The sequence below is a fragment of the Nocardioides sp. S5 genome, assembly GCF_017310035.1.
GTDB lineage: Bacteria > Actinomycetota > Actinomycetes > Propionibacteriales > Nocardioidaceae > Nocardioides.
Genome location: NZ_CP022296.1, coordinates 509,920 through 1,415,305, shown reverse-complemented (window position 1 = coordinate 1,415,305; position 905,386 = coordinate 509,920). Strand labels below are relative to the sequence as shown.

The 905,386-nt window shown below is 71.5% G+C and carries 887 protein-coding genes, 6 tRNA genes, 8 pseudogenes and 2 riboswitches (2 of these 903 running past the window's edge); of the genes and pseudogenes, 342 read left to right on the top strand and 559 right to left on the bottom strand.

Features of this window, described 5'->3' with window-relative positions:
* The 6 genes and pseudogenes from CFI00_RS07020 to CFI00_RS06995 all read right to left on the bottom strand — a co-directional run.
* Positions 1-226, bottom strand: a pseudogene (locus CFI00_RS07020) (ISNCY family transposase) (it extends 1,214 nt beyond the left edge of the window).
* 213 nt (positions 227-439) lie between these two features.
* Positions 440-1,619: pseudogene (locus tag CFI00_RS07015) on the bottom strand (IS30 family transposase).
* Positions 1,620-1,628: 9 nt separating this feature from the next.
* The gene (locus tag CFI00_RS07010) at positions 1,629-3,131 is read right to left on the bottom strand and encodes an IS1634 family transposase (protein ID WP_242532852.1); all 1,503 of its coding nucleotides are present in this window, start codon (positions 3,129-3,131) and stop codon (positions 1,629-1,631) included.
* A gap of 119 nt (positions 3,132-3,250) precedes the next feature.
* Positions 3,251-3,550 (bottom strand): annotated as a pseudogene (locus tag CFI00_RS07005) (IS30 family transposase); the annotation flags it as partial.
* Positions 3,551-3,597: 47 nt separating this feature from the next.
* A pseudogene (locus CFI00_RS07000) lies at positions 3,598-4,089 on the bottom strand (DDE-type integrase/transposase/recombinase); the annotation flags it as partial.
* A 376-nt stretch (positions 4,090-4,465) separates the two neighbouring features.
* The gene (locus CFI00_RS06995) at positions 4,466-5,809 is read right to left on the bottom strand and encodes an MFS transporter (protein ID WP_277988358.1); all 1,344 of its coding nucleotides are present in this window, start codon (positions 5,807-5,809) and stop codon (positions 4,466-4,468) included.
* A gap of 352 nt (positions 5,810-6,161) precedes the next feature.
* Here CFI00_RS06995 and CFI00_RS23510 point away from each other — a divergent pair.
* Positions 6,162-6,300: pseudogene (locus tag CFI00_RS23510) on the top strand (IS1595 family transposase); the annotation flags it as partial.
* Between the two features lie 504 nt (positions 6,301-6,804).
* Here the strand turns inward: CFI00_RS23510 and CFI00_RS06990 are convergent.
* The 7 genes from CFI00_RS06990 to CFI00_RS06960 form a co-directional block, all read right to left on the bottom strand.
* Positions 6,805-7,377, bottom strand: coding sequence for a ferredoxin (locus CFI00_RS06990; RefSeq protein ID WP_207084500.1), 573 nt, complete (start codon positions 7,375-7,377; stop codon positions 6,805-6,807).
* Positions 7,374-8,270 carry a 2'-carboxy-2,3-dihydroxybiphenyl 1,2-dioxygenase large subunit gene (locus CFI00_RS06985; RefSeq protein ID WP_032491533.1) on the bottom strand — a complete coding sequence of 299 codons (897 nt, stop codon included), beginning with the start codon at positions 8,268-8,270 and terminating at the stop codon, positions 7,374-7,376. Before CFI00_RS06985 ends, CFI00_RS06990 begins: the two co-directional genes overlap by 4 nt.
* On the bottom strand, positions 8,270-9,256 hold the full coding sequence (locus CFI00_RS06980) for an alpha/beta fold hydrolase (RefSeq protein WP_207084499.1): 987 nt from the start codon (positions 9,254-9,256) through the stop codon (positions 8,270-8,272). The genes CFI00_RS06985 and CFI00_RS06980 overlap by 1 nt, the downstream gene beginning before the upstream one ends.
* Before the next feature lie 48 nt (positions 9,257-9,304).
* On the bottom strand, positions 9,305-9,469 hold the full coding sequence (locus CFI00_RS06975) for a hypothetical protein (RefSeq protein ID WP_179652712.1): 165 nt from the start codon (positions 9,467-9,469) through the stop codon (positions 9,305-9,307).
* 124 nt (positions 9,470-9,593) lie between these two features.
* Complete coding sequence (locus tag CFI00_RS06970) at positions 9,594-10,097, bottom strand: aromatic-ring-hydroxylating dioxygenase subunit beta (protein WP_032491531.1); 504 nt, start codon at positions 10,095-10,097, stop codon at positions 9,594-9,596.
* The gene (locus tag CFI00_RS06965) at positions 10,094-11,425 is read right to left on the bottom strand and encodes an aromatic ring-hydroxylating dioxygenase subunit alpha (protein WP_207084498.1); all 1,332 of its coding nucleotides are present in this window, start codon (positions 11,423-11,425) and stop codon (positions 10,094-10,096) included. The genes CFI00_RS06970 and CFI00_RS06965 overlap by 4 nt, the downstream gene beginning before the upstream one ends.
* A gap of 99 nt (positions 11,426-11,524) precedes the next feature.
* Positions 11,525-12,598, bottom strand: a complete 1,074-nt coding sequence (locus CFI00_RS06960; protein WP_032491529.1) for an SDR family oxidoreductase — start codon at positions 12,596-12,598, stop codon at positions 11,525-11,527.
* Positions 12,599-12,725: 127 nt separating this feature from the next.
* On the opposite strand from CFI00_RS06960, the gene CFI00_RS06955 reads away from it, so the two are divergent.
* A complete protein-coding gene (locus tag CFI00_RS06955; RefSeq protein ID WP_207084497.1) occupies positions 12,726-13,640 on the top strand; it encodes a LysR family transcriptional regulator in 915 nt (304 codons plus the stop codon).
* Positions 13,641-13,671: 31 nt separating this feature from the next.
* Here the strand turns inward: CFI00_RS06955 and CFI00_RS06950 are convergent, their stop codons facing one another.
* The 11 genes and pseudogenes from CFI00_RS06950 to CFI00_RS06900 all read right to left on the bottom strand — a co-directional run bounded on the left by CFI00_RS06950 (position 13,672) and on the right by CFI00_RS06900 (position 22,838).
* Positions 13,672-14,466 carry an IclR family transcriptional regulator gene (locus CFI00_RS06950; protein WP_207084496.1) on the bottom strand — a complete coding sequence of 265 codons (795 nt, stop codon included), beginning with the start codon at positions 14,464-14,466 and terminating at the stop codon, positions 13,672-13,674.
* Positions 14,467-14,529: 63 nt separating this feature from the next.
* On the bottom strand, positions 14,530-15,249 hold the full coding sequence (locus CFI00_RS06945; protein WP_068329729.1) for a class II aldolase/adducin family protein: 720 nt from the start codon (positions 15,247-15,249) through the stop codon (positions 14,530-14,532).
* Positions 15,246-16,484, bottom strand: a complete 1,239-nt coding sequence (locus tag CFI00_RS06940) for an FAD-dependent oxidoreductase (RefSeq protein ID WP_068329732.1) — start codon at positions 16,482-16,484, stop codon at positions 15,246-15,248. The genes CFI00_RS06945 and CFI00_RS06940 overlap by 4 nt, the downstream gene beginning before the upstream one ends.
* Entirely contained in the window at positions 16,484-16,678 is a 195-nt protein-coding gene (locus CFI00_RS06935) for a ferredoxin (RefSeq protein ID WP_207084495.1), read from the bottom strand. The genes CFI00_RS06940 and CFI00_RS06935 overlap by 1 nt, the downstream gene beginning before the upstream one ends.
* Before the next feature lie 30 nt (positions 16,679-16,708).
* Positions 16,709-17,518 (bottom strand): 3-(cis-5,6-dihydroxycyclohexa-1,3-dien-1-yl)propanoate dehydrogenase, encoded by an 810-nt coding sequence (hcaB, locus tag CFI00_RS06930; protein WP_207084494.1) that lies wholly within the window; start codon positions 17,516-17,518, stop codon positions 16,709-16,711.
* On the bottom strand, positions 17,515-17,895 hold the full coding sequence (locus tag CFI00_RS06925; RefSeq protein ID WP_207084493.1) for a hypothetical protein: 381 nt from the start codon (positions 17,893-17,895) through the stop codon (positions 17,515-17,517). The genes hcaB and CFI00_RS06925 overlap by 4 nt, the downstream gene beginning before the upstream one ends.
* Entirely contained in the window at positions 17,892-18,485 is a 594-nt protein-coding gene (locus tag CFI00_RS06920) for a 3-phenylpropionate/cinnamic acid dioxygenase subunit beta (RefSeq protein ID WP_068329738.1), read from the bottom strand. Before CFI00_RS06920 ends, CFI00_RS06925 begins: the two co-directional genes overlap by 4 nt.
* Positions 18,482-19,933, bottom strand: coding sequence for a Rieske 2Fe-2S domain-containing protein (locus tag CFI00_RS06915; protein WP_207084492.1), 1,452 nt, complete (start codon positions 19,931-19,933; stop codon positions 18,482-18,484). Before CFI00_RS06915 ends, CFI00_RS06920 begins: the two co-directional genes overlap by 4 nt.
* A gap of 152 nt (positions 19,934-20,085) precedes the next feature.
* Positions 20,086-20,412, bottom strand: a pseudogene (locus tag CFI00_RS06910) (hypothetical protein); the annotation flags it as partial.
* Positions 20,413-20,522: 110 nt separating this feature from the next.
* Positions 20,523-21,734, bottom strand: a complete 1,212-nt coding sequence (locus tag CFI00_RS06905; RefSeq protein ID WP_207084491.1) for an IS110 family transposase — start codon at positions 21,732-21,734, stop codon at positions 20,523-20,525.
* 339 nt (positions 21,735-22,073) lie between these two features.
* Complete coding sequence (locus CFI00_RS06900; protein WP_032491515.1) at positions 22,074-22,838, bottom strand: IclR family transcriptional regulator; 765 nt, start codon at positions 22,836-22,838, stop codon at positions 22,074-22,076.
* Between the two features lie 72 nt (positions 22,839-22,910).
* Between CFI00_RS06900 and pcaH the strand changes: the two genes are divergently transcribed.
* From pcaH to CFI00_RS06805, 20 genes are all read left to right on the top strand, one after another.
* Entirely contained in the window at positions 22,911-23,684 is a 774-nt protein-coding gene (pcaH, locus tag CFI00_RS06895; RefSeq protein ID WP_032491514.1) for a protocatechuate 3,4-dioxygenase subunit beta, read from the top strand.
* Complete coding sequence (pcaG, locus tag CFI00_RS06890; protein ID WP_068329749.1) at positions 23,677-24,231, top strand: protocatechuate 3,4-dioxygenase subunit alpha; 555 nt, start codon at positions 23,677-23,679, stop codon at positions 24,229-24,231. Before pcaH ends, pcaG begins: the two co-directional genes overlap by 8 nt.
* Positions 24,228-25,433: a lyase family protein gene (locus CFI00_RS06885; RefSeq protein WP_207084490.1), complete on the top strand. Its 1,206-nt coding sequence runs from the start codon at positions 24,228-24,230 to the stop codon at positions 25,431-25,433. The genes pcaG and CFI00_RS06885 overlap by 4 nt, the downstream gene beginning before the upstream one ends.
* Positions 25,426-26,214, top strand: a complete 789-nt coding sequence (locus CFI00_RS06880; RefSeq protein WP_207084489.1) for an alpha/beta hydrolase — start codon at positions 25,426-25,428, stop codon at positions 26,212-26,214. Before CFI00_RS06885 ends, CFI00_RS06880 begins: the two co-directional genes overlap by 8 nt.
* Complete coding sequence (gene pcaC / locus CFI00_RS06875; RefSeq protein WP_068329759.1) at positions 26,211-26,594, top strand: 4-carboxymuconolactone decarboxylase; 384 nt, start codon at positions 26,211-26,213, stop codon at positions 26,592-26,594. The genes CFI00_RS06880 and pcaC overlap by 4 nt, the downstream gene beginning before the upstream one ends.
* Positions 26,587-27,777: a thiolase family protein gene (locus CFI00_RS06870; RefSeq protein ID WP_207084488.1), complete on the top strand. Its 1,191-nt coding sequence runs from the start codon at positions 26,587-26,589 to the stop codon at positions 27,775-27,777. The genes pcaC and CFI00_RS06870 overlap by 8 nt, the downstream gene beginning before the upstream one ends.
* Complete coding sequence (locus CFI00_RS06865) at positions 27,774-28,481, top strand: 3-oxoacid CoA-transferase subunit A (protein ID WP_207084487.1); 708 nt, start codon at positions 27,774-27,776, stop codon at positions 28,479-28,481. The genes CFI00_RS06870 and CFI00_RS06865 overlap by 4 nt, the downstream gene beginning before the upstream one ends.
* Positions 28,468-29,124 (top strand): 3-oxoacid CoA-transferase subunit B, encoded by a 657-nt coding sequence (locus CFI00_RS06860; RefSeq protein WP_277988357.1) that lies wholly within the window; start codon positions 28,468-28,470, stop codon positions 29,122-29,124. Before CFI00_RS06865 ends, CFI00_RS06860 begins: the two co-directional genes overlap by 14 nt.
* Positions 29,124-29,264 carry an FAD-dependent monooxygenase gene (locus CFI00_RS23840; RefSeq protein WP_277988356.1) on the top strand — a complete coding sequence of 47 codons (141 nt, stop codon included), beginning with the start codon at positions 29,124-29,126 and terminating at the stop codon, positions 29,262-29,264. Before CFI00_RS06860 ends, CFI00_RS23840 begins: the two co-directional genes overlap by 1 nt.
* Positions 29,261-29,398: a hypothetical protein gene (locus CFI00_RS06850; protein WP_169702093.1), complete on the top strand. Its 138-nt coding sequence runs from the start codon at positions 29,261-29,263 to the stop codon at positions 29,396-29,398. Before CFI00_RS23840 ends, CFI00_RS06850 begins: the two co-directional genes overlap by 4 nt.
* 47 nt (positions 29,399-29,445) lie before the next feature.
* The gene (locus tag CFI00_RS06845; RefSeq protein ID WP_207084486.1) at positions 29,446-30,168 is read left to right on the top strand and encodes an IclR family transcriptional regulator; all 723 of its coding nucleotides are present in this window, start codon (positions 29,446-29,448) and stop codon (positions 30,166-30,168) included.
* 127 nt (positions 30,169-30,295) lie between these two features.
* Complete coding sequence (locus tag CFI00_RS06840) at positions 30,296-31,111, top strand: fumarylacetoacetate hydrolase family protein (RefSeq protein ID WP_207084485.1); 816 nt, start codon at positions 30,296-30,298, stop codon at positions 31,109-31,111.
* The gene (locus CFI00_RS06835) at positions 31,108-32,052 is read left to right on the top strand and encodes an acetaldehyde dehydrogenase (acetylating) (RefSeq protein WP_207084484.1); all 945 of its coding nucleotides are present in this window, start codon (positions 31,108-31,110) and stop codon (positions 32,050-32,052) included. The genes CFI00_RS06840 and CFI00_RS06835 overlap by 4 nt, the downstream gene beginning before the upstream one ends.
* Positions 32,049-33,074 (top strand): 4-hydroxy-2-oxovalerate aldolase, encoded by a 1,026-nt coding sequence (gene dmpG / locus CFI00_RS06830; protein WP_207084483.1) that lies wholly within the window; start codon positions 32,049-32,051, stop codon positions 33,072-33,074. Before CFI00_RS06835 ends, dmpG begins: the two co-directional genes overlap by 4 nt.
* Before the next feature lie 490 nt (positions 33,075-33,564).
* A complete protein-coding gene (locus tag CFI00_RS06825) occupies positions 33,565-33,972 on the top strand; it encodes a hypothetical protein (RefSeq protein ID WP_207084482.1) in 408 nt (135 codons plus the stop codon).
* A gap of 123 nt (positions 33,973-34,095) precedes the next feature.
* Positions 34,096-34,662 (top strand): cytochrome P450, encoded by a 567-nt coding sequence (locus tag CFI00_RS23505; RefSeq protein ID WP_242532722.1) that lies wholly within the window; start codon positions 34,096-34,098, stop codon positions 34,660-34,662.
* Positions 34,596-34,754 carry a cytochrome P450 gene (locus CFI00_RS23500; RefSeq protein ID WP_242532850.1) on the top strand — a complete coding sequence of 53 codons (159 nt, stop codon included), beginning with the start codon at positions 34,596-34,598 and terminating at the stop codon, positions 34,752-34,754. The genes CFI00_RS23505 and CFI00_RS23500 overlap by 67 nt, the downstream gene beginning before the upstream one ends.
* 38 nt (positions 34,755-34,792) lie before the next feature.
* Positions 34,793-35,359, top strand: a complete 567-nt coding sequence (locus CFI00_RS06815) for a hypothetical protein (RefSeq protein ID WP_207084481.1) — start codon at positions 34,793-34,795, stop codon at positions 35,357-35,359.
* A 159-nt stretch (positions 35,360-35,518) separates the two neighbouring features.
* Positions 35,519-36,826, top strand: coding sequence for an ISL3 family transposase (locus CFI00_RS06810; protein WP_207084480.1), 1,308 nt, complete (start codon positions 35,519-35,521; stop codon positions 36,824-36,826).
* A gap of 121 nt (positions 36,827-36,947) precedes the next feature.
* On the top strand, positions 36,948-38,273 hold the full coding sequence (locus tag CFI00_RS06805; RefSeq protein ID WP_207084479.1) for an ISL3-like element ISPfr2 family transposase: 1,326 nt from the start codon (positions 36,948-36,950) through the stop codon (positions 38,271-38,273).
* Here CFI00_RS06805 and CFI00_RS06800 read toward each other — a convergent pair.
* The 6 genes from CFI00_RS06800 to CFI00_RS06775 all read right to left on the bottom strand — a co-directional run bounded on the left by CFI00_RS06800 (position 38,253) and on the right by CFI00_RS06775 (position 41,458).
* A complete protein-coding gene (locus CFI00_RS06800) occupies positions 38,253-38,600 on the bottom strand; it encodes a hypothetical protein (RefSeq protein WP_207084478.1) in 348 nt (115 codons plus the stop codon). The genes CFI00_RS06805 and CFI00_RS06800 overlap by 21 nt on opposite strands.
* The gene (locus tag CFI00_RS06795) at positions 38,597-38,758 is read right to left on the bottom strand and encodes a hypothetical protein (RefSeq protein ID WP_207084477.1); all 162 of its coding nucleotides are present in this window, start codon (positions 38,756-38,758) and stop codon (positions 38,597-38,599) included. The genes CFI00_RS06800 and CFI00_RS06795 overlap by 4 nt, the downstream gene beginning before the upstream one ends.
* A gap of 13 nt (positions 38,759-38,771) precedes the next feature.
* Entirely contained in the window at positions 38,772-39,806 is a 1,035-nt protein-coding gene (locus CFI00_RS06790) for a DUF4192 domain-containing protein (RefSeq protein WP_207084476.1), read from the bottom strand.
* Between the two features lie 17 nt (positions 39,807-39,823).
* Positions 39,824-40,216, bottom strand: a complete 393-nt coding sequence (locus CFI00_RS06785; protein ID WP_207084475.1) for a single-stranded DNA-binding protein — start codon at positions 40,214-40,216, stop codon at positions 39,824-39,826.
* 123 nt (positions 40,217-40,339) lie between these two features.
* The gene (locus CFI00_RS06780; RefSeq protein ID WP_207084474.1) at positions 40,340-40,756 is read right to left on the bottom strand and encodes a hypothetical protein; all 417 of its coding nucleotides are present in this window, start codon (positions 40,754-40,756) and stop codon (positions 40,340-40,342) included.
* Positions 40,757-40,999: 243 nt separating this feature from the next.
* On the bottom strand, positions 41,000-41,458 hold the full coding sequence (locus CFI00_RS06775; protein ID WP_207084473.1) for a hypothetical protein: 459 nt from the start codon (positions 41,456-41,458) through the stop codon (positions 41,000-41,002).
* A 310-nt stretch (positions 41,459-41,768) separates the two neighbouring features.
* Between CFI00_RS06775 and CFI00_RS06770 the strand changes: the two genes are divergently transcribed.
* Together CFI00_RS06770 and CFI00_RS06765 are read left to right on the top strand one after the other, a co-directional pair.
* Entirely contained in the window at positions 41,769-43,361 is a 1,593-nt protein-coding gene (locus CFI00_RS06770; RefSeq protein WP_207084472.1) for a ParB N-terminal domain-containing protein, read from the top strand.
* A 110-nt stretch (positions 43,362-43,471) separates the two neighbouring features.
* On the top strand, positions 43,472-44,476 hold the full coding sequence (locus CFI00_RS06765; protein ID WP_207084471.1) for a DUF932 domain-containing protein: 1,005 nt from the start codon (positions 43,472-43,474) through the stop codon (positions 44,474-44,476).
* A gap of 628 nt (positions 44,477-45,104) precedes the next feature.
* Here the strand turns inward: CFI00_RS06765 and CFI00_RS06760 are convergent.
* Positions 45,105-45,566, bottom strand: a complete 462-nt coding sequence (locus tag CFI00_RS06760; RefSeq protein WP_242532721.1) for a hypothetical protein — start codon at positions 45,564-45,566, stop codon at positions 45,105-45,107.
* 43 nt (positions 45,567-45,609) lie between these two features.
* Positions 45,610-46,005: a hypothetical protein gene (locus CFI00_RS06755; protein WP_207084469.1), complete on the bottom strand. Its 396-nt coding sequence runs from the start codon at positions 46,003-46,005 to the stop codon at positions 45,610-45,612.
* Positions 46,006-46,309: 304 nt separating this feature from the next.
* On the opposite strand from CFI00_RS06755, the gene mobF reads away from it, so the two are divergent.
* Together mobF and CFI00_RS06745 are read left to right on the top strand one after the other, a co-directional pair.
* On the top strand, positions 46,310-52,258 hold the full coding sequence (gene mobF / locus CFI00_RS06750; RefSeq protein ID WP_207084468.1) for a MobF family relaxase: 5,949 nt from the start codon (positions 46,310-46,312) through the stop codon (positions 52,256-52,258).
* 259 nt (positions 52,259-52,517) lie between these two features.
* The gene (locus CFI00_RS06745) at positions 52,518-52,853 is read left to right on the top strand and encodes a hypothetical protein (protein ID WP_207084467.1); all 336 of its coding nucleotides are present in this window, start codon (positions 52,518-52,520) and stop codon (positions 52,851-52,853) included.
* Here the strand turns inward: CFI00_RS06745 and CFI00_RS06740 are convergent.
* The 5 genes from CFI00_RS06740 to CFI00_RS23835 all read right to left on the bottom strand — a co-directional run bounded on the left by CFI00_RS06740 (position 52,850) and on the right by CFI00_RS23835 (position 60,139).
* Complete coding sequence (locus CFI00_RS06740; RefSeq protein WP_207084466.1) at positions 52,850-53,671, bottom strand: M48 family metalloprotease; 822 nt, start codon at positions 53,669-53,671, stop codon at positions 52,850-52,852. The two genes, CFI00_RS06745 and CFI00_RS06740, sit on opposite strands and share 4 nt — an antisense overlap.
* A 511-nt stretch (positions 53,672-54,182) precedes the next feature.
* Positions 54,183-54,884 (bottom strand): hypothetical protein, encoded by a 702-nt coding sequence (locus tag CFI00_RS06735; protein WP_242532720.1) that lies wholly within the window; start codon positions 54,882-54,884, stop codon positions 54,183-54,185.
* Positions 54,881-56,344: a TraM recognition domain-containing protein gene (locus CFI00_RS06730; RefSeq protein WP_207084465.1), complete on the bottom strand. Its 1,464-nt coding sequence runs from the start codon at positions 56,342-56,344 to the stop codon at positions 54,881-54,883. The genes CFI00_RS06735 and CFI00_RS06730 overlap by 4 nt, the downstream gene beginning before the upstream one ends.
* Positions 56,341-56,943 carry a hypothetical protein gene (locus CFI00_RS06725; RefSeq protein WP_207084464.1) on the bottom strand — a complete coding sequence of 201 codons (603 nt, stop codon included), beginning with the start codon at positions 56,941-56,943 and terminating at the stop codon, positions 56,341-56,343. Before CFI00_RS06725 ends, CFI00_RS06730 begins: the two co-directional genes overlap by 4 nt.
* Positions 56,944-57,007: 64 nt before the next feature.
* Positions 57,008-60,139 (bottom strand): peptidoglycan DD-metalloendopeptidase family protein, encoded by a 3,132-nt coding sequence (locus CFI00_RS23835; protein ID WP_207084463.1) that lies wholly within the window; start codon positions 60,137-60,139, stop codon positions 57,008-57,010.
* A gap of 198 nt (positions 60,140-60,337) precedes the next feature.
* Here CFI00_RS23835 and CFI00_RS06715 point away from each other — a divergent pair, with 198 nt between their 5' ends.
* The 3 genes from CFI00_RS06715 to CFI00_RS06705 are packed head-to-tail and all read left to right on the top strand — an operon-like array spanning position 60,338 to position 63,637.
* A complete protein-coding gene (locus tag CFI00_RS06715; RefSeq protein WP_179652825.1) occupies positions 60,338-61,423 on the top strand; it encodes a tyrosine-type recombinase/integrase in 1,086 nt (361 codons plus the stop codon).
* A gap of 28 nt (positions 61,424-61,451) precedes the next feature.
* The gene (locus CFI00_RS06710) at positions 61,452-61,805 is read left to right on the top strand and encodes a helix-turn-helix transcriptional regulator (RefSeq protein WP_179652827.1); all 354 of its coding nucleotides are present in this window, start codon (positions 61,452-61,454) and stop codon (positions 61,803-61,805) included.
* Between the two features lie 38 nt (positions 61,806-61,843).
* Positions 61,844-63,637 carry a hypothetical protein gene (locus tag CFI00_RS06705; protein WP_207084462.1) on the top strand — a complete coding sequence of 598 codons (1,794 nt, stop codon included), beginning with the start codon at positions 61,844-61,846 and terminating at the stop codon, positions 63,635-63,637.
* 338 nt (positions 63,638-63,975) lie between these two features.
* On the opposite strand, the gene CFI00_RS06700 is transcribed toward CFI00_RS06705, so the two are convergent.
* A complete protein-coding gene (locus CFI00_RS06700; RefSeq protein ID WP_179652831.1) occupies positions 63,976-64,335 on the bottom strand; it encodes a helix-turn-helix domain-containing protein in 360 nt (119 codons plus the stop codon).
* 122 nt (positions 64,336-64,457) lie between these two features.
* Here CFI00_RS06700 and CFI00_RS06695 point away from each other — a divergent pair, with 122 nt between their 5' ends.
* The 3 genes from CFI00_RS06695 to CFI00_RS06685 all read left to right on the top strand — a co-directional run bounded on the left by CFI00_RS06695 (position 64,458) and on the right by CFI00_RS06685 (position 65,898).
* Positions 64,458-64,874 (top strand): DoxX family protein, encoded by a 417-nt coding sequence (locus tag CFI00_RS06695; RefSeq protein WP_179652833.1) that lies wholly within the window; start codon positions 64,458-64,460, stop codon positions 64,872-64,874.
* A 5-nt stretch (positions 64,875-64,879) separates the two neighbouring features.
* Positions 64,880-65,353 (top strand): luciferase family protein, encoded by a 474-nt coding sequence (locus CFI00_RS06690; RefSeq protein WP_207084461.1) that lies wholly within the window; start codon positions 64,880-64,882, stop codon positions 65,351-65,353.
* A gap of 86 nt (positions 65,354-65,439) precedes the next feature.
* Entirely contained in the window at positions 65,440-65,898 is a 459-nt protein-coding gene (locus CFI00_RS06685) for a VOC family protein (protein ID WP_179652835.1), read from the top strand.
* Between the two features lie 371 nt (positions 65,899-66,269).
* Here CFI00_RS06685 and CFI00_RS06680 read toward each other — a convergent pair whose 3' ends face one another.
* The 5 genes from CFI00_RS06680 to CFI00_RS06660 all read right to left on the bottom strand — a co-directional run bounded on the left by CFI00_RS06680 (position 66,270) and on the right by CFI00_RS06660 (position 71,418).
* On the bottom strand, positions 66,270-66,926 hold the full coding sequence (locus CFI00_RS06680) for a hypothetical protein (RefSeq protein WP_179652838.1): 657 nt from the start codon (positions 66,924-66,926) through the stop codon (positions 66,270-66,272).
* A 90-nt stretch (positions 66,927-67,016) separates the two neighbouring features.
* On the bottom strand, positions 67,017-67,343 hold the full coding sequence (locus CFI00_RS06675) for a PaaI family thioesterase (RefSeq protein ID WP_242532719.1): 327 nt from the start codon (positions 67,341-67,343) through the stop codon (positions 67,017-67,019).
* Positions 67,344-67,493: 150 nt separating this feature from the next.
* A complete protein-coding gene (locus CFI00_RS06670) occupies positions 67,494-68,114 on the bottom strand; it encodes a helix-turn-helix domain-containing protein (protein WP_179652840.1) in 621 nt (206 codons plus the stop codon).
* A 325-nt stretch (positions 68,115-68,439) separates the two neighbouring features.
* On the bottom strand, positions 68,440-70,779 hold the full coding sequence (locus tag CFI00_RS06665) for an MMPL family transporter (protein WP_207084460.1): 2,340 nt from the start codon (positions 70,777-70,779) through the stop codon (positions 68,440-68,442).
* A gap of 36 nt (positions 70,780-70,815) precedes the next feature.
* Positions 70,816-71,418: a TetR/AcrR family transcriptional regulator gene (locus CFI00_RS06660; protein WP_188782375.1), complete on the bottom strand. Its 603-nt coding sequence runs from the start codon at positions 71,416-71,418 to the stop codon at positions 70,816-70,818.
* 430 nt (positions 71,419-71,848) lie between these two features.
* Here CFI00_RS06660 and CFI00_RS06655 point away from each other — a divergent pair, with 430 nt between their 5' ends.
* Positions 71,849-72,157 carry a hypothetical protein gene (locus tag CFI00_RS06655; RefSeq protein WP_179652846.1) on the top strand — a complete coding sequence of 103 codons (309 nt, stop codon included), beginning with the start codon at positions 71,849-71,851 and terminating at the stop codon, positions 72,155-72,157.
* Here the strand turns inward: CFI00_RS06655 and CFI00_RS06650 are convergent.
* From CFI00_RS06650 to CFI00_RS06610, 9 genes are all read right to left on the bottom strand, one after another.
* Entirely contained in the window at positions 72,154-73,701 is a 1,548-nt protein-coding gene (locus tag CFI00_RS06650) for an ATP-binding protein (protein WP_207084459.1), read from the bottom strand. The two genes, CFI00_RS06655 and CFI00_RS06650, sit on opposite strands and share 4 nt — an antisense overlap.
* Complete coding sequence (locus CFI00_RS06645) at positions 73,701-75,206, bottom strand: SCO6880 family protein (protein WP_207084458.1); 1,506 nt, start codon at positions 75,204-75,206, stop codon at positions 73,701-73,703. The genes CFI00_RS06650 and CFI00_RS06645 overlap by 1 nt, the downstream gene beginning before the upstream one ends.
* Positions 75,207-75,272: 66 nt before the next feature.
* Complete coding sequence (locus tag CFI00_RS06640; RefSeq protein ID WP_207084457.1) at positions 75,273-77,309, bottom strand: type IV secretion system protein; 2,037 nt, start codon at positions 77,307-77,309, stop codon at positions 75,273-75,275.
* Positions 77,306-78,103, bottom strand: a complete 798-nt coding sequence (locus CFI00_RS06635) for a hypothetical protein (RefSeq protein ID WP_207084456.1) — start codon at positions 78,101-78,103, stop codon at positions 77,306-77,308. The genes CFI00_RS06640 and CFI00_RS06635 overlap by 4 nt, the downstream gene beginning before the upstream one ends.
* Position 78,104: 1 nt before the next feature.
* On the bottom strand, positions 78,105-78,980 hold the full coding sequence (locus CFI00_RS06630) for a hypothetical protein (protein WP_207084455.1): 876 nt from the start codon (positions 78,978-78,980) through the stop codon (positions 78,105-78,107).
* Complete coding sequence (locus tag CFI00_RS06625; RefSeq protein ID WP_207084454.1) at positions 78,980-79,273, bottom strand: hypothetical protein; 294 nt, start codon at positions 79,271-79,273, stop codon at positions 78,980-78,982. The genes CFI00_RS06630 and CFI00_RS06625 overlap by 1 nt, the downstream gene beginning before the upstream one ends.
* Before the next feature lie 38 nt (positions 79,274-79,311).
* The gene (locus CFI00_RS06620) at positions 79,312-80,142 is read right to left on the bottom strand and encodes a hypothetical protein (RefSeq protein ID WP_207084453.1); all 831 of its coding nucleotides are present in this window, start codon (positions 80,140-80,142) and stop codon (positions 79,312-79,314) included.
* Positions 80,139-80,357 (bottom strand): hypothetical protein, encoded by a 219-nt coding sequence (locus CFI00_RS06615; RefSeq protein WP_207084452.1) that lies wholly within the window; start codon positions 80,355-80,357, stop codon positions 80,139-80,141. The genes CFI00_RS06620 and CFI00_RS06615 overlap by 4 nt, the downstream gene beginning before the upstream one ends.
* Positions 80,358-80,418: 61 nt before the next feature.
* On the bottom strand, positions 80,419-81,372 hold the full coding sequence (locus tag CFI00_RS06610) for a hypothetical protein (protein WP_207084451.1): 954 nt from the start codon (positions 81,370-81,372) through the stop codon (positions 80,419-80,421).
* Between the two features lie 454 nt (positions 81,373-81,826).
* Here CFI00_RS06610 and CFI00_RS06605 point away from each other — a divergent pair, with 454 nt between their 5' ends.
* The 6 genes from CFI00_RS06605 to CFI00_RS06580 all read left to right on the top strand — a co-directional run bounded on the left by CFI00_RS06605 (position 81,827) and on the right by CFI00_RS06580 (position 88,646).
* The gene (locus CFI00_RS06605; protein WP_207084450.1) at positions 81,827-82,354 is read left to right on the top strand and encodes a hypothetical protein; all 528 of its coding nucleotides are present in this window, start codon (positions 81,827-81,829) and stop codon (positions 82,352-82,354) included.
* A 91-nt stretch (positions 82,355-82,445) separates the two neighbouring features.
* Positions 82,446-85,517: a hypothetical protein gene (locus tag CFI00_RS06600; RefSeq protein ID WP_207084449.1), complete on the top strand. Its 3,072-nt coding sequence runs from the start codon at positions 82,446-82,448 to the stop codon at positions 85,515-85,517.
* A 162-nt stretch (positions 85,518-85,679) separates the two neighbouring features.
* On the top strand, positions 85,680-86,693 hold the full coding sequence (locus CFI00_RS06595) for a hypothetical protein (RefSeq protein ID WP_207084448.1): 1,014 nt from the start codon (positions 85,680-85,682) through the stop codon (positions 86,691-86,693).
* A gap of 142 nt (positions 86,694-86,835) precedes the next feature.
* A complete protein-coding gene (locus tag CFI00_RS06590; RefSeq protein WP_207084447.1) occupies positions 86,836-87,639 on the top strand; it encodes an SDR family oxidoreductase in 804 nt (267 codons plus the stop codon).
* Between the two features lie 82 nt (positions 87,640-87,721).
* Positions 87,722-88,078: a hypothetical protein gene (locus CFI00_RS06585; protein WP_207084446.1), complete on the top strand. Its 357-nt coding sequence runs from the start codon at positions 87,722-87,724 to the stop codon at positions 88,076-88,078.
* Positions 88,068-88,646 carry a DinB family protein gene (locus CFI00_RS06580; protein WP_207084445.1) on the top strand — a complete coding sequence of 193 codons (579 nt, stop codon included), beginning with the start codon at positions 88,068-88,070 and terminating at the stop codon, positions 88,644-88,646. The genes CFI00_RS06585 and CFI00_RS06580 overlap by 11 nt, the downstream gene beginning before the upstream one ends.
* A gap of 168 nt (positions 88,647-88,814) precedes the next feature.
* Here CFI00_RS06580 and CFI00_RS06575 read toward each other — a convergent pair whose 3' ends face one another.
* Positions 88,815-89,351 carry a hypothetical protein gene (locus CFI00_RS06575; protein ID WP_207084444.1) on the bottom strand — a complete coding sequence of 179 codons (537 nt, stop codon included), beginning with the start codon at positions 89,349-89,351 and terminating at the stop codon, positions 88,815-88,817.
* Between the two features lie 686 nt (positions 89,352-90,037).
* Here CFI00_RS06575 and CFI00_RS06570 point away from each other — a divergent pair.
* Complete coding sequence (locus CFI00_RS06570; RefSeq protein ID WP_207084443.1) at positions 90,038-91,411, top strand: hypothetical protein; 1,374 nt, start codon at positions 90,038-90,040, stop codon at positions 91,409-91,411.
* A 56-nt stretch (positions 91,412-91,467) separates the two neighbouring features.
* On the opposite strand, the gene CFI00_RS06565 is transcribed toward CFI00_RS06570, so the two are convergent.
* From CFI00_RS06565 to CFI00_RS06490, 16 genes are all read right to left on the bottom strand, one after another.
* The gene (locus CFI00_RS06565; protein WP_207084442.1) at positions 91,468-91,662 is read right to left on the bottom strand and encodes a hypothetical protein; all 195 of its coding nucleotides are present in this window, start codon (positions 91,660-91,662) and stop codon (positions 91,468-91,470) included.
* Between the two features lie 142 nt (positions 91,663-91,804).
* Positions 91,805-92,842: a DUF4037 domain-containing protein gene (locus tag CFI00_RS06560; RefSeq protein WP_207084441.1), complete on the bottom strand. Its 1,038-nt coding sequence runs from the start codon at positions 92,840-92,842 to the stop codon at positions 91,805-91,807.
* A 460-nt stretch (positions 92,843-93,302) separates the two neighbouring features.
* Positions 93,303-94,247: a hypothetical protein gene (locus CFI00_RS06555; protein ID WP_207084440.1), complete on the bottom strand. Its 945-nt coding sequence runs from the start codon at positions 94,245-94,247 to the stop codon at positions 93,303-93,305.
* Positions 94,202-94,762 carry a hypothetical protein gene (locus tag CFI00_RS06550; RefSeq protein ID WP_207084439.1) on the bottom strand — a complete coding sequence of 187 codons (561 nt, stop codon included), beginning with the start codon at positions 94,760-94,762 and terminating at the stop codon, positions 94,202-94,204. Before CFI00_RS06550 ends, CFI00_RS06555 begins: the two co-directional genes overlap by 46 nt.
* Positions 94,759-95,034: a hypothetical protein gene (locus tag CFI00_RS06545; RefSeq protein WP_207084438.1), complete on the bottom strand. Its 276-nt coding sequence runs from the start codon at positions 95,032-95,034 to the stop codon at positions 94,759-94,761. The genes CFI00_RS06550 and CFI00_RS06545 overlap by 4 nt, the downstream gene beginning before the upstream one ends.
* 22 nt (positions 95,035-95,056) lie before the next feature.
* Complete coding sequence (locus tag CFI00_RS06540) at positions 95,057-98,296, bottom strand: LysM peptidoglycan-binding domain-containing protein (protein WP_207084437.1); 3,240 nt, start codon at positions 98,294-98,296, stop codon at positions 95,057-95,059.
* A complete protein-coding gene (locus CFI00_RS06535; protein WP_207084436.1) occupies positions 98,293-98,730 on the bottom strand; it encodes a TadE/TadG family type IV pilus assembly protein in 438 nt (145 codons plus the stop codon). The genes CFI00_RS06540 and CFI00_RS06535 overlap by 4 nt, the downstream gene beginning before the upstream one ends.
* A complete protein-coding gene (locus CFI00_RS06530; RefSeq protein ID WP_207084435.1) occupies positions 98,727-99,185 on the bottom strand; it encodes a TadE/TadG family type IV pilus assembly protein in 459 nt (152 codons plus the stop codon). Before CFI00_RS06530 ends, CFI00_RS06535 begins: the two co-directional genes overlap by 4 nt.
* On the bottom strand, positions 99,182-99,577 hold the full coding sequence (locus tag CFI00_RS06525; protein WP_207084434.1) for a TadE family protein: 396 nt from the start codon (positions 99,575-99,577) through the stop codon (positions 99,182-99,184). Before CFI00_RS06525 ends, CFI00_RS06530 begins: the two co-directional genes overlap by 4 nt.
* A gap of 8 nt (positions 99,578-99,585) precedes the next feature.
* On the bottom strand, positions 99,586-99,792 hold the full coding sequence (locus CFI00_RS06520; protein WP_207084433.1) for a hypothetical protein: 207 nt from the start codon (positions 99,790-99,792) through the stop codon (positions 99,586-99,588).
* A 55-nt stretch (positions 99,793-99,847) separates the two neighbouring features.
* Entirely contained in the window at positions 99,848-100,765 is a 918-nt protein-coding gene (locus CFI00_RS06515; protein ID WP_207084432.1) for a type II secretion system F family protein, read from the bottom strand.
* Positions 100,762-101,691 carry a type II secretion system F family protein gene (locus CFI00_RS06510; RefSeq protein WP_207082358.1) on the bottom strand — a complete coding sequence of 310 codons (930 nt, stop codon included), beginning with the start codon at positions 101,689-101,691 and terminating at the stop codon, positions 100,762-100,764. Before CFI00_RS06510 ends, CFI00_RS06515 begins: the two co-directional genes overlap by 4 nt.
* Positions 101,688-103,388 (bottom strand): CpaF/VirB11 family protein, encoded by a 1,701-nt coding sequence (locus CFI00_RS06505; protein WP_207084431.1) that lies wholly within the window; start codon positions 103,386-103,388, stop codon positions 101,688-101,690. Before CFI00_RS06505 ends, CFI00_RS06510 begins: the two co-directional genes overlap by 4 nt.
* Positions 103,385-104,227: a hypothetical protein gene (locus tag CFI00_RS06500; RefSeq protein WP_207084430.1), complete on the bottom strand. Its 843-nt coding sequence runs from the start codon at positions 104,225-104,227 to the stop codon at positions 103,385-103,387. The genes CFI00_RS06505 and CFI00_RS06500 overlap by 4 nt, the downstream gene beginning before the upstream one ends.
* A gap of 3 nt (positions 104,228-104,230) precedes the next feature.
* Positions 104,231-104,788, bottom strand: coding sequence for an SAF domain-containing protein (locus tag CFI00_RS06495; protein WP_242532718.1), 558 nt, complete (start codon positions 104,786-104,788; stop codon positions 104,231-104,233).
* Between the two features lie 429 nt (positions 104,789-105,217).
* Complete coding sequence (locus tag CFI00_RS06490; RefSeq protein ID WP_207084428.1) at positions 105,218-105,682, bottom strand: helix-turn-helix transcriptional regulator; 465 nt, start codon at positions 105,680-105,682, stop codon at positions 105,218-105,220.
* A gap of 344 nt (positions 105,683-106,026) precedes the next feature.
* On the opposite strand from CFI00_RS06490, the gene CFI00_RS06485 reads away from it, so the two are divergent.
* Positions 106,027-106,371: a hypothetical protein gene (locus CFI00_RS06485; RefSeq protein WP_207084427.1), complete on the top strand. Its 345-nt coding sequence runs from the start codon at positions 106,027-106,029 to the stop codon at positions 106,369-106,371.
* A 67-nt stretch (positions 106,372-106,438) separates the two neighbouring features.
* The gene (locus CFI00_RS06480) at positions 106,439-107,728 is read left to right on the top strand and encodes an ATP-binding protein (protein WP_207084426.1); all 1,290 of its coding nucleotides are present in this window, start codon (positions 106,439-106,441) and stop codon (positions 107,726-107,728) included.
* Positions 107,729-107,731: 3 nt separating this feature from the next.
* Here the strand turns inward: CFI00_RS06480 and CFI00_RS06475 are convergent, their stop codons facing one another.
* Positions 107,732-107,932 carry a hypothetical protein gene (locus CFI00_RS06475; RefSeq protein ID WP_207084425.1) on the bottom strand — a complete coding sequence of 67 codons (201 nt, stop codon included), beginning with the start codon at positions 107,930-107,932 and terminating at the stop codon, positions 107,732-107,734.
* Positions 107,933-108,123: 191 nt separating this feature from the next.
* Here CFI00_RS06475 and CFI00_RS06470 point away from each other — a divergent pair, with 191 nt between their 5' ends.
* The 8 genes from CFI00_RS06470 (at position 108,124) to CFI00_RS06435 (ending at position 112,014) form a co-directional block, all read left to right on the top strand.
* Complete coding sequence (locus CFI00_RS06470; RefSeq protein ID WP_068104940.1) at positions 108,124-108,531, top strand: hypothetical protein; 408 nt, start codon at positions 108,124-108,126, stop codon at positions 108,529-108,531.
* Positions 108,532-108,665: 134 nt separating this feature from the next.
* A complete protein-coding gene (locus CFI00_RS06465; RefSeq protein ID WP_157519777.1) occupies positions 108,666-108,833 on the top strand; it encodes a hypothetical protein in 168 nt (55 codons plus the stop codon).
* Positions 108,830-109,543 carry a hypothetical protein gene (locus tag CFI00_RS06460; RefSeq protein ID WP_207084424.1) on the top strand — a complete coding sequence of 238 codons (714 nt, stop codon included), beginning with the start codon at positions 108,830-108,832 and terminating at the stop codon, positions 109,541-109,543. Before CFI00_RS06465 ends, CFI00_RS06460 begins: the two co-directional genes overlap by 4 nt.
* 14 nt (positions 109,544-109,557) lie before the next feature.
* On the top strand, positions 109,558-110,496 hold the full coding sequence (locus CFI00_RS06455; protein ID WP_207084423.1) for a helix-turn-helix domain-containing protein: 939 nt from the start codon (positions 109,558-109,560) through the stop codon (positions 110,494-110,496).
* The gene (locus tag CFI00_RS06450; RefSeq protein WP_207084422.1) at positions 110,493-111,017 is read left to right on the top strand and encodes a thermonuclease family protein; all 525 of its coding nucleotides are present in this window, start codon (positions 110,493-110,495) and stop codon (positions 111,015-111,017) included. Before CFI00_RS06455 ends, CFI00_RS06450 begins: the two co-directional genes overlap by 4 nt.
* Before the next feature lie 12 nt (positions 111,018-111,029).
* On the top strand, positions 111,030-111,482 hold the full coding sequence (locus tag CFI00_RS06445) for a hypothetical protein (RefSeq protein ID WP_207084421.1): 453 nt from the start codon (positions 111,030-111,032) through the stop codon (positions 111,480-111,482).
* A gap of 130 nt (positions 111,483-111,612) precedes the next feature.
* Complete coding sequence (locus tag CFI00_RS06440; protein WP_207084420.1) at positions 111,613-111,843, top strand: hypothetical protein; 231 nt, start codon at positions 111,613-111,615, stop codon at positions 111,841-111,843.
* A gap of 9 nt (positions 111,844-111,852) precedes the next feature.
* Positions 111,853-112,014, top strand: coding sequence for a hypothetical protein (locus CFI00_RS06435; RefSeq protein WP_157519779.1), 162 nt, complete (start codon positions 111,853-111,855; stop codon positions 112,012-112,014).
* Positions 112,015-112,049: 35 nt separating this feature from the next.
* On the opposite strand, the gene CFI00_RS06430 is transcribed toward CFI00_RS06435, so the two are convergent.
* Positions 112,050-112,916 carry a hypothetical protein gene (locus CFI00_RS06430; protein WP_207084419.1) on the bottom strand — a complete coding sequence of 289 codons (867 nt, stop codon included), beginning with the start codon at positions 112,914-112,916 and terminating at the stop codon, positions 112,050-112,052.
* Positions 112,917-113,133: 217 nt separating this feature from the next.
* On the opposite strand from CFI00_RS06430, the gene CFI00_RS06425 reads away from it, so the two are divergent.
* The 4 genes from CFI00_RS06425 to CFI00_RS06410 all read left to right on the top strand — a co-directional run bounded on the left by CFI00_RS06425 (position 113,134) and on the right by CFI00_RS06410 (position 116,785).
* Complete coding sequence (locus tag CFI00_RS06425; protein ID WP_207084418.1) at positions 113,134-113,499, top strand: hypothetical protein; 366 nt, start codon at positions 113,134-113,136, stop codon at positions 113,497-113,499.
* The gene (locus tag CFI00_RS06420) at positions 113,489-115,060 is read left to right on the top strand and encodes a hypothetical protein (RefSeq protein ID WP_207084417.1); all 1,572 of its coding nucleotides are present in this window, start codon (positions 113,489-113,491) and stop codon (positions 115,058-115,060) included. Before CFI00_RS06425 ends, CFI00_RS06420 begins: the two co-directional genes overlap by 11 nt.
* A 64-nt stretch (positions 115,061-115,124) precedes the next feature.
* Positions 115,125-115,580: a helix-turn-helix domain-containing protein gene (locus CFI00_RS06415; protein WP_207084416.1), complete on the top strand. Its 456-nt coding sequence runs from the start codon at positions 115,125-115,127 to the stop codon at positions 115,578-115,580.
* A 26-nt stretch (positions 115,581-115,606) separates the two neighbouring features.
* Positions 115,607-116,785 carry a site-specific integrase gene (locus tag CFI00_RS06410; protein WP_207084415.1) on the top strand — a complete coding sequence of 393 codons (1,179 nt, stop codon included), beginning with the start codon at positions 115,607-115,609 and terminating at the stop codon, positions 116,783-116,785.
* 184 nt (positions 116,786-116,969) lie between these two features.
* Here the strand turns inward: CFI00_RS06410 and CFI00_RS06405 are convergent.
* The 6 genes from CFI00_RS06405 to CFI00_RS06380 all read right to left on the bottom strand — a co-directional run bounded on the left by CFI00_RS06405 (position 116,970) and on the right by CFI00_RS06380 (position 122,524).
* A tRNA-Met gene (locus tag CFI00_RS06405) sits at positions 116,970-117,043 on the bottom strand.
* A gap of 69 nt (positions 117,044-117,112) precedes the next feature.
* Complete coding sequence (locus CFI00_RS06400) at positions 117,113-120,112, bottom strand: UPF0182 family protein (RefSeq protein WP_207084414.1); 3,000 nt, start codon at positions 120,110-120,112, stop codon at positions 117,113-117,115.
* Positions 120,109-120,711 carry a PPA1309 family protein gene (locus CFI00_RS06395; protein ID WP_207084413.1) on the bottom strand — a complete coding sequence of 201 codons (603 nt, stop codon included), beginning with the start codon at positions 120,709-120,711 and terminating at the stop codon, positions 120,109-120,111. The genes CFI00_RS06400 and CFI00_RS06395 overlap by 4 nt, the downstream gene beginning before the upstream one ends.
* Complete coding sequence (locus tag CFI00_RS06390) at positions 120,708-121,760, bottom strand: S16 family serine protease (RefSeq protein WP_207084412.1); 1,053 nt, start codon at positions 121,758-121,760, stop codon at positions 120,708-120,710. The genes CFI00_RS06395 and CFI00_RS06390 overlap by 4 nt, the downstream gene beginning before the upstream one ends.
* A gap of 38 nt (positions 121,761-121,798) precedes the next feature.
* Positions 121,799-122,056, bottom strand: a complete 258-nt coding sequence (locus CFI00_RS06385) for a hypothetical protein (RefSeq protein WP_242532717.1) — start codon at positions 122,054-122,056, stop codon at positions 121,799-121,801.
* Positions 122,057-122,098: 42 nt separating this feature from the next.
* On the bottom strand, positions 122,099-122,524 hold the full coding sequence (locus CFI00_RS06380; protein WP_207084411.1) for a molybdenum cofactor biosynthesis protein MoaE: 426 nt from the start codon (positions 122,522-122,524) through the stop codon (positions 122,099-122,101).
* Between the two features lie 74 nt (positions 122,525-122,598).
* Between CFI00_RS06380 and CFI00_RS06375 the strand changes: the two genes are divergently transcribed.
* Entirely contained in the window at positions 122,599-123,918 is a 1,320-nt protein-coding gene (locus tag CFI00_RS06375; RefSeq protein ID WP_207084410.1) for a zinc-dependent metalloprotease, read from the top strand.
* A complete protein-coding gene (locus CFI00_RS06370; protein WP_207084409.1) occupies positions 123,915-124,460 on the top strand; it encodes an NUDIX domain-containing protein in 546 nt (181 codons plus the stop codon). Before CFI00_RS06375 ends, CFI00_RS06370 begins: the two co-directional genes overlap by 4 nt.
* Positions 124,461-124,465: 5 nt before the next feature.
* On the opposite strand, the gene CFI00_RS06365 is transcribed toward CFI00_RS06370, so the two are convergent.
* From CFI00_RS06365 to CFI00_RS06355, 3 genes are read right to left on the bottom strand one after another with little or no spacing between them, the layout of a single operon-like run.
* Positions 124,466-125,008: a M48 family metallopeptidase gene (locus CFI00_RS06365; protein WP_207084408.1), complete on the bottom strand. Its 543-nt coding sequence runs from the start codon at positions 125,006-125,008 to the stop codon at positions 124,466-124,468.
* A gap of 50 nt (positions 125,009-125,058) precedes the next feature.
* On the bottom strand, positions 125,059-126,093 hold the full coding sequence (locus tag CFI00_RS06360) for a PHP domain-containing protein (protein WP_207084407.1): 1,035 nt from the start codon (positions 126,091-126,093) through the stop codon (positions 125,059-125,061).
* 12 nt (positions 126,094-126,105) lie between these two features.
* A complete protein-coding gene (locus tag CFI00_RS06355) occupies positions 126,106-126,912 on the bottom strand; it encodes an enoyl-CoA hydratase-related protein (RefSeq protein ID WP_207084406.1) in 807 nt (268 codons plus the stop codon).
* 191 nt (positions 126,913-127,103) lie between these two features.
* Here CFI00_RS06355 and CFI00_RS06350 point away from each other — a divergent pair, with 191 nt between their 5' ends.
* Positions 127,104-127,262, top strand: a complete 159-nt coding sequence (locus tag CFI00_RS06350) for a DUF5679 domain-containing protein (RefSeq protein WP_090969683.1) — start codon at positions 127,104-127,106, stop codon at positions 127,260-127,262.
* A 125-nt stretch (positions 127,263-127,387) separates the two neighbouring features.
* Complete coding sequence (locus tag CFI00_RS06345; RefSeq protein ID WP_207084405.1) at positions 127,388-127,906, top strand: hypothetical protein; 519 nt, start codon at positions 127,388-127,390, stop codon at positions 127,904-127,906.
* A 16-nt stretch (positions 127,907-127,922) separates the two neighbouring features.
* Here the strand turns inward: CFI00_RS06345 and CFI00_RS06340 are convergent, their stop codons facing one another.
* The 5 genes from CFI00_RS06340 to CFI00_RS06320 form a co-directional block, all read right to left on the bottom strand.
* The gene (locus tag CFI00_RS06340; protein WP_207084404.1) at positions 127,923-128,090 is read right to left on the bottom strand and encodes a hypothetical protein; all 168 of its coding nucleotides are present in this window, start codon (positions 128,088-128,090) and stop codon (positions 127,923-127,925) included.
* A gap of 138 nt (positions 128,091-128,228) precedes the next feature.
* Complete coding sequence (locus CFI00_RS06335) at positions 128,229-128,423, bottom strand: hypothetical protein (protein ID WP_207084403.1); 195 nt, start codon at positions 128,421-128,423, stop codon at positions 128,229-128,231.
* Positions 128,424-128,481: 58 nt separating this feature from the next.
* Positions 128,482-128,856 (bottom strand): WhiB family transcriptional regulator, encoded by a 375-nt coding sequence (locus CFI00_RS06330; protein ID WP_207084402.1) that lies wholly within the window; start codon positions 128,854-128,856, stop codon positions 128,482-128,484.
* Positions 128,857-128,978: 122 nt separating this feature from the next.
* On the bottom strand, positions 128,979-129,161 hold the full coding sequence (locus CFI00_RS06325; protein ID WP_207084401.1) for a hypothetical protein: 183 nt from the start codon (positions 129,159-129,161) through the stop codon (positions 128,979-128,981).
* Between the two features lie 147 nt (positions 129,162-129,308).
* The gene (locus CFI00_RS06320; protein WP_242532716.1) at positions 129,309-131,366 is read right to left on the bottom strand and encodes an ATP-dependent DNA helicase UvrD2; all 2,058 of its coding nucleotides are present in this window, start codon (positions 131,364-131,366) and stop codon (positions 129,309-129,311) included.
* A gap of 129 nt (positions 131,367-131,495) precedes the next feature.
* On the opposite strand from CFI00_RS06320, the gene CFI00_RS06315 reads away from it, so the two are divergent.
* Genes CFI00_RS06315 through CFI00_RS06305 form a run of 3 tightly spaced genes read left to right on the top strand, consistent with a single transcriptional unit; the run spans position 131,496 to position 132,743 of the window.
* Positions 131,496-131,747 carry a mycoredoxin gene (locus CFI00_RS06315; RefSeq protein WP_207084400.1) on the top strand — a complete coding sequence of 84 codons (252 nt, stop codon included), beginning with the start codon at positions 131,496-131,498 and terminating at the stop codon, positions 131,745-131,747.
* A 45-nt stretch (positions 131,748-131,792) separates the two neighbouring features.
* The gene (locus tag CFI00_RS06310) at positions 131,793-132,260 is read left to right on the top strand and encodes a hypothetical protein (RefSeq protein WP_207084399.1); all 468 of its coding nucleotides are present in this window, start codon (positions 131,793-131,795) and stop codon (positions 132,258-132,260) included.
* A 3-nt stretch (positions 132,261-132,263) separates the two neighbouring features.
* The gene (locus CFI00_RS06305; RefSeq protein WP_207084398.1) at positions 132,264-132,743 is read left to right on the top strand and encodes an NUDIX domain-containing protein; all 480 of its coding nucleotides are present in this window, start codon (positions 132,264-132,266) and stop codon (positions 132,741-132,743) included.
* 24 nt (positions 132,744-132,767) lie between these two features.
* On the opposite strand, the gene nudC is transcribed toward CFI00_RS06305, so the two are convergent.
* The gene (gene nudC, locus CFI00_RS06300; RefSeq protein ID WP_242532715.1) at positions 132,768-133,691 is read right to left on the bottom strand and encodes an NAD(+) diphosphatase; all 924 of its coding nucleotides are present in this window, start codon (positions 133,689-133,691) and stop codon (positions 132,768-132,770) included.
* Between the two features lie 36 nt (positions 133,692-133,727).
* Here nudC and deoD point away from each other — a divergent pair, with 36 nt between their 5' ends.
* On the top strand, positions 133,728-134,438 hold the full coding sequence (gene deoD / locus CFI00_RS06295; protein WP_207084397.1) for a purine-nucleoside phosphorylase: 711 nt from the start codon (positions 133,728-133,730) through the stop codon (positions 134,436-134,438).
* Positions 134,439-134,440: 2 nt separating this feature from the next.
* On the opposite strand, the gene CFI00_RS06290 is transcribed toward deoD, so the two are convergent.
* The 6 genes from CFI00_RS06290 to CFI00_RS06265 form a co-directional block, all read right to left on the bottom strand.
* Positions 134,441-137,662: an ATP-dependent DNA helicase gene (locus CFI00_RS06290; RefSeq protein WP_242532714.1), complete on the bottom strand. Its 3,222-nt coding sequence runs from the start codon at positions 137,660-137,662 to the stop codon at positions 134,441-134,443.
* Positions 137,659-140,892, bottom strand: a complete 3,234-nt coding sequence (locus tag CFI00_RS06285; protein WP_207084396.1) for an ATP-dependent DNA helicase — start codon at positions 140,890-140,892, stop codon at positions 137,659-137,661. Before CFI00_RS06285 ends, CFI00_RS06290 begins: the two co-directional genes overlap by 4 nt.
* An 89-nt stretch (positions 140,893-140,981) precedes the next feature.
* Complete coding sequence (locus CFI00_RS06280; RefSeq protein WP_207084395.1) at positions 140,982-142,088, bottom strand: ring-opening amidohydrolase; 1,107 nt, start codon at positions 142,086-142,088, stop codon at positions 140,982-140,984.
* A 27-nt stretch (positions 142,089-142,115) separates the two neighbouring features.
* A complete protein-coding gene (gene arcC / locus CFI00_RS06275) occupies positions 142,116-143,051 on the bottom strand; it encodes a carbamate kinase (protein ID WP_207084394.1) in 936 nt (311 codons plus the stop codon).
* Positions 143,052-143,099: 48 nt separating this feature from the next.
* On the bottom strand, positions 143,100-144,620 hold the full coding sequence (locus CFI00_RS06270; protein WP_207084393.1) for a potassium/proton antiporter: 1,521 nt from the start codon (positions 144,618-144,620) through the stop codon (positions 143,100-143,102).
* Entirely contained in the window at positions 144,617-145,168 is a 552-nt protein-coding gene (locus CFI00_RS06265; RefSeq protein ID WP_207084392.1) for a hypothetical protein, read from the bottom strand. The genes CFI00_RS06270 and CFI00_RS06265 overlap by 4 nt, the downstream gene beginning before the upstream one ends.
* 68 nt (positions 145,169-145,236) lie before the next feature.
* On the opposite strand from CFI00_RS06265, the gene CFI00_RS06260 reads away from it, so the two are divergent.
* Together CFI00_RS06260 and CFI00_RS06255 are read left to right on the top strand one after the other, a co-directional pair.
* Entirely contained in the window at positions 145,237-146,214 is a 978-nt protein-coding gene (locus tag CFI00_RS06260; protein ID WP_207084391.1) for a sensor histidine kinase, read from the top strand.
* Positions 146,211-146,855 (top strand): response regulator transcription factor, encoded by a 645-nt coding sequence (locus CFI00_RS06255; protein ID WP_207084390.1) that lies wholly within the window; start codon positions 146,211-146,213, stop codon positions 146,853-146,855. Before CFI00_RS06260 ends, CFI00_RS06255 begins: the two co-directional genes overlap by 4 nt.
* 33 nt (positions 146,856-146,888) lie before the next feature.
* On the opposite strand, the gene CFI00_RS06250 is transcribed toward CFI00_RS06255, so the two are convergent.
* Genes CFI00_RS06250 through CFI00_RS06235 form a run of 4 tightly spaced genes read right to left on the bottom strand, consistent with a single transcriptional unit; the run spans position 146,889 to position 152,467 of the window.
* Positions 146,889-147,647, bottom strand: coding sequence for a class I SAM-dependent methyltransferase (locus tag CFI00_RS06250; RefSeq protein WP_207084389.1), 759 nt, complete (start codon positions 147,645-147,647; stop codon positions 146,889-146,891).
* Positions 147,648-147,666: 19 nt separating this feature from the next.
* The gene (locus CFI00_RS06245) at positions 147,667-148,353 is read right to left on the bottom strand and encodes an NAD(P)H-binding protein (protein WP_207084388.1); all 687 of its coding nucleotides are present in this window, start codon (positions 148,351-148,353) and stop codon (positions 147,667-147,669) included.
* A 5-nt stretch (positions 148,354-148,358) separates the two neighbouring features.
* Positions 148,359-150,371 carry a hydantoinase B/oxoprolinase family protein gene (locus tag CFI00_RS06240; protein WP_207084387.1) on the bottom strand — a complete coding sequence of 671 codons (2,013 nt, stop codon included), beginning with the start codon at positions 150,369-150,371 and terminating at the stop codon, positions 148,359-148,361.
* Positions 150,368-152,467: a hydantoinase/oxoprolinase family protein gene (locus CFI00_RS06235; RefSeq protein ID WP_207084386.1), complete on the bottom strand. Its 2,100-nt coding sequence runs from the start codon at positions 152,465-152,467 to the stop codon at positions 150,368-150,370. Before CFI00_RS06235 ends, CFI00_RS06240 begins: the two co-directional genes overlap by 4 nt.
* Before the next feature lie 157 nt (positions 152,468-152,624).
* Between CFI00_RS06235 and CFI00_RS06230 the strand changes: the two genes are divergently transcribed.
* Entirely contained in the window at positions 152,625-152,972 is a 348-nt protein-coding gene (locus CFI00_RS06230) for a hypothetical protein (protein WP_207084385.1), read from the top strand.
* Between the two features lie 437 nt (positions 152,973-153,409).
* Here the strand turns inward: CFI00_RS06230 and CFI00_RS06225 are convergent, their stop codons facing one another.
* The 7 genes from CFI00_RS06225 to CFI00_RS06195 all read right to left on the bottom strand — a co-directional run bounded on the left by CFI00_RS06225 (position 153,410) and on the right by CFI00_RS06195 (position 161,628).
* Positions 153,410-154,804, bottom strand: a complete 1,395-nt coding sequence (locus tag CFI00_RS06225; protein ID WP_207084384.1) for an amidase — start codon at positions 154,802-154,804, stop codon at positions 153,410-153,412.
* A 4-nt stretch (positions 154,805-154,808) separates the two neighbouring features.
* On the bottom strand, positions 154,809-155,480 hold the full coding sequence (locus CFI00_RS06220; protein WP_207084383.1) for a carbon monoxide dehydrogenase subunit G: 672 nt from the start codon (positions 155,478-155,480) through the stop codon (positions 154,809-154,811).
* Positions 155,477-157,873, bottom strand: a complete 2,397-nt coding sequence (cutA, locus tag CFI00_RS06215) for an aerobic carbon-monoxide dehydrogenase large subunit (RefSeq protein ID WP_207084382.1) — start codon at positions 157,871-157,873, stop codon at positions 155,477-155,479. Before cutA ends, CFI00_RS06220 begins: the two co-directional genes overlap by 4 nt.
* Positions 157,870-158,382 (bottom strand): (2Fe-2S)-binding protein, encoded by a 513-nt coding sequence (locus CFI00_RS06210; protein ID WP_207084381.1) that lies wholly within the window; start codon positions 158,380-158,382, stop codon positions 157,870-157,872. Before CFI00_RS06210 ends, cutA begins: the two co-directional genes overlap by 4 nt.
* 76 nt (positions 158,383-158,458) lie before the next feature.
* The gene (locus CFI00_RS06205) at positions 158,459-159,301 is read right to left on the bottom strand and encodes an FAD binding domain-containing protein (RefSeq protein ID WP_207084380.1); all 843 of its coding nucleotides are present in this window, start codon (positions 159,299-159,301) and stop codon (positions 158,459-158,461) included.
* A complete protein-coding gene (locus CFI00_RS06200) occupies positions 159,298-160,725 on the bottom strand; it encodes a solute carrier family 23 protein (RefSeq protein ID WP_207084379.1) in 1,428 nt (475 codons plus the stop codon). Before CFI00_RS06200 ends, CFI00_RS06205 begins: the two co-directional genes overlap by 4 nt.
* 261 nt (positions 160,726-160,986) lie before the next feature.
* The gene (locus tag CFI00_RS06195) at positions 160,987-161,628 is read right to left on the bottom strand and encodes an alpha/beta fold hydrolase (RefSeq protein WP_207084378.1); all 642 of its coding nucleotides are present in this window, start codon (positions 161,626-161,628) and stop codon (positions 160,987-160,989) included.
* 56 nt (positions 161,629-161,684) lie between these two features.
* Between CFI00_RS06195 and CFI00_RS06190 the strand changes: the two genes are divergently transcribed.
* Positions 161,685-162,293 (top strand): flavin reductase family protein, encoded by a 609-nt coding sequence (locus CFI00_RS06190; protein ID WP_207084377.1) that lies wholly within the window; start codon positions 161,685-161,687, stop codon positions 162,291-162,293.
* 171 nt (positions 162,294-162,464) lie between these two features.
* Here the strand turns inward: CFI00_RS06190 and CFI00_RS06185 are convergent, their stop codons facing one another.
* The gene (locus CFI00_RS06185; RefSeq protein WP_207084376.1) at positions 162,465-163,670 is read right to left on the bottom strand and encodes an IS110 family transposase; all 1,206 of its coding nucleotides are present in this window, start codon (positions 163,668-163,670) and stop codon (positions 162,465-162,467) included.
* Between the two features lie 235 nt (positions 163,671-163,905).
* On the opposite strand from CFI00_RS06185, the gene CFI00_RS06180 reads away from it, so the two are divergent.
* The 3 genes from CFI00_RS06180 (at position 163,906) to CFI00_RS06170 (ending at position 166,467) form a co-directional block, all read left to right on the top strand.
* A complete protein-coding gene (locus CFI00_RS06180) occupies positions 163,906-164,250 on the top strand; it encodes a hypothetical protein (RefSeq protein ID WP_207084375.1) in 345 nt (114 codons plus the stop codon).
* A gap of 387 nt (positions 164,251-164,637) precedes the next feature.
* The gene (locus tag CFI00_RS06175; protein ID WP_207084374.1) at positions 164,638-165,918 is read left to right on the top strand and encodes an HNH endonuclease signature motif containing protein; all 1,281 of its coding nucleotides are present in this window, start codon (positions 164,638-164,640) and stop codon (positions 165,916-165,918) included.
* 75 nt (positions 165,919-165,993) lie between these two features.
* The gene (locus CFI00_RS06170) at positions 165,994-166,467 is read left to right on the top strand and encodes an AAA family ATPase (RefSeq protein WP_207084373.1); all 474 of its coding nucleotides are present in this window, start codon (positions 165,994-165,996) and stop codon (positions 166,465-166,467) included.
* Between the two features lie 2 nt (positions 166,468-166,469).
* Here CFI00_RS06170 and CFI00_RS06165 read toward each other — a convergent pair whose 3' ends face one another.
* The 3 genes from CFI00_RS06165 to CFI00_RS06155 all read right to left on the bottom strand — a co-directional run bounded on the left by CFI00_RS06165 (position 166,470) and on the right by CFI00_RS06155 (position 168,586).
* Positions 166,470-166,871: a hypothetical protein gene (locus CFI00_RS06165; RefSeq protein WP_207084372.1), complete on the bottom strand. Its 402-nt coding sequence runs from the start codon at positions 166,869-166,871 to the stop codon at positions 166,470-166,472.
* Positions 166,872-166,934: 63 nt separating this feature from the next.
* Positions 166,935-167,306, bottom strand: coding sequence for a hypothetical protein (locus tag CFI00_RS06160; protein WP_207084371.1), 372 nt, complete (start codon positions 167,304-167,306; stop codon positions 166,935-166,937).
* 20 nt (positions 167,307-167,326) lie between these two features.
* Positions 167,327-168,586, bottom strand: coding sequence for a PucR family transcriptional regulator (locus tag CFI00_RS06155; RefSeq protein WP_207084370.1), 1,260 nt, complete (start codon positions 168,584-168,586; stop codon positions 167,327-167,329).
* 80 nt (positions 168,587-168,666) lie between these two features.
* Here CFI00_RS06155 and CFI00_RS06150 point away from each other — a divergent pair, with 80 nt between their 5' ends.
* Genes CFI00_RS06150 through CFI00_RS06140 form a run of 3 tightly spaced genes read left to right on the top strand, consistent with a single transcriptional unit; the run spans position 168,667 to position 172,375 of the window.
* Entirely contained in the window at positions 168,667-169,443 is a 777-nt protein-coding gene (locus CFI00_RS06150; RefSeq protein WP_242532848.1) for a DUF2877 domain-containing protein, read from the top strand.
* Entirely contained in the window at positions 169,440-170,945 is a 1,506-nt protein-coding gene (locus CFI00_RS06145) for an FdrA family protein (protein ID WP_207084368.1), read from the top strand. Before CFI00_RS06150 ends, CFI00_RS06145 begins: the two co-directional genes overlap by 4 nt.
* On the top strand, positions 170,942-172,375 hold the full coding sequence (locus CFI00_RS06140; protein ID WP_242532713.1) for a DUF1116 domain-containing protein: 1,434 nt from the start codon (positions 170,942-170,944) through the stop codon (positions 172,373-172,375). Before CFI00_RS06145 ends, CFI00_RS06140 begins: the two co-directional genes overlap by 4 nt.
* Here the strand turns inward: CFI00_RS06140 and CFI00_RS06135 are convergent.
* Genes CFI00_RS06135 through moeZ form a run of 9 tightly spaced genes read right to left on the bottom strand, consistent with a single transcriptional unit; the run spans position 172,348 to position 179,576 of the window.
* Positions 172,348-173,022 carry a lysophospholipid acyltransferase family protein gene (locus CFI00_RS06135; RefSeq protein ID WP_242532712.1) on the bottom strand — a complete coding sequence of 225 codons (675 nt, stop codon included), beginning with the start codon at positions 173,020-173,022 and terminating at the stop codon, positions 172,348-172,350. The genes CFI00_RS06140 and CFI00_RS06135 overlap by 28 nt on opposite strands.
* A gap of 5 nt (positions 173,023-173,027) precedes the next feature.
* Positions 173,028-173,375 (bottom strand): MGMT family protein, encoded by a 348-nt coding sequence (locus CFI00_RS06130; RefSeq protein WP_207084366.1) that lies wholly within the window; start codon positions 173,373-173,375, stop codon positions 173,028-173,030.
* Complete coding sequence (locus tag CFI00_RS06125) at positions 173,372-173,890, bottom strand: hypothetical protein (protein WP_207084365.1); 519 nt, start codon at positions 173,888-173,890, stop codon at positions 173,372-173,374. The genes CFI00_RS06130 and CFI00_RS06125 overlap by 4 nt, the downstream gene beginning before the upstream one ends.
* Positions 173,887-175,161: a DUF58 domain-containing protein gene (locus CFI00_RS06120; protein ID WP_207084364.1), complete on the bottom strand. Its 1,275-nt coding sequence runs from the start codon at positions 175,159-175,161 to the stop codon at positions 173,887-173,889. The genes CFI00_RS06125 and CFI00_RS06120 overlap by 4 nt, the downstream gene beginning before the upstream one ends.
* Positions 175,158-176,162 (bottom strand): MoxR family ATPase, encoded by a 1,005-nt coding sequence (locus CFI00_RS06115; protein WP_207084363.1) that lies wholly within the window; start codon positions 176,160-176,162, stop codon positions 175,158-175,160. Before CFI00_RS06115 ends, CFI00_RS06120 begins: the two co-directional genes overlap by 4 nt.
* Positions 176,155-176,598 (bottom strand): hypothetical protein, encoded by a 444-nt coding sequence (locus CFI00_RS06110; protein ID WP_207084362.1) that lies wholly within the window; start codon positions 176,596-176,598, stop codon positions 176,155-176,157. The genes CFI00_RS06115 and CFI00_RS06110 overlap by 8 nt, the downstream gene beginning before the upstream one ends.
* On the bottom strand, positions 176,595-177,389 hold the full coding sequence (locus CFI00_RS06105; protein WP_207084361.1) for a DUF4129 domain-containing protein: 795 nt from the start codon (positions 177,387-177,389) through the stop codon (positions 176,595-176,597). The genes CFI00_RS06110 and CFI00_RS06105 overlap by 4 nt, the downstream gene beginning before the upstream one ends.
* 54 nt (positions 177,390-177,443) lie before the next feature.
* A complete protein-coding gene (locus CFI00_RS06100) occupies positions 177,444-178,316 on the bottom strand; it encodes a hypothetical protein (protein ID WP_207084360.1) in 873 nt (290 codons plus the stop codon).
* 60 nt (positions 178,317-178,376) lie between these two features.
* A complete protein-coding gene (gene moeZ, locus CFI00_RS06095) occupies positions 178,377-179,576 on the bottom strand; it encodes an adenylyltransferase/sulfurtransferase MoeZ (RefSeq protein ID WP_207084359.1) in 1,200 nt (399 codons plus the stop codon).
* A 236-nt stretch (positions 179,577-179,812) separates the two neighbouring features.
* Between moeZ and CFI00_RS06090 the strand changes: the two genes are divergently transcribed.
* The 3 genes from CFI00_RS06090 to CFI00_RS06080 all read left to right on the top strand — a co-directional run bounded on the left by CFI00_RS06090 (position 179,813) and on the right by CFI00_RS06080 (position 181,027).
* On the top strand, positions 179,813-180,400 hold the full coding sequence (locus CFI00_RS06090) for a TetR/AcrR family transcriptional regulator (RefSeq protein WP_207085401.1): 588 nt from the start codon (positions 179,813-179,815) through the stop codon (positions 180,398-180,400).
* A 77-nt stretch (positions 180,401-180,477) separates the two neighbouring features.
* A complete protein-coding gene (locus CFI00_RS06085; RefSeq protein ID WP_207084358.1) occupies positions 180,478-180,696 on the top strand; it encodes a DUF3107 domain-containing protein in 219 nt (72 codons plus the stop codon).
* Between the two features lie 16 nt (positions 180,697-180,712).
* On the top strand, positions 180,713-181,027 hold the full coding sequence (locus CFI00_RS06080) for a hypothetical protein (RefSeq protein ID WP_242532711.1): 315 nt from the start codon (positions 180,713-180,715) through the stop codon (positions 181,025-181,027).
* 22 nt (positions 181,028-181,049) lie between these two features.
* Here the strand turns inward: CFI00_RS06080 and CFI00_RS06075 are convergent, their stop codons facing one another.
* Positions 181,050-181,724 (bottom strand): ferritin-like fold-containing protein, encoded by a 675-nt coding sequence (locus CFI00_RS06075; RefSeq protein WP_207084357.1) that lies wholly within the window; start codon positions 181,722-181,724, stop codon positions 181,050-181,052.
* Positions 181,725-181,909: 185 nt separating this feature from the next.
* On the opposite strand from CFI00_RS06075, the gene CFI00_RS06070 reads away from it, so the two are divergent.
* Complete coding sequence (locus tag CFI00_RS06070; protein WP_207085399.1) at positions 181,910-183,286, top strand: DEAD/DEAH box helicase; 1,377 nt, start codon at positions 181,910-181,912, stop codon at positions 183,284-183,286.
* Between the two features lie 3 nt (positions 183,287-183,289).
* Here the strand turns inward: CFI00_RS06070 and CFI00_RS06065 are convergent, their stop codons facing one another.
* On the bottom strand, positions 183,290-184,150 hold the full coding sequence (locus CFI00_RS06065; RefSeq protein WP_207084356.1) for a ParA family protein: 861 nt from the start codon (positions 184,148-184,150) through the stop codon (positions 183,290-183,292).
* Between the two features lie 60 nt (positions 184,151-184,210).
* On the opposite strand from CFI00_RS06065, the gene CFI00_RS06060 reads away from it, so the two are divergent.
* Both CFI00_RS06060 and CFI00_RS06055 read left to right on the top strand, forming a co-directional pair.
* A complete protein-coding gene (locus CFI00_RS06060) occupies positions 184,211-184,975 on the top strand; it encodes an SDR family oxidoreductase (protein ID WP_207084355.1) in 765 nt (254 codons plus the stop codon).
* A gap of 2 nt (positions 184,976-184,977) precedes the next feature.
* Complete coding sequence (locus CFI00_RS06055; RefSeq protein WP_207084354.1) at positions 184,978-185,142, top strand: hypothetical protein; 165 nt, start codon at positions 184,978-184,980, stop codon at positions 185,140-185,142.
* A 14-nt stretch (positions 185,143-185,156) separates the two neighbouring features.
* On the opposite strand, the gene CFI00_RS06050 is transcribed toward CFI00_RS06055, so the two are convergent.
* Positions 185,157-185,312, bottom strand: coding sequence for a hypothetical protein (locus CFI00_RS06050; RefSeq protein WP_207084353.1), 156 nt, complete (start codon positions 185,310-185,312; stop codon positions 185,157-185,159).
* 694 nt (positions 185,313-186,006) lie between these two features.
* Here CFI00_RS06050 and CFI00_RS06040 point away from each other — a divergent pair.
* Positions 186,007-187,260: pseudogene (locus CFI00_RS06040) on the top strand (IS256 family transposase).
* Positions 187,261-187,421: 161 nt separating this feature from the next.
* Entirely contained in the window at positions 187,422-187,892 is a 471-nt protein-coding gene (locus tag CFI00_RS06035; protein WP_207084351.1) for a hypothetical protein, read from the top strand.
* 65 nt (positions 187,893-187,957) lie between these two features.
* On the opposite strand, the gene CFI00_RS06030 is transcribed toward CFI00_RS06035, so the two are convergent.
* On the bottom strand, positions 187,958-188,464 hold the full coding sequence (locus CFI00_RS06030; protein WP_207084350.1) for a hypothetical protein: 507 nt from the start codon (positions 188,462-188,464) through the stop codon (positions 187,958-187,960).
* A gap of 1,060 nt (positions 188,465-189,524) precedes the next feature.
* On the opposite strand from CFI00_RS06030, the gene CFI00_RS06025 reads away from it, so the two are divergent.
* Complete coding sequence (locus CFI00_RS06025) at positions 189,525-189,908, top strand: hypothetical protein (protein ID WP_207084349.1); 384 nt, start codon at positions 189,525-189,527, stop codon at positions 189,906-189,908.
* 318 nt (positions 189,909-190,226) lie between these two features.
* On the opposite strand, the gene CFI00_RS06020 is transcribed toward CFI00_RS06025, so the two are convergent.
* From CFI00_RS06020 to CFI00_RS06005, 4 genes are all read right to left on the bottom strand, one after another.
* Positions 190,227-191,657, bottom strand: a complete 1,431-nt coding sequence (locus CFI00_RS06020; RefSeq protein WP_207084348.1) for an HNH endonuclease signature motif containing protein — start codon at positions 191,655-191,657, stop codon at positions 190,227-190,229.
* Between the two features lie 118 nt (positions 191,658-191,775).
* Positions 191,776-192,576 (bottom strand): DNA/RNA non-specific endonuclease, encoded by an 801-nt coding sequence (locus CFI00_RS06015; RefSeq protein ID WP_207084347.1) that lies wholly within the window; start codon positions 192,574-192,576, stop codon positions 191,776-191,778.
* 22 nt (positions 192,577-192,598) lie between these two features.
* Positions 192,599-193,444, bottom strand: a complete 846-nt coding sequence (locus tag CFI00_RS06010; RefSeq protein WP_207084346.1) for a PHP domain-containing protein — start codon at positions 193,442-193,444, stop codon at positions 192,599-192,601.
* A 7-nt stretch (positions 193,445-193,451) separates the two neighbouring features.
* Positions 193,452-194,030, bottom strand: coding sequence for a histidine phosphatase family protein (locus CFI00_RS06005; protein WP_207084345.1), 579 nt, complete (start codon positions 194,028-194,030; stop codon positions 193,452-193,454).
* A gap of 49 nt (positions 194,031-194,079) precedes the next feature.
* On the opposite strand from CFI00_RS06005, the gene CFI00_RS06000 reads away from it, so the two are divergent.
* Positions 194,080-195,273 carry an MFS transporter gene (locus tag CFI00_RS06000; protein ID WP_207084344.1) on the top strand — a complete coding sequence of 398 codons (1,194 nt, stop codon included), beginning with the start codon at positions 194,080-194,082 and terminating at the stop codon, positions 195,271-195,273.
* 3 nt (positions 195,274-195,276) lie between these two features.
* Here CFI00_RS06000 and CFI00_RS05995 read toward each other — a convergent pair whose 3' ends face one another.
* Both CFI00_RS05995 and CFI00_RS05990 read right to left on the bottom strand, forming a co-directional pair.
* Complete coding sequence (locus CFI00_RS05995; RefSeq protein WP_207084343.1) at positions 195,277-195,462, bottom strand: DUF5302 domain-containing protein; 186 nt, start codon at positions 195,460-195,462, stop codon at positions 195,277-195,279.
* A 79-nt stretch (positions 195,463-195,541) separates the two neighbouring features.
* A complete protein-coding gene (locus CFI00_RS05990) occupies positions 195,542-196,363 on the bottom strand; it encodes a class I SAM-dependent methyltransferase (RefSeq protein ID WP_207084342.1) in 822 nt (273 codons plus the stop codon).
* A gap of 35 nt (positions 196,364-196,398) precedes the next feature.
* On the opposite strand from CFI00_RS05990, the gene CFI00_RS05985 reads away from it, so the two are divergent.
* Entirely contained in the window at positions 196,399-197,496 is a 1,098-nt protein-coding gene (locus CFI00_RS05985) for a hypothetical protein (RefSeq protein WP_207084341.1), read from the top strand.
* Here CFI00_RS05985 and CFI00_RS05980 read toward each other — a convergent pair.
* From CFI00_RS05980 to CFI00_RS05950, 7 genes are all read right to left on the bottom strand, one after another.
* Positions 197,472-198,503, bottom strand: a complete 1,032-nt coding sequence (locus CFI00_RS05980; RefSeq protein WP_242532710.1) for a MaoC family dehydratase — start codon at positions 198,501-198,503, stop codon at positions 197,472-197,474. The two genes, CFI00_RS05985 and CFI00_RS05980, sit on opposite strands and share 25 nt — an antisense overlap.
* A 71-nt stretch (positions 198,504-198,574) precedes the next feature.
* Positions 198,575-199,411 (bottom strand): DUF1707 domain-containing protein, encoded by an 837-nt coding sequence (locus CFI00_RS05975; protein WP_207084338.1) that lies wholly within the window; start codon positions 199,409-199,411, stop codon positions 198,575-198,577.
* A gap of 28 nt (positions 199,412-199,439) precedes the next feature.
* Positions 199,440-200,447, bottom strand: coding sequence for a sugar phosphate isomerase/epimerase family protein (locus CFI00_RS05970; RefSeq protein WP_207084337.1), 1,008 nt, complete (start codon positions 200,445-200,447; stop codon positions 199,440-199,442).
* Positions 200,448-200,487: 40 nt separating this feature from the next.
* Positions 200,488-201,669, bottom strand: coding sequence for a Gfo/Idh/MocA family oxidoreductase (locus tag CFI00_RS05965; protein ID WP_207084336.1), 1,182 nt, complete (start codon positions 201,667-201,669; stop codon positions 200,488-200,490).
* Positions 201,670-201,747: 78 nt separating this feature from the next.
* Positions 201,748-202,821: a substrate-binding domain-containing protein gene (locus tag CFI00_RS05960; RefSeq protein WP_207084334.1), complete on the bottom strand. Its 1,074-nt coding sequence runs from the start codon at positions 202,819-202,821 to the stop codon at positions 201,748-201,750.
* A 79-nt stretch (positions 202,822-202,900) separates the two neighbouring features.
* Positions 202,901-203,995 (bottom strand): ABC transporter permease, encoded by a 1,095-nt coding sequence (locus CFI00_RS05955; protein ID WP_207084333.1) that lies wholly within the window; start codon positions 203,993-203,995, stop codon positions 202,901-202,903.
* Complete coding sequence (locus tag CFI00_RS05950) at positions 203,992-205,512, bottom strand: sugar ABC transporter ATP-binding protein (protein WP_207084332.1); 1,521 nt, start codon at positions 205,510-205,512, stop codon at positions 203,992-203,994. The genes CFI00_RS05955 and CFI00_RS05950 overlap by 4 nt, the downstream gene beginning before the upstream one ends.
* Before the next feature lie 98 nt (positions 205,513-205,610).
* Between CFI00_RS05950 and CFI00_RS05945 the strand changes: the two genes are divergently transcribed.
* Positions 205,611-206,810: an ROK family transcriptional regulator gene (locus CFI00_RS05945; protein WP_242532709.1), complete on the top strand. Its 1,200-nt coding sequence runs from the start codon at positions 205,611-205,613 to the stop codon at positions 206,808-206,810.
* On the opposite strand, the gene CFI00_RS05940 is transcribed toward CFI00_RS05945, so the two are convergent.
* A complete protein-coding gene (locus tag CFI00_RS05940; RefSeq protein WP_207084330.1) occupies positions 206,795-207,988 on the bottom strand; it encodes an acyl-CoA dehydrogenase family protein in 1,194 nt (397 codons plus the stop codon). The two genes, CFI00_RS05945 and CFI00_RS05940, sit on opposite strands and share 16 nt — an antisense overlap.
* Positions 207,989-208,109: 121 nt before the next feature.
* Here CFI00_RS05940 and CFI00_RS05935 point away from each other — a divergent pair, with 121 nt between their 5' ends.
* Positions 208,110-208,697, top strand: coding sequence for a hypothetical protein (locus CFI00_RS05935; RefSeq protein ID WP_207084329.1), 588 nt, complete (start codon positions 208,110-208,112; stop codon positions 208,695-208,697).
* 9 nt (positions 208,698-208,706) lie between these two features.
* On the opposite strand, the gene CFI00_RS05930 is transcribed toward CFI00_RS05935, so the two are convergent.
* The 6 genes from CFI00_RS05930 to CFI00_RS05905 form a co-directional block, all read right to left on the bottom strand.
* Positions 208,707-210,155 (bottom strand): phospholipase D-like domain-containing protein, encoded by a 1,449-nt coding sequence (locus CFI00_RS05930; RefSeq protein WP_207084328.1) that lies wholly within the window; start codon positions 210,153-210,155, stop codon positions 208,707-208,709.
* Between the two features lie 35 nt (positions 210,156-210,190).
* Positions 210,191-211,270 (bottom strand): hypothetical protein, encoded by a 1,080-nt coding sequence (locus CFI00_RS05925; RefSeq protein WP_207084327.1) that lies wholly within the window; start codon positions 211,268-211,270, stop codon positions 210,191-210,193.
* Positions 211,267-211,479, bottom strand: coding sequence for a DUF6752 domain-containing protein (locus CFI00_RS05920; RefSeq protein WP_207084326.1), 213 nt, complete (start codon positions 211,477-211,479; stop codon positions 211,267-211,269). Before CFI00_RS05920 ends, CFI00_RS05925 begins: the two co-directional genes overlap by 4 nt.
* A 10-nt stretch (positions 211,480-211,489) precedes the next feature.
* Positions 211,490-213,055 (bottom strand): hypothetical protein, encoded by a 1,566-nt coding sequence (locus CFI00_RS05915; protein WP_207084325.1) that lies wholly within the window; start codon positions 213,053-213,055, stop codon positions 211,490-211,492.
* A gap of 29 nt (positions 213,056-213,084) precedes the next feature.
* Positions 213,085-214,230, bottom strand: a complete 1,146-nt coding sequence (locus CFI00_RS05910; RefSeq protein WP_207084324.1) for an endonuclease/exonuclease/phosphatase family protein — start codon at positions 214,228-214,230, stop codon at positions 213,085-213,087.
* Positions 214,231-214,319: 89 nt separating this feature from the next.
* Positions 214,320-216,197 carry a hypothetical protein gene (locus CFI00_RS05905; RefSeq protein WP_207084323.1) on the bottom strand — a complete coding sequence of 626 codons (1,878 nt, stop codon included), beginning with the start codon at positions 216,195-216,197 and terminating at the stop codon, positions 214,320-214,322.
* Positions 216,198-216,376: 179 nt separating this feature from the next.
* On the opposite strand from CFI00_RS05905, the gene CFI00_RS05900 reads away from it, so the two are divergent.
* Genes CFI00_RS05900 through CFI00_RS05885 form a run of 4 tightly spaced genes read left to right on the top strand, consistent with a single transcriptional unit; the run spans position 216,377 to position 219,750 of the window.
* The gene (locus CFI00_RS05900; protein ID WP_207084322.1) at positions 216,377-217,672 is read left to right on the top strand and encodes a CBS domain-containing protein; all 1,296 of its coding nucleotides are present in this window, start codon (positions 216,377-216,379) and stop codon (positions 217,670-217,672) included.
* Complete coding sequence (locus CFI00_RS05895) at positions 217,669-218,211, top strand: DUF1003 domain-containing protein (RefSeq protein ID WP_207084321.1); 543 nt, start codon at positions 217,669-217,671, stop codon at positions 218,209-218,211. The genes CFI00_RS05900 and CFI00_RS05895 overlap by 4 nt, the downstream gene beginning before the upstream one ends.
* Before the next feature lie 31 nt (positions 218,212-218,242).
* Positions 218,243-219,403, top strand: a complete 1,161-nt coding sequence (locus CFI00_RS05890; protein WP_207084320.1) for an Mrp/NBP35 family ATP-binding protein — start codon at positions 218,243-218,245, stop codon at positions 219,401-219,403.
* 17 nt (positions 219,404-219,420) lie between these two features.
* On the top strand, positions 219,421-219,750 hold the full coding sequence (locus CFI00_RS05885; RefSeq protein ID WP_207084319.1) for a sec-independent translocase: 330 nt from the start codon (positions 219,421-219,423) through the stop codon (positions 219,748-219,750).
* A gap of 16 nt (positions 219,751-219,766) precedes the next feature.
* Here CFI00_RS05885 and CFI00_RS05880 read toward each other — a convergent pair whose 3' ends face one another.
* Positions 219,767-220,303, bottom strand: a complete 537-nt coding sequence (locus CFI00_RS05880; protein ID WP_207084318.1) for a hypothetical protein — start codon at positions 220,301-220,303, stop codon at positions 219,767-219,769.
* Positions 220,304-220,403: 100 nt separating this feature from the next.
* On the opposite strand from CFI00_RS05880, the gene CFI00_RS05875 reads away from it, so the two are divergent.
* Positions 220,404-221,099, top strand: a complete 696-nt coding sequence (locus CFI00_RS05875; protein WP_207084317.1) for a LysM peptidoglycan-binding domain-containing protein — start codon at positions 220,404-220,406, stop codon at positions 221,097-221,099.
* Positions 221,096-221,629, top strand: a complete 534-nt coding sequence (locus CFI00_RS05870) for an Rv3235 family protein (protein ID WP_207084316.1) — start codon at positions 221,096-221,098, stop codon at positions 221,627-221,629. Before CFI00_RS05875 ends, CFI00_RS05870 begins: the two co-directional genes overlap by 4 nt.
* A gap of 20 nt (positions 221,630-221,649) precedes the next feature.
* On the opposite strand, the gene secA is transcribed toward CFI00_RS05870, so the two are convergent.
* The 10 genes from secA to CFI00_RS05820 form a co-directional block, all read right to left on the bottom strand.
* Positions 221,650-224,493 carry a preprotein translocase subunit SecA gene (gene secA / locus CFI00_RS05865; protein ID WP_207084315.1) on the bottom strand — a complete coding sequence of 948 codons (2,844 nt, stop codon included), beginning with the start codon at positions 224,491-224,493 and terminating at the stop codon, positions 221,650-221,652.
* 15 nt (positions 224,494-224,508) lie between these two features.
* Positions 224,509-225,738: a crosslink repair DNA glycosylase YcaQ family protein gene (locus CFI00_RS05860; RefSeq protein WP_207084314.1), complete on the bottom strand. Its 1,230-nt coding sequence runs from the start codon at positions 225,736-225,738 to the stop codon at positions 224,509-224,511.
* Positions 225,739-225,744: 6 nt separating this feature from the next.
* A complete protein-coding gene (locus CFI00_RS05855; RefSeq protein WP_224275447.1) occupies positions 225,745-226,419 on the bottom strand; it encodes a response regulator transcription factor in 675 nt (224 codons plus the stop codon).
* A gap of 53 nt (positions 226,420-226,472) precedes the next feature.
* On the bottom strand, positions 226,473-227,105 hold the full coding sequence (raiA, locus tag CFI00_RS05850; protein WP_207084313.1) for a ribosome-associated translation inhibitor RaiA: 633 nt from the start codon (positions 227,103-227,105) through the stop codon (positions 226,473-226,475).
* Positions 227,106-227,503: 398 nt separating this feature from the next.
* The gene (locus tag CFI00_RS05845) at positions 227,504-228,229 is read right to left on the bottom strand and encodes a ComF family protein (protein WP_242532708.1); all 726 of its coding nucleotides are present in this window, start codon (positions 228,227-228,229) and stop codon (positions 227,504-227,506) included.
* 62 nt (positions 228,230-228,291) lie between these two features.
* Positions 228,292-230,019 (bottom strand): LpqB family beta-propeller domain-containing protein, encoded by a 1,728-nt coding sequence (locus CFI00_RS05840; RefSeq protein ID WP_207084311.1) that lies wholly within the window; start codon positions 230,017-230,019, stop codon positions 228,292-228,294.
* On the bottom strand, positions 230,016-231,617 hold the full coding sequence (gene mtrB / locus CFI00_RS05835; RefSeq protein ID WP_207084310.1) for an MtrAB system histidine kinase MtrB: 1,602 nt from the start codon (positions 231,615-231,617) through the stop codon (positions 230,016-230,018). Before mtrB ends, CFI00_RS05840 begins: the two co-directional genes overlap by 4 nt.
* A gap of 4 nt (positions 231,618-231,621) precedes the next feature.
* Positions 231,622-232,326, bottom strand: coding sequence for an MtrAB system response regulator MtrA (mtrA, locus tag CFI00_RS05830; protein ID WP_207084309.1), 705 nt, complete (start codon positions 232,324-232,326; stop codon positions 231,622-231,624).
* A 41-nt stretch (positions 232,327-232,367) separates the two neighbouring features.
* Positions 232,368-233,825 (bottom strand): adenosylhomocysteinase, encoded by a 1,458-nt coding sequence (gene ahcY / locus CFI00_RS05825; RefSeq protein ID WP_207084308.1) that lies wholly within the window; start codon positions 233,823-233,825, stop codon positions 232,368-232,370.
* A gap of 93 nt (positions 233,826-233,918) precedes the next feature.
* Positions 233,919-235,055, bottom strand: coding sequence for a DUF808 domain-containing protein (locus CFI00_RS05820; protein WP_207084307.1), 1,137 nt, complete (start codon positions 235,053-235,055; stop codon positions 233,919-233,921).
* A gap of 269 nt (positions 235,056-235,324) precedes the next feature.
* Here CFI00_RS05820 and CFI00_RS05815 point away from each other — a divergent pair, with 269 nt between their 5' ends.
* The 4 genes from CFI00_RS05815 to CFI00_RS05800 all read left to right on the top strand — a co-directional run bounded on the left by CFI00_RS05815 (position 235,325) and on the right by CFI00_RS05800 (position 238,092).
* Positions 235,325-236,749 carry an HNH endonuclease signature motif containing protein gene (locus CFI00_RS05815; RefSeq protein ID WP_207084306.1) on the top strand — a complete coding sequence of 475 codons (1,425 nt, stop codon included), beginning with the start codon at positions 235,325-235,327 and terminating at the stop codon, positions 236,747-236,749.
* 73 nt (positions 236,750-236,822) lie between these two features.
* Complete coding sequence (locus CFI00_RS05810) at positions 236,823-237,161, top strand: VOC family protein (protein WP_207084305.1); 339 nt, start codon at positions 236,823-236,825, stop codon at positions 237,159-237,161.
* A gap of 39 nt (positions 237,162-237,200) precedes the next feature.
* Complete coding sequence (locus CFI00_RS05805; RefSeq protein ID WP_207084304.1) at positions 237,201-237,575, top strand: nuclear transport factor 2 family protein; 375 nt, start codon at positions 237,201-237,203, stop codon at positions 237,573-237,575.
* A gap of 4 nt (positions 237,576-237,579) precedes the next feature.
* Positions 237,580-238,092: a GNAT family N-acetyltransferase gene (locus tag CFI00_RS05800; protein ID WP_242532707.1), complete on the top strand. Its 513-nt coding sequence runs from the start codon at positions 237,580-237,582 to the stop codon at positions 238,090-238,092.
* Here CFI00_RS05800 and CFI00_RS05795 read toward each other — a convergent pair.
* The 3 genes from CFI00_RS05795 to CFI00_RS05785 are packed head-to-tail and all read right to left on the bottom strand — an operon-like array spanning position 238,089 to position 239,689.
* Positions 238,089-239,120, bottom strand: a complete 1,032-nt coding sequence (locus CFI00_RS05795) for an SIS domain-containing protein (RefSeq protein WP_207084303.1) — start codon at positions 239,118-239,120, stop codon at positions 238,089-238,091. The genes CFI00_RS05800 and CFI00_RS05795 overlap by 4 nt on opposite strands.
* Before the next feature lie 14 nt (positions 239,121-239,134).
* Positions 239,135-239,305, bottom strand: a complete 171-nt coding sequence (locus CFI00_RS05790) for a Trm112 family protein (protein WP_207085396.1) — start codon at positions 239,303-239,305, stop codon at positions 239,135-239,137.
* A 21-nt stretch (positions 239,306-239,326) separates the two neighbouring features.
* Complete coding sequence (locus CFI00_RS05785; RefSeq protein WP_207084302.1) at positions 239,327-239,689, bottom strand: DUF3499 domain-containing protein; 363 nt, start codon at positions 239,687-239,689, stop codon at positions 239,327-239,329.
* A gap of 49 nt (positions 239,690-239,738) precedes the next feature.
* Here CFI00_RS05785 and CFI00_RS05780 point away from each other — a divergent pair, with 49 nt between their 5' ends.
* Positions 239,739-240,188, top strand: coding sequence for a metallopeptidase family protein (locus CFI00_RS05780; RefSeq protein ID WP_242532705.1), 450 nt, complete (start codon positions 239,739-239,741; stop codon positions 240,186-240,188).
* 7 nt (positions 240,189-240,195) lie between these two features.
* Here the strand turns inward: CFI00_RS05780 and CFI00_RS05775 are convergent, their stop codons facing one another.
* From CFI00_RS05775 to CFI00_RS05765, 3 genes are read right to left on the bottom strand one after another with little or no spacing between them, the layout of a single operon-like run.
* On the bottom strand, positions 240,196-241,581 hold the full coding sequence (locus CFI00_RS05775; RefSeq protein WP_207084301.1) for a DUF5719 family protein: 1,386 nt from the start codon (positions 241,579-241,581) through the stop codon (positions 240,196-240,198).
* Entirely contained in the window at positions 241,574-244,486 is a 2,913-nt protein-coding gene (locus CFI00_RS05770; protein ID WP_207084300.1) for a glycosyltransferase family 2 protein, read from the bottom strand. The genes CFI00_RS05775 and CFI00_RS05770 overlap by 8 nt, the downstream gene beginning before the upstream one ends.
* Positions 244,487-244,541: 55 nt before the next feature.
* Positions 244,542-244,799, bottom strand: a complete 258-nt coding sequence (locus CFI00_RS05765; RefSeq protein ID WP_091199910.1) for a WhiB family transcriptional regulator — start codon at positions 244,797-244,799, stop codon at positions 244,542-244,544.
* Positions 244,800-244,923: 124 nt separating this feature from the next.
* On the opposite strand from CFI00_RS05765, the gene cofD reads away from it, so the two are divergent.
* Genes cofD through CFI00_RS05745 form a run of 4 tightly spaced genes read left to right on the top strand, consistent with a single transcriptional unit; the run spans position 244,924 to position 248,412 of the window.
* Positions 244,924-245,979 (top strand): 2-phospho-L-lactate transferase, encoded by a 1,056-nt coding sequence (gene cofD, locus CFI00_RS05760; protein WP_207084299.1) that lies wholly within the window; start codon positions 244,924-244,926, stop codon positions 245,977-245,979.
* Positions 245,976-246,905: a coenzyme F420-0:L-glutamate ligase gene (cofE, locus tag CFI00_RS05755; RefSeq protein ID WP_207084298.1), complete on the top strand. Its 930-nt coding sequence runs from the start codon at positions 245,976-245,978 to the stop codon at positions 246,903-246,905. Before cofD ends, cofE begins: the two co-directional genes overlap by 4 nt.
* 49 nt (positions 246,906-246,954) lie before the next feature.
* A complete protein-coding gene (locus CFI00_RS05750; protein ID WP_207084297.1) occupies positions 246,955-247,695 on the top strand; it encodes a DUF3105 domain-containing protein in 741 nt (246 codons plus the stop codon).
* A 9-nt stretch (positions 247,696-247,704) separates the two neighbouring features.
* Positions 247,705-248,412: a TIGR03089 family protein gene (locus CFI00_RS05745; protein ID WP_207084296.1), complete on the top strand. Its 708-nt coding sequence runs from the start codon at positions 247,705-247,707 to the stop codon at positions 248,410-248,412.
* Between the two features lie 13 nt (positions 248,413-248,425).
* On the opposite strand, the gene CFI00_RS05740 is transcribed toward CFI00_RS05745, so the two are convergent.
* The 9 genes from CFI00_RS05740 to CFI00_RS05700 all read right to left on the bottom strand — a co-directional run bounded on the left by CFI00_RS05740 (position 248,426) and on the right by CFI00_RS05700 (position 260,358).
* A complete protein-coding gene (locus CFI00_RS05740; protein WP_207084295.1) occupies positions 248,426-251,149 on the bottom strand; it encodes an FG-GAP-like repeat-containing protein in 2,724 nt (907 codons plus the stop codon).
* 226 nt (positions 251,150-251,375) lie between these two features.
* The gene (locus CFI00_RS05735) at positions 251,376-252,146 is read right to left on the bottom strand and encodes an ABC transporter ATP-binding protein (RefSeq protein WP_207084294.1); all 771 of its coding nucleotides are present in this window, start codon (positions 252,144-252,146) and stop codon (positions 251,376-251,378) included.
* Positions 252,146-253,054 carry an ABC transporter permease gene (locus CFI00_RS05730; protein WP_242532704.1) on the bottom strand — a complete coding sequence of 303 codons (909 nt, stop codon included), beginning with the start codon at positions 253,052-253,054 and terminating at the stop codon, positions 252,146-252,148. Before CFI00_RS05730 ends, CFI00_RS05735 begins: the two co-directional genes overlap by 1 nt.
* A 7-nt stretch (positions 253,055-253,061) precedes the next feature.
* A complete protein-coding gene (locus tag CFI00_RS05725; RefSeq protein WP_207084293.1) occupies positions 253,062-255,101 on the bottom strand; it encodes a glycosyltransferase in 2,040 nt (679 codons plus the stop codon).
* Positions 255,098-256,306 (bottom strand): UDP-galactopyranose mutase, encoded by a 1,209-nt coding sequence (gene glf, locus CFI00_RS05720; RefSeq protein ID WP_207084292.1) that lies wholly within the window; start codon positions 256,304-256,306, stop codon positions 255,098-255,100. Before glf ends, CFI00_RS05725 begins: the two co-directional genes overlap by 4 nt.
* Before the next feature lie 37 nt (positions 256,307-256,343).
* The gene (locus CFI00_RS05715) at positions 256,344-257,258 is read right to left on the bottom strand and encodes a glycosyltransferase family 2 protein (RefSeq protein ID WP_207084291.1); all 915 of its coding nucleotides are present in this window, start codon (positions 257,256-257,258) and stop codon (positions 256,344-256,346) included.
* The gene (locus tag CFI00_RS05710; protein WP_242532703.1) at positions 257,255-258,184 is read right to left on the bottom strand and encodes a glycosyltransferase family 2 protein; all 930 of its coding nucleotides are present in this window, start codon (positions 258,182-258,184) and stop codon (positions 257,255-257,257) included. Before CFI00_RS05710 ends, CFI00_RS05715 begins: the two co-directional genes overlap by 4 nt.
* A 31-nt stretch (positions 258,185-258,215) precedes the next feature.
* Positions 258,216-259,670 (bottom strand): LCP family protein, encoded by a 1,455-nt coding sequence (locus CFI00_RS05705; protein WP_242532846.1) that lies wholly within the window; start codon positions 259,668-259,670, stop codon positions 258,216-258,218.
* Positions 259,671-259,860: 190 nt separating this feature from the next.
* A complete protein-coding gene (locus CFI00_RS05700; RefSeq protein WP_242532702.1) occupies positions 259,861-260,358 on the bottom strand; it encodes an acyl-CoA thioesterase in 498 nt (165 codons plus the stop codon).
* A gap of 25 nt (positions 260,359-260,383) precedes the next feature.
* Here CFI00_RS05700 and CFI00_RS05695 point away from each other — a divergent pair, with 25 nt between their 5' ends.
* The 3 genes from CFI00_RS05695 (at position 260,384) to CFI00_RS05685 (ending at position 262,883) form a co-directional block, all read left to right on the top strand.
* Positions 260,384-261,610 (top strand): LCP family protein, encoded by a 1,227-nt coding sequence (locus tag CFI00_RS05695; protein WP_207084288.1) that lies wholly within the window; start codon positions 260,384-260,386, stop codon positions 261,608-261,610.
* Between the two features lie 131 nt (positions 261,611-261,741).
* Complete coding sequence (locus CFI00_RS05690) at positions 261,742-262,464, top strand: PadR family transcriptional regulator (RefSeq protein ID WP_207084287.1); 723 nt, start codon at positions 261,742-261,744, stop codon at positions 262,462-262,464.
* A complete protein-coding gene (locus CFI00_RS05685; RefSeq protein WP_207084286.1) occupies positions 262,461-262,883 on the top strand; it encodes a DUF1707 domain-containing protein in 423 nt (140 codons plus the stop codon). Before CFI00_RS05690 ends, CFI00_RS05685 begins: the two co-directional genes overlap by 4 nt.
* A 112-nt stretch (positions 262,884-262,995) precedes the next feature.
* Here the strand turns inward: CFI00_RS05685 and CFI00_RS05680 are convergent, their stop codons facing one another.
* Entirely contained in the window at positions 262,996-264,168 is a 1,173-nt protein-coding gene (locus tag CFI00_RS05680) for an acyl-CoA dehydrogenase family protein (RefSeq protein WP_207084285.1), read from the bottom strand.
* A gap of 130 nt (positions 264,169-264,298) precedes the next feature.
* A complete protein-coding gene (locus CFI00_RS05675) occupies positions 264,299-265,222 on the bottom strand; it encodes a DUF6801 domain-containing protein (protein WP_207084284.1) in 924 nt (307 codons plus the stop codon).
* A gap of 155 nt (positions 265,223-265,377) precedes the next feature.
* Between CFI00_RS05675 and CFI00_RS05670 the strand changes: the two genes are divergently transcribed.
* Entirely contained in the window at positions 265,378-265,809 is a 432-nt protein-coding gene (locus CFI00_RS05670; RefSeq protein WP_207084283.1) for a CoA-binding protein, read from the top strand.
* A gap of 19 nt (positions 265,810-265,828) precedes the next feature.
* Here CFI00_RS05670 and gdhA read toward each other — a convergent pair whose 3' ends face one another.
* The 3 genes from gdhA to lhgO are packed head-to-tail and all read right to left on the bottom strand — an operon-like array spanning position 265,829 to position 269,483.
* Positions 265,829-267,175, bottom strand: coding sequence for an NADP-specific glutamate dehydrogenase (gene gdhA, locus CFI00_RS05665; protein ID WP_207084282.1), 1,347 nt, complete (start codon positions 267,173-267,175; stop codon positions 265,829-265,831).
* Positions 267,176-267,235: 60 nt separating this feature from the next.
* Complete coding sequence (locus CFI00_RS05660) at positions 267,236-268,231, bottom strand: Gfo/Idh/MocA family oxidoreductase (protein ID WP_207084281.1); 996 nt, start codon at positions 268,229-268,231, stop codon at positions 267,236-267,238.
* A gap of 10 nt (positions 268,232-268,241) precedes the next feature.
* Complete coding sequence (lhgO, locus tag CFI00_RS05655; RefSeq protein WP_207084280.1) at positions 268,242-269,483, bottom strand: L-2-hydroxyglutarate oxidase; 1,242 nt, start codon at positions 269,481-269,483, stop codon at positions 268,242-268,244.
* A gap of 67 nt (positions 269,484-269,550) precedes the next feature.
* Between lhgO and arfB the strand changes: the two genes are divergently transcribed.
* The gene (arfB, locus tag CFI00_RS05650) at positions 269,551-269,985 is read left to right on the top strand and encodes an alternative ribosome rescue aminoacyl-tRNA hydrolase ArfB (protein WP_207084279.1); all 435 of its coding nucleotides are present in this window, start codon (positions 269,551-269,553) and stop codon (positions 269,983-269,985) included.
* Here the strand turns inward: arfB and purE are convergent.
* From purE to CFI00_RS05620, 6 genes are all read right to left on the bottom strand, one after another.
* Entirely contained in the window at positions 269,982-270,515 is a 534-nt protein-coding gene (purE, locus tag CFI00_RS05645) for a 5-(carboxyamino)imidazole ribonucleotide mutase (RefSeq protein WP_207085392.1), read from the bottom strand. The two genes, arfB and purE, sit on opposite strands and share 4 nt — an antisense overlap.
* A 4-nt stretch (positions 270,516-270,519) precedes the next feature.
* The gene (locus CFI00_RS05640) at positions 270,520-271,689 is read right to left on the bottom strand and encodes a 5-(carboxyamino)imidazole ribonucleotide synthase (RefSeq protein WP_207084278.1); all 1,170 of its coding nucleotides are present in this window, start codon (positions 271,687-271,689) and stop codon (positions 270,520-270,522) included.
* 31 nt (positions 271,690-271,720) lie between these two features.
* Positions 271,721-272,038: a winged helix-turn-helix domain-containing protein gene (locus CFI00_RS05635; RefSeq protein WP_207084277.1), complete on the bottom strand. Its 318-nt coding sequence runs from the start codon at positions 272,036-272,038 to the stop codon at positions 271,721-271,723.
* A 92-nt stretch (positions 272,039-272,130) separates the two neighbouring features.
* Positions 272,131-273,153, bottom strand: coding sequence for an adenylate/guanylate cyclase domain-containing protein (locus CFI00_RS05630; protein ID WP_242532701.1), 1,023 nt, complete (start codon positions 273,151-273,153; stop codon positions 272,131-272,133).
* The gene (locus tag CFI00_RS05625; protein ID WP_207084276.1) at positions 273,128-273,631 is read right to left on the bottom strand and encodes a PH domain-containing protein; all 504 of its coding nucleotides are present in this window, start codon (positions 273,629-273,631) and stop codon (positions 273,128-273,130) included. The genes CFI00_RS05630 and CFI00_RS05625 overlap by 26 nt, the downstream gene beginning before the upstream one ends.
* 15 nt (positions 273,632-273,646) lie before the next feature.
* A complete protein-coding gene (locus tag CFI00_RS05620; protein ID WP_207084275.1) occupies positions 273,647-274,444 on the bottom strand; it encodes a biotin--[acetyl-CoA-carboxylase] ligase in 798 nt (265 codons plus the stop codon).
* Between the two features lie 103 nt (positions 274,445-274,547).
* Here CFI00_RS05620 and CFI00_RS05615 point away from each other — a divergent pair, with 103 nt between their 5' ends.
* The 3 genes from CFI00_RS05615 to CFI00_RS05605 all read left to right on the top strand — a co-directional run bounded on the left by CFI00_RS05615 (position 274,548) and on the right by CFI00_RS05605 (position 277,148).
* Complete coding sequence (locus CFI00_RS05615) at positions 274,548-276,125, top strand: acyl-CoA carboxylase subunit beta (protein WP_242532843.1); 1,578 nt, start codon at positions 274,548-274,550, stop codon at positions 276,123-276,125.
* Positions 276,122-276,343, top strand: a complete 222-nt coding sequence (locus CFI00_RS05610) for an acyl-CoA carboxylase subunit epsilon (RefSeq protein WP_207084273.1) — start codon at positions 276,122-276,124, stop codon at positions 276,341-276,343. Before CFI00_RS05615 ends, CFI00_RS05610 begins: the two co-directional genes overlap by 4 nt.
* A gap of 508 nt (positions 276,344-276,851) precedes the next feature.
* Positions 276,852-277,148, top strand: a complete 297-nt coding sequence (locus CFI00_RS05605) for a hypothetical protein (protein ID WP_207084272.1) — start codon at positions 276,852-276,854, stop codon at positions 277,146-277,148.
* Here the strand turns inward: CFI00_RS05605 and CFI00_RS05600 are convergent.
* The gene (locus CFI00_RS05600; protein WP_207084271.1) at positions 277,111-277,431 is read right to left on the bottom strand and encodes a hypothetical protein; all 321 of its coding nucleotides are present in this window, start codon (positions 277,429-277,431) and stop codon (positions 277,111-277,113) included. The genes CFI00_RS05605 and CFI00_RS05600 overlap by 38 nt on opposite strands.
* Before the next feature lie 109 nt (positions 277,432-277,540).
* Between CFI00_RS05600 and CFI00_RS05595 the strand changes: the two genes are divergently transcribed.
* The 4 genes from CFI00_RS05595 to CFI00_RS05580 are packed head-to-tail and all read left to right on the top strand — an operon-like array spanning position 277,541 to position 280,955.
* Complete coding sequence (locus CFI00_RS05595; RefSeq protein ID WP_207084270.1) at positions 277,541-279,229, top strand: DUF885 domain-containing protein; 1,689 nt, start codon at positions 277,541-277,543, stop codon at positions 279,227-279,229.
* The gene (locus tag CFI00_RS05590) at positions 279,226-279,837 is read left to right on the top strand and encodes a nucleoside triphosphate pyrophosphatase (RefSeq protein ID WP_242532700.1); all 612 of its coding nucleotides are present in this window, start codon (positions 279,226-279,228) and stop codon (positions 279,835-279,837) included. Before CFI00_RS05595 ends, CFI00_RS05590 begins: the two co-directional genes overlap by 4 nt.
* Before the next feature lie 18 nt (positions 279,838-279,855).
* Positions 279,856-280,497 (top strand): CDP-alcohol phosphatidyltransferase family protein, encoded by a 642-nt coding sequence (locus CFI00_RS05585; protein WP_242532699.1) that lies wholly within the window; start codon positions 279,856-279,858, stop codon positions 280,495-280,497.
* The gene (locus CFI00_RS05580; protein ID WP_207084269.1) at positions 280,497-280,955 is read left to right on the top strand and encodes a VTT domain-containing protein; all 459 of its coding nucleotides are present in this window, start codon (positions 280,497-280,499) and stop codon (positions 280,953-280,955) included. Before CFI00_RS05585 ends, CFI00_RS05580 begins: the two co-directional genes overlap by 1 nt.
* A gap of 18 nt (positions 280,956-280,973) precedes the next feature.
* Here the strand turns inward: CFI00_RS05580 and CFI00_RS05575 are convergent, their stop codons facing one another.
* The 5 genes from CFI00_RS05575 to CFI00_RS05555 form a co-directional block, all read right to left on the bottom strand.
* The gene (locus CFI00_RS05575; protein ID WP_207084268.1) at positions 280,974-282,155 is read right to left on the bottom strand and encodes an ABC transporter permease; all 1,182 of its coding nucleotides are present in this window, start codon (positions 282,153-282,155) and stop codon (positions 280,974-280,976) included.
* Complete coding sequence (locus CFI00_RS05570) at positions 282,152-283,033, bottom strand: ATP-binding cassette domain-containing protein (RefSeq protein WP_207084267.1); 882 nt, start codon at positions 283,031-283,033, stop codon at positions 282,152-282,154. The genes CFI00_RS05575 and CFI00_RS05570 overlap by 4 nt, the downstream gene beginning before the upstream one ends.
* Before the next feature lie 63 nt (positions 283,034-283,096).
* Positions 283,097-283,765 carry a response regulator transcription factor gene (locus CFI00_RS05565; RefSeq protein WP_207084266.1) on the bottom strand — a complete coding sequence of 223 codons (669 nt, stop codon included), beginning with the start codon at positions 283,763-283,765 and terminating at the stop codon, positions 283,097-283,099.
* The gene (locus CFI00_RS05560) at positions 283,762-285,096 is read right to left on the bottom strand and encodes a sensor histidine kinase (RefSeq protein ID WP_207084265.1); all 1,335 of its coding nucleotides are present in this window, start codon (positions 285,094-285,096) and stop codon (positions 283,762-283,764) included. Before CFI00_RS05560 ends, CFI00_RS05565 begins: the two co-directional genes overlap by 4 nt.
* Before the next feature lie 52 nt (positions 285,097-285,148).
* Positions 285,149-285,733 (bottom strand): hypothetical protein, encoded by a 585-nt coding sequence (locus tag CFI00_RS05555; RefSeq protein ID WP_207084264.1) that lies wholly within the window; start codon positions 285,731-285,733, stop codon positions 285,149-285,151.
* Positions 285,734-285,968: 235 nt separating this feature from the next.
* On the opposite strand from CFI00_RS05555, the gene CFI00_RS05550 reads away from it, so the two are divergent.
* Positions 285,969-287,288, top strand: coding sequence for a DUF222 domain-containing protein (locus CFI00_RS05550; RefSeq protein ID WP_207084263.1), 1,320 nt, complete (start codon positions 285,969-285,971; stop codon positions 287,286-287,288).
* 13 nt (positions 287,289-287,301) lie between these two features.
* On the opposite strand, the gene CFI00_RS05545 is transcribed toward CFI00_RS05550, so the two are convergent.
* A complete protein-coding gene (locus CFI00_RS05545; protein ID WP_207084262.1) occupies positions 287,302-288,087 on the bottom strand; it encodes a polyphosphate polymerase domain-containing protein in 786 nt (261 codons plus the stop codon).
* A complete protein-coding gene (locus tag CFI00_RS05540; protein WP_242532698.1) occupies positions 288,084-288,707 on the bottom strand; it encodes a DUF4956 domain-containing protein in 624 nt (207 codons plus the stop codon). The genes CFI00_RS05545 and CFI00_RS05540 overlap by 4 nt, the downstream gene beginning before the upstream one ends.
* A gap of 137 nt (positions 288,708-288,844) precedes the next feature.
* On the opposite strand from CFI00_RS05540, the gene CFI00_RS05535 reads away from it, so the two are divergent.
* A complete protein-coding gene (locus CFI00_RS05535; RefSeq protein WP_207084261.1) occupies positions 288,845-289,180 on the top strand; it encodes a YnfA family protein in 336 nt (111 codons plus the stop codon).
* 9 nt (positions 289,181-289,189) lie between these two features.
* Here the strand turns inward: CFI00_RS05535 and CFI00_RS05530 are convergent, their stop codons facing one another.
* A complete protein-coding gene (locus CFI00_RS05530; protein WP_207084260.1) occupies positions 289,190-290,386 on the bottom strand; it encodes an acyl-CoA dehydrogenase family protein in 1,197 nt (398 codons plus the stop codon).
* A 100-nt stretch (positions 290,387-290,486) separates the two neighbouring features.
* Here CFI00_RS05530 and CFI00_RS05525 point away from each other — a divergent pair, with 100 nt between their 5' ends.
* The 8 genes from CFI00_RS05525 (at position 290,487) to CFI00_RS05490 (ending at position 302,377) form a co-directional block, all read left to right on the top strand.
* On the top strand, positions 290,487-291,854 hold the full coding sequence (locus CFI00_RS05525) for an alkaline phosphatase (protein ID WP_207084259.1): 1,368 nt from the start codon (positions 290,487-290,489) through the stop codon (positions 291,852-291,854).
* An 86-nt stretch (positions 291,855-291,940) separates the two neighbouring features.
* The gene (locus CFI00_RS05520; RefSeq protein ID WP_207084258.1) at positions 291,941-292,969 is read left to right on the top strand and encodes an iron ABC transporter substrate-binding protein; all 1,029 of its coding nucleotides are present in this window, start codon (positions 291,941-291,943) and stop codon (positions 292,967-292,969) included.
* A 50-nt stretch (positions 292,970-293,019) separates the two neighbouring features.
* Positions 293,020-294,525 (top strand): iron ABC transporter permease, encoded by a 1,506-nt coding sequence (locus CFI00_RS05515; protein WP_207084257.1) that lies wholly within the window; start codon positions 293,020-293,022, stop codon positions 294,523-294,525.
* A complete protein-coding gene (locus tag CFI00_RS05510; protein WP_207084256.1) occupies positions 294,522-295,571 on the top strand; it encodes an ABC transporter ATP-binding protein in 1,050 nt (349 codons plus the stop codon). Before CFI00_RS05515 ends, CFI00_RS05510 begins: the two co-directional genes overlap by 4 nt.
* Positions 295,568-298,126: an AMP-binding protein gene (locus tag CFI00_RS05505; protein WP_242532697.1), complete on the top strand. Its 2,559-nt coding sequence runs from the start codon at positions 295,568-295,570 to the stop codon at positions 298,124-298,126. Before CFI00_RS05510 ends, CFI00_RS05505 begins: the two co-directional genes overlap by 4 nt.
* A gap of 54 nt (positions 298,127-298,180) precedes the next feature.
* Positions 298,181-299,956, top strand: coding sequence for a biotin carboxylase N-terminal domain-containing protein (locus CFI00_RS05500; RefSeq protein ID WP_242532696.1), 1,776 nt, complete (start codon positions 298,181-298,183; stop codon positions 299,954-299,956).
* Positions 299,957-300,065: 109 nt separating this feature from the next.
* On the top strand, positions 300,066-300,689 hold the full coding sequence (locus CFI00_RS05495; protein ID WP_207084255.1) for a TetR/AcrR family transcriptional regulator: 624 nt from the start codon (positions 300,066-300,068) through the stop codon (positions 300,687-300,689).
* A complete protein-coding gene (locus tag CFI00_RS05490; protein ID WP_207084254.1) occupies positions 300,686-302,377 on the top strand; it encodes an FAD-binding dehydrogenase in 1,692 nt (563 codons plus the stop codon). The genes CFI00_RS05495 and CFI00_RS05490 overlap by 4 nt, the downstream gene beginning before the upstream one ends.
* 3 nt (positions 302,378-302,380) lie before the next feature.
* Here the strand turns inward: CFI00_RS05490 and CFI00_RS05485 are convergent, their stop codons facing one another.
* Both CFI00_RS05485 and CFI00_RS05480 read right to left on the bottom strand, forming a co-directional pair.
* A complete protein-coding gene (locus tag CFI00_RS05485) occupies positions 302,381-302,692 on the bottom strand; it encodes a hypothetical protein (protein WP_207084253.1) in 312 nt (103 codons plus the stop codon).
* Between the two features lie 34 nt (positions 302,693-302,726).
* Complete coding sequence (locus tag CFI00_RS05480; protein ID WP_242532695.1) at positions 302,727-303,383, bottom strand: TetR-like C-terminal domain-containing protein; 657 nt, start codon at positions 303,381-303,383, stop codon at positions 302,727-302,729.
* A 172-nt stretch (positions 303,384-303,555) separates the two neighbouring features.
* Here CFI00_RS05480 and CFI00_RS05475 point away from each other — a divergent pair, with 172 nt between their 5' ends.
* Positions 303,556-304,497, top strand: coding sequence for an NAD-dependent epimerase/dehydratase family protein (locus CFI00_RS05475; protein WP_207084251.1), 942 nt, complete (start codon positions 303,556-303,558; stop codon positions 304,495-304,497).
* 61 nt (positions 304,498-304,558) lie between these two features.
* Positions 304,559-307,969: a pyruvate carboxylase gene (locus tag CFI00_RS05470; RefSeq protein ID WP_207084250.1), complete on the top strand. Its 3,411-nt coding sequence runs from the start codon at positions 304,559-304,561 to the stop codon at positions 307,967-307,969.
* Here the strand turns inward: CFI00_RS05470 and CFI00_RS05465 are convergent.
* The gene (locus tag CFI00_RS05465) at positions 307,956-308,879 is read right to left on the bottom strand and encodes an SGNH/GDSL hydrolase family protein (protein ID WP_207084249.1); all 924 of its coding nucleotides are present in this window, start codon (positions 308,877-308,879) and stop codon (positions 307,956-307,958) included. The genes CFI00_RS05470 and CFI00_RS05465 overlap by 14 nt on opposite strands.
* Positions 308,876-310,123 carry a SpoIID/LytB domain-containing protein gene (locus CFI00_RS05460; protein ID WP_207084248.1) on the bottom strand — a complete coding sequence of 416 codons (1,248 nt, stop codon included), beginning with the start codon at positions 310,121-310,123 and terminating at the stop codon, positions 308,876-308,878. The genes CFI00_RS05465 and CFI00_RS05460 overlap by 4 nt, the downstream gene beginning before the upstream one ends.
* Positions 310,124-310,232: 109 nt before the next feature.
* Between CFI00_RS05460 and CFI00_RS05455 the strand changes: the two genes are divergently transcribed.
* From CFI00_RS05455 to CFI00_RS05445, 3 genes are read left to right on the top strand one after another with little or no spacing between them, the layout of a single operon-like run.
* On the top strand, positions 310,233-311,045 hold the full coding sequence (locus CFI00_RS05455; protein ID WP_207084247.1) for a hypothetical protein: 813 nt from the start codon (positions 310,233-310,235) through the stop codon (positions 311,043-311,045).
* A gap of 29 nt (positions 311,046-311,074) precedes the next feature.
* Positions 311,075-311,731 (top strand): hypothetical protein, encoded by a 657-nt coding sequence (locus CFI00_RS05450; protein WP_207084246.1) that lies wholly within the window; start codon positions 311,075-311,077, stop codon positions 311,729-311,731.
* Positions 311,732-311,764: 33 nt separating this feature from the next.
* Entirely contained in the window at positions 311,765-312,667 is a 903-nt protein-coding gene (locus tag CFI00_RS05445) for a DNA-formamidopyrimidine glycosylase family protein (protein ID WP_207084245.1), read from the top strand.
* On the opposite strand, the gene CFI00_RS05440 is transcribed toward CFI00_RS05445, so the two are convergent.
* On the bottom strand, positions 312,603-313,994 hold the full coding sequence (locus tag CFI00_RS05440; protein WP_207084244.1) for an NAD(P)H-quinone dehydrogenase: 1,392 nt from the start codon (positions 313,992-313,994) through the stop codon (positions 312,603-312,605). The genes CFI00_RS05445 and CFI00_RS05440 overlap by 65 nt on opposite strands.
* Complete coding sequence (lpdA, locus tag CFI00_RS05435) at positions 313,994-315,397, bottom strand: dihydrolipoyl dehydrogenase (RefSeq protein ID WP_207084243.1); 1,404 nt, start codon at positions 315,395-315,397, stop codon at positions 313,994-313,996. The genes CFI00_RS05440 and lpdA overlap by 1 nt, the downstream gene beginning before the upstream one ends.
* Positions 315,398-315,508: 111 nt before the next feature.
* Here lpdA and CFI00_RS05430 point away from each other — a divergent pair, with 111 nt between their 5' ends.
* The 3 genes from CFI00_RS05430 to CFI00_RS05420 are packed head-to-tail and all read left to right on the top strand — an operon-like array spanning position 315,509 to position 317,626.
* Positions 315,509-315,961, top strand: a complete 453-nt coding sequence (locus CFI00_RS05430) for a gamma-glutamylcyclotransferase (RefSeq protein ID WP_207084242.1) — start codon at positions 315,509-315,511, stop codon at positions 315,959-315,961.
* 38 nt (positions 315,962-315,999) lie between these two features.
* Positions 316,000-316,815: a purine-nucleoside phosphorylase gene (locus CFI00_RS05425; protein ID WP_207084241.1), complete on the top strand. Its 816-nt coding sequence runs from the start codon at positions 316,000-316,002 to the stop codon at positions 316,813-316,815.
* Positions 316,816-316,831: 16 nt separating this feature from the next.
* Positions 316,832-317,626 (top strand): NAD(P)-dependent oxidoreductase, encoded by a 795-nt coding sequence (locus tag CFI00_RS05420; protein ID WP_207084240.1) that lies wholly within the window; start codon positions 316,832-316,834, stop codon positions 317,624-317,626.
* 5 nt (positions 317,627-317,631) lie between these two features.
* On the opposite strand, the gene CFI00_RS05415 is transcribed toward CFI00_RS05420, so the two are convergent.
* Together CFI00_RS05415 and CFI00_RS05410 are read right to left on the bottom strand one after the other, a co-directional pair.
* A complete protein-coding gene (locus CFI00_RS05415; RefSeq protein ID WP_207084239.1) occupies positions 317,632-318,570 on the bottom strand; it encodes a PASTA domain-containing protein in 939 nt (312 codons plus the stop codon).
* Positions 318,571-318,588: 18 nt separating this feature from the next.
* Complete coding sequence (locus tag CFI00_RS05410) at positions 318,589-319,179, bottom strand: hypothetical protein (RefSeq protein ID WP_207084238.1); 591 nt, start codon at positions 319,177-319,179, stop codon at positions 318,589-318,591.
* A gap of 77 nt (positions 319,180-319,256) precedes the next feature.
* Between CFI00_RS05410 and CFI00_RS05405 the strand changes: the two genes are divergently transcribed.
* Both CFI00_RS05405 and CFI00_RS05400 read left to right on the top strand, forming a co-directional pair.
* Entirely contained in the window at positions 319,257-319,631 is a 375-nt protein-coding gene (locus CFI00_RS05405) for a MerR family transcriptional regulator (RefSeq protein ID WP_207084237.1), read from the top strand.
* Between the two features lie 43 nt (positions 319,632-319,674).
* On the top strand, positions 319,675-320,670 hold the full coding sequence (locus tag CFI00_RS05400; RefSeq protein ID WP_207084236.1) for an aldo/keto reductase: 996 nt from the start codon (positions 319,675-319,677) through the stop codon (positions 320,668-320,670).
* 25 nt (positions 320,671-320,695) lie between these two features.
* Here the strand turns inward: CFI00_RS05400 and CFI00_RS05395 are convergent, their stop codons facing one another.
* On the bottom strand, positions 320,696-322,006 hold the full coding sequence (locus CFI00_RS05395) for a DUF2252 domain-containing protein (protein ID WP_207084235.1): 1,311 nt from the start codon (positions 322,004-322,006) through the stop codon (positions 320,696-320,698).
* Positions 322,007-322,081: 75 nt separating this feature from the next.
* On the opposite strand from CFI00_RS05395, the gene tpx reads away from it, so the two are divergent.
* The gene (gene tpx, locus CFI00_RS05390; protein WP_207084234.1) at positions 322,082-322,579 is read left to right on the top strand and encodes a thiol peroxidase; all 498 of its coding nucleotides are present in this window, start codon (positions 322,082-322,084) and stop codon (positions 322,577-322,579) included.
* A gap of 51 nt (positions 322,580-322,630) precedes the next feature.
* Here tpx and CFI00_RS05385 read toward each other — a convergent pair whose 3' ends face one another.
* The gene (locus tag CFI00_RS05385) at positions 322,631-323,275 is read right to left on the bottom strand and encodes an MOSC domain-containing protein (protein WP_207084233.1); all 645 of its coding nucleotides are present in this window, start codon (positions 323,273-323,275) and stop codon (positions 322,631-322,633) included.
* A gap of 174 nt (positions 323,276-323,449) precedes the next feature.
* Here CFI00_RS05385 and CFI00_RS05380 point away from each other — a divergent pair, with 174 nt between their 5' ends.
* The 8 genes from CFI00_RS05380 (at position 323,450) to yidC (ending at position 332,698) form a co-directional block, all read left to right on the top strand.
* Positions 323,450-324,160, top strand: coding sequence for an MIP/aquaporin family protein (locus CFI00_RS05380; RefSeq protein WP_207085385.1), 711 nt, complete (start codon positions 323,450-323,452; stop codon positions 324,158-324,160).
* 79 nt (positions 324,161-324,239) lie between these two features.
* A complete protein-coding gene (gene glpK, locus CFI00_RS05375; RefSeq protein WP_207084232.1) occupies positions 324,240-325,760 on the top strand; it encodes a glycerol kinase GlpK in 1,521 nt (506 codons plus the stop codon).
* Positions 325,761-325,830: 70 nt separating this feature from the next.
* Positions 325,831-327,549, top strand: coding sequence for a glycerol-3-phosphate dehydrogenase/oxidase (locus tag CFI00_RS05370; RefSeq protein WP_242532694.1), 1,719 nt, complete (start codon positions 325,831-325,833; stop codon positions 327,547-327,549).
* 38 nt (positions 327,550-327,587) lie between these two features.
* Entirely contained in the window at positions 327,588-328,340 is a 753-nt protein-coding gene (locus tag CFI00_RS05365) for an IclR family transcriptional regulator (RefSeq protein WP_207084231.1), read from the top strand.
* Positions 328,337-329,845, top strand: a complete 1,509-nt coding sequence (gene glpK / locus CFI00_RS05360) for a glycerol kinase GlpK (RefSeq protein ID WP_207084230.1) — start codon at positions 328,337-328,339, stop codon at positions 329,843-329,845. The genes CFI00_RS05365 and glpK (CFI00_RS05360) overlap by 4 nt, the downstream gene beginning before the upstream one ends.
* Positions 329,842-331,500, top strand: coding sequence for a phospho-sugar mutase (locus CFI00_RS05355; RefSeq protein WP_207084229.1), 1,659 nt, complete (start codon positions 329,842-329,844; stop codon positions 331,498-331,500). Before glpK (CFI00_RS05360) ends, CFI00_RS05355 begins: the two co-directional genes overlap by 4 nt.
* A gap of 39 nt (positions 331,501-331,539) precedes the next feature.
* Positions 331,540-331,851, top strand: a complete 312-nt coding sequence (locus tag CFI00_RS05350; protein WP_207084228.1) for a hypothetical protein — start codon at positions 331,540-331,542, stop codon at positions 331,849-331,851.
* 55 nt (positions 331,852-331,906) lie between these two features.
* Complete coding sequence (yidC, locus tag CFI00_RS05345; protein WP_207084227.1) at positions 331,907-332,698, top strand: membrane protein insertase YidC; 792 nt, start codon at positions 331,907-331,909, stop codon at positions 332,696-332,698.
* On the opposite strand, the gene CFI00_RS05340 is transcribed toward yidC, so the two are convergent.
* Positions 332,688-333,629, bottom strand: coding sequence for an NAD(P)-dependent alcohol dehydrogenase (locus CFI00_RS05340; protein WP_207084226.1), 942 nt, complete (start codon positions 333,627-333,629; stop codon positions 332,688-332,690). The genes yidC and CFI00_RS05340 overlap by 11 nt on opposite strands.
* A 79-nt stretch (positions 333,630-333,708) precedes the next feature.
* Between CFI00_RS05340 and CFI00_RS05335 the strand changes: the two genes are divergently transcribed.
* Positions 333,709-334,353 carry a TetR/AcrR family transcriptional regulator gene (locus CFI00_RS05335; protein WP_242532693.1) on the top strand — a complete coding sequence of 215 codons (645 nt, stop codon included), beginning with the start codon at positions 333,709-333,711 and terminating at the stop codon, positions 334,351-334,353.
* A gap of 31 nt (positions 334,354-334,384) precedes the next feature.
* Here the strand turns inward: CFI00_RS05335 and CFI00_RS05330 are convergent, their stop codons facing one another.
* Positions 334,385-334,987 (bottom strand): hypothetical protein, encoded by a 603-nt coding sequence (locus CFI00_RS05330; RefSeq protein ID WP_207084225.1) that lies wholly within the window; start codon positions 334,985-334,987, stop codon positions 334,385-334,387.
* 78 nt (positions 334,988-335,065) lie between these two features.
* On the opposite strand from CFI00_RS05330, the gene deoC reads away from it, so the two are divergent.
* From deoC to CFI00_RS05315, 3 genes are read left to right on the top strand one after another with little or no spacing between them, the layout of a single operon-like run.
* The gene (gene deoC / locus CFI00_RS05325; RefSeq protein WP_207084224.1) at positions 335,066-336,058 is read left to right on the top strand and encodes a deoxyribose-phosphate aldolase; all 993 of its coding nucleotides are present in this window, start codon (positions 335,066-335,068) and stop codon (positions 336,056-336,058) included.
* Between the two features lie 12 nt (positions 336,059-336,070).
* The gene (locus CFI00_RS05320) at positions 336,071-337,510 is read left to right on the top strand and encodes an aldehyde dehydrogenase family protein (RefSeq protein ID WP_207084223.1); all 1,440 of its coding nucleotides are present in this window, start codon (positions 336,071-336,073) and stop codon (positions 337,508-337,510) included.
* Complete coding sequence (locus CFI00_RS05315) at positions 337,507-338,367, top strand: aldehyde dehydrogenase family protein (RefSeq protein WP_207084222.1); 861 nt, start codon at positions 337,507-337,509, stop codon at positions 338,365-338,367. Before CFI00_RS05320 ends, CFI00_RS05315 begins: the two co-directional genes overlap by 4 nt.
* Before the next feature lie 80 nt (positions 338,368-338,447).
* On the opposite strand, the gene CFI00_RS05310 is transcribed toward CFI00_RS05315, so the two are convergent.
* Entirely contained in the window at positions 338,448-340,115 is a 1,668-nt protein-coding gene (locus CFI00_RS05310) for a substrate-binding domain-containing protein (RefSeq protein ID WP_207084221.1), read from the bottom strand.
* 94 nt (positions 340,116-340,209) lie between these two features.
* On the opposite strand from CFI00_RS05310, the gene CFI00_RS05305 reads away from it, so the two are divergent.
* Together CFI00_RS05305 and CFI00_RS05300 are read left to right on the top strand one after the other, a co-directional pair.
* Positions 340,210-340,869, top strand: a complete 660-nt coding sequence (locus CFI00_RS05305) for an ATP-binding protein (RefSeq protein WP_242532692.1) — start codon at positions 340,210-340,212, stop codon at positions 340,867-340,869.
* Positions 340,866-341,381: a hypothetical protein gene (locus CFI00_RS05300; RefSeq protein WP_207084220.1), complete on the top strand. Its 516-nt coding sequence runs from the start codon at positions 340,866-340,868 to the stop codon at positions 341,379-341,381. Before CFI00_RS05305 ends, CFI00_RS05300 begins: the two co-directional genes overlap by 4 nt.
* Here the strand turns inward: CFI00_RS05300 and CFI00_RS05295 are convergent.
* Positions 341,368-342,474 (bottom strand): adenosine deaminase, encoded by a 1,107-nt coding sequence (locus CFI00_RS05295; RefSeq protein ID WP_207085383.1) that lies wholly within the window; start codon positions 342,472-342,474, stop codon positions 341,368-341,370. The genes CFI00_RS05300 and CFI00_RS05295 overlap by 14 nt on opposite strands.
* 53 nt (positions 342,475-342,527) lie before the next feature.
* Here CFI00_RS05295 and CFI00_RS05290 point away from each other — a divergent pair, with 53 nt between their 5' ends.
* Positions 342,528-342,980 (top strand): MaoC family dehydratase, encoded by a 453-nt coding sequence (locus CFI00_RS05290; protein WP_207084219.1) that lies wholly within the window; start codon positions 342,528-342,530, stop codon positions 342,978-342,980.
* Positions 342,981-343,062: 82 nt separating this feature from the next.
* On the opposite strand, the gene CFI00_RS05285 is transcribed toward CFI00_RS05290, so the two are convergent.
* A complete protein-coding gene (locus CFI00_RS05285; RefSeq protein ID WP_207084218.1) occupies positions 343,063-344,346 on the bottom strand; it encodes a thymidine phosphorylase in 1,284 nt (427 codons plus the stop codon).
* The gene (locus tag CFI00_RS05280; protein ID WP_207084217.1) at positions 344,346-344,753 is read right to left on the bottom strand and encodes a cytidine deaminase; all 408 of its coding nucleotides are present in this window, start codon (positions 344,751-344,753) and stop codon (positions 344,346-344,348) included. Before CFI00_RS05280 ends, CFI00_RS05285 begins: the two co-directional genes overlap by 1 nt.
* Positions 344,754-344,919: 166 nt before the next feature.
* Between CFI00_RS05280 and CFI00_RS05275 the strand changes: the two genes are divergently transcribed.
* The 5 genes from CFI00_RS05275 (at position 344,920) to CFI00_RS05255 (ending at position 351,674) form a co-directional block, all read left to right on the top strand.
* Positions 344,920-346,047 carry a BMP family ABC transporter substrate-binding protein gene (locus CFI00_RS05275; RefSeq protein ID WP_207084216.1) on the top strand — a complete coding sequence of 376 codons (1,128 nt, stop codon included), beginning with the start codon at positions 344,920-344,922 and terminating at the stop codon, positions 346,045-346,047.
* A gap of 246 nt (positions 346,048-346,293) precedes the next feature.
* Positions 346,294-347,817: an ABC transporter ATP-binding protein gene (locus CFI00_RS05270; RefSeq protein WP_207084215.1), complete on the top strand. Its 1,524-nt coding sequence runs from the start codon at positions 346,294-346,296 to the stop codon at positions 347,815-347,817.
* Positions 347,814-349,079: an ABC transporter permease gene (locus CFI00_RS05265; RefSeq protein ID WP_242532691.1), complete on the top strand. Its 1,266-nt coding sequence runs from the start codon at positions 347,814-347,816 to the stop codon at positions 349,077-349,079. The genes CFI00_RS05270 and CFI00_RS05265 overlap by 4 nt, the downstream gene beginning before the upstream one ends.
* Positions 349,076-350,377, top strand: coding sequence for an ABC transporter permease (locus CFI00_RS05260; RefSeq protein WP_242532690.1), 1,302 nt, complete (start codon positions 349,076-349,078; stop codon positions 350,375-350,377). Before CFI00_RS05265 ends, CFI00_RS05260 begins: the two co-directional genes overlap by 4 nt.
* A 118-nt stretch (positions 350,378-350,495) precedes the next feature.
* The gene (locus tag CFI00_RS05255) at positions 350,496-351,674 is read left to right on the top strand and encodes an ATP-binding protein (RefSeq protein ID WP_207084214.1); all 1,179 of its coding nucleotides are present in this window, start codon (positions 350,496-350,498) and stop codon (positions 351,672-351,674) included.
* Here the strand turns inward: CFI00_RS05255 and CFI00_RS05250 are convergent.
* The 7 genes from CFI00_RS05250 to CFI00_RS05220 form a co-directional block, all read right to left on the bottom strand.
* Positions 351,660-352,865, bottom strand: a complete 1,206-nt coding sequence (locus tag CFI00_RS05250) for an amidohydrolase (RefSeq protein WP_207084213.1) — start codon at positions 352,863-352,865, stop codon at positions 351,660-351,662. The genes CFI00_RS05255 and CFI00_RS05250 overlap by 15 nt on opposite strands.
* 12 nt (positions 352,866-352,877) lie before the next feature.
* Positions 352,878-353,867 (bottom strand): methylmalonyl Co-A mutase-associated GTPase MeaB, encoded by a 990-nt coding sequence (gene meaB, locus CFI00_RS05245; RefSeq protein ID WP_207084212.1) that lies wholly within the window; start codon positions 353,865-353,867, stop codon positions 352,878-352,880.
* A complete protein-coding gene (scpA, locus tag CFI00_RS05240) occupies positions 353,867-356,071 on the bottom strand; it encodes a methylmalonyl-CoA mutase (protein WP_207084211.1) in 2,205 nt (734 codons plus the stop codon). The genes meaB and scpA overlap by 1 nt, the downstream gene beginning before the upstream one ends.
* Complete coding sequence (locus CFI00_RS05235) at positions 356,068-357,870, bottom strand: methylmalonyl-CoA mutase family protein (protein WP_207084210.1); 1,803 nt, start codon at positions 357,868-357,870, stop codon at positions 356,068-356,070. The genes scpA and CFI00_RS05235 overlap by 4 nt, the downstream gene beginning before the upstream one ends.
* Before the next feature lie 60 nt (positions 357,871-357,930).
* On the bottom strand, positions 357,931-358,707 hold the full coding sequence (locus CFI00_RS05230; RefSeq protein ID WP_207084209.1) for a succinate dehydrogenase/fumarate reductase iron-sulfur subunit: 777 nt from the start codon (positions 358,705-358,707) through the stop codon (positions 357,931-357,933).
* The gene (locus CFI00_RS05225) at positions 358,704-360,584 is read right to left on the bottom strand and encodes a fumarate reductase/succinate dehydrogenase flavoprotein subunit (RefSeq protein ID WP_242532689.1); all 1,881 of its coding nucleotides are present in this window, start codon (positions 360,582-360,584) and stop codon (positions 358,704-358,706) included. Before CFI00_RS05225 ends, CFI00_RS05230 begins: the two co-directional genes overlap by 4 nt.
* Before the next feature lie 76 nt (positions 360,585-360,660).
* The gene (locus tag CFI00_RS05220; protein ID WP_207084208.1) at positions 360,661-361,482 is read right to left on the bottom strand and encodes a hypothetical protein; all 822 of its coding nucleotides are present in this window, start codon (positions 361,480-361,482) and stop codon (positions 360,661-360,663) included.
* Positions 361,483-361,630: 148 nt separating this feature from the next.
* Between CFI00_RS05220 and CFI00_RS05215 the strand changes: the two genes are divergently transcribed.
* The 4 genes from CFI00_RS05215 to CFI00_RS05200 are packed head-to-tail and all read left to right on the top strand — an operon-like array spanning position 361,631 to position 366,427.
* Positions 361,631-362,350 (top strand): succinate dehydrogenase cytochrome b subunit, encoded by a 720-nt coding sequence (locus CFI00_RS05215; RefSeq protein WP_242532688.1) that lies wholly within the window; start codon positions 361,631-361,633, stop codon positions 362,348-362,350.
* Positions 362,351-362,381: 31 nt separating this feature from the next.
* Positions 362,382-364,403 carry a fumarate reductase/succinate dehydrogenase flavoprotein subunit gene (locus tag CFI00_RS05210; RefSeq protein WP_207085379.1) on the top strand — a complete coding sequence of 674 codons (2,022 nt, stop codon included), beginning with the start codon at positions 362,382-362,384 and terminating at the stop codon, positions 364,401-364,403.
* Between the two features lie 2 nt (positions 364,404-364,405).
* On the top strand, positions 364,406-365,149 hold the full coding sequence (locus CFI00_RS05205; RefSeq protein WP_207084206.1) for a succinate dehydrogenase/fumarate reductase iron-sulfur subunit: 744 nt from the start codon (positions 364,406-364,408) through the stop codon (positions 365,147-365,149).
* Positions 365,150-365,185: 36 nt separating this feature from the next.
* Positions 365,186-366,427 (top strand): MFS transporter, encoded by a 1,242-nt coding sequence (locus tag CFI00_RS05200; protein ID WP_207084205.1) that lies wholly within the window; start codon positions 365,186-365,188, stop codon positions 366,425-366,427.
* 133 nt (positions 366,428-366,560) lie between these two features.
* Here the strand turns inward: CFI00_RS05200 and CFI00_RS05195 are convergent, their stop codons facing one another.
* The gene (locus CFI00_RS05195; protein ID WP_207084204.1) at positions 366,561-367,610 is read right to left on the bottom strand and encodes a YhjD/YihY/BrkB family envelope integrity protein; all 1,050 of its coding nucleotides are present in this window, start codon (positions 367,608-367,610) and stop codon (positions 366,561-366,563) included.
* A 1-nt stretch (position 367,611) separates the two neighbouring features.
* Complete coding sequence (locus CFI00_RS05190) at positions 367,612-368,121, bottom strand: 2'-5' RNA ligase family protein (protein WP_207084203.1); 510 nt, start codon at positions 368,119-368,121, stop codon at positions 367,612-367,614.
* A gap of 60 nt (positions 368,122-368,181) precedes the next feature.
* Between CFI00_RS05190 and trpS the strand changes: the two genes are divergently transcribed.
* On the top strand, positions 368,182-369,231 hold the full coding sequence (trpS, locus tag CFI00_RS05185; protein ID WP_242532687.1) for a tryptophan--tRNA ligase: 1,050 nt from the start codon (positions 368,182-368,184) through the stop codon (positions 369,229-369,231).
* An 83-nt stretch (positions 369,232-369,314) separates the two neighbouring features.
* The gene (locus tag CFI00_RS05180) at positions 369,315-370,583 is read left to right on the top strand and encodes a lipase family protein (RefSeq protein WP_207084202.1); all 1,269 of its coding nucleotides are present in this window, start codon (positions 369,315-369,317) and stop codon (positions 370,581-370,583) included.
* A 73-nt stretch (positions 370,584-370,656) separates the two neighbouring features.
* Here the strand turns inward: CFI00_RS05180 and CFI00_RS05175 are convergent, their stop codons facing one another.
* The 3 genes from CFI00_RS05175 to CFI00_RS05165 all read right to left on the bottom strand — a co-directional run bounded on the left by CFI00_RS05175 (position 370,657) and on the right by CFI00_RS05165 (position 374,454).
* Positions 370,657-370,815, bottom strand: a complete 159-nt coding sequence (locus CFI00_RS05175; RefSeq protein ID WP_207084201.1) for a hypothetical protein — start codon at positions 370,813-370,815, stop codon at positions 370,657-370,659.
* 107 nt (positions 370,816-370,922) lie between these two features.
* The gene (locus CFI00_RS05170; RefSeq protein WP_207084200.1) at positions 370,923-372,161 is read right to left on the bottom strand and encodes an MFS transporter; all 1,239 of its coding nucleotides are present in this window, start codon (positions 372,159-372,161) and stop codon (positions 370,923-370,925) included.
* Between the two features lie 79 nt (positions 372,162-372,240).
* Positions 372,241-374,454, bottom strand: a complete 2,214-nt coding sequence (locus CFI00_RS05165; protein ID WP_207084199.1) for an NADP-dependent isocitrate dehydrogenase — start codon at positions 374,452-374,454, stop codon at positions 372,241-372,243.
* 181 nt (positions 374,455-374,635) lie between these two features.
* On the opposite strand from CFI00_RS05165, the gene CFI00_RS05160 reads away from it, so the two are divergent.
* Positions 374,636-375,724: an MIP family channel protein gene (locus CFI00_RS05160; RefSeq protein ID WP_207084198.1), complete on the top strand. Its 1,089-nt coding sequence runs from the start codon at positions 374,636-374,638 to the stop codon at positions 375,722-375,724.
* Positions 375,725-375,745: 21 nt separating this feature from the next.
* Here CFI00_RS05160 and CFI00_RS05155 read toward each other — a convergent pair whose 3' ends face one another.
* The gene (locus CFI00_RS05155; RefSeq protein WP_207084197.1) at positions 375,746-376,429 is read right to left on the bottom strand and encodes a hypothetical protein; all 684 of its coding nucleotides are present in this window, start codon (positions 376,427-376,429) and stop codon (positions 375,746-375,748) included.
* Positions 376,430-376,535: 106 nt separating this feature from the next.
* Between CFI00_RS05155 and CFI00_RS05150 the strand changes: the two genes are divergently transcribed.
* Both CFI00_RS05150 and CFI00_RS05145 read left to right on the top strand, forming a co-directional pair.
* Positions 376,536-377,522 carry a malate dehydrogenase gene (locus tag CFI00_RS05150; RefSeq protein WP_207084196.1) on the top strand — a complete coding sequence of 329 codons (987 nt, stop codon included), beginning with the start codon at positions 376,536-376,538 and terminating at the stop codon, positions 377,520-377,522.
* 92 nt (positions 377,523-377,614) lie between these two features.
* Complete coding sequence (locus CFI00_RS05145) at positions 377,615-378,811, top strand: IS30 family transposase (protein WP_207084195.1); 1,197 nt, start codon at positions 377,615-377,617, stop codon at positions 378,809-378,811.
* A 73-nt stretch (positions 378,812-378,884) separates the two neighbouring features.
* Here CFI00_RS05145 and CFI00_RS05140 read toward each other — a convergent pair whose 3' ends face one another.
* From CFI00_RS05140 to CFI00_RS05115, 6 genes are all read right to left on the bottom strand, one after another.
* Complete coding sequence (locus CFI00_RS05140; protein ID WP_207084194.1) at positions 378,885-379,244, bottom strand: DUF3017 domain-containing protein; 360 nt, start codon at positions 379,242-379,244, stop codon at positions 378,885-378,887.
* Position 379,245: 1 nt separating this feature from the next.
* Positions 379,246-380,091 carry a bifunctional methylenetetrahydrofolate dehydrogenase/methenyltetrahydrofolate cyclohydrolase gene (locus CFI00_RS05135; protein ID WP_207084193.1) on the bottom strand — a complete coding sequence of 282 codons (846 nt, stop codon included), beginning with the start codon at positions 380,089-380,091 and terminating at the stop codon, positions 379,246-379,248.
* Positions 380,092-380,238: 147 nt separating this feature from the next.
* Positions 380,239-381,843, bottom strand: coding sequence for a bifunctional phosphoribosylaminoimidazolecarboxamide formyltransferase/IMP cyclohydrolase (purH, locus tag CFI00_RS05130; RefSeq protein WP_207084192.1), 1,605 nt, complete (start codon positions 381,841-381,843; stop codon positions 380,239-380,241).
* A gap of 103 nt (positions 381,844-381,946) precedes the next feature.
* Positions 381,947-382,564, bottom strand: coding sequence for a phosphoribosylglycinamide formyltransferase (gene purN, locus CFI00_RS05125; protein WP_207084191.1), 618 nt, complete (start codon positions 382,562-382,564; stop codon positions 381,947-381,949).
* Positions 382,565-382,732: 168 nt separating this feature from the next.
* A complete protein-coding gene (locus CFI00_RS05120; protein WP_207084190.1) occupies positions 382,733-383,854 on the bottom strand; it encodes a YibE/F family protein in 1,122 nt (373 codons plus the stop codon).
* A gap of 71 nt (positions 383,855-383,925) precedes the next feature.
* Positions 383,926-385,167: a DUF6350 family protein gene (locus tag CFI00_RS05115; protein WP_207084189.1), complete on the bottom strand. Its 1,242-nt coding sequence runs from the start codon at positions 385,165-385,167 to the stop codon at positions 383,926-383,928.
* Between the two features lie 125 nt (positions 385,168-385,292).
* Here CFI00_RS05115 and CFI00_RS05110 point away from each other — a divergent pair, with 125 nt between their 5' ends.
* Genes CFI00_RS05110 through CFI00_RS05100 form a run of 3 tightly spaced genes read left to right on the top strand, consistent with a single transcriptional unit; the run spans position 385,293 to position 388,726 of the window.
* Complete coding sequence (locus CFI00_RS05110) at positions 385,293-387,191, top strand: hypothetical protein (protein WP_207084188.1); 1,899 nt, start codon at positions 385,293-385,295, stop codon at positions 387,189-387,191.
* Between the two features lie 33 nt (positions 387,192-387,224).
* Positions 387,225-388,502, top strand: coding sequence for a hypothetical protein (locus CFI00_RS05105; RefSeq protein WP_207084187.1), 1,278 nt, complete (start codon positions 387,225-387,227; stop codon positions 388,500-388,502).
* Between the two features lie 5 nt (positions 388,503-388,507).
* Complete coding sequence (locus CFI00_RS05100; protein WP_207084186.1) at positions 388,508-388,726, top strand: hypothetical protein; 219 nt, start codon at positions 388,508-388,510, stop codon at positions 388,724-388,726.
* 3 nt (positions 388,727-388,729) lie between these two features.
* Here CFI00_RS05100 and sucD read toward each other — a convergent pair whose 3' ends face one another.
* Together sucD and sucC are read right to left on the bottom strand one after the other, a co-directional pair.
* On the bottom strand, positions 388,730-389,611 hold the full coding sequence (gene sucD, locus CFI00_RS05095) for a succinate--CoA ligase subunit alpha (protein ID WP_207084185.1): 882 nt from the start codon (positions 389,609-389,611) through the stop codon (positions 388,730-388,732).
* Positions 389,612-389,628: 17 nt separating this feature from the next.
* Positions 389,629-390,798 (bottom strand): ADP-forming succinate--CoA ligase subunit beta, encoded by a 1,170-nt coding sequence (gene sucC, locus CFI00_RS05090; protein ID WP_207084184.1) that lies wholly within the window; start codon positions 390,796-390,798, stop codon positions 389,629-389,631.
* Positions 390,799-390,926: 128 nt separating this feature from the next.
* Here sucC and CFI00_RS05085 point away from each other — a divergent pair, with 128 nt between their 5' ends.
* Both CFI00_RS05085 and CFI00_RS05080 read left to right on the top strand, forming a co-directional pair.
* Complete coding sequence (locus CFI00_RS05085) at positions 390,927-392,273, top strand: deoxyribodipyrimidine photo-lyase (protein ID WP_207084183.1); 1,347 nt, start codon at positions 390,927-390,929, stop codon at positions 392,271-392,273.
* Positions 392,274-392,552: 279 nt separating this feature from the next.
* Positions 392,553-393,248, top strand: coding sequence for a M23 family metallopeptidase (locus tag CFI00_RS05080; RefSeq protein WP_207084182.1), 696 nt, complete (start codon positions 392,553-392,555; stop codon positions 393,246-393,248).
* A gap of 131 nt (positions 393,249-393,379) precedes the next feature.
* On the opposite strand, the gene pcrA is transcribed toward CFI00_RS05080, so the two are convergent.
* The 6 genes from pcrA to CFI00_RS05050 all read right to left on the bottom strand — a co-directional run bounded on the left by pcrA (position 393,380) and on the right by CFI00_RS05050 (position 400,140).
* On the bottom strand, positions 393,380-395,746 hold the full coding sequence (pcrA, locus tag CFI00_RS05075) for a DNA helicase PcrA (protein ID WP_207084181.1): 2,367 nt from the start codon (positions 395,744-395,746) through the stop codon (positions 393,380-393,382).
* A gap of 58 nt (positions 395,747-395,804) precedes the next feature.
* Positions 395,805-396,158 (bottom strand): hypothetical protein, encoded by a 354-nt coding sequence (locus CFI00_RS05070; RefSeq protein WP_207084180.1) that lies wholly within the window; start codon positions 396,156-396,158, stop codon positions 395,805-395,807.
* Between the two features lie 25 nt (positions 396,159-396,183).
* Positions 396,184-396,636: a universal stress protein gene (locus CFI00_RS05065; protein ID WP_207084179.1), complete on the bottom strand. Its 453-nt coding sequence runs from the start codon at positions 396,634-396,636 to the stop codon at positions 396,184-396,186.
* Positions 396,636-398,069: an APC family permease gene (locus CFI00_RS05060; protein WP_207084178.1), complete on the bottom strand. Its 1,434-nt coding sequence runs from the start codon at positions 398,067-398,069 to the stop codon at positions 396,636-396,638. The genes CFI00_RS05065 and CFI00_RS05060 overlap by 1 nt, the downstream gene beginning before the upstream one ends.
* 95 nt (positions 398,070-398,164) lie before the next feature.
* The gene (locus CFI00_RS05055) at positions 398,165-398,833 is read right to left on the bottom strand and encodes a response regulator transcription factor (RefSeq protein WP_207084177.1); all 669 of its coding nucleotides are present in this window, start codon (positions 398,831-398,833) and stop codon (positions 398,165-398,167) included.
* On the bottom strand, positions 398,830-400,140 hold the full coding sequence (locus CFI00_RS05050; protein WP_207084176.1) for an ATP-binding protein: 1,311 nt from the start codon (positions 400,138-400,140) through the stop codon (positions 398,830-398,832). Before CFI00_RS05050 ends, CFI00_RS05055 begins: the two co-directional genes overlap by 4 nt.
* Positions 400,141-400,284: 144 nt before the next feature.
* Between CFI00_RS05050 and CFI00_RS05045 the strand changes: the two genes are divergently transcribed.
* Positions 400,285-401,544 (top strand): PspC domain-containing protein, encoded by a 1,260-nt coding sequence (locus CFI00_RS05045; protein ID WP_207084175.1) that lies wholly within the window; start codon positions 400,285-400,287, stop codon positions 401,542-401,544.
* A gap of 12 nt (positions 401,545-401,556) precedes the next feature.
* Positions 401,557-401,838, top strand: a complete 282-nt coding sequence (locus CFI00_RS05040; RefSeq protein ID WP_207084174.1) for a hypothetical protein — start codon at positions 401,557-401,559, stop codon at positions 401,836-401,838.
* Here the strand turns inward: CFI00_RS05040 and CFI00_RS05035 are convergent.
* The 3 genes from CFI00_RS05035 to CFI00_RS05025 form a co-directional block, all read right to left on the bottom strand.
* Entirely contained in the window at positions 401,835-403,523 is a 1,689-nt protein-coding gene (locus CFI00_RS05035) for an aminotransferase class V-fold PLP-dependent enzyme (RefSeq protein ID WP_242532686.1), read from the bottom strand. The two genes, CFI00_RS05040 and CFI00_RS05035, sit on opposite strands and share 4 nt — an antisense overlap.
* 31 nt (positions 403,524-403,554) lie before the next feature.
* The gene (locus CFI00_RS05030; RefSeq protein ID WP_207084173.1) at positions 403,555-404,622 is read right to left on the bottom strand and encodes a glycerophosphodiester phosphodiesterase; all 1,068 of its coding nucleotides are present in this window, start codon (positions 404,620-404,622) and stop codon (positions 403,555-403,557) included.
* A gap of 64 nt (positions 404,623-404,686) precedes the next feature.
* A complete protein-coding gene (locus tag CFI00_RS05025; protein WP_242532685.1) occupies positions 404,687-405,748 on the bottom strand; it encodes a glycerophosphodiester phosphodiesterase family protein in 1,062 nt (353 codons plus the stop codon).
* Between the two features lie 66 nt (positions 405,749-405,814).
* On the opposite strand from CFI00_RS05025, the gene CFI00_RS05020 reads away from it, so the two are divergent.
* From CFI00_RS05020 to CFI00_RS05010, 3 genes are all read left to right on the top strand, one after another.
* On the top strand, positions 405,815-406,357 hold the full coding sequence (locus CFI00_RS05020) for a YbaK/EbsC family protein (protein ID WP_242532684.1): 543 nt from the start codon (positions 405,815-405,817) through the stop codon (positions 406,355-406,357).
* 76 nt (positions 406,358-406,433) lie between these two features.
* On the top strand, positions 406,434-406,997 hold the full coding sequence (locus CFI00_RS05015; RefSeq protein WP_207084171.1) for a hypothetical protein: 564 nt from the start codon (positions 406,434-406,436) through the stop codon (positions 406,995-406,997).
* Complete coding sequence (locus tag CFI00_RS05010) at positions 406,994-407,665, top strand: alpha/beta fold hydrolase (RefSeq protein ID WP_207085707.1); 672 nt, start codon at positions 406,994-406,996, stop codon at positions 407,663-407,665. The genes CFI00_RS05015 and CFI00_RS05010 overlap by 4 nt, the downstream gene beginning before the upstream one ends.
* Positions 407,666-407,686: 21 nt before the next feature.
* On the opposite strand, the gene CFI00_RS05005 is transcribed toward CFI00_RS05010, so the two are convergent.
* A complete protein-coding gene (locus CFI00_RS05005) occupies positions 407,687-407,986 on the bottom strand; it encodes a hypothetical protein (protein ID WP_207084170.1) in 300 nt (99 codons plus the stop codon).
* Positions 407,987-408,127: 141 nt separating this feature from the next.
* Here CFI00_RS05005 and CFI00_RS05000 point away from each other — a divergent pair, with 141 nt between their 5' ends.
* From CFI00_RS05000 to CFI00_RS04970, 7 genes are all read left to right on the top strand, one after another.
* Positions 408,128-412,396, top strand: coding sequence for a BTAD domain-containing putative transcriptional regulator (locus CFI00_RS05000; RefSeq protein WP_207084169.1), 4,269 nt, complete (start codon positions 408,128-408,130; stop codon positions 412,394-412,396).
* Between the two features lie 39 nt (positions 412,397-412,435).
* On the top strand, positions 412,436-413,488 hold the full coding sequence (locus tag CFI00_RS04995; RefSeq protein WP_207084168.1) for an LLM class F420-dependent oxidoreductase: 1,053 nt from the start codon (positions 412,436-412,438) through the stop codon (positions 413,486-413,488).
* A gap of 37 nt (positions 413,489-413,525) precedes the next feature.
* Positions 413,526-414,233, top strand: coding sequence for a hypothetical protein (locus CFI00_RS04990; protein ID WP_207084167.1), 708 nt, complete (start codon positions 413,526-413,528; stop codon positions 414,231-414,233).
* Complete coding sequence (locus tag CFI00_RS04985; protein WP_207084166.1) at positions 414,226-415,374, top strand: acyl-CoA dehydrogenase family protein; 1,149 nt, start codon at positions 414,226-414,228, stop codon at positions 415,372-415,374. Before CFI00_RS04990 ends, CFI00_RS04985 begins: the two co-directional genes overlap by 8 nt.
* 98 nt (positions 415,375-415,472) lie before the next feature.
* Positions 415,473-416,171: an NAD(P)H-dependent oxidoreductase gene (locus tag CFI00_RS04980; protein WP_207084165.1), complete on the top strand. Its 699-nt coding sequence runs from the start codon at positions 415,473-415,475 to the stop codon at positions 416,169-416,171.
* A 36-nt stretch (positions 416,172-416,207) separates the two neighbouring features.
* Complete coding sequence (locus CFI00_RS04975) at positions 416,208-416,423, top strand: amphi-Trp domain-containing protein (protein ID WP_207084164.1); 216 nt, start codon at positions 416,208-416,210, stop codon at positions 416,421-416,423.
* Positions 416,424-416,469: 46 nt separating this feature from the next.
* On the top strand, positions 416,470-417,264 hold the full coding sequence (locus tag CFI00_RS04970) for a DinB family protein (RefSeq protein WP_207084163.1): 795 nt from the start codon (positions 416,470-416,472) through the stop codon (positions 417,262-417,264).
* On the opposite strand, the gene CFI00_RS04965 is transcribed toward CFI00_RS04970, so the two are convergent.
* The 3 genes from CFI00_RS04965 to CFI00_RS04955 are packed head-to-tail and all read right to left on the bottom strand — an operon-like array spanning position 417,261 to position 420,187.
* Positions 417,261-418,205, bottom strand: a complete 945-nt coding sequence (locus CFI00_RS04965) for an NAD(P)-binding protein (protein WP_207084162.1) — start codon at positions 418,203-418,205, stop codon at positions 417,261-417,263. The genes CFI00_RS04970 and CFI00_RS04965 overlap by 4 nt on opposite strands.
* Entirely contained in the window at positions 418,202-419,440 is a 1,239-nt protein-coding gene (locus CFI00_RS04960; protein WP_207084161.1) for an NAD(P)/FAD-dependent oxidoreductase, read from the bottom strand. The genes CFI00_RS04965 and CFI00_RS04960 overlap by 4 nt, the downstream gene beginning before the upstream one ends.
* A gap of 54 nt (positions 419,441-419,494) precedes the next feature.
* Complete coding sequence (locus tag CFI00_RS04955) at positions 419,495-420,187, bottom strand: GAF and ANTAR domain-containing protein (RefSeq protein ID WP_207084160.1); 693 nt, start codon at positions 420,185-420,187, stop codon at positions 419,495-419,497.
* A gap of 76 nt (positions 420,188-420,263) precedes the next feature.
* Here CFI00_RS04955 and CFI00_RS04950 point away from each other — a divergent pair, with 76 nt between their 5' ends.
* Positions 420,264-420,830 (top strand): GrpB family protein, encoded by a 567-nt coding sequence (locus CFI00_RS04950; RefSeq protein ID WP_207084159.1) that lies wholly within the window; start codon positions 420,264-420,266, stop codon positions 420,828-420,830.
* Positions 420,831-420,837: 7 nt separating this feature from the next.
* Here CFI00_RS04950 and CFI00_RS04945 read toward each other — a convergent pair whose 3' ends face one another.
* Entirely contained in the window at positions 420,838-421,428 is a 591-nt protein-coding gene (locus CFI00_RS04945; RefSeq protein WP_207084158.1) for a GNAT family N-acetyltransferase, read from the bottom strand.
* 45 nt (positions 421,429-421,473) lie between these two features.
* Between CFI00_RS04945 and CFI00_RS04940 the strand changes: the two genes are divergently transcribed.
* Complete coding sequence (locus tag CFI00_RS04940) at positions 421,474-421,659, top strand: PspC domain-containing protein (RefSeq protein WP_207084157.1); 186 nt, start codon at positions 421,474-421,476, stop codon at positions 421,657-421,659.
* A 6-nt stretch (positions 421,660-421,665) separates the two neighbouring features.
* On the opposite strand, the gene CFI00_RS04935 is transcribed toward CFI00_RS04940, so the two are convergent.
* Both CFI00_RS04935 and CFI00_RS04930 read right to left on the bottom strand, forming a co-directional pair.
* The gene (locus tag CFI00_RS04935) at positions 421,666-421,911 is read right to left on the bottom strand and encodes a hypothetical protein (RefSeq protein ID WP_207084156.1); all 246 of its coding nucleotides are present in this window, start codon (positions 421,909-421,911) and stop codon (positions 421,666-421,668) included.
* Between the two features lie 78 nt (positions 421,912-421,989).
* Positions 421,990-422,271, bottom strand: a complete 282-nt coding sequence (locus CFI00_RS04930; protein ID WP_207084155.1) for a hypothetical protein — start codon at positions 422,269-422,271, stop codon at positions 421,990-421,992.
* Between the two features lie 47 nt (positions 422,272-422,318).
* On the opposite strand from CFI00_RS04930, the gene CFI00_RS04925 reads away from it, so the two are divergent.
* The 5 genes from CFI00_RS04925 (at position 422,319) to CFI00_RS04905 (ending at position 427,581) form a co-directional block, all read left to right on the top strand.
* Complete coding sequence (locus CFI00_RS04925) at positions 422,319-422,855, top strand: metallophosphoesterase (protein ID WP_207084154.1); 537 nt, start codon at positions 422,319-422,321, stop codon at positions 422,853-422,855.
* A gap of 54 nt (positions 422,856-422,909) precedes the next feature.
* Positions 422,910-424,766: an AMP-dependent synthetase/ligase gene (locus CFI00_RS04920; RefSeq protein ID WP_207084153.1), complete on the top strand. Its 1,857-nt coding sequence runs from the start codon at positions 422,910-422,912 to the stop codon at positions 424,764-424,766.
* On the top strand, positions 424,763-425,587 hold the full coding sequence (locus CFI00_RS04915; RefSeq protein WP_207084152.1) for a glycerophosphodiester phosphodiesterase family protein: 825 nt from the start codon (positions 424,763-424,765) through the stop codon (positions 425,585-425,587). The genes CFI00_RS04920 and CFI00_RS04915 overlap by 4 nt, the downstream gene beginning before the upstream one ends.
* A gap of 41 nt (positions 425,588-425,628) precedes the next feature.
* Complete coding sequence (locus CFI00_RS04910; RefSeq protein WP_207084151.1) at positions 425,629-426,696, top strand: hypothetical protein; 1,068 nt, start codon at positions 425,629-425,631, stop codon at positions 426,694-426,696.
* Between the two features lie 84 nt (positions 426,697-426,780).
* Positions 426,781-427,581, top strand: coding sequence for a trypsin-like serine protease (locus tag CFI00_RS04905; RefSeq protein WP_207084150.1), 801 nt, complete (start codon positions 426,781-426,783; stop codon positions 427,579-427,581).
* 56 nt (positions 427,582-427,637) lie between these two features.
* Here the strand turns inward: CFI00_RS04905 and map (CFI00_RS04900) are convergent, their stop codons facing one another.
* From map (CFI00_RS04900) to CFI00_RS04880, 5 genes are all read right to left on the bottom strand, one after another.
* Entirely contained in the window at positions 427,638-428,414 is a 777-nt protein-coding gene (map, locus tag CFI00_RS04900) for a type I methionyl aminopeptidase (RefSeq protein WP_207084149.1), read from the bottom strand.
* Positions 428,411-429,103 carry a hypothetical protein gene (locus CFI00_RS04895; RefSeq protein WP_207084148.1) on the bottom strand — a complete coding sequence of 231 codons (693 nt, stop codon included), beginning with the start codon at positions 429,101-429,103 and terminating at the stop codon, positions 428,411-428,413. Before CFI00_RS04895 ends, map (CFI00_RS04900) begins: the two co-directional genes overlap by 4 nt.
* A gap of 31 nt (positions 429,104-429,134) precedes the next feature.
* Positions 429,135-429,449, bottom strand: a complete 315-nt coding sequence (locus tag CFI00_RS04890) for a calcium uniporter family protein (protein WP_242532683.1) — start codon at positions 429,447-429,449, stop codon at positions 429,135-429,137.
* Positions 429,450-429,460: 11 nt separating this feature from the next.
* On the bottom strand, positions 429,461-431,173 hold the full coding sequence (locus tag CFI00_RS04885) for a sodium:solute symporter family protein (RefSeq protein ID WP_207084147.1): 1,713 nt from the start codon (positions 431,171-431,173) through the stop codon (positions 429,461-429,463).
* A gap of 158 nt (positions 431,174-431,331) precedes the next feature.
* Complete coding sequence (locus CFI00_RS04880) at positions 431,332-431,727, bottom strand: hypothetical protein (RefSeq protein WP_207084146.1); 396 nt, start codon at positions 431,725-431,727, stop codon at positions 431,332-431,334.
* A 226-nt stretch (positions 431,728-431,953) separates the two neighbouring features.
* On the opposite strand from CFI00_RS04880, the gene CFI00_RS04875 reads away from it, so the two are divergent.
* Both CFI00_RS04875 and CFI00_RS04870 read left to right on the top strand, forming a co-directional pair.
* Positions 431,954-433,387 carry an HNH endonuclease signature motif containing protein gene (locus CFI00_RS04875; RefSeq protein ID WP_207084145.1) on the top strand — a complete coding sequence of 478 codons (1,434 nt, stop codon included), beginning with the start codon at positions 431,954-431,956 and terminating at the stop codon, positions 433,385-433,387.
* An 85-nt stretch (positions 433,388-433,472) separates the two neighbouring features.
* Positions 433,473-434,024, top strand: coding sequence for a GNAT family N-acetyltransferase (locus CFI00_RS04870; RefSeq protein ID WP_207084144.1), 552 nt, complete (start codon positions 433,473-433,475; stop codon positions 434,022-434,024).
* Here CFI00_RS04870 and guaA read toward each other — a convergent pair.
* The 7 genes from guaA to guaB form a co-directional block, all read right to left on the bottom strand.
* Positions 433,987-435,564, bottom strand: a complete 1,578-nt coding sequence (gene guaA, locus CFI00_RS04865; protein WP_207084143.1) for a glutamine-hydrolyzing GMP synthase — start codon at positions 435,562-435,564, stop codon at positions 433,987-433,989. The genes CFI00_RS04870 and guaA overlap by 38 nt on opposite strands.
* Before the next feature lie 212 nt (positions 435,565-435,776).
* Complete coding sequence (locus tag CFI00_RS04860; RefSeq protein WP_207084142.1) at positions 435,777-437,498, bottom strand: GMC family oxidoreductase; 1,722 nt, start codon at positions 437,496-437,498, stop codon at positions 435,777-435,779.
* Positions 437,495-439,111 (bottom strand): succinic semialdehyde dehydrogenase, encoded by a 1,617-nt coding sequence (locus CFI00_RS04855; RefSeq protein WP_207084141.1) that lies wholly within the window; start codon positions 439,109-439,111, stop codon positions 437,495-437,497. Before CFI00_RS04855 ends, CFI00_RS04860 begins: the two co-directional genes overlap by 4 nt.
* Before the next feature lie 103 nt (positions 439,112-439,214).
* Positions 439,215-440,948 carry a glycerol-3-phosphate dehydrogenase/oxidase gene (locus CFI00_RS04850; RefSeq protein WP_207084140.1) on the bottom strand — a complete coding sequence of 578 codons (1,734 nt, stop codon included), beginning with the start codon at positions 440,946-440,948 and terminating at the stop codon, positions 439,215-439,217.
* A 44-nt stretch (positions 440,949-440,992) separates the two neighbouring features.
* On the bottom strand, positions 440,993-442,102 hold the full coding sequence (locus tag CFI00_RS04845; RefSeq protein WP_207084139.1) for a GuaB3 family IMP dehydrogenase-related protein: 1,110 nt from the start codon (positions 442,100-442,102) through the stop codon (positions 440,993-440,995).
* A 28-nt stretch (positions 442,103-442,130) separates the two neighbouring features.
* Positions 442,131-442,676 (bottom strand): TetR/AcrR family transcriptional regulator, encoded by a 546-nt coding sequence (locus CFI00_RS04840; protein WP_207084138.1) that lies wholly within the window; start codon positions 442,674-442,676, stop codon positions 442,131-442,133.
* Between the two features lie 285 nt (positions 442,677-442,961).
* Positions 442,962-444,464, bottom strand: a complete 1,503-nt coding sequence (gene guaB, locus CFI00_RS04835) for an IMP dehydrogenase (protein ID WP_207084137.1) — start codon at positions 444,462-444,464, stop codon at positions 442,962-442,964.
* A 140-nt stretch (positions 444,465-444,604) separates the two neighbouring features.
* Between guaB and CFI00_RS04830 the strand changes: the two genes are divergently transcribed.
* Together CFI00_RS04830 and CFI00_RS04825 are read left to right on the top strand one after the other, a co-directional pair.
* Positions 444,605-445,126 carry a SigE family RNA polymerase sigma factor gene (locus CFI00_RS04830; protein WP_207084136.1) on the top strand — a complete coding sequence of 174 codons (522 nt, stop codon included), beginning with the start codon at positions 444,605-444,607 and terminating at the stop codon, positions 445,124-445,126.
* Complete coding sequence (locus CFI00_RS04825; RefSeq protein ID WP_207084135.1) at positions 445,120-446,490, top strand: hypothetical protein; 1,371 nt, start codon at positions 445,120-445,122, stop codon at positions 446,488-446,490. The genes CFI00_RS04830 and CFI00_RS04825 overlap by 7 nt, the downstream gene beginning before the upstream one ends.
* 9 nt (positions 446,491-446,499) lie before the next feature.
* Here the strand turns inward: CFI00_RS04825 and CFI00_RS23830 are convergent, their stop codons facing one another.
* From CFI00_RS23830 to groES, 3 genes are all read right to left on the bottom strand, one after another.
* Complete coding sequence (locus CFI00_RS23830; protein WP_277988350.1) at positions 446,500-446,628, bottom strand: hypothetical protein; 129 nt, start codon at positions 446,626-446,628, stop codon at positions 446,500-446,502.
* 81 nt (positions 446,629-446,709) lie between these two features.
* On the bottom strand, positions 446,710-448,332 hold the full coding sequence (gene groL, locus CFI00_RS04820) for a chaperonin GroEL (protein WP_207084134.1): 1,623 nt from the start codon (positions 448,330-448,332) through the stop codon (positions 446,710-446,712).
* Positions 448,333-448,475: 143 nt separating this feature from the next.
* Entirely contained in the window at positions 448,476-448,769 is a 294-nt protein-coding gene (groES, locus tag CFI00_RS04815; protein ID WP_056605525.1) for a co-chaperone GroES, read from the bottom strand.
* A gap of 219 nt (positions 448,770-448,988) precedes the next feature.
* Here groES and CFI00_RS04810 point away from each other — a divergent pair, with 219 nt between their 5' ends.
* A complete protein-coding gene (locus CFI00_RS04810; protein ID WP_207084133.1) occupies positions 448,989-450,164 on the top strand; it encodes a class I SAM-dependent methyltransferase in 1,176 nt (391 codons plus the stop codon).
* An 18-nt stretch (positions 450,165-450,182) separates the two neighbouring features.
* On the opposite strand, the gene CFI00_RS04805 is transcribed toward CFI00_RS04810, so the two are convergent.
* The gene (locus CFI00_RS04805; protein ID WP_207084132.1) at positions 450,183-452,009 is read right to left on the bottom strand and encodes a glycoside hydrolase family 3 N-terminal domain-containing protein; all 1,827 of its coding nucleotides are present in this window, start codon (positions 452,007-452,009) and stop codon (positions 450,183-450,185) included.
* A 213-nt stretch (positions 452,010-452,222) separates the two neighbouring features.
* On the opposite strand from CFI00_RS04805, the gene CFI00_RS04800 reads away from it, so the two are divergent.
* Positions 452,223-452,861, top strand: a complete 639-nt coding sequence (locus CFI00_RS04800) for a helix-turn-helix transcriptional regulator (RefSeq protein WP_242532839.1) — start codon at positions 452,223-452,225, stop codon at positions 452,859-452,861.
* Between the two features lie 12 nt (positions 452,862-452,873).
* On the opposite strand, the gene CFI00_RS04795 is transcribed toward CFI00_RS04800, so the two are convergent.
* Entirely contained in the window at positions 452,874-453,494 is a 621-nt protein-coding gene (locus CFI00_RS04795; protein ID WP_207084130.1) for an MBL fold metallo-hydrolase, read from the bottom strand.
* Positions 453,491-454,609, bottom strand: a complete 1,119-nt coding sequence (locus CFI00_RS04790; RefSeq protein WP_207084129.1) for an S-(hydroxymethyl)mycothiol dehydrogenase — start codon at positions 454,607-454,609, stop codon at positions 453,491-453,493. Before CFI00_RS04790 ends, CFI00_RS04795 begins: the two co-directional genes overlap by 4 nt.
* A 145-nt stretch (positions 454,610-454,754) precedes the next feature.
* On the opposite strand from CFI00_RS04790, the gene CFI00_RS04785 reads away from it, so the two are divergent.
* The 3 genes from CFI00_RS04785 (at position 454,755) to CFI00_RS04775 (ending at position 457,704) form a co-directional block, all read left to right on the top strand.
* On the top strand, positions 454,755-455,294 hold the full coding sequence (locus CFI00_RS04785) for a SigE family RNA polymerase sigma factor (RefSeq protein ID WP_207084128.1): 540 nt from the start codon (positions 454,755-454,757) through the stop codon (positions 455,292-455,294).
* Complete coding sequence (locus CFI00_RS04780) at positions 455,291-456,493, top strand: hypothetical protein (RefSeq protein ID WP_207084127.1); 1,203 nt, start codon at positions 455,291-455,293, stop codon at positions 456,491-456,493. The genes CFI00_RS04785 and CFI00_RS04780 overlap by 4 nt, the downstream gene beginning before the upstream one ends.
* A 131-nt stretch (positions 456,494-456,624) precedes the next feature.
* A complete protein-coding gene (locus tag CFI00_RS04775; RefSeq protein WP_242532487.1) occupies positions 456,625-457,704 on the top strand; it encodes an IS110 family transposase in 1,080 nt (359 codons plus the stop codon).
* Between the two features lie 283 nt (positions 457,705-457,987).
* Here the strand turns inward: CFI00_RS04775 and CFI00_RS04770 are convergent, their stop codons facing one another.
* Positions 457,988-458,611: a hypothetical protein gene (locus CFI00_RS04770; protein ID WP_207084126.1), complete on the bottom strand. Its 624-nt coding sequence runs from the start codon at positions 458,609-458,611 to the stop codon at positions 457,988-457,990.
* A 94-nt stretch (positions 458,612-458,705) separates the two neighbouring features.
* Here CFI00_RS04770 and CFI00_RS04765 point away from each other — a divergent pair, with 94 nt between their 5' ends.
* Both CFI00_RS04765 and CFI00_RS04760 read left to right on the top strand, forming a co-directional pair.
* Positions 458,706-459,113 carry a hypothetical protein gene (locus CFI00_RS04765; protein WP_207084125.1) on the top strand — a complete coding sequence of 136 codons (408 nt, stop codon included), beginning with the start codon at positions 458,706-458,708 and terminating at the stop codon, positions 459,111-459,113.
* Between the two features lie 4 nt (positions 459,114-459,117).
* A complete protein-coding gene (locus CFI00_RS04760; RefSeq protein WP_207084124.1) occupies positions 459,118-460,572 on the top strand; it encodes a hypothetical protein in 1,455 nt (484 codons plus the stop codon).
* A gap of 17 nt (positions 460,573-460,589) precedes the next feature.
* Here CFI00_RS04760 and tsaD read toward each other — a convergent pair whose 3' ends face one another.
* Genes tsaD through glmS form a run of 9 tightly spaced genes read right to left on the bottom strand, consistent with a single transcriptional unit; the run spans position 460,590 to position 469,441 of the window.
* Positions 460,590-461,636 carry a tRNA (adenosine(37)-N6)-threonylcarbamoyltransferase complex transferase subunit TsaD gene (gene tsaD, locus CFI00_RS04755; protein ID WP_207084123.1) on the bottom strand — a complete coding sequence of 349 codons (1,047 nt, stop codon included), beginning with the start codon at positions 461,634-461,636 and terminating at the stop codon, positions 460,590-460,592.
* Positions 461,629-462,084: a GNAT family N-acetyltransferase gene (locus CFI00_RS04750; protein ID WP_207084122.1), complete on the bottom strand. Its 456-nt coding sequence runs from the start codon at positions 462,082-462,084 to the stop codon at positions 461,629-461,631. Before CFI00_RS04750 ends, tsaD begins: the two co-directional genes overlap by 8 nt.
* A complete protein-coding gene (tsaB, locus tag CFI00_RS04745; protein ID WP_207084121.1) occupies positions 462,081-462,719 on the bottom strand; it encodes a tRNA (adenosine(37)-N6)-threonylcarbamoyltransferase complex dimerization subunit type 1 TsaB in 639 nt (212 codons plus the stop codon). Before tsaB ends, CFI00_RS04750 begins: the two co-directional genes overlap by 4 nt.
* Positions 462,720-462,729: 10 nt before the next feature.
* Positions 462,730-463,617, bottom strand: coding sequence for a tRNA (adenosine(37)-N6)-threonylcarbamoyltransferase complex ATPase subunit type 1 TsaE (gene tsaE, locus CFI00_RS04740; protein WP_207084120.1), 888 nt, complete (start codon positions 463,615-463,617; stop codon positions 462,730-462,732).
* Entirely contained in the window at positions 463,614-464,681 is a 1,068-nt protein-coding gene (locus tag CFI00_RS04735) for an alpha/beta hydrolase (RefSeq protein ID WP_207084119.1), read from the bottom strand. Before CFI00_RS04735 ends, tsaE begins: the two co-directional genes overlap by 4 nt.
* Positions 464,678-465,832: an alanine racemase gene (gene alr / locus CFI00_RS04730; RefSeq protein WP_207084118.1), complete on the bottom strand. Its 1,155-nt coding sequence runs from the start codon at positions 465,830-465,832 to the stop codon at positions 464,678-464,680. Before alr ends, CFI00_RS04735 begins: the two co-directional genes overlap by 4 nt.
* Before the next feature lie 7 nt (positions 465,833-465,839).
* Entirely contained in the window at positions 465,840-467,240 is a 1,401-nt protein-coding gene (locus CFI00_RS04725) for an NAD(P)H-hydrate dehydratase (RefSeq protein WP_207084117.1), read from the bottom strand.
* Between the two features lie 3 nt (positions 467,241-467,243).
* On the bottom strand, positions 467,244-467,597 hold the full coding sequence (locus CFI00_RS04720) for a holo-ACP synthase (protein WP_207084116.1): 354 nt from the start codon (positions 467,595-467,597) through the stop codon (positions 467,244-467,246).
* Positions 467,597-469,441, bottom strand: coding sequence for a glutamine--fructose-6-phosphate transaminase (isomerizing) (gene glmS / locus CFI00_RS04715; RefSeq protein ID WP_207084115.1), 1,845 nt, complete (start codon positions 469,439-469,441; stop codon positions 467,597-467,599). The genes CFI00_RS04720 and glmS overlap by 1 nt, the downstream gene beginning before the upstream one ends.
* Positions 469,442-469,506: 65 nt before the next feature.
* On the opposite strand from glmS, the gene coaA reads away from it, so the two are divergent.
* Positions 469,507-470,502 (top strand): type I pantothenate kinase, encoded by a 996-nt coding sequence (coaA, locus tag CFI00_RS04710; RefSeq protein WP_207084114.1) that lies wholly within the window; start codon positions 469,507-469,509, stop codon positions 470,500-470,502.
* Positions 470,503-470,598: 96 nt separating this feature from the next.
* On the opposite strand, the gene CFI00_RS04705 is transcribed toward coaA, so the two are convergent.
* A complete protein-coding gene (locus tag CFI00_RS04705) occupies positions 470,599-471,543 on the bottom strand; it encodes a hypothetical protein (RefSeq protein WP_207084113.1) in 945 nt (314 codons plus the stop codon).
* A 193-nt stretch (positions 471,544-471,736) separates the two neighbouring features.
* On the bottom strand, positions 471,737-472,321 hold the full coding sequence (locus CFI00_RS04700) for an NAD(P)H-binding protein (RefSeq protein ID WP_207084112.1): 585 nt from the start codon (positions 472,319-472,321) through the stop codon (positions 471,737-471,739).
* Between the two features lie 92 nt (positions 472,322-472,413).
* On the opposite strand from CFI00_RS04700, the gene CFI00_RS04695 reads away from it, so the two are divergent.
* Positions 472,414-472,791: a helix-turn-helix domain-containing protein gene (locus CFI00_RS04695; protein WP_207084111.1), complete on the top strand. Its 378-nt coding sequence runs from the start codon at positions 472,414-472,416 to the stop codon at positions 472,789-472,791.
* Here CFI00_RS04695 and CFI00_RS04690 read toward each other — a convergent pair.
* The 5 genes from CFI00_RS04690 to rplM form a co-directional block, all read right to left on the bottom strand.
* Positions 472,755-472,979 carry a hypothetical protein gene (locus tag CFI00_RS04690; RefSeq protein WP_207084110.1) on the bottom strand — a complete coding sequence of 75 codons (225 nt, stop codon included), beginning with the start codon at positions 472,977-472,979 and terminating at the stop codon, positions 472,755-472,757. The genes CFI00_RS04695 and CFI00_RS04690 overlap by 37 nt on opposite strands.
* A 287-nt stretch (positions 472,980-473,266) precedes the next feature.
* On the bottom strand, positions 473,267-474,253 hold the full coding sequence (locus tag CFI00_RS04685) for a GNAT family N-acetyltransferase (protein ID WP_207084109.1): 987 nt from the start codon (positions 474,251-474,253) through the stop codon (positions 473,267-473,269).
* A 46-nt stretch (positions 474,254-474,299) separates the two neighbouring features.
* Positions 474,300-475,646, bottom strand: coding sequence for a phosphoglucosamine mutase (gene glmM / locus CFI00_RS04680; RefSeq protein ID WP_207084108.1), 1,347 nt, complete (start codon positions 475,644-475,646; stop codon positions 474,300-474,302).
* 19 nt (positions 475,647-475,665) lie between these two features.
* On the bottom strand, positions 475,666-476,187 hold the full coding sequence (rpsI, locus tag CFI00_RS04675) for a 30S ribosomal protein S9 (RefSeq protein WP_207084107.1): 522 nt from the start codon (positions 476,185-476,187) through the stop codon (positions 475,666-475,668).
* Positions 476,184-476,627, bottom strand: coding sequence for a 50S ribosomal protein L13 (rplM, locus tag CFI00_RS04670; RefSeq protein WP_207084106.1), 444 nt, complete (start codon positions 476,625-476,627; stop codon positions 476,184-476,186). Before rplM ends, rpsI begins: the two co-directional genes overlap by 4 nt.
* Before the next feature lie 234 nt (positions 476,628-476,861).
* On the opposite strand from rplM, the gene CFI00_RS04665 reads away from it, so the two are divergent.
* Positions 476,862-478,187, top strand: a complete 1,326-nt coding sequence (locus tag CFI00_RS04665; RefSeq protein WP_207084105.1) for an FAD-binding oxidoreductase — start codon at positions 476,862-476,864, stop codon at positions 478,185-478,187.
* Between the two features lie 13 nt (positions 478,188-478,200).
* Here CFI00_RS04665 and CFI00_RS04660 read toward each other — a convergent pair whose 3' ends face one another.
* Positions 478,201-479,538, bottom strand: coding sequence for a hypothetical protein (locus tag CFI00_RS04660; protein ID WP_207084104.1), 1,338 nt, complete (start codon positions 479,536-479,538; stop codon positions 478,201-478,203).
* Positions 479,539-479,691: 153 nt separating this feature from the next.
* Here CFI00_RS04660 and CFI00_RS04655 point away from each other — a divergent pair, with 153 nt between their 5' ends.
* Positions 479,692-480,996 carry a citrate synthase gene (locus CFI00_RS04655; RefSeq protein WP_207084103.1) on the top strand — a complete coding sequence of 435 codons (1,305 nt, stop codon included), beginning with the start codon at positions 479,692-479,694 and terminating at the stop codon, positions 480,994-480,996.
* Positions 480,997-481,072: 76 nt separating this feature from the next.
* Here the strand turns inward: CFI00_RS04655 and CFI00_RS04650 are convergent, their stop codons facing one another.
* From CFI00_RS04650 to pulA, 4 genes are all read right to left on the bottom strand, one after another.
* Positions 481,073-481,684, bottom strand: a complete 612-nt coding sequence (locus tag CFI00_RS04650) for a hypothetical protein (RefSeq protein ID WP_207084102.1) — start codon at positions 481,682-481,684, stop codon at positions 481,073-481,075.
* The gene (locus CFI00_RS04645; RefSeq protein ID WP_207084101.1) at positions 481,677-482,072 is read right to left on the bottom strand and encodes a type II secretion system F family protein; all 396 of its coding nucleotides are present in this window, start codon (positions 482,070-482,072) and stop codon (positions 481,677-481,679) included. Before CFI00_RS04645 ends, CFI00_RS04650 begins: the two co-directional genes overlap by 8 nt.
* Positions 482,072-483,517, bottom strand: coding sequence for a hypothetical protein (locus CFI00_RS04640; RefSeq protein ID WP_207084100.1), 1,446 nt, complete (start codon positions 483,515-483,517; stop codon positions 482,072-482,074). Before CFI00_RS04640 ends, CFI00_RS04645 begins: the two co-directional genes overlap by 1 nt.
* A gap of 98 nt (positions 483,518-483,615) precedes the next feature.
* Positions 483,616-489,324 carry a pullulanase-type alpha-1,6-glucosidase gene (gene pulA, locus CFI00_RS04635; protein ID WP_242532681.1) on the bottom strand — a complete coding sequence of 1,903 codons (5,709 nt, stop codon included), beginning with the start codon at positions 489,322-489,324 and terminating at the stop codon, positions 483,616-483,618.
* A 206-nt stretch (positions 489,325-489,530) separates the two neighbouring features.
* Between pulA and CFI00_RS04630 the strand changes: the two genes are divergently transcribed.
* The 9 genes from CFI00_RS04630 to CFI00_RS04590 all read left to right on the top strand — a co-directional run bounded on the left by CFI00_RS04630 (position 489,531) and on the right by CFI00_RS04590 (position 499,939).
* Positions 489,531-491,837, top strand: a complete 2,307-nt coding sequence (locus CFI00_RS04630) for a helix-turn-helix domain-containing protein (protein WP_207084099.1) — start codon at positions 489,531-489,533, stop codon at positions 491,835-491,837.
* 136 nt (positions 491,838-491,973) lie between these two features.
* Complete coding sequence (locus tag CFI00_RS04625) at positions 491,974-492,675, top strand: hypothetical protein (RefSeq protein ID WP_207084098.1); 702 nt, start codon at positions 491,974-491,976, stop codon at positions 492,673-492,675.
* 1 nt (position 492,676) lies between these two features.
* Complete coding sequence (locus CFI00_RS04620; RefSeq protein WP_242532680.1) at positions 492,677-493,204, top strand: SigE family RNA polymerase sigma factor; 528 nt, start codon at positions 492,677-492,679, stop codon at positions 493,202-493,204.
* A gap of 14 nt (positions 493,205-493,218) precedes the next feature.
* On the top strand, positions 493,219-493,698 hold the full coding sequence (locus tag CFI00_RS04615) for a GNAT family N-acetyltransferase (RefSeq protein WP_207084097.1): 480 nt from the start codon (positions 493,219-493,221) through the stop codon (positions 493,696-493,698).
* Between the two features lie 83 nt (positions 493,699-493,781).
* Complete coding sequence (locus CFI00_RS04610; protein ID WP_207084096.1) at positions 493,782-494,981, top strand: trypsin-like peptidase domain-containing protein; 1,200 nt, start codon at positions 493,782-493,784, stop codon at positions 494,979-494,981.
* 102 nt (positions 494,982-495,083) lie between these two features.
* Positions 495,084-496,235, top strand: a complete 1,152-nt coding sequence (locus CFI00_RS04605; protein WP_207084095.1) for an acyl-CoA dehydrogenase family protein — start codon at positions 495,084-495,086, stop codon at positions 496,233-496,235.
* Position 496,236: 1 nt separating this feature from the next.
* Positions 496,237-497,379 (top strand): acyl-CoA dehydrogenase family protein, encoded by a 1,143-nt coding sequence (locus CFI00_RS04600; protein WP_207084094.1) that lies wholly within the window; start codon positions 496,237-496,239, stop codon positions 497,377-497,379.
* A 15-nt stretch (positions 497,380-497,394) separates the two neighbouring features.
* Entirely contained in the window at positions 497,395-498,546 is a 1,152-nt protein-coding gene (locus tag CFI00_RS04595) for an acyl-CoA dehydrogenase family protein (RefSeq protein ID WP_207084093.1), read from the top strand.
* Between the two features lie 115 nt (positions 498,547-498,661).
* Positions 498,662-499,939 (top strand): WD40 repeat domain-containing protein, encoded by a 1,278-nt coding sequence (locus tag CFI00_RS04590; RefSeq protein ID WP_207084092.1) that lies wholly within the window; start codon positions 498,662-498,664, stop codon positions 499,937-499,939.
* Here the strand turns inward: CFI00_RS04590 and CFI00_RS04585 are convergent.
* The 8 genes from CFI00_RS04585 to mgrA all read right to left on the bottom strand — a co-directional run bounded on the left by CFI00_RS04585 (position 499,920) and on the right by mgrA (position 507,989).
* Entirely contained in the window at positions 499,920-500,705 is a 786-nt protein-coding gene (locus tag CFI00_RS04585; protein ID WP_207084091.1) for an LLM class flavin-dependent oxidoreductase, read from the bottom strand. The two genes, CFI00_RS04590 and CFI00_RS04585, sit on opposite strands and share 20 nt — an antisense overlap.
* Positions 500,702-501,196: a GNAT family N-acetyltransferase gene (locus CFI00_RS04580; RefSeq protein ID WP_207084090.1), complete on the bottom strand. Its 495-nt coding sequence runs from the start codon at positions 501,194-501,196 to the stop codon at positions 500,702-500,704. Before CFI00_RS04580 ends, CFI00_RS04585 begins: the two co-directional genes overlap by 4 nt.
* 91 nt (positions 501,197-501,287) lie before the next feature.
* Positions 501,288-501,899: a hypothetical protein gene (locus CFI00_RS04575; RefSeq protein WP_242532679.1), complete on the bottom strand. Its 612-nt coding sequence runs from the start codon at positions 501,897-501,899 to the stop codon at positions 501,288-501,290.
* 32 nt (positions 501,900-501,931) lie between these two features.
* Positions 501,932-502,969 carry a GNAT family N-acetyltransferase gene (locus tag CFI00_RS04570; protein WP_207084089.1) on the bottom strand — a complete coding sequence of 346 codons (1,038 nt, stop codon included), beginning with the start codon at positions 502,967-502,969 and terminating at the stop codon, positions 501,932-501,934.
* The gene (locus CFI00_RS04565) at positions 502,966-504,645 is read right to left on the bottom strand and encodes an ATP-binding cassette domain-containing protein (RefSeq protein WP_207084088.1); all 1,680 of its coding nucleotides are present in this window, start codon (positions 504,643-504,645) and stop codon (positions 502,966-502,968) included. Before CFI00_RS04565 ends, CFI00_RS04570 begins: the two co-directional genes overlap by 4 nt.
* A gap of 42 nt (positions 504,646-504,687) precedes the next feature.
* On the bottom strand, positions 504,688-505,236 hold the full coding sequence (locus tag CFI00_RS04560) for an N-acetyltransferase (protein WP_207084087.1): 549 nt from the start codon (positions 505,234-505,236) through the stop codon (positions 504,688-504,690).
* A 342-nt stretch (positions 505,237-505,578) separates the two neighbouring features.
* Positions 505,579-506,961, bottom strand: a complete 1,383-nt coding sequence (locus CFI00_RS04555; RefSeq protein WP_207084086.1) for an FAD-dependent oxidoreductase — start codon at positions 506,959-506,961, stop codon at positions 505,579-505,581.
* Complete coding sequence (mgrA, locus tag CFI00_RS04550) at positions 506,958-507,989, bottom strand: L-glyceraldehyde 3-phosphate reductase (RefSeq protein WP_207084085.1); 1,032 nt, start codon at positions 507,987-507,989, stop codon at positions 506,958-506,960. The genes CFI00_RS04555 and mgrA overlap by 4 nt, the downstream gene beginning before the upstream one ends.
* Positions 507,990-508,052: 63 nt before the next feature.
* Between mgrA and CFI00_RS04545 the strand changes: the two genes are divergently transcribed.
* Positions 508,053-508,763 (top strand): class E sortase, encoded by a 711-nt coding sequence (locus CFI00_RS04545; protein WP_207084084.1) that lies wholly within the window; start codon positions 508,053-508,055, stop codon positions 508,761-508,763.
* Here the strand turns inward: CFI00_RS04545 and CFI00_RS04540 are convergent.
* Both CFI00_RS04540 and truA read right to left on the bottom strand, forming a co-directional pair.
* A complete protein-coding gene (locus tag CFI00_RS04540) occupies positions 508,760-509,362 on the bottom strand; it encodes a methyltransferase (RefSeq protein ID WP_207084083.1) in 603 nt (200 codons plus the stop codon). The two genes, CFI00_RS04545 and CFI00_RS04540, sit on opposite strands and share 4 nt — an antisense overlap.
* The gene (gene truA / locus CFI00_RS04535; RefSeq protein WP_207084082.1) at positions 509,355-510,191 is read right to left on the bottom strand and encodes a tRNA pseudouridine(38-40) synthase TruA; all 837 of its coding nucleotides are present in this window, start codon (positions 510,189-510,191) and stop codon (positions 509,355-509,357) included. The genes CFI00_RS04540 and truA overlap by 8 nt, the downstream gene beginning before the upstream one ends.
* A 165-nt stretch (positions 510,192-510,356) precedes the next feature.
* On the opposite strand from truA, the gene CFI00_RS04530 reads away from it, so the two are divergent.
* Genes CFI00_RS04530 through CFI00_RS04515 form a run of 4 tightly spaced genes read left to right on the top strand, consistent with a single transcriptional unit; the run spans position 510,357 to position 512,789 of the window.
* Positions 510,357-510,719 (top strand): metalloregulator ArsR/SmtB family transcription factor, encoded by a 363-nt coding sequence (locus CFI00_RS04530; protein ID WP_207084081.1) that lies wholly within the window; start codon positions 510,357-510,359, stop codon positions 510,717-510,719.
* A complete protein-coding gene (locus CFI00_RS04525) occupies positions 510,716-511,231 on the top strand; it encodes an SRPBCC domain-containing protein (protein ID WP_207084080.1) in 516 nt (171 codons plus the stop codon). Before CFI00_RS04530 ends, CFI00_RS04525 begins: the two co-directional genes overlap by 4 nt.
* Entirely contained in the window at positions 511,231-511,797 is a 567-nt protein-coding gene (locus CFI00_RS04520; protein WP_207084079.1) for a TIGR03086 family metal-binding protein, read from the top strand. Before CFI00_RS04525 ends, CFI00_RS04520 begins: the two co-directional genes overlap by 1 nt.
* Before the next feature lie 35 nt (positions 511,798-511,832).
* Positions 511,833-512,789 (top strand): 2-dehydropantoate 2-reductase, encoded by a 957-nt coding sequence (locus tag CFI00_RS04515; RefSeq protein ID WP_207084078.1) that lies wholly within the window; start codon positions 511,833-511,835, stop codon positions 512,787-512,789.
* Between the two features lie 159 nt (positions 512,790-512,948).
* On the opposite strand, the gene rplQ is transcribed toward CFI00_RS04515, so the two are convergent.
* The 11 genes from rplQ to CFI00_RS04460 all read right to left on the bottom strand — a co-directional run bounded on the left by rplQ (position 512,949) and on the right by CFI00_RS04460 (position 528,023).
* Positions 512,949-513,545, bottom strand: coding sequence for a 50S ribosomal protein L17 (gene rplQ, locus CFI00_RS04510; RefSeq protein WP_207084077.1), 597 nt, complete (start codon positions 513,543-513,545; stop codon positions 512,949-512,951).
* 99 nt (positions 513,546-513,644) lie between these two features.
* Positions 513,645-514,661 carry a DNA-directed RNA polymerase subunit alpha gene (locus CFI00_RS04505; RefSeq protein ID WP_056599781.1) on the bottom strand — a complete coding sequence of 339 codons (1,017 nt, stop codon included), beginning with the start codon at positions 514,659-514,661 and terminating at the stop codon, positions 513,645-513,647.
* Positions 514,662-514,788: 127 nt separating this feature from the next.
* Positions 514,789-515,397 carry a 30S ribosomal protein S4 gene (gene rpsD, locus CFI00_RS04500; RefSeq protein WP_207084076.1) on the bottom strand — a complete coding sequence of 203 codons (609 nt, stop codon included), beginning with the start codon at positions 515,395-515,397 and terminating at the stop codon, positions 514,789-514,791.
* A 30-nt stretch (positions 515,398-515,427) separates the two neighbouring features.
* Positions 515,428-515,823, bottom strand: coding sequence for a 30S ribosomal protein S11 (rpsK, locus tag CFI00_RS04495; protein WP_056906616.1), 396 nt, complete (start codon positions 515,821-515,823; stop codon positions 515,428-515,430).
* A gap of 73 nt (positions 515,824-515,896) precedes the next feature.
* Positions 515,897-516,271: a 30S ribosomal protein S13 gene (gene rpsM, locus CFI00_RS04490; RefSeq protein ID WP_056599771.1), complete on the bottom strand. Its 375-nt coding sequence runs from the start codon at positions 516,269-516,271 to the stop codon at positions 515,897-515,899.
* A gap of 238 nt (positions 516,272-516,509) precedes the next feature.
* Positions 516,510-516,623, bottom strand: a complete 114-nt coding sequence (rpmJ, locus tag CFI00_RS04485) for a 50S ribosomal protein L36 (protein ID WP_004008316.1) — start codon at positions 516,621-516,623, stop codon at positions 516,510-516,512.
* Positions 516,624-516,654: 31 nt separating this feature from the next.
* Positions 516,655-516,876: a translation initiation factor IF-1 gene (gene infA, locus CFI00_RS04480; protein ID WP_129474469.1), complete on the bottom strand. Its 222-nt coding sequence runs from the start codon at positions 516,874-516,876 to the stop codon at positions 516,655-516,657.
* A 223-nt stretch (positions 516,877-517,099) separates the two neighbouring features.
* A complete protein-coding gene (locus CFI00_RS04475) occupies positions 517,100-519,559 on the bottom strand; it encodes a transglutaminase-like domain-containing protein (protein WP_207084075.1) in 2,460 nt (819 codons plus the stop codon).
* Positions 519,556-520,734 (bottom strand): DUF58 domain-containing protein, encoded by a 1,179-nt coding sequence (locus CFI00_RS04470; protein WP_207084074.1) that lies wholly within the window; start codon positions 520,732-520,734, stop codon positions 519,556-519,558. The genes CFI00_RS04475 and CFI00_RS04470 overlap by 4 nt, the downstream gene beginning before the upstream one ends.
* Before the next feature lie 7 nt (positions 520,735-520,741).
* Positions 520,742-521,713 (bottom strand): MoxR family ATPase, encoded by a 972-nt coding sequence (locus CFI00_RS04465; protein ID WP_207084073.1) that lies wholly within the window; start codon positions 521,711-521,713, stop codon positions 520,742-520,744.
* A 40-nt stretch (positions 521,714-521,753) separates the two neighbouring features.
* A complete protein-coding gene (locus CFI00_RS04460) occupies positions 521,754-528,023 on the bottom strand; it encodes a fibronectin type III domain-containing protein (RefSeq protein WP_207084072.1) in 6,270 nt (2,089 codons plus the stop codon).
* A gap of 164 nt (positions 528,024-528,187) precedes the next feature.
* Here CFI00_RS04460 and CFI00_RS04455 point away from each other — a divergent pair, with 164 nt between their 5' ends.
* Positions 528,188-529,366 carry an FHA domain-containing protein gene (locus CFI00_RS04455; RefSeq protein WP_242532838.1) on the top strand — a complete coding sequence of 393 codons (1,179 nt, stop codon included), beginning with the start codon at positions 528,188-528,190 and terminating at the stop codon, positions 529,364-529,366.
* Positions 529,363-530,775, top strand: coding sequence for a serine/threonine-protein kinase (locus CFI00_RS04450; protein ID WP_207084070.1), 1,413 nt, complete (start codon positions 529,363-529,365; stop codon positions 530,773-530,775). The genes CFI00_RS04455 and CFI00_RS04450 overlap by 4 nt, the downstream gene beginning before the upstream one ends.
* A gap of 77 nt (positions 530,776-530,852) precedes the next feature.
* On the opposite strand, the gene CFI00_RS04445 is transcribed toward CFI00_RS04450, so the two are convergent.
* From CFI00_RS04445 to CFI00_RS04310, 28 genes are all read right to left on the bottom strand, one after another.
* Positions 530,853-531,884: a TerC family protein gene (locus CFI00_RS04445; protein WP_207084069.1), complete on the bottom strand. Its 1,032-nt coding sequence runs from the start codon at positions 531,882-531,884 to the stop codon at positions 530,853-530,855.
* Between the two features lie 203 nt (positions 531,885-532,087).
* Complete coding sequence (gene map, locus CFI00_RS04440) at positions 532,088-532,912, bottom strand: type I methionyl aminopeptidase (protein ID WP_207084068.1); 825 nt, start codon at positions 532,910-532,912, stop codon at positions 532,088-532,090.
* A 7-nt stretch (positions 532,913-532,919) separates the two neighbouring features.
* Positions 532,920-533,495, bottom strand: coding sequence for an adenylate kinase (locus tag CFI00_RS04435; protein ID WP_207084067.1), 576 nt, complete (start codon positions 533,493-533,495; stop codon positions 532,920-532,922).
* Positions 533,496-534,791 carry a preprotein translocase subunit SecY gene (secY, locus tag CFI00_RS04430; protein WP_207084066.1) on the bottom strand — a complete coding sequence of 432 codons (1,296 nt, stop codon included), beginning with the start codon at positions 534,789-534,791 and terminating at the stop codon, positions 533,496-533,498.
* A 200-nt stretch (positions 534,792-534,991) separates the two neighbouring features.
* Positions 534,992-535,432, bottom strand: a complete 441-nt coding sequence (rplO, locus tag CFI00_RS04425) for a 50S ribosomal protein L15 (RefSeq protein ID WP_207084065.1) — start codon at positions 535,430-535,432, stop codon at positions 534,992-534,994.
* A 1-nt stretch (position 535,433) separates the two neighbouring features.
* Positions 535,434-535,616, bottom strand: a complete 183-nt coding sequence (rpmD, locus tag CFI00_RS04420) for a 50S ribosomal protein L30 (protein WP_056599717.1) — start codon at positions 535,614-535,616, stop codon at positions 535,434-535,436.
* Complete coding sequence (gene rpsE / locus CFI00_RS04415; RefSeq protein WP_207084064.1) at positions 535,616-536,236, bottom strand: 30S ribosomal protein S5; 621 nt, start codon at positions 536,234-536,236, stop codon at positions 535,616-535,618. The genes rpmD and rpsE overlap by 1 nt, the downstream gene beginning before the upstream one ends.
* Before the next feature lie 46 nt (positions 536,237-536,282).
* Positions 536,283-536,666 (bottom strand): 50S ribosomal protein L18, encoded by a 384-nt coding sequence (gene rplR, locus CFI00_RS04410; protein ID WP_207084063.1) that lies wholly within the window; start codon positions 536,664-536,666, stop codon positions 536,283-536,285.
* A gap of 1 nt (position 536,667) precedes the next feature.
* Entirely contained in the window at positions 536,668-537,210 is a 543-nt protein-coding gene (gene rplF / locus CFI00_RS04405) for a 50S ribosomal protein L6 (RefSeq protein WP_207084062.1), read from the bottom strand.
* A gap of 34 nt (positions 537,211-537,244) precedes the next feature.
* Entirely contained in the window at positions 537,245-537,664 is a 420-nt protein-coding gene (rpsH, locus tag CFI00_RS04400; protein WP_135838853.1) for a 30S ribosomal protein S8, read from the bottom strand.
* 85 nt (positions 537,665-537,749) lie between these two features.
* Complete coding sequence (locus CFI00_RS04395) at positions 537,750-537,935, bottom strand: type Z 30S ribosomal protein S14 (protein WP_056599702.1); 186 nt, start codon at positions 537,933-537,935, stop codon at positions 537,750-537,752.
* Position 537,936: 1 nt separating this feature from the next.
* Positions 537,937-538,506 carry a 50S ribosomal protein L5 gene (gene rplE / locus CFI00_RS04390; RefSeq protein ID WP_207084061.1) on the bottom strand — a complete coding sequence of 190 codons (570 nt, stop codon included), beginning with the start codon at positions 538,504-538,506 and terminating at the stop codon, positions 537,937-537,939.
* A gap of 1 nt (position 538,507) precedes the next feature.
* The gene (gene rplX, locus CFI00_RS04385; RefSeq protein ID WP_224273054.1) at positions 538,508-538,861 is read right to left on the bottom strand and encodes a 50S ribosomal protein L24; all 354 of its coding nucleotides are present in this window, start codon (positions 538,859-538,861) and stop codon (positions 538,508-538,510) included.
* A 3-nt stretch (positions 538,862-538,864) separates the two neighbouring features.
* Positions 538,865-539,233: a 50S ribosomal protein L14 gene (gene rplN / locus CFI00_RS04380; RefSeq protein ID WP_056599693.1), complete on the bottom strand. Its 369-nt coding sequence runs from the start codon at positions 539,231-539,233 to the stop codon at positions 538,865-538,867.
* Between the two features lie 124 nt (positions 539,234-539,357).
* Positions 539,358-539,642: a 30S ribosomal protein S17 gene (gene rpsQ, locus CFI00_RS04375; RefSeq protein WP_207084059.1), complete on the bottom strand. Its 285-nt coding sequence runs from the start codon at positions 539,640-539,642 to the stop codon at positions 539,358-539,360.
* The gene (gene rpmC, locus CFI00_RS04370) at positions 539,639-539,881 is read right to left on the bottom strand and encodes a 50S ribosomal protein L29 (protein WP_207084058.1); all 243 of its coding nucleotides are present in this window, start codon (positions 539,879-539,881) and stop codon (positions 539,639-539,641) included. Before rpmC ends, rpsQ begins: the two co-directional genes overlap by 4 nt.
* Positions 539,881-540,300 carry a 50S ribosomal protein L16 gene (gene rplP, locus CFI00_RS04365; RefSeq protein ID WP_207084057.1) on the bottom strand — a complete coding sequence of 140 codons (420 nt, stop codon included), beginning with the start codon at positions 540,298-540,300 and terminating at the stop codon, positions 539,881-539,883. The genes rpmC and rplP overlap by 1 nt, the downstream gene beginning before the upstream one ends.
* Positions 540,301-540,304: 4 nt before the next feature.
* Positions 540,305-541,126, bottom strand: coding sequence for a 30S ribosomal protein S3 (gene rpsC / locus CFI00_RS04360; protein WP_207084056.1), 822 nt, complete (start codon positions 541,124-541,126; stop codon positions 540,305-540,307).
* On the bottom strand, positions 541,126-541,575 hold the full coding sequence (gene rplV / locus CFI00_RS04355; protein WP_207084055.1) for a 50S ribosomal protein L22: 450 nt from the start codon (positions 541,573-541,575) through the stop codon (positions 541,126-541,128). Before rplV ends, rpsC begins: the two co-directional genes overlap by 1 nt.
* Positions 541,572-541,853 (bottom strand): 30S ribosomal protein S19, encoded by a 282-nt coding sequence (gene rpsS, locus CFI00_RS04350; RefSeq protein ID WP_091109718.1) that lies wholly within the window; start codon positions 541,851-541,853, stop codon positions 541,572-541,574. The genes rplV and rpsS overlap by 4 nt, the downstream gene beginning before the upstream one ends.
* 5 nt (positions 541,854-541,858) lie before the next feature.
* Positions 541,859-542,695, bottom strand: coding sequence for a 50S ribosomal protein L2 (rplB, locus tag CFI00_RS04345; protein WP_207084054.1), 837 nt, complete (start codon positions 542,693-542,695; stop codon positions 541,859-541,861).
* A gap of 24 nt (positions 542,696-542,719) precedes the next feature.
* Positions 542,720-543,025: a 50S ribosomal protein L23 gene (gene rplW, locus CFI00_RS04340; RefSeq protein WP_135838846.1), complete on the bottom strand. Its 306-nt coding sequence runs from the start codon at positions 543,023-543,025 to the stop codon at positions 542,720-542,722.
* On the bottom strand, positions 543,022-543,894 hold the full coding sequence (gene rplD, locus CFI00_RS04335) for a 50S ribosomal protein L4 (RefSeq protein WP_207084053.1): 873 nt from the start codon (positions 543,892-543,894) through the stop codon (positions 543,022-543,024). The genes rplW and rplD overlap by 4 nt, the downstream gene beginning before the upstream one ends.
* Before the next feature lie 2 nt (positions 543,895-543,896).
* Entirely contained in the window at positions 543,897-544,562 is a 666-nt protein-coding gene (gene rplC, locus CFI00_RS04330) for a 50S ribosomal protein L3 (RefSeq protein WP_207084052.1), read from the bottom strand.
* Positions 544,563-544,569: 7 nt separating this feature from the next.
* Positions 544,570-544,878, bottom strand: coding sequence for a 30S ribosomal protein S10 (rpsJ, locus tag CFI00_RS04325; RefSeq protein ID WP_008360994.1), 309 nt, complete (start codon positions 544,876-544,878; stop codon positions 544,570-544,572).
* A gap of 467 nt (positions 544,879-545,345) precedes the next feature.
* Complete coding sequence (locus CFI00_RS04320) at positions 545,346-546,080, bottom strand: tRNA (guanine(46)-N(7))-methyltransferase TrmB (RefSeq protein WP_207084051.1); 735 nt, start codon at positions 546,078-546,080, stop codon at positions 545,346-545,348.
* A gap of 46 nt (positions 546,081-546,126) precedes the next feature.
* Complete coding sequence (locus CFI00_RS04315; protein ID WP_207084050.1) at positions 546,127-547,518, bottom strand: aspartate aminotransferase family protein; 1,392 nt, start codon at positions 547,516-547,518, stop codon at positions 546,127-546,129.
* The gene (locus CFI00_RS04310; protein WP_242532678.1) at positions 547,515-547,973 is read right to left on the bottom strand and encodes an Lrp/AsnC family transcriptional regulator; all 459 of its coding nucleotides are present in this window, start codon (positions 547,971-547,973) and stop codon (positions 547,515-547,517) included. Before CFI00_RS04310 ends, CFI00_RS04315 begins: the two co-directional genes overlap by 4 nt.
* A 170-nt stretch (positions 547,974-548,143) precedes the next feature.
* On the opposite strand from CFI00_RS04310, the gene CFI00_RS04305 reads away from it, so the two are divergent.
* From CFI00_RS04305 to CFI00_RS04255, 11 genes are all read left to right on the top strand, one after another.
* Positions 548,144-549,589, top strand: coding sequence for a gamma-aminobutyraldehyde dehydrogenase (locus CFI00_RS04305; RefSeq protein ID WP_207084048.1), 1,446 nt, complete (start codon positions 548,144-548,146; stop codon positions 549,587-549,589).
* 63 nt (positions 549,590-549,652) lie between these two features.
* Positions 549,653-550,903, top strand: coding sequence for a spermidine/putrescine ABC transporter substrate-binding protein (locus CFI00_RS04300; protein WP_207084047.1), 1,251 nt, complete (start codon positions 549,653-549,655; stop codon positions 550,901-550,903).
* A gap of 1 nt (position 550,904) precedes the next feature.
* Entirely contained in the window at positions 550,905-552,005 is a 1,101-nt protein-coding gene (locus tag CFI00_RS04295; RefSeq protein ID WP_207084046.1) for an ABC transporter ATP-binding protein, read from the top strand.
* Entirely contained in the window at positions 552,002-552,922 is a 921-nt protein-coding gene (locus CFI00_RS04290; RefSeq protein WP_207084045.1) for an ABC transporter permease, read from the top strand. The genes CFI00_RS04295 and CFI00_RS04290 overlap by 4 nt, the downstream gene beginning before the upstream one ends.
* 10 nt (positions 552,923-552,932) lie before the next feature.
* Positions 552,933-553,802: an ABC transporter permease gene (locus tag CFI00_RS04285; RefSeq protein WP_242532677.1), complete on the top strand. Its 870-nt coding sequence runs from the start codon at positions 552,933-552,935 to the stop codon at positions 553,800-553,802.
* A 10-nt stretch (positions 553,803-553,812) separates the two neighbouring features.
* Positions 553,813-555,096, top strand: a complete 1,284-nt coding sequence (locus CFI00_RS04280) for a saccharopine dehydrogenase C-terminal domain-containing protein (RefSeq protein WP_242532676.1) — start codon at positions 553,813-553,815, stop codon at positions 555,094-555,096.
* Entirely contained in the window at positions 555,093-556,445 is a 1,353-nt protein-coding gene (gabT, locus tag CFI00_RS04275; protein WP_207084044.1) for a 4-aminobutyrate--2-oxoglutarate transaminase, read from the top strand. The genes CFI00_RS04280 and gabT overlap by 4 nt, the downstream gene beginning before the upstream one ends.
* A complete protein-coding gene (locus tag CFI00_RS04270; RefSeq protein ID WP_207084043.1) occupies positions 556,445-557,902 on the top strand; it encodes an NAD-dependent succinate-semialdehyde dehydrogenase in 1,458 nt (485 codons plus the stop codon). The genes gabT and CFI00_RS04270 overlap by 1 nt, the downstream gene beginning before the upstream one ends.
* 7 nt (positions 557,903-557,909) lie before the next feature.
* Positions 557,910-559,268, top strand: coding sequence for a transaminase (locus tag CFI00_RS04265; RefSeq protein WP_207084042.1), 1,359 nt, complete (start codon positions 557,910-557,912; stop codon positions 559,266-559,268).
* A complete protein-coding gene (locus tag CFI00_RS04260; RefSeq protein WP_207084041.1) occupies positions 559,265-559,714 on the top strand; it encodes an AraC family transcriptional regulator in 450 nt (149 codons plus the stop codon). Before CFI00_RS04265 ends, CFI00_RS04260 begins: the two co-directional genes overlap by 4 nt.
* A gap of 9 nt (positions 559,715-559,723) precedes the next feature.
* Entirely contained in the window at positions 559,724-560,167 is a 444-nt protein-coding gene (locus tag CFI00_RS04255; RefSeq protein ID WP_207084040.1) for a VOC family protein, read from the top strand.
* Here the strand turns inward: CFI00_RS04255 and CFI00_RS04250 are convergent.
* The gene (locus CFI00_RS04250; RefSeq protein ID WP_207084039.1) at positions 560,128-560,751 is read right to left on the bottom strand and encodes a mismatch-specific DNA-glycosylase; all 624 of its coding nucleotides are present in this window, start codon (positions 560,749-560,751) and stop codon (positions 560,128-560,130) included. The genes CFI00_RS04255 and CFI00_RS04250 overlap by 40 nt on opposite strands.
* Before the next feature lie 74 nt (positions 560,752-560,825).
* Between CFI00_RS04250 and CFI00_RS04245 the strand changes: the two genes are divergently transcribed.
* Positions 560,826-561,254: a hypothetical protein gene (locus CFI00_RS04245; protein WP_207084038.1), complete on the top strand. Its 429-nt coding sequence runs from the start codon at positions 560,826-560,828 to the stop codon at positions 561,252-561,254.
* An 82-nt stretch (positions 561,255-561,336) separates the two neighbouring features.
* Here the strand turns inward: CFI00_RS04245 and tuf are convergent, their stop codons facing one another.
* From tuf to CFI00_RS04210, 7 genes are all read right to left on the bottom strand, one after another.
* A complete protein-coding gene (gene tuf / locus CFI00_RS04240; RefSeq protein ID WP_207084037.1) occupies positions 561,337-562,530 on the bottom strand; it encodes an elongation factor Tu in 1,194 nt (397 codons plus the stop codon).
* A gap of 79 nt (positions 562,531-562,609) precedes the next feature.
* On the bottom strand, positions 562,610-564,727 hold the full coding sequence (gene fusA, locus CFI00_RS04235) for an elongation factor G (protein WP_207084036.1): 2,118 nt from the start codon (positions 564,725-564,727) through the stop codon (positions 562,610-562,612).
* Positions 564,728-564,813: 86 nt separating this feature from the next.
* Positions 564,814-565,284, bottom strand: coding sequence for a 30S ribosomal protein S7 (gene rpsG / locus CFI00_RS04230; RefSeq protein ID WP_207084035.1), 471 nt, complete (start codon positions 565,282-565,284; stop codon positions 564,814-564,816).
* Positions 565,284-565,655 carry a 30S ribosomal protein S12 gene (rpsL, locus tag CFI00_RS04225; RefSeq protein ID WP_056599611.1) on the bottom strand — a complete coding sequence of 124 codons (372 nt, stop codon included), beginning with the start codon at positions 565,653-565,655 and terminating at the stop codon, positions 565,284-565,286. The genes rpsG and rpsL overlap by 1 nt, the downstream gene beginning before the upstream one ends.
* 208 nt (positions 565,656-565,863) lie before the next feature.
* Entirely contained in the window at positions 565,864-567,147 is a 1,284-nt protein-coding gene (locus CFI00_RS04220; protein WP_207085369.1) for an MFS transporter, read from the bottom strand.
* A gap of 13 nt (positions 567,148-567,160) precedes the next feature.
* A complete protein-coding gene (locus tag CFI00_RS04215) occupies positions 567,161-567,604 on the bottom strand; it encodes a MarR family transcriptional regulator (protein ID WP_242532673.1) in 444 nt (147 codons plus the stop codon).
* 173 nt (positions 567,605-567,777) lie between these two features.
* Entirely contained in the window at positions 567,778-569,259 is a 1,482-nt protein-coding gene (locus CFI00_RS04210; RefSeq protein WP_207084033.1) for an NCS2 family permease, read from the bottom strand.
* Between the two features lie 71 nt (positions 569,260-569,330).
* On the opposite strand from CFI00_RS04210, the gene CFI00_RS04205 reads away from it, so the two are divergent.
* Positions 569,331-569,618: a DUF2530 domain-containing protein gene (locus CFI00_RS04205; RefSeq protein ID WP_242532672.1), complete on the top strand. Its 288-nt coding sequence runs from the start codon at positions 569,331-569,333 to the stop codon at positions 569,616-569,618.
* Positions 569,615-570,256, top strand: a complete 642-nt coding sequence (locus tag CFI00_RS04200; protein WP_207084032.1) for a class I SAM-dependent methyltransferase — start codon at positions 569,615-569,617, stop codon at positions 570,254-570,256. The genes CFI00_RS04205 and CFI00_RS04200 overlap by 4 nt, the downstream gene beginning before the upstream one ends.
* 94 nt (positions 570,257-570,350) lie before the next feature.
* On the opposite strand, the gene CFI00_RS04195 is transcribed toward CFI00_RS04200, so the two are convergent.
* Positions 570,351-571,145 carry a DUF3027 domain-containing protein gene (locus CFI00_RS04195; RefSeq protein ID WP_207084031.1) on the bottom strand — a complete coding sequence of 265 codons (795 nt, stop codon included), beginning with the start codon at positions 571,143-571,145 and terminating at the stop codon, positions 570,351-570,353.
* A gap of 99 nt (positions 571,146-571,244) precedes the next feature.
* Here CFI00_RS04195 and CFI00_RS04190 point away from each other — a divergent pair, with 99 nt between their 5' ends.
* Positions 571,245-572,675, top strand: a complete 1,431-nt coding sequence (locus CFI00_RS04190; protein WP_242532671.1) for an MFS transporter — start codon at positions 571,245-571,247, stop codon at positions 572,673-572,675.
* A 24-nt stretch (positions 572,676-572,699) separates the two neighbouring features.
* Here CFI00_RS04190 and CFI00_RS04185 read toward each other — a convergent pair whose 3' ends face one another.
* Positions 572,700-573,095, bottom strand: coding sequence for a cold-shock protein (locus tag CFI00_RS04185; RefSeq protein WP_207084029.1), 396 nt, complete (start codon positions 573,093-573,095; stop codon positions 572,700-572,702).
* Between the two features lie 211 nt (positions 573,096-573,306).
* Here CFI00_RS04185 and CFI00_RS04180 point away from each other — a divergent pair, with 211 nt between their 5' ends.
* A complete protein-coding gene (locus tag CFI00_RS04180; protein ID WP_207084028.1) occupies positions 573,307-575,418 on the top strand; it encodes a S8 family serine peptidase in 2,112 nt (703 codons plus the stop codon).
* An 86-nt stretch (positions 575,419-575,504) separates the two neighbouring features.
* Here the strand turns inward: CFI00_RS04180 and CFI00_RS04175 are convergent, their stop codons facing one another.
* The 6 genes from CFI00_RS04175 to CFI00_RS04150 all read right to left on the bottom strand — a co-directional run bounded on the left by CFI00_RS04175 (position 575,505) and on the right by CFI00_RS04150 (position 582,760).
* Complete coding sequence (locus CFI00_RS04175; RefSeq protein ID WP_207084027.1) at positions 575,505-576,875, bottom strand: MFS transporter; 1,371 nt, start codon at positions 576,873-576,875, stop codon at positions 575,505-575,507.
* Between the two features lie 60 nt (positions 576,876-576,935).
* Positions 576,936-577,706, bottom strand: a complete 771-nt coding sequence (locus CFI00_RS04170; RefSeq protein ID WP_207084026.1) for a 3-hydroxybutyrate dehydrogenase — start codon at positions 577,704-577,706, stop codon at positions 576,936-576,938.
* Between the two features lie 95 nt (positions 577,707-577,801).
* The gene (locus CFI00_RS04165; RefSeq protein ID WP_207084025.1) at positions 577,802-579,637 is read right to left on the bottom strand and encodes a helix-turn-helix domain-containing protein; all 1,836 of its coding nucleotides are present in this window, start codon (positions 579,635-579,637) and stop codon (positions 577,802-577,804) included.
* Positions 579,638-579,693: 56 nt separating this feature from the next.
* Positions 579,694-580,842, bottom strand: a complete 1,149-nt coding sequence (locus CFI00_RS23825) for an RDD family protein (RefSeq protein ID WP_207084024.1) — start codon at positions 580,840-580,842, stop codon at positions 579,694-579,696.
* Between the two features lie 11 nt (positions 580,843-580,853).
* Positions 580,854-581,948, bottom strand: coding sequence for an FHA domain-containing protein (locus CFI00_RS04155; protein WP_207084023.1), 1,095 nt, complete (start codon positions 581,946-581,948; stop codon positions 580,854-580,856).
* Positions 581,945-582,760, bottom strand: a complete 816-nt coding sequence (locus CFI00_RS04150; protein ID WP_207084022.1) for a PP2C family serine/threonine-protein phosphatase — start codon at positions 582,758-582,760, stop codon at positions 581,945-581,947. Before CFI00_RS04150 ends, CFI00_RS04155 begins: the two co-directional genes overlap by 4 nt.
* Positions 582,761-582,829: 69 nt before the next feature.
* Here CFI00_RS04150 and CFI00_RS04145 point away from each other — a divergent pair, with 69 nt between their 5' ends.
* From CFI00_RS04145 to CFI00_RS04135, 3 genes are read left to right on the top strand one after another with little or no spacing between them, the layout of a single operon-like run.
* Positions 582,830-585,097 carry a helicase C-terminal domain-containing protein gene (locus tag CFI00_RS04145; protein ID WP_207084021.1) on the top strand — a complete coding sequence of 756 codons (2,268 nt, stop codon included), beginning with the start codon at positions 582,830-582,832 and terminating at the stop codon, positions 585,095-585,097.
* A gap of 32 nt (positions 585,098-585,129) precedes the next feature.
* Positions 585,130-585,657, top strand: coding sequence for a CGNR zinc finger domain-containing protein (locus CFI00_RS04140; RefSeq protein ID WP_207084020.1), 528 nt, complete (start codon positions 585,130-585,132; stop codon positions 585,655-585,657).
* A 27-nt stretch (positions 585,658-585,684) separates the two neighbouring features.
* Complete coding sequence (locus tag CFI00_RS04135; RefSeq protein ID WP_207084019.1) at positions 585,685-587,334, top strand: DNA repair helicase XPB; 1,650 nt, start codon at positions 585,685-585,687, stop codon at positions 587,332-587,334.
* 9 nt (positions 587,335-587,343) lie between these two features.
* Here the strand turns inward: CFI00_RS04135 and CFI00_RS04130 are convergent, their stop codons facing one another.
* Together CFI00_RS04130 and CFI00_RS04125 are read right to left on the bottom strand one after the other, a co-directional pair.
* On the bottom strand, positions 587,344-588,384 hold the full coding sequence (locus CFI00_RS04130; RefSeq protein WP_207084018.1) for an NAD(P)-dependent alcohol dehydrogenase: 1,041 nt from the start codon (positions 588,382-588,384) through the stop codon (positions 587,344-587,346).
* A gap of 51 nt (positions 588,385-588,435) precedes the next feature.
* Positions 588,436-588,897 carry a MerR family transcriptional regulator gene (locus CFI00_RS04125; RefSeq protein ID WP_207084017.1) on the bottom strand — a complete coding sequence of 154 codons (462 nt, stop codon included), beginning with the start codon at positions 588,895-588,897 and terminating at the stop codon, positions 588,436-588,438.
* Between the two features lie 80 nt (positions 588,898-588,977).
* On the opposite strand from CFI00_RS04125, the gene CFI00_RS04120 reads away from it, so the two are divergent.
* Together CFI00_RS04120 and CFI00_RS04115 are read left to right on the top strand one after the other, a co-directional pair.
* Positions 588,978-589,847, top strand: a complete 870-nt coding sequence (locus CFI00_RS04120) for an oxygenase MpaB family protein (RefSeq protein ID WP_207084016.1) — start codon at positions 588,978-588,980, stop codon at positions 589,845-589,847.
* Positions 589,844-590,422: a hypothetical protein gene (locus tag CFI00_RS04115; RefSeq protein WP_242532670.1), complete on the top strand. Its 579-nt coding sequence runs from the start codon at positions 589,844-589,846 to the stop codon at positions 590,420-590,422. Before CFI00_RS04120 ends, CFI00_RS04115 begins: the two co-directional genes overlap by 4 nt.
* Before the next feature lie 18 nt (positions 590,423-590,440).
* On the opposite strand, the gene CFI00_RS04110 is transcribed toward CFI00_RS04115, so the two are convergent.
* Positions 590,441-591,163, bottom strand: a complete 723-nt coding sequence (locus CFI00_RS04110; RefSeq protein ID WP_207084015.1) for a GntR family transcriptional regulator — start codon at positions 591,161-591,163, stop codon at positions 590,441-590,443.
* Between the two features lie 118 nt (positions 591,164-591,281).
* Between CFI00_RS04110 and CFI00_RS04105 the strand changes: the two genes are divergently transcribed.
* Entirely contained in the window at positions 591,282-591,893 is a 612-nt protein-coding gene (locus CFI00_RS04105) for an alpha-ketoglutarate-dependent dioxygenase AlkB (RefSeq protein ID WP_207084014.1), read from the top strand.
* 13 nt (positions 591,894-591,906) lie between these two features.
* Here CFI00_RS04105 and CFI00_RS04100 read toward each other — a convergent pair whose 3' ends face one another.
* The 6 genes from CFI00_RS04100 to CFI00_RS04075 form a co-directional block, all read right to left on the bottom strand.
* Complete coding sequence (locus tag CFI00_RS04100) at positions 591,907-592,605, bottom strand: SRPBCC family protein (protein ID WP_207084013.1); 699 nt, start codon at positions 592,603-592,605, stop codon at positions 591,907-591,909.
* A 2-nt stretch (positions 592,606-592,607) separates the two neighbouring features.
* Positions 592,608-593,453, bottom strand: a complete 846-nt coding sequence (locus CFI00_RS04095; RefSeq protein ID WP_207084012.1) for a xanthine dehydrogenase family protein subunit M — start codon at positions 593,451-593,453, stop codon at positions 592,608-592,610.
* A complete protein-coding gene (locus CFI00_RS04090; protein WP_207084011.1) occupies positions 593,450-595,936 on the bottom strand; it encodes a xanthine dehydrogenase family protein molybdopterin-binding subunit in 2,487 nt (828 codons plus the stop codon). Before CFI00_RS04090 ends, CFI00_RS04095 begins: the two co-directional genes overlap by 4 nt.
* A gap of 67 nt (positions 595,937-596,003) precedes the next feature.
* The gene (locus CFI00_RS04085; protein ID WP_207084010.1) at positions 596,004-596,477 is read right to left on the bottom strand and encodes a (2Fe-2S)-binding protein; all 474 of its coding nucleotides are present in this window, start codon (positions 596,475-596,477) and stop codon (positions 596,004-596,006) included.
* A gap of 100 nt (positions 596,478-596,577) precedes the next feature.
* On the bottom strand, positions 596,578-597,804 hold the full coding sequence (locus CFI00_RS04080; RefSeq protein WP_207084009.1) for a transcriptional regulator: 1,227 nt from the start codon (positions 597,802-597,804) through the stop codon (positions 596,578-596,580).
* 166 nt (positions 597,805-597,970) lie between these two features.
* Positions 597,971-599,053 (bottom strand): IS110 family transposase, encoded by a 1,083-nt coding sequence (locus CFI00_RS04075; RefSeq protein ID WP_207084008.1) that lies wholly within the window; start codon positions 599,051-599,053, stop codon positions 597,971-597,973.
* A gap of 273 nt (positions 599,054-599,326) precedes the next feature.
* Here CFI00_RS04075 and CFI00_RS04070 point away from each other — a divergent pair, with 273 nt between their 5' ends.
* From CFI00_RS04070 to CFI00_RS04055, 4 genes are all read left to right on the top strand, one after another.
* On the top strand, positions 599,327-600,739 hold the full coding sequence (locus CFI00_RS04070) for an HNH endonuclease signature motif containing protein (RefSeq protein ID WP_207084007.1): 1,413 nt from the start codon (positions 599,327-599,329) through the stop codon (positions 600,737-600,739).
* A gap of 91 nt (positions 600,740-600,830) precedes the next feature.
* On the top strand, positions 600,831-601,244 hold the full coding sequence (locus CFI00_RS04065; protein ID WP_207084006.1) for a DUF6228 family protein: 414 nt from the start codon (positions 600,831-600,833) through the stop codon (positions 601,242-601,244).
* A 104-nt stretch (positions 601,245-601,348) separates the two neighbouring features.
* Complete coding sequence (locus tag CFI00_RS04060; protein WP_207084005.1) at positions 601,349-602,086, top strand: alpha/beta fold hydrolase; 738 nt, start codon at positions 601,349-601,351, stop codon at positions 602,084-602,086.
* Positions 602,087-602,269: 183 nt separating this feature from the next.
* Positions 602,270-602,647, top strand: a complete 378-nt coding sequence (locus tag CFI00_RS04055) for a hypothetical protein (protein WP_207084004.1) — start codon at positions 602,270-602,272, stop codon at positions 602,645-602,647.
* Positions 602,648-602,668: 21 nt separating this feature from the next.
* Here CFI00_RS04055 and CFI00_RS04050 read toward each other — a convergent pair whose 3' ends face one another.
* Genes CFI00_RS04050 through CFI00_RS04000 form a run of 11 tightly spaced genes read right to left on the bottom strand, consistent with a single transcriptional unit; the run spans position 602,669 to position 615,046 of the window.
* Entirely contained in the window at positions 602,669-603,580 is a 912-nt protein-coding gene (locus tag CFI00_RS04050; RefSeq protein WP_207084003.1) for a hypothetical protein, read from the bottom strand.
* A gap of 54 nt (positions 603,581-603,634) precedes the next feature.
* A complete protein-coding gene (locus CFI00_RS04045) occupies positions 603,635-604,768 on the bottom strand; it encodes an XdhC/CoxI family protein (protein WP_207084002.1) in 1,134 nt (377 codons plus the stop codon).
* A complete protein-coding gene (locus CFI00_RS04040) occupies positions 604,761-605,900 on the bottom strand; it encodes a VWA domain-containing protein (RefSeq protein ID WP_207084001.1) in 1,140 nt (379 codons plus the stop codon). The genes CFI00_RS04045 and CFI00_RS04040 overlap by 8 nt, the downstream gene beginning before the upstream one ends.
* A complete protein-coding gene (locus CFI00_RS04035; protein WP_242532669.1) occupies positions 605,897-606,775 on the bottom strand; it encodes a MoxR family ATPase in 879 nt (292 codons plus the stop codon). The genes CFI00_RS04040 and CFI00_RS04035 overlap by 4 nt, the downstream gene beginning before the upstream one ends.
* 55 nt (positions 606,776-606,830) lie before the next feature.
* A complete protein-coding gene (locus tag CFI00_RS04030) occupies positions 606,831-607,376 on the bottom strand; it encodes an NTP transferase domain-containing protein (RefSeq protein ID WP_207084000.1) in 546 nt (181 codons plus the stop codon).
* A 16-nt stretch (positions 607,377-607,392) separates the two neighbouring features.
* On the bottom strand, positions 607,393-607,725 hold the full coding sequence (locus CFI00_RS04025) for a cupin domain-containing protein (protein WP_207083999.1): 333 nt from the start codon (positions 607,723-607,725) through the stop codon (positions 607,393-607,395).
* Positions 607,726-607,760: 35 nt separating this feature from the next.
* Positions 607,761-608,231, bottom strand: coding sequence for a hemerythrin domain-containing protein (locus CFI00_RS04020; protein WP_207083998.1), 471 nt, complete (start codon positions 608,229-608,231; stop codon positions 607,761-607,763).
* A complete protein-coding gene (gene narI, locus CFI00_RS04015) occupies positions 608,228-608,962 on the bottom strand; it encodes a respiratory nitrate reductase subunit gamma (RefSeq protein WP_207083997.1) in 735 nt (244 codons plus the stop codon). The genes CFI00_RS04020 and narI overlap by 4 nt, the downstream gene beginning before the upstream one ends.
* Complete coding sequence (narJ, locus tag CFI00_RS04010; protein ID WP_207083996.1) at positions 608,959-609,660, bottom strand: nitrate reductase molybdenum cofactor assembly chaperone; 702 nt, start codon at positions 609,658-609,660, stop codon at positions 608,959-608,961. The genes narI and narJ overlap by 4 nt, the downstream gene beginning before the upstream one ends.
* Complete coding sequence (gene narH, locus CFI00_RS04005; RefSeq protein ID WP_207083995.1) at positions 609,660-611,324, bottom strand: nitrate reductase subunit beta; 1,665 nt, start codon at positions 611,322-611,324, stop codon at positions 609,660-609,662. Before narH ends, narJ begins: the two co-directional genes overlap by 1 nt.
* Positions 611,325-611,344: 20 nt before the next feature.
* On the bottom strand, positions 611,345-615,046 hold the full coding sequence (locus CFI00_RS04000) for a nitrate reductase subunit alpha (RefSeq protein ID WP_207083994.1): 3,702 nt from the start codon (positions 615,044-615,046) through the stop codon (positions 611,345-611,347).
* A gap of 222 nt (positions 615,047-615,268) precedes the next feature.
* Here CFI00_RS04000 and CFI00_RS03995 point away from each other — a divergent pair, with 222 nt between their 5' ends.
* A complete protein-coding gene (locus CFI00_RS03995) occupies positions 615,269-616,609 on the top strand; it encodes a nitrate/nitrite transporter (protein WP_207083993.1) in 1,341 nt (446 codons plus the stop codon).
* Positions 616,606-618,003 (top strand): MFS transporter, encoded by a 1,398-nt coding sequence (locus CFI00_RS03990; protein WP_207083992.1) that lies wholly within the window; start codon positions 616,606-616,608, stop codon positions 618,001-618,003. The genes CFI00_RS03995 and CFI00_RS03990 overlap by 4 nt, the downstream gene beginning before the upstream one ends.
* 13 nt (positions 618,004-618,016) lie before the next feature.
* Here CFI00_RS03990 and CFI00_RS03985 read toward each other — a convergent pair whose 3' ends face one another.
* The 8 genes from CFI00_RS03985 to CFI00_RS03950 all read right to left on the bottom strand — a co-directional run bounded on the left by CFI00_RS03985 (position 618,017) and on the right by CFI00_RS03950 (position 625,904).
* The gene (locus tag CFI00_RS03985) at positions 618,017-618,532 is read right to left on the bottom strand and encodes a hypothetical protein (RefSeq protein ID WP_207083991.1); all 516 of its coding nucleotides are present in this window, start codon (positions 618,530-618,532) and stop codon (positions 618,017-618,019) included.
* A gap of 41 nt (positions 618,533-618,573) precedes the next feature.
* Positions 618,574-619,290: a hypothetical protein gene (locus CFI00_RS03980; protein ID WP_207083990.1), complete on the bottom strand. Its 717-nt coding sequence runs from the start codon at positions 619,288-619,290 to the stop codon at positions 618,574-618,576.
* A 124-nt stretch (positions 619,291-619,414) separates the two neighbouring features.
* Positions 619,415-621,049 (bottom strand): chaperonin GroEL, encoded by a 1,635-nt coding sequence (gene groL, locus CFI00_RS03975; RefSeq protein ID WP_207083989.1) that lies wholly within the window; start codon positions 621,047-621,049, stop codon positions 619,415-619,417.
* A 195-nt stretch (positions 621,050-621,244) separates the two neighbouring features.
* Positions 621,245-622,729, bottom strand: coding sequence for a vWA domain-containing protein (locus tag CFI00_RS03970; RefSeq protein ID WP_207083988.1), 1,485 nt, complete (start codon positions 622,727-622,729; stop codon positions 621,245-621,247).
* The gene (locus CFI00_RS03965; RefSeq protein ID WP_207083987.1) at positions 622,729-623,148 is read right to left on the bottom strand and encodes a TadE/TadG family type IV pilus assembly protein; all 420 of its coding nucleotides are present in this window, start codon (positions 623,146-623,148) and stop codon (positions 622,729-622,731) included. Before CFI00_RS03965 ends, CFI00_RS03970 begins: the two co-directional genes overlap by 1 nt.
* A 165-nt stretch (positions 623,149-623,313) precedes the next feature.
* Complete coding sequence (locus CFI00_RS03960; RefSeq protein ID WP_207083986.1) at positions 623,314-624,195, bottom strand: hypothetical protein; 882 nt, start codon at positions 624,193-624,195, stop codon at positions 623,314-623,316.
* Positions 624,192-625,043 carry a hypothetical protein gene (locus CFI00_RS03955; protein WP_207083985.1) on the bottom strand — a complete coding sequence of 284 codons (852 nt, stop codon included), beginning with the start codon at positions 625,041-625,043 and terminating at the stop codon, positions 624,192-624,194. Before CFI00_RS03955 ends, CFI00_RS03960 begins: the two co-directional genes overlap by 4 nt.
* A gap of 9 nt (positions 625,044-625,052) precedes the next feature.
* A complete protein-coding gene (locus CFI00_RS03950) occupies positions 625,053-625,904 on the bottom strand; it encodes an SGNH/GDSL hydrolase family protein (RefSeq protein ID WP_207083984.1) in 852 nt (283 codons plus the stop codon).
* A 123-nt stretch (positions 625,905-626,027) separates the two neighbouring features.
* Here CFI00_RS03950 and CFI00_RS03945 point away from each other — a divergent pair, with 123 nt between their 5' ends.
* The gene (locus CFI00_RS03945; protein ID WP_207083983.1) at positions 626,028-627,257 is read left to right on the top strand and encodes a DUF2157 domain-containing protein; all 1,230 of its coding nucleotides are present in this window, start codon (positions 626,028-626,030) and stop codon (positions 627,255-627,257) included.
* Entirely contained in the window at positions 627,254-627,751 is a 498-nt protein-coding gene (locus CFI00_RS03940; RefSeq protein ID WP_207083982.1) for a GDYXXLXY domain-containing protein, read from the top strand. Before CFI00_RS03945 ends, CFI00_RS03940 begins: the two co-directional genes overlap by 4 nt.
* Positions 627,752-627,758: 7 nt before the next feature.
* Here CFI00_RS03940 and CFI00_RS03935 read toward each other — a convergent pair whose 3' ends face one another.
* The 5 genes from CFI00_RS03935 to CFI00_RS03915 form a co-directional block, all read right to left on the bottom strand.
* Entirely contained in the window at positions 627,759-628,034 is a 276-nt protein-coding gene (locus CFI00_RS03935) for a MoaD/ThiS family protein (RefSeq protein ID WP_207083981.1), read from the bottom strand.
* Positions 628,035-628,049: 15 nt separating this feature from the next.
* Entirely contained in the window at positions 628,050-629,321 is a 1,272-nt protein-coding gene (gene thrC / locus CFI00_RS03930; protein WP_207083980.1) for a threonine synthase, read from the bottom strand.
* Between the two features lie 10 nt (positions 629,322-629,331).
* A riboswitch (SAM riboswitch) is annotated at positions 629,332-629,471 on the bottom strand.
* A gap of 76 nt (positions 629,472-629,547) precedes the next feature.
* Positions 629,548-630,378, bottom strand: a complete 831-nt coding sequence (gene otsB, locus CFI00_RS03925) for a trehalose-phosphatase (RefSeq protein ID WP_207083979.1) — start codon at positions 630,376-630,378, stop codon at positions 629,548-629,550.
* Positions 630,379-630,433: 55 nt separating this feature from the next.
* Positions 630,434-630,907: a LytR C-terminal domain-containing protein gene (locus tag CFI00_RS03920; protein WP_242532668.1), complete on the bottom strand. Its 474-nt coding sequence runs from the start codon at positions 630,905-630,907 to the stop codon at positions 630,434-630,436.
* Positions 630,908-631,011: 104 nt separating this feature from the next.
* Positions 631,012-631,305, bottom strand: a complete 294-nt coding sequence (locus tag CFI00_RS03915) for a DUF3263 domain-containing protein (protein WP_056906873.1) — start codon at positions 631,303-631,305, stop codon at positions 631,012-631,014.
* Positions 631,306-631,512: 207 nt separating this feature from the next.
* Here CFI00_RS03915 and CFI00_RS03910 point away from each other — a divergent pair, with 207 nt between their 5' ends.
* Positions 631,513-632,955, top strand: a complete 1,443-nt coding sequence (locus CFI00_RS03910) for a trehalose-6-phosphate synthase (protein WP_207083977.1) — start codon at positions 631,513-631,515, stop codon at positions 632,953-632,955.
* Positions 632,956-632,959: 4 nt separating this feature from the next.
* Here CFI00_RS03910 and CFI00_RS03905 read toward each other — a convergent pair whose 3' ends face one another.
* The 4 genes from CFI00_RS03905 to CFI00_RS03890 form a co-directional block, all read right to left on the bottom strand.
* Positions 632,960-634,555, bottom strand: a complete 1,596-nt coding sequence (locus CFI00_RS03905) for an FMN-binding glutamate synthase family protein (protein ID WP_207083976.1) — start codon at positions 634,553-634,555, stop codon at positions 632,960-632,962.
* A 56-nt stretch (positions 634,556-634,611) separates the two neighbouring features.
* Complete coding sequence (locus CFI00_RS03900; RefSeq protein ID WP_207083975.1) at positions 634,612-635,355, bottom strand: anti-sigma factor; 744 nt, start codon at positions 635,353-635,355, stop codon at positions 634,612-634,614.
* Positions 635,342-635,980 (bottom strand): sigma-70 family RNA polymerase sigma factor, encoded by a 639-nt coding sequence (locus CFI00_RS03895; protein WP_207083974.1) that lies wholly within the window; start codon positions 635,978-635,980, stop codon positions 635,342-635,344. The genes CFI00_RS03900 and CFI00_RS03895 overlap by 14 nt, the downstream gene beginning before the upstream one ends.
* Before the next feature lie 62 nt (positions 635,981-636,042).
* Positions 636,043-636,681 carry a fasciclin domain-containing protein gene (locus CFI00_RS03890; protein ID WP_207083973.1) on the bottom strand — a complete coding sequence of 213 codons (639 nt, stop codon included), beginning with the start codon at positions 636,679-636,681 and terminating at the stop codon, positions 636,043-636,045.
* A 97-nt stretch (positions 636,682-636,778) separates the two neighbouring features.
* Here CFI00_RS03890 and CFI00_RS03885 point away from each other — a divergent pair, with 97 nt between their 5' ends.
* The 6 genes from CFI00_RS03885 to pdxY all read left to right on the top strand — a co-directional run bounded on the left by CFI00_RS03885 (position 636,779) and on the right by pdxY (position 643,288).
* On the top strand, positions 636,779-638,038 hold the full coding sequence (locus CFI00_RS03885) for an alpha/beta fold hydrolase (RefSeq protein WP_207083972.1): 1,260 nt from the start codon (positions 636,779-636,781) through the stop codon (positions 638,036-638,038).
* On the top strand, positions 638,035-639,390 hold the full coding sequence (locus tag CFI00_RS03880) for an MFS transporter (protein WP_207083971.1): 1,356 nt from the start codon (positions 638,035-638,037) through the stop codon (positions 639,388-639,390). The genes CFI00_RS03885 and CFI00_RS03880 overlap by 4 nt, the downstream gene beginning before the upstream one ends.
* On the top strand, positions 639,387-640,820 hold the full coding sequence (locus CFI00_RS03875) for an aminotransferase class V-fold PLP-dependent enzyme (RefSeq protein ID WP_207083970.1): 1,434 nt from the start codon (positions 639,387-639,389) through the stop codon (positions 640,818-640,820). Before CFI00_RS03880 ends, CFI00_RS03875 begins: the two co-directional genes overlap by 4 nt.
* A 32-nt stretch (positions 640,821-640,852) precedes the next feature.
* Positions 640,853-641,530 (top strand): uracil-DNA glycosylase, encoded by a 678-nt coding sequence (locus CFI00_RS03870; protein WP_207083969.1) that lies wholly within the window; start codon positions 640,853-640,855, stop codon positions 641,528-641,530.
* Positions 641,531-641,638: 108 nt separating this feature from the next.
* Positions 641,639-642,400, top strand: coding sequence for a class III extradiol ring-cleavage dioxygenase (locus tag CFI00_RS03865; RefSeq protein ID WP_242532667.1), 762 nt, complete (start codon positions 641,639-641,641; stop codon positions 642,398-642,400).
* Positions 642,401-642,424: 24 nt separating this feature from the next.
* The gene (gene pdxY, locus CFI00_RS03860; RefSeq protein ID WP_207083967.1) at positions 642,425-643,288 is read left to right on the top strand and encodes a pyridoxal kinase PdxY; all 864 of its coding nucleotides are present in this window, start codon (positions 642,425-642,427) and stop codon (positions 643,286-643,288) included.
* Here the strand turns inward: pdxY and CFI00_RS03855 are convergent.
* Positions 643,285-643,686: an HNH endonuclease signature motif containing protein gene (locus CFI00_RS03855; RefSeq protein ID WP_207083966.1), complete on the bottom strand. Its 402-nt coding sequence runs from the start codon at positions 643,684-643,686 to the stop codon at positions 643,285-643,287. The genes pdxY and CFI00_RS03855 overlap by 4 nt on opposite strands.
* Before the next feature lie 31 nt (positions 643,687-643,717).
* Positions 643,718-643,789 (bottom strand) — tRNA-Thr (locus CFI00_RS03850).
* A gap of 61 nt (positions 643,790-643,850) precedes the next feature.
* On the opposite strand from CFI00_RS03850, the gene CFI00_RS03845 reads away from it, so the two are divergent.
* Complete coding sequence (locus CFI00_RS03845; RefSeq protein WP_207083965.1) at positions 643,851-645,680, top strand: glycoside hydrolase family 13 protein; 1,830 nt, start codon at positions 643,851-643,853, stop codon at positions 645,678-645,680.
* Positions 645,681-645,689: 9 nt separating this feature from the next.
* Positions 645,690-646,898, top strand: coding sequence for a DUF4032 domain-containing protein (locus CFI00_RS03840; RefSeq protein ID WP_207083964.1), 1,209 nt, complete (start codon positions 645,690-645,692; stop codon positions 646,896-646,898).
* An 18-nt stretch (positions 646,899-646,916) separates the two neighbouring features.
* On the opposite strand, the gene CFI00_RS03835 is transcribed toward CFI00_RS03840, so the two are convergent.
* Genes CFI00_RS03835 through cysS form a run of 3 tightly spaced genes read right to left on the bottom strand, consistent with a single transcriptional unit; the run spans position 646,917 to position 650,800 of the window.
* Entirely contained in the window at positions 646,917-648,422 is a 1,506-nt protein-coding gene (locus tag CFI00_RS03835; protein ID WP_207083963.1) for a metallophosphoesterase, read from the bottom strand.
* A complete protein-coding gene (rlmB, locus tag CFI00_RS03830; protein WP_207083962.1) occupies positions 648,419-649,378 on the bottom strand; it encodes a 23S rRNA (guanosine(2251)-2'-O)-methyltransferase RlmB in 960 nt (319 codons plus the stop codon). Before rlmB ends, CFI00_RS03835 begins: the two co-directional genes overlap by 4 nt.
* Before the next feature lie 6 nt (positions 649,379-649,384).
* A complete protein-coding gene (gene cysS, locus CFI00_RS03825) occupies positions 649,385-650,800 on the bottom strand; it encodes a cysteine--tRNA ligase (RefSeq protein WP_207083961.1) in 1,416 nt (471 codons plus the stop codon).
* 114 nt (positions 650,801-650,914) lie between these two features.
* Here cysS and CFI00_RS03820 point away from each other — a divergent pair, with 114 nt between their 5' ends.
* The gene (locus CFI00_RS03820) at positions 650,915-652,117 is read left to right on the top strand and encodes a peptidase C39 family protein (RefSeq protein ID WP_207083960.1); all 1,203 of its coding nucleotides are present in this window, start codon (positions 650,915-650,917) and stop codon (positions 652,115-652,117) included.
* A gap of 5 nt (positions 652,118-652,122) precedes the next feature.
* Here the strand turns inward: CFI00_RS03820 and CFI00_RS03815 are convergent, their stop codons facing one another.
* A complete protein-coding gene (locus CFI00_RS03815) occupies positions 652,123-653,640 on the bottom strand; it encodes a molybdopterin-dependent oxidoreductase (RefSeq protein WP_242532666.1) in 1,518 nt (505 codons plus the stop codon).
* A gap of 67 nt (positions 653,641-653,707) precedes the next feature.
* Between CFI00_RS03815 and ispF the strand changes: the two genes are divergently transcribed.
* Together ispF and CFI00_RS03805 are read left to right on the top strand one after the other, a co-directional pair.
* Positions 653,708-654,184 (top strand): 2-C-methyl-D-erythritol 2,4-cyclodiphosphate synthase, encoded by a 477-nt coding sequence (ispF, locus tag CFI00_RS03810; protein WP_207085365.1) that lies wholly within the window; start codon positions 653,708-653,710, stop codon positions 654,182-654,184.
* Positions 654,184-654,867 carry an IspD/TarI family cytidylyltransferase gene (locus CFI00_RS03805; protein WP_207083958.1) on the top strand — a complete coding sequence of 228 codons (684 nt, stop codon included), beginning with the start codon at positions 654,184-654,186 and terminating at the stop codon, positions 654,865-654,867. Before ispF ends, CFI00_RS03805 begins: the two co-directional genes overlap by 1 nt.
* Here the strand turns inward: CFI00_RS03805 and CFI00_RS03800 are convergent.
* Both CFI00_RS03800 and CFI00_RS03795 read right to left on the bottom strand, forming a co-directional pair.
* Positions 654,848-655,429, bottom strand: a complete 582-nt coding sequence (locus tag CFI00_RS03800) for a 2-C-methyl-D-erythritol 4-phosphate cytidylyltransferase (protein WP_207083957.1) — start codon at positions 655,427-655,429, stop codon at positions 654,848-654,850. The genes CFI00_RS03805 and CFI00_RS03800 overlap by 20 nt on opposite strands.
* A gap of 2 nt (positions 655,430-655,431) precedes the next feature.
* Positions 655,432-655,917 (bottom strand): CarD family transcriptional regulator, encoded by a 486-nt coding sequence (locus CFI00_RS03795; RefSeq protein ID WP_056602200.1) that lies wholly within the window; start codon positions 655,915-655,917, stop codon positions 655,432-655,434.
* 157 nt (positions 655,918-656,074) lie between these two features.
* Here CFI00_RS03795 and CFI00_RS03790 point away from each other — a divergent pair, with 157 nt between their 5' ends.
* From CFI00_RS03790 to CFI00_RS03780, 3 genes are read left to right on the top strand one after another with little or no spacing between them, the layout of a single operon-like run.
* A complete protein-coding gene (locus CFI00_RS03790; RefSeq protein WP_207083956.1) occupies positions 656,075-656,785 on the top strand; it encodes a UbiA family prenyltransferase in 711 nt (236 codons plus the stop codon).
* A 21-nt stretch (positions 656,786-656,806) separates the two neighbouring features.
* Positions 656,807-657,280 (top strand): hypothetical protein, encoded by a 474-nt coding sequence (locus tag CFI00_RS03785; RefSeq protein WP_207083955.1) that lies wholly within the window; start codon positions 656,807-656,809, stop codon positions 657,278-657,280.
* Positions 657,277-658,020 (top strand): phosphoglyceromutase, encoded by a 744-nt coding sequence (locus tag CFI00_RS03780; RefSeq protein ID WP_207083954.1) that lies wholly within the window; start codon positions 657,277-657,279, stop codon positions 658,018-658,020. The genes CFI00_RS03785 and CFI00_RS03780 overlap by 4 nt, the downstream gene beginning before the upstream one ends.
* Before the next feature lie 9 nt (positions 658,021-658,029).
* Here CFI00_RS03780 and phoU read toward each other — a convergent pair whose 3' ends face one another.
* Entirely contained in the window at positions 658,030-658,680 is a 651-nt protein-coding gene (gene phoU, locus CFI00_RS03775) for a phosphate signaling complex protein PhoU (RefSeq protein WP_207083953.1), read from the bottom strand.
* Between the two features lie 119 nt (positions 658,681-658,799).
* On the opposite strand from phoU, the gene CFI00_RS03770 reads away from it, so the two are divergent.
* From CFI00_RS03770 to CFI00_RS03760, 3 genes are all read left to right on the top strand, one after another.
* Positions 658,800-660,050 carry an ATP-binding protein gene (locus tag CFI00_RS03770; RefSeq protein ID WP_207083952.1) on the top strand — a complete coding sequence of 417 codons (1,251 nt, stop codon included), beginning with the start codon at positions 658,800-658,802 and terminating at the stop codon, positions 660,048-660,050.
* On the top strand, positions 660,047-660,724 hold the full coding sequence (locus CFI00_RS03765) for a response regulator transcription factor (protein ID WP_207083951.1): 678 nt from the start codon (positions 660,047-660,049) through the stop codon (positions 660,722-660,724). Before CFI00_RS03770 ends, CFI00_RS03765 begins: the two co-directional genes overlap by 4 nt.
* 81 nt (positions 660,725-660,805) lie before the next feature.
* Positions 660,806-661,714: a DMT family transporter gene (locus CFI00_RS03760; protein WP_207083950.1), complete on the top strand. Its 909-nt coding sequence runs from the start codon at positions 660,806-660,808 to the stop codon at positions 661,712-661,714.
* Between the two features lie 3 nt (positions 661,715-661,717).
* Here the strand turns inward: CFI00_RS03760 and CFI00_RS03755 are convergent, their stop codons facing one another.
* The 4 genes from CFI00_RS03755 to CFI00_RS03740 form a co-directional block, all read right to left on the bottom strand.
* Positions 661,718-662,215 carry a YbjN domain-containing protein gene (locus tag CFI00_RS03755; protein ID WP_207083949.1) on the bottom strand — a complete coding sequence of 166 codons (498 nt, stop codon included), beginning with the start codon at positions 662,213-662,215 and terminating at the stop codon, positions 661,718-661,720.
* A complete protein-coding gene (gene mshA, locus CFI00_RS03750; RefSeq protein WP_242532665.1) occupies positions 662,212-663,468 on the bottom strand; it encodes a D-inositol-3-phosphate glycosyltransferase in 1,257 nt (418 codons plus the stop codon). Before mshA ends, CFI00_RS03755 begins: the two co-directional genes overlap by 4 nt.
* Before the next feature lie 99 nt (positions 663,469-663,567).
* Complete coding sequence (locus CFI00_RS03745) at positions 663,568-663,930, bottom strand: hypothetical protein (protein ID WP_207083947.1); 363 nt, start codon at positions 663,928-663,930, stop codon at positions 663,568-663,570.
* A 38-nt stretch (positions 663,931-663,968) separates the two neighbouring features.
* Entirely contained in the window at positions 663,969-664,844 is an 876-nt protein-coding gene (locus tag CFI00_RS03740) for a ribonuclease HI family protein (RefSeq protein WP_207083946.1), read from the bottom strand.
* A gap of 25 nt (positions 664,845-664,869) precedes the next feature.
* On the opposite strand from CFI00_RS03740, the gene CFI00_RS03735 reads away from it, so the two are divergent.
* A complete protein-coding gene (locus CFI00_RS03735) occupies positions 664,870-665,625 on the top strand; it encodes an SDR family NAD(P)-dependent oxidoreductase (RefSeq protein ID WP_207083945.1) in 756 nt (251 codons plus the stop codon).
* Positions 665,626-665,645: 20 nt separating this feature from the next.
* Positions 665,646-666,335, top strand: coding sequence for an amino acid racemase (locus tag CFI00_RS03730; protein WP_207083944.1), 690 nt, complete (start codon positions 665,646-665,648; stop codon positions 666,333-666,335).
* Positions 666,336-666,341: 6 nt separating this feature from the next.
* Here the strand turns inward: CFI00_RS03730 and CFI00_RS03725 are convergent, their stop codons facing one another.
* Positions 666,342-667,181 carry a hypothetical protein gene (locus CFI00_RS03725; protein ID WP_207083943.1) on the bottom strand — a complete coding sequence of 280 codons (840 nt, stop codon included), beginning with the start codon at positions 667,179-667,181 and terminating at the stop codon, positions 666,342-666,344.
* Positions 667,182-667,358: 177 nt separating this feature from the next.
* On the opposite strand from CFI00_RS03725, the gene CFI00_RS03720 reads away from it, so the two are divergent.
* Both CFI00_RS03720 and CFI00_RS23820 read left to right on the top strand, forming a co-directional pair.
* On the top strand, positions 667,359-668,753 hold the full coding sequence (locus tag CFI00_RS03720) for an OFA family MFS transporter (RefSeq protein ID WP_207083942.1): 1,395 nt from the start codon (positions 667,359-667,361) through the stop codon (positions 668,751-668,753).
* Positions 668,750-668,878: a hypothetical protein gene (locus CFI00_RS23820; protein ID WP_269209489.1), complete on the top strand. Its 129-nt coding sequence runs from the start codon at positions 668,750-668,752 to the stop codon at positions 668,876-668,878. The genes CFI00_RS03720 and CFI00_RS23820 overlap by 4 nt, the downstream gene beginning before the upstream one ends.
* Here CFI00_RS23820 and CFI00_RS03715 read toward each other — a convergent pair.
* Both CFI00_RS03715 and CFI00_RS03710 read right to left on the bottom strand, forming a co-directional pair.
* Positions 668,868-670,118: an SAM-dependent methyltransferase gene (locus CFI00_RS03715; RefSeq protein WP_207083941.1), complete on the bottom strand. Its 1,251-nt coding sequence runs from the start codon at positions 670,116-670,118 to the stop codon at positions 668,868-668,870. The two genes, CFI00_RS23820 and CFI00_RS03715, sit on opposite strands and share 11 nt — an antisense overlap.
* A 103-nt stretch (positions 670,119-670,221) precedes the next feature.
* Positions 670,222-671,106: an NUDIX domain-containing protein gene (locus CFI00_RS03710; RefSeq protein WP_207083940.1), complete on the bottom strand. Its 885-nt coding sequence runs from the start codon at positions 671,104-671,106 to the stop codon at positions 670,222-670,224.
* Between the two features lie 30 nt (positions 671,107-671,136).
* On the opposite strand from CFI00_RS03710, the gene CFI00_RS03705 reads away from it, so the two are divergent.
* On the top strand, positions 671,137-672,189 hold the full coding sequence (locus tag CFI00_RS03705) for an acyltransferase family protein (protein ID WP_207083939.1): 1,053 nt from the start codon (positions 671,137-671,139) through the stop codon (positions 672,187-672,189).
* Here the strand turns inward: CFI00_RS03705 and CFI00_RS03700 are convergent.
* From CFI00_RS03700 to rplJ, 17 genes are all read right to left on the bottom strand, one after another.
* Positions 672,181-672,972, bottom strand: a complete 792-nt coding sequence (locus CFI00_RS03700; RefSeq protein WP_207083938.1) for a lysophospholipid acyltransferase family protein — start codon at positions 672,970-672,972, stop codon at positions 672,181-672,183. The two genes, CFI00_RS03705 and CFI00_RS03700, sit on opposite strands and share 9 nt — an antisense overlap.
* A gap of 52 nt (positions 672,973-673,024) precedes the next feature.
* Positions 673,025-674,272 carry a geranylgeranyl reductase family protein gene (locus CFI00_RS03695; protein WP_207083937.1) on the bottom strand — a complete coding sequence of 416 codons (1,248 nt, stop codon included), beginning with the start codon at positions 674,270-674,272 and terminating at the stop codon, positions 673,025-673,027.
* Between the two features lie 300 nt (positions 674,273-674,572).
* A complete protein-coding gene (locus tag CFI00_RS03690; protein WP_207083936.1) occupies positions 674,573-678,418 on the bottom strand; it encodes a DNA-directed RNA polymerase subunit beta' in 3,846 nt (1,281 codons plus the stop codon).
* Between the two features lie 88 nt (positions 678,419-678,506).
* A complete protein-coding gene (locus CFI00_RS03685) occupies positions 678,507-682,088 on the bottom strand; it encodes a DNA-directed RNA polymerase subunit beta (protein ID WP_207083935.1) in 3,582 nt (1,193 codons plus the stop codon).
* Positions 682,089-682,320: 232 nt separating this feature from the next.
* Positions 682,321-683,106: a DnaJ domain-containing protein gene (locus CFI00_RS03680; RefSeq protein ID WP_207083934.1), complete on the bottom strand. Its 786-nt coding sequence runs from the start codon at positions 683,104-683,106 to the stop codon at positions 682,321-682,323.
* Entirely contained in the window at positions 683,103-683,804 is a 702-nt protein-coding gene (locus tag CFI00_RS03675) for a hypothetical protein (RefSeq protein WP_207083933.1), read from the bottom strand. Before CFI00_RS03675 ends, CFI00_RS03680 begins: the two co-directional genes overlap by 4 nt.
* Before the next feature lie 53 nt (positions 683,805-683,857).
* Positions 683,858-685,171 carry an MlaD family protein gene (locus CFI00_RS03670; protein ID WP_207083932.1) on the bottom strand — a complete coding sequence of 438 codons (1,314 nt, stop codon included), beginning with the start codon at positions 685,169-685,171 and terminating at the stop codon, positions 683,858-683,860.
* Positions 685,168-686,607 (bottom strand): MCE family protein, encoded by a 1,440-nt coding sequence (locus CFI00_RS03665; RefSeq protein ID WP_207083931.1) that lies wholly within the window; start codon positions 686,605-686,607, stop codon positions 685,168-685,170. The genes CFI00_RS03670 and CFI00_RS03665 overlap by 4 nt, the downstream gene beginning before the upstream one ends.
* Entirely contained in the window at positions 686,604-687,749 is a 1,146-nt protein-coding gene (locus tag CFI00_RS03660; protein ID WP_207083930.1) for an MCE family protein, read from the bottom strand. Before CFI00_RS03660 ends, CFI00_RS03665 begins: the two co-directional genes overlap by 4 nt.
* Positions 687,750-687,752: 3 nt before the next feature.
* The gene (locus tag CFI00_RS03655) at positions 687,753-688,715 is read right to left on the bottom strand and encodes an MCE family protein (RefSeq protein WP_207083929.1); all 963 of its coding nucleotides are present in this window, start codon (positions 688,713-688,715) and stop codon (positions 687,753-687,755) included.
* Positions 688,712-689,749, bottom strand: a complete 1,038-nt coding sequence (locus tag CFI00_RS03650) for an MlaD family protein (RefSeq protein ID WP_207083928.1) — start codon at positions 689,747-689,749, stop codon at positions 688,712-688,714. Before CFI00_RS03650 ends, CFI00_RS03655 begins: the two co-directional genes overlap by 4 nt.
* Positions 689,746-691,020, bottom strand: coding sequence for an MCE family protein (locus tag CFI00_RS03645; RefSeq protein WP_207083927.1), 1,275 nt, complete (start codon positions 691,018-691,020; stop codon positions 689,746-689,748). The genes CFI00_RS03650 and CFI00_RS03645 overlap by 4 nt, the downstream gene beginning before the upstream one ends.
* 5 nt (positions 691,021-691,025) lie before the next feature.
* On the bottom strand, positions 691,026-691,850 hold the full coding sequence (locus CFI00_RS03640) for an ABC transporter permease (protein ID WP_207083926.1): 825 nt from the start codon (positions 691,848-691,850) through the stop codon (positions 691,026-691,028).
* 1 nt (position 691,851) lies between these two features.
* Positions 691,852-692,625: an ABC transporter permease gene (locus CFI00_RS03635; RefSeq protein WP_207085364.1), complete on the bottom strand. Its 774-nt coding sequence runs from the start codon at positions 692,623-692,625 to the stop codon at positions 691,852-691,854.
* A gap of 20 nt (positions 692,626-692,645) precedes the next feature.
* Positions 692,646-693,602: an ABC transporter ATP-binding protein gene (locus CFI00_RS03630; RefSeq protein WP_207083925.1), complete on the bottom strand. Its 957-nt coding sequence runs from the start codon at positions 693,600-693,602 to the stop codon at positions 692,646-692,648.
* A gap of 219 nt (positions 693,603-693,821) precedes the next feature.
* Positions 693,822-694,208: a 50S ribosomal protein L7/L12 gene (rplL, locus tag CFI00_RS03625; protein WP_207083924.1), complete on the bottom strand. Its 387-nt coding sequence runs from the start codon at positions 694,206-694,208 to the stop codon at positions 693,822-693,824.
* 78 nt (positions 694,209-694,286) lie between these two features.
* Positions 694,287-694,952: a 50S ribosomal protein L10 gene (gene rplJ / locus CFI00_RS03620; RefSeq protein ID WP_207083923.1), complete on the bottom strand. Its 666-nt coding sequence runs from the start codon at positions 694,950-694,952 to the stop codon at positions 694,287-694,289.
* Positions 694,953-695,239: 287 nt separating this feature from the next.
* Here rplJ and CFI00_RS03615 point away from each other — a divergent pair, with 287 nt between their 5' ends.
* Complete coding sequence (locus CFI00_RS03615; protein WP_207083922.1) at positions 695,240-696,229, top strand: DnaB-like helicase C-terminal domain-containing protein; 990 nt, start codon at positions 695,240-695,242, stop codon at positions 696,227-696,229.
* 22 nt (positions 696,230-696,251) lie between these two features.
* Here CFI00_RS03615 and CFI00_RS03610 read toward each other — a convergent pair whose 3' ends face one another.
* The 6 genes from CFI00_RS03610 to CFI00_RS03585 form a co-directional block, all read right to left on the bottom strand.
* The gene (locus CFI00_RS03610) at positions 696,252-697,121 is read right to left on the bottom strand and encodes a hypothetical protein (protein ID WP_207083921.1); all 870 of its coding nucleotides are present in this window, start codon (positions 697,119-697,121) and stop codon (positions 696,252-696,254) included.
* A 185-nt stretch (positions 697,122-697,306) separates the two neighbouring features.
* Positions 697,307-698,029 (bottom strand): 50S ribosomal protein L1, encoded by a 723-nt coding sequence (gene rplA / locus CFI00_RS03605; protein WP_207083920.1) that lies wholly within the window; start codon positions 698,027-698,029, stop codon positions 697,307-697,309.
* A gap of 95 nt (positions 698,030-698,124) precedes the next feature.
* Positions 698,125-698,553, bottom strand: a complete 429-nt coding sequence (gene rplK / locus CFI00_RS03600; RefSeq protein WP_207083919.1) for a 50S ribosomal protein L11 — start codon at positions 698,551-698,553, stop codon at positions 698,125-698,127.
* Between the two features lie 103 nt (positions 698,554-698,656).
* Entirely contained in the window at positions 698,657-699,496 is an 840-nt protein-coding gene (nusG, locus tag CFI00_RS03595) for a transcription termination/antitermination protein NusG (RefSeq protein ID WP_207083918.1), read from the bottom strand.
* Between the two features lie 109 nt (positions 699,497-699,605).
* Positions 699,606-699,860 (bottom strand): preprotein translocase subunit SecE, encoded by a 255-nt coding sequence (gene secE / locus CFI00_RS03590; RefSeq protein ID WP_207083917.1) that lies wholly within the window; start codon positions 699,858-699,860, stop codon positions 699,606-699,608.
* 41 nt (positions 699,861-699,901) lie between these two features.
* Positions 699,902-699,974: transfer RNA gene (locus tag CFI00_RS03585), tRNA-Trp, on the bottom strand.
* Between the two features lie 126 nt (positions 699,975-700,100).
* Between CFI00_RS03585 and CFI00_RS03580 the strand changes: the two genes are divergently transcribed.
* Positions 700,101-701,132: an adenosine deaminase gene (locus CFI00_RS03580; RefSeq protein WP_207083916.1), complete on the top strand. Its 1,032-nt coding sequence runs from the start codon at positions 700,101-700,103 to the stop codon at positions 701,130-701,132.
* Positions 701,133-701,139: 7 nt separating this feature from the next.
* On the opposite strand, the gene CFI00_RS03575 is transcribed toward CFI00_RS03580, so the two are convergent.
* The 10 genes from CFI00_RS03575 to CFI00_RS03530 all read right to left on the bottom strand — a co-directional run bounded on the left by CFI00_RS03575 (position 701,140) and on the right by CFI00_RS03530 (position 708,924).
* The gene (locus CFI00_RS03575; RefSeq protein WP_207083915.1) at positions 701,140-702,192 is read right to left on the bottom strand and encodes a UDP-N-acetylmuramate dehydrogenase; all 1,053 of its coding nucleotides are present in this window, start codon (positions 702,190-702,192) and stop codon (positions 701,140-701,142) included.
* On the bottom strand, positions 702,185-702,589 hold the full coding sequence (locus CFI00_RS03570; RefSeq protein ID WP_207083914.1) for a MaoC/PaaZ C-terminal domain-containing protein: 405 nt from the start codon (positions 702,587-702,589) through the stop codon (positions 702,185-702,187). The genes CFI00_RS03575 and CFI00_RS03570 overlap by 8 nt, the downstream gene beginning before the upstream one ends.
* Positions 702,586-702,993, bottom strand: a complete 408-nt coding sequence (locus CFI00_RS03565; RefSeq protein WP_207083913.1) for a MaoC family dehydratase N-terminal domain-containing protein — start codon at positions 702,991-702,993, stop codon at positions 702,586-702,588. Before CFI00_RS03565 ends, CFI00_RS03570 begins: the two co-directional genes overlap by 4 nt.
* Before the next feature lie 67 nt (positions 702,994-703,060).
* Complete coding sequence (gene rpmG / locus CFI00_RS03560; protein ID WP_056602159.1) at positions 703,061-703,231, bottom strand: 50S ribosomal protein L33; 171 nt, start codon at positions 703,229-703,231, stop codon at positions 703,061-703,063.
* Positions 703,232-703,286: 55 nt separating this feature from the next.
* Positions 703,287-703,360 (bottom strand) — tRNA-Met (locus CFI00_RS03555).
* Between the two features lie 36 nt (positions 703,361-703,396).
* Positions 703,397-703,469: transfer RNA gene (locus CFI00_RS03550), tRNA-Thr, on the bottom strand.
* Between the two features lie 28 nt (positions 703,470-703,497).
* The gene (locus CFI00_RS03545) at positions 703,498-704,934 is read right to left on the bottom strand and encodes an amidase (RefSeq protein WP_207083912.1); all 1,437 of its coding nucleotides are present in this window, start codon (positions 704,932-704,934) and stop codon (positions 703,498-703,500) included.
* Between the two features lie 9 nt (positions 704,935-704,943).
* On the bottom strand, positions 704,944-705,528 hold the full coding sequence (locus CFI00_RS03540; protein ID WP_207083911.1) for a DNA-3-methyladenine glycosylase I: 585 nt from the start codon (positions 705,526-705,528) through the stop codon (positions 704,944-704,946).
* A gap of 5 nt (positions 705,529-705,533) precedes the next feature.
* Complete coding sequence (locus tag CFI00_RS03535; RefSeq protein WP_207083910.1) at positions 705,534-706,475, bottom strand: pirin family protein; 942 nt, start codon at positions 706,473-706,475, stop codon at positions 705,534-705,536.
* Between the two features lie 40 nt (positions 706,476-706,515).
* Complete coding sequence (locus CFI00_RS03530; RefSeq protein WP_277988349.1) at positions 706,516-708,924, bottom strand: FdhF/YdeP family oxidoreductase; 2,409 nt, start codon at positions 708,922-708,924, stop codon at positions 706,516-706,518.
* Positions 708,925-709,020: 96 nt separating this feature from the next.
* Here CFI00_RS03530 and nemA point away from each other — a divergent pair, with 96 nt between their 5' ends.
* From nemA to CFI00_RS03515, 3 genes are all read left to right on the top strand, one after another.
* Entirely contained in the window at positions 709,021-710,115 is a 1,095-nt protein-coding gene (gene nemA, locus CFI00_RS03525; protein WP_207083908.1) for an N-ethylmaleimide reductase, read from the top strand.
* Positions 710,116-710,176: 61 nt separating this feature from the next.
* Entirely contained in the window at positions 710,177-712,060 is a 1,884-nt protein-coding gene (locus CFI00_RS03520) for an ABC transporter ATP-binding protein (protein WP_207083907.1), read from the top strand.
* Complete coding sequence (locus CFI00_RS03515; protein WP_207083906.1) at positions 712,057-713,982, top strand: ABC transporter ATP-binding protein; 1,926 nt, start codon at positions 712,057-712,059, stop codon at positions 713,980-713,982. The genes CFI00_RS03520 and CFI00_RS03515 overlap by 4 nt, the downstream gene beginning before the upstream one ends.
* A 73-nt stretch (positions 713,983-714,055) precedes the next feature.
* On the opposite strand, the gene CFI00_RS03510 is transcribed toward CFI00_RS03515, so the two are convergent.
* Genes CFI00_RS03510 through CFI00_RS03495 form a run of 4 tightly spaced genes read right to left on the bottom strand, consistent with a single transcriptional unit; the run spans position 714,056 to position 719,812 of the window.
* Entirely contained in the window at positions 714,056-715,285 is a 1,230-nt protein-coding gene (locus tag CFI00_RS03510) for a multidrug effflux MFS transporter (RefSeq protein WP_207083905.1), read from the bottom strand.
* Positions 715,282-717,117 (bottom strand): glycoside hydrolase family 15 protein, encoded by a 1,836-nt coding sequence (locus CFI00_RS03505; protein WP_207083904.1) that lies wholly within the window; start codon positions 717,115-717,117, stop codon positions 715,282-715,284. The genes CFI00_RS03510 and CFI00_RS03505 overlap by 4 nt, the downstream gene beginning before the upstream one ends.
* Positions 717,107-718,531 (bottom strand): glucose-6-phosphate dehydrogenase, encoded by a 1,425-nt coding sequence (gene zwf / locus CFI00_RS03500; RefSeq protein WP_207083903.1) that lies wholly within the window; start codon positions 718,529-718,531, stop codon positions 717,107-717,109. The genes CFI00_RS03505 and zwf overlap by 11 nt, the downstream gene beginning before the upstream one ends.
* Before the next feature lie 39 nt (positions 718,532-718,570).
* The gene (locus CFI00_RS03495) at positions 718,571-719,812 is read right to left on the bottom strand and encodes a homogentisate 1,2-dioxygenase domain-containing protein (protein WP_207083902.1); all 1,242 of its coding nucleotides are present in this window, start codon (positions 719,810-719,812) and stop codon (positions 718,571-718,573) included.
* Between the two features lie 67 nt (positions 719,813-719,879).
* Here CFI00_RS03495 and CFI00_RS03490 point away from each other — a divergent pair, with 67 nt between their 5' ends.
* The 3 genes from CFI00_RS03490 to CFI00_RS03480 are packed head-to-tail and all read left to right on the top strand — an operon-like array spanning position 719,880 to position 723,187.
* Entirely contained in the window at positions 719,880-720,737 is an 858-nt protein-coding gene (locus CFI00_RS03490; RefSeq protein WP_207083901.1) for a hypothetical protein, read from the top strand.
* Complete coding sequence (gene fahA, locus CFI00_RS03485; protein ID WP_207083900.1) at positions 720,734-721,954, top strand: fumarylacetoacetase; 1,221 nt, start codon at positions 720,734-720,736, stop codon at positions 721,952-721,954. Before CFI00_RS03490 ends, fahA begins: the two co-directional genes overlap by 4 nt.
* A 51-nt stretch (positions 721,955-722,005) precedes the next feature.
* Positions 722,006-723,187: a glycosyltransferase gene (locus CFI00_RS03480; RefSeq protein WP_207083899.1), complete on the top strand. Its 1,182-nt coding sequence runs from the start codon at positions 722,006-722,008 to the stop codon at positions 723,185-723,187.
* Here CFI00_RS03480 and mptB read toward each other — a convergent pair.
* A pseudogene (gene mptB, locus CFI00_RS23475) lies at positions 723,181-724,530 on the bottom strand (polyprenol phosphomannose-dependent alpha 1,6 mannosyltransferase MptB); the annotation flags it as partial. The gene CFI00_RS03480 and the pseudogene mptB sit on opposite strands and share 7 nt — an antisense overlap.
* Before the next feature lie 111 nt (positions 724,531-724,641).
* Here mptB and CFI00_RS03475 point away from each other — a divergent pair.
* Positions 724,642-725,550, top strand: coding sequence for a metallophosphoesterase (locus tag CFI00_RS03475; protein ID WP_207083898.1), 909 nt, complete (start codon positions 724,642-724,644; stop codon positions 725,548-725,550).
* Positions 725,551-725,558: 8 nt separating this feature from the next.
* On the top strand, positions 725,559-726,239 hold the full coding sequence (locus tag CFI00_RS03470) for a histidine phosphatase family protein (RefSeq protein WP_207083897.1): 681 nt from the start codon (positions 725,559-725,561) through the stop codon (positions 726,237-726,239).
* Here the strand turns inward: CFI00_RS03470 and CFI00_RS03465 are convergent.
* The 4 genes from CFI00_RS03465 to CFI00_RS03450 form a co-directional block, all read right to left on the bottom strand.
* Complete coding sequence (locus CFI00_RS03465; protein ID WP_242532664.1) at positions 726,236-727,576, bottom strand: MFS transporter; 1,341 nt, start codon at positions 727,574-727,576, stop codon at positions 726,236-726,238. The genes CFI00_RS03470 and CFI00_RS03465 overlap by 4 nt on opposite strands.
* On the bottom strand, positions 727,573-728,529 hold the full coding sequence (locus tag CFI00_RS03460; RefSeq protein WP_207083896.1) for a carbohydrate kinase: 957 nt from the start codon (positions 728,527-728,529) through the stop codon (positions 727,573-727,575). Before CFI00_RS03460 ends, CFI00_RS03465 begins: the two co-directional genes overlap by 4 nt.
* A gap of 7 nt (positions 728,530-728,536) precedes the next feature.
* A complete protein-coding gene (locus CFI00_RS03455; RefSeq protein WP_207083895.1) occupies positions 728,537-729,766 on the bottom strand; it encodes an AGE family epimerase/isomerase in 1,230 nt (409 codons plus the stop codon).
* A 63-nt stretch (positions 729,767-729,829) separates the two neighbouring features.
* Positions 729,830-729,911, bottom strand: a tRNA-Tyr gene (locus CFI00_RS03450).
* Between the two features lie 82 nt (positions 729,912-729,993).
* On the opposite strand from CFI00_RS03450, the gene CFI00_RS03445 reads away from it, so the two are divergent.
* Positions 729,994-730,485 (top strand): YajQ family cyclic di-GMP-binding protein, encoded by a 492-nt coding sequence (locus tag CFI00_RS03445; RefSeq protein WP_207083894.1) that lies wholly within the window; start codon positions 729,994-729,996, stop codon positions 730,483-730,485.
* Between the two features lie 46 nt (positions 730,486-730,531).
* On the opposite strand, the gene CFI00_RS03440 is transcribed toward CFI00_RS03445, so the two are convergent.
* Positions 730,532-731,566: a glycosyltransferase 61 family protein gene (locus CFI00_RS03440; protein WP_207083893.1), complete on the bottom strand. Its 1,035-nt coding sequence runs from the start codon at positions 731,564-731,566 to the stop codon at positions 730,532-730,534.
* A gap of 62 nt (positions 731,567-731,628) precedes the next feature.
* Between CFI00_RS03440 and CFI00_RS03435 the strand changes: the two genes are divergently transcribed.
* Together CFI00_RS03435 and CFI00_RS03430 are read left to right on the top strand one after the other, a co-directional pair.
* Positions 731,629-732,255 carry a sulfotransferase family 2 domain-containing protein gene (locus CFI00_RS03435; RefSeq protein ID WP_207083892.1) on the top strand — a complete coding sequence of 209 codons (627 nt, stop codon included), beginning with the start codon at positions 731,629-731,631 and terminating at the stop codon, positions 732,253-732,255.
* Between the two features lie 41 nt (positions 732,256-732,296).
* Positions 732,297-732,923 (top strand): sulfotransferase family 2 domain-containing protein, encoded by a 627-nt coding sequence (locus CFI00_RS03430; protein WP_207083891.1) that lies wholly within the window; start codon positions 732,297-732,299, stop codon positions 732,921-732,923.
* Between the two features lie 307 nt (positions 732,924-733,230).
* Here the strand turns inward: CFI00_RS03430 and CFI00_RS03425 are convergent, their stop codons facing one another.
* A complete protein-coding gene (locus tag CFI00_RS03425) occupies positions 733,231-733,887 on the bottom strand; it encodes a B12-binding domain-containing protein (protein ID WP_207083890.1) in 657 nt (218 codons plus the stop codon).
* Between the two features lie 181 nt (positions 733,888-734,068).
* Here CFI00_RS03425 and CFI00_RS03420 point away from each other — a divergent pair, with 181 nt between their 5' ends.
* Together CFI00_RS03420 and CFI00_RS03415 are read left to right on the top strand one after the other, a co-directional pair.
* On the top strand, positions 734,069-736,009 hold the full coding sequence (locus CFI00_RS03420) for a 2-oxoacid:acceptor oxidoreductase subunit alpha (protein ID WP_242532663.1): 1,941 nt from the start codon (positions 734,069-734,071) through the stop codon (positions 736,007-736,009).
* The gene (locus CFI00_RS03415; protein ID WP_207083888.1) at positions 736,002-737,108 is read left to right on the top strand and encodes a 2-oxoacid:ferredoxin oxidoreductase subunit beta; all 1,107 of its coding nucleotides are present in this window, start codon (positions 736,002-736,004) and stop codon (positions 737,106-737,108) included. The genes CFI00_RS03420 and CFI00_RS03415 overlap by 8 nt, the downstream gene beginning before the upstream one ends.
* Positions 737,109-737,149: 41 nt before the next feature.
* On the opposite strand, the gene CFI00_RS03410 is transcribed toward CFI00_RS03415, so the two are convergent.
* Positions 737,150-737,560, bottom strand: coding sequence for a hypothetical protein (locus tag CFI00_RS03410; RefSeq protein ID WP_207083887.1), 411 nt, complete (start codon positions 737,558-737,560; stop codon positions 737,150-737,152).
* A 100-nt stretch (positions 737,561-737,660) separates the two neighbouring features.
* Here CFI00_RS03410 and rarD point away from each other — a divergent pair, with 100 nt between their 5' ends.
* Positions 737,661-738,569 carry an EamA family transporter RarD gene (gene rarD, locus CFI00_RS03405; protein WP_207083886.1) on the top strand — a complete coding sequence of 303 codons (909 nt, stop codon included), beginning with the start codon at positions 737,661-737,663 and terminating at the stop codon, positions 738,567-738,569.
* Between the two features lie 164 nt (positions 738,570-738,733).
* On the opposite strand, the gene CFI00_RS03400 is transcribed toward rarD, so the two are convergent.
* Positions 738,734-739,816 (bottom strand): IS110 family transposase, encoded by a 1,083-nt coding sequence (locus CFI00_RS03400; RefSeq protein ID WP_207081523.1) that lies wholly within the window; start codon positions 739,814-739,816, stop codon positions 738,734-738,736.
* A 297-nt stretch (positions 739,817-740,113) separates the two neighbouring features.
* Here CFI00_RS03400 and CFI00_RS03395 point away from each other — a divergent pair, with 297 nt between their 5' ends.
* Entirely contained in the window at positions 740,114-741,544 is a 1,431-nt protein-coding gene (locus CFI00_RS03395; RefSeq protein WP_207083885.1) for an HNH endonuclease signature motif containing protein, read from the top strand.
* Positions 741,545-741,632: 88 nt separating this feature from the next.
* Positions 741,633-742,097 (top strand): NUDIX domain-containing protein, encoded by a 465-nt coding sequence (locus tag CFI00_RS03390; RefSeq protein ID WP_207083884.1) that lies wholly within the window; start codon positions 741,633-741,635, stop codon positions 742,095-742,097.
* A gap of 52 nt (positions 742,098-742,149) precedes the next feature.
* Here the strand turns inward: CFI00_RS03390 and CFI00_RS03385 are convergent, their stop codons facing one another.
* The 17 genes from CFI00_RS03385 to CFI00_RS03305 all read right to left on the bottom strand — a co-directional run bounded on the left by CFI00_RS03385 (position 742,150) and on the right by CFI00_RS03305 (position 760,268).
* Complete coding sequence (locus CFI00_RS03385; protein ID WP_207083883.1) at positions 742,150-742,842, bottom strand: hypothetical protein; 693 nt, start codon at positions 742,840-742,842, stop codon at positions 742,150-742,152.
* Positions 742,843-742,846: 4 nt separating this feature from the next.
* Entirely contained in the window at positions 742,847-743,845 is a 999-nt protein-coding gene (locus CFI00_RS03380) for a polyprenyl synthetase family protein (RefSeq protein ID WP_207083882.1), read from the bottom strand.
* The gene (gene nuoN, locus CFI00_RS03375) at positions 743,842-745,434 is read right to left on the bottom strand and encodes an NADH-quinone oxidoreductase subunit NuoN (protein WP_207083881.1); all 1,593 of its coding nucleotides are present in this window, start codon (positions 745,432-745,434) and stop codon (positions 743,842-743,844) included. Before nuoN ends, CFI00_RS03380 begins: the two co-directional genes overlap by 4 nt.
* Entirely contained in the window at positions 745,431-746,915 is a 1,485-nt protein-coding gene (locus CFI00_RS03370; protein WP_207083880.1) for an NADH-quinone oxidoreductase subunit M, read from the bottom strand. Before CFI00_RS03370 ends, nuoN begins: the two co-directional genes overlap by 4 nt.
* Entirely contained in the window at positions 746,915-748,840 is a 1,926-nt protein-coding gene (gene nuoL / locus CFI00_RS03365) for an NADH-quinone oxidoreductase subunit L (RefSeq protein WP_242532828.1), read from the bottom strand. The genes CFI00_RS03370 and nuoL overlap by 1 nt, the downstream gene beginning before the upstream one ends.
* A 64-nt stretch (positions 748,841-748,904) precedes the next feature.
* Entirely contained in the window at positions 748,905-749,198 is a 294-nt protein-coding gene (gene nuoK, locus CFI00_RS03360; protein WP_207083879.1) for an NADH-quinone oxidoreductase subunit NuoK, read from the bottom strand.
* Positions 749,195-750,040, bottom strand: coding sequence for an NADH-quinone oxidoreductase subunit J (locus CFI00_RS03355; RefSeq protein ID WP_207083878.1), 846 nt, complete (start codon positions 750,038-750,040; stop codon positions 749,195-749,197). Before CFI00_RS03355 ends, nuoK begins: the two co-directional genes overlap by 4 nt.
* Positions 750,037-750,591 carry an NADH-quinone oxidoreductase subunit NuoI gene (gene nuoI / locus CFI00_RS03350; RefSeq protein ID WP_207083877.1) on the bottom strand — a complete coding sequence of 185 codons (555 nt, stop codon included), beginning with the start codon at positions 750,589-750,591 and terminating at the stop codon, positions 750,037-750,039. The genes CFI00_RS03355 and nuoI overlap by 4 nt, the downstream gene beginning before the upstream one ends.
* Positions 750,584-751,927, bottom strand: coding sequence for an NADH-quinone oxidoreductase subunit NuoH (gene nuoH, locus CFI00_RS03345; protein ID WP_207083876.1), 1,344 nt, complete (start codon positions 751,925-751,927; stop codon positions 750,584-750,586). The genes nuoI and nuoH overlap by 8 nt, the downstream gene beginning before the upstream one ends.
* Positions 751,927-754,335: an NADH-quinone oxidoreductase subunit G gene (locus CFI00_RS03340; protein ID WP_207083875.1), complete on the bottom strand. Its 2,409-nt coding sequence runs from the start codon at positions 754,333-754,335 to the stop codon at positions 751,927-751,929. The genes nuoH and CFI00_RS03340 overlap by 1 nt, the downstream gene beginning before the upstream one ends.
* A complete protein-coding gene (gene nuoF / locus CFI00_RS03335; RefSeq protein WP_207083874.1) occupies positions 754,332-755,642 on the bottom strand; it encodes an NADH-quinone oxidoreductase subunit NuoF in 1,311 nt (436 codons plus the stop codon). Before nuoF ends, CFI00_RS03340 begins: the two co-directional genes overlap by 4 nt.
* A complete protein-coding gene (gene nuoE, locus CFI00_RS03330; RefSeq protein WP_207083873.1) occupies positions 755,639-756,313 on the bottom strand; it encodes an NADH-quinone oxidoreductase subunit NuoE in 675 nt (224 codons plus the stop codon). Before nuoE ends, nuoF begins: the two co-directional genes overlap by 4 nt.
* A complete protein-coding gene (locus CFI00_RS03325; protein ID WP_207083872.1) occupies positions 756,310-757,668 on the bottom strand; it encodes an NADH-quinone oxidoreductase subunit D in 1,359 nt (452 codons plus the stop codon). The genes nuoE and CFI00_RS03325 overlap by 4 nt, the downstream gene beginning before the upstream one ends.
* Complete coding sequence (locus CFI00_RS03320) at positions 757,668-758,474, bottom strand: NADH-quinone oxidoreductase subunit C (RefSeq protein WP_207083871.1); 807 nt, start codon at positions 758,472-758,474, stop codon at positions 757,668-757,670. The genes CFI00_RS03325 and CFI00_RS03320 overlap by 1 nt, the downstream gene beginning before the upstream one ends.
* Positions 758,471-759,025, bottom strand: a complete 555-nt coding sequence (locus CFI00_RS03315) for an NADH-quinone oxidoreductase subunit B (protein ID WP_207083870.1) — start codon at positions 759,023-759,025, stop codon at positions 758,471-758,473. The genes CFI00_RS03320 and CFI00_RS03315 overlap by 4 nt, the downstream gene beginning before the upstream one ends.
* Positions 759,026-759,028: 3 nt before the next feature.
* Entirely contained in the window at positions 759,029-759,388 is a 360-nt protein-coding gene (locus tag CFI00_RS03310; protein ID WP_207083869.1) for an NADH-quinone oxidoreductase subunit A, read from the bottom strand.
* 190 nt (positions 759,389-759,578) lie between these two features.
* Positions 759,579-760,268, bottom strand: coding sequence for a demethylmenaquinone methyltransferase (locus tag CFI00_RS03305; protein ID WP_207083868.1), 690 nt, complete (start codon positions 760,266-760,268; stop codon positions 759,579-759,581).
* Between the two features lie 113 nt (positions 760,269-760,381).
* Here CFI00_RS03305 and CFI00_RS03300 point away from each other — a divergent pair, with 113 nt between their 5' ends.
* A complete protein-coding gene (locus CFI00_RS03300; protein ID WP_207083867.1) occupies positions 760,382-761,404 on the top strand; it encodes a L,D-transpeptidase family protein in 1,023 nt (340 codons plus the stop codon).
* A gap of 2 nt (positions 761,405-761,406) precedes the next feature.
* Here CFI00_RS03300 and CFI00_RS03295 read toward each other — a convergent pair whose 3' ends face one another.
* Positions 761,407-762,594, bottom strand: a complete 1,188-nt coding sequence (locus CFI00_RS03295; RefSeq protein WP_207083866.1) for an AMP-binding protein — start codon at positions 762,592-762,594, stop codon at positions 761,407-761,409.
* A 119-nt stretch (positions 762,595-762,713) separates the two neighbouring features.
* On the opposite strand from CFI00_RS03295, the gene CFI00_RS03290 reads away from it, so the two are divergent.
* Positions 762,714-763,964 (top strand): isochorismate synthase, encoded by a 1,251-nt coding sequence (locus CFI00_RS03290; RefSeq protein WP_242532662.1) that lies wholly within the window; start codon positions 762,714-762,716, stop codon positions 763,962-763,964.
* A 21-nt stretch (positions 763,965-763,985) separates the two neighbouring features.
* Here the strand turns inward: CFI00_RS03290 and CFI00_RS03285 are convergent, their stop codons facing one another.
* Positions 763,986-764,621 (bottom strand): MBL fold metallo-hydrolase, encoded by a 636-nt coding sequence (locus CFI00_RS03285; protein WP_207083864.1) that lies wholly within the window; start codon positions 764,619-764,621, stop codon positions 763,986-763,988.
* 138 nt (positions 764,622-764,759) lie between these two features.
* Here CFI00_RS03285 and CFI00_RS03280 point away from each other — a divergent pair, with 138 nt between their 5' ends.
* Positions 764,760-765,959, top strand: coding sequence for a glycoside hydrolase family 16 protein (locus tag CFI00_RS03280; RefSeq protein ID WP_207083863.1), 1,200 nt, complete (start codon positions 764,760-764,762; stop codon positions 765,957-765,959).
* A gap of 54 nt (positions 765,960-766,013) precedes the next feature.
* On the opposite strand, the gene menD is transcribed toward CFI00_RS03280, so the two are convergent.
* Genes menD through CFI00_RS03265 form a run of 3 tightly spaced genes read right to left on the bottom strand, consistent with a single transcriptional unit; the run spans position 766,014 to position 769,584 of the window.
* A complete protein-coding gene (gene menD / locus CFI00_RS03275; protein ID WP_207083862.1) occupies positions 766,014-767,618 on the bottom strand; it encodes a 2-succinyl-5-enolpyruvyl-6-hydroxy-3-cyclohexene-1-carboxylic-acid synthase in 1,605 nt (534 codons plus the stop codon).
* The gene (locus CFI00_RS03270; protein WP_207083861.1) at positions 767,615-768,565 is read right to left on the bottom strand and encodes an o-succinylbenzoate synthase; all 951 of its coding nucleotides are present in this window, start codon (positions 768,563-768,565) and stop codon (positions 767,615-767,617) included. The genes menD and CFI00_RS03270 overlap by 4 nt, the downstream gene beginning before the upstream one ends.
* A complete protein-coding gene (locus CFI00_RS03265) occupies positions 768,565-769,584 on the bottom strand; it encodes an AMP-binding protein (RefSeq protein ID WP_242532661.1) in 1,020 nt (339 codons plus the stop codon). Before CFI00_RS03265 ends, CFI00_RS03270 begins: the two co-directional genes overlap by 1 nt.
* Positions 769,585-769,618: 34 nt before the next feature.
* Here CFI00_RS03265 and CFI00_RS03260 point away from each other — a divergent pair, with 34 nt between their 5' ends.
* From CFI00_RS03260 to CFI00_RS03240, 5 genes are read left to right on the top strand one after another with little or no spacing between them, the layout of a single operon-like run.
* Entirely contained in the window at positions 769,619-769,906 is a 288-nt protein-coding gene (locus tag CFI00_RS03260; RefSeq protein WP_207083859.1) for a DUF1330 domain-containing protein, read from the top strand.
* A gap of 1 nt (position 769,907) precedes the next feature.
* Positions 769,908-770,072, top strand: coding sequence for a hypothetical protein (locus tag CFI00_RS03255; protein ID WP_207083858.1), 165 nt, complete (start codon positions 769,908-769,910; stop codon positions 770,070-770,072).
* A gap of 44 nt (positions 770,073-770,116) precedes the next feature.
* Positions 770,117-771,487 carry an MFS transporter gene (locus tag CFI00_RS03250; RefSeq protein WP_207083857.1) on the top strand — a complete coding sequence of 457 codons (1,371 nt, stop codon included), beginning with the start codon at positions 770,117-770,119 and terminating at the stop codon, positions 771,485-771,487.
* A complete protein-coding gene (locus CFI00_RS03245; protein ID WP_207083856.1) occupies positions 771,471-772,346 on the top strand; it encodes a 1,4-dihydroxy-2-naphthoate polyprenyltransferase in 876 nt (291 codons plus the stop codon). Before CFI00_RS03250 ends, CFI00_RS03245 begins: the two co-directional genes overlap by 17 nt.
* A gap of 39 nt (positions 772,347-772,385) precedes the next feature.
* Complete coding sequence (locus CFI00_RS03240; protein ID WP_207083855.1) at positions 772,386-773,642, top strand: GNAT family N-acetyltransferase; 1,257 nt, start codon at positions 772,386-772,388, stop codon at positions 773,640-773,642.
* 9 nt (positions 773,643-773,651) lie between these two features.
* Here CFI00_RS03240 and CFI00_RS03235 read toward each other — a convergent pair whose 3' ends face one another.
* Positions 773,652-773,933 carry a DUF4229 domain-containing protein gene (locus CFI00_RS03235; protein ID WP_207083854.1) on the bottom strand — a complete coding sequence of 94 codons (282 nt, stop codon included), beginning with the start codon at positions 773,931-773,933 and terminating at the stop codon, positions 773,652-773,654.
* A gap of 37 nt (positions 773,934-773,970) precedes the next feature.
* Between CFI00_RS03235 and CFI00_RS03230 the strand changes: the two genes are divergently transcribed.
* Positions 773,971-774,156 carry a hypothetical protein gene (locus CFI00_RS03230; protein WP_207083853.1) on the top strand — a complete coding sequence of 62 codons (186 nt, stop codon included), beginning with the start codon at positions 773,971-773,973 and terminating at the stop codon, positions 774,154-774,156.
* Here the strand turns inward: CFI00_RS03230 and ccsB are convergent.
* The 6 genes from ccsB to hemL are packed head-to-tail and all read right to left on the bottom strand — an operon-like array spanning position 774,070 to position 780,029.
* A complete protein-coding gene (gene ccsB, locus CFI00_RS03225; RefSeq protein ID WP_207083852.1) occupies positions 774,070-775,059 on the bottom strand; it encodes a c-type cytochrome biogenesis protein CcsB in 990 nt (329 codons plus the stop codon). The genes CFI00_RS03230 and ccsB overlap by 87 nt on opposite strands.
* Entirely contained in the window at positions 775,056-776,714 is a 1,659-nt protein-coding gene (locus CFI00_RS03220; protein ID WP_242532660.1) for a cytochrome c biogenesis protein ResB, read from the bottom strand. The genes ccsB and CFI00_RS03220 overlap by 4 nt, the downstream gene beginning before the upstream one ends.
* Positions 776,711-777,460, bottom strand: coding sequence for a cytochrome c biogenesis protein CcdA (locus tag CFI00_RS03215; protein WP_207083851.1), 750 nt, complete (start codon positions 777,458-777,460; stop codon positions 776,711-776,713). The genes CFI00_RS03220 and CFI00_RS03215 overlap by 4 nt, the downstream gene beginning before the upstream one ends.
* The gene (locus CFI00_RS03210) at positions 777,453-778,019 is read right to left on the bottom strand and encodes a TlpA disulfide reductase family protein (RefSeq protein ID WP_207083850.1); all 567 of its coding nucleotides are present in this window, start codon (positions 778,017-778,019) and stop codon (positions 777,453-777,455) included. The genes CFI00_RS03215 and CFI00_RS03210 overlap by 8 nt, the downstream gene beginning before the upstream one ends.
* Positions 778,020-778,021: 2 nt before the next feature.
* Positions 778,022-778,699, bottom strand: coding sequence for a histidine phosphatase family protein (locus CFI00_RS03205; RefSeq protein ID WP_207083849.1), 678 nt, complete (start codon positions 778,697-778,699; stop codon positions 778,022-778,024).
* A gap of 1 nt (position 778,700) precedes the next feature.
* Complete coding sequence (hemL, locus tag CFI00_RS03200; RefSeq protein ID WP_242532659.1) at positions 778,701-780,029, bottom strand: glutamate-1-semialdehyde 2,1-aminomutase; 1,329 nt, start codon at positions 780,027-780,029, stop codon at positions 778,701-778,703.
* 182 nt (positions 780,030-780,211) lie between these two features.
* Here hemL and CFI00_RS03195 point away from each other — a divergent pair, with 182 nt between their 5' ends.
* Positions 780,212-781,405, top strand: coding sequence for a lytic transglycosylase domain-containing protein (locus CFI00_RS03195; protein ID WP_207083848.1), 1,194 nt, complete (start codon positions 780,212-780,214; stop codon positions 781,403-781,405).
* Between the two features lie 22 nt (positions 781,406-781,427).
* Here CFI00_RS03195 and hemB read toward each other — a convergent pair whose 3' ends face one another.
* The 6 genes from hemB to CFI00_RS03165 form a co-directional block, all read right to left on the bottom strand.
* On the bottom strand, positions 781,428-782,426 hold the full coding sequence (gene hemB / locus CFI00_RS03190; protein ID WP_277988348.1) for a porphobilinogen synthase: 999 nt from the start codon (positions 782,424-782,426) through the stop codon (positions 781,428-781,430).
* Positions 782,423-784,078 carry a uroporphyrinogen-III synthase gene (locus CFI00_RS03185; protein WP_207083847.1) on the bottom strand — a complete coding sequence of 552 codons (1,656 nt, stop codon included), beginning with the start codon at positions 784,076-784,078 and terminating at the stop codon, positions 782,423-782,425. Before CFI00_RS03185 ends, hemB begins: the two co-directional genes overlap by 4 nt.
* On the bottom strand, positions 784,075-785,040 hold the full coding sequence (gene hemC / locus CFI00_RS03180; RefSeq protein WP_207083846.1) for a hydroxymethylbilane synthase: 966 nt from the start codon (positions 785,038-785,040) through the stop codon (positions 784,075-784,077). Before hemC ends, CFI00_RS03185 begins: the two co-directional genes overlap by 4 nt.
* A complete protein-coding gene (locus tag CFI00_RS03175) occupies positions 785,037-786,323 on the bottom strand; it encodes a glutamyl-tRNA reductase (RefSeq protein ID WP_207083845.1) in 1,287 nt (428 codons plus the stop codon). Before CFI00_RS03175 ends, hemC begins: the two co-directional genes overlap by 4 nt.
* Entirely contained in the window at positions 786,320-786,994 is a 675-nt protein-coding gene (locus tag CFI00_RS03170) for a redox-sensing transcriptional repressor Rex (RefSeq protein WP_242532658.1), read from the bottom strand. Before CFI00_RS03170 ends, CFI00_RS03175 begins: the two co-directional genes overlap by 4 nt.
* 310 nt (positions 786,995-787,304) lie before the next feature.
* A complete protein-coding gene (locus CFI00_RS03165) occupies positions 787,305-788,387 on the bottom strand; it encodes an IS110 family transposase (protein ID WP_207081523.1) in 1,083 nt (360 codons plus the stop codon).
* Positions 788,388-788,684: 297 nt separating this feature from the next.
* Between CFI00_RS03165 and CFI00_RS03160 the strand changes: the two genes are divergently transcribed.
* On the top strand, positions 788,685-790,109 hold the full coding sequence (locus CFI00_RS03160; protein ID WP_207083844.1) for an HNH endonuclease signature motif containing protein: 1,425 nt from the start codon (positions 788,685-788,687) through the stop codon (positions 790,107-790,109).
* Between the two features lie 120 nt (positions 790,110-790,229).
* Positions 790,230-790,418, top strand: a complete 189-nt coding sequence (locus tag CFI00_RS03155; protein ID WP_207083843.1) for a hypothetical protein — start codon at positions 790,230-790,232, stop codon at positions 790,416-790,418.
* A gap of 24 nt (positions 790,419-790,442) precedes the next feature.
* Here the strand turns inward: CFI00_RS03155 and CFI00_RS03150 are convergent, their stop codons facing one another.
* On the bottom strand, positions 790,443-790,688 hold the full coding sequence (locus CFI00_RS03150; RefSeq protein ID WP_242532657.1) for a glutaredoxin family protein: 246 nt from the start codon (positions 790,686-790,688) through the stop codon (positions 790,443-790,445).
* Positions 790,685-792,241 carry a class I adenylate-forming enzyme family protein gene (locus tag CFI00_RS03145; protein WP_207083842.1) on the bottom strand — a complete coding sequence of 519 codons (1,557 nt, stop codon included), beginning with the start codon at positions 792,239-792,241 and terminating at the stop codon, positions 790,685-790,687. The genes CFI00_RS03150 and CFI00_RS03145 overlap by 4 nt, the downstream gene beginning before the upstream one ends.
* A gap of 31 nt (positions 792,242-792,272) precedes the next feature.
* Here CFI00_RS03145 and CFI00_RS03140 point away from each other — a divergent pair, with 31 nt between their 5' ends.
* From CFI00_RS03140 to CFI00_RS03130, 3 genes are all read left to right on the top strand, one after another.
* On the top strand, positions 792,273-793,160 hold the full coding sequence (locus CFI00_RS03140) for an HAD-IB family hydrolase (RefSeq protein WP_207083841.1): 888 nt from the start codon (positions 792,273-792,275) through the stop codon (positions 793,158-793,160).
* A gap of 86 nt (positions 793,161-793,246) precedes the next feature.
* Complete coding sequence (locus CFI00_RS03135) at positions 793,247-794,026, top strand: sigma-70 family RNA polymerase sigma factor (RefSeq protein ID WP_207083840.1); 780 nt, start codon at positions 793,247-793,249, stop codon at positions 794,024-794,026.
* 79 nt (positions 794,027-794,105) lie between these two features.
* Positions 794,106-795,338: a DUF5667 domain-containing protein gene (locus CFI00_RS03130; protein WP_207083839.1), complete on the top strand. Its 1,233-nt coding sequence runs from the start codon at positions 794,106-794,108 to the stop codon at positions 795,336-795,338.
* A 9-nt stretch (positions 795,339-795,347) separates the two neighbouring features.
* On the opposite strand, the gene CFI00_RS03125 is transcribed toward CFI00_RS03130, so the two are convergent.
* The 5 genes from CFI00_RS03125 to CFI00_RS03105 form a co-directional block, all read right to left on the bottom strand.
* The gene (locus tag CFI00_RS03125; RefSeq protein WP_207083838.1) at positions 795,348-796,502 is read right to left on the bottom strand and encodes a lysophospholipid acyltransferase family protein; all 1,155 of its coding nucleotides are present in this window, start codon (positions 796,500-796,502) and stop codon (positions 795,348-795,350) included.
* A complete protein-coding gene (locus CFI00_RS03120; RefSeq protein ID WP_207083837.1) occupies positions 796,495-797,472 on the bottom strand; it encodes an NAD-dependent epimerase/dehydratase family protein in 978 nt (325 codons plus the stop codon). The genes CFI00_RS03125 and CFI00_RS03120 overlap by 8 nt, the downstream gene beginning before the upstream one ends.
* Before the next feature lie 13 nt (positions 797,473-797,485).
* Positions 797,486-797,587, bottom strand: a complete 102-nt coding sequence (locus tag CFI00_RS03115) for an AURKAIP1/COX24 domain-containing protein (RefSeq protein ID WP_008356322.1) — start codon at positions 797,585-797,587, stop codon at positions 797,486-797,488.
* 97 nt (positions 797,588-797,684) lie between these two features.
* Positions 797,685-797,891: a helix-turn-helix domain-containing protein gene (locus tag CFI00_RS03110; protein ID WP_207083836.1), complete on the bottom strand. Its 207-nt coding sequence runs from the start codon at positions 797,889-797,891 to the stop codon at positions 797,685-797,687.
* 188 nt (positions 797,892-798,079) lie between these two features.
* A complete protein-coding gene (locus CFI00_RS03105; protein WP_207083835.1) occupies positions 798,080-799,261 on the bottom strand; it encodes an acetoin utilization protein AcuC in 1,182 nt (393 codons plus the stop codon).
* Between the two features lie 110 nt (positions 799,262-799,371).
* Here CFI00_RS03105 and CFI00_RS03100 point away from each other — a divergent pair, with 110 nt between their 5' ends.
* From CFI00_RS03100 to CFI00_RS03090, 3 genes are read left to right on the top strand one after another with little or no spacing between them, the layout of a single operon-like run.
* Positions 799,372-799,806, top strand: a complete 435-nt coding sequence (locus tag CFI00_RS03100; RefSeq protein ID WP_207083834.1) for a hypothetical protein — start codon at positions 799,372-799,374, stop codon at positions 799,804-799,806.
* Between the two features lie 10 nt (positions 799,807-799,816).
* Positions 799,817-800,269 carry a hypothetical protein gene (locus CFI00_RS03095; protein ID WP_207083833.1) on the top strand — a complete coding sequence of 151 codons (453 nt, stop codon included), beginning with the start codon at positions 799,817-799,819 and terminating at the stop codon, positions 800,267-800,269.
* Positions 800,270-800,279: 10 nt separating this feature from the next.
* Positions 800,280-800,948 (top strand): TetR family transcriptional regulator, encoded by a 669-nt coding sequence (locus CFI00_RS03090; protein WP_207083832.1) that lies wholly within the window; start codon positions 800,280-800,282, stop codon positions 800,946-800,948.
* Position 800,949: 1 nt separating this feature from the next.
* On the opposite strand, the gene proC is transcribed toward CFI00_RS03090, so the two are convergent.
* Both proC and CFI00_RS03080 read right to left on the bottom strand, forming a co-directional pair.
* Positions 800,950-801,750, bottom strand: coding sequence for a pyrroline-5-carboxylate reductase (proC, locus tag CFI00_RS03085; protein ID WP_207083831.1), 801 nt, complete (start codon positions 801,748-801,750; stop codon positions 800,950-800,952).
* A 9-nt stretch (positions 801,751-801,759) separates the two neighbouring features.
* Positions 801,760-802,689: a proline dehydrogenase family protein gene (locus CFI00_RS03080; RefSeq protein ID WP_207085356.1), complete on the bottom strand. Its 930-nt coding sequence runs from the start codon at positions 802,687-802,689 to the stop codon at positions 801,760-801,762.
* 89 nt (positions 802,690-802,778) lie between these two features.
* Between CFI00_RS03080 and CFI00_RS03075 the strand changes: the two genes are divergently transcribed.
* Positions 802,779-803,186 carry a hypothetical protein gene (locus CFI00_RS03075; RefSeq protein WP_207083830.1) on the top strand — a complete coding sequence of 136 codons (408 nt, stop codon included), beginning with the start codon at positions 802,779-802,781 and terminating at the stop codon, positions 803,184-803,186.
* Here CFI00_RS03075 and CFI00_RS03070 read toward each other — a convergent pair.
* From CFI00_RS03070 to CFI00_RS03055, 4 genes are read right to left on the bottom strand one after another with little or no spacing between them, the layout of a single operon-like run.
* Positions 803,183-803,920, bottom strand: coding sequence for an ABC transporter permease (locus tag CFI00_RS03070; protein WP_207083829.1), 738 nt, complete (start codon positions 803,918-803,920; stop codon positions 803,183-803,185). The genes CFI00_RS03075 and CFI00_RS03070 overlap by 4 nt on opposite strands.
* The gene (locus tag CFI00_RS03065) at positions 803,917-804,636 is read right to left on the bottom strand and encodes an ABC transporter ATP-binding protein (RefSeq protein ID WP_207083828.1); all 720 of its coding nucleotides are present in this window, start codon (positions 804,634-804,636) and stop codon (positions 803,917-803,919) included. The genes CFI00_RS03070 and CFI00_RS03065 overlap by 4 nt, the downstream gene beginning before the upstream one ends.
* Before the next feature lie 39 nt (positions 804,637-804,675).
* The gene (locus tag CFI00_RS03060; protein WP_207083827.1) at positions 804,676-805,473 is read right to left on the bottom strand and encodes a sugar phosphate isomerase/epimerase; all 798 of its coding nucleotides are present in this window, start codon (positions 805,471-805,473) and stop codon (positions 804,676-804,678) included.
* A 4-nt stretch (positions 805,474-805,477) separates the two neighbouring features.
* Positions 805,478-806,422 carry a Ppx/GppA phosphatase family protein gene (locus CFI00_RS03055; protein ID WP_207083826.1) on the bottom strand — a complete coding sequence of 315 codons (945 nt, stop codon included), beginning with the start codon at positions 806,420-806,422 and terminating at the stop codon, positions 805,478-805,480.
* Positions 806,423-806,467: 45 nt separating this feature from the next.
* On the opposite strand from CFI00_RS03055, the gene CFI00_RS03050 reads away from it, so the two are divergent.
* The 3 genes from CFI00_RS03050 (at position 806,468) to CFI00_RS03040 (ending at position 808,657) form a co-directional block, all read left to right on the top strand.
* Entirely contained in the window at positions 806,468-807,244 is a 777-nt protein-coding gene (locus tag CFI00_RS03050; RefSeq protein WP_207083825.1) for a hypothetical protein, read from the top strand.
* 94 nt (positions 807,245-807,338) lie between these two features.
* On the top strand, positions 807,339-807,977 hold the full coding sequence (locus tag CFI00_RS03045) for a VOC family protein (RefSeq protein WP_207083824.1): 639 nt from the start codon (positions 807,339-807,341) through the stop codon (positions 807,975-807,977).
* Positions 807,974-808,657 (top strand): class I SAM-dependent methyltransferase, encoded by a 684-nt coding sequence (locus CFI00_RS03040; RefSeq protein WP_242532655.1) that lies wholly within the window; start codon positions 807,974-807,976, stop codon positions 808,655-808,657. Before CFI00_RS03045 ends, CFI00_RS03040 begins: the two co-directional genes overlap by 4 nt.
* Before the next feature lie 6 nt (positions 808,658-808,663).
* On the opposite strand, the gene CFI00_RS03035 is transcribed toward CFI00_RS03040, so the two are convergent.
* The 3 genes from CFI00_RS03035 to CFI00_RS03025 all read right to left on the bottom strand — a co-directional run bounded on the left by CFI00_RS03035 (position 808,664) and on the right by CFI00_RS03025 (position 811,545).
* Positions 808,664-809,932 carry a hypothetical protein gene (locus tag CFI00_RS03035; RefSeq protein WP_207083823.1) on the bottom strand — a complete coding sequence of 423 codons (1,269 nt, stop codon included), beginning with the start codon at positions 809,930-809,932 and terminating at the stop codon, positions 808,664-808,666.
* The gene (locus CFI00_RS03030; protein ID WP_207083822.1) at positions 809,929-810,429 is read right to left on the bottom strand and encodes a SigE family RNA polymerase sigma factor; all 501 of its coding nucleotides are present in this window, start codon (positions 810,427-810,429) and stop codon (positions 809,929-809,931) included. The genes CFI00_RS03035 and CFI00_RS03030 overlap by 4 nt, the downstream gene beginning before the upstream one ends.
* 72 nt (positions 810,430-810,501) lie before the next feature.
* Positions 810,502-811,545 (bottom strand): LacI family DNA-binding transcriptional regulator, encoded by a 1,044-nt coding sequence (locus CFI00_RS03025; RefSeq protein ID WP_207083821.1) that lies wholly within the window; start codon positions 811,543-811,545, stop codon positions 810,502-810,504.
* A 275-nt stretch (positions 811,546-811,820) separates the two neighbouring features.
* Between CFI00_RS03025 and radA the strand changes: the two genes are divergently transcribed.
* Together radA and disA are read left to right on the top strand one after the other, a co-directional pair.
* Positions 811,821-813,215 (top strand): DNA repair protein RadA, encoded by a 1,395-nt coding sequence (gene radA, locus CFI00_RS03020; RefSeq protein ID WP_207083820.1) that lies wholly within the window; start codon positions 811,821-811,823, stop codon positions 813,213-813,215.
* Positions 813,216-813,329: 114 nt separating this feature from the next.
* Positions 813,330-814,412, top strand: coding sequence for a DNA integrity scanning diadenylate cyclase DisA (gene disA, locus CFI00_RS03015; RefSeq protein WP_207083819.1), 1,083 nt, complete (start codon positions 813,330-813,332; stop codon positions 814,410-814,412).
* A 502-nt stretch (positions 814,413-814,914) separates the two neighbouring features.
* Here disA and CFI00_RS03010 read toward each other — a convergent pair.
* Positions 814,915-815,715, bottom strand: coding sequence for a hypothetical protein (locus CFI00_RS03010; RefSeq protein ID WP_207083818.1), 801 nt, complete (start codon positions 815,713-815,715; stop codon positions 814,915-814,917).
* A gap of 67 nt (positions 815,716-815,782) precedes the next feature.
* Here CFI00_RS03010 and CFI00_RS03005 point away from each other — a divergent pair, with 67 nt between their 5' ends.
* Positions 815,783-816,667, top strand: coding sequence for an A/G-specific adenine glycosylase (locus tag CFI00_RS03005; RefSeq protein ID WP_207083817.1), 885 nt, complete (start codon positions 815,783-815,785; stop codon positions 816,665-816,667).
* A 40-nt stretch (positions 816,668-816,707) separates the two neighbouring features.
* Here the strand turns inward: CFI00_RS03005 and CFI00_RS03000 are convergent, their stop codons facing one another.
* The 9 genes from CFI00_RS03000 to CFI00_RS02960 form a co-directional block, all read right to left on the bottom strand.
* Complete coding sequence (locus CFI00_RS03000; protein ID WP_207083816.1) at positions 816,708-819,287, bottom strand: ATP-dependent Clp protease ATP-binding subunit; 2,580 nt, start codon at positions 819,285-819,287, stop codon at positions 816,708-816,710.
* Between the two features lie 160 nt (positions 819,288-819,447).
* A complete protein-coding gene (locus tag CFI00_RS02995) occupies positions 819,448-820,866 on the bottom strand; it encodes a hypothetical protein (protein ID WP_207083815.1) in 1,419 nt (472 codons plus the stop codon).
* Between the two features lie 25 nt (positions 820,867-820,891).
* Entirely contained in the window at positions 820,892-821,215 is a 324-nt protein-coding gene (locus CFI00_RS02990) for an Lsr2 family protein (protein ID WP_207083814.1), read from the bottom strand.
* Between the two features lie 76 nt (positions 821,216-821,291).
* A complete protein-coding gene (locus tag CFI00_RS02985; protein ID WP_207083813.1) occupies positions 821,292-822,062 on the bottom strand; it encodes a type III pantothenate kinase in 771 nt (256 codons plus the stop codon).
* Positions 822,059-822,964 carry a carboxylating nicotinate-nucleotide diphosphorylase gene (gene nadC, locus CFI00_RS02980; protein ID WP_207083812.1) on the bottom strand — a complete coding sequence of 302 codons (906 nt, stop codon included), beginning with the start codon at positions 822,962-822,964 and terminating at the stop codon, positions 822,059-822,061. The genes CFI00_RS02985 and nadC overlap by 4 nt, the downstream gene beginning before the upstream one ends.
* Positions 822,961-824,634: an L-aspartate oxidase gene (locus CFI00_RS02975; protein ID WP_207083811.1), complete on the bottom strand. Its 1,674-nt coding sequence runs from the start codon at positions 824,632-824,634 to the stop codon at positions 822,961-822,963. The genes nadC and CFI00_RS02975 overlap by 4 nt, the downstream gene beginning before the upstream one ends.
* A gap of 9 nt (positions 824,635-824,643) precedes the next feature.
* A complete protein-coding gene (gene panD, locus CFI00_RS02970; protein ID WP_207083810.1) occupies positions 824,644-825,060 on the bottom strand; it encodes an aspartate 1-decarboxylase in 417 nt (138 codons plus the stop codon).
* Positions 825,060-825,995 carry a pantoate--beta-alanine ligase gene (panC, locus tag CFI00_RS02965; protein WP_207083809.1) on the bottom strand — a complete coding sequence of 312 codons (936 nt, stop codon included), beginning with the start codon at positions 825,993-825,995 and terminating at the stop codon, positions 825,060-825,062. Before panC ends, panD begins: the two co-directional genes overlap by 1 nt.
* Entirely contained in the window at positions 825,992-826,903 is a 912-nt protein-coding gene (locus CFI00_RS02960) for a DUF2520 domain-containing protein (protein WP_207083808.1), read from the bottom strand. The genes panC and CFI00_RS02960 overlap by 4 nt, the downstream gene beginning before the upstream one ends.
* Positions 826,904-827,079: 176 nt before the next feature.
* On the opposite strand from CFI00_RS02960, the gene CFI00_RS02955 reads away from it, so the two are divergent.
* On the top strand, positions 827,080-827,451 hold the full coding sequence (locus CFI00_RS02955) for a PadR family transcriptional regulator (protein WP_207083807.1): 372 nt from the start codon (positions 827,080-827,082) through the stop codon (positions 827,449-827,451).
* Positions 827,448-828,179, top strand: a complete 732-nt coding sequence (locus tag CFI00_RS02950; protein ID WP_207083806.1) for a hypothetical protein — start codon at positions 827,448-827,450, stop codon at positions 828,177-828,179. The genes CFI00_RS02955 and CFI00_RS02950 overlap by 4 nt, the downstream gene beginning before the upstream one ends.
* Before the next feature lie 6 nt (positions 828,180-828,185).
* On the opposite strand, the gene CFI00_RS02945 is transcribed toward CFI00_RS02950, so the two are convergent.
* The gene (locus CFI00_RS02945) at positions 828,186-829,136 is read right to left on the bottom strand and encodes a glycosyltransferase (protein ID WP_207083805.1); all 951 of its coding nucleotides are present in this window, start codon (positions 829,134-829,136) and stop codon (positions 828,186-828,188) included.
* Positions 829,133-830,236, bottom strand: coding sequence for a sulfotransferase family protein (locus CFI00_RS02940; protein ID WP_242532654.1), 1,104 nt, complete (start codon positions 830,234-830,236; stop codon positions 829,133-829,135). The genes CFI00_RS02945 and CFI00_RS02940 overlap by 4 nt, the downstream gene beginning before the upstream one ends.
* A gap of 58 nt (positions 830,237-830,294) precedes the next feature.
* Here CFI00_RS02940 and CFI00_RS02935 point away from each other — a divergent pair, with 58 nt between their 5' ends.
* Positions 830,295-831,407 carry a glycosyltransferase family 2 protein gene (locus CFI00_RS02935; RefSeq protein ID WP_207083804.1) on the top strand — a complete coding sequence of 371 codons (1,113 nt, stop codon included), beginning with the start codon at positions 830,295-830,297 and terminating at the stop codon, positions 831,405-831,407.
* 4 nt (positions 831,408-831,411) lie between these two features.
* Here CFI00_RS02935 and CFI00_RS02930 read toward each other — a convergent pair whose 3' ends face one another.
* The 3 genes from CFI00_RS02930 to CFI00_RS02920 form a co-directional block, all read right to left on the bottom strand.
* Positions 831,412-832,359, bottom strand: coding sequence for a glycine betaine ABC transporter substrate-binding protein (locus tag CFI00_RS02930; RefSeq protein ID WP_207083803.1), 948 nt, complete (start codon positions 832,357-832,359; stop codon positions 831,412-831,414).
* A 65-nt stretch (positions 832,360-832,424) separates the two neighbouring features.
* Entirely contained in the window at positions 832,425-833,195 is a 771-nt protein-coding gene (locus tag CFI00_RS02925) for an ABC transporter permease subunit (protein WP_207083802.1), read from the bottom strand.
* Positions 833,195-833,893: an ABC transporter permease gene (locus CFI00_RS02920; protein WP_207083801.1), complete on the bottom strand. Its 699-nt coding sequence runs from the start codon at positions 833,891-833,893 to the stop codon at positions 833,195-833,197. The genes CFI00_RS02925 and CFI00_RS02920 overlap by 1 nt, the downstream gene beginning before the upstream one ends.
* Before the next feature lie 3 nt (positions 833,894-833,896).
* On the opposite strand from CFI00_RS02920, the gene CFI00_RS02915 reads away from it, so the two are divergent.
* The gene (locus tag CFI00_RS02915; protein ID WP_277988346.1) at positions 833,897-834,880 is read left to right on the top strand and encodes an ATP-binding cassette domain-containing protein; all 984 of its coding nucleotides are present in this window, start codon (positions 833,897-833,899) and stop codon (positions 834,878-834,880) included.
* Between the two features lie 3 nt (positions 834,881-834,883).
* Here CFI00_RS02915 and CFI00_RS02910 read toward each other — a convergent pair whose 3' ends face one another.
* The 12 genes from CFI00_RS02910 to dacB form a co-directional block, all read right to left on the bottom strand.
* On the bottom strand, positions 834,884-835,999 hold the full coding sequence (locus CFI00_RS02910; RefSeq protein WP_207083800.1) for a GNAT family N-acetyltransferase: 1,116 nt from the start codon (positions 835,997-835,999) through the stop codon (positions 834,884-834,886).
* A 93-nt stretch (positions 836,000-836,092) separates the two neighbouring features.
* Entirely contained in the window at positions 836,093-836,710 is a 618-nt protein-coding gene (locus CFI00_RS02905) for a hypothetical protein (RefSeq protein ID WP_207083799.1), read from the bottom strand.
* 9 nt (positions 836,711-836,719) lie between these two features.
* Positions 836,720-837,214 (bottom strand): DUF3180 domain-containing protein, encoded by a 495-nt coding sequence (locus CFI00_RS02900; RefSeq protein ID WP_207083798.1) that lies wholly within the window; start codon positions 837,212-837,214, stop codon positions 836,720-836,722.
* Positions 837,211-837,780 carry a 2-amino-4-hydroxy-6-hydroxymethyldihydropteridine diphosphokinase gene (gene folK, locus CFI00_RS02895; protein WP_207083797.1) on the bottom strand — a complete coding sequence of 190 codons (570 nt, stop codon included), beginning with the start codon at positions 837,778-837,780 and terminating at the stop codon, positions 837,211-837,213. The genes CFI00_RS02900 and folK overlap by 4 nt, the downstream gene beginning before the upstream one ends.
* The gene (folB, locus tag CFI00_RS02890; protein WP_207083796.1) at positions 837,773-838,186 is read right to left on the bottom strand and encodes a dihydroneopterin aldolase; all 414 of its coding nucleotides are present in this window, start codon (positions 838,184-838,186) and stop codon (positions 837,773-837,775) included. Before folB ends, folK begins: the two co-directional genes overlap by 8 nt.
* On the bottom strand, positions 838,183-839,028 hold the full coding sequence (folP, locus tag CFI00_RS02885) for a dihydropteroate synthase (protein WP_207085352.1): 846 nt from the start codon (positions 839,026-839,028) through the stop codon (positions 838,183-838,185). Before folP ends, folB begins: the two co-directional genes overlap by 4 nt.
* Positions 839,029-839,060: 32 nt before the next feature.
* The gene (gene folE / locus CFI00_RS02880) at positions 839,061-839,681 is read right to left on the bottom strand and encodes a GTP cyclohydrolase I FolE (RefSeq protein ID WP_207083795.1); all 621 of its coding nucleotides are present in this window, start codon (positions 839,679-839,681) and stop codon (positions 839,061-839,063) included.
* Entirely contained in the window at positions 839,678-841,741 is a 2,064-nt protein-coding gene (gene ftsH / locus CFI00_RS02875; protein ID WP_207083794.1) for an ATP-dependent zinc metalloprotease FtsH, read from the bottom strand. The genes folE and ftsH overlap by 4 nt, the downstream gene beginning before the upstream one ends.
* A 102-nt stretch (positions 841,742-841,843) precedes the next feature.
* Positions 841,844-842,395, bottom strand: a complete 552-nt coding sequence (gene hpt, locus CFI00_RS02870; RefSeq protein WP_207083793.1) for a hypoxanthine phosphoribosyltransferase — start codon at positions 842,393-842,395, stop codon at positions 841,844-841,846.
* An 87-nt stretch (positions 842,396-842,482) separates the two neighbouring features.
* Positions 842,483-843,457 (bottom strand): tRNA lysidine(34) synthetase TilS, encoded by a 975-nt coding sequence (gene tilS, locus CFI00_RS02865; protein ID WP_207083792.1) that lies wholly within the window; start codon positions 843,455-843,457, stop codon positions 842,483-842,485.
* Positions 843,454-844,470 carry a zinc-dependent metalloprotease gene (locus CFI00_RS02860; protein WP_207083791.1) on the bottom strand — a complete coding sequence of 339 codons (1,017 nt, stop codon included), beginning with the start codon at positions 844,468-844,470 and terminating at the stop codon, positions 843,454-843,456. The genes tilS and CFI00_RS02860 overlap by 4 nt, the downstream gene beginning before the upstream one ends.
* Positions 844,471-844,479: 9 nt before the next feature.
* A complete protein-coding gene (gene dacB / locus CFI00_RS02855) occupies positions 844,480-846,012 on the bottom strand; it encodes a D-alanyl-D-alanine carboxypeptidase/D-alanyl-D-alanine-endopeptidase (RefSeq protein ID WP_207083790.1) in 1,533 nt (510 codons plus the stop codon).
* A 128-nt stretch (positions 846,013-846,140) separates the two neighbouring features.
* On the opposite strand from dacB, the gene CFI00_RS02850 reads away from it, so the two are divergent.
* Positions 846,141-846,677: an inorganic diphosphatase gene (locus tag CFI00_RS02850; protein WP_207085351.1), complete on the top strand. Its 537-nt coding sequence runs from the start codon at positions 846,141-846,143 to the stop codon at positions 846,675-846,677.
* Positions 846,678-846,693: 16 nt separating this feature from the next.
* Here the strand turns inward: CFI00_RS02850 and CFI00_RS02845 are convergent, their stop codons facing one another.
* The 5 genes from CFI00_RS02845 to CFI00_RS02825 all read right to left on the bottom strand — a co-directional run bounded on the left by CFI00_RS02845 (position 846,694) and on the right by CFI00_RS02825 (position 851,503).
* Positions 846,694-847,557 (bottom strand): RNA polymerase sigma-70 factor, encoded by an 864-nt coding sequence (locus CFI00_RS02845; RefSeq protein WP_207083789.1) that lies wholly within the window; start codon positions 847,555-847,557, stop codon positions 846,694-846,696.
* Positions 847,554-848,141 carry a carboxymuconolactone decarboxylase family protein gene (locus tag CFI00_RS02840; protein ID WP_207083788.1) on the bottom strand — a complete coding sequence of 196 codons (588 nt, stop codon included), beginning with the start codon at positions 848,139-848,141 and terminating at the stop codon, positions 847,554-847,556. Before CFI00_RS02840 ends, CFI00_RS02845 begins: the two co-directional genes overlap by 4 nt.
* A 50-nt stretch (positions 848,142-848,191) precedes the next feature.
* The gene (locus CFI00_RS02835) at positions 848,192-848,767 is read right to left on the bottom strand and encodes a hypothetical protein (protein WP_207083787.1); all 576 of its coding nucleotides are present in this window, start codon (positions 848,765-848,767) and stop codon (positions 848,192-848,194) included.
* 7 nt (positions 848,768-848,774) lie between these two features.
* Complete coding sequence (locus CFI00_RS02830; RefSeq protein WP_207083786.1) at positions 848,775-849,332, bottom strand: methyltransferase domain-containing protein; 558 nt, start codon at positions 849,330-849,332, stop codon at positions 848,775-848,777.
* Positions 849,333-849,442: 110 nt separating this feature from the next.
* On the bottom strand, positions 849,443-851,503 hold the full coding sequence (locus CFI00_RS02825) for an acyl-CoA dehydrogenase (protein WP_242532653.1): 2,061 nt from the start codon (positions 851,501-851,503) through the stop codon (positions 849,443-849,445).
* Between the two features lie 36 nt (positions 851,504-851,539).
* On the opposite strand from CFI00_RS02825, the gene CFI00_RS02820 reads away from it, so the two are divergent.
* The gene (locus CFI00_RS02820; protein ID WP_207083785.1) at positions 851,540-852,415 is read left to right on the top strand and encodes a sulfotransferase domain-containing protein; all 876 of its coding nucleotides are present in this window, start codon (positions 851,540-851,542) and stop codon (positions 852,413-852,415) included.
* A gap of 22 nt (positions 852,416-852,437) precedes the next feature.
* Here CFI00_RS02820 and CFI00_RS02815 read toward each other — a convergent pair whose 3' ends face one another.
* The 5 genes from CFI00_RS02815 to CFI00_RS02795 all read right to left on the bottom strand — a co-directional run bounded on the left by CFI00_RS02815 (position 852,438) and on the right by CFI00_RS02795 (position 859,009).
* Complete coding sequence (locus CFI00_RS02815) at positions 852,438-853,913, bottom strand: C40 family peptidase (protein WP_242532652.1); 1,476 nt, start codon at positions 853,911-853,913, stop codon at positions 852,438-852,440.
* 295 nt (positions 853,914-854,208) lie between these two features.
* Positions 854,209-855,255, bottom strand: a complete 1,047-nt coding sequence (locus CFI00_RS02810; RefSeq protein WP_242532651.1) for a phosphatase PAP2 family protein — start codon at positions 855,253-855,255, stop codon at positions 854,209-854,211.
* A 21-nt stretch (positions 855,256-855,276) separates the two neighbouring features.
* On the bottom strand, positions 855,277-856,260 hold the full coding sequence (locus CFI00_RS02805; RefSeq protein WP_242532650.1) for an ABC transporter ATP-binding protein: 984 nt from the start codon (positions 856,258-856,260) through the stop codon (positions 855,277-855,279).
* 20 nt (positions 856,261-856,280) lie between these two features.
* Complete coding sequence (locus CFI00_RS02800) at positions 856,281-857,915, bottom strand: iron ABC transporter permease (protein ID WP_242532649.1); 1,635 nt, start codon at positions 857,913-857,915, stop codon at positions 856,281-856,283.
* Positions 857,912-859,009, bottom strand: coding sequence for a thiamine ABC transporter substrate-binding protein (locus tag CFI00_RS02795; RefSeq protein WP_207083783.1), 1,098 nt, complete (start codon positions 859,007-859,009; stop codon positions 857,912-857,914). The genes CFI00_RS02800 and CFI00_RS02795 overlap by 4 nt, the downstream gene beginning before the upstream one ends.
* Positions 858,999-859,108: riboswitch (TPP riboswitch) on the bottom strand. (Overlaps the previous gene by 11 nt.)
* A gap of 40 nt (positions 859,109-859,148) precedes the next feature.
* Here CFI00_RS02795 and CFI00_RS02790 point away from each other — a divergent pair.
* From CFI00_RS02790 to CFI00_RS02775, 4 genes are read left to right on the top strand one after another with little or no spacing between them, the layout of a single operon-like run.
* Entirely contained in the window at positions 859,149-860,048 is a 900-nt protein-coding gene (locus CFI00_RS02790) for an alpha/beta hydrolase (RefSeq protein ID WP_207083782.1), read from the top strand.
* Entirely contained in the window at positions 860,045-860,485 is a 441-nt protein-coding gene (locus tag CFI00_RS02785) for a GNAT family N-acetyltransferase (protein WP_207083781.1), read from the top strand. The genes CFI00_RS02790 and CFI00_RS02785 overlap by 4 nt, the downstream gene beginning before the upstream one ends.
* A gap of 26 nt (positions 860,486-860,511) precedes the next feature.
* Positions 860,512-862,386 (top strand): putative nucleotidyltransferase substrate binding domain-containing protein, encoded by a 1,875-nt coding sequence (locus tag CFI00_RS02780; protein ID WP_207083780.1) that lies wholly within the window; start codon positions 860,512-860,514, stop codon positions 862,384-862,386.
* The gene (locus CFI00_RS02775; protein ID WP_207083779.1) at positions 862,383-863,018 is read left to right on the top strand and encodes a 3'-5' exonuclease; all 636 of its coding nucleotides are present in this window, start codon (positions 862,383-862,385) and stop codon (positions 863,016-863,018) included. Before CFI00_RS02780 ends, CFI00_RS02775 begins: the two co-directional genes overlap by 4 nt.
* Positions 863,019-863,024: 6 nt before the next feature.
* Here CFI00_RS02775 and CFI00_RS02770 read toward each other — a convergent pair whose 3' ends face one another.
* Both CFI00_RS02770 and CFI00_RS02765 read right to left on the bottom strand, forming a co-directional pair.
* The gene (locus tag CFI00_RS02770; protein WP_207083778.1) at positions 863,025-864,710 is read right to left on the bottom strand and encodes a sodium:solute symporter family protein; all 1,686 of its coding nucleotides are present in this window, start codon (positions 864,708-864,710) and stop codon (positions 863,025-863,027) included.
* Complete coding sequence (locus CFI00_RS02765) at positions 864,707-864,985, bottom strand: DUF4212 domain-containing protein (RefSeq protein WP_207083777.1); 279 nt, start codon at positions 864,983-864,985, stop codon at positions 864,707-864,709. Before CFI00_RS02765 ends, CFI00_RS02770 begins: the two co-directional genes overlap by 4 nt.
* A 289-nt stretch (positions 864,986-865,274) precedes the next feature.
* Here CFI00_RS02765 and CFI00_RS02760 point away from each other — a divergent pair, with 289 nt between their 5' ends.
* A complete protein-coding gene (locus CFI00_RS02760; protein ID WP_207083776.1) occupies positions 865,275-865,727 on the top strand; it encodes a hypothetical protein in 453 nt (150 codons plus the stop codon).
* Here CFI00_RS02760 and CFI00_RS02755 read toward each other — a convergent pair.
* Entirely contained in the window at positions 865,655-866,794 is a 1,140-nt protein-coding gene (locus CFI00_RS02755) for an aldehyde dehydrogenase family protein (protein WP_207083775.1), read from the bottom strand. The two genes, CFI00_RS02760 and CFI00_RS02755, sit on opposite strands and share 73 nt — an antisense overlap.
* A gap of 35 nt (positions 866,795-866,829) precedes the next feature.
* Positions 866,830-867,591: a hypothetical protein gene (locus tag CFI00_RS02750; protein WP_207083774.1), complete on the bottom strand. Its 762-nt coding sequence runs from the start codon at positions 867,589-867,591 to the stop codon at positions 866,830-866,832.
* A gap of 60 nt (positions 867,592-867,651) precedes the next feature.
* Here CFI00_RS02750 and CFI00_RS02745 point away from each other — a divergent pair, with 60 nt between their 5' ends.
* From CFI00_RS02745 to icmF, 3 genes are all read left to right on the top strand, one after another.
* Complete coding sequence (locus CFI00_RS02745; protein ID WP_207083773.1) at positions 867,652-868,395, top strand: helical backbone metal receptor; 744 nt, start codon at positions 867,652-867,654, stop codon at positions 868,393-868,395.
* Positions 868,396-868,404: 9 nt separating this feature from the next.
* The gene (locus CFI00_RS02740; RefSeq protein WP_207083772.1) at positions 868,405-868,896 is read left to right on the top strand and encodes a MarR family transcriptional regulator; all 492 of its coding nucleotides are present in this window, start codon (positions 868,405-868,407) and stop codon (positions 868,894-868,896) included.
* Positions 868,897-868,963: 67 nt separating this feature from the next.
* The gene (icmF, locus tag CFI00_RS02735) at positions 868,964-872,188 is read left to right on the top strand and encodes a fused isobutyryl-CoA mutase/GTPase IcmF (protein ID WP_207083771.1); all 3,225 of its coding nucleotides are present in this window, start codon (positions 868,964-868,966) and stop codon (positions 872,186-872,188) included.
* Positions 872,189-872,209: 21 nt separating this feature from the next.
* On the opposite strand, the gene CFI00_RS02730 is transcribed toward icmF, so the two are convergent.
* The 3 genes from CFI00_RS02730 to CFI00_RS02720 form a co-directional block, all read right to left on the bottom strand.
* Positions 872,210-874,225 carry an ATP-binding protein gene (locus tag CFI00_RS02730; RefSeq protein WP_207083770.1) on the bottom strand — a complete coding sequence of 672 codons (2,016 nt, stop codon included), beginning with the start codon at positions 874,223-874,225 and terminating at the stop codon, positions 872,210-872,212.
* A 121-nt stretch (positions 874,226-874,346) separates the two neighbouring features.
* Positions 874,347-875,108 (bottom strand): SurA N-terminal domain-containing protein, encoded by a 762-nt coding sequence (locus tag CFI00_RS02725; protein ID WP_207083769.1) that lies wholly within the window; start codon positions 875,106-875,108, stop codon positions 874,347-874,349.
* Positions 875,109-875,151: 43 nt separating this feature from the next.
* Entirely contained in the window at positions 875,152-875,547 is a 396-nt protein-coding gene (locus CFI00_RS02720; protein WP_207083768.1) for a hypothetical protein, read from the bottom strand.
* Positions 875,548-875,592: 45 nt separating this feature from the next.
* On the opposite strand from CFI00_RS02720, the gene CFI00_RS02715 reads away from it, so the two are divergent.
* Positions 875,593-876,165: a carboxymuconolactone decarboxylase family protein gene (locus CFI00_RS02715; protein WP_207083767.1), complete on the top strand. Its 573-nt coding sequence runs from the start codon at positions 875,593-875,595 to the stop codon at positions 876,163-876,165.
* A 10-nt stretch (positions 876,166-876,175) separates the two neighbouring features.
* Here the strand turns inward: CFI00_RS02715 and CFI00_RS02710 are convergent, their stop codons facing one another.
* Together CFI00_RS02710 and CFI00_RS02705 are read right to left on the bottom strand one after the other, a co-directional pair.
* Positions 876,176-876,955, bottom strand: a complete 780-nt coding sequence (locus CFI00_RS02710) for a sigma-70 family RNA polymerase sigma factor (RefSeq protein WP_242532648.1) — start codon at positions 876,953-876,955, stop codon at positions 876,176-876,178.
* A gap of 109 nt (positions 876,956-877,064) precedes the next feature.
* The gene (locus CFI00_RS02705; RefSeq protein WP_207083766.1) at positions 877,065-878,036 is read right to left on the bottom strand and encodes a helix-turn-helix transcriptional regulator; all 972 of its coding nucleotides are present in this window, start codon (positions 878,034-878,036) and stop codon (positions 877,065-877,067) included.
* Between the two features lie 174 nt (positions 878,037-878,210).
* Here CFI00_RS02705 and CFI00_RS02700 point away from each other — a divergent pair, with 174 nt between their 5' ends.
* Both CFI00_RS02700 and CFI00_RS02695 read left to right on the top strand, forming a co-directional pair.
* The gene (locus CFI00_RS02700; RefSeq protein WP_207083765.1) at positions 878,211-878,558 is read left to right on the top strand and encodes an ANTAR domain-containing protein; all 348 of its coding nucleotides are present in this window, start codon (positions 878,211-878,213) and stop codon (positions 878,556-878,558) included.
* Entirely contained in the window at positions 878,555-879,265 is a 711-nt protein-coding gene (locus tag CFI00_RS02695; protein ID WP_207083764.1) for a GAF and ANTAR domain-containing protein, read from the top strand. The genes CFI00_RS02700 and CFI00_RS02695 overlap by 4 nt, the downstream gene beginning before the upstream one ends.
* 9 nt (positions 879,266-879,274) lie before the next feature.
* On the opposite strand, the gene CFI00_RS23815 is transcribed toward CFI00_RS02695, so the two are convergent.
* Positions 879,275-879,961, bottom strand: a complete 687-nt coding sequence (locus CFI00_RS23815; protein ID WP_277988375.1) for a GAF and ANTAR domain-containing protein — start codon at positions 879,959-879,961, stop codon at positions 879,275-879,277.
* Between the two features lie 185 nt (positions 879,962-880,146).
* On the opposite strand from CFI00_RS23815, the gene CFI00_RS02685 reads away from it, so the two are divergent.
* Genes CFI00_RS02685 through CFI00_RS02675 form a run of 3 tightly spaced genes read left to right on the top strand, consistent with a single transcriptional unit; the run spans position 880,147 to position 882,820 of the window.
* Complete coding sequence (locus CFI00_RS02685) at positions 880,147-880,584, top strand: SRPBCC family protein (protein ID WP_207083762.1); 438 nt, start codon at positions 880,147-880,149, stop codon at positions 880,582-880,584.
* Entirely contained in the window at positions 880,581-882,203 is a 1,623-nt protein-coding gene (locus CFI00_RS02680; protein WP_242532647.1) for an NAD(P)/FAD-dependent oxidoreductase, read from the top strand. The genes CFI00_RS02685 and CFI00_RS02680 overlap by 4 nt, the downstream gene beginning before the upstream one ends.
* Positions 882,200-882,820, top strand: a complete 621-nt coding sequence (locus tag CFI00_RS02675) for a class I SAM-dependent methyltransferase (RefSeq protein ID WP_207083761.1) — start codon at positions 882,200-882,202, stop codon at positions 882,818-882,820. The genes CFI00_RS02680 and CFI00_RS02675 overlap by 4 nt, the downstream gene beginning before the upstream one ends.
* On the opposite strand, the gene CFI00_RS02670 is transcribed toward CFI00_RS02675, so the two are convergent.
* From CFI00_RS02670 to CFI00_RS02660, 3 genes are read right to left on the bottom strand one after another with little or no spacing between them, the layout of a single operon-like run.
* Positions 882,817-883,029, bottom strand: a complete 213-nt coding sequence (locus CFI00_RS02670) for a CDGSH iron-sulfur domain-containing protein (protein WP_207083760.1) — start codon at positions 883,027-883,029, stop codon at positions 882,817-882,819. The genes CFI00_RS02675 and CFI00_RS02670 overlap by 4 nt on opposite strands.
* Positions 883,026-883,982 carry an iron-containing redox enzyme family protein gene (locus CFI00_RS02665; RefSeq protein ID WP_207083759.1) on the bottom strand — a complete coding sequence of 319 codons (957 nt, stop codon included), beginning with the start codon at positions 883,980-883,982 and terminating at the stop codon, positions 883,026-883,028. The genes CFI00_RS02670 and CFI00_RS02665 overlap by 4 nt, the downstream gene beginning before the upstream one ends.
* Positions 883,979-885,160, bottom strand: coding sequence for a zinc-dependent alcohol dehydrogenase (locus CFI00_RS02660; RefSeq protein ID WP_207083758.1), 1,182 nt, complete (start codon positions 885,158-885,160; stop codon positions 883,979-883,981). The genes CFI00_RS02665 and CFI00_RS02660 overlap by 4 nt, the downstream gene beginning before the upstream one ends.
* 131 nt (positions 885,161-885,291) lie before the next feature.
* Between CFI00_RS02660 and CFI00_RS02655 the strand changes: the two genes are divergently transcribed.
* Entirely contained in the window at positions 885,292-886,011 is a 720-nt protein-coding gene (locus tag CFI00_RS02655) for a GAF and ANTAR domain-containing protein (RefSeq protein WP_207083757.1), read from the top strand.
* 10 nt (positions 886,012-886,021) lie between these two features.
* Positions 886,022-886,474: a hypothetical protein gene (locus tag CFI00_RS02650; protein WP_207083756.1), complete on the top strand. Its 453-nt coding sequence runs from the start codon at positions 886,022-886,024 to the stop codon at positions 886,472-886,474.
* 6 nt (positions 886,475-886,480) lie between these two features.
* Here CFI00_RS02650 and CFI00_RS02645 read toward each other — a convergent pair whose 3' ends face one another.
* Both CFI00_RS02645 and CFI00_RS02640 read right to left on the bottom strand, forming a co-directional pair.
* Positions 886,481-887,146: a response regulator transcription factor gene (locus CFI00_RS02645; protein ID WP_242532646.1), complete on the bottom strand. Its 666-nt coding sequence runs from the start codon at positions 887,144-887,146 to the stop codon at positions 886,481-886,483.
* A 65-nt stretch (positions 887,147-887,211) separates the two neighbouring features.
* Entirely contained in the window at positions 887,212-887,883 is a 672-nt protein-coding gene (locus CFI00_RS02640) for an ANTAR domain-containing protein (RefSeq protein WP_207083755.1), read from the bottom strand.
* Between the two features lie 139 nt (positions 887,884-888,022).
* On the opposite strand from CFI00_RS02640, the gene CFI00_RS02635 reads away from it, so the two are divergent.
* On the top strand, positions 888,023-888,697 hold the full coding sequence (locus CFI00_RS02635; RefSeq protein WP_207083754.1) for an HAD family hydrolase: 675 nt from the start codon (positions 888,023-888,025) through the stop codon (positions 888,695-888,697).
* 14 nt (positions 888,698-888,711) lie between these two features.
* Here CFI00_RS02635 and CFI00_RS02630 read toward each other — a convergent pair whose 3' ends face one another.
* Positions 888,712-889,335, bottom strand: coding sequence for an NAD(P)H-dependent oxidoreductase (locus CFI00_RS02630; RefSeq protein WP_207083753.1), 624 nt, complete (start codon positions 889,333-889,335; stop codon positions 888,712-888,714).
* Between the two features lie 321 nt (positions 889,336-889,656).
* Between CFI00_RS02630 and CFI00_RS02625 the strand changes: the two genes are divergently transcribed.
* Positions 889,657-891,090 carry an FAD-dependent oxidoreductase gene (locus tag CFI00_RS02625; RefSeq protein WP_207083752.1) on the top strand — a complete coding sequence of 478 codons (1,434 nt, stop codon included), beginning with the start codon at positions 889,657-889,659 and terminating at the stop codon, positions 891,088-891,090.
* Here the strand turns inward: CFI00_RS02625 and CFI00_RS02620 are convergent.
* The 3 genes from CFI00_RS02620 to CFI00_RS02610 are packed head-to-tail and all read right to left on the bottom strand — an operon-like array spanning position 891,062 to position 892,619.
* Positions 891,062-891,502, bottom strand: coding sequence for a hypothetical protein (locus CFI00_RS02620; protein WP_207083751.1), 441 nt, complete (start codon positions 891,500-891,502; stop codon positions 891,062-891,064). The genes CFI00_RS02625 and CFI00_RS02620 overlap by 29 nt on opposite strands.
* A gap of 50 nt (positions 891,503-891,552) precedes the next feature.
* A complete protein-coding gene (locus CFI00_RS02615) occupies positions 891,553-892,149 on the bottom strand; it encodes a rhomboid family intramembrane serine protease (RefSeq protein WP_207083750.1) in 597 nt (198 codons plus the stop codon).
* Positions 892,146-892,619 (bottom strand): PPOX class F420-dependent oxidoreductase, encoded by a 474-nt coding sequence (locus CFI00_RS02610; RefSeq protein ID WP_207083749.1) that lies wholly within the window; start codon positions 892,617-892,619, stop codon positions 892,146-892,148. The genes CFI00_RS02615 and CFI00_RS02610 overlap by 4 nt, the downstream gene beginning before the upstream one ends.
* Before the next feature lie 33 nt (positions 892,620-892,652).
* Between CFI00_RS02610 and CFI00_RS02605 the strand changes: the two genes are divergently transcribed.
* A complete protein-coding gene (locus CFI00_RS02605) occupies positions 892,653-893,093 on the top strand; it encodes an SRPBCC family protein (protein ID WP_242532645.1) in 441 nt (146 codons plus the stop codon).
* Positions 893,094-893,112: 19 nt separating this feature from the next.
* Here CFI00_RS02605 and CFI00_RS02600 read toward each other — a convergent pair whose 3' ends face one another.
* The 3 genes from CFI00_RS02600 to CFI00_RS02590 form a co-directional block, all read right to left on the bottom strand.
* A complete protein-coding gene (locus CFI00_RS02600) occupies positions 893,113-893,793 on the bottom strand; it encodes a GAF and ANTAR domain-containing protein (RefSeq protein WP_207083748.1) in 681 nt (226 codons plus the stop codon).
* A 96-nt stretch (positions 893,794-893,889) separates the two neighbouring features.
* On the bottom strand, positions 893,890-894,942 hold the full coding sequence (locus tag CFI00_RS02595; RefSeq protein WP_207083747.1) for an aldose epimerase family protein: 1,053 nt from the start codon (positions 894,940-894,942) through the stop codon (positions 893,890-893,892).
* A 49-nt stretch (positions 894,943-894,991) separates the two neighbouring features.
* Positions 894,992-896,758: a SpoIIE family protein phosphatase gene (locus CFI00_RS02590; protein WP_207083746.1), complete on the bottom strand. Its 1,767-nt coding sequence runs from the start codon at positions 896,756-896,758 to the stop codon at positions 894,992-894,994.
* 79 nt (positions 896,759-896,837) lie between these two features.
* Here CFI00_RS02590 and CFI00_RS02585 point away from each other — a divergent pair, with 79 nt between their 5' ends.
* A complete protein-coding gene (locus CFI00_RS02585) occupies positions 896,838-897,737 on the top strand; it encodes an ATP-binding protein (protein WP_207083745.1) in 900 nt (299 codons plus the stop codon).
* A gap of 307 nt (positions 897,738-898,044) precedes the next feature.
* Here the strand turns inward: CFI00_RS02585 and CFI00_RS02580 are convergent, their stop codons facing one another.
* Positions 898,045-898,473, bottom strand: a complete 429-nt coding sequence (locus CFI00_RS02580; protein WP_207083744.1) for a hypothetical protein — start codon at positions 898,471-898,473, stop codon at positions 898,045-898,047.
* Positions 898,474-898,754: 281 nt separating this feature from the next.
* Between CFI00_RS02580 and CFI00_RS02575 the strand changes: the two genes are divergently transcribed.
* Positions 898,755-899,948 (top strand): IS110 family transposase, encoded by a 1,194-nt coding sequence (locus CFI00_RS02575; RefSeq protein ID WP_207083743.1) that lies wholly within the window; start codon positions 898,755-898,757, stop codon positions 899,946-899,948.
* A 92-nt stretch (positions 899,949-900,040) separates the two neighbouring features.
* On the top strand, positions 900,041-901,462 hold the full coding sequence (locus tag CFI00_RS02570) for a hypothetical protein (RefSeq protein WP_207083742.1): 1,422 nt from the start codon (positions 900,041-900,043) through the stop codon (positions 901,460-901,462).
* Here the strand turns inward: CFI00_RS02570 and CFI00_RS02565 are convergent.
* Together CFI00_RS02565 and CFI00_RS02560 are read right to left on the bottom strand one after the other, a co-directional pair.
* Positions 901,441-902,109, bottom strand: coding sequence for a Type 1 glutamine amidotransferase-like domain-containing protein (locus CFI00_RS02565; RefSeq protein ID WP_207083741.1), 669 nt, complete (start codon positions 902,107-902,109; stop codon positions 901,441-901,443). The two genes, CFI00_RS02570 and CFI00_RS02565, sit on opposite strands and share 22 nt — an antisense overlap.
* An 11-nt stretch (positions 902,110-902,120) precedes the next feature.
* On the bottom strand, positions 902,121-903,134 hold the full coding sequence (locus tag CFI00_RS02560) for a phosphatase domain-containing protein (protein WP_207083740.1): 1,014 nt from the start codon (positions 903,132-903,134) through the stop codon (positions 902,121-902,123).
* 69 nt (positions 903,135-903,203) lie between these two features.
* Between CFI00_RS02560 and CFI00_RS02555 the strand changes: the two genes are divergently transcribed.
* Positions 903,204-903,596 (top strand): hypothetical protein, encoded by a 393-nt coding sequence (locus CFI00_RS02555; RefSeq protein WP_207083739.1) that lies wholly within the window; start codon positions 903,204-903,206, stop codon positions 903,594-903,596.
* Between the two features lie 19 nt (positions 903,597-903,615).
* Here the strand turns inward: CFI00_RS02555 and CFI00_RS02550 are convergent, their stop codons facing one another.
* The 3 genes in view from CFI00_RS02550 to edd are tightly spaced (at most 11 nt apart) and all read right to left on the bottom strand, a layout consistent with a single transcriptional unit that may run on beyond the window.
* On the bottom strand, positions 903,616-904,620 hold the full coding sequence (locus tag CFI00_RS02550) for an aldo/keto reductase (protein ID WP_242532644.1): 1,005 nt from the start codon (positions 904,618-904,620) through the stop codon (positions 903,616-903,618).
* A gap of 11 nt (positions 904,621-904,631) precedes the next feature.
* Positions 904,632-905,276, bottom strand: coding sequence for a bifunctional 4-hydroxy-2-oxoglutarate aldolase/2-dehydro-3-deoxy-phosphogluconate aldolase (gene eda / locus CFI00_RS02545; RefSeq protein ID WP_242532643.1), 645 nt, complete (start codon positions 905,274-905,276; stop codon positions 904,632-904,634).
* On the bottom strand, positions 905,260-905,386 hold the final stretch of the coding sequence (edd, locus tag CFI00_RS02540; protein WP_207083738.1) for a phosphogluconate dehydratase. It continues 1,748 nt past the right edge of the window; the window shows 127 of its 1,875 coding nt (coding positions 1,749-1,875); its start codon lies off the right edge, out of view; it ends in the stop codon at positions 905,260-905,262. The genes eda and edd overlap by 17 nt, the downstream gene beginning before the upstream one ends.

Genomic DNA, 905,386 nt, shown 5'->3' with positions numbered 1-905,386 from the left:
CATATCCCAGCCGCTAGCGGGACTTGAGGAACATCAGCCGGAGGTAGGTCTCCATCGGCGTCGAAGGGCGACCCAGTCGAGGGTCGAAGAACGGCATGAACGGCTCGAAGGACGCCGGATCATCGAGCAAGTCATCGATCCGGAGAAGTTCCTCGGGCAGCCGCAGCAACTCCGGCGGGAGTACCGACTCGAACAGTGACGGCTGATCGCCTACGGTTACGAACACGATGGCCTCGATCCCTTCTAGCCAAGGGGTTGAGGCCATCATTTCGCGTCGGGGGCAACCGATCAGCCCGCCACGCCGCCCGACTTTTCAGGTCAAAGTAGCTAGCCCCAACGCTGCGCGTGCCGCGCACGCGGCCGCCAGGTGCTGACGCCACGACGGCTGCCCGTAGCGGGGCAGACGCCGGCAAAGGCCCAGGACCCGAACTGGGCGAGTTCAATCGGTCGATGCAACACCGGCTTGTTGAAGGGAGCGTAGTTGCTCCTCGAAGACCTCGGCAGGTGTCTTCCACCCGAGGACCTTGCGGGGCCGGTTGTTGAGCGCGTGAGCGACGGCCTCGAGGTCCTCGGCAGACCAGCGGGACAGGTCGGTGCCTTTGGGGAAGTACTGACGCAACAGGCAGTGTTCTCGTTGGTCGGCCGCTGCCACGGCGAGTGCGAGTCGGCGAAGAACACCTTGGGTGCCGATTTCCAATGTGAACAGCGCGTGGCCCGAGAGCTCCTTGCCGCGATCCCACGTCAGGGTCTTGCGCAACTGCTCAGGCAGCGTCGTCATCGACGTCGTCAGCGCGGCATTCATCGCGACGGCCCCCTAGCCACCGAGCGACGGCCCGTTCTTGACGGGCGGCACTTCGCCCCAGCCCTCCAGCCGCGGCAGGTGGACCAGGAGCGTTGAACGGCTGCAGCGCTCGACGAGCGTGCCGATCGCTGACCGCCCCGTCCCGATGATCAGATCGCCTTCTCAGTGGCCGGGTACGGCACGGTCATCGGCCTCAGCGGGACGCTCGCTCAGGCCGACGTCAGCGGTCACGTGATCTTGTGCCTTGTTCCTTGACCGGGCCCGTGGCTCCCGAAGCGCGCGGCCGGTGCGCAGGCAGCTAGCCAGCTCGCGTTTGAGTGCACCACGGCCCTCGATGAACAGCGACTGGTAGATCGCCTCGTCGCTGATGCGCATGGACTCATCATCGAGGAATTCGACCTTCAGACGCTGTGCGATCTGCTCCGGGCTCCACGCCGTCGACCACCGTCGGTCCTGCCGATGAGGTTTGTTCAGCCCCTTCCACGGCGGCGGCGTCGGGCCAGGCACGATCGTCCCGTCGGGACGGCGGACGTTGCCTGTGAGCCGGTCCTGCACGTACTCAAGCAACCGGTCGTTGTTGACAAGCTTTGCGGTCTTCGGTCGCTTCGCTGCCTGCTGTGCCTTCCACTGCGCCACCACGGCCCGGTAGACCTTCTTGCCGCTTCGGGTTGCCGCGTTGCGCCGCAATTCGCGTGACACCGTGCGGGTCGCGGCCGATCTCGCGGGCGATCTCACGCACGCCCTTGTCCTTGGCCTTGAGCAGCGCGATCTCCTCGCGCTCGGCGAACGACCTGACTTTTGCCACGCTAGTGCGCACGTGGGTCGGTCAGTTGATGAGTGCGAGGGCGTCGCGGAGGTCGGCGGGGATCGGGTCGGCGGCGGTGATGACCTGGTTGCTGGCGCGGATTTGAACGGTCCGGTAGCGCCGGGTGGTGCGGACGAACTTCTTGATCGACCAGCCGGTGCGTTCCTCGATGAGCCGGGTGATCGCCAACGCTGCGAACACGACGGACAGGTGGGCGTCGATGGAGTCGCGTTTGCGGTGGTAGATCGGCCTCGCGCGTAGGTCGTGCTTGGACATCCGAAACGACTTCTCCACGTGCCACAGCTGGTGGTAGGCGCCGATGACGAACTCAGGTGACGGATCGACCATGTTGGTGATGTAGGCCTTCAGCCCGGCCACAGCGCGTGCCTTGGCCTCCAGATCGCGGTTGACCGACTTGTCGCCGCCGGTGAGTTTCACGAACCGGTTCCGCTTCACGGGTTCCTTGCCGGCCACCGCACGCTCAGCCTTGGCGACCTGGGTGTCGATCCCGTGCAGGCTGCGCCGCGCGGAGTCTGCTTTGTAGCGGTAGTAGGTGACCTTGTCGCGCCGCCCGAGCGCTTTCTTCTCTGGGGTCGCGGGCCAGGGCTGGGTGAAGACCTGGCCATCGGCGATGTCGGTGTCGGGGTGGTCCTTGCGCCACTTCTTGACCTGGTACGGCTCCTCGGGGATCCGCGCCCCGATGATGTAGGACAGCCCTGCGTCCTCGAGTGCTTCACGGTTCGCCTCGGACACCATCCCGGCGTCGGCCACGACGGTGACGTCGCTGAGGTGGTGGGCGGCCATGAACGAGATGATCGTCGGCAGCATCGTCTTGGTCTCTGCCTTGTTGCCCTCGAAGGCTTCGATCATCAGCGGGAACCCGGTGGCGTCGGTGAGCAGCCCGACGGTGATCTGGGGCTCGAGGCGGCGTTCTTTGGAGAACCCCGGCTCGCGGAACCCGTCACCGTCGTGGGTCTCGAGGTACAGGGTCGTGACGTCGTAGAGGACCAGGCTGGCCGGGCCGAGCGCCGCGCGCTTCGCGCACGCACCAGCAAGGTCACGGCGCCAGGTATCCGTGGCGTAGACCGGGAGACGACGGTTCATCGTGCGATACGAAGCCGGCACGATCCCGGCCTCCTCGAGCACCCGCAGGCTGTCGAGCTTGCTGGTTGGCTCGATGATCCTGGCCAGCACGAGCTGCCGGAAGACCTCATCACCACCGGCTGCCTGATCGAACCCGAGAGCGTCGTAGGCGCGCGAGAGTGCCTCCCACAAGTGCCCCATCCGCGAAGACAGGATCGGCAACGGCTCTGGCGTCGTGTCGGCTACCTCGGCAGGCAACTCGATCCCGAGGTCGAGCTCGTCTTGATCACCAGCAAGACGTCTGGCTGCGGCGATCTTCAGCGCGTCGAGCTCGTGGTCGTTGTGCGCGGAGCCGAGGTGTTCGATCTTGCGTGACCCACGAGTCGAGGAGTGAACGATCTGGACCGCGGTTGCACCGGAGGACGTCTTCACGGTCCGCACGTAGGCCACAGACCCAGAATACGAGCCCGGCTAGTGCACAGATTCAGCCCGTCCGGACCACAAAACCGCAGGTCAGCCGACTACCGTCCGGCCGACCCCGCCAAAGTGGCAAAAGTCAGGATCTCCTCGCGCTCGGCGAACGACAGATACCTGCCCGTGGGCTCGTCCAGACTCAGCGGCGTCATGCCGCCAGCGTGTCGAGACCAACGGCTCGCGACAGGCCACGACACTCCGACCTCCCCCGCGGCCTCGAGCGTCGTGATTCCGCTCGCGATCAGACGCCAGAAATCCCGCTGCACGGCGCGCGACGGCTCGGGCCGTCCCGGTGAGCGCATCGCTGGACGCAACGCCCTGTCCGCTGCCCACTGCCGCCGCGCACCCGCCGGCCGCTCCGGCCACGGCTTCCTCGAACTCGCCACCACACACCTCCGTCATCGAGGTGTTGCGACGACCAGTTGAATCCGCCGACGCTGCCGCGATCGGAGTGGAAGACCGCCAAGGGCTCGATCACGCTCGTGGCCGCGGCGTTCTTCAGCGCCGTCTCGACCAGCTCGGTGCGCAGTGGTCCGCGATCGACCAGCCCACGACCTTCTTGGAGTAGCAGTCGATGACGGTGGCCAGGTAGATGAATCCCGCCCAGGTGTGGATGTAGGTGATGTCCCCGACGAACTTGACCCCGGGACGGTCCGCGGTGAAGTCACGCTCCACCAGGTCAGGCTTTCGTCGCTGCCGCCTCGGCGTCCGCGTCGGTGGTGACCCTAAGCGGGCGGGGCTGGCACGCGATCAGCCCCTGGGTGCGCATGATCTGACGCACCAGCTCCGGTGAGCACTCGGTGCCCTCCTCGGCCAGGTCGGCGTGGATCCGGCGGTACCCGTAGGTCCCGTCCGAGGCGGCGAAGAACCCCTCCACGCGGGCCGTGAGCGCCTCACGACGGGCCGCGGTGGCCGACTGCGGCCGGCAGAGCCAATCCGCGACGGCGTCCTGCAGTGACACGAGGCATTCTGGTGGCGGATGCAGGGTTGAGTTGCTCGACCGGAAGAAGTGGAACACCCGGCTGGAACTGGCCAACTGATGTTCGAGTACCTCGAGATCTGGCACAACCGGAAGCGCCGTCACAGCCAGCTCGGGTGGCTCACGCCGATAGAATTCGAACCCAATCGCATCATCACCGTGGCATGAGACTCCAACGAATCTCGACCACGTAGAACCCGGGTCCACCAGAGTCTCCGGACTCGCCGGGAGGTGTCAAAGCGCCCCTTTTATCCACCACGACCCTGGACTTAACCCCGAGTCACATCTCTCAGTTTCAAGTTACCGGCACTTGAGTGCAGGGTCACGAGTCTGTTTGGCGCCGGAGGCTCGGGTCGACGGTCGTCACAATGACGAGTATCGCCGAGACCGAGATCAAGATCAGAGCAAGTTGTTCAATGCCTGGCTGGTGCCCGCCCTCGGAAAAAGCGACAGTGATCACTCCAGTCGCGATCATGGCGCCGAGGTACTGTGCAGTGCGGGACATGCCAGCGCTTGCACCCACTTGGGTGGGGGGCGATACCTGATACACGATGATCTGGTTGGCGACTTGGGCCATTCCGTTCGCGATACCAAAGAGTGCCATCATGCAACCTATATGGAGGATCGAGGTTGCGCTGTCTAGCACAACCATCGCCAGGCTTCCTGCCAAGAGGGCAAGGGCCGGAATCAGTAGCGCCCAGTATGGCCGGGATCCCCACGTACCCATGAAGGACGTCACGGCTGCGACTCCCGACATCACCAAGAAGAGTAGCCCGGCCGCGCTGGCAGTGAGGCCTCGTCCGTCTTGGAGCCAAGGGGTCACCCCAAATATCACCCCGTAGATTAAAATGAAGGTCAGGATTATGCGCAGGTAGGTACGCACCAAGGCCGGGTTGGTGGCCAGCATCCGGAAGTCGAGGAACGGATGCTCTGTCTTGAGTTCCATGCGCACGAAGATCAAAACCACGCCGGCAAGGGCCGGGCCGAGCAGGTACGCAAACGTCGAGAGTGTAGCCACCAGAATCTGGAAGATCGTGATCGTTGCCCCGAACATCAGCACGCCCGGGAGGTCAATCACCCGCCATAAAGGGTTGTGACGGGCCACGGGCTGAGTGGTCGGCAGGCAGAGCAGGCCAGCCGCAAGACTCGCAGCACCCAGGGGCAGATTCGCAGCGAACACCGCCTGCCATCCGAATAGGTCCACCAACACCCCCCCGAGCGGAGGACCCACCATCAATGCGATCAGAGTAGCCCCGTTGAGGGCACGCAGTGGACCTGTCGGGCTCGGCATGCCCAGGGGCTCGGCCCGCTCTCGGACCATCGACACGGCGGCCGGATATATTAAGGCGGTGCCAAGGCCGATCATCATGCGCGACACCACTAGCAAAGCGAGAGACATCCCGAGTGCACCCACCAGGCCTGCAACAGCTACCAGAGCGCAGCCCGCCACGAAGACGCGTCGCCCACCGAACTCGTCGGCCAGGCGCCCGGCGACCGGCTGAGCGATGGCGCTGGCCAGGTACATGACGGACACCAGCCACGCAATATCCGCCGTACCAACTCCGAAATCGCGGCCGATGGGCGAGAGCGCGGTCGCGATCATGGTCGAGTTGAGCGGGTTGAGGGCAACTCCAAAGCAGAGGGTTGCAGTTAGGCGACGACTCATTCGCTACGTTCGTTTCCGACATCTCCGGCGAATGCGATTCGGAAGGGCCACCACGCTTTGGAAATATTGCGGCGCGGATATTCACCATGTGGGTTACACATTTTCTGACTGCCACCTGAACGTAGGGTCGCGTGTGTCATCGCGTGTGTCATCGCGTGTGTCATCGCGTGTGTCGTCGCGTGGTCTGCACTATCCCCGACTCCTTAGCGGAGCTGAGGTCGTGATTCCCCCGACGCTGAGGGCTTGGATGGAAACTCTGGACTGGCCCGCTCTAGCCGACTGGGCCAGTGCCCGAGGTGTGGCAGGAAGGCCACGAGGGTGGGTCGCGGACCGGGTCCGGCGCTGGGCGGCTGCCGCCAGAGGGTCTCGCGCAACCGCGGGGACGATCCTCCAGGACATGCACAGTCCACTGACGCTGTGGTTCGGCGCAGCTGGTAGAGGATCGCCGATCCGGGCGGGCGTCGGCGTTGACGATGCAAAGGTTGCTTGGGTTGGCCCACACCGATGCTCCGCTTCCGCGAGATGAACGACTCCGCCCTCCCTGGCATTACCACCCTCTGGAGATCGGGCGGCGCTCGCACGCGCCCATCAGGATGATGGAGTGGATCCGTAACTACGTCGGGCACGGATACGGGCTTTGGGTAATCGAGACGAACTCTGGCGAGTTCGCTCGGCGGCTGGCGGTCTGACTATCCAGGAAGTGGAGAGGGCGCATGGATAGCCGGGGTTGGCAGGCCGGTATCCTCTTGGGCGTCAACGATACGCCCGCCGCGGCGACCAAATGCTGTACGCGTGGCAGCCCGGGATGCTGGCATCGAGCCCCGGATCGCGAGTCGCCCGGTCTGACAACGTGGTCGTTGACCCGCTCAGCGATCGGCCATTGCGGCTGCCACCCCGCCAACCGAGAGCGCGAGCGGAGAGAACCTGCTGAACGGCGTAGCCGGCCGCCAACATCGGCGGTAGCACGTCATGAACCGGGGCACAGGGCGTACCGGTCACCTCCGCCTCATGGAGTCGTCCTCGACCGCGGTTGCCACCGCGTCCGGGGATACTCCGTCGGTCACCGGCCGCGCCTCGTGCAGCGATGGCTCCTCCACCGGGGGGTCGAGGACGGTGATGGCCCGCACCGGGCAGCTTGCGGCGGCCTCGAGCGCTAAGGCGTGGGTGCGGGGGCCACCGGCAACAGGCTCCAGAACGACGGCGACGCTGCGCTCGTCATCGAGGTCGAAGAGCTCGGGCGCGGTCACGACGCACGAGGCGAAGCCCTCACACCGCTGGAGGTCTACCGTGATGTTCATCGTCGCCTCCGTGGTTAGGTCATGGGCAGTCTGTTCGGCGGCGAAGCGCCGCATCGGATCGATCCTGAGCGCACCGGCCAGCTGCATGATCAGCAGTGGGTGGGCGCCCCTTTGATGGAGGGTGACCAGGTCGCCCTCCAGGACGGCCGCAAGATCGGCCAGCCGTACGCCTGCGAGGTCGGCCGCGAGCTGGCCCGACTCTTCCGCAATGGAACGAAACTCCGGATCCCGGATGACCCGGCGGATGACCTGGTCCAGGGGTAAGTTCACGGTTCCTCCTCGGGGGCCAACCGAGCCAGCGCGATCCCGGTCGCCCAGTCCGGGACGGACTCGTAGGCCAGGACGACCCCTCTCGGCCCACGGGCCGTCGGCTCCCCCCCCGATCTGGGCCTCCGCTCAGGCTCCGACACTCCCCAGCCCTCCTGACTGGACGCGGCGGCCATCGCGGTGACCCAGTTGCGGATCTCCGGGGCACCATTGCCGGCCTCAGCGAGGACGTCGGCGGTCTTCATGGCGAGGATCGCGCCGAGGTCCCCTGCGCGCACGTGCTGCAGGAACCGCTCGTCGAAGGCGGAGTTGATCTGGCCCATCTCCGGCGTGCCGACCCAGTGGGAGAGCCCGCCGGTCCCGAGCACGACCACTGTTTCGGCTGCGGGCCGTCGCGTGATGACGTCGCGCAGCAGTTTCCCCAGTTGGGCGCTGCGCCACAGGGGTGGCAGAGGCTCGGTGTTGGCGTTCTGGAACACCGGGACCACCGGGATGTCCATCTCTGGTCGGATGAGGGTCAATGGTGCCATGAACGCATGGTCGAGCTTCGGGTTGGCGGAGAACGCGAGGTCGAACCCGGTGGCCACCCCCTCGGAGAGCAGTTGGGCAGCGAAGGCGCCAGCAAGTGGGACCTCGGCGCTGGCCACTCCTCCATCGCCCCAACCGGTGGCTATCTCTCCGATTCCGACGCATATCTGCGGAAAGCTGTCGTAGCTGAAGGATTTTAGGTGCTCGCTGCTGACGACGACGAGCACGTCAGGGGACAGCCGGTCAACCTCCGCACGCACCTGAGCGAAGGCCTGATGGACTGCGGCGTGCACGTCGTTGTCCGGTTGGAACTTTCGGATCATCATCGCCGTGTGGGACGTCGCGTACGCACCTACCAGGCTGCCCATCAGCGGGCCGCCCGTTGCCGGTTGGTGGCCGGATCCGTGGGGCCGCCGTCGCCGTCGCCGTCGGTGCGCCCACCTCGGCGCCCCGCGGTGACCGAACGCAGGAAACCGCCGACGACAGCGTGGAACTCCGCCGGCTTCTCGAACTGCGGCCAGTGACCGGCGTCCTCCATCAGACGGAACGTTGCATCGGGAATGATCCGGCTGGCCGCCTCCCCCACCGGCCACGGCATGGTCGGGTTCTGCCGGGTCCACAGCACGAGCGTCGGGCAGTTGATCGTCGCGAGCCGCTCGGCGGTCAGCAGTTCCTCCGGCCGGGGCCGGGAGGTGAATGCGGCGACCATGTCACCGGCGGTGGCGGCGAAGTCCGGGCTGGCGTAGATCCGGTACCGGGTCTCCACCAGTTCGTCGGTGACCACGGACGGGTCATGCACCAGCCATTCCAGCCGAGTCCGGACCTTCTCCCGGGTCGGGGTGTCCAGAGCCTTGGTGGTGGCCTCCGCGACCTGTCGGCCGACGTTCTCGGTCAGCGTGGCACCGTCGGCGTCCACCTGCAGCCCCGCCCCGGTGACGCTGACGAGCGAGGCGACCCGCTCGGGGTGGTGGACGGCGAGAAACGCCGCGACCCAGCCACCGAGAGACTGCCCGACCAGGTGGGCTCGCGAGGCGCCGATCTCGTCGAGGAAGCCGAGCACGTGCTCGGCGAGCGCGCGGATCGAGTACTCGATCTGCGGCTTGTCGGTGAAGCCGTGACCCAGCATGTCAATGGCATGCACGCGGAAGTCCCGGCCGAGGACGGCGACGTTGCGCACCCAGGTCTCGGCGTGCCCGCTCACGCCGTGCAGCAGGACTACCGGCTCACCGGCGCCTGCCTCGATGCTGCGGGTGCGGTAAGAGCTCGCCTGGCGGTACCGGACCTCGGTTCCCAGCAGGTCCACCCAGAACGAGTTCCCCTGGGGCTGGGCCGTTCCCCCTTCAGTGCTCGTCACGTTAAGGCTCCTCTCTGTTCGGCCGTGCGGCCGGTGCGGGATGGTCGGTCACTCCGGTCCGAACGGCTCGGTGAGCAATGTCGTGTAGGCCCTCTCGTCGAGCCAGGTGAGGCTCTCCAGCTGCAGCGCGTCAAGGAAGACCTCGCGGCCGGTGCGCAGGCTACGGATGGCCAGGCGAAGGTCGTTGCCGTCTCGGTCGGCGCGTACCCGCACCCGGGCGAACTCGTTGCTGACTACGAGCTCGCCGTCGGCAGAGCCGGTGCGCAGCCAAGAACTCGGCTCTGGTGCGCCATCAGCCCCGACGTCCCGACTGCCGTCGAGGTCAGCCGCCTGGGCCTCAGAAGAAGATGGAGATGGCACGGGGCAGCACCCGGTGGTCGAGGAGCACGGTCCGTTCGGCGATCTTCCAGTTCTCACCGGAGGTCACGATCCGGTCGCGACGGGAGCCGACGAAGAACTGCTCGGAGTTGGCCCGCCGGGACTGGAAGACGATGAAGTTGCACTCCGCTACCAGGTCGCCGTCCGGCCCGGGGGTGACCAGGACGTTGCTGATGAACCGACGGGTCCGCGACCGCGGCTGCTCCGAGTGGGCAAGGCCACCGGCCAAGCGCTCCATCCGCTTGGCGAGGAAGCGGGCGTCCTCCTCCATGAGCGACCACTCGCCGGGGACGTGGTCCCGGTGCTGCCGCACCTCACGGGTCTCCGTGATCGGCATCCAGTAATGGACATCCTCGGTGAACAGGTCGAGCCACTCGTCGTAGCGTTGCTCGTCGAGCATCTTGGCCTCGCTGTAGAGGAAGTCCTCGACGTCGCGGCGCAGATCGGTGAGGGAAGTGGTCATTTCTGCTCTCCCGGGGTGGTCATGAGTTCGAGCCAGTAGCGATAGAAGTTGCGGTGGTTCTGCTCCGAATAGTGGGGCCCCAAATGGCCGGGGTATCCCTCCTCGTGGATCTCGCCCTCGTGCCCCAGGCCCATCGCGTAGTTGAAATCCCGGGTCTGAGAGACCACCCCGCGGGCGGACTCGGTGATTTGCTCGAAGTTCTCGCCATCGTCCTGGCCGAAGATCCCGGCCGCGGCGTTCTCCTGGGACATCTGGGTGCGGGCGAAGTCCTTGACCGACTGCGGCGCGTCGCGGTCGAAGAGCGCCGTCTGCCAGACCTCGATCTCACCCGGTCCCCTCGGGTGCCATTGGAAGAGCCCGAAGACGTGGAAGACGCCGAACTTGATCCATGACAGGTTCGGGAAGATATTGCCCTCACCGAGCCCGTGCATCTCCGCCTGCAGCGGGGAGACCCGGGCCTTGAGCCGCTCGTGCACGGCGGTGAGGTACTCGATCGCCTCCGGCCCGAGGAACTGAGCCATCCCGACGTCGTTCTGATAGGCCCGGCCGGGCTTGCTGATGTCGCCCATCCCGTGGCCGTGGTCGAAGTGTGCGATGTAGTCGGCGAGCATGTCGTAGTCGGGGAGGAAGCCGATCTGGAAGGCCGACCCGTGAGTGTAGAGCACGTGGTAGTCGTCGCCGGCGAAGTTCTCCGCCGCCAGCTTCCAGTTGGCCTTGATCCGGAACTTCATCGTGGGGCCGATCACCTCGAGCCCGCCGAGCGGCGCCTCGAAGGCTAGGTCCAGATACCAGAGCTGGTCAGCGCCGAGGTAGTCCACCAGCGGGATGGCGTCCTTGTCCCAATTGGCGAAGATGAATCCCTTGTAGTTCTCCACCCGCGGAACGGTCTTCAGACCTAGCCGCGACTTGTCCAGTTCGCCATTGTAGACGGTATCTGCGCGAGGTACACCGATCAGATCGCCATTGTTGCTGTAGGTCCAGCCGTGGTAGGGGCAGCGGAAGAACTTCGAGGACCCGGCGTCGGTGCTACACACGGCCATGCCCCGGTGGGCGCAGGAGTTGAGCATCACCCGGATCACTCCGTCCGCACCGCGAGTGGCGATCACAGGGTCCTCGCCCATGAAGTTCGTCAGGTAGTCGCCCGGCTCACTCAACTGGGACTCGTGGCCGATGAACAACCACGTCTTGGTGAATACCCGGTCCAATTCCTTGCGGTAGATTTCCTCGTCGACGAAGACCGTTCGGCTGACGGCGCCCTCGTCGGGCTTCACCAGGTCGTGCAGTCCTGCGGCGGCCACGTCAACGGGGCGTTCGCTGATGCTGGTCATGATCGGGTCCTCTCGGGGTCTGACGGGTTGCGTGAGGTGAGATGGGAGGGCGGACCCGAACGGCCCACCTGTAAGCGGATCGTCTGGGCGTCTGCGGTATCACTGAGCGCTGTCATTGCTGGTCCAACTGTTCTGGGCCCCGAGGTTAGCCATGCCCGCGGCGTACAGGGCGCCCTGCGCGTCGAAGGGGAGGTGGGCCACGCCGGCCCGCTCGTATGACGGGGTCGCGGCTTCCAGCCGGCTGTAGATCTCCTCCATGTCCGGAGGCAGCTCATGGTCCTGCCACGCGGCGTAGTCCCCGTAGCCGTGGTCGTAGTTCCACTCCGGCACGTAGTAGAGGCGCCCGGACGCCCCCGCGCTGTCCTGGGCTGCGAGGAAGAGCGAGATCGGCAGCAGGTGCTCGGGAATCGCCGGGCGCATGAAGTAGGCGATGCCCTGCTCGTTGAAGGCCCGGGCGGTGGCGTCGAACCACGACGCTCGGGTGTGCCCCGGCATGATCGCGTTAACCGCGACCCCGTCGCCGCGCACCTCCTCGGCGAGGTAGAAGGTCAGCGCCATCACGGCGGCCTTGGTGGCCTGGTAAGGCATCTCGACCGTCCACGGGCGCAGCCCGTGGTAGCCGCCGCCGGCGGCGACGGCCAGGACGCCACTGCTGACGACGTTGACGATGCTGCCCCGCTGCTGGGCCCGCATCGGCTCGATGAACCGGCGGATGGCCTTCAGCGTGCCGAACACGTTGACGCCGAACATCACCTCCCAGTCGCGGTCGGTCGTGTCAAGGGTGTTCCGGTGGCCTGTGGGCGGGAAGAGGGTTTCGGAGACCAGAGACGCGTTGTTCACTAGGACGTCGACGGTCCCGAACCTGTCGATTACAGCGTCTCGGGCGGCGTCGAGGGCGTCGTCGTCGGTGATGTCCATGTCGACGGCCATGCCGCTGCCGTCCGACTCCAGCTGCTTGCGGAAGTCGTCAGCGTCGTCCCACGTCAGGTCCGCTGCAACGACCTTGGCGCCGGCGCGCAACAGTCCCTCGCAGAGGGAACGGCCGATGCCGCGGGCTCCACCGGTGACAACGATGACTCGACCCGCCACCTCGCCCTGCCACTCACCGAGTGCCCGCTCGACCAGCTGACGCTGCCGCGCAGTGGCCACGGTTCCTCCACCAGACTCCGACATCCAATTCTCCTCAAGGTAGGACGACTTTCTGCCTTGCAGTACACATAGGAGCGTATGACCCTCATCACGCGCTGTCTACGGTCTATTCTGGGATCGAGCTATTCACTGGTGTAACTAGGAGCCGTGCGTGGAGCTGCGTCAACTCAGGTATCTCGTTGCGGTGGCCCGCGAGGGGTCGTTCCTCCGCGCCGCCGCCACCCTCGACGTGCCGCAGCCCTCGCTGTGGCGTTCGGTCAAGGCGCTGGAGGCGGAGCTGGGCATCGCCCTCTTCGAGAGGTCCGGCCGCGGAGTACAGCTCACCGGTGCCGGGAATCAATTGCTGCCCCGCGCCGACTACCTGCTGAATCGAGCGGAGTCGGTCTCCCAGTTTGCCCACGAACTCGCTCGCGGTCGAGCGGGCGTCGTCACGGTGGCCTGCGCATATCCGCACGTGCCACGGTTCCTCGCGCCCCTGATCGGCACCTTCCGGTCGGCGCATCCCGCTATCCACGTCGCCGTCCACGAGTACTCGGGCCTGCCCGCGATCGAACAGGTGCTTAACGGGGACGTCGATCTCGTGACGGGCCTCGGGCAGGCCGACCAGCGTCTTGCGGGCCACCAGCTCGGCGACGTGCGGCTGGCGGTGGTGACCTCCGACGACCACGCTTGGCGGGGCCGGAGCCACGTCTCGGTCGCTGAATTGCGTGGCCAGCCGGTGCTCACCGGGTCCGCCGATAGCCTCACCCGGCGCCTGCTGGAGCCGGCGCTGCGGGCAGGGGGCTTCGGGCTCGACATCACGTCGGAGAGCGTCAACGCCACCACACTCGTTGCGCTCGCCCGGGCCGGGCTGGGCGTGGCCGTCATCGCCGACGACAACCTCAGTGCCGACGACTCGGCGAGATGGCCAGCGCTGGTCGACGAGCACACCCCGATGAGCGCCCCGCTGTGGATCTACTGGTCACGCGAAGGAGGCATCGCCCCGGCGGTGCGGTCCTTTGTGCGCCACGTCCAGGGGACCGGCAACCGGCTGGACCGGGACGGCGGGCAGCCCAGTCCCGCCTGAGGCCCAGCCGACCTCGGACTGACCACGCCGATCAGAGCAGGAGGTGGTCGATCTCCTCCGCCGCAGCTACCAGCCGAGTGAGGATGTCCTGCTCGGTCGCCGAGCTCATGCGACTGAGCGGCAGCGAGGCGTTGACCGCCAACCGCGGAGAGCGGGTCGAGGCCAGTGCGACGGCGAGGGAGGCGACACCCTCCTCGCTCTCCTCCTTGCTCGTCGCGAACCCCCGGGAACGGATCGTGCGCACCGCGTCGAGAAGCTCGGTCCGGGTGCCTAGCGAATGCGGGGTGAGCTGGATGAGCCGCTCGTCGGGATAAAGCAGATGTAGCTCATCGTCAGTCAGCATGGCCAGCAGCGCCTTGCCGGTGGAAGTGCAATGGGCGGGCATGCTGCGCCCGAGCCGGTTGGCCACTCGCAGGGCCCGATCACTCTCGATGGAATCGATAAAGTGGACCTCGTTCCCCTCGAGCCGGCCCAGGTGCACCGTCTCCCCCAGATCGTTGTTGAGCCGCTCGAGCACCGGGCGTGCCCGGTCTCGGGCGTCGAGTCGGCGCAGCAGACCGAAGGCCAGCGAGTCCAGGGTCGGCCCCGGGACGTAACTGCGCGTCGCGGCATCCTGCCGGACGTAGCCGCGGTACTGGAGCATGGCAAGCAGCCGGTGGGCAGTGGATGATGCCACCCCCAGGTACTTGCTGACGTCCGTCAGCCGCAGGCTGGGGTGCTCCCCCAGCAGCAGCACCACCCGGAGTGCGTTGTCCACCGACTCGATCGGGTACTGCGGCGCCGAGCCAAATTCCGGTGTCGGCGGCAGGTTCGACATCGCTCTCATGGGTCTGAGGCTACGGGGTGTCTGCTGCGCAGGGACCGACGCCGAGGACCTGCGCCCCGGCGGTCACCCCATCCTGGCGACTTCATGCCGCCACGCCACGCCCTCGTTGAAGCCCGGTCCGAGGTCGGGCAGCGCCGCCAAGTCCTCGGCCGGCAGATCCGCTTGCGCCCCTCCCGCCGCGGCGATCTGGAGGGACAGCCGGGCCAGAGAGTCCACGCTGATCGCCCGCAGGACCGCTTCCTGGACCGATCCACCGCTGCTAGTCAAGCCGTGCCCGCGGAGCACGACGACCGGCCGCTTACCCATGGCCGCCACCATCTCCAAGGCCAGGCCACGGCTCCGAACGAGCACGCCACGCGGGTAGACGGGCACCCCGCCGGCGGCCAGCTTGGCGCCCGGGATGTCGAACGCACCGACGATGGGGCGGATCGCGAGGCCAGCCAGGTCTGCTGCGACTACCGCCCGCGGGTGCACGTGGACGACTGAGGCGGCCTCCGGCCGGGAACGCAGCACCTCCACATGCAGCGGCAATTCGTTCGGTGGAGACCATCCATCGAGCTCGCCCGGAGCTCCAGGGGCGCCGCCCTGGTCAACGAGGTGGACGTCGGCGGCCGTCGTCCAGGCCAAGCCCCGCTCCTGAGGGCCGCGGCAGCGGATCAACAAGCGTTCCTCGTCGATCCGCAGGCTGACGTGGCCCAGGAACCCGTCGGACAGCCCACGAGCTGCGGCGACCCGACATGCATCCGCGACGAGCTGCCGCTCAGCGGCGTACCCACCGCTCATGCCGGCGCCGCCCCCGCGGCCGACAGCCGATCGAGCTGGGCGACGACGTCGTCGAACGACGCGCCCGCACCCACCGCCCTCCGGCAGACCAGCAACGCCTTGGGCCAGTTAACCGCGACCGCTCCCCGCAGGTCCCCGCTGTCATCGGTGTAGACCGCCGCTCCGCGGGGATGGGCACTAGTCAGGTCCCCCACCAGCGTGTGCCGGGTCGCCCCAACCGGCCGGCCGACGATCTGAATCTTCCAGTCGTACTGGTCGCTCCACACGTACTCGACCGGGCAGTGGGACCGCAGCTCCTCGGGGTGGGCGATGTTGTGTGCCACCACGGCAGCGGACTCAACCGCGTTGGTCCAGTGCTCGACTCGCACATGCTCTCCGTGTCCCGGGTGGAACCACCGCAGCACGTCACCGACGGCGTACACGTCGGCGGCGTCGACCGCCCGGCAGTGCTCGTCGCAGACGACGCCGTCGTCCACGAGGAGGCCCGAGCCCGCCAGCCAGCCGTCGTTGGGAACGGCGCCGATCCCGACCACGACGGTCCCCGCCGCCAACTGCGAACCGTCGGTCAACTGCACCGTTAGGTCACCGGCTTCGCCCTCGACCGACTCGACACCCACCCCGAACTTCGTGGTCACGCCGTGCCGGGTGTGCAGGTCGACGAACAACTCTCCGACCTCTCGGCCGACGACGCGTCCGATCGGAGCGGAAAGGGGATCGACGACGGTGACTTCTCTGCCCAGGGCGTGCGCGGTGGCTGCCACCTCCGCGCCGATAAAGCCCCCGCCGATGATCACAACTGGCCGGTCGACCTCCAGGTCGTCACGCAGCGCGCGTGCGTCGGCCATGGAACGCAGCACATGCACCCCCGATGTGGCCGACCACGGGGCGGGGCGCGCGGCAGCACCGGTGGCGAGCACCGCAGCGTCGTAGTCGATCGTGCTCCCATCAATGAGCACCACCTGCCGGTCGGCGACGTCCAGACGCTGCGCCGCGACCCCCAGGCACAGCTCGATCCCGGCTGCTGCCGCCGCCTCGGCGGTCAGCAGCGCGATCCGTTCAACGGACCAACAGCCGGTCAAGAATTGCTTGGACAGCGGCGGCTTGTCATAGGGCAGGTCCGGCTCGTCGCCCACGAGGACGATGCGACCGCCGAAGCCCTCGGTACGCAGAGACTGGGCCGTCCGCACGCCGGCGACCGACGCTCCGACGACGACTACGGTCCGGGGATCCGTCATCAGCCCTCGATGCTCAGCGCGTTGGCCGGACAACTGCGCGCGGCTTCCTCGACCCGCGGCCGGTCGGCGTCGCTGATCTCCTCGGTCAGGAGCACAACCTTGCCGTCGTCGTCGATGTCGTAGGCGTCGGGTGCGCCGGTGATGCAGTTGCCGTATCCCTGACAGGCCTTGACGTCGGCCAACAACCGGGGCATGAGCTCTCCTTTTGTTCGATGGGGGGTGGGTCAGGAACGTTTCCTGGGGGAAGCGGAGACGCCGATCCCGCCGTCGGGGTGGACCACCCCGCCGGTGATGCCACGGGACCGGTCGGAGGCTAGGAACACGTAGCTCCACGCGTGGTCCACAGCCGTCAGCGCGACCTGCAGCGGTACCCGGGACGCCAGTTCCTCGGCGCGGCCCGGGATGTCGCCCAGGCTGCGCCCCGCAGTTCCCAGGCTAGGCAACCCACGCAGGTCGGTGCCCAGCGTGCCGCCCGGTGCGACCCCGTTGACCCGCACCTCCGGCGCCAGGTCGTGGGCGAGCGCCGTGACGATCCCGCGGACGGCGAACTTCGAGGACAGGTACAGAACGCCGCCTCGACCCGGGAAATAGGAGGACGTCGACTCTGTAAGGAGCACCACTCCGCGCCCCGACGCCTGCAGATGGGGCAGTGCCGCTTTCACGGACTGCAAGTGGGAAAGCACATTGGTGCGGAACATCTCGTCGAAGGCGACGTCTAGCACGTCGGCGTCGAGGTCGAGAAGACTGCGGTAGAAGTCGAACACCCCCACGCAGTTGACCAGAACGTCCAGCCCCCCGAAGGCCTCGACCGCCGCGGTGACCGCGGCGTCGTTGGCCTGACGGGTGACCGCGTCGCCGACGGTGACCGGGACTTCGGGCAGGGCCGCCCCGATCGCCGCGCTCTTGTCCGGATCGCGCTCCAGGACCGCGACTCGCGCTCCCTCGGCGAGGAAGACGTCCACAACCGCCCGGCCGATGCCCGAGCCCGCGCCCACGACCAGCGCTCGCCGCCCCTCGAGCCAGCCGGCGGTCACTGGCTGCCACCCCCGGGCGGGTGCTGCGGCGGCTCGTTGCCGCCCTCAGGGACCGCGCCGTCTTCGATGCCGGCGGTTCCGTCGGTGACCAGCGAGCCGAAGGGGTTGCCGATCATCGCCGAGAAGGTGGCGGTGCTCTGCCAAGTCAGAGCCTCGAGCTCTAGGGGGTCCAGCGCTACCCACTGCCCGGACTTCGGTGACTCGACCAGGAGCCGGGAACCGTTGCGGGTATCGACGCGGACCACCCGCACCTCGGCGAACTCGTTCGCGATGGTGGTGGCGTCGCCGCGGACGCCCGCGAGCAACGCGTCGCGCTCGGCTGCGGCGCGCCGCGCAGCCCGGGCATCAGCCTCCTCGCCCTCCCAGTGCAGCGTCACAGGAATATCGCCAGGTTCTGCATCCGCATGACCGAGTCGTCCACGAGGATCGTGCGACGGGCCAATTTCCACCCCTCGGGAGTGCGGCGTAGGACGTCCTCGCGCCCGGCGGAGACGAACGAGCCCTCGCGGACGTCGCCACGACTGCGGAAAAGCAGGGTCGCCGACTCGACCACCAGGTGGTCCTCCACCAGATGCCCGTCCAGATCGGCGGCGAAGGCGCGCACGTTACTGAGGTGGTGGCGCAGGCGGGACGGCGGGTCCTCGGTCCATGCGTGCTCGGTGAGGAACCGGGCGACCCGCCGGGACAGGGAGTACTTGTCCTCGTCGAAGTGGGCCATCCCCGGAGAGGTGTCGTAGCCGGCGCCCAGCGCGGTTGTGACCCGCACCGGCATCAGGTAGTGAATGTCGTCGGTGAGAAGGTCCAGCCAGTCGGAGTAGGACTGGGCGTCGAGCATCCACGCCTCGTCGACCAGCCACTGGTGGGCCATCAAGTGCCGCTGGTCCCCGAAGGGCAGCGACCGCCCGGTCCGCTGAACACGGGAGGCGTTCCTGCCGAGCACAGAACTCGCGGAATGAGTGTCGGTCATGCCTGCGCGGCCGTCCCGTGCGACGCGGCGGCGACATCGCCGGCCGCGGCCGAGATTTTTGCGGAGGCATCTGGGGCGCCCTCCCGCGGTCCACCCACCTCGACCGTGGCCGCGATGGACATCGGCGTTTCCAGGTCGTCGGCCCAGCGGCTGAGCAGTGCTCGCTGGTTGTACTCGCTGTAGCCGGTGTGCGCCGACCCCGGACCGTGAAACTGCTCGACGGTGAGCTGCGGGATCACCTCAGTGTCGTCCTCAAGGATGCCCATCCGGCTGTTCAACCGCAGTCGGCGGGCCATGGAGCCAGCTGCGGTGTTGGTCAGAGAGACCCAGTTCTCCACGTCATCCTGCTCGAACATGCCTGTCGAGCCGAAGCACATCAAGTACGCCTTGTAGGACAACGCCTTGAACTCCTCCGGCGCCTCGGCGTCGACGGCGAACCACGACAGCACCTCGGTCTCATCCTCGCTGATCGGCTGCCATTGCCGGATGGAGATGAAGGGCAGCACGTTCTCGGAGTCGGCCACCCGCGGCCAGTTGTGCACGAGGGAGAGGTTCGGGTAGATAGACGCCGCGCTGATCATGAAGCCGTCGTCGCCGATAACCTTGAGCTGATCGGACGACAGATGCTGCTTCATCCGGTCCACCATTTCCTGCGGATACCCGACGTAGCGCAGCCGCTCGTCGAGGTCGCCCTCGGGGAGCTTGTAGGTCGTCCCGCCCCCGGCGCCCGCCCAGTAGGTGGCCCCGTCCTTGCGCTTCTCGGCCTTGGGCTCCCGGAACAGCCCGATCTCCACCACCGAGGTGTGGGTCTGCGGCGTGTGGTACATGTCGCCGGCGAAGTTCTCCGCTCCGATCTTCCAGTTGGCCTTGACCCGCCAGCGCTGCGGGCCGCGCAGCTCGATGCCGCTGCCGCTCTGCTTGGTGTAGTAGTCCAGGTAGAAGCGGAAGTCGCCGAGGAACTCCTCCAGGGGTGGCGCGTCCGGGTCCAGCGACACGAAGATCAACCCGTTGTAGGTCGCCAGGTTAGGCGCCGACAGTAGGCGCTGCCCATTGCGCTTGAACCCCGCCTCGCCGCCGTAAGCGTCTTGGTGGAATGGGAGGCCGACGATCCGCCCGTCATTGCGGTAGGACCAGCCGTGGTACGGGCAGCGGAAGTGCGAGGCGTTGCCCATCTCCGCCCGGCACACCTGCATCCCGCGGTGCAGGCACATGTTGAAGTGCGCCCGGATCTCGCCCTCCTCGTCCCGGGTGACGATGAAAGAGTCCTGCAGCACCCGGCGCACCACGTAGTCGCCGGGCTGGGCGATCTCCGACTCGTGACCGACGAACACCCAGGCACGGGCGAAGACCCGCTCCTTCTCGAGCTCGAAGATCTCGCGGTCATTGTAGACGTGCGCGGGGATCATCCCGCGCCGCACATCGGCGAGCATGCCGGTCTGGTCGGTCATCTGAATCAGTCTCCTCGGGCGGCCCATAGTCAATCGCCGTTTCCTGCCCCTCTGTTGACCAGAGGCGCGTTCTGCTCAGTAGACCACGCATGGGCTGGCGGGGCAAGCACACCCGCTCGTCGGCCGATAGCTCGGCGACAACGTGGCCGGGCCTTGAGCTCACGGTTCTCCTGCTTAAGCGCCTTCATCTTCGCCGCATCGCTGTGCTGACCCCCGGCAAGTAGCCCCCGTCGATGTCGGCCTGACGCACCCAGGACCGGACCGATTCGGTGTGCCGCACCCGAGCTGGGTTGCGACGCGCTGGATCGTGCGGTGCTCAGCGCCCAGCTCGGCACGCAGCGTCCTGACCATCCGCACTGCAGCGGCCTTCTCATCCGGGCCGCCTTCCCATCCGGGCTGTAGCGGCGCGTCGCGGGCTTCCCCGCGGTGGTGTCCTTCGGCCTGAATCCATCCTCGTTTCCAAACGATGGAGAACCCAGGATGCTTCATTGTCGCGTCAAGCCGCTGACGGCATGGCCTCGCGGCCAGGGTAAGCTGCGGCGAGCGTTCGGAAGATCTGCCGGCTGATGTAGCGCTTGAGCTCTCTTGGTCAAGTCGCTGCGGCAAGGAGCTGTTCGCCGCGGTGTCGCGAGGGGTCGTAGACGCTGTCGGTGGTCCAGCATGCCCAGATGACTCGGATCCATCCGCGGGCGAGGATCCGGACGGCGTGAGGATGTCGGGCGCCGCGCGCACGTGCTCGTTGGTAGGCGTCGGCCGCCCAGGACGAGGAGTGTCGGGAGTTGTCGGCGAAGCTGGTGATCGCGACGCGTGCAGGCTTGTTGGCGGTGTAGCGGAACCCGACGGTGCGGGACTTGCCCGAGGCGCGGGTGACGGGGGCGGCACCACACATGGCGGCGACCTGTTCGGGGTTGTCGCAACGCTCAAGCAGAGCCCCGATCTCCGCAATCAGTGCTGCCAGGCTGACCGTGGCAGCACGGGGAAGCGTCTGGAGCAAGGTCGTCTTGGGGCGAGCCGCGAGCGCGCTGGCGAGGTCGCGTTCCAGACGGGTGATCTCGGTGTTGAGCAGCCCAATCTGAGCGACCGAGCCATGGACGACTGATTCGAGGATCCTCGGTGCGAGCGGGCTCGCGCTGGCAGGAGCCGCCCGGAGCCGGCTGAGGAGCTCTGCCGGGGACTTGCCGCCGCGGTAGCTGTGTCGACGGCAGAACTGACCCATCCGGCGCTCGCCAAGCAGTGCTGCGGCCTGAGGTGTCGGATAGTCGCTCAAGAACGCGAGCGCGATCTGAGAGGTCAGCTTCTGGAAGACCACAGCGGCGCCGGGCCAGTGCTCGGCCAGGACAGCCCACAGCTGGTTGGACGCCGCGGTGCGCGCCTCGACCAGTGCCGTTCGTGCCCGCACCAACGCGGCGAGTTCACGAGTCGCCTGCTCAACGGGCTCGACCCGGCGCAGCCGATGGCCGTCGGTTCTGGCGTAGTCGGCGAGCATGAACGCGTCACCGAGATCTGACTTCGCACCGGCCAAGCCCCACCGTGGACGGGCGGCCTTGAAAGCGGCAGGCTCGACCATCCAGACCGGGTGACCAGCGCCTGCGATCAAGCCGACGACCAAGCCTTCTCCGCGTTCGATCGCGACCGGCACTTGCGCCACGTCGCCTCCCTCGACGAGCTCGGCAAGTTCGCAGAACAACTTCATGAGTTGGTCCTCGGTGTGCTGAACCAGCCATCTCTTGATAACCGCGCCCTGGTCATCGATGAGGCACACCGCGTGCACGGTCGAGCCCCAGTCCGATCCACAGAACATCTGTTGACCTCCCGGCCGGACATCGCCGCTGGAGCCGGGCCGACCGTCGGATCCTCATTGTTCGGCCCTCACCGGGGCTGCTCTCTCGCGCCGATCAGGGGACCCGGCAACGACGAGGGCGACCAGCTCAAACAGGCCATCGAGTGGCGAGACATCGAGGCCGTCCCTCGCCGTTCCCGACGAACAGACCAACCTGGCCTGCCGGGCCATACTCGTCCAATGAGGCAGCGGCCGATCTCCTTGCTGGTCTTGCCTTCGGCCAGCCGTCGCTCGATGTAGGCGCGGGTCGCAGGATCGATACGCAATCATGTCAGGAGTTCTGGGTTCATGCCGGACTGATTACCTCAACTCCTCCAACGACCGGCCGATACCCTGAGCGGCCACCTGGAGGGCCGCGACCAGGCGGGGGCGGTGCCGCTTGAGTGTGGGTACGACGACGCCGATGGCCGCGACCACTTCGCCGCCGGCTGCGCTGCGGTGTACGGGCACCGCGACTGAGCAGGCACCGAGGGTCATCTCCTCCTCGGTGATCGCGTAGCCGTCGCGGCGGACCCGCGCCAGTTGCCCGCACAGCAAGGAGCGCTGTGTGATGGTGTAAGGCGTCATCCGCGACAGGTCACCCAGCACCTGTTCTTGCATCCGCTCGGGTGCATGGGCCAGCAGCACTTTGCCGACACCGGTGGCGTGCAGCGGCAACCGCGATCCGGCCGTGCTGACCACCGGCACGGATGCGCGGCCGGAGAGCCGGTCGACGTATAGCGCCTGCGTGCGGTCCCGGACGGCGAGATGCACCGTCGCCAGCGTGGCGGCGTGCAGGTCGTTGAGGAACGGCGAGGCGATCTCACGGAGGCCAGACTGCAGCGGGGCTAGCAGGCCGAGGTCCCAGAGCCGACGGCCGATGACGTACTCCCCGGACGGCCGGCGCACGAGCATCCCCCCGCGCACCAGCTCGCCGGCCAGCCGGTACGCCGTGGGGGTGGGTAGATCGGCCCGTCGGGCCATGTCGCTCAAGGTTAGATGCCGGTGGGCGGTGTCAAAGGCGGACAGCAGCGCGAGCGCCCGGGAGACCACGGTGGCGCCGGGTGTGGAGGTGTTGCCTGCCATTTGATCCATGTCTTTCGCTCAGCGAAAGTTCAGTGTCGCTGGGAGAGGTGGGGCACGTCTACCTTGAGGACCGTGAGCACACCGCAGAGTCCCGACCTGGCGCCCCAGTCGGTCATCAGCGAGGAGATCGGGAAGATCCACGCGGATGCCCCGGCCGGCGAGACCCAGCCCATGATCGACTTCCCGCCGTACCGCAGTTCACTGCTGCGGCACCCCACCAAAGGCCTCCACCACGCCGACCCCGAGGGCATCGAGCTGATGGCACCGGTATTCGGCCATTCCGACGTCGACCCACTCGAGGCGGACCTCACGATCCAGGGCGGCGGCGACCCGATCGGCGAGCGGATGGTCGTCACGGGGCGCATCACCGACAGCGACGGTCGGCCGGTGCGCCACCAGCTCGTGGAGATCTGGCAGGCCAACGCCGCCGGTCGTTACGTCCACAAGCGTGACCAGCATCCCGCGCCACTCGACCCGCACTTCACGGGCACCGGCCGCTGCCTCACCGATGCCGACGGCTCCTACCACTTCACCACGATCAAGCCAGGTCCCTATCCGTGGCGCAACCATCACAACGCCTGGCGCCCCGCGCACATCCACTTCTCGCTTTTCGGCACCGAGTTCACCCAACGGATGATCACCCAGATGTACTTCCCCGGGGACCCGCTTTTCGCACTCGACCCGATCTACCAGTCGATCACCGACCAGGCGGCGCGCGACCGACTGGTGGCGGCCTACGACCACAACGTCACCTCACACGAGTTGGCGACCGGCTACCGCTGGGACATCGTGCTCACCGGCAGCCACGCCACCCCGCTGGAGCGAGAGGGTCACCACGATGCCTGAGCAGTTGCCCGCTACCCCGGGCCAGACCATCGGCCCCTTCTTCCACTACGCGCTGCCCTACGAGGGGGGCCACGAACTGGTGCCGGCCGCCACGCTGGGAGCGGTCCGCCTCCGCGGCACCGTGTACGACGGCAACGGGTCACCTCTGCCCGACGCGATGCTGGAGATCCGGCAGGCCGACCCGGGCGGGACCATCCCGCAGCTCGAGGGTTCGTGGCGCCGGGACCGCGATTTCACCGGATGGGGCCGCTGCGCCACCGACCCGGCTGGACGCTACTCCTTCACGACGCTCGAGCCCGGCGCCGTCGACGGAGGCGCGCCCTTCTTCGCGGTCGTGGTCTTCGCACGTGGTCTGCTCAACCGGCTCTTCACGCGGGCCTACCTGCCCGGTGAAGCGGTCGGGTCCGATCCCTTCCTGGCTGGGCTCTCCGCCGAGCAGCGCGAAACGCTGATGGTGGTCCGCGAGGACGACGGGAGTCTGCGCTTCGACGTCCACCTGCAGGGTGACCGGGAGACTCTCTTCCTGGCCTTTCCGGGGCACGCATGACGGGCTACTCCCTGCTGACCCCCGGCTCCCATCGCAGCGCCGGGGCCCTAGAAGACGCCGCGTTGGTCGGGGCGATGCTCCAGGTGGAGGTTGCCTGGCTGCGTGCGCTGGCTCGGGTCGGTGCCGTCGACGGCGACCTCGCCGGGCAGGTGGCGAAGGTCACGCAGGACTGGGAGGTCGACATGGCGGCGCTGGCCGCGGAGTCTGAGTCCGCCGGCAACGCCGTCGTCCCGCTGGTGAGACTTTTCCAGGAGGCCGTGGGCCAGGACGCCGCGCAGGTCGTGCACCGCGGGCTGACCAGCCAAGACGTTGTGGACACCGCGCTGGTGCTGTTGGCCCGCGACGCGCTGGTGCGGATGGGTGACGACCTCGCCGCCACCTCGCGCGCGCTCGCGGCGCTCGCCGGTCGGCACCGTTCGACGCTCATGGTCGGGCGCACGCTCACCCAGCACGCAGTGCCGATCACGTTCGGGCTGAAAGCCGCCCAGTGGCTCGCCGGTGTCCTCGATGCTGTGGCGCAGGTCGACGACGTTCTCGGGACGCTGCCGGTGCAGTGCGGTGGTGCGGCGGGAACCCTGGCCATGGTCGGCGAGCTCACCAACGAGCCACTCGCCGCAGCGCGGGCCTTCGCCGACGAGCTGGCCTTGGACTGGCCAGGTGTGCCGTGGCATACCAACCGTTCCGTGATCACCCGCATCGGCTCGGCCGTGGTGAGCACCTGCGACGCCCTCGGGGTGGTGGCCGCCGACGTCTCCACGCTGTCCCGGCCCGAGATCGGCGAGCTGCGCGAGGGCACGGTCGCAGGTCGTGGCGGCTCCTCGACCATGCCGCACAAGCGCAACCCGGTGCTCAGCGTGCTGATCCGCAGCGTCGCACTGCAGGCACCGCTGCTCGGTGCCCAGCTCCATCTCGCCGCGGCCCAGGCGGTCGACGAGCGACCGGACGGTGCCTGGCACTCCGAGTGGCCTGCGCTGGTCCGGCTGCTGGAGGCGGGCGTGACCGCGGCGTCTCAGGCCGCGGAGCTGACCGCCGGGCTGGAGGTCGACGGGAAACGGATGGGAGACCGTGTGGCTGCCGCCGCCGACGAACTTCTGTCCGAGCGGGGTGGCGGGGGGAAGCCCGCCGACTACCTCGGCTCGACCGACGCCTTCATCGACACCGTGCTCGCCCGCGTGCCCGAGGGAAGGGCTGCGCATGGCTGAGCCGGACCTGACCGCGACTCGCCTCGCCGGAGGACCTGAGTCACCTCGGCTGCTGGTCGTCGGCCCATCTCTTGGCACCTCGGTCGAGGCACTGTGGGAGGCGACAGCACGCCGCCTCGTCTATGACTTCGAGGTCGTCGGCTGGGACCTGCCTGGGCACGGCCGCAGCAAGCCGGCGACCGGGCCGTTCACGGTCGGCGAGCTGGCCGCGGCGGTGCGCCGCCTCGCCGCCGACGTCGCTGGCGACCGACCCGCGGCGTACGCCGGCGTTTCGCTGGGAGGCGCCGTCGCGCTGGAACTTGCCCTTGATCCCGGCGTGTTCACCGCAGTCGCTTGCATCGCGAGTGCGGCGAAGATCGGCGAGCCCTCTGCTTGGCATGAACGGGCCGCCCTGGTGCGCAAGGCCGGCACCTCCGTGATGGTCTCCGGCTCCTCCGAGCGCTGGTTCGCGCCCGGCTTCCTGATGCGCGACCCGGCCACCGGCACCCGGCTGCTCCTCTCGCTGGCCGACGCGGACAAGGACTCCTACGCCCTGGCCTGCGAGGCGCTCGCCGACTTCGACGTGCGGGACCGGCTCGCCGACGCCACGGTGCCGCTGCTCGTCGCCCCAGGCGACCAGGACGTCGTGATCTCCCCGCACACCGCCCGGGAGATCACCGCGGACCGTGCGCCGAACAGCTCGATGAACGTGTTCACCGGCTGTGGCCACCTGCCGCCGGCCGAGGACCCCGACGCGGTCGCCCGGGCCCTGAACGACTTTGCGACCGGAGGGAAACGATGAGCGACACCTACGACGACGGCATGCGGGTGCGCCGCGAGGTGCTCGGAGACGCGCACGTCGACCGCGCCGAGGCACACAAGACACCGTTCACCACCGACTTCCAGGAGCTGATCACCCGCTACGCGTGGGGCAGCGTCTGGACCCGCCCCGGCCTCGACCGGCGTACCCGCAGCGTCGCGGTGCTCACCGCGATGATCGCGCTCGGCCACTGGGAGGAGTTCGCCATGCACGTGCGCGCCGCGCGCACCAACGGGCTGACTCCTGAGCAGATCGCCGAGGTCATCATCCAAGCAGGCATCTACTGCGGCGTGCCTGCCGCCAACCACGCCTTCGCCGTCGCACAAGGGACGCTCGACTCCCTGGAGACCCCTGATGAATGACGCGTTCGTGTACGACGCTGTCCGCACCCCCTTCGGCAGGTACGGCGGGGCGCTTGCGGCGGTGCGCCCCGACGACTTGGCAGCCCTGGTGATCCGCACGCTCGTGGAGCGGACCGGTCTCGAGGGGGGCCAGGTCGACGAGGTCGTGTTCGGCAACGCCAACGGGGCCGGCGAGGACAACCGCAACGTCGCCCGGATGGCCGGTCTGCTCGCCGGGCTGCCCCCCTCGGTTCCCGCCTCGACGGTGAACCGGCTGTGCGGCTCCAGCCTGGACGCCACCATCGCCGGCGCCCGCCAGCTCACGCTCGGGGAGTCCGACGTGGTGCTGGTCGGTGGTGTCGAGTCGATGTCCCGCGCCCCGTGGGTGCTGCCCAAGCCCGAGCGGCCCTACCCGGCGGGCAACGCGGAGCTGGTCTCGACCGCGCTGGGGTGGCGGCTGGTCAACGCGGCGATGCCGACGGAGTGGACGGTCTCACTCGGTGAGGCCACCGAACAGCTCCGAGAGCGCGAGGGCGTGGCCCGCGAGGACCAGGACGAGTTCGCGCTCCGCTCGCACCAGGCTGCGGCGAAGGCGTGGGACAGCGGCTTCTACGACCAGCTGGTCGTGGCCGTCCCCGGCGTGGACCTCCCGCGTGACGAGTCGATCCGCCCCGACTCCACGCTGGACAAGCTCGCCGGATTGAAGCCGGTCTTCCGCAAAGATGGGACGGTCACCGCAGGCAACGCCTCACCCCTCAACGACGGGGCGTCCGCCGCACTCCTCGGCAGCGCCAACGCCGCCCGGCAGATCGGCACCGAGCCGCTGGCGCGAATCGCAGCCTGGGGTGCGTTCGCTAACGAGCCACAGTTCTTCGGCTTTGCGCCGGTAGAAGCGGCGAACATCGCCCTGCGCCGCGCCGGCATCACCTGGCACGACGTCGCAGCAGTCGAGCTCAACGAGGCCTTCGCCGCCCAGTCGCTGGTTTGCATCCGTGCCTGGGACATCGACCCCCACATCATCAATCGGCACGGCGGCGCCATCTCGATCGGCCACCCCCTCGGCGCGTCCGGCACCCGGATCCTCGGCACCCTGGCCCGCTCGCTCGAGTCCACCGGCGAACGCTGGGGCGTAGCCGCGATCTGCATCGGCGTGGGCCAGGGCCTGGCCGTCGTCCTAGAGAGCACCCGGGGAGCCGTCGCGTGAGCGAGACCCAGTTCGTCGAGACCGCCAAGGAGGCGGTCGCCGACATCGCCGCCGGAGCCACCGTGATGATCAGCGGCTTCGGCACCGCCGGTCAGCCGGTGGAGCTGATCGAGGCACTGATCGAGTCCGGGGCCAAGGACCTCACCGTGGTCAACAACAACGCCGGCAACGGCGACCGCGGCCTCGCTGCGCTCATCCGCGAGGGTCGGGTCGGCAAGATCATCTGCTCCTTCCCCCGGCAGTCCGACTCCCACCACTTCGACGAGAAGTACCGCACCGGGAAGATCGAACTCGAGCTCGTCGCGCAGGGCAACCTCGCCGAACGGATCCGCGCTGCAGGTGCCGGCATCGGCGCCTTCTTCACACCCACCGGCTACAACACGCCGCTGGCCGAGGGCAAGGAGGTCCGCGAGATCGACGGCCGCCACTACGTGCTGGAATACCCGATCCACGCAGACGTCGCACTAATCAAGGCCTACGCCGCCGACCGGCTCGGCAACCTCGTCTACCGCAAGACCGCCCGCAACTTCGGGCCAATAATGGCCGCCGCCGCGAAGACCACGGTCGTACAGGTGCACGAGATCCGCTCTCTCGGCGGCATCGACCCCGAACATGTGGTGACCCCGTCCATCTACGTCGACCGCGTGATCGAGGTGCCGTCCGAGCGCCCGACGATCCCGAGGAGGGTCAGTGAGCAACACTGAGGAACTTATGGGCTCCGACCAGCTCGCCGCGATCGTCGCTCAAGACATCCCACCGGGTTCGTTCGTGAACCTCGGCATCGGCCAGCCCACCAAGGTCTCCAACCACCTCGACCCCACAGCCGGCGTCATCCTGCACACCGAGAACGGCATGCTCGGCATGGGTCCCGAGGCGCACGGCGACGAGGTCGACCTTGACCTCATCAACGCCGGCAAGGTCCCGGTCACCGAACTGCCTGGTGCGTCGTACCTCCACCACGCCGACTCGTTCGCGATGATGCGCGGCGGCCACCTCGACTACTGCGTGCTCGGAGCCTTCCAGGTCTCCACCACCGGCGACCTAGCCAACTGGCACACCGGCAAGCCCGACGCCATCCCGGCCGTGGGCGGAGCGATGGACCTCGCCATCGGCGCCAAGCACACGTTCGTGATGATGAGCCTGCTCACCCGGGACGGAAGGTCCAAGCTGGTGCCCGAGTGCACTATGCCGCTGACCGGCGTCGGCTGCGTGAGCCGTGTCTACACTGACCACGGGGTGTTCCTCCTCGAGCCGCAGGGCGTGGCCGTGCGCGAACTCTTCGGCATTGCCTTCTCCGATCTCCAGGAGCTCGTCGAGGTCCCCCTCACCGACAGGACGGACACCTGATGGCACTCACCCGGACCCAGGTCAGCATCGTCGCCGGCGGGCCCGCAGGCCTGATGCTCTCGCATCTTCTGCACCGCGCCGGCATCGACTCGGTCGTCGCGCCCCCCGCGCCCTGGGCCGCTCTCCAATTCGCGCCATGACCGCCAACCACGATCACGACATCATCCGCACCGCCATCAAGTCCAGGAACGGCGACATCACACGGGTCGCCGTGGAGTCACACATCATGAGCACCGTTGCGCTGTTCGCGGACACCCTCGACGAACCGGCCTAGCAGTGCAGGAGACACTAGCACCCGGTCCGGAGACCGTACTCGGAAAGATGATGAAGGTACTGCTGGCCTTCACCGTGGAGGACACGGTGCTCGGCTTCGCCGACCTGCAGCTCCGCACGGGCCTGGCGAAGGCGACGTTGCACCGCCTGTTGGGCGACCTAGTCGGTGCGCGCCTCCTCGAACGCGTCGAGGGTAGGTACCGCCTCTCCCGGCTGGTCTTCGAGCTGGGCATGCGCGCCTCTGTCGAACGAAACCTGCTGGAAGTGGCCACACCCTTCCTCGAGGAGCTCTACGAACGCACCCACGAGACGGTCCACCTCGGGGTGCGGGAGGGCCACGAGGTCGTCTACGTCGCGAAGATGGGAGGCCATCGCCAAGCCGCAGCGCCCTCCCGGCTCGGGGGACGAATGCCCATGCACGCGACTGCCATCGGCAAGGCCCTCCTCGCGTGGTCCCCGCCGGAGGTAAGAGAGGCGGTGCTGGGGACGCGCCTCCAGCGGTGCTCTCCACGGACTGTCGTCAACCGGACCGTGCTCCGAGGACAGCTCGACGAGGTGATGGCCACGGGTGTCGCCTTCGAGTACGAGGAATCGGCCGTGGGCATCATCTGCGTCGCCGCACCCATCCTCGACGAGAACGACCAGGCCTTAGCCGGCATCAGCGTCACCGGACCCGTCGGGCGTTTCCAACCCGCGCGCCATGCCAGCGCCGTCCACGCAGCCGCAGCCGGGATCGCCGCAACCCTCGCCCGCAGATCCACACTGCGCTGAGCTTACGGGCACTACGCGTCGCGACCTTCGGCGGGTTCCCCGGCTCTGTTGCCGCAAGGAGGGCCGAGTTCTTGTGACCGGAACTCGGGCCTTGGTCCTGCGGATGCGCTGCCCCAACCATATGGAGATGAGCCACTCCACGCGCGCCGTCACCCCGACGGCCATCGACGAAGCAGCCAGGCGGCTCGCAGCGGCGGCCAGCACTGGCACGCCATGCGATCCGGTGCGCGACCTGATCGGCCGCGACGACGTCGCCTCCGCGTATGCCGTGCAGGGACGAGGCATCGGCGCCCGTGTCGACGCGGGGCTGACCATCGTGGGCCGCAAGATCGGACTGACCTCGCCGGCGGTGCAGGAGCAGCTCGGCGTCGACCAACCCGACTTCGGGGTGCTCCTCGACGACATGGCGTACACCGACGGCGATGTCGTGCCGATCGGCCGGTTCCTGCAGCCGCGGGTGGAGGCGGAGGTCGCCTTCGTCCTCAGGCACGACTTGGCCGACGGCGCGCTCGACGTCGACCAGGTCCGCGACGCCGTCGCCTACGCGGTGGCGGCGCTCGAGATCTGCGACAGCCGGGTCGCCGGCTGGGACATCACCTACACCGACACCGTCGCCGACAACGCCTCCGCGGGCGCCTACGTGCTCGGAACCGGGCACCACTCCCTTGAGCAGGTCGAGCCCCGGGAGGTCGCGATGTCGATGACGGTCACGGGCCAGGAGGTCTCCGTCGGCACCGGCGCCGCGTGCCTGGGCGACCCGCTGCTGGCCGTCCAGTGGCTGGCCCGTCGGGCCCGCGACCTGGGCGAGCCGCTCCGCGCGGGCCAGGTCATCCTCTCCGGCGCGCTGGGCCCGATGCGGCCGGTCACCCCCGGAGCCACGGTCGCCGCATCCATCACGGGCCTCGGCACCGTGTCGTGCACGTTCACCCAGGAGAAAGCATGAGCAAGGCTAAGGTCGCCATCATCGGCTCAGGCAACATCGGCACCGACCTGATGATTAAGGTGCTCCGCAACGCCCGGCACCTCGAGATGGGGGCGATGGTCGGTATCGACCCGGGGTCGGACGGGCTGGCCCGGGCCGGCCGGATGGGCGTGCAGACCACCCACAAGGGAGTGGACGGGCTGATGGCGCTGCCCGACTTCCACGAGATCGACATCATCTTCGACGCCACCTCGGCCAAGGCGCACGAGGCCAACTCGGCCAAGCTCGAGCCGCTCGGCAAGAGGATGATCGACCTCACGCCCGCTGCCATCGGGCCCTATGTCGTGCCTGCCGTCAACCTCGAGGACCACCTCGACGCCCCCAACGTCAACATGGTCACCTGCGGCGGCCAGGCCACCATCCCCATCGTCGCTGCGGTCGCCCGCGTCGTACCCGTCGCCTACGCCGAGATCGTCGCCTCCATCGCGAGCAAGTCGGCCGGCCCCGGCACCCGGGCCAACATCGACGAGTTCACCGAGACCACCGCGGCCGCGATCATCCAGGTCGGCGGAGCCGAGCGGGGCAAGGCGATCATCATCCTCAACCCCGCCGAGCCGCCCCTGATCATGCGCGACACCGTCTTCGCGCTGGTCCACGCCCCCGACCCCGTGGTCCACGAGGAGATCGCCAGGTCGGTGGAGAAGATGGTCGCCGACGTGGCGGCCTACGTGCCCGGCTACCGCCTCAAGCAGCAGGTCCAGATCAACGAGATCCCGGGCGACCAGCCCGTGGAGACCCTGATCGCCGAAGGCACCGCACGCCCGACGCACCAGGTGTCGGTGTTCCTCGAGGTCGAGGGCGCCGCCCACTACCTCCCGGCGTACGCCGGCAACCTCGACATCATGACCTCCGCTGCTCTGCAGGTGGCCGAGCGGATCGCAGCCCGAAAGGCCACGGCGTGAGCACCCCGATCTTCGTCCAGGACGTCACCCTCCGCGACGGCATGCACGCCGTGCGGCATCGGATCACCCCCGAGGACGTGCAGCGCATCGTCGTCGCCCTCGACGAGGCCGGTGTCGACGCCATCGAGGTCGCCCACGGTGACGGGCTCGCGGGCTCGTCGCTCAACTACGGTCCCGGCAGCCACACGGACTGGGAGTGGATCGAAGCCGCCGCGTCGGTGCTGAAGAACGCCCGGCTCACCACCCTGCTGCTGCCCGGCGTCGGCACCATCCACGAGCTGAAGCGGGCCTACGAGCTCGGGGTGCGGTCGGTCCGCGTCGCGACGCACTGCACCGAGGCCGACGTCGCCGCCCAGCACATCGCCGCCGCCCGCGAGCTCGGCATGGACGTCTCCGGCTTCCTGATGCTCTCCCACATGGCCCCGCCCGAGGAGCTGGCCCGACAGGCCAAGCTCATGGAGTCCTACGGCGCGCACTGCGTCTACGTCACCGACTCCGGCGGGCGGCTCACCATGAACGACGTCGCCGCCCGAGTGAAGGCCTACCGCGACGTCCTCGACCCCAGTACCGAGATCGGGATCCACGCCCACGAGAACCTCTCGCTCTCGGTCGCCAACAGCGTCGTCGCCGTCGAGAACGGCGCCTACCGCGTCGACGCCTCCCTGGCCGGCCACGGCGCCGGGGCCGGCAACTGCCCCATCGAGCCGTTCGTCGCCGTCGCCGAGATCATGGACTTCAAGCACGGCTGCGACCTCTTCAAGCTGCAGGACGCCGCCGACGACATCGTCCGCCCGCTGCAGGACCGCCCCGTCCGGGTCGACCGCGAGACCCTCACGCTCGGGTACGCCGGCGTGTACTCGTCCTTCCTTCGCCACGCCGAGGTCGCCTCGCAGCGATACGGCGTGGACGTGCGCGAACTGCTGATGGAGTGCGGCCGTCGGCGTCTCGTCGGTGGCCAGGAGGACATGATCTACGACATCGCCCTCACCCTCGCGGGACAGCGAGAGAGGCAGAGCGCTTGACCACAGCGTCCTGGACGCTGCCCTAGTTTCGCGCGGCGAGTCAAGAAGAACAAGCGGCGCGGTGAAGTTGCCGGGCACGCCTGGTGACGTCCGGTTGTGGTCGCGCCGAGGAGCGGCGGCGAGGAAGGGGTCGGTCTGGTCGCCTGGTCCCTCGGCAGTGGTGCCGACGTCGTCGTTGGTGTCGGTCTCGAGCTGACGCAGTCGACGTACCGTCGCCTGGTCGAGTCCGGTCAGCCGCACATACGGGATTCACAACGTCTCATACGACGGTGTGTCGCTCCTGCTGAATGAGACCTCCCTGCCTAGTGTCATCTGGGACAGGGAGGTCTCATCCTTTCTTCCCCACCGAGATCTCGGTCCATCAGCTGACGCGGTGGAGGTGGGGAAGCGGTGCTCAGGGCCCGGGTCGATCGCCGCGCCATTCAGTTCCTGGATGTTGCGCATCGGTTGGTCGCCGGCGACGTGCTCGAGACCTCTCGACTCTCGGGGCGTGCCCGATGGTCTGCCGGTCTATCTCGAGGACGATGGCTCGATGGCCGGCACTCGGCGCCTCAACGAGTACCTGCTCGCAGCCCATCGCGACGGCCGCATCAAGCTCGCCAGCATCGCGAAGATGCATTCCTACCACCTTGCCCGGTGCCTCCAGTTCGTGCGGGCCCGACGAGCCCAGCAGGCGGCACACCGCCAGGGCATGGCCGTCGACGAGTGGGTGACGCTGCACGGCGAGCCCTCCACATGCCTCGCCCAGACCACCCGCGACGATTTCCGCGCCTACAGCGAGCACCGCCGGGCCACCGTGAAGCACAACTCCTGGAACACCGAAGAGTCATCGATCGCCGGCTTTTTCAGCTACGCCGCGGACGTCGGCTGGATCGAGCGCGACCCGCGCCCGCTATAGGGCCGCAACCGGCGCGACACCCTGCGATCCCGCGTCGCCCACCACCGCAACGTCAAGTTCCTCACTGAGCGCCAGTTGCGGGCGTTCCTCGAGCACGGACTACGAGGTGACCCATCTCTTCCGGTGGCGCCGACCTACCCGGACCGCGACTACTGCTACGGCCTCACCCTCGTGAGCACCGGGATGCGCCGAGCTGAAGGTGCCGCCCTCCTCGACGTTCAGCTCCTCTCACCGCATGCCTTCCCGCCCGGTGGCGTGATCGAGTTCGTCATCACCGGCAAGGGCGAGCCTCCTCGCACCGTCTACATCACACGCGAGCTGGCAACCCAGGTCGAGCTGTATCGGATCGGGGAACGCGCCCGCCTTGTCGAGGCTGCCCAGCTGGCAGACAACACAGATCTCGTGCCAACCGCGGTCGAGGAGCTGCTCCGCTACGACTCCCCGGTCCAAGGCCTTGCGCGCACCCTGACCCGACAAGTTGATCTGCACAGTCAACGCATGAGGGCCGACGACACCGTGCTGCTGCTCTTCGGCTCGGCCAACCGAGACGACCACGCGTTTCCGACGCCGACCATTTCGACATCAACCGTCGCCCCGAACGACAGGTCGCGTTCGGACGCGGCATCCACTTCTGCCTCGGCGCATCCCTGGCCCGCCTCGAAGCACGCGTCGCTCTGCAGGCGCTCTTAGCCCGCCATCACGACTGGGACGTCGACCTCGACTCAGCGGTCCGACTGCGCTCCGGCCCGATCCGCGGCTACTCCTCGCTGCCGGTGCATTAGGCCAGGCTCACCGCCTCATATTCAGGGAAGGAGCAGCTATGAAGGAAGGACCGAAGCCGAGCCGCGCCGGCGTCCTCCACGAGGTGATCGAGGAGATCCTTGTCCGGAAGGACGGGCAGATCCCCACCGACATCGAAGGCACCGACGTATTCCTCGACGGCATCGAAGACCTCGCGAACGCTCTTCTGCTTCGATGGCACACCCGCCTGGTGGCATCGCTGGAACGGGGACTCGCCGACGAACCCGAGGACCGTGAAGAGGCCGTTATCGAGGCATGGCGGCACGCCACCTGGATTTACTGGGGCGTGCGGAAGGTCATCGACGACCTTGCGGACCACCCGCCCACCGAAGAAGTTGCTCACGCCGTCCGCGCGACCGCATGCAACGACTGGGCCGCCATGGCCGTCGCAGCCGGGCTGGCCAGTGCCTTCGATGAACCAGCAGTTCGAGTCGGCCACCGTCTCGAGCTCGAAGCGCGACGACGCAACCTCGTAGAGCACAGCACGGCCCGCATGCCTCGGCCGCGAACCGTGCTCGGCAGTTCAAGGCGTTGCTCACCGGTTGAGCGGGCCCCGCAAAGGGTCGGCTCTATTTCCCGCCCCTGAACGGATGCCGGCCGCTGCGCACTTCGGTGCTGGTTCATGAGGGCAACGTGGCTCATCACAGATGACGGTGTAGCGGCTGAGGTAGGGGCGGTGGCCAGGTAGACGTCGAGGCCTCCCGATGATGGAAGTTCTGACGCTCGCCATCTGGAAGACCTCGACTTGTCTGACGCTACCTTCGCTTGCCCTGATCTGACCAAGTTTTGCCGGCTCGATGAGCTCGGCCTTGAGGTCACCGGCCAACGCCTTGACGCCCATCGTGCTGTCCTCGCCTGCCGGATCCTCGAACCGGATCAGTGGTGTCGTCGTTGCGGCTGCGAGGGCGTGCCGCGCGACACCGTGACCCGAGAACTTGCACACGAGCCGTTGGGCTGGCGGCCGACGACGTTGCTGGTCACGGTCTGTCGCTACCGTTGCACCGGTTGTCGACATGTGTGGCGCCAGGACGCGACCAGAGCGGCCGAGCCGCGAGCGAAGCTGTCGCGTCGTGGGCTGCGGTGGGCGCTGGAAGCCATCGTGCGCCAGCACCTGACGGTGGCCCGGGTTGCCGAGGGTCTCGGGGTCGCGTGGAACACCGCGAATGACGCGGTCCTCGCCGAAGGCACGCGCGTGCTGATCGACGACCCTGCCCGACTCGAGGGCGTCACCGCGATCGGCGTGGACGAGCACGTGTGGAGGCACACCAGGCGTGGCGACAAATACGTCACCGTGATCATCGACCTCACTGGCATCCGTGACGGCACCGGCCCAGCACGGCTGCTCGAAATGGTCGAGGGCCGGTCCAAGCAGGCGTTCAAGACCTGGCTCGCCGGACGTGAGCAGTCTTGGCGCGACGCCGTAGAGGTGGTCGCGATGGACGGGTTCACCGGCTTCAAGACCGCCACTACCGAGGAACTCCCCGACGCGGTCGCGGTGATGGACCCGTTCCACGTCGTGCGGCTGGCCGGCGACGCGCTGGACCGCTGCCGACGTCGGGTCCAACTAGCCATCCACGGAAACCGCGGCCGTAAGGACGACCCCCTCTACCGCGCGCGCCGGACCCTACACACCGGCGCAGGCCTGCTCACCGACAAGCAGAAGGCGCGCCTGGAGACCCTGTTCGCGACCGATGATCACGCTGAAGTCGAGGTGACCTGGTGGATCTATCAGCGGATGGTCGCGGCCTACCGTCAACCTGACCGCGCCAAGGGCCGCGAGCTGATGTGCAAGCTGATCGAGTCGATCAGCCACGGCGTCCCGGCCGCACTGAGCGAGCTCGTCACGCTAGGGCGGACCCTGAAGAAGCGAGCCGACGACGTGCTCGCCTACTTCGACCGGCCCGGCACATCCAACGGCCCGACCGAAGCGATCAACGGCAGGCTCGAACACCTCCGCGGCTCAGCGCTCGGGTTCCGCAACCTCACCAACTACATCGCTAGATCGCTGCTCGAGTCCGGCGGTTTCAGACCTCGGCTACACCCTCAATTGTGAAGAGCCGGCAAGGGTCTTCCCAGATGACGGTGTAGGTCGGCCGGGCGCGTCGGTCCGCAGATAGACGTCGAGGTCTCCCGACGACGGAGGTTCCTACGCCATCCATCCGAAAGACCTCGACGTGTTCGACGCTACCCCGCCGGCCGGCTTCGGCCGCCCTGACCTGACCGCCTTCGCTCGACTCGACGGCCTCGGTCTGAGCGTGACCGGGCAACGACTTGAACCGGATCGTGCGGTCCTCGCGTGCCGCGTGGTGGAACCAGATCAGTGGTGCCGACGGTGCGGCAGCGAAGGCGCTGCTCGTGACACCGTGATCCGGCGGTTGGCCCACGAGCCGCTGGGCTGGCGACCGACCGTGCTGGAAGTTGTAGTGCGCCGCTACCGCTGTGCCGACTGCGGACACGTGTGGCGCCAAGACACCAGCGCCGCGGCGGAGCCACGCGCGAAGCTCTCGCGCACCGGGCTGCGGTGGGCGCTGGAAGGGATCGTGGTCGCACACCTCACCGTCGCCCGTGTCGCCGAGGGACTCGGGGTCGCGTGGGACACCGCCAACAACGCGGTCCTGGCCGAAGGCAAGCGGCTGCTGATCAACGACCCCACGCGGTTCGAGGGCGTGAAGGTCATTGGCGTCGATGAGCACGTCTGGCGCCACACCAGGCGTGGCGACAAGTACGTCACCGTGATCATCGACCTCACCCCGGTCCGCGATGGCGCCGGCCCAGCAAGGCTGCTGGACATGGTCGAGGGCCGGTCGAAGGCGGCGTTCAAGACCTGGCTCGCCGACCGCGACGACGCCTTCCGTGACGCGGTCGAGGTGGTCGCGATGGACGGCTTCACCGGGTTCAAGACCGCCGCTGCAGAGGAGATCCCGGACGCGGTCACGGTGATGGATCCCTTCCACGTCGTGCGCTTGGCCGGTGACGCCCTCGACAGGTGCCGGCGCCGGGTCCAACTCGCGATCCACGGGCACCGTGGGTTCAGGGACGACCCGCTCTACAAGTCGCGGCCCACGCTGCACACCGGCGCGGACCTGCTCACCGACAAGCAGAGCGACAGGCTACGCGCGCTGTTCGTTGATGACGCTCACGTCGAGGTCGAGGCGACCTGGGGTGTCTACCAGCGCATGATCGCCGCCTATCGCCACGAGGACCGGCAACGTGGCCGCGAGCTCACGGAGAAGCTGATCACCGACCTCAGCGCCGGCGTCCCCAAGGTGCTCACCGAGCTCACCACCCTGGGCCGGACCCTGAAGAAGCGAGCCGCTGACGTGCTCGCCTACTTCGAACGACCCGGCACCAGCAACGGGCCGACCGAGGCGCTCAACGGACGGCTCGAACACCTGCGCGGCTCCGCACTCGGGTTCCGCAACCTGACCAACTACATCGCCCGAAGCCTGCTCGAGACCGGCGGCTTCAGACCCCAACTTCTACACCCCCGATTGGGATGAGCCGGTTAAGTCTGGTGTGATGCGCCGGCGTCGCGGAGCGCACCGAGCTGCTCGGGCCACTCGGCGTCGCTGTGGACCAGGAATCGGGTGCAACGGTCGGCGGCGCTGATCGAGGACCCGGCTGGGGTCGACGTGGGTGAGCTCTTGGCCGATCGAGAAGGCCCAGTGGCTCTCGCCGTCGGCCGCCGCCCCGATGTAGTCGAGGACCTTGCCGGCGCCGACCTCGCTGACCAGCCCGGTCACGTGAAGGTCGCCGGGCTCGATGGTGCAGCCGAGCCGCACCCGGGCCAGCCGGTCGGCCTCCAGCTCGTACTGCGTGCCGATCACGCGAGACCTCCCCGCAGCAGGTCGAGGTCGAGTTCATGCATGACGTCGATGCGCTTGCTGGGGTCGCACGCGGCAGGTGCCGGCACGACCAGGCGGCGCAACTGGCGCTCGGTGACACTCTGCTGCTGCGGCTCGGGGGTGTCGTCGTGCTCGTCCATCGTCGGGTCCTCCTCAGCGGCCGGGAGCGGGCCGGTCGGTGGCAGGTTGAGCCCGTGGGGCGTCCCGCTGGCTGTGGTGGCCGGGTGGCTTCGGAACGAACGACTCGTCGAGCTCGGTGACGACCTCGCGCATCTGCGCCTGGTGGCGCTCCCACTCCCGGGGATGCAGGCCGTTCTGCAGCGCCGAAGCGACGATGGCGGCCATGGAGTAGGGCCGGTCGGCCGGCACCTCGTCGAGTGCGCACCAGGCACGTGCCCCGTCGCCGCGCAGCCAGCTGGCGAAGCCGAGCATCGAGGCCGGCGCCGCGCGCACATCGTCCGGCGCACGCCGCGTGAGGTCAGTCCACAGGGTGACGTGGGAGGCAGTGTTCTGGGTGCTCATGTCCTCCCAGAGCGCGTCTCGGGTGCTGACGGTCTCCAGGGCCACGAGCATCCGAGCGCCGTCGACGTCGGAGACGCGGTTGCCGTCTGCGTGGAACTGCTCGAGTCGGTCCAGGGCCCACTCGCGCTCGCCGCTGGGGCTGCGCGTGACTGCCGCGGCCCGCGCCTCAGGGAGGACCTGGGCGAGCAGCTCACGGTCTCCGACCAGGGACGCTGCCAGGGAGGCCCGATTAGCGGCGGGCTGGACAGCGCCGGTCAGAACGGTCTTCGCGGCGATCCGCTCGGCGGCCGCCTGGGTCTGCAGGCCGGTGGCGCCGGTGTTGAACTCGCGCCAGCGCTCGCCGTCGGCCCACAATCTCAGGTGCGTGGTGATGCCGACGGTGTCCAGGTGGGTGGACAGGTGCTGGCTGGCCAGCTCGGCGTTGCGGCGGTCCTCGGTGATGCACACGATGTCGACTCGCGCGCCGGGTTGGGCGTGCCGTCCGTAGACGCCTCCGATCGCGTCCCAGACCTCCTCCCGGTCCCGCGCCGTCTTGGGCAGGTCGACGCGGCTGATCGGGAGACCTGGCCCGAAGGGGACCAGGATGATCGACTCCTCGGGCTTGAACCCGAGGACGTGGGGCACTGCGGCGAGCAGTTCGTCCGGGGACTGAACGACGAGGTCCATCGGGCCCGACCCCGCCCTCAGCCGGCCTGCGACGCGGCGCGCTCGGCACGCTCGATCCGGGCGGAGACGTACCTGAGCGAGATGCCGACCTCGCCGAAGCGGTTGTCGACGACCACGACGTTCTTGGTGCGCTTCTCGCCGGTCTCCTTGGCCGGCCAGCTCTCGGTGCGCTCGAGGCCATGCACGAAGATCGGGTCCCCGGAGCCGCAGCTGTCGTGGACGTGGGTGGCGGCGGATCCGTAGACCTTGACGTTGTGCGGCATGGGCTCGTCGTTGACCCACTCCCCCTCGTCGTTCTGGACCCGGCGGTTCACCAGGACCCGGCAGCTCACGAACGGCTTGCCCTCGCGGGTGTAGAGCAACTCCGGGTCCTCGACGAGGTTGCCGGCGAAGGTGACGGTGGTTGACATTGCTTCCTCCTAGGTGACTGCGAGACGTTGCGGATCGGTCCCGCAGTCACCTAGGTCGGAACGGTCCCCGGCAGCGATCACCTCGGCGGAAATCACTTCGGCGGCGGTCGGGGTCGGCCGCTCTCAGCAGGGCACTAGGTAGTCGAAGCGGTACTTGAAGACCACGACGCGGATGCCCATGTAGGTCGTGCGCTTGACGCCGGACAGGTGGTAGTCCCCGACCCTGCACTCCGAGCTGCTGAGGTGGCTGTTGAGTCGCCCCTGCCGGTTCTTGAGCGCACGGTAGGCCTTGGTCGACCAGCCCCGCTTGACCATGCAGCCGCGGAACGTGTGTCGCATCCCGGAGTGGTCGTAGGAGGTGTCGAAGACGCTGTCCGCGGTCCAGATGACCATGCGGCAGCCCATGTCCTCGACGGGTTCGGCCGCGGCCGCCGGTGCGGCCGGCGCCAGCAACAGCGCCGACGCCAGAATCCCGAGGACGGTGAGCAATGCGGCCCTGGCAGCTGCGCCGCGGTGCCCGCGGTTGGGTGGTGTCGACATGCGCTCGTCCTAGGCTCAGGCAGGACGCGTACCGTTCCGCAGTCACCTAGGTGGACCAGAGGCCCGGGGCGATCAGTGCCGGCGCACGTGGCCCGAGGACCCCGGGCAGCAGAAGGCCCCGATCCGGCTCTCGGGTACCGGATCGGGGCGCGAGCCGCGGCCGCCGACACAACGGACCGCTTTCGACAAGATTGGCCCGACCGACCGACCGGCCGAGCTCGAGCGACCCGAGCCGACCCGAGGTCAGCTGAAGTGTGCCGGCCGGCGCCGCGGCGGTCGGTTGCTGAGCTTCTGCGGAGGCGGGGGCAGTTCGCGGCCCAGGCGTCGGCGTGCTTCGTGGGCGGCCGCGATGACCGCCTCCAGGGCGAAAGCCGAGCGACCGATGGCGCGCCCGAGCTCCTGGCGGTCGGTGACGATCGCGTCCTCGACCGCCTCGATCGTCGAGGCGGGCAGGTCGTGCTTCTTGCTGAAGCTCTTCCGCGTGCTCACCTGCGCGCGGTGGCGTTCGGCGACCGCAGCAAGGTCGGCGCGCTGCTGAGGCGCTCGGCGGGCATGCAGCTCGAGCGCCTGAGCGAGCCACCCGACGAAGGCACCTGGTGAGTCTGGGTCGGTGTCCAGGTCCGCGATGTACGCCGATCGGGCGAGGTCCCACACCCCGGGCTTCCAGTAGATCCCGACCGGGATCGTGGTCTGGCTCGTCACCTCGTCACTCCCCTGGTCTCGTCCGCCGGCGCCCGGCTGCTACGGCTAACACCAACGCCGCTGCATTCCCGGCCGGGGCCCTGCGCAACTGTTCTCACCGTCCCGCGTTTCCTTCCGCTTTCAAGCTCCGAGGGGCGCAGCCGCGCCGCGACGCCGCAGCCGAGGCCGCGCCTACGCGGGCGGGTTATCCCCACCATCGGAGACGCGCCCACCTCTCCACAGGTCCGGCCCGAGGGCGGGTAGGCGTCGGCTCCCACTGGCAGGCTTAGCCCTGTCAGTTCTTTCTATTCTACTCACGGAGGACAGCCGCATGACCGACACCATCCAGACCCCCATCGACACCCCCGCTGGCGAGGCCACCGAGGCCGAGGAGTTCCTGCACCTGGACCCCGCCGACATCATCATCGGCAGCAACGTCCGCACCGACCTGCGCGCCGACCACAAAGAGTTCCGCAAGTCGATCAAGGAGCGCGGCGTGCTGGAGGCCGTGACTGTCTACCGCAACGAGGACGGGCAGTACGTCCTGCTGCGCGGCCAGCGCCGCACCGTCACCGCCGCCGAGGTCGGCACCCCAACCGGGCTCATCCCAGCCCGCGTCGTCCCCTTGCCCGACGACGCCGACCGCATCGGGGACCAGATGGTCGAGAACATCCACCGCGCCGGGATGCGCGAGACCGAGATCGTTGCGGGCGTCGAGCAGTTGGCCCTGATCGGTGTGAGCGCCGCGCAGATCGCCAAGCGGACCTCCATCGACCGCCCGACCGTGAACGCCGCCCTGGCGGTCTCCAAGGCCGACCAGACCCGCAACCGGCTGGAGTCTGGCGACCTGACTCTCCAAGAGGCCGCGATCTTCGCCGAGTTCGAGCACGACCCCGACGCCGCCGAGCGCCTGGAGCGTGCACGGACCACCCGCTGGGGCGACTCGATCGAGCATGTCGCCCAGAAGCTGCGCGACGAAGCCGCCGAGCGCGAGGCGTACGCCGCCGAGGTCGAGCGGCTGCGGGCCGAGGGACTGCCAGTGTTGTCCGCGCAGGAGGCCGACGAGGCGGACGGGTCGCTGGTGCTGGAGGACATGCGCACCCCCGAGGGCGAGCCGGTGCCGATCGAGGAGTGGCCGAACCTTTCCGGCGTCGCGGTGATCGTCACCGAGGACTGGGAGTACCCCGAGCCGGAGGCCACCGAGGGCGAGGATGACGGCGACGACGACGAGTACGCCGAGCCGGTGAAGGTCTACCGGCTGTTGTGGGTGGTCACCGACATCGAGGCCAGCGGACTCGTCCACCGGAGCCGGGTCGGTCGCACCGACGACGACCAGGGCGACGACGCCGAGGCTCACGACCCGGGGACCGACTCCGCCGACGAGGCCGAGGCTGAGGCCCGCCGCCAGGAGCGCCGCCGGGTCATCGCGAACAACAAGGTCTGGGCCAGCGCCGAGACCGTGCGCCGGGAGTGGCTGAGTACGTTCGTGGCCCGCAAGACTGCGCCGAAGGGTGCCGAGGCCCTGATCTGCGAGGCCGTCGTCACCGGCCACCACACGCTGAGCAAGGCCATGGACCACCGGCACCCGAGGCTGTTCGGCCTGCTCGGCATCGACGTTCCTAGCGGCTACTACGGCGCGGGCTACGAGGAGTGCCACAGGATCGCGACGCGGGCCACCAGCCCCAAGGGCGCGATCATGACCACCCTCGCCGCCGTCGTCGCGGCGTGGGAGGACTCGATCGGCAAACACACGTGGCGCAACCCGAGCCAGTGGGACGCCCGCGTGCTTGCCGCGCTCATGGAGTGGGGCTACCAGCCCAGCGACGTCGAGCGGCTGCTGATGGGCGAGGAGCCGAGCGACGACAGCGCCACCGACGACGAGGCCGAGGCCGTCGAGACCGACGCGACCACCGACGCGGCCTGACCACCCTCCCCCCTTGAGGGCGGTTCTTCCTGTGGAGAACCGCCCTCAGTGGAATAGAAAGAATAGAATGAACGCAGTTCGTTTGATTCCGACACAGGAGGACCACCGACATGGCACACGAGATCGAGACCCACGGCACGCAGGCAGCGGCCCTCTTCGCCCGCAAGGACGCCTGGCACCGGCTCGGCACCACCGTCCGCGACCGCGCGTTCACCGCCGAGGAGGCCATGAGGCTCGGCCATCTGGGCGGCTGGGACGTCCGCAAGTTGCCGCTCACCACCGCCGAGGTCAGCGACGGCGGCGTCACCCCCATCGAGGTCCCCGGTTTCGCCACGGTGCGCACCAACCCGTTCACCGGAGCACCCGAGGCGCTCGGCGTCGTCGGCGGCGGCTACACGCCGCTGCAGAACGAGGACCACGCCGAGTTCCTGAACCTGCTGGCCGACGAGTCCGGCGCGATCTTCGACACCGCCGGGTCGCTGCGCGGCGGGCGGCAGGTGTTCATCACGATGCAGCTGCCGGACTCACTGACGGTCGGCGGCACCGACCGCGTCGACCTGAACATCGCCGCGCTCAACAGCCACGACGGCACCAGCGCGTTCCGCATCCTCGTCACCCCGGTCCGCGTCGTCTGCGCGAACACCCAGAGCGCGGCCCTGAGCAACTGCGAGTCGTCGTTCTCGATCCGCCACACCCGCAACGCCAAGGCCGCCGTCCAGGCCGCCCGCGACGCGCTCGGGCTGACCTTCACCTACGTCGACGCGTTCCAGGTCGAGGCCGAGCGGCTGATCCAGCAGGCCATGACCGACGCCGCGTTCGACGCGCTGATCGACGCCACGTTCGGCAAGGCCGAGGCCAACGCCACCAAGCGGGTCCGCGAGACTGAGCGCCGCCGCCGCTCCCGGCTGCACTGGCTGTTCGCCGATGCCGAGACCCAGGGCGGAATCCGTGACACCGCGTGGGCGGGCTACCAGGCCGTGGCCGAGTACGTCGACCACTACGCCCCGGTTCGCGCCAAGGGCGACGAGCACACCGCCCGCGCCACGCGCGTGCTCACCAGTGACGACCCGGACCGGATCAAGCGCCGCGCCTGGACCACGCTCGCCCTGGCCTGACCGCCAACCAACGCAGTTCCTCCGGTGGCGGGCTGAGACCCCGAGTCCGGCCCGCCACCGGCCCAACCGAAGGAGGAGCCATGACCAAGCAGACGCCGAACACCGACACGACCTTCCCCGTCGAGTGACCCGATGAGCGCACACATCGAGTGGCTGGCCGCCGCTGAGACCAGCGTCCAGGTCTTCACCCCCGGAGAGGACTGGGTAGGCGCTGGCGAGCACCGCCGCCCGGTCCTGACTCTCGCCCAGGACGACGTGATCGCGATCGAGGGCACGCCCGCCGAGTTGCGTGCAGCTAGCCGCGCGGATCACCGCCGTGGCCACCGCCGCGTCCGCTCGGCTCGACCTCGCCGCCGAGGCCGGGTGATCCCTTGGCCACCATCCGGCAGGCGCGCCGCCCGCAGGGCTGTGTCCGTTGCGGGCGGCTCCTGCGCCCTATCAACTTTCTCTCCGGCGTCGTCGGCCCCGGCCGACCCCCGTTGGTTCGGATCGAGTGCGAGCACTACGCCTGTCTGTACTCGCTGTGCTGGTCGATCAGCGACGGCCGCCACCTGATCGCCACTGACTGCGCCCAGCACGCACCGGCTGGCGCCGGGATCGAGGCGGCTTTGTGGTGACGCGTCGCCGGTCACCACAGCGTCAGTTGCTCGCCCAGCAGCTCTTGGAGTCGCGCGAGGTCGTCGGCCACTAGCTGCGGGTCCTCACGCGCGAGGTCGCGCAGTTCTCGAGCCCGCCGACGCGGCCCGCGCCGGTCAGCCAGCGGGCTGTAGGGCAGCCGCCGCTGGACGGCCCACTCGCGCCGGTTCTGCGCCGCGCTCGAGGCCACCACGTGATCCGGTGCGATCCGCTGGCACAGCGGGTTGTGACAGCGGTGCCCGAGCAGCCGCGCCTGGGCGAGCGCGTCCACCCCGTTCATCACCGCGAACGCGAACCGGTGCGCGATGATCACTCGCCCCGGCGCGTACCAGAACCGGCCATGGCCGCCGCCGTCCGTGCGCTCACGCTCGGACCGGCCTGCAACCGCTCCGGTCCACCACAGGCACTCACTCCCCGGCACCGTGGCGACCTTGGCCCGGTAGCGCGCGAGCACCCTCGGGCCTGCGATCGCCGCCGCCACCGCCGCGAGGCCGGCGTCATCTAGCCGCCGTACCGGCACCCGCTCCCCCACTCTCCGCGGGCGCAGCCGTCGCGGCCAGCGCCGTAGCGCCGTCCTCGTCGCCCTTCTCGGCGTCCTGGTCGTTCTCGGCCAGCCGCCGCAGCCGCGTCGCCTCTCGTACGCCGATCTGGTCGCCGCACCACTCGACGGCCTCGCGCAGTGTCACGCCCTCGACCGTCGTCATCTCGCGCAGCGCGGCCCCGGCCCGCTTCTCTGCCTCGGCCACCGCCGCGTCCCGCTCTCCGACCGCAGTCATCACCTGCACCGCCAAGTCTTCCAGCCGCTTGGCGCGCTCCAAGAGCGCGGCCCTCCGTTTCGACGTGACACTCCGTGCGTCACGTCGCGCCTTCTGGCGCATCGTCTGCTGACTCATCCGGTCATCCCTCACTCGTGTCGAACATGGACTCTGACAGTCACCTAGGACACAGCCCGGACCCCGAGCGATCACCACCGCCGAAGAACCTTCCCAACGCCCTCACCAACCTCACCCGACCAGCACCCTCAGACCGACACCTCTGAGCCCTCCCGAGCGCCCCAACGTCCCCCCTCGAACTCAGTCGCACCCCAACCTCCACACACCTCTTGCATTCTCGGTTCGCAGAATAGAAAGAACAGAGTAGAAATCCGGCCGAAAGTGATCGCCTGCCGCGCGCGTGCGCACGTAGGTGACCGTGACGATGAGCCTCCACAAGCTGACGGCGGGGTCGGGGTACGACTACCTGACCCGCCAGGTCGCAGCGATGGACGCCACCGACAAGGGCCACACCGGGCTGGCGAGCTACTACACCGAGAAGGGCGAGACCCCCGGCGTGTGGGTCGGCTCGGGCATGGAGGGCATCGAGGGACTCGATGCCGGCGACGTCGTCACCGCCGACCACATGCAGAGCCTGTTCGGCTCCGGGCACCACCCGCTGGCCACCCAGCGGACCAAGGAGCTGGACCTGCGGATCGGCCGCGAGGAGGCCGGGCGGCCGACCGATTCGGACTACAAGACCGCGGTCCGGCTCGGCACGCCCTACAAGGTCTACGACAACGACATCAGCCCGTTCCGGATCGAGGTCGCCAAGCGGTTCGCCGACTGGAACCAGGCTGCTGGCCATCCCGGGGACTACCCGGTTCCCGCTGCGGAGCGTGCCCGGATCCGCACCGCGGTCGGCCGCGACTTCTTCCGCGCCGAGCACGGTCGCGACCCCGTCGACGCCCGCGAGCTCGCCGCCACGATCGCCAAGCACTCTCGCCCCAAGACCAACGCCGTCGCCGGCTACGACCTCACCTTCTCCCCCGTCAAGAGCGTCTCGACCCTGTGGGCGATCTCCGACCCGAAGACCGCCGCGGTCATTGAGCGCGCCCACCAGGCCGCGGTCAAGGACGCACTGAACTTCATCGAGACCAAGGCGCTGTTCAGCCGCCAGGGCACCAACGGCGTCCGCCAGGTCGACGTCCGCGGCCTGGTCGCCACGGCGTTCACCCACCGCGACTCCCGCGCCGGAGACCCGGATCTGCATACGCACGTCGCCGTGGCCAACAAGGTCCAGACCCTCGACGGGAAGTGGCTGGCCATCGACGGCAGGCCCCTGCACAAGGCGGTCGTCTCGGCCTCGGAGACCTACAACACCGCGCTCGAGCGGCACCTGGTCGACGCACTCGGCGTGCGGTTCGAGGAGCGCCCGAACGAGGACGCCCGCAAGCGGCCGGTGCGTGAAATCGTCGGCGTCGACCCCGACCTGAACCGCCGGTTCTCCAAGCGCCGGATCAACGTCGAGGACCGCCGCAAGGTCCTCGCCGCGGCGTTCCAGGCCACCCACGGCCGGCCCCCGACGCCCGTAGAGACCATCCAGCTGTCCCAACAGGCGACGCTGGAGACCCGCGAGGCCAAGCACGAGCCCCGCTCGCTGGCCGAGCAGCGCGAGACCTGGAACCGCGAGTCGGTCGAGGTGCTGGGCACCCCGCAGCGGATCACGCAGATGGTGCACGGTGCACTCAACCCGAAGGGCGCGGCCCGCTCCCTGGCCGACCCAGTAGTGAATGCAGCATGGTTCACCCAGACGACTGACCGCATCGTGGCGACGATGGAGGGTGGCCGGAGCACGTGGCAGTACTGGCACGTCTACGCGGAGGCCCAGCGGCAGGTCCGGGCCGCCAACGTGCCCACCAACCAGGTCTCCCAGGTGGTCGACCTGCTGGTCAGCGAGGTCCTCGACGGCCGCTCGGTGAGCATGGCCCGCACCTGGGACACCATCAGCGAGCCGGTCGAGCTGCGTCGCGCAGACGGGTCCTCGGTCTACACCCGGGCCGGGGCCGACCTGTTCACCTCGAGCAAGGTGCTGGCCGCCGAACAGCGCCTGGTCGCCGCCGCCGGCCGCCACGACGGGTACGCCGTCGAGGCATCCTCGGTCGACCTGGCACTGCTGGAGTCGACCGCCAACGGCATCACCCTCAACGCCGGACAGGCCACGCTGGTGCGGGAGATGGCCACCTCCGGCGCCCGGCTCCAGCTGGCGATCGCCCCCGCCGGATCGGGCAAGACCACCGCGATGCGAGCCCTGTCCAGCGCGTGGACCGACGGCGGCGGCACCATCATCGGCCTCGCTCCCTCGGCGGCGGCCGCGGACGCCCTGCGCTCCCAGATCGACACCCGGACCGACACCCTGGCCAAGCTCACGCACTCCCTCGAGCAGGCCCGTCAGACCGGTGCCGCGATGCCGGACTGGGTCGCAGGCATCGACTCCTCAACGCTCGTCGTGATCGACGAGGCGGGCATGGCCGACACCCTTTCTCTGGACGCCGCGGTGTCCTACATCCTTGAGCGCGGCGGCAGCGTCCGGCTGATCGGTGACGACCAGCAGCTCTCCGCGATCGGCGCCGGCGGCGTGCTGCGCGACATCCGAGCCACCCACGGGGCGCTGCAGCTGACCGAGCTCGTCCGGTTCAAGGACCCCGCCGAGGGCGCAGCGTCGCTGGCCCTGCGCGAGGGCAAGAGCGAGGCGCTCGGGTTCTACCTCGATCGCGACCGGGTCCACGTCGGCGACCTGGCGACCATGACCGAGGAGGTCTTCGCCGCCTGGCAGGCCGACCGCGCCGCAGGGTTGGACTCGATCATGCTCGCCCCGACCCGCGACCTGGTCAGCGAGCTGAACCAGCAGGCCCGCGCCCACCGCCTCGACGGGATCGACCCGACCGACGTCGCCAGCAGTGGCCCGGTGCGGCGGCTCGCCGACGGCAACGAGGCGTCGATCGGCGAGCTGATCATCACCCGCGAGAACGACCGCCGGCTGCGCACCTCGGCCACAGATTGGGTGAAGAACGGCGACCGCTGGACCGTCCTGGAGATCCACGACGGCGGCGACCTGACCGTCCAGCACACCCAGCACGGCCGCACCGTGCGACTGCCGAGCGACTACGTCGCCAAGGCCACCGAGCTCGGCTACGCGTGCACCGTGCACACCGCCCAGGGCGTCACCGCCGACACGATGCACGGCCTGACCACCGGCACCGAGTCGCGCCAGCAGCTCTACACGATGATGACCCGCGGAGCGCACGCCAACCACGTCTACCTCGAGGTCGTCGGTGACGGCGACCCGCACTCGGTGATCCACCCGACCCTGGTCCGGCCGCTCACCCCCACCGACATCCTCGAGTCGATGCTGGCCCGCGACGACGCCCAGCGGTCCGCGACCAGCCTGATCCGCGAGCAGGCCGACCCGGCTACCCGGCTCGGCGAGGTCTCCCAGCGCTACCTCGACAGCCTCTACGTCGCCGCCGAGGACCTGCTGCGCCACGAGACCACCACCGGCGGCGACGGCACCACTGTCAACATGGTCGACGCGCTGGACACCGCCGTCGAGACACTGGCGCCCGGGCTGTCCGATGAGGCCGCCTGGCCCACCCTGCGCGCCCACCTGCTGCTGCTCGGCGCGGCCGGCGAGAACCCCGTCGAAGCGCTCCGGGCCGCCGCCGGGGACCGGGAGCTGGAGAGCGCGCGCGACCGGGCCGCGGTCCTGGACTGGCGCCTCGACTCCTCCGGGCTGCGCAACGCGGGCGCCGGCCCGCTGCCGTGGATGCCCGGGATCCCTGCGCGCCTGGCCGAGGACCCGCACTGGGGTGCCTACCTCTCCCAGCGCGCGCACCTGGTCGAGCAGCTCGCCGAGCAGGTGCACACCCGCGCCGCCGAGCAGGCCTCGCTGCCGGTGTGGGCGCAGAACGGCATCCGCCCCGCATCAGGCACAGGCGCCACGGTGGCCGAAGTAGTTGCTGATGTGGAGGTCTGGCGCGCAGCCATGCAGGTCCCCGCCGACGACCGGCGACCGACCGGCGCACCGCAGCTGCAGAAGGCGTCTGCGACGTGGCAGCGGCGCCTCAACCGGGCCGTCACCGGAGACCACACGCCGGCGCTCAAGGAATGGCGTCAGCTGCTCTACGCCCTGGCCCCGCAGGTCCGCGACGACGAGTTCACCCCGCTCCTGGCCGAGCGGCTGGCCGCGATGTCGCGTGCCGGCGTGGCCGCTCACGAGCTGCTGCGCACCGCCGCCGCGCCCGATCACCCGGCCGGCCCGCTGCCCGACGAGCTCACCGCGGCTGCGCTGTGGTGGCGCATGGCCCGGCACCTCACGCCGGCGGTCGCCGCCCAGATCGGCGACGGCTCCCACGGAGAAAGCGTCACCACCGATTGGGCTCCGCAGCTGGCGGACCTGTTCGGTCCGGAGCGGGCCGCGAGCATTCAGGCCAGCACCTGGTGGCCGGCGCTGGTCTCAAACGTCGACCACGGCCTGCAGCGTGGATGGCAGGTCGAGGCCCTGCTGGGCGCCGGCCGGGCGCTGCCGAGCGACGGCTGGGAGGGCGTCGACGAGTGCCAGGCACTGGTGTGGCGGACCTCGATCGCCCTGGAGACCGCCCCCGACGAGCACGCGCACGAGTACCACTTCGAGGAGCCGCCGGCGGACCTGTGGGACGGCATCGAGCCCGACCCGGCGATGTTCGTCGACCTTCCCGACGACTCCGCTTGGGCCGACTGGCCGAGTGCTGAGGACCCTGGCCTGGACCTCGAGCCCTCCGTCGACGTGGTCGACGAGCACCAGGTCGACGCGCTCGAGGAGGACCTGGTCGACGTCGACGAGGACCAGTACATCGAGAGCGACCTCACGCTTTCCGCCTACATCCGCGACCTCGGCGGCACCCGGCTGGAGCCCACCGACGCCGACATCCGGCTCATGTACCAGCGCGCCGACGAGTGGCACTCCTCCCCCGTCACGCGTGAGCGCATGGTCGAGATCAACGAGCTCACGCAGACCTTCTTCGAGTCCCGGTTCACCGACTCGTGGGGCCGCGACTACCTCACCGGCCGGTTCGGCGTCGACCTCGCCGGCGACGAGCGGTTCCGCCCCGGTCAGGCTCCGGCCGGCTGGACCAACCTGGTCGACCACCTCCGCGGCCGCGGCGTCAGCGACGACGAGATGCTCGCCACCGGAGTCGCTGTGGAGGCAAGCACCGGCCGCCTTATCGACCGGTTCCGCGACCGCGTGATGTTCCCGGTGATCCACCAGGGCGAGGTCCTCGGGTTCGTCGGCCGCCGCCGCCCCGACCTCGGCGACGACGACAAGGCCGGACCGAAGTACCTCAACACCGCCGACACCCCGCTGTTCCACAAGGGCGCGCAGCTGTTCGGCGTCGTCGACGAACTGCTCGCCGAGGGCGCCGTCCCTGTGATCGTCGAGGGCCCGATGGACGCGGTCGCCGTCTCGATCGCCAGCGCCGGCCTCTACCTCGGTGTGGCCCCGCTCGGCACGTCCCTGACCGATGAGCAGGCCGCCCAGTTGGCCACCGTCGGCCGCGACCCGATCGTGGCCACCGACGCCGACCTCGCCGGCCAGGTCGCCGCCGAGCGCGACTTCTGGATGCTCACCCCGCACGGCCTGGACCCCGGCTACGCCCGGTTCCCCGACGGACTCGACCCCGCCGACCTGCTCGCTCAGCGCGGCCCGGCCGCGCTCACCGCCGCGGTGGCCAGCGGCCAGCCCGCCTTCCGGTCCCTGGGCGACCAGCTCCTCACCGAACGGCTCGACAACCTCGGCGCCGAGCAGGCACGGGTGGCCGCCATGCGCGTCATCTCGGCCCGTCCCAGCCGGGCCTGGGAGCCGGGCGTCAACCAGGCGCGGACACGGCTGCAGCTCTCCCAGCTGCAGGCCAGCCGGGACCTGCGCGACGCGGTCAAGACGTGGGACGCCGACCCGCGGAAGGCGGCCCTGGCCGAGCTGCACAAGAGCAGCGAGGTCCGAGGCCGACTCGCGGCCGCGGCCGACAAGACGCCCACCGAGCGGTGGGAGCCGCTGGCCCGCGAGCTCGACCCGCGCCTGCTCGAGCAGGGCGACTGGCCGGCCACCGCAGCGATGCTGCAGCAGGCCCACGAGCACGGTCACGACGTCGGCGCCGCGACCCGCGCGATCGTCGCCGAGAAGCCGCTGGGCGACAGCCCCGCACGCGACCTGCGTTACCGGATCGTCTCTCGTCTGGAGATCCCGATCGACACCGGCGAGGGCACCCCGGCGCCGACCACGTCGCAGGGAGCAGCGCGCGACCGGCAGGACGTCAACCGCCCGCGGCCGCCGCGGCGCGTCACTCCGCGACGCTGACTGGCCGGACTGTCCGGCCTCGGTCAGTAGCCTTGGGCGCCCACTCCCCCGGCCGATCAAGGTGCCATGTCTGCCACGAAGCGACCCCGGCGTGCGACGCGCGCTCAGGTGCGGCAGTTCCTTGCCGCCGCCGGTGACGACGGCCTCGCAGATCAGGGCCGCGGCTACGTAGGTACCCCGCCGGACGAGCTGGTCGCCACGTTCGTCGACCTGGTGGGCGCCGCAGGGCGCCCCCGGGCTGCCGCGGCACCGGCTGGCGGTGCATCTGACCGCGCAGTCTCCGGGCTGGGCCGCCCCCGCGCTGGAGTCTTTCGAGGCGGCGTGGCGAGGGCAGCAGCAAGCGCGCGCGGAGGCTGTCGCCACCGCGCGGGCCGCAGCCGATCGTGACGCCGAGCGGGCCAAGGCGTATGTCGCCGACGTGTGGGAACGCACCGGCTCCGGCCCGACGTGGACCGAGCTCGGTGACGCGCTGGGCTGGGCGCCGGCCTTGCGGGAGCGGATCAACCGGACGCTCGCGCGTGAGGGAGTGCTGTCCTACAGGCCCGAGCCGCGGTCTCTGGCCGTGGCCGGTGGTCCCGGCGCCGTCGAGGGCTAGTCGGCCGCCTGGTCGACCAGGTGGCGGCGCATGGCGGCGAGCCGTGCCTGCGGCTCAGGGTGGGTGGCGAACCAGCGTCGCTCGAGCCGCGCCCACGCTCGGCCGAGACCACCATCAGGCAGCGGGCGGGCGACGTTGTCCTCGTAGAACCGCATCAGCTCGGCGGCCGCGTCCAGGTCACGAGTCAGGTCGACGGCGAACAGATCGGCGGCGATCTCCTCCCGCCGGTCGAAGGCGACACGCAAGCCCAGGAACGCCACGGCGGCACTCATCGTGGCCAGCACCGCCGGGCCGGCCAGCTGCGGCGCAGCCGCGAGCGCCGTGACCGTGAGGCCGGCGCCGGCGAGCACGAGCACCAGGTAGCCGAGCAGCCACGCGTAGCGCGCCGCGGCCGAGGTCCGATCACGTCGGATGACGTGGGCGAGCTCGTGGGCAGCCAGGCTCTGCACCGCGGCGCAGTTGAGCCCGGTGAGTGCGGCCCGGGCGAACACCACGATGGCCGGGTGTCCCGCCCGGAAGCGCGTCACCGCCAGCCCACCGTCACCCACAACGCGCTCCGAGGCGCCGGTGGGCGCACCGAGGATCGCGACGACGTCGGTGGCAGGTGCTGCGACGTTCGCGCGCTCCGCGACGGCCGCCATCGCAGCGGCGGCCCGCTGCTCCAGCGCCTGGTCGACCGGCTCGGCGGCGCGGCGGGTGCGCCAGCCCTCCGACCAGGCGACCAGGACCTTGGCCAACACCGCGACCACCAGGACGGCGCCGCCCAGGTAGGCGATCGCCACGACGATCAGGAGGGCGTAGGCCCCGGGGTCGGGCATGGCTCTAGGCCTTGACGGCCGCTGCGGCGGGATCGCTCAGAATCGCTCTGACACAACGCACTGGCACCACCGAGCCCGTCAGGCCGGGTTCCTGGTCTCTCAGCGGCGTTCTGAGGCCGGTTCGCGCACTGGGCGCAGGCTTCGGCGTCATCTCGACGCGGTGGGAGCAAGTCCCACCTCGCGTGCCGGCGTCGTCGACACCGGCGCCCGGTCCTCGGCCGCGCGGCCGCGGCGGCTGTCGCCGGCTCCTCGAGGTCCTCGCTCGGCTCCACCAGCTGGCGGTGCTCCTCCGTGCTGGGGACGCCGTAACGACGCTCAGCCATTGCCTCGACCTGCGCCACGGCGTTCCACACGTATTCGCCGGAGCCGTGGGAGTAGCAGGCGTTGAGGTGCTCGCGCGCGTGGCCGAGCTCCTTCTTGCTCGAGCGCGGGTGCTCGCCGAGGGCCTTGAGAGCGCGCTGCGCGCGGCCGATGGCCTCGGAACGCTCCTTCGTCTGCATCGTTGCCTCTGTCATTCCCGGGGTCCCTTCTCAGTTCGGGTGCGCGGCTGCGCACCGAGCGGGTCGTCCTTGATCTCGCCGGTGTCCAGGTCGACCTCGACCAGGCGCGGTCGACCGACCGGCTCGGGCTGCTCATAGGCCCGTCGGTTGACGGGCAGCGCGTCGACGTCGTGGGCGAAGGCGATCTCACGCCGCTGGGTGCTGGCCTCGCCCAGGTGCTCGTTGTGCCGCGGCTTGGCCGGCCAGCTCTTGTGCTCGTCGTCGCAGTGCGCCCGCAGCCTGTTCCGCATGCGGTCGGTGAAGGCGGGCAGGCAGTAGCGGTGCCACTCCTCGAGCGCGTCGCTGGTCATCGCCAGCCCGGCTCGGCGGCGCTGGTCGGCCAGCACCGCGATCTCGTGGACCAGGTGCGGGTGCAGGGGCCAGCAGCTGGGGATGAGCCCGGAGACGTCCCAGGTGTACTCGCGGTTGAGCCAGACCACGACGTCCTCGAGCCACTCCCACAGCCCGTGCCGCAGCTCGGGGTCCAGGCACGTGGCCGGCTCCCAGGGCCGCGGCAGCAGCAGGGTGTGGTTGCCCAGAGCCTTCTTCTGCTCCTCGGTGCCGTTGATGGCTATGTGGAGCTCGCGGTAAGCCAGCCGGACCTGCTCCCCGGGCACGGGGAACGGGAACACCATCGGGCTGGGCGCGACCCGTCGGGCCTGTTCGGTCGTCACAGCTCACTCCTTGTCGGTTCGGTCTCGTCATCGACGAAGCCGAGGCGGCGCGCCTCGACGAGGGCGGCGGTCGCCCGGGCCTGGGGGGTGATGACCATGCGGCGGTCGTTGGTGAGCCGCGCGCGCAGCGCCCGCTGGTCGGCCAGCAGCCGCTCGCCGGCCTTGCCCTCCACGCAGCGGTGGAGCTTGGCGATGATCGGCTTGCCGTTCTCGGCGATCACCAGGGCCCGCCGTTCGGGGAGCTGGCGGACCTCCTCGGGCCGCAGGATCGCGATGTCGTCGCCCTGGTAGCCGCCTCCATTGCCGCGGTGAGTGCGTCGCCCGATCCGGACCTGGCCGAGTAGGTCGGAGATCTCCTGGTTGAACGCGACGTCCTTGGAGCCGCCGAACATCACCAGGGTGTTGGTGAGGCCGAGCAGCGCCCGGGCCTCGTGCTCGCCGAAGATGCTGGTCAGCTGGGGACGGGTCTGGGCGGCCCAGATGAACGACAGGCCCAGGGCGCGCTCGTTGGCCATCCGGGTGCGCAGGGTCGGCAGCGGTGCGGTCGAGGGCAGCTCGTCGAGCACCGAGACCAGGGGCGGGCACAGCCGGCCTCCCCACGGTGAGGAGTTGGCCAGCAGCAGCCCGGTGTCCAGCACGTGCTCGGCCACCGCGGTCATCAGCGGGCTGGCCGAGGCGTAGGGGTCTTCGCGGCCCAGGAGGTAGATGGTGCCGCGTCGACGGATCACGTCGGCCAGGGCGGTCGCCGGGTGCCCGTGGCTGGGCACGCAGCGGCGGCGGATGTCGGCCTGGAAGAACAGGGACACCGCCTGCTGCACCGTGGTGATCGTGTTGCCGGCGGTGCGGTCGTCGCCGTTGAGCGCCCCGTGCAGCAGGCCGTGCCAGAACGGCTCGGCGTGCGGGTGGCGTCGCAGGATCTCCATCGGCTGGGTGGCCGCGGTCGGGTTCGCGACCCACTGCAAGACGTCCTCGAGGGTCTTCCCGGTCAGGGCCGCGGCGTGGAAGTAGCCCTGCAGCACCTTCGCCGACTCCGCGGCATAGAACCGGGCCGCATCGTCCCCGGTGCCGCCGGTGATCGCACCCTTGACGGTGCCGGCCGTGAAGGCCTTGGCTCGCCGCTCGGCGACCTTGGGATCGACGCACCCGGCGATCGGGTCCCAGATCAGCTCGTCGACGACGCCCTCGGCCAGCCCGAACGGATCGAGGACCACGCACGGCCGGTCGTCGCGGGAGCGTTCGGTGAGACTGAGCAGCAGGTCCTCGACCTTCGTCAGGGTGACCAGGGCAGCGCCCGGGGCACTGAGCAGCGCCGGGGTGAGCAAGTCGAGGGTCTTGCCGGAGCCCTGCGGGCCGATCACGCCGGCGGTGCGGTCCCACGGCACCCACAGCTCGCCGCCACGCGGCTCGTGCGCGTCCCCGATGCGCCAGCCCACGTCCCACGGATTGAACCTCAGCTTCATCGCTCCTCCTTCGTCCGGCGGCCGTTCAGGAGCCACGGGCTGAGCCCGTGGCCGAGCTGCGGCCCGGTCTGTTCGGTGAGGTCACCGGCGGTGCGCTGAACGGGTGCCGCCGTGGCGGCGGCGTGCTTGCCGTAGAGGTCGGGCCGGACGATGCCGGCGACCTTGCGCAGCCGAGTGACACCGAGGATCTTCTCGGCCTCTGCGGCGGTGGCCATGCCGCGCATGCGTCCCGGGCCCCAGCGCTGGTAGGCCCAGACGCCGACCCAGATGGTGGCGGTCAGCAGCGCTACCTCGGTCATCGCGAGGCTGACCCACACCAGGCCCCGGCCAGCCAGGCCGTCCGGTGTCGGTGTGGGCAGGCCGGCATCGGCGTGCCCGCCGAGCGCGCCGGGAAGGCTGGTCCAGAAGGCGGTGCCGATCGGTGAGGGGAACGCGCCGGCGTTGGCGTCGGGCCAGGTCCAGCCGGCGCCGGCGAGCAGGTTCGCGACGGAGCGGCCGAGCTGGATGCCGATGACGATGACGAACAGGGTCGCCAGGGCCACGGCTACAGGGATCTCCCAGGTCCAGGGGTAGGGGTCGCGTCGTCGCTCTCGCTGCATTGAATTCCACCTCGTGGTCGAAGTTCTGGCTGGTCACCTATGTGTCGGGAGGGCCCGGCAGCGATCACACAGACCGACTCGACTTCGAGGCGTTTTCAGCCAGCCAGGTCGAGGGGTCGACGTTGTCGGGTCCGTAGATGGAGCCGTTCTCGAGGTGGACCTCGAAGTGGAGGTGGCAGCCACTTCCGTTGCCTTCCTTGCCGACCTGGCCGATCGGCTCGCCGGCGGCGACAGTCTGACCGCGGCTGACGGTGACGTTCTGCATGTGCGCGTACCAGGTGGTCAGGGACCCCGCGCCGGTGGTGACCTTGACCAGCTGCGGGCCGGCCCAGGCCTGGCTGGTGTCGATCTCGATAGTGCCGGCGTGGGCGGCGTAAACGGTCGTGCCGCAAGGGGCGGAGAAGTCGGTTCCGGTGTGCCAGTTGGACCAGTAGGGGCCGGTATCGTGCCAGTTCTTCCGGTCCGTTCCGATGTACTGCGCGGGAACCGGGTAGACCACCTCGTCACAGGACGCGCCCTCGAGACCAACCGGGGAGGCCTGGGCGTTGGGGAGCACGTTGATGTGCGGGTGGTCGAGGTGGTTCGCGGAAGCCGACCCCCGGTCCTCCATCCGTCGCCAGCCCTCGTCGGCCCGCGCGACCGACCAGATGCGCTGGTACCAGATGATGTAGTCGATGGCGAGTTCCTTCGCGTGCGCCTGGGCGTACGCCACGAGCGCGTCCCCCTGGGCCTTGCCGGCGGGAGTCAGCGGGACCATGAAGTCGGCCGCCAGACCGGCCGGGTGACCGTGGGGGTCGGTGGCGCTCTCGCGGTAGCCGCCGACGGTCTTGATGTCGAACATCGGGCCGAGGATGTTCACCAGCTGCGTCAGCTGCGGCTTGACCGGGCCGAGGTTGTAGTTGGTCGCCTGGGCGACCGCACAGCCCGCGCTGCTGCCGGCGGTGGTGGCGACCACGAGTGGGTGGTCAGCGAGCTTGCTGGCCTGGGTGCTGTTGTCTACCTCGGCGCTGGCCCAGGTGAGGTTGGCGCCGTAGATGTGGTCGATCGGCGCGTCCTTCTTGGGCTTCTTGCAGGGCTCAGCCGATCCGCCGAAGGCGTTGCTCAGCTCAGGGGTCAACGCGCAGTGTGAGGAGTTGTTGCCGTCCTTGCCGTCGTTGAAGTCGCCCAGGATCACCGCCGGGGTGCCGGTGCCGGAGAGCTCGGTCATGGTGGCCAGCTGGCGTCGCAGCGCCTCCTTGCGGTGCCCGGCGGCGTTCCCTCGAGTGTTGGCGGGGTTGTGGATGCTCCAGACCCAGATCACCTGACCGGTGGTGGTCGAGGTCAGCTGCACCAGGGGCATGCCGACCTCCTTGCCGCCGAAGTAGGGGATGTCGACGAGGCGGCCGTCGGTCTGCTTCCACTCGTTGCGGTCCCAGATGACCCGGTTCTGTGACTTGCCGCTGGCCGGGTACATGCCCCACTTGGCCGCGTATTGGTTCTCCAGCGCGGTGGCCTGCGGGCCGTGCACCTCCTGGAGGCCGGCGATCGTGACGCCGGCGTTCTCGATCGTGCGCATGGCCCCGGGCAGTCGCTTGTCCCAGGTGTCGTAGCCGGGCCTCTCGTTGCCTCCGCCCGGCTGAGCGTCGGTGTGGCCGGCGCCCAGGATGTTGAGGGTGCCGACGGTGATCGGGTTGACGGTCTCGCCCTGGCAGTTGGCGACGTTCGTGGTGGAGCCGTCGTCGGGGAGGTCGGGCAGGTCGCCGCCGAGCAGATCGGTGATGTCGCCGGCGACGTCCTCCCACTGCGCGTAGGCGTCGGGGAAGCCAGAGCGCTGCACGGCCTGGGCGGCCTGGGTCAGCGCCATGTCCTGCCAGCCAGGGATGTCGAGCAGCCCGGGGTTGCCGGTGTGCTGGGCCTGGCCGAAGAAGGCGCGGGCAGCGAGGACGGGGTTGGTGACCTCTGCACGGCTCCCCCAGCCGGTCGAGGGACGCTGCTTGAACAGGCCGCCGGAGTCTCGGTCGCCGCCGCTGAGGTTGACCAGCTTGGACTCCTGGATCGCGGTGGCGATCGCGATCTGCAGGCCGGAGCGGGGAACCTGGAGGTCGCGTGCGACCTGGGCGATGGTGATCGCGTTGCGGGCCTGCTCGGTGGTCAGGGTCGGGTAGCTGGAGGCGAACCGCAGTCGCATCAGCTGGGCGAGCACGTCGCCGGACGGGGGCTCGGCCGACGTCCTTGTGGTGTCGGCGGCGTTCACCACACCTTCGCTGGTGGCCGCGGTCGTGGGGGCGCTCTCGGGGCCGGCGCCGTTCATGGCGATGCGGGCGGCGATCCAGTGGTGGTCGGAGACCATGGCCCCGTCCCAGCCGCCCTCGAGCCGCACGCCCTGGTGCTGGGGGAAGAAGATGAAGTCGACCGAGTGGTTGTGCCAGCCGTAGCCGGCGGCCTTCATCTTGGCGGCCGCCGCCCACGGGAGGTCGGTGTAGGAGGCGTGGGTGTTCATGTCCCCGCCGATGAGCACCGGGCCGTGGGTGGCCAGGGAGTTGCGCAGCTGCAGCAGGATGTCCATGCCGGCGCCGTACTGCTGGGGCCGGGTCAGCGGCGGGTTCCCGTGCTGGCGGGGGTACTTGTGCGGGTTCGTCATGTGGTGGGTCGAGATCACCGACACCACGGCGCCGTCGGCGCGCTCGAGGATCACCCAGGTGGCGAACCGGTCCCAGGTGACCGGGCGGCCCTTGTAGTAGGTGTTGTCGTCGACGGCGAGGGTGACCCGGCCTCCGTTGGCCTTGGACCAGATGTCGCGCTTCCAGAGCACGACGTTCCCCATCGAGTTGTTGTCGCCGGTGTGGTCGGTGACCCGGAACGCTCCGTAGCCGGGGGCGGCGGCCTCGATCTGCGCCAGGCTCCAGCCGCTGGCCTCGTTGAGGCTCACGAAGTCGGGGTTCGTCGACAGCACCCGGGGCATGGACGCCCGGAAGCCGGCGAGCCCGGAGCGGCGCGGGATGTTGGCCTGCGCCATGGTGATCTTGCCCTTGACCGGGCCGCCCACGGGGCCGTCGATGACACCGAGGTCACCGAGCTCGGTGGGTGCGGTCTCGCTGGTCTGGGCGCGGCACTCGGCGGCCGCGGTCGTGGTCATAACCACCATCAGGGTCACGACGAACGGCAGGGCCATGAAGATGATCAGGACCGGCAGTCCGGCGAGGAGTAGCTTCTTCACAACAGGTCAGTCCCGAGCGCCTCAGCCGGCAATCTCTAGGAACTCAGGTTCGATCAGGCGTCCATGCGCTCCGATCTGCGTTTGTGCAGGTGGCGTCGGTTCAGCTCTCCAACGGGCCTGAATTGACAAAGCGTCACCTCGAACGACGGTTTGGCTGTAGCATCGATGCATGATCGCTTCCCTTGAAGTCGGTGACTGATGGGTTTGGTGGCGTTGCCGGGCGGCAGCGCTGTTGATCCGGCACTTATAGGTGCGCAGGCGGCCCAGGACTTCGAGCAGGAGCTGGTGGACCAGTACGCGCTGGCGATGTCGGCGGCAGGTCTGACTGACCGCCACATCGGCGGGACGCGAGCAATCGTCATCGAGTTCGCTCGCTCGCTGTCGACTCCGCTGTGGGAGGCCACCTGTGCGGACGCGGACGCGTTCTTGGCCCAGCAGCGGCGGATGGGGCTCAGCGTGTCGACCCGGGCCGGCAAGGCCGGCGCGCTGGCGGGCTTCTACGAGTTCGTGATCGCCCGCTACGAGGGCGCGATCCGCCGCACGACCGGTGTCTTGGTCGAGCAGCCGATCGATGAGTTCAATCGCCAGTCCGGGGCATCGCTGGGCAAGGTCCGGGTTCCGCCGTCGGATGAGGAGATCGACTCGCTGTTCACCGCCTGGCGCGGGTCGGTCACCCAGGCACGCAAGTACCTTCCCGCGGCCCGCGACTACTTCGCCGCCTCGCTGTGGCGCCGACTCGGGCTGCGTATCAACGAGACCGTCATGCTCGACATCCGCGACTGGCGCCCCGATCTGGGTGAGTTCGGCAAGCTCCACGTCCGCCACGGCAAGGGCTCGGGCGGCCGCGGACCGAAGCCGCGGCTGGTGCCCGGAATCAACGGCGCGAACCAGTTGATCGACTGGTGGCTGGCCGAGGTCCGTCCGCAGTACGGCGAGGATTGGGCCGACCCGGACGCGCCACTGCTGCCCTCTGAGCGGTTCGACAGGGACTTGGACCGCTGTGGACGTGTCGGTGCGAACGCGCTGCGCCGCGCCCTGGGGATCCAGGTCGACGAGTGGTTGCCGGCGTGGTCGGGGCGAATGACGCCACACGTGCTGCGGCACTACTGCGCATCGTCGCTGTACGCGGCCGGGATGGACATCAAGGCGCTCCAGGAGCTCCTTGGCCACCAGTGGCTGGCCACGACCTCGGGCTACCTCCACGTCCGCAGCGATCACATCGAGCGCGCGTGGAACAGCGCGAGCGACCGCGTCGAGGCCCGCCTGGGCCTCCGTACCGACTGACCCAACCGAATCGAAGGAGAGGATCCAGATGCAGTGGAGCTTGCGGCTGCGGGCCGCCGAACGAGGGATCTGGAAGTCCGCAGAACTTCGGCGGATGCTGGCAGATGCCGGGCTCGAGATCTCCGCCGGGAAGATGTCGTCGTGGTGGGCCGGGACCCCGCCGACGATGCGCCTCGAAGAGCTCGACGTCCTGTGCGCCGTGCTCGAATGCACCCCGAACGACCTGATGACACCCGAGCCGGACAAGGTCGCTGCGCGCCGTCCCCGCAACACCGACGCCGCCAACGGCGGAAACGGGGATGGCGATCCGAACGGCAACGGCGGCACGCCACCGGCGGTCACCCCGCGGCTCGGCAAGCTCCGCTCGACCCCGCCGCTGTAGCCCGCACCCCCATCGCCCACGGACACGACGAGCACCGCATGCCCGCGCCCGGCCCCAACGCGGCGTTGCGGCTGCCGCCCAAGTGCAACGCCTGCCAGAGCAACCGCGTCGCGTGGACCAGCCCCAGAGTCGACTTCTGCTATCAATGCCTGCCCGGCGGCCCGTTCGCCGCTCCACCGTGCAACCGCTGCCGCGCCCGGACCGACTACTTCAGTCAGGGGCTGTGCAGCCGGTGTCATCCCCGCAGCCCCGAGCACATCGGATCCTGCAAGGGCTGCCTGGCCTGGGGCGTCTACCCCCGCCACAACTGGACCTGCTGGTCCTGCCGCTGGTGGCAGAGCCACTACCCGAAGGGCACCTGCGCCCACTGCGGCCGCGCCAGCCACGTCAGCGACCGACAAGCCTGTCGCCTCTGCCTCGAGAATGCCCGCCTCGAACAGAAACCCGGGCGGGCACCCGATGTCGCCGCGGGGAACAAGGACAGCCAGCAGCTGTTCTTCGCCAACATGGTCTTCAAGCGACGCGTGACACCGGTGCCTGACTACGTCAGCTGGGCTGGCCGTTGGTCGAAGAAGAACAAGAACCAGCTGCCCTACCAGCCAGGCACCAGGTTCAACGATCACGCGCTTGAGCAGCTGGCCCTGTTTGAGATGGACCCCGACCCCGAGGTGCTGCGCCAACGCCTCCTGGTGGAGGACAGCGAACTGACCCGGTACTGCGCGGCCATCGTCGCCGACCACGCCCGCCGCTATGGCTGGAGCGTCAGGCAGCGCAATGCCGTGATCCAGTCCCTGCGGCTGCTGCAGATCCTGCGACCTACTCCCACCGCGAAGGTCCGCGCCAGTGACGTCGTGTGCTTGCGCCGCTACGACGGCACCATCACCTCCACTCTCGACGTCCTCGCCGAAGCCGACCTGCTGATCGAGGACGTCCCGACCCGGGTCGAGCGGTACTTCAACGCCAAGTTCATCGAATCCGGCGCCCTCCCGGACACCATGCGGGAACACCTCCAACTGTGGCTCCAGGTCATGCTCGGCGGATCCCGACAAGCGCCACGCCAGCTGCCTCGCGAACCCGAGACCGTCGAGCTCCACATCCAGGGCCTCGTGCCCGTCGTGCAGGCGTGGGTCGAAGCCGGGCGTCAGTCGTTCGCCGAGATCAGCACTGACGACATCCTGGTCGCCCTCGCGGCCCTGTCTGCCGGCACCAGCCACCGCCACTTCGCCGAGAACGGGCTGATGTCGTTGTTCAAGATCCTCAAGGGCCGCCGGCTCGTCTTCACCAACCCCATGAGGGGCATCGACCTCACCCGTGTCGCCACGAACCTTCCGCTGCCGCTGGACCCCGCAGTGATCCGGGCTGAGCTGGACTCGCCGAACCCGGCCGTCGCGCTCGCCGTGGCTCTGGTGGCCTTCCACGGACTGACCGGCAAGCAGGTCGGGGAGCTGCAGCTGACCGACATCGTCGACGGTCGCCTCCACCTCGGCGGCCGCGACATCCCGCTCGCCGCACCCGTTCGGGCCAGGCTGAGTGCCTGGCTTGACCACCGCAACCGAACCTGGCCAGCCACCGCGAACCCATACCTGCTCATCAACCGTCGCACCGCGCCGCGTCTCGTCCCCGGCGGTCCGTCCTTTCCCTGGAAGGACAGCCGCGTCCGCCCGCGGGCGCTGCGCGAGGACCGCATCCTGCACGAGATCCATGCCACCGGCGGCGACGTACGCCGCATCTACGACCTCTTCGGGCTCAGCGTCGAAGGCGCCACCCGTTACCTCAAGACCGTCGAGCACCCCGACCTGAGGAACGAAGACCAGCCTGGCACCCAGCCATGACCGTGCTTTCACGTACCGCGCGGCGCCGGTCGAGAGTTGTCGCAGCATCCTCACGCCACGGATAAGCAACCGCGGCGCGCATGATTCGGACAATCTGGCGCTGACGAATCTGGTCACGGGCCGCAGCGTGGCGGCTCAGCGTCCCCCCATCCGTCCCCCCGAACCGTCGAAGGGCGGGGGGACGTGGCGCCCTACACCGCGTTTATGCAGGTCAGGCGGCGTCCCCCCGAAACATCAAGGAGATTCCAGAGCCGGTGGCTCGAGTGGTGGAGGAGGAGTCCCGCAAGCGGATCCACTTCTCGCGGAGCTCGACGCGACAGCGTTCGTGGTCGGTCTGCTTACCGGCGTCGCGAGTCCGCGGCGCTGCGGCCCTGCGCCGAGCTGGTCGATCCTGGAGGTTCCCACGCCGCAGCCCATTGGGCTATGGACTCGATCACCGGCGCCAGGGAGTGGCCCTTGGTCGTCAGCGTGTAGTGCACGGTGGTGGCGGAGGAGGCGCGTTCCACCACGCCCTCGCGCTCGAGCTCGCGGAGCCGCTGGGCGAGGAGCCGATCGGTGAGCCCGGGGATTCTTGAGCGGATCTCGCCGAAGCGGTCGGCTCCGTCGAGGAGTGCGCGGATGATCGGGCCGTTCCAGCGCCGCCCGATCAGCTCGACCGCGCGGTGGAAAACCGGACAGTAGCCCTGTGTCTCGTCCATGCAGACAACCTCCGCGGCCGACGAGTCGCCGGACCTTGACTCTTGCCAACGCCGTTCCCGGAATGATACTCCTAGAGTCACTTACAAAGAGTAAGTGTCTACTTCGCACACGAGGAGCTCTCATGGACGCTCTGGTCCTCATCGGCCGGATCCTTTTCGCGCTACTGTTCCTGGGCGCCGGGATGGGCCACTTCAGCCAGCGGGAGATGATGACCGGCTACGTGGCGAGCAAGGGTGTGCCGGCCGCCGGGTTGATGGTGCCCTTCTCTGGTGCGGTGAGCATCCTGGGCGGCCTCATGGTGGCCGTCGGGGTCTGGCCCGACCTCGGTGCCCTGCTGCTGGTCGCCTTCCTGGTGCCGACGGCGGTGCTGATGCACGGCTTCTGGCGCGAGACCGACCCGGCGAGCAAGGCCAACGAGCAGACCCAGTTCCTCAAGGACCTGTCCCTCGCGGGTGCCGCGCTCGCCCTGTTCGCGTTCTTCGCCTCCGCGGGCGACGAGCTCGGCCTGCTCGTGCTCGGCCCGGTGTTCACGCTGTGACCGGCTTGCTGGTCGACCTGCCCGCCCGCGGCGGCGCCAGGCCGCGCACTACCCCGAGCAATCCGCACACTCAGCTCGATCAACAACCGGACGACGATCGGCCGCGCCGCCTCCTGGAGGAGCGGCTCGCCCAGCTGCCGGACGTGGTCTGGCGCCCCAGCATGATCTCGGTCCCGGGAGCGCGCGCCCTGACCCTGCCGGAAGACGCCGCGCAGGGCCCGCCCGAGGCCTTCATGATCGGCACCGAGTTCGCTCACCTGCACCCCGCCCCGGACCACTCACTGCACCTGGTGCTGCCGCCCGACGTCGCCTCCCGCGTAATCGAGACAGGCTGGGCAGAGCAACACCCGATCGCCCGCCGCGGCCTGATCACCTCGGGCGCGGTGATGATCTACGCACCCCGCGACGAGGAGGAGGCAGAGCTGGTCTCCCAGATCGTGACCGCCGCCTTCGAGTACGCCACCAACCCCCCGGCCTGACCAGCCGTACTGACAGAGCGCCGACGTGCTCGGCATCCGGGCCACTCGGGTCCGGACCAGTCGAACAAAGATCGGAGTCATCCATCATGCGCATCCACGAGCTCGGCCACCTGGTGCTCTACGTCCGCGACCTGGAGCGCTCACGGCGGTTCTACCGAGACGTGCTCGGGTGGAACGAGATCCGCGGGGAGGTCCCCCTGCCGGTCCCCGCGGCGGCGTTCTCCTCCGGACGCACCCACCACGAGCTGCTGCTCATCGAGGTGGGCCCGGCCGCGGCGCCGATGCCCCCGGGGCACCGTGTGGGCCTGTACCACTTCGGCCTCAAGGTCGGCGACGACGACGACGACCTGCGCGAGGTCGTGCGTCACCTGACCGAGCACGGGGTGCAGATCCAGGGGGCCAGCGACCACACGGTCACCCACTCGCTCTACATCGCCGACCCCGATGGGCACGAGATCGAGCTCTACGTCGATGTGATGGCCACGGAGGAGTGGCTCGCCGACCCCTCGGTGGTCTTCGCCCCGATCCGTCCCCTACGTCTGTGACCCTCCGTGGATGCCTGGAGCGGCGCAGGCCGCAGCGTCTGGCCATCGGCATCCAGTCCGCTGCCCAGATCACCGGCCGTGCTGGAGGTGACAAGGCCGGCACCGTGTTGCTGCGCTACTCACTTACGACAATCATGCCGTCTCTCAGATGAGTATGGCGGCGGCCGATTGCGCGATGGGTTACGAGGCGTGGAGGAAGGGAGCGAGCCCCGCACGCGCGGGGGGTCCGATGGCCGCGGTTTCCGTGCTCCTCGCAGTCCAGCATGCCCCGGTGCGGGGCCGGCTGACGGTTCACCTGCATCGAGCGCGTCACTGTGAACCGCCTGGGCGTGTCCGGAGACTACGGATCGTGGTGTTGAGGTCCCATTCGGTCAGCGGATGTTGGGGCCGGTCTTCTCGTCGAGGTTACGCACGTGCCGCTCCACTCTCCGCAGGGTCCGTTGAAGGTTCTCGAAGTAGCCGGGGAGTTCTTCGAGGACGGCGGTGCTTCGGTTGAGCCGGTCCAGACTTCCGGGCAGTGGTCCGGTGGTGGAGGCGAGCCTGCGCAGCGGCCGTTCCATCTTGTCCAATGGTTCGACGAGGCTTTGGTCGAGGCCGGCGAGGCGACCGTCGAGCCGGCGCAGGGAGGTCTGGAGGTCGCCGAGCTGGCCGGACAGTCGCGCGAGTTTGGGTGCGGCCTCGCCGAGGGGTTTGGAGGTGCGTTGCAGCGTCTCGAGGTCGTGCAGAAGTCGGTCGACCTGGCCGGCGAGGGTCTCGATGTGCGGCGCGACAAGCGACAGGTCTTTCGTCGCTCTGACGACCGGCGGGGTGACCTTCTTGACGTTGCGGTCGATCCGCTGGACTTGGTCGAGGGTGTCGGGGGCCCGGTCGACGACCTCGAGGGTTTCGGGCATGTGGGTGGCGGCCTTGGCGAGGGCCGGGATGTGGGGGATGAGCAGGGCGAGTCCGAGGGTCAGGACGAGGAGGACCAGCGCGACGAGGGCCGCGAGCGCGCGTACCGCCCAGAGCGGGAGAGCGTTGTGAAGCATGAGGAACCATCCTTGCGTTGACGGGCAGCGGGTCCCGCTGTTCGCTTCGGGCGACGGTGTGGTGCGTTGTTCACCCGCCCGATGCTGCGGTCACTGCGTGCCCCGGGTGAAGTGGTCGACGCCGACGGTGAGGAACACGGCCGTTGATGTTCCGACCAGGGATCCGTCGCGGTCGGTCAGGCTGGCGGCGAGGAACAGTTTGCGGCCCTCTTGATTCGTCACGCGTGCCTCCATCCGGTAGGGGACGCCGATCAGTACTGGCGCTCGGTAGTCGACCGTCAGCTGGCGGGTGACCGCGGGGGTTCCGACCAGGTAGAGCAGGAATTCGTAGAGGTCGTCGATGACGGTGGCGACTGCGCCGCCGTGGGTGATGCCGGGTGCGCCGATGTGCCGGTTGTCGAAGGTGTGCTCGGCCACGACGCCGTCCCATGGCGGCGAACCTGGAGGTGGTGGCCGTGCGGGTTGTCGGGTCCGCAGCCCAGGCACCGCTCGTGGTGGGGCGGCAGGTCGACTCCTTCCGCGTGCGGGCGGAACTTCTCAGCCAAGGTGGCAAGCATCGATGGCAGGTCAGTCATGGGGTGGACGGCCTCTCAGGAGTTGGGCCCAGGCGGCGAGGACCTGTTCTTGGCGGTGGCCTGGGTGGGAGGTGAGCAGGCCGCTGACCCCCCTGCCGAGCAGGAGGTCGAGGGTGAGCCGGATCGTGACCGGGTCGTCGGTGACGTAGGTGCGACAGATCTGCGCAAGCTCGTCGTTGACGCGCTCCTCGGCTGGGATCAACTGGGCTCGCAGATCGGGGTGTGAGCGGGCGGCCACCCACAGTTCCAGGGTGGCGGCGTACAGCGGACCCGAAAGAGCCTCTGCCAACAGCCCGAGCGCAGCCTCCTGCGGCTCGATCCGACTCCGAGAACGCTTCGCCCCTTGAGGCGTGGCCGGGGACAGGTCGGCCAACGCCTCGCGTACTCGCCGCAAGCGCTTCTGTGCCAGATACTCGACCGCCGCGACCACCAACTGGTCTCGGGTCCCGAAGTGATGCAGCTGTGCGCCTCGTGACAGACCGGCCTTCGCGGCCACGGCGGCACTCGTGGTACCGGTGTAGCCCAGGTCGACCAGGCACGCCACGGTGGCCTCCAACAGCACGTGACGGGTGGCTGCGGAGCGTTCCTCCTGCCGCCTTGCCTGCACTGACACAGTCACACCTTACATGCAGGCACGAATGTATGTAACTTTGGGTGCGTCGAGTTCCTCGCATCCGAGGGCGGGCCATCCTGAACGAAGCCGGGACCCGACGTCTGTCGGTTAAGGGGTTCGGCGATGCTCGACGACGACGACCGCTACACCTCCGCCACGCTCGCGGAAGGGTCTCAGGTCAGTCCGGCCGTGATAGCCGCCGAATGGCCGAGGCAGCGACGTTTCCTGCCCAGCGAATTGGATGGAATACGGGAGCGCTGGTCCGATTGCCGGCGGGGGGTCCTGGGCGTTCCCCAGAAGTCCGGCTCTGGATGCTTCGGTTCGCTCAGTTGCGGACCTCGATGTTTTGTCGGTCGGTTGCTTCGGCCTGCTGGTTGAGCATGGTCAGCAGCTTGTCGCCCTCGATGTCGAGGTCGGGCAGCACGCGGTCGAGCCAGCGGGGCAGCCACCATGCTCGCTCGTCGAAGACGGCCATCAGGGCCGGGACGAGCGTCAGCCGGACGATGAAGGCGTCGATGAGGATACCGGCGGCGAGAGCGAAGCCGATCTGCTTGATCATGATGTCGTGGCTGAAGATGAAGCCGGAGAACACCGCGACCATGATGATCGCGGCCGCGACCACGACGCGGCTGGCCTGGTCGAACCCGCGCACGACGCTCTGGCGGGCCGGCTGGCCGTGGATGTGTGCCTCCCGCATCGAGGAGACCAGGAAGACCTCGTAGTCCATGGCGAGCCCGTAGAGGATGCCGGTCACGATGATCGGCATGAAGCTCATCAGCGGGCCGCCGGTGTCGAACCCGAAGAGGCCACTGAGCCAGCCCCACTGGAAGACGGCGGTGGTGGCACCGAAGGTGGCCAGGATGCTGAGCAGGAAGCCGGCGGTGGCCTTGAGTGGGACGACGACCGAGCGGAAGACAAGCATCAGGATCAGGACGGAGAGCACGATGATGATGCCGAGGTAGAGCGGTAGGACGTCGGCGAGCTTGTCGGACATGTCGATGCCGATGGCGGTGAACCCGGTGACGCCGAGTTGCACCTGGTTGTCCTGGGCGATCGCGTTGTCGGGCTCGCGCAGCGACTTCACGAGGTCGCTGGTGGCCTCGTCGCTGGGGCCGGAGGTGGGGATGACGCTGAACACGGCCAGGTCGCCGGCCTCGTTGACGCCAACGGGGGCGGCTAGCACGATGTCGTCTCGGTCCTGGAACTCCCCGAGGAGTTTCGCGGTCAGCTCGGGTGTGACGCGGCCTGCGGTGCCGGTGGGCTCTGCGGTGACTAGGAGGGGGCCGTTGAATCCCTCGCCGAAGCCCTGGGAGACCGCCTCGTAGCTCTGCCGGGCGGCGGTGTCCTGGTTCGCGGTCTCGCCGGTTGGGATACCCAGGTTCATACTGGCCGCCGGGATCGCCATCACGCCCAGGATCGCGACCACGCCCGCGATGACGGGCCACCGGAACCTGATCACACCCTTGACCCAGTGGTCGGCGACGCTGTGCGACTCCGCCTCCACCCTTGCGCGGCGTCGGGATCGGGCCTTGTCGGAGCAGATCCGCTCCCCGACCAGACCCAGCAGTGCGGGCAGCAGGGTCAGGGCGATGAGCACGGCCAGGGCCACCGTGGACGCCGCGACCAGGGCCATCGTGGACAGCATCGCGATACCGATGACGGTCAGCGCGCTCAGCGCGATGAGGACGGTCAGTCCGGCGAAGAAGACCGCGCTACCCGCGGTGCCGACCGCTCTGCCGGCCGCCTCCCGCGCGGTCAGGCCTTGGTCGAGGATCAGCCGTCGCTGCCGGTTGACCACGAACAGCGCATAGTCGATGCCGACGGCGAGGCCGACCATGAGACCGAGCACGGGGGTGGCGGAGTTCATCTCGACGGCCGTCGAGAGCGCGTACGCGCCGCCCACGCCGATGCCGACGCCGACCAGTGCGGTGATCAGAGGCAGGCCGGCCGCGATCAGCGAGCCCAGGGTGAGCACCAGCACCAGGGCGGCGACGGCGAGACCGACGACCTCGCCGATTCCGACCGGGATCTCGATGGCCTTGAGCGAGTCGCTCGGGAGCACGGTGATCCCCGTTCCCTCCTCGGCACGCTCCACCACCTCGACCACCGAGGTGACGTCGTCAGCTGTCAACGAGGTCGAGGCGACTGTGAACTGGAACTGGAACAACGCGACCTGCCCGTCCGTGGACACCAGCACGCCGGGCACCGGGGTCCCGTCCACCACCAGCGGCTGGTAGGAAGGCGCCTGCCCCTGGTCCGACCCGGCTGGGGGATCGGCCGGCGCATCTTCCTGAGGAGTGCCCGGTCCGCCCTGCTCCCCGGTACCCAGAGCGGCGTCCAGGGGGTTGACGACCTTCTCCAGGTCATAGACGTCGCCGACGGTGCCGCTGATCACCGCAAGTCGGTCCGGAGTGTCGAGCCGCTCACCGTCCGGGGCAGTGAAGACCACACTGGCCTGGCCCCCCGAGGCGGCGGGGAGCTCGTCGGCTACGCGGTCGAGCACGGTCTGGGCCTCGGTGCCCTCAATCTTCATCTCCGAGCTGACGCTCACCCCATTGATAGCGACCGCGCCGACTACCACTGCGAGGGCGGCGAGCCAGCCCGCAATGAACAGCCACGGTTTGCCGAACGCAGTTCGTCCGAGCCGGTACAAGAAAGTGGACATGGGCCTGGTGCTCCTTGAGGGCAAGTGGGGCGGCGTCTAGAAGCCGTGGCGCAGGTAGTCGAATGTGATATCGAGGAATGAGCTGTAGTCCATCGACGTAGAGCTGAGGTCGCTCTCACCGCCGAGGTGCACATCGAGGGTCCCCTCGAGGGCGGCCATCACGGCGCCGTACACGGCACCGAACAGCAGGGGCACGTAGACGGTGGGGTACCGGTCTCCCGCCACCGAGGCCAAGAGGTCCTGGGCGGTATGGCGCATGCGTTGCTGAACGCCCAGTACGTAGGGCTCCAGGGTCGGGTACTGCCGCGCCATCGCCATCAGCTCGCGCATCCTCACCAACGCGTCTGCGGTGAACTGCGTCCTCATCACGGCCAGCAGGGCATCGAGCAGGGACAGATCAGCGGGAAGGCCGGTCAGGATCGCACTCGCGTCCTCGACACCACCGAACGCGACCGAAGCAACTGCCTCCTCCTTGCAGGAGAAGTGGTTCGCGAAGGTACGGCGCGAGTACCCCGCCCGCTCCACCACGTCCGCAGTGACAAACCCCGACAAGCCGCGCTCACGGGTCAGATCGAACGCCGCCTTGGCCAGCGCCTCCGCAGTCGCCTCGCGCTTGAGATCCCGCAACCCACGATCCACGCCCCCAGTATGCCCGTCCCTACCCAATGAGCAAAAGTGCCCAATGCGCAGCTCGCATTCGCCTCCGCGCGCGGTTCCGCAGAGCGCGCCAGCTCAGTCGCCTGCTCGTGCACCTGCCGCAGCCGTTTCTGCGCCAGATGCTCGACCCGGCGACCACCAACTGGTCGCGGGTCCCCGCAATGGTGCGGCTGGGCGCCCGCGACAGCCCGGCCTTCTGCGCAACCGCCGCGCCAGCGGTGCCGGCGCAGCCGAGCTCGACCAAGCACGTGATGGTGGCATCCGGGAGGACGCCACGCTCTGCAGCCGAGCGGTCCTCCTCGCATCTGAACGCAGGTGCACCTCCGCGGGTTACATGCGTGCATAAATGTATGGGGACTGCGCTCCCGTTGCTTCCGCGAGTGATGGAGCCGCATGAAGGCAGGGTGAGGTCATGGCCGAAGTGGTCCTCGACTATCCGCACCGTCAGGCCGAGCACTGTGCCTCCGGTGCCTTGCGCGACCTGATGGAGTGGGAAGGGCTCGGCTGGGCTGGTACGGGGTTCCGAGGCCGCCTGGCCGGCGCGCTCGCCGCCGCTCAAGGGTCCCGGATCACCTGTCCGGTGACCTTCTCGGTGACGGCTCCCGATCCGGCACACGCTTCCCGTTGCGGCGTCTCTGAACCTGAGTGTCCGCACAGGCTCGAGGACGTTGCGTATGCTCAGGTTCGTCGCAGAACCGTCAAAATACGCGCGAACTTCTAAAGAGCGGCCTCGATGGCCTCGTTGGTGTAGTAGAGCTTCTTCTCCAGCGGGTGGAGCACCGTCTGGACCTTGTAGGTCGCGTCTCCGACGCACCACAGCGCGCGGCCCTTGTCCTGCATCGCCCAGCCCGAGACGAGGTCCTGCGCGATCGGACCGAAGCCGAGCATCGAGTCGAGTTCCCGCGCGACGCGGGGCTTCTGGCCGCCGAGGATCTTGATGTCGGCCAGCTCGAGGAGGTCCTTGGCGATCATCGCGGCCTGGGAATCGGCATCGCCGACCGAGAGCAGGTCGGAGGGCTTGTGGAGGTTGGCGAACTGGATGTCGGCGCCCTTGCCGGCCATGCCGCGCGAGAGCCGCAGGTCGGCGTCGAAGCTCATCACCGCGGAGACGCCGAGGCGCATCTGCTTCCAGACCTCGTCGCGCACGACGATGCGCAGGTCGCCGGGCTCGGCGATCTCGCGCAGTCCGCGGCCCCAGGAGTTCATGCACAGCAGCGCGATGCCAACCGCCTCGTCGCCGAGGCCGTCGAGCCGGGAGAGGCTGAACGACTGGATCGGGGCGCGCCAGTCGACCTCGATGTTGGTGAAGTCGTCGAAGAGGCCGGCCAGGGTGCCGGTGACCAGCTCGCCGAGCGCGTTGCGCAGCAGCCGGGTCTCGTCGAGGAACTGGCGGGTGTTCGCGTACTCGCACGCCCGGACGAGCTCCTCGGTGGGGTTGCGCAGCAGGTCCCACAGCCGCGGGATGGTCGTCTCCTCGAGGATCGAGTTGCCGGCGGCGTAGCCGGTGAGGATCGCCAAGGCGTTGCGCACCACATCGGACTCGTCGGGGCCGAACGGCACTCGGCGCTCGTCGTCGATCTTCATGCTGCCGACCAGGCCGCGGACCAGGACCAGCCACCGCTTGAAGATGATCGTCGCGCGCCGTCGGGCCTCCTCGGCCGAGAGCTTCTCCCAGCCATGGCCGAGGGGGCCCATGGCCAGCGGGTTGATCCGGGCCCAGTAGCCAGGGGCGATGACGAAGGGCTCGACACCGAGCGCGCGGCACAGCGACTCGTACTCGTCCTTCGGGTCGCCCAGGACCAGGGTCCGGTAGCCGAAGGGCATCATCCGGGTGCAGAACGCCTTGGTGGTGCCGGACTTGCCGGTACCCGGCTTGGCGAACTGGAAGATGTTCGGGTTGGTCGCCGGCACGTCGTCGCGCAGCACCCAGCCGAACGGGTCGCAGTAGAACGATCCGCCGGCGAGCTGGTCGACACCCATCTGCGCCCCGGTCGGGGGCAGGGCCGGCGCGGACACGAACGGCCAGAACACCGGAGCCTGGTCGCTGGTCATCCGCCAGGCCTGCGCCGGGGCCGTGGCGGGGGACCAGCCGCGGCCGCGACGAGCTGCACCTCGGCGCGGTGCGTACTTGAAGATCCGGGGCTCCTTGGCCTCCGGGGCGAGCGGGGGGATCGTGGGCAGGTCGTGGCCGAAGTCGGACAACAAGGCCGCCATGTCCCTGCCTCGATCGGCGCCGCCGCGGTTCCGGCGGGTCGTGGTGGGCATCAGGCGTCTCCACTCCTGGTCAGGCTCATCCCGACGGGGATGGTCGAGGCGGCGAAACCGACGTCCTGAGCCAGGTCGAGCCGCAGCGGCGCAAACCCGGCGCGTCGGATCGAGGCGTCCAGGCGGCGGCCGAACTCGGTGATCCGCAGCGTCTTGGGAACCGTGACCGTGCAGACCGCGTAAGGCCGGACCAGCGCGTTGCCGTGGGCCAGCTTGGCGTCCAGGCCGCGGGCCTTGTGGGCCTCGTCGCGCTGCTTGGCACGGGTCTTGCGGCCGAACTTCTCGTTCATTCCCTCAGCCAGGTCTGCGGCCCACTCGGCGTTGCCGGACTGCCGGTCAGCTTTGGACTGGGACACGATCGGGAAGGCGACGACGAACGAGCGTCGCTCACCGGACTCGCTCGGGGTGAGGATCGGCGCCAGGGCGCCCATCGCCACGCCGCGGGTCGGGAGCTTGATGGTGGCGCTGATCGAGTTCCACGCGTCGTGGCTGTAGTGCCGCACCGTCGCGTCGGCGCCCGAGGGCCCCGCCAGCGCCCAGGGCACGTCGGCGTTCACGCCTCCGTCCTTCTCCCGCATGGCGAGCGCCTCGACGATGCCGGCGCGATCGCCCGGGGCGAATCCGGTCCGGGACGCCAGGGCGAGCTCCGGCGAGGTGAGCCAGCGGACCGACGTCATCCCCATCGGGCCACGCAGCTGGGCCTCGATCTCGGACATGAGCAGGTAGAGCTCGCGGCAGCGGCCCTCGAAGCCACCGCCGGACTCCTTGGCCGACCGGGCGATCCGGGTCTCCGGGACGACGATCGTCACGAACTGCTCGGTGCGCACCGACGCCTGGGTGAGGCCGACCGCGAGGTCGATGTTGACGACCTCGGACAGTTGGGGGGCGTTGTCGCGGCGGTGCTTGTTGACCCACAGATCGCGCTCGGCGCCGTCCTCGGGGACGGTGCGAACCATGAACAGGATCTCGTCGATCTTCTCGGTGCGGCCGGCGACGTCGAGCAGCCCGGCCAGCGCCTCGCCGTAACGGCTGCGCTCCTCGGAGTCCTTCATGCCGATGCCGGGGTGGACGATCGAGGCGGTGACTGCCCAGGTCTTCGTGGCGTCATCGTGGATCACTCCGACCCGCTGGAGCTGCGAGCCGTGCGGCGGGCCGTCGTGGATCTTGATGCCCTGCAGCACCCCGGGAAGGTCGGGGGTGTCGAGGTCCTCGGCGCGGCCCTCGGTGGCCTTGGCACGGAACGAGGTCCAGCCGAGCAGCCCACCGACGGCGTACATCGTCGAGGCGAACACCCAGCCGGTGGCCGAGCGGCCCCGGACCGGGATGACGGTGATGGCCAGCAGGAACAGCCAGACCAGGGCGAACAGGAACGCGGAGAACCACGCTCCGCGGCTGATCGCCCAGAACGCCGGCAGGCTGGCCAGCGCCAGGAACATCAGCTGGCCTCCGGAGAGGCCGAAGAACCAGCCGATGCGGTCGCGCTGGTAGTCGGCGTAGATGGTCATCGTCGGTTTCCTTCCGGGTCATTGCATGTCGATCGGGGGCTGGGGGCAGGTGGGGCGGCGCATCGGCTACACCGCCACCGGGGGGATCGCGCCGCCAGCTGCACCGGCTCCGCCGGCACCGCCGGCCGCTCCCCCGCCGCCGCCTGCGGCCGGGGTCTTGGGCGCTGCCCCGGCACCACCGCCGCCCTGCCCGCCAGAGCCGCCCCCCGAGCCACCGCCGGGTCCGCCGCCGTTGGGCAGCGTCGGCGGGGTGGGCGGAGCAGGTGGGGTAGGCGGGGTCGGCAACGGCGAGTCGTCGTCCCCGCTGTTCTGCGAGCCGGGGTGCGTACCGCTGCTCTGGTCGCCAGACCGGCCACCGGACTGGCGCCCGCCCATATTGCTGAAGTCGGGTCCGTAGGTGCTCTGCCCAACGCCGGCCTGGTTGGACTCGTCCGACATCAAGGACGTGGCCTTCGCTCCGGCGCTGCTGACCATCCCGAGCCCGGCAGCGAACGCCTGGCCCACACCGCCGAAGCTGCCGAGGACACCCTGGGTGGACTTGTTGAACCGGTCGCCCGTCGAGGCCTCGGCGCTCTGCTCACCCGACGAGCGACCGTTGCCGTCGGTGGTCGACGCGGCCGACGATCCGCCGCCGGCACCGCCGCCGCTCAGCAGCCCCTGGAGGCCGCCCTGGATGGCCATGCCCTGCCGGAACGAGGCGCCACTGGGGGTGCCGGGGTCCACGAACGCCAGGAGCTTGAACAGCGCCAGCGGCGCGACGACGCTGATCAGGATCGTCATGACCGCCGGCAGAGCCGTGCCGAACGCCTTGGCGGTGCCGTCAGCGAGGTGGGCAGCGACGCCGTTGGCGAACTGCACGCCGATCCCGAGCACCATCACCATCAGCACCGGGGTGAACGCCGCGGCGTGGAACCAGCGCAGCGACTTCCAGAACCAGGAACGGGTGAAGTCGGAGACCAGGCCAGCGGCTGCGAGCGGGCCGGTGGCGGTGAGCACCAGCAGGGAGGCCGCGCGGGCCAGGTAGACCAGGACGTGCCCGATCGCGGCCAGCCACAAGAAGATGCCGAGGAAGGCCAGCGCGGTGGCCACGCCGGCGTCGGTCATGTCGTCGACGCCGAGACCGCCGAGCGGGTCCCAGTCGGGCCAGGTCTGCACCTTGAGCAGCGACTTCATCAGCGCCTTGGCGATCGCCCCGCAGGCCGCGACGATCATGACGCAGTAGCCGAACCAGCAGGCGCAGACCAAGACGAACTGACCGGCGCCGATAAACGCCCGCGCGAGGCCCTTGCCCTCGCGCTTGAAGGCCGCAGCACCGAGCTGGATCATCGCCAAGATGACCACCAGGGCGAGCGCGAGCCACAGCGTGAACGCGTAGACGTCCTTCCCGGGTCCCTCGGCGCTCAGGTCGGGGGTCAAGAACAGCTCCGAGAACGTGAGCACGATCCGCAGCACGAAAAGGCCAGAGCTCCAGACCGCGAGCATGGCCGCGGTCCAGGCATCGGCCGCAGCCTTGGCGATCACGTCGCCGATAGCCTCGAACGGGTTCGGGATGTCACCCAGGCCGGGGACCCCGCCGCCGAAGAGGTCGGCGGGAGTGGGGAGACCGGGAATGCCGGGTACGCCGGGGATACCCGGAACACCCGGCAGGATGCCGGGTCCGCTGCACAGCGCATCGAGCAGCCCACACCCGCCGACTCCCGGCACCACTCCCCCGACACCCTTGACGCATCCGGTGAGGCTGGGGTTTTCGAGGCACTCCTGGACGCCCTCGACCTGGTCCTCGATCCCGTCTTTGACGCCACCGGCCGCGTCCTTGCCGCACTCGATCGGGTCCTTGGCACAGTCGAGGGCGTCGCCGCCGAGGTCGCACAGCGCGTCCGGACCAAGGCAGCCCGTCTTGAGGGGGCGGGCCGGCAGCTGGCTGGTGGTCTCGACCGTGGCGACGTGCGCTGAGCTGGCTGCCGTGCTGGCCGACGGCTCGGCCGCGGCCGCGGCAGGCGGCTGGACGGTCGGGGCGGCTCCGAGAAGCGTGGTGAGGACCAGGACCGCCAGGGCGCCGATGCCCAGCCGAGTCACCCGGTGGAAGAGATCGGCGGTGCTCACTGGGGTGCTCCGTTGATCGGGATCCAGCCGGCCTGCTTGTACTCCGGGGTGCCCGGCGCGACCGCATTGGGCTGTCCGGTGGAGACCAGGTGTTCGATGTCCTCGGTGCTGCCCTGGACCAGGCGCCAGTCGCCCACGCCGTCGACCTCGAGCCACCGCATGAGTTGGGTGCCGGAGTAGAGGCCGTCGCTGACCTTGCCGTTGGCGGTGGTGAGGGTGACGTAGCTGAGCAGGTTCACCGCGTAGTAGCCGGTGTCGAGCTCCTCGAGGGTGTAGGCGATCGGCGTCACGGCGTACGACGCGGGTGGGGGGACGTCCCCCTCTTTCGGGGCACCGGCCTGCTGGCGGCGCAGCGCGACGGCGTCGCGGGCGCGCTGTTCGAAGACGGTCTTGTCCTCGGGGTTGGCGTACAGGCCGGCCACGGCGGCGGCCTGGTCGTAGTCGAACCCGACCTGTGCCTTGGCGACCTCGACCTGCAGCGCGACCGCGCCCAGGTCGGTCTGGGGGAACCGGGTCGGGTAGCCGTCGGCCTGGTCGGCGCCGGTCGGGATCACGACGCCGTCCGCGGGTACGGTGTCCGGGGCGACCTGGTCGACCGAGACGTTCTGCCCCTGCTGCCCGGTCTGGCTCGAGGAGTCCCCGGAGGTCTTGTCGGTTCCGCTGTAGTCATCGGTCCGGCCGCGCGCTCCGAGCCAGACGGCGGTGGCCACGAGGGCGGCGATCGCCACCAGGACCCCCACGCGCAGCAGGATGGTGCGGGACTCCCCCATCGAGTCGTTGATCCGGTTGCTCATCTCAGTGCTCCCCTTCCGTGTCGCCGGGGTGGGCGGGTTCGGTGGTGTGGTCGGTGGACCAGGTGCGCCAGCCGGCCTCGTGTGCCAGCTGGGTGCCTGGCCAGGTCGCGGGTGCGGGCGCGGGCGGGGTGCCGGGGGCGACCATCCAGCGGCCGCCGACCCACTGCATGCGCTCGCAGTGTGCGAAGGCGATCTGGCCTTCGGACCTGTAGGTGGCGCTGACCTTCATCAGCACACACACCGTCGCCCAGTCGGGGCCGTCGGTTCCCTTGACCAGCGCGGCGGCCGGCTCCAGGGACACCGAGGCGCTGGGGTCCTTGACCTCGCCCATGCCGGTGCTGGAGAGGAACGCGCGGACGCTGGCGGTGATCCACCAGTCCTCGGCGCGGACCCCACCGGGCAGGGCCCAGGTGTTGTACACCTCCTCGGCGGTGCTCAGGCTCATCGACTGCAGCACCGCGAGGTCGATCTGGGCGAGCTGGCCGATCGCGCCCGCCGGGGTGTGCGGGAACCCGGTCATCACGAACGCGGGTCCGTTGACTCCGGTCCCGGTCGGGATCTTGATTCCGGGCGCCTCGGCGCTGGTGGTCTCGGCAGGGAAGGCCGCACTCTCGGGCACGGTCAGCATCAGCTCGGCCGCGATCTCATCGCGATGCGCGGCACCGCGGGCCACCGTCGAGCGCTCGGTCTCGCCGGTGGCCACGCCGGTGTTCGCACTGGCCTCGTCACCGATGCCGGCGACCGCCAGGTAGACCGCGTACGCGAGGCCGCCGAGCAGGAGCGCAGCCACGGCGACGGCGGCGGCCAGGATGCCGAGCAGCCGGCGCCGGCTCCACTCGCTGGTGCCTTCTGCCTTCTTCGTGGCTGCGCGCCGCATCAGATGCAGCCCTTGCCGAGGATCCCGTTGAGCATGCCGGGCAGCACCAGGTAGGCGATCGCGCAGGCGAACACGACCACCACCGAGATCACGCCGACCTTGGAGGCGTGCGGCAGGGAGAACACCCTGCCGGCGATGATCACGCCGATGGCGATGATGATGCCGAGACCGAACAGGACGACGACGCCCCACAGCACGTAGCTGGTGATCTCGTCGGTGGGGCCGACAGCACCCGGGGGCGCCTTCGGGCAGACAGCCATCACGGTGGTTGCGGTTGCGGTCATGACGTCCATGGGTGGACTTCCTTTCTGGGTTGCTGACCCCGGGCGGGTCAGGCGCTTTCGCTGGCGTCGGTGGGCAGGTGTGCGGGCTCGAGCAGCTGACGTGCTGCCGAGATCAGGGGGGCCGGGACAGGTCGGGAGTCCAGGCCGTTGACCGCGAGCTCCCGGTCCTCGGGGATCTCCACGCACCGGTCCGCGTCCAGGGCGCGGCGAACGGCGGGGCCGCCGGCGTGCTCGAGGCCGCGCGGCCACTTCTTGCGGCGGGGCCCGCGGACCGCGAGGGCGATCTGCTCGGGCTGCCAATAGCCGGCCAGCAGGTCCATGGCAACTCCGGCGCGACGCATCCCGGGGACGGTGGCGGTGGTGACCAGGACGATCTGGTCGGCGGCGCGGACGGCTTCGGCCAGCCAGCAGTCGGTGGCCAGCAGCTGGCCGGCCTCCCAGCCGATGTCGAGGATGGTCAGTTGGGTCTCGTTCTGTGCCTCGGTGGGCAGCGGGACCTCGTCGACGCCGGCGAGGACCTCGCTGGCGCGCTCGAGCAGGACGTCGTCACGCTTTCCCTGACGCCAGTCGGTCGGGTGCAGGCCGAGCTCGGCGGTACTCGCCGCGGCGAGTCCGGAGGCGGTCACCGAGCAGCACTCGATGACTCGGACCGGCACGCCGGCGGCGAGGCCGGTGGCCAGGGCGACGGTGCTCGCGCCGACCGAACCTGCTGACCCGACCACGGCGATGGTGTGCTCACCGCCGGTCGGTGACCAGTTGTCCTCGGCGGCGGTGCCGCGGCCGCGGGGGCCGGCGCGGAACTCGCCGGCGTTCAGTGCGTGCCAGGCTCGCTTGAGCTCGTCGACACCGACCGGGCGGCTCGGGGTCTGGGTGATCACTGGGCCTCCCCGAGGGTGCCGCGGCGGAACTCGAGTGCGGCGCGGACCTCGGCCGGGGTCAGGGTCGCCAGCTGCGCCTTCGCGGCCTGGACTTCGTGCAGCTGGTCGACGCAGCCGGTCAGCTGCTCGATCGCCTCGATCTCGCGGCCGGCGATCGCGAACAGCTCGGCGATCTGCTCCGGCGTACGGGTCTCGCCGTCTTGGGTGTTCGTCATGGGCTTCACCACCTCCAGTCGCCTATGTGTCGCGGGGTGGCGCGGGCGATCACTTCCGGGCTTATTCGTCATGGCCGAACTTCCTCGGGGCGGCCGCGGCGAGGGCGCGCATGCTGCGAGAGCCGTGGCGACGGACGGTTGCCTCAGAGACCCCGATGCGGGGCGCGACCCGGCTGGACACCTCGTTGCTGAGCAGGCCGCCGTACCCGCGCGCCAGCCTTCGGGTCTTGACCCGGTCGGCCTCCTCGACCAGGCACAGCAGCAGGTACCGGTCCGCGGGGCTGATGACCTTGTGGTCGCAGGCCCACCCGAGCAGCTCCAGGAGCTCCTCGGTGGCCGACGGCTCCTCCTGCTCGGGTCCGGCGTCGGCGAGGATCTCGGGGCGGTGGAACAGCGCGCCGGCGACCCGCTCGGTCGGCATCTCGGCCGAGTAGCCGGCACCGCCGTCGGCGCTCGTCAGGTCGCCGGCCGAGAAGGACTCGAAGAGGGTGGTGTTGGCCCAGGTGCGGTCGGCGCGGGAGACGTAGAAGAAGTCGCCGACCTCGCGGAGGACACCGACGCGGGTGTTGATCAAGATGTTGGCCGCGACCTTGCGGGTCCGGCGCCACTTGAACGTGCGGACCTCGATCCACAGCTGCGAGGCCACGAGCTCGTCGACCCGCTCGACCGCTGACCAGGTGCCGGCCATGACCGGCTGGCTGTCGCGGAAGACCTCGCGTGGTGGGAGGGTGCTCAGCCAGCCCGCGAGCCGGCAGGCGCCGGGCAGCAGGCACTTGGCCAGAGCGGCCGCAGCGGCGATGTCGTCGCCGCCGTCGGGGGCCGCCAGCATGGCCAGCGCCAGGAGGACCTGGTCGGAGGTTTCGTGGTCCACCGTCGGTAGCCAGGAGCGGAGGTCGTCGAAGTTGTCGACCACGCCGAGGCGCGGATCGGCGGCCACCCAGGCCGGCCACTTCTGACGGGCCTGGTCGAGCAGTTCGCTGTTGTCGTCGAGGCCGAGCTGGTCGCCCACACTCATCGCACACGCTCCTTTCGTCCGTGGCTGTGCACGGCAGAAAGGTCGCGAGCGGGCGTCCCCGCATCCGTCCCCCCAAACCCCTGATTTCGAGGGGGGACGCCTGCTCGACGGGGATACGGTCGTTGCGTTTGCGCAGGTCAGAGAGGGGGGACGCCCCCGTCCCCCCGAAAAATGAAAAAGTTCCCGGCCGACCCTTGCGCGGCCTTCTTGTCGAGATGCAGCGAAGTTGGAAATTGCCTACGTGTTGTTGAACAACTCGCGTTACGTCAACCAGGTCAGTGTTTGGTGATCCCGGAAGGGGATCCGCCTGCGGCACAGATGCGGGACGGCGATACCGGCCGCACCTTGACACGTCACTCGCGGTATGACGCAGGCCTCGTGGCAGGTGCAACGCATGGGAAGCGACAGAGTCGCCGGAAGTCCGAGGAGGAGAAGTCCGAGGAGGATTGGTCGTATGCGCCTTGCAGATTTCGCTGACCTCGCGCAACAGTGCCGCGAGAACGGTTACGGGTTCGCCGAGTTCCGACGACAGGACATGGTCATCGACCTGCGCTGGCCGGCTGACGTTCTTGAGCAGTGGATCTACGACCACGCAGGTAATGGCTCCTTCCTGCGGGACTACGAGAACGTCGAGCTTTCACGGGTCGGCTGGCAGGTCGAAGCGTTGTCGGTCGACACGTTCATGGCGATGCCAACGGGGCCATCGGACGCGGACGCCATCGAGTACTTCGCTGCCGACCCCGATCACTGGATGGCCGTGCGCAACCAAGGTGAGCATCTGGGAGTGGGGCTTGCTTGGGATGTCCACGGCACCTGGAAGCGCTGGCCGATCATTCTCGACCGTGCCCTCCTGACGCCGGCTGAGCACGGCCTTCAGCTTGTCGAAGGACGCAACCGGGTCGGCATCCTGCGCGGCCGCCAACGGCAAGGAAAGCTGGTCGCAGACCAGCACCTAGCCTGGGTCGGCCGCCAACGAACATGACGCAGACCAGCGCCAGTCTTCGGCGTGCCCGCCCAAACCGTCGGGAGTCAACGGCAGGATGAAAGCCCCACGAAACCGGAGGCACACGCCGTTGGACTCGCCAACCCAGCTCGCCACGCAGATCCGCTTCCACCTCGAGGCCCTCGGGGAAACCAACGCACATCACCCGTTCGAGCAGCTCTGTCTCGGATTGACCCGCCGGCGCATTGTCAGCAACGTCATCCCCGCGACGGGCCCGGTTTCCGCCGGGGGCGACGGAGGACGTGACGCTGAGAGTTTCTGGAGCGTCTTGGCGAAGGAACTGCCGGATACGTCGCTCTTCACTGCCCTCGCGACTCAGGACGCGGTCGTTCTTGCGGTGACCGCTCAACGCGCCGACGTGGCGTCTAAGATTCGGTCAGACCTGTCGAAGATCTGCGGCAAGGGTGAGCCAGTCGATCGAGTCATCTATTTCACCGTGGCCCCCCTTGAAACGGCAAAGAGGCACGACCTTCAGGAGCATGCACGCGACCGACACTCCGTGGCGCTGGAGATCTGGGACGCGCAAGCTATCGCGACCGAGATCGCCAGCGCTGACCTGTTCTACCTCGCCGTCGACTACCTCCACCTCCCCTCCTCCCTCGCGCCCGAACGTGATGAGACTCAGGACGAACTTCCCGACTGGTACGTCGAAGAACGTGAACGGTGGCGCTCGCAATCGGTCTGCTCAGGCTCGATGGGTGAGGTCGTCGACCTGAGAGAAGGGCTTCGGTTCTCCAGCCTGAACCTCGAAGCGCGTGCGGACTTGCCTGACTGGCTGGCTTTTGCGCGAGCGCTGAGAAATTCTGCGCACGACGACCTCGGCGTTCTGAACCGCATCGAGTACGAAATCGTCATCGCTACCGGGTTCGGGCTCAACACGCTGAAGCCCGTCGACGGGATCCTCCGAGACTACTTCGGGCGGCTCGCTTCCGACCCGCCCGACACCGGCGTACTCGTCGACGCCATCACCCTGCTCCGCCTCGTTCAGGCAACCCAGCCTCGTCGCGAAACCACTATCACAGCGGAAGAAGCGGCACGATGGGCCGACGATCTGGAGCAGGTGCTCGAAGAGAAGCTACTAGCAGCGCCCGGGGCGAACGCCAAGGTGAGTCTCCTCGCAGCTGCCGTCCTCCTCGCCCACGGCCCCCAAGGCTTCACGACGGAGGACCTTGCGGGCCTCCACCCTGCCGCAGGTCCGGCGATGTCCGACGTCTACCAAGAACTAAGCGCTGCCAAGAAGGAAGGTCGCCCTCTTCCTGGTGCGCCGAACGACGCTGACCTGCGCGACCTCGACTTGGGCATGGCACACCTGGTCGACCTCGTCAGCGCCCTGCCAGCAGCGCCGATGGCACCGCTAGACCAGCTCACAACGATGTTTGACCTCACTGCACCCGCGCTGATCGACCATCCCGACTACCGCAACGTGCGGCAAGCCCTGGACGACGCGACAGTCGAGCGGTCCGGAAAGGCAGCGGCCGGCGACCGGGCACAGGACCGGGCAGTCGCTCTGCTCCAGGCAGGGCGCCCCCTGGACGCGCTTCGCGAGATCCACGCCGCCAAGATGAACTGGCTCAACGGCGACGCTGCTGAAGGTGCCGCGATCATGATGCTGCTCGCATCCGACGTCTACTACAACCTCGGACTCCCGCTGGCCGCGAAACAGTACGCAATGAGCGCAGCATCAGTCGCGAAGACGAGCGGTGACCCCGACCTCGCTGTCCTCGTAGCCCGAGGCCTCATCCTGACTGCGACCTACGAGCACAAGGCCGGCCAGTGGCTGACCGCGACCAGAACGTTCAGAGTCGGGATCTGGGCACAGGCAGAACTGGCTGGTGACCCGTGGAGCTTCGAGCGCTATCCGTACTTCATGAACATGCTGATCGACCAATGCTTCATCTTGCGGACCGCGTCTTCGCTTCGTCCCGGGCTGCTGCCGGCTGTCGAGCCCGTAGTCCAGTCCACTCAGCTCGACAAGCTCGTCGCTCCAATGCTGGCTTCGGTCGCTCAGGTCGACCCGCTGGGAGAGAACGAGGTTGCCGACTCCGCGGACCGGGGCGGCCTCGGACGACCCTTCTCCGACGCCGGGCCCGTGCGCGAGTACAGCTGGGCAGCGCTCGGCAACGTCTGGGTTGTCAGCACGCCAAACGACCGACCCCACGTCCTGGCGGCCGAGAGGTTCGTGGCCGCCGCACAGATCACCCTGGCCGACCTTGCCGGTGAAGACCTCCTTCTTGTGCCGGGGCATGTCCGCATCGAGGTCGAGGTCTCAGACCAGCCCGTCGAGCCCGGTTCAGTGTTCGTTGCCGAGTCGGAGCGTGGCCCTGGCGCAGTCGGGCATCGGGTGGTCCTTACCCGTTCAGGAGGCTTGGCGGTCGAGGCGGACCAGCTGGAGGTCGCCACCGCAGCGTTGCAGGCGATCGTCACCCAGTCGCTCCTCGGGCAGCCAGCCTTCGTCGCCTTGATGGAGCGAACCTTCGAGCGGGGACTTCCGCACATGCTGACCTGCGTGCGTCCATACGACGAACTCGTCGACATTCACAAGGACTCGTTCTACGACGAGATTCGCGAAGTCGAGGGAGGTCGCATCGCACCCGACCGGCCGCGGTCGCCGCCGCCTTCCGCTGGGCTGCACTGGGAGCTTCCGGAACACGCCCAGGCCTACGACCCGGCCGACTCGCTCGATGCAATCGGTGGACGATACGAGGTGCTGCTACCGCCTGTCCGGATGACGCTCCCGCGCCTTGCTGCGGACCCGGCGTTCATGGACCTCGTTGCGTCGCTACGCGCCGAGGGCTGGAAGGACTGGCACCTGCTCACCGCTGTTGCGAACGTCGTCGTCAATGCCCGCGCGGTGCATCGGGGCTTGAACATGTCCACGTCGATCACCGAGGCCGACGTCAAGCGATTCCACTCGCTCATGCGGAAGGAGGAGCAGGCGGACGACCCGGAGACGCCGCTAGAGCTGTTCACCGAGGATGCGATGTGGTTCCACCTCGGGAACGCCGCGACAGCGACCGCCCGTCGATGGGGACTCGAAGTACGCCTCAACCTCCTGGACCCGCGAGCGTTCCTCAGCGTACTGGGTGACCGCTTCAACTACTGGGCCGACGACGTCGACCACCAGCCGATCTTCACGAAGTAGGTCCAAACAGCGTGCGTCATTCTGGGCTATGCAGCGGGTCTCGGGACGACTCGTAAGGCGTCCCGCAAGCCCAAACCCCGCGACGGGAGAAACTGCACGCTCAACACGGCTGACTCGGTGGATGAACCACGTCTGGCGCGTCGAACCGCCAAACTGAGTCCCGTGGCCGAGTACTTCGACGGATGGTTCCGCCCAACTGCGGTGAACCCTCTACCGCCCGTCGCGTCCAAGCGCACGCTCACCGCCGCCATCTGCGATGCGCTGATCAAGCGGTACACCCGGGCCGCTTTGGAGTCGGTCCTCCCCGAGGAGCTCCGATTGGAATGGCGCCGCCGTGACGCTAGGCCCGACCAGGCCGAGAACAAGCGCGACCTGATCACGGGCTACATCGAGGACTGGTCGGTGGCGCAACTGGCATCGCTCGCGCGACGGCTGAGCACGTACGCCGACATCTACCAACTTCACCAGGAGCAGCTGGCTTCACTGGTGCACGCATACGAGCAAGGGGACGGCGTACAGGGCAGGACAAAGAACCTGATCTTCGCCAGCACCGGCCCGAAGCCCGACCTCGTTCTCAGGGATGCCGTCAGCAACGACATCGAGGTCGTGGCGAACGGCGACACCTGTCTCATCTACGACCAGCCGTTGCCCGACGGCGGGTTGAAGTTCAGCGATCTCGTGGCTTGGTGGGCGGCCCACCCGTCCTGTCCGTCCGACCTTGACGATCCGGGCATCGCCCGCCATTTGTACCAGCGGCTGGTCGCGTCACTCGCGAGCCCGCCGGAACTTCTGCTGTTCCGGACCTACTACGCGCGGTTCAAGGACAACCCGGACGTCATCGCGCTTGTGCCGCAGGTCTATCTCCACTACGACCCGCTCGACCAGAGAACCCGCCGGGCATCGGTGAGCGGGGCGCCCCTCGCGCGCCAACGGATGGACTTCCTCATGTTGTTCAGCGACCGCAAACGCGTCGTCATTGAAGTCGACGGCAAGCAGCACTACGCCGTCGGTGAGACCGCGACCCCGCGTCTCTACTCCGAGATGGTCGCTGAGGACCGACGGCTCAAGCTCGCCGGATACCAGGTCTTCCGATTCGGCGGGTACGAACTTGGGCAGCCGGGCGCGGAGGCGATGCTCACCGAGTTCTTCGATGAAGTCCACTCTCGGATGAGTTGACCTTCGCGGACTCCCCACCGAGCCCGATACGGGCAAGAGCCGCAGGTCTTGCCCGGCAGCGTCGACCTCACTCGGCTTTGACCCGCTCCCTGGGTCCCGCAGTTCCCGACGCATCGAGCTCGCACCTCCTAGGCTCGCGCACATGGAACTGGAAGGGCGCAACGCACTGGTCATAGGGGCAGGCAGCGGCATTGGACGCGGGATTGCCAGGTCGCTTGTGGTGAGCGGAATGCACGTTATGGCCGCCGACGTAGACCTGGACGCCGCCACGGAGACCTGCGTGAATTTGCCGGCGGGTGGCACAGCGACAGCTGCCTTCGTTGACGCTACTGATTGCGCGTCATTGGAGGCCCTCGCAGCCCGTGCCTATGCCGGTGAATCTCTCCACCTCTTGGTGCTGACTGTAGGGGTGCTCGACATGGTTCCCATCGACGAAATCGGCGACGAACAGTGGCGCTGGGCGTGGGACCTGAATGTGATGTCGCATGTACGAGCAGTCCAAGTATTCCTGCCACTGCTGCGTCAGGGAGCGCCCAGCGCGATCGTGCTCACCGGGTCGGGCTCTGGGTTACAGCTCCCGGCCCCTGATCCGCTTTCAGCGCTGTATGCCACTACAAAGCACGCATTGACCGGGTACTTCAGCGTCCTGCGCGAGGCGCTCGCTCCAGAGGGAATCAAGGTCATGCTGCTCGTTCCCTCGGGAGTGGACGGGAACCTCGCGGTCACCTCCGCGCGAAGCCGAGCCCATCACCTCGGAGCTGCGGAGAACGCGGTGCGTGGCCAACAGCCTGCCGGTCGTGTGCTGGTGCCGGCCTCGACGATCGGAGACCTCGTTGCGCACGAGTTGCGGGAAGACCGGACCTACGTCAGCAACCGTGGAGCAGCCTTCCACCAGGCCATGATGGACTGGCTCGACGAGTGGAAGCAGGACACCACCAAATCGTAGAGGCTCGGTTGTGTGAGCCAAGTTCGGCCGCCTCCAGCTCGGTGCCTGCGGCGTCGCCATCAGCGCCGCCAGCACGATGACCGTGCGGTCCCTCCACCAGCATGTGGTCTCCGACCCCATCTTCGACCGCAGCAACGACCTCGGCGGCGCGGACGCGGACGTCATCATCGATGGCACTCTGCTCGAGCTGAAGACCGTGAGGACTCCCGTGCTGAACAAGATCACGGTGTGGCAGATTCTGGGCTATTTGCTGGCCGACACCACCGACCGGCACCAGATCCGCGAGGTCGGATGGTACTTCTCACGTCACGGATACCTGTGGCGGCTCCCGGTCGAGGAGCTGCTCGCCCGGCTTCACGGCGGCAACCTCGACCTGACCTCCGCCAGGGAGCAGTTCGCTGACATCTTCCATGGCAGTCTCTTGCCCCATGATCGATGACTTCGCCAAGGACTATCTGCGCGACGAGTTGCAGTGGGCACGCGAGGCGCTCGTCTGGAAACTTGAGGGGCTCCCTGAGTACGACGTACGTCGGCCCCTGACTGCGACCGGGACCAACCTCCTCGGCTTGGTCAAACACATGGCGACCTGGGAAGCCAGATACCTCGGCGAGGTCTTCGACCGACCGTTCCCGGAACCGCTGCCGCGATGGCAGGACTCCGACGGCAGCGACCTGTGGGTGACCGAGCGCGAGAGCCGCGAGCAGATCATCGGCTTCTGTGGGCGCGCATGGGAGCACGCGGACGCGACGATCAGATCACTTCCCCTCGATGCCCCCGGCGATGTGCCGTGGTGGCCGCGTCCTGACGTGAAGCTCTTCAGCGTCATGGTCCACGTGCTCAACGACACGACCCGGCACGCCGGACACGCCGACATTCTGCGCGAACAACTCGACGGCCAGACCGGTGTGGCAGCCGGCCAGGGTGAGCAGATCGACACCGCAGTCCGCGAGGCTCTCTGGATGAAGATCGAGCGGGCAGCCCGGGCTGCTCACGCAACTCAGGCCTGAGCCACGCCAAACCGGCTACGAGCCGCGGTGACACCTGGGTATCGATGCGCCCGGGGCGTCCCCAACTGTGACGGCTCAGTGCTCCACAGCCAGCTTTGCCAAGGTTCTCCGCGGCGGGTCCCGCCAACCTTCCTTGCGTCTCGGGATCACCTGCGGGCGCCGCGGGTATCACCCGCCGAACAGAGCCAGCTGGTGTCTCTGATCCTCGGTCAGGGCTAGCGCGGCATTCGTTGCGGCCGGGTAGATCTCCGCCGCCAGCCATTGCGCCTCGCGGACACCGGATGCGACTCCGACCTTGGCGCCACGAGTGTGCTGCTCGGTCAGTAGTCGCTTGGAGTCGAACAGGTAGACCGCATCGATCCTCCACGCTCTAACGGTCCGCACGTCCTTCGCGGTCGCCTTCGGGCCGGTCAGGACCAGGTAATAGTCGAGCTCTGGCGCCTCGGTCATGTCCAGGATGCCCTCACGCTTGAGGTACCACTTGATGTTCACGCTCTTCCCCGTCAGCGGTCCCGAACGGAACCGTCCGTCGATGGCCTTGGCGACCGCGCTCGGCTCGAGCTCGATGTCGAAGATGCGCGACGCGATCCACTCCCCAGCGTGCCCAGCGGTCATCGGTCGGTTGATCAGTCGGCCGATGCGTTCGTCGACGAGGTTGCGCTCGCGCAGCAGTACCGCGAGCTCGGCCAGATCGGTCTCCTCCATGACGCCTAGCGTGCCACCGCCCGCCGCCGCTGTGCTGCCTCAGGAGACGCTGCCCCGAGCGCCGCGACAGACGGCTCTCGGAACACGGAACATTGCACGCTGATCACCCGAAGGCGCATCCGCACCATGTTCAGCGCGGACAGCAGCGCAATCTTCGCTGCATCTCGCCACTTTTGTCGAGCAACCCGACGCCATCTCCGAGGCGCACCATGGAGCGCGAAGTTGCACAGCGCCGCCGTGATCGTTGGGCAATTTGTACTGCGCGCCGCGAATCTTCGCGCCAGATGCAGCGAATCTCGAGCAAACGAAAGAATGCTCAAGATCTACTGGTCGAGTCGACTTTGAGTTCGGCGAGCGGAGGTGCGGCTGCTCCAGGACGAACAGCCCGTTGTGCTCGTCGCTGGGGCCAGCTCGCTCTGTGCCGCAGGCTGAATGACTACGTCTTCCATGACAGAAGTTCGGCTGCCAGTGCGACTCGAAGCTACTGAAGCCGGCGGTGGGAGCAAGTACGGTCGAGGCACAGCAGGCAGGGGAAATCAATGAGCGCCGAGACCGCACCCGATGCAGGCCCCACCGACTGGGAGCCGGACCCGGCCGGGATCTACTTCTCGGACCGGTTCGAGGTCGACCCCCAGACGCTCGAGAAGTACGGCGCCTTCGACATCTCCGTCGTCACCGACATGCCCTTGTTCATCGACCCGTTCCTGCTGTTCAACAGCGAGAACGAGGAGTACCGGGCGCTCCACGACCAGATCATCGAGTATCTGCGGTTCCTGAAGTCCAAGGCCACCGAGGACCTTGACCCTAAGCTCATCGACAACTGGTATCGGTTCAAGGAGGTCGAGCAGAACTGGCTCGGGTTCACCGCCGACGGCAACCGCGGCCACGGGCTCGGCCCCGCGTTTGCCCGGTCACTGCACAGCGCGCTCGGCAGCCTGCTGGAGAACTTCGGCGAGGAGACAGTCACCGAATCCAGTCACCTCGAGAAGCTAGCGCTCATCCGTGACCGGGTCGGCAAGGACAGCATCAGCGACTTCACGACGAACCTCATCAAGCACTTCCTGCTCAGGTACACCGAGGAGTTCGCCCTCGAGCACCTCCGGCCCGAGCAGCGCCAGAAGTTCAACGTCGGCCGCGCCGTCTTCAACTACAACACCGAGACGTGGGCCGCACGCCCCTACAGCCTCCCCGAGCTCGACGGCCAATACGTCCTCTTGACCCCCATCGACCTGCTGACCAAGGACGACACCTGGATCAACAAGGACGACATGCTCCACAGCTTCGACCGACTGCCCACGGCCATCGATGACAACCAGCAGCGCGCCCTGGTCAACAACTACTTCAAGAAGCAGTTGAGCCGGAACCCGTCGGCGAAGGAGGTCGCTGCGGCAAAGGCCCGCACGATCAGGCACTTCCCGGAGCTGATCGACTACTACATCAAACTCAAGGAAGACACCCGCGAGCAGGCCAAGGCGGCCAGCCTTTCCAAGACCGAGGACACCCAGCGAGTGCTGGTGACCCAGGTCAAGGCCGCAGCCAAGGACCTGGCGGAAAAGACCGACCTGTTCCGGAAGCCGTGGACCTCGTACGACGAGGCCCGGCAGGCCGTCGCGACGTTCAAGCGGTACGTCGAGGACATGGACGGCTACAAGGTCATCAACCGCGGCGACGGCAAGCCGTTCGCGAGCGAGGCCGAGGTCCAGGCGTTCTTCGGGCTGCTGCTCCAGCCAAGCCGGTTCGACGTGAACCGGGAGCCGAACAACGGCCGCGGGCCGGTCGACTTCAAGCTCAGCGCCGGCGCACACGACAAGTCCCTGATCGAGTTCAAACTCGCCAAGAGCAGCAGCCTGACCCGCAATCTCAAGAACCAGGTCGCGATCTACGAGAAGGCGAATCAGACCAAGAACTCGGTGAAGGTAGTCATCTGCTACACCGCCGCCGACGTCGCCAAGACGTCTCGGGTACTCCGCCAACTCGGTATCGACCATGGCCCCGCGGCGGAGTCAGTGGTCGTCGTCGACGCTCGAGCGGACAACAAGCCCTCTGCCTCCACCGTGTGAGCCACACCTCCGGCCGGCGAACCGGACCGCCCGGTCCACGGCCGACCCGTGGGGCATTAGCCCTCGCGCGCGCCCTGATTGGGGCCTGCACCCTGCCGGGTGTGCCTCGGTGGACTCGGTAAATTCTCCCGCGAGCCCACGTCGGGCCAGCCTGACGCGCGCTCGGGGAAGCCAAGTTCCTCGGCTATCTCATCGAGGCCGTCCAACGAGTCCGCACTCGTGTCCTTGGCGTTCTGGTCGTTGGTGCTCATGACTCATCCTCCTGCATGTCGGCTGGCGAAGAAGGCGATGCCGGTCTTCTTCTGGTCCGCGGTGAGGTCGACGCCAGCGGTCAGCATGGCTCGACCGTAGTGCTCCGGCGAACCGTGAGGTGTCCACTTCGGTTGACCACGCTCAGTGGATGTGGGACCGCCGGCGGTGGGAGTCCACAAGCAGGTCGACGTTGCTTGTTCGTTGTTCGATCGACCCGAGGCCGATCGGGAGCGTTCGCACCGACTCATCGGAGATCCCATCGAGCACGTCGTCGACGAGTTCCTGATTCGTGTGTAGGTAGGGGCGCTCCCAGAAGCCGATGGTTGCTGGTTCCGGGCTGGGCAGGCCAGCCGCGCCCTGGACAGACGCGAGCACATCGAGGGCTCGGGCCAAGTTCATTTGTCGCTGCTGCCAGGTCGTGGCCTGGAGCACCGCCGCCAGTTCGCCGTGCGCAGCGGAAGCACGAGGTAGCCGCAGGAACGCCGTGCCCCGCCACTTGGCGTACGGCGGCCACTGGCGCTCGAGCATGAAGCCCAGATGCATGGCCACGTCGACCAGCCGGGCAGCGATCACTCGCGATCCCAGGTCGTCGCCGCGATCGCCCGCCCGGCTCATCAGCGGCATCTCTTGGTCGAGCCGCATCCAGTCGCACGCAACGATGTAGCGCCACAGGTCGTCCGGATACCACTCGAGCGCTGCTCGGATCTCGGTGAGAGCCCCATCGGTGTCGGTGAACACGGGCCCGGCGGTGACCTCGAGGACAGCCTGCCCGGTAAAGCTGAGCCAGTCGGACGTCGTGGGGGCCGGCCGCGGGTCGATCCCGAGGCGGGACCTGGCGAAGTCTGATGGCGTGTCCACCTCCACGCGATGGCGCACCTCGCTGGAGCCGGTGTAGGCGAACGCGACCGGGAGTCCGGCGTAGGTCTCGGGGAGTTGCTCGTCTAGGAGAGCTTGAACGGGGCGGCACAGATCCTGCGCCACTAGCACGTTGAGGCGCAGTCCCCAGTCGTGGTCGCGCGACATCTCGTCATCGAGCCCGAGAACCTCCGACCCCGCGCCAATACGCGCTGCAGCATGCGGCAGGCCGGGCCAGTGGCTGAGCAGTAGCGGGGCGACCACCGCGTCGTAGAACCGGCGTGACAGCTCGCAACCCGTCAGATCCTCGGCATCAGGCGACACGTGCACATCCTGCCCGAGGGGACTCCACCTCATCGGAGAGGCAAGCGGCTACTTTGAAGGAGATCCTCGATGTGGACGGTTCCGCCAATCTCTCCCGCGTGTGGTCCGCCAACCTTTCCTGCATCTCAACACTTCTTTTTCTTCTTCTTATGCGCGGTCGAGCAGCCCCGGACGGCAGTCGACGCGGCTCCGGGCCGGCGCCGGCGCAGCTCCCCCGGCCCGGCCGGAGTGGGTTCCCTGGTTCTCCTGCGCTGCTCGATCGGCCGTGCTCTACTAGGCGCCGAAGCCCCAGGTGACCCGAGACGCCTGGGGCTTTCCCCTTCGCAACAGGTGGCCCGCGCAGGCCGGATGCTCGCGCCCGGCCGGGCTCGACCCGAGGCCGTTAGAACGAGAACAGGTCCCCGTCCTGCTCCGAGGACGGGGACCTGTCTCCTGTGGTCGCTGAGTGGCTACCGACCGCTCACTGGGTCAGCACCTGGGCCTCACCGATTCGGATCGGAAGCGCGTCGGTGGTCAGGTCGAACTCGATGGTTCCGGACTGCCCGCCGCCGGTCCACTCGACGACCCAGTGGCTCGTGGCGGTGACCTGATAGGCCCCGTCGGGCTGGTCCGTCGACATCTTCTCGTAGCGGTGCCCACACGTCGGCGAGTCCTTCTTGCCGTAGTGGTCGGCGTACGGGGTGCCCTTGCCTGTGCAGGTCACCGTGGTCCCTTCGCCCATGTCCCAGACGATGCTGGAGACGCTGGCGGTGGCACTGACCGACACCGACCCCTCGCTGGCCGATGCAGTGATCGGGCCGAACGTGTCGTCCGTCGGGCTGTCGACCCACATCCACACCGGCAGCCCCACCAGTCCAACCCGGTTCGGACCGGACTCCGGGACGATGCCGATCTGGATCGGGTCCAGGTCCATCGAGGCGATCGCGCGCTGAGCGAGCACCACGGGATCGATTCTGACTTCTTCGCCGGTCTGCACCCACGTGTACTCCCAGGACGATCCGGGCGGCGGGAAGTAGCAGACGTGCCAGGCGCCGTCTTCCTTCGTCTGGCCATCCGGCGGCACTAGATCCTCGCCCATCTCCTCAGCAGAAGGACCGATCCAGCACTCATGCAGGCTGCTCCACACCGACCCGCCAGGGCCGGTGCACGGAATCTCTCTCCCGTTGTAGTTGCACGTCGAGGAGCCGCCGCCGGTGCCGCCACCGCCACCGCCGTTGCCACCCCCATCCGAGCAGTCGATCTCGAATTCGCCCGTCTCCGGGTTGTAGACCTCCTGGCAATCGGCACTCGCGCTCGTGGCCGTAAGGACGACCACAACGAGCGCCGCAGGAACCGCCAGCACGAGCGCGAGAATGCGCCTCAGCATGACTGATCCCACTTGATATCGGAGTTGGACACCTTCCACGCGCCCTTGTCACGAACGACCGTGTACTCAACCGGGACAGGGTTACGCAGCGGATCGCCGTTCGGATCGGTCTGCTTGATCTGCTTGCCGTCTTTCTTGCGCTCCACGTTCGTTCGGTCCTCACAGTCGGTGATGAGGATCGTCGAGTCCGACCGGCGACGCGGCTCGGCGAGAGTGTGCACGTACTCCCCCGTGACCTTGATGTCGTACCTCTTGAGGGTGACAACAGCCTCTTGGATCTGGAGGAACTCGTCCCCTGTTGCCACCGGGTTGAGGCGCTTGAAGTCGATCGTGACGGCACGATAGAAGTCGTCGCGCGCCTTGAGGTACTTCGTCAACTGGGCCGCCGCCTTCTCCTCCGGTGTCTTCGGAGTCGGCGTGCTGGTGGGTGTCGGCGAGGGTGACTGGGTCGGGGTCTCCTGGACCGTGGGCTCGGTGTCGTCGCCGCCGCAGCCCGTGAGAGTCAGGGCGAGGGCGAGGGCCACTCCCCCGAGTGCGGAGTGGTGTTTCCTCATGGGGTGTCTCCTCCTGTGGTGGGCGACGCCATGACTGACCGCTGGCCGACGTCGTCGGCGATGTGCTCGAGGTGTTCTTCGGCTGCGTCGACGAGCTCGGCCAGCGAGCCATTGTCGGCGGGGTCGATCCCGAACTTCTTGTCGGCGTTGTAGAGCGTGCGGATGGTGTCGCGCACGAACACAGCCCGCGCGAGGCGGCGGGCGTCGAGGTCGGGGCGGTCGCCGCCGGCCGCGACGTATCGGCCGGTGAGTTCCTGGTCGAACGTTGTCATGTGCTGGTGCTCCCTTCCCGAGTCAGCTCGCGAGCCAGCCGTGTGTACGGATGATGGTCTTTGTGCGCTCCGACAATTCCATGGGTGCGTCGCCGTCGTCGGACCGGTTGCAGATCTCTTCGCGCAGGATCCGGTCGGCCTCGAGCTGGTCGCCCTCGGCCTTCATGACGTGGGCGAGGCACAGTCGGGTGCTCTCGCCGTCGGGGTCGGCGCGGCTGGCGACGTAGGCGGCGGAGCGGGCCTTGACCAGGTCGCCGGCCGCGAGCGCCTCGGTGACGACGATGAGGGCGACGTCGGCGATCCACCCGCCCGCCATGAGGTCGATGCGGTCAGGCTCGTTGGCGAGCCATGCCCACCCTTCCTCGCGCAGCTGGCTGAACGGCTGGGCCTCCCCGACGAGCTCGAGCGCAGCGCAGAGGTCGGCGACACCCTCGGCGCCGCCTCGACTCTGCCCGCGCTTGCGGAGGCGGATGAACAGGTCCAGGTCAACGAGCAGGCCGTCGTCGACCTGGTAGACGTTGACCCCGGTGAGCTTGGCAGCCGGCGCCTTGTCCGCGTAGGGCAGGTGGTCCTCGCCGGTGCGGGGGTTAGGACCGAGCCAGTCGCGGACGATGTTGGTGTAGTCGCGCACCTTGCCGTCGGAGATTGAGAAGGCCTCGCGGATCTGCTCGCGGGTGGCGCCGTGCTTGCGGTGCAGGGCGAGGAACGCCAGGAGCTCGGTGAAGTAGGGCTTGCGCTTGGCGAGTGCTTTGCCGTGGGTGCGTGCGGTAACCGGGCCGAGCAGGGTGAGGCGCGGGCGGTGGCAGTTGGGCGAGAACCAGTCGGCGATGTCCTGGTCGAGGGTGGGGTCCTTCTCCTCGACCTCGGCGCGGACGTGGGCGGGGACCTTCGGCGCCAGGGCTTCGAGGTCCTCCTGCACGATCGCGCTCTCGCGGATGTACTCCTCGTCCTCGCCCTCGAGCAGGGAGGACAGCGGCTCGTCGACGGCGTCCTCGGAGGTGTTGCGGGGCAGGGTGTACTGGCGGCGCAGGGCTCCGGAGGAGTCGGTGTAGGCCTCCCAGCCGTCGGTGGCGGTCTCGTCCGCGGGCGTGTCGACGTACTCAGGGGTCTCGCTCTGGGCGTAGACCAGGGCGCAGCCGCTGGCCTCGTCGCTGGTGAGACCGACGGCGATGAGGTTGAGGCCGGCGTGCTCGAGGACGACGCGACCGGTGTTGGTCATGTGCAGCACCGCGCCGGGCGTGTTCGGGCGTTCGCCGGCAACGACGATGGACGTCGCGGACTGTCCGACGTGGTCGTTGACCAGCTGCAGCAGCTGCTCGAGGTCGTCGGGGTCTCCGGCCGCGGCGTCGAGGAGCAGCATCCTGGCGGGCCAGGTGTCGTCGTCGACGCTGCCGGTGCGGGCCGTGGACACGTCGGTGTCGTGTCGCTTCGCCCGGTCGACGGTGGTCACCGCGGCGGCGAGGATCTCCGAGGTCGCGGGCGTCCCGGCCGCGCCGGTCGGGTAGTAGGTGATCCGCTCGTCCATGGCGACGGTCTCCTCGGCCACGCCGATGCAGTCGACCTGGACGCGGCGCGACCACGGGTTGACGGCCAGCTGCGCGGCGAGGTGGCGGGCGAAGTCGCGGCCGTAGGTGGGGTCGCCGCTGATGGTCAGCGTGGAGAGCTCCTCGCAGTTCAGCAACCAGGTCTCGCCGGTGTCGCTCATGCCGATGGTGGCCAGCAGCGGGTAGGGCGGCTCGACATTGCCGGTGTCGGGGCCGAGGTCCTCCACCGCGATGTCCGTGCTGACGTGCCAGTGGGTCTGGTCGGGGCTGCCCACCCAGGGAGCCGGGACGTCGGCCGGGGCGCTCAGGTGCAGCGTCAGCTTGCCCTTCGCGAGCTCGACGGCCGCCAGCGGGGGCATCGTGGTGCCCTGGGCTCCGACCGCGGCCGCGAGGCGCCGCAGGGCCTCGTCGGCGAACTCCACGGTGGCGGCCGCGGCAGCACCGGTCGCGTTCAGCGTCATCTCCACCGGCGCCAGCTCGGGCGGCGGGGCGGCGACCGCTCGACCCGGCGGCCGGTTCCGGAAGGCGGAGCGCCGACGGGACCGCAGCGCCATCAGCAGTGCCCCGGACAGCAGCACGCCCCCGCCGGTGAGACCGGCGAGGACCCAGGGCGCCTCGAGGATCGAGTCGTCGGCTTCGTCGACCTGGTCGACGTCGGCGGCCGGCGCCGTCGGCTCCTCGGCCTGCGGGACCTCGGGCGCGGCGGTCTGCGGGGCCTCGGTCTCCGGGACCGGCGGAGTCTCCTCGGCCGGCGGGTCGATCGGCTGCTGCTCGGTCCTGGGCTCGGCGGGGGTCTCGGGCTTGTCCTCGCGAGGCTGCGGCTGGTGCTGCCGGTCGTCGTGACCGGCGGGTGTCTGGGCTCCGGGGATGTTGAGCTTCCAGCCGACGTCGATCACGTCGGGGTCGGCGAGGTGGGCGCCGCCGGGCTGGGTGATGCCGGTGGAGGCCTTGTAGATCTCCGGCCACCGGTCGGCGTCGCCGAGCTCGTCGTGGGCGATGTCGCTGAGTGTGTCGTTGGGTTGCACGGTGTAGGTGTGCGCCGGCGCCCCGCCGGCCGGGGCTGGCAGCTTGAGCACCCAGCCGGGCTCGAGGAAGCTGGGCCGGGAGCCGAGGAGGTTGCGGTTGAGCTCGGCGATCTCCTTGTAGCGCGCGCCGTCACCGAAGTGGTCCTCAGCGATCGACCACAGGCTCTCCCCCGGCTTGACCGAGTGATCGACCGTCGCGCGTTCCTGCTTCGCCTCGACCTTCACGCCGTGCTGGGCGGGCGTCTGGTCGACGGTCCCGGCCTGGACATGGCCCACCGCCGCCGGCGCGGACGCGGCGGCGGGGCCGGCGTTGGCGGCCTGCGCAGCGATCGGCGCTGCGATGAACAGCAGGGCAGCGAGTCCGATCAGTCCGTGGGCCGCGGCCTGCGGGCGACCCAGCCCCGGCAGCTTGGGCGCCTCGACCCTGCGGAGCCGGGCGATGGTCTCCACCACCAGGCTGAGGGTCATGAAGGCCCACGCGGCCCAGCCGATCACCTTGAACAGGCCGAGGACCAGGGTGCCGTCGTCGGGTGCGAGGAGTGCGTCCTTGATGCTCTCCCAGCTCGGCGCCTGGTCGGGGATCGGGTTGGCTCCGATCGCGAGGAAGAGGGCCGGCAGGCCGATGATGATGCCGAGGACGGCGGCCGTGGCGAGGAGCCCGGTCAGCCGCTGGCGCAGGGTGGGCGTAGTCATCGTTCGATGCCTCCTTGGGCGCGGATGAGCCGTGCAGACGCCTCCCCGGTGACCCTCATCGAGTCCAGCCCGATGATCCCGAGGAACTTGCTGTCGTAGGTGTCGGTGGTGCGCACGATCAGGGTGTCGCCGTTGACGACGGTGACGCTGCCCTCCACGCCGGCGGCGTTGAGGTAGCCCTGCGCGGCGGACTTGGCGGCGTTGATGTCGACGCGGAGCTCCTCGCCGCGGATGGCGGTCGAGCCCTGGACCTCCTGGGCGCCGGTGCGGGCTGCCTGGGCCGCGGCACTGCGGGCCTGCTGCTGGGCGTGCACCTTGCCGCCGAGGTCGACGGTCATCCCGACCAGGATGATCATCACCAGTGACGCGGTGGCGAACCAGACGCTGATGGCGCCGCGCTCGTCGCGCTGTCGTCGGACCGGGTGCCTCTTCATCGGCGCTCCCGGTAGGCGTCGACGGGGCTGCTCGCGGTTGCGGTGATCGTGCGGGTGCCGGGTACGCCGGGGATGCTCAGGTCCGACAGGTTGACCGTGCAGGTCACCGTGACGTTCACCTGGGCGGTGTTCCCGATCGGTGCGTTGAACGCCGCAGCGTTGACCGTGATGTTCGTGCTGGTGCAGTGCACGTCCTGGTCGTGCAGGCTGCTTGCGGCCGAGGACCTGCCTGCGACGATTGCCTCGCTCTGGGTTCGCTCGATCGAGGCTGCCCGTGCTGCCTCGTAGGCGGCTGCTTCCACGGACTGCTTGGCGATCTCGACGCGGCCGCCGAGGATGATCATCGCCACGAACAGCCCGAAGGCCGGGACGCCGATCGCGGCCTCGATGGCCACCGATCCGTGCTCGTCCCGGCTGCGGTTGAAGGCGCGGGCCCAGATGCTCTGCGCCATCATTCGGTGAGCCTCTCGACCGGGACGCTGGCGCTCTGGCGGACGGTCACGTGCCAGCCGGGGATCACGCTCATGGACTTGCCGGTGACGGTGATCGTGGCCGTTGTCGTGGTCCGTGACCCGGAGACGCTCGTCGACGTCATCACGTCGGATCCGCCGGCGTCCTGAAGGAAGCCGTTCGCGGTCGCGACTCCGGACTCACGGCTGCCGTTCTCGCTGCCCGCCTCACGTGCGCCCTCCTGCGCGGCCGCGAGCGCTACTTCGCGGGCGTGGTAATACAGCGCGCCCTGGACACCGAGGAACATCACCAGGAAGAGCGCCGGCATCAGGAAGACCATCTGGATGGCCACTGAGCCGCGCTCGTCCCGGCGTCGGCGGCGAGAGCTGGAGAACATGGACGGACCTACTTGATCTTTCCGGCCTCGCTGGTCACGAACGCCCTGATTGCGGCGACGACGATGCCGACGATGAGGATGACCGCGCCGGCCCAGATGACCTGCTCGATCGTGACCGAGCCGCGCTCGTCGCGTCGGTGCTTGACGATGCGGTCCTCCATGCTGGCGATCACGGCCAGGGCCGTCACCTGGAGGGTGATGAGGAGTTTCAACATCGCGTTGTTCCTTTCTGGGTGTGGAGTTCGGGGTGTCCCGGGATTGACGTCGGTGTTAGGTCGCGAATCGGAGCATCGACGGGGTGACGAGGATCGCCATGAAGACGATGCCGAGCAGGCTGGCGGGGATGTACATGCGCTCGGAGACGGCGTTGGCCTTCCCGAGTTCGGCGCTGAGCATCGCCGAGCGAAGGGCGGCGGCGCGGGCGCGGAGGTTGTTGTAGATCTGGGCGCCGTCCTGGCCGGACTGCTGCATGATGTCGGCGAGGTCGTCGAGCTCGGGGACGCCGAGGTCATCGGCTAGCCCGTGCAGGAAGTCCCAGGGGGCGCGGGTCATGTAGCGGGCGCGGCGCAGCTCGCTCTCGATTCGCTTGAACACCCAGGTGTCGCCGACCTCGGCCGCGGAGCGCAGCGCCTGCTGGCCGCTGGAGCCGTCGCGGACTCCGGTGGCGACCATGTCGATGTAGGCGCCCAGGGCCCGGCTGAACTCGATGCGGGCCTTCTTGGCGTCGTCAGTGGCGTTGTAGTTGGGCATGAACCAGAACAGTGCGGCGAGCCCGAGCGACCCGAAGGTGGGGATCACGAACGGGAGCGGGAGCCCGATCAGCGCGAAGAACGCCGCGAACAGCGGCGGCATGGCCAGGCCGAGCAGCGCCCAAACGACCTTCTCGCCGTAGAACCTGGTCTCGCTGATCTGGAGGATGGCCAGGTCCTTGCGCGGTGTGTGTGCCCACGCTCCCCCGGGCAGGTTCTTGATCGCCCACACGCCGATCCGGTCGACGAACGATCCGGATTCGGTGCTCTCCTCGACGTCGAGCGGGCCGGCGCTGCGTCGGGGTACGACGTGGCCGGGCGAGAGCCGGTCCAGGGCGTCGGCGAGGTCGGGGTCGGACGGGGCCAGGCGCCACACGAGCAGGGCAACGGCGAGCCCGAGGAGGGTGCCGCTGGCGAGCGCGAGCTGGAGGCCCGTCATGCGAGTGCTCCTTCCTTCTCCCCGCGCGCCGCTCCGTGCGCCGCTCGGTGCGCGTTGCGGGCCTGGAGGTCGAGGAAGCGCGGGAGCGGCTTGGCTACCGCCATCCGGCGCATCCACAGCAGCGTGGCCACGTAGGCGGTCAGCAGGACGGCGAGGATGACCTGGCCGAGCGGGCTGCCGTACGGCTCGATGTAGTCGCCGGTGAGGGCGAGCATGCCCAGGACGCCGAGGGTGATCACGGTGACCGTGCGGGCGGTGGTGCGCGGCTTGGCCTGGTCGGCGGCGATCTGGCGGCGGGCGCGCACGTCGGCCGCGACGGTCTCGGCGAGGGCGTCCAGCGCCTTGGCCAGGCCGGCCTGCCCGCGACCGCTGGCGGCGAGGATCAGCTGGCTGGCCACCACGTCTCCGGTGGAGTCGTTGAGGTCCTCAGCGAAGGCGCGCAGCACGTCCTCGGTGGTGGCGGTGTTGTTCCAGAGCCGGGAGACCATCAGGCCGACCTCGCGCTCGATGGGCGCCGGCACCGACTGCAGCGACTTGATGAGCGCCGAGCGCAGCGACTGTCCGGCCGTCAGCTTGCCGGACAGTGACCGGGTCCACTCCTCGAGCGCCTCGAGCTTCTCGACGCTCGCGGCCGCCGGCGGGGGCGTGAGCAGCAGCGGGATGCCGACGATCGCGGCCGGGACGAGCACGATCGCGATCACCCAGCCGGTCAGCAGCGCGACCAGGAGGCCGGCGACAGCGCCGCCGATGACCAGCATCCGGGTGCGCGGGTTGAGCCGGGTGAACCAGCCACCCGCCCGGCCGAACGGGGTGACGGTCCGGGCGGGCCGCGGCGGCTTCGGAGGTGCGGGGATCAGCGCGTAGACCATGCCGATCAGGCCGATGACGATGAGCGCCCCGAAGACGGCGGGCAGGAAGGCGGTCATGAGATCGCCACCCCCGGGTTTGCCTGGGACTCGGCCTTGTACGCCTCGAGGTCGAACCCGTGGCGGGCGAGCTCCTGGGCGAGGAAGTTGTCGAGCTTCCCGGTGGCGACGGCCTGGCCGAGCTGGTTCGGGGCGAAGATCGGGGTGGTCGCATACCCGCGGGCCGCGTCGATGCTGGGCTGGACGACCAGGACCTCCTCGACCCAGCGCTGCTTGCGGAAGGTGCCGTCGCCGTTGGGGACGACCTCGGATCGCAGGTACATCACGATGTCGATGGCGGCGGCGAGCTTGCTGATCGCGAGCTCGCGGGTGACCTGCGGGCCCTTCTCCATGGCGCAGGAGACGAGCTTCTCGATAGTGTGCTCGGCGCTGCGGGCATGGGTGGTGCTGATCGAGCCCGGGCCGGACTCCATGGCCTTGAGCATGTTCCAGACCTCCGGGCCGCGGACCTCGCCGACGATCTGGCGGGCGAGGTTGAACCGGAAGGAGTGGTGGATGGCCTCCTCGAGGCTGAACTCACCGGCCTGGCGGCCGTCGATGCCGACCTCGCCGGATCCGGGCCGGTGCTCCCAGGCGTGGACGATCTTGTGCCGGTCGACCAGCTCGTGCAGGTGCAGCTCGAACTCGGTCTCGAAGGTGCCGATCATTTCCCAGGGCGGGATGCACGAGCACAGGGCGCGGACCCAGGTGGTCTTGCCCGAGCCCTGGACGCCGGAGACGACGATGCTCTTGCCGGCGCGGACGCAGGCGGCGAGGAAGTCGGCCAAGACCGCGCCGCACGCCTTGCGGTCGTAGACCATCTCGTCCATCGACACCTCGCGCATCCCGTGCCGGCGGATCACCACCGAGGTGTAGGCCATCACCCAGGAGCCGGCCGCGAGCCGGGCGCCGCCGGGCAGGCGCAGGTCCAGGTGCGGACGCGCTTCGGTGAAGGGCCGGTTCTGCCGGGAGCCGAGGTCGGTGAGGAACTCGCGCAGCTCGTCCTCGGAGTCGGCGATCGGGGCGGCCTCGACCAGTGTGCCGTCGACGAGCTCCAGCCACACGGCGCAGTCGGGGCCGCGGGCGATGACGATGATGTTCTCCACGTCCTCGCGCTCGACCAGCGGCTGCAGCCGGCCCAGACCGAACAGGGCGGCGTGGAGGGCGGACTTGAGTGCCTTCTCGTGGTCCTTCGTCCACGGCGGCCGACCGGTGGAGACCAGCGTCTCGGCCTCGGACTTGATGAGCTCCTCGATGACGTCGAGGCCCATCTGTTCGCGGTCCTCGTCGGTGACCCGGCCGCCTTCCTTGTCCAGCCGGGCGGTCAGCCGGGAGGAGATCTCGGCCCGGTACTGGGCGATGAGCTCCCAGTCCAGCTCGACCTCCCCCACGTCGGCGCCGTCGTAGTAGTCGATGGCCGCGATCGCGTGCGGCTGGTCGCCGGGGCTGGCGACGAGCGGGCGGAGCGTGAAGTCCGAGCGCGTGCGGCCCGGCAGCTGGTCCTCGCTGGTCCAGGCGCCGGCGAAGATCGGCAGCGACGTCGGGTCGTGGTCCTCGCTGGTCGGCGCCGGCTGCGGGGGCGGCTGGTTGCCGTTGGTGCCGCGGCCGCGGGCGAACGGGGAGCGCTGGCTGCGGTCTGCGTGTCGCGCCGCGAGCCATTCGTCGGCGCGGAGCGGCTCGCGGTCCTGGGCTCCGGGCTGGTGTCCGTTGGTGCTCATGCGCGGCCTCCGATCGGGTGGGCGAGGGCGGCCTGGTTGGAGGTGAGGACGGAGTGGATCAGGGAGACTGCGGTGCGGTAGCTGCGCACCAGGTCGGAGGACTCGAACTTGCGGGGCTTGCGAGCGCCATGGGAGTAGACCTCCGCGGCCTCGGGATCCCAGCCCACCGCTGCCGCGACGGAGATCTGGAGCGCCTTGGCGATGTGGCGCGGCGTGTAGGGACGCACCCGCGGGACGCCCGTGGGCATCGCCGGCCACCGGCGGTCCTCGTCGACGAGAAGGAGGCCCAGTCGCGAGAGGCCACCGACGGCGGCGAACTGGTCGCGCAGCATCTTGGCCCACGAGCGTGCACCGGCCAGCGCGGGCAGCGAGCTGCGAGTGACCAGCAGGGTCAGGTCGGAGGCAGCGATGAGCGGCTGCGGCCAACCCGCGAGACCGAGCCGGCCGGCGTCGACGATGACGTCTTGGCCGTTGCGGTCCAACGCGCGCAGCTGCTCGGCGAGCGGCTCCCACAGCGGCAGCAGGCTCGGGGCCTGCTCGTGGGCGCGGATGCCAGGCAGGAACCAGGGCGCCCGCTCGGCCGGGGCCTCGGGGTCCAGCAACAGCGTCTCGCGAGGAAGGGCCGCAGCCAGTGTCCCCTCGCGCAGCGCGAGGGCAAGGTTGATCAGCCCGCCGGTGGGCTCCTGGGTGCCGTGGAAGTAGCCAGCGAAAACCGCGGAGGAACCGGTCGGGTCGGCGTCGACCAGGAGCACGGGACGGTGCCAGTTGAGGGTGAGCCCCAGCGCCGTGGTGGAGACGCCGGGCGAACCGCTGGCCGACGCTAGGACGATCAGCGCCATCGCTCAGCGCTCCCGCGTGTCCAGGACCAGTGCGACCCGGCCCGTCGCGGCGCGGGCTGCCAGGTCGGCGGCGTCACCCTCGGGGACAGAGACGTCGACAACGGTCTCGCCGGTCTCCTGCACGCGGCTAACACCAACCACGACCGCCTCGACCGTGACCGGGTCCTCGTTGCTGACCTCGCCCTGGTCGCCGGGCGTGGTGACGATCCGGACGGCGTCACCGGCATAGAGCGGCTCGGACGGCATCTGCGCGGGGGTGAGGCTGATGCCCACCAAGGATTCCCCCTCCCCCGGCACCAGGCTGTCGGTGGTGGCCTCCTCGGTGAGCAGGGTGCCGGCCCACAGGTCGACGGCGGCGCGGCTGCCCTCGAGCTCGGCCTTCTGGCTCCCGGCGACCGGGCTCAGTGCCGGGTCGACGCTGACCCGCACCACTGAGAGGTCACCGGCCTCGATGGTCTCGCCGCGCTTGATGTCCTGGCTGACCACGAGGACCTCTTGCGTGTCGTTGATGGAGGTGAAGGCGAACGCGGTGCCTAGCGCGCCCGCGGCGACAAGGGCCACACAGAGTGCGAACACCCATGGTCTGCGGCGCTGCTTGGGTCGTGGTCGTGGACTGTTGTTGAGCGTGGGCATGGGACGGCTGGTGGGGGTTGCCTCGCCTGACAGGCCTTGAGCGGTGTTCTGTGACATGGATCCCGAGTCCTCTCGTGTCTCGATCACCTACGTGTCAAGACGGGCCCGGAGCGATCAGCGCGAGCCCAACTCGATAGTGACACACTAGTGCATTCCTATCGAGCGTCTCGTTATCCACAGGTGACCGCTTCCGAGATGCCATCGCCCAGTCCTGACCGGAGGGTCGCGCGGCTCAATCCCCCCGATGGGACCGAGCATCAACGCCTCCAAACGATCCGGAGTCCATGGGACCACAAAATCGTCCGGGTCTCCCGGAACAAATTCTCACCTGTGGATAAGGGTCAAACCCGCCTGCGCCTACGAACTCGGTCGGGCCGAGGCTGTTCCGCTGCGCCGGCGTTGCCGTTGCGCCTCATGGAATGCTGCGACAACCAGTTCGACGGACTCCCCGAGTGCGCGGGTTAGCGCTTCGAGCGACTGTGGTGCAGGGAGTCGGGTCCAGCGCCCTTGCTCCCAGGCGTAATAGGTCGGCACAGCCACGTTCGCGGACGTGGCGAGTTCGGGAACGGTGAGCCCTGCCTGCAGGCGCAGCGCTCGGAGATCGGGGACATCACCGTCGACGTGAATTAGCCGCAGCGCCGGGATGTCGAGTGCCTTGGCGAGTCTGACCAGGAAGTCCGGACGCGGAGATGACGTGCCCAACTCCCAGCGAGAGATGCGCTCACCCCCGGCCGCTCCCACCAGACGCGCCAACTCATGCTGAGTCAACCCCGCTTCCTCGCGAGCAGCCCTCAACGCGTTGGGATCGATTCCGGAGGCCATCGCCGACGAACACTAGCGGTGCCGATCCTCTGCGGGACAGGTCAGTCTGGGCTGCCCCGGACCGACGACCTGGGACCGCGGAGCCCGTCCGTCTCACTCCGCGATGGCGCCGCTCGCGACGCGGACACTCCTCGCCGCATGGCCAATGACCTTGGGCCCGACATCGCGCCCAGCCTCGGTGTCACCACTCGGCGGCCTTGCCCACGCCGGCCACCCGGGGCAAGCCCCATACAGGGCCGTGAGTTCTCCCGCGCTATGGCCGTCGGATTCCCCTCGTGTCGCAGATCGGGCTGATCGCTTACCAACCTCCTTCGCACCTAGGTGACCAGAAAGCGAGGTGGACCATGAGCACTTCCCGAGCCGAGAACCCGGTCCCCGGTGTCGTCACCTTCACCGCCCGCGGAGACGCCGCCCTCGATCGTCTGACCGACGCCCTGGTGGCCGAGTGCGACGGCTCCCCAGGGGGCATCGCCGACTTCCTCGAGCGGGTCCTGGATGCCGACGTCGAGGACCTAGTCGAATGCCTCAGCGAGACGACCGAGCCGCACGCCGATCGACCTGGCCGCGGCGTCGACGAGGTCGATTCCGCAGGCGAGAGCCTCGACGATGCCGCCCGCCGTCGACTCGGAGCGCGCACGCCAGGCGCTGCCAGCACGCCTGGAACACGCAGCTTCAACGTGGGGCGGTGATCCCGATCGACGGCATACACTTCGTTACACAAGCCCGCTGTGTAACAGAATGTATAGGAGACCTCTGATGCTGCCCAACCCCTACGCCCCGGGCGAACTGCCGCGGGTCCTGGCCGGGAGGGAACAACAGCAAGACAGGATCAGAGGCTACCTGAGCCGGATCGGCACCTACGGCGAGATGGGCGGCCCGCTCTTGGTGTTCCTGGGCCCGCGCGGGGTTGGGAAGACGTCCCTGCTGCGCGAGGCGCAGCGTGACGCCGAGGAGCACGGGTTCATCACCGCATGGGTGGCATGCCGGCGCAACGCGCCGTTCCTTCCCGACCTGGTCAGTCGCGTCGGAAAGGCCGTCGAATCCGCGGACATCCTCCCCCGAGCCGAGAAGGGCACCTGGAAGCTTCGCCTGGAGAACATCGGCCTGGAGTTCGGGCTGCCGAGCGTGGTGAAGGTGAGCGCGACGGCGGCCGCCGACCGCTCCGAGGCTGAGGCACCTCCACGAGGGGCCCAGATCTCGGCGATGGAGGACCTCCTGCACGAGACCAGCTCCCAGATCCGTGCACGCGGTGGCGCTGGACTCGTGGTCTTCGTCGACGAGCTGCACGCGGCCACCCGCGATGACCTCGCGGTCCTGCTCAACGCGATGCAGAACTTGGCTGGACGGCGCGAGGACAACCCCCTCGCCATCATCGGCGCCGGCCTGCCCTCGACACCGGGAGTCCTGGTCAACGCTGCCACCTTCGGGGAGCGCAGCACCTTCCTCACGCTTCCCCGACTCGAGCCGGCCGCAGCGGCCGCCGCCGTGGCCGAGCCGGCCGCAGAGCTAGGCGTGACCTGGACGCCCGCCTCGCTGCAGACGGTAGCGGCCGAGGCCCAAGGATTCCCGTACCTGCTGCAGGTCCTCGCGCACGCGACGTGGGAGGTGGCCAAGCCCTCAGGAACCGGTGACGTGCTCGACGTCGACCAGGTGCGGTCCGGCCTGCCGCTGGCCGATGATCAGCTGAGCTCCATGTACGCCGCCCGGTGGGCGGCCGCGACCGAACTGGAGAAGCAGATCATGTCCGTGATGGCGCAGGCCGGCACTCCAACGGTGACGCGGGCAGAGATCGCCGCGGCGCTCGGCCGGCCCACGCAGGCTCTGGGTGTTCCGCGTGAGCGCCTGATCGACAAGGGCATCATCGAGCCCGCCAGTCGCGGCGAGGTCCGGTTCACGATGCCTGGCTTCGACCGCTACATCCGCGAGACCCTGGCCACCGGAGCACCCTCGCCCGCCGACCCGGCACCCGGCAGTCTCGGTGCCGGCCGCCGCCCGCGTGAACTCCCGCCCGCCTCCGAGGGCGGCCCCGACCCGCCGCGGCGTTAGAGCTCACGGCGAGCCTGCCGACGTAGGACCGCCTCGAGCTCGTCGACGTCGCCGAGTGGCATCGGGGGCGCGACGTGGGCGGAGGTCGTCGAGCAGCTCGTCGACGTCGCCGTCCTCCAGCTGCGGTGCGCTGTAGGCGTTCCACTTCCCCACCGCGTCGGCGAGTCGGCGGTAGGCCTCGACGTCGGCCGCAGCGTTGACCAAGCGGCCACCGCCAGTGCCACTCGCCTTGCGATCAAGGCGGCCTGGTCGTCCATGGCCGCTCAGTCTCCCGCTGGAGACCCCGGAGGGAACCCCTGCGGTTATCCACAGCCCGCCGCCGGCGGCCGAGCGTACGCCGGCGAGATCCGCGAGACTCAGGCCAGCGAGACCGCTCGGCAGGAAGGACAACCTTGGTGGACGACAACGACCAGCTCGAGGCGAGCGGGCACGCGACGGCGGCACGCCGACACGTCTACGGCTTCAACCGCGCCACGATGTGGGCGCGCGACCAGATCCCGGCCGAGACCTCCGACGAGCTCGCGGAGTTCGCCGACCTCGCGGCCGCGCTGCCCCAGGCGTTCTCGCAGCTGTCGAGCACGCTCGAGCAGGCATTGGCCGACCAGGTGCTCAGCATGGACGCGATGACCGACGAATCCGACCCCGCCATGGCGATCGGCGTCGCGCGTCTCCACCTGGAGGAGGCCCGCGGACTCGCGGTCGACCTCCACAAGCACCTGAACGCCGCCCGCAACGCCACGGCGCACATCATCAGCGAGGGCGTCGACGACGGGCAGGAGTCGATGCCCTGGGACCAACCCTGACCTGGTGGTCCCCGGCCCTCGGTGACCCGCGGCGCCTGAGGCCCGCGAGATTTCTTCGCGCTCGGTGATCGCCCGAGCGGGTCGACCTTCCTTTGGTGACTGAGACATAACCCCGGTCAACCAAGGAGCTGCCCGTGAGCACGCCCACCGATTCTCCCTCCGCCGCGGCCGACCGTGACCCGGTTCAGGAGGCCGGCGACCACCTCGAGCGGGCCCTGGCGGCTCTCGACCGCCTTCGCGAGGTCCTGCCCCCGTCGAGCATTACGCCCCCGTCCGACACGGGAGGCGGCGAGCCGGCATGACCACCGACACCGCTCTGCAAGCCGCAGACGCAGTCTTCATGGCCGAGCAGGCCGTGGGACGCGCCCGCCGGGTCGTCGACGAGCTCCACACCACGATCAACTCCGCGCTCCGGGTTCTCGATGACGCCGAGCTCGACTCTGCGAAGGCCCGCCTCAGCGACCGCGGTGACTACTACCTCGAGGCCGCCGGCGAGCACTTGAGCCGCCTGCAGCGGCGCTGCAGCGACAACGCCGAGCTGGTCGACGAACTCACAAGACACCTGGAGCGTGCATCGCAGGCGATCGCCGATGCCCACGATCTCCTCCAAGACGCCGACACCTCCGATCCTGAGCTCGCCAGCGAGGTCGCGCAGTTGAAGCCACGCCTCGCCGTCGTGGGCGAGATGATTGACCTTGCCAAGCCGATGGCCCGGTTGACCGCTCAGCACGTCGACAGCGCGCAGCTGGCGGCCCAGCACGTGACTCCGCCGTCGCTGCTGGAGCCGGTCACCCTCGAGCGGAGCATCGCGACGGCCGGCAAGGAGCTCGGCCGCGCCGATGAGGACGTGCGCCTGCTCGAGAACGTCGTCGACCACGCCGCGGCCAACGCCCGGCAGTCGGCCGGCATCGCCAGCGAGATCACCGACAACGCCCGCCGGCGTATGGCCGAGCAGGGCCGTGGCCAGGTTCCTCGCCAGGCGGCCCGGGCCGGCGGGTCGCTGGCGCGGTAGGCGGGAGGACGGGCATGGACTTCGATCAGGGCGGCCGCCAGCTGGCTGGCTTCGTCCTCGATGCCGCCGGCCGCGGGCAGCACGACCAGGTCGCCGACCTGATCGCGCCGCTGGACGCCGACCAGCTGCGGTCGCTGGTGAGCGTCCTGGCCGTCCAGGTCGACCAGACCATGCCGTCGGCGCCGGCAACCGGCCCGGCTGCGGTGTGCGAGCTGGCCATCAACGCGGCTGCACCGATGTTCGGCACCACGCCGGAGGCGATCCTGAGCGCCGAGCGCAGCCGTCCGGTCAGCGACGCCCGCGCCGTGGCCATGACCGCCGCCCGCGAGGTCGGCCTGTCCCTGCCGGCGATCGCCGAGCACTTCAACAAGGACCACGGTTCGGTGATCCATGCCGTGCGCCGCACCGCCGAGCGACCCCGGCTGGCCGACGCCGCGGCCCGGGTCAGTGAGCACGTCAACGACCGCTACACCGCCCGGCTTCCCCGCCCCGAGGCCACGGTGGTCAGCCTCCACCAGGATCCGCCGGCGTCGACCTTCGAGCCTGATGGCCCGGTCGAGCATGCAGTCGCGGCGGCCTCGGAGGCCTTCGGCACCACGCCGGAGGTCCTCCTGGGTACGGACCGCAGCCGGGCGGCAGCGGACGCCCGTGCGGTGGCGATGACGGCGGCCCGCATCCACGGGCACAGCCTGCCGACGATCGCGCGTCACTTCGACCGCGACCACACGACCGTGCTCCACGCGACCCGGCGCATCGAGAAGACCCCACCGCTGCGCGACCTGGCCGCGAAGATCGCCGGCGAGCTCCCCGAGGAGCCGGCCGACGCCGGCACGAGCGGGGCAGACGGCGTCGAGCAGATCCCCGAGCCCGGCTACCGCTCCCCCGGCGCCCGGGCGCAGGAGCGCGCGGTTCCCGTCGCCGGCGAGCGTCCGCAGTTGAGGGTCGCCCGGTGAAGGCCCTCATCGGCCTCGCCGGCGTGGCGATCGCCGTGCTCACCGCCGGCGGCATCAAGGCAGCCCTCCCCGACGCCCCCACGGGCCCCGGCCCATCGGAGGGGAAGGCCACCCAGGTCCGCGTGATAGCCGTGGTCGACGGTGACACGCTGCGCGTCGAGGACCTCGGCGGCCGCGAGCTCGGCCGAGTCCGCCTGCTCGGCATCGACGCCCCCGAAGTCGCCCACCCGCCGGCGCCGGAGGAGTGCTACGCCGACCAGGCAACAGACCTGCTCGAGGAGCTCGCGCCGGTCGGCAGCACCGTCCAGCTGGTCACCGACAGCGGCCAGCCCGACCGCGACCGGTACGACCGGCTGCTGCGATACGTCGACCACGCCGGCGTCGATGTAGCCCACGAGCTCCTGGCCCGCGGCGCCGTACGCCGCTACGAGGCTGCTCAGGACCTTGCCCGCGAGGAGTCGTACTCCGCGGCCGCCGCCGATGCCCAGGACGCCGATAGCGGCCTGTGGGGCACCTGCTGAGGGACGGCCGGGATGGACGACGAGCAGCTGATGACGGCCGCGAAGACGCTGGCCCGGTGGTGCTACAGCCGCGGCGTCGACGAGCGAGTTCTCGGCTGCGGTGAGCAGCTGCTCAAAGCGGCGGTCGACCAGGCGTTCGGCCGGCCGGCGCCGGCGCACCTCGAGCACGCGCTGTGGGAACAGGTCGCCACGCTGCTGCGCCAGCGGCGCGACTGGGACCGCGACCACCAGGTGACTCCCCCGCCGCCCGCGGCGTGTCTGCCCTGCGCCGTGGCGGTTGACGAGTGCCCCGCCCACGCCGGACGGCGCTGTCGTGCCTGCGGTGGCCAGCTGCACCGCATCGTCGTAGACGAGGGCTTCGATACCCATCCGTGCTGCGACCGCCCGGGCGGGACCGGTTGCCACGGCGTCCTCGAGCACGCGGCACAGATGCTGGGCGCCACGCTGCTGGCCCAGCCGGCCTGAGCACCGGCAGGGCCCCGCGACTTTCCAATCCAGTCGGGCCGCGGTGATCGCCCGGGCCCTTGGTCCGCACATAGGTGACCAGGAGGACCGGCGCAGCCGGTGCCGGTCCACGGAATCCATGGGAGTTCACATGAGTGACGCCGCTCGCGAGGAAGCCGCGCTCGAGGAGGAGGCGCGACAGCGCGCCGAGGAGATCAGGGCCAGCGAGGAAGGAGCTGCCCAGGCCGCGGCCGCCGACACCGGCCCCTCCCCCGACGCCGAGATCGCACTGGTCCGCCGGTCCGGTCGCCAGCACGACCACACCGACACCGCCGCCTACCAGCGGCCTCAGCTCGGCCGCCGCCGCGGCCCGCGCCGATAGGAGGCCCCGATGGCTACCGCACTCGCGCCGACAACCGGATCCTCGACCGTCCGCTGGGTCGACTGCTCACACAAGCTGGGGTCGCTGCCCTGCATGAACCACAAGCCGCACGAGGGCGACGGCCGCGGCTGCGTGCACCACTCCACGTCCGGCTTCCAGGACGACGAGTAGCCCGCCGCCGGCCGCCGCACCGCCAGAGAACAGCCTCAGCCGTGCACCAGGTGAAGCCGCGGCCGCTGAGGCTGCTCGACGGCCGTCTCCAGGCGCTGCATCCGCTCGAGGGTCATCGGGTGCCCGTAGCGACGCAGCAGACCTGCCAGCACGGGACCGAGGCCGAGCGAGAGCACGAACTGGTCCGCCTCGGCCTCCGTGTGGAGCTCGATCCGCCGGCCGGCCGCCGGCACCAGATAGGTCAGCGCGATGACTGTGCCCCCGAGCAGACCGGCCCAGGCCCGGTCCTCGACGACCGACTGCACCACGCAGATAACCCCCACGACGCCGCGCAGCGTCCAGGCCAGCCGCGTGAACGGAAGCCAGGCGAAGGCCCGGCCGACGCCGCGGAACGTCGCCACCACCAGCCGCCACGGCGCCGTCGCCGCGAGCACGGCCAGCTCCAGCCGCGGCCGGATCGCCTGGCGCCGGCCGACCGCATGAGCCAGCGCGGCGGCCGCCTCCGCGCCGGTCACACCGCCGTGGTACGTCGCCTCGACCAGCCCAGGGCTGACCACCACGGTGCGCCGGCCGATCGCCACCGCCACCGGGGTGCTCGGTCGCTGGATCCGGCGCACGAACAGCGCGCCGACGTCGACACCGCGGCCGCCCAGCTCGGCCAGCACCGGCGCCATCACCCGGAGCTCGGCCTCCGTCGCCGGCCGCGACCTGGTCAACGCTGCGACCGCAGGCTCTTGCAGTTGGCCCAGCGCCAGCGCGACCAGCACGCCGCCCGCAGCCATGAACGCCACGAGGCCCAGCGCCGGCGGGAGCAGGGCGCACACCACCACGGTGAGGACGAAGCTCACCAGCAGTGCCGGCGCCAGCGTCACGGCTCTCAGCACGGTCATCGGGAACCTCATCTCGACCCTCCTCCATCTTGCAGCACTAGTGCGGATCTCTTGACTTTGCTCGCGGTGATCGTCCGGCAACCACCGAACGACATAGGCGAACGAGACCAGTTTGTGTCCAGGTGCCGACAGCACCCCGAGTTATCCACAGCCCGCCGCTCGGCGCAGCGGGCTGCGGCCGGGACGTGGGTTCATGGGCCAGACCGACCTCCGACTGAAAGGAACACCCGTGGACACCCTCAACGCTGACGGCACCTGGGACCGCCTCGGCTCGATCGCCCAGCTGCTGCACCAGGCCGCTGCCCAGGTGTGGAGCGACGCCGACGAGGCCGCCCCCGACTCCCCGCTCCATGACCTCGGGCTAGGTGTCTACCTCGCGCACTCCCAGGCCAGCGCCCTGCTGCCCGACGACTACGAACTGCCCGACGTCGACCCGCTCCCCGACCTCGAGGAGCGCACGCCCCTGCAGCTGCTCACCGAGGCCGAGGAACTGACCCGCCCGCTACCGCTGCACCAGCCGGACCTGGTCCACGGCTGGCAGCTGGTCCTCGACCTGTGCGACCTCATCCGGGAAGCCCGCGGCCTTGGCTACTGACCTGCGCCCCGCGTACGCCGACATCGACGAGGAGCTCTTCGACATCGACCAGATCCCGGTGACCTCGCGCGACGTCCGCAGCGTCGGCGAAATGCTCTTCGACGTCGACTACCAGGCCCGCCAGCTGCTCATGGACGTCGGAGGCGACGACGCCGGCACGCTCCTGCGGAGCTGGCCGACGATGGTCGCGGCCGCGGAGGACCTCTGGGCCTCGCTACCGGGTCGCCGGCCTGGCGTCGACGAGCGCGATCGGCCCATCACCAGCCTGTCGGCGCAAGCCTCGACCATCGAGGCCAGCCTGACCGGCCGGACGGCCTGGCCAGGCCAGGGACCGACCAACCCCCGCGTCGACCAGATAACCCAGACCCTGCTCAACGCCGCGGCTCTGGTGCGCCGCTACGGCGCCGAGATCCCCCACGAGCAGCCCGACGCCCACCGCGACCTCGAGGCAGCCCGGACCAGGATCATGCACGGTCTCTACCTGACCGCCCACGCCGTCAACGTCGCCCTGCACGACAACGGACGCGACCGCGTCAACGACGCCCGTGCGGCGGGCGGCCGCGTCCAGCTGGCCCAGCACCACTCCCCCTACGCGATCGCACCCGCCGGGGTCTGGGTCGATCGGATGTCGGCGTGCGAGAACACCGCACGCAGCTACCTGAACGACCGGTTCGCTCAAGCCCTCGCCGGCGAGGCGATCAGGCCGGTCGACGACCCCGGCCGCCTCGCGCAGGCCTTGGCCAGCTGGGACATCCAGTCCCACCGCGCGCTGGCTCGCGACCTCGCGCCGTCCAACATCTTGCTCATCGCCCGCACGCAGGGACTCATCGCCGGTGCCAGCATGGTGCTCGTCGACGCGGCCGCCACCGCCGGCATCGTCGAGCCGTCGGACCGCCTGGTCCCCGCGATCGCCGAGGCAGGGCGCTCCTGGAGCAACCTGGCCAGCCGCTGGGGCGACCTCGCTCCCCCGGGAGCCCGCCTGGAGGAGCCCTTGGCTCGCGCGGCGGCGGAGGTCCGCGCCGCCTACCGCCAGATCACCCACGACACCACCACCCTCGCAACACCAGAGGTCATCGGCACCCGGCCCGGACTCCCCCAGGCCACCGTGGCGACCCTCCGCGCGATCGAGGCCGGCTCCGAGCTCGCGCACGTCGTAGCCGAGAAGGCCGACACCCCTAACCTCACCGGCCCCGCGCGAGCCCTGTCCCGGCGAGCGCACAACGACGTCGAGTCCGGGCTGGCCAGCCCGCCGGCCGAGGGTGACGTCGTGTGGGTCTCCCCCGCCGACATCCTCGCCCGACGCGCCATCACGGTGCCGCAGCCCGTACGGGAAGCCTTGCGTTCGGCGAGTACGGCAACCGCGGCCGCGGCATCCACCGCGGCAGCCTCTGCCATGCTCGCGCACTCCAACGGCAGTAGCCATCGCCCCGCTTGGCTCTCGGCAGCGGACAACGCGCAACATGGCGGCCACGGCACCCCAGCATCTTCGCCGGACCACGGCATGCCATGCAGAAAGTCTGCGGGCATTGATCGCTCAGCACCTGTCGGACCACTTAGGTGACCATCAGACACCAGGTGGGCTGTGACCACCGAGACCCACCACCGCAGGTCGGAGGAGACACGAGATGGACACGGTGAAGGAGACCCTCAGCGTCGGCGGCCACCGACCGCTAGCTGCTCAGGAGAGCGAACGCATCCTTGAGGATGTCGTCACAGACATGAGCGAGCACGCCACGCCGCCTTCCGACGAGCCCCTCCCGACAGAACGCCGCCGGCTCGCACTCACCCCTGCCACGATGAACATTGCGCAAGCGGCTGCCTACATCGGGATCGCGAAGTCGACGCTCTATACCTGGCGCACGCGACGCCCGGGGTTCGGACCACGCGCGGTGAAGGCGGGCGGCGCACTGCGGTACCGCCGTTCGGATCTTGATGCTTGGATCGAGGCCCACGCCGAGACACTGGATCTCGAAGCGGAAATGGACATCGACGACAACGGCCGGGGCTCGAGGGGTGACCACCTAGCAACATCCAGCACGCTAGGTTCCATGTCGCGACGGTCCCGTCCACGGCATCGGTAGCGCTCAGACCTCAAGAAGGAACGCCCATGGCTCGCCCCCCGCTGCCCATCGGAACATTCGGGACCATCACGACGAAGGAGGTGCGTCCCGGCGTGTATCGCGCGCGAACGCGCTTCCGCGACTTCGACGGCGTCACGCGCGAAATCAAGGGGACCGGTCGAAGCGCCGCCGCCGCAGTACGAGAACTCAAAGTCAAGATCGCCGACCGAAGCGCCCCAACCGGTGACCTCATCGGCCCCGACATGCGAATCAGCCAAGTGGCCGACATCTGGCTCTCGCTGTATCGCGCCGAACAGCGCTCCGAGGCAACTACCGCGAACGAGTACCAACGCATCATCGACAACGTCATCAATCCAGCCATCGGCAACATTCGCCTGCGCGAGGCAACAGCTGGTCGCCTGGAACGGCTCATCAGGTCGCAGGACTCCCATAGCCGCCGCAAGAAGACCAAGACGGTCCTCAAGATGATGTTCGACGCCGCGGTTATCGACGATGCGCTCCCGGCCAACCCGGTCTCCTCCACATCTCGGCTTCGAGGCCAGAAGAAGGACGTCCAAGCGCTCTCGGTGGAAGATCTCAATGCCGTCCGCTCTGCCGTAGACGCCTGGATGACCAAGAAGCGACCCGGTCCAAAGCCGAACCAGGACATGCCCGACATCGTTGACCTGCTGCTCGCCACGGGCTGCCGGATCGGAGAAGTGCTCGCGATCCGATGGACAGACATCGACTTGAGTGCGACCCCGCCGACGGTGTCAATCAGTGGCACGATCAAGACGGAGACGGGAAAGGGCACGTACCGGAAGCCCAAGCCGAAGTCGGACGCTTCAAAACGCACCATCGCGCTGCCGCCGTTTGCTGTCGATGTTCTGATGAGGCGGCGTATCGAGCAACGACGAAATCACTACAACGCGGTCTTCGCCACCCGTAACGGCACCTGGCACCAGGTCGGCAACATCGAGCGGCGGTGGCGCACGATCCGAGCAGACACAGGCTTCGACTGGGTGACGCCACACACGTTCCGCAAGACCGTCGCGACCTTGATCGACCGCCTGGTCGACTCGGACACCGCAGCCCGCGTCCTGGGCCACTCCTCAGATGCGATCACCAAGGAGTTCTACATCGAGAAGGACAGGACCACACCTGACGTGACGCACATCCTTCAGTCCTTCGCCGGCAAGGCGACGACGACCGCATCAGACGACTGACGTCCTGGGGGTGTTTCGAGCACCAGCCCTGCATCTGCTTGGCCCCAACGCCGGCCCAACTCGGTACCTGAGTGGGTCACCCGCGCGAGGGTTTCTGGGACATAAACGCGACATAAGGCAATGTGACTCAAGAAGGCAAGTGGCCCCCGATCTGCGTTTCCGCAGGTCAGGGGCCACTTTCTTGTAGCGGGGGCAGGATTTGAACCTGCGACCTCTGGGTTATGAGCCCAGCGAGCTACCGAGCTGCTCCACCCCGCGTCGGTGAACAGAACATTACATCCACCCCCGGCGAGGCCCAAATCGGGGGTCCCCCGTGCGGGGACCCGGTCACTCGAGCAGGCTCACCGCCTGGTCGACGAGCTCGCGCCCCTCCTCCATCAGCTGCGCCCAGCGCACCGTGTCGCCGGCCTGCTGCGCCTCGTCGGCCTCGGCGAACTTCGCCTCCGCCTGCTGCAGCAGCTCGCCCACGGTGGCGTCGCCACCGGGCGTCGGGTTCTCCCCCGGCGTCTCGGTCGGCTGCTCCGCAGGCTCCTCGGTGGGCTCCTCAGTCGGCTCCTCGGTCGGCTCCTCCTGCGTCTCTTCCGAGCCGTCGGACGGGCTGGCGGTCAGCGCGTCCTCGATCGCACCGCGCAGGGTCTCGTCGATGCCGACGCGACCTTCGTAGGAGACGAGCACGAAGCGCAGGATCGGGAAGTTCGACTCTCCCTCGCGCCGGGTGTAGACCGGCTGGACGTAGATGAAGTCCTCGCCGATCGGCACGGTGAGCAGGTTGCCCGGCACCCGGTCGGCGTCACCTGTCGTGTAGGGCAGCAGCGCCTGACTGACGTCCTCGTTGGTCGAGAACGTGTTGGCGATCTGCAGCGGTCCGCCCGTCGGCTCGTTGGGCAGCTCGAGCACCGACACCTTGCCGTAGTCGGCACTGGTGGCGTCGCTGTTGACCGCCATGTAGGCCGCGAGGTTGTTCTCCTTGTCGCGCGGCACGTAGACCGAGGTCAACGACCACTCCTCCCCGTTGCCGGTGTCGGTGAAGAGGCGGTAGGGCGGCTGGAGGCGGCTCGTGAGCTGCGGGTCGCTCGGCACCTCCCAGCGGCTCGAGCCCTCGAACCACGCCGAGGCCGAGGTCTCGTGGTAGCGCTGGAACTGGTAGCGCTGCGCCTTGAAGAGATCCTCGGGGTAGCGCAGGTGCTCCATCAACGCCTCCGGGATGGCGTCCTTGGGCTGCACGACGTCGGGAAAGACCTCCTGCCAGGCATCGAGGATCGGGTCGTCCTGCCACTCGTAGAGCGACACGGTCCCGTCATAGGCGTCGACCGTCGCCTTCACCGAGTTGCGGAGGTAGTTGATCTCGTCGGTGGGCAGGGTCTGGAAACCGTTGTTGTCCTGGAGGGCGTCGTCGGTCATGGTCTCCAGCGACTCCCGCTGCGACAGCGGGTACTTGTCGGTGACCGTGTAACCGTCGAGGATCCACTGGATCCGGCCGTCGACCACCGCCGGGTAGGGATCGGAGTCGACCGTGAGCCACGGCGCGACCTTCTCCACCATCTGGCGCGGGTTGCGGTCGTAGAGGATCTTCGAGTTCTCGTGCACCCGGCTCGACAGCAGCAGGTTCGGCTCGCTGAACCGCACGGCGTAGAGCAGCTGGTTGAACAGGTTGCCGATCGGCACTCCGGCCTCGCCGGTGTACGTCGTTGCCACGTCCTCCTCGCTGCGGTCGCCGCGCGGGAGGTCGAACTCCACCGGTCCGCCGTCGGGGTCGAGACCCACGATGCTGTAGGACGGGCTCTGCTCGCCGAAGTAGACCCGGGTCTCGTAGCCGTCGGGCCCGCCGAGGCGGGACAGGGTGTCCTGGTCCACCTCGGCGCCCTCGGCCCACTGGATGCCGATCTCCTGCGACGAGTCGTCCTCGGGCCGCTGGTTGGCGAAGGCCGCGATCACGCCGTTGCCGTGGGTGTAGGCGGTGTGGAGGTTCGACCAGTTCTGGTCGTTCTCCGCCAGGCCGCTCTGGTCGAGCTCGCGCACGCCGATCACCACGGCACGGTCCGTGCCGTCGACCTCGTAGCGGTCGACGTCGAGCACGTTGGGCACGGAGTAGTAGGCGCGGACCTGCTGCTGCTGCTCGAAGATCTCGCTGACGATCTGCGGGTCGACCAGTGGGATCTTGGCGGTCATGCCGTCGAGCGCCTCGAGCCGGCCGTCATCGGCCACGGCCGTGCCACCCACGTTGCGCACGTCGATCTGGTCGAGCTGGTAGGCCGCGCGCGTCGCGTCGATGTTGGCCTTGATGTAGGGGCCCTCGCGGTCGGGGACGTTGGGGTTCACCCGGATCGCCTGGACCACTGTCGGGACGATGAGGCCCAGGATGATCGCCGACAGGGCGAAGAGCGCGACGCCGACCGAGGGCAGCAGCCAGGTGCGGCGCCAGATGTTGGCCAGGAACAGCAACGCGCAGACGATGGCGATGCCCGCGAGGATCTCCTTGGCCGGCAGCACCGCCTTCTCGTCGGTGTAGCCCATGCCGGTGAAGATCGAGCCCGAGTTGGTGACCAGGTCGAAGCGGTCGAGCCAGTAGTCGAGGGCCTTGGCGATGACGAACATCGCCAGCAGCGCCGACACCTGGATCTGCGCGGCACTGGTCAGCCGCTCACCGGGCCGGGCCGAGAGGCGGATGCCGCCGAAGAGGTAGTTCATCAGGATCGTGGCCATCAGGCCGACGACCGCGAGGGCCATCACGTAGTCGACGAGGTAGTGCCAGAACGGCAGCTCGAAGACGTAGAAGCCGACGTCCTTGTTGAAGTAAGGGTCCTCGGTGCCGAAGGACTGGCTGTGGCGCCACAGCGAGTACGTGCGCCACTGGCCCGTCGCCGACGCGCCGGCGAACAGGCCCAGGACGGCCGCGGCGCCGCCGATGACCCACCCCATGCGGGGCGCGAGCAGCTCGCGGTAGCGGTCCATGCCGTCGTCGGGCATGCCGGGCATCCCGGGCCACAGCACCGGGCGGAACCGGTAGGCCATCGCCATGGTGATCGCGACGGTCGCGGCCATCAGGCCCGCGAAGACCAGGAAGAGCCCGATGCGCGTCAGCAGCAGGGTCGTGAACACCTCGCGGTAGCCGACCGAGCCGAACCACAGCCGCTCGGTCCAGAACGAGGCGAAGCCGCTGAGCAGCATGAAGCCCACGACGAGCACGATGGAGGTGATGACCAGCGCCCCGGGTCGGCGCGACGCCGTGGCGACGGGGCGCTGGCCGCCCGGCCCGCCCGGTCCGCCGGGTCGCTGGGGTCCGTCGGGACCGCTCGGTCCGGACGGTCGGTCGAAGGGATTGCTCATGCCTGCCCCTGCTCGGGTGAGTCGTGCGGTGAGTCGTGCGGGTCGTGGAGGGTCGCGTGGAGGAGCTCGAGGAGCCCGGGCACCAGCTCGGTGCCGTCGACGACGGACTGCTCGTCGTCGTGGGCACGGAGCCGCAGCGCGCAGTACGACGCCCCGGCGCGCGTCACGCCCGCCACCATCCGGACCTCCTGGCGGTCGGGGTGCTCGCGGGCGAAGAGCTCGGCAGCGGTCGGGTCGTCGGGCAGCTCGTCGTCGGCCCCGGGCGGCAGGACCAGCCGCTCGATGACGGCGGCGCAGCCGGAGACGCTGTCGGGCCACGCGATGGTCTGCAGCGCCTCCTCGAGGGCTTGGCCGGGTGGGAGGCCGTCCTGCTCGATCGGGGTGAAGGAGCCGTCCTCGCCGGGGCCGTCGATCGCCATCATGGCCGCGAGCGCGGGCTCCTGGGCGACGAGCTCGGCGGTGTCCACGAGCGCGTAGAGCCGCGCCGGCTGGTCCCAGCCCGCCTGCGCGACGTGGGACTCGATCTCCAGCACGGCGGCGGCGAGCGCGGGGTCCTCGGGCAGCGGCTGCGGCTGCGGTTCGAGGTCGGGGGTGGTCATGACGCGGTGTCCTCACAGCTCGGGAGCGGGGCGTTGGGGTCCTCGACCCAGGTGGCGAGGGTCTCGACGGCGCGGTGCATGGTGGTGGCTCGGGCGAGCTGCATGTCGCCGGGGTCCACTCCCCCGATGCCGTTGCAGTTGTCGGCCGGGACGAGGAAGAGGTCGGCACCGGCGTCGCGCGCGGCAGCGATCTTCTGCTGGATGCCGCCGATGGAGCCCACCTCTCCGGCGGGCGTGATGGTGCCGGTGCCGGCGACCTCGAAGCCGTCGGTGAGCGACCCGGGCGTGAGGGTGTCGTAGATCGCCAGCGACATCATCAGCCCAGCGCTCGGCCCGCCGATGTTGTCGGCGATGTCGACGCTGACGCGGTAGGGGAAGTCGAAGCCCACGCCCGGCGTGATGCCGACCCGCAGGTCGTCGTCGACCTGCTCGGGGGTGACGTCGACCTGCAGCTCGCGCTCGCCGCGGCGCACGAGGAAGCGGATCGGCTCCCCGGCGCGCGCCCGGTCGACCGCGTCGACGACGTCCTGGGCGTCGGTGACCTCGGTGCCGTCGACCTCGAGCAGCACGTCGCGCACCTCGAGCCGGCCCTCGGCGGGCAGGCCGGGCGTGACGTCGAGGACCTCCACGATCGGGTCGACCTCCTCACCGAGCTCGGTGAGCGCGGCGGCGATCGCCGTGTCCTGCGAGGAGACCATCGCCACCGCCGACTGCCGGTCGTTGGACTCGTCGGTCTCGTCGGGGCCGTAGATCGACGACCGCGGCCAGACCGCCGCGTCGGGGTCGAAGTAGGCCCGCAGCAGCTCGGGGAGGGTGACGTCCTCCTGCGGCGTGCTGACGAAGACGGTGGTCATCCGCAGCTCGCCGTCGTCGTAGTAGGCCTCGTGGCCGTCGACCTGCACGGTCTCCTCGCCGTCGCGGGCCGCAAGGATGTCGACGGTCGGTCCGGGGTAGTAGGTCACGTAGGGCAGCGGCACGAAGGCAGCGGTCCCCCACAGCACGGCGAGCAGGCACAGCGCGAGCAGTCCCGCCCTGGTCCGGTGACTCATGGGCGCAACTCTCTCAAACGACCGCAACCGTGCGACAACTAGGACGCGCGGCGGGTGGTGCCGTCCGCGTCGGCGCCGTGGCTGGGCCGCACCGCGATGCCCGTGCTGCGGTCGCGCGCGGGTGCAGCCGTACGCCGGGTGCCGGCCGGCAGGTCCTTGGCGAGGGCCTTGCCGAGGCGCTCGACGGCGACGTCGCGGTCGACCTCGCCGCGGCCGTCGCGGCTGACCCACGAGACCCACAGCATCGCCGCGCCCGTCAGCACGACGGACGGCACGAGCCACAGCAGGATCTCCACGTGCCGAGCGTAGGCGTCGGCGCGGCCGGGACGAGGCAGGCGCTACGGCGTGCCGACCCACTCCTCGCTCGCGTCGTCGAAGACCTGGTGCTTCCAGATCGGCACCTCGGCCTTGATGGTGTCGATGAGGTCGCGGGACGCGGCGAACGCGTCCCCGCGGTGGGCGGCCGTGGTGGCCACGACCACTGCGAGGTCGCCGATGCGCAGCTGGCCGACGCGGTGGACCGCCGCCACACCGCGTACGTCGTGGTCGGCGGCGACGCGGCGGCACACGTCCTCGAGGCGGGCCAGCGCCGTCGGGTGGGCCGAGTAGTCCAGGGCCGTCACGCCCTTGCCGCCGTCGTGGTCGCGCACCTGGCCGACGAAGAGCGTCAGGCCGCCGGCGCCGTCGTCGCCCAGGGCGTCGAGGACCTCGGTCACGTCGAGCGGGGTGTCGCGGATGTCGACGAGGCGCAGGAGGTCGGTCACGGGCCTGAGTCTAGGACGACGGCCGTGCTGCCGGGGGCCGCGCGGGTCTGGGCGAGGTGGGTAACGTGGGAGGCATGAGTGACACCCCCGGAGGCCCCGGTTCCGGTCAGGGCCCCGACGACGACAACCCCTTCAAGGGCACCCCCTTCGAGCAGATCTTCTCGCAGATGGGCGGCTTCGGCGCGGGCGGCGGCATGCCCGACCTCAACGCGCTGATGTCACAGATGCAGTCGCTGTTCGCGCCGCACGACGGGCCGGTGAACTGGCAGACCGTGACCGACCTGGCCCGCCGCGCCGCCGCACAGGAGCCCGACCCGGCCGTCAGCGCCGCCCAGTCCGCGGCAGTCGCCGATGCCGTACGCCTGGCCGACCACTGGCTCGACACCACCACCGAGTTCCCCTCCGGCGTGAGCACCACCGCCGCGTGGTCGCGCGCGGAGTGGATCGTGGAGACGATCGACGTGTGGAAGGTGCTGGTCGAGCCCATCGCCGGCTCTGCCACCACCGCCCTCGGTGACGCCATGCCCGAGGAGATGCGCCAGCTCGCCGGGCCACTGATGGCGATGCTCGGCAAGGCCAGCGGGGCCATGGTCGCCTCGCAGGTCGGCAGTGGCCTGGGTGCGCTCGCCGGCGACGTGCTGAGCGCCTCCGACATCGGCCTCCCGCTCGGCCCGATCGGCAAGGCGGCGCTGCTGCCCACCAACGTGAAGGCGTTCGCCGACGAGGTGCCCGACGTCACCGACGACGACGTCCTGCTCTACCTCGCGCTGCGCGAGGCGGCCCACCAGCGGCTCTTCGCAGGCGTGCCGTGGCTGCGCGACCACCTCATCGGCGCGGTCGCGGAGTACGGCGCGGGCATGGACTTCGACACCTCCGGCATGGAGGAGAAGCTGCGCGAGGTCGACCTGGTTAACCCGGCGGCGATGCAGGACGCGCTCGCCGGCGGCCTGTTCGACCCCGAGCCCTCCGCCGCCCAGAAGGCCGCCCTGCAAAAGCTCGAGGTCACCCTCGCGCTGGTCGAGGGCTGGGTCGACGAGGTCGTCAGCCAGGCCACCGCCGAGCGGATGCCCGCCGCGGCCAAGCTCCAGGAGACCGTACGCCGCCGGCGCGCGGCCGGTGGGCCGGCGGAGCAGACCTTCGCCACCCTCGTCGGCCTCGAGCTGCGCCCCCGCCGGCTGCGCGACGCCTCCACGCTGTGGGGCTCGCTGCGCACCCGCCAGGGTGCCGAGGCCCGCGACGGCGTGTGGATGTCGCCACACCTGCTCCCCACCGCCGAGGACCTCGACGACCCGCTGGGCTTCCGCGAGGACTCGGTCGCCCCCGGCACGCTGTCGGACGAGGAGTTCGACGCCGGCCTGCGCGACCTGCTCGACGGTCCCGACACCCGCGAGTGAGCCTCCACCACGACGCCCGGACCGTGCTGTCGGCCTGGACGCCGCCGTCCGCGCGCGACCGCGAGCTGCGCGACCGCTTCGTGGCGCACCTCGACGCCCACCCCGACGGGATGGAGCGCGGCTGCCTGCCCGACCACCTCACCGCCGGGACCATCGTGCTCGCGCCGGACGCGAGCGCGGTCCTGCTCAACCACCACCGCAAGGCCGGTGGCTGGTTCGCCTTCGGTGGCCACTGCGAGCCTGACGACACCACGCTGGCCGGGGTGGCGCTGCGCGAGGCCCACGAGGAGTCCGGGCTGCCCGCGCTCGACTTCGACCCGGTGCCGCTGGACCTCGACGAGCACGCGGTGGAGTTCTGCGCCCCGGGGACGGTCGTGCACCACCTCGACGTCCGGTTCGTCGCCACCGCTCCGCGCGACGGCGCGCACGCCGTGAGCGAGGAGTCGCTCGACGTGCGGTGGTGGCCCGTCGACGACCTGCCGGACCTCTACCCCGACATGCGGCGCCTCATCGGCGACGCCGTGGCGCGGCTGCGGGGCTGAGGCGCCTACTCCTCGCCGTCCGTCCCGGGCGGCGGCTCGAGGCGGGCGCCGGCGCTGTAGCCCTCGAGGTAGCCCTTGGCCTTCTCGGCCCTGGGGTAGCGGTCCACCCACGCCCAGAACTGCGGGGTGTGGCCCGACTCCAGCAGGTGGGCGAGCTCGTGGACCAGGACGTAGTCGACGACCCAACCGGGCATCTTCTGCAGCCGGTCGCTCAACCGGATCGAGCGGTCGCTGGGGGTGCAGGAGCCCCAGCGGGCGTTCTGGTTGGTCACCCACCGCACCGACGCCGGGACGGCCAGGCCGCCGAAGTAGTGGTCGTTGAGCTTGGCCGCGCGCGCCACGAGGTCGTCGTCGGAGCGCACCTTGCGCCGCTCCTGGCGCTCGATGCGCGCGACCATGTCGGCGACCCAGGTGGCCTCGTCGCGCTTGCTCATCGTGGCCGGGATCAGCACCACGATCCGCTCGCCGTCGCGGTAGGCCGAGACCGTACGCCGTCGGCGGCGCGAGCGACGCACCTCCACCTCGGGGGTGCTGGGCGACGTGCTCATGGGCCGAACCTAGCCTCCCGCACCCACACCGCGGCGGTGAAACGCGCCGGTCACAGCCGCGCAGCGGCCCAGTCCAGGAGCCGGTCGCGCTCCCAGGTGGTGACGATCCGATCCGGATCGATCCCCGCCTCGGTGGCCCGCGCCGCGCCGAAGTCGAGCATGTCCAGCTGCCCGGGCGCGTGCGCGTCGGAGTCGATCGAGAACAGGCACCCGAGGTCGCGGGCGAGCTCCAGCAGCGCCGTCGGCGGGTCGCGCCGCTCGGGGCGGGAGTTGATCTCGACCGCGACCCCCTCCTCCGCGCAGGCGGTGAAGACGGCGCGCGCGTCGAACTGGCTCGGCGGGCGGGTGCCACGGTTGCCGGTGACCAGGCGTCCGGTGCAGTGGCCCAGGACGTTGGTGTGGGGACTGCGCACCGCGGCGACCATGCGGCGCGTCATGGCGTCGCGCTCCATCCTGAGCCTGGAGTGCACCGACGCCACCCGGACGTCGAGGCGTCCGAGCATCTCCGGGGTCTGGTCGAGCGCGCCGTCGTCGAGGATGTCCACCTCGATCCCCTTCAGCAGCGTGAAGGTCCCGCCGAGATGCTCGTTGACGGCGTCGACCACGTCGAGCTGGCGCCCGAGCCGCTCCGCGCTCAGGCCGTTGGCCACCCGCAGCCGCGGGCTGTGGTCGGTGAGGACGAGGTAGTCGTGGCCCAGCTCCATCGCGGTCATGGCCATCTCCTCCAACGGCGAGCCGCCGTCGGACCAGTCGGAGTGCGAGTGCAGGTCGCCGCGCAGCAGCGCGCGCAGCTCCTCCCCGGCCGGAGCCAGCGGGCCGGCGGTCTGCTCGAGCGCGACCAGGCGCTCGGGGACCACGCCGTTGCACGCGTCGGTGATCACCGCCGCGGTGCTCGGTCCGATGCCGGGCAGCTCGGTGAGCGTGCCGGCGTCGGCGCGACGGCGTACGTCCTGCTCGGCTAGCGGCAGGATCGTGCGGGCGGCGTTGCGGAACGCCTCGATCCGCCGGGTCTCCTCGCGCTGGCGCTCCATGAGGAAGGCGATGCGGCGCAGGGTCGCGACGGGTCCGAGGTCGTTCGTGGTCATGTCAGGCTCCCGTCAGAGGCCGCGGAACTGCGGGGTGCGCTTCTCCTTCGCCGCGGCGATGCCCTCCTGGAGGTCGGCGGTCGCGAGCGTCATCGGCTGGGCGAGCGCCTCCCACTGCAGGGCCGACTCGAAGTCGGCGTGACCGCCGTCGGCCAGGGCGACCTTCGTCAGGCGGGCGGCGATCGGGGCGGTGGCGGCGATGCCGGCGGCGGTCTGCAGCACCTCGTCGAGGAACGCATCAGGGTCGATGACGCGCGAGACGAGGCCCAGGCGCAGCGCCTCGTCGGCCTCCACCACGCGGCCGGTGAGCAGCAGGTCGCGCGCATGGGCCGGGCCCACGACGTTCGGCAGCAGCCAGGTGCCGGCCATGCCGGCGTGCATGCCGAGCTTGTTGAACGGCAGGCCCAGCTTCGCGCCGCTCGCGGCGTAGCGGATGTCGCAGGCCAGGGCGAGGCAGAGACCGGCGCCGATGGCGTGCCCGTTGACCGCGGCGATGGTCGGGACCTCGAGCCGGCGGATCGACAGCCAGGCCCGGTAGAACGGCATCATCCGCGAGCGCAGCCGGTCGACGCTCGCGTCCGGCTCGCTGGCGATCCACGAGGTGTTGCCGCCGGAGCAGAAGGCGCTGCCCTCCCCGGTCACGACGACGGCGCGCACCGAGGTGTCGGAGGCCAGCGCGTCGATCGCGGTGACCCACGACGAGGTCATCTCGTCGCTCATCGCGTTGCGCATCCCGGGGTTGTCGAGGGTCAGCACGACGACCCCCTCGGACGGGCGTTCGAGGCGCAGGTGGACGAGGTCTTCAAGGGCGTCGGACATGGGTCGAGGGTACTGATCGCGGCCGTCGGCGCGAGAGGGGGTTTCACGCTCAGCGCGTGGGGTGCGTGAGCGTGGGCCACGCGTGGCGTAGGGTCGGCGACGGAGCCCCGGCAACCGCCGGGTTCCCCGACGGGCTTCCCCACTGACCACCCCGTCGCGACGACCAAGAAGTAACGAGCAAGGAGGCCGTCATGGCGGAGACCTGGAGCGGTGAGTTCTACTGCGTCAAGTGCAAGGAGAAGCGCGAGGCGGAGGGCGAGATCAAGGTCAACGACAAGGGCACCAAGATGGCCAAGGGCGTCTGCCCGGTCTGTGGTACCAACCTGAACCGGATTCTCGGCAAGGCCTGAGCCTCGGCCCAGAGCTGACAGCGGCGGCGTCCACCCACCGGGTGGCGCCGCCGCTTCGCTTTTCCAGCCGCACGCGTCCTGTGGAGGACGCTCCGGGCAGCACCCACAGGTGCGAGCGTGGGGCCATGCACGACGTGCTCTCCCACGACCGGCCGTACGCCCTCACCCTGCGCGCGCAGCTCGACTGTCCGCCCGCGTGGACCGCACCCGTGACCGCCGCTCTCGCGGCCGCCGGCGTCCACGTCGACCCGGAGGCCGCGGTGGGCGTCGGCGTGGGCCCGGGCCGCACGGTGTCGGCCACGGTCGACGACTGGACCGTGGCCTCGCTCCCCCACCTGCTCGTCGGCGTGACGACGTACGCCGTCGAGGTAGGGCCGTGGGCGGCGCCCGGGCTGGGGCCCTGCGCGCGCTGCGTGGCCGCCTCGGTGCTCGACGAGGGCGACGCGACCCGGCTTCCCCCGTTGCCGCGACCCCTGCTGGCGCTCGCTGCCGGCGCGGTGGCCCGCGACCTCGCGACCTGGTCGCGCGGGGAGGTGCCGCACACGTGGCTCACCTCGTGGCGCTTCGACCACGAGCCGTTGCCCGTGGGACGGCGCTGGTCGCGCCACCCCTACTGCGGGTGCGACTGGTTCGACACCGCCTGAGCGCCCGTTCGGCTGCTCACCACCACTCGCTGTCGAGCTTGCTCTCCATCGCTCGCAGGTGCGTGCGCGAGCAGGAGTCGCAGAAGGCGCGGCGTCGGCCGTTCTCGACCGCGGTCGTCCACGTCAGGGTCTCGGCCTCCGGCGCCTGCGTGCCGCAGAACGCACACGTGACGGTGTCGCTCACGAGGTCGAGGCTACTCCGGCACGCGCCCCGTGACGACCACGAGCCGGTACGTCGTCACGGTGACGACGTACCGGCTCGTGCTGTGCCTGCTCACCCGCGATCAGGGCGAGAGCGGTCCGACGACGGGGACCGGTCCGATCAGATCGCGCGAGCGAGGGCGAGGCGTGCCTGCTGCGCGGCCAGCTCGGCCTTGCGGCTCATCCGGCGAGCCAGGGCGAGGTGGTGGCCCCGCCGCATTTCGTGCGCCTCTCCCAGGCGCGCGGACATTTGTGCGCGCGCGAGTTCTTCATGCATGAGATTCATGTCGTTGCGTCCATTTCGGTAGGTCTTCATGAGATGTGTGGTTCCTGTACTTCCTCGGTCGGGATGGAGATGAGAGCTGCGGTGGCGCCTACGCGGCGGCCCCGTCCTTGTGCGTCGCGGCTGCGACCTGCTCGGACTTGCGGGGCCGGCCTCGCGGCCGCTTGCGCGGGATCACCACGCCCTGGAGGAAGAGCTCGCCTCCCCAGACGCCCCACGGCTCGCGCCGCTCGAGCGCTCCGTCGAGGCAGAGCGCCTGCACGGGGCAGTCCGTGCACAGGGCCTTGGCGTGCTCGACGTCCGCGGGGGACTCGGCAAACCACAGCTCTGCGTCGCCTGCGCGGCAGGGCAGCAACTCTTCATCCACTCCGGCGGCAGCGTCGTGCAGGGCTCCGAGCGGGGCCTGGGGCTCCGTCTGGGTCCTGACGTCGGCAGCGCGGTCGCGGACGAGTTCGCTGATGGTCATGTGTTCACCTCCTTCTCGTTGACCTGATCGCGGGTGGAAAGACTCGGTGCTGGACAAACAGAAAGGCCGCGGATCCCGGTGTCGGGTTCCGCGGCCTGGAGGCTGCCGATGCGAGGTGTGACCTAGCTCGACGGACTCCAGGCAGGAGAACCCGGGAAATCGCCCTTGATGCGAACGATGGCGGCGGCGTCCTGGACAGCCACCACACCGGCGCCGAAGGCACGCGTGTGCGCGCAGGGGCGACCGAGGGTGGACATGGCGAAGGACGGCGTCCAAGCCGTCATCGTCTTCGTGAAGTTCTCCATCAGGGCCACCTCCTTCGGGGCATCAGGCGCAGATCGTCGTCAGCGATCCCGTGCGCGGGTTGTTGTTGAGGGAACGCTAGACCCCCGACATCGTCAGGGGCAAACCATTTAATGGGTATTACCTCGAAAAGTTCCCGGATTCATCCTTCAGGACGATCCGGCGTCGCCGTCGGCCTTCCCGGACACCAGCGCAAGCACCTCGTCGCCGTACTTCGCGATCTTGCCCGGACCCACCCCGCTGATGGCCCGCAGGCCGCGCTCGTCGGAGGGCACGTGCTCGGCGATGAGCTGCAAGGTGGCGTCGGTGAAGACCACGAACGCCGGCACGCTGTCCTGCGCAGCGCGGGCCAGTCGCCACTCGCGCAGCCGCTCGAAGAGTGCCTCGTCGTAGGACGCCGGGCAGTCGGCGCAGCGACCGGTCTTCTTCTCACGGGCGTTGGACAGCGCTCCCCCGCACTCGCGGCAGTGCAGAGCGGCGCGGTTGCGCTTGCTGCGCTCGCGCCGCTGGGCCGCGACGCCGGGTGTGCCGTCCAGCAGCGGCGACAGGAACGGCGAGCTCCCGCGGTTGGCGCGTCCGCCCGGCTCGCGGGCGCTCGCCCACGACACGCACAGCTCGTCGCGGGCGCGGGTCATCGCGACGTAGAGCAGGCGCCGCTCCTCCTCGACCTCGGCGGGGGTCTTGGCCTGCGAGATCGGCATCATCTTCTCGTGCATGCCGGCCACGAAGACGGCGTCCCACTCGAGGCCCTTGGCGGAGTGGATGGTGGCCAGGGTGACGGCGTCGGCCACGGGGGCGTGCTGCTCGCCGGCCCGGCGGTCGAGGTCGTCGACGAGGTCCCCCAGGCCGGCCTCGGGCCGCTCGCGCCCGAAGTCGGCAGCGAGGTCGACCAGCGCCTGGAGCGACTCCCAGCGGTTGCGCACCTCTCCCCTGCCCTCCGGCGGCTCCGTGGAGTGGCCCATCTGCGACAGGACGGCGACGACCGCGTCGGCGACCGGGCCCGACGCCTCGCCGCTGCGGGCGGCGCCGCGGACGAGGGTGATGGCCTGGCGCACCTCGGGGCGGTCGAAGAACCGCGCCGCACCGCGGACGACGTAGGGGATGCCGCGCGCGGCCAGCGCCTCCTCGAAGCGCTCGGACTGCGCGTTGATGCGCAGCAGCACCGCCATCCGGCTGGCGGGCGTGCCGCTGGCCCGCAGCGCGGCGGCACGGTCGGCGACGGCGTCGGCCTCGGCGACCTCGTCACTGGCCTCGCGGTAGGTGATGGCCGCACCGGAGGGACGCTGTGCCACCAGGTCGACGCCCTTGCTGGTGGTGCCGGCGAGAAGGGCGTTGGCGGCAGCCACGACCTGCGGGGTGGAGCGGTAGTTGCGGACCAGCTCGACGCTGGTGGCCGTGGGGAACCTCTGGGTGAACTCGCGGAGGTAGCGCGCGTCGGCGCCGGCGAAGGAGTAGATCGTCTGGGCGGGGTCACCGACCACGCAGAGCTCGTCGCGCCCGCCGAGCCAGAGGTCGAGCAGCGCGTTCTGCAGCGGCGAGACGTCCTGGAACTCGTCGACGACGAACCACTTGTACTGCCGGCGCACCTGCGCGGCGACCGCCTCGTTGTCGGCCAGGAGGCCCGCGCCGAAGAGGAGCACGTCCTCCATGTCCATCCGGCCCTGGCCGCGCTTGACCTCCTCGTAGGCGTCGAAGGCGCGGGCCACCACCTCGGGCTCGAGGCCCGACACGGCGCGCGCACGGGCCCGGGCCAGCGCGGCGTAGGAGTCGGGGGCGACGTTGGACACCTTGGCCCACTCGATCTCGCTGGCGAGGTCGCGCAGGGTCGCCTGGTCGACGCTCAGCCGCTGGCGCCGGGCGGCGAGCGCGACCATGCCGAGCTTGGACTCGGTGAGCTCGGGGAGGTCACGGCCGTGCACCCGCGGCCAGAAGAACCGGAGCTGGCGCAGCGCGGCGGAGTGGAACGTGCGCGCCTGGACCCCGGGCGCCCCCAGCGAGCGGAGCCGCTCGCGCATCTCCCCGGCGGCGCGGGTGGTGAAGGACAGCGCCAGCACCTCGGTGGGCGCGTAGACGCCCTGCGCGACGCCGTGGGCGATGCGGTGCGTGATGGCGCGGGTCTTGCCGGTGCCGGCGCCAGCCAGGACCCGCACGGGGCCGCGGAGCGCCTCGGCGACCTGTCGCTGCTCGGGGTCGAGCGCTTCGAGCACGATTCAGCTCCTGGACGGGTCGGTGGACGGCGTCGTCACCCTAGACGCCGGGACCGACACCGGACGACGGGCGGTGCGGCGTACGAACCGTGCGGGAATGCGCGCGCAGGGGCGGTGGTTGGACCGGACATGTCCGAGAGCCAGTTCACCATGTTCACCACGCCCTGGTGTGGCTACTGCCACCGCCTCAAGAGCCAGCTCGACCGCGAGGGCATCGCGTTCTCGATCGTCGACATCGAGCAGCAGCCCGACGCGGCGCTCACCGTCGAGCAGGCCAACGGCGGCAACCAGACCGTGCCCACCCTCCTGTTCTCCGACGGCAGCACGCTGACGAACCCGTCGGTGGCGCAGGTCAAGGAAAAGCTGGCCGCACTGGCGTGAGCCCTCGGCTGAAGCAGCGGCGTCCGGGCGGGTTAGCCTGATCCCGTGTCCTTGCTGAACTCGATCGATCGCGACCACGTCCTCACCGCGATGGAGACCTGGGACGCGGCCGGCGGCGCCAACTACATGCTGGTGCGCGGCGGCGTGTCCACCCACGTGCTGCTCCACATGGGCCGCGAGTACGACGCCGCGGCGATCGCCGGTATCGCCCACGGACTCGCCACCGGTCGCACCCTGACCCCGGCCGACATCCCCGGCGGTTCCGCCGGGGCGAGCAAGGCGCTGACGCGGCTCGGCTTCAAGATCCGCGACGACTCGCCGCCCAGCGAGCGCGTCCCCGGCTCCAGCACCCGCACGCGCTCGGCGTCGTCGAGCGGCACCCCGCGTGCCGCGGCGACGCGCAGCACCGGCACCGCCCGGCCCCGCGTGGCTGCGAGCGACCGGCCGGACAAGCTGTGCCCACGCTGCTACATCGCGATGCCGGCCACCGGCATCTGCGACACCTGCGACTGACGGGTGCCGCGCGCCACCGTCAAGCTCCTGCTGGTGGACCAGGACGAGTGCCTGCTGCTGCTCCGGTCCACCGATCCCGCCACCGGACGGACCCAGTGGTACCCGGTCGGAGGCGGGGTCGAGGACGGTGAGTCCCTGGTCGAGGCAGCTCGCCGCGAGGCCCGCGAGGAGACGGGGCTGGCGGAGCCGTTCGACGGCACGCACGTGTGGACCCGCGACCACACCTACCGCTACGACGGGCGCACGGTGCAGGTGCACGAGGACTGGCTGCTGGTCCCCGTGAAGCACTTCGAGCCCGCTCCCACCTCGCTCAGCCCCTACGAGGAGCGCACCCTCACCGGCGCGCGCTGGTGGCGGGCCGAGGAGCTGGCCGCGACCGCCGAGACCGTCTTCCCGCCGGACCTCGGCGTCCGGCTGGCGGCGCTCCTGGCCGAGGGGCCCCCGGTGACGCCGATCGACATCAGCGACCCGACGGCGCCCTGATCACGTCGCTCGGTCACACCGGCCTCAGTCCCAGCCTGGACCCTCGAGCGGCCGTCCGAACCACGCCTCGATGAGCGAGGACGAGATCGAGATCCCGCGCGGGACGGCGATCTCCCCCGACCGCACCGCCGCCTCGAAGTCCGCGCGGGTCCACCAGCGGGCCTCCTCGATCTCGGCGCCGTCGACGTCGATGTCGGTGCTCAGCGCCCGGCCGGTGAAGCCCAGCATCAGGCTCGCGGGCAGCGGCCACGGCTGGCTGCCGAAGTAGCTGACCTCGCCCACGCGCACCCCGACCTCCTCGTCCACCTCACGGCGTACGGCGTCCTCGAGGGTCTCCCCCGGCTCGCAGAACCCGGCGAGCGTGGACCAGCGGCCGACGGGCCAGGCGCGGTTGCGGCCGAGGAGCAGTGCCTCGTCGTCGCCGTCGCCGTGGGTGATCGCCATGATCACCGCCGGGTCGGTGCGGGGGAACTGCGCGCGGTCGCACTGGGTGCAGCGCAGCTCATGACCGGCCGATCGGCTGCGCAGGGACCCGCCGCAGCGCGGGCAGAAGCGGGTCGCGTGGTGCCACTCGGCCAGACCGACGGCGTGCATCAGCAGCGGCGCCTGACCGGGCGCCTGCTCGGCGAGCAGGGGCAGCACGTCGCGCAGCGGCACCCACTCCTGCGGGTCGCCGGGAGCGGCGTCGGGCGGCACGATCACCGCGAGGTGCACGACCTCCTCGTGGTCGCCCAGGAGCACGAGCGTGCCGTCGGGCGCATCGTCGGGCGAGACCCACCGGATCGCGCCGTCCACCGGCCGCAGCCGGTTGCCCGCGACCACCAGCACCCGGGTGGCCGGGTCCGCCATCCGCTCGCGCAACCACGCCTCGTCGGTGCGGCGCAGCCCCATCCGGTTGTGCGCGTGGTCGGAGAGTGCGACGTGCGGGAGGGGGCGCTCGGAGCTCACCGCGTCAGGCTAGCGACGGGCCCTAGGCTGGCCGCCGTGAGCACCCACATCGGCGCCCGGCCCGGCGACATCGCCCCCACCGTCCTGCTGCCCGGCGACCCGCTGCGGGCCCGGTGGATCGCGGAGACCTTCCTCGACGACGCCCGCTGCTACAGCGAGGTGCGCGGGATGTACGGCTTCACCGGCACGTGGCACGGCCGGCCGGTCTCCGTCCAGGGCTCCGGCATGGGGCAGCCGTCGATGGCGATCTACGTCAACGAGCTCTTCACCGACTACGACGTGCAGTCAGTCGTACGTGTCGGGTCGTGCGGCGCGGTCACCGAGGACGTCGGCATCCGCGACGTCATCATCGCCTCCGGCGCCTGCACCGACTCCTCGATGAACCGCATCGCCTTCCACGGCATCGACTACGCCCCGGTCGCCGACTTCGGCCTGCTGCGCGGCGCGGTGGAGGCCGCCGAGGCGCGCCAGGACGGCTCGCCCTTCCACGTCGGGCTGATCTTCTCCAGCGACTCCTTCTACGCCGCGCGCCCCGAGCTGCTGGGCGAGATGGTGAAGTACGGCGTGCTGGCCGTCGAGATGGAGGCCAGCGCGCTCTACACCCTCGCCGCGAAGCATCGCCGCAGGGCCCTGGCGATCTGCACCGTCTCCGACCACATCGTCACCGGCGAGGAGACCACCTCGCAGGAGCGCGAGCAGACCTTCGGCGAGATGATCGAGATCGCGCTGACGGCTGCGCTGGGCTGACCTCAGAGCTCGACCAGGCGCTCCAGCCCGTCGCGCCCCGGCAGGTCCGGCGGCTCGACCGTGCGGCCGGACCGGACGTAGTGGAACGCCGCGCGCACCTGCTCCAGCGGCGTGCCGGTGAGCTCGGACCAGGCCAGGCGGTAGAGGGCGAGCTGGAGCGGGTCGGCGGTCTCGTGGCGACCGGTCTTCCAGTCGACGACGAGGAAGCCGCCGCCTGACGACTCCGGCTCGGCGTAGACCGCGTCGATGCGGCCACGCACGACCTGGCCCCCCAGCACCAGCGCGAAGGGCGCCTCGACGGCGTGGGGCGCGCGGTCACCGAACGGGCCGTCCTCGAATCGCTTGACCACCTCGCCGAGGTCGGCCTCGTCGTCGATGCCCGCGTCGGCGCGGCCCGGCAGCTCGTCGGGCTCGATCAGCGCCTGCTGACCGAACCTCTCCTCCACCCACGCGTGGAAGGCGGTGCCGAAGCGGGCCGCGGGCGCGGGTGGGCGCGGCATCGGCCGTGCCAGCTCGCGCGCGAAGGCGTCGGGGTCGTCGCGCAGGCGGGCCACCGAGGTGGCCGACAGGCTGCTGGGCAGCGGCAGGTCGACGGTGGTGGCGCGCTCGGCGCGCGCCTCGTCGAGCAGCTGGGCGAGGTCGTCGTCCCACTCCGCGACCTGGGCGGCCTCGACCATGTCGAGGTCCTCGTCGGGAGCGGTCCGGTCGACGCCGCGGACCAGCTCGGCGGCGGCCAGCCGGCGGCGCGCCTCCTCGCCGGGACCCGGCACCGGCCAGGGGCGGGAGGTGTCGACGTCGTCGTTGGGGTTGGGCGACTTCGGGGGCGGCTTCTCCAGCCAGCGCTCGACCGGCTGGCCCCACTCCTCGAGCTGGTCGCGCACGACGCACTGGTAGGCGGACGGTCCGAAGGCGCTCGCGCGCTGGCCCCAGACGTAGGAGGTGACGGCGAGGTGGTGGGCGGCGCGGGTGAAGGCGACGTAGCCCAGCCGCAGCTCCTCCTCCGCGTCGTGGGCCTTGGTCGCCGCGCGGTAGGCCTCGAGGGCGGTCTTGTCGTGGCCCACGAGCTGCGGCTGGTCGGCGCGATCACCGCGCAGCGGCGCGGGGAGGACGGCCGGCGACGAGGTCCAGAGGGTGCGCGAGCGGTTGCTGGGGAAGCGCGTCTCCCCCACTCCGACGCAGAAGACCGAGGACCACTCCAACCCCTTGGCGCGGTGCACGGTGAGGAGCTTCACCGAGTCGGCCGCGGTGGGGGTCGCGACGTCGAGGCCGTTGCCCTGGTCGTCCTCGGCGGTGAGGTAGGCCAGCAGCGCGGGCAGCGTGACGTCGCCGTCGACGGACTGGAAGTCCGCGACCGCCTTGACGAAGAGGTCAAGGTTGTCGCGGCGCGCGGCAGCCGCCGGCGAGGTCGCCGACGCCAGCTCGACGTCGACACCCGTCGTGTCGATGATGCGGCGGACCACGTCGAGCAGGGGGTCGCCGACGTGGGAGCGCAGCCGGCGGAGCTCTCCGGCGAGGAGGGCGAACCGGTCCAGCGCCTCGGGTGAGTAGGCGGCCTCACCGGGCGCCTCCACGGCGTCGCTGAGGGCGGGCAGCTCGGAGGAGTCGATGCCGTCGGCGATCCGGAGCAGCTGGTCGGCGATGGAGGCTGCCTCCGCGCGACCGCGTACGCCGGCGATCTCCGCCGCCCGCACCGCGAGCAGGCGCAGGTCGCGCGGGCCGATCGCCCAGCGCGGGCCGGTGAGGAGGGTGAGCATCGCGGAGTTGGCGGTGACGTCGTGCAGCAGCGTCAGCGTGGCGACCACCTCGGCCACCTCCGGCAGCCTGATCAGGCCCGACAGCCCGACGATCTCGACCGGGATGCCCGCGGTCGTCAGCGCGTCGTAGACGTCCTCGGCCTGCGCGTTGTCGCGACTCAGCACGCCCACCTCGGCCCACGGGGTGCCGGCCTCGTGCACGCGGAAGACCTCGTCGGTGAGCCAGGCCAGCTCGTCGACGGCGCGCTCGAAGACATGGGCCTCGACGTGGCCCTCCCCCGCGATCTCGGCCGCACGCAGCCGCGCGACCTTGTCGCCGTAGGCCTCGAGCAGCGGCTCGGCGAGCCGGTTGGCGACGTCGAGGATCCGCCGGTCGGAGCGCCGGTTGACCGTCAGCGGCAGCCGTCCGGGCTCGCCGTCGGCCGCCGGGAAGGTGTCGGCGAAGTTGAGGATGTTGGAGACCGAGGCGCCGCGCCAGCCGTAGATCGCCTGGTTGGGGTCGCCCACCGCCATCACCGGGTGGCCGAGGCCGTGCTCGGGGTCCGGGCCCGAGAACAGCCGGGACAGCATCGTGGCCTGGGCCACGGAGGTGTCCTGGTATTCATCCAGCAGCACGACCTTGAACCGCGCCCGCTCCAGCTCCCCCACTTCCGGCTGGTCCTCGACCAGGCGGGCCGCCAGGGCGATCTGGTCACCGAAGTCCATCAGCCCGAGGTCGGACTTGAGGCGCCGGTAGCCGGTGACGAGCTGGAGCAGCTCGGCGCGACGGTCGATGGCGTTGATCGCCTTCGCCGGGGGCTCGAGCCAGGTCTTGCGGGCCTTGCCCGTCTCCTCCTCGGCCACCGCGCGCTCGAAGCCGCGGCGCGCCTCGGCGTCGACCCGGCGTACGTCGTCGGCGTCGACGAGGTGCTCGCTCATCGCGCCGTCGAGGGCGAGGAGGTTCTGGATGGCGGTGGCGGGGTGGTCGGTCAGCAGCTCGATGCGGCCGGTGAACCGCTCGATCACGCGCGCACCGAGCTGGTAGCGCGACGCGTCGGACACGACCCGCGTGTCCGGCTCGTGTCCGATGCGCAGGCCGTGGTCGGTCAGGAGCGCCGCGGCGTAGGCGTGGTAGGTCGCGACGGTCGGCTCGAGCACGTCCTCGCCGTCGACGAGCACGGAACGGTCGAGCAGCCCCGCAGCGCCGAGCGCCGCGGAGACCCGCTGGCGCAGCTCCGCGGCAGCCTTGGTCGTGAAGGTCAGGCCCAGCACCTCCTCGGGACGCACCCGACCCGTCGCCACCAGCCACACCACCCGCTGGGCCATGAGGGTCGTCTTGCCGCTGCCGGCTCCGGCCACCACGACGGTCGGTCGCAGCGGCGCCGTGATGGCCGCCCACTGCTCGTCGCTGGCGGCGTGCGTGGCTCCCATGAGGGCCCGCAGGTCCTCGGGAGTGTCGAGCCGCAGGGGCTCGCGGGTCGGCTCGGTCACTGGACGGTCACGCTCCCGGCGCCCTTGGCGGGGCAGATGGCGGTGAAGGGGCAGTCGCGGCAGTGCGGGCCGGCCGTGGCGGGGAAGGTCTCGCTGCGGACCAGGTCGGCCGCGCGCGCCAGCCCCGCACGGAGCACCGCACGCTCCGGTCCGGCGTCGTCGTGGGCGGGCTGGCCCTGGACCTTGGCCACGGCCGAGTCGTCGTCGATGCCGAGCTGCACCAGCTCGGCACCTCCCGACGCGACCGACCGGCCGGCGACCTCGTCGAGGCCACCGGCGTCGACGGCGTACTGGTAGAGGGCGAGCTGGAGGTTGCCCGCGACCGCAGGCCCGGTCGGGGCGGCGCGGGCGCTCTTGAAGTCGACGACGACCACCCGGCCCGCGTCGTCGACCTCGAGGCGGTCGGCGAAGCCGGTGAGCATGACGGTGCGGCCCTCGACCTCGACGGTGCTCTGGAAGCGCTGCTCGGCGGCCAGCACCTCGCGCGGGTTGTCGAGGTGCCACCGGACGAACCGCGCCACCGCCTTGCGGATGCGGGCGAGCTCGCGCTGGCGCGACCACGGCGTGCGGAAGGCGAGCCGGTCCCAGATCGCCTCGACCTCGGCCATCAGCGGCTGCTCCTCGGGCGGCAGGTCACCGGTCGCGACCCGCTCGGCGAGCGCGTGGAGCACCTGACCGAGGTTGGCCGACTGATGAACGGCCGAGACGCCGCCGGCCTCGCGCTCGAAGAACCACTGCGCCGGGCACAGGAGGATCGAGTCGAGCATGCTGGCCGAGACCGGCACCGGCCGCTCCGGGTCGCGGATCGGCTGGACGGCCCGGGTGGCGCTGCGGGTGCCCCACCACGTCGAGGGGTCGGCGGACGGGACGAGCTGGCGGCCGTCGACCTCCTCGGCCGCGAGCGCGGCCAACCGACGTGCCGCGGCTGCCTGGAGCGCAGGGCTGGTGGCCGGGTCCGCGGCGGTGCGCCGCAGCTGGGCGACGAGACCGCCCAGCGACAGCGGTCGGGGCGGGCGGCCGTCCTGGTGCTCGATGGTCACGCCGAGCTCCTCGAGGAAGCGCGAGGGCTGCTCGCCGTCGTCGTCGGGCGAGCGCACCGCGCTCACGACGAGCCGGCGCCGGGCCCGGGTGCAGGCGACGTAGAAGAGACGACGCTCCTCCATGAGCAGCGCCCGCGTGGTCACCGGCGGGACCAGGTCGGGGTGGCCGGCGCCGTCGACGCCGATGCGGTCGGCGCCGAGCAGGGTGGTGCGGCGACGCAGGTCCGGCCAGCCCTCCTGCTGGACGTGGGCGACGACGACGAGGTCCCACTCCAGGCCCTTGGACCGGTGGGCGGTGAGGAGGCGGACCGAGGAGCCGCGCACCCCCCGCTCGGCCAGGGTGTCCGCCGGGAGCTGCTGGGCCACCAGGCTGGCGAAGAACGCACCGACGCCGACGTGGTCGCGCTGGTCGACCGCGCGGGAGGCGAGCTCGAAGAGCGCCACCACCGCGTCGAGGTCGCGGTGGGCGCGACGTGCGCTCGCGCCCCCGAGGTCGACCTGGCGCCGCAGCCGCTGGGGCCAGGTGGTGCTGGACCACAGGTGCCACAGCACGTCCTCGACACCGGCACGCTCGGACAGCATGCGGGCGCCCTCGCGCAGCAGGGCGGCGAGGGCGGCGGTGCGCTCGACGTCCGGCCCGTCCAGGCCGTCGAGGAAGCCCGGGCCGACGACGGCGAGCCGGAGCAGCTCGCGCGAGGTGCGGCGAGCGTCGGGATCGGCCAGCTCCTTCTCGCGGGTGCGCAGGCGGCGTACGAGGGCGCGCAGGTCGGAGGCGTCGAGGCCTGCCAGCGGCGAGAGCAGCAGCGACTCGATCCGGCCGGGGTCGAGGAAGTCGGGCGAGTCCGGGTCGTCGTTGTCGAGGTTGACCACCGCGCGCAGGCCGTCGAGGAGCGGCAGCACCGCCGGGTCGTGCACCAGGGGCAGGTCGTCGGAGGCCACCTCGACGGGGACGCCCGCCGCGGCGAGCGAGCGCCGCAGCGGGGGGATGCTGGTCCGCCCCGAGCGCACCAGGACGGCCATCCGGTCCCAGGCGATGCCGTCCTCGAGGTGGGCGCGGCGCAGCAGGTCGGCCAGCCGCTCGGCCTCGGCCCGCTCGGTGTCGTAGGTGTGGACCTCGACGCGACCGTCGCCCTGGGGTCCCGGGACCGCCTCCGGGGAGAGGAAGGCCTCGCGCGCGCCGGCGTCGATGCTGCCGCTGAGGGTCAGGCGGTGCGCGACGCGGCCGGCCGCCAGCAGCAGGCGCGGCCCGAACCGCCGAGTGCGTTGCAGCACCACGACGGGCGCGGGCTCGCCGCTCGTGGTCGGGAAGCTGGCCGGGAAGTCGAGGATGCCGCGCACGTCGGCGCCGCGGAAGCCGTAGATGGACTGGTGCGGGTCGCCGACCACGGTGAGGTTGCGACCGTCGCCGGCCAGCGCGCGCAGCAGGGCCACCTGACCGGGGTCGGTGTCCTGGTACTCATCGACGAACACGTGCGTCCAGCGCGCCCGCAGCTCGTCACGGTGGGCCTCGGCCTCGATCACGGCACGGCGGATGAGGTCGGAGTAGTCGGTGGCGCCGAGGTTGTCCAGGATCGTGAGGTACTGCTCCATGAACAGCCCGGCCGACACCAGCTCGGGGAGGTCGTGCTCCTCGCCGAGGCTGCGGAGGCCGCCGGGGTCGAGGCCCTTCTCGCGGGCGCGGGCGAGCACCGCCTGCACCTCGCGGACGAAGCCGAAGGTGCCGACCGCGCGGCGCAGCGCGTCGGGCCACTCGACCGACTCGGGGTTGTCGCGCAGCAGCTCGCGCAGCACGACATCCGCCTCCGGGGCCGACAGCAGCCGGATGGCCCCTTCGTAGAGCTCGGCGGGGGCGTACTTCCTCACCAGCGCGTAGGCGAAGGAGTGGAAGGTCGAGCACGACGCCGCCGACGTGGTCCGGGCGACCCGCGCGGTCACCCGGTCGCGCAGCTGCTCGGCAGCCTTGCGGGAGAAGGTCAGGGCGAGCACCGAGTCGGGCGAGGCGCCGCGCTGCTCGATGCGGTCGACGATCGCCTCGACCAGGGTGGTGGTCTTGCCGGTGCCGGGACCGGCCAGCACGAGCAGCGGGCCACCGGGGTGGTCGACCACGCGCTGCTGGTGCTCGTCGAGCTCGGGCACCACGACCTCGCGGTCGGGGCTGACGAGCCGGTAGCGGGTGGTCGGTGTGCTCACGCAGGACACCCCATCACGCGGGACCGACAATGCGCTGCCGGCCCCGCGGACGGGGTGTCGTGGAGGTGCCTCGGATCAGGCGAGGTGGATCAGGAGACGTCGACGATCGCGGCGACCGGGCCGCCACCCTCGGGGCCCTGGTGGGCGGCCGAGACCGACACGAAGACCGCCGGGTCGCCGGTCACGGAGGCGGTCACGCCGCCGACGCAGGCCTTGATCTGGCGGTGCCAGTGGACGTCGGAGTCGTCGAGCATCGCGTTGCGGCGCCCACGGACCATGCCGTCCTGGCTGGCCTCGCACTTGAGGAAGACGTTGACCAGCTTGCCGTCGAGGTCGCTGGTGCGCGGGCGCTCGGGCAGGTCGAGGCCCGCGGTGCGGATGGCCTCCCAGATGCCGTCGGCGTCGAGCGCGTCCTTCATCACCGAGTGGCCGATGCGGTACTTGCCGCCCACGCCCTTGGCGTTGCCGACCACGACGATCTGGGCCTGGTCGAGCTCGACGCCCGAGGAGCAGGACGCGACCGAGGAGAAGAGCTCACGGTTGTGCATCACGTCGGCGTCGGTGGGCATGTCGATCTCACCGAGCGCGACGGCGATGCCGAGGCCGGTGACGCCGTTGGAGAGGTCCATCGACTCGTGGGTGTGCTCGGTCCAGACCTTCTTGCCGCGCGCCTTCGCGTCGCGGATGGTGTGGATGGTGAGCAGCGGGGTCTTGGTCTGCACGTAGTGGACGTCGGCGGGGTCGGTGATCCCGGCGCGCTCCATGGCGACCTTCACGCCGGCGGCGACCTTCTCGATCATCGCGGTGTAGCCGATCTCCTCGGGCAGGATCGGCTCGCTCATCGCGAAGCCGGCGGTGAGCCGCATCTCCTCGCGCGACGGGTCGTCCTCGGGGACATCGGTGGTGGCGAAGATCGTGGCGTGGGGGCTGATGACGCCGTCCGTGCCGCCCGACCACACGATCGGGACACCCTTGACCTGCTCGGGGTCCGCGCCGCTGGCGACGAGCGCCTCACGGAAGGCGCGGTCGGCGATGATCCGCGTGTAGTCGTTGACACCGCCGTTGCCCTCGGTCTTGCCGATGATCGCGAAGACGCGGTCGGCGGCGATGACGCCCTCGTCGATGAGCTTGGTGAGCTCGGAGGCGTCGGCGACGGAGTGGATCGGGACCTTGCGGACCTCAATGGCGCTGGGCATGGGTTTCCTTTCGGTGGGGAGTCAGGTTCAGGCGGGTACGACGACGGTGCCGGCGTCGCCGGCGACGGCCGCGGTGATCTGGTCGAGGCTGGTGATGACGCCGCGCTTGCCGGTCGTCTCCACGAAGCGGCAGACCGCGTCGACCTTCGGGCCCATCGAGCCCGAGGCGAAGTGGCCCTCGGCGGCGAGCGCCCGCAGGTCGGCGACGGTGAGGGTGCCGAGCGGCTCGGCGTCCGGCCGGCCCCAGCGGATGACCGCGTTGGGCACGTCGGTGGCGATCACGAGGACGTCGGCGTCGGTGGTCTCGGCGAGCAGGGCCGCGCCGAGGTCCTTGTCGATGACGGCCTCGACGCCGGCCAGCGAGCCGTCGGGACGGCGTACGTGCGGGATGCCGCCACCACCGTTGGCGACCACCACGAAGCCGGCCTCGATCAGGGCGAGGACCGCCGGGGCGTCGAGGATCTCGAGCGGCTCGGGCGAGGCGACCACGCGCCTCCAGCCCTTGTCGCCGCGGTCCTGCCAGGTCTCGCCGTGGTCCATCAGCACCCGCGCCTCGGCCTCGGGCAGGTGGCGACCGATCGGCTTCGTGGGGGTGATGAAGCCCTCGTCGTCGGCGTCGACGAGCGTGCGGGTGACCACCGCGGCGCTGCGCCGCGCGACCCCGCGGGCGGCGAGCTCGCCGTCGAGGGCGTCCATCAGCACGAACCCGAGGGTCGCCTGCGTCTGCGCGCCGCACCAGTCCAGCGGGACGGGGGGTACGACGGACGCGGCCAGCTCGTTCTTGACCAGGAGGTTGCCGACCTGGGGGCCGTTGCCGTGGGTGATGACGACGTCGTGGTCGTGCTCCAGGAGGCCGGCGACCGCGGCCATCGCCACCTGGGCGGCGGCGATCTGGTCGTCGGGACGTGCCCGCCCGTCGGCGTTGGTCATGGCGTTTCCGCCGAGTGCGAGCAGGACCCTCATGGGCTCGACCCTAGTGATCGGCGCCACGCCTCCCACCGGCAAGAGTTGTCAGCGCCCGGCGGACTCCTGGGCACGAGTTGCCAGTGAGGCGTCGTACCAGCCGGCGAGGCGTCCCGCCCTGCTCACCGCGCGCAGGCGCTCCTCCACCACGCGTCGCTGCTGCCGGGAGGTGGCGACCAGCGCGTGGTCGCCGACCCGCAGGGCCGTGGTGGGGCCGGGGACGAACACCTCACCGTCCCTGAGCAGCAGCGACACCACCGAGCCGGCGGGCAGTCGGAGCTCGAGGACCTCCACCCCGGCGAGACGGGACCCGGGGCCCACGGAGAACTGCACCAGGGTGGCGTGCAGCTCGTCGAGGGGCGCCGACTCGATCGCGACGTCCCGGGGCACAGCCGGCTCGGCCACGCCGAGCCGTCGGGCGACCCACGGCAGGGTCGGCCCCTGGACGAGGGTGAAGACCACCACCAGCACGAACACGACGTCGAAGACCCGCTCCGCCCCCTGGAGTCCCACGGCCATCGGGATCGTGGCCAGGACGATCGGCACGGCGCCGCGCAGGCCGGCCCAGCTGATGAACGCCTGCTCGCGCCACGGGACGCGGAACGGCGTGGCACAGACGATGACCGACAGGGGTCGCGCGAGGAAGGTCAGCGCGGCGCCGACGACGAGCGCCGCCGGCAGCGCGTCGGGAAGCCGGGACGGGCTCGCGAGCAGGCCCAGCAGGACGAAGAGGCCGATCTGCGCGAGCCAGGCGAGGGACTCCACGAACCCGGACGTGCTCCCTCGGTGCGGGAGGCTGGCGTTGCCGAGCACGAGGCCGGCCACGTAGATCGCCAGGAAGGGGCTGGCGCCGGCCACGCCTGCCACGGCGAAGGCGAGGAAGGTGAGCGCGACCGTCGCCAGCGGGTAGAGCCCCGCCGCGGGAAGTGCGCTGCGGACCAGCAGCCACTGGCCCGCGCCGGCGACCAGGGCACCGAGGAGCGCCCCCACCACCAGCTGGTAGAGGATCTGGCCCCCCACCCCCACGACTCCCGCCTCGTTCCACGCACTGGAGGTCACCACGGTGACGAGGATGATGACGGGCGGGTCGTTGAAGCCGGACTCGGCCTCGACGACGGCCCGCAGCCGCCCGGTCACCGGCATCTTGCGCAGCACGGCGAAGACCGCCGCCGCGTCGGTCGACGACACGACGGCGCCGAGCAGGACGGCCGTGCGCACGTCGACGTCGAGAAGGAGGTAGGCGAGCCCTGACGTCACCGCCACCGACACGAAGACGCCGACCGTGGCGAGCACCCCCGCAAGCCACCCGACCGGTCGCACCACGCGCAGGTCCGTGGTGAAGCCGCCCTCGGCGAGGATCACGGCCAGCGCCACCGAGCCGAGCACCTGGGTGAGCCCGGCGTCCTCGAACTCCAGACCGAGCCCCGCCTCGCCGATCGCCAGCCCGACGCACAGGAAGATGAGCAGCGTGGGCAGGCCGGCGCCTGCCAGCAGCCGCACTGCGGCCAGCGACGCCAGGAGCACCCCGGTCGTCAGCAGCAGGACCAGGTCGAGCTCGGCGGCACTCACCGCGCCCGCCGTGGCGTGAGCAGCGCCTCGATCCGGGTCACCTCGAGCTCGAGCGCGTGCATCCCGGAGGGCAACAGGCCGCCGAGCTGCTCCAGCACCCCAGATGCCAGCTGCTCCGGTTGCTCGACGACAGTGGTCACGTCCAGCGCGCGCACGGTCCTGCCCATCTCCTGCTCGGCGACGCACACCACGTCCGCGTCCGACAGGTGGCGTGCCCCGTCGGCGACCGCACGGACCTCGAGGACGAGGTCGGCCAGCACGACCACGTCCAGCCCGTCGTGGGTGCCGGACCGGACGACCAGGGGCAGGACACGCGGTGCGGTGGGAACCGGTTCGAACCGCTCCACACCCGGCCAGCGGGCGAGGAGGCCGCGACGGCGCGAACGGACCACCTGCCCCTGCCGCACCACCGCGACCAGCTCTCCCGGCGCGACGCGTCGTACGCACGAGAGGGCGACGAACAGCAGGAGCGGGCCGACGATCACGATCCACACGACCCACACGGTCCCGGTGGGGTCGATGGCGGAGCTCTCGTCGGGCGGCGGCATGCTTCGAGTCTCCGCGGCCCGGACGCCGGACCACATGGGGTCCGCGCCCCATCTGGGACGCTGGGCGCATGCGCCATCCCCTGCGCCTGCCGGGCCATCTCCCGCTGTTCTGGACGATCTTCTCGATCAACGCAGCCGTCTTCGTGGCCGCCACCCTCGTCCTCGTGCTGTCCCCCGCGAGCGTGTCGGCCGACCCGGTGCGCTCCGAGATCGTCGTGGTCGGGCTCGGCCTGGCCGTGATGCTGCTCGCCAACGGCCTGCTGATCCGTCAGGCGCTGGCACCGCTCACGCGCCTCATCGGACGGCTGGAGGGCATCGGGCAGCTGGAGCCCACCGACCTGCCCGAGGAGGGCTCGGGGCCGGTGCGCGGGATCGCCGAGAGCGTCAACGGACTGCTGCGGCGGCTCGCCGAGGAGCGTCGGTCCGGGGACGCCCGGGCGCTGTCCGCGCAGGAGGCCGAGCGGCACCGCATCGCTCAGGAGCTCCACGACGAGGTGGGCCAGAGCCTCACGGTCGTGCTGCTGGGCCTCAAGCAGCTCGAGGCACGCGCCCCCACCGACCTCGTCGCCGACCTCGCGGCCGTGCGCGAGAGTGCCCGTGCCGGTCTCGACGACGTACGCAGCGTCGCCCGCAGACTGCGCCCCGGCGTGCTGGAGGACCTCGGCCTGACCAGCGCGCTGGCCGCGCTCGCCACCGAGTTCTCCGACCACAGCAAGGCCGCCGTGCGCCGCTCGTTCGCACCCGGGCTCCCGGCGCTCAGCCCCGAGGTCGAGGTCGTCGTCTACCGGGTCGCGCAGGAGGCTCTCACCAACGCCGCGCGCCACGCCGACGCACGGGCGGTCGAGCTCTCGCTGCGCCGGATGGCGGACTGGGTCGTGCTCGAGGTCACCGACGACGGCCGCGGCTTCGACGGCCTCGTGGAGGGCTCGGGGCTGATGGGCATGCGCGAGCGCGCCGCGCTGGTGCACGCCGAGCTGTCGGTGGTCAGCAAGCCGCGGCACGGCACGACCGTGCGGCTCGCCGTGCCCTCGGAGGCGGGCGCATGATCCGCATCCTGCTCGCCGACGACCACACGCTCGTGCGCCGCGGCGTACGCCTCATCCTCGAGCAGGAGCCGGACCTGTCGGTCGTGGCCGAGGCCGGCGACGGCGTCGAGGCCGTGGAGCGGGTCCGCGACACCGAGGTCGACCTCGTCGTGCTCGACATCGCGATGCCGCGCATGACCGGTCTGCAGGCGGCCGCCGAGATCGCGCAGCGACGGGACCCGCCGAAGATCCTGATGCTCTCGATGCACGACAACGAGCAGTACTTCTTCGGTGCACTGAAGGCCGGCGCCAGTGGCTACGTCCTCAAGTCGGTCGCCGACGAGGACCTCGTCGGTGCGTGCCGGGCGGCGATGCGCGGCGAGACGTTCCTCTACCCCGGCGCCGAGAGCACGCTGGTGCGCGACTACCTCGACCGGCTGCGGCGTGGCGAGCGGGTGCCGACCTCGGTGCTGACCGCGCGCGAGGACCAGGTGATCAAGCTGATCGCGGAGGGCCGGTCGTCGCGGGAGATCGCCCGCGAGCTCCACATCGCCCCCAAGACCGTCGAGGGCCACCGGGCCAACATCCTCGGCAAGCTCGGGATGCGCGACCGGGTGGAGCTGACCCGCTACGCCATCCGGGCCGGGCTGATCGAGCCCTGAGTCGACGGCCCGACCCGCTCGATCGCGCCTCGCTCAGGCCCTGCGCGCCAGGTGCAGCCGGACGTCACCGACCACCTCGACCTGCTGCGGCAGCGCGGCCAGGACGTGGTCCAGCGCCTGCTGACGCTCGGCCGGCGGCAGCACGAGGAAGGCGGAGACGGTCGACATCAGCCCGACGTAGTCGCGCGCGGGCACCGTCGTCCGGACCTCGATCACGACCTCGGTGACGTCGGTGAAGAGGGTCGAGGCCGCCATCTCGGTGCTGGGCCACTGCAGGTCGCCTTCGTCCGCGGCGCCGTCCGGTGCCGGCACCTCGACGTCCTCGACCCAGGGCGCCTGCGCGAGGCGCAGGGCCTCCTCGACAGCCGGATCCGCGAGGTCGCGGGGAGCCCCGAACGACGCGACGACGCCGCCCGGCTCCAGCAGGGCGGCCACGCGCTCCCACCGGCCTTCGGGCCGGGTCCAGTGCAGCGCGGCCGCCGCGTAGACCAGGTCGTAGGTGGTGGTCAGCGGCAGGTCCTCGAACGCTGCCCGCACCGTGCGGACCGAGTCGGGCACGTGCTGCACGAGCTCGGCGAGCATCGCGGCGTCCGGGTCCGTCGCGGTGACTCGCACGCCGTGACCGGCGAACACTCGCGTCGCCTTCCCCGTGCCCGCGCCGATCTCCAGGGCGGTCGTGACGGGCCGCCCGGCGTACGCGAGCACCCTCTCGACCACGTCGTCGGGATAGCCGGGGCGGTAGCGCTCGTAGTCGGCCGCGACCGATCCGAAGGTCAGGGCTCGCGAGGTCACCGGGCCACCCTAGGCCGGGTCAGCCCCTGCCGAGCAGCGCCTCGAGCACCCGCGTCCCCGCCGGCAACCCGTGGGCGTCGTAGTAGGCGAACATCGCCGACAGCCACGGGTCCGTCCCGGGGTCGGGCACCCTCGTCACCGCGACGCCCGCCTCGTCGGCCAGCTCACGGACCGTCGCGACGCGGGTGGCGAGCTCGTACGTCGCCCCGACGTGCCCCTCCTCCGTCAGCACGGTTGCCGCTGCCCGCCCGAGGTCGGCGAGGTCGAGGAAGCCGAACGGGACGTCGGGCGAGTAGGGCAGCTCGAGCTGGCCGGTGAGGTCGAGGTTCTGCAGGTAGGCGCCCGGCTGGAGGATCGTCCAGTCCAGCCCGCTGCGGCGCACGACGTCCTCGGACGCGGCCTTGCCGAGGTGGTGGGGCATCGCCGGCGCGTAGGGCGAGGCGACGGAGTGGTAGACGAGGCGACCGACCCCGGCGCGGGCCAGCGCGGCGAGAGCCGTGCGGACGTACGCCAGCTCGTCGGGGTGCAGGTTGGGCGCGATGACGTACGCCGCCCCGCACCCGGCCACGGCCGCGGCGAGGTCCGGCCAGTCCGAGCGTCCCAGCGCGACGACGTCGACGCCCCGGCCGGCGAGCGCGTCGCACACGGCCCGGCCGGTCTTGCCGTGGCCGCCGAGCACCGCGACGCGCTGCACCGACGCCGACATCCAGATCAGATCCTGTCGACCTCGGCGAACGCCGCGCCGTCGGCCAGCTCGGCATAGCCCGGACCGCGGTCGAAGAACGCGTCGTCCTCGCGGCTCCACGACGCCCGGCCGGCGCGCTCGGCCTCCGTCGCCGAGGCGTCGAAACCGACGTCGCCGCCGTCACGCGAACCGGTGAGCACGACGCCGTAGTCGCGAAGCGCGGCGTCTGCCGAGACCTTGCCCCAGACGACGTCGCGCACGACGAGCTCGGGGTCGCGGGCGAGCGGGTCGCCCCAGCCGCCGCCACCGGTCGTACGGATCCGCACGACCTGGCCGGCGCGGATGACCTCGGCGTCGGCGAGGGCGTCGACCTCGCGCTCGTCCGGGCCGCCCGGGTCGATGACGACCTGGAAGGGAGCACCGGCCTTGCCGCCGCGCACGCCCCAGCAGGCCAGGATCGAGCGGTCGGCGATGGACATGAAGTGCGCGTCCTTGAGCATCCTGATCTGCTTCTCGTAGCCCAGGCCGCCGCGGAACTCCCCCGCTCCGCCGGAGTCGACCGCGAGGCCGAGGCGCTCGACGATGAAGGGGAAGCGCGACTCGGTGAACTCGGTCGGCAGGTTGCGGGAGTCGGGCACCACGTGGATGGTGTCCTCGCCGTCGGCGTAGTAGCGACCGCCGGAGCCGCCGCCGAGGACCTCGCGCATGAGGTAGTCGTTGCCCTCGAGGTCCTTGCCGTAGACGCCGGTGTAGCGGATCGTCTCCTGGTCGGCCGGCATCCTGCCGTCCACCGCCTTGGCCACGACGCCCGCGAGCACGCCCAGCAGGCGCAGGATCACGAAGGTGCGGGCGTTGGTCGGGCCGGGATGGATCGGGGTGAGCAGGGTGCCCTTCTCGGGGAAGCGCATCTCGATGAGCGGCACGATGCCCTCGTTGACGTCGAGCTCGGCCATCCGCTCGGGGGTGTCGGCGAGGTTGCGCAGGATCGGGGCGAGCCACTTCTTGAGGAAGTTGCCGCCGACGTAGTCGCCGCAGTGGTTGATCGGGCCCTTGGCCTGCGCGCTGGTGCCGGTGAAGTCGATGATCAGCCGCGGCCCGGCGGGGCGCCCGTTCTCGGGGTCGGCCGGGGCGTCGCTGACCTTGGTGAGGGTGATCCGCTGCGTGTGCAGCTGCGGCTCGTCGACGCCGTCGTGCTCGGCGTAGTCCTCCCACACATAGGTGCCGTCGGGGATCTTGGACAGGATCTCGCGGCGGTAGGTCTCGGTGGTCGCGTCGAGGATCGCGTCGAAGGAGGTCTCGATCGCCTCGCGGCCGTAGCGCTCGAACAGCTCGCTGAGCCGGCGTGCGCCCATCAGGCAGGCCGAGCACTCGGCGTCGAGGTCGGCGGCCAGGCTGTCGGGCATCCGCGAGTTGCGCGTCATGATCCGCAGCGCGGCCCTGTTGGGCACGCCCGCGTCCCACAGCTTGATCGGGGGGACCGCGAGGCCCTCCTCGTAGACGCTGGTCGCGCCGCTCGGCATCGAGCCGGGGCACGCACCCCCGATGTCGTCGTGGTGGCCGAAGGCCTGCACGAACGCCACGACCTCGCCCTCGTGGAAGACGGGCACGGTGACGCACAGGTCGGGCAGGTGGCCGATGCCGCCCTCGGACTCGTAGACGTCGTTGTGGAAGAAGACGTCGCCCTCGCGCATCTCCTCCAGCGGGAAGTCGCGCACGATCGGGTGCACGAGCGCGCTGTAGGACCGGCCGGTGAGCTTGCGGAGCTGGCGGTCGTGGATGCCCGCGCGGAAGTCGTGGGCGTCGCGGATCATCGGCGAGCGGCTGGTGCGACCGATCGCGGTCTCGACCTCCATCTCGACGCTGGCGAGGGTGCCCTGGACGATCTCGACGAGGATCGGGTCGACGCTCGAGCCCTCGGGCGTGAGGCGCCCGCCGTGCGCGTACGCCGTGGGCAGGCCGGCCGGGTTGACCGGCTTCGCGGTGACGTACGCCGGGTCCACGGGGCGGGTGCTGACGTCGGTGCTCGTGCTGGTGCTCATCGGCCCGACTCCTTCCGGATCACGAGGTTGGCCCAGTCGTCGACCACGACCTCGAAGCCGGGGTGGACGGGGATGGTGGAGCCGAACTCCTCCACGATGGCCGGGCCGGTGAAGGTGTCGCCGGCGCCGAGGTCGGTGCGCCAGATGACCGGGGTGTCGACGTAGCCCTGCTCGGGGTCGAAGCACACCGGACGTCGGCCGCGCACCGCGCGGTCCTCCACCGTGCCGTCTGCCTTGTCGAGGGTCGGGATCTCCGGCCGCGTGATCGGCCCGATGCCGGTGACGCGCAGGTTGACCCACTCGACCTGCTGGGTGGGGTCGCCGCGGAAGTCGTAGCCGTAGAGCTGGCGGTGCTCGGCGTGGAAGGTGTCGGCGACGTGGGCGACGTACGCGTCGTCGATCTGCCGTCCCGGGCCGCCCTCGGGTGCGGCCACGCGCACCTCGTAGGCCTGGCCGACGTAGCGCACGTCGATCGTGCGGTGGAACTGGTGCTGGTCCTCGGTGAAGCCCTCCTTGGCGAGCGCCTCGCGGGCCCGGTCGGTGAGGGTGTCGAGGACCGTCTGGACGGCCGCGTGGTCGAGCGCGGACTCCTTGGCGACGTGGGTCTGGACGTAGTCGTTCTTCACGTCGACGGTGAGCAGGCCGAAGGCGCTCACGTTGCCCGGGTTGGGCGGCACGACGACGCCCGCGAGGTCCAGGATGTCGACGAGGCGGCAGGCCAGCAACGAGCCGGAGCCACCGAAGGTCGTGAGCATGAAGTCGCGCACGTCGAGGCCGCGCTTGACGCTCACCTGGCGCAGGGCGTTGGCCTGGTTCCACGCGGAGATCTCGAGGATGCCGGTGGCGCAGCGCTCGAAGTCGAGGCCGAGTCGGTCGGCGAGGTCGGCGATGCCGGCGCGCGCGGCTTCCACGTCCAGCGGGATCTCGCCGCCGAGCAGGTGCGGAGGGATCCGACCGAGGGTGACATGGGCGTCGGTGATGGTCGGGTTGGTGCCGCCCTTGGCGTAGCAGAGCGGGCCGGGGTCGGCGCCGGCCGAGTGGGGGCCGACCTTCAGCGTGCCCTCGGGCGAGAGCCAGGCGATGGAGCCGCCGCCCGCGCCGACGGTGACGACGTCGATCATCGGGATCTTGCTCGGGTAGGCACCGACGGTGCCCTCGGTGGTGAGGGTCGGCTCGCCGTCGAGGACGACCGAGACGTCGGTGGAGGTGCCGCCGCCGTCGCAGGTGAGGATGCGCGGGAAGCCCGCGACCTCGGCGATCAGCGCGGCGCCGAGCGCGCCGGCGGCCGGGCCGGACAGCACGGTCGTGATGGGCTGGTGGACGACCTCGTCGGCCGACAGCACGCCGCCGTTGGACTTCATGACGTAGAACGGGATCTCGTTGCCGGTGAAGTCCACCAGACGCTCGGAGATGTTGGTGACGTAGCGGCTGACGTTGGGCTTCACTGCCGCGTCCACCAGCGTGGTCATCGCGCGCTCGTACTCGCGGTACTCGCGCAGCACCTCGCTGGAGATCGACACGACCGCCTCGGGGTGCTCACGGCGCAGGATCTCGCGCATGCGCAGCTCGTGCTCGTCGTTGGCGTACGCGTGGAGCAGGCACACGCCGAGGGTGGTGATGCCCCGGTCGCGGAACCACCGTGCCGCTGCGACCGCAGACTCCTCGTCGAAGGGCCGCACCTCGGCGCCGGTGAAGTCGAGGCGGCCGCCGACGGTGCGGACCCGGTCGGCCGGCACGATGCGGTCGGGCTTGACCCAGAAGTAGGAGTTGCCGTAGCCGTCGGGCACCGACTGGCGCGCGATCTCCAGCATGAACTCGTAGCCCTCGGTGGTGATGAAGCCGAGCGCCTCGACCTTGCCCTCGAGGAGCTTGTTGGTCGCCACGGTCGTGCCGTGCGACACCGCGGCGATGTCGGCACCCTCGGCGCCCACGATCCCGAGGATCTTCTCGATGCCGGCGATGAAGCCGTCCGCCGGGTTGCCCGGGGTGCTCGGGGTCTTGGTCGTGACCAGCTCGCCCGAGTCCTCGTCGAAGGCCACCACGTCGGTGAACGTGCCACCGGTGTCGATGCCGATCCTGATCCGCCGATTGCTCATGAGAAGGATCCAACCGTCCACCTGTGGCGAGGACCACGGCAGAAACTGCCGACGGAAACGGCATTCGATGTCAGATGCTGGCCAGTTCCGTGCAAAGGAGGCGAAGAACTGGCGGCGCGTGTCAGGGCTCCGCCGAGCCGAGAGGGATGATCGGCCCGTGACCAACCGTCGTGAGTCGGCCCTCGAGGCGCGTCGTGCGTCCTTGGCGCGTCTGCGCGCCCAGCCCTTCCGCACCGCCTTCCGCACCGCGACCACCCAGGCGCCGGTCTCGTGGAACAGCGTCACCACCGGTCTCGCCGCGATGGCGACGATGCTGCTCGTGCACGCCTGGCTGCTGCTGGACCTGGACAACCAGCCCTCGCTGCTCGGCGTCGTGCTCCTGCCCCTGGGCGCCGCCCTGGTCGTCCGGGGCTGGGTCTACTGGCGCCCGGTGGTGATGCTGGTCGGCATCACCGTCGCGTTCGTCGGCGCAGCCGGACCGTTCTGGATCATGAACGCGTCCTGACCCGCCCTCCCGTGGCTCCGCCTGTCGAGCTGCCCCCGCACACGCGAAGAAGGGCCCTCAGCGGTATGAGCGCCAAGGGCCCTTCTCCTGATGGCTGGGCCGCCGAAGCGTCCGGGTCATCAGCTGACCGGTCGTGGTGATGTCCCGGTCGACCACTCCGTGCTGTGAGGTCCCAGCCACCGCATCACCCGGTGCCTGCGACGTGCCCCGGGCGAACCGGTGCTCGTCGTACGGACCCTCCTCCCGGAGCTGTCCCGCCTCCCCTTGCGGGGCTGCGTGGGACCAGTTCTACGCCTGCGCGACACCGCCCGCAAGGGACGTTCGGCACTGGTCTTCACGGGTTCTGCGCCGTCGGCGTGTCGTGCACAGGAAAGGGCCCGTCGTCCCCAGGCGGATGCCTTCCTACACAGGCTTGTCCACAGGTGTGTGCACAGGCGTCAGCCGGCGAGGAGCTCCTCCACCGCCGCGGCGACCTCGAGCAGCTGCCGGTCGGCGCCGTGGCGCGCGACGAGCTGGACGCCGACGGGCAGGCCGTTCGGGGTCGTGCCGGCGGGCACCGAGATCGCCGGGCAGCCGGTGACGGTGATGAAGTAGGCCGACCGCATCCAGGCCAGGTAGTCGGGCATCTCCTGGCCGTTGATCGACTCGGGGAACTCCTGCTCCACCGGGAACGGCGGGACCTGCGAGGTCGGCAGCAGGAGCACGTCGTGCTCGCCGAAGAAGAGCCGCACCGTCTCCGACAGCGAGGTGCGCTGGGAGTAGGCCCGTGCGACGTCGGCGCCGGTCAGCGACTCCCCCGCCCGGATGTTGGCCTCGAGCGAGGGCTTGAACGACGTCGGGTGCTCGGCCAGCATCGCGCCGAGCTTGGCCTGGAGGTGCCAGGCCCGCAGCGTGCGGAAGGTGTCGTCGGCCAGGGAGAGGTCAGGGGCTGTGTCGGTGACGGCCGCGCCGGCGTCCGAGAGCCGCGTCGCGGTGGCGCGTACGACGTCCGCGACCGCGTGGTCGACGACGAGGGCGCCGCCGAGGTCCACCGAGCAGGCCACCCGCAGGCCGGCCAGCGGGGCCGACCGCAGCTCGGGGGCGAAGGTGGCGCCGGGGTCGCCGAGGGCGTGCGGGGCGCGCGGGTCGGGGCCGGCGAGCACGGAGAGCAGCAGGGCGAGGTCGCCGACGTTGCGGGCCATCGGCCCACCCACGGACGTGGTCTCCCACTGGTTGTAGAGCGGCCACTCCGGCACCCGGCCGAGCGAGGGCCGCATGCCCACGACGCCGCAGAACGACGCCGGGTTGCGCAGCGAGCCGCCCATGTCCGAGCCGTCGGCCAGGGGCACCATCCCCGACGCCAGGGCACACGCTGCTCCGCCGCTCGAGCCACCGGCGGAGCGGGTCGGGTCGACCGGGTTGCGGGTGACGCCGAAGACGGTGTTGAAGGTGTGCGACCCCGCGGCGAACTCCGGCACGTTGGTCTTGCCCACGAAGACCGCGCCGGCCGCGCGCACGCGCTCGACGAGCAGGTCGTCGTGGTCGGCGACGGAGTCGGCGAAGATCGGCGAGCCGTAGGTCGTGCGCCAGCCCTTGAGGGCGTGGGTGTCCTTCACCGCGAAGGGCAGGCCGTGCAGCGGGCCGACCACCTCGCCCGAGGCCTGCGCCTGGTCGGCGACGGCCGCCCAGGCCCGCGCGCGCTCGGCGTCCAGCGACACGATCGCGTTGAGCTCGGGGTTGCGCTCCTCGATGCGGTCGAGGTGCAGCTCGAGCAGCTCGGAGGCCGAGATGTCACCGGAGCGTACGGCGGCCGCCTGGGCGCGTGCGGTGGAGTCGACGGAGAGGTCGCTCATCGCGTCAGCGGCCGCTCGTCCTGAGGAGGGCGTCCAACGCCCGTCGCGAAGGGAAGATCCCGCCCACCACGACGCCGAGGACGACGAGGCCGGCACCGACGGCGACGCCGGTGAGGAACTCCTGGCGCGAGGCGGCCGCGGGAGCCGGAGCCGGGGCGGTGAAGACCTGGCCGGCCGCGGCCGGCGCACCTGTGCCCGTCGGGACGGGCGCACCCGCCACAGCAGCGGGCGCGGGGGCGGTGCCTGCGAGCACCCCGTCGACGTTGCCGAAGAACTCCCCGGCCATCCGCCGCGAGACGCTGGTGAGCATGCGCTGCCCGACACCGCCGATCATCCCGCCGACGACGGCGTCGGCGTCGTACGAGATCCGCGTCGAGGAGCCCTCGGGCGTGAAGCGCACGTTGACCGTCGCACCGATCGTGCCCGGGGCCCCGGCTCCGTCGAGCTTCATCACGAGCGACTCGTGCTGGACGAGGTCGCGCAGCTCGCACGAGCCGGCGTAGGTGCCCTTGATCGAGGCGACACCGGCGGTGACCGTCATCGCGTAGGCGTTCTCCCCCGTCGCCTCGAGCTTCTCGCAGCCCGGGATGGTGCGCACGAGCACCGCCGGGTCGAGGAGCGCGTCCCACGCCTTCTCGACGGGTGCGGCCAGGACGTTCTCTCCGGTGAACTTCACGGGGTCTCCTCGATATCGGCGTGCGTCAGGCGCAGCGCGTACAGCTCGGACGGCGAGATGGGCATCGCCGTGATGGGAAAGCCTTCGGCGTCCTCGATCGCCGCGGCGAACACGGCGGCGGACGGGATGACGCCCGCCTCGCCGGCGCCCTTGATGCCGAGCGGGTTGAGGGGCGACGGGGTCTCGAGGTGGTCGATGTCGATGCTGGTCGGCACCTCGGAGGCGTAGGGCATGAGGAAGTCCATGAAGGAGGCGTTGAGCAGCTGCCCGGACTCGTCGTAGGCCATCCGCTCGTAGAGCGCACCGCCCACGCCCTGCGCGACGCCGCCGTGGATCTGGCCCTCGACGATCATCGGGTTGATCAGGTGCCCGCAGTCATGGACGACGGCGTACTTGAGGATGGTGATCTCCGCGGTGTCGGGATCGGTCTCCACGATCACCGCGTGCATGCCGTTGGCGAAGGTCGAGCGCGGCGGGGAGTAGAAGTCCTTGCCCTCCAGGCCCGGCTCGTCGTCCTCGGCCACCGGCGGCTTGCCGGGGTCGCCGACGCTGAACTGCGTGGCGGCCTTGGACGCCTCGTCGAAGGCGTAGCGCAACGGGTTGGACAGGACCGCGACGGTGCCGAGGTCGATGCTCGCGTCGGTGCCCTTGACGCTCACGACGCCGTCGACGATCTCGAGGTCCTCCTCGGCCGCCTCCAGCGCCTCGGCAGCGATCCGCAGCGCCTTCTCCTTCGCGCGCAGCGCGGCGAGGTGGATCGCGGAGCCGCTCATCACCGCGGCGCGCGAGGCGAAGGTGCCCACGGCGTACGGCATCTTGCGGGTGTCGCCGGTGGTGATCTCGACGTCCTCGAAGCGCACGCCGAGGGTGTCGGCCACGATCTGCGCGAACGCGGTCTGGTGGCCCTGGCCCTGCGTGGTGAGCCCAGTGGCGACCTTGACCTTGCCGGAGGTCTCGACGTGCACGTGGGCGCCCTCGTAGGGGCCGACACCGGTGCCCTCGACGTAGCAGGCCAGGCCGATGCCGACGCGACGTCCCTGCGCGGCCATCTCGGCGCGGAAGTCCTCGAACTCGTCCCAGCCGACCAGCGCCTTGAGCTTCTCCAGCGAGGCCGGGTAGTCGCCCGAGTCGTAGGTCAGCTCGCGGCCGTCCTGGAAGATCAGGCCGTGCTCGTAGGGGAACTCATCGGGCTGGATGAAGTTGGTGCTGCGCACCTCGGTGCGGTCCTTGCCGAGGTAGGCCGCGATCGCGTCCATGGTCCGCTCCATCACGAAGCAGCCCTGCGGGCGACCGGCGCCGCGGTAGGGCGTCACGATGACGGTGTTGGTGTAGAGCGACTCGAAGACGACCCGGTAGTTGAGCGGCTTGTAGGGACCGAGCAGCTGCGTCGAGGTGATGATCGGGACGATCAGGCCGTACGGCGTGTAGGCGCCGTGGTCGTGCCAGAACTCGACGTTGAGCCCCAGCACGCGGCCGTCGTCGTCGAAGCCGACCTCGACGTGGTGCTGCTGCGCCCGTTCGTGGGCCGAGGAGATGAAGTGCTCGCGGCGGTCCTCGGTGAACTTCACAGGCCGGCCCAGCGTCTTCGCCGCCAGCGGGACGAGGAGCTCCTCGGGCCAGGGGTGCACGACCTTGACGCCGAAGCCACCGCCGACGTCGGGGGTGATGACGTCGACCTTGGCCAGGTCGAGGCCGAGCTTGGCGGCCACGCAGCCGCGCACGCCGGTGGAGGTCTGCGTGGACGACCAGACCGTCAGCCGGCTGGTGTCGGGGTCCCAGCGGGCGACGGTGCCGCGACCCTCCATCGGCGTGCAGGCGGACCGCTCGATGTCGAGGTCGAGGACGAGGGTGTGGGGCGCGTCGGCGATGGCCGCACGGGCGTCGCCGTTCTCCTGCTCCATCCGCGCGCCGACGTTGTCGGGCACGTCGTCGTGCACCACTCGCCTCGCCGCACGGGCGGCGTCGATGCCGACCACCGGCTCGAGCTGCTCATACGTGACCCGGATCCGCGCGACGGCGTCCTCGGCGACGTAGCGGTCGACGGCGACCACGAAGGCGATCGCCTCGCCGACGTAGTTCACCTCGTCCTTCGCCAGGGCGTACTGCGTGCGGCCGTGGGTCAGCGACGGGTGCGGGATGAGCAGCGGGAGCGGCTCGGCCATCGCGTCGGTGAGGTCGTCGTGGGTCCACACCGCCACCACGCCCTCGACGTCGAGCACGTCGGAGACGTCGATGTCGGTGATGCGCGCGTGCGCGTGGGGCGAGCGGAGCACCGCGGCGTGCAGCAGCCGCGGGTCGTCGTGGAGGAGGTCGTCGACGTAGCGGCCCTGGCCGCGCAGGAAGCGCTGGTCCTCGACGCGGGCTACCTTGGTGCCGAACAGCTTGGTGGTCATGCGCGCTCGCCCTTCCCCAGCTCGGCTGCGCGGAGCACCGACTTCACGATGTTCTGGTAGCCGGTGCAGCGGCACAGGTTGCCCGCGATCATCTCCCGCGCCTCGTCCTCGGTCGGGTCGGGGTTGTCCTCGAGCCCGGCGGTGATGGTGGTGAGGAAGCCGGGGGTGCAGAAGCCACACTGCAGGCCGTGGCAGTCGGAGAAGGCCTGCTGCACCGGGCTGAGCCGGCCCTGCGGCGTGCCGTCGTCCTCGGTGAGGCCCTCGACGGTGGTGATCTCGGCGTCCACCGCCGAGACCGCCAGCATCAGGCACGAACGCATCGGTGCGCCGTCGACCAGCACGGTGCACGCGCCGCACACGCCGTGCTCGCAGCCGACGTGGGTGCCGGTCAGGCCGCAGTCGTGGCGCAGCGCGTCGGACAGCAGGCGGCGCGCGGGGACGCGTACCTCGTGGACGGAGCCGTTGACGTGCAGGCGGACGTCGTGGATCTGCTCGGTTCGCTCGCTCATGCACGTACTCGCTTCGCTCCGTGCGCGCATGAGGCACATGTCGCGCTGTGTTGACTGATTCGCTCGCTGCGCTCGCTCATGCGTTCATCCTTTGCCGGGCGTGGTCGGTCGCGGCGGACAGCACGCGGGGGGTCAGCACGCGCACCAGGTGCGCGCGGTAGTCGGCGGTGGCGTGGATGTCGTCGACCGGCTCGAGCTCGGCCAGGGCTGCGCCAGCGGGGTCGTCGAGCGAGTCGCTGACGTCGACCACGACGGGCACGTCGCTCACCGAGAGGTAGCCGAGACGGGCCCGGACGACCTCGTCGCCCTCCAGCTCGACGAGGGCGGCGACACCGGCGAGGGCATAGTCGCCGTGGCGGCGCGAGATCTCCTGGAAGGCCACTCCCGCACCGGGCGCGAGCGCCGGGAAGAACGCCTCGACCGCGATCTCGTCGTCGGCCAGCGTGGACTCGAGCGGGCCGGCGAAGAGCTCGGCGGCCGGGATCGTACGCCGACCGCGCACCGACGCGACGTCCACCGATCCCTCCAGGAGCCGCAGCACCATGGGCATCTCGGCGGCGGCGTCGGCGTGCACGATCGAGCCGACGGTGGTGCCGCGGTTGCGGATCGTCGGGTGGGCCACGTTGGCCAGCGCCATCGCGACGAGCGGCTGGGTGCTCGCCGCCTCGGGCGAGGCGAGCACGCGGGCGTGGCGGGCGAGGGCCCCCACCCGGACCCCGGCCTCGTCGCAGCTGACGTGGCCGAGGTCCGGCAGGGCGTTGATGTCGATGAGCATCGACGGCGCGGCCAGCCGCATGGACAGCAGCGGGACCAGGGACTGGCCGCCGGCCAGCACCTTCGCCCCCTGCTCCCCCGCGAGCGCCGCGAGGGCTTCCTCGAGGGTGGACGGACGCAGGTAGGCGAAGGGTGCAGGCTTCATCGGGGAGCGGTGCCTCCGGAGGCTGCGTCGTCGACGCCGCCGTCGTAGTCGGGGTGGCTGAGGTTGCGGGTCACGTTGCCGGCGCCGTGGCCGCCGCGGCCCTTGACCATGTGGAAGAACACGATGACCAGGATCGTGCCGAGGGCGATGCCGCCGAGCTCGAAGTCGTCACCGAAGGTGAGCGTCACGCCGCCGATGCCGGCGATCAGGCCGGCCGAGAGGCCGACCATGTTGACGGGGTTGCCGAAGTCGATGTTGTTCTCGACCCAGATCTTGGCTCCCACCAGTCCGATCATTCCGTAGAGCACAACCGTGATGCCGCCCAGGACGCCTCCGGGGGTGGCGTTGACGACCGCGCCGAACTTCGGGCAGAGGCCCAGGAGGATGGCGACGCCCGCGGCGACGTAGTAGGCAGCGGAGGAGTAGACCCGCGTGGCGCCCATGACGCCGATGTTCTCGGCGTACGTCGTGGTGGGCGAGCCGCCGAACGCGCTGGCGAAGGCGGTGGCGATGCCGTCGGCGCCGATGGCGCGGCCCATGTAGGGGTCGAGGTCCTCCCCGGTCATCTCCGCGACGGCCTTCACGTGGCCAGTGTTCTCCGCGACGAGGGCGATCACGCCGGGCAGTACCAGCAGGATCGCGGTGAGCGAGAAGGACGGGCCGTGGACGACGGACACGCCGTCGGCCAGGGTGCCCGACGGCAGGCCGAACCACGCGGCGTCACCGACGTTGCTGATCGCGAAGAGCCGGTCGTGCTCGGTCGCCTCGGTGGCGCCGCCGAGGACGGAGGTGATGGGGCCGAAGACGAGGTCGAAGACCCACGAGAGCACGTAGCCGAAGACGAGCGCGAGGAAGACCGCGATGCGCGACCAGAAGCCCGGCAGCGCGACGGCGGCGAAGACCATGAAGGCGGCTGTCAGCAGCGCGATCCACTGGTCCTGGGGCCAGTAGATGCCGGCCACGACGGGCGCGAGGTTGAAGCCGATGAGCATCACGACGGCGCCGGTGACGGCGGGCGGCAGGATCTTGTGGATCAGGCCGGCACCCGCGAAGTGCACCAGCACGCCGACCGCGGCGAGCACGAGGCCGCCGACCAGGATCGCGCCGGTGACGTAGGAGGAGTCGTTGCCCTCGTCGAGCGCGCGGATCGCCGCGACCGAGGCCACGAACGAGGCGCTCGTGCCGAGGTAGCTCGGCACCCGGTTCTGCACGATGAGCAGGAACAGGATCGTGCAGAGGCCCGAGAACATGATCGCGAGGTTGGCGTCGAGCCCCATCACGAGCGGGAAGACGAAGGTGGCGCCGAACATGGCGACCACGTGCTGGGCACCCAGGCCGATCGTCTTCCCCCACGGCAACCGCTGGAGCGGAAGCACCGACTCACCCGGTGCGGGATCGACCACTTCCCACTTGAACATCGACATTGTGCAGCCTCCAGATTTAGCAGGGGTGGGTACCCGAGAGGCCTCAAACTAGTGCGCCACATCACACGGCCTCACTGGCGATACCTGCCGAAGGAACACCACATGTGATGACAAGTTCTTGCGCGGGTCAGCGCTGCCCTCCCGGCATGGACCAGCCCCTCGTCCTCGACGACTGGCCACCCGACCCGATCCGCTCCCAGCGCCTCTCGCTGCGGCCCGCCGGAGGCCCAGGACCGCGGGGCGAACGCTGACGCGGCTGTCCTAGGAGACGAAGTCGGCGACCAGGCCCTCGAAGCCGGGGTGGTCCTGGGGCCGGTGCCGATGACCTGTCAGGTGGACGTGCGAGGCGCCGGCAACAGCGAGACGCTCGCCTATCGCCTCGTACTCGTCGTTCCAGGCGCCCGTCACGACGAGCGCCGGCACGGCACCGAAGACGGTCGCGTCGATGCCGTGTCCCCACGGTCGTTCGACGGCGGCGAAACGCGCCGCCAGGGGCTCGTCCTCCTCCCACGCCTCGTCGGTCGCCGGTCGCCCGAACATCAGCGGCGCGACCACCTGCCAGTAGCCGAACAGGTCGCCTGCGTCGGCCGCCTTGCGCGCGGCGGTCATCGCGGCGATGTGCTCCTCCACGGCGACGACGCCGCGAGCGACGTCGTAGAGCGCCGGCTCGAGAAGGACGACGTGCGACAACGACGGCACGTCGAGCCCGAGTGCGGCTGGCACCGCGCCGAGCGAGTGGGCGACCAGCACGACGTCCCGCGGCGGGCACTGCTCGCGCAGGAGCCTTGCCTTGTCCGACGCCGTGGTCGCGGCGGAGTGGTCGGCGAAGACGGCGCCGTCGTCCGACTGCGCGGGCCAGGCCTCACGGCCGGCGCGTCCGGCCCCGTGGACGTAGAACCTCATGGCGTCGAACGTACCGACTTCATGTGCCGCACCCAGCGCTCTGATGTCATGCACAGGTGAGCGAACACTTCTACCGGCCTGCGGACGGCCACCGGCTGCCGCACGACCCCTTCAACTCCATCGTCGCGCCGCGCCCGATCGGCTGGATCGCGACGCTGGATGCGCAGGGCCGACGCAACCTCGCGCCGTACAGCTTCTTCAACGCGCTCAACTACAGCCCTCCACTGGTGGGATTCTCCAGCAACGGCTGGAAGGGAACAGTTGCCAACGCGGAAGCGACGCGCGAGTTCACCTGGAACCTCGCCACCCGCTCACTGGCTGAGCAGATGAACGCAACCTCCACCACCGAGGACGTCGACGAGTTCGAGGTGGCCGGGCTCGAGGCCGTTGCCTCGCTGGGGGTCAAGGCGCCTCGAGTCGCTGCGGCGCCGGTCACCTTCGAGTGCCGAGTCACCCAGATCATCGAGCTGCTGACCGCGTCGGGTGGGACCAGCGGCTCTTGGTTCACCGTCGGCGAGGTGGTCGGCGTGCACATCGACGAGGACTTGCTGGTGGACGGCATCTACGACACCGCCCGGGCGCAGCCGATCCTGCGCGCGGGTGGGCCGACGGCCTACTTCGGCATCGACACCAGCAACCGGTTCGACATGCGCCGCCCACAGTGACGCGGCCCGATCGAGCACGATCCACACACTCGCGATGCAGGACGGCGCACGGATGATCGTCCGTAGCGGGCATCGCGATGATCGGGCGTTCCAACCGCGCGACATTGCCTGATGCGGCCGACGTCCTCTCATGCCTGCGGCATCAGTGCACGGATCTGGCACCCCTCTGTGTCAAGGAGCGGCTTTGGCGAGGGTCTTCCGGCGGGCTGGTGGTGGGCGTAGCGTCGGCTGCGCGGGTCCGGGAAGTGGCTGATCCGAAGTGTCGATGAGCGGGTGTGAGTCGGCCGCGCTGGATTGAAGAGTCGCCCCGCAGTGCCCTCCCGGACCCGCGTCCACTCTCGCGATGGCCGCGCTGGAGTCGGCGACGAGCTGGCGGTAGACGACGTCGGACAGACGCCGTTTCAGGCACCGCAGCGCTTCCATCGGGGTCTTCCCGGCATCGAGCTTGCGTCGGTAGTAGGCACGGCCTTCGGTGTCGTGTCTGATCTGCGCGATCGCTGCGACGTGCAGGACGTGGTTCATCCGCCGGTTCCCAGCCCGCGACAGCCGGTGTCGGGTCTGCTCACCGGAGGAGGCGTCCAGGGGCGCGGTCCCGGTCCAGGACGCGAACCGGTTGCGGTCCGCGAACCGGGCGACGTCGCCGACGTCGGCCAGGGTCCGGGCCGCGCCGACTGGGCCGACGCCGTAGATGTCCATCAGCCCCGACCCGCGGGCGGTGACCGCGGCCTTCAGTTCGGCCTTGATCTTCTTCAGCTTCGCATCGACCGCGACCAGGTCGGCGATCTCTTCAGCAGCCATCCGGCGGCAGGTCTTGCCGGCGATGTCACGGGGGCGCACCGTCGCCAGCATGGCCTTGGCCTGAGCAGCGGACAGGTCGCGTTTGCGCTGGCCAGGCAGCAGTTCGCTGAGCAGGCGCTGCAGCCGGTTGACCGTCTGCACGCGTCGGCGGGCCAGCTCGTCACGACGGTCGGCGAGCATCCGCAACGCCTCGAGCTCACCGTCGTCGACCACCCGCCGCAACCCGTCGGTGCGGACCGCGACGACTGCGATGGAGTGGGCGTCCAGGGCGTCGGTCTTGCGGTTGTGGCCGGTGTCGAAGAGCCGCACCCGCGCCGCGAGCTTCGCCGGGACATCGAGGACCTGTTCGCCGGCGGTGACGAGGCGCTGAGCCAGCGGACGCCCGGCACCATTGGCTCCCTCGACGGCCCAGGTGCGCTCAGGCCACTGCTTCACATAACGGCGCATCGCGGCGTAACCGGTGTTGGTGGTGTCGAACCGTCCGCGACCGAGCAGCCGTTCGTGGGGGTCGAGGACCTCGATCGTCACCGACATCTTGTGGGGATCGACCCCGATGACCACGCCCTTCTTCTTACTCATCTGCTCCACCTCGTCTGTCGCCGGGAACCGCTAGGACGACGAGGTGGGCATTGCTACTACGAGCTGGGCAGACCCCTCTGGAGCCACTCCTCGTCACGGTGGTCGACGGGGTCGCAAACCAGATGAGAGCCACACCCAAGCTCGGGTGGGCAGCCGATATGAGAGCGTCCCGCCGATCACCTAGACCGAAGTCTGGCCAGACACCGATCCTGAGGGAAGTCTCCTAGTAGCCGATGTGCGTGCCGGTCCGCTCACCACAGCGCAGATGCTCAAACGGCATGATCGGGGAATAGAGAACAAGTCGTGGGACCAGATGCAGGTGGAAATTCAGCGGCAATTCGAAGCGAGGCTCGCTGAACTGAGGAACGAAGGGAAGACGATCTACGACCAGCAGATCGATCCGGATGACACCTCCACGGGTAAGCCGGAGCTCTGGTGCATCGTCAAGGTGGACACGGACGAGGTCGTCCAGGAACACATGACCGATGCGGACGTGGACGAGTTCGTTGCCCAGCACCCGGACTGGGTCCACGTGTGGGAAGTTCACGACCGCATCCAGGACCACATCCGGGAGTCCTGAGCGACGGAGCTCGCCCGGATCTGCCGCGTTGAGCGCGTTCCGGCGACAGGAACCTGGTGGGTGCTCACAGAACGAGGTTGGCCTGTAGAGGTGAGCGGCCGAACCCCGAGCAGCTTCGATCGCTTGCCGACGCGCGCTACGGGTGCAAGGTCGTCACCGACCAGCCGCCGGATCTGACCAAAGCTTGATCGAACGTGTGTTCTATATCTGCTTGAGGTGGCGTATAGTCGGGTCCACGTTCCACAGTCACCGGGTAGTCGTGATGCCGAGCTGGTGGGGCGAGTTGCGAGGGTCAGTAATAGTCCGGTGATCCGGGCCTCCAAGAGCGACGACCGTTGGTTCTCACGCAGGTGCGTGAGCCAAGTCGTCGTCGAGAGGAGGCCAGTCGTGAACCACCCGATCCTTGTTGCTGCCTCCGACATCCGGAGCGTGTTGAAGGGCGTGGCGGGTGCGAACCCGACGTTCATGTCGACCTCGGAGAAGGCGGTCGCTCTCCGTGAGCTCGTCGCGGCCGAGGCGCAGCTGGTCGAGCTCCGGCTGAGGGTCCTGGCCGACGCGGGCGACCTCGCCGACGCGACGGGTGCGAAGGACGCCGCGGGGTGGCTGGCGCACCAGACTCGTGCCCGGTACGCCGATGCACGGGCCGATCTCGCCCTCGCTGGGGCGTTGGACCGGGAGCGGCCGGTGCTGGCGGTGGGGATGCGCGAGGGCGCCGTGACCCTGGCTCAGGCGCACGTGATCCGCCGAGCCCTCGACGCCCTTCCCGTTGCGGTGGACGCGGACACGGTCGACCGTGCCGAAGCGCACCTCGTGGGCTGTGCGACGGAGTTCGGGCCCAAGGAGCTGGGCCGGATCGGGCGCCGGGTCCTCGACGTGGTCGCCCCCGAGATCGCCGAGGCTGCGGAAGCCGCCCGGCTGGCCGACCTCGAAACAGCCGCTGCGGACCGGACCCGGATGACGATGCGCCGCCAGGGCGACGGCACCACCCGCATCAGCGCGCTGGTGCCGGACGCGGTCGCGACCCGGCTCGCGACCTACCTCGAAGCGTTCGCCAACCCCCGCGCACCCCACGCCAAGGCCCGCGACGACGCCGAGGGCGCGCGGACGTCAGACGTAGTCACGCGCCTGCCGTACCCGCGGCGGATGGGTGAGGCGTTCGCCCGGTTCCTCGAGACCGTCGACCCGACCCGGCTGCCCGTCCACGGCGGTGACGCGACCACGGTCATCGTGACCATCCCGCTCGCCTCGTTGCGGGCCGAGCTCGCGACCGCCGACCTCATCGGCGCCGGCCTCGTCCCGGGCGACGACCTCACCGGCGACCGCATCACCGCCAGCCAGGCACGCCGGCTCGCGTGCACCGCGAAGATCCTCCCCGCCGTCCTCGACGGCACCAGCCTCCCGGTCGACCTCGGACGTGCGAAGCGACTGTTCACCCCGGCGCAGCGCAAGGCGCTGCTGATCCGCGACCGGACGTGTCGTGCCGAGGGGTGCGACACCCCCGGCACCTGGTGCGACGCCCACCACCTCGACCCCTGGCACACCGGCGGACCCACCGACCTCGACAACGCGATCCTGCTCTGCCCGCACCACCACCACCGCGCCCACGACACCGGCTACCGCACCGACCGCCTCCCCAACGGCGACCTCAGGTTCCACCGGCGGACGTAAACCGACCGACACAGGCCAGGGGGCCAACCGACATCCCACATGCTGTCGACGAAGGAATCCTCGTAGCATCCGCCCATGAGCAGCGCCGGATGCCTGATCGTCGTCTCCGGCCTTCCTGGCAGCGGCAAGACGACCGCGGCCCGGAAGCTGCAGTCGGAGCGATCAGGAGTCCGCTTCTGTCCGGACGAGTGGATGGCTGCGCTCGATGCCAACTTGTGGAACAGCGAGCTGCGCGCTCGCATCGAGGTCTTGCAGTGGACCGTGGCGCTGGACGTTCTTCGCGCCGGCGGCACCGCCATCATCGAATGGGGCACGTGGGGGCGCGACGAGCGCGAACAGCTGCGCGCCGGAGCAGCGGCCGTCGGTGCGCGCACGGAGCTGCTCCACCTGGACGTGCCCGTCGACACCCTGTGGGCCCGGATCGAGCAGCGAGGCGCAGAGGATCCACCGATGAAGCGGTCCGACGTGGTCGCGATGGTCGAGTTCATGCAGACGCAGGCTCCCGACGAGAACGAGCGACGAGCCTTCGACGCGGTGCTCCAGGGCTGACGTCAGCCCGCTTCGCAGACGTAGATCTGGAGTGCCGCATCCGCCGTGAGCGGCGTACGGGACCAGTCGCCGAAGCATTCCACGACCCGGAGTCCGCCGAGCTCGAGCAGCAGGAGCAGCTCCTGCGGGAAGATGCTCCGCATCTCGATCGGTACGACGACGAAATCGGCCTCCGAGTCGGTGGAGAAGAACCACGTCCCGCGCGTCACCTGCGCGACCGAGTCGTAGGTCTCCACGACGTCGACGTGCACCACCCCGCGATCGGGATCCACGTACGACAACGCGTCGCGCCTGCGACGTACGCCGTCGGCCCGGGCGAGCACGCGCACGCTGGGATTGAACACGTCGAAGACCAGCCGACCTCCGGGCGCCAGGTGGCTCCGCACCGCCCGGAAGCAGCTCACCAGGTCATCGGCGTCGTGAAGGTGGAGCAACGAGTTGGCCGCGATGAACACCCCAGCCCGCGCTCACTCCACCACCGCCTCGAGGTCCTCCCCCACCACGACCACGTCACCGGAGCAGAGCTCCACCTGCTCGCGCGAGACGACCCGGTCCGGCACGCCGCGCAGCTCGACCACGACCTCGGTGGTGGCGCAGCTCCCCCAGTCCGCCCCGATGCGTGCATCGACGGCCAGCGGGTGACGCGCGCCTTCGGTCGCCCCCACCTGCGTCGTCGTCACCACGACCGCCTCACCGGACCGGTTGTCGATCGAGATGCCGGGCGACCCCTCGGCGAAGAAGCCCGCCACGCGCACGAACGCCCAGGACGCGCCGAACGCCCACAGCGCGGCACCGCCCACGAAGACCGCGAGCAGCGCCAGCCACGTGCGCAGCCGCACCCCCGTCCCCCGGCCCACGGTCAGTCCGCGATCTCCAGCGCCCTCAGCGCCACCGCTACGTCGAGGCGCAGGTGGGGGTCGCTGGCGACGGGGCCGAGGATCCGCTGCAGCTTCCCGACGCGGTAGCGCATCGTGTTGTAGTGGAAGAACTGCGCGCGTGCTGCCTCGGCGACGTTGAAGTTGGTGTCGAGCAGCACCTGCAGCGTCTCGCGGAGGTCGGCCGCCTCCGCCGTGCGCTCGGCGAGCGGGCCGAGGACGTCGGCAGCGAACGCCGTCAGCTCGGAGCCGTCGGGCACGAGCGCGAGCAGTCTGTGCAGGCCGAGCTGGTCGAACCGCGTGACCGACCCGCCACCGTGCACCCGGCGACCGATCTCGACGGCGCGCTGGGCCTGGCGGAAAGCCTCGGGAAGGTCGCCCAGGTCGTGGGCCACCCTGCTGACGCCGGCCGAGAAGGCGATCCGCCCGCCGCCCCGGTCGCCGCGCACCGCCTCGATGATCCGGTCGACAGCGGCCTGCTGGGCCACGAGGTCACCCTCGAGGTCGACCGGGATCAGGGTGACGACCTCCCGGCTGAAGGCGACCGACGCGATGCTCCCGTCGACGGTCGCCGTGACCTGGCGCCAGGCGTGGGCGAAGCGGTCCTGCCACGCGCGCCGGTCCTCCGGCGAGGCCGACAGCGCGGCGATCGCGTCGGGGTCGAGCACCCCGACCACGACCACGACCGGGCGTCCGAGGTGCCATCCGAAGGCCTGGGCGTGCTCGGCGACGTAGTCCTCCTCGCCGGCGCGCCCGAGGAACACGTCGCGCAGGAAGTCGCCGCGGTACTTGTTCTCCACGGCCGTGATCGCCTCGACGCGCGTCACCAGCAGTGCGGCCACGATCGCCGCACGCTCGAGCGCGTGCACGTCGGAGGAGTGGATGTGCCCCTCGGGGCGCAGGGCCACGAGGCGAGCCAGGTCGACACCGGCGGCCACGACGCGCCGCACGATCGCCTCCCCGCCGCCCACTAAGGTGCCGTCGGGATCGATCCGCTCGACGCGCACCCGCCCGGTGGGGTCGAGCAGGTCGGCGCCGGCGAGGGCCTCGCGCTGTGCGTCGTCGAGGTGGGCGGCCCGCTCACGACCGTCGGTGGAGGTGAAGACGACGCCGCACCCGAGCGCGACGCCGACCGCCTCGGCGATGGCGGCAAGGTCGCCGCCCTCCAGGACGATGTGCGACAGCGCCGTGTGGAGCGCGTCCGCACGCTCCAGTGCGGCGACCGCCTCGGGGTCGCTTATCAACTCTTGGCCCACTTCTGCCCCTTGCTTGTCAGGAAGTCACATTCGCGAGTGTGCCACGGGCCGCTAGCGTCTGTCCGGTGATGTCCAGCCCGACCCCCGCCGCGACCTCGGTCGCGATCGGAGTCGCGGCGCCGATCCGGGTGCGCGAGCGGCTCGCCGCCGCCCCGGACGGACCGCGGCGGGTGCTCCACGCCAGCAGCACCGCGGTCTACCTCGACCTCGACGGCTGGTGCGTGGGCCTGGTCTCCGCCGGCGCGACCCGGGTGCCGTGCGCGCTCTGGTCGACCCTGCCCGACCTCGGGGTGCTGCGCCCGACGGCGAGCGTGAGCGCGGGCGAGCTCGTCGTCGGCGGCCGCGCGCTGCGCATCACGCGGCTCGTCGACCCCCGCGCCACCCGTGTCGGGCAGCACGCGGACCACGCTCCCGCACCCGAGGTCGTCGTGGCCTCCGGTCTCGACCTGCCCGCCGACGGCCGGCTCACCTCCGCGCACCTCGACCGCCTGCTCGGCCGCGGACCGGGGCTGACGCCGCTCGGCGACGACGTCCTGGCCGGCTGGCTCGCCACCCGCGCCGCGCTCGGCCGCCCCGACCCGGTCCTCGCAGCAGCCGTGCGCCGCCGCCTCGGTGTCACCACGCTCCTCTCCGCCACGCTCCTCGAGTGCGCCCTGCACGGCGAGGCACTCCCCCAGCTCGCGGACTGGCTCGCCACCCCCGACGACACGACGACCGCAGCCCTGCTCGCCGTCGGCGCCACGTCCGGCGCCGGCCTGCTCGCCGGCGCCCGGCTCGCCCTCACCTCGCCCAGCGGCGAGCACCCCACCGACCACACCACCGACCGCCCCGGGAGGGCAGCATGAAGGACCACGTCGAGCTCCGGAGCGGCGCGTACGCCGACTCGGTGACCCTGCTCCAGGTCAGCCGGGCGGTGCAGGCCGCCCCCGGCGTGGTCGCCGCGCAGGTGGCCATGGCCACCGGCCTCAACCTCGAGGTGCTCACCGGCATGGGCTTCGAGGTCCCGGCCTCATCGCCCAACGACATGGTGGTCGCGCTCCGGCTCGACGACGACGCCGACGTCGCGACCGCGCTCGCGGCTGTCGACGCCGCCCTGGTCCCCACCCGCCCGTCGTCGGGCGACACCACGCAGGCGCCGCCGCGCACGACCGGCGCGGCCCTGCGGCACGGAGGACCCGGTGCCGTCGTGCTCGTCTCGGTGCCGGGCGCGAGCGCCACGGTCGAGGCGATGGACGCCCTCGAGGCCGGCCACGACGTGATGGTCTTCAGCGACAACGTCCCGGTGGCCGAGGAGGTCGCGCTCAAGACGTACGCCGCCACCCGCGGCGCGCTCGTCATGGGTCCCGACTGCGGCACCGCGCTGCTCGACGGAGTGGGCCTCGGCTTCGCCAACGCCGTGCGCCCGGGCCGCATCGGCCTCGTGGCCGCGTCCGGCACCGGCTGCCAGCAGCTGCTCACCCTGCTCCACCACGCCGGCGAGACGCTGGAGGGGGTCGGCGTACGCCACGCGCTGGGCGTCGGCGGTCGCGACCTGTCCTCCGCGGTCGGCGGCCTCGCCACCCGCGAGGCCCTGCGCCGCCTCGACGCGGACGCCGACGTCGACCTGGTCGTGGTGGTGTCGAAGCCGCCTGCGCCCGAGGTCGCCGAGGCACTGGCCCGCGAGGCCGAGGCGCTGGACACTCCCGTCGAGCTCGGCCTGCTCGGTCGCGGCCAGCGCGACCTCACCGCCGTCGCCGAGGCCGTGCTCGCCCGGCTCGGCCACGAGGCCCCGCAGTGGCCGGTCCACGGTGCCGACAACACCGGCCCCGCCACCGGTCCGCTGCTGCGCGGCCTCTTCGTGGGCGGCACGCTGTGCGACGAGTCGATGCTGATGGCCGCCGAGGCCCTCGGCCCGATCCGCAGCAACATCCCGCTCGCCGACGACCTCGCGCTCGGTGAGGAGCTCATCGTCGACGACCACGTCATGGTCGACTTCGGCGACGACGCGCTCACCCAGGGCCGGGCGCACCCGATGATCGACCCGTCGCTGCGCAACGAGCAGATCGCGCGCGCGGCCGCCGACCCCGCGACCGGCGTGATCCTGCTCGACCTGGTGCTCGGCCACGGCGCCGAGCCCGACCCGGCCGCGCACCTCGCGCCGGCCATCACCGCGGCCCGCAGCGAGCGCGCGATCCCGGTGATCGTCAGCCTCGTCGGCACCGACCTCGACCCGCAGGGCCTCGCCGCCCAGCGCGACGCCCTCGTCGCCGCGGGCGCGGAGGTCCACCTCTCCAACGCCGCGGCCACCCGCCGCGCCCTCGACCTGCTGAGCCGAACCTCGAGCCGATCCGAAGGAGCCCACCAGTGAGCACCAGTGCTGTCACCGTCGGCGCCACCACCCCCACGGTCGTCACCTGCGGCGCCGACATGTTCGCCGACGCCGTCGCCGGCCAGGCCGTCGACGTCGAGCGGGTCGACTGGCGCCCGCCGATGCCGGGCACGCAAGACCACCTCGCCGCCGTCGCCACCGACCCGCGGCGCCCTGAGGCCAACCGGCGAGCGGTTCAGGCCATGCTCGGCGTCACCGCCCACCTCGTCGACGTCGCTCCGGCGAGCGAGGTCCTCGGACTCGAGAAGGGCCAGTTCCTGCACGCCGGCCCGCCGATCGAGTGGGAGCGCACCTCCGGACCTCTCCGCGGTGCCCTGATGGGTGGCGCGGCGCTCGAGGGCCTCGTCGAGGACCCCGAGGACGCCGTCGCGCTCTTCGAGTCCGGCAGCTCGGTCAGCCTCGAGCCCTGCCACCACCGCAGCGCCGTGGGCCCGATGGCGGGCGTGGTCACGCCGTCGATGTGGATGTGGGTCCTGGAGGACCGCGCCACCGGGAAGCGGACCTACTGCTCGCTCAACGAGGGGCTCGGCAAGGTGCTGCGCTACGGCGCCTACGGCCCGGACGTGCTCACCCGGCTCCGCTGGATGGGTGACGTGCTGGGCCCGCTCCTGCAGGCGGCCGTCCGCGGCACCGAGGAGGCGTCCGACGTCACCGGCATCCTCACCCAGATGCTCCAGATGGGCGACGAGGCGCACAACCGCAACCGTGCCGGCACGCTGATGCTGCTGCGCGACCTCTCCCCCGCGATGGTCGGCACCATCGAGGGGGGCGGCTTCGGGAGCAAGGACGTCGCGGACGCGCTGCGCTTCGTCGGCGGCAACGACCACTTCTTCCTCAACCTCGCGATGCCTGCCTGCAAGCTCGCCCTCGACGCCGGGCGTGACGTGCCCGGATCGACGATGGTGGTGGCGATGGCGCGCAACGGCACCGACTTCGGCATCCAGGTCTCCGGCACCGGCGACCAGTGGTTCACCGGCCCGGCCCAGGTCGCCGAGGGACTCTTCCTCGGCGACTACGGCCCGGACGACGCCAACCCCGACATCGGCGACTCCGCGATCACCGAGACCGCAGGCATCGGCGGCTTCGCGATGGCGACCGCCCCCGCGATCGTCCGGCTCGTCGGTGGCTCGGTCCCTGACGCGCTCGCCACGACCCAGCGGATGCACGAGATCACCCTCGCGGAGAACCCGCGCTGGTCCGTCCCCGTGCTGGAGTTCCAGGGCACCCCGACCGGCATCGACGTCACCAAGGTGTGCCGCACCGGGATCCTGCCCCAGATCAACACCGGCATGGCCGGCGCGGTCGCCGGCGTGGGCCAGGTCGGCGCCGGCCTCGTCACGCCTCCCGCGGAGATCTTCCCGCAGGCGCTGGCGGCGCTGGCTCAGGCGGTGCCCGGGCGCTCGTTGTAGATGCCCGCGGGCTCCTGGCCGGTCAGGTCGCCGATGGCGGCCATGATCCGGTCCGTGAGCTCGCGGCGCGCGCGACCGCTGGGTACGCCGTCGTACTCCCCCGCGACCTGGATGGGCGCACCGAAGCGCACCGTCACGTCGACCCCACGCAGCCGCGGGCGGCTCGCGCCGACGGGCTGGATGTCCTCGGTCCCCTGCAGCCCGACCGGCACGACCGGGCAGCCCGCGGTCAGCGCGAGGTGGGCGACGCCGGTGCGGCCGCGGTAGAGCCGGCCGTCGCGCGAGCGCGTGCCCTCGGGGTAGATCCCGAACGCCTCGCCGCGGCGCAGCACCTCGAGCGCGGTGTCGAGGCTGGCGATCGCGGCCTTCCTGTCGTCGCGGTCGACGGGGAGCATGCCCAGGCCCTCGAACCAGGTCCGCGTCAGCGCCCCCTTCACGCCGGTGCCGGTGAAGTAGTCGGACTTGGCGAGGAAGACCACCTTGCGCGGCACGACCACCGGGATGACCACGGAGTCGAAGAACGACAGGTGGTTGCTCGCCACGATGACCGGGCCGGTCGACGGCAGGTGGTGCAGCCCCTCGACCGTGGGACGCCACACGGCTCGGGCCAGCGGTGGGATGACTCCGTGCGCGACCGTGTAGAGCATGGCGCTCATTGTGCCCGCAGGGTCGGGGCGACGAACGCACGTCCCAGATCGACCGCGCCGCTCGCACGCAGAGGGGTGCCCTCCTCGAGGTAGGCCTGCCGGGCCTCCTCGTCGTGCGACGGCGGCAGCGAGCCGTCCGCCCGCACCACCCGCCACCACGCGACCGCGGCGCCGTGCCGGGCCATCACGTTGCCCACGAGGCGGGGACCCCCGCGCCCCAGCCGCTGACCGACCACGTCGGCGATGGCGCCGTACGTCGTGACGCGGCCGCGCGGGACCGACTCGGCGCACTGCAGCACCAGCTCGGCGTAGAGCTCGCGCTCCTCCTCGGTGCTTGATCGACCGGTGCTCACTCGACCTCCGGCTCCAGGAGCCGCGCGGTCAGCACCAGCAGTACGCCGACGACCAGCGCCACGACGAGCCACAGCCACGGGGGCGCGAGGTCGGCGTCCAGCCCGCGCACCGCCAGCCACGCGACGGGCACCGGCACGAGCGCCAGCAGCGCACGCCGCAGCCAGAGCGCCGCCAGGCGCGGGTCGACCGGGAGCGTCGCGGGACCGTGGGCGAGGAGCGTCGCGACCACGTGGGCAGCGAGGACCAGCACCGCGACGACGAGCACCCGCCAGTCGACGACGTCGTGCACGGCCCACCACCCGGCGACCAGCAGGAGCGCGGCCGCCCCGGCCGGGTGGTCGGGCGTCACCGCCCACCGCACCGAGCAGGCCACCACCAGGGTCGTGATGACCAGGTGGGGCACCTCCGGCAGCGCGAGTGCCAGTGCGGCACACGGGAGCAGCGCCAGCACGACCCGCAGCGCCAGGCCACCGGTCGTGAGCCCAGGCGGCAGGACCCGGTCGAGCACGCTCATCGAACGCGCACCTTCGGCACCCGGGCCCGCCGGGCCAGCTGCTGCAGCACGGTGTCGAGGGTGCCGGGTCCGCGCCACGGGACGACCGGGCAGCCGAGGGCGGCGAGCCGCTCGAGCCGGTCGTCACGCTCGATCCGCTGCATCCGCGCGGCGAGGCTGGGCAATGCCAGCGGGTCAGAGCCGGAGTCTCGCTCCCCCCACGTGTCGATGACCACGACCGAGGCGCCGCTGCGCTGCAGGCTCGCGGTCGCGGTGACCAGCGGGGTGAAGAGCATGGGCGACAGCACGTGGACGACGCTGCCGGCACCGGCTCCGAGGTCGAGGCGCTCCGGCGCGACGCTGCGGCCCTCCGTCCGGATCCGCGCCAGGACCGCGTGGATCCGCTGGAGGTGCCGCGGACCGGACCCGAGCGGCACGCGCGAGGGGTCGGCGGCCACGACCAGGAGCCCGACGCGGTCGCCGGTGCGGACGTGGTGCTCCGCGAGCGCGGCCGCCGCGCGAACGGTGAGGTCGAGGGTGCTCGCCGCGCCGTCGATGCCGCCGGAGCGGCCGATGTCGCGCAGACCGTCGACCACCAGCCACACGCCGGCGTCCTGCTCGGCGCGGGTGGTGATGACGTGGAGCTCACCGGTGCGCAGCGACACCGGCCAGGTGATCCGCTTGAGGCGGTCGCCGGCGGCGAAGTGCCGGATCCCCTCGAACTCGGTGCCGCTGCCGATGCGGCGCGAGCGGTGCCGTCCGACGAGGCCGTCGGGTTGCGGGACCTCGGCGCGGCTGTCGTACGGCGCGGTCTGCGGCAGCACGCTGAGCCCGTGCTCGGGCATGTCGACCGGACCCCACTGCCAGCCGGCCCAGGCGCTCGTCAACCCGACCCGCTCGGCGCCGATCGCGCGGCGGCCCCAGCGGCGCGGGCTGAACTCGATGACGGGCAGGCCGGCGTCGACGAGCGACCCGGCAGCGCCGTACGCCGGACGGGTGGCCACGTGCGGTGCGGGACCTGCGACCCGGGTGGCGTGCTCGACCCCGGCGAGGTCGTCGACCACGAGCCGCGACGTGGTGCCCTGGCCCTCGTGGAGCCGGTGGTGGTCGATGCGCGTGGAGACCGCCGGCAGGTGCAGCGGGCGACCCGCCAGTCCCATGGCGGCCAGGAGCACGAAGGGGGCGGCCAGCACCACCAGCACGTCCAGGCCGCCCACCACGCCGCCGGCGAGGCCGCCGAGCGCGAGGAGGCAGGCGCGGACGAGCGAGGGCGTCGGTCGCCAGGTGCTCACCGTCGCGACTCCAGGGGGCGCGACTCCAGGGTGTGCGGTGTCTCGACGCTGGTCAGGACGGACTCGACCACGCGGGCGCCCGAGGCCTGGGTCATCCAGAGGTCGGGCTTGACGGTGACCCGGTGCGCGAGCACGGCGCGAGCCACCACCTTCACGTCCTCGGGCACCACGAAGTCGCGGCCCCGGATCGCCGCCCAGGCGCGGGCGGTCAGCACCAGGCCGAGGCTGCCGCGCGGTGAGGCACCGGTGAGGACGTCGGCGTGACGGCGGGTGGCGTCCACGAGGTCGACGCAGTAGCGCGCCACGGAGTCATCGACCGCGACCTGCTCCACCGCCGCCTGCATCGCGGCGAGCCCGGCGGCGTCGCTGACCTGCTCGATCGCGACCTCCTCGCGCCGGCGGTCCAGGCGCCGGCGCAGGACGTCGACCTCCTCCGCTGCCGTGGGGTAGCCGAAGGCCACCCGCAGCAGGAACCGGTCGAGCTGGGCCTCCGGCAGCGGGTAGGTGCCCTCGTACTCGACCGGGTTGGCCGTGGCCAGCACGTGGAAGGGGGTGGGGAGCCGGTGGGTCTGGCCCTCCACGGTGACCTGCCCCTCCTGCATCGCCTCGAGCAGGGCCGACTGGGTCTTGGGCGGCGTGCGGTTGATCTCGTCGGCCAGCAGCAGCCCGGCGAAGACCGGACCGGGCCGGAAGTCGAACTCGCCGCGGCGCTGGTCGTAGACGTACGACCCTGTCAGGTCGGCCGGCAGCAGGTCGGGGGTGAACTGGGCACGGGAGAAGTCCAGGCCGAGGGCACCGGCGAAGGACCGCGCCGCGAGCGTCTTGCCCAGTCCCGGGAAGTCCTCCAGCAGCACGTGACCCTTGGCCAGGATGCCGGCCAGGACCAGGCCCAGCGCGTCGCGCTTGCCGACAACGGCGCGGCCGACCTCGTCGAGGACCCGCTCGGCGAACGGGGCCACCTCGGAGGGGGCAGCAGTGGGGGTGGCGGGGGCGTCAGTCACGGACTTCCTCGATTCGGGTCAGGATGCGGTCGATCTCGCCGGGCGAGAGTCGCCGCAGGGGGTCGAGCTCGCGGTGGAGGTCGTCGGCCAGCACGGGGTCGCGGGCACGGGCCAGGGCGACGAGGCGATCGTGCAACGCCTCCGACGGCTCCTTGGCCTGCTGGTGGCTGGACAGGACGCGCAGGTCGGAGGTCACCTCGTCCACCCGGTCGCCGGCGGGCTGGATGCGCGGCACCCACTCGGCGGCGGGCGCGTCCACGGTGTCCAGCACGAGCCAGCCGAGGGCGAGCACGACGGCGGCCATGACGGCGTACGGCCCGGGCTGGGGGTCGAAGCGCAGCAGCACGGCCGCGGCGTAGCCGATCACCGCGGCGAGCGTGCCGAGCAGGATCCGGGTGCGCCAGGCCTGCGGGACCGCCCTCCAGCGCACCCTCACGGTCGCACCCCGAGGCTGCGGCGGATGGCGGTCAGCGCCTCGAGCGCGTCGGCGCGGTGCTGCTCGGTGATCGGGTGCTCGCTGAACCGCGCCTCGCGGTAGAGACCGGCGAGCCGGTTGACCGCGCCATTGTCCGCGGAGACGAGGTCGAGCACCCGCAGGGCGTACTCCGACGAGGTCTCCCACGACCGGCGTCCGACACCCGCCGCGTCGCCCTGCACCTCGAAGCGCAGCCACGCCGCGACGATGGCGTTGCGCGGGTCGCCGTCGCGCAGCGCTGCGTCCTGCTCCGCGGAGTCCGCCGTGATCGCCTCGACCAGTCGGGCCGGCTCGCTGAGCGTGGTGAACCCGACCGTCTCGCGCCGCTCGTGCGTGCGGTGCTGCCGGTCCCGCACCAGGTGCGCCACCACCCACACGACGAGGGCGAGGACCGTGAGCAGCACCACGAGCAGGAAGAGCCAGACCAGCACCTTGAGCCACAGCGGTGGGTCGGCCTGCTCGACGAGGTCGGTCGCGTCCTGGCGCGAGGTGTCCGGCTCCTCGCACAGCGGCAGGCCCTGCGGGTTGTCCGGGACGGTGGTCCCGGTCGTGCCGTCGGGAGCGGTGGTGACCACGAGCGGGAGACAGGTGCGGGTCGTGGTCGTCGGGGTCCGCTCGACCAGTCCCGGGCCGGTGAAGACCTGGTCCGGACCGATGAGGGTCGCCCAGGCGGCCACCACCACGAGCAGGCTGGTGGCGGCCACAGCCAGGACGGCACGCAGGCCGGCCGGCAGTCCCCCGAACGCACGCATGGCGCGACCCTAGGTGACCGGGTCGCGCCACGCGAGGCGTGTCGGAGGGGTGCGTCAGAGGATCGGGCTGAAGGGCTCCGTGCCCGGCACCAGGCGCAGTCCGGCGATCGGGCCGTGCGCCTGGGCGTACGACAGCTCGTGGGACAGGTCGCCGACGCCGTTGGACCCGGCCAGCGGGGCCAGCGCCAGCGTCGAGAGCGTGCCGAGGGCGTTGCCCTCGGCGTCGAGGAAGGCGCTGCCGGAGTCGCCGGGCACGCCCGGCGTCACGGTGTAGACCGGGTGCGACCAGCCGCTCGGGTCGGTGCCGAGGCTGGTGCCCTGCTTGGGCGAGAGCAGCTCGACACCGCCGCGCAGGCTCGAGTTGCCGTAGGAGTAGACCGTCTCACCCGCGGACGTGCCGTCGGTGTCGATGCCGACCGGGCCGCCCCAGAAGGGCACCGACGGGTTGACCTTCGCCACGTCGGCGGCGTCGACCTTCACCAGGGCCAGGTCGTTGTAGGCGCAGGCGTCCGCGTCGGTCTCGCCGCGCTGCTTCATCGTCAGCCACGACGAGTACGCCAGCGTGCCGGAGCCGACCTTGGTGCCCTCGGCGAGCAGCGAGCCGCCCTCGACGAAGTCGACCCGGGTGCCCAGCGGGAGGGAGCCGGCGTCGCAGCCGCTGGTGTCGGTCGCCTCACCGGTGCCGGCGCAGTGCGCGGCGTAGCCGACGTACGTCGCACCGGAGCGGTCGGTGTAGACGAAGTTGGCGGTGCACTGGGCACCCTCGGTGTACATCTGCACGCCCGGATGGATCGAGGCGGTGGCGGCCGGCGCCCAGGAGGCACGGGCCGGCTTCGTCGGCGCCGCGGAGGCGGGCGCGCTGGTGGCGGCAGCGGCGAGGAGGCCGGACGCCGCGGCGAGGGACAGGAGCTTCGTCGGAGTGCGCATGCACGGTCCAACGAAGCCCCCATGGGGCGGTTACGCCCCGTCCCTCCCCGTCAGGTGAGCTCAGTACGCCGGCTGGCTGGGGTCGATCTGGCTCACCCAGGCGACGACGCCGCCACCGACGTGCACGGCGTCGGCGTAGCCCGCGCCCTTGACGATCGCGAGGACCTCGGCCGAGCGGACGCCCGACTTGCAGTGGAGCACGATCGGCTTGTCGGCGGGCAGGTCGCCCAGCGCGTTGCCGTTGAGGAACTCGCCCTTCGGCACCAGCACCGCGCCCGGGATCTGGTTGATCTCGAACTCGTTGGGCTCACGCACGTCGATGAGGGTGAAGTCGCGCTCGCCGGCCTCGCGCTCCTTGAGCATCTGCTCGAGCTGGACGACCGAGATCGTCGAGCCGGCCGCGGCCTCCGCGGCCTCGTCGGACACCGCGCCGCAGAAGGCGTCGTAGTCGATGAGACCGGTGACGGTCGCGTTCTCGCCGCAGAGCGCGCAGTTGGGGTCCTTGCGGACCTTGAGCTTGCGCCACTCCAGCTCGAGTGCGTCGTAGATGACGAGCTTGCCGATGGCCGGGTCGCCGATGCCGGTCAGCAGCTTGATCGCCTCGTTGACCTGGATCGACCCGATGCTGGCGCACAGCACGCCGAGCACGCCACCCTCGGCGCAGCTGGGCACCATGCCCGGCGGCGGGGGCTCGGGGTAGAGGCAGCGGTAGCAGGGCGCCTCGTCGGACATGGACGGCGCGAACACCGACGCCTGGCCGTCGAAGCGGTAGATCGAGCCCCAGACGTAGGGGATCTTCAGGAAGTAGGCCGCGTCGTTGACCATGTAGCGCGTGGCGAAGTTGTCCGTGCCGTCGACGATGAGGTCGTAGCCCTCGAAGATCTGCAGCACGTTGTCGTTGTCGAGGCGCTCGTTGTGCACCACGACGTCGACGTAGGGGTTGACCTCGGCGATCGACTCCTGGGCCGACACCGCCTTCGGGCGTCCGATGTCCGACATCCCGTGGATGATCTGGCGCTGGAGGTTCGACTCGTCGACCTCGTCGAACTCGGCGATGCCGATCGTGCCGACACCGGCGGCGGCGAGGTAGAGCAGCGCCGGGGAGCCGAGGCCGCCCGCGCCGATGACGAGCACCTTGGCGTTCTTCAGGCGCTTCTGCCCGCTCATGCCGACGTCCGGGATGATCAGGTGGCGGCTGTAGCGGCGCACCTCGTCGGTGGTGAGCTCGGCAGCCGGCTCGACGAGCGCGGGGTACGACACGGTGACTCCTTCGTGGGACGACCAGGTCCCGGCACAACCATCGGGAACCCGTCCATGTTCCCCCCGGCCCCGCGACCCGCCGTACGACGTCCCGGCATCCGGACCGGCACGGGGCGGATAGGCTCGCCCCGCACTACCCAGGAGTATCCGCCAGTCAGCACCAGGAGCACGACGTGACCGCAGGCAGCCCCGACACCACGCCCGACGGCGCGCTCCCGCGACCGCGCGGCGGGCGGATGCCGCGCCGCGAGCGACGCGTGCAGCTGCTCGAGTCGGCCCTCGAGGTCTTCGTCGCCCAGGGCTACCACGCCGCGGCGATGGACGACATCGCCGAGCGCGCGGGCGTCTCCAAGCCCGTGCTCTACCAGCACTTCCCGGGCAAGCTCGACCTCTACCTCGCGCTGCTCGACGCCTCCTGCGACACCATCATCGACGGCTGCCGCGAGGCGCTCGCGTCGACCACGGACAACAAGGACCGTGTCGCGGCGACGATGAAGGTGTTCTACAGCTACGTCGCCTCCGAGGAGGGCGCCTTCCGCCTCGTCTTCGAGTCCGACCTCACCAGCGAGCCCGACGTGCGCGAGCGCGTCGATCGCGTCACCATCGAGTGCGCCTCGATGATCGCCGACGTGATCCGCACCGACACCGGCCTGCCGGACGAGGCCTCCGAGCTGCTCGCGGTGTCGCTGGTGGGAATGGCGCAGGTCTCGGCGCGGTTCTGGCTCGCGGGCGGCGGAGGCATCTCCCAGGACGACGCCGCGGCCCTCATCGCCGGCCTCGCCTGGCGCGGGATCCGGGGCTACCCGATGACCGACGACCACTGACCGGACAGACTCGCAGCACACACCCCTGAACCACCCCCCTGAGTCACCCCCTGACGAACTGAGCAAGGAGCAACATCGTGGAGGTCAAGATCGGCGTGCAGCACGCCCAGCGCGAGCTGGTCCTCGACACCGACAGCACGCCCGAGGACATCGAGGCCCGCCTCGCCGAGGCGCTCGCCGGCAACGGCGTGCTGCGCCTGGCCGACGTCAAGGGCCGCGCGGTCGTCGTGCCTGCGGACAAGATCGCCTACGTCGAGCTGGGCTCGCCGACGTCCAGCACCGTCGGCTTCCGCTGAGCCGGGAGGCCGGCCCGTGGGACTGATCTGGACCGTCCTGGTCACCCTCGCCCTGGGCCTGGTCATCGGCGTCCTCGGCAAGGCGGTCGCCCCCGGTGACCGCGACAACATCCCGCTGTGGCTGACCGTCCTGTGCGGCATCGGCGGCGCGTTCGTCGGCACCTACCTCTACTACGCCGTGTTCGGCGTGGCGGACGGCTACGCGCGCGGCGACATGTACGACACCAACCCCGGGCTCGACTGGTGGCGTCACCTGTGGCAGGTCGGCACCGCCGCCGTGCTCGTGGTGATCGCGGCCACGATCACCGGTCGGGCCGCCCGGCGGTCCTGACCTGGCACTGGCCGGGTCCTGCTCAGGCGTCGAGGCCGAGCTGCGCCATCCGCGCTGCGTGCAGCTCGGTCAGGCGGGTGAACATCCGTCCCAGGGCGGCGAGGTCGAGCCCGGGCCGGTCCACTCCCCCGGCCAGCAGGGCGGTGAGCGACTCACGGTCGCCCGCGACCCGCTGCGCCTGGGTGAGCGCCTCGCCCATCAGCCGGCGCCCCCACAGGGCCAGGCGTCCACCGAGGCGGTGGTCCTCGGCGATGCCGGCGCGCACCCGCTCGACGATGAAGGCCGTCTGTCCGGCGTCCTCGAGCGAGGCGATGATGACCTCGCGGGTCTCGGCGTCGAGGTAGGCCGCGATCTCGCGGTAGAAGTCGGCGGCGAGCCCGTCGCCGACGTAGGCCTTGATCAGGCCCTCGTAGTAGTCGGCCGGCGCGGTGTGGGCGTGGAAGCTGTCGAAGCTGGCCTGGAAGGCCTGCATCGCCTCGACCGGGTCGGCGCCGAGCTCCTCGAGGCGGCCCACCAGCTTCTCGAGGTGGGCGAACTCGGCCGTGGCCATCGCGCCGATGGCGATCTTGTCGCCGATGCCCGGCGCCATCTTGGCGTCCTCGACGAGCCGCTCGAAGGCGGAGAGCTCTCCGTAGGCGATCGCCCCGAGGAGGTCGACGGCGGCGCGGCGGTAGTCCTCGTCGGGCGATTCAGTCATGCGCGCAGCCTAGCGATATCATCACCGTGACCGAGCCGCCGACTTCTTGGCCGGTGGCCGCCTGTATGTGCGCGGTTGGCACTCCTGCTTGCACGCTTTCCCGAGTGGACTGACCGCATACGCGTGGGACATCCGACTCTTCCGAAAGCGACACATTCGTGACCACCACCTTCCGTGACTTGGGCGTGCTGCCCGAGATCTGCGACGCGCTCGAGCGCGCCGGCATCACCACCCCCTTCGCCATCCAGGAGATGACCCTCTCGGTCGCCCTGCTCGGCACCGACCTCATCGGCCAGGCCCGCACGGGCACCGGCAAGACCCTCGCCTTCGGCATCCCGGTGCTCCAGCGCTCCATCGCGCCGAGCAACCCGGCCTACGCCGACCTCCCGCAGGGCAAGCCGCAGGCCCTCATCGTCGCCCCCACCCGCGAGCTCGCGCTCCAGGTGTCCAACGACCTCCACCTCGCCAGCAAGGACATGGGCCTGCGGGTCCTCACCGTCTACGGCGGCGTCGGCTACGACACCCAGCTCGAGGCCCTCGAGTCCGGCGTCGACATCGTGGTCGGCACCCCCGGTCGCCTCATCGACCTGGCCAACCGCCGCGCGCTCGACCTCTCCCACGTGCACGCACTGGTGCTCGACGAGGCCGACGAGATGCTCGACCTCGGCTTCTTGCCCGACGTCATCACGCTGCTGTCGAAGACGCCCGAGACCCGCCAGACGATGCTGTTCTCGGCCACGATGCCGTCGGCGATCGTCGCGCTGGCCCGCACCCACATGCGCCACCCGATGAACATCCGCGCCGAGTCGTCGTACGACACCACGATGGTGCCGGCGACCGCGCAGTTCATCTACCAGGCCCACGACCTCGACAAGCCGGAGATCATCGGCCGCATCCTCCAGGCCGAGGACGCTGAGAAGATCATCGTCTTCACCCGCACCAAGCGCCAGGCGCAGCGGGTCGCCGACGACCTCGCCGAGCGCGGCTTCAGCGCCTCGCCGCTGCACGGCGACATGGCCCAGGTCGCGCGCGAGAAGGCGCTGGCGAAGTTCCGCGAGGACGAGATCCGCGTCCTCGTCGCCACGGACGTCGCCGCCCGCGGCATCGACGTGCGCGGCGTGTCCCACGTCATCAACTACACCTGCCCCGAGGACGACAAGACCTACGTCCACCGCATCGGCCGCACCGGTCGCGCGGGCGCCTCGGGCATCGCGATCACCTTCGTCGACTGGGCGGACCTGCACCGCTGGAAGATGATCAACAAGACCCTCGACCTGCCCTTCCCGGAGCCGCAGGAGACCTACTCGACCTCCGAGCACCTTTTCCACGACCAGGGCATCCCGGCCGGCACCAAGGGCCGGATCGTCGACCCCGCGCCGGTGGAGAAGAAGGAGCGCCCGCAGCGTGAGCGTGGCTCGCGCGACGGCGGTTCCCGTGACGGTGGCTCGCGCGACGGTGGCACGCGCGAGAAGGCGTCCGGCGACGCGCCGCGCCGGCGCAACCGCAGCCGCAGCAGGACCCGCGGCGGCGCCCCGGTGAAGGACACCCCCAGCCAGGCCTGAGACCTAGCGGGCCGCCGCCTTCGTGGCGGCGGCCTTCTTGGCCGGCTTCTTCTTCGCCGCCTTCTTCACCTTCGGCCGGGCGGCGCGCTCGACGAGGTTCTTCGCGACCTCGCGGTAGGCCTGCGCGCCCTTGTTGCTGCGGCTCGTCGCGAGGATTGAGCGACCGGCCGCGGGAGCCTCGGCGAACTTGATCGTCTTGGGGATCGGCGGCTCGACGACCTCGAGGTCGTAGGTCTCGCTGATGGTCTCCAGCACCGTGCGGGCGTGGTTGGTGCGCCCGTCGTAGAGCGTCGGGAGCACGCCCCACACCTCGAGGCCGCGGTTGGTGAAGCGGCGTACGTCGTGGACGGTGTCCAGCAGCTGCCCGACGCCGCGGTGCGACAGCGTCTCGCACTGCAGCGGCACCAGGACGCCGTCGGCCGCGGTGAGCGCGGCGACCGTCAGCACGCCGAGCGAGGGCGGGCAGTCGAGCAGCACCCAGTCGTACGCCTCGTCGCCGAGGTCCTCGGCGAGCTGCTCGAGCGCGCCCTTGATGACGTGCTCGCGCCCGGTGCGGGTCAGCAGGTCGGCCTCGGCGCGGGCGAGCTCGATGGTGGCGGGCAGGACGTCGACGCCGTCCTCGGTCTCGATGATCACCTCGACCGGGTCCACGCCCTGGGTCAGGACGTGGTGGACCGAGACGTCGAGGTCCTCGGGATCGATGCCGAGGGAGAAGGTCAGGCACGCCTGGGGGTCGAGGTCGACCAGCAGGACGCGATGGCCCAGCTCGGCCAGCGCGGCCCCGATCGACGCGACGGAGGTGGTCTTGGCGACGCCACCCTTCTGGTTGGCGACGGCCAGGGTGATCGGGCTCTGGGTGCTCATCACCCCCCATTGTGCCGGACGGGGTCGCGGGCGGTGGGGTCGTCCTGAAATGCTGGCTGCATGCCTCCCCAGAACACGACCTCCCTCATCACCGGCGCGACCGCCGGCATCGGCCACGAGTACGCCGTCCAGCTCGCCGCGCGCGGCGACGACCTCGTCCTCGTCGCTCGCGACGCCGCCCGCCTGGAGCAGGTGGCCGAGGAGCTGCGCCGCGCCCACCAGGTCGACGTCGAGGTGCTGGTCGCCGACCTCACCGACCGTGCGGACCTCGCCCGCGTCGAGGCGCGCCTGGCCGACCGCGACCACCCGGTCGACCTGCTGGTCAACAACGCCGGCTTCGGGCTGAAGAAGCGCTTCCTCGACAACACCGCCGACGAGGAGACCGCGATGCTCGAGGTGCTGGTCACCGCGGTGCTGCGGCTCAGCCACGCCGCCCTCGGCGCGATGGCCGAGCGCGGCCACGGCGGCATCATCAACGTCTCCAGCGTCGCCGCCTTCCTCCCCCGCGGCAGCTACTCCGCCGCCAAGGCGTGGGTCAACAGCTTCAGCGAGTGGGCGCACATGGAGTACGGGTCGCGCGGCGTGAAGGTGATGGCCCTGTGCCCGGGCTTCACCAAGACCGAGTTCCACGAGCGGATGCAGGTCACCCGCGGCGACGGCTTCATGTGGCTCGACGTCGAGTTCCTGGTGCGTACGTCGCTGAAGGACTTCGAGAAGGGTCGGGCCTACTCGATCCCCGGCGCGCAGTACAAGGCCGTCCGCGCTCTCACCTCGGTCGTCCCCAACCGGGTGCTGCGGCTCACGCAGTCGCTGGGGCGGAAGTAGGGGTGCGGCTCGCACCTCCGCGCCTGGAGGACGCCGAGGCGCTGACCGACCTTCACCTCGGCGTGTGGGAGGAGGCGTACGCCGGCCTGATGGCATGGTCCACGGAGGGGCGCCTGCTGGGCTTCTCCAGCACCGGACCCGGACGCGACTCCGGAGCTGGTCGATGAGCGGACTGCGAGGGTCAGGGGGTGATGGCGCCTGACAAGAGCGTGCGCGTCTGCGCGTCAGGCACGTGTGCGTTGAGGTCCGCTCGGTGCCACAGCAACCTCAGGAGCACCTCCGTCGCGCCGTGCAGCTCGATCGACTCGCCCTCGCCGAGCACGGCGTCTCCGCGCACGTCCGTAGCGACCAAGTGCACGGAACGCGGCATGGGCTGAACGCGCCCGAGTCGCACCTGTCTCGGGTAGATGACGTCCCGCACTTCGAGGACCCCGTCCCATGCGAGCAAGGGATCGATGGGGCGAGGCTGCCCTAGGGCATTGTCGGCGTCCCACAGATGCATCACGGTCTCGTGGACCTGACGCCGTCTCCAGAACGCAGCGGTGGGGTGCCGGTCGTCGAGGGTCCACGCGGGTGCGTCCGCCGCTGTCGAGGTCAACACATCGACCAGGTGCGAGGCGTGTCAGCGGTACCACGTGGTCAACCCTTGACGCCCCGTCTCGGCGGGCGGCTCCGGACGGAGGTGGGGGTTGCCCTCGAGCACGGCATGAGCCGCCCACTGATGGACACCACCCAGGTGCACCGCGAGGTCACCCAGCGACCAACCCGGGCAGGTGGGAACCCGTGCGTCGAGCTCGGCACACCGGACGACGTCGCTGAAGCGCTCGGTGCAGCTCCTCAAGAGGGGCAACCAGTCAGGTGCTTCGCTCACCGTTCATTCCCCCGCCCGTATGTGCTCCACGGCTCATGAGTTGAGTCCACGGGTGTGGTGTACGACGGGCCCGTCGTGAGCGTGGCGTCCTGACATAGCGACGGCCACCGCGTGATCCTTCAGAAGACCTGCGAAAGCACAACTGAAGGAGAACCAAACGATGACCGTCGACCCCAACTCTATTGACCTGCCCGCGTTCATGGCCGAGCACCTCCAGCGCGCCGAACCCGACCTGCTCCGATCGATGCTGTCCACGTTCGTTCAGGCGTTGATGTCGGCCGAGGCCGACGCGATCTGCGGCGCCCCGTACGGCGAACGCAGCCCGGATCGGACCAACTCCCGCAACGGCTACCGGACCCGGGACTTCGACACCCGCACCGGGACGATGCAGGTCGCGATCCCCAAGCTGCGCGAGGGGTCCTACTTCCCCGACTGGCTCCTCGAGCGACGCCGTCGTGCGGAGCGAGCACTGACCACCGTGGTGGCGACCTGCTACCTGCTCGGGGTCTCTACCCGGCGGATGGAGAAGCTCGTCGAAACGCTCGGCATCACCCGGCTGTCCAAGTCGCAGGTCAGCGTGATGGCCAAGGAACTCGACGCGCACGTCGAGGACTTCCGGACCCGGCCACTCGATGCCGGGCCGTACACGTTCGTGGCCGCGGACGCGTTGACGATGAAGGTCCGCGAAGGCGGCCGGGTGGTCAACACCCACGTGCTGGTCGCCACCGGCATCAACGCCGACGGCCACCGCGAGATCCTCGGCGTGGACATCTGCTCAGCCGAGTCCGAGGCCGGCTGGCTGACCCTGTTCCGTGGCCTGAACGCCCGCGGCCTGACCGGGGTCAAGCTCGTCACCTCGGACGCCCACAGCGGTCTGGTCGCCGCGATGACCTCGACCCTGGACGGTGCCGCCTGGCAACGCTGCCGGACCCACTACGCCGCGAACCTGATGTCCGCGACGCCCAAATAGTCGTGGGGCTGGGTCAAAGCGATGCTGCACTCGATCTACGACCAGCCCGACGCCAAGGCCGTGCACGCCCAGTTCGACCGCGTCATCGAGACCCTGTACGAGAAGCTCCCCGCGGTGGCTGAGCACCTCGAGGAAGCTCGCGCCGACATCCTGGCCTTCACCGCGTTCCCGAAGGAGATCTGGCGCCAGATCTGGTCCAACAACCCGAACGAACGGCTCAACCGCGAGATCCGCCGCCGTACCGACGTCGTCGGGATCTTCCCCGACCGCAACTCCGCCATCCGGCTCATCGGCGCCGTGCTGGCCGAGCAGCACGACGACTGGGCCGAAGGACGCCGCTACCTCGGACTCGACGTCCTGGCCCGCTCCCGCATCGCCCTGATCAACACCGACGACACCACCGACCAAAAGGAGGACCTGACACCCGCCGCACTCACTGCCTAGAGTGCTGCCACCGGGTCACGCGGTGGCCCCTTCATCCACCACGACCGTGGACTCGACCCGGCTCATGTGCATGGAGGAACATAGCCGGACGCATCCGCTCATGCGCCGACCTGAGTGTCCGCTCATGCCGAGATGAGGGTGTCCCTCGATACGGTCTCCGCATGCCGCCCTGCTTCGACGTCTTCGCATGGATACGCGCTGGCGACCGCCCTGCGATCCTCGCCCGATTCGTCGAACGTTACGTAGATCGTTCTGATCCAGGGGACCCGCGCTTCGAAGCGTTCCTTCGCACCTTCGTTGCCGAGACGCCGTCACCGGGCGATGCCGAGGCCCTGGCCGACCTTCGGCGCGATGCGGACGCCGACGGGGCGTTTTCGCTATATCTGAGGGCGAAGCGCTTCTACGGAGCCATCGTGACGCTGACCCAAGAGGGCGACATCGTGCTTGGGTTGAGCCTCGATGATCCCCTCAACGATCCCGACACCGAGCGTCAAGCATCGACGGTCCTTGCACGGCTCATGGCTGAGTTCGACGGGAGCGCAGGGATGGGTGGGGTCGAGTTGCCGCCTCCTCAGTCCCTCCGCGAGTGGGCCGATGACGGACAGGTCATGTTGCGAGCCGGGAGTATCTGAACGCACTCATCTGCTGCGATCCGGCGGGTCTGCGTACGAGCGGCACGTCGTCCGCATCCTTGCCGTCAGCCGTCGTTTGTGGCGACGACCAGCATCGGCTCGTGGTCGCCCCGCCCACCCACGCACCGGCGCCACTCGGTCGGCGCAGTCGTGCCCACCGCCTTCCAAACGTCGTCCACCCAGCCCGACAGTTCGACTGAGTCCCCAACGTCAAAGGAGTCGTAGCCGCCGGCCAGACGGATGCGCGGGGAGTCCGCTGACAAGCGGGAGCCGTACGGCGCGAAGAGCAGCAAGGTCCGACCGTCCTCCAGAGTGACTGACACGCAGCCCTCGGGACTCACCCCAGCAGTCACCTGATATCGGGCGTCGTCGAACTTCTCGACGGTTGGCGCGTCGCCGGGTGCCAGGAGCGCGTGCGGTCGATCCAGCGCACCGTTCCCGGGCCTCGTTTTTTGCGCGGTGTCGGATTCATCCGCGGTGGGCTCCGCCGTGCTCGTGCATCCACAAAGCGCGGCCAGCAACACCCCCGCGATTGCCGCACCCGGTGCTCCTGCGCCGTATGTGAGACTCACACGACTGAGTATGGGTTCGCCATCGGCCACCTGAGACTTGCCGTGACCCAATCGCAACGTCCGCACATGCCGCGTTGAGGGCGGCTACGCTCGCCCGGATCTGCCGCGTTGAGGGCGGCTACGCTCGCCCGGATCTGCCGCGTTGAGGGCGGCTACGCTCGCCCGGATCTGCCGCGTTGAGGGCGGCTACGCTCGCCCGGATCTGCCGCGTTGAGGGCGGCTACGCTCGCCCGGATCTGCCGCGTTGAGGGCGGCTACGCTCGCCCGGATCTGCCGCGTTGAGGGCGGCTACGCTCGCCCGGATCTGCCGCGAGTTGTGCGGGGGTCTGCCGAGATCCGGGCGCAGAGAGTTGCGCGCACGGCTTGCTGTCAGGAGGTACGCGACGCAGTGCGCTGCCTGCGGACGAGCCCACGCAGCCCGACAATCAGAACGCCGAGGCCGAGCGCGATGGGTCCGAAGAAGAGCAGGTAACCCAGCGGACCAGCCTGCTCGTCGACCGGTAGCCACGCAGGAAGCACTCCCTTGTTGACCTGGGGAGGGATAGCGGACAACGAAGGGCCGCTCAGTTGTCGGGTCGCGGTACACGAGTTGTCGGAGTACGGCGACTCATCGTTGAGCGGGTGGAACTCGTACCTACCGCCCAACGCATAGCGACGATCCACTGAAGTAAAAGCGTTGTCGGACCTACCTGTCGTTCCCAGAACAGTGACGGTCGCACCACCATCTGTCACAACCTGCACTACTCGATCACCTTGGCTGGTTGCGATGACCGTTCCCACAAACGCATATGGCGATGGGCCAGGGGCAGTCGCGCACGATGCGGCGGCCGGGGGCGCACCAAGCATGCTGAGCGTCCAAGCGCACAACAGCAAAGCCGCCACCCGATAGGGGTACATGTCGGCGAGTCTCACACGACTTCGACTCGCGACGTAGGGAAAACGTTCCAGCCCCCATCGTCCGGATCTGCCGCTGACAGTGCGCTGAGCTGCGGATGAGCGGAAGGCCTGGCAGCTAGGTCGAATGCCCGCGTCCAGTCCGGCTACATGCGAGGCTCTGCCCATGACGTCGGAGCCGTTTGATGACACAGGTCGCCTGCCGGCGCTCAAGGACAAGGGTCGAGTAGCGGCCTATCGGAATGCGGGACTGGCGGCTTGCGGCGTTGGAGTCGCTGTTGGCGCAGCCATGATCGCCAGGCGGCGCGAAGTGGAGTGCGCGGACGGCACCTACTTCCCCGAAAGCGCCACGGACTTCCGATGCTTTGCGCATCCGCAGGCGTTGAGCGGATCCGCAGTAGTCCTCATTTGTCTCGCCCTCGCCGCCGTCATTGCACTGTGTGCCATAGCCGCGACAAGCGTGGTCTCCCGCTCGCACAGCGCCATGCTCTTGGAGGTTCAAGGTCCCGGTCCGGCGCGCGATCCAGGGCGCGCGGCGGATCGCGACTGACGCCCGGATCTGCCGTGAGTCGAGCGAAGCGGGAACCCCGACACCTCCCGTCGAGGCGTGAGTTCCCCGGACCCGGCCCGGCTCGAACGGGCTGCCACCCCCACCATGCGACGGGCAGGACGCACCCTTACCGGGTAGGTGCGCCTCGGGCGGGCTCCACGTGAGCGTAGAGCCAGGAAGCCTTGTGACGCGAGGTGCTTCTGACATCTGGATCTGCAGCGATCAGTCGGCTGAGAAGGTCGTTCTGAGGCGGCCAGGAACGGGCCGGTGACGCGCCTGCGGCCCGATCACGGGGTGGGTGATCGGGCTGTGGGGCGGTCAGGGTCTCGGACGATGTCCGGGGGGGTCGCCCGTGATGGTGGCGCTGGAGGGAAGGGTCCACTCGTAGGACCCGTCGTCCAGGTGCCGGTAGGAGAAGTCGCCGAAGGTCTTGGCGCGGTGGTGCCTGCGGCACAGGGGTGCGAGGTTCCCGGGTCGGGTCTGGCCCGGCGGACCACCTTCGTCCATGGGGACGTACTCCACCGTGTGGTCGAGGTCGCAGCGGGCTGAGGGGCGCCCGCAACGCGGATAGATGCACGTCTCGTCCCGCAGCCGGACCATCGCGGCCATCCGCGCCGGCGGGTCATGGGCGTCGACCGGCGGGTGCGCGGCGGGGTCGAGGTCCACCACCGGCTTGACGGTCACCTGCCCTGCACACAGCAGCCACGACCTCAGGCGACCGGTCAGAACCGGTCCCAGCGTGGGTGAGTGGGCGACGCCGTGCCTGTCGTCGAGGAGGTCGCGGTCGGTGACGTGGAAGACCAGCACCACCTCTCCCCCACCGCCGGAGGGCGTGCGAAACGGGTCGCCTGACTCGTGGGCCACGTCCTCGGCGACGCAGACCGCCGGATCGGACTCCGGGTCGAGACCCCGCTCCGGGTCACCGACGTCAGCTGCGGCCAGCAGGTCCAGAGCCTTCTGCGGGTCCGCGAGCACCCCGACAGCGTGCGCCCGGCGCGCCCCCAGCTCACCCTCGTGGCCCAGCGACCGCATGGTCGCGGCCATCGTCGACACCGTGTGGTCGAACGCGACCGCGTCCGCGGTGTCGAGGGTCATGAACACGGCCGAGGTGCCGGGTGCCCCCTCCTCGTGGTGCACCTCGACCGATCGAGCGTCCATCGCGGCGTCGTGGTCGGCGATCGCCCGGTCCGGGTCGGCGTACAACCGGGCCTCGTGGACCAGCACCCCGACCCGGTGCGGGTTCAACCGACGCGGCCGCCAGGCCAGCAACCGGTCCGCATGCCCTGCCGCGCTCTCGGTGAGGTCGCGGGACTCGCTCGCGGCCAGCCGGGCGAGATGCACGGGGACCCGCAGCGCCCGCACCAGCGCCCACAGGCGCGGCAGCCGGTGCGCCAGGTCCAGCACGTCCCCCAGCAGTGCCAACGTCGCCTCGTGCGACAGGTCGAGCACGACCGCGAGCTCCATCACGCAGTACTCCGCCACCAGCGGCGTCCCCTCCCCCGCGATAGGCAGCGCTCGCTCACCGAACAACGCCGCAGCAGTCCCGGGCGTACGGATCGTGTCCGAGCGCCAGCCCGCAACCTCGCCCGGTTCCGCGTCCGGCCCCACCACGTGCGCGTGCGCCCATGCCACCGCCGCCTCCAGCACCTCCACCTCGACCCGCCGCTTGGCGCTCATCGCGGCGGCCGCACGATCCAGCGCCACCCGGTCGGGGGCCCAGGTGCCGGAGGTGAGCGTCGAGGTGGACATACGTCCATCGTCCCAGACACCACCGACACTCTGACCTGCCAGAACACATCTGTGGAGAATCGTTTTCGAACAGGTGTAGCACCACTCCGACGCGCTCCCAGAGGAGCGCCTCAGGGCCCTACCAGGCCACTTGACCGACGTTCTCCACGAGGACCGGCGCTCCTGGCTCGCGCAGCTCCGCGGCGGGGACATCGGCCCACAGGCCGGCGAAGGTGAGTCCGGTGCGCTCCTCGAGCAGGTCGAGCGGGACGAGGTAGGTGTCGAAGTCGTCGAGGAACGCCTGTTCGTCCCATCGTGCCAGCACGAGGCGCTGGGACAGGACGAACGCCTTGCACCTGAGCTCGCCGTCCATGCGGTAGACGACGACCTTCCAGTGCTCGCGAGGGACCTGGACGATGCCGCGATAGGTCGGGTCGTCCTCGCGGAGCACCGGCCCTGCGAAGAGCGTCAGCCGGCGGTCCTCGAGGCCGTCCTGGGCGAGGACGGCGTTCTCGAGCAGACCCCAGGCGCCGCCTCGCCCGGACTGGTTGAAGTCGTCCATCTGTGGCGTGATGTTGGGGAAGAAGAACGAGTCCGAGTTCGCCGCCCGGGCCTCCTCGAGGGTGCCCCACAGCAGGTCCGAACGACGGGCCACGTGCCCTCGGTCGAGCCGGTTGCCGTCGTACGCCTCGTCCAGCGTCTGCTCCGTCGTGGGGATGCGCGGGTCGGCCCGGAACCGCTCACCCGACCGGCTGATCGACTCACTGGGGAACAGCCGGAGGCCGTCGATGTTCCACGCCACCCACCAGGCGAGTCGACGGGTGGGGTGCATCTGCACGGTGAAGTGCGTGTAGTCCAGGAGTGCGCCCGCGACCTCACCGGTGCCGGGTGGCGCAAGGGGGGTCTGCAGGAAGTCGCTGTCGTACCCGAGATCGGCCATGGCTGGAGTGTCCCGCGTCCGGTCAGCGGTGCGTCGGAGGTGACGCCAGCGACAGCAGCCGCTCGTACTGCTCCGGGTCGGTCGTGTGCACGCCGAGGTCGTGGTCGACCTTGCCGAGCCCGTGGTGGTCGCTGCTGCCGGTGACGACGAGGTCGAGGTCGCGCGCGATGCCGCGCAGCTCGGCCCGCTCGGCCGGCGAGTGGTCCTGGTGGTCGACCTCGATGCCGGCGAGTCCGACGTCCTTGAGCCGGGCCAACGCCGCCTCGTCGAGGACCGAGCGCCCGCTGCGTCCCCAGGGATGGGCGATGACGGTGACACCACCTGCCGCGACGACGAGCCCGATCATCTCCTCCAGGGGCGTGGCGTAGCGGTTGGCGTAGCCGGGGCGGCCCGGGTTGAGCAGGTCGTCGAAGGCCTGGGTGCGGTCGCGCGCGATGCCCATGCGGACCAGCGCGTCGGCGACGTGGGGACGCCCCGCGGCCACGGACCCGCCCGCCTCGCGGCGTACGTCGTCCTCGGTGATGTCGATGCCGTACCCGCGCAGCGCCGCGACGATCGCGGGGGTGCGCTCGGTGCGCCCCGTGAGGATGCGGTCGAGGGCGGCCACCAGCGGCGGGTACGTCGGGTCGGGCAGGTAGCCGAGCAGGTGCACGCCCCGGCGGCCGAGCCGCGTGCTGATCTCGAGGCCCGGCACGAGCGTGATGCCGACCTCGTCGGCCGCCCGGGCAGCCTCCGCCCAGCCCGACATCGCGTCGTGGTCGGTCAGCGCGACGACGTCCAGCCCGGCCACCGCGGCCGCGCGCACCAGGTCACCGGGGGTGTCGGTGCCGTCGCTGGCCGCGGAGTGGGTGTGGAGGTCGATCCGCACGCCGGCCTCAGCTGTTCCACTTCAGCAGGACCGGCGTCTCCCGCTCGAAGCCCAGCACCGAGATCGTCGAGACGTCGAGGCGGAAGAAGCGCCCCTCGGTCGCGGACTGCTCCAGCCAGCGGGCGGTGAGCACCCGCAAGGAGTGGCCGTGGGCGAAGACGAGCGTGCGGCGGTGGCCGCGCGCACGCTCCACCACGCGGTCGAGACGGGCGGCGACCTCGTCGGCGCTCTCGCCACCGGGCGACGGATGCGACCAGACGGTCCAGCCCGGGACGGTCTCGCGGATCTCGGGGGTGGAGATGCCCTCGTAGTCGCCGTAGGCCCACTCGACGAGGTCCTCGTCGAGCTCGGCCTCGCCGAAGCCGGCCAGCTCGGCCGTACGCCGGGCGCGCCGGCGCGGGCTGGTGAGCACCAGGTCGAACTCCACGTCGGCCAGCCGCGGGGCCAGCTCGCGGGCCGCGGCCTCGCCGACGTCGGTCAGCGGCAGGTCGGTGGTGGAGGTGTGCTTGCCGTCACGGCTCCACTCGGTCTCGCCGTGGCGCACCAACCAGAGCTCGGGGGCAGGGGCAGAGGCAGGGGCAGACATGCCCGCGAGTCTGCCACGGCGCGGTGCGCGGGCTGCCACGATGCTCGGCATGAGCGCAGCGCCGCCGGCGGACACCGGACGGCGGCGCGCCCGCGCGGCGATCGCCGCGGCCTTCTTCACCCAGGGCCTGGTCTTCATCAGCCTCACCACCCGGCTGCCGCGCCTGCAGGACCGGTGGGACCTGGGCGAGCTCGCGCTGTCGGGGGTGCTGCTGATGATGGTGCTGCTCGCCGGAGCCGGGTCGCTCCTCGCCGAGCGGCTCGCCCCGCGCCTCGACAGCGCCGTCGTGCTGCGGGCGGGGCTGCTCGTCGTCGCGTGCTCGGTGGCGGTGGTGGTGCTCGCGCCGACCGCGGTGGTCTTCGTGCTCGCGCTGGCGGCGTACGGCGTCGGGCTCGGGCTGGTCGACGCCACCGGCAACATGCAGGCGGTGGCCCTCGAGCACCGCATGGGCCGGGTCGTGCTGCCGTCGTGCCACGGCGCGTGGACGCTCGGCGGTGTCGTCGCAGCCGTGCTGACCCTCGCGACGAGCGGGGCACCGTGGTCGGCGATCGCAGTGGTGTCGCTGCTGCCGCTCGCGGCCGCCGCGGCGCCGTACCTCGCCCGCGACCACGGCACGGCTGCCACGTCGACCGAGACCGACGTGCCGTGGCGCGCGATCGTCACGATCGGGCTCGCGCTCGTCGTCTTCTACACCGTCGACACCGCTGCGGCGGCGTGGGGACCGGTCTACCTCGACGACGTCTTCGACGCACCCGAGGATCTCGTCGCCCTGGCCACGCTCCCCTACCTGGTCGCGAGCGGGCTGGTCCGGCTGGTCGGCGACCGGCTCACCGAGCGGGTGGGTGCCGTGCGGCTGCTGCGGGCGGGCGCGGCGATCGCGTTCGTGGCCCTCGCCCTCGTGGTGGCGGCTCCGACGTGGCCGGTGGCCGTGGCCGGCTTCACGCTGCTGGGCTGCGGGGTCGCCGTCGTGGCGCCACTCAGCTTCTCCGCCGCCGCGGCCCTCGCCGGCCGGGACGCCGACCCGGCGACGCGGCGCGCGCGGGTGGACGCCGTGGTGGCGCGGTTCAACCAGTTCAACTACGTCGGCGCGCTGCTGGGCGCGGTGATGACCGGTGCGGTGGGCGCGGGCTCGCTGCGTGTCGGCTTCGCAGTGCCGCTGGTGCTGGTCGTGGCGCTCTTCTGGCTGGCGCGCGCCTTCGCGCCGGCGGACGACGTCGTGTCGGAGCCGTCCGCCGGCAGGTGAGGCTCAGACCCCGCCGCCGCCTGCCTTGCGGCGGTGCATCGGCTTGGCGACGTTCTTGTCGTTGACCTCCGAGCCGTGGGCCTTCTCGCGCGCTGAGGCGCTGTCGTCGGGATGGAGGTGGCCCTTCTTGCGCTCGAGGGCCTCCCTCATCTTCGCCTTGATGTCTGCGTTGGGGTCCTGGTCGGCCATGGCTCCTCCTGGGTTGACGTGAAGGCTCTCGTGCGTCGGAGGACCCACCTTGCCAAAGGCGTCAAGAGGGGTCGAGCGATTAACCGCGGCGCGGCCGCCTGAGCACGTCGAGGCGTCCCGCGAGGCCCCCCGACATGCGGTGCACGTGCCAGCGGCAGTCGCCGAGCATCACGTCGTACGCCGCGTCGCCGAACTCGGCGCGGTAGCGCTCGGGCTCGCGCAGCAGGCGCGCCAGGTGCAGCAGCGCGCGGCCGCCCGCCCCCTCCTGCTCCTGCGACCACTCGCCCCACTCCCCTGCCAGGTCGATCGAGTCGACCACTTCCAGGCCGGAGCGATCGATCGCCTTGTCCACGACCCGCGCGTCGGCGCTGGAAGGCACCACCCCCATCACGTCGAAGAGCCAGTCGGCCTCGTCGGGGGCCAGCAGGTGGGTCGCCACCACCTGGTACGACACGACGTGGCCGCCGGGACGCAGCACCCGGGCGAACTCCGCCCAGGCGTCCTCGGGGTGCTCGACGTGGACCATCACGTCGCGGCACCACACCAGGTCCAGCGACGCGTCGGGCACCGGGAGGGCCGTGGCGGTGCCGCGCTCGAAGGAGACGCGTGACGCGATCTCGGGGACGAGGTCGCGCCGGGCGGCGCGGGCCAGGTCGAGGTGGCGCTGCACCGGGTCGATGCCGAGGACCCGCAGCCCGAAGTGGGTCGCCAGCCGGAAGGCGTGGGTCCCGTCGCCGCAGCCGACGTCGACCACCCGGCTGTCGGGCGGCAGGTCGAGCTCGCGCACCACCTGCAGCATGATCGAGGGGTCGCGCGGGGCGAGGCTCTCGTCGAGGCGCGCCGCGAACCGCGCCTCGAGGCGCGGGTAGGTGTCGTAGAAGAACTCGCGATCCCAGGCCACGGGGCGAGTCTGCCGCACCCAGTAGGGTCACCGGCATGGCTCGGCGCGTGTTCCTCCACGTCGGCACGGCCAAGTCGGGCACCACCTACCTCCAGGACCTCTGGTGGCGCCACCGCGACGAGCTGCGCGGGCGCGGGCTGCTCCTCCCGGGCACCGGCCGTCGCGAGCACTTCACGGCCGCCGCGCTGGTGAAGGGGATGACCGCCCACGTCGAGCGGCTCGACGAGCACGAGCTCGCGACGTGGCAGCGCCTCGTCGACGAGGCCCGCGACTGGTCCGGAGACGTCCTGCTCAGCAACGAGCACTTCGCCGACTCACCGCCCGACGCGGCTGCCGGGGCGCTGGCCGACCTCGCTCGTGCCGCCGACGAGGTCCACGTCGTGATCACCGCGCGCGACCTCGGCCGGGTCCTGCCCTCGGCGTGGCAGCAGCGCGTGAAGATGGGCGCCCGCCAGCCCTACCGTCGCTTCCTGGCGACCGTGCGGCGCGGCGAGGACGACCAGAAGTTCTGGCGCTACCAGGACGTGCCCGCCATCGCGGACCGGTGGTCCGCAGGCATCCCGTCCGACCACGTCCACCTCGCCGTCGTACCCGGATCGGGCGCGCCTCGCGACGAGCTCTGGTCGCGCACGGCCGCGGTCCTGGGCCTCGACGTGACGGGGCTCGACACCGAGGCGCGCCGCCCCAACGACTCGCTCGGGCTCGTGGAGGCCGAGCTGCTGCGACGGGTCAACGAGCGCATCCCCCGGCCGCGCCGTTCACCAGCGCTCACCCGCCACGTCAAGGGCACGTTCGTGCCGGACGCGCTGGCCGGTTCCGCCACCCGGGAGTCGTTCGTGCTGCCCGCCCGCCACCACGGCTGGGTCCTCGAGCGCTCGCGGGCCACGGTCGCCGACCTCGGCGCACGGACGTACGACGTCGTGGGCGACCTCGCGGACCTGCTGCCCGCCGACCCGCGCTCAGGGCGTACGCCCGACGAGGCGACCGACGCCGAGCTGGTGGCGGCGGCCACGACCGTCCTCGCCCGCCTGGGCGTCGCCACCGTGCCGGCCACCCTCGACGAGGCGCTCGACCTCGTCACGGCCGACCTCCTGCGACGGAGTGCGCCTCAGCGCGGGACGAACGCCCAGTAGTCGAGGTCGAGCAGCACGCCGTCGGCGTACTTCCCGTCCGCACCACGCAGGGTCATCGACTCGTCGCGCCCGCGGGTCGCGACCAGGCGCAGCCGCAGCGCGCCGACGGCCGGCGCGTCGAGCTCGGCGACCTCGAGCACCTCCGACCACGCGTGGACCGTGTCGTCGGCGAAGGCCGGCGCGACGTGGGCGCCCGCGTTGATCGCGGCGACGAGCTGGGCGTTGGCCAGGCCGTTGAAGGACAGCGAGCGGGCCAGCGAGATGACGTGGCCGCCGTAGACGAGGCGTCGGCCGTCGGGGCGGGCATCGGTGTTGAAGTGCACCTTCGCGGTGTTCTGCCACAGCCGCGTGGCCATCATGTGCTCGGCGTCGGTGAGGGTCACGCCGTCGACGTGGTCGATCCTCTCCCCCACCTCGTAGTCGCCGAGCCGGTGCGGCGACCCGGCCGCCGCGGCGTCGTACGCCGAGAAGTCCAGGCCGGCGGGCACGACCAGGTCGCCGGGGACGACGGCATCGGCAAGCGACGGCACCACCGTCTCGGGAGCAGGGGACTCCGCCGAGCGCTTGTGCACCATCACCCAGCGCGCCCAGTCGATGACGACCTCGCCGCGCTGGTTGGTCGCGGTCGAGCGCACCCACACCACGCCGGTGCGCCCGTTGGAGTTCTCCTTGAGGCCGATGACCTCCGAGCGGGTGCGCAGCGTGTCGCCCGGCACGACCGGCAGGTGGAAGCGGCACTCCGCGTAGCCGAGGTTGGCCACCGCGTTGAGCGACACGTCGGGGACGGTCTTGCCGAAGGCGACGTGAAAGCCCACCAGCTCCTCGACGGGGTGCGGGGAGAGCCCGACCGAGGCGGCGAACTCCGCGGAGGACGGGACCGCGAAGCGGGTCGGGTAGATCGCGCCGTAGAGCGCCCGGTCACCCTCGGTGATCGTGCGCGGGGTGGCGTGCTCGATGACCTGCCCGAGCGTGAAGTCCTCGAAGAAGTTGCCGGCGTTCGTCTTCATGCCGGACATCGTGCCGCAGCCACGGCCGTCGCGACGGCGGCGCCCACGTGGCCTCCGTCACGTGGGAAGTGTCAGCCGCCGTAGGGGACGCTGCGCACGACCCGGCCCGACGGCGTCGTGCTGAGGTAGCCGGTCTCCTTGAAGTCGTTGCTGACGTAGATGTTGAGCTCCACCGGGTCGCCGCCCCACCGGACGAGCAGCGCGTGCGTGAAGCGCCCGTCCTCGACCTCGAGCGTGCGGCGCGCCGTGGTGATGTTGGCGAACAGGCGGCGTACGTCGATCGCGCCGACGTCGACCAGCCCGAGCGGACCCGCGACCGCCCCCGCCTCGGTGTCCTGGCGCCACTCGCCGTCCCAGGTCCACCGCTCCATCCGCGGCCGGGAGCCGCGCACCGGCACCTGCACGCCGACCCGGGCGGGGAAGAAGCCCACCTCGAACGCCTCACGCGTGCCGAACTGGCCCTCGTAGGCCCGGACGAAGCCGCGCACCCCGGCCGGGGTCATCTCGAAGGACGGCTCGGCCCCGGCCTGCTGCTGGGGCACCGGCTCCGCCTGCCCCGACTCGACCGCGACGGACGGAGACGTGTCCGACCCGGTGTCGACGTCCGCGAGGAGCACCAGCGCGGCGACCCCGATGCCGAGCACCGCGACCACCGCCCCCAGGAGCAGCAGGACGCCGAGGAGCCTGCCGGGGTGCACCGCGGTGCGCGTCGCGACGGCGGGCACGCCGCCGGGCGGCGGCTGCAGGTCGCGCGTCAGCGTCTGGAGCTCGTCGAGCGTCTCCGCAGACAGCGCGCGGGAGACCCGCAGGTCACGGTCGACCGCGCCCAGCTGCCCGTCGACGTACGCCGCCTCGATCAGCTCGACGAAGCGGTCGCGGTCGGAGTCCTTCGCCCGGAAGCCCCTCATGCCGGGAGTCTAGGGCCAGGCGCGGGCTCTAGTCCGTCGTGCTGAAGGCGGCGTCGAAGGCGGCGTCGGGCGCGTCGAACGCCAGGCGTCGTACGAGCTCCAGCGCCTCGGGCGCCCCGACGAGCCGGTCCATCCCGGCGTCCTCCCACTCGACCGAGATCGGCCCGTCGTAGCCGATGGTGTTGAGCATCCTGAAGCACTGCTCCCACGGGACGTCGCCGTGCCCGGTCGAGACGAAGTCCCACCCGCGACGCGGGTCGGCCCACGGGAGGTGGGAGCCCATCCGGCCGTTGCGGCCGTTGCCGACCTGCTTCTTCGCGTCCTTGCAGTCGACGTGGTAGATCCGGTCCTTGAAGTCCCAGAGGAACCCGACGGGGTCGAGGTCCTGCCACACGAAGTGGCTGGGGTCCCAGTTGAGGCCGAAGGCCTCACGGTGGTCGACGGCCTCCAGGGCGCGCACCGTCGTCCAGTAGTCGTAGGCGATCTCCGAGGGGTGCACCTCGTGGGCGAAGCGGACACCCTCGCTGTCGAAGACGTCGAGGATCGGGTTCCAGCGGTCCGCGAAGTCCTGGTAGCCGGCGTCGACCATGTCCTGCGTGGCGGGCGGGAACATCGCGACGTACTTCCAGATCGAGGAGCCGGTGAACCCGACCACCACGTCGACACCGAGCCTGCGGGCGGCGCGCGCGGTCATCTTCATCTCCTCCGCGGCGCGCTGGCGTACTCCTTCCGCCTCGCCGTCGCCCCAGATGCGGTCAGGGAGGATGCCACGGTGGCGCTCGTCGATCGGGTCGTCGCAGACCGCCTGGCCCTTGAGGTGGTTGCTGATCGCGAAGACCTGCAGGTCGTGCTTCTCGAGCACCTCCAGCTTGGCCGGGACGTAGGAGTCGTCCTCGACCGCGGCCCACGGGTCGAAGTGGTCGCCCCAGCAGGCGATCTCCAGGCCGTCGTAGCCCCAGCCGGACGCGAGCCGGCAGACCTCCTCGAACGGGAGGTCGGCCCACTGGCCGGTGAACAGGGTGACAGGGCGAGTCATCGGGTGTCCCTTCGTTGCGGGTCGTGCAGGAGCGGTGCGGTCATGCAGGTACGTCCTGCCAGGCGGAGCTGAGCGAGCTGGCCTCGACGGCCGCCAGGACCCGCTGGACCTGCAGGCCGTCGGCGAACGACGGCGTGGGGTCCACGCCCCTGGCGATGTCGGTGACGAGGTCGACGACCTGGTGGGTGAAGCCGTGCTCGTAGCCGATGACGTGACCGGCGGGCCACCAGGCGGCGACGTAGGGGTGCTCGGGCTCGGTGACCAGGATCCGGCGGAAGCCGGCGGTCGTCACGTCCTCGGACCCGTCGAAGAAGTGCAGGACGTTCATGTCCTCGAAGTCGAAGGCCAGGCTCCCGCGGGATCCGTTGACCTCGATGCGGATGGCGTTCTTGCGGCCGTTCGCGAACCGGGTGGCCTCGAACACGCCCAGCGCGCCTCCGCGGAAGTGGGCGAGGAAGGCGGCCGCGTCGTCGACGTCGACCGGGCCGCGACCACTCGTGCCGGCCGTCCCCGAAAGCCCGGTGTGGGCCTCGGCGGGCAGCGGGCGCTCCTTGACGAACGTCTCCAGCCTCCCGGTCACGGTGGCGATGGTGTCCCCGGTGATGAACTGGGCCAGGTCGATGATGTGGGCGCCGATGTCGCCCAGCGCCCCGGACCCGGCCCGCGCCCGCTCCAGGCGCCACGACAGCGGCGCCTCGGGGTCGACGATCCAGTCCTGGAGGTACTGCGCGCGGACGTGGTGGATCGTGCCGATGCGACCCTCGGCGACCAGCTGGCGGGCCAGGGCGATCGCGGGCACGCGCCGGTAGGTGAAGCCGACCATGGCACGTACGCCGTTCGCCGCGGCCCTCTCCGCCGCCCGCACCATCGCCTCCGCCTCCTCGACCGAGTTGGCCAGCGGCTTCTCGCACAGCACGTGCTTGCCGGCCTCGAGCGCCGCGATCGCGATCTCGGCGTGCGTGTCACCGGGGGTGCAGACGTCGATGAGGTCGATGTCGTCGCGGGCGACGAGCGCCTGCCACGAGGACTCGGTGCTCTCCCATCCGAGCCGGGAGGCCGCGGCGATGACCTTGGCGTGGTCGCGGCCTGCCACCGCCGCCATCCGCGGGTGGAGCGGCAGGTCGAAGAAGCGGGGGGCGTTGCGCCATGCCTGGGAGTGGGCCACCCCCATGAAGGCGTAGCCCACCATCCCCACGGACAGCGTGTCGTGCTCGGAGCTCATCAGGATCCTGTTCTGTCGTCGACCGGCTCGGGCGAGGGTCCGTCCGGCGCCCCGGGGCGGGGCGCCGGACGGGGTGGCTCAGGACTCGAAGGCCGTGTCGATGTAGTCGTCGACGTTGTCCGCGGTCACGACCGGCGCGTAGAGCTGGACCATGCGCGGGACCTCGACCTCGACCAGGTCGGCGACCCCCTTCTGCTGCACGAGCAGGCGGGCGAGCTTGACGCCGTCGGCGCCCTGCGTCGACGGGTAGATGACCGTCGCCTTCAGCACGCCGCTGTCGTCCTGGATCTCCCGCATAGCGTTGGCCGAGCCGGCGCCACCGACCATCACGAACTCGTCACGACCGGCGTTCTCGATGGCGGCCAGGACGCCGATGCCCTGGTCGTCGTCGTGGTTCCACAGGAAGTCGATCTGCGACTCCGACTGCAGGATCTGGGAGGCGACCTCCTCACCGCTCTCGACGGTGAACTCGGCCGCCTGGCGGGCGTCGACGTCGAGGCCGCACTCGGACAGCGCGTCCTCGAAGCCCTGGCTGCGGTCCTGGGTCAGGGGCAGGGCGTCGATGCCGGCGATCTCGGCGACGACGACGTCCTCGTCACCCCCGGCCTGCTCACAGATGTAGGTGCCAGCGGAGACACCCATCCCGTAGTTGTCGCCGAGCACGGTGACGCGCGCGGCGTTGGGGTCGTCGAACTCGCGGTCGACGTTGATGACCGGGATGCCGGCCTCCATCGCCTGCAGCGCGACCGGGGTCATCGCCGCTCCGTCGAACGGGAGCAGCACGATCGCGTCCACCCCGTCGTTGATGAAGGTCTCGACCTGGCTGATCTGCAGGCTGACGTCGTTGGTGCCCTCGGCGACCTGCAGGTCGATGTCGGGGTACTGCTCGGCGAGGTCGCGGACGTTGTTGGTGATGGCGGCCATCCAGCCGTGGTCGGCCGCCGGGGCGGAGAAGCCGATGGTGACGGTGTCACCCTCCTCGTCGTTGCTGCCCGCTGCGACGGGAGCCGAGCCGGAGCCGCCCTCCTCGTCGTCGGCCGCGTCCTCGGCGCTTCCGGTGCAGGCGGACAGGGCGAGGACGGCGACCGCGCCGACCACGAGGCCGGAGTAGCGGCGGCTCTGCTGCCGTGAGGTGGTGGTGCGCAGTCGCATGGGGTGTGCTCCTTGTGTCTGGATGGTTGAGGTGGTGCCGGTGGTGCGCGATGCCGAGAAGAGGGGTGCGGCCCGGCTCCTACGTGGAGGTCGAGCGACGGGCCAGGCGCTGCTGGAGCAGGACGGCGACGACGATGATCAGTCCCTTGGCGACCGCCTGCGTGGAGCTGTCCTGGTTGTTGAGGACGAAGACGATGCTCAGCGTGCTGAAGATCAGCACCCCGATGACGGTGCCGACGATGGTGCCGCGCCCGCCCGTGAGCAGGGTCCCGCCGATGACCACGGCCGCGATCGCGTCGAGCTCCAGCAGGGTGCCGTGGGTGGAGCTGCCCGTGGAGGTGCGCCCGATGAGCATCAGTGCCGCCAGGCCGCAGCACAGGCCGACCAGCACGTAGAGCATGGCGGTGTGCCGCTTGACGTTGATGCCCGCCAGCCGCGCGGCCTCGGGGTTGCCGCCGACCGCCAGGGTGCGGCGACCGAACGTCGTGCGGTTGAGCAGGACCCAGCCGCCGACAGAGACCAGGGCGAAGATGACCACGAGGAGGGGGACGCCGAGGACGTCCGCGGACCAGAAGTCCTTGAACCCCTCCACCCCACCGCCGCGCAGGGTGGGCGCCGGGACGATCTGGCTGCGTCGTTCGGAGATGATCTCGGCGAGGCCCCGGGCCGAGGCGAGCATGGCCAGGGTCATGATGAAGGGGACGACGTTGCCGTAGGCGATCAGGATCCCGTTCACGAGTCCGCACGCCCCGCCGACAGCGAGCGCCACCAGCACCATGACCACCCAGTGCGTGTCGGTGGCCATGGTCTGGGTGGCGAAGGTCGTGGCCCACACCGATGCCAGCGCCAGGATGGCGCCGACGGAGAGGTCGATGCCGCCCCCGGTGATCACGAAGGTCATCCCGATGCTGACCACCCCGACCACGGCGGCCAGGCGCAGGATCGTCAGTGCGGTGTCCACGCTCGCGAACCGGTCGCCGGCGGTGAACACACCCACGAGGCAGATCACCAGGAGCGCGACGACGAGGCCCAGGTTGCGCCCGAACGGTCCGCTCATCAGCCCGGCCCCGCGCGGGGCCGCACCGCCCTCGTCAGCCAGGCGTCCCGTGTGGACGGTGCCGCCCGACGGCGCGACGGTGTCGTCGACCCCGTGGGCGGTGCTGTGCTCGCTCATGCGGCGTTTCCTTCCATGACCAGGTCCAGGACCCGGGTCTCGTCGATCTCACTGGTCGGTCCCTCGTGCACGACGTGTCCTTCACGGACCACCAGCACCCGGTCCGCGAGCCCGAGCACCTCCTCGACCTCGCTCGAGACCACGACGACGGCGACGCCGGAGTCGGCCAGCGACCGGACCACGGCGTAGATCTCGGCGCGGGCCCCGACGTCGACGCCCCGCGTGGGCTCGTCGAGGAGGAGCACCTTGCACTCGCGCATGAGCCAGCGCGACAGGACGACCTTCTGCTGGTTGCCACCCGAGAGCAGGCGGACCAGCCGGTCCACGCCCGCGGGACGTACGTCGAGCGACGCAGTGACCTCGTGGGCACGACGTCGTTCCTCGCGGTTGTCGAGGAAGCCCAGTCGCGAGAAGCGGCCGAGCGTCGAGATGGTGACGTTGCGGTAGACCGCCTGGTCGAGGAGCAGCCCCTGGCTCTTGCGCTCCTCCGGGCAGAGCCCGACCCCGGCCCTGACGGCGTCGGGCACGGACCCCCGACGCAGCTCGCGGCCCAGGACGCGCACCGTGCCCGACGACGGACGCCGGGCGCCGTACAACGTCTCGAGGATCTCCGAGCGACCTGCGCCGACGAGACCGGCCAGGCCGACGATCTCCCCGGCGTGGACGCTGAGGTCGACCCCGGAGAACACGCCCGGCAGCTCGAGCCCGACGACCTCGAGGACCGGTTCGCCCGTGGTGGGCACCGTGTCGCCGCGCGGCGGGAAGACGTACTCGATCGAGCGTCCGGTCATCAGCCTGATGAGGTCGGCGGTCGGGGTGGTGGCCACCTCGAGGCCCGTCGCGACCGTGCTGCCGTCCTTGAGCACCGTGATGCGGTCGCCGATCTGGCGGATCTCCTCCAGCCGGTGGGAGATGTAGACCACCGCGACGCCCTCCGCGGTGAGGTCGCGGATCACCCGGAACAGGTTGGCGACCTCGCCCTGGTCGAGCACCGCGGACGGCTCGTCGAGGACCAGCAGACGGGTGTCCTGCGACAGCGCACGCGCCATGCTGACGATCTGCTGGGCCGCGGGCGACAACCGTTCCACCGCGCGGGTGGCCGGGATCTCGGGGTGGCCGAGGCGGGCGAGCAGCTCACGGGTGCGACGGTTGGTCTCCCCGGCCTGGCTGAAGCCGGCCCTGCTGATCTCGTGCCCGAGGAAGATGTTCTCGGCGACGCTCAGGCCCGGGACGAGGTCGAGCTCCTGGTAGATCGTGGAGATGCCGAGGCCCATCGCGACCTGCGGCGAGGAGAGCGTGACCGGCTCTCCGTCCCAGCGGATCTCCCCCTCCTCGGGCTGGTAGCTGGCCGAGAGCACCTTGATCAAGGTGGACTTGCCGGCGCCGTTCTGGCCCAGCAGGCAGTGCACCTCACCGGAGCGGACATCGAGGTCGACGCCGCCCAGGGCGAGCACGCCGGGGAAACGCTTGACGATGCCGCGCATCTCGAGGAGCGGGGCGCGGGTCGGGTCGGACATCACCCGCGAACTGTGGCATGCGTCACGCACTTCTGTCGAGCATCTTTCAAAAGTCTTCCGTCTGGCGTGCAAAGTCGCGCATGTGCTTGACTCCCGCCGTGCGCACCGGCGAGCTGTTCGACCTCCTCCGCGACGGACGCCCGTGGACCCGCGCACAGCTGGCCGAGGCCACCGGCCTCGCCCGCTCGACGATCGCCGCCCGGATCGACGTCCTGATGCGCCTAGGGCTCGTGTCCCCGTTCGGCGGCGCCCGGTCGACGGGAGGGCGCCCGCCCGCCCTCTTCGCGCTCAACCCGACCGCGCGGCTCGTCGTGGGGGTCGACGTCGGTGCCACCCATGTGCGGGCGGCGCTCACCGACCTCAACGGCTCGATCCTCGGCGAGGTGGACGCGAGCCTCGCCGTGGCGGAGGGCCCCGAGGTCGTGCTGTCGTGGGTGGTGGAGTCCGTGCACGACCTGCTCGCTGCGAGCGGTCGCCCGATCGAGCACCTCGCCGCCATCGGGATCGGTCTGCCCGGCCCCGTCGAGCACTCCACGGGACGTCCGATCAACCCGCCGATCATGCCGGGCTGGGACCGCTTCGACGTCCCCGGCCGCCTCCAGCAGAGCTACCCGGTGCCGGTGCTCGTCGACAACGACGTCAACATCATGGCGCTGGGCGAGCGCCGCCTGCACCTGCGTGACGTCGACGACCTGGTGCTGATCAAGGTCGCGACCGGCATCGGCGCCGGCATCGTGTCGGGCGGGGTGCTCCAGCGCGGGGCGCAGGGCACCGCGGGCGACCTCGGCCACGTCCGGGTCCCGGGCGCCGACGACGTGCTGTGCCGCTGCGGCAACACCGGGTGCCTCGAGGCGGTGGCCGCCGGACCCGCACTGGCAGCCGCAGTGCGCGCGGAGGGCATGGACGCCGAGACCGGTGGCGACGTGGTCGAGCTGGTCCGCGCCGGCAGCCGTCCGGCCATGGCCGTCGTACGCCAGGCCGGACGCGACATCGGTGAGGTCGTCGCCACCATGGTGAACCTGATCAACCCGTCGGTGGTGGTCATCGGCGGGCAGGTCGCCGGCGCCGGCGAGCACCTGCTCGCCGGGATCCGCGAGTCGGTCTACCAGCGCTCACTGCCGCTGGCCACCGAGCACCTGCGCATCGTGACCTCGCGCGCAGGTGGCGAGGCGGCCGTGCTGGGAGCCTCCGCGCTCGCGATCGAGCACGTGCTCTCGCCGGACTCCGTCGAGGCTGCGAGCGAGGCGCTCGCCCTCGCCGACGCCGCACTCGAGTCAGCGGGTCAGCGCAGCTTGTAGTCCTTGAGCAGGCTGCGCCCGATGATCATCTTCTGGATGTCGGAGGTGCCCTCGCCGATCAGCATGAAGGCCGACTCGCGGTAGAGGCGCTCGATCTCGTACTCCTTGGAGTAGCCGTAGCCGCCGTGGATCCGGAAGGACGCCTCGACGACCTCGTTGCAGTACTCCGAGGCGAGCATCTTCGCCATGCCTGCCTCGACGTCCATGCGCTGGCCGGAGTCCTTCATCCGCGCCGCCTTCACCATCATGGTGTGCGCGGTCTCGACCTTGGTCGCCATCTCGGCGAGGCGGAACAGCACGGCCTGGTGCTCGGCGATCGGCTTGCCGAAGGTCTCCCTCTGCTGGGAGTAGGCCACGCCCAGCTCGAAGGCACGGTTGGCGATGCCGCAGGCGCGGGCCGCGACGTTCACGCGGCCGACCTCGACGCCGTCCATCATCTGGTAGAAGCCCTTGCCGGGCTCCCCGCCCAGGACCTGGTCGGCGGACACGCGGTGGTTCTCGAAGACGGCCTCGGTGGTGTCGACGCCCTTGTAGCCCATCTTGTCGATCTTGCCCGGGATGGTGAGACCGGGTGCCGTCTCGCCGAAGCCGGGCTCCTTCTCCACCAGGAAGGTCGTCATGTTCTTGTACGGCGTCTCCGCGCCCTCGTCGGTCTTGGTCAGCACCGCGATCAGGGTCGACGACCCGCCGTTGGTCAGCCACATCTTCTGGCCGTTGATGACGTAGTCGTCGCCGTCGCGCACGGCCTTGGTGGAGATCGCCGACACGTCGGACCCGAGTCCGGGCTCGGACATGGAGAACGCGCCGCGCACCTCGCCGGTGGCCATGCGGGGCAGGTACTTCTGCTTCTGCTCCTCGGTGCCGTGGTGCATCAGCATGTAGGCGACGATGAAGTGGGTGTTGATCACGCCCGAGACGCTCATCCAGCCGCGAGCGATCTCCTCCACGCACAGTGCGTAGGTCAGCAGCGACTCGCCGAGGCCGTCGTACTCCTCGGGGATCATCAGGCCGAAGATGCCGAGCTCCTTGAGGCCCTCGACGATCTCGGTGGGGTACTCGTCCTTGTGCTCGAGCTCGGTCGCCACCGGGATGATCTTCTCGTCGACGAACTGCCGCACGGCCTTGAGGATCTCGGTCTGGTCCTCGGTGAGACCTTCGGTCTGGCAGAGACGCGGCATGACGTGAGCTCCTGTGCGGTCGTGGGGCGGAACGTTCCGGAGTCTAGTTACGGGTCGTTCACCTGGGCAGGGCCTGCGTCGGAGACTGATGTCACACGCCCGTGCGTGAGAGAATCGCTCCATGCGACCGACTCGTACGACCGCACCTGTCCTCGCCTTCTCGCTCGTGCTGCTCGCCGGCGCCTGCGGTGAGGGGACCAGCCAGTCCGCCGACGACCCTGCTCCGACCAGCGCGAGCCCGGAGCCCACCGCCACGGCCGAGCCGGTCGAGCCCGTCGACTTCGGCAGCGAGCCGACCATCAGCCCGAGCTACAAGGACGCCGCCCTGCGCGCGGTCGACGACGAGCTCATCACCATGGTCCCGACCGTCCTCCCCGACGGCTGGACCACCGTCGGCGGCGGCTACAGCCCCGACCCGCAGTGGTGGCGCATGGAGTTCACCGCGCCCTCCGGCGACGTGGTGCTCGACCAGCTCCCCGGCACCAGCGCCGACGTCCTGGCCGCGGCCGACGTCACCGAGGCCGAGGGGGTCGACCTCACCGACTGGGGCACCGGCACCTGGTCGGCGTGGGACCACGAGGGCGCGAGCGTGATCGCCTACGACCTCAAGGGCAGCACCGTGGTGCTCCAGGGCCCGGACGTGGAGACCGTCCGGAGCCTGGCGGAGTCGCTGCTGCCCGCCGAGGACGCGGTCGACCAGGAGGACTGACCCGCTGGGTCAGTCGTTCTCCCACGTCGGGCCGCCGCCGCGCAGGCGGTCCGGCTCGACGGTCACCATCGGGTCGACGCCGACCCGGCGACCGTTGACCATCCGCCACGACGAGTACGTCGTGGTGTAGGCGTCGCGGCTGTAGGGCTTCTGCCACATGAGGTTGAAGTTCGCCATGTAGTCGCGGACCAGGCCGCGCCCGTGCATCGAGAACATGATCTCGTCCTGGGGGGTGCCCAGGCTGGACCAGTTGGTCGAGCCGGTCCACACGATGTGCGAGTCGGGCACGCCCTTGTAGGAGCCCTTGAGCACGAAGTACTTGTGGTGGGTGTAGCGCTCGATGCTCTCCGGCATGTCGTCGATCTCGGGGTCGCCGGTGGGCACGTCGTCGCGCAGGTTGAAGCCGGTCGAGCGCAGCGGGACGCGGCCGCGGTCCGTGGGCGCACCGATCTGCTGCTTGGTGTGGAAGCCCATGAGGCCGTAGTTCACCCGCAGGCTGCACCCCTGGGCGTAGAGGACGCGGAGCTTGTCGGCGATGTAGTTGCCGCGGTTGCCGCGCATGGTGTGCATCGACAGGGCCAGCTGGGTGCGCTTCTGCGCTCCCGTCGCAGGGTCGGTGTAGACGCACTGGATGTTGTTGAGGATCCCCATGACCACGTCGTTGTTCTGCGTGGTGTAGCGGGGGAAGACGATGTTGTAGTACTTCTCCATGTCGCCGGCGGGGCACACGCGCCCGGCGGAGCAGAAGCCGTAGGTAGCCCGACGCTTGTCCCAGTCGGGGCGCATGTCGTTGAAGAGCGCCTCGAACTGCTCGAAGAGGGTGCGCTTGCCGACCGAGGTCCACAGGTCGTTCCACTGCCACCGCACCGCGTTGAGGGTCATGTTGTGGGAGCCCAGCATCACGACGTTGCGGTTCCGGCCGGTGCGCGAGAAGAGGTAGAACTTGCTGTGCAGGTTGTTGTACTCGTTCTCGTCGGCCCGGCAGCCGGACACGCAACGCTTGAGGAAGCTCGACTTCTTGGTGTTGTTGCCCAGCACCTTCTGGATGCGCACCTGCGCGCCCGGGACCAGGTGGTCGTTGAGGAGGACCTGGACCTTGACGCCGCGCCTCTTGGCGCGGATCAGCTCGTCGGCGACGACCTGGCGGTCGAGGGAGTAGGCCGAGATGATGATCTTCTCGCCCTTGGGCGTGTTGCGGATCGCGCGGAGCAGGTGGCGCTCGATGACGAAGCGGTCCTTGGGCACCATCGGGTTGTTGAACTTGGGCCCGATCGGCACCTTCCAGCGCTTGTTGGGCTTGTGGGGCTTGCGCGCCGCGAGGGGCGTCGCCCGCAGCTCGGAGGTGGACACCGAGCCCCCGGGTGCAGCGGCGCCGGCGGACGAGGCACCCATGGCGGGCGCCATCAGCGAGGCGGCGAGCCCACAGGTGGCCAGCAGGGCGATGAGCTTCGAACGCACGTACAACTCCCTCAGGGTGCCCCATGGCACCCGGGTCAGTGATTCCCCCGGGACCGCGGCGGCACGTCACCCGTGCTCGCGCGGACGTCGGCCACGATATCAGCGACCAGGCGGGCGGCCGATTCGAGCAGCTCGTCGGCCGTGACGGTCGCGGGCTCACGACCGGCACTCCTCCCGTCCTCGTCAGCGCGCTCCCCCACCCCCAGGGAGGGGAGGTCCCCGAGCACGTCGAAGCCCCGCGCGGCGATCAGGTCGGCGGCGGCGCGGTCCAGCTCGGCGAAGCGGGCACGGTGGTGCTCGGGCAGCCCGCCGCGCTCGCGCGGCTGCCGCGCCAGGAGGTCCTCGGCGAGGTAGCCGCGGATCCACACACCGCGGTCGTGGGCGGAGTACGCCGGCAGGTGCTGGTTCACCAGGCGCAGCGTCTCGATCTGCACGATGCCCAGCGCCGGGTTCACCGACTCGGTCGGCACGTCGTAGGCGTCGGGGTCCAGGCCCAGCACCTGGGCGAAGTGGCGCCAGTGCAGGTCGGGCGCCTGCCCGCGGCCCGGCATCACCAGCACGTGGACCCGCTCCCCCGGCAGGTCCGGGGTCCACCGCTCGAGGACCCCGGCGAGGTCCCAGGTGCGCATGCTGAACTCGGGCCCACCGGCGGGCCGGCCGGCCATCACGTCGTCGAGGCCGACGCTGCTGCCGTTCTTCACCGACTCCTGCCACCCGGCCGAGACCACGCTGGCGGCGTCGCGGGCGGTGACGAGGAGGTGGACCTCGGCGTCGGGGAAGGCCCCCACCGCGCGGGAGGCCTGCTCCGCGGTGGCGCCGCAGAGGAACTCGTGCGTCAGCAGCACGTCACCGTCGTACGCCGTGGCCTCGTCGACCAGCCGCTGCCAAGCGCCCGGCGCGTTCTTGTGCCGCTTGGCCAGCCGCGGGCGCTCCTGCAGGTCGAGCGCTGCCCAGAGGTGCTCGCGGTGCCCGAAGCCGGGAACGAGGAGACCGTGGGACCGCAGCCGGTCGCGGTTGGCCCAGACGACCTGCTGGAGGTAGGTCGTCCCGGTCTTCGGCAGGCCGATGTGCAGGAAGACCCGGCGCGGACGGCCGGCGCCCGGGCCTGGGCTCAAGAGAAGTCCCCGCGGTACTTCCCGAGCAGCTCCTCCAGCCTCTTCTCGTCGCGGGCGGCGACCGGGAGGAGGAGCTCGGAGACGACGTCGGTGAGCTCGGCGAGGCGCACGTTGAGGGCCCGGTTCTCCTGCACGGCCTCCTCGAGAGCGGCGACGCGTCGCTCGAGGTCACCCCCCTGGGTTCCCTGCCGCTTCTTCAGTCCGAACATCCCTGCTCCCTCACACGTTCCAGTCGATGATCATGCGGCACACCTGCGAGCTCCCGGGATCCGCCGAGACGCGCTCACGCACCTCGTGGAGGATCCGGCCGCCCGACTCGGCCACCTCGGCGGCCACGACCGCAGGGTCGAGGGGCTTGCGCGCGCCCGTACGCCGAGCGTAGCCGTCGCGGCCCTTGTCGCTGAGGAACTGCAGGTGCAGCGTCCCGGTCGTGCCGGCGACCATCATCCGCGCCGAGCGGAGCATGTTGAGCCGGCCCCGGTGCCCGAGCCGCTCGATGACGTGGACGCAGCCCACGGCACGCGGGCCGGGGGTCCGCGCGACCCACGCCGACACCGCGAGGACGTGGCGCAGCTCGAGCAGGTTGAAGAGCTGGAAGCTCACCCGCGGGTCGTCGGCGCGACGCTGCGCCTCGGCCTCGTAGGCGAAGGGCTGGAAGTCCAGACCGATCGCGCGGGTGCCGCGGTCGGCGAAGAAGGCCACGTCCGCGCCGCGGCCGCAGCCGATGTCGACGTACGTCGCCAGGTCGGGGTGGCGCTCGGCGACCTCGCGGGCGACGGCGGAGACCGACGGCTGCTGGTGGATGGTGCGCTTGTGGTAGCCGTGCCACCCCGCGCGCCCGGTGCGCATCCCGCGGAACCAGCCGTTGAACAGCTCGATCGTGCTGGCCGGGGTGGTGAACTTGTAGGCCGGGTCCGGCACGCGCCAGCTCGGCCCGTAGGTCGCGGTGAGGAACTTGTCGGTGTTGGCCGGGACCGGGAACTCGCGGCCCTCCAGCGAGGCGGTGCCGAGGGGGTAGATCCAGTCGCGCCGGAACGGGACGGCGATCTCGCCCATGAGGTAGAGGGTGCCGTCGCGCATGAAGCCGCCGAAGACGTCCAGGCCCCGGTCGAGCCCGTCGCTCTCGCGCACGTGCACCTTGAGCGCGATGGCGCTGTAGCGCGTGACGCGGTAACCCATGTCGGTGAGCGCACGCTGGATCCGGAAGGACTCGCGGATGACGTCGACCGGGTGGTCGTAGGTGCTGACGTAGCCGAGGTCGGCGTCGCTGTCGTGGCCGATCAGCCCGCCGTCACGGATCGCGCCCAGGGCCGTGCCGTAGGCCAGGAACGCGTCGAGCCCGACCTCGCGCAGTGCGCCGAGGACCTCCTCGATGGCGTCGAGCAGCGGCTCGACGTGGGCGGCGTCGCGCAGGTCGAACGTCTCGACCAGCTTGAGCGACTTGTCGAGGGCCAGCGGCCGCCCCGCCGGGTTGACGACCTCGATGCGCCCCTGCTTCTCGCCGAGGTGGACGGTCGCGGCGTGGAGCACTGCGCCGCTGCCGGGGTCGGTGAGGGTGAGGTCGGTGGTGCCGTCGATGTAGGGACGCAGCGGCTTGGGCCACCGCACGAGGTGTCCCTCCTCGCGGGGCTCACCGTCGCGGTGCAACCAGAACGACCAGATCCGCCGGCCGTCGAAGGCGACGTCGACCAGCTGCTCGCGGGGGCTGGCGAGGAGCAGCCCCTCGTTGTCGATGCGGTGCACGTCCAGCGCGCCGGCACGCCGCAGCTGGCCCAGTGACTTCACGCGGCGGAGTATATCGAGGCCGCGACCGGTCACTGGCCCTCGGTCAGCGTGGCCCCGGAGTGGACCATGGCGTGGTCGGACGCGCGCCCGGCGTCGGTGACGGCGTAGCCGTCGAACGCGACCCCGGTGGAGCCGAAGACCCAGTCCACCTGCATGCTCGCCGGCGGCGCGCAGCCGGCACCCGTGCTGCCGCCGGACGCCGAGGAGAAGACTCCGCCGGCTGTGAAGCGGCAGAAGATCTCCGCGCGTTCGTTGAAGTCGCCGGTGACGATGACAGGGGTGCCGTCCTCGGCGTGCAGCGACGTCAGGTGGGCGATCTCCATGCCGGCCGCCATCGAGCGCCAGCGGGCGTTGTTGCCGAGGTTGGGGGTGTCGGCCGGGTTGTGGAAGTTGGCGAACCAGGCGCGACGGCCCGTGGTGGTCGACTCCAGCAGCACGACCGGCATCTCGATCCGGCTGCCACCGGCGTACGGGATCGGCAGAGTGTGTGCCTCGACGAGGCGGAACATGCTCGAGCGCCAGGCGATGTTGAAGCGCACCGACTTCGTGCCGAGCGAGAGGCCGGGGTAGAGCGAGTACTCGCCCGCGCGGGCGGTGAACATGTTGTGCTGGGTGGACTCGAACTCCTGGAAGCCCACCACGTCGATGCCGTTGCCGCGCAGCATCGAGATCGCCATGTCCATGCGCGGGCCCGCGTCGGGGTAGGAGGCGGGCTTGTTGCCCCCCGGGCCGGTGTGCGAGTCGCCGAGGACGTTGAAGCTCGCGACCCGGAAGGACACGGGCTGGGTGCGCGCCTCCAGCTGCTCGGACACGCGCTTGGCCAGGCGGCGCTGGGCGGCGCGGAAGCGCTTGACCGACCGGTTGAGCGCGGCCTCGGCCGAGGCGCCGTCGGCCGAGCCGGGCTCGGCCTGGTCGCCGTCCCCGCGCCCGTCACCGGCTCCGCCGTCGGAGCGGCCAGCGTCCTCGTCCGCGTCCGGTTCCGAGGGTGCAGAACCGGGTGCGTCGGCAGTCTCCGAGCTCGCCGGGTCGGCCGACGGGCCGACCGGGCCGGGGCCGGAGAAGAACGAGGCCCAGACCACCGCCGGGACGAGCAGGAGCACGAGCACGGGTGCCCACACCTGCGCACGCGGCCGGGGACGGCCGGGCACGCTCGGGGAGGGATCCTTGTGCTTCACGGCCACCTTCTGCGAGAACGGGAGCCGGAGGTTCGCGGCAGACCTCGACGCAGGGCGGGACCGGCTCGTGAGGCCAGCCTAACCGACGATCAGGACCCCGGCACCGCCAACGGGTCGAAGGCGGAGAACAGCTGGAGGGGGTCCATCGTCGACCCCGGCACCGGCGGCAGGCCGAGCGAGCGGGTGACCAGGTTGGCGACGTCGCCGACCCGGACCGGCTGGGTCCCGGAGTAGCCCGGTTGCTGCTTGCCGGGCGACGTGAGCGCCGGGTTGAGGGCGTACAGGTCACTGCCCGGCGCCACGCCGGGGCCGGTGACCCACATCGGTACGCGGTAGCTCTGCTTCCAGGTGGTCGACGACCCCTTGGTGCGCTGCGCGCCACCCGTGCCGGTGACGACGAGCAGGGTGGTGCCGTTCATCACCGACTGCTTCTCGATGCTGCGACGGATGGCAGCGATGCGCTGGAACGTCTTGCGCACCGCCTTCTGGTACTCCGGGCCGGTGTAGCCGTCGGCCTGGCCGGCCTTCGTGACCCCCGAGAGCTCGATGACGCTGAGGTGGCTGGCCCGGCGCGCGATCTTCTCGCGCCACCAGCCGACCGCGGCGGCGTCGTCGCGCTTGACCTTGAAGGAGTCGATCTTGGCGGTGCCGTCGTCCTTGCCGTAGGGGTCCTTGCCGCCCGACTTCCGGTTCCAGCTCCGGCGGAGCAGCTCGGTCTGCGGGCGCGAGGCGACGAAGGTCGTGCGGTGCGAGGTGTTGTGGGTGAGGTCGAAGATGCTGGAGACGTACTGCCCGGCCGAGGCGTGCACGGTCGAGGGGAGCGCCTTCTTCTGGCCGACACCGTGCCCCCCGCGCTTGGGGAACACCCGTCGTCCGCTCAGCAGCGAGGCCAGGTTCGCGTCCGGGCCGGTGTTCTCCACCACGGTCCGCGCGTTGGTGGTCGAGGCACCGTTCTGGGTCAGGCGGCCGATCTCGGCGAGGTCGGCGCCGAAGCCGTTGACGACGGTCGAGGTCAGGCCCGGCACCGCGACGACCACGACGTGGTCGATCACCGGGGGCGCGGACGCCGGCACGACGACGTTGGCGTCGTAGAGGGGGTGGTCGCTGGTGCGCGCGACGTAGTCGTTCCAGTAGCGGGTGTAGCCGTTGAAGAAGACGTCCTTGGACCCCATGATCCAGTCGATCGCACCGTTCGTGGGGGCCGAGCAGGTCGAGCCGTCGACGTAGCCGCCGCTCGCGGACCACAGGTCGGCGCCCGGTGCCACGGAGCAGTAGTAGCGTGCCCGGTCGTTCTTGTCGCCGAGCGAGATGAAGGCCGCGTCGGGGTGGGTGGTGCGCAGCTCGTTGGCGAGCGCGACCTCCATCGCGAAGCCGGCGTCACGCCACTGCTGGGCGGGCCCGCGCACGTCGGCGGGGTTGTGGGTGTTGAAGAACCACACGCGGCGACCGGTGTCCTGGTTCTGCAGCAGCACGGCGGGCATCCGGCTGGGCACGCCGTCGAAGTAGGGGATCGGCAGCGTGCGGGCCTCGAGGAGCTGCCAGACCGAGGTGTCCCAGCCGATCGAGTTGACCGAGGGGCCAGCAGGGTTGTCGAGACCCGGGTAGGTCTGCCACGAGGCGCCCTTGAGCTCGGCGAAGCGTGCGGCCTGCGGCGGCTGGAACTCCTGGAAGCCGACCACGTCGAGGTCGCGCTCGTCGAGGATGCTCACCACGCGGTCCATGCGCACGACGCCGGAGTCCCAGCCCTTGCGCTTGCCGCCGGGAGCGGTGTGGTCGGCGCCGAGGACGTTGAAGGTGCCGACGCGGAACGAGGTGGCGGGCGTCGTCTGGACCGCCTCGTCGGAGACTGCTGCCGCCGAGGCGGGCGCCGACGGGCTGAGGAGGAGGCCGGTGGCCAGCGTCAGCGCGACGGCGCAGAGGCGTCGTACGGGGCGCGTGGTGCGCTGGGGAGCGGTCGTGCCGAACATGCTGGGAGCCTCACAGTCGTCGGGGAAGTGGCGTCGTCGAGGTGTACCGACCAGGCCACTGACCGCGTCAGACCGGCCCCGATCGATGTGACAGAAGTGACTAAAGCGATCAAAGGGTAACACCTGTGCCCGGGTGTGGCCCGGACTCCGCGAGCCCCACGCACGCTACGGTTGCGGACGTGAGCACCACCCCGACCCGCGTCTTCGTGGCCCGGCTCGTCGGGCTGCCGATCTTCGACCCCCAGGGCGACCAGGTGGCCAAGGTGCGCGACCTGGTCGTCGCGCTCCGCACCGAGACGAGCCAGCCGCGCGTCCTCGGCATGGTCGCCGAGGTCTTCGGCCGCCGCCGGATCTTCGTCCCGATGACCCGGGTCACCGCCATCGACAGCGGTCAGGTCCACACCACCGGGCTGCTCAACATGCGCCGCTTCGAGCAGCGCTCGACCGAGACGCTCGTGATGGGGCAGATGCTCGACCGGACGGTCACCATCAAGGACCCCTCGGGCGGGACCGGCGTCACCGGCGTCGTCTTCGACGTGGCGATGGAGCAGGCCCGCAACCGCGACTGGGTGCTCTCGCGCGTGGCGGTGCAGGAGCCCAGCAAGGGATTCCGCCGGCGCGGGCAGACCCACGTCGCCGAGTGGCGCGACGTCACCGGCCTCACCCGCCACGAGCCGGCGCAGGGCGCGACGCACCTGATCGCCGCGCTCAACGACATGCGCCCCGCCGACGCGGCCAACATGATCCACGACCTCCCCCCGGAGCGGCGTACGGCCGTCGTGGCGGCCCTCGACGACGAGCGCCTCGCCGACGTGCTGGAGGAGCTGCCGGAGGAGGACCAGGTCGAGATCCTCGAGCACCTCGACTCCGAGCGCGCCGCCGACGTGCTGGAGGAGATGTCGGCCGACGACGCCGCCGACCTCATCGCCGACCTCAACCCGGAGACCGCGGCCACGCTGCTCGGGCTGATGGAGCCCGACGAGGCCGAGGACGTGCGGCGCCTCATGTCGTACGCCGACAACACCGCCGGCGCGATGATGACGCCCGAGCCGGTGATCCTCTCCCCCGACGCCACCATCGCCGACGCGCTCGCCCACGTGCGCAACCCCGAGCTCACCCCGTCGCTCGCGGCGCTCGTCTACATCTGCCGCCAGCCGCTCGAGACCCCCACCGGTCGCCTGCTCGGTGCCGCTCACATCCAGCGCCTGCTGCGCGAGCCCCCGTCGACTCTGGTCGCCGCCGCCCTCGACGACTCCATGGACCCGCTGCGCGCCGACGCCTCCATGGACGAGGTGGCCGCCCACCTCGCGACCTACAACCTCGTCGCCGCGCCCGTCGTGGACGACGAGGGCCGCCTCATCGGCGCGGTCACCGTCGACGACCTGCTCGACCACATGCTCCCCGAGGGCTGGCGCGACCGAGCCCCGCGACCGGGCCCGATCGCCGGCCCGGGCAGCGGAGGGGGTGGGCGATGAGCGACAACCGCCGCACCCGGCTCGACACCCCGCGCGACACCCGTCGCCACCTCGTGCGCCGCCCCTCCTACGACTCCGACGCGTTCGGCTCGTTCGCCGAGCAGTTCGCCCGCTTCATGGGCACGGCGAAGTTCCTGATGTACATGACGCTCTTCGTGATCGTCTGGATGGCGTGGAACACCCTCGCGCCGGCCGACCTGCGCTTCGACGAGTTCCCCTTCATCTTCCTCACCCTCATGCTGAGCCTGCAGGCGTCGTACGCCGCGCCCCTGATCCTGCTCGCGCAGAACCGCCAGGAGCAGCGCGACAAGGTGGTCGCCGAGCAGGACCGGCAGGCCAACGCCCGCGCCCACGCCGACATGGAGTTCCTCGCCCGCGAGGTCGCCTCGCTGCGGATGGCGGTCGGCGAGGTGGCCACCCGCGACTTCCTCCGCTCCGAGCTGCGCGGCCTGCTGGGCGACATCGAGGACCTCTCGACGCGCGGTCCGGACGACAGCGCGCAGGCCCCTCCGGACCGGGTGCAGCGGCCGGGACAGTGAGCTCGCGGGGCGGCTCGTAGACTTCGGCATCATGAGCACCCCCACGCAGCAGCAGGTGATGGACGCACTGGCGACCGTCAACGACCCGGAGATCAAGCGGCCGATCACCGACCTGGGGATGGTGGACACCGTCGCGGTCGCCGAGGACGGCTCCGTGGCGGTCCACGTGCTCCTCACCGTCGCCGGGTGCCCGCTCAAGGACACCATCAACCGCGACGTCACCGCCGCCGTCTCCGGCGTCGCCGGCGTCACCTCGGTCGAGCTCACCCTCGGGGTGATGACCGCCGAGCAGCGCGCCGGGCTCAAGGAGATCCTCAGCGACGGCCGCGCCCAGCGCGAGATCCCCTTCGCCCAGGCCGGCTCCCTCACCAAGGTCTACGCCATCGCCAGCGGCAAGGGCGGTGTCGGCAAGTCGTCGGTCACGGTCAACCTCGCCCTCGCGCTCGCCGCCCAGGGCCTGCGCGTCGGCATCGTCGACGCCGACATCTACGGCCACTCCGTGCCCGCGATGCTGGGCATCGCCGACGCCCGCCCGACCCAGGTCGACGACCTGATCATGCCCGTCCCCACGCCCAGCGGCGTCTCGGTCATCTCCATCGGCATGCTCAAGCCGCGCCGCGACCAGGTCGTCGCCTGGCGCGGCCCGATGCTCGACCGGGCGCTCGTCCAGATGCTCGCCGACGTCTACTGGGGCGACCTCGACGCCCTCCTGCTCGACCTGCCCCCGGGCACCGGCGACGTGGCGATCTCGCTGGGCCAGCACCTGCCGAGCGCCGAGGTCGTCGTGGTCACGACGCCGCAGGAGGCGGCCGCCGAGGTCGCCGAGCGCGCCGGCACGATGGCCTCGATGATGCACCAGCGCGTCGTCGGCGTGGTGGAGAACATGAGCTACCTCCCCTGCCCGCACTGCCCAGCCGAGGACGACCACCGCCTCGAGGTGTTCGGCAGCGGCGGCGGCGACCGGGTCGCGGCGACGCTCTCGGAGCGCTTCGGCTACGACGTGCCGGTGCTGGCCCGGATCCCGCTGGACATCTCGCTGCGCGAGGGCGGCGACGTCGGCAAGCCGATCGTGGAGGCCGACCCCACCGCCCCCGCGGCCCGCGAGCTCACCCGGGTCGCCACGACGCTGTCGGGCCGTGGACGAGGACTCGCCGGCCTGCAGCTCGGGCTGACCCCCTCCAACAGGTTCTGACCAGTAGGTTCTGACCCATGTTCGACGTGGGGCTCCTCGAGCTGGCCGTGATCGCCCTGGTGGCGGTCGTCGTGCTGGGGCCCGACCGCCTGCCCGACCTCGCCCGACAGGCGGCCCAGCTCCTGCACCGTGCCCGCGGGCTGGCCCACAACGCGCGCGACGAGCTGCGCAACGAGCTGGGCCCGGAGTACTCCGACCTCCAGCTGCGCGACCTCGACCCGCGCTCCATCGTGCGCAAGCACCTCACCGAGGCGATGGCGGAGGTCGACCGCGAGGCCGCGAAGGAGAAGGCCAAGGACTCGCTGCCCCAGGGGCAGGTCCCGCCGTACGACGTCGAGGCCACCTGATCCCCCGCCTGAGGACCTAGTCGTCGCGGCTCTGGACCGCGACCAGGCCGGCGTACGGCACCAGCAGCTCGCTGCCGGCCGGGCCCCGGGCCTCGAGGAAGTCGGCGCCGACCCGGTGGACGTACGCCTCATGACGGGCGCCGTCGGCCAGGTGCACCACGCACCGCGCTCCTGCGTCGGCGAGGCGACGTAGCGCGGCCCGCAGGCCCAGCCGGTCGATCGGCGACCAGGCGACCTCGGGCACCGAGCGCTCGCTGGCCCCGTGCACCGCAGCCACCGCACGGAGCGGGACGATCCAGTCCTGCCGCGTGCCGTCGAGCAGGCACCACTCCTCCCCCACCCGGGCCAACCGTCCCTCGACGCGGCCCACGTGCGGCAGGTCGAGCGCCACGTCCTGCCCGCGGGAGGCCATGAGCCGGCTGACGAGCGTGACGGCGCCGTACTCGGTGCGGGCCCGGTCGGCGAGCTCGGCTTCCCGGTCGGCCTCCCAGGCGGCGGCGGCCTGCCCCTCCAGGTCGTCGAACAGGGCGAAGAGGTCGTGCTCCCAGGACATTCCCCGAGCCTAGGCCGTCTCCTCGGCTGTGGAGAAACCTTTGACAACCCGGTCAAACCTTCGTTGAATGAAGCAAACGCAAGCAAACGAAAGGTTCGCGATGTCTCGGGGGACAGCTCGCGCCGCACGACCGGTCGCCGTCTGGCTGGCGGTGAGCGCCGTGGCGCTCGCCTCGGCCGCGGCGGTTCCCGGCGCCTGGCGGACGGTCGCCGACCGGGACGGACGTCCGGGCGCCGAGGTCGACCTGCTGGTCGCGGTGTGCGCGACCGGCCTGGCGGTGTCGCTCGCCTGGCTGTGGGCGATCACCACGGCGACGGTCGTCGGGGTCGTCGTCGGCTCCGGACGCCCCGCTGCCCCGCGCGGCGTGACCCGGCGGCTGGTCCTGCTGGCGTGCGGCGTCGCCGCGGCGGCCGGCAGCGGCACCCCCGCCCTGGCGGCCGACGAAGACGTCGCCACGCTGCTCGCCGGGCTCCCCATGCCGGAGCGCGCCGTCGCGCCGGACGCCGGGACCGTCCCACGGACCGACGTGCGGCCCGCAGGCCGGCCTGCCCCGGCCACCACCGGGCGTACCTACGTCGTGCGCCCCGGCGACTCCCTGTGGTCGATCGCCGACGCCCACCCGGAGCCCGGCACCTCCGGCTCCGTGCCCGAGCGCTGGCACGCGATCTGGCAGGCCAACCGCGACGTCGTCGGCGACGACCCCGACCTGATCCACCCCGGCCAGGCGCTCCGCCTGCCCGGCCCCCAGCACCCCGACCGGCACCAGCCGCGGGCCCCGAAGGACGGAGATCGATGATGAGCACACCGGACCCCACCCACGCCGAGGTCATCCTCCTCCGACCGGCGGCACACGTTCCTGGCTCCCCCACCAGCGTGCAGGGCGCCCTGGCGCTCGACCTCACGCCGCGCACCGCTCCCCCGCGGCCGCGCCTGCGCAGCACCCGCGCCTCCGACCTGGTCGCGCTCGCCCGCGCCGAGCGCAGCCACGTCGACGCCTTCGTCGGCCGCTACCTCCAGGCGCTCGTGGAGATCGCCTCCGGGGACCGGCCGGTCAGCCAGGTGCTGCGGCACACTGCGCCCGAGGTCTACGAGGACCTGTCGGCGCGCGCCCGGACCGTCGCCGAGGCAGCCGGCACCATGCCGGGACGGACCAGCAGGACCAACCCGACGCGTCCGGTGGTCGTCGGCGTGCGCACCGCCCTGATCCGCGACGACGCGGTCGAGGCCAGCGCGCACGTGCGCTACGGACGCCGCTCGCGCGCGGTCGCCGCCCGCTTCGAGGTCAGGCGGGACCGCTGGCAGTGCGTGGCGATCGCCTGGGGCTGAGCCCCGGGCCGATCGGGCGTTCAGCCGCCCAGCGTGGCGCGGCCCGAGGCGCCGCCCGGGGCACCGTGGCACCGCTTGAACTTCTGGCCCGACCCGCAGGGGCACAGCGAGTTGCGGCCGACCCCGGCGAACTCGTCGTCCTCGTCCGCGGGAGCGGCGTGGACCTCGGCCTCGCCGTCCTCCGACGGGGCGCTGTAGGACAGGTTCTGCGGCCGGCTCGGCTTGTCCAGGCCCTTGGCCCGGATGGTGGGCGCGGAGGCATGGGCAGCGGCCTGCGCGAAGTCGATCTGCGGAGTCGCGGCCGACACCTGCGGCGCGGCGGGCACGACCTCGTCGTCGCCACCGGCGTCCCCGGTCCCGTCCGCGTCCTCCTCGACCTCCACCTGGAGGTTGAAGAGGTAGCCGACCGACTCCTCCTTGATGCCGTCCATCATGGCGGTGAACATGTCGAAGCCCTCGCGCTGGTACTCCACCAACGGGTCGCGCTGGGCGTAGGCGCGCAGCGAGATGCCCTCGCGGAGGTAGTCCATCTCGTAGAGGTGCTCGCGCCACTTGCGGTCGAGGACCGAGAGGACCACGCGGCGCTCGAGCTCGCGCTGGACCTCCTCGCCCATCTCGTCCTCGCGGCGGTCGTAGGCCTCCTGCACGTCCTTCTGGAGGTCCTCCACGAGCTGCTCGCGGCTGATGTTCTCCAGGCCGCCGGCGGCCTTGATGACGCCGTCCTTGGTGAGGCTGACCGGGTAGAGCTGGCCGAGCGCGGTGAAGAGGGCGTCGAGGTCCCACTCCTCCGCGTATCCCTCGGTCGCGCCGCGGACGTAGCCGGCGACGACGTCGTCGAGGAAGCCGCGGATCTGCTCGCCGAGGTCGGCGCCCTCGAGGACGCGGCGGCGCTCGGCGTAGATGACCTCGCGCTGGCGGCTCATCACGTCGTCGTACTTGAGCACGTTCTTGCGTGACTCGAAGTTCTGCGACTCGATGTTGCCCTGGGCGCCGGCGATGGCGTTGCTGACGCGCTTGGCGTCGATCGGCACGTCGTCGGGGACCTTGAGCACGGTGAGGATGCGGTCGACCCACTCGGACTTGAACAGGCGCATCATCTCGTCCTGGAGCGAGAGGTAGAACCGGGACTCGCCCGGGTCGCCCTGACGCCCGGAGCGACCGCGCAGCTGGTTGTCGATGCGGCGCGACTCGTGGCGCTCGGTGCCGACGACGTAGAGGCCGCCGAGCTCACGGACCTCGTCGTGCTCGGCCGCGACCTGCGCCTTGATGCGCTCGAGCATGGCGGGCCACGCGGCGTCGTACGCCTCGGGGTCCTCGACCGGGTCGAGGCCCTGCTTGCGCAGCTCCTGGTCGGCGAGGAAGTCGACCGAGCCGCCGAGCATGATGTCGGTGCCTCGACCGGCCATGTTGGTGGCGACGGTGACCGCGCCCCGGTGGCCGGCGAGCGCGACGACCTTGGCCTCGTCGGCGTGCTGCTTGGCGTTGAGGACGGTGTGCGGGATGCCGCGCTTCTTGAGCAGGTCGGAGAGGTACTCGGACTTCTCGACCGACACCGTGCCGATGAGGATCGGCTGACCCTTCTCGTGGCGCTCGGCGATGTCGTCGGCGACGGCCTCGTACTTCGCCTCCTCGGTGCGGTAGACGAGGTCGACGTTGTCGACGCGCTGCATCGGGCGGTTCGTGGGGATCGGGACCACGCCGAGGCCGTAGATCTTGTCGAACTCCGAGGCCTCGGTCATGGCCGTGCCGGTCATGCCGGAGAGCTTGTCGTAGAGGCGGAAGTAGTTCTGGAGGGTGATCGTGGCGAGGGTCTGGTACTCCTCGCGGACGGTCACGCCCTCCTTGGCCTCGATCGCCTGGTGCAGGCCGTCGTTGTAGCGGCGACCGGCCAGGATGCGGCCGGTGTGCTCGTCGACGATGAGCACCTCGCCGTCCATGACGACGTACTCCTTGTCGTTGCGGAACAGCTCCTTGGCCTTGATGGAGTTGTTCAGGAACGAGATGAGCGGCGTGTTGACCGAGTCGTAGAGGTTGTCGATGCCGAGGTGGTCCTCGACCTTGGTGATGCCGGGCTCGAGCACCGAGATGGTGCGCTTCTTCTCGTCGACCTCGTAGTCGGTGTCCTTGACGAGCTTGCGCGTGATCTTCGCGAACTCGGCGTACCACTTGACCTCGTCCTGGGTCGGGCCGCTGATGATGAGCGGGGTCCGGGCCTCGTCGATGAGGATCGAGTCGACCTCGTCGACGATGGCGAAGTTGTGGCCGCGCTGCACGCACTCCTCGACCGTGTCGGCCATGTTGTCGCGCAGGTAGTCGAAGCCGAGCTCGTTGTTGGTGCCGTAGGTGATGTCGCAGGCGTAGGCCTCGCGACGCTCGGCGGGACGCATCGACGGCAGGATCACGCCGGTGGTCAGGCCGAGGAAGTGGTGGACGCGACCCATCTGCTCGGACTGGAAGCGCGCGAGGTAGTCGTTGACCGTGACGACGTGGACGCCCTTGCCCGCGAGGGCGTTGAGGTAGGACGGGAGCACCGCGACGAGGGTCTTGCCCTCACCGGTCTTCATCTCGGCGATGTTGCCGAGGTGGAGCGCCGCTGCGCCCATCACCTGGACGTCGAAGGGCCGCATGCCGAGCACGCGCTTGCTGGCCTCGCGGACGGTGGCGAAGGCCTCCGGCATGAGGTCGTCGAGGGACTCCCCCGCGGCGAGCCGCTCGCGGAACTCCCCGGTCATCGCGCGGAGCTCGTCGTCGGTCATCTTGACGAAGTCGTCCTCGATGGCGTTGACGGCCTTGGACACGGCTTCGAGCTCACGGAGGATCTTGCCCTCGCCGATACGGAGGAGCTTGTCGATGATGGCAGGCACGAGTGGTAACTGTACCTACCGCTCCCACGAGCGGTGCAATGCGTGCGCCAGCTCGCCGGCGAGGTCGCCGCGACCGCCCACCACGACGTCGTCCAGGCCGAGCCAGCCCGCGACGCGGCGCAGCTCGACGGCCAGCTCCTCGGCCGTCCCTGACGGCGCGCCCACCTCGGCGTACGCGCCGGGGACCAGCAGGACGCCGGCGGACCGGTCGGCCTTGAGGTCGACGCGCGCCACCAGTCGGTCACCGAGCAGGAACGGCAGCACGTAGTAGCCGTGGACCCGCTTCTGGGCCGGGACGTAGATCTCGATGCGGTAGGAGAAGTCGAACAGCGCCTCGGTGCGCGCCCGCTCCCACACGAGCGGGTCGAACGGGCTCAGCAGCGTCCGAGCGGCCACCCGCCGCGGCAGGCGGGCATCGCGGTGGAGGTACGCCGGACGCTTCCAGCCCTGGACCGTGACGGGCTCCAGCTCACCCGACTCGACGAGCTGCTCGACCGCCGTGCGCACGCTGGGCGCGCCGGGAGCGGGCTGGAGGCGCAGGCGGTAGTAGTCGGCCAGGCACGGCGCGCTCGCCACGCCGTGGGAGCGCGCGGCACGGCGGACGAGCTCGGTGACCGCGTCCTGCGGCGCGGGGGTGGGTGCGTCGAGGACCGCCGCGGGCAGCACCCGCTCGGGCAGGTCGTAGAGGACCTCGAACTGGCTGGTGCGCCCGGCGATCGCCACGTCGCCGACGAGGTAGAGGTAGTCGAGCACCTTGCGCGACTCCGACCAGTTCCAGCCCCAGTGCTCCTTGGTGCGCGGACCGGTGCTGAACTCCTGCTCGAGGTCGCGCGCGGTCACCGGGCCGCGGTCGCGCACGGCCGCCAGCACGCGCGGCTCGAGCGCGGCGTCGGCGGTGAGGCCCCACTTGCCGCGCTCGGAGCGGTAGGTCTCCATCCGGTGGCGCATCAGCGGCCACAGGTCGACCGGCATCAGCGCCTGGACGTGCGCCCAGTACTCCACGACCCGTCGCGGCCGGCGTTCGGCGGCCCGGGTGAGCAGCCCGGTGTCGTAGGGACCCATCCGCGAGTAGAGCGGCATGTAGTGGGCGCGCTGGAGCACGTTGACCGAGTCGACCTGCAGGACACCGGTGCGCTGCAGGGTGCGGTCGAAGGTGCGCGTGGTCGGGGTCGCGTGGGCCCGGTCGGTGAAGCCCTGCGCCGCCAGGGCGATGCGGCGGGCCTGGAGGCGGGTCAGCGACGCCATCGGTGGCTAGGGGAGGTCGAGGAGCTTCTCGCGCATGGCGTACATGACGGCCTCCATGCGGGAGTGGAGCTGGAGCTTCTCGAGGATGTTGCGCACGTGGTTCTTCACCGTGTTCTCGGAGATGAAGAGCTCCTTGGCGACCTCGCGGTTGTTGAGGCCCTTGGCCACCAGCCGCAGCACCTCGAGCTCGCGCTCGGTCAGCTTCAGCGCCGGGCCCTGCTCGCGCTCGGGCTTGGACATCTGCTTGAACTCGTCGATCAGCTTGACGGCCATCGACGGGCTGATGAGCGACTGGCCCTCGTTGACCACGCGGACCGCCTGGGCGACCTCCTCGATGGACGAGTCCTTGAGCAGGTATCCCGACGCACCGTTCTTGACCGACTCGTAGAGGTCGGCCTCCTCGTCGGAGACCGTCAGCATGATGATCTTGGCCGACGGCACGGCCTCCTTGATCGCGCGGCAGGCCTCGACGCCGGTGCGGCGCGGCATGCGGACGTCGAGCAGGATCACGTCCGGGGCGGTGGTGACCGCGAGGTCGGTCGCGGTGACGCCGTCGGCGGCCTCACCCACGACCTCGATGTCGCTGTCGCCGCTCAGGAGCATGATCAGCCCTCGACGGAAGAGCTCCTGGTCGTCGACCACCAGCACGCGGACGGGTTCACTGCCTTGAGCCTCGGTCACGCGCGCATCATGTCATGCGCGCGTGACCGGGGCGGTGGCGCAGCGCGGTGGAGTCAGCCCGCGATCTCCCCGTCGACGTCCAGGGATATCACGCCGTAGTCGTAGCCGCGTCGCCGGTAGACCACCGAAGGGCGCTCGCTCTCCTTGTCGACGTAGAGGTAGAAGTCGTGCCCGACCAGCTCCATCTCGTAGAGCGCCTGGTCGAGCGTCATGGGGGCGGCGTGGTGCGACTTCTCGCGCACCACCAGCGGTCCGTCCCCCGTCACGGTGATCGGCCCGACCTTGTGCTCCACGACCGTCTGGTCGTCCTCGGCCTCCGTGTCCTCCACGGTCGCCATGCCGGCGAGCGCCTCGCCGACCGACACGTGCTCGTTGCGCCCCTTGTGCACGCGTCGCCGGTCGGCGGCGCGGCGCATCTGCGCCTGCATCTTGTCGAGGGCCAGGTCGAGCGCGCCCATCTTGTCCTCCGCCGCCGCCTCTGCGCGGATCACCGGTCCCTTGGAGAACGCCGTGAGCTCGACCTTGGTGGCGCGGTCGTGCTGCCGGGGGTTCTTCTCGAGCTCCACCTCCACCTGGACCCGCATGATCCGGTGATCATGCTTCTCCAGACGGGTGAGCTTCTCGGACACGTGCTCCCGGAACCTGTCGGACACCTCGCAGTGCCGTCCCGTGACCACAACCTCCATGTGAACCTCCTCAACTAGCGAGCGGACCGCACCCTTCCATGGGCCGCGGCGGCAACCGCCGGGGCAGGGTGGGATGGAGTCCGCCCGGCCGACCTGGTCTTCGACCCCACAATCGCCTGCTGAGGCGTTCGCAGCTTCTCCGCCACTACTGGCCTTCTCCCGCCGTCCGGCACATCTGGCGCCGGGGACGAGGCAGGACTTACTTCTAAGCCGCACCGTGATCGTCCGACGGGCATCGCGCTGCAGGACAGCGCGGGACCCGGGGACTTACGTGGACCGTTTCGCCTGCGACTGGCATCGGCTTGCCACGGGACGGACCGCCCGACGCACCTGACGGTGCAGCGCACAGCCCTCTCCGTGACGCAACCACGGACCCGGGCGGACTCCATGACAAGACGCTAGCCCCTCGCGGTCCCCGGGCCAACTGTGGGGGCCACCTGTCGGGCAGTACGCCGGGTCGCCGCCACCGCGGCCACGGCGACGGGCACCAGACCGACCGCCTCCAGCGCGCGCTGCGCCTCGCGGGCGGTGGCGCCGGTGGTCAGCACGTCGTCGCACACCACGACGTACGCCGCGGGGCGGCGGCGGGCGAGACGGGCCAGCGCGACCGACGGGCAGTGCATCGAGCCGGTCACGTTGGCGGCGCGACCGCGCGCGTCCAGGCCCGCCTGGTCGGCGGCTCCGCGCGACACGAGCAGCGGCGCGACCACCGCTTCCCGCTCCGGCCGCACCACCCTCGCGGCCCGGCGGACCAGCGCGGCGGTGGCCTCGTAGCCGCGCTGCCGGCCGGCGCCGGGACGCGACGGCACCGGCACGAGCACCAGCGGCACCGCCGGGTCGAGGTCCGCTGCCGCGGCCCGCACCGAGGTGGCCAGCAGGTCGCCCAGGACCCGGCGGTGCGACCACTGGCCGCGGTCCTTGTGGCCCACGACCAGGGCACGGACCGCACCGTCGTAGGCCTCCGTCGCCCACGGGGCCACCAGTCCGTCGGGGACCGGCGAGGGCCACGCCGGTGCGGCCCGGCGCGACAGCGCGCCGCGGCAGTCGTGGCACAGCATCCGTCCCGGCACGTCGCACCCCACGCACCGGCTGCCGAGGAAGAGGTCGAGGGCCGCATCGATCACCCGGCCATGTGAGCAGCACCGGACCCGGCGCGGCAACCGGTCGGTGTCCGGCCTGTGGAGGGTCAGCCGACGTAGGTCAGCGACGTGAGACCACGCGCCAGGTCGGGGACCGAGCGCTCGAGGCGGGTCAGGCTGGTGACCGCGCGTCCGGCGAGGGCGAAGGCCTCGCTGCCGTCGACCGGCGAGGAGACCAGCTGGCGGGTCGGTCCGCGCAACCGGGTGGTGCCACCGCTCGCGACCTCCCCCGGTGCGCCGTCGACGGAGATGGTGCGGACCTCGGAGAGGTCCTCGGTGATGTCGCTGAGCACCGAGACCGCGGTCGGCGAGCGCCAGCCGATGTCCCGGATGCGCGGGCTGCTCTCGGTGGGGCGCGGCAGCGTGCGCACCGGGGTGAAGCCCAGGACCACCCCCGCCGCGTCCTGCCGGACCCGGGTCGAGACCACCCGGTCGGCCCGGGGCCCCCGCACGACCGCCACGAGACGGCTCCCGTCGCGCGAGACCAGCAGCGACCTCGCGGACCGACCAGTGATGCCGGGGACGTCGACGACCCTCGCCGACCCGTCGACCACCAGGATGACCCGCGCGCGTCCGGCACCACGGTCCAGCAGCCAGATCCGGTCGCGGTGGTCCCAGCCCGGCGCGGCGAGGTCGACCGCACCGACGACCGGCCTCGTCGGCTCCCCCGCCGCCTGGACCGGCGCGACCAGCAGGTCCGCACCATCGTCGGTGACGCCGGCGACGCGGGCGCCGGTGAGGTCAACGCCGATGGAGCGCACGCCGAGGTCCGCGGTGCCGAGCGGTCCGGCGGTGGGTTCGAAGGCGCCGATCGCGCCGGAGACGAGCAGCCCGCGGTCGAGCGCGAACAGCTCGCCGCTGGGGCGTACGCCGTTGGGGTCGTAGGCGCTGCCCACGTCGAGGTTCACCTGGGTCGAGCCGCCCGGCCCGCCCAACGCGCGTCCGCCGATGCTCAGCTCCACGGCCCGGATGCGCGGCTCCTGGCGCAACGTCCACACGAGCTGGGCCAGCATCCGCTGTGCCGTCTCGTCGTCCACGGCGTCCGGGTCCCCGGTGAGGGCCACGGTGGCGATGCCCGCACTGCTGATCGGGACGGCGAGGCCCTCCGCGCTCCCGGACGGGAAGAAGGTCTGCACCACGTCGGGCGTGGCGTCGTCGGGGCGGGCCGCGAGCCCCCGCACGAGCGAGGAGGCGAACTGCTCGCCGCTCGGCACGAAGACGGGCTCGGGCACCAGCACCTGGGCCGTGGGATCGAAGAAGTAGAGCGAGACGCGCTGGTAGGAGTCGTCGAACCACGACTCGGGGACGATGAGGGCGTTCGGCACCTCGTCGATGCGCCACTCGCCGTCCTCGAGCGCCAGCCCGAGCCCGAGCACGCTCTGGTCCTGGGTGCGCTGCCACGCGCCGCGGTCGTCGTAGCGGTTCACCTCGGAGAGCGGGATGCGCACCGACGTCTCGCCCACGGCGGTGCCGAGCTCGGCGTAGGTGATGATCTGCTGCTCGGGCACCCAGGAGTCGGCGGCCTCCTCGGAGAGGAACTGGCTCGCGACGGTCGGGCTGATGGGGGTGGCCTTCATCGCCTCCAGGAAGCCGGCGACGATGTCGGCCGCCGAGTCCCCGGCCTGCGGCGGCCGGGGGTCGAAGGAGATGCCGGGCACGTCGTCGGCGGCGTCGGAGACCTGGGGCTCGACGACCGGGCCGTCGGTCGGCATCTGCACGCAGCCGCTCAGCAGGGCGAGGGCCGCGGCCAGGCACCCGGCCCGCGCGGTCCTCACGCGGTCTCCCGGGCGTCGTCGGGCACCAGCGGCAGGGGTGAGTGCCGCAGCTGGGTGCCGAGCAGGCGCGGCAGGGTGAGGCGGAACTGCGCGCCCTCGCCCGGACGGCCCCACGCCTGGAGCCACCCGTCGTGCAGGTGGGTGTCCTCCAGGGAGATCGACAGGCCCAGCCCGGTGCCGCCGCTCGTGCGGGCCCGCGCGGGGTCGGCGCGCCAGAAGCGGTTGAAGACCATCGCGGACTCCCCCGGCCCGAGGCCGATGCCGTGGTCGCGCACCGCGATGGCCGCCGACTGCCGGTCCGAGCCGACGAAGATCTCGACGTCGCGCGACTCGGCGTGGTCGATCGCGTTGGTGACCAGGTTGCGCACGATCCGCTCCACCCGGCGTACGTCCGCCTCGGCGATGCAGGGCGAGCCGGGATCGTGCAGCACGACACGGGTGTCACGCTGCGCGGCGAGCGCGGAGGTCATGTCGACGACGCGGCGCGCGACGTCGACGAGATCGACGTCCTCCGCCTCGAGCACGGCAGCGCCGGCGTCGAAGCGGCTGATCTCGAGCAGGTCGGCCAGCAAGGTCTCGAAGCGGTCGAGCTCCTTCTGGAGCAGCTCGGCGGCACGAGCGGTGACGGGGTCGAGGAAGGGCCGCGCGTCGTGGATGACGTCGCTGGCCATCCGCACCGTCGTGATCGGCGTACGCAGCTCGTGGGAGACGTCGGAGACGAAGCGGCGCTGGAGCCGGCTGAGCTCCTCGAGCTGGCGGATCTGGCGCTGGAGGTTGGAGGCCATCTGGTTGAAGGACGTCGCGAGGCGCGCGAGGTCGTCCTCGCCCCGCACCCGCAGCCGCTCCTGCAGGTGACCGGCCGCCAGCCGCTCGGCGACGCGTCGCGCCATCCGGATCGGGGTCACCACCTGCCGGGTCACCAGCCAGGTGAGGCCGGCGACGAGGAGCAGCAGCGGGACGCCGGCGACGAGCATGGCGCGCGAGACCAGCGCCAGCGTCTCCTGCTGCTCGGCGAGGGGGTAGAGGTAGTAGAGCGTGTAGGTGTTGTCGTCGGCCGGGAGCCGGACCTGGCTGCCCACCACGATGCCGGGGCCCTCGGGCAGTCCGGGGATCTCGCGCGTGGTGCGGATGTCGGTGTAGGTCCATGCGGTCGGCGAGACAGCGTCGAAGCGTGCCTCGAGCTTCGCCGGGACGCTGGTGAGGTCGAGGCCCTCGGTGAACTTCGCGCCGCCGTCCGCGAGGCGTACGCCCTCGCTGACAGGCGGCGACAGCACCACGGCGAAGCCGCGGGTCGCACCACGGGCCTGGATCGGCTCGACCAGCGCCTGCTGCTGCGCGGACTCGTCGACGTCGAGGCCGGGCTGGGCGGCGAGCCCGGCGCGGGCCGCCTCGGTCTCGCCCTCGGCCTCCTGCACGACCGCGTCGACGCGGTTCTCGAGCAGGCCGTCGCGGGTCTGCTGGATGAGGAACCACCCGACGATGCCGACGACTGCGGCGGACAGCAGCACGGTGCTGACCACCACGCGCGCCTGCACCGAGCGTCGCCAGAAGGCAGGCCCGTGGCGCAGGACCGGCGGCAACCGGTCGAGGAGCCTCACCGGGTCACGCCTGGGACTTGCCGGCCTTGTAGCCGACGCCGCGGACGGTCACCACGACCTCCGGGTTCTCCGGGTCGTGCTCGACCTTGGAGCGCAGGCGCTGCACGTGGACGTTGACCAGGCGGGTGTCGGCGCTGTGGCGGTAGCCCCAGACCTGCTCGAGGAGCACCTCGCGGGTGAAGACCTGCCAGGGCTTGCGGGCCAGGCACACCAGCAGGTCGAACTCCAGGGGCGTGAGGTTGATCGACTCCTCGCCACGCGTGACGGAGTGCCCGGCCACGTCGATGGTCACGTCGCCGATGGTCAGGCCCTCGTCGGGGGTGACGTCGTTGCGACGCACGCGCGCCCGGACGCGGGCGACGAGCTCCTTGGGCTTGAAGGGCTTGACGATGTAGTCGTCGGCCCCGGACTCGAGGCCGACGACCACGTCGACGGTGTCACCCTTCGCGGTGAGCATCACGATCGGCACGCCCGACTCGGCGCGGATCTCCTTGCACACGTCGATGCCGTCCTTGCCGGGCAGCATCAGGTCGAGGAGGACCAGGTCGGGCTTGTAGTCGCGGAACGCGTCCAGGGCCACGTCGCCGCGACCCACGATGCGACTGTCGAACCCCTCCTGGCGGAGGACGATGGAGAGCATCTCCGCCAAGGAGGCGTCGTCGTCGACGACGAGCACGCTTCCGCGCGCGGGATCGACAGGATCGTTCATGGCGCCAGTCTAGGGCTGGCACCCGCAGACCTGAGCAGGACTCAGTAGCGGTAGTGGTCGGACTTGAAGGGACCGGCCACGTCGACACCGAGGTACTCGGCCTGCTCCTTGGTGAGCTCCGTCAGCTCGACACCGAGGGCGTCGAGGTGCAGGCGGGCCACCTCCTCGTCGAGGTGCTTGGGCAGCACGTGCACGCCGAGCTCGTAGTCGTCGGCCTTCGTGAACAGCTCGATCTGCGCCAGCACCTGGTTGGTGAAGGAGTTCGACATGACGAACGACGGGTGGCCGGTGGCGTTGCCCAGGTTGAGCAGGCGACCCTCCGACAGCACGATGATCTTCTTGCCGGGCTCGTCACCCTCGCTGGGGAAGATCCACTGGTGGACCTGCGGCTTGATCTCGTCCTTGACGACTCCGGGGATCCTGGCCAGGCCGGCCATGTCGATCTCGTTGTCGAAGTGACCGATGTTGCCGACGATCGCCTGGTGCTTCATCTTGTGGAAGTGCTCGACCGTGATGATGTTGAAGTTCCCGGTCGTGGTGATGAAGATGTCGGCCGTCTCGACGACGGACTCCAGGCGACGCACCTCGTAGCCGTCCATGGCGGCCTGCAGGGCGCAGATCGGGTCGATCTCGGTGACGATGACGCGCGCACCCTGGCCGCGCAGGGACTCCGCGGAGCCCTTGCCCACGTCGCCGTAGCCGCACACGACCGCGACCTTGCCGCCGATCATGACGTCGGTGGCGCGGTTGATGCCGTCGATGAGCGAGTGGCGGCAGCCGTACTTGTTGTCGAACTTCGACTTGGTGACCGAGTCGTTGACGTTGATGGCCGGGAAGAGCAGCGTGCCCTCGCGGAACCGCTCGTAGAGGCGCAGGACGCCGGTGGTGGTCTCCTCGGAGACGCCCTTGATGTCCTGGGACACGGCGGTCCAATAGCCCGGCTTGCTGGCCACGGAACGGGCCAGGACCCGCAGGACCTCCTTGAACTCCTCGTTGTCGGTGCTGTCCTGCGACGGCACGACACCGGTCTTCTCGAACTCGACGCCGAGGTGCAGCAGCATCGTGATGTCGCCGCCGTCGTCGAGGAGGACGTTGGGGCCGACCGGGTTGCCGTCGGCGTCGGTGAAGGCGAAGACCTTCTCGGCCTCGTCCCAGTACTCGCCGAGGGTCTCGCCCTTCCAGGCGAAGACGGGCGTGCCGGCGGGGGCGTCGACCGTGCCCTCGGTGCCGACGACGACGGCGGCGGCAGCGTGGTCCTGGGTCGAGAAGATGTTGCAGGTGGCCCAGCGCACGTCGGCACCGAGCGCGACCAGCGTCTCGATGAGGACGGCGGTCTGGATCGTCATGTGCAGCGAGCCGGCGACGCGGGCGCCCTTGAGGGGCTGCTCCTTGCCGTAGCGCTCGCGCATGGCCATCAGGCCGGGCATCTCGTGCTCCGCGAGCTCGATCTCCTTGCGGCCGTAGGCGGCGAGGCTGAGGTCGGCGACCTTGAAGTCCATCTGTGTCTCCTGGTGTCGAGGAGGTGCGTCTGCGCCGCACATCTGTGCATCGTCGGGATCTCCCGCGCGGACCAGAAGAGGGTAAAACCGCACTCAGCGATTCGGAGAATCCTCGGCGGTGCCACCGGGGGTCGCCTCGTCGTGCCCGGAGTCGCGCCCGGAGCCGTGCCCGGAGCCGTGTCCTTCGACGCCGCCCTCGTCGTGGGAGTCGTGGCCGGAGCCGTGGCCGCCGCCGATCCCGAAGGCGTGCAGCACGGCCAGCACGAGCCCGCCGACCACCAGGCCGACGACACCGGAGAGCACCGTGTTCACCACCCAGCCGAGCAGGGCGCCGAAGGTCCCGCCCACGGCCTCGTGCACGGCGTCCTCCCAGTGGTGGACGAGGTCGTACGGGGCGTACAGGACGTCACCGAGTGCGGTGCCCTCGAGGAGGCCGTCGGGGCCGCCGATCTCGTAGAGGCTGACCAGGAGGATGTGGCCACCGACCCACAGCATCGCCAGCGTGCCGATGAGGGAGATCGCGGTGAGCAGGCGCGGCATCGCGGACACGAGGGCGAGACCCACGCGCTGGGCGCCCTTGGAGGGCTTCCCCGCGAGGTGGAGGCCGACGTCGTCCATCTTCACGATGAGGGCGACGACGCCGTAGACGAGGACGGTGATCAGCACGGCGACCGCCGCCAGGACGATCGCCCGCATCCAGATGGTGGCGTCGGGGTCGGAGGTGACGACCTCCTTGAGCGCGATGACCATGATCTCGGCGCTCAGGATGAAGTCGGTGCGGATGGCGCCGGCGACCGTCTTGGCCTCGTGCTCGGGGCTCAGCTCGCCCGTGCTGGTGAGCTCCTCCTCCGCCTCCTCGACGACCGGCTCGTGGCCGCTGACCTTCTCCCACACCTTGTGCGCGCCCTCGTAGGCGAGGAAGCCGCCACCGAAGATGAGGATCACCGGCAGCAGCTGCGGGAGGAACTGACCCAGGAGCACGGCAGCGGGCAGGATGAACAACAGCTTGTTGCGCAGCGAGCCGATCGCGATCTTCTTGATGATCGGCAGCTCGCGTGCGGCCGGGGACCCGTGGAGGTACTGCGGGGTGACGGCTGTGTCGTCGACGACCACGCCGGCGGCCTTCATGCTGGCCCGCCCGGCGGCGGCGCCGACATCGTCCACGCTGGCCGCGGCGATCCGGGCGAGTGCGGCGACGTCGTCGAGGAGGGCGAACAGTCCGCCGGCCATGGGTGGTCCTCCGGGTCAGGGGTCGGGAAGAGGTGGTGCGTGGGGCAGCCTATCCGCGGACCCGCGCCGGGATGCTCCGTGCTCCTCCCCCTCGCTGGTTGAGGCGCGAGCGCAGCGAGCCTCGAAACCATTGCTCTCCCTCGCCGGGCGGAGGCCTCACCTCGGCGGTCGAGCAGCCGAGCGAGGAACGAGCGAGGCGCATCGAGACCCCTCCACAAGACGCCGCCGGCTCGAGGCCGTTGTCGGACCCCTCGTCTAGAATCGAATGCATGATCGAGGAACTGGAAGCGGGACCGGAGGCCGGGGCAGACGCCCTCACCCCCGCAGCCCTGCTCGCCTCGATCCGCTCGGCCCGGTCCGTTGAAGACGCTGCCGCCGCCCGGCAGCTCGACCTCGCCGCCCGCTGGGCTGACCTCCACCCGCCCGAGTCCATCCACTCGGCCGCGTCTTTCGCCGTGGCGGGGTGTGAGCACGAAGAGCCCATCGCCGGACCGGGCACGCCGCTGGTCGCGGAGTTCTGCGTCGCCGAGCTCGGCACCGTCCTCGGCATCACGAGCGTGTCGGCGAAGAAGCTCATCGGCCACGCCCTCGAGCTGCGCCACCGCCTCCCCCGGTTGTGGGCGCAGGTCCACGCCGGATCGGTTCCTGCCTGGCGGGCGCGTGCCGTTGCGGAGGTCACCATCCACTCCACGCCGGCGCTGACGGTCGAGGCCGCACGGTTCGTCGACGTCCAGGTCGCCGCGATCGCCGGTCGGATCGGGCCCGCCCAGCTGGATCGCCTCGTCGCGGAGACGATCAAGAGGTTCGACCTCGCCGCGGCGGATCCGGCCGCGGATCCGGAGGACGGGTACCTCCACGTCGACCCGCGCCACGTCACGATCCACGATGAGGACGTCCACTTCGCCGGCACCGTGCGGCTCGAGGCCGAGATCGACCTCGCCGACGGCCTCGACCTCCACCAGGCACTCGCCCACGGCGCCGCGACCCAGAAGGCCCTCGGCTCGCAGGAGCCGCTCAACGCGAGACGGGCCAAGGCGCTGGGTGACCTGGCCCGGACGCAGACCGCTCTCGACCTGCATGCGAGTGGTTTCGAGGCTCGCTCCGCTCGCACCTCAACCACCGATGACTTGCCCGCGGCGCGCGAGGTCGTGCTCCACGCGCACTTCGACGCCACCATGGCCGGCGACGCCACGGTCCTCAGGCCGACCGGCCGGCTGGAGGAGGGCCAGCGACTCCTCCTGCTGGACCAGCTCAGGTCCTGGTGCGCCGACTCGCGCACCACCGTCACCGTCAAGCCCGTCATCGACCTCAACCAGGAGAAGTACTCGCCCGGCTACGACATCCCGGACCGGATCCGTGACCAGGTCATCCTCCGCGATCGCACGTGCGTGTTCCCGTTCTGCTCCCGCCCTGCACGGGGGTGCGACGTCGACCACGTCACCGAGTACGACCATGACGCCGACGCGCAAGGCCGACCCCAGCCGGGCCCGACGTGCACCGAGAACCTGGGCGCCTTGTGCCGGTTCCACCACCGGGTCAAGACCCACACCGCCTGGCGCTACGACATGGTCGCGCCCGGGGTGTTCGAGTGGACGAGTCCGCACGGGCACCGCTACCGGCGAGATTCGACTGGCACCACCGCACTCGACCCGCCCGACCCGAAACCGCCCCGGATCCCGTCACCTCGAAGATGACCCCGCCCCACACCCCGCCACCCACGAGGAGGCGGGGCCACCGGCGCGTCCTGTCGGCTACTAGCGTGCTCGCATGCCTTCCTTCGTGAAGTCCGTGACCTTCGACTGCCACGACCCGCTCACGCTGGCGGCGTTCTGGGCGGCCGCGCTCGGCTCTGACGTCGACGAGGACAGCACGTCGCAACGCGCCTGGGTCGAACCCGCCGGGTGGGGAGGCCCCAGCCTGTGGTTCCAGCAGGTTCCCGAGCCGAAGGTCGCGAAGAACCGCTTGCACTTCGACCTGCGCGCGATGGGGCCACTCGCGGACGAGCGGGACCGGCTCGTGGCACTGGGGGCTCGGACGGTTCACCAGGATGTCGCCCTTGTTGTGATGCGCGACCCGGAAGGCAACGAGTTCTGCCTCGAGACCTGACCAGTGAGCGCTGTCGGTCCCGCGCGCCACACTCCGTGCATGGACACTGCCGCCCTCCTCGCCCGCCTCGCCGAGGTCATCGACGCCCACGACTGGGCCGGCCTGGCCGACCTGCTGCACCCCGACTTCACCTGCCGGCTGGTCCACACCGGTGAGGTGTTCGACCGCGACGGGTGGGTCAGGCTCAACGCCGACTACCCGGGCTTCGAGCGCATGCACCTCGAGGACCTCGTCGCAGCCGACGACCGTGGCGTCCTCCGAGCGCGAGTGACCTGCGCTGGGTCCGACGGCGCGGACCAGGTCTTCGTGGTCGCCAGCTTCGCCAGCGTCCAGGACGGCCTCCTCGCCGAGCTCACGGAGGTGTGGACCGACGTCGACCAGCAGGCTCCCGACGGCACCCGGCCACTAGCCTGAGCCGGTGCTGCCAGAGCCCACCGCGCGCCTGCGCTTCCGTCCGATGACGATCGCCGACCTCGACGACGTGACGACGCTGCTCTCGGCGCCGGACCCCGTCCGGGTGGACCGGCCGGCCCGCGACCGCGACGACGCCGTGCGCTGGATCGAGTGGCAGGAGCGCAACTACGCCGACCACGGGTTCGGGCTGTGGGTGGTCGAGACCCACGACGGCGAGTTCGTCGGCGACTGCGGCCTGACGGTGCAGGACGTGGAGGGCGAGCCCCACGTCGAGGTCGGCTACCACGTCGTGCCTGACCTGCGCCGGCACGGCTACGCCACGGAGGCCGCGACCGCCGTACGCGACTGTGCGGCCGCCGCCGGGATCGACCACCTCGTGGCGATCATCCGCCCGGAGAACACACCGTCGCAGGCCGTGGCCCGCACGCTCGGGATGGTGGTGGAGCGGACGGCGTACGTCCACGACGGCGACGCACTCGTCCTCGGGACGAGCCTGACGAGGCCGCCGACGGCCTAGTCGTCGACCAGGCCGACGCGGAGGTACTCCGCGGCGTAGGTGCCGGTCAGCAGCAGCGAGGCGTAGCGCGCGACCTCGGCGTCGGCGTCGGTCTCCAGCGTCTCGACGCGTACGCCGTGACGCGCGGCCGCGGCCCGCAGCTCGCCCGCCTGCTCGCGGACCACCGGGTCGTCGGCGCGGTCGTCGAGCACCAGCAGCAGCGGGCGCAGGTCGGCCTGCTCGTCGGAGAAGGGGTCGGCGAAGGTGTCGTGCGGCCGGGTGGCCTCGATCACCGGCAGCAGGTGCTCGGCGTCGCCCGCGATCGCGGAGCGTCCGCTCGTGCGTCGCAGCGACTCCGCGAGCCGACGGGCGGCACGGGCAGCGAGCACGGACCCGCCCCAGACCAGAGGGTTCGTGTCGGCCATCGCGATGGCCAGCATCTTGGCCGGGTTGACCGCCAGGTCGCGGTGCGGCGAGCAGCTGGTGGCCACCTCGTCGAGCGACTCCGCCACCGACTCGGCATCGGCGTGGGGGCCGAGCTGGATGTGGGCGAGGTAGTCGAGCATCACCACGGCCGTGGCGAGCTGGTCACCGGTCACGGTCGGCAGCAGCGTGACGTGGCGACCGGCGGCGTGCTCGGCGACCATCGAGCGCTCGGGGCACGCGACGGCCACCTGCGCGCCGCGACGTACGGCCTCGGCGACCGCGGACGCCGACCCGTGGTCGTTGCCCTCGGGCGCCAGCATCACGACGAGGTCGAGCGAACCTGCCCAGCCCGGGAGCCCGGGGTTGGGCCAGGCGACGAAGGGCACGGGGCACCACGGCTCGAGGACCGCGCGCAGCAGCCGCGAGTCGGGACCGGCGGCGATCACCGCGCGCGGACGGGCCTCGTCGCGACCCCGGGCGATGGCCTCGGCCGTGGCCGCCGCGGCCGCGTGGGCCTCACGTCGGACCCGGGCACCGCTCTCGGCGAGGGTGCGCAGGCGCAGGTCGACGGTCTCCAGCACGCTGTCGTCGTCGAGACGGGCCTCGTCGAACCAGGTCGCCACGTCAGGACCCGGCCTCAGACCGGCTTGCGGGCTTCGTCGACGAGCAGGACGGGGATGTCGTCGCGGACGGGGTAGGCGTTGCCGCACCCCTGGCAGACGAGCTCGTCGGCGCCGGCGTGAGTCACGGGCGACAGCTCGCCGTGGCAGGCCGGGCAGACGATGATGCTCAGCAGCTGCGGGTCGATGTTCACGCGCACGATCCTAGGTCAGTCGGTGGACGTCAGGACACGCAGGTGCCCGCGCTTGGCGCCGCGGGACGGGTCGTCGGTCGAGTGCAGCGGGACCGGCGCCGGCGCGGGACGGCCGGCCTCGCGGACCGCGTCGGCCAGCGCCAGCAGGTCGTCGCTGCTCGGCCCCTGCGCCTGGGGGTCCGGAGCCAGGCGCAGGACCTCCCAGCCGCGCGGGGCGGAGAGCCGCTCGCTGTGCGTGTCGCAGAGGTCGTAGGCGTGCGGCTCGGCGTAGGTCGCCAACGGCCCGAGGACGGCGGTCTGGTCGGCGTACACGTAGGTCAGCGTGTTGACCGCGGAACGGCCACACGCCGTACGCGAACAACGACGGGCAAGGCTCACGGCGCCGACGCTACCCGCCACACGCACGCGCGGCGCTTAGGCTCGCGGCGTGGACGACGTCAGCCCCGCCCGCCCCGACCGCCCGCGCCGCCGCACCCGCGACCGGCGCGGCCGCGGCATGCGCGGTCCCGGAGTGATGCCAGCCGTTGCGGGGACGCCGGCCCTGCGCACCGACCGGCAGCGCTTCGACCAGCTCGTCCTCGACGTGGTCACTCCGCTCGACGAGCGCTGGCAGCGCCACCTCGGGCTGGTGGAGTACGCCGTCGAGGACGCCCCGATGCTGCCCGACGACTGGGGCGACGACACCGTGCCGCTCTCCTCGCTCGTGCGTGGCAAGGGCCAGGACCCGACCCGGCTGGTCATCTTCCGCCGCCCGGTCGAGCACCGCGCGAACGACCGCGACGAGCTCGAGGCGATGGTGCACACCGTCGTGGTCGAGCAGCTCGCCGAGCTGCTCAACCTCACCCCCGGGCAGGTCGACGAGAGGTACGCCGACTAGCGCAGGGCTACCTCTGCGCAGGTCGGACGTCCGGCACCTGGCCGGTCGTCACGAGCGCGGCCAGCGGCAGCACCGACAGGCCGCGGTCCTCGACCTCCACCGACACGACCGCGCCGGTGCGCTCGACCCGCACCACGGCCAGCACCGCCTCGTCCGGAAGTCGCAGCCGCGCAGCGGTCGCCGGCTCGACCTCGACGCGCCGCTCGCGCACGACCGGCTCGCCGTCGGCGTCCCACGCCCGGAGCACGACGACACCCGGCGCCTCCGCACCGGCGACGACGACGCGCTTGGAGCCTGCGGGCAGGGCCACAGCGGCGTCGCCCTCGACGACCGGGCCGGCGACGGAGAACGCCAGGTCGGAAGCGGTCCGCGTCCGCAACGCGGCGGCTACCGGGCCGGTGGCGTCGAGCCGCAGTGCCTGCACGCCCTCTGCGGTCGGGCCGCGCAGCACCCCGGCGAGGTCGACCTCGGTCACCGTCGCCGGGGCGAGCGTCACCTCCTCGACGCCCGAGGGGGCGAACTCGCTCTCGCCGCTCACCAGCCTCAGCGCGACCCGGACCTCGCTGTCGCCGGGGTTGGCCAGGGTGAGGGTCCGGTCGGCGGCCGCTGCCTGCACCCCGACGACGTACGACGTCGCGGCGGGGGCGTCCTGCGCCGGCAGCCACTCGCGCACGGCCGGGTCGGTGCCGACCGGGTCGAGCACGTCGACGACCCCGGCGGAGAGCCGTCCGCGGGAGACGAGGACCTGGGCGGCGAGGGCGTCGCGGTTGGGAGCCACCTCGGCGAGGTCGAAGGAGACCGACCGGCCTCCCGGCACGCGCACACCGCGCAGCGCCGGGACGTCGACGATCCCGCTGCCGTCCCAGACGGTGACGTCGGCGACAGCCGGGCCCTTGTCGGGGTTGACCAGGGTGAGGGTGGAGGTGTGCTCGGCGGAGGCACCCAGGCCGGTGAACCAGCGCTCGGGGGCGGGCTCGTCGCAGGCCACTGCCGACCCGGCGCCGGAGCGCCCGACGACGAGACCGGGGGCGAGCTCGCCGGCGCCGTCCACGACGACCGAGGCGCGCGCCTCGATGCTGGCGACACCGTTGTCCAGGGTGAGCGTGCGCTCGTCGCGGCCGACCCGCACGGCCAGGTCCCCGGAGGCGAGGGAGGCGCTGCCCAGACGCACCTCGTCCGCCCCGGGCAGGCGTGCCGGGCACACCGCGGTCGAGCGGTCGAGCGGCGCGTCGGAGGGGGCGTACGCCGTCGTCGGCTCCGCCGCGGGCCGGACGAGGGCCAGCGCGGCGACGGTCAGCAGCGGGATCGCCACCGCGAGCAGCGTCAGGGGCGAGGGTCGTCGACCGGCCGCGTCGGCGACGCGGCGCCGACCGGTCGTGGGTGCGTCAGTCATGGCTTCGGCCCTCCCTGCGCTGGCGCACCGTGGGCGCTGCCAGGACGATCGCGGCGATGACCGCCAGTCCCTGGAGGACCAGCAGCGCGGTGCGCCACCACGGCTCGGGACCGTCGAGCGCGGCCGCGTCGAGCGGGCGGTCCACGCGCCAGGCGCGGGTGCTGCGGTCCTCGGCGCTGGCCTGCTCGAGGCCCGCCGTGGCGTCGAGGCGGGCCGAGATCCGCCCGTCGGCGGGCGAGGCGAGCACGACGTACTCGACGCCGCGGTCGCCGAGCGCGGTGACCACGCCCGGGGTGGGAGCCGACACCAGGGCCTGCACCTGGCCGGTCAGGTCGTCGTCCTCGTCGGTGAGCGTGAGGACCTCGTCCTCGCCGACGGTGGTGCCGTCCTCGCGGCGGATGCGGTAGGTGATGCCGTCCTCCACGGACCCGTCGACCACGAGCACGCCGTGCTCCGGACCCAGCAGGGAGCTCTGCTGCATGTAGACCGGCACCGTCGTCTCGGCGTCGCGTGCCATCGCGTTGTCGGGGGTGGTCAGCCACCAGCCCAGCCCGCCGAGCGGCACGGCGGCCGCGACCACGGCCAGGGCGGCGGCGACGCCGCGCTGCCAGGCGGGGTGGTGCTCCTCGAGCCGGCGCAGGTAGGCGTCCGCACCCAGCGCGACCGCGACGATCGCGGTGCCCTGGAGGATCACCACGAACAGGCCCAGGCTCGGGCGCGTGGTCACCGACGGCAGGTCGAGCGAGTCGTGGGAGAGCACCCCCGACACCAGCGCCGCGGCCAGCGCGACCAGCCAGCAGATCACCACCGGCACGCGCGTACGCCGCGGGAGCAGGGCCGCGAGGGCCAGGACACCCAGCACGATGCCGAGCCAGTCGGGAGCGCCGAGGTCGTTGAGCCGGCCGGTCAGCAGCCCACCGAAGGTGACCTGGTCGACGGTCAACCGCCCCGCCTCCAGGAGCAGGCCGGAGCCGGAGCCCGTCGTCACGAGCGGCAGCAGCCACGGGGCGAGGAGCAGCGGCGTCGCCGCCACCGCGGTCACCGGCGGTCCCCAGCTGTCCCGCTCGCCCAGCAGCCGCGGCGAGATGACGGCGGCCGCGCCGAGCACGACCGCGGTCGCCAGCAGGGCGAAGAGCCAGAGGCCCGGCACGAAGGCAGCCCCGAGGGCCAGCAGGAGCGCCGTGCGCCACGCGGCGCGCCAGCGGCGGTCTCGGGCGGGGTCGACGAAGCCCAGCGCGGCGTGCGCAGCCCACGGCAGCAGCGCCGCGACCGCGACGGTGCCGAAGCGGCCCTCGCCCCAGGCGCCCGAGGTGACCGGGACCAGCGCGTAGGTCAGCGCACCCCACACCACGAGCCAGCGCGGGAGGCCGCGCGGGTCGACGAGACGGCCGACTACCTTGAGCAGCCGCCACGCGCCCCAGGCCGCGAACGGCACCGCCAGCAGCATCAGCCCCGACACCACCGCACCGGTGCTGCCGAGCAGCAGCGACGCGGCGAGGGCGAAGGGCAGGACGTAGGCGGGGGCGGGCACGTCGGTGCCGGTGCCGAGCGGGTGCCAGGAGGTGGTGTGCAGTCGCCACCAGTCCCCTGCCGACTCTGGGACGGGTGACAGCGCGCCGCCGGCGATCGAGCCGAACGCCTCGCGCCCGGCGAGGATCGAGAGCACGCCGAAGAGCACCAGCACGACCGCGACCGGGTTGGTGAAGAAGCGGGCGACCATGCCGGTGTCGGTGAGGTAGGCGTCCTCGTCGTCCTCGACCGGACCGCGCCGCTGGTCCCGCCCGGCCTGCTCGCCGGGGGCCTGGGCCAGGCGTCGTCGCTCGGCGACGTCGGCCGCCTGGCTGGTGGCAGCGGACGCCAGGTCGGTGACGAAGTCGAGGCCGTGGCGGTAGGGCAGCCACGCCGGGGCCAGGAGGCGGCGTACGTCTGCCGGCTCCCCCACGCGGCGCTCGGCACGCTGGCGACGGGCCGCCAGCAGCTGCCGCGGCCGGCCGTGCACTGAGAGCACCGCAGCCAGCTCGTCGAGGGCCTCCCCGATCGAGCGCACGCCGAGGTAGCCCACGACGCGCAGCAGCGAGCCGAGGAAGAGCCGGACGTACTGCCAGGCGAAGCGGCGCGACGACACGTTGGCCAGCGACGTGAGGAGCGCGGCCCGGCGCTCCTGGTAGTGGGTGTGGCGACCGGTCAGCGGCGTGCGGCGTACGCCGCGGTGCGCGGCCTCGGCGTGGAAGACGACCGCCTGCGGCACCACGAGCGTGCGGTGGCCGGCGAGGGCCGCGCGCCAGCCGAAGTCGATGTCGTTGCCGAAGATCGGCAGCTCCTCGTCGAGCCCGCCCAGCGACTCGAGCACGTCGCGCCGCACCAGCATGCCGGCGGTGTTGACCGCGAGCACCTCGCGCACGGCGTCGTGCTGGCCCTGGTCGTACTCGCCCCGCTCCAGACCGGTCTCGCGGTGGCCGGTGCCGGTGATGGTCAGGCCGACCTCGAGCAGCCGGCGCAGTGAGGGCCACTCGCGCAGCTTCGGGCCGAGGATCGCGGCGTCGGGGTGCTCCTCGGCCGCGGCCAGCAGCTCGGCCAGCGCCGTGGGGTCGGGGTTGCTGTCGTCGTGGAGCAGCCAGACCCACTCGACGTCACCGTCCGCCGCGAGGGCCGGGGCCAGGTCGAGTCCGTGGCGCACGGCGGCCGGGTAGCTGGTGGAGCCGGGCACGACGTCGACGACGAGTCGTGAGCCGTCCAGACCGGCGCGGCCGAGGCCGTCGCGCACCAGGTCGAGGCTGTCGTCGCGGCTGGTGGTGTCGACCACCGCGACGCGGTCCACCCGGAGGGTCTGCCCGGTCAGACCAGCGAGAACTGCTGGGAGCCACCTCGCCCCGTCGTGGCAGACGAGAAGCGCGGTGACAGACACCGGAGCACCTTAGCGAGGCGCTCCGGACCGTCCGAAAACGGCGTGGGACGCTCGGTCAGACCGCGCGCTTCTTCAGCTTGCGACGCTCGCGCTCGGACAGGCCGCCCCAGATCCCGAAGCGCTCGTCGTTCATCAGGGCGGACTCGAGGCAGTCGTCACGCACCTCGCACGTCAGGCACACCTTCTTGGCCTCGCGGGTCGAACCACCCTTCTCGGGGAAGAACGCCTCGGGGTCCGTCTGCGCGCACAGGGCGCGGTCCTGCCACCCGAGCTCTTCGCCCTCGGGTTCGAGAAGAAACAGTTCTGCTCTCATGGTGGTAAGCCCTTTCGACCCGGCTACGAACAACCCAATGACACTGTGGGAATTACATGCCTGTCGTTCCCGTAAGTCAAGCCCGGATCTGATATACCCGTTCGCCTTCCGGCAGGCTGCTCCTATGCCATCATCACCGTCACCGCTCCGCCGTGTCACCGTCCTCTCGGGAGGTGTCGGCGGCGCGAGGTTCGTCCAGGGCCTGCTCCACGGCCTGCGCACCGGCGCCGTGCCCGGCGGGAGCGCCGACACCCAGGTCACCGTCGTGGCCAACACCGCCGACGACTGGTGGATCCACGGGCTGAAGGTCTGCCCCGACCTCGACACGGTGATGTACACCCTCGGGGAGGGGATCGACGTCGAGCGCGGGTGGGGCCGCAGCGAGGAGACGTGGAGCGCGAAGACCGAGCTGGAGGCGTACGGCGTGGAGCCGACGTGGTTCGGCCTCGGCGACCGCGACATCGCCACCCACCTCGTGCGCACCCAGATGCTCGAGGCCGGCTTCGGCCTCTCGCAGGTCACCGAGGCGCTGTGCCGCCGATGGCTCGAGCCGCTCCACGGTGACCGCGTGCGACTCCTCCCGATGAGCGACGACCGGGTGGAGACGCACGTCGCGATCGCGGACCCCGACAGCGCCAGCGGGCGCCGCGTCGTGCACTTCCAGGAGTACTGGGTGCGGCTGCGTGCCGAAGTGCCCGCGGAGGCGGTCCTCGCCGTGGGGCAGGACTCCTCCACACCCGGCCCCGGCGTGCTCGACGCCATCGCGGGCGCCGACCTCGTGGTGCTGCCGCCGTCCAACCCGGTCGTGTCGGTCGGCACGATCCTCGGCGTCCCCGGGATCCGCGACGCCGTGCGTGCCACCGCCGCCCCGGTCGTGGGCCTGTCCCCCATCGTCGGTCCCTCCCACGTGCACGGCATGGCCCGGCAGATGCTCACCAGCATCGGCGTGGAGGTCAGCGCGGCGGCCGTCGGGATCCACTACGGCGCACGCTCGCGCGGCGGCGTCCTCGACGGGTGGCTGGTCGACAGCCGCGACGCCGACCAGCTCCCCCGGCTCGAGGAGGCCGGCATCGCAGCCCGCGCGGTGCCGCTGATGATGACCGATCACGACGCGACCGCGGCGATGGCGGCGGCCGCCGTCGCGCTCGTGCCGGATGCCAGCCCGGACGCAGGCGCGTGAGCCGGCTCGAGGTCTGGGCCCCGGACGGCCTCCCCGAGGTGCAGGCCGGCGACGACCTGGCCGGCCTGCTGCTCGGCGTCCTCCACGGGGGCGCGGACCTCGCGGACGGCGACGTGGTCTGCGTGACCAGCAAGGTGGTGAGCAAGGCCGAGGGGCGCACCCGCAGGGGTGGGCGCGAGGAGGCCATCGACGAGGAGTCGGTGCGCCTGGTCGCCCGTCGCGGCGCGACCCGCATCGTCCGGCACCGCCTCGGCCTCACCATGGCGGCGGCCGGCGTCGACGCCTCCAACGTCGCCGCGGGCTCCATCGTGCTCCTGCCGCTGGACCCCGACGCCTCGGCCCGCGCACTGCGTCGCGAGATCCATGACCGCGCCGGCGCCAACGTCGCCGTCGTCGTCACGGACACGGCCGGCCGGGCCTGGCGCGAGGGCCAGACCGACCTCGCCATCGGGGCCGCCGGCCTCGTGGTGGCCGAGGACTTCGCGGGCCGCACCGACCCGCACGGCAATCCCCTCGCCGTCACCCTCCCCGCAGTCGCCGACGAGCTCGCCGGCGCCGCCGAGCTGGCCCAGGGCAAGCTGTCCGGCCGCCCGCTCGCCGTGGTGCGCGGCCGCGCCGACCTGGTGCTGGCGCCCGGCGAGGACGGGACCGGCGCCGTCGCGCTGGTGCGCCCCGACGGGGCGGACCTCTTCGGCTGGGGTGCGCGCGAGGCGGTCGTACGCGCCCTGGTCGGGGACGACGCGGACCGCGCACCCTTCGGTGCGCCCGCCGACGCCGACGAGCTCGCGGCGGCCATCGGGCGACTCCCCGACGCGTCCGACCGCACCGCCGTCTCGGCCGTCTGCTTCGCCCACGGGTGGCGCATCGAGGACTGGGAGCGGGACGGATCCGACGGCGTGTGCGACGGATCACCGCGCACTACGTAGACTCTGCCAGCGCAGTCCGTCGTCCACCGACCGAGAGACACCGAGCACCGTGGCCAAGCAGGCAAAGAAGACCGACCGTCAGGCGGTCATCGACTCCATCCGTTCCCAGCAGTCGCGCTCCGAGAACCGGCGCGGCATGGCCATCGTCGGCGTGTGCGTGCTGGTCGCCGTGCTCATCGTCGGCGCCGCCGCGTTCAAGCCCGTCAAGGACTGGTACGACCTGCGCGCCTTCTCATCCGACTCGCTGAGCGAGATCGGCGCCGAGGCCTCGGTGTGCCAGGAGGTCACCACGAAGCCTGCGGAGGGCAACCAGGACCACGTGGACGTCGGCACGCCGATGACCTACCCGGACTCCCCGCCTGCCTTCGGCACCCACTGGAACCTGTGGGACAGCATGGACCGCAAGCTCTACACCACTTCGGACCGTCCCGAGCTCGGTGAGCTCGTGCACAACCTCGAGCACGGTTTCACCGTCCTCTGGTACGACGAGACCATCGCCGACGACGCGGACAAGATGGACCAGCTGCGCGGCATCGCCTCGAAGCTCGAGGGCACCACCAACTACCGCGACAAGTTCAAGGCCGTGCCGTGGACGTCCGAGGACGGCGAGCCCTTCCCCGACGGCCAGCACGTCGCCCTGACCCACTGGTCCGTCGGCGGTGTCGGCGAGACCGACCCCTCCAAGGCGGTCGGCGTGTGGCAGTACTGCTCGGACCTGAGCGGTGCCGCCCTCGACACCTTCATGACCGACTACCCCTACATGGACTCCCCCGAGCCCAACGCGGTCTGAGCCGGCTGCGTGGCCACCTTCGCCGACGTGCTCGGCGCCCAGCTGCGGCGTGACCCGGGCCGGCCCCTGGTCACCTTCTACGACCACGCCACCGACGAGCGCGTCGAGCTGTCGGTGACGACGTACGCCAACTGGGTGGCCAAGGCGTCCGGCCTGCTGGTCGACGTGGCCGACCTCGAGCGCGGGATGTCGCTGCGCATCGACCTGCCATCGCACTGGCTCTCGACGGTGTTCCTCGGGGCGGCCTGGACGGTCGGGCTGAGGGTGACGACCTCGGACGAGCCCGACGCGGTGGTCTGCGGCCCCGACAGCCTGGACGCCTGGGCATCCCGCGCCGCGGCGCTGCCGGTGCTCGCGTGCAGCCTGCGCCCGCTGGGCGTCCGGTTCGCCGAGCCGCTCCCGGCCGGCGTCCTCGACGTCGGGGTCGAGATCTGGTCGCAGCCCGACGGCTTCACCGCCTGGGACCCGCCGACCGGGGACGACCTCGCGACCGACGCCCTCACCCAGGACGCCCTGCACGACCTGACGGCCGCCGTCGGGAGTGCACTCACCGACGGCGGCCGTCTTCTGTCGGTGGCCGACCCGGCTTCCCCACCAGGAATGGCCACCCTCACCGAGCCCCTCCGAAGGGGAGGCTCGCTGGTCCTCGTCCGCAACCCCGACCCGGACCGCCTCGACGACGTCTTCGCCGCCGAACGCGCGACCGCACGGGCCTGACTGCGCTGGTCGCTCACCCGGCCAGGTCGAAGGCCCCCAGTCCCTCGCCCAGCACCCGGGGGGTCGAGACGCCCGAGCGACGACCGCTGTAGACGTAGACCATGCCGCTGGCACGCTCACGCACGACGTAGTCGCTCTTGCCCTTCAGCGTCATCGGCTGGACGCCAAACACCCAGTCGAAGCCCGAGAGGTCCGAGGGCAGACCGGCCGGCATCGGCACGGCTCCCTTCACCGGCACCGCAGCAGCGAAGGCCAACCCGTCGCCGCGCCACAGCGAGAGCGTGCCGCCCGTGGTGCCGACGAGGTCCGGGTTGCCGTCGCCGGTCACGTCGCCGACCGCGGTCAGGCCGGTGATGCTCCCCCAGCCGGGACCCAGCACGCGAGGCGCCGAGAGCGCGCCCGTCCCCTTGCCCGCGAAGAGCAGCAGCTGGCCCGAGGTGTCGCGGCCGACCACGTCGCCGAATCCGTCGCGGTCGACGTCGCCGGCGTTGAGCACCGTGTCGAGGCCGGCGAAGGAGACACCGGTGTCCACCGGGGCACCGAGCTCAAAGGTGTCCCTGTTGGCGACCACCACGAGCTGCTTGCCTGCCACGCCGATCAGGTCCGCACCCTGGCCACCGACCAGGTTGGTGCCGGTGATCCAGCGCATGCTCTTGAGGTTCGAGGCCGGTCCGCGCCCGGCGCCGTACGACCCGTCGCCGCGTCCGGGGAGCATCAGCATCTTGCCGGTGCTGGTGCGGGCCACGAGGTCGGAGGTGCCGTCGCCGTTGAAGTCGCCGGCGACGAGGCGGTTGTAGCCGCGCCACGAGCCGGCCACGCGCTGCGGCGGGGCGAAGCGCCCGGTGCCGTAGCCGGTCTGGAGGAAGAGCCGGTTCTTCGTGCGCAGCAGCAGGTCCGCACGACCGTCGCGGTTCAGGTCACCGGCGCCGATGAGCTGGCGGTAGTCGCCGTATCCCTTGCGGGTCATCTTGCGGTCGAAGCCACCGCGGCCGGTCGCCATGAGCGTGGTGAGGCGGCCCTTGAAGCGGGCGACCAGGTCGTTGCGGCCGTCACCGTTGATGTCACCGACGGCGGTGATGAGCGAGTAGCCGCGCAGCGACATCTTCTTGGTGGTGGCACCGAACTTCCCGTTGCCCTTGCCGGCCCGGACGCGCACGATCCCGGACCGGTCGACGGTCACCAGGTCGGCCAGGCCGTCGCCGCTGAGGTCGGGCGAGACCAGGACGTCGGAGCGCTTGTCCCAGCCGCTCCTCCCGACCACGATCCGCTTCTGGAACGACGTCAGGCCGCCCGTCGGGATCACCAGGCCGCGGCCGTCCGAGGCGCGGCGCACTACGAGATCGGGGTAGGGCGAGGCGTCGAGGTTGTTCTGCGGGGCAGGCGCGGACACCTCGACGGGCTGCACGGTCGGGGGCACCGGGGTGACCGGCGCCGCGCTGCTGGCGTACTGCCGGATGACCGCGAGCTTGGCGTAGAGGTAGCGGCCCGGGCACGCCGTGGACCCCGCGTCACGGTGGCCGTTGATGGCCGGGAAGGTCGAGCGACCGACCTTCTGCGACGTCGACGCGGGGTTCACGCCGTGCAGGGACAGCTTCCAGGCGAACAGGGCGCCGTAGGCCCGCAGCATCACGTCCGGCGGCTGCACGGTGTCGAAGTTGCCGATGGCCGACATCGCGAAGGCGTAGTCGTTGTAGTTGAGCGTGTGGGCGCCGACGACCGGCTTGTCGATGCCGCCGAAGCGGCCCTCCCAGATCCGACCGAAGCGGTCGACGAGGAAGTTGTAGCCGATGTCGCTCCAGCCGCGGGACTTCACGTGGTAGGCGTAGATGCTGCGCAGGATCGCCGGGACCTGCGCCTCGGTGTAGTCGTTGGCGTTCACGGTGTGGTGCACGAAGCCGGCGCTGATGGAGCCGTAGCGCAGCGCGCTCTTGTTGCGGATGCTCTCGTCGGCGCCCCACTGCGCGCGGGAGAACACCGTGGGCTGTGCGGCGGTCCTCGCGGACGCTGCCCGCAGGCTGATGCCCTCGGACTGCATCAGCTCGTCCTGCTCTGCGAAGTCCTGCTCGTAGGCGGCCGTGGGGTCGTCGCCGGTCTCCTGCTGCGACGACTGCTGGGCCGGCGCCTCGGTCTCGCTGCCCCGGGCCGTGCCGGGGTCGACCAGCGCGAGCGAGAGGTCGTCGGGCAGCGTCGTGCCGTCGGTGCTCGCCTCGACCTGGACGTCGTCGACGTCGCCGACGAACATCGGCTCGGTGCCCGGGCGCGACGCGCGCCCCTCGGCGCTGTCGGCGTCGGGGCCGTGCTCGTCGTGGTACTCGAGGTCCTCCCAGGCGCTCCACTCCTCGCCGGTGCGGGTGCGCACCTTCAGCGAGATCTGGTCCTCCTCCAGGTCCTCCCCGTGCTCCCAGGTGACGCCGATGGCCGCGAAGCCGGTGACGGGCTGCGGCGTGCTCTGCACCCGCGCCGCGGTGGGGCTGCCGGCGACCGTACGGCCCTTCAGACCGGAGAACCCGCCCGCTGCGCCGGTCAGCGGCACCTCGGTGACCTCGGGCGTGACCGCGGAGGTCGGCACGGTGGCCGACATCAGCGCGGCCGAGGCGTCCGGCGCGGTCTGCGAGGGGTGCTCACCGACGATGTCGAGCGACACCACGCCAGAGGCCGGGGTGAGGACGACGAGGACGACACCCAGGGCCAGCACCTGCTGGCAGAGGGTGACGAGACGTGCCTGAAGAGGGCGCATGGGAACTCAGCTCCTGTGTGGGGGAAGGTCACACAAGGCAGAAGTTCACACCAGTCACACCAGTCACGGAAGAGTTTCTGAGTAACTACAACAGTGTAATTTCCACTCGACACGCCGTTACATGGGTGTAATTCTGAACGATCGCGGCACTTATTCATGGAAGACGCGCCGAAAGCAGCACTCCCGCCCCCCAACGCGGGGAGCGGGAGTGTCGCGGGCCGAGGCCCTATATGTCGGCGCCGAGACCGTCGTCGTCGTCGCCGTTGTCGTCGCTCTCGTCGTAGTGGAGGTAGCGGATGCCCTCCTCGACGTCACCGTCGAAGCCGAGCCTGCCGCTCTCCATCACGAGCACGCGGTTGCAGAGGTTGCGCACCGAGCCGGGCGCGTGGGAGACGTAGAACATCGTGACGCCGGAGGAGACGATCTCGTCCATGCGCTTCTTGCACTTGCGCTTGAACGGCCGGTCCCCCACCGCCAGCGCCTCGTCGGCGATGAAGATGTCGGCGTCGACGTTGACCGCGACCGAGAAGCCCAGGCGCGCCCTCATGCCGGAGCTGTAGTAGGCGACGTCGGTGTCGAGGAACTTGCCGAGGTCGGCGAAGTCGACGATCTCGTCGAACTTGCGGTCGGTCTCGGCCCGCGACATCCCCAGGATGGCGGCGTTGAGGTAGAGGTTCTCCCGGCCGCTGAGGTTGTTGTCGAAGCCGGTGCCGGTGGCGATCAGGCCGGCGATCCGCCCGCGGGTCAGCACGGAGCCCGAGTCGGGGCGCATCACCCCGCTGATCAGCTTGAGCAGGGTCGACTTCCCGGAGCCGTTGAGCCCCATCAGGCCGACGGACTCCCCCTCTCTGACCGTGAAGCTCACGTCGTCGACGGCGTTGAACGTGTCGTGGGTCTTGCGGCCGCGGGCCTTGGCCAGCACGGTCTGCTTGAGCGAGCGCTGGTAGGACAGCGTGAAGGCCTTGGTGGCGTTCTCCACCTGGATCATCGTCGTCATCAGAGGCGCTCCGGGACCCGCGCCTCGAGGCGGGAGAAGACTCGTTGGGCCAGCACGAGGAGCACCAGCGAGATGCCGGTCATGATCAGTCCGCGGGTGAAGAGGTGGTCGGGCAGGTGCACCGCGGCCGTGGCGTCCGGGTCGCTGGTGGTGCCGGTCCAGAAGCCCCGCTGGATCAGCAGCACGGCCTCAGCCATCGGGTTGAGGAGGTAGTAGCTCGCGATCGGCTCGCCGAAGCGCTCCTGCACCAGCGTGAAGGGGTACATCATGGGCACGCTGAAGGTGACGAACTGCGTGAGCGTCTGGGCGATCTTGCTGATGTCGCGCATGAAGACGTTGCCCACGCTGAAGAGCAGGCCGAGGGCGAGCCCCAGGGCCGCCGCGAGCGTGAAGCCGAGCAGGGCCGCGGCGACCCCGACGAGGTCGGGCCGCCAGCCGAGGAACAGGCAGGGCACGAGCAGGATGACGATCATCGGGACGGTGTGCCACGCGGCGACCAGCATCCGCGCGACCGGGAACATCTCCCGTGGCACGGGCAGCTTGGTGATGAGCGAGCGGTTCTGCACCAGCGACTGGGTGCCGCCGTTGAAGGTCTCGGTGAAGAAGTGGACGATCACCATGCCGGCGAACAGGTGGATGGCGAAGTTCTCCATCCCGGCTCCGCGGCCGATCATCACCTGGAACAGGAAGTAGAACATGCAGAACCGGATCGCCGGCTGCAGGTAGCTCCACACCCAGCCCAGCACCGTGCCCTGGTAGCGCGACTTGATGGTGTTGCGCACCAGCATGCCGAGCAGGTAGCGACGGCGTACGACCTCGGCGAGGCCGGTCGCCGCCGGCGGCGCCAGCGGCAGCGCCTCCAGCTCGGCGGCGGTGGGGCGGGGACGCCCGACGGGGGGCGTGCTCACTGCCCGCTCACTCGTCACCGTCGCGCTGCTCGGTGTACGGCGCGAAGGTCTTCTCCCACGCCTCGGGCGAGGTGATCTCCCCCAGCGCCTCGCGGTACTGGCGGGCGAGCTGGGGCCACTCGCGGTGGAAGCGGCGGTGGATCTCCATGGTGCGCTTCATCAGGTCGCGGTAGCGGGCCGGGTCGCGCTGGTAGAGCGCGACCGAGCTGCCGTCGTTCATCGACACCACGGCCGAGTCGTACTTGACCAGGTTGAACCAGCCCGAGTCCATCGCCGGGAGCTCGGCCTCGGGGTACTGGCGCGACATCTCGCGGACCGGTCGCAGCTGGCGCAGCGGGGCCAGGCCCGCGGCCACCAGCGTGCTGAGCCGGCCGGGGATCTCGATGTCGGACTTGCCCTTCTTCGGGGGCTTCTTGCGGCGCACCGGCGGCAGGTCGTCGCGGTCCTCGACGAGCTGGGCGTCGGTGAACTGCTTGCGGAAGGCGTTGATCTCGCCGAGCTTGGTCCCCAGCTCGCCGTGCAGGGCGTGGGGGCCGCGCAGCACGTCCTCCAGCGCGAGGTGGCGCAGCTCGGCGGTGGAGTACTGCAGGGAGGCGAGGTGCTTGACCTGGTGGTTGAAGCTCTCGCGCACCATCCGCCCGCCGCGCTCGTAGGGCGAGTGCAGCAGCGCGGCGATGAAGCGGTTGCGCTGGTGGAAGTAGGACTGCCAGTCGACGCCGTCGTTCTTGTCCGTCCACGGCACGTGCCAGACCGCGGCACCCGGGAAGGACACCGTGGGGTAGCCCGCCTGCTTGGCGCGCAGGCCGAACTCGGAGTCGTCCCACTTGATGAAGACCGGCAGCGACAGGCCGACCTCCTCGAGCACGACCCTCGGGATCAGGCACATGAACCAGCCGTTGAAGTCGACGTCGGCGCGCTTGTGCAGCCAGCGCGCCGAGCGCAGGTTGCGGGCGCCGAAGTCCCACTGGCTGTAGCCGTCGAGACGGGTCTGCCACCAGAAGCGCCACGGCTGGACGATCTCGCCGAAGGAGTGCAGCTGCGAGCGGTTGTAGATGTTGAACATGTGGCCACCGACGATGGTCGGGCGCTTGGCCAGGTCGCCGAAGGTGACCGCGCGGATCACGCCCTCCGGCTCGCAGACGACGTCGTCGTCCATCATCAGGGCGTACGTCGCGGTGCCCTTGCGCACGCTCTCGAGCTGGCCGCGGGCATAGCCGCCCGAGCCGCCGAGGTTGCCCTGGACCAGCACCCGCAGGCGGTCGCCGAGCACCTCCTGGGCGTGCGGGAAGAACTCGGAGTCCGCCACGAGGTCCTTGCCCTGCTCCATCACCATGACGGTGTCGAGGTAGGGGGCGAGCACCTCGTCCTCGCCGAGCTGGGTGAGCAGCTTGGCGCAGAAGTCGGGGCGGTTCATCGTGGTGATGCAGATGTCGGCGGTGCCGTGACCGGCGCGGTCGGCGGGGACCTGCGCGTTCCACTCGGCGCCCTCGACGACGGCGCCGTGGTCGCCGGCGACGACGTCGTACCAGTACCACCCGCCGTCGACGAACGGCTTGAGCGGCAGGGCGAAGGTGAACGTCCCCGCCTCACCCTCGACGACAGCGGAGTCGACGCGCTGGGCGTGGCCGCGCGCCATCGACTTGTAGACGGTGACGACCGAGCCCGCGCCGCTCAGGCGGACGGTCAGCTCGACGTCGGTGACGACCGTGTGGCGGCGCCAGTAGGACGCCGGGAAGGCGTTGAAGTAGGTGCCGAAGGACAGCAGCTGCGAGGGCTCGAGCCGCAGCTCGGTGCGCGAGCGGATCTGGTCGGGGTGCAGCTTGCGCCCCGTCGAGGTCGACTGGCGGATGGCGGCGTTGTTGAGGTCCTTGGCCGCCTTGCTGCCGCCCACGTCGTGCCGGTCGGTGTCGAGCACGGCCTCCTCGAGGTCGACGTAGAGCGGGAAGACGTCGGTGTCGCGGTCGACGGGCAGGATCTGCCGCTGCAGCAACCGGGTGACGGTCTGCTCGCGCGTGCCCGTGCTCGTGCCCGTGGTGGTGGTGCTCATGCCTCGATGCCTCCGCTGGTCAGCTCCGCGCCCTCGGTGAAGTGGGGCTTGAGCTTGTTGTCGTACATCGACAGCGCGGCCCCGATGGCCATGTGCATGTCGAGGTACTTGTAGGTGCCCAGGCGCCCGCCGAACAGCACCATCGGCTCGGCCTTGGCCAGCTCGCGGTACTTCAGCAGCTTGGCGCGGTCGTCGGCGGTGTTCACCGGGTAGTAGGGCTCGTCGCCCTCCTCCGCGAAGCGGCTGTACTCGTGGACGATCACGCTCTTGCCGGGCAGGTGGGTCTTCTCGCGCTCGGGGTGGAAGTGCTTGAACTCGATGATGCGCGTGTAGGGGACGTCCTGGTCGTTGTAGTTGACCACGCCGGTGCCCTGGAAGTCGTCGGTGTCGACGACGCTCTCCTCCAGGTCGACGGTGCGCCACGACAGCCGGCCCTCGGAGTTGCCGAAGTACTCATCCACCGGACCGGTGTAGACGATCGGGACCTTGCCCTTGAACTCGTCGGCCACTGCGAAGAAGTCGGTCTCCAGGCGCACCTCGATGTTCGGGTGGTCGGCCATCCGGGTCAGCCACGCGGTGTAGCCGTCGACCGGGAGGCCCTCGTAGGTGTCGCTGAACCAGCCGTTCTGGAAGGTGAAGCGCACCGGCAGGCGCGTGATGATGTCCGCGCTCAGCTCGGTCGGGTCGGTCTGCCACTGCTTGGCGGTGTAGCCCTTGATGAACGCCTCGTAGAGGGGACGGCCGATGAGGCTGATCGCCTTCTCCTCGAGGTTCGAGGCGTCCTCGGTGGCGACCTCGCTCGACTGCTCGGCGATGAGCGCGCGGGCCTCGTCGGGGGTGTGGGACCTGCCGAAGAACTGGTTGATCAGCGCCAGGTTGAGCGGCAGCGAGTAGACCTGCCCCTGGTACTTGCCGAAGACGCGGTGGCGGTAGTCGGTGAAGGAGGTGAACCGGTTGGCGTACTCCCACACCCGCTCGTTGGAGGTGTGGAACAGGTGCGCGCCGTACTTGTGCACCTCCACGTTGGTCTCCGGGTCGCGCTCGCTGTAGGCGTTGCCACCGAGGTGGTGGCGGCGCTCGAGGATGAGCACCCGCAGGCCCAGCTCCTCGGCGCAGCGCTCGGCGATCGTGAGGCCGAAGAGTCCGGCGCCGACGATGACGAGGTCGGGAAGCGTTTCCGTGTCGTGCGTGGGGCCCTGGGACAAGGGATGAACTCCTGTGGGTGAGATGCGCTGGGTGAGTCTATCGAGGGGGACGTGCGGAGTCGGTGAGGCGGCGCATGCCCCGTGCCGAGGCCATGGCACGGATCACGTTGCGGGCCTCCGCCCGGCCGCCGCGCAGCGGGCTGAGGAGGACCACCGCGAGGGTGATCAGCCACGGCTTGGCCCGCACGAGCGCGTTCTCCCCGTGGCGCAGGTGCACCACGAAGAGGTTGCGGTACATGTAGAAGCCCTTCCAGCCGGACAGGTCGTGCTGCTGGTTGAAGTCGAGCTGGCGCACGAGCACCGCGTCGCGGACCGCCCAGATCCGGCGCCCGGTCCGGCGGGCACGGACGGCGTACTCGGCGTCGTCGTAGAAGATGAAGAACGAGGGGTCGGGGAAGCCGATCTCCTCGATGACGCTGCGCCGGGCCATGAAGCCCTCGAAGGCCACGTTGTGCACCTCGACGAGGGCGGGCATCGACGCGCGGTCGGCGTACGTCCTGTCGACCGTCGCGCGCTTGGGCTTGATCGCCAGCGGGTTGCGCAGGTCGAAGTCGACCGCCGCCTTCTCCACGAGCGCGCCCGAGAGGTCCTCGCGCACGGCGATCAGGCAGTCCTCGTCGACGGCCATGAGCGCGGCCAGGCAGCCGGGGGCGGGGACGACGTCGTCGTCCATCAGCCACACGCGGTCGAAGCCCTGGTCGTACGCCGCCCGCACGCCGCGGTGGAACCCGCCGGCCCCGCCGAGGTTGTCCTGCCGGATCACCTCGAGCGGCAGGTCGGTGCGCGCAGCCAGCACCTCGGGGGTGTGGTCGGCGCTCGCGTTGTCGACGACGATCACCGCGTCGGGGGCGTGCGTCTGGGCGGCGATCCCGTCGAGCATGGCGCCCAGCAGGTCGGCGCGGTCGTGGGTGACGACGACGACCGCGACGCTCTCGTGCGCGGTCGCGCTCATCCGAGGAACCTCCGGTGGCCGTCGAAGTCCCCGGCGATGCCGGCGCGCATGGCTCCCAGGCTGAGCCGCAGGCGTGCCAGGCTCGGGCGGGTGAAGGTGTAGAACCAGGCGGTCTTCACCACGAACGCGAACGCGTGCAGCGGCCCGCGGTAGTCGCGCAGGTTGACCAGGTTGTTGCGCGCCATGCAGTAGTGCTTGAGGTCGCTCGGCGAGTCGTTGTAGGTCGTGCGGCCGAACATCATCGGGGTGCCGAGGTTGCCCACGCTGGGGTGGCGCACGGTGGCGGTGACGACGGTGGCGACGCGGGCGCCGGCCTCCTCGGCGCGCAGCCGGTACTCGTGGTCGTCGCCCCAGATGAAGAACTCCTCGCGCGGCAGGCCGATCCGGTCGACGAGCTCCTTGGTGACCAGCACGCCGTTGAACGGGATCACGATGCCGTCGATGCGGTCGGCGCGCGCGGCACGGCGTACGTCGTCGACGGCGTGCACCACGCGGGCGCCGCCGGGCAGCCGGATCGGGAAGACCAGCCGACCGGGGTCGGCCTCGTCGACGACCAGCGGGCCCCAGAAGTCGAGGTTGTCGGTCTCCTCCAGCAGCCGCTCGAGGCAGTCGTGGTCGGGCAGGCCGTCGTCGTCCATGAGCCAGACCAGGTCGGCCTCGCGGTCGATGGCCCAGGCGAGCCCGTCGTGGAAGCCGCCGGCGCCGCCGCGGTTGGTGGTCAGGGTGCGCCCCGACAGCGGGATCTCACCGGTGTGCCCGCGCGCGGCCAGCCACTCCCCCGTGCCGTCGGACGAGGCGTTGTCGACCACCAGCACCTCCGCCAGGCCGTCGATCTCACCGAGTCGCGTCACGAGCTTCTCGAGCAGCCCGAGGCGGTTGAAGGTGACCACGACCGCGACGATGCGGGGCAGGGGTCCGGTGGTCACGGCGTACACAGTAGGGGTCGGGCGCGGGGCCTCAACAAACCGCGCCGAGGTCCTCCGACTGGTTCGCCGCGTAGCCGGTCGACAGGGAGCCGAGCGAGCCGCCCGTGACCGCCGGGGGCGGGGTCGGGGTGGTCGGCGCGGCGGGCGGCGCGGAGGAGGTGGCCGGAGCCGCGGGCGTCGCGGAGTCGCCCGCGTCCGGTGCGGGGACCTCGGCCGCCGGCGCGTCGGCCGCCTCAGCGGTCTCCACGACCGGCTTCTGGCCCTCGGCGCGCGCGATGGCGGCGGCGACCTTCTGCTGCACGAGCGCGATGTCGGGGTCCGCGGTGTTGATCATCGGCGGCACCAGGGACAGCGTGGCGATCTTCTGGTTGCGGGCCTTGAGCGCGAGGTCGACGAAGCGGTCGACCTCGCCGCGGGGGATGTCGGTGGAGACCATCGCCGAGCTCGCGCCGGCGATCTCCTCGAAGTTGCTCAGCGCGACCTGGGGGCTGACCTGCTGGAGCATCGCGCCCATCACGCACTTCTGCCGCGCCATCCGCGAGTAGTCGTCCGAGCCCTCGCGGGCCCGGGCGAACCACAGCGTGTCGTGACCGCCGAGGGTGCGGACGCCGGGCTCGATGTAGTGGAAGGTCTTCTCGTGGGGCAGCCCCACGGGGATCGGCTGGCGCACGTTGAGCTCCACGCCGCCGACGGCGTCGACGAGGTCCTTGAAGCCCTCGAGGTTGACCATCGCCCAGTAGTTCATCTTCAGGCCGGTGATGCCCTCGACGCCCATGACGGTCGCGTCGACGCCGGGGTTCTTCGAGCCCTTGAACAGCTCGGCGTTGTCGAGGGCCCAGGTGGCGAGACCGTTGAGGTACTGGCCCTCGGCGTCGAAGCCGTTCGGGAACTGCTCGTCCATCACCGAGCCCTCGGCGAAGGGGAAGTTCTGCATGTTGCGCGGCAGCGAGATGAGCACCGTCTTGCCGGTCTCGGCGTCGATGCTTGCCACGGTCATCGAGTCCGGGCGCAGGCCCCAGCGTCCCGCACCGGAGTCGCCGCCCATGAGCAGGACGTTGTAGCGCCCCTGGTGGGCGTCGACGGCCGCGCCGTCGCCGAACATCGAGATCATGAACTGGCGCTGGACGCCGACCATGTGGGCGCCGAAGAGGAGGGCGCCGGCGACGCTGAAGCACAGCAGGCCGTTGACGCCGACGATCGCGAGGCGGTGCTGGCGCTGCAGGGTCAGGGGCTGGCCGAGGCGCCAGGCGTCGACGAAGAGGTAGGCCCACGCGACCGCGAGGCCGATCAGCGCGACGCGCAGCACCAGCAGGAAGGTCGTGTCGGTGCCGGCCCAGAAGGCGACGCCGTGCCAGAAGTACGACGACACCAGCGCCGTCGCGCCCAGCGCGAGGAGCACCAGCCAGGTGCGCAGCGCGAGCAGGCCCACCCGACGGTTGCCGGAGACCAGCTGCGCGGAGCCGGGCAGGACGAGGGTCATCAGCATCAGGGTCACCGCGCGACGGAACCGCACACGCTGCGCGCGGTCGAGCGTGGTGAAGCGCGTCTGGTGCGACCCGGGGGGCGGGACGGGCGGCATCGGGGGCCTTTCAGCTGGGGGAAGTCAGCCCGACCAGTATCACCAGTCACACCCGTCCCACCGGTGCGCGACTCGCCGTGACGAGCAGGCTGGGCGGTCAGCCCTCGCGGCCCCGGTCGATCTCGGCCTTGCGCGCCAGCCGGTGCGCACGCCGGATCTCGGCCTCGCGCTGGCGGCGTACGTCGTCGGGCGTCTCGGTCTCCAGCGGGGGCACGGGGCGCGGACGGCCGTCCTCGTCGATGGCGACGAAGACGAAGTAGGCGCTGGCGACGTGGACCGGCTCGTCGCCGGCATTGCCCCACGGCTGAGCCTCGACGCGCACGCCGATCTCCATCGAGGAGGTGCCGGCCCAGTTGACCTGGGCGTAGGTCTTGATGATGTCGCCGACGTGGACCGGCGCGAGGAAGGTCATCTCGTCCATCGCGGCGGTGACTGCCGGACCGCCGCTGTGTCGGTGGGCGACGGCACCGGCCGTGGAGTCGGCGAGCTTCATCACCTCGCCGCCGTGCACGTTGCCCAGCAGGTTGGCCTCGCTCGAGTGCGCCATGATCCCGAGGCTCACGCGGCTGTACGACGTGGGGCGCGGGTTGCTCACCCTCGGCACGGTAGCGTCTTCGCCCATGGCTGATCGTCCGCAGGGTTCCGGGGTGCCCGAGAAGGGAACACCCGAGTACGACTGGCTCTACGGGGGCTCGTCGCAGACCCCGTCGGGCGACGCCACCCAGAAGGTGCCGACCCAGGGACCGGGGCAGGGGTCGGGACGGGCCCCACGACCCGACGAGACCCGGGTGATGCCGGTCGCCCGGCGTGAGGCGCGCGGGTCGGGAGGGCAGCCGCCGGGCCGTCCCCGTACGTCCTCCGCCGCGCCGCCGCCGCGCCCGGAGAAGAAGCGTCGCCGCCTCCCCCGCTTCCGCCTCGGCCTGATCCCGCTGCTGCTCCTGCTGGTGCTGGTCTACCTCGCCGGCGTCCCGCTGTACCACTGGACCACGATCGACCAGGTGGACGCCCAGCCGAGCGGCGATCGTCCCGGCGACCAGCCCGGCACCAACTACCTCATCGTCGGCTCCGACAAGGCCGACGACCTCACCGACGAGCAGCGCGAGGTGCTCGACACACCCGAGCGCGGCGGCACCAACACCGACACGATCATCGTCCTGCACACCGGCTCCGGCGGGCGCACGATGATGTCGATCCCTCGCGACACGCTCGTCGAGGTCCCCGACGGGGGCACGCAGATGATCAACGCCGCCTTCGCGAGCGGAGGAGCGCCCCTGCTGGTCCAGCGGGTGGAGGCGCTGACCGGCATCCACATCGATCACTACGTCGAGCTCGGCTTCGGCAGCGTCATCAACACCGTCGACGCTTTCGGAGGCGTGCAGATCTGCCCCAAGCAGGACATGCGCGACCCGCGTGCACGCCTCGACATCAAGAAGGGCTGCCAGGAGGTCGACGGCCTCACCGCCCTGGGCTACTCGCGCTCGCGCTACGTGACCGCGCTCAGCGACCTCGACCGCGTCGCCCGCCAGCGCGAGGTGATCAGCGCGCTCGGCGACGAGGCGCTCTCCCCGTGGACGTTCGTCAACCCGGTCCGCTACTGGAGCATCAACTCCGCCGCTGCCGGCGCGATCCGTGTCGACGAGGAGATGGGCCCGGTCGACCTCGGCCGGTTCGCCCTGGCGATGACCGGCGACAGCCAGACCTGCACGATGCCGAACCTCCCCGCCCCGAGCGACCCCAACCGGCTCGTCGCCGACCCGGAGCGGGCGCCGGCGCTGTTCGACGCGATCGTCAAGGACGCAGAAGTCCCGAGGCGGGCGTGCACGCCCACCGGGCGCGCCCGCTCGTAACGCATCTCGGGGTCGGACCGGGGTCATCCCTGCTTGTCCGGGTCCTGGCGTCGACGTACGCTCGCGATATATCGCGATAGGTCACCGATAGGTCACGACCTGCGCGCCGTCCAGGACACGAGGAGCGCACCATGGGACACGACTGGCCCGGGGCCGACTGGCCCGAGAGCAACGACGACAACCGCACCGACCGCGCCGGGGGCGAGCGCGACTACCGCCGCCCCTCCGGCGGCGACTGGGGCGGCACCTGGGGCCAGGCCTTCAGCGGGGGCCGGGGACGCAAGGCCGGCGGCCCGCCGCCGTGGCTCGGCGAGATCCTCGGCTTCGCGGGCGCCCCGCAGCGTCCGCAGCAGCGCAGCCCGCGTGTGCGCCGCGGCGACGTGCGGATGGCGATCATCGACGTGCTGCACCGCGCCCGCACGGCCGAGGAGCCGATCAACGGCTACCAGGTGATCCAGGAGATCGCCGACCTGAGCCACGGTGAGTGGCGCCCCTCCCCCGGGTCGGTCTACCCCACCATCCAGCAGCTGCAGGACGAGGGCCTCGTGGAGGCCGACGACGAGCGCGGCCGTCGCACGATCCGGCTCACCGACGCCGGCGTCGAGTGGGTCGGGGCCCACACCGACGAGCTCGCCTCGGTCTGGGCGCCGTTCGCCCGCACCGAGCCCGCCCCCGACGACCAGCCGTCCGGCCACGCCGACATCAAGAGTGAGATCGGCCAGGTCGTGAGCGCGGTGTGGCAGCTCGGCACGCAGGGCTCAGAGCATCAGAAGAAGGCGGCCCTCGGCGTCCTCGTCGACACCCGTCGCCGCCTCTACGGCATCCTCGCGGACGGACGGGACGCCGAGCGATGAGCTCGCCCGACCCCCGGATGCGCATCGCCGACAGCGACCGCGAGCGCGCGATGGCCGACCTCGCCGGCCACTACGCCGAGGGACGCCTCGACCACGAGGAGTACGACGAGCGGCTGGACGCGATCTGGACCGCCCGCACCCGCGCGGACCTGGCGCTGCTCTTCAGCGACCTGCCCCGCCTCCCGGTGCCCCCGCCGCCGCGGCCGGAGCCGGCCGCGCCTCGTCGGTCGCGCGCCTGGCAGCGGGTGCCGCTGCTGCCCGTGCTGGCGGTGCTCATCGTGCTGAGCCTCCTCACCGAGGCCCCGTTCTGGCTGCTGGTCTTCCCGCTGGTGTTCCTGCGCAGCCGCCACCGCGGCGCCTCGTGCGCGCCGCCGCACGGCCACGCCGACTACCGGCGGTCGCGGGGCTCGCACGGCTGAGCTGGAGCACGGAAGGCCCGTCGCGCCCGGACGCGCGACTGGATCGATGGGCCCGTGACGTGGGAGGTGCGGGTCGAGCAGGCGCGTACCCGTGCCTCGGTCCGGTTCACGCTCAGAGCTCTGACTGGACCCCTGCAAGGAGCTGGCGTGCCATCACGATCCGCTGGACCTGGTTGGTGCCCTCGTAGATCTGGGTGATCTTGGCGTCGCGCATCATCCGCTCGACCGGGTAGTCGCGGGTGAAGCCGTAGCCGCCGAGCACCTGCACGGCGTTGACGGTGACCTCCATCGCGACGTCGGAGGCGAAGCACTTGGCCGCCGCGCCGAAGAAGGTGAGGTCGTCGTCGCCGCGCTCGGAGCGACCGGCGGCGGCGTACGTCATCTGGCGCGCGGCCTCGATCTTCATGCCCATGTCGGCGAGCATGAACTGCAGCCCCTGGAAGTCGGCGATCGACTTCCCGAACTGCTGGCGCTCCTTGGCGTAGTCCAGCGCGTAGTCCAGCGCCCCCTGGGCGACGCCGACGGCCTGGGCGGCGATGGTGACGCGGGTGTGGTCGAGGGTCTGCATCGCGGTCGCGAAGCCGGTGCCCTCCTCGCCGATCATCCGGTCGGCAGGGAGGCGGACCTTGTCGAAGTAGACCTCCCGCGTCGGGGAGCCCTTGATGCCGAGCTTCTTCTCCGGTGCACCGAAGGAGACGCCCGCATCGGACTTCTCGACCACGAAGGCGGAAATGCCTCCGCGGGTCTTCTTCTCGGTGTCGGTGACGGCCATGACGGTGTAGAACTCCGACTCGCCGGCATTGGTGATCCAACGCTTCACGCCGTCGATGACCCACTCGTCGCCGTCGCGCACCGCGCGGGTCTTCATGCCACCGGCGTCGGAGCCGGCGTCGGGCTCGGAGAGGCAGTAGGAGAAGCCACCCTCGCCGCTCGCCAGGGCGCCGAGGTACTTCTGCTTGAGCTCCTCCGACCCGGCGATCTGCACCGGCAGCGAACCGAGCTTGTTGACCGCGGGGATCAGCGAGGACGACACGCACGCACGGGCGACCTCCTCGATCACCAGCACGGTGGCCAGCGCGTCCGCGCCGGCGCCGCCGTAGGCCTCGGGCACGTGCGGGGCGTGGAAGTCGGAGGCGAGCAGCGCCTCGGCCGCCTCGTGGGGGTAGCGCGCCTCCTCGTCGACCGCCGCCGCGAACGGCGCGATCTTGGCGTCGGCCACGGCGCGGACCGCCTCGCGGATGGCCTGGTGCTCCTCGGAAAGGGCGTAGAGGGGGAACTCGCTCATGGTCGGAATTGTAGGACGTCCAAGCTTTGAGGGGCAGAGCTCCACGGTGTGGCCATGACCACGTCCGGAGATGTCGGACGCCCGGCCGGCGCCGAGGGCACCGACCGGGCGTTCGAAGGCTGCGAGGGGGTCAGCGGACCCGGATCACGACCTTCTTGTCCTTCGACTTCGCGGTGAAGTCGTCGCCGAGGTAGAGCACCTTGACCTTGGTCTTGCCCGCGGGCAGCGCCTTCTTCAGCGTGACCTTGACCTTGCCCTTGGCGTTCAGGGTGCCCTTGCCAAGCACCTTCTTGCCCTTCATGACCTTGACCTTGCCGGCGGGCACCTCGTTGTCGGCGTCCACGACGACCTTGAGCTTGGTCTTCTGGCCGAGGGGGGTGACCTTCTTGGTGGGCTCGGCCTCCGTGGTCGACTCGTTCTCGGCCAGGATGATCGAGCCGAGGCTCGACGCCGAACCGGCCTTGAGCGCACACGGGACGTCGGCCAGCATCGTCACGTCACCCTGCTTGGTGGCGGTGAACTTGAACGCCGACGGCACGACGATGTCGTACGTGCCAGCGCCCGGCAGGCTGACCGGCACGGTCGAGGCCGGGACCGCACCCGGGGTGGCAAGCGGGTTCGGAGTGTTGAGCGTCAGCGCCGTGTTGGGCGTCGTCGGCACCGCGGTCTGCGGGAAGCGCGCGTTCTGCAGAGGCAGGTCGGCCGTGTCCGCGGAGGACAGCTCGTCGAGCGTGGCGACCATGTCGTTCGAGAATCCACCGATGCTGGTGGCCTGGAACAGGCCCTTGGCGGCGTCGACCACGTCACCGGGGAGCGTCACGCTCAGGAGCACCGGGATGGCCGGGGCGTCGAGGCCCGCATTGGCCGCCGGCGGCAGGGTGGCCGTGATGGAGACCGGGATGTCCCGGGCGCCCAGGGCCGGGAACGTGCAGGTGTAGGTGGTCGCCGCGGTGGCTGCCTGCGCAGCGGGCGCGGCGAGGGCGACGAGTGCGCTGGCGCCCAGGGCGCCGGCGGCAGCGACGGCGCCGAGGCGCCGGGTTGCAGTGTGGAGCATGTAGGAAGTTCCCCTCGTGGTGTGGTGTGACGGGGCTCATCCCACCACATGGGTCTCGCCGGGCACTCGAGAAACGCTGATGTTCCTACCGGCCGGTACCCACACCCGGTCGACTGCCGCACGGTGACGTCGTCGTCCGGAGCTACCGTGGCTCCATGAGCTCGAGCTGGCAGGACCCCGCGACGATCGACCGGATGCTCGACGAGGCTCGGACGTGGGCCGTCGTCGGCCTCTCCGGCGACCCGTCGCGCACGGCGTACTCGATCGCCTCGCTGCTGCAGGAGCGCGGCAAGAAGGTGGTGCCGATCCACCCCTCGTTCGCGGACCCCGAGGCGCCCCCGGTGCTGGGCGAGCAGGGGTACGCCACCCTGGCCGACGTCCCGTTCCCCATCGACGTGGTCGACGTCTTCCGACGCTCCGAGGCGGCCGGCGAGTTCGCCGACCAGGCCGTGGCGATCGGCGCGGCAGGGGTGTGGTTCCAGCTCGGCGTGGTCGACGAGGACGCCTTCGCCCGCACCACCGGTGCGGGCGTCGCGATGGTCATGGACACCTGCCCCGCCATCGAGTGGCGCAGGCGCGGTCGCTGATCGACGAGGAGGGACGGGCTCAGACCACGCCCATCGCCAACATGGCGTCCGCGACCCGGACGAAACCGGCGATGTTGGCCCCGAGCACGTAGTCCCCCGGACGGCCGTAGTCGTCGGCGGCCGCGGCGCACCGCTCGTGGATGCCGGCCATGATCTCGGCGAGCCTGGCCTCGGCGTGGTCGTGCGTCCACGAGTCGCGCGACGCGTTCTGCTGCATCTCCAGCGCGCTGGTCGCGACGCCGCCCGCGTTGGCCGCCTTCCCGGGCGCGAACAGCACGCCGGCGTCCACGAAGGTGCCCACGCCCGCAGGGGTCGTGGGCATGTTGGCGCCCTCCGCCACGACGAGGCAGCCCTGCTTCACCAGGGTGCGTGCCGCCGCGTCGTCGAGCTCGTTCTCGGTGGCGCACGGCAGCGCCACCTGGCACGGCACGTCCCAGATCGACCCGCCCGCGACGTACGTCGCCCCCGGGCGCCGCTCGGCGTACTCACTGATCCGCGCGCGCTCGACCTCCTTCAGCTCCTTGAGCAGCTCGAGGTCGATGCCAGCCTCGTCCACGACGTAGCCGGCCGAGTCCGAGCACGCCACCACGGTCCCGCCCATCTCGTGGACCTTCTCGACGGCGTAGATGGCGACGTTGCCCGAGCCCGAGACCACGACCTTCTTGCCGTCGAGGGACTCCCCGCGCTGCCGCAGCATCTCCTGCACGAAGAAGGCGGTGCCGTAGCCCGTCGCCTCCTTGCGGACCGCTGATCCACCCCATCCCGTGCCCTTGCCGGTGAGCACCCCGGACTCGTAGCGGTTGGTGATCCGCTTGTACTGCCCGAACAGGTAGCCGATCTCGCGCCCGCCCACTCCGATGTCGCCGGCCGGCACGTCGGTGTACTCGCCGATGTGACGGTAGAGCTCGGTCATGAAGGACTGGCAGAAGCGCATCACCTCGCCGTCCGAGCGGCCCTTGGGGTCGAAGTCGGAGCCGCCCTTGCCGCCGCCGATGGGCATGCCGGTGAGCGCGTTCTTGAAGACCTGCTCGAAGCCCAGGAACTTCACGATGCCGAGGTAGACGCTCGGGTGGAAGCGGAGACCACCCTTGTAGGGCCCGAGCGCGGAGTTGAACTCCACACGGAAGCCGCGGTGGATCTCCACCTGACCGGCGTCGTCGACCCACGGGACCCGGAAGATGATCTGGCGCTCCGGCTCGCAGATCCGCTCGATCACCCGTGCGTCGGTGTACTCCGGGTGTCGGGCCACGACCGGTCCGAGGCTGTCGAGCACCTCGCGGACGGCCTGGTGGAACTCACCCTCGCCCGGGTTGCGTCGGACGACGAGGTCGTAGATCGATTGCAGTCGGGCTTCCTCACGGGTCACCGACGCACTCTAGTCAGGGCGCTCCACCGCGGCCGGCCGGCGTCCGGGTCCTGAACGTGCTCACAGCTCGACCGGCGCCTCGGACATCGCGATACCGAGCTGGTCCAGGCACTCCTCCAGCACCCACTGGACGTCGAGGGTGTCGGCGAGCGGCATGACCGGGCTCTCGGTGAGCCCGGCGGCGAGGCAGCGCTGCACCTCCTCGGCCTGGTGGACGTAGCCGCGCCCGGTCGCCGGGCGCTCGATCGCCTTCGGCTCCTCCCCGTTGCGGCGTACGACGACGCGCTCGGGGTGGTGGAAGGGCGGCTCGAGCTCGATGGAGCCCTCCGTGCCGACGATGACCGCGCGGCCCGGCGTCGAGCTGGCCAGCGAGCAGGTCAGCGCCGCGGCGCGGCCGTCGGCCCACGCGAGGTGGATCGCGGCGGACGCGTCCGCGCCGTTGGGGTAGAGGGTGCCGGTCGCGATGACCCGGTCCGGGCGGCCCAGCAGGTGCTGGGCCAGCGAGATCGGGTAGACGCCGAGGTCGAGCACGGAGCCGCCGCCCAGGGTCAGGTCGAAGAGCCGGCTGTCCGGGTCGAAGGCGCGGTGGGCGCCGAAGTCGGCCTGCACCAGCACGACGTCGCCGATCTCGCCTGCCGCGACCAGCTCCCGCACGTGCGCCACCGCCGGCTGGAAGCGGGTCCACATCGCCTCCATGCAGAAGACCTCGGCGGCGCGGGCCGCGGCGACGACCTCCTCGGCGCCGGCGAGGGTGGCGGTGAAAGCCTTCTCGACCAGCAGCGGCGTGCCCGCCTCGATCGCGGCGAGGGCCAGCGCGTGGTGCTGGGGGTGCGGTGTCGCGACGTAGACGACGTCGACGTCACCGGCACGACCGGCCGCGACGAGGTCGGCGTACGTGCCCGAGGCGCCGGCCCCGAACCGTCCGGCGAAGTCGGCGGCCGACTCCCGCGAGCGGCTGCCGACGAAGGCGACCTCCGCGTCGGGGAGCAGGGCGAGGTCGGAGGTGAAGGCGGCGGCCATCCGGCCGGTCGCGGCGATTCCCCAGCGCGTGGTCATGGCACCGACCCTAGGCGCCGAGCGGCTGCCCCTGCGTCCGGCCACGCGACTCCCCCGGCCAGGTGGCGTCCACGACGTGCGCCGCGATCGCCAGGCTCGAGGTCGCACCGGGCGACGGAGCGTTGCGCACGCACGTCACGCCGTCGGCGTGGGTGATGCGGAAGTCGTCGACCATGCTGCCGTCGCGGTCCACCGCCTGCGCCCGCACGCCGCTGCCGGCGCGGGAGACGTCGTCGACGCCGATCGCGGGCACGTAGCGCGAGGCCGAGCGCATGAACGCGCGCTGCGAGGCCGAGCCGACGACCTCGTCGACGCCCGTACGCCAGTGCGCGCGCGCCAGCCGCCACGAGCCGGGCCACGACAGCACGTCGCGCAGGTCGCGGGCCGAGACGTCGCGACGGCGGTAGCCCTCCCGGCGCGTGGCCAGCACGGCGTTGGGCCCGACCTCGAGCCCACCGCCGACGCGGCGGGTGAAGTGGACCCCGAGGAACGGGTAGCGCGGGTCCGGGACGGGGTAGACCATGCCACGCACGAGGTCCTGCTTGGCCTCGCTGACGCCGAGGTACTCACCGCGGAACGGCACGATCACCGGTCCCCGCTCGCCGTCGACCATCGAGGAGACCCGGTCGGCCTGGAGACCGGCGGCCACCACGACGTGGTCGAGGTGGAGCGGCTCGGGGTCGCCCTCGACGCGGACCACGACGCCGTCGCCGCGGCGCCGGATGTCGACCACGCGCGCGCCGAGGCGCACCTGTCCGCCGGCCGCGACCACCTCGTCGCCCAGCGCCCGGGTGATGGCGGTGTAGTCGGTGATCGCCGTGGACGGCGAGTGGAGCGCGGCCAGCCCCACGGCGTGCGGCTCGACCTCGCGGATCTCCTCCGGCGACAGCCGGCGCAGGCCCGGCACCCGGTTGTCCGTGGCGGTCCGCTCGAGGGTGTCGAAGCGACTCATCTCGCCCGCGTCGACGGCCACGACGAGCTTGCCGCACTCGACGTAGGGGATCGCGTGCTCGGCGCAGAAGTCGCGCAGCAGGCCGCGACCGCGGGTGCACAGCTCGGCCTTGAGGCTGCCGGGCTTGTAGTAGATGCCCGCGTGCACGACGCCGGAGTTGTGCCCGGTCTGGTGCGCGGCGAGGCGGTCCTCCTTCTCGAGGACCACCACCTCGGTGCCCGGGCGACGTCGTACGACCTCGCGCGCGATCGCGACGCCGAGGATGCCGCCCCCGACGATGCCGACCCGTGCGTCCCCCATGAGGGAGACGGTGCTCGCTCGCGCTGGAGGCGTCAAGCCACACTCTGCTCCATCCCATAATGGGGGTATGCGCGACCTCCACGTCCCGGCCGGCCCGGGCCTGCCCGAGGGTCTGGTCGTGCCCGCCGCCGACCTCGTCGAGCGGTTCTCCCGCTCACCCGGGCCCGGCGGGCAGTCGGTCAACACCTCCGACTCGCGCGTCGAGCTCGAGCTGGACCTCACCTCCACCACGGCCCTCACCGACACCCAGCGCACGCGCGCGCTGCGGCGCTGGCCCGACGGACGGATCGCGATCGCGGCCTCCGAGCACCGCTCGCAGCACCGCAACCGCGTCGCCGCGCGCGAGCGCCTCGCCGAGATGCTCCGTGAGGCACTGGCTCCCCCACCCCCGCCGCGGCGCAAGACCCGGCCGACGCGCGGCTCGAAGGAGCGGCGGCTGCGCGCGAAGAAGGAGCGCGCCGGCACCAAGGCCCTGCGCGGGCGGGTGCGGGACCGGGACTAGAAGCCCACGCGCCGGGTGTCCCCGGCAGCCGCACGGCGTACGACGTCGCCCTTGGCGTGGGCGGTGTCGGCGAGCGCGGCCTGGTAGTCGACGAGGCGCTGCTGGAGGTCGGGGTCGCTGGTGCCCAGGATCCGGGCGGCGAGGATGCCGGCGTTCTTGGCGTTGCCGATCGCGACGGTCGCGACCGGGATGCCGCCGGGCATCTGCACGATCGAGAGCAGCGAGTCCATGCCGTCGAGGTACTTCAGCGGCACCGGGACGCCGATCACCGGCAGCGGGGTGAGCGAGGCCAGCATGCCCGGCAGGTGGGCCGCTCCGCCGGCGCCGGCGATGACGACCGACAGGCCGCGCGTGTGGGCCTGCTGGCCCCACGCGACCATCTCGGTCGGCATCCGGTGGGCGGAGACGACGTCGGCCTCCCAGGCGATGCCGAGCTCGCTCAGGACCTCCCCGGCGGCCTGCATGACGGGCCAGTCGGAGTCCGAGCCCATGACGATGGCGACCTTCGGGGTCGCGGCGGTGTCGTCCATCTGCTCACTCACTTTCGTTGCCGAGGTCGCCGCGGAACCACGCGGCGGCGTGCCGCGCGCGCTCGAGGCAGTCGTCGAGGTCGTCGCCGAAGGCATTGACGTGGCCGACCTTGCGGCCCGGTCGCAGGTCCTTGCCGTAGAAGTGCACCCGCAGGTGCGGGTCACGGGCCATCGCGTGGGGCAGACCGTCGTAGAGATGGCCGCTGTCGGTGGGTCCGCCGAGGATGTTGACCATCACGGTCCAGCGCGAGCGCGGGGCCGGCGAACCCAGCGGGAGGTCCATGACGGCGCGGAGATGATTCTCGAACTGGGACGTCACGGCGCCGTCCTGGCTCCAGTGGCCGGTGTTGTGGGGGCGCATCGCCAGCTCGTTGACCAGGATCCGGCCGTCGGTCGTCTCGAAGAGCTCGACGGCGAGGATGCCCGTGACGTCGAGCGCACCGGCGACGCACAGGGCGATCTCCTGCGCCTCACCGGCCAGGGCGGGCTCCAGGTCGGGCGCAGGGGCGATCACCTCGTGGCAGATGCCGTCGAGCTGGGTGGAGGCGACGACGGGGTAGGCCGCCGCCTGCCCGCTGGGCGAGCGGGCGACGAGGGCGGAGAGCTCGCGGCGGAAGTCGACGAGCTCCTCGGCCAGCACCTCCACGCCGGCCGCGGCCGCGGCGTCGAAGGCGACCTGCGCCTCGTCGAGGGCGCGGACCACCCACACGCCCTTGCCGTCGTAGCCGCCCCGCGTGGTCTTGAGGACGCACGGCAGCCCGAACGCCTCGACGTCGGCGACCGAGGTGACCACGGCGTTGCGGGGGCACGGCACGTCGAGCTCGGCGAGCCGCCGGCGCATGACGGCCTTGTCCTGGGCGTGCACCAGCGCGCCCGGGCCGGGGCGTACGGCGACCCCGTCGGCCTCGAGTGCGTGGAGGTGGTCGGTGGGGACGTGCTCGTGGTCGAAGGTGACGACGCTGGCGCCCTCGGTGACGCGGCGCAGGGTCGGCAGGTCGGTGTAGTCGCCGACGAGCTGGTCGGGGATGACCTGGGCGGCGGAGACGCCCTCGGCCTCGGCGAGCAGCCGCAACGGCAGCCCGAGCGCGATCGCGGGTTGCGCCATCATCCGGGCCAGCTGGCCTCCCCCGATGACGGCGAGCGTGGGGGCACGGTGCTGACCTGGCGAGGACACGACGGCGAGCCTATAGAAGGACTGCCGACGCTCAGCTCGCGACCGTGTCCTGGGCGGTCTCGAAGCGCAGCCCGCGTCCGCGGTGCGTGGTGATCAGGGTGGGGTTGCGCGGGTCGTCGTCGAGCTTGCGGCGCAGCCAGCCGAGGTGGACGTCGATGGTCTTGGAGTTGGTGTAGAACGACGTCTGCCACACGTCCGCCATCAGCTCGCCGCGCGTGACGATGTCGCCCGGGCGCGCCATCAGCGCATGGAGGAGCTGGAACTCCTTGCGCGAGAGCCTGATCTCGCGCTCGCCCCGCCACACCTGCCGCGTGGTCGGATCCAGTCGTACGTCCTGCACAGCCAACACGGGCCGACGGTAGGGACGGCACCCCTGTCGGCGGGCCCGTATGGCCGAAATTGCCCGGGTGGTCCAGTCCACCGGGCAGGGCCGTCCGCGCGTCAGCGGCGGCGTACGGCGACCGGCTCGACGAGCCCGAAGCCCCGCACCGGGCGGGCCGGCAGGCGCCGGCTCTCCCAGTCGGTCGCCGGCAGCAGGTCGGCGGTGTTCTGGTCGACGATGAGCCGGTTGCGGCGCGCCACCTGCGTCAGCCGGGCGGCCATGTTGACCGGTGGGCCGAAGATGTCGCCGAGGCGCTGCACCACCGGTCCGCTGGCCAGGCCGAGGCGTACGTCGGGCATCTTGGGGTCGCGGCCGATGACGTTGATGATCCCCTCGGCCACCGCGACCGCGTCCTCGGCGTCGTTGGTCACGAAGAGCACCGAGTCGCCCAGGCTCTTGATGATGCGCCCGGCGTAGCGCGCCACCACGTCCTGGCAGCGGCTCTCGAAGACCTCGACCAGGTCGCCGATCTCGTCGCGGTCGAGGGTGTTGGACAGGGCGGTGAAGGACACCAGGTCGGCGAAGCCGACGCTGACGTCGATGGTGTGCAGGTCCTCGTCCTTGGCGCCCATGGCCTCGATGCGACCCACGGCCGCGGCGAGGTGGCGGCGCCAGGCATAGATCAGCAGCCGCTCGAAGGGCGGGTTCACGTCGTTGATCAGGCGCAGGGCCGAGCCGATGCGCGAGCCGGTGGCCTCGTCGCCGGCCTCCATCTCCTCGACGCGGCTCACGAGCGTCGAGACCTCCCAGTCGGCGAGGCGGGCCATGGTCTGCCCGACGCCGCGGGTCAGGTTGACGGCCATGTCGAAGTCCACGGACCCGGCGTCGACGAAGCTCATCAAGGTGGAGACGGCCTCGATGTCGGCCGCCGTGTAGGCCTTCTCGCCGACGAACTCGGGAAAGCCCAGCGCGCGCCACAGCCTCCGGGTCTGCTCGATCGTGATGCCGGTCTCGGCGGCCACCTCGAGGGCGTTGAAGGCAGGGTGGCTCCGCAGGATCGCGTCGTCGAGCTGCTCCCCTGGGGGCCGGTCGGGGCGTCCGCCCCGCGGGGTGCGGTCAGGCGCCATCGTCGCGGCGGTCACCACCGGCGAGGCGATGGAGCTCGTGGGAGACCTGGAGCTGGACCTTCTCCACGTCGGGGATGTCGGAGAGCTCGACGCTGCCGTCGGTGCTGGCGTCGGAGACCACGAGCGTGCCGCAGCCGAAGATCCGGTCGATCACGCCGATCTCGAAGTCGACGCCGCTGATCCGGTTGAGCGGGATCGTGCGGCCCTCCTTGGCGATGAAGCCGGAGCGCTTGATGAAGCGGCGGTTGGTGAAGGTGTAGGTCGTGGTCAGCCAGTCCACGAACGGCCGCAGGACCCACCAGAAGACGATGCCCACCGACGCGGCGCCGACGATGGCGCCCATGACCGTGGAGTCGGTGTAGCGGCTCAGGACGATGATGCCCACCACGAGCAGCAGGAGCACCAGGACGGGGCCGATCAGCGCCTTCGGGTGCGTCCGGGTCGAGACGACGACGTGCTCGCCCTCGTTGAGGAGCTTGGTCGGAAAGGCCACGCGCCGATCATGTCACTACGCAGGCCGCACGTGCACGACATCGCCGGCGGCCACCGTGAAGGTGCCCTCGTCCGTCCCGACGACCAGCGCCCCGCCCGCGTCGATGTCGAGCGCCTCGCCGCGGCGTACGTCGCCCGCCGGCAGGTGGACGTCCACCGTCGCGCCCAGCGTGACGCACACGTCGGCGTACGCCCGGCGCAGCGACTCGGTGTCGTCGAGCAGGCCCTGGAGGCCGTGGATCGAGCCGAGCACCTGCCCGAGGAGCCCGGTGCGCTCGACGGGCTCGCCGGTCTCCAGCGCGACCGACGTGGCGAGCGCGACCGGCAGCTCGGCGAGCGTCTGGTCGACGTTGATGCCCACCCCCACCACCGCCATCGGCCCGCGATCGGTCTCGATCCGCTCGACGAGGATGCCGCAGACCTTGCGTCCGGCGCCCGCGCCGCTGTCCACGAGCACGTCGTTGGGCCACTTGAGGGCGATGTCGGGGAGCCGGTCGGCGAGCGCGGCCTGGACGGCGTACCCCGTCAGGAGCGGCAGCCACGACCACGAGCCGGGGGGCACGTCGGGGGCCAGCAGGACCGAGAAGGTCAGCGACGACCGGGGCGGGGTCTCCCAGACGCGGTCCAGGCGGCCGCGGCCGGCCGTCTGGTGCTCGGTGACCAGCACGAGGCCCGGTTCCTCGCCCGCGCGGGCACGCTCGGCGACGGCGGCGTTGGTCGACGGCGTCGCCTCCTCCACCTCCACACGCCACCCGTGCGGCACCAGCAGCCGGGAAGGATCGAGGGGTGGGCGCGGTGCCGGTGCGTCGCTCATGGCACTAGATTGCCCGATGGACCTGACCAGCGACCGACCAGGAGACCATCGCGTGAGTGCACAGCCGGGTGAGGGCACCGACGTCCCCTCGCAGGAGACAGGCATCGACATCCACACGACCGCGGGCAAGCTCGCCGACCTCGAGCGGCGTCTCGACGAGGCCGTGCACGCCGGGTCGGCCAAGGCGATCGAGAAGCAGCACGCCAAGGGGCGCAGGACCGCCCGCGAGCGCATCGAGATGCTCTTCGACGAGGGCACCTTCGTGGAGCTCGACGAGCTCGCGCGTCACCGCTCCACGGCGTTCGGGCTGGAGAAGAACCGTCCCTACGGCGACGGCGTGGTGACCGGCTACGGCGAGGTCGACGGGCGCATGGTGTGCGTCTTCAGCCAGGACTTCACCGTCTTCGGCGGCTCGCTGGGCGAGGTCTACGGCGAGAAGATCACCAAGGTCATGGACCTGGCGATGAAGACCGGCTGCCCGATCATCGGCATCAACGAGGGTGCCGGCGCCCGCATCCAGGAGGGCGTGGTCAGCCTCGGTCTCTACGGCGAGATCTTCCGCCGCAACGTCCACGCCTCCGGCGTGATCCCGCAGATCAGCATGATCATGGGCAACTGCGCCGGCGGCCACGTCTACTCCCCCGCGGTCACCGACTTCACCGTGATGGTCGACAAGACCTCGGCGATGTTCATCACCGGTCCCGACGTCATCAAGACCGTCACCGGCGAGGACGTGACGATGGAGGACCTGGGCGGCGCGCGCACCCACAACACCAAGTCGGGCAACGCCCACTACATGGCCTCCGACGAGGAGGACGCCATCGACTACGTCAAGGCGATGCTGTCCTACCTCCCGCAGAACAACCTCGACCCTGCTCCGGAGCTCGACGAGGTCCCGGACATGGAGGTCACCGACACCGACCGGTCGCTCGACACGATCATCCCCGACGGCGCGAACCAGCCCTACGACATGCACGACGTGATCACCGCCGTGCTCGACGACGAGGAGTTCCTCGAGGTCCAGGAGCTGTTCGCCCCCAACATCATCGTCGGCTTCGGCCGTGTCGAGGGGCGCTCGGTCGGCGTGGTGGCCAACCAGCCGATGCAGTTCGCCGGCACCCTCGACATCGACGCCTCGGAGAAGGCCGCGCGCTTCGTGCGCTTCTGCGACGCCTTCAACCTGCCGGTGCTGACCTTCGTCGACGTCCCGGGCTTCCTGCCGGGCACCGACCAGGAGTGGGACGGCATCATCCGCCGCGGCGCGAAGCTCATCTACGCCTACGCCGAGGCGACCGTCCCGCTCGTCACGATCATCACTCGCAAGGCCTACGGCGGCGCCTACGACGTGATGGGCTCCAAGCACCTCGGCGCCGACATCAACCTCGCCTGGCCCACCGCCCAGATCGCGGTCATGGGTGCGCAGGGCGCGGCCAACATCCTGCACCGCAAGACCCTCAAGAAGGTCGCCGACTCCGGTGGCGACGTCGAGGCCACGCGCGCGGAGCTCATCGAGGACTACGAGACCACGCTGGCCAACCCCTACATCGCCGCCGAGCGGGGCTACGTCGACGCCGTCATCACCCCGCACGAGACCCGCACCGAGGTCGTCCGCGCGCTGCGCCTGCTGCGCTCCAAGCGGGAGACCCTGCCGCCCAAGAAGCACGGGAACATCCCCCTGTGAGCGGCCGGGACGAGCAGCGTCCACTGCTCGAGGTGGTCAACCCCGACGCGACGCCCGAGGAGGTCGCCGCGCTGGTCGCGGTGCTCTCCGCGGTGTCCGCGGGGGGCACCGAGGCCCCGCGCCGGCCCCGGCCGGCATGGAGCCACCCGGCCCGCAGTGTCCGGCAGACCCACCGTCACGGCGAGAGCGCCTGGCGCGTGAGCGGCCTGCCGCGCTGACGTCGTACGACCGTGGAGCCGTACGACGGAGCTAGCGTCCCCGGGCTCCACTGACGCCGCGTACTCATCCACAGATGCGTCGCTGGGGTCGCGGCCGAGGACCGCCGACGGCCATGGTCGGGACATGCCCCGCCGTGCTTCCAGCGACCTCGACGCGATCGCTCTCGCGCGGCTGCTGCGCGAGCAGCACGGCGTGGTGTCGTGGACCCAGCTGGTCGCCATCGGGCGCATCACGCACCGACCTACGACGGATGCTGAGCCGCGGCGAGCTGGTGGTGATCCACCCCCGGGTGTACGTCGACCACTCGGGGACGCCCACGCGGCGCCAGCTGGAGTGGGCCGCGGTCCTGGCGTGCGCACCCGCCGCCCTGCACCGCGAGTCCGCCCTGGACGCGCACGGCATGACCCGGGACCCCGCTCGTCCACGCCGCGGCAGGATCGACCGGTCCACGTCCTCGTCGACCGGGACCGTCGGATCCAGCCGCCCGAGGGGGTCAGGATCGAGCGGGTGAGCGACCGGGAATCGTGGGTGCAGCCCCACCGGCGCCCGCCACCGGCCAGGTTCGACTACGCGCTGCTCAAGGCCGCCGGCGATCGCACCGAGGCGGACGCCATCGCACTGCTGTCCGACGCGGTCCAGCAGGGCCTCACCACCGCCGAACGGCTCGTCGAGGTTCTCGACGACTGCCCCGCCTGCCTCGGCGGGCGCTGCTGCGCGAGGTCCTCGACGACGTCCGCACCGGCACCAGGTCAGTGCTCGAGCAGCGCTACCTGCGCGACGTCGAGCGGGCCCACGTCTCCTTGAAGGCGAGCGACAGTTCCGTCAGGACGCGGCCAGCGGGGCGGTGCACCGCGACGTCCGCTACGGATGCCAGCGCACCCTGGTCGAGCTCGATGGAGCATTCGGTCACCGCGATGCCGTCGACCGGTGGGCCGACCTGCAGCGGGACCTCGATGCGGCTGTGGACGACCACGTCACGCTCCGGCCGGGCTGGGCACAGGTCCTCGAGGCGTGCCGGCTCGCCGGAGTGGTGGCATCGGTCCTGCAGCGACGCGGGTGGGTCGGTGCGCCGCAGCCGTGCCGCCACGCATGCCCTCTCGGCGACAGTGGAGTCAGCGGCCCGACCTAGCGACCCGCGACTCACAGTCGTCCGGAGCCCGGTGCCGCGTGCCGTGGCCCGACGCTAGGGTCGCCGCGTGAGCCCACGTGCCATCGATGCCCTCTGCGACGCCTACGTCGACGACTTCTGCGCCCTCGACCCGCTCACCGCCACCTCGATCGGGGTCGCCGGTCACGAGCACGAGATGACCGACTACTCCCCGGCCGGGTTCGACGCCCGCGAGGCGCTGGCCCGCGCTGCGGTGGCGGCGGTCGAGGCGGCCACCCCGGTCGACGACCGCGAGGCCGCGGCTCGCGACGCCTTCCTCGAGCGCACCCGGCTCGAGATCGAGCTCGAGGAGGCCGGCGTCAACCGCTCGCGCATGTCGGTGCTGTGGAGCCCGCTGCACGAGATCCGCGGCGTCTTCGACCTCATGCCGACCGAGGGCGAGGAGGCCGTCGCAGCGATCGCGTCCCGCCTTGCCGCCGTGCCGACCGCGCTCGAGGGGCTGCGCGTCACCCTGTCCGACGAGGCACGCAAGGGCCACGTCGTCGCCGCGCGCCAGTACGCCGAGGTGGCCGAGCAGGTGCGCCGCTGGACCGGGCAGACCGGGGACGCGGGCGACTTCTACCTCGGCCTCGTCGAGCGCCTCGACGGCGGCAACCGCGACGAGCTGCGCCGCCTGGCTGCGGCCGCGAGCGCCGCGACCGCCGCCTTCGGCCTCTTCCTCAGCGACGAGCTCGAGCCGCAGGGCAAGGACCGCGAGGGCGTGGGCCGCGAGGTCTACGCCCTGGCCAGCCGCTACTTCCTCGGCGCCGAGGTCGACCTCGACGAGACCTACGCCTGGGGCTGGGCGGAGCTCCAGCGGCTCTCGGACCTGATGCACGCGACCGCCGAGCGGATCCTCCCGGGCGCCGGGGTCGACGCGGTCGTCGCCCACCTCGACACCGACCCCGAGCGGGTGGTGCAGGGCCGCGACGCCTTCCGCGGCTGGATGCAGGACCTCGCCGACCGCACCATCGCCGCGATGGCCGACGTGCACTTCGACATCCCCGCCCCGATCCGGCGCATCGAGTGCATGCTCGCGCCCACCAACGACGGCGGGATCTACTACACCGGCCCCTCGGAGGACTTCTCCCGCCCGGGCCGCATGTGGTGGTCGGTGCCCGACGGCATCGAGGCCTTCCACCCGTGGCGCGAGGTCACCACCGTCTTCCACGAGGGCGTGCCGGGCCATCACCTCCAGGTCGCCCAGACGGCCTACCGCAGCGACACCCTCAACCGCTGGCAGCGCCTCATGTGCTGGTGCAGCGGCCACGGCGAGGGCTGGGCGCTGTACGCCGAGCGGCTGATGCAGGAGCTCGGCTTCCTCGACGACCCGGCCGACCTCCTCGGCATGCTCGACGGCCAGTCGCTGCGGGCGGCGCGGGTGATCGTCGACATCGGCATGCACCTCGAGCTGAGGATCCCCGAGCACAACCGGCTCGGTCCCGACGGCACCGCCTTCCACCCCGGCGAGACCTGGACGCCCGAGCTCGGGCTGGAGTTCATGCGGCTGCACTGCCGGATGGACGACGAGGTCATCCAGTTCGAGGTCAAGCGCTACCTCGGCCTCCCCGGCCAGGCCCCGTCCTACAAGGTCGGCGAGCGCATCTGGCTGGAGGCGCGCGCAGCCGTGCAGCAGCGCCAGGGCGACGACTTCGACCTCAAGGCCTTCCACCGCGCCGCCCTCGACCTGGGCTCGCTCGGACTCGACCCGCTGCGCGCCGCCCTGGAGCGGCTGTGAGCACCCGTCCGGTCGTGCCGCTGGTGCTGGCGTCGGCGTCCCCCGCACGGCGTACGACGCTGCAGGCTGCGGGCCTGGACCCGATCGTCGTCGTGAGCGGGGTCGACGAGTCCCAGCTGGCCGACCTCCCGCCGGCCGAGCTCGCGCTGCAGCTCGCCGAGCTGAAGTGCGCCGCCGTCGTCGGGCGCGACGAGGTGCCGCCCAGCGCCCTCGTCCTCGGCTGCGACTCGGTGCTCGAGCTCGACGGTGAGGCCCTCGGCAAGCCCCACGACCCGGACGAGGCGAAGCGGCGCTGGCAGGCGATGCGGGGACGCTCGGGTGTGCTCCACAGCGGCCATTGCCTGCGCGACACGACCTCCGGTCGCGTGGCGGCGGCAACCGGGTCCACCACCGTCCACTTCGCCGACGTGGGCGACGACGAGATCGACGCCTACGTCGCCACGGGCGAGCCGCTGCACGTCGCGGGGGCCTTCACGATCGACGGCGTCGGCGGCGCCTTCATCGCCGGGATCGAGGGTGACCACCACAACGTGGTGGGCGTCAGCCTGCCCCTGCTGCGCGAGCTCGTCCTCGAGCTCGGGCACGCGTGGCCGGACCTGTGGCGGTGACCCGCTAGCATCCCGACCGTGGGGAGCGGGGGTCGAGGGAAGGTGCAGGCGCAGCCTGTCGCCGATCCCGACGACCGCTACGGCGTGCGCGACGAGCGCCTGCTGACCGGCGCGACGGTGATCACCGGCGTCCGCACGGTCGCCTCCGTGGTGCTCGCCGCCGCAGCGGCGTACGAGCAGAGCCTGACGCTGCTGGTGGTCGCACTCGTCGTCTACTGGGTCGGCGACATGCTCGACGGCTTCTATGCGCGGGTGCGCGACTGCGAGACCCGCATCGGCGCCGTGCTCGACATCATGTGCGACCGCTTCAACGCCGCCGCCTTCTACATCGGCCTGGCCTGGCTCCAGCCCGACCTGTCGCCGGCGATCTTCGTCTACCTCGCCGAGTTCATGGTCGTCGACTTCTTCCTCTCCATCGCCTTCCTGGCCTGGCCGGTGCGCAGCCCGAACTACTTCTTCGTCATCGACCGGCCCACCTGGCTGTGGAACTGGTCCAAGCCGGCCAAGGCGGTCAACAGCGCGCTCTTCGCCGTGCTCCTGCTCGTGACCGGCTGGATGTGGGTCGGCCTCGCCATCGCCACGGCGCTGCTCGTGCTCAAGTGCGTCTCGCTGCACCGTCTCCTGCAGATCGGGCTGCCGGTGCCGGACGGACGCGGCTGATGCTCTTCTGGAGCGTGCTGGGCGCCTCGATCGGGTCTGCCCTGCTCCCGCTGATCAACATCGAGGCGATCCTCGCCGTCGCCGTCAGCCAGGCGCCGGCCGCGACGTGGGGCCTGGTCCTGGCCGCGACCGCGGGCCAGATGATCGGCAAGGTCCTCTGGTACTGGGGCGGCATGCACGTCGACCGTGCCCCCTGGGTGCACAAGCACCTGCAGAAGCCGAAGGCCAAGGCGTCCCTCGACAAGTGGCACGCACGTGCCGAGGGACGACCCTGGTTCACCGCGGGACTGCTCTTCGTCTCCGCCAGCACCGGTATCCCGCCGTACGCCGTCACGGCGGTGCTGGCCGGCATGCTGCGGGTGCCGTTCTGGATCTTCATGGTCACCGGCCTGCTGGGGCGCGGCCTGCGCTTCTGGGCCGTGGTCGCAGGCACCACGTCGCTGATCGACCTCTTCTGAGCCGGCCCCGGCCGACGACTACTCCGGTGTCGACCAGGCCTGGCGCAGGCTCACCCGGCCGCCGGTCTGCAGCAGCGCCCGGCGGTAGAGCCGCTCGCCCAGCCAGACGGTCACGAGGGCGAAGGCTGCGAGGAGACCGAGGGCCACCAGGGGCTCCCACCACTCGACGCCGCCGGCCAGGATCCGCTTCGGCATGACCACCGCGGAGACCGGCGGGACGAACGACGCGATGACCTGGCCGCGACCGTCGAGCGACAGGCCGCCGAAGAACATCACCAGCATCAGCATGGTCAGCGGGGTGGAGGTGGCCTGGAGGTCCTCGGTGCGCGAGGCCAGCGAGCCGGCGACCGCCCACAGGCAGGCGAGCGCGACGAAGCCGGCGAGGAAGAACGCCAGGAACCACGCGGCCGGGCCGGAGAGGGCCGGGACGTAGGACTTGTAGGGCGTGAAGGTGAGTCCGACCAGGCCGACGGCGAGGTAGACGAGCAGCTGGATCAGCGCCAGTGCGGTGTTGCCCAGGATCTTTCCCGCCAGCAGGTGCCGCAGCGGGATCGCGGCGGCGATGATCTCGACGATGCGGCTCTGCTTCTCCTCGATCACCGACGAGGCCAGCTGCATGCCGAAGACCAGCGCGGCGAAGTAGAAGAGGAACACGAAGACGAACCCGACCGCGTCGGCGACCGCTGCCTTCTCCGCGTCGCCGCGCAGGAAGCCGGTGCTGACGGTGCTGCCTGCCTCGAGCTCCTCGACCGTCGTCCCGACGCCGGAGGCGTTCTCGGCCAGGACCTGCTGGCGTACGACGACGCGGGTGGCGTCGGTGAGCGAGTCCTGCTCGCTGGACTCCGAGGTCAGCTGCCACCCCCCGTCGACCGGGTGGAGCCAGGCGTCGACCTCGTCGGCCTCGAGCGCGGCGCGGGCCGCGGCGTCGTCCTCGAGCTCGACGAGGCGCACCTCGAGCTTGTCGTCCACCTCGGGTGCGGTGTCGGCGACGGCCTGCGCCATCGCGACCGCCTCGGGCGTGGCCCCCAGGGTGGCCTCGTCGGTCCGCTCCTCCTGCCATGCGGTGAAGCCGATGAAGCCGACGATCATGGCGACCATCAGCACGGTGCCGATGAGGAAGGACTTGTCGGTGATGCGCGAGACGACCTCGCGCCGGGTCACGAGCAGCCAGGCACGCTCGCGGTCGTGGGTCGTGCTCATGCGGTGGCCTCCCGGTAGATCTCGCTGAGCGCCGGGCGGACCCGGACGAACTCGTGGACGTCGCCGCGGCGGGTGGCCTCGGCGACGAGGTGCTGCTCGGCTCCGTCCTCGCGCACCTCGACGAGCGCGGAGGCACCGTCGAGGTCGAGGACGTCGAGCCCGCGTTGGTCGCGGACCCAACCGGCGTCGCCGCCGAGGACGAGACGGAAGCGCGGCACCCCCGCGTCGCGCAGCTCCGTCACCGTCCCGGCGGCGACCCGGCGTCCATGGGCCAGCACGACCAGGCGGTCGCACAGGCGCTCGACCAGGTCGAGCTGGTGGCTGGAGAACAGGACCGGCACCCCGTCGCGGGTGTGCTCGCGCAGCAGGTCGACCATCGAGTCGACCGCCAGCGGGTCGAGCCCGGAGAAGGGCTCGTCGAGCACCAGTGCGTCGGGCCGGGGCAGCACCGAGGCGATGATCTGCACCCGCTGCTGGTTGCCCAGCGAGAGCTTCTCGAGGTGGTCCTTGCCCCGCTCGCCGAGGCCGAAGCGTTCCAGCAGCTCCTGCACCCCGGTGCGCGCCTCGACCCGGCCCATGCCCTTGAGCTGGGCGACGTAGACGAGCTGGTCGAGGATCGGCTGCTTGGGGTAGAGCCCGCGCTCCTCCGGCATGTAGCCGAACGAGCGGCGGTCCAGCCGGGTGATGGCGTGCCCACGCCACAGCACCTCGCCCTCGTCGATGCCGAGCACGCCCATCACCATCCGCATGGTGGTGGTCTTGCCCGCGCCGTTGCCTCCGACGAAGCCGGTCATCAGCCCGGCCGGCACCTCGAACGAGACGCGGTCGACGGCAGTGTGCTCGCCGAACCGCCTGGTCAGCTCCCGGATCTCCAGCATGCCACCGACGCTAGGGGCGGGAGGCGTCGTCGCGGATCCCCCGCGCGACTGAACCTCGGGTCCTCACTCCTCCGTCGCGAGGACGAGGCCGGCCTCGTAGGCGTAGACGACGGCCTGCACGCGGTCGCGGAGGTGGAGCTTGGCGAGCACGTTGGACACGTGGGTCTTCACCGTCGCCTCCCCCAGCACCAGCGAGCCGGCGATCTCGCCGTTGGACAGCCCGCGGGCGAGCAGCACGAGCACCTCGCGCTCCCGGGCGGTGAGGCGGGACAGCTCCTCGGGCTCGGTGCGAGCGACGCCCACGCGACCCACTGCCCTCTGCCCGATGACGCGCCGCGTCACCTCGGGGGCGAGCAGCGCGTGCCCGCGTCCGGCAGCACGTACGGCGTCGAGGAGCTGCTCCGGCCCGGCGTTCTTCAGCAGGAAGCCGCTCGCGCCCGCGTCGAGGGCGTCGAAGAGGTAGTCGTCGCGGTCGAAGGTCGTCACGATCACCACGTGGCCCAGGTCCTCGGCGACGAGGTGCCGGGTGGCCTCGATGCCGTCCATGCGGGGCATCTGGACGTCCATGAGCACCACGTCGGGTCGCATCGTTCGGGCCTGGTCGAGGGCCTGGAGGCCGTCGGCGGCCTCCCCCACGACCTCGATGTCGTCCTCGACGGAGAGGACCATCGCGAACCCCGAGCGCACCATGGCATGGTCGTCGACGAGCAGGACCCGCAGCGGCGCGGTCACGGGCGCGCCCCGAGCGGGTAGCGCACGCGGACGCGGTAGCCGCCGGTGACCCGCGGGCCGATGTCGACCTGACCGTCGTGCGTGGCGGCTCGCTCGCGGATGCCGAGCTGGCCCAGGCCGCTGCCGGACGTGCCGTGGCGGGGGCGACCGCTGTCGACGACCTCCACCTCGGCGTAGGACACCGCCTCGTCGATGCGCACCACCACCGACGCAGCGTCGGCGGTGGAGTGGCGGCGCACGTTGGTGAGCGCCTCCTGCACCGTGCGGAAGACGGCCAGCCCGATCCCGCGCGGGAGCCGGGCGGCCGCGCCCTCCTGGGCCTCGACCACGTCGAGGGAGACCGTGAGGCCCACCTCGCGCACCTCGGCGACCAGGGCGGGAAGGTCGCGGACGCCCGCGTCCGTCGTACGCGCCTCGCCGGGCTCGCGCGCGTCCTCCTCCCCCACTCCCTCGCGCAGGGTGCCGAGCAGGCCGCGCATCTGCGCGACGGCGTCGCGCGAGGCCTCCTCGACGTTGGCGAGAGCCGTACGCGCGGCGTCGGGGTCGCGGTCGAGCACCCGTCGCGCAGCGCCGGCCTGGATGCCCATCGCGGAGACGCCGTGGGCGACCACGTCGTGCAGCTCGCGGGCGATGCGGAGCCGCTCGTCGAGGACGGCCTGCTCCCGCAGCCGGCCGGCCTGGCCGGCGATGGTGGTGGCCTGCTCCTGGAGCCGGTGGCGCTGTCGGGCTGCGCGCCACGAGACGCCCCCGCCGACGATCGCACCGCCGAAGTAGATCGCGTTGACGACGAGCGTGATCGCGACCGCGGCGGGGATCTGCGGGAACAGGCCGATCCGCTCGGTGCCCATCTCCTCCTCGACCCACTCCTGCGCCGCCGAGCCGACCGCGAACTGCCAGCCGATCCAGGCGAACATGAAGAGCACGATCACGCTGACGGTGATGACCATCGCGCGCCGGTCGCGCGCCCACGCGACGCCGGAGAGCAGGGCGAGGAAGTAGACGATCTGCAGCGAGGCCTGGCCCATGACCTGCGGCATCGTGACGCCGGCGACGAACATGTGCCCAGCGGCGAGCAGTGCCACCGACAGCGGCCAGCGCCGGCGACCGAGCAGCAGCGCCGCTCCGCTCGCCACGGCCAGCCATTGCGACCACACCGGGACATCGGTCTGCTCGAGCCCACCGGCGCTGCGCACCAGCTCGAGGGCCAGCAGGCTGATCGCGGCGACGCTCACCGCCAGTGCGACGTCCTGGCGCCCGAGGCCGGGCCGCGGACGCTCCCACACGTCATCGACGCCGAACCAGTCGAGCGTGCGCTGGGTCGGTCGGGACATGGGGCGAGAGTAGAGCGCCGCGCGACCCGGCGGATCCGTCGGGAGGGGGAGATCAGCGCCAGCGGGAGCGCTCGGGGAACTTCGCCACCATATGGAGCGAGACGGCGTCACTGCTCTCGCTGCTGATCCCGAGCTCGAAGCCCATGCCGGCGAGCTTCTTGCCAAGGCTCCCGTTCACCGAATGACGCGACGTGCTGCTGATGTTGATGGTCACCGCCGTGGCCTTGTTGTCGAGCACGCTGGAGACCGCTGCGCCGAATCCGGGCTCATCAGGCCACTTGAGGGGTCGAGGGTCACGCGGCTGACTCCCCGTGCCCACGTGCGAGTAGTCGAACATGCTGGTCTGGTGGCGATTCCGGCGCAGCGTGGCCCCGATCCCCTTGACCGTCGCGGTCACGCCGGAACGCCTGCGGGAGTCACGGGACGTCTTGCACTCGATGCTTGAGGCTCCGAGGGTGTTCACGATGCGCAGCGCCTCGCCGTAACGATCACGAAGGAACCACTCGTCGAAGGCAGCGAACGGAACGTGCAGCGAGGTACCCATTGGGTTGGGCACGACAACGTAGACGACGTTCGGCCTGACCTCTCCGTCGGAGGCAGGGATCGGAACACTCGGCACGTAGGCGATCTGCTCCACCTCGACACCCCCCTTGGTGGGGACGGGCTCTTCCTCGTAGTACGCAACCAGCCGACTCAACGCTCCCCCTCGGTCTTGATGAGCGGGTCCTCTGAGGCGCCATTGGGACGCCAGGACCAGCTTCCAGATCAGCGCGTCAAACTAACCCGTCTCAATCCTGCCGGTAGGACAACCGGGAACTCACTCTGTCCACAACCCCTCTGTGACTGTCGGACCCCTCGTGTTGAGTGGATGCATGCCCACCACCCAGCCGCCGCTCACCGCAGCCGCGATCGCGGCCGTGCGGCGTGGGCTGCAGGTGGCGCTCGACGGCCCGAGCGGGCTCGACGACGCGGGCCGGCTCGACGCCATCCGCGCGCTGGAGGAGCTCGCCTGCACGGTGAGCGCTGCGCAGACGGCGCTGACGGCGGAGCTCGCCGACTCGACCGCCGCCGACCACGAGGTGCTCGGCATCCCTGCCGACCGGCGCGGCCAGGGCGTGGCGTCCATGGTGGCGATCGCGCGGCGGGAGTCGCCGCACCGCGGTCGACGGCACCTCGGCCTGGCCCAGGTCGTCCAGCGCGAGCTGCCCCACACGTGGTCGGCATGGCGGGCAGGCCGCATCACCGAGTGGCGGGCGACCGTGATCGCCCGCGAGACCGCGTGCCTCTCCCTCGAGCACCGTCTTGCCGTCGATGAGGCGTTGGCCTCCGACCCTGACGCGATCGAGGCGATGAGCGAGCGCCAGGTCGTCGCGGCCGCCACCGCCGAGGCAGCCCGGCTCGACGCCGCCTCCCTGGTCGCACGGCGCCGCAAGGCCGAGTCGGAGCGGTGCGTCTCGATCCGTCCCGCGCCCGACACGATGGTGTGGCTCACCGCGCTGCTCCCGGTGGCGTCCGGCGTCGCGGTCCACGCCGCCCTCACCCGCGAGGCCGACACCGCCCGCGCCCAGGGTGATCCCCGGACCAAGGGGCAGGTGATGGCCGATGAGCTGGTCGCCCGCGTCACCGGTGACAGCGCCGACCGTGGCCCCGGCGTCACCCTCAACCTCGTCATGCCGCACGACGCCCTCCTCGGCACCAGCGACGAGCCGGCCCACCTCACCGACCTCGGTCCCATCCCGGCCGAGCTCGCCCGCGAGGTGGTCGCAGGAGCGGTGGCATCGGGTGACGAGGTCTGGTTGCGTCGGCTCTACGCCTCGCCCACGACCGGGGAGCTCGTCGCCATGGACAGCCGGGCACGGGCACGCCGGTTCCCCGCCGGCTTGGCCCGCTTCATCCGGCTGCGCGACCAGGTCTGCCGCACCCCGTGGTGCGACGCCCCGATCCGTCACGCCGACCACGTGCACCGCCACGACGACGGCGGACCCACGTCGGGCCGCAACGGCCAAGGTGCCTGCGAGGCCTGCAACTACGCCAAGGAGGCACCGCGCTGGCGGGCCAGACCTGGGCCGGACGGCAGCGTGACGACCACCCTCCCGACCGGCCACACCTACTCCACGAGACCGCCGCCGATTGCGACGGTCCGCAGGCGGGCGCTCCCGGCTCTCCGGATCGACTACGTCCTGACCGGGTGAGGGACCCGGCCGGTCAGGACGAGAGGGACTCCTGTCGGCTGCCGAAGTGGTCGCGCAGCACCCGGTGCCAGCGGTTGGCCGGGAGCTGCGGGTTCAGCGCCGCCATGCCGACGGCGTACTTGCTGATCCGCACCGGTCGGAAGCCGCGGCGCCACAGCAACCGGTCTGCCTCTCCCGCGGCGCCGGACGCCTTGGTCTCCACCAGCACCCGGTCGTCCATCCCTCGCGACCGTCCCCCCTGATCGGTCAGGACCAGACCGGCGTCGCAGGTGAGCCTGCTGCCGGACGCGAGGTCGACGAGGGTCATCCGGCGATAGGTCGTGGTGAGGGTCGGCTCGAGGGCCTCGGCACCGCCACCGGAGAGGGCGAGCCGCTCCTCGACGAAGCTGCGGCCAGCCGCATCGAGGCTGTGCCGCTCCTCGACCGGGTGGTCGATGCGCTCCTTGACGGTCTCCTCCCGTCCGCCCGCGCGCTTGACCTCGAGCAGGCACGCTTCGCTGTCGAGGTAGGTGCGGGTGCGCACCTTGAACTTGCGCCGTCGTCCGCGCGCGGCGCCGAGGTAGGAGTCGAGATCGGGGGTGTCGAAGTAGACCGACTCGTAGCGGAACGCCCGCAGGCCGCCGATCTCCAGCACGCGGTGCGAGAGGCGCAGGCTGGCGACCAGGTCTGTGAAGGCTTCCGGGGTGAGCAGGTACTTCCGGTCCACCCGGGTCTGCAGCTCGGCAGCGGCAAGGACGTCGGGGAGGGAGCAGCCCTCGAGCACGTGCTCCGAACCGCGTACGGCGTCGAGCGCGTTCACCGGAGCGCCATCCCCTCGGTCTCGACGCGTCCGCTCCGGACGTCGTACGCCCCCTCGACGACCTGCGGCCGGACGGTGTAGCGGACGTCGACGACCGTGACATCGCGGACCAGGTCAGTCTCCGTCACGAACACCCGCGTGACGTCGGCGCCCAGCAGGCGGGCCAGGCGCTCGCGCAGCTCCGTCTCGTCGGTGATGGCGGCATCGAGCACGATGGTCTGGTGCCGGGAACCGGCGTAGATGCGCGGGTGGTCGGCGACGTACATCACGACCACGATGAGCAGGGTGGTCATGGGAGCGACCCACCAGGGGTCGGGACGCAGTCCGGCGATGAGGCCCAGTGCGAGCGAGGCGAAGTAGTAGGCCACCTCTTCCTGCGTGAGGGAGTTCGAGCGGAGCCGGATGATCGAGAGCACGCCGAAGAGACCGAGACCGAGCCCCGCCGCCACGCTGGCCGACGCGAGCACCAGGGTCACCGCCAGGACCCCGACATCGAGCGCGAGGTAGGCGATCAGCATGTCGCGACGACGATGCCGCTGGAAGTAGATGCCGTAGGCGAGGGTGCCGATGGCGAGGATGTTGGTGCCGATCACCATCAGGGTTGCTGCAGAGCTGTTCATGCAAGGGTCCTTTGCGTCCGAGTCCGACCAACATCCCGTTCTGCCATGAGTCCGCGTTAACAACAGGATGAGAGGCGCCTCATGGACGCGAGGTGACCGGGAGGTGAACGACGACGGGTCCTGCGAGACTCGTCCCCATGACGATCGCCAAGTCGCTGCTGCTCTTCGCCCTTGCGGCAGTCGCCGAGATCGGCGGGGCGTGGCTGGTGTGGCAGGGCGTGCGGGAGCACCGCGGCTGGCTGTGGATCGGGGCGGGCTTCGTGGCACTCGGCCTCTACGGCCTGGTCGCCACGCTGCAGCCGGACGCCAACTTCGGGCGGATCCTGGCGGCGTACGGCGGGGTGTTCGTGGCCGGGTCGCTGGCGTGGGGCATGGCCGTCGACGGCTTCCGCCCGGACCGCTACGACGTCGTCGGTGCGCTCGTGTGCCTCGTCGGCGTCGCCGTGATCATGTACGCCCCACGGCCCGCCTGAGCCTCAGCCTCACTCGACCGGCAGGCCGAGCCCCCGCGCGATGAGCATCCGCTGGACCTCCGAGGTGCCCTCGCCGATCTCGAGCACCTTGGCGTCGCGGTAGAACCGGACGACCGGGTACTCCTCCATGAAGCCGTAGCCGCCGAAGACCTGCGTCGCGATGCGGGTGGCGGTCACGGCCGACTCGGTGGCGTAGAGCTTGGCGACGGCGGCGGCCTGCTTGAAGGCGCCCATCGAGACCGACCTGCCCGCGTCCATCGCGTCCTTCATCGCGGCCGCCTTGTAGGTCAGCAGGCGCGAGGCATCGAGCATGACCTGGAGGTCGGAGACCTGGAAGGCGAGACCCTGCTTGCGCCCGATGGGCCCCTGAGAAGTCTGCCGCTCGCCGGCGTACTGCACCGACATGTCGAGGCAGGCCTGGATGCAGCCGACGGCGAGGGCAGCGATCGCGACGCGGCCGTCGTCGAGCGTGGCGAGGAACTGGGCGTAGCCGCGACCGCGCTCACCGAGGAGGTTGGCCTCGGGGACGCGTACGTCGCTGAAGGACAGTGGGTGGGTGTCGGAGGCGTGCCAGCCGAGCTTGTCGTACGCCTTCTCGGCGGTGAAGCCGGGCGTGCCGGAGGGGATCATGACCGTCGAGATCTCGGGGCGGCCGTCGGCGCGCTCGCCGGTGCGGGCCGTCACGGTGACCAGCGAGGTGATGGACGAGCCCGAGTTGGTGATGAACTGCTTGGAGCCGTTGACGACCCACTCGCCGTCCTCCAGCACCGCCTTCGTCTTCGTCGCCCCGGCGTCCGAGCCCGCGCCGGGCTCGGTGAGGCCGAAGCCCGCGAGCTTCTCGCCGGCGATGAGGTCGGGCAGCCAGGTCTTCTTCTGCTCGTCGGTGCCGAAGGTCAGGATCGGGTTGATGCCCAGGCCCACGGCCGCCTCGAGCGTGATGCCCATCGACTGGTCGACACGGCCGACCTCCTCGATGGCCAGGCACAGCGAGGTGAAGCCGCCGTCCTCGCCGGCCATGCCCGCGCCGCCGAACTCCTCGGGCGCGGTGAGGCCCATCAGGCCGAGCGCGCCCATCTTCTGCACGACGTCGGTCGGGAAGTGGTGCTCGCGGTCCCACTGCGCTGCGTGCGGCGCGATCTCGGCCTCCGCGAAGTCACGGACGCTGCGACGGAACTGCTCGTGCTCGGGGGACAGCTCGAAGGTCATGCAGCGCATGCTAGCGCGCGAGGTTAATGATCGCTAACCCCCTGTGGCAACGCGGCGTCGTCGTAGGCTGCCGACCCCCACAGCCGACGGAAGGATCGCCGTGGACCGCCGCACACTCCTGGTGGGAGGCACCGCACTCGTCGCCGCGGCGGCCGGAGCCGCGATCGGAGCCGTCGCCTCCGACGACGCCCCGGCTCGTCCCGCCGCGGACAGCCCGGTGACGGCGGCACCGCGGAGCGTCATCCTGCTCATCGGCGACGGCATGGACGACTCGATGATCACGGCCGCCCGCAACTACTCGGTGGGCGCCGCCGGTCGGCTCGCCCTGGACGGGCTGCCTGCCACCGGCGCGATGACGACGTACGGCCTCGCGACCGGCCCCGGGCCCGAGTACCCCGTCGTCTACGTCTCCGACTCCGCGGCGACGGCGAGCGGCTTCTCGACCGGCCACAAGACGGTCGACGGTCGCATCTCGCAGGGGCCGTCGAGCGCCCAGGACGTGCCGGGAGAGGACCACGAGACGGTCCTGGAGACCTTCGCGCGGCTCGGCAGGCGCACGGGCAACGTCTCCACCGCCGACATCACCGACGCCACGGCGGCGGCCGCGGCGGCCCACGTCAACGCCCGCTCCTGCCAGGACCCGACCACGATGGATGCGTGCCCGAGCGCACGGAAGTCGGCCGGCGGCCGGGGATCGATCGCCGAGCAGCTCGTGGACAACGAGGTCGACGTCCTGCTCGGCGGCGGCAGCGCGCGCTGGGACCGGTTGCTGGAGGACGGCTCGCAGACGCTGCTCGACTACGCCGCCTCCGCACACGGCTACCGCACCGTCGGCACGGCGGACGACCTCGACGCCGTCGACGACCTGGCTGACGGACCGGTCCTCGGGCTCTTCGCCCCCAACCACCTGACCCGCTCGTACGCCCCGCTCGTCGCGACGCGGGGCGGCGCCAGCACGCCGGACGGGAGGTGCACCCCGCAGGACCGCGGCACCGAGCCGACGCTCCGGCAGCTGACGGCCAAGGCGATCGAGCTGCTCGACAACCCCGACGGGTTCTTCCTCCAGGTCGAGGGCGCGAGCGTCGACAAGGCCGAGCACGAGCGTGACATCTGCGGCGCGATCGGCGAGCTCGAGGAGCTCGACCAGGCGGTCGAGGTCGCCCTCGCCCACCAGCGCGCCCATCCCGACACGCTCGTCATCGTCACCGGTGACCACGCCCACTCGACCCAGATCGTGACGAACGACGAAGGCGGCAGGAGGACCGCGACCGTCGTCACGGCCGACGGCGCCCCGATGACGGTCGCCTACTCCTCCGCCGAGGGCGGCGACCCCGGACGATCCAGCCACACGGGGGCGCAGGTCCGGGTGGCGGCCGTCGGCCCGCAGGCCGATCGGGTCACGGGCGTCATCGACCAGACCGACCTCTTCGCCCTCATGACCAGCGGCCTCGACACCGGCGGCGAGTGACCTCGCGGATGTGACGTACGCGATTCACCACACGACGGCCTGCGCGGCTAGAGTTAGGCGAGCCTAAGCAAAGTAAGGATGCCCTCGTGACGACCTCCCCCCGCCGCTCGGCCACGCGCGTCAGCGTGGCCCTCGCCAGCACCCTGCTCACTGCCTCGACCCTGTCGGGCTGCGGGGTCTTCGGCTCCCCCGACCTCGTCATCTACAACGCGCAGCACGAGCAGCTGCTCGACGAGCTGATCCCGCTCTTCGAGGAGGAGTCCGGGCTCGACGTCGAGCTGCGCCACGGCAAGGACCTCGAGATGGCCAACCAGATCACCGAGGAGGGCGAGGACTCGCCCGCCGACGTGTTCCTCACCGAGAACTCGCCCGCGATGACCATCGTGGACAACGCCGGGCTCTTCACCGAGCTGCCCGAGGCCGTGACCGCCACCATCCCGGACGACTACGTCCCCTCGGACCGCACCTGGACCGGTTTCCTGGCCCGCTCCACCGTCGCGATGTACAACACCGAGTCGATGACCGAGGCCGACATGCCTGCCTCGATCCTCGACTTCGCCGACCCCGAGTGGCAGGGCCGCGTGGCCTTCTCCCCCACCGGCGCCGACTTCCAGGCGATCGTGTCCGCCGTCCTCGAGCTCGAGGGCGAGGAGGCCACCCGCACCTGGCTGGAGGGCCTCGAGGCCAACGGCGTCATCGTGCAGAACAACCTCGTCGTCATGCAGTCGGTGGACTCCGGCGAGGTCGACGCCGGCATCGCATACCACTACTACTGGTACCGCGACCGCGAGGAGAACGGCACCGACTCCGACACCTCGGCGCTGCACTTCTTCGGCGACCAGGATCCGGGCGCGTTCCTCAGCATCTCCGGCGCCGGCATCCTCGCCAGCAGCGAGAAGCAGGAGGAGGCCGAGGAGTTCCTCACCTGGCTCACCGGCACCGAGGCCCAGCAGGCGATGGCCGAGTCGTACGCCCTGGAGTACCCGCTCAACCCCGACGCCAGCCTCGACCCCGCGGTCAAGCCGTTCGGCGAGCTCGAGCCGCCGCAGGTCGACGTCTCCTCGCTCAACGGCCCGCAGGTGACCGACCTGATGACCGAGGCGGGCCTGCTCTGACCGACTCCGGGCGCCGCACGCCGCCCCTGCTGCTCGCAGCAGGGGCGCTCGTGGCACTCCTGGCGCTGGTCCCGTTGGCCTACGTGGCCTCCTACGTCGTGATCATCGGTCCGGTCGACCTCTGGCAGCTCATCGCCCGACCGCGGATCGCCGAGCTGCTCCGCAACACCGTGACGCTCGCCCTCGCCTGCATGGCCGCGACGGTCGTGCTCGGGCTGGCACTCGCGGTGCTCGTCGAGCGCACCGACCTGCCCGGACGCCGGCTCTGGCACGGCCTGCTGGTGGCCCCACTGGCCGTGCCCGCCTTCGTCAACGGCTACGCCTGGGTCTCCCTCGACCGCAGCATCAACGGCTTCGGCGGCGCCTTCCTCGTCGTCACGCTGTCCTACTACCCCCTCGTCTACCTCCCCGTCGTGGCGATGCTGCGCCGCCTCGACCCCGCACTCGAGGAGTCGGCCTGGTCGCTCGGCCACTCCCGCACCCGCACCTTCCGCACCGTGGTCCTGCCGCAGCTGCGTCCCGCGCTGCTCGGCGGCGCACTGCTCGTGGGACTGCACCTGCTCGCCGAGTTCGGCGCGCTGTCGCTGCTGCGCTTCCCGACGTTCACCACCGCGATCTACGACCAGTACGGCTCGACCTTCAACGGCGCCGCCGCGACCGCGATGGCGGGCGTGCTGGTGCTGCTGTGCCTGGTGCTGCTGCTGGCCGAGCTGCGCCTGCGCGGCGACCGTCGCTACGCCCGCCTCGGCCGCGGCGCCGCCCGCAGCGCCGTCCCGCTGGACCTCGGCACCTGGCGCTGGCCGCTGGCGGCCACGGTCGGCGCGGTCGTGGTGCTCGCGATCGGCGTGCCCGCGTTCTCGCTGGTCCGCTGGCTGCTCGCCGGCACCTCGACCGAGTTCCCGCTCGGTGAGCTGACCCAGGCGCTCGTCTCGACCGTCGCCCTCGCACTGGCCGGCGCGGTCGCCACCACCCTCGCCGCGATCCCGGTGGTCTGGCTCGCGGTGCGCCACCGCGGCTGGGCCTCGACCGTCATCGAGCGCAGCACCTACGTCGCCAACGCCCTGCCCGGCATCGTCGTCGGCCTGGCCCTCGTGGTCGCCTCGCTGCGCGTGGTGCCGGTGGTCTACCAGACCGCGGGCCTGCTCGTGGCGGCGTACGCCATCCTCTTCCTGCCGCGTGCCGTGGTGACCGTGCGTGCCGGCCTGGAGCAGGCGCCGGTCGTGCTCGACGACGTCGCGCACGGCCTCGGGCTCGGCCCGCTCGCCACCGCGCGCCGCGTCACGCTGCCCCTAATCGCGCCGAGCCTGGGCGCCGGCGCCGCGCTCGTCTTCCTCGCGATCTCCACCGAGCTGACCGCCACTCTCATGCTGTCACCGATCGGCACCAGCACCCTCGCCACCGAGTTCTGGTCGGCGTCGTCGGAGCTGCGCTACGGCGCCGCCGCCCCCTACGCGCTGCTGCTGGTCCTCGTCTCGATCCCCGCGACGGTGCTGCTGATGCGCACCGACAGCCCCGCCACCGCCACCACCGTCGTCGAGGAGAGGGTCCCCGCATGAGCTCCGTGACCATCACCGGGGTCACCAGGTCGTTCGGCTCCACCCGCGCGGTCGACGACGTGACCCTCGAGGTCCCGCACGGCTCCTTCACGACCGTGCTCGGCCCCTCGGGCTGCGGCAAGACGACACTGCTCCGCCTGATCGCCGGCTTCCTCGTGCCCGAGTCCGGCACGATCGCCTTCGGCAGCACCGTCGTGGCCGGCGACGGCGTACGCCCCATGCCGCCGCAGGCGCGCCGGGTCGGCTACGTCCCCCAGGAGGGTGCGCTCTTCCCGCACCTCGACGTCGCCGCCAACATCTCCTTCGGCCTGTCCCGCGAGGAGCGCGGCACGACGGGTGAGGACCGCGTCGCGGAGATGCTCGACCTCGTCGAGCTGCCCGCCAACTTCCGTGACCGCCGCCCCGACGAGCTCTCCGGCGGCCAGCAGCAGCGCGTGGCCCTGGCCCGCTCGCTGGCACCAGCGCCGGCGGTCGTGCTGCTCGACGAGCCCTTCTCCTCCCTCGACGCCGGCCTGCGCGGCAGCACCGCGCGTGCGGTGCGCCGGGCGCTGCAGGCCACCAACACCACGGCCCTGCTGGTGACGCACGACCAGAACGAGGCGCTCTCCCTGGCCGACCAGGTCGCGGTGATGCGCGGCGGGCGCCTGGTGCAGTCGGCGCCGCCGAGCGAGGTCTACCTCTCCCCCAGCGACCCGCAGGTGGCGGAGTTCGTCGGCCGCGCGGTCGTCCTGCCCGGCACCGCCAGCGGGACGCGCGCCACGTGCGCGCTCGGCGAGGTCGTGCTGACCGCCCCGGCCGAGGGCGACGTCGCGCTGATGGTGCGTCCCGAGCAGGTCTTCGTCGACCTCGCCCACGCCGAGGGCGTGCCCGGCACGGTCGAGGAGGTCAGCTACTACGGCCACGACTGCGCCGTGCAGGTGCGCCTCGACGAGGGCACCTCGGTGCTCGCCCGGATGGCCGGCGTGCGCCACCCCGTCGCCGGCGACCCCGTCCACCTGCGCGTGACGGGGCTGGTCCGGGCCTACCGTGCCGCGGGGCTGCCGTGACCCTCACGTCCCCTTCTCCGCGGCTGCCCGCCGACACGTCCGCCCCGGTCCTCCGGCACGCCGGCTCCGGCGACGCCCCGGCCGTGGTCACCGACCACGAGGTGCTCACCCACGCCGAGCTCGCCCGTCGCGTCGCGGACCGCGCGCGGGCCTGGGGACCGGCCCGCCGCCTGGTGCTGGTCGAGGGTGCCAACGACCTGGACGCCCTGGTCGCCTACCTCGCCGCGCTCCAGCACGGCCACGTCGCGCTGGTCGTGCCCGACGGGCGCGAGGCCCAGCGTGCCGCGATGGTCGCGGCCTACGACCCCGACATCGTCTGCACCACCGGCGCGCCCGACGACGTACGCCGTGACGTCTCCACGCACGAGCTGCACCCCGAGCTGGCCCTCCTGCTGAGCACCTCGGGCACGACCGGGTCGCCGAAGCTGGTGCGGCTCTCGCGCGACAACGTGGCCAGCAATGCCGCCGCCATCGCCGACTACCTCGGCCTGCTCCCCGACGACCGCGCGATCACGGCGCTGCCGCTGCACTACTGCTACGGCCTGTCGGTGCTGCACTCCCACCTCGTCGCGGGCGCCAGCGTCGTGCTGACGTCGCTCAGCGTGGTCGACGAGTGCTTCTGGGACCTCTTCGCCCGCACCGGGGCGACCAGCTTCGCCGGCGTCCCGCACACCTTCGACCTGCTGGCCACCAGCGGCTTCGAGGACCGCGACCTCCCCCGCCTGCGCCAGGTGACCCAGGCCGGCGGACGCCTCGACCCCGACGCCGTACGCCGCTGGAGCAGGTTCGGGCGCAGCCACGGGTGGGACCTCGTCGTGATGTACGGCGCCACCGAGGCCACCGCGCGCATGGCCTGGCTGCCGCCGGACCTCGCCGAGGACCACCCGGGCGCGATCGGCGTGGCCATCCCCGGCGGCGAGCTGCGCCTCGACGAGACGGTGGACGACCGACCCGGGATCGGCGAGCTGGTCTACACCGGGCCCAACGTGATGCTGGGCTACGCCGAGACGCCCGCCGACCTCGCGCTCGGCCGGGTCACCACCGAGCTCCGCACCGGTGACCTGGCCCGCCGGGTCGACGGCCTCTTCGAGGTGGTGGGACGCCGTAACCGCTACGGCAAGGTCTTCGGCCTGCGCATCGACCTCGACGCCGTCGAGCAGACGCTGCGCGCCACCCTCGACCGCCACGCCCGGGTGGTGGCCACCGAGCGGATGGTCCACGTCTTCCTGGCCCACGGGCGCGCGAGTGCGGCGGCCCGGTCGCTCGCGACCAGCCACAGTGGCCTGCCCGCCCACGCCGTACGCGTCACCGTGCTCGCCCAGGTCCCGCTCACCAGCACGGGGAAGACCGACTACTCCGCGCTCGGCGAGCTGGCCGACCTCGCCGAGCAGTCCGCCGACGCGCCGGCCGCGGTCGCCGGGCTCGACCCCGTCCGCGCGGACTTCGTGCGCGTCCTCGGCCGTCCCGACGCCGACGGGGCGCACTCCTTCGTCGACCTCGGCGGCGACTCGCTGTCCTACGTCGAGCTCGCGACCCGGCTCGCCGACCACTTCCCCCACGGCCTGCCCCCGGGGTGGCACACCCGCCCCCTGGCCGAGCTGGAGGAGCTGGCCCTGGCCGCGACCGGGACGGACGACGAGGCCCGTCCACGCCGGTGGGCGCGCCTCGACACCACGGTCGCACTCCGCGCGCTGGCGATCGTCTTCGTCGTCGCGAGCCACGTCGACCTGGTCGGCCTCGAGGGCGGAGCGCACCTGCTGCTCGCGCTGGCCGGCTTCAACTTCGCCCGCTTCCAGCTCTCCGGAGCAGGGGGTGCGCGCGACCGGTTGCGCCACGGCCTGTCGGGCCTGGCCCAGCTCGTGGTCCCGTCGCTGATCTGGGTCGGTGGCGTCGCGCTGCTGCTCGGCACCTACGACCTGACCACCGCGCTCTTCGTGCGCGAGGTGGTCAACGGCACCGAGTGGGACGACCAGTGGCAGCTGTGGTTCCTGGAGTCGCTGGTCTGGATCACCGCCGCCGCGCTCGCGGTGTCCTGCGTGCCCCGGCTGCACCGCCTCGAGCGGCGTACGCCCTTCGGCTTCGCGCTGGGCGTGCTCGCCGTCACCGCCCTTGCGCGCTTCCTCGACGTCGGCCTGCGCGCCGGGGCCACCGAGCGCTACACGACGCTCGTGGTGGCGTTCTTCTTCGCCCTCGGCTGGGTCGCTGCTCGCGCGAGCGACACCCGTCGGCGCCTGCTCGTCACGGCGCTGGCCGCGGGCCTGACGGTCGGCTTCTTCGGCCAGCCGCACCGCGAGGTGATCGTGCTCGGCGGCTTCCTGCTCATGCTGTGGCTCCCCCACGTGTCGCTGCCGCCGGTCGTGGCCCGCGCCGCCGGCGTCCTGGCGGGCGCCAGCCTGTTCATCTACCTCACCCACTGGCAGGTCTACCCGGCCCTCGAGGACGCCGGCCACCCGTGGCTGGCCCTTGTGGCGTCGCTCACAGTCGGCATCGCCTACGCGCGCGTCGTGCGTCCGGTGCATCAGGCTGTCGGTCGCGCCATCCTCGCCTCGCGGTAGCCTGCCGAGCGGCACGCCTCCCGTCCACCGCACAGCCGACCCAGGAGTCCCCGCGTGAGCTTGAAGAAGGTCCTCATCGCCAACCGCGGCGAGATCGCCGTCCGCGTCATCCGCGCCTGCAAGGACGCCGGCATCGGCTCCGTCGCCGTCTACGCCGACCCGGACCGCGACGCGCTGTTCGTCCGCCTGGCCGACGAGGCCCACTCCCTCGGTGGCGCCACGCCCGCGGAGTCCTACCTCGACATCGCCAAGATCATCGCGATCGCCGAGAAGTCCGGCGCGGACTCGATCCACCCCGGCTACGGCTTCCTCGCCGAGAACGCCGACTTCGCCCAGGCCGTCATGGACGCCGGGCTGATCTGGATCGGCCCGCCGCCGGCCGCGATCGAGGCGCTGGGCGACAAGGCGAAGGCCAAGCACATCGCCGACCGGGCGAACGCCCCCCTGGCCCCGGGCACCAAGGACCCGGTCAAGGACGCTGACGAGGTCGTCGAGTTCGCCAAGGCCAACGGCCTCCCGGTCGCGATCAAGGCCGTCTTCGGTGGTGGCGGTCGCGGCCTCAAGGTCGCCCGCACGCTCGAGGAGATCCCCGACGCCTACGAGTCCGCCGTGCGCGAGGCCGTGACCGCCTTCGGTCGCGGCGAGTGCCTGGTGGAGAAGTTCCTCGACAAGCCGCGCCACGTCGAGACCCAGTGCCTGGCCGACCAGCACGGCAACGTCGTCGTGGTCTCCACGCGCGACTGCTCGCTCCAGCGCCGCAACCAGAAGCTGGTCGAGGAGGCGCCCGCGCCGTTCCTCACCGACGAGCAGATGACCGAGCTCTACGAGTCGTCCAAGCGGATCCTCACCGAGGCCGGCTACTACGGCGCCGGCACCTGCGAGTTCCTCGTGGCGCAGGACGGCACCATCTCCTTCCTCGAGGTCAACACCCGCCTCCAGGTCGAGCACTGCGTGTCCGAGGAGGTCACCGGCATCGACCTGGTCCGCGAGATGTTCCGCATCGCGGCGGGCGAGGAGCTCGGCTACGGCGACCCGGAGGTCCGCGGCCACTCGATCGAGTTCCGCATCAACGCCGAGGACGGCGGGCGCAACTTCATGCCCGCCCCCGGCACGCTGTCGGCCTGGTCGCCGCCCAGCGGTCCCGGCGTACGCCTCGACGGCGGCTACGAGAACGGCGAGACCATCCCGGGCTCGTTCGACTCCCTCATCGCCAAGCTGATCGTCACCGGCACCACCCGCACGCAGGCGCTGGAGCGCTCGCGCCGCGCCCTCGACGAGTTCGTCGTCGACGGCATGCCGACCGTGATCCCGTTCCACCGCGCGGTCGTGTCCGACCCGGCCTACGTCGGCGCCTCGACGCCGTCCGGCGAGGGCGAGTTCACCGTCTACACGCAGTGGATCGAGACCGAGTTCGACAACCAGATCGAGCCCTACTCCGGCGACTCCGCGGAGGCCGAGGAGGCTGGCGAGCGCCAGAAGGTCGTCGTCGAGGTCGGCGGACGCCGCCTCGAGGTCGTCCTCCCCGCCGGGCTCGGCGGGCTGTCCGCCGGCGGCCCTGCGGCCGGCGCCAAGAAGCCGAAGCGCTCGGGCAAGAAGGCCGGCGCCGCGGCATCCGGTGACGCGGTCACCTCGCCCATGCAGGGCACCATCGTCAAGGTCGCCGTCACCGACGGCCAGGAGGTCGCCGAGGGCGACGTCGTGGTCGTCATGGAGGCGATGAAGATGGAGCAGCCGCTGAAGGCCCACCGCGCCGGCACCGTCACCGGCCTCCAGGCCGAGGTCGGCGCGACCGTCACCAACGGCGCCGTGATCTGCGAGATCAAGGACTGAGCCGAGCGGACGTCATGGGAGCTGGTCGTTCGAGCGACCACTTCCCATGACGTCCTCAGCCGCCGCACAATAGATAGCAAGTACTCACTTTCTATGTAACACTGTCGGCGTGACGTCCTCCCCCCGCCGCACGCAGGCCGACCGCCGCGCCGGCACCATCACCGCCCTGCTCGACGCGACGGTGACGTGCCTGGCCGAGCGGGGGTACGCCGCCACCTCGACGGCCGCGGTCTGCGCAGAGGCCGGCGTCAGCCAGGGCGCCCTCTTCCGCCACTTCCCCACCCGGCAGGCGCTGCTCGTGGCCACCGCGGAGCACGTCGCGGCGCGCAACGTGGAGGAGTTCCGCACGACGGTCGGGTCCGACGTGGACACCGTCGACGACGTTGCGGCGGTCCTGGCACAGCTGCGCACGGTCGTCCTCTCGCCGGCCAACCAGACCTGGCGCGAGCTGCTCGTGGCCGCCCGCGCCGACGCCGAGCTGCGGACGGCTCTCCTGCCCGCCCGCGAGTCACTGCAGGCGCAGATGCTGGCCGTGGCCGCGGACCTCTGGGGCGACCGGCTGCCGGCCGGTGACCTCGCGGCGGTGCTCAGCATCGTCGTCAACATGCTCGACGGGCTGGCCTTCTCCGCCCTCGACCCCGACCCGGCGGCCGCCCCCGGCCGCACCGTCGAGCGGGCGCTGCGCCTGCTCGCCGAGATGATCGTCAGCCACTACCCGCAGGAGCAGTCGTGACCACGGACTTCACCCCCGACGTCATCGTCGTCGGCGCCGGACTGGCGGGCCTCGTCGCCACCCACGAGCTGGCACTGGCCGGCAAGCGGGTCCTGGTGCTCGACCAGGAGAACCGCCACAACCTCGGCGGGCAGGCGTGGTGGTCGCTCGGCGGGCTGCTCTTCGTCGACAGTCCCGAGCAGCGCCGGATGGGCATCAGGGACTCCCCCGAGCTCGCCTGGCAGGACTGGCAGGGCTCGGCCCAGTTCGACCGGCTCGGCGACGGCACCGACGGCCCCGGTCGCGGCGAGGACTTCTGGCCGCAGCGGTGGGCGCAGGCGTACGTCCGCTTCGCCCACGAGGAGAAGCGCGACTACATCCGCGCCCTCGGCCTGCGCTCGCTCCCCTTCGTCGGGTGGGCCGAGCGCGGCGACGGCCGCGCCAATGGCCACGGCAACTCGGTGCCCCGCTTCCACCTCACCTGGGGCACCGGCCCGGAGGTGGTGCGAATCTTCGCCGAGCCGGTCGAGCGCGCCGAGGCCGCCGGGCTCGTGCGCCTGGCGTTCCGCCACCGCGTCGACGAGCTGGTCGTCGAGGACGGTGCCGTGCTCGGCGTACGCGGTGCGTTGCTCGCCGAGGACGACGCCGAGCGAGGCGTGCGGTCGAGCCGGGACGAGGTCGGCGACTTCGAGCACCGGGCACCCGCCGTCGTCGTGACGAGCGGCGGGATCGGCCACAACCACGAGCTGATGCGTCGCAGCTGGCCGACCGATCGCGTCGGCGCCGCGCCCGAGCACCTGATCTCCGGCGTGCCTGCCCACGTCGACGGCCGCATGCAGGCGATCTCCGAGACCGCGGGCGCGACGATGGTCAACCGCGACCGGATGTGGGCCTACACCGAGGGCATCCACAACTGGGACCCCGTCTGGCCCGACCACGCCATCCGGATCCTCCCCGGCCCGTCGTCGATGTGGTTCGACGCGACCGGCAAGCGGCTCGAGGGCATGTCGGGCGTGCCCGGCGCGGACTCGATCGGTGCGATGAAGCAGATCCTCGCGACCGGCCACGACTACTCGTGGTTCGTACTGACGCAGTCGATCATCGAGAAGGAGTTCGCCCTCTCCGGCTCCGAGCAGAACCCCGACATCACCGGCAAGGACCTGAAGTTCCTCGCCAGGACGCGGCTGGCCAAGGGCGCCCCCGGCCCGGTCGAGGCCTTCAAGGAGCACGGCGTCGACTTCGTCGTGGCCGACGACCTGGACGAGCTCGTGACCGGCATGAACGAGCTCGCCCGCGGGCCGAAGCTCGACGCCGACGAGCTGCGCACCCAGGTCGAGGCGCGCGACCGCGAGATGGACAACCCGTTCGCCAAGGACGTGCAGGTGATGGCGATCCACAACGCCCGCCGCAGCCGCACGGACAAGCTGATCCGCGTCGCCAAGCCGCACAAGGTCCTCGACCCGGCCCACGGCCCGCTCATCGCGGTGCGCCTCAACATCCTGTCCCGCAAGACGCTCGGCGGTCTCGAGACCGACCTCGACGGCCAGTGCGTGGCGGCCGACGGCTCGCGCGTCCCTGGCCTGTACGCCGCGGGCGAGGTCGCCGGCTTCGGCGGCGGCGGGGTGCACGGCTACAACGCGCTCGAGGGCACCTTCCTCGGCGGCTGCATCTTCTCCGGGAGGTCGGTCGCGCGAGCGCTGGCGCGGTGAGGCTCAGCCGCAGTCGCCGCCGCCAGAACCGAAGTCGCCGCCCCCGCCCCCGAAGCCACCGATGAAGTGGCCGGCACTCCGCCCGGCACCGCCGTCCGCACCGGGGAGCGGAGAGACGACCGCGTAGGTCAGCACCGCTGCGATGGACGCCCCCACCACGCCGGCTAGCAGGACCACGCCGCCACGGACGCCGCCACCCGACTGCAGCGCGGCGAGCACGCAGGCACCCAGCACGACCGTCGCCACCACGGCGACGACGGGCCACACGCGGCGGCGGGACGACGACACGGCACTGGCGACCTGGGTACCCCTCATGGCCCGAGTGTGGCGCACGGCGGGCCGGAAAGCACTAGCCCAGCCCGACGGCCTCCACCAGCGCGTCGAGGTGGTGCTCGAAGAGGTCACCCGGCTGGGCGAACGTGTCGGCGCCGTACTGCCCGAAGACCTCGAAGCCGATGCAGCCGAAGAGCGCTGCCCAGCCGAAGAGCCCGCGGGCGATGAGCGCGTCCGGCGCGGTGATCGCCATCTGGCGCCGGATCCGCGCGAGGTCGCGGGACAACCGTCGCGGCGCAAGCGCACCGTCGTCGACCGCGACCTCGCCGGCGCGCCACGCGTCCTCCCACACCTCCACGAGCCGTCCGACGACGCGCGTGCCGGGTCCGGTGGTCTGCTCGGCCGGCGCCTCGTAGCCCGGCACCGGGCTTCCGAAGAGCAGGGCGTACGTCGCCGGCTCGGCCAGCGCCCAGGCGCGCACCGCACGGCCGATCACCCGCATCCGCTCGGCGTGGTCGGAGGCGTCGACCTTCGCGAGCGCGGCGTCCACCGCGTCGCCGAGCTCGTCGTAGCCGTCCACCACCAGGAGCGTCAGGAGCTCGTCGCGGCTCGCGACGTAGCGGTAGACCGCCGACGAGACGACGCCGAGGTCGCGGGCAACCGCGCGGAGGGACAGCGCAGCCGCCCCGTCGGTCGCGAGGTGCACGCGACCGATCCGGACGATGTCGCGCATCGTCTGCTCCCTGGCTCTGCTGCGAGGCGTCGAGGCGGCTTCGTCCATGCGCTGATCATCGCACAACAGAGAGCACTGATGGTGAACGAGAGCACCGCTCTTGTGTTTGGCAGGCCGCGGGTGCATCATGGAGATACCGAGAGCACCGCTCTCTCTTTTCCGAGGAGATTCCATGAACACCGTCCACGTCGTCACCGGTGCGGGCCCCGTCGGCACCACCGTCGCCCTCCAGCTCGCGGACGCCGGGCAGCAGGTGCGCCTGCTCACCCGCTCGGGCAGCGGACCGGACCACCCGTCGATCGAGCGGCGGAGGGTCGATGTGTCGCGCCCCGACGCCCTCGCCGGAGCCTTCGCCGGAGCGACCGCGGTGCACCACTGCATCCACGGGTCGGCGTACGACGCCCGCGTCTGGCGCGAGGAGCTCCCCCGCGCAGAGGAGGCCGTCCTCGAGGCGGCCGGCAGGATCGGTGCGGTCGTCGTCTTCCCCGAGAGCCTCTACTCCCACGGCCCGGTCGATGGTCCGATCACCGAGGAGACCCCGCGGACCGCGACCGGCGGCAAGCTCGGCGTGCGCACCGACCTGCTCGCCCGGCGCGAGGCGTCGGCGACCCCGACCGTCAGTGTCGCGGCGTCCGACTTCTACGGCCCCCTGGTGCGCAACGCCCACGCCGGCGAGCGGATGGTGCCGACGGTGCTCGTCGGGAGGACCATGCGCGTCCTGGGTAGCCTCGACCAGCCGCACTCCTTCACCTACGTCCCCGACCTCGCGGCGGCGATGGTCGAGGCCGCTCGTCGCGAGGACCTGTGGAACTCGTTCCTGCACGCCCCGACGGCCGCGCCGGTCACCCAGCGGCGCCTGGTCGAGGCGATCGCGACCGCGGGCGGCGTCACCGTGCCGCGCACGTCGGCGGTCCCGCCGTGGGTGCTGCACGCGTCGGGACTGGTGTCGCGGGAGATGCGCGAGCTGGCCGAGACGTCGTACATGTTCGCCGCACCGTTCGTCATGGACTCGACGGCCAGCGAGCAGCGCCTCGGCCTGGCACCCACCCCGATGGCCGAGGGACTGGCTGCCACGGTCGCGTGGTGGCGGGAGCAGGAGCGCGCAGCCGCCTGATCCCGCCCGCGGTACGGACGAGTAACCCAGGTCACACCCGTCACTCGATAGCGTTCGGGCCATGTTCTCCAAGGTGCTCGTCGCCAACCGTGGCGAGATCGCAGTCCGGGCCTTCCGTGCCGCGCGTGAGATCGGCGCGCGCACGGTGGCCGTCTTCCCCCACGAGGACCGCTGGTCCGAGCACCGGATGAAGGCCGAGGAGGCCTACCAGATCGGTGAGGTCGGCCACCCGGTCCGCGCCTACCTCGACCCGCAGGCGATCGTCGAGGTGGCCGTGAAGTGCGGGGCGGACGCGATCTACCCCGGCTACGGCTTCCTGTCGGAGAACCCCGCCCTCGCCGAGGCCTGCGCCGAGGCGGGCATCACGTTCATCGGCCCCAGCGCCGAGGTGCTGACCCTGACCGGCAACAAGGCCCGCGCGATCGCCGCGGCCAAGGCGGCCGGCGTCCCGGTGCTCGAGTCGGTGCCGCCGTCGACCGACGTCGACGAGCTGCTGGCCGCGGCCGAGCAGATCGAGGCGCCGCTCTTCGTCAAGGCCGTCGCCGGCGGCGGCGGGCGCGGCATGCGGCGCGTCGACGACCGGGCGGACCTCCGCGAGGCGATCGAGACCTGCATGCGCGAGGCCGAGGGCGCCTTCGGCGACCCGACGGTCTTCATCGAGCAGGCCGTGGTCGACCCGCGCCACATCGAGGTGCAGATCCTCGCGGATGGAACCAGCGGGACCGGCTCCGAGGACTCGGACGATGGAGTGATCCACCTCTACGAGCGCGACTGCTCGGTCCAGCGCCGCCACCAGAAGGTCGTGGAGATCGCACCCGCGCCCAACCTCGACCCCGAGGTCCGGAAGAACATGTGCGCCGACGCGGTGCGCTTCGCCCGCGAGATCGGCTACAAGAACGCCGGCACGGTCGAGTTCCTGCTCGACCCCAGCGGGAAGTACGTCTTCATCGAGATGAACCCCCGCATCCAGGTCGAGCACACCGTCACCGAGGAGGTCACCGCCGTCGACCTGGTGCAGTCGCAGATGCTCATCGCGGCGGGGGCGACGCTGGCCGACCTCGACCTGACCCAGGACTCCGTGCAGCCGCGCGGCTTCGCGCTCCAGTGCCGCATCACCACCGAGGACCCCGCCAACGGCTTCCGGCCCGACACCGGGAAGATCACCACCTACCGCTCCCCCGGCGGCCCCGGCGTACGCCTCGACGGCGGCACCACCTACACCGGCGCCGAGATCAGCCCGCACTTCGACTCGATGCTCGCCAAGCTCACCTGCCGCGGGCGCACCTTCGAGGCAGCGGTGCAGAAGGCACGTCGCGCGCTGCTCGAGTTCCGGATCCGTGGCGTCTCCACCAACGTCGGGTTCCTCCAGGCCGTGCTGGCCGACCCCGACTTCGCCGCCGGTGGCGTCACCACCTCCTTCATCGAGGACCACCCCTCCCTCCTCAAGGCCCAGCTCGGCCGCGACCGCGCGACGAAGCTGCTGGCCTACCTCGCCGACGTGACGGTCAACCAGCCGCACGGCGCCGCCCCGGTGACCATCGCGCCGGTCACCAAGCTCCCCGAGCTCGACCGCTCGCAGCCGGCGCCCGACGGCACCCGGCAGCTGCTGCGCGAGATCGGGCCCGAGGAGTTCGCCCGCCGCCTGCGCGCGCAGGACCGCGTGGCTGTCACCGACACCACCTTCCGCGACGCCCATCAGTCGCTGCTCGCGACACGCGTCCGCACCCGCGACCTGCTCGCGGTCGCCGACCACGTCTCCCGCACCACCCCGCAGCTGTGGTCGCTGGAGTGCTGGGGCGGGGCGACGTACGACGTCGCGCTGCGCTTCCTCTCCGAGGACCCGTGGGAGCGGCTGGCCGCGCTGCGCGAGGCGGTGCCCAACATCGGCCTCCAGATGCTGCTGCGCGGGCGCAACACCGTCGGCTACACGCCGTACCCGACCGAGGTCACCGAGGCCTTCGTCCAGGAGGCCGCCGAGACCGGGATCGACGTGTTCCGGATCTTCGACGCCCTCAACGACGTCTCCCAGATGCGCCCGGCCATCGACGCCGTGCGCGGCACCGGGACGTCCGTGGCCGAGGTCGCGCTGTGCTACACCGGCGACCTGTCCTCGCCCGGCGAGAAGCTCTACACCCTCGACTACTACCTGCGCCTCGCCGAGCAGATCGTCGACGCCGGCGCCCACGTGCTGGCGATCAAGGACATGGCCGGCCTGCTCCGTGCCCCGGCCGCACGCACGCTCGTCACCGCCCTGCGCGAGCGCTTCGACCTCCCCGTGCACCTCCACACCCACGACACCCCGGGCGGCCAGCTCGCCACCCTGCTCGCCGCGATCGACGCCGGGGTCGACGCGGTCGACGCCGCCTGCGCCGCGATGGCCGGCACCACGTCGCAGCCGGCGCTCTCCGCACTGGTCTCCGCGACCGACCACTCCGAGCGCGAGACCGGGCTGTCGCTGGCCGCGGTCAACGCGATGGAGCCCTACTGGGAGGCCACCCGTCGCGTCTACGCACCCTTCGAGTCGGGCCTGCCCGCCCCCACGGGCCGCGTCTACCGCCACGAGATCCCCGGCGGCCAGCTCTCCAACCTGCGCCAGCAGGCGATCGCGCTGGGCCTGGGCGAGAAGTTCGAGCAGGTCGAGGACATGTATGCCGCGGCCAACGACATCCTCGGCAACGTCGTGAAGGTGACCCCGTCCTCGAAGGTGGTCGGCGACCTCGCCCTGGCGCTCGTCGCCGCGGGCGCGGACCCGGCTGAGTTCGAGGCCGACCCGGCGTCGTACGACGTGCCGGACTCGGTGATCGGCTTCCTCAGCGGCGAGCTGGGCGACCCGCCCGGCGGCTGGCCGGAGCCCTTCCGCACCAAGGCGCTGGCCGGGCGCACCTGGAAGCAGCCCACGGAGACCCTGACCACCGAGCAGCAGGCCGACCTGGCCTCCGACCGACGCGAGACGCTCAACGAGCTGCTCTTCCCCGGACCCAACGCCGCCTTCCACGACTCACGGGAGACCTACGGCGACCTGTCGGCGATCTCCACCGTCGACTACCTCTACGGCCTGCGCCGCGGCGAGGAGCACCGGGTGCTGGTGCGCGAGGGACGCGAGATGCTCTTCGGCCTCGAGGCGATCAGCGAGCCCGACGAGCGCGGCTACCGCAACGTGATGGCCACCATCGACGGCCAGCTGCGTCCGGTGTCGGTGCGCGACCGCAGCGTCGCGGCCGAGGAGGTCTCGACCGAGAAGGCCGACCCGAGGACGCCGGGACACGTGGCCGCGCCCTACGACGGCGCCGTGACGGTGACGGTCGCCGAGGGCGACGAGGTGGAGGCCGGACAGACCGTGGCCACGATCGAGGCGATGAAGATGGAGGCGTCGATCACCGCTCCCGTCGCCGGGACCGTGTCGCGGCTCGCCGTGCGGACCACGCAGGCCGTCGAGGGCGGCGACCTGGTGCTGGCGATCAGCCCTCGTTGAGGACGACCACGTCGGGGTCGGGCTCGGCGTACTCGGTGACCTCCGGCTCCTCGCCGGTGATCTCGCCGAAGACCTCGACCGCCACGGCGCGCATGCCGTTCACCTTGGGGTGGAACGGTGCGGCGACACCGGGACGGAGCTGCGGACCGTTGACCCACGCGCGACCCTTGGCGCAGACGTCGTGCCCCTCCGAGACGGACTCCATGTCGACGTACGACGCCCCCGCCGCCTCCGCGCCGCGGCGCAGGGAGGCGTTGAGGACCTCGGCGACCTCGGCGACCGGCCCGAGCACGTCGGCCGCGACGCCGACCGCGCGGCAGGTGCCCTCGGTCGGCAGGATGTCGGGGTAGCCGACGACGTAGACGCTCGCACCGGGGGCGGCGTCGGTGATGCTGCGTACGGCCTTCTCGATCCGACCAGCGACCTTGCGGGCGTCGGCGGTGAGGTCGTCGACGGCACACGGCTGGCCGTTCTGGCAGCCGATGAGCGAGTCGTAGATGCGGAAGTCGTTGCCGCCCATCCCGATCGTCACGAGGTCGGTCTCGGCGGTCACGGCGTCGAGCTGCGGGCCGGTCGTGGCGCCGTTGAACATCGTCATCGTGCCGTAGAGGTCGGTCGTCGTCGCCGCCGAGCAGGTGACGTCGGTGTAGCTCTCGACGTCGAGCCAGTCGGCGAGGAAGGCGGGGTAGTTGTCGCGCGAGCGCGCGCAGCCCTCGGGGTCGTTGCGCATGGTGCCGATGAAGGGGCCGGCCGAGAACGAGTCGCCGAGCGCGACGTAGTCGATTCCGGACGTCACCTCGGGCTCGACGAGGCCGGGCAGGTCGCTCTCGCTCGCGCCACCGGCCTCGCAGGCCGTGGTCGCGAGGACGAGGGCGCCGAGCGTGGCCGCGAGCCGTCCGGTGATCCTCACTGCCGGGCCCGACCCTTCTGCCGCGGCTCGACCGCGAAGGTGAACCAGTCGGAGCTGAGGCCGAAGGCGGAACGGACGGTGTCGCCGTCGACGCGCGCGGTGCCCGTGGTGCCGACGAAGGCCATGTCGGTGATCCGGCCGCCCCAGTCGCCGTTGCCGTCGCGGGCGGTCACCTCGATGCTGGTGAGGTCGCCGATGGCGGGCCACTGCTTCTCCACCATGGTGTCGTCGAGGGTCTCGGTCCAGGTGGAGTACGTCGGGTTGGCGAGACCGTCGTAGGGGTCGGGCTGCGCGACGAGGTAGGGCATGGACCCGGCCGAGGAGAAGCCGCCGTTGCTGGCAGAGAACTGGGTGAAGGCAGGCTGGCCGTCGTAGAGGACTCCCTGGCCCCGGGTGGCCTTGATGGCTGCGGTCGCGGCCGGGTGCTCGACGTCGACGCCGCCGTAGACCTGGCACTGTGTGGTGTCGCAGAGGTCGTAGCGCTCGCCCTTGTTGGCCCGACGCTCGAAGGCGGCGTAGGTGCGGGCGGCGACCGACTGTGCGCTGACCGCGTCCGGCTCCCAGAGTGCGGGCACCTCCTGCGGGACCACGCCGCGCAGGTAGGCCTCCATGCCGAGCTTGTTGACCGTGATCCGCTTGCCTCCGCGCGGGGCCACCGACTGGAGGGTGCCGCGGTAGTCGCGGCGGGCGCCCGGCACGACGAGCGTGAGCACGCCGTCGGCCGCGGAGAGCTCGGCCTCGCCGGGGACGGTCCGCCAGGTCTTCCAGCGCCCACCCCTGGTCCACTGCACCGCGGTGTCGCTGCCCTGCGCGACCAGGCGCCACTTCCTCGCGTCCACGGCCGGGAGGCGCCAGGTCCGCTGGCGGGCGAGGCTGGTCACCTTGATCGCGCGCTCGGAGACGACCTGGACGTCACGTCCGGTGTCGGCGGTGATCCAGATGCGCAGCTTTCCGCCGATCCGGCCCCAGGTGGTGCCGGGGTAGTAGAAGCCGACGATCTGCTGCCAGGTCAGGCCCTGGCCCGCGGCACCGAGTGCGCCGTACTGCGAGAGCCCGTGGCCGTGGCCGAAGCCGTGGCCGGTGACGGTGATCGCGGTGCTGCCGGGGGTCGGCCAGGTCTCGGCCAGGCGACGCTCGTCGCCGCGCTCGGCCGAGGCCCCCGTGGCGAGCAGCGGGACCAGCAGCACGCCCGCGGCGGCAGCGAGCAGCCGACGGGCAGGTCGTGGGCGGATCGGGTCAGGCATGGCGTGGGTTCTCCCCCGAGACATCAGTGAGCAGAACCTCCGAGAATACAGGCGGAGGACGAACCCTCGCAGGGGTCCGTGCAGACCCGATCGGTGGCACAGTGGAGGGATGATGGGCCGTCGCCGACGGGAGCGGCACGAGCAGGAGCTTGCGGAGCTGGACTCGTTCCGGCTGGTGCGGCGCGCCGCGGACGAGGACGTGACTCGCTTCGGGGAGGAGCTCGTCGGCTTGCACCTCGACACCCTCGGCACCCATCTCGACGAGCAGATGCGCAACGACTACCAGCGCGCCCTCGACGACTACGAGCGTGCGAAGTCCGCCCTGGCGCGGGCGTCGTCGGCCCCGGAGGTCACCGCCGTGACCAGCACCCTCGCCGACGGCCGCTTCCACCACGCGTGCGTGCTGGCCGCGCAGGCCGGGGACGTACGCCCCGCACGGAGGCCTCCGTGCTTCTTCGACCCTGCCCACGGCCCGGCGTCGCGCGACGTCGAGTGGGCGCCGACGGGTGGGGTCGCCCGCTCGGTCCCCGTCTGCTTCCGCGACGCCGAGCGCCTCGCCGCAGGGGGGCAGCCCGAGGTCAGGCTGGTCCGTCTCGGGGACCGACGGGTCGCGTGGTTCGCCTCCGGGCCGCGCTACGCCGCCTGGGCCGGCGGGTGGTACGCCGAGCTCGTGGCCGAGGGCCGGATCGAGGCCGAGCGCCTCACCATGGCGTACGCCGGCGCGGACCTCCCCGGCCGTGCGGGCGGCCCCCAGTTGCCGATCGCGGCGGCGTGGGCCGATCCCGGGGCGTGGTCCGACGGCGGGATGATCGGCGGCCACGACTACTCCGGGTGGGGCGAGGGCGGCATCGGCGGTGGCGGCGGTGTCGACGGCGGAGGTGCGGGAGGGGACGGCGGCGGTGGGGGCGGCGGGGACGGCTGAGGCGGTCCCACCCGTGGCAGACTCCCGCCATGTTCGGGGGACGACGCCGCAGGCGCGAGGAAGAGCTGGTGGCCAAGGACCGGTGGCGCACGGCGCGCCGACTGGTGGACGAGGACGTCACCGTGCTGGGCGAGCAGCTCGCCGAGCTCCACGTCGACACCCTCGCCGACGACCTCGACCCGGTCGCCCGCGACCACTACCGCCGCGCCCTCGAGCACTACGACCAGGCCGCCCAGCTCCTGGCCGCCAGCACGAGCGCCGAGGACGTCCTCGCGGTCGAGCAGGTCGTCGCGGACGCGCGCTACCACCGCGCCGCCGTGCTCGCCGTGCGCGACGGCGAGCCGCTTCCCGAGCGACGCGAGCCCTGCTTCTTCGACCCGCGCCACGGCCCGTCCATGCAGGACGTGGAGTGGGCCCCGCCCAGCGGTGCTGCGCGCACGATCGCCGTCTGCGCCGCCGACGCCCGTCGCCTCTCGGCCGGCGAGGAGCCGCTCGTGCGGCTGGTGCGGGTCGGGGACCGCTGGGTGCCGTGGCACCTCTCCAGCGGCACCGGCGGGGCGATCGACGCGGGCGTCCAGCTCGCGCGAGGCTCGTCCCACGGCGTGCACGGCCAGCAGAACCTGGCCCAGGCCTACCTCAAGCAGACGACCGACGGAGCGAGCGGGATCCACGGCCCCTTCGGCTGACCCGCTGTCGCACCCGCCTGTGACACTGGTCGGGTGCCCGAGGGAGACAGCGTCTGGAAGCTCGCGCGCCGGCTGGACCGTCAGCTGCGCGGGCACACGGTCGTGCGCTCGGACTTCCGCACCCCGAGGCTGGCGACGCGGGACGTGTCCGGTCGCGAGGTGCTGGGCCACGAGACCCACGGCAAGCACCTGCTGACCCGGTTCTCCCCCACCGCCGGGTCACCGGCCGCGACACTCCACAGCCACCTGAGGATGGACGGCTCCTGGTCGACTCTCGCGCCGGGCAGACGACTTCCCGCGAAGCTCCAGCCCCACGTGCGACTGGTGCTGGCCCTCGACGACGACCGCACGGTGCACGGCATCCGGCTCCACGACCTCGACCTGGTCCCGACCGACCGTGAGCACGACCTCGTCGGCCACCTCGGCCCCGACCCGTTGCGTGAGGACTGGGACCCCGCCGAGGCCGTACGCCGCCTCACCGCCGACCCGCAGCGACCGCTGGTCAGCGCCCTGCTCGACCAGCGCGCGATGGCCGGGTTGGGCAATCTCTGGGCCAACGAGCTGGCCTTCCTCACCGGCGTCAGCCCCTGGACGCCGGTCGGCGACGTCGACGTCGAGCGGCTGGTCGAGCGCTCCGCGACGATGCTGCGGCACTCGGCCACCGTCGAGGGCGCCTACCAGGTGACCACGGGCTCCTCGGCCCGGGGCGACGACCACTGGGTCACCGGGCGCCAGCGCCGCGGCTGCCGGCGCTGCGGTGGACAAATCAGCGTCACCGCGGAGCTGCCGGGCGACGCCGCCAACCGTCGCACGTGGTGGTGCCCGGCGTGCCAGCCCGGACCGGGCGCCGAGGCACGGACCGGACCGGGTCTCAGACCCGGTGCAACCGTCGGGCGGCCTCGGCGATCGAGCCGCTCATCGAGGGGTAGACGGTGAAGGCCTGTGCCAGCTGGTCGGCGGTGAGGGACTCCGACACCGCGATCGACACCGGGTGGATCAGCTCGGAGGCACGCGGCCCGACGACCACTCCTCCGACGACGATGCCGGTCCCGGGGCGGCAGAAGAGCTTCACGAACCCGTCCCGCACCCCTTGCATCTTGGCCCGCGCGTTGCCGGCCAGCGGCAGCATGACGACCTCGGCGGTGATCTCGCCCGCGTCGACGGCCTGCTGCGACCAGCCGACGGTGGCGATCTCGGGCGAGGTGAAGACGTTGGACGAGACCTTCTTGAGGTCCAGCGGGGCCACCGCGTCGCCGAGGAAGTGCCACATCGCGATCCGTCCCTGCATCGCCGCGACCGAGGCGAGCATCAGCACGCCCGTGCAGTCGCCGGCGGCGTAGATCCCTCGGGCAGAGGTCCGCGAGACCCGGTCGACGGTGATGAAGCCACCCTCGTCGGTCGCCACGCCCGCCTCCTCGAGCCCGAGGTCCGCGGTGTTGGGGATCGAGCCGAGCGCCAGGATGCAGTGGCTTCCCGAGACGGTCCGGCCGTCGGTGAGCGTCACCGTGACGGTGTCGCCCTCGCGGGCCACCGACTGCATCCGCGACTGGCCGAGCACGTTCATCCCGCGTCGCGTCAGCACCTCCTCGAGGACGGCCGAGGCGTCGGCGTCCTCGCCGGGCAGGACCCGGTCGCGGCTGCTCACGAGGGTGACGTCGATGCCGAGGGACAAGTAGGCGCTCGCGAACTCCGCGCCCGTCACGCCGGAGCCGACGACGATCAGCTTCTCCGGCACCTCGGTCAGGTCGTAGACCTGCTCCCAGGTGAGGATCCGCTCGCCGTCGGGCTGCGCGCTCGGCAGCGTGCGCGGCGCCGCGCCGGTCGCGAGGATGATGGCGTCGGCCTGCAGCGTCTCGCCGCCGCCGTCGGTGGTGACCTCGACGCTCATGTCGGGACCGAGACGGCCGCGGCCGGTGAGGACGCGTACGCCGTCGCGGTCGAGGCGGGCCGCGATGTCGCTCGACTGGTCGGCAGCGAGCTGCTTCACGCGGGCGTTCACGCGGGCCAGGTCGACCGAGATCGCCGTCGCAGCGTCGCCCTGGTGGTCGTGGAAGTTGACGCCGAGCTCGGCCGCCGCGGACATGTCGGTCATCAGCTCGGAGGTCGCGATCAGCGTCTTGCTGGGCACGCAGTCGGTCAGCACGGCCGAGCCACCGACACCGTCGGTGTCCACGACGGTCACCTCGGCGCCGAGCTGGGCGGCGACGTGCGCGGCCTCGTAGCCGCCGGGGCCGCCGCCGATGATGACGATGTGGTCAGCCATCAGAAGTTGATCATGTGGCCGGCGATGCCGTGGACGGCCTCCTTGACGGCCTCACCCAGGGTCGGGTGCGCGAAGACGTTGCGGGCCACCTCGTCGGCGGTGAGGTCCCACTGCTGGGCCATGGTCAGCACCGGCAGCAGCTCGGTCACGTTGGGGCCGATCATGTGCGCGCCGATGATCTCGTTGTGCTCGGCGTCGGCGACGACCTTCACGAAGCCGATGGGCTCCCCGAGGCCCATGGCCTTGCCGTTGGCGCTGAAGGGGAAGGACGCCGTCCTCACGTCGTAGCCCTTCTCCTTGGCCTGCGCCTCGCTGTAGCCGAAGGACGCGATCTGCGGGTTGCAGTAGGTCGCGCGCGGGACGAAGTCGAAGGCGACCGGCATGGTCTCGGCGCCGTTGATGGTCTCGGCGGCCACGACGCCCATCGCCTCCGCGACGTGGGCGAGCATCATCTTGCCGGTGCAGTCGCCGATGGCGTAGACGTTGTCGACGTTGGTGCGGCCGAAGTCGTCGATCTCGATCGCGCCGCGCTCGGAGACGCTGACACCGGTGTTCTCGAGGCCGTAGCCCTCCACCCGCGGAGCGAAGCCGAAGGCGGCGAGGAACTTGCCGGCCTCGAGCACCTGCTCGTCGCCGCCGGCTGCGGGGGCGACGGTGACCTTGACCCCGGAGCCGGTGTCCTCGACGTTCTTCACCGCGGTGGAGGTCAGCACCTTCACGCCGAGCTTCTTGTAGTGCTTGGCGAGCTCCTTGGAGATGTCCGCGTCCTCGGTGGGCACCATCCGGTCGAGGAACTCCACGATCGTGACGTCGACGCCGAAGTTGGCCATCACGTAGGCGAACTCGACGCCGATGGCGCCGGACCCTCCGATGATGATCGACTCGGGGAGCTGGTCGGTGAGGATCTGCTCCTCGTAGGTGACGACGTTCTCGCTGAGCTCGACGCCGGGGACCAGCCGCACGGTCGCGCCGGCGGCGATGATGAGGTTGTCGAAGGTGTAGCCGGTGGTCTGGCCGTCCTTGTCCTTCACGTCGATCCCGGTCGGGCCGGTGAGCGTGCCCCAGCCGTCGATCTCGGTGATCTTGTTCTTCTTCATGAGGAAGTGGACGCCCTTGACGATGCCGGCGCTCACGTCGCGGCTGCGCTTGTGCGTGGGGCCGAAGGCCATCGTGGCGTCGCCCTCGATGCCGAACTTCGCCTTCTCGTGCTGGAGCGTGTGGGCGAGCTCGGCGTTCTTCAGCAGGGCCTTGGAGGGGATGCAGCCGACGTTGAGGCAGACACCTCCCCAGTACTTCTCCTCCACCACGGCCACCTTCTGGCCGAGCTGGGCTGCGCGGATCGCGGCGACGTAGCCACCGGGGCCGGCGCCGAGGACGAGGGTGTCGAAGTGGGTGTCGGTCACGCCCCCAGCCTAGTGTTCCCGTCCGCAGAGGGACCACCCGCCCGAGGCTTGTCCTGAGGAGCGCGCCCCGGCGCGCGTCACCAAGGGTCCGGGCTCGGTACCCTGTGGCCCGTGACGCTCTACGCCGCCTACGGGACGAACCTCGATCCCGCCCGGATGGGCGAGCGCTGCCCCCACTCGATCCTCCACTCCACGGGCTGGCTGGCGGGCTGGCGGCTCACCTTCGGCGGCGAGGAGCACGGCTGGGACGGCGCGCTGTCGACGATCGTGCAGGACCCTTTCGAGCAGGTCTTCGTCGCGGTCTACGACGTCACGCTCGAGGACGAGCGCGCCCTCGACGGCTGGGAGGCCGCCGACACCGGGCTCTACCGCAAGACCAAGGTGCGGGTGCAGACGCTGACCGGACCGCTGGTCGTGTGGGCCTACGTCCTCGACGCCTACGAGGGCGGCCTGCCGTCGGCGTCCTACCTCGGGGTGCTGGCCGACGCCGCCGACGCCGCAGGTGCGCCGGAGGACTACGTCGCGGCGCTGCGCCGACGCGCCTGCCGCTCGACCGGGCTGTAGATTCCGGACGCCGGATCGCTGGCCCTAGAGTGCGGCCCATGAGCGACCAGAACCCGTACGACGCCGCCACTGCCGCCGCCGCGAGGCTCGCCGAGCTGACCGGTGTCGAGCGTCACGACATCGCCCTCGTGCTGGGCTCGGGCTGGCTGCCGGCCGTCGACGCCCTCGGCGAGGCCACCGCCGAGATCGACACCACCGACCTGCCGGGCTTCAGCGCCGCGGCCGTCGCGGGCCACAGCGGCAAGATCCGCTCCATCCGCTGCACTGACTCCGAGGGTGGCGAGCGCAACCTCCTGGTCTTCCTCTCGCGCACCCACTTCTACGAGGGCAAGGGCGTCGCCGCGGTCGTCCACCCGATCCGTACGGCGGCAGCGGCCGGCTGCTCGGCCATCGTGCTGACCAACGGGTGCGGCGGGCTCAAGCAGGGCTGGCAGCCGGGCCAGCCGGTGCTGATCTCCGACCACATCAACCTCACCGGGACCAGCCCGATCGTCGGCGCCAACTTCGTCGACCTCACCGACCTCTACAGCCCGCGCCTGCGCGCGATGTGCCGCGAGATCGACCCGAGCCTCGACGAGGGCGTCTACGTCCAGTTCCCCGGGCCGCACTACGAGACCCCGGCCGAGGTCCGGATGGCCGGTGTCCTCGGTGGGCAGCTGGTCGGCATGAGCACCACGCTCGAGGCGATCGCGGCCCGCGAGGCCGGCATGGAGATCCTCGGCATCAGCCTGGTCACCAACCTCGCCGCGGGGCTGAGCGGCGAGCCGCTCAACCACGAGGAGGTCCTCGAGGCGGGCAAGGCGGCCGCGAGCCGGATGGGCGGCCTGCTCAGCCAGGTCGTCTCGAAGATCTGAGCGGGGTGCTGGTCTGATGCGGGTGCTGGTCGCCGGAGCGGCAGGGAGCCTGGGCCGGGTCGTCACGGTCGGGCTGGTTGAGCTCGGCCACGACGTCGTCGGCCTCGACCTCGTGCCGGGCCCCGAGGGCTCGCCGTTCGCCTGGCACGAGGCCGACTGCGCCGACGCCGACGCCGTGGCCGCGGTCTTCGCCGCGGAACGGATCGACGCGGTCGTGCACCTCGCCGGCGCGCCCGAGGAGCTCTCGCTGCCCGACGAGCTGACCTCCCACGTCGTCACCACCGCGGCCCTGCTCGACGCGATGGTGGCCCACGACGTGACACGCATCGTCTACGCCTCCTCCAACCACGCGGTGGGGCGCACTCCCCGCGCGGACGGCGAGCTGACCGAGCAGGCACTCCCCCGCCCCGACACCTACTACGGCGTCGCCAAGGTGGCGGCCGAGGCGCTGCTGCGCCTCTTCGCCGACCGCCACGGGATCGACGCCGTCGTGTGCCGGATCGGCTCCTTCCTCGAGGAGCCGACCAGCCTGCGCGGGCTCTCGACGTGGCTCTCCCACGCCGACGGCGTACGCATGGTCGAGGCCGGGCTCACCGCGCCCGCGCCCGGCTGGGCCGTGCTCCACGGCATCAGCGCCAACACCCGGGCCTGGTGGGACCTCGAGCCGGGCCGGCGGCTGGGCTACGAGCCGCAGGACGACGCCGAGGTCTTCGCCGACCGGATCGAGCCCGGTCCCGACGACGCGGCCGAGGCGGAGTTCGTCGGCGGCCCGTTCGCCACGGCTCAGTTCCACCGACCCGCGCTCGGCTGAACGACTCACGTCCCGGGTCGACGCGGCGTGTAGAGGGCGACGCCGGATATCGCGCCCAGCACGTTGTCGAACAGGTCGATGGTCAGCCCGCACGCGTCCGACGAGCTCTCGCCTCCCGCCGTCAGGACGACCCGCGTGGACGGGAGGACGGCGCCGGCCGGCGTGGCTCGGGGGTGCCCGCAGGTCGTCGGTGGTGGCACGCCGTAGGAGATGGAGACCACTGGCTGTCCGAGGGGGTTGGCGGCCGGGCGCGATGCGTAGGCCAGGACGGGGTCGCGCACCACCGACTGCCACCCGGGCGCGGCCACCGGCTCCGCCCCTCCCACCACGGTGACCTCCTCCCCGTCGACGAACAGCCGCACCCCCGGCGCGAAGCCCGGGCGCGCCGTCCCTGACACGAGGAACCGGAGGAAGGTCCAGGCACGCTCACGCGCGGCCGCGTCGTCGGGGCACCTCCACTCCGGGGTCGACGTCGCGATCAGCGTCACCACGTCGTCCACACCGACCGCCGATCCCGGGAGTGGATCGGAGCCCAGCACCTGTCCGGCGGGGTTGCACTGGGGCACATCCACCACGCGCGACGCGATGTCGTCGCGCTCGAGGGCGCGGGTGGCCTCGGTGGTCGTCAGCCCGAAGAGCGAGGGCATCACCGGGGCAGGATCGTTGCGGGCGACGTAGGCGACCGGCACAGCCAGGACGATGGCGGCCAGGACCAGGAGCACGACGAGCGTCGTCGTCCTGGTGCCCGTCCCACCGCGGAGGATCGCGTCCCGCAGCGCCGGTACGACGACGTCGTCGGGATCCTCCGCGCGACGGATCCTTCGTCGCTGCTCCGCGATGACCCGATCGACCACGAGACCAGCGTCATCGGCAGGCAGGCCCAGCTCGACGGCGCGCTCGACCAGCCGGGTGCGTCGTGCGGCTCGGTACTCCTCGACGTCCATCGGTGGGCTCTCCGACCTTCAGGACCCCAGTCTCGCCGATCTCGCGTGGGCGAGCCACCCGCTGGCGAGCCCGATCAGTGCCATCCCGACGACTCCGGTGGGCGCGAAGATGTGGTCGACGTGCACCAGCCACGCTCCTGGCACCAGGAGCAGGCCCGGCAGGGCGGACGAGCCGAGGCGCCGCAGGGCGTCGATGGCCACGGCCACCGCACATGCGACCAGCGCCCACGAGCCCACCTCACCGAGGCGCCCGCCGATGGCGAAGAGGTAGCGCACCTCGTCGGGCCGGGCGACACCCTCGCCCAGCCGCCAGGTCACGTAGCCCGCGCTGATTCCGCTGATGACGTCGAGCGCCGTGTACGCCGTGGCGTACACGAAGGCACTGACGCGCACCAGCCAGGCCACGGGGTCCCGTCGTCCGCGCACCAGCCAGGCCAGCGCCAGGCCGACCAGCGGGAACACGAACAGGCCGGCGACGTGGAGCAGGGTCCACAGAGGCGCCGTGGCCCAGGACAGGGAGTGGGGGTGGAACAGCCCGGCAGCGGCGAGCACGAGGCCTGGGCCCGCCACCGCGGCCGCGCCGGCCAGCTCCCGTCGGGATGTGCTCATGTCCCGAAACTAGCCATGCCGGCACACGTCAGGAGCCTCCTTGACTTCGAGCGCACTCCAGGGCGGACACTGGTCGGGTGACCAGCCTGAGCATCGCCGAGGCGGCCGAGTGGACCGGGCTCACCGCCCACACCCTGCGCTACTACGAGCGCGACGGCCTGCTCCTCCACTCGGTCGAGCGCGCCCCGTCGGGGCACCGCCGCTACACCGACGAGGACCTGCGTTGGATCCAGATGGTCACCCGCCTGCGCGCCACGGGCATGCCGATCCGCGACGTGCGGCGCTACGCAGCGCTGGTGCGCGAGGGCGACGGCAACGAGGCCGAGCGCCTGGGCCTGCTGCTCGCGCACCGCGAGCTGGTCGAGCGTCAGCTGGCCGAGGTCTCCTCCCACCTGCGGGCCATCGACCACAAGGTCGCCCTCTACGCGAACCTGGTGACCCCCGGTTCCTGAGCCCCTTGACTTGGAGCGCGCTCCAAGGAGCACGGTGGGAGCCATGACCACACCAGACATCGGACAGCGCACCCTCGGCACCGCCTCCCCGCTCACCGTCAGCACGCTCGGCCTGGGCTGCATGGGGATGTCGGAGTTCTACGGCACGACCGACGAGCAGACCGGGATCGACACCATCCGCCGCGCCCTCGACCTGGGCGTCACCTTCCTCGACACCGCTGACATGTACGGCCCGTTCACCAACGAGCAGCTGGTCGGGCGCGCGATCGCCGGGCGCCGTGACGAGGTGCAGCTGGCCACCAAGTTCGGCAACGAGCGCAACCCCGACGGCAGCTGGGTCGGGATCAACGGCACCCCCGAGTACGTCGCCCGGGCGTGCGACGCCTCGCTGCAGCGACTCGGCGTGGACCACATCGACCTCTACTACCAGCACCGCGTCGATCGCACCGTCCCGATCGAGGAGACCGTCGGCGCGATGGCCGGGCTCGTCGAGGCCGGCAAGGTCAGGCACCTCGGCCTGTCCGAGGCCGGCGCCGACACGATCCGGCGCGCACACGCGGTGCACCCGATCACCGCGCTGCAGAGCGAGTACTCCCTCTTCACCCGCGACCTCGAGGACGAGATCCTCGCCGTCGTCCGCGAGCTCGGCATCGGCCTGGTCCCCTACTCCCCGCTCGGCCGGGGCATCCTCACCGGCGCGATCAGCACCGGCTCGCTCGAGGACGGCGACTTCCGCGCCTCCAACCCCCGCTTCCAGGGCGACGCCCTCGACGCCAACCTCGCGCTGGTGGAGCAGGTGCGCGGGATCGCGGCTGCCAAGGGCTGCACGCCCGGCCAGCTCGCGCTCGCCTGGGTCCTCGCCCAGGGCGACGACGTTGTGCCGATCCCCGGCACCAAACGCGTGCGCTACCTCGAGGAGAACGTCGGTGCCGCCGACGTCGAGCTCACCGCCGACGACCTCGCCGCCCTCGAGGAGGCCGTCCCGCGCGACGCGGTCGTCGGCCAGCGCTACCCCGACATGTCCAGCATCGACGCCTGACTCGACGCGGGCGGCTCCGCGGGGGTCAGGTGGCGGCGATGCCGACCCGGCCCTCGCGGAAGGCGTCGACGAACAGCGCGTGGTCCTTCCGCACCCGCTCGGCGTAGGCGATGCCCCAGTCGCCCAGCCAGGCGACATAGTCGTTGCGGCGGCCCTCGAGGGACGTCGCAATGGCCTTCTCGACCTGGAAGTCGATGAGGTCCTGGTCGCTGTCCTCGTCGGAGGCGCAGTGGATCTTCGCCGTCGCCCGGCCGAGCAGCTCCACGACGGCACGCATGTCGGCGGGCTCGTTGATCTCCCCCCAGTCGAGGTCGACCTCGTAGGGCGAGATCTCGGAGACGACGTAGCCGACGCCACCGATCTGCGTGTGCCCCAGCAGCGGGTCGGTGTGCACCTGCAGCGCTCGCTGGCTGACCGAGGTGCGGTGCCCCTCGTGGTCGAAGTAGGCGTCGACGTCGGTGGTGTCGACGAAGCGGCTCACCGCGGGGATGTTGGCCTGCTTCATGCTGAGCACGACGTCGTTGTCGAGGGCCTGGCTGTAGCCCTCGAGCAGCACGTTGTACGCCGGCAGCCCGGCGCTGCCGATGCCGAAGCCGGACTTGCCGACGACGTCGCGCAGCTCGTAGAAGAGGTCGCGGTCGAAGCGCTTGGACTGCGGGATGGTGTCGAGGTAGGCCCGGAAGGCGGCCACCACCTCGGTGCGCTCGTCGCGGGAGAGCCGACGTGTGGACGCGTCGTCGGCGAACTTCCGGGTGCCCTTCTCCATCACGGTCACGCCGTCGAGCAGGTCGGCACGTCGCATCGCGCGCGCCTCCTCCAGGGCGATGAGCACCGGGCCGTGGGCGGTGTCGAGGGTGATCTCGAAGTCGTCGTCGGAGTCGGAGGCGACGTAGTGGTTGACCTGTGCGAGGTAGGAGCGGGCGTAGCGGCCGATGAGCTTGCGGATCGCGTCCTCGGGGAGCGCCTTCTGCCAGGCGACCAGCGCCAGGCTGGCGGCGAAGCGCTGCAGGTCCCACGTGAAGCGACCGAGGTAGGCCTCGTCGAAGTCGTTGATGTCGAAGACCAGCCGGCCGTCGGAGTTGAGGTAGGTGCCGAAGTTCTCGACGTGCAGGTCGCCGTGGATCCAGATCCGCTCGGCGCCGTGGCGCGACCACTCGTCGGTCTCGGTCGTGACGTCGTTGTAGAACAGGCAGGCCGTGCCGCGGTAGAACGCGTGCGGGTCGCGGGCCATCTTGCGGTACTTGGCCCGGAAGGCGGCCGGATCGGCCCGCATCAGCGGCGCGAAGGCGTCGCGGAGCACGTCGATGATCACGGCGGTGCGGTCGGTGGCGGCCATGGGGGCACTCTAGGGGCCGTCCACCACCAGCCGGGGTCCTACGACCGGGGTGTGCGGGGCGGCTAGGTTTGCGCCATGGCAACCACACAACTCGGCGACAACACCGTCAACACCGTGGGCGAGCTCCCCGCGGTCGGCTCGCAGGCACCTGGCTGGGACCTGGTGGGACTGAAGTTCCAGCCCGTCACCGACGCCGACGCGGCCGGCACGCGCGTCGTGCTCAACATCTTCCCCAGCATCGACACCGGTGTGTGCCAGGCGAGCGTGCGCAAGTTCAACGAGCTCGCTGCCGGCCTCGACAACACCACGGTCCTCAACGTCTCGGTCGACCTCCCGCTGGCCCAGGCCCGCTTCTGCGGCGCCGAGGGCATCGAGGCCGTCGAGGTCGGGTCGGCCTTCCGCTCGAGCTTCGGCAAGGACTACGGCGTGGCCATGGCCGACGGCGGCTGGAAGGGCATGCTCGCCCGCGCGGTCGTCGTGCTGGACACCGACCGCACGGTGCTGCACGCGCAGCTGACCGACGCGATCGGTCAGGAGCCCGACTACGACGCCGCGGTCGCTGCCCTGTCCTGACCCACCGCACACACCCGCTGGATGGCCTCGCGCCGGGACGTCATCTCGACGTCACTGGCGCGAGGCCAGCCAGTCGTGCTCGACCTTCGGGAGCACCTGCGCGTCGAGGAACACCACGGCCAGGTCCTTGTCGCCCATCGCGGCCCGGAACAGCATCGGCACCGTCAGGCCGTGCCCGGGCCGGTGCACCACCTCGATCGGGTCGTCGACCTCGATCACGCCCGCCTCGCGGACCGCGAGGTAGGCACCCGTGCGCCCCAGGTCGGCGAACCGCTTGACCCACCGCGGCTCGCCCATGTGCCGGGCGAAGGTCGCACACGGCACCCGAGGTCCGCACACCTCCAGCAGCGAGGTCCCCACCCGCCACTGCTCCCCCACCTCGGCGGCGTCGACGTCGAGGCCCGACGTGGTGAGGTTCTCCCCGAACATCCCGTTGCCGAGCTCGCGCCCGAGGTCGCGGCCCCACCGGTCGAGCTCCTCGCGCGCCACGGCGTACACCGCCTGGGTGTCGCCGCCGTGGTGCTTGCGGCTGTAGATCGCGTCGCCGACCACGCCGCTGCCGAGCCCTCCTCGCTTCGGGCCGGGGTCGCGCACCTCGATCCGGGCGACCGGGTGCTTGCGGATGCCGCTCGGGCGCCGCAGCCCCTCCACGGGCGCCAGGGGGCCGGAGCTGACGGACAGGACGGTCGCGATCACGGCGCCACGGTAGCCCGGCGCGGACGGCTCCGTTCACGCTCGGCCGGACGTGCCCGACTGCGCGTTCGACGATGTCGCACGCTGCCGGTGGCGATGTGAGGCTCGTCACTTCATCGTTCTGGGATCGGGTCGCGGTCAGCGCGGCCCCCTCACCAGAAGGGAGAAGCAGACGTGCTGACCGACATCTTTCTACCCGAGGTCCTCGGGACCGCCACCCTGCTGCTGCTCGGCTGCGGCGTGGTGGCCAACGCGGTGCTGCCCCGCACGAACGGCAACGGCGGCGGTTTCCTGATGATCAACTTCGGCTGGGGCATCGCCGTCTTCGCCGGCGTCTTCGTGGCCTTCGGGTCCGGAGCCCACCTCAACCCCGCCGTCACCCTCGGCCTGGTCGCGTCGGGTGCCGACCTCTCGCTCGCCGAGGTCCTGGTCTACATCGCCGGCCAGATGCTCGGCGCCTTCCTCGGCGCCGTCCTCGCGTGGGTGGCCTACAAGGAGCACTTCGCCGACGCCGACGCACAGCCCGACGACAAGCTCGCGGTCTTCAGCACCATGCCCGCCATCCGCAAGCCGGTCTGGAACGTCGTGACGGAGGTGGTGGGCACCTTCGTGCTGGTCTTCGTCATCATCTCGTTCGGCAAAACCCCCAGCGAGCTCGGCCCGCTGGCCGTGGCCCTGCTCGTCGTGGGCATCGGCGCCAGCCTCGGTGGTCCCACCGGCTACGCCATCAACCCCGCCCGCGACCTCGGCCCGCGGATCGCGCACGCAGTGCTGCCCATCCCGAACAAGGGATCCAGCGGCTGGTGGTACGCGTGGGTCCCCGTCACGGGCCCGGTCATCGGAGGTGTCCTCGGCGGCCTCGTCGCCGGTGCCGTCGGCTACGCCTGACCCACACGTCCCTGACCCACACGTTCCTGTCCCGTCCCGACCCTGTCCCGACCCGACCCCTCATCCACTAGGAGCTCCCATGGCAGACAACACCTACATCCTGGCGATCGACCAGGGCACCACGTCCACCCGCGCGATGATCTTCGACGCGCGTGCCAACGTCGTCGCCGTCGACCAGGTCGAGCACGAGCAGATCTTCCCGCGTGCCGGCTGGGTCGAGCACGACGGCATCGAGATCTGGGACAACACCCGCAAGGTCATCGGCGGCGCGCTGTCCCGGGCCAACCTCAACAGCGGCAACATCGCCGCGGTCGGCATCACGAACCAGCGCGAGACCGCGATCGTGTGGGACCGGAGGACCGGCAAGCCGGTCTACAACGCCATCGTCTGGCAGGACACGCGCACCCAGAAGATCGTCGACGAGCTGGCCGCCGACGGCGGGGTCGAGCGCTACAAGAAGACGTGCGGCCTGCCACTGGCGACGTACTTCTCCGGCCCGAAGGTCCGCTGGATCCTCGACAACGTCGAGGGCGCGCGCGAGAAGGCGGAGGCCGGCGACCTGCTGTTCGGCAACACGGACACGTGGGTCCTGTGGAACCTCACCGGAGGCGCGGAGAACGACGGCGTGCACGTCACCGACGTGACCAACGCCAGCCGCACGATGCTGATGGACCTCTCGACCCTGTCGTGGGACGAGTCGATCGCCTCCGACATGGGCATCCCCCTGTCGATGCTGCCGGAGATCCGGTCCTCCTCCGAGGTCTACGGCGAGTGCCGTCCGGGCGTGCTGAAGGGCACGCCGGTCGCCGGCATCCTCGGTGACCAGCAGGCCGCGACCTTCGGCCAGGCGTGCCTGGAGAAGGGCATGGCCAAGAACACCTACGGCACCGGCAACTTCATGCTCCTCAACACCGGCACCGAGCAGGTGCCGAGCGAGAACGGCCTGCTCACCACCGTCTGCTACAAGATCGGGGACCAGGAGACGGTGTACGCCCTGGAGGGCTCGATCGCCGTGACCGGGTCGCTGGTCCAGTGGATCCGCGACAACCTCGGGATGATCACCAGCGCGCCCGAGATCGAGGAGCTGGCCATGAGCGTGGAGGACAACGGCGGCGCCTACTTCGTGCCGGCCTTCTCGGGCCTGTTCGCCCCGCACTGGCGCCCCGACGCGCGCGGCGGCCTCGTCGGGCTCACCCGCTTCGTCAACAAGGGCCACATCGCCCGCGCGGTGCTGGAGGCCACCGCCTTCCAGACCCGCGAGGTGCTCGACGCCATGGATGCCGACTCCGGCGTCCCGCTGACCGAGCTCAAGGTCGACGGCGGGATGGTGGTCAACGAGACGTTGATGCAGTTCCAGGCCGACATCCTCGGCGTGGACGTCGTACGCCCCAAGGTGGCCGAGACGACGGCGCTCGGTGCCGCCTACGCCGCCGGTCTCGCGATCGGCTACTGGGACAGCACCGACGACATCACCGCCAACTGGGGCGAGGACAAGCGCTGGACGCCGCAGATGGACGACGCCGAGCGTGAGCGCCTCTACCGCAACTGGAAGAAGGCCGTCACGAAGACGCTCGACTGGGTCGACGACGACGTGGAGTGAGACAGACCACCCGAGGTGCATCCGCGGAGGCCCCGCCACCAGAGAACAGAGAATCAGACAAGGAGCAGCAGTGACCACGACACGACCACTGGACACGGACTACCGGGCGCGATCCTGGGACGAGCTCGACGGGGGCCGCTTCGACATGGTCGTCGTGGGCGGCGGCGTCACGGGCGCGGGCATCGCCCTCGACGCCGCCACCCGCGGGCTCCGGGTGGCCCTGGTCGAGCAGGCCGACCTCGCGAGCGGCACCTCCTCGCGCTCGTCGAAGCTCTTCCACGGCGGCCTGCGTTACCTCGAGCAGCTGAACTTCACCCTGGTGCGCGAGGCGCTGCGCGAGCGGGAGCTGATGCTGACACGGATCGCACCCCATTTGGTGAAGCCGGTGGCGTTCCTCTACCCGCTCAAGCACCGGTGGTGGGAACGGCCCTACGTCACGGCCGGGCTGACCCTCTACGACCAGATGGGCGGCGCGCGCTCGGTGCCCCGGCACTCCCAGCTCTCCCGGCGGGCCGCGCTGCGCCTGGCGCCCGGGCTGGACCGTGACGCCCTCGTCGGTGCGCTGCGCTACTACGACGCCCAGGCCGACGACGCGCGCCACACGATGATGCTGGCCCGCACGGCCGCCGCCTACGGCGCGACGGTGATGACGTCCGTGCGGGCCACGGGCTTCGAGCAGGTCGGCGAACGGGTCGTCGGGGTGCACCTGGAGGACCTCGAGACACAGGCCACCTGCTCCGTGCGCTCCGCCGTGGTGGTGAACGCGACGGGCGTGTGGACCGACTCGGTGCAGGCGATGTCCGGGGCCGGCGGCCGGTTCCGGGTCCGTGCGTCCAAGGGCGTGCACCTCGTGGTGCCGCGGCACCGGATCCCGTCCGAGACCGGACTCATCCTGCGCACCGAGAAGTCCGTGCTCTTCGTGATCCCCTGGGGCACGCACTGGATCGTCGGCACCACCGACACCGACTGGGAGCTCGACCTCGCGCACCCGGCGGCGAGCCGGGCCGACATCGACTACATCCTCGACCGCGTCAACGCGGTGCTCGCCTCTCCCCTGACCCACGACGACATCGAGGGGGTGTACGCCGGTCTCCGGCCGCTCCTCTCGGGCGAGAGCGACTCGACCTCACGCCTCTCGCGCGAGCACGCGGTCGCCCGCTCCCAGCCCGGACTGGTCTCGGTCGCGGGCGGGAAGTACACCACCTACCGCGTCATGGCGGCCGACGCCGTCGACCTGGCGCGGGCCGACCTGCCCGGCACGGTCCCCGACAGCGTCACCGCCGACATCCCGCTCCTGGGAGCGGAGGGCTACGCCGCGCTGGTCCACCAGGTCCCGCAGCTGGCGGCACGCAGCGGACTCGCCGAGTGGCGCGTACGCCGCCTGCTCGACCGCTACGGCTCGCTGGTGCACGAGCTCTTCGCCGTCGCCGACGCCCGTCCGGACCGGTGGGAGCCGCTCACCGGCGCCCCGGAGTACCTCCGCGCCGAGATCACCTACGCGGTGACCCACGAGGGAGCCCTGCACCTCGACGACGTGCTGACCCGCCGGACCCGGATCTCCATCGAGACCCCGGACCGGGGCATCGAGTGCTCGCCGGAGGCTGCGGCGCTGATGGGTGAGGAGCTGGGCTGGGACACCGAGCGCACCCGCGACGAGGTGTCGGCGTACGCCGCGCGGGTCGCCGCCGAGCGCGAGTCGCAGCGTGCCGTCCAGGACCTGGACGCCAACGCCGAGCGGCTCGCCGCGCCGGACATCCGGACGAGGTCCGTGGGACGAGCGCTGTCATGACCGTCCCCGCGCGCCGACCTGCCCCGGAGGTGTGAGTCGTGCCCGGGAACGTCCAGGCGGTGGAGCGGGCCGCAGCGCTGCTCACCCTGGTGGCGTCCGCCAGCAGGCCCCTCGGCCTCGCCGACATCGCCGCCGCCGTCGACCTCCCGAAGAGCACCGTCCACGGCCTGCTCACGACGCTGAGGTCCATCGGCTGGGTGGAGCAGGACCGACCCACCGGCGCCTACCGGGTGGCCCGCCCGCTGGCTGGGCTCGGCCAGGCCCTCGACGCCGCCGACCTCCGCAGCGCCGCCACCCCGTGGATGGACGTGCTGGCCGGTCGGACCGGGCTCGAGGTGCACCTGGTCTGGCTGGAAGGGCCGAGCGCCGTGGTCGTGCAGCACGTCTACCGCCCCGACAACAGTCCGCAGCAGCTGCGGGTCGGCGAGGAGATGCCGCTGCACGCCACCGCCAGCGGCAAGGTCCTCCTCGCCCACCAGGAGCGTGGGCTGCTCGACCGGGAGCCGCGACCCGAGCGGTTCACCCGCCACACCCTCGTGGAGGAGGACGAGATCGAGGCGGAGCTCGAGCAGGCCCGGGCCGACGGCTACGCCGTCGAGGTCGGCGAGTACTACCCCGACGTGTCAGCCGTCGCCGTCCCGGTGCGCGACTCCTTCGGCGACGCGGTCGCCGCGTTGGCGGTGCTGGGCCCGCGCGCCGAGGTGCCCTCGGGCAACGACCGTCCTGCGGTGGCCACCCCTCTCGTCCGGGCCGCGGGCTCCATCTCGCGCGCGCTGTGGGTCACGGCATGAGCGGGACCCGCCTCGTCGCGGCCGTCGACCAGGGCACCGGCTCGACCCGCTGCCTCCTCTTCGACGAGGCGGGCCAGCTCGTGAGCATGGCCCAGCGCGAGCACGCCCAGCACCACCCTCGCCCGGGCTGGTCGGAGCACGACGCCGACGAGATCTGGTCCAACGTGCGCCGCGTCGTGCCCGAGGCCCTCGCGGATGCCGGTGCCACCCCGTCCGACGTCGTCGCGCTGGGGATCGCCAACCAGCGCGAGTCGTGCCTGGTCTGGGACCGGCGCACCGGCAGGCCGCTGTCACCGGTCATCACGTGGGAGGACACCCGCGCGACGGTCGTGGTCGACCAGGTCGTCGCGGCCGGCCACCACGACGAGGTCCTCCGCGCGACGGGCATCCCACCGTCGACCTACTTCGCGGCATCGCGCCTGCGCTGGCTGCTGGACACCGTCCCGGACCTCGAGCGGCGCGCGGCACGCGGAGAGGTCGCCTTCGGGACGATGGAGACCTGGTTGATCTGGAACCTCGCTGACGTGCACGTCACCGACGTCACCAACGCCAGCCGCACCAACCTGATGAACATCGAGGACCTGGCGTGGGACGCCGACATGCTCGCGGTCTTCGGGATCCCGGAGCAGGTGCTGCCCGAGATCCGCACGAACGCCGAGACGTACGGCGTGTGCCACGACGTGCTGCCGGGGGTGCCGATCACCGCGGCCATGGGCGACCAGCAGGCCGCGCTGTTCGGCCAGACCTGCTTCGAGACCGGTCAGGGCAAGTGCACCTTCGGCACCGGCGCCTTCCTGCTGGTGAACTCCGGCACGACCCCCCAGCGCTCGCAGGCCGGGCTGCTGTCCACGGTCGCCTACGTGCTGCCGGGCGAGGAGCCGGTGTTCGCCCTCGAGGGCTCGGTCGCCGTCACGGGGTCGCTCGTCCAGTGGTGTCGCGACAGCCTGGGCCTGGTCCCGAGCGCCCCGCAGATCGAGACGCTCGCCGCGTCCGTCGACGACAACGGCGGCTGCTACGTCGTGCCTGCCTTCTCCGGGCTCTACGCCCCGCGCTGGGACCCGGCCGCGCGCGGGGTGATCGTCGGCCTCACCTCCTTCGTCAACCGCGGCCACCTCGCGCGCGGGGTGCTGGAGGCCACGGCCTGGCAGACCGCCGACGTCGTCACGGCCATCCAGGGCGTGATCGACCACCCACTGGTCTCGCTGCGCGTCGACGGCGGCATGACCACCAACCACCTGCTGATGCAGACCGTGGCCGACGTGCTGGACCTCCGCATCGAGCGCCCGCTCTTCTCCGAGACCGTCTCGGTCGGTGCGGCGTACGCCGCCGGGCTCAGCGCTGGCGTGTGGCCCGACCTCGACGCGCTCGGGCGGCTGTGGAAGCGCGCCTGCGACTGGGAGCCCGGGCTGGACACCGACACCCGGGAGCGGGAACGGGCACGCTGGACGCAGGCAGTGGAGCGGGCGCAGGGGTGGATGCCCATCAGCGATAACGTCCGTCCATGACCGAACCCCTGACCGACCTGCTCGCGCGCGCTCGCGCCTGGGCCGCCGAGGACCCCGACGAGCACACCCGCGCCGAGCTCGAGGCCCTCGTCGACGCCGCCGAGCGCGGCGAGGAGACCGACCTGGCCGACCGCTTCGCCGGCACCCTGGAGTTCGGCACGGCGGGCCTGCGCGGCGCGCTCGGCGCCGGACCGAACCGGATGAACCGCGTCGTCGTCACGCGCGCCGCGGCCGGCCTCGCGGCGTACCTCAAGGACACCGGCCACGCCGGGGGGTCCGTGGTGATCGGCTTCGACGCCCGTCACAACTCCGACGTCTTCGCCCGCGACACCGCCGAGATCATGACCGGCGCCGGCCTCAAGGCGCTCGTGATGCCGCGCACGCTCCCCACCCCGCTGCTCGCCTACGCGATCCGCGAGCTCGGCTGCGCGGCCGGCGTGATGGTCACCGCCAGCCACAACCCGCCGGAGGACAACGGCTACAAGGTCTACCTCGGCGACGGCAGCCAGATCGTGCCACCGGCCGACGTGGAGATCGCCGAGCGGATCGCCGCCGTCGGTCCGCTGGCCGACCTCCCCCGCGGCGACGCGGGCCGGGTCGTCGGCGAGGACATCGTGGACAACTACCTCGACACCGTCGCCGGCCTCGCCCAGGACGGCCCGCGCGACCTGTCCATCGTCTACACCCCGCTGCACGGCGTCGGCGGCACCACCGTCGCGCAGGTGCTCGAGACGGCCGGCTTCGACGCGCCCCACGTCGTGGAGCAGCAGGAGCACCCCGACCCCGACTTCCCCACGGTGTCCTTCCCCAACCCCGAGGAGCCGGGCGCGATGGACCTCGCCATGGCGCTCGCGGCCGAGCACCGCGCCGACCTGGTCGTCGCCAACGACCCGGATGCCGACCGGTGCGCGGTCGCCGTGCCGGACGCCCACGGCTGGCGGATGCTGCGCGGTGACGAGGTCGGCGCCCTGCTCGCCCACCACCTCATCGACCGCGGCGCCACCGGTGTCTTCGCCAACTCGATCGTGTCCTCGAGCCTGCTGGGCAAGATGGCCGCCGCCGCGGGCCAGCCGCACGAGGAGACCCTGACGGGCTTCAAGTGGATCGGTCGCGTCGAGGGCCTGGCCTTCGGCTACGAGGAGGCGCTGGGCTACTGCTGCGACCCCGAGCACGTCCGCGACAAGGACGGCGTCTCCGCGCTCCTGCTGGTCTGCGAGCTCGCCGCCGCCGCCAAGGCCGAGGGGCGCGGGCTGCCCGACATCCTCGACGACATCGCGCGCGAGCACGGCCTCCACGCCACCGACCAGCTCTCGGTGCGCTTCGATGACCTCGCGGCCATCCCCGCCACGATGGAGCGCCTGCGCGCCACCCCGCCGAGCACGCTCGGCGGGCTCGCTGTGGAGCGCGTGGAGGACCTCTCCGAGGGTTCTGACCTGCTCCCCCCGACCGACGGCCTGCGCTACACGCTGGCCGAGGGCGCGCGCGTCATCGTGCGCCCGAGCGGCACTGAGCCGAAGGTCAAGTGCTACCTCGAGGTTGTCATCCCCGTGGGCGACGAGGACGTGGACGCAGCCCGGATCTCGGCGGCCGGCCGGCTCGACGCGATCAAGGCCGACCTGCGCGGGGTCGCCTTCGGTCCCGCACTCGGTGGTTGAGGCGCGAGCGGAGCCCGACCCGGGCGTACGCTGTCGGTCATGACCCGGTCCGTCGGCGAGCTCCTCGCACGGGTCCGGTCCGTCCTCACGCTGCTCCTCGTCAGCGTCGCGGCGGTGCTCGCGGCGTCGGTGGTGGCACCGGTGGCCTCCGCGGAGTCGGTGCTCCTGGTTGCTGCGCTCAGCGCTGCCGCCACGGCCCTCCTGGGCTCGCGCCGCCTGGTCGTGCTGCCGCTCGTGCGAGCGCTGATGCTCCCCGCCAGGTGGGCCGGCGAGGTGCTCGTGCACCTGGCCGGACGCTCCACCGACGTGGTCCACCACCCGCAGCGACCGCGCGCTCCCGGACTCGTCTGACCCGTCGCACCGCGACGCACGTCCGACCCGTCCCACCTCTTCCAGGAGCCTCCGCATGTCCCTGCTCGAACCGATCTCGCACGCCCTCGCCGCGGTCCTCGCGGCCACCCACGACGCCCTCACCGCCCTCGGCGCCGACCCGACGGCGGGCGCCACCTGGTTGCTGTGCGTCGCCGCCGTGGTCGTCGTCCTGCGCCTCGCCCTGCTCCCCGTCGTCGTCCACGGAGTGCGCCAGGCGCACGCCGGCGCGCGGGCGCGGCCCCACCTGCGCGAGCTGTCCGCCCGCCTCGAGGACCGGCCCGACGCCGAGGCCCTGCGCCGCCACCTCCAGGAGCGGCGGCGGGTCTCCGCCGAGCACGGCGTGAGCCGTCTCGGCTGCCTGCCCGTGCTGCTCCAGCTCCCCGTGTGGCTGGCGCTCTACCACCTGCTGTCGGACGTCGCGGCCGGGACCGCGGTCGGCGCGATGGGCCCCGGCCTCGTGTCGTCCCTGGGGGCCGCGTCGGTCCTCGGCGTCACGCTCGCGGGCAGCGGCTACCTCGGGGGCGGGCCGGCCCACCTCGCCGTCGTCGCCGGGCTCGCCGCCACGGCTGCGGCGCTGTCGTACGTCACCCAGCGTCACGTCGTGGCCCGCAACACCCTCACCGAGGGCATGCCCGAGGCGGTCCTGTCGGCACAGCAGCTGATGCCCGCGCTGTCGGCGCTCGGCCTGCTGGTCGCAGGCGGCGTCGTGCCGGTGACGCTGCTGGCCTACTGGGTGTGCAGCTCGGCGTGGACGCTGGGCCAGTCCGTCGTCATCGCCCGCTGGTTCCCCACCCCCGGCACGGTGGCTGCCGCGGCTAGGGGATGAGGACCAGGTTGCCGACCTTGCGGCCCGAGTCGACGATGCGGTGGGCCTCCACGACCTCGCTGAGCGGCAGGGTCTGCGTGACGACCGGCCGCAGCTCCCCCGCAGCGAGGCGGTCGAGAAGCCAGGTGAAGTGGGCCGGGTCCTCCGGCCACGGACCCGCACGCACGGCGCCGCGGGCCCGCACGGTGTCGAGCAGGCTCGCCACGGCGAGCACGAGGACGCCGTCCGGCGCGAGCAGGCGGCGGCCCGAGCCGCGGTCGAGGTTGCCGACCGCGTCGAGCACGACGTCGTACGCCGGGGGCAGGTCGTGCACCGACGTCCGGCCGTGGTCGATCACCTCGGCGGCCCCGAGCGAGCGGACCAGGTCGGCGTTGCGTTCGCTGCAGACGGCGGTGACCCGAGCCCCGGCGAGGTGCGCGACCTGCACGGCCGCGCACCCGACGGCGCCCGACGCGCCGTTGACGAGCACCCGGCTCCCGGGGGTTGCCACGTCCTGCAGCACGTGTCGCGCAGTGGTGCCGCCGAAGATGACGGCTGCGGCGTCGGCATGGGACACCGACGCCGGCTTCGGCACGAGGCGGTCGGCGCGTACGGCGGCGAGCTCGGCGTGCGCGCCCATGCCGGCGCCGGTCATCCCGACGACCTCGTCGCCCGCCGCGACGCCCTCGACACCTGGGCCGACGGCCTCGACGGCACCGGAGTAGACGACGCCGAGCACGCGGCGCCGGGGGCCGTTCCAACCGAGCGCGAGACGACCGGGCACCGCGAAGCCCGCAGGGAAGCGGCAGCCGCGGATGCGGGCGTCACCGGAGTTGACGGTCGTCGCCCGGACGCGCACCACGACCTGGCCCTTCCCCGCGCGCGGCTCGGGCACGTCCTGCACCTGCACCACCTCCGGCGGCCCGTACCGCTCCACGACTGCTGCTCTCACGACCGTCTCCCTTACGCCTGTAAGCCTGTTGCCGGAGAGAGTAGCCTTACGCCCGTAAGTCCCACAAACGAGGAGCATCGTGTCCAGACCACCGCTCACCCCCGCGCGCGTGATCAACGCCGCCAGCCGCGTCGCCGACGCCACCGGCCTGGCCGGGGTGAGCATGCGCAGCGTCGGACGCGAGCTCGGCGTCGAGGCCATGTCGCTCTACCACCACGTCGCCAACAAGGACGCGCTCCTCGACGGGCTCGCCGACTGGGTCTTCGCGCAGATCCTGACCCCGTCGCTCGGTGTGCCGTGGCGCAGCGAGATGGAGGCACGGGCGCGCTCGGCCCGCACCGTCCTCGCGGCCCATCCGTGGGGCCTGGGACTCGTCGAGTCCCGCCGCTCCGCCGGCCCGGCGACCCTGCGCCACCACGACGCGGTGCTCGGCTGCCTGCGCACCGACGGCTTCCCGGTGGCCCTCGCCGCGCACGCCTTCTCGGTGCTCGACGCCTACACCTACGGCTTCGTGCTCACCGAGGTGAACCTGCCTTTCGAGCCCGGCACGGCCGACGAGTTCATCGAGGAGATCGCCGCCTCCCTCGCCGACCGCCCCTGGATGAGCGAGCTCGTCGCGCAGCGGATCACGGGCCAGGACTACGCCTACGGCGACGAGTTCGAGTACGGCCTCGCGCTCATCCTCGACGGGCTCGAGGCGCGCTTCGCAGCCCTCGTCGGTTGAGGTGCCGGGCGGAGCGAGCCCCGAGACCGGGTCAGAGGAAGATGCTGACCACCAGCACCAGGGTCGCTGCCGCGATGAGCGCGATGGGCAGCCGGTCCGGCGTACGGCGTACGGCGTCGGGCAGCGCCAGCTGCTCCTTCGAGCCGGGCCGGACCCCCTCGGCGGCACGGGCCTGGTCGACGAGGTCGTAGAGGCGGGTCTCGACGAAGTCGGCGTAGGCCATGCCCTCGCGTGCCTCGCCCGACGCGGACGGCCGGGCCGTGACGGCCTTGCGCCACGAGCGACCCACCACGGTCGACACCCAGCGGCGGTCGCCCGCGCGCACAGCCAGCACCTGGCGCACCGCCATCTCCTCGACCGCGGCCAGGCGGATGTGGACCGTCTCCACCAGGTTGCGCATGACCAGGTGCTCACCGGTGGCCCAGAGCGCCGGCCGCAGCATCGCCGCCCACGCCAGCACCCCGACCAGCAGCGCGAGCCCCACGACCCAGGGCGGGAAGCCGTCGTCGAGGTAGGCCAGGCCGACCAGCGCGACGACCGCGGAACCCACCACCGCGAGCCACCCGGTCACCTGTCCGCTGGTGGGGTGGAACCGCTCCACGACGTCGTCCGAGTGGTCCTGCAGGGGTGCCATGTTCTCCTCGTCCTTTTGGGCAGACCTTGGCCCTCCGTGGATTGTCCGGGTCCTCGCGGCCAACTCTATGCTGGGTCGGTGACACCCACTTCCAGCTCCACGGCGAGCACCGCCTCGAGCGCCGGCGTCCTCGACGACGTCGTGCGCTCGGAGTCCTCGCTCCGCCGCTTCCTCCACGGCCTCCCCGGGGTCGACCAGGTCGGGTGCGAGGCCCGCGCCGCAGGCCTGGCCACCCGGTCCATCAAGACCACGTCGAAGGCCTTCGCCATCGACCTGGCCATCCGGATGGTCGACCTGACCACGCTCGAGGGCCAGGACACCCACGGCAAGGTCCGCGCGCTCGCCTCCAAGGCGATGCGCCCCGACCCGGCCGACCCGACCTGCCCGGCCACCGCCGCCGTCTGCGTCTACCCCGACATGGTCGCCACGGCGAAGCAGACGCTCGGCGACAGCGGCGTGCACGTCGCAGCCGTCGCGACCGCCTTCCCGAGCGGCCGCGCCGCGATGGACATCAAGCTCGCCGACACCCGTGACGCGGTCGAGGCCGGCGCCGACGAGATCGACATGGTCATCGACCGTGGCGCGTTCCTGTCGGGGCGCTACCTCGACGTCTACGAGGAGATCGTCCAGGTCAAGGAGGCCTGTGCCAGGCCTGACGGGTCGAGCGCGCACCTCAAGGTGATCTTCGAGACCGGCGAGCTGCAGACCTACGACAACGTACGTCGCGCCAGCTGGCTCGCGATGATGGCCGGAGGCCACTTCATCAAGACCTCCACCGGCAAGGTCCAGCCCGCCGCGACCCTCCCGGTCACCCTCATCATGCTCGAGGCGGTCCGCGACTTCCGCGACCAGACCGGGCAGATGGTCGGCGTCAAGCCCGCCGGCGGCATCAAGACCACGAAGGACGCCATCAAGTACCTCGTGATGGTCAACGAGATCGCCGGTCCCGACTGGCTCGATCCCGACTGGTTCCGCTTCGGTGCGTCCACGCTGCTCAACGACCTGCTGATGCAGCGCACCAAGATGACGACCGGTCGCTACTCCGGTCCCGACTACTTCACGCTGGACTGAGGCCTGAGCCACATGAGCAACATCTTCGAGTACGCCCCCGCACCCGAGTCGCGCGCCGTCGTCGACATCAAGCCGTCCTACGGCCTGTTCATCAACGGCGAGTTCGTCGACGGCCACGGCAAGGCGTTCAAGACCGTCAACCCCGCGACCGAGGAGGTCCTCGCCGAGGTCGCCGAGGCCGACGACGCCGACGTCGACGAGGCCGTCAAGGCCGCCCGCCGCGCCTACACCCGCGTCTGGTCGCGCATGTCGGGCGCCGAGCGCGCCAAGTACCTCTACCGCATCGCCCGGATCATCCAGGAGCGCGGCCGCGAGCTCGCCGTCCTGGAGTCGATCGACAACGGCAAGCCGATCAAGGAGTCGCGCGACGTCGACATCCCCGTGGTCGCCGCCCACTTCTTCTACTACGCCGGCTGGGCCGACAAGCTCGAGCACTCCGGCTACGGCTCGACCCCGCTCGGCGTGGCCGGCCAGGTCATCCCGTGGAACTTCCCGCTGCTGATGCTGGCGTGGAAGATCGCCCCCGCGCTGGCGTGCGGCAACACCGTCGTGCTGAAGCCGGCCGAGACCACCCCGCTGACCGCGCTGCTCTTCGCGGAGATCTGCCAGCAGGCCGACCTCCCGCCCGGTGTGGTCAACATCGTCACCGGCGCCGGCGACACCGGCCGTGCGATCGTGTCGCACCCGGACGTCGACAAGGTCGCCTTCACCGGCTCGACCGAGGTCGGCAAGGCCATCGCCCGCGCGGTGGCCGGGACCGACAAGAAGGTGACCCTCGAGCTCGGTGGCAAGGCCGCCAACATCGTCTTCGACGACGCGCCGCTCGACCAGGCGATCGAGGGCATCGTCAACGGCATCTTCTTCAACCAGGGCCACGTCTGCTGCGCCGGCTCCCGCCTGCTCGTCCAGGAGTCCGTGGCCGACGAGGTGCTGGAGCGCCTCAAGCGCCGGATGTCCACGCTCCGGATGGGCGACCCGCTCGACAAGAACACCGACGTCGGCGCCATCAACTCCGGCGAGCAGCTCAAGCGCATCCGCGAGCTGTCCGAGGTCGGCGACGCCGAGGGCGCCGAGCGCTGGGAGGTCGCGTGCGACCTGCCGACGAAGGGGTTCTGGTTCCCGCCGACGCTGTTCACCGGCGTCTCGCAGGCCCACCGGATCGCCCGCGAGGAGATCTTCGGCCCCGTCCTGTCGGTGCTGACCTTCCGCACGCCGTCGGAGGCGGTCGAGAAGGCCAACAACACGCCGTTCGGCCTCTCCGCCGGCGTGTGGACCGACAAGGGCTCGCGCATCCTGTCCATGGCCAACCGGCTGCGGGCCGGCGTGGTCTGGGCCAACACGTTCAACAAGTTCGACCCCACCTCGCCGTTCGGCGGCTACAAGGAGTCCGGCTACGGCCGCGAGGGCGGTCGCCACGGGCTCGAGGCCTACCTGAAGGGAGCGGACTCGTGAGCCGCATCGACGTGCGCAAGACCTACAAGCTCTACATCGGGGGCCAGTTCCCCCGCTCGGAGTCGGGCCGCTCCTACGTCGTCAACGACACCAAGGGCCGCCTGCTCGCCAACGCCGCGCAGGCCTCGCGCAAGGACGCCCGCGACGCAGTCGTGGCCGCCCGCGCGGCCTTCGGTGGCTGGTCGGGGAGGACGGCGTACAACCGGGCGCAGGTCGTCTACCGCATCGCCGAGGTGCTGGAGGGCCGCCGCGAGCAGTTCGAGGCCGAGCTCCGCGCGGCCGAGGGCGTCTCCGCGACCAAGGCCAGGACCTACGTCGACGCCGCGATCGACCGGCTCGTCTGGTACGCCGGGTGGGCCGACAAGATCACCCAGGTGGTGGGCAACGCCAACCCGGTCGCCGGACCGTTCTTCAACCTGTCCACGCCCGAGCCGAGCGGCGTGATCGCCGTCGTCGCCCCCCGGGGCGCCCTCCTGGGCCTGGTCAGCGTGGTGGCGCCGCTCATCGTCACCGGCAACACCGTCGTGGTGATCGCCAGCCAGGACAACCCGCTCACCGCGATCACGCTCGGCGAGGTCATGGCGACCAGCGACCTGCCCGGCGGCGTGGTCAACGTGCTCACCGGCTCGCAGGCCGAGATCGCCCCGTGGCTGGCCTCGCACATGGACGTCAACGGCCTCGACCTGACCGGCGTCGAGGACGCCGCGCTGGCGACCGACCTCGAGGTGGCCGCGGCCGACAACCTCAAGCGCGTACGCCGTCCCGCCCCCGACACCGACTGGCTCCTGGAGCCGGCCCTGGACCGGATGACCCGGTTCATGGAGACCAAGACGGTCTGGCACCCGATCGGGGTCTGACACCTCCCCCGAGCACCGCACAGGCAACGACGACGGCCCCCGGAAATCCTCCGGGGGCCGTCGTCGTGCGTGCGGGTCGATCAGCGGTTGAGCAGCGCCTGGGCCAGCACCCCGAGGATCTCGTTGGGGTTCTCGACCAGGAAGTTCTGCCCGCCGGTCGCCGCGGCGATCTGCTCGAGCTCACCGGTGTCGGCGTCCTGCGAGATGCCGATGATGATCACCTTGACCGGCTTCGCGGGGTCGCGGACCGACTTCAGCTGGTTGACCAGCGACTCCAGGGACAGCGAGCTCGAGTCGTCGCTGGCGCCGTCGGTCATGATCACCACGGAGTTGAACCACGCCGGGTCCCACTTCTCCTGGGCGTACTTGTAGGCCGCCAGCGTGGTGTCCATGACACCGGTGCCGCCGTTGACGCGGCCGGGGAGGCCGCCCGCCACCTTGCGCACCACGTCGCCGTGCGTGCCGGCGTCACCGGCAGGCGCGTCGAGCCGGTCGAGGGTGGCGTACTCCTCGTAGGACGCACCGCCCTCACCGCGGTTCTTCGAGAAGCCCCAGATGCCGATGCGGGCCTGGGCCGGGAACGCGTCGAGCGCGACCTGGGAGGCGGTGACGGCCAGCTGGATGCGGGTGGTGTCACCGATGGCGGTCTTCATCGAGCCCGACAGGTCGACGACCGCGAGGATGCTCGAGGGCACCGACAGCACGCGCCACTGGCGCAGCGCGTCGTCGGTGGTCTTCTGCGGCACCGTGTTGAGCACCCGGGCGTTGCCGAGGCCGATGTCGTTGGGCAGCGAGGCGCCGTCGGGGCCGCGCAGCTCGGCGGCGGCGATCGCCTCCACGCCGGCGCTCGAGGTGAACCAGCGCGTCAGCGCACGGCCGACGCGGGCCGAGATGTCGCCGCCGGAGGCCAGGATGTCCTTGTTGCCGCGGTTCACGTCGATCAGCGGGTACTGCAGCATCGGCACACCGGTCTTCGGGGCCACCAGGGTGAGCTGGTCGTTGCTGCGGCGGGCCGTGAGGTAGGCCTGCTCGGTGGCGGGCACCAGCTGGGTGCTGGAGGCGGAGATCGTGGAGAGGTCGGTCTCGTTGGCGCTGCCGGCCACGGCGCGCTCGCCGTAGGTCTGGGCGACCGGGACGGTCTTCTCCTCGATGGTCGCGGCGGTCTCGCCGGTCTTCTTCATCTCCGCGTAGGGGGCGAGCAGCGCGAGCGCCGAGGCGCCCTCCGCGCTCGGGTCGGCCATCGCCAGGCTGCCGCCGTCGAGGACACCGGCCCACGACGCGGGCGCCTCGGCTGCCGGGCCGCCGATGAGGCCGACGGGGGTCTGGGCGAGCACCTCGGCGACCGGCGAGCCGGTCCATCCGGCGGCCGTGAGCTGGCCCTTCCAGGTCGGGCTGTCCGGGATCCAGATCTCGGGCAGCTGGGCGTCGGGGTCGCTGAGCAGCGCCACCACGTCCTTCACCGAGCCGGTGGAGACCTGGATGTCGATGCAGGGCTCGTCGGCGTTGACGTCCTTCACTGCCTCGCGGACCAGGTCCTCCATCACCGGCGCGGTGGTCAGCGTCACCTGCTCGGAGACGCAGTCGGCGCCCCCGGGGGTGTCGCTGTTGCCGCGCATGGCGAAGAATGTGATGAAGGCGAGCACGAGCACGAGCGCGAGTCCGCCCAGCACGAAGGGGTTGCCGGAGCGGCGTACGGCGGCTCCGGAGTTGTCCACGCTTTCGGGCGCGGTCGAGTCGTCCTGACTCATGAGGTCCTCCCACAAGAACGTCAATCGGGGGTCTGGGCGAGACTAATCTCCAGCCCGATCGTCCGTGGCCGAACGAGGAAATGAGTTCGTAACGATGAGCACAGCCCAGGTGGTCGTCCTGGCCGGCCCCAGCGGCGCCGGGAAGTCCCGGCTCGCCGAGCGGCTCGGACTCCCGGTCCTGCGGCTCGACGACTTCTACAAGGACGGCGACGACCCGACCCTGCCGCGCATCGACCACGGCGCCAACGCCGGGCTCGTCGACTGGGACCACCCCGACTCCTGGCACGAGGCCGACGCGATGGCCGCGCTGCGCGAGCTCTGCGCCACCGGGCGCAGCGAGGTGCCGATCTACGAGATCGCGCAGAACGGTCGCTGCGGGTCGCGCACGGTGGACCTGCTCGGGAGCACGCGCTTCGTCGCGGAGGGCATCTTCGCCCCCGACGTCGTGGCCGCGTGCCGCGAGGAGGGCCTGCTGGCGGCGGCCTACTGCATCACCCAGCACCCCCTCGTCACCTTCTGGCGCCGGCTGAGCCGCGACCTGCGTGAGCACCGCAAGCCTCCTCTGATGCTCGTGCGCCGTGGCTACGCCCTCGCCCGCGACCAGCGCCGCGTGGTCGCCCACGCCCTCGGGCAGGGCTGCCGCCGCGCCACCGGCGACCAGGCGTACGCCGAGCTGACCGCGAGCGCGCAGGCACGCTCCGACTCCCGCTCCGGGTCCCGCTCCGACTCCCGCTCCGACTCAGGGTCCGCGTGAGGCTCCAGCAGCCCGACCGCCGCTCCTGCGGCGCGGCCGCCCTGGTGATGGCACGCCGGCTGGCGCTCCCCCACTACGCCGGCCTCGTGGGCGACCAGGCGAGCTTCGCGCACGAGGTGAGCACCCTGCACCGCCGGCTCACCTCGCTGGCGGACACCGCGGGCGGCTGGCAGGTGCCGTGGCCCCGCGCGCTCGGCACCCCGCCGTGGGCGGTGGCGCGCGAGCTCGGCCTGGTCACCGGGGTGCCCTACGCGACCCGGCCCGTACGCCTCGGGCGGCGCGTGTGGCCGCACCTGGCCGCCGCGACCCCGCTGCGGCCGGTCGCGGTCTACGTCGGCGACCGGCTGCTGCCCCGCCACGTCGTGCTGGTGACCGGGACCGGGGCGGACGGTGCCGAGACCTACGAGCCCGCGTCCGGGCTCGTCACCGCCGTGGCGTCCGGACGCTGGGAGCGCGGCGACCTCGCCCTCGCCGGCTGGGACCGGCCGTGGCTGGTCGTCAGCCCGCGATGAGCGCGGCGTAGCCCGGCTTGACGACCTCGTCGATGATCTTCAGGCGCTCGTCGAAGGGCAGGAAGGCCGACTTCATCGCGTTGATGGTGAACCACCGCAGGTCCTCCAGCGTGTAGCCGAAGGCCTCGACCAGGCCGAACATCTCCTTCGTCATCGACGTCTGGCTCATCAACCGGTTGTCGGTGTTGACCGTCACGCGGAAGCGCAGGTCGGTGAGCAGCCCGATCGGGTGCTCGGCGAAGGAGGAGGCGGCGCCGGTCTGGAGGTTGGAGCTCGGGCACATCTCCAGCGGGATCCGCTTGTCGCGGACGTAGGCCGCGAGCCGGCCCAGCTCGACCGAGCCGTCGTCGGCGACGGTGATGTCGTCGGCGATGCGGACGCCGTGACCGAGCCGGTCGGCGCCGCACCACTGGATCGCCTCCCAGATCGACGGCAGCCCGAAGGCCTCGCCGGCGTGGATGGTGAAGTGCGCGTTCTCGCGCTGGAGGTACTCGAAGGCGTCGAGGTGGCGGGTGGGCGGGAAGCCCGCCTCGGCGCCCGCGATGTCGAAGCCCGCGACCCCGCGGTCGCGCCAGGCGATGGCGAGCTCGGCGATCTCCATCGAGCGGGCCTGGTGACGCATCGCGGTCAGCAGCTGGCGTACGACGATCCTGCCGCCCGCGGCGGCCATGCCGGCGTCGAAGCCCTCCTGCACGGCGGCGACCACCTCGTCGAGCGTCATGCCGTTGGCGACGTGCTGCTCGGGCGCGTAGCGCACCTCGGCGTAGACGACGCCGTCGGCGGCGAGGTCCTCGACGCACTCGCGGGCGACGCGGGCGATGGCCGGACCGTTCTGCATGACCGCGACGGTGTGGTCGAAGGTCTCGAGGTAGCGCACCAGCGACCCCGAGTCGGCCGACTCCGCGAACCACTGCCCCAGCGACTCCGCGTCGGCGGCCGGCAGCTCGTGGCCGATCTCCGCGGCGAGCTCCACGATGGTCTGCGGGCGCAGCCCACCGTCGAGGTGGTCGTGCAGCAGCACCTTGGGTGCGGCGTGGACCTGCTCGCGGGTCGGGCGGGCAGGGACAGCGGTGGAGGTCGGGGTCTCGGTCACGTCGTTCACGTGCCCATCCAACCAGCCGACCGGCAGCGTCCTAGGGTGAGGCCATGCGCACCTTCACCACGCTCGACGACGTCGCCGCCGCCGCAGGCTCCGAGATCGGCACCAGCGAGTGGCTCACGGTCGACCAGGCCCGGATCGACGCCTTCGCCGACGCCACCCTCGACCACCAGTGGATCCACGTGGACGCCGAGGCGGCTGCGGCCGGACCCTTCGGGACCACGATCGCGCACGGCTTCCTCACCCTGAGCCTGCTCCCCCACTTCGCCTCGCAGGTCTTCAGCCTCGAGACGCCCGGGGCGCGCCTCAACTACGGACTGGAGAAGGTGCGCTTCCCCGCCCCGGTGCCGGTCGACAGCCGGCTCCGCTCGCACGTGCGCTTCGGCGAGGTGCGCGACCTGCCCGCGGGCAAGCAGCTGATCGTCGAGCACACGGTCGAGATCGAGGGCCAGGACAAGCCCGCCTGCGTCGCCCAGCACGTGGTGCTGCTGCTCGCCTGAGTCGCGTTCCCCGGGTACCCGGGGAAACTGGAGCCTCCACCCCGAAGCTTCGGGGGTGAGGCTCCAGCTTGGGCCGGGAAGGTCAGCTGATCCGGTCGAGCACGATCGGACCGGCGGCGAAGCCGGCACCGTCGCCGATGTCGTAGCCACCGTCGAGCGAGGCGAGCGCGCGGTCGAAGCGCTCCGGCTCGTCGGTGAGCAGCGTGAACAACGGCTGGCCCTCGGTGACCCCGTCGCCGGGGCGCGCGTGCCAGACCACGCCGGCACCGGCCTGCACCGGGTCCTCCTTGCGGGCGCGTCCGGCGCCGAGACGCCACGCGGCCAGCCCGACCGCCATCGCGTCGAGGCGGGTGAGGGTGCCGGTGGCCGGCGCGACGACGACGTGCGACTCCTTCGCCTGCGGGAGCGCGGCGTCGGGGTCACCGCCCTGGGCGCGGATCATCGCCTTCCAGGCGTCCATGGCCGAGCCGTCGGCCAGCTTGTCGGCCGGGTCGACGTCGTCGCGCCCGGCGCCGGCGAGCATCTCGCGGGCCAGGGCGAGCGTGAGCTCGACGACGTCGGCGGGGCCGCCCCCGGCCAGCACGTCGACCGACTCCTGCACCTCCACGGCGTTGCCGGCGGTCAGGCCGAGCGGGGTGGCCATGTCGGTGAGGAGCGCGACGGTGTGCACGCCGGCGTCCGTGCCGAGCGCCACCATCGTCTCGGCGAGCTCGCGCGCCGTCGTGAAGTCCTTCATGAAGGCACCGCTGCCGACCTTGACGTCGAGCACCAGCGCGCCGGTGCCCTCGGCGATCTTCTTGCTCATGATCGAGCTCGCGATCAGCGGGATCGCCTCGACGGTGCCGGTCACGTCACGCAGGGCGTAGAGCTTCTTGTCCGCCGGGGCAAGGCCGTCGCCGGCGGCGCAGATGACCGCGCCGACGTCCTCGAGGATCGAGAACATCTCGTCGTTGCTCAGCGCGGCACGCCAGCCGGGGACGGACTCGAGCTTGTCGAGGGTGCCACCGGTGTGGCCCAGGCCGCGGCCGGACAGCTGGGGCACGGCCACGCCGCAGGCCGCCACGAGCGGCGCCAGCGGGAGGGTGATCTTGTCGCCGACCCCGCCGGTGGAGTGCTTGTCGGCGGTCGGACGCGAGAGCGTGGAGAAGTCCATCCGCTCCCCCGAGGCGATCATCGCGGCGGTCCAGCGCGCGATCTCGGTGCGGTTCATCCCGTTGAGCAGGATCGCCATCGCGAGCGCCGACATCTGCTCGTCGGCGACCTCGCCGCGGGTGTAGGCGTCGATGACCCAGTCGATCTGGCTGTCGCTGAGCTCGTGCTTGTCGCGCTTGGCGAGGATCACCTCGACGGCGTCGTGTGCGGGCATCAGCGGGTTCCTTCGTTCTTGGTGAGGTCGTCGGGACCGAAGGCGTCGGGCAGCACCTCGGACATGGGCTTGACGCCGGAGACGGTCCAGACCAGCAGGTCCGGCCCACCGTGCTCGAAGAGCAGCTGGCGGCAGCGGCCGCAGGGCATGATCACCTCGCCGGCACCGTCGACACACACGAAGTGCGTCAGCCGACCGCCGCCGGTGGCGTGGAGCTGGGACACGAGTCCGCACTCCGCGCACAGCACGACGCCGTACGCCGCGTTCTCCACGTTGCAGCCCACCACGCGCCTGCCGTCGTCGGCCAGCGCGGCGGCGCCCACGGGGTAGCGGGAGTAGGGAGCATAGGCGCGTCCCATCACCTCGACGGCGGCAGCCTTCAGCTCGTCCCAGTCCTTCTGATCCACGCGGCCACTATGGCCTATGGCGGGCCGAGTGGGTTTTGGCAGGGTTTGCCGAAAGAGGGCGCCAACGTTTTATGTCTCAACCTGATACCAGAAGTGGCGTTCCGCGTGACGGGTGGCACAGCGGCAGGCATCATTCCCTCGGAAAGCTGACCCCATCCCGGGGTGCATGAACCTGGAGGCATTTGTGAAGAAGTCGAGGAAGGTCGTCGCGCACGGTCTCGTGGCGCTGCTCGCAGCCGCGAGCCTTGCTGCGTGCGGCGACGCGCCCGAGGAAGACACCAACGACAGCGGGAGCGAGGCCGCTGCCAGCGACTTCCAGCCGTGCATCGTCTCCGACGCCGGCGGTTTCGACGACAAGTCGTTCAACCAGCTGGGCTACGAAGGCGCCAAGCAGGCCGCCGACGAGCTGGGCGTCGACCTGATCGACGTCGAGTCGAACAGCGAGAACGACTTCGGCCCGAACCTCGAGAGCCTGGTCGGCCAGGGCTGCGACGTCATCGTGACCGTCGGCTTCGCCCTCGCCTCGGCGACCAAGGAGTCGGCCACGGCCAACCCGGACATCGAGTACGTCCTCATCGACGACTCGGCCGACGGTGGCGACGACGGTGCGACCTTCGACGGCGAGGCCGACGTCGAGAACATCAAGCCGCTGCTCTACAACACCGCCGAGGCTGCGTTCCTCGCCGGCTACGCCGCTGCCGACTACACCAAGACCGGCAAGGTCGGCACCTACGGCGGCATGCCCTTCCCGACCGTGACGATCTTCATGGACGGCTTCAAGCAGGGCGCCGAGTACTACGCCGAGGAGAACGGCAAGGACGTCGAGGTCGTCGGCTGGGACGGCGAGAACGGCTCGTTCACCGGTGGCTTCGAGGCCAACGAGGCCGCGACCAGCACCGCCAAGCAGATCCTCGACCAGGACGTCGACGTGATCCTGCCGGTCGGTGGCCCGATCTACCAGGGCGCCATCACGGCCATCCAGGACTCCGGTGACGACATCGCGATGATCGGCGTCGACGCCGACCTCTACGAGACCGACCCGTCCACCCAGGACTACGTCATGACCTCGATCCTCAAGGGCATGAAGGTCTCGACCTACGAGGCCGTCCTGGCCGCGGGCAACGACGAGTTCGACTTCTCGCCCTACATCGGCACCCTCGAGAACGACGGGGTCGGCATCGCGCCGTTCCACAACTTCGAGGACAAGGTCGACCCCGGCCTGGCCGACAAGCTGGACGAGGTGAAGGCCGGCATCATCGACGGCTCCATCACGGTCGAGTCCTACCTGGGCTGATCGCCAGCACGCTCCACCACGCGGGGGAGGTCGACGGTCTCGTCGGCCTCCCCCTCGTGTGCCGGGAGGCAGTTGCCAGACCGGCCGACGGACCTTTGGCACATCTCGGGGCAGTGCCTCCGGAGCCCCCACAGTTACCCTTCCCGCGCGCTCCCGCGCGGCCGTACGCGACCGCCCCACCAGGCAGGCCGTACCACGACCCCGGTCCAGACCTGCGGACCCTTGCGACCCCTAGGATGCGATGCCATGAGACTCGTCCTGCGAGGCATCACCAAACGCTTCGGCAGCATGGTGGCCAACGACTCGATCTCCCTGACGGTCGAGCCCGGAGAGGTCCACTGCCTGCTCGGCGAGAACGGAGCCGGCAAGTCGACCCTGATGAACGTGCTCTACGGCCTCTACAAGGCCGACGAGGGCGAGATCGAGCTCGACGGCGAGGTCCAGCACTTCACCGGGCCGGGCGACGCGATGGCCGCCGGCATCGGCATGGTCCACCAGCACTTCATGCTCATCCCCGTCTTCTCCGTCGCCGAGAACGTGATGCTCGGCAACGAGAGCACCGGTTTCGCCGGCACCCTCGACCTCGACGCCTCCCGCGCCCGCGTCACCGAGATCTCCGAGCGCTTCGGCTTCCACGTCGACCCCGATGCCCTCGTCGAGGACCTCCCGGTCGGCGTGCAGCAGCGCGTGGAGATCATCAAGGCCCTGTCCCGCGACGCCGAGCTCCTCGTCTTCGACGAGCCGACCGCGGTGCTCACCCCGCAGGAGACCGACGAGCTGATGGAGATCATGCGCCAGCTCAAGGAGGCCGGCAAGGCGATCGTCTTCATCACCCACAAGCTGCGCGAGGTCCGCGCGGTCGCCGACCGGATCACCGTCATCCGCCTCGGCAGGGTCGTCGGCGAGGCCGAGCCGACCGCCAGCAACGCCGAGCTCGCCTCGATGATGGTCGGTCGCCCGGTCGAGCTGGTCGTGCACAAGGACGCCCCGACCCTCGGCGCCGACGCCCTCGTCGTGAAGGACCTGCGCGTCACCGACCTCGCCGGGCACAAGCAGGTCGACGGCCTCAGCTTCACCATCCGGGCCGGCGAGGTCCTCTGCGTGGCCGGCGTGCAGGGCAACGGCCAGACCGAGCTCACCGAGGCACTGCTGGGCCTCCAGGACGACGTCAGCGGGTCGATCACCCTCGACGGCGTGGAGCTGGTCGGGCGCTCGACGCGCCGGATCCTCGACGCCGGCGTCGGGTTCATCCCCGAGGACCGCCAGGTCGACGGCCTGGTGCCCACCTTCACCATCGCCGAGAACCTCATGCTCAACCGCAGCTTCAAGTCGCCCTTCGCCAAGAACGGCAACCTGCGCCTGGGCGCGCTGCGCGAGTTCGCGCAGAAGAAGCTCAAGGAGTACGACGTCCGTGCGCGCGACATCGACTCGCTGGCCGGCAACCTCTCCGGCGGCAACCAGCAGAAGGTCGTCGTGGCCCGCGAGCTCTCGCGCGACCTGCGCCTGCTCGTCGCGGCCCAGCCCACCCGCGGCGTCGACGTGGGCTCGATCGAGTTCATCCACAAGCAGATCGTCGCCACGCGCGACAGCGGCATCCCCGTCCTGGTGGTCTCCACCGAGCTCGACGAGGTGGTCGCACTTGCCGACCGCATCATGGTGCTCTACCGCGGCAGGGTCGTCGGCGTCGTGCCGGCCGACACGCCCCGCGAGACCCTCGGCCTGATGATGACCGGCGAACGCCCGAAGGACCTGAAGGACGTGGCCTCGTGAACGACACCGACAAGCCCCAGCCGGGCCAGCCGGAGCCCCAGCCGGAGGACACCACCGGCCAGACCCTGACCGAGCCGGCCCCCGAGGACCGCCAGCGGGAGGAGCGCTCGCGCTCGCTGCTGCGCGAGATCGTGTCCGGCGACGCCCTGGCCGGCGTGCTCGCGGTGTTCCTCGCCGTCTTCGTCGGCTCGGTGATGATCGCCGCGACCGACGAGGGCGTGCGCGAGACCGCGAGCTACATCACCGCCCGCCCCTCCGACTTCTTCACCGCCCTGTGGGACGCCATCTCCGGCGCCTACAGCGCGATGTTCCGCGGCTCGGTCTTCAACTACCTCCTCACCGAGCCGGCCCAGCAGTGGCGCCCGCTCACCGAGACCCTGAAGTTCGCCGGCCCGCTGATCCTCGGTGGCCTCGGCGTCGGCCTGGCCTTCCGCGCGTCCCTGTTCAACATCGGTGGCCGTGGCCAGATGCTCCTCGCCGGTGGCGCGGCCGGCTACGTCGGGTTCCAGTTCGACCTGCCGACGATCGTGCACCTCCCGCTCGCGCTCATCGTCGCCGTGGTCGCCGGCGCGCTGTGGGGTGGGATCGCCGGCCTGCTCAAGGCCCGCACCGGTGCGCACGAGGTGATCGTCACGATCATGCTCAACTACGTCGCCTACTACCTGCTCTTCTACGCCCTCACCAAGGACTGGCTCCTCAAGACGCCCGGCTCGGTCAACCCGAAGTCGCCGCCGATGAAGGACAGCGCCACGCTCCCGAAGGTGCTCGGCGAGCAGTTCAACCTCCACCTCGGCTTCGTGATCGCGCTGGTCGCGGTCGGCGTCGCGTGGTGGCTGCTCAACCGCTCCACCCTCGGCTACCGCATCCGCGCGGTCGGCGAGAATCCCCACGCCGCCCGGGCCTCCGGCATCAACGTCGGCATGACCTACACGATCGTGATGATGATCGCGGGCTCGCTGCTCGGCCTGGCCGGTGCCAACCAGGTGCTCGGCACCGTGACCAGCGGCGTCTCGCTCGACCTCGACGCCTCGATCGGCTTCGACGCCATCACCGTCGCGCTGCTCGGTAGGTCCCGGCCGCTGGGCATCCTGGCCGCCGGCATGCTGTTCGGCGCGCTCAAGGCGGGCGGTTTCACCATGCAGGCCTCGGAGAGCATCTCCGTCGACCTCGTGCTGGTGGTCCAGTCGCTGATCGTCCTCTTCCTCGCCGCTCCTCCCCTGGTGCGCGCGATCTTCCGGCTCCCCGCCCAGGAGGCCAAGTGAGCACCGTGACCACCCCCACCCCCGACACCGGTGGGCTGGCTCCCGACGCCGCGGTGACCCCCACCAAGGGCATCGGCGCCAAGAAGCTGCCGATCATCTTCGGTGTGCTGACGGCGCTGCTCGGCGTCATCCTGCTGCGCTCCAGCCCCTCCGGTGACACCACCTTCCAGCTGGCAGCCGGCACCGACTTCGTCACGCTGCCCGACATCGTGGTTCCCTCGGGCCCCACGGCGTGGGTGATGGTGGTGCTGTGCCTGGCACTCACCGCCGAGGCCGTACGCCGCATGCTGGCGCACGCGCGGCAGCCGATCTGGATCCCGATCGGCTTCGCCGTCGCGTGGATGACCGGCTTCCTCAGCTGGGCCGCGGCCGACGAGCGCATCCGCGTGGTGAGCCTGCTCGGCGGCGCCGTGGCGCTCGCCATCCCGCTCGTCTTCGGTGCGCTGGGCGGTGTGCTCGGCGAGCGCGCCGGCGTGGTCAACATCGCGATCGAGGGCCAGCTGCTCTTCGGTGCGTTCGCGGCGGCCGTCACCGCCTCGCTCACCGGTTCGCCGTGGGCGGGCCTGGTCTCCGCCATGGTGGCCGGCGCCCTGATCGCGCTGATCCTGGGCCTGTTCGCGATCACCTACTTCGTCGACCAGGTCATCGTCGGCGTGGTGCTCAACGTGCTCGTCGTCGGTCTGACGAACTTCCTGTTCCGCCAGGTCCTCGCGCCCAACGCCGACACGCTCAACTCCCCGGACCGATTCAGCGCGATGCCCATCCCGATCCTGGGCGAGATCCCGCTGATCGGCCCGATCCTGTTCCGCCAGACCCCGCTCGTCTACGTGCTCTACGTGGTCGTCGCGCTCGTCGCGTACGCCCTCTACCGCACCCGCTGGGGCCTGCGGGTCCGCGCGGTCGGCGAGCACCCGAAGGCCGCGGACACCGTCGGGATCAAGGTCAACCGCACCCGCTACCGCACGATCCTGCTCGCCGGCGCCATCGCAGGCATGGGCGGCGCCTACTTCAGCCTGGTCTCGGTCGCGGGCTTCAACCGCGAGATGACCGGCGGCGCGGGCTTCATCGCCCTCGCCGCGGTCATCTTCGGCAAGTGGGACCCGATCCGCGCCACCCTGGCGGCACTGCTCTTCGGCTTCGCGTCCAACCTGCAGGGCGTGCTCTCCGCGATCGGCTCGCCGGTTCCGAGCCAGTTCATGCTGATGCTCCCCTACCTCGTCACCATCTTCGCGGTGGCGGGCCTGGTGGGACGCTCCCGCCCGCCGGCGGCCGACGGAGTGCCCTACCGACAGCAGTGACCCGTCGCTGATCGACAGGAGGGCCCGGTGCGCAGGCACCAGGCCCTCCTGCATTCCCGTGACCGGTGATCGGTGACGTACGGTCCTCGGGACCGGCAACGATCCTGCGGAGGTTCTCGTGGACCAGCTCGACCCGTCCGCCCCGCCGACCTCGAGGGTCGGCGAGGAGTCACTGGCGCAGAGCAGCGAGCGCTACGCCTCGATGTTCACCCACCATCCGCACGCGGCGTACAGCGTGGACCTGCGCGGCTACTTCACCGACGCCAACGCCCGCGCGCTCGAGATGACCGGCCTGAGCCTGCAGGAGCTGCGGCACACGCACTTCTCCGAGGTCATCCACCCGGAGGACAAGCACCTGCTCGGGGATGCCTTCGGTCGCGCGATGTCGGGCGAGCCCCAGGTCGCCGAGGCGCGCGTCCTGCGGCCCGACGGTGTGGTCGTGGACATCCGGTGCACCGGCATCCCACTGGTCGTCGCCGGCGAGGTCGTCGGCATCCACGGCATCACCGAGGACGTCACCGAGGCCAAGCAGCTGCTGCGCGACCTCGAGGAGGCCAACCTCGCCAAGAGCCTCTTCCTCGCCACGGTGAGCCACGAGCTCCGTACGCCCCTCGCGGCCCTCGTCGGGGCCACCGACCTGCTGATGGCCTCCGACCTCGAGCCCGAGCCCGCGCACTTCACCCGGCTCGTCCACCGCTCCGGGCAGCGGCTCACGCACCTGGTGCACGACCTGCTGGAATTCTCCGGGCTGGAGGCGCACCAGACCGTCCTGCACCCGGGTCCCTTCGACGTGCGCGAGCTGGTCCAGGACGTCGCGGAGTGGGCCGTTCCGTTCGCCGAGAGCCGCGACCTGTCCATCTCGTTCGTGGTCGACGAGGCGGTCCCGCGGACCGCGTTCGGCGATGCGCGCCGGATCACCCAGGTGGTCACCAACCTGGTGCAGAACGCGATCACCTTCACCTCGTGCGGCTCGGTGTGCGTGCGCGTCCGGGCCGGCGCGGCGCCCGACGACGCGACGACCTCCGGCACCTGGGTCGAGTTCACCGTCCTCGACAGCGGGATCGGGATCGCCGAGGAGCACGTCGAGAGCCTCTTCGACCCCTTCACCCAGACCGACCGCTTCACCGCGCGCGAGCAGCGTGGGATCGGGCTGGGGCTCGCGATCTGCCGCCAGCTGGTCGACCTCATGGGGGGTCGGCTCGAGGTCTGCTCGGCGCCCGGCGAGGGCAGCACCTTCACCTTCGCCGTGCCCCTCGGTCGCGCCGACGGGCCGGCGCCCGCCTCAGCCGGCGGCTGAGAGGGCGGTGACCGCCGCCTCGGCGAGCACGCGGGCGGCGATCGGGGTAGCCGCCTCGTCGATGCGGAGGTTGCCCTGGTGGAGGTCGTAGGTCGCTCCGCCGGATGTGCGGGTCCCGAGCCGCGCCATCGCGCCGGGCACCGAGTCGAGGAACCAGCCGAAGTCCTCGCCGCCCAGGCTCTGGGCGGTCGAGACGTGGCCGTGCGGGCCGAGGACGTTCTCGACCCCGATCCCGAGCAGCCGGGTCGACTCCTCGTGGTTGACCACCGGCGGCACGCCGCGCTGGTAGGTCACCTCCGCGGTCACGCTGTAGGGGGCGACGATCGCGGTGATGAGCTGGCGGATGAGGTGCTCGGCGTCGGCCCACGCGACCGCGTCGAGCATCCTGACCGTGCCCGCGACGACGCCGCCGTGCGGGATCACGTTGGGCGCCGAGCCCGCGCGCACCATCCCCCACACCACGCTGACACCGGCGCGCGGGTCGAGGCGGCGGCTCAGGATGGCGGGCAGCTCGGTGATGACCTTGCCCAGGGCGAAGGTGAGGTCCTCGGTGAGGTGCGGACGCGAGGTGTGCCCGCCCTTGCCGATCAGCCGGACGGTGAGCGAGTCGGCGGCGCCGGTCAACGGCCCCTCACGCAGCCCGATCCGGCCGACGTCCAGGCTGGGGTCGCAGTGGAGCCCGAAGACGTGCGAGACGCCCTCGAGCGCTCCCGCCGAGATGAGGTGCAGCGCCCCGCCGGGCATGACCTCCTCGGCCGGCTGGAAGAGCAGCCGCACCCGTCCCGGGAGCAGGCCGCGGACGGCGACCTCCGCGAGGGCCAGGCCGGCGCCGACGAGTCCCGCGGTGTGCACGTCGTGCCCGCAGGCGTGGGCCACACCGGGGACGGTGCTGCGCCACGGGTCGGAGATCAGGTCGTCGACGGGCAGGGCGTCGAGGTCGGCGCGCAGCGCCACCAGCCGATCGCCGTGACCGATCTCGGCGATCACTCCCCCGCCCTGCGGGCGGGCGATGTCCCACCCGGCCCCCTCGAGCGCGGAGACCACCGCCTCGGACGTGCGGTGCTCCTCCCAGCTGAGCTCGGGGTGAGCGTGCAGGTCACGCCGGAGGGCGACGAGGTCGTCGGCGTACTTGTCGACGATCTCGGAGATCACGGCACTGGTGACGGACGAGGCGGGGGGTGTGTCAGGCATAACCCTCGCAGTCTAGTTCGCGTCCCCGTCGTAGGCGGCGAGAAGCCGGTCCGCGGCCAGGGGGGCGGGCAGCTCGCCCGCCAGCACCGCACGGCGTACGTCGTCGCGCACTGCCGCGACGCCCGGCGAGGTCCGCAGCCGCTGGGCGAGCTCGTCGCGCACGAGTGCCCAGGTGAAGTCGAGCTGCTGCCCGGCGCGCTTGTGGGCCAGGCCGTCGGCGCCGAGGTGGGCGCGGTGCTCCCCCACGTGCTGCCAGACGTCGTCGACCCCGGCCCCGGTGAGTGCGGAGCAGGTGACGACCGGGGGCGCCCACTCCGCGTGGCCGCGCACGAGGCGCAGCGCTCCGGCGAGCTCGCGGGCGGCGACGCGGGCGTCCGCCTCGTGGGGTCCGTCGGCCTTGTTGACCGCGACGACGTCGGCGATCTCGAGGATGCCCTTCTTGATGCCCTGGAGCTGGTCGCCGGTGCGCGCGATGGTGAGGAAGCAGAAGGTGTCGACCATCCCGGCGACGGTGACCTCCGACTGGCCGACGCCGACCGTCTCCACGAGCACCACGTCGTGGCCGGCGGCCTCCAGCACCAGCATCGCCTGGGTGGTCGCGCGGGCCACTCCGCCCAGCGTCCCGGCGGTGGGCGAGGGGCGGATGAAGGCGCGGGGGTCCACCGCGAGGGTCGCCATCCGGGTCTTGTCGCCCAGCACCGAGCCGCCCGTGCGCACCGACGACGGGTCGACGGCCAGCACGCCGACGCGGTGCCCGGCGGCGGTCAGCCGGGTGCCGAGCGCCTCGATGAAGGTCGACTTGCCCACGCCCGGCACGCCGGAGATGCCGACGCGGGTCGCGGGCGGCAGCTCGGTGTCGGCGAGCAGGGTCAGCAGCTCGCGGGCAGCCGCCCGGTGCTCGGTCCGCGACGACTCGACCAGCGTGATGGCGCGCGAGACGTCGGCACGACGCCCGGCGCGGACCCCCTCCACCAGCGCGGCGACGTCCACGGGACGAGCCATCAGGCGGTCTGCTCCCGCAGGCGTGCGATGAGGTCGAGCGCGGACTCCGCGATCACCGTGCCGGGCAGGAACACCGCGGCCGCACCCATCTCCCGGAGCGTCTCGACGTCGTCGGGCGGGATGACGCCCCCGATGACGATCATGATGTCGGGGCGCCCCTGGTCGGCCAGCGCCTGCTTGAGCGCCGGCAGGAGGGTCAGGTGTCCCGCGGCCAGCGAGGAGACGCCGACGATGTGCACGTCGGCGTCGATCGCCTGCTGGGCGACTTCCTCGGGCGTGGAGAACAGCGGGCCCACGTCGACGTCGAAGCCGAGGTCGGCGAAGGCGGTGACGACGACCTTCTGTCCGCGGTCGTGGCCGTCCTGGCCCATCTTGGCCACGAGGATGCGCGGGCGGCGACCCTCTTCGGCCTCGAACTCCTCGGTCGCGGCGAGGACCTCGGCGACCTTGCCACCGGCTGCCCCGTCGGACTTGGCTGCCTCGTCGCGGTACACGCCGCTGATCGTACGGATCACCGCCTGGTGGCGGCCGTAGACCTTCTCCAGCGCGTCGGAGATCTCCCCGACGGTGGCCTTGGCGCGGGCCGCGTCGACGGCCAGCGCGAGGAGGTTGCCCTCGAGGGAGCCGCCGCCGACCGGGCCGCGCTCGGCCGAGGCCGTCAGCGCGTCCAGCGAACGGCGTACGGCGTCGTCGTCGCGCTTGGCGCGCAGCCGCTCGAGCTTGGCGACCTGCTGGCGGTAGACGTCGTCGTTGTCGACGCGCAGCACGTCGAGCTTGTCCTCGACCGGGAGCCGGAAGGTGTTCACGCCGATGACCTTCTGGGCACCCGAGTCGATGCGCGCCTGGGTGCGGGCGGCCGCCTCCTCGATGCGCATCTTGGGGATCCCCTGCTCGATCGCCGCCGCCATGCCGCCGGCCCGCTCGGCCTCGAGGATGTGGGCCCAGGCCCGCTCCGCCAGGTCGTGGGTGAGCTTCTCGACGTAGTAGGAGCCGGCCCACGGGTCGATGACGTGGGTGGTGCCGGACTCCTGCTGCAGCAGCAGCTGGGTGTTGCGCGCGATGCGCGCGGAGAAGTCGGTGGGCAGCGCGATCGCCTCGTCGAGGGCGTTGGTGTGCAGCGACTGGGTGTGGCCCTGGGTCGAGGCCATCGCCTCGATGCAGGTGCGCCCGACGTTGTTGAAGACGTCCTGCGCGGTGAGCGACCAGCCCGACGTCTGGCTGTGGGTGCGCAGCGAGCGCGACTTGGGGTTCTGCGGGTCGAAGTCGTCCACGAGCCGGGCCCACAGCGCCCGGGCGGCGCGCATCTTGGCGACCTCCATGAAGAAGTTCATCCCGATGGCCCAGAAGAAGCTCAGCCGCGGGGCGAACTGGTCGATCGTCATCCCGGTGCCGAGGCCGGCGCGGATGTACTCCACGCCGTCGGCGAGCGTGTAGGCCAGCTCCAGGTCGGCGGTCGCCCCGGCCTCCTGGATGTGGTAGCCGGAGATCGAGATGGAGTTGAAGCGCGGCATCTTCTGGCTGGTGAAGGCGAAGATGTCGCTGATGATCCGCATGCTCGGCGCCGGCGGGTAGATGTAGGTGTTGCGGACCATGAACTCCTTGAGGATGTCGTTCTGGATGGTCCCCGCGAGCTGCTCCGGCTTCACCCCCTGCTCCTCGGCCGCCGCGATGTAGAGCGCGAGCACGGGCAGCACCGCACCGTTCATCGTCATCGACACCGACATCTCGTCGAGCGGGATGCCGTCGAAGAGGGTGCGGGTGTCGTAGATCGAGTCGATCGCCACGCCCGCCATGCCCACGTCCCCGCGCACCCGCGGGTGGTCGGAGTCGTAGCCGCGGTGGGTCGCGAGGTCGAAGGCGACGCTCAGGCCCTTCTGCCCGGCCGCGAGGTTGCGACGGTAGAAGGCGTTGGACTCCTCGGCGGTGGAGAAGCCGGCGTACTGCCGGACCGTCCACGGCTGGGTGGTGTACATCGTCGGGTAGGGGCCGCGCAGGAACGGCGCGATGCCCGGCCACGTGTCGAGGCCGTCGAGTCCCTCGAGGTGCTCGGGGCCGTAGACCGGGAGGATGTCGATGCCCTCCGGGCTCGTCCACGGCTCCCCTGCGCCCCCTTCGGTGGTTGAGGTGCGAGCGCTGTGTCGATCGGTGCCGGGAGCCTCGAAACCTCCCAGACCCACCTCCGCAAAGTTCTCCGGAATGCTCATCGGCTGAGCTCCTCTCGGATCCGGCCGAGGAAGCCGAGCGCATCGACCCCCATGGCACACGAGTCGTCGACGTCGGTCACGGTCTTCTCCCCCGGCTTGCCCGCGAGCACGACGTACGCCGCACCTGCCGCACGCAGCGCGGCGACGAGGTCGGCGCCCCACTCGGCGTAGGCCGCGTCGGTGCCGGCCAGGCAGGCGACCCGCTGGCCGGACCAGGCCGCGGTGACCGCGTCCACGCCGTCGGTCGGGCCGGCCGCCTCGACGGCGACGCCGCCGGCGGCGAACAGGTTGGTGGCGAAGGTGGCGCGTGCGGTGTGCGCGGCGATCGGGCCCATCGTGGCGAGGAAGACCTTCTCCGTGGCGGGCTCGGCCCGCATGTCCTCGTAGGCCCAGCCGTAGTGGCGCACGCCTCCACGGCCCCAGGGGGCGCGCTCGGGCAGGACCTCGGCGAGGTTCGGGAACTCCGAGATCCCCGTCAGCGGGCGCGAGCGGTCGGCGATGCCGGCGTCGCGAGCGGCCGCGACCGCGCGCACCCGCTCCTTGACGCCCGCAGCGGCCTGCTCGCCGAAGCCGCCGTCGGACTCGATCCGGCCCAGCTCGGCCCAGCCGGCCACGGCGAGGTCGTCGGTGAGCCTCTCGACGGCGTACGACCCGCCCGCGGGGTCGGACACCGCGGCGACGTGCGCCTCCTCGATGAGCAGGGAGGACGTGTTGCGGGCGATCCGCCGGCCGAACGCGTCGGGCTGGCCGAGCCGCTCGTCGAAGGGCACGACGGTGATCGCGTCGGCACCTCCGACACCGGCCGCGAAGGCCGCGACGGTGCCGCGGAGCATGTTCACCCACGGGTCCTGCTTCGTCATCATGGCGCGGCTGGTGATGACGTGCTGACGCTGCGCGACGTCGTCCGCACCGCTGGCGTCGAGCACCCTGGCCCAGAGTCGCCGTGCCGCGCGCAGCTTCGCGATCGTGGGGAACTGCTCGTCGGTGGAGGCGTAGCGGAACTCGATGAGACCGGCCGCCTCGTCCACGGTGAACCCCGCCTCGGCGAGGATCCGCAGGTAGTGGACGCCGACGGCCATCGTCCAGCCGAGCTCCTGGGCGTCGCTGGCGCCGCGGTCGTGGAGCGCCGTGCCGTCGACGACGGCACCGAGCACGCCGAGCGCCTGCGCCCGGCGGACGGTGTCGACGAAGGACCCGAAGGGCGTACGCCCGTCGTCGGCGACCCGGTGGCCGAACATCTCGGCGGTGGCCGGGTCGGCGGAGAGGTTGCTGCCGGGGTGCGGGTCGTTCGCGGTGTCCTCGAGCAGCCGGGCGAGCGCCTCGGACTGCTCGGCGTCGGGTCGCTCGAGGGTGACGGGGGCAAGGTCGAGCAGCACCCCACGCAGCGCGCGGGCCAGGTCGGTGCCGCGCTCGACGTCGAGGTGCAGCGAGGTGGCGCCGTTGTCGAGGTCGACCAGGGCCGCCTCGTTGACGGCGGCCGCGTCGTCGCCGACCAGCGGCGTACGGATGTCCCAGGCGCCGGTGCGCGTGGGACGGCCCGACGTGCGGAGGCCGTCGAGGTCGGCCGGCTGTCCGATCGGCGGCACGTCGATCCCGTCGAGCGTGGTCCGCGTCAGCACCGACCAGACGTCGGAGTCGGGTGCGTCGTCGCGCAGCCGCCGGGCCTTGCGCAGCACCGCCGCGGTCGCCGCCTCCCAGGCTGCGGGGCCGTAGGAGTCGCCCTCGCCCACCAGCCGGAGCGAGCCCTCCTCGGGCTGCAGCTCCTCGGGCTCGTCCAGTCCACCGTCGAGGTCGCTCATGAGTCGCAGGATAGGGCGAGCGTCACATCCGTGGCACTGCGCGGGCCTATGGGATACGTCTCAGACCTCGGTGCGGCCCTCGTCGTCCTTGCTGCGCAGACCGATCTTGTTGCCCAGCCAGACCAGGGGGTCGAACTTCTTGTCCACCACCCGCTCCTTCATCGGGATGATCGCGTTGTCGGTGATCCGGATGCCCTCGGGGCAGACCTCGGTGCAGCACTTGGTGATGTTGCACATCCCCAGGCCCGCCGCTCCCTGGGCGAGCTCGCGCCGGTCGTGGGTGTCGAGCGGATGCATGTCGAGCTCGGCGTAGCGCAGGAAGAAGCGCGGCCCGGCGAACGCCTCCTTGTTGTCCTCGTGGTCGCGTACGACGTGGCACACGTCCTGGCACAAGAAGCACTCGATGCACTTGCGGAACTCCTGGCCGCGCTCGACGTCGACCTGCGCCATCCGGCGCTTGCCGTCGCTGTCGCGGGGACCGAGCTTCGCGGCGGGCAGCTGCTTGGCCTTCTCGTAGTTGAAGGACACGTCGGTGACCAGGTCGCGGATGACCGGGAAGGTGCGCATCGGCGTCACCGTGATCGTCTCGTCCTGCTCGAAGTCCGAGAGCCGGCACATGCACATCAGGCGCGGGCGGCCGTTGACCTCGGCGCTGCACGAGCCGCACTTGCCGGCCTTGCAGTTCCACCGCACGGCCAGGTCACCGGCCTGGGTGGCCTGCACGCGGTGGATCGCGTCGAGCACGACCTCGCCGTCGGACACCTCGACCGGGAAGTCCTGGATCTCGCCGCCGTCCCGGTCGCCGCGCCAGATCCGCAATTTCAAGGTGTAGCTCATGCGAAGTACCCCTTCAGCTCGTCCGGCATCTCCGGCAGCGGCTTCTCCTGCAGCTCCACCCCGGTGCCATCGGCGTCGAGGGTGACCACGAGGTTCTTGGTGCCCCACGCGGGGTCGGGGCCCGGGAAGTCGTCGCGGGTGTGACCACCGCGCGACTCCTCGCGGGCGAGCGCGGCCTTCGCGATGCACTCGCTGACGATGAGCATGTTGCGCAGGTCGAGGGCGAGGTGCCAGCCGGGGTTGTACTGCCGGTGGCCCTCGACGACCATCGTCCGCGCCCGCTCCTTGAAGGCCTCGATCTCGCCCAGCGACTCCTCGAGCTCGGTGCGCGTGCGGATGATGCCGACCAGGTCGTTCATCGACTGCTGGAGGTCGGACTGGATGGAGTAGGGGTTCTCGCCACCCTCGACCTCGAAGGGCGCGAGCGCGCTCGCCTGCGCGGCCTTCACGTCCGAATCGTCGACCTGCGGCCGCGCGTCGCCCAGCGAGGCGGCGTACGTCGATGCGTGCTCGCCGGCGCGCTTGCCGAAGACCAGCAGGTCGCCCAGCGAGTTGCCGCCGAGCCGGTTCGAGCCGTGCATGCCGCCCGAGCACTCGCCCACGGCGTAGAGCCCGGTCACCGCGCTCTCCTGGGTGTCGGCGTCGACCTCGACGCCGCCCATCACGTAGTGGCAGGTGGGGCCGATCTCCATCGGCTCGGCCGTGATGTCGACGTCGGCGAGCTCCTTGAACTGGTGGTACATCGACGGCAGCCGCTTGCGGATGAACTCCGGCGTACGCCGCGAGGCGATGTCGAGGTAGATGCCGCCGTGCGGCGTGCCGCGTCCGGCCTTGATCTCGGAGTTGATCGCGCGGGCCACCTCGTCGCGTGGCAGCAGCTCCGGAGGACGGCGGTTGTTCTTCTTGTCCTCGTACCACGCGTCCGCCTCCTCGACGGTGTCCGCGGTCTCGGCCCGGAAGAACTCGGGGATGTAGTCGAACATGAAGCGCTCGCCCTCGGAGTTCTTGAGGATGCCGCCGTCGCCGCGCACCGACTCGGTGACCAGCAGCCCCTTCACCGAGGGCGGCCACACCATGCCGGTGGGGTGGAACTGCACGAACTCCATGTTGATCAGGCTCGCGCCGGCCCGCATCGCGAGCGCGTGGCCGTCACCGGTGTACTCCCACGAGTTCGAGGTGACCTTGAAGGACTTCCCGATGCCGCCGGTGGCGAGGATGACGCTGGGCGCGTCGAAGACGATGAAGCGCCCCGACTCGCGCCAGTAGGCGAAGGCGCCCGAGACCCGGCTCTGCCCGTCCTTGGCCTCCTTGAAGACGTCGGTGACCGTGCACTCCATGAAGACGTCGATGCCCAGCGACACCGCCCGCTGCTGGAGCGTGCGGATCATCTCCAGTCCGGTGCGGTCGCCGACGTGCGCGAGCCGGGCGTACTTGTGGCCCCCGAAGTCGCGCTGGGAGATCAGCCCGTCCTCGGTGCGGTCGAAGAGCGCACCCCAGTCCTCGAGCTCCTGGACCCGCTCCGGCGCCTCCTGCGCGTGCAGCTGCGCCATCCGCCAGTTGTTGAGCATCTTGCCGCCGCGCATGGTGTCGCGGAAGTGGACCTCCCAGTTGTCCTCCGGCCAGCGGTTGCCCATCGCCGCTGCGATGCCGCCCTCGGCCATCACCGTGTGGGCCTTGCCGAGCAGCGACTTGCACACGATCGCCGTACGCGCACCCGCGTCGTGGGCCGCGATCGCCGCGCGCAGCCCCGCCCCGCCCGCACCGACCACCACGACGTCGTACGCGTGGCGCTCCATGCCGCCGCGGGCCTCGCCGGACATCGCGTTGCCGGTCATCGGGTGGCGGCCCTCCGCCGGGGAACTGTTCTCGTTGATCATCGGGAGCCTTCCGGGGTCCCCGCGGAGTTGTCAGCGGAGGAGCGAAGCGGGGGAGATGAGAACTTCGTGGGGTGGTTCAAAAGAACCTCAGGTCCTGGATCGTGCCCGTGGCGAGCAGGTAGATGTAGAAGTCGACGACGGCGACCGAGAAGAGCGAGTACCACGCCCACTTCCCGTGGCTGGTGTTGAGCCGCGAGACCCAGGTCCACAGCTTGTAGCGCACCGGGTGCTTGGAGAAGTGGCGGAGCCGACCACCGACGACGTGGCGGCAGGAGTGGCACGACAGCGTGTAGAGCCAGATGAAGGCGACGTTGACGATCATCAGCAGCGTGCCGAGGCCCATGTGGATGCCGCTGGTCTCGCCGTCGCCGATGGCGTACTCCGCCGGCATCGGTCGGAAGGCGAGCACGACGTCGAAGGTGAGCACGAGCCCGACCAGCACTGCGGCGTACCAGAAGTAGCGGTGCACGTTCTGCAGGACCAACGGCAGCTTCGACTCGCCGGAGTAGGCCTGGTGCGGCTCGGCGACGCCGCACGCGGGCGGGGAGAGCCAGAAGGCGCGGTAGTAGGCCTTGCGGTAGTAGTAGCAGGTCATCCGGAAGCCCAGCGGGAAGATCAGGATGATCAGCGCCGCGGACAGCGGCCACCACGCGAACGGCTGGCCGAAGTCCGAGGCGCCCTCCACGCAGTCGCCGAGGCACGGCGAGTAGAACGGCGAGAGGTAGGGCGAGGCGTAGTAGTCGCGACCCATGAAGGCGCGCACGGTGGCGAAGACGACGAAGCCGGAGAAGACGACGAACGTCGCCAGCGGCGAGAGCCACCACCGGTCCTGTCGCAGTGTCCGCGCCCCGATGCGCGCGCGGGTCGGGCTGGTGACGCCGTGGTCGGTCGTTGGCATACGTCCTCCGTGGGGGTCCGGGGACCCGGGTCCTGTCGACACTGGTGACTATGACGTGAGTCACACTCCAGCGGAAGTGGGCGCGCCCGGACAAACGTCACACGGCCTCGGCGCGTCGCCCGTGCGGACGCCGCGATACCGTGAGGGAGTGCCAACTGAACTCAGAGACTCACGTCCCACCCTGGTGAAGGGCGCGCGGGCATCGCGCACCACGGTCGCGCTGAAGCTCGCCATGGCGGGCAGCGGCTTCCTCTTCGTGGGCTTCGTGCTCGCGCACATGTACGGCAACCTCAAGGCGTTCGCCGGCCACGACGCGTTCAACGAGTACGCCGAGCACCTGCGCGAGCTCGGTGAGCCGCTGCTGCCGCACGAGGGCGCGCTGTGGATCCTGCGCCTGGGTCTGCTCCTGTCACTGGTGGTGCACGTCGTCACCGGCGTGATCCTGTGGCGCCGCGCCGCGCGCGCCCGCACCACGAAGTACACCGTGAAGAAGACCGCCGGTGTCACGCGCGCGAGCCTGATGATGCGCTGGGGCGGCGTCACCATCCTGGTGTTCCTGATCTGGCACCTGCTCAACTTCACCATCGGCAAGGTCAACGTGCAGGGCGGGGCGACCAACGACCCCTACAACCTTCTGGTCGACACCTTCGACGTGTGGTGGATGACGGTGATCTACCTCGTCGCGATGCTGGCGCTGGGCGCCCACCTGCACCATGGGATCTGGAGCGCCGCCCAGACGCTCGGCTGGACCGGCACCGCCGCGAAGCGACGCCGCGCCAAGCAGGTCGGCCTCGCTACGGCACTGGTCATCTCGGTCGGCTACTCGCTCGTCCCGCTCGCCGTCCTCGCCGGCATCATCACCAAGTAAGGGGTCATCGCACGTGAGCCACGACATGGACATGCCCGACACCGTCAGCGCAGCCGAGGCCTCGGCCAGCGGCTTCCTCGACGGCGACTACGACGACGCCGCGGGCTACTACACGCCCGGCACGCCGCTGGTCGACACCAAGGCGCCCGAGGGCCCGATCGCCGAGCGCTGGCAGAACCGCAAGTTCGAGGCCCGCCTGGTCAACCCGTCGAACCGGCGCAAGCTGTCGATCATCATCGTCGGCACCGGCCTGGCCGGCGCTTCGGCCGCCGCCACCCTCGGCGAGGCCGGCTACAACGTGAAGTCCTTCTGCTACCAGGACTCCCCGCGTCGCGCGCACTCCATCGCCGCGCAGGGCGGCATCAACGCCGCGAAGAACTACAAGGAGGACGGCGACTCCGTCCACCGCCTGTTCTACGACACGGTCAAGGGCGGCGACTACCGCTCGCGCGAGTCCAACGTCTACCGCCTCGCCGAGGTCAGCACGAACATCATCGACCAGTGCGTCGCGCAGGGCGTCCCGTTCGCCCGCGAGTACGGCGGCCTGCTCGACAACCGCTCCTTCGGCGGCGTGCAGGTCTCGCGCACCTTCTACGCCCGCGGCCAGACCGGCCAGCAGCTGCTGATCGGCGCCTACCAGGCGCTCGAGCGCCAGGTGTCCGCCGGCACCGTGACGACGTACACGCGCCACGAGATGATGGAGCTCATCACCGTCGACGGCAAGGCGCGCGGCATCATCGCCCGCGACATGGTCACCGGCGCGGTCGAGACCCACCTCGCCGACGTCGTCGTGCTCGCCTCCGGTGGCTACGGCAACGTGTTCTACCTGTCGACCAACGCGATGGGCTGCAACGTCACCGCCGCGTGGCGCGCGCACCGCAAGGGCGCCTACATGGCCAACCCCTGCTACACGCAGATCCACCCCACCTGCATCCCGGTCTCGGGCTCGCACCAGTCGAAGCTGACCCTGATGTCGGAGTCGCTGCGCAACGACGGCCGGATCTGGGTGCCGAAGAACCAGGCCGACTGCGACAAGGACCCGCGCGACATCCCCGAGGAGGACCGCGACTACTACCTGGAGCGGATCTACCCCTCCTTCGGCAACCTGGTCCCCCGCGACATCGCCTCGCGTGCGGCCAAGAACGTCTGCGACGAGGGTCGCGGCGTCGGCCCCGAGGTCGACGGCGTACGCCGTGGTGTCTACCTCGACTTCAGCGCCGCCATCGAGCGCCTCGGCAAGAAGGGCATCACCGAGAAGTACGACAACCTGTTCGACATGTACGAGCGGATCACGGGTGAGAACCCGTTCGAGGTGCCGATGCGCATCTACCCCGCCGTGCACTACGTCATGGGCGGCCTGTGGGTCGACTACGACCTCCAGTCCACGATCCCGGGCCTGTTCGTGACGGGCGAGGCCAACTTCTCCGACCACGGCGCGAACCGCCTCGGCGCCTCGGCGCTGATGCAGGGCCTGGCCGACGGCTACTTCGTCCTCCCCCACACCATCCGCGACTACCTCGCGGACGGCCCGTTCGAGGAGATCACCGAGGACCACCCCGCCGTCGTCGAGGCGCGCGAGTCGGTCAAGGGCCGCATCGACCACTTCCTGTCCGTCAACGGCACCCGCAGCGTCGACTCCTACCACCGCGAGCTCGGCAACATCATGTGGGAGTACTGCGGCATGGAGCGGACCGAGACCGGTCTGAAGAAGGCCATCGACCTCATCCGCTCGCTCAAGGACGACTTCTACCGCAACGTGAAGGTCCTCGGCAGCGCCGAGACCCTGAACCAGTCGCTCGAGAAGGCCGGCCGCGTGGCCGACTTCTTCGAGCTCGGCGAGCTGATGTGCATCGACGCCCTCAACCGACGCGAGTCGTGCGGCGGCCACTTCCGTGGCGAGTCGCAGACCGAGGACGGCGAGGCGCTGCGCCACGACGACGAGTACGCCTACGTCGCCGCGTGGGAGTGGGCCGGTGAGGACTCCATCCCCGTCCTGCACAAGGAAGACCTCGTCTACACCGCCATCGAGATGAAGCAGCGGAGCTACAAGTGAGCATGAACCTGACCCTCAAGATCTGGCGCCAGCCGGACGCCTCGTCCGCCGGGGCGATGCAGACCTACCAGCTCTCCGACGTGTCCCCGGACATGTCCTTCCTGGAGATGCTCGACGTGCTGAACGAGCAGCTCAACGACAAGGGCGAGGATCCCGTCGCCTTCGACCACGACTGCCGTGAGGGCATCTGCGGGTCGTGCGGGCTGATGATCAACGGCGACGCCCACGGGCCGGAGGTCACCACGACCTGCCAGCTCCACATGCGTTCGTTCAGCGACGGCGAGACGATCACCATCGAGCCGTGGCGCGCCGACGCCTTCCCGGTCATCAAGGACCTGGTCGTCGACCGCAGCGCCTTCGACCGCATCATCCAGCAGGGCGGCTACATCTCGGTCAACACCGGCTCGGCGCCCGAGGCCCACTCGGTGCCCGTCCCGCGTGACGACGCGCTGCGCGCCTTCAACGTCGCCACCTGCATCGGCTGCGGCGCCTGCGTCGCGGCGTGCCCCAACGGCTCGGCCTCGCTCTTCATGGGTGCCAAGATCACCCATCTCGGCGAGCTCCCGCAGGGCCAGCCCGAGCGCGACAGCCGCGTGGTCAACATGGTCGCCCAGCACGACCACGAGGGCTTCGGTGGCTGCACCAACATCGGCGCCTGCACCGCCGCCTGCCCCAAGGAGATCCCGCTCGACGTGATCTCCCAGCTCAACAAGGACCTCCGCACCGCCATCCGCCACGGCCACTGAGCCAGCACCGCAACCGCCTTCTCTCGGGAGCAAGACGTGTCGCACGACCCTGCGTCCGCACTGAACCATGCTCCGTTCCGGGCTCTCCTCGTCGGCCAGACGGTGACGAGCCTGGGCAACGGCATAGCGCCCATCGCGCTGGCCTTCGGCGTCCTCGACCTGGGGGGCTCGCCCGCCGAGCTCGGCCTCGTGGGAGCGGCCTACGCGGTCACCTTCGCGGCGGCGTTGCTGTGGGGGGGCGTGATCGGTGACCGGGAGGCGCGGGACAAGATCATGGTCGGTTCCTCGGTGGTGCGCGGTGTCATCCAGGTCCTCACCGCCGCTGTGGTGCTGTCCTCGGTCGGCGGCGTGCCCGCGCTCGCGCTGCTGTCGGCGATCAGCGGGGTCCTGACCGGGCTCTCGGTGCCGGCGTCGCGCTCGGTCACCCCCCTGACCGTTCCGGCACAAGCGCTGCCGTCGGCCGTCAAGGTCCGCGCCCTCAGCCAGGACTCCGCCCGCATCGCCGGCACGGCGGTCGCGGGCGTGCTGGTGGTCGCCATCGGCTCGGGTTGGGCGATCCTCATCGACGCCCTGACCTTCTTCGTCGCAGCCGCCGCCTTCGCCGCCATGCGGCTTCCGGCCGCGCCGCGGCCCGGGACGGACCGGCCGTCGGTCCTGTCCGACGTGCGAGACGGCCTGGCCGAGGTGGTCCACCAGAGGTGGCTGCTGCTGACGATCGGCCAGGCAATGGTCTTCCACCTCGCCTACGGAGGCGTCGAGGGCGTGCTCGGCCCGACCGTGGTGGGCGAGGGCATAGGCCGGGACGTGTGGGGTTGGGCGATGGCCGCCCTGGGCGTCGGAGTCGTCGCCGGCTCCCTGCTCAGCATGCGGATCCACCCACCCCGTCCACTCGTCACGGCGATGCTCGCGCTGGCGTCCACAGGGGCCTTCCCCGTGGCGATGGGCCTGGCCGAAGGGCCTGCTCCGCTGCTCGCCGCGGCCTTCGTCCACGGTCTGGGCCTCCAGCTCTACAGCGTGCTCATGGACGTCGCGGTGCAGGAGGGTGTGCCGACGGACAAGCTGGCCCGGGTCTACGCCATCGACCAGGTCGGCTCGCTCGCGACCAGGCCCCTCGGGCTCGCGCTGGTCGGTCCCGCGCTCCTCGTCGCGCCGGCGGAGGCACTGCTGGTCGGCGTCGGCGTCGTGCTCGGGGCCTCGGCACTGCTGCTGCTCGCCTCCCGGACCATCCGCCTGCACGCACCGAGCGCGGCGTCGTCCGTCGAGCCCGTCTCCTCGTGACGAGCGTCCCTGTCCCACCGGTCCGTCACCGTGACGACGCGCGCGACCTCCTCGCGTACGTCTCGTGGCAGCAGACCCGGCCGGTCGTGCGACCGACCGACGCCGCAGGTGCATCGCTCTGGCTGGTCACTCGTCAGCGCCGGCGGCGTACGAGCGCCACGAGGCCGAGCATCGAGGCGGCGCCCGCGGCGAAGGCGGCCTTCGGGGAGGACCCAGCGGAAGAATCAGTGCGTACGACGTCCGCTGCCGCGGCCAGGTCGATCCGGGGCCCTTCGACCGTCTGGTCGGCGACGAGCTGGGCCGCGCGCGCGGCGCGGGCCTCGGGCGAGGTGTGGGCCCAGGCGGCGGCGAGGACGACGACGCGGGAGAAGTAGTTGATCCAGACCAGCAGGATCAGGGCGATGCCGAAGGCCTGCACGGCCGGCTGCTCGCGAGTGGCCTGCAGCAGCACCGTCGAGAGCTGCTTGAGCAGCTCGAAGACGATGGCGCCGAGCAGCGCCCCCGACCAGAGCGACCGCGACGGCACGTTGGGGCTGGCGAGGAGGCGGAAGAAGGCGAAGAACAGCACCGTGCTCGCCGCCAGGCCCAGCGCGAGCGCGAGGGCCCACAGCAGGGGCTTCGCGCCCGCGCCGAGGCCGAGGAGCTCGAGGATGGGCGTGGCGATCTTGGTGGCCACGCCGGACACGGCGACGCTCACCAGGAGCACGGAGCCGAGGGTCAGCAGCGCCAGCATGTCGCGCACCTTGCCGACGACGAAGTTGGGCTGCTCGCGCTCGGGCTCCTCGAAGACCGCGATCAGCGCGGTGCGCATCCCCGACAGCCAGCCGAGGCCGGAGTAGAGGGCGAGCAGGAGTCCGACGCTGAGGATGCCGGGCGCGTTGTTCTGGAAGGTGGCCAGGTCGAGCCCGTCCTTGCCCCCCACGATCCCCGGGAGCACGTCGTTGATCGCGGTGACCAGGTCGTCGTCGGCGTTGGGGTACGCCCTCGAGACCAGGCCGATGACGGCGAACGCGAGCGCCAGGATCGGGAAGAAGGACAGGAACGCGAAGTAGGTGACGGCCGCGGCGAGTGCGCTGCCGTTGACGTTGCCGAAGTGCTCGACCATGCGCACGACGTGGTCGACGAGGGGACGACGCTCGCGGACGCGCTCCACGCGGTCCTTCAGGTCCGAGACGAAGGACATGTCAGCCCAGCTCGAAGTGTCGGGTGGGCTGCCAGCCGGCGCTGTCGTCGTGGACGTAGAGGCTGAACTCCTCGGCGGTGAAGCGGCACTCGAAGCCGGCGAGCTCGGCGAAGGCACGGTCGAGCGCGGTGTCGTCGAGGTGGTGCGCGATCGTCACGTGCGGGTGGTAGGGGTAGTGCAGGTCGACCTCGAGCGGCCCGCGGCGCACGGCGCCGGCGAGCTGCTCGCACGCGGAGATCCCCTCGGCCACGGTCACGAAGACCACCGGGGACACCGGGCGGAACGTGCCGGTGCCGCGGAGGTGGATGTCGAACGGCTCCACGGCCGAAGCCGCGTGCGCGAGATGATCGGTGACGGTGTCGAGCTCGGCGTCCTCGACCTGCGCCGGCGGGATCAGGGTGATGTGCGTCGGGATCTGCGTCGCAGTCGTGTCACCGACCGAGGTGCGGTAGTCCTGGAGCTCACTCGCCCAGGGCTCGGGGATCGCGATGGCTACTCCGATGGTGGGCACTCGCCGACCCTACATAACCGGTTCGCCGCACCGTGCAGCCGGGAAGTAGGCTCGCCCGTCGTGAGTGACACCTTCCGCGCCGCCCAGGCCCGCAGCGAGGCGATCGAGCAGCAGATGGCCGACGACCCGGTCTCGCTGCGGATGCTGACCGGGGACCGTCCGACCGGAGCGCTGCACATCGGCCACTACTTCGGCTCGATCCGCAACCGCCTCCGCCTGCAGGACAGCGGCGCCGAGATCTGGCAGCTCATCGCCGACTACCAGGTGATCACCGACCGCGAGGTCGCCGGCGACATCGCCGGCAACGTGCGCAACCTGCTCCTCGACAACATCGCCGCCGGCCTCGACCCGGAGAAGGCGACGATCTTCACCCACTCCTCCGTCCCGGCGCTCAACCAGCTGATGCTGCCCTTCCTCAGCCTGGTCAGCGTGGCGGAGCTCCAGCGCAACCCCACGGTCAAGGACGAGGCCAGGTCGGCCGGCATCACCTCGATCGGCGGACTGCTGCTGACCTACCCCGTCCACCAGGCCGCCGACATCCTGTTCTGCAAGGCCAACGTCGTCCCGGTGGGGCGCGACCAGCTCCCCCACCTCGAGCAGACGCGCGTCGTCGCGCGCCGCTTCAACGACCGCTACGCACCGGTCTTCCCCGAGCCCGGCGCGCTGTTGTCGGAGGCCCCGCTCATCCTCGGCACCGACGGCACCAAGATGAGCAAGTCGAAGGGCAACGTCGTCGAGCTGCGGATGAGCGCCGACGAGACGGCCAAGAAGCTGAAGGGTGCCAAGACCGACAGCGACCGCGTCATCACCTACGACCCGGACGGGCGTCCCGAGGTCGCCAACCTCCTGACCCTCATCGCGCTCTGCGAGGGCACCGACCCCGCGACCGTTGCCGACGAGATCGGCGACGGCGGCGGTGGCGCGCTCAAGGGCCGGCTCACCGACGCGGTCAACGCCGAGCTCGCCCCGCTGCGCGCGCACCGAGCCGAGCTCGAGGCCGACCCGGGCTACCTCTCGGAGGTCCTGCGACGCGGCAACACCCGAGCCAACGAGATGGCCGAGGTCACGCTCGACGAGGTGCGCGAGGCGATGGGCATGGTCTACGAGTGACGGACGTCACACTCCCGCTGTGATGTGACTCACCAGTAGGTTTCGCTCGAGGCCGGGTCGTCCGGTCCGGGAGGGAAGCCACCATGGCAGCAACATCTCGCCGTCGAACCCACGCTCGGGGTCGGTCGGCACGCGCGATCGCGTCACTCTTCACCGTCCTGACCGCCACGCTCGTGACCGGGGCACTGGCTCCGACCACGGCCCACGCCGCGGTCGCGGAGCCGCCGCGGCCCGCGTTCTACGAGACCCCCGCCTCGCTGCCCAGCGCCAACGGCGCGCTGATCCGCAGCGAGGCGATGACGTTCCTGCTCGACCCGCTCGACGTGACGAGCCTGGTCCGCAACGCCAAGCGCGTGCTCTACAAGAGCACCAACCGCGCCGGCAGGGCCATCGCGGTCTCCGGCACCGTCCTGGTGCCGAACGCCCCCTGGATCGGTGTCGGCTCCCGCCCGGTCATCGGCTACGCACCCGGCACCCAGGGCATGGCGGACCGGTGCGCCCCGTCGCGACAGTTCTCCGAGGGCATCGAGTACGAGGGCATCGGCATCGAGGGGCTGCTGCTGCGCGGCTACGCCGTGGCGATGCCCGACTACGAGGGCCTGGGCACCGTCGGCCTCCACACCTACATGGACCGCGTCTCGCAGGGCCGCGCCACGCTGGACGTCGTACGCGCCGCGCAGCGCCTGTCCGGCACCGGGCTGAGCAGCACCAGCCCGGTCGGGCTGATGGGCTACTCCCAGGGCGGTGGCGCCGCGGCGTCCGCGGTCGAGCTCGCCCCGACGTACGCCCCCGAGCTCCGCCTCAGGGGCGCGGTGGTCGGCGCGGTCCCGGCCGACCTCACCAAGGTCGCCACCAACCTCGACGGCGGGCTCTACTCCTCGTTCGCCTTCTTCGCGCTGCGCGGCCTCGCGGCGAGCTACGACGTCGACCTGTCGCCCTACCTGAACGCAACGGGTCGTGCGACCAGCGACCGGGTCGAGACCGAGTGCGTCTTCGACCTGCTCAACAACGCCTTCGTGAAGTCGTCGACGCTGAGCTACAACGGCCAGCCGATGTCGACCCTGATGGCGGCCGAGCCGTTCAGGTCGATCGTGGCCGCCCAGCGGATCGGGACGATCAAGCCGAGGGTCCCGGTGCTGGTCACGCACTCCGCGCTGGACGACGTGATCCCCTACTCGGTGGGCAAGCAGATGGCGAGGTCGTGGTGCGGCAAGGGCGCCAACGTCGTCTTCTCCACCAACATCGCCCCGCTCCACGTGGGCGGCATCCTGCCCCAGACGGCGGAGGCGCTGCCGTTCTTCGAGGCGAGGTTCCTGGGCCTGCCGCAGCTCAGCAACTGCTGGCTGATCTGAGCCGACGCCGCCAGGACGACACGAGCCCCGCCCGCTCCCCGGGCGGGGCTCGTGCTGCGTCGGCGCTGCGGCCTCAGACCACCCAGCCGAGGTTGTCGACGACCAGGTCGGCCATCGGGTAGACCCCCTTGAGCTCCTCGCGCCGCTCCAGCAGCTCCACCACGTCGTGCACGTTGCGGTCGCGCAGCTCGCGACGGCGCTCCATCGCGTTGTCGATCGTGTGCTCGTCCATCACTCCACCTCCGGAAAAGTTTCGGGGCGGACCCCCCGCCTCCATGTGTTGGATCGTTCCAAGTCTGCCTTACGCAGGAGTTCCGACTGTGTTAACTCCAAGGAAAATCAGTCGGAGGTCGAGGCGCGGCCACGCACGTGGAGGGTGGCGGAGAGCAGCAGGATCGCCACTCCGGCCAGGGAGAGCCCGAGGCCCACCAGCGCCGGGGCTCGCAGGCCCCAGCCCGCGGCGATGACGAGGCCGCCCAACCAGGCGCCGAGCGCGTTGGCGATGTTGAGCGAGGCGTGGTTCATCGCCGCACCGAGCGTCTGCGCGTCGCCGGCGACGTCCATCAGGCGCAGCTGGAGGTTCACCACCAGCACCGAGCCCAAGGTGGTGATCAGGAAGACGATGGGCAGCAGTGCCCAGCCGTGGGGCGCGGCGACCCAGAAGGCCAGCAGGGCCGCCGCCATGCCCACGCCGCCGATGATCAGCGAGCGGAAGATCGACCAGTCGGCCATGATCCCGGCGAGCCAGGTGCCGGCGACCATGCCGAGGCCGAAGGACAGCAGGAAGATCGCGACCGACCGCTCCCCCAGTCCCGCGACGTCGGTGACGACGGGCGCGATGTAGGTGTAGACGGCGAACATGCCGCCGAAGCCCACCGCCCCGGCCAGCAGGGTCAGCCACACCTGGGGGACCTTGAAGGCGGAGAGCTCACGACGCCCGCTCGCGTCCGTGTCACCCGGCACCGAGGGGACGAACCACGCGACCAGGGCCAGCGTCAGCACGGCGAGCCCGGAGGCCGCCCAGAAGGCCGCACGCCACCCGAGCTCCTGGCCGAGCACCGTCGCTGCAGGTACGCCGAGCACGTTGGCGACCGAGAGCCCGAGCATCACCTGCGAGACCGCTCGGCCCTTGCGCGAGGGGCGGGCCATGCTGGCCGCGACCAGCGAGGCGACGCCGAAGTAGGCGCCGTGGGGCAGGCCGGCGGCGAAGCGCGCGAGCATCAGCTGCTCGTAGGAGGTGGCCAGGGCGCTGACGCTGTTGCCGACCGCGAAGGCGGCCATCAGCGCCAGGAGCAGCGCCCGCCGCGGGAGCCGGGCCCCGAGGAAGGCGAGCACCGGGGCACCCACGACCACGCCCACGGCGTACGCCGAGATGACGTGGCCTCCGGTGGGGATCGAGACGTCGACACCGCCGGCGATCTGGGGCAGCAGCCCCATCGTCACGAACTCCGTCGTGCCGATCGCGAAGCCACCCATGGCCAGCGCCAGGACGGCGAGACCGAAGTGCCGGGCGGTCACCGTCGGGACGTCGAGGTCGTCGAGGGTGGGTTCGGCCGGGGCTGGAGCAGCAGTCGTCATCACTGGCGCAAGACAGGACCCCCGAGGAGTATTCCCCGGGGGTCCTGGCTGTGACGCGGGTCGCGCTGGTGTGAGGGGCTCAGGCGATGGTGGCGAGCGCCTCGTTGAAGGTCGTCGACGGACGCATCACCGCGGCGGCCTTCTCCGGGTCGGGGCGGAAGTAGCCCCCGATGTCGGCGGGCTTGCCCTGGACCGCGAGCAGCTCCTCGACGATCTTCTGCTCGTTCTCGCGCAGCGTGCCGGCCAGTGCGGCGAAGGCGGCCGCGAGGTCGGCGTCCTCGGTCTGCTTCGCCAGCTCCTCGGCCCAGTAGAGGGCGAGGTAGAAGTGCGAGCCACGGTTGTCGATCGTGCCGAGCTTGCGCCCCGGCGAGCGGTCCTCGTTGAGGAAGGTCTCCGTGGCCCGGTCGAGGGTCTCGCCGAGGATGCGGGCACGAGCGTTGTCGTCGTACCCGCCGAGGTGGTCGAGCGAGGCGGCCAGCGCGAAGAACTCACCCAGGCTGTCCCAGCGGAGGTAGTCCTCCTTCACCAGCTGCTGCACGTGCTTGGGGGCCGAACCGCCCGCCCCGGTCTCGAAGAGGCCGCCACCGTTCATCAGCGGGACGATCGAGAGCATCTTGGCGCTCGTGCCGAGCTCGAGGATCGGGAACAGGTCGGTGTTGTAGTCGCGCAGCACGTTGCCGGTCACCGAGATGGTGTCCTCGCCGCGACGGATGCGCTCGAGCGAGTACGTCGTCGCCTCGGCCGGCGCCATGATCTCGAGCGTCAGGCCCTCGGTGTCGTGCTCGGGCAGGTAGGCCTCGATCTTGGCGATCAGGTTGGCGTCGTGCGCGCGGCTCTCGTCGAGCCAGAAGATCGCGGGCGTCTCGCTGGCGCGGGCCCGGGTCACGGCGAGCTTGACCCAGTCACGGATCGAGGCGTCCTTGGTCTGGCAGGCGCGCCAGATGTCGCCCGGCTCGACGTCGTGCGACATCAGCACGTCGCCGGCCGCGTTGCGGACCTCGACCTTGCCGGCGGCAGGGACCTCGAACGTCTTGTCGTGCGAGCCGTACTCCTCGGCCGCCTTGGCCATCAGGCCGACGTTGGGCACCGAGCCCATGGTCGAGGGGTCGAGCGCGCCGTGGGTGCGGCAGTCGTCGATCGCGGCCTGGTAGACGCCGGCGTAGGAGGAGTCAGGGATCACCGCGAGGGTGTCCTGCTGCTCGCCGTCGGCGTTCCACATCTGGCCCGAGGTGCGGATCATCGCCGGCATCGAGGCGTCGATGATGACGTCGGAGGGCACGTGGAGGTTGGTGATGCCCTTGTCGGAGTCGACCATGGCCAGCGCCGGACCCTCGGCGAGGCCCTTCTCGAAGGCGGCCCTGATCTCCGCGCCGCCCTCGACCTTGTCGAGACCGGCGAGGATCGCGCCGAGGCCGTCGTTGGCCGAGAGGCCCGCGGCGGCCAGCTGCTCGCCGTACTGGGCGAACACGTCGGCGAAGTAGGCGCGCACCACGTGACCGAAGATGATCGGGTCGGAGACCTTCATCATCGTGGCCTTGAGGTGGGCGGAGAAGAGCACGCCGTCCGCCTTGGCCTTCGCGACCTGCGCCTCGAGGAAGGAGTCGAGCGCGCCGGCGCTCATGAAGGTGGCGTCGACGACCTCGCCCTCGAGGACCGCGAGGCCCTCCTTGAGGACGGTCTCCTCGCCACCCGCGCCGACGTGGACGATCGAGAGGGTGTCGTCGGAGTCGAGCACGACCGACTGCTCGTTGGTGCGGAAGTCGTCGTGGCCCATGGTCGCGACCGACGTCCTCGACTCGCTGCTCCAGGCACCCATCGAGTGCGGGTGGGCCTTGGCGTAGTTCTTCACCGAGGCCGGCGCGCGGCGGTCCGAGTTGCCCTCGCGCAGGACCGGGTTCACCGCGGAGCCCTTGACCTTGTCGTAGCGGGCGCGGACCTCGCGCTCCTCGTCGGTCTGCGGGTTCTCCGGGTAGTCCGGCAGGTCGTAGCCCTGCGACTGCAGCTCGGCGATGGTCGCCTTGAGCTGCGGGATCGAGGCGGAGATGTTGGGCAGCTTGATGATGTTGGCCTCGGGCTTCGTGGCCAGCTCGCCGAGCTCGGCGAGTGCGTCGTCGAGGCGCTGCTCCTCGGTGAGCCGGTCGGGGAACTGCGCGATCACGCGGCCGGCGAGGGAGATGTCGCGCGTCTCGACCTCGACACCGGCGGTCTTCGCGTAGGCGGCGATGATCGGGAGGAAGGAGTACGTCGCGAGCAGCGGCGCCTCGTCGGTGTGGGTGTAGATGATCTTGGCCATGGGACGACAGCTCCTGGTGGTCGCTCTGGGTGGTCGATCGGGCGGCATAACTCTTGACGTCAAGATACCTGACGCCGGGCTGCGCCGCGACTCGCCTACCCTCGCACCCCCGTGCGAGCGCGGCTAGGCTTCGCGTGGCCTACGCGGGGTACGGCCATCACGACTCTGGAGGGGACTCGCCATGAGCGACATCGTCGACGCCACACCGACCACTGGGCAGAAGTTCACCGCGGAGACGCTGGGCACCTTCGTGCTCGTGTTCTTCGGCTGCGGCGCTGCCGTCTACAGCGGTGGCGACCTCGTTGCGACCGCCCTGACCTTCGGTCTCACCGTGGTGGTCATGGCGTACGCCGTCGGACGCATCTCAGGCGGCCACTTCAACCCGGCCGTGACGCTGGGCGCCGTGCTCGGCGGCCGGCTGCCGTGGAACCAGGTCGGCATCTACATGGCCGCCCAGCTCCTCGGCGGCCTACTCGCCGGCGCGATGCTCTTCGGCCTCGGCAACGGCTTCGAGGGCTTCAGCGCCGAGGGCAACATGGGGCAGAACTTCTTCGGCGACGCAGGTTCCGGCTATGCCTGGTGGGCCGCGCTGCTCGTGGAGATCCTGCTCACCGCGATCTTCCTGTGGGTGATCCTCGCCGTCACCGACGAGCGCAACGAGGTCAACGTCGCCATGGGTCCGCTCGCGATCGGCCTGGCGCTGGCGATGATCCACTTCGTCGCGATCCCGCTCACCGGCACCTCGGTCAACCCGGCCCGCTCGATCGGCGTGGGCGTCTTCGCCGGCACCGACGCGATCGTCCAGCTCTGGCTCTTCGTCGTGGCCCCGCTCGTCGGCGCGGCGATCGCCGGACTGACCTACCCGCTCCTCTTCGGCCACGGCTCCGCCCCGGTCGCCGGCTCCGGCCTCAACTTCGGCGGCGGCCGCAAGGACCAGTTCGTCCCCGGCAGCTACGAGGCCCAGTGGAACCAGGGCCAGCAGGGCGGCTGGGGCCAGCCCGGCGCCGCGTGGGGCGCTCCCCCGCAGCAGCAGTGGGGCCAGCCCGCGCCGCAACAGCAGCCCGACCCGTACTCCACGCCGCAGGCGGCACCGCAGCAGCCCGGCCAGTGGGGCCAGCCCGTGCCGCAGCAGCAGCCGCCGACGCAGCCCGGTCAGTGGGGTGCTCCGCAGCAGCCGCAGCAGCAGCAGCCCGGCCAGGGCGCTCCCGGCCACTGGGGCAACCCCGACGGCGACGACGACGGCCGTACCCAGGTGCGCCGCCCGGACTGAGCCTGACCGGCCGCGACCGACCTAGCGCGCCAGGACCGCCTGCCACCCGGCGGTGAGGTCCTCGACGCTGGCGAGGCCGACACCCCGCTCGTAGATGTTGCGAGTGGTGGTGCCGGCCTCGTCGCGCGTCTGCACCAACGTGGGCGACTGGTCCTCGACCCGGGTGGTGGCCTCGAGGAGGTTCGGCACGCTGAACCGCACCCAGCCGTCCCCGAGCCGCGGGTCCGCGGGCATGGCCAGGCCGGCCTCGGCGCTGGCGACCCCGGCCCGCCACGACAGCCCGGTGGCCGAGTCGACGCCCACCAGCCACACGTTGCCGGCCTCGTCCTGGGCGTAGAACCGCGTCTCGTCGCCGGTCGGGCCGTCGAGGTCCATCACGACCCGCAGGGCGGTGGCCTCCAGCCCGGCGATCTCGGTGGTGCCGTCGAGGACCTCCGCGTCGATCGTCCCGAGGGTGCGCCCGTCCTCGCTCACGTCGTAGCGCCACGTGGCGCCGGGCTCGAGCGCGAGCCACGGGTTGTCGACGCGTGCGACGAAGTCGCCGGGCGACGGGGTCGGCGTCGGGATGACCAGACCATTGATCCCCGGGGAGTCGTAGGGCTGCGGCTGGCCGATGCCCGCGCATCCCGACAGTCCGAGCGCAAGGCAGGCCAGCAGCACTGCTGCGGCCCGCGGGCGGCGTACGGCTCCGGGCGGCCTCGTCATGGGCGCCAGCATGCCAGCCACGCACCAGCCCGCCACCAGCGGCGGCGGCGCTGCTAGCGTCAGCGGGACACCACGCTCGCGCTCACCTCACGAGGAGAAACCCACCGTGACCTCCGAACCGCTCAAGGTCGCCGTCACCGGCGCCGCCGGTCAGATCGGCTACAGCCTGCTCTTCCGCCTCGCCAGCGGCGCCCTCGCCGCGGACCGCCCGATCGAGCTCCGCCTGCTCGAGATCGAGCCCGCCCTCAAGGCGCTCGAGGGCGTCGTGATGGAGCTCGACGACTGCGCCTTCCCGCAGCTCGCCGGCGTGGAGATCGGCGCGGACGCCGAGAAGATCTTCGACGGCGTCAACCTCGCCCTGCTCGTCGGCGCGCGCCCGCGCGGCCCGGGCATGGAGCGCGGCGACCTGCTCTCGGCCAACGGTGCGATCTTCACCGCCCAGGGCAAGGCCCTCAACGCGGTCGCCGCCGACGACGTGCGCATCGGCGTCACCGGCAACCCGGCCAACACCAACGCCCTCATCGCGATGAGCAACGCCCCCGACATCCCGCGCGAGCGCTTCTCCGCGCTGACCCGCCTCGACCACAACCGCGCGATCAGCCAGCTCGCGGCCAAGACCGGCGCGTCCGTCACCGACATCAAGAAGATGACGATCTGGGGCAACCACTCCGCGACGCAGTACCCCGACCTCTTCCACGCCGAGGTCGGCGGCCGCAACGCCGCCGAGCTCGTCGGCGACCAGGCGTGGCTGGAGAACGACTTCATCCCGACCGTCGCCAAGCGCGGCGCCGCGATCATCGACGCACGGGGCTCGTCCTCGGCCGCCTCGGCCGCGTCCGCCACCATCGACGCCGCCCGCGACTGGCTCTTCGGCTCCGCCGCCGACGACTGGGTCTCGATGGCCGTGGCGTCCCAGGGCGAGTATGGCGTCCCCGAGGGCCTGATCTCGTCGTTCCCCGTCACCACCTCGGGCGGCGACTGGTCGATCGTCGAGGGCCTCGAGATCGACGACTTCTCCCGTGCGCGCATCGACGCCTCGACTGCCGAGCTGGCCGAGGAGCGCCAGGCGGTCACCGAGCTCGGCCTCATCTGAGGCACTGACGCATCCGAGCGGTGCGTGGGACAGGTTCTGCAGCCGGCGAAGTCATACGGTCGTTGCAACGCTTCTTGAAAGGAAGCGGTGCAATGGGATTCGTTCATGATCTTTCGATGCGGGACCGGTTCTATGAGCTGGTCTGTGTCGATGGTCTGTCGCTGACAGCCGCGGTCATCGAGGTCGGTGCCGGGGTCGGTTCGTCCACGCGGTGGTGGCGGCAGGCTGTCGGCATGGATGTTGAGGTTGCCAAGGGCAAGATCGGCGGACTGCTGGCCGGTCCGGCAGTAGACGTGACGCCGGGACGGTTCCTGACACTGCCGGAGCGGCGCGTCATCGAGTACGGCCTGGGTCGTGGTGACTTCCTCACGACGATCGCGGTGGCGTTGGGTCGCGACAAGTCGGTCGTCAGCCGTGAGGTGGCTCGCAACAAGACCACCAACGGCCGCTACGTGGCAGCGGTGGCGCACTTCAAGGCATGGTGGGCGCGGCGTCGGCCCAAGGAGTTCAAGCTCGACAACCTCGAGCTGTGTCGGCGCATCGAGGGCTGGATGGACGCCGGCTGGTCGCCCGGGTTGATCGCGGCCACCCTCAAAGCCGAGGGCGGAGGCCAGAATGAGCGGGTGAGCCACGAGACGATCTACCAGGCGTTATACGTCCAAGGCCGTGGCCAACTACGCACTGACCTGCACAAACAGTTGTCCACCCATCGCGCCAAGCGTCGTACCCGTGGCCGAGCAGGCCCGGGCAGCGGGAACCCGTACAGCAAGGCGTTCACCATCAGCGACCGGCCGGCCGAGGTGGCTGACCGTGCAGTGCCTGGGCACTGGGAAGGCGACCTCATCGTGGGCCCGTACTCCCGTTCAGCGATCGGGACCCTGGTCGAACGCTCGACCCGGTTCACGATCTTGCTGCACCTGCCCGGGCGCCACACAGCCGAGGAAGTCGCAGAGGCGATGATCCGTGAGATGGGTCAACTGCCCGAGCACCTCCGTCGCTCGCTGACCTGGGACCGCGGCACCGAAATGACCCAGTACACGCGGATCCAGACCGACCTGAAGATGCCGGTCTACTTCTGCGACCCGCACTCACCGTGGCAGCGCGGCACCAACGAGAACACCAACCGGCTGCTGCGCCACTGGTTCCCCAAGAGCGTGGATCTACGCCAATTCACTGTCGAGGACCTCCAAAAGGCGTCGGACTCACTCAACGCCAGACCCCGGCCCACCCTCGAGATGCGCACGCCAGCACAGGCCCTCAATCAACTACTCGAGCAACAAGCAGCATGACCAAAGTTGCAACGACCGCTTGACGTCACCGCCGAGGAACCTGCCTCACGCACCGTTCGTGCGTTCGGCGGCGCTAGAAGGCGCCCGGCTGGTCCGGGATCGAGCCCGCCAGGAAGATCAGCGAGCCACCGAGCGCGAGCAGGATGAGCGCGTCGAGGACCTTGTGGCGTACGGCGAGCATGCCGGCGTTGCGGGTGGGCAGGACCAGGCGTACGGCGGCGGCGAGGAGCAGCGAGCCGCCGAACAGACGGATGCCGTTGCGCCACTCGCCGAGCGAGACCAGCACCAGGGCGAACCCGACGACGCCGAGCACGACCAGGTAGAAGCCTCCTCCGAGCGTGGAGGGGTAGCGGCGTGGTTCGTCGGGGTCGACCGGCTCAGCCGAGACCGGGTCGACGGAGTCGGGCGGCTCGACGCGGTCCGGCTCACCCATGTCAGGCGACGGACCTCTCGGCGATCTCGACGATGTTGCTCAGCAGCATCGCTCGCGTCATGGGCCCCACGCCCTTGGGGTTGGGCGAGACCCAGCCGGCCACGTCCCACACGCCCGGGTCCACGTCGCCGGTGACCTTGCCCTCGACGCGGGAGACCCCGACGTCGAGGACCGCGGCACCCGGCTTCACCATGTCGGAGGTGATGATGCCGGGCACGCCGGCGGCGGCGATCACGATGTCAGCGCGCCGCACGTGCGCAGCGAGGTCGACGGTGCCGGTGTGGCACAGCGTGACGGTGGCGTTCTCGGACCGGCGGGTCAGCAGCAGGCCCAGGGGACGCCCGACGGTGAGGCCGCGACCGACCACGACCACCTCGGCGCCGGCGATGGCGACGTCGTGGCGGCGCAGCAGCTCGATCGCCCCGACCGGGGTGCAGGGCAGCGGACCCGCCTCCCCCAGCACCAGCTTGCCGAGGTTCATCGGGTGCAGGCCGTCGACGTCCTTGTGAGGGTCGACCCGCGAGAGCAGGGCGAACTCGTCGAGGCCGGTCGGCTGCTGCACGATGAAGCCGGTGCACGCGTCGTCGGCGTTGAGCTCGTCGATGACCGCCTCGACCTCGGCCTGGCTCGCCGTCGCGGGCAGGTCGCGCCGGATCGAGGTGATGCCGATCTCGGCGCAGTCCTTGTGCTTGGCGCCGACGTACCAGTGCGAGCCGGGGTCGTCGCCGACCAGCACGGTGCCGAGGCCGGGGACGACCCCCCGCTCCTTGAGCGCGGCGACGCGCTGCGCCAGCTCCGCCTTGATGGTCCGCAGCGTCGCTGCGCCGTCCAGGGTCTGTGCCGTCACGGGGTCATCCTAGGGATCGGGGGTGGGGCTGGGGCGCGCGGAGTCGCTTCGCCTCCGGCGGTCGGGTCTCGATACACGCCGTCGCGACCTCCTTCGTCGGTCGCGGGCGCACTCGACCTTTCCACTCGCGGAGTCGCTTCGCTCCTCCTAGTGGAAAAAGTGCCTCGTGCCGGTGAGGTACATCGTCACGCCGGCCGCCTCGCAGGCTGCGACCACCTCGGCGTCGCGCACCGAGCCGCCGGGCTGGACGATGGCCTTCACGCCGGCGTCGATGAGGATCTGAGGGCCGTCGGCGAAGGGGAAGAAGGCGTCGGAGGCGGCGACGGCCGAGGCGGCCCGCTCCCCCGCACGCTCGACCGCGAGGCGGCACGAGTCGACGCGGTTGACCTGCCCCATCCCGACGCCGACGGACGCGCCGCCGGAGGCGAGGAGGATCGCGTTGGACTTCACCGCGCGGCAGGCGCGCCAGGCGAAGGCGAGGTCGGCAAGGACCTCGTCGGACGCGGCCTCGCCGGTCGCGAGGGTCCACGTCGACGGGTCGTCGCCCTCGGCGGAGATCACGTCGCGGGCCTGCAGCAGCAGCCCGCCCGAGATCGCGCGCATCTCGCCGCCGCCGCGCGTGAGGGGCGGGCACTCGAGGACGCGGATGTTCTTCTTGGCCTGGAGCGCCTCGACCGCACCGTCCTCGTAGCCCGGGGCGACGATCACCTCGGTGAAGATCTCCGCGACCTGCTGGGCCATCGCCACCGAGACCGGCACGTTGGTCGCGATCACGCCGCCGAAGGCGCTGACCGGGTCGCACTCGTGCGCCAGGCGGTGGGCCACCGAGATCGGGTCAGGCACGTCGTCGGAGCAGATGGCGATGCCGCAGGGGTTGGCGTGCTTGATGATCGCCACGGCCGGCTCGTCGAAGTCGTACGCCGCCCGGCGGGCAGCGTCGGCGTCGACGTAGTTGTTGTAGGACATCTCCTTGCCGTGGTGCTGCCTCGCCTGGGCCAACCCGGGCCCCTCGGGGAGGAAGCCGTTGGAGTAGAGCGCGGCACCCTGGTGGGGGTTCTCGCCGTAGCGCAGCACCGCCTCCTTGCTCCACGTGGCGCCCATCCAGGCCGGGAAGCCCGACCCCTCGCTGGTGTCGGTGAGCACGTTGCCCATCCAGGAGGCGACGTGGACGTCGTACGTCGCGGTGTGCACGAACGCCTCGGCGGCCAGGCGCTGCCGCTCGGCCAGCGTGAAGCCACCGGCGGGCACGGCGGCGAGCACGTCGCCGTACGCCGCGGGCGAGGTGACGATGGCGACGCTGGGGTGGTTCTTCGCCGCGGCGCGCACCATCGACGGCCCGCCGATGTCGATCTGCTCGACGCACTCGTCGGGGCTCGCGCCGGAGGCGACGGTCTGGGTGAAGGGATAGAGGTTGCTCACGACGAGGTCGAACGGCTCGACGCCGAGCTCCTCGAGCTGCGCGACGTGGGAGTCGAGGCGGCGGTCGGCGAGGATGCCGGCGTGCACGCGCGGGTGCAGCGTCTTGACCCGGCCGTCGAGGCACTCGGGGAAGCCGGTGAGGTCCTCGACCCTGGTCACCGGCAGGCCGAGCGACTCGATCAGCGCGGCCGAGCCGCCTGTGGAGACGAGCTCGACGCCCCCGTCGTGGAGGCCGCGGACGAGGTCGTCGAGGCCGGTCTTGTCGTAGACGGAGACGAGCGCTCGGCGGATGGCGATGCGCTCCGCGGTGGTCGGGGCGGACTCAGAAGACACGGGACTCCTCGGATGGTGATTGAGTCGAGGCACCCAGGCGTTCGATGTCCTCGCGCGTCACTCCCTGGTGGTGGCCCACCTGCGCCAGTCGTGTGGCAGCAGACTACCGAGGACCGGCCCCGATGCGAACCCGACGGCCCTCCACCGAGAGGCCGTCGCGGGCGATGCGGCCGACCGCGTCGACGAGCATCGCGCGCTCGGCGGTCTTGATCCGCTCGTGGAGCGAGGCGACGTCGTCGTCCTGCTCCACCGTCACGGGCACCTGCGCCACGATCGGGCCGGTGTCGACCCCGGCGTCGACGACGAAGAGGGTCGCGCCGGTGACCTTGACGCCGTGCTCGAGGGCGTCGCGCGGGCCGTGCATGCCCGGGAAGGCCGGGCACAGCGCGGGGTGGGTGTTGAGGGTGAGGAAGCGCTCGAGGAAGTCCGCGGACAGCAGCTTCATGAAGCCGGCCGACACGACGAGGTCGGGCTCGAAGGCCCCCACCTTGTCGCCCAGCGCCCGGTCCCAGTGCTCGCGCGAGGTGTAGTCGCCGACCTTGGCGACGAAGGTCGGCACCCCCGCCCGGTCGGCCCGCGCCAGGCCCTCGATGTCGTCGCGGTCGGCGCCGACGGCGACCACGCGCGCGCCGTACGACGACTCGGTGCAGGCGTCGAGCAGGGCCTGCAGGTTGGTGCCGGCACCGGACACCAGGACGACGATGCGGGCGGGACTGTTCACGCGGTGGAGTCTAGGCGTGTCCTGCGGTCCGGGTCGTCGCGAGCGCCGCTCGGGACGTGCGATGGCAAGGCGGAGGAGGGAGACATGGCGGAGCCATGGCGACTGACGACAACGCAGCCAGCGTGCGTGCCGAGCGGCGCGCAGCAGGCCCGGGTCGCTGGGCGCGCCTCAGGCGCGGTGGGAGGGACTGGCGTCCGCCGTCCGCTCCCGGACCAGCCGTCCCGCGACCAGGGCTGCGACAAGGGTGGTGACCGGCACCGCGGCGAGGATGCCGAGCCCGCCGACGAGGCCGCGCACGACCTCCTGCGCCACGATCTCCTGGCTGACAGCGATGCCGAACGGCAGGTCGAGGGCGGAGAAGACCAGCATCAGCGGCAGCGTCGCCCCGACGTAGGCCAGCACGAGGGTGTTGACGGTGGACGCAGCGTGCGAGCGCCCGATGCGCATGGCGCGCACGAAGAGGGTCCGCGTGCTGGCGTCGGGATCGACGTCGGCGAGCTCCCACACCGCCCACGTCTGGGTCACGGTGACGTCGTCGAGCACGCCGAGGGCCCCGATCACCAGGCCGGCGAGCAACAGGCCGCGGAGGTCGACCTGCGCGGCGATGCCGGAGATGTACTGGCTGCCCTCGTCGACGAGCCCGGTGAAGTGGCCGACGCCGGTGAAGACCCACCCGATCGAGCCGATGACCAGCAGCGAGACCAGCGTGCCGAGCATCGCGACGGTCGAGCGCACGTCGAAGCCGTGGGAGAGGTAGAGGGTGACGAGCATGATCGCCGCCGCGGTGACCACGGCGACCGCGAGCGGCGAGGAGCCCTCCATGATCGCGGGCAGCGTGAAGACCGCGATGAGGACGAGGGAGTACGCCAGGCTGGCCAGCGCCCCGATGCCGCGCCAGCGCGACAGCGCGAGGACGCCGACGGCGAAGAGGAGCGTCAGCACGAGCAGCGGCGGACCGCGGTCGAAGTCCTGGAAGGCGTACTGCTCGCCCTCGGGGGCCTCGGCGGCGAAGGACACGATGATCCGGTCGCCGGGCTCCACGACGGGCGCGCGCTCGCCGTAGGGCAGCAGCGCCTCCGCCTCGCCGGGCGCACCCGGTCCGCTGAGCAGCTCGACCTGGGCCAGCTGGCAGCCGACCACGTCCTGGCGGCACTCGCCGATCTCCTGGACCTCCGCGGTGCCCCGTTGCACGTCCACCCCGGGTCCGCTGATCTCGAGGTCGCCGTCGGGCCAGAGCAGGGCCACGCCGATGACGGTCGCGAGCACGAGCGGGCCCACGAGCACTGCCATCAGCACCCTGAGGTGCCGCGGCGCGGGTCCCAGTCCGGGACGGTCGCCGTGGCTGTGACCAGCCCCCACGCTCAGTCCTCGTCCACCCGGGCGCGCGCAGCACGCCAGGCCTGGAGCGACACCACGGCCGCGCCGAGCAGGGCGCCGACACCGCACGCAGTGACGGCGTGCACGAGGACGTCGGGCACCAGCGGCCCGACGAAGCGCATGCGGCCGGGGCCGGCCGCGCCGCCGGAGAGGGCGGCCAGCACGGCGAACCCGACGCCGGCGACGAGCCCGCCGCCGCATCCGGCGAGGGCGATGCGGTCCCAGGTGAGCGGACGGCCGCGCAGGGTGCGCAGGGCCGCGACGGCGGCGACCAGCGGTGGCACGACCATCAGCGTGCCGACCCAGGCCGGTGGCGTACCGACGGCGGGCAGCGCGGCGAGCAGCGGCAGCGCCGGGAGCGGCCCGAGCACCACGGCCGCGGGCGAGACGAGCGTGGCGCCCCCGACGACGAAGCCGGGGCCGAGCAGGAACGAGCCGGAGAGGAGCGCGGCGTTGGGGAGCAGCGCAGCGTTGAGCAGGGAGTAGAGGCCGATCTCGGACGGGCTCGGGTGCAGCTGGGCGGTCGTCGTGGCCGCGTCGCTGAAGGACAGGCCGAGCGCGACGAGGAACACCAGCATCGAGACGACGAGCAGGGAGGTGAGGACGGCGCCGGCGACCGCGGCCCCGGCGCGGACCGTGGCGGGCAGGAAAGCCGCCCAGATCGCGGCACGGCCGGACCCGACCGCGATGGCGGGCGCCGCCACGAGCGCCGTCATCACCAGGCTCCACGCGAGAACCCGCGGCACGGACGGGTCGACCGTGGTGCCGGCGGCGAGCGTGGCGACCACGACCGCCACGACGGCGTAGCCGGCGAAGAAGGTGGCCACGGCGGTGGGGACGGTGAAGTCGCGCTCGCCGTCGGAGATCCGGTCGGCGTCGGGGCCGTGGCCGGACACCGCGTCGCCGACCCGGTGGCCCAGGCGCCACATCGACCAGGCTGCGATCACGGTGATGCCGAGGGGAACGAGCGTCACCCGGGCTCCCATGACCGTCACGCCGGACCCGTGCCCGGCCAGCCAGGCGAGGGCACCGACCCGCATGCCGTCGCGAGGGGTGCCGTGCACGCCGGCGTCGGTGATGAACCAGCCGATCACGCCCACCGCGAGGAGCACGACCAGCGGACCGAGGGCCGCCAGCACTCCCCCGAGCGTCGCGACGAGCACCAGCGGGCGCGGTCGGGCAGGGGTGGCCCGCGCACTGTCGGGTCGGGTGAGGAGCGACGTCATGACCGCCCCATCATCACCCGGGCCGCGATGATGATCGTGCTCCCACGCCGCCCCCGACGATCCCCCCGGGGAGATCGGCAGGAGGATGTGCGCGCCGTGGTCGGCTCCCGTACCGTGGAGCGGTCATGAGGAGCCCCGAGACGTTCGACGCCTACTACGTCGAGACCCGCACCCGACTCCTGCACGAGGCCTACGCGCTCACCGGTGACGCGCCCGCCGCCCGTGCGGCCGTCCGGGACGCCTTCGTCGTGGCCTGGCACCACTGGCGCAAGGTCGCGCTCCTCGACGACCGCGACGCCTATGTACGCCCGATCGCCCTGCGCCGGGCGCGTCGGCGCCACACTGCGCGCATCTGGCACCGCGACAAGTCCCTCGACGCCGAGGCCCGCAGCACCCTGGACGCCCTGTCCAAGCTGACCGCGCGCCAGCGCGAGCTGCTCGTGCTCAACGGCCTGTCCGCCCTCTCCCTCGCCGACCTCGCCCGCGAGGTCGGCCTGCCGCGCGGCGACGCCGAGCGTGAGCTGCAGACGGCGACCGCGCAGTTCGCGCTGCACCGCGACGCGCCGACCACGGAGGTGTCCCGCCTCCTGCACGACCTCGCCGCACCGCTGGAGGAGATCCGCTGGCCGCGCGCGACCGCGGTCCGCCGGTCGGGCTCGGCGCGACGGCGTACGCACACCGTCATCGGCGCGGGCCTGGCGACCGCCGCGCTCGTCGTGTCGGGATCCCTCGTCGCGACCGGATCCGGCGCCGAGGCCACCAGCCTCGACGAGGAGAAGGCCACCGCCGGCGTGACGGTCCACGCCCCCGTGGACGACTCCGCGGGCGAGGAGATCATCGGCGAGTCCGCCCTGCTGTCGGCCACCCAGATGTCGCGCTTCGGCGCCGGCCTGGACTGGGAGGAGACCGCGACCACCGACAACCTCTCCGGCGACGGGCTGCTGGCCCCGTGCCAGCGCGAGCGCTTCTCCGACCCCGACGGGGTCACCGCGCTGGCCCGCACGTGGGAGGGCTCCGCCACCCGCGTGGTCCGCCGCACCGTGGGCCAGGGCGAGGATCGGCGCACGAAGAAGCGCCGGGTCAGCAACGTCGAGTCGACCGCCGTCCAGATGGTCGAGATGTCGCGCGGCCCGCGGCAGGCTGCGCGCGGCTTCGACACCGCGTCGTCGTGGTTCGCCGGCTGCGCGGACCCGCGCACGCAGCTGCTGTCGACGCACGCGGTCAAGCGCGTCGGCGACGAGGCGCGCACCTTCCGGCTCCGCTCCTGGGGCAAGCAGCCGACCACCATCACCGTCGGCGCCGCCCGCACCGGCAGCCTCGTCCTCACCCACGTCGTACGCAGCCAGGGCCGGGCCGCCTCGGACAAGGCGGTCCTCACCGGGCTCGCCGCCGCCGTCAACGCCGTGTGCGGCGCGGAGGGGGCGGGCACCTGCGCCGGACGCGCCCGGGCCCGGGCCACGGGGCCGCTCGGCGTCGGTACGCCGCCCGGGTTGCTGTCGGTGATCGACCTCCCGCCCGTCGCGGCCGTCCGCGGCCCCTGGGTCGGCACCGACCCCGAGAAGGCCCGCAACAACTACGCCGCCACCCGCTGCGACCGCACCGCCTTCACCGGCAAGGGCATCAGTCGGGCGCTGACCCGGACCTTCCTCTTCCCCGAGACGCCGAACGCCTCCCAGCTCGGCCTGACCCAGACGGTCGGGAAGATGGACCAGGCCCGCGCGCGCTCCTTCGTCGAGCAGGTCCGGAACCGGATCCGCGAGTGCGGCCGCGCCAACCTCGGCACCACCGTGACCCAGCTGGAGTCCTCGTCCTCGCAGGCCACCGACCTGAGCGTGTGGGCGCTGACGATCGAGCTCAACGACCGCCAGTCGTTCCCGTTCCTGATGGCGATCGTGCGCGACGGCTCAGCGGTCTCCCAGCTCGGCTTCGCACCGGACCGCAACATGACGATGTCGCGCCCCGACTTCATCGCCCTCGCCGGCCGGGTGATGGAGCGCCTCGCCGCGCTCGACGGCGCCGGCTGACAACCTTTTGCCCCGCTCGGGTGTCTCACATGCATGAGGCTCCGCGCACCGCTCGTCACCGGCGCCGTCGCCTGCGTGCTGGCGTTCGCCGGCTGCGTCGACCGGGGCCCGGTCGACGCCTCGGGGGCCGGCGGCACCGACAGCGCCGCCGACGCGAGGGCCGCTGACACGGCGGTGGCGACCGGCACCGCGATCCCCGACGGCTTCGCGCTGTCCGCCGGGATGGGCGGACCCTCCGACACCGTCGCGACCTCGCGCAGCGGCACCGGCCTGCGCGACCTGTCGCTGTGCGGGACCTCGCCCCTGCGCGGGCTCGGCCTGCGCGACCGGATGGTCGCGGGCAACAGCGGCGGTGAGTCGGCCGACACCCGCGAGCTGGTGCTCCTGGGGACCCCGGACGAGGCACAGGACGTGGCACGGTCCTTCACCGACCTGCCGGCGGAGTGCGACCCGCCCGACGGCGGCCCCGACGGCGGCCCCGACGGCGGCCCCGACGGCATGGAGACGCTGACCGAGGTGCGGGAGTCGCCCTTCGGCGCCGCCCCGGCCACCACGCTCGTGCAGACCTACGCCTTCGACGGGACACCCGGCGACGGCGCGACCGTCCTCCACGTCGTACCTGTCGGCGCCGCGCTGCTGGTCACCTCGACCTACGGCCAGTGGCCGTCCGACAGCCTCGACGACGGCGTCGCGTCCACCGTCGAGCCGCTGCGCGCCACCGTCGACGCGCTGGCGATCTTCGACGACGGCGCCGAGCCCTCCAGCGCACCCGAGCTTCCCCGGATCCCCCCGGACTTCCCGCTGGACGTCGGTCTGCCGGGGGCGGACGGCGACACCCGGGTCTCGGCGCCGTCACCCGACGGTGACGGCCTGGGCGAGGTCGAGATGTGCGGGCAGGTGGTCTGGCCGCAGCGCGAGACACCAGGAGGCCTCCGCCGCCTGGTGGCCTCCGCGCTCGCTCCCGAGGACTTCGAGTGGCGCGAGCTGTTCGTCCACGCCGGTGCCGACCACGCAGGCTCCGCCATGGAGGTGCTGCGGCAGGCCACCGCGGGGTGCCGCGGATCGGGAGATCTGGTCTGGACGGTGCTCGACCGCGACACGGGCCACGACACCGTGACCGTGGGCCTGACCTACTCCAACGGCCTCGGGAGCTCGGTCTTCCAGGTCACCCGGGTCGGTTCGGCCCGCCTGCTCGTCGCCACGTACGGTGAGGGCTCGCTCGCATCGCTGGACGAGCAGGCCGACGGGGTCACGGGGACCACGGAAGAGATCCTTCCGGCGATGTGTGTGTTCACGAGAACGGGGTGCTAACAACCATGTCCATTCCATCCACGCTGGCCAGCTCGGCCTGCCCGACGCTGCCCTCCTCGCCGCGCCGTGCCGTCGCGCCCGTACGCCTGCTCGGCGCGCACGTGGTGTGGCGCGTGCTCTGGGAGGCCCGGCGCCCGGCCCGCCACGAAAGCCAGACGGCCCCGCAGGTGGACCTGCGGAGCCGTCTGGAGGGAACTGGCGCGAGCCTCGATCAGAGGAACTGATGCCTAGAGCTCGTTGAGGATGGCCCGCATCAGGGCAGCGGTCTCCGACGGCGTCTTGCCGACCTTGACCCCGGCGGCCTCGAGGGCCTCCTTCTTGGCCTGCGCGGTGCCCGAGGAGCCGGACACGATGGCGCCGGCGTGGCCCATGGTCTTGCCCTCCGGAGCGGTGAAGCCGGCGACGTAGCCGACGACCGGCTTGGTGACGTGGTTCTTGATGTAGGCCGCGGCACGCTCCTCGGCGTCTCCGCCGATCTCGCCGATCATCACGATCGCCTTGGTCTCCGGGTCGTTCTCGAAGGCCTCGAGCGCGTCGATGTGCGTGGTGCCGACGATCGGGTCACCACCGATGCCGATGGCGGTCGTGAAGCCGAAGTCCTTCAGCTCGTACATCATCTGGTAGGTCAGCGTGCCCGACTTCGACACCAGGCCGACCGGGCCCTTGCCCGCGATGGTGTGGGGCGTGATGCCGGCCAGCGACTCCTCCGGCGTGATGATGCCGGGGCAGTTGGGGCCGATCATCCGGGTGTTCTTGCCCTCGAGGTACTGCACGACCTCGGCGGTGTCGAGGACGGGGACGCCCTCGGTGATGACCACGAGGAGCGGGATCTCGGCGTCGATCGCCTCGATGCAGGCGTCCTTGGTGAAGGCCGGGGGCACGAAGGCCACCGACACGTCGGCGCCGGTCTCCTTCATCGCCTCCTCGACGGTGCCGAAGACGGGCAGCTCCTTGCCGCCGAGCTCGACGGTCGTGCCGGCCTTGCGCGCGTTGACGCCGCCGACGATGTTGGCGCCGGACTCGACCATGAGGGTGGTGTGCTTGGCACCCATGCCACCGGTCATGCCCTGGACGATGATCTTGCTGTCCTTGGTGAGGTAGATAGACATCTCTTCAGTTCTCTCTCTCAGGCCTGGTGGGCGAGCTCGGCGGCCTTGTCGGCCGCGCCGTCCATCGTGTCGACCTGGGTGACCAGCGGGTGGTTGAGCTCGTCGAGGATGCGACGGCCCTCCTCGACGTTGTTGCCGTCGAGGCGGACGACGAGGGGCTTGCTCTCCTCGTCGCCGAGGATCTCCAGCGCACCCTTGATGCCGTTGGCGACCTCGTCGCAGGCAGTGATGCCGCCGAAGACGTTGACGAAGATGCTCTTCACCTGCGGGTCGTTGATGATCACGTCGAGACCGTCGGCCATGACCTGGGCGTTGGCGCCGCCGCCGATGTCGAGGAAGTTGGCGGGCTTCACGCCGCCGTGCGCCTCGCCGGCGTAGGCGACGACGTCGAGGGTGCTCATCACGAGCCCCGCGCCGTTGCCGATGATGCCGACCTGGCCGTCGAGCTTGACGTAGTTGAGGCCCTTGTCCTTGGCCTTCGACTCCAGCGCGTCGGCCTCCTCGCGGATCTCGAACTGCGCGTGGTCGGGGTGGCGGACCTCGGAGGCGTTGTCGTCCAGCGACACCTTGCCGTCGAGGGCCTCGAGCTTGTCGCCCTCGAGGCGGGCCAGCGGGTTGACCTCGACGAGGGTGGCGTCCTCCTCGACATAGACCTTCCACAGCGCCTGGACCATCTCGATGGCCTGGTCACGCAGCTCGGCGGGGAACTTGGCCTCGTCGACGATCGCGGCGGCCTTCTCGGGGGTCACGCCCTCGAGCGCGTCCACGCGGATCTTCTTGACGGCGTCGGGGTTGGTCTTGGCGACCTCCTCGATCTCCACGCCGCCCTCGACCGAGGCGATGCACAGGTGCGAACGGTTGGAGCGGTCGAGCAGGAAGGAGAAGTAGTACTCCTCCACCGGGGGCGTCGCCGGGGTCACCAGGACCCGGTTGACGGTGAGGCCCTTGATCTCCATGCCGAGGATGTCGCGGGCGTAGGACTCGGCCTCGTCGGCGGTCTTGGCGATCTTCACGCCACCCGCCTTGCCGCGGCCGCCGGCCTTGACCTGCGCCTTGACGACGGTGACTCCGCCCATCTCCTCCGCGGCGGCGCGAGCAGCCTCGGGGGTCTCGGCGACCACGCCCAGCGTGGTTGCGACTCCGTGCTTGGCGAAGAGCTCCTTCGCCTGAAATTCCATCAGGTCCACGAGGTGACCGGTCCTTTTCGTCTGCGAACAGTGGCGGGGTTTCCCTCTCGGCACCCTAGACCTCCGCACAGGGGTCGCACGAGGTCGGGTGAGCGTGGTGGTGGTCACCCCCCGGCTACGTTGAGGCCATGTCCTCGGCGAAGTCCTCGGAGAAGTCCTCGGAGAAGTCCTCGGTGATGTGGTTCAGGCGCGACCTCAGGATCCGGGACAACCCGGCCCTGCTCGCCGCCCTCGAGGAGGGCACGGTCACGGCGCTGTTCGTGCTCGACCCGGTGCTGTGGAAGGGCGCCGGCCCCGCCCGACGGGCCTGGCTGTCGGCCAACGTCCTCGCCCTCGCCGAGCGCATCCCGCTGTCGGTCCACGTCGGAGACCCCCGCGAGGTGGTGCCGCGGGTGGCCGACGGGCGCCGGGTGCACGTCTCCGCAGAGACCACGCCCTACGGACGCCGCCGCGACGACGCGATCGGCTCGCAGGTCGAGCTGGTTTCCACCGGCTCGCCGTACGCCGTGGGGCCGGGGCTGGTCCGCAACGGCAGCGGCGGCGCCTACCAGGTGTTCTCCGCCTTCGCGCGGGCCTGGCGCGAGCACGGGTGGCCCGAGCCGGCGCACACGCCCCGCTCCCCCGACCTGGCGCCGGCCGACTCCCACCAGCGCGCGCTCGACATGATGGAGGAGGCGGTCACCGACGCGCCGTTCGACCTGCCCGGAGCCGGTGAGGACGCCGCGTGGCGCCGTTGGCGGGAGTTCCGCGACGGCGGGCTGGAGGACTACCCCACCGAGCGCGACCGCCCCGACCACGACGGCACCTCGCGCCTCTCGGCGTACCTCCACCTCGGCGTGCTCCACCCGCGCTCGCTCCTCGCCGACATCGACACCGAGTCCACCTGGGCCACCGAGATCGCCTGGCGCGAGTTCTACGCCGACGTCCTGTGGCACGAGCCGGCCTCGGCGTGGCGCGACCTCAAGCCGACCCTGGAGGGCATGCGCTACGACGACCCCGAGGACGCGATCGATGCCTGGCGCACCGGCACGACCGGCTACCCCATCGTCGACGCCGGGATGCGCCAGCTGCTCCACTCGGGGTGGATGCACAACCGGGTCCGGATGATCACCGCGTCCTTCCTCACCAAGGACCTGCACGTCTGGTGGCCCGTGGGCGCCCGGCACTTCCTCGACCTGCTGATCGACGGGGACGTCGCGTCGAACAACCACGGCTGGCAGTGGGTGGCCGGCACCGGCACGGACGCCTCCCCCTACTTCCGGGTCTTCAACCCGGTCACCCAGGGCCTCAAGTTCGACCCGCAGGGCGACTACGTACGCCGCTGGGTGCCCGAGCTGGTCCACCTGCCCGGCAAGGCCGCCCACGAGCCGTGGAAGTTCGACCTCGGCTACGAGCACGACTACCCACGTCGCATCGTCGACCACGCGGACGAGCGCAAGGAGGCGCTCGAGCGCTACCAGGCCGCACGGGGCTGATTTCGACGCGAACGTGTCCGCATAGCGACCGTATGCGCGATTCCTCCACCTTTTTCCTGGGCATTGCCCGATCCCGTGATCTATCCGTTACAGTCGTGCGCGGTCTTGCCGACCCGACCCCCCTGACCCGGCAGATTGGTAAATACCCCTATGGGCAACCACCGAGCGGAGCGCGCTCCCCAGCGACGCACCTCGGCACCAGCCGCACCTGTGCACGGCAAGCGCCGTGCCGCAACGCCGCCGCGGCGGTCCCCTGTCCGGCTCCCGTCCCTGCCCCTCGTGGCCGGGGTCGCGGTCCTGGCGATCTCCGCAGGCGGCGCTGTCACCGCGTCCACCGCTGGCACGTCGGCCCTCGCGAGTGCCGGCTCCCAGATCGAGGCGAGCGGGTCCATCGGCTCCGTGACCGGCCAGACGATGTCGCGCCGCGGCGTGATCGTCAGCCGTGACGGCACCCGTCAGGCGGGCGAGGAGAGCGATCCCGAGCTGATCGCCCTCGCCGAGAAGCAGATGGCCGAGCGCGCTGCCAAGCTCGACGAGATGCGCAAGGCGGCCGAGGCGCAGGCGGCGAAGATCGAGGAGAACAAGTGGGTTCTCCCCCTCAACAGCTACGGCATCACCGCGACCTTCGGCCAGTACGGCCTCTGGGCCAGCTACCACACGGGCCTGGACTTCAACGCCAACTCCGGTGACCCGATCCTGTCGGTGGCCAACGGCACCGTCACCGAGACCGGCTACGACGGCGCCTATGGCAACAAGACCGTGGTCACCCTCGATGACGGCACCGAGATCTGGTACTGCCACCAGACCTCGATCTACGTCTCGGTCGGCGACCGCGTCAACGGCGGCGAGACCATCGGCACCGTAGGCGCGACCGGCAACGTCACCGGCTCCCACCTCCACCTCGAGGTGCGGCCGGGCGGCGGCGGTCCGGTCGACCCGTTCCAGGCCTTCGTCGAGCACGGGATTGTCCCCTGACCGACTCGCGGAGCGAGTCGGAAGTCAGGGGAGATTGAGCAAGCCCCGCGGCTGAGGAACGAAGCCGCGACGGGCGCGTCGAAATCTTCGACCCATGTGCCCGACAACCTGAGCCACGCGACCCGCGGCTGCTACAGCTTCTCGACCGGCGCGTAGCGCAGCAGCAGGCGCTTGACGCCGTCGGAGCCGAAGTCGATCGAGGCGACCGACTTCTCCGCCACCCCGTCGACGGCCACGACGGTGCCCATGCCGAACGAGTCGTGCAGGACCCTGTCCCCCGGCGCCAGGCTGGGGATCTCGCGCGCCGGCTTGGCCTTGGCGGCGGCGTCGGCACGCAGTGCGGCGGAGGAGAAGTTGCGGCGTCCGGCCTCGGTGGGTGCGCCGAGGCGGGTGGAGCCGCCGGCGTGGTCGGCACGGCCCCAGCGGGTCTGCTCCGCAGCCGTGCGCCGCCAGTCGACGAGGTCGATGGGCAGCTCGTCGAGGAACCGGCTGGCGGGGTTGTGGCTCGGGGCGCCCCAGGCGGAGCGGACGAGGGCTCGGGAGACGTAGAGGCGCTGCTGGGCGCGGGTGAGGCCGACATAGGCCAGACGGCGCTCCTCCTCCAGCTCCGGCTGGTCGCCCAGCGAGCGCTGGTGGGGGAAGACGCCGTCCTCCAGCCCGGTGAGGAACACGACCGGGAACTCCAGGCCCTTGGCGGTGTGGAGCGTCATCAGCGTGACGACGCCGGAGTCGTCGCCGTCCGGTGAGTCGGGGATCTGGTCGGCGTCGGCGACCAGGGCGACGCGCTCGAGGAAGTCGCCGAGCCCCACCGCGACCGTCCCGGCCTCCACCTCGGCGGGGTCCGCGCTGGGGCCGGGCTGGGGGTCCTCGGCGAACTCGCGCGCCACGGCGACGAGCTCGGCGAGGTTCTCCACGCGGGTGTCGTCCTGCGGGTCGTCGCTGGCCTCGAGCTCGGCGAGGTAGCCGGAGCGCTCGAGGACCGACTCCAGGATCACGTCGGGGCGCTCGTCGGCCTCGACCATCGACTGGAGCTCCTGGATGATCGCGACGAAGGCCTCGATGTTCTTCAGGCTCCGGGTGGCCAGGCCCGGCGCCTCGGCGGCACGGGTGAGCGCCTCCCAGAAGGTCGTGCGGTCGCGCTCGGCGAGCGCGGCGATGCAAGCCTCCGCCCGGTCGCCGATGCCGCGCTTGGGGGTGTTGAGCACCCGTCGCAGGGAGATCTCGTCGGCGGTGTTGACCAGCACCCGAAGGTAGGCGAGCGCGTCGCGGACCTCCTTGCGCTCGTAGAAGCGGACCCCGCCGACGACCTTGTAGGGCTGGCCGGTGCGGATGAACACCTCCTCGAAGACGCGCGACTGGGCGTTGGTGCGGTAGAAGACGGCCACGTCGGCCGGACGGACCCCGGCGTCGTCGACGAGCGTGTCGATCTCCTGGCTGACGAAGCGGGCCTCGTCGTGCTCGTCGTCGGAGACGTAGCCGACGATGCGGGCACCCTCCCCGGCATCGGTCCACAGCCGCTTGGGCTTGCGGCTGCGGTTGTTGCCGATCACCGCGTTGGCCGCGGACAGGATCGTCTGGGTGGAGCGGTAGTTCTGCTCCAGCAGGATGGTGGTGGCGTTGGGGAAGTCCTGCTCGAAGTCGAGGATGTTGCGGATGTCGGCACCGCGGAAGGCATAGATCGACTGGTCGGCGTCACCCACGACCATGAGCTCGCTGGGCTCGACCCGCTCCCCCGCGGCATCCTCCTCCTCGAAGGACTGCCCGCACAGCTGCTGGATGAGGCTGTACTGGGCGTGGTTGGTGTCCTGGTACTCGTCCACCAGCACGTGGCGGAAGCGGCGGCGGTAGTTCTCGCGCACGTCGGGGAACGCCTGCAGCAGGTGGACCGTGGTCATGATCAGGTCGTCGAAGTCGAGGGCGTTGGCGTCGCGCAGGCGGCGCTGGTAGTGGGTGTAGGCCTTGGCGTAGGCCTCCTCGAAGCTGTTGCGCGCCTCCTTGGTGACGTCCTCGGGGTCGCGCAGCTCGTTCTTCTGGTCCGAGACCCAGTTGAGCACGGCGTTGGGCTGGTAGCGCTTGGGGTCGAGCTCGAGGTCGCGCAGCACCAGGGTCATCAGGCGCTTGGAGTCGGCGGCGTCGTAGATGGAGAAGCTGGACTTGAAGCCGACCCGGTCGATCTCCTTGCGCAGGATCCGCACGCACGAGGAGTGGAAGGTCGAGACCCACATGATGCGGGCGCGGTTGCCCACCAGCTCCTGCACGCGCTCCTTCATCTCGGCCGCGGCCTTGTTGGTGAAGGTGATGGCCAGGATCGAGCCCGGGTGGGCCTTGCGCTCGTTGATCAGCCAGGCGATGCGGCGGGTCAGCACGCGGGTCTTGCCCGAGCCCGCACCGGCGACCACGAGCAGCGGAGCGCCCGCGTGGGTCACCGCCGCGCGCTGGGGGTCGTTGAGGCCCTCGAGGAGGGGGTGGTCGACGAGGGCGGCATCGGTAGGACTCATGACCGGCCAAGCCTATGCGGGAGGTGGGACAGCCGGAGGCCCCGCCCGCTCCTGTGGATCAGGCGTGGGTGGGCGACCAGAACACCGCGACCGCGATGTTGGCGATCGTGAGCGCGAGGAGCCCGAAGTAGAGCCCCTGCGGGACGCTCGGCTTGCGCATGTTGACCATCACCAGGACCAGGATGACCAGGCCGACGGCGAACTTCACGCCGATCTTCGCGTGGTCCGGCGAGCCGAGGCTCTCCAGGACGCCGACCAGCAGCAGCCCGGCGAGGAAGGCCGTCCCGATGCCGTCGCGCATCAGGGAGTTGACCACCTTCGGCTCCGAGCGCAGCTGCACGAGCAGGCCACCGAGCAGGGCCGCGAAGCCGAGGATGTGGACGAAGAGCAGCACCAGCCGCAGGGTCTCCATGGCGGGATCCTACGGCCGGTGGTGCCTACTTCTTCTTCCGGGGCGCGGGGCGTACGACGAGCACCGGGCACGGCGCGTAGTGCTGCACGCGCTGGGCGGTGCTGCCGACGAGGACGGCGTCGCTCAGGCCGCGACCGCCGGCCGCCACCACGACCAGCCCGGCGTCGTACTGCTTGGCCGCCTTGATGATCTCGTTGGCAGCCGAGCCGCTCCGCACCCGCTTGTTGACCTTGGGACCCCAGCCCTCGAAGACCTTCGCGATCGTCTCGACGGCGTTCTCGGCGGCCTCTCGGAACGAACCCGTGGGCCACGCGTCGCTGCCCTCGGACACCTCGTCGGCGAAGGCCACCGACGCCAGGGGCCGGACGACCGCCACGACGGAGATCTCGGTGACCTTCGTCGGGTCGGCGAAGGACTTGAGGTGCTTGGCGGCGGCCAACGACTGCTTCGAGCCGTCCGTGGCGACGATGACGTGCATCAGAGGTCTCCCTTGGGGGTGCGCGAGGCGGTGCCGGGACGCGGCTCGGACTTGTTGCCGAACAGCTGCTCGGCCACGTAGAGGACCACCCCGACGGCGAGCAGCCCGGCACACCACCAGAGCGAGGCCGGGTCGTCGTAGATGGCGTAGTAGAGGATGGCGAGGTTCCCGACGAGCCCGACGACCAGCAGGGGCGTGCTGGCGCGGAACGCGCGCTCGTCCTCGTCCCGGCCGCGCAGCTTGAGACAGGTCACGATCACCAGCGCGTAGATGGCGAGCAGGAAGACGACCGTCACCAGGGCCAGTCGCTCGACGATGTCGATGCCGCCGCCCGCCTCGGTGATCAGCGTGCCGGCGACGAGCAGCCCGCCCACCACCAGGCCGCTGAACAGCAGGCCGACCCAGGGACTGCGCCGGCTGGAGTGGACCTTGGCGAAGACACCCGGGACGACGTCCTCGCGCGCCATGCCGTAGAGGATGCGGGGCTGCGTCACCAGGGTGACGAGGGTGGTGTTGGTGATGGCGACGAGCGCGATGATGGTGAAGATCGTGGTCATCAGCTCGGTGGAGAAGGGCAGGATGCCCTGCTTGACCACCTCGAGCAGCGCGACGTCGGACTCCGCCAGCTGGTCGACCGGCACGGTGAGCGCGGCCGCCATCGAGACCAGCACGTAGACGATGCCCGCAACGATCATGCCGCCGATGAGCGAGCGCGGGAACGCCTTGTAGGGGTCGACCGTCTCCTCGGCGACGTTGGCGGTGTTCTCGAACCCCGTCATGGCGAAGAACGACAGCGCCACCCCGGCGAGGACGGCGAGCGCCGGGTTGCCGGAGACGCTGATGTCGGTGAGCGTCCCGAAGTCCGCGTTGCCCTGGGCGATGTAGTAGACGGCGATGATCATCACGATGACCAGGCCGCTGAGCTCCACGAACGTCATCAGCATGTTCATCACGACCGACTCGGTGATGCCGATGTAGTTGATCAGCACCAGCAGGGCGACGAAGACGAGCGAGACGAGCAGCGCCGGCGGACCGCCACCGTCGAAGAGCTGGCCGAAGTAGGAGGCGAACCCCGCGGCGAGCGAGCCGGACGCGGCGAAGCTGGCCGACAGGAAGGACACGGTGACCAGGAAGGTCAGGGCCTTGTTGCCGAAGGCCTTCTGGACGTAGAGCGACGAACCGGCCGCCTGGGGGTACTTGGTGACCAGCTCGGCGTACGCCGATCCGGTGATCGCTGCGACGGTCACCCCGGCGGCGAAGGCGATCCAGAACGCCCCACCGACCGCTGCCGCCACCAGTCCGATGAGGACGTAGATGCCCGACCCGAGAACGTCGCCCAGCGTGTAGAAGAACAGCTGCGCCCCGGTGATAGACCGCTTCAGGCCGCCGTCGTCGTCAGTGCGCGATGGCGAGGTTGCAGTGCTGTCGGCCACGGAGGCCTCGCTTCCGAGAGGAGATGGGTGCGTCGAGCCCATCGGTTCCGCCCGACGTTGTCAATCGTCGCCCACCCCGCCGGATGGCATCGCGCCTACAGCAGACGCCGGTCCGAGGCCCACTTCGTGAGCTCGTGGCGACTCGAGAGCTGGAGCTTGCGCAGCACCGACGACATGTGGGTCTCGACGGTCTTCACCGAGATGAACAGCTCCTTGGCGACCTCCTTGTAGGCGTAGCCGCGGGCGATCAGGCGCATCACCTCCCGCTCGCGCTCGGTCAGCCGGTCCAGGTCCTCGTCGACGGCAGCGACGTCGATCGACCCGGCGAAGGCGTCGAGCACGAAGCCGGCCAGGCGGGGCGAGAAGACGGCGTCGCCACCCGCCACCCGCACGATCGCGTCGACCAGCTCGGGCCCGGTGATGGTCTTGGTGACGTAGCCGCGAGCGCCGCCGCGGATGGTGCCGATGACGTCCTCGGCGGCGTCGGAGACCGACAGCGCGAGGTAGAGCGTGTCGGGCGACGGCTGGCGGCGCATCACCTCCACGCCTCCCCCGCCGGGCAGGTGCACGTCGAGCAGCACCACCTGCGGACGGAGGTCGCTCACCACCGCGACGGCTGCGTCCGCGTCGGCGGCCTCGCCGACGACCTCCACGACCCCGGCGCCGCTCGCGGCGAGCTCGGCACGGACCCCGCCCCGGAACATCGCGTGGTCGTCGACCAGGACGACCCGCACGGGGTCGGCGTCGTGGGTGGGCTGGCTCATCGGTTCTCCTCGTCTGCGGCCCGGCCGGGGTGGCCGGCGCGGGGTGCGGTGCGGGGCATGTGCAGCCGGACCTCGGTGCCCTCGCCCGGCGCCGAGCGTACGTCCGCCCGACCGCCGTGGCGCGCCATCCGGTCCACGATGCTGCTGCGCACGCCGTGGCGGTCCGTCGCCACGGCGGCGGGGTCGAAGCCGGCGCCACGGTCGCGGACGAAGACGTCGACGGCCGACTCGGACGTCTCGGCGTAGACGTCGGCGCGCTCGGTGCCGGCGTGCTTGGCGACGTTGACCACCGCCTCCCGCGCGGCGTGCACCAGGGGGCGCAGCGACTCGTCGACGGGGCAGTCGCCGACGGTGACGACGTCGACGACCACGCGGTGCTGCGACTCGACGTCGGCGGCCATCTCCTTCAGCGCACCGGCCAGCGTGGTGGCGTCGGTGCTCTCGGCCTCGAAGAGCCACTGGCGCAGGTCGCGCTCCTGGGAGCGGGCGAGCCGGGCGACGGTGGTGGCGTCGTGGGAGTTCTTCTGGATCAGGGCGAGGGTCTGGAGCACGGAGTCGTGCAGGTGGGCGGCCATGTCGGCGCGCTCCTGGGTGCGCACCCGCTCGGCGCGCTCGGCGCCGAGGTCGTCGACGAGGCGCAGCGCCCACGGCCCCACCACGATGGCCAGTCCGAGCAGACCGAGCAGCCCGGCGACCACCACGGGCACGGCGAAGCGCGCCTGGCCGGCCGCGACCGCGAAGACGATGAGGGCGGAGAGGATCAGGCCCAGGCCCGCGGCGATGCGGCCGTACGCCGCCCAGCCGCCGTTGCCGAAGACCGCGCGGAACGGGTCGATGCGTCCCGTCGTGTCGGTCCAGCGCTCGCGCTGCGCCTCGTCGGCCTGGCGCCACAGCAGCGCGATGCCGGAGACGCCGAGGACGACCGGCCAGAAGAGCGCACCCTGGCCGAAGATGCCCTCGAAGCCGAGCACGACGCCGAAGAACAGCGCACCGAGGGCGATCGCGGGTCCTGCGTCGCGCAGCCGTGAGCGGCGACCGGGCCGCTTGCCGGTGCGCGACGCGCTCTCGAGGCCGGGGGCGCCCACCTCGAAGCGCTGGTCGGCGGGCAGGAACATCCACAGCCCGGCGTAGAGCATCAGCCCGAAGCCGCCGAGGAACGCGGTGGCGACGAAGAAGCCCCGCACCCAGAGCACCGGGACCGCGAGGTGCACCGCGAGGCCGCCGGCGACGCCACCGGCGATCGGCGACGACAGGTCGCGGAAGGCGCGGCGCGAGCGGCTGCTGCGGTGCGGGTAGGTCTGCGTCATCGTGGCTCCATCGTCGCAGGGCGCCGCGCGCGCCACCATGAGGACAGACCCCGAGCCGACCCTGAGTCGCCTCCCCCGCAGCACGCCTGCGAATCAGGGCTGTCCCCGATGGTGGCCGGGGTCGGGGAAGAGCAGAGTGGAGCCATGGACACCCCGAGCACCACCCCCACCGGCACGGACGAGCAGCCGACGCCTCCGCCGTCGGGCCCTGCCGGCCCCCGCGTGAGCCGCGACGAGATGAAGGACCTCGGCCGGCTGCGGCGCAGCGTCACCGACCGGCACGTCGCCGGGGTCGCCGGCGGCCTGGCCCGCCACCTCGACGTCGACGTCATCATCATCCGCGTCGCGCTGGTCGTCGGGGTCTTCTTCGGCGGGGCCGGGCTCATCGCCTACGTCGGCGCATGGCTCCTCGTGCCCGAGGAGGGCACCGACGACCGGCCGCTCGGCCTCGACGTGCGCAGCCGCTCGCTCGCCCTCGCGGGTGTCGGCGTCCTGGCGCTGCTGAGCGCCGTCGGCGACTGGGCCGGGGCGTTCTGGTTCCCGTGGCCGCTGGCGATCGTGGCCGCGATCGTCATCTGGTTCCTCAACCGCAAGGACCGCTCCACTTCCCGCTCCGGCTACGGGTACGCCGGTCCTGCCGCGCCGGGCAGCGCGCAGCAGCCCGACCCCACGACCGGGCTCGACCCCGCCGGGTGGGACCAGGGCGGCTGGGACCAGGGCGGCTGGGACCAGAGCGGCTGGGACCAGACCGCGTGGCAGCCGCCGGAGGCGTACGCCCGGGCGCCGCGGCAGTACCGCAACCCGCGTCGCCGCGGCCCGATCCTCTTCTTCTTCACCGTCGCGCTGATCGCGCTCGCCGAGGGCGTGCTCGGCGTGGTCGACCTCGCCGGGGTGGCCGTGGCGGAGAGCGCCTACCCGGCGCTGGCGCTCGGCATCACCGCGGCCATGCTCGTGGTCGGCGCCTTCTGGGGCCGTGCAGGCGGCCTGATCGCCCTCGGCCTGGTGGCCGCCCTGGCCACGGCGGCCACCACCGCCACGAGCAGCTTCCCCGACGACCGGCTGTCCTACGCGCCGACCAGCGCCGCCGACGTGCGTGACTCCTACGACCTCGGGGGCGGCGAGCTCACCCTCGACCTGTCCGACGTCTCCGACGTGGACGCGCTCGACGGACGCGCCGTGACCGTCGACGGTGTCGGCGGCCGCGTGGAGGTGGTGGTCCCCGACGGCATGGACGTCACCGTGCGGACCGACCTGTTCGCCGGCGACAGCCGGGTCTTCGACGAGCGTCGCGACGGTCTCGACGTCAACCTCGACGGGTTCCGCGACGGCGGCGACGAGGTCCCCGACATGTCCATCACCATCGACCTGTTCGCCGGCGAGGTCATCGTCCGCGAAGCAGCCTGAGGAGCACCCGAGATGAGCACAGACATGAACGAGCACTACGGCTACGACGAGCCGATGGTCGGCCCCCTCGACGCTCCGGAGCGGCGCAGGGGCTTCCACCCGGTCAACGTCGGCCACCTCGTGATGGGCGTGGCCTTCGCCGGGATGGTGCTGGTCTGGGCCCTCGTCCAGGGCGGCGTCGTCGCGGACGACGAGCTGCGGTGGCTGATGCCTATCCCGTGGATCGCGGCCGGCGCCGCCGGTCTCGCGGCGACGGTGTGGGCCTCGCGCCGCGCGGGCGAGGGACGCGCCTAGCCCAGCGAGCAGGCCGGCAGCGCGAACCACCGCAGGCCGTCGAAGTCCGCACCGAGGTGCGCGGCGTCCGACCAGTCCGGCGGCGACGCGGCGGCCATGATCGCGCGGCCCTCGTCGAGGTGCTCGCGGAGCACCGAGACGGGGGCCGTCATCGTGTGCGAGGGCCACGTCATCGCCCCGTCGGCGGCGTACGACACGTCCGCGAGGCGCAGCGGCGGCTCCACCGGTCCGGTGCGGTGGTGCCACAGCCCGGTGAGCGGGTCGAAGCGGTAGTCGCCGAGCAGCCGCCAGCCCTCGCGGGCGACGAGGCGCACCGCCTCCACGACGTAGGAGAAGACCTCCTCGTCGACGAAGTAGTTGAAGTTGACCCGCACCCAGCCCGGCTTGATGCCCTCGCACCCGCCGGCGATCTGCGCCTCGAACTGGTGGCTGGTGTCGAGGTCGATGTCGAGCAGCCGGTGGCCGTAGGGACCGGCGCACGAGCAGCCGCCGCGGGTCTGGATGCCGAAGAGGTCGTTGAGCAGCGCGACCACGAAGTTGTGGTGGAGGTAGGACCCGTCGGGCGCCTTGATGACGAACGACACGATCGAGAGCCGCTGGGAGTCGAGGTTGCCGAGGATCTGGATGGTCGGCTCGGCGACCCACGCCTCGACCGCCCGGCCCAGCAGCTCCTCCTCGTGCGCCTGGATCGTCTCGACCCCGACCGCCTGCTTGAGCTGGAAGACCAGCCCGGCGCGGATCGACTCGACGATGGCGGGGGTGCCGCCCTCCTCGCGGTGGGCGGGGTCGTCGAGGTAGCGGTGCTCGGTGGGGTTGACGTACATCACCGTGCCGCCGCCGGGCACGACCGGCACCCGGTTGGTCATCAGCTCGCGGCGCACGACCAGCACCCCGGGCGTGCCGGGACCGCCGATGAACTTGTGCGGGCTGATGAAGATCGCGTCCTTGACCGACCTGCCGGGGCCGTACATCTCGATGTCGACGTAGGGCGCGCACGCGGCGAAGTCCCAGAAGCTCAGCGCGCCGTGCTCGTGGAGCAGGTCGGCCACGCCCTCGGTGTCGGTCACGATGCCGGTGACGTTGGAGGCCGCGGAGAACGACCCGATCTTGAGCGGCCGGTCGGCGTGGGCCTCGAGCTCCTCGCGGAGGTGGTCGAGGGAGACCCGGCCGTCGGCGTCCTCGTGGATCGTGACGACGTCCGCGATCGTCTCGCGCCACGGGATCTCGTTGGAGTGGTGCTCGAAGGGGCCGATGAACACCACCGGGCGCTCCTCGGGCGGGATCGCGGCGGTGAGGTGGTAGCGGTCCTCGAGCGCCGCCGGGACGCGCAGGCCCAGGATGCCGATCAGCTTGTCGATCGCCGCGGTGCTGCCGGAGCCGCAGAACACCACGACCGTCTCGTCGTCGCCCCCGACGGCCTCGCGGATGATCCGCCGGGCGTCCTCGCGGAGCCGGGTCGTCTGGAGGCCGGTGCCGCTCGCCTCGGTGTGGGTGTTGGCGTAGGCCGGCAGCACTTCGTCGCGGATGAAGTCCTCGATGAAGGCCAGGCTGCGGCCGGACGCGGTGTAGTCGGCATAGGTCACGCGGCGCGGGCCGTAGGGGCCCTGCATCACCTGGTCGTCGCCGATGACGGACGCGCGGATGCGCTCGAGGAGGGCGGACGAGGCAGCGGATTCGTGCGTCACGACCCGAGCCTACGCCCGCCCCGCCCCGCGATCAGCGCACGTCGAGGACGTCGGCCACCACGTCCGGGTGGTCGCTGAAGATGCCGTCGACACCGGCGTCGAGGAAGGCCCGCGCCTCGGCGGCCAGGTCGCCGGCGGCGTTCGGGTCCGTGCCGCTCCTGAAGCGGGCGTCCATGAACTGGTTCTCCAGGCGCAGCGTCCACACGTGCACGACCAGCCCGGCGGCGTGCGCGTCGGCGACGACGGCCGTCGGGACGGTGGCACCGCGTGGGAGCACGACGAACTTGTTGGCGCCCAGCCCGTCGGCGTACGTCGCGATCGCGCGCAGGCCGGCGGCGGTGAGCATCGAGGCGTACGTCGTGCCGGGGAGGTCGGCGGGCCCGCCCGCGGCGTCGACGAGCTGGGCGAGCGGGACGTCCACCATCGTGTCGAGCTCGCGGAGGTTCGACACCTCGAAGGACTGGATGACGACCGGGTCGTCGGCATCGTCCCACTTGCGCTTCTCCAGGGCCGCGACGAGCGGCTCCTCCAGCGAGAGGCCGATGGAGTCGAAGTAGGACGGGTGCTTGGTCTCGGGATAGATGCCCACGCCGGCGCGGCGGGCCAGCTTGATGACCTGGTCGAGGGTCGGGATCCGCTCCTGGCCGTCGTACGCCGTGTTGTCGGGGCGCACCTGCGGCAGCCGCTCCTTGGCGCGCAGGGTGCGCAGCTCGCGGTAGGTGAAGTCCTCGGTGAACCAGCCGGTCACCGGGCGGCCGTCGATGACCTTGGTGGCGCGGCGGTCGGCGAACTCGGGGTGGTCGGCGACGTCGGTCGTGCCGCTGATCTCGTTCTCGTGGCGCGCGACGAGGACCCCGTCCTTGGTGCTGACGAGGTCGGGCTCGATGTAGTCGGCGCCCTGCGCGATGGCGAGGCGGTAGGCAGCGAGCGTGTGCTCGGGTCGGTAGCCCGAGGCGCCGCGGTGCCCGATCAGGATCGGCTCCACGAGTGACGGCTCGCGAGGCTCTGCCGGAGCGGCGGTGGCGGGAGCCGAGAAGGAGGTGAGGGTGGCGGCGAGTGCCAGGGCGAGAGCGGCCGCGGGGGCCTTCCGAGAGGTCATGCCGACGAGGCTGCCCGTCCCGGACGGCGTCCGGGACACGCCCCGGTGAACGTCCCGTGACGGGTCAGCGACCGACGGCCATGAGGCCCTCGCGCAGCACCGCGACGGCCGCGTCCGGGTGGTCGGTGATCACGCCGTCGACCCCGGCAGCGAGCAGGGCGCGCACCTCGCCGGCCATGTCGCCCAGTGCGTCGGGAGCCGACCCGCGGCGCAGGTTGGTCGGCAGGTAGCGGTTCTCGCCGCGCACGGTCCACACGTGCACCGTGAGGCCGCGGCGGTGCGCGTCGCGGACCAGCCCGGACGGGGCATCGATCGCCCCGGCCCGGTCGCGCGGCAGCACCAGCGACGTGTGCGGCCCGATGCCGTCGGCGTAGTCGTCGATCCACGCCAGGCCCTCGGGCGAGACCAGGTCGGCGTAGGTGCGGGGCTCACCGGCCGCCTCGAGGTCGGCCGGACGCCGGTGCAGCGAGCCGAGGAGCTGGACCAGCGAGAGCCGGGTCCGCCCCGCGAGCCGGCGCAGGATGGTGGTCTCGAACGACATGATCGACACCCGCGCCCACGGGTGGTCGAGGCCGTGGCGGGCGAGCTCGCGCAGGAGGGGGACGTCGAGCGGCAGGCCGATCGCGTCGTGGTGGGCGGCGTGCTTGAGCTCGAGCAGCACCCCGACGGCACGTCCGCGCCGCGCCGACTCGGCCCCGACCATCGCCAGCACCTCGGTGAGGGTCGCCACTCCCTCGACCCCGTCGTACGCCGCACTGGCGGGACGGGTCTGCGGCATCCGCTCGCGGGCGGTGAGCGTCTTCAGCTCGCGCAGCGTGAGGTCGTGGACGAACCAGCCGTGCTGCTCCTCCCCGTCGACGACGACGGTGCGGCGCAGGTGGGCGAGCTCGGGGCGACCCGCGACGTCGGTGGTCGCACTGAGCTCGAGGTCGTGACGGGCCACCAGCACCCCGTCCCGGGTGGAGACGAGGTCGAGCTCGATGTCGTCGGCGCCCATGCGGATCGCGGTCCGGTAGGCGTCGAGGGTGTGCTCGGGACGGTGCCCGCTGGCGCCGCGGTGCGCAACCACGGCGGGCGTGAGGACCAACGACGGGGCCATCTCGAGCGCCTCGCGGGTCACCGTCATGGCACCACCGTGACGGCTGCGCGGGACCGGGCGGTGACGCGGACATGAATGGCGCATGATGGCCGCGTGACACTCCCGAGCTTCCCGTCCCTGACGTCCTTGCCGGTCGCCGACCACACCGCGCTGGTGGCGGCTCCGGTCGCCGAGGCCCTGGCCGGCTGGTCCGGCGCGAGCGAGGTCGCGGTGGTCGACATCGACCCCGACCTCGCCGACACGGCGGCGATGAGCGGGGCCTACGACATCCCGATGACCGCGAGCGGCAACTGCGTCGTGGTCGCCGGGACCCGCGCCGGCGACGAGCGGATCGCCGCCTGCGTGGTCCGCGCCGACACGCGCGCCGACGTCAACACGCTCGTGCGCAAGATGCTCGACGTCCGCAAGGCGTCCTTCCTGCCGATGGACCGGGCCGTCGAGGAGACGGGGATGGAGCACGGCGGCATCACCCCGGTCGGGCTGCCGGCCGGGTGGCGGGTGCTGGTGCACGAGGCGCTGCTCGACGAGCCCGTCGTCGTGCTCGGCAGCGGCGTACGCCGCTCCAAGCTGCTGGTGCCCGGCCGGCTGCTGGCCGACCTGCCGGGGGCCGAGGTCGTGGAGGGTCTGGGCCGCTGAGGGCATGAGGCCGCGCACGCGGGGTACGGACAGCGGTCAGCAGACCACGTCACCCCCCGTCACCTCCGGAGGAACCATGTCCCAGAACACGAACACCCTGTCCCGCTCGCTCCACGACATCGGCCTGGCGGCCTGGTTCGGCGGCACGCTGGCCAACGCGACCGCGCTCAACGCGGCTGCCGCCCAGGCCGACTCCCCGAGCGGCACCGGCGCGGTGGCCAACGTCGGCTGGGACCGCTGGACCCCGGTGAACGCCGCCGCCATCGCGGCGCACCTCCTCGGCAGCATCGGCATGCTCGGCTCCGACGCCGGCCGCGTGACCGCCCAGAAGGGCGCCCTGCGCACCACGATGGTCAAGACCGGGCTGACCGCCGCCGCGCTGGGCGTGACGGCCTACAGCCGGGTGCTGGGCAAGCGCGTGTCGGCACAGACCGCGGTGCCCGCGGAGTCGGGCACCGAGCCCTCGACGGGCACCCCGAGCGACGTCGCCGCGGCCCAGCGCCAGCTCCGGATGCTGCAATGGGCGGTCCCCGCACTCACCGGCGCGCTCGTCGTGATCAGCGCGCGCGCCGGCGAGGAGCAGCGCCCGACCACCGTGCTCGAGGGCATCACCGCCCGGATCCCGGGCCTGCACGGGTGACCGACGCCCGGCTCGTCCCCGTCCGCGCGCCCCGCGACCCCGAGGGTGTGGTGGTCGTGCTGCACGGCGGGGCGAGCCGGGGCGAGCGCGCGATGGTGAGCCCGACCCAGCTGTCGGTGCTGCGGATGGTGCCAGTCGCGCGGCGCATCGCCCGCGCCGGGCGCTCGCGGCTGGCCGTCCACCGGCTCCTCAACTCCCACCGCGGCTGGGACTCGCAGACCACGCCGGTGATGGACCTCGCGTGGGCGCTCGAGCAGGTCGCCGAGCGGCACGGCGACGTGCCGGTCGCCCTCGTCGGCCACTCGCTCGGCGGACGGGCCGCGCTGCTCGGCGGCGACGCGCCGCAGGTCCGGTCGGTGGTGGCCCTCAACCCGTGGGTGCTGCCGAGCGACCGCGTCGACCTGGCTGGTCGCCAGGTCCTCGTCGTGCACGGCACCGACGACCGGATCGCCCTCCCCTCGCGGTCCGCCGACCTGGCGCGTCGCCTCGGGCGTGACGCGTCCGTCGGCTACGTCTCGGTGCCCGGTGCCCGGCACGCGATGTTGCGCCACGGCTCCACCTTCGAGTCGTACGCCGCGGAGTTCGTCACCGCGACGTTGCTGGGGTCGGAGCCGCGCAGCCGCGCCGTCGCGGAGGTCCTGGACGGCGCGGCGTACGTCGAGGGCTGAGCTGCCCGTCGCCGGCATCGGTCACGGCAGGTAGTCGGGCGCCGGCCGTGGCGCGGGCAGCACCCGGCGACGGAGCTCGGTGCCGCAGACGGGCTGGTCCCAACCACGGGCGGTGTTCCAGCCCGGGCGGGCCAGGTAGCAGGGCCGTTCGACGACGACGCCGGTCCCGCCGACCTCGGTCGGCGGCGGTGCCGGCAACGAGGCACTGCCCGTGGCGGGGACCACCAGGATGGCGGTGACGGCCGCCGTGCCGAGCGCTCCGGCAGTGGCCGGGAGCCACCACCAGCGGCGGGAGTCGGCGGTGAGCGAGTAGCTGTTCATGAGGTGCTCCTTGAGTCAGGCCGGACGGAGTGGTCCGAGCCCTCGACGCTGCTGCCGGGCGGTATCCCACTGGTCCAGTCCCGGTATCGGTCCGGTATCCACACCGTTGACGCGGCACCACCGCGGGAGGACGGTGAGGACGTGGGCATCCAGGTCCTCGGCCCGCTCGCCGTGGACGGCTCGGGACGCCTCGGCCCACGGGACCGCGCCGTACTCCAAGCCCTCACCGTCCGGCAGGGCGGTCCCGTCACGGCCGACGAGCTGGGCGACGCCGTCTGGGGAGCCCACCCGCCGGCCTCGGCCCACAAGAACCTCCAGTCGTGCATCGTCCGGCTGCGCAAGACGCTCGGCCCCGGGACGATCGAGACGACGGACCGGGGGTACCGGCTGGCCGTGCCTGCCGACGAGGTCGACGCCCGACGGTTCGAGGCCCAGGTCGTCCGGGCCCGGGACCTCCTCGAGCTCGGGGAGGCCGACCGGGTCGTCTACCTGTTGGAGCAGGCACTCGACCTGTGGCGGGGCGCAGCGTTCGCGGACCTCTCGGAGTGGCCACCGGCACGCCGGGAGGCCAGCCGCTTGGACGAGCTGCGCCGCGAGGCGGAGGAGCTGCTGATCGACGCGCAGCTGCGCCTCGGGCGCACGCGCGAAGCCCTCCCGCGCGCGCACGACATGGTGCGCGCTGCGCCCCTGCGCGAGCGTCGCTGGGAGCTGCTCGCGCTCGCGCAGTACCGCACCGGAGCCCAGGGCGAGGCCCTGCGGACCATCCGTCAGCTCCGAGCCGTGCTCGCCCGGGAGCTCGGGATCGACCCGGCACCCGCGGTGCTGGCCCTCGAGCAGTCCGTCCTGCAGCAGGATCCCTCGCTCGGAGGGTCCGCGGAGGGCCCGCGCTCTGCGACCTGCCCGTGGCAGGGGCTGCAGGCGTACGACGTCGCGGAGGCCGACCGGTTCTTCGGTCGTGACGCGGAGATCGAGGCGGGTTCGACCATCCTCGCCGAGGGACGCCTCCTCGCTCTGGTCGGCCCCTCCGGCTCCGGCAAGTCCTCGCTGATGCGCGCCGGGATCGGCGCGCGCCTCCAGGAGCGCGGCACCCGGTGCACCATCCTCACCCCGGGGAGGTACCCGGTCCGGGCCCTCAGCTCGCTGACGGCCCTGCAGGCCGGTGACGCCCTCCTGGTGGACCAGGCCGAGGAGCTCTTCACCTTGTGCGAGGACCCCGAGGAGTCCGCGACCTTCATCGCCAGGCTCGTGGAGGAGGCGGCGTGCCGACCGGTCGTGGTGGCCCTTCGCGCCGATCGACTGGCGGACCTGACGGCGTACCCGGCCTTCAGCCGGCTCGTCGAGCGCGGGCTCTACCTCGTCGGAGGACTGGACGAGGCCGGGCTGCGGCTGGCCGTGGTCGAGCCCGCCCGGCAGGCCGGGCTGCTCCTCGAACCGGGGCTCGTCGACGTCCTGGTCACCGAGGTCCGCGACGACCCGGGAGCGCTGCCGCTCCTCTCCCACGCACTGCTCGAGACGTGGAAGAGGCGCGAGGGCAACACCCTCACCGTCGACGGCTACCGCGCCAGTGGGGGGATCCACGGCGCGGTGGCGCAGTCGGCTGAGCGGCTCTACGCCGAGGTCGAGCCGGACCACCGCGAAGCGCTGCGGGACCTCGTGCTGCGCCTGCTCTCCCCCGGCTCCGAGGGCGAGCCGGTGCGAACCCGGGTCCCTCGCCGTCTGGTCGCCACCGGCCCCGAGCACGTGCGGTTGATCGAGATGCTCGTCGCCGCCCGGCTCGTCACCAGCGACGACGGGGTCCTCGAGGTCACCCACGAGTCCCTGGCCCGGGCGTGGCCACGGCTGCGCGGCTGGCTCGAGGACGACGTCGAGGGCCGCCGGATCCTGCACCACCTGAGCTCGACCGCCGACGCCTGGGACACCCTGGGCAGGCCCGACAGCGAGCTGTACAGAGGAGGTCGGTTGACCCGGACGATCGACTGGGCAGCCGGCGCAGGAGTGACCCTCACCGTCGTGGAGCAGGACTTCCTGGAGGCCGCGCGGGCACAGGCCGAGGTCGAGGAGCGGAGTGCGGCGGAGCAGGCCAGGATGCAGGCAAGGATGATCCGCCGCCTGCGGATCGTGCTGGGTGGCGCCGTCGCCCTCCTCGTCCTCGCCCTCGCTGCCGGCGGTGTCGCTGTCGTGCAGTCCGAGCGCGCGAACGACACCGCCGCCCGGGCCCAGCAGCTCGCCGTCTCTGCCGACGCGCGGCGGGTGGGCCTGCGATCCCAGCTCACCGACGACATCAGCCTCTCGCTCCTGCTCGCGGTCGCGGGGACACGGCTGGACGTCTCGCCGGAGACCCGGACGAACCTGCTGACCGCACTGGCCGAGCAACCGCTCCTCGTCAGGTCCGTGCCACCGGGTGGCGGATACCTCGACGTCTTCGACGTGAGCCACGACGGCCGCTGGATCGCTGCCTCGGACGACCAGAACCGGATGCACGTCTACGACGCGGCCACCAACCAGCTGCACGACAGCTACGACGCGGGTCGGACCGGGAGCCGCCTGCAGGCCCTCGGGGCGGCCTTCAGCCCTGACAGCAAGCAGCTGGCCGTCGTCCTGCACGGCACGAAGTCCACCGAGCCGATCCGGATCCTGGACCCGACCACCATGGACCCGGCGACCGAGCTCACCTTCCCTGACGACGAGCCGGTGTGGGCGGTCGACGCCCGGTTCAGTGCAGACGGGACCCACCTCGCGACCACGGTCCAGACCGTCAACTGGCCGTACAAGGGACATGGGAGGAGCCCGAGCCACGCGCTCGTGTGGGACCTCCGCTCACCGTCGTCACTGCCCGTCCGGGTCTCGACCGGAACCGACGTCCAGGGAATGGCGCTCAGCCCGGACGGCGACACGTTGTACACCGGCTGGCCGCTGACGGCGTACGACGTCGCGACGGGCACGCGGGTCTGGCGGCGCCCGGACCTGACGACGTGGTACACCGCTCTCGACCTGAACAGCGAGGGAACCCTGCTCGCGGTGTCGGACTGGGGCGACGAGATGAGCGCGAGGGACGGCATCCTGGTGGACCCTGTCACCGGCGAGACGGTCCACACCCTTCGCGGACACCGGAGCACCGTGAACGACATCCGCTTCTCGCCCGACGGCACGCTCCTGGGCTCAGTGGCCAACGACGGCGAGCTCATCGTCTGGGACACAACGGCCGGCCGGCCCCTCGAGCGGTGGGACACCTCCGATCCCTACAGCGTCGGCTTCGGCCCGGACAACGACCTCGTCCATGGCGGTGGGCTCGACTCGATGCTGCGCACCTGGGACCGGTCCGCCCAGGGCACCTACCTCCGTCGGACAACCCAGGTCGACGATGCAGGCAAGTTCGCCTGGGCGCACGTGTCGCCCGACGGGGACCAGGTGGCCTATCGATGGGTGGACGGCGTGGGCCGGGGATGGGTCCGGTTCGTCGACACCGACACCGGGAGACGGACGCCGGCGACCCGGCTCCCGGCCTGGGAGGGCAGCCCGTGGGTCCCCGGAGCGTGGCATCCCGATGGGACTCGCTACGCCGCGCACTGGTGCGACGGTGTGCCCGAGTGCATGCTGGAGCCGGGCTCCGTGCGGATCCTCGAGTCCGCCACCGGCAAGCTCATCGAGCAGGAGGACGTCCTCGGCGGCGACCGTGACATCTTCGGGATCGCGTACGTCGACGACGGTCGCAGCCTGATCCTCACGGAAGGGCTCGCGCACTTCGACGACCTCCACACCAGCATCGTCGATGCCGGGACACTGCTGTCGCCCGACCGCCTCGACATCGCGTCGAACTGTTGTGCCACGGCGATCGGGAGGGACGGCACCGCCATGGTCTATGAGGCTGCGCGGGACCTGGGGTCCGGGCACGTGCGAATGCTCAACGTGAGCACCGGAGAAGTGCTGGCAGAGGGCGAAGTGGACCTGCTCGCCTACACGTCCACCGCCTCGCCCGACGCCACCACCGTGGCGGTGGCGGGCAAGACTGGCGAGATCGTCACGCTCGACGTCTCGACGGGCGACGAGCAGGGCCGTGCCACGAGCCTCGGCAGCGCCGTGCACTGGCTCGACTACTCCGAGGATGGCGAGCGGCTCGTCTCGGGAGCCGCTGACGGCGGCGTCAGCCTGTGGGACGCCTCGACGCTGGAGCTGCTCGGCACCGTGCACCCGCCACGTCTGGGGAAGCCCGTGATCTCCGGCACGAGCTTCATCGGCGACACCCACGACGTGGCCATTGCGTCGTACGACGGCACGGTCTACCGCTGGGACACGGACCTGGACCGGGCCATCGACTTCGCCTGCCAGATGGCCGGGCGCGACCTGACCGAGGCCGAGTGGGCGCAGTTCCTCCCCGCCCAGCCCTACCGGTCCGTCTGCCCGCAGGACTAGCACCTTGCACCGTGACAGTCCCACTGTCACGATTGCGGCATGCGCCTCGCCTCCCTCCTGATGTACGACGGCAACCCGCGCAAGGCGGCCGACGACGTGGTCGCGCTCGAGCGCGCCGGGCTGGACAGCGTGTGGGTCGCGGAGGCGTACGGCTTCGACTCCCCCACGCTGATGGGCTACCTGGCCGCGAAGACCGAGACGGTGCAGATCGGCTCGGGGATCCTCAACATCTACTCCCGCACCCCGGGTGCGCTGCTGCAGACCGCCGCCGGCCTCGACAACGTCAGCCAGGGACGCGCGATCCTCGGTCTCGGCGTCAGCGGACCGCAGGTGATCGAGGGCTTCCACGGCGTCCCCTACTCCAAGCCGATGGCGCGCACGGCGGAGGTCGTGGAGATCATCCGCAGCGGCCTGAAGCGCGAGCCGCTGGCGGCCGACGGCACCTTCCACCTGCCCCTGACCAAGGAGCACGGCGCGGTCACGGGACTGGGCAAGCCGCTCAAGCTCCTCACCCGCCCTGAGCGCGACACCATCCCCATCTGGATCGCGGCGCTCGGTCCGAAGAACGTCGAGCAGACCGCCGAGATCGCCGACGGCTGGATCCCGCACCTGTTCCACCCCGAGAAGGCGCACCTGGTGTGGGGCGACGCGCTGGCCGCGGGCAACGCCAAGCGCCTCGACGGCCTCGCGCCGCTGCAGGTGATGGCCGGCGGCATGCTCGCGATCGGTGAGGGCCCGGAGACCAAGGCGCTGCTCGACCTCGCGCGACCGGTCTTCGCCCTCTACGTCGGTGGGATGGGCGCGAAGGGCAAGAACTTCTACAACGACGTGGCCCGCGCCTACGGCTACGAGGCGGAGGCCGAGGAGATCCAGGACCTCTACCTCTCCGGCAAGAAGAAGGAGGCCGAGGCGCTCGTCCCGACCGAGTGGCTCGAGGCCGCCAACCTCGTCGGCCCCGAGTCGTACGTCAAGGAGCGGATCGCTGCCTTCGCCGAGGCCGGAGTCACCGACCTCAACATCACCCCCGTCAGCACCTCCTCCCACCCGGACCCCGCAGCCACCGTGGCGCAGGTCAAGGAGTGGGTGTCCTGAACCCCATGACGATCCGAGCACCTGGGTACGGGACGTCATGACCAACCGATCCCCCCAGTCCCTGGCCGGCGCCCTGCCCGGCGGTCTGCTCGCCGGCGCAGCCGCCGTTGCCGGCCTGCTCAGGCGCGACAAGGCCCTGCACCCCGTCGGCCACCTCGGGACGGGGCACCTCGTGGTCGACGCTCCCAAGCCCGACCTCGGCCTCGAGGCGTTCACCCGGGCCGGCGCCCGGCCGTGCCGGGCACGCTGGTCGCGCTCGATGGGCCTTCCGCGGGGATGGCCCGACATCGAGGGCCTCGCGCTCCGGCTCGAGGGCGCCGGGCCCGACGGCGACGACGCCGACCTGCTCTTCGCCAGCACCGGTGGGCGGAGGTGGAGTCGCTACCTGTTGACGTTGCGGGGTCCGGGTCACTTCGGCCCCATGACCACGCTCATCCCCTCCCGCGCGGCCGGCCGGGCCGTGCTCTTCCGCCTGACCCCGGCGTCGGCGCCGGAGGGCGACCTGCCTCCCGCGACGTACGCACTCGACCTCGCGCTCGGGACCGGCGGCTGGCAGCCCGTCGCACGCGTCGACGTGGCGTGGGTCGAGGCGGACACCGCAGACCGGTTCGACCCGATCACCCACCCCCTCGCCGGGCTCGAGCAGTACGCCTTCGTCGAAGGCCTGCGCGAGCCCGCCTACGTCGCGGCGCGGGCAGTCGCCCGCGCGCGTCACACGACCGAACAACGGAGATCACATGCCTGAGCGCCCCAGCATCCTCGAGCAGGAGCACGAGGACTTCCGCGCCGTCGCGCGCGCGTTCTTCGACAAGGAGGTCGCACCCCACCACGCCGCATGGGAGGCGGCCGGCGTCGTCGACCGCGAGATCTGGCGCAAGGCGGGCGAGCGCGGGCTGCTGTGCTTCGACGTCGACGAGGCCTACGGCGGACCGGGGATCAAGGACTTCCGCTACAACATGGTGCTCGCCGAGGAGTCCGCACGGGCCGGCGCATCGGGCCCCGGCTTCGCCGTGCACACCGACATCATCGTCCCCTACATCTCCTCCCTCGGCACGCCGGAGCAGAAGGAGCGCTGGCTGCCCGGCTGCGTCTCGGGCGACCTGGTCACCGCCATCGCGATGACCGAGCCGGGCGCCGGGTCGGACCTGCAGGGCATCCGTACGACGGCCGTCGACGCCGGTGACCACTACGTACTCAACGGGTCGAAGACCTTCATCTCCAACGGCATCCTGTCCGACCTCGTCGTCGTGGTCTGCCGGACCGACCCCGACGCCGGGCACCAGGGCATCTCGCTGCTCGTCGTCGAGCGCGGGATGGAGGGCTTCGAGCGCGGTCGCAACCTCGACAAGATGGGTCTGCACGCCCAGGACACCGCCGAGCTGTCCTTCACCGACGTGCACGTGCCGAAGGAGAACCTGCTCGGCGCCGAGGGCTCGGGGTTCGTCTCGCTGATGGAGAACCTGCCCCAGGAGCGGATCTCGATCGGCTGCATCGCGGTCGCGGCGATCGAGCACGTGCTGGACCTGTGCCTGGCCTACGCCAAGGAGCGCGAGGCCTTCGGCAAGCCGATCGGGAAGTTCCAGCACAACCGCTTCGTGCTGGCCGAGATGGCGACCGAGGCCCACATCGCGCGAGTCTTCATCAACGACTGCGTGCTGCGGCTCAACGCCGGCACCGTCGACACCTCGCTCGCCTCGATGGCGAAGTGGTGGACCACCGAGCTGCAGAAGCGCGTGGTCGACGCGGGGGTGCAGCTGCACGGCGGCTACGGCTACATGAACGAGTACCCCATCTCCAAGGCCTACACCGACTCCCGGATCCAGACCATCTACGGCGGCACGACCGAGATCCAGAAGGAGATCATCGGGCGGATGCTCGGGCTGTAGGCACGCCACCGCGGTCCAGACCGGACTGTCGGGGACGTCGCCGACTGGACGACGATGGGCGCTTCCGGCGCCACCAGTGCCGCGAGGAGAGGCCTCCCATGACCAAACGCCTGCTGCACATCGCCGCCACCCCCCGCGGGCTCGCTTCGCACACCGGTCGCATCTCGGGTGCGCTGCTGGAGGAGCTCCACGCCAAGCACGACGACCTCGAGGTCCAGACGCTCGACCTCTTCAGCGCCGATCTGCCGGCGGTCGCGGGCGTCAACATCAAGACCAAGTACGCCCTCATGACCGGGCAGCCGGTCGACGACGCGGCCCGCGGCTCCTGGCGCAGCATCGAGCGGACCATCGAGGAGTTCCTCGCCGCCGACGTCTACCTCCTGACGGTGCCGATGTGGAACTTCGGCGTCCCCTACGCGCTGAAGTACTACATCGACGCCATCGTGCAGCCGGGCTACCTGTTCCAGTACGACGAGCACGGTGTGCCGAGCGGCCTGGTGCACGGCAAGAAGCTGGTGTGCGTCACCTCCCGCGGCGCCGACTACTCCGGCCCGCTGGCCTCGCTCGACTTCCTCGAGTCCTACCTGCGCACCATCTTCGGCTTCGTCGGCATCGCCGACCAGACCTTCTTCAACGCCCAGCCGATGGACGTGACCCCTGAGCTGCGGCGCACCGCGTTCGCGTCGACGATCGCCGACGTACGGGCGTGGGTCGCGCAGGACGAGTGGGGCGTCGCCGCCCAGGTCGTCGAACCGCCGATCCCCGCCGAGGCGAAGCCCGCGGTGCTCGCCGACTGAGGAGCGCGGTGCCCACCCGCTGGATACGGTCGGGCCATGGACCTCTTCGAGATGGACGAGACCCGCACCATGACCCGCGAGGAGGCAGCCGCCCGGCTCCGTGCCCTCGCCGACTCGCTCGCCAAGCACAACTCGGTCGAGTTCGCCCGCGACGGCGGACGCGTGACCGTCTCCGTGCCCGACGAGGTGAAGCTCAAGGTCGAGGTCGAGCTGGGAACCGAGAACGAGATCGAGATCGAGCTCACCTGGTGAGCTGATCCGGCCGCGGAACGTCCCCCTCCGGGACTAGCCTGCGGCCATGACTGACTTCACCGAGCAGGACCTCTCAGACTCCAGCTTCGAGAAGGTCAGTCTGCAGCGCGCGACCTTCCGCGACGTCTCCCTGGCCGAGGCGTCCTTCACCGACGTCGACCTCAGCGGCGTACGCATCCACTCCGGCTGGCTCGACAAGGTGAGGATGACCGCGGTGGAGGTCCCCGACCTCGAGATCGACGGGCAGATCGGCCGACTGGTGGTCAACGGCGTGGAGGTCGGCCCGCTGGTCGAGGCCGAGCTCGACCGTCGCCATCCCGAGCGCGCCGCGATGCGCCCGACCACCGCCGACGGCTTCCGCGAGGCCTTCGCGATCCTCGACCGGCTCTGGGGCGAGACGCTCGACCGCGCCCGGGTGCTGCCTGCTGAGCAGCTGCACGAGCAGGTCGCCGGCGAGTGGTCCTTCATCCAGACCCTGCGCCACCTCGGCTTCGCCCACGCTTGCTGGATCAGCGGCGTCATCTACGGCTTCCCCTCCCCGTGGCACCCCCTCGACCTGCCCTGGGACGAAGCGCCCGTCCACGAGGGCGTGCCCTGGGAGCGCCGCGCACGGCCCGAGCTGCACGAGGTGCTGGCACTGCGCCGCCAGCGTCGGGCGACGGTGGCGGAGCTGCTCGAGCGCATGGACGACGCCGGCCTCACCCGGCAGGTCACCTCCGCGACGCCATTCCTCACCGACGTGCCCGACCTGACCGTCGGCCACTGCCTGCGCGTGGTGGTCAACGAGGAGTGGCAGCACCGCCTCTACGCCGAGCGCGACCTCGCGACGCTGGCGAGCTAGGTGAGCCGCTCCGCCAGCGCCTGACCCAGTCGAACGCCCGAGAGCCACGCCGTCTCGACCTTGGGAGACGGTCCCCACCCGTCGCCACACACGCCGACCAGCGCGTCCGGGCCGTCGACGAGGGCGTAGGCGTCCTCGCGCTCCCCAACTGGGCGGGCGAAGGTCCAGCGGTGCACGTGGACGTCGACCGGCTCCCCGACGTGCAGGTGGCGGCGTAGGGCTCCGATGATCGCGGGCCCCGCACCCCCGGGCTCGTCGAGGTGCCGGGCGGCGCGCTCGGGCGTGGAGTGGGCCACCAGGACGGGCGCGTCGTCACCCCGGCGCCTGCCGTCGTCGGCGATCCACGCCACGTCGGGGTCGTCGTTGACGAAGGCACCGTCGAAGCGGCCCGCGGGACTCACGTCGTCCCACGTGCGCTCGGACCACCGGGCGGCCAGCGCGATGACGGGCTCCCACTCACGGTCGAGGACGGCGGTGACCGGGTGGTCGCCGGTCAGGCGGCGTGCCTGCGGGTCGGGCATGGCCAGCACGACGACCGGGGCGTCGACGTCGCCCAGCCCGGCGATCTCGCGGCGCTCCACCTCCAGTTCGGAGGCCAGGTCCTCGACGAGTGAGCGCAGGCCACCGGGGGCTCTCCACCGCATCGGACCCGTCTTCGACTCCGGCGCGTCCGCGCCCAGCGCGGTGAAGGTGTCGGTCCACTCGTGGGCGAGGCCGCGCGCAGCCCAGTCGTCCACCACCGCGCGGAATCCCTCGTCGGAGACGGTGAGGTAGGACGCCCCGAGGTCCACCCGGCGCTCCCAGAGCCGGCGCGAGGCCATCCGCCCACCGGGCACGTGTCCGCGGTCGAGGACGCGTACGCCGATCCCGGCCGCACGCAGCTCGTGCGCGCAGGCGACGCCGGCCAGGCCGGCGCCCACGACCACCACGTCGGCCGTCATCGTGCACCCGCACCCAGGACGGCATCGGCGGCGCGCTGGCCGCTGACGAGGGCGCCCTGGAGGGAGCCGGTGTCGCGGTGGTCGCCACAGACGACGAGGTCACCGACGCGCACCGGCCGCTCGGCCGAGTAGGGCGCCGGCTGGACCGGGAGCGCGTCCGGGACCTCGTGGCGTGCCACCACCTCCCAACGAGCCGGGTCGATCCCGAGCAGGTCACCCGCGTGGCGGCGCATCGACTGCTCGGCGGTGTCGCGCCCCGGGCCGATGAGTGCGGAGCCCTCGACGAGATGACGCCCGGGCGGGGCGTACGACGGGGCCGCCCGGGACACGACGGCGGCGTTGACGAGCGGGCCGGTGGGAGCCCGGCGGGCGTCGACGTGGAGCAGGTCGGTGGTCGGCGCCTCGGGCGCGGACCACCACATGGTGACGACGCCCTTGGTGGCCGGGGTCGGAGCGCCGGTCAGCCCCGCAGCCTCGGGAGCACCGGTGGCCACGACCACCCGGCGCGCCGACCAGGTGGCGTCGTCGGTGGTCACCGAGGTCCCGGTCACGGCCCGCACCCGCTCGCCGAGGTGCACGCGGTCGCCCAGGGTCGCGGCCAGCTGGGCCGGCAGCGCGGCCATGCCCTCGCGAGGCAGCGCGGGCACGCCGCGGACGAACATCCAGGTCAGGAGCAGAGCGAAGCGGTCGGCCGTGCTGCCGTCGTCCTCGAGCAGGACGCCGGCGAAGAACCGGTCCACCACCCGGCGCAGGAGGCCGTCGACGTGGGCGTCGTCGAGGGCCGTGCGCCGGTCGACGTCCGCGCGTGACTCGAGCACCTCCGACAGCGACGTCCCCGGCCGCGGGCGCAGCAGCGGGGCGGCCCAGCGGGCGAGCGCGGCCACCTCCCGCGGGCGACGGGCGACGGCGCGCAGCGTCTGCGGGACGAGCGCGGGCTCGCGCAACGGGTGGCCGAGCACGCTGAGCCCGTCGTCGGTGCGCGCGGCGACCCCGGCCCCGAACGGCTGGAGCCCGAGGGCGTCGACGTCCACCCACCGGCGTACGGCGGGGTAGGCGGGGTTGAGCAGCTGGAAGCCCCGGTCGACGAGGAAGCCGTCGACCCGATCGGTGCGGACGCGGCCGCCGACGCGGTCGGACGACTCCAGGACCACGACCTCACGCCCCGCCGCGGCCAGCGCCTGCGCGCACCGCAGCCCTGCGAGTCCGGCACCCACGACGACGACGTCTGTCTCCACGCGTCGACCCTAGTGAACGCCACCACGCTCCGACGCCGCGCGACGGCACCCCGGCTAGGCCGTCGGCAGGGTCCGGGTGGTCACGATCTGCTCGGCGAGGTCCCGCAGCTTGACGTTCTTCTGCTGGGAGAGCCGGCTCAGCACCGAGAAGGCGCGGTCCGGAGCGAGGTCGAAGCGCTCCATGAGCACGCCCGTGGCCTGGCCGATCACCGTCCGGCCACGCAGCGCGTTCTCCAGGTGCTCGACCTCCTGCGCGGCCGCCAGCGCGACGGCGACATGGGCAGCGAGCGCGAGGCCGTCCGCGATGTCGTCGGCGGTGAAGGCCGACACCTCGGCGCCGTAGAGGCTGAGGGCACCGAGGTCCTTGTCGGTGGAGTAGAGCCGGTAGCTCACGGTGCTGGACAGGCCCAGCTCGCGGACGACCTGCGGGCCCCAGTTCGGCCACCGGACATCCGTGGCGAGGTCGCCGCTCACCACCGTGTGGTCCTGGCGCAGCGCGTCGAGGCAGGGCCCTTCGCTGAGCTCGTGCTGGAGCGCGTCGATCCGGCGCACCAGGTCGTCGCTCGCGGCGTGCGTGTCGATGCGCTCACCCCGGTGGACGACGCAGATGCCCGCCGCTCGACACCCGGGGATGATCTTCGTGGCGATCTGCACCGCCCGCTCCATCGCTTCCCTCGGGCTGTCGTCGTCCTGCATCCCGCGCGCGGCCTCGGCCAGCTCGTCGCGGAAGACATCGTGGGGCGGCACGGGAGCAGCATGACCGACAGCCGGTCCACTGACCAGATCTTCGCGGGCACGGATCCGCGGCAGGGACACTGTCGCCATGCCGTTCCCAGACGAGAAGTCCTCACGCAGCGTCGAGGTGGTTCCGCACCGTCACGGCTGGGCCGCGGAGGGGCGTGAGATCGCGGCAGCGCTCGCACAGCTGCTCCCCGACGCCCTCGCCGTCGACCACATCGGCTCCACCGCGGTCCCGGGCCTGCCGGCGAAAGACTGCATCGACCTGATGGTGCGGGTGGACTCGCTCGCACGCATCGACCTGGGCCCGCTGTCCGCGGCCGGCTACCGCGAGCGGCCCGAGGAGTGGAACCGCGCCGAGGCCCTCGCCGGCTCCACCCACCCGAAGCGGGTCTTCGCGCCCCCGGTCGGCGGCAGGTCGATGAACATCCACGTCCGCGAGGCGGGAGCGCCGACGGCGAGATACTCCCTGCTGTTCCGCGACTTCCTGCGGAGCAGCGCCCACCACCGCGACACCTGGGGTCGCCTCAAGACGCGCCTCGCCGAGGAGCGCCTGGACATCTACGCCTACGGACAGGTGAAGGCCGCCGCGCAGCCGCTGCTCATGGCACTCGCCGAGCAGTGGGCCGCCGAGACCGGCTGGCAGCCATGACGGTCCCTCACGCCTCGCCGAGGCTTCGGCGCACCACCCGCCGCCGCAGGGTGGGCGACGCCACCACCTCGTAGCCGGCCTCGAGGAAGACCTGCAGCAGGCCGGCCGAGGCCTCGTCCCAGATCACTGACTTCCCGGGCGGTGGCTCGATCGGATAGCCCTCGAGGACGCGCGCGCCGACCTGCTGGCCGTAGGCCACGGTGGCGTGGGCGAGCTCGTAGCTCAGCCCCGACCGGCGCCATCCCGGGCGCACCACGAAGCAGGTGACCGACCAGACGCCCTCCATCTCGGGGTCCATCCGCATCCACGCCTGCTTGCGGCTCCAGAGGCGCGGGTAGTTCTCCCGCGGCTCGACGGCGACCCAGCCGGCCGGCTCACCGTCGACGTAGCCGACCAGCCCGGACGTCGGCCCGCTCGTGCCGCAGGCGGTCTGCTCCAGCAGTGCGACGTCGCGCTGCTCCTGCGTGGTGTCGCGCCAGATCCAGCCCGGCACCTTCATCGCCTGGCAGCGGCACTTGTGCGCGCCACCCGTGGCGAAGACGGCCTCGACGTCCTCGACCGCGGCTCGGTTGGCCGGCAGCCAGGTGAAGTCGGGCATGCAGCGAGCCTAGGTGCGCGCGCACTGGTCGGGTAGACATGGACCATGGCCACCTCGACGCTCGTCCGCCCCCGTCAGGGCAAGATCATCGCCGGCGTCTGCGCCGGTCTCGCCGACCGCTTCGGCCTCTCCCGCGGTCTCGTCCGCCTCGCCTTCGTGCTGTTCGGCCTGGTGGGCGCCGGCGAGATCGCCTACATCATCGCGTGGATCGTCATGCCCAAGGGCGACTGAGCCGACTCACCCCGGCGCCTGCTCGCGCCGCTCGTGCAGGCGCTGCTGGGCCTCCGCCAGGAAGGCCAGGCACGGCGCGTCCTCGCCGGGATGCTTCTCGACGAGGTGGAAGGTCCAGCGGTCCATCGCGGCCATGAAGCCGTTGTCCCCACCGGAGCGGTGCGTCGACCACGGCGTGCGCCCGCGCGCCACGCACGTCGTGCAGCTGATCCGGTAGAGGAACTGCTGCTCGCCGTCGAAGTCGATCTTCACGCGTGCCGACGGTCCCGCCTGCACACCCGCCTTGCGCTCGCGCGCTGATCGGCTCGCGACCATGTCGTGTCCCCCGCCTCAGAGCGGGGCGTCCTCCGGGATCACCCGCAGCACGCTGCACGTGCCGGCCTCGCGACCCAGGACGACCTTCACGCCGTCGAGCCGCTCGAGGGCGGCGCGCACCTCGTCGACCTCGAGGTGGGTGTCGACGGCGATGTCGGCGTCCCGGACCGGGACGGCCGTCTCGGGCCACTCGGTGGACGGGACCTCGAAGGGGTCGAAGTCGGTCTGCGCCGCCGACCACAGCTGGAGCGCGGCCTCGGCGACGATGTCGTCGGTGGTGGAGTCGTCGGGTGCCATGCCCCCGAACCTACCGACCGCCTTGGCCCGCCGCGTTGACTGGCCCCATGGCGACGCGCGTGCTGCTGATGGCGGACACCCACCTGCCCAAGCGGGCCCGGGACCTGCCCGAGGAGCTGTGGCGTGCGGTCGACGACGCCGACCTGGTGGTGCACGCGGGCGACTGGGTGGACGTACGCCTCCTCGACGAGCTCGACGCGCGCTCGCGCCGGCTGGTGGCGTGCTGGGGCAACAACGACCACGGGGAGCTGCGCGAGCGGCTGCCGGAGGTGGCCACCGTCGAGGTCGAGGGGCTCGCTCTCGGCGTGGTGCACGAGACCGGCCAGGCGACGGGGCGCGAGGCGCGCATGTCAGCGGCGTACCCCCATCTCGACGTGCTGGTCTTCGGCCACAGCCACATCCCGTGGGACACCACGACGACCAGCGGTCTCCGGCTGCTCAACCCCGGCTCACCCACCGACCGCCGACGGCAGCCGCACTGCACCTACATGACGCTGACCCTCGACGCCGGAGAGCTGCACGACCTCACGCTCCACCGTCTCCCGTCCAGGGTGCCGGGGACTCCCCGGACCGGACCGCTCTAGCCATCGCTTGGCGCCGCCCATCATGATGTGACCCCCGCCACATCGAGGAGAGCCATGTCGCACGAGATCCCTGCCGACGTCGCCGCAGCGCGCGAGGAGTACGAGGCCCGCATCCTCGGCCTGCACATGCCGGCCACGGTGCGCCAGGCGTCCGAGAGGTACGCCGACCAGCCGGCGTTCTCCGACCGCTACGACGTGCCCGACGGCGAGACCTGGTCGACGATCAGCTGGGCGCAGACCTGGGAGCAGACCCAGCAGGTCGCCGCTGCGTTCATGGACCTCGGCGTGCAGGTCGGCGACCCGGTGGCGATCATGGCCAACAACCGCACCGCCCACACGCTGGCTGACTACGGCGCGATGACGGCGGCCGCGGTCCCGATGTCGATCTACAACACCCTCGCGCAGGACCAGGTGTCGTTCATCGCCGGAGAGTCGCGACCGGTGGTGGTCGTCCTGGAGGACCACGACCGCTACCAGCGCTGGGAGAAGGCGCTCGCCGACGTCGACTCGATCCGCCACGTCGTGATGCTCGACGACGCCGACCGCGTCGACGACCCGCGCGTGATGACCTGGTCCGACTTCCTCGCCCGCGGTCACGACACGAGCGGCGTCGAGGAGCGCATGGACCGGATCACCCCCGACCTGCCGGCCACCTTCCTCTACACCTCCGGCACGACCGGCAACCCCAAGGGCGTCGTGCTCACCCACCACAACGTGATGTACGAAGCGGTCTCCACCCTCGAGGCGGCGGGCCTGCAGGGCCAGCAACGCACCGTCAGCTATCTCCCGCTCGCGCACATCGCCGAGCGGGTGCTGGCGACGTACGGCCCCCCGTTCCTGGGCAGCCACGTGCACGCGATCCCCGACCCCGCCGGCCTCCTCGGCGCGCTCGGCGAGGTGCACCCGACCGCGTTCTTCGGTGTGCCGCGGGTGTGGGAGAAGATCAAGACCGGCATCTCGGCCAAGCTCGCCGAGGACCCGGACCCGGCCAACCAGAAGCTCGTCACCGACGCGATGGCGGCGGGGCTGGCCTGGACGCAGGCCCACGAGCACGGCAACGAGATGACGCCGGAGGTGGAGCAGGCCTACGCCGAGGCGGACGCCGCGATCCTCGCCTTCCTCCGCCTGCTCCTCGGCCTCGACCAGGTGACGTGGGCGGCCAGCGCGGCCGCACCCATGCCGCTGGAGGTGGCGAAGTTCATGGGCGGCCTCGGCCTGAAGGTCTACGACGTCTACGGCATGACCGAGACGACCGGCGCCTTCACCGCCAACGGTCCCGACGGCTTCCGGCTCGGCACCGTCGGGCGGCCCAACCCCGGCATCGAGGTCCGCCTCGCCGAGGACGGAGAGATCCTGTGCCGCGGGCCGGTCAACACCCCGGGCTACTACAAGCAGGAGGCGGCCACGCGGGCGCTCATCGACGACGAGGGATGGATCCACACCGGCGACATCGGGACGATCGACGAGGACGGCTTCGTGTCGGTCATCGACCGCAAGAAGGAGCTGATCATCACCTCCGCGGGCAAGAACATCGCGCCGTCCAACATCGAGAACTACCTCAAGGAGTCGCCGATCGTGGGGCACGCGATGGCGCTCGGCGACGACCGCTCCTACGTCGTCGCGATCCTCACCCTCGACGGGGAGATCGCCCCGCTCGTGGCCGCGAAGATGGGCATCGAGTTCACCGACCTCGCCGACCTGTCGACCAAGCCGCAGATCCGCGCCATGGCGCAGGCGGCGGTCGACAAGGCCAACGAGCGACTCTCGCGACCCGAGCAGGTCAAGGCGTGGGAGCTGCTGCCCGACGAGTGGACGGCCGAGTCCGAAGAGCTGACCCCGACACTCAAGCTGAAGCGCCGGGTGGTGCGGACCAAGTACGCCGACGTGGTCGACGGCCTGTACTCCGAGTGACCTTCGACCTCCAGGCCCACCGCGGCGGCGCCGGCCTCTGGCCCGAGAACACCCTCGAGGCGTTCGGCCGCGCCCTCGCGCTCGGGGTCTCCACCCTCGAGCTCGACGTGCACCTGACCGCCGAGGACGACGTGGTCGTCGCCCACGACCCGATCCTCGACGACACGCGGAGGATCCGCGAGCTGACCCGCGCCGACCTGCCGCCGACGATGCCGCTGCTGCGCCAGGTCGCCGCGCTGCTCGACGAGCGCGGCGCAGACCCTGTGCGGGTCAACCTCGAGATCAAGTACGACGCCCTCGACTCCTCGGGGCTCACCACGCGCGAGGCGTTCGTCGCGAAGGTCGTCGACGCACTGCGCATCGACGGACTCGTGTCCCGCACCAGCATCCAGTGCTTCGACTGGGGCGTGCTGGACCGCGTCGGCGACGCCGAGCCGAGGCTGGAGCGCAACGTCCTGGTGTCCCCGAAGTACCTCCGCGCGGACGAGGGACCGTCCCCCTGGCTCGACGGCGTGGTGGTCGACGACGACGTCGTAGCGGCCGCCGCCACGCAGGGCTTCACCGCGATCTCTCCCATCCACGGCTCGCCCTACCGCTCCGGCGTGGACGACCCGGCGTACGAGCCCTACGCCACCGCCGCCCTCGTCGACGCGGCGCACGCCGCCGGTCTCGCCGTCATCCCCTACGTCGTCGACGACGCAGCCACCATGCGCCACCTGGTCGGTCTCGGCGTCGACGGCCTGATCACCAACCGCCCGGACCTGCTGTGCGAAGTGCTGGCGGGCGAGGGCCTCGAGGTGCCACCGGCCTTTCCGGGCTGAGGCCGGGGCAACCTCCGCACGCGCCGCGGCGTCTTCCAGGTGTGAAGACTCTCGCGCGGACCGTCCTGCTCGTCGCCACGGCACTCACCCTCACCCCCGCGCTCGCGCCGGCAACCGCCGCGTCGCCCTCCCCCGACACGAGCGGCCGCCGGGCACCGAGCACCGTCCTGGACGTCCGGGGGCTCGAGCAGGGCGCTCCGCCTGCCATCGCCTGGAGCGAGCGCACGGACGGCCGGACCGTCGTCCACGGGACCGGGGGAACCCTCACCCCCCTCCCCAACCGCCTCACCGAGGTGGCGCCGATGGGCTCCGGCTACGTGATCCAGACCCTGAGCAGGAGCGGGACCACGACCCGCTGGGTCTCCGCGGACGGCACGCCCGGACGGCGCGAGTGGCGCACCGGCTACGGCCTCGCCGTCTCCCCGAAGGGCGAGGTCGTCGCGTTCGCCGGCCGCGCCGGCCGGGTGTGGACGATCGATCAGGAGGGCGACCGGGTGTTCCGCTACAACCGCCCGCCGGTCACCGGCACTGCCCACGCGGCCGCGGTCGCCGGCGAGAACTGCAAGGAGGGCGAGGGCGACCCCGGCTTCGGCTGCTCGATCGCCGTCAACGGGCCGCACCGAGCCTTCTACACCTCCTCGCACGGCATCGTCGACCGCGTTCCGCACCTGCTCCAGACCGACACGGGCCGCGGTCGCTGGCTCGGAGGCCTCACCTCGGTCTCCGACTTCGGCTCGTGCAGCGCGATGCTCCGCAGCTCCAGGGTCCGGTGGCGCACCTGCGACAACCAGCTCTCTGACATCTCCCCGGACAACCGCCACGTCCTCGGCACCCCGGCGTACGGCGACGGCTTCGGTCCCTCGAGCCTCGACGTCCTCGCGACCGCCGACGGCTCCGTGGTCCACTCCTTCACCTATCGCCGCGGCGGCGGCTCGGCGACGTACTTCGACGAGGTCTGGGAGGACGCGCAGCACGTGCTGGTCGTGACCTACCAGGACGGGGAGTGGGCGATCGTGCGGCTCGGCCTGGACGGGTCCATGGAGTACGCGGTCGCCCCGCGCCGCGGGTCGATGGACACCTGGACGCCGTTCCAGCTGCAGACGCGCTGACCGTCGGGTTCCCCATGACAGGCGATGCGCAGGATCCTGGGTGAGACGTAGCGTCGAGACTCCCCGACCCCGACGGAGTGCGACATGTTGCGAAAGACGTTGGCCGCGATGCTCACCACCACGGCCGTGCTCGCGCCCGTGGCGGCCCACTCCATCGTCTACGGGGAGCCGGACGACGGCGAGCACCCCGCCGTCGGTTCGTTCGTCGGTGAGTTCACGGACCCGGACAGCGGTGAGACCACACTGTTCCAGCTGTGCACCGGCACGCTCATCGACGACGACGTGGTGCTGTCGGCCAGCCACTGCTTCAGCGGGCTGCCCCCGACCATCACCAGGACGTGGTTCACGCTCGCCGAGGTGATCGACGCCGACCGGGACGGCGTCGTGGATGCGGGCGTGAACCTGCGTGACGGTACGCCGGTGACCCATCCGCTCTACGCCAGCGGTGGCGTGAGCAACCTCTACGACATCGCCGTCTTCCTGCTCGACGACGCGGTCGTCGGCGTCGAACCAGCCGAGCTCGCCGGAGCCGGGTTGCTCGACACCGTCAGCCTGAGGGCCGAGACCTTCACCGCCGTCGGGTACGGCACAGTGCGCGAGAGCAACCGGAAGTCGAGCCAGTCGTTCCTGCCCGGGTGGCGTCGGGAGAAGGCCGACCAGGAAGCGCTCTCCCTGACCAAGGCCTGGCTGACGCTCAGCATGAACCTGGCGACCGGCAACGGCGGGACGTGCTACGGCGACTCCGGCGGACCGCACTTCCTGGGCGACGTCGTGGTGTCCGTCACGATCACCGGAGATGTCCCGTGCAAGGCGACCGACAAGACGTACCGCGTCGATACGCCCTGGGCGCGGGACTTCCTCGACGACTTCGTCACGCTGCCCTGACAGCCCAGCGCGGCGTCTCCCACGGTCGCTCCACCTCGGCCCGCGGCAGGGCCGGCCTACGCTCGAGTCGGCAGCGTCAGGATCTCGGCGCCGTCCTCGGTGATGGCGATGGTGTGCTCGCTGTGCGCCGTGCGGCACCCGGTGGCGCTGCGCAGCGTCCAGCCGTCCTCGTCGGTGACGAGCTCGTCGGTGTCGACCATGATCCACGGCTCGAGGGCCAACAGGAGTCCCGGACGGAGCTGGTAGCCCCGGCCGGGGCGGCCGTCGTTGGACACGTGGGGGTCCTGGTGCATCGTCGTGCCGATGCCGTGGCCGCCGAACTGCATGTTGATCGGGTAGCCCGCGCCCCGCAGCACGGAGCCGATGGCGTGCGACAGGTCGCCGATGCGCGCCCCCGGGCCCGCGGCGGCGATGCCGGCCTCGAGCGCGGTGCGGGTGGTCTCGATGAGGGCCACGCTCTCGGCGGGGCGCGCCTCACCCACCAGGAAGCTGATCGCGGAGTCGGCGGCGACACCGTCGAGGCGTACGGCGAGGTCGAGGGTGAGCAGGTCGCCGTCGCGCAGCGCGAGGTCGCGCGGGCGGCCGTGGAGCACCGCGTCGTTGACCGAGGTGCAGACGTAGTGGGCGAACGGTCCGCTGCCGAAGGACGGGGCGTAGTCGACGTAGCAGGACTCCGCGCCGGCGTCGCGGATCATCTCCGCGGTCCAGCGGTCGAGGTCGAGCAGGTTGGTCCCCACGGCGCTGCGCTCGCGCAGGGACTGGAGGATGTCGGCGACGAGGGCACCCGTACGACGGGCGCGGTCGACCTGGGCGGGCGTGAGGATCTCGATCATCGGATGCCCAGCCTCGCACAGTCCTTCTCGGTCGAGCCGTCGCACAGCTCGTCGAGGGTGAGCACCCCCTGCGCGACGAGCACCGAGGTGAGGGTGTCGATGGTGACGTCCTGGGCCGGATAGAGCCAGGACTCGATCCCGTCGACGTCCTCACCGCCCTCGACCGGGTTGTCGGCGAGGTAGGCGACCGCCAGGTCCGCGGCCTGCTCGCTCATCGCGCGGGTGGGGACGTAGGTCATCGTCTTCTCATCACCCAGCACCAGGTTGCGCGCGGCCTGGAGGTCGGAGCCCTCCTGCCGCACCACCTCCCCGCGCTCGAGGCCCACGAAGCGGTCCGAGGCCGGCACCGGCTCGCCCATCGACACCACGGGCAGGTCGCGGGCGGTCAGCGACGCGAGCTCGTCGACGTCGACGGGCACCACGACGATCACGTCGGCCGAGTCGGCCTCGGCCTGGCGGGCCTGGCTCACCTGCGCAGCCGCGTCGCCCTCGGCGTCGTACACCGCGACCTGGCACTCGTCGCAGGTCGCCTCGACGCGCTCGGTGAAGGCCTCTGCGTCGACCGCGCGCGAGGCGGTGTCGGAGCCGTCGGCGACCAGCAGCGCGATGGTCGGCTCGTCGCCCGCGCACGCCGAGAGCAGGGGGGCGAGGACGAGCAGGACGAGGGTGAGGAGTCGGGCGCGCAGCATCGCGAGGAGGTTATCGCCTGCCGGGTCGGCCTCAGTGCGCCGGCGGTCGCTTGCGCTGGGGCGCCGGGCGGCTCGGGTCGTCGTCGGGGCCGTCGACGTCGGGGGGTACGACGATCGGCCGGAGCTTCGCCCAGGCGAAGAAGCCCAGCCCCACCGCGAGCAGCGCCAGGCCGGTCCAGAGGTTGGCGTTCACCCCACCGGTCTTCTCCGGCTCGTGCTCGCCGAGGAGCCCGGCCAGCGAGAGGATCACGCCGTACAGCGCCAGCAGGGCGCCGATGATGTTGCGGATGTCGAAGAGGCCGGCCTTCTTGGGCCCGCCGTCGGTCTCGGACGTCGTCGTGGACATGCTGGCCCCTCTCAGAAGGCGAAGTTGAGGACGATGACCATCGCGAGCGCGATGCCGGCGAGCGGTGCCGTGCGCCGGTACCACGGGTACGACGCCTCATGGGGGTCGGTGCGGTCCTCGCGGGGCGTCTCGGAGTAGACCAGGCCCCGGAGCTCCTCGGCAGGTTTGGGCTTGGTCACCAGCGACACCACGACGCTCAGCACGATGTCGACGACGAACGCGACCGACGCCGCGAGGAACGCCACCCCCTGCCCGGACAGCTCGAAGACACCCGCCGCCGCGGTGCGGTCGACCGCGATCGCCGAGAGCGTGCCTGCCACCAGGCCCACCCAGCCGGCCGTCGGGGTCATCCGCTTCCAGAACATGCCGAGGATGAACGTCGCGAACAGAGGGGCGTTGAAGAACCCGAACAGCGTCTGGAGGTAGTTCATGACGTTGTCGTAGCCGAGTGCGATCTGGGCGGTGAAGATCGCGATGACCGTCGCTCCCACCGTGGCCAGGCGACCGATCCGCAGGTAGTAGTCGTCGCTGTGGTCCTTGCGGATGTAGCGCTGCCACAGGTCGTAGGAGAAGACGGTGTTGAAGGCGGAGATGTTGGCCGCCATGCCGGCCATGAAGGCCGCGAGGAGGCCGGCGATCGCGAGGCCGAGGAGGCCGTTGGGCAGGACGTCGCGCATCAGCAGGAGCAGGGCGTCGTTGTAGGTCACGTCGCCGGACGCACCACCCGTGGGAGTGCCGCCGTCCTTGAGCTCGATCATCTCCGCGACCAGGACCGCGGAGACCATGCCGGGCACGATCACGATGAAGGGCACGAACATCTTGGGGAAGGCGCCGATGATCGGCGTCTTCCTGGCGGCGGAGATGGAGTCGGAGGCCATCGCCCGCTGGACCTCGACGAAGTTGGTCGTCCAGTAGCCGAAGGACAGCACGAAGCCCAGGCCGAAGACGATCCCGACCACCGACAGGATCGGGGAGTCGAAGCCGGAGAGCGCCTGGCCCGGCCAGGCGTTCAGCTGTTGCGCGGCCGGTGGCGCGTCGGACGCCGACGACGCCCCCGCCGACGCAGCGCTGATCTTGTCGGTCAGCCCGTCCCAGCCGCCGACGCGGTTCAGGCCGATGAGCGTCAGGGGAAGCAGGGAGGCGACGATGACGAAGAACTGCAGCACCTCGTTGTAGATCGCCGCGCTCAGTCCGCCCAGCGTGATGTAGGACAGCACCACCGCCCCGGCGACGATCAGCGAGACCCAGATCGGCCAGCCCAGCAGGGCGCGCACGATGCCGGCGAGGAGAGCGAGGTTGACGCCCGCGATCAGCAGCTGGGCGACCGCGAAGCTGATGGCGTTGACGAGGTGGGCGCCGGTGCCGAAGCGCCGGAACATGAACTCCGGCACCGAGCGCACCTTGGAGCCGTAGTAGAACGGCATCATCACGACGCCGAGGAAGAGCATCGCCGGGACGGCACCGACCCAGAAGTAGTGGAAGGTCGGCAGGCCGAGCTGGGCGCCGTTCGCGGACATGCCCATGATCTCGACGGCGCCGAGGTTCGCGGAGATGAAGGCCAGGCCGGTCACCCACGCGGGCAGCGAGCGACCCGAGAGGAAGAAGTCGATCGAGTCGGACACCGAGCGGCGGGCCATCACGCCGATGCCGAGGACGAATCCGAAGTAGATCGCGACCAGCGAGTAGTCGAGCCAGTTGGCGTCGATCAGGGTGTCCGAGCTCACGCGTGCCTCCCGAGGTTCTTTTGGGCCACGGGCCAACCTAGCCCCGGTCCGGCGCCTGCCGCGACCACCCTTGGGGAGGTCAGTCCCCCGCGACGACCTGGACCTCGAACCCCTCGGAGCTCTCGACGTAGAGCGCGACGTGCTGCTCGCTGCGCAACCTAGACCCGCGGTCCGCCCCGGGCCGACGTGGCGAGGACCGTCGCCGTCGCGGCGAGCGCCAGACCTGTCCAGACGTAGTTGTCGAGGGTGGGCCGGTGGTCCATGACGTAGCCCTGCGAGAGCGCCCACGCCGACCACACCGCGGTCATGGCGCTGACGACCAGTGCGGCCGTGGTCCACGCACGGGTGACGGCGGCGTAGATCGCCACGGCCGCGACGAGCACGGTGATGCCCAGCGCCGGCCAGTAGACCGAGAAGGCCGCTGCGAAGCTCCCGCCGCCCTCGAGGTCCACCTCCTGGTCCACGGACACCGGCGCCAGCCGGAGCCCGCACAGGACCACGAACCAGCCGGCGAACGCGACGACGGCCGCCCACACCTGCGTCCCCCGCCTCACGACGACCCGGCGCGATCGGCGACCCCGATGCCGAGGTGGTGCGATGCGCGGCGCATGGTCTCGACCCTAGCGAGGGCTGCTCCCGCGCTGACCCTTCGGTGGCTGAGGTGCGAGCGCAGCGAGCCTCGAAACCACCCTTCCTCGGTGGTCGAGTAGCCGAGCGAGGAACGAGCGAGGCGTATCGAGGCCCAGGCCGTTGTCGGACCCTTCCCCTAGAGTCGAACGCATGATCGAGGGACTGGAAGCAGGAGCAGAGGCCGGGGCAGACGCCCTCGGCCCCGCAGCCCTGCTCGCCTCGATGAGGGCGTCTCGCTCGATCGAGAACACCGAAGCCGCCCGCCAGCTCGACCTCGCCGCCCGCTGGGCCGACCTTCACCCGCCGGAGTCCATCCACTCCGCCGCATCGTTCACCGTGGCGGGGTGTGAGCACGAGGAGCCCATCGCCGGACCGGGCACGCCCCTGGTGGCGGAGTTCTGCGTCGCCGAGCTCGGCACCGTCCTGGGCATCACCAGCGTCTCGGCGAAGAAGCTCATCGGCCACGCGCTCGAGCTGCGCCACCGACTTCCGCGCCTGTGGGCGCAGGTCCACGCCGGATCGGTTCCTGCCTGGCGGGCGCGTGCCGTTGCGGAGGTCACCATCCACTCGACGCCGGAGCTGACGGTCGAAGCGGCACGGTTCGTCGACGCCCAGGTCGCCGCCGTCGCAGGTCGGATCGGGCCCGCCCAGCTGGACCGGCTCGTCGCGGCGACCATCAAGAGGTTCGACCTCGCAGGCGTGGACCCGGCCGCGGACCCGGAGGACGGCTACCTCCACGTCGACCCGCGCCACGTCACGATCCACGACGAGGACGTCCACTTCGCCGGCACCGTGCGGCTCGAGGCCGAGATCGACCTCGCCGACGGGCTCGACCTCCACCAGGCCCTCGCCCACGGCGCCGCCACGCAGAAGGCCCTCGGCTCGCAGGAGTCCCTCGACGCGAGGCGCGCCAAGGCGCTTGGTGACCTGGCGCGGACGCAGACGGCGCTCGACCTCTACGACTCTGCTGGTGGTCGAGTAGCCGGTGAGGAACGAGCCGGTGTATCGAGACCAGACCTCCCCGCCGCCCGCGAGGTCGTCCTCCACGCCCACTTCGACGCCAGCCTGGCCGGCGACACCACGGTGTTCGGGCCGACGGGGCGGCTCGAGGAGGGCCAACGGCTGCTCCTGCTCGAGCAGCTCAGGTCCTGGTGCGGCGACTCCCGCACGAAGATCACGGTGAAGCCGGTCATCGACCTCAACCAGGAGAAGTCCGCGCCGAGCTACGAGATCCCGGACCGGATCCGTGAGCGCGTGGTTCTCCGCGACCGCGTGTGCGTCTTCCCGTGGTGCGGGCGCCCCGCCCGGGGTTGCGACGTCGACCACGTCATCGAGTACGACCACGGCGCCGAGGCAGATGGTCGGCCACAGCCCGGACCCACGAAGACCGACAACCTCGGTGCGTTGTGCCGGTTCCACCACCGGGTCAAGACCCACACCGCCTGGCGCTACGACATGGTCGCGCCCGGGGTGTTCGAGTGGACGAGTCCTCACGGCCACCGCTACCGACGAGACCGCACCGGCACCACCGCACTCGAGCCACCCGACCCGAGACCAGCGCGGATCCCGTCGCCTCGAAGATGACCCCGCCCCACACCCCGCCACCCACGTGATGGCGGGGCCACAGGCACGTCGTCGCAACAGGCCCCGTCCATGAGAGTCTCGTCAGATGTCCCTGCCGGTGCTGCGAGCCCCTCGGCTGGTGCTGTCGCCCGCAAGCAAGGGTGATCTCGACTTCTTCACTGCTCTCAACAGTGACCCGGCCGTGATGGCGCACATCTCGGGCGGAGCGACCGGGCGGTCGCAGACAGAGCGCGAGTGGCACCGACGACTCGGTGAGCGCTCAGTGGTCGACGCCGGCCTCGGGTACTGGATCGGCACCGTCGACGAGGAACCCGTCGGCTGGTGGGGACTCGGACACACCGCCAGCGCGCCCGGGACAGGCGAGCTCGGCTTCCGGCTCATGCCTGCGCACTGGCGCAAAGGCCTCGCCACGGAAGGCGCGCACGCCCTGCTCCGCCACGCGTTCGTGGATCGCGAGGTCGGACGCGTCTGGGCGGGAACATCGACGGCGAACCTCGGCTCGAGGCGGACTCTCGCCGCGGCCGGCCTGTCGTGCACCGGCGAGCCGTTCCCGGGAGTCCTGACCTACGAGGTGAGGGCCCGCGCCTGGCGGGACCGCCTCACTCCCACTCGATCGTGCCCGGCGGCTTCGACGTGATGTCGAGCGTGACCCGGTTGACCTCGGCCACCTCGTTGGTGATGCGCGTGGAGATGCGCTCCATCACCTCGTAGGGCAGCCGCGCCCAGTCGGCCGTCATCGCGTCCTCGGAGGTGACCGGGCGGATCACGACGGGGTGACCGTAGGTGCGACCGTCGCCCTGGACGCCGACGGAGCGGACGTCGGCGAGCAGCACCACGGGCATCTGCCAGATGTCGCGGTCGAGGCCGGCGCGGGTGAGCTCCTGGCGCGCGATCGCGTCGGCGCGGCGCAGGATGTCGAGGCGGTCGGCGGTCACCTCGCCGATGATGCGGATGCCGAGGCCCGGGCCCGGGAAGGGCTGGCGCCACACGATGTCGGCGGGCAGGCCGAGCTGCTCGCCGACGAGGCGGACCTCGTCCTTGAAGAGGGTGCGCAGCGGCTCGACGAGCGCGAACTCGAGGTCCTCGGGCAGGCCGCCGACGTTGTGGTGGGACTTGATGTTCGACGTGCCGGCGCCGCCGCCGGACTCGACGACGTCGGGGTAGAGCGTGCCCTGCACGAGGAAGCCGACCTTCTCGCCGTGCTCGGCCGCCTCACCGAGCACCTGGACCTCGGCGGCCTCGAAGGCGCGGATGAACTCCCGACCGATGACCTTGCGCTTCTCCTCGGGATCGGTGACCCCGGACAGCGCGGCGAGGAAGGTCTCGCGGGCGTCGTAGACGTGGAGGTTGACCCCGGTCGCGGCGACGAAGTCGCGCTCGACCTGCTCGGCCTCGCCCTCGCGGAGCAGCCCGTGGTCGACGAAGACGCAGTGGAGCCGGTCGCCGATCGCGCGCTGCACGATCGCCGCGGCCACTGCGGAGTCGACACCGCCGGAGAGGCCGCAGATGGCCAGCCCGGTGTCGCCGATCTGCTCGCGCACCCGCTCGATCTGCTCCTCGGCGATGTTGAGCATCGTCCAGGTCTGGCGCGCACCGGCGATGTGGTGCAGGAAGTGCTCGAGGACCTTCTGCCCGTGCTCGGAGTGCAGCACCTCGGGGTGCCACTGCACGCCCGCCAGGCCTCGCCCGACGTCCTCGAAGGCCGCGACCGGGGTGTCGGCCGTCGAGGCCAGCACCGTGAAGCCCTCGGGCGCCTGGGCGACGGAGTCGCCGTGCGACATCCACACCTTGTGCTCGGCGGGGATGCCCTCGAGCAGCGTGCCCGGCTCGGAGACCACGACCGGCGTACGCCCGTACTCCCGCGCGCCGGTGTGGGCGACCTCGCCGCCGAGACCCTTGGCCATCAGCTGGAAGCCGTAGCACATGCCGAACACCGGCACCCCGGCCGTGAAGACTCCGGTGTCGATGCCGGGGGCGCCGTCGGCGTACACGCTGGACGGGCCGCCGGACAGGATGATCGCCTTGGGGTTGCGCGCCAGCATGTCGGCCACCGGCATCGTGTGCGGCACGATCTCGGAGTAGACCCGCGCCTCGCGCACGCGCCGCGCGATGAGCTGGGCGTACTGCGCCCCGAAGTCGACGACGAGGACCAGGTCGTGCTCTGCAGGCTGCGTCACGCGGCGAGTCTATCGATCACCCGCCCCCGGTCCGGCCCTCGCCCCAGGGCCCGATCGGGGAGGGAGGGTGACCGGGCCCTGGAGCTTGCTCCCAGCTGCTGCGGACAGCGCCGAGACCGGAGGCCCGACCCTTGGGAGGGAGCATGACTGCCGGGCCCCTTACCCGAGCAACGAGGCCTCGGAGGGCTGGTTACGGCCTGCGGCCGACGTTTTCAGCTGACCCCGACGATCGGCAGCCGCAGGGCGCCCGGAGCCGCCTCCGGCACGACCGGGTTCTTCGGCTCCACCGGCGCGAGCCGCCGGTAGGTCGAGCCCAGCGCGGGGCGCGGGTCGGCCTCTCCCTTGTTGGGCCAGAAGGCCATCGCCCGCTCGGCCTGCGCGGTGATCGTCAGCGACGGGTTCACCCCGAGGTTGGCCGAGACCGCCGACCCGTCGACGACGTGCAGTCCCTCGTGGCCGTAGAGGCGCTGCCAGGGGTCGACGACGCCGGTCTCCGGGGAGTCGCCGATCGTGCAGCCGCCGATGAAGTGCGCCGTCAGGGGCCGGTTGAAGGCCTCCCCCACGTTGCCGCCGGGGGTGCCGCCGAGGACGTCGGCCATCCGTCGGGTGGCCTCGTAGGCGATCGGGATGTAGGTCGGGTTGGGCAGGCCGTAACCCTGCTCGCTGGTCATCCGCCAGCCGAAGCGGCCCTTGACGCCCTTGGTGGTGATCGAGTTGTCCAGCGTCTGCATCACCAGCGCCACGATCGTGCGCTCCGACCAGTGCCGGAAGTCGTACAGGTCCAGCGCGGTGCGCCGCTGGGCCCACAGCTCCTTGAGCCAGGTGCGCACCCGCGAGGTGCCGGGGGTGTCGTCGGCGAGCACCGTCTGCATGAGTGCCATCGCGTTGGAGCCGTGGCCGTAGCGGCACGGCTCGATGTGGGTGACCTCGTCGGGGTGCCACGACGACGTGATCGCGACGCCACGCGAGTAGTCGACGGACGTGTCGGGCGCCAGCGCTCCCAGGATCGCCTCGGAGTTGGTGCGCGTCAGCACGCCGAGCCGGTCGCTGATGCGCGGCAGGTCGCCCTCCCCCTTGAGCTGGTGGAGCAGCTTCTGCGTGCCGAGCGCGGCCGCGGAGAAGACGACCTGGTCGGCGGTGAACGTCTTCGTGGCGGTACGCCGTGACAGCTTGGCCTTGGTCCACCGGGCACTCACCTCGTAGCCGCCGCCGGCGCGGGGGCGTACGCGCGTCACCGTGGTCAGCGGGTGGACCACCGCTCCCGCCTGCTCGGCGAGGTGGAGGTAGTTCTTGACCAGGGTGTTCTTGGCGTTGTGCCGGCACCCGGTCATGCACTCGCCGCAGTTGAGGCAGGCGTTGCGGGCCGGCCCGGCGCCGCCGAAGTAGGGGTCGGCGACCTCCTCGCCACCGCGCGCGTCGGGCCCACCGAAGAAGACGCCGACCGGGGTCGGGTGGAAGGTGTGCCCCACGCCCATGTCGTCGGCGACCTGCTTCATCACCTCGTCGGCCGGGGTGTGGAGCGGGTTCTCGACCACGCCGAGCATCCGCTTGGCCTGGTCGTAGTAGGGCGCGAGCTCGCCCTTCCAGTCGGTGATGTGCGCCCACGACGGGTCGCGGTAGAAGGCGTCGAGCGGCTCGTAGAGGGTGTTGGCGTAGACCAGCGACCCGCCGCCGACGCCCGCGCCGGCCAGGATCATGCAGTCCTTGACCATGTCGATGCGCTGGATGCCGTACATCCCGAGGGCCGGCGCGAAGAGGAACCGCTTGGCGTCGAAGGAGGTCGCAGGGAAGTCGTCGTCCTCGAAGCGCGCGCCGGCCTCGAGGACACCCACGCGGTAGCCCTTCTCGGTGAGGCGCAGCGCGGTCACGGAGCCGCCGAAGCCGGAGCCGACGACGAGGACGTCGTAGTGCTGCGTCTCGGGAGAGGTGCTCATGCCCGGCCCAGCTTGTTGAGCAGCCGCAGCGCCTGCGTCATGACCTTGGCGTGGGTCTCCTCCGACATGCCGAGCACCGGCGCGATGGGGACGAGCCGCTGGGTCGCGACGGACTGCGCCTCCGTGTAGCGCAGCACGCCCTCCGCGCCCTGGCGCCGGCCCATGCCGGACTGGCGCATGCCGCCCATCGGCGCCCCGAGCGAGCCGAACGTCGCACCGTAGGGCTCGTTGACGTTGACCGTGCCGCACCTGATCCGTCGGGCGAGCGCGCGACCGCGGGCGGCGTCGCGGGTGTAGATCGAGGCGTTGAGGCCGTAGGTGCCGTCGTTGGCGCGGGCGACGGCCTCGTCCTCGCTGTGGAAGCGGTAGAGCGCGACGACCGGGCCGAAGGTCTCCCGGGCGAAGCACTCCATGTCGGCCGTGACGCCCTCGAGCACGGTCGGTTCGAAGACGAACGGCCCGAGGTCGGGGCGCGCGGTGCCGCCGCAGAGGACGGTCGCGCCCTTGGCGACCGCGTCGTCGACATGGGCGGTGACGGTGTCGAGCTGGGCCTGCGAGATCAGCGAGCCCATGTCGACGCTCCAGTCGTGGCTGGCGCCCAGCGTCATCGCCCGGGTGCGTGACACGAAGGCGTCGACGAACCGGTCGTAGACCTGGTCGGCGACGAAGAGCCGCTCCATCGACACGCACAGCTGGCCGGCGTTGGCGAAGACACCGCGTACGGCGCCCTCGGCCGCGCGGTGCACGTCGGCGTCGCGCAGCACCAGCATGGGGTTCTTGCCGCCGAGCTCGAGCGAGCACCCGATCAGCCGGTCGGCGCACTGGCGGGCGATGAGGCGACCGGTGGCGGTCGAGCCGGTGAAGCAGACGTAGTCGGCCGCGCCCACGACCGCGCCACCGATCTCGGGCCCGGGGCCCGCGACCACCTGCCACAGCTCGGGCGGGAAGCCGGCCTCGTCGAGGAGCTGGGCGGCCAGCAGCGCGGTGAGCATGCTCTGCGCGTCGGGCTTGGCCACCACGGCGTTGCCGGCCAGGAGAGCCGGGAGACCGTCGCACAGCGCCATCGTCAGGGGGTAGTTCCACGGCGAGATGATGCCGACGACGCCCTTGGGCACGCGGTTGACCTCAGCCCGGGTCAGCAGCGGGAACATCCCGCCGACGCGACGGGTGTCGAGGTGCTCGTGCGCGGTGCGGGCGTAGTAGCGCGCGGTCAGCGCGAGGTGCGCGACCTCGAGGTAGGCGTCCTTGCGCGCCTTGCCCGACTCCCACACCACCAGGTCGATCAGCTCCTCCTGCCGGTCGAGCAGCAGGTCGTGCAGGCGCAGCAGGGCTGCGGCGCGGTCGTCGAGCGACGTGGCGGCCCAGGCTGCCTGAGCCGTACGCGCCCGGGCGAATGCCTCGGCGACGTCGGCCGGGGTGGACTGAGGGACGTGGGCGAGCGGGGCGCCGCCGACCGGCGAGGAGACGGCGTGGGTGCGACCGGAGCTGCTCACCACGCGGCGGGTGAGGGAGGCGACGTACGACCGGTCGAGGGCGTAGGCCGCGGTGCTGTCGTGCTCGGGGTCGGCGGGACCGTCGGTGATCGGGCCGGACGTGGGGCTCTGCTCGGTCATCCCAGCAGGGTAGGTCGCGCGGCCCGCGGCTTGCTACCGATCAGTCACTTCGTCCCAGCATTCGACACTTCACGCCGTTTTGTCCAACGGTCGAGTCGCGTCATCAGACGATCTCGGGGGCCTTGACCCGTGCCTCGTCGGCCTCCTGGTCGGTCGGCATGAGCTGGCTCTGCCGCTCCGCCTCCACCCGACGCAGGTAGTGGTCGACCTCGTCGTCGACCTGGGCTGCGTCCCAGCCCAGCGCCTCGGCCATCAGCTCGGCCGCAGGGCGTGCGGCGTGGATGCCGCGGTCGAAGGTCTCGATCGAGACCCGGGTGCGGCGGGCCAGCACGTCGTCGAGGTGGCGGGCACCCTCGTGCGTCGCGGCGTACAGCACCTCGGCGCGCAGGTAGTGCTCCGCGCCCGGGAGCGGCTCGCCGAGCTCGGGTCGCTCGTGGATGAGCGCGAGGACCTCGTCGACGAGGCCGCCGTAACGGCCCAGCAGGTGGTCGATGACGCCGATCTCCAGGCCCGAGGCCCGGCTCAGCGCCACCCGCTGGTTGGTGCGGGCCTCGAAGCCCCACGCGCCCATCAGCGGCACGCGGTCGGTGATCGAGGCCGACGTCGGAGCCGAGCCGCCCGAGTCGGTCGAGGAGTGCTTCAGCGCGTGGTCGACGGCGTCCCGCGCCATGACCCGGTACGTCGTCAGCTTGCCGCCGGCGACCAGCACGAGGCCCGGCACGGGGCTGGTGACGGTGTGCTCGCGGGAGAGCTTGGTGGTCTCCCCCATCTCGCCCTCCTTGCGCATCGGCTTGAGCAGCGGCCGCAGCCCCGCCCAGACGCCGATCACGTCACGGTGGTCGAGCGGGTCCTTGAGCAGCCGGTTGACATGGCCGAGGAGGTAGTCGATGTCGGTCTTGCTGGCGGCCGGGTGCGCGAGGTCGAAGTCCCACGCGGTGTCGGTGGTGCCGATGATCCAGAAGTCGTCCCACGGGATGACGAACAGCACCGACTTCTCGGTCTTGGTGATGAAGCCGCACTCCGAGCGGATCCGGTCCTTCGGCACGACGAGGTGGATGCCCTTGCTGGCGTCGACGTCGAGCTGCGCCTTGCCGCCGATGAGCTCCTGGACCTCGTCGGTCCACACGCCGGCGGCGTTGATGACCACCTTCGCGCGGATCTCGAGGTCGCGCTGGCCCTCGAGGTCGCGCGCCTGCACGCCGACCACCCGGTCGCCCTCGCGCAGGAAGCCGGTGACCTTCGTGCGGGTGGCGACGTGGGCGCCGTTGTTGGCGGCGGTGCGGGCGATCATCATCACCAGCCGCGCGTCGTCGACCTGGCAGTCGTAGTAGCGGATCGCGCCGTGCAGGTCGTCGGTCCGGATGTCGGGCGCCATGCGCGCCAGCTGCTTGCGGAAGACGTGCTTGTGCTTGGGCACGCCCATGTCGTACTTGCCGGTCATCGCCATGCCGTCGTAGAGCGCCACCCCGGCACCGACGTAGGGGCGCTCCCACGCGTGCTCGAGCGGGTAGAGGAACGGCACCGGGCGTACGAGGTGGGGCGCGAGCCGCGTCAGCAGCAGGCCGCGCTCCTCCAGCGCCTCCTTGACCAGCGCGAAGTCGAACATCTCGAGGTAGCGCAGGCCCCCGTGCACCAGCTTCGACGAGCGCGAGGACGTGCCGGAGGCGAGGTCGCGCTGCTCGACCAGGCCGACCTTGAGGCCCCGGGTCACCGCGTCGAGCGCCGCACCGACGCCGACGATGCCGCCACCCACCACGAGGACGTCGAGCTCGCCGGCAGCGAGGTGCTCGAGCGCGTCAGCGCGCTGGTCGGCGTCGAGGGCCTTGGCGAGGGTCATGCCCCCAGTGTCTCAGGGCGGACCAGCCGCCGACAGCGCCCGGCTCAGTGCTGGACGACGACCTCGATGCGCTGGAACTCCTTGAGCTCGGTGTAGCCGGTGGTGGCCATGGCACGGCGCAGCGCACCGATGAGGTTCATGGTGCCGTCGGCGGTGCGCGAGGGACCGAACATGATCTCCTCGAGGGTCCCGACCGGGGAGAACTCGACGCGCTGGCCGCGCGGCAGGTCGGCGTGGGTGGCCTCGCTGCCCCAGTGGAAGCCGCGTCCGGGCGCCTCGGCGGCACGGGCGAGCGGCGAGCCGATCATCACGGCGTCGGCGCCGCAGGCGACCGCCTTGGCGATGTCGCCGGAGCTGCCGATCGAGCCGTCGGCGATGACGTGGACGTAGCGACCGCCCGACTCGTCGAGGTAGTCGCGGCGGGCTGCGGCGACGTCGGCCACGGCGCTCGCCATCGGGACCGCGACGCCCAGGACGGTGCGGGTCGTGTGGGCGGCGCCGCCGCCGAAGCCGACCAGGACACCGGCCGCACCGGTGCGCATCAGGTGGAGCGCGGCCTGGTAGGTCGCGCAGCCGCCGACGATGACCGGGACGTCGAGCTCGTAGATGAACTCCTTGAGGTTCAGCGGCTCGGCCTGGCTGCTGACGTGCTCGGCGCTGACGGTGGTGCCGCGGATGACGAACATGTCGACGCCGGCGTCGACGACCGCCTTCACGTGCTCCTTGGTGCGCTGCGGCGAGAGCGAGCCGGCGACCGTGACGCCCGCGGCGCGCACCTCCTTCAGGCGCGCGGTGATCAGCTCGGGCTTGATCGGCTCGGTGTAGATCTCCTGCATCCGGCGCGTGGCATCGGCGCCCTGGAGCCCGGCGACCTCCTCGAGCAGGCCGGTCGGGTCGTCGTAGCGCGTCCACAGGCCCTCGAGGTTGAGCACCCCGAGACCGCCCATCTGGCCGAGCGCGATCGCCGTGGAGGGCGACATGACGGAGTCCATCGGCGCGGCGAGCACCGGGATGTCGAAGCGGTAGGCGTCGATCTGCCAGGCGGTGCTGACCTCCTCGGGGTCGCGGGTGCGCCGCGAGGGCACGATCGCGATGTCGTCGAAGGAGTAGGCGCGGCGACCGCGCTTGGCACGGCCGATCTCGATCTCGGTCACGACGTCAGCCTATCGGCGCCCGCCGACGTCACGCGTCCGCCACCGCCGCGGCGATCGTGCGCCGCAGCCAGGCGGCGTAGCGCTCGACGGTCCAGCCGAGCTCGCCCGACAGCACCAGGTAGGTCTCCGAGCGCGTCAGCACGACGATCTCGTCGATCGCGTCGGGGTGCACCGGACCCGTCGCGAGCAGCGGCACCAGCTCCGTGACGACCTCGACGTGCCCGCCGCGGGCCGCCTGGAGGAGGGTCCGCATGGTGAGGTCCTCCGAGGCGCCCTGCACCATCGCCGGGACGAAGGGCGCCATCGGCACCACCGAGGCGCACACGAAGTCGACGAACCGGTCGAGCCGCACCGACGGGTCGGGCTCCTCGTCGAGCCGCAGCGCCGCGAAGGACTCCCGCAGCGACGCCGTCCCGGCGAAGGACGCGGACCGCATGGCGTGCATCAGCAGCGCCTGCTTGCCGCCGAAGGTCTTGCTGACGTACTCCGGGGAGACTTCCGCCGCGCGCGCCACGCCGGCGATGGTCGTGCCCGCCCAGCCGTGCTCGGGAAACAGCCGCGACGCGGTCGCCACGACGTGAGCGCGGCGACGCTCGGCGGCAGCGCGGCGGCCGCTGGCGTCGTACGCCCTGCGCGGCGGGGCCGTCGGGGCACCCGCGGCCGACGCCGGCAGCGTGGCCGACGTCGACGCGGGTTCATCGGCCGGTGTTGGTGCGTCCCTCGCCTGAGCGAGTGGACCACGAGCCCCACGCCCGTCCACTACCGGCCACCCCCTGTTTCGTTACGACCACACGGTAACCAATTCCGGGGAGATCGTGACATGGAACGCAGGTGGTCTGGACCAGTGGGGCCGGACCGGTCAGCGGCCGGAGTAGTTGGGCGCCTCGACGGTCATCTGCACGCCGTGCGGGTGGCTCTCCTTGAGCGAGGCCGACGTGATCCGGACGAAGCGGCCCTTCTCCTGCAGCTCGGGGATGGTGCGGGCGCCGACGTAGAACATCGACTGGTTGAGCCCGCCGACGAGCTGGTGGGCGACCGCGGACAGCGGGCCACGGTAGGCGACCTGGCCCTCGATGCCCTCCGGGACGATCTTGTCGTCGCTGGCGACCTCGGCCTGGAAGTAGCGGTCCTTGGAGTAGGACTTCTTGCCGCGGCTGCTCATCGCGCCCAGCGAGCCCATCCCGCGGTAGGACTTGAACTGCTTGCCGTTGACGAACACCACCTCGCCCGGGGACTCCTCGCAGCCCGCGAGCATCGAGCCGACCATCACGGCGTCGGCGCCGGCGACGAGCGCCTTGGCGATCTCGCCGGAGTGCTTCATGCCGCCGTCGGCGATCAGCGGGACGCCCGCGGGCTTGGTGGCCAGCGACGCCTCGTAGACCGCCGTCACCTGCGGCACGCCGACGCCGGTCACGACGCGGGTGGTGCAGATCGATCCCGGGCCCACGCCGACCTTGACCGCGTCGGCACCCGCGTCGACGAAGGCCTGGGCGCCCTCACGGGTCGCGACGTTGCCGCCGATGACCTGCACGTGCTTCGTCGCCGGGTCGGACTTGAGCCGGCGGACCATGTCGAGCAGCAGGTGGACGTGGCCGTGCGCGGTGTCGGCGACGAGCACGTCGACCCCGGCCTCGACGAGCGTGGTGGCCCGCTCCCAGGCGTCGCCGAAGTAGCCGATCGCCGCACCGACCAGCAGGCGGCCGTCGGCGTCGTACGACGCGTGCGGGAACTGCTCGCCCTTGACGAAGTCCTTGACGGTGATGAGGCCGCCGAGGCGCCCCTCGTCGTCGACCAGGGGCAGCCTCTCGCGCTTGTGGGCGCGCAGCAGGGCCGTGGCGTCCTCGCGGGAGATGCCGATCTGACCGGTGATCAGGCCCTCGCTGGTCATCACCTCGGTGACCTTGGTGGTGGCCCACTCCGCGACCGGGGTGAAGCGCAGGTCACGGTTGGTGATGATGCCGAGCAGGTGGTCGTCGACGTCGACGACGGGCAGTCCGGAGACGCGATACTCGCCGCAGAGGCGGTCGAGGTCCTCCAGCGTCGCGTCGGGACCGATCGTGACCGGGTTGGAGATGATCCCGGTCTGGGTGCGCTTGACCAGGTCGACCTGGCGGGCCTGGTCCTCGATCGAGAGGTTGCGGTGCAGCACGCCGAGGCCGCCCTCACGGGCCATCGCGATGGCCATGCGCGCCTCGGTGACGGTGTCCATGGCGGCGCTGATCAGCGGCACCCGGACGGAGATCTCACGCGTGAGGCGCGTGGTGGTGTCGATGTCGCTGGGGGCGAGGTCCGACTCCCCCGGCAGCAGCAGCACGTCGTCGTAGGTGAGGCCCAGCGCGGCAAACTTCTCAGGGATCTCCACCCGCCCATTCTACGGGCGCCCGCCGGGTGCTCGGGACGGCCCGTCAGACCCCTCCGGTCCCGACGTGGTCGAGGATTGCCGGGACGCGCGTGCAACCTCCCGGCCGCGTCACTGCGTTCAGACTGACATGGAGCAGAACAGTGCGTGACGAAGCGGCGTTCGTGGAGTTCGCCGCGTCGTCGCGAGCCCACCTCCGGCGCACCGCGTACCTGATGTGCGGCGACTGGGAGCGGGCCTCGGACTTCGTCCAGGAGGGGCTGATCCGGGTGTACGTCCGGTGGCCGCGACTGGAGCGCAACGGCGGCGAGCTGGCCTATGCCCGCAAGGCCGTGGTGAGCGCGTGCCTCGACCACGCCCGGCGGCGGTCCAGCACCGAGCGGCCGCAGGAGGCCGACCACACGACGGCCAGCCGCGAGGACGTCGCCACCGAGGTGGCCACCCGCACGGCGCTGATGTCCGCGCTCGCCGACCTGGCACCGCGGCAGCGCGCGTGCGTGGTGCTGCGCTACTTCGAGGACCTCTCGGTGGCGGAGACGGCGGCCCTGCTGAGGTGCACCGAAGGCACCGTGAAGAGCCAGACCTCGCGTGCGCTGTTCTCACTCCGGTCCGTGTTGAGCGACTCGCCGACCAGCGAGCATTCCGAGGGAGCGGTGTCATGGTGAACGAGCTGCGCGAGCTGATGCGAGAGGCCTCGGCGATTCCGCCCCAGGACCGTACGGACGTGGCCGCCGTGCTCGGACGGGGTCGGCGCCGGGTACGCGTCCGGCGCATGGCGATCCTCGCGGGCACCTCGCTCGCAGCGGGCGCCATCGCGCTCGGGTCGCTCGCCTGGCTCGACCCCGCGCCGGCCGACCTCGCGGCGGCCGGTGTCCCCCGCCCGGCGGGGCCGACCGTCCGCCTCACCGACGCCAGGCCGGCCGTCGAGGGCCAGGACTACCGCGAGCTGGCGGCGTACACCAACGAGGACCTCGAGGCCGACAACGGGCAGTACTTCGACGGGGTCACCGACGACGGGCTCGTCCTCTTCCGGGACGGTCCGCGGTCCACCCAGCGCTACCCGCGCTTCGCGCTCATGGACCCCGCGACCGGCGAGAAGGACTGGCTGGCGGAAGCGCGTGACATCGGCCAGAGCCAGCTGTGGGCCGTCGAGCTCAGCGAGCAGCGCCTCGTGCTGGTCAGCCCCGGCGAGCCGGTGCAGTCCGGTGACGACATGGCGATGGCCCTGACAGCACACGTCTACGACCGTGCGAGCGGCACCTGGGACACGTTGCGCTGGACCGACCTCCCCGCGATCGACGGGCCGTGGGGCGCCCGGGTCGGCCCGGACGGGCGGCTCTACGTCCCCGTGCTCGCGAGCCGGGGCGAGATCCCGGAAGGCGGCTGGCCGACGGGCCCCGACGGCGAGGCCGACGACGCCGACGCCGAGGGCGACACCTACGACCTGTGGTCGGTGTCGCTCACCGAGCAGCGCGACGTGCGCGACGAGGGCCTGAGGGTGGGTGCGTTCGACTTCGCCCAGGACGCGATGGTGTGGACCGACTCACAGAACGGCGACGCCGGGCGGGTGCACGTGCGCGACCTCGCCACTGGCGAGGAGAGGTCCTTCGACCCCGCCCTCGGCGAGCGGTGCAACCTCCTCGGCTTCAGCGCAGACGGTGACCGGATCGCCATGTCCCAGTACTGCGGCACCTACGAGGGCGGCGTGCGTGACGACCGCGTCCAGGTCGTCACGACGGACGGCGACCAGGTCATGACCGTGCAGGACAACGGCGTCGAGGGCGGTCAGCTGGTCGCGGGCGGGGACTACCTGACCGTGACCGCGTACGACAGGGCGACGGGAGGCACCTACCTCTACGACTTCGACCAGGAGCGGCTACTGCGGCTGAGCGACGGCACGTCCAGCTGGAGCGTCGCCGTCGGCCCGACCCCGGGCGACCAGTTCATGTGGACCACACCCGCCGGCGGCAAGGTCGAGCTGTTCGGCCGCAGCGGGGCGACCGCGCACCTCGGCGAGATCATCCGCTGACCCCGGACCTCACGCCTTCGCGAGCCTCCGCACCGGGATCCGCACGGTGAGGTCGTCGCTACCCATGCGGATCCGTCCACGCAGGTCCGTGCCGAGGACGAGCGGCAGCACGGCCGGGTTGTCCGCCGCGGTCCGCACGACGATCCGATCACTTCTCCGCGAGAACGCAGCAGGCCCGCACCGGAGTCCGGTGCGGGCCTGCTGGGTGGAACGGGTCGATCAGTGACCGTGGCCGTGGCCGTGGCCGCCGGCAGCAGCCGGCTCCTCGTCCTCGGGCTTCTCCACGATCAGCGTCTCCGTCGTGAGCAGCATCGCCGCGATGGAGGTCGCGTTGACGAGCGCCGAGCGGGTGACCTTGACCGGGTCGAGCACGCCCTGGGCGACCAGGTCGCCGTAGGTGTCGTCAGCGGCGTTGTAGCCGTTGCCGACGCCGAGCTCGCGGACCTTGGCGGTCACGACGTAGCCGTTGACGCCGCCGTTCTCGGCGATCCAGCGCAGCGGCTCGTCGCACGCCTTGCGCACGACGCGCACGCCGTAGGCCTCGTCGCCGGTGAGGCCCAGGTCGCCGTCCAGCACGGAGACGGCGTGGATGAGCGCGGAGCCACCGCCGGGGACGATGCCCTCCTCGATCGCGGCGCGCGTCGCGGAGACGGCGTCCTCGATGCGGTGCTTCTTCTCCTTGAGCTCCACCTCGGTGGCGGCGCCGACCTTGATCACGCAGACACCGCCGGCGAGCTTGGCCAGGCGTTCCTGGAGCTTCTCGCGGTCCCAGTCGGAGTCGGTGTTCTCGATCTCGGCCTTGATCTGGTTGACGCGACCCTCGACGGCCGTGCGGTCGCCCGCACCGTCGACGATGGTGGTGTTGTCCTTGGTGATGACCACGCGACGCGCCTGGCCGAGGACCTCGAGGCCCACCTGGTCGAGCTTGAGGCCGACCTCGGGGGCGACGACCTGGCCGCCGGTCAGGATCGCGATGTCCTGCATCATCGCCTTGCGGCGGTCACCGAAGGCCGGGGCCTTGACCGCGGCGACGTTGAACGTGCCCCGGATCTTGTTGACCACCAGGGTCGAGAGCGCCTCGCCCTCGACGTCCTCGGCGAGGATGAAGAGCGGCTTGCCGGTCGCGATGACCTTCTCCAGCACGGGGAGGAGCTCCTGGATCGAGGAGATCTTGCCCTGGTGCAGGAGGATGTAGGGGTCGTCGAGGACGGCTTCCATCGACTCCGGGTCGGAGACGAAGTAGGCCGAGATGTAGCCCTTGTCGAACTGCATGCCCTCGGTGAACTCGAGCTCGGTGCCCATGGTGTTGGACTCCTCGACCGTGATCACGCCGTCCTTGCCGACCTTGTCGAAGGCCTGGGCGAGCAGGTCGCCGATGATGCTGTCGCGGCTGGAGATCGTGGCGACGGACGCCATGTCCTCGCGGGACTCGACCTCGCGGGCGGCCTCGCGCAGGGCGTCGCCGACGGCCTCGGCCGCTGCGTCCATGCCGCGCTTGAGACCCATCGGGTTGGCGCCGGCCGCGACGGCGCGCAGGCCCTCGTGGACCATGGCCTGGGCCAGGACGGTGGCGGTGGTGGTGCCGTCACCAGCGATGTCGTTGGTCTTGGTGGCCACCTCCTTGGTGAGCTGGGCACCGAGGTTCTCGAAGGGGTCGTCGAGCTCGATCTCACGGGCGACGGTGACACCGTCGTTGGTGATGGTCGGCGCGCCCCACTTCTTGTCGAGGACGACGTAGCGGCCCTTGGGGCCGAGCGTCACCTTGACGGCGTTGGCGAGGGCGTCGACGCCGCGCTCGAGGGCGCGGCGGGCGTTCTCGTCGAACTCCAGGATCTTGGGCATCTATGTGCTCCTAGGAAAATGTGTGTGTCGTACGGGCCTGACGTGCCTGGCGCCCGGCTGGCAAGGCGCCGGCGCGAAGGCGACCCTCGAGCGAAGCGGGTCGTCGAGCGGCGGCAACGCCGCCAGCCGGGATGCCAGGTGCGTCAGGAGACGACGGCGAGGATGTCGCGGGCGGACAGGATCAGGTACTCCTGGCCGGCGTACTTGACCTCGGTGCCGCCGTACTTGCTGTAGATGACCTTGTCGCCGACGGCGACGTCGAGCGGGACGCGGTTGCCGTTGTCGTCGATGCGACCGGGACCGATCGCCACGACCTCGCCCTCCTGGGGCTTCTCCTTGGCCGTGTCCGGGATGACCAGGCCCGAGGCCGTGGTCTGCTCGGCTTCGAGCGTCTGGACGACGATGCGGTCCTCGAGGGGCTTGATGTTGACCGACACTTCGGATCAACCTCCACTTTCTCTGCGCGAGATTCTTCAGGGGCCGGATCCAGTGACCCGTGCTCCCAGGACGTGGGCCCGGGACCTGTTCGGCACGCCGTCGCGGGGGTCGCGCCGGGGCCACGGGCATTGGCATTCTCGGGGCGAGAGTGCCAGCACAGACGCTAGCACTCTCCCCAACCGAGTGCTAGCCGGCGGTGCCGCTGTCAGGATGACCGGGTGGAGATCGAGACGCTGGACTGGCTGCAGACCCCCGAGGGTGGGCGCCTGCTGGTCCACGCTGCCCAGGCCTGGGCCGACCACCCCGGCGACCCGGTGCGCGTCGCGAGCGTCGTACGCCGCCTCGAGCCCGACGCGGAGAAGGCCGCGGCCGCCACCACCCAGGCCCGGCTGCGGGAGCGCGCGGTCGCCAAGTTCGGTGCTGCCGCTCCCCTGATGTTCTTCACCCCCGACGCGCTCGAGCAGGCCACCCGCTCCCGTGTCGCCGACCACCGCGCCGCTCGCCTCGCGGCCGCGATCCCCGACGGCAGCGTCATCGACCTCGGCTGCGGCATCGGCGGCGACCTGCTCGCCTTCGCCCGCGCCGGGCTCGTGGCAGCCGGCATCGACCAGGACCCCGTCCGGGTCGCGATGGCGCGGGCCAACCTCGCGGCCCTCGGCCTCCCGGGGGCGGTCCAGGTCGGTGACGCGACGACCGTCGACGTCAGCGGCTTCGGCGCCGCCTTCGCCGACCCCGCCCGTCGCGGTGGCCGCGGCCGGGTCTTCGACGTCGACGGCTGGACTCCACCGTGGGCGTGGGTGCTGGACCTGCTGCGGCGGCGCGCGCTGGTCAAGGTGGCCCCCGGGATCGGCCACGACCTCGTCCCCCCGGGCGTCGAGGCGGAGTGGGTCAGCGACGGCGGCGAGGTGAAGGAGGCCGTGCTGTGGTCCCCGGACCTGTCCACGACCGACCGGCGCGCCACCGTCATCGGCGAGGGCGGTCTGGCCACCCTGACGCAGGAGGACGACCCCGGGGCCGAGGTCCGCGCCGTCGGCGACTACCTCTACGAGCCCGACGGCGCCGTGATCCGCGCCGGCCTGGTCACCGCCGTGGCCGCGGGCGTCGGCGGAGGGCTCCTCGACCCGCACATCGCCTACGTCACCAGCGACGAGCCCTTCCGTACGCCGTTCGCGCGCGGCTACCGCGTCCTGGAGCACCTGCCCTACCGCGAGAAGCAGCTCCGCGCAGCACTCCACGAGCGCGGTGTCGGTCGCCTGACGATCAAGAAGCGCGGCGTGCAGGTCGTCCCCGAAGAGCTGCGCAAGCGGCTGGCCCTCAAGGGGGACGCGGAGGCCACGCTCGTCATGACGCGGGTGGCCGGGCAGGGCACCGCGCTGCTCGTCGAACCCTTCTGAGCCGGCGCAGCAGCCGGATCAGCAGCCGGGGCGCGCGACACCCGCGACGGTGACGGGCAGCCGGCCCGGCGCCGGAGCCTGTCCGAGCAGCACCTCGACGAGGACCGCCATCGCTGCGGGAGTGTCGCCGTACGTCGCGATGCGGGTGGGAGCGCCGACGCGACCGAGCACCCACGGACTGTCGGTGGCGACGGCCACCTCGCCGTCGACGGGTGCATCCCGGAAGCCGGTGAAGCCGACACCGGTGCCGACCGACAGGCGCGCGTCCTCGCGAGCGATCCACACCGCGAGGCGGCGCTCCCTGCGCGTCTCCGCCTCCTGCCAGGCCTCGAGGCGCTGGCGGTAGGCCTTCTTGCGCTCCTTCTTCCTGCGTTCGGGCCTCGGCCTCGACTCGGTCAGGTCGGCGGGCGGGGACTGACGGATCAGGACGCTCATGCCGGCCGCCCGGGCGGCGGGGATGAAGGTCGCGACGGCACCCGGGTCCCCGTAGGCGTGGACGGTGTCACCGACCAAGCGTCCCGAGCACGCGCCGTCGGTGACCGTGACGGCGGCCGCGGACAGGCGGCGCGACGCGGCGCGTGCGGATCCGACGGGCTTCCCCGTCGAGCCGGACAGGTGGGTCAGGAGCGCGACCTGGCGTGCCGCGGACTGCTCCAGCCGGCGCCGCGTCAGCTCCCCGGAGCGCACGGCACGGACGACAGCAGCGCGGGCAGCGGCGGGCGAGGGCGGCATGAGCAACACGTCGGAGCCGGCGCGAAGCGCCCGGACGGCAGTACGCCCCGGGTCGCGGCCGCGGGTGACCGCAGCCATCGCGAGCGAGTCGGTCACCACGAGGCCCGCGAAGCCGAGGTCCTCGCGCAGGAGGTCCGTGACGACCTTGCGCGAGAGCGAGGACGGCACCCGCGGGTCCACGGCGCGTACGTCGAGGTGCCCGACCATCACGGCCGGCAGTCCCGCCTCGACCGCGCTGCGGAACGGCACGAGGTCGGACTCCTCGAGCCGGGCGCGCGTCCTCGTCTGCACGGGGAGCGTCAGGTGGCTGTCTGCGGGCACCGAGCCGTGGCCCGGGAAGTGCTTGACCACCGGCAGCACGCCCGCCGACGCGAAGCCCCGGGCCGCTGCGACCACGTGCTCCGACACCGCTCGGGGTCGCGACGACGGTGAGCGCGAACCGATCGTGGGGTCGCCCGGCCCGGAGGTGACGTCGGCGTCCGGCGCGAAGTCGACGGTGAACCCCAGACCGCGCAGCTCGGCCCCGCTCGCGGCGTACGCGGTGCGGGTGAGCGCGGGGTCGTCCGCCGCACCGGCGCTCATGAAGGTGGGGAACCGCGTCGCGGCACCGCGCAACCGCTCGACCACGCCGCCCTCCTGGTCGACGCCGAGGAAGAGCGGCCACTTCCGACCTGCTTGTCGGGTCAGCGCAGCGTTGACTCCCCTGACCTGCGCAGCCGAGACGACGTTGGAGTCGAACGCGATGACGCCGCCGAGGTGGAGGTCGCGGACCATCGCCACGGGTGCGGCCGTGCCGCGCCACTCGGCCACGATCAGCTGGCCGGCGAGCTCGGGCAGGTCCAGGCGCCCGACCAGGCGCGCGGCCCGGTCCAGCTCCTGCCGGTCCGGCCCCCAGCCCTCGGCCAGCCCGAGCTCCTCCGAGGGGCTGGGTGGGGGCGGCGGGGTCGGCGTACCGCTCCCAGCCGCCTGCCCGGCGTCCGGCTGCCCGTCCGACAGGTCGTCGCCGCCGGTGCAGGCCGCCAGCGACGCAACGAGCGCGACCGCCGTCAATGCCGACGCCGCAGAGCGCCGTCGGGCGCTCCGCGGACTCGTCAGCGCGACCTCGGACAGCATCCCGCCATGGTGGCACGACGTGACGTCATGGCCCGTGGCGGTCCGGACCCTTGCGCTTGAGTCTTCCAGCGACTCAAGCGCAAGGAGGGAGACAAGGGCAACGACCGCACAGCCCTCGGAGACCGCCTGTGGAGGACGCCCGCCCGGTGTCGGTGGCCGCGGGTGCAATGGGAGGGACGACACGGACCGACGAGGGGGATGCACGTGGAGGCAATGGAGACGGAGAAGGACTGGGCCCAGATGGACGGGTGGACCGCGGACGAGGTGGCTTGGTACGTCATGGGCCCCTTCGACGGGGAGGTCCCCGGTCTCGTGCGCAGGATCAGGCGCATCCTGGACGTGTCGCAGCGAGGGCTGGCGGCAGCCCTGGGCGTGTCACAGTCGGTCGTCGCGCGGTGGGAGACCGGCCGCACCAGTCCGCGCGCGTCGGTCATCCAGCGCCTGCTCCGGATGGCGGGCCTGCGTGTGCGCTTCCAGGACGAGGAGTCCGACGAGGTGGTGGAGCCGATGCGCGACGACGGGGCCCGCGACCGGGCCAACCGCCGCTACCCCGCCCACGTCGACCTTCGTGTGACCGGGTGGTGGATGCCGCGCGGGACGGAGTGCACCGCTGACGTCCTGCTCTGGCGCCGGATCTCGCGGGAGCGTCGCAATCCGGCGATCCGCTACCGGACGTCGCCGGGGCTCCGCGCGATCCACCGCCTCCTCAGCGGCACGCCCGACGACCACCCGTCGGTCATCCAGCTGGTCGCCGAGGCCGAACACCTCGACGAGGTCCGAGAGCGGCGCCGACGGCAGATCCTCCAGGCATCACCCTGGTTGCGTCCGCCGCCGGCGTGGCTCACCGCGTGAGGGCGCGGGACCTCAGAGGTTCTCCCGCTCGGCGCCGATCGTGGTGTCGGGGCCGTGGCCGGTGTGGACCACCGTCTCGTCGGGCAGGTCGAAGAGCCGCCGGCGGATCGAGTCCTTGATGACGTCGGCGTCGCTGAAGGAGCGTCCCGTCGCGCCGGGGCCTCCCTCGAAGAGGGTGTCGCCGGTGAAGACGCAGCCCAGGTCGTGGACGTAGAGACACACCGCCCCCGGCGCGTGGCCGGGGGTGTGGATCACCGTCACCGCGGCACCACCGATCGTGAGGGTCTGGCCGTCGGTGAGGTCGACGTCCCACAGCTCGGCGCCCTCCTCGTCACCGCCGTGGGTCAGCTCCCACAGCGGACGGTCGTCGGGGTGGAGCAGGATCGGCGCACCGGTACGGCGCCGCAGCTCGGGCGCCACGCGTACGTGGTCGTCGTGGGCGTGGGTGCAGACGATGGCCTTGACCGCACGCCCGGCGACGAGCGCGAGGATCGCGTCGACGTCGTGCGGCGCGTCGACGACGAGGCACTGCTCGTCGTCGCCGATCACCCAGACGTTGTTGTCGACCTCGTGGGTCTCCCCATCGAGGGAGAACGTGCCGGAGACGACGGCGTGGTCGACCCGCGCGCTCACAGGACCACGACCGAGCGCAGCACGTCGCCACCATGCATCTTCTCGAACGCCGCCTCGACGTCGCCGATGCCGATCTCCTCGGTGACGAACGCGTCGAGGTCGAGCCGGCCCTGCTGGTAGAGGTCGACGAGCATCGGGAAGTCCCGCGAGGGCAGGCAGTCGCCGTACCACGACGACTTCAGCGAGCCGCCGCGACCGAAGACGTCGATCAGCGGGATCTCCGGGATCGACATGTCCGGGGTCGGCACCCCGACCAGGACGACCGTGCCGGCCAGGTCGCGGGCGTAGAACGCCTGCTTCCAGGTCTCGGGACGTCCCACCGCGTCGATCACGACGTCGGCGCCGCCCTCGTGGCCAGTGCTGTCTGCTGGCGGGGTGAGCGAACGGATCGCCTCGACCGCGTCCGTCTCCTTCGAGTTGACCGTGTGGGTGGCGCCCAGCTTCTTGGCGGTCTCGAGCTTCCGGTCGTCGATGTCGACCGCGATGATCTTCGACGCGCCGGCCAGGGCCGCACCGGCGATCGCGGCGGCGCCCACACCTCCGCAACCGATCACGGCGACGGTCGAGCCACGACCGACGTTGCCGGTGTTGATGGCGGCCCCGAGCCCGGCCATCACTCCGCACCCGAGCAGCCCGACGGCGGCGGCACGCGCCGAGGGGTCGACCTTCGTGCACTGGCCCGCCGCGACGAGGGTCTTCTCGGCGAACGCGCCGATGCCCAGCGCGGGCGAGAGCTCCGTGCCGGCCAGGTCACCCTCGGCGAGCGTCATCTTCTGGGTCGCGTTGTGGGTGGCGAAGCAGTACTGCGGCTCGCCCCGGTTGCAGGCCCGGCAGTCACCGCAGACCGCACGCCAGTTGAGGACGACGAAGTCGCCGGGCGCCACCGAGGTCACGTCGGGACCGACGGCCTCGACGACACCTGCGGCCTCGTGGCCGAGCAGGAAGGGGAACTCGTCGTTGATGCCGCCCTCGCGGTAGTGCAGGTCGGTGTGGCACACGCCGCAGGCCTGCACCTTCACCACCGCCTCGCCCGGGCCCGGGTCGGGGACGTTGATGGTGGTGAGCTGGACCGGCTCGCCCTGGGCGAGTGCGACCACGGCCTTGACCTGCTGCATCGATGACTCCTGTACGTCGGGGGATGCGAGGAGCCTGTCAACGCGACCCAAACAGATGCAACCCCCGGCCGGGCGGTCGCGTCCTCACCACGACACGCCACACAGAGACGGACGGGGGTGGCACGTGGGCACGACACTTCAGACGATGGGCACGACGCACGACCGACACAGCGACAAGGACGCCGACTTCTCGGCGTACATGGCCGCGCGCCAGGTCGCGCTCTACCGCACGGCGTACCTGCTCGCAGGTGACCACGCGGGTGCCGAGGACCTGCTGCAGAACGCCTTCGCCAAGCTGTACCTGTCGTGGGACAAGGTCCGCGACCGCGAGGCCCTCGACGGCTACGTCCGCCGGATCATGGTCAACGAGAACAGCTCGCTGTGGCGTCGCGCCTGGAAGCGGCGCGAGCACTCCGCCGACACGCTGCCCGACACCGGCGTCGTCGACACCTATGACGACGGCATGGGCGGGGCGATGTGGTCGTTCGTCCAGACGCTCCCACCGCGGCAGCGCTCGGTGATCGTCCTGCGCTACTACGAACAGCTCAGCGAGGCCGAGATCGCCGACGTCCTCGGCATCTCCGTCGGGACGGTCAAGTCCCAGGCCAGCCGCGCCCTCGCGGGGCTCCGCGCCCGCGCCCCGCAGTCACTGCACCCCCACCAGTCCGGAGATGACGTCCGATGAACCACACTCCCCTCGAGGACCAGGTCCACGACGCCCTGCACCGCCGGGTCGCCCCCCTCCAGCACGCTCCCTTCACCGTCAGCGACGTACGCCGTCGCGCCCGTCGCGTCCAGCGCCGCCGGGCGGCCGCCGCCGGTGTCGCCGTCGCCGCGGTGCTCGCGATCGCCGTCCCATTCGGGCTCGACGCCACCGGTCCCGCCCAGCGCAGCGAGGTGCCGCCGGCGACCCAGCCTCCTGCGCCGAGCATCGCCTCGGGCACCGTGCTGGTGGACCCGAGCAGTGCCGAGACGCTTGCGCAGACGCCCGTCCCGCTCCTCGACGTCGACGCCCCCAGCCTCATCTCGCCGGACGGCACGACCGACCTGCCCGGACCTTTCTCGGTCCTGACGCCCTACCTCGACGGTTGGGTCGGCGTCGCGATGAACGAGGGCACGGGGACCCTGCGGTTCCTGGGCGCCGACGGCACCGTCGACGACGGCAGCAGCCCGACAGGCGGCCTGGTCGCGAGCCCGGACGGCACCCGGGTCGCGTGGTCGGAGTACACCGGCTCCCAGTGGGAGGTCGTCGTCGCCGACCCGTCCGGCAGCATCGAGCCGGTCCGTACGACGTTCCCCCCTGCGCCGCAGGAGCACCGGGTCGAGCCGGTCGGCTTCGTCGCCGGCGACGAGGTCGTGGTGCGGACGTTCGACGACAGCGTGGACACCAGGACCTACGTGCTTCGCGGGGGTGGCCAGCCCATCGAGGTGGCAGGGCTCCTCGAGGCCGACTCGGCCTCCGCCGCGACCGGACTGGTCGCCGGCCTGTCGAGGCTCACCGCGGACGGCGCCTGCTCGGGCGCCGTGAACGGTGCGGGCACCCCCGTGTGGGAGACCTGCGAGCACAGCCTCGGCGCCTTCAGCCCCAGCGGGGCGTACGTCGTCGGCACCGACCCCGAGGCGGACGCGTACGGGTCGCCCACCGTCTCGGTGCTGGACGGGAGCACCGGGGAGGAGATCGTCACCTTCGAGGCCGCCCTGCCCCGACGCACCGTGGGCGGGTTCTACTCGCAGGTGGCCTGGGAGGGTGACGAGGCGCTCGTCGTCCGGCTGTTCCGCGGGGAGGAGTACGCCATGATGCGGCTCGGTCTCGACAGCACGGTCCGGCGCATCGACATCGACAGCGCCGGCGCATCGGGCCTGACGGTGGCCCAGCCCTGGTGAACGGGCTCAGACGGTATGACGTGACCGCCTCGGCGTGAGGGGGTTGCGGGCCGGGGCCTCTCACATGCATGTACGTGGGTTGTCGGGCAGGAGTGGCCTGCTCGACCTATCCACAGGCATAGGAGGCCCCGGTGATTTCTGAGCGTACGAGCGTTGGGCTCGATGTGCACGCACGATCGGTGATGGCAGCCGGTCTTGACGCAATGACCGGTGAGGTGTTCAAGCAGAAGCTCGTCCCGGCCAGCGAGGTGGTCGTGGACTGGTTGCGGGGGCTGCCGGGCCCGGTGGCGGTGACCTATGAGGCCGGACCGACCGGATTCGGCCTCTACCGGGCGATCACCGCAGCCGGGATCCGCTGCGAAGTGGCTGCGCCATCGAAGCTGAACCGGCCGCCCGGGGATCGCGTCAAGACCGACGCCAAGGACGCCCTGCTCCTCGCGCAACTGCTCCAAGTCGGACAGATCGTTCCGGTCAGGGTTCCCACCATCACCGAGGAAGCCGCCCGCGACCTGGTCCGGGCTCGTGAAGATGTCCGCGGCGACCTGATGCGGGCCCGGCACCGAGTCTCGAAGTTGCTGCTGCGCCACGGCCACGTCTACTACGGCGGGAACGCCTGGACCGGCAAGCACCAGGCGTGGCTGCACGGCATCCGGTTCGACCAGCCCGGCACTCGCGCCGCCTACGAGGCCGACCTCGAAGCGGTCGAGTTCACCCTGGCCCGCCGCAACCGGCTCGACGCTGCGATCACCGCGATGGCTGCCGACAGCGAGTTCACCGACCTGACCCGACGCCTGTGCTGCCTACGGGGGATCTCCACCCTGACCGGGTTCGCACTCGCGGTCGAACTGGGCGACTGGACCAGGTTCACCGGCTCCAGCATCGGCGCCTACCTCGGTCTGGTGCCCTCCGAGCACTCCAGCGGCGACTCGCGCAGGCAGGGTGGAATCACCAAGACCGGCAACACCCACGCCCGCCGTCTGCTGATCGAGGCCGCATGGCACCACCAGCCCCGCTACACCGTCGGGCCCACCATGCAGGCCCGGTGGGAACAGGCCACCCCCGCCGCCAGAGTCCGCGGACACGCCGGCAACCAGCGGCTGCACCACCAATGGGCCAAGTACACGGCCCGGAAGAAGAAGCACACCGTGGCCAACACCGCGATCGCCCGCGAACTCGCCGGCTGGTGCTGGTCACTGGCCACCCTCGAGTAGCCACACCCCTGACTTGATCTGGAACCGGTCCCTGCGTGCAGCGCGAGGAGCCGACCCGCGATTCGACTGTGAGCCACGAGCCCGACTCGTGACGCTCGACCTCAGAGAAGCGGAGCGCTCCTGCCGAACGCCGTCCTGCGGTACCCAACCCGCGCATATCAGTCTCGACCGCGCGTCGCGAAGACACGCTGCGCAGACGACAGATCCAGACCAAGCGAGGCGCCGTCAGGCCACCCAGGCCCGACGGCGCCTCACCCTGCCCTTGACAGGCGCGCCCTACATATCAGTCGAGGTCGGTCTTGAAGGTGGCGAGCAGGCTGTCGATCACCTGCTGCTGCTCCTCCTCCGTCAGCGTCTCCGGCACGCCCGGGAGGTAGAACGTGATGTCGATGAGCCACGCGGAGTCGAGGAACATGATCCCGAAGTCGTGCTGGACCTGCGAGGGGTCCGAGGTGGTGTCGACCACGTGCCACGCGCTGTACTTCCCGCCCGCCACCGCGTCGTCCTGTCGGACCTTGACCTTGGGCCCGCCGTGCTCGCGGATCCACTCGCGGGCGAAGGCGTCGAGGGACGTCGCCTGCGTGAGGCTGGGCGAGAACGTCATCGCGCTCTGGCCGTCGTTCCACCCCTGGACGATGCCGTAGTCGTTGAGGTGCTTGTAGGTGTCGAGCGCCCGCATGCTGGCGCCCGGGACCTTGACCCGTCCGCCGTCCGCGGGCTCGACGACCGCGGTGCTCGGCACGGTGACGGGGGCCGACGACTCCTCCGTCGGGGTCTCCGAGCTGCTCGCCGCCGGGTCGGAGGCGTCGGGCGCGTCCCCCGACGAGCCGCACCCCGCGGTGAGGGTGAGGGCGGCGAGCGCCGTGGCGGCCGCGATCGAGCGCTGACGAGTCCCCCGAGAAGTCATGGGTCCAGAGTAGCGGTGGGCATTGATGAGGTCGGCGGCAGATTGAGCACCTAGAGTGGGTTTTGGCTGTGTGACCCGGGGGAAAGGACAGACCATGCTGCCGCTCGAAGACAGGGAACTGCTCAACCAGACGATGGTCGGGTTGAACATCGATCCCGACACGATCGCCTCGCTGATGTCGTCCTTCGACAAGGCCGCCGAGGGCGTCGAGTCCGACCCGATCCTGCCGGTGCAGAGCGCGTCGTTCGGCGAGTCCTACACCGGTGGCTACCGCCTCGGCACCAACACCGAGATGGCCCACCAGGCGGTCAGGGACGAGCTGGAGAAGGTGGCCGCCGGCCTGCGCGGGATGGGGACCTCCGTCGAGGCCTTCCGCCAGGACATGGAGACGACCACCGAGCAGACCGTCGCGACGATGGCGCTGATCCAGTCCGCCACGGACTGTGTGGCGGCGCCCGACTTCACCGCCAACCAGTGCACGCTGCCGACCGAGGGGGACTGAGACCGTGACCAAGGGACCGAACCGCATCGTCCTCGACCAGTACCTCGACTCGGCCTCCGACGGCTGGGTCCTCACCGCCGGCAGCGACTGGAAGAAGAAGGCCGACGACCTCCAGACGCTGGCCGAGGGACTCCAGCAGGCTGCCGCCCAGGCCGAGCTCCGCATCGGCGAGCAGACCCTGACCGGCCCGGCCCTGCGCCAGAGCATGGAGGAGTCGTCGGTCTCGCTGACGACCAAGGCCGACCAGCTCCGCGCGGCCGGCGAGGCGCTGCGCCAGGTCGGGCAGCAGATCTCGGACACCAAGGACTCGCGCGACAACATGGCCGACCTCGGGCCGAAGCCGTCGCCCTACCAGGCGCCTGCCAACACCACCGGCGTCGAGCCCACGAAGGAGGAGCTCGCCGCACAGGCGTCCGCCTCGCAGGCGCGACAGGCCGAACGCGGCGCCTGGCAGTCGGCGTACGAGAAGCAGGAGGCCCGGTCCCTCGCCCTCACCAAGCAGATGGACGCCGCCTTCCTCGCCGCCATCCCGCCGATGAAGGCGATCCACGGCCAGCAGGACCCGACCGAGCCGCCGCCGAGCAGCCCGTCGGCTCCGCCGTCCGGCCCCTACCTCCCCGGCACCCAGGCGCCCCCGGTCACCGGTGGTGGCGCAGGTGGCGGCGGTGGTGACGCCGACATCGTCCGGACCGGGCTGGTCCAGGTGGGCAGCGAGAACAACAACCCGAACCACACCGAGATCAACCAGCCGCCGACGCACGTCACCACGCCGCCGGTCACCACGCCGATCACCACCCCGACGACAGTCCCCACGTCGCTGCCGACGCACGTGCCGACCGAGGTCCCGTCGACGTCCGTGGGCGGCACCTCGCAGAGCGGCGTGGCCTACCAGTCCCCCGGCGCGGGCATCTCGGCGCCGACCACGTCCGGCGGCTCCGCCGGTGCCTCGGCCGCCGCGCTCGGTGCGGCCGGGGCGGCGGGCGGCGCGAGCGCGATGACCGGCGGGATGCGCCCCGGTCCGCGCACCTCGACCACCGGCGGCAGCCCTGTGCGCCCCATCGGCTCGACCGGTCGCGCCGGCGCCCCGGGCGCGCTGTCACGTGCCGCCACCTCAGGTTCGCCCACGACCGCCGCCCGCAGCGCCGGTGCCGCCGGTGGCCCTGCCTCGCGTGCGGCGGCCGCCGGCTCGACCGCGGGTCGCGGCGCGGCCGGTGGTCGTGGCGCCGCCTCCGGTGCTGCCGGCTCGTCCGCCGGCGCGCGCTCGGGCGGACGTGGCGCGAGCGGTTCGGGCGGACGCGGCGCGAGCGGATCCCGTGCTGCCGGCACAGCCGGCGCCGCAGGCGCAGCGGGTCGCAGCGGCCGCAAGGGCGATCGCGACCGTGCCACCGATCGTGACCGGCTGGTCTACGACCAGGACTGGCTCGGGGACGACGACGTCGCCCCCGGGGTCCTCGACTGAGGTCGGTCCGCCTCGGCTCAGGCCACGACTGTCGTCATGGGCATCGAGGAGTCGGCCGGCAGGTCGAGCATCGAGGGCGTACGTCCTCGCGCAACGAGCTCGGCCCCCAGCGCTGCGACCATGGCGCCGTTGTCGGTGCAGAGACCGGGACGCGGCACCCGGACGCGGATGCCCGCAGCCGCGGCGCGCTCCTCGGCCATGGCGCGCAGCCGGCTGTTGGCCGCAACCCCGCCGCCGATGAGGATGTCCTCGATCCCGCGGCTGGTGGCTGCGTCGATCGCCTTGCGGGTCAGCACGTCGCAGACGGCCTCCTGGAACGACGCCGCCACGTCGGCGACGTCGATCGGCGTCCCGGCCCGCTGCTGGGCCTCGACCCAGCGCGCGACGGCGGTCTTGAGGCCGGAGAAGGAGAAGTCGAAGCGATGGCGCTCGAGGTCCTTGCGGCTGGAGAGGCCCCGCGGGAAGTCGATGGCCACGCTGTTGCCGCTGCGGGCCTGCCTGTCGATGTGGGGGCCGCCGGGGAACGGCAGGCCCAGCAGACGCGCGACCTTGTCGAAGGCCTCGCCGGCCGCGTCGTCGATGGTGGACCCCATCGGCTCGACGCCGACGGTGACGTCGGTGACCTCGAGCAGGCTGGAGTGGCCGCCGGAGACGAGCATGGCCAGGCACGGCTCGGGCAGCGGCCCGTGCTCGAGCTGGTCGACCGCGACGTGCGCGGCCAGGTGGTTGACGCCGTAGATCGGCTTGCCGAGGCCGAGGGCGAGCGCCTTGGCGCTCGCCACGCCGACCAGCAGCGCACCGGCCAGCCCGGGCCCGCTGGTCACCGCGACGGCGTCGATGTCGCTCAGCGAGATCCCGGCCGTCTCCGCGGCGCGCTCGATCGTGGGGACCATCGCCTCGAGGTGGGCCCGGCTCGCGACCTCCGGGACGACGCCGCCGAAGCGGGCGTGCTCCTCGACGCTGCTCGCGACGGTGTCGGCGAGCAGCGTGTGGCCCCGCACGATGCCGACGCCGGTCTCGTCGCAGGAGGTCTCGATCCCCAGGACCAGCGGCTCGTCAGTCATGCGCGGTGGCCGTCTGCGCGCGGGCCGCGCCGGGGAGCCAGCGGCACATCACCAGCGCCTCGGACCCGTCGCGGTAGTAGTGGGGGCGTACGTCGATCACGCTGAACTGGCGCGCGACGTAGAAGCCGAGCGCCTCGGCGTTGGTGACGCTGACCTCGAGCAGCATCCGGGAGGCGTCCTCGGTGTCCACCAGGAGCTCGTCGAGCAGCCGCGAGGCCACGCCGCTGCGCCGTGCCTCGGGGCGTACGCCGATGCGCAGCAGGTCCACGATGTCGCCCGCCGTCATCGTCACGGCGTAGCCGGAGAGGTCGTCGGCGACCACGAAGCGGCGACCGGGACCCTCGATCTCCTCACGGAGCAGGCTCTCGCTCCACGCGTCGGCACCGAAGAGCTCCTGCTCGAGGGCGACGAGGGCCGGGAGGTCGGCCAGGGCTGCGGGACGAATCACGAGACAGGCTTTCTGGGTGCGCCCGCGACCGCGTCGGGGCGGCGCAGGTAGAGGGGTTCGGGGTCGAGCAATCCTACGAGCTCCGAGCTCACTCCCGCTGCCAGCCAGCCCGCACTCGGGCGGTCCGGGCCGATGGCGTGCGGGAAGTGGTCGGGGTAGAGCAGCGGTCCGGCGCCCGCGACCGGGGCGTCGGTGGCGACCTCGGCGGGCCGGGTGACGACCGGGCCCTCCAGGCGGCGGCCGTCGGCGTCGTAGGAGGCGAGGTAGACCTCCTTGCGCCGGGCATCGGTGGCGACCAGGAAGCTCCCGGTGGCGACACCGGTGCCGACGACCTCGAGCGCGATCGCGTCGAGCGAGCACACGCCGTAGACCGGGATGTCGAGGACGAAGCCGAGCGTGCGGGCGGTGACCACCCCGACGCGCAGGCCGGTGAAGGGGCCCGGTCCGACGCCGACCGCGACGGCGGTGAGGTCCTGGCGCACGATGCCGGCCTCGACCATGGCGCGCTCGATGAGCGGCGCGAGGTGCTCGCCGTGCTTCATCGGTTCCGACGACGAGTGCTCCACGAGCACACGCTCGCCGTCGTGGAGGGCGACGGTCACCAACGGGGTCGCGGTGTCGAAGGCGAGGAGCACGGCGTCGAGGTTACTGGCCCGCGACCCAGCGCAGGCAAACGCGGCGCGGGTCGAGCTCGTCGTCGGGCGCCTGGCCCACGACCCGCTCGATGACGACCTCGAGCCGCGACTCGGCGAGGGCCTCGGCGAGGCCCGCTCCCCACTCGACGACCGTGACGGCCTCGTCCAGCGAGGCGTCGAGGTCGAGGTCGTCGAGCTCGGCGAGGCCGCCGAGCCGGTAGGCGTCGACGTGCACGAGGTCCGGACCCCCGACGAGCGAGGGGTGCACCCGCGAGATCACGAAGGTCGGGGACGTGACGCCGCCGCGGACCTGCAGGCCGGTGCCGAGGCCCTGGGTGAAGGTCGTCTTGCCCGCCCCCAGCTCGCCGGTGAGCACGACGAGGTCGCCCGCGACGAGGCTCCGCCCCACCCGCTCCCCCAGCCCGCGCATCGTCTCGGCGTCGGGTGCGTCGACGTCGGTCGCCAGCGGCAGGGCAAGGGTGACGTAGGGGCTGGAGCGGGTCGTCTCGACGAAGCCGTGGCGCTCCCAGAAGGCGATGGTCGCCGGCAGCTCCTCGCGGGCCACCACCACCACGGCCGGGCGGCCGAGCGCGGCGTCACGAGCCGCCCCGACCAGGGCCGTCGCGACCCCGCGACCCTGCGCGGACGGCAGCACGCCGAAGCGCCGCAGCACGAGCCCGTCGGGAGCCACGTCGAGGATCGCGCAGCCCACCGGTTCCCCGTCGAGCGTTGCGAGCAGCCCGCCGCGGCGCGCCAGCATCCGGGCGATGGAGTCGGCGTCCTCGGCGAGGGCGTCGGCCGGCGGGTCGAGGACCGGCCGGGCCCCGAACGCCTCCTGCACCACGGCCAGCACGTCTGCGGCGGCCTCGGGACCCACGCGGCGTACGTCGAGGCTCATCGCACGCCCCGCGCCTGGGCCAGCGAGATCAGGTCGTCGAGCTCGGCGGTGACCTCCTTGTGGCGCTCCAGCAGCACCATGTGCCCGGCGCCCTCGCACTCCAGCAGGCTGGAGCCGGGGATGCGGCTGTGCAGCTTGCGGCTGTGCCCCACCGAGGTGATCTTGTCCTCGGTGCCGCAGATGATCGCGGTGGGCACGCGACTCAGCGCCTCGAGGTGGTCGAAGTTGTCGAGCGTCGCGAAGGCTGGGTAGAAGTCGGCGACCACCGCGAAGGGGGTCGCGTTCAGCATGGAGTAGACGAACTCGACGTGCGAGGCGGGGACCTGGTCGGTCCCGAAGGCGTAGCGGTCGGTGAAGACGTCGGCCACGGCGTGCCCCCACGATCGGGCCAGGTCGACCACCCGGTGCCCCCGGTCGAGGGTGCGCACCGCCCGGCCGACGAACCGGCCACCGAGGCCGAGCGGCACCATCGGGAAGAGGATGCGACCTGGGTCCAGCCCGCCGGCGGTGGTGGAGATGAGGGCGGCGCCGAGGACCTTGTCGCCGAAGAGGTCGGGGTGGTGCTCGGCCAGCGAGATGACGCTCATCCCGCCCATCGAGTGCCCCACCACGACGCACCTCCCGGGGACGGTGTCCTCGATGACGCGCCGCAGGTCGTGGCCGAGCTGCTCGATGGTGCAGTGGTCCTCGTCGGACCGGCCCGAGCGGCCGTGGCTGCGCTGGTCGAAGAAGACCGTGCGGGCCTGCCCCCGGTAGGCCGCGCGCTGGAAGTGCCAGCAGTCGAGGTTGAGGGAGTAGCCGTGGACGAAGACGAGGGTGAGGTCGTCGTCGGCCGGCACGGGCGCGCCGAAGTCGGCCGGGTCGTCGATCTCGACGTGCAGGTCGACCGCGTCGTCGGTGACGACCACGCGGCGGGGGCTGCGCAGCTCCCCGAACTCGACCCGCTCGCCCGCGGCGCGGTTGCCGATGATCCGGTTCTGCCGGGCGATGCCGACCGCGCCCGCGGCAGCGGCGAGGCCGGCAGCGCCGACCACGGTGCCGAAGATGCGTCCCTTGATGCTCACCTGGCGTGTCCTCCTGGGGTCACGTCGCTGTCGACGTGCCGGCGCGTGAACCGGCCGCCGATGCGCGTGACGATCTCGTAGTTGATGGTGTCGACCGCCTCGGCCCAGTCCTGGGCCGTCGGCTCGCCGCGGTCACCGGGGCCGAAGAGCACCACCTCCGTGCCGGGGGGCGGCAGCTCGCCGCCGAGGTCGACGACGAGCTGGTCCATGCACACCCGGCCACGGATCGGGCGGCGTACGCCGTCCACCCACACCTCGGCGGTGTTGCCCGCCACGCGCGGGATGCCCTCGCCGTAGCCCGCGGGCACCAGCCCGACGGTCGTGTCCTCCTCGGCGCGCCAGGTGTGCCCGTAGGACACGCCGTCGCCGGCAACGACCTCCTTGCTCAGCACGAGCCGGGCGCGGACCGTCATCGCGGGGCGCAGCCCGAGCTCCGGGCTGGCACCGGGCGCGGGGTCGAGGCCGTAGGCGGCGATGCCGCAGCGGACCAGGTCGAAGCGGGCCGAGGGGCGCAGGACCGCGGCGGCGGAGTTGGCCAGGTGCCGCACGCCCGGCTCGAGCCCGGCCGACGCGGCGAGGGCCAGCGCATCGCGGAAGGCCGCTTCCTGGGCGTCGTTGGCGGGGTGGTCGGGCTCGTCGCTGGCCGCGAGGTGCGACCAGATGCCGGTGACGGTGATCCGGCCCTCGCGCTCGAGGTCGCTCGCGCCGGCGAACAGGTCGTGCCACAGCGCCCGGGGTGCACCACCGCGCGAGAGGCCGGTGTCGACCTTGAGCTGCACGCGGGCACCGCCGACGGCAGCGATCTCCTCCAGCTCCGCTTGCGAGTAGGCGGTGACCTCGACGTCCGTGGCGACGGCGGCTGCGAAGTCGTCGCCCGGAGCACTGAGCCAGCACAGCAGCGGCCCGCGGTCGCCCGCCGCACGCAGGGCGAGCGCCTCGTCGATCGTCGCGACCCCGAGCCAGTCGGCACCGGCCGCGCGCGCTGCCCCGGCGACCTCGACCATGCCGTGTCCGTAGCCGTCGGCCTTGACCACGACCATCAGCTGCACCGGCCCGTCACCGGCGACGACGTCCTGGAGGACCCGCACGTTGTGGCGGACCGCGGCGAGGTCGACCACGATCTCGGCGCGCGAGGGCACGGGATCGCTCATGCCTCGATCATCCCAAACCAGGCAGGACGTCGCGCACGAGACGAGGGATCTGGACGGCCACCCGGCTCGCGGTCAGCGGACCGCCGGCCGAGGCCTCGGTCGCCGCCGCCCCGTGCACCCACGAGCCGACGGACGCGGCGTCGTACGCCTCGAGTCCCGCCGCCAGCAGGGCACCGACCAGTCCGGCGAGGACGTCGCCGGCGCCCGCGGTGGCCAGCCACGGCACTCCCGTGGTGGTGACGCGGACGTGACCGGCCGGGTCGGCGACGAGCGTGTGGTGGCCCTTGAGCAGCACGACGCAGTCCCACCGGCGGGCGGCGTCGCGGGCGAAGCCGAGCGGCGCGGCCTCGACCTCGGCGCGCTCGACGCCGAGCATCGCGGCCAGCTCGCCGGCGTGGGGGGTGAGGACGCAGCCGGGCAGCGGTCCGTCGACATGGCGCAGCGCGTCGGCGTCGACCACCAGGGGCACGCCGTCGGCGCGCGCGTCGGCGAGCATCGTGCCCGCGTCGTCTCCCCCGCCCGGCCCCACGACCCACGCCTGCACGCGGCCGGCGCCGACGACCTCCGGGTGCGCGCTGCGCACCGTGTGGGCGATGTCCTCGGGGCCGACGTAGCGGACCATGCCGGCGAGGCCGGTGTTCGCGCCGGACACCGCGAGCAGCGCGGCGCCGGGGTAGGTGCCCGAGCCGGCGCGTACGCCGACGACGCCGCGGGTGTACTTGTGCGCGACGTCCGAGGGGTGCGGCAGCAGCGCACGCACGTCGTCGGGCTGGAGCGCCTCGACGACAGGTGCACCGAGCTCGTCGGGGTCGAGGTCGAGGTCCACCAGGTGCAGCGCACCGCAGGCGTTGGCCGCCGGGTCGACGAGGTGGGCCACCTTGTGGGTGCCGAAGGTGACGGTGACGTGGGCCTGCACGTGGGGGCCCCCGAGCCGGCCGGTGTCCACGTCGACGCCCGACGGGACGTCGACGGCGACCACCGGCACGCCGGCGAAGCGGTCGAGGGCTGCGACCGCGGCGGGTGCGAGGCCCGGCCGTCCGCCGATCCCGACGATGCCGTCGACGACCAGGTCCGGTGAGGGGTGGAGGCCGGCGGCCTCGCTCGTGGCACGACCGCCGGCGGCTCGAAGTGCGCGGAGACCGGCCTCGTGGGCACGGTCCGCCAGCAGGAGCGCCTCGACCTGCGTCCCGCGACCGGCCAGGCGTGCGCCGGCCCAGAGCGCGTCCCCGCCGTTGTCGCCCGGGCCGACGAGCAGCAGCACCCGGCGGCCGTAGGCGCCGCCCAGCACGTCGACGACGGCCGCGGCCAGTCCGGCGGCAGCGCGTTGCATCAGCGCACCGTCGGCCAGGCGCGCCATCGCGGCGGCCTCCGCACGGCGTACGTCCTCGACGGCGTGGGCGCGCAGCACGGCCTAGCCCTCCAGGACCACGACGGCCGAGGCGATGCCGGCGTCGTGGGACAGCGAGACGTGGACGTGGGCGACGCCGAGCTGCTCGGCGCGCGCGGCGACCGTCCCGCGGATCTGGAAGCGCGGGCGCCCGGTCTCCTCCGAGACGATCTCGGCGTCGTGCCAGGCCATCCCGACCGGCGCGCCGAGGGCCTTGGCCATCGCTTCCTTCGCGGCGAACCGCGCCGCCAGCGACGCGGGCGGGCGCGTGGCCTCGTCCGCGGTGAACAGCCGGTCGCGCAGGGCAGGGGTGCGCTCGAGGGACTGCACGAAGCGGTCGATGTCGACCACGTCGATGCCCACGCCGATGACCGGCATTACTCGACCGTGACGGACTTGGCGAGGTTGCGCGGCTGGTCGACGTCGTGGCCGAGCTGGGTGGCGAGCTCGCACGCGAAGAGCTGGAGCGGCACGACCGCGACCAGCGGCTGGAGCAGCACCGGGACCTGCGGCAGCGTGATCAGCACGTCGGCGTAGGGGACGATGGTGGTGTCGCCCTCCTCGGCCAGGCAGAGGGTGCGGGCGCCGCGGGCGCGCACCTCCTGGATGCCGCTGAGCATCTTGTCGTGGAGCTGGTCGCGTCCGCGCGGCGGCACGACGCACAGGATCGGCAGGCCCTCCTCGACCAGCGCGATCGGGCCGTGCTTGAGCTCGCCGGCCGCGAAGCCCTCGGCGTGGAGGTAGGCGATCTCCTTGAGCTTCAGCGCGCCCTCGAGCGCCACCGGGTAGCCGGCGTGGCGGCCCAGGAAGAGCACCGAGCGGCTCCCGACGTGGTCGCGGGCCAGGCCGTAGACCTGCTCGGCCTTGTCGAGGACGGTCTGGATGTGCTCGGGCATCTGGTCGAGCTGGTCCATGACCTGCGAGATCTCGTCGCCGAAGCGGGTGCCCTTGACCTGCGCGAGGTAGAGCGCGAGCAGGTAGCAGGCGACGAGCTGGGTCAGGAAGCCCTTGGTCGAGGCGACGCCGATCTCCGGGCCGGCGTGGGTGTAGATGACGCCGTCGGACTCGCGCGGGATGGTCGAGCCGTTGGTGTTGCAGATCGACAGCACCTTCGAGCGCTGCTCGCGGGCGTGGCGGATCGCCTGCAGCGTGTCGGCGGTCTCGCCGGACTGGCTGATCGCGACGACGAGGGTGTCGCTGGTGAGGATCGGGTCGCGGTAGCGGAACTCGCTCGCGAGCTCGACCTCCACCGGGATGCGGCACCAGTGCTCGATGGCGTACTTGGCCACCATCCCGGCGTAGAACGACGTGCCGGCCGCGATGATGATGATCTTGTCGACGTCGCGCAGGTCCTGGTCGGACAGGCGCATCTCGTCGAGCTGGAGCAGCCCGTCGGTGCCGCGGCGGCCGAGGAGCGAGTCGGCCACGGCGCGCGGCTGCTCGAAGATCTCCTTGCGCATGAACCAGTCGTGGCCGTCCTTCTCGGCGGCCGACAGGTCCCAGTCGACGTGGTAGCGACGACCCTCGGCGGGGGTGCCGTCGAAGCCGGAGACGCTCACGCCGTCGCGGGTGATGGTGACGACCTGGTCCTGGTCGAGCTCCATCGCCTCGCGGGTGTGCTCGATGAAGGCGGCGACGTCGGAGCCGAGGAAGTTCTCGCCCTCACCGATGCCGACCACCAGGGGTGAGTTGCGGCGTGCGGCGACGACGCGGTCGGGGTCGTTGGCGTCGATGGCGACCAGGGTGAAGGCGCCGTGGAGGCCACGGCACACGTTCTGCATCGCGACGGTCAGGTCGACGCCGGTCTCGAGCTGCTCCTCGAGCAGGTGCGCGGCGATCTCGGTGTCGGTGTCGGAGGCCATCTCGACGCCCTCGGACTCGAGGCGACCTCGGAGCTCGGCGAAGTTCTCGATGATGCCGTTGTGCACGAGCGCGACCCGGCGCGCGCGGCCCAGGTGCGGGTGGGCGTTGCGATCGGTCGGCGGCCCGTGGGTGGCCCAGCGGGTGTGGCCGATGCCGGTGGTGACCTGCGGGAGCGGCGACTCGGCGATGGCCTTCTCGAGGTTGGCGAGCTTGCCCGCGCGCTTGTCGGAGACGATCGAGCCTGCCTCGACCAGCGCGATCCCTGCGGAGTCGTAGCCCCGGTACTCCAGCCGCCGGAGGCCCTCGATCACCACGCCCTCGGCGGGCTTGTCACCTACATATCCGACGATTCCGCACATGGGCCGGGAGTCTATCGGCAGGGCGCTGCACGGCCGCGCTCCGCCGCGGTGCCACAATCGCACCCATGTCCGAGGTCCTGGAGCCGCACCACGGCGGCTCCGGCCATGGTGCGAGCCACGCCGGCGAGGTCTCCCCCTACGTCGAGCTCGAGCGAGCCGCGTGGGCGCAGCTGGCCGGCACGGCCGAGACCAGCCTGACGCCCGACGAGGTCACCCGGCTGCGCGGCCTGGGCGACCAGCTGGACCTCCGCGAGATCGAGCAGGTCTACCTGCCGCTCTCGCGACTGCTCAGCCTCTACGTCGCCGCCAACTCCCGCCTCCACCGCGAGCAGGAGGAGTTCCTGCACCGCGTCACCCCGCCGCGTACGCCCTTCGTGATCGGCCTCGCCGGCTCGGTGGCCGTCGGCAAGTCCACGACCGCCCGCGTGCTGCAGCAGATGCTGGCGCACTGGCCCGAGCACCCCAACGTCGCGCTCGTCACCACCGACGGCTTCCTGCTCCCCAACGCCGAGCTCGAGCGCCGCGGCCTGCTGCACCGCAAGGGCTTCCCGGAGTCCTACGACCGCCGCGCGCTGCTCAAGTTCGTGATCGACATCAAGTCCGGGCGCGACGAGGTCGAGGCCCCGATCTACTCCCACCTGGTCTACGACGTGCTGCCCGACGAGCGGGTCGTGGTCAAGCGCCCCGACATCGTCATCGTCGAGGGCCTCAACGTGCTCCAGCCCGCGCGGGTGCGCGAGGACGGCCGCACCGGCTTGGCAGTGAGCGACTTCTTCGACTTCTCCGTCTACGTCGACGCCGCGCTCGCCGACATCAAGCGGTGGTACGTCGACCGCTTCCTGCGCCTGCGCGAGACCGCCTTCCGCGACCCGGCGTCCTACTTCCGCAAGTACGCCGCGCTCTCGCACGACGAGGCCGTCGACCAGGCCACTCGCATCTGGGACTCGATCAACGAGCCCAACCTCGTGCAGAACGTCGCTCCCACCCGCTCGCGCGCCAACCTGGTGCTGCGCAAGGACACCGACCACTCGGTGCGCTACGTCCGCCTGCGCAAGCTCTGAGGCGTACGCGGCCGTGCCCGCGCCGGCCCTCCTCCCGCAACGTCATGGCGGGTGGTCGTCCGGGCGACCACCGGCCATGACGTACGGCGTTCGACGTCACGCCGCCGACCGCCATCCACCGGCGCGGAGTCCGCACTCGACCTGGGCGAAGAAGTCGTCTGCAGCGACGCGCAGTCCGAGGAGCGGCAGGCGCAGCACGGTCGCTCCGCCGAGCGCGACGTCGTTCTGGCGCAGCGCGTCCGGGACGACCGTGGTGGCCCACGAGTGGTGGATCCCGTCGATCTCGACCACCAGGGCGAAGTCGTCCCAGCACACGTCGAGGTAGTAGCGCCCGTCCCTGCCGCGCCTGACCGTCTGGCGGGTCGGCTCGGGGAAGCCGCGTCGGCGGCACTCCCGCGCGAAGTCGAGCTCGCCCACCGACCTGACGCCGCCGACGAGGTCGAGCACCAGGTCGTGCATCAACGACCGTCGCCGGTCGCGGCGTACGTCGAGGAGGGCCTGCCCCAGCAGTGTCGCGGTGGTGAGGCCCTGCTGGACCGGCATGGTGAGCAGGAGCGCGGCCTGCTTGTCGCTGGCCGCCCACATGGCGGCGCGCACCGCCGCCACGGGCACCCTGGTCCGGGGCACTCCTGACGGGGCCCGGTCGTCGGCCGACCACCGCCGGGTCCGTCGGATGTCGAGACCTGTGCCGACCAACGGCTTGACGCCACGCGGCACCGAGACTCGCCGGCTCGCCACGTCGTAGTTCTGCAGCCCGGACGCAACGAGGGACGCCTCTGCGTCGAGCAGGGCTCGGTCGCCACCCTCGAAGACGGCTGCCCAGTCGAGGCCCTCTTCGGAGACAGGACCGGTGTGCAGGCAGAGGGAGCGCGACCAGACGCGTTGCCAGCGATGGGCCCGGACCTGCGCCCGCACCTCTCCGCGCGTGAGGCCCGCGTCGTACGCCTGGCGCCGCGACACCACACCTCCTTGGCGATCAGCCAGACGGGTGACCCGCCGCCGGGCCATCGAGCTGCGCCTCTTCGGAACCTCGTGCTCCATCCCGCCAGCGTGGAGCGACGTCGGTCCTCGTTCGACCCCGTCGTGCCCGGCCTGTGGAGGACGGCGGTGAGCGCAGGACTGTGGATGTCTTCTGGCCCGGGACCGCAAGGCCCCGGCTGGGCGACGTCATGGCGGGTGGTCGTTCGAGCGACCACCCGCCATGACGTCCGCTCTGCGAGCCGGGGCCGCCGGCTCAGGCGGTGGCGGCGGTGAAGCGCTGGCGGCGGTGCTGCGGCTGCTCGATCTCGTCGACGAGCACGACGGCGTAGTCCTCGGCGCTGATGAAGTCGCCCGCCGGGGTGTCGAGCGCGGTGGCGTACGACCCGGTGCGCTCGCCGGGGGCGATCACCGGCGCGGGGCTGACGAAGGTCCAGTCGAGCGACTCCGGCGCGGCGCGGAAGAGGTCGAGGGCGGCGGCACCGGAGGTGGCCTCGGCCTTGTACTCCTCGGGGAAGCCGTCGGTGTCGAGGAGCCGGGTGCCGTTGGGGGTCAGCAGCGAGCCGGCGCCGCCGACGAAGAGGACGCGCGCCTCCCCCGCCTGCTCGATGAGGGTGGAGACGGCAGCGAGCCAGGGCTCGTGCGACTCGCCGGTGCGGCTGGGACCGGTGGCGGAGACGACGACGTCGTGGGACTGCGCTGCGGTGTGTACGGCGTCGGCGTCGGCCAGGTCGCCGCCGGTCGAGCGGCTCAGCGCGGTGACCTCGTGGCCGCGGGCGGTGGCCTCGGCCGCGATGCGCGAGCCGACCATGCCGGTGGCGCCGAACAGGGCGATCTTCATGAGGGTTCCTTCGGTCGTGGGTGGATGACGAGAGCGACAGTAACCATTGGTAACCAAGCACTTCAACGTGCTATAAGTACCTAGTGGTAACCATGAATCGAGGCGACGCCTTCGACCCCGACTGCCCCACCCGCGTGGTCCTCGACCGCATCGGCGACAAGTGGACCGTGCTGGTCATCGGCGCGCTGCGCGACGGGTCGCTGCGCTTCAGCGAGGTCCGTGCACGCGTCGGCGGCGTCGCGCCCAAGGTGCTCACCCAGACGCTGCGCGCCATGGAGCGCGACGGCCTGCTGACCCGCACCGTGCACGCCCAGGTGCCGCCACGGGTCGACTACGAGCTCACTGCGCTCGGCGCGTCGCTGACGGGGCCGATCGCGACCCTGACCGACTGGGCCGAGACCCACCTCGGCCAGATCCTCGCCTCGCGCCGGGGCTACGACGACGCGGCGGAGGCGGCCGACTCCCGCTGACGGGAGCGTCGCGCGAGCCGCCAGCAGGCACCCAGCGGCGCCAGCAGCAGGACGCCGACCACGAACGCCACGACGCCGAAGACGGTGTCCGCGGGGGAGAGCTCCGCCGGTGACACGGCGAGCAAGGCCAGGTAGACGCCGCACACGGCGCTGACGACAGCGCCGGCCCAGCCGCCCACGACGGACACCCATGCCGCGTCGAACGACCGGGCGAGCGAGCAGCCGCGATGGTCAGTCCGACGGGCCCGAGCGCGACGAACGCGACGATCAACGCGCCGGCCACGAACCCCCACGAGTCCTCGCGCTGCTCGAGGTCGCTCGCATCGATGGCCCACCCCGTGACGACCAGGACGAGCACGGCGCCGACGAGGGCAGCGATCGGGAGGAGGGTCAGTCGCCGCCAGGCGTCGAGGTGTTCACGATCCACCCGCACAGCATCCTGCACCCGCACCCATCCGCGACTGAGCACGCGCACTCACAGCTTCTTCTGCAGCTCCAGCAGCGTCTCGATCGTGCGATAGCCGAGGGCGTCGTTGACGGCGTTCATGTGGGTGTTCACCTCGGCGTTGGAGGTGTCGAGGGTGAGCAGCCCGGGGTACGCCGCCAGCGCCAGGTCGTGCGTCGCCAGCTTGAGCGCCAGCCCCAGCCGGTGCCCGCGGTGGGCCGGGTCGACGATCGTGATCCCGACCTGCGCGTGCTCGTGGTCGGTGTCGTCGACACGTACGTCGGACACGCCGGCCACCTCGCCGTCCGGCGCGACCGCGAGGGCGGTGTGCACGTGACGGCCGGTCGCGACCTGTCGCTGCTCGGCGTCGCGGATGCGTTCGACGCTCCACTCCGAGTCCTCGAGGTCGAGGTCGCCGAGCGGGATCTCGGAGAGCAGCATGCCGAGCAGGCGTCCGAAGGACTCGACGTGCTCGTCGGGGCAGACCGTGTCGAAGGTGACGATGCGGTGCCCGCTCGGGTCGACGGTGAGCGCCGCGCGCCGCTCGCGGTAGTCGGCGAGCGTGAGCTCCTTGATCGACTCCCGACTGGCAACAGCGAAGCCGCGCGCCGCCGCGAACGCCTCGGCCGGCGCCGTGCCGCCCGGCGGCAGGTAGGCCTCGCCGGTCAGCGTCGTACGCCCGTGCCCGGCGGCGAGGACCTCGACCTCCGCCAGGAGGGCCGAGCCGATCCCCTGCCTCCGGCGCGCGACGTCGACGTAGACCGCGGAGCCGGCGAGGTGGAGGTTGTCGCGCGAGGGCAGGATCGCCATGCCGGCACCCACCATCTCCCGGCCGTCGATGGCGGCGAGCAGGGTCACGTCGCGCTCGGGGTTGGGCGCGTGCAGCGAGACCCGGCTCTGCTCCCACAGCGGCCACGGCTTGCCGGGACGGTCGGCGGTGGCGTCGTGCCCCACCTGCCACCAGGCGCGGAGCGCAGCCTCGTTGCGCGGGTTGATCTGCTCGATGTCGACGGCCACGCCGCGACGGTAGCGGCGGGCCGCACGGCCGTCACCCCGATATCGCTCAGAGCGTGAGCTGGGCCTTCACCACGTCGGCGAGACGCGTCGCGACGCCCTGCGCCTCGTCGTGGGTGGGCGCCTCGACCATCACGCGCACGATCGGCTCGGTGCCCGAGGGGCGCAGCAGGATCCGGCCCCGGTCGCCCAGCACCGCCTCCTCCTCGGCCACCGCGGCAGCAAGCACGGCGTCCTCGTCGGCACGGGACTTGTCGACCCCGCCGACGTTGAGCAGCACCTGCGGCAGCCGCGTCATCGCCGACGCGAGGTCGGCGAGCGAGCGGCCGGTGGTGGCCATCCGCTCCATCACGTGGAGCGTGGTGAGGATGCCGTCGCCGGTCGTGGCGTGGTCGCTGAGGATGACATGGCCGGACTGCTCCCCACCGAGGGAGTAGCCGGAGACCTTCATCGCCTCGAGGACGTAGCGGTCACCGACCTTCGTCTGGCGTACGCCGACGTCGTTGGCGCGCAGCGCCTGCACGAAGCCGAGGTTGCTCATCACCGTGGCGACGACGGTGTCCTTGGCCAGGCGGCCCTGGTCGCGCAGCGAGAGGGCGAGGATCGCGAGGATCTGGTCGCCGTCGACGATGTTGCCGTCGGCGTCGACCGCCAGGCACCGGTCGGCGTCGCCGTCGAGCGCGAAGCCGGCGTGGGCGCCGTGCTCGAGGACCGCGGCCTGGAGCGAGCCCATGTGGGTCGAGCCGCAGTCGTCGTTGATGTTGAGGCCGTCGGGGTCGGCGTGGATCGCGATGACCGTCGCGCCGGCGTCCTCCAGCGCCCGCGGGCCGGCCGCGTGCGCGGCGCCCTCGGCGCAGTCGAGGACGACCTTGAGCCCGACGAGCGGGTGGGTGATCGTGCTCTCGAGGTGGGCGGCGTACTCCGCGACCGCGGTGTCGTAGGTCGTGACCCGGCCGACGCGACCACCGGTGGGGCGCTCCCACGGCTCACCCATGCGGCGCTCGATCGCGATCTCGATCGCGTCGTCGAGCTTGTGGCCGCCGCGGGCGAGGAACTTGATGCCGTTGTCGGGCATGGGGTTGTGCGAGGCGGAGAGCATCACGCCGAGGTCGGCACCGAGCCGGTCGGTCATGTAGGCCACGCCGGGGGTGGGCAGCACGCCGAGCAGGAGCACGTCGACCCCCGCCGAGGCGAGGCCGGCGACGACCGCAGCCTCGAGGAACTGCCCGGAGATGCGCGTGTCCCGGCCCACCACGGCGAGGGGGCGATGCCCCTCGAACTCGCCGCGGTCGGCCAGGACGTGTGCGGCACAGACGGAGAGGTCCAGGGCCAGCTCTGCCGTGAGATCGGCGTTCGCCAGGCCCCGGACCCCGTCCGTGCCGAAGAGTCGCGTCAAGGAACGAGACCCTGGGAGATCAGCGCTTGCTGAACTGCGAGGCCTTGCGGGCCTTCTTGAGACCGGCCTTCTTGCGCTCCACGACGCGGGCGTCGCGGGTCAGCAGACCGGCCTTCTTCAGCGCCGGGCGGTTCGCCTCGATGTCGATCGCGTTGAGCGAGCGCGCCACGCCCAGGCGCAGGGCGCCGGCCTGGCCGGCGTTGCCGCCGCCGTGGATGCGAGCGATCACGTCGAAGCGACCCTCGAGCTGCAGCTCCACGAACGGCTCGTTCGCGATCTGCTGGTGCAGCTTGTTGGGGAAGTAGTTGTCGAGCGTGCGGCCGTTGATCGTCCACTCGCCGGTGCCCGGGACGATGCGGACGCGGGCCACGGCCTCCTTGCGACGGCCGGTGGCCGCGCCGGGGGCGATGGTGGCGGGGCGAGCCGGGGTGTCGGCCGACGCGTCGCTCTCGGACGTGTAGGCAACGCCCTCGGAGTCGGTCTCGAAGGTCTCCTCGACCTCGGTGGTGTTCTCAGTCATCTGTGAGTCCTCAGTCGTCACTGGGAGATCTGCGTGATCTCGAAGGGAGTGGCCTGCTGGGCCAGGTGCGGGTGGTCGGGGCCGGGGTAGACCTTGAGCTTCTTCAGCATCTGGCGACCGAGCTTGTTCTTCGGCAGCATGCCCCACACGGCGTTCTCGATGGCCTTGCGGGCGTCCTTCTCGAGGAGCTCGCCGAAGGGGGTGGCCGAGAGGCCACCCGGGTAGCCGGAGTGGCGGTAGGCCATCTTGGTGGTCTTCTTGGTCCCCGACAGCGACACCTTGGAGGCGTTCACGATGATGACGAAGTCGCCCATGTCCATGTGAGGAGCGAAGGTCGGCTTGTGCTTGCCGCGGAGGAGGTTCGCGGTCTGGACGGCGAGGCGGCCCAGGACCACGTCGGTGGCGTCGATGACGAGCCACTCACGCTGGATGTCAGCGGGCTTGGGGCTGTACGTGCGCACGGCTATGTCCCGTTCTGGTTCGTTGGACCCGCTCCTCGATCGAGGAACGGATGTGGAGCCACGACTTCTGACGAACACGGCCCGGTTCGCTCCCCACACCAGTGAGGATGACGTCGGATCTGCACCCACCCCCGGAGAGGGTGGACGCGGCAGGAGTCGCGACCAGCAAGAGTACGGCGCTGCGCGCGCGAGGGTCAAAACGCCGTGGTCGGGCGGTCCGGGCATGATGGCGCGGTGCGCAACGGCGGCGTCTCCTTCTGGTGGCAGCAGGTGGGCCTGCCCGAGCCCGCTGACCGGCTGCGCGGTGACGACACCTGCGACGTGGCCGTCGTCGGCGGCGGCCTGACGGGGCTGTGGACCGCCCACTACCTCCACGAGGCCGACCCCACCCTCGACATCCGCGTCGTCGAGGCCGAGTTCGCCGGCTTCGGCGCCTCGGGGCGCAACGGCGGCTGGCTCTCCAGCGAGCTGCCGGGCAGCGCCAGGGCGTACGCCGACGTGGCGGGCGAGGACGGTGTGGCGCGGCTGCGGGCGGCCGTGCGCGGAAGCGTCGACGAGGTGATCGGCGTCGCCGCCCGCGAGGGCATCGACGCCGACATCGTGCGCAGCGGCGTGCTGACGGTCGCGCGGTCCGAGGCGCAGCGCCAGCGGCTCGGTGGCGAGCTCACGGCGGCGCAGGTGGCCGAGCGGATCCGCGTCGCCAGCGCCGTCGCGGGCCACTTCGACCCCGACTGCGCACGCGTGCAGCCCGCGAAGCTGGTGGCCGGGCTCGCCCGCGTGGTGCGCGAGCGCGGCGTACGCATCCACGAGGGGACCCGAGCGGTCGCGGTGGAGCCGGGCGCAGTCCGCACCGAGCACGGAACGCTCCGCGCACCCGTGGTGCTGCGCTGCCTGGAGGGCTTCACCGCCGGGCTCGCCGGCCACCGGCGCGAGTGGCTGCCGATGAACTCCGCGATCGTCGTGACCGAGCCGCTGACGCCTTCCCAGTGGCAGGAGATCGGCTGGTCGGGCCAGGAGCTGCTCGGCGACGAGGCCCACGCCTACTGCTACGCCCAGCGCACGGCGGACGGCCGCATCGCGATGGGCGGACGGGGCGTCCCCTACCGCTTCGGCTCGCGCACCGACGTCGACGGCCGCACCCAGGACTGGACGGTCGAGTCCTTGCGCTCGACGCTGACCTCGCTCTTCCCCTCGCTCGCCGGCGTCGGGCTCGACCACGCCTGGTGCGGCGTGCTCGGCGTGCCGCGTGACTGGAGCGCGAGCGTGGCGTACGACCCCGCGACCGGTCTCGGTCACGCCGGCGGCTACGTCGGGTCGGGGCTCACCGCCACCAACCTCGCCGGCCGCACGCTGCGCGACCTGGTGCTCGGCCACGACACCGATCTCACCCGGCTGCCGTGGACCGGCCACCGGGTGCGGAGGTGGGAGCCGGAGCCGCTGCGGTGGGCCGGCGTGCACGCGCTCTACCGCCTCTACCGCGCCGCCGACCGGCGCGAGGACGCCGGTCTGGCGCGCACCAGCGCGATCGCCCGGGTCGCGGACCGGGTGGCCGGGCGCTGAGCGCTCCCCCGCATCACCGGGACCTGGCGCCCACCCGACGGACGTAGAGCGCCTGGTGCACGTCGTCGTCCGCGTCGCGCCCGGCCATGGCGGGGCTGAGCGAGGTGAAGGCGACGGTGCGGCCGTCGCCGGCGGCGTCGAAGCCGCTGCTGTCCCACCACGCGTCGTAGCCCCGGGTCAGCTGGCGCACCGAACCGCGCTCCCAGAGGAACACTCCTTCGTACGGCTGGGCCGCACGGGCGGGCGATGCGGTCCGGCTCCACGCCCGCTCCTGTCCGGCGAAGAACACCCGGCGGCCGTCGTCGGAGACCTGCGCCGCGTTCACCTCCGAGGCGATGTCGTCGGTGCGGTTGACCAGCCGCACCATCCCGGAGCGGCGGTCGACCCACCACAGGTGCACGGGCTTGTCGGCGACGGGCGGTGAGGCCACCCCGCCGTCCGCGCACCCAGCGGTGAGGTAGCGCCCGGAGTGGCTCACGCTGAGCCCGGTCCACCCGCAGCCGGTGTCGGTCGGCAGGCCGGTCGGCTGCGCGAGCGGCATCGACCAGGTGCCGCCGGAAGCACCACGACGACGCAGGACGTAGAGGTCCGGGAGGGTCCCGGAGTCACGACCGGCGAGCACCTCGGTGGTCACCACCGCCACGACCGCGCCGTCGCCCGAGATCCGCACCGAGGCGCGCGCGATCTCGGCGGTCGCGAGACGGCGTACGCGCCGGGTGCCCCAGTCGAAGAGGAAGTAGTCGTGGACCGCGTTGGCGTCCCCGGCCACCAGGTCGGTGGCCGCGGAGGTGAAGACCACGTCGCCGTTGTCGGCGACGACCGGGTTCGTCGACGCGCCGTCCGCCATGCCCCCTCCGGCCGCCGTCGAGGCACGGCGTACCCGGCCGGTGCGCAGGTCCCGGACGAAGACGTCCGCGTGCTCGTCGCCGACCCCGTCCACGTCCTGTCCGACGAGGTCGTCGGGACTGCTGAAGGCCACGAAGCGACCGTTGGGCGAGAGGTCGACCCCCTCCGCGGAGCGCGCGAGACGACCGCGCCGGTCCGCCCCGACCGCGCGCACCCGCCCGGTGCGGGCGTCGCGGACGAACACCTGCGGGTAGCCGCCACGGGTGCGGCGGTCGAGGTTCTCCGCACCACTGGTGAAGGCCACGAGCCGGCCGTCGCGACTCACCGCCCCGCCGAAGACGTGGTCGTCCGCGGGACGGCCGCGGTCGCTGACCGACACCATCCGGAAAGGACCTGCGGCCGCCCTCGCAGCACCCGGCGGCGCCTCGCCCCCGGCCGCAGGACCGGGCACCAGCGTGCCCAGCAGGACGACACACACGACAGCCGCACCCGAGCGCAGGATCATCCCGGCACTGTCGCACCGCGGACGCCCCGGACGACACACCCGCAGGAGGCACGGCCGCCCCGCTCGTGGACACCGGTTCGACCTCGCGCGAGGGTCGCGGCTAGGTTGGAGCGACAACCCAAGACGTACAAAGACGTATGAACAGGAGCCGACGTGACCGACGTAGCGGCCAAGGATTCCCTGACTGTCACCGACAACCGGACCGGTCAGAAGTACGACATCGCGATCACCGACAACACGATCGCGGCCAAGGACCTGGGACAGATCCGTCTCACCGACGACGAGCCCGGTCTGGCCACCTATGACCCCGGCTTCGTGAACACCGCCTCGTGCCGCTCGGCCGTCACCTTCATCGACGGCGACAAGGGCATCCTGGAGTACCGGGGCTACCCGATCGAGCAGCTCGCGGAGAAGTCCAACTTCCTCGAGGTGGCCTATCTCCTCATCCACGGCGACCTGCCCACCAAGGAGCAGTACGACGCGTGGGTGCACGAGATCACCTACCACACGTTCGTGCACGAGAACGTCAAGAACTTCATGCACGGCTTCCGCTACGACGCCCACCCGATGGGCATGCTGATGGCCTCGGTCGGCGCGCTGTCGACGTTCTACCCCGATGCCCGCAACATCAGCGACGCCGACAACCGCCACATGCAGATCGTGCGCATGATCGCGAAGATGCCGACGCTCGGCGCGTGGTCGTTCCGCCACGCCCAGGGCAAGCCCTACATCTACCCCGACAACGACCTCGGCTACACCGCGAACTTCCTCTCGATGCTCTTCAAGATGAGCGAGCAGAAGTTCGAGGCCGACCCGCGCCTGGTCAAGGCGCTCGACGTGCTCTTCATCCTGCACGCCGACCACGAGCAGAACTGCTCGACCAACGCGGTCCGTTCGGTCGGCTCCTCGCAGGTCGACCCCTACTCCGCCGTCTCGGCCGGCGTCGGCGCCCTCTTCGGTCCGCTGCACGGTGGTGCGAACGAGGCCGTCCTGCGGATGCTCAAGCGCATCGGCAGCAAGGAGAACATCCCCGCCTTCATCGACGGCGTCAAGGACGGCAACGAGCGCCTGATGGGCTTCGGCCACCGGGTCTACAAGAACTACGACCCGCGCGCGAAGATCATCAAGAAGTCGGCCGAGGACGTGTTCGAGGTCACCGGCACCAACCCGCTCCTCGACATCGCGCTGGAGCTGGAGAAGATCGCGCTCGAGGACGAGTACTTCGTCAAGCGCAAGCTCTACCCCAACGTGGACTTCTACTCCGGCCTCATCTACGAGGCCTTCCAGTTCCCGCCGGAGATGTTCACCGTGCTGTTCGCCATCGGCCGTACGCCGGGCTGGCTGGCGCAGTGGGCCGAGCTGGTGCAGGACAAGGACCAGAAGATCGCGCGTCCCAAGCAGATCTACACCGGCGACCGCGAGCTCACCTTCACCGCGGCCTCCGAGCGCTGGGCCTGAGCACCGCTGCCCACGACGTACGAACGCCCCCGGCCATGCGGCCGGGGGCGTTCGTCGTGCCAGGGGCGGGCAAGCCTCAGGCTGCGCCGGTCGCGACCTGCTCGGAGAGCACCAGCACCAGGTCCTCGAGCTCGGGCAGGCGATCCGGCTCCTCCCCGGGAGCCAGCAGTCGCACCGTCATCATCCGCTCGCCGACGTGCGTCACCAGGTTGACGTAGAGGGGGCTGTCCTCGCCGGTGACGACCAGGGCGGGAGAGCCCGCCACGCTGACCTCCTCGGGCTCCTCGGTGCCGAGGATGCGGATCTGGTCGAGGTCCTCCTCGAGCGAGCCGTGCTCGACCGCCAGGTCGATGCTGACCGCGACGTTGGACTTGCGCACGAAGACCGAGCAGCCCTCGTCGGCGCCGACCTCGCCCGCGCTGTTGGGTGCCCTGAGCGCCAGCCCGGTCTCGGCCGTCACGGCGTCGACGTCGATGGCGTCGCAGGCGGGCCCGTCCCCGCCGTCGGCCGACGGTTCACCGGACGGCTCGTCGGTGGCGCTCCCGGACGGCGCCTCGCTGGACGGCCCGTCGCTGGACGGCTCCGCGGTCGGGGTGCCGTCGGACGTCGACGGCTCGCCACCGCACCCGGCGAGGGCCAGCGTGGCGCTGAGCACCGCCCCCACCATCAGTCGTCTCACGTCAGTCACGTCGCTCCTTCGTGTCGATCCGAGCCAGCGTGTCGCCGGCCTCGGAGGTGGTCCGGACGATGGCCGCCTGGATGATCTCGAAGCCACGGTATTCGTCGTGGGGTCGCTGCCAGAACGCCTCCCACGTCGTGAAGCCCCGCTCGACGCGGTCGTGGACCCGCCTGAAGTGCTCGGGCGCGTCGTGCGCGGCGGTGATGAGGTCGAGCGACTGCACGATCTCGGGGTCGAGGGCCTCGGCCCCCTCCTCCTCGAGGATGCGGTCGACGAGGTCGTCGACCTCGTCGAGCCGTGCCAGCAACGTCGCGGTGGCCCCGTGCGCGGAGAGCTCACCGAGCACGAGGTCGATCGACTTGGTGGGCGCGGCGCTCGAGGCGTCGTAGAACTCCATCAGCGCGCTCCCTTCGGGACCTTGACGTCGTCCTTGGGCGTCCCGGTCGGCGGCGGCGCCATGGGGGCGTGCCACGTGGGCGGCTCGACAGGCTGGCCGGTGAAGGGGTCGACGGGGAGGGGTGGCTCGTCGGGGAGGCAGTCCTCGTCGTAGAGCACGCTGGGGTCGGCGTCCCCAGCCTCCTCGACTCCTTCGTCGACCTTCTCCTCGAGCTTGTCCCAGGCGTCGCCCTCAGGGTCGCCGAAGTCGGTCTTGAGGTCCTCCAACGACTTCTCGACGTCCATCGTGCTCGCGGGCAGGTCGTCGAGGTTCATCTTGCCGCGGGCGTGCGGGAGCTTCTCGACGATGCTCACGACCTGCTTGACGGTCTTGATCCGGTCGGCCTGTTCCTTGGCCCACGCCTCGACCTCCTCGGCGAGGCCGAAGGCGACCTCGATCAGGTTCTTCACCGTCGTGACGTCGTCGACCAGGTCGGCGAAGAACGCCGTGCCCTTCTCGGCGAGGTCCTTGAGGGTGAGGAAGATCCCGACCGCGGCGTTGATGCGCTTGAGGAGGAACTTCATCAGCTTGAAGAGCTTCTGGGCCAGGACCCGGATGATCTTCTCGACCTTGATGGCGATCTTCTCGCTGAGCTCGGCCAGCTCGTCGAAGACCGTTGCCAGGCCCCGGATGACGCCGGCGATCGTGGTCATCACCACGCCGTAGAGACCGATGTGCGCGGTGAGGGCCAGCCCGGCCTGCCCCTTCATCGCGAGCTGGGCGTTGAAGGCCAGGAGCCCGAAGTTCTCGGCGTAGTCACGGAAGGCCCTGGCCAGGTTGCGACACGACGAGGCGTTCTGCTGGATGGCGTAGTAGTCGCCGGACAGCGGGAAGACGATGAAGTCCTCGAGGCTCTTCTCCGGCAGCTCGTCGAAGATGTCGATGCCCTTGTCACGGCACCACCGGATGCACTCGTTGACCTTGTCACGCGCGTCGTCCCAACCCGCGACGACCGTCTGGAAGGGCTCGTCGTGGTCCTTCGGGAACTTCTGCGTGCCCTCGGGAGGCGGCTTGAGGTGGTCGGCAGGGTCGTTGACGCCCCTGAGGCGGACCTCGATGCCGGGCCCGCCGCCAGAGCCCTGTCCGGGCTCGCCGGTGAGCTTGTCGATGTCGAACCTGATCGTCTCGTCGGTGGCGTAGACGTCCTTGGCCGTGTTGCGGGTGGCCTCCACGAGTCCGTCGAACCGGGTCTCGTAGGTGGTCCTCATCGAGGAGAAGAACCCCCTCATCTCCCCCATCGCGTCCGCGAGCGGCTTGAGGGCGAACGGCGTGAAGTCGAAGCCCGCGGTGCTGCACACGAAGGTCCCGACGTAGGAGTCGATCGAGGCGACCTGCTCCTTCACCGTCACCATGTCCTCGAGCAGCATGTCGAGGCTGCCCCACTGGATCTGCAGAGTCTCGCCCATCGATGTCCCCCCATCGGTCGAAGCGGTCGGGGACCTTTCTACCCCGCGCCCGGCGTCCTACACCCGCGGCCGCCGGGCCCCGCCCCGATGGGCGAGCCTCAGCGCTCGAAGACCGCAGCCGTGCGGGCCGGCACGGTGACAGCGTCCGCGGCGACCGTGCTGCCCTTCACCACGGCGTCGCCGCCGCTCGCCTGCACGTCGTGCAGCGTCCAGCCCGCACCGGTCCCGGTGACCGTGGTGGCCTGCGGAGAGGCGTTGATGACGACCAGCACGCCGTCGCGGTCCGGGTCGGCGTCGGTTCCGGCGGTGTCGTCGACGAGCATGGCGACCACCCCCGGCTCGGCGTCGAGGAAGGACACCTTCGCCTGCACCGCGTCCAGGCTGCCGAGGCGGAAGAGCGGTGACGACATCCGGATCCGCAGCAGGTCCTGGGCGCGGGCGTGGGCCTCGTCCATCGCCGCGCTCCCGGGGTCGAGCGCGGGGTCGGCGAGCAGCGGGCGCATGAAGTCCCACTTGTCCTCGTTGTCCGCGCGCAGCGGCAGCCCGGAGCCGAAGGTGTTGTCGCGCCGCTGCCAGTCGACCCGGTTGAACCAGTCGCCGGAGTCGTAGGAGTTGCGGTCCAGGCTCTTGGAGCGGAGCAGGTCGGTGCCGGCGTGCCAGAAGACCACGCCCTGGGAGAGGGCGACGGTCGAGAGCGAGACGGTGTTCATCCGCACCCGGTCGGCCATCGACGTACCCGCTGGCAGCTTGAAGGCCAGCGAGTCGTAGAGCGTCTCGTTGTCGTGGGCGTCGACGTAGGTCACGGTCTCGGACGGGTCGGCGGCGTAACCGGCGGGCTGGCCGTTGTAGTCGACTCCGGATCCCACCACCTCCTCACCGGTCGAGGACCGGAAGCGGAAGTCGGCCAGGTTGCCGGCGAGCCCGAGCTTCACGAGGTCCTGCTGGTGCAGCAGCTCCTCGCGCTGCTCGCCGGCGGTGCCGTTGACCTCGGCCCCGTTGGGGTCGGTGAACAGGCCGGAGCCGAAGCCCTGCACGCGCGGGTCCTCGTCGAAGGGCCCTCCCCCGCGCACGGCGTCGCGCAGCCGGTCACTGAAGGACCCGATGCCGGTGCCGGCCAGGTTGCGCTGCGTGGCCTGGGTGAAGCGGGCGTCGTCGGCGACCTCGCCGAAGTTCCAGCCCTCGCCGTAGAGGTAGATCGCCGTGCCGTCGACGCCGTCGCGCTTCACCGTGAGCCCGTCGAGCGCCGCGCGCAGGCGGGTCATGTTGTCGAGCGAGTGGTGGCCCATCAGGTCGAAGCGGAAGCCGTTGACCTTGTAGTCGCGCGCCCACGTGAGCACCGAGTCGATCATCAGCTTCTCCATCATGCGGTGCTCGGTCGCGGTGTTGGAGCAGCAGGTGGAGGTCTCGACGGCACCCTTGGCGTCGAGGCGGTGGTAGTAGCCGGGCACGATGCGGTCGAGCACCGACCTCGGGTCCTGGCCGCTGGCCGCGGTGTGGTTGTAGACCACGTCCATCACGACCTGGAGACCGGCGCCGTTGAGGCCCTGGACCATCCGACGGAACTCGACGGTGCGGCGGGTGCCCTCCGGGTCGGTGGCGTACGACCCCTCGGGCGCGGTGTAGTGCAGCGGGTCGTAGCCCCAGTTGAAGCCGTCGTCGGGGCGCACCGCCTCGACGCACTCCTGCTGCTGCTCGGAGTCGCGCGGCAGCGAGGCCAGGTCGCAGTCGGGCACACGCTGCGCCGAGCGGCGCTCCTCGATCGTCGCGATGTCGAAGACCGGCAGCAGGTGCACGGTGTTGAGCCCGGCGTCGGCGAGCCGGCGCAGGTGCTGCATGCCGGCGGAGTCGTCGCGCGTGAAGGCGAGGTAGGTGCCGCGCTCGGCGGCCGGGACCGTCTCGTCGCCGATGGAGAAGTCGCGCACGTGCAGCTCGTAGACGTTGCGGTCCTCGGGCTGCGCGATGGCCGGCGGCGTGGTCCGCGACCAGCCCGCCGGGGCCAGCGCCGGGTCGGCCAGGTCGACGAGGAGGGACTGCTCGGAGTTGGTGGTCAGCGCCACGGAGTAGGGGTCAGTGACGCGGTTGGTGACGACCTCGCCGGCGGCGGGCGACCACACCTTCACGTCGAAGGTGTAGGCGGCGCCACGCCACGACGCCGGACCGCTGATGGTCCACGTGCCGTCGCGCTCACGCTTCATGGCGACGCGCCTGCCGGCGACCACCGCGGCGACGTCCTGCGCGGTCGGCGCCCACAACGTCAGCGTCGGCCGGTTGCCGCGCCAGGTGGGACCGAGGTCGGCCTGCGCGGCGTCGGCGTACACGTCGTCGAGGACGCCCGGCACCTGCACGCCGGTCGCGTCACGCAGCGCGCCGGAGGAGTCGTACGCCGCCACGGCCAGCTGGCCGGTGAGGATCTCCGGGACCTTGCGCAGAGCCGTCCGGTCGAGGCGGAACGCCTCGTAGCCGGCGAGGTGAGGGAAGTCGGCGAGCACGTCGGCAGGCAGCCCCGCGGGGTCGTAGGTGAGCGGGACGCTCGACCCGCCGGTGACGGCCTCGGCGTCGACCGCGAGGTCGCCGGCCTGCGACCAGTGGAGCCGGTGGCGACCGCTCGTGTCGGCGACGTCCCACGCGACGAGGTCGCGGCGCAGCCACTGCGCCCGCGCCCGGCCGAGGTCGGGAGCCGCGCCGGCGCTGCGGGTCGAGACCTGCAGGCGGTGCGTGCTCACGTCGTAAGTGAAGACCACCTCGACGCCTCCCGACGGGACCTCGAACGGGATGTCGGCCCCGTCGCGCACGCCGTCGGCGCCGTAGTTCTCCGTCCACGACAGGCCGTGCGCCACCTTGGTGGCATAGCTGCCGGCCGGAAGCGTGGTGGTCGCGGTGAAGGTGCCGTCACCGTCGGGGTCCTGGAGCCAGCCGCGCATGCAGTCCGGCGCCCAGTCGCCCGGGCAGCCCAGCTCGGACTGCATGCTGCCGGCGAGGGTGATGATCGGGCCCTGGGCGTCGCTGGTGACCCAGTGCGAGCGGTGGTCGTAGTAGAAGGTCACGTCGCGCGAGGCGTCGAGGGCGAGCGGGATGTCGGCCCCGCCGCGGACACCGCCGACACCGTAGTTCTCGTCCCACGTGCCGTTGATCGCCGCCTTGTAGGCGTAGTCGCCGGCCGGCAGCGCGACCGTGCGCTTCCACACCTGGTCGTCGGCGTCCAGAGCCATCTGCGCCTCGGCGCAGTCGGGCTGCCAGTCGCCCGGGCAGCCCATCTCGGAGTTGTGGCTGCCGGGCACCGACACGGCCGCCGGCTGGGTGACCGGTCCGCCGTCGCCCCCGCCACCGGGGGTCGGCTCCGCCTCGGGCTCGCCGACGCTGGCCCACGACGAGGCGACCGAGAGGTTGCCGCTGCTGTCGCGCAGGACCGCGCGGTACTCCAGCAGGGTGCCCTCAGGCATCGAGGTGACGTCGTGGAAGACGCGGTAGGGCGCGTTGTCGTCGGTGCCGAGCACCGTCCAGTCGTCCGCGCCGACGGGCCGCCACGCCAGCGTGACCTGGTTGAAGCCGCCGTCGGGGACCCCGACGGTGATCGGCGCACGGCCGCCAACGACGCCGCCGGCCGAGGGCTTCTCGAGGTGGATCGCCGGGGCGTCCTTGCGCCGGGGAAGGGTGCGCGACGCGCGCCAGACCGTCGCCGACAACGGCGGCACCGTGATCGTCGTACGCCCCTCGGCGTCGGTGCGCAGCGACGCCTTCGTCGCGGGCCACACCTGCGTGAAGCCCGACCGGGCCATCTCGGTTCCGACGGTCACGGTCTTCGCGGTGGTGGCGTTGTTGAGGGCCACCACGAGCTCGCGGCGCTCGTCGGCGTCGATCCGGCTGAAGGCGTAGACGCCGGCGCCGTTGGACGCGTAGCGGTGCAGCTGCGCGCCGTCGGCCAGCGCCGGGTAGGTGCGGCGCAGCCGGGCCAGGTCGCGGATCGTGGCGTAGAGGGGGTGGGACGTGTCGTAGTTGGCCTCCGCCGTGGTGGCATCGGTGCCGATGAGGTCGTTGTCGTTGTAGGACGCGACCTCACTCGGGAACATGTCCTCGCGGGCGTCCTTGTCCCCGCCGTCGCCGACGAAGCCCTGCTCGTCGCCGTAGTAGACGACCGGCTGACCGCGGGTGAGGTACATCAGGGAGTGCGCGAGGCGGTCTCGCTCGAGCACCGCGTCACCGCCCCGGAGGAAGGTGCCGATGCGCCCCATGTCGTGGTTGCCGAGGAAGGTGGGCGAGGCGTACGCGTTGGAGTCGGCGTCGGTGTAGAAGTCGTCGGCGGCGTAGAAGTCGCGCAGCCGGGTCGTCGCACCGCCCTTGGCGAAGCCGAGGCCCACGTCCTGGAACCCGAAGTCGAGCGTGGCGTCGAGGCGACCGGTGGTGCTGAACTGCGACAGGTAGGACGGGTTGGCGTCGTAGACCTCGCCGAAGGCGAAGAAGTCGTCGTTGCCGACCGACGCGGCGTGCTCGCGGATGGCCGGGGCGAACTCCTGCCAGAACTCCATGTTGACGTGCTTGGCGGTGTCGATGCGGAAGCCGTCGATGCCCAGGTCGACCCAGGCACGGTAGATGTCGGTCATCCCGTCCACGACGTCGGGCTGCTCGGTGAAGAGGTCGTCGAGGCCGATGAAGTCGCCGTAGGTCGAGGACTCGCCGGCGAAGGTCGAGTCCCCCCGGTTGTGGTAGTTCGTCGGGTCGTTGAGCCAGGCCGGCACCTTCACCGTCCTGTCGGCCTCGGAGCGGAAGGTCGGCGTGTAGGGGAAGGACGTCGCGGCGTCGAGCTCCGGGAAGTCCTCGGTGCCCGCGAAGTCGCGGTCGTCGAAGACGTTCCCGGCGGCGTCGCGATAGGGCTGGGCATCCTTGCCGACGTAGCCGTACTGCTTCTCCTCGTAGTCGATGACGTCGGCGGTGTGGTTGGTGATGATGTCGAAGAAGACCTTGATGCCACGCCCGTGCGCCTTGTCGATGAACGCCTCGAGCTCGGCGTTGGTGCCGAAGTGCGGGTCGATGCGGGTGAAGTCGGTGACCCAGTAGCCGTGGTAGCCGGCGCTCGCGTCGGCGCCGGTGCCCTGCACGGGCCGGTTCTCGAAGCTGGGGGTGAGCCAGATGGCGGTGGTGCCGAGCCCCTCGATGTAGTCGAGCCGGTCGGAGAGGCCCTGGATGTCGCCGCCGTGGAAGAAGCCCTTGTCGCCCGCGTCGAGGCCGGTGGCCATCCGGTCGCCGGACAGCCCACCGGTGTCGTTCCTCGGGTCCCCGTTGGCGAACCGGTCGGCCATCACGAAGTAGAAGTTCTCGCGCGTCAGCGGACCGCGCAGCGAGGTGCCGGCGAGCTCGCGGTCCGCCGCCGTCGGGGTCCCGGACGGTCGGTCGGCGGGCTCGACGGCGACGCGGTGGCTGGTGTCGTCGTAGCTGAACCGCAGCCGTGCGGGGTGCTCCAGCACGAGCGGGAGGTCGGCGCCACCGGCCTCTCCCCCGGCGCCGTAGTTCTCCTCCCACGAGCCGTCGAGGGCGACCTTCCAGGCGTAGGTGCCTGCCGGCACCTCGGCCTCGAGCACCCAGCTCCCGTCGTCGGCCTGCGTCAGTCCGGAGTCTGCGCAGGCGGGCGCCCAGTCGGCGGCGCAGCCGAGCTCGTCCTGGAGGCTGCCCACGAGGGTGACCGTCGTCGGCGGGGTATCCCGGTGCTCGGCGCTGGCGGACGGCGGCAGCACCACCAGGGAGGTGAGGGCGGTGGCGAGGCCCGCGAGGGCGACACCTGCGCGTGCGGAGGGGCGGGGCAGGGGACTGCGCACTGGTGACTCCCGAGAGGTGAAGGTCGAACGACGTGGCGGGCGTCACAGTAGATCGCAGGTGACACTTCTTGCAATGTCTGCAAGATCTTTCACGACTGCTGCGCGGGGACTGCGGCAGATCTTGCAGAACTGATCGGGAAAACCTCGGCGCACACGGCCTCCACGCTCATTACACTCCCCGTCACGGAACCACAGGGGAGGCGTGGGTGGGCGACGTCGGCACGGGCACGCTCGGCTCGGTGCTGCGTGCCATGCGCGAGGCCGCCGGGCTGTCCCAGGAGGAGCTGGCCGAGCGGGCCACCCTCAGCCCGCACGCCATCAGCGCCCTCGAGCGCGGCACCCGCACCCGTCCCTACCCCCACACCCTGCGCGCCCTCGCTGCGGCGCTGGAGCTCGACGACGACCAGCGCACGACCCTGCTGGGCGCGGTGCCCCCGCGGGCCGCGCGCCCGTCCCCGGGCGCCGTTCCGGCGCGTTCCTCGCGCGCCCTGCCCACGCCTGCCACTCCTCTCATCGGGCGCGACGACGACGTCGCCCGCGTCGGCGACCTGCTGAGGGCCAGCCGGCTGGTCACGCTGAGCGGACCCGGCGGGGTGGGCAAGACCCGCCTCGCCCTGGCTGCGGCGACCGCGGTGCAGGAGCGCTACGCCGACGGCGTACGTCTCGTGGAGCTGGCGCCACTGCTCGAGGTCGACCAGGTGCTGCCGGCCGTCGCGGAGGCGGTCGGCGCGGTCCGTGACCCCGGCCGGCCCGTGGCCGACGACCTCGTCGACCGGCTGCGCGGGCAGGACCTGCTGCTCGTGCTCGACAACGTCGAGCACCTCCTCGACGCCGCGCCGCACGTCGCCGCCCTGGTCGAGGCGGTGCCGGACCTCACCGTGCTGACGACCAGCCGCGCCCCACTGCGGGTGCGCGGCGAGACGGAGTACGCCGTTGACCCGCTGGAGGTGCGCGACCTCCCCGACGGGTCGCCCTCGCCCGCCGCCACGCTGCTCCTGGACCGTGCCCAGCGGGTCAGCCCCGGATGGGGCTCCGAGCCCCACGAGGCGGCGACGGTCACCGCCACCTGCCAGCGGCTCGCCGGGCTCCCGCTCGCGCTCGAGCTCGCTGCGGCGCGGGCCCGGCTGCTCGACCCTGGCTCGTTGCTCGCCCGGCTCGACACCGCCCTCGAGGCGGGACCCCGCGACCTGCCTCCGCGCCAGCGCACCATGCGCGCGACCCTGGACTGGAGCCACGGGCTCCTCGACGGCCCCAGCCGCCGGCTGCTCCGGCTGATGGGCGCCTTCGCGGACGGGACCAGCCTCGCGGACCTCGAGTCCGTGGCAGCGGCGTGCGGCATCGACGGGACCGACGTGGTGCGCGACCTGGAGGTGCTCGTCGAGCACTCCCTGGTGGTGGCCGAGCCCAGCGGCCGGATGCGCCTGCTGGAACCGGTGGCGCAGTACGCCCGCCACCTGCTCCACGAGGCGGGCGAGTGGGAGCAGTCCGTCGCCGCCCACGCAGCCCACTACCTCCGGGTCGCCGAGGCCAACCACTCGAGCTACCGCGACGGCGGCCAGGTCGCCGCCCTGACCCGCATCGACCTCGAGCACGCCAACCTCACCGCCGCAGCAGAGCGCTCGCTGGCCCTCGGCGACCCCGAGACGCCGGCGAGGATGGCGTGGGAGCTCTGGCTCTACTGGTGGCTGCGAGGCCAGCACGACCACGGCCGGCGCTTCGCCGAGACCGCCCTGCGCCACAGCGCCGACCTGCCGGACGAGGTGCACGCCCGGGCCGCCCTCGCCGCAGCCACGATGGCCTTCGCGATGGACGACGTGGAGGCAGCGAGCGCCTGGTGGGTCCGGGCCCACGCCCATGGCGGCGACGACCCCGCGATCCTCGCCAACGCGGTCGCCGGCGAGGGCCTCGCAGCGCTCGTCGCCGGTGATCTCGCGGTGGCCCGCGACCGCTTCGAGGAGGCGATGGGCCACTCCGAGCGCGGGGGCGCCGAGGTCCAGTGGACCTGGGGGCTCACGCACGTCTGGCTCGGCACGGTGGCCCTGCTCGAGGGTGATCCCGACGAGGCGGTGCGGCTGATCGAGGCCGGCCTGGAGTCGGCGCGCGGCCGCGAGGACCGGCTGTCGTCCTACATCGCCCTCTACAACCTCTTCCAGGTCGAGCTCGGCCGTGGCGACCACGAGGCCGCGCGGGGCCACCTCGAGGAGAGCACCCGGCTCTCCCTCGAGACCGGCGACCAGGCCAACCTCGCCTACCTCCTCGACGCCGGCGCCGTGCTGGCGGCCGCCACCGGGCAGCACGCGCGGGTGCCGCTGCTGCTGGGTGCGGCGCAGGCCATCCGCGAGACCCAGGGCGCCCACGGTTACGGCTACTACCGCCCCGACCCCGCAGCCATCCTCGCGGCCGCCGACGCCGCGCGCCTCCACCTCGGCGCCGACCGCTACGACGACGCGCTGGACACCGGGCGCGGGTTCGCGCCCGAGAGCGCAGCGTCGATGCTCGGCGCCCCCGGCTGATCCGCGCCGGTCCGGCCGACCGGGCGACCCGCACACCACTCGTACACCTGCTGCTGTCCGTGGTCCGCAGGCCCGCGCGGTCCGAAGGTGGTGCCACGGCACGACACCGTGCCCCGACACCACAGCAGGAGCCGCCATGAGCAGCACGCTCGACCAGACCACCACGACCACCGAGGCGTCCTCGGCGCCGCGGTCCGACCCGGCCGGTCGCGGCTGGGTCCTCGCCGGGCTCGGCGCCGGCGTCCTCGGCATCGCCGGCGCCATCGCCAGCGGGACGGTGGACGCCGTCTACGACCCGGACCTCTCGGGCGACGCCGCCGCGATCACCGAGCGCCTGTCCGAGCAGGTGCCGCAGGTCATCGCCTTCCACACCGCGACGATGCTGTCCTGCGTGCTGCTGGTCGTCTTCGCCGCTGGCCTGCACCGTCAGCTGAGCGCGCGCACCGCCGCCGAGAGCCTGGTTCCCGGCATCGCGGTCGCGGGCCTCGGGCTCGTGGCCGTCGCGCAGCTGCTCGGCGCGGGCCTGACCACGGAGTTCGCCTTCGGCCTCGCCGAGGACCCCGGGCTCCTGGTGCCGGAGACGGCGGTCTTCTTCAACCACTGGATCGGCACCATCCCGTGGCTGTGGGGCGGCGCGGGCCTGAGCGGCCTGGCGCTCGCGAGCGCGGCGCTGCGCCAGGGGGCGTACGCCCGGTGGCTGGGCTGGGTGAGCCTCGTGCTGGGCGGCATCACCGCCCTGTTCCTGGTCAGCCCGCTGCAGTACATGGCGGGGATGACCGGTCCGCTGTGGCTGGTCGTGGTGGCGGCCGGGCTGCTCCGGTCGACGAGGGCGGCGTGAGGTGACGACGACCGCCCCGGACCTGAGGGTCGTCGCGGGGACCGACCTCGACTTCGCGACGTACGTCGCCGCGCGGCGACCCGTGCTGCTGCGCTGGGCGTGGTCGGTCACCGGTGACCCGCACACGGCCGAGGACGTCCTCCAGGCCTCCCTCGTGCGGGTGCTGGCCCGGTGGGACAGCCTGCGGGACAAGGGTGCCGCCGACGCCTACCTCCGGCGCACCATCGTGCGCCAGCACGTCAGCTGGCACCGCCAGCCGTGGCGCCACGGCGAGGTGAGCACGGCGCACGTGCCGGACCGGGCCGGCACGCCAGGTCCTGAGGAGGCCGGGACGGGCGAGCTGTGGGCCCTGGTGCGCGAGCTGCCCGAGCAGCAGCGCGCCACGGTCGTGCTGCGCTACTACGAGCAGCTCAGCATCGCCGAGACCGCAGCCGTGCTCGGGTGCTCGACCGGCACCGTCAAGTCCAACACCCACCGCGCGCTCGCCGCGCTCCGCCGGCGTGCCGACTGCGCCATGCTCGCTGGATGACCCGGGAGGAACCCGTGACCGACCAGACGCCCGCCCCGTGGCTGCCGGACGACTTCGTCCACCCGACCCGCGTCGAGGTCCCCTTCGGCCACCACCTGCGCCCCATCCACCCCGACGACACCGACCTCGACATGGTCGCGGTGATGGGGTCGCGGGAGCGGCTGTGGCGGATCTACGGCGCGGCCTGGGGCTGGCCACCGGCCGACATGACCCACGAGGACGACCGCGCCGACCTGGCCCGCCACGCCGCCGAGATGGAGACCCACGATTCCTTCAACTACGCGCTCTTCGACACCGACGAGACGGCACTGCTGGGCTGCGTCTACATCGACCCTCCCGAGGTGACCGGCTCCGACGCCGAGATCTCGTGGTGGGTCGTCGACGAGTGCGTCGGCACCGAGCTCGAGCAGGCGCTCGACGCGCTGGTGCCGCAGTGGATCGCGCAGGAGTGGCCGTTGGAGCACCCGAGGTACGCCGTGCGCGACGCTGGGTGACATCTGGTGACATCCGTCGAGATCTGGGGGCCTTCCCAGCCGGTTCTCAGGGCATCCACAGGGTCCCGACGCAGGCTCGAGGCATGAGCGACGCATCCACCCCCCAGTCCTCCCCCCAGCACCCGTCCCCGCACCCGTCCCCGTGGGGCGCTCCCCCGGCCCCTCCGGAGCGCGAGCCGCGGCGACGGCGTACGGGCCTGGCGGCGGCCGTCGTCGCGACCTCGCTGCTCGTGGGCGGTGGTGCCGGCGTCGGCGGGGCGGCCCTCTGGGACGTGACCCGCGACGACGCCGCGACCTCCGTGCCGGCCGGCTCCGTCTCCACCTCCCCGGTGTCGCAGACCGAGGCTCCGGCCCCCGAAGGGTCGGTGGAGGCCGTCGCGCAGGAGGTGCTGCCGAGCGTGGTGAAGATCGACGTGGCCGGCGCGCAGGGCACGGGGTCCGGCTCGGGCATCGTCCTCACCGCCGACGGCACCATCCTCACCAACAACCACGTGGTCGAGGGGGCGCTGGACGGCGGCGCGATCCGGGTCTCCTTCGACGACGGCACCAGCACCGAGGCCGAGATCCTCGGCACCGACCCGCTCACCGACACCGCGGTGATCCAGGCAGCCGGCGTCTCGGACCTCACGCCCGCGACGATCGGCAAGTCGGCCAACCTCGGCGTCGGGGAGGGCGTCGTCGCGATCGGCTCGCCCTTCGGGCTGGACGCCACCGTCACCAGCGGCATCGTGAGCGCGCTGGACCGCCCGGTCAACGTGGGCTCCGACGACGAGGGCAACTCCACGACCTACCCCGCGATCCAGACCGACGCGGCGATCAACCCGGGCAACTCCGGCGGTCCGCTCGTCGACATGACCGGGGCCGTCGTCGGGATCAACTCCTCGATCCGCACCGCGGCGTCGCAGTCGCCGTTCGGCCAGTCGGGCCAGGCGGGCTCGATCGGCCTCGGCTTCGCCATCCCGATCGACGAGGTCATGCCGATCGTGGACCAGATGGCCAAGGGCGAGACGCCGACCCACGCACGCCTCGGCATCCGGATCACCGACGACGAGGCGGGCGCGCGGATCGAGGACGTCACGGCCGGGTCCACGGCCGAGGTGGCCGGCATCGAGCCCGGCGACGTGATCACCTCGATCGACGACCGGCGCATCACGGGCGCCGACTCGCTCGTCGCGACCATCCGCTCCTACCGTCCCGGCGACGAGGTCACGGTGACGTGGCTCCGCGACGGTGAGGAGCAGGAGGCGAGCGTGACCCTCGACAGCGACGCCACCGAGGGCTGAGCGCCCCGCGCTCCCGTCCCGGCGCGCGGGGCGGGAGTGCGTGCGTGGACCGGTTACCGGTGGGTCGACATGATGGGGGCACCGACCGACCGGAGGAGTCGCATGCAGCTCGAGCTCAGCCCCGCCGACGCGGAGTTCCGCGCACGGATGAGGGAGTTCTTCACCACGAAGGTGCCCCAGGAGATCCGCGACACCGTCCTGGACGGTCGCCACCTCACCCGCGACCAGATCGTGGAGAGCCAGCGCGTGCTCAACGCCGAGGGCCTGGCTGTGCCGCACTGGCCGACCGAGTGGGGCGGCCAGGACTGGACCGACCTCCAGCGCCACCTCTGGCACGAGGAGATGCAGCGCGCCGGCGTGCCGATCCCGCTGGCCTTCAACGCCTCGATGATCGGGCCGGTCATCGCCCAGTTCGGCACCGAGGAGCAGAAGGCGCGGTTCCTCCCCGACACCGCCAACCTCGACATCTGGTGGTCGCAGGGCTTCTCCGAGCCCGACGCCGGCTCCGACCTGGCCAGCCTGCGCACCACCGCGGTGCGCGACGGTGACGACTGGGTCGTCAACGGCCAGAAGACCTGGACCACGCTCGGCCAGCACGGCGACTGGATCTTCACGCTCGTGCGCACCGACCCCGAGGTCAAGAAGCAGGCCGGCATCTCGATGCTCCTCATCGACATGACCACCCCCGGCGTCGAAGTCCGCCCGATCGAGCTCATCGACGGCGGCCACGAGGTCAACGAGGTGTGGTTCACCGACGTCCGCGTGCCCGGCGACCTGCTGGTCGGCGAGCCCGGCCAGGGCTGGACGATCGCCAAGTTCCTGCTCGGCAACGAGCGCGTCGGCGTCGCCCCGGTCGGCGCCACCAAGCGAGCACTGGCCGGCCTCAAGACCGTCGCGGCCGCCCAGATGGAGGACCCGATGGTGCGGGCCCGCGTCGCCGAGCTGGAGAACCAGCTCCTCGCCCTCGAGCTCACCGCGCTGCGCGTGGTGGCGCACTCGGCCGGCGGCGAGCCGCACCCGGCGTCCTCGGTCCTCAAGCTCCGCGGCACCGAGCTCCAGCAGGCGGTCAGCGAGCTCGCGCTCGACCTCGCCGGGCCGGCCTCGCTGGCCTCGCGCGCCGACGAGGACTCCCCGCAGGAGGGCTGGGCCAGACGGTCCGCGCCGACCTACCTCAACTTCCGCAAGGCGTCGATCTACGGCGGGTCCAACGAGATCCAGCGCCAGATCATCAGCCGCACGATCCTGGGACTGTGACATGGACTTCACCTACGACGACGAGCAGCAGGCGCTGCGCGAGGCCGTGCGCGGCCTGCTCGCGACGGCGTACGCCGACCACGACGCGCGGCGCCGCACGGTGGCCGACGAGCCGGGCTTCGACCGCGCCCTGTGGGGCCGGCTGGCCGAGATGGGGGTTCTCGGACTGCCGTTCGCCGAGGAGCACGGCGGCGTCGGCGCCGGACCGGTCGAGATCGGCATCGTGTGCCAGGAGCTGGGCCGGGTGCTCGCGCCCGAGCCCTACCTCGCCAGCGTCGTGCACGCCGGCGGCCTCGTCGCCGCCCTCGGCTCGCCCGAGCAGAAGGCCGACCTGCTGGGCCGGCTCAGCGCCGGCGAGGTCGTGCTGGCCGCGGCCGACACCTCGCCCGGCGGCCGCTGGGCCTCGCGCGCGGACGGCGTGCGCGCCTCGGTCTCCGGTGACACATGGACGCTCGACGGCGTCGCCGACCCGGTGGTCGCCGGTGGGTCAGCCGACGTGCTCGTCGTGACGGCCGCGCTGCCGGACGAGGGCGGCACCGGGGTCTTCGTGGTCGACGCCGCCGACGTCGAGCGCACCGGCTACGCCGCCGCCGACCTGTCGCGTGCGGCCTCCGTGCGCTTCGCGGGCAGCGCCGCGACGCCGCTGGGTGCACCGGGTCGCGACCTCGCGCCGAGCATCGCCACCATCAGCGACCTGACCCGCATCATGGGCGCCAACCAGTCGCTCGGCGTGATGCAGAGCCAGGTGCGGGCGACGACCGACTACCTCAAGAGCCGCAAGCAGTTCGGCGTCACGCTCAACACCTTCCAGGCGCTCACCTTCCGCGCCGCCGACATGTACGTCTCGCTCGAGCTCGCGCACAGCATGGTCGACTGGGCGACGATGACGATCGCCGGTGGCGACCGCGAGGCCGTGGCCGAGGCCGCCGACCGGGTCGGGCTCGAGGTGAGCCGCGCCGGGCGCCACATCGGGCAGGAGGCGATCCAGCTCCACGGCGGCATCGGCATGACGGCCGAGTACGCCGTCGGCGTCGGGACCGCCCACCTCGAGGTGCTCGACCAGTGGCTCGGCAACGCACCACACCACCTGTCGCGCCTCGCCGGCCGGGTCACCGACCACGAGCTCGTGGAAGCACTGTCGTGAGGGGGGCGGGCTGACATGGACCTCTCCCTGAGCGAGGAGCAGCAGGCCTTCCGCGAGCTCGCGCGCGACTTCCTCGAGCGCGAGGCCGTCCCGCACCGCATGCAGTGGGACCACGACGAGTCGGTCGACCTCGCGATCGTGCCGAAGATGGCCGACCTCGGATTCTTCGGCCTGACCATCCCCGAGGAGTACGGCGGGGTGGGCGGCGACTACGTCACCTACTCGCTCGCCATGGAGGAGCTCGGCCGCGCCGACTCCGCGCTGCGCGGCATCGTGTCGGTGAGCAGCGGGCTGGTCGGCAAGTCGATCCTCTTCCACGGCAGCGAGGAGCAGAAGCAGGAGTGGCTGCCGCAGCTCGCCGCCGCGACAAAGCTCGGCTGCTTCGGGCTGACCGAGCCCGGCACCGGCTCCGACGCGGGCAACCTCACCTCGCGCGCGACGCAGGACGGCTCGGACTGGGTGATCACCGGGCAGAAGCTCTTCATCACCAACGGCACCTGGGCCGACGTGGCGCTGGTCTTCGCCCGCACCAGCGACGACGGCCCGCGCGGCGTGACGGCGTTCCTGGTGCCGACCGACTCCCCCGGCTTCGAGGCCCGCGAGATCAAGCACAAGCTCGGGCTGCGCGGCCAAGCGACCGCCGAGCTGTTCCTGCACGACGTACGCGTCCCGGACTCCGCCCGCCTCGGCGAGGTCGGCCAGGGCTTCAAGATCGCGATGGGCACCCTCGACAAGGGTCGCCTCGCGGTCGCGTCGGGCTGCGTCGGCATCGTGCAGGGCTGCCTCGAGGCGTCGGTGGCGTACGCCACCCAGCGCACGCAGTTCGGCAAGCCGATCGCGTCGTTCCAGCTCGTGCAGGACCTCATCGCCGACATCTCGCTCGACGCCGACGCCGCCCGGCTCCTCGCGTGGCGCTGCGCCGACCTGATCGACCGCGGCGAGCCCTACGGCGTGGCCGCCTCGAAGGCGAAGCTCTTCGCCTCCGAGGCGGCGGTGCGCGCGGCCAACAACGCGATCCAGGTGCACGGCGGCGCTGGCTACGTCGACGACTTCCCGGTCGCGAAGTACCTCCGCGACGCCCGCGTGATGACGCTCTACGAAGGCACCTCGCAGATCCAGAAGCTGCTCATCGGCCGAGCCGAGACGGGGATCAGCGCGTTCACCTGAGCGGGCCCGTCCCCGGGTCGCGATCCCCGGGTACCCGGGGATCGCGACGGCAGTGCGGTGCCCTTGGTGCAGCCGGCGCACCAGGATGACCGCGCACCGTCGCTAGAGTCCGGACATGCGCGTGGTCAGGGGGTTGTCCTGGGTGGTCGGCCTCGGCGCAGCAGCGCTGACCGTCGTGCTCACCTCGCCGGGCGAGGCTGCCCCCGCGGAGCCGGGTGGGGCGGCGGTTCCACGGGAGCTCGCGGCGTACTCCCACCTGACCGGCAGCGTGGCATCCTCGCCGCCGGGAGCCGCCGTCGCGCTGTTCCAGCACGGCTGGGGCGTGGAGCTCCTCGACTACCCGCAGGCCGTGGTGCTCGGCGCTGGCGGGGACGCCTACCGTCGCGTGGACGCGGCCGAGGACCGTGCGAGCGCCGCCTCGCAGGGCGACCCGGCCCCGATGCTGCTCTCGCCCGACGGCACGAAGGTGGCCGTCGGCACCCACGAGACCGCCGACCCCGACGTGGTGGTCGTCGACCTCCTCACCGGCGAGGCGACCAGCCACCCGCTCCCGACCGGACAGAGCGTCCTGCCCGTGGCCTGGTCGCGTGACGGCACGACGCTGGCGCACCTGCTGTCCGCCGAGCCGACCAACCCCTACACCGGCGAGCGCATCGCCGGCGAGGTCGGCGTGCTCGACCTCGGCGACGACACCACCGACCTCCTGCCCGGCGACGACGTCACCGCGGTCGCCTTCTCCCCCGACGGGACGGAGCTGGCGGTCGAGCGGGCGGGGACCTCCGTCGACGACGCCGCCCGGATCTCGGTCGTCGACCTGGCCAGCGGCGCCACCCGGGACCTGCCGACCCTCGGCGTGCTCGCCGGGCCGGCCGCCTGGTCACCTGACGGGCGCCTGGTCGCGACGACCACCCTGGAGCCCTCCGGCGCCCCGGCAGGCGCCCCCGACCCCGGGATGCCGACCGGACTCGCCTTCGTCGACCCGTCCGGCAGCGACACGGACGTGCCGGACGACCTGGACCTGCCGCTCGCGGAGGCCGGGCGCGTGCTCGGCTGGACCGACGCGGGCGAGGTCATGGCGCTGCTCGAGGTGGCCGGCGACGATCCGTGCTGCGCGGAGGCGTACGACCTCTCCCGCGTCCCGCTCGATGGCGCCGCGCCGCAGCCGCTCATGCGGATCAGCGACCTCGGGAGCTACGGCGTGGGCCGCTTCCAGATGGCCTCCGCCACCGTCGGCGACCTCCAGGTCGTCACGCCCGGCGAGGTCGACCGCGGCCCGTGGCCTCTGTGGCTGCGCGGAGGACTGGCGCTGCTGGTCGGGCTGCTGGCCTGGCTCGTCTCGCGATGGGTCCTGCGGCGGACGTCGTCCGACCCGGTCACGGACCCGTCGCGATGATGCGGCGCGCCACCTCCACGTCGAGGTCGTAGGGGCCGATCCGGGTCAGCACCCACGACGCACCCCGGTCGAGCCAGGGCGCCGGGTCCTGCTCGGGCTGCAGGTCGACCACCACGTCGAAGCCGGGCGCGGGCCTGTGCCCGGCGAGCGAGGTCGTCACCTCGTCGAGGTCGTCCGGCCCGTCGAGGCCGATCACGAAGAAGCCGTCGTGGCGTGCCGCCCGGCGCAGCGGGGCCCTGTTGCCGAAGCGCCCGGCCAGCCAGATCGGCACCGCCGGCGCGGGCCGGAAGCGTACGCCGTGTGCCGCGTGGTGCTCGCCCGCGACCTCGACGACCTCCCCGCCGAGCAGCCCGGTCAGCACCGCGAGCCCCTCGTCCAGCATCGCACCTCGCACCTTGGGGTCCGCCTCGTCGCCGAAGGCGCTGAACTCACCCACCCAGTCGTCGCCCAGACCGAGACCGAGGACGAACCGCCCGCCCGAGAGCACTGCCAGGCTGGCGGCCTGCCGGGCCAGTACCTGCGGCCGGCGTCGTGGCAGCGGCGTGACCATGGGCCCGAGGACCATCCGCTCGGTCCGCATGGCCACGGCCGCGAGGCAGGTCCACGGGTCGGCGATCTCGGTGACGCGGTCGCCGTAGAGCAGGTGGTCCCACACGAAGAAGCCGTCCCAGCCGGCCGCCTCCGCCTCGGCGGCCAGGTCGCCGACGAGGCGTGGGTCGGCGAGGGCGTCGAAGGGGGCGACGAAGAGGCCGCGGCGCGTGGTCATGACGTCGATCGTGCCTCACCGCGCGAGCGCCGCATCCGGCGCTCCCGCGGCTCGTCCGCGGGCCAGTCGTCGGGGACACCGAGGTCGGCGAAGCCGGCCCGCTCGTAGGCCGTGATCGCCGGCGCGTTGTCGTCGCGCACCATCAGCTCGGTGTCGAGGTCCTGCGCCGCGGCCCACGCGACGACCTCGTCGACGAGCCGTCCCGCGAGGCCGGTGCCGCGGTGATCGGGCGCGACCCACATCGAGATGAGCTCCACGTGGTCGTCCGCCGGGACGCCGGACACGACCCCGACCGGGCGCCCCGCCTCCCGTGCGACGACCGTCAGCGGTACGTCGGTGAGGCGCGCGCGCCACCGCTCCTCGGTCGCGTCGACCCATTCGGCGTGCCGGGAGCCGAACGCGCCCGGCGCGTCGGCGAGCGAGGCGAGGCGTACGTCGCGGAACTCGCGCCAGTCGTCGGGTCCGAGGCGGTCGAGGTCAGGTGCAGGCATGCGCGCGAGCCTAGACACCCTTAGCGCGGGCCCGTCGCCTTGTGCGGTCACCGTGGTGCGGGATCCACACCACGGTGACCGCACAACGAGGTCAGAGCTCGTGGAGCCAGGGATGGTCCGGGTGGACGGCGCGCAGGCAGTCCCGCAGCCACGTGCGCGCCGAGGGCTCGAGCAGCGCTGCGCACGCGTCGAAGTCGGCTTGGTCCTGCGGCCGCAACGCCCTCGCCTTGTGCAGGAGCTGCACCTCGGGCCGGAGGTAGGTGATGCCGTCACGGACCCACAGGATCTCCGCCAGCGGCAGGCTGATCCGGGAGTCCCGCTTGAAGGTCCAGGTCGTCCGCGTGGTGCTCATCAGGATGACGTCGTACTCCCACGGGTCGGCACCGCTGCGGCGCAGCCAGAGGTTCTCGCACGTGTCCGTCAGCGGGGCAGCCCCCTCGACCAGCGGACGCAGCCTGCCCTCGTCGGCCTCCCACACGCCGAGGCGTCCGACGAGGTGGCGGCGGAGGGCGCCGACGTCGGAGCGAGGGATGCTGGGGTCGACGTCGCCGTGCTCCCGCGCGATGCCGGTGAACGCCTCGATGGCCCAGCCCCCGGCGATCCACCACGGGCCTTCGTAGCCGTCGAGGAGCGCGGCTGCGTCCTCCGGCGTACGACGCAGCCATGGGCCGTAGAGGCGGACGATCTCGTCGTGGTCGGGCACCGGACGCACGGTAGCCGGATCGATCCGCCCCGTCAGCCAAGCCGCTTCTGGAAGTCCCCCAGGAAGGCGACCGGACGGAAGCCCAGCGCCTCGTTCACGCCGATCATGTGCGTGTTGACCTCAGCGTTGTACGTCGTCAGCCGCACGATGTCGGGCCGTTCGCGCTGGAGCAGCTGCAGGTTGGCGACCTTCACGGCCACACCGAGGCGGTGGCCGCGGTCGCGACGGCGTACGAGCGTGCCCCACTGATAGGCGCGCCCCGGCTCGTGGACCGTGGTCGCGAGGTCGGTGTAGGCGACGACGGTGCCGTCGACGTCCAGCGCGACGGTGTTGTACTTCGTCCGGCCCTGCCTCGCGAGCGTCGCCTCGCGCTCGCGCACCACCTCGACGCTGACGGTCTCCGGCTCGAGGTCGAGCTCCCCGGTCGGCGCCTCGGTGGCCAGGCTCGAGGTCAGCTCCGCCCAGCCGACGACCAGGTCGTCGGGGACCGGCCCGACCCACGAGCGCAGGGTGTACGCCGCGTGGGCGCGCGCCGCGTCGTCCGCGAGCCCGGCCAGCAGGGTCTCCTCGACCGGCAGCCGCAGCTCGCGCTGGACCTCCGACAGGGCCAGGTCGTAGCCGTGGGCGCCGGCGAACTCCGGACCGGAGGCCCCTGCCCCGTCCGAGCCGAGCGAGGGCTCCCAGCCGACCAGACCGGTCAGGACCCTCCGTCCGCGGGCGACGGCGGCCGCCTCCAGGACGTCGAGGACCCTGGTCCCCAGCCCGCGGCGGCGCGCGGACGGGAGCACGTGCACCGCCAGCTCGGCCAGCTCGGTGTTGTCGAGCAGGGGCGTCCGCATCCAGCCCACCGCGACGACCTCGTCGTCGAGGATCCCCGACCAGCCGCCGGACCAGGCCGCCGTGCCGGGGTGCTGCATCAGCGCCCGGATCTCCTCGAGCTGCCACACGCTCGCGACGTCGCCGAGCTCGTGCCGCTCGGCCGTCGCGTAGACGTGGTGCCAGGCCGCGAACGCGGCGTCGTCGTGGACGTCGAGCTCACGCACCTCGAGGCCCGCGGGTCGTGTGCTCATCGCGACCGCGCCACCCGTCCCTCGTCCCACACGGGGCCGTCGGACTCGTAGACCTCGCCGTCGGCGCCGTAGACCAGGAACCGGTCGAAGCCGCGGGCGAACCAGCGATCGTGGGTGACCGCGAGCACGGTGCCCTCAAAGGCCTCGAGCCCGGCCTCCAGCGCCTCGGCGGACTGCACGTCGAGGTTGTCGGTCGGCTCGTCGAGCAGGAGCAGGGTCGCGCCGGACAGCTCGAGCAGCAGGATCTGGAAGCGCGCCTGCTGGCCGCCGCTGAGCGACTCGAACCGCTGCTCGCCGGCGTGCGCGAGCTCGTAGCGGTCGAGCACCCGGCTCGCCGCCTCGCGGCCCATCCCGTCGCGGTGCTCGTCGCCGCGGTGCAGGATCTCCAGCAGGGTGCGCCCGACCAGCTCGGGGTGCTCGTGGGTCTGCACGAACCACCCCGGTCGCACCCGCGCGCCGAGCTTGGCGTTTCCGGTGTGCGGCACCGGCACGGGAGGTACGCCGACGGGCTGGTGCTCGACGTCGGGGTCGCTGCCGCCGGCGGCCAGGAGCCGCAGGAAGTGCGACTTGCCGGAGCCGTTGGAGCCGAGCACGGCCACCCGCTCGCCGTACCAGACCTCGAGGTCGAACGGCCGCATCAGCCCGGACAGCTCGAGATGGGTGCACACGACGGCGCGCTTGCCGGTGCGGCCACCCTTGAGGCGCATCGTCACCTGCTGCTCGCGCGGCTGCTCGACCGGCGGACCGGCGTCCTCGAACTTCTTCAGCCGCGTCTGGGCGGCGCGGTACTGGCTGGACATGCCGTCGTTGTACTCCGACTTGATCTTCAGCCGGAGCACGAGCGCCTTGATCTTCGCGTGCTCCTCGTCCCAGCGACGACGCATCTCCTCGAAGCGCTCGAAGCGGTCCTTGCGCGCCTCGTGGTAGCTCGCGAAGCCGCCCGGGTGGGTCCACACGAGGTTGCCGGCGCTGCCGAGCTCGACGGTCACGATGCGGGTCGCGGTGTTGTCGAGCAGCTCGCGGTCGTGGCTGATGAAGAGGATCGTCTTGGCCGACTCCCGGATCCGGCCCTCGAGCCAGATCTTGCCGGGGACGTCGAGGTAGTTGTCCGGCTCGTCGAGCAGGAGCACCTGGTCGGGCCCGCGCAGGAGGTACTCCAGCACGAGCCGCTTCTGCTCACCGCCCGACAGCGTGCTGAGCAGGCGGTGGCGGGCGCGGTCGAAGGGCAGGCCCATGGAGGCAGTGGTGCACACGTCCCAGGTCACCTCGACGTCGTAGCCGCCGGCGTCGGCGTACTCCGACAGCGCGGTGGCGTAGGCCATCTGGGTGCGCTCGTCGTCGGTGTCCATCAACGCGAGCTCGGCGGCGTCGACCGCCGCAGCCGCGGTGCGCACCCGCGGCGGGGCCACCGACAGCAGCAGGTCGTGGACGGTCTCGTCACCACCTCCGTGGCCGACGAACTGGCGCATCACGCCCAGCCCGCCCGAGCGCGTCACGACGCCCGCGTGGGGGGTGAGGTCCCCGGTGACGATGCGCAGCAGGGTGGTCTTGCCCGCCCCGTTGGCGCCGACGAGGGCGACCTTCTGGCCGTCGCCGACACGGAAGCTGACGTCATCGAGCAGCACCCGCCCGTCCGGCAGCTCGTAACGCACTCCAGCGACATCCACGTGACCCACGAGAAGGGATTCTCCCCTGTCCCTGGTCGCCGCGTCTCGTGGTTATCGACCCCGTGCGCCCGTGGGGTGCCGGACCCAGACGTTGGGCTCGACGTAGACGGCCGTGCCGTGCTCGGCGTCGCACATCACCGGCGCCAGGGCCCCGGGCACCACGACGGGGCCCGTGGTGTCGAAGGGCAGCCCGGTCCACTCGCGCCACTCCTCCACGGTGCCGGGGATGACCATCGAGCGTGCACACACGCGGTCGATGGACCCGCCGGCCCGCACGTGGACCCGCAGCCACGGGTCGACCGGGAGGCCGTCGGCGCGGGTGCGCAGGGCGTACGCCGCCATCGGCTCACCGACGTCGGCCTTGCCGTTGGGGCGCACCGGCGCGAGCAGCTCGCCAAAGCCGAGCCGGGCGGCGTTGTCCCGCAGTGCGGCGACGATGCGACCCGAGAGGCCGGCGCCCTGGAGCTCCGGCACGATGGCGATCTCCACCGCGGAGCAGGCGTTCGGCTCCTCACCCCAGAGCCGGGTGAGCAGCCCGCTGCGGATCGCGAAGTCCCAGCCGGCGTCGGGCAGCTCGCCCTCCGGCAGCACGAAGGGCACGGAGTGCGCCTTGGCGACCATCCGACCCGTCGCGTCGAGGCAGACCAGGACGAAGTCGGCGACTCCTCCAGCGAGGCGTAGTAGCCGTTGCCGATCGGGTCGTGCTTCATGAACTCCGGCCACGACGTCTCCATGTCCCAGAAGACGTCCATGAGCTCCGGGCGCTCGGCCAGCGTGACGATCTCGAGGTCCATGGCGGCATTCTCCGCGCCGGTCGGCCGCACTGCCACCGACTTGTCAGGGACTCCCGCAGGTTGTCAGGCCTTGCAAGGGCCGACAACCTGCGCGATCACCGGCCAGCCGGGGATCCCTCAGGGGCTCGCCCGCACTGCCACCGAGTTGTCAGAGTCGCTCGGCAACCCGCCGGGCCGCCACCTGCAGGACCTCCCACGCGGTCGCGAACGGCGGCGCGTAGGCCAGGTCCATCCACGCCAGGTCGTCGACCGAGCCGCCGCCCCACAGCACGGCAGCCGCGGCGTCGATGCGCTTGCCGGCACCGCGACCGCCCACGACCTGCACGCCGAGGAGGCGCCGGGTCGACCGGTCGGCCATCACCCAGATCGCGATCGGTTCGGCCTCGGGCATGTAGCCGCTGGCGGTGGTGCCCTCGGTCACCAGCACGACAGGGTCGTGCCCGGCCACCTCGGCGTCGGCGCGGGACAGCCCCGTGCGGGCGACCTCGAGGTGCACCTCGCCGAAGGCGAAGCGGGTGATCGAGGTGTCGACCATCCCGTCGAAGGCCAGCGAGCCGCCGGCGAGGGTGTCGCCCAACGCACGGCCGTGCTTCGTGGCGTACGTCCCCAGCGGGCGGAACACCCATGCGCCGTCGATGCGGCGTCGCACCTGGCAGCAGTCGCCGGCAGCCCAGACGTGCTCGGCCACGCGCCCGTGCGGGTCGGGACGAAGCGCTCCGTTGTCCGCCATCTCCAGCCCGGAGCCGGAGAGGAAGTCCGTCGCGGGGCGTACGCCGATCGCGAGCACGACGAGGTCGGCCTCACGGCTGCCTCCGTCCCAGCGCACCCCGGTCACCCGGCCGTCCTCGATGTCCAGTCCGGTCACCTCGACGCCCAGCACGACCTCCGCACCCGCCTCGCACAGCGCGACGTCGACGCGCTCGGCCATCTCGTCCTCGAGCATCGACATGCCCCGACCGCGGGTCAGGACGGTGACGCCGAAGCCGTGGCGCATGGCGGCCTCGGCCACCTCGACCCCGACGTAGCCGGCACCGACGACCACCACGTGGGCACCGTCGCCGGCCTCGGCGAAGCGCTCGAGCCAAGCCGCGCCGTCGTCGAGCGTCTTGACCGTGCCCACGCCGTCGTACGTCGTCCCGTCGGGGCGCAGCGCCCAGTCGGGCACGACGGCCGGGGCGCCGGTGGCGACGACGAGCTCGTCCCAGACCACCTCCTCGCCGTCGGCCAGCGTCACGGTGCGAGCCGTGAGGTCCGCGGCGACCACCTCGGCGCCCAGGCGCAGGTCGATGCCGGACTCGCGGTGCGCATCGGCGGTGCGGGCGACGAGCTCGTCGCCCGAGTCGACGTCGCCGGCCATCCAGTAGGGGATGCCGCACGCGCTGTAGGAGGTGTGGGCCCCCTTGTCGAGGACGGTGATCGCGAGCTCGCGCCCGTAGCGCCTCCCCGTGCGCAAGGCCTGGTGGGCGGCCGACATCCCGGCCGCGTCGGCGCCGACCACGACGACGCGCGTGACCCCGCTCCGGTCGCTCACTCCTCGGTCTGCTTCGCCCAGAGGTTGATGCCGGACTCGACGGCGTGGCGGTCGATCTCGGCGAGCTCGTCGTCGGTGAGCGGCGGCCCCGACAGCGCGTCGAGGTTGGTGTCGAGCTGCTCGACGCTGGAGGCACCGGTCACGGCGCTGGTGACCCGGTCGTCGCGCAGCACCCACTGGAGGGCGAGCTGGGCGAGCTTCTGCCCGCGGCGCTCGGCGATGCCGTTGAGCGCCCGGACGCGGGCGAGCACGTCGTCGTCGAGACCGGTCACCGTGGAGTCCTCGCGCGCCGCACGCGAGTCCGGGGGCACCCCGTCGAGGTAGCGGTCGGTGAGCAGGCCCTGGGCCAGCGCGGTGAAGGCGATGCAACCCATCCCCTGCTCCTCGAGCTCGTCGAGGAGACCGTCCTCGACCCAACGGTTGAGCATCGAGTACGACGGCTGGTGGATGAGTAGCGGCGTGCCGAGCTCACGGGCGATCGTGGCCGCCTCGCGGGTCTTCTCCGGCGAGTAGGACGAGATGCCGACGTAGAGCGCCCGGCCCGAGCGCACCGCCGTGTCGAGGGCCGTCATCGTCTCCTCGACAGGCGTGTCGGGATCGAAGCGGTGGCTGTAGAAGATGTCGACGTAGTCGAGACCGAGCCGCCCCAGCGACTGGTCGAGGGACGCCAGCACGTGCTTGCGCGCCCCACCGCCCTGGCCGTACGGACCGGGCCACATGTCCCAGCCGGCCTTGGTGGAGATGACGAGCTCGTCGCGGTGCGACTTGAAGTCGTCGTCGAGGTAGCGCCCGACGTTCTCCTCGGCCCGGCCGTAGGGCGGGCCGTAGTTGTTGGCCAGGTCGAAGTGCGTCACGCCCCGGTCGAAGGCACGGCGCAGGATCGCTCGCTGCACCTCCTCCGGGCGGTCGGTGCCGAAGTTCTGCCACAGCCCGAGCGACAGCGCCGGGAGCCGCAGCCCGCTCCGGCCGGTCGGGCGGTAGTGCATGCCCGTCCCGTCGTACCTGTCCTCCGCCGCCACGTATGCCATGGCCCCATCCTGCCCGGTCCACGGTGGGCCGAGCGCTCCCACCGCCGGCGTACCGTCGACGTCGTGGCAGCCAGGTCCGCAGTCCTCCTCGCCGCGGCGGCCGTCGTGGTGGCAGCGGGGTGCGCCGCACCGGAGCCGCGGTCGTCCGCGCCCGCCGAGAGGCGTACGCCGTCCGCGACGAGCCCGACGCCGACCCCGGCCCCCTCGCCGAGCGCCACCCCCACTCCCAGCCCGACTCCTTCCGCCGAGGCGCAGCGGCCCGAGCCACGTCGCTCCTTCGTCTCCGTCCCCGAGCTGGGCATGAGCGACTTCCCGGTCGTGCGCTATCCCGGGTCGCCGGACGACGCACCCGGAACCGCGCTGCAGAACGCCGGCGAGATGGCGTCACCCCGCGGCCCGCGCGGCGGGGTCGGGCCGGGTGAGGTCGGCAACTTCATCGTCACCGGCCACCGCCTGAGCGGCACCGCTCCCCTGCGCTACTCGCCGTCGCTGCGCCGCGGCGACCGGATCAGCGTCCGCAGCGGCGACACCGTCTTCGTCTACGAGGTGCGCCGCACCCGGTGGACGTCGTTCCGCGAGCCCGCGTCGCTGCGTGCTCAGCGGGCCGAGGTCCCGGGGCGCCCGGGCGAGACCGCGACGCGGGCGATGATCACGCTGTCCACCTGCGCCACGCTCGAGGACCACGCCGTCGGCAACTACTGGTCCGACGAGTTCGACAACCCCGAGCACCGCATCGACAAGATCGGCGTGCTCGTGGCGACCCGTCCCGCCTAGGCGTGGCCCCGCCGGGTCTCGAGCACGCGGAAGCCCTTGTGGCTCGCCAGCCGCTCGGTCGGCCATCCTTGCTCGGTGAGCCAGCGCTGCATCGAGTCGCCGCCCAGGTTCTTGCCGATCACCATCACCATCCGGCCGTTCGGCGCGAGCCGTGGCAGCCAGGTGAGCAGCAGCTCGCGCAGCGCCTCCTTGCCGATGCGGATCGGCGGGTTCGACCAGACCTCGTCGAAGACCTGGTCGCTGGGCACCTGGTCGGGCAGGCACGCCACGAAGCGCGAGGCCACGCCGGCCGCGCGGGCGTTGTCGTTGGCGAGCAGGAGGGCGCGCTCGTTGACGTCGACGCCGATCACCGAGGCCAGCGGCACCGCGCGCGCGATCGCCAGCCCGATGACGCCGTAGCCGCACCCGAGGTCGAGGAACTGGCCCTGCACCGGCGGCTCGAGCTCCCTGAAGAGCACCGCGGTCGCGTGGTCGAGGTGGCCACGGCTGAAGACGCCCGAGCCCGTGTCGATCGTCAGCTCGTGGCCCCACAGGTCGGCGGTGAAGGACTCCCGCTCGAAGGGCACCGCGGGGTCGGCGGAGAAGTAGTGCTCAGGCATCGATGGCCTCTCGTCGGGCTCGGGCGCGCTCGGCCTGGGCGGCCAGCTCGTCGTCGTCGGGGTAGCCGACCTCCTCCAGCGTGAGGCCGTGCGCGTGCACCACCCGCACGCCCTGGTCGCGGCGCCGGCCGGCCAGCACGGCGACCGGCCAGGTCGTCGGCCGGCTGCCCTCCCCGACGGCGACGAGGCAGCCGACGAGCGCGCGCACCATGTTGTGGCAGAACGCGTCGGCCCGCACGGTGCCGACCGCGAGGCCGGCCTCGTCGCGGCGCCAGGTGAGGTCGAGCAGCGTCCTGACCGTGGTCGCGCCCTCACGCCGCTTGCAGAAGGACGCGAAGTCCTGGAGTCCGACCAGCGGGGCGGAGGCGGCGTTCATCGCGTCGAGGTCCAGGCGGTGCCCCCACGCCAGGACGTGGTGGCGGACGAGCGGGTCACCCAGCTCCCGCGCGTCCGCGATCCGGTAGGCGTAGCGGCGCCAGGTCGCGGAGAACCTGGCATCGAAGCCGTCGGCCGCCTCGTGGACCCGGCGCACGCGGACGTCGGCGGGAAGGATGCCGTCCACGCGTCGGGCCAGGGCGTCCAGCGGTGCGTCGCTCGCGCGACCGGCGGACGCCTCGAGGACCTCGCGGTCGACGTCGAGGTGCACCACCTGTCCACGGGCGTGCACACCGGCGTCGGTGCGGCCGGCGACCGTGACCCGCACCCGCTCCAGGCGCAGTGCGGTCGCGAGCGCCGCCTCCAGCTCGCCCTGGACCGTACGCCGCCCCGGCTGGGCGGCCCACCCGGAGAAGTCGGTGCCGTCATAGGCACAGTCGATCCGCAGGCGCACGCCCCGATCCTAGGTGCAGCTCGCGGCCCGGTCCCAGCCGCACGGGACCAGCAGCGGGGACGACGCCGTCCCGAGCCCTGACACTTTCGCAACCATCTGGTTGACAAGCGGGGGGTCCCCGTCCTACGTTGTTGTCAACCGATCAGTTGAAGACAAGGACGAACCGTGGCCGACCAGCTCTCCCGCGTCTTCGCCGCCCTGGCCGACCCGACCCGCCGCGACATGGTGGCCCGCCTCACGGAGGCCGACCACACCGTCGGCGACCTGGCCGCGCCGTACGACGTCAGCCTCCAAGCCGTCTCCAAGCACCTCAAGGTGCTCGAGGACGCCGGGCTGGTGACCCGCACCCGGGAGGCCCAGCGCCGCCCGGTCCACCTGGAAGCCGAGGTGCTCGACCTCATGACGAAGTGGATCGAGCGCCACCGCCGCCGGGCCGAGGAGCGCTTCGCAGCGCTCGACGGGGTGCTCGCGCAGATGCAGGACGACGAGCAGCCCCACCCCACCCAGCAGGAAGGAACCGCATCATGAGCACCGTGCAGGACCCGCAGACCCGCTACCCCGAGGCCGCCATCGTCGCCGACGAGCACGTGCCGGCCATCCACATCTGGCGCGACTTCGCCGCCACCCCCGCCCAGCTCTTCCGCGCGCACACCGACCCCGATCTGTTCGCCCGGTGGATCGGCCCGGTGGACGTCGGCGCCGACATCACCCACTGGGACGCCCGCGACGGCGGCAGCTGGAGCTACACCGCGCGCGGCAGCGACGGACGCGAGGACTTCGCGACCTCGTTCCGCGGCTGCTTCCACACCGTGCGGGAGGACCGCATCGTCCAGACCTTCACGTGGGAGGGGATGCCCGACGGCGTGGCCCTCGAGACCCTGACCTTCGAGGACCTCGGCGACGGGCACACCCGCCTCCACGCGGTCAGCCTGTGCGACTCGTTCGAGGACCGCGACGCGTGGCTGCGCAGCGGGATGGAGGTCGGCGTCGACGACGGCTACGCCGCGGTCGACCGGATGCTCGCCGAGGGCGCTCTCTGATGGCCCTGCCTGGCTCCCCGGTCGCCCGGCACGCCCAGGTGGCCGCGGACTTCTCCCGCATCGCTGAGCGCATGACCGACTGGTCCGTCCCCACGCCGGTCGACGGCTGGGCCGCCCGCGACGTCGTCGACCACCTCCTCACCTGGTTCGGCGGGTTCCTCACCTCCGGCGGGGTCGACCTCCCGGCCGGACCGCCGGTCGCCGACGACCCGGTGGCCGCGTGGGAGCACCGCGCTGCAGCCGTCCAGGAGCTCGTCGAGCAGCGCGGCGACGAGGTGTTCACCCATCCCTTCGCCGGGACGGGCCCGTTGGCCGAGGCGGTGGACCGGTTCTACACCGCCGACGTCTTCATGCACTCCTGGGACCTCGCCCGAGCCGGCGGGCAGCACCCCGACCTCGACGAGGACCACGCGGCGATGCTGCTCGCCGGAATGCAGCCGATGGAGGACGTGCTGCGCAGCTCCGGCCACTACGGTCCGGCGGTCCCCGTCGCGGACGACGCGCCCGTGGTCGACCGGCTGATGGGCTTCATCGGTCGCGACCCGCACTGGTCTCCCCCGGTCTGATCACGGGCTCGCGAACTGCCTCGTAGGGTCGGCCCGTGAGCTACGTGGTCTACGGCGCCGGGGCAGTCGGCGGAGTCATCGGCGGGCACCTCCACCGCGCCGGCCTGCAGGTCACGCTCGTCGCGCGCGGCGATCACCTCGCCGCCATCCGCCGCGACGGCCTGCTGCTCGACGCCGGCGACGGACGCCACCGCATCGACGCCCCCGCCACCGACACCGCTGCGGACGTGGACTGGAGCGCCGACACCGTCGTCGTGCTGGCGGTGAAGTCCCACCAGGCGCACGCCGCGCTCGCCGACCTGCGCCGCCACGCCCCCGACGACGTGGCGGTCGTCTGCGCCACCAACGGCGTCGCCACCGAGACCGCCGCGCTGCGGCTCTTCGCCCGGACGTACGCCGTGTGCGTGATGCTTCCCGCCACCCACCTCGAGCCGGGCGTCGTGGTCGCGGGCTGCCACCCCACCCCGGCCATCCTCGACATCGGCCGCATCCCCCAGGGCACCGACGCGACCACGGCCGCAGTCGCCGCCGACCTGCGCGCGGCCGGCATCGTCTCGCAGGAGCGCCCCGACATCCTCGCGTGGAAGCGGCGCAAGCTCCTGATGAACCTCGGCAACGGCGTCGACGCCTCCTTCTCCCGCGGTGACGCTGCCGACCAGCTCGCCGACCTCGCCGTCGCGGAGGGCGAGCAGGTGCTCGCCGCGGCCGGGCTCGAGGTCGTCACCGCGGCCGCGGACACCGAGCGCCGGGGCTCGATCCTCCAGCGCCGCACCGACCTGGAGCGCCGCGGCGGCTCGACCTGGCAGAGCCTGAGCCGTGGCACCGGGGACTCCGAGATCGACTACCTCGCCGGCGAGGTCGTCCTGGTCGGCCGGCTCCACGGCGTCCCCACCCCGGTCAACGAGGCCGTCGTCGCCGCGACCCGCTCCCTGGCGTACGCCGGCGCCGAGCCGCGCACCCTCGACGCCGCCGACGTGCTGCGCTCCCTGTGATCCGCCCGAGCGCGCCGACGTACGCCACACCTGCCTGCCGGTGCGTGAGACATCTACGGAGCGCCGGGAACCTGCGCCACGCACCGCTACGCCCCGGTGCAGATGCACGAAGGCCCGCCACCCCGGTGGGGTGACGGGCCTCGCGATGGTGCGTGGAGATCAGGCCTTGGACTCGTCCTCGGCAGCCTCGGCAGCAGCCTCGTGCTCGGCGGCAGCGGCCTCGTGCTCCTCAGCAGCAGCCTCGTGCTCCTCGGCGGCAGCCTCGTGGGCCTCGGCCGCGGCCTCGTGCTCCTCGGCGGCGGTGCCGTCGGTGGTCTCGTCGACCTCCGACTCCTCGGCAGCGGGCGCCGGAGCGGCAGCGGCCTCGGTCTTCTTGGTCGAGGGCGCCTTGGGGCTGTAGGCCTCGGTCACCAGCTCGATGATCGCCATGGGGGCGTTGTCGCCCTTGCGGGGGCCGATCTTGGTGATGCGGGTGTAGCCACCGGGACGCTCGGCAAAGGTCGGCGCGATCTCGGTGAACAGCGTGTGGACGACCGACTTGTCGCGGACGGTCTTCAGGACCTCACGACGGTTGTGCAGGTCGCCACGCTTGGCCTTGGTGATCAGCTTCTCCGCGACCGGGCGCAGCAGGCGCGCACGGGTCTCGGTGGTGGTGATCCGGCCGTGCTCGAACAGGGCCGTGGCCAGGTTCGACAGCATCAGGCGCTGGTGGGCCGGGCTACCGCCGAGGCGGGGGCCCTTCTTGGGCTTGGGCATGGAGTGCCTTCTTTCTCTCGGGCCGTGTCAGGTACCCGGGTAGACGGCCGACGTCCGTCGGCCGGTTTCGGTGGAGTCCGACCCGGAGGTCGGAGGAGGTCAGAGCTGCTCGTCCTCGATGAACGCGTCGTCGTCGTCGTCGCCGTAGGCGGCGAGGGCGGCGTGCGGGTCGAAGCCGGGCGCGCTGTCCTTGAGCGAGAGGCCCATCTCGACGAGCTTGGCCTTCACCTCGTCGATGGACTTGGCGCCGAAGTTGCGGATGTCGAGCAGGTCCTGCTCCGAGCGCGAGATGAGCTCGCCCACGGTGTGGATGCCCTCGCGCTTGAGGCAGTTGTAGCTGCGGACCGTGAGCTGCAGGTCCTCGACCGGCAGGGCCAGGTCGGCGGCGAGCTGCTCGTCGACGGGCGACGGGCCGATGTCGATGCCCTCGGCCTCGACGTTGAGCTCACGGGCCAGGCCGAAGAGCTCGACGAGCGTCTTGCCGGCCGAGGCGATCGCGTCGCGGGGACGGATCGACGGCTTGGTCTCGACGTCGATGACGAGCTTGTCGAAGTCGGTGCGCTGCTCGACTCGGGTGGCCTCGACCTTGTAGGTCACCTTCAGCACGGGGCTGTAGATCGAGTCGACCGGCATGCGGCCGATCTCGTTGTCGGCGCCCTTGTTCTGCACAGCGGAGACGTAGCCGCGGCCACGCTCGACGACGAGCTCCATCTCCAGCTTGCCCTTGTCGGACAGGGTGGCGATCTTGAGCTCGGGGTTGTGCACCTCGACACCGGCGGGCGGGGTGATGTCGGCGGCGGTGACGTCACCGGCACCGGACTTGCGCAGGTACATCACGACCGGCTCGTCGTGCTCGGAGGAGACGACGATGCCCTTGAGGTTGAGGATGATCTCGGTCATGTCCTCGGTGACGCCCTCGATGGTCGAGAACTCGTGGAGGACGGAGTCGACCTTGATGCTGGTGACCGAGGCACCCGGGATCGAGCTGAGGAGCGTACGACGCAGCGAGTTGCCGAGCGTGTAGCCGAAGCCGGGCTCGAGGGGCTCGATGACGAACCGCGAGCGGAACTCGTCGACGGTCTCTTCCGTGAGGGTCGGGCGCTGAGCGATAAGCACGGAGTTCTTCCTTTCCGGATCCACCCGCTATATGACGGATCCGAACATGGTGAGGAGGGCGGAGAAGAGGAGTGTGGAGAGGGGCGTCGGTGGCCGTCCGAGAGCTCGGACGACCACCGACGGTGACTCACTTCTTGGAGTAGTACTCGACGATGAGCTGCTCCTGGACCGGCACGTCGATCTGTGCGCGGACCGGGACCTGGTGCACGAGGATGCGCATCCGCGAGGGGATGACCTCCATCCACGCGGGCGTCACGCGCTCGCCGTGGGTCTCACGGGCCACGATCAGCGGCGTGAGCTCGAGGGACTTCTCGCGCACGTCGATGATGTCGTGGTCGCTGACCTGGTACGACGGGATGTCGACCTTCTTGCCGTTGACCAGGAAGTGGCCGTGCACGACGAGCTGGCGGGCCTGGCGACGCGTCCGGGCGAAGCCGGCGCGGTAGACCACGTTGTCGAGGCGGCACTCGAGGAGCTGCAGCAGGTTGTCGCCGGTCTTGCCCTGGCGACGGCTGGCTTCCTTGTAGTAGCGGACGAACTGCTTCTCCATCACGCCGTAGGTGAAGCGAGCCTTCTGCTTCTCACGGAGCTGCAGCAGGTACTCGGACTCCTTGATACGACCGCGGCCGTGCTGGCCGGGGGCGTAGGGACGCTTCTCGAAGGCAGCGTCGCCGCCGACGAGGTCGACACCGAGACGGCGCGACTTGCGGGTCATGGGGCCGGTGTAACGGGCCATGTCAGTCTCTCTTTCTCAGTCTCGGGTCGGTCAGACGCGGCGGCGCTTGGGCGGCCGGCATCCGTTGTGGGGGGTGGGCGTGACGTCCTGGATGGTGCCGACCTCGAGGCCGATGGCACCCAGCGAACGGATCGCGGTCTCGCGGCCCGACCCCGGACCCTTGACGAAGACGTCGATCTTCTTCATGCCGTGGTCCATGGCGCGGCGGCCGGCGGCCTCCGCAGCCATCTGCGCGGCGAAGGGGGTGGACTTGCGCGAGCCCTTGAAGCCGACGGTGCCGGCAGAGGCCCACGAGATCACGGCGCCGGTGGGGTCCGTGATGGTGACGATGGTGTTGTTGAACGTGCTCTTGATGTGGGCTTCGCCCTGGGCGACGTTCTTCTTCTCCTTGCGGCGGACCTTGGTCGCGCGGCTCTTGGGAGGCATTCACTAACTCCTGATGAGGTCTGGTCGAAAAGCTTCTGGGAAGGGAGCGGGGATCACTGCGCCGGGGCGCAGGTCACTTCGCCTTCTTCTTGCCGGCGACGGTGCGCTTCGGGCCCTTGCGGGTGCGCGCGTTGGTCTTGGTGCGCTGACCGCGGACCGGGAGGCCCATGCGGTGGCGGCGACCCTGGTAGCTGCCGATCTCGATCTTGCGGCGGATGTCCGCCTGGACCTCACGTCGGAGGTCACCCTCGATCTTGAAGTTGGCTTCGATCTCGTCGCGAAGCTTGACCAGCTCCTCGTCACCGAGCGTGTGGACCCGGGCGTTCGGGTCGACGCCGGTGGCGGCCAGGAGCTGCTGGGCGCGGGTACGGCCGATGCCGTAGATGTAGGTGAGTGCGATCTCGATGCGCTTGTCGCGCGGGAGGTCAACACCAACGAGGCGTGCCATGTGGCGGTTTCCTTGTCTGTTCTCGCTGTGGTTTCTGGTCGTGTCGCGTCCCATCCCGCCTCGGGTGGGCTCCGGCCACTGCTCCGGAGGTGACTTCGGTCAGGTGGTGCCCGACCTAGCGATCACGTTGTGTGTAGTTGTGTTGCCTGGTCCTGCTGGGGTTCAGGCCCGCTTGCCGCAAGCGGCTGCGCGGCTCGCTCGCTGCGCCCGGGCTGCGCCCGGTCTCAGCGACCTCGCATCAGCCCTGCCGCTGCTTGTGGCGCGGGTTCTCGCAGATGACCATGACCCGGCCGTGACGGCGGATGACCTTGCACTTGTCACAGATGGGCTTGACGCTGGGGTTGACCTTCATGTCAACGAATCCTTGCTACTCGGCTGGACTGTCACTTGTAGCGGTAGACGATCCGACCCCGGGTGAGGTCGTACGGCGAGAGCTCCACCACCACGCGGTCCTCGGGGAGGATCCGGATGTAGTGCTGGCGCATCTTGCCGCTGATGTGGGCGAGCACCTTGTGCCCGTTGGCCAGCTCCACGCGGAACATGGCATTGGGAAGGGCCTCCGTGATGGTGCCCTCGATCTCGATCACGCCTTCTTTCTTCGGCATGTCCTCCACAATCTGTTGCAGTGCTGTTTGATGATGCTCGGTGTCTACCGGTGGCCCGGGAACCGCCCGGGCCCCCGCGAGCGGGTGTACCGGTGGACCTCGTGGGCGGATCCGCAGAACCTCATCCCGGGCACGCGACCGAGCCGTCTGGGACGAGTCGGTCGAGGTCCGGGCAGCCGCGAGGCGCCACGAAGCACAGCCCACGTTGGGCCGACGAGTCAGTTTAGTCAGGCGCCCTGCGAGAACGCCAATCTGCGAGGCGCCGCCCCCGTCCCGCCGCCGAGGCGACACGCCCGGGCGCGGGGGCGTCGGTCGCCGACTCGGCGGGGTCCGGGTCGGACGGCGACGACGATGTACGCCGCAGAGAGCGCAGGCTGATCGCGGCGCGCACCCGCTGCCAGCGGCCGACGTCCTGCGACATCGCGCGCCGCTCGGCGTCGACCGACTCCCAGTAGGTCGCAGCGGCCGAGGCCTCCGGGATGCTGGGTCCGAAGACGAAGCTGTCGGCACGTCGCGCCAGTGCCCCGGCCTGACCCGAGACGATGCCGGCGGACTGCTCGCGGCGGGTCACCGTCGGACCGAGCGGGACGACCTGGCCGAGGTCGCGGGCGTGGTCGACCAGCTCGCGCCAGGCGCCGACGAACCGTGCGGAGGGCGAGTCGGCACTGCGGCGCCGGTGACGACGCCACGCCTTGAAGCCGACGACCGCGCCCAGCAGCAGGACGAGCAGCAGCAGCGGCCCGCCGACATAGGTGACGACGATCCCCAGCCACCCGGGCAGGTCGGCGATGAGGCCCTCGTCCTCCTCCTCGGCCTTCTTGCGGGTGGCCTTGCGCTCCTTGAGGTCGGCGTCACTCTGCTCGCCGGCGTCGCTCGGCGGCGGGATGGGATTGGGCGGCGGGATGACGGTGCCGGACATCGGGGTGTTGGTCTCCGGCACCTGGTCGGCCGGCGGCGTCCTCGACATGAAGGCGTCGGTGGGCAGCGTCTTCCACGACCCGTCGGCAGCACGCAGCTCGACCCACGCCGCGACCTCCTGGCCCGTGATGCGCCCGCCCTCGGGCACCTCGGCCCCGAGCACGACTCGCGCCGGGACGCCGATGTCGTTGGCGATCAGCGCCATCGTGGCGGCGTACTGCTCGTCGTTGCCGACGATCTGCGGGGCGTTGACGAACTCGTCGGACAGCCTGGACACGCTGTGCCCGGCGACGTAGATGCGCTCGGTGCGCCCCACCCCGTCGGAGTACTTGCCCTCGGTGCGCAGGTGCTCGGCGGCCGCCAGCACGCGGTCCATCGGGTCGGTGCCGGCAGCCTCGGTCCACTTCTCGGTGGGCCCCTGGATGAAGGCGGCGCCGGGCGGCAGCGGCCACGACTGCTCGGCCGAGCCGACCGTCTCGTCGGTCAGCTCGTCGTCAGGCTGCACGGCGGTGAAGGAGTAGGTGTCGCCGGGAGCGAGGCCGCTGGGGACCACCGCGGTGGAGGTGGCGAGGTTGTAGCGGAAGATGTCGGCCTTGGCGCGCGCGTCGGCGGTCTCGAACCGCATCGACTGCAGCGCGCCCACGGTGGGGAGCCACACCCCGGTCCAGCCCTCGCCGAGGGTGACGCTGACCTCGACCTCGTCGCCCTCGACGGGGTTGTCGATGGTCGAGGAGACGCGCTGGAAGGAGTCGTCGGCCGGACCGGGCAGCGCGTTGTCGCTCGCGCCCCACACCATGCCGTCGTAGCGGTCCATGGTCGCGAAGCGCACCAGCGTCCCGGGCTCGACGCCGTCGACGTCGAGGAGGACCTTGTCGTAGACGTTGCCCGGCAGGTTCCGGCCCTGGAGGTCGACGTACTTGCGGAACCCGGCCAGCGGGGAGGGGTAGCGGCCGATGTCGAAGGGCGGCTCGACCCAGTTGCGGGCCACCGCCCGCTCGTCGCCGACCCAGCCGCTCGCCGGCAGGGCGAGCGCCGCCGCGACGACCAGCATCGCGACCGCACCGGCGCTGCGGAGCCACGACGTGCTGCCGCCCTGCACCGCGGCGCTCGCCCGGCGCGCGCGCAGCGCCAGCCAGGCCAGTGCCAGCCCGGCGAAGACCGAGCCCTGCAGCAGCAGCGACTGCGGGTGGCGTACGCCGAGCACGATGGCGCCGGACAGCACGACGGTCATCCCGAGCACGGGCAGCGCCGCCGACAGCCACGCGCGGCGGACCGGGAGGTGGGCGAGCGCGAGCCCGACCAGGCCTGCGAGCAGGCCCGACATCCACGGCAGCACCAGCAGCGGACCGTCTCCGTCCACCGGCGGAAGCGTGGTGAGGAGGTCCTTCCAGCCGAAGACGGCCTGGTCGGCGACCCGGGCGAGGGTCGTGGCGCCCGGGAGGACCGAGGTGTCACCCAGCGAGCGCAGGCACAGCGGTCCGCCGAGCAGGAAGAACAGGCCCAGGCAGATCACCACGGCCGAGATGACTGGCCAGCCCGCGGCGCGCGTCAGGTGCGTCACCACGACGGAGATGACGACACCGAGCACGCCCACGACGAGGTACGCCGACCCGGTGAAGGAGGTGCCGAGGGCGGTGAGCGCGACGGCCGCGAGGGCGATCGTGAACGCGATGTCGGTCCACGCGTGCCGGTCGGGCAGGAGCGCGTGGGGACGCACGCGGGTGCGGGTCCCTGTGGCGCCGGAGCGTCGGGGGCTGTCGGTCATCGCACGCTCCATCGCAGCAGGCCACCGAGGTCTTCCTTGGCGGCGAGGTGCAGGACGGGGAGGCCACCGGTCTCGGTGACCCGGCTCGCGCCGTCGGGCTCGACGACGATGCCGAAGCGGCGCACCTCCGGTGGGAACGCCGCGGCCGCACGCAGGAGGTCGGTGAACTCCGTGGCGCTGCCGCCGACGAAGAACGCCAGGCTGGTGTCGGGCGCCAGCATGCTGGCCTGGCGACCGGACTCCACGACGCCGCGGGGGCCGAAGTCGGCGCGGCACACCGCGTCGAGGGCCAGGTGGCCGTCGGAACCGGACGAGGCGTGCGACCCGCAGACGAAGGAGACGTCGAACTCGTCGAGGACGGCGCGCACGGCGATGGACGCCGCGACCGCCATGGCGGTCTCGAAGTCCTCGGGGTCGCCCCAGGACGCGAGCCGGTCGTCGACCACGATCGTGGCGTGGCTGCGCCGGGTGTCGAGGTACTGGCGCACCAGCAGGGCCGACTCCCCCGTCGACGCCATCACCTTCGCCGACGAGCGCCAGTGGATGTGGCGCAGGTCGTCACCGGGGACGTACTCGCGCAGCGCGTGGAAGGCGAGGTCGCTCTGGCTGACCGCGTCGGTCGAGACGCCCTCGAGGTCGCGCAGCAGGCCGGCGCCCAACGACTCCATGGGCACCAGGTGCGGTCGCACGAGCACCTCGCGCACGGGCGTCCAGACCACGTCGCGCGAGAAGATGCCGACCGGGTCGCCACGACGGGTCATCGCCGGCCCCACCGGGATCACGCCGCGCCGCTCGGTGCGGATGGTGAAGGACTCCTCGTGGGTGGCACCGGGCGCGAGCGAGCTGATGCCGTAGCGGTGGACCGCCGAGCCGACCGGCACCTCGAGCGTCGTCGGGACCAGGCGCGAGGACGCCCGGTTGGTCACCGCGACCCCGGCCGCCACGGACTCCCCCGCCGCCACCCGCTCGGGCTGCAGGCGCAGGTCCACCGCGACCGCCGTCCCACCGAGCAGGAACGGCAGCGCGAGCACCAGCAGGGCGAGGCACGCCACGGACAGCACGGCGAGCTCGCGCCACTGCGCGACCCCGGCCACGACGCCCGTGCCGAGCCCGATCACGAGGAGCAGCCAGCCGACCGGCCGGACGACCTCGAGTGCCTGGGTGATGCGCTTCATCGACTCCTCAGGCCCCCACGCGGTCCGTCGGCGGCGCGACCGCGTCGAGCAGCCGCGAGATCACGGTCTGCACGTCGACACCGCTGAACTGCGCCTCGGCGTCGAGCAGCACGCGGTGCGAGAGCACCGGCTCGGCGAGGTCCTTGATGTCGTCGGGCACGACGTGGTCGCGTCCGTCGGCGGCCGCCCAGGTCTTGGCGACGCGCACGAAGGCCAGGCAGCCCCGGGCCGAGAGCCCGAGCTTGACGTGGGGCTGGCGGCGCGACTCCTCGGCCAGCTCGGCGACGTAGCCGATGACGGCCGGGTCGACGTAGACCTCGTCGGCCAGTCCGCTCATCTGGGCGATGGTCGCGGCGGTGATCACCGGCGTGACCAGCGCCGCGCGGTCGCGCACCGCGGCGTTGTTGAGCAGCTCGACGGTGGCCTGCCGGTCGGGATAGCCGATCGAGCTCTTCATCAGGAAGCGGTCGAGCTGGGCCTCGGGCAGGCGGTAGGTGCCTGCCTGCTCGATCGGGTTCTGGGTGGCGATCACGAGGAACGGCTTGCCCACCGGGTGCGCGACGCCGTCGACGGTGACCTGCCCCTCCTCCATCACCTCGAGCAGCGCCGACTGGGTCTTGGGCGAGGCGCGGTTGATCTCGTCGGCGAGCACGATCGTGTGGAAGATCGGCCCGGCGTGGAACTCGAAGGTGCCCTTGTGCTGGTCGTAGACCGTGACCCCGGTGACGTCGGAGGGCAGCAGGTCGGGCGTGAACTGGATGCGCGCGTGACTGCCCTGCACGGTGTTGGCGAGCGCGCGGGCCAGCATCGTCTTGCCCGTGCCCGGGAAGTCCTCCAGCAGGATGTGGCCCTCGGAGAGCAGGCAGGTCAGCGCCAGGCGTACGACGTGGCGCTTGCCGAGCACCGCCTTCTCCATGTTGTCGGTGAGCTGGTCGAAGGTGGACTTGAACCACTCGGCCTGTTCGTGGCTGATCGTCATGCTGCTCCTGTTGCAGGTGGTGGTGAGGTCTGGGTCGGCCTCAGTCGGCGGGCCAGCTGAAGGTCGACGCGGCTTGCTTGCCGTAGAAGCCGGTCCCCTTGCAGAAGACCGTGACGGTGCCGGACGGGTAGTACCAACTCGTCTGCTGGGTCACCGACCCGAAGAACGTCGCGTTGAAGCTGTAGGTCTTGCTCCAGTTGGGGAACCCGTTGTTGGCATTGTTGCTGACCGCGCAGGTGAACGGCTCGAAGAAGCCGGAGACGGTGAAGTCGACGAAACCGCACGTGGCCACCTGGCACGGGTAGTCCTTGTTGTCCCAGCAGTTGTTCTTCGGGTCGTTGTCACCGTCGTTGCACTTGAGGCCGCGCGAGGCCGAGACGCCGGGTGGTGGCGCATCGCTCTTCGCCTCGTCCTCCGCATAGTCACCGCCGCGGTTGGCGGGCGAGGTGTCCTCGAGCCACAGCTCGAGCTTCACGTCCTGGGCGAACTCATCGGTGGTGATCGTGATGGGTTGGCTGAAGGACCCGACGCCGGTGAGGTTGATGAACTGGTCGGCACCGTTGTTGACCTGGTAACGCAGACGGGCGGCATCACCGTTGCTCGAGCCTGTGGCCGTCCACGTGACGGTCTTGCCGTTGACCGTCGAGTTGTCGAGGTCGCCGAGCATGCCGTCCAGCCGGCCGTAGGTCTGCACGTTCTGGACCCCGCTCAAGGTGCAGCCCGAGGGAGCATCCTCGTTGCACACGCGCAGCTGGACCGGGTAGGGCTGCTCGTTGCCCGGCGTGGGGATCCTCGCGGACGCCGGACCCGTCTGCTGGTTGAACGTCCTGACCACCAGCCCGGCGACCAGGATCTCCACCTTGCTCGTGCTGCCGCGGGAGTCCGGCACCGTGTAGGAGACCTCGGCCTCCTGGTTGGCGCCGGTGGGCGTCACCTGGAAGGCCCCCCACGCGGCGGGTCGCCCGACGGCCTCGATGGCGGTGCTCGCGCTGGGGACCGACTTGTTGGTGATGTTGGCGGCCACGACCCGGTAGGTGTAGGTGAGACCGTCGTAGGGGATACCGCTGTGGACGCACGTCAGGGAGGTGATCCCCTGGCACCCCGGCACGACGGCGGACGTGGCGCCGTTGTTGTAGCTCACCGAGTAGACGGTGGGCCCCGGCCCCTCGGGCAGCACCGACTGCCAGGAGATGCGGAGGTCGGTCTGGTTCGGGCCCGACTCGAGGTCGGCGACGGCCGGCGCTGCCGGGGCCGGCGGCGTGCCGAGCGGCTGGAACTCCGGTGACTGCCGCACCCCGGAGTAGTCCACCTCGTTCTGGGCCTTGACGAAGAAGACGTACTTGGTGTTGTTGTCGAGCCCGGTGGCGACGAAGCGGGGGGAGTCACCGGGCACCGTCACGCCGTTGGGGCTGCCGACGTAGGTGATCGTGTAGTCGATGATCTTGGAGGTCGCGGTGGACGGCTTGTCCCACACGATCGTGATGGTCCCGTCGCCACGGTCGGTCATCCGGATGTTCTGCACGCGCCCGGGAGCGGTGTCGGCCTGGGCGGTCTGCGAGAGGTCGCTCCACTCGCTCGCGCCGACGCGGTTGACCGCCTTGACCCGGAAGTTGTAGTTGCGCCCGTTCTTCAGGTTGCGGAAGACGCACTCGTTGGTGTCGCAGCGCTGCTCGTCCTTGGACTTCTCCTCGCGGACGACGTAGTGGAGGACGGGCGCGCCGCCGTCGTCGTCCGGCGGTGCCCACGCCATCTCGACCGCCCCGGACCGGGTGGCGTCGCGGTAGGGACGCGGGGCACCGGGGGCCTCGGGCACGCCCACGACCTGGAACTCGATGCGCCCCTCCGCGCGACGCGAGCTGGGCGGGTCGTCGGTCGACACGTCGCTGACCACCAGCCGGAAGCTCGCCCGCACGCCGCGCGTGTCCTCGTCCGCTGTCAGCGTGAGCCGGCTCCCGTTGATCGAGGCACGTACGCCGGGACTGCCGGTGTTGTCGACCGTGACGATCCTCGGGTCCGGGTCGGCCACCCCGGCCTCGAGGTAGGAGGCGATGTCGAAGGTCCGACTCTGCCCGGCCTCCATCGTCTCGACCTTGATGGGGAGCAAGCGCGGCGCCGGGGCCTGGGCCAGGCGGAAACGCACCTCCTGGGTGTTGCTCCCCTCCGCCTGCACGGTGAGCACGGCCTCGCCGCCCTCGGTGGCGGCATCGGCCACCGTGATCGCGACAACGGACCCCTCGGGGTCGCCGACGTCCACGCCGTCGATGTCCTGGGACCACTCAGCGCTGTAGGACAGGCCCGCGACGTCGCGGGGGTCGGGGGTCGACACGGTGCAGAAGGTGGCGATGTCGAGGTCGTAGCGCTGGCCCGCCGTGATGGGCACCACCGTCGTGGGGCACTCGAGCGTCGGGGTGTCGTCGCCGACCTGGACCGGGATCGACAGCAGGACCGTCGCCCCGTCCTCCGTGGTCGAGGTGTCCTCGTTGCCGCTGGCGTCACGCGCCGAGGTCACCTCGACGAGCAGCGCTCCCGGGCCCCTGAAGCCCGCAGCCGCGGACAGCGAGAAACGGTTGTCGCCGTCTGGGCCGACCTGCAGCTCCTGCGGCGATGCCGAGTAGGAGCGGCGTCCGGACGCCAGGCGTACGTCGGCACCGTCGGGCGCCGCGACGTGGTCGGAGATCCTGCCGGTCACCGTCTCGCCCGCATCGAGCACGATTCGGGCGTCGGGCAGGACGTAGGGCAGGCCGTTGCCGGTGGGCGGGATGTAGACCGACGCCACGGCGATCGCACCGTCGGCGTCGCGCACCTCGAACGGCAGCACCTTCGGCGCCTCGCCACGGTTCGCGCGGACCTCCACCCCGTCGACGACACGGGCGGACGGATCCCCGGCCACGCCGGTCACCTCGAGCGACTCGGCGGCACCGTCGGGGTCGTAGGCGCCCTCGAGCACGTCGACCACGACGCTGCCACTGTCGTCGGCGCGACCGAACGCGTCGTAGACGATCGGCGGGTTGTTGAAGTCGTCGGCCGTCTGCAGGGTCATCGTCGAGCGTGACTCGCTGAGGCCGTTGGTCACCCGGTAGACGAGGACCGTGGGTGGGGCGTCGAGCGTGTCCGGCGCCGGCACCGTGACGAGGTTGGTCCCGGGATCGAGGCGAGCGCCTTCGGGCTTCTCGAGCAGCTCGATCTCCACGGAGTCACCCGCAGCGATGAAGTCGTTGGCCAGCGGGTCGAAGGTCGCCGTGCGGCCGGGCTCGACGGTGAGCCTGTCCTCGACGGCCAGCGGCGGCTGGGGCTGCCCCGGCTCCACCACCGCGACGCGGACGGTGCCGGTGGCGAAGGCCCCCTGGGCGTCGACCACGGCGTAGGTGAACTCGTCGGTGCCCGCGGTGCGCGGGTAGGCCTGGTACTCGAGGAAGTTGCCGCCGTAGGACACGATCCGGCCGAGCCGCGGCGCGGAGGTGATGCCGGTGACGGTGACGGGGTCGCCGTTGCGGTCCACCCCGACACCGGGCACGCGGATCTTGACGTCGTCGCCGGAGACCACCCGACCCTCAAGGGTCGGCGGCTCGGGCGGGTCGTTGGGGTCGTCGGCGGGGACGACAGTGACCTGCAGGCGGCCGTTGGCACGCTCGCCGTCGAGGTTCTGCGCAACGTAGGTGACGGTGTAGGTGTCACGCTCCTCGACCTGCTCGGGAGCGACGTAGCGCACGACGCGGCCCGACACGAACGCCTTGCCGACGTCGCCGGTCACGTCGATCGGCGCGACCACCTCGAGCTGGCCGGGGGTGGGGCCGTCCACCAGGTCGCCCAGCAGCGTCAGCCGGTCGCCCGAGGGCGACACGTCGTTGTCGAGCACGGGCGCGGAGACCGCTGCTCCCGCGCGCACGACCACCCGGTCGGCGACCGTGATGGGCGTGTTGTCTGCCGGCTTGGGGCGCTGGGTCACCACGACCTCGCCGCGTACGCCGGAGCTGGCGCCGTTGCTGATCGTGTAGGAGACGGTCCGCGTCATGGACCCCGCGTCCGGGCGGAGCGCCGAGATCCGCAGCCAGCGGCCGTCGATGATCGCCACGTCGAGGTCACCGACGCGGTCGGCAGCCGCACGCTGCACCACCAGCAGGCCGCCGGCCGGGTCGAGGTCGTTGGCCAGCACGTCCACGATCCCCGGGGCCTGGCCGTAGATCGTGAGCGTGTCGGGCATCGCGATGGGCTCCGCGGCCCGTTTGGGCTTGGGCTTCACGTCCACCCGGATGGTGCCCAGGTCGAGCGGGGCGTTGCCGTAGCCGGCGTTGTAGCTGACGAAGAAGGTGCCGGCACGCTCGCCGGTGAACGTCAGCTGGCCGGCGTCGAGGTCGGCGACGATCTTCGCGCCGGGCTGCTGGGGCACCTTGCCGCCGAGCGACAGCTCGGCGTTGGGAGTGTTGGGGTCCGAGCCGGGCAGGTCGTTGAGCAGGGGGCGGATCTTGATCGGCCGGCCGACCTCGCCGCGCACCACGTCGGGCTCGGCGGTCGGCGCGAAGGCCTTCTGGTCCTTGGGCGCCTGGACCTGGAAGCCGATGGACTTGCGGACCGGTTCGGAGCGGCCGTCCGTCACCGCGAACTCCACGCGCACCAGCTGCTGGGAGTCGGCGGCGGTCCGGGGCGCGGTGAAGCGGATCCGCCCGTCGGCCGTGGTCCGGGCGGACGCGCCGGACTCCTCGCCGCCGACTGCTTTCGCCGAGTCGAGGAGCAGGGTGTCGCCATCGCTGTCGTCGCGCCAGTCGGCGAGGACCGGGACGGAGAGGGCGCCGCCGTGCGGGACCTTGTAGGTCGGCTTCTCGTAGCCCTCCCGCAGCTCCGGCGCCTCGTTCTGCAGCTCGCCGCGCACCCTGACCTCGACGCTGGCGTTGTCCGAGACACCGTTGCGCCCGTCGTCGATGTAGTAGTCGAAGGTCGCGGGCCGCGCGTCCTCGGGCATCTGCAGCACGAGCGTCTGGCCGTCGGGACTGATCTCGACCCGAGCCCCGCCGCTGGGCTGGTCGACGTCGACGATGCTGAGGATCCGGCCCTCCGGGGCGGAGTCGTTGTCGAGCGGGTGCAGCACGGTGGTGCGCCCGGCGCGTACGCCGTAGGAGTCGGGCTCGGCCCGGGGTGGGCGCCGGTCGGCGTCTGTCTGGTTCTCGTTCTCGTTCTCGTCGTCCTGGTTCTTCTTCTTCGACGTGAAGGCTTCCCAGTTGTCGATCCTGGCCGGACGGTCCTGCTGGACGTCCCACACCGTGCCGCTGGTGGCGTCGTTGAGCACGATCTCGCCCCGGTTGACGCGGAAGGCGAGGCTGGTGGCGTCGCCACCGAGGGCGTCCTGGTTCACCTCGTCCGACCCGCACTGGACCGCCACCGCACCCTTGCCGCCCGACCAGGCGCCGAAGACGCAGGCGCCGAGGCGTACGGGCTCCACGGGCACGCCGGACCTGTCCGAGATCGAGGTGACGTCACCGGAGTCGAGGTCGACGCCCAGCAACCCGTCGGGGGCACCCACGAGCACAGCGTCGGCGGAGGGTCCGGCCTGTTGCAGCACGCTGTCGGCGGGCACGGTGGTGGTCGCGCCGTCGACGACGCTGAGCACGCCGGCGTCGGCGTCGAGGGTGACGATCCGCTCGCCGACCGTGGTCACGTGGCTGACCTGGCCGGCCCCGCCGGGGAGGTCGCCGGTGTCGGGCTCGGCGAACCCGGCGTCGCGGGGAGCCACCGTCGTGACGGTGCCCTCCTCCGAGGAGGTGACGACGATCGTGCCGTCCTGGGCGACGGCCAGCGCGGCCCCCTCGCCGACCTCGGCGATCGGGTCGGCCTGGCGGTCGACGGCGCTCATCACCGGCTTGCCGAGCTGGTCGTCGTAGCGCACGGCCCAGAGCTGCCCGGTCTCCGCGTCGACGCTGGCCAGGGTCGAGCCGGCCATCTGCACGTCGCCCACGGTGGGGATCGCGGCGGTGCCGCCGTCCTGGGACTCCAGCTTGCTGGTCTCGATGGCCTGGCCGCGGCTGGCGTTGAGGTTGAGGCTCACGACGGCGGCACCGTCCTGGACGACGTCGAGGCGTGTCCTGCCCTCGGGGCTCGGCACGACTCCGTCGAGCTGGTTGATCGGCTTGTTCAGCCGGCCCGACCAGCCCTTCTTGCCGTTGACGACCCAGATGCCGCCGTCGTTGAGCTCGGCCTCGTGCTTCTTGTACCCACTCGCCGTGACGGCGTAGACGACGACCGCGCCGGTCGCGATGGTGAGCGCGACCCCCGAGGCGATGCCCACCCGGTGCCGGCGCACGAAGGACCCACGTGCCACGCCATTCCCCCTTGGCCACACCCGTTGACGTGCGCCCGCCGCAGTCAACCACAGGAGGGTAAGTATGCAGCCCAGATTTCGACAAGTCGGGACCTCCTGCGGCGGACATGGGCGATAGGTGATGATGGAGCCGTGGGCGTGCACGAGGGGAGCCGACGTTGATCGTGGAAGCGAGGTACACCGGGGGGACCGGTGTGCTGCTCGGCAGTGGCGCCCACTGGGTGCTGATGACCGACCCCGGCGACGAGCAGGTCGTGGAGGAGGTCTGGGAGGCCCTGTCGATGACCGCACCGTCCGGGGCCGGGGCGGTCGAGCGCGTGCTGGCGATCGTCGAGAAGGCGTTCGCCGGGGACCCTCCGGGCCTCGCGGTCGTCGACTTCACCTCCGGTGCCTCCACGACGTTGTCGCGCGGCGCCGGGCACGTGCGCCTGTCCGGCCCGGCGCGGGTCCTGAGCCTGGACGCCGGGGCCGACCCCGACGGCCTGTCGAGCACCCGGCGCCTCGTGGGTGGCGTCGTCGCCGCCGATCGCGTCGAGCTGCGGCCGCTGTCGGTCCGCACGGCCCCGCCGCTGCAGCCCCTCGAGGCGGCAGCGGCTCCCGCCCCCGCCGGCGCGCCCCTCATCGACGGGATCCCGGCCGCGATCCTCGCCGCGAAGGGCCCTGACGGGCCCCCGCCGCGCACCCGGACCCTGCGACCGGCGCAGGACACCGGATCGCTCACCGACACCTCCGAGCCCGACCCCCTGCTGATGCAGCGGATCGACGAGGGCGCCCACACCACGATCCGGCCGGCCTCCGCACCTCACACCACCCCCGAGCCCGACGACCACGACGGGTCCACCACCTTCCGTCCGGCCCACCTCTCCCACCCGACGGCGCCCACGGTGCTGGCGGTGAGCTGCCCGCTCGGCCACCTCACGCCCCCGGCCTCACCGCAGTGCCGCGTCTGCCACCAGCGGGTCGCACCGCAGGAGCCGCGACGCGTGGACCGGCCGCCGCTCGGCGGGCTCCGGCTGCCGACCGGGGAGGTGGTGCCGCTCGACCGTGGCGTCATCCTGGGCCGCAAGCCGGCGCCGGCACAGGACAGCACCGACTGGCCGCACCTGGTGCACCTGCCCGCCGACCACTCGTTCGTCTCGCGCCGGCACCTGCAGATCGAGCTCGACGGCTGGGACGTGGTGGCCCGCGACCTCGACAGCCGGGGCGGCACCACCATCGCCCCGCCGGGCCGTGAGCCGCAGCGCATGACGGCCGGCGATGCCTACGTGCTCGAGGCAGGTACGGTCCTCGACATGGCGCACGTCTACGCGGTCCGCTACGAGACGGGGGCGACCGCCCGGTGAGTGCTCCGGTCATCCCCGGGTTCGCATTCGTCGAGCACCTGGGCAGCGGCGGCTTCGCCGACGTGTTCCTCTACGAGCAGCAGTGGCCGCGCCAGCGGGTCGCGGTGAAGGTCGTGCGACCCGACGTGCCGCTCACGGACCGGGAGAAGTACCTCTTCACCGCCGAGGCCAACGCGATGGCGCGCCTGGCCGACCACCCCTACATCGTCTCGGTGATCACCGCCGGAGTGACGGCGGAGGGCGGCCGACCGTTCCTGGTCATGCGCTACTGCCCGCCGCCCGACCTCGGGATCCGCGTGCGCTCCAACCCGATGGCGCCGGTCGACGCCGTCGCGACCGGCATCAAGCTGGCCAGCGCCATCGAGACCGCCCACCGCTCGGGCATCCTGCACCGCGACATCAAGCCGAGCAACGTGCTCGTGACGACCTACCACGAGCCGGCCCTCACCGACTTCGGCATCGCGGGGCACATGGCCGACGTCGAGGGCGACAACGACGTCCGGATCTCCTACCCCTGGTCGCCGCCGGAGCTCCTCGACGGCCGCTCCAACGGCTCGGTGGCCTCCGACGTCTACTCGCTCGGCGCCACGATCTGGCACCTGCTCGTGGGGCGCTCACCCTTCTCCATCCCCTCCGGCGACAACTCCACCCGGGCCCTGAGCGCACGCATCCTGCACGCTGCTCCCCCGGCCACCCAGCGACCCGACGTGCCGCCCGCCCTCGACCGCCTCCTGCAGCAGTGCCTGGCGAAGCGGCCCGAGCACCGGCCCTCCAGCGCGTTGGAGCTCGCCCGCGCGTTGCAGCGCATCGAGTCGGCCGCGGGCTGGGCGCGCACCGCGGTCGCGGTGGAGGGCGACCGGCCCGACTCCTCGGTCGCCGCACCCGAGGTCGCGGAGGCTCCCGAGGACGCCACCGCGATGAAGCCGGTGACCGTCATCTCCGCCAGCGGCCCGCGCCGCATCGCCCCGCAGGTGCCGGCACCGCTCGCCGAGGAGGACGAGCAGGACCGCAGCCGGGTCTCGGGCCTGGTGTGGGCCGGGGTCGGTGCCGCCGTGCTCGCACTGGTCGTGGGCTACCTGGTGCTCGGCGGCGGGGGTGATCGCGAGGAGGACCCGGGAGTCGTGCTCCCGACCGACTCCCAGACGCCCAGCGCCGTCGTGCCGGACGTGCTGACCGAGGCACCGGGCCTGACCGGGGAGCGTACGCCGCGCGGTGTGCTCTTCGAGTGGCGTCCACCGGTCCCCCCCGAGCCGGGCGACTCCTTCAGCTACCACCGCGACGACACCGGCGCCTACGGCAGCACCACACGGCAGCAGCTGCTGGTGCGCACCGACGAGCCGATCTGCCTCGACGTGCGGATGACACGGGGGTCGGACAACTCCCCCACCGCCAAGGAGTGCGTCACCTGAGCGACGGGTGACGTGCCACCGGCCCGGGCGCTCGTGGTGAGCGCGCCGGGCCGGCTGCGTGGAGCTGCGTCAGGGCGTCAGTCGTCCTGGAAGTCGCGGCGCGGACCCGACTTCGCGTCCTGCTCCTCCGCGGACATCCTGCTGGAGGCCCACAGGGACAGCACGGCGGTGATCGCCAGCGTGGCGATGATGACCACGAGCGAGAGCCAGATCGGGATCTCGAGCCACGTGTAGTCGAGGTGCTCACCACCGTTGATGAACGGCAGCTCGTTCTCGTGCAGGGCGTGCATGAAGAGCTTCACGCCGATGAAGGCCAGCAGGAACGCCAGGCCGTACGACAGGTAGATCAGGCGCTGGAGCAGGCCACCGATGAGGAAGTAGAGCTGGCGCAGGCCCATCAGCGCGAAGATGTTGGCCGTGAGCACCAGGTAGGGCTCCTTGGTGATGCCGAAGATCGCCGGGATCGAGTCCAGCGCGAAGAGCAGGTCGGTGGTCCCGAGCGTGAGGATCACGATGAACATCGGGGTGATCATGCGCTTGCCGTTGTCGACGGTGAACAGGCTCTTGCCGTGCCACTCCGAGGTGGCCGGGAACCGGCGCTCGATGAAGGCGACGAGCTTGTTCTCCTCGAACTCGTCCTCGTCCTCGTCCTCGGCACCCTCCTTGGCCAGCTTGACCGCCGTGTAGACCAGGAAGAGGCCGAAGAGGTAGAAGATCCAGCTGAAGTTGCTGATCGCAGCGGCGCCCACGGCGATGAAGATCGCGCGCATGGCCAGCGCCATCACGATGCCGATCATCAGGGCGTACTGCTGGAGCTCCCGGGGCACGGCGAACTTGGCCATGATGATGATGAAGATGAAGAGGTTGTCGATCGAGAGCGAGTACTCCACGAGCCAGCCGGAGTAGAACTCCAGGGCCGACGTGCCACCCGAGGTGTACCAGACGCCGAGGCCGAAGAGGACGGCCATGCCGACGTAGATGGAGAGGTAGGTCGCGCACTCCTTCATGCTCGGCTCGTGCGGGCGGCGCCCGACGACGGCAAGGTCGAAGGTGAAGATCGCGAGGGTCACCACGGCCGTGGCGATCCAGACCCAGGTGGGGACATCCACTCTGTTGCTCCTTGGGATCGGGTGGGGTACGGGTCCGCGCAGCACGCGGACGCCGGAGGTCTCTTCCGCTCGCGTCAGCGCGAACCAGTGGCACCGGGCCCCGCTCGCGCAAGGGCCGTGCTGACGACACCACCACTACGGGGAATACTCCCCTCCAACCCGCCCAGTCTTCCACGCACCCGCGACGGCACGCGAAATCCCGGTCAGCGTCCGCCGAACGGGACGCCCAGCGCTGCGAGCCGCTGCTCGCCACCGTCGACGGCGGTGAGCACCCACGTGCCGGCCGGCGTGACGGTGAAGGTGTGCTCGAAGTGAGCGGCGTACGAGCCGTCGACCGTCGCGACGGTCCACTCGTCCTCGAGCAGGTCGGTGTGCTTGCTGCCGAGCGTCACCATCGGCTCGACAGCCAGCGCCAGGCCTTCGACGATCGAGGGGCCGCGGCCGCGTCGACCGACGTTCGGCACGTTGGGCGCCATGTGCATCTCGGTGCCGATCCCGTGGCCGGTGTAGTCCTCGAGGATGCCGTAGCGCCCCTCGGAGCGGACGTAGGACTCGATCGCGTGGCTGATGTCGCTCACCCGCCCGCCGAGCCTGGCGGCGGCCATGCCGCGCCACAGCGACTCCTCGGTGACCCGCAGGAGCTCGCGCACGTCGTCAGGGACCTCGCCGACGGGGACGGTGATGGCCGCATCGCCGTGCCAGCCCTCGACGATCGCCCCGCAGTCGATGGAGATGACGTCACCCTCGGCGAGCGCGCGCGAGCCGGGGATGCCGTGCACGACCTCGTCGTTGACCGAGGCGCAGATCGTCGCCGGGAAGGGCGGGTGGCTGTAGCCCTTGAACGACGGGACGCCGCCGCGGTCGCGGATGTTGGCCTCCGCCAACGTGTCGAGCTCGAGCGTGGTCACACCGGGACGGACCGCTGCGCGCAGGATCTCGAGGGTCTCCCCCACGAGGCGGCCCGCGACCCGCATCAGGTCGATCTGCTCGGCGGTCTTGATCTCGATCCCGCGGTCGCGGAAGCCCACGGCAGGCTCAGCTCCGCGGGATCGCGTCGAGGGCGGCGAAGATGCGGGCCGTCACGTCGTCGACCTCACCCATCCCGTCGACCTCGATGAGGATGCCGCGCTCGCGGTAGACCCCGATGAGCGGCTCGGTCTGCTCGGCGTAGACCTCCTGGCGACGCCGGATGACGTCCTCGGTGTCGTCGGTGCGACCGTCGGTCTGTGCCCGCTGGAGCAGACGCTGCACGAGCTCCTCGGGGTCGACCGTCAGCACCACGACCGCGTCGAGCTGGTGGCCGGTGAAGCCGATCATCCCGTCGAGCTCGGTGACCTGCGCGAGGGTCCGCGGGTAGCCGTCGAGCAGGAAGCCCGGCCGGGCGTCCTCCTCGTCGATCCGGTTGCGGACCATGTGGTTGGTGACCTCGTCGGGGACGTACTCACCGGCGTCCATGTAGCGCTTGGCCTCCACGCCCAGGGGCGTGCCCTGGGAGACGTTGGCCCGGAAGATGTCTCCGGTGGAGATGGCCGGCACGCCGAAGTGGTCGGCCACGAAGCGGGCCTGCGTGCCCTTGCCCGCACCCGGCGGGCCCATGAGGATGAGTCTCATCTACTTCAGGAATCCTTCGTAGTTTCGCTGCTGGAGTTGGCTCTCGATCTGCTTCACCGTGTCGAGCGCGACGCCGACCATGATGAGGATCGAGGTGCCTCCGAACGGGAAGTTCTGGCTGGCCTCGATCGCCGCGAAGGCGATCAGGGGCACGAGCGAGATCAGGCCGAGGTAGATCGCTCCAGGGAACGTGATGCGGGACAGGACGTAGGACAGGTAGTCCTCGGTCGGCTTGCCCGCCCGGATCCCGGGGATGAAGCCGCCGTACTTCTTCATGTTGTCCGCCACCTCGACAGGGTTGAAGGTGATCGAGACGTAGAAGTACGTGAAGAAGATGATCAGCGCGAAGTAGGTGATCATGTAGAGCGGGTGGTCGCCGCCCACGAGGTAGGTGCCGATGAAGTCCAGCACGGGGTTGCTGCTCTCGGGGTTGAACTGCACCGCCATCGCCGGCAGGTAGAGCAGCGACGAGGCGAAGATGACCGGGATGATGCCGGCCTGGTTCACCTTGAGCGGGATGTAGGTCGAGTTGCCGCCGAACATCTTGCGCCCGACCATGCGGCGGGCGTACTGCACCGGGATGCGGCGCTGCGCCTGCTCGATGAAGATGACGGCCGCGACGAGGATCAGGCCGATGACCATCACGACGCTGAAGACGAGCCAGCCCTTGGAGGTCTGGACGCCCCACAGCGCCGCCGGGAAGGTCGCGACGACCTGCGTGAAGATCAGGATCGACATGCCGTTGCCGATGCCGCGGTCGGTGATGAGCTCACCGAGCCACATGATGACGGCCGTGCCGGCGGTCATGGTCACGACCATGACCAGGAACGTGCTGGTGGTGTCGTCGTGCAGCAGGTCACGGGTGCAGCCCTGCAGGAGGGCGCCGTTGCGCGCGAGGGCCACGATGCCGGTCGCCTGGAGGACGGCCAGGCCGAGCGTCAGGTAGCGGGTGTACTGGGTGATCTTGGCCTGACCGGCCTGACCCTCCTTCTTCAGCGCCTCGAGCCGTGGGATCACCACGACGAGCAGCTGCAGGATGATCGAGGCCGTGATGTACGGCATGATCCCCAGCGCGAAGATGGTGAGCTGGAGCAGCGCACCACCGGAGAAGAGGTTGATGAGGCTGTAGAGCCCGCCCTCCTCCAGCTGGCTGATGCAGGCCTGGACGTTGGCCACGTTGACACCCGGGGTGGGCACCTGCGAGCCGAGCCGGAAGATCGTGATGATCAGCAGCACGAACAGCAGCTTGCGCCGCAGGTCCGGCGTCCGGAAAGCGTTGGCGAACGCGCCTAGCACTGGTTCCTCTTTCGTAAGGGTGCCCAACCAGGATCGGCGGGCGGACGAGGGTGCCGCACCGTTGCACGGCGCGGAGCCCGGGGAAGCCTAACAGTCGGGGTCGGACCCGCTTCCCCCCGAGACACAAGGAGAACGACGAAGGCCCGGCCGACAGTTCCCACTGTGCGGCCGGGCCTTCATCAGATGAGCGATCGGTGGCCTCAGGCCACGGTCGCGGTGCCGCCGGCGGCCTCGATCTTCTCCTTGGCGGAGGACGAGAACGCGTTGGCGCTGACCTGGACGGCCACCGAGATGTCGCCCTGGCCCAGCACCTTGACGGGCTGGCCCTTGCGGACCGCGCCCTTGGCGACGAGGTCGGCGACGGTCACGGTGCCGCCGTCGGGGAAGAGCTCCCCGAGGCGGTCGAGGTTGACGACCTGGAACTCCACGCGGAAGGGGTTCTTGAAGCCCTTCAGCTTGGGCAGGCGCATGTGGATCGGCATCTGGCCACCCTCGAAGGCGACCGGGACCTGGTAGCGCGCCTTGGTGCCCTTGGTACCACGGCCGGCAGTCTTGCCCTTCGAGGCCTCACCGCGACCCACACGGGTCTTCGCGGTCTTGGCACCCGGAGCGGGACGCAAGTGGTGCAGCTTGAGCGTCATGTCACTCCACCTCCTCGAACGTCACCAGGTGACGGACGGTGTTGATCATGCCTCGGATCTCCGGGCGGTCTTCCTTGACGACGACGTCGCCGATCCGCTTGAGACCGAGCGAACGGAGCGTCTCGCGCTGGTTGGCCTTCAGACCGACCAGGCCGCGCTTCTGCTGGACCTTGAGCTGTGCCATTACTGCTGCACCCCCGCCGTCGCCTCGAGCTGGCCCTCGGCGCGCGCACGCAGCAGCGCAGCCGGGGTGACGTCCTCGACCCGCATGCCACGGCGAGCAGCGACGGCCTCGGGCTCCTCGAGCATCCGCAGGGCCTCGACCGTCGCGTGGACGATGTTGATCTGGTTGGACGAGCCGAGCGACTTGCTCAGCACGTCGTGGATGCCGGCGCACTCGAGCACCGCGCGCACCGGACCACCGGCGATCACACCGGTACCGGGAGCGGCGGGACGCAGCAGGACGACGCCTGCGGCCTTCTCGCCCTGGACCGGGTGCGGGATGGTGCCCTGGATGCGGGGGACCTTGAAGAAGTGCTTCTTGGCCTCCTCGACACCCTTGGCGATCGCGGCCGGAACTTCCTTGGCCTTGCCGTAGCCGACGCCGACCAGGCCTTCACCGTCACCGACGATCACGAGGGCGGTGAAGCTGAAGCGACGACCACCCTTCACGACCTTGGCGACACGGTTGATCGCCACGACTCGCTCGATGTAGACAGACTTCTCGGCCTGGCCACGACCGTTGTCGCGTCCGCGACGGTCGCCCGAGCCACCGCTGCGCTGTCCGCGCTGGGCTCCGCTCATGAGATGTGCTCCATATCTAAGTTCTCTCTCTGGTCGCGTGAGGCGATCAGAAGGACAATCCGCCCTCCCGGGCGGCATCGGCGAGGGCCGCGATGCGACCGTGGTACTTGTTCCCGGCACGGTCGAAGACGACGTCCTCGATCCCAGCCGCCTTGGCGCGGGAGGCGACGAGCTCGCCGACCTTCTTCGCCTTGGCGGTCTTGTCGCCGTCGGTGCCGCGGACGTCGGCCTCCATCGTGGAGGCGTAGGCCAGCGTGGCGCCCTGGAGGTCGTCGACGACCTGCACCGAGAGGTGCTTGGCCGACTTGGTGACCACCAGGCGCGGACGCTCGGCGGTGCCGTTGATGCGCTTGCGACCACGCGCCTGTCGGCGCAGCCGGGCACGGACGCGGTTCGCGGTGTGCTTGTTGTTGCTCAGCGAGATCGCCATGTCACTTACCGGCCTTTCCGACCTTGCGACGGATGTGCTCGCCGGCGTAGCGCACGCCCTTGCCCTTGTAGGGCTCGGGCTTGCGGAGCTTGCGGATCTTGGCCGCAGTCTCTCCGACAAGCTGCTTGTCGATGCCGACGACACCGAGCTTGGTCGGGCCCTCGACGGTGAAGGTGATGCCCTCGGGGGCGTCGAAGATGATCGGGTGCGAGTAGCCGAGCTGGAACTCCAGCTGGGTCGGCCCCTTCGGCAGGACGCGGTAACCCACGCCCACGATCTCGAGCTTCTTCTCGTAGCCCTCGGTGACACCCACCACCATGTTGTTGATGAGCGTGCGGGTCAGGCCGTGGAGCGAGCGGCTGTTGCGCTCGTCGTCGGGACGCTGCACCTCGAGGATGCCGTCCTCGCCCCTGGCGACCGTGATCGGCGCCGCAATGGTGTGGGACAGGGTGCCCTTGGGGCCCTTGACCGTCACCAGCGACTCGTCGATCGCGACGTCGACACCGGACGGGACCGCGATGGGGAGCTTGCCAATGCGCGACATGCTTCTCTCTCTTCCTGGTCTCAGTTGGTCCGGGTCACCAGACGTAGGCGAGGACTTCGCCGCCCACGCCCTTCTGGTTCGCCTGACGGTCGGTCAGCAGTCCCTGCGACGTCGAGATGATCGCGACGCCGAGGCCACCGAGGACCTTGGGCAGGTTGGTGCTCTTGGCGTAGACGCGCAGGCCGGGCTTGCTGATGCGGCGTACGCCGGCGATCGAGCGCTCCCGGTTGCGGCCGTACTTCAGCGTCACCGTCAGCGTCTTGCCGACGGCGGGCTCGCCCTCGGCGGACACGTTGTCGGCCACGTCGTAGGAGGTGATGTACCCCTCCTGCTTGAGGATCTCCGCGAGGCCGGCCTTCATCTTGCTGTAAGGCATCGACACCACGTCGTGGTACGCCTGGTTGGCGTTGCGCAGACGAGTGAGCATGTCTGCGATCGGGTCAGTCATCGTCATGATGGGTTCTTTCTCGTCGTGGTTTCGAACGGCGCGCGGCCGGCTCGACCTTCAACGTGTTGAGGTGGTTACCAGGAGACCGTGGTCACCAGGAGGACTTGGTGACTCCGGGCAGCTCGCCGCGGTGTGCCATCTCTCGCAGGCAGATGCGGCACAGGCCGAACTTGCGGTAGACGGACTTCGGACGGCCGCAGCGCTGGCAGCGGGTGTAGCCGCGGACAGCGAACTTCGGCTTGCGAGCGGCCTTGACCTTGAGGGAAGTCTTCGCCATGTCAGTTCTCCTTGAACGGGAAGCCGAGCTGCTTGAGCAGCGCACGACCCTCGTCGTCGTTGGTGGCGGTGGTCACGATGGTGATGTCCATGCCACGCGACCGGTCGATCTTGTCCTGGTTGATCTCGTGGAACATGACCTGCTCGGTGAGACCGAACGTGTAGTTGCCGCGACCGTCGAACTGCTTCGGCGAGAGACCGCGGAAGTCACGGATGCGGGGCAGCGCCAGCGACAGCAGGCGGTCGAGGAACTCCCACATGCGGTCGCCGCGCAGCGTGACGTGCGCACCGATCGGCATGCCCTCGCGCAGCTTGAACTGAGCGATGGACTTGCGGGCCTTCGTCACGGCCGGCTTCTGGCCGGTGATCGCGGTGAGGTCGCGGATGGCGCCCTCGATCAGCTTGGAGTCGCGAGCAGCCTCGCCGACACCCATGTTGACCACGATCTTGGTCAGGCCGGGGACCTGCATGATGTTGGCGATGTCGAACTCGGTGCGCAGGGCGGGGACGATCTCCTCGCGGTAGCGCGCCTTGAGCCGAGGAATCTCGGTGGTCTGGGTGGTCTCGGCCATCTCAGATCTCCTTGCCGGTCTTGCGGGACACGCGGACCGAGCGGCTGGCGGTGTAGGTCGAGCCGTCGGGACGGCGCTTGGTGACCTCGTCGCGGCGGAAGCCGACGCGGGTGACGCCGTCACCCTCGACCAGCATCACGTTGGACACGTGGATCGGCGCCTCGCGGGTGATGATGCCCCCGGTCGTGCCGGTCTGCTGGACGGACTTGGTGTGGCGCTTGACGAGGTTCACGCCCTCGACGATCAGCCGGTCCTCCTCACGGAGCACCGAGATGACCTTGCCCTGGGCACCCTTGTCCTTGCCGGCGATGACCTTGACGGTGTCGCCCTTCTTGATGTTCATGCTCTTACCCATCTCTCACAACACCTCCGGGGCGAGCGAGATGATCTTCATGAAGCGCTTCTCGCGCAGCTCACGACCGACGGGGCCGAAGATGCGCGTGCCGCGCGGCTCACCGTCGTTCTTGAGGATGACGGCGGCGTTCTCGTCGAATCGGATGTAGGAACCGTCGGCGCGGCGACGCTCCTTGACGGTGCGTACGACCACGGCCTTGACGACGTCGCCCTTCTTGACGTTGCCACCGGGGATCGCGTCCTTGACGGTGGCGACGATGACGTCACCGATGCCGGCGTAGCGACGCCCAGAGCCACCGAGAACACGGATGCAGAGGATCTCCTTCGCACCGGTGTTGTCGGCGACCTTGAGTCGCGACTCCTGCTGGATCATTGGTTTCTCCTGGTTGTCGAGCTGGTTCTCATGCCCTCGCGGGGCACGAGCCTGGCCGAACTGGTGGGGTTCTGTGCTGGGAGTGGGTCCGGGTGGGGCGAGCGGGGCTCACCTCACCGAGGGCTCACTTGGCCTTCTCGAGGACCTCGATCAGGCGCCAGCGCTTGGTGGCGGACAGCGGGCGGGTCTCCATGATCAGGACCCGGTCGCCGATGCCGCACTGGTTGGTCTCGTCGTGGGCCTTCAGGCGCGACGTCTTGCGCATGACCTTGCCGTAGAGCGCGTGCTTCACGCGGTCCTCGACGGCCACGACGATGGTCTTGTCCATCTTGTCGCTCACGACGAGGCCCTCGCGGACCTTGCGCTGGTTGCGCTCGTCAGCCGACTGGGTCGCAGTGTTCTCGCTCATGCCTTCGCCTCTTCGTTGGTGCCCGGCGTGGTGCGGATGCCGAGCTCGCGCTCGCGGACCACGGTGTAGATGCGGGCGATGTCCTTCTTGACCACGCGGAGCCGGCCGTGGCTGTCCAGCTGGCCGGTGGCCGCCTGGAACCGGAGGTTGAACAGCTCCTCCTTGGCCTCGCGCAGCTTCGCCTCCAGGTCGGTGGCGTTGAGCTCGTCGAGCTCGTGGGCGTTCAGCTTGGTAGCCATCAGAATTCACCGGCCTCACGGGAGATGAACCGGCACTTCATCGGGAGCTTGTGCATCGCGCGGCGCATGGCCTCACGAGCAGTCACCTCGTCGACGCCGGAGAGTTCGAACATGACGCGGCCGGGCTTGACGTTCGCCACCCACCACTCGGGGGAACCCTTGCCGGAACCCATGCGGGTCTCGGCAGGCTTCTTGGTCAGCGGGCGGTCCGGGTAGATGTTGATCCAGACCTTTCCACCACGCTTGATGTGACGGGTCATGGCGATACGGGCCGACTCGATCTGTCGGTTGGTCACGTAGTGACCCTCGACCGCCTGGATGCCGAAGTCACCGAAGGCCAGCGTGGTGCCGCCCTTGGCAACGCCACGGCGCTTGGGGTGGTGCTGCTTGCGGTGCTTGACGCGACGGGGCATCAACATGAGGTCAGGCCTCCTGTCCGGTGCTCGGTGCAGCCTCGGCGGCGGGGGCCGCTGAAGTCTCAGCGGTGGCCTCGCTGCGAGGAGCGCGGTCGCCGCGCGAGCCACGGCTCGGACGGTCGCCGCCACGGGTGTTGGGACGGCCGCCGCTGCGACCGGGGGCACCGGCGCGGGCGGCCTGCTGGGCCTGGCGCTCGGCACGGGTGCCGGCGACCTCGCCCTTGTAGATCCAGACCTTCACGCCGATGCGGCCGAAGGTGGTCTTGGCCTCGTAGAAGCCGTAGTCGATGTCGGCGCGGAGGGTGTGCAGGGGCACGCGGCCCTCGCGGTAGAACTCCGTGCGCGACATCTCGGCACCGTTGAGACGACCCGAGCACTGGATCCGGATGCCCTTGGCACCGGAGCGCATCGAGGTCTGCATCGCCTTGCGCATGGCACGACGGAACTGCACGCGGCCCGCGAGCTGCTCGGCGACACCCTGGGCGACCAGCTGAGCGTCGATCTCGGGCTGCTTGACCTCGAGGATGTTCAGCTGCACCTGCTTGCCCGTGAGCTTCTCGAGCTCGCCGCGGATGCGGTCGGCCTCGGCGCCACGGCGACCGATGACGATGCCCGGACGCGCGGTGTGGATGTCCACCCGCACACGGTCGCGGGTGCGCTCGATCTCGACCTTGGAGATGCCGGCCCGCTCCATGCCCTTGGAGAGCAGCTTGCGGATGGCGACGTCCTCACCGACGTAGGACTTGTAGAGCTTGTCGGCGTACCAACGGCTCTTGTGGTCGGTGGAGATGCCCAGGCGGAACCCGTTCGGGTTGATCTTCTGGCCCATCAGGCACCCTTTCCGTTCTTGGAGGCGCGGGCCTTCTTGCCCGGCGCGGTGAGCGCGTCGGCCGGCTGCACCACGAGGGTGATGTGGCTGGTGCGCTTGTTGATGCGGGTGGCACGGCCCTGGGCACGCGGACGCCAACGCTTCATCGTCGGGCCCTCGTCGACCATCGCGACCGAGAGCACGAGGTCGGCCCGGTTGAGCCCCTCGGTGGTCTCGGCGTTGGCGACGGCGCTCTCCAGCACCTTGTAGACGGTCTCGGAGGCGGCCTGCGGCGCGAACTGCAGCAGGGTGAGGGCCTCGTCGACCTGGAGGCCGCGGACCATGTCGACGACACGGCGAGCCTTCATCGGGGTGATCCGCACGTAGCGTGCGCTGGCGAAGGCGCCGGACTGGTCGCCGAGCAGCGACTCGCGGCGCGCGCTGGTGCGGCTGCGCTCGGTGGTGCTCATCGGCGACGCCCCTTCCGGTCTTCCTTCACGTGCCCGCGGTAGGTGCGGGTCGGTGCGAACTCCCCGAGCTTGTGGCCGACCATGGAGTCGGTCACGAAGACGGGGACGTGCTTGCGACCGTCGTGCACGGCGATGGTGTGACCGATCATGTCGGGCACGATCATCGACCGGCGCGACCAGGTCTTGATGACGTTGTGGCTGCCCTTCGCGTTCTCGGCGTCCACCTTCTTCTGAAGGTGGTCGTCGATGAAGGGGCCCTTCTTCAGGCTGCGAGGCATGTCGGTTACTTCCTACCCTTGCCGGACTTGCGACGACGGATGATCTGGGAGTCGCTGGCCTTGCGCTTGCGCGTACGGCCCTCGGGCTTGCCCCAGGGGGAGACGGGGTGGCGACCACCGGACGTCTTGCCCTCACCACCACCGTGCGGGTGGTCGACCGGGTTCATGACGACACCGCGGACGGTCGGGCGAACGCCCTTCCACCGCATGCGGCCGGCCTTGCCCCAGTTGATGTTGGACTGCTCGGCGTTGCCGACCTCACCGATCGTGGCGCGGCAGCGCACGTCGACGAAGCGCATCTCGCCCGAGGGCAGGCGCAGCGTCGCGCGGCTTCCCTCACGGGCGACCAGCTGGGCGGAGTTGCCGGCCGAGCGGGCGATCTTCGCGCCGCCGCCCGGACGCAGCTCCACGCAGTGGATGGTCGTACCGACCGGGATGTTGCGCAGCGGGAGGTTGTTGCCGGGCTTGATGTCGGCGTTGGGGCCCGACTCGACCGGCGTGCCCTGCACGAGGCCCTTGGGGGCCACGATGTAGCGCTTCTCGCCGTCGGCGTAGTGCAGCAGCGCGATGCGGGCGGTGCGGTTGGGGTCGTACTCGATGTGAGCGACCTTGGCCGGCACGCCGTCCTTGTCGTAGCGACGGAAGTCGATGATGCGGTAGGCGCGCTTGTGACCGCCACCCTTGTGACGGGTGGTGATGCGGCCCTGGTTGTTGCGGCCGCCGTTCTTGGGCAGCGGACGCGTCAGCGACTTCTCGGGCGTGGTCCGGGTGATCTCGACGAAGTCGGCCACCGACGAGCCACGACGGCCCGGGGTGGTCGGCTTGTACTTGCGGATAGCCATATCAGTTCCTAGTCAGGAGCCCGGTCAGGAGACCGGACCTCCGAAGATGTCGATGCGGTGACCCTCGGCGAGGCTGACGATCGCGCGCTTGGTGTTCGGGCGCTTGCCCAGGCCGTAGCGGGTGCGACGGGTCTTGCCCTGGCGGTTGATCGTGTTGACCGAGGTGACCTTGACTCCGAAGACCTTCTCGACCGCGATCTTGATCTCGGTCTTGTTGGCGTCCGGGTGGACGATGAAGGTGTACTTGTTGGCGTCGAGCAGGCCGTAGCTCTTCTCCGACACGACCGGCGCGATCAGGACGTCGCGGTGGTCCTTGTGCAGGGTGCTCACTTGTCGCTCTCCTTCTCGCCGCGGGTCAGACCAGCAGCCTCGGCGTCCTCGGCGGACTTGAACCAGAAGTCGCCCGCAGCGGCGTCGTACCCGGCGTCGCCCTCGAGGAGGTAGGTGCCGGACTCCAGGCCCTGGACCTCGTAGCCCTTGGGGTTCTTGCCGCTCTTCAGCGGGGCCTTCGCGCCGGCCGGCAGGGCCGACTCGTCGCTGGCCTGCTCGGTCGCGGCGGGCTTCTCGGCCTTGGCGACGGCAGACTTCTCAGCCGTCGCAGCCGAGGCGCCACCCACGAACACGTCGTAGGCGCCCTGGGTGAACACGATGTCGTCGGCGTTCAGCACGTCGTAGGTGTTGAGCTGGTCGACGGCGACGATGTGGACCTCGGGCGCGTTGCGCAGCGAGAGCCAGGTGATCGCGTCGGTCCGCTCGAGCACCACGAGGTAGCCCACGCGGTCGGTCAGCGAGGTCAGCGCGGTGATCGCCGCCTTGGTGGAGGGCTTGTCGCCCGACACCAGGGAGTCGACCACGTGGATGCGACCGTTGCGGGCCCGGTCCGAGAGGGCACCGCGCAGGGCGGCGGCCTTCATCTTCTTGGGGGTGCGCTGGTCGTAGCTGCGCGGCTGCGGGCCGTGGACGACGCCACCGCCGGCGAACTGCGGAGCCCGGGTCGAGCCCTGACGGGCGCGGCCGGTGCCCTTCTGCTTGTAGGGCTTGCGGCCACCACCGCGCACGTCGGCGCGGGTCTTGGTGGCGTGCGTGCCCTGGCGCGCAGCAGCCTGCTGGGCGACCACGACCTGGTGGATCAGGGGAATGTTGACCTCGACGTCGAAGATCTCGGCGGGGAGGTCGACCTTGACGGTCTTGACAGCCATGCTCAGGCCTCCTGCGTCTTCTTGGCAGCCGAGCGGAGCATGACGAGCCCACCGCGGGGGCCGGGAACGGCACCCTTGAGCAGGATCAGGCCCTTGTCGGCGTCGACGGCGTGCACCGTCAGGTTCTGGGTGGTCACCGTGTCGTTGCCCATGCGGCCCGCCATGCGGGTGCCCTTGAACACGCGACCCGGGGTGGCGCAGGCGCCGATCGAGCCCGGCTTGCGGTGGTTGCGGTGGGCACCGTGCGAGGCGGAGACACCGTGGAAGCCGTGACGCTTCATGACACCGGCGAAGCCCTTGCCCTTGCTGGTGCCGGTGACGTCGATCTCCTCGCCGGCGGCGAAGGTGTCGACGCCGATCTCCTGGCCCACGGTGTAGCTCGCGGCGTCAGCGGTGCGGATCTCCGCGACGTGACGACGCGGGGTGACACCGGCCTTGGAGAAGTGACCGGCCTCGGGCGAGTTGACCTTGCGGGCCTCGATCTCGCCGAACGCGACCTGGATGGCGTTGTAGCCGTCCACCTCGGGCCGACGGACCTGGGTCACGACGTTGGTCGCGGCCGCGATCACGGTGACGGGGACGACCTTGTTGTTCTCGTCCCACAGCTGGGTCATGCCGAGCTTGGTGCCCAGCAGTCCCTTCGCGTTGCGCTCAAAAGTGTTCGTCATGTCAGCCTCAGAGCTTGATCTCGATGTCGACACCGGCAGGCAGGTCGAGACGCATCAGCGAGTCGACGGTCTTCGGCGTCGGGTCGATGATGTCGATGAGGCGCTTGTGGGTGCGCATCTCGAAGTGCTCGCGGGAGTCCTTGTACTTGTGGGGCGAGCGGATGACGCAGTACACGTTCTTCTCGGTCGGCAGCGGCACAGGGCCGGCGACCTTCGCACCCGTGCGGGTGACGGTGTCCACGATCTTCCGCGCCGAGGTGTCGATCACCTCGTGGTCATAGGCCTTGAGCCTGATGCGGATCTTCTGTCCCGCCATAGGTCCGTGTCCTCTTCGATCTCGTACGCCTGGTCTGGTTTCGGCTCTCGGCCCCTGGTGGGCGAGCGCCGCCTGTCTCTCCTCCACCCCCGACCCCCGCGGTCGGGCGTGTCGCGGTGGTTTCTCCGCACACGACCCCTCGGGGAAGCGGTACTGCTCTGGGTGGCACCCGACGGCTGTCGGATCTGGTCGGGTCTCCGATCAAGAAGCTTCTCGATCCGGTGCGGAGCACGCAGGACGACTGTTTCGATCAAGGAGACGCGATTCAGAAGTCAAGGTGTGCCGCACCCCGGCGACCCGCCGGAGCAACCGGAACATCTTGACAGACTCGGCGTGCCCACGCCAAATCGCAGTGGAGGCACGCCCAGCACGTCGTCCCGGGGGCCCTGGAGGACCCGTCCGGGGACTGCACCGGCAGGGCACACCCTACGCCCACACCGCGGTTGCGCCCCGATCGCGGGCCCCACCTACGCCGAGCGGCGGTAGAGGAAGTCACGGATGTCGCGGCCGACCTCGACGCCCTTGCGCTCGAAGCGGGTCACCGGACGCTCGGACCACCGCTCCACCGGTCCGCCCTCGAGGGTCGGCTCGGCGTCGAGGACCTCGCGCATCTGGTCGGCGTAGTCGGCCCAGTCGGTGGCCAGGCGCCATGCACCGCCCGGCACCAGCCGGGACGAGGCGAGCGCGGCGTTGGCGGGGTTCACCAGGCGCCGCTTGTGGTGCTTGGTCTTGCGCCACGGGTCGGGGAAGAAGGTCCAGAGCTCGGCGAGGCTGGCCGGCGCCAGGAGGTGCTCGAGCGACCAGACGGCGTCGACCGAGCAGAACCGCACGTTGTCGGCGCCCGCCTCGGCGACCCGCCACAGCGAGTCGGCCACACCGGGCAGCCACACCTCCAGCGCGAGGACGTTGTGGTCGGGCCGCGCAGCGGCGAGCACGGCCGTCGCCTCGCCGATGCCGGACCCGACCTCCACGATCAGCGGCGCCTCGCGCCCGAAGCGCTCGGCGAGGTCGAAGTCGGGCCGGTCGACGGCCTCCTCCGGGATCACCCAGTCGGCCTGGTGCGCCGCCCACGCCTCGGCCTGGCGGGGGGTGAACCTGCTGCCGCGCCGCGAGTAGGTGAGGACCTCGCGCATGCGACGCCCGTCCGCGGTGAGCTTGTGGTGCGGTCGGGCAGGGCGTACGACGTCGTTCACGCCGGACATCCTCCCCGCTCCCCCGGGTCCGGCGCACATCGGCCGGCCCGGCGGCTCAGAGGTGCGCGAGCGCCCCGGTGAGCACCGAGCGCAGCCGCTGCTCGATGTCGTCGAACTCGGGCTGGCCGATGATCAGCGGGGGCGCGAGCTGGATGACCGGGTCGCCGCGGTCGTCGGCACGGCAGTAGAGGCCGGCCTCCCACAGCGCACCGGACAGGTAGCCGCGCAGCAGCCGCTCGGACTCGGCGTCGTCGAACGTCTCCTTGGTCTCGCGGTCCTTCACCAGCTCGATGCCGTAGAAGTAGCCGTGGCCGCGGACGTCGCCGACGATCGGGATGTCGAGCAGCTTCTCCAGCGTCGAGCGGAAGGCCGGCGCGTTCTGCTGGACGTGGTCGGTGAGGCCCTCGCGCTCGAAGATGTCGAGGTTGGCCATCGCGACCGCCGACGACACCGGGTGTCCGCCGAACGTGTAGCCGTGGGCGTACGCCGTGGTGCCCGACCTGAACGGCTCGAAGAGCCGGTCGCTGGCGATCATCGCGCCGATCGGCGAGTAGCCGGAGGTCATGCCCTTGGCGCAGGTGATGATGTCGGGCTGGTAGCCGAACTCGGCGGCGCCGAACATCTCCCCCACCCGCCCGAAGGCGCAGATCACCTCGTCGGAGACCAGGAGCACGTCGTACTCGTCGCAGATCTCGCGGACCCGCTCGAAGTAGCCGGGCGGCGGCGGGAAGCACCCGCCCGCGTTCTGCACCGGCTCGAGGAAGACGGCCGCGACGGTGTCGGGGCCCTCGAACTCGATCGCCTCGGCGATGCGGTCGGCGGCCCAGCGGCCGAAGGCCTTCTCGTCGTCGCCGAGGTAGTCCGGACGGCGGTAGAAGTTGGTGTTGGGCACCTTGTGCGCGCCCGGGACCAACGGCTCGAACATCTCCTTCAGCGGCGGGATGCCGGTGATGGAGAGCGCGCCCTGCGGGGTGCCGTGGTAGGCCACGGCACGTGAGATGACCTTGTGCTTGTTGGGCTTGCCGGTGAGCTTGAAGTACTGCTTGGCCAGCTTCCACGCCGACTCGACCGCCTCGCCGCCACCGGTGGTGAAGAAGACGCGGTTGAGGTCGCCGGGCGCCATCGCAGCGATCCGGTCGGCGAGCTCGACCGCGCGCGGGTGGGCGAAGGACCAGAGCGGGAAGAAGGCCAGCTCCTTCGCCTGCTTGGCGGCCGCCTCGGCCAGCTCGTCGCGACCGTGGCCGACCTGGACCACGAAGAGGCCGGCGAGTCCGTCGATGTACTCGCGGCCGTGGCTGTCCCAGATCTTGTGCCCCTCGCCCTTGACGATGAGCGGCATCTCGCCGCCCTTCTCGTAGGTCGAGTGCCGGGTGAAGTGCAACCAGAGGTGGTCGCGGCCGGCGGTCTGGTAGTCGAAGGACTCACCTTCGGAGGAGTGGAGGCTCATCGTGTTCCCCAGTTGTAGTGCTGCTTGTTGAGCTTGAGGTAGACGAAGGTCTCCGAGGAGACCACGCCGTCGAGCTCACGGACCTGACGGATGACGTCGAGCAGGTGCGGGTCGTCCTCGCACACCACCTCGACGAGGAGGTCGAAGCTCCCCGCGGTGGTGACGACGTAGTCGACCTCGGACACCTCGGCGAGGCGGTCCCCCACCTTCATCGGGTCGCCCTCGGTGCGCACGCCGATCATCGCCTGGCGGGTGAACCCGACCTGCGTGGGATCGGTGACCGCCACGACCTGCATGACGTCGGAGTCGAGGAGCTTCTGCACGCGGGCGCGGGCTGCGGCCTCCGAGAGGCCGACCGCCTTGGCGATCGCGGCGTACGAGATGCGCCCGTCCTCCTGGAGGAGCTCGATGATGCGCTTGGCGGTCGCATCGAGGCGCACACTTCCCTCACTCATGCCGCCCATGGTGCTGTGCAGCAGGCCCGGTTCGCAAGCCGACGGGCGCGGAATCCGCATTTCCGGGGCGTTAAATCCACGATTCCGACAGTTTTGTTGTCGCCAACTATGGCGATCTGGCCACACGTCGTCCTACTCTCCCTTCACCGCACCCGACCGGGAGGACCCACGTGACCAGCCCACGCACGCTGCGCAACTTCATCGGCGGCGCCTACGTCGAGGGAGGCGCCGGCGCCCTGAGCGACGTCGTCAACCCGGCCACCGGCCAGGTCGTGGCCCGCGCACCCATCAGCGGCGCCGAGGAGGTCGACGCGGCGTACGACGCCGCCGACCGTGCCTTCGGCGAGTGGGGGCGCACGACGCCCAGCGAGCGCCAGCAGGCGCTGCTGAAGATCGCCGACGCCGTGGAGGCGCACGCGGACGAGCTCATCGCCCTGGAGTCGGAGAACACCGGCAAGATCAAGGCGCTCACCGCGAGCGAGGAGATCCCGCCGATGGTGGACCAGCTGCGGTTCTTCGCCGGGGCCGCGCGGGTCCTGGAAGGCAAGGCCGCGGGCGAGTACATGGCCGGCCACACGTCGTGGATCCGACGTGAGCCGATCGGCGTCGTGGGCCAGGTGACGCCGTGGAACTACCCCCTCCTCATGGCGGCGTGGAAGATCGGGCCGGCGCTCGCCGCGGGCAACACGGTGGTCCTCAAGCCCAGCGACACCACTCCCGAGAGCACCCTGCGCCTGGCCGAGCTCGCCGCGGAGTTCCTCCCGGCGGGCACGCTCAACGTGGTGACCGGTGACCGCGAGACCGGACGCCGGCTCGTCGAGCACCGCACGCCCGCCCTGGTCGCGATCACCGGCTCGGTGCGGGCCGGGGCGGAGGTGGCGGCCAGCGCCGCGCCGAACGTGAAGCGCGTGCACCTCGAGCTCGGCGGCAAGGCCCCTGTCGTCGTCTTCGACGACGCCGACCTCGAGGCCGCGGTGGAGGGCATCGCGATCGCGGGCTACTTCAATGCCGGCCAGGACTGCACGGCCGCGACCCGCGTGCTGGTGGCCGAGCGCATCCACGACGACTTCGTCGCCGCCCTGGCCGACTACGCCCGCAGCTCGGCGCCGGTCGGGCTGCCCGACGACGCGGACGCCCTCTTCGGACCGGTCAACAACGCCCGCCAGCTCGCGCACGTGAGCGGCTTCATCGACCACCTGCCCTCCCACGCCACCGTGTCGGCGGGCGGCAACCGGCGTACGGACCTCGGCGACGGCTTCTACCTCGAGCCCACCGTGCTCTCGGGCCTGCGCCAGGACGACGACGCCATCCAGAACGAGATCTTCGGCCCCGTCATCACCGTGCAGCGCTTCACCGACGAGGCAGAGGCGACCCGGTGGGCCAACGGCGTCGACTACGGGCTCGCCTCTTCGGTGTGGACCCGCGACTTCGGGCGCGCGATGCGGATGTCGAGGGCCCTCGACTTCGGCTGCGTGTGGATCAACACCCACATCCCGCTGGTGGCCGAGATGCCGCACGGCGGTTACAAGAAGTCCGGCTACGGCAAGGACCTGTCGATGTACGGCTTCGAGGACTACACCCGGATCAAGCACGTCATGGCCAACATCGAGAGCTAGACACCAGAGCTGGACGGCACCAACACCAGAGCAGCTCGGGGGCTGAGCGGAGGACCTGAACACATGACACCCATCCCGCGCCGGTCACGGCGTCCCCTGTCGCCACCGGCGGCCGCGCTGGCCCAGGCGGCCTCCGGCTCGCTGAGCCGACGCGCGCTGCTCGGCACCGGCCTCGCCGCCGGCACCGGGCTCGCGCTCACCGGGTGCGCCCCGCCCGAGCCACCGTCGGGCGGCGTGGCCAGCCTGGACCTGCCGACGGACGTCTCGGACCGGGAGAAGATCGTGAAGTGGGCCAACTGGACGGCCTACCTCGACATGAACGGCAAGGAGACCAAGTCCCCGACCCTCGAGGCCTTCATGGAGCAGACCGGCATCGAGGTCAGCTACACCGAGGACATCGACGACAACGACTCCTACTACGCCAAGGTGGGGCCGCAGCTGCGCGCCGGGCAGTCGATCGACCGCGACATCATCACCCTCACCGACTGGATGGCCAGCCGCGTCATCCGCGACCAGCTCTGCCAGCCGCTCGAGCTGATCCAGATGCCCAACGTGGTCAGCAACCTGCTCCAGCCGCTGAAGGACGTCTCGTTCGACCCGGGGCGCCAGAACTCGATCACCTGGCAGAGCGGCTTCGCGGGCATCGGCTACAACCGGGAGAAGGTCGGCCGCGAGCTCCGGTCGCTCGACGACCTCTGGGCCGACGACCTCAAGGGTCGCATCGTGGTGCTGTCGGAGTTCCGCGACACCGCCGGGCTGGTCATGCAGTCGCAGGGCGTCGACATCGAGAGCGACTGGGGGCGCGCGGAGTTCGAGAGCGCGCTGGACTTCATCGAGCAGAAGATCGACGAGGGCTACATCCGGCGGGTGAAGGGCAACTCCTACATGGAGGACCTCACCAGCGGCAACGCCGTCGCGGGCATCACCTGGAGCGGTGACATCTTCGTGCTGGCCTACGACACCGAGGATCCCAACTGGACCTTCACCATCCCCGAGTCGGGCGGCACGCTCTGGTCGGACAACATGATGGTGCCGATCACGTCCAGGCACCGCAGCAACGCCCAGAAGCTGATGGACTACTACTACGACCCGGCCGTGGCCGCCCAGGTCGCCGCGTGGGTCAACTACGTCTGTCCCGTCGACGGCGCGCAGGCCGAGATGGAGAAGATCGATCCGGAGCTGGCCGAGAGCCCGTGGATCTTCCCGACCGCCGAGTTCATCGCCGACAGCAACATCCAGCAGTTCCGGGTGCTGAGCGCCGACGAGGACATCGAGTTCGCCGACCTGTGGTCCAGCAACGTGATGGGGAACTGACATGGCCGGATTCCGAGAAGCCCGCGGCGACCTCAAGCTCGAGAGCGTGACCAAGTCCTTCGGCGACTTCGTCGCCGTCGACGGCATCGACCTCCACGTCCCCCGGGGCTCCTTCTTCGCCCTGCTCGGCCCCTCTGGCTGCGGCAAGACCACCACCCTGCGGATGGTCGCCGGTCTGGAGCAGCCCACGGCCGGGCGGGTGATGATCGGCGACACCGACCTGACCGGCTCGCGACCCTACGAGCGCCCCGTCAACACCGTCTTCCAGTCCTACGCCCTCTTCCCGCACCTGACGATCCGCGACAACGTCTCCTTCGGGCCCAAGCGCCGCAAGGAGAAGGACGCCGCCGCCCGGACCGACGACGCGCTCGAGCTGGTGCAGATGACGCAGTTCGCGGGCCGCAAGCCGCACCAGCTCTCCGGCGGCCAGCAGCAGCGCGTGGCGCTGGCCCGCGCGCTGGTCAACCACCCCGAGGTGCTGCTGCTCGACGAGCCGCTCGGCGCGCTCGACCTCAAGCTCCGCCGCGAGATGCAGGTCGAGCTCAAGCGCATCCAGACCGAGGTGGGGCTCACCTTCATCCACGTCACCCACGACCAGGAGGAGGCCATGACGATGGCCGACACCGTCGCGGTGATGAACAAGGGCCACATCGAGCAGCTCGGCCCGCCGGCCGAGCTCTACGACCTGCCCCGCACCCGCTTCGTGGCCAACTTCCTGGGCCAGGCCAACACCGGCGTCGGCACCATCGAGCACACCGACGGCGACCACCTCGTCGCCGACGTGCTCGGCACCAAGGTGCAGATCCTCAAGTCCCGCTCGCAGGTGCATGAAGGCCAGGTGCTGTTCGGCGTACGCCCCGAGAAGGTGACCGTGTCGCGCAAGCAGCCCGACGGCGTGGGCAACGACGTCAAGGGCGTGGTGCGCGACGTGTCGTTCCTCGGCGTCGCGACGAGCTACCTCGTCGACATGCCGAGCGGCACGACCTGGAGCTGCTACGAGCAGAACCTCGACGTCGAGCCGCTCGACCTGCGCCCCGGCGACGAGGTCTGGCTGACCTGGAACCCCGGGCACGCGTTCGGTGTCCCGGTGGACGCAGGATGAGCGCCCTCGCCCCGGTCTCGCAGGTGGCGGGCGACCCGGGGGTCCACCCGGTCGCGCCCGCCCCCGAGACGCAGAAGCGGAGCTGGACGGCGTACCTGCTGCTCCTGCCGGGTGTGCTGTGGCTCGGCGTCTTCTTCCTGCTGCCGCTGGTGCAGCTGGGCGCGGTCAGCCTGCAGAGCCGCTACCCCGGCTTCCCCGGCTACTACTACCGCGACCTGAACTTCTCGAACTACGCTGCCGCGCTCACCGACTACGCACCCCACTTCGCGCGGTCGTTCCTCTACGCCGGGCTCGCGACGTTCCTCGCGTTCGTCATCGCCTACCCGCTGGCCTACGCGATGGCGTTCAAGGCCGGCAAGTGGCGCAACCTGATGATGATCTGCGTCATCGCGCCGTTCTTCACCTCCTTCATCCTGCGCACCTTCGCGTGGTCGCAGATCCTCGCCGACGAGGGCTGGGTGGCCGGCACGCTGAACTTCCTCAACCTGCTGCCCGGCGGCGCGATCATCAACACGCCGGTGGCGGTGGTCGCGGGCCTGACCTACAACTTCCTGCCCTTCATGGTGCTGCCGATCTACGCCTCGCTCGAGCGCGCCGACCCGCGGGTGATCGAGGCGGGCGGCGACCTGTACGCCAACGGCTTCACCACCTTCCGCACCGTGACCCTGCCGATGTCGATGCCCGGCGTGCTCGCCGGCACCCTCCTGACCTTCATCCCGGCGGCCGGCGACTTCGTCAACATGGAGCTGCTCGGCCCCCAGCGCGGGAAGATGGTCGGCAACGTCATCAACGACCAGTTCCTCGCCATCCCCGGCGGATACCCCGTGGCGGCCGCGCTGTCGTTCACGCTGATGGCCGCGATCCTGGCCATGGTCTTCCTCTACGTACGCCGCTTCGGCACCGACGAGCTGGTCTGAGGTGGCCACCATGACGACGACGTCCCCGACCGGGCAGTCCTCCCCCGCCTACCGCCCGTCCGCGGCCAAGCGGGCCCAGCTGTGGCTGGCCAGCCACTTCGCGATGCTCTCGGCGATCCTGGTGCTCCTCTACCTGTTCCTGCCGGTCGCCTACACCTTCGCGTTCTCCTTCAACGACCACGGCAAGACCAACATCGTGTGGCAGGGCTTCACCTGGGAGCACTGGCAGGACCCGTGCGGCGTGCCCGGGGTCTGCAGCTCGCTGGTGACCTCGCTGCAGGTCGGCGCGATCTCCACGCTCGTGGCCACGGTGCTCGGCACCATGATGGCGCTGGCGATGGTGCGCTACCGCTACCGCGGCAAGGCCGCGAGCAACGTGCTGATCTTCGTGCCGATGGCGACCCCCGAGATCGTGATGGGTGCCGCGCTGCTGACGATCTTCGTGCAGGGCTTCTCCAACGTCGGGATCAGCCTGGGCTTCACCACGATCGTCTTCGCCCACATCATGTTCTGCCTGAGCTTCGTGGTGGTGACGGTGAAGGCGCGCATCCAGTCCCTCGACCCGCGGATCGAGGAGGCGGCGCAGGACCTCTACGCCAGCCCGGTGCAGACCTTCTGGAAGGTCACCTTCCCGCTGATCCTGCCCGGCATCGCGGGCGCCGCGATGCTCGCCTTCTCGCTGTCCTTCGACGACTTCATCATCACCAACTTCGTCTCCGGCAACGAGAACACGTTCCCCAAGTTCGTCTACGTCGCGTCGCGCCGCGGCATCCCCGCCGAGGCCAACGTCATCGGCTTCTCGATGTTCGTGCTAGCCGTCCTGCTGGTGGTGGGTGCGCAGCTCGTGGGCTCGGCGCGGGCGTCCCGGATCAAGAAGTAGGAGTGCAGTCGTGCCAGAGCCGATGAGGGTGCTGATGGTCGGGGCCGGCGGTGTCGGTGACGCCGCCGCCCGGATCGCGGTCGAACGCGACTTCTTCGAGGCGTGGGTGGTCGCCGACCACGACCTCACCCGGGCCGAGCGGACCGTCGCCGCGGCCAGCGGGCGGCGTACGGGCGAGGAGCGCTTCACGGCCGCGCAGGTCGACGCCTCCGACGCCGACGCCGTCGCCGCGCTCGCCCGCGAGGTGCGGGCCACCCACGTCTTCAACGCCGTCGACCCGCGCTTCGTGATGCCCCTCTTCACCGCCGCCCTCGCAGCGGGGGCCGACTACCTCGACATGGCGATGAGCCTCTCCGCGCCGCACCCCGACGCGCCGTACGAGAAGGTCGGCGTCAAGCTCGGCGACCAGCAGTTCGCGCAGGCCGGGGCCTGGGAGTCCGCCGGCCGGCTGGCGCTGCTCGGCATCGGGGTGGAGCCCGGGCTCTCCGACGTCTTCGCACGCTACGCCGCCGACGAGCTCTTCGACCACATCGACGAGCTCGGCACGCGTGACGGCGCGAACCTGGTGATCCGCGACGACGACGGCAACGAGGTGTTCGCGCCCGGCTTCTCGATGTGGACGATCATCGAGGAGTGCCTCAACCCCCCTGTGGTGTGGGAGCGGGAGAGGGGCGGTGGCGAGCTGGAGCAGGGATTCTTCACACTGCCGCCCTTCTCCGAGCCGGAGGTCTTCGACTTCCCCGAGGGCATCGGACCGGTCGAGTGCGTGCACGTCGAGCACGAGGAGGTGCTCCTGATGCCGCGATGGGTGGAGGCGGACCGGGTGACCTTCAAGTACGGCCTCGGCGAGGAGATGATCACCATCCTGCGCACGCTGCACACCCTGGGGCTCGACTCGACCCAGCCGGTGACGGTGAAGGGGGTGGAGGTCTCGCCGCGCGACGTCGTGGCGGCGTGCCTGCCAGACCCGGCCACCATCGGCCCGCGGATGGAGGGCAAGACCTGCGCGGGGCTCTTCGTCACCGGCACCGGCAAGGACGGCGCGCCGAGGTCGACGTACCTCTACCACGTGGTCGACAACGCCGACTCGATGCGCGACTACGGCGCCCAGTGCGTGGTCTGGCAGACGGCCATCAACCCGGTCGTGGCGCTGGAGCTCCTCTCCGACGGCACGTGGAAGGGCACCGGCGTGCTGGGCCCCGAGGCGCTGCCGCCGAAGCCGTTCCTCGACCTGCTGTCGGCGCCGAAGCCCGAGGGCTACGGGTCCCCGTGGGGCATGGAGGAAAGGGCATGACGTTGTCCCAGGAGCGGATCCTCGCCACCGACATCCCCGGGCCGCGCTCGCAGGCCCTCCACGCCCGCAAGGTCGCGGCCGTGTCCGCCGGCGTGGGCACGACGCTGCCCGTCTACGTCGAGCGTGCCGCGGGCGGGATCCTGCGCGACGTCGACGGCAACCAGCTCATCGACTTCGGCTCCGGCATCGCGGTGACCACCGTCGGCAACGCCGCGCCCCGCGTGGTGGAGGCGGTGCAGCGCCAGGTCGCGGACTTCACCCACACCTGCTTCATGGTCACGCCCTACGAGGAGTACGTCGCGGTCTGCGAGAAGCTGGCCGAGCTCACTCCCGGCACGCACGAGAAGCGCTCGGCGCTCTTCAACTCCGGGGCCGAGGCGGTCGAGAACGCCGTGAAGGTCGCCCGCCACCACACGGGCCGCGACGCCATCGTGGTCTTCGACCACGCCTACCACGGGCGTACGAACCTCACGATGGCGCTGACGGCCAAGACCATGCCCTACAAGCACGGCTTCGGCCCGTTCGCCGGGGAGATCTACCGCGCCCCGATGGCCTACCCCTACCGGTGGCCGGGCGGACCCGAGGCGTGCGCCGAGGAGGCCTTCGACGCCTTCGTCTCGACGGTGCACACCCAGGTCGGCGAGGACAGCTGCGCGGCCGTGCTCATCGAGCCGATCCAGGGCGAGGGCGGCTTCATCGTCCCGCCGCCCGGCTGGCTCCCCCGCGTGGCCGAGTGGTGCCGCGAGCAGGGGATCCTGCTCATCGCCGACGAGATCCAGACGGGCTTCGCGCGCACCGGCGACTGGTTCGCCTGCGACCACGAGGGCGTGGTGCCGGACCTGGTGACCACCGCCAAGGGCATGGCGGGCGGCCTGCCGCTCGCCGCGGTGACCGGCCGGGCCGAGGTGATGGACTCGGTGCACGTCGGCGGTCTCGGCGGCACCTACGGCGGCAACCCGGTCGCGTGCGCGGCAGCGCTCGCCGCCATCGAGACGATGCAGGCCGACGACCTGCCGGCGCGGGCCCGCGCCATCGAGGCTGCCTTCCTGCCGCGCCTGCGTGCGCTGGCCGAGCGCCACCCCGACCGCGTCGGTGACATCCGTGGCCGGGGCGCGATGCTGGCCGTCGAGCTGGTGTCCGACGGGCCCGGGCGTACGCCCGACGCGGCGCTCGCGGGCGCGATCCACCGGGCCTGCTCGGCGCAAGGCCTCGTCACGCTGACCTGCGGCACCTACGGCAACGTCTTCCGCTTCCTCCCGCCGCTGGCGATCGGTGACGACCTGCTCGCCGAGGGCCTCGACATCTTCGAGGCCGCCTTCGACGCGGCTGCGGATGGCAGGGTGGGGTGATGGCCAGCAACGAGACCGTCCTCCAGACCGTGCCCCGTCAGCTCCTCGTCGGTGGAGAGTGGGTCGACGCCACCGGCTCCGCGACCTTCGAGGTGCACAACCCCGCCGACGGCAGCGTGCTCGCCTCCGTGGCGGACGCGACACCCGCCGACGGGGAGCGCGCGCTCGCTGCGGCGGCCGTCGCCCAGCGCGAGTGGCGCGCCACCGAGCCCCGGGTGCGCGGGGAGATCCTGCGCAGCGCGTTCGAGCTCCTCACCGAGCGGGCCGACGACTTCGCCCGGCTGATGACGCTGGAGATGGGAAAGACGCTCGCCGAGGCGAGGGGCGAGGTGGCCTACGGCGCCGAGTTCTTCCGATGGTTCTCCGAGGAGGCGGTGCGCATCCACGGCCGCTACTCCCCCGCGCCGGCCGGCAACACCCGCCTGATCACCATGAAGGGCCCCGTCGGCCCGACGCTGATGATCACGCCCTGGAACTTCCCCCTCGCGATGGGCACCCGCAAGATCGGGCCGGCCCTCGCGGCCGGGTGCACGATGGTGGTCAAGCCGGCCGCGGAGACCCCTCTCACGATGCTCGCGCTGGCCGGGCTGCTGGAGGAGGTCGGCCTGCCGGCGGGCGTGCTCAACGTCGTCACCACCACTGACTCCGGCGGGGTGTGCGAGCCGCTGATCCGCGACCCGCGGCTGCGGAAGCTGACGTTCACGGGCTCGACGGCCGTCGGCAAGGTGCTGGTCGCGCAGGCGTCCGACCAGCTGCTCCGGGTGTCGATGGAGCTCGGCGGCAACGCCCCCTTCCTCGTCTTCCCCGATGCCGACCTCGGCGCCGCCGTCGACGGCGCGATGCTGGCCAAGATGCGCAACATCGGGGAGGCCTGCACCTCGGCCAACCGCTTCCTGGTGCACGAGTCGGTCGCCGAGGAGTTCTCGACCCGGCTCGCCGAGCGCATGGGGGCCCTGACGGTCGGCGACGGCACGGAGGACGGCGTCGACGTCGGTCCCCTCATCACCGAGAAGGCCCGCGCCGGGGTGCACGAGCTGGTCGACGACGCCGTCTCCGGCGGAGCCCGCGCCCTGGTCGGTGGCGAGGTCCCCGACGGGCCCGGCCACTTCTACCCGCCCACGGTGCTGGTCGACGTACCCGCCTCGGCGCGGGTGTTCCGCGAGGAGATCTTCGGTCCCGTCGCACCCGTCTCGACCTTCCGCGACGAGGAGGAGGCGCTCGCGCGCGCCAACGACACCGAGTACGGCCTCGTCGCCTACGTCTTCACCCGCGACCACGCCCGCGTGCTGCGCGTCAGCGAGGCGCTGGAGTTCGGGATGGTCGGCATCAACACCGGCATCGTCTCCAACCCGGCCGCCCCCTTCGGCGGGGTGAAGCACTCCGGCTTCGGCCGCGAGGGCGGCTTCGAGGGGATCGAGGAGTACCTCGAGACCAAGTACGTCGGCAGCGCACTGTGAGGACCACGTGACGATCGACCGCACCCGGCTGGCCGCACTCCACGCCGAGGAGGAGCAGCGGTTCGTCGACCTGCACCCGACCTCGGCGCTGCTGGCGCGCACAGCCAGTGAGCACCTGCTGGCCGGTGTCCCGATGCCGTGGATGACGCGCTGGCCGGGCTCGTTCCCGCTGTTCGTCGAGTCAGCGGCCGGCGGTCGCTTCACCGATGTCGACGGCATCGAGCACGTCGACCTGTGCCTGGGCGACACCGGCTCGATGACCGGCCACTGCCTGCCCGCCGTCGCGGAGGCGGTGCGCGAGCGCACCGAGCGCGGGATCACCACGATGCTGCCCTCGACCGATGCCGCCTGGGTGGCCGCCGAGCTCAGCCGGCGCTTCGGCCTTCCGCGCTGGCAGATGGCCATGACCGCCACCGACGCCAACCGCTTCGTGCTGCGCTTCGCGCGCCACCTGACCGGACGACCGCGCATCGCGGTCATGGACTGGTGCTACCACGGCACCGTCGACGAGACGCTCGGCGTGCTGGAGCACGGCCGGGCCGGGGACCGCGTCGTGGCCCGCCCGGGAGCACTCGGCCCACAGGTCGACGTCGCGCAGACCACGGCGGTGGTGCCCTTCAACGACCTCGAGGCCCTCGACGCCCGCCTCGCCGAGGGTGACGTCGCCTGCCTGCTGATGGAGCCGGCGCTCACCAACATCGGCATCGTGCTGCCCGACGACGGATACCTCGCCGGGGTCCGTGAGGTCACCCGGCGCCACGGCGTGCTGCTCGTCAACGACGAGACCCACACCATCTGCGCGGGACCGGGCGGGGCCACCGCGGCGTGGGACCTCGAGCCTGACCTCGTGGTCATCGGCAAGCCCATCGGCGGAGGAATCCCCGTCGCGGCGTACGGCATGACCGCCGAGGTGGCCGCGCGCCTCGAGGGCCCGATGCTCGGGCACGACATCGACGTCGCGGGGGTGGGGGGCACGCTGTCGGGCTCCGCGCTCGCGATGGCCGCGGTCCGCGCCACGCTGTCGACCGCTCTGCGCCAGGAGGACTTCGACGTCGCGATCCCGCTCGCCGAGAGCTTCACCGACGGCATCCGCGGCGTGATCGACGAGCACGGCCTGCCGTGGCACGTCCAGCGTCTCGGCTGCCGCGCCGAGTACTGGTTCTGCCCGCCGCCGCGCGCGGGTGCGGAGGCCGCCGCCGCCGTGGACGAGGAGCTCGACGCCTTCTTCCACCTGTGGACGGTCAACCGCGGGGTGCTGCTCGCCCCCTTCCACAACATGTCGCTCTTCTCGCCGTTCCACGACCAGTCCGACGTCGACGCCCACACCTCGGCCTTCCGCGGTGCCGTGGAGGCGCTGCTCGGATGACCCACCCACGTCGGGTCCCGGGCGACGTGCTGGTCCACCTGCGCCGCGCGCGCGACCACCTCGACCGCCACTTCGCCGAGCCCTTCGACCTCGACCACCTCGCCGCGCTCGCGGGGATGAGCCGCTACCACTTCATCCGGTCCTTCGCGACGACGTACGGCGTGACGCCGGCGGCGTACCTGGCCCAGCGCCGGGTCGAGCGTGCGCAGGACCTGCTACGAGCCGCCAACCTGACGGTCACCGAGATCTGCCACGCGGTCGGCTACATCAGCCTCGGATCCTTCAGCTCGCGGTTCCGCGAGATCGTCGGGGAGAGCCCGAGCGACTTCCAGAGGCGGTATGCCGCAGAGGGCAACCCGCGGATCCCGGGGTGCTACGTCTTCATGGCCGGGCTCGTCGAGCGCACCGCAACGCAGGAGAAGCGTGACGGGGCGGACCCTACGTAGGTTCGTCGCATGATCACCAACATCTCCCTCCTGTCCGTGTGGGTGAAGGACATCGACGAGTCCCTCGCCTTCTACACCGACGTCCTCGGCTTCGAGGTCGGCGACGACCTGCAGTTCGGGCCCGACTTCCGCTGGTGCACGGTCGTCCACCCGAGGCAGCCCGAGATCCACCTCCACCTCACCACGCCGAGCGGCCCGCTCCCGGACTACCTGATCGAGGCGATGGCGCGGGCGCAGGACGAGGGCGGACTCCCCGGTGTGGGGTTGAACGTCGACGACTGCCGCGCGACCTACGAGGAGCTGCGGGCCAAGGGCGTGGAGTTCCTCCAGGAGCCGGAGGAGCGGCCGTACGGCGTCGAGGCGCTGATGCGCGACAACTCGGGCAACTGGATGGTGCTCGTCGAGAAGCGCGACTACTCCCCCGAGGACTTCGAGGGCCTCGACCTGGGCTGATGCCCGGGTCCTGCGACCACCCCGGCCGCCCTGGCCGCGTCGGCGTACGCCGCAGCCAGGGTCTCCACGGTCTCGTGCGCGTTGAGCCCGGACGGGTTGGGCACCACGAAGACGCGCGAGCCGTCCCAGCGTCCGGGCTGCTCCCCCGCCCGGGCGCTGCGCTCGTCGAACGCCGCCCGGTAGGCCGTGATGCCGGCCACCGCCACGACGTCAGGGCGCCGCTCGGCGACCAGGGCGCGCAGCCGCCTCCCGCCCTCGCGCAGCTCCGCCGCGCTGAGCTCGTCGGCCCGGGCGGTGGCGCGCGCCACCACGTTGGTGATGCCGATGCCCCGCCGCCGGAACGCGTCGCGGTCAGCCTCCGTCATCCCGGCGGACGGGTCGACGGGGTGCTCGAGGATCCCCGCGCGCAGGAGGGCCGGGTAGAACCGGTTGCCGGGACGCGCGAAGTGCGTCTGGGTGGCGGCGGTCCACAAACCGGGGTTGATCCCCACGAAGAGGAGCCGCAGCGGCTCGCCCTCACCGGGGAGCAGGTCGGGCACCACGGCGTCGCGGTACGACTCGAGCTCGGCCCTCGTGAATCCCATGCCGCCATCGTGCCGTGGACGCGGTGATGCCGTCGTCCGGTGACGCGGCGCCCGACCGGGCGTACCGTGGACCGATGACGGGTCCGCTCGCGACGATCGCAGTCCTGCTGCTCGTCGCCGTGGTCCTGCGGGTGGGCCTCGCCGTCCTCGTCGGTGAGCCCGACGGGTGGCGCACCCACCGCGCTCCTGCGCGCCTGGCACGGCGGCTGCGGCACCGGCGTGCACCTGTCGCCGAGCAGCCTGCGACGCGGCGGCCCATCGAGGAGGTGGGCGCCGACCTCCGGCGGCTCAACGCGTCCTTCCACCGCAACGACATGCGCTTCGCCAAGTACGAGGGGTGCCGACAGGCCTACGACGGCGTCCTGGCCGAGGCCGCGGACATGGCGGGCCTCGCGCACCTGATGGAGGTGCTCCCGCCGGGGTCCGAGCTCGACCGCGAGCGGCAGCGGGTGGAGATGCTCCTCCAGCACCACGGCCTGCTGCCGCCGCCGTACGCGGCCTGAGCCCGCGGGACGCACGAGACCCCGCCTCCCTTGCGGGAGACGGGGTCTCGAGGTGAAGCTGGTGCGCCGTCGGGCGCTCAGATCACTTGGTGATCTTGACGACCCGGCCGGCGCCGACGGTGCGGCCACCCTCACGGATCGCGAACCGCAGGCCCTCGTCCATCGCGATGGGCTGGATGAGCTCGACCGACATCTCGGTGTTGTCACCCGGCATGACCATCTCGGTGCCCTCGGGGAGGGTCACGACGCCGGTCACGTCCGTCGTGCGGAAGTAGAACTGCGGGCGGTAGTTGTTGAAGAACGGCGTGTGACGGCCACCCTCGTCCTTCGACAGGATGTAGACCGAGGCCTCGAAGTTCGTGTGAGGCGTCGTGGTGCCCGGCTTGATGACGACCATGCCGCGCTCGATGTCCTCGCGCTTGGTGCCACGCAGGAGCAGGCCGACGTTCTCGCCCGCCTGGCCCTCGTCGAGCAGCTTGCGGAACATCTCGACACCGGTGACGGTCGACTTCTGGGCGGTCTCGCGGATGCCGATGATCTCGACCTCCTCGTTGACCTTGACGATGCCGCGCTCGATGCGACCGGTGATGACGGTGCCGCGACCGGTGATCGTGAAGACGTCCTCGACGGGCATGAGGAACGGCTTGTCGGTCTCGCGCTCGGGGGTCGGGATCGACTCGTCGACCGCGTTCATGAGCTCGATGATCGAGTCGCCCCACTTCTCGTCGCCCTGGAGCGCCGGGAAGGCAGCAACGCGGACCACGGGGATGTCGTCGCCCGGGAACTCGTACTCGGAGAGGAGCTCGCGCACCTCCATCTCGACGAGCTCGATGAGCTCCTCGTCGTCGACCATGTCGCACTTGTTGAGCGCCACGACCAGGGCCGGCACGCCGACCTGGCGGGCGAGCAGCACGTGCTCACGCGTCTGCGGCATCGGGCCGTCGGTGGCGGCGACAACGAGGATCGCGCCGTCCATCTGAGCGGCACCGGTGATCATGTTCTTGATGTAGTCCGCGTGACCCGGGCAGTCGACGTGCGCGTAGTGGCGCGCCTCGGTCTGGTACTCGACGTGCGCGATCGAGATCGTGATGCCGCGCTGACGCTCCTCGGGAGCCTTGTCGATCTGGTCGAAGGCCGAGGCCTCGTTCAGGTTCGGGTACTTGTCGTGCAACACCTTGGTGATCGCCGCGGTCAGCGTCGTCTTGCCGTGGTCGATGTGACCGATCGTGCCGATGTTGACGTGCGGCTTGGTCCGCTCGAACTTCGCCTTAGCCACTGGGGCTCCTCCTGGTTGGTTTGGTACTTGAACTCATGGGTGTGGGACGGGTGGTGCTGGACCGAGGGTCCGGGTCGAGCTACTCGCCGCGGACCTTCTTGACGATCTCTTCGGCGATGTTCGAGGGAACCTCGGCGTACGAGTCGAACTCCATCGAGTAGGACGCCTGACCGGAGGTCTTGGACCTCAGGTCGCCAACGTACCCGAACATCTCCGACAACGGCACAAGGGCGTTCACGACCATGTCGCCGTGACGCTCCTCCTGCGCCTGGATCTGGCCGCGGCGCGAGTTGATGTCGCCGATGACCGTGCCGAGGAAGCTCTCGGGGGTGGTCACCTCGACGGCGAACATCGGCTCGAGCAGCACCGGCTTGGCCTTGCGTGCAGCCTCCTTGAAGGCCTGGTTGCCGGCGATCTTGAACGCGAGCTCGGACGAGTCGACGTCGTGGTAGGCGCCGTCCTCGAGCGAGAACTTCACGTCGACCATGGGGTAGCCGGCGAGGACGCCGAACTCCATGGCCTCCTGGCCGCCCTGGTCGACCGAGGGGATGTACTCCTTGGGCACGCGGCCGCCGGAGACGTTGTTGACGAACTCGTAACCCGCGCCCTGGCCGGTCTCGGGGTCGATGTTCGGACCGAGGTTGATGACGACCTTGGCAAACTGACCCGACCCACCGGTCTGCTTCTTGTGGGTGTAGGAGTGCTTCTCGACCGTGTTGCGGACGGTCTCGCGGTAGGCCACCTGCGGCTTGCCGACGGTCGCCTCCACGCGGAACTCGCGCTTCATGCGATCGACGAGGATCTCGAGGTGGAGCTCGCCCATGCCGGCGATGATCGTCTGGCCGGTCTCTTCGTCGGCCTTGACCGTGAAGGTCGGGTCCTCGTCGGAGAGGCGCTGGATCGCGGTGCCGAGCTTCTCCTGGTCGCCCTTGGTCTTGGGCTCGATCGCGACCTCGATCACCGGGGCCGGGAACGTCATCGACTCGAGGACGACCTGGTTCTGCGGGTCGCACAGCGTGTGACCGGTCTTGGTGTCCTTCAGGCCCATCACGGCCACGATCTGACCGGCGCCGACCGACGCGATCTCTTCACGCTTGTTGGCGTGCATCTGGTAGACCTTGCCGATCCGCTCCTTGCGGCCGTTGACCGAGTTGACCACGGTCGAGCCGGCCTCCAGCTTGCCGGAGTAGACGCGGACGTAGATCAGCTTGCCGAGGTGCGGGTCGGAGGCGATCTTGTAGGCGAGGCCGGAGAACGGCTCGTCGTCGCTGGGCTTGCGGGCGATCTCCTCGTTCTCGTCCTTGACCGAGTGACCGATGATCGCGTCGATGTCGAGGGGCGAGGGGAGGTACTGGACGACCGCGTCGAGCAGGGGCTGGACGCCCTTGTTCTTGAACGCGGTACCGCAGAGGACCGGGTTGAGCTTGTCGGCCAGCGTGGCGCGACGGATCGCGGCGTTGAGCTCCTCGACGGTGAAGTTCTCGTCACCCTCCTCGAGGTACTTCTCCATGATGTCGTCGTCGGCCTCGGCGAGCGTCTCGATGAACTTCTCGCGGTACTCGGCCGCCTGCTCGGCGAGGTCGGCGGGGATCTCCTCGACCTCGTAGTCCTCACCCATCGTGGTCTCGCCGCGCCAGGTCAGGGCACGCATGCCGACCAGGTCGACGACACCGAGGAAGTCAGACTCCGCGCCGATGGGCAGCTGGAGCACGAGCGGGGTGGAGTTGAGGCGCTCGACCATCATGTCGACGCAGCGGAAGAAGTCCGCGCCGGTGCGGTCGAGCTTGTTGACGAAGCACATGCGGGGGACCGAGTACTTGTTGGCCTGGCGCCACACGGTCATGGTCTGCGGCTCGACACCGGCCACACCGTCGAACACCGCCACGGCACCGTCGAGGACGCGCAGCGAGCGCTCGACCTCGGCGGTGAAGTCCACGTGGCCGGGGGTGTCGATGATGTTGATCTGGTGGTCCTTCCACCAGCAGGTCGTCGCGGCGGACGTGATGGTGATGCCGCGCTCCTGCTCCTGCTCCATCCAGTCCATCGTGGCGCCACCCTCGTGGACCTCACCGATCTTGTAGGTGATGCCGGTGTAGAAGAGGATGCGCTCGGTGGTGGTGGTCTTGCCGGCGTCGATGTGCGCCATGATGCCGATGTTGCGGACCTTGTTGAGGTCGGTGGTGATGTCGACAGCCACTGTTGTGTCTCAGTCCCTCGAAGTAGTGGGGTTGTGGGAGTGGGAGGCCGCGGACAGCGCGAAGCGCGGCCCGCGGCCTCCCGACCTCACCAGCGGTAGTGGGCGAAGGCCTTGTTGGACTCAGCCATCTTGTGCGTGTCCTCGCGCTTCTTCACAGCGGCACCGAGGCCGTTGCTGGCGTCGAGGATCTCGTTCATCAGGCGCTCGGCCATGGTCTTCTCGCGGCGGTCCGCGGCGTAGCCCACGAGCCAGCGCAGGGCCAGCGTGGTGGAGCGGTTGGCCTTGACCTCGACGGGGACCTGGTAGGTCGCACCGCCGACGCGGCGGGACTTGACCTCGATGGCCGGCTTGACGTTGTCGAGCGCGCGCTTGAGGGTGACGACCGGGTCGGTGCCGGTCTTCTCGCGGCAGCCCTCGAGGGCGGTGTAGACGATGCGCTGGGCAACGGCCTTCTTGCCGTCCTGCAGGACCTTGCTGACGAGCTGGGTGACCAGCTGCGAGCCGTAGACCGGGTCAGAGACGAGGGGGCGCTTAGGAGCGGGACCCTTGCGAGGCATTACTTCTCCTTCTTCGCGCCGTAGCGGCTGCGGGCCTGCTTGCGGTTCTTGACACCCTGGGTGTCGAGGGTGCCGCGGATGATCTTGTAGCGGACACCGGGAAGGTCCTTCACACGGCCGCCGCGCACGAGCACGATCGAGTGCTCCTGCAGGTTGTGACCGACACCCGGGATGTAGGCGGTGACCTCGACGCCACTGCTCAGGCGCACGCGGGCGACCTTGCGGAGGGCGGAGTTCGGCTTCTTCGGGGTGGTCGTGTAGACGCGGGTGCAGACGCCACGGCGCTGCGGGGATCCCTTCAGGGCGGGCGTCTTGGACTTCGACACCTTGTCCTGGCGGCCCTTGCGGACCAGCTGGTTAATGGTGGGCACCGGGTGGTTCCCTCTCTCTGTCTTCTCGTCACGGCCCGGCGAGGTGCCGGACTCGGATGTCATGCGTTGCTGCGACGTGCCTTGTGCGGTGGAGCTGCTGCGCCGAGCCGGGCGCGGCGCCTCGAGGGGCCGCGGCTCTAGGAGCATGCGCAGGGGTCTGGACGTGCCAGACACGAGGATTGAGGCTACTCGGGCGTGACTGCCACGGTCAAAACGCCGCAGGAGCCGGTTCCGCGAGCGGCACGCCCGCCTCGGCGCCACGCTCGCGGCGCGCCTTCTCGAGCCGCAGGTACATGATGGCAGACACCCCCACACCGAGGATCGTCATGAGTCCGCCGCCGAGCAGCGTCCAGCGGGCGCCGTACTCCTGCCCGATCCAGCCGATGATCGGGGCACCGACGGGAGTGCCGCCCATGAAGATCATCAGGTAGAGCGCCATCACCCGGCCGCGGACGCCCGCATCGGTGTGGAGCTGCATGTAGGTGTTGGCGCTCGTGATGAAGGTCAGCGCGGTGAGCCCCGTGACGGGCGCGAGGAGCGCGAAGGTGAGGTAGGACGGCATCAGCCCGGCCAGCATCACCGTGGCGCCGAAGGCGATCGCGGACCCGACGACGAGGCGGTGGCGCACCTCGGCGCGGCGCGCGGCCAGCAGGGAGCCGGTGAGCGAGCCGACCGCGAGGAAGGTGCCGAGCAGCCCGAACTCCTGCGGCCCCTTGCCGAAGACCTCGGTGGCCATGAGCGCCGAGGTGATCTGGAAGTTCAGCCCGAAGGTGCCGGCGAAGAAGACCATGCTCAGCACGAGCAGCAGGTCCGGCCGGGCGCGGACGTAGGCCACACCCTCCCGGATGGCGCCGGGACCGCGGTCGGCGGGCGCCGCGGCGTCGATCCGGGCCAGGTCGAGGTGGCGCAGCGACCAGATCGGGGCGGCGTACGACACCGCGTTGAGCAGGATGACCCACCCGGTCGCCACCGCTCCCCCACCGAAGGCGGCGATCAGCACGCCGGCCAGGCCGGGGCCGACGAGGCGCGCGGCGTTGAAGCTGGCGGAGTTGAGGCCGACCGCGTTGGTGAGGTCGACCGGGTCGACGAGCTCGGAGACGAAGGACTGGCGCGCCGGGGCGTCGAAGGCCGACGCGCAGCCGAGCAGGAAGGCCAGGACGTAGACGTGCCAGACCTCGGCGGAGCCGGTGACGGCGAGCAGGCCGAGCACGGCGGCGGGCAGCGCCATGCCGAGATTGGTGAGCTGCAGCAGCCGCTGCTTGGGCATCCGGTCGGCGATGAGGCCGGCCACCGGCGTCAGCAGCAGGAACGGGAGGAACTGGAGGCCGGTGGTGATGCCGAGCGCCGTGGCGCCCGAACCCACGGCGAGCTGGAGGACCAGCCAGTCCTGGGCGACGCGCTGCATCCAGGTGCCGGTGTTGGACACGACACCGCCGGTGGCGTAGCGGCGGTAGTTGGGGTTGGCGAGGGAGCGGAACGTGGGACTCGTGATGACTCCTCGGTCGTCAGTCGGTCAGGGCAAGTCGGGCGAGGATCGGCGCGGCGTCGCGCAGGGTGGCCCGCTCGGCGGGGGTGAGCCCCGCGAGCTGCTGGGCCAACCAGGCGTCGCGGCGCTGGCGGTCGGCCAGCACGGCCGCGCGGCCGGCGTCGGTGAGAGCCACCACGACCTGGCGCCCGTCGGTCTCGTGCGCCCGGCGTACGACGTAGCCGTCGGACTCCAGGCAGTTGACCGTGCGGGTCATCGACGGCGGCTGCACGCGCTCGGCGCGGGCCAGCTCGCCCACGGTCTGGTCGCCGCACCGCACCAGGAGCCCCAGCACGACCATCTGGCCGATGCTCAGGTCGTTGTCCGGGTGGCGCTCGGCGGCGAGGCGGCGACGCAGGCGCATGACACCCGCCCGGAGCTCGGAGGCGAGCCCGGCGTGGGTGCGGAGGTCGGCGGTCGGCATGTCGTTAGCATAACTCATTACCTTCGCTAACAATTCCTGCGGAGCTGCACGCTGAGTGCGCGTGAGGGATCCCCGGCTGACCGGGGATCCCTCACGTTGTCAGGCTCTGCAAAGGCCGACAACCTGTGGGACCCCCGGTTGACCGGGGATCCCATCAGGCGCCGGAAGCGCGCTCAGGTGGTCAGCCAGGAGGTGATCGGCTCGATCGCGAAGTAGACGACGAAGAGCGCGGCGACGATCCACATGAGCGGGTGGACCTCCCGGACCTTGCCGACGACGAGCTTGATCAGGACGTACGCCAGGAAGCCGGCGCCGATGCCGACCGAGATCGAGTAGGTGAAGGGCATCAGCACGATGGTCAGGAAGGCCGGGATGGCGATCTCGAGGTCGTCCCACGCGATGCCCTTGACCTGCTGCATCATCAGGAAGCCGACCAGCACGAGCGCCGGTACGGCAGCCTCGGACGGGATCGCCTCGACGATCGGGGCGAAGAAGGTGGCCAGCAGGAACAGCAGCCCGGTCACGACCGACGCGAGCCCGGTGCGCGCACCCTCGCCCACCCCGGACGCCGACTCGATGTAGGAGGTGTTGGACGAGACGCCGGCCGCGCCGCCGGCCATCGCGGCGACCGAGTCCACGATGAGGATCCGCTGGGAGTTCGGCGGGATGCCCTCCTCGTCGTTGAGGCCGGCCTCCGCACCGATCGCGGTCATCGTGCCCATGGTGTCGAAGAAGTCGGCCAGCAGGAGGGTGAAGGCGAGCAGGAGTGCGGCGAGCACGCCGACCGAGGAGAACGCACCGAAGAGGTCGAACTGCCCCAGGGTCCCGAAGTCGGGCACGTCGATGACGCCGTTGAGCTCGGGGACGTTGAGCGACCAGTTGCCCGGGCCCTCCTCCGCGACCGAACCGAGGTCGAGGACGGCCTGCAGCACGAAGGCGAGCACCGCCGTGGCGACGATCGAGATCAGGATCGCGCCGCGCACCTGGCGTACCCACAGGGCGATGATGAGCACGACGCCGACCGCGAAGACCAGCACCGGCCACCCGCTCAGCGTGCCGCCGTTGCCGAGCTGGACCGGGACGGTCGTCAGCGCGGCGTCCGGGATGCGGGTCACGAAGCCCGCGTCGACGAAGCCGATCAGGGCGATGAAGAGCCCGATGCCCACCGAGATCGCGATCTTCAGCTGCTGCGGCACCGCGTGGAACACGGCCTTGCGGAAGCCCGTCAGCACGAGGACGAGGATGATGATGCCCTCGAGGACGACGAGGCCCATCGCGTCCTCCCAGGTGGACCGGGTCGCGATGGCGTTCGCGACGAAGGCGTTGAGGCCCAGCCCCGTGGCGAGCGCGAGCGGGAAGTTGGCGACCGTGCCCATGAGGATGGTCAACACCCCTGCGACCAGCGCCGTGCCGGCCGCGATCACCGGCAGGTTCGACCCGTCACCCGTGCCGCCGCCGAGGTAGGCCCCGGTCGAGTCGGGCACGAAGCCGAGGATGAGCGGGTTCAGCACGATGATGTAGGCCATCGTCAAGAAGGTGACGACGCCGCCGCGGACCTCGCGACCCACCGTCGATCCCCGTCGGCTGATGTCGAAGAACCCGTCGAGGCCGGAGGGCTTCGTGGACTGCGGTGTGGTCGTGCTCTCGTCGTTCACGGGACGGCAGTCTGGCAGACCCGTGCTACGTCCGTGTGTCGTGCGGTCACCCACGTGTGTAGCGTGACCGCGTGGACCTGGGTGACGAGCAGCCGACGCAGCACGAGATCGGCAGCCGCACCTACATCGTGGCGCAGGTCGCGCCGCTCGACGTCGACGGCGTACGCACCACCGAGGTCGGCACCGCGCTGTGGCTGCTGGGCTTCCTGGCCCTGCTCCCCTTCTGGGGCACGCTCCAGGACAACGGCCGCACCTGGTGGCTGTGGACCTGCCTGGCCGGCTTCGGCCTCGGCCTCTGCGGGCTGGAGTACTGCCGACGGCGCCGCAAGGAGCGCGCGGCGCAGCAGGGCGTGGCATGACCCACCGGCCGACCCGCTGGGAGCTCGCCGGCGAGGGCAACCGGGGCTACGGCGCGAGGTTCGCGCAGCTGGTGGCCGACGGGTCCGACGTGGACGGCGAGGCCCGGCTGGCCGACGTGCTCGCCCCGCGCGGCGCGCGCGTGCTCGACGTCGGCTCGGGCATGGGCCGGGTGGCCGCCGCCCTGCAGGCACGTGGACACCGCGTGGTCGCGGTCGAGCCCGACCCCGCGCTGGTCGAGCAGTCGCGACACACCTACCTTGACCTCGAGGTGCTCCACTCCGACGTCCTGGAGGCCGACCTGTCCGGGCTGCGCGCGAGCGTGGACCTGGCGGTGCTCGTCGGCAACGTCATGGTCTTCGTCGCCGAGGGCACCGAGCGGGAGGTCCTGCGGCGGGTGCGCGAGACGCTGGCACCGGGCGGCCGGGTGCTGGTGGGGTTCCACCCCGTCGACGGGCCGGCCACCGCCCGGGACTACAGCCCCGAGGAGTTCCGGACCGACGCGATTGCGGCCGGGCTGCGCGTCGACCACCTCTTCGGCTCCTACGAGCTGCACCCGGCCTCGCCGGACTACGCGGTGTGGGTGCTGTCACGCGACGACGCGCCGGGCGCCCAGACGGCCTTCGGGCACGCGCTCTAGCTGTACCCGGCCAGCCCCTCCCGGGGAGATCTCGACTCGCTCAATCCGGCCGTCCCCACGTCCCGACCTCGTGCCTTGGTCGTGACTGGGCGGCTCAGATCAGCTCGTACTCGTCGTCGGTGAGGGTGTCGAAGACGTGCTCGGGCATCGGCAGCGGCTGCTGCTTGCGGGCGAGCTTGACCTCGGAGTGGGCGCCGCAGCCGTGGTCGAGGCTGACGACCCGGCCGTCGTCGTTGGCGTTGCCGTTGGCGCAGACGCCGAAGGTCTCCGAGAGCGAGCCGCTGATCCGCACGAGGAACCCGCAGGACCAGCAGCTGTCCGGAGCGCTCTTGGCGAGCGGCGACTCGGGCCCGCCGGAGCCGGCGTACCACCGCTCGGCAGCCATGTCGATGCCCTCGCGGCTCAGGGTGCGGACGCGGCCCAGGCCGAGGTCCTCGGCCACGCGACGCACCTGCGCCCGGGCGTCGGCGTCCATCGGCGGGTCGAGCGGGTCGTCGCCGACGAGGTAGGTCGGGACGAGGCGGACGTCCTCGTCCTCCACGGGCAGCAGGTCACCGGGCGAGAGGTCACCGGGCTGGAGCCGCTCCTTGTAGGGGACCCAGGCCGGCGCGACGATCGCGTCGTCACCGGGGAGCAGCACGACCTCGTTGACGGTCAGGTCCTTGCCGCGCTTGGCGCGGGTCAGCGTGACCGACCAGTACCACCCCGGGTAGCCGGGGCGGACGCACGCGAACTGGTGGGTGACGATGCGCTCACCTTCGGCGTGCGCGCCCAGGTGGTCGCCCACCTCGGCGGGCTCGGCGACCTCGAGGACCACATCTCGGGCCAGGTCGACGGCCTTGGCGAGGGTGGTGTCGGGCTTGCCGGCACGGGTGGGAAGAGCGATCACCTGCGCATTGTGGCAAACGCACCGCGGTCCTGTCCCGTCGGGACGCGCACCGGGACGTCTGCACCCGCGGTGTCGGGCCCGTAGGCCAAGATGGTGCCCGTGACCTCAGAGCGCCCCGACCCGTCCCCGGGGCCCCGGTCGCAGTCGTCGTCCCCACCCCGCTCCGGGACCGTACGCCGCTCGCTGTCGGGTGCCGCGCGTGGCGTCAGGGCCGCCGGCAGGGGTGCGCGGGTGGCGGGCCGCGGCGCCGGCACCGCCGGCCACTACGCCGTGTCGCAGGCGCGCCGGGCGGCCCGGGCCGAGGGTGCCGGCGACTCCGGGCTGTCGCGGTTGATCGAGCTGCACGCCTTCAACGCCGCCGGGGACGCCGCGGTGGCCATCTCGCTGGCCGGCACCCTGTTCTTCCAGGTCCCCACCGGGGAGGCGCGCGGTCAGGTCGCGCTGTTCCTCGGCCTGACCATGCTCCCCTTTGCGATCGTGGCGCCCCTGATCGGGCCGTTCCTCGACCGCTTCAGCCACGGCCGCCGGTGGGCGGTCGGCGCCACCATGGCGATCCGCTGCTTCCTGTGCTGGGTCCTCGCGACCGCCGTGGTGACGGAGTCGGGGTGGTTGTTCCCCGCCGCGCTCGGGTGCCTGGTGGCGTCCAAGGCGTACGGCGTCACGCGGGCCGCCGCGGTCCCTCGCCTGCTGCCGCCGGACCTCACCCTCGTCAAGGCCAACGCCCGGGTCTCACTGGCCGGCGTGGTGGGTGCCGGCATCTCGGCGCCGCTGGCGATCCTGGCCTCGACGTTCGGCCCCGAGTGGTCGCTGCGCTACGGCTTCGTGGTGTTCGTGCTCGCGACGATCTGGGCGATCCGGCTGCCGGACAAGGTCGACGCCAGCCAGGGCGAGGGCGAGCTCGTGCTCACCGGGGAGAGCGACACCTCCACCACCCGCCCGACCGGCCGCCGACCGCGCACCCGGATCCCGGCCGCGGTCGCCTTCGCGCTCCGCGCCAACTGCGGGCCCCGGTGGCTCTCGGGGTTCCTCACGATGTTCATGGCGTTCCTGCTGCGTGACAACCCGATCGGCGAGTGGAGGCCCGAGGTCCTGCTGGGCCTGGTCATCGGGGCCGCGGGGCTCGGCAACACCCTCGGCATCACGATCGGGTCGGTGCTCAAGCGCCTGAACCCAGCGGTCACAGTGGTGCTGGCCCTCCTCGCCGACGTCGCGGTCGCCGCGCTCGCCGCACTGTTCTACGGGCTGGTGACCCTCGTGCTGCTGGGCCTCACGGCCGGGCTGGCACAGTCGCTGGCCAAGCTCTCGCTCGACTCCACGATCCAGCGCGACGTCCCCGGACGCATCCAGGCGAGCGCGTTCGCCCGCTCCGACACCACGCTCCAGCTCGCGTGGGTGATCGGCGGGTTCGTCGGGATCGCCCTGCCCCTCATGCCGCAGCTTGGCCTCGGCATCGCTGCCGGCGTCCTCGGGGCGTGGGCGGCGTTCGTGCTGGTCAGCCGACCCGGCTCGACGGCCCCGGCTCGCGCCTGAGGACGTACGACGCCGGGTCGGGGCTCAGATCTCGAGCTCGTCGGCGAGCGCGCGCAGCACCTTCGCGGTGCCGCGGGCGGAGGCGCGCTCGGGGTGGCGACCCCGGCGGTAACCCTCCTCGACGCCCTCGAGCATCTTGATGAGGTCCTCGACGATGGTGACCATCGCCTCCGGCTGCTTGCGCTGGGCGTTGCGCTGGTTGCGCGTCACCGAGGCGGGCGCGTCGACCACGCGCACCTGCAGCGCCTGGTCGCCCCGGCGGCCCTGCGCGATCCCGAACTCCACCTTCGTGCCGGCCTTGAGGGTGGTGATCCCCTCAGGCAGTGCGTCGGAGTGGACGTAGACGTCCGGGCCGTCGTCCTGGGACAGGAAGCCGAAGCCCTTGTCCGCGTCGAACCACTTCACCTTGCCACTGGGCACGGATCCACTCCACTCACCTCAACCGCCGACACCGTGGGTTTACGGGGCGCGGGCAAAGAATAGGCGGACCCGGCGACCGGCCACCATCGGGTTGCGCGAAGACGTAGTCTGATCTGCTCACGCCCCCGGCGGGGACCGGCGGCGAGGGTGGACGGCGCCATGGAAAAATCGTCGTCCGGACAGCGGGAGCGGCTCGAAGGGAGCAGACGACATGCGGGCACCTACGGCACGACGGTTCCTCGGATGCGGCGTACTCGTGCTCTCGCTCGCGCTCCCCACCACTGCCCCGGCAGCGGCTGACGACGGGCCCACCGCCGCCGTGCCGCCCCGGCCCCTCACCCTCGTCACCCTCGCGGGCGCCGGCACCGCCGCCGGCCGTGCGGACGCCGAGGACCTGCTCGCCCGCCAGGACGCGGTGCTCGCGACCGTCGGTGCCGAGCCCGTCTACCGCTGGACCACGGCGCTCAACGGCTTCGCCGCCGACCTGAGCCCTGCCCAGGTCAGCATCCTCGACGACCAGCCGGGCGTCGCCACCGTCGAGCCCGACACGGTCCGCCCGCTCGCGGGTCGTACGTCGATGGCAGCCATCCGCGGCGCCGCCGACAGCCGGCGCCTGCGGGGCGGGGCCGGGGTCGTGGTGGGCGTCGTCGACTCGGGCATCGCTCCCGGCTCCCCTGCCTTCGCGGACGTGCCCGGACTCGGGGCCGACCCACGCGGCTTCACCGGCACCTGCAGCGAGGGCGAGGGCTGGTCGACCTCGGACTGCACCCGCAAGGTCGTCGGCGCCCGGTGGTTCGTCGACGGCTTCGGCGCGGACCGCATCCGCTCCTCCGAGTCCCTGTCCGCCCTCGACGTCCTCGGTCACGGCACCCAGGTGTCCTCCGTCGCCGCCGGCAACGCCGCGGTGAGCGTGCGCGTCGACGACCGCGACGCCGGCTCCTTCGGCGGGGTCGCCCCGCAGGCGCGCATCGCCGCCTACAAGGCGTGCTGGGGAGCCCCGGACCCGGCCGACGACGGGTGCTCGACCGCCGACGTGGTCGCCGCGGTCGACGCGGCCGTGGCCGACGGCGTCGACGTGCTGAGCCTCGCGCTCGCCGGCGGCGAGCGCATCGACACTCTCCAGCTCGCCCTCCTCGGCGCCGCGGAGGCCGACGTGGTCGTGGTCGGAGCCGCGGGCAACGCGGCCGGATCGGCGTACGCCGCCCACGCCGGGCCGTGGGTGACGACGGTCGGCTCCGCGGTGGGCCGGATGTCGCGCGGTCGCCTCGCGCTGCCCGGTGGTCGCTCGTGGACCGGCGGAGGCCGGCCCACCCCGGTCGAGGGCCGCGCCGTGCGCGCCCAGGACGCACCGGCCCCGGGGGTCACGCGCCGTGACGCCGGGCAGTGCCGCCCGGGCGCGCTCGACTCGCGGCGGGTGGCCGACCGGATCGTCGTGTGCCGTCGCGGCGGCATCGGTCGCATCGACAAGTCCGGCGCCGTCGCCCAGGCCGGTGGTCGGGCCATGGTGCTCGTCAACCAGCGCCCCGGGTCCGTGACCGCCGACTTCCACTCCGTCCCGACCGTCCACCTCGCCGCCACCGCGGGCCGGCAGTTCGCCCGCTGGGTGGCGCGCCACCCTGACGCCCGCGTGCGGATGTCGCGCGTGGACGGCGACCCGGGCAACCGGCGTACGGCTCCGTGGAGCGCGTCGGGCGACCCCCGCGGCGCCTCCCTCAAGCCCGACGCCGTCGCCGACGGCGATGCCGTGCTCGGTGCGCTGCCCGAGACGACGGGCCGCACGTGGGGTGTCTTCAGCGGGAGCTCGGCCGCGACCGCGGAGGCCGCCGGGCTGGCCGCCCTCCTGCGGGCCGAGCGCCCGGGCTGGTCGGCCGCACGGGTGCGTTCGCTCCTGGTCACCTCGGCCCGGCCGGTCCGCGGCTCGAGCGTCCTCCAGCAGGGCGCCGGCGCCCTCCCCGGTCGCGTCCCCACCGCCCACCTGGTCCTCGACGTCGACGCCTCGGACTGGCGTCGCGCGCTGCGCACCAACACGCTCGCCGACCTCAACACCAGCTCGGTGCTGCTCACCGCGGGACGCACCTCGGCGGTGCGCACGGTGACCAACGTCGGCAGCCGCGCGGAGTACTTCTCCGTCACCGCGCGCGGCTTCACCTCCCACCGGGTGTCGGTCCGCCCGCTCGCCGTACGCCTCGCGCCGGGGCAGTCGGCCGACTTCACGGTGACCGTCTCCGGTCCCCAGCCCTCCGGTCGCCTCGACGACGGTCAGGTGGTGTGGCTCGGCGCGCGCGGCGGGGTGACCCGGGTGCCGGTCGCGCTGACCCGCTGACCCGCTGACCACCTGACCTGCCGGCGTACGACGACGGGCCGTCGCCCCCGGGGGGACGACGGCCCGCGTGCTGTGGTGATGGGCCCTCAGCGGTCGAGCACCCGGTCGTGACGCAGCGAGGTCGCCCTGGTCTCCTTGGCGCAGAGCACCGCGATCACCGTGAGGACCGACGCGATCGTCATGTAGATCGCCACCTTGTCGACGTTGGCCGTGCCCTCGCTGGCCGCGCCGAGCAGGTCGATGGCGATGATCGGGGCGAGGGCACCGGCGAAGATCGACGCGAGCTGGTAACCGACGGAGGCGCCGGTGTAGCGCACCGAGGTCCCGAAGAGCTCGGAGAAGAACGCCGCCTGCGGGGAGTACATCAGTGCGTGCAGCATGAGCCCGACGACGATCGCGAGGATGATCTTGCCCTCGGAGCGAGAGGCGATGAGGTCGAAGAAGACCCACGACCAGGCGGCGACGCCGACGGCACCGGCGAGGTAGAGCGGCCGGCGACCGACCCGGTCACTGAGCGCGCCGACGAGCGGGATCGTCACGAAGTGCACGACCGATCCGATGAGCAGCGCCTTGAGGATCAGCGACTTGTCGTCGGCGGTGCCGGCGTAGATCGTCAGGAACGAGATCGAGATGATCGTGAACAGGTAGTAGGAGATGTTCTCCGCCATCCGCATGCCCATCGCCACGAAGACCTCGCGGGGGTACTTGCGGAAGACCTCGACGAGCGGGAGGTGCGGCTTCTCCTTGGTCTCCAGCTCGGCCTTGGCCTCGGCGAAGACGGGCGACTCCTCGATCGAGAGCCGGACCCACAGGCCCACACCCACCAGGACCGCGCTCAGCAGGAACGGGATGCGCCAGCCCCACGACTCGAAGGCCGCATCGGACTGGACGGCGGCGAGCAACCACAGCACGCCGGTGGCGAGCAGGTTGCCCAGCGCCACGCCGGCCTGCGGCCACGACGACCAGAAGCCGCGCTGCGAGTCGTCGCCGTGCTCGGCCGCCATCAGCACCGCGCCGCCCCACTCGCCGCCGACCGCGAAGCCCTGGAGCAGGCGGCAGGTCAGCAGGAGCAGCGGTGCCGCGACCCCGATGGAGGCGTACGTCGGCAGGAGGCCGATCGCGAAGGTCGCCACGCCCATGAGGAAGAGCGAGAAGACCAGCATCTTCTTGCGGCCGACCTTGTCGCCGTAGTGGCCGAAGACGACGCCGCCCAGCGGGCGGGCGACGAAGCCGAGGGCGTAGGTGCCGAAGGCGAGCAGCGTGGCCGTCGCGGGCTCGCTCTCGGGGAAGAACAGGGTGCCGAAGACCAGCGCGGCGGCCGAGCCGTAGAGGAAGAAGTCGTACCACTCGACGGCGGTGCCGATCAACGAGGCGAAGACGACCTTGACGATGCCGGTGCGTCCGGGCTCGGCGCCCGGGGCTCCCGTCCCGGTCGTGGTGGAGGTGTCGGTGGACATGACGTGCCTTTCATCGGGGGGTGCAGGGAGCAGCAGGTGCCTGCTGCGGGTGGAGCAGGGTCAGGCGGCGGTCCAGCCACCGTCGAGGTTCAGCGACGTGCCCGTCATCGAGGTGGCGGCCGGGCTGCAGAGGAACGCCACCGCCTCGGCGACCTCCTCGGGCTCGACGAGCCGCTTGAGGGGAGTGCGGGCGAGCAGCACGGTGTCGAGCACCTCGTCCTCGGCGATGCCGTGGCTGCGGGCCTGGTCGGCGAGCTGGCCCTCGACGAGCGGGGTGCGGACGTAGCCAGGGCACACGGTGTTGCTGGTGACGCCCTTGTCGGCCGCCTCCAGCGCGATGACCTTGGAGAGGCCCTCGAGCCCGTGCTTGGCGCTGACGTAGGCCGACTTGTACGCCGACGCCCGGTGGCCGTGGACGCTCGAGATGTGGACGAGCCGGCCCCAGCCCCGGGCGTACATGCCGGGCAGCACCCGGCGGGCCAGCAGGAACGGGGCGTGCAGCATCAGCGCGTGGATGGTGCGGAAGCGCGCGGGGTCGAAGTCCTCGATCGGCGCGACGTGCTGGATGCCGGCGTTGTTGACCAGGACGTCGACCTCGAGGTCGAGTGCCGCGATCGCGGCCTCGTCGGTGAGGTCTGCGACGTGGGCAGTGCCGTGCACCTGGGCGGCCACCTTGGCCACGCCCTCCTCGTCGCGGTCGAGGAGGTGGACCTCGGCACCGCTGTCTGCGAGCCGGGCAGCGATCGCCGCGCCGATACCGCTCGCGGCGCCGGTGACGAGCACCCGGCGACCCTCGAGGTCGGGTGCGGCCGGGTGGTGGGGGGAGGTCATGGGCATCACCGTAGGGAGGGACGTGACGCACGGCACATGGTCTCCACCGCCACACTTGGGCGGTGGTGGTGTGCGTGAGGCACACCGTCGGAGGTTCAGCCCTGCTGGAGCCGGGCCAGCCGGAGCGCCAGCTGGAGGTCGAGACCCCGCGCCGGGTCCCGCCAGCCGGGACCGAGCAGCTCCCCGACCCGCTCGAGGCGCTGCGTCACCGTATTGGGGTGCACGTGGAGCGCCGCCGCCGTCTCGCGCAGGTGGCCGCCACTGGCGAACCACGCCTCCAGCGTCGCGATCAGCCCCGTGCCGCGCCGCGCGTCCCAGGCCCGCACCGGGCCCACCATCGCCTCGACGAACGCCGCCACGTGTTCGGGGTCGTTGTCGCCCAGCAAGAGCCGGGCGACCCCCAGGCCCGTCGGGTCGCTGACCTCCCCCGCCCGCCCCAGGCGCAGCAGCGTGTCGAGACACCGTCTGGCCTCTCCGTGCGCGGCGACCAACCGGTCCTCGGCCAGGGCGTCGCTGGTCGCGGCGACGCCGACGGTGGCCGTGCCCCCGACCTCGGAGACCACGGCCTGGAGCTCGGCACCGACCCGGTGCGGGGCCTCGCTCGGCACCACCACGACCACCGCGCCGCGGTGCTCCCCCGCAAGCCCCGACATCCGTCGCGCCAGCGCCACCACGGCCCGGCTCGCCCGGTGGCGGTCGACGCCGTCGATGCTGGCGGCCGCCACGACCACCGGGCCGTCGAGGCTCGCGCTGTGGCGGCGTACGCGCTCGCGCAGCCGGCCGCGGTCCTGCGCGTCCGCCTCCAGCAGGTCGACGAGAAGCTGCCCGCCGAGGCGCTCCTCGGCATCGGTGACCGAGCGCGCGAAGAGCAGCACCAGCGCCGCGACCAGCGCACCGCGCTCGAGCGTGCGGCGACCCGCGAGGTCCAGCGGCTCATCGCGGCGGAGCACCAACGTGGCCACGTGCTCGGTGCCGGCGAGCGCCGCCGCGACCAGCCCGGGACCGATCGACACCGACCGTCCCGAGGACACCGACGCCGCGACCGCCTCCGACCACGTCAGGCCGGGGTCGTCCCCGGCCAGCAGCTCGCCCGCCGGCGTCCACACCGAAGCCTCCCCGCCCAGCACGTCGGACAGCACCCGCGCCACCTCGGACACCCCGCCACCCTCGAGCAGGAGGTCGGTCAGGCGGTCGTGGGCCAGCGCCGCCGCGTCGACGGCCTCGGTGTGGCGCGTCAGGGAACGGTTGGCCTCGTCGAGCTCGGCGAAGAGGCGTGCATTCTCCAGCGCCACGACCGCGTGCGCGGCGAAGGACGTCAGCAGGCTGACCTCGTTCTGCGGGAAGCGGCGCACGGAGCGGTGCACGGCCAGGAGCGCGCCGATGACCACACCGTCGAGCACCAGCGGGACGCCGAGGATCGCGCGGATCTGCTCCCCGGCGACCGCGTCGTCGATGTAGCCCTGGTGCACGAAGCGCTCGTCGGTCGAGTAGTCCTCGGTGTAGTAGGCCGCACCCGTCTGGGCGACCAGGCCGAGCAGGCCGGTGCCGAGCGGCAGCCGCAGGGTCTGGAACTCGCGGGTGAGCGCGCCGTCGGTGACCTTCATGAAGGACGCGCCGTCGGCCTCGTCGTTGAGGGAGAGGTAGGTCATGTCGCAGTGCAGCAGCTGGCGGGCGCGTCGCACGATCGCCGCCAGGATGGTGTCGACGTCGCGGATCGCCGTCAGGTCGGACGCGGTCTCGTAGAGGGCTGACAGCTCGGCCTCGCGCGAGCGCATCCGAGACATCAGGTCGCGCAGGCGCACCGCGACGTCGTAGTCGGCCCGCAGCGCCGCCGCTGCCTCCTCGTCGAGACCTGCCTCGGCGCGCGCGAGGTGCTCGTCGAAGGCAGCCAGCGGCGCCTCGTCGTAGAGCAGGTCGAGGAACGTAGCCACGTCCCCATCCTGCCGCGCCACGTCCCTCGGCCGCACCCGGGCGAGGGGCCGGGGGTTCAGTGCTCGCGCGAGATGACCATCTCGCGGTCGCCGTAGACGACCTTGTCGCCGTCGAGGAGGGCGGCCGGCTTGCCCGGCGCGAGCTGGCGCGAGACGCCCCGGCGCACGAGCACCGTGCCGTTGGTCGAGCCGCGGTCCATGACCACGAGGGAGCCGTCGGGAGCGGGACCGAACTGGGCGTGGGTCTTCGACACCGACATGTCCGCGGACGTGAGCGGGATGAGGTGCGCGACCTGCTCGCCGTTGCGGGCCTCGGGACGCCGCCCGACGAGCGCGAGCCCCGCGATGACGAAGCTCTCACCGTTGTCGAAGTGCACGCGCCACCGGGCGGGTGGTTGCGCCGCGGGGCGCTGCGGCTGCTGCGGAGGGAGCTGGTGCTGCGGCGGGGCCGGCGGCCGGTGGGCCTGCTGCGGCGGCTGCCAGCCCTGGGTCGGGCCGCTTGGGACCGGGGCCTGCGTCGGGGCGGGCGGCTGCGCGGGGGGCGACGTGGGGTTCGGCGCCTGCGTCGGCACCGGGGAGCCGCCCGGCGCGGCGACCACCTCGGGCGGCAGCGGTTGGCGGCGCATCGAGTGCTCCGAGCGCTCGGGGGTCCGGACCGCCTCGACCGGCGGGGCGGGGATGAGGCGCATCGCGGTGAGGTTCACGATGTGGCGTGGTCCCTCCTCGCTCGCCGCGTCGGCGACCTCCGCCACGGGGCGTACGTCGACCACGACGGTGTGGGTCAGGTGGTCGTGCCAGCCGCGACGCTGGCGCCCGCGGTCCTCGACCGCCGTCCAGGCCAGGGTGGCGATGCCGATGCCGAAGGTGGGCAGGCCGGAGGCCCCGAGCACCAGCGAGCGGAGGAGGGCGGGCCCCACACCGATCGGGGTGCCGGTGCCGTGGTGCACGACACGCAGGCCCGACACCGCCTTGCCGGGGGAGGTGCCGCTGACGCCCGTCACGATGGCCAGCACCAGCCACAGCACGACCATCGTCGCGGCGACGGTCCCGACGACGACCCAGGGCTCGTCGTCGACGACGAGTGCCGTCACGACGCCGACGATCGCGAGCAGGCTCCAGGCCAGCAGCCGGTCGACGGCGAAGGCGGTGAAGCGTCGCTCGAGCTGGGCGACGGGGTAGGTCAGGGAGTGGGGGTGCTGGGTCACGTCTGTGTCGCTCAGGCGTTGGTGACCTGGATGGTGACGCCGTCGCCGAGGTCGAGGACGGCGCCGGGGATCAGGCTGACCGCGATGCCCGGGCTGAGCTCCTCCGGCTCGAGGCCGGGCTGCGCCAGCACCGTGCCGTTGGTCGAGCCGAGGTCGGTGGCGATCGCCGAGCCGTGGTCGGCGCCGGCGCCGGGCCGGATCTCGAGGTGGGTCGAGGAGATCTCCTGCTGCGGGCTGGCGACGGTCACGACGTGGGGCTGGTCGTGGGAGGCGAAGCGGCGGGCCTCGGGGGCACGGCCGACCAGGACGGTGCGGTCCACCGCGACCACGTCCCCGGTGGAGAAGATCAGCGACGCGACCGGGTGCGAGACCACCTCGGGGGCGACCTCCTGGCCGGGGACCGGAGGACGGTCGAAGTCGGGGGCGGGGCCGCCGACCTGTGTCTGGCCGTCGCGGTCGTGCCACGCGTCCTGGACCACCGGGGTCTCGCCGGTGGGCGTCGGGTCGTCGTCGGGCTCGCCGAAGTGCAGCGGAGCTGCGGCGGGCTCGGGAACGGCGACCGGCTCGGGCTGGACGGCCTGGGGCTCGGGTTCGGGTTCGGGTTCGGGCTCGGGTTCGGGTTCGGGCTTCGGCTCCACCGCGACGGGCGCCGGTGTCGGGGCAGGTGTGTCGGACGGGGCGGGCGCGCCGAACTCGACGACCGACACGCGCGCCAGACCTGGGGTGAGGACGCGGTCCGCCTCGCCGTCGCCGGTCAGGGTCACGCGGATGCTGGTGACACCGGTGACCAGCCGCTCGGCCCAGGTCGTGCCCGGCGTCGCGCTCACCAGGTCGTCACCGGAGGTGGAGGACACGGTGGCGGTGGGGGCACCGCGCACGATGAGCCGCGTCGCGTCGTCACCGTGGGCGACGAGCGCGAAGTGGTCGAGGGAGGAGAGCCCGCCGGCGAGCAGCGCGTCGAGGACGGCGTCGACGTCGGCGCCGGAGTCGGTCAGGTCCCACAGCCGCGCGACGCGGTCGCGCTGGCTGCCCGGGAGCAGGACGGTCACGCGCTCGCCCGCGACGGCGTACCAGTCCCCTGCCGCGAACCTCGGCTCTGTGCTCACAGTCGTCCCCCCAGCTTGGATTCGAGACTCTGCAGCTGGCGCTGTGAGTCGTAGGTGGCGTCCTTGACCAATCCCACCACATCGACGACGACGGCCGTGGCGTTGTCGCGACCACCTGCCGCGACCGCGGCGCGCACCAGCCCGTCGGCCGCGTCGCGGGGGTCGGCGATGGTCTCGAGGATGTCCTCGATCTCCTTGTCCTCGATCATCCCCGTGACCCCGTCGCTGCAGAGCAGGAGGCGCTCGACCGAGCCGAGGGGCAGGAGGAAGAAGTCGGGCTCGATGCCCTCGGGGCTGCCGAGCGCGCGGGTGATGACGTGGCGCTCGGGGTGGACGGCCGCCTGCTGCTCGGTGATCTGTCCGGCGTCGATGAGCTCCTGCACGACCGAGTGGTCGACGCTGATCTGCTCGAGCCGCCCCTCGGTGACGCGGTAGATGCGGGAGTCGCCGAGGTTGGCCAGCAGCCACTTCGCCACGCCGTCGTCGTCGACCAGGGCCGCGACGACGGCGGTCGTGCCGGCGTGCCAGCCCGGCTGGAGCGCGCGGTGGGCGTTGCCGAAGTCGACGATGCGGGCCTGTGCGCGGGCGAACGCGCCCGCGACGTGCTCGGCCCCGCGGGCCGGGTCGTAGACCTCGGAGAGGCGCTGGAACTCCTCGACCACCATCTGGCTGGCGACGTCCCCGCCGGAGTGCCCGCCCATCCCGTCGGCGACCACGAAGATCGGCGGCGCCACCAGGAAGGAGTCCTCGTTGACCTTGCGCACGAGTCCGACGTCGGTCGCCGCGCCGTGGTGGAGATCGACGTTCTTCATGCCCGGCCCTCTTCGCCCCGTGTCGAGATGTGGGGCGACGGCGCCGACCCGGCGAGTAGCGTAAGAGGAATGTCCAGCTCAGCGCGGACGACACCCCCACGCACCCTCGCCGACCAGCTCCGTGGCTGGCCGGACGAGCGACTCGTGGCGCTGCTCGCTGCCCGACCGGATCTCGCCACACCCGCCCCTCAGGATTCCTCGCAGCTGGCCTCGCGGGCTGCCACACGTTCGTCGATCCACCGCGCCCTCGACGGCCTGGACCGTCTCGAGCTCTCCGTGCTTGATGCCCTGCTGGTCGCGGGGCAAACCACTTCCGAGCAGCTGATCTCGATGGTCCACGCGGACCCCACCCGGACCGCCGCTGCCCTGCAGCGCCTCCTCGACCTGGCTCTGGCGTGGGAGACCCCGAGCGGCATCCGCGCCCTCAGCGGCGTGGCCGACGCGATGCGGGGCCTGCCGGTGTCGGCCAGCGGCCTGCGACCGGTGAGCCCCGAGCCCGCGCCGGCCGCCGACATCGCGGCCCGGCTCGCCGAGCTCAGTCCCGCCGCGACCGCCCTGCTGCGCCACGTCGACGCCCACGGCGGCGAGGGCACGACCGGCGCCGCGCGGCGCACCGTGGCACCCCGCGACGCCCGCTCGCCGGCCGAGGAGCTGATCAGCAGGCGCCTGCTCGTGCCGCGCGAGGGCGCCACCGTCGTCCTGCCCGGCGAGGTGGGGCTGGCCCTGCGGGGCGGTCGCACCACGACCGAGCCGGTGGACCTCGTCCCCGACCTCGCCACGTCGCAGCGCGACGCCGCGCTCGTCGCCCGCAGCGCCGCGGGCGCCGCCTTCGACGTCGTACGCCGGGTGGAGCTGCTGCTCGACCACTGGGGCGTCGAGCCGCCGAGCGTGCTGCGCAGCGGCGGCCTGGCCGTGCGCGACCTGAAGGCGGTCGCGCGCGAGCTGCACGTCGACGAGGCCGGCGCGGCTCTCGTCGTCGAGATCGGCCTGTCGGCCGGGCTGATCGCCGAGGCCGCGGTGGCCGACGGGACCCCGTCGTGGCTGCCGACCGACGAGTTCGACGTGTGGTCGGGGCTCCCGATCGCTGAGCGCTGGGCGCGACTGGTCGGCGGCTGGCTGGCGAGCAGCCGCGTCCCGTCGTTGGTGGGCTCGCGCGACGCGGCCGGCAAGTCGTGGAACGCCCTGGCCCCCGAGCTGTCCAGCGGCCTGGCCGAGGAAGCCAGGCGACTGGCGCTGCGGGTGCTGGCCGAGGTGCCCGAGGGCGAGGTGCTCGCCGCCGGGACAGGCGTCGCGTCGCTCGTCCAGCGGGTCGCCTGGCTGCGGCCGCGGCGCCCGACCGTCTTCGGCGACCTCGTCGCCGCCGCGCTCACCGAGGCCGGGGTGCTCGGCGTCAGCGGAGCCGGCGGCCTGCCCCCGAGCGGCCGGCACGTGGCCACGGGCGACCTCGGCGAGGCCGCCACGGCCCTCGAGCCCCACCTCCCCCGTCCGGTCGACCACGTGCTGCTCCAGGCCGACCTGACCGCGGTCGCGCCCGGCCCGCTCGAGACCGAGGTCGCTCGCCGGCTCCACCTGCTCGCCGACGTCGAGTCGCGCGGCGGCGCCACCGTCTACCGCTTCTCCTCCGGCTCCCTGCGCCGCGGCTTCGACGCCGGCTGGTCCGCGCTCGAGGTCCGCGACTTCCTGACGTCCGTGTCGCAGACACCGGTCCCCCAGCCGCTGGAGTTCCTCGTCGACGACGTGGCCCGCACCTTCGGAAGCGTCCGCGTGGGCCACGCGGAGGCGTTCCTGCGCGCGGACGACGAGGCCGCGCTCGCGGCACTGGTGCACGACGCGCGGGCACGCACGCTCGGCCTGCGCCTGCTCGCACCCACCGTCGCGATCGCCACGTCGCCGATCGACGTGCTGCTCCCCCGGCTCCGCGAGCTCGGCGCGGCGCCGGTGGTGGAGGCCGCGGACGGCACCGTCCGGGTCAGCCGCCCCGACCTCCAGCGCGCCCGCTCCCGGCGGGGGCGCCGTCCTGCCGGGGCCGTCGAGGCCCGCCAGGTCGCGCAGGTGCAGGCGGTGGCGACCGCCATCCGCGCCGGCGACCGGGCCGAGTCCTCGCGCCCCTCCAGCGTCGAGGCCACGACCCCGTCCGGTGCCCTGGCCGCACTGCGCGAGGCCATCGAGACGGGCACCACCGTCGTGATCGGCTACGTCGACAACCACGGTGCCACGGGTGAGCGGGTCGTCGACCCGCGGCGTCTCGACGGCGGTCGGCTCTCTGCCTTCGACCACCGCGCCGACGACGTGCGCGAGTTCGCGGTGCACCGCATCACCGGCGTACGCCGAGCCTGAAGCGGCCGGGACCCGCTCCGTAGACTGGCCCCGTGGACTTCATCCGCTACGCCGAGCGCGCCGCCTCGCTCGTCAACGCCGACCTGGCGGACGAGTCGGCGCTGCGCGAGCACCTCGCGGACCGCTCGTGGCTGCACCGGTCGGTGGCCCCCGGCGACGTGGCGTCCCTGCAGGCCTTCCAGTCCGACCTGCGCCCGGTCTTCGACGCCTCGGACGTCGACGACGTAGCGCTCGTGGTGAGCCAGCTCAACGACCTCCTCGCCGCGCACCCGGTGACCCCGATGATCTCCGACCACGACCCCGACAACCTCCACATGCACGTCGCCAACCGGGCGGCGTCGGTGGCCGAGCTGCTGGTCGGCGAGGCCCTGATGGGCCTGGCCAACCTGGTGTGCGACCTCGGCGCCACGCGACTGGGGACCTGCGCGGAGGCCCGCTGCGACCACGTCTACGTCGACACCTCGCCCAACCAGTCGCGCCGCTACTGCTCCGACCGCTGCTCCTCGCGCGCCAACGTCGCGGCCTTCCGGGCCCGGCAGAAGGCGGCGTCGGCGAGCTGACGCCCGCGTCGTCCGTAGACTCGCCTGGTGAATGACGGTCCCCTCATCGTCCAGTCGGACAAGACGCTCCTGCTCGAGGTCGACCACCCCTCGGCGCCCGAGGCGCGCAAGGCGATCGCCCCCTTCGCCGAGCTCGAGCGCTCCCCCGAGCACATCCACACCTACCGCCTCACCCCGCTGGGTCTCTGGAACGCCCGCGCCGCCGGGCACGACGCCGAGCAGGTCGTCGACGCGCTGCTGACGTGGTCGAGGTACGCCGTCCCGCACGCGCTGCTCGTCGACGTCGCCGAGACCATGGGCCGCTACGGCCGGCTGCGGCTGGAGAAGCACCCGGTGCACGGCCTGGTGCTGTCATCGGTCGACCGGCCGGTCCTCGAGGAGGTGCTCCGGGCCAAGAAGGTCGCCGGGATGGTCGGCGCCCGGCTCGACCCCGACACCGTCGCGGTCCACCCGAGCGAGCGGGGCAACCTCAAGCAGGCGCTGCTCAAGCTGGGCTGGCCGGCGGAGGACTTCGCCGGCTACGTCGACGGCGAGGCGCACGCGATCGACCTCGCCGAGGACGGCTGGACGCTGCGCCCCTACCAGCGCGAGGCGGCCGAGTCCTTCTGGGACGGCGGGTCGGGCGTGGTCGTGCTGCCCTGCGGCGCCGGCAAGACGATCGTCGGCGCCGCCTCCATGGCGCAGGCGCAGGCCACGACGCTGATCCTGGTCACCAACACCGTGAGCGCGCGGCAGTGGAAGGACGAGCTGGTCGCGCGCACGTCGCTCACCGCCGACGAGATCGGCGAGTACTCCGGTGCGGTGAAGGAGGTCCGTCCGGTCACCATCGCGACCTACCAGGTGCTGACCACGAAGCGGAAGGGCGTCTATCCCCACCTCGAGCTGCTAGATGCGCGCGACTGGGGCCTCATCGTCTACGACGAGGTCCACCTGCTCCCTGCGCCGATCTTCCGGATGACCGCGAACCTCCAGGCCCGTCGGCGCCTCGGGCTCACCGCGACACTGGTCCGTGAGGACGGCCGCGAGGGCGAGGTCTTCTCCCTCATCGGGCCCAAGCGCTACGACGCGCCGTGGAAGGACATCGAGGCACAGGGCTACATCGCGCCCGCCGACTGCGTCGAGGTGCGGGTGACGCTGCCCGACGGCGAGCGCCTGGCGTACGCCACGAGCGACCCCGACACCCGCTACCGCCTCGCATCGTGCACCCACGCCAAGATCGACGTCGTACGCGACCTGGTGCGCCAGCACGCCGGGCAGCCGACCCTGGTGATCGGGCAGTACATCGACCAGCTCGACGAGATCGCGGCCATGCTCGACGCACCGGTCATCAAGGGCGAGACCCCGGTCAAGGAGCGGCAGCGGCTCTTCAACGCCTTCCGCGCAGGCGAGATCGGCCTGCTCGTGGTGAGCAAGGTGGCGAACTTCTCCATCGACCTGCCCTCGGCCGAGGTGGCGATCCAGGTGAGCGGGTCGTTCGGCTCGCGGCAGGAGGAGGCCCAGCGGCTCGGGCGGCTGCTGCGACCCAAGACCGAGGGCCGCAGCGCGCACTTCTACACGATCGTCTCGCGCGACACCGTCGACGCCGACTTCGCGCAGAACCGCCAGCGCTTCCTCGCCGAGCAGGGCTACGCCTACCGGATCATCGACGCCGGCGACCTGGCCGCCGACGCCGAGTGACCGTCCGGCTCAGCCGAGCGTGCTGGTGTCGATGACGAAGCGGTAGCGCACGTCGGAGGCCAGCACCCGCTCGTACGCCTCGTTCACCTGGTCAGCGCCGATCACCTCGACCTCGCTGACGATGCCGTGCTCGGCGCAGAAGTCGAGCATCTCCTGGGTCTCGGCGATGCCGCCGATCATGGAGCCCGCGAAGGTGCGGCGGTTGCTGAGCAGCGAGAACACGTTGAGGCTCAGCGGCTCGGCCGGGGCGCCGACGTTGACCATGGCACCGTTGACGGCGAGCAGCCCGAGGTAGGCGCTGACGTCGATCTTCGCGCTGACGGTGTTGATGATCAGGTCGAAGGAGCTCGCGAGCGCCTCGAAGGTGTCGGGGTCGCTGGTGGCGAAGTAGTGGTCGGCGCCGAGGCGGAGGCCGTCCTCCTGCTTCTTCAGCGACTGCGAGAGCACCGTGACCTCCGCGCCCATGGCGTGGGCGATCTTGACGGCCATGTGGCCCAGCCCACCGAGGCCGACGACCGCGACCTTCTTGCCGGGGCCGGCCTGCCAGTGCTTGAGCGGGGAGTACGTCGTGATGCCGGCGCACAGCAGCGGCGCGGCGGCCGCGGCGTCGAGGCTCTCGGGCACAGTGAGCACGAAGTCGGCGTCGACCACGACGTGGGTGGAGTAGCCGCCCTGGGTGGTGGTGCCGTCGCGGTCGGTGGCGGCGTACGTGCCGACCATGCCGCTGCGGCAGTACTGCTCGTCGCCGCTGCGGCAGTTGTCGCAGGTGCCGCAGGAGCTGACCATGCAGCCGACGCCGACACGGTCGCCGACCGCGTGTCGGGTGACGTCGGGGCCGATCTCGGTGACGGTGCCGACGATCTCGTGGCCGGGCACCACGGGGAAGGGCTGCGGGCCCCAGTCGCCGTTGACGGTGTGGATGTCGGAGTGGCAGATGCCGGCGTAGTCGACGGCGATCAGCACGTCGTGGGCACCGACCTCGCGGCGCTCGATGGTGGTCGGAGCCAGCGGCTGGCCGGCGGAGGGTGCTGCGTAGGCGTTGACGCGCATGGGGACGTCTTCCGTTCTCTCGGGGGTGGTGGACTTCTCCGGGGTGCCGGGTCAGTCGTGCGTGACCGCGCGCAGCTCGTCGGCGAGCTCTCGGGCGCTGCGGGAGATCTGCTCGCTCCGGTCGGTGTCGCCCTCGCGGACGGCCTGCCAGTAGGTGATCTTGAGGTCGACGTAGCGCTGCCGCAGGACGAGCGCCTCGGCCTCGGCCGCGAGCCGCACCTGCTGATCCTCGAGGAGCCGCTGCTGGTCGGCGGCCGCCTCGGCGCCCAGCCGGTTGTTGTCCATGTAGACGCGCATGTCACCGATCGACATGCCAGTGGCGGCCAGGCAGGAGACCCACATGAGCTGGTCGAGGTCGCCCTCGTCGTAGACGCGGTGGCCGCTGCTCGCGCCGCGGTTGACCGGGGCGACGACGCCCACCTGCTCGTAGTAGCGCAGCGTGCTGGCCGGCAGGCCGGTGAGGGCTGCCGCCTCCTTGATGGAGTAGCTGCGAGCGGCTGCGTCGGTGGTCACGTCATCGACGGTAGGAACTTCGAGCACTCGAAGTCAAAGGCCGGCCCTCGCCCTTGTCCGCGGGTCCTACTCTCGACCACGTGACCCTCCGCGAGCGCCTCGGCGCCGAGCTGTTCCGCAAGGTGGCCGGGCCCAACGGCGAGCAGGCGCGCGAGCGCGTCCACGGCACGCCCGGCCCGCGGTGGTTCGCGCCCGACTCCCCGATCGCGCGCGTCCACGGAGACGCGTCGATGTTCGTCGGCGGCATCCGCGCGGTCATGCTCCAGTCGCTCCACCCCGCCGCCATGCAGGGGGTGGCCGACCACTCCGGCTACCGCGGCGACATGTGGGGCCGGCTGGCGCAGGTCTCCACCTACATCGCGATGACGACGTTCGGCACCGAGCGCGACGCGCTCCAGGTGATCCGCGCCGTGCAGCGCGCCCACGAGTCGGTCACCGGCACGATGCCCGACGGCACGGCGTACGCCGCCAACGACCCGCACCTGCTCGGCTGGGTGCACGTCGCCGAGATCGACAGCTTCCTCGCCGCACACGACCGCTACGGCCAGCAACGGCTCGTCGGACGCGAGCGCGACACCTACGTCGCCCAGACCGCCGTCGCCGCCGAGCACCTCGGCGTGACCGGGGCCCCGCGGACCGAGGCCGAGCTGCGCACGGTTCTCGAGGCCTACGCACACGAGCTGCGCGCGACCCCCGAGGCCCGCGAGGCCATCTCCTTCCTCCTGCTCCACCCCGACCTTCCGATCGCGGCCCGCCCGGGCTACCTGTCGCTGGCGGCTGCGGCCATCGGCCTGCTGCCGACCGAGGCGAGGCGCGAGCTGCGTCTGCCGCCGGTGCCGCCGCTGACCAACCGCGTGCTGGGCCAGCTCGGCACCCGCACCATCCGCTGGGCGATGTCGTCGGGGCACGAGCGGGCGAGGGCGCTCCAGCAGGAGACCGCACAGGCATGAGCCTCGCCGAACGCTGGCCGCTGCCCGACCACCACGACCTGCGCGACGAGCTCCTCACCGCCTGGGACCGCCCGGGATACCACGACCGGCTCCACCTGGCCGAGGTGCTGGACCGCCTCGAGCTGCTCGCCGCCTCGGGCGCCGGCTTCGACCGCACGACCGTGGCGCTCGCGGCGTGGTTCCACGACGCCGTCTACGACGGCGGCCCCGACGACGAGGAGCGGTCGGCGCAGTGGGCCGAGCGTGTCCTCCCGACGGCGTACGCCGACGAGGTGGCGCGGCTGGTGCGGATGACCGCCCACCACCGACCGGCCGACGACGACACGTCCGCCTGCGCGCTCAGCGACGCCGACCTGGCGATCCTGGCCGCCCCGCGGGAGCGCTACGACACCTACGCCGCGGGGGTGCGCGCCGACTTCGCCCACGTCGCGGAGCCGGACTTCCGCGCCGGGCGGGCGGCGGTGCTGCGCGACCTCGCGGCGAAGCCGCACCTCTTCCACACCACGCAGGCCCGAGCGCTGTGGGAACCTGCCGCCCGGACCAACCTCGAGCGGGAGATCAGCGACCTGTCCTGAGCCGGTCGCCGGGCTGGGTCAGTGGTCGGCGAGCTGGAGGTAGACGGTGAAGCGGTCGTGGCGGTAGCAGGTCCGCGACACCTCCACGATGCGGCCCTCGGACACGGCACGACGGGCGTGGCGCAGGACCGGGTCGCCCTCGGCGATGTCGAGCACCGCGGCCTCGTCGGCGCTGGCGCGGTCGGCGCTGATGGAGTCCTCGACCTCGGTCGGGCGCAGGCCGCGGGCACCGAGCGCCTCGTAGAGGCTGGTGGGCGTGCCGTGCTGGAGGAAGCCGGGCAGGAGCACCTCGTTGAGGTAGGCGTCCTCGACGCACACGATGGCCCCGTCGGCGCGGCGCAGGCGGCGCCAGTGCAGCACGGGGTCGCCGGGCGAGATGTCGAGCGCACGTGCCACACCGGGGCCGGCCTGCTCGACACGCGCGAGCAGGGTCTGCGACTCCGGGAGCATGCCGCGGCGGCGGATCTCCTCGGTGAAGGACGTCAGGCGTCCGGCGGACTTCGGCGGCTGCGCGACGAAGGTGCCGCGGCCGGGGATGCGCTCGAGCAGGCCCTCGGCGACGAGCGCGTCGAGCGCCTGCCGCACGGTCATCCTGGCCACGCCGAAGCGCGCCACGAGCTCGCGTTCCGAGGGGGCCGCCGAGCCCGGGGGCTGCTCCTCGATCAGGCTGCGGACGTGCTCACGGACCTGGACGTGCTTCAACGCCCGCTGCCGCGGGACGACCACGTCGACCGGATCCATGCCTGCCAACATAGGACTGGGCTGGACCGGTGTCTCCCCTTTGACGGAGTCTGTGGTAAAGACTTGGAAAACCTGTGTGGATCGAACACCCGTTCGACCGATGCGCTAGGCTGTCGTCGTGGACTTCCAGACGTCCCTCTTCGCCGACCACGCCCCCACCGCTGCCGGGCTCGCGCCCGAGCGCCTCTCGCTCTCGTACGGCGCGTGGGTCGACGTGCAGCGCGACTGGCTGGGCGACCCCGACGACGTCTTCGACGCACTCGTCGCACGCGTGCCGTGGCGCTCCGAGCGCCGGGAGATGTACGACACCGTGGTCGACGTGCCCCGCCTCGTGCACACCTACCTGCGCGGCGACCGCCTCCCCCACGCGGCGCTCGAGCGTGCGCGCGACGAGCTGAGCGAGCACTACCTCCCCGAGCTGGGCGAACCGTTCGTGAGCGCCGGGTGCTGCTACTACCGCGACGGCCGTGACTCCGTGGCCTGGCACGGCGACACCATCGGTCGGGGCAGCAGCGCCGACACGATGGTGGCCATCGTCAGCGTCGGCGACCCCCGCCGCCTGCTGCTGCGTCCACGCGGCGGCGGGGAGTCGGTCGCGCTGACCATGGGGCACGGCGACCTCGTCGTGATGGGTGGTTCGTGCCAGCGCACCTGGGAGCACTCGGTGCCCAAGGTCGCCCGCTCCGGGCCGCGGATCTCCGTGCAGTTCCGTCCGCTCGGCGTCTTCTGAGCCGCTCGGCGCCTCAGCCCCTGAGCAGCCTGCGCAGGAGCAGCAGGACCACCACCGCGGCCAGGGCCGGCTTCCAGTAGGTCCTGGCCAGGATCGGCAGCACCGCGCTCCCGAGGTCGAGCGCCTCGGTGGGAGGGGGCGGCGGAGGCGGCGGGGGCCTGAGCGGCGTCGGCGGCGCAGGTGGTGCGGCCGCGTGGGCGCCCGGCTGGGCGGGTGCAGGCGGCGCCGCGACGGGCGCCGGCTCGGGAGCCGCAGGCTCGGGCTCCGGGGCCGCCAGCCGCTGCTCGAGGCAGGCGACGAACTGGCCGAGGAGCTTGTCGGAGACGTCCTGCATCACACCGCGGCCGAACTGCGCGGGCTTGCCGGTGATCGCGAGGTCGGTCTCCACCGACACGTCGGTGGCGCCGCCCGTCGCGTCGGTCATCGTGACGGTGACCTTCGCGCCGGCGGTGCCGTTGCCGCGCTTGTCCTTGCCCTTGGCGTCGACGACGAAGCGGTGCGCCGCCTCGTCCTTCTCCACGAAGGTGCCCGAGCCGTTGTACTGCAGGGCGATCGGCCCGAGCTTGACCTTCACCGAGCCGGCGAACGAGCTCTCGTCGGCCTCGGTGACCTGGGCGCCGGGGAAGCACTCGGCCACCGACGCGATGTCGTTGAAGTGCGCCCAGGTCTCCTCGACGCCGATGGGGACGGTGAAGCGGTGGTTCAGCTCCACCCTCAGACCCCCGCGGCCTTGAGGACGGCCCGGCCGGTGAGCACGCGCGCCAGGTGCTGGCGGTAGTCGGCTGCGCCGTTGAGGTCCGAGGGTGGATTGGTGCCCTCCGCCGCCAGCTCCGCAGCAGCGCGTACGCCGTCCTCGGTGGCCGTGGCGCCCACGAGCGCCTGCTCGGTGGCGGTGGCCCGCAGCGGGGTGGAGCCCATGTTGGTCAGGCCCACGCGCGCCTCGTCGATGGAGCCCTTCACGGTCGCTGCGATCGCGACGATCGGCCACTGGTGCGCGACCCGCACGAACTTCTCGTAGTGCGCGCCCCACCCCGTGTGCTTGGGGATGCGCACCTCGGTGAGGATCTCGTCCTCGCCGATGGCGGTCTCGAAGAGGTCGACGAAGAAGTCCGACGCCTCGACGGTCCGGGTGCCGCCCGCACCGGCGATCACGAACTGCGCACCCAGCGCGAGCGCGGGTGCCCCGAGGTCGCCCGCGGGGTCGGCGTGCGCCAGGGCGCCGCCGAAGGTGCCGCGGTGCCGGATCTGCGAGTCGGCGACCTCCGCGGCGGCCTTCGAGAGCAGCAGCGCGTGCTCCTTGACCAGTGCGTGGTCGCGTACGTCGTGGTGGGTGGTCATCGCACCGATCACGATGGCGTCCCCGTCGTCGCGGATCCCGCGCAGGGAGGCGATGCCGCCGAGGTCGATGACGACCTCGGGGGCGTTGAGCCGCATCCTCAGCACCGGGAGCAGGCTCTGCCCGCCGGCGAGGATCTTCGCGTCGTCGCCGTGCTGGCCGAGCGCCGACAGCGCCTCCTCGACCGACGTGGGTGCGAGGTAGTCGAACTGCACCGGGATCACTGGCCTGCTCCTTCCTGGTTGTGCGCACCCTCGTGGCTCTGCTGGTTCGCTTCGTCTTCGACGAAGTGCGGCATCGCCGTCTCCGGTGTCGGTGCGTCGCCGTCGTTGGCGTGGATCGCGCGCCACACCCGCTCCGGGGTGCACGGCATCTGGATGTCGCTGACGCCGAGGTGGCGTACGGCGTCGACGACCGCGTTGACCACGGCCGGGGTCGAGGCGATGGTGCCGGCCTCGCCGACGCCCTTGGTGCCGAGCGTGTTGGTGGTGCAGATGCTCGGGTCGTCGGTGTGGACGACGTCGAAGGAGATCGTGTCGGCGGCGGTCGGCAGGAGGTAGTCGACGAAGGACCCGCTCACGAGCGTGCCGGCCTCGTCGTGCACCGCCTCCTCCCACAGCGCCTGCGCGATGCCCTGCACCAGGCCGCCGTGGACCTGCCCGGCGACGATGAGCGGGTTGATGATCGTCCCGATGTCGTCGCAGCAGGTGTACTTGCGCATCTTCACCGCACCGGTCTCGGTGTCGACCTCCATCGCGCACAGGTGCGTGCCGTGGGGGTAGTTGAAGTTCACCGGGTCGTAGGTCGCCTCGGCGTCGATGCTCGGCTCCATGTCCTCGGGGTAGTTGTGCGCCGCGAAGGCCGCCGTGGCGAGCTCCTGGATCGCCACCCCCTGGTCGGTGCCGGCGACGGTGAAGCGTCCGCCCTTGTACTCGAGGTCGTCCTCGCTGGCCTCCAGCAGGTGCGCCGCGAGGTGCTTGGCCTTGTCGATGACCTTGTCGACCGCCTTGACCAGCGCCTCGCCGCCGACGACCAGCGAGCGCGAGCCGTAGGTGTCGAGGCCCTTGTGGGCGATCTGGGTGTCGCCGTGCAGCACCTCGACGTCCTCGAAGGGCACGCCGAGCCGGTCGGCGACGATCTGGCTGAACGCCGTCTCGTGGCCCTGGCCGTGGGCGCTGGCGCCGGTGACGATCTCGACCTTGCCGGTGGCCAGCATCCGCACGCTCGCGTGCTCCCAGCCGCCGGCGCCGTAGTCGAGGCTGCCGAGCACCCGGCTCGGGGCCAGGCCGCACATCTCGGTGAAGGTGGAGACGCCGATGCCGAGCTGCACCCGGTCACCGCGCTCGCGCCGCTCCTTCTGCTCCGCGCGCAGCGCGTCGTAGCCGAACGACTCCTTGGCCTTGGCCGTGGCGGCCTCGTAGTTGCCGGTGTCGTACTCCAGTCCGGCGACGGTGGTGAAGGGGAACTCCTCGTGCTTGATCCAGTTGCGCTCGCGGATCTCCAGCGGGTCGACCCCGACCTCGGCCGCCAGCTCGTCCATGATCCGCTCGATGGCGTACGTCGCCTCGGGGCGGCCGGCGCCGCGGTAGGCGTCGGTGAAGGTGGTGTTCGTCAGCACCGTCTGGCACTCGAAGCGGTAGGACGGGAACTTGTAGATCGCGTTGAACATGAAGGCACCCAGCACCGGGACGCCGCCACCGACGACGGCGATGTAGGCCCCGAGGTCGGCGTCGAGGTGCACCTTGAAGCCGGTGACGTTGCCCTCCTTGTCGGCTGCGAGGGTCAGCGTCTGGACCTGGTCGCGACCGTGGTGGGCGGCCATCAGGCTCTCGCTGCGGGTCTCGGTGTACTTCACCGGCTTCGAGAGCCGGCGGGCCACGGCCCAGGCGATCCACTCCTCGGGCGTGGTCTGGAGCTTGCCGCCGAAGCCGCCCCCGACGTCGGGAGCGATCACGCGGATCTTCGACTCCGGCACGCCCGTGGTGGCCGCGAGCGCGAAGCGCAGGATGTGCGGGATCTGGGTGGCCGACCACATGGTGATCTGCTCGCCGGTCGGGTCCACGACGACGCTGCGCGGCTCCATGAAGGCGGGGATGAGCCGCTGCTGGCGGTACTCCCGCTCGATGAGGATGCCGTCGGTGCGCGCGGTCTCGATGGCGGCCTCCACGTCCGAGCCGGTGCCGGCCTCGGCGGAGTCGAAGACCCACAGCGCCGACTTGTTGGTGCCGAGGTCGGGGTGGGCGAGCACCTCGTCCCGCAGCGCGTTCTTGATGCCGATCACGGCGGGCTGCTCGTCGTACTCGACGTCGACGAGCTCCGCGGCGTCGCGGGCCTCGGCCGCGCTGCGGGCGACCACGACGGCGACGATCTCGCCGGCGAAGGCCACGCGGTCGGCGGGCATCGGCGAGTGACCGGGCGTCTTCTGGTCGGGCGTGATGGGCCAGGCGTTGATGCAGACGCCGAGCTCGTCGCCGAAGTCCTTGCCGGACAGCACCGCGACGACGTTGGGCGAGGCCTTCGCGGCCTCGACGTCGACCGAGGTGATGGTGGCGTGGGCGAAGGGGCTGCGGACCATCGCGAGGTGCAGCATCCCCGGCATGGTGATGTTGTCGGTCCAGCGCGTACGCCCGGTGATGAGGCGCTGGTCCTCCTTGCGGCGGCGGTCCTTGCCGATCTCGGCGGCGGGACGGTCCTGGGTGGCGGTCATGCGGGGTCCCCTCGGTGTTGTTCGGTGGCGGAGCGCAGCGGGGGAAGCGAAGAACAGCGTGGGGTGCTCACGACTTGGCTCCTTCGGCTGCGTGGAGCACGCTCTTGACGATGTTGTGGTAGCCGGTGCAGCGGCAGAGGTTGCCCTCCATGCCGAGCCGCACCTCCTCCTCGGTGGGGTTCGGGTTCTCCCCCAGCAGGTCGACGGCCTGCATGATCATCCCGGGGGTGCAGAAGCCGCACTGGAGGCCGTGGCACTCGCGGAACGACTCCTGGACGGGGTGGAGCTCACCCTCGGCGGTGTCGGCGAGCCCCTCGATCGTGGTGACGGTGCGGCCGCTGGCCTGCACTGCCAGCACGTTGCACGACTTCACGCTCGTGCCGTCGAGGTGCACGGTGCACGCCCCGCAGTTGGAGGTGTCGCAGCCGATCACGGTGCCGGTCTTGCCGAGCTTCTCCCGGAGGTACTGCACCAGCAGCATGCGCGGCTCGACGTCGTCGGAGACCGCAGCCCCGTCGACGGTGAGTTCGATCTTCGTCATCAGGCCACTCCCAATTGAGGTCCAGTGTGAGGCAGGTCACGTCGAACCGAACCTAGGTCGCGGTGGTTGGTGGAAGGTAGGTCGGTCTGGTCAGCGCTGTTCAGCGCGCCGACGCGAGCTTGCCCTTCAGCAGGGGGGCGATCGGGTGGTGCACCGGCAGGGCAGCCAGGCAGGCCTCGACGACGGCCGTGTCGTAGGGGGCGAGCTCGCTGTAGCGCAGCACCGCGTCGGGGTCCGGGTGCGCCAGCAGGGCCTCCCGGACGCTCACTGCGAGGTAGTCGCCCATCTGCACCAGCGCGGGCGAGTCGGTGCCGGGCAGGAGGTCGCCGCCGTAGGCGCGCACGGCAGCGCGTACGTCGCCGCGACGCAGCAGCCGCTGCACCTCCTCGATGTCGGTGGCCACGGGCATCGTGAGCCGGTAGGGGCGCGACGAGAGCTGGCCCGACAGGGCGGCGCGCAGGTGCGAGACCTCGGCCTTGAGGGTCGAGGTGGTGACCGCCGAGTCGCCGTAGAGCAGCGCGTGGAGGTGCTCCACCGAGAGCCCCTCGGGGTGCAGCGCGAGCAGCGCGAGGATCTCGGTCTGGCGTCGGTTGAGCAACAGCCGCTGGCCGTCGAGCCACACCTCCGCGGTGCCGAGGAGCGTCAGCGTGAGACCGGGGTCGCTGGGCCCGGCGGCCCCCACGTGCGTCGTACGTCGGTCAGCGGGCAGGGCACCCTCGATCAGCCGGGCCATCACCCGCGCCGTCGCGAGGCCGATCGGGTGCGTGCGGTCCCACGTGGTCGACAGGTCGATCACGCCCAGGGAGCGACCGGTCGCGGGGTCGAAGACCGGCGCCGCCCAGCACACCCAGTTGTGCACGACCTCGGCGTAGTGCTCGGCGCTGAACACCATCGACGGCGCGGCGGTGCGTCCGGCGATGGCGAGCGCGTTGGTGCCGACGCTGGCCTCGTCCCAGCGACCGCCCGGCACGAAGTTCACCGTCTCGGCCTTGCGGCGCATCACGCGACCGCCATAGGTCCACAGGATGCGGGTCTGCTCGTCGGTGACCGCGATGACCAGGTCGCCGTCCTCCGCGGTCCGACGCAGCTCGTCCTGGACCCGCTGGACCGCCGTCTGCAGGGGCGAGGTGTTCCAGAACTCCGCCGTGTCGCCCTCGTCGGCGAGCGGCGCCTCCGTCACGGTCGGCGAGACCACGCCCGAGAGCTGCCAGCTCCGCAGGATCTCGGGCCGGACGGCGGCCTCGGCCTCCTCCTCGCCGGCGGACACGAACTGCGTCCAGGCGCGCACCGCCCTCACGCGGCGGGCGTGCAGGTCATCGCTGGTCATGGCGGCTCCTGGGAAGTCTCGGCCAACATAGCCCCGGGTGTGATGAGTGCAACAGGGAACGCGTCATCCGCTTATTCGGAGTCGATGGTCGAGTAGCCCGCGAGCGTCTTCTTCTCGCTGGTCGAGTGGCCCGCGAGGAACGAGCGGGCGACGGTCCTATGCCGCGTCAAGTGGTCATGAGGTCTGTTCGGAGGGCTCTGTAGACGCTGCGGGCGAGGTGGCGTTTGAGGCAGCGGATGATCTCGGGGGTGGATAGTCCTTCGGCGCGCCGTCGCTCGACGTAGGCGCGGGTTTCCTCGTGGCGGCCCATCCGTCCGACGGTGATCATGTAGAGCGCGGAGTTGGCTTGGCGGTCGCCCCCGGGATTGAGTCGGTGGCGGCGGGTCTTGCCGGAAGAGGCGGGAAGCGGAGCAACCCCGACGAGCTTGGCGAAGCTGGCTTCGGACCGCATCCGGTCGATGTTCTCGCCAGTGCTGATCGCCAACTGGGCGGCGGTCTGGACTCCGACCTGGGCCATGGCAAGCAAGGACGGGCAGGCCTGTTGCACGAGGGTCGCCAGGTGCTTGTCGGCCTCAGCGATCTCGCCGTCGAGGTAGGCGATGCGTCGCGCCAGCGCTCGTAGTGCATGGCGCACCGCGTGGTCGGGATCAGCGACCCGGCTCGGGTCGGGGCGCATGGCCAGGACTTTGGCTACCCGTTTCTTCCCGCTCAGCCCGATCAGGTCGTCGTGAAGGCGCCCGGATGCAGCGGTGATCAGGTCACGCAGCTGGCTGTACGCGGCGGTGCGGTTCTTGACCGCCGCATCGCGGGGGACCTTGATCACGCGGATCGCCTCCACGATCCCGGTCTTGACCTTCGGCCGACCGCTCGCGCGCCCGGCCAGGACCTGCTCGGCTGCCGAGTAGGCGTCGAGCGGGTCGGACTTGCCGTGTCTGACCCGGGTGGCCCTTTCCGGCCGGTTGACCTCGAACACCTCGAACGCACCCGCCCCGTGAGTGAGCAGGTGGCGGGTCAGCCCCGCACCGTAGGAACCGGTCGACTCCACTCCGACCGCGAGGACCGGACCGTAGGTCGCGGCCCACGACACCAGTTCGCCAAAGCCAGCCCTGGTCGCGGGGAACTCACGATCTGCCAGCCTGCCCAAGCGAGCGTCGATCACGGCCGCGACATGGACCAGTTGGTGGGTGTCAACACCCACCACCACGCCGGGCCCATCAAGAACTTGTTCTTCAACAGACACATCACTCATGCTGGAAATGTCTCCTTCACCATCGTGTGAAAGATGACCTTCCAGGTCGGGCGGACAGTACAGCGACGGGAACTTCTTCAGGGTCCTATGAGGTCACGCCCGCCCGGCCTGGCCACCAGAACAGACAAGCCCTGCCGGGGCCGACACGTCGCACTTCAAGGCAGCCACACCAAGCAGCGCCAGTATCGAGATAGGTCAGACCCCGACCGGGTAACCCATCCTCCCTGTATCGAGACCCGGCCACTGTCGGACCCTTTCTCTAGAATCGAACGCATGATCGAGGTACTTGAAGCAGGAGCAGAGGCCGGGGCAGACGCCCTCGGCCCCGCAGCCCTGCTCGCCTCGATCAGGGCCTCTCGCTCGATCGAGAACACCGAAGCCGCCCGCCAGCTCGACCTCGCCGCCCGTTGGGCAGACCTCCACCCGCCCGAGTCCATCCATACGGCCGCCTCGTTCACGGTTGCCGGTTGTGAGCACGAGGAGCCCATCGCCGGACCGGGTACGCCGCTGATCGCGGAGTTCTGCGTCGCCGAGCTCGGCACCGTCCTGGGCATCACGAGCGTGTCGGCGAAGAAGTTGATCGGCCACGCCCTCGAGCTGCGCCACCGCCTTCCCCGACTGTGGTCGCAGGTCCACTCCGGACGCGTCCCCGCCTGGCGCGCCCGGGCCGTCGCCGAGGTGACCATCCACTCGACCCCGGAGCTGACGGTCGAAGCAGCCGGGTTCGTCGACACCCAGGTCGCCGCCGTCGCCGGAAAGATCGGCCCCGCCCAGCTCGACCGCCTCGTCGCGGAGACCATCAAGCGCTACGACCTTGCAGGCGTCGACCCGGCCGCGGACCCTGAGGACGGGTACCTCCACGTCGACCCCCGGCACGTCACGATCCACGACGAGGACGTGCACTTCGCCGGGACCGTGCGGCTGGAGGCAGAGATCGATCTCGCCGACGGGCTCGACCTCCACCACGCCCTTGCCCACGGGGCGGCGACGCAGAAGGCCCTCGGTTCCGAGGAGTCGTTGGATGCCCGTCGCGCGAAGGCGCTGGGTGACCTCGCGCGTACGCAGACCGCTCTCGACCTCCTCCAGCACGGCGATGCTGGCGCGACGGACGCCGACGGACTCCCGGTCGCGCGGGAGGTCGTGCTCCACGCCCACTTCGACGCCACCATCTCGGGCGACACCACCGTCTTCGAGCGGACCGGTCGGCTGGAGGAAGGGCAGCGACTCCTCCTGCTCGAGCAGCTCAGGTCCTGGTGCGCCGACTCCCGCACGAAGATCACGGTCAAGCCGGTCATCGACCTCAACCAGGAGAAGTGCTCGCCCGGTTACGACATCCCGGACCGGATCCGTGAGCACGTGGTCCTCCGCGACCGCACCTGCGTCTTCCCATTCTGTGGCCGTCCAGCCAGGGGTTGCGACGTCGACCACGTCATCGAGTACGACCACGACGCCGAGGCGGAAGGTCGGCCACAGCCCGGCCCCACGGAGACCGAGAACCTCGGTGCCTTGTGTCGGTTCCACCACCGCCTCAAGACCCACACCGCCTGGCGCTACCGGATGACCGCGCCCGGAGTCTTCGAGTGGACCAGCCCTCACGGCCACCGCTACCAACGGGACCGCACCGGCACCACCGCGCTCGACCCACCCGACCCAGGTCCACCCCGGATCCCGCGACCTCGAAGATGACCCCGCCCCACACCCCGCCGCCTGCCCGGTAGCGGGGCTGCAGGCGTGCTCCGGGCCGGTGAGCTGTCGACCGGTCCGTCATGCTGTCCACATGGAGCAGGTGGTCATGGGAGACGTTCGCACGGCGCTGGTCTTCTCCGACCCCGACGATGCGTCGGAGGCCCCGGCTCACCACCTCTCAGTCACCATCGCGGGCCCCGACCTCCGCGCGTCGCGGCAGGTCTACGAGGGGTACGACGAAGGTTTCACCAGCCTGGCTCGCTACTTCGCCGATCTGGCCACGAACTGGCGAGGGTGGAACGGAAGTCGGGACTACGAGTCCGTCGAAGGCGATCTGCGCATCCAGGCGGATCACGATGGCCACGTCAACCTCCACGTGTTGCTGTGGGAGTCGACAGTGCCTGGAGGGTGGAAGGTGGAGGCCGAGATACGCCTGGATGCCGGGGAGGCACTCACGGCCGCCGCCAAGGACCTCGCTGCACTCGTGAGGGCGCGGCTGACCTGACGTCCCGATGTGCCGCAACCGAGCATCCGCTCACGTCGACGACGGACGCGCCGCGCAACTCCCCTCCCCTAGGCTGTCGACCTCACGACCATGGGGGTGGCGCCGTGCGACTGCACACGCGCGAATGGGGCAGCGGCGATCGCGTTGCCGTTCTGGTGCACGGGATGATGGGCGAGTCCCGCCAGTTCTGGGAGATCGGCCCTGCCCTGGCCGACCGGGGCTACCGCGCGATCGCAGTCGACCTCCCGGGCCATGGTCATTCCGGCCAGTGTCTCGACGGGGGCATGAGCGCCTTCGTGGACAGCCTCGTCGAGTCGGTGCCGCCACGACCGGCCCTGGCCATCGGCCAGTCCCTCGGCGGCATGGTGGTCGCAGGTGCCCTTGAGCGTCTGGAGCCGGCCCGCGTGGTCTACGTGGACATCCCCTTCCAGCCACTCGACTCGGACGCGCAACCGCGGGATGCCGACACCTTGGCTGCCCTGTTCGAGCGGGCCAGGGCGGGCAGGACGGCTTCGAGGCTCGCCCAGACCAGGACCTGGTGGAAGCAACGCGATCGTGAGATCGAGGAGGAGGCCGCCCGCCTCTTCGACGTCGCGAGCGCGGTCGCGCTGGAGCTGGCAGAGGAGTGGGACGACATCACGCCTCCTACCGCTGCGATCCCGTCGCTGCTCATCCATGCCGACCCGAGTGAGTACGTGTCAGCGAACCGCGTCCATGAGCTCAGGGCACTGGGCTTCGCGGTGCACGGCGTGAAGGGCGCGGGACACAGCGTCTGGTACGGCTTCTACGACGAGTACATGGCCGTCCTGGACGCATGGCTCGCCGACAGCGCAGCGCACTGACACCGCGGGACCGGCCGTTACCGATCCACCTGCCACGACGCATCAAGGTCGCGGCGACGTCGCCAGCGCCGACTGGCTCAGCCTGCCCCTCGAGGTGCCACTGCTCCCGCATCACTCGACGCTAGTCCACGCTGCCGGCTCGTGGCTGGGTCCGAGCCCGACCCCACGCGCTACGGTCTGACTGTGAACCGGACGCAGGCGCAGCGGTTCAAGCTGCACGGCACCCATCGCGGAATCATCCGCGGCCCCAGCCGCGATGCGGTGCTCGGACTTCTGGAGACGCTGCCGCGCGGGGACGGCGTACTGATCCTGCAGAACCTCGACCACCCGGGTCGCTACGTCCAGGTCCTGCTCCAGGGCGATGGTCTCCTGCGGCTCGAGGTGCGCGACGACGACCCGCCGAGGCACCTGATGACGCGCACGCTCTCGCGGGACCGCGTGGCAGATGCCTTCGAGGGGTGGGCCTCCGAGATCCACGACCCGGACCACGACCGGTGGCGCGACGTCTTCCACTGGGAGGACATCAGCGCCGAGCTGCTGGACCCACCCGCCGGCGGCTGAGACCGGGGAGCCAGTCGCGAGTCAGCGCTTGCGCGCGAAGGTGGCGACGATGCCGGGGTGGTCGGTGACCAGGTCGCGGTAGGAGCGGAAGGAACGGATGCGGAACTCCGAGGCGCGCTCGCCCATCACGTAGTCGATGCCCGACCCGCCCTTGCGACCGGTGTAGTTGGTCTCCAGGCGCAGCGGCCGGGTGATCCGGCCCTTCACGAGGTGGTCGGTGGTGTCGCGGTTCTCGGTGACGTTGCAGTCGCACAGCCCGACGAACTGGTGCGCCTCGGGAGCGTCCTGGGCGATGAAGCGGACCCGGGCCGCCATCCGCCACATGGCCTGCACGCCGCCGCGGTTGGCGTAGTTGGGCCCGCCGGTGCGGCGGTTGTGGAGGTGGTTGGGCAGGTGGAAGCTCATCGCGCGGATGACGTGACCGCTCGCGCGGTGCCTGAGCACCGCCACCACGCCGTACTGGTCGTGGGCGATCTGACCGGTCTGACGCCGCCAGGTCTTGCCGGTGAGGAGGGCCGACCAGGTCTTCTCGAGCTCCCAGACGTCCTTGTCGAACGCGATCGGGTTGTCGTCCGTGCCGGTCGGACCGTCGGGCATCAGCAGCGTCCACGACTTCGGCAGCGACGCACGCAGCGCAGGCCGGCTGAACAGGCGCTCCTGGAACCCGATGACCGAGGCCCCGCCGCTGAGGACCCGACCGATGTCGTGACGCATCCCGGGCACCCTCATCCCCTTGCGGAGGTTGAGCGTGGCCACGGTGAATCGGCCAGCGGGGCCCGCGGCGGCGGCCTGCGAGCGCTCCTGCTCACGCGCCTGCTCACGCGCCTCGGCTGCCGACGCACCCGGCGACACACCGGTGATCAGCAGCAGGGCCGCGAGGACGAGTGCGGTCGACCGGACGAGGACACGGGGCAACGCGGCGGGGGAAAACATCCCGGAGACCATAGGCGGGTTCACCCGAAAGGACCAAGTCGCCGCCCGAGGTCGTCAGTCGTCGTGGTGGATGCGGCCCTCGGTCGCAGCGAGCCGCTCCCCCGACCCGCCCCACTGGCGGGCCACGATCTCCGCGGCGATCGACACCGCCGTCTCCTCGGGCGTACGCGCCCCCAGGTCGAGGCCGATCGGTGAGGAGAGCAGCGCGAGCTCGGCCTCGCCGAGACCGGCCTCGACCAGACGCGCCATCCGCTCGTCGTGCGTACGCCGCGAGCCCATGGCCCCGATGTAGCCCGGGCGGACGTCGTCGTCGAGCCGCAGCGCGACCTCGAGCAGCGGCACGTCGAACTTGGGGTCGTGGGTGAGGACCGCCAGGACGGTGCGGCGGTCGATGCGTCCGGCGTCGAGCTCGGCGCGGAGGTAGCGGTGCGGCCAGTCGACGACCACCTCGTCGGCGCCCGGGAACCGCGAGCTGGTCGCGAAGACGGGGCGCGCGTCGCACACCGTGACGTGGTAGCCGAGGAACGACCCCACCTTGGCGACGGCGGCGGCGAAGTCGATGGCCCCGAAGACCAGCATCCGCGGCTTGGGGGCGAAGCCCCACACGAAGACCCGCATCCCCTCTCCGCGGCGCTCGCCGTCGGGGCCGTAGGTCAGCGTCGCATTGGTGCCGGCGGCGAGCAGGCCGAGGGCATCGTCGTGGACGGCCGCGTCGGCCCGCGGCGAGCCGAGGCTGCCGTCGGCGGGGACGTCCGGGCGTACGACCATGCGACGGCCCACCCACGCCGGGTCGGGGTGCTCGATGACGGTCGCGAGCGCGACCGGGCGCCCGGCCTCGATGTCGGCGGCCACGTCGCCGAGCTGCGGAAACGTCTCGCGCGAGACCTGCTCGACGAAGACGTCGAGGATCCCGCCGCAGGTCAGCCCGACCGCGAAGGCGTCGTCGTCGGAGACGCCGTACCTCTCCAGCACCGGCTCCCCCGAGGCCACCACCGTCTGGGCGAGCTCGTAGACCGCGCCCTCGACGCAGCCGCCGGACACCGAGCCGACCGCCGACTCGTCGGGACCGACCAGCATCGAGGCGCCGGCGGGGCGGGGCGCGGACCGGAAGGTCGCGACCACGGTGCCGACGCCGATCGTCTCGCCGGCCTCCCACCACTGCATCAGCTCGGGCAGCACGTCACGCACGTGCGATCACCTCCGTGAGGTCGGCGAAGGTCGCCAGGGAGTGCCCGGCGAGGAAGTCGTCGCAGTGGGGCAGCGCCGCCACGACGCCGCCCTGGAGCGGCTCGTAGCCCGCCTTGCCGCGGTGCGGGTTGACCCACACGACGCGGTGGGCGATGCGCTGGAGCCTGGCCATCTGCTCGCCGAGCAGGGCCGCGTCGCCGCGCTCCCACCCGTCGCTGAAGACGACCACCACCGCACCGCGGGCCATCCCGCGCTGGCCCCAGCGGTCGAGGAAGACCTGCAGGGTCTCGCCCAGGCGCGTGCCGCCGGACCAGTCCGGGACCACCTCACCGGCCGCGGCGAGGGCGCGGTCGGGGTCGGGCGAGCGCAGGGCTCGCGTGAGGTGGGTGAGCCGGGTGCCGACGGTGAAGGTCTCCACCGTGCCGCCCCCCGCGCGCGCCGACTGGGTCAGCCGGTGGGACAGGCGCAGCAGCGCGTCGGCGTACGCCGTCATCGAGCCGCTCACGTCAAGCAGCAGCACCACCCGGCGCGGCCGGGTGCCGCGGCGGCGCCAGGCGATCTCGCCGGGCTCCCCCATCTGGCGCAGCGAGTGGCGCAGGGTCCGCGAGGCGTCGAGCTGGCCGCGGTGCCACCTCCGGTGCCGGGCCGTACGCCGACTCGGCGGGCGCAGCGAGAGCCGGACGAACATCCCGGCCAGGCGCCGCTTCTCGGCAGCGTCGAGCGAGGCCACGTCGCGGTGGCGGAGCACCTCCGCCGCCGAGGCCGCGGCCCGCACCACGTCGGCGTCCTCGTCGTCACCACCGCCACCGGTCTCGGTGTCGGGCAGCATGTGGGCCGTCGCCGGCTGCGACGCCTCCCGCGGCCGGGCGGTCGGCAGGCCGTCGCGCGCGTCGAACCAGGCGGCGAAGACCTGGTCGTGGCGGGCCAGGTCGTCGGGCGAGCCGCACAGGGTCGCGCGCCCGGCCCAGTAGGTCGCCTGGCGGTCGTCGGCACCCACCTCGGCGACGGCGGTGAGGTAGCCCATCGCCCGGTCCTGCGTCACCGCGACGCCGGAGGCGCGCAGGGCCCGCGCGAAGCCCAGCAGGACCTCGTCCGCGGCGTGCGGCTCGGCGGTGGTCGACAGTCGGCTCATCTCGTCAGCATCCGGTCCAGCGCGGCCTTCACCCGGTCGGCGTCCTCGCGATACTTCAGCAGCGCGCCGAGGGTCGCGGCGGCGGACGCCAGGTCGAGCTCGGCGGCCCCGAGGTAGGTCAGCGCCCGCGCCCAGTCGAGCGTCTCCGCGACGCCCGGCGGCTTGAGCAGGTCGTCGCGGGCGCGCAGCTGCTGGACCAGGCCGACGACCTGGCGTGCCAGGGTCTCGCTGACCTCGGGGGCGCGCGAGCGGACGATCTGCACCTCCCGGTCCAGGCCCGGGTGGTCGATCCAGTGGTAGAGGCAGCGCCGCTTCAGCGCGTCGTGCAGCTCGCGCGTGCGGTTGGAGGTGAGCACCACCAGAGGGGGCTCGGGCGCCGTGACCGTGCCGAACTCGGGGATGGTGACCTGCCACGTCGAGAGCACCTCGAGCAGGAACGCCTCGAACTCGTCGTCGGCGCGGTCCACCTCGTCGACCAGCAGCACCGCCGGCGCCTGGCGCAGCGCGGCGAGCACCGGTCGCGCGAGCAGGAAGCGCTCGTCGTACAGGCTCTTCTCGGCCTCGTCGGAGTCCACGTCGCCGGCGGCCTCGAGGGCGCGCAGGTGCAGGATCTGGCGCGGGAAGTCCCAGTCGTAGAGCGCCTGGCTGGCGTCGATCCCCTCGTAGCACTGCAGCCGGACCAGCGGCAGGTCGAGGCTCTGCGCGAGGGCCTCGGCGAGGGCGGTCTTGCCGGTGCCCGGCTCGCCCTCCAGCAGCAGCGGGCGCTGCATCCGCGAGGCCAGGAAGACGACCGTGGCCAGCTCCTGGTCGGCGAGGTACCCCGTGGCGCCGAGCCGGGCGGCCACGTCTGCGGCGGAGTCCATGCCTTGGTCCATGGCGTCAGGCTACGACCCGGCACGTTGGCCGGACGTTGGGTCGCCGGACGGAGCCTCAGCGCGCGTCGACGTCGGCGCCCGTGGCCAGGTCGCCGCACTCGACCAGCGCGACCTCGTGGGAGGCGAGGTAGTCACGCGCCCCACGGTCACCGGCCGAGGTCTCGACCACCCCGGACCAGTGGTCGCGCCCGAGCAGCACCGGGTGCCCCGGCACCCCGTCGTACGCCGCCCGCGCGAGGACGTCGGGCCCCGTGGCCGCAGCGACGAGGCGGGCCACGACGGCCGCGTCGACGTCGGGCAGGTCGACCAGCGACACGAGCGCGACGTCGTGGTCGGTCGGGTCGAGGGCGAGGAGCCCGGCGCGCAACGAGGCGCCCATCCCCTCGGCCCAGTCGTCGGCGCGGATCCGCGAGACCGACATCGGCAGCAGCGCGGCGGCCCGCTCCGCCTCGGCGCCGAGCACGACCACGATCTCGGCGCAGGGCCGCAGCGCCTGCACGGAGCGGAGCAGCCACGACGTGCCGTCGGGCTCGCGGGCCAGCGCCTTCGGGCCGCCGAAGCGCGTGCCCGCACCCGCCGCCAGCAACAGCCCCACCGTCATGGGGCCACGCTACGGGTCAGGCGCGCGACGCGACGGTGAGCAGCACCGCAGCGTCGGTCACGGCGTGCAGGTCGTGGCGGTGCGGCGGGATCACCAGGTGGTCGCCGGCGCTGCCCTCCCACACGTCCTCACCGGCCGTGAGCCGCACCTCGCCGAGGAGGACCTGCAGGGTCGCCTCCCCCGGCGCCTCGTGCTCGCCGAGGGATCGGCCGGCCGCGAGGGCGATCAGGGTCTGGCGGAGGTCGTGCTCGCGCCCTCCGAAGACGGTCACCGCCGCCCGCCCGCTGCTCGCCTCCCGGGCCTCGGCGATCTGGCTGTCGACCAGGCTGGTCAGGGACGTCGATTCCATGTGCGGTGTCCTCACGTGACTCGGTGGCGATGGGCTCAGGTGGTCAGGAACGTCGGCGTCTCGCGGTGCGCCTCAGCCACGGTGTCCCACCCCGAGGCCCCCAGGGTGACCACCGAGACCGGGAAGATCCCGAGGTTCTCGCGCTCGACGTGCTCCTCGAGTGACTCCAGGAACGCCAGGACCCGGGTGCCGAAGGAGGGGTCCGTGGGGTCGAGCTGCGCGATCGCGCCGTCGAGGTCGCGGTGCTCGCCCTCGAGCTCGGCGACCTCCTCGCTCCAGTCCCCCTGGGCGCGGAGCGCAGCGAAGATGCCGACCTCCTCACGGTGGACGTGCGGGTCCAGATGGCTGGCGAGATGCTCCAGCCGGGCGACGGTCGCGGCCCGGTCACCGGAGAGAAGCGCGGTGCGCACGTCGCCCGCGTCCTCGATGATCGCGTCGTGCTCCTCCATCAGCTCGCGGACGGCCGGGACCGTGCGACAGCCGCAGTACTCGCACACTCGCCTCACCCCACCCGGTCCCAGCCGCGCCGGGTCGGGGTGCTGCCGGGCTGACCGGGGCGGGAGTCGCGGGAGCGATAGACGATGTAGGGCCTGGTGACGTAGCCCAGCGGGGCGCTGAACACGTGCACGAGCCGGGTGAACGGCCAGAGGGCGAAGAGCCCGAACGCGACGAGGGCGTGGAGCTTGAACCCGATCGGGGCCTCGGCCATGAGCTCGGCGTCGGGCTGGAAGGCCAGGAACGAGCGGTACCAGACCGAGACGCCCTCGCGGTAGTTGTACTCACCGCCGAGGCTGAAGATCGACCCCGCGATGGTGTTCCACATGCCCAGCACGATGGCGGCGGCCAGGAAGGCGTACATCACCTTGTCCATCACCGTGGTGGCGGAGAACACCGGCCCGACGGTGCGACGGCGGTAGATCAGGATCACCATGCCCACCAGCGCCATGAAGCCGGCGACGAGCCCGCCGCCGACGGCGGCGTAGTGGTAGAGGTGGTCGTCGATCCCGACTGCCTCGGTCCACGACCGTGGGACGAGCAGGCCGATGACGTGCCCGCCGACCACGCCCAGCATCCCGAAGTGGAACAGCGGCGAGCCCAGCCGCAGGAGCCGGTCCTCGTAGAGCTGGGAGGAGCGCGTGGTCCAGCCGAACTTGTCGTAGCGGTAGCGCCACAGGTGACCGACCGCGAAGACCGCGAGGCACAGGTAGGGGACGATCACCCAGAGGAAGACGGTCATCGGGGGGCTCCTACGGGGATCGTGGCGGTCGAGATGAGTGCCGGTCCGGTGGACAGTGCCGGGTCGGCCCCGTAGCCGGAGAGCCCGACCTCTTCTGCGGGCGGGCCCTGCTCGACCAACCGGCGCACGGCCTCGGCCTCGTCGCCGGCCAGCTCGCGCAGGGTGCCCGAGACGGCCGCCAGGGCACCCGCCCACGGCGAGCCCACCGAGCCGTCGTCGTTGCGCCAGCCGGCGAGCGCGATGCGCAGCATCTCCACACCCGCTCGGTGGTCCTCGAGCAGCTGCCGGGCGATCGTGGCGTCCGCCGTGGCGCCGAACTGCAGGACCGCACACAGGTGGTCGGGCAGCTCGCCGTGCTCCTCGGACCACTCGACGCCCCCGCGGCGGTAGGCCTCCTTGAAGGCCACGAGCGCCGCGCCCCGCCTGCGGGTGTCGCCGTAGGCGAAGTAGGTGAGGTAGAGCGCGCACTTGCGGGTGTGGTCGAAGGTGGCGACGTAGTCCTGCTGCAGCTCTGCGAGGGTCCGCCCCCGCATGCTCTCGATGAGCGGGACGAGGTGGGGGTCGCCGGGGACCAGTGCCTCGAGCTCGTCGAGGGAGGAGACCAGCTCCTCGGTCGGGTAGTCCAGGAGCGCCGAGCAGACGGCCCAGACCCGGGCGGCTTCCTCGTCACGGGCGGCCGTCCCCCTGCGCCGGAACATCACTGCGCCTCTCCGTCGCCGCGGGCCGGGAACAGCCCCTCGGGTGTCCCCTTGCCGTCCCAGTTGAGGAGGTTCACCCGCGACGACTTGTCGTCCGGCGAGGCGACCGTGTCGGCGGTCTGCCGGTCCTGGAGCATCCGGAAGTTCTCGACCGCGACCGGCGTCGGGTAGCCCGCACCCTCGCCCAGCAGCGCCTGGTCGTAGTACGAGCCGGCGGCGTCGAAGTCGACCGAGCAGTCGGTGGCCAGCTCCTCGAGCGCGTGGGCCTGCTCCGCGTGGGCCGGAGGGATGACGTAGCGATCGGCGTACTTGGCGATCGCCAGCAGGCGGAACATCTCGTACATCTCCTCCTCCGTCATGCCGACGGCGGCAGGGATGGACGGGTCGGTCTCACGCCCCAGGTTGATGTCGCGCATGTAGGACCGCATCGCGGCGAGCTTCTTGAGCACCCCGGTCACGGGCTCGACGTCGCCCGCGGTGAAGAGGTTGGCGAGGTACTCGACGGGGATCCGCAGGGTGTCAATCGCGGCGAACAGGTTGCCCCGGTCCTCCGCGTCCACGCCGGTCTCCTTGACCACGTCCACCACGGGCGACAACGGCGGGATGTACCAGACCATCGGCATCGTGCGGTACTCCGGGTGCAGGGGCAGGGCGACCTTGTAGTCGGTGATCAGCCGCAGCACCGGCGACTTCTTCGCCGCCTCGACCCAGTCCGCCTCGATGCCCGCGGCGAGGGCCGCTCGCTCGACCTCGGGGTCCCGCGGGTCGAGGAAGACCTTGCGCTGCGCCTCGTAGAGGGCGTGCTCGTCCTCGACCGCGGCAGCCTCGAGGACCGCGTCGGCGTCGTAGAGCATCAGCCCGATGTAGCGCAGCCGACCCACACAGGTCTCCGAGCACACGGTCGGGATCCCGACCTCGATGCGCGGGTAGCAGAACGTGCACTTCTCGGCCTTGCCGGTCTTGTGGTTGAAGTAGACCTTCTTGTACGGGCAGCCCGAGACGCACATCCGCCAGCCGCGGCAGCGGTCCTGGTCGACCAGGACGATGCCGTCCTCCTCGCGCTTGTAGATCGCGCCGCTGGGGCACGACGCGGCGCAGGAGGGGTTGAGGCAGTGCTCGCAGATGCGCGGCAGGTAGAACATGAAGGTCTCCTCGAACTCGAGCTTGACCTTGTCCTCGATGCCCTTGAACATCACGTCGCGCGCCGCGTGCTCCAGCGAGCCGCCGAGGTCGTCGTCCCAGTTGGCCGACCACTCGACGTTCATGTTCTTGCCGGAGATCAGGCTCTTGGGCCGGGCCACCGGGAACGTGTCGGTCTGCGGCGAGTTGAGCAGGGTCTCGTAGTCGTAGGTCCAGGGCTCGTAGTAGTCCTCGATCGAGGGCAGCTTGGGGTTGGAGAAGATCGTGAGCAGCTTCTTCCACCGGCCACCCGCGCGGAGCTCCAGCCGCCCGTTGGGCTTGCGCACCCATCCGCCCTGCCACTCGTCCTGGTCCTCGTACGTCCTGGGGTAGCCGAGACCGGGTCGGGTCTCGACGTTGTTGAACCAGACGTACTCGGTGCCGGTCCGGTTGGTCCAGGCCTGCTTGCAGGTCACCGAGCAGGTGTGGCACCCGATGCACTTGTCGAGGTTCATCACCATGGCCATCTGAGCCATCACGCGCATGTCAGTTGCTCCTCGTCCGCTCAGTACTCGACCGGGGCGGTCCGCTTGCGGATCATCGTGACCTCGTCGCGGTTGTTGCCGATCGGTCCGATGTAGTTGAAGAAGTAGGCGAGCTGGGCATAGCCGCCGACGATGTGGTTGGGCTTCATCAGCACGCGCGTGAGGCTGTTGTGGATGCCTCCGCGCTTGCCGTCGCGCTCGGTGAGGGGCACGTCGATCAGCCGGTCCTGGGCGTGGTGCATGTAGACCGTGCCCTCGGGCATCCGGTGGCTCACGATGGCCCGCGCAGCGACGACGCCGTTGCGGTTGACCATCTCGATCCAGTCGTTGTCCTTGATCCCCACCTTGGCCGCGTCCCGGTCCGAGACCCAGACCGACTGCCCGCCGCGCGAGAGCGACAGCATGAACAGGTTGTCCTGGTACTCGGAGTGGATCGACCACTTGTTGTGCGGGGTCAGGTAGCGCACCGAGACGCCGAGCTCGTTCTGCTCGCCGATGGGGGTCTCGCCGAACAGCGCCGTCATGTTGAGCGGCGGCCGGTAGACCGGGAGCATCTCGCCCATCCCCAGGAACCAGTCGTGGTCGACGTAGAACTGCTGGCGACCAGTGAGGGTGTGGAACGGCTTCTTCCGCTCGATGTTGATCGTGAAGGGGCTGTAGCGCCGCCCGCCCGACTCCGAGCCGGACCACTCCGGCGAGGTGATCACCGGCACCGGCGCGACCTGCGTGTCGGCGAAGGTGATCTGCTTGCCCTCGTGCTCGGCAGCGAGGTCGGCGAGCTCCGTGCCGGTCCGCTTCTCCAGGAACCGGAAGCCCTGCGTGGCGAGGTGGCCGTTGGAGACCCCCGCGAGGTGGAGCATCGCGTCGGCCATCTGGATGTCGGTCTCGACCTTGGGCTGCCCGTCCCCTGCTCCTCCACGCACGACACCGTTGCGACGGCGCAGGATCTCGACCTCGCGCTTGACGTCGTACGCCACGCCCTTGGTCAGCATGCCCACCTTCTCCAGCAGCGGACCGATGGAGGTCATCTTCTCGAAGATCGCGGTGTAGTCACGCTCGGCGACCGCGATCACCGGCATGGTCTTGCCCGGCACCGGGTCGACCTCGCCGGTCTTCCAGTCCTGCACCACGCCGTGCTCGCTCGCCATCGCCTCCGGGGTGTCGTGCCACAGCGGCTTGGCGATCACGTCCTTGCGCGTCCCCAGGTGGTCCACGGCCAGCTCGGAGAACTTCTTCGCGATGACCTTCCAGGTGTCCCAGTCGGACTTGGTCTGCCACGGCGGCGCGATGGCGGGGTTGAACGAGTGCACGAACGGGTGCATGTCGGTGGTCGACAGGTCGTGCTTCTCGTACCAGGTCGCCGCCGGCAGCACGACGTCGCTGAAGATCGTCGACGAGGTCATCCGGAAGTCGATCGTCATCAGCAGGTCGAGGCGGCCCTCGGCCGCCTTCTCGGCCCACACCACGTCCTGCGGCCGCTTGTCGGGCGGCGCCTCCACCGCGGTCGCGGCCGAGTCGGTGCCGAGCAGGTGACGCAGGAAGTACTCGTTGCCCTTGGCCGAGGAGCCCAGCAGGTTCGAGCGCCACAGCGACAGGACCCGAGGGTGGTTGTCCTCGTGCTCGGGGTCCTCCACCGCGAAGCGGAGGGTGCCGGCCTTCAGCTCGGAGGCGACGTAGGAAGGCGCGTCCATCCCGGCGGCCTCCGCGTCGTCGGCGAGCTGCAGGCTGCTGCGGTCGAACGTCGGGTACGACGGCGACCACCCGAGCCGGACCGACTGGGCCAGCAGGTCCATCACCGACCTCCCCGCGAAGACGCCGGTCCCGGCGTCGAGGTCGTCGGCGCTGAACGTGTCGTAGCGGTACTGGGAGGTGTTGACGTACCAGTAGGCGGTCTGGTTCATGTGACGCGGCGGGCGGTGCCAGTCCAGCGCGAACGCCATGTGCTGGAACCCCATGATCGGCCGGATCTTCTCCTGCCCGACGTAGTGCGCCCAGCCGCCGCCGTTGCGGCCCTGCGTGCCGGTGATCGTGGTGAGCAGCAGGATCGCGCGGTAGATCTGGTCGGAGTGGAACCAGTGGTTGACCCCCGCCCCCAGCAGGATCATCCCGCGGCCCTTGCTGTCGATGGCGTTCTGCGCCCACTCCCGCGCCAGGCGGGTGACCTGGCTCGCGGGGACACCGGTGTGCTGCTCCTGCCACGCCGGGGTGGCCGGCACGGCCGGGTCGTCGTAGCCGTGCGGGTCCGACTCGTCGGTGCGCGGCCACTGGCCCGGCAGGCCCTCGCGCGCCACGCCGTACTGGGCGAGCAGCAGGTCGAGCACGGTGGTGACGACCCGGTCACCGACCCGGGCGACGGGGACGCCGCGGCGCTCGTGGACGACCTTGCCGTCGGCCGCGTCGAAGCGCGGGAGCTCGACCTCGACGGCCTCGCGGGTGCCGCCCTGGTGGTCGCGGTACATGCTCAGCGCCGGGTCGATGTCGCCCAGCTCGAGGTTCCACTTCCCCATGCCCTCCTCGCCGAAGCGGTCGCCGATCGAGCCGTGCGGGATCCGCACCTCGCCGGTGCCGGCGTCGATGAGCGCGGGCTTCCACATGGCGTTCTCGCTCGTCCCGCCGAGGTCGCCCTCGACGAGGAACTTGCCGGGGCGGTAGGACCCGTCAGCAGAGGGCTCGAGGCACACCAGGTGCGGCAGGTCGGTGAACTGCTTGGTGTAGTCGGCGAAGAAGGGCGTGGTGGCGTCGACGAAGAACTCCTTGAGGATGACGTGCCCCATCCCCATCGCGAGCGCACCGTCGGTGCCGGGCGCCGGGCTGACCCACTCGTCGGCGAACTTCACGCTCTCGGCGTAGTCGGGCGCGACGGCGATGACCTTCTGGCCGCGGTAGCGCGCCTCGGTCATCCAGTGCGCGTCCGGCGTACGCGTCGTCGGGACGTTGGAGCCCCACATCATCAGGTAGCCCGCGTCCCACCAGTCGCCCGACTCCGGAACATCGGTCTGGTCGCCGAACATCTGCGGCGAGGCGTTGGGGAGGTCGGCGTACCAGTCGTAGAACGACAGCATCGGGGCGCCGATGAGCTCGAGGAACCGCGCGCCGGAGGTGTAGGAGACCGGTGACATGGCGGGGATCGGAGAGAACCCGGCGATCCGGTCCGGACCCCAGCGCTTGACCGTGTAGACGTGCGCGGCCGCCACGATCTCGGCCACCTCGTCCCACGAGGCCCGCACCAGGCCCCCCTTGCCGCGCGCCGACTTGTAGAGGCGCGTCTTCTCCTCGTCCTGCACGATCGAGCCCCAGGCCACGACCGGGTCGCCGTGCTGCTGCTTGGCGGCGCGGTAGAGGTCGAGGAGCACGCCGCGGACGTAGGGGTAGCGCACCCGGGTCGGGCTGTAGGTGTACCAGCTGAAGGCGGCGCCGCGCGGGCAGCCGCGGGGCTCGTACTCGGGACGGTCGGCCCCGGCGCTCGGGTAGTCGGTCTGCTGGGCCTCCCAGGTGATGATCCCGTCCTTGACGTAGACCTTCCACGAGCACGACCCGGTGCAGTTCACCCCGTGCGTCGACCGGACCACCTTGTCGTGGCTCCACCGGTCCCGGTAGAACACGTCGCCCTCACGACCGCCCTTCTTGTGCAGGGTGCGCTGGTCGTCGCTGACCTCGGCCTTGGTGAAGAAGCGACGGGTCCCGATGAGGGCCCTCTGGAGCTGGTTGTCGAGGTCGGTCACGTGGACGCCTTTCGGTCCGATGGTCTGCTCAGCACGCACGGCGGGGCGACCCCGCAGCTCGACCCTAGGGGGACCGATCGGTCTCCGGCCACCCCCTCGACCGAGTGAGGGACTAGGTCCCGCTCATCCGGGACCTAGGTCCCGACAGATGTCGAGACGGTTCCAAACCGTCCTAGATTCCGCCATGGTGGACAGCGTCCGCCTCGACCCGAAGGGACCCAGATGAGCGAGACGACCACTGGTCGGAGCCGGGTGCTGTGGCTGTCCACGGTGGCGTTCACGCTGATGTTCGCCGTGTGGCTGATGTTCGGCATCCTCGGCAAACCGATCCAGACGGAGTTCGGGCTGACCGAGGTCCAGCTCTCATGGGTGGTCGCGGTGGCGGCGCTGAACGGGTCGCTGTGGCGGCTGCCGACAGGCATGCTCACGGACCGGATCGGCGGCCGCAAGGTGCTGACTGCCCTGCTGCTCGCGACCGCCGTGCCGGCCTTCCTGGTCTCCCGCGTCGAGTCCTACGCGATGCTCCTCGTGCTCGCCTTCCTCGTCGGCTTCGCCGGCAACGCCTTCTCCGCCGGCATCGCCTGGAACTCGGCGTGGCAGCCGCGCGAGCACCAGGGCTTCGCCCTCGGCCTCTTCGGCGCCGGCAACGTCGGCGCCTCCGTCACCAAGTTCATCGGACCGCCGCTGATCGCCGGCACCGCCGGGGCGACCTACTTCGGGTTCGTCGACGGTGGGTGGCGGCTGGTGCCGGTGGTCTACGCCGTCCTGCTCGTCGCGATGGCTGCGCTGCTGTGGTTCGGCACCCCCAGCGAGGACCGGGCTCCCGGGACCGGGCAGCCGCTGCGCGACCAAGGGCGGCCGCTGCGCCAGCTCCGGGTGTGGCGCTTCAGCCTCTACTACGTGGCCGTCTTCGGCGCGTACGTCGCCCTGGCTGCGTGGCTGCCCACCTACTACATGGACAACTTCGACGTGACGCTGCAGACCGCCGCGCTGCTCACGGCCAGCTACATCTTCCCCGCGTCGCTGCTGAGGCCCTTCGGGGGCTCGCTGTCCGACCGGTTCGGGGCGCGGCGGGTCATGTACTGGACCTTCGCGGCGATGCTCGTCACGACCGGGCTGCTGATGATGCCGAACGGCCACATCGTCATCAGCCACCCGGACGGCTCGCAGACGCAGCACCTCGCCTACTCCCTGGGACTGGTCCCCTTCGCAGCCTTGGTCTTCCTCCTGGGCTGCGCGATGGGCGTCGGCAAGGCAGCCGTCTTCAAGCACATCCCCGAGTACTTCCCGCACAACGTCGGCGCCGTCGGCGGCCTGGTGGGGATGCTGGGCGGGCTGGGCGGCTTCGTCCTCCCGCCGCTGTTCGCCTACACCAAGTCCTGGTCCGGTTTCCCGTCCAGCACCTTCTTCGTCCTGTTCGTGCTCACGGCGGTCTGCGCCGCGTGGATGCACTGGACCGTCGTCCACATGCTGCACCAGGAGTCCCCCGAGCTGGCCCGCCACCTGGAGAGCCCGCACTCCGAGACCCCTGCCGTCCGAGCGCCTGAGGAGGCACTGGCATGAGCACCACCCGAGAGACCCGGTCCGGCGGAGAGTGGCTGGAGTCCTGGGACCCCGAGAACGAGGAGACGTGGGACAAGCCGCTCGCGTGGCGGACGCTGTGGGTGACCACCTTCGCGCTGTTCCTCGCATTCGTCGCCTGGTTCCTGCCGAGCGCCCTGATCCCCAAGCTCAACCCGCTCGGCTACAGCTTCAGCACCAACCAGCTCTACTGGATGGCAGCGATGCCGGGGCTCTCGGCCGGTCTCTTCCGCCTGGTCTGGATGGTCCTGCCTCCCCTGATGGGGACGCGCAGGATGGTCACCCTCACCTCGCTGCTGCTGATCTTCTCCACGCTGGGCTGGGGGGTGCGCGTCCAGGAGCCGACGGCGCCCTACTGGGAGCTGATGGTGCTGGCCTTCCTGGCCGGCATCGGCGGTGGCGCGTTCTCCGGGTTCATGCCCAGCACCTCCTACTTCTTCCCGAAGTCCAAGCAGGGCACGGCCCTGGGCCTGCAGGCCGGGCTCGGCAACTTCGGCGTCTCGGCGGTGCAGCTGCTCACGCCGTACTTCATCGGCTTCTCCGCACTCGCGTTCTTCGGCACCACCCAGTCCATCTCGATGCCGGGCGCCGCGGCCCAGGACGTGTGGTACCAGAACGCCGCGTTCATCTGGATCCCCCTGATGGTCCTCGCGTCGGTGCTCGCCTGGACGATGCTCAAGTCGGTGCCGATCAAGGCCAACGTGCGCCAGCAGTTCGACATCTTCGGCAACGTGGACACGTGGCTGATGACGCTGCTCTACATCATGACGTTCGGCACGTTCTCCGGCCTGGCCGCGCAGTTCGGCCTCCTCATGGCGAACCTCTACGGCATCGGCAACGCCGACATCGTCTCCGGCACCGGCGCCGAGGCACAGGTGCTCATCGACGGCTACGCCGTGCCCGACGTCGTGAAGTACGTCTTCCTCGGGCCGCTGGTCGGAGCCGGGGCGCGGGTGCTCTTCGCGCCGTTGACGGACCGGACGGGCGGGGCGGTGTGGACGCTCGTCTCGGGCGTGGGACTGATCGTCTCGATCGCCTTCACCCTTCCCGCCCTGACCCCGGACACCAGCTCGGCCGCCGCGTTGGAGAGCGGCTTCGACCAGTTCCTGTGGGGGATGCTCGCCATCTTCCTCTTCGCCGGCATCGGCAATGCCTCGACGTTCAAGCAGATGCCGATGATCTTCGAGAAGCGGCAGGCAGGCGGCGTGATCGGCTGGACCGCCGCGATCGCTGCCTTCGGCCCGTTCTTCTTCGGGATCGGGGTCACCACGCTGGGCCCGACGACGTTCTACGCCATCGGGATCGCGTGGGCGGTGATGTGCGTGGCCATCACCTGGAGCCGCTACGCCCGCAAGGGAGCTCCCAAGCCGAGCTGACGCGGACGGAGGATCAGCCCCCGAAGGCCTCGTCGTAGAGCGCCTGCATCTCGGGGCTGTCCTCACCGGTGTAGCCGCAGAGCGTCACCCGGTCACCGTCGGCGCTCACGAGGTAGGAACGGCCCTCCTGGAAGTCGACGGCCAGCAGCAGGTCCTGCAGCTGCTCGCTCGGCGAGGTGACGGTCACGGTCTCCGCGCCCTCGCCCCCGGCGTACCACTCGTCGACGCTCAGCGTCGCCGTGCCGTCGTCGAGGGCGGTGACCGTCCCGGCGAAGGCGGTGTCGAAGGTGGCCAGCGTGTCGGGGATCGGGACCGCGCACTTGGCGGCCGCAGCACCGTCGGCGGTGAGGGCCAGGGTGCCTGCGTCGTCCGTGCCGGGTTCGCTCGTGCCGGTTCCGGCCGGGCTGCTCGAGGTGTCGTCCGACGCGCGCTCGGCACCGTCGTCGTCGGCGCCGCAGGCCGTGAGGCCGGAGAGGACGACGAAGGGTACGACGAGCAGGGTGCGGACTCGGCTGGTCTGTCGGCTCATACCCACTCGGACGCGACGAGCGCCCGACGGGTTCCGGTCGCTCACCGGTCGCCGTCCTCGTCCTCCTCCTCGACCCGCCGCTTCAGGCGCCCGATCCCGGGGATCTTGCCGAGGATCTCGTTGAGCTCGCGGGAGACGTCGAGGAGCTCGTGGAGGTCGGGCGCCACCGACCCCAGGGTGGCCATGATCGGCAGGATGTCGCGCTCGACCTGCAGCGTCACCGCCGGCAGGTGGTCGATGAGGGTCACCAGTGCCCCGACCTCCTCCGGGTGCGTGGTGTCGGCGAGAGCCCGCAGAGTGGGCTCGAGCGTCGTCAGCGACGGCTCGAGCGCGTCGATCAGCACCGTCGCGCGACCCACCAGGACACCGGCGTCGCCGACCACGTCGCCGACGCGAGCCACCTCGGCGGTGGCTGCGTCCACGACCCCACCGACGCGCGACACCTCCGCGGTCGCCGCGTCCACCACCGCGCCGACACGAGCCACCTCGGCCGTCGCAGTGTCGGCGACACCTCCCACGCGCGCCACCTCCGCCGTGGCGAGGTCCACGACCCCACCCACGCGTGCCACCTCGGCGGTCGCCGCGTCCGCGACCGCTTCCACACGGTCCACGATGCCGGACGCCCGCGCGACCAGCGCCTCGGCCTGGTCGAGCAGGGCGAGCACGCGCGGCACGGCCCCGACGAGCGCCTCGACCTGCTCGCCTCCCCTTTCGAGGGCGGAGAGCACGTCACGGGGGCCGGGGACGGGGAGGCGCATGCGCCATTGATACCAGCGGGTGCCCCGCGGGGGCCGGGGGCCGGCCCGCGCTGCTCGTGCCGGAACGGCACAAGGCCCCCGCCGGAGCGGGGGCCTTGATGGTGATGCTGTGGAGCTGTGGCGATCAGAAGTCCATGCCGCCCATGCCGCCCATGCCGCCGTCGCCGCCACCCATGGCCGGCGCCTTCTCCGGCTTGTCGGCCACGACGGCCTCGGTGGTGAGAAACAGCGCGGCGATCGACGCGGCGTTCTGGAGCGCCGAGCGGGTGACCTTGGCCGGGTCGATGATGCCCTCGGCGATCATGTCGACGTACTCCCCGGTCGCGGCGTTGAGGCCGTGACCGGCCTCCAGGTTCGCGACCTTCTCCGCCACGACGCCGCCCTCGAGGCCGGCGTTGATGGCGATCTGCTTGAGCGGGGCGGAGGTCGCGACGCGGACGATGTTCGCGCCGGTGGCCTCGTCACCGCTCAGGTCGAGCTTGTCGAACGCGGTGGCAGCAGCCTGGACGAGCGCCACGCCGCCTCCGGCGACGATGCCCTCCTCGACCGCGGCCTTGGCGTTGCGGACGGCGTCCTCGATGCGGTGCTTGCGCTCCTTGAGCTCGACCTCGGTGGCCGCGCCGACCTTGATGACGGCCACGCCGCCGGCGAGCTTGGCGAGGCGCTCCTGGAGCTTCTCGCGGTCGTAGTCGGAGTCCGACTTCTCGATCTCGGCGCGGATCTGGTTGACCCGGCCCTCGATCTGGCCCTGGTCGCCCGAGCCCTCGACGATGGTGGTCTCGTCCTTGGTGATGACGACCTTGCGGGCCTGGCCGAGCAGCTCGAGACCGGCCGACTCGAGCTTGAGGCCGACCTCCTCGGAGATGACCTGGCCGCCGGTGAGGATCGCGATGTCCTGCAGCATGGCCTTGCGGCGGTCACCGAAGCCCGGGGCCTTGACGGCCACGGAGCGGAAGGTGCCCTTGATCTTGTTGACGACCAGGGTCGACAGCGCCTCGCCGTCGACGTCCTCGGCAATGATCAGCAGCGGCTTGCCGGACTGCATGACCTTCTCCAGCAGCGGCAGCAGGTCCTTGACCGTCGACACCTTGGAGTTGGCGATGAGGATGTAGGGGTCCTCCAGCACGGCCTCCATGCGCTCGAGGTCGGTGGCGAAGTAGGCCGAGATGTAGCCCTTGTCGAACCGCATGCCCTCGGTCAGCTCGAGGTCCAGCCCGAAGGTGTTGGACTCCTCGACGGTGATGACGCCTTCCTTGCCGACCTTGTCCATCGCCTCGGCGATGATCTCGCCGACGGTGGTGTCAGCGGCGGAGATCGACGCGGTGGAGGCGATCTGCTCCTTGGTCTCGACGTCCTTCGCCATCACGAGCAACTGCTCGGACACGGCGGCGACGGCGGCCTCGATGCCGCGCTTGAGACCCATCGGGTTCGCGCCGGCCGCGACGTTGCGCAGGCCCTCGCGCACCATGGCCTGGGCCAGGACGGTGGCCGTCGTCGTGCCGTCACCGGCGACGTCGTCGGTCTTCTTGGCGACCTCCTTGACCAGCTCGGCGCCGATCTTCTCGTAGGGGTCCTCCAGCTCGATCTCCTTGGCGATCGAGACACCGTCGTTGGTGATCGTGGGGGCGCCCCACTTCTTCTCCAGGACGACGTTGCGGCCCTTGGGGCCGAGGGTGACCTTCACCGCGTCGGCGAGGGTGTTCATCCCTCGCTCGAGGCCGCGGCGGGCCTCCTCGTTGAAAGCAATCAGCTTGGCCATATCGCGTGCGATTCCTATCGACGTGAGTCTGTGTGTCGACGCCAGGCGGGCTGCCCGCGACGGACGGTCCGCTCCGTCGGCGATCCATTCACGCCGGCTTCTGCGGACCTCAGCGTCACCTGGGTCGTTGTCACTCTCGTGCCGAGAGTGCCAGCATCATGTTTAGCACTCGACCCCCGAGAGTGCAAACGGCCCTCAGGGCATCTCGATGAGTCGGATGCTCTCGGTGACGGCGATGATCGCCGTGGCGAAGATCGGGCCGAGCTCCGAGCCCGAGACGGCGCAGAAGTAGTGGTCGCCGTCCTTGTTCTCCGCCACCCGCTCGGCGTTCGTCGAGCAGTCGCTCTCGGCCTTGCTGGGCGCGCCGCTCGGACCGGGCGATGCCGCCTTCGCGAGGTAGTCGCGCACCCACGGCGCCCGGGGCGCGCGGCCGGAGCCACCTGAGGTGACCGGCTTCTCGCACGGCGCGTTCGTCGCGTCGCCGAACCCGATCACCAGCACGGTGATGTTGTTGTCCTTGGCGTACTGCGCGACCTGGTTGAAGTTCTCGCAGCCCCTCTGGCCGTTGCCGTTGCCGTGGAAGTTGCGGTCCGCACCGACGTCGGCGCTGTTGTCGAGCGACGTCGAGCCCGTCTTCACCAGCTCGTCGGGCTGGCCGTCGGTCTCGAAGATGATGACCTTCTTGGGCGTGCCCGGACGCTTCGGCAGGGAGGAGAGGTTGTTGGCCTGCTTGCCGAGCAGGTAGCGCGCGGCCCCCTTCATCCCGGACGCCAGGTGCGTGCCGTACGACCCGGTCGACAGCCCCGGCACCGCACCGCTCGGCATGCACTGCACTCCCTTGACCAGCTTGCTGCTGGTGTTGATCGCGGAGTCGCGGTTGGTCTTGTAGTCGTTGGTGAAGGGCACCGCGATCCAGTCTCCTCCGGTGACACCGTCCGAGGCGGACGTCGCGGCGGTGGCGCACGACCCGGACGCCTTGCTCTTGTGCAGCGCCCCGAACGCCACGTAGTGGAGCGTCGGGTCCATCACCTCGAGGCTGTCCACGATCGCGGTCTTCATCTGCTCGCGGTCGGTGTCCGCCATGCTCGTCGTGCGGTCGGCCATGATCACGATGTCCATCGGGTTCGGCAGGGTGTCGCCGCACGAGCCCTTGCAGGCCGCCGACGACACGGACCCGGTCGTGCCCTTCTCGTGGCCGATGATCGGCGCGAAGTCGTAGTCGACGTCCTTGGCGTCGCTGACCCGGATGGTGTTGCACCGCGCGCTGGTGGGGCACGGGATGGAGCAGATCCTGGTGTTGCAGCGCACCGCGGCGCTGGTGTAGGTCCCGGGGTCGCACGTGGCAGGGATCTGGCCCGACGCCACCTGCCTGCTCGACCCGGTCGAGGCCACGACGCAGAACAGCTCGGTGTCGGGCGTCATCGCCGGGTCCTGGTTCTTGGCCATGGTGACCGCCCAGGCCCGCGCCGAGCTCCCGCTGGAGGGCAGCTCGAAGGCACCTGCGTGGGCCGCGGAGTCGACGTGGTCGTGCAGCTTCTGGCGCTCCATCGACAGCGAGGCGATGTCCACCGCGAGGGCCGCGCAGGCGAAGATCACGATCGCGAGCAGGCCGACCAGGATGGCGACCGCTCCCTGCTCCTCGTCGCGACCGCGCGCCGGCCGCGTGCGCAGGGCCGGCATCACTCGATCCTCATCTGGCTGGTCTTGGTGAGGGTGAGGCTCGAGGAGATGGCCTTGCCGACCGGCGTCAACCAGGCGTGCTGGTAGGTCGTGGTGACCACGGCCACACCGCCGGTGGTGTGGTTGGCGTCCCACGAGCCGCAGGTGCCTCCCAGCGGCGTCTGGCAGGTCACGTCGACCGTGACCTTGCCCTCGAGGTCGGTCAGCGCGTCGTTGACGACCTGGTCGACCTCGCTCCCGCTGGCGCTGAGGCTGGCGGCCCGCACTCCCTCGCGGGTGGCGTTGTTGAGCATCGTGTAGCGGTTGATGGCGAAGCCGAAGTCGATCATCGCGAAGAGGATCGCCAGGAGGAGTGGCACGACGAGCGCGAACTCCACCGCTGATGCGCCGCGTTCGCCGCGGCGCCGTGAAATGGGCATGACAAATTCCTCCCGCACGTGCGTCGCGGGAGTCACCCCTGCGACGCACTCAGTGAAATCCCCCGGCCCCAGTGCCGGGTTCAGCCCGTCCTCGCCCCCAGACGGAGACAGGTTGGGGGAACGTAGCGCAGCAGCGTCCGCCCCGACCCCGTCTCGGCGACGTGTCTAGACCGAACGGGGACGCGTGCGCGCCGCGACGAGGTCGGCGAAGGGGCCGGCGTTGGCCGGCGAGACGTCCAGGTAGAGCCCGGGCTCGATGAGCTCGAGCTCGCTGACGACCCACGCGTCCTGCCAGCGCAGGAGGTCGACACGGAGGTAGTCCATCGGCCGTGCGAAGCGCGCGGTGAGGGCGTCGTACGCCTGCATCACGACGTCGGCCACGTCACCGGTGTCCGCGGCACGCACGCGGCCGCCGAACTCCTCGTTGACCCGTACGTCGCCGTCGCCAGGCTGCTTGTCGAAGCGCTGGGTGATCCGCCCCTCGAGGACGTATACCGACACCTCGCCGTGCGTCCGGATCGACTCGACCAGCGGCTGGACGACCCAGGGACCACCGACCTCCGGGTAGTCCGGGTGGCTGCGGACGGACCGTCCGAGGCGGTCGTCGTCGGGGTCGGTGACGACGATGAGGCCCGCGCCGCCGGCGCCGACCCGCGGCTTGACCACGGCGGTCCCGAAGTGGCGTACGCCGTCCGCGAGCCCGGCCCGGTCGTCGGCGAGCAGCGTCGGGACGACCGGCAGGTCACCGAGGTCCGTGAGGTAGCGCTTGTCGTGGTTCCAGGCGAAGACGTCGGCGCCGTTGAGCAGCCGGGACTGGTCGAGGGACTGCGTCCACGCGACGAACGCGCCGTGGCGGGTGACGTAGTCCCACGTCGAGCGCAGCGCCACCACGTCGGCGGCGGCCCAGTCGACCGCCGGGTCGTCCCAGCGCGCCCACACGGCGTGGAGGCCACGCTCGGCGAGGGCGGCGTCGAGCACGGCCGCTCCCGGCTCACCGTCGGGCAGGTCGCCGCTGGTGGCCAGCAGGACGGTCGGGCGTCGGCTCATGCCTCGGGCAGCTCGGAGGCGCCGTAGAGCTCGTGGGCGACGGAGTCGCGGTTGGTGCCCTCGCGGTTGTCGCCCTTCTCGATGACCACGAGGTTGTGGTAGCAGTGCACGGCCCGCACCCACTGGTCGGTGTAGGTCGGCTCGTAGCCCTCGACGAGGAACTCCTCGTGGTTGAGCCCGTCGACGAGGTCCTTCACGAGGTCCATCGAGGTGCCCGGGGCGCGGGGGTCCAGCTGGCCGCCCCAGGCGGGCCAGTAGGACGTCTGGGTGTCCTCGATGCAGTAGATGGCGCCATCGGGCAGCAGCGGGAAGAGGATCCGGAACGACTCGCGCACGTGGGCCGGGATGTGGCTGCCGTCGTCGATGACGACCATCGGGGCGCCGTGCTCGTCGATGATGCGCTGGAGGACCTCGGGGTCGGTCTGGTCACCGAGGTAGGCGTGGATGTGCCCGCGGGTCAGCCACGTCTTGTCCTCGATGTCGAGGCCGACGATGGTGGCGCGCGGGAAGAACCAGCGCCACATCTTCATCGAGGCCCCGCTGCGGCGACGCTTCTTGTAGCCGCCGATGCCCAGCTCGAGCAGGGTGAAGGACTCGCGGCGCAGGTGCTCGAGGTGCCGCTCGTAGTGGGGGGTGTACTTGTGCACGCCCCACTTGTCGGTGCGGAACTCGATCGCGAGCTCGGTCAGGTTGCTCGCGAGCAGGCGACGCCGCCGCTCGGCCTTCGCGTCGTCGGGCGCCGCAGCCGGAGCGGGCTCGCGGGACGCCTGCATGCGACCGGTCTTCCGGGCCGTCTTCTGGGCAGCCTTCTTGACCGCCTGGCCGGCTCGACGAGCAGTGGTGCGCACCCGGGAACCCTAGCCTGAGCGGCCCACACCGGGTGCGTGGTGCCCGAACGGCACGACCTCCACCACCCCCAGGGCGGCAAGGACCGACGGGAGCATCGCCTTGGCCGTCCGCTTGTAGCCCTGCGCGCTCGGGTGGAAGCGGTCCAGGCTGAACATCTCGTCGGGGTTCGTGATGAAGAACGGCCCCACCACGTGGGACAGCGAGACCACGCGCGCACCCCCCGCCAGGGCGGTCTCGCGCTGGGCCTGCGCCAGCTGCCGGGAGGCGCGCGAGCCGAGGGCGCGCAAGGGCTGCGGCACCGGTCGCAGCGCCCCGAGGTCCGGGCAGGTGCCCACCACCACCTCGGCACCGCGTGCGCGCAGCGCGGCGACCGCCGCCGCGAGGTGGGCCGCCGACTCCGCCACCGGCACCCGGTGGGTGACGTCGTTGCCCCCGACGACGATCACCGCGACGTCGGGGCGGTAGGAGTCGGGCAGCGTCGCGAGCTGGTCGGCGAGCATGCTGCTCTCCGAGCCGACCACTGCGGCCGTGCGCAGCCGCACCGAACGTCCGGCGCTGCGGGCGATGCCGCGCGCCAGGCGCCCGCCGAGGGTGTGCTTGGCACGCTCCGCCCCCAGTCCTGCTGCGATGGAGTCCCCGAGCACCAGCAGGTCGACGGGCTGACCGAGCTTCTTCTGGTAGTGCCGGTCCGCGAGCGGCGCCTGCTCCCCCAGCGGCTTGCCGATCGCCCGGCGCGCCTGGGCGGCCTGCCGGTGCAGGAGCGTGCGGGCGGCGTACGCCGTCGCGCCGGCGACACCGCCTGCCAGGGTCAGGGCCACTCCGGCGCGGGTGAGGCGGGAGCCGGCGTCGTCGTCGATCACGCCTGTTTCAACCACACGGACCTGAACGGCTGGTCAACCGCGCCCAGCGAATGGCCCAACGGCACTACACACGTGGGTCGACGTACTCATCACAGGAGCCGCGCAACGCGTCACGCTGGACGTATGAACCCATCCGCCCCCGCCCTCCCCCGGCCGGTCCCGCCCCGCCAGCTCGCCTGGCTGCGTGCCGAGCTCGACGACTGGACGTCCCAGGGGATCATCGACGACGACCAGGCCCGACTGATCTCGTCGCGCTACCGCCTCGGTGACCACACCCGCTTCGGCATCGGTCGCGTGCTGCTCTCGCTCGGTGGCGCCTTCGTCGGCATCGGCCTCATCTGGCTGGTCGCGGCGAACCTCGACCAGCTCTCCCCCACCTCGCGCTTCGCAGCCGTGGTCCTGCTCTGGCTGGCGTTCCTCGCCGGCGGCGAGGCCCTCGCGGCCCGCAAGGCCTCGCCCCCGCTCGTGGGTGCCGTACGCCTCATGGCCGCCCTCGGCGCCGGAGCGGTGATCTTCCAGGCCGCACAGTCACTGCAGGTGCCGGCCTTCGAGCCCCGCCTCCTCGGGCTGTGGGCGGCGGGCACCCTGCTCCACGGCTACCTGGTCCGGGCCTCCATGCCGTTCCTCGTCGGGGTCGCCACCGGCATCGCGTGGTGGTTCGCCCAGCCGCTGTGGGACGGCCCCAGCGGACTCACCGTCGTGGTCCTCCTTGGCGCCGCCGCGGTCCTCGCCTCGGGCCTGGCGGTGCTGCACGACGGCTGGATCGTCCCCTTCGCCTGGACGTGGCGCACCGTCGCCGGCGGCATGGCGCTGCTCGCGCTGTTCGTCGCCGCCATCCCGGGGATCGGCTCGGACGGTGTCGTCTGGTCGACGTGGCTCGTGGTCGTCCTCGTCGCCGCAGCAGCAGCCGTCGCGGGCGCCGTGATCACCCGCCCGGGCACGCGCCTGCTGGAGCCGCTGGGCGCGGTCGCCGTGCTCGGCGTGGCCACCGCGCTCGCGTTGTGGACCACCAGCACCGACACCTCCGACATCGACACCGCCGACTGGCTGCACGCGGCCGTCTCGGTCCTGGCCTACGTCGTGCTCGCCGTCGCCCTGGTCGCCCTCGGCACCGTCCGCGACCACCCGCCCCTCACCGCGATGGCGATGGTCGGGCTCGTCGTCTTCACGACCTTCCAGAGCTTCGCCGTCTTCGCGCCGATCGTCACCGGCGCCTGGCTCTTCGTGGTGCTCGGCACGGTCTTCCTCGGCACCGGCTTCCTCTTCGACCGTGCCCGTCGCGAGCTCGCCCAGGTCCTCGTCGACGACTCACCCGGTGGCTCGGCCACCCCTGCCCCAGGAGCACCCCGATGAAGCGTGTCCTCGTCACCGGCGTCATCGCCGTCAGCCAGCTCGTCCTGGCCGGAGTCGCGGTGGGCCCGCAGCTCTCTGCCCGCCTCACCGGCGACACCTACCTCCTCGAGGTCGCCCCGCTCGACCCGATCGACCCCTTCCGTGGGGCGTACGTCGCCCTCGACTACCCCGGGCTGCGGCACGACGACTCGCAGTCCGTCGGCGAGCCCGGACTGGGCGCGCTCGACGACGGCGAGCAGGGCGACGTCTTCATCACCCTCGCCGAGCAGGACGGGACCTGGGTCGCCACTGACTGGACCCGGGAGCGCCCCGACGACGCGCCCTACCTCGCGTGCGACGACCGGTCGTGGCAGATCAGGTGCGGGATCGAGAGCCTCTTCCTGCCGCAGGACACCGCCCGCGAGACCGAGGACCTGCTGCGCGACGGAGCCGTCGCCGAGGTGCGCATCGACGGGCGCGGCAACGCCGCCGTGGTCGACGTACGCGCGCCGTGAGCCCGGCTCAGCCGCCGGCGACCGCCGGGATCACCGAGACCTGGACCCCGTCGGGGGTCGCGGTCTGGAGGTCGTCGAGGAAGCGCACGTCGTCGTTGCCGACGTAGACGTTGACGAAGCGGCGCAGCGCGCCGGACTCGTCGAGGATGCGCCCCTTGATGCCGGCGTAGCTCGCGTCGAGGTCGTCGAGGACGGCGGCGAGGGTGTCGCCCTCGGCGCTGACCTCGGACTGGCCGTCGGTGTAGGTGCGCAGGATGGTGGGGATGCGGACCGAGACGCTCATGCTGGTGTGTCCCTCTCAGACGATGCCAGCCGCGACGAAGGCGTCGTAGCTGGGTGCGATGGTGGCTGCGGCGCCGACCCGGTCGGAGACCGCGTCGAGGGTCTTGAGGCCGTGGCCGGTGTTGATGACGACGGTCTCCAGCGAGGTGTCGAGCTGGCCGGTCTCGACGAGCTTCTTCAGCACGCCCACCGTGGTGCCGCCGGCGGTCTCGGTGAAGATGCCCTCGGTGCGCGCGAGCAGGACGATCGCGTCGCGGACCTCGTCGTCGGTGATGTCCTCGACCGCACCGCCGGAGCGACGGCACACGTCGAGGACGTAGATGCCGTCCGCGGGGTTGCCGATGGCCAGGCTCTTGGCGATGGTGTCCGGCTTGACCGGACGGATCGCGTCGGTGCCGGCCTTGTAGGCGACCGAGACCGGCGAGCAGCCCGTCGCCTGGGCGCCGAAGATCCGGTAGGGCTTGTCCTCGACGAGGCCCAGCGCGACCAGCTCGCGGAACGCCTTGTCGACCTTGGTCAGCTGCGAGCCGGACGCGACCGGGATGACGACCTGGTCGGGCAGGCGCCAGCCCAGCTGCTCGGCGATCTCGTAGCCCAGCGTCTTGGAGCCCTCGGCGTAGAAGGGTCGGACGTTGACGTTGACGAACGCCCAGCCCTCCTCCTCGCCGGCGATCTCGGAGGCGAGCTTGTTGACGTCGTCGTAGTTGCCGTCGACCGCGACGAGGCGGTCGGTGTAGACGGCGGAGTTGACCTGCTTGGGCTGCTCGAGGTTGCTCGGGATGAAGACGACCGTCTTCATCCCGGCCCGGGCCCCGGCCGCGGCGACCGCGTTGGCCAGGTTGCCGGTGGAGGGGCACGCGAAGACCTTCGCGTCGAGCTCGCGGGCCGCGCTCAGGGCGCAGGCCACGACGCGGTCCTTGAAGGAGTTGGTGGGGTTGGTGGAGTCGTCCTTCACCCACAGCCTGTCGATGCCCAGCTCGCGGGCGAGGTTCTTCGCCTCCAGCAGCCGGGTGAAGCCGGGCTCGGTGTTGGGGCTCTGCTCGATGTCGGAGGGCACCGGCAGCAGCGCCTTGTAGCGCCAGATGTTGGCCGGACCGGCGGCGATCTCCTCGCGGGTCACGGTCGGGAAGTCGTAGGCCACCTCGAGGGGGCCGAAGCACTCCGGACAGGCGTACGAGGGGCCGAGCGCGACCTCGTGGCCGCACTCGCGGCAGGCCAGGGCGCGGGCGTGGCCGAAGGCACCCTCGCGCAACGTGTGCGTCGTGTTCTCGTCCAAAAGGGTGCTCATGAAGTCCTCCTTCTCATCTGTCCCCGCGACTCTCGCGTGGGTCGGATTTGGCACCTGCTCCCATGTCCGCCGGACGGGGTCCGGACAGGAGGCTCATGGGTGGTTGCCGGGACTTCTACGGGCCGTTCCCTCAGTCCCTCGTGATGAGCAAGGTCAACCCTAGGCGGGCTGTCTCACGATGCGCACACCGAGTCCACGATGTGGATCGCGGCAGTCCGACCTGCGGTCAGCGGCGGGAGAGCAGGGCGCCGAGGAGCTCCACCACGCCGGCCGGGCCGTCGACCACGACGTCGGCGAGCTCCACGAGGTCGGGCTGCTCGGTGGACGCCGAGCACACGACCAGGCCCGGCAGGCCGTCGCCGCGCAGGTCGCGGACGGCCTCGAAGGCCTCCACGTCGCCGAGGTCGTCGCCGCCGAAGACCACGCCGTCGGCCTCCTGCTCGGCCACGAAGGTGCGCAGCGCGTGGCCCTTGTGCATGTCGCCGGAGCGGACCTCGATGACGTTGCGGCCCGGCTCGACGGTCAGGTGGTGGCGCCCGGCGAGGTCGGAGATCGGGGCGACGAGGCGTGCGAAGGCACCGGCGGGGTCGGCCATCCGGCGGGTGTGCACCGCGACCGCGAGGCCCTTCTGCTCGATGAAGGCGTCGGCCGCGTCGGCGCCGCGCAGCACCGACGTCAGCTCACGCTCGAAGCTGGCCAGGCCGGCCGGGGGGCGCGGCGAGCGGATCCGTTGCTCGGTCGCCGACCAGCGCTCGTTGCCGTACTGGCCGAAGACGAAGAGCTCCGCGCCGCGGTCGAGCATCGCGTTGCCCAGGGCGTCGAGGTCGCCCATCGCGATCGCCTGCCGGGCCGGGCGGCCGGTGATCACCGCGACCGCGCGGACCGCCTCGGCGAGCTCGAGGAGCGCGCCGGGGGCGCCGGGGTGCAGGCGCGCCGCCTCGGGGTCGTCGACCATCGGGGACAGGGTGCCGTCGAAGTCGAGGCCGACCACCACACCGGCGAGGACGTCGCGTACGGCGTCGTAGTGGGCGCGCGCGTCGTCGGAGGTGAACTCCATGTCACCAGCCAACCACGCGGCGGCGGGGTCCCGCGAACCGTCCCGCCCCCGCGGGCTACTGGGGGGCGTCGGTGGTGAGGATGATCGTCAGGCGGTCGCGCTTCATCTCACCCACGGCGGGCGCGGTCCGGCGGATGCCGAGGTCGAGCGCGAGCTGCTTGCCGGCGGCCTTGAGCCGCGGCGGGAAGTAGACCGTCGTGGTCGGGACGACGCCGTACCAGTTGTCCTCGCCGACGACAGCCCAGCCCACGGTGGTCGCCTTCTCGGCCGTGCTGGCGGCCAGGCCCTTGATCCCGGAGCTGTTGTAGACCTCGACGTAGACCTCGCCACGCTTGACGCGCGGCTCCGGCTTCGGCTCCTTGGTGGGCTCCGCCGTCGGCTCTGCGCTCGGCGTCTGCTCGGCGCTGGCGATGGTGGCGGTCTCGACCCGGCGCTCGGTGGGCGCCTGGTCGCGGGTGGCGACGAAGGTGATGGAGGCCATCGCGACGGCGAGGACCGAGAGCATCACGACCGGGGAGGGGAAGGCCACGCCTCGCTCGTCACGGGGACGGCGGGACGGGAGGCGGCCGGAACTGGGGAAGAAGGCCATGGGGAAGGAAGCCGATCGTGAGTGAGTGGACAGGTCTCGCGGTGTCAGATCTCGAAGCCGAGGCGGCGGGCGGAGCGCTGGCGCTGGCGCGAGGCGCGCAGGCGCCGGAGGCGGCGGACGAGCAGCGGGTCGGCCTCGAGGGCCTCGGGACGGTCGATGAGGGCGTTGAGCACCTGGTAGTAGCGGGTCGAGGACATGTCGAACTTCTCGCGGACAGCCTGCTCCTTGGCGCCGGCGTACTTCCACCAGTGCCGCTCGAACTCGAGGATCTCGCGGTCCCGCTGGCTCAGCCCGGCAGCAGTCTCCTGCTCGGCTGCGATGTGCTTCGCGGCATCCATCTGCCATCTCCTCCTCGACCCCACGCCCATCCCGTGCCGGGCGGACTGCGGTCAGTCTAGGCGACGAACGACAACGATGTCATTCGCCTCCGGCGAGTCGTCTGGACAAAACCCGACGCTCGTAGGAGGCGTGTCGGCGGGGCGCGGGCCGACGACGGACACCGCGGGGTGGCCCCGACGTCGCCGGTCGTCGTTAGGGTGGCCGGTGTGAGCCCCACCCCGCAGGCCGACCTCGTCATCGTGGCCAACCGACTCCCCGTCGACCGGGTGGTCGCCCCCGACGGCACCGCGTCGTGGCGCACCTCCCCCGGCGGGCTGGTGACCGCGCTCGAGCCGGTCCTGCGCGCCAACGACGGAGCGTGGATCGGCTGGCCCGGCTCGGCCGACGACGAGGAGTTCGAGCCGTTCGTGGAGGACGGGCTCTCCCTGGTCCCGGTGGCGATGAGCGCGCAGGAGGTCGAGGAGTTCTACGAGGGCTTCTCCAACGGCACGCTCTGGCCGCTCTACCACGACGTGATCGCCAAGCCGGAGTTCCACCGCGAGTGGTGGGACTCCTACGTCGCGGTCAACCAGCGCTTCGCCGACAGGGCCGCCGAGGTCGCGGCCGAGGGGGCGACGGTCTGGATCCAGGACTACCAGCTCCAGCTCGTGCCGCAGATGCTGCGCACCCAGCGCCCCGACCTGCGCATCGGCTTCTACCTCCACATCCCGTTCCCGCCGGCGGAGCTGTTCTCGCAGCTGCCGTGGCGCCGCCAGATCCTCGAGGGTCTCCTCGGCGCCGACCTGATCGGCTTCCAGCTGCCGGGCGCCGCCGCCAACTTCGTACGCCTGGTCCGCAGCCGGGTGGGCCACAAGACCCACCGCGACACCATCTACCTCCCCGACGGCCGGCCGGTGAAGGCGACCGCCTTCCCGATCTCCATCGACACCGCGGGCTTCGAGGCGCTGGCGCGCTCGGAGGCGGTGGAGAAGCGTGCCGTGGAGATCCGCGAGGCCCTGGGCAACCCCCGCCGGATCTTCCTCGGGGTCGACCGCCTCGACTACACCAAGGGCATCCACTCCCGCCTGCGCGCCTTCGGCGAGCTCGTGCGCGACGGCAAGCTCGACCTGGAGGACGCCGTCTTCGTGCAGGTGGCGACGCCGTCGCGCGAGCGCGTCGAGCAGTACCGCATCCTCCGCGACGAGATCGAGCTGCTGGTGGGGCGGATCAACGGCGACCACGGCCGCATCGGCCGGCCGGCGATCTCCTACATGCACTCCTCCTACCCCCGCGAGGAGATGGCCGCCCTCTACCGCGCCGCCGACGTCATGGTGGTGACGCCCTTCCGTGACGGGATGAACCTCGTCGCCAAGGAGTACGTCGCGTGCCGCTTCGAGGACGACGGCGCGCTCGTGCTGTCGGAGTTCGCCGGCGCCGCGGCTGAGCTGCGCCAGGCGTGGCTGGTGAACCCCTACGACATCGACGGCATGAAGGCCACGCTGCTCGAGGCCTTCGCCGCGGACGGGAAGGAGACCGGTCGGCGCATGCGCGCGATGCGCAAGACCGTCGTCCACCACGACGTGGCCCGCTGGGCCGAGTGCTTCCTCAGCGAGCTCGAGCACCTGCCCGACCACCACGACAAGAGCGTGCGCCGCCCGCGGTCGGGCTGACCCCTCAGCGCACGGGCGCACCCACGCCGCGCTGTCCGGCGTCGGGGTCGGCCACGCCGGGGTGCGTGGCGTCCTGGGCGACCATGATCGCCTCGATCTCCTTCACCAGGCGCGGCCCCAGCCGCGGCCACGAGGGGTCGTAGCCGTAGGTCAGGCCGAGCGCCGTGGCGGTGCGGGTGCCGTCGAGGAGGTCGATGTCGCGGGGTGCGATCAGTCCGGGGTGCACGACGCCGACCGCCTCGGACACCTTCAGCAGGTCGCGGCGCAGGGAGCGTACGTAGTTGGCGGCGCGCTCGCTCTTCAGCCCCACGTCGAGGCCCCGGGTGTAGCGCGGGTTCTGCGTCGCGATCCCGACCGGGCAGTGGTCGGTGTGGCACTTCTGGGCCTGGATGCAGCCGATGGCCATCATCGCCTCACGCCCGACGTTGACCATGTCGACACCCAGCGCGAAGGCGACGACCGCGTTCTCCGGGATGCCGAGCTTCCCGGCGCCGACGAAGACCACGTCGTCGCTCAGCCCGGCCTGCGCGAAGCGCCGGTAGACCTCGGCGAAGCCGATCCGGAACGGGTAGGCCACGGAGTCGGCGAAGATCATCGGGGCCGCACCCGTGCCGCCCTCGCCACCGTCGATGTTGACGAAGTCGATGCCGCGACCGCCGGCCGCCATCGCCTCGGTGAGCTCGTCCCACATGGTCAGGTTGCCGACGGCCGACTTGATCCCGACGGGCAGCCCGGTCGCCTGGGCCACCGACTCGACGAAGTCGAGCATCGAGTCGACGTCGCCGAAGACCGCGTGGCGGCTCGGGGACGCGCAGTCCACGCCCTCGGGGATGCCGCGGATCTCGGCGATCTCGCGGCTCACCTTCTCCCCCGGCAGCATCCCTCCGAGCCCCGGCTTGGCGCCCTGGCTGAGCTTGACCTCGATCGCCCGCACGGGCGCCGACCGGACCAGGTCGACCAGCCGCGCCATGTCGAAGCGGCCGTGCTCGTCGCGGCAGCCGAAGTAGGAGGTGCCGATCTGGAAGACGACGTCGCCGCCGTGGCGGTGGTGCGTCGACAGGGCGCCCTCGCCGGTGTTCTGCAGGCATCCCGCGAGCGCCGCACCCTTGTTGAGCGACTCGATCGCCTTGCCCGACAGCGACCCGAAGCTCATCCCGGAGATGTTGACCACGGAGCCGGGCCGGAAGGCGTGGGTGCGACCGCGCGCAGCGCCCATCACCTTCGCGCACGGCACGACCACCTCCTCCTGGGCGTGCGGCATCGTCGCCGCGCCCGGTCCGGTGAAGGTGCGGTGCTTGACGATGGGGTAGCCCTCGCCACGCTCCACGTCGTTGTCGGTGCCGAAGCCGAAGTAGTTGTTCTCCAGCTTCGAGCTCGCGTAGACCCAACGGCGCTGGTCACGACTGAAGGGCCGCTCCTCGTCGTTGCTGGTGACGATGTACTGGCGCAGCTCGGGCCCCACCTTCTCCACCAGGAACCGCCCGTGGCCGACCACCGGGAAGTTGCGCAGGATCGCGTGCTTCTTCTGCACCAGGTCGTGGACCGCCGTCGCTGCGCCCGCGACAGCCGTGCCGCCCAGGAACGCGTACCTCCACCTCATGGGTCGTTCCTAGTCGCCCGCGCGGGCGATGTCGAGGAGCTGGCGCGTCAATGCGCTCAGACGAGCTCACCACGGGCGAGGCTCACACCCGAGTGGGTGGGGTCGCCGTCGTCGGGCTCGACCGAGATGTCGACGATCCGGTAGCCCTCCTCGATGAGGCGGCGCGGGACCTCGAAGGTGCCGTTGTCGCTGCGCGCCAGGATGCCGAGGGCGACCATGCGCTCGCCGTCGACGTTGATCAGCCACACCTCGTGGAAGCCGGGGTCGTCGCCGAGCTCGGTCGCGCGCACGGACACGGTGACGACGTCGTCGGTGTCGTTGACCGCCTCGACCGCACCACGCGGGGCGTCGCTGTCGAGGGCGGTGAGGGAGGTGGCGGCCAGCACCGAGCCGGTGGGCTCCGGCTCGACCGGGGCGGCCTCCGGCTCGCCGGCCGACATGCGCCCCATGCCGAGCCCGGCGACGAGCGCCGTCACAGCAGCAGCGGACGCCAGCCAGAGAGGTACGCCGCCACGGCGCCGGCTCGCGAGCGGGACCGGGTCACCCGGCGGGGTCTCCCCGGCCGCGGTCCCGGTCCCGGTTGCCGTCGGCCGGCCCAATGCCTCGGCCATGACGCGCGCCCGGAGACCGGGCGGCGGGGCGGCCAGGGGGTCGGCGCCGAGCGTGCCCCTGGTCGTGGTCAGCGCCTCGACGGTGGCCGAGCACCGCGCGCAGGCACCGACATGGCGGCGTACGGGGTCGGGCACGTCGGCCGGCTCGATGACGAGGGCGGCAAGGTCGTCGACGTCAGCGTGAGCCATGGCGCACCTCCTCGAGCGTGTGGTGGAGCTGGGTCAGACCGCGGCGCAGGTGGCTCTTCACCGTCCCGAGCGGGAGTCCGGTGGTCGCGGCGATGTCGACGTGGGTGAGGTCCTGCCAGAAGGCGAGGAGCATGATCGTGCGGCGCGGCTCTCCCATCTCGTCGACCGCCTGGCGGACGACGAGCCGGTCGGGCTCCATGACGTCTTCGGCGCCGACCACCTCGTCGGATGGGGTCACCGCCGTCACGGCCTCGATGCGGCGTGCGTCGCGGGCGCGGGCGGCGCGGGCGTCGGAGATCTTGTGCCGGGCGATGCCGATCAGCCAGGCGGGGAACGTGTGCGGGCCGGGGGTCATCTTCTCCCGGCTCTGCCAGGCGGCGACGAAGACCTGCTGCGTGACGTCCTCGGCGTCGTGGGGGTCCTGCAGGGCGCGAAGCGCGTAGGAGTGCACCAAGGACGACCACCGGTCGTAGACCTCACCGAGGGCGTCCTCGTGCCCGGCCCGGAAGCGCACGGCGAGGGCCTCCACGGACCCCTCGGGCGCTTCCTCCAGGACTGCTGCTCCTCCCACCACGACTACACCGTAGCGGGGGCGGGTCCGGGCGGGGAGGCCGACGACGGTCATCGGCACTCCCCTCCCGGACAGCGCGTCATTGCTGTCTCGTGCTCAGCTCTCGGCCCGTGCGGTCACAGGTTGATCGGGCGCAGCACCCGGTCGATGCCGTGCGCGACCTGCTTGTTGCCCTTGTTGAGGTCGAGGGCCTTCAGCACGACCTTGGGGTCGCGGTCGTTCCGGTCGCGGTCCTTGAGGGTGATGGACAGGCGCGGCTTCGTCTTGACCTTGACCTTGACCTTGCCGCCCTGGGCGGTGGTCAGCCGAGCGCCGTCGGCCTTGAGCACCTTGGGGCTCGTCAGCGTCTTGCCCGGCACCACGTGGTAGAGCAGCACCGTCTCGATGGTGTCCACACCAGCGAGCTCGACCAGCGCGTTGAAGATCTTCTTCTCGCTCTTGATGGTCTGGCCGGTGAGGTCCTTGACCAGAAGGCGGAAGGCCTGGTCGGTCGGGGCGAAGACCGTCAGGCGCTGGGTGCCGTCGGCCAGGAGGGCGACCGGCGAGTCCGGCTTCGCCCCGACGATGGCGAGGGCCGCCTCGGTGACGATGTCGAAGTCGTTCTTGTTCTTGTCGAAGGCGTTGCCGTCGGAGGTGAGCAGTCCGGCGAGGCTGTCCTCACCGATCGCCTTGGCGTTGGCGGCGGGCGCCATGGCCGGGAGGGCGGTGAGCGCGAGGGCCGAGGCGGCGAGGGCTGCGGAGACGCGACGCTTCATGGGGGAGTCCTTCCATCGGGGGCGCCGGATCGCGCCCGTCGACTGCTTCTCGGCGCGACACCCCTCCCCGGATGCACCCGGGCCGTAGATTTCTTCCATGGACCTCATCCCCAAGCCCGACCAGCTCGTCGCGGCTGCCGGAAATGTCGCGCACACCGTCCTCTACGGCGGTCTCGCGGACCTGCGCCCGATGCCCCGCACGCTCATCGACGACGGGGAGCTGCGCGAGGTCTACCACTACCGACCCGACCGCGACGTGCCTGCGACGGGCGACCCCGTCCTGCTGGTCACGCCGCTGGCCGCGCCGGCGCTGTGCTTCGACCTGCGGCGCGGCTGCTCGCTGGTCGAGCATCTCGTCTCGCAGGGGCGCCCGACCTACCTGGTGGAGTACGGCCAGGTCTCGTTCAAGAACCGTTCGCTCGGCGTCGAGCACTGGGTCGACGAGGTCCTGCCCGACGCCGTCCGCGCCGTCCACGAGCACTCCGGGGGCCGGGGCGTGCACCTCGTCGGCTGGAGCCTCGGCGGGATCTTCACGCTGCTGGTCGCCGCCGACCGCCAGGACCTCCCGATCGCCTCGATCACGGTGGTCGGGTCGCCCGTCGACGTCACCAAGGTCCCGCTGGTCGCGCCGGTGCGACCGCTGCTCAACCTCACCCAGGGCCGTGGCGCGATCACCCGCGCCTACCGGGCGCTCGGCGGCATCCCCCAGCCGCTCGTCAACTGGGCCTTCACCGCCGCGTCCGCGCAGAAGGTGGTCACCAAGCCGCTGGCCGTGCTGACCCACCTCGACGACACCGACTACCTCGCCCAGCTCGAGGCGGTCGATCGCTTCCGCGCCAACATGCTGGCCTACCCCGGTCGGACCTTCGGCCAGCTCTACCACCGCTTCGTCAAGGGCAACGCCCTCGCGCGGGGCTCCATGCAGGTCGGCGACCGGACGATCGACCTGGCGGCGATCAAGGTGCCGACGCTCGTCTTCGCCGGCAACACCGACGGCATCGCCCCGCTGCCCGCCGTACGCGCGGTGGTGCCGCTGCTGACCGGTGCAACGCAGGTGCGCTTCGAGGTCGTGCCCGGCGGTCACCTCGGCATGCTGACCGGCCGGGCGGCCCGCGGGACCACCTGGACGGTCATCGACGAGTGGGTCGACGAGTGGTCGGCGGGCCTGGTGGCACCGGCGCTGAAGAAGGCTCCGGCAAGGAAGTCCGCTGCCCGGAAGGCGCCGGCCAAGAAGGCCCCGGCGAAGAAGGCGGCTGCCAAGAAGGCGGCCGCCAAGAAGGCCTCCCCCGCCACCATCGGGTCGAACCCCAGCCGCCGCTACGGGTCGGCGGGCTCGCGGGCGCTGGGCCCGCGGTGACCTCGGCGCCGGTCGCGACGCGCCTGCCACGCGGCGTACGCATCGGCTACGGCAGCGGGTCGGTGGCCACGGGCGCCTTCGGCACGGTGCCCGGGCTGATGCTGCTGCCCTACCTGACCGACGAGCTCGGCATCGCCGCGCTGTGGGCTGGCGTGATCGTCTTCGTGCCGAAGGCGTGGGACGTGGTGCTCAACCCGATCGCCGGCCGGGTGAGCGACCGGACGGTCGACCCGGCCGGTCCGCGCCGGCCGTGGCTGATCCGGGCCGGGCTGATGCTGGCGGGCGCGTTCGCCCTGATCTTCGCGGCGCCCGACCTGGGGAGCTCGGTGCTCGAGGCCGGCTGGGTGCTGGTGTTCTTCGTGCTCGCCGCGTCGGCGTACGCGTTCTTCCAGGTGCCCTACGTCGCGATGCCGGCGGAGATCACCTCGTCGTACGACGAGCGCACGCGGTTGATGACGTGGCGGGTCGCGATCCTGGCCTTCACGATCATGCTCGCCGGCGCGAGCGCGCCGCTGATCCGCGACGCCGTCGGCGGGCGCGACGGCTACCGCGTGATGGGCGTGGTGATGGCGGTCCTCATCGTCGTCGGCGTGGTGAGCGCGTGGTGGGGCACACGCAACGCCCCCGTCGGCACGGTCGCGGCCGGCGCCGGGTCGCTGCGCGAGCAGCTGCGCGTGGTCGCGCACGCGCGGGACTTCCGGGTCCTGCTGACCACCTTCGTGCTCCAGGCGCTGGCCACGGGCTGCATGCTCGCCGGCGTCGACTACCTCGCCGGTGAGGTGCTGGAGCGTCCCGGCGCCGCCACCATCCTGTTCGTCTGCTTCGTCGGACCGGCCCTCCTGCTGACCCCGGTGTGGGCCGCGGTCGGGACCCGGATCGGCAAGCGGCGCGGCTACGCCATCTCCTCGGTCGTGCTGGCGACCGGCGCGACCCTCGCAGCGACCGCGCGCGTCGCACCGCCCGCCGTGGTCTTCGCCGCGACCGCGCTCGTCGGGGTGGGCTATGCCGGCTGCCAGGTCTTCCCGATGGCGATGCTGCCCGACGCCGCGGCGGTCGACTCCGCGCGGACCGGGGAGAACCGCGCCGGGGTCTACACCGGCGTGTGGACGGCCGGGGAGACCCTCGGCCTGGCGCTCGGACCGGCCGTCTTCGCGGTCGTGCTCGCCCTCGGTGGCTACCTGTCGAGCCAGGGCCGCGAGATCACCCAGCCCGACTCGGCGCTGACCGCCATCACCCTCGGGTTCTCGCTGCTGCCGGCGGCGCTCACCCTGCTGAGCCTGTGGTGGCTGCGCCAGTACACCCTCGACGCCGCCGAGGTGGCGGCCGCAGAAGCACAAGGAGCCCACACGTGAGCGACCCCCTCGAGCGGCTTCGGGACCTGCAGCGCGCTGACCTGCCCGTCCACGGCGGGCGCACCCTGGCCTACGTCTACGACTCCGGCGACGCCGAGGCCGACCGCGTCGCGCGGGAGGCGGTCGCCGCCTACGCCGCGTCCAACGCCCTCGACCCGACGGCCTTCCCGTCGCTGCTGCGGATGGAGAACGAGCTCGTCGGCTTCGCGTGCGACCTCCTCGACGCCCCCGGCACCGCGGTCGGCACGGTGACGTCGGGCGGCACCGAGTCGATCCTGCTGGCCGTGCAGGGCGCGCGCGACAGCCGCCCCGACGTCGCCCGTCCCCGGATGGTGCTGCCGGCCACGGCGCACGCCGCCTTCCACAAGGCCGCGCACTACTTCGGCGTCGAGGCCGTGCTGGTGCCGGTCGGCCCGGACTTCCGCGCCGACGCCGCCGCGATGGCGGCCGCGATCGACGACGACACCGTGCTGGTCGTCGCCAGCGCGCCGTCGTACGCCCACGGGGTGGTGGACCCCGTCACCGAGATCGCCGCCGCGGCCGCGGCACGCGGCGTGCGGTGCCACGTCGACGCGTGCATCGGCGGCTGGGTGCTGCCGTACGCCGCCCGGCTGGGGCGCGCGGCGCCGGCCTGGACCTTCGCGGTCGAGGGGGTCACCTCGATCTCGGTCGACACCCACAAGTACGCCTACGCACCCAAGGGCACGTCGCTGCTGCTGCACCACGACGCCGGGCTGCGCCGGCCGCAGTTCTTCGCCTCCGCCGCGTGGCCGGGCTACACGATGCTCAACGCCACGACGCAGTCCACGCGCTCGGGCGGGCCGATCGCCGGCACGTGGGCCGTGGTGCAGCACATCGGCGACGCGGGCTACCTCGCGCTCGCCGAGCAGGCCCTGGCCGCGGTCGACGCGATCGTGGCGTGCGTCGAGCGCGAGCCCGCCCTCGAGCTGGTGGTCGCGCCCGACTCGACCCTCGTCACCCTCGCCACCGACGACACCCTCGACCCGTTCACGCTCACCGACGAGCTCGTCTCGCGCGGGTGGTACGTCCAGCCCCAGCTGTCCTTCGAGGGCAGCGGGCCGAGCATCCACCTGTCGGTGAGCGCCGGCACGCTCGCCCACGTCGACGAGCTCGCGACCGCGCTCGCGGAGTCGGTGGCCGCGGCGCAGGCGGCGGGCCCGGTCGCGGTCGACGAAGGAGTGGTCGCCTTCATCGAGGCCCTCGACCCTGCCACCCTCACCGACGACGACTTCGACGGCCTGCTCGCCGCGTCCGGGCTCGTGGGCGCCTCCGCCGAGGGGGACCTCGAGCTGCCGACGCGGATGGCGGAGGTCAACGCGATGCTCGACGTGGCCTCGCCGGCCATGCGCGAGGCGCTGCTCGTCGCCTTCCTCGACCGGCTCCAGCGACCCGTCCGGACGGCGTCGTGAGCGCCTTGGCGGGGCTCGTCGAGAAGGGGCTGATGGCCCCTGACTGGGCCGCGGCGCTGGCGCCGGTCGACGACCAGGTCGCGGCGATGGGCCGGTTACTGAGAGAGGAGGTCGCGGCCGGCCGGGGCTACCAGCCCGCCGGGGAGCTGGTGCTACGGGCGTTCGGACGCCCGCTGGCCGACGTACGCGTCCTGGTGGTGGGGCAGGACCCCTACCCCAACCCGCACCACCCGATCGGGCTGAGCTTCGCGGTGGAGCGCCACGTGCGGCCGCTGCCGCCGAGCCTGCGCAACATCTACGCCGAGCTGCGCGACGACCTCGGCGTCGAGCCGCCCGCCCACGGCGACCTGTCGGCCTGGGCCGACCGCGGGGTGATGCTGCTCAACCGGGTCCTCACCGTGCGCCCCGGCGACTCCAACTCCCACCAGGGCAAGGGCTGGGAGGCCGTCACCGAGCGGGCGATCGTCGCCCTCGCGGAGCGCGGCGGCCCCTGCGCGGCCATCCTCTGGGGCAAGCCCGCCCAGTCGCTCGAGCCGCTGCTGGGCCCGGTCCCGTGCGTGCGGTCGGTGCACCCCTCACCGCTCTCGGCCCACCGCGGCTTCTTCGGCTCGAAGCCCTTCAGCGCCGTCAACCGGCTGCTCGAGGAGCAGGGGGCGGATCCGGTCGACTGGAGCCTGCCGTCGTACGCCGACGACGATCCGCCCGCGTAGTCCACCGGGAGACGGTCGTCGTCCGTGGCCCGGAACGACCACTTGCCGGTGGACTACCGGGGGAATATAGTTTAATCTCAAACTATTGAGGATGTCATGAACGCTGCGATGCCTGCCCTCTACATCGGCCACGGGGCCCCGCCCCTCCTCGACGACCCGATCTGGTCCGGGCAGCTGGCCGCGTGGGCCCGCGACCTGCCGCGTCCGAAGGCGATCCTGATCGTCTCCGCGCACTGGGAGTCCGCGCCGGTCAGCCTGTCGGCGAGCGGCGCGCCGCTGGTCTACGACTTCGGCGGGTTCGCGCCGAAGTACTACCAGATGACCTACGAGACGCCCGACGCCTCGGCGCTGACGCAGCGGGTCGCGGCGATGATGCCGAGCACCGAGCCGGTCCACCAGCACGCCTCCCGCGGACTCGACCACGGCGCGTGGGTGCCGCTGAAGATCATGTTCCCCGAGGCCGACGTCCCGGTGCTGCAGATGTCGCTGCCCACCGACGACCCGCACCGCCTGATGAGGCTCGGTGAGCGGCTGCGCCCGTTGCGCGACGAGGGCGTGCTCATCGTCGGGTCCGGCTTCCTCACCCACGGCCTGCCGTTCCTCGAGGACTGGCGCATCGACGCCAAGGTGCCGGGATGGTCGAAGGACTTCGACCTCTGGGCCGCCGACGCCCTCGCCCGCGGCGACGTGGACACGTTGGCCGACTACCGGGCCAAGGCGCCCGGCATGCCGTACGCCCACCCGACCGTCGAGCACTACACGCCGCTGTTCGTGACCCTCGGTGCCGCGACGACCGCCGACGCACCGGGCGCCCAGGTGATCGACGGCTACTGGATGGGGCTGTCCAAGAGGTCGCTCCAGATGGCCTGACGCGACCTGATCTAGGCTCGGGGAATGCGCGTCCTCTCGATCCAGTCCCACGTCGCCTACGGCCACGTCGGCAACTCCGCAGCCGTCTTCCCGCTCCAGCGCCTCGGCCACGAGGTGTGGCCGGTCCTGACGGTGAACTTCTCCAACCACACCGGGTACGGCGCCTGGCGCGGGCCGCTCATCGCGGCCGAGGACGTCGCCGAGGTCATCACCGGCATCGAGGAGCGCGGCGCCTTCGAGACGTGCGACACCGTCCTGTCCGGCTACCAGGGCTCCCCGGAGATCGCCGACGTGATCGTCGACGCCGTGGCCCGGGTGAAGGCCGCGAACCCCGAGGCGACGTACACCTGCGACCCCGTGATGGGCAATGCGACCTCGGGCTGCTTCGTCAACCCGGCGATCCCCCCGAAGTACCGCTCGACGGTGATCCCGGTCGCGGACGTGCTGACGCCCAACCAGTTCGAGCTCGGCTTCATCACCGACAACGACGCGCTCAGCGGGGCCTCGGCGCTCGAGGACGTCCTGGCCGCCGCCGACGAGGTGCGCGCGCTCGGACCGGCGACGGTGCTGGTGACCTCGGTCATCCGCTCCGGGGCACCGGACGACGTCATCGAGATGCTCGCGGTGACCGGGGACGGCGCCTGGCTCGTCACGACCCCGCGCCTGCCGATGAAGGCCAACGGCTCCGGCGACATCACCGCGGCGCTCTTCACCGCCCACCTCAAGGACACCGGCTCGGCCGCCGAGGCGCTCGCTCGCACCGCCTCGTCGGTCTTCGCGGTGCTCAAGGAGACGCTCGACTCCGGGGAGCGGGAGCTGCGGCTCATCGCCGCGCAGGACGCCATCGCGTCCCCGGCGTGCGAGTTCGAGGTGCAGCAGGTCCGCTAGTAGGACTTTCCATCTGCGTACCCCTGGCGTCGCCAGGCGCGGCCGCTCCCCCGGTTGCGGGCCTTGAACGTCGGCAGCTGGGAGTCGCAGTTGGGGCAGACCAGGCGCAGGTTCTCGCGCCGGTTGTTGGTCGAGTCGCCGTCGACGTGGTCGAGGACGAGCCTCAGCTCGCTGCCCTGCCAGGTCGTCGAACACCCGCACAGGGCGCATCGACCCTCCTGCTGTTCCAGGAGGTAGGACCGGACGTAGTGGCCGATACCGCTGCCGGCGTGGGCGACGCCGGTCTCGAGCCAAAGCGCGATGTTGCGCTTGCGCTCCATGGCGCGTTGGCAGCGATTGCTGCAGAAGACCTTCTGGTGGCGCTTGGTGAGGGCCGCGCCGCACCCGAGGCAGCTCATGGCTCCACGGTAGGGAGCGGGTCCGACAGCGAGCCGCGTGAGAGATTCGAACTCTCGCAACCCAATTTACAAGATTGGTGCTCTACCCCTGAGCTAACGCGGCGTGCGTCCGGGGACGCGGCGGCAATCCTAGTCAGCGACCGGCTGCTGAGAGGATGGCCCCCGTGAGCCTCCTCCACCACCCCCACCACGACGGCTCGCCCCTCTACGTCTCCGACGAGACGCCGGCCCTGGGCGACACGGTCACGGTGCGGGTGCGCACGAGTGCGGGCGACCCGGTGGACGCGATCTGGCTGCGCACGACGTACGACGCCGAGCCCGTCTTCCACGCGACCACCTACGCCACCAGCGGCGACGTGGTCTGGTGGGAGGCCCGGTTGCCGGTGCACAACCCTGTCACGCACTACCGCTTCCTGCTCGTGCGGGGCGAGGAGCAGGAGTGGCTCACCGGGGCCGGCCTGGTCGGTCACGACCTCCCCGACTTCGCCGACTTCCGCCTCACCGCCTTCCCCGAGGCGCCGGACTGGGGTCGCGACGCGGTCGTCTACCAGGTCTTCCCCGACCGGTTCGCACGCTCGGCGGCCGCCGATGGGCGCGAGGTCCCCGACTGGGCGCTGGCGGCCGAGTGGGACGACGAGGTCGCCTTCGAGCCGGACGACCCGCGCACCCCCATGCAGCTCTTCGGCGGCGACCTCGACGGCATCACCGAGCACCTCGACCACGTCGCCGACGTCGGCGCCGACGTCGTCTACACGACCCCGGTGTTCCCCGGCGAGAGCAACCACCGCTACAACGCCACCACCTTCACCGAGGTCGACCCGCTGCTCGGCGGCGACGAGGCGTACGCCCGGCTCAGCGCCGCGGTGCACGCGCGCGGCTGGCGGATCCTGGGCGACCTCACCACCAACCACACCGGCGACACCCACGAGTGGTTCCTCTCCGCGGCCGACGACCCCGACGACCCGCACCGGTCGTTCTACTACTTCGACGACGACGGCTCCTATGCCTGCTGGATGGGCCACGGCACCCTGCCCAAGATCAACCACGCCAACCGCGACGTGCGCCACGCCATGGTCGAGGGCCCGGACTCGGTGGTGGGCCGGTGGCTGCGCCCTCCCTACGACGTCGACGGCTGGCGCATCGACGTGGCCAACATGACCGGCCGGCTCGGCGCCACCGACGTGGCCCACGAGGTGGCGCGAGCGGTGCGCGGGACGGCCGAGGCGCTGCGCCCGGACCCGTGGGTCATCGGCGAGCACAACCACGACGCGACCGGCGACGTCGACGGCGACGGCTGGCACGGCACGATGAACTACTCCGGGTTCTCCTGGCCGGTCTGGTCGTGGCTGCGTGACCCGTCCTCCCCGGCCCGGCCGTTCGGCCGCCCGGCCCCCGTCGCCCGCCGCGACGGCGCCTCGGTCGTCGAGACCTTCCGCGCCTGGCAGGGCACGCTCGGCTGGCGCGCGACCGCCGCGAGCTGGAACATCCTCGGCTCCCACGACTCCGCCCGCATCCGCACCGTCGTCGGTGGCGACGCGGCCGCGCACCGCGTGGCCGCGGGCCTGCAGTTCACCCTGCCCGGCGTCCCGATGGTCTTCGCCGGCGACGAGCTCGGGCTCGAAGGCGTCAACGGCGAGGACTCGCGACGCCCGATGCCGTGGCACCGCCGCGACGAGTGGGACACCCGCACCCTCGCGACGTACGCCGACCTGGCGCGGCTGCGGCGTGAGCACCCGGCGCTGCGCCGCGGCGGGCTGCGCTGGGCCCACGTCGACGCGGACACCATCGCCCACCTGCGCGAGCACCCGGACGGCTCGGTGCTCGTCGTCGCACGCCGGGCCGCCGGGGCCGCGTTCTCGCTCCCCGTCACCGCCTCACGGCACCTCTTCGGCTCCGAGCCGGGCGGGACGGACCTCGTGCCCGGACCGGACGGCACGCAGGTGCCCGGAGCGGACGGCCCGCGGTGCGACGTGTGGGCCCTCGACACGGAGTAGCGTTCCCCCATGGCCATGCGGATCGTCGCCAGCCGGCCCGACCCGGCCATCCTCGGCCTGCCGTGGGACACCCCGCTCGAGGAGTGGCCGGACGACGTCGTGGTGCCTCTCCCCCGTGGCCTGTCGCGCCACGTCGTCCGCATCGTGCGCCTGCGCGACCAGGTCTACGCGGTCAAGGAGACGCAGGACGACATCGCCTTCCGCGAGTACCGCATGCTGCGTGACCTCCAGCGTCTCGGGCTGCCCGCCGTCGTCCCCCAGGGAGTCATCACGGGCCGTGAGGACACCCACGGCGAGGAGCTCCCCGCCGCGCTGATCACCCGCCACCTGCAGTTCTCCCTGCCCTACCGCAGCCTCTTCAGCCGCGGGATGACCGCCGAGCACGTGCCGACCCTCATCGACGCGATCGTCGTCCTGCTGGTGCGCCTGCACCTCGCGGGCTTCTACTGGGGTGACGTGTCGCTGTCCAACGTGCTGTTCCGCCGCAACGCCGGTGAGTTCGCGGCCTACCTCGTCGACGCCGAGACCGGCGAGCTGCACGAGGAGGTGAGCGACCGGATGCGCGACTACGACATCACCGTGGGCTGCGAGAACATCTTCGCCGAGCTGATGGACCTCAGCGCCAGCGGTGCGGTCCAGCAGCCCATCGACGGCTTCAGCATCATCGAGCTCCTCCGCACCCGCTACGAGGCGCTCTGGGGCGAGCTCACCGGCCTCGAGGAGTTCCGTGCCGACGAGATGTGGCGCATCGAGCGGCGCGTGGAGCGGCTCAACGACCTCGGCTTCGACGTCGACGAGCTCGACATCGTCACCGACCTCGGGGGCGACACGATCCGCATCCAGCCCAAGGTCGTCGACCTCGGCCACCACACCCGCGAGATCCAGGCGCTGACAGGCATGACCGTGGAGGACAACCAGGCCCGGCGCCTGCTGAACGACATCGCCTCCTTCACCGCCCACCACGACCTCGGCCGCGAGGACCGGCACCTGGTCGCCAGCAAGTGGATGCACCGGATCTTCGAGCCGATCATGGCGCTGATCCCGCCCGACGCGACCGGCAAGCTCGAGCCGGCCGAGATCTTCCACGAGATCCTCGAGCACCGGTGGTACCTCTCCGAGCAGCGCGGCCAGGAGGTCGACATCCACGAGACGGCTCGCGACTACATCGAGCGCTTCCTCACCACCAAGCCGGACGAGGCGATCACCGGCGAGGAGTGAGGCTCACACCCGCGACCCTCATCCCGGCACGATCGGGCTCCACTCGCCGACCACCCACGCCCCGTCGGTGCGCAGCCGCACCCACTGGAGGCCGATCGGGCGCCCGTCGGCGTAGGTGATGAGGCTGACGTCGGCGTCGCGGCGCGGCTTGCTGCCCAGCGCGATGGCGTACGCCGCCCCGCCGGTGGTGCCGTTGGTCCAGGTGTAGCCGATGGCGCCGTCGTCGCCGACGACCGGGTCCGGACCGGCCTGCACGTGCGTGTGCCCGCCGACGACGAGGTCCACGCACCCGCGATCGAGTGCCTCGTCGCCGAGGTTGGCGTCGTGGACGAGCACCGTGCTGACCCGCTCGCCGTCCTCGGCGGCCGCGCACGCGGCGTCGGCCAGTCGGTCGCCCATCTCGGCGAAGCTCAGGCCGGACTCGTCGCGCCAGTTGCCCAGCCCGCTGCTGCGCGGGTCGTCGACCCCGAGCAGGGTGCCGCCCCACGGGGCGTCGACGACCTCGCCGTCGAGCATCGTCCAGCCCTGGTCGGCGAGGTAGGTGCTGACGAAGGTGCCGTGGTCGTGGTTGCCCGCGACCGCGAAGCGCTCCCAGTCCTCGAAGGCGGCGGTGAGCGAGTCCAGGCTGAAGGCCTCCCAAGGAGCACCGGTGGACGTGTCGTCGCCGGCGTCGAGCACCACGGTGGCGCCGACCCGGTCGCCGATCGCGCGGGCGACGCGGTCCATGCCGATGTTGTCGTGGCGGTCGCTCACCAGGAGCGCGACGGTCTCGCCCTCCTCGGCGGCCCGCAGGTCGAGGTCGGCGGCACCCTCGGCGGCGGTGGAGTAGAACTCCTTGCTGCGGTCGTAGGTGTCGATGGCGCTCAGCACCAGACGCTTGGACTGGGTGGTGACCGGGCCGGTGCGCACCTCGATCGCTCGGACCTCCTCGGGCAGCAGCACGTCGGGTCCGGCGAGCTCGGCGAGCGTCTGCCACTCCCCCTGCTCCTCCTGGGTCCGCTCGCGCGACTCCCACGGCTGCCACACCAGCACCGGCAGGGCCAGGAGCAGGACTCCGGCGAAGGCCCCCTGACGCGTCCGCAGGCCGCGGAAGAGCTCACCGCGACGGTGCCGTCCCAGCAGCAGGAACACCGCCACGGGGAGCAGGCCGACCGCGACGCCGCGCAACGCGGCGCTCACCGCCATGTCGACCACGACCGAGCGGACCTTGTCGATCGGCGCGGTCGGGTCGCCGGCGATGAGGGCGTAGCGCTCGACCAGCTGCTCGATCGAGCCGACCTCGGTCTTGCCGAGGGCCAGCGTGACGCCGACCGGGCCGATGTCGCGGAAGCGGAGGTCCGGCAGCAGAGGTCCGGTCTGCACCACCGCGTCGCCGCCCAGCGTGGGACGTACGACGGTGTCGTGGCCGACCAGCACCACCGTGCGGCTGCTGGTCAGGAACAGCGAGACCGCGACTGCCAGCCCGAGCGTCACGCTCAGGCCGGCCAGCGCGACGCCGACCAGCAGCCGACGGGCGGCTGTCATGTCAGGCGGGCCTGCGAGATGGAGTAGAGGGCCACCGACGCGGCGACGCCGGCGTTGAGCGACTCCAGCTGGCCCGCCATCGGGATCGACACGATCTGGTCGCAGGTCTCCGCGACCAGGCGCCCGAGTCCCTTGCCCTCCGAGCCGACGACGACGACGAGCGGGCCCTCGGCCAGTCCGCCGGGTGCGACAAGCTCGGGCAGCGACAGGTCACCGTCGGCGGCCAGGCCGACGACCATGCAGCCGGCGTCCTGGTAGGCCTTGAGCTGACGGGTGAGGTTGACGGTCTGGGCGACCGGGATGCGGGCGGCCGCACCGGCGCTGGTCTTCCAGGCCGACGCGGTCATGCCGGCCGCGCGCCGCTCCGGGATGAGCACGCCGTGCGCGCCGAAGCCGGCGGCCGAGCGGATCACGGCACCGAGGTTGCGCGGGTCGGTGACCTGGTCGAGCGCGATGACCAGCGCCGGCTCCTTGAGCTCGGCGGCCCGCTCCAGCAGGTCGTCGGCGTGGGCGTAGTCATAGCTCGGCAGCCGGACGGCGAGGCCCTGGTGCACGGCGCCGCTGGTCATCCGGTCCATCTCGTTGCGGGTGACTTCGAGCAGCGTCAGCCCGCGCTCGGCGGCCAGCTTGAAGGCCTCGCGCATCCGGCCGTCGCGCTCGGCGCCCTCGGCGACGTAGATCGCGGTGACCGGCACGCCGGCCTGCAGCAGCTCGACAACCGAGTTGCGGCCCGCGGCCCACTCGGCGTCGGAGGACGTACGCCGCTTCGGGCGGGTGTCCTTGGCCTTCTCGGCGCGCTTCGCGGCCTTGTGCGCCTGGTGGTAGGGCCGGTCCTTGGCCTTCGGGGTCGGGCCGCGGCCCTCGAGGCCCCGTCGCACGCGTCCACCGGAGCCGGCAGTGGGGTTGCCCTTGCCGGTCTTCTTGATGGCGCCCTTGCGCTTGGAATTACCTGCCATGACGGGTCACACGCTCCCCTGGATGATGGTCCACCGTGGGCCGGTCGGGGTGTCCTCGACCTCCAAGCCGGCACTCTTGATCTGGTCTCGGATGGCGTCCGCGCGCGACCAGTCCTTCGCCTCGCGCGCGGCCGCCCGGTCGGCGAGCAGCCCCTTCACCAGCGCGTCGACGACCTCGGTGAGCCGGTCGTCGGACGACCCGGTGGCCCACGCCTCGTCGGCCGGGTTGAGCCCGAGCACGTCGAGCATCGCGATCACCTCGCCGAACTTCTGCCCGAGCGCGTCCGAGGGTCCGTCGGCCAGCAGCCGGTTGCCCTCGCGCACGGAGTCGTGGATGACCGCGACGGCCGCGGACGTGCCGAGGTCGTCGTCCATCGCTGCCACGAACGCCTCCGGCAGGGCCGCGAACCACCGGCCCACGACCGGCGCCGCGCGGTCGAGGAAGTCCTCGACCCGGCGGAAGCCCTTGGCGGCCTCGTCGAGGGCCTCGAAGCTGAACTCCACGTGGCTGCGGTAGTGGGCGGCCACCATGTAGTAGCGCAGCTCGATGCCCCGCACCCGCTCGAGCACCGACGGGACGAGCAGGGAGTTGCCGAGCGACTTGCTCATCTTCTCCCCGGCCGTGGTGATCCAGGCGTTGTGCAGCCAGTAGGAGGCGAACGGGCGACCGGCGGCGCGGGACTGGGCCTGCTCGTTCTCGTGGTGCGGGAAGCGCAGGTCGACGCCGCCCCCGTGGATGTCGAAGGCGGGGCCGAGGTACTTGCCGGCCATCGCCGAGCACTCGATGTGCCACCCGGGCCGACCGGGCCCCCACGGGGAGGGCCACGCGGCGCTCGCGGGTTCGCTCTCCTTCTTGTGGCCCTTCCACAGGGCGAAGTCGCGGGGGTCGCGCTTGCCGCGCGGGTCGGCGTCGCCGGCGGGCTCCATGTCCTCGACCTTCTGCCGCGTCAGCTCGCCGTACGCCGACCAGCTGCGGACGTCGAAGTAGACGTCGCCGCTGCCGTCCTCGGCGGCGTAGGCGTGGCCGCGGGAGATGAGCTGCTCGACGAGCTCCACGATCTCCGGGACGTGCCCGGTGGCGCCCGGCTCGTAGGTCGGCGGCATCACGTTGATCGCAGCCAGGGCCTTGTCGAGCTCGCGCTTCATCGCGGCGGCGAGGGCGTACCAGTGCACGCCCTGCTCGGCGGACTTGGTCAGGATCTTGTCGTCGATGTCGGTGACGTTGCGGATGAAGTCGACCTCGTAGCCGCTCGCTGCGAGCCAGCGGCGCAGCACGTCGAAGTTGACCGCCGAGCGCACGTGGCCGACGTGCGGCTCGGACTGCACGGTGAGACCACAGACGTAGATCCCCGCACGGCCCGGGACGAGGGGGACGAAGTCGCGCGTCTCGCGCGCAGCGGTGTCGTGGAGCCTCAGAGTCACCGTCCGAGTCTAGGGCGCGGGGGTCGATCCCCCGACTTCGTCGCCGCCCCGGCCGTCGGACGACGATTCGTGTGACTCCTGTGACGCGTGGGTCAAGCCGGGTTATCGTCGTGCGTGCTCCGACGTGCCGCCGCCCTCGCCCTTCCCCTGCTCCTCGCCACCGCACTGGTCCCGCCCGCGGGCGCCACGGACCGGACGGAGGCACGCACGCGCGCGACCCCTCAGGTCCAGCTGACCTCGTGGAGCAGCTACGCCGAGCTCAAGTCCGGCAAGCGTCGCGGGCTGAAGATGGGCCGCGGGCAGGTCTCGCTCCTGGAGCCGAAGCCGCGCACGGTGGCCGGTCGCGCCTACGAGGCCGGGACCTGGACCTCGCCCTGGGCTGCGACGACCTTTCCCGCCACCTCGCTCATCCCGTCCTGGGAGGCCACGACGCCCGGCCGGAGCCTGGTCCGCGTCCAGGTGCGCGGGCGCGACGCGAGCGGGCGCACCGGCACCTGGGACACCGTCGCCGACTGGAGCCGCACCAACCGTCCCGTCGCCCGCCGCACCTGGTCGGGGCAGGCCGACGACCTCGGCGGGGTCAACGCCGACACCTGGCAGTCCGCCGGCGGCGTCACCTCGTGGCAGGTGCGCGTGACGCTGATGCGCCCGCGCGGCTCGAGCCTCTCAGTGGGCCTCGAGCGGGTCGGGGCGGTCGCCTCGGCCGACGCCACCGCGCCCCGCCCGACCTCGGAGCCGGGCCCCGCGGCCGGCACCGTCCTGCCCGTGCCGACCTACTCCCAGATGGTCCACGAGGGCCACTACCCGCAGTGGGGCGGCGGCGGCGAGGCGTGGTGCTCGCCCACCTCGACCGCGATGGTGCTCGGCTACTACGGCATCTCGCCGCGACCCGGCGGGATCGCCGCCGGCCACACCGACGCCGTCGTCGACCACACCGCGAAGATGGTCTACGACCACGGCTACCGCGGCACCGGCAACTGGGCCTTCAACACCGCGTACGCCGCCACGCTGGTGGCCGGCGACTCCTACGTCACCCGGATGCGCGACCTGCGCGAGGCCGAGGACCAGGTCGCCGCCGGCGTGCCGGTCATCATCTCGATCGCCTTCGGCCGCGGTCAGCTCACCGGCGCCCCGATCTCGGCGAGCAACGGCCACCTGCTCGTGGTGGTCGGCTTCGAGGCCGACGGCGACGTCGTCGTGAACGACCCGGCGGGCGCCACCAACGGCGAGGTTCGCCGCGTCTACGACCGCGCCCAGCTCGAGCGGCTCTGGATCGCGGCCTCCGGCGGGACGGCGTACGTCATCCGCAACGCGTAGCCGGGTCAGCCCGCGCTGAACTCGATCGTGTGCAGCCCGGTCGCACCGTCCGGGTCCGGGGCGCGCAGCACGCTGGTCTGCGTCTCGCCGTCGAGGCCGGTCGCGCGCACGCGCACCTCGTGGTCGCCCTCGGGGACGTCGAGCGTGACCGCCCACTGCACCCACGTGTCGACCGACGGCACCTCGCCGAGCTCCGCGCGCTCCCACGCGCCGCCGTCGACCTGCACCTCGACCGCCTCGATGCCGGTGTGCTGGTGCCAGGCGACGCCACCGAAGGTGACGTCGCCGGCCGCGACGTCGTCGCCGGAGCGCGGCACGTCGATGCGCGAGGCGATCTTGACCGGTCCGAGCGCCGACCAGCCCTTGTCGGTCCAGTAGCCCATGGACTCCGCGAACGTGCTCACCTCGAGGTCCACGACCCACTTCGTCGCCGAGACGTAGCCGTAGAGTCCCGGCACGATGGTGCGCACCGGGAAGCCGTGCTCGATGGGGAGCGGGCGGCCGTTCATCGCCACCGCCAGCATCGCGTCGCGGTCGTCGGTCAGCACCTCGAGCGGGGTGGCGCACGTCCACCCGTCCTGGGAGGTCTGCAGCACGCAGTCGGCGCCCGCGTCCACGCCGACCTCGGCGAGCAGGTCCGCGAGGCGTACGCCGCTCCAGCGGGCGTTGCCGACGAGCCCGCCGCCGACCTCGTTGCTCACGCAGTTGAGCGTGATCCACGACTCGGTGACCCGGCGCGCCACGAGCTCGGAGTAGCTCAGCACCAGCTCGCGGTCGACCATGCCGTGGATGCGCAGCGACCAGTCGTCGGGCTCGATCGTGGGCAGCGCGATGGCGGTGTCGATCTGGTAGAAGTCCTCGTTGGGGGTCTGCCACGGCACGATGCCCGCCACGCCGAGCGACGTCGCCGCGGGAGCCGTGCGCCGGGTGACGCCGGGGATGCGCAGCAGCCGGCGGCTCACCTCGACGTGGCGGCGCCCTGCTCCCACGAAGCGGCCCGCGACCGCGATCCCGACCGAGGCGACGGAGATCGCGCCGGCGACCATGAGGAAGACGCGCCGCTCGTGCGACTCCAGGTCCGGGCGGCGCTGCTGGCGGCGCAGGGCGTCGACGAGCGCGGAGTGCACGGTGACCCAGGTCATCAGCCCGACCAGCACCGGGAGCGCGTCGACCACACCGGCGTTGCGCTGCGCCATCACCGCACCGAGGCCGACCCCGGCGAGCGCCACCCACACGAGCACGGGTCGCCACCACGAGCCGCGGGCCATCGACCCGGCCCAGGCGAAGCACGCCAGCAGCAGCACGAGGATGCCCACGACGAGCGCCGGCTTGTCGGCCGTGCCGAGGATCGCGATCGCCCGCTCGGCGACCGCTCCCGGGGCGAGCTTGATGACGAGCTCGGCGACCGCCACCACCGGTGACTCGCGGATGGTCAGGACCATCGCGGTGGCATAGCTGGTCGCCAGTCCGGCGAGCCCTGCGAGGACTCCGGCCAGCACCCAGGGCGGACGACGTGTGGTCACCGGACCATTGTGACGCCCCGCAGGGCATGATGCCGACGTGAGCACCCCCACCCCTGGTCCCACCGGCATCCGCGTCGGCATCGGCACCGACGTGCACCGGCTCGTCGAGGGCGTCCCCATGCACCTCGGCGGGTTGTCGTGGCCGGACGAGCCGGCCGGGCTCGAGGGCCACTCCGACGCCGACGTCGCGGCCCACGCTGCCTGCGACGCCCTCTTCTCCGCCGCCGGGATCGGCGACCTCGGCACCCACTTCGGCACCGCCGAGCCCGAGTGGGCGGGGGCGTCGGGGGCGACGCTGCTCGCCGAGACGGCCCGCCGGGTGCGCGCTGCGGGGTGGCAGGTGGCCAACGTCTCGGTGCAGGTCATCGGCAACGTCCCGCGTCTCGGCCCGCGGCGCGACGAGGCCGCGGCCGCGCTGACGGCCGCCGTCGGCGCCCCGGTCAGCATCTCGGCCACCACGACCGACGGCCTGGGCCTCACCGGACGCGGCGAGGGCGTGGCCGCCATCGCCACCGCGCTCGTCACCGGCCCGGTCGACGGCTGATGCCGACCGCCGTCGTCATCCTCGCCGCCGGGTCCGGGAGCCGGGTCGGGGCCGAGGTCAACAAGGTGCTGCTGCCCCTGCGTGACGCACCCGTGCTGGTCTGGTCGGTCCGTGACGCCCTCGCGCTGCCCGACGTACGTCGTCTCGTGCTCGTCGTGCGACCCGAGGACCGCACGGCCGTCGCGGAGGCGGTCGCGCCCCACCTCGGCGACCGCGAGGTGGTCGTCGTCGACGGCGGCGCCACCCGCCACGCCTCGGAGTGGGCGGCCCTGCAGGTCCTGGCCGACGACATCGAGGCCGGCGAGGTGGACGTCGTGGCGATCCACGACGGCGCGCGCCCGCTCGCCGGCACCGACCTGTGGCAGGCGGTGATCGACGCCGCCCGCGAGGTCGGCGGGGCGATCCCGGTGGTCCCGGCGACCCACCTCCTGCACGCCGACCTGAGCGCCGTCACCGAGGAGGTGGGCGGCGTGCAGACCCCGCAGGCCTTCCGGGCCGACGACGTCCTCGCGGCCTACACCGCCGCGGCCGCGGGCGGCTTCGAGGGCACCGACACCGCCGCCTGCGTGCGGGCCCACCGCGAGGTGGACGTGGCGGCCGTGCCCGGGAGCCCGCTGAACCTCAAGGTCACCTTCCCCGAGGACGTGGCGCTGGCGGTCGAGCTCAGCCCTGCGTGGTCGTGAGCGCGCCGAGCAGGCGTACGTCCTCGAGCGAGGACACGCGTCGCCCCTCGGGCGGCGCGGTCACCGTCAGCACCGGGTGCCCCGCGGCGGCGAGGTCCGCCACCGCCCGAGCCAGGTCGGCGGCCGGGCGACGGGCCAGGCCGGCGACGACCACCGCCGGCACCACCAGCGGTGAGGCGACGGCGAGGAGCGAGTCGCGGTCGAGCGTGTCGCCCACGAGACCTCCGTCGACCACCTTGACCGTGTCCGTCACCGGGCGTACGCCCACGACCGGGCGCCCGGTGGCCCGGGCCTGCTCCAGGCAGGAGGCGATGAAGTCGGGTGGCGTCATCGGGCACAGCGCGTCGTGCAGCACCAGGTCCTCGCCGGACTCCGCGATCGCGGCCCAGCCGACGCTGGCGTCGACGAGGTCGACTCCCGACTCGCCCAGCGCCCACGCGGCACAGGCGACCAGCGCCTCCCCGTGGACCAAGGCGTACGGAAGCGAGCCGCGCTCCTCGTCCAGAACGAGACCGAGGCCCCGGGGAGCATCGTCCCAGGGGCCTCGGTCTGCGTGGTCCACGCTCAGGAGGCGAGCACCTCGTCGAGCATGGCCTCTGCCTTGTCCTCGTTGGTCTTCTCCGCGAGCGCGAGCTCGGAGACCAGGATCTGCCGCGCCTTGGCCAGCATCCGCTTCTCGCCGGCCGAGAGCCCACGGTCACGCTCGCGGCGCCACAGGTCGCGCACGACCTCCGACACCTTCATCACGTCACCGGAGTGCAGCTTCTCGAGGTTCGCCTTGTAGCGGCGCGACCAGTTGGTCGGCTCCTCGACGTGGGCTGCGCGCAGCACGTCGAAGACGCGGTCGAGGCCCTCCTTGTCGACGACGTCGCGGACGCCGACGAGATCGAGGTTGCAGGCCGGCACGCGAACGACCAGGTCCTGCTGTGCGACGATCCTGAGGACGAGGTACTGCCGGTCCTCTCCCTTGATCGTCCGCATCTCGATGTCCTCGATGACTGCGGCCCCGTGATTGGGATAGACGACCGTTTCGCCAACGGTGAAAGTCATATGTTCAGTTCCCCTTCCTAGGTGAGCATTCTAACACGGGTCCGACCGGCTCCCGGACAGCGTTTCCGCAGGTCAGAGGCCACTTCCGGGCTTGACAGATCGGCGGTCCCTGTGGTGCGGCGCGCTCCGGCTGCGGGTCTGGGCCATACTTCGGGCCATGCTCGGTGACCTGTCGGCGCGGCCGGCGCTGCTGCTCGTGCGCGCAGCGCACCCCCGCCAGGCCGTGGCCACCGCGGTCGCCCTGGCGACCGCCGCCGCCGTGGCGGGACGCCCCCTGCGCGAGGTCGGGCTCGTCGCCGCGACCGTGCTCGTGGGCCAGTCCGTGCTGGGGTGGGCCGACGACCTCACCGACCGCCGCAGCGACGAGCGCCACCGGCCCTCCAAGCCCCTCGCTCGCGGCGTGCTCGACCCCGGCACGGTGTGGTTCGCACTGACGTGCGCGGTGCTGATGGTGGTGCCCCTCGCGGTGGCCCACGGCCGCCGCGCCGCGGCGGCGTACCTCTCCCTGCTCGCGATCTCCGCCGTCGGCGATCGCTTCCTGCACGGACGGGTGCTGTCGTTCGTGCCGTGGGTGCTCGGCTTCGCGCTCTACCCCGCCTTCCTCGCGTACGGCGGGTGGAACGGCGCGGGCACGACGACACCCCCCACGCCGACCATGGTGGCGCTCGCCGCGGCCCTCGGGCTGGGGGTCCACGTCCTGCTCGCACTGCCCGGTCTGGTGACCGACCACGAGGCGGGCGAGCGATCCCTCCCGATGGTGCTCGCGCTGCGCCTGGGCACCCCCCGACTGCTGCTGCTCGCAGGCGTCTTCACGACCGCGGTCGCGGTCGGCATCCTGATCGCAGGGCGGACCGTCGGACTCACCTGAGCCGACGCTAGGCTGTGCGCCATGCAGCTCCGACCCCTCGCGATCGCCGCGGCAGTTCTCGCACTCGCCGCTCCGCTGTCCTCCTGCGGCTTCGACTACGCCACCGAGCGTGACTACACGCCCGGCAGCGGTGCCAACAACCGCGAGGGCGTGGTCGACGTCCTGTCGGCCGTCGTGGTGTCGGGAGCCGAAGGCTCCGGCACCTTCGTGGCGTCGCTGTCGAACAACGACATCGACGAGGAGCAGACCTTCACCGGACTCTCTGCCGGCGACGGCGCGACGGTCGAGGTCACGGAGTTCGAGCCCGTCGAGATCCCTGCGGGTGGCCTGGTCAACCTGGCCGAGCCGCCGGCCGAGATCGTCCTGACCGGCGAGTTCGGCGCCGGCGACGTCGTCCCGCTGGCGGTCGACTTCGGCAGCGGCGAGCGCGTGATGCTCAACGTCCCCGTCGTCTCCGACGACAGCGGCTACTGGGAAGGCTTGGACGCCTCATGACGTACACCCTGGTCCTGCTCCGCCACGGCGAGAGCGACTGGAACGCCAAGAACCTCTTCACCGGCTGGGTCGACGTCGACCTGACGGAGAAGGGCCGCGCGGAGGCCGTGCGCGGCGGCGAGCTCATCAAGGACGCCGGGCTGCTTCCCGACGTCGTGCACACCTCGCTGCAGCGCCGCGCGATCACCACCGCGTGCCTCTCCCTCGACGCCGCCGACCGCCACTGGATCCCGGTCAAGCGGTCGTGGCGGCTCAACGAGCGCCACTACGGCGCGCTGCAGGGCAAGGACAAGAAGCAGACGCTCGAGCAGTACGGCGAGGAGCAGTTCATGCTCTGGCGCCGCTCGTTCGACACCCCGCCGCCGCCGATCGCCGACGACGACGAGTTCTCGCAGGCGGGCGACCCCCGCTACGCCGACCTCGGCGACGAGATGCCCCGCACCGAGTGCCTCAAGGACGTCATCGCACGCTTCCTCCCCTACTGGGACGGCGAGATCGTGCCGGACCTCCAGGCCGGCAGGACCGTCCTGGTCGCCGCGCACGGCAACAGCCTGCGGGCGCTGGTCAAGCACCTCGACGGCGTCTCCGACGAGGACATCGCCGGGCTCAACATCCCCACCGGCATGCCGCTGGTCTACCGCCTCGACGAGGACCTGCGTCCCACCGTCCCCGGTGGCGAGTACCTCGACCCCGAGGCGGCGGCGGCCGCCGCGGCCGCGGTCGCCAACCAGGGTCGCTGAGGGCGTACGTCAGTCGCGCTCGGGCCGCTCGCCCGTGACGACGAAGACCACGCGGTTGGCCACTGACACCGAGTGGTCGGCGATGCGCTCGTAGTAGCGACCAAGCAGGGCGATGTCGACCGCGGCCTCGACGCCGTGCTTCCACTCGGTCGACAGCAGCTCGGTGAAGCTGCGGCGACGCAGCTGGTCCATGACCTCGTCGTCGCGGCCGAGCTCGATCGCGGCGTCGACGTCGCGGTCCACGATGATCCCCCGGACCCGGCGCACCATGTCCTCGGCGGTCTCGGCCATCCGCTCCATCGTCGGACGCAGCTCGTCGGGCACGGCCACCGACGGCACGCGCAGCCGGGCGATCTTGGCGACGTGGACCGAGAGGTCGCCCATCCGCTCGAGCTCGCTGACCATCCGCAGCGCGGAGACGATCATCCGCAGGTCGCCGGCGACGGGCTGCTGGAGCGACAGCAGGGCGAAGGCGGTGTCGTCGACCCGCTCGCGGGCGTCGTCGATCGCCTTGTCGTTGCTGATCACCTGGTCGGCGGTGTGGATGTCACCGGTCATCAGGGCCCGGGTGGCCTCGCGGACCGCGACCTCCACCTGCCCGCAGATGTCGGAGAGGTCGGCGAAGATGCCGTCGAGCTGGTCATGGAAAGCCTCACGCATGTGCCCACCCTAGGCAGCCAAAGCGAACAGCCGTACGTCGTCGATGAACGGCGCGTGAACACTCGGCGCCCGGCGTCCAGCCGGTCGGGGCACCCCGTCCTGATGCGTACGATGTGAGCGTGGATCCGACGATGCAGGCTGGTCTGGCCGCGCTGATCGGGGCCATCGTGGCGGGCGGCGCGATGCTCGCGTGGCACATCAGCGACCGCCAGCGCCACACGCTGCCGCAGGTCGAGGCGCCCGTCGTGCAGGCGGGAGCCGCCGCGGTGCTCAGCATCCTGCGCTCCAGCGCGGTCGTGGTCGACGAGGCCGACCACGTCCTCAAGGCCTCCGCGCCGGCGTACGCCTTCGGGCTGGTGCGCGGCAACAGCGTCGTGGTCCCCGAGCTGCTCGACATCGTCGCGCAGGTGCGCCGCGACGGGCAGATCCGCGAGAGCGACATCGACATGCCGGCCGCCGACGGCGGGTTCAACCGCACCCTGACCGCACGCGTCGCTCCCCTGGGCGCCCGGCTCGTGCTGGCGCTGGTCGAGGACCGCACCCGTGAGAAGAGGGTCGAGGCCGTCCGGCGCGACTTCGTCGCCAACGTCAGCCACGAGCTCAAGACCCCTGTCGGCGCGATCCGGCTGCTCGCCGAGGCCGTCACGGACGCCTCCGACGACCCGGAGGCGGTGCAGCGCTTCGCCAACCGGATGCTGACCGAGAGCGACCGGCTCTCCAAGCTCGTCCAGCAGATCATCGAGCTGTCCCGTCTCCAGGGCCACGACCCGCTCGAGACGCCGGTGATGGTCGACCTCGACGCCGCCGTGGCCACCGCGGTCGACACCAGCGCCATGGAGGCTGCGGCGAAGGAGATCGTCGTGGAGTCGCGCGGCGAGCACGGCCTGGAGGTCTACGGCTCCCAGGAGCAGATCGGCGCCGCCATCAGCAACCTGGTCGCCAACGCGGTCGCCTACTCCAACACCGGGTCGCGCGTCGTGGTCACCACCCGCGCCGAGGGTGCGCAGGTGCACATCTCGGTCGTCGACCAGGGCATCGGCATCCCGGCCGAGGACATCGACCGCATCTTCGAGCGGTTCTACCGCGTCGATCCCGCACGCCACCGCTCCACCGGGGGCACCGGGCTGGGCCTGTCGATCGTCAAGCACGTCGCCGCCACCCACGGCGGCGACATCTCGGTGTGGTCGGTGCAGGGCCAGGGGTCGACCTTCACGCTCACCCTTCCCCGCAACTCCGAGCCCGCCTCCGGCACCGGCACCACCCCCGTCGAGGTCGTCGCACCCGCGCAGACCGAGGCACCCCCGCTCGTCAGCACTCCTGACGCCCCCCACGCCACCAGCAGCACCCACCGAAGGGACCACCCCGCATGACCCGGGTACTCGTCGTCGAGGACGAAGAGAGCTACAGCGACGCCCTCGCCTACATGCTCCGCAAGGAGGGCTACGAGGTCGCCATCGCCGCCGACGGCAACACCGCCCTGACGGAGTTCGACCGCTTCGGGCCCGACATCGTGCTCCTCGACCTGATGCTGCCCGGCGTGCCGGGCACCGAGGTGTGCCGCCAGATCCGGCAGTCGTCGTCGGTCCCGGTGATCATGGTCAGCGCCAAGGACGACGAGGTCGACAAGGTCGTCGGCCTCGAGCTCGGCGCGGACGACTACGTCACCAAGCCCTACTCCCCCCGCGAGCTCGTCGCCCGGATCCGGGCGGTGCTGCGGCGCGGCCAAGAGCCCGAGCTGATGCCCGACACCCTCGAGGCCGGCCCGGTGCGGATGGACGTCGAGCGCCACGTGGTGACCGTCGACGGCACCGAGCAGCGCCTGCCGCTGAAGGAGTTCGAGCTCCTGGAGATGTTCCTGCGCAACCCCGGCCGGGTGCTCACCCGCGGCCAGCTCATCGACCGGGTCTGGGGCTCCGACTACGTCGGCGACACCAAGACCCTCGACGTGCACGTCAAGCGGCTGCGCGCCAAGCTCGAGCCCGACCCGGGCGAGCCGAAGTACCTCGTGACCGTGCGTGGGCTCGGCTACAAGCTGGATCTCTGAGCCCCTGGGACCGGCGGGAAGTCGGCGTACGACGTCCGGAATCCGCTGGCGGTCCGTCATGACCGAACCTAGCCTTGACCCGTGACCACGACGACCTCCCCCGCCACTCCCGCCACCACGGCCCCCGCGCCGTGGCTGCCGATCACGGCGGGGGCGATCACGCTGGTGATGTGGGCCTCGGCGTTCGTCGTCATCCGTCACGTCGCGCACGACGTGAGCCCCGGGGCCCTCGGCGCCGGGCGCCTGCTCGTGGCGGCACTCGTCGTCGCGCCGCTGGTGCTGCGCCGGGGCTGGGTGCGGCCCCACCGCCGCGAGTGGGCGCTGCTGGCCCTAGGCGGGGTCGGCTGGTTCGGCGTCTACAACCTGGCGCTCAACGCCGGCGAGCGGCACGTCGATGCCGGCACCGCGGCGATGATCATCCAGATCGGGCCGGTGATCGTCGCGCTCCTGGCGGTGCCGCTCTTCGGTGAGCGCCTGCACTCGTGGCTGCTCGCCGGCATGGTGGTGGGCTTCGCCGGGGTGGCCGTCATCGCCAGGGGGTCCTCGACCGACGCCGACGCCAGCCTGCTCGGCGTCGGGCTGGTGCTCGTCGCCGCCGCGATGTACGCCGTCGGCGTGCTGACCCAGAAGGTCCTGCTGCGCCGGCTCCCGTCGGTCCAGGTCGTCTTCGTCTCGTTCCTCACCGGCGCACTGATCTGCCTGCCCTTCTCCGGCGACCTCCCGGGCATCGTCGCCGACGGCGGCGCGGAGCTGTGGTGGATCGTCTACCTCGGCGTCCTGCCGACCGCGGTGGCGTTCACGACGTGGGCCTACGCCCTCACCCACACCGACGCCGGCGCCCTGTCGCTGACCACGTTCCTCGTCCCCGGGATCGCGACGCTGGTCGCGTGGCTGACGATCGACGAGGTGCCTCCGTCGCTGACCTTCCTCGGGGGTGCGCTGGCGATCGTGGGCGTGCTGATGACCCGGCGGAGGCCGAGGCAGGGTTGAGGCTCAGGCCTCGAGCCAGCCGCGGAAGGCCTCGAGGTTGCGGGTCGACTCGCCCCGCGAGGTCCGCCACTCCCACTCCTTGCGGATCGAGGTGGCGAAGCCGAGCTCGAGGATGGCGTTGAACGACTCGTCGGCGTTGGCCAGCACCGAGCCGAGGACCCGGTCGAGCTCGTCGGGCTCGACCGCGGACAGCGGGAGCCGCGCCTCGAGGTAGATGTCGCCGGCGTGGTCCACGGCGAACGAGACGGCGTACATCCGCAGGTTGCGCTCGAGCAGCCAGCGGTAGACGCGGGCGTGGTTCTCGTCGGGGTTGCGGCACACGAAGGCGTGCACGCCGAGCGCGTGGGCGCCGACGTCGAGCCGGACGGGTGTCTGCAGCTTCTTCTCCCCGGGCAGGGTCAGCGAGAAGCTCGCCCCCTCCACGCCCTCGCGGGTGCGCTCCTCGTGCTCGATCTCGTTGTCGGCGAGGTAGGTACGGACGACGTCGACGGCGCTGGTCATGACGCCATCTCAGCACGCATGCGGCTGCCGGCCCGTTCGTAGGCGAGCAGGGTGCGCTCGGCAGTGTGCTCCCAGGAGAACTCCTGGGCGTGGGCGATCGCCCCGCGACCGAGCCGCTCGACCAGGTCCGGGTCGTCGATCAGCCGGCGCAGGCTCGCCGCCCAGTCGCGCGGCTCGTGGGTGTCGACCAGCAGGCCGCTGATGCCGTCGCGCACGACGGTGGTGAGGCCGCCGACCGCGGCCGCCACGACGGGCGTCCCGGTGGCCTGCGCCTCGACGGCCACGAGACCGAACGACTCGTTGTACGACGGCACGGCGACGGCCGTGGCCGCCGACGACCAGACCGACAGCTCGCGCTGGGTGACCGGCGGGACGAAGCGGACCACGTCGGCGATGCCGAGGTCGGCGGCCAGGTCGGCCAGCGCCGTGGGGTGCTCGAGCCCGGACCCCGAGGGCCCGCCCACGACGGGTACGACGAGCCGGTGCCGCAGGGACGGGTCCTGCTCGAGCAGCACGCCGACGGCGCGCAGCAGAACGTCGGGCGCCTTCAGTGGCTGGATGCGCCCGGCGAAGAGCAGCACGACGGCGTCCACGGGGAGGCCGAGCTCACGGCGCGCCTCGGCGCGGCCACGCGGGACGAAGACCGAGAGGTCCACGCCGGGGTGGATCACCTCGACGGCGTCGGGGCTGGCGTCGTAGAGGTCCACCAGCTGCCGGGCCTCGGTGTCGGTGTTGGCGACGAGGAGGTCCGCGGCCTCGACCACCTGCTCCTCCCCGATGACCCGCGAGAGCGGCTCGGGGCTGTCGCCGGCGGCCAGTGCGGTGTTCTTCACCTTGGCCATGGTGTGCATGGAGTGCACGAGCGGCACGTTCCACCGGTCGCGGGCGAGCGCGCCCACCTGACCGGAGAGCCAGTAGTGCGAGTGCACCGCGTCGTAGTGGCCGAGCGGCTGCATCGCCTCGGTGCGCAGCACCTCGCGGGCGAAGGTGCACAGCTGACCGGGCAGCTCACCCTTGGTGAGCCCCTCGAAGGGACCGGCGGCGACGTGGCGCACCAGCACCCCGTCGGCCGCCTCGACGACCTGCGGCAGCGAGGAGGAAGTGGCGCGCGTGAAGACGTCGACGTCGATGCCCTGCGCGGCCAGGCGCCGCGACAGCTCGATGACGTAGACGTTCATCCCGCCCGCGTCGCCCGTGCCCGGCTGGTCCAGCGGTGAGGTGTGCAGGCTGATCATCGCCACGCGCTCGCCCACGCTGTCTCCTTCGTCGAGGTCCTGGTCAGGGGTGCCCGGTCGGGGCATCTCCGGCACAACCACGCCGCGCCCCCGGGGATTCCCGGGGTGACCCGTGCCTCAGCGCGAGTGCGCTCCCGACGTACGTCCGCTGCCGCGGCGCCGCACGAGCCCGATGGCGCCGAGCAGCGCGGCCAGGATCCCCCATCCGCCGTCGTACCACGGGCTGTCGGGCGGTCGGAACGCCTCGACGAGCGACAGCGCCAGCAGGGCGCTCGCCAGGGCCACCAGGACCCGCATCCCCACCGCGTCGCTCTTCACGAGCCCGGATCCGAAGAGTCCGGCAGCGGCCAGCACGCAGGCCAGGCCGACGAAGTGGAGGGTGCTGGGAAGGGGGTCGCTCCCACCGCCGAGCAGCGCGTGGAGGATCCACAGCAGTCCCCCGGCCAGGGCGAGGGGTGCGGCGAGCTTCGCTGGGGCCATCCGGGGAGTGTGCCAGAACGCGGGTGGTTGCTCACCGCTCACGGCTCGTCGGTCCCCTGGTGGAAGCGCTGCCGCCAGGTGCCGCCGTCGCGCACCCACAGCGAGCTGCGCAAGGTCGAGCGCCCGTCCGCAGCGGCGCGCCACAGCAGCAGGATCGTGTCGGGGCCCAGGCGGTCGATCCCGACCACCTCGAGCGCCACCGGCGCGATCGGGCCGATCTCGTCGAGGACGTCCTCGCGGGTCCACAACCGGCCCGAGCGACCGACCTCGCGCCAGTCGGGGTGCAGCAGCGCGGCGACCGCGGCGCGGTCCGCGCGCACGTCGTCGGTGAGCAGGGCGCGCTCCATGGCGACGACGTGCTCCTCGTCGGTGAGCGCCAGGTCCTCGAGGTCGGAGAAGAGGTCGGGCTCCTCCTCGACCTGGCCGACCGCGGCGGCCGGGTGCGAGGTGCTGCTGCCGGCGAAGCCGGGGCCCGGGTCTGGCTCGGCGCCGCGCTGGTGGGCCGTGGCGGCGGCGTTGGCCCGCTTGTCGGCGGCCTCGTTGAGCGGGTGGCCGGCGTGGCCCTTGACCCACTCGAACTGCACCTTGCGCCCCTGCATCGCCTCGTCGAGCGCCTTCATCAGCTCGACGTTCATCACGGGCTTGCCGTCGCTCTTCTTCCAGCCCTTGCGCTTCCAGTTCTTCATCCACTTGGTGATCGAGTCGATGACGTACTTGCTGTCGCAGTAGACGAGCAGGGGCTCGTCGAGGTGTGCGGTCTGCTGGAGGAGGTCGAGCACGGCCATCAGCTCGCCCATGTTGTTGGTGCCGTGCGGCCAGCCGCCCGAGGCCCAGCAGCCGTCGTCGACGTACCACGCCCACCCGGCGGGGCCGGGGTTGCCGAGTGCCGAACCGTCTGCCGCCGCGATGATCACGCCGACATCTTGGCAGGATGGACCCATGAGCGATGACAGGACCTCGCAGCCCCGCACCGCCGTCGTCACCGGCGCCTCCAGCGGCATCGGCGCAGCCACGGCCCGCGCCCTCGCCGCTCAGGGCTTCCGGGTCGTGTGCGCGGCCCGCCGCACCGACCGGATCGAGGCGCTCGCCGCGGAGATCGGCGGTCAGGCTGTCACGTGCGACATCACCGACGCCGCGTCCGTCGAGGCGCTGGCCGCCGCCGTGCCGGTGTGCCACGTGCTGGTCAACAACGCCGGCGGGGCCGTGGGTGTCGACCGCGTCGACGAGGCCGACCTGGACGCCTGGCGCTGGATGTACGACGTCAACGTCCTCGGCCTGGTGCGGGTGACGCAGGCGCTGCTGCCCGCGCTGCGCGCCAGCGGGGACGCGGTGGTCGTCAACGTCGGCTCCACCGCCGGACGGTGGGCGTACGAGGGCGGTGGCGGCTACACCGCCGCCAAGCACGGCGTGAAGGTCGTGACCGAGACGCTGCGCCTCGAGCTCAACGGCGAGCCGATCCGGGTGTGCGAGGTCGCGCCCGGCATGGTGCAGACCGACGAGTTCTCGCTCAAGCGCTTCGCCGGCGACCAGGCCCGCGCGGACGCGGTCTACGCCGGGGTCGACCAGCCGCTGCTCGCCGAGGACGTCGCCGACGCCATCGCCTGGGTCGCCACCCGTCCGTCACACGTCGACATCGACGAGCTGGTGATCAAGCCGCGCGCCCAAGCAGCGGCACACAAGGTGCACCGGTCGTGAGAGATGGCAGACTTCCGCGCGTGAAGACCATCGGACTCGTCGGCGGCATGAGCTGGGAGAGCAGCGCGGTCTACTACCGCGACCTCAACCTCGGGATGCGGGACCGCCTGGGCGGGCTCTCCTCGCCGAAGCTCGTGCTCACCACCGTCGACTTCGCGGAGGTGACCCACCTCGAGGACGACGAGCGCTGGGACCAGGTCGGCACGCTGCTCGCCGACGCCGCCCGCGCGGTCGAGCGCGGCGGCGCCGACTTCCTGCTCCTGTGCACCACGACCTTCCACAAGGTCGCCGAGCAGGTCGAGGAGGCGGTCGACATCCCCGTGCTCCACCTCGCCGACGTCGTCGCGGCCGCGGTCCGCGCCGCCGGCATCGAGACGGTCGGGCTGATCGGCACGAAGGTCGCCATGCAGGAGTCCTTCTTCGTCGACCGGCTCGCCAGCCACGGTCTCTCCGTCGTCGTGCCCGACACCAGCCACCACGACTTCCTCAACGACGCCATCTACGAGGAGCTCGTGCACGGTGTCGTCCTCCCTCGCACCCGGGCCCGCGTCGTGTCGATCATCGAGGAGCTGTGGGACGCCGGCGCAGGCGGCGTGCTGCTCGGCTGCACCGAGCTCGAGCTCCTGGTGAAGCAGGCCGACGTCGAGCTCCCGGTCTTCCCGTGCACGACCCTGCACGTGCAGGCCGCACTGGACGCCGCGCTGGCCTGAGGTCCCTCAGCCGGTGATGGGCAGCCCGCGGGCGGTCGCGAGCCAGCGCAGGGCCGTCCACGCCGGTGAGCGCAGGTCGGTGACGCCGGCCGCGACCGGGAGCGGGACCCGCAGCACCTGCGAGGCCGCGCCCTCGGTGCTCAGCAGCAGGTCGCGCCCGGCGAGCGCGACGCCCTCGCCCTGGTCCTGGGGCGGCAGGTCCCACGACGCGACGGGCTGCCACGAGGGGTACGCCGCCAGGTGGGCGCTGCCGTAGGTCCGCATCACCACACCGCCGCCGCCGGGGAGGAACGTCGCGTCGGTGACGATGCCCGGCGCACGGCCGACCTCGACGAGGGCGTTGGGGCGGTCGGACCTCAGCAGCCGCGGAGCGGCGTACGCCGTGCCGGAGAAGACGCCCTTGGTGACCACGAGCAGCTGACCGGTCAGCGGGTGGGCCAGGAGCGCCTCGGCATCTTGCGCGCCGTCGGGGTAGACGAGGTCGTAGGCCTCCGGGACCACGGTCGCGTCCTGGCGACCCACCGGGACGCGCAGCACCTGCACGGAGTCGCGGGCGCGTCGGTTGTCGCCGATGTCGCCCACCCAGACGTGGCCGGCCCCGGCCGGCGCCAGCGCCTCGACGTCCTCGGGCGCCGGGGACCAGGACGTGGTGCCCACCGTGTCGCCCGTGGCGGGATCGACGGCGAAGACCCGTCCGCTGTCGCCCGAGTCGTTGGTGGTCACCACGAGCCCGTCCGCGACCAGGAGACCGCTCGACTCAACGATGTCGGGATCGGTGAGGACGAAGGCCTGGTCACGCTCGGCGGCGCTGCCGCCAGCGGCCCCCACCAGGAACGGGAGTGCCACGAGGCACGCCAGCCCCAGTCGCCGCGCCTCCACCACACCCCCACCGTAGCCCCGGCCCCGTCGGGCGACCGTTCGTCGTGCCGGGGCGACCGCTCGTCGTCACGCCCCTACGGGTAGGTGACATCTCAACCACCTGTCCGTAGCGTGACTGCGGTCACTCTCGGGAAGGAGAGTTCCATGTCGGTCCTCGACAAGAAGGCGATCGTCGCGCACCCGGGCTACAGCCGCTGGCTGATCCCGCCCGCCGCGCTCGCGGTCCACCTCTCCATCGGACAGGTCTACGCGTTCTCTGTCTTCAAGAACTCACTGGTCGCCTCGTTCGACACCAGCCTCACGGCCATCGGCTGGGTCTTCTCGATCGCCATCGTGATGCTCGGTCTCTCCGCCGCCTTCCTGGGCACGTGGGTCGAGCGCTCCGGGCCTCGCAAGGCCATGCTGGCCGCAGCGCTCTGCTGGGGCACCGGATTCGTCGTCGGGTCGGCGGGCATCGCGACCGGGCAGCTGTGGCTCCTCTACCTCGGCTACGGGGTGATCGGCGGCATCGGGCTGGGCATCGGCTACATCTCACCGGTCTCCACGCTGATCAAGTGGTTCCCCGACCGTCCGGGCCTCGCGACCGGCATGGCGATCATGGGCTTCGGCGGCGGTGCGCTGATCGCCTCACCGCTGTCCAACCGCCTGATGAGCGTCTACGACCCCGGTTTCGTGGCCACCGAGCCGGGCGCAGTCGCCTCGGGCCCGGCACTGGCACAGACCTTCCTGACGCTCGGCATCGTCTACACCGCGTTCATGCTCGTCGGTGCCGCGCTCGTGCGGGTCCCCCCGGGCCACGGTGACGACAGCACCGCCGAGCACTCCACCGGGACCAACGGGGCACTGGTGCGCGCCTCTTCGGCGATCCGCACACCGCAGTTCTGGTTCCTGTGGGTCGTGCTGTTCTGCAACGTCACCGCCGGCATCGGGATCCTCGAGCAGGCGTCACCGATGATCCAGGACTTCTTCCGCGAGAACGGCACCAGCGCCGTCACCGCTGCGGCAGCCGGCGGTTTCGTCGGCGTGCTCTCACTGGCCAACATGCTCGGTCGCTTCGTGTGGTCGACCACCTCGGACCATGTCGGGCGCAAGCGGATCTATGTCATGTACCTCGGTGTCGGGCTGGTCCTCTACCTGTTGCTCGCGCTGTTCGGCAGCGTCTCTCCCTTTGTGTTCGTAGCGCTGGCCGCGGTCATCATCTCCTACTACGGGGGCGGGTTCGCCACCGTCCCGGCCTACCTCAAGGACCTCTTCGGCACGCTCGAGGTGGGCGCGATCCACGGCCGCCTGCTGACGGCGTGGGCCGCCGCCGGTGTGGCCGGACCGCTCATCGTCAACGGCATCCTCGACCGCGTCGGCGAGCCCGGCGCGCTCGTCGCCGCTGACTACCAACCGGCCTTGTTCACCATGGTCGGGGTGCTCGCCGTCGGCTTCATCGCCAACCTGATGATCAAGCCCGTCTCCGACGCCCACTTCGACCACGACGCGCACGCTGCCAACGAGGAGCGCGTCGCCACCCGCCAGGAGGCCACCCGATGAGCACCTCGCAGAGCTCCCCCACCAGCCCCGTCCTCATCGCCCTGGCATGGCTGCTGGTCGGGGTCCCGCTGGCCTACGGCCTGTGGCAGACGCTGGTGCGCGCCTCGGCGCTCTTCACCGGCTGAGACCGCCGCCGAGCAGCTCGCCGAGCCGGGGACGTACGCCCCACGCGGCGAGCAGCTCGTCGTACTCCTCGACGGCGCCGGCACCACGCGCGCCGGTGCGCACCGCGCGGAGCAGCGTGTTGCGCGGGGTGTGGGCGCTCTCGACGAACTCCACCACGTCGACGCGGTAGCCCTCGCGGCGCAGCAGCGAGGCCCGCAGGGCGTCGGTGAGGGTGTCGGCGAACCGCTCGCGCAGGATCCCGTGGCGGGTGAGCATCGCGTAGGGCGCGGGAACCTCCGCGGTCCGCAGCTGGCTGGCGATGTCGTGGTGGCAGCACGGGGCCGCGAGCACCAGCGAGGCCTGCCACTCCACGGCCCGGGCGAGCGCGTCGTCGGTGGCGGTGTCGCAGGCGTGCAGCGCCAGCACGACGTCGGGCGCCTGCTCGAGCCGCACCTCACCGATCGAGCCCACCACGAAGTCGGCCTCGATCCCGAGCCCGGCGGCCACCTCGGTGTTGTGGTCGGCCGACTGCTGCTTCACGTCGACGCCGGTCATCCGCACCGGCAGGCCGCGGCCGCCCTCGGCGACGGGTGCGGTGAGGAAGCGGTGGGCGGCGAAGGTGAGGTAGGCGTTGCCGCAGCCGAGGTCGACGATGCGCAGCGGGTCGTCCGCGCTCGGCGTACGCACGTGCCCCTGCTCCAGCGCCTCGCCGAGGCTGGCGTCGAGCAGGCGCACGAACTCCTCGACCTGGCGGTACTTCGCCTGCCGCGTCGGCTTCACCCGGCCCTGCGCGTCGCTGATCCCGAGGGCCACGAGCACGGGGTCGTCCTCCGCGAGCAGCCGGTCCTTGGTCCGGTCGTGGTCGCGCGAGACCTCGACCGCCTCCGCGCGGGCGGACGTGTGGAGCAGCGGCGCGCCCTTCTTCGTCACGCGGAGCTGGTGGGTGGCGTCGCTCGTGTCGACGTGCCAGTTGGCGAAGGGCTCGGCCAGCAGCGCATCGACGACGGCCCGGGCGTCCTTGCCGAGCGCGTGGTTGGTGGTGTGCGCCTGCGTCGCGTCGTACGCGGTCACCTGGAGGTGCCGTCCGGCCTTGAGGTCCACCACGCGGACCTCGACGCGGCGCACCTCGCGCCCCTGCACCACGGGTGCGGGCCCGCCCCTGCGGCGGCCGCTGGCCAGGGCGCGCACCAGGGAGTCCGCATCGAGCACGGCCGCCCGCAGGCGGTCCCACTCCGGTGCCGCGGCGTGCCCGTCGCTCACAGGACCGCGGCGAGGACGACGATGAGGATGAGGGCTCCCAGCGCCACCGGGATGACGAGTCGGCGGTGGCGTGGGTTCATGGCACCATCCTAGGTCCGCCGCCTCAGGCCAGGCGCAGCGCGTGCGTCACCACGTCGAGCACCGGCACGCGGCCGGACTCGACGTCCGCGCGGGCCACCCAGGCGACCTCGTCGGTCGTGCCGTCGACCTCCACGACGCGCGGCTCACCGTCGTCGACCGTGGCGGCGAAGAGCAGGTGGATGCCGTGGTAGTCCTCGATCCGCCCGGACGGGGCGGGGCCGGAGAAGTGGGTGTCGTGGACGTCGAGCAGGTCGCCGACATCGCAGGACAGGCCGCACTCCTCCTCGACCTCGCGAGCCAGCGCCACCGCCGGTCGCTCGCCGTGGTCGACGCCGCCTCCGGGCAGGGTCCACGACCCGGGGTGCGCGGCCCGCGCCGACAGCCGCGTCAGCAGCACGTCGCCACCGCGCTGCACCACGGCGTACGCCGCGACCCGCTGCAGCCGGTGCGGCTGGTGGTCGACGAGGGCGTCGGTCACCTGCGCGGCCACCGGCACGAGGCCCGACGCGACGTCCTCGACCCGGTGCCAGGCGGACTCGACGGTGGAGCCGTCCACCTCGACGACCCGTGGCGCCGGAGCGTCCGTGGGCACCCAGGCGTCGTAGACGATGCGGATCGCGTGCGCGTCGACGAGCAGGCCGTCGCGGGCCGCGCGGGGCATGTGGGCGCTGTAGACGCGGGCGGTCTCGCCGACGGTGGCGTCGAGTCCGGTCTCCTCCCGGATCTCGCGCAGCAGCGCCGCCCGGGGGTCCTCACCGTGGTCGACGCCGCCGCCGGGCAGGGTCCACATCTCGGTGCGCGACACCCTGGGCGCGAGCCGGCTGAGCAGGATCTCGACCGCACCGGCGCGCTCGCGGAGGATGACGGCGTACGCCGCCACCCGCTGTCGCCTCGGCAGGGATGCCATGGGTCCAACCTAGTGAAGTAGCGTGTGCAGGTGGCTCCCCCGTCCCGTGATCCGTGGCTCGACAACGTCAAGATGGTCCTCGTCACCCTCGTCGTCGTCGGGCACGCCATCGGTCTCGTCGAGGAGAGCGCGGGCAGCCACTGGGTCTACGACTTCATCTACCTCTGGCACATCCCGGCCTTCGTCTTCGTCAGCGGCTACCTCTCCAAGTCCTTCGAGTGGGACCGCCGCCGGCTCAAGAGCCTCGTCTACACCCTTGCGATCCCCTACCTGCTCTTCGAGCCGGCGCTGTTCTACTACCGCCGCGAGGTGGCCGGCGAGGGTGTCGAGTACCCGCTGTGGCTGATCCCGCACTGGACGATGTGGTACCTCGTCGTGCTGCTGATGTGGCGCCTGATCACCCCGGTCCTCAAGCGGCACTGGCTCTTCCTGCCGCTGTCGGTGGTCGTGAGCCTGCTCGGCGGGCTGTGGAACGACGACACCCTGATGATCCCGCGCTTCCTGGGCCTGCTGCCGTTCTTCGTGCTCGGCCTGCACCTCAAGCCGCGCCACCTGCACCGCCTCGACGACGTCTGGGTGCGGGTCGCGGCGGTGCCGACCCTCATCGGCATCGGCGTCATGGCCGTCTACACCGACACCTGGGCCGAGACCGCGCTGCTCTGGTACGACACCGGCTACGCCGAGATCCCGATCGACAACGAGATCGTCTTCCAGACCCGCCTGACGGTGATGATGGTGGGGCTGCTCGGGGCCTTCGCGGCGATGTCGTTGATCCCACGCCGCTCGCTCGGGTGGTTCACCACGATGGGCACCGCGACGATGGTGATCTACCTCTTCCACGGCTTCGTGATCAAGACCTTCCTCCCCCTCGGCTGGCCGGACTTCACCGCTGACCACCGGGTCCTCGGGCTCGTCATCACGATCGTCGGCGCGGTCGGCCTGGCCCTGCTGCTGGCCAGCCCGCCCGTACGCCGGGTGCTGGAGCCGCTCACCAACCCGGCCGGCACCCTGGAGAAGCGCCTCTCCCGCCGCCGCGACGAGCCGACGACCCACCAGGAGTCGACGCCGACCCCCTCAGGATGAGGACGGGCCCCAGGTCGGGCTGACCGCCGAGCGCGGCACCACGTCGAGGTGCGCCGCCTGCGCCCGCGTCGGGGCGTGCCCACCGAGGTGTGCCGGGTGCCAGGGAGCGTGCTCGCCCGGGCGCGGCAGGTGGTGGGACTGGTGCTGGAGCGCCTCGAGCTGGCCGGTGAGCACCACGCCGAGGTGACGGGTCCACGCGGTGAGGTCCTCGCCGGGCCCGATCGTCATCGGCGCACCGAAGTCGACGTCGACGCGGCGTCCGCGGGCCAGGCACGGCCGTGGCCCCTTGCCCCGCTCGTCGGGCACGCCGACCGACCACACCCGCTGGGAGCCCCACAGCGCCACCGGGACGACCGGGGCGCCGGTCTCGCGCGCCAGGCTGGCGACGCCACGCATCAACGAGCGGACCGTGTAGGAGTAGGAGATCCCCGCCTCCGGGAAGGCGCCGACCGCCTCTCCCTCACGCAGCAGCCGACGCGCGGTGACGTACGCCCCCGCCGGCGCCTCCCGGTCCACCGGGACGTGGCGCATGCGGTCCATGGCCGCGCGCACCAGGGGCAGGTGCCACACGTCGTGGCGGCACATGAAGCGCACGAAGCGCTGCCGCTCTCGCGCCGCGGCGCCGATCATCAGGAAGTCGGGGTAGCTGACGTGGGTGGCGGCGAGCAGCACCGGACCGCTCGCCGGCAGGTGCTCGAGCCCGGTCGCCACCGTGCGGATGCCGAACGCGCGCAGCGCGGCGCCACCGAGGAGGTTGGTGGCGCGGTAGACGTGCTCGCTCATGCCCGTCGTTCGGCGCGGCGGGCCGCGCGGATCGGCCGGGGCGAGCCGTCGCTCACGAGAACGGCGGACGCGCGTCGCGGGCCATCGACCGCCTGCCGGCCCAGCGCCACACGCGGGCGGCACGGTCCCGGTCGGCGTCGTCGACGAGGTTGCCCATCCAGCGCAGGGCCAGCGTCATCAGCCAGTCCGAGCGCATCCCGGCGGGACCGAGCGCGGCGACCACCTTGGGCTGCGTGGCGACCCCGGCCAGCCGGCGGGCGATGGAGAAGGCCTCGCCGTAGTGCTCGACGAGGGTCGCGCGCCACGCCTCCCCCAGCCCGACGCCGCTCGCGATGTGCTCGGCGACGAACCGGCCGGTCTCGAGGCCGTAGTCGATCCCCTCCCCGTTGAGGGGGTTGACGCACGCCGCGGCGTCGCCGATCAGTGCCCAGTTGGGACCCGCCACGTTGCTCACCGCGCCGCCCATCGGCAGCAGCGCCGAGGTCGGCGCGCGCAGCTCGCCGGACAGCCCGAAGTCCTCGCCGATCGTGTCGGCGTAGGTCTGCATCAACGGCTTGATCGCCACCTCGGCCGGTCGACGGCTCGTCGCGAGCGTGCCGGCCCCGAGGTTCACCGTGCCGTCGCCGAGGGGGAAGATCCAGCCGTAGCCCGGGACCAGCTCGCCCTGCTCGTCGCGCAGCTCGAGGTGGGAGCTGATCCACGGGTCGTCGGACATCGCGGAGTCGACGTAGGAGCGCCCGGCCACGGCGTAGACGGTGTCACGGTGCCACTCGCGTCCCAGCAGCTTGCCGAGCGGCGAGCGCACACCGTCGGCGACCACCAGCCACTGGCAGGCGATCTCGAAGGTGCCCTCCGCGTCGCGGAACTCGATCGCCGCGACGCGCTCACCCTCACGGCGTACGCCGACCGCGCGGGCGCCGTCCACGGCGAGGGCGCCGCTCTTGATGGCCACCGTGCGGAGGTGGTCGTCGAGCTCGGTGCGCGCGACGGCCGAGCCCCAGTCCGGCAGCGAGCCGCCCGGCCAGGGCAGCAGCAGCGTCTGGCCGAAGCCGTGCGCGCGCAGGCCGTGGTTGACCGTGTGGGCGCGCAGCCAGTCCTCGAGACCCAGCTTCTGCATCTCACCAATCGCACGGGGCGTGAGCCCGTCGCCGCAGGTCTTGTCCCGCGGGAAGGTGGCGGCGTCCACCAGCACGACGTCGAGACCGGCGCGCGCCGCCCACGCCGCTGCGGCCGAGCCGGAGGGCCCGGCGCCGACGACGAGGACGTCGGCGGAGGTGGGGCGTGAGGAGGGGGTGGTCACCCCGCAATTCTCGCAGGCGGGTCACAACGTCGCGGCATCGCGGCGGCCGTGGCTGTGGCGCTCGCGCGACGCGGGCTCATCTCGGGAAGCCGCCGGGCGAGGCTCCCTCGGCGGTCGAGCCGCTGCGGAAGCTGGCCTCCGACCCGGTCACCGAGCTCGCCGCGCGCGTGCAGGCCACGCTCGCCGAACGGGTCCGGGCGATCACGCCGTGATCAACGCACAACGCCCGACCTCGCAAGCGAGGGCGGGCGTTGGTGCTACTCGATCTGGTTCGTCACACCAGAGCTGATCGCTTCGCGATCAGTTCTGGTACGAACCAAAGTCGAAGTCGTCGAGTGCGACGGCCTGCGACGACGGACCGAAGTCGTAGTCGTAGGAGTCGTAGCCGGTGACCGAGTAGGCCGCTGCACGCGCCTCCTCGGTGGGCTCCACCCGGATGTTGCGGTAGCGCTCGAGGCCGGTTCCGGCCGGGATGAGCTTTCCGATGATCACGTTCTCCTTCAGGCCACGCAGGCTGTCGGAGCGACCGTTGATCGCGGCGTCGGTGAGGACCCGGGTGGTCTCCTGGAAGGAGGCCGCCGAGAGCCACGACTCCGTCGCGAGCGAAGCCTTCGTGATGCCCATGAGCACCGGACGACCCGAGGCCGGCTTGCCGCCCTCGGAGACCACGCGACGGTTCTCCTCCTCGAACCGCACCCGGTCGACCAGGTCGGACGGGAGCAGGTTGGTGTCACCGGACTCGATGACCGTCACGCGGCGCAGCATCTGCCGGATGATGATCTCGATGTGCTTGTCGTGGATCGACACGCCCTGGGACCGGTAGACCTCCTGGACCTCGTCCACGAGGTGCTCCTGCGCCTTGCGGACACCCAGGATGCGCAGGACGTCCTGCGGGTCGGGCGTACCGGAGGTGATGTGGTGACCCACCTCGATGTGGTCACCGTCCTCCACGTTGAGGCGCGAGCGCTTGGAGACCGGGATCTCCTGGGGCTCGGTGCCGTCGTCGGGGGTGACCACGACGACGCGGGCCTTGTCGCTCTCCTCGATCTTCACGCGACCGGCCGACTCCGAGATCGGCGTACGACCCTTGGGCGAGCGGGCCTCGAAGAGCTCGACCACACGGGGCAGACCCTGCGTGATGTCGTCCGCGGAGGCCACACCACCGGTGTGGAACGTACGCATCGTCAGCTGCGTGCCGGGCTCACCGATGGACTGGGCGGCGATGATGCCGACCGCCTCACCGATGTCGACCAGCTGGCCGGTGGCCAGCGAGCGGCCGTAGCACTTGGCGCAGGTGCCGGTGCGGGCGTCGCAGGTCAGGACCGAGCGGACCTTGACCTCGGTGACGCCGGCAGCCACGAGCTCGCCGATCTTGACGTCGCCCAGGTCCTCACCGGCGGTGGCGAGGACCTCGCCGGTCTCCGGGTGGGTGATCTCGACGGCGGAGGCCCGGGCGTAGGCCGAGGTCTCCACGTGCTCGTCGTCGATGCGCTTGGGCAGGCCACGCTCGGTGCCGCAGTCGTCCTCACGGATGATGACGTCCTGCGACACGTCCACCAGGCGACGGGTCAGGTAGCCCGAGTCGGCGGTGCGGAGCGCGGTGTCGGCCAGGCCCTTGCGGGCACCGTGGGTCGAGATGAAGTACTCGAGCACCGAGAGGCCCTCGCGGAAGTTGGCCTTGATCGGGCGCGGGATGATCTCGCCCTTCGGGTTGGCCACCAGACCACGCATGGCCGCGACCTGCCGGATCTGGTTCATGTTTCCCGACGCACCCGAGTCGACCATCATGTAGATCGGGTTCTTGCGGTCGAAGTTGGTCTCCATCGCACGACCGACCTCAGCAGCAGCCTGGGTCCACAGCTCGATGAGCTCCTGACGACGCTCGTCGTCGGTCATCACACCGCGCTCGTAGTTCTTCTGGACCTTCTCGGCCTGGGCCTCGTAGCGGCCGAGGATCTCGACCTTGCTGTCGGGCGTGGTGACGTCGTCGATCGAGACGGTCACACCCGAGCGCGTGGCCCAGTGGAAGCCGGCATCCTTCAGGGCGTCGAGCGAGGCTGCGACCTGGACCTTGGTGTAGCGCTCGGCCAGGTCGTTGACGATCGCGCCGAGGCGCTTCTTGCCGACCTCCTCGTTGACGAAGGGGTAGTCGGCCGGCAGCGTGTCGTTGAAGTGCACGCGGCCCAGCGTCGTGTCGAGCAGGACCGCGGTCCGCTCCTCCCAGTCGGCACCCATCTCGAGGTCGAGCGGCGGGACGATGTCGCTGAGGCGGATCTTGATCTTGCTCTGCAGGCCGATCTCGCCACGGTCGTAGGCCATGATCGCCTCGGACGGCGTGGAGAAGATGCGGCCCTCGCCGACCTCCCCGTCACGGTCCGCGGTGAGCCAGAACAGGCCGATGATCATGTCCTGCGAGGGCATGGTCACCGGACGACCGTCCGACGGCTTCAGGATGTTGTTGGTCGACAGCATCAGGATGCGGGCCTCGGCCTGCGCCTCCGCGGACAGCGGAAGGTGCACGGCCATCTGGTCACCGTCGAAGTCGGCGTTGAACGCGCCGCACACGAGCGGGTGGATCTGGATGGCCTTGCCCTCGATCAGCTGCGGCTCGAAGGCCTGGATGCCGAGGCGGTGCAGGGTGGGCGCACGGTTGAGCAGCACGGGGTGCTCGGTGATGACCTCTTCGAGGACGTCCCACACGACCGGGCGCGCACGCTCGACCATCCGCTTGGCGGACTTGATGTTCTGCGCGTGCGACAGGTCGACGAGGCGCTTCATCACGAACGGCTTGAACAGCTCGAGCGCCATCTGCTTGGGCAGGCCGCACTGGTGGAGCTTGAGCTGCGGGCCCGAGACGATGACCGAACGACCCGAGTAGTCGACGCGCTTGCCGAGCAGGTTCTGGCGGAAGCGACCCTGCTTGCCCTTGAGCATGTCGGACAGCGACTTCAGCGGCCGGTTGCCCGGACCGGTGACGGGACGACCACGACGGCCGTTGTCGAAGAGGCTGTCGACGGCCTCCTGCAGCATCCGCTTCTCGTTGTTCACGATGATCTCGGGGGCACCGAGGTCGAGGAGACGCTTGAGGCGGTTGTTGCGGTTGATGACGCGGCGGTAGAGGTCGTTCAGGTCGGAGGTGGCGAAGCGGCCACCGTCGAGCTGGACCATCGGACGCAGGTCCGGCGGGATCACCGGGACGGCGTCGAGCACCATGCCGATGGGCTGGTTGCCGGTCTTGCGGAAGGCGTCGACGACCTTGAGACGCTTGAGGGCGCGGACCTTGCGCTGGCCCTTGCCGTTGGCGATCGTGTCGCGCAGCGACTCGACCTCGGCCTCGATGTCGAAGTCCTGGAGGCGCTTCTGGATCGCCGTGGCGCCCATGTGGCCCTCGAAGTACTTGCCGAACCAGTTCTTCATCTCGCGGTAGAGCAGCTCGTCGCCGAGCAGGTCCTGGACCTTGAGGTTCTTGAACGTGTCCCAGACCTCCTCGAGGCGCGCGATCTCACGGTTGGCGCGGTCACGGAGCTGGTTCATCTCGCGGTCGGCACCGTCGCGCACCTTGCGCTTGGCGTCGGCCTTGGCGCCCTCGGCCTCGAGGGTGGCGAGGTCCTCCTCGAGCTTCTTGGCGCGGTCGTCCACGGAGGTGTCGCGACGCTTCTCGAGGCGCTCGCGCTCGAGCCCGACCTTGTTCTCGAGGGACTCCGAGTCGCGGTGACGCGCCTCCTCGTCGACCGAGGTGATCATGTAGGCGGCGAAGTAGATGACCTTCTCGAGGTCCTTCGGCGCCAGGTCGAGCAGGTAGCCCAGGCGCGACGGGACGCCCTTGAAGTACCAGATGTGGGTCACGGGCGCGGCGAGCTCGATGTGGCCCATGCGCTCGCGGCGGACCTTCGAGCGGGTGACCTCGACGCCACAGCGCTCGCAGATGATGCCCTTGAAGCGCACGCGCTTGTACTTGCCGCAGTAGCACTCCCAGTCCCGGGTGGGACCGAAGATCTTCTCGCAGAAGAGGCCGTCACGCTCGGGCTTGAGCGTGCGGTAGTTGATGGTCTCGGGCTTCTTGACCTCGCCGTGGCTCCACGTGCGGATCTCGTCCGCGGTGGCCAGGCCGATCTGAAGCTGGTCGAAGAAGTTAACGTCAAGCACTTGGCTGTGAGTCCTTCGTTAGTACGTGGGAAAGCTGAGCGGTGGACTGAGGGGCGGTACGCCGGCCGGAGCCGGCGTACCGCCGCACTCAGACTTCTTCGACCGAGCTGGGCTCGCGACGCGACAGGTCGATCCCGAGCTCCTCGGCGGCCCGGAAGACGTCTTCCTCGGCATCCTTGAGCTCGATGGTCGAACCGTCGTGGGTGAGCACCTCGACGTTGAGGCAGAGGGACTGCATCTCCTTGACGAGCACCTTGAACGACTCGGGGATGCCCGAGTCGGGGATGTTCTCGCCCTTGACGATGGCCTCGTAGACCTTCACGCGGCCCGGGACGTCGTCGGACTTGATCGTCAGCAGCTCCTGCAGGGCGTAGGCGGCGCCGTACGCCTCCATCGCCCAGACCTCCATCTCGCCGAACCGCTGGCCGCCGAACTGGGCCTTGCCGCCCAGGGGCTGCTGCGTGATCATCGAGTAGGGGCCGGTCGAGCGCGCGTGGATCTTGTCGTCGACGAGGTGGTGGAGCTTGAGGATGTACATGTAGCCCACCGCCACCGGCTCCGGGAACGGCTCACCCGAGCGACCGTCGAAGAGGCTGGCCTTGCCGTCCTCCTTGACCATCCGCTCACCGTCACGGTTGGGCAGCGTCGCACCGAGCAGACCGGTGATCTCGTCCTCGCGGGCACCGTCGAACACCGGGGTCGCGACCTTGGTTCCGGGCTCGTTCTTCTCAGCGTGGATCGCGATCAGGCGGTCCTTCCACTCCGAGGATCCCTTGTCGGCGTGCAGGTCGATGTCCCAGCCCTGCTTGGCGAGCCAACCGAGGTGGAGCTCGAGGATCTGGCCGATGTTCATACGACGCGGCACACCCAGCGGGTTGAGCACGACGTCGACCGGGGTGCCGTCCTCCATGAACGGCATGTCCTCGACCGGCAGGATCTTGGCGATGACGCCCTTGTTGCCGTGACGACCGGCGAGCTTGTCACCGACCGAGATCTTGCGCTTCTGGGCGACGTAGACGCGGACGAGCTGGTTGACGCCCGGAGGCAGGTCGTCGCCGTCCTCGCGGTCGAAGACGCGGACGCCGATGACCGTGCCGGACTCACCGTGGGGCACCTTCATCGAGGTGTCGCGCACCTCGCGCGCCTTCTCGCCGAAGATCGCGCGGAGCAGGCGCTCCTCGGGGGTGAGCTCGGTCTCGCCCTTGGGCGTGACCTTGCCGACGAGGATGTCACCGGTGGTGACCTCGGCGCCGATGCGGATGATGCCGCGCTCGTCGAGGTCGGCCAGGCCCTCCTCGGAGACGTTCGGGATGTCCCGGGTGATCTCCTCGGGGCCGAGCTTGGTGTCGCGGGCGTCGACCTCGTGCTCCTCGATGTGGATCGAGGTGAGGACGTCCTCCTGCACCAGGCGCTGGCTGAGGATGATCGCGTCCTCGTAGTTGTGGCCCTGCCACGGCATGAAGGCGACGAGCAGGTTGGTGCCCAGCGCCATCTCGGCGTTGTCGGTGCACGGACCGTCGGCGATCGGCGTGCCGACCTCGAGGCGGTCCCCGGCCTTCACCAGCGGGCGCTGGTTGATGCAGGTGCCCTGGTTGGAGCGCTTGAACTTGGCCAGCTTGTAGGTCTGGTAGGTGCCGTCGTCGTTCATCGTCTCGATCGAGTCGGCCGACACCTCCTTCACCACACCGGCGTTGTCGGCGACGACCACGTCACCGGCGTCGACGGCGGCGCGGTACTCCATGCCGGTGCCGACCAGCGGGCTGTCGCTGACGACGAGCGGGACGGCCTGGCGCTGCATGTTGGCGCCCATGAGGGCGCGGTTGGCGTCGTCGTGCTCGAGGAACGGGATCAGGGCCGTCGCGACCGACACCATCTGGCGCGGCGAGACGTCCATGTAGTCGACCTCGTCACGCAGGATCGCGTCGACCTCACCCTTCTGCTGACGGACCAGCACGCGCTCCTCGACGAAGCGCATCTTGGAGTCGAGCGGCGCGTTGGCCTGGGCGATGACGTAGCGGTCCTCGTCGTCGGCGGTGAGGTAGTCGATCTGGTCGGTGACCACGCCGCCCTCGACCTTGCGGTAGGGGGTCTCGACGAAGCCGAACGGGTTAATCCGACCGTAGGACGCCAGCGAACCGATCAGGCCGATGTTCGGGCCTTCCGGGGTCTCGATCGGGCACATGCGGCCGTAGTGCGACGGGTGAACGTCACGGACCTCCATGCCGGCACGGTCACGGGACAGACCACCGGGACCGAGCGCCGAGAGGCGACGCTTGTGCGTCAGGCCGGCGATCGGGTTGGTCTGGTCCATGAACTGGCTCAGCTGCGAGGTGCCGAAGAACTCCTTCAGCGCCGCGACCACGGGACGGATGTTGATCAGGGACTGCGGCGTGATGGCCTCGACGTCCTGGGTCGTCATCCGCTCGCGCACCACGCGCTCCATGCGGGCCAGGCCCGTGCGGAGCTGGTTCTGGATGAGCTCGCCCACGGTGCGCATGCGGCGGTTGCCGAAGTGGTCGATGTCGTCGGCCTGGACCTTGACGGGGGCACCGTCGGGGCCCGCGACCGGGTTGCCCTCGGCGTCGACCAGGTCCGGGGAGTCGGCCTGGATGCCGGCGGCGTGCAGCTGCACGACGTAGCGGATCGCGGCCACGACGTCGTCGATGGTCAGCGTCTGCTGGTCGAACGCCTCGTGGAGGCCGAGCTTCTTGTTGATCTTGTAGCGGCCGACCTTCGCCAGGTCGTAGCGCTTGGGGTTGAAGTAGTAGTTGTTCAGCAGCGTCTGCGCGGCCTCGGCCGTCGGCGGCTCGCCGGGGCGGAGCTTGCGGTAGATGTCGAGCAGCGCCAGCCGGGTGACCTCGTCGTTGACCTGCTCGGCGGTGGGGGCCTCGCCCCGCGACTTCTTCTGCAGCTCCTCGTGGACGACCTCGTAGCGGACGCTGTCCTTCTCGAGGGTCAGCATCATCGACTCGTACTGGCCGAACTCCTCGCGGATCTGCTCGGTCGTCCAGCCCAGGGCCTTGAGCAGCACGGTGACGTTCTGCTTGCGCTTGCGGTCGAGGCGTACGCCGACCAGGTCGCGCTTGTCGATCTCGAACTCCAGCCACGCACCACGGCTCGGGATGAGCTTGGCGGTGAAGATGTCCTTGTCGGAGGTCTTGTCCGGGCTCGACTCGAAGTAGACGCCGGGCGAGCGCACGAGCTGCGAGACCACGACACGCTCGGTGCCGTTGATGATGAAGGTGCCCTTCTTGGTCATCATGGGGAAGTCACCCATGAAGACCGTCTGGCCCTTGATCTCACCGGTCTCGTGGTTCATGAACTCGGCCGAGACGTAGAGCGGGCGGGAGTAGGTGAAGTCCTTCTCCTTGCACTCCTCCTCGGTGTACTTCTCGTCCAGGAAGACGGGGTTGTCGAAGGAGAGCATCATCGTCTCGGAGAAGTCCTCGATCGGGGAGATCTCCTCGAAGATCTCCTGCAGACCGGTCTTCTCGGAGACGTCCTCACCGGCAGCCCTGCGGGCAGCCACCTCCTCCTCCCAACGCTCTCCGCCGACCAGCCAGTCGAAGCTGCTCGTCTGGAGCGAGATGAGGGGGGGAACCTCGAGAGGTTCGGTGATCTTTGCGAAAGAGGTGCGACGGTGGTTACCAGCGGTGCTGCGCGCGGCCAAGAGGTGTCCTCACAAATGATCAAGTGATCTCGGCGCCGGCCGACCACCGCAACAACCGTCCGGAAGGTGTCGGGCATCTGAGGGCAGGCGCAAGGACCCACGATAGCGCACTTGTGGACACGCCTCAAACGCGGGGTCAAGTCCCGAACGGGAGAGCGCCACGCGTTGGCCACGAGTGTGAACGCCGAAGCCCCCCGGGTCAAGCAGGGCGCGCCGCGACCACCCGTACGGGTCAGCCCTGGACGGGCGAGGTGACCAGGTCGTCGACGAGCCAGTCGCCGTCGACGCGCTGCATCGACAGGGTCACCTGGTCCTTGTAGACCACCGGCTCGGCGCTCAGCCGGTTGGTGGTGGGACGGTCGACGAAGACCAGCACCTGCACCCGGTCACCGCTGGCGCGCACGATGCCGGAGGAGATGACCGAGGCGGTCACCGTCGTCTCGGTCTGGGGCGCGTTCTCCTCCAGGACCTTGAAGAGCTTGTCGTACTCCTCGCGGTAGGAGCCGGTCATCAGCGCCTGCGCCTCCTGCTGGTCGGCCTCGAGCGTCTCGTGGTCGTAGGACAGCACCGGCACGACGGCGCGCTCGGCCGCCACCTGGGCGGCGCGCGCCGCGGTGTCGTCCCCGCCGTCGTCCTGCGCGGTCCACATCCACACCGTGGCGGCGACCAGTCCGGCCGCGACGACGCCGAGGCCCGCCAGCAGCCAGGTGGGGACACCACGGCCGCGCGCGGTGGTCGAGGGAGGACGAAGTCCTGTCACGAGACCCGGCTCCGGGTCCTTGGTCTCGCGACCGGCCTGACGGCCCTCCCCGACCAGCGGCTCGTCCGGGTGCTCGGCGTCGTACGCCGCCCGCGCGCCGGGGTCGAGCAGCACCTTCGCCGCACGGTTGAGCGAGTCGAAGCGGCGATCGCCCGGCTCGAGGTCGGCGATCTGGGTCTTCCAGGCGTCGCGGACCTCCTCGGTCGAGGCATCGCGCGGCACGTCGAGGAGGTCGTACCAGGTCGGGGTGTCGCTCACGGGGTGCTCCCCTCTCCCGGGGCCGGCGCCGTGCCGGGCGCCTGCCCCTGCCCCTCGCCACTGCTCACCGGGGAGAAGTCGTCGACGAGCCACTCCCCCTCGATCACCACGAGGTCGACGGTGAAGCGGAAGGGCAGCGGCTCCTGGTCGACGGCCTGGGCCTCGTCCCCCTCGCCCTGCCGGTAGCTGTCGGTGAAGGCGCCGGCCACGAGGACGCGTGCCGAGTCGTCGTCGATCGAGGACACGGCCGTGGCGAAGACGTCCGCGCTGCGGGTGATGCCGCCCTGCGCGACGAGCTGCTCGGCGGTGGCGACCTCCTGGTCGAAGTCGGCGGCGAACTTGGGGGTGATGACCTCGCGCACCTGCTCGCGGTAGGCCGGCATCTGGCCGGAGTCGTCGAGCATGTCGGGGCTGTAGGTGCCGAGCCGCTTGACGAACTGGCTGGTCAGGCCCATGACCTGCTCACGCTCCTCGGGCAGGCTCAGCGTGCCGTCGGGGCCGGAGCCGCGTCCCCCGAAGGACATCCAGGCCATGAGCGCGACGCAGGCCACCGCGACGAGCGCGAGGGCGGCGGCGAGCACGGTGCGTCGCCGCTGCGGACGGCGTACGCCGGCGGGTTCGGTGCCGGGATCGGCACCCGGGGACACCGGCGCGGTCGCGACGTCGTCGCGACGGGCCGAGTCGGACAGCACGGACATCGGTTCCCTCCCTCGAGAACGGGGCAGGACCCCCTCCCGGGGTCCTGCTGGGTTCAACGAGCCGCGGTCGGCGAGGTCACGCCCCCGGCCAGCAGCGGCTCGAGGTAGAGCCACTTCCACGAGTCCTCGCCGAGGGTCCCGGGCGCCGACGGGCGCTCGCCGAGCAGCCGCCGGATCTCGGCCGGGTCGGAGGTCACCGCGCCAGTCTCCGGGTCGTGGGCGAAGTCCGCCTCCCCCCAGCCGGTCGCTGCCCGGGGGGCCTGGATGTTCTGCGCGCCGCGGGCGTTGGACTTCGACGCGGGCTCGGTGCAGCCGGCGCCCTCCTGCATGGGCCGGTTGCTGCCGTCGAGCGGAGAGCGGCGGTCGGTGCCCTCGTAGCCGCCGATGCACACGTGCGGCTCCTCGGTGAGCACCATGCCGAAGTGGGCGTCGTACAGGCCTGTGCCGGGCGACTTGGACACCACGGTGAAGCCGCCCTCGACGACGTAGGGGTAGATCACCAGCAGCTGCTCGATGCCGCCGAGGTGCTTGACGACGATCTCCCCGGTCGTGACCAGGTTGTTGATCAGCTCGCCGAGCTCGACCTCGTTGGCCTCGAGGAAGGTGCGCAGCTCGTTGGCGCCGAGCGAGCCATCGTCGATCAGCCGGCGCAGGTCGTCGTCGTTGTCCGCGACCGTGGTGGAGAACGCCGACAGGTCGCGGGCGAAGCGGCGGAACGCACCCTCGGAGTCGATCTGGCCGTTGAGCACGGTGTTGCTGTCGCGGATCAGGTCCACGGTGACGTCGAAGTTCTGCTCCGCGGCGGTGATGAACTCGCTGCTGCTGTCAAGGATGGTCTGGAGGTCCTCGCCCGCGCCGTTGAAGGCGAGCCCGAACTCCGAGGTGACCGTGCGGAGGTCGTCGGCGTCGACGCTGCGCACCGTCTCGTCGAGGTGGGTGAGCAGCGTGTCGGTCTGGATCGGCGTCGTGGTGCGGTCGCGTGAGATCTCCGAGTCCTCACGGAGGAAGGGGCCGTCGTCGCTCTGCGGCTGGAGCTCGACGTACTGCTCGCCGACCGCCGACCGGTTGCCCACCAGGGCGTGGGCGTCGGCCGGGATGTCGTCGAACTCGTCGTCGATGTCCAGCACGATGTCGACCCCGTCGTCGGTGAGGACAAGCTCGCTCACCTCGCCGACCCGCACGCCGCGGTAGGAGACCTCCGCGCCCTGGAAGGCGCCGCCGGAGTCGGCGAAGTGCGCGACGACCGTGTAGCTCTGGTCGAGCACGAGGCGGTCGAGGCGGGCGTAGCGGGCGCCTACGAAGCTCACTCCCACCAGCGTGATGAGGGCGAAGACCAGCAGCTGCACCTTGGTCCGACGGGTGATCATCGCTCCACCACCATCCCGGGCACGAGCAGGCTCACGAGGGCCGGGTCGTACATCTCGCTCAGCTGTCCGATCGTGGGTCCGCGCTCCGGGTCGGGAGGGTCGTCGTACGCCGCTGCGCGGGGCAGGCCGGGCAACGTGATCGTCGGCAGGCTCGGGACCGGGAGGGTCGGCGCGGTCGGGGTCGGCAGCGGCAGGGTCGGGGTGCCGGAGCCGCCGCAGAGGCCCGGGACCGGGGCCTGCTCGCAGACCGCGGCGATCACCGAGCCGGGCAGGCCCAGGCACGCGGTGACGTCGCCGCGCCGGAGGCCCTCGAGGCAGTCGTTGATCGCGTCGAGCGCGTCCTGGCACAGCCGGCTGGTGTCGGGCAGCGGACCGTCCTGCGGCAGCTGGCTGAGCGGGATGCAGGCCTCGGTCGGCAGCGTCGTCGGGATCGTGGTGGGGATCGAGGTGAGGTCGACGTCGAGGGTGATCGACAGGTTGGTGTAGTCGCCCATGTGCAGGTTGCGCGCGACCTGCGGGTCGCGGCCGACGACCTCGTCGACGAACGGGTAGGTGAGGAAGACGTGGAAGGCGTTGGTGAAGTCGTCGCCGGACGCCGCGAGCTGGGTGAGGACCGGGTTGAGCCGCTTGAGCGAGGTGATGGTGGCGTCCTTCGACTCCGCGATCACGTCGACCGCGACGTCGGAGAGGTCGTTGAGCGCGGCGAGCATCTCGACGAGGTCGTCGCGCTGTCGGTCGATCGAGTCGAGCGCGCTGGGCAGCTCCTCGAGCGCCTTGTCGATCGTGGGCAGCTGCTTCTCCGCGGCGATCGCGAGCCGGTTGAGCGACTCGATCGCGGCGACGATGTCGGCCTTGTTGTCGTCGAGCTGGCCGGTGAAGGTGCGCAGGTTGCGCAGCACCGAACGGGCCGAGTCCTCGCGGCCCTCGAGGGCCAGGTTGAGCTCCTGGGTGATCGTCTTCAGCTGGGCCACGCCGCCGCCGTTGAGCAGCAGGCTCAGCGCGCCGAGCACCTCCTCGACCTCCGGGTTGCGCCCGGCGCGCTCGATCGGGATGACCTCGCCGTCCTCGAGCCGGTCGGCGACGGCGCCCTCGGCGGGCGCACTGAGCTGGACGAACTTCTCGCCGAGCAGGCTGGTCTGCCGGAGCTCGGCCACGGCGTTGCCGGGCAGGTCGACGTCGCGTCGCAGCACCATCGTCACCAGCGCCTGGTAGCCCTGGAGGTCGATCTCGGTCACCTTGCCGACGCTGACGTCGTTGACCTTGACCGTCGACTGCGGCACCAGGTCGAGCACGTCGGCGAACTCCACCTTGACCGTGATCGGGTCGTCTCCGACGTCGGGCCCGCCGGGCAGCGGCAGGGAGTAGACGCTGGCGTCGCACGCGGAGAGGAACATCGCCGCCAGGACGCCCAGCACGAGGGTCTTCACGCGGGTCATCGCTCCACCTCCACGAGTCCACCGAGGCTGGGGTCGAACACGTCGCGCGCCGGCAGCACGTCGGGCTCGCCCAGGGCGCCCGGACGGCTGCGCGAGAGCAGCTCGGTGATCGTGTCGCAGGCCTGGCCGGAGCGCTCGACCTGCCCGACGAAACCGCACAGCAGCGCCGCGGGGTCGGCCTCGAGCTGCTCGATGCTCTGGCCGAAGTTGGCGCGGGTGTCGAGCGTGCCGGCCTGCGGGTTGTAGGTCAGGGCCAGGTTGTTCAGCGCACCCGGGGCGACCCGGAGGATCTCGTCGAGCGCCGCACGCTGGCGCACCAGCACCTTGGAGACCCGGTTCAGGCCGCTGATGTTGCGGGTCAGCGAGTCCTTGTTCTCCTCCACGAAGCCCTTGACGGCGTTCAGCGCGACCGACAGGTTCCTCGTCGCCGCGACCAGCTCCTCGCGCTCGCCCTCCAGCATGGTCGACACGTCGGCGAGCGACTGGTTGAACTGCCGCACGGTCTGGTCGTTCTCGGCGAGCGTGGCCATGAAGCCGCCCAGCGCCTCCACCGACCCGAACAGCTCGTCGGAGTTGCCGGCGAGCGTGGCGCTGAGCCGCGAGAAGTCCTTGATCGTCTGGCGGAAGGTCGTGCCCTGGCCGCCGAAGTTGTCGGCCGTGACCGAGAGCAGGTCCGACAGCGCGCCGGTCCGGTTGGCGCCCCGCGGGCCGAGTGCCACGTTGAGGCGGTCGAGGCTGTCGTAGATCTGGTCGAGCTCGAGCGGCTCGGAGGTCTGGTCGACGCTGAGCTCGGCCCCGTCGGCGAGGACCTCGCCGGTGCCGGAGTAGGCCGGCGTCAGCTGGACGTAGCGGTCGCCGACCACCGACGGCGCGATGATGACGGCCTTGGCGTCGGCCGGCAACTTCACCTCGTCGTCGTACGTCATGGTCACCTCGACGTCGGTGCCGGTGGGCTCGACGCGGGTCACCGTGCCGACGGGCACGCCGAGGACGCGGACGTCGCTGCCCTCGTAGACGGAGATCGTGCGGGGGAAGTGGGCCACGACGGTCCGGGCGGTGTCGCCACCGAGGACGCTGACGGCCGCCGCGACGACGAAGCCGAGCACGACGAGGGGGACGAGGAGGCGCTTCACGAGGTCCATGGGTCAGCCCACCTGCGGGACGGGAGGGAAGTTCGAGATCCACGTGTCGAACCACGGGCCGGTGCCGAGCGTGTTGGCGAAGACGCGGTAGAAGGGCGCCATCAGCCGCAGGCTGCTGTCGAGGTTGTCCTCGTTCTTGTTGAGCACCGCGATGACGTTCTCCAGGTGCGCCAGCGCCGGCTTGAGGTCCTCGCGCGACTGGCGGATCAACGTGGTCAGCTCCTTCGACAGCCGGGTGCTGGAGACGAGAAGGTCGTGGACGGCGTCGCGGCGCGCGACCAGCGCGCGGAACAGCACGTCGCTGTCCTCCATCAGCGCGATGATGTCCTCGTCGCGCTCGTCGAGGACGGTGGAGACCCGCTCGAGGTTGACGAGCAGAGTGTTGAGCTGGGTGTCCTTCTCGGCGATGTTGGCCGAGAGGCGACTGAGGCCGCTGAGTGCGCCGCGGAACTCGTCGGGGGTGTTGCGGGTCAGGTCGGCCAGCGTGGTCAGCGACTCGGCCAGCTGGTCGGTGTCGATCTGCTCCGAGGTCGAGGCCAGTCCCTCGAACGCCTCCACCACGTCGAAGGGCGACGACGTGCGCGCGGCCGGGATGGTCGCGCCCTCGTCGAGCTGGCCGCCGCCCGCAGGCTCCAGCGCGAGGAACATCGAGCCCAGGATCGTCTTGACCTTGATGGCGGCGCGGGTGTCGGGGCCGAAGTCGGCGGCGTCGTCGACCTTGAAGCTCACCCGCACCTCGTCACCGGCCAGCGCGATCTCGTCGACCTTGCCCACGCGTACGCCGGCGATGCGGACCTCGTCGTTGACCTTGAGCCCGCCCGCCTCGGTGAACATCGCGTGGTAGGTGTCCCCGCCACCGATGACCGGCAGGTCGTCGGCGCGCAGCGCGGCGACCAGCACCATCGCGAGGACGACGAGGCTGACGGCCCCGACGACGACCGGGTTGCGCTCCCGATAAGGCTTCATCCGAGATCACACCTGTCCGAGCCGGTGTTGTACTTCACCGGGAGCGAGACGTTGTTGGGCAGGTTGACCCGCCCCTGGAACTCGCAGAGGTAGAAGTTGAAGAACGACCCGTAGATGGCGGTGCGCCCGATCTTGTTCAGCTTGATCGGCAGCACCTGCAGCGCCCGGTCGAGCTCGGCCTTGTTCTTGTCGATGTTGCCCGCGACGGTGCGCAGCTCCTTGATGTCCTTGACCAGGGGCTCGCGGATCCCGTCGATCAGCGACGCGGTCTCCACCGACAGCGTCGAGACCTCCTCCAGCGAGCCGAGGATCGCGAAGCGGTCCTTCTTCAGGCCACCGACGAGGGTGCGGAACGACCGGATCAACCGGGTGAGCTGCTTGTCACGGTCGGCCACGTGGTCGAGCACGAGCGACAGGTTGTCGATCAGGTCCCCGATCACCTGGTCGCGGTCGGCGAGCGTCGAGGTGACCGAGGCGGTGTGGGCCAGCAGTCCCTCGAGGGTCCCGCCCTCGCCCTGGAACACCTGGATCAGCTCGTAGGACAGCTGGTTGACGTCCTCGGGCGACAGCGCCTGGAAGAGCGGCTTGAAGCCGTTGAAGAGCACCGTCAGGTCGAGCGCCGCACGCGTGCGGGAGACCGGGATGGTCGCGCCGTCGGGGAGCCGCTGGGTGTCGCCCACCTCCTGGGTCAGCGAGATGTAGCGCTGGCCGACGAGGTTGCGGTAGCGGATCGCGGCGTTGGTGCCGCCGTTGACCGAGGTGTCGTCGTCGACGGAGAAGGTGACCAGCGCGCGGGAGCGGTCGATGATCTCGACCTCGTCCACGGTGCCGACCCGGACTCCGGCGACGCGGATGTCGTCGCCCTTGGTGACACCGGTGGCGTCGGTGAACTCCGCGCTGTACTCCCGCGAGGAGCCGAAGCCGAGGTTGCCGATCGTCACCACGAGCACGCTGGTGGCGAGCGAGGTCACGACCACGAAGACCAGGAGCTTGACCAGGTCGATCGACGTCTTCTTGTCCAGCAGTCCCCTCATCGCAGCGACACCTCCGCCCCGCGTGCCATGGGTCCCACGAGCAGGACCCCCAGGTCGGGCACGTCGTCCGCGGTGACGCCGAGGCCGGGCGCGAGCAGGGCCTTGAGCAGTGCCGACTCCTCGCGGCCGCCGACGAACCCGGCGGCCGTGCCCGACCAGCCGGGACCGACGCGGCTGGTGCCCTTGCCGGTGGGCTCGTCGACACCGTCGACGAAGTCGGGCTGGTGGGTGACGGGGTTGCTCTGCGACCACGGCGGGTTGGGCAGGCGACCGCAGTAGTAGCCGCGCTTGTCGCCGTAGATCGGAGCGTCCTGGGGGCCGTAGCCGCGCGGCTGGTTGGGCAGCGTCTCCAGCACGATGTGGAGGGTGAAGCCGCGGAACGCCTCCGCCTGGAGGTCGCCGGCACCCACGATGCCGCCGAGCAGGCACGGATAGCCCGGGGCGTAGCGCGCGAACACCTCGAGCTGGGCGGCGCCGAGGTCGGCGAGGCGCACCAGGTTGTCGCCGTTGTCGCGGGTGAAGCGCTCGGCGACCGTCGACAGCTTGGCCACGTCGTTGAAGAGCGCCTTCAGCTTGTCCTCGCGCCCCTCGAGCGTCGTGGTGGTGGTGATCGTGTTGCGCAGGATCGTCGCGACCTCGGGCAGCACGTCGGCGTACGTGTCGGACACCTCGGCGGTCAGGCGAAGGTCCTCGACCAGCCCGGGGAGCTCGGGGTTGAAGCGGGTCAGGTAGCCGTCGAGCGTCTCCAGGCTCTCGCCGAGCTGCTCGCCGCGACCCTCCAGCGCCGTGGCGACGGCGTTCAGGGTCATGTTGAGGTCGGCGGGCTGGACCGCGCGCAGGAGCGGGTAGAGGTCGCTGAGCACCTGCTCGACCTCGATGGAGAGGTCGGTGCGCTCGATGACGTCGCCGTCGGCGATCGGCGCCGCGTCGGACCCGCCCTCGGGGACGATGAGCGAGACGAACTTCTCGCCGAAGAGCGTCTTGGGCAGGATCGAGGCCGTCACGTCGTTCGGGACCTGGGTCGTGCGGTCCTCGTAGAGGCCGAGCGTGATGTCGGCGCCCTCCGCGGTGGGCTCGTAGTCGAGCACCTCCCCCACGATGACGCCCTTGATCTTGACGTCGGCGCGCTGGGGCAGCTGGAGGCCGATGCGCGAGGCCTTCACGGTGACCTCGTCGTAGTCGCTGAACTTCTGCGTGAACACGCCGTAGGTCAGCCACACCGAGGCGAGCATCAGCACCAGGAAGACGATGCCCAGGGACTTGGTCCTCATCTGCCTCACCCCGCCAGCCGCACGGTCGTGGCCGCGCCCCAGATCGCCATGGACAGGAGCAGGTCGAGGACGTTGATCGCCACGATGCTGGTCCGCACCGCGCGTCCCACCGCGACGCCCACCCCGGCGGGACCGCCGGAGGCGTTGTAGCCGTGGTAGCAGTGGATGAGGATCACCGTCACCGCGAAGACGAGGACCTTGCCGAAGGACCACAGCACGTCGCCCGGCGGCAGGAACGCGTTGAAGTAGTGGTCGTAGGTGCCCGGCGACTGACCGTAGATCTGGGTCACCACGAGCCGGCTGGCGAAGTAGGAGGACAGCAGGCCCACGACGTAGAGCGGGATGATCGCGATCAGTCCGCCGACCACGCGGGTGGCGACGAGGAACGGCATCGACGGGATCGCCATCACCTCGAGCGCGTCGACCTCCTCCGAGATCCGCATCGCGCCGAGCTGGGCGGTGAAGCCGCAGCCCACGGTGGCGGCGAGCGCGATCCCGGCCACCAGCGGGGCGATCTCGCGGGTGTTGAAGTAGGCCGAGACGAAGCCGGCGAAGGCCGCGGTGCCGAGCTGGTTGAGCGCGGCGTAGCCGGAGAGACCGACCTGCGCACCGGTGAAGAACGTCATGCCGATGATGACGCCGACGGTGCCGCCGATGACGGCGAGCGCACCCGTGCCGAGGGTGACCTCGGCGAGGATCCGCATGATCTCGCGGGGGTAGCGGGCGATCGATCGCGGGATCGCGCGCAGCACGCCCAGGTGGAAGGCGAGCTGGCCGCCGAGGGTGTCGAGCGAGGCCAGCGGCTTGGCGTAGACGTCCTTGAGAGCCATGTCATCCGCCCTTCGGTGGGACGACCTGGAGGTAGATCATGCTGAGGACGAAGTTGGCCACGAAGAGCAGCAGGAAGGTGATGACGACCGACTCGTTGACCGCGTCGCCGACCCCCTTCGGCCCTCCGTTGGCGTTCATCCCCTTGTAGGAGGCGACGATCGCGGCGATGAGCCCGAAGATCAGCGCCTTGATCAGGCCGATCCACAGGTCCGGCAGCTGGGCGAGCGCCGTGAAGCTGGCGAGGTAGGCGCCGGGAGTGCCGTCCTGGAGGATCACGTTGAAGACGTAGCCGCCCGCGACGCCGACCACGCTGACCATGCCGTTGAGGAAGAACGCGACGAGCATGCACGCCAGCACCCGCGGGACCACCAGCCGCTGGATCGGGTCGATGCCCAGCACCATCATCGCGTCGAGCTCCTCGCGGATCTTGCGTGCGCCCAGGTCGGCGGCGATCGCCGAGCCTCCCGCCCCGGCGATGAGCAGGGCGGTGCCGATCGGCGCGGCCTGCTGGACCACCGCGAGGACCGACGCCGAGCCGGTGAAGGACTGGGCGCCGAACTGCTTGATCAGTCCGCCCACCTGGAGCGCGATGACCGCGCCGAAGGGGATCGCCACGAGCGCGGTGGGGACGATCGTGACCGACGCGATGAACCACGCCTGCTGGATGAACTCCCGCAGCTGGAAGGGCCGCCTGAACAGTCCGCGGAACACGTCGAGGGCGAAGGCGAACAGGTTGCCTGCGACGCCCACGGGCGCGAGGGCGCGCGAGGTCAGCGAGGTGGAGGTCGCCACGGTCAGGCTCCCGGGGCCAGGCCGGCGTTGCTGGACTCGAACGAACCGGGCGGCGGGGTCACGCCGTGCTCGCGGCACCACTCCCCCGCGGGACGCTGGCTGCGCCGCGGGATCCCGTTGGACGGGTCGAGCTGCAACGGGATCGGCGGCAGGGGCGGCAGCTCCTGGCCGGCCTCGGCGGCGAGCTCGTCGGCGTCCTTCTCCTCCGACATGCCGATGGGCCCGACCTTCTGGGCGTTGAGGAACTGGCGCACCACGGGCTCCTCCGAGCTGAGCAGCTCCTCGCGGGGGCCGAACATCGCGAGGTGGCGGTGGTAGAGCAGGCCGATGTTGTCCGGCACCGTCCGCGCGGTGTTGATGTCGTGGGTGACGATGAGGAAGGTGGCGTCGATCTGGGCGTTGAGGTCGACGATCAGCTGGTTGAGGAACGCAGTACGCACCGGGTCGAGGCCGGAGTCCGGCTCGTCGAAGAGCACGATCTCGGGGTCGAGCACCAGCGCTCGGGCCAGGCCGGCGCGCTTGCGCATGCCGCCGGAGATCTCGCCCGGGAGCTTGTCCTCGGCGCCGAGCAGGCCGACGAGGTCCATCTTCTCCATGACGATCTCGCGGACCTCGGACTCGGACTTCCGGGTGTGCTCGCGCAGCGGGAAGGCGACGTTGTCGTAGAGGTTCATCGAGCCGAACATCGCGCCGTCCTGGAACAGCACGCCGAACAGCTTGCGGATCTCGTAGAGGTCGCGCTCGGAACAACTCGCGATGTCGGTGCCCTCGATGATGATCGAGCCCTTGTCGGGCTTGAGCAGGCCGATGAGCGTCTTGAGGAAGACCGACTTGCCCGTGCCCGACGGGCCGAGCATGACGCAGATCTCGCCGGCGGGGACGGTGAGCGTCACGTCGCCCCAGATGAGCTGCTTGCCGAACGACTTGGAGAGGTCGTTGACCTTGATCTCGACACCCATGTTGCGCGGACCCCTTCCTCTCCCCGTCGCTACTCCTGAGTAGTCCAACGCGGCAGGTCGCGGGAGGTTACGCCCCGGGTGCGACGCTCGTCACTGGACGTGGGACAGGGGCACCGGAAGGTCCGTCCTGCGGGAACGCCACAGGGCGGCCACCCCGGCGAAGGGGTGACCGCCCTGGGCGGTCGACGGAGGGCCCGCGAGGGCCCGTCCGTCAGGGGGTCACTTGACGGTGACGGTGGCGCCGGCGGCCTCGAGGGCCTCCTTCGCCTTGTCGGCCGAAGCCTTGTCGACCTTCTCGAGGATCGCCTTGGGGGCGGCCTCGACGAGGTCCTTGGCCTCCTTGAGGCCGAGGGAGGTCAGCGCGCGGACCTCCTTGATGACGTTGATCTTCTTGTCACCAGCGGCCTCGAGGACGACGTCGAACTCGTCCTGCTCGGCAGCGGCCTCGCCACCGGCGGCCGGGGCGCCCGCGGCGGGGGCGGCGGCGACGGGGGCAGCGGCGGTGACGCCGAAGGTCTCCTCGAACTCCTTGACGAACTCGGAGAGCTCGATGAGGGTCATTTCCTTGAACGCGTCGAGCAGCTCGACGGTGGACAGCTTCGCCATGGTGGCGGTTCCTTCCGATCTGAGACCCGCGCGTGCACGCGGATCAGGGGTTTCCAGGTGGTGTACGTCGGCCCGGGGTCAGGCGTCGGTGGACTCAGCGGCCGCGTCGGCCGCTTCGTCGGTCGCCTCGGGCTCGGCGGCCTCCGCGGGAGCGGAGTCCTCCTCGACCGGGGCGTCCTCGGCAGCCGGAGCAGCCGGCGTACCGGCACCACCTGCGAGGATCGAGGGGTCCTCGGTCGCCTTCGCCTCCAGGGCGCCGGCGAGCCGGGCGACCTGGGCGAGCGGGGCGTTGAGGAGGTAGACGGCCTGGGACAGCGAGGCGAGCATGCCGCCCGCGAGCTTGCCCAGCAGGACCTCGCGCGACTCGAGATCGGCCAGCTTGGCGATCTCTGCAGCGTCGAGGGACTTGCCGTCCAGGACACCGCCCTTGATGACGAGGGCGGGGTTTGCCTTGGCAAAGTCACGCAGACCCTTGGCGGCCTCGACCACGTCTCCATTGATGAAGGCGATGGCGGTCGGGCCGGTCAGCAGGTCGTCGAAGCCTTCGATTCCCACCTCGGTGGCGGCAATCTTGGCGAGCGTGTTCTTGACCACGGCGTAGTGGGCGTTCTCGCCGAGGGAGCGCCGCAGGTCCTGCAGCTGCTTCACGGTGAGACCGCGGTACTCGGTCAGCACAGCGCCGGCGGACTCGTTGAACGACTCAACGATGTCCGCGACGGCGGCAGTCTTTTCTGGCCGCGCCATGGGGTCTCCTTCCGGGGTTGACCACCGGCGTCCCGGCCCACAGACGACGAACGCCCCGAGCACAGGCTCGAGGCGTTGGTGCGGCGCTGGCCGCTGCTCTCACCTGCGCCGGCCGTTCGCTGCTGCGAACCTTCGGTCACGGGCGAGGAGCTCGTGACCACCTGCGGTCTCTGGTATCGAAGCCAGACAGTACGCGTCGGGCCCCGAGGCAGACAAATCGGCGCTCGCAACGGGGCAAACGACCCAATCCGCTGCCGCGACGGCCCCGACGCTGGTTCCATGGACGCGTGGATCACCAGCTCACGACCGTCGGGGCCTCACTGGCCCGGAGCGACGAACGCATGCTCACCGGCCGCAACGCCGCAGGCCGGGTCTGGAAGACCGGCTTCGTCGGCCTCGACCCGCTGATCGGCGGAGGGATGCGGGCCGGTTCGCTGGTGCTGCTGGCCGGGCCGCAGGGCCTCGGCAAGTCCACCTTCGCCCTCCAGGTCGCGCGCAACAACGCCGCGACCGGGCGCCCGGTCATCTTCTTCTCCTACGAGCACGACGCCGAGGACATCACCCAGAAGCTCATCGCGATGGAGGCCGGCGAGCTCGACGAGTCGGACCAGGTGCGGGTCAACAGCATCCGGTCGATCTTCGACGACCTGTGGGTCAGCTCGCTCGAGCACCGCCTCGAGTCCGTGCCGTGCGGCGTCGAGGCACTGGCCCGGGTCTCGCACTACAGCGAGATGCTCTTCGTGCACCGCTCGACCGGGACCCGCACCGACCTCGCTGCGATCCAGAACGCCATCGAGGCCGTGCGCGAGCTGTCGGGCACGACCCCGCTCGTGATCGTCGACTACCTGCAGAAGGTGAAGACGCAGCACCCCGACGAGGACGACAGCTCCACCGAGATCGTCGAGGGCCTCAAGGACCTCGCCATCGACATCAACGCCCCGGTGCTGGCGATCGCCGCGGCCGAGAAGGCGGCACTGCGCTCGGGCAAGCGGATGCGCGCCAGCGACCTGCGCGGCTCCAGCGCGCTGGCGTACGAGGCCGACGTCGTGCTGGTGCTGAACAACAAGTTCGACATCGTCGCGCGCCACCACCTGACCTACGACCTCAGCAACGCCGAGCGGTTCCGTGACTTCGCCGTCCTCACCGTGGAGAAGAACCGCTTCGGGCGCGACGGCGTCGTGCTCCAGTTCAGGACCCGCTTCGACCAGGGCCGCTACGAGCACGAGGGCACCGAGGTCAAGGAGCAGCTGATCGACGAGCGCGTCTTCCGCGAGTGAGGCGCGAGCCCGCCGGAGCGGCTCAGGCGCCGGGGAAGTCCTCGGTGACCTCGCTGGCCGGCGGAGCCTCGATCTCCACGTCGGTGCCGAAGTCGGAGTAGGTGCCCTCGGTGCTCGAGGTCGTGGGCTGACCGCCGCCGACCGCGGGGACCTCGATGGTCTGGGCGAACTTGCGCGGCAGGTCGTCGGCGTCGACCCACATCTCGGTCACCAGCTCCTTGGGCAGCATGTCCGCCATCGCGGCCGGGAAGTCCATGGCGGCGAGGTACTTCGTGGGGTCCAGCGTGATCCGGTAGTGGTTGGTGGCCACGCCGTCGACGTCCTCGGCCCTGACCAGCTCGAGCTTCTTGGGCTCTTCGAGGGCCTTGAACATCACCTCGGGGTCGGTCGCCTTGCCGATCATGCCGAACAGCGAGTCGGGGTCGCTCAGGTCGATCTTGACCCACTTGTCACCGGTGCCGAGCTGGGGCGACTTCATGTACATCGCCTGGCCGAGCAGGATCAGCTCCATCGGCTGCGCGCCGGTGCTCGAGGCCTTCATCTCGATGCCGTCGTCGCCGTAGCGCGCCTCGCCGGTCATGGTCTGGCCCTGGCCAGCGGCGTCGGTGACCGTCTCGAAGGTGAAGGTCTCCGCCTCGCGCATCGCCTCCATGACGGCGGGGTAGAAGTCCGCGGCCGACAGCTCACTGGGAGCCTCGACGTCGTCACCGGACCCGTCGTCGGCGACGGGCTCGTCGCCGGAGTCCTCGGCGCTGGTCTCGCTCGACTCGTCGGTCGCCGAGCTCGCGGAGTCCGAGCCGGAGTCGTCACCGCTGCAGGCGGTGGCTCCCACGCCGATCGTCAGCACCAGGGCGGCGGAGCCGAGACGGCGGGCAAGGGGCGTGAGGCGCATGGTGTCTCCTGACACGGACGAGGACGAGCGGCAAGCAGGGCTTGGTGCCTTCCTACCCGATGCTTCCACACCGAAACGCCACGGCGGCCGGGCAGGTCGCCCGGACAGGCAGATCGGCCCGGCCGCCCCGCGAGGGGCGACCGGGCCGACACGGCGGTCGCGGACCCGTGGGGGTCCGGTGGGGATCAGGCCTGGTCGGCCTCGTCCTCGGACGCGACGTTCTTGATGCGGTTGGGGTCGACCTGGATGCCGGGACCCATCGTCGTCGAGACCGTGATCTTCTTGATGTAGCGACCCTTGGAGCTGGCCGGCTTGAGCCGCAGCACCTCCTCGAGGGCAGCGGCGTAGTTCTCCGCGAGCTGGGCCTCGGAGAAGGACGCCTTGCCGATGATGAAGTGCAGGTTGGCGTGGCGGTCGACGCGGAACTCGATCTTGCCGCCCTTGATGTCCGTGACGGCCTTGGCGACGTCGGGGGTCACCGTGCCGGTCTTCGGGTTCGGCATGAGGGAGCGGGGGCCGAGGACGCGACCGAGGCGACCGACCTTGCCCATCATGTCGGGCGTGGCGACGACGGCGTCGAAGTCGAGCCAGCCGCCGGCGACCTTCTCGATCAGCTCGTCGCCACCGACGAACTCGGCGCCGGCCTCGCGGGCGGCGTCGGCCTTGTCCGCGTTGGCGAACACCAGGACGCGGGCGGTCTTGCCCGTGCCGTGGGGGAGGTTCACGGTGCCGCGGACCATCTGGTCGGCCTTGCGCGGGTCGACACCCAGGCGCATGACGACGTCGAGGGTCTCGTCGAACTTCTTCTTGGAGCCGGACTTGGCGATCTTGATGGCTGCCAGCGGGGCGTAGAGCTCGTCCTGGTCGAACGCCTCGGCCGCTGCGCGGTAGGTCTTGCTGCGCTGCATTGTCTTCTCGTTTCTGTGGTGCGAAGGATGTGGTTTAGGCGAGCCAGCGCGGCTCTCCCACGTTTAGTGCTGAACTGCTGAGCTCACGAGCTCGCTCAGTCGGTCGTGATGCCCATCGAGCGGGCGGTGCCCTCGACGATCTTCATGGCGGCGTCGATGTCGTTGGCGTTGAGGTCGGGGAGCTTGGTCGTCGCGATCTCGCGGACCTGGTCCTTGGTCAGCTTGCCGACCTTCTCCTTGTGCGGGACGCCAGAGCCCTTGGAGAGACCGGCGGCCTTCTTGATGAGCTCGGCGGCCGGAGGGGTCTTGGTGATGAACTCGAACGAGCGGTCCTCGTAGATGGTGATCTCGACGGGGATCACGTTGCCGCGCATGGACTCGGTCTGGGCGTTGTAGGCCTTGCAGAAGTCCATGATGTTGACGCCGTGCGGGCCGAGCGCCGTACCGACCGGCGGGGCCGGGGTGGCCGAACCGGCCTGCAGCTGCACCTTGACGAGTGCGGCGATCTTCTTCTTGGGAGGCATAGCCTTCTCTTTCTCTCATGTGGTCATGACGAGGGCACTTCGCCCCCTGCCACGGGTTGTCGCTACTGCATTGTCCGTCCGCAGAGCGGGCGGACGGAAATCGTCAGACCTTCTGGATCTGGCTGAAGCTGAGCTCGACCGGGGTCTCGCGGCCGAAGATCTCGACGAGGGCCTTGACGCGCTGGGACTCGGCGTTGATCTCGGTGATCGTCGCGTGGAGCGTGGCGAACGGGCCGTCGACCACCATGACCGAGTCGGAGACGTCGAAGTCGGCCACCTCGACCGGCTTGCGCGGGGTCGTGGAGGCGCCCTTCTCGCCGGAGGCAGCGGCCTCGGCCTCGGCGACGGCCACGACGGCGGGGGCCAGCATGTCCTCGACCTCGCTCATGCTGAGCGGGACCGGCTGGTGGCTGTGGCCCACGAAGCCGGTGACCGACGGCGTGTGGCGCACGGCCGACCAGGACTCGTCGGTGAGGTCCATGCGGACCAGGACGTAGCCGGGGAGCACGGTGCGGGTGACCATCTTGCGCTGGCCATTCTTGATCTCCGCGACCTCCTCGGTGGGGACCACGATCTCGTGGATGTAGTCCTCCATGTTGAGCGAGATGATGCGGTTCTCGAGGTTGTGCTTGACCCGCTTCTCCATGCCGGAGTAGGTGTGCACGACGAACCAGTCGCCGGGCTTGGCCCACAGCTCGCGGCGGAACGCCTCGAGCGGGTCGTTCTCGTCAGGCTCGGAGCCGGACTCGTCCTCGGACTCGTCGGCGGCGGACGCCTCGTCCTCGGAGTCGTCCTCGGTGGCCGCCTCGGCGGAGTCGTCCTCGGCGCTCGCGTCGGTCACGTCCTCGACCTCGACGGCGTCGTCGACGGCGCCCTCCGCGGTCGCCTCGTCGAGCGACTCGACCTGGTCGTCGACCTGGTCCACGTCATTGTTCTCAGACACGTCTTCACTCCGTACGTCGTTGCTGGTGGTCCGGTGCGGGACCGGGGCCGGGCTCGCCCGGCGGGATCAGTGCGGCGGAACCGCTGCGGGACGCTCGCTGGTCAGCAGGTCACTGGGTGCCGCTGCCGGTGAAGACCTCGAAGACCAGCCTTCCGAAGGCCAGGTCGAGGAGCGTCACGATGGCCATCACGGCGATGACGAAGACCAGCACGACGAAGAAGTAGGTGATCAGCTGCTGCTGGGTGGGCCACACCACCTTGCGGAGCTCGGCCACCACCTGGCGCAGGAACGTGACGGGGCTGGTGCGCCCACGGTCGTCGCCGCGCGAGTCGCGCCGGTCCTGAACCGCGTTGCCGTCGGCCACGTTTCCCACCTTCATCGTTGTTGCTGTGCAGTGTTTCCTCGCAGGGCACGAGGGACTTGAACCCCCAACCTTCGGTTTTGGAGACCGATGCTCTGCCAGTTGAGCTAGTGCCCTCCGGCGGTCCCGTCCCCGCCTTGACGGGGCATGCCGCAGCATGTGGTGAAACCACCAATCGGGAAGCATACGGGGCGGGTCCCGCCTGCGTCGAACCGGCGGGGTCGCCCGCCTACGATTCGACCCATGGCGGACCAGGGGGCACAGCAGCCGCGCGAGGTGTCACGACTTCCCAAGGCACACCTGCACCTGCACTTCACCGGCTCGATGCGCCACGGCACGCTGCTCGAGCTCGCCGAGCGCGACGGCATCGTGCTGCCCGACTCCCTGGTGGAGGACTGGCCGCCGCTCCTCAGCGCCGCCGACGAGAAGGGCTGGTTCCGCTTCCAGCGCCTCTACGACGTGGCGCGCTCGGTGCTGCGCACGCCCGACGACGTACGCCGCCTCGTGCTCGAGGCGGCCGAGGACGACGTCCGCGACGGCGGGCGCTGGCTGGAGATCCAGGTGGACCCCAGCGGCTACGCGGCGCGCTTCGGCGGCATCACCGAGTTCACCGACCTGGTGCTCGACTGCGTCCGGGACGCCTCCGAGCGCACCGGGCTGGGCATCGCGGTCGTGATCGCCGCCAACCGCACGCGCCACCCGCTCGACGCCCGCACGCTGGCGCGCCTGGCCGCCCAGTACGCCGACCGGGGCGTGGTCGGCTTCGGGCTGTCCAACGACGAGCGGCGCGGGCGCACCGAGGACTTCGAGGGTGCCTTCCGGATCGCCGAGCGCGCGGGTCTGGCGCTGGTGCCGCACGGCGGCGAGCTCCGCGGTCCGGACCACGTGCGCACCTGTCTCGACCGGCTCGGGGCGCAGCGGCTCGGGCACGGCGTACGCAGCGCGGAGGATCCCGCCCTGCTCGACCGCGTCGTCGAGGCCGGCGTCGCGCTCGAGGTGTGCCCGGTCTCCAACGTCTCGCTCGGGGTCTACTCCGACCTCACGTCGGTGCCGCTCCCCCAGCTCCTCGCGGCCGGTGCGACGGTCGCGCTCGGCGCCGACGACCCGCTGCTCTTCGGCTCGCGCCTGGCCGGGCAGTACGCCACGATGCGCGCCGCCCACGAGCTCGACGACATCACGCTGGCTCGCCTCGCCGAGATGTCCTTCGCGGCATCCCGGGCGCCGTCCGACGTGCTCGAGGCTGCTCGTCGCGACATCGCCGCCTGGCTGGCTTGAGGGGACGTCAGAGGGCGCAGCCGACGGTGACCGGCTCGTTGACCAGGCGCACGCCGAAGCGGGCCTCGACCCCGTCGCGCACCTCGCGGGCGAGGGTGAGCAGCTCCTCGGTGGTGGCGCCACCTCGGTTGGTGAGGGCGAGGGTGTGCTTGGTGGACAGCGCCACCCGCTCCCCCGCGGCCGCGCTGACGTGGCCCTTGCCGAAGCCGGCGTGCTCGATGAGCCAGGCCGCGCTCGACTTCACCGTGCCGTCGGGCTGCTCCCAGCGGGGCGCGGCCTCCGGCAGCGCGGCGGCCTGCTCAGGGGTGAGGAACGGGTTGGTGAAGAACGACCCGGCGCTCCACGTGTCGTGGTCAGCGTCGTCGAGCACCATGCCCTTGCCGGACCGCAGGGCAAGCACGGCGGCACGTACGTCGGCCAGCGGGGCCCGCTCGCCGACCTCGACGCCGAGGTGACGCGCGAGCTCGGCGTACGCCACGGGCGCGGCCAGCGCGCCGACGCGCAGCTGGAACGTCACCTCGAGGACGAGGTAGCGGCCCGGGTCGGCCTTGAAGCGGCTGTGGCGGTAGCCGAAGCCGCAGTCTCCCGCGGCGAAGGTGCGCTGGGTGCGCTGGACGCGGTCCCAGGTGCGGACCCGGGAGACGGTCTGGGAGACGTCTTGGCCGTAGGCGCCGACGTTCTGGATCGGCGTCGAGCCCACCGCTCCCGGGATGCCGGACAGCGCCTCGATGCCGGACCAGCCGCGCGCGACGGCAAGGGCGACGAGCGCGTCCCAGTCCTCGCCCGCGGCGACCCTGAGCTCGACACCTCCGCACTGCGGACCCGCGTCGGGGTCGTCGGGCGCGGCGTGCACGCCGGTCGTCGCGACCTGGACGACGAGGCCGTCGAAGCCGTCGTCGCCGACGACGAGGTTCGAGCCGCCCGCCAGTACGAGGACCGGGGTCCCGGCCGCGTCGGCGTCCGCGACGGCGCTGACGAGCTCGGCCTCGGTGGTCGCGCGCACCCACGAGCGGCCGGGGCCGCCGAGGCGCAACGTCGTGTGGTCGCGCAGGTCAGGCACGGGTCGTGGCCTCGCGCACCACGGCCTTCGGCATGCCCAGCACCTTCTGGCCCCCGCAGGTGACCTCGAGGGCGAGGGTGACCAGTCCGTCGGCGACCGACTTCACGGTGCCGGCGACCACGACGTCCGCGCCGCCCTCGGCGGGCACGACGACGGGGCTGGTGAACTTCGCGCCGAGGTCCACGACCTCCGCACCACCGGTCCACTCCGCGACCGCGCGACCGACCAGGGCGAGCGTGTACATCCCGTGGGCGATGACGCCGGGCAGGCCGACGCTGCGCGCCACGTCCTCGTCCTGGTGGATCGGGTTGTGGTCGCCGCTGGCCTCCGCGTAGGCGACCAGGTCGGCGCGGGTGATCGTGAAGGTCTTCGCCGGGAGGCCGTCGCCGGGATTCATGCGGCACCTCCGGCGGAGTGGACGAGCGTGGCCCTGCCGGTGCAGACGACCGCACCCGTGGCGTCGGCGATCTCGCTGGCGGTGGCGATGATGTCGGCGCCCCCGATCTGGCGCAGCCCGGTCACGGTGAGCGTGGCGGTCAGCTCGTCGCCCGGCACCAGCGGGCGGGCGTAGGCGAAGCGCTGCTCGCCGTGGACGATGCGGTGCAGGTCGATCTGCTCGGCGTCGAGGAAGGCCTGCATGGCGTCGAAGGCGAGCACGATCGGGAAGGTCGGCGGGACCACGGTGCCGGCGTCGCCGGGGTGTCCCACGGCTGCGGCGAAGGCGCTCACGCGCTCGGGGGTCACGGTGAGGGGGGCCGGCGCGGGGAACTCGCGCCCCACCAGGGAGGGGTCGACGGGCATGGCACGACCCTAGAACACACAGCGACCCGCCCGAGAGTCTCGGACGGGTCGGCGGTGACGAAGAACGTCAGCGGGTCTCGCGGTGCGCGGTGTGCGCGCGGCAGCGCGGGCAGAACTTCTTCAGCTCGATCCGGTCGGGATCGTTGCGACGGTTCTTCTTGGTGATGTAGTTGCGCTCCTTGCACTCCGTGCACGCGAGCGTGATCTTGGGGCGAACGTCAGAGCTCTTGCTGGCCATGGGAGATCCTTGGGTTGCGGGTGGTGCGGAGTGGAGCTGGATGAGATTTCGGTAGTAGCGGGGGCGGGACTCGAACCCGCGACACCACGATTATGAGCCGTGTGCTCTAACCACCTGAGCTACCCCGCCGCGGAGGTCCGACCACCCGGAGGAGATCAGACCCAGAGCCCCTTTACGGAATCGAACCGTAGACCTTCTCCTTACCATGGAGACGCTCTGCCGACTGAGCTAAAGGGGCAACGACGGAGAACGATACACATGGGCCGTCACGATGAGAAATCGGCTCCCGAACGGCCTTGTCCCGCCTGGATCCGGGGCCATCCGACGGCCACCTCGAGCTCGTAGGCCAGGCCCAGGAGGCGGGCTTCGCGGCCCGCTCCGGCACCCAGCATCATGCCCTGCGGCAGGCCCGCCGAGGTGGTCGCGAGAGGCAGTGAGACGGCCGGCTCGCCGGTCGCGTTCTGCAGCGGCGTGAAGGCGACCCAGTCCATCAGCCGGCCCATGATCTCGTCGTAGTCCTGGTCGGGGCGCAGGTGCCCGACGCGCGGCGTCTCGGTGGCCAGCGTCGGCGTGAGGGTGATGTCGTACGCCGCCCGGTGGCGCGCAGCGAGGCGCTGCGAGCTGCGCAGCACCGCGATCGAGAACGGCTGCTTGTGCAGGTTGCGCGCGGCGTGGCGGGCCAGGCCGAGGGTGAGGTTGTCGAGGCGGCTCGGGTCGAACGTGGGGCCGAAGTCCTTCCTGCCCCGCCGGGCGATCACCAGCGCGAGCATCGACCAGAACCGGACGAAGTGCTCGGGGAAGCTGTCCGGGACGGGGTTGTCGACCTCCTCGACGTGGTGCCCCAGGGACTGCAGCAGCTCGGCCGTGCGCAGGGTGAGATCGCGGACCTCCGGGCTGCAGTCGCGGCCGATGCCCTGGGTCACCACCGCGACCCGCAGCCGGGCCCGGCTCGGCCGGGTGACGTCGCCGACCGGCGCCAGGAGCGGGTTGCGCCAGACCTTCTCGGCCTCGCGGTAGAACGCGGCCGTGTCGCGCACGCTGCGGGTCAGCACGCCGTCGGAGACGATGCGCACGGGCATGTCGCGCATCATCCGGTCCTGCGCGAGCCGCCCGCGCGTCGGCTTGAGGCCGACGAGGCCGTTGACGGAAGCCGGGATGCGGATCGACCCGCCGCCGTCGTTGGCGTGGGCGATCGGCACCGCACCGGCGGCGACCAGCGCGGCCGACCCGGCGGACGACGCGCCGGCGTAGTGGTCGGGGTTCCACGGCGAGCGCACCGGCCCGAGGCGTACGTGGTCGGCGGCGCCGGAGAAGCCGAACTCCGAGAGCTGGGTCTTGCCGAGCGGGATGAGGCCGGTGGCGAGGTACATCCGGGCGAAGTCGCCGTCGGCACGTTGCGGCTCGGCGGTGAACGCGTCGCTGCCGTGCTGGGTGGGCATCCCGGCCACGTCGACGTTGTCCTTGACGAAGGTCGGCACCCCCGCGAAGAAGCCGCCCCGCGGGTGGCGGGCCTCCTCGCGCGCGCGGTCGTAGGCGGCGTACGCCACCGCGCCGAGCGCGGCGTCGACCTGCTGCGTGCGGACGATGGCCGCCTCCACCACCTCGGGCACCGAGACCAGCCCGTCGCGGAGCGCCGCCACCAGCCCGGTGGCGTCGAGGTCGGTCAGGGCGTCGTCGGCGGAGAAGGCGTGCACGCGGTCCATGCGCGGAGACTAGCCAGCGCAGCCCCGCCGGTGACACCCCTCGAGGTGGTCGTCGACCAGGCCGATGGCCTCCATCAGGGCGTACATCGTGGTGGGCCCGACGTGCGCGAAGCCGGCCTTCTTCAGCGCCCCGGACAGCGCGACCGACTCCGACGAGGTCGTGGGCAGGTCGGCGGTGGTGCGCGGCGGCGGTCCGGGCTCGGGCCGGAAGGACCAGATGAAGGACTCCAGGCCGCCGTCCGCGCGCAGGGCGACGGTGGCGCGGGCGTTCGCGATGGCAGCGTCGACCTTGCGCCGGTTGCGCACGATGCCGGCGTCGGCCATCAGCCGCTCGACGTCCGCCGGCCCGAAGGCGGCGACGACGTCGGCGTCGAAGCCGGCGAAGGCCTCTCGGAAGCGCGGGCGCTTGTTGAGGATGGTCAGCCACGAGAGGCCGGACTGGAAGGCCTCGAGGGTGAGCCGCTCGAGGTGGGCGCTCTCCCCCGACACCCGCATCCCCCACTCGGTGTCGTGGTAGGCCGTGTTGACGGGGTCGCCGGCACCCCAGGGGCAGCGCGCGACGCCGTCCGCGCCGACGACGGCTCCGGCACCCACCGCGGTCAGTGCCTCAGCTTGAGGCGGACGTTGGGCAGCTCGGGGGCCGGGATCGGCGGGAGGTCGAGGTCGACCACACCGAAGCGCCCGGCGGCGACGGACGTGCCCGCGTCGACGACCTCGCCGTCGGCGGTGATCTGGTCCTGCCACTCCTCGCGGAAGCCGACGATCTCCTCGTGGGTCCGGCCGATGAAGTTCCACCACATGACGATCGCCTCGCCGAAGGGCGGCCCGCCGAGCAGCAGCAGGCGCGACTCCTCGAGGGCGGTGATCGTCAGGGTCGTACGCCCCTCGGCGACGTGGGCGAGGTCGCTGGGCTTGATCTCGGTGCCGTCCAGCTCGACGAGACCGACGTCGAGGAGCACGCCGTGCTCGAAGGTCGCGTCGACGTCGACCTCGAGGCTCCGGCCGGGCGCGAGAATCAGCTCGGCGCCGAGCAGCGGCGTGTGGGTGTGGACCGGCGAGCTCGTCCCGAGGAGTGAGCCGATGAAGACCCGCGCCTCCCAGCCGGGGCCGCGCACCGGCTCGGGCGCGAAGTGCTCGAAGCCGGGGTCGCAGTGGCGGGTGGCGTCCGGCAGGGCGATCCAGAGCTGGGCGCCGTGGAGCAGGGTGGTGTCGGGCGTGGAGACCTCGGTGTGGCTGATCCCCCGGCCGGCCGTCATCAGGTTGAGCTCGCCCGGGCGGACCGTGGCGAGGCTGCCGACGGAGTCGCGGTGCTCGAGCTCGCCGCCGAAGAGCCAGCTCGCGGTCTGCAGGCCGGTGTGCGGGTGAGCGGGCAGCACCATCCCGCCCGTCTCGTCGACCTCGTCGGGCCCGTAGTGGTCGACGAAGCACCAGGCGCCGATGAGCGACCGGTGCCGCTGCGGGAGCGTGCGTCGTACGCGCATGGCCCGGGGACCTCCGAGGGGGACCTCACGCGGGGAGAGCACGTCGATCTGCGTGGTCATCGCTCGCCACCGTACCCGTACGAGTGAACCAGCGGGCGGGTCAGCTCAGGTGGTGCGGTTCGTCGTCGCGGAGGGACCCGGAGCCCTGGTCGGGCGAGCCGTGGGAGTCCGAGTGCCCGTCGCCCTCGCCCGGCCGGTCGAGCCGCACGACGATCGACTTGTAGACCGGCTGGTTGCTCTTGTCCGCCGTGGAGTCCAGCGGGACGAGCGGGTTGGCCTCCGGGTAGTAGGCCGCGACGCAGCCGCGCGGCTGGTCGTAGGGGATGACCCGGAACGACCGCGCGTAGCGCTCCACCCCGTCGCGCCACTCGCTCACCAGGTCGACCAGGTCGCCCTCGGCGTAGCCCAGGTCGCGCAGGTCGTCGGGGTTCACGAACACGACCCGGCGCCCGCCCTTGACGCCGCGGTAGCGGTCGTCGAGGCCGTAGATCGTGGTGTTGAACTGGTCGTGCGAGCGCATCGACTGGAGCAGGAAGCGGCCCCGCGGCACGTCGAGCACGTCGAGGGGGGTCGCGGTGAGGACCGCCCGGCCGCTCGGAGTCTCGAAGACCCGGTTGTCGCGCGGCGGGTGGGGCAGGACGAACCCGCCGGGCTCGTCGACCTTCTCGTCGTACGACGCACAGCCGGGGACGACGCGGGCGATCCGGCGGCGGATCTCGGAGTAGTCCTCGCGGAAGGCCGCCCACGGGACCGGCGAGTCCTCGCCCAGGGTGGCCAGGGCGAGGGAGCAGACGATGTCCACCTCGGACCGCACGTGCTCCGACGGCGGGTCGAGCGGTCCGCGCGAGGCGTGCACGGCCGACATCGAGTCCTCGACCGTCACGCGCTGCACGCGGCCGCCGGTGAGGTCCTTCTCGCTGCGGCCCAGGGCGGGCAGGATCAGCGCCTCGCCGCCGTGCACGACGTGCGAGCGGTTGAGCTTGGTGGAGACGTGCACGGTCAGCGCGGCGTTGCGCATCGCGGCCTCGGTCGCCTCGGTGTCGGGGGCGGCGCCGACGAAGTTGCCACCCATCGCGAAGAACACCCGGATCTTGCCGTCGCGCAGCGCCTGGATGGAGCCGACTGTGTCGAGGCCGTGCTCGCGCGGCGGGTCGAAGCCGAACTCGTCGCGGATCGCGTCGAGGAAGTGGTCGGGCAGCCGCTCCCAGATGCCCATGGTGCGGTCGCCCTGCACGTTCGAGTGTCCGCGCACCGGGCACACCCCCGCGCCCGGCTTGCCGATGTTGCCCTGGAGGAGGGCGACGTTGACGATCTCCTTGATCGTGCCCACCGCGTTGTGGTGCTGGGTGATGCCCATCGCCCAGCAGGTGATGGTGGCCGGCGACTCCGCGATCATCCGGGCCGCCTCGGTGACCTGCTCGCGGGTGAGGCCGGTGGAGGCCTCGACCTTGTCCCAGTCGAGGTCGGCGACGTGCTCGACGTAGGCGTCGTAGCCGGTCGTGTACTGCTCGAGGAAGTCGTGGTCGACCGCGTCCCACTCGACCAGCAGGGCGCCGACGGCCTGGAAGAAGGCGAGGTCGCCGTTGAGCCGGATCGGCAGGTGCAGGTCGGCCAGGGCGGTGCCGACCGTCATGCCCTTGGGGTGCTGCGGGTTCTTGAAGCGGACCAGGCCCGCCTCCTGGAGCGGGTTGATCGAGATGATGCGGGCCCCGCGGGACTTCGCCTCCTCCAGCGCGGACAGCATCCGCGGGTGGTTGGTGCCGGGGTTCTGCCCGACGACGATCAGGAGCTTGGCCTGGTGGATGTCCTCGAGGCTGACCGAGCCCTTGCCGATGCCGATGGTGTCCACGAGCGCGGAGCCGGACGACTCGTGGCACATGTTCGAGCAGTCGGGCAGGTTGTTGGTGCCGAACGCCCGCACGAAGAGCTGGTAGACGAACGCGGCCTCGTTCGAGGTCTTGCCGGAGGTGTAGAACGTCGCCTGGTCGGGGTGGTCCAGGCGCCGCAGGTGCCCGGCGATGGTGGCGTAGGCGTCGTCCCAGGAGATCGGCGTGTAGTGGGTGGCACCGGGGCGCAGCACCATCGGCTCAGTGATGCGGCCCTGCTTGCCCAGCCAGAACTCGGTGCGGCCGGCCAGGTCCTCGACCGGGTGGGTGGCGAAGAACTCACGGTCCAGCAGCTGGCGCGTGGCCTCCTCCGCGACGGCCTTGGCGCCGTTCTCGCAGAACTCCGCCGCGTGCCGGTGGCCCGGCGCGGGGTCCGGCCACGCGCAGCCCTGGCAGTCGAAGCCGTCGACCTGGTTGAGGCGGGTCAGCGTGGACGCGGTGCGGCGTACGCCCATCTGGCCGATGGCACGTCGCATGGCCACCGCGACGGCGGTGACGCCGGCAGCGGCGTGGGCCGTCGACTCGACCTCGACCTCGCTCTCGTCGATGTCGTGGGTGGGCACCTGCCGGGCCTCGTTGCGGAGGCGGGCGGGCACGTCTCGCAGCTGGGAGAGGAGCGTCACGCGCCCCATCCTGCCTCGGGGGTGGTGCCCGGCACACCGCCCGGAGGGGTCCCGTCGGCCGGAATACCCGGGCACGGCCCCCTGTTGGCGCCTGTCGTGCCCTCCCTCCTCGATCCCCTGACCCTCGGTGCCGTGACGACGCAGAACCGCGTCCTGATGGCACCGCTCACCCGGATGCGGGCCACGGCCCCCGGCGACGTCGCCAACGACCTGATGGCCGAGTACTACGTCCAGCGGGCCAGCGCCGGCCTGCTGATCAGCGAGGGCACGCAGGTCAGCCCCGAGGGCAAGGGCTACATGGACACCCCGGGCATCCACAGCGAGGAGCAGGTCGCCGGGTGGCGCCGCGTCACCGACGCGGTCCACAAGGCCGGCGGCCTGGTCGCGGCCCAGCTGTGGCACGTCGGCCGGGTCTCCCACGAGTCCTTCCACGACGGCGAGCTCCCGGTGTCGGCCAGCGCCGGCCCCTACCGCAACCGCACGACGGTGCGCGGGGAGGACGGGCGCCCGACGCGCGTGGCGTGCCCGGTGCCGCGGGCGCTGCGGACCGAGGAGATCCCGCGCGTCGTGGAGGACTACCGCCGCGCCACCGTCAACGCCCGCGAGGCCGGTTTCGACCTCGTCGAGATCCACGGCGCCCACGGCTACCTGCTCCACCAGTTCCTCGCCGCGGACAGCAACCTGCGCACCGACTCGTACGGCGGCTCGCTGGCCAACCGCGCGCGGCTCATGCTCGAGGTCACCGACGCGGTGGTCGACGCGTGGTCCGCGGACCGGGTCGCGATCCGCATCTCGCCGATCGGTTCCTTCAACGGCACCTCCGACCCCGAGGGCGCGGAGGCCGGTCTCCACGTGGCCCGCGAGCTGGGCCGGCGCGACCTGGCCTTCCTCCACCTCTCCGAGCCCGACTGGGCCGGCGGCCCCGAGCTCGACGACGACTACCGCCGCGCGCTGCGCGAGGCCCACCCCGGACCCATCGTCGGCGCAGGCGGCTACGACCGTGCCAAGGCCGACCGGCTGATCGGCGCCGGGCTCGTCGACGCGGCCGCCTTCGGCCGCACCTTCATCGCCAACCCCGACCTGCCGCGCCGCCTGGCCGAGGACCTGCCGCTCAACGAGCAGCGACCGGAGTCGTTCTACGGCGGCGACGCCGAGGGCTACACCGACTACCCGGCGTACGGCGCAGCGTGAGGCCGCTCACGGTTAATTGCATCGTGGCGAGCGGGTGAGAGCGCCTAGGGTCGGGCACGACATGCAGGACTACCCACCCCGGATCGCGACGTTCTTCACCGGCACCGACGACGCACCCACGCCGGACCCCGACACCCGGTCGCCCGCGGCGTTCCTGCGGTGGGTGCTGGGCCGCCAGAAGGCGCTGATCGCGCTCTCGTCACTCTGCTACGCCTTGTGGTTCCTGCCGATGACGCTCGGGCCCTGGATCTTCGGCCGCGCCGTGGACGAGGGCATCGTCGGCGGCTCGGAGCGGGCGCTGGCCGGGTGGGCCGCGCTCCTGCTGCTCGTGGTGGTGATCGGCGGCGTCTTCGGCATCGTGTCGCACACGCTGGTCGTGCGGAGCTGGCTGGTGAGCCTCTACGGCACGCTCGAGATGGTCACCCGCAAGGTCGCGCAGATGGGCCACGTGCTGCCGCGCCGCTCCCCCACCGGCGAGGTGCTGAGCGTGGCCTCGAGCGACTCCGACGAGTTCGGCGCGCTCACCGAGATCCTCGCGCGCACCGTGGGGCAGCTGGTGTCCTACCTGACCGTCGCCTTCATCGTGCTGACCATGTCGTGGCAGCTCGGTCTGCTCACCCTGGTCGCGGCGCCCCTGCTGGTCGGCGCCGCCCTGCCGCTCCTGCGCCCGCTGCACCGACGCCAGCAGGTCGAGCGCTCGCGCACCTCCGAGCTCACCTCGCTGGCCACCGACATCGTGGCCGGCCTCCGCATCCTGCGGGGCATCGGCGGCGAGCAGACCTTCGGCGCCAACTACGCGCGCCAGTCGCAGTCGGCCCGGCGCGCCGGGATCTCGGCCGGCATCTGGCAGGCGGCCGTCGAGGCCGTCGGCGTCCTCTTCTCCGGCCTCTTCCTCGTGAGCCTGGTGTGGCTCGGCACCCGCCAGGTCCGCGAGGGCGCGCTCAGCGTGGGCGAGCTGATCACCTTCCTGGGCTACGGCCTCTTCATGGTCGGCCCGATCCGCACCTTCTTCGAGTTCGTGCAGAAGGGCACCCGCTCGCTGGTGAGCGCCCGCAAGGCGATCGCGATCTTCGAGCAGCGCCCGCCCTGGCGAGACCCCGCGCAGCCCGTCGCCCTCGACGGGTCCGCCGCCCTGCACGACTCGGCCAGCGACCTCACCGTCGAGCCGGGCCGGCTGACCGTGGTCGTCAGCGCCGTCCCGGAGCAGAGCGCTGCGCTGGCCGACCGCCTCGGGCGCTACCTCCCGGCCGACACCGAGCCGGTCCCCGCCGAGGGCGAGGAGGGCGCGCGCGGTCGGGCGGCCCGCCAGGCCCGCGCCGCCCGGGCGCTCGAGCGGGCCCGGATCGCCGCCCTCGACGAGGAGCGCGCCGGCAACGACTGGGGCGTGACCCTCGGCGGGGTCGACCTGGCCCGCGCCGGGCTCGACGACGTACGCCGCCAGGTGCTGGTCAGCGACACCGGCAGCCAGCTCTTCGCCGGCACCCTGCAGGACGCCGTCGACCCGCACGGCCGGCTCACCCGTGAGCAGGCCGAGCACGCGCTGCGCGTGGCCAACGCCGAGGACGTCTACGACGCGCTGCCCGAGGGCTGGCAGGGCGAGCTCGACGAGCGCGGCCGCGGCCTGTCCGGCGGGCAGCGGCAGCGCGTGGTCCTCGCCCGCGCCGTCGCGGCGGACCCGCCGGTGCTGGTGCTGGTCGAGCCCACCTCCGCCGTCGACGCCCACACCGAGGCGCGCATCGCCGAGCGCGTCGCCGTGACCCGCTCGGGTCGCACCACCGTCGTCATGACCGTCTCCCCGCTCTGGCTCCACCACGCCGACCACGTCGTGCTGCTGCACGACGGCACCGTCGTGGCCGAGGGCGCGCACGCCGACCTGCTGGCCGGCAACGACGACTACCGCCGCGTGGTCGCCCGCGCGCTCGACGACGAGGAGGTGGTCCGATGACCACCGACCTGCTCGCCACCTCCCCCGAGACGTGGCGCGACCGCACCATCGACCCGCCGGTGGTCCCCGACGAGCTGCGCCTGCCCGGCCACGGCAGTCCCCGCGAGCGCAACCGCGCCCTGTGGCAGCGCCACGAGCTGCGCCGCCAGCGCGCCGAGGACGTCTACGCCGCCTCGCGCAACCCGGTGCGCGGCTGGCCGGTCTCGGGCAACCGCGCGGTGCTCACCTTCTTCCGCGACCTCGTCCGCAGCCGCAAGGGCTCCTTCGCGCTGATGGTCGCCCTCAACGCGCTTGCCGCCGGCGCCGCACTCGTCGTGCCCCGCCTGCTCGGCTCCCTGGTCAACCGGGTGCAGGCGCAGGGCGCGGCCGTGGAGGGACTGAACGCCATCGCCCTCGCGGTGGTGGGCGTGGTCGTCCTCCAGTCGCTCCTCACCTTCGGCGCCCAGCGCACCTCGACCCACTTCGGCCAGGACCTGCTGGCCTCGGCGCGCGAGTACGTCGTCGACACGATCCTGCGCCTGCCCGTGGGGCGCGTCGAGGGCGCGAGCACCGGCGACCTCGTCACCCGCGTCACCCGTGACGTCGGCACGATGGCGCGCTCCGTGCAGTGGGGCGTGCCCCGGCTGCTGATCTCGCTGATGACGGTCCTGCTCTCCGTCGTGGCGATGATGCTCAACTCCGTCGTGCTCGCCCTGCCCGCGCTGCTGGTCTTCGCGCTGTGCACCCCCGCGGTGCGCACCTACCTCCGGCGCGCACCCAAGGCGTACATCACCGAGGGCGCCACCTACTCCCGGATCAACACCACCCTCACCGAGACGGTCGAGGGTGCCCGCACCGTCGAGGCACTGCACCTGTCCGGAGCCCGGGTGCGCGCGGGCAGCGACGACATCGAGGTCTCCGCGCAGGCCGAGCGCTACGGCATGACCCTGCGCAACGTGCTCTTCGCCGCGCTCAACGCCGCCTTCCAGGTGCCGCAGGTGGTCACGCTCGTGGTGGGCGCCTACGGCTACTCCCGCGGGTGGGTCGACCTCGGCCAGATCACCGCCGCGATGCTCTACGTCGTCGCGCTGAGCGAGCCCCTCGACGCCGTCATCGGCGAGGTCGACCGGCTCCAGGTCGGTGCCGCGTCGACCAGCCGGCTGCTCGGCATCGCCGAGGTGCCGCCGGACCGCGAGCCCGGCGACCGTCTCCCCGACGGCGTCGAGCTCACGGCCACGGACCTGCGCTTCGCCTACCGCGAGGGCCACGACGTGCTGCACGGCGTCGACCTGCACCTCGCCGTCGGCGAGCGGCTGGCCGTCGTCGGTCCGAGCGGGTCGGGCAAGTCCACCCTCGGTCGCCTGCTCGCCGGCATCAACCGCCCCCGCACCGGGACCGCGCGCGTCGGAGGCGTCGACCTGGTCGACCTGCCGCTGGAGGTGCTGCGCGTCGAGGTCGCGCTCGTGACCCAGGAGCACCACGTCTTCATCGGCTCGGTGCGCGACAACATCGTGCTGGCCCGAGAGGACTCCACCGACGACGACGTCCGCGAGGCGCTGCGCGCGGTGGGCTCGCTCGCCTGGGTCGAGCGGCTGCCCGACGGCCTCGACACCCTCATCGGCTCCGGTCGCTTCGCCCTCACCCCGGCCCAGGCCCAGCAGGTCGCGCTCGCGCGCCTGATCATCGCGGACCCGCACACGCTGGTCCTCGACGAGGCGACCTCGCTGATCGACCCGCGGACCGCGCGCACCCTCGAAGGGTCGATGAACAACCTCCTCGAGGGCCGCACCGTCGTCGCGATCGCGCACCGGCTCCACACCGCGCACGACGCCGACCGCATCGCCGTGGTCATCGACGGCCGGATCGTCGAGCTCGGCAGCCACGACGAGCTGCTCGCCCTGGACGGGGAGTACGCCGACCTCTGGCACGCCTGGACCTCCTGAGGTCCTGCTGCGCGGCGGTGCGTGAGGCAGCTTCTCGGCGCTCGGAACCTGTCCTGCTCACCGCTGCTCCGCGTCAGGCAGTCACGCGATCCGCACGCGTCGCGGAGAGGTGCCAGCGCCAGCACGCCCACCCCAGCAGCACGCACACCGCGGCCGCCACGGCGAACCCGAGGACCGATCGTCCGGCGTACGGGGCGAGGAGGACCGCGCTGGCGGCGTTGAACACCAGCGTCACGAACGACCCGGCTGACATGACCGCGCCCCGACGGGTCGGGACGAGGTCGAGCATCAGCAGCTGGATGTTGGGGAAGGCCAGGCCGTTGCCGAGCGCGACGAGCGCGACCCCCGCTGCCGCCCACGGCAGCACCTCGCCCGCCGGGGTCAGCGCGACCACGATGCCCAGCAGCGCTCCCGCGCCGCTCACGGCGTAGCCGACGGACACCAGCTGGGTGCTGGTCACCAGCCGACCCAGCCGACCGCTCAGCACCGAGCCCACCACCATCGCCCCGATCATCGGGACGAACAGCTTCCAGAAGTCGAGCTCGCCCTCCCCCAGCAGGTCGACGACGAAGATGGCGGCGCCGCCGATGTAGAGGAACTGCGCACCGAAGACGAGGGTGCCGGCCCAGGCCATCCGGTGGAAGGCGGGCACGGACACGACGGCGAGCAGGCCCGTGACGACCTCGCCGACGCGGAGCGGGACCCGGCGCTCGGGCGGGTGGCTCTCGGGCAGCAGCGCGATCGAGCCGACGAGGAGGAGGACCGCGAGGGCCGCCATGAACCAGAAGACCGTCTGCCACGGCCCGACCTGCACCAGCAGCCCGCCCACGACCGGGGCGATCGCGGGCGCCAGCCCGAAGATCACCGCGACCTGGCTCATCATCCGCTGCGCCTCGACGCCGTCGAAGAGGTCGCGGATGATCGTGCGGCTCACGATCGTCGAGCCGCCGGCAGCCAGTCCCTGCACGACGCGACCGACGAGCAGCCACTCCAGCGTCGGCGCGAACGCGCACGCGACGGATGCGACGGCGTACGCCGCCAGCGACCACACGATCACCGGCTTGCGACCGATGGCGTCGGAGAGTGGTCCGTGGAAGATGCTCATCGCCGCGAAGGCCAGCATGTAGGCCGTCACGACGAGCTGGAGCTCACCGGCCGTGACGTCGAGGGCCTCCCCCATCTGCGCGAACGCCGGGAAGGGCGTGTCGATGCTGAACGGGCCGATCATCGACAGCATCGCCAGGACCAGCGGGATCAGCGCCAGGGTGCGGGCGGCCGGACGGGTGGCCGGCGCGGAGGTCATGCGTCGAGGCTACGGTCCAGGTTGATCGCGGCGCTGATCAGGCCGAGGTGGGTGAAGCCCTGGGGGAAGTTGCCCAGCTGCTCGCCGTTGAGGCCGACCTGCTCGGCGTACTGCCCGAGGTGGTTGGCGTAGGTGAACATCTTCTCCAGCGCCAGCCGGGCGTCGTCGAGCCGACCGGCGCGGGTCAGCGCCTCGACGTACCAGAACGAGCAGAGCGAGAAGGTGCCCTCGCCGTCGGCGCCGCCCTCGACGCCGTCGTCGAACGTGTCGGCGTCGTAGCGCAGCACCAGGCTGTCGGAGACGAGGCGCTCCTCGACGAGCGCGAGGGTGGAGAGGAAGCGCGGGTCGTCGGGCGCGAGCATCTTCACCATCGGCATCAGGAGCGTCCCGGCATCGAGCACGTCTCCGCCGGGGAAGGCCGTGAAGGCGCCGAGCTCGTCGTTCCAGCACTCGGTCATGACGCGCTCGTAGATCGCGTCGCGGGTCGCGGCGAGCTCGGTGAGGTCGCCCGGCAGCCCGCGTCGCCGCGCGACGCGCATCATCCGCTCGACGGCGACCCAGCTCATGACCAGCGACGTGGTGTGGGTCCGCGGCTCGCCGCGGATCTCCCACATGCCGGCATCGGGTCGGTCCCAGTTGTCCATCAGCCACGAGACGATCCGGCGCAGGTCGGTCCAGGCGTCGTGGCTGATGCCGCGCCCGTGCTTGTCGAAGAGGTAGACCGAGTCGATGAGCTCGCCGTAGACGTCGAGCTGGAGCTGGTCGACCGCGCCGTTGCCGACCCGCACCGGGCGTGAGCCGCGGTGGCCGGCGAGGTGGTCGAGCTCGCGCTCGTGGGGGATGGCGCCGTCGAGGTCGTAGAGCACCCGCAGCGGGCCGAGCTCCTCCGTGTCGACTCCGTCGTCGGCCGCCTCGCCGAGCCGCTCGGACAGGAAGCGGACGAAGGCCGAGGCCTCGTCGGTGAAGCCGAGGCGCAGGAGCGCGTAGACGCTGAACGCGGCGTCGCGCACCCAGACGAAGCGGTAGTCCCAGTTGCGGGTCCCGCCGATGTGCTCGGGCAGGCTCGTGGTGGGCGCGGCGACGATGCCGCCGCTCGGCTCGTGGCACAGCAGCTTGAGCGTCAGCGCGGAGCGGTCGACCCACTCGCGCCAGCGGCCGGTGTAGGTGCTCTGCGCGAGCCAGCCGCGCCAGAACCTCGCGGTGGCGTCGAAGAGCTCGTCGACGTCGTCCTCGCTGCACCCGCGGGCCGGCTCGCCGGGCGCGAGGACCTCGAGCACGAAGAGCGCGGACTCGCCGGTGCGCAGGGCCACGTGGGCCGTGGCGGCGTGGTCGGCGACCTCCACGTCCACGGTGCTCGACAGCGCGAGGTGCACGTCGCCGTCGGCGAAGCGCACGACGTCGTCCTCGGTGGACAGCTCGGGCATGGTCGTGGCGTAGTCGGGACGCGGCGCCATCGCCATGGTGAGCTCGACGCAGCCGCGCAGCCCCACCACACGACGTACGAGCCGCTGGCGGTGGTCGGGGTCGTGCGCGCGCAGCACCGGCATGAAGTCCTGGACCTCCACGACTCCCTGCTCGGTCATGAAGCGGGTGACGAGGATGTTGGTCTCGGGGTGGTAGTACTGCTGGCTGCGCGCCTCCTCGTCGTCCGGACCCAGCCGCCACGAGCCGGCGTCGGGGTCGAGGATCGAGGCGAAGACGCTGGGGGCGTCGAACCGTCCGGGGCAGAACCAGTCGATGGTGCCGTCGGTGGCCACCAGCGCCGCGGTGCGCAGGTCACCGACCAGGCCGTGGTCGGCGATCGACGGCCCGTCGGGCCGCTCAGCCCGCATCGGCTGCGCCCCGGCCGAGCCGCCACCCGCCGGGCGGCAGGTCGAGCGCCTCGCGCGGCCCCCACGACTCCTGGGCGTACGGCAACGGGTCGGGGCGGTCGTCGAGGACCGGCTGGCAGACCTCCCACAGCCGGCGCGTCTCGTCGGCGTGCGCGAAGAGGGTGTGGTCGTCGTGCAGCACGTCGAGCAGCAGCCGCTCGTAGGCCTCGAGCGGCTCGTCGTGGGGCAGCTCCTCGCCGAGGTCGAGGCGCATCGTGGCCGGCGCGAGCTCCATCTCGGGGCCGGGACGCTTGCCGAGGAGCTCGACGTGCACCTGCGCCTCGTCGGTCAGCTCGAGGACGAGCTCGTCGGGCTCGAGGCCGGGGCCGAACACCGTCGAGTCGGGCTGGCGGAAGCGCAGGGTGACGGTCCGGCGGGTCTCGGCCATCGCCTTGCCGGTGCGCAGGTGGAAGGGGACGTCGCGCCACCGGTCGTTGTCGACCCAGGCCTCGAGCGCCACGAAGGTCTCGACGGTGGAGTCATCGTCGACGTCGTCCTCGTCGCGGTAGCCGTCGTACTGCCCCAGCACGACGCGCGCGGGGTCGAGCGGGCGCACGGCGTCGAAGACCTCGGCCCGCGCGCGGCGCACGGCAGCGGCCGACCACTCACCCGGGTCCTCCAGCGCCACCGCGCCGAGGATCTGGAAGAGGTGGGTGGAGACCATGTCGCGCAGCGCACCGGTGGACTCGTAGAACGAGCCGCGGCCCTCCATCGCCAGCGTCTCGGGGACGTCGACCTGCACCGAGGCGATGCTGCGCCGGTCCCAGGCGGGCTCGAAGAGCGCGTTGGCGAAGCGCAGGGCCAGCAGGTTCTGCACGGCCTCCTTGCCGAGGAAGTGGTCGATGCGGAAGACCTGGTCCTCGTCGAAGACCTCGTGCACGTCGTGGTCGAGCTCCTCGAACGACTCGAGGTCGAGGCCGAACGGCTTCTCGATCACCAGCCGCGCGCGCTCTGCGAGGCCCTCGCGGCCCAGCATCGCGACCATCCCGGACATGGCGGTGGGCGGCACGGAGAGGTAGACCAGGCGGCGTACGCCGTCGCCGAGGGACTCCTCCACCTCGCGCACCCGCGCGGCCAGGTCGGATCCGTCGTCGGCGTCGGAGGTCTCGAAGGAGGTGCGCTCGAGCAGGCTCCGGGCGACCGACTCGTCGAGGTCGTCGATGCTGTCGCGCAGGCCCCCGAGCACCTCGTCGCGGAACTCCTCGTCGGTGCCCGGCGAGTGGCGTCCGCTGCCGATGACGGCGTAGTCCTCCGGCAGCCGGTCGGCCGCGGCGAGGCGGTAGAGGCCGGGGAAGAGCTTGCGCGCCGCGAGGTCGCCGCGGGCGCCGAAGAGGAGGAAGACGTAGGGCGGCAGGTCGGACCCGGTGCTGGTCATGGCGCCACGCTAACGACCCACCCGAAGGGCGGGCCCGGCTCAGGAGTTGCTGAAGACCGCCGGTCCGCCGTCCTCGCCGGACGCACCTCCCGCCGGACCAGGACCGCGGCCCGCCCAGGTCCAGGCGTACGCCGGGTCCTCCACCGCGAGCCCGCCCTCGCCCAGCTCCAGCGGGGCGAAGGTGTCGACCATGACGGCGGACTCGTCGAAGTAGTCGGCACCGAGGCTGGCCTCGATCGCGCTGGGCTGCGGGCCGTGCGCGTGGCCGCCGGGGTGCAGGCTGATCGAGCCGAGGTTGATCCCCGAGCCCTTGCGCGCCTCGTAGTCGCCGCCGACGTAGAACATGACCTCGTCGGAGTCGACGTTGGAGTGGTAGTAGGGCACCGGGATGGCCAGGTCGTGGTAGTCGACCTTGCGGGGCAGGAAGTTGCAGATCACGAAGTTCCACCCCTCGAAGACCTGGTGCACCGGCGGCGGCTGGTGGACCTTGCCGGTGATCGGCATGTAGTCCTCGATGTTGAACGTGTAGGGGTAGAGGCAGCCGTCCCAGCCCACCACGTCGAAGGGGTGCGTGGCGTAGGTCAGGCGCGTGCCGACGATGCCGGCGCTGGTGCGGTGCTTGACCAGCACCTCGACGTCGGTGCCCTCGGCCTGGTGCGTCTCGGTGGGCCCGTGCAGGTCGCGCTCGCAGTAGGGGGCGTGCTCGAGGAGCTGTCCGAAGCGGGAGAGGTAGCGCTTGGGCGGGTGGATGTGGGAGCTGGCCTCGATCGCGTAGAGCCGCGACGGCTCCGCCGGGACCCAGCGGTGGTCGGTCGCGCGCGGGATCACGACGTAGTCGCCGGTGCGGTAGGCCACGACCCCGAAGACGGTCTCGACCGTGCCGCTGCCGGACTCGACGTAGACGCACTCGTCGCCGATGGCGTTGCGGTAGAGCGGGGACGGCCCCATCGACTCCGGGCCGGTGACCACATAGCTGATGCGGACGTCGTTGTTGCCGAGCACCAGGCGGCGGCCCTCGACCGGGCAGCCACCGGTCTCGAGGTCGTGGAGCCTCAGGTGGCGCGGCTTGAGCGGGTGGTTGGGCGTGCGCGACTGGTCGGGCAGCTCCCAGACCTGACTGTCGGTGATCGCGCTCGGCACGCCGCAGTGGTAGAGCAGGGACGAGTCGGAGGAGAAGCCCTCCTCGCCCATCAGCTCCTCACGGAAGAGGTGACCGTCCTCGTCGCGCATCTGCGTGTGGCGCTGGCGCGGCAGCCGGCCGAGGGCTCGGTAGTGGGCCATGGACGGTCACTCCTGTCTTCCGATTATCGGACGCAGGCGTCCGCTATCTGGTGGCTAGAGTAGCCCCGTGGCTCCCTCCCCCGCACCTGTCGAATCCGCCCAGTGGCGTGGCCTCGTCGACGACGCCGCGGTCTTCCCGCCCGGCGACGTCCCCCTCCGGGACGCGACGGCGTCGTGGGGCGCCCGCCGCGAGGAGTGGTACGCCGACCTCGTCGGGACCTTCGTGCTCAAGGACACCGACCTGCCGCTGGTCCGCGGCTTCGGCGCGCCGCTGTCGGTCGTGGTGACCGGCGGCGCCGGGCAGGTCGCCGGCCCCCTCGCTGCCGCCGCCCGGCTGGGCCTCGAGGTGGCCGCGCTGGAGATCGCCCTGCGCGACCCCGACGACCTCGCCGGCAACGTACGCCGGGTGGTGGCCGCGCTCGACCACGCCCGCGACGAGGGCACGCTCGGCGACGACCTACGCGTCCACGTCGAGGTCCCCGGGCCGCTCACCCCCGCCTGGCTCGCCGCCGCCGACGAGGTGGCCGCGGCCGACCTCCGGCTCAAGCTGCGGCTGGGCCACGTGGACCACGACCTGGTGCCCGACGAGGCGACGGTCGCCTCCTGGATCGACGCGGCCCTGGACCGCGAGACCCCCTTCAAGGGCACCGCCGGCCTGCACCGGGCCGTGCGCCACGACCCCGAGGGCGGCGGCATGCACGGCTTCCTCAACCTCCTGGTCGCCACCCAGGTGCTCTGGGACGGCGGCTCCCTCGCCGACGCGACCGACGCCCTGCGCCAGCGCGACGGCGAGGCGCTCGCGGCGACCGACATCGGCTCGGCACGCCGCTGGTTCACCTCGTTCGGCTCCTGCTCGGTGACCGAGCCCCTCGACGACCTGGTCGCCCTCGGCCTGCTCACCCCCCACCCCGCGGAGGACTCATGACCCACCACGCCACCACCTGGGTTCCCGGCGCCGCCGGCTCCGGCTTCGACGTCGACCACCTCCCCTACGGCGTCTTCGCCCGCTCCGGCGAGCACCCGCGCGTCGCGGTGCGGATCGGCGACCAGGTGCTCGACCTCAGCATCGTCGCGGCCGCGGACATGGTCGACACCCACGCGCTCTTCGACCAGCCCACGCTCAACCCCTTCATGGCGGCCGGACCGACGGTGTGGGAGTCGACGCGGGCCTGGGTCACCGGGCTGCTGACCGACGAGACCGAGCGCGACCTCGTGGAGCCGGCCCTGTCACCGGTGGACTCGGTGCGGATGCTGATGCCGTTCACCGTCGGCGACTACGTCGACTTCTACGCCTCCGAGCACCACGCCTCCAACGTCGGGCGGATGTTCCGTCCCGACGCCGAGCCACTGCTGCCCAACTGGAAGCACCTCCCCGTCGGCTACCACGGCCGCTCCGGCACCGTCGTCGTCTCGGGCACCGACGTCGTACGTCCCTGCGGGCAGCGCAAGGCGCCCGACGCGGACCGGCCGACCTACGGCCCGTCGGCGCGCCTCGACATCGAGGCCGAGCTCGGCTTCGTCGTCGGCGTCCCCTCGGCGATGGGCGAGCGCGTGGCAACCGCCGACCTCGCCCGCCACACCTTCGGCGTCGTGGGCCTCAACGACTGGTCGGCGCGCGACATCCAGGCGTGGGAGTACGTCCCGCTCGGCCCGTTCCTGGGCAAGTCGTTCGCCACCTCGATCAGCGCGTGGGTCACGCCGCTCGCGGCGCTCGACGCGGCGTGGACCGAGCTGCCCGGCCAGGACGACCCGGAGGTGCTCGACTACCTCCGCGTCGAGGGCCCCGCGGGTCTCGACATCGAGGTCGAGGTGGTGCTCGACGGCGAGGTCGTCGCCCGCCCGCCCTACCGCACCATGTACTGGTCGCCCGCGCAGATGCTGGCCCACACGACCGTCAACGGCGCGAGCGTGCGCACCGGGGACCTGTGGGGCTCCGGCACCGTGTCCGGACCGGAGCGCGACCAGCGGGGGTCGCTGCTCGAGCTGAGCTGGGGCGGCAAGGAGCCCTTCACCGTCGCCGGCCGCGAGCGGACCTTCCTCGAGGACGGCGACGAGGTGACCCTGCGCTACACCGCGCCCGGCACGGGCGGAGGCCGCATCTCGCTCGGCGAGGTCACCGGCCGCATCCTCCCGGCCCGCTGACGGCAAGGCGTCCGTCGGGGTCCGTTCACCCGGCTGCGCCACCGTGCGCACATGCGCATCGCCCAGCTGGCCAACTTCGTCGGACCTGCGTCGGGGGGCATGCGCACCGCGCTGCGCGCCCTGGGGGCGGGATACGTGGAGGCCGGCTGCCGCCGCCTGCTCGTCGTACCCGGCCCCGAGGACGTCCGGACGTCCGGCCCGCTGGGTGACGTCGTCCAGCTCCGCGCACCACGGGTGGGCGGCGGCTACCGGCTGATCGTCGAGCCGTGGCGCGTCATCGAGATCCTCGAGGAGTGGGGACCGACCTCGATCGAGCTGAGCGACAAGTCGACGCTGCTTCCGGTGGCGCGCTGGGCCCGGCGCAGCGGCGTGGGGTCGGTGCTGCTCTCGCACGAGCGCCTCGACGACATGCTGGCCCTGCGCACCGGGCTCGACGCGACGTCGAAGGTGTCGGCCGGGCTGCTCAACCGGTTGCTGGTGCGCAGCGTGGACACGGTCGTGGTCACCTCGGCCTACGCCCGCGACGAGTTCGCCGCGGTCGCCGCGGCGGCGGGGTGCCCGGTCGTACGCGTCCCGCTGGGCGTCGACCTGGACACGTTCCGCCCGCACCGGCGCGCGCGGGTCGACGGCCTGCGGCTGGTGCACGCCGGGCGGCTGTCGCGCGAGAAGAGCCCGCACCTCGCGGTCGCCACCGCTGTCGACCTGCACCGGCGCGGGGTGCCGCTACGCCTCGACGTCTACGGCGTCGGGCCGCACCGCGACGAGCTGGTCGAGCTCGCCGGCGACGCCCCGGTGCGGTTCCGGGGCTACGTCGACTCCCCCGCGCGGCTGAGCCGCGCGCTGGCACACGCCGACGTGGCGCTGAGCGTCTGCCCCGGCGAGACCTTCGGCCTCGCGGTGCTCGAGGCGCTGGCCTCGGGCACGCCGGTCGTGACCGCCGACCGGGGCGGGGCGCGCGAGCTGGTCGACGAGGCCTCCGGCGGCTGGGGCGCGCCCGAGGCGGGCGCGCTCGCGGACGCGGTGCTCGAGGTTGCGGCCCGCCCCGTGGCGCGGCGCCGGGCCGCGGCCCGCACGCGCGCGGAGCGCTACCCCTGGTGGGCCACGGTCGGCTCCCTGCTGGACGTCCACTCGTCGGTGGCGATGCCGTCGAGCCGCTCGCGTGCCCGGCGGGTGGCGAGCAGCAGCACCGCGACCGCAGCCACCACGAGCGACCCGATCACGATCGCCAGGTAGGCGCCGTGCAGTGAGGAGTCCATCGGCGCCACCAGCCCGCCCACCAGCGACACCGAGACCAGCGCGGCACTCCCGCTGCGACCGAGGCGCTGCACGGCCACGAAGGGCACGACCCACAGGAAGTACCAGAGGTGGACCACCGGGCTGAGGGCGACGGTCGCCGCCGTCACGAGGGCGACCGCCCGCACCGCCTCGCGCGGGTCGCCGACCGGCAGGCGCAGCAGCGCCCACCCGGCGACCCCGACCGCGGCGACCTGGGCCACGAGGCGTACGAGGTCGAGGAAGGCCGCGTCCGGGGCGCCGAGCCCGACCCAGGCGGCCACGAGGTCGAGCCACCCGCCGACGAGCGTCGGCAACGACAGCGGCGTGTTCACCGTGCCGGGGACCCCGAGCGCGCCGATCCACCCGACCCCCAGCCCCCACACCACGCCGGGCCCGACGAGGGCGAGCACCGCGACGCCCGCCACCCGGGCGCCGTGCCGCACGCGCACGAGGAGCCCCGCCGCCGGCGCGGTGAGCAGGACGACCGCCACGCAGACCAGTCCCCCGGGCAGCTTCACGCCGGCCGCCAGCCCGCCGAGCACCGCACCCGCCACCCATCCGTGGTCGCGGGCGACGACGAGCGCGGCCGCCGTCAGGCCCACCATGAGCAGGTCGTTGTGCAGCCCCGCCACACCGTTGGCGACCATGAGCGGAGAAGCCAGCACCAGGCACGAGGCGAGCGCAGGGTTGGCGCCGCACCAGCGCGCCAGCCGTGGCACGGCCCACGCCAGCAGCACCAGGCCGACCAGCGCCATCCCCCGGTGCGCGACGACCAGCAGCCACGGGTCGGACGTGAGACCCGCGGCCAGGTCGCCACCGATCAGCGGGACCGGGCCGTAGGGCGCCGGCGTGCCCATCCAGCGCGGGTCGACACCCTCGACGATCGGCCCGGGGACCGAGCGGGGCCCGACCAGCGCCCACGGCCCGTGCTCGTAGGGCGAGAGGCCGCGGTGGGTGAGCGTGCCCTGGGCGGCGTACGACCAGCCGTCGCGGGAGAACAGCGGCGGGGCCAGCAGGAGCGGTAGCGACCAGACGACGGTCGCTGCGCGAACGGTGGCGAGGACGTCGGCCTGCCCGGCCTCGTCGGTGCGGGCAGCCAGCCGGCACAGGCGCAGCCACGCCGACGCCAGCAGCCCGAGCCCGAGCAGCACCACGACGAGACCGGTCATCCGCCCGGGCGCGGTGCCACGGAGCAGCTGCAGCAGGTCGACGTCCGCCACCACGGCACTCTCGGGCAGGGTCGCGACCACCAGCCCGCCGAGCAGCACGAGCACGCTGCCGACCAGTCCCCGCGCCACCATGCTGCGGACCGTAAGGGCCATCCGCGACGGCCGGCCGACCGTCGGATGAACAGCGGCCGACCCCTCGACCACGCGTGCCGTCATCCTTCCGCGCGGTCCTAGGCTGAGGCCGTGAAGCAGCTGGGCCAGTACGCCGCACCGCGGCACGTCATCGCGCACCTCTCCGACCCGCACCTCATCGGTGGCGGCGCGCGGCACTACGGCGTGATCGACAACGACGCCCACCTCCGCCTCGCCCTCGCCCGGCTCGCGGCCGTGAGCCCGGCCCCGCAGGCCCTGATCTTCACCGGCGACCTGGCCGACCGCGCCGAGCCCGAGGCCTACGCAACGCTGCGCTCGATCGTCGAGCCGGCCGCGGCCGCGATGGGCGCGGTCGTGGTGTGGACGATGGGCAACCACGACGAGCGCGCGCCCTTCGCGCGCGGCCTCTTCGACTCCGACGACGACGGACCCCAGGACCGGGTGCACGAGGTCGACGGGCTGCGCATCGTCGCCCTCGACACGAGCGTCCCGGGACACCACCACGGCGACCTCACCCCCGGGCAGCTCGCGTGGCTCGCCGACGTGCTGGCCACCCCGGCCGAGCACGGCACCCTGCTCGCGATGCACCACCCGCCGCTGCCGCTGCCCATGCTGCGCGCCGCCGAGCTGATCGAGCTGCAGGACCAGCAGGCGCTGGCCGAGGTCATCACCGGCACCGACGTTCGCGGGATCCTGGCCGGGCACCTCCACCTGTCGACGTGGTCCACCTTCGTCGGCGTACCGGTGTCGGTGGCCTCGGCCAGCTGCTACACCAGCGACCCCGCTCCGGTGGACCGCTTCGTGTCGGGCGTCGACGCCAACCAGGCCTTCTCCATGGTGCACGCCTACGACGACCGCCTGGTGCACACCCTCGTCCCGCTCGAGCGCGGCACCGAGGTGAGCCACCTCGGTTCCGACGTCGCGGAGGCGCTCGAGGGCGTGCCGCTGGAGCAGGCTCGCGAGCTCGCCTCGTCCAAGACCTCCCGCTTCAACAGCTAGGACCTCCTGTGCGACTCCTCCTCATGCGCCACGGCCAGACCCACGCCAACGTCTCCGGCGAGCTCGACACCGCCCATCCCGGAGTTGACCTCACCGACCTCGGGCGCGCCCAGGCCGCGGCCGCTGCCAAGGCACTGGCCGACGAGCACCTCGACGCGGTCTACGTCTCCAGCCGGGTGCGTACGCACCAGACCGCCGCCCCGACCGCCAAGGACCGCGACCTGGACCTGACCGTTCTCGACGGGCTGGAGGAGATCGCGGCGGGCGACTTCGAGATGCGCAGCGACCACGACGCGGTCGCGGGCTACATCGGCAGCGTCGCGACCTGGCTCGAGGGCGACCTCACCCACCGGATGCCAGGAGGCGAGACGGGCGAGGAGTTCCTGGCCCGCTTCGACGCCGCGGTGCGCCGGATCGTGGACGCCGGCCACCGTGCCGCGCTCGTCGTCAGCCACGGCGCCGCGCTGCGCACGTGGGTCTCCGCCCGGATGGAGCCGCACCCCGACGCGCCGCCCGCGCACGAGCCGCTGCACAACACCGCGCTGATCGTCCTCGAGGGCGACCACGGGTCGGGCTGGCGGATGGTGTCGTGGCAGGGGCACCCGGTGGGTGGTGACTACCTGGAGGATCCGTCTGCCGAGGACCCCACCGGCGACCTGGACTCCGACGACGACGGCGAGATCGGCTAGACGCCCTCGGTCCCGATCCCCGGGTGCACGAAGGGCCGACCGGCCTTCATCTGCTCCACCGAGCCCGGGTGGACCCGGGCGAGGTGGGCGAGACCCCGCCGGCGGTAGCGCAGGGTCTGCACGATGCCGAAGGCCCAGAAGACGTACTGCACCGACATCGCCAGCTTGAAGTCACCGAGCGTGTAGGAACCCATGCCGCCCGACGCCGACAGGTCGAGGACGACGCCGATGAGCGCCATCGTCAGCAGCGAGGCGGTGAAGCCACCGACGTTGACCAGGCCGTTGGCCCGCCCGGTCTCGTGCGGCGGGGTGAAGGACCGCGCGAGGTCGAAGCCGACCATCGCGGCCGGACCTCCGCTGGCGGTCGCGAAGGCCATCACGACGACGACCCAGTCCGGGGCGACGCCGGGCCACAGCAGGACCGCGGTCCACGGCACGACCATCGCGATGACGATGCCGACCACGATCCACGAGCGGTAGTAGGGCAGCCGCGCCACGAGCCGCGCGGTGACCAGCCCGCTCACGACGGCCCACGCCGTCATCGCCATGAGCAGGGTGCTCGCCCCGCTCGTCGACCAGCCCAGGCCCTGGACGAGGAAGGGATAGCCCCACAGCAGCGCGAAGACCGTGGCGGAGAACTGCGAGACGAAGTGCGACCACATGCCGAGCCGGGTGCCGGGGTTGCCCCACACCGTCCGCACCGACAGCGCAAGCGCGCGGAGCTTGATGGCGACGACGTCGCCGCGGCGGTAGGGCGAGTCCTTCACCAGCGCGAGCACCGCCACCAGCAGCACCACGCCGATGCTCGAGGTCAGCGCGAAGGCACCGGTCCAGCCGAGCTCGTGGAGGAGGTACGACAGGGGGCCGGCCGCCGCGATCGCGCCGAGCTGGCCGGACAGCCCGGTGAGCTGGGTGACCATCGGCCCCTGGCGGACCAGGAACCACACCGTGACGAGGCGGATGACGCTGACGAAGACCATCGCGTCCCCGGCGCCGACCACGGCTCGGGCGGCCACTGCGGCCGGGAAGGACTCCACGAACGCGAAGCCGAGCTGCCCCGCGGTCATCAGCACCAGGCCGGTGATCAGCATCGCGCGGGAGCCGTAGCGGTCGAGCAGCACACCGACCGGCACCTGCATGCCGGCGTAGACCACGAGCTGGAGCACGGTGAACGTCGCCAGGCTGGTGGCGTTGATGTCGAAGCGGTCGGCCGCGACGATGCCGGCGACGCCGAGCGAGCTGCGGTGGAAGACCGCCAGCACGTAGACCGCGAGGCCAACGAGCCAGATCACCCAGGCCCGTCGCTGACCGATGTCGTGGATCTGCTCCCGGGTCACTCCTCGTCCGCTTCGGAAGTCGTGCCCAGGGCGGCGGAGAGCTCGGCGCGCGACGGCGGGTCGGCCCCGGGACGCGAGACGTTGATGGCGGCGCCGATGGCGGCGGTCGTCACGACGCCCAGCACGTCGCGGTCCGACAGCGCGCGCAGCGCACCGGCCGCGTCGGCACCGTGGACCCCGAGGGCGATGAACGCGTCGACCAGCACGCCGCTGAAGGTGTCGCCGGCCCCCACGGTGTCGGCCACGCGCACCGGGACCCCAGGCACCTCGAGCGTCGTGCCGTCGTGGCGTACGGCGACCGCGCCCTCGCCGCCGCGGGTGACCACGACCAGCCCCGGACCCGCCGCCGCCCACCGTGTGGCGGTGTCGACGGGGTCCTGCCCGGGGTGCAGCCAGTCGAGGTCCTCGTCGCTGACCTTGACCAGGTCGGACAGCGCGACCAGCTCCTCGACCCGGGCGACCGGGCCGGTGCGGTCCGGCGTGATGGCCGGGCGGGCGTTGGGGTCGAGGGAGACCAGCGCACGACCGCGGTGGGCGCGCACGGCGTGGAGGACGGCGTCGGCGCCCGGGTCGAGCACGGTCGCGATGGAGCCGACGTGCAGGACGTCGCAGGACTCGTCGGGCACGGCCGGGAGCTCCCAGTCGAGGTCGAAGACGTAGCTCGCGGCACCCGAGGCGTCGAGGGTGACCTCGGCGCTCGACGTCCGCCCGCTGCCGGTGGGCTGTGCGAGCACGGTCACGTTGCTGGCCTCGAGCCAGGTGCGGACCAACCCACCGCGCTCGTCGTCGCCGAGCAGGGTGACCAGGCGTACGTCGCGCTGGAGCCGGCCGAGGGTGAGGGCGACGTTGGCGGGGCTGCCGCCGGGCAGGTCGCGGGGGGTGCCCCCGGCGTCGGGGACCACGTCGATGAGCGCCTCGCCGACGACGAGGATGCGCGGCTGGGCGTCCGTCATGGACCCATCATGCCGGTGCCGCCCCGGGCGCCGACAGGGCCATCGCGCGGGCGAGACCGGGGGCCAGCGGGAGTCGCGGGAGGAGGGTGGCCTGGACCGCGTGGTAGAGGTCGGGCTTGCCGGGCCAGACCGACGCCTGCGGCTGGTTGGCCGGGTCGAGCTCGTGGTGCCACGAGCCCCGCTCGGTGTCGCGGACGTGCTCGACGACGTGGCGCCACCACGTCGCGTACAGCTGCGCGTAGCGCTCCTCGCCGGTGCGTCGGTGGAGCGCCGCGGCGGCGGCGATGCCCTCGGCGGCCACCCAGTGCATCCTCTGCCGCACGACCGGCGTGCCGTCCCAGTCGGTGGTGTAGACGAAGCCCGGTGCGCCGTCGACGTCCCAGCCGTCGGCCACGGCGCGGTCGAAGAGCGCACCGGAGGTGTCGAGCAGGCCCCCGGGAGCGCGGTCGGCGAGCGACGCCTCGACGTGCAGCAGCAGTCGCGACCACTCCAGGCCGTGCCCGATCGTCGCGCCATAGGGCTTGAACGGGTCGTTCGGCCGGTCGCGGTTGAGCTCCAGGTCCGGCGTCCAGTCGGGACCGAAGTGCTCGGGCAGGCGGGCATCGTGCGCTGCCGCGAGACCCACGACGTACGCCGCGACGCGGCCCGCCCGCTCGTGCCAGCGGTGATCGCCGGTCGCGTCACCGGCCGCGAGCATCGCCTCCACCGAGTGCATGGCGGCGTTGAGCCCGCGGTAGGGCGCAGGAGTGGTCCACGCACGGTCCCACTCGTCGATCACCAGACCGGTCGACCCGTCCCAGAAGTGCTGGTCGAGGACGTCGAGCGCCTCGCCGAGGAGGTCGTCGGCGCCCGGCAGGCCGGCCACGACCGCCGTCGAGCCGGCGAGGACGACGAAGGCGTGGTCGTAGCACGACTTCGCGGTGCCGACCGGGGAGCCGGTGGCGTCGACCGCCGTGAACCACCCCCCGTGCTCCGCGTCGCGCAGCGTCGTACGCAGTCCGTCGAGCGCGGCAGCGGCGATGTCGGCGCAACCGTCGACGCCGAGCAGGGCACCCAGGCCGAAGACGTGCACCGTGCGGCTGGTGATCCACGTGTGCACCGGTCGCGCCAGGTCCGGCCTGCCGTCGTCGTCGAGCCAGGCCGCTCCACCCAGGGGATGGACGACGTGGTGCCCGAAGTCGAGGAGGCGCCGGCACTCGGCGTCGAGCCACGCCGCGTCGGGAGGGGCGATGTCCATGCGGTGAGTCAAATGCACGAGACCCCCGCCTGTCGACGGGGGTCTCGCCCTGGACTCGTCCAGTGGCAGGTAGAGGATTCGAACCTCTGTAGGCGTTGCCGGCTGATTTACAGTCAGCTCCCTTTGGCCGCTCGGGCAACCTGCCGGGCCGTGCGGAACAATAGCAAGGCACGGACTTCACTACGAATCGCCGGGGCGCCACCACGAGGCCCCACTAGGAGGCACACATGGCTGACTCGAGCTTCGACATCGTGAGCAAGCTGGACCGCCAGGAGGTCGACAACGCCCTGAGCCAGGCAGCCCGCGAGATCGCCACCCGCTTCGACTTCAAGGGCACCGGCGCGAGCATCGAGTGGAAGGGCGAGAAGGCGATCGAGATCACCGCCTCCGCCGACGACCGCGCGAGCGCCGTGCTCAGCGTCTTCCAGGACAAGCTCATCAAGCGCAACCAGAGCCTGAAGATCCTCGACACCTCCGAGCCGCGCCAGTCCGGCCAGGTCTCGAAGATCGACATCGCGCTCAAGGAGGGCATCACCTCCGAGGACGCCAAGAAGATCTCCAAGCTGATCCGCGACGAGGGCCCCAAGGGAGTCAAGGCGCAGGTGCAGGGCGAGGAGCTGCGGGTGTCGTCGAAGAAGCGCGACGACCTCCAGGCCGTCCAGCAGCTGGTGAAGTCGCAGGACTACGACTTCGCGGTGCAGTTCACCAACTACCGCTGATCCACGCCCAGAAAGCGGACGGAGTCCGCAGAATCGGCCGGGGTGCTCAGAGACCAAGGCGTCGCAGGGTGCGCCCGACGTCGTCCCCGCCGGTGCCGCCCGGCAGGAACACGCGCTCGTGATCCAGCGCGGCGTCGATCACGACCTGCATGGCCACTGGCTCGTCGGCCGTCCGGCCGTCGCCGATCTCCACGACGCGGCCGCCGGGTGGCATGAACGCCGACTGGTGCAGGCCCGAACCCGACAGGCCCGCCACCACGCGCGCGGTCGCGAGCCGGCGCAGCTGCTCGTCGATGCTGAGCGTCTCGGGGGCGACGACCTCGAATCCGTGACGGGCGAACACCTCGTCCAGCTCGCGGTCCTGCTCGCCGGTCGTCCGGATCGGCCGACGGTGCCCCTCGCTGCGCCGGCGCGCGTTGAGGGCCGTCCGTGAGATGTACACCCGCTCGGGGCCGGTCCGGCCACGGAAGTCCGCGGCGATGCGTTGCCACACCTCGCGAGCCTGCGGATGGGCCCAGGCGTGGAGGGAGACGCTGCGGCCCGGTACGACGAGCCGCTGCGCCCGCGCGGGAAGGTCGCGATCCACGACGTGGACCGGCAGGTCGTGCCACCCCGCCAGGTCCAGCAGCCGCTGCTGCCAGTCGGCGCTGCGGTGCCGGCCGAAGCTCGAGTGGAAGACCAGTCCCGTGGGTCGCTCGTCCAGGGTCGGCCACAGGGTGGTCAGCGTCTCGACGAGGAAGTGACCGAAGACCGAGGTCCAGGTGCCGCCGTACAGCCACGTGCCTGGCAGCTCCGTCACGTCGGAACGGCGCACCACCCGGTCCGGGTCGGCTGCGACCCGCTTGCCACGCGGGTTGCCGAGGACCTTCTGCGAGGCAGGCACCAGCCTGTCTGTCGCGTCGTAGACGGCGCCGCGGAACCACTGGTCGAGGTGGTAGACCGTGGCCAGTCTCCCGGTGGCCACCTCGGAGAGGTAGGCGTCCTCGACCGTCACCACGCGTGGTGGGCGGCGTGGCTCCACGGGCGGGGTGGCCGGCGTCCAGGTCACCCGTCGCGGCCACGCCCTGCGTCTGACGGACATGCGCCCGATTATGTCTGGCAGCCGACCGCACGGAGTGAGGCGGCGCCCCTAAAGTGTGCGCCGTGCCGATTTTCACCCGGGACGGGCAGTCCGTGCTGTTCGTCCACGTCCCCAAGACCGGCGGCACCAGCATCGAACGGATGTTCATCCGGGCGGGGTGGGACGTCGGCCTACGTGCCACGCCGCACACGCATCCGGAGCAGAGCCGGCTGCACCGGATCCCTCCGCAGCACCTGCATGCCGCACTGCTGAGGGAGATGCTGCGGCTCGGGCGGTTCGACGCGATGTTCCTCCTGACCCGCGACCCGCTGATGCGCTTCCGGTCGGAGTACGTCATGCGCAACAAGCGCCGGCCCGGGGCGGGCAGGGCGGGACACGTCGAGTCGTGGACCCACGACCTGCTGGCACGCCTCGAGGGCAACCCGGCCGTGCTCGACAACCATCTGCGGCCGCAGCACGAGTTCGTCCTCCCGCAGGCGCGGGTCTACCGGTTCGAGGACGGTCTCGAAGCCGCCGTCGCGGACCTGAGCGCCCGCTTCTCGCTCGACCTGCCGGCCGAGGTCCCGCACACACTGGAGAGTGGGGCCGGGGGTGGCCTCTCGTCACGGGACGTCGAGATGACCGACAAGGTGGCCGCGCGCATCCGGGCGGTCTATGCCCGCGACTACGAGGTGTTCGGCTACGCGTGATCGGCTGCGGGGCGCACCCGGCGCCTGGGATAGCCTCAGGTGTGCTGGTCTGCGACTCTCACCGCGTTCTGTTCGTCCACGTCCCGAAGACCGGCGGCGTCTCGGTCGAGGGCGTCATGCGCCGCGCCTGCCCCGATGCCCGCAAGCAGGTCGAGCCGCGACGCGGTCGCCACGCACCGTTGGGTCGGATCCTGGACTCCGAACCGGCACTGACGACGTACTGGTCCTACGGATTCGTCCGCAACCCGTGGGCCCGGATGGTGTCCTGGTACGCCATGATCGAGGACTGGAGACGCCGGATCACCGAGGGCGGCCCCGGGTCGGTGAAGAACCAGGGCAACGACATGTGGCGGGCAGTGGGAGAGTACGCCGATTTCGAGGAGTTCGTCCTGCGCGGCACCGAGGAGTGGCCGCGGATGGGCCGCCCCCAGGTCGCCTACCTCGACGCCCCCGCGCACGGCAGGGAGGTGGACTTCATCGGGCGGACGGAGAGCCTCGCCGCCGACCTGCAGGTCGTGCAGGAACGACTCGGCGTGGAGCCCACGGCACCACCCCGGCGCAACAGCTCCCCGCACGGGCACTACCGCGACTACTTCACCGACGCCGCGCGCCGCAGGGTCGCCGAGGTCTTCGAGGCGGACATCGATCGCTTCGGCTACACGTTCTGAGCATCAGGCGCAGGAGCCTCGGGGCCGTCCTGCTTCCCGACCCCCACGGCCGCGACCACCGCAGGTAGGCAGCAGTCCTGGCCTGCTGAGGCCGGCGGTGCGGTCCACTCATGTGGGCCGCACCGCCAGCACTTCGTAGGTCGGGGGCACCTGTCACGTCCTGGGGGGAACCGATCGGGTGACGGGAGATCGACCGACCGGGTGCGACAGGTGCTCCCCTGCGACGCCTTTCGCATCCCTACTGCAGACGAGACGGCCCCCGGCGAGGGGCATGACGCAGAACCGGTGACCGAATCTGCGCCCGGTCTCACCAGCTGTCGGTGATCTTCGTGAGCGCGCCGACGAGGAAGACCACGGCCCGCACCGGGTCGTCGGGCAGCGGGACCGCGCCGATCTCGGCCACGGCCTGGTCGTCCGCGCCACGGCCCGCCGCGTAGAGCGCGCAGTCCTGGGCGAGGCGGCGCAGCGACGACGCGTGCGCGGTGAAGGCGGTGGGTCGGGTCGCCGCCAGCACGACCGCGTCCGCGCCCGTGACCCGGGCGGCGGCGAGGATCGCCGGGATCGGGGTGTCGGCGCCCAGGAAGCGGGCCCGGACCCCGCGCTCGCGCAGCATCAGCGCCACGCACAGCAGCACCAGGTCGTGGCGCTCCCCGGGCGGGCAGGCGAGCAGCACCACGGGCGAGGGCGCCGAGGCGTCGTCCAGCACCTGCTGCGGCGGGACCGCCGTGAGGGCCGACAGGGTGCGGCGCAGCATGTCGGTGACGAAGTGCTCGTGCGCCACGGACAGGGTGCCGGCCTCCCAGCGGTCGCCGACCTCGCGGAGGAACGGCAGCACGACACCCGTGACGGCCCCCGACAGCGGCACGTCCCACAGCAGCCGCGCGATGGCGACCTCCGCGGCCTCCGCGTCGAAGGTCTCGACCGCGGCCCAGAGCTCGTCCGCCGTCGTCATCGTGGTGTCCACGGGCGCACGCTAGTGGCTGCCGGGGCGGGCGCGCGCCACAACGGCGTACGCCCTCACCCCTCGGGGGGTCCACCGGGCCGCGGCCCTTCGGCATGACCCCTGTCACACCGCAGGCGTGGAGGCCGTCCCACAGGGCAGGAAGCCCCGGGCGGCGCAGGACCGGCGGCTATCGTCTGTGCTTGTGGTAGCACCCGAAAAAGAGGTCAAGCAGCTCGACCGCGTCATCATCCGGTTCGCGGGCGACTCCGGCGACGGCATGCAGCTCACCGGAGACCGGTTCACCCAGGAGACCGCGGCCTTCGGCAACGACCTGGTGACGCTCCCGAACTTCCCGGCGGAGATCCGCGCGCCCCAGGGCACGCTCCCGGGAGTCTCGTCGTTCCAGGTGCACTTCGCCGACCACGACATCCTCACCGCGGGCGACGCTCCCGACGTGCTCGTCGCGATGAACCCCGCTGCGCTGCGCGCCAACCTGGGCGACCTGCCCAAGGGCGCGACGATCATCGTGGACACCCACGACTTCACCGCGCGCAACCTCACCAAGGCCGGCTACACCGAGAACCCCCTCGACGGCGACACCCTCGCGGAGTACGCCCTCCACACCGTCGACCTCACCGGCATGACGGTCGAGGCGGTCAAGGAGTTCGGCCTCTCGCGCAAGGACGCCTCGCGGGCCAAGAACATGTTCGCCCTCGGCCTGCTGTCGTGGATGTACGGCCGCCCGACCGAGACGACCAACACGTTCCTGGCCAAGCGCTTCGCGAAGGTGCCGGACATCCGCGACGCCAACATCGCGGCCTTCAAGGCGGGCTGGAACTTCGGCGAGACGACCGAGGCGTTCGTGGTCCGCTACGAGATCAAGCCCGCGAAGATGTCCCCGGGCAACTACCGCAACATCACCGGCAACCTGGCCCTGTCCTACGGCCTCATCGCCGGTGGCGTGCAGTCGGGGCTGTCGGTCTTCCTGGGCTCCTACCCGATCACCCCGGCCTCCGACATCCTCCACGAGCTCAGCAAGCACAAGGGCTTCGGCGTGACGACGTTCCAGGCCGAGGACGAGATCGCCGGCGTCGGCGCGGCCATCGGCGCCTCCTTCGCCGGCCAGCTCGGCGTCACCACGACCTCCGGCCCCGGCGTGGCGCTCAAGTCCGAGGCGATCGGTCTCGCCGTGATGACCGAGCTGCCGCTCGTCGTCATCGACGTGCAGCGCGGCGGTCCCTCCACCGGCCTGCCGACCAAGACCGAGCAGGCCGACCTGATGCAGGCGATGTTCGGCCGCAACGGCGAGGCGCCCGTGCCGATCGTCGCGCCCCAGTCCCCCGGCGACTGCTTCGACGCCGCCATCGAGGCGGTGCGGATCGCGGTCACCTACCGCACACCGGTGATGCTGCTCTCCGACGGCTACCTCGCCAACGGCTCCGAGCCGTGGCGGATCCCCGGCCTCGACGAGCTGCCGGCGATCGACCCGGACTTCGCGACCGAGAAGAACCACTCGGTCACCGACGACGACGACACGGTCACCTCTGAGTTCTGGCCCTACCTCCGCGACGAGACCACGCTGGCGCGTCCGTGGGCGATCCCGGGCACCCCCGGCCTCGAGCACCGCATCGGTGGGCTCGAGAAGGGCGACGGGCACGGCAACATCTCCTACGACCCCGCCAACCACGACTTCATGGTCCGCACCCGCCAGGCCAAGGTCGACCGGATCGCCGACTCGCTGCCCCCGCTCGAGGTCGACGACCCCACGGGCGACGCGAAGGTGCTCGTGCTGGGCTGGGGGTCGACGTACGGCCCCATCGGCGCCGGCGTACGCCGCGTGCGCAAGGCCGGCTACCACGTCGCGCAGGCCCACCTGCGCCACCTGAACCCCTTCCCGAACGACCTCGGCGAGGTGCTGAAGCGCTACGACAAGGTGCTGGTCCCCGAGATGAACCTCGGCCAGCTGTCACTGCTGCTCCGCGCCAAGTACCTCGTCGACGTCGTCGGCTACAACGAGGTCCGCGGCCTGCCCCTCAAGGCGGCCGTGCTCGCCGACGTGATCGGCGGCCTCGTCGCCGAGGCCGAGGGCATCGACGTCGACCTCACCCCCGCGTCCATCCAGCAGGAGAGCCACGATGACTGACCTGGGACTTCCCGCCCTCCGCTCCGGCACCGAGTCGGTCCCGACGACCGACGAGAAGCAGACGGGCAAGGACTTCACCTCCGACCAGGAGGTGCGGTGGTGCCCCGGATGCGGTGACTACGCCGTGCTCAAGGCCGTGCAGTCCTTCCTGCCCGACCTCGGCCTGCGTCGCGAGAACATCGTCTTCGTCTCCGGCATCGGCTGCTCGTCGCGGTTCCCCTACTACCTCGACACCTACGGCATGCACTCGATCCACGGCCGCGCGCCGACGATCGCGACCGGCATCGCCACGGCCCGCGAGGACCTCTCCGTGTGGGTCGTCACCGGCGACGGCGACGCGCTGTCGATCGGCGGCAACCACCTGATCCACACGCTGCGCCGCAACGTGAACATGACGATCCTGCTGTTCAACAACCGGATCTACGGGCTCACCAAGGGGCAGTACTCCCCCACCTCGGAAACCGGCAAGGTCACCAAGTCCACCCCGATGGGCTCGCTCGACCACCCGTTCAACCCGGTGTCCCTCGCGCTCGGCGCCGAGGCGTCCTTCGTGGCGCGCACCATCGACTCGGACCGCAAGCACCTCACCTCGGTGCTCGCCGCCGCCGCTGCGCACCGCGGCACGTCGCTGGTCGAGATCTACCAGAACTGCCCGATCTTCAACGACGGCGCCTTCGACGCGATCAAGTCGCCCGACACCAAGGCCGACGCGATCATCCCGCTCGTCCACGGCGAGCCGGTCCTCTTCGGCGCCCAGCTCGAGGACGGCCGCGGCGCGAAGGCGCTGGTGCGCGACGAGGAGACCGGTGGCGTGAAGGTCGTCGCGACGGCCGACGTCGCCGCCGAGGACGTCCTCGTCCACGACGCGCACAACCCCGACCCGACGATGGCGTTCGCCATCTCGCGCCTGACCGACTCGGGCTACCTCAACACCTCGCCCATCGGCATCTTCCGCCAGGTCCAGCGCCCGACGTACGACGACGCGGCACGCGAGCAGGTCGCGTCGGCGAGCACCGTGCCCGGAGACGACGACGCCGCCGACCGTTCCGCGCGGCTGGCGGCACTGATCGGCGGCGGCGACACCTGGACGATCCTCTGAGCGCTCCCACGCGGGAGCCTCAGGGGGCACCCCGGCGAGGATCACTTGAAATAGAGCGTCCAGACCTTGCCCTTGGTGCTGCTGAACCCGTTGGAGCGGTCGACCTTCGAGCGCCACTTCCAGCGACCCTTCTCGGGTGCGTAGATGCGGGTCTTGAAGACGCCGACCTCGTTGGTCTTGATCTTCTTCACCGTCTTCCACTTGCAGGTGCCGCACTTCTTCTTGAGGATCTTCACCTTCTGGTCGGCGTAGGGCAGCAGGGTGCCGTCGAGCTGCGGCTCCAGGACGGTGCCCTTGAGCTTGAAGGCGTTGTAGGTGACCTGCTTGGTGCCCGGCGGTGTCTCGTCGATGATGCGCTGGGGCAGCGAGCCGGCGGTGGCGCCGGTGCTGAGCGCACCGGTCATGAGCAGTGCGGCCACGAAGGCCGCCAGGACGGCGCGGAAGACCCGCATGTTGAACTCCCCCTCGAGAGACGATGTCTGGTCGGACAGCACGGGGTCCCAACCCCGAGCCCCCTCATCGTAGGCGACGGGCCCGCTCTAGACTCCCCGAGTGCCAGAAAGCCGTCGCGGCCTGATCCTCGGCGCCCTGGCCTACACCCTCTGGGGCACCTTCCCGCTCTACTGGACCCTGCTCGAGCCCGGCGGCGCCGTCGAGATCCTGGCGCACCGCATCGTCTGGTCGCTGCTGACCATGGTGCTGATCCTCGTGCTGTGGCACCGGGTCGGCCAGCTCAAGGCCCTGGTCCGCGACCGCCGCAAGCTGCTGCTCATCACTGGCGCGGCCGTCGTCATCTCGGTCAACTGGGTCAGCTACATCTGGGGCGTCAACAACGACAGGGTCGTGGAGACCTCGCTGGGCTACTTCATCAACCCGCTCGTCACCGTGCTCATGGGTGTGCTGGTCCTGGGTGAGCGGCTGCGCCGGCTGCAGTGGGTCGCGATGGTCATCGCCTTCGTCGCGGTCGTCGTGCTCACCATCGACTACGGGAGTCCGCCGTGGGTGGCCCTGGTCCTCGCCTTCTCCTTCGGCACCTACGGGCTGCTGAAGAAGCAGGCCGGCGTCGGGGCCGTCGAGAGCATCACGCTCGAGACCCTCGTGCTCGCCCCGGTCGCGATGGCGTACGTCGCGTGGCTGGTCGCCACCAGCGAGTCCAACTTCGGCTCGCACGGTCTCGGCCACGCGCTCCTCTTCACCACCACCGGCATCATCACCGCGATCCCGTTGATGCTCTTCGGGGCGGCCGCGATCCGGGTCTCGATGGTCTCGCTCGGGCTGCTGCAGTACCTCGCGCCGACCATCCAGTTCGCGCTCGGCATCCTGGTGTTCGAGGAGGCCATGCCCGCCAGCCGTTGGATCGGCTTCGGCCTGGTGTGGGTCGCGCTCGCGATGTTCACCGTCGAGGCGCTCAACCACCGCCGTCGCCAACTGCGGCTGGTGGCCCACGCCAGCGCCGCCTGACCGCCACTCCCCTCGCTCGAGCCTCGTCCCTCGCCGGTTGAGGTGCGAGCGCAGCGAGCCTCGAAACCGCGCCTTCCCCTCGGCGGTCGAGTAGCCATCTGCACCTCCCATCGGTGGTCGAGTAGCCGAGCGAGGAACGAGCGAGGCGACGGTCCTATGCCGCGTCAAGTGGTCATGAGGTCTGTTCGGAGGGCTCTGTAGACGCTGCGGGCGAGGTGGCGTTTGAGGCAGCGGATGATCTCGGGGGTGGATAGTCCTTCGGCGCGCCGTCGCTCGACGTAGGCGCGGGTTTCCTCGTGGCGGCCCATCCGTCCGACGGTGATCATGTAGAGCGCGGAGTTGGCTTGGCGGTCGCCCCCGGGATTGAGTCGGTGGCGGCGGGTCTTGCCGGAAGAGGCGGGAAGCGGAGCAACCCCGACGAGCTTGGCGAAGCTGGCTTCGGACCGCATCCGGTCGATGTTCTCGCCAGTGCTGATCGCCAACTGGGCGGCGGTCTGGACTCCGACCTGGGCCATGGCAAGCAAGGACGGGCAGGCCTGTTGCACGAGGGTCGCCAGGTGCTTGTCGGCCTCAGCGATCTCGCCGTCGAGGTAGGCGATGCGTCGCGCCAGCGCTCGTAGTGCATGGCGCACCGCGTGGTCGGGATCAGCGACCCGGCTCGGGTCGGGGCGCATGGCCAGGACTTTGGCTACCCGCTTCTTCCCGCTCAGCCCGATCAGGTCGTCGTGAAGGCGCCCGGATGCAGCGGTGATCAGGTCACGCAGCTGGCTGTACGCGGCGGTGCGGTTCTTGACCGCCGCATCGCGGGGGACCTTGATCACGCGGATCGCCTCCACGATCCCGGTCTTGACCTTCGGCCGACCGCTCGCGCGCCCGGCCAGGACCTGCTCGGCTGCCGAGTAGGCGTCGAGCGGGTCGGACTTGCCGTGTCTGACCCGGGTGGCCCTTTCCGGCCGGTTGACCTCGAACACCTCGAACGCACCCGCCCCGTGAGTGAGCAGGTGGCGGGTCAGCCCCGCACCGTAGGAACCGGTCGACTCCACTCCGACCGCGAGGACCGGACCGTAGGTCGCGGCCCACGACACCAGTTCGCCAAAGCCAGCCCTGGTCGCGGGGAACTCACGATCTGCCAGCCGGCCGAAACGAGCGTCGATCACGGCCGCGACATGGACCAGTTGGTGGGTGTCAACACCCACCACCACGCCGGCCCCATCAAGAACTTGTTCTTCAACAGACACATCACTCATGCTGGAAATGTCTCCTTCACCATCGTGTGAAAGATGACCTTCCAGGTCGGGCGGACAGTACAGCGACGGGAACTTCTTCAGGGTCCTATGAGGTCACGCCCGCCCGGCCTGGCCACCAGAACAGACAAGCCCTGCCGGGGCCGACACGTCGCACTTCAAGGCAGCCACACCAAGCAGCGCCAGTATCGAGATAGGTCAGACCCCGACCGGGTAACCCATCCTCCCTGTATCGAGACCCCTCCACAAGAGCTTGCCGGCTCGAGGCCGTTGTCGGACCCGTCCTCTAGAATCGAACGCATGATCGAGGAACTGGAAGGGGGATCGGAGGCCGGGGCAGACGCCCTCGGCCCCGCAGCCCTGCTCGCCTCGATCAGGGCGTCTCGCGCCATCGAGAACACCGAAGCCGCCCGCCAGCTCGATCTCGCCGCCCGCTGGGCCGACCTGCACCCGCCGGAGTCCATCCACTCCGCCGCTTCGTTCACGGTGGCGGGGTGTGAGCACGAGGAACCGATCGCGGGCCCCGGTACGCCGCTGGTCGCGGAGTTCTGCGTCGCCGAGCTCGGCACCGTCCTGGGCATCACGAGCGTCTCGGCGAAGAAGCTCATCGGCCACGCCCTCGAGCTGCGCCACCGCCTCCCCCGGTTGTGGGCGCAGGTCCACTCCGGACGCGTCCCCGCCTGGCGGGCTCGGGCCGTCGCCGAGGTCACCATCCACTCCACCCCCGCACTCACGGTCGAGGCCGCCCGGTTCGTCGACGCCCAGGTCGCCGCCGTCGCCGGTCGGATCGGGCCCGCCCAGCTCGACCGGCTCGTCGCGGCGACCATCAAGCGCTACGACCTCGCCGCGGCGGATCCTGCCGCGGACCCCGAGGACGGCTACCTCCACGTCGACCCGCGCCACGTGACCATCCACGATGAGGACGTCCACTTCGCCGGCACCGTCCGGCTCGAGGCCGAGATCGACCTCGCCGACGGACTCGACCTCCACCACGCTCTCGCCCACGGCGCCGCCACGCAGAAGGCCCTTGGCTCGCACGAGTCCCTCGACGCACGCCGCGCGAAGGCGCTCGGGGACCTGGCCCGGACACAGACCGCTCTCGACCTGCATGCGAGTGGTTTCGAGGCTCGCTCCGCTCGCACCTCAACCACCGATGACTTGCCCGCGGCGCGGGAGGTCGTCCTCCACGCGCACTTCGACGCCACCATGGCCGGCGACGCCATGGTCTTCGGTCCCACGGGCCGGCTCGAGGAGGGCCAACGTCTCCTCCTGCTGGACCAGCTCAGGTCCTGGTGTGGCAACTCCCGTACGAAGGTCACGGTCAAGCCGGTCATCGACCTCAACCAGGAGAAGTCCGCGCCGGGCTACGAGATCCCGGACCGGATCCGTGAGCACGTGGTTCTCCGCGACCGCGTGTGCGTCTTCCCGTGGTGCGGTCGCCCCGCCCGTCGTTGCGACGTCGACCACGTCATCGAGTACGACCACGACGCGGACGCGGACGCGGAAGGCCTACCCCAGCCCGGACCAACCGAGACCGAGAACCTCGGTGCGTTGTGCCGGTTCCACCACCGGCTCAAGACCCACACTGCCTGGCGCTACGACATGGTCGCGCCCGGGGTGTTCGAGTGGACCAGCCCGCACGGGCACCGTTATCGCCGCGACCCCGCGGGCACCACCTCCCTCGACCCGCCCGACCCCGGCCCACCCCGGATCCCGTCGCCTCGAAGATGACCCCGCCCCACACCCCGCCACCCATGCGTTGGCGGGGCCATTGGCACGGCCAGCGGCCGACGGGTCCGCTCGTTGCTACCGTCCGGCCGTGGACTACATCGCATCCCTGCGTCAGCACGTTGGGCACGCGCCCCTACTCATGCCGTGCGCGGGGTGCGCTGTTCTGGACGCGCGTGGGCGGCTTCTCATGCAGCACCGGGCGGACGGTTCAGACACCTGGGGTCTGCCAGGTGGAGCGATGGAGCTCGGGGAGTCGATCGAACAGACGGCCGTCCGAGAGACGCTCGAGGAGACGGGAGTCAGGGTCCGGCCGGTCGAGCTCCTCGGCATCTACACCGGAACGCCGCACATGTTCGCCAACGGCGACGTTGTCCATTCCGTGGTGACCGTACTGGTTGCCGAACCCGTCTCCGTCAACGACTCATTCGCAAGCACTGACGAGTCGAAGGGCATTGGCTGGTTCCACCTTGACCAACTACCGGCGAACTTGTTCGAGCCGAATCGCGCGATAATCAGTGACTTGATCGCCGGTCGGCGAGGCACGTGGACCTAAGCGTTCCGGGGCATGCGCCAGCTGCCGCACGAGCATGAAGACCGGCGTTCCGTCAGGCGAGGAGCTGGACGCTGCGCCACGGCTCCATGGCCATGTGCCGCCGTCCGCTGCTCTCGGTGTAGCGGAACCGCGTCAGGGTCAGCGTGTCGAGCACCACGTCGTGCCCGAGGGACGTCCTGCGCGCGCCCGCCCACCCGACCAGCCCCGGGGCATCGAGGACAGGCGCCGCGAAGTGCAGGACGCTGGCGTACCAGATGTCGCGCTCCCCCCACTGGTCCTCGAACCAGGCCAGCGGTCCGAGGGCGGCGCGCAGACGCCGCATGAGCTCCCACGGCTCGTCGCCGACCGGTTCGGCCTGGACCATGACCGCACTGCTGGTGAGCGTCACCCCGGTGAGACGCAGCCGGACGGGCAGGCACTCGCGACCCACCTCCTCCAGCGCCGCGAGCCACTCGGCGGTGACAGGGTCCTCCGGAGCGGCGGTCTCCCGGTAGGGCTCCAGGGCCCGCACCGTCACGTGGCTGGCATCCATGCGTCCGGTCTCGAAGTGCCCGGGACCCGCGAAGGCCAGCGCCTCGCGCATCACCGCTGCCAGCACCTCGCGCGCCGGCTCGTCCGGGATGCCGACCACGCTGACGGGCCAGCGACCGCCGTCGACGGGTGGCTCGTCCTGGCGGTGGTCCCCGGCGAGCAGCGCAGGGACGGCGTCGGCGTACAGCCGGTCGAAGACCGGGTTGTCGTGCACGACGTCAGGCGGAGCGGTTGGCCACGATGTCGGCGAACGACTCCAACGCCTCGCGCACGGGGCCGGGGTCCAGCACCTCGAGCAGCTTCTTGGCGTGCGCGGCCTGGCCGAGGACGTAGTCGCGGGCCTGCACCATGGCCGGGTGCGCCCGCAGCAGGGCGAGGGCCTCGGCGTGCTCGGCGTCATCGGTGAGCGGACGGCCGAGGAGCTCGAGCAGCCGGGCGTCCGCCGGGTCGGTCGAGGCCTGCGCCATGAGGACCGGCAGGGTGGGTACGCCCTCGCGGAGGTCGGTGCCGGGCGTCTTGCCCGAGGTGTCGGACTCCGAGGCGATGTCGAGGATGTCGTCGGAGAGCTGGAAGGCCGAGCCGACGATCTCGCCGTAGGCGCTGAGCGCCTCCACGACCTCCTCGCGAGCACCGGCGAACATCGCGCCGTAGCGCGCGGACGTCGCGATGAGCGACCCGGTCTTGCCGGCCACGACCTCGAGGTAGTGGGCGAGCGGGTCCTCCCCCGGCTCCGGCTTCACCGTCTCGAGGATCTGGCCTTCGACCAGGCGGGTGAAGGTGCGCGCCTGGATGCGTACGGCGTCGGGGCCGAGGTCTGCGGTGAGCTCGGAGGAACGGCCGAAGAGGAAGTCGCCTGTGAGGATCGCGACGTGGTTGTCCCAGCGGGCGTTGGCCGTGTCGGCCCCGCGGCGCAGGGCCGCCTCGTCCATCACGTCGTCGTGGTAGAGCGAGGCGACGTGGGTGAGCTCGACGACGCAGGCGGCGGTCTCCACCTCGTCGGCCTCCGGGTGCGGGCCCACCTCCGAGGCGAGCAGCACCAGGAGCGGCCGGAAGCGCTTCCCGCCCGCCATCATCAGGTGCGTGGCGGCCTGCGTGACGTACGGCGTACGGCTGCGGCAGTGGCCCTCGAGCAGCTCCTCGATGCGCGCAAGCCGGCCGACCAGCCGCTGCTCGAGCTCGGCGTCGACGACGGGCAGTGCGAGGGGCGAGTCGGTCACCTGATGAATTCTCCTGCAACCCCCGCCAGGTCGAGCACCGGGCCCGGGATGACGCCCAGGACGAGGGTCAGCGCAGCGCCCACGGCGATGGTCGTCGCGGTCAGGACCGACGGGTAGGCCACGCTCGGGCCGGCCCCGACGGGCTCGTCGAAGTACATGACCTTGATGACCCGGACGTAGAGGAACGCCGCCACGATGCTGGCGACCACGGCCGCCACGACCACGGGCCAGGCGCCCGCGGCGAGCGCCGCGGAGAACACCGCGAGCTTGCCGACGAAGCCCGAGGTGAGCGGGATGCCCGCCATCGCGAGGAGGAAGAAGGCGAAGACCGCCGCCACCACGGGCGACTCCTTGCCGAGCCCGGCCCACCTGTCGATGGCCGTCGTCTCTCCGCCGCTGTCACGCACGAGGCTGACGACGGCGAAGGCGCCGAGCGTCGCGAAGCCGTAGGTCACGAGGTAGAAGAGCACCGCCTGGAGCGAGGTGATCTCACCGACCGCGAGCTGGTCGGAGGCCTGGACGCCCAGGACGCCGGTGAGGATGAAGCCGGTGTGCGCGACCGAGGAGTAGGCGAGCAGGCGCTTGATGTCGCTCTGGGTGATGGCGAGCGCCGCACCGACGAACATCGACAGGATCGCGATGATCCACAGCATCGGCTGCCACGACCAGCGGTCGGCGCCGAGGGCGACGTAGAACAGCCGCATCAGCGCACCGAAGGCGGCGACCTTGGTGCCGGCGGACATGAAGGCGACCACGGGGGTCGGCGCGCCCTGGTAGACGTCGGGGGTCCACGCCTGGAAGGGCACCGCGCCGACCTTGAAGAGCAGGCCGACCGAGAGCAGGCCGGTGCCGATGAGCAGCAGGCTGGAGCTGCCGACGTCGTTGCGCACGGCCTCGTTGATCGCCGCGAAGTCCATCGACCCGGCGTAGCCGTAGAGGAGCGCAGCGCCGTAGAGGAAGAAGCCCGAGGAGAAGGCACCGAGCAGGAAGTACTTGAGCGCGGCCTCCTGGCTCAGCAGGCGACGGCGACGGGCGAGGCCGCTGAGCAGGTAGAGCGGGAGCGAGAGCACCTCGAGGCCCACGAACATCGTCAGCAGGTCGTTGGCCGCGGGGAACAGCATCATCCCGAAGACCGCGAACATCATGAGCGGGTAGACCTCGGTGTGCTCGCGGTTGGCCGCGATCGCCGCGGTCTCCGCGTCGGTGCCGGGCACCGTCGCCGCCTGGCCGGCGAAGGCCGAGACGCCGCCGTCGAGGTGGCGCTCGGCGAACAGCAGCACGCCGGCGATCGCCAGCGACAGCACCAGGCCCCAGATGAACAGGCTCGGCCCGTCGACGGCGATCGTGCCGCCCACCGCGAGGACACCGCGGGCGGCGCCGTCGTCGTACGACTGGACGTCACGGGCCACCAGCACGACGCCGACCAGGGCACCGACGAGGCCGAGGAGGGCCACCGTGACCTGGGCGGTGTAGCGCACCGCGCGCGGCGCGAAGGCCTCGATGACGACACCGAGGCAGGCGACGCCGAAGACCGCCAGCAGGGGCCAGAGCTCGAAGTACTGGATGCTCGGCTTCACGAACTCGGTCACTGGGGACCACCCTCCTGGCCGATGCCCACGCTCGCGAGCGAGTCCTGGACGAACGGGTTGATGACGTCGAGCAGCGGCATCGGGTAGAAGCCGAACAGCACGAGCGCGAGCAGCAGCGGGGCGAGGATGCCGACCTCACGCCGGTCGAGGTCGGGCACCACGACGGCACCCTCTCGACCGGGGCCGGTCATCGTGCGCTGGTACATCCAGAGCGCGTAGAACGCGGCCAGGACGATGGCGAGCACCGCGACCGAACCGACCAGCCAGTGGTGGTCGAAGGCCGCGATGATGACCATCATCTCGGAGACGAACGGCGACAGCCCCGGCAGGCCGGCGGCAGCGAGGCCGCCGACGAGGAAGAAGCCCGCGAGGACCGGGGCGGCCTTCTCGACGCCACCCATCTCGCGGATCGACGCCGTGCCGGTGCGGCGGATCAGGAACCCGGCCACCAGGAACATCAGCGCGGTCGCGATGCCGTGGTTGACCATGTAGAGGATCGCGCCGGCGCTGCCGGTCGAGCTGAACACGAAGATGCCCAGCACGATGAAGCCGAAGTGCGAGAGCGACGTGAGGCCGATCAGTCGGAGCACGTCGTCCTGGCCGATCGCCACGAGCGCGCCGTAGATGATCGAGATCAGCGCGAGCACCACGACCACCGGCGTGGCCCACTGCGAGGCATCGGGCAGCAGCCCGAGGCAGAAGCGCAGCATGCCGAACGTGCCGATCTTGTCGAGGATGCAGACCAGCAGCACCGAGGTGCCGGTGGTCGCCTTCTCCGTCGTGTCGGCCAGCCAGGTGTGCACCGGGAACATCGGCGCCTTGATCGCGAAGGCGATGAAGAAGCCGGCGAACAGCCAGCGCTGCGTGATCGGGTCGATGTCGATGGCGGCCAGGTCGCTGATGAGGAAGCTCGGGTTGCCAGCATTGGCGGAGACGACGTAGAGGCCGATCACCGAGGCGAGCATGATCAGCCCGCCGGCGAGCTGGTAGATCAGGAACTTGGTCGCCGCACGACCTCGACCGGCGCGACCGAATCCGCCGATGAGGAAGTAGGCGGGGATGAGCGTGGCCTCGAAGACGACGTAGAAGAGCAGCACGTCGGTGGCGGTGAAGACCGCCAGCGACATCGCCTCGAGCGCGAGCGTCCAGGCGAAGAACGCCTTGGCCCCGCTGTTGCCCGGCTCGTCGGACTCCTTCCAGCCGGCGAGCATCACGATCGGCACCAGCACGACGGTCAGCAGCACCATCAGCAGGCCGAGGCCGTCGACGCCCAGGGCGTAGTGCACCCCGAGGGACTCGATCCAGACGTGGGTCTCGGTGAGCTGCATGCCGCCGCCCACGTCGTAGCGCGTGGCGGTGAGGACGCCGGCGAGCAGGGTCGCGGCCGCGAAGCCGAGGCCGACCAGCCGGGCGATCGCGCCGGGCACGAAGGCCGTGACGACCGCGCCCACCAGCGGCAGCAGGATCAGGATTGTGAGCATCATCCGAGGTTCACCGCCAGGAGGGCCAGGACGACCAGCAGGGCCCCGGCGAGGAGGGACAGGGCGTAGGAGCGGACGAAGCCGTTCTGGACACGTCGCAGCGTGGAGCTGAGCCCCCCGACGGCGGCGGACCCGCCCTCGACGGCGCCGTCGACGCCGACGCGGTCGAAGGTGGCCAGGCCACCGACGAGCGAGGCACCGGGACGCACCACGACGGCGTCGTTGATCGCGTCGCCGTAGAGGTCGGCGCGGGCCGCACGGGTCGCGAAGGACACGTCCTGCGGGGCCTCCCGCGGGATCTCGCGCCTTCCGACGAGGAACCACGCGGCGGCGACGCCGATGGCGACCACCGCGGTGATGATGAGCGTGATCGCGATGGCGGGCAGCGGCGGCTCGTGGTGCTCCACGGTGCCGGTCACTGGCTCGAGCCAGGTCTTGATCCAGTCGCCGAGCAGCAGGACGCCGCCGAGGACCGAGAGCGCCGCCAGCACGATGAGCGGGAAGGTCATCACCTTCGGCGACTCGTGCGGGTGCACGTCCTGGGCCCAGCGCTTCTCGGTGAAGAACGTCATCAGCATCAGGCGGGTCATGTAGAACGCGGTGATGCCGGCGCCGAGCAGGGCGAGGAGCCCGACGACGAGGTTCTCGGCGAGCGCGGTCTCGATGATCCGGTCCTTGGACCAGAAGCCGGAGAACCCGGGGAAGCCGATGATCGCGAGATAACCCATGGCGAAGGTGAGGAACGTGACCGGCATCGCCTTGCGGAGAGCGCCGTAGTGGCGCATGTCCACGTCGTCGTTCATCCCGTGCATCACCGAGCCCGCTCCCAGGAACATGTTGGCCTTGAAGAAGCCGTGGGTGAGCAGGTGGAAGATCGCGTAGGGATAGCCGGCCGGCCCGAGGCCCGCAGCCAGCATCATGTAGCCGATCTGGCTCATCGTCGAGCCGGCGAGCGCCTTCTTGATGTCGTCCTTGGCGCAGCCGAGGATCGCACCCCACAGGAGCGTGACCGTCGCGACGACGACCACCGCGGTCTGTGCGACCGGGGTGAGCTCGTAGATGAAGTTGGACCGGACCACGAGGTAGACGCCGGCGGTGACCATGGTCGCTGCGTGGATGAGGGCCGAGACCGGGGTCGGGCCCTCCATCGCGTCGAGCAGCCAGGCCTGCAGCGGGACCTGCGCGGACTTCCCGCAGGCCCCGAGCAGGAGCAGCAGGCCGAGGGCGTTGAGCGTGCCCTGGTCGGCCTCGCCAGCCACCTCGCTGACCGCTGCGAAGTCGGTGGTGCCGAAGGTGGCGAACATCAGCGCGATCGCCAGCGACAGGCCGATGTCACCGACGCGGTTGATGACGAAGGCCTTCTTGGCCGCGGCGGCGGCCGACGGCTTGTGCTGCCAGAAGCCGATGAGCAGGTACGACGCCAGGCCGACGCCCTCCCAGCCCAGGAACAGGCCGACGAAGTTCGCCGAGAGGATTAGCGTGAGCATCGCCGCGACGAAGAGATTGAGGTAGCCGAAGAACCGCCGACGACGCGGGTCGTGCTCCATGTAGCCGATGGCGTAGACGTGGATCAGGGAGCCGACACCGGTGATGAGCAGCAGGAACAGCGCGGCGAGCGGGTCGTAGAGCAGGTCCATGCCGACGCTGATCGTCGCCGTCTCGAACCACGTCCAGAGCTGCTGGCCGACCTGGCGCTCCTCCTCCCCCCGACCGAGCAGCGAGACGAACAGCAGCACGCTGAGCACGAAGGACGCCACCGACATGGCGGTGCCGAGCAGGTGGCCGTGCTTGTCGACGGCCGTCTTGAGCGAGCCCGTCAGGAAGGGCGCCACGCCGAGCAGCAGGAAGGCGCCGAGCAGCGGCAGCGCGATGACCAGCCACAGCAGCTCGAAGACACCACCGGCGCCGGTGTCGGGTGCGACCACCGGGATCTCGGTGCCTTCGGCCGCGCGAAGGACCGACTGGGACAACAGGTTCACGAGCTCTCCCTCAGTACTTCAGCAGGCTGGCGTCGTCGACCGAGGCCGAGCGTCGCGTGCGGAAGATGGTCATGATGATCGCGAGCCCGATCACGACCTCGGCAGCCGCCACCACCATCACGAAGAAGGCGGTGATCTGGCCGTCGAGGTTGCCGTGCTGCTTGGCGAAGGCGACGAAGGCGAGGTTGCAGGCGTTGAGCATCAGCTCCACGCACATGAACACCACGATCGCGTTGCGGCGGGTGAGGACACCCACGCAGCCGATGGTGAAGAGGATCGCCGACAGGACGATGTACTGGGTCACTTCTCCTCGCCCTTCTGCACGTCCTCTTCGGTGTGTGCCGGCGCGCCGGCCTTGCCGGAGGTCTCGGGCATCGTGGTCGGGTCGCCGTGCCCGTCCAGGCCACCGATCTGTCGGCGTACGTCGACGATGTCGTCGGCGAGCGCGGGGGCCGAGCGCACCGTGCCACGGGCAGCGAGGACCCGGGACACCGACGACTCGGCGGCGGTGCCGTCGGGCAGCAGGGCCGGGGTGTCGACCGCGTTGTGGCGGGCGTACACACCGGGCGAGGGCAGCGGGCCGAGGTGCTTGCCGTGCTCGGCGTAGTCACGCATGCGCTGCGCCGCGAGGTCGGCCTGGCCGAGCTTCGGGGTGAGGCGCTCGCGGTGGGCGAGCACCATCGCACCGAGCGCGGCGGTGATCAGCAGAGCGCTGGTGGCCTCGAAGGCGAAGACGTACTTGCTGAAGAGGATGTTGGCGATGGCAGGGACGTTGCCGCCGGCGTTCGCCTCGTCGAGGCCCACCACGGTCCCGAAGGTCACCTGGCCGATCCCGACGACCAGGACGGTGCCGAAGAGCAGGCCCAGGACGACCGCCATGACCCGCTGGCCGCGGATCGTCTCGACGGTGGAGTCGGAGGCGTCGACGCCGATCAGCATCATCACGAAGAGGAACAGCATGAGGATGGCGCCGGTGTAGACGATGATCTGCACCGCGAAGAGGAACGGCGCGTCCAGCACGGCGTAGAGGACCGCCAGGCTGATCATCACGACGGCGAGCAGCAGCGCGGCGTGCACGGCCTTGCGGACGAACAGGATGCCGAGCGCCGCCGCCACCATGATCGGGGCGAGGAGCCAGAAGGTCATCGCGTGGTCCCCCTGTAGTAGTCGCCGTCGTCGTCGCCCAGGCGCATCGGGTGCGGCGGCTGCTCCATGCCGGGCAGCAGCGGGGCGAGCAGGTCGGACTTCTCGTAGATCAGGTCGGCGCGGTTGTCGTCGGCCAGCTCGTACTCGTTGGTCATCGTCAGCGCGCGGGTCGGGCACGCCTCGATGCACAGGCCGCACAGGATGCAGCGCAGGTAGTTGATCTGGTAGACGCGGCCGTAGCGCTCGCCAGGGCTGAAGCGCCCGGACCCGTCAGGCAGGTCCGTGTTGGAGGCACCCTCGACGTAGATCGCGTCGGCCGGGCAGGCCCACGCGCACAGCTCGCAGCCGATGCACTTCTCCAGCCCGTCGGGCCACCGGTTGAGCTGGTGCCGACCGTGGAAGCGCGGCGCCGTCGGGAGCTTCTCGAACGGGTACTGCTCGGTGACGACCTTCTTGAACATCGTCCGGAAGGTGACGCCGAACCCCGCGATCGGGTCCCAGACGCGCTCCTTGGCCCCCTCCGAGCTCGTGGGGTCCTGGGACTCACTCATGGTTCTCCTCCGCTGCAGCGGTGACGGTGGTGCGTCCCCCCGGAGAGTGGGTGAACGTCAGCGGCGCGGCGCCGCCGCGTACGGCACCGCCCTGCGGCATCGGCGGGACGGGGAAGCCGCCCGCGAACGCGTCGTGGGGCTCGCGGTCGGCCTCGACCGTCGCCTCCTCACCCTTGTCGCCGTCGCCCAGGAACATCAGGCCGACGGTGATGACGAGCAGGACCGCGATCGCGGCCACGAGGTAGGTGCGGTTGATGTCGCCCTCGAGCGAGATGACGCGGATGGTGGCGACGGCCACGATCCAGGCCAGGGAGACCGGGATCAGGACCTTCCAGCCCAGCGCCATGAACTGGTCGTAGCGCATGCGGGGCAGCGAGCCGCGCAGCCAGACGAACAGGAAGATGAAGATGAAGACCTTGCCGAAGAACCACAGCAGCGGCCAGTAGCCGGAGTTGGCGCCGTCCCAGACGTGCTCGATGCCCCACGGCGCTGCCCAGCCGCCGAGGAAGAGCGTGGTGGCGATGGCCGACACGGTCGCGAGGTTGATGTACTCGGCCAGGAAGAACAGCGCGAACTTCAGGCTGGAGTACTCGGTGTGGAAGCCGCCGACCAGCTCGCCCTCGGCCTCGGGGAGGTCGAAGGGAGCGCGGTTGGTCTCGCCGACCATCGAGATGACGTAGATGACGAAGGACGGCAGCAGGATCAGCCCGAACCAGAGGTCGTCCTGGGCGGCGACGATCTCCGAGGTCGACATCGACCCGGCGTAGAGGAAGACCGCCACGAGCGCCAGGCCCATCGCGACCTCGTAGGAGATCATCTGCGCGCTCGAGCGCAGGCCGCCGAGCAGCGAGTAGGTCGAGCCCGAGGACCAGCCGCCGAGCACGATGCCGTAGATGCCGATCGAGGCGATGGCGAGCATGAAGAGCACGGCGACGGGCATGTCGGTGAGCTGCAGCGGCGTGCGCTCGCCGAAGAAGTTGACCTCCGGGCCGAGCGGGATGACCGCCCACGTCACGAAGGCCGGCACCACGGCGATGACCGGCGCGAGCAGGAAGACGACCTTGTCGGCCGCCTTGGGGATGATGTCCTCCTTCAGCGCCAGCTTCACGCCGTCGGCGAGCGACTGCAGCAGGCCGAAGGGGCCGTGCACGTTGGGGCCGACGCGGTGCTGCATGCGGGCCACGACACGGCGCTCGAACCAGATGTTGAAGAGCGTGAGCAGCACCAGGATCAGGAAGATGAAGACCGCCTTGAGGACGATCACCCACCAGGGGTCCTGACCGAACTGGGCGAGGTCCGCGTCGGGCAGCGACGCTGCCAGCGGCAGGATGGCCATCAGTTGGCTCCCTTCACGATCACCGAGGAGCCCGGCGAGGCGAGATCGGCGAGGACGCCCCGGCCGACGGAGCGGGCCGGGACCCAGACCACGTCGTCGGGGAGGTCGGCGACCACCACCGGCAGCGTGATGCTGCCGCGGTCGCCGGTGATGGTGGCGACCGGGTCCTGGCCGGCGTCGAGCATGCCGAACACCGACTCGTACGTCGCCCGGCTCAGGCGCGCCACGGGCGTGCGGGCGGTGGCGCGCAGGTGCGCCTCGCCGTCCTGCATCGACCCGAGGTCGATCAGCTGCTTCCACGTCGCGAGGGCGAGCGCACCGGCCCTCGCCTTCGGAGCCTTCGGCGCCTTGCCGGCATCGATCGTCGGGCGCGCGCCGTCCCACGGGCCGAGGGCCTGCATCTCCGCGCGCACCTGCTCCACCGTGCGGAAGCCGAGCGGGCGGCCGAGCTCGTCGGCGATCCCCGACAGCACGCGCAGGTCGGGCAGGGACGCGGGGTTGCTGAAGACCGCGACGAAGTCGCGGGTGCGGGCGTCCCACGTCACGAAGGTGCCCGACTTGTCGGTGACCGGCGCGACCGGGAGCACCACGTCGGCGGCGCGGGTCACGTCGGTCTCGCGCAGCTCGAGGCTGACCACGAAGCCGGCCGCGCCGAGGGCGGCGCGGAAGGCGGCAGGGTCCGCGGTGTCGTCGGGGTCGACTCCGGCGACCACGAGGCCGCCGAGGTCGCCCTTGGCGAGTGCGGCGACGATGGCGTTGCCGTCGCGACCGACCTTGGCGGGCAGCGAGTCCACGCCCCACGCGGCGGCCAGGTCGACCCGGGCCGACGCCTCGGTGACGGGCCGACCGCCGGGCAGCAGGTTGGGCAGCGCGCCGGCCTCGACCGCACCGCGGTCACCGGCACGACGCGGCACCCAGGCGAGCCGGGCGCCGGTGCTGCGGGCGAGCTCGACCGCGGCGGTCAGCGCTCCGTGGGTCTGCGCGAGGCGCTCGCCGACGAGGATCACGGCGTCCTTGGTGATGCCGTGCTCGGCGTCCCGGAGCGAGCCGATGGCCTCGACCTCGGCGCCCGGCGCGGTCGCGACGAGGCGACCGTTCATCTTGTGCAGGCCGCGCGAGGTGAAGGGCGCCACGGACACGACCTGCGTACGTCCCTTGCGGGCCGCCTTGCGCAGACGCAGGAAGATGGTGGCCGCCTCGTCCTCGGGCTCGAGGCCCAGCAGCACCACGACCGGGGCCGCCTCGAGGTCGGAGTAGGTCACGCCGCCGGACAGCGCGACCTGCGAGGCGAGGAAGCTCGCCTCCTCGGCGCTGTGCGGGCGGGCGCGGAAGTCGACGTCGTTGGTGCCGAGCGCGACGCGGGCGAACTTGGCGTAGGCGTAGGCGTCCTCGACGGTCAGGCGACCGCCGGTGAGCACGGCGGCGGCACCGGCGTCGCGCAGCCCGCGGGCGGCGACGGCGAAGGCCTCGGGCCACGAGGCGGGACGCAGCACACCGTCCTCACGGATCCGGGGGTAGGTGATGCGGTCCTCGACCTGGGTGTAGCGGAACGCGAAGCGGTCCTTGTCGCTGATCCACTCCTCGTTGACCTCGGGCTCGTTGCCGGCGAGGCGACGCATGACCTTGCCACGGCGGTGGTCGACGCGGATGGCGGCACCGCAGGCGTCGTGCTCGGCCACGCCCGGCGTGGAGACCAGGTCGAAGGGCCGCGACCGGAAGCGGTAGTCGGCCGAGGTGAGCGCGCCCACCGGGCAGATCTGGATCGTGTTGCCGGAGAAGTAGCTCTCGAAGGGCTCGCGCTCGTAGATCGCGACCTGCTGGAGCGCACCGCGCTCGGCGAGGGCGATGAACGGGTCGCCGGCGACCTGCTCGGAGAAGCGGGTGCAGCGCGCGCACAGCACGCAGCGCTCGCGGTCGAGCAGGACCTGGGCGGAGATGTTGATCGGCTTGGGGAAGGTGCGCTTGACGCCACCGGTCTCCGCGAAACGGCTCTCGCCGCGACCGTTGCTCATCGCCTGGTTCTGCAGGGGGCACTCGCCGCCCTTGTCGCAGACCGGGCAGTCGAGCGGGTGGTTGATCAGCAGGAACTCCATGATGCCCTGCTGTGCCTTGTCGGCGACCTCGCTGGTGGCCTGGGTGTTGACGACCATGCCCTCGGCCACCGGCAGCGTGCAGGAGGCCTGCGGCTTGGGGAAGCCGCGGCCGTTGCCGGCGTCCGGGATGTCGACCAGGCACTGGCGGCAGGCGCCGACCGGGTCGAGCAGCGGGTGGTCGCAGAAGCGCGGGATCTGTACGCCGACCTGCTCGGCGGCGCGGATGACCAGCGTGTCCTTGGGGACGCTGACCTGGACGCCGTCGATGGTCAGCGTGACCGTCTCGACCTCCGTGCGCTCAGGAGTGGTGGTCATGCAGTGGCTCCCACGGGTGCGAAGACAGTGGAGGCGGCGTGGTCGAACGGGCAGCCGCCGTGGGTCAGGTGTGCGAGGTACTCGTCGCGGAAGTACTGGATCGAGCTCGAGATCGGGCTGGTGGCCCCATCCCCGAGCGCGCAGAACGCGCGACCCAGGATGTTGTCGCACTGGTCGAGCAGCACGTCGAGGTCCGCCTCGCTGCCCTCACCCTTCTCGATCCGGGCCAAGGTCTGCGACAACCACCACGTGCCCTCGCGGCACGGGGTGCACTTGCCGCACGACTCGTGCTTGTAGAACTCGGTCCAGCGCAGCACCGCCCGGACCACGCAGGTGGTCTCGTCGAAGAGCTGCAGGGCACGGGTGCCGAGCATCGACCCCGCCGCACCCACCGACTCGAAGTCGAGCGGGACGTCGAGGTGCTCGGGGGTCAGGAGCGGGGTGCTCGAGCCGCCGGGGGTCCAGAACTTGAGCTCGTGGCCCTCGCGCATGCCGCCGGCGAGGTCGATGAGCTCGCGCAGGGTGATGCCGAGCGGCGCTTCGTACTGGCCGGGGTTGGCGACGTGGCCCGAGAGGCTGAAGATGCCGAAGCCGTTGGACTTCTCGGTGCCCATGCCGGCGAACCAGGCCGGCCCGTTGACGATGATGCTCGGCACGGAGGCGATCGACTCGACGTTGTTGATGACCGTCGGGCTGGAGTAGAGACCGGCGACCGCGGGGAACGGCGGGCGCAGGCGGGGCTGGCCCCGGCGGCCCTCGAGGCCCTCGAGCAGCGCCGTCTCCTCGCCGCAGATGTAGGCCCCTGCGCCGGCGTGGACGACCAGGTCGAGGTCGTAGCCGGAGCCGTGGATGTTCTTGCCGAGGTGGCCGGCGAGGTAGGCCTCCTGCACCGCACGCTGGAGGCGGCGGACCACGTGGAGGACCTCGCCGCGGACGTAGATGAAGGCGGTGTTGGCGCGGATGGCGTAGGAGCTGACGATCACGCCCTCGACCAGCGTGTGCGGGCTGGCCATCATGAGCGGGATGTCCTTGCAGGTGCCCGGCTCCGACTCGTCGGCGTTGACGACGAGGTACTTCGGCTTCGGGTTGTCCTGCGGGATGAAGCCCCACTTCATGCCGGTGGGGAAGCCCGCGCCGCCGCGACCGCGCAGGCCGGACTCCTTGACGGCGTTGATCACGTCGTCGGGGGCCATCGCGAAGGCCTTGTCGAGCGCGGCGTAGCCCCCGCGCTCCTCGTACGACGCCAGGGTCCAGGCGCGCTCGGCGTCCCAGTTGTCGGTGAGGACCGGGGTCAGCGTGTCGGTCACTTCTCTCCCTCCGGAGCGGTCCAGCCCTTCTCACGGGCGATCTTCAGCCCGACCAGCGAGGACGGGCCGGCGGCCGGCCCTTCGTCGGCGCGGTCGTCGGGGAAGCCGGCGAGCACGCGCTCGGCCTCGCGCCAGGTGCACAGTCGCGGACCGCGGGTCGAGTGGACCTCCTTGCCGGCGCGCAGGTCGTCGACGACCCGGACGGCCGACTCGGGGGTCTGGTTGTCCATGAACTCCCAGTTGACCATCATCACCGGGGCGTAGTCGCACGCCGCGTTGCACTCGACGTGCTCGAGGGTGATGCTCTTCAGGCCGGGGGCGTCCTCGGTGGTCTCGTCGTTGCCGACGTCGAGGTGGTCCTTGAGCCGCTCGAAGATCAGGTCGCCGCCCATCACCGCGCACAGCGTGTTGGTGCAGACCCCGACGTGGTAGTCGCCGACGGGCTTGCGCTTGTACATCGTGTAGAAGGTCGCGACACCGTTGACCTCGGCGGCACTGATGCCGAGGACCTCCGCGCAGGCCTCGATGCCCTCGGGGGTGATGCGCCCCTCGACCGACTGCACGAGGTGCAGCATCGGGAGCAGGCCGGAACGGGCCTGGGGGTAGCGGGCCGCGATCTCGCGCAGCTCGGTCCAGGTCTTCTCGTCGAGGCCGGTCGTGGGCTCGGTCATCGGTCGACTCCTCCCATGACGGGGTCGATGGAGGCGATGGCGACGATGACGTCGGCGACCATGCCGCCCTCGCTCATCACGCTCGTCGCCTGCAGGTTGGTGAACGACGGGTCCCGGAAGTGCGCGCGGAAGGGACGGGTGCCGCCGTCGGAGACGACGTGGGCGCCCAGCTCGCCGCGGGGGGACTCGATCGGGACGTACGCCTGGCCGGCGGGGACCCGGAAGCCCTCGGTCACCAGCTTGAAGTGATGGATCAGCGCCTCCATCGACTCCCCCATGATGTGGCGGATGTGGTCGAGGCTGTTGCCCATGCCGTCGCTGCCGATCGCGAGCTGGCTGGGCCAGGCGATCTTCTTGTCGGACACCATGACCGGCGCGCCCTCGAGGCCGGCGAGGCGGTCGGCGCACTGCCCGACGATCTTCAGCGACTCCCACATCTCGTTGAGACGGATGCGGAAGCGGCCGTAGGAGTCGCACGTGTCCCAGGTCTGGACCTCGAAGTCGTAGTCCTCGTAGCCGCTGTAGGGCTGGGTCTTGCGCAGGTCCCACGCGTAGCCGGTCGAGCGGAGCACCGGTCCGGTCATGCCGAGCGCCATGCAGCCGGCCAGGTCGAGGTGGCCGACCCCCTCGAGCCGCCCCTTGAAGATCGGGTTGGCGTTGCAGAGGGCGGCGTACTCGGGCAGGCGCTTCTTCATCAAGGCGATGAAGTCGCGGATCTCGTCGAGCGCGCCGGGCGGCAGGTCTTGCGCGACACCGCCGGGGCGGAAGAACGCGTGGTTCATCCGCAGGCCGGTGATCAGCTCGAACAGGTCGAGCACCAGCTCGCGCTCGCGGAAGCCGATGGTCATGACGGTGAGCGCACCGATCTCCATGCCGCCGGTCGCTATCGCGACGAGGTGGGAGGAGATCCGGTTGAGCTCCATCAGGAGCACGCGCATGACCTGCGCCTTCTCCGGGATGTCGTCCTCGATGTCGAGCAGTCGCTCGACGCCCAGGACGTAGGTCATCTCGTTGTAGAACGGCGAGAGGTAGTCCATGCGGGTGCAGAAGGTCGTGCCCTGCACCCAGGAGCGGTACTCCATGTTCTTCTCGATGCCGGTGTGCAGGTAGCCGATGCCGCACCGCGCCTCGGTGACCGTCTCGCCCTCGAGCTCGAGGATCAGGCGCAGCACGCCGTGCGTCGAGGGGTGCTGCGGGCCCATGTTGACCACGACCCGCTCCTCGGCGGCGTCGCCGATGCTCTGGGTGATGGAGTCCCAGTCCTGACCGGTGACGGTGAAGACGCGGCCCTGGCTCGTCTCCCCGGGAGCGGCGTACAGGTCCTGCTGGTTGGCGGTGCTCGTCTCGGTGCTCATCAGTTGTAGCTCCTGCGCTGGTCGGGCGGAGGAATGCTGCCGCCCTTGTACTCCACGGGGATGCCGCCGAGCGGGTAGTCCTTGCGCTGCGGGTGGCCCGGCCAGTCGTCCGGCATGAGCACCCGGGTCAGAGCGGGGTGACCGTCGAAGATCAGCCCGAACATGTCGTACGTCTCGCGCTCGTGCCAGTCGAGCGTCGGGTAGATGCTCACCAGGCTCGGCACGTGCGGGTCGCTGTCCGGCGCGGTCACCTCGACCCGGATGCGCCGGTTGTGGGTCATCGAGGTGAGGTGGTAGACCGCGTGCAGCTCGCGGCCGGTGTCCTCGGGGTAGTGCACCCCGCTGACGCCGGAGCAGAACTCGAAGCGCAGGGCTTCGTCGTCGCGCAGCATCTGGGCGACGAAGGGCAGGTCCTCGCGGCGCACGTGGAAGGTGATCTCCCCGCGGTGGACGACCACGCTCTCGATCGCCGAGGTGAGGTCGGTGGCCGAGAGGCGAGCCTCGAGGGCGTCGGCGACCTCGTCGAACCAGCCGCCGTAGGGGCGCTGCGTCGGGGCCGGGAAGACCGTGGCGCTCACCAGGCCGCCGTACCCGGAGGTGTCGCCGGTGCCGGACGCGCCGAACATGCCGTGGCGTACGCCGACCGCGTGGACCTCGCCGGTCGGCGCGGGGACGTTCTCCGGGGACTGCTCCGGCGCGGGCTGGGCGACACCGCTGCCGGTGCCGGTCTCCTGCTTGGCCGACTCGAGGTTGCGCTCCTCGGCCGGGCGGGCTGCCTTGTTCTCGTCGGACTTGTCGTCGCTCACCGCAGCAGGCCCTTCATGTCCGAGGTCGGCAGGGCGCGCAGCGCGGCGGTCTCGAGCTCGGCGATCTCGGTGCGGCGATTGACGCCCAGCTTGGTCTGCTGGACCTGGTCGTGCAGCTTGAGGATCGCGTCGATGAGCATCTCCGGGCGCGGCGGGCAGCCGGGGAGGTACATGTCCACGGGGACGACGTGGTCGACGCCCTGGACGATCGCGTAGTTGTTGAACATGCCGCCCGACGAGGCGCACACGCCCATGGCGAGGACCCACTTCGGCTCGGGCATCTGGTCGTAGATCTGGCGCAGGACCGGGGCCATCTTCTGGCTCACGCGACCGGCGACGATCATCAGGTCGGCCTGGCGCGGGCTCGCGCGGAAGACCTCCATGCCGTAGCGGGCGAGGTCGTACTTCGGGCCGCCGGTGGTCATCATCTCGATGGCGCAGCAGGCCAGGCCGAAGGTCGCGGGCCAGAACGAGGCCTTGCGCATGTAGCCGGCGACGCCCTCGACCGTGGTCAGCAGGACCCCGTTGGGCAGCTTCTCCTCAAGTCCCATGATTCAGTCCCAATCCAGTCCGCCGCGTCGCCACACATATGCGTAGGCGACGAAGACCGTGCCGATGAAGAGGACCATCTCGACCAGCCCGAACAGTGCCATCGCGTCGAAGTGGACGGCCCAGGGGTAGAGGAAGATGATCTCGATGTCGAAGATGATGAAGAGCATCGCGGTGATGAAGTACTTCACCGGGATGCGGCCGCCGCCGATCGGCTGCGGCGTCGGCTCGATGCCGCACTCGTAGGAGTCGAGCTTCGCCCGGTTGTAGCGCTTGGGTCCGGTGAAGGCGCTGATGACGACGGAGAAGACCGCGAAGCCCGTCGCGAGCAGCGCCAGGGCGAGGACCGGGGTGTAGAGCTCCATCGATTCCCTTCCGGTGTGACCAGCGCCGGGCGGAGTGAAGGACATGTGACTTTGTGAATGTCTTCACGAGTGGCGCGGGCCACAGTCTAGGACTCCGGTGCGGCGTGCGTCACGTCGGGGTGGCGACCTGCCTCACCCGCGCTGACCTGCGGATTTAGGCACGATCGCGTGCGCTAAATCACGCAGGCGTTCAGGCGGTCGCGCGGTGCAGGGCCACGATGCCGCCGGTGAGGTTGCGCCACTCCGGGTTCTTCCAGCCCGCCTCGGCGACCAGGTCGGCGAGCCCGGCCTGGTCGGGCCAGGCGAGGATCGACTCGGCGAGGTAGACGTAGGCGTCGCTCGCGCTGGCGGTCACCGATGCGATCCGCGGCAGCGCGCGCATGAAGCCGTCCATGTAGAGCGACCGGAACGCGCCGTTGGTCGGGGTGCTGAACTCGCACACGACGAGCCGACCGCCGGGGCGGGTGACGCGGAGCATCTCCCTCAGGCCCTTCACCGGGTCGACGAAGTTGCGCAGGCCGTAGGAGATGGTGACGGCGTCGAAGGTGTCGTCGAGGAACGGCAGCCGCGTGCCGTCGCCGGCCACGAAGGGAAGGCCCGGTCGGTCCTTGCGGCCCTGCTGCAGCATCCCCACGGAGAAGTCGCACGGCACAGCGGTGGCGCCGTAGGCGGCGAAGGGCTCGCTGGAGCAGCCCGTGCCGGCGGCGAGGTCGAGCACCAGGTCGCCCCGACGAGGCCCGACCGCCGCGACCATCGAGCGCCGCCAGCTGCGCTGGATCCCGGCCGTCATGAGGTCGTTGGTGAGGTCGTAGCGCTTCGCGACGGTGTCGAACATGCGACGTACGTCGGTCGGTTGCTTGTCCAGGTCAGCGCGGGCCACGCGCCGAGCGTAGGCGTCCCAGCCTGAGGCCGTGCAACGCGGGGGTGTCCGAGCGCGTCCTTATGATCGACGCGTCGACCACCCGGTCGACGGCTCCCCGGGGGAGGAACCTCATGCCGCACCACACCTCGTCGCGCAGCTCGTCGCGCGCCGTCTCGCTCCTGCTCGCCCTGCTCTGCACCGTCGCGGTGCTCAGCGCCGTCGGCCCGTCCCCGTCGGCGGCCGCGCCGTCGAGCGGTGCGTCCGTGCGGGGCTTCGATCCGATGCGGCCCGGCGACAGCGGGTGGCGGGTGCGCGTGCTGCAGAGCCGGCTGCACCAGCTCGACCTGCACTCCGAGGTGGTGACCAACCGCTTCGACGAGGAGACCCGCACCGGGGTGGCGACCTTCCAGCGGCGCCGTGGGTGGACCGCCGACGGGGTCGTCGACGAGCGCACCTGGCTCAAGGTCGTCTCGCTCACCGCGCAGCCGACGACGGAGGCGCTGCACAACGTCTACACACCCGGTCGCGCCCTGCTCGAGCGCGGCGACACCGGGATGTGGGTGCGTCAGGTGCAGGCGCGACTCAAGCAGGTCCGGTGGTACGACGGCCGGGTGACGGGCCGCTACGCGCGCTCCACCGTCGTGGCCGTGCGGGGCTTCCAGGCCAAGCGCCGGATCCCGGTCACCGGCCAGGTCGACCGACGCACCCTGACGCGCCTGAAGGACATGACCAGCACGCCCACGAAGGCGGAGCTGTTCAACATCGTGCCGCAGGGACCCGCCCTCGACCCGCGCTGCACGACGGGCCGCGCGATGTGCGTCGACAAGTCGTCGCGCTCGCTGCGCTGGGTGGTCGACGGCGTGGTGCTGAAGACCGTCGAGGTCCGGTTCGGGTCCGACGAGCTGCCGACGCGCGAGGGCGCGTTCGCGGTCTTCCGCAAGTCGCGCGACCACGTCTCGAGCCTCTACGACACCCCGATGCCGTTCGCGATGTTCTTCTCCGGGGGCCAGGCCGTGCACTACTCCCCCGACTTCGCCGCCAACGGCTACAACGGGGCGTCGCACGGCTGCGTCAACGTCCGCGACCGGGCGGCGGTGGCGTGGCTGTTCGACCAGGTCAGGCTCGGCGACAAGGTGATCGTCTACCGGTCCTGACCTCAGCTCCCGGGTGCGCCCGCGAGGGAGAAGGCGCTGTCGAGGTCGCTGGTGCGGCCGCCGCGCCGCGGCAGCAGCTCCGAGGCCGCCTCGGCGGTCGGCGCCGCGGGAACCTGCACCACGGCGTGCTCCCGGCCCAGGTCCAACCGGATCGCGGGGTGGTGCGCGATCCGACCGACGCGGATGCCCAGGGTGGTGGCCAGACCGCTGATCGTGCGGTTCACCCGCGCGTCCAGGGCGAGCACGCGGACCCGACCGCCCCACCACGGCACGAGGGCGGAGACCTCGTCGGCGAGCCTGCGGCCACGCGACCCCAGGCGAGCCTCCGCCACGCGCGCCGAGGTCGCCTCGAGGACCTCCCGCGGGGTCGGGTGCCAGGGGGCGCCGTCGACGGTGCCCGCCTCGATGAGGTCCTCCAGGACGCGGGCGACGGTGTGGTCGAGCAGGACGTGGGTGGGCGAGAAGTGCGCGAGCGCCGCCTCGAGCCGCTCGGGACGCTCGACCCAGACCAGGACGCAGCCGGCACTGAGGTGCGCGTCGCGCACGACGGTGGTGAAGCGGTCGGCGGCCTCGCCGGTGAGCACGACGACGTCGTCGGCGGCGAGGTCGGACAGCGCGCCGGACGACTCGGGGCGGAAGAGCCAGGCCGGGCCCTTCTCCCGCGGCAGGCCGAGCACGGCGCTGCTCGGGGCGTCGGCGCGTACGCCGTCCACCCAGGCCAGCACGTCGGGCTGGCGCTTGCGGCGCTCGAGGCCCATCCCGCGCAGCCGCTCCCAGGAGCGGTCGTCGCACTCGAAGAGCTGTGCCTCGGCGAGGGCCGCGCGGCGCAGCAGGGCCAGGCGGCTCTCGTGGTCGACGATCACCAGGCGCACCTCGATCTCGTCGAGGAGTCGCGCGACCTCGGCAGGGTCGAGGTGCTCGGGCAGCAGCAGCGGCACGGCGCCGGCGATGCGGGTGGCGAGCTCGAGCTCGAGCAGCCGGATGCCGGTGGGCACCCGGATGACGACGACCGAGCCGGGATCGACCCCGGCCTCGATCATGCCGGCGGCGCCGTCGATGACGCGGCGGTAGAGCTCGTTCCAGGTCAGCGTCGACCAGGACGCGCCGCTCGGCTCGGCGACGGCGACCTCGAGGGCGCGTGCGCGGGCGTGGCGCGTGAGCCGCGTGAGCGGCGATTCCTGAGCAGGCACGGATGTCCCCTTCACTCCCTGGTGTACCGCCGCAACCTAGGTCAGCACCCGCCGCCCTGTTCACGCTTTGCGCCATCTGCGCGCGAGCGGTTCGGACCACCGGCGTAGGCTGCCGCCTCGTGACGACCCCCGCGTCCGCCGTCCCCGGACCTGCCGCGCCCCTCGTGGTGCGCACCGTGCCGGTGGACCTGGCGGACCTCCCGCTCCTCGACCTGCTGCCGCGTGAGGAGCCGGTCAGCTGGCTGCGCCGCGGCGAGGGCCTGGTGGGCTGGGGCGTCGCCGCCCGCCTGGAGACCTCCGGCCCCACCCGGTTCAGCGACGCGGTGAAGTGGTGGGCCGAGACCGTCGCCCGCGCCGAGGTCGACGACCGCGTCAACGAGCCCGGCACCGGGCTGGTGTGCTTCGGAGCCTTCGCGTTCGCCGACGATCCCGGCGAGTCGGTGCTGGTGATCCCGCAGGTCGTCCTGGGCCGGCGCGGTGACCGCACCTGGCTCACCACCGTCTCGGTCGAGGAGCCGACGCTGACCACCGCCACCCCGCCCGACCCGCCCGTTGGCCTCGTCTTCTCCGACGGAGCGCTCAACGGCGAGGAGTGGATGTCGGTCGTCGCGGAGGCCGTCGGACGCATCGCGGCGGGCGACCTGGAGAAGGTGGTCCTGGCCCGCGACCTGATCGCCACCACCGACGTCCCCCTCGACGTGCGTTGGCCGCTGCACCGCCTGGCCGAGCACTACGAGATGTGCTGGACCTTCCACGTCGACGGCATCTTCGGCGCCACCCCCGAGATGCTGGTGCGGCGCGAGCGCGGGCTGGTGACCTCGCGGGTGCTGGCCGGCACGATCCGGCGTACGGGTGACGACGACCGCGACCTGGCGCTCGCGGCCACGCTCGCGCGCTCGTCGAAGGACCTCGAGGAGCACGAGTACGCCGTGCGCTCGGTCGCCGATGCCCTGGAGCCGCACTGCTCGTCGATGAACGTGCCGGAGGCGCCGTTCGTCCTCCACCTGCCCAACGTGATGCACCTGGCCACGGACGTCAACGGCGTCGTCCACGACGAGGCGACGTCGCTGGAGCTCGCGGAGTCGCTGCACCCCTCGGCCGCCGTCGGCGGCACCCCGACACCCGCAGCGATCCGGCTGATCGACGAGATCGAGGGCATGCCGCGCGACCGCTACGCCGGTCCGGTCGGCTGGATGGACGCCTCGGGCGACGGCGAGTGGGGCATCGCGCTGCGCTCGGCGATGGTCATCGAGGAGGGCGTACGCCTCTTCGCCGGGTGCGGCATCGTCGCCAGCTCCGACCCCGAGGCCGAGCTCGCCGAGTCGCAGGCCAAGTTCGTCCCGGTGCGCGACGCGCTCAGCGCCGGCTGACTCCCACCGGCGCCCTCGCGGTCAGAGCCGCTGGCCGGGCTCGCGGCGCTCGAAGGACTGCCCGGCGGGGAGCAGGTTGGCCATGTGCGAGGCCACCATGTCGAGGCCGACGTCGCTGTAGATGCGGTCGTGGATGCCGAGCGACGTGGGCGCGCCCACCTCGCGCACGAAGTCGACCGCCTCCGACACCTTCAGCCACGGTGCGCTCACCGGCGCCAGCAGCACGTCGACGGGTCGTCCGGGCGCGGTGAGGGCGTCGCCGGGGTGGTAGACGCTGGTGCCACCGGACTCCAGGACGTAGCCGGAGTTGTCGAAGCGGTCGTAGTCGGGGTGGATCACGGCGTGCTTCTCGCCCACCACCTCCACCGACGTGCCCGCGACCTCGAGGCGGTCGCCGGGGCGTACGACGGTGACCCGCGCCGCGACGTCAGGAGCCTGGTCACGGAGCAGTCGGGCGACCGCCTCGATCGTCCAGATGCCCACGTCGGTGCCGCGCAGGTGGTCGGGGTGCACGTGGTCGGCGTGCTCGTGGGTGATGAGCACCGCGTCGGCGCCGTCGAGCGCCGAGGGGTCGGTGAAGACGCCCGGGTCGATGACGACGACACCGCCGTCGCCCTGGACACGGACGCAGGCGTGGCCGAGCTTGGTGATCTGCACGTGCCCAGACTAGGCCCGGGGCAACCGGCGGGGAATCGCCCGACGGGTGGGACGCAAGGTTAAGGTGTGACCAGCTCCCGACTGGGTGGAGTGCCCTGGGGGAAACACCGAATCGCACCCGAGACGAAGAGAGTTCACATGTCTGCACGCCGCGTGCTCGCAGGCAGCGTCGCCGCGCTGCTCCTGCCCGCGTCCCTTCTCCTGTCGACCGAGACCGGGTCGGCCACCGACCCCGCGACGCGTTCCGCGTCGGTCGCGGTGACGAAGAAGGCGAACCAGAAGATCTCGCTGGAGGTGCTTCCCCAGATCGTCCAGCAGGGCAAGCGCACGGCCAGCGCCAACTCGGCCAAGGCCGGCGTCACCGCCACCATCAAGCCGGTCAAGGTCGGCCGCAAGGTCGTGCTCGAGCAGCTCAACGGCTCGTCGTGGAAGAAGGTCGGCACCGCCAAGCAGGAGAGGTCGGGCCGCGCCCACTTCTCCGCCGTTGCCTCCAAGGGTGGCGCGGCCGTGACCTACCGGGTCGTCGCCCAGAAGTTCAAGGGCCTCAAGAAGGTCACCAGCGACACCGCCGACACCGCGCAGTGGCTGGTCCCGACCTTCACCGACGAGTTCTCCGGCAGCACCCTGAACCCGGTGTGGAGCATGCGCGGCCAGGACTACGAGCCGACCAGCAAGCGCAAGTGCTCCAAGGGCGACCCGAAGGCCGTCAAGGTCGGCGCGGGCGCGCTGCGTCTGAGCGTCATCAAGGACCGCGGGGCCAAGGGCAAGTGCCTGGCGAAGTCGCGCAAGGAGAAGAAGCGGATCGCCTACCGCCTCAACGGCCACGTCGGCACCAAGGACGGCTTCAGCTTCAAGTACGGCGTCGCTGCCGCCCGCATCAAGATGCACAAGAACCAGGGCCAGCACTCCAGCTTCTGGTCGCAGCCGACCAACGAGAACGGCCCGCACACCGACGGCCACGAGATCGACGTCATCGAGTACTTCGGCGACAAGCACCCGCAGGGCGGCCTCACGAGCTTCATCCACTGGTACAAGGGCAACAAGCTCATCAAGACCGGCTCGTGGATCAAGGACTCGAAGTCGTTCCTGAAGAACAAGCGCGACGGCTGGTCGAAGAACTACCACGTGTTCTCGGTCAAGTGGGACCCGAGCAAGATCGTCTTCTACATCGACGGCAAGGAGACCTGGCGCACGTCGGCCCGCGTCTCCAAGGAGCAGCAGTACCTCATCCTGAGCCTGCTGGCCTCCGACTACGAGGCGCTGGAGATGAGCGACAAGAAGCTCCCGCAGCACATGTACGTCGACTGGGTCCGCGTGTGGGAGACCCCGCAGGCCTGATCGGCTGAACGGCAACGACGACGCACCACACGGTCCGCGCGCTGGCCCCCGTCCTCAGGGGGCCAGCGCGCGGATCTTTTCGTCCAGCTCGCGACGGTTGTCGCGGCGTACGCGCGCCTCGACGACCTCGATGCCGCCGTTCGGCGAGGCGAGCGCCTGCTCGAGCTCCGGCAGGCTGTCGGCACGCAGGTGAGGGATCCGGGCGGCCGCGCACAGGCTGGCGAGGTCGACGCCGTGCGGGGTGCCGAAGAGGGTGTCGAAGCGGTCGGCGTGCTCCGGCGCGCCCTGCTCGAGGGTGGCGAAGATGGAGCCGCCGTCGTCGTTGACCACCACGATCGTGAGGTCGGGGCGCTCCTCGCGGGGACCGAGGAACAGCCCGGTCGTGTCGTGCAGGAAGGTCACGTCGCCGACCAGCGCGATCGCGCGCGACGACTGCGGGCGGCCCAGCGCGGCGCCGATCGCCGTGCTGGTGGTGCCGTCGATCCCCGCCAGGCCGCGGTTGGCGATCACCTTGCGACGCCCGCCCACCTCGTAGGGCGCGACCATCAGGTCCAGGTCGCGGACCGGGTTCGAGGCGCCCACGACGAGCAGCCCGCCCGGCGGAACTGCGCGGCTCACCGCGCCCGCCACCTCGTGGGGGGTGAGACCGGGCTCCGCGGCGAGGAGCCGGTCGAGCCTGCGGCCGGCGGACCGGTCGGCGAGGCGCCACTCCTCCAGCCACGCGGGGTCGTCGGCGACCGCGACCCGGGCACCGTCGTGCTCGCCCGACACCGGGAAGGGCCGGTCCGGCCAGGTGCCACGGTGCCGGACCGACACCACCTCGACGCCGTCGCGGGCGAGCAGGCGCGCCACCGGGCGGGACAGGGTCGGGTGGCCGAACACCACCACGCGCTGGATGCGGTCGCCCAGCCCGGTGCCGAGGAGGAGGCGGTAGGTGCGGATGACTGTGTCACCGGTGCGGCAGCCGCTGGACGGCTCGGCCAGCAGCGGCCAGCTGCCGTCCTCCGCGAGCTGGCGGGCCGGCGGGCCGGCGTCGTCACCGGCGACCACCACGGTGCGCGGACCCGGGGCGAGCTCGGTTACCTCCCGTGCAGGCGCCTGCAGCGTGACTGCCCACGTGGGCACGTCCCCGCCGTCCCAGCCGTCGTCGTCGGGCAGCAGCGGGTCGTCGAGCTGGACGTTGAGGTGGACCGGTCGCACCCACTCGTGGGTGCGGACGAAGGCCAGCAGCTCGTCGAGCTCCGCCGCCGCCACGTCGAGCGTCGGTGCGAAGGCGCCGAAGATGCCGACCTGGTCGGTGGTCTGGTTGGCGCCGGTGCCCCGCAACCGCGCGGGCCGGTCGGCGGTCACCACCACGAGCGGGACCCCGGCGTGCGCTGCCTCGACCACGGCGGGCAGCAGGTTGGCCACCGCCGTGCCCGACGTGCAGACCACGGCCGCGGGGCGCCTGGTCACCTTGCCGAGGCCGAGCGCGAGGAAGCCGGCCGTGCGCTCGTCGATGCGGGTGTGCAGGCGCAGCCCGCCGGCCTGCGCGGCGTCGTACAGCGCGAAGGACAGCGGGGCGTTGCGCGAGCCGGGCGCGAGCACCACCTCGCGCACCCCGGACCCGCGGAGCGCGGTCACGACGGTGCGGGCGAGCGCGGTCGACGGGGTGGTCATGTCCGGGGATCCTGCCCTACCGACGCCAGCCGCGCGCGCCAGTGCGCGACGCGGTCGTCGGCGGCGGCGACCCCGGCCAGGGCGGCCTCGTCGACGTCAGGGCGGACGACGGCCAGCATGCCGTCGACCGGCAGCAACGGCTGCGCCACGACGTCACCGGTGAGCATCTGGACGGTGGCGAGCCCGCTGGCGTGGTGGAGCTCGGGCAGGGCGGCCGCGAGGGCGACGCCGGCGGCGATGCCGATGCTCGACTCGATGGCGCTCGAGACGACCACGGGCAGCCCGATGTCCTCGGCGATCCGCAGGCAGGCGCGTACGCCGCCCAGCGGCTGCACCTTGAGCACGGCGATGTCGGCCGCCTCGAGGTCGCGGACGCGGTAGGGGTCCTCGGCGCGCCGGATCGACTCGTCGGCGGCGATCGGGACGGAGACGCGGCGGCGCACGACGGCGAGGTCCTCGACCGAGGCGACCGGCTGCTCGACGTACTCCAGCCCGCCAGCAGCCCGGTCGAGGGCGGCGATCGCCCGGACCGCCTCGTCGACGTCCCAGGCGCCGTTGGCGTCGACCCGGACCAGCCCGTCGGGACCGAGCGCGTCGCGGACGGCCTCGACCCGCGCGAGGTCGTCGGCCAGCACCTGACCGCGCTCGGCGACCTTGACCTTGGCGGTGCGGCAACCGCCGGCGGTGACGATCGCGTGCGCTCGCACGGGGTCGGTCGCGGGGACGGTGACGTTGACGGGCACGCGGTCGCGCAGCGGCGTCGGCCAGCCCCTGTCGGCGGCCTCGCGGGCGGCCGCCAGCCACGGCCGCGCGGTGGCGTCGTCGTACTCCAGGAAGGGCGACCACTCCCCCCAGCCGGCCTCGCCGCGCAGGAGCACTCCCTCCCGCACCGTGATGCCACGGAAGCGGGTGCGCAGCCCGATCGCGAAGACGTGCAGGTCGCGCATCACAGGCCGGCCCGGATGGCCTGGCGGTCGACCTTGCCGTTGGGCAGGAGCGGGAGATGCTCGACCCACCGGAACTCGCGCGGGGCCCACGATCGCGGGTGCTCGGCGCTGACCCAGTCGCGCAGCTCGGCCTCGTGGGCGGTGCCGACGAGCACCGCGACGAGCCTCTGGCCCCACTCGGGGTCGGGCACGCCGAAGACCTCGGCCTGCTGCACCAGCAGGTGGCGGCGCAACCGGTCGGCGACCGCGGTGAGCGGGATCTTCACCCCGCCGCTGATGACGACGTCGTCGACGCGGCCGAGGACCTGCAGGCGCCCGTCCTCGTCGAAGCGGCCTGCGTCGGAGGTGACGTACCAGCCGTCCACGACCGCCGCGGCGGTGAGCTCCGGGTCGTGGTCGTAGTGGCTGAACAGGGTCGGGCCGCCGATGCGGATGCGCCCGTCCGCGCCGAGGGTCACCGCCACGCCGTCGAGCGGCACGCCGTCGTAGACGCACCCGCCCGCGGTCTCCGACGAGCCGTAGGTCGAGACCAGCCGGACACCCTGCTCCTCGGCGCGCCGGCGCAGGTCGGTGTCGAGCCCGGCGCCACCGACGAGCACGGTGTGGCAGCGCGCGAGCGCCGCGACCTGATCGGGGTCGGTCATGATCCGGTGCAGCTGGGTCGGGACGAGGGAGACGAAGGTCGGGGTGTCGCCGTGGTGGGCCGCCGAGGCGCGCCCGACGTCGAGCCCGTCGACGACGACCGGCTCGTGCCCGGCGACCAGGGAGCGCACGATGACCTGCACCCCGGCGACGTACGACGACGGCAACGCCAGCAGCCAGCGGCCGGACGCGCCCAGCCTCCGCGCCGACGCCTCGACGCTCGCGAGGACGGCCCGGCGGGGCAGCACGACGCCCTTGGGCCGGCCGGTGGAGCCGGAGGTCTCGATCAGCAGCGGGGCGGGGGTGTCGGCCTCGAGCCAGCGCGACAGCTGCCTGATCGCGACCGAGGGCTCGTCCGAGGGCCGGAGGTGACTCACACGCCGAACGCTAGTGCTCCGTAGGCTGTGGGTCATGAGTGCCTACTGGATCTGCGTCTACACGGCCGTGCACGACGCCGACAAGGTCGCGGCGTACGCCGAGCTCGCCGGGCCGGCCATCCGCGAGGCGGGCGGCCGGTTCCTCGCGCGCGGCAACCCCGAGGTGACCTACGAGCAGGGCGAACGGACCCGCACCGTCGTGATCGAGTTCGAGTCGGTGGAGGCTGCCCGCGCCGCACACGACAGCGAGGCCTACCAGGAGGCCCTGCGCGCCCTGGGCGACGGCGCCGACCGCGACCTGCGCGTGGTGCCGGGGGCCTAGCGTGGACCTCTTCCGGCTCGTGCTCGTCGTCCTGGTGACGACGGGCGTGGTCGTGGCCATCCTGCTGTTCGAGAAGCGACGTGCCGAGGGCATCCGCCGCGACACCGGGCGGATGGCCGAGGGACGGGACCCAGGACGTGACGAGGACGACCCTCCTGCCGGCTGAATGACAGGACGCCCGGCTGCCCCCGCGGGAGAGGATGGCCGGCGATGCTCACCGCCCTGAAGAACTACGCCACGCCCCCGTCCACCCTCGCCGGCCGGTTGTCCGCGCAGTCCCTGATCTTCGCCTCCGCGGACGGCGCCTTCCTGGCCGGCTCGGCGGTGTTCTTCGTCTTCGTGGTGGGCCTGTCGCTCGGCGAGGTGGGCATCGGCCTCACCGTCGCCGCGGTCGCGAGCTTCGTGGTGGCTGTCCCAGCAGGCAAGCTGGTGGACCGCTTCGGCCCCAAGCGGATGTGGGCGCTGAGCGCCCTGCTGCAGGGCGCCCTGTTCGCGGTGTGGCCGTGGATCGACAGCTTCCCCGAGTACGTCGCCCTCGCGGTCGCGATGGAGGTCGTCGGCACGCTGGCCGGCACGGCCCACGGCGCCTACGTCATCGACGTGCTGGCCCCGGCGGAGCGGGTCGAGTCCCGGGCCTACATGTACTCCGCGCTCAACCTCGGCTTCAGCCTCGGTGGACTCATCGGCGTCATGGCGATCGCCTTCGGCACCGAGGCGCTGCGGTGGGCGCCGATGCTGAGCGCCGTGCTCTTCCTGGCCAACAGCATCGCGGTGCTCCGACTGCCCGATGCGAGCCACGACGTGCGCGGCCCCGAGCCGCGGGCGAAGCCGGAGGGCATCCCCGCGATCCGCAACCGCAGCTGGATCGCCGTCACCGCCCTGACCGGCGTGATGTGGACCAACCAGGTGCTGCTGCACACGGTCATCCCGGTGTGGCTGGTGACCGAGACCGACGCCCCCGAGGAGCTGGTCGCGCTGCTCTTCGGCACCAACACGCTCATGTGCATCGTCCTGCCCCGCCTGGCGTCCCGCGGGATCCGCGACGTCGGGACGGCGCTGCGGGCGGTGCGCCTGTCGACGGTCTTCTTCGTCCTCACCTGCATCATCACGCTCGTCACCCACGAGACCGTCGGGTGGCTGACGATCGCCCTCTTCTTCCTCGGCCACGTCGTCCTCACCTGGTCCGAGCTCTTCCTGTCCGCCTCGGGCTGGACGCTCGAGGTCGAACTGATGGACCCGCGCCGCCGCGGCGACTACCAGGGCGTCTCGGAGCTCGGAGGCACGCTGGGGAGGTTCTGGGCGCCGGCGGTCTACGGCTTCCTCGCCATGGAGTGGGGCGCCTGGGGCTGGCTCACCATCGCCGCGATCGTGACCGCTGCCGCGACCGGACTGCACTTCGCGGCCCACGCGGGCCGACGCTGGCTCGAGCAGCACGTGCCCGCCGACGTCCTCGCGGACGCACGAGCGGGCGCCGCGGACGTCGACGACGCCGCCGCCGCCGGGCCACCCTCGCTGCTCGAGCCCGACTCCCCACTTCCCCCGTCCTCACTGACACAATCCGGCAGTGACCTCCACCGCTGACTGGCTCGCCGGCGCCCGGCCGCGCACCCTGCCCGCCGCCGTCGCCCCGGTGCTGGCCGGCACCGGCGTCGCGGCGTACGCCGACCACGCGGTGTGGTGGAAGGCCCTGCTGGCCCTCGTCGTCAGTCTCGCCCTCCAGGTGGGGGTCAACTACGCCAACGACTACTCCGACGGCATCCGCGGCACCGACGCCGACCGGGTCGGGCCGATGCGGCTGGTGGGCTCTGGCGCGGCGCCCCCGCGAGCGGTGAAGGCAGCGGCCTTCGCCGCCTTCGGCGTGGCCGCGGTGGCCGGGCTGGTCCTCGCCGCGACGACCGCCTGGTGGCTGGTGGCCGTGGGCCTGGTGTGCGTCGTGGCGGCGTGGTTCTACACCGGCGGCGACAAGCCCTACGGCTACCTCGGGCTCGGCGAGGTCATGGTGTTCGTCTTCTTCGGCCTCGTCGCGGTGATCGGCACGACCTTCGTCCAGACGCAGACCTGGGAGTGGGCGGCCCTCTACGCCGGCGTCGGCATCGGGGCGCTGGCCTGCGCGATCCTGGTCGCCAACAACCTGCGCGACATCCCCACCGACACCGTCGCCGGCAAGCGCACCCTGGCCGTGCGTCTCGGCGACGAGCGCACCCGCCACCTCTACGCCTTCCTGGTCCTGGTCGCAGCCGCTGCGGTCGTCGCGATCGCCGCGGCCACGACGTGGTGGGCGCTGCTCGGGCTCGGCTTCCTGGCCCGCGCGGGCGCCCCGACCCGCGCCGTCCTCAACGGCGCGACGGGGCCCGCCCTCATCCCGGTCCTCGCCGCCACGGGCGCCTCCGAGCTGCTGTGGTCGGTGCTCGTCGCGGCGCCGCTGCTCCTGCTCGGATAACCCGTGGCGGGCCACCGGGCCGCTCACTAGCGTGAACGGGTGGACTACGACTTCGCCCTCCTCGACTTCTCCGACGACTCCCCCGACGCGGCCGCCCGCCGTCGCGGGTGGATCGAGGCGGTCCTGCGCGGCTTCCGCGACGACCGGCCCGAGGACGACAGCGTCGAGCGGTGGATCAGGCACTACCGCGCCGACGACGTGACCGTCCGCGGCGCCTGGCTGCCCGAGGGCGAGCTCGGTGCAGGGCCCATGCCCGTCGCCACCTATGCGAGCCTCGACAAGACCCTCAACGCCGGCCGCGAGCTGCTGCCGCTGCGGATGATCACCGACGTCACCACCAGCGCGGCCCACCGCCGCAGGGGCCTGCTGCGCCGGCTCATCGAGGACGACCTCTCCGACGCCGTGGCCCAGGGCGTGCCGATGGCCGCCCTGACCGCGGCCGAGGCCACCATCTACGGCCGCTGGGGCTTCGGTCCGGCCACCTTCCGCACCGGCGTCACCGTCGACACGACGCCCGGCTTCGGGTTCCGCGACTTCCGCGACCCCGGCCGCGTCGAGCTCCTCGAGCCCGCGGAGGCGTGGCCGCACGTCAAGGCCGTCTTCGACACCTTCCACGCCCGCCAGCGCGGCTCGGTGGCCTGGCCCTCGCCGTACGAGGACATGCACACCGGCGCCTGGGATCCCAGCAGCGGCGGCGCCAACCGCAAGATCCGGGTCGTGGTGCACCTCGACGCGGGCGGCACGGTCGACGCCTTCGCCATCTGGAGGCCCGGCGAGGACAAGACGGTGAAGGTCGACGAGATGGTCGCCCTCACCCCGCAGGCCCAGCTCGCGCTCTGGTCCTTCCTCGGCGACATGGACCAGACCGCCAAGGTCACCTTCAACCTGTTCCACCCCGAGGACCCGCTGATGTGGGCCCTCACCGACCTCGACCGGGTGAGCACGACCGAGGTCCAGGAGTTCCTCTGGCTGCGGGTGCTCGACCTCCCCCGCGCCCTCGCCGCCCGCCCGTGGGCCACCGACGGCTCGGTCGTGGTCGAGGTCGACGACCCGCAGGGCCACGCGGCCGGGCGCTTCGCCGTCACGACCGCGGACGGTGAGGCGACGGTCGTCCGCACCGACGACGCGGCCGACGTACGCCTCAGCGCGGAGACGCTGGGCTCGCTCTACCTCGCTGCCGTGCCGGTGCGGCAGCTGCACCGTGCCGGGCGCCTGGCGGGCTCGGAGGACTCCGTACGCCGCTTCGCAGCGATGGCGGACCTCAGCGAACCGGCGTACAGCCTGACGGGCTTCTGAGCGCGAGGCTCAGCGCGGGTCCTCGTGGTCGTCGCGGTCCTCGCGGGCCTTGCGCTCCTCGAAGGCGGCGGCCGCTCGGGAAGCCCGCTCCTCGACGCGACGGGCGAACGCCTCGCGCTGGCGGTCGAGGACGAAGTAGGACGCGATCCCGGAGATCAGGAAGGCGAGCACGACCGCCCAGAACAGGTTGTAGCGCCCGCCGAGGACCAGCGCCATCAGTCCGATGACGATCCCGAACGAGGCGAGGAACAGCACGATCCGCAGGGCGGTGTAGACCACGAACTCCTTCACGGCGACCAGCCTAGGTGGACCTGACTACATTGGAGGAATGCTGAAGGTGCTGCTCGTGATGGCCGCGATCGCGGTCGTCGTGTGGGTGCTGGTCAAGCTCGCGCTGCGCCGCCTCGACGGCGGCAGCGGCGGTGCTTCACCGCCGCGGGTGGTCGGCCCCGACGACGACCCGGACTTCCTGCGGGGCCTCGACCGGCGCCGCCGCGACCCGGAGGACGACTGAGCGCTCCGCACCCGCGCCCTCGGCGTAGGAGTGCTGGCTGGAGCTGCTGAAGAAGTTGATGCCGATGAAGTTGAACCACAGCGTCGCGGCACCGACCAGCGCCAGGATCGCGGCATTGCGCCCGCGCCAGCCCGCGGTCGCGCGGGCGTGCAGGTAGGCGGCGTAGACCACCCAGGTGATGAAGGCCCACACCTCCTTGGGGTCCCAGTTCCAGTAGGCACCCCACGCCTGGTGCGCCCAGATCGGGCCGGTGATGAGGACCGCGAAGGTCCACACCGGGAAGCCGAAGGCGTGCATCCGGTAGGACAGCCGGTCCAGGACCTTGGGCTCGGGCACCCGGGCGAGGTAGCCCGTGGTCGCGCTCGAGCGCGCCTTGACGAGGTAGAGCACCGAGAGCAGCGCGCCGATGGTGAAGGCGCCGGTCGAGATCACGGCCGAGACGACGTGGATCACCAGCCACGGGGAGTTGAGCGCGTCCGGGAGCGGCAGGACCGCGTCGTCCAGGCCGAGGAACGCCGCCATCAGCGAGGCCACGACGAAGGTGGAGACCAGCGGGCCGAGCCACTGGATGTCGAGTCGGAGCGTCGAGAGCACGAAGATCAGCGCCACCACGAAGGTGCCCGAGATCGTGAACTCGTACATGTTGCCCCACGGCACCCGGTTGGGGTCGGCCGCGAGGCCGCGCGCCACGAGCGCGACGAGGTGGATCACCACGCCGAAGACGGACAGCACCAGCGCCAGGCGACCGGCCATGGCGGTGCGCTGGTCCGTCACCTCCTCGTCCTTCGCCACGCTGCGCAGGCCGGCCAGCTCGAAGAAGTAGGCCAGCATGGCGAGGAAGTAGAGCACCGCCGCGGCGATGACGCCCTGGTAGCTGAAGACCTCCCACTGTGCGTCGGTCACGACTGATCCTTCCTGCTGCTGCTCGTCGGCTGCGGGCCCGTGGGGGCCTGCAGTGATGCCACGATCTCGGCGAGCTCGGCCGCGCCGTCCTCGGGGTCTCCCCCGGACGACCGGTCCAGCCGCGCCACCTCGACCCGCGTGGTCCCGTCGTCCTGCCTGCGCGCGCGCACCCACATCCGGCGCGGGCGGATGAAGAGCGAGCCCAGCAGGCCGACCAGGGCGAGCACCACGCCGCCGAGCGCCACCAGCTTGCCGGGGCTGCGGCTGATCTGGATCTTGTTCCAGCGCTGCACGCCCTCGAACGTCACCGTGCCGAGGCCGTCGGGCAGCGTCACGGTGTCGCCGGGCCGCAGGTCCATCCGGAACGGCTGGCCGTTGTCCTTCAGGACCTGGGTCGCGTCGGCCTTGTCGAGGACGTAGACCGACGAGGCGGAGCCGTCGTCGATGCCGAGGTCACCGGTCCACAGGCTCATCGAGATCAGGGGGTCGCCCAGGGATCCGAAGATCGACGACGGCATGGTGAGGTTGCCGTCGGCGTCGCGGCCCATCGCGAAGGTCGGGTAGAAGGTGCCCTCGAGCCCGATCTGCTCGGGCTGGGCGAAGGGCGCCTTGACCACGCCGAACGACTCGAAGGTCTGGCCGTTGGTCGGCAGGAACACCACGGGGCCGGACTTGGTGACCTCGCCCTCGCCGTCGCGGATCGTGATGACCGGGGCGTAGCCGTGGCCGATGAGGAAGATGTCGGTGCCGCCGATGGTCAGCGGGTGGTTGACCCTCAGGTCGTAGTCCCGGGTCTCGCCGCCGGGCTCGGTCTCGTAGGCCAGCTCGGCGACGAACTCGCGCGCCATGCCGGCTCGGTCACCCTCGGTGAGCCAGTCGACCTGGAAGTCGGTGATGCTGAAGGAGAAGGGCTCCATCACGTCGGGGTCGAAGAGCGACCCCGGCGCGAAGTCGTCGTACTGGGTGAGGTTGTTGGAGAAGCCGTAGTCCTCGCCGTTGAGCATGATGACGCCGCCCTTGTAGCCGAAGAGGCTGCCGACGGCGACGCCGACGAGGACCACGATCACGGCGAGGTGGAACAGCAGGTTGCCGGCCTCGCGGAGGTAGCCGCGCTCGGCGGACACCGCGTCGGGCTCCCTGGACGTCTCCACCCGGAACCGCTTGCTCCGCAGGGCGTCCGCGGCGCGCGCCAGCACGTCGTCGGGGGACTCGTCGGTGGTGTACGCCGTCGACTCGGGCAGCCGGGTGAGGTGCCGCGGGGCGCGGGGCGGCCGGGCCCGCAGGGCGCGGGCGTAGACGAACAGGCGCGGGATGATGCAGCCGACCAGCGAGATCATCAGCAGGATGTAGATCGCGGAGAACCACACCGAGCCGTAGACGGAGAACAGGTCGAGCCGGTCCCAGATGGGCGCCAGGCGCGGGTGGTTGTCACGCCACTGCGAGACCGCCAGGGAGTCGATGTCCTCCTGCGGGATCACCGAGCCGGGGATCGCCGCGAGCGCGAGCAGCAGGAGCAGCACGAGGGCGGTGCGCATCGACGTGAGCTGGCGCCACGACCAGCGCGCGAGCTCGCGCGCGTTCAGGTCGTTGGGGAGGGACGTGGCCTGGCGGTCGTCGGACGACCGCTGGCGCAGGTCGGGCTGGAGGTCGGTCACACCGGCACCGCGAAGCCCTGGACGACCTGGAGCTGGAGCCACTGCACGATGCGGTCCCACCAGCCCGAGACGAGCAGGAGGCCGACGAGGATCATCATCGCGCCGCCGAGGCGTACGACGAGCACCTGGTGGCGCCGGATCACGGCGAAGGCGCCGAGCATGCGGCGGTAGGCCAGCGCGGCCACGATGAAGGGCAGCCCCAGGCCGAGCGCGAAGACGGCCGAGAGCAGGGCTCCCCGGGCTGCGGTGCCCTCACCGACCGACAGGACGTTGATGGCCGCCAGCGTCGGGCCCACGCACGGCGTCCAGCCGACTCCGAAGAGGAAGCCGATCAGCGGGGCGGCGGCGAGGCCGACGGCGGGGACCTTGTGGATCCGCCAGTCCCGCTGGAGGAAGCCGAAGGCGCCGAGGAACGCGACCCCGAGCAGGATCATGATCACGCCGAGCACGCGGTTGAGCTCGCGGACGTGGGTGAACAGCCAGGCCCCGGCCGCGCCGGTGAGGCTGCCGAGGAGGACGAAGACGACCGAGAAGCCGAGGACGAAGAGGACCGCGCCGAGCACCAGCCGGCTGCGGCGGGCCTGCTCGAGGTCGCCGCCCGAGATGCCGGTGGCGTAGGAGAGGTAGCCCGGGAGCAGCGGGATCACGCAGGGGCTGAAGAACGAGATGAGCCCGGCGGCCAGCGCCACCGGCAGCGCCAGCAGCATCGACCCGGACAGCGCCGTCTCCTGGAACCAGTCACTCATCGAGGACCGCCTCCACCAGCGAGACCAGCGTCTGGGTCGTGGGGATCCGGCCGTTGACCGAGGCCGCGATCCGGCCCTCGGCGTCGAGCACGACCGTGCTCGGGATCGAGCGCGGGGTGAGGGTGCCGGCGAAGGGCAGCAGCGCGGCGCCGTCGGCGGAGTAGATCGAGGGGTAGGGCACCTCGAGGTCGCGGACGTAGGCCTGCGCGTCCTCGGGCGAGGCGTCGCGGATGTTGAGGCCGACGAACGCGACCCGGTCGCCGAGCTCGCCCACCGCCTCGTTGAGGTCGGGCTGCTCGGTGATGCACGGCGGGCACCACGAGGCCCACACGTTGACCACGACCGGCTTGCCGCGCAGGTCGGCCAGGTCGACGTCGCCGCCCTCGAGGTCGGTGCCGCTCAGCTCGACCGGCTCCCCGCGGTCCACCGGCTCCACCTCGGTGGGCACCCCGGTGCCGGAGATGTAGCCCTTCTCGCCGGTGCCGGACAGGCCGGAGCAGCCCGTCAGCGCGAGCAGGCAGGCGAGCGCCACGAGGGGCGCGGCGAGGCGGCGCGGCATCGTCAGGGTCGCTCCCCCTGCGAGGCCCCGCCGGCCGAGAACGGTGCGGAGCGGTCAGCGACAGGGATCAGGTCGCCGGCGGGCTCGGAGTAGCGCACCTGCACCATCCGGTCGCCGTCGAACACGACGCTGGTGAGCGAGCAGAGGGTGCACTGGCGGTTCTTCGGGTGGTGGAGGTAGCTGCGCTTCTCCAGGAAGAGCCGCGTCGTCCAGATCGGGAGCTGGTGGGACACCACGACCGCCTCGTGGCCGCGGGCGGCGTCGCGGGCGTCGTGGATCGCAGCGACCATGCGCCCGGCGATCTCGTCGTACGGCTCCCCCCACGACGGCGTCAAGGGGTTGTAGAGGTGGCGCCACAGGCGCGGGCGCTTGATGATCGTCATCGCGCCGTCGCCGAAGCTGAGGCCCTCGAAGACGTTGGTGGACTCGATCACGCGCGGGTCCACGACCGGCGTCAGCCCACGGACCCGGGCGAGCGGGGCGCCGGTCTCCTGTGCACGCTCGAGCGGGGACGTGCGGATGTGGACGATGTCGCGCTCGCCGATGGTCTCCGCGATGCGCTGGGCCATCTGGTGCCCGAGCGCCGAGAGGTGGAAGCCGTCGCGGCGGCCGTAGAGCACGCCCTCGGGGTTGTGGACCTCGCCGTGGCGCAGGAGGTGGACGGTGGTCTGCTCTGCCATCTCAGTGACCTCCTGCCGTGGCGGCGGCCAGTGCGGCTGCCGGGAGCGCGTCGAGGACGGTGGAGACCGCCCGCTCGTCGTGGGCCGCGGAGACGAACCACGCCTCGTACGCCGACGGCGGCAGGTAGACGCCCTGGTCCAGCATCGAGTGGAAGAAGGCGGCGTAGGCCGCGGTGTCCTGCGTGGAGGCCTCGGCGAAGTCACGGACCGCGGCGTCGCGGAAGAAGACCGAGAACATGGTGCCGGCCGCCTGGACGACGTGCGGGACGCCCGCGGCGGCGAGGTGCTCGCCCACGGCGGTGCGGATCGTGAGCGCGGTGGCGTCGAGCTGGGCGTAGACCTCGGGGGTGGCCAGGCGCAGCGTCGCGAGGCCTGCGGTGGTGGCCACTGGGTTCCCCGACAGCGTGCCGGCCTGGTAGACCCGGCCCTCGGGCGCGAGGTGCGCCATCAGGTCCGCCCGTCCACCGAACGCCGCGGCCGGGAAGCCGCCACCCATCACCTTGCCGAACGTCATGAGGTCGGGCGCCCAGCCCTCGATCGCCCCGTCGAGGCCCCAGCCGCCCTGCTCGGTGGCGCGGAAGCCGGTCATCACCTCGTCGCTGATGAAGAGCGCACCGTGGGCGCGGCAGGTCTCGGCGAGGAAGGCGTTGAAGCCCGGCGCGGGCGGGACGACGCCCATGTTGCCCGGGAACGCCTCGGTGATCAGACAGGCGATGCGCGGGCCGTGGGCCTCGAACGCCGCCTGCACGGCGTCGCGGTCGTTGTAGGGCAGGACGAGGGTCTCGGCGGCCGAGCTGGCGGGGACGCCGCTGGTGCCGGGCACCGCGAGCGTGGCGACGCCGGAGCCGGCCTCGGCCAGGAGCGGGTCGACGTGACCGTGGTAGCAGCCAGCGAACTTCACGACCAGGTCGCGACCGGTCGCGCCCCGCGCCAGCCGGATCGCCGACATGGTCGCCTCGGTGCCCGAGGACACGAAGCGGACCCGCTCCACCGGGGTGCGGGCGACGATCTCCTCGGCCAGCTCGACCTCGGGCTCGGTGGGCGTGCCGTACGACGTGCCGCGCGCCACGGCGCCGGCCACCGCCGCCTGCACGTCGGGGTGCGCGTGGCCGAGCAGCATCGGGCCCCACGAGCAGATCAGGTCGACGTAGTCGTTGCCGTCGGCGTCGGTGAGCCACGCCCCGGAGGCGGAGGTGATGAAGCGGGGCGTCCCGCCGACGGCCGTGAAGGCACGCACGGGTGAGTTCACGCCGCCCGGTGTCACGGCTCGAGCGCGCTCGAAGAGGGCCTCGCTGGCCGCAGTCGTCGAGGTGGTCGTCGCGGAGGTCACCCGGTCATTGTCACGCAGGAGGACAAAGGATCCCCAGTCGGTGCGCACCCGCACGCGGACCGTGTGCCTTGGCCCACAGGTAACTCGTGCGTAACGTGGAGCGAAGATTCGTCGTTGACCAGGTGTGGGTGCGCCCGGAGGGGGCATCATGACACCCGGACGACCCAGGGGAGATGAAGGACATGGCGAGCTTCGGCCGACTGCACCGCGCGATCGCGATCATCCCGTTGGCGGTGCTCTCCGCAGCGTGGACGGCCAGCCTCGCGGGCGTGGGCGTCGGGTCGGCCAGCGCCGATCCCGACGGATCGAGGACCCTCCCCGACGGCACGGTCCTCCCGGCGGCCGCCATCGAGGCGCCCGCCAGCATCGGTGACCCGGTCACCCGCGCCGCCGCCCTCACCCCGGGCTCGGCCAGCAGCATCCCCCAGGCGGCCCTCTCGGCCTACCAGCGCGCCGAGGGCGTCATCAACAGGGCCGACCCCGGCTGCAACCTGCCGTGGGAGCTCGTCGCCGCGATCGGTCGCGTCGAGTCCGACCACGGCCGCTTCGGCGGCAACGCCCTCGACGACCGGGGGGTGGCCCGACCGGGCATCTACGGCATCGCCCTCAACGGCAGGAACGACACCCAGGCCATCGCCGACACCGACGGCGGGCAGTACGACGACGACACCCGTTGGGACCGCGCCGTCGGCCCGATGCAGTTCATCCCCTCGACCTGGTCGGTCGTGGGCGTCGACGGCGACAGCGACGGCACCCGCAACCCGCAGGACGTCGACGACTCCGCGCTCGCGACGGCCGTCTACCTCTGCTCCGGCGACGACGACCTGTCGCAGGAGAAGGGCCAGCGCGCCTCGGTCTACCGCTACAACCACTCCAACGCCTACGTCGACCTGGTGCTGGAGATCATGCAGGCCTACCTCGACGGCGACTTCAGCGCCGTGCCGACCTCCACGCTGACCTCGGGCGTGATCATGCCCGACACCACCGCGACCCCCGGCGCCAAGGACGGCAAGGGCGACCGGGACGGCAAGCGCGACCCCGGCGACAAGGGCGGCAGCACGCCGACCCCGACCGTGAAGCCGACGCCGACGCCGACGAGCACCCCCACGACCACGCCGACCACGACGCCGACGCAGACGCCGACCCAGACGCCGACCTCCACCCCCACCAAGGACCCGACGTCCGCCCCGACGTCCGTCCCGACGACGCAGCCCACGGTCCTGCCGACGACGCTCCCGCCGCTCCCGCTTCCCACGGAGACGATCACCGCCCCGCTCACCGAGCTCGAGGCCCGGGCGCAGTGCCTGGCCTCGGGGATCTCCGCGCTCGACCTCGCGGCGCTCAACGCCTGTGTGGCCGAGCTGCTCAACCCCTGAGCCGCTCGATCAGCCGAGCACGTCAGCGGCGCAGCAGCCGCGCGGCCTCGGCGGCCCAGTAGGTGAGGATCACGTCGGCGCCGGCGCGGTGGATCGAGGTGAGGGTCTCCAGGATCGCGGCCTCGCGGTCGATCCAGCCGTTGGCGGCGGCCGCCTCGACCATCGAGTACTCACCGGAGATGTTGTAGGCCGCGACCGGCACGTCGACGGCGTCGCGCACCCGGCGTACGACGTCGAGGAAGGCCAGGGCCGGCTTCACCATCACAATGTCGGCGCCCTGCTCCACGTCGAGCAGCGCCTCGCGCACGCCCTCGACGGCGTTGGCGGGGTCCTGCTGGTAGGTCTTGCGGTCACCGACCAGCGAGGAGTCGACAGCCTCACGGAACGGGCCGAAGAAGGCAGAGGCGTACTTCGCGGAGTAGGCCAGGATCGACACGTGGCTGTGCGCGGCGGCGTCGAGCGCCTGCCGCACCACGGCGACCTGACCGTCCATCATCCCGCTGGGGCCGACCATGTCGACACCGGCGGCGGCCTGGGCGAGCACCATCTCGGCGTACGCCGCCAGCGTCTGGTCGTTGTCGACCTCGCCGTCGGGCGTCAGCAGCCCGCAGTGGCCGTGGTCGGTGAACTCGTCGAGGCACAGGTCCGACATGACCGTGAGCTGGTCGCCGACCTCGGCGACCACGTCGGTGATCGCGAGGTTCAGCACGCCGCCCGGGTCGATGGCGCCGGAGCCGGTCGCGTCCTTGTGCTCGGGGATGCCGAAGAGCATCACGCCGCCCAGGCCGAGCTCGGCCGCCTCGGCGACGGCCCGCTTGAGCGAGTCGCGCGAGTGCTGGACGACGCCCGGCATGGACGAGATCGGGTGCGGCTCGGCGAGGCCCTCGCGCACGAAGACCGGGAGCACCAGCGAGCTGGGCACCACGTGGTGCTCGGCCACCATCCGCCGCAGCGCCGGCGTACGACGCAGGCGGCGCGGACGGACGAGCGGCGTCTCCAGCTCGCGGCGCTCCTCGCTCACTTCGCGCGCGCCTTGCGGCGGCCCGACGCGGTGCGCTCGCTCGGCCGGGTGACGGGCTCACCGCTCTCCAGCATCGCGAGGCGTCGCGCCGAGCCGAAGTCGGCCAGTGCGTCGACGAGCACCTCGACGTCGGGGGTCGGCGCGAGGACGTCGACCCGCAGGCCGTGCTCCTCGGCGGTCTTCGCGGTCGCGGGCCCGATCACGGCGATGATCGTCGACGGGTGCGGCTTGCCGGCGATGCCGACGAGGTTGCGCACGGTCGAGGACGAGGTGAAGACGACGGCGTCGAACTTGCCGGTCTTGATCGCGTCGCGCACCGGCGCCGGCGGCGGGGTGGCGCGCACGGTGCGGTAGGCGGTGACGTCGTCGCACTCCCAGCCGAGGTCGACCAGGCCGGCGACGAGGTTCTCGGTGGCGATGTCGGCGCGCGGCAGGAAGACGCGGTTGATCGGGTCCAGCACCTCGTCGTAGGGCGGCCACTCGGCGAGGAGGCCGGCCGCGGACTGCTCGCCCGACGGCACCAGGTCGGCGCGCAGACCCCACGCGGCGATGGCCTCGGCGGTCTTGTCACCGACCGCGGCGATCTTGAGCCCCGAGAAGGCACGCGCGTCGAGGCCGTACTCCTCGAACTTCTCGCGCACCGCCTTGACGGCGTTGACCGAGGTGAAGGCGATCCACTCGTAGCGGCCCTCGACGAGGCCGCGCACGGCCTTGTCCATCTGGAGCGGGTTGCGCGGGGGCTCGACGGAGATCGTCGGCACCTCCTCGGGCACCGCGCCGTACTCGCGCAGGCGGCGCGACAGCGAGCCGGCCTGCTCCTTGGTGCGCGGCACCAGGGCTCGCCAGCCGAAGAGCGGCTTGGTCTCGAACCACGACAGCGTCTGGCGCAGGTCGACCACGTCGCCGATGACGGTGATCGCGGGCGGGGCGATGCGCGCCGCCCGGACGTCGGCGCCGATGTCGGCCAGCGTCGAGATGAGGGTCTGCTGCTCGGTGGTGGTGCCGACGCGGGTCATCGCGACCGGCGTCTGCGGCGAGCGGCCCGCCTCGATGAGGGCGGCGGCGGTCTCGGCGATGCTGCCGACGCCGGAGAGCAGGACGAGGGTGCGGTCGTCGGCGTAGGCGCTCCAGTCGACCTTCTCGCCGCACGTGACGACGCACATCTCGCGGTGGCGCTTGGTGGTCAGCGGGATGCCGGCGTAGGCCGGGACCGCGCTCACCGAGGAGACGCCGGGAACGACCTCGAACCCGACGCCGGCCTTCACGCAGGCCTGCGCCTCCTCGGGGCCGGAGGCGTAGAGGAACGGGTCACCGGTCATCAGGCGGACCACGCGCTGCTTCTTGCCGTGGCGTACGACGACCTTGGCGCGCGCGGCGTGCGTGAGGGGCTGGCCGTCCTCGCCGAAGCCGCCGTCGACGACCTCCGGGCCGTCCCAGGTCCCGTCGGGGCCCTCGAGCAGGCCGAGCACCGACCGGACGAGGTCGACGTGCTCGGGAGCCTCGGTGACGATGACCTCGGCGCTCTCGAGGAGCTCGACGGCACGCACCGTCAGCAGTCCCGGGTCACCGGGTCCACTGCCGACGAACGACACCCACCCGGGGTTCGTCCCCTTGTCCGGGCTGCTGGCCTGCGGGGTCTGTACTCGCGTCATGCGTGCTGGTTCCTCACTGGTGGTCCATCTTCAGGTGGTGCCGTCATCAGGTCTGCTGCTCCCTCGTCGAGCATGTCGCTCGCGAGGCGTGTTCCTAGCCGGGCGGCCTCGTCGACCGGGCCGGTCGCGCTCATCCGCACCGAGAGTCCGCCGTCCTCCGACAGGGCCACGGCGCGCAGCCACAGCTCCTCGCCGTCCTCGCCCTCCACGACCTCCGCGAGCGCACCCAGCGGGGCGGAGCAGCCCGCCTCGAGGGTGGACAGCACGGCGCGCTCGGCGGTGACCGCCGCGCGGGTGGGGGCGTCGTCGAGCAGTGCGAGCCCGGCGACCAGGTCCGTGTCGTCGGCGCGGCACTCCACGGCGAGGGCGCCCTGGCCGGGTGCCGGGAGCATCTGGAGCGGATCGAGGACCTCGGTGACCTCGTCGAGACGACCCAGCCGCGCGAGCCCCGCGCGGGCGAGGACGATGGCGTCGACCTGGCCCTCGCGGACCTTGCGGATCCGGGTGTCGACGTTGCCGCGGATGCCCTCGAGCTCGAGGCCGAGGCCGAGCGCGGCGAGCTGGCTGACGCGGCGCGGGGAGCCGGTGCCGAGGCGGCTGCCGACCGGCAGCTCGCCGAGCGTCAGGCCGTCGCGGGCGACGACGACGTCACGCGGGTCCTCGCGCGGCGGCACGGCCGCCAGCGCGATGCCGTCGGCGGGCGTGGTGGGCAGGTCCTTGAGCGAGTGGACGGCGACGTCGACGCGGCCGTCGAGCAGGGCGTCGCGCAGCGCGCTGACGAAGACGCCGGTGCCGCCCATGGAGGCCAGCGGCGCCGAGCTCCGGTCACCCTCGGTGGCGACCTCCACCAGCACGACCTCGCGGCCGAGGCGCTCGCGGATGAGCTCGGCGACGTGGCCGGACTGGGTGGTGGCCAGCGCGGACGCGCGGGTGCCGAGACGGATGGCGGGGAGGGTGGTCATGGCTTGCCGTCCGCTCGCGTCATGCGGTCCACGGCCTCGGGGTCGAGGCGGAACAGCTCGGCCAGCGCGGCGGTGTAGGACACCGCCGGCTCGGCGTCGGCCAGCTCCTTGACCCGCACGGTCGGCTCGTGGAGCAGCTTGTCGGCCACGCGGCGCACGGTCTGCAGCACCTCGGCGCGGGTGGTCTCGTCGAGGCCCGGCAGCCGGGAGGCGAGTCGGTCCATCTCCGCGTCGACCACCGAGGTGGCCATCGAGCGCAGGGCCACGACGGTGGGCGTCACGCTCGCCTGGCGACGTACGGCGAGGAAGGCGGCGATCTCCTGCCCGACGATGGTGCGGACGTCCTCGACACCCGCGGTGGCCTCCAGGCCGCGCAGCTCGTCGGCGAGGCCGGCGAGGCTGATCAGGTCGACGCCCGGCAGGTCGGCGACCGACGGGTCCACGTCGTGGGGCAGGGCGAGGTCGATCACGGTGAGCGGGCGGTCGCTGCCTCCGCGCGCGGTCACCACGTCGGCGAGGCGGACCAGCGGCTCGGGCGAGCCGGTGCAGGAGATGACGATGTCGGCGGCGGCGAGCTCGTCGCCCAGCGCGGACAGCGGAACCGAGGTGGCGGCGTACTCCGCAGCGAGCCGCTCGGCGTTGGCGGCGGTGCGGTTGAGGACCGAGATGCTGCCGGCCCCGCCGCGAGAGAGGTGCGCGACGGCGAGCGACGCCATCGCGCCGGCTCCGAGGACGACGGCACGCGCCCCGGCGACCGGCACCGTGCTGCGCTCGAGCGCGGCGGTGACGAGGGAGGGGGCGGCGCGGTCGATGTCGGTCTCGGCGTGCGCCCGCTTGCCCACGCGCAGGGCCTGCTGGAAGAGGGTGTTCAGGGCCGGGCCGACCGTGCCGTGCTCCTGGCCGACGCGCAGCGCCTCGCGGGTCTGGCCGAGGATCTGGCCCTCGCCCACGACCATCGAGTCGAGGCCGGCCGCGACCTGGAAGAGGTGGGAGACCGCGCCCTCGTCGTAGTGGACGTAGAGGTGCGGCAGCAGGGCCTCGGTGGACTGCGCGGCGCGCTCCACCAGGAGGCCGGAGAGGTCCTCGACGCTGCCGTGGAAGCGGTCGACCTCGGCGTAGACCTCGAGCCGGTTGCACGTGACGATCGCCGTGGCCTCGGAGACGTGCTCGCCGGCGATGACGTCGGAGATCAGCTTGACGGTGCCGTCGGGGTCGAGCGCGAGGCGCTCGAGCAGCTCGACGGGCGCGGACTTGTGGGAGATCCCCACGACCAGGACGCTCATGACACGGCTCCTGCTCCGGGCGCGACCGACTTGCGCTGCTCGTGGTAGGCGAGGATCTGCAGCTCGATCGACAGGTCGACCTTGCGTACGCCGACGCCGTCGGGCACCGACAGCACCGTCGGTGCGAAGTTGAGGATGCTGGTGATGCCGGTGGCGACCATCCGGTCCGCGACGGACTGGGCCGCGACGGCCGGCGTGGCGATCACGCCGATGGAGACGTCGTGCTCGGCGACGATGGACTCGAGGTCCTCGAAGGAGCGCACGTCGAGGCCGGCGACGACCTCCTCGTGGCGGTCCGGGTCGGCGTCGAGCAGCGCCACCACCCGGAAGCCGCGGCTGCGGAACCCGGAGTAGTTGGCGAGCGCGTGCCCGAGGTTTCCGATGCCCACGATGACCACGGGCCAGTCCTGGGTCACGCCGATCTCGCGGGCGATCTGGTAGCGGAGGTACTCCACGTCGTAGCCGACACCGCGGGTGCCGTAGCTGCCGAGGTAGGACAGGTCCTTGCGGAGCTTGGCGCTGTTGACCCCTGCGAAGGCCGCCAGCTCCTCGCTGGAGCAGGTGGTGGTGCCGTCCTCGGCGAGACTGGTCAGGGCACGCAGGTACACGGGAAGCCTGGCGACGGTTGCCTCGGGGATGTCCCGGGCGGAGTCGGGGGTCCGTGCGGTCACAGCAGCTCTCTCCAGTCCTCGCGAACCTCGCTCGGACTCCGCCACTGTAGGAGTTTGTGAACGGGAGAACAAAACGAGAACAGGGGCGGCTAGCACATGTGAGAAGACCCACCCCACACGGGGTCCCCGCGACTTGCGCGCGGGGTGCCGCAGGGCATATCGGAGGCGAGGTCCCGCTGGTTGAGGTGCGAGCGCAGCGAGTCTCGAGACCCGCACTCTCCTTCGGCGGTCGAGCAGCCGAGCGGTCCGTCCTTCCTCGGTGGTCGAGTAGCCGAGCGAGGAACGAGCGAGGCGACGGTCCTATGCCGCGTCAAGTGGTCATGAGGTCTGTTCGGAGGGCTCTGTAGACGCTGCGGGCGAGGTGGCGTTTGAGGCAGCGGATGATCTCGGGGGTGGATAGTCCTTCGGCGCGCCGTCGCTCGACGTAGGCGCGGGTTTCCTCGTGGCGGCCCATCCGTCCGACGGTGATCATGTAGAGCGCGGAGTTGGCTTGGCGGTCGCCCCCGGGATTGAGTCGGTGGCGGCGGGTCTTGCCGGAAGAGGCGGGAAGCGGAGCAACCCCGACGAGCTTGGCGAAGCTGGCTTCGGACCGCATCCGGTCGATGTTCTCGCCAGTGCTGATCGCCAACTGGGCGGCGGTCTGGACTCCGACCTGGGCCATGGCAAGCAAGGACGGGCAGGCCTGTTGCACGAGGGTCGCCAGGTGCTTGTCGGCCTCAGCGATCTCGCCGTCGAGGTAGGCGATGCGTCGCGCCAGCGCTCGTAGTGCATGGCGCACCGCGTGGTCGGGATCAGCGACCCGGCTCGGGTCGGGGCGCATGGCCAGGACTTTGGCTACCCGCTTCTTCCCGCTCAGCCCGATCAGGTCGTCGTGAAGGCGCCCGGATGCAGCGGTGATCAGGTCACGCAGCTGGCTGTACGCGGCGGTGCGGTTCTTGACCGCCGCATCGCGGGGGACCTTGATCACGCGGATCGCCTCCACGATCCCGGTCTTGACCTTCGGCCGACCGCTCGCGCGCCCGGCCAGGACCTGCTCGGCTGCCGAGTAGGCGTCGAGCGGGTCGGACTTGCCGTGTCTGACCCGGGTGGCCCTTTCCGGCCGGTTGACCTCGAACACCTCGAACGCACCCGCCCCGTGAGTGAGCAGGTGGCGGGTCAGCCCCGCACCGTAGGAACCGGTCGACTCCACTCCGACCGCGAGGACCGGACCGTAGGTCGCGGCCCACGACACCAGTTCGCCAAAGCCAGCCCTGGTCGCGGGGAACTCACGATCTGCCAGCCGGCCGAAACGAGCGTCGATCACGGCCGCGACATGGACCAGTTGGTGGGTGTCAACACCCACCACCACGCCGGCCCCATCAAGAACTTGTTCTTCAACAGACACATCACTCATGCTGGAAATGTCTCCTTCACCATCGTGTGAAAGATGACCTTCCAGGTCGGGCGGACAGTACAGCGACGGGAACTTCTTCAGGGTCCTATGAGGTCACGCCCGCCCGGCCTGGCCACCAGAACAGACAAGCCCTGCCGGGGCCGACACGTCGCACTTCAAGGCAGCCACACCAAGCAGCGCCAGTATCGAGATAGGTCAGACCCCGACCGGGTAACCCATCCTCCCTGTATCGAGACCCCTCCACAAGAGCTTGCCGGCTCGAGGCCGTTGTCGGACCCGTCCTCTAGAATCGAACGCATGATCGAGGAACTGGAAGGGGGATCGGAGGCCGGGGCAGACGCCCTCGGCCCCGCAGCCCTGCTCGCCTCGATCAGGGCGTCTCGCGCCATCGAGAACACCGAAGCCGCCCGCCAGCTCGACCTCGCAGCCCGGTGGGCCGACCTGCACCCGCCGGAGTCCATCCACTCCGCCGCGTCGTTCACCGTGGCGGGGTGTGAGCACGAGGAGCCCATCGCGGGACCGGGTACGCCGCTGGTCGCGGAGTTCTGCGTCGCCGAGCTCGGCGCCGTCCTGGGCATCACCAGCGTGTCGGCGAAGAAGCTGATCGGGCACGCCCTCGAGCTGCGCCACCGACTGCCGCGCCTGTGGGCCCAGGTCCACACGGGATCGGTTCCTGCCTGGCGCGCTCGGGCCGTCGCGGAGGTCACGATCCACTCCACCCCCGCACTCACTGTGGAAGCCGCCCGGTTCGTCGACGCCCACGTCGCCGCCGTCGCCGGTCGGATCGGGCCCGCCCAGCTGGACCGCCTCGTTGCCGAGACGATCAAGCGGTTCGACCTCGCAGGCGTCGACCCGGCCGCTGATCCGGAGGACGGCTACCTCCACGTCGACCCGCGCCACGTGACCATCCACGATGAGGACGTCCACTTCGCCGGCACCGTCCGGCTCGAGGCCGAGATCGACCTCGCCGACGGACTCGACCTCCACCACGCTCTCGCCCACGGCGCCGCCACGCAGAAGGCCCTTGGCTCGCACGAGTCCCTCGACGCACGCCGCGCGAAGGCGCTCGGGGACCTGGCCCGGACACAGACCGCTCTCGACCTACATGCGAGTGGTTTCGAGGCTCGCTCCGCTCGCACCTCAACCACCGATGACTTGCCCGCGGCGCGCGAGGTCGTGCTCCACGCTCACTTCGACGCCACCATGTCCGGCGACACGACGGTCTTCGGGCCGACCGGCCGGCTGGAGGAGGGCCAGCGACTGCTGCTGCTCGACCAGCTGAGGTCCTGGTGTGGCGACTCCCGCACCAAGATCACGGTCCGGCCGGTCATCGACCTCAACCAGGAGAAGGCCGCACCGGGTTACGAGATCCCGGACCGCATCCGTGAGCGCGTGGTTCTCCGCGACCGCATGTGCGTCTTCCCGTGGTGCACCCGCCCCGCCCGTCGTTGCGACGTCGACCACGTCATCGAGTACGACCACGACGCCGAGGCAGATGGTCGGCCACAGCCCGGCTCCACGGAGACCGACAACCTCGGTGCGTTGTGCCGGTTCCACCACCGCCTCAAGACCCACTCCGCCTGGCGCTACGACATGGTCGCGCCCGGGATGTTCGAGTGGACGAGTCCTCACGGCCATCGCTACCGACGAGACCGGACCGGCACGACTGCGCTCGACCCGCCCGACCCGAAACCGCCCCGGATCCCGTCACCTCGAAGATGACCCCGCCCCACACCCCGCCACCCACGAGGGGGCGGGGCCCCAGGCACGCCCGCCCCGGGACCCAGCCGTCCGACCTGCCGCGTCACCGGGCAGCCCAGCTGATCGGCTACGGTCGGCGTCATGGCATCTCCAGAGGCGAAGTTCGCACCCGTCGGCGCCTTGCGGGGCGGCCTGGTCCTGGTGGTTCTCGGCGCACTGATGGCCTGGGACCCTGTGGACTCGATCCCGGAGTGGGCCTGGGTCGCGACGGTGTCCCTCGGCTTGTTGTTGCTGGCGGTCGCCCTGGGCATCCGGACGCTCCGCGCGTAGGCACGACGGTAGCGCCGGTCGCGCTCACGCCCCCAGTGCCGCCCGCAACCGACCCTCGTCCACACGCCAGAAGTCGTGCTGGCGCCCGTCGACGAAGGTGACGGGCACCTCCTCGCCGAAGCGGTCCTCGAGGTCGGGGTCGCTGTCCACGTCGACCTCGACGAAGGACTCCCCCAGGTCCGCGCACACCCGCGCCACCACGGCCCGCGCGTCGTCGCAGAGGTGGCAGCCGACGCGGGAGTAGAAGGTGATCCGGGGCTCGGCGCTCACTCGAGCAGCCCCAGCTGCCGACGACGCTCGAGGCCGCGCAGGCGACCCTTCTGCACCTTGCCGGTGACGGTCAGCGGCAGGGCGTCGACGACCTCGATGCGCGTGGGCTGCTTGAAGCGGGCCAGCCGCACGACGGCGTGCGCCCGGACCGCCTCCTCGAGGTGGGTCATCGGCCGCGACGCGACGACGTACGCCACCACGGCCTCGCCCGTCTCGGGGTCGGGGGCACCGATGACGGCGGCGTCGGCGACGCCGTCGACCTCACGGATCACGTCCTCGACCTCGGTCGGGTAGACGTTGAAGCCGCTGACGATGATCAGCTCCTTGACCCGGTCGACGAGGAAGAGGTCGCCGCTGGCGTCGAGGAAGCCGACGTCGCCGGTGGCGTACCAGCCCTCGGCGTCGGGGCCGTCCGCCCCGTCGGGCCAGTAGCCGGAGAAGAGGTTGTCGCCGCGGACCTGGATCTGGCCGGGGTCCTCGCCCTCGACCTGCCCCCACGTCTCGTCGACCAGGCGCAGCTCGATGCCGGGCAGCGCGGCGCCCACGGAGCCGGGCGCCGGGTCGGCGCTGCACAGCGTGCTCGTGACGACCGGAGAGGCCTCGGTGAGCCCGTAGCCCTGGTGCACCGGGATGCCGGTGATGCCCGTGAACTCCTCGATGACCGACGCCTCGAGCGGCGCGGAGCCCGACAGCACCAGGCGCACCGGACCGAGCCGCTCGCGCAGGTGCTCGTCGGGGAGCCAGTGGGCGAAGGCCGGCGGCGCGATCGGCACCACGCTGCACGCCTCGTCGTCGATGAGGTCGAGCACCGCCTGCGGGTCGAACTTCTCCACCAGGAGCAGTCGCGCCCGGTGGCGCAGCACCCCGCCCAGGACGGCGTTGAGCCCGTAGACGTGGAACAGCGGCAGCACGCCGAGCACGACGTCGTCGCCGTGCATCATCGGCGGCTCGACGGCCGCGACCTGCTCGATGTTGGCGAGCAGCGCGCGGTGGCTCAGCATCGCCGCCCGCGGGCGCCCGGAGGTGCCGCTGGTGTAGAGCAGGGCCGCGAGCTTCTCGGGGTCGGGCAGCGGGGGCACGGGACGTACGACGTCCGCGCGCAGCTCGGCGAAGTCGAGCTCGCCCTCGCCCCGCTCAGCGTCGACGACCACCACGGTCGGCGCCGGCACCTCCCCCGCGGCGGCCAGCTCGGCCAGCCCCTCGCGTACGACGTCGAGGGCGGTGGCGTCGGCGATCACGAGCCGGGTGCCGGAGTCGGCGACCATCCTCGCCACCTCACCCGGCGCCGAGCGCGGGTTGACCGGGACGGCGACGACCTGCGCGCGGAGCACGCCGAGGTAGGCGGTGACGAACTCGATCCGGTTGCCGACGGCGATCATCACGCGCTGGCCGGCACGGATGCCGTGCACGCCGAGACCGGTGGCGATCCGGGCCACTTCGTCCTCGAGCGCGGCCCACGTCAGCGAGCGTCCACCGCTCTCCACGAGGGCCTGCCGGTCCGGCACGTCGGCAGCCGCCTCGGCCACGAACGCGGAGATGTCGTTGCGCGGCATGGGCAGATCCTTGCACGACTAGGCTTGCCGGGTGACCCCGTCCGAGCGACCGCGACGCCTCAACCTGCAGCAGCGCTCGGCTCTCGCGGGCGAGGCGGCGGCGGCCTCGGCGGAGGTCGAGAGCGCGCTCAGCACCCCCAGCGACCTGACCGCGGCAGCCTTCTTCGACGTCGACAACACGGTCATGCAGGGCGCCAGCATCTTCCACTTCGCGCGCGGGCTGCACCGCCGCCAGTTCTTCACCACCCGCGAGATCGCCTCGGCCGCGTGGAAGCAGGCCTACTTCCGCATCGTCGGCGTCGAGGACCCCGAGCACGTCACCGACGCCCGCAACTCCGCGCTGTCCTTCATCGCCGGGCACACCACCACCGAGCTCGAGGAGCTGGGCGAGGAGATCTTCGACGAGGCGATGGCGCACCGGATCTGGCCCGGCACCCGTGCCCTGGCTCAGCTCCACCTCGACGAGGGCCAGCGCGTGTGGTTGGTGACGGCCGCGCCCATCGAGATCGCCAGCATCATCGCCCGGCGCCTCGGCCTCACCGGCGCGATGGGCACCGTCGCCGAGCACGTCGACGGCGTCTACACCGGCCAGCTCGTCGGCGACCTCCTCCACGGCCCCGCCAAGGCGGAGGCGATCAAGGCGCTCGCGGCCCGAGAGGGCCTCGACCTCTCCCGCTGCTCGGCCTACTCCGACTCCAGCAACGACCTGCCGATGCTGTCCATGGTCAGCGACCCGTGCGCGATCAACCCCGACGCCCGGCTGCGGGCCCACGCCCGCGCCCACGGATGGCGCATCCACGACTACCGCACCGGGCGCAAGGCCGCCCGCGCCGGTCTGGTGGCAGCCGCGGTCGCCGGCGCCGTGTCGGGCGCGGTCGCCGCGGGCGTGAGCGTCCGGGGACGTACGCACTCCGCCTGAGGTGTAACTGATAGTTACTGATGGGTTCACAACTCCCCCTCCGGCCACTTATCGTGTGAGGTGCTGCACACCGGGAGGGACACCGCATGCGGTCATCACACGACCTTGGGCATGCCTTCGACGAAGGCATGGACGCGCTCCGGCGCGCCGTCCTCGCCGCGCTGTCCCTCCACCCGGTCCCCCAGGTGCTGCTGGCCGAGGCCGCCACCTCCGGCCCCGCACCCGCCCCGCTGCCGAGCCGCGGCACCGGTGCGACCGGCAGCCCCGTCGGCGACGAGGACCGCGCGACGTCCTCGGAGGTCGACGGTGCCGAGCGCGAGCGGCTGATCGCCCTCGTCGAGCTGGCCCGCGCCGGCGACAAGGAGGCGTTCGGCCTCCTCTACGACCACTACCAGGCCTCGGTCTACCGCTTCCTCTACTACCGCACCCGGTCGCAGACGCTCGCCGAGGACCTCACCTCGGAGACGTTCTTCCGTGCGCTGCGGAGCATGAACAACTTCCGGTGGCAGGGCAAGGACTTCGGCGCCTGGCTGATGACCATCGCGCGCAACCTCACCACCGACCACTTCAAGTCCGGCCGCACCCGCCTCGAGATGACGACCGAGGACATGACGCCGCACGACGACAGCACCGAGGGCCCCGAGGACGCGGTGATCGCCGGGCTCACCAACGAGGTCCTGCTCCAGGCGCTCACCCAGCTGCCGACCGAGCAGCGCGAGTGCCTGATCATGCGGTTCCTGCAAGGGATGTCCATCGCCGAGACGGCGCTCGCGCTCGCGCGTTCGGACGGCGCCGTCAAGCAGCTCCAGCTGCGCGGCGTAAGGAATCTGGCCAAGCTCATGCCGGAGGGGTTGAGGGAGTCGTGACCCGACCCGTAACCCGCACCTCCTCCCGCTCGTTCGTCCGGGTGGGAGCACCCACGAGCAGCCAGACAGGACGAGAGCAATGACAGCCGCATTCTCGGCACGACGACGTGCCGACGAGTTCGAGGCGCTCCTCTCCCGGGAGGCGGACTCCCTCCTCACCGACCGCGACGCGCAGAAGTACGCCGATCTCCTCGGGGTCGTCTCCGACCTGAGGTCCCTGCCCGAGGTCACTGCGCGCCCCGAGTTCGTCGGGTCGCTGCGGGAGCGCCTGATGGCCGAGGCCGACACCGCGCTCGTGCGCCAGCCGCCCGCCCCGCAGCGCCTCGCGATGCCCGCCACCACCCGTCGTCGCGACCGCCGCCTCGGCGCGTTGCTCGGAGGCGTCGCCATGGTCGGCGCGACCGCCACCATGGCCGTCGCCGCGCAGACGTCGTTGCCCGGCGAGTCGCTCTACGGCGTCAAGCGTGGCATCGAGGCCGCCCAGGTCCGGCTGGCCGACGACGAGTCGCAGCGCGGGCGCACGCTCCTCGCCCAGGCCGACAAGCGCCTCACCGAGCTCGAGCAGCTCGCTGCGGGCGACGGTGGGGGCGAGCAGCTCGTCCCCGACACGCTCGACGCCTTCACCGAGCAGTCCAGCACCGGCGTACGCAGCCTGCTGACGTCCTACGACCGCGGGGTCGAGCAGGACGCCCAGCGCGCCCGTGACTTCACCGCCACCAGCCTCGAGCGGCTCGACGCGCTCGAGGAGCAGCTGCCCGAGAGCGCGCGTGACGAGCTGCTGGCCGCCGGGCGCACGCTGACCGACCTCGACCTCGAGGTCAGCAGCGCCTGCCCGGTCTGCACCGGCGGCATCACCGCCACCCCGGACTTCCTGCTCACCAGTGCCCCCGTCGACCTGCTCACCGGGCTCGACGTCGACGAGCTGACGCTGGAGGCGGCGCCCGTCTCGGGCCAGGACCTCACCGGGATCGTGGTGCCCGAGGAGCTGAAGGCGCTGCCGACGGCCGTGCCCACCTCGACGGCGCTGCCCACCGCCGTGCCGACGCCGGCCACGACGTCGCTGCCCGACCCGACGAAGACCGACCCGACCACGACCGAGCCGGGCAAGCCGATCAAGGACCTCACCGACGGGGTCACCGGCACGACCGGCAATCTGGTCGACGAGGTCGACGAGATCACCGGCGGCGCCATCGGCGGCCTGACCAGCGAGGTCGACGACGCGACGGGCGGGCTGATCGGCGAGATCACCGGCACCCTCGACCCGCTCACCGGCAACACGCTCGGCAACGCGACCGGCGGCCTGCTCCCCTGACGGGGATCGTCAGCTGAAGACTCCGTCGCGCTCGCGCAGCAGGTCGAAGAGCGTGTGCTGGATGGTCTCGCGCACCTGGTCGGTGACGTTGAAGACCAGCATCGGGTCCTCGGCCTCAGCGGCGTCGTAGGAGTCGGTGCGGATCGGCTCGCCGAACTCCAGGATCCACTTCGACGGCAGCGGCACCATGCCGAGCGGGCCCAGCCACGGGAAGAACGGCGTGACGGGGATGTAGGGCACGCCCAGCAGCCGCGCGAGCGAGGGCACGTTGCCGACGAGCGGGTAGATCTCCTCGGCCCCGACCACGGAGAGCGGGATGATCGGCACGCCGGTGCGCAGGGCGGCCGACACGAAGCCCCCACGGCCGAAGCGCTGGAGCTTGTAACGCTCGCTGAACGGCTTGCCGATGCCCTTGAAGCCCTCGGGCCACACGCCGACGAGGTCGCCGCCGGACAGCATCCGCTCCGCGTCCTCGACGCACGCCAGCGTCGCACCGCCCTTGCGGGCCAGCGAGCTGACCACCGGGAGCTTGAAGACGAGGTCGGCGCCGAGCGGGCGCAGGAAGCGGTGGGCGTGGTCGTGCACGGTGAGCATCGTCATCAGGCCGTCGAGCGGGACCGTGCCGGAGTGGTTCGACACGACCAGGGCACCTCCCTCGGCGGGGATGTTCTCCAGGCCGCGCACCTCGAGGCGGAACCACTTCTGCGCGATCGGGCGCAGCGCGGTCATGAAGAAGCGCTCGGTGAGCTCGCGGTCGAAGCCGTAGTCGTCGACCTCGTAGTCGCCCTCGAGCCGGCGCCGGGCGAAGGCCAGCAGCTCGGCGAGGCGGCGCTCCCAGTCGTCGCCGAAGACCTCCAGCGCCGCGCCCTGAAGCGCGGAGAGCCAGTCGCCGACGGGGATGCCGGCGTCGAGGCGGGGTCGCGTGGTCGCGGGGCCGGGCGTCGGGGCCAACGGCGGCGCCTCGGCGGCCGGCTCCGGAGCAGGTGCGGGCTTCTCGGGGCTCGCCTTCTTCGCCGCGGGACGCTTCCTCGGCGCGGGCTTGGCGGTCGAAGGCGCGAGGTTGCGCGCGGCCGACGACGGGCGGGCGCTGCCCGAGCCCCGGCCCGGCCTGCCGCCGGTGCCGATCGGGATCACGACGGCGTCCTCGCGGGCCTCCTCAGCCACGGCTCGCCCCCTGCGGCTCGGCGGGCGCCAGGGCGCGGCAGAAGTCGGCGAAGGCCTCGGCGGTGGAGTACGCCGGCTCGAAGCCGAGGTGGGTGCGCATCCGGGTGGTGTCCACACCACGACCGTAGGTCAGGTAGCCCAGCTGCTCGGGCGAGAAGTCCGACAGGCGGGCCTGGCGCATGGTGGCGCCGAGGCGACCGACCGCGAACCGCGGGAGGGCGACCGACGGCGTGCCGAGGCGGCGTACGGCCTGGCTCAGCGTCAGCAGCCCCTCACCGGCGACGTTGAAGGTGCCGGGGATCCCCGAGGTCGCTGCGTGCCGCAGCACGGCCATCAGGTCGTCCTCGTGGAGGAACTGCAGGCGCGGGTCGAAGCCGAGCACCCGCGGGATGACCGGCAGCCGGAAGTAGTTGGTCAGCGGGCTCGTCACGTGGGGCCCGATGACGTTGGCGGCGCGGATCATCGTCACGTCGACGTCGGGCCGACGCCGCGCGAAGCCGCGGACGTAGCCCTCGACCTCGAAGACGTCCTTGGCGTAGCCCGAGGACGGCTGGCGCTTGGGCCCCATGTCCTCGGTGAACATCGCGGGGTCGCGCGGGCTCGAGCCGTAGACGGTGGTGGTCGACTTCACGACCAGGCGCTCGACGGTCGTCGACTTCTGGCACGCAGCGAGCAGCTGCATGGAGCCGATGACGTTGAGCTCCTTCATCGTCCCGCGCCCGCCCGCGGATCCGGGCGTGGCGATGACGCTCATGTGGACGACGGTGTCGACGTCCTCCTTGGCCAGGACCTTGGCGATGACCGGGTTGCGGATGTCGGCGCGGACGAAGGAGACGTCCCCGATGTCGCCCCGGGGAGGGACGACGTCGACCCCGATGACCCGCTCGATGGACGGGTCGCCGGCCGCGGCGCGCGCGAATCGTCGCCCGATGTCCCGGGAGATCCCGGTGACCAGCACGACCCGTCCCATGGTCGAGGGGGTGTTACTTGCCGAGCTTGCGGCGCTGGACGCGCGTCTTCTTGAGCAGCTTGCGGTGCTTCTTCTTGGCCATGCGCTTGCGCCGCTTCTTGATGACAGAACCCACGTGGATCAGACCTTTCCTTTCGGCCGACGCTCGTCGGCCGGACCCGCCCACCCTACTTGGCAGGTGCGGGCAGCGCGGAATCGGTCCGGACGAGGCCTCAGCCGGCGTTGTAGAAGCTCTTGCGCAGGTACTCGTTCACGTCGTCCTCGGTCACCCGGAAGGACCGGCCGACGCGCACCGCGGGCAGCTCGCCGCCGTGGACGAGACGGTAGACCGTCATCTTCGAGACCCGCATCTTCGACGCGACCTCGGCAATGGTCAGGAACTGCGCCTCGGACATGTCGCCAGGGGTGTTCTCAGCCATGGTGTGCACCGATCCTTCTGTACGGCGACGGCGCCGGCTTCCGCGCCGGCGTCACAGGCGTGCCGCTCCTGGTGACAATAGGGCTCGCGTGACGCGTGGGGAAGAGGAATGCCAGAGAAACATGTGGGACTGGCGGCGTGTCGGGTTGATTCTTTACCCGACGAGCGTCGCGCCCACTCCGGGGCGGATCAGGGCAGCGGGTCGAGGCCGTGCAGCGGGAAGGTCTCCATGCGCGTGGCGTGGATGGCGCGGTCGAGCCAGGCCTCGGGGTCGTACCCGGCGGACCAGTCGCGGTAGGCGGGCGTGCGGCCGTCGGTCATGCGGTGCGGCGCGCTGGCCCCCAGCACCTCCTCGACGTACGCCCTCCACGCCGGCGGCGTCGGGGTCGCGGGGTCGAGCGGACGTCCCGCGGCGATGGCGAGCAGGTGCGCCCAGGCGCGCGGGACGACGTCGACCACGCTGTAGCCGCCACCGCCGGTGACCACCCACCGGCCGTCGGAGACCTCGTGGGCGAGCTCGTGGAGGGCGAGGTACGCCGCCCGCTGGCCGTCGACGCTGAGCATCATGTGGGCGAGGGGGTCGTTCATGTGGGAGTCGCACCCGTGCTGGGTCACCAGCACCTCGGGGCGGAACTCGCGCAGCAGCGGCGGCACGACGGCGTGGAAGGCGCGCAGCCAGCCCGCGTCGGCCGTCCCCGGCGGGAGAGCGACGTTGACGACCGAGCCCTCGGCGGCGGGCCCGCCGGTGTCGGTCGGGAAGCCGGTGCCCGGGAAGAGCATCTGGCCGGTCTCGTGCAGCGAGATCGTCAGCACGCGCGGGTCGTCCCAGAAGATCTTCTCCACCCCGTCGCCGTGGTGGACGTCGATGTCGACGTAGGCCACGCGCTCGGCGCCGTCCGCGAGGAGCTGGGTGATCCCGACGGCGACGTCGTTGTAGATGCAGAAGCCGCTGGCCTTCTCCGGCATGGCGTGGTGGAGCCCACCGGCGATGTTGACCGAGTGCAGCGACTCGCCGCTCCACACCTGGCGGAAGGCCTCGAGGGTGGCGCCCACGACGTGCGCGCTGGCCTGGTGCATGTCGGCGAAGACCGGGTCGTCCTCGGTGCCGAGGCCGCGCGCGGCGTCCTCGTAGCCCGGCGTCGCACCGGCCAGGGTGACGGCGTCGATCAGGCCCTGGTCGTGGACCGTGGCGATCTGGGCATCGGTCGCGACGGGAGCGTCGACACGCTTGATGGACTCCAGCACGCCGAGCTCCTCGGCCAGGCGCATCGTGAGGTCGACCCGCACCGGCGACATCGGGTGCGTGGGGCCGAAGTCGTACTCACACAGTGTCTGGTCGAACACGACCGACGTGGGCCCGGAGCACTCCATGTGGCGGACGTTACTCCCGCCTCGGGGCCGGACCGACCAGCGGACGGAGTTGAACGTGTTCAATATCTGTGGCACCATCACTTTGAACACGTTCAACAATGAGAGGGACGATGATGACGGTCCACCGGGCGTGGCGCCCCCAACCGCTGTGGACCCCGGCGGGCCTGCTGCTCGGCACTGCCTGCGGTGCCCTCGTCGGCCTGGTCGTGATGACGGCATGGACGGCGCTCGACGGATTCGACGGTGTGGGTGCACTCGGCGCGTACGCTGCCGTGGTCGGCGGGTTCGTCGGCGGAGCCACGGGCCTCGTCGTGGGGGCCGTCATGACGTTCCTGGTGGGCAGCCACCTGCCTCACGAGGAGGCGCGGGACCGAGCGGCCGTCGTCGGCACGCTCGCCACGACGTTCGTGCTGGCGCTGGCCCTCACACCGCTGTGGCCCGCCTATGTGCTGGGGGCCCCCGCGCTCGTGGTCGGCATGCTCTGTGCCGGGCCGTTGTGCCTGTGGCTGGCCGCGACGCCGCCCTTCCGCTCGGACGTCGGCTGAGGTGGCGGACATGTATCGCCCGCAGCCGTTCTGGATGTTCAAGGGCGTGCTGCTGGGCATCGCCGCGGGGAGCGTGGTCGCCTCCGACCTGCTCGTCGCAGGCGTCATGACCCGCACGCAGGAGCCCGACACCATCCACATCCCGGAGGGGATCGGATCTGCGATCTCCCTGGGCGTCTTCTTCGGCGGCATGATCGGCGCCCTCACCGGCCTGCTGGTCGGGCTGGTGATGACCTTCGCGCTGGGCAGCCACTTGTCCGCCGAGGCCGAACGGCGTCGCGCCCTCGTCCTCGGGGCGGTGGTGCCACCTCTCGTGCTGGTCGCGGCGATCTCCGTCGCCTTCGGCTCACCCTTCGTCCCGGGACCTGCCGAGGCGGTGCCGCTCGCGGGCTCCATGCTGCTGGGGGGCCCGCTCGCGCGATGGGCCGCGCGGTTCAAGCTGCCCCGCGTGGACCACTCCTAGGGTGTCGTCCGTGCCCGAGAAGAGAACCGCCAAGGCCGAGCTCACCCGTTCCGGGATCGTGGACGCCGCGATGCGCCTGTTCCGCGAGGGCGGCTACGACGGCACGACGATGCGCGCGATCGCCGACGAGGCGGGTGTCTCGCTCGGCAGCGCCTACTACTACTTCTCCGGCAAGGAGGAGCTGGTGCAGGCGTTCTACGACCAGATCCAGGTCGAGCACGCGACGGCGGCCGAGCCGGCGTACGGGTCCCCGGTCTTCGCCGACCGGCTCCGCGGGGTGATGGAGGCGTTCGTCGACGTCGCCGAGCCCTTCCACGACTTCGGCGGGCAGTTCTTCAAGAACGCCGCCGACCCGACCTCGCCCCTCTCCCCCTTCTCGCACCAGTCGGCGCCGGCGAGGCAGGCGAGCACGGACCTCTTCCGTCGCGCGGTGGATGGCTCGGACCTCAAGGTGTCACCGGCGCTGCGCGCGGAGCTGCCCGACCTGCTGTGGCTGCTGCACATGGGCGTGGTGCTGTTCTGGGTGCACGACGACAGCGAGGGGCAGCGGCGTACGCGCACGCTCGTGGCGGGTCTGGTGCCACTGGTGGACCGGTCGGTCCGGCTCACCCGACTGCCCGTGGTCCGCGGCCTGGTCGACGACGGTCTCGGGCTGGTGCGCCAGCTGCGCGGCGCCTGAGTCAGGAGCCCTCGGCCAGCTCGCGCGAGCGGTTGCGCGCGGCCTCCATCGCGGCGAGGAACGCCGCGCGGACCTTGTGGATCTCGAGCTCGCGCAGCGCGGAGGCAGTGGTGCCGCCGGGTGAGGTGACCTGCTCGCGGAGCACGACGGGGTGCGACCCGGTCTCGCGCAGCATCGTGGCCGAGCCGACCAGCGTCTGCACCACCAGCTCGGTGGCCGTCGCGCGGGGCAGGCCGAGGTGCACGCCCGCCTCGATCATCGACTCGACGACGAAGAAGATGTAGGCCGGGCCGGAGCCGGAGATCGCGGTGACGGCGTCCATCTGCTTCTCCGGGATGCGGAGCACCTTGCCGGTCGAGGCCATCAGGGACTCGGCCTCGGCGAGGTGGGACTCGTCGCAGTGCGAGCCGGGCGCGATCGCTGCCATGCCCTCGTCGACGAGGGCGGGGGTGTTGGGCATGACGCGCACGACGGCGACGCCCTCGGGCACCCGCGACTCGATGAAGGACGTGGTGATGCCGGCGGCCAGCGAGACGAGCAGCTGCCCGGCGCGCAGGTCGGGGGCGATCTCGGCGAGCACGTCGGCCATGTCCTGCGGCTTGACCACGAGCGCCACGGTGTCGGCCTTCGCGGCGGCCTCGCGGTTGGACACCACGGCCACGCCGTAGCGCTCCTCCAGCTCGCGCGCACGGTCCGAGCGCTTCTCACCGACCATCAGCTGGTCGACGCGCCGCCCGGCGCGCACGAGTCCGGACAGGAGGGTCTCCCCCATCACGCCGGCGCCGATGATCGCTGTGCTCATGGGGGGAACCTACTTCTTCGACACGAGCGAGCGCGCGAAGAAGGCCAGGTTCTGCGGCTTCTCGGCCAGGCGGCGCATCAGGTAGCCGTACCACTCGGTGCCGTAGGGGATGTAGACCCGCACGGTCTCACCGGCGGCGGCGAGGCGCTTCTGCTCCTCGGGGCGGATGCCGTAGAGCATCTGGAACTCGTAGGTCCCCGGGCGGCGGCCGAAGCGGCTCGCGAGCGAGGAGGCGATCTGCACCATGCGCGGGTCGTGCGTGGCGATCATCGGGTAGCCCTGGCCGCCCAGCAGCACCTTGAGGCAGCGTACGTAGGACTTGTCGACCTCGACCCGTTCCTGGAAGGCGACGTCGGCGGGCTCCATGTAGGCGCCCTTGCACAGGCGCACGCGCGAGCCCTCGTAGGCCAGCGCACGGCAGTCGGCCTCGGTGCGGTGCAGCATCGCCTGCAGGACCGCACCCGTCTCGGGGAAGTCCTTGCGGAGCTCGCGCAGGATCGAGAGCGTGGAGTCGGTGGTGGTGTGGTCCTCCATGTCGAGGGTTACCGTGGTGCCGGCGTTGCGGGCGGCGCGGCAGATGTCGCGCGCGTTCTCCAGCGCGACCTTGTGGCCGTCGCCGGGGAGGAACTGCCCGATGGCGCTGAGCTTGACCGACACCTCGGCGTGGGGCGCGAGTCCCTGCGAGGCGAGCTCAGCGAGGAGCTCCTTGTAGGCGCGGACGGTGGCCTCGGCCTGGGCGGCGTCGGTGGTGTCCTCACCGAGGTAGTCGAGGGTCACGTGCAGCCCGTCGGCCTCCAGCGTCCGGCTGGCCCCGACCGCGGAGTCCGTGGTCTCGCCGGGGACGTAGCTGGTGACGATGCCACTCGAGACGGGCATGGTCGAGACGAGCTTCTTGACCCCCTGGCTGCGGGCGAGCAGGAGGATCGGCTGGCGGAGCAACGACATGGCGAGAAGGCTACGCCGAACCTCGACGGACCCTTCACAGGTCCTCCACCACCGCGCCCGGACACAGGTCCACCATGGACGACATGACCCGGTTCCCGTCCTCACCGACCGCGCGCTACGCCCTCGCCCTCCTCGTCTCGCTCGCCGCCACGCTCTTCCTCCTGCTCGGCATCGGGGCCCTGGGCATCGTCGGTGACGGCGACCGGGACGCCCTCTACCTCGCGGCGCCCGCCGTCGCCCTCCCGGTGGCGCTGGCGACCCGCTTCCGTCCCGGCGGGATGGTGGTCGCGCTTGCAGGTGCAGCGATCGCGACCGTGGTCGCGGGCGTCGTTGCCGTGGGGCTGGTGGTCACCGACCGCGAGGTCGCGTCGGTGGCCGACGTGGTCATGCTGACGGCGATGTACGCCGGCCTGTTCGCCCTCGCCGCGTGGCTGTTCCGGCGCAGCGAGCGGCTGTCGGCCTCCAGCGCCCGCGAGGCGCAGACGTCCTAGGGAGTACGCCGCCGGAGCGTCGCCGCTCCGAGCGCCAGGGAGACCAGCGCGAACCCGGCCACGACGCCGACCGAGCTCCACACCTCGCCCTGGTCGGCACGGCCGACCAGCTCCTGCATCGCGTCGACGGCGTACGACAGGGGCAGCACGTCGCTCACGGCCCCCAGCACCTCAGGCATCGCGTCGCGCGGGACGAAGAGCCCGCACAGCAGGATCTGCGGCAGCACGAAGGCGGGCATGAACTGCACCGCCTGGAACTCGGTCGTGGCGAAGGCGCTGACCAGCAGGCCGAGAGCGGTGCCGAGGACGGCGTCGACGACCGCCACGACGCCGAGCAGCCACAGCGGTCCGTTGACGTCGAGACCGAGCAGCCCCACGCTCACCGCGACCGCCAGCGCCGACTGCGCCGCGGCGAGGAGGCCGAAGGCGAGGGCGTAGCCGAGGAGGAAGTCGAGCTTGCCCATGGGCATCGCCAGCAGCCGCTCGAGGGTGCCGGACGACCGCTCGCGCAACGTCGTGACGCTGGTGACGAGGAACATCACGATGAAGGGGAACATCGCCAGCAGGGCAGGTCCGAAGCGGTCGAACTGGTCGCCGGGCAGGTTGTCGAACATCCACCAGAGCAGGCTCATCAGCAGGCACGGCACGACCAGCAGCATCACCAGCGTGCGGTGGTCGCGTCGGACCTGACGGAGCACCCGCCCCGCGACGGCGAGGGTCACCCGGGCGCTCATGCCGCGTCCCCCCGGTCCTCGACGAGGCGGAGGAAGGCCTGCTCGATGTCCGCGGCGCCGGTGCGCCGGCGGATCTCCTCGGGCGATCCGTCCGCGATGATGCGCCCCTCGCGCATCAGCAGGAGCCGGTCGGAGCGGTCCGCCTCGTCCATGACGTGGCTGGAGACCAGCACGGCCGCTCCGCCGTCGGCGATGCGGTGGAACAGTGCCCACAGGTCCCGGCGCAGCACCGGGTCCAGCCCTACGGTGGGCTCGTCGAGCACGAGCAGGTCGGGCGAGCCGAGCAGCGCGACGGCCAGGCTCACCCGGCTGCGCTGGCCGCCCGAGAGCCGTCCGACGACCTGGTGCCGGGTGTCGTCGAGACCGACCGCCGCGACCGCCTCATCGGCGGCGGATCGCTCGACGCCGAGCACCCGGGCGAAGAACGAGAGGTTCTCAGTGACCGTCAGGTCGTCGTAGACGCTGGCCGACTGCGTGACGTAGCCGACCCGGGTGCGCAGACCCGCGCTGCCGGCCGGCTCGCCCAGCACCTCCACGCCTCCCGAGCGCACCCGCTGAGCCCCGACCAGGGCGCGCATCAGTGTGGTCTTGCCGCAGCCGCTCGGGCCGAGCAGCCCGGTCACGCCCTGGGAGACGTCGAGGCTGATGCCGGGCAGCACCTCGCGCCCTCCGCGTACGACGACGAGGTCCCGCACCGCCACGACGTTCTTCACCATGTGCTGCATTGTGCTCCGGTGGCTGGTCCGGCGCGCGCTCTACGAGGTGGTGACGCCCAGGTGCGCCCGGGCGAAGGCCAGCGACTCGGCGAGGTCGGCCTCACGCTCGGCGCGGTCGGCCGCGCGGCGCGTGTTGATCTCGAGCACGACGTGGCCGGAGAAGTCGGCGCCCGCCAGGTGCCGGAGGAAGTCCGCGGCCCGCATCACGCCGCGCCCGGGCACGAGGTGCTCGTCCTTGGCCGAGCCGGAGCCGTCGGTGAGGTGGATGTGGCGCAGCCGCTCCCCCATCCGCTCGGCCATCTCGATCACGTCGGAGCGCGCGATCGCCGCGTGGGACAGGTCGATCGTGGTGTTCGCGTAGTCCTCCGTGCTGGGGTCCCAGCCGGGGAGGTACATCTCCATCCCACGGCGCGAGGACGCGCGCCAGGGGTACATGTTCTCGACCGCGAAGGCGATGCCGGTGCGGGCCTCGAGGGAGGCGATCCCCTCCACGAAGCCGGCGGCGTAGTCCTTCTGCCACCGGAACGGGGGATGTACGACGACCACGTCGGCGCCGACCTCGGCGGCCATCTCCGCGGACTTCTCCAGCTTGCCCCACGGGTCGGTGCCCCAGACCCGTTGGGTGAAGAGCAGGCAGGGCGCGTGCACCGCGCAGATCGGCACCCGGTGGTGCTCGCTGAGCTTCTTCACGGCGTCGACCTGCTGGCTCAGCGCGTCGATCCCGACCATGACCTCGACGGCGTCGTAGCCGAGCGAGGCCGCCCAGCCGAAGGCGTGCGCGGTCGACTCGGGGTAGACCGAGGCGGTCGAGAGGCCGATCCGAGGGGTCGAGGACATGGCGTCAGTGCAGCCTCGTCACGACGGAGATCTGGTCGAGGCGCTCGAGGATCACGCCCTCGCGCAGTGCCCACGGGCAGATCTCGAGCGCGGGCAGGTCGAAGATGTCCATGCACGCCTCGGCGACGAGCGCGCCGGGCACGATCTGGTGGGTACGGCTCGGTGAGACGCCCGGCAGGTCGGCGAGCTCCTGGTCCGACATGTCCATCAGCTTGGGGATCCAGCCCGACAGCGTCTCGAGCTCGAGGGTGCGCGGCACCAGGGGCCCGTCGCCGCTGGGCGCGGCGCCGCAGATGCGGGCGAGGGAGCGGAAGGTCTTCGAGGTGGCCGCAGCCTTGTCCGGCACACCCGGGCGCAGCAGGTTTCCGGCGTCGCGTGCGATCTCGGCGCGGATCTCACGGCGCAGCTGGCGGATCTCCTCCTCCGAAGGACGGCCGCCGCCGAACCACGCACGGGCCATCCGGGCCGCGCCGAGCGGGAGCGACCAGGCCACGTCGGGCGCTTCGTCGGCGCCGCCGGCGATCTCCAGCGAGCCGCCACCGATGTCGAAGATCGCCAACCGGCCCGCCGACCAGCCGAACCAGCGGCGTACGGCCAGGAAGGTCAGCCGCGCCTCGTCCTCGCCAGAGAGCACCTCGAGGGAGACGCCGCTGTGCCGCTCCACGTGGGCCAGCACCTCGTCGGAGTTCACCGAGTCGCGGACCGCGGAGGTCGCGAAGCCCAGCATCTCCTCGCAGCCCTTGTCCTCCGCGATCCGCGTGGCGGACGCGCAGAACTCGGTGAGGGCCTCCACCCCCTGCGGCGTGACGGCGCCGTCGGCGTCGAGGTGCTCGGCGAGGCGCAGCGCCTGCTTGTGCGACGAGGCCGGCAGCGGCGCGGCACCGCCGTGCGCGTCCACCACCAGCAGGTGACCGGTGTTGGATCCGATGTCGAGGACGCCCAGGCGCATGACTGCCACGCTACTAGGCCTGTGGCACGCCACTAGGCTGGCCGAGTGCCCGAAGTCGACCTGGTGTTCCCCCGCGCGTACGTCGAGTTCGCCGATCCCGCCGACGACAGCCAGGTCTTCCGCTGCGACCTGACGTGGCTGACCTCGGCTTACACCTGCATCTTCGGACAGGGGTGCCAGGGCATCTACGCCGACGCCCCCGACGTCGGCTGCTGCACGCTCGGTGCCCACTTCGCCGACAAGGACGACGAGGTGCGGGTCGCCGGCTTCGTCGCCCAGCTCACGCCCGACGACTGGCAGCTGCACCCGGGCCGGGCGGTGAAGAAGTCCGACTGGATCGAGACCGAGGACGACGGCGAGCGCAAGACGCTGGCGGTGGAGGTCGACGGCCAGCAGGCCTGCGTGTTCCACAACCGCACCGACTTCACGCCCGACCAGGGGTCCGGCGGCGCCGGCTGCGCGCTCCACGGCCTCGCGCTGCGTCAGGGCCGCAACCCGCTGGAGACCAAGCCCGACGTGTGCTGGCAGCTGCCGATCCGGCGCCAGTTCCGCACCGTGGAGGTGCAGGACGGGACGTCGTACACCGAGGTCTCGATCGGTGAGTACGACCGTCGCGGCTGGGGCCCCGGCGGGCACGACCTGGACTGGTACTGCTCGGGCAACACCGAGGCGCACGTCGCGCTCGAGCCCGTGTGGGTGACCCACGAGCCCGAGCTCGTCGAGCTCATGGGGCCCGAGGCGTACGCCGAGCTCGCCCGCCACTGCGAGGCGCACGCCCGCTCCCGCTCGGCCCTCGCGCTGCACCCCGCCGACCCGCGCTGAGCCCACCACGGAATCCGCGGTGCGGAATTGCTCGATGTCAAGAGACCCCGACCCCGGTGTCAGGCGCCCCGGGGCGTGAGCACAGAATCTGGTCATGCGCCTGGATCACGTCAGCTTCGCCGCCGGACCTGATGGACTTGCCAGCACCGCCCAGCGCATCGGGGGGCTGCTCGGCACGGAGTTCGTCGACGGGGGTGTGCACCCTCGCTTCGGCACCCGCAACGTCACCCTGCCCCTGGCCGGTGACACCTACATGGAGATCGTGGAGGTCCTCGACCACCCCGCCTCCGACAAGGCCCCCTTCGGCCAGGCCGTGCGCGCGCGCTCGGCGCTCGGCGGCGGCTGGATGGGCTGGGTCGTCTCCGTCGACGACATCGCCCCCATCGAGTCGCGCCTGGGCCGCGAGGCGGTCAAGGGCAACCGCCACCGCCCCGACGGCACCGAGCTCGTCTGGCAGCAGATCGGCGTCAACGGGCTGCTCTCGGACCCGCAGCTGCCGTTCTTCATCCAGTGGCAGTCGCCGTCGGCGATGCACCCGAGCAACGGCGCCACCGGCGACTACTCGCTCGCCTGCCTCGAGATCGCCGGCGACCCGCAGCGGGTCAGCGAGTGGCTAGGGGAGACCGTCGAGGCGCCTCTGGAGGACGTGAAGGTCGAGTGGGTCGCCCCCAACGGCACCCCGGGCATCGTCGCGGTGCAGATCCAGACCCCGCACGGCCTCGTGCGGATTTGAAGCCCCGCCCCTCACCGAACATCTGGCACACCCCCGAGCTCTACGAGCTCGAGAACCGTGCCGCCGACCCGCACGGTCGGGTCCTCGCCGCCATGCAGGAGATCGGCGACTGGTCCGGGCGCACCGTGCTCGACGTCGGCTGCGGCACAGGCTTCCACCTGCCCCTGTGGGCCGAGCGCGCTGCACAGGTGGTGGGCGTCGAGCCGCACCCACCGCTGGTGTCGCTGGCGAAGCGGCGTACGAAGCGGCTGGCGAACGTCACCGTGCTCAAGGGGATGGCCGAGGCGCTGCCCCTGCCCGACGCGTCCGTCGACGTGGTGCACGCCCGGTGGGCCTACTTCTTCGGCCCCGGCTCCGAGCCGGGCCTGCGCGAGCTGGACCGGGTCGTACGCCGTGGCGGCACCGCGTTCGTGATCGACAACGACCCCACCCGCTCCACCTTCGGCGCGTGGTTCCGCCGCGGCTACCCCGAGGTCGACCCGCTCGCCGTGGAGCGGTTCTGGTCGCAGCACGGCTGGCGGCGCCGGGAGATCGACATGGGCTGGTCCTTCACGTCCCGCGAGGCGCTCGAGGCCGTCGTACGCATCGAGCTGCCGCCGGCCGCCGCGGAGGAGGCGCTGGCCTCGCACACCGGCACCGAGGTCGACTACGCCGTCAACCTGTGGTGGCGGCACTATTGAGACCGGTCAGGGCTGGGCGAACGTCAGCTGCCCGCTGCTCCACATCGTGGTGACGACCGGGAGGTACTGCTCGTCGCCCGCCCGCTCGCAGGCGAGGGTGACCAGCGAGCACCGCACCACCTGCACGTGCTGCACGAACTCGGGCTCGGGCGACGTCGGGCCGGTCCACCGGTCGGCGAACGGGAGCAGGAACGTGTCGTCTCCCTCCCAGACCGCGCCGCCTCGCTGGGCCTCCAGCTGCGCCCGCCCGAGGCCGACCGGCATGTCGAGGCGGTCCCACCGGCCGTCCGCGATGCTCCACACCCGCGGGAGGTCGTCGGTGAGGAGCCACTCCGCCCCGGGTGAGACGGCGAGTGCCTCGCCGAGCTTCTCTCCCATGCACCCGCTGCGCCACTCCTCCCACGTGGTGTCGCGGAGTCGGTACGTCGTCATGCACGTGTCGGTGTTGCCGGCGACGTAGTCGTAGCGCACGGCGACGTCGGCGGGACCGCCCTGGCTGATGTGGCTGTCCGGCGGGGGCTCGACCGCCGCGGTCGTCCCGTCGTCGCGCAACAGCCACGTCGAGCCCTTGCGCTGCTCGAACGGAGCGCCCTGGTAGACCAGCCCGTCGTCAGTGAAGCCGATGATCCTGATCTCAGTGCCGTAGTCGTCGGCGCCGACCTCGCCCGCCGGCCGGTGTGGCAGCTCGGTCAGGTCCATGGTGTCGAGGTCGACGACGAGGTCGCGGTAGGCGACGCGCCGCCCATCGGCCGAGACCGCCGTCGACCGCGTGTCGACGACTCCCGCGACGAAGGAGCCACCCGGGAGCCTGCGCAGCGACCCGTCCGAGGCCATGACGGCGAGACCGAGCCGCTCCTCGTCCTGCCCGGTCACCACCAGCCACCCACCCTCGACCTGACGAGGGGGATAGCCGTAGTTCACCTCGTCGCCGAGCGTGTCGTGCATCTGGCCGTTGCTCCACAGGCCGCCCTCACCGAAGAACGGAAGCGCCGGGGCTTCGCCCTGCGGTAGGGACCGAGCCCACTCCAGACCCTCCGCCAGGTCGGCGCTCGCGCCGGAGGCCACGTCTCCCTCCGACCCCAGCAGCGGCCCGGGCAGCTGGACCACCGCGGTGGCGACGACGGCCACCGACGCGAGGGCGAGACCACCGGCGACGGCGCGGCCACGACGCCGACGCCGACCTCCGGCGATCGCGCCGCGGGCCAGTCCGGGCGGGACCGTCGTGTCCTCGACGGCGGAGGTGAGCTGCCTACGCAGCTGGGCGTCGATGCTCATCGGTGAGCTCCTGAGAGGTCGGAGGAATGGGCGCGCATGACCGCCATCGCGCGGGAGGCGTGCGACTTCACGGCGCCGGCGCTGCAGCCGAGCGCCTCGGCGATCTGGGCCTCGGAGAGGTCGTCGTAGTAGCGGAGCACGACCACCGCGCGCTGGCGCGGCGAGAGCACCTCGAGCAGGGCGAAGACCTGATCGCGGTCCTCGGGTCCGACCTGGTGGACCGGCACGTCTGGCACCTCGTCGGTCACGACCTCTCCGCGACGCGTGCGCTGCCGGGTGCGGTCGATGGCCGCCCGCGTCATGATCGAGCGGACGTAGGCCTCCTGCGCCCCCTTGCGCTGGATCCGCGGCCAGGCGACGTACGCCTTCTCCAGCGCCGTCTGCACCAGGTCCTCCGCGGCGTGCTGGTCACCGGCAGTGAGCAGCCGCGCCGTCCGCAACAGCGCTGCGGATCGGGCGTGCACGAAGGCGACGAAGTCGTCGTCTCGTCGGGCCACGGTGTCTCCTCGGTTCGGGCGGGTCCTCTGCCCGTGATGACGACGGTGGGACCGATCCGGTTGACGCGAGGGTCAGGACGACTCCCGGATGGCCAGCGTCGGCTCGAGCAGCACGCCGCGCGTCTCGACGGGCTGGTGCGACAGCAGCTGGCGCAGGGTCCGGACGATCTCGACGGCCACGTCCTCGAGCGGCTGCCGCACGGACGTGAGCCCGACGGGGTAGACCTGCGCCACCTGGGAGTCGTCGAAGCCGACGACGGCGATGTCGCGGCCCGGGGCGAGCTGGCGGATCCAGAGCGTGTGGAGCACACCCATCGCGAGGGTGTCGGAGGCGCAGACGAAGGCGGTGGGTGCGGACTCGTCGAGCAGCACCGCGGCCGCCTCGGCACCGCTGTGCACGACGTCCTCGACGCGTGAGGCGAGACCGGTCGTGGGCAGGCCGTTGTCGTGCATGGTCGTCAGCCAGCCGGAGCGACGGTCCTCGCCGATCGGGGAGTCCTTGCGCCAGCCGATCCACGCGATGCGGGTGTGCCCGCGGTCGATGAGGTGCTGGGTGGCGAGCCGGGTGCCGGCTGCCCCGTCGACGTCGACCCAGACGTGGCGCGCCACGTCGTCGTCCCAGGGCCGGCCGAAGGCGACGAACGGCGCCCGCTGCTGGCTCAGCCAAGTGGCCTGCGGGTTGCCGAGGTAGGTGTCGGTGACGACGAACGCGTCGACCGCGGTCGAGCGCAGCAGGTTGTCGTAGCCGCCGATCGGGTCCTCGTCGTCGGCGGGGAAGAGCAGCACGGCGTAGCCGGCCTCCTCGCTCGCCTCCACCAGCGAGTGGACGAAGCGGTCCATCGTGGCGTTGGCCGTGCCCTCCTGGGCGGGGGTGAAGCGCAGCCCGATCAGCGAGGAGGTGCGGGTGCGGAGGTTGCGGGCGGCGCGGTTGGGCGAGTAGCCGAGCTCGGCGATCGTCTGGCGGACCCGCTCGAGGGTGTCGGGACGCAGCAGGTCGGGGTTGTTCACGGCGTTGGAGACGGTCTGGCGCGAGACGCCGGCACGCTCCGCGACATCAGCGAGGGTCGTCGGCGTGACCGGCAGCTGACTGCCACTCCGGTGCTCACTGCGCCCCATGCTGCTGCCCCCTTGATCGATCCAACGAGCGCCAGCATAAGCCTTTCCCAGGCGACGGCACGCCTGCCCGAACGGGTGAGCGGGTTCGGCGCGTCCGGCCGGCACGTCCCCAGCCCGGCAAAGGTTGTCCACAGGTTCCACACGTTGTCCACAGGCACGGCGTACGCGCTGTGGACGGGTGGTCCCGGACCGGCGCGGACCCTCGGTGGGGGCAGGTCGGGGCGCCGGGGCGCGGCGCACCCGTGCTGTCGGTGGCCTCGCCTAGCGTGACGTCCATGTCCACCAAGGCGAAGACCCGCTCCTCCTACCGCTGCACGGAGTGCGGCTGGGAGACGGTCAAGTGGGTGGGCCGGTGCGGCGAGTGCCAGGCCTGGGGCTCGGTCGCCGAGGTCGGCGCCCCCACGATGCGCGCGGCGGCAGGCCCGGTCTCCACGCCGGCGGTGCCGATCGGGCAGGTCGCCATCACCGAGTCCGTCGCCCGGTCGAGCGGCGTGCCCGAGCTCGACCGCGTGCTGGGCGGCGGCCTGGTGCCCGGCGCCGCGATCCTGCTCGCCGGCGAGCCCGGCGTCGGCAAGAGCACGCTGCTGCTGGAGGTCGCGGCCCAGACCGCCCGCACCCGCCAGCGCACCCTCTACATCACCGGCGAGGAGTCGGCCGCGCAGGTGCGGCTGCGCGCCGACCGCACCGGCGGCGTCCACGACGAGCTGTTCCTGGCCGCCGAGACCGACCTGGGCGCGGTCCTCACCCACATCGAGGAGGTCCGGCCGTCCCTCGTCGTCGTCGACTCCGTGCAGACGATCGGCGCCTCGGGCATCGACGGCGTGCCCGGCGGGGTCACGCAGGTCAAGGAGGTCGCCGCCGCCCTGATCCGGGTGGCCAAGACCCGCAACATCACCACGGTGCTCGTCGGCCACGTGACCAAGGACGGCTCCATCGCCGGGCCCCGCGTGCTGGAGCACCTCGTCGACGTGGTGCTGCACTTCGAGGGCGACCGCAACTCCCGCTTCCGGATGGTCCGGGCGATGAAGAACCGCTACGGCCCGGTCGACGAGGTCGGCTGCTTCGACCTGTCGTCCGAGGGCATCGCCGCGGTCACCGATCCCACCGGGTTGTTCGTCGAGCACCACACCCAGGACGTCTCCGGCACCTGCGTGGCCGTGACGATGGAGGGGCGTCGACCACTGCTCGCCGAGGTCCAGGCGCTGCTGACCCCCTCCCCCCTGGAGCGCCCGCGCCGCACCGTCTCCGGCGTCGAGTCGTCCCGCGTCGACATGGTCCTCGCGGTCCTCACCCGCCACGCCCGGCTGCGCATCGCCGGCAGCGACACCTTCGTCGCGACCGTCGGCGGGGCCAAGCTCCACGACCCGGCCGCCGACCTCGCCATCGCGGTGGCGGTCGCCAGCTCGCACCTGGGCGTCCCCGCGCCGCGCGGGGCGGTGGCGATCGGCGAGATCGGCTTGGCCGGCGAGCTGCGCCGGGTCCGCGACCTGCCCCAGCGCATCGCCGAGGCAGCGCGTCAGGGCTTCAAGGTCGCGGTCGTCCCGCGCGGCCGCGCGCTCGCCAGCGAGCGCGGCATCCCGACCCGGCGGGTGGTCGACGGCATTCGCGTGGTCGAGGTGGACGACGTGTTCGGCGCCCTGCTGACCCTCGACCTCACTCCTCCGCTCTAGCCCGCCGGCGCCCGCAGGTCACGGGTTGTTAACGGAACGACCGAAACCCCGGGAGCGCCCTACACTTCACCGGGGTGCCCGGGGGCGGCGCCAGCACGAACAGGTGGAGGACCGGTGGCAGAGCGCATCGACGAGCAGCTGAGGCTGCGCGCGACCCTGGCATCGATCGCGCCCGGTACGCCGCTGCGCGACGGCCTCGAACGGATCCTGCGCGGTCGCACCGGCGCCCTGATCGTGCTCGGGCTGGACCGCACGGTCGACTCGATCGCCACCGGCGGCTTCACCCTCGACGTGCCCTTCACCGCCACCGGGCTGCGCGAGCTGGCCAAGATGGACGGCGCGATCATCCTCGACAAGGACATCACCCGGGTGCACCGGGCCGCGGTCCACTTGATGCCCGACCACACGATCCCCTCCGAGGAGACCGGCACCCGCCACCGCACCGCGGAGCGGGTGGCCAAGCAGACCGGGCACCCGGTCATCTCGGTCTCGCAGTCGATGCAGATCATCGCCGCCTACGTCGGCGACATCCGCCACGTGCTCGAGGACTCCGGCAAGATCCTCTCCCGCGCCAACCAGGCCCTCGCCACGCTCGAGCGCTACAAGCTCCGCCTCGACGAGGTCTCCGCCACGCTCTCCGCGCTCGAGATCGAGGACCTCGTCACCGTGCGCGACGTCGCCGTCGTGGCCCAGCGCCTTGAGATGGTCATCCGGATCGCGCGCGAGATCGAGGACTACGTCCTCGAGCTCGGCACCGACGGCCGCCTGCTCTCCCTCCAGCTCGAGGAGCTCGTGACCGGCGTCGACGCCGAGCGCGAGCTCGTCGTGCGCGACTACCTCCCCTCCGGCAAGCGACGCCAGGCCAGCCCGGAGAACCACCTCGCCGAGCTCGAGGGGCTCTCCCCCACCGAGCTCGTCGACCCGGCGTCCGTGGCCCGCGCGATCGGCCTCGGCGGTGCCGAGCACCTCGACGCCGCCGTGGCCCCCCGTGGCTACCGGCTGCTGGCCAAGGTGCCGCGCCTGCCCGCCGCCGTCGTGGACCGGCTCGTCGACCACTTCGGCGGTCTCCAGCAGCTCCTGTCGGCCGGCATCGACGACCTCCAGGCGGTCGAGGGCGTCGGTGAGCTCCGTGCCCGCAGCGTCCGCGAGGGGCTCTCGCGCCTGGCCGAGTCGAGCATCACCGAGCGCTACATCTGAGACGAGCAGCCGCGCGCGACGAAGGAGCGCGCGGGGTGGGCTCGGCCAGATCGAGTAGGCCCCGCGGCTGAGGAACGAAGCCGCGACGGGCCGTACCGAGATTGAGACGGCCAGCGTCGACCGAGGCACGAGGTCGGCGCGTGGGGCCGGCCAGATCGAGTAGGCCTCGCGGCTGCGGAACGAAGCCGCGACGGGCCGTACCGAGATTGAGACGGCCAGCGTCGACCGAGGCACGAGGTCGGCGCTAGGGCCGGCCAGATCGAGTAGGCCCCGCGGCTGAGGAACGAAGCCGCGACGGGCCGTATCGAGATCCCGCTTTCGATGCAAGATCGTCGGGGCCCTGGCTCGCACCGCTCACGGCCGCCGGCAGTGCAGCGTACGAACGACTGGCACAGTGCTTCCGTATCCAAACTGGAGCCTTGCCCGCGAAGGTTCGCACTGGAACCTCCAGTTTCCCCGGGTACCCGGGGAAACTGAGGACCCCGGAAGCCCGGAAGCCCGGTCAGCCGGCGGAGTTCCCCGCGCCGTCCTCGCCGGGCGTGTGCGAGGTGTCGCCGTTCTTCTTCTTGCCGGGCTTGGGGTCGGCGGTTGTGGTCACCACTGCGGGCTGGGGCGCGACGAGCTCGAACTGCACGTCGGTGCCTTCACCACCCAGGGACGCCGCGAGGACGTGGTAGAAGCCCGGGAACGCCCATTCGGTGCGACCCGAGCAGGTCTCGTCGGAGCGCTTGCCGTCGGCCCACGTCACCACGACCGGGGTGTCGACGGCCTGGCGCACGACGACGTCCTGCACCGGGATCGCGGAGGGGCACTCGCGGGTGCTCCAGATGAAGTCACTGCCGCTGGTGATGGTCAGCGTCAGGGTCTGCGGGGACACCTGCCAGGTGCAGGCCTCCGCGACGACGGTGCGCAGGTTGACGGTGATCGGCACGTCAGCGCCGCCGGTGGCGGTGGTGAGGGCGGGGGTCGCGACGATGTCGGAGTCGGTGCACGGCCCGGACGGCTCGGCGAGCACCGGCTCGGGCGGGACGACCTGCTGCTCGCGCTTCTTCTTGCCCTTCTTGCCCTTGCGGTCCTTGCCGACGACGGCAGTCGGGCCGGCGGTCGGTGCGGCTGCGGGCTCGGTGACGCTGGCGCCGGCCTGCCTCGCGGCCGGGGTGGTCGCGTCCTTGCCGTCCGCCGAGCCACCGAGGACGCGCGCGAGCACGACGAGGAGGAGGAGCGGGATGCCGAGCACGACGATGCGCCGGGCCCAGTAGACCCGTGCCGGCAGCGGCCCGCGAGGTCGTACGGTCGAGGCCATGGGGTCAGGTTAGGGAGCGCGCGGCCCGTCTCGGCGGAGGCGCACCGGCTCACCTACGATCGCCGCGATGGATGCCGCCACTGTCCCCGCCCTGCACGACGCCGTGCTCGACTGGTACGACGACCACGCGCGGGAGCTGCCCTGGCGCGGGACGGCGGCCAGCGCGTGGTCGGTGATGGTCAGCGAGTTCATGCTCCAGCAGACGCCGGTCGCCCGCGTGCTGCCCGTGCACGCTGCGTGGCTCGACCGGTGGCCGACGCCAGCGGCCCTCGCCGAGGAGTCCACCGGCGAGGCCGTGCGGATGTGGGGTCGGCTGGGCTATCCCCGGCGTGCCCTGCGGCTGCACGCGGCGGCCGTCGCGATCGTGGAGCGTCACGACGGTGAGGTGCCGAGGTCGTACGACGACCTGGTCGCGCTGCCCGGTGTCGGTGACTACACCGCCTCCGCGATCGCCAGCTTCGCCTTCGGCCAGCGCCACGTCGTGCTCGACACCAACGTGCGCCGCGTCCTGGCCCGCACCGTCTCCGGCGTGGAGTTCCCGGCGACCGCGGTGACCCGCGCGGAGCGTGACGTGGCCACCGACGTGCTGCCCGACGACGACGCGACCGCCGCCACCTGGGCCGTGGCGACGATGGAGCTGGGAGCGCTGGTCTGCACGGCCCGGCAGCCGTCGTGCGACGCCTGCCCGGTCGCGGACCTGTGCGCGTGGCGCGGGGCCGGCTTCCCGGCGTACGACGGCCCGCCCCGGCGCGGCCAGGCCTGGGCGGGCACCGACCGTCAGTGCCGCGGCCGCATCATGGCACTGGCCCGCGAGGCCGAGTCGGGCATCGGCGCCACGCAGGTCGAGGCGGCGTGGCCGCAGGTCGAGCAGCGCGAGCGGTGCCTGGCCGGCCTCGAGGCCGACGGCCTCCTGACGCAGGTCACCCCGGGGCGCTGGGCGCTCCCGGGGTGATCTGGTGAGACTGTCAGGCAGTGGGCTCAGGCCCCAGCCCTCATGACTCCGTGGACTTCGGCACGTCCGTGGGACCCTCGGTGTCGTCGGGACCCACGACGGGGGTCCCTTCGGCGTCGACCGTCTCCAGCGGGGGCATGTCGGGGACCGTGGAGTTCTTCTGGCCGCGGAAGGTGAACTTCGCTGCCGGGCCCTCGCCTTCGATGTCGACCAGCACGATCTGACCGGGGCCGACCTCGCCGAAGAGCATCTTCTCGGCGAGCACGTCCTCGATCTCGCGCTGCACCGTGCGGCGCAGCGGTCGGGCTCCGAGGACCGGGTCGAAGCCGCGCTCGGCCAGCAGCGCCTTGGCGGGCTGGGTGAGCTCGAGCGACATGTCGCGGTCCTTCATGCGCAGCTCGACGGCGGCGATCATGTTGTCGACCATCGCGACGATCTGCTCCTGCGACAGCGGCGGGAAGACCACGATCTCGTCGACACGGTTGAGGAACTCGGGGCGGAAGTGCTGCTTGAGCTCCTCCGACACCTTGCTCTTCATCCGCTCGTAGGAGCCCGCCGGGTCGGCGCCGACCGCGCCGAAGCCCAGGTTGACGCTCTTGGCGATGTCGCGCGAGCCGAGGTTGGTGGTCATGATGATGACGGTGTTCTTGAAGTCGACGACGCGACCCTGCGAGTCCGTCAGACGGCCTTCCTCGAGGATCTGGAGGAGGCTGTTGAAGATGTCGGGGTGGGCCTTCTCGACCTCGTCGAACAGCACGACCGAGAACGGCTTGCGCCGCACCTTCTCGGTGAGCTGGCCGCCCTCCTCGTAGCCGACGTAGCCGGGAGGCGAGCCGAACAGCCGCGAGACGGTGTGCTTCTCGCTGAACTCGCTCATGTCGAGCTGGATGAGCGCGTCCTCGTCGCCGAAGAGGAACTCCGCCAGCGTCTTGGACAGCCAGGTCTTCCCGACGCCCGAGGGGCCGGCGAAGATGAACGAGCCGCCGGGGCGCTTGGGGTCCTTCAGACCCGCACGCGTACGCCGGATGGCGCGGCTGAGGGCCTTGACGGCCTCCTCCTGGCCGATGACGCGCTTGTGGAGCTCGTCCTCCATCTTGAGCAGACGGGTGGACTCCTCCTCCGAGAGCTTCACGATCGGGATGCCCGTGGCCACGGCCAGGACCTCGGCGATCAGCTCCTCGTCGACCTCTGCGATCTCGTCGAGGTCACCGGCGCGCCACTGCTTCTCACGCTCGCCACGGCGCGCGGAGAGCTGCTTCTCCTCGTCGCGCAGGCGGGCCGCGGCCTCGAAGTCCTGTCCGTCGATGGCGGCTTCCTTGCGCTGGCGCACGTCGGCGATCTTCTCGTCGTACTCGCGCAGGTCCGGCGGCGCGGTCATCCGGCGGATGCGCAGTCGCGAACCGGCCTCGTCGATGAGGTCGATGGCCTTGTCGGGCAGGAAGCGGTCGGAGATGTAGCGGTCGGCCAGCGTGGCCGCCGACACCAGGGCCTCGTCGGTGATGGTGACGCGGTGGTGCGCCTCGTAGCGGTCGCGCAGGCCCTTGAGCATCTCGATCGTGTGAGCGATCGAGGGCTCCTGCACCTGGATCGGCTGGAAGCGGCGCTCGAGCGCCGCGTCCTTCTCGAGGTACTTGCGGTACTCGTCGAGCGTGGTCGCACCGATGGTCTGGAGCTCACCGCGGGCCAGCATCGGCTTGAGGATGCTGGCGGCGTCGATCGCGCCCTCGGCCGCGCCGGCACCGACGAGGGTGTGGATCTCGTCGATGAACAGCACGATGTCGCCGCGGGTGCGAATCTCCTTCAGCACCTTCTTCAGGCGCTCCTCGAAGTCACCGCGGTAGCGGGAACCGGCGACCAGCGCACCGAGGTCGAGGGTGTAGATCTGCTTGTCCTTGAGCGTCTCGGGCACGTTGCCCTTCACGATGTCCTGCGCCAGGCCGGCCACGATCGTGGTCTTGCCGACGCCGGGCTCACCGATGAGGACGGGGTTGTTCTTCGTGCGGCGCGACAGGATCTGCATCACGCGCTCGATCTCCTGCTCGCGCCCGATGACGGGGTCGAGCTTGCCCTCGCGCGCGGCCTGGGTCAGGTTCTGCCCGAACTGGTCAAGCACCAGCGAGCTCGACGGAGCCTCGCCGCCGGACCCGGCGGTCTGGGCGCCGGCCGCGGCCGACTCCTTGCCCTGGAAGCCGCTGAGCAGCTGGATGACCTGCTGGCGGACCCGGTTGAGGTCGGCGCCGAGCTTCTGCAGCACCTGGGCGGCGACGCCCTCGCCCTCGCGGATCAGGCCGAGCAGGATGTGCTCGGTGCCGATGTAGGAGTGGCCGAGCTGGAGCGCCTCGCGCAGCGAGAGCTCGAGCACCTTCTTGGCGCGGGGCGTGAACGGGATGTGGCCGGACGGGGCCTGCTGGCCCTGGCCGATGATCTCCTCGACCTGGGCGCGCACGGCCTCCAGGGAGATGTCGAGGGACTCGAGGGCCTTGGCGGCGACGCCCTCGCCCTCGTGGATGAGGCCGAGCAGGATGTGCTCGGTCCCGATGTAGTTGTGGGAGAGCATGCGGGCCTCTTCCTGGGCCAGCACGACAACTCGCCGGGCTCGGTCGGTGAACCGCTCGAACATGTGCGCTCCTCTACGTCTGCGTGGTCCGCCCGTCCCCCGCCGGAGCGGGAGCGCGGACACTGGGCTCAACGCCCGGGATCAGCCTACGTGTTCCCGCCCCAGTCACCAGAGCGTCCGCTCACAGCGAACGTGACCGGACGCCACGGCCCCGGGGCGTACGTCAGAAGAGCGGCCTGTCGCCGCACTCCTCCCGCGGGTCGTCGGCTCCCCGGGGATTGAGCGTGAGGTCGAGGTTGCCTGCGCGGCGCCCCGGTGCGATGACGACCCACTGGGCGAGGAAGACATCCACGGAGGCGTTGCCCACGTCGGTGACACAACCGATCCGATCGGTGTAGCCGCTGCTCTCGTCGTCCCCGAGCAGCGCCGCACTCCACCCGCTGCCTGTCGAGCCGCTCGCCTCCAGCGACGAGACCCCGCGCCGGTCGGCGGCGGGGTCCACCGGGTGCACCACCCACCGTCCGGGCCGGAGGCGCGTGCTCAGGGGGTCGTCCGCCGTCAGCGTGCGGCGTCGCACGGGGAGCGACCGCAGGCGGATGCGGTACGACGCCCGCGAGCGGTCGGACTCCGCGTGCGGGATGTCCAGGCTGTAGCGGCCGGTCTCCGGCACGCGCCACAACGGCACCGCCGCGACGTCGTTGTAGGTGAAGACCGCCGGCGGCACCGAGTGGTTGGTGGGCGCGTCACCCCGGCCCATCTGCAGGTGACGCGGCAGGACGCTGCCCGGCAGCCGGAGCCACTGTCCCTCCTCGGCGCGGAACCGGAGCCGCCTCGTCTCCCCGCGCCGCACCGAGGTCCCGCGGGCGTCGATCTCGAGCCGGTCGACCCGGAGGGGGTGGAGGCGCACGGTGCGGGCGAGACCCAGGTCGTAGAAGTAGCGCGGCACGCCGGGGCGCACCAGCCCGTGATCGATCGACTCCACGTATCCCCCTGGCTCGAGGATGACGTCAGGTCCGACCTCGGGCCAGAGCTCGACGTCCAGCGGCCTCGCCGGCAGCTGGGCGCCGCGCAGGTCGGCCTCCTCGAAGACCGCGTCCCACGGAGTGCGACCACCGGGGCCGCCGTTGGCCTCGAGGACCACCGGCTCGTCGCGCCGCCCGACGACGACCTTCGCGATGTCGACGTAGCCGAGGTCGGCCTCCAGCCGGACCTTCCCGCCGCGCAGGCGGACGGGCACGACCCGTCCCTTGAGCAGCTGCAGTCCGACGGCCGCGTGCGGCGCGGTGTCGGCACCGCCCCACCACGGGCAGGTCTGCTCGTACTCGAACGTGTAGGTGCCGGCTGCGGGGAGGACGTGGAACTTGCTCGCCGGCTGCCCGACCACACCGCCCGGGCCTGTCAGCTCGATCGTCTCGCAGTAGAGGTCGTCGCTGGCCGTCAGGGCGACGAGGTCGCCCGCCTCCGCCTCGAACGTCAGCCGCACCGGCTGGTCCCAGGCGTCCTGGAACACCGGACCGTCCCCGTAGGCGACGACCGCGGTCTTCGCGGCCGGCGCGGCACTGGCGCCGGCGACCGGGCTGCCCGACAGGAGGAGCGGTGCCACCAGCGCCAGCGCAGGCAGCACCGCCTTCCACGTCCTCATCACGTCCCCCGTGGTCGGCGCGACGTCAGTGCGCGGCGTCGTAGGCCTGCTGCACGTCGGCGGAGATGCGCCCGCGCTCGGAGACCTCCATGCCCTGGGCCTTGGCCCACTCGCGCACGTCCTTGGTGTTGGACGTCGACGCGCCACCGGACTTGCGCGCGCGGCGCCCACCGCCGCTGACCTTGCGGGCGTGGCCGACGTAGCCGCTCATCGCCTCGCGCAGGGCGGCGGCGTTGCCATCGTTGAGGTCGATCTCGTAGCTCACGCCGTCGAGGCCGAACGTGACGGTCTCGGTGGCCTCGGTGCCGTCGAGGTCGTCCACGAGGACGATGTTGACCTTCTGCGCCATGGTCTTTTCCTTTGCAGTCGTCGAATTCCCCGTCGAAAGCGAATTGTGGCAGCAATTCACACCTTTCGACAAAGCTTCACGAATTGCGCTCGAAGACCAATCGCAAACCCTGCAAGGTCAGCCACGGGGAATGCACCGTGAAACACCCGCAGTCATCGACGAGCAATGGCGCCAGATGGCCGGTGGAAATCACCGTGACGTTCTCGGCCGGTTCTCCGAGCTCGACGATCATCCGCGCGACGAGGCCCTCGACCTGAGCGGCGACCCCGAAGACCATCCCGCTCTGCAGCGCCTCGACGGTGTTCTTCGCGATCACCGAGCGTGGACGTACGAGCTCCACCTTGCGCAGCTGCGCACCGCGCCGGCCCAGCGCCTCCAGGGAGATCTCGATGCCCGGCGAGATCGCGCCACCGACGTACTGACCCTTCCCGTTGACCACGTCGAACGTCGTCGCGGTGCCGAAGTCGACGACGATCGCCGGGCCCACGTAGAGGGTGGCCGCGGCCAGCGAGTTCACGATGCGGTCGCTGCCGACCTCGCGGGGGTTGTCCATCAGGACCGGGATGCCGGTGCGCACTCCGGGCTCGACGACGATCGCGGCGACGTCGGGGAAGTGGCGCTCGAGCATCTCGCGCCACTCGTGGAGCACGGCGGGCACGGTGGCGCACACGGCGATGCCGTCGACGTCGGCGACGCGGTCGGCCAACAGGCCGCGCAGCAGCACCGACCACTCGTCGGCCGTGCGGCGCTCGTCGGTCGCCACCCGCCAGTGGGCGGTCACCTCGTCGCCGTCGAGGAGCCCGACGAAGGTGTGGCTGTTGCCGATGTCGGCGGCGAGCAGGCTCATTCCACGAGGTCCATGCCGAGGTCGAACACGACGACGGAGTGGGTCAACGCACCGACCGAGACGTAGTCGACACCCGTCGCGCCGATGCGCGCGGCCCGCTCGAGCGTGATCCCGCCGCTCGCCTCGAGCGGCACCCGCCCCGCCGTACGGCGTACGGCCTCGGTCATCGTCGCGTCGTCCATGTTGTCGAGCAGGACCCGCTCGGGCGGCTCGGGCAGCACGAGGAGGTCGTCGAGCTGGTCGAGGGTGGTCACCTCGACCTCGACCGGCAGGCCGGGGAAGCGGCCACGGATCGCCTCGAGCGCCGGCAGGACTCCCCCGGCGGCGATGACGTGGTTGTCCTTGACCATCGCCATGTCCTGCAGGCTCGTGCGGTGGTTGACGCCGCCGCCGCAGCGCACGGCGTACTTCTGGAGCGCGCGCAGGCCCGGCAACGTCTTGCGGGTGTCGAGGACCCGGGTCGGGGAGCCCTCGAGCGCCTCCACCCAGCGTGCGGTCGCGGTGGCGACCCCGGAGAGGTGGCAGGCGAGGTTCAGCGCGGTGCGCTCGGCGACGAGGAGCTGGCGGGTGCGGCCGGACACCCGCATCACCACGTCACCCTTCTCCACGCGGGTGCCGTCGGGGAGCCGGTCGGTGATCCGGACGTCGTTGCCGAGGAAAGCATGGAAGACCAGCGCCGCGACACCCAGGCCCGCCACCACACCCGGCTCCCGAGCCCCGAACACCGCCTCCGCGGTCGCGTCGTCCGCGATCGTGGCCCAGCTGGTCGGGTCGACGCCGGTGCCGTCGGGCAGGTCCTCCTCGACCGCGGCACCGACCCGGCGCCAGAGCGCCTCGGGGTCGAGGCCCGCGGCGGACAGCTCGTCGCGCAGCTCGGCGGGGACGTCGGCGAGACTCGTCATGCCCGGACTCCTTCGGTGCTCGGATCGGTCGAGGGGGCGGGGATCCACTCCACTCGGACGGTGCCGTCGTCATCCAGCCACGAGTCGACGTGGCCGGCCCTCCTGTCGTCGCGGTCGGGGAAGTCCTCGCGCCAGTGGGAGCCGCGGGTCTCGGTGCGCAGCGCGGCCGCCTCGGCGAGCGCGGTGCTGATCGCGAGCAGGTTCGTGGTCTCCCACGCGGCTGGCTCGACGACGGGGTCGCCCGGGTCGAGCCGGTGCAGGAACGCCAGCGCCTCGGCCAGCCCGTCGGCGTGGCGCAGCACGCCGACGCGCGTCGTCATGACCTCCTGCAGGCCCCGACGCCGGTCGCCGGAGACGAGCCCCTCGACCCGCTCGTCGGCAGCGGGCTCGGCCCACGGGCGCAGCTCGCCGGGCAGCACGTCGGCGATGCGGCGCGAGAAGACCAGGCCCTCGAGCAGTGAGTTGGACGCCAGCCGGTTGGCGCCGTGGACGCCCGAGCAGGCGACCTCGCCGGTGGCGTAGAGGCCCGGCACGGACGTACGCCCCCACAGGTCGGTCGCGACGCCGCCGGACGCGTAGTGCTGGGCCGGGGCGACCGGGATCAGCTCGGTGACCGGGTCGACGCCGTGCTCGCGGCAGACGCGCAGGATGGTCGGGAAGCGCCTGCTCCAGAAATCGGCGCCCAGGTGACGCGCGTCGAGCCACATGTGCGGCCGGTCCGCCTCGAGCATCCGCCGGGTGATCGCCTTGGCGACCACGTCGCGCGGGGCCAGGTCGGCGAGCGGGTGCTCCCCCTGCATGAAGCGCCGTCCGTCGTCGTCGACGAGGAAGGCCCCTTCGCCGCGGACCGCCTCGGAGATGAGCGGCTGCTGGCCCTGCGAGTCGGGGCCGAGCCACATCACGGTGGGGTGGAACTGCACGAACTCGAGGTCGCGCAGCCGGGCGCCGGCGCGCATCGCGACGGCCATGCCGTCCCCGGTCGAGACGCTCGGGTTGGTGGACTGGCTGAACACCTGGCCGAGACCACCGGACGCGAGGACGACGGCCCGGCAGTGGGCCGCGCCGACGCCGTCGCGCTGGCCTTCGCCGAGCACGTGGAGCGTCACCCCCGCGACGCCGCCGTCGTCGGCCAGGAGCAGGTCGACGGCGAGCGCGTGCTGGACCACCTCGATCAATGGGGACCGCTCGACCGCGGCGATGAGGGCGCGCTGGATCTCCGCTCCGGTCGCGTCGCCGCCGGCGTGGGCGATGCGGTCGCGGTGGTGCCCGCCCTCGCGGGTCAGCGAGAGCTCCCCGTCGGGGTGGTGGTCGAACTGCGTGCCCAGCGCGATCAGCTCGCGAACCGCGTCGGGCCCCTCGGTCACCAGCGCGCGCACGGCGTCGACGTCGCAGGCGCCCGCACCGGCGACGAGGGTGTCGTGCTCGTGCTGCTCGGGGGTGTCGCCGGGGCCGAGCGCCGCCGCGATGCCGCCCTGGGCCCACTGCGTGGAACCGGCCGCGAGCACGTCCTTGGTGACGACGAGGAGGTGGAGGGAGGGATCAGCCGCATGGATCCGCAGGGCGGCGGTGAGCCCGGCGATGCCGGATCCCACCACCACCACGTCGGCGCGGGTGGTCCAACCGGGTGCGGGCGCGCGCAGGCGGCCCGGGACCGGCCGGTGGTCAGTCATCCGTGCAGGCTAGCGAGCCACGGCGTCGCCGCGCGTCAGCGAGGCGTCCCCGAACGTCTCGGCCGGGTCGTAGCCGGTCGCCATCACCTTGTTGTCCGCGTCGACGAAGACCACGTGGGGCTTGAGCTCCCTGGCCTCCGCGGTCTCCATCTGGGCGTACGCGATGAGGATCACCGTGTCCCCGGGGTGCACGAGCCGGGCGGCGGCACCGTTGATGCCGATGACGCCCGAGCCGCGCTCGCCGGCGATCGTGTAGGTCTCGAGGCGGGCACCGTTGGTGACGTCGACGATGTGCACCAGCTCGCCGGCCAGGAGGTCGGCGGCGTCGAGCAGGTCCTCGTCGACCGTGACCGACCCGACGTAGTGCAGGTCGGCCTGGGTCACGGTGGCGCGGTGGATCTTGGACTTCATCATCGTGCGCAGCATCAGCCGCTCCTCTCTCTGGTGGTCGAGGCCGCAGGAGCGGTCCCCGCCGACACGTCCGGGACGACCCGGTCGAAGGTGAGCGGCATGTTGTCGATCAGCCGCGTGGTGCCGACCCGCGCGGCCACCAGGATCCGGCCGGGGCCGGTCTCCGGGGGCTCGCCGAGGTCGGGCGAGGTGAGTGCGAGGTAGTCCAGCTCGAGGCCCGGCTCGTCCTTGAGCACCGCCATCGCCGCCCAGCGCGCGGCGGGGACGCCGTACGCCGCCCGGTCCTGCGCGGCGCGCAGCGCGCGGCTCAGCGCGAGGGCCGTACGCCGCTGGTCGGCGTCGAGGTAGCGGTTGCGGCTCGACAGGGCGAGGCCGTCGGGCTCGCGCACCGTCTCCCCGCCGACGACCTCGATGTCCAGGCAGAGGTCGCGCACCATCCGGCGGATCAGGGTGAGCTGCTGGTAGTCCTTCTCACCGAAGACCGCGACGTCGGGGCGCACCAGCCCGAAGAGCTTGGCGACCACGGTGAGCACGCCGTCGAAGTGACCGGGGCGCGAGGCGCCGTCGAGGATCGTGGCCAGCGCACCGGGTGCGACGGTGACGCCGTCGCGGACCGAGTCGTGGCCGAAGCCGCCGGGGTACATCTCCTCGACGCCGGGGGCGAAGACGACGTCGACGCCCTCGCGCGCGCAGACCTCGAGGTCCTCGTCCAGGGTGCGGGGGTAGCGGTCGAGGTCCTCGGTCGGGGCGAACTGCATCGGGTTGACGAAGATGCTGACCACGACGGGCCCGGTCGTGGCCGCGCGGGCGGTGCGCACCAGGCTGGCGTGGCCGTCGTGGAGTGCACCCATGGTGGGCACGAACGCGACGTGCTCACCGGCCTGCCGCGCGGCTGCGAGCAACCCGGAGAGCTCCTCGCGGGTGCTCGCGAGGACGGGGGGCGACGTCATCGACGGTGATCGGCGGGGGCGCCCGCGGACTCCACAGCGGCCTCCGCGTCGGCCAGCACCCGGAGCATCCGGGACGCCCGGATCGGCAGCAGCCGGCCGTCGGTCACGGCACGGTCGAGGGTGGCGTGCGCCAGGGCGACGTACGACGCCAGCGTCTGGGGGGCGTCGGCGAGCAGCCCGGCGACGTGGGCCCGGACCGTCTCGACGTCGCCGCGGACGATGGGGCCGGTCAGCGCGGCGTCGCCGTCGGCCAGCGCGTTGTCGAGCGCGGCGGTGAGCAGCGGTCGCAGCGTGGCGGCGGGGTCGTCGGCACCGGCGGCGGAGAGGATCTCCATCGCCTCGGTGACGAGGGTGACGAGGTGGTTGGCGCCGTGGGCGAGACCTGCGTGATAGAGCGCCCGCCGCTCCTCGGGCACCCACATGGGCCGACCGCCGAGGTCGGCGACGAGGCTCTCGGCCAGGCCTCGGTCGGCACCATCAGCGGTGACGCCGAAGACGCAACCGGGCAGGCGCGGCAGGTCGACCTCGGTGCCGGTGAAGGTCATCGCCGGGTGGACGGCGATCGTGCGGGCACCGACCCCGCGGGCCGGCTCGAGCACGGCGAGGCCGTGGCGACCGCTCGTGTGCACGACGACCTGGCCCTCGCGGATCGCGCCGCTGGCACTGAGCACGCTCACCACGTTGGACAGCATGTCGTCCGGCACGGTGAGCAGCAGCAGGTCGCACGCGCGGGCGACGTCGGTGGGCTTGGCCACCGCGACGCCGGGCAGGAGCGCGGCGATGCGCCGGCGGGAGGCGTCGGACTCGCCCGCGGCGGCCACGACGTCATGGCCCGCGGAGCGGAGGGCGGCTGCCAGCACGGCGCCGACCCGGCCAGCGCCGACCACGCCGATGGAGAGCTTCATCATGTCGACCTCTTCGTTTCAGTCCCTCGCGGGTACCGATCTACTGCGACCAACATCGAGCCTACGCCTGCGGATTCCGCGGTGGGAACGGCTGCGGGCGTGACGCACGCCACGCGACCGCGCGATGGAGTGGCGATGAGTAGATTGACAGCCTGACTAGTTGGCGTCACTATCTAGTCATGTCGTCGCCTCACGACCCCCAGCCGTGGCCCACGGAGTGGCTGCGCGGCGCACTCAGCACGTGCGTGCTGCACGTGATCGCCGGTGGTCCCACCTACGGCTACGCGATCGCGAGCGCGCTGGCCGGGGCGGGGCTCGGCACGATCAAGGGGGGCACGCTCTACCCCCTCCTCGCGCGGCTGGAGGAGGCCAGGCTGGTCACCGTCGAGTGGCGTGCCGGCGACGGCGGCCCCGGCCGCAAGTTCTACGACCTCACCGACGCCGGTCGTGCCGAGCACGAGCACCAGGCCGCCGAGTGGCGGGCCTTCACCGAGGTCACCACCACGTTCCTCCACACTGCCGCACCCACGTCCGGGAAGGACCCGTCATGACGATCGACACCCACACCCCCCACGTCGAGCCTGCGTGGGCCGAGGCCTTCCTGCTCGAGCTGCGGCTGCGGGGCGTCGACGGCCGACGGATCGGCGCGGCTCTCGCGGAGGTCGATGCGCACTGCGCCGAGAGCGGCGAGAGCGCCCAGGAGGCCTTCGGCGACCCCACTGAGTACGCCGTGGAGCTGGCGCCGGCGGGCGCCATGACCCTGGACTGGCGCAGGGAGCTGGTTCCCTCGGTCCTCGGCCTCGGCGGCATGATGCTCACGCTCGGCGCCGTCGGCGCGAGCCGGGCCGGCACACAGGTCGAGCTCACCACCGGTCTGGTGCTGGTGGTCGTGCTCGCGGTGCTCGGCACCACCCTGGTCGTGCGCTACGCCGACCGGGTGCTGCGCGCGGTGGTGCGCCACCGGTGGGTGGCGGTGGTGGGCGCGCTGGCCCCGATCGGCCTGTTCGTGGCGATCCTGCTGCTCGGTCGGCAGATGCTCGTCGCCCTGCCGCCGGCCGGGACCCTGGTCGTCGGCGTGGTGCTCCTGGGCGCCAGCACCGCGATGGCCCTGCGCATCGCCGACCCGGGCGACCCCGTCGTCGGTCCCGAGGAGGCCGGCGGCGCGGGGACCATGGCGGAGGACGCGGTGTCGCGGGGCCTGCAGCGGCTGACGCCGTGGCTCTTCCCGGTGCTCACCGCGGTCATGGCACTGCCGTTGCTGCTGATGCAGCAGGGCTAGCGCCGCTCAGGCGCGCAGGTGCAGCTTCGCGTGGTCGGGGTCGTCGACCACGAAGGGCCGCGGCGCGCGCGGGAGCCAGGCATGGGTCACGTGGTCGACCACGTGGACGCCCTCGGGCGCCACGATCTCCACGACGCCCTCGGGCACCTCGCCGGCGTGCAGTGCGTTCCACACGAGCCACTCGCGGCGCTTGCGCCGGTTGCGGATCGAGGTCGCGAAGGACTCCGGGTTGGTCCAGTGGGCGAACTCGTCGCCGTCGAGCCACTTCAGCTCCACGCACAGTCCCTGCGGCAGCGCGAACATCTCGATGTGGTCGGGCGTCGTGCGGATCTCCCACTCCGGCGCCTTGGTGTAGACGTAGTCGGGGCTCATCGGGAAGCCCCACTCCTCGATGTTGCGCAGGCCCAGGTCGAGGAAGGCACGGCGGTCGGACTCGATGTAGAGGCCGTGGCGCGGGAAGCGGATCACGGCCTCCGCCATGCCGACCTGCCACGACAGGTCCGCCATCGACACCTCGCCCTCGGTGGTGAGGACCATGTCGCCGTCCCACTTCCATGAGTAGCGGGTGCGGACGTGGGAGAAGCACCAGTTGTAGAAGTAGGCCAAGGAGTGCACCGAGCGCTCGTTGACCGAGAGGTGCTCGGCGCCCGCGCGGGCCACCTGGAAGGGGTACTCCTTCAGCGTGAACCGGTCCTCGAGGCCGTGCTCTGCGGCCACGCGCAGCGCCTCCTCGCCGGTGCCGTCGTCGGAGCCGTTGTCGACCAGCAGCACGTGGTCGCACGCCCGCAGCAGCGGCGGCAGGACGAAGCGCAGCCCGGGCGCCTCGTTCTTGACGCGCAGCACGGCGGTGGCGCCGCGGCGCAGCCCGCCGGGCTGGTTCCAGGGCCAGACGATGTCGAAGTCCTCGTGGCCCTCGAGGTTCGTGATCCCGTGGCCGGACCCGATCGGGACCGTCACTGCCCGTCCCCCGCGGAGCCGCGCTCACGCCCGAGCGCCTTGCGCACGCCGCGGCGCACCGACGGCGGGATCGCGGCGCGTACGTCGTGGGGCAGCCGGTCGGCGAGCGAGTGCGGCGCCTCCGCGGCCTCGGCCAGCGCCCGGCGGCGCGCCCGCAGGCGCACGTGCTCGGCGCTCGAGCGGCTGATGGCCTCGGCCTCCTCGTAGAGGTCGACGTACTCCGCGCGCAGCTCGTCGAAGGTGCGGTGCGCCTCGGCGGTGTCGCCACCCTCGTCGGCGAGCTTGTTGAGCTCCTCCCAGGTCTGGCCCGTGAGCTCGTGCAGCCGCTTGGGCAGGGCCAGGTCGTCGAGGCTGGAGGAGACCCGGCGCAGGGTCGGGTCGATGAAGCGGTGGACCTCGCGGATCTGGTCGCTGCGCGTGTGGATGATCGTCTGGAGGTCGAGCGCGTGGCCGAGCGCGGTGGTGGTCCTCACCCAGTCGGTCAGCAGGTCCTCGTAGCGGACGAAGACCCGGCCGCCGTCGCCCTCGGCGGGACGGGTCGAACGCTCGGTGTGGAGCAGCATGTTGACCCAGCTGGCGGCGAGGTGGGACGAGCCGAGCTTGTTGGCGTAGTACTTCTGCTTCGAGCCGACCACCTCCGCAGGCGGGCGCAGCATCGTGGCGAAGACGGGCGTCGCGCCGGTGCGGATCGCAGCGACGCGCCACAGCCCGAGGAACCAGCTCAGGCGCGGGTCCTTGACGACCAGCTCGGGGTGCTCGGCGAAGTGCGGCTCGAGCCACTCACTCACCCGGATCCGGGCGGGCTCGCGGCTGCAGATCCGCCCCGTGTCGAACCACGCGCTCGGGCGGGAGTCGCTGACCTGGACGAGCGCCTCGGAGAGCCACTCGTCGTGGACGTCGACGACCCACTGCGGCTCGCTGAAGCCGCGCGGGTTGGAGTCGTCCGGCGGCACCTCGGGCAGCGGCACGTGCATGCCGAGCCGCGACACGATGCCGGCCAGGGTGCTGGTGCCGCTGCGGCCGGCGCCGGCGACGAAGAGGACCTTGCGCGCGACTCCGTCGGGGTTCATCTCGTCGATGGCTCTGGGCTGCTCGGTCACGGCGGGCAGCCTACCGGCGGCCTGGCCCGGGCCTCCGGCACCACTAGGCTCGCGGCCCATGAAGAGGCTCTTCTCGCGCGCTCCGCTCCTCGGCGTGGTGATCCCCGCCTGGGGTGTGGAGGACTACCTCGACGACTGCGTCCGCTCCCTCCTCGCCCAGACGCACACCCGCTGGGAGGCGGTGGTCGTCGACGACGGGTCGACCGACCGGACCGGCGAGATCGCCGACGGCTGGGCGCGTCGCGACAACAGGATCAGCGTGGTCCACTCGGTCAACGGCGGCCTCGGCGCGGCCCGCAACCTCGGGACCCTGCAGGTGCGCGGCGACTACCTCGCCTTCCTCGACTCCGACGACGTGCTGCCGCCCACGGCGTACGCCGACCTGCTGGGCGCGCTCACGCAGTCCGGCTCCGACTTCGCCACCGGCTCGATCGTGCGCTGGGAGGGCGACGACCTCGTCGAGCCGCCGTGGATGCGGCGCCTGCACCGTCCCCTCCGGGGCGCGCGGGTCGAGGACCGGCCCGAGGTCCTCGGCGACGTCTTCGCCTGGAACAAGTTGTTTCGCCGGTCCTGGTGGGACGCGGCGGGGCTGGAGTGGCCCGAGGGCGTGCGCTACGAGGACCAGCCGACCACGACGCGGGCCTTCCTCGAGGGACGCTTCGACGTGCTCGACGAGGTGGTCTACCGCTGGCGGATCCGAGAGGGCTCGATCACCCAGACGCGCGCCTCGTCGGTGCAGGACCTGGCCGACCGATGGGAGACCAAGCGGATGGCGCTCGCCTCGGTTCGCGCGCACGGCTCGGGCGAGGTGGAGGAGGTCTTCGTCGACCGGGTGCTGGCCGGCGACCTGTGGCGCTACTTCCTGCTGGTGCCCGGGTGCAGCCCAGAGTGGTGGCGCCTGCTGCGCTCGGGTGTGCTGGAGCTGTGGGGACAGCGGTCGCTGGTGCACAGCGGACTGCCGCCGGTGCACCGGCTCGCGGGCTGGCTCGTCGAGCAGGACCGCCGCGCGGACGTCACCGCGCTGATGGAGTGGGTGGGGACCCTCGACGGCCCCGCACCGCGGGCGCAGGACATGGCCACGGGCTCGTGGCGGCTGTCGGTGCCGCCCTCGGTGCTCGACGAGACCACCGTGGTCCCGGAGGCGCTGGCGCTCCGGGACCACGAGGTCTGACGAACTACAGCAGGCCCTCGGACTCCAGGAACTCCTGGGCCACGTCGGCCGGCTGCTCACGGTCGATCTGGACGCTGACGAGGAGCTCGCCGAGCGTCTCGTTGTCCAGGGCGGCCATGAGGTCGTTGAGCAGGCCCTCGACGTCGGGGTTGTCGGCGAGGAACTCGGTCGACACCGCGGGGACGAGGTTCTGGGCGGGCTGGATGCCGCGGTCGTCCTCGAGCAGGAGCAGGCCCTGGTCCTCGAGCGTGCCGTCGAGCGTGCTGGTCTGGCCGAGCTGGGCCTCGCCGTCGAGGACCGCCTGGAACGTCTCGGTGGAGGCGTAGCCGAGCGGCTCGAGGGTCACGTCGATGCCGTAGGTGTCGACCAGGCCCTTCTCGCAGTCGGCGCGGCCCTTGCAGTCCGGGGCCGCAGCCAGGGTGACGGCCTCGCCCTCAAGGTCGGACAGCTTGGTCACGCCCTCGGCGTCGGAGAACTCCTGGCTGGTGAAGTAGCCGTTGGCGGAGAACGCCTCGGACGGCTCGAGCAGGGTGATGCCCTTCTCCTCCAGCAGCGAGGCGCCGGCGTCGATGGTCTCCTGCGCGTCGCTGGTCGACAGCGGCTCGGCGTCGGGGCCGTTGGCGTCGGTGTTGAGCTGGTCGACGATGCCGGCGACGTACTCGGGGGCGATCTGGACTGCGTCGGGCATCTCGTTTAGGTAGACCGGGCGGGTGTCGACCAGGCGGGTCTCGACCTCGTAGCCCTCGGCCTCGAGGATCTGCTGGTACATCGCGGTGACGAGGGCGGCCTCGTCGAAGCTCTGGCTGCCGATGACGACGGACGTGCCCTCGCCACCTCCCGAGCCCGAGGCGGGCTCGTCGTTCTCGGCCGCGAGGTCGTCGCCGGCACAGCCGGCGAGGAGGGCGGTGAGTGCGAGGCCGGTCACCGCCATCAGCGGACGTCGTACGTGCATGAGTGTCAACCTTCTGTGTCCCGCGACGCTGGGCCGCGCGTGTCCGGTGATGCGAGCGGGTCCGCTCAGCTCCCGGTGGGAGCCTCTTCCACCGTAGTCGAGGGCTCCGACTCCTCCCCCACTCCACGGGGTGACGAGGCCCGCGAGGACGGGGCCGGCATCGGGTCCACCGCGCGCTGGAGCGCCGCGGCCGCCACTTCCAGCACGAGCGCCACGAGCGCGACGACGACCGCCCCGGCCATGCCCTGGGCGTAGTCGTTGCGGGCGAAGCCCTCGGTGATGATGCGACCGAGGCCGGGTCCCGCCACGAGGGCGGCGATGGTGGCGGTGGCCCACACCTGCACCAGCGCGAGGCGTACGCCCGAGGCGACCACCGGCAGGGCCAGGGGCAGCTCGACGCGGCGGAAGCGCTGCATGCGCGACATCCCCATGCCGTCGGCCGCCTCCTTCACGTCCGTGGGCACCTCGCGCATGGCGACGTAGCCGTTGGTGATGAGGGGCGGCAGGGCGAAGAGGACGAGCGCGATCAGGGTCGCGAGCCCGGCCCGGCCGTAGGGCCCGAAGTCCCCGGACCCGGGCCAGTCGGCGGCGACGAGGAGGGCGAGGAGCGCGAAGGTCGGGACCGCGCGGCCCACGTTGGACACGTTGACGGCGAGGAAGCCGCCACGCCCGAGGTGCCCCAGCCACAGCGCGAGGGGCAGGCCGAGCAGCATCGCGACGACCAGCGCCGTCGCGGTGAGGAGCAGCTGCTCGAGCAGGCGCGCGACGAGCCCTCCCCCACCGGTCCAGCTGTCGGCGTCAAGGAGGTACTGCCAGGTCTCGGCGAACAGCTCCATCAGCGCGCCCCTGCCGTCCACGGGGTCAGCACCCGCTGCAGCAGCACCAGCAGCACGTCGAGGACCACCGCCAGCACCACGCACAGCACGGCGGCGGTCAGCAGCTCGGCGCGGAAGTCGCGCTGCACGCCGTGGGCGATCAGGTCACCGAGGCCGCCGTAGGCCACCAGCGTGCCCACCGTGGTGAGCGCGATGGTCGACACCGCCGCGACGCGCAGGCCCGCCATCGCGACCGGCAGCGCCAGCGGCATCTCGATGCGGGTCAGCATCCGCGCGCGGCCGTAGCCGAGCCCGCGGGCCGCCTCGCGCACGTCGTCCGGGACCGAGCGCAGGCCGTCGAGCAGCGCGCGGACCAGGATGGTGAGGGCGTAGAGGCCCAGCCCGATCACCACCGTGGCCGCGGAGAGGCCGGTGAACGGCACCAGCAGCGGCAGGAGCGCGAGCGACGGCACGGTGTAGACCCCGGTGCTGAAGGCCAGCACCGCCGACTCCAGGCGAGGGATGCGGCGTGCGAGGAGGGCCAGCGGGATCGCGATGGCGATGCCCAGCGCGAGTGCGGCGAGCGTGATGATGACGTGCTCGACGAGTGCGTCGGTGATCTGGCCCTGGCGGTCCTCGACGTACTGCCAGCAGAACCATTCGTTGACGAACCGGCTGTAGCAGCTCGGTCCGGAGTCGGCGGCCCCCAGTATGGTCACCGCATGGACGCTACACGGGGCGACGAGCCGATGATCCGGCTCCAGGGCGTGGGCAAGACCTATCCCGACGGGACCGTGGCCGTCCACGAGCTCGACCTCGACGTCGCTCGCGGCGAGATGGTCTGCCTGGTCGGCCCGTCGGGCTGCGGCAAGTCGACGACGCTCAAGATGATCAACCGGCTCATCGAGCCGACCACCGGCCGCATCTGGCTCGACGGCAAGGACGTCACCGAGGTCGACCCGGTCGAGATGCGGCGCGGCATCGGCTACGTCATCCAGCAGATCGGCCTGTTCCCCCACCAGCGCATCGAGCAGAACGTGATGACCGTGCCGCTGCTCTACGGCGAGTCGAGGTCGACCGCGCGCGAGCGCGCCCACGAGCTGCTGAGCACGGTCGGCCTCGACCCCGACCAGTACGCCCGTCGTTACCCGCACGAGCTCTCCGGCGGGCAGCGCCAGCGGGTCGGCGTGGCCCGCGCGCTGGCGGCGAACCCTCCCGTGCTGCTGATGGACGAGCCATTCGGCGCCGTCGACCCCGTCGTGCGCGGCCGGCTGCAGGACGAGTTCCGCCGCCTCCAGGCCGAGCTCGGCAAGACCGTGGTGCTGGTGACCCACGACATCGACGAGGCGATCCGGATGGGCGACCGGGTGGCGGTCTTCGCCACCGGCGGCCGCCTGGCTCAGTACGCCACTCCGGCCGACCTGCTCGCCCACCCGGCCGACGAGCAGGTGGCCGACTTCGTCGGCTCGGGTGGCCTGCGCACCCTCGCCGTCACCCGGCTGCGCGAGGACCACCTCGAACCCCTCGACGGTGTCGCGACCGGCGACCTCGGGTCGGCGATCGACATCGACTCCTCGCTCGAGGACGCCCTCGCCGCGATGCTGCGCGACGACAAGCCGATGGTCGGCGTGCGCCGCGGCCCCACCTTCCTCGGCGTGCTCACCCCGGCGGGCGTGCACCGCGCGCTGCGGGCGTCGCTGCGCTGATCCTCAGTCGACCGGTACGTCCTTGTGCCAGGACTCGGTGACGTACTTCGTGCCCCAGCCCATCGACGTGTAGAGCCCGTCGGCGCCGGTCGGTGAGTCGGCGTCGACCTCGAGGCCGACACGGTCCCGGCCGCGCGACGCGGCGTCGGCGATGATCGTGCGGAGCAGGCCTGTGGCCACGCCGCGACCGCGCGCGGACTCCAGGACGCCGAGGTAGGAGACGTACGACCCGTCCGGGCCGGTGTCGGACTCGCTGACCGTCCCGACGAGCGCGCCCGCCGGCTCGGGGTCGCCGTCGCCGTCGGCGATCTCGGCCAGCCACCAGTGGTCCCAGCGGTGACCGGGGTCCTCGCGCAGGCGGTGGAGGAACTCCTGGAAGGTCTCCTCGGCGGAGTTGAAGTGGTCGGTGAACGCACCCTCGAGCACCTCGTGCACGGCACGGAGGTCGGCGACGTCGGGCATGCCGCCGGGGCCGCCCTGGCGCTCGACCAGGCGGAAGACCACGCCCTTGCGCTCCCACCGGGCGGGGTCGGGGACCAGCTCGGCTTCCGCGGCCTCCACGGACCGGCTCATCTGCCACCAGGTGCGTACGCGCTCGAAGCCGGCGTCGGCGAGCCACGCGTGCTGGCGCTCGTCGTCGGCGAAGGCACCGGTGTCGATCTGCTGCACGGTCAGGCCGCGAGCGGCACCCACGGCGCGCGCCTGCGCCTCGGCCCACTCGAAGAGCACGTCGCTGCAGCGCCCGGCCGAGCGCTCGTCGACCTCGCGGTCGACGATGTGGACGAAGAGCATCCGGCCCTCGGCGCGGTCGTGCACGCTGCCCCAGGCGCGGACCAAGCCGTCAGCGTCACGGACGACGAGGTTCTCCCGCATGGCCAGCCCGTGCTCGGACACCTCGACGCGGACCTCGTCCTCGCCGGAGCCCGCCCATCCGCGACCGGCACGCTCGTGACCGCGCAGCAGCTCGGCCAGGCGGGCCACCGTGGCGGGGTCGGCACCGTCCGGCGTCTCGGCCACCCAGCCGTCGGGAAGCCCCGGGTCCTTGGGCAGCGCGTCGTCGGGGTCGCTCTCGAACCGGTTGTCCTCGGGGATCACGAGCCCCATTGTTCCGTACTCCACGAACTCACCCCCGGGCGCAGCGGTGAGTGGGACATGTTCGGACGGCAGAGAACCTGTCTCACCCACCGCCCGGGGGACCCGGGGCGAGGTGGGTCAGGCGCTGCGGTGGTCGCGACGCGCGGCAGCGGCGCGCAGCGAGTCGAGCTCGGCGCGCACGACGTCGATCTCGGCCTCGAGCTCGGCGATGATGACGATCGCCTCGGCCGCCCGGGTCTCGGCCTCGTCGCGACCACGCTCGGCGGCCTCGCGGCCGGCGTCGGCGGCGTCGGCACGACGGGCCTCCTGGCCACGCTTGAGGGTCTGCTCGGCGGCGTTCTTCTGCGCCGACGACAGGGCCCGCTCGAGGACGTCGATGGCCTCCTCGCGCTCGAGGATCTTTCGGCGCATGTCGGCAGCGAAGACCGCGGACTCGGCCGTACGCCGCTCGGTGAGGGCGCGGTACTCCTGAGCCTGCTCGGCGCGGTCGCGCGCGGCGTCGCGGCGGGCCTGCATCACCTCGGAGTGCGTGATGCGGGTCGCGGCGGCACCGAGGACCACGGCGAGGACGGCAGCGACGGCGGTCAGGCCGGCCGACGACGACGCGACGGCGCCGAGGACGATCGCGGCGGAGACGGCGAGCAGGGCCACGGCCACGACCAGGCGCGTGCTGCGCTGGCGACGACGAGCCGGGGTGCGGGACGCCTGTGACTGCTGAGGCTGCTGGGAGGACATGCGGCCAGACTAGGGCTGCGGTCGGCCCCCGTCGGTGCGACACGCACGCTCCAGCACAAGCGAGGCGAGCATCACGCCCGCCGCGCCGAGCGCGGCGACGACCGCACGGACGATCCAGCGGTCGGCCAGCGCGGACTCGTCGCCCAGCCAGCTGACGGCGTAGCCGACGTAGCCGGCCGTGACGAGCGCGCCCGCCAGCGCACACGCCCGGGCCAGGACGAGCCGATTCACCGAGCGGTGCGGCTCGAGGCGCTCGCCGCGCACCTGCACGGTCTGCCAGGTGTGCCAGGCGACGAACGACATGATCGCGGCCACCAGCACCAGGGCGAGGGCCTGCGCCCACGAGACCAGGGGCGGTCGTCCCACCAGGCGGTCCATGAGCGGGTGCAGCCCCCACCCCACGACGAGGCCCACGACCGCCAGGGCCGCCAGCGCACCCGCCGAGGTGGGGCGCAGGGTGCCTCGCGGCTCCGGGCGCTCCTCCTCGGGCTCGGGGTCCCTCACCCGACCTCGAGCGCGAGGTCCTCGCGCCTGCGCACCCCGGTGGCGTCGGTGCTGTCGAGCAGGTCGGCGATCGGTCCCCTCTCGGGGAAGACGGCGTCGGGCTCGAGGTCGTGCCACGGCTGCAGCACGAAGGCGCGCTCGTGGGCGCGCGGGTGCGGCAGCCGCAGGAAGTCCTCGTTGGAGCGGCGGTCGCCCACCACGATCAGGTCGACGTCGAGGGTGCGGGGCGCGTTGCTGACCTCGCCCCGCTCGCGCTCGAAGGCGTCCTCGATCGCCAGCGCGCGCTCCATGAGGCGGCGGGCGGGCAGCGTGGTGTCGGCCAGCAGGACGGCGTTGAGGTAGGGACCGGAGCCGTCGGGGGCGTCCACCGGGTCGGTCTCGTAGACCGGGGAGACGCCGGTGACGAAGAAGTCGGGGGTGTCGGCGAGCGCCTCGACCGCACCCTGCAGCGTGGCCATCCGCTCCCCGAGGTTGGACCCGAGAGCCACCACCACCCGCCGGATCGGGTGCATCTCTCCGGTGAGGGAGTCGGTGTCCACGATGTTGGGGTTGGGAGTCTCAGTCATGAGCGTTGCCTCGCGTTCTGGTGATCGTCAGCGCGACGTCCGAGTACGTCGCGTCGATGGGTGCATCAGGTTTGTGGAGCGTGACTCGCGCCCATTCAACACGAGAGTCCAGCAGGCACACATCGGCGATGCGTTGAGCGACGGTTTCTATCAGGTCGACCGGGTCGCGCTCCACTGCAGCCTTGACGTCCATGGTGAGGGAGCCGTAGTTCACGGTGTCCTCGAGGTCGTCGGAGACGCCGGCCGCGCGGGTGTCGATGCCGAGCACGAGGTCGACGACGAAGACCTGCCCCTCGCGCTTCTCGAAGTCGAAGACACCGTGGTGGGCGAAGCACTCGATCCCTGTGATCGACAGTTCATCCTGGGGAGGGCGCCCTGCGCCCGTCTCGACGGGCTCGTCGGTCATGCGTCGTCCTTCTTCCGGTGGGTCAGCAGGTGGGGCTCGTCCTCGAGGCGTACGCCCATCGCGGCCGCCACGGCCAGCGCGTCACGCGTGGCGCGTACGTCGTGCACGCGCAGCACGTCGACGCTGCGGCCGGCCAGCACGGCGACCAGCGCGGCGTGGGCGTGCTCCCGGTCGTCGACCGGGCGCGCGACGCCGGCGGCGGCCAGCAGGGTGCCGAGGAACGACTTGCGGCTCGCGCCGACCAGCAGCGGGCAGCCGAGGTCGGCCAGCACGTCGAGGTTCCTCAACAGCTCCCAGTTGTGGTGCGGTTGCTTGGCGAAGCCCAGTCCTGGGTCCAGGACGATCCGCTCGCGCGGGATCCCGGCAGCCTCGGCCGCGGCGAGGCGCTCGGCCAGCTCGCGGCGCACGGTGCACACGACGCCGTCCGGGGAGTAGTCGGTGAAGTCCCGCATCCGGTCGGCGTGGGCGCGCCAGTGCATCGCGACGTACGTCGCGGGGGACGCCGCGACGACGTCGAGGATCCGCGGGTCGGCCAGGCCCCCGGAGACGTCGTTGACGATGGCTGCGCCCGCCCCGAGCGCCGCCTCGGCGACCTCGGCGCGCATCGTGTCGACCGAGACGACCGCCCCGCCGGCGGCGAGCTCGCGGATCACGGGGACGACCCGGTCGAGCTCCTCGGCCACCAGCGGACGCGTCGCACCCGGACGCGTGGACTCGCCCCCGATGTCGAGCAGGTCGGCACCCTCGACGAGCAGCGCGCGACCGTGGGCCACGGCCCGCTCGGTGGTGTCGTGGCGACCACCGTCGGAGAAGGAGTCGGGGGTGACGTTGACGATCCCCATCACCCGGGGAACGTGGGGGGCGGCGCCCTCGATCACCTGGTGCCTGAGTGGATCAGTGCCATCGCCTCGGCCCGCGTCGCCTGGTGGGTGAGGAACGCGCCGCGGACCGCGGAGGTGATGGTGCGGGCGCCGGCCTTCTTGACGCCGCGCATCGTCATGCAGAGGTGCTCGGCCTCGATCACCACGATCACGCCGCGCGCCTCGAGGATCTCCATGAGGGAGTCGGCGACCTGCGTGGTGAGCCGCTCCTGCACCTGGGGGCGCTTGGAGTAGACGTCGACGAGCCGCGCCAGCTTGGACAGGCCGGTGATCTTGCCGGTCTCGGCGGGGATGTAGCCGACGTGCGCGACACCGGTGAACGGCACGAGGTGGTGCTCGCACATCGACCACAGCTCGATGTCGCGCACCAGCACCATCTCCTCGTGGCCGAGGTCGAAGGTGGTGGTGAGCACGTCCTCCGCGGTCTGGCGCAGGCCCTGCGTCAGCTCGGCGTACGCCCGGGCGACGCGGGCCGGGGTCTCGAGCAGGCCCTCGCGCTCGGGATCCTCCCCGATCGCGTAGAGCAGCTCGCGCACGGCGGCCTCGGCGCGCTCGTGGTCGAAGTCCGGGACGTCCTCGGGCGCGCGCACCGGGAGGGTGACCGGGTCGGTCATCGTGCCTCCGGGGACGGCGGGGTCGGCGTGTCCGGGCCCAGCTCGGGGCCACCGTGGACGTCCCCACCGGCGCCCGGCGGGGTCAGGATCGCACCACCGCGGGTCTCCTCCTCCTGGGCGGAGGCGCTGGCGTTGACCCGGTCGCGGATCTCCTGGGGGATGTCGACCGGCGGGATCGTCGACGGCAGCCGCTCCGGCGAACCGGTCCACGCGGGACGGGCGGACCGGCGGTTGAGCGCCTCGAAGATCTCGGCGATCTCCGCCTTGTCGAGGGTCTCCTTGTCGAGCAGCGCGAGCACCAGCGAGTCGAGGACGTCGCGGTTGGTCTCGAGGATCTCGAAGGCCTCCTGGTGGGCGTGGCCGAGCAGCGCCTTGACCTCGCCGTCGACCGCTGCGGCGGTCTCCTCGGAGTAGTTGCGCGTGTGGCCCATGTCGCGGCCCAGGAAGGGCTCGGAGTTGTTGTCGCCGAGCTTGACCGCGCCGAGGCGCTCGGTCATGCCGTACTGGGTCACCATCGCGCGGGCCAGGTTGGTGGCCTTCTCGATGTCGTTGCCGGCACCGGAGGTGACGTCGTGGAAGATCAGCGCCTCCGCGGCCATCCCGCCGAGCATGTAGGCGAGGGAGTCGAGCATCTCGCTGCGGGTCTGGGAGTACTTGTCGCGGTCGGGCAGCACCATCGTGTAGCCCAGCGCGCGACCGCGCGGCAGGATCGTGACCTTGTGCACCGGGTCGGTGCCGGGCAGTGCCGCGGCGACCAGGGCGTGTCCGCCCTCGTGGTAGGCGGTGATGAGCTTCTCGCGCTCGCTCATCAGGCGCGTACGGCGCTGCGGGCCGGCGATGACGCGGTCGATCGCCTCGTCGAGGGCCTCGTCGGTGATCAGCTTCTCGTTGGTGCGTGCGGTGAGCAGCGCGGCCTCGTTGAGCACGTTGGCGAGGTCTGCGCCGGTGAAGCCGGGCGTGCGCCGCGCGATGCTGAGCAGGTCGATGTCCTGCGCGATCGGCTTGCCGCGCGAGTGCACCTTGAGGATCTGGTGGCGTCCGTTGAGGTCGGGGGCGTCGACCTGGATCTGGCGGTCGAAGCGGCCCGGGCGCAGCAGCGCGGGGTCGAGCACGTCGGGGCGGTTCGTGGCCGCGATGAGGATGACCCCGCCGCGCACGTCGAAGCCGTCCATCTCGACCAGCAGCTGGTTGAGGGTCTGCTCGCGCTCGTCGTGGCCGCCACCCATGCCGGCGCCGCGGTGGCGACCCACGGCGTCGATCTCGTCGATGAACACGATGGCCGGGGCGTTCTCCTTGGCCTGCTCGAACAGGTCGCGCACGCGGGAGGCGCCGACGCCGACGAACATCTCGACGAAGTCCGAGCCGGAGATCGAGTAGAACGGGGTGCCGGCCTCGCCGGCGACCGCACGCGCCAGCAGCGTCTTGCCGGTGCCGGGAGGGCCGTAGAGCAGGACGCCCTTCGGGATCTTGGCGCCGACGGCCTGGAACTTGGCCGGGTCGGTGAGGAACTCCTTGATCTCGCCGAGCTCCTCGATCGCCTCCTCGCAGCCGGCGACGTCGCTGAAGGTCGTCTTAGGCATGTCCTTGGTGATCAGCTTGGCCTTGGACTTGGCGAACTGCATCACGCCGCGTCCGCCACCGCCCTGGGCCTGGTTCATCAGGAAGATGAAGAGCAGGATGATCAGCGCGAAGGGCAGCAGGGTCGCCAGCAGCGAGCCGAGGAAGCTCGGCTGGGGGACGGTCGAGTTGTAGGAGTCGATCGTGCCCGCGGCCTTCTGCTCCCGCACGGCCGCGAGGAGCTCCTCCTGCTCGCCGTCGACGTACTGCGCGACGACCTTGTCGCCGTCGTCGCGGGTGCCGGCGTCGAGCGTCGCCTGGATCTCGAAGTCGGCGCCGTTGAACTCGATCTCCTCGACCGAGCCCTCGTCGATGTAGGAGGCCAGGGTCGAGGTGTCGACCTCGTCGTAGCCGTCACTGGGCGCGAGGAACTGGATCGCCAGCAGCACCGCGAAGGCGGACAGGACGATCCACAGCCAGGGACCCTTGAATATGCGCTTCACAGGTAACTTTCACCGGTTCGGAGTTGGTGGGGCGACGCTACAGGCCGCTCGGGCGCCCATTGTTTCAGGCGGGGTGAAGCGGAGCGCCCGCGCGCGGCCCGTTCAGGAGTAGACGTGGGGTGCGAGGGTGCCGATGTCGCGCAGGTTGCGGTAGCGCTCGCGGTAGTCGAGGCCGTAGCCGACGACGAACTCGTTGGGAATGTCCCAGCCGACGTACTTCGGCTCCACCGGCATCGACAACGCCTCCGGCTTGCGCAGCAGGGTGGCGATCTCGACGCTGGCCGGGTTGCGGCTGGAGAGGTTGTTGACCAGCCAGCTCAGCGTCAGGCCGGTGTCGATGATCTCGTCGACGATCAGCACGTCGCGACCGCTGATGTCGGTGTCGAGGTCCTTGAGGATCCGCACGACACCACTGGACTTGGTGCCGGAGCCGTAGGAGCTCACCGCCATCCAGTCCATCTCCAGGTGACCGGGCATCGCCCGTGCGAGGTCGGCCATCACCATCACCGCGCCGCGCAGCACGCCAACCACCAGCAGGTCGCGACCGGCGTAGTCGTCGGTGATCTGGAGGGCCATCTCCCCCAGCCTCTGCTGGATCTGGGCCTCGGTGAAGAGGACGTTGACCAGGTCGTGCTCCACGTGGGACGAGTCCATGGACGCAGCCTAGGGCGCTGGTCCGGGTGCGCGGTCCCCGCCCGATGCATTTCCACTCGAGCGAGTGGAAATCCAGTGTCGCCGGACTCAGGGACGCTCGAACGCCAGCGTCCCGTCACGGCGGACCGCGCGCAGCGGCCCGGGGAGGTCTATCCACTTCTGCCCGCGCCAGCGGGTGAGGAGCGCGTCGACGGACAGGACGTGGTCGCGGGTGAGCTCGGAGGCCGGAGCGCCCGCGTCGAGGACGGCACGGTGGACGACCCGGTGGCGGATCGCCGGCGGTTCGGCGGCGAGGATCCCCGCGTCGAGGCCGAGGTCGCGGCGCACGCGCTCCAGCGCAGCGCTCGCGAGGTCGTCGAGGAGGGCCGTGTCCTCCCGCAGCTGGTCCGCCGTCCGGGCCAGCGCGGCGGCGACCCCCGGACCGAGCTCGGACTCGAGGACCGGCAGCACCCGCTCGCGCACCCGGACGCGGGTGTAGCCCGGGTCGTGGTTGTGCGGGTCGTCCCAGGCGTCGAGGCCCTCGACCCGGCAGGCGGTGACCGTGTCGTCACGGCGTACGTCGAGCAGCGGCCGCACGAAGACCCCGAAGCCGCGCCGCATGCCCTGCAGCGAGCGCCCGCCCGAGCCGCGGGCCAGGCCGAGCAGCACCGTCTCGGCCTGGTCGTCCAAGGTGTGCCCGAGCAGCACCGCTCGCGCGGAGAGGTGCTCGGCGACCTGCTCGAGGACGGCGTACCTCGCTTCGCGTGCGGCGGCCTCCGGCCCCGTCCCTGCGGCGGTGTCGACCTGCACGCGCGCGGTCAGCGTCTCGTCGACCCCCATCGCCGCGAGCTGGGCGACCACGCGCTCGGCCTGGGCGCCCGAGCCGGGCTGGAGACCGTGGTCGACCGTGACGCCGACGACGCGCAGCGCCCGCTTGTGGCCCTCGAAGACCGTGGCCGAGGCGAGCGCCAGCGAGTCCGCGCCGCCGCTGCACGCCACGGCCACGACGTCGCCGGGGGCGAGGACCGACAGGGCGTGACGGACCGGGAGCCGGACCGCCGCGATCGACGGGTGGAGGGTCACAGCACGCGGGCGACCCACGCGTCGGGGTCGGTGATCTCGGCCTTGGACGGCAGCGTCTCCGGGCCGGTCCACACGGCGTTGAACTGCTCCATGCCGACCTTGTCGACGACGTGGCGCACGAAGACCGCGCCGTCGCGGTACTGCGCCATCTTGGCGTCGAGGCCCAGGAGCCGGCGCAGCAGCTTATCGAGGCTGCCGGCGCCCTTGCGGCGCTGGTTGAACTTCTTGCGGATCTCGGCCACGGACGGGATCACCGACGGACCGACCCCGTCCATCACGACGTCGGCGTGGCCCTCGAGCAGCGACATCACCCCGGTGACCCGGTCCAGGATCTCCTTCTGCTCCGGCGAGGAGACGAGGTCGAGCACGCTGCCGTTGCCGCTGCGGATCGACTCCGCGCCGCGACGCAGGCCCTCGAGCAGGGCGCTCGGCTCGATGGTCTCGGCCACCGCGTGCATCTGGGCGAGCAGGTGGTCGCCCAGCCACGGGTTCGCGGTGAACTGCACGCGGTGGGTCTCCTCGTGCAGGCACACCCACAGCCGGAAGTCGGTGGGGTCGGCGGACAGCTCGCGCTCGACGTGGACGATGTTGGGTGCCACCAGCAGCAGGCGGCCGTGCGGGGCGAAGAACGGGTCGAACTGGCCCAGCACCTTCGAGCCGAGGAAGCCGAGCATCAGCCCCACCTCGGCGCCGGTCACGCGGGAGCCGATGGCCTCGGCGATCGCCGACGGCGGGCCCTTCTTCTCGGTCAGCTTGTCGACGATCGGCGCGAGGATGGTGGCGAAGCCGTCGGCGTTGGCCCGCAGCCAGCCCGCGCGGTCGACCACGAGCACCGGCGCCGTGGCAGCGACCGCGTGGAGGCCGGTGAACTCACGCACCAGGGGCGTGGAGCGCGCTGCGCCCTCGCGCAGCTCCAGCACGGCGGCAGCAGCCTCCGCGGCGCTGACCTCGGGCCCGGGGCCCGCCACCTTCGACCCCACGGTCACGGCGAAGTCCCAGTCGACGAGGTTCATTCCTCGACCCTAGCCGGGGGTGCGCGAGCAGCGGCAGGTCGCGAGCGAGCCTGCCGCCCGGTCGAGCGCGTCCTGGGCGTCGTACCTGTCCTCCGGCGCGACCCTGTCGGCGGCCAGGACGAACGCGAGCGGCGCCCCGTCGCGGTCGACCGCGATCCCGGCCAGCGCGTGGACCCCGGTGAGGGTGCCGGTCTTGGCGCGCACCAGGCCGCGGGCGAGGGCGGGGCCCTCGTCGAAGCGGTAGGTCAGCGAACCGGTGAAGCCGGCGACCGGCAGGCCGGTGACGAGGGTGCGCAGCGCGGCAGAGTCGGGGTCGGCGTCGGGGTCGGCGTCGGGGTCGGCGTCGGGGCCGGCGTCGGGGCCGGCAGCCCGCTGGAGCAGGCCGAGCACCGTGGAGGTGGAGATGCGGTTGCGGCGCGAGAGGCCCGAGCCGTCGTACACCTCGTCCCCGGACACGTCGATGCCGAGCGCGGCCAGCGTCGCCAGCACGCCGGCGGCCCCTGCCTCGAAGGAGCCGGTGCCGGACGTGGCGAGGCCGACGTGGTGCGCGAGGACCTCGGCGCCCTCGTTGTCACTGACGTCGAGGACCCGCTCGGCCACCTGGGCCAGCGGCGCTCCCTCGACGGCGGCGAGCTGCTCCGCCCCGGGGCGTACGACGTCGCGGCGGGGCTCACCAACCACCCGGAGGCCGGCGGCACGCAGTGCCTCGGCGAAGGCGTCGGCGGCGGCACGGGAGGGGTCGTCGGAGCGCGACAGCCCGTCGGGGGCCACACCACCGTCGACCATGAGCGCGGTGATCGGGCTGACGATGTCGTCGGGGACGTAGTCGCGGCGCCACGCGGGGTTGTCGGTGGGGCCGGTGAAGAGGGTGTCGTCGTAGCGCACCCGCACCCGCCCACCACCGCCCAGGGCGTCCGCGACCTCGAGGGCCAGGGTGGCGACGTCGGCCCGGACGGGGTACGCCGTCGCGGCCTCTGCGACCGTCAGCGGCTGGCTCGCCAGCAGCGGGTCGCCCCCGCCGACGAGCACCACCTCGCGGGGCGCGTCCCCGCGCACCACGCGGGTGGTGAAGGTGTGGTCGGGACCGAGGGCCTCCAGCGCGGCGCCGACGGTGAGCAGCTTGGTGGTCGACGCGGGCAGGAAGCGCCCGTCCCCCGAGGTCCAGGCCTCGGAGCCGGGGTCGAGCGACGACACCGCGCCGACGACGTGCCGGCCGAGGTCGGGATCGGCCAGGTCGGCACCCAGCGCGCCAGCGACGCGGTCCGGCACGATCGTGGCCACGTCCGCGACCGTCGCGGGGGTGGCCGGCGCCGCCCACTCCGGCAGGTCGAGTCCCGCCGGCAGCAGCACCTGCTCCGGCTCGGTCGCCGGGTCGGCGGCCAGCCACGGCAGGTAGCGCTGCCCCCACTCGTAGCGGTAGGCGGCCAGGCCGCTGGCCAGCAGCGCGACGACGAGCAGGAGCGGGAGCCAGTTGCGGACGAACCCGCCGCCGGAGTGGCGTGCGTCACGTCGCCGACGTTTCGACCCTCTCGCTTCGCGCATCGGGCCCATTGTGCGCGACACTGCCCCCAGACAACGCGTCGGGTGAGTGCCGGACGCGACGGGGGCTCGACCGGGCCCGACCATGAACTGGGCCCGAAGGCGTGCCGGAGAGTGTGGAGGAAGACGTGCTGACGTTCGACGTGCTGGTGGAGATCCCCAAGGGTGAGCGCAACAAGTACGAGGTCGACCACGAGACCGGGCGCATCCGCCTGGACCGCATGCTCTTCACCTCGACCGCCTACCCGGCCGACTACGGCTTCATCGAGAACACCCTCGGCCAGGACGGCGACCCGCTCGACGCGCTCGTGATCCTCCAGTCGCCGACGTTCCCGGGCTGCCTCATCGAGTGCCGCGCGATCGGCATGTTCCGCATGACCGACGAGGCCGGCGGCGACGACAAGGTCCTGTGCGTGCCCGCGCACGACCCGCGCCTGGAGCACCTGCGCGACATCAACCACGTCTCCAAGTACGACCGTCTCGAGATCCAGCACTTCTTCGAGGTCTACAAGGACCTCGAGCCCGGCAAGTCCGTCGAGGGCGCTGACTGGGTCGGCCGCGTCGAGGCCGAGGAGGAGGTCCACGCCTCCTTCGAGCGCTTCAAGACCGAGGGCCACGGCAACGACCTCGACAACATCGCCGACGAGAGCCTGGGCGAGGACGCCTGAGCCACAGGCCCGGGCCTCACCGGCCCAGGCCGACCTCCGTGCCGACCGACCCGAGCTTGTCGGGATTGCGCACGAGGAACAGCCGCGTCACGACGCCGTCCTCGACGAGCATCGTGCCGACCCCGTCGCGCTGACCGGCGACCATGAACTGGATCGCCGGCGACCCGTTGAGCCACACCGGCTCGAGCTCGAGCGCGTCGGGCGTGACGCCGGCGAGGAAGCGCAGCACCTTGGCGCGCCCGCGGATCGGGTTGAGGGCCGCCTGGACCTTGCCGCCCCCGTCGGTCATCAGCACCACCTCGGGCGCCAGCACGTCCATCAGGCCCTGGAGGTCGCCGGTCGCGGTGGCCGCGCGGAACCGCTCGATGACCGCGTCGCGCTCGGCGGTGGTCACCGAGGATCGCGGGCGGCGCTCGGCCACGTGGGCACGCGCGCGGCTGGCGACCTGCCGCACGGCCGGCTCGGACTTGCCGACCGCCTCGGCTATCTCGGCGTACGGCACGTCGAAGACCTCGCGCAGCACGAAGACCGCCCGCTCCGTGGGCGGCAGGGTCTCCAGCACCAGCAGCATCGCGGTCGACACGCTGTCGGCGAGCTCGACGTCCTGCGCCACGTCCGGCGAGGTCAGCACCGGCTCCGGCAGCCAGGTGCCGACGTAGTCCTCGCGGCGACGCGCGAGGGTGCGCAGCCGGTTGAGCGCGAGCCGGGTGGTCATCCGCACCAGGTAGGCGCGCGGGTCGCGCACCTGTGCGACGTCGACGTCGACCCAGCGCAGCCACACATCCTGGACCACGTCCTCGGCGTCGGCGGCCGAGCCGAGCATCTCGTAGGCGACGGTGAACAGCAGGTTGCGGTGGGCCAGGAGGTGCTCGGTGCTCATCGGGCGGCCGGCTCCTCTCCCGCCGCGGCCAGCGGGAGCGCGCACACGTCGCTGTAGCCCTGGCTGGCCAGGCCCATCGCCGAGTTGAAGCGCGAGCGCTCGTTCTCCACCGCGACCATCATGGTGAGCTCGACGACCGCGGCGTGGCCGAGCTGCCGGTCCAGGCTCGCCACCATCTCGTCGGTGACCTCCGGCGGCGTCACGGTCATCGCCTCGGCGTACGTCATCACCTCGCGCTCGAGGTCGGAGAAGACGTCCGCGTCGCGCCAGCGCGGCACCTCGCGCACCTTCGCCTCGTCGAGGCCCCGGGTGTGGGCCATGAAGTAGCCGAAGTCCAGGCACCACGAGCAGCCGATCACGCCCGCGCTGGCCATCTCGGCGTACGCCTTGAGGTGGGGGTCGAGCGCCGACCACCGCGCGACCTTCTGCTCGAAGCCGAAGACCGCCCGCATCACGGGCCGGTGGTGCCACAGGACGCGGGCGTTGTCGGGCACCTCGCCCCACATCCGCCGCGCGACGCGGGTCATGAGCGCGCCGTAGGCGCCGTCGAGGCGGGCCGGGGGGATCCGGAACTGGCTGGGCATGTCATCTCCTGGATAGGCCTTGGGCGGACGACATGGAGACACCGGTCGGCTCAGAGGTGTGACAGGAAGGCATGGACCGCCCGCGCCACCTCGAGGTGGACCTCGGCGGTGCGCACGGCGTCGGGGGTGCCCATGCCGTGGTCGGCGTCGGGGACCTCCAGCACCGCGCAGCCGTTGTCGGCGAGCTCGCGCGCGATGGTCGCGTCCCAGAGGTCGTCGGCCAGGCCGCCGACCAGCAGCTGCCGGCCGGGGTTGGCAGCGACGGCCTCGGCCACGGCCGGGTCGACGAGCAGCGGGGTGAACCAGACCGCGTCGAGCCCGCGCTCGGCGGCGTACGACGCGGCGCGGGTGCCCAGCGACTTGCCGACCACCACGACGTGGTCGGCGTCCTCTCCCGCGAGCGCCGCCTCGACGTGCCGGCGCACCCACGGCTCCGGCTCCTCGTCGCCGCGGGAGGTGGAGTCCCACCACAGCTGCTGGACGGTGAACCCGTGCTGCAGCAGCGCGATCCGGGCGAAGTCGAGCAGCGGCGCGGAGGGTGGGTACGCTCGTCCGGGCGCGACGAGGGCCAGTCCGCGGCTCGTGCCGGCGGGCTCCCACCGGGTGGGAAGTCCTCCGAAGGTCATGTCCTGATCATGCCGCGCGGACGGCGCGGAAGTAGCCCAGCGCACCGTGGAGCGCGAGCTCGACCTCGTCGCAGCCGGCCTCGTGCAGCCAGCGGCGCGCCTCGGCCGAGGTGCACATGGGGCCCAGGACGCCCGCCCGGGTGCCGGCCACGCGCAGCGGCACCCAGCGCTGACCGGTGTCGGTGAAGAGCGAGCTGCCCGTGAGTGCCGCACCCGGGGCGAGCACGCGCACCATCTCCTCGATCGCGCGTCGCGGGTCGGGGAAGCAGTGCAGCCCGGTGAAGGACACGACGAGGTCGAAGGTGGCGTCCCCGAACGGCAGGTCGCCGACGTCGGCCAGCGTGGGGGTGACCTGGTCGGCCACGCCAAGCCGCTTCGCAGTGGCGCTCGCCCGGGCCAGCATGGTGGTGGAGATGTCGGCGGCGACGACCTCGATCCCCTGGCCGGGGCGCACCCCGCGCAGCGCGACGCCGGAGCCGGTCGGGACGTCGAGGACCCGCGATCCCGCGGGCAGCGTCCCGATCTCGGCGGCCGCGTCATGGAGCAGCGCGAGGTCGCTGCCCATCCCGGCGCGCCAGGCGGCGCGACCGAGCGGGCCCGAGTCGACGAGCCGGGGGTAGACGTAGGACCACAGCGGGTCCTCGCTCCAGCCGCCGAGACCCCGGGATCCTCACCTCACTCGCCCCAGGCGAGCAGCTCCGGGCTGCGGAGCATCTCCTCGGGGACGCCGAACGCGTCGACCAGGTCGACGGCGAGCGGGCGGACCTTGCGGCACAGGGCGTTGACCTCGCGGCTGATCGCCTTGGAGCGGGTGCTGGACAGCCGCCCGTGCTCCATGAACCAGGCCCGGTCGGCCTCGATCGTGGTCAGCGCGTGCAGGTCGCACAGCAGGTTGAGCGCCACCTTGAGGTCGCCGTCGGGCATCGCTGCCGTCTTCGCGATGAAGGCCTCCAGCACCAGCCGCTCGGTGTGGGCGCGCGCTGCGGCGATGACGTGGTCCTGCACCCGGGAGAACACCGCACCGGGGTTCATCCCCTGGTCGATGCCGCGCTTGAGGCGCCGGGCGACGCCGCCGATCATGTGCTCCTCGCGGAAGCGCAGCATGGCCAGCTGGTAGTTCGGGTCGAGCAGCCCGGCCTCCTGGTCCCACGTGTCGCCGCCGGGGAGCAGGTCGCGCACCGACTGGACCAGCTTGTGCACCGCGGTGCGCTCGACGACGGTCTCAACGGCGAGGCCGGCCACGAAGCGGGCCATGCCGAGCTGGTCCATGTCCTCGAACTCGCCGGCGTAGTCGGTGAGCAGGCCCTTGGCCACGAGCTGGAGCAGGACGTGGTTGTCCCCCTCGAAGCTGGTGAAGACGTCGGTGTCCGCCTTGAGCGCGGCGAAGCGGTTCTCGCTGAGGTAGCCCGCGCCGCCGCACGCCTCGCGGCACTCCTGGATGGTGCGGGTCGCGTGCCAGGTGCCGAGCGCCTTGGTGCCGGCGGCACGCGACTCCAGCATCCGGCGGGCGTGCTCGTCGCTGCCCTCCTCGCCTGCGCCGGGCCCGGAGAAGACCTCGTGCAGCTGCCCGGCGACGACCTCCTGCGCGAAGTGGAGGGCGTACGTCCGTGCGATCAGCGGGAGCAGGCGGCGCTGGTGCATGCCGTAGTCGAGGAGCACCTGCTCCTCGTCGGGCGAGACCGCCTCGAACTGCCGGCGCCGCACGGCGTAGCGCGTCGCGATCACCAGCGCGACCTTCGAGGCGTTGATGCCCGCCCCGCCGACGCACACCCGGCCCTGCACGAGGGTGCCGAGCATGGTGAAGAAGCGCTTGTTGGGGTTGTCGATCGGCGAGAGGTAGCGGCCCTCGGGGGTGACCTCGGCGAACTGGTTGAGCAGCGCGGTGCGCGGCACGCGGACGCCGTCGAACCAGAGCCGGCCGTTGTCGACGCCGTTGAGGCCCATCTTGGGACCGCAGTCCTCGATGCGGACGCCGTCCAGCACCCGTCCGCCGTCACGGATGGGGACGACGAAGGCGTGCACGCCGTGGCGCTCGCCCGCGACCTCGAGCTGGGCGAAGACGACAGCGAGCTCGGCGTGCGCGGCGGCGTTGCCGATGTAGTCCTTGCGGCTCGCGTCGTCGGGGGTCGTGATGACGAACTCCTCCGCCTCGACGTCGTACGTCGCGACGGTGCCGAGCGCCTGCACGTTGGAGCCGTGGCCGGTCTCGGTCATCGCGAAGCAGCCCATCGTGCGGCCGGTGACGAGGTCGGCGAGGTGGGCGTCGTGGTGCGTCTTCGTGCCGAGCTGGAGGATGGCGCCGCCGAAGAGGCCGAACTGCACGCCCACCTTGACCAGCACCGACAGGTCGCCGTAGGCGAGGGTCTCGAAGGCGGCGACCGAGGCGCCGATGTCGCCGCCGCCGCCGTGCTCCTCCGGGAAGCCCATCCCGGTCTGGCCCGTCTCGGCCATCATCACCACGACGTCCTTGACGCGCTCGCGGAAGTCCGCGGTGCTCATCTGCTCCTCGTCGAGGAGGACCTGCGCGTGCTCCGCGAGGTTGGTGCGCACCAGGTCGCGGACCTCGCGGTAGCGGCCGTCGAGCAGGGCGCGCAGGGCGTCGACGTCCACGTCCGGCTGGCGGTAGCCGCGGTCGTCGGCGTGGACGGCGTCGTCCTCGACCCGCTCCGGGGTGGCTGTCTCGGGCAGAGGCGTGGGCATCTCGTCCGCGATCGGCGGGACCTGGTCGGTGGCCATACCGTCCAAAGTAGTCCGGACGGTAGGTTCACCGCGATGAACGTGTCCGATGCCACCCCTCCGGGCGAACCGCTGGGCGTGATGGCCTACAACTTCGCCGTCGTCGGCGTGCAGAAGGGCGGTACGTCGACGCTCGCGGTGACGCTCAACCAGCACCCGCTCGTGTGCCAGGCCCCCGACAAGGAGCGGCACTACTTCGACGACGAGACCGTGGACTGGTCGTCGCCGGACTACGCCACCGACTACACCGCTCCCCGCCGCGCGCGGGTGCACCGCCTGCTCGGCGACGCCAGCCCGACCTACCTCTACTGGCCGCACGCGCTGGAGCGGATGCGTGCCTACAACCCCGACATGCCGCTGGTCGCGGTGTTCCGCGACCCGCTGGAGCGGCTGTTCTCGCACTGGGTGATGCTGCGCTCGCGCAACCTCGCCTGGCCCGACTGGCCGGACTTCCTCACCGAGTGGCCGCACACCTCGCTGCCCGACGCGGTGCCCGACGACGTACGCACGATGCGGTGGCGGCACATGACCGGCCTGGCGCGCGGCTTCTACGGCGAGCAGCTCCAGCGCGGCTTCGAGCTGTTCGGGCGCCAGCAGTGGCTGCTGCTGGAGCTGCGCGCGATGCTCGGCGACTTCGAGGCCACCGTGCACCGGACCACCGACTTCCTCGACCTGCCGCGCTTCGAGCGGGTGCCGCCGCTCAAGAACTGGCACGCCGGGGCCGGGCAGGTGCCGGGCACGGCACCGACCGCCGACGACCTGGCCCGGTTGGCCGAGGTCTACGCCAAGGACCTCGCCCTCTTCGAGGAGCTGTCCGGCATCGACACCTCCGCGTGGCCGACGCGTCGCGTCCTCGACGGCGACCTCGACCCCGGCGAGCTGGCCGCCAGGTTCGCCAGCAAGGTCACGTAGGCCGCGCGCCCCTCCCCACGATCTAGGGGCGCGCGAAGAAGTTGGGCGCCCGCCAGTAGTACATGGACTCCTGGCTGACGTCGCGACCCGTGCGGGGCGCGTGGATGATCTGCCCGTCGCCGATGTAGAGGGCGACGTGGTAGATCGAGCCCGGGTTGCTCGAGGAGCCCCAGAAGACGAGGTCACCAGGCGCGAGCTCGGCGGCGGTGATGCGCGTCGACTGGGTGTACTGGGCGACGGAGTAGTGCGGCAGCGAGACGCCACCCTCGGCCCACGCGGCCGAGGTGAGGCCCGAGCAGTCCCAGGCGTTCGGGCCGGCGGCGCCGTAGCGGTAGGGCTCGCCCAGCTGGGCCCGGGCGAAGGCGATCGCGGCGTCCGCGCCGCTGCTCGGCGTCGGGGGCGTCGGGGTGGGCGTCGGGGTGGGCGTCGGCGTGGGCGTGGGCGACGGCGTGGGCGTCGGCGTCGGGATGGGCGTCGGGATGGGCGTCGGGGTGGGGGTCGGGGTGGGGGTCGGCGTCGGCGTGGGCGACGGCGTCGGGGTGGGGGTCGGGGTGGGCGTCGAGGTGGGCGTCGAGGTGGGCGTCGAGGTGGGCGTCGGGGTGGGGGTCGGCGTCGCCTTCGCCTCCTGCTCCGCCTGGGCGTCCGCCTCCGCCTCGGCCTCCGCCTGGGCGTCCGCCTCTGCCTGGGCCTGGGCGGCCGCCGCGGCGGCCTGGGCCGCGGCCTCCTCGAGCGCGCTCTGGCGCTTCTCGGCCAGGCGCACGCTGATCCCCTGCAGCTCGGCGAGCTCGGCGATCAGGCCGGCCTTGGCGGCGGCGACGGCCTCCGCCTGGGCCCCTGCGTCGGCCTGCGCGGTCTCGGCCGCGTCGCGGGCCGCCGCGGCCTCGCGCTCGGCGGTCGCAGCCCGCTCGGCGGCCTGGGTGGCCGTCGTGGCGGTGACCTCGGCGACGGCGGAGGCGGCGACGAAGGCGTCGTACTGGCTGTCGAGGGCGTCGGAGGTGTGGCCCATGGTGACCGTGCGGTCGATGAGCGACTCGATGCCGTCGGCCTCGACGACCGCGGAGAGCCCCTGCACCTGCGAGGCCTCCTCGTAGGACCGCACCACCGTGTCGGCGTACAGCTGTCGCTGCGCCTCGACGTCGGCGCGCGCCGAGGTGGCGGCCGCCTCGGCCTGGCGGGCGTCCTCACGGGCCTGCTCGGCGCGCCAGCGGGCACCGTTGAACGCCTCGGCGGCCTGCGCCGCCGCGTCGCCGGCGGACTCGAGGGCGAGGTCGGCGCGGATCAGGTCGGCCTGCACGGCTGCGACGTCGCGACCCTTGTCGGCCGCGTCCTGCTGGGCGCGGGTGACGTCAGCCTCGCTCGGCACCTCGCGCCCGGCGTGGCCGTCGGCGAAGGCGACACCGTCGCCGCCGCCGACGGCGAGCCCCGCGACCAGCACGCACGCGGTGGCCCAGCGCGACGTCGTACGACGTCGGACGGGTGCGTGCGGTGCGTCGGGCACGGAGGCTCCTCGGGGGTATGGGCCCGTGCGACTTCCCCTTCGCACGGGCAACTCGAGGCACGCTAGTGAACTTTCGTCACATTGGGAACACCTTGCCCAACTTTTTGACTTTGTTCCGGCGTGTCGTCTTGACGAACGACAGTCTTGTCATTTTGAACTACACCGCTGTCGTTCGGGCAGGCTGCCGCCAACCTCCGGTCGGAGGAGGTTGTCACGCCGAACTGGAGCCTCCACCCCGAAGTTTCGGGGGTGAAGCTCGGGTTTCCCCGGGTACCCGGGGAACGCGACGCTCGGGTCAGTCGGCGTCGACAGGCACCTGGCGGGTCGTGGAGGTCGGGTGGGACGCCAACCCGTGCCGGTCGAACTTCTGCCCGCTGGCCAGGCCGCCGATCCAGAAGGCGAAGAGCGCGATCACGACGCCGGCGAGGTCGTCGGCGATGTAGTGCCAGCCGAAGTAGAGGGTGGCCACGACGGTGATGGCGAAGTTGGCCCAGAAGACGATGTGGAGGATCCGGTTGCGCAGCGTGTACTGCACCATCAACGCGACGAGCAGCGTGATCGCCACGTGCAGGGAGGCGAATCCCGCCACCGACTGCACGGAGCCCTCCAGCCCGTCGCGCAGCACGCCCTTGCGACCGTAGAACAGTGCTTCCATCAGCGCCGTCGAGCCGGTGTCGGGCAGGTCGGTGTAGAGGTAGCTGTACTGGAAGCCGGGGCCGAGGGTGGGCAGCGCGTAGTAGGACGCGGTGCCGAGCGCCCACGCCACGCACTGCGACGTGGCGAACCAGTAGCCGAAGGTGATGTTGCGCGACCACACCAGCCACGCGGCGAGCGCCAGCGGCACGAGCGGCAGGAACCACAGGTAGATCGTGGAGAGGAAGTGCGCGGAGATCCCGGTGCCGAACATGGTGTGCAGGATCGTGGCGGGCTCGTTGCCGAACATCAGCGCGCGGTCGATGAGGTGCAGCTCGCGGTCGTACTTGTCCTCGCCCATGATGAAGGGCAGGAAGGACTTGAGGTTCCGGTAGCAGACGTAGGTGATGTAGAAGGACACCAGGCCGAGCACGACGAGCACGACCCGCTCGCGGTCCCAGTGGGTCCGGATCCGCTCCCGGACGATGTCCGGCATCAGCGCGGGCTTCATCCGCGAGAACCACAGCGTGCGCGGCAGCAGGTCGAGCAGGAAGGCGCCGAGGACGAGCAGCGGCAGCCGCAACCAGGACGGCCCGAGGAAGCCCTCGGGGTCCACCAGCGGTCGATCGAGTGCGATCGAGGCCACCAGCGCGAGCGCGCCCATGAGGGCAGCGACTCCCACGAGCAGGGCATAGGCCGGTCTGTACACGGAGGTCAGTGTAGGGACGGGTCAAGGAGCGGGCGTGATCGGCAGGACCGCGAGACGTGTCACGTCCACGCGCACCGCGACCTCGTCGCCGGGCGCGACCCGACTGCCCAGCGCGGCCACGGCGTCGATCGGGCCGACGCCCTCGACGTGCACCACCAGGCGCACCTGCTCCGGCGTCACCCGGGCCGACTCGACGCGCGCGCGGACCGGGCCGGCGTCGTCGACGACGAGCGCGGAGCGGCGTACGGCGACCGCGGGCGCCGGCGCGAGACCGGCGGCCTCCAGCACGAGGCGGGCGGCGTCGTCGCGCAGCACGCGGGCGTAGCCGAGGAAGAGCGCGGTGTCCTCGTCCACCGGCTCGCGCCACACCTCGTCGATGTCGCCGGACTGCACGACCCGGCCCCCACGCATCACCGCGAGCCGGTCGGCCAGGGCGAAGGCCTCGTCGTGGTCGTGGGTGACGAGGAGCGCGGTGGTGCCGGCGGCGTGGAGGATCTCGCGCAGGTCCCCGGCGAGCCGCTCGCGCAGGGTCGCGTCGAGGGCCGACAGCGGCTCGTCGAGCAGGATCAGGCGCGGCTCGACCGCCAGCGCCCGCGCCAGCGCGACCCGCTGCCGCTCCCCGCCGGAGAGGGTGCCGGGCAGCCGGTCACCGAATCCGGAGAGCCCCACCAGCGCGAGCAGCTCGTCCACCCGCACCGCGACCCGGGCCGACGGCGTCCGCCGCAGCCGCAGCGCGTAGGCGACGTTGCGGGCGACCGTGAGGTGGGCGAAGAGCTGCCCGTCCTGGAACATCAGCGCGAAGCCGCGCCGGTGGGTCGGCGTGCCGGCGAGGTCGGTGCCGTCGAAGGAGATCGAGCCGGACGACAGCGGCTCGAGGCCGGCCACCGCGCGCAGCAGGGTCGACTTGCCGCAGCCGGACGGCCCGAGCACGGCCAGCACCTGGCCGGGTGCGAGGTCGAGCGAGACGTCGTCGACCGCGACGGCATCGCCGTAGCGGACGGTCACGTCCCGGAGCCTCAACACCATCAGAACGCTCCCACACCCGGCACCCGGAGCCGTTCGACGGCCAGCATCACCACGGCCGTGGCGACGGCGAGCACGACGGAGGCGGCGAGCGCCATGCCGTAGTTCATCTCCCCGGGGTGGCCGATCAGCCGGAAGATCACGACCGGCAGCGTCGGGCTCTCGTCGCGGGCGAGGAAGGACGTCGCACCGAACTCGCCGAGCGAGGCGGCGAAGGCGAAGCCGCTCGCGGCGAGCATCGGCTTCCACACCACCGGCAGGTCGACGGTGAGCAGGGTGCGCCAGGCCGACGCACCGAGGGAGGCAGCCGCCTGGCGCTGGCGGTCGTCGATGCCGCCGAGGACGGGCGTGAGGGTGCGGACGACGAGGGGCAGCGCCACGAGCGCCTGGGCCATCGGCACCAGGAGCGGCGAGTCGCGCAGGTCCAGCGGCGGCTGGTCGAGGGTGATGAGGAAGCCGAAGCCGAGCGTCACTGCGCTCACCCCCAGCGGCAGCATGAAGAAGCCGTCGAGGCTCGACCGCACGCGACGCTCGGCGACCGAGTGCGAGCGGCGCGTGACGATGACCGAGACCAGCACGCCCACGAGCAACGCCATCCACGTCGCGTCGACGGCGGTGCGGAGGCTGGTGGCGAGCGCCGACGTCGCCGGAACCAGCAGGGCCTGGTTGTCGCCGGCCGTCGTGAGGGCGCGGTAGTTGTCCAGCCCCCAGCCGTCGCCGACGCTGAGCGAGCCGGCCACCAGGGTGAGGATCGGCAGGAGCATCGCGCCGAGCACCAGCAGCGTGGCGACGACGACGGGTGCGTCACTGCGGCGTACGGCGCGCACCGGGGTCACGGCACGCTGGGCCGTCGGATCGGGTGTCGCGCGCAGCCGGGCCGCCATCGCGAGCAGGAGTACCACCACCACGATCTGCAGCACCGACAGCGCGGCGGCCGCTCGCAGGTCGAAGACCGTGGTGGTCAGGAGGTAGATCTCGGTCTCCACCGTCGCGTGGCGGACCCCGCCGAGGGTGAGCACGATGCCGAAGGCGGTGGCGCAGAAGAGGAAGACGATGCTCGCGGCGCCGACGATCGCCGGGCGCAGCGCCGGCAGCGTGACGGTGCGCAGCACCTGCCACGGCGAGGCGCCGAGGGCGGCGGCGGCCTGACCCGGGCGGGGGTCGAGCGACTCCCACGCGACGCCGACCGTGCGCACCACGACGGCGACGTTGAAGAAGACCAGGCCGCACACGATCGCGAACGGAGTCCCGTCGAGGCCGAGGAACCCGAGCGGGCCGCCTTCCCCGAGCAGCTGGCGGAACGCGACGCCCACCACCACGGTCGGCAGCACGAAGGGCACCAGCAGCGCCGCGCGCACCGCCGCCCGTCCGGGCAGCGCGAGCCGGTGCAGGGCGTACGCCGCGGGCAGCCCGAGGACGACCGCCAGCAGCGTCGCCGTGCCCGAGCTCCACACGGTGAACCACGCGACGCGGTGGACCCTCGGGCGGGCGAGCACCTCGAGCACCGCGCCCGGGGCCAGCCTGCCGTCGACGACGAAGCCCTCCGCGAGCATGCCGCTCACCGGCAGGACGAACAGCACGCCGAGCACCAGCACCGGCCCGGCGGCCAGCGCCAGCAAGGCGAGGATGCGCCTCAACGCGAGATGACGTCCGTCCACTCGGTCAGCCACTGCTCACGGTTGGCCGCGATCTCCTCCGGCGACACCTCGTAGGGGTCGGTCGGCTGGGGCGCGAACTGCGCCCAGTCGTCGGGGACGGTCGCACCGGGCATCACCGGGAAGACGTACATCGACTCCGGGAGCGCGCTCTGCACCTCGTCGGTGAGCATCCAGTCGATCAGCGCGGCTGCGCCCTCGGGGTTGTCGGCGCCGGCCAGCACGCCGGCGTACTCCACCTGGCGGAAGCACGTGTCGAGGAGCGCGGCCGTGGTGGTCTCCCCGTCGGCCACCGTGAAGGCCGGGGACGAGTCGTAGGACACCACGATCGGGCGGGTGCCGTTCTTCGAGCCGGCGGTGAAGTCGCCGTAGTAGGCGTCCTCCCAGCCGTCGACGACCTTGGCGCCGTTGGCGAGCAGGTCGGTCCAGTAGGACGCCCAGTCGTCGCCGTGCTCGGCGACGGTGGCCAGGAAGAAGGCCATGCCCGGGCTGCTGGTCGAGGCGCCGGGCGTGACGAGCAGGTCGGCGTACGCCGGGTCGGTGAGGTCGGCGAGCGTCTGCGGGGGCTCCAGGCCCTCCTCGGCGAACCAGGCGGTGTCGACGTTGACGCACACGCTCGCGGAGTCGATCGCGACGAGGCGGTCGCTGCCCTCGGGGAGCGCGTACTCCTCCGGCGGGGTCACCGACGTGGTGACCTCGGCGAAGGCACCCTCGCCGAGCGGTCGCGACGCGAAGGTGTTGTCGATGCCGAAGGCGGCGTCGGCGATCGGGTTGTCGGCGGTGAGGCTGAGCTTGGTCGCGAGCGTGCCGGCGTCACCGGCGGCGCGGACCTCGAGGGTGTAGCCGGTCTCGTCCTCGAAGGAGCGCACGAGCTTCTTCGGCAGGTTGAAGGACTCGTGCGTGGCGAGGACGACGGTCCCGCCGGCCGCACCGGCGGGACTGCTCCCGCCATCGGGGGCGGACGTCGACGGGTCGGTGGCCTCGCCCCCGGTGAGGCTGCAGCTGGTGAGCAGCAGCGCGGCCAGGAACGGGGTGAGGCCCGTGGCGAGGGCAGCGCGGACGGTCGTTCGGTGCATGGTGACTCCCTATCGCCGGTGCTAACCGGATCAGGTTCGTAGGGTCTGCGGCTGGTCCGCACTCTCAGCACGCCTGCGCGTGCTCCCCTGTCTTGTGGGACCAGCCTAGCCCCGGGGCCGGTGCCCCTACGCTCACCCCATGCCCAGCCTCCGCCACGCCCTGCTGGCCTCCGTCATCCCGCGCCTCCGCAGGGCCGGCGACCTCGACTCCGAGCCGCTGGAGCGGGCCCGGGTCGAGGCCTGCCACCGCGACCTCGACCGGAGCCTCCCCACGCGCGGCACGCCCGGCTTCGCGAAGAGGTGGGAGGTCGAGGTCGCCGACATCGGCTTCCCGTGCCACGTCCTGACCCCGCGCCTGCGCCACGTGCACCGGACGCTCTACTACGTGCACGGCGGCGCCTTCATGGCCCCGATCGACGCGGTCCACGTGCGCTACGCCACCCGGCTCGCCGACGCCATCGGCGCCCGGGTCGTGATGCCCGACTACCCCCTCGCCCCCGAGCACACCTGGGCCGACTCCCACGACGCGCTCGTGTCGGACGCCGCGCGCTGGGCGGACGAGGAGGGCGGCATCGTGCTGGCCGGCGACTCCGCCGGCGGCGGCCTGGCGCTCGCGATGGCGCTGTCGGTGCGCGAGCGCGGCCTGACGCCCGCGACGCACCTGGTGATGCACGCACCGTGGGTCGACCTCACGACGTCGACGCCCGAGACGCGCGACGTCGACGCCGTCGACCCGTGGCTGTTCCACAGCAAGCTCGAGGCGTACGCCCTGTGGTGGGCCGGCTCGGAGGCCGACCTCGCCCGCCCCGAGGTCTCCCCCGCCCTCGCCGACCTGGCGGGGCTCCCGAAGGCGCTGATGCTCTACGGCACCCGCGACCTGCTGCACCCCGGCTGCCGGCTGCTGGCGCGGCGCGCCACCGAGGCCGGCTGGGACCTCACCTCGATCGAGGAGCCCGACCTGCTCCACGTCTACGGCCTCCTCCCGTTCATCCCGGAGGCTCGCCGCGCCTTCACCCAGGTCGTGGACTTCCTGCGATGAGCGTCCGCGTGCTGACGACCACCGTCGACGACCTGGACCCGCGGACGGCGTACGCCGTGTGGCGGCTGCGCCAGGAGGTCTTCGTGGTCGAGCAGGACTGCCCCTACCCCGACCTCGACGGCCGCGACCTCGAGCCGGCGACGCGCCACGTCGTGCTGCTCGAGGACGACGCGGTCCTCGGCACCCTGAGGGTGCTCGACGACGGCGGCTGGGCACGCATCGGCCGGGTCGTGGTCGCCCGGTCGGCCCGAGGTCGCGGCCTCGCCGCGATGCTGATGGACGAGGCGATGGCACTGTGCGGCGACCGCGAGGTGCGCCTCGACGCGCAGACCCCGCTGGCCGGGTTCTACGCCGACCACGGCTTCGAGGTGGCCGGGCCCGAGTTCGACGAGGACGGGATCATGCACGTGCCGATGCGCCGAGCGGCGCAGCGCTAGACCGCTCCGGTCGTCATGATGGGAGCGTGCCCCTCAACGTCGAGCTCGCGGAGATCAGGGACTTCCTCGCCGCCCACGTCCCCTTCGACTCCCTCCCGGCCGCCGTCCTCGAGTCGGTCCCGCCCCGGTTGAGCATCGGCTACCACCGCCGCGGCAGCGTGGTGCTGGCCCGGGGCAGCACGCCGGTCGAGCTGCTGGTGGTGAGGTCGGGGGCCGTCGAGCTCCGGGACCCCGACGGCGAGCTGGTCGAGCGGGGAGCTGCCGGGACCTGCGTCGGTGGTGCCGCGCTGGCGACCGGCACGCCGCAGCCGGTGACCGTCCGGGCGATCGAGGACACCCTCGTCCTGGCCTTCCCCGCCGACCTGTTCCACCAGCTCCGTGGGCAGCACACCGACTTCGCGGCCTTCTTCGAGCACCGCGCCGGCATGCTGCGCGACGCCGTGGCCCGGCAGCGGGAGCACGTCAGCGGAGCCGACCGGTCGGTGCTGTCCGGGACGGTGGGCGACCTGGTGACCCGGGGACCGGTGAGCATCCGTGCCGACGCCTCCGTCCTGGACGCGGCCCGGCTGATGTCGGCGGAGCGGATCTCCTCGGTGCTGGTCACCGACGGGGAGGCCCTCGTCGGCATCATGACGGACCGGGACCTGCGCACTCGGGTGCTGGCCGCCTCGGTGGACCCGGCGGGTCCCGTGTCCGCGGTGATGACGCCGGACCCGGCGACCGCCCACCCCGACGCCCCGGCCCTGGAGGCGCTGCTCGAGCTGGTGCGCCGCAACATCCACCACCTGCCGGTGGTCGAGGACGACCGACCCGTCGGCATGGTCACGGCCACCGACCTGCTCCGGCTGCAGCAGGCCAACCCCGTCTTCCTCGTCGGCGACATCGCCAAGGCGCCGGACGTCGCCACCATCGCGGACCTGGCGAGCCGCCTGCAGCGCGTGGTCGCCGGGCTCGTCCGGCAGGGCACGTCGGCCCACGACGCCGGCCGCGTCGTCACCACCGTCGGGGACGCGATCGAGCAACGGGTCATCGCGCTCGCCGAGGCCGGGCTCGGTCCGCCACCGGTGCCGTACGCCTGGCTCACGCTGGGCTCCCGGGCCCGCTTCGAGCAGGCCCTGGCGCCCGACCAGGACCACGCACTGGTGCTGCACGACGACTACGTGCCCGACCTGCACGCGGCGTACTTCGCCGAGCTCGCCGAGCAGGTCACGAGCGGCCTGGAGACCATCGGCTACCCGCGGTGCCGCGGGGACAAGATGGCCACGAACCCCCGGTGGCGCCAGCCGCTCGGCACCTGGCACGTCCACGTCGCGAGCTGGGTCGGCACGCCCACCCCGGAGGCGATCCTGGAGGCCAGCGTGTTCTTCGACGTGCGCCACCAGTACGGCGACCCCGAGCTGACCGCAGCGCTGGTGGCACACCAGCGTCGGGCCGCGCGGGCCACGCCGATCTTCCTGGCCCACCTCGCGGCCGCCGCGGCGTCGCACCACACGCCGCTCGGCTTCTTCCGCGGGCTCGTCGTGGACCGGTCCGGGGAGCACCGCGACACCCTGGACGTGAAGCGGGGCGGCATCAACACCATCGTCGAGATCGCCCGCCTGCACGGGCTGGCGTGCGGGTCGTCGGCGATGTCGACCCTCGCCCGGCTCGAGGACGCCGTCGCCGCCGGTCGCGTGAGCCCGACGCTGGCGGCCGACCTGCGCGACGCGTGGGAGTTCCTCGGGCACCTGCGGCTGCGGCACCAAGTCGCCCAGGTGCGCGCGGGGAGACCGGCCGACAACTGGGTCGACCCGTCGGTGCTCAGCGACTTCGAGAAGCGGCACCTGAAGGCGGCGTTCGGCGTCATCCGGTCCGCGCAGGGTGCCATCGCACTGCGCTATCCCGTCCGCGAGATGACATGACACCTGACGACCGGATCCCGGTCGACCAGCTGTCCCTGCTCGCGGTGGACCTCGAGACCACCGGGCTCTCCGCCGCCCGCGACCACGTGCTGGCCGTGGGCTGGGTTCCGGTGGACGGCGGGCGCATCGACCTCTCCGGCGGCCGGCGCCACGTCGTACGCCATGACGACCCGGGCGATGCGGTCACCATCCACGGCCTGACCCACGACGACCTCGAGGAGGGCCGGCCCCTCGCGGAGGTGCTGGCCGAGCTGCGCCGCGCCCTGGCCGGACGCGTGCTCCTCGCCCACCACGCGCCGTTCGAGCTGGCCTTCCTCGACGCGGCCTTCCGCGCGGTGGGCGAGCCACCGGCCCTGCCTCCGGCCGTGTGCACCCTGGAGCTCCAGCGGCGCCTCCTGGGCCGTCACGGCGAGGTCGGCCCCGGGGAGCTCCGCCTCTGGGCGGCTCGAGCGCGTCATGGGCTGCCGGTGACGGCAGCCCATGACGCGCTGGGTGACGCGCTGGCCTGCGCCGAGCTCTACCTCGCCCAGGCCGCGGAGCTCGGCGCGAGCGGCCCCCTCAGCCTGGGCGACGTACGCCGACGCGAGCCGTGGCTCGACCGCCTCAGGGCCTGGTGGCGCGGACGTCGTTGAAAGGTGTCAGCCCACCTCGCCCTGCGCGTGCTTGGCGACGAGCTCGGTCCGGCCGGGGTAGCGGATCTCCTCGACCAGCTCCTGCATGATCGGGCTGGGCTTCGGGGTGAACTGCGACACGATGATCGTCACTGCGAAGTTGATCAGCATCCCGATCGTGCCGAAGCCCGTCTCCAGGATCCCGAAGACGCCCGCTCCGTTGCCGTAGATGTCGATCGTCCACAGCATGTAGGCCATCGTCGTGACGAGTCCGGCCACCATGCCCGCCGTGGCGCCCATGGCCGTGCAGTTCTTCCAGAAGATCCCGAGCACCAGGATCGGGAAGAAGCTCGCTGCTGCCAGCCCGAAGGCCAGCGCCACGACCTGGGCCACGAATCCGGGCGGGTTGATGCCGAGGTAGCCGGCGACCACGATCGCCCCGCCCATCGCGATGCGACCGACCATGAGCTGGCGCGCCTCGGTGGCCTGCGGGTTGATCTTCTTGAAGTAGACGTCGTTCGCGACCGCGCTGGAGATGACCAGCAGGAGGCCGGACGCCGTGGACAGCGCCGCGGCCAGGGCACCGGCCGCCACCAGGCCGACGATCGGCGCCGGGAGGCCCCCGATCTCGGGCGAGGCCAGGACGATGATGTCGTTGTTGATGAGGATGTCGCTGTAGTTGACCGTGGTGCCCGCCGGGAGCGCCGAGATCGCCGAGCCGTCGGCCTGCGTGATGAGGCCGACCTCCGACCAGGTGTTGAACCACGACGGCATGTCGCTCAACGCGGTCCCGTTGACGTCCTCGATGATCTGGAGCTTGCTGAAGGCCGCCACCGACGGGGCGGTCGTGTAGAGCAGGGCGATGAAGAACAGCGCCCACAACGCCGAGTAGCGCGCGGCCCGCACGCTCTTGGCGGTGTAGAAGCGCACGATCACGTGCGGCAGCCCCGCGGTGCCGAACATCAGCGACGCCGTGATCAGCAGCATGTTGAGCATGTTCGTGCTGCCGAAGGCGGCGGTGTACTCCGGGATGCCGAGCTCGGTCTGGAGCGCGTCGAGCTCGGCGAGGATCGTGCCGAACCCGATCTGCGGGATCGGCACGTCGGTCACCTTCGCAGAGACGGCCACGGCGGGGATCAGGTAGGCGATGATCAGCACGGTGTACTGCGTCACCTGGGTCCAGGTGATGCCCTTCATCCCGCCCAGGACGGCGTAGAAGAACACGATGGCCATGCCGATGATGACGCCGGTGGTCGGGTCCACCTTGAGGAACCGCGTGAAGACCAGGCCGACGCCCGCCATCTGGCCGGCCACGTAGACGAAGGACACCACGATGGCGGCGACCACCGCGACCAGCCGGGCGGTCTCGTTGTAGCGGTCACCGACGAAGTCGGGGATCGTGTACTTGCCGAACTTCCGCAGGTAGGGGGCCAGCAGCAGCGCGAGCAGCACGTAGCCGCCGGTCCAGCCCATGAGGTAGACCGACCCGCCGTAGCCGTTGCCGGCAAAGGCGATGATGCCGGCCATCGAGATGAACGAGGCGGCACTCATCCAGTCGGCCGCGATGGCCGCGCCGTTGGCGGGTGCCGGGATGCCACCGCCCGCGACGTAGAAGCCGGACGTCGTGCTGACGCGGCTGCGGTAGGCGACGATGATGTAGATGCTGAACGTGACGATGACGAAGACGAGGGTCCAGGTCTGGATGTCGCTCACGAGTGGTGCACCTCCTCCTCGTACTCGTCGATGCCGTACTCCGCGTCGAGCTTGTCCATCCGCGTGACGTAGACGGCGATGAGGATCACGAACGTGATGATCGAGCCCTGCTGGGCGAACCAGAAGCCGAGCGGGAAGCCGGCGACCACGACCTCGTTGAGGGGCTCGACGAACAAGATGCCCGCCCCGAACGACACGAGCGCCCAGATGGTGAGCAGCACGGCCATCAGTCTCAGATTGCGGCGCCAGTACTCCCGGCGCTGGTGTTCGTCCACGGTGTCCTCCTGGCTGACGACGGGCTTTCGTGTCCAGCAGCGAAACAGCGCAGCGTGAGCGGGGTCAACAGGACGATGTGACGCTGCTCACACTTTTCGCCGAGCGGTCGGATTCCGTCGGTCGATGGCGGAGTGACGCCGTCGGCCGCCGGCCGAGCCCGCTGTCGATGCCGTTCGTCGTGCGTGACCGACCGTTCGTCGCGAGGGCAGCGACCGTTCGTCGTGCGGGACGCCACGCGCCGCCCCTCACTCCGGCCCGATGGCCCGGCGCGTTCCGTACAGTCGCCCCATGAGCGGTGCAACGGCGGCGAGTGCAGTCCGAGCGCGGCGCAGGCCCGACCCGGCGAGACGCCGGCTGGCCGGTGCGGTCACCATGGTGCTCCTCGGCTCCTTCCTCCCCTGGATCGACACCGCAGTCGGGTCGGTGTCCGGGGCACGCGGCGCCGGGCTGTGGACCTTCTACGCGGCGATGCTGGGCCTCGCGGCGGTGCTGATCCCCCTCCGGCGGGTGGCGGCAGTGCACGCGACCGTCTTCGCCGCCACAGCCGTGGTCGTCCCGGTGTGGCAGGTGCTGCACCTGCTCACCCTGGTCGGCATGAACGGCTGGGTCCCCGGCCCCGGTCTGGTGCTGGTGCTCGGCGGGGGCGTCCTCGGCGCCACCGCGGCGGCTCAGCTGTTCGGTCCCGCAGCGACCACCACGAGCACCGGACCGAGCAGCTCCTCGCGCACCAGCCGGGACTGACGCGACAGGCCGCCGATGACCGTCGGCGCGACCCACCAGCCGGGGCGGTCGAGGCGCTGCCCGCCCAGCACGACGTCGCCCCCCTCGGAGCGGGCGAGGTCGAGGTAGCGCAGCACCCGGTCGCGCGCGACCGGCGACCGCAGCGGCCCGCACACCGTGGCGGGCTCGGTCGGATCACCCACGACGACGTCGGTCATCGCGTCGACGGCCGCGCGCAGCGCCTCGTCATAGCGGTGGGCGGGCACGACGACGCTGGCGGGCACGTGGCACGCCTGGCCGGCGTTCGCGGCCACCGCGACGGCCGCAGCGGAGACGGCGGGGGCGAGGTCGTCCTCGTCGGTCAGGCGGACCGACCGCGGACCGCCGACCTCGAGGCGTACGCGCTTGCCGGCACGCTCGGCGGCCTCGCGCACCCGCTCGCCGGCGAAGGCCGATCCGGTGAAGGAGACGTCGTCGACGCGCGGGTCGAGGGTGAGCGCGATCGCGACGTCGACGTCGCGGGTGGTGAGGACGTTGAGCACGCCGCGCGGCAGGATGTCGAGCGCGATGCGGCCGAGCTCGAGCGCTGCGCTCGCCGTCTCGGGTGCCGGCTTGAGCACCACCGTCCCGCCCGCGACCAGCACCCGGCCGACCTCGGCGACCGCGACGGCCAGCGGCGAGGTCGACGGGGTGACGACCGCGGTCACGCCGGGCGGTCGCGCGGGCGGTGGCCCGGGCTCGCCGCGCATCCCGGCGATCGGTGCGTCGACGTGCGCGGCGCGGAGCCCGACCGGGACCCCGGTCTCCGTGGCGATCAGGAGGGCCAGGTCGTCGGACCGCCCGCGGAGGGCGTCCTGGAGCCGCGAGAGCGCCTCACGGCGCAGCTCGGTGTCGGTGCTCCACGTGGTCTCGTCGTAGGCCCGGCGGGCGGCGGCCACGGCGGCCTGCGCGTCCGGGACACCGGCGTCGGGGACGTCCCACAGCCGCTCGCCCGTTGCGGGGTTGCGCGCCGGGAACGTCCATCCCTCGGCGGTGGCGACCTCGACGCCGTCGACCGGCAGTCCCGAGGAGCGGGCGTGCTTGCTCATGGGAGAACTCCACCACGTCGGGGTCGCAGGTCCCATCACCCGGTCGGACCGGGTTGGCGGCGACAAGGTGACCAGGCGGCCTTGGCCCGCTCGATCTCCTCGACCATCGTCGCGGGCGAGGCCCGGAACGCGGCCATCGGGACGACCGGATCTGCCGCGGCACCCTTGAGGTCGATCACCACCCCGGCCAGCCGACGGTCGTCGCCGGAGCGGCGACGGAGCGAGCGCGGAGGATTGAAGCCGGCGCCGTGGATCTTCGACAACGGCCACGTCTGGTCGGTGCGGTAGCCCCGGTAGGTGAGAGAGTCAGGACCGATCACGAGTCGCCAGCGGTGGAGGCGGCCGGTGACCAGACGAGCGAGGTCGGGCAGCGAGCCCACCGCGCCCGCGATGGTCGCCAGCGCGAAGCCCGGTGCCTCGAGCTCGCCGAAGTCGGTGACCGCGACGTAGGACCAGACCGCGGCGACGCACAGGAGCGCCGCCCAGGCGCCGACGAGTGGCCACACGGTGAGCGCGGGCGACAGGAAGGTGGTGGTGCCGTCGGCGCCGTGGACCGGTCCCCCGCGGCGAGGCACGACCAGTGCTGACACCGCGGAGCACATCAACAGCGCAGCGGCGGCGCACAGCCCCCAGGCCGACCAGCGCATCACCCCGTCGTCGGCCAGGGCGAGTGCGAGCATCCCGAGGGCGAAGAGCGCCAGGAAGCCGATCGCCACGGCCGAGAACCAGCGGGGGACCAACCTCACCGACGCCATCAGGTGCGCCTGCCCCGGCACGGCCTCCGGCTGCTCGCTCATCCACAGGACGCTACCCGGCACCGGAGCTGCCGCAACGGGCACACGCCCTACCCTCGACCCATGCGCGACGACCTCGGTGCCGACGTCCCCCTCAGCGGCCCGGCACGCCGGATCGTCTCCCTCGTGCCGTCGCTGACCGAGGCGGTCGCAGGCTCCGCGCCGGACCGGGTCGTCGGCGCCACCGACTGGTGCACCCACCCCGCCGACCTCGACGTGGCGCGGGTGCGCGGCACCAAGAACCCCGACCTGGCGGCGATCCGGGCCCTCTCCCCCGACCTCGTCGTGGCCAACCAGGAGGAGAACCGCGAGCTCGACGTACGCCGCCTGCGCGACGCCGGCGTGACCGTGTGGGTCACCCGCATCGAGACGGTCGAGGAATCGCTCGTCTCGATGTCGCGGCTCTTCACCGAGGCCCTCGGCCTCGCGGACCCGCCGTGGCTCGTCGAGGCGCGGTCGCTGTGGGCGACTCCCGCACCGCGCCGGCTGTCGGTGGCCGTGCCGATCTGGCGCGACCCGTGGATGGTGGTCGGCTCCTCGACCTACACCGACGACCTGCTCACCCGGGCCGGGCTGGCCAATGTCCTCGCCCACCTGGACGGGCGCTACCCGACTGTCACTCCCGCCGAGATCGACGGCGCCGGGGCGGACGTCGTGCTGCTGCCCGACGAGCCCTACGTCTTCACCGCCCAGGACGGCCCGGAGGCCTTCACGACGCCGACCCGGCTGGTGTCGGGCCGCCTGCTGACCTGGTACGGCCCGGCGATGGTCGAGGCGTACGCCATGCTGGCCGCGATCGATGGTTAGCCTCCAGCCATGACCCGCGACCCGATCAGCGAGGCCCACCGCCAGTGGGTCGCCCACGGCTGGCCCGGCGCCGCCGACGGGATGGCGATGGTCACCTCGGTCGTGCGCGCGCACCAGCTGCTGATGGAGCGCATCGACGCGGTGCTCCGCCCGCGCGACCTGACCTTCGCCCGCTACGAGGTGCTGCGGCTGCTGTCCTTCACCCGCGAGGCGGCGATGCCGATGTCACGGCTGGGCTCGCTGCTCCAGGTCCACCCGACGAGCGTGACCAACGCGGTCGACCGGCTGGTCGCGCAGGGCTACGTAGAGCGCGTGCGCGGCGAGGCCGACAAGCGCGTCGTACGCGCCGTGCTGACCGATGCCGGTCGCGAGGCGGTCGAGGAGGCCACGGCGGCGCTCAACGCCGAGGTCTTCGAGGTGCCGGGCCTGCCCGCGGACGACGTACGCGACCTGACCGGCCGGCTCACCGCCCTCCGGGAGGGCCTGGGCGACTCTGCCTGAGCTGCCGCCCCTCCCGCTGTGACGCCGGGTACTCGCGCGTAATACTTGGAAGTCCTACTATCGAGGCATGGCCGACCTGCACCGCCCCGAGAACCCGATCCGCCTCGTCACCGCGTCCGCGCTCTTCGACGGCCACGACGCCTCGATCAACATCATGCGGCGGATCTTCATGAGCCAGGGCTGCGAGGTCATCCACCTCGGCCACAACCGCTCCGTGCAGGAGGTCGTCGACGCGGCGCTCGAGGAGGACGTGCAGGGCGTGGCGGTGTCGTCCTACCAAGGCGGGCACGTGGAGTACTTCGAGTACCTCGTGGAGTCGCTGCGCGCCCAAGGCGCCGGCCACGTCCGCGTGGTGGGTGGAGGCGGGGGCGTGATCGTCCCGCGCGAGATCCAGCGCCTGCGCGAGTCGGGCGTGACGATCTTCTCCCCCGAGGACGGCCAGAAGATGGGCCTGGTCGGGATGATCAACTCGGTCGTCGCCGACTGCGACATCGACCTCTGGTCCGACAGCGCGGTCACCGCCGAGCAGGTGCTCTCCGGCGACCGCTTCGCCGTGGCGCGCGCCGTCACCGGCGCCGAGGGCGGCCGCCTCGACGAGGCGATGCTCGAGGAGATCCGGTCCGCGGCCGCGCGCCGGGTCGTCCCGGTCCTCGGCATCACCGGCACCGGCGGCTCGGGCAAGTCCTCGCTCACCGACGAGGTCGTACGCCGCTTCCGCACCGACCAGCAGGACAAGCTGCGCATCGCCGTCATCGCCGTCGACCCGACGCGCCGCAAGGGTGGCGGCGCGCTGCTCGGCGACCGGATCCGCGCCAACTCCCTCGACGGCGACCGGGTCTTCTTCCGCTCGCTGGCGACCCGCGGCGCGCACGAGGTGCCCGCCCACCTCGGGGACGTGATCGACGTGATGAAGGCCGCCGGCCACGACCTCGTCATCGTCGAGACCCCCGGCATCGGGCAGGGAGACGCGGGCATCGTTCCCCTGGTCGACCACTCGCTCTACGTCATGACGCCGGAGTTCGGCGCCGCCTCGCAGCTGGAGAAGATCGACATGCTCGACTTCGCCGACACCGTCGCGATCAACAAGTTCGAGCGCCGCGGCGCCAAGGACGCGCTGCGCGACGTGGGTCGCCAGCTGGTCCGCAACCGCGAGGCGTTCGGCAAGCAGCCCGACGACATGCCGGTCTTCGGCACCAGCGCCGCGACCTTCAACGACGACGGCGTCACCGCGCTCTACCAGCACCTGCGCACCGCGCTGGCCGACGCCGGGCTGGCCGTCAGCGAGGGCACGCTGCCGCACGTCGACGTGCGCCACTCCTCGGGCATCCGGCAGGTCGTGCCGGCCGACCGGGTGCGCTACCTCGCCGAGATCACCGAGACCGTCCGCGGCTACCACGCCCGGACGACCGAGCTGGCCGAGGCGGCGCGCAACCTCCAGCGCGTGCAGTGGGTCGCCGACCAGCTCGCCGACGGGGACGCCGGCGCCGTCGAGGCCCTGCTCGAGGCCGCCCGCAAGGCCGTCCCCCACGAGGTCGCCGACCAGGTCGAGCGGTGGCCGGCGGTCGTGGAGTCCTACTCCGGCGACGAGCAGGTGGTGACGGTCCGCGACCGCGAGATCCACACCAAGCTGACCCGCGAGTCGCTGAGCGGCAACAAGATCCCGCGCGTCTCGCTCCCGCGCTTCGCCGACCACGGCGCGCTGGTGACGTTCTGGCGGGGCGAGAACCTGCCGGGCTACTTCCCCTTCACCGCGGGTGTCTTCCCGTTCAAGCGCGACAACGAGGACCCGGCGCGCATGTTCGCCGGCGAGGGCGACCCGGCGCGCACCAACCGCCGCTTCAAGATCCTCTCCGAGGGCAACGACGCGACCCGCCTGTCCACCGCGTTCGACTCCGTGACCCTCTACGGCCGCGACCCCGACCCGCGCCCGGACGTCTACGGCAAGGTCGGCACCTCCGGCGTCTCCGTGGCGACGCTGGAGGACATGAAGGCGTTGTACGACGGCTTCGACCTGGTCTCGCCCACGACGTCGGTGAGCATGACGATCAACGGCCCCGCCCCGACGGTGCTGGCGTTCTTCCTCAACACCGCGATCGACCAGCAGGTCGACGCCTTCCGCGAGCGCGAGGGCCGCGAGCCGACCGACGACGAGCGTGCCGAGCTCGAGGCGTACGCCCTCGCCAACGTCCGCGGCACCGTGCAGGCCGACATCCTCAAGGAGGACCAGGGGCAGAACACGTGTCTGTTCTCCACCGAGTTCTCCCTGCGGATGATGGCTGACATCCAGGAGTGGTTCATCGAGCGGCAGGTGCGCAACTTCTACTCCGTGTCGATCTCCGGCTACCACATCGCCGAGGCCGGGGCGAACCCCATCAGCCAGCTCGCGTTCACCCTCGCCAACGGCTTCACCTACGTCGAGGCCTACCTCGCGCGCGGCATGGACATCGACGACTTCGCGCCGAACCTGTCGTTCTTCTTCTCCAACGGCATGGACCCCGAGTACAGCGTCCTGGGCCGCGTCGCGCGCCGCATCTGGGCGGTGACGATGAAGGAGAAGTACGGCGCCTCCGAGCGCTCGCAGAAGCTGAAGTACCACGTCCAGACGAGCGGCCGCTCGCTGCACGCGCAGGAGATGGACTTCAACGACATCCGCACCACGCTGCAGGCACTCATCGCGATCTACGACAACGCCAACAGCCTCCACACCAACGCCTACGACGAGGCCGTGACCACCCCCACCGAGGACTCCGTACGCCGCGCGCTCGCGATCCAGCTGATCATCAACCGCGAGTGGGGCCTGGCGATGAACGAGAACCCGCTCCAGGGGTCCTTCGTCATCGACGACCTGACCGACCTCGTCGAGGCGGCTGTCCTGGAGGAGTTCGACCGCATCAACGAGCGCGGCGGCGTGCTCGGCGCGATGGAGACCGGCTACCAGCGCGGTCGCATCCAGGACGAGTCGATGCTCTACGAGCACCGCAAGCACGACGGGTCGCTGCCGATCATCGGCGTCAACACCTTCGTCAAGGAGTCGGCCGCGGACGCCCAGCCGAAGGAGGTCGAGCTGGCCCGCGCGACCGAGGCCGAGAAGGAGTCGCAGCTCTCCCGCGTGCGGGCCTTCCAGGCCGCCCACGGCGCCGAGGCCCAGCAGGCGCTGGCGCGGCTCAAGGACGCCGCAGTCTCGGGCGACAACGTCTTCGCCGTGCTCATGGACGCCGCGCGCGTGTGCTCGCTGCAGCAGGTGACCGAGGCGTTCTTCGAGGTGGGCGGGCAGTACCGCCGCAACGTCTGAGCTCGAAACCTGGCCGGGCGCTCAGGCGCGGCTGAGGACGTCGCGCACCGTCAGCGGCGGCGTCTCGGGTGCGTCCCCCGAGGCGGCCGCGGGCAGGTCGAAGCGGAAGACCGACCCGGGGCCGGGGTCGGCCGCGAGGCACTCGATGGTGCCGCCGTGGCGGTGCACGATGGTCTGGCAGATGGAGAGACCCATCCCGTTGCCACGGAACCCGGCGCGCACGGTGTCGCTGCGGTGGAAGCGCTGGAAGATCAGGACGCGCTCCCGCTCGTCGACACCGACACCGTTGTCCTCGACCTCCACGATGACGCGAGGACCGTGGCGCTCGGCCCGGACCCGCACGACCGCAGGCACGCCGGGCCGGGCGTACTTCACCGCGTTGCCGACGAGGTTGGCGAAGAGCTGGCGCAGGGCGACCTCGTCCGCGTGCACGCTCGGCAGCCCGTCCGGCACCTCGAGGACGTCGTCGGGGCCGAGCAGCGCGACCGCCTGGGCCAGCGCACCGGTCGGACCACCCAGCGCGAGGTCGGAGGCGACGAGGTCGCCGGCCTCGGCCATCGCGTGGGCCAGGAGGTCGTTGATGAGGTCGGCCATCTGGTCCGCTGCCCGCTGCGCGCGCTCGACCGACGCCGCGGTGTCGCTCGCCGGGTCGAGGTCCATGGCGGCGAGGTCGAGCCACGACCGGATGGCGGTGAGCGGCCCGCGCAGGTCGTGCGCGGCGGTGGAGGCGAAGCTCACCAGCGGGCGCAGCCCGCGGCGGTGCTCGGTCACCTCGCTCAGGACCAGCAGCACTCCGGAGCGGCCGTCGCCCTGGTCGGCCAGCTCGGTGCGTGACACAGCGAGCACGAGCTCGTCGCCGGAGTCCAGCGGCACCTGCACGTCGCCCACGCCGAGCTCGCCGCGGGACGCACCGGTGTGGTGCGGGGCCGGGTCGAGGATCAGGTCCACGAGCGCGACGAGCGCGATCTCGTCGGGGGCCCCGGGGCGTACGCGCTGGGCCAGGCGCCGGCTGGCGCCGTTGCTGCGCTCGATCGAGCCGTCGCGCGCGAGCACGACGAGGCCCTCGTCCATGCTCTCGGTCATCTCGGCGAGGAGCTCGGCCTGCTCGGCGGCGCGGGCGCGGGCACGCCCCATCCGCACGACCAGCGCGTCGATGCGGTCGCCCAGCGTGCCGACGGCGAGCCCGGTGAGGAGCACCGCGACCAGGAAGACGTGGGCGACGACGATCTCCTGGACCGGGTCCTCGAGGCCGATGGTCGGCCCCTTCCCCACCAGGGTCAGCACCAGCGCCGAGACACCGATCCCGAGGGCGTGCAGGGCGGCGAGGAAGGTCCGGAACCGGGCCGCGGACCAGACGCACAGGGGCATGAGGAGGAACGCGACCGGAAGCGGCTGGGAGTAGACCGCCGCGACCGCCACTGCGGAGACGGCCCAGAGGACGACGAGCTCGGCACGGTGGCCGCCGCGAGCACGCGGCGCGACGCGTTGGGTGTGCCACTCCCACGCCAGGTGGCCGATGCACCCCACGACGAGGATCCCGGTGAAGTGCCGGGCGAACCAGGCCAGCGGGACCCACGGGTCCCAGCTGCCGTTGGCGGCCCACACGCCGAGGGCACCGAGGAGGGCGCCCGCGACGCTGCCCAGGACGCCCGCGGCACACGTGTAGGACAGCGTCCGCGGGGACCGGAAGCTCTCGGTGCCGCCGGCGCCGAGCAGGGTGGGGCACCAGCGCCGCAGCAGGGCCACGGTCAGCCAGGTCTGCACCGTGACCGACACCGAGCCCAGGAGCACCACGAGCGGCGGAGCCGCCGTCACCCAGGCGACCCCGGCGTGCAGCAGCAGCAGCGGCACCAGCACGAAGCGCTGGCGGCGCGGGGCCTCCGCCAGCAGCCACAGGATCGCCACCCCGGCGCCGGGCCAGATCAGGCTGACCGACTGGCCCTCCACCACGGTGAGCCGAGCCACGACGCCGAGCACGGCGTACAGCACGCCGAACCCGATCGCCCACCGCAGCGGCAGCGCCGGGCGGGTCGTCACAGGCGGCTCACAGGCGCCGCCGCGCGCGTGCGGGCGCGGGTCGGACGCACTCGGGACGGACACACGGGAGGCACAGTAGTGCCTCGCGCCCCCACGCGGGGGCAACATGGCGAACCCGGGGTCAGAGGTTGACGGTGATCTCCGCAGCCTCGCGCAGGTCCTCCACCAGCGCCCCGGCCACCGACCCGGTCTCCTGCGCCCTGGCCTGCTCGACGAGCTGGCTGCGCACCTGGGCGAACGGCGGGATCTGCTGGCCGCCCTGCTCCGACTGCGCCTGCTGCTTCTTCGCGTCGTCGTAGATCGCCCGCAGCTCCTTCTCGGTCGGCTCGAACGGCCCGCTCTCGTCCTCGACGAGCTGCTCGACCAGGACCTGCGTCTCGACCTGCGCGCGCGCGGTCTCCTCGTCCATGCCCTGCTGCGCGATGGCGGCGAGCAGCTCCTCGCCGGTCTTCATCCCGTTCTGCTCCGCGAGCGAGGTGAGCTCGGTGTCGACGTCCTCGTCCGTGACCTCGATCCCGCGGGCCTCCGCCTCCTGCGCGAGCAGCTCGGTGTCGACGAGGTCGTCGAGGGTGGCCTGCTTGAGCGCCTCCTCGTCGGGTGCCTCGCCGGTCATCTGCGACTGCGCGGTGGCCTGCTCGAGCTGCGCCTCGTAGATCGGGACGAACTCGTCCTTGGTGACCTCCTCGCCGTTGACCTCGGCGACGACGTCAGGAATCCCGGCACCGGCGTCGGACTGCTCCGAGTCGCTCGACGTGGCGGCCGAGGCGTCCGCGTCGGCGGAGGAACCGTCGCCGCCTCCGCAGGCCGAGAGGGTCAGCACCGCGGCGACCGCGAGGGCGCCGAGGGACGTACGGGTTCGGTGGGTGCGCATGGTGTGAGTCATCGCGCTCGACCGTACGCACCGAACCTGAGCGCGCTCCTCAGGATCAGTCCGGAAGCGTGTCCGGGACGACGAGCGCGTCCGGGTCCTGCCGCACCGGCAGCTGCGCGAGGGCCGTGCGCACGAGGGTGAGACGCGCGGCGACCGCCACCTTCTGGCGGATCCGGCCGACGCCGCTCTCGCCCAGGGTCTCCTCGACGGCGCTGGCGATCTGGGCGTCGGTGAAGGTGGGCCGGCTGCCGGCCTGGACCTCGATGTCGGGCAGGGCGAGCAGGACCGGCAGCACCTGGCTGCCGACGGCCTCGAGGAGGTGGTAGCGCTCGATCTTGGACATCGCCTCCCACGCCTCCTCACCCCTGGCGCGCCGGCGCCCCTTCGCGCCGGCGACGGCCTTGGCGGCCGCGGTCACGGCGACGGTCAGCTCGTGCTCGGTGAAGCGCATGCGCCCAGCATGCCGGACCCCGCCACTGCGGGCATGCTGGGTCCCATGCGCCTGCCCGACCTCGACCCCACCGACCTGACCGACGCCCAGCGCGAGCTGAGGGAGCGGATCCTCGGCGGCCCGCGCGGCGACGGGCCCCAGCACTTCCCGCTCGCGACGCCCGACGGCGCCCTCACGGGACCGTTCCAGGTGTTGCTCCACGAGCCGTCCCTCGGGGCTCCGCTGCAGGAGCTCGGCAGCGCGGTGCGCTACGCGACGGGCCTGTCCGACCGGGTGCGCGAGATCGCGATCCTGTCGGTCGCCGCGGCCACCGACAGCGCCTTCGAGCAGTGGGCCCACGCGCGCGTCGGCCGGGCTGCCGGACTCCACGACACGGAGCTGGCGGCCCTGGCCGACGGGCGCTTCACGTCCCTCGACGCCACCGAGCAGGCGGCGTACGGCTTCTGCCGACGCCTGCTCGAGGACACCTCGCACGTCGACGACGAGGTCTACGCGCGGCTGCGTGAGGACCTCGGCACCACGACGATCACCGAGCTCGTGGTGCTGGTCGGCTACTACCGCACGCTCGCCCAGCTCCTCGACGTCTTCGACGTCGGGGTGCCGGACGAGCAGCGCTGAGGCCGAAGGGTCAGGCGGCCGACTCCGCGAGCTCGGCACGCAGGTCCTTGAGGATCCGGGTGAGCACCCGCGAGACCTGCGCCTGCGTGAGCCCGACGGAGTCGGCGATCTCCTGCTGCGTGCGCTCGTCGAAGAACCGCAGGTGCACGATCCGCCGGTCGCGCGGGGACAGGAGGCGTACGACCGGGGCGAGCACGATGCGCGCCTCGGCCTGGGCGATGTCCCGGTCCTCGCCACCCATCAGCTCACCGAGCGGCGAGCCGCCCTCACCGACGGGGACGTCGAGCGAGGTCGGCGTGAAGCAGCCGTCGGCGCCCAGCGCCTCGACCACGTCGTCGAGCTCGGCGCCGAGGTGGGCGGCGATCTCGGTGGGGCGCGGTGAGCGACCGAGCCTGCCGCCGAGCTCCTCCTGGGCAGCGGCGATCCGCGCCTGGAGCTCCTGGATGCGTCGGGGCGGGCGGATCGTCCAGCCGGCGTCGCGGAAGTGGCGGCGCAGCTCACCACGCACGGTGGGCACGGCGTAGGACAGGAAGTCGTGACCAGCGTCGCCGTCGAAGCGGCGGGCGGCCTTGGTCAGTCCGAGGAGGGCGACCTGCTCGAGGTCGTCGAGGTCGATGCCGCGGTTGCGGTAGCGGGCGGCCATCGAGCGTGCCAGCGGGATGTGCTGGGCGATGAGCTCCTCCGGCGTACGCCGGTCCGCCGGGGCGGACCCACTCGCGGGCTCAGGGGCGGGCGCGGTGGTGGAGGAGGTGGGGGCAAGGTACAGCGGGGCGTTCGACACGGGGACCACGAGGATTCCTTCCGGTCGTAGAAGATCTCACCGTGGTCTCCAGCAAGTCGTCCTCGTCGACGCTGCCACGGAACCGTGGAAGGCAACAGCCGAAAAGCGAACAGTCCTGTCAGGACGACGCTCGTTGCAGGGTCTCGCGCGGGTTCTCGTCGAAGACCTCGCGATAGCTCGAGGCGAAGCGACCGGGGTTGAAGAAGCCGAGCCGCGCCGCCGCGTCGGTCACGCTCGGGACCGAGCCCTCGCGCAGGGAGCGCCGGACCAGGTCGAGCCGGACCCGGCGGAGGTAGTCCATCGGCGTGCAGTCGAGATGGCGGCGGAAGGCGTACTGCAGGGCACGCGGGGAGACGCCGCACGCGTTCGCGAGGTCGTCGAGCTTGAGGTCCTCGTAGGCGCGGACCTCCATGAGGTGCATCGCGTTGCGCACCAGCGACGGGGTGGCGTCGCGGCTGCCCGACCCGCGGTCGAGGCGCGCGGCCTCTCCCATGACGTTGTTGGGGAAGGTCTGGAGCAGGGTCTGGGCGAGCAGGCGCCCGGTCTCGAGCCGGTCGGCGGCCGTCGCCGGCGTGCGGTGGCTCAGCTGGTCGACGGTGGCACGCCAGCGCGCACCCGCCGACGGCGTGCGCGGGACGTAGGAGCTGAAGGTGATCCGCTGCCACGGGTAGTCGGGGACGAGCTCCTCCACCGCGGCGGTCACGGCCTCGGTGGTCAGTGTGGTCGTGCGCACCTCGAAACCGTGACTCATGTTGGTGAACGGCATGTCCCATCCGGCGATGAGCACGGAGTCGCCGTCGCGGTTGCGGCTGGTGACCTTCTCGCGGGAGTACTGGGAGTCGCCGGCGATGAGGTCCACGACCACCAGGGCCGGCATGGGGTCCGAGTCCACCGTGAAGCCCGAGTCGATCCGCAGGTGGTCGAACGCGACGGTGCCGTGGTCGACGCGACTGTGGTGCACCGTGCCGACGCGGCCCGAGAGTCGCAAGGAGGTGCCGTAGGCCCGGTCGAGCCAGGCGCGGGCGTCGTCCCCGACGCCCTCGAAGTCATAGGTGTCGGACGGACCACGCCTCGAGATGGAGTGCGGCATCGGCCACCCCCGTCGAGGAGGAGCTGGACGACCCGTGTGCTCGAGCCGCCGGCCAGTCTAGTCCACCTGGGACTTCCTGCCCACTCCGGTGGCGGGGGGCCGCCCTGTACGCTAGGGGGGCTTCTTCTTGCTCCGCCCTGTGTCCGCGGACTGACGTCATTGAGAGGTGACCTCATGTCTGGGACATCCCTGCCCTCCGACGGCTCCGCCGAGCCCGCAACGGCCCTGCGCGACGAGATCGCGCACCTCCACGAGGCCGTGCGGTCGCAGCGCGACATCGGCATGGCCGTCGGGCTGGTGTCGGCCCGCTTCGGGTGCAGCACCGAGCAGGCGTGGCGCACCATGCTGCGCGTCTCGCAGGACAGCAACACCAAGGTCCGCGCCGTGGCGCGGGTGCTGGTGGCCACCCACGACGGCACCGCGGACGCCGCCGACACCGCCGTGCTCGACGCCTTCGTGGACCAGCTGCCGACCTCCGGCTGGCCAACCGGACCATGGACGGGGAAAGATCCCGCTCCATGAGCATCGATGCAGCGGCGCTGGCCGAGAGCCTGCGCCGGCTGACCCTCTCGCGCGAGGACAACGGCAGCGTCGTCTCGGCCCTGGAGGCGGTCCTCGACGCATGCGTCGACCTCTTCGACGTCCGGGGCGCGGGCCTGCTGGTCGCCGACGAGCAGGACATGCTGCGCTACGTCGCCGCCACCGAGGGCCCCGGACGGATCCTGGAGACGACCGAGGCAGCAGCGGGCGAGGGCCCGTGCACCGAGGCGTTCGTCGAGGCGCGCGTCATCACCACGCACGACGTCACCGCCGAGCCGGAGCGCTGGCCGACGCTGGCCCACGCGATGGCTGCGCAGCCCGTGCGCGCGGTGCTCGGCACGCCGGTGCGCGTCGGTGGCGTGCCGGTCGGGACGCTCGACGTCTACCGCGAGGACGCCCACGAGTGGGACGCGAGCGAGGTGACCGCGCTCGCGCGCTACGCCGAGGTCATCGCCACCACGCTCATGGCGGCCGTGCAGGCACACACCGCCGGCGAGCTCGCCCGCCAGCTCCAGTACGCCCTCGACTACCGCGTCGTGATCGAGCGGGCCGTCGGCTTCCTGATGGCCAAGGAGTCGACCGACCCGGTCGCGGCCTTCAACGCGCTGCGCACGGCCGCGCGCACCCGCCGCACCAAGATCGGGGTGGTCGCCGAGCACGTCCTCCAGCACGGCGCCCTCCCGAGCTGAGCCGGCGCCTCAGTCCTCGGAGTGCTCGCGGTCGCGCTCGACCGGGATGGTCCTCGTCTCCACGATCTGGGCGGCGACGTCGCGCAGCTTGACGTTGGTCGTGGAGGAGAGCCTGCGCAGCAGCTCGAAGCTCTGCTGGGCGCCGATGCCGTAGCGCTCCATCGCGATGCCCTGCGCCATGCCGATGACGTGGCGCGAGCTCACCGCGGTCTCCAGCGTCGCAGCACGCCGGGTGCACGCGAGCGCGGTGGCAGCGTGGGCGGCATACGCCAGGGCGTGCTCGACGGCGTCGCGCTCGGAGAAGCCGCCGGGGTCGGTGCCGTAGACGGTGAGGGCACCCAGGGTCTCCTCCCCGTCGACCAGCGCGACGGCGAGGAGCGAGCGCACCCCGAGCGCGGCCGCGCGCGGCGCCCACCCCTGCCACCGGGCGTCGGAGTCCACGTCGCCGACACGCAGCCAGCCACCCTGGTCCACCACCTCGATGGCGGGGCCCTCGCCGAGGGCGTACTGGAGGGCGTCGGCCTCGTTGGCCAGGCGGTCGCTGCTGGCCAGGGTGCGGAGCCCACGCGACTCGCGGACCGCGAGGCTCACGCGCCGGGCCTCCGGCACCACCTCGCGCAGACGGGTGACGATGGCCTGCGAGGCGGTGGCCTCGTCCGGCTCCTGGTGCAGCTCGGCGGCCAGCCGCGCGAACACGGGCAAGGGGTCGAGGGAAGACAAAGAAGATCCTCGCGTGACGTTCATCTGCGACCCGTGTTCTGGAGTCGGTCAGAAGTTATCGTCCCGGCCGACCGTCCGACAACGCGACACCCTCTGGACGGGTCCGCCGCGCATGGAGCCGCGGCGGTGGGGTACGTCGACGACATGCCGGAGAACCTCGCATGAGCACCACGAGCCGTCCCATTTCCGCGACCCCCGAGCAGGTCTGGTCGGTCCTCGCCGACGGCTGGCTCTACCCCCTCTTCGTCGTGGGCGCCTCACGGATGCGTGACGTCGACGACACGTGGCCAGCGGTCGGGTCGCGACTGCACCACAGCGTCGGCACGTGGCCCCTGCTGATCAACGACACCACCGAGGTGCTCGAGGTCGAGGAGGATCGGCGCATCGTCCTCAAGGCCCGCGGCTGGCCCGCGGGCGAGGCGCGCGTCGAGATCTCGTTGCGCCCCACCGCCGACACCACGGTCGTGACGATCGTGGAGAACGCGACCGCCGGCCCCGGCGCCCTCGTGCCCAAGCCCGTCCAGGACGTCCAGCTCCACCTGCGCAACACCGAGACCCTGCGCCGCCTCGCGTTCGTGGCGGAGGGCCGGCCCCGGTGAGGGTGGCCGCGGCCGCCACGCACGACGCGATCGTCATCGGCGCCGGCCCCAACGGGCTGGTCGCCGCCAACGTGCTCGCCGACGCCGGCTGGCGCGTGCTGGTCCTGGAGGCCCAGGACATCCCGGGCGGGGCCGTCCGCAGCGACCGCGAGGTGCACCCGGACTTCGTCCACGACACCTTCAGCGCCTTCTACCCCCTCGCCCGCGCCTCGCGTGCGATGACGTCGCTGCGCCTCGAGGAGCACGGACTGGTCTGGGACCACGCCCCGGCCGTGCTCGGGCACCCCTTCGGCGACGGGCAGTGGGCGCTGCTGCACCGCGACCGCGAGCGCACCGCCGCCGGCCTCGACGCGCTGCGTGCCGGCGACGGCGAGGCGTGGCTCGAGCTGTGCGCCACCTGGGACCGCATCGGTCCGTCCCTCGTCGACGGCCTCACCTCGCCCTTCCCGCCCGTCCGCGCCGGGGCGCGGCTGCTGCCCGCCCTGGCGCGGGCCGGCGGGCTGGACGTCGTGCGCCGCCTGGCCACGCCGGTCGCGTCCCTGGGGCGCGAGCTGTTCTCCGGGCCCGCGGCCCCGCTGCTGCTCGCCGGCAACGCCGGCCACGCCGACTTCCCGCTGGCGTCCCCCGGCTCCGGCGTCTTCGGTGTGCTGATGACGATGCTCGGGCAGACGGTCGGGTTCCCCGTGCCGCGCGGTGGCGCGCAGTCGCTCACCGACGCCCTCGTCGCCCGGCTGGTCAGTCGCGGGGGCACCCTGACGACCGGCACCCCTGTCACGCGCGTCGTCGTACGCGACGGGCGCGTGAGCGGCGTGGTGACGGCCGACGGGGGCTGGTACGCCGCCCCGACCGTGCTCGCCGACGTGGTCGCCCCGCGGTTGTTCGGCGGCCTGGTGCGCGCCGAGGACCTGCCGGCCCGCCTGGTGCGCGGGATGCGCGACTTCGAGCTCGACCCGGGCACCGTCAAGGTGGACTGGGCGCTGTCGGGACCGGTCCCGTGGACCGGACGACCGGTCGACTCGCCGGGCACGGTGCACGTCGCCGACTCCGTGGAGGAGATGACCCAGACGCTCGCGCAGGTGGGTTCCGGGATCGTGCCGGACCGGCCGTTCCTGCTCACCGGTCAGATGACGACCAGCGACCCCACCCGCTCGCCGGCCGGCACCGAGTCGATGTGGGCCTACACCCACGTCCCGCAGCCGGGCGCGACCCGCTCCGACGCCGGCGGCGAGGTCACCGGGCGGTGGGACCACGACGACCTCGAGCGCTTCGCCGACCGCATGCAGGCGCGCATCGAGGAGCGCGCGCCGGGCTTCGGCAGCCTGGTCGCCGCGCGCCGCGTGCTGGGCCCCCACGAGCTCGAGGCACGCAACGCCAACCTCATCGGCGGCGCGGTCAACGGCGGCACCTCGCAGCTGCACCAGGAGCTGGTCTTCCGACCCGTGCCCGCGATGCGCGGCCGCGCCGCCACGGGCCTGCCCGGGCTCTACCTCGCCTCCGCCTCCGCCCACCCCGGTGGTGGTGTGCACGGAGCGGCCGGCGCCAACTCCGCCCGCGCGGCGATCTGGCACCAGCGCACCCACTCACTGCCCCGACGACGTACGAGCCAGGTGGCCCCATGACCGAGACGCTGGCCTTCGGCCCGCTCACCATCGCCTTCGACGACCGGGTCCTGCGACCGCGCGAGTGGACCGCGGCCCAGTCCGAGTGGGCCGCCGAGCTGATGCGCACCGCACCCGACGGTCCCGTGCTGGAGCTGTGCGCCGGCGCGGGGCACATCGGGCTGCTCGCGGTGGCCGCGAGCGATCGGCGGCTGGTGTGCGTGGATGCCAGCGCGGTCGCGTGCGACTTCGCACGCGACAACGCCCGCGACGCCGGCATGTCCGACCGGGTCGAGGTCCGCGAGGCCCGCCTCGAGACCGCGCTCGCGGACGACGAGGTCTTCCCCGTCGTCATCGCCGACCCGCCGTGGGTGCCCCGCGCCGAGACCCGCCGCTTCCCCGAGGACCCGCTGAGCGCCATCGACGGTGGCGACGACGGGCTCGACGTGGCGCGCGCGTGTCTGCGCGTGGTCGCCGAGCACCTGGCGCCCGGAGGCTCAGCCGTCCTCCAGCTCGGGACCGTCGCGCAGGCCACGGCCCTGGTGCACGAGGAGTGCTTCACCGACGGGACGCTCACCATGCCGGAGCTGCGCCAGCACGATCGCGGCGTGCTCGCCCGCATCGACCGGACCGGCTAGGTCCGGGGAGCGCCCCGCGGGATGACCTTGTGCGTGCCGTCGCACCACGGCAGCCGGCTCGACTTCTCGCACCGGCACAGCGCCACGACCGGGCGCTCGACCGGGTGCACGGTCCCGTCGGCGTCCTGCACCGACTCGGCCCCCCGCAGCAGCATCGGTCCGTGCGGCACCAGCACGACGTCGGGATGGTCGAAGTCGCGCGCGCTCATCCCTCGACCCCCCACGCGCCCAGCATGTCGGCGGCGAAGCGTGCCTCGACGTCGAGGCACGTGAAGGCGCCGAAGAGGATGTCCTCGGCCTGGTCGGGCTCGTCCTCGGCCAGGGTGCCGCAGATGTCGCGGGCCGCGAGGTGCTCGTGGACGGCGTCGGCCTCGACGTGCTCGTCGTAGTAGTCCGACATCGCGCCGGTGAGGCCGAGCCGGTCGAGCCCCTGCACCATCTTGCGCGACGGCAGGGAGCTGGTCATCTCGAACGCGGCCAGGTGACCCATGGCCGCACCGCGCAGGCGGCGGTGCAGGCCGAAGAGGGCTCCGGCGTTGTTCATCTCGAGGTTCTCGGTGGTGGCGTCCTCGACGTAGGCGCCGTACTCGGCCCTCAACCCGACGGCCTCGAGCCCGCGCGCGAAGAGGTGGGAGTGGAGCCGGTTGGGGTCGCCGTCGCCGTACTCGTCGAACTGCAGGGCCATCAGCGCTGCCTTGGCGCGCACCGGCAGCCGCGGGACCACGAAGGCCGACGGGTCGGACTCCTTGAGGTGGTAGACCGAGCGCTGGCGCAGCAGCTCGAGCACCTGGTCGCGGTCGGCGTGGCGACGGACGTGGTCGGCCAGCGACGGACCGTCGTCGTCGGCGACGAGAGCCTCGAGGGCATCGGGCACGTCCATCCCGCGCTGCGCGGCACCGCCACCGGCCTCGGACCACCGCGAGCGCAGCCTCTCCTCGAGCGCCTCCTCGAGGTCGCGACGCACGCCGAGCAGATCGGGGTCCCACTCCGCGCGCTCGTCGGCGTCCTCGAAGCCGCGGAAGGACAGCTCGTGCAGCGTCCAGAGCGAGATGGACTCGTCGTCCCAGGAGTCGGGCGCGGGGGCGGCGCCGGCGTGACCCGGCTCCGCGAGGCGGGCGGCCAGCCACTCGCTCAGCACGCCGCGAGGCTTGGGGAGCCTCACGGGGTGAACACCACCTTGACCATGCCGTCCTCCTTGTCGCGGAACTTCCGGTAGGCCTCCGGGGCGTCCTCGAGGGGCAGGTGGTGCGTCGCGAAGGTCTCGACGCCGAGCACGTCGTCCTCCTGCTGGAGAAGGGCGAGGATGTCGTCGCTCCAGCGGTGCACGTTGGCCTGGCCCATCCGGATCTGCACCTGCTTGTCGAACAGCTGGAACATCGGCAGCGGGTCGGTCGGTGCGCCGTAGACGCCGGAGATGCTGATCGTTCCGCCTCGGCGCACGGCGTCGATCGCGCTCATCAGGGCGGCGAGCCGGTCGGACCCGGCGTTGAGCATGAGCTTCTCCTGCACCTTCTTGGGCAGGAAGGCGAGCGCCTTCTGGGCGGTCTCGGCGACGGGCGACCCGTGCGCCTCCATCCCGACCGCGTCGATGACAGCGTCGGCGCCGCGGCCGTCGGTCAGCTCACGCACCCGGTCGCCGATGCCGTCGACCTCGGTGTGGTCGATCGTCTCCGCGCCGCGGCCGTGCAGGCGGGCGAGGCGCTCGCGGACTGAGTCGACGGCGATGACACGCAGGCCGCGGTGCATCGCGATGCGCGCGGCCATGTCGCCGATCGGGCCGGCGCCGACCACCAGCAGGGTGCCGCCGTCCTCGACGTCGGCGTACTCCACCGCCTGCCATGCGGTGGGCAGGACGTCGGAGAGGAAGAGGAACCGGTCGTCGGTGGGGCCGTGCGGGACCTTGATCGGCAGCGCGTCGGCGAACGGGACGCGCAGAAGCTCGGCCTGGCCGCCGGGGACCTGGCCGTAGAGCTTGCTGTAGCCGAAGAGGCTCGCGCCGGTGCCGGTGTCGCGGTTCTGCGTCGTCTCGCACTGGCTGAACAGGCCACGGTCGCACATCCAGCACGAGCCGCAGCTGATGTTGAACGGCACGACGACACGGTCGCCGACCTCGAGCGTCTGCACCGCCGAACCGACCTCGCGCACGATGCCCATCGGCTCGTGGCCGACGACGTCGCCCTCGGTCATGAACGGCGTGAGCGGGTCGTACAGGTGCAGGTCGGACCCGCACAACCCGGTCGAGGTGATCTCCACGACCACGTCGGTCGGGTCCTCGACCACCGCGTCCGGGACGTCGATGACCTGCATGTCCTGCCTGCCCTGCCACGTGACTGCCTTCATGGTCGACCAGTGCCCACGCGCGCGCGGTCCATGCGTCCGTCCGGTCCGACGGGGTGGGGGCCGGTGCGTCTTGCGGGGCCGTCACGGCAGTGCCAGTCTGAAGGCTTCCGGGTGTGAGGGAGGCCGGGAAGATGACCGAGCAGTTCCACCACGAGCTCGTCGGCGCCGTGCGCCGGCTCGACGCGGCGGACGGCACCCCGCACACGCTCGAGGAACTCGTCGAGATCACCCCGGAGTTCTTCTCCGCGGCCGACTACGTCGGCGTCTCGATCATCGAGCACGGTCGGCTGCGCACGCCGGCGGCCTCGCACGAGCGGCTCCGCGAGCTCGACGAGTGGCAGTACGAGCTGGGCGAGGGGCCGTGCCGCGAGGCGATCCGCCAGCACTGCACGGTCCGTGTCGACGACCTCGCCACCGACCCGCGCTGGCCGACGTGGGGCGCCACGATGGTCGAGGAGCTCGGGATCCGGTCGAGCCTGAGCTTCCGGCTCTTCACCCGTGACGACCACTCGTGGGGCGCGCTCAACGTCTACTCCCGGACCCCGCACGCCTTCTCCGACGACGACGTCGTCCACGGGCAGGTCGTCGCGGCGATGTCGGCGGTCGCGCTGGCCCGCTCCCTCAACGACGAGCAGCTGGCGATGGCGCTGGAGTCCCGGACCGTGATCGGCCAGGCGACCGGCATCATCATGGAGCGCTACGGCCTCGACGAGAAGAGGGCCTTCGACGTGATGCGGCGCATCTCCTCGCACGAGAACGTCAAGCTGCGCGACCTCGCCGCCCGGGTGGTCGCCCAACGCGGGCTGCCCGACCATCCGTTGGAGGGTGGCGGGGACCCGGCGCGGGTGTGAGGCTCCGGGGATGACCGACGAGCGCGATCCCGAGCACCGCCGACCCGCCGGCGTCAGCGACGAGACCGTCGAGGCGCTGGGCAAGCTGTCCGCCGCCCTCGACCACGTCGAGGACGCACGCGGCCACCTCTACGCCTTCCACCGGCTCATGGGCAGCGCCGAGAGCACGCTGGAGGAGGCGACGGAGCTGGTCCGTGCCGCCGGGCACGACGACCTCGCCGACGCCCTGGACCGCGACGCCCTCGGTGCGAACCCGCTGCCGGGGATGTGGTCGTTCCAGATGGTCGAGGCGTTCGACGACGGCTTCTACGCGCGGGCCAAGGGCCTGCACCAGCGTGCGCTGGACGAGCTGGTCGAGGGGCGCCGCCACATCTTCGAGGCGGAGATGAAGGAGCTGCGCCGAACCCACGGGCGTACGGGCCACGAAGCCACTCCCGGCCCGCCGAGCGGCCGGGAGGGCTGACCGGCCTCAGACCCGGGCGGGGTGGGACACGCGCAGGTTGTCCGTGGCCGACTCGCCCGGGACGAGCAGGCCGTGCTGGATGGCCCAGAGGACCGCCTGCGAGCGCGAGGTGACCTCGATCTTGGAGTAGGCGCCGCGGATGTAGGACTTCACCGAGTTGATGCTGAGGTTGGTCTCCTCGGCGATGTCGCGGTTGGCCTTGCCGGAGGCGATCATCGAGAGCACCTCGGTCTCGCGCTGGGTGAGCGGCCACTTCTCCGTGCCCGGGCGGGTCGCCTCGGGCTGTCCGGACCAGGCGTCGACGACGGTGCGTCCGTCGGCGATCTGGAGCAGGTTCCACACCAAGCGGCGGGCGGGCAGCCACTTGCTGACGAAGCCCGCGGCGCCGCGCGACATCTCGGTCGAGACGACCTCGGGGCTGCAGTCCCAGCCGTAGGCCACCATGCGGGTCGGGAAGCGCTTGGGCGCCGAGCGCGCTCCGGCCGCACGGCGGGAGGGCTCGTAGAGGGTCAGGTCGCACAGGGGGGCGGGCTCACCGGCGCGGTGGGGCACCACGGAGACGATGGCGGCGTGGGGGTCGAGCATGGTGCGCAGTCCGTGGACGACGAGCTCGCTCTCGTCGAGGATCGCCACCTTGATGTGTCGGGCGGCCGGTGCAGGGTGTCGTTCCATGGCCCCCGGTACCCCGATGGGCGGGGCCCATGCACCGGGTGACCTGACAGACTCTCAGTGACTTCTCACGACAGCAGCGTGCGGGCCACGGTCGCCGCCTGGCCCTCGGAGATGCCGGCGGCGGTCGCGCCCTGGCGCAGGAGCGCGAGCGCGTCATCGGTGGTGACGCCCGCACGCGCGGCGACCAGGCCGACGGCGACGTCGACGAGACGCTGCTCGCGCAGCTGCTCGGGGGCCGCCTCGGCCCGCCGCAACGTGTCGAAGCCGAGGTCGGCGTTGGTCACCGCCCCGGCCTGCCAGGCGCCGAGCGCCTCGACGAGGCCGTCGATGCGGTCGCGGAAGGCGTGGGCGGTGGAGGCGTAGAGGTCGATGTTGAGGACCGCGCGTCCGTGCTCGACCACGGGCAGGCACACGGTGCTCTCGATGCCGCTGAAGGCGCGCTCGCGGGCCATCTCGGCCCAGCCACGCTCGTCGAGGGCGTACGCGTCCTCGGCGGGCTCCGCCGTGCCACTGGGCGTCGACGCGGCCTCGGCGGTCCGCCGCGCGCCGCTGGCGGTCGCGTCGTCGACCAGCGTGAAGGTCAGGTCCTCGTCGAGCAGCGTGACGCTGAGGGCCACGCACTCGGGCACCGCGCGCACGGCCCAGCCCTCGATGACCCGCAGCAGCGCCTCGACGTCGTCGAGCGACGGCGTGACGTACTCGTCCAGGGCTTCGCGGCTCTCGGGCAGCAACTCCATGGCCATCCTCCTCGCCCCCCTCGACACCGGATGATTTCCTGCTCCCGATGGTCCCCCGCCGGGTGCGGGCACACCACACCCGCCCGGGCGTGCGCCCGCGTGGCGCATGAGGGTCCGGGGGCGGGGTACTGACGTGCTCGTGATCGCCCAGCAGCCGTCCCCGCCCGTCGTCGTGCTCGACCTCGACGGCACCCTCGTCGACTCGGTCTACCAGCACGTCGTGGCCTGGCAGGCCGCCTTCCACGACGTCGGCCGGCACGTCAGCGCGATGCGGGTGCACGAGTCCATCGGCATGGGCGGCGACCGCCTGGTCGCCCACGTGGCAGGCGACGCAGCAGAGGGCGCGGTCGGCGACGACGTGCGGACCCTGCACGACAAGCACTTTCGCGCCGTGCTGCGCTCGGTCGCGCCGCTCGACGGCGCCTCCGACCTCGTGGAGGCCCTCGTCGCGCACGGGCACCCTGTCACCGTTGCGTCGTCGTCCCCGGCCGACCTCGTCGACGACCTCCTCGACCTGCTCGACGTACGCCATCGCCTGTCCGCCGTCGTGACGGCCTCCGACGGCGCCGCCAGCAAGCCGGCCCCCGACCTGGTCGAGCGGGCGGTCGCGCGGGTCGGCGGCGGTCCGGCCGTCGTGGTGGGCGACGCCGTGTGGGACGCGCTGTCCGCCGAGGCCGCGGGTGCACGCTGCATCGGGCTCCGCAGTGGAGGCGTCAGCGCCGAGCGGCTGCTCTCGGCGGGTGCTTCCTGGGTGCACGACGGCCCGCGCGACCTGCTCGAGCACCTCCAGGAGGGCCCGCTCCGCTCGCACTGAGGAGCCCGGACGCGTCAGTCCCCTGCCGGGTAGGGCGCGGTCCGCAGCAGTCGTGCGAGGTGGGCGGCGTGGCGCGCGAGCACCTGCGTGGTGCCTGCGGTGGTGTCGGGGGTGGGCGACACGTCCTTGTAGTCCACCGCCTGCATGGCCTCCCCCACCCAGTAGGTCGCGGCCTGCGCCGGGACGGTGAAGCCGACGTCAGCCAGCGCCTGGAACAGCTCTGCGCTCACGTGGTGAGCGCCGTCCTCGTTGCCGACCACTCCGACGCCCGCCACCTTGCCGAACGTCAGCAGCCGTCCCTCGTCGTCGGTCTCGGACAGCTCCGCGTCGAGACGCTCGAGCACCATCTTCGCGACCGACGAGGGCTGGCCCAGCCAGATGGGCGTCACCAGGACCAGGATGTCGGCGTCCAGCACCTGCTGCCGCAGCGCCGGCCAGGCGTCCCCGTGCCCCTCGTCCGCGCTGACACCGAACCGGACGTCGTGGTCGACGACCCGCTCCATCGCCCCGCGGACCCCGAGAGCCGCGAACGCCGAGAGGACCTGCGACCCGAGGAGCTCGGAGCTCGACCCGGCCGGAGACGGCTTGAGGGTGCAGTTGAGGACGAGGCAGGACAGGTTCGCAGTGGATTCGCTCATGCGAGGCGTCGTACCCAGCCGCTGACCCCACATGCACCAGACCCGTCGCGGGCCCCTCGCACGGCGTACGGGAGGTGGCCCGCGACGGGCCTCGTGGACCTGGCCGCCGGGACGCGGCGGGGCGCCCCGGCGTGGAGGTCCTGTACCCCCCGGCGAACGGATGCATGCACGGGCTACTGAACTCGCGGTGACCGGGGTACGAGTCCGCATGACGCAGCCCGGCGATTCGAAGCCCGACCCCATGACCGACCCCCAGACCCATCTCGACACCGATCCGGTGAACGACCCCGACGAGGCGGAGGGCGCGACGGAGGGCGAGGCGTGACCTCGCTCTGGCTGGACCGCGCCACGGCGGTCGCGGACGACGCGCTGCCGGCGCCGGACGAGACGCTCCACACGGTCGTCGTGGGCGCCGGGCTGACGGGGCTGACGACCGCGCTGCTGCTCGCCCGCGCGGGCCTGCGCGTCGCGTGCGTGGAAGCCCGCGAGGTCGGCGCCGTCACCACCGGGCGCACGACGGGCAAGGTCTCGCTGCTCCAGGGCACCCACCTGTCGCGCATCAGGCGCCACCGCTCGCAGGCGGTCGCCGCGGCCTACGTCGAGGCCAACCGCGAGGGCATGGAGTGGCTCCTGCGGTTCTGCGACGACCACGGCGTCGACGTGCAGCGCCGCACGGCGGTGACGTACGCCGCCACGACCACCGAGCTCGACTCCGTGCGCACCGAGCACCGGGCAGCAGCCTCCACGGACCTGCCCGTGTCGTGGCACGACCGGCTCGACGTGCCGTTCCCGCACGTCGGGGCGACGGTGCTGCACGACCAGGCCCAGCTCGACGCGATGGATGTGCTGCACGCCCTCGCGCTGCAGCTGCGCGAGCACGGCGGCACCCTGCACCAGCACCGCCGCGTCACCTCGGTCTCGCTGACCGGCGAGCCGGCAGTGCACCTGGAGGGCGGTGAGGTCCTGCGTGCCGCGCAGGTCGTCCTGGCGACGGGGACCCCGGTGCTCGACCGCGGGCTCCACTTCGCGCGGCTGGAGCCGCAACGCTCGTACGCCCTCGCGCTGGCGGGCGGTGGACCGCTGGAGGGGATGTACCTCTCCGGCGGCTCGGACTCGCGCTCGCTGCGGGACGCGCCAGGCGACGTGCTCGTCGTCGGCGGCAGCGGCCACGTCGTGGGTCGCACCGACTCCGAGCTCGAGCACCTCGACGCCCTGCGGACGTGGAGCGCGACCTACTTCCCCGACGCCGTCGAGACCCACCACTGGTCCGCGCAGGACTACAGCGCCCCCGACGGCGTGCCGGTCGTCGACCGGCTGCCGGGCTCGCGCGGGCGCATCCACGTCGCCAGCGGCTACGAGAAGTGGGGCATGACCAACGCGGTCGCGGCCGCTCGCACCATCTCCGGCGACATCCTCGGCAGCGTGCCGCCGTGGGCCCGGACCCTCCACGGCCGCCGGCCCAGCGTGACGGGGCTCGGCGAGGTCGCGCGGATCAACCTCGGGGTGGCCGGCGCCCTCGCCGCCGGTGCGGCGCGGGTCGCCCGCGAGCGGCTGCCCGGAGCGGGTGCCGCCGCGACCGCCCGCGAGTGCGGCGTGGTGGGCGTGTGCACCCACCTCGGCGGGCTGCTGAACTGGAACGACGCGGAGGAGTCGTGGGACTGCCCGTTGCACGGCTCGCGCTTCACGCGCGAGGGTGACGTGCTCGAGGGTCCGGCGACCCAGCCGCTCAGGCGCCGCAGACCAGATCGGCCTTGAGGGCGTCCTGCGACGACAGCCGCACGTCCGGGCCACACACGAGGTCGAGCGGGTCGTCGGTCTGCTCGACCGCGGCCAGGCCTGCGTCGAAGGCCTCGACCACGTCGGCGCAGGCGTGCTCGAGGCCGATCCGGGTCAGCGCGGAGGTCGACACGTCCCCGCTCAGCGCGAGCTCGACCGACCACGACGACGCGTCCGCGCGCTGGCAGTCGCGGGCCGCCGCCTGCTGGAGGGCGAGGAAGTCGAACACGTCGGTGCCGAGGTGCTCCTCCACGTCGGCCCGCCACTCCGCGGTCGCGGCGCCGTCCTCCTCCACGACGTTGCCGCTCACTGCGGGGGTCGCCGCCTCTCCTCCGGAGCAGCCGGCGAGGGCAGGGACGAGCAGGACCAGGGCGAGGACGAGGGCGCGCATGGGTGGAGGCTAGGAGCCGTCGCACAGCGGCGTACGCGGTTTGTTACCGATCAGTACGTGACGCTCGACTCACCGCGGGCGCGGGTGGTGAGGACCCGCGCGGCGACGAACCCGCCGACCGCGCCGAACAGGTGCCCCTGCCAGGAGACGCCCGGCTGCCCGGGCAGCACGCCGAGCAGGGCGCTGCTGTAGAGCAGGAACACGGCGACGCCGATGAGGATCTCGGTGGGACGGCGGTTGAGCAGACCGCGCACGACCAGGAAGACGATCCAGCCGAAGATCAGGATCGATGCGCCGGCGTGGATGCTGCCGGACGGGGCGACGAGCCAGACGCCGAGCCCGCCGACGACCCAGATGATGGCCGTGGCGAGGATCCCGCGGCCGATCCCGGTGGCCAGCGTCAGGAATCCGAGCACCGCCACGGGGACCGTGTTGCTGGTCAGGTGGTCGAAGCCGAAGTGCAGCATCGGCGCAACCGCGACGCCGACGAGCCCGTCCTCGTCCCGCGGGCGCACGCCGTAGGAGTCGAGCGGGTTGCCGGTGGCCGCGTCGAAGACCTCGAGCACCCACAGGACCACGACGAAGCCGGCTGTGAGCAGGGCGGCCGCCTTCCAGGCGGGCTCGCGTGCGGTCGGCGTCCCTGTCACCCGGCGACCTCGGGCGGGAAACCACCGGTCGACACGGTGCTCCAGCGGGTCGGGGTGATGCGCAGCAGCGACTTGCCCTGGGACACCATCGCGGCGCGGTACTCCTCCCAGTCCGAGTGCTCGCCGGCGATGGTGCGGAAGTACTCCACGAAGCCGTCGAGCGCCTCGTCGCCGTCGACGGCGTCGAGCACCTCGCAGCTGCCGTCGACCTGCACCCAGGCGTCGTCCCAGTCGTCGGAGAGCACCAGGACCGACACCCCGGGGCGCCTGCGCGCGTTCTTCGTCTTCGCGCGCTGCGGGTAGGTCGCGATGACGATCCGGCCACTGTCGTCGACGCCGCCGGCGACCGGCGAGGCCTGCGGGGACCCGTCGGCGCGCCGGGTGATGAGCACCATGTGGTGGCGGGGCCGGACGAAGTCCAGCAGCTCCTCGAGCCCGACGTCGGTGTTGGTCGCGATGGTGGGTGCCATGTCCCCGAGGCTAGCCGGGCTACCGTCGAGGACATGACCACTGTGAGCCGTACGTTCGACGTCCGCCCCGAGCCCGCCGTGGTGGTGGACTACCTCAAGGACTTCAGCAACGCCGAGGAGTGGGACCCCGGCACGGAGAGCTGCACGCGCACCGACGCCGGACCCGTCGCAGTCGGGTCGACCTGGCACAACACGTCGAAGATCGCCGGCGTGAGCACCGAGCTCGACTACACCCTCGAGACGCTGACCGCCGACACGATCGTGCTCGTCGGGCGCAACGACAGCGCCGTCTCCACCGACACCATCACCGTGGTGCCGAACCCCGACGGCGTCGGCAGCCGGGTGACCTACGAGGCGAACATCGAGATGCAGGGTGCGGCCAAGCTGGCCGACCCGATCATGAAGGTCGTCTTCGAGAAGATCGGCAGCGACACCGAGGACGACATGACCACGGTGCTGAACCGCCTGGCCTGAGGCCCTGCACCCCGGTCCGTCAGGACTGGGCGCCGGCGTCGGGCAGCTGACGGGTGCGCACCAGGGCGAGGGCGACGTCGACCAGCTTGGTGTTGGTGTAGGACGAGACCCGCTTGAGGTAGGCCAGCGCCTGGTCGGAGTCGACGCCCAGGCGCTCCATCACGATGCCCTCGGCCTGCCCGATCACGGTCCGGCTGGCCAGCGCCACCCCGAGCCCGTCGATCTCGCGGCTGGCGGCCATCGACACCGCGAGGTGGCCGGCCAGCGCCTGCGCGGTCGCGAGGTCGTCGGCCGAGAACGCACGTGGGCGCTCGGCGTAGAGGCTGAGCGTGCCGTAGGAGCCGCGCGCGGTGAAGATCAGCAGCGACATCGACGACCCGAGCCCGAGCTCCTCGTGGACCCGCACGCCCCACGCCGGCCAGCGCTGGTCCCGCGCGAGGTCGGTGCTGATGATCGTCTCCTCGTCGCGGTCCATGGCGTGGCAGGGTCCCTCGCCCACCTCGTTCTGCAGCTTGTTGACCAGCGAGGGGACCTCGCTGGACCCGGCGAGGGTGAAGCACTCACCGCGCCTGTTCAGCGTCACGCTGGCGTGCGCGCACGCCCCGATCAGCTCGACCGCAGCCTCCACCGCCAGCACCAGCCGGTCCTGGTCGGCGCCGGCCGATCCCATGGCCTGCGCCAGGTCGGCGAACTCGGTCACCTTCGTCTGCTCCCCGGTCAACATCACTCCTCTGCTCGGCGACCGGTCTGCGGTCGCGCTCTCCCGCGCACATTGTGACCGCAGATCACAAGATCGTCACTGTGGAGCCAGCCCCACGGCGTCGAAGCGCCACTCCAGCACGGCGGCGTACGCCTCACCCGGCTCGAGGGTCGCCGACGGCCACTCCGGGTGGTTCGGTGAGTCGGGGAAGAGCTGCGGCTCGAGCGCGATGCCGTCGCCCTGGCGGTAGCGACCGCCGCCGGTGCCGCGTCGCGTGCCGTCGAGGAAGTTGCCGGTGTAGACCTGGACACCCGGCTGGTCGGTCCACACCTCGACGCCTGTGGCGGTGCGCGGCGAGACCAGCCGGGCGGCGCGGCGCAGCCCGCTGCCGCGCACGACGTAGTTGTGGTCGATGCCGTGCGCGTCGACCACCTGTGGGTGCTCGGCGCGGATCGCGGGTCCGAGCTCGCGCTGCTCGCGCAGGTCGAACGGTGTCCCGGCGACGGCCTCGTGCGCGCCCAGCGGGATGCCGGTGTCGTCGACCGGGGTGTAGTCGTCGGCGTCGACGAGCAGCTCGTGCCCGTCGATCGTCCCGGCGCCCTCGCCGTCGAGGTTGAGGTAGGCGTGGTTGGTCAGGTTGACGACCGTGGTGGCGTCGGTGGTCGCGCCCATCTCGACGCGGACCGTGTCGCCGACGACGGAGTAGCGCACCGTGACCTCCACCGTGCCCGGGAAGCCCTGGTCGCCGTCGGGGCTGGTCAGGGTCATCGTCACGGAGTCGCCGGTGTGCTCCACGACGTCCCAGAGGCGTGCGTCGAAGCCGTCGGGGCCGCCATGCAGGCTGTGGCCGCGGTCGTGGGTGCCGACCTCGACCTCGCGGCCGGCGAGCGGGAACCGGCCGGACGCGATGCGGTTGGCGTAGCGCCCGATGGTGCCGCCGATGTAGTCGCTGCTGGCGAGCCGCTCCCCGAGGTCGGGGTGGCCGAGCACCACGTTGCGGCGTACGCCGTCCCCACCTCTCACGTGGAGCCGGTGGACGGTCGCCCCGAGCGCCAGCACCTCCACCTCCGGCCCCGGCGCGGAGCCGATCCTGAGCAGGCGCACGTCACGCCCGTCGGGCAGCTGGCCGAACACAACGTCGCGGGTCACGGTCACATCCTCGTCGAGTGCGCGCACGCACGTGGATCCGGCATGCCGGTCAGACCAGTCGTCGCGCGGCGAGGACGGCGACGTCGTCGTCACGCGACGGGTCGCTCACCTGCCCGACCAGCGTCGGGACGAGGTCGGCCAGGGGGAGGCCGGCCAGGGCGACGCCGGCAGTGGTCAACCGGTCCTGACCGTCGGTGATGTCCTCACTGCGGCGCTCGATGAGCCCGTCGGTGAAGGCGATGATCGCGTCGCCGGCTCGGAAGCCGACGTGCTCCTCGGCCCGGGTCGGGGCTCCGACGCCGAGGGGCGGGCCGTCCGCCGACGCGAGCTGGTGCGCAGAGCCGTCCGACCGCAGCAGGACCGGCGGCGGGTGACCGGCGTTCGCGATCGTCACGGTGTCGGTGTGCGGGTCGGCGACCAGGTACAGGAGGGTGACGAGCTGCTCGGAGCCGTAGTGCTCGAACATCGCGTCGAGTCGCGCCATGACCAGCGCCGGGCGTGGATCCAGCGCGGCGTACGCCCGGACCGCGGCGCGGACCTGTGCCATGGCCGCGGCGGCGCCCACGCCGCGGCCCATGACGTCGCCGATGAACATCACCAGGCGGCCGTCGTCCAGCTCGACGACGTCGTAGAAGTCGCCGCCGACCTCGGTGCGGCCCGCGGGGCTGTAGTGGTGCCCCAGCTCCCACCTCGGTGACGCTGCCAGCGCGTCGGGCAGGACGGCTCGCTGGAGCTCCACCGCGGCAGCGAGCGTCTGGCTGTGGAGCTCGGCGTTGTCCAGGGAAACCGCCGCCCGCTTCGCGAGCTGCTCGGCCAGCACGAGGTCGTCGAGGGTGAAGTGACGCTCCGACTCGGCCGTCACCCACGTGATCACGCCGAGCACGCGGTCGCGTGCCACGAGCGGCACCGTGACGGCGCTGCGGAGGTGGAGGGCGCGAGCGATCGCCGCATGCTCCTCGTCGACGGCTCCAGCCGTGAGCATCTCGTCGGTGATCTCGGGGATGAGCTCGCTGCGCCCGGTCCGCATGACCTGCCAGGCGCCGTGCGGCCCCTCCGGGTCCGGGGGGTACTGCTCGGCGAGCCGGTGCGCGAGCTCGACCTTCGCGGGATCGACGTGGGCCACGGCGAGCCGGCGCAGCCGGCCGTCGTCGACGACGTCGATCGCGCACCAGTCGGCGAACGTGGGCACGGCCAGGCGAGCGACGTTGGTGAGGGTGACCTGGTAGTCCAGGCTGCTGGCCAGCTCCGTGGCCGCCTCCGCCAGGAACGCGAGCTTGGCAGTCTGGCGGCCGGCGTCCTCCTGCGCGATGATCCGGCCGACGCTCTGCGCGCAGGCGCTGGCCAGGATGTCGAGGAGCTCGATCTCGGCGTCCTCGAGGTGGCGCGCGTGCGCGAAGACCAGGCCGATGGCACCGATCACGGAGCCGGCCGCGCTCAGCGGCAGGGCCACGACGGTCTCGGCCCCGCGGTCGGGCATGTCGGCGAAGCGTCGGGTGATCGCCTGCGGACCGGTGACGACCAGACGAGTGCCGGTGCGGATGGCCTCGGCCGACGGCGTCCGCACGCTGAGCGGGAAGGTGCGCCACGTCTCCTCGTCACCTGCGAGGCCACCGCTGAGGGCCATGAGCCGCACGGTCCGCCGGTCGTCGCCGAGGAGGGTCATCGACGCGACGTCCGCGCCGACGGCCTCGGCGCCGTGCGTGACGACGGCCTTGCAGACCCCTTCGACGGTGTCGGCGTCGACGAGCTCGCCGGTGACGCGCGCAAGGCGGGTCAACCGTTCGGACAGGGCCGTTGGGCCGTCGGGGCCGATCACCTCGTCATCATGCCAACTGCGACGTCCCGCGGGGCACGAATCACGCCGGCCTCACCCCCAGGGACCGTACGCTCGGCAGATGAACGGTGCAGCCGGACCCGGACCGGCGGTTGCAGGACCCACCCACGCGTGGGCTGAACAGTCGCTGGACGCACTCACCTCGCTCCCCGACGTGCGTCGCGCCGGGATCGCCCTGCCGGAGGGCGGCGGGCGACGGCTGAACTTCACCTCCGCCGAGCACTCCGGACAACGTCCCGTGACCTGGTGCCAGGTGGATGCCTACGACGACGTGCCCCTCAACACCGCCGTACGCAACGGCACTGCCGTCGTGGGCAGCCTCGAACAGCTCGAGGACAGCCATCCCGATTTCGTCGAGCGCCAGCGCGGGACGGAGACGCTGGCGCTCGCGGCCGTGCCGCTCGTCGCAGACGGTCACACCCTCGGCGCCTTCGTCCTCTTCTACCGCCGACCTCCCGAGTTCGCGGACGCAGCCGTACGTGATCTGGCGGACCTGGGCGCCCGCCTCGGCGAGACCCTCCGCAGCACGCGGGCCACCCACACCGACGACCCGGACGCGCGGATGCGTACGCCTCCAACGGGCGCCCGCGTCGCGTTGTTCGCGGTCGCGAGCGACCCCGCAGCAGTCGGTCCGGCGCGTCACGAGCTCAGCGCCACGCTCTCCGGCTGGAACGTCGACCGAGGCATCGCGGAGACCGCCGCCCTGTGCATGTCCGAGCTGGTCACGAACGCCGTGGTCCATGCCGACTCCGGGTGCCACGTCCAGGTCACGTGGGGCGCCGGCACGCTCACGGTGGAGGTCCGCAACCCCGGGAATCCTCCGGACCTGCCCGAGCCGGACCTGAGTGACCCCTTCCAGGTCCACGGTCGCGGACTACAGCTGGTGGACGCCCTTGCGAGCCAGTGGGGGTCCGATCGCGACCCCGACGGCTTCAGTGCATGGTTCACGTTGGAGTCCTGACTGGGTGTGTCCCTGTTGTCTGGACGAGTGGCGTGGTCACCGTGCCGGCATGCCGTATCCAAGTGATCCGACCGATGAGCAGAGGGACCTGCTGGAACCCGTCTTCAACGTGCCCGGCAAGCGCGGACACGACGTCGAGGTCGCCCACGGCCGTCTGCATCGCCACGACGCTGCGCCATCTGTCCCGAGAACGAGCACACCAGCTCGCTGGTTGACCTCGCGGCCTGACGTGCTCCTGCGGCGGACCGCCCTCATCGCCGCAGATCCGGGCGAGCGTAGCCGCCCTCAACGCCGCAGATCCGGATGTTCAGCAGTTGACATCCAGCGCCATCTCGGGCTGGTCGCAGGAAGCGAAGCCCCACTTGCCGTCGCTAAAGGCATCCTGTGTTGAGTCGGTATACACCTCAGTCGAGCCGTCCGCCGTCACGCGGTAGTAGTTCGTGACTGGGTCACCTTCGGTCGTGGGATAGCGGATGGTTAGTTCTGCGCCCCGTCCGGAATCGAGCGCGCGTTGCAGGCACGCGACTTCCGTTTCGCCCTCGACCTCTACTGCCTCGCCCTGTTGGAGTTGCAGGGAGCCACAACTTGGCAGAGATGCGCGTGACTCCCACTGCTCCTGTACCGGGTCGGACGTCATTGATCCGCATCCCGTGCCACCCACGAGCAGGGCACCGCAGGCGACAGCCCCGTGCAACGTGGCGCCGGGCGGTCGCCGCATGGAGGCCGTCATGCTCATGAGACGCATTGTGAACCCCATGCGATCCCTACGAGGGAGAACCATCCGGACATCGGCTGCTTGTTCCATTGACCTAGGACCGGTGCCTGGCGAGGCTCGGTCCAGGCGCCCGGGTCGTCGCTCTCACATCGGCTGCCCACGCTGGTCGTGTGGCTCTCATCTGGCCTGCGTGACCCGGGCGTCGCCAGGGCCAGGAGAGGCTCAAGAGGGGTTTGCCCAGCTCGAAGCAGCGTTGCCCTCCCGGCTCGACAACCGAACAGGTTCGAGCATCGGAGGAAGACGTGAGCACACCACCAACAGCGCGGGTCGTCATCGGGATGGACCCGCACAAGCGCTCGGCGACGATCGAGGTGATGACCGCCGACGAGACCGTCGTCGGCCAAGGCCGGTTCGCCACCGACCGTGACGGCTACGACGAGATGCGCCGCTACGCCGGCCAATGGCCGGACCGGGTCTGGGCCATCGAAGGCTGTGCCGGGATCGGCAAACACATCGCTGTCCGGCTCCTGGCCGACGGCGAAGAGGTCGTCGACGTCCCACCGAAGCTGTCCGCCCGCGCACGGGTGTTCGCCAGCGGACAGGGACGCAAGACCGACGCCACCGACGCGCACTCCGTCGCCCTGGTCGGCACCCGCATGACCGGACTGCGACCGGTCGTCACCGATGAACAACTGGAGGTGCTGCGACTCCTGGTCGACCGGCGCCGCTCGCTCGGCGAGGAGCACACCCGCAAGACCTCCCAGCTGCACCAGCTGCTGCTCGAGTTGATCCCCGGTGGGGCGAAGCGAAACCTGTCCGCGGCTCAGGCAAAGGCGCTGCTGGCCAAGGTCCGACCGCGAGACGTCGTCGGCAAGACCCGCCGCCGGGTAGCTGCCGAGCTCGTCGCGGACCTCGAGCGGATCCACGCCCGGAAGAAGGGAGCGAACAACGAGCTCACCGAGCTGCTGAAGGACACCGGAACCGGCCTGTTGGACCTGCACGGCATCGGACCCACCGGTGCCGCTCGACTGCTGGTCGAGGTTGGCGACATCACCCGGTTCCAGAACAAGGCCCACTTCGCGTCCTGGAACGGCACCGCACCCCTGGATGCGTCCTCCGGTGACCAGACCCGGCACCGGCTGTCCCGCAAAGGAAACCGCCAGATCAACCGAGTCCTGCACACCATGGCCCGCGCGCAGCTCCGCACCCCCACCGAGGGCAGGGCCTACTACGACCGCAAGAAGGCCGACGGCAAAGCGCCCATGGGAGCCATGCGGTGCGTCAAGCGCCGATTGTCCGACATCGTCTTCCAGACCATGCTCAACGACGCCATCCGCACCACCGAGGCGACCACAAGGACGGGCCCGGGAGGACAACGGGGAAACGACTCTGACTCCAGCGCGGCCGGCTCACATCCCCACACCGGCTCTTCGGACAAGTCACTTCCCGGACCCGCCAAGCAACACCCTAGAACTCCACTCCCTGCTGCGTCTTGACACAGAGGGGTGCCAGATCCGGTAACTGGCGTCGCCAACAGGCCATCCCGTGCAAGCCTTGCAAATCGAACATGTGTTCGATAGAATGAGGCATGTCCTCCTCCCACCCAGCTCCACAGCCGCCTCCTGCGGCCGACGAGGCGCCTGCCACGCAGGTGCTGGTGCTGGCTGCCGACGCGCTGCGAGCGCGTCGCCTGGCCGAGGTGGAGGAGCTGCGGCTCGCGATCCGGTGGGCGACGATCCAGGGCCACCCACGCGACGACCGCGACCCGATGGTCTCCCCCGGCGGCGACGGCACGCCGGAGGTCCGCGAGCACGCGATCCCCGAGCTGGCCATGGCCCGCGAGACGCACCCCGCCACCACGCGGGCGCTGATCGCCGACGGCCTCGACCTCGTCCACCGCCTGCCCCGGACGTGGGCGGTCGTGGAGGCCGGCGAGTGCGAGCCGTGGGTGGCTCGCAAGGTCGCCGTCCTCTCCCGCGCCCTCCTCGACGACCAGGTCCGCACCGTCGATCGTGCGGTCGCCAAGGCCATCGCCGGGCACGCGCCGTCGACCGTCCTCGAGATCGCGCGGGCGAAGGTCATCGAGGCCGACCCCGAGACCCACCGCGCCGAGCGCGAGCGCGAGCGCCACCGTCGCTACGTCTCGCTCTCGCGCGCCGACGAGTTCGGCTACCGCCACGTCATCGCCCGGGTCGGCGCTGGCGACGCGGCCTGGATCGACGCCATGGTGGAGCGCGTCGCCGAGATCCTCTCCGCGACGATGGGCCACGACCACAACCACGACGAGCTCCGCTCGATCGCGATGGGCTGGCTCGCCCGCCCCCTCGACCTCCTCAAGCTGCTGCTCGAGCACACCGACACCACGACCGGGGAGGTCCCGGCCTGGGCGTCGGACCACCTCGCCGAGACCGTCGCCCGGATCACGACGATGCCGGCGCGACGCCTGGCGCAGCTGCGCAGCCGCGGCCGGCTGTTCGTGCACGTGACCGACGAGGCACTGCGCACCGGCGTCGGCGTAGCCCGCGTCGAGGGCGTCGGCCCCATCGACGTACGCCAGCTCCGCGAGGTCCTCGGCCACGCGGACGTCACCGTCACGCCCGTCCTCGACCTCGCGCACCGTCGCCGTGTCGACGCCTACGAGCACCCCGAGACGGTCAAGGACCACGTCTGGGTGCAGACCGGCGGCGACTGCTTCCCCTGGACCCCGCGCAGCGCCACCCGCGACGGTGTCGACTACGACCACGCCGTCCCCTACGACGACACCGGGCCACCGGGGCAGACCGGCCCCCACAACTCCGGCCCCCTGCGCAGGCGCCACCACCGCACCAAGACCCACGGTGGCCTCACCACCCGGGTCGTCGGACCGGGACGACATCTCTGGCGCACGCCCCACCGGCAGGCGTTCCTCGTCGACCACACCGGCACCACGCGGTTGACCGACGACCAGGCCGAGTCCATGACCCAAGCGATCGACGACGGCGTCGAGCTCTACTTCAGCTGCTTCCAGTGACCCTCTGACACGACCTCGACGACACCGTCGAGGACCGTGATGGCGGTCTGGTCGTCGATGGCGTACGCCGGTCCACCGATGTTCGAAGCCCACTCCTGCGCCTCGGCCATCGTGTTGCCCGGCCCGCCGTCCGGCACGAGGTGCGGGCAGATGGAGAAGTCGACGAGCCCCAGCGTGCTGTCGTCGCCCGACGGTGGCCGCCACTGGACGAAGTCGTCCCCGACCTCGGGCGTCATCACCATGCTGCCGGCACTCAGCCCCACCCACACCGTGTCGTCCAGCGACGGGAGCAGGTCGGTCAGGCCGGACTCCCGCATCCAGTGGCACAGGTAGAGGACGTCGCCGCCGGCCACCAGAAGAACGTCGGCCTCGCGCACCAACGGCATCCAGCGCTCCTCGTCGAGGCTGGGCAGCGCGGTGAGCTCGAGCACGCCGACCGACCTCCAGCCCAGGTCCACCATGGGGTTCTCGGCCGTGCCGCTGATGAACTGCCAGGCCCGCTCGCCCGGCCCGACCCACGGGTGGCCGTACATCGCGGTCGGGATGCACAGCGCGGTGGACTCCTCGATCGGCTTGCCGAGCATGTCGACCAGGGCCTCACGGATGCTGGCGTTCGTCACACCACCGGAGGTGAGCAGCAGCTTCATGGTGTGTCCTCTCAGACGAGTCCCAGAGTCCTTGCGTGCTCGCGCATGACGTCGGAGTCGGCGGCCAGCACGAACGGCACGTGGGACGCCCAGGAGCCGGACACCTTCTCCACACGACCGTCGCCCGGGTCCAGCCGCACCTCGCGGATGTAGACCGCGATGATCCGGTCGGGGTACTCGCGCACGATGTCGGCGTATATCTGTGGATCCTTCTCACCGGAGTCGCCGAGCAGCACGAACTGCAGGTCGGGGTGCAGGTCCAGGACCTCCCGGATGCGCTGGTGCTTCTGCTCGCGGCCGGCGCGGGTGCCGAGCAGGTCGCGCAGCAGCACCGGTCCGATCGGGAAGTCGCGGTGGCGGAGGAACCCGAGGAGGAAGGAGTGCAGGTTCCACGGGCTCGAGGAGATGTAGAAGACCGGGTTCACGCCCGCGGCGAGGTCGCGGTAGAGCTCGACCACGCCGGGGAACGCCGTCCGGGTGAGCGCGGACCCGGTGAAGGTCTGGACGACCATCTGCCGCACGCGCTGGACGCCGGTCATCAGGATCGTGTCGTCGACGTCCGAGACGATCCCGAACTGCGCGTTCGCGGCCGGGACGCGGACCTCGATCTGCGCGGTCCGGGGCCGGGTCACTCCGCGGTAGTCGCCGCTGAGCTCGACGAGTCCCTCGGTCCACGGGCTCTCCAGCGACTCGGGCGTCGTGGGGATGCGGACGAGGAAGTAGCCCTCCCCGTCGGTCGCTGTCTCGCGGCTCGTCCCGCCCACGGTGACCCGCAGCGGCACCCCGGGCAGCTCGTTGGTGAGGAAGTTCCCGACCGTACGCCGCACTGCCGCGCCGACGTCCTCGCCCTCCTCGACCTCCCTCTCCAGCGGGTTGTCGAGGACCCGCCCGCGCACGATCGTGCCGGCCGGACCGCCGTGGCCGATGTAGCACTCGATCCTGAAGTGCTCGGGGGTCTTGGGCTCCCGGCCGCGCACGCCGTCCCACGCGCGCTCGGCGGCCACGACCAGGCGGTGGAGGTTCATGGGGTCACCGTATGCACTTTCGAGGACGATGACCTCGTCCTACGGTCGCCTCCTGCGAGACTCACCTGCATGGACTTCGACCACGCAGCGGCCATGCGCCTGGGTGGCTGGGATCCCCGCTACGCGGTGGTGCTGGCGACAGCCGCCCGCGACGGAGTCGCTGCGGCGCTCGTCGACACCAATGGCGACGGCGCGGATGTCGACCTCGACCAGTACGAGCAGGCGGCAGACGGCCGCTGGGCGGAGGTGAGCAGCGGGAACTGCGACGACACGGGTGCGTTCGCAACGGGATCCATGGCACTGGCGTGGGGCCGCGCGTCTCCGCGAGCGGTCGTCACGGTTGAGTTCCGGGCCGCCAGGCACACCGTCGAAGCCACGGATCAGGGTTGGTGGATGTTCGTGGTCCCGAGTCGCTCCGGCGATGTGCCAGCGGTCGTGGCCGACGGAGGCGCGGGCGGCTGATCGCACGCCCCCACGCGCCTCACCAGCGCCCGTGCACCTGCTCGCGGATCTTCCGGTCGTAGAGCCCGGCCACACCCTCGAGGAACGAGGCGGGCAGCTCGCCCACAGAACCGGCCGCGGCGTTGGCGGATGCCTGGGAGACGTTGCGCGCCCCCGGGATCACCGTGGAGACGCCGGGCTGCTGCCAGATCCACGCGATGGCCGCCTGCGCCGGCGTGACGTCGGAGAGCCCGGCGGACGAGACGAGGGATGAGAACTCCCGCGCCGCCTCGACACCCGTCGCGTAGTCGACTCCCGAGAAGGTCTCGCCCACGTCGAAGGCGCTGCCGTCGCGGTTGTAGGTGCGGTGGTCGTCCGCGGCGAAGGTCGTGTCAAGGTCGTACTTGCCCGACAGCAGGCCCGAGGCCAGCGGCACGCGGGCGATGATCCCGACGCCGGCGGTCTCGGCGGCGGGCAGCACCTCGTCGAGCGGCTTCATCCGGAAGGCGTTGAGGATGATCTGGATGCTGGCGACGTGGGGCCGGGCGATCGCGCTGAGCGCCTGGGCGCAGGTCTCGACGCTGACGCCGTAGGAGGCGATGACGCCCTCGTCGACGAGCGTGTCCAGCACGTCGTACGTCGCGTCGTCGTCGATGACCTCGCTCGGCGGGCAGTGCAGCTGCACGAGGTCGATCGTGTCGACGCCGAGGTTGGCGCGCGAGCGGTCCAGCCAGGCGCGGAAGTTGGACTCGACGTAGTTGGCCGGCACCTGGTCCATCCGCCGGCCCATCTTGGTGGCGACGGTGAAGCCGGCGTCGGGGTGGGCCGCGACGAAGCGGCCCACGAGCTGCTCGCTGCGGCCGTCGCCGTAGACGTCGGCGGTGTCGTAGAACGTCACGCCTGCCTCGGCGGACGCCTCGAGGACGGCCATCGCGTCGGCCTCGGTCACGTCGCCCCAGTCGGCGCCGAGCTGCCAGGTGCCGAGTCCGACGACCGAGACCTCGCGGCCGGTCCTGCCCAGGGTGCGGTGCTCCATCGAAGACATGTCAGTGAGTCTCACAGACTGCCGGATGACCCGGTCCGAGCCGCCTCGGCCGCGAGCGCGGTGATCCGGTCCCAGTCGCCGACGGCGAGCGCGTCGGACGGGGTCAGCCAGGAGCCGCCGACGCAACCGACGTTGGGGAGAGCGAGGTACGACGGCGCGGTGGCCGCGGTGATCCCGCCGGTCGGGCAGAAGCGGGCCGCCGGCAGCGGCGAGGCGAGGGACCTGAGGTACGCCGCCCCGCCGGAGGCCTCGGCGGGGAAGAACTTCATCTCCGTGAAGCCGGCCTCGAGCACGGCCATCGCCTCGGAGACGGTGGCGGTGCCGGGCAGGAAGGGCACCCCCGAGCCCGCCAACTCCTGCAGCAGCGTCGGCGTGGTGCCGGGCGAGACGAGGAACTGCGCCCCTGCCTCGACCGCGCGCCCCACCAGCTCCGGGGAGGTGACGGTGCCGGCGCCGACGAGGATCTCGGGGACCTCGGCGGCGATGGCGGCGATCGCCTCCAGCGCGACCGGGGTGCGCAGGGTCAGCTCGATGACCGGCAGGCCGCCGGCGACGAGGGCGCGCGCGACCGGCACCGCGTGGTCGAGGTCGTCGAGCACGACGACGGGCACCACGGGGACGAGCGACAGCAGTGAGGACTCAGACGTGCTGGGCAAGGGGGGCCTCCTCCGAGGGGGCGGGCAGGGGACGGATCACGCTGGCGCCGGTCTCGGCGGTGCCGACGATGGCGCGGAAGCCGGAGAACAGCTCGCGGCCGGTGCCGGCC

Excerpts from the sequence above, each read along its gene's own strand:
- CFI00_RS06995 (WP_277988358.1), bottom strand. The coding sequence starts at position 5,809 with ATGAGTCGTCGCCTAACTGCAACCCTCTGCTTTGGAGTTGCCCTCAAC.
- CFI00_RS06985 (WP_032491533.1), bottom strand. The coding sequence starts at position 8,270 with ATGGGCAGCCTGGTAGGTGCGTACGCGACGTCCCACACGGCGATGATG.
- CFI00_RS06970 (WP_032491531.1), bottom strand. The coding sequence starts at position 10,097 with ATGACCACTTCCCTCACCGATCTGCGCCGCGACGTCGAGGACTTCCTC.
- CFI00_RS06965 (WP_207084498.1), bottom strand. The coding sequence starts at position 11,425 with ATGACCAGCATCAGCGAACGCCCCGTTGACGTGGCCGCCGCAGGACTG.
- CFI00_RS06960 (WP_032491529.1), bottom strand. The coding sequence starts at position 12,598 with ATGTCGGAGTCTGGTGGAGGAACCGTGGCCACTGCGCGGCAGCGTCAG.
- CFI00_RS06950 (WP_207084496.1), bottom strand. The coding sequence starts at position 14,466 with ATGAGAGCGATGTCGAACCTGCCGCCGACACCGGAATTTGGCTCGGCG.
- CFI00_RS06945 (WP_068329729.1), bottom strand. The coding sequence starts at position 15,249 with ATGAGCGGTGGGTACGCCGCTGAGCGGCAGCTCGTCGCGGATGCATGT.
- CFI00_RS06940 (WP_068329732.1), bottom strand. The coding sequence starts at position 16,484 with ATGACGGATCCCCGGACCGTAGTCGTCGTCGGAGCGTCGGTCGCCGGC.
- CFI00_RS06935 (WP_207084495.1), bottom strand. The coding sequence starts at position 16,678 with ATGCCCCGGTTGTTGGCCGACGTCAAGGCCTGTCAGGGATACGGCAAC.
- CFI00_RS06920 (WP_068329738.1), bottom strand. The coding sequence starts at position 18,485 with ATGACCGACACTCATTCCGCGAGTTCTGTGCTCGGCAGGAACGCCTCC.
- CFI00_RS06915 (WP_207084492.1), bottom strand. The coding sequence starts at position 19,933 with ATGACCGACCAGACCGGCATGCTCGCCGATGTGCGGCGCGGGATGATC.
- CFI00_RS06905 (WP_207084491.1), bottom strand. The coding sequence starts at position 21,734 with ATGTTCTGTGGATCGGACTGGGGCTCGACCGTGCACGCGGTGTGCCTC.
- CFI00_RS06900 (WP_032491515.1), bottom strand. The coding sequence starts at position 22,838 with ATGGCAGGCAACACCTCCACACCCGGCGCCACCGTGGTCTCCCGGGCG.
- pcaG (WP_068329749.1), top strand. The coding sequence starts at position 23,677 with ATGCCTGAGCAGTTGCCCGCTACCCCGGGCCAGACCATCGGCCCCTTC.
- CFI00_RS06885 (WP_207084490.1), top strand. The coding sequence starts at position 24,228 with ATGACGGGCTACTCCCTGCTGACCCCCGGCTCCCATCGCAGCGCCGGG.
- CFI00_RS06880 (WP_207084489.1), top strand. The coding sequence starts at position 25,426 with ATGGCTGAGCCGGACCTGACCGCGACTCGCCTCGCCGGAGGACCTGAG.
- pcaC (WP_068329759.1), top strand. The coding sequence starts at position 26,211 with ATGAGCGACACCTACGACGACGGCATGCGGGTGCGCCGCGAGGTGCTC.
- CFI00_RS06870 (WP_207084488.1), top strand. The coding sequence starts at position 26,587 with ATGAATGACGCGTTCGTGTACGACGCTGTCCGCACCCCCTTCGGCAGG.
- CFI00_RS23840 (WP_277988356.1), top strand. The coding sequence starts at position 29,124 with ATGGCACTCACCCGGACCCAGGTCAGCATCGTCGCCGGCGGGCCCGCA.
- CFI00_RS06850 (WP_169702093.1), top strand. The coding sequence starts at position 29,261 with ATGACCGCCAACCACGATCACGACATCATCCGCACCGCCATCAAGTCC.
- CFI00_RS06845 (WP_207084486.1), top strand. The coding sequence starts at position 29,446 with ATGATGAAGGTACTGCTGGCCTTCACCGTGGAGGACACGGTGCTCGGC.
- CFI00_RS06840 (WP_207084485.1), top strand. The coding sequence starts at position 30,296 with ATGAGCCACTCCACGCGCGCCGTCACCCCGACGGCCATCGACGAAGCA.
- CFI00_RS06835 (WP_207084484.1), top strand. The coding sequence starts at position 31,108 with ATGAGCAAGGCTAAGGTCGCCATCATCGGCTCAGGCAACATCGGCACC.
- CFI00_RS06815 (WP_207084481.1), top strand. The coding sequence starts at position 34,793 with ATGAAGGAAGGACCGAAGCCGAGCCGCGCCGGCGTCCTCCACGAGGTG.
- CFI00_RS06795 (WP_207084477.1), bottom strand. The coding sequence starts at position 38,758 with ATGGACGAGCACGACGACACCCCCGAGCCGCAGCAGCAGAGTGTCACC.
- CFI00_RS06790 (WP_207084476.1), bottom strand. The coding sequence starts at position 39,806 with ATGGACCTCGTCGTTCAGTCCCCGGACGAACTGCTCGCCGCAGTGCCC.
- CFI00_RS06785 (WP_207084475.1), bottom strand. The coding sequence starts at position 40,216 with ATGTCAACCACCGTCACCTTCGCCGGCAACCTCGTCGAGGACCCGGAG.
- CFI00_RS06780 (WP_207084474.1), bottom strand. The coding sequence starts at position 40,756 with ATGTCGACACCACCCAACCGCGGGCACCGCGGCGCAGCTGCCAGGGCC.
- CFI00_RS06770 (WP_207084472.1), top strand. The coding sequence starts at position 41,769 with ATGACCGACACCATCCAGACCCCCATCGACACCCCCGCTGGCGAGGCC.
- CFI00_RS06765 (WP_207084471.1), top strand. The coding sequence starts at position 43,472 with ATGGCACACGAGATCGAGACCCACGGCACGCAGGCAGCGGCCCTCTTC.
- CFI00_RS06755 (WP_207084469.1), bottom strand. The coding sequence starts at position 46,005 with ATGAGTCAGCAGACGATGCGCCAGAAGGCGCGACGTGACGCACGGAGT.
- mobF (WP_207084468.1), top strand. The coding sequence starts at position 46,310 with ATGAGCCTCCACAAGCTGACGGCGGGGTCGGGGTACGACTACCTGACC.
- CFI00_RS06740 (WP_207084466.1), bottom strand. The coding sequence starts at position 53,671 with ATGCCCGACCCCGGGGCCTACGCCCTCCTGATCGTCGTGGCGATCGCC.
- CFI00_RS06730 (WP_207084465.1), bottom strand. The coding sequence starts at position 56,344 with ATGAAGCTGAGGTTCAATCCGTGGGACGTGGGCTGGCGCATCGGGGAC.
- CFI00_RS06725 (WP_207084464.1), bottom strand. The coding sequence starts at position 56,943 with ATGCAGCGAGAGCGACGACGCGACCCCTACCCCTGGACCTGGGAGATC.
- CFI00_RS06715 (WP_179652825.1), top strand. The coding sequence starts at position 60,338 with ATGGGTTTGGTGGCGTTGCCGGGCGGCAGCGCTGTTGATCCGGCACTT.
- CFI00_RS06710 (WP_179652827.1), top strand. The coding sequence starts at position 61,452 with ATGCAGTGGAGCTTGCGGCTGCGGGCCGCCGAACGAGGGATCTGGAAG.
- CFI00_RS06705 (WP_207084462.1), top strand. The coding sequence starts at position 61,844 with ATGCCCGCGCCCGGCCCCAACGCGGCGTTGCGGCTGCCGCCCAAGTGC.
- CFI00_RS06700 (WP_179652831.1), bottom strand. The coding sequence starts at position 64,335 with ATGGACGAGACACAGGGCTACTGTCCGGTTTTCCACCGCGCGGTCGAG.
- CFI00_RS06695 (WP_179652833.1), top strand. The coding sequence starts at position 64,458 with ATGGACGCTCTGGTCCTCATCGGCCGGATCCTTTTCGCGCTACTGTTC.
- CFI00_RS06685 (WP_179652835.1), top strand. The coding sequence starts at position 65,440 with ATGCGCATCCACGAGCTCGGCCACCTGGTGCTCTACGTCCGCGACCTG.
- CFI00_RS06680 (WP_179652838.1), bottom strand. The coding sequence starts at position 66,926 with ATGCTTCACAACGCTCTCCCGCTCTGGGCGGTACGCGCGCTCGCGGCC.
- CFI00_RS06665 (WP_207084460.1), bottom strand. The coding sequence starts at position 70,779 with ATGTCCACTTTCTTGTACCGGCTCGGACGAACTGCGTTCGGCAAACCG.
- CFI00_RS06655 (WP_179652846.1), top strand. The coding sequence starts at position 71,849 with ATGGCCGAAGTGGTCCTCGACTATCCGCACCGTCAGGCCGAGCACTGT.
- CFI00_RS06650 (WP_207084459.1), bottom strand. The coding sequence starts at position 73,701 with ATGCCCACCACGACCCGCCGGAACCGCGGCGGCGCCGATCGAGGCAGG.
- CFI00_RS06645 (WP_207084458.1), bottom strand. The coding sequence starts at position 75,206 with ATGACCATCTACGCCGACTACCAGCGCGACCGCATCGGCTGGTTCTTC.
- CFI00_RS06635 (WP_207084456.1), bottom strand. The coding sequence starts at position 78,103 with ATGAGCAACCGGATCAACGACTCGATGGGGGAGTCCCGCACCATCCTG.
- CFI00_RS06630 (WP_207084455.1), bottom strand. The coding sequence starts at position 78,980 with ATGCGGCGCGCAGCCACGAAGAAGGCAGAAGGCACCAGCGAGTGGAGC.
- CFI00_RS06625 (WP_207084454.1), bottom strand. The coding sequence starts at position 79,273 with ATGGACGTCATGACCGCAACCGCAACCACCGTGATGGCTGTCTGCCCG.
- CFI00_RS06615 (WP_207084452.1), bottom strand. The coding sequence starts at position 80,357 with ATGACGAACACCCAAGACGGCGAGACCCGTACGCCGGAGCAGATCGCC.
- CFI00_RS06610 (WP_207084451.1), bottom strand. The coding sequence starts at position 81,372 with ATGAGTGTGGGCGACCAGCTCGGCCTCGACGACAACAGCGAACTGCTC.
- CFI00_RS06605 (WP_207084450.1), top strand. The coding sequence starts at position 81,827 with ATGCGCCTTGCAGATTTCGCTGACCTCGCGCAACAGTGCCGCGAGAAC.
- CFI00_RS06590 (WP_207084447.1), top strand. The coding sequence starts at position 86,836 with ATGGAACTGGAAGGGCGCAACGCACTGGTCATAGGGGCAGGCAGCGGC.
- CFI00_RS06580 (WP_207084445.1), top strand. The coding sequence starts at position 88,068 with ATGATCGATGACTTCGCCAAGGACTATCTGCGCGACGAGTTGCAGTGG.
- CFI00_RS06575 (WP_207084444.1), bottom strand. The coding sequence starts at position 89,351 with ATGGAGGAGACCGATCTGGCCGAGCTCGCGGTACTGCTGCGCGAGCGC.
- CFI00_RS06565 (WP_207084442.1), bottom strand. The coding sequence starts at position 91,662 with ATGAGCACCAACGACCAGAACGCCAAGGACACGAGTGCGGACTCGTTG.
- CFI00_RS06550 (WP_207084439.1), bottom strand. The coding sequence starts at position 94,762 with ATGAGGAAACACCACTCCGCACTCGGGGGAGTGGCCCTCGCCCTCGCC.
- CFI00_RS06545 (WP_207084438.1), bottom strand. The coding sequence starts at position 95,034 with ATGACAACGTTCGACCAGGAACTCACCGGCCGATACGTCGCGGCCGGC.
- CFI00_RS06540 (WP_207084437.1), bottom strand. The coding sequence starts at position 98,296 with ATGACTACGCCCACCCTGCGCCAGCGGCTGACCGGGCTCCTCGCCACG.
- CFI00_RS06535 (WP_207084436.1), bottom strand. The coding sequence starts at position 98,730 with ATGAAGAGGCACCCGGTCCGACGACAGCGCGACGAGCGCGGCGCCATC.
- CFI00_RS06530 (WP_207084435.1), bottom strand. The coding sequence starts at position 99,185 with ATGATGGCGCAGAGCATCTGGGCCCGCGCCTTCAACCGCAGCCGGGAC.
- CFI00_RS06525 (WP_207084434.1), bottom strand. The coding sequence starts at position 99,577 with ATGTTCTCCAGCTCTCGCCGCCGACGCCGGGACGAGCGCGGCTCAGTG.
- CFI00_RS06520 (WP_207084433.1), bottom strand. The coding sequence starts at position 99,792 with ATGTTGAAACTCCTCATCACCCTCCAGGTGACGGCCCTGGCCGTGATC.
- CFI00_RS06515 (WP_207084432.1), bottom strand. The coding sequence starts at position 100,765 with ATGACGGGCCTCCAGCTCGCGCTCGCCAGCGGCACCCTCCTCGGGCTC.
- CFI00_RS06510 (WP_207082358.1), bottom strand. The coding sequence starts at position 101,691 with ATGACCGCCTTCCTGCCCGCCGTCTTCGGGGCGCTCATCGTCATCGGC.
- CFI00_RS06505 (WP_207084431.1), bottom strand. The coding sequence starts at position 103,388 with ATGAGCACCAACGGACACCAGCCCGGAGCCCAGGACCGCGAGCCGCTC.
- CFI00_RS06500 (WP_207084430.1), bottom strand. The coding sequence starts at position 104,227 with ATGGCGCTGATCGTCCTAGCGTCGGCCAGCGGTTCGCCCGGCGTCTCC.
- CFI00_RS06490 (WP_207084428.1), bottom strand. The coding sequence starts at position 105,682 with ATGGCCTCCGGAATCGATCCCAACGCGTTGAGGGCTGCTCGCGAGGAA.
- CFI00_RS06485 (WP_207084427.1), top strand. The coding sequence starts at position 106,027 with ATGAGCACTTCCCGAGCCGAGAACCCGGTCCCCGGTGTCGTCACCTTC.
- CFI00_RS06480 (WP_207084426.1), top strand. The coding sequence starts at position 106,439 with ATGCTGCCCAACCCCTACGCCCCGGGCGAACTGCCGCGGGTCCTGGCC.
- CFI00_RS06460 (WP_207084424.1), top strand. The coding sequence starts at position 108,830 with ATGACCACCGACACCGCTCTGCAAGCCGCAGACGCAGTCTTCATGGCC.
- CFI00_RS06455 (WP_207084423.1), top strand. The coding sequence starts at position 109,558 with ATGGACTTCGATCAGGGCGGCCGCCAGCTGGCTGGCTTCGTCCTCGAT.
- CFI00_RS06445 (WP_207084421.1), top strand. The coding sequence starts at position 111,030 with ATGGACGACGAGCAGCTGATGACGGCCGCGAAGACGCTGGCCCGGTGG.
- CFI00_RS06440 (WP_207084420.1), top strand. The coding sequence starts at position 111,613 with ATGAGTGACGCCGCTCGCGAGGAAGCCGCGCTCGAGGAGGAGGCGCGA.
- CFI00_RS06435 (WP_157519779.1), top strand. The coding sequence starts at position 111,853 with ATGGCTACCGCACTCGCGCCGACAACCGGATCCTCGACCGTCCGCTGG.
- CFI00_RS06430 (WP_207084419.1), bottom strand. The coding sequence starts at position 112,916 with ATGAGGTTCCCGATGACCGTGCTGAGAGCCGTGACGCTGGCGCCGGCA.
- CFI00_RS06415 (WP_207084416.1), top strand. The coding sequence starts at position 115,125 with ATGGACACGGTGAAGGAGACCCTCAGCGTCGGCGGCCACCGACCGCTA.
- CFI00_RS06410 (WP_207084415.1), top strand. The coding sequence starts at position 115,607 with ATGGCTCGCCCCCCGCTGCCCATCGGAACATTCGGGACCATCACGACG.
- CFI00_RS06400 (WP_207084414.1), bottom strand. The coding sequence starts at position 120,112 with ATGAGCAATCCCTTCGACCGACCGTCCGGACCGAGCGGTCCCGACGGA.
- CFI00_RS06395 (WP_207084413.1), bottom strand. The coding sequence starts at position 120,711 with ATGACCACCCCCGACCTCGAACCGCAGCCGCAGCCGCTGCCCGAGGAC.
- CFI00_RS06390 (WP_207084412.1), bottom strand. The coding sequence starts at position 121,760 with ATGAGTCACCGGACCAGGGCGGGACTGCTCGCGCTGTGCCTGCTCGCC.
- CFI00_RS06375 (WP_207084410.1), top strand. The coding sequence starts at position 122,599 with ATGAGTGACACCCCCGGAGGCCCCGGTTCCGGTCAGGGCCCCGACGAC.
- CFI00_RS06365 (WP_207084408.1), bottom strand. The coding sequence starts at position 125,008 with ATGAGCACGTCGCCCAGCACCCCCGAGGTGGAGGTGCGTCGCTCGCGC.
- CFI00_RS06360 (WP_207084407.1), bottom strand. The coding sequence starts at position 126,093 with ATGACCACGAACGACCTCGGACCCGTCGCGACCCTGCGCCGCATCGCC.
- CFI00_RS06355 (WP_207084406.1), bottom strand. The coding sequence starts at position 126,912 with ATGTCCGACGCCCTTGAAGACCTCGTCCACCTGCGCCTCGAACGCCCG.
- CFI00_RS06350 (WP_090969683.1), top strand. The coding sequence starts at position 127,104 with ATGGCGGAGACCTGGAGCGGTGAGTTCTACTGCGTCAAGTGCAAGGAG.
- CFI00_RS06345 (WP_207084405.1), top strand. The coding sequence starts at position 127,388 with ATGCACGACGTGCTCTCCCACGACCGGCCGTACGCCCTCACCCTGCGC.
- CFI00_RS06335 (WP_207084403.1), bottom strand. The coding sequence starts at position 128,423 with ATGAAGACCTACCGAAATGGACGCAACGACATGAATCTCATGCATGAA.
- CFI00_RS06330 (WP_207084402.1), bottom strand. The coding sequence starts at position 128,856 with ATGACCATCAGCGAACTCGTCCGCGACCGCGCTGCCGACGTCAGGACC.
- CFI00_RS06325 (WP_207084401.1), bottom strand. The coding sequence starts at position 129,161 with ATGGAGAACTTCACGAAGACGATGACGGCTTGGACGCCGTCCTTCGCC.
- CFI00_RS06315 (WP_207084400.1), top strand. The coding sequence starts at position 131,496 with ATGTCCGAGAGCCAGTTCACCATGTTCACCACGCCCTGGTGTGGCTAC.
- CFI00_RS06280 (WP_207084395.1), bottom strand. The coding sequence starts at position 142,088 with ATGCCCAGCGCCATTGAGGTCCGCAAGGTCCCGATCCACTCCGTCGCC.
- arcC (WP_207084394.1), bottom strand. The coding sequence starts at position 143,051 with ATGAGGGTCCTGCTCGCACTCGGCGGAAACGCCATGACCAACGCCGAC.
- CFI00_RS06265 (WP_207084392.1), bottom strand. The coding sequence starts at position 145,168 with ATGCCGCCGCCCGACGAGAGCTCCGCCATCGACCCCACCGGGACCGTG.
- CFI00_RS06260 (WP_207084391.1), top strand. The coding sequence starts at position 145,237 with ATGCGCCATCCCCTGCGCCTGCCGGGCCATCTCCCGCTGTTCTGGACG.
- CFI00_RS06255 (WP_207084390.1), top strand. The coding sequence starts at position 146,211 with ATGATCCGCATCCTGCTCGCCGACGACCACACGCTCGTGCGCCGCGGC.
- CFI00_RS06245 (WP_207084388.1), bottom strand. The coding sequence starts at position 148,353 with ATGTCGGCGTCGGTGCAGCGCGTCGCGGTGCTCGGCGGCCACGGCAAG.
- CFI00_RS06240 (WP_207084387.1), bottom strand. The coding sequence starts at position 150,371 with ATGAGCACCAGCACGAGCACCGACGTCAGCACCCGCCCCGTGGACCCG.
- CFI00_RS06235 (WP_207084386.1), bottom strand. The coding sequence starts at position 152,467 with ATGAGCAATCGGCGGATCAGGATCGGCATCGACACCGGTGGCACGTTC.
- CFI00_RS06225 (WP_207084384.1), bottom strand. The coding sequence starts at position 154,804 with ATGAGCGACCTCTCCGTCGACTCCACCGCACGCGCCCAGGCGGCCGCC.
- cutA (WP_207084382.1), bottom strand. The coding sequence starts at position 157,873 with ATGACCACCAAGCTGTTCGGCACCAAGGTAGCCCGCGTCGAGGACCAG.
- CFI00_RS06210 (WP_207084381.1), bottom strand. The coding sequence starts at position 158,382 with ATGAGCGAGCGAACCGAGCAGATCCACGACGTCCGCCTGCACGTCAAC.
- CFI00_RS06205 (WP_207084380.1), bottom strand. The coding sequence starts at position 159,301 with ATGAAGCCTGCACCCTTCGCCTACCTGCGTCCGTCCACCCTCGAGGAA.
- CFI00_RS06200 (WP_207084379.1), bottom strand. The coding sequence starts at position 160,725 with ATGTCGATGTTCAAGTGGGAAGTGGTCGATCCCGCACCGGGTGAGTCG.
- CFI00_RS06195 (WP_207084378.1), bottom strand. The coding sequence starts at position 161,628 with ATGAGGTTCTACGTCCACGGGGCCGGACGCGCCGGCCGTGAGGCCTGG.
- CFI00_RS06185 (WP_207084376.1), bottom strand. The coding sequence starts at position 163,670 with ATGAGTAAGAAGAAGGGCGTGGTCATCGGGGTCGATCCCCACAAGATG.
- CFI00_RS06170 (WP_207084373.1), top strand. The coding sequence starts at position 165,994 with ATGAGCAGCGCCGGATGCCTGATCGTCGTCTCCGGCCTTCCTGGCAGC.
- CFI00_RS06150 (WP_242532848.1), top strand. The coding sequence starts at position 168,667 with ATGTCCAGCCCGACCCCCGCCGCGACCTCGGTCGCGATCGGAGTCGCG.
- CFI00_RS06145 (WP_207084368.1), top strand. The coding sequence starts at position 169,440 with ATGAAGGACCACGTCGAGCTCCGGAGCGGCGCGTACGCCGACTCGGTG.
- CFI00_RS06135 (WP_242532712.1), bottom strand. The coding sequence starts at position 173,022 with ATGCTCTACACGGTCGCGCACGGAGTCATCCCACCGCTGGCCCGAGCC.
- CFI00_RS06125 (WP_207084365.1), bottom strand. The coding sequence starts at position 173,890 with ATGAGCGTGCTCGACCGGGTCCTGCCGCCTGGGCTCACGACCGGTGGC.
- CFI00_RS06105 (WP_207084361.1), bottom strand. The coding sequence starts at position 177,389 with ATGCGTGCGTTCGGGGGACTGCCGGCCGGCCTGCGTGCCGTCCTGGCT.
- CFI00_RS06100 (WP_207084360.1), bottom strand. The coding sequence starts at position 178,316 with ATGCGCACTCCGACGAAGCTCCTGTCCCTCGCCGCGGCGTCCGGCCTC.
- CFI00_RS06090 (WP_207085401.1), top strand. The coding sequence starts at position 179,813 with ATGCCGCGCCGCGAGCGACGCGTGCAGCTGCTCGAGTCGGCCCTCGAG.
- CFI00_RS06075 (WP_207084357.1), bottom strand. The coding sequence starts at position 181,724 with ATGACTGAATCGCCCGACGAGGACTACCGCCGCGCCGCCGTCGACCTC.
- CFI00_RS06065 (WP_207084356.1), bottom strand. The coding sequence starts at position 184,150 with ATGAGCACCCAGAGCCCGATCACCCTGGCCGTCGCCAACCAGAAGGGT.
- CFI00_RS06060 (WP_207084355.1), top strand. The coding sequence starts at position 184,211 with ATGCCTCCCCAGAACACGACCTCCCTCATCACCGGCGCGACCGCCGGC.
- CFI00_RS06035 (WP_207084351.1), top strand. The coding sequence starts at position 187,422 with ATGCCGCCCTGCTTCGACGTCTTCGCATGGATACGCGCTGGCGACCGC.
- CFI00_RS06025 (WP_207084349.1), top strand. The coding sequence starts at position 189,525 with ATGACGTCGGAGCCGTTTGATGACACAGGTCGCCTGCCGGCGCTCAAG.
- CFI00_RS06020 (WP_207084348.1), bottom strand. The coding sequence starts at position 191,657 with ATGTCCACCTCGACGCTCACCTCCGGCACCTGGGCCCCCGACCGGGTG.
- CFI00_RS06015 (WP_207084347.1), bottom strand. The coding sequence starts at position 192,576 with ATGGCCGATCTCGGGTACGACAGCGACTTCCTGCAGACCCCCCTTGCG.
- CFI00_RS06005 (WP_207084345.1), bottom strand. The coding sequence starts at position 194,030 with ATGTCTGCCCCTGCCTCTGCCCCTGCCCCCGAGCTCTGGTTGGTGCGC.
- CFI00_RS06000 (WP_207084344.1), top strand. The coding sequence starts at position 194,080 with ATGAGCGCAGCGCCGCCGGCGGACACCGGACGGCGGCGCGCCCGCGCG.
- CFI00_RS05995 (WP_207084343.1), bottom strand. The coding sequence starts at position 195,462 with ATGGCCGACCAGGACCCCAACGCAGACATCAAGGCGAAGATGAGGGAG.
- CFI00_RS05985 (WP_207084341.1), top strand. The coding sequence starts at position 196,399 with ATGGCTCGGCGCGTGTTCCTCCACGTCGGCACGGCCAAGTCGGGCACC.
- CFI00_RS05980 (WP_242532710.1), bottom strand. The coding sequence starts at position 198,503 with ATGAAGACGAACGCCGGCAACTTCTTCGAGGACTTCACGCTCGGGCAG.
- CFI00_RS05975 (WP_207084338.1), bottom strand. The coding sequence starts at position 199,411 with ATGAGGGGCTTCCGGGCGAAGGACTCCGACCGCGACCGCTTCGTCGAG.
- CFI00_RS05970 (WP_207084337.1), bottom strand. The coding sequence starts at position 200,447 with ATGACTCGCCCTGTCACCCTGTTCACCGGCCAGTGGGCCGACCTCCCG.
- CFI00_RS05965 (WP_207084336.1), bottom strand. The coding sequence starts at position 201,669 with ATGAGCTCCGAGCACGACACGCTGTCCGTGGGGATGGTGGGCTACGCC.
- CFI00_RS05960 (WP_207084334.1), bottom strand. The coding sequence starts at position 202,821 with ATGCGACTGCGCACCACCACCTCACGGCAGCAGAGCCGCCGCTACTCC.
- CFI00_RS05955 (WP_207084333.1), bottom strand. The coding sequence starts at position 203,995 with ATGAGCGAGCACAGCACCGCCCACGGGGTCGACGACACCGTCGCGCCG.
- CFI00_RS05950 (WP_207084332.1), bottom strand. The coding sequence starts at position 205,512 with ATGTCCGACCCGACCCGCGCCCCGCTCCTCGAGATGCGCGGCATCGTC.
- CFI00_RS05940 (WP_207084330.1), bottom strand. The coding sequence starts at position 207,988 with ATGCCGCGTCTCTGCCAGACCGAAGGTCTCACCGAGGACCAGACCGAG.
- CFI00_RS05935 (WP_207084329.1), top strand. The coding sequence starts at position 208,110 with ATGCGACCGACTCGTACGACCGCACCTGTCCTCGCCTTCTCGCTCGTG.
- CFI00_RS05920 (WP_207084326.1), bottom strand. The coding sequence starts at position 211,479 with ATGTTCGGACTGAAGAAGCGGCAGGGAACCCAGGGGGGTGACCTCGAG.
- CFI00_RS05905 (WP_207084323.1), bottom strand. The coding sequence starts at position 216,197 with ATGTTCGGCACGACCGCTCCCCAGCGCACCACGCGCCCCGTACGACGC.
- CFI00_RS05895 (WP_207084321.1), top strand. The coding sequence starts at position 217,669 with ATGAGCGACAACCGCCGCACCCGGCTCGACACCCCGCGCGACACCCGT.
- CFI00_RS05890 (WP_207084320.1), top strand. The coding sequence starts at position 218,243 with ATGAGCACCCCCACGCAGCAGCAGGTGATGGACGCACTGGCGACCGTC.
- CFI00_RS05885 (WP_207084319.1), top strand. The coding sequence starts at position 219,421 with ATGTTCGACGTGGGGCTCCTCGAGCTGGCCGTGATCGCCCTGGTGGCG.
- CFI00_RS05880 (WP_207084318.1), bottom strand. The coding sequence starts at position 220,303 with ATGTCCTGGGAGCACGACCTCTTCGCCCTGTTCGACGACCTGGAGGGG.
- CFI00_RS05875 (WP_207084317.1), top strand. The coding sequence starts at position 220,404 with ATGTCTCGGGGGACAGCTCGCGCCGCACGACCGGTCGCCGTCTGGCTG.
- CFI00_RS05870 (WP_207084316.1), top strand. The coding sequence starts at position 221,096 with ATGATGAGCACACCGGACCCCACCCACGCCGAGGTCATCCTCCTCCGA.
- CFI00_RS05860 (WP_207084314.1), bottom strand. The coding sequence starts at position 225,738 with ATGGCGTCGCTGACCCGCCTCCAGGCCCGCCGCATCGCCCTGGCGGCG.
- raiA (WP_207084313.1), bottom strand. The coding sequence starts at position 227,105 with ATGGAGGTTGTGGTCACGGGACGGCACTGCGAGGTGTCCGACAGGTTC.
- mtrA (WP_207084309.1), bottom strand. The coding sequence starts at position 232,326 with ATGAACGATCCTGTCGATCCCGCGCGCGGAAGCGTGCTCGTCGTCGAC.
- ahcY (WP_207084308.1), bottom strand. The coding sequence starts at position 233,825 with ATGGACTTCAAGGTCGCCGACCTCAGCCTCGCCGCCTACGGCCGCAAG.
- CFI00_RS05820 (WP_207084307.1), bottom strand. The coding sequence starts at position 235,055 with ATGGCCGGCGGACTGTTCGCCCTCCTCGACGACGTCGCCGCACTCGCC.
- CFI00_RS05815 (WP_207084306.1), top strand. The coding sequence starts at position 235,325 with ATGATCGAGGAACTGGAAGCGGGACCGGAGGCCGGGGCAGACGCCCTC.
- CFI00_RS05810 (WP_207084305.1), top strand. The coding sequence starts at position 236,823 with ATGCCTTCCTTCGTGAAGTCCGTGACCTTCGACTGCCACGACCCGCTC.
- CFI00_RS05805 (WP_207084304.1), top strand. The coding sequence starts at position 237,201 with ATGGACACTGCCGCCCTCCTCGCCCGCCTCGCCGAGGTCATCGACGCC.
- CFI00_RS05775 (WP_207084301.1), bottom strand. The coding sequence starts at position 241,581 with ATGACTGACGCACCCACGACCGGTCGGCGCCGCGTCGCCGACGCGGCC.
- CFI00_RS05765 (WP_091199910.1), bottom strand. The coding sequence starts at position 244,799 with ATGAGAGCAGAACTGTTTCTTCTCGAACCCGAGGGCGAAGAGCTCGGG.
- cofD (WP_207084299.1), top strand. The coding sequence starts at position 244,924 with ATGCCATCATCACCGTCACCGCTCCGCCGTGTCACCGTCCTCTCGGGA.
- CFI00_RS05740 (WP_207084295.1), bottom strand. The coding sequence starts at position 251,149 with ATGCGCCCTCTTCAGGCACGTCTCGTCACCCTCTGCCAGCAGGTGCTG.
- CFI00_RS05735 (WP_207084294.1), bottom strand. The coding sequence starts at position 252,146 with ATGACGACGATGATCCAGGTGGAGAACGCCACCAAGGCCTTCACGCTG.
- CFI00_RS05725 (WP_207084293.1), bottom strand. The coding sequence starts at position 255,101 with ATGAGCACCACCACCACGGGCACGAGCACGGGCACGCGCGAGCAGACC.
- CFI00_RS05715 (WP_207084291.1), bottom strand. The coding sequence starts at position 257,258 with ATGAGCGCGACCGCGCACGAGAGCGTCGCGGTCGTCGTCGTCACCCAC.
- CFI00_RS05705 (WP_242532846.1), bottom strand. The coding sequence starts at position 259,670 with ATGCTGATGACCCTCGTCCTGCCCGGCTCCGCGCAGCTGGTCTCCGGC.
- CFI00_RS05695 (WP_207084288.1), top strand. The coding sequence starts at position 260,384 with ATGGCTGATCGTCCGCAGGGTTCCGGGGTGCCCGAGAAGGGAACACCC.
- CFI00_RS05690 (WP_207084287.1), top strand. The coding sequence starts at position 261,742 with ATGGGACACGACTGGCCCGGGGCCGACTGGCCCGAGAGCAACGACGAC.
- CFI00_RS05685 (WP_207084286.1), top strand. The coding sequence starts at position 262,461 with ATGAGCTCGCCCGACCCCCGGATGCGCATCGCCGACAGCGACCGCGAG.
- CFI00_RS05680 (WP_207084285.1), bottom strand. The coding sequence starts at position 264,168 with ATGAGCGAGTTCCCCCTCTACGCCCTTTCCGAGGAGCACCAGGCCATC.
- CFI00_RS05675 (WP_207084284.1), bottom strand. The coding sequence starts at position 265,222 with ATGCTCCACACTGCAACCCGGCGCCTCGGCGCCGTCGCTGCCGCCGGC.
- CFI00_RS05670 (WP_207084283.1), top strand. The coding sequence starts at position 265,378 with ATGAGCTCGAGCTGGCAGGACCCCGCGACGATCGACCGGATGCTCGAC.
- CFI00_RS05660 (WP_207084281.1), bottom strand. The coding sequence starts at position 268,231 with ATGACCACGCGCTGGGGAATCGCCGCGACCGGCCGGATGGCCGCCGCC.
- lhgO (WP_207084280.1), bottom strand. The coding sequence starts at position 269,483 with ATGGGGGACGCACGGGTCGGCATCGTCGGGGGCGGCATCCTCGGCGTC.
- arfB (WP_207084279.1), top strand. The coding sequence starts at position 269,551 with ATGCGCGACCTCCACGTCCCGGCCGGCCCGGGCCTGCCCGAGGGTCTG.
- purE (WP_207085392.1), bottom strand. The coding sequence starts at position 270,515 with ATGGACGACACCGCCGCGACCCCGAAGGTCGCCATCGTCATGGGCTCG.
- CFI00_RS05620 (WP_207084275.1), bottom strand. The coding sequence starts at position 274,444 with ATGAGCGACGCACCGGCACCGCGCCCACCCCTCGATCCTTCCCGGCTG.
- CFI00_RS05580 (WP_207084269.1), top strand. The coding sequence starts at position 280,497 with ATGCTCTTCTGGAGCGTGCTGGGCGCCTCGATCGGGTCTGCCCTGCTC.
- CFI00_RS05575 (WP_207084268.1), bottom strand. The coding sequence starts at position 282,155 with ATGAGCACGACCCACGACCGCGAGCGTGCCTGGCTGCTCGTGACCCGG.
- CFI00_RS05570 (WP_207084267.1), bottom strand. The coding sequence starts at position 283,033 with ATGCTGGAGATCCGGGAGCTGACCAGGCGGTTCGGCGAGCACACTGCC.
- CFI00_RS05560 (WP_207084265.1), bottom strand. The coding sequence starts at position 285,096 with ATGTCCCGACCGACCCAGCGCACGCTCGACTGGTTCGGCGTCGATGAC.
- CFI00_RS05550 (WP_207084263.1), top strand. The coding sequence starts at position 285,969 with ATGCCCACCACCCAGCCGCCGCTCACCGCAGCCGCGATCGCGGCCGTG.
- CFI00_RS05540 (WP_242532698.1), bottom strand. The coding sequence starts at position 288,707 with ATGAACAGCTCTGCAGCAACCCTGATGGTGATCGGCACCAACATCCTC.
- CFI00_RS05535 (WP_207084261.1), top strand. The coding sequence starts at position 288,845 with ATGACGATCGCCAAGTCGCTGCTGCTCTTCGCCCTTGCGGCAGTCGCC.
- CFI00_RS05530 (WP_207084260.1), bottom strand. The coding sequence starts at position 290,386 with ATGACCTTCGAGCTGTCCCCCGAGCACGAGCAGTTCCGTCGCAGCGTC.
- CFI00_RS05510 (WP_207084256.1), top strand. The coding sequence starts at position 294,522 with ATGAGCTCCGTGACCATCACCGGGGTCACCAGGTCGTTCGGCTCCACC.
- CFI00_RS05485 (WP_207084253.1), bottom strand. The coding sequence starts at position 302,692 with ATGAGGGGTACCCAGGTCGCCAGTGCCGTGTCGTCGTCCCGCCGCCGC.
- CFI00_RS05480 (WP_242532695.1), bottom strand. The coding sequence starts at position 303,383 with ATGCGCGACATCGTCCGGATCGGTCGCGTGCACCTCGCGACCGACGGG.
- CFI00_RS05475 (WP_207084251.1), top strand. The coding sequence starts at position 303,556 with ATGAACACCGTCCACGTCGTCACCGGTGCGGGCCCCGTCGGCACCACC.
- CFI00_RS05470 (WP_207084250.1), top strand. The coding sequence starts at position 304,559 with ATGTTCTCCAAGGTGCTCGTCGCCAACCGTGGCGAGATCGCAGTCCGG.
- CFI00_RS05460 (WP_207084248.1), bottom strand. The coding sequence starts at position 310,123 with ATGCCTGACCCGATCCGCCCACGACCTGCCCGTCGGCTGCTCGCTGCC.
- CFI00_RS05455 (WP_207084247.1), top strand. The coding sequence starts at position 310,233 with ATGATGGGCCGTCGCCGACGGGAGCGGCACGAGCAGGAGCTTGCGGAG.
- CFI00_RS05450 (WP_207084246.1), top strand. The coding sequence starts at position 311,075 with ATGTTCGGGGGACGACGCCGCAGGCGCGAGGAAGAGCTGGTGGCCAAG.
- CFI00_RS05440 (WP_207084244.1), bottom strand. The coding sequence starts at position 313,994 with ATGGCTGACCACATCGTCATCATCGGCGGCGGCCCCGGCGGCTACGAG.
- CFI00_RS05425 (WP_207084241.1), top strand. The coding sequence starts at position 316,000 with ATGAGCGACCAGAACCCGTACGACGCCGCCACTGCCGCCGCCGCGAGG.
- CFI00_RS05420 (WP_207084240.1), top strand. The coding sequence starts at position 316,832 with ATGCGGGTGCTGGTCGCCGGAGCGGCAGGGAGCCTGGGCCGGGTCGTC.
- CFI00_RS05415 (WP_207084239.1), bottom strand. The coding sequence starts at position 318,570 with ATGGACGTCGAGGAGTACCGAGCCGCACGACGCACCCGGCTGGTCGAG.
- CFI00_RS05410 (WP_207084238.1), bottom strand. The coding sequence starts at position 319,179 with ATGAGCACATCCCGACGGGAGCTGGCCGGCGCGGCCGCGGTGGCGGGC.
- CFI00_RS05400 (WP_207084236.1), top strand. The coding sequence starts at position 319,675 with ATGACCACACCAGACATCGGACAGCGCACCCTCGGCACCGCCTCCCCG.
- CFI00_RS05395 (WP_207084235.1), bottom strand. The coding sequence starts at position 322,006 with ATGGCCGCCACCGACCGCACCGCCGTGATCATCGACGTGCTCCGCGAC.
- tpx (WP_207084234.1), top strand. The coding sequence starts at position 322,082 with ATGGCAACCACACAACTCGGCGACAACACCGTCAACACCGTGGGCGAG.
- glpK (WP_207084232.1), top strand. The coding sequence starts at position 324,240 with ATGGCAGACAACACCTACATCCTGGCGATCGACCAGGGCACCACGTCC.
- glpK (WP_207084230.1), top strand. The coding sequence starts at position 328,337 with ATGAGCGGGACCCGCCTCGTCGCGGCCGTCGACCAGGGCACCGGCTCG.
- CFI00_RS05355 (WP_207084229.1), top strand. The coding sequence starts at position 329,842 with ATGACCGAACCCCTGACCGACCTGCTCGCGCGCGCTCGCGCCTGGGCC.
- CFI00_RS05350 (WP_207084228.1), top strand. The coding sequence starts at position 331,540 with ATGACCCGGTCCGTCGGCGAGCTCCTCGCACGGGTCCGGTCCGTCCTC.
- yidC (WP_207084227.1), top strand. The coding sequence starts at position 331,907 with ATGTCCCTGCTCGAACCGATCTCGCACGCCCTCGCCGCGGTCCTCGCG.
- CFI00_RS05330 (WP_207084225.1), bottom strand. The coding sequence starts at position 334,987 with ATGGCACCCCTGCAGGACCACTCGGACGACGTCGTGGAGCGGTTCCAC.
- CFI00_RS05320 (WP_207084223.1), top strand. The coding sequence starts at position 336,071 with ATGAGCAACATCTTCGAGTACGCCCCCGCACCCGAGTCGCGCGCCGTC.
- CFI00_RS05310 (WP_207084221.1), bottom strand. The coding sequence starts at position 340,115 with ATGAGTCAGGACGACTCGACCGCGCCCGAAAGCGTGGACAACTCCGGA.
- CFI00_RS05305 (WP_242532692.1), top strand. The coding sequence starts at position 340,210 with ATGAGCACAGCCCAGGTGGTCGTCCTGGCCGGCCCCAGCGGCGCCGGG.
- CFI00_RS05290 (WP_207084219.1), top strand. The coding sequence starts at position 342,528 with ATGCGCACCTTCACCACGCTCGACGACGTCGCCGCCGCCGCAGGCTCC.
- CFI00_RS05285 (WP_207084218.1), bottom strand. The coding sequence starts at position 344,346 with ATGCCCGCACACGACGCCGTCGAGGTGATCCTCGCCAAGCGCGACAAG.
- CFI00_RS05275 (WP_207084216.1), top strand. The coding sequence starts at position 344,920 with ATGAACCTGGAGGCATTTGTGAAGAAGTCGAGGAAGGTCGTCGCGCAC.
- CFI00_RS05270 (WP_207084215.1), top strand. The coding sequence starts at position 346,294 with ATGAGACTCGTCCTGCGAGGCATCACCAAACGCTTCGGCAGCATGGTG.
- CFI00_RS05250 (WP_207084213.1), bottom strand. The coding sequence starts at position 352,865 with ATGCCTGACACACCCCCCGCCTCGTCCGTCACCAGTGCCGTGATCTCC.
- meaB (WP_207084212.1), bottom strand. The coding sequence starts at position 353,867 with ATGGCTCGTCCCGTGGACGTCGCCGCGCTGGTGGAGGGGGTCCGCGCC.
- scpA (WP_207084211.1), bottom strand. The coding sequence starts at position 356,071 with ATGAGCATTCCGGAGAACTTTGCGGAGGTGGGTCTGGGAGGTTTCGAG.
- CFI00_RS05235 (WP_207084210.1), bottom strand. The coding sequence starts at position 357,870 with ATGAGCGACCTCGACGGTGGACTGGACGAGCCCGAGGAGCTGCAGCCC.
- CFI00_RS05230 (WP_207084209.1), bottom strand. The coding sequence starts at position 358,707 with ATGAGCTACACCTTGAAATTGCGGATCTGGCGCGGCGACCGGGACGGC.
- CFI00_RS05225 (WP_242532689.1), bottom strand. The coding sequence starts at position 360,584 with ATGATCAACGAGAACAGTTCCCCGGCGGAGGGCCGCCACCCGATGACC.
- CFI00_RS05220 (WP_207084208.1), bottom strand. The coding sequence starts at position 361,482 with ATGCCAACGACCGACCACGGCGTCACCAGCCCGACCCGCGCGCGCATC.
- CFI00_RS05210 (WP_207085379.1), top strand. The coding sequence starts at position 362,382 with ATGCCCGACACCGTCAGCGCAGCCGAGGCCTCGGCCAGCGGCTTCCTC.
- CFI00_RS05205 (WP_207084206.1), top strand. The coding sequence starts at position 364,406 with ATGAACCTGACCCTCAAGATCTGGCGCCAGCCGGACGCCTCGTCCGCC.
- CFI00_RS05195 (WP_207084204.1), bottom strand. The coding sequence starts at position 367,610 with ATGTCCTTCGTCTCGGACCTGAAGGACCGCGTGGAGCGCGTCCGCGAG.
- CFI00_RS05180 (WP_207084202.1), top strand. The coding sequence starts at position 369,315 with ATGGCAGCAACATCTCGCCGTCGAACCCACGCTCGGGGTCGGTCGGCA.
- CFI00_RS05175 (WP_207084201.1), bottom strand. The coding sequence starts at position 370,815 with ATGGACGAGCACACGATCGACAACGCGATGGAGCGCCGTCGCGAGCTG.
- CFI00_RS05170 (WP_207084200.1), bottom strand. The coding sequence starts at position 372,161 with ATGACGACTGCTGCTCCAGCCCCGGCCGAACCCACCCTCGACGACCTC.
- CFI00_RS05165 (WP_207084199.1), bottom strand. The coding sequence starts at position 374,454 with ATGGCCAAGATCATCTACACCCACACCGACGAGGCGCCGCTGCTCGCG.
- CFI00_RS05160 (WP_207084198.1), top strand. The coding sequence starts at position 374,636 with ATGAGCGACATCGTCGACGCCACACCGACCACTGGGCAGAAGTTCACC.
- CFI00_RS05155 (WP_207084197.1), bottom strand. The coding sequence starts at position 376,429 with ATGACGAGGCCGCCCGGAGCCGTACGCCGCCCGCGGGCCGCAGCAGTG.
- CFI00_RS05145 (WP_207084195.1), top strand. The coding sequence starts at position 377,615 with ATGGGATTCGTTCATGATCTTTCGATGCGGGACCGGTTCTATGAGCTG.
- CFI00_RS05140 (WP_207084194.1), bottom strand. The coding sequence starts at position 379,244 with ATGGGTGAGCCGGACCGCGTCGAGCCGCCCGACTCCGTCGACCCGGTC.
- CFI00_RS05120 (WP_207084190.1), bottom strand. The coding sequence starts at position 383,854 with ATGGCAGTGCTCGTGGGCCCGCTCGTGCTCGCGACCGTCATCGGCGTG.
- CFI00_RS05115 (WP_207084189.1), bottom strand. The coding sequence starts at position 385,167 with ATGACGTCGCTCCTCACCCGACCCGACAGTGCGCGGGCCACCCCTGCC.
- CFI00_RS05110 (WP_207084188.1), top strand. The coding sequence starts at position 385,293 with ATGAGGAGCCCCGAGACGTTCGACGCCTACTACGTCGAGACCCGCACC.
- CFI00_RS05105 (WP_207084187.1), top strand. The coding sequence starts at position 387,225 with ATGAGGCTCCGCGCACCGCTCGTCACCGGCGCCGTCGCCTGCGTGCTG.
- CFI00_RS05100 (WP_207084186.1), top strand. The coding sequence starts at position 388,508 with ATGTCCATTCCATCCACGCTGGCCAGCTCGGCCTGCCCGACGCTGCCC.
- sucD (WP_207084185.1), bottom strand. The coding sequence starts at position 389,611 with ATGTCTATCTACCTCACCAAGGACAGCAAGATCATCGTCCAGGGCATG.
- CFI00_RS05085 (WP_207084183.1), top strand. The coding sequence starts at position 390,927 with ATGTCCTCGGCGAAGTCCTCGGAGAAGTCCTCGGAGAAGTCCTCGGTG.
- pcrA (WP_207084181.1), bottom strand. The coding sequence starts at position 395,746 with ATGAGTCCTACCGATGCCGCCCTCGTCGACCACCCCCTCCTCGAGGGC.
- CFI00_RS05070 (WP_207084180.1), bottom strand. The coding sequence starts at position 396,158 with ATGGAGACCCTGCGGCTGGTGCTGCTCTTCGTCCACATCCTCGGCTTC.
- CFI00_RS05065 (WP_207084179.1), bottom strand. The coding sequence starts at position 396,636 with ATGCACGTCATCGTCGCCACGGACGGCTCGAAGCAGTCGTTGGCCGCC.
- CFI00_RS05055 (WP_207084177.1), bottom strand. The coding sequence starts at position 398,833 with ATGAGCCAGCCCACCCACGACGCCGACCCCGTGCGGGTCGTCCTGGTC.
- CFI00_RS05050 (WP_207084176.1), bottom strand. The coding sequence starts at position 400,140 with ATGACGCAGACCTACCCGCACCGCAGCAGCCGCTCGCGCCGCGCCTTC.
- CFI00_RS05045 (WP_207084175.1), top strand. The coding sequence starts at position 400,285 with ATGGACACCCCGAGCACCACCCCCACCGGCACGGACGAGCAGCCGACG.
- CFI00_RS05040 (WP_207084174.1), top strand. The coding sequence starts at position 401,557 with ATGAGCACAGACATGAACGAGCACTACGGCTACGACGAGCCGATGGTC.
- CFI00_RS05030 (WP_207084173.1), bottom strand. The coding sequence starts at position 404,622 with ATGACCTCTCGGAAGGCCCCCGCGGCCGCTCTCGCCCTGGCACTCGCC.
- CFI00_RS05025 (WP_242532685.1), bottom strand. The coding sequence starts at position 405,748 with ATGACGGTGACCCGCGAGGCGCTCGAGATGGCCCCGTCGTTGGTCCTC.
- CFI00_RS05015 (WP_207084171.1), top strand. The coding sequence starts at position 406,434 with ATGTCCCAGAACACGAACACCCTGTCCCGCTCGCTCCACGACATCGGC.
- CFI00_RS05005 (WP_207084170.1), bottom strand. The coding sequence starts at position 407,986 with ATGAACAGCTACTCGCTCACCGCCGACTCCCGCCGCTGGTGGTGGCTC.
- CFI00_RS04995 (WP_207084168.1), top strand. The coding sequence starts at position 412,436 with ATGCGCCTCGCCTCCCTCCTGATGTACGACGGCAACCCGCGCAAGGCG.
- CFI00_RS04990 (WP_207084167.1), top strand. The coding sequence starts at position 413,526 with ATGACCAACCGATCCCCCCAGTCCCTGGCCGGCGCCCTGCCCGGCGGT.
- CFI00_RS04985 (WP_207084166.1), top strand. The coding sequence starts at position 414,226 with ATGCCTGAGCGCCCCAGCATCCTCGAGCAGGAGCACGAGGACTTCCGC.
- CFI00_RS04980 (WP_207084165.1), top strand. The coding sequence starts at position 415,473 with ATGACCAAACGCCTGCTGCACATCGCCGCCACCCCCCGCGGGCTCGCT.
- CFI00_RS04975 (WP_207084164.1), top strand. The coding sequence starts at position 416,208 with ATGGACCTCTTCGAGATGGACGAGACCCGCACCATGACCCGCGAGGAG.
- CFI00_RS04970 (WP_207084163.1), top strand. The coding sequence starts at position 416,470 with ATGACTGACTTCACCGAGCAGGACCTCTCAGACTCCAGCTTCGAGAAG.
- CFI00_RS04965 (WP_207084162.1), bottom strand. The coding sequence starts at position 418,205 with ATGACGGCCGACGTGGTGGTCGTGGGCGCCGGCCTGGCCGGCGTCGCC.
- CFI00_RS04950 (WP_207084159.1), top strand. The coding sequence starts at position 420,264 with ATGCCGTTCCCAGACGAGAAGTCCTCACGCAGCGTCGAGGTGGTTCCG.
- CFI00_RS04945 (WP_207084158.1), bottom strand. The coding sequence starts at position 421,428 with ATGCCCGACTTCACCTGGCTGCCGGCCAACCGAGCCGCGGTCGAGGAC.
- CFI00_RS04940 (WP_207084157.1), top strand. The coding sequence starts at position 421,474 with ATGGCCACCTCGACGCTCGTCCGCCCCCGTCAGGGCAAGATCATCGCC.
- CFI00_RS04930 (WP_207084155.1), bottom strand. The coding sequence starts at position 422,271 with ATGGCACCCGACGACTCCACCACCGACGACATCGTCGCCGAGGCCGCG.
- CFI00_RS04925 (WP_207084154.1), top strand. The coding sequence starts at position 422,319 with ATGGCGACGCGCGTGCTGCTGATGGCGGACACCCACCTGCCCAAGCGG.
- CFI00_RS04920 (WP_207084153.1), top strand. The coding sequence starts at position 422,910 with ATGTCGCACGAGATCCCTGCCGACGTCGCCGCAGCGCGCGAGGAGTAC.
- CFI00_RS04905 (WP_207084150.1), top strand. The coding sequence starts at position 426,781 with ATGTTGCGAAAGACGTTGGCCGCGATGCTCACCACCACGGCCGTGCTC.
- map (WP_207084149.1), bottom strand. The coding sequence starts at position 428,414 with ATGATCGAGATCCTCACGCCCGCCCAGGTCGACCGCGCCCGTCGTACG.
- CFI00_RS04895 (WP_207084148.1), bottom strand. The coding sequence starts at position 429,103 with ATGCTGCGCGCCCGACTCCTCACCCTCGTCCTGCTCGTCCTCGCCCCC.
- CFI00_RS04890 (WP_242532683.1), bottom strand. The coding sequence starts at position 429,449 with ATGTCCACGACGACGTCCGAGACCGACGGCGGGCCCAAGAAGGCCGGC.
- CFI00_RS04875 (WP_207084145.1), top strand. The coding sequence starts at position 431,954 with ATGATCGAGGGACTGGAAGCAGGAGCAGAGGCCGGGGCAGACGCCCTC.
- CFI00_RS04870 (WP_207084144.1), top strand. The coding sequence starts at position 433,473 with ATGTCCCTGCCGGTGCTGCGAGCCCCTCGGCTGGTGCTGTCGCCCGCA.
- CFI00_RS04860 (WP_207084142.1), bottom strand. The coding sequence starts at position 437,498 with ATGAGCACCTCTCCCGAGACGCAGCACTACGACGTCCTCGTCGTCGGC.
- CFI00_RS04855 (WP_207084141.1), bottom strand. The coding sequence starts at position 439,111 with ATGACCGAGCAGAGCCCCACGTCCGGCCCGATCACCGACGGTCCCGCC.
- CFI00_RS04850 (WP_207084140.1), bottom strand. The coding sequence starts at position 440,948 with ATGACCCTCGCCAAGGCCCTCGACGCCGACCAGCGCGCTGACGCGCTC.
- CFI00_RS04825 (WP_207084135.1), top strand. The coding sequence starts at position 445,120 with ATGGTGAACGAGCTGCGCGAGCTGATGCGAGAGGCCTCGGCGATTCCG.
- groL (WP_207084134.1), bottom strand. The coding sequence starts at position 448,332 with ATGCCCAAGATCCTGGAGTTCGACGAGAACGCCCGCCGCGCCCTCGAG.
- CFI00_RS04805 (WP_207084132.1), bottom strand. The coding sequence starts at position 452,009 with ATGCTGTCCGAGGTCGCGCTGACGAGTCCGCGGAGCGCCCGACGGCGC.
- CFI00_RS04800 (WP_242532839.1), top strand. The coding sequence starts at position 452,223 with ATGGAGACGGAGAAGGACTGGGCCCAGATGGACGGGTGGACCGCGGAC.
- CFI00_RS04790 (WP_207084129.1), bottom strand. The coding sequence starts at position 454,609 with ATGCAGCAGGTCAAGGCCGTGGTCGCACTCGCCCAGGGCGAGCCGGTC.
- CFI00_RS04785 (WP_207084128.1), top strand. The coding sequence starts at position 454,755 with ATGGGCACGACGCACGACCGACACAGCGACAAGGACGCCGACTTCTCG.
- CFI00_RS04780 (WP_207084127.1), top strand. The coding sequence starts at position 455,291 with ATGAACCACACTCCCCTCGAGGACCAGGTCCACGACGCCCTGCACCGC.
- CFI00_RS04770 (WP_207084126.1), bottom strand. The coding sequence starts at position 458,611 with ATGACTTCTCGGGGGACTCGTCAGCGCTCGATCGCGGCCGCCACGGCG.
- CFI00_RS04765 (WP_207084125.1), top strand. The coding sequence starts at position 458,706 with ATGCTGCCGCTCGAAGACAGGGAACTGCTCAACCAGACGATGGTCGGG.
- tsaD (WP_207084123.1), bottom strand. The coding sequence starts at position 461,636 with ATGACTGACGAGCCGCTGGTCCTGGGGATCGAGACCTCCTGCGACGAG.
- tsaE (WP_207084120.1), bottom strand. The coding sequence starts at position 463,617 with ATGAGCCTCGACGTACGCCGCGTGGGTCCCGAGGCCGCCGCAGACGTG.
- alr (WP_207084118.1), bottom strand. The coding sequence starts at position 465,832 with ATGAGCGATCCCGTGCCCTCGCGCGCCGAGATCGTGGTCGACCTCGCC.
- CFI00_RS04720 (WP_207084116.1), bottom strand. The coding sequence starts at position 467,597 with ATGCCGGTCATCGGCGTGGGCATCGACGTGGTCGACATCGACCGCTTC.
- glmS (WP_207084115.1), bottom strand. The coding sequence starts at position 469,441 with ATGTGCGGAATCGTCGGATATGTAGGTGACAAGCCCGCCGAGGGCGTG.
- coaA (WP_207084114.1), top strand. The coding sequence starts at position 469,507 with ATGTCCGAGGTCCTGGAGCCGCACCACGGCGGCTCCGGCCATGGTGCG.
- CFI00_RS04705 (WP_207084113.1), bottom strand. The coding sequence starts at position 471,543 with ATGGAGCACGAGGTTCCGAAGAGGCGCAGCTCGATGGCCCGGCGGCGG.
- CFI00_RS04700 (WP_207084112.1), bottom strand. The coding sequence starts at position 472,321 with ATGAAGATCGCCCTGTTCGGCGCCACCGGCATGGTCGGCTCGCGCATC.
- CFI00_RS04695 (WP_207084111.1), top strand. The coding sequence starts at position 472,414 with ATGAATCGAGGCGACGCCTTCGACCCCGACTGCCCCACCCGCGTGGTC.
- CFI00_RS04660 (WP_207084104.1), bottom strand. The coding sequence starts at position 479,538 with ATGATCCTGCGCTCGGGTGCGGCTGTCGTGTGTGTCGTCCTGCTGGGC.
- CFI00_RS04645 (WP_207084101.1), bottom strand. The coding sequence starts at position 482,072 with ATGGAGTTCTACGACGCCTCGAGCGCCGCGCCCACCAAGTCGATCGAC.
- CFI00_RS04640 (WP_207084100.1), bottom strand. The coding sequence starts at position 483,517 with ATGGGCGAGACTCTGCAGATCCAGTGGGGCAGCCTCGACATGCTGCTC.
- CFI00_RS04625 (WP_207084098.1), top strand. The coding sequence starts at position 491,974 with ATGAGCAGCACGCTCGACCAGACCACCACGACCACCGAGGCGTCCTCG.
- CFI00_RS04610 (WP_207084096.1), top strand. The coding sequence starts at position 493,782 with ATGAGCGACGCATCCACCCCCCAGTCCTCCCCCCAGCACCCGTCCCCG.
- CFI00_RS04605 (WP_207084095.1), top strand. The coding sequence starts at position 495,084 with ATGCAGCTCGAGCTCAGCCCCGCCGACGCGGAGTTCCGCGCACGGATG.
- CFI00_RS04600 (WP_207084094.1), top strand. The coding sequence starts at position 496,237 with ATGGACTTCACCTACGACGACGAGCAGCAGGCGCTGCGCGAGGCCGTG.
- CFI00_RS04595 (WP_207084093.1), top strand. The coding sequence starts at position 497,395 with ATGGACCTCTCCCTGAGCGAGGAGCAGCAGGCCTTCCGCGAGCTCGCG.
- CFI00_RS04590 (WP_207084092.1), top strand. The coding sequence starts at position 498,662 with ATGCGCGTGGTCAGGGGGTTGTCCTGGGTGGTCGGCCTCGGCGCAGCA.
- CFI00_RS04585 (WP_207084091.1), bottom strand. The coding sequence starts at position 500,705 with ATGACCACGCGCCGCGGCCTCTTCGTCGCCCCCTTCGACGCCCTCGCC.
- CFI00_RS04580 (WP_207084090.1), bottom strand. The coding sequence starts at position 501,196 with ATGCCTGCACCTGACCTCGACCGCCTCGGACCCGACGACTGGCGCGAG.
- CFI00_RS04570 (WP_207084089.1), bottom strand. The coding sequence starts at position 502,969 with ATGAGCACACGACCCGCGGGCCTCGAGGTGCGTGAGCTCGACGTCCAC.
- mgrA (WP_207084085.1), bottom strand. The coding sequence starts at position 507,989 with ATGGCATACGTGGCGGCGGAGGACAGGTACGACGGGACGGGCATGCAC.
- CFI00_RS04540 (WP_207084083.1), bottom strand. The coding sequence starts at position 509,362 with ATGCCTGAGCACTACTTCTCCGCCGACCCCGCGGTGCCCTTCGAGCGG.
- CFI00_RS04525 (WP_207084080.1), top strand. The coding sequence starts at position 510,716 with ATGAGCACCGTGCAGGACCCGCAGACCCGCTACCCCGAGGCCGCCATC.
- CFI00_RS04520 (WP_207084079.1), top strand. The coding sequence starts at position 511,231 with ATGGCCCTGCCTGGCTCCCCGGTCGCCCGGCACGCCCAGGTGGCCGCG.
- rplQ (WP_207084077.1), bottom strand. The coding sequence starts at position 513,545 with ATGCCCAAGCCCAAGAAGGGCCCCCGCCTCGGCGGTAGCCCGGCCCAC.
- rpsD (WP_207084076.1), bottom strand. The coding sequence starts at position 515,397 with ATGGCCCGTTACACCGGCCCCATGACCCGCAAGTCGCGCCGTCTCGGT.
- rpsK (WP_056906616.1), bottom strand. The coding sequence starts at position 515,823 with ATGCCTCCCAAGAGCCGCGCGACCAAGGTCCGCCGCAAGGAGAAGAAG.
- rpsM (WP_056599771.1), bottom strand. The coding sequence starts at position 516,271 with ATGGCACGCCTCGTTGGTGTTGACCTCCCGCGCGACAAGCGCATCGAG.
- rpmJ (WP_004008316.1), bottom strand. The coding sequence starts at position 516,623 with ATGAAGGTCAACCCCAGCGTCAAGCCCATCTGTGACAAGTGCAAGGTC.
- infA (WP_129474469.1), bottom strand. The coding sequence starts at position 516,876 with ATGCCGAAGAAAGAAGGCGTGATCGAGATCGAGGGCACCATCACGGAG.
- CFI00_RS04475 (WP_207084075.1), bottom strand. The coding sequence starts at position 519,559 with ATGACCGACAGCCCCCGACGCTCCGGCGCCACAGGGACCCGCACCCGC.
- CFI00_RS04470 (WP_207084074.1), bottom strand. The coding sequence starts at position 520,734 with ATGAAGCGCATCACCCAGGCACTCGAGGTCGTCCGGCCGGTCGGCTGG.
- CFI00_RS04465 (WP_207084073.1), bottom strand. The coding sequence starts at position 521,713 with ATGACGATCAGCCACGAACAGGCCGAGTGGTTCAAGTCCACCTTCGAC.
- CFI00_RS04435 (WP_207084067.1), bottom strand. The coding sequence starts at position 533,495 with ATGAGACTCATCCTCATGGGCCCGCCGGGTGCGGGCAAGGGCACGCAG.
- rplO (WP_207084065.1), bottom strand. The coding sequence starts at position 535,432 with ATGACGCTCAAGCTGCACCACTTGCGTCCCGCTCCGGGTGCCAAGACC.
- rpmD (WP_056599717.1), bottom strand. The coding sequence starts at position 535,616 with ATGGCACAGCTCAAGGTCCAGCAGAAGCGCGGCCTGGTCGGTCTGAAG.
- rpsE (WP_207084064.1), bottom strand. The coding sequence starts at position 536,236 with ATGAGCGGAGCCCAGCGCGGACAGCGCAGCGGTGGCTCGGGCGACCGT.
- rplR (WP_207084063.1), bottom strand. The coding sequence starts at position 536,666 with ATGGCGATCTCGCTGAGCAACAACAAGCACACCGCGAACCGCGTCCGT.
- rplF (WP_207084062.1), bottom strand. The coding sequence starts at position 537,210 with ATGTCGCGCATTGGCAAGCTCCCCATCGCGGTCCCGTCCGGTGTCGAC.
- rpsH (WP_135838853.1), bottom strand. The coding sequence starts at position 537,664 with ATGACGATGACTGACCCGATCGCAGACATGCTCACTCGTCTGCGCAAC.
- CFI00_RS04395 (WP_056599702.1), bottom strand. The coding sequence starts at position 537,935 with ATGGCGAAGACTTCCCTCAAGGTCAAGGCCGCTCGCAAGCCGAAGTTC.
- rplE (WP_207084061.1), bottom strand. The coding sequence starts at position 538,506 with ATGGCCGAGACCACCCAGACCACCGAGATTCCTCGGCTCAAGGCGCGC.
- rplX (WP_224273054.1), bottom strand. The coding sequence starts at position 538,861 with ATGGGTAAGAGCATGAACATCAAGAAGGGCGACACCGTCAAGGTCATC.
- rplN (WP_056599693.1), bottom strand. The coding sequence starts at position 539,233 with ATGATCCAGCAGGAGTCGCGACTCAAGGTCGCCGACAACACCGGTGCG.
- rpsQ (WP_207084059.1), bottom strand. The coding sequence starts at position 539,642 with ATGAGCGAGAACACTGCGACCCAGTCGGCTGACGAGCGCAACCAGCGC.
- rpmC (WP_207084058.1), bottom strand. The coding sequence starts at position 539,881 with ATGGCTACCAAGCTGAACGCCCACGAGCTCGACGAGCTCAACGCCACC.
- rplP (WP_207084057.1), bottom strand. The coding sequence starts at position 540,300 with ATGTTGATGCCCCGTCGCGTCAAGCACCGCAAGCAGCACCACCCCAAG.
- rpsC (WP_207084056.1), bottom strand. The coding sequence starts at position 541,126 with ATGGGCCAGAAGATCAACCCGAACGGGTTCCGCCTGGGCATCTCCACC.
- rplV (WP_207084055.1), bottom strand. The coding sequence starts at position 541,575 with ATGAGCACCACCGAGCGCAGCCGCACCAGCGCGCGCCGCGAGTCGCTG.
- rpsS (WP_091109718.1), bottom strand. The coding sequence starts at position 541,853 with ATGCCTCGCAGCCTGAAGAAGGGCCCCTTCATCGACGACCACCTTCAG.
- rplB (WP_207084054.1), bottom strand. The coding sequence starts at position 542,695 with ATGGCTATCCGCAAGTACAAGCCGACCACCCCGGGCCGTCGTGGCTCG.
- rplD (WP_207084053.1), bottom strand. The coding sequence starts at position 543,894 with ATGGCTGTCAAGACCGTCAAGGTCGACCTCCCCGCCGAGATCTTCGAC.
- rplC (WP_207084052.1), bottom strand. The coding sequence starts at position 544,562 with ATGACGAACACTTTTGAGCGCAACGCGAAGGGACTGCTGGGCACCAAG.
- rpsJ (WP_008360994.1), bottom strand. The coding sequence starts at position 544,878 with ATGGCGGGACAGAAGATCCGCATCAGGCTCAAGGCCTATGACCACGAG.
- CFI00_RS04320 (WP_207084051.1), bottom strand. The coding sequence starts at position 546,080 with ATGTCCGGCGTGAACGACGTCGTACGCCCTGCCCGACCGCACCACAAG.
- CFI00_RS04315 (WP_207084050.1), bottom strand. The coding sequence starts at position 547,518 with ATGAGCCTCCACTCCTCCGAAGGTGAGTCCTTCGACTACCAGACCGCC.
- CFI00_RS04310 (WP_242532678.1), bottom strand. The coding sequence starts at position 547,973 with ATGAGTGAGGGAAGTGTGCGCCTCGATGCGACCGCCAAGCGCATCATC.
- CFI00_RS04300 (WP_207084047.1), top strand. The coding sequence starts at position 549,653 with ATGACACCCATCCCGCGCCGGTCACGGCGTCCCCTGTCGCCACCGGCG.
- CFI00_RS04295 (WP_207084046.1), top strand. The coding sequence starts at position 550,905 with ATGGCCGGATTCCGAGAAGCCCGCGGCGACCTCAAGCTCGAGAGCGTG.
- CFI00_RS04290 (WP_207084045.1), top strand. The coding sequence starts at position 552,002 with ATGAGCGCCCTCGCCCCGGTCTCGCAGGTGGCGGGCGACCCGGGGGTC.
- CFI00_RS04285 (WP_242532677.1), top strand. The coding sequence starts at position 552,933 with ATGACGACGACGTCCCCGACCGGGCAGTCCTCCCCCGCCTACCGCCCG.
- gabT (WP_207084044.1), top strand. The coding sequence starts at position 555,093 with ATGACGTTGTCCCAGGAGCGGATCCTCGCCACCGACATCCCCGGGCCG.
- CFI00_RS04270 (WP_207084043.1), top strand. The coding sequence starts at position 556,445 with ATGGCCAGCAACGAGACCGTCCTCCAGACCGTGCCCCGTCAGCTCCTC.
- CFI00_RS04260 (WP_207084041.1), top strand. The coding sequence starts at position 559,265 with ATGACCCACCCACGTCGGGTCCCGGGCGACGTGCTGGTCCACCTGCGC.
- CFI00_RS04255 (WP_207084040.1), top strand. The coding sequence starts at position 559,724 with ATGATCACCAACATCTCCCTCCTGTCCGTGTGGGTGAAGGACATCGAC.
- CFI00_RS04250 (WP_207084039.1), bottom strand. The coding sequence starts at position 560,751 with ATGGGATTCACGAGGGCCGAGCTCGAGTCGTACCGCGACGCCGTGGTG.
- CFI00_RS04245 (WP_207084038.1), top strand. The coding sequence starts at position 560,826 with ATGACGGGTCCGCTCGCGACGATCGCAGTCCTGCTGCTCGTCGCCGTG.
- rpsG (WP_207084035.1), bottom strand. The coding sequence starts at position 565,284 with ATGCCTCGCAAGGGTCCCGCTCCTAAGCGCCCCCTCGTCTCTGACCCG.
- CFI00_RS04215 (WP_242532673.1), bottom strand. The coding sequence starts at position 567,604 with ATGCCGACCGCCGACCTCCGCACCCACGCCGGGCTCGCCTCCGAGCTC.
- CFI00_RS04200 (WP_207084032.1), top strand. The coding sequence starts at position 569,615 with ATGACCCACCGGCCGACCCGCTGGGAGCTCGCCGGCGAGGGCAACCGG.
- CFI00_RS04180 (WP_207084028.1), top strand. The coding sequence starts at position 573,307 with ATGCGGGCACCTACGGCACGACGGTTCCTCGGATGCGGCGTACTCGTG.
- CFI00_RS04175 (WP_207084027.1), bottom strand. The coding sequence starts at position 576,875 with ATGTCCACCGACACCTCCACCACGACCGGGACGGGAGCCCCGGGCGCC.
- CFI00_RS04170 (WP_207084026.1), bottom strand. The coding sequence starts at position 577,706 with ATGACCTCCCCCCACCACCCGGCCGCACCCGACCTCGAGGGTCGCCGG.
- CFI00_RS04150 (WP_207084022.1), bottom strand. The coding sequence starts at position 582,760 with ATGAAGAACGTCGATCTCCACCACGGCGCGGCGACCGACGTCGGACTC.
- CFI00_RS04145 (WP_207084021.1), top strand. The coding sequence starts at position 582,830 with ATGTCCAGCTCAGCGCGGACGACACCCCCACGCACCCTCGCCGACCAG.
- CFI00_RS04130 (WP_207084018.1), bottom strand. The coding sequence starts at position 588,384 with ATGCGCGTCAACGCCTACGCAGCACCCTCCGCCGGCCAGCCGCTGGCT.
- CFI00_RS04115 (WP_242532670.1), top strand. The coding sequence starts at position 589,844 with ATGAGCCTCGCCGAACGCTGGCCGCTGCCCGACCACCACGACCTGCGC.
- CFI00_RS04110 (WP_207084015.1), bottom strand. The coding sequence starts at position 591,163 with ATGGATCCGGTCGACGTGGTCGTCCCGCGGCAGCGGGCGTTGAAGCAC.
- CFI00_RS04090 (WP_207084011.1), bottom strand. The coding sequence starts at position 595,936 with ATGACCGCCACCCAGGACCGTCCCGCCGCCGAGATCGGCAAGGACCGC.
- CFI00_RS04085 (WP_207084010.1), bottom strand. The coding sequence starts at position 596,477 with ATGACGAAGATCGAACTCACCGTCGACGGGGCTGCGGTCTCCGACGAC.
- CFI00_RS04080 (WP_207084009.1), bottom strand. The coding sequence starts at position 597,804 with ATGACCAGCGATGACCTGCACGCCCGCCGCGTGAGGGCGGTGCGCGCC.
- CFI00_RS04075 (WP_207084008.1), bottom strand. The coding sequence starts at position 599,053 with ATGAGTGATGTGTCTGTTGAAGAACAAGTTCTTGATGGGCCCGGCGTG.
- CFI00_RS04070 (WP_207084007.1), top strand. The coding sequence starts at position 599,327 with ATGATCGAGGTACTTGAAGCAGGAGCAGAGGCCGGGGCAGACGCCCTC.
- CFI00_RS04065 (WP_207084006.1), top strand. The coding sequence starts at position 600,831 with ATGGAGCAGGTGGTCATGGGAGACGTTCGCACGGCGCTGGTCTTCTCC.
- CFI00_RS04050 (WP_207084003.1), bottom strand. The coding sequence starts at position 603,580 with ATGTTTTCCCCCGCCGCGTTGCCCCGTGTCCTCGTCCGGTCGACCGCA.
- CFI00_RS04040 (WP_207084001.1), bottom strand. The coding sequence starts at position 605,900 with ATGAGCCGACTGTCGACCACCGCCGAGCCGCACGCCGCGGACGAGGTC.
- CFI00_RS04035 (WP_242532669.1), bottom strand. The coding sequence starts at position 606,775 with ATGGACCAAGGCATGGACTCCGCCGCAGACGTGGCCGCCCGGCTCGGC.
- CFI00_RS04030 (WP_207084000.1), bottom strand. The coding sequence starts at position 607,376 with ATGACGGTGGGGCTGTTGCTGGCGGCGGGTGCGGGCACGCGCTTCGGC.
- CFI00_RS04025 (WP_207083999.1), bottom strand. The coding sequence starts at position 607,725 with ATGGAATCGACGTCCCTGACCAGCCTGGTCGACAGCCAGATCGCCGAG.
- narI (WP_207083997.1), bottom strand. The coding sequence starts at position 608,962 with ATGACCGTCTTCCTCTGGGTGATCGTCCCCTACCTGTGCCTCGCGGTC.
- narJ (WP_207083996.1), bottom strand. The coding sequence starts at position 609,660 with ATGTTCCGGCGCAGGGGGACGGCCGCCCGTGACGAGGAAGCCGCCCGG.
- narH (WP_207083995.1), bottom strand. The coding sequence starts at position 611,324 with ATGCGCGTGATGGCTCAGATGGCCATGGTGATGAACCTCGACAAGTGC.
- CFI00_RS03995 (WP_207083993.1), top strand. The coding sequence starts at position 615,269 with ATGAGCGAGACGACCACTGGTCGGAGCCGGGTGCTGTGGCTGTCCACG.
- CFI00_RS03990 (WP_207083992.1), top strand. The coding sequence starts at position 616,606 with ATGAGCACCACCCGAGAGACCCGGTCCGGCGGAGAGTGGCTGGAGTCC.
- CFI00_RS03985 (WP_207083991.1), bottom strand. The coding sequence starts at position 618,532 with ATGAGCCGACAGACCAGCCGAGTCCGCACCCTGCTCGTCGTACCCTTC.
- CFI00_RS03980 (WP_207083990.1), bottom strand. The coding sequence starts at position 619,290 with ATGCGCCTCCCCGTCCCCGGCCCCCGTGACGTGCTCTCCGCCCTCGAA.
- groL (WP_207083989.1), bottom strand. The coding sequence starts at position 621,049 with ATGGCCAAGCTGATTGCTTTCAACGAGGAGGCCCGCCGCGGCCTCGAG.
- CFI00_RS03970 (WP_207083988.1), bottom strand. The coding sequence starts at position 622,729 with ATGCCGGCCCTGCGCACGCGGCCGGCGCGCGGTCGCGACGAGGAGCAG.
- CFI00_RS03965 (WP_207083987.1), bottom strand. The coding sequence starts at position 623,148 with ATGCCCATTTCACGGCGCCGCGGCGAACGCGGCGCATCAGCGGTGGAG.
- CFI00_RS03960 (WP_207083986.1), bottom strand. The coding sequence starts at position 624,195 with ATGAGCCGACGCCCGACCGTCCTGCTGGCCACCAGCGGCGACCTGCCC.
- CFI00_RS03945 (WP_207083983.1), top strand. The coding sequence starts at position 626,028 with ATGAACCCATCCGCCCCCGCCCTCCCCCGGCCGGTCCCGCCCCGCCAG.
- CFI00_RS03940 (WP_207083982.1), top strand. The coding sequence starts at position 627,254 with ATGAAGCGTGTCCTCGTCACCGGCGTCATCGCCGTCAGCCAGCTCGTC.
- CFI00_RS03935 (WP_207083981.1), bottom strand. The coding sequence starts at position 628,034 with ATGAGCGTCTCGGTCCGCATCCCCACCATCCTGCGCACCTACACCGAC.
- thrC (WP_207083980.1), bottom strand. The coding sequence starts at position 629,321 with ATGAGCACCCTTTTGGACGAGAACACGACGCACACGTTGCGCGAGGGT.
- otsB (WP_207083979.1), bottom strand. The coding sequence starts at position 630,378 with ATGGAGTTCACCTCCGACGACGCGCGCGCCCACTACGACGCCGTACGC.
- CFI00_RS03915 (WP_056906873.1), bottom strand. The coding sequence starts at position 631,305 with ATGGATGCCGCGAAGCACATCGCAGCCGAGCAGGAGACTGCTGCCGGG.
- CFI00_RS03905 (WP_207083976.1), bottom strand. The coding sequence starts at position 634,555 with ATGAGGTGGAGGTACGCGTTCCTGGGCGGCACGGCTGTCGCGGGCGCA.
- CFI00_RS03900 (WP_207083975.1), bottom strand. The coding sequence starts at position 635,355 with ATGGCTCACGCTGACGTCGACGACCTTGCCGCCCTCGTCATCGAGCCG.
- CFI00_RS03895 (WP_207083974.1), bottom strand. The coding sequence starts at position 635,980 with ATGACCGTCGTCGGCCTCCCCGCCCGGACCCGCCCCCGCTACGGTGTA.
- CFI00_RS03890 (WP_207083973.1), bottom strand. The coding sequence starts at position 636,681 with ATGAAGCGTCGCGTCTCCGCAGCCCTCGCCGCCTCGGCCCTCGCGCTC.
- CFI00_RS03885 (WP_207083972.1), top strand. The coding sequence starts at position 636,779 with ATGGACCTCATCCCCAAGCCCGACCAGCTCGTCGCGGCTGCCGGAAAT.
- CFI00_RS03870 (WP_207083969.1), top strand. The coding sequence starts at position 640,853 with ATGGCCCCTGACTGGGCCGCGGCGCTGGCGCCGGTCGACGACCAGGTC.
- CFI00_RS03865 (WP_242532667.1), top strand. The coding sequence starts at position 641,639 with ATGCCTGCCCTCTACATCGGCCACGGGGCCCCGCCCCTCCTCGACGAC.
- pdxY (WP_207083967.1), top strand. The coding sequence starts at position 642,425 with ATGCGCGTCCTCTCGATCCAGTCCCACGTCGCCTACGGCCACGTCGGC.
- CFI00_RS03855 (WP_207083966.1), bottom strand. The coding sequence starts at position 643,686 with ATGAGCTGCCTCGGGTGCGGCGCGGCCCTCACCAAGCGCCACCAGAAG.
- CFI00_RS03840 (WP_207083964.1), top strand. The coding sequence starts at position 645,690 with ATGGCCATGCGGATCGTCGCCAGCCGGCCCGACCCGGCCATCCTCGGC.
- CFI00_RS03835 (WP_207083963.1), bottom strand. The coding sequence starts at position 648,422 with ATGACAGCCGCCCGTCGGCTGCTGGTCGGCGTCGCGCTGGCCGGCCTG.
- rlmB (WP_207083962.1), bottom strand. The coding sequence starts at position 649,378 with ATGGCAGGTAATTCCAAGCGCAAGGGCGCCATCAAGAAGACCGGCAAG.
- CFI00_RS03805 (WP_207083958.1), top strand. The coding sequence starts at position 654,184 with ATGCCGACCGCCGTCGTCATCCTCGCCGCCGGGTCCGGGAGCCGGGTC.
- CFI00_RS03795 (WP_056602200.1), bottom strand. The coding sequence starts at position 655,917 with ATGACTTTCACCGTTGGCGAAACGGTCGTCTATCCCAATCACGGGGCC.
- CFI00_RS03790 (WP_207083956.1), top strand. The coding sequence starts at position 656,075 with ATGCTCGGTGACCTGTCGGCGCGGCCGGCGCTGCTGCTCGTGCGCGCA.
- CFI00_RS03785 (WP_207083955.1), top strand. The coding sequence starts at position 656,807 with ATGCAGCTCCGACCCCTCGCGATCGCCGCGGCAGTTCTCGCACTCGCC.
- CFI00_RS03780 (WP_207083954.1), top strand. The coding sequence starts at position 657,277 with ATGACGTACACCCTGGTCCTGCTCCGCCACGGCGAGAGCGACTGGAAC.
- phoU (WP_207083953.1), bottom strand. The coding sequence starts at position 658,680 with ATGCGTGAGGCTTTCCATGACCAGCTCGACGGCATCTTCGCCGACCTC.
- CFI00_RS03765 (WP_207083951.1), top strand. The coding sequence starts at position 660,047 with ATGACCCGGGTACTCGTCGTCGAGGACGAAGAGAGCTACAGCGACGCC.
- CFI00_RS03755 (WP_207083949.1), bottom strand. The coding sequence starts at position 662,215 with ATGACCAGCGCCGTCGACGTCGTCCGTACCTACCTCGCCGACAACGAG.
- CFI00_RS03745 (WP_207083947.1), bottom strand. The coding sequence starts at position 663,930 with ATGGCCCCAGCGAAGCTCGCCGCACCCCTCGCCCTGGCCGGGGGACTG.
- CFI00_RS03735 (WP_207083945.1), top strand. The coding sequence starts at position 664,870 with ATGAGCGATGACAGGACCTCGCAGCCCCGCACCGCCGTCGTCACCGGC.
- CFI00_RS03720 (WP_207083942.1), top strand. The coding sequence starts at position 667,359 with ATGTCGGTCCTCGACAAGAAGGCGATCGTCGCGCACCCGGGCTACAGC.
- CFI00_RS23820 (WP_269209489.1), top strand. The coding sequence starts at position 668,750 with ATGAGCACCTCGCAGAGCTCCCCCACCAGCCCCGTCCTCATCGCCCTG.
- CFI00_RS03710 (WP_207083940.1), bottom strand. The coding sequence starts at position 671,106 with ATGGCATCCCTGCCGAGGCGACAGCGGGTGGCGGCGTACGCCGTCATC.
- CFI00_RS03700 (WP_207083938.1), bottom strand. The coding sequence starts at position 672,972 with ATGAGCGAGCACGTCTACCGCGCCACCAACCTCCTCGGTGGCGCCGCG.
- CFI00_RS03675 (WP_207083933.1), bottom strand. The coding sequence starts at position 683,804 with ATGTCCGTGCTGTCCGACTCGGCCCGTCGCGACGACGTCGCGACCGCG.
- CFI00_RS03670 (WP_207083932.1), bottom strand. The coding sequence starts at position 685,171 with ATGATCACCCGTCGGACCAAGGTGCAGCTGCTGGTCTTCGCCCTCATC.
- CFI00_RS03665 (WP_207083931.1), bottom strand. The coding sequence starts at position 686,607 with ATGACCCGCGTGAAGACCCTCGTGCTGGGCGTCCTGGCGGCGATGTTC.
- CFI00_RS03660 (WP_207083930.1), bottom strand. The coding sequence starts at position 687,749 with ATGGACCTCGTGAAGCGCCTCCTCGTCCCCCTCGTCGTGCTCGGCTTC.
- CFI00_RS03655 (WP_207083929.1), bottom strand. The coding sequence starts at position 688,715 with ATGAAGCCTTATCGGGAGCGCAACCCGGTCGTCGTCGGGGCCGTCAGC.
- CFI00_RS03650 (WP_207083928.1), bottom strand. The coding sequence starts at position 689,749 with ATGAGGGGACTGCTGGACAAGAAGACGTCGATCGACCTGGTCAAGCTC.
- CFI00_RS03645 (WP_207083927.1), bottom strand. The coding sequence starts at position 691,020 with ATGAGGACCAAGTCCCTGGGCATCGTCTTCCTGGTGCTGATGCTCGCC.
- CFI00_RS03640 (WP_207083926.1), bottom strand. The coding sequence starts at position 691,850 with ATGGCTCTCAAGGACGTCTACGCCAAGCCGCTGGCCTCGCTCGACACC.
- CFI00_RS03630 (WP_207083925.1), bottom strand. The coding sequence starts at position 693,602 with ATGGGTGTCGAGATCAAGGTCAACGACCTCTCCAAGTCGTTCGGCAAG.
- rplL (WP_207083924.1), bottom strand. The coding sequence starts at position 694,208 with ATGGCGAAGCTGTCCACCGTCGAGCTGCTCGACGCGTTCAAGGAAATG.
- rplJ (WP_207083923.1), bottom strand. The coding sequence starts at position 694,952 with ATGGCGCGGCCAGAAAAGACTGCCGCCGTCGCGGACATCGTTGAGTCG.
- CFI00_RS03610 (WP_207083921.1), bottom strand. The coding sequence starts at position 697,121 with ATGCGCCTCACGCCCCTTGCCCGCCGTCTCGGCTCCGCCGCCCTGGTG.
- rplA (WP_207083920.1), bottom strand. The coding sequence starts at position 698,029 with ATGCAGCGCAGCAAGACCTACCGCGCAGCGGCCGAGGCGTTCGACCAG.
- rplK (WP_207083919.1), bottom strand. The coding sequence starts at position 698,553 with ATGCCTCCCAAGAAGAAGATCGCCGCACTCGTCAAGGTGCAGCTGCAG.
- CFI00_RS03580 (WP_207083916.1), top strand. The coding sequence starts at position 700,101 with ATGGCGGACCAGGGGGCACAGCAGCCGCGCGAGGTGTCACGACTTCCC.
- CFI00_RS03570 (WP_207083914.1), bottom strand. The coding sequence starts at position 702,589 with ATGAATCCCGGCGACGGCCTCCCGGCGAAGACCTTCACGATCACCCGC.
- CFI00_RS03565 (WP_207083913.1), bottom strand. The coding sequence starts at position 702,993 with ATGCCCGTCGACCCCTCCCTGGTGGGGCGCGAGTTCCCCGCGCCGGCC.
- rpmG (WP_056602159.1), bottom strand. The coding sequence starts at position 703,231 with ATGGCCAGCAAGAGCTCTGACGTTCGCCCCAAGATCACGCTCGCGTGC.
- CFI00_RS03545 (WP_207083912.1), bottom strand. The coding sequence starts at position 704,934 with ATGGACCGCGTGCACGCCTTCTCCGCCGACGACGCCCTGACCGACCTC.
- CFI00_RS03535 (WP_207083910.1), bottom strand. The coding sequence starts at position 706,475 with ATGACCACGCAGATCGACGTGCTCTCCCCGCGTGAGGTCCCCCTCGGA.
- CFI00_RS03520 (WP_207083907.1), top strand. The coding sequence starts at position 710,177 with ATGCAGGACTACCCACCCCGGATCGCGACGTTCTTCACCGGCACCGAC.
- CFI00_RS03515 (WP_207083906.1), top strand. The coding sequence starts at position 712,057 with ATGACCACCGACCTGCTCGCCACCTCCCCCGAGACGTGGCGCGACCGC.
- CFI00_RS03510 (WP_207083905.1), bottom strand. The coding sequence starts at position 715,285 with ATGACCTCCGCGCCGGCCACCCGTCCGGCCGCCCGCACCCTGGCGCTG.
- CFI00_RS03505 (WP_207083904.1), bottom strand. The coding sequence starts at position 717,117 with ATGCGGGCTGAGCGGCCCGACGGGCCGTCGATCGCCGACCACGGCCTG.
- zwf (WP_207083903.1), bottom strand. The coding sequence starts at position 718,531 with ATGACCAGCACCGGGTCCGACCTGCCGCCCTACGTCTTCCTCCTCTTC.
- CFI00_RS03495 (WP_207083902.1), bottom strand. The coding sequence starts at position 719,812 with ATGGCCCACTACCGAGCCCTCGGCCGGCTGCCGCGCCAGCGCCACACG.
- fahA (WP_207083900.1), top strand. The coding sequence starts at position 720,734 with ATGACCCACCACGCCACCACCTGGGTTCCCGGCGCCGCCGGCTCCGGC.
- CFI00_RS03480 (WP_207083899.1), top strand. The coding sequence starts at position 722,006 with ATGCGCATCGCCCAGCTGGCCAACTTCGTCGGACCTGCGTCGGGGGGC.
- CFI00_RS03460 (WP_207083896.1), bottom strand. The coding sequence starts at position 728,529 with ATGACGGACGCCCAGCCGCGCATCCTCGTCGTCGGCGAGGCGCTCATC.
- CFI00_RS03455 (WP_207083895.1), bottom strand. The coding sequence starts at position 729,766 with ATGGACATCGCCCCTCCCGACGCGGCGTGGCTCGACGCCGAGTGCCGG.
- CFI00_RS03445 (WP_207083894.1), top strand. The coding sequence starts at position 729,994 with ATGGCTGACTCGAGCTTCGACATCGTGAGCAAGCTGGACCGCCAGGAG.
- CFI00_RS03440 (WP_207083893.1), bottom strand. The coding sequence starts at position 731,566 with ATGTCCGTCAGACGCAGGGCGTGGCCGCGACGGGTGACCTGGACGCCG.
- CFI00_RS03415 (WP_207083888.1), top strand. The coding sequence starts at position 736,002 with ATGACTGACCTGGGACTTCCCGCCCTCCGCTCCGGCACCGAGTCGGTC.
- CFI00_RS03410 (WP_207083887.1), bottom strand. The coding sequence starts at position 737,560 with ATGCGGGTCTTCCGCGCCGTCCTGGCGGCCTTCGTGGCCGCACTGCTC.
- CFI00_RS03400 (WP_207081523.1), bottom strand. The coding sequence starts at position 739,816 with ATGAGTGATGTGTCTGTTGAAGAACAAGTTCTTGATGGGGCCGGCGTG.
- CFI00_RS03395 (WP_207083885.1), top strand. The coding sequence starts at position 740,114 with ATGATCGAGGAACTGGAAGGGGGATCGGAGGCCGGGGCAGACGCCCTC.
- CFI00_RS03370 (WP_207083880.1), bottom strand. The coding sequence starts at position 746,915 with ATGCTCACAATCCTGATCCTGCTGCCGCTGGTGGGCGCGGTCGTCACG.
- CFI00_RS03355 (WP_207083878.1), bottom strand. The coding sequence starts at position 750,040 with ATGACCTTCTGGCTCCTCGCCCCGATCATGGTGGCGGCGGCGCTCGGC.
- nuoI (WP_207083877.1), bottom strand. The coding sequence starts at position 750,591 with ATGAGTGAGTCCCAGGACCCCACGAGCTCGGAGGGGGCCAAGGAGCGC.
- nuoH (WP_207083876.1), bottom strand. The coding sequence starts at position 751,927 with ATGGCCATCCTGCCGCTGGCAGCGTCGCTGCCCGACGCGGACCTCGCC.
- CFI00_RS03340 (WP_207083875.1), bottom strand. The coding sequence starts at position 754,335 with ATGACCACCACTCCTGAGCGCACGGAGGTCGAGACGGTCACGCTGACC.
- nuoE (WP_207083873.1), bottom strand. The coding sequence starts at position 756,313 with ATGACCGAGCCCACGACCGGCCTCGACGAGAAGACCTGGACCGAGCTG.
- CFI00_RS03325 (WP_207083872.1), bottom strand. The coding sequence starts at position 757,668 with ATGAGCACCGAGACGAGCACCGCCAACCAGCAGGACCTGTACGCCGCT.
- CFI00_RS03315 (WP_207083870.1), bottom strand. The coding sequence starts at position 759,025 with ATGGGACTTGAGGAGAAGCTGCCCAACGGGGTCCTGCTGACCACGGTC.
- CFI00_RS03310 (WP_207083869.1), bottom strand. The coding sequence starts at position 759,388 with ATGGAGCTCTACACCCCGGTCCTCGCCCTGGCGCTGCTCGCGACGGGC.
- CFI00_RS03300 (WP_207083867.1), top strand. The coding sequence starts at position 760,382 with ATGCCGCACCACACCTCGTCGCGCAGCTCGTCGCGCGCCGTCTCGCTC.
- CFI00_RS03280 (WP_207083863.1), top strand. The coding sequence starts at position 764,760 with ATGTCTGCACGCCGCGTGCTCGCAGGCAGCGTCGCCGCGCTGCTCCTG.
- menD (WP_207083862.1), bottom strand. The coding sequence starts at position 767,618 with ATGACCACCCCGTCGACCGCGCTCGCCCGCACCGTCGTGACCGCGCTC.
- CFI00_RS03270 (WP_207083861.1), bottom strand. The coding sequence starts at position 768,565 with ATGCGCGACCTGCACGTCTTCGCGATCGGGCTGCGCACCCGCTTCCGT.
- CFI00_RS03260 (WP_207083859.1), top strand. The coding sequence starts at position 769,619 with ATGAGTGCCTACTGGATCTGCGTCTACACGGCCGTGCACGACGCCGAC.
- CFI00_RS03250 (WP_207083857.1), top strand. The coding sequence starts at position 770,117 with ATGCTCACCGCCCTGAAGAACTACGCCACGCCCCCGTCCACCCTCGCC.
- CFI00_RS03230 (WP_207083853.1), top strand. The coding sequence starts at position 773,971 with ATGCTGAAGGTGCTGCTCGTGATGGCCGCGATCGCGGTCGTCGTGTGG.
- CFI00_RS03215 (WP_207083851.1), bottom strand. The coding sequence starts at position 777,460 with ATGAGTGACTGGTTCCAGGAGACGGCGCTGTCCGGGTCGATGCTGCTG.
- CFI00_RS03210 (WP_207083850.1), bottom strand. The coding sequence starts at position 778,019 with ATGCCGCGCCGCCTCGCCGCGCCCCTCGTGGCGCTCGCCTGCCTGCTC.
- CFI00_RS03205 (WP_207083849.1), bottom strand. The coding sequence starts at position 778,699 with ATGGCAGAGCAGACCACCGTCCACCTCCTGCGCCACGGCGAGGTCCAC.
- CFI00_RS03195 (WP_207083848.1), top strand. The coding sequence starts at position 780,212 with ATGGCGAGCTTCGGCCGACTGCACCGCGCGATCGCGATCATCCCGTTG.
- CFI00_RS03185 (WP_207083847.1), bottom strand. The coding sequence starts at position 784,078 with ATGACGCGAGTACAGACCCCGCAGGCCAGCAGCCCGGACAAGGGGACG.
- hemC (WP_207083846.1), bottom strand. The coding sequence starts at position 785,040 with ATGACCACCCTCCCCGCCATCCGTCTCGGCACCCGCGCGTCCGCGCTG.
- CFI00_RS03175 (WP_207083845.1), bottom strand. The coding sequence starts at position 786,323 with ATGAGCGTCCTGGTCGTGGGGATCTCCCACAAGTCCGCGCCCGTCGAG.
- CFI00_RS03165 (WP_207081523.1), bottom strand. The coding sequence starts at position 788,387 with ATGAGTGATGTGTCTGTTGAAGAACAAGTTCTTGATGGGGCCGGCGTG.
- CFI00_RS03160 (WP_207083844.1), top strand. The coding sequence starts at position 788,685 with ATGATCGAGGAACTGGAAGGGGGATCGGAGGCCGGGGCAGACGCCCTC.
- CFI00_RS03155 (WP_207083843.1), top strand. The coding sequence starts at position 790,230 with ATGGCATCTCCAGAGGCGAAGTTCGCACCCGTCGGCGCCTTGCGGGGC.
- CFI00_RS03145 (WP_207083842.1), bottom strand. The coding sequence starts at position 792,241 with ATGCCGCGCAACGACATCTCCGCGTTCGTGGCCGAGGCGGCTGCCGAC.
- CFI00_RS03135 (WP_207083840.1), top strand. The coding sequence starts at position 793,247 with ATGCGGTCATCACACGACCTTGGGCATGCCTTCGACGAAGGCATGGAC.
- CFI00_RS03130 (WP_207083839.1), top strand. The coding sequence starts at position 794,106 with ATGACAGCCGCATTCTCGGCACGACGACGTGCCGACGAGTTCGAGGCG.
- CFI00_RS03120 (WP_207083837.1), bottom strand. The coding sequence starts at position 797,472 with ATGGGACGGGTCGTGCTGGTCACCGGGATCTCCCGGGACATCGGGCGA.
- CFI00_RS03110 (WP_207083836.1), bottom strand. The coding sequence starts at position 797,891 with ATGGCTGAGAACACCCCTGGCGACATGTCCGAGGCGCAGTTCCTGACC.
- CFI00_RS03105 (WP_207083835.1), bottom strand. The coding sequence starts at position 799,261 with ATGGAGTGCTCCGGGCCCACGTCGGTCGTGTTCGACCAGACACTGTGT.
- CFI00_RS03100 (WP_207083834.1), top strand. The coding sequence starts at position 799,372 with ATGATGACGGTCCACCGGGCGTGGCGCCCCCAACCGCTGTGGACCCCG.
- CFI00_RS03095 (WP_207083833.1), top strand. The coding sequence starts at position 799,817 with ATGTATCGCCCGCAGCCGTTCTGGATGTTCAAGGGCGTGCTGCTGGGC.
- proC (WP_207083831.1), bottom strand. The coding sequence starts at position 801,750 with ATGAGCACAGCGATCATCGGCGCCGGCGTGATGGGGGAGACCCTCCTG.
- CFI00_RS03075 (WP_207083830.1), top strand. The coding sequence starts at position 802,779 with ATGACCCGGTTCCCGTCCTCACCGACCGCGCGCTACGCCCTCGCCCTC.
- CFI00_RS03070 (WP_207083829.1), bottom strand. The coding sequence starts at position 803,920 with ATGAGCGCCCGGGTGACCCTCGCCGTCGCGGGGCGGGTGCTCCGTCAG.
- CFI00_RS03065 (WP_207083828.1), bottom strand. The coding sequence starts at position 804,636 with ATGGTGAAGAACGTCGTGGCGGTGCGGGACCTCGTCGTCGTACGCGGA.
- CFI00_RS03060 (WP_207083827.1), bottom strand. The coding sequence starts at position 805,473 with ATGTCCTCGACCCCTCGGATCGGCCTCTCGACCGCCTCGGTCTACCCC.
- CFI00_RS03055 (WP_207083826.1), bottom strand. The coding sequence starts at position 806,422 with ATGCGCCTGGGCGTCCTCGACATCGGATCCAACACCGGTCACCTGCTG.
- CFI00_RS03045 (WP_207083824.1), top strand. The coding sequence starts at position 807,339 with ATGCGCCTGGATCACGTCAGCTTCGCCGCCGGACCTGATGGACTTGCC.
- CFI00_RS03035 (WP_207083823.1), bottom strand. The coding sequence starts at position 809,932 with ATGAGCATCGACGCCCAGCTGCGTAGGCAGCTCACCTCCGCCGTCGAG.
- CFI00_RS03025 (WP_207083821.1), bottom strand. The coding sequence starts at position 811,545 with ATGGGGCGCAGTGAGCACCGGAGTGGCAGTCAGCTGCCGGTCACGCCG.
- radA (WP_207083820.1), top strand. The coding sequence starts at position 811,821 with ATGTCCACCAAGGCGAAGACCCGCTCCTCCTACCGCTGCACGGAGTGC.
- CFI00_RS03010 (WP_207083818.1), bottom strand. The coding sequence starts at position 815,715 with ATGGCCTCGACCGTACGACCTCGCGGGCCGCTGCCGGCACGGGTCTAC.
- CFI00_RS03005 (WP_207083817.1), top strand. The coding sequence starts at position 815,783 with ATGGATGCCGCCACTGTCCCCGCCCTGCACGACGCCGTGCTCGACTGG.
- CFI00_RS03000 (WP_207083816.1), bottom strand. The coding sequence starts at position 819,287 with ATGTTCGAGCGGTTCACCGACCGAGCCCGGCGAGTTGTCGTGCTGGCC.
- CFI00_RS02995 (WP_207083815.1), bottom strand. The coding sequence starts at position 820,866 with ATGAGGACGTGGAAGGCGGTGCTGCCTGCGCTGGCGCTGGTGGCACCG.
- CFI00_RS02990 (WP_207083814.1), bottom strand. The coding sequence starts at position 821,215 with ATGGCGCAGAAGGTCAACATCGTCCTCGTGGACGACCTCGACGGCACC.
- CFI00_RS02985 (WP_207083813.1), bottom strand. The coding sequence starts at position 822,062 with ATGAGCCTGCTCGCCGCCGACATCGGCAACAGCCACACCTTCGTCGGG.
- nadC (WP_207083812.1), bottom strand. The coding sequence starts at position 822,964 with ATGACGAGTCTCGCCGACGTCCCCGCCGAGCTGCGCGACGAGCTGTCC.
- CFI00_RS02975 (WP_207083811.1), bottom strand. The coding sequence starts at position 824,634 with ATGACTGACCACCGGCCGGTCCCGGGCCGCCTGCGCGCGCCCGCACCC.
- panD (WP_207083810.1), bottom strand. The coding sequence starts at position 825,060 with ATGCTGCGCACGATGATGAAGTCCAAGATCCACCGCGCCACCGTGACC.
- panC (WP_207083809.1), bottom strand. The coding sequence starts at position 825,995 with ATGACGTCGCCCCCCGTCCTCGCGAGCACCCGCGAGGAGCTCTCCGGG.
- CFI00_RS02960 (WP_207083808.1), bottom strand. The coding sequence starts at position 826,903 with ATGATGAAGCTCTCCATCGGCGTGGTCGGCGCTGGCCGGGTCGGCGCC.
- CFI00_RS02955 (WP_207083807.1), top strand. The coding sequence starts at position 827,080 with ATGTCGTCGCCTCACGACCCCCAGCCGTGGCCCACGGAGTGGCTGCGC.
- CFI00_RS02950 (WP_207083806.1), top strand. The coding sequence starts at position 827,448 with ATGACGATCGACACCCACACCCCCCACGTCGAGCCTGCGTGGGCCGAG.
- CFI00_RS02935 (WP_207083804.1), top strand. The coding sequence starts at position 830,295 with ATGAAGAGGCTCTTCTCGCGCGCTCCGCTCCTCGGCGTGGTGATCCCC.
- CFI00_RS02930 (WP_207083803.1), bottom strand. The coding sequence starts at position 832,359 with ATGCACGTACGACGTCCGCTGATGGCGGTGACCGGCCTCGCACTCACC.
- CFI00_RS02925 (WP_207083802.1), bottom strand. The coding sequence starts at position 833,195 with ATGGAGCTGTTCGCCGAGACCTGGCAGTACCTCCTTGACGCCGACAGC.
- CFI00_RS02915 (WP_277988346.1), top strand. The coding sequence starts at position 833,897 with ATGGACGCTACACGGGGCGACGAGCCGATGATCCGGCTCCAGGGCGTG.
- CFI00_RS02905 (WP_207083799.1), bottom strand. The coding sequence starts at position 836,710 with ATGTCCTCCCAGCAGCCTCAGCAGTCACAGGCGTCCCGCACCCCGGCT.
- folK (WP_207083797.1), bottom strand. The coding sequence starts at position 837,780 with ATGACTGAGACTCCCAACCCCAACATCGTGGACACCGACTCCCTCACC.
- folB (WP_207083796.1), bottom strand. The coding sequence starts at position 838,186 with ATGACCGACGAGCCCGTCGAGACGGGCGCAGGGCGCCCTCCCCAGGAT.
- folP (WP_207085352.1), bottom strand. The coding sequence starts at position 839,028 with ATGGGGATCGTCAACGTCACCCCCGACTCCTTCTCCGACGGTGGTCGC.
- folE (WP_207083795.1), bottom strand. The coding sequence starts at position 839,681 with ATGACCGACCCGGTCACCCTCCCGGTGCGCGCGCCCGAGGACGTCCCG.
- hpt (WP_207083793.1), bottom strand. The coding sequence starts at position 842,395 with ATGGACTCGTCCCACGTGGAGCACGACCTGGTCAACGTCCTCTTCACC.
- CFI00_RS02860 (WP_207083791.1), bottom strand. The coding sequence starts at position 844,470 with ATGAACCTCGTCGACTGGGACTTCGCCGTGACCGTGGGGTCGAAGGTG.
- dacB (WP_207083790.1), bottom strand. The coding sequence starts at position 846,012 with ATGCGCGAAGCGAGAGGGTCGAAACGTCGGCGACGTGACGCACGCCAC.
- CFI00_RS02845 (WP_207083789.1), bottom strand. The coding sequence starts at position 847,557 with ATGAGCACCGAGCACCTCCTGGCCCACCGCAACCTGCTGTTCACCGTC.
- CFI00_RS02840 (WP_207083788.1), bottom strand. The coding sequence starts at position 848,141 with ATGCCCAGCCAGTTCCGGATCCCCCCGGCCCGCCTCGACGGCGCCTAC.
- CFI00_RS02835 (WP_207083787.1), bottom strand. The coding sequence starts at position 848,767 with ATGACCTTCGGAGGACTTCCCACCCGGTGGGAGCCCGCCGGCACGAGC.
- CFI00_RS02830 (WP_207083786.1), bottom strand. The coding sequence starts at position 849,332 with ATGGGCAGCGACCTCGCGCTGCTCCATGACGCGGCCGCCGAGATCGGG.
- CFI00_RS02825 (WP_242532653.1), bottom strand. The coding sequence starts at position 851,503 with ATGGCCACCGACCAGGTCCCGCCGATCGCGGACGAGATGCCCACGCCT.
- CFI00_RS02820 (WP_207083785.1), top strand. The coding sequence starts at position 851,540 with ATGAACGTGTCCGATGCCACCCCTCCGGGCGAACCGCTGGGCGTGATG.
- CFI00_RS02795 (WP_207083783.1), bottom strand. The coding sequence starts at position 859,009 with ATGCACCGAACGACCGTCCGCGCTGCCCTCGCCACGGGCCTCACCCCG.
- CFI00_RS02790 (WP_207083782.1), top strand. The coding sequence starts at position 859,149 with ATGCCCAGCCTCCGCCACGCCCTGCTGGCCTCCGTCATCCCGCGCCTC.
- CFI00_RS02785 (WP_207083781.1), top strand. The coding sequence starts at position 860,045 with ATGAGCGTCCGCGTGCTGACGACCACCGTCGACGACCTGGACCCGCGG.
- CFI00_RS02775 (WP_207083779.1), top strand. The coding sequence starts at position 862,383 with ATGACACCTGACGACCGGATCCCGGTCGACCAGCTGTCCCTGCTCGCG.
- CFI00_RS02760 (WP_207083776.1), top strand. The coding sequence starts at position 865,275 with ATGAGCGGTGCAACGGCGGCGAGTGCAGTCCGAGCGCGGCGCAGGCCC.
- CFI00_RS02755 (WP_207083775.1), bottom strand. The coding sequence starts at position 866,794 with ATGAGCAAGCACGCCCGCTCCTCGGGACTGCCGGTCGACGGCGTCGAG.
- CFI00_RS02750 (WP_207083774.1), bottom strand. The coding sequence starts at position 867,591 with ATGAGCGAGCAGCCGGAGGCCGTGCCGGGGCAGGCGCACCTGATGGCG.
- CFI00_RS02745 (WP_207083773.1), top strand. The coding sequence starts at position 867,652 with ATGCGCGACGACCTCGGTGCCGACGTCCCCCTCAGCGGCCCGGCACGC.
- CFI00_RS02740 (WP_207083772.1), top strand. The coding sequence starts at position 868,405 with ATGACCCGCGACCCGATCAGCGAGGCCCACCGCCAGTGGGTCGCCCAC.
- icmF (WP_207083771.1), top strand. The coding sequence starts at position 868,964 with ATGGCCGACCTGCACCGCCCCGAGAACCCGATCCGCCTCGTCACCGCG.
- CFI00_RS02725 (WP_207083769.1), bottom strand. The coding sequence starts at position 875,108 with ATGACTCACACCATGCGCACCCACCGAACCCGTACGTCCCTCGGCGCC.
- CFI00_RS02720 (WP_207083768.1), bottom strand. The coding sequence starts at position 875,547 with ATGCGCTTCACCGAGCACGAGCTGACCGTCGCCGTGACCGCGGCCGCC.
- CFI00_RS02715 (WP_207083767.1), top strand. The coding sequence starts at position 875,593 with ATGCGCCTGCCCGACCTCGACCCCACCGACCTGACCGACGCCCAGCGC.
- CFI00_RS02705 (WP_207083766.1), bottom strand. The coding sequence starts at position 878,036 with ATGCCGCACTCCATCTCGAGGCGTGGTCCGTCCGACACCTATGACTTC.
- CFI00_RS02700 (WP_207083765.1), top strand. The coding sequence starts at position 878,211 with ATGTCTGGGACATCCCTGCCCTCCGACGGCTCCGCCGAGCCCGCAACG.
- CFI00_RS02695 (WP_207083764.1), top strand. The coding sequence starts at position 878,555 with ATGAGCATCGATGCAGCGGCGCTGGCCGAGAGCCTGCGCCGGCTGACC.
- CFI00_RS02685 (WP_207083762.1), top strand. The coding sequence starts at position 880,147 with ATGAGCACCACGAGCCGTCCCATTTCCGCGACCCCCGAGCAGGTCTGG.
- CFI00_RS02675 (WP_207083761.1), top strand. The coding sequence starts at position 882,200 with ATGACCGAGACGCTGGCCTTCGGCCCGCTCACCATCGCCTTCGACGAC.
- CFI00_RS02670 (WP_207083760.1), bottom strand. The coding sequence starts at position 883,029 with ATGAGCGCGCGCGACTTCGACCATCCCGACGTCGTGCTGGTGCCGCAC.
- CFI00_RS02660 (WP_207083758.1), bottom strand. The coding sequence starts at position 885,160 with ATGAAGGCAGTCACGTGGCAGGGCAGGCAGGACATGCAGGTCATCGAC.
- CFI00_RS02655 (WP_207083757.1), top strand. The coding sequence starts at position 885,292 with ATGACCGAGCAGTTCCACCACGAGCTCGTCGGCGCCGTGCGCCGGCTC.
- CFI00_RS02650 (WP_207083756.1), top strand. The coding sequence starts at position 886,022 with ATGACCGACGAGCGCGATCCCGAGCACCGCCGACCCGCCGGCGTCAGC.
- CFI00_RS02645 (WP_242532646.1), bottom strand. The coding sequence starts at position 887,146 with ATGGAACGACACCCTGCACCGGCCGCCCGACACATCAAGGTGGCGATC.
- CFI00_RS02640 (WP_207083755.1), bottom strand. The coding sequence starts at position 887,883 with ATGGAGTTGCTGCCCGAGAGCCGCGAAGCCCTGGACGAGTACGTCACG.
- CFI00_RS02630 (WP_207083753.1), bottom strand. The coding sequence starts at position 889,335 with ATGAGCGAATCCACTGCGAACCTGTCCTGCCTCGTCCTCAACTGCACC.
- CFI00_RS02620 (WP_207083751.1), bottom strand. The coding sequence starts at position 891,502 with ATGCGCGCCCTCGTCCTCGCCCTGGTCCTGCTCGTCCCTGCCCTCGCC.
- CFI00_RS02610 (WP_207083749.1), bottom strand. The coding sequence starts at position 892,619 with ATGGCACCCACCATCGCGACCAACACCGACGTCGGGCTCGAGGAGCTG.
- CFI00_RS02605 (WP_242532645.1), top strand. The coding sequence starts at position 892,653 with ATGACCACTGTGAGCCGTACGTTCGACGTCCGCCCCGAGCCCGCCGTG.
- CFI00_RS02585 (WP_207083745.1), top strand. The coding sequence starts at position 896,838 with ATGAACGGTGCAGCCGGACCCGGACCGGCGGTTGCAGGACCCACCCAC.
- CFI00_RS02580 (WP_207083744.1), bottom strand. The coding sequence starts at position 898,473 with ATGAGCATGACGGCCTCCATGCGGCGACCGCCCGGCGCCACGTTGCAC.
- CFI00_RS02570 (WP_207083742.1), top strand. The coding sequence starts at position 900,041 with ATGTCCTCCTCCCACCCAGCTCCACAGCCGCCTCCTGCGGCCGACGAG.
- CFI00_RS02565 (WP_207083741.1), bottom strand. The coding sequence starts at position 902,109 with ATGAAGCTGCTGCTCACCTCCGGTGGTGTGACGAACGCCAGCATCCGT.
- CFI00_RS02560 (WP_207083740.1), bottom strand. The coding sequence starts at position 903,134 with ATGAACCTCCACCGCCTGGTCGTGGCCGCCGAGCGCGCGTGGGACGGC.
- CFI00_RS02555 (WP_207083739.1), top strand. The coding sequence starts at position 903,204 with ATGGACTTCGACCACGCAGCGGCCATGCGCCTGGGTGGCTGGGATCCC.
- CFI00_RS02550 (WP_242532644.1), bottom strand. The coding sequence starts at position 904,620 with ATGTCTTCGATGGAGCACCGCACCCTGGGCAGGACCGGCCGCGAGGTC.